The organism is Microbacterium sp. SORGH_AS_0454 (genome assembly GCF_031453395.1).
Classification (GTDB): Bacteria; Actinomycetota; Actinomycetes; order Actinomycetales; family Microbacteriaceae; genus Microbacterium.
Genome location: NZ_JAVIYS010000001.1, coordinates 1,938,589 through 2,836,783 on the forward strand (window position 1 = coordinate 1,938,589; position 898,195 = coordinate 2,836,783).

The following is an 898,195-nucleotide window of genomic DNA, read 5'->3' on the forward strand; positions in this document are numbered from 1 at the left end:
GCGCGTCGCCTGGTCGAGCGTGCCTCTTTCGCCCCCTCGCTCGGACGCCACCGCGTGATCGTCGTCGAAGACGCCGACCGCATGGCGGAGCGCACCTCGAACGTTCTCCTCAAAGCCCTCGAGGAGCCCCCCGAGAAGACGGTGTGGGTGCTCTGCGCGCCCAGTGACGCCGATCTCCTGCCGACCATTCGCTCCCGCGTGCGCGTGCTGCGCCTGCGCGAGCCGTCCGTCGCCGACGTCGCCGCTCTCATCGTGGAGCGCACGGGGGTGAGCCCCGACATCGCCGAGGAGTCCGCGCGGCACGCGCAGCGCCACATCGGCATGGCGCAGCGGCTCGCGACCGACGACGACGCGCGCGGCCGTCGGGCCGAGACCATCGCCGCCGTCCTCGCCGTGCGCGGCATCGGCGACGCGGTCGACGTCGCGGGGCGCATCGTGCGCCTGGCCACCGATGACGCCAAGGCGCTCACGGCCACGCGCGACGAAGAGGAGCGTCGCTCGCTCCTCCGCATGCTCGGTGTGGCCGAGGGTGCCGCGGTGCCGCCGTCCGTGCGCGGCCAGGTCAACGCCCTCGAAGACGACCAGAAGCGCCGTGCGACCCGCAGCCTGCGCGACGGCATCGACCGCGTCCTCACCGACCTGCAGTCGCTTTTCCGCGACGTCGTGATGATCCAATACGGCCGGGAGGGCGATCTCGTCAACAGCGAGCGTCTCGAGGCCCTGCGTGCCGTGGCCTCCGAGTGGTCTCCCTCCCGCACACTCGGAGTCCTCGACCGCATCTCGGTCACCCGCCGCAACCTCGAACAGAACGCCGCCCCGCTGCTGGCGCTGGAGAGCCTCATGATCACCGTCGCCAACGGATCCGCCCCGTGAGCGTTCGTCGCCGTCTGGCCGCCGTCGTCGCGGGCATCGTGGGTCTGTCTCTCGCACTGTCGGGCTGCCTCTACGCGCAGATCCCGCCCATGGCTCCCGCGGTCGGTCCGTCGCCGGCTCCGCAGACCGAAGGCATCGATGCCGCGCTCCTGCCGTATTACGGGCAGACGCTCACCTGGACCGACTGCGGTTCGGCGGGTTTCGACTGCACCACGGTCACGGCCCCGCGCGATTACTCCGATCCATCCCAGGGCGAGCTCTCGCTGGCTGTCATCCGCCACCGAGCCACGTCGGGTCAGCCCCTGGGCTCGCTTCTGACCAATCCCGGCGGACCCGGTGTGAGCGGCGTCTCCACCGTCCGCGACTCCCTCTCGCTCGTGGCGGATGAGACGCTCACGAAGGACTACGACGTCATCGGATTCGACCCCCGCGGCGTCGGGCAGTCTGCTCCGGTCACCTGCTACGACGCGGCGGGCATGGACGCGTTCCTCTACGACATCCCGCCGGGAGCGCGCGGCAGCGACGAGCGCAACGCCGCCCTCGAGAAGCGTCAGGCCGATTTCGCGCAGGCGTGTCAGCAGAACAGCGACGGCATCCTGCCCTACGTCTCCACCGAGAACGCCGCGCGCGACATGGATCTGCTCCGCGCCGTCCTGGGAGACGAGAAGCTCAACTACCTCGGCTTCTCCTACGGCTCGTTCCTCGGTACCACCTACGCGGGGCTCTTTCCTGATCGCGTGGGTCGCATGGTGCTCGACGGCGGCATCGACCCCAGTCTTCCCGGCAGCGCGAGCGGGATCGCTCAGGCGGTCGGATTCGAGAACGCCTTGCGCGCCTTCATGGCGGACTGCCTCGAGAACTCGGACTGCCCGTTCACCGGGTCCGTCGACGATGCGATGAACGACCTCTCGTCGGTGCTCGAGCGGGTCGACGCGCGTCCTCTCGCCGGTCCCGATGGCCGACAGCTCGGCGCGGACACTCTGGTGACATCGATCGTGGCGGCTCTCTACAGCGACCAGAACTGGCCATACCTCCGTATCGCGCTGAGCGGTGTGCAGAACGGTGACGCCTCCGTCGCGTTCCAACTCGCCGACTTCTACAACGGTCGCGTCGACGGGAAGTACCAGGACAACACGATGCAGGCGCTGCGCGCCTACAACTGCGTCGACTATCCCGACGAGGGCGACGAGAACAATCCGCAGCTCGAGCAGGAGCTCCAAGAGAAGGCGCCGGTCGTGGCTCCGTACTGGCTCGGGCCCGACGCCTGCGAGGCGTGGCCGGCACCGCCGACCGGCACGCGTGAAGCGATCACCGCCCCCGGCTCCCCGCCGATCGTCGTCCTCGGTACGACGGGCGATCCCGCGACCCCGTATGCCGAGGCGCAGGCGCTCGCCGGTCAGCTGTCGCAGGGTGTGCTCGTCACCTACGTCGGCGAGGGGCATCTCGCCTACAACAAGGGCAACGACTGCGTGAACTCGGCGGTGGACGATTACCTGGTCGACGGCACCGTGCCCGCCGCGGGGCTGCGCTGCGAGTAGCGCCGCGTTCGGGCCCGACCGTCCGCGTAGGCTGAAGACGTCACATCCCGAGGAGACCCCTATGAACGCGCCCATCGTCGACCTGGCGTCCTACATCGACCACACGCTGCTCAAGCCCGAGGCCACTCGCGCCGATGTCGAGCGCCTCATCGCCGAGGGCTCCGAGCTCGGCACCTACAGCGTGTGCATCTCGCCGTCGTTCCTGCCCGTGCAGCTCCCCGAGGGGCTCAAGCTCGCCGTCGTGTGCGGCTTCCCCAGCGGCAAGCACCACGCCGAGGTCAAGGCGGCCGAGGCCGCCCTGTCGGTCGCCCAGGGCGCCGACGAGATCGACATGGTCATCGACGTGGGTGCAGCGATCGAGGGGCGTTACGACATCGTCGAGTCCGAGATCCGCGCCGTGCGCGCCGCGGCTCCCGCCCCCACCGTGCTGAAGGTCATCATCGAGTCGGCGGCGCTGAGCGACGAGGCGATCGTCGCCGTCTGCGAGGCCGCGGTGAATGCGGGCGCCGATTTCGTCAAGACGTCGACCGGGTTCCATCCCGCCGGCGGAGCGAGCGTCCACGCCGTCGAGCTGATGAAGCGCACCGTCGGCGACCGCGCCGAGGTCAAGGCTTCGGGGGGAGTGCGCACCCGCGCCGCCGCCGAGGAGATGATCGCCGCGGGGGCCACGCGCCTCGGTTTGTCGTCGAGCCGGGACATCCTCGCCGACCGCACCGCGGCGGGCGACTACTGAGCGCGTACCTCGGCACGCGCTGGAGCATGTAAGATCGATGATCGTGCACGCGACAGCGCGCACATGCCGCCTTAGCTCAGACGGCAGAGCGATTCACTCGTAATGAATAGGTCAAGGGTTCGATTCCCTTAGGCGGCTCCGAAGGCCCTCACCCGCTTCCACCGGGTGGGGGCCTTTCTTCGAAGGGCTGGATGCCACGGCCGCGGCGTTTCCTTTCCTCGCCTCCGGCACCGACTGGCTGGCGTTCGCCCACCTGCTGATCGCGGCCGCCCTCCGGGGGCCGTGGGTTGGCAGGTGATCGACATCTCGTTCGGGGTGGTTGCGGCCGTGCCGCTCACCGTCGCGCTGGTCGCGACGCGTCGTCCCGGGGCGCTGTCGCCGGCTCCGGCGGCGAGCTCGGCACCCGCCCGATAGGCTGAACCCGCCTCGTTCCGCGCCCGCGTGACGGCCGTCCTCCGCCCGCTGACCCCGCTGGAGCCTCCGTGTCGAACGCCCTCGATGCCGTCATCGAGATCTTCACGTGGGTGGGTCTGGGCGGTGGCCTGCTGTTGGCATTCGCGGCGGTGTTCCTCCTGCTCGCAGATGGCACCTGGCTGCCCGTCCGCGCGGTCGTGGAGCACGTCGACGACGGTCGCGTGGTCCGTTGGTTCGACGCCGACGGGGGAGTGAACGAAGCGCCGCTCTCGGCGCACGACGAGGTGAAGATCGGCGCCGCCGATATGGCCGATATCTTCTACCGCCGCGGCTCGTCGAATCGCATGCGGCTCACGCGCTCCTCGCCCCTCGTCCGATTCGTCTCCTTCCTCGCCGCGGGAGTGCTGGGCCTGGGGGTGGTCGCTTTCGTCGTCTCGATCGTGGTGCTCTTCGCGCGAGGCTGACGAACTGGCACAGAGGACATATTGCTAGATAAGCTAGCTATATGCCCGACTCGCCTGCGTCCACTCGTCGCTCCACCCGCGCAGCCACGCGCCGCTCGCTACGACCCGCGCGGGTATCGCGGTGGCTGCGCATCGGCATCCCGAGTCTGCTCGTCCTGCTGTGGGTGGCGGGCGGATCGATCGGTGGACCGTTCTTCGGCAAGGTCGATCAGGTTGCGACGAACGACCAGTCGTCCTTCCTGCCGCAGTCGGCCGACGCGACCCGCGTCAGTGAACGGCTGACCGATTTCACCGGCAACGACACTGTTCCCGCGATCGTGGTCGCCTCGACCTCCGACGGCAGCGCGCTCAGTGATGCGCAGGTCGCCGCGCTGCAGGGTCTCGCAACGGACGTGGCCGCCGTCGAGGGGGTGTCGGGCGACGCCTCGCCCCCGGTCGTCTCGGACGACGGCCGCGCGGCGCAGATCTTCGTGCCGATCGACAGCCCCGGCGAGGTGCGAGAGGTGGTCGAGCAGGTGCGCGAGACGGTTGCGGCCGGGGTGCCTGCCGGAGTCGAAGCGTGGGTCACCGGTCCCGCCGGGTTCACCGCCGATCTCGTGAAGGGCTTTCTCGGTATCGACGGTCTGTTGCTGATCGTGGCCCTCGTGGCGGTGTTCGTCATCCTCGTCGTCGTGTACCGCTCACCGCTGCTGCCGATCCTCGTCCTGCTGACCTCGGTCTTCGCACTCTGCGTCGCGCTTCTCACCGTCTGGTGGCTCGCGTACGCCGGGGTCGTCGTGCTCAACGGTCAGGTGCAGGGGATCCTGTTCATCCTCGTCATCGGTGCGGCCACCGACTACGCCCTCCTCTACGTCGCGCGGTTCCGCGAAGCCATCGGCGAGGGCCTGACGAGATGGGATGCCACGACCCGGGCGTGGGGGGCGGGCGTTCGAGCCCATCCTGGCCTCGGGAGGCACCGTGATCGCCGGGCTTCTCTGCCTGTTGCTGTCCGACCTGGCCACCAACCGTGCTCTGGGCCCGATCGCGTCGATCGGGATCGCGTTCGCCGTGCTCTCGGCACTGACGTTCCTGCCCGCCCTGTTGGCGCTGGTCGGGCGGGCGGCGTTCTGGCCGTTCCTGCCCCGGCCGGGCCGATCGGCGATCCCCGCCGACCTCACGCAGTCGGCGAGGGGCCTCTGGCCGCGCCAGGCGCGATTCGTGGCCCGTCGCGCTCGCCCGGTGTGGGTCGTGTGCACACTCGTCCTCCTGGCGGCGTGCGTCGGCGTCACGCAGCTGCGCGCCGACGGGGTGCCCGCGAGCGACCTCGTGCTGGGGGTTTCGGAGGCGCGCGACGGTCAGGCGGCCCTGGCCGAGCACTTCCCGGGCGGCTCCGGGAGCCCGGCATACGTTCTCGTCCCCGAGCAGGAAGCTGCTCGGGCCGTGACGGTGCTGCAGAACGCCTCGGGGATCGACGCGGTCTCGGTACTCAGCGCCGACGCCCCCGGGGGACAGTCGCCCGTGAGCGTGGTCGACGGCGCCCTGCAGACCACGACGTCGGGTGCGCCCGGAACGCCCGCCCCGACCCCGACGGTCGCCGAGGGCGACGTGCTGCTGGCCGCGACCCTCGCCGACACGGCCGATTCCTCGGTGGCAGACGACACGGTCCGTCAGCTCCGCGTCGCTCTGGCCGACGAGCTGGGAGAGGGAGCGGCTCTGGTGGGCGGGGTGACCGCGACCGACATCGACTCGATCGACACCTCGATCCGCGACCGCTCGTTGATCATCCCGATCGTGCTCGTCGTGATCCTGCTCATCCTCATGGCGTTGCTGCGCTCGGTCGTGGCCCCGCTCGTCCTCATCGGTACCGTCATCGTCTCGTTCGGCGCTGCTCTGGGGGTCAGCGCCCTGGTGTTCGACGGCATCCTGGGCTTCCCGGGCGCGGATCCGGCGGTGCCGTTGTACGGCTTCGTCTTCCTCGTCGCCCTGGGGGTGGACTACAACATCTTCCTGATGTCGAGAGTGAGGGAGGAGTCGCTCGTGCACGGCACGCGCGCGGGAATCCTGCGCGGACTCGTCGCCACCGGTGGGGTCATCACCTCGGCGGGTCTCGTGCTGGCGGCGACGTTCGCCGCTCTCGGGGTCATTCCGATCCTGTTCCTCGCGCAGCTCGCCTTCATCGTGGCGTTCGGTGTCCTGCTCGACACGTTCGTGGTGCGATCCCTCCTCGTGCCGGCGCTCGCCTACGACCTGGGCCGTCGCATCTGGTGGCCTTCGAAGCTGGGCAGGGGAGATGTCGGGGCGCGTAGGCTCGACGCATGACGCGCGCCCTGTTCATCGTCGACGTCCAGAACGACTTCACCGAGCGCGGTGCGCTGGGTGTCGAAGGAGGCGACGCGGTCGCCGAGCGCATCTCGCGGTACCTCGCCGAGCACGCCGACGATTACGCGCTGATCGTGGCTTCGCGTGACTGGCACCACGGCGACGACGACAACGGCGGCCACTTCTCCGAGGCCCCCGACTTCGTCGACACGTGGCCGGTGCACTGCGTCGGCGGAACCTTCGGCGCCGATTACGACGAGGTGTTCGACACCGCGCGCGTGACCCACCACCTCAAAAAGGGGCAGGGCAAGCCCGCCTACTCGCTGTTCGAGGGCGTCACCGACGAGGGCGAGACCGCGGCGCAGCTTCTCGAGGGTCACGGCATCCGCGACATCGACGTCGTGGGGATCGCGACCGATTACTGCGTGCGGGCTTCGGCCCTCGACGCCATCGGCGCCGGGCGTCGCGTGCGCGTGCTGATCGACCTGATCGCGGGCGTGCACCCCGATTCGAGCGCCGCAGCCCTCACCGAGATCGAGACGGCCGGAGCGGAACTCGCGACCTCGGGCGATTGAGGCGCCGCGCTCAGTCGCGCTCGTCGTCGGCGCGGGGGAGGGTGATGGTCACGCTCGTCCCCTCGCCGAGAACGCTGGTGATGCGCAGAGTGCCGCCGTGCTCGCTCACGATCCGCTGGACGCTCGCGAGCCCGATGCCCCGACCCCCGTCCCCGGGGTCGGCGAAGCGGCCGCGGTTGCCCTCGTGGGTGATCGAGGCGAGGTCTTCGGGGTGGATCCCGCGTCCATGATCGCGCACGCGGATCGCGGCGCCTTCGTCCGTTTCGAACGCCTCGATCTCGATGAGGTCGTCCGAATACTTGGCGGCGTTCTCGAGGACGTTCGCGATGGCCCGCCGAAGGCCCAGCACGTCGCCGCAGACGGACACGGCATCCATCTGGCCGAAGACGACCCGACCGGGCGCGTCTCCGGGAAGGACCAGTGAGACCGCGCCGCGGGCGATGAGGTCCAGGCTCGCTCGGCTGCGGCCTCGCTGACCCACGGTGTCGACCTCGGCCATGAGGGCCTGGGCCATCGCGATGAGGTGGTCGCTCGCTTCTCCCGCAAGATGCAGGAGTCGGTGGTCGGGGGGCAGCTCTTCGCCGATGAGGTCGAGATAGCCGCGCAGGGCGGTGACCGGCGAGAGCAGATCATGCGCGAAGGTGCGCTGCAGGGCCAGACGCTCGTCGGCGGCCTGCTTCTCGGCGGTCAGGTCGCGCACGATCTTGACGAAGCCCCGAACCTGGCCGTGCTCGTTACGGATGGCGGAGATCGTCACGCGCGCCCAGAACTCGCTGCCGTCGCGACGGACGCGCCAGCCGGTGTCCTCGACGTGGCCGTCTCGCTGGGCTGCGGCCAGCAACTGGTCGGGCTTGCCGCGGCGTCGGTCCTCCTCGCGGTAGAAACACGAGAAGTGCGAACCGAGGATGTCGTCCTCGCGGTACCCCTTGATGCGTTCGGCGCCGAGATTCCATCCGCGCACGAACCCACCGCTGTCGAGCTTGACGATCGCGAACAGGTCGACCTGCTCGTCCCAGTCCTGGGGAATCGAACGTCGGATGCTCATCAAGGGGCGAGTGGGTTCGTGATCGGGTGAAGTGGACGTCATCCGCGGTCCGTCCGTGGCCGTGGTCATACGAGGGCGCCCGTGTGGGCCGGGGTGCTTGCTGAAGGCATACGCCGATCATGCCGCGGGGGCGCGCCCGGGAACAGAGATTGACATTCCCGGGCGGCACCTCACGACGAGACGGTGACGAGCGTCCGCTGCCAGCCGCTCGATCCGTCGGGGGCGATCGGCGCTTGATCCTGGATCTGCAGGTTACCCTGCTTGTCCGTGGCTCGGACGGCGATGTAGTGCGTACCGGCGTCGGCGGTCCAGTCGAGCTTCCACTGCACCCACGACTGGTCGTTGATCGGCGTCGACAACTGGGTCTCCTGCCATTCGCCGTTGTCGATGCTGACTTCCACCTTCTGTACGCCCACGGGCTGAGCCCAGGCCATGCCGGCGATGACGACGGGGCCCGCCGGGACGGGCGAACCGATCTTGGGCGTGTCGACGCGCGACGACATCTTGATGGGGGCCTCTGCGGAGTAGCCGCGGGGCGTCCAGTACGCCTCGTCCTTGTCGAAGCGCGTCACCGTGAGCTTGGTGACCCACTTCGTCGCCGAGACGTAGCCGTACAGCCCCGGCACGACCATGCGCACGGGGAAGCCGTGCTCGAACGGGAGCGGTTCGCCGTTCATCTTCACGGCGAAGATCGCATCGAGGTTGTCGTCGGTGAGGGACGAGAGGGGAGTGGATGCCGTGTACCCGTCGACGCTCTCGGAGAGGACCATGTCGGCATCTCCCTGCACGCCGGCCATGCGCAGCACGTCGCGGATGGGGATGCCGGTCCAGATGGCATTGCCGACGAGTCCGCCGCCGACCTCGTTGGACACGCAGGTGAGGGTGACGCCGTACTCGTCGAGTCCCATGTTGACGAGATCGTCGAAGCTGAGCTCGATCGGGTTGTCGACCATGCCCTCGACCGAGAGACGCCACGTGGTGGGGTCGACGTTGGGGACCGTGAGCGCGGTGTCGACGCGGTAGAAATCGCCGTTCGGGGTGATGATCGGGGTCAGGCCGTCGATCTCCCAGTTCGCACCCTCGGGCACGGTCACCGTGGTGCGAGCCGAGGGGATCCGCAGGGCATCGCGGGCGGCGGCGACCGACGAGGTGGCGGCGTTGAGCACGCGGGCTCCGACGCCCACCACGACGGCGCCCACCGCGGTGAGACCGGTGAACAGCAGGAACTGGCGACGGTCGGTGCCCACGGCATCCGTCTTTCCCGCGGTCGCGGCCGAGACCCAGCGACGCAGGCGCACGATGGCGAGGAGCAGGACCAGGACCCCGGCGACGGTGCCGATGACCGGGGGGAGCCAGGCGAGAGCTCCGGCTCCGGCGCGCGTGACGATGGCCGCGGTCGCGAGGATGCCGCCGATGCCGAGCAGGATCACCCCCACGAAGCGGAAGCGGTACTCGAGCACACCGGCCACGGCGGCGGCCACGGCGGCTCCGAGACCGACGCCGGCGAGCAAGGCGATCTTGTCGCTCTCGCCGAACAGCGTGATCGCGAGCTCCTTCAGGGGGCGCGGGACGATGTCGACGATGAACGAGCCGACGGCCAGGATCGGACTCGCAGATCGGGCGACGAGCGCCGCGAGCGCTTCGGCGACGGCCAGCAGAGCCGCCGCAGACACGATGCCGGCCAGGGCGGCCCAGATCCAGGCGTGCGGGCGGCGGACCGTGGTGGTCTTGTCTTCCCGGGCCGCGGTGTCGGTCGTCATGGCATCCCTCGTCTCCGCTCGGCGCGTGTTCGCGAAGAGCCTTCCTACCTGTTCGGAGCGGAGGGCGGAACGGATGCCGTCAGGAGCCGGCGTCGGGAGCGCTCGCGGACGCGGGGGACAGCGCGAAGACCGCGACGCCCGTCGTGATCAGTGCCAGGGCGAAGCCGAGGCCCGGGCCGAGGGGCTCTCCGAGGAGCGGCACGGCCACGACGGCGGTGAGGACCGGGCTGAGGGCTCCGGCGGCGGCGGGCAGGCTGCTGCCGAGATTCTTGACCGCCACGACGTAGCAGGCGGTCGAGAGCAGACCCGTGCCGACCCCCTGCACGAGGGCGTAGGTGCCCACGGTGCTGAGGTCGGCTGTGCCGGCGAGGAGGGTGGAAGGCAACACGCCCGTTGTCGCCAGGAGCAGGGCGGATGCCACGGACGTCACCGACACGACCACGATCACCGTGATCGGATCGAGCCGGGTGCGGGCGACGCCGAGGGTATAGGCGGCCCACACGAGGCCGGCAGCCAGAAGCACGGCGATACCGGCGGGCCCCGCCGGTCCGCCGGTCAACAGCGCGCTGGCCACCACTCCCGCGACGATCGCGGTGAGGGCGAGCAGGCGGCGCGCCGACACCCTGCGGCGCACGCACAGGAAGAGCAGCACCGCGACGAACAGGGGGACGGTTCCCGGTACGAGCAGTCCGGTGAGCGCCGCAGAGGTGAGGTGGGCGCCCCAGGCGAACAGCAGGAAGTGCGGCAGGCCGGCCAGGAGCACGAGAGCGAGGACAGCGGGGCGCTCGGCGCGGAGAGCGCGGAATGCGCGAGGGATCCACGGACTCAGGACGACCGCGGGAACGGCGAAGCGAACGATCGCGGCATCGACCATCGTGAGTCCGGCGCCCTCGAGCGCGCGCGTCGACAGGGCGAACGACGACCAGAGGGCGACGACGGCGGTAAGAGCCGTCAGACCAACGACGGTGCGGCGGGGCAGCGCTCGGGGCAGGGGCAGGGTGAACGTCGTCACCCTGCGAGCGTAGAAAGATCGCCGACGCAGCGGATTGCGATTCTTGCCCGCAGTCCACGAAAATTGGCAGAATCTGCTACATGACTTCGCTCGATCGCATCGACCGACTGATCCTGCGTGAACTGCAGCAAGACGGTCGGCTCTCCAATCAGGAACTGGCCGATCGAGTCGGTCTCTCGCCCTCGCCGTGCCTGAGGCGCGTGCGTCAGCTCGAGCAGGCGGGCGTCATCGAGGGCTATCGCGCGGTGGTGTCGCCGAGAGCGGTCGACCTCACCATCACGGCGTTCGTACGCTTGCGGCTCGCCTCGCACGAGGGGGCGACGGTGGATGCCGTCGAGGAGCGCTTGCGCGCGATCCCGCACATCGTCGAAGCGCACCTGCTCGCCGGCGACTGGGACTACCTGGTGCGCATCGTCACGCCGAGCTTCGAGGAGTACGAGCGACTCCTGCGCGATCACCTGCGCGCTATCCCATCGCTGTCGTCGATCGACACGACCTTCGCGTTCGGGGTCACCAAGCCCGTTTCGCCCCTGCCACTGGAACCGGCCCCCGGGCACGCGTAAGGCCCGGGTCGACGATCGCGACCCGGGCCCGGGGCCGTTCAGCGCTACGAGCGCTGCTTGAGAACCTTCGCCTGCACCTTGCGGCGGATCTTCTGTACCTTGGGGTCTTTCCAGACCCGGTAGGCCACGGTTCCGGCGGCGACCGCACGGCCGATCGCCGTCCGGGCCAGGACGGCCCCTGCGAGTCCGACTGCGCCGGTTCCGATCCAACGTGCGACACCCATGACGCCTCCTCGATTGCGTGTGGGTTCTCACCTCACACGATCCAGCGCCGGATGCCGCGCCGCTTGCGCCGACGCCGTGGTTGTGCGTCGCTCAGCGCAGCGACCCGCCGGAGGGGGCGGCGAAGGGCTCGAGGGCGGCGATCACGTCGTCGCCTAGTGTGGCCTTGCTCGCCTCGACGGCGTCGTCGATCTGGCTCGGGCGCGAGGCGCCGATGATCGCGGTGGTGACCACCGGGTCACGCAGCACCCACGCCACGGCCAGCTGCGGGATCGACAGCCCCGCGTCGCGGGCGACCCCGTCGATCCCGCGGATGCGTTCGAGGTAATCGTCGGTGAGGGCGGACTCGTCGAGGAAGCGGCTGTCGGCCGCTCGCGAGTCGGCGGGGACGGTGCCGTCGAGGTACTTCGCGGTCAGCAGGCCCTGGGCGAGCGGCGAGAAGACGGCGCTGCCGACCGAGAGCTCGCGCAGCGTGGGGAAGAGCTCTGACTCGGGCGTGCGGTCGAACAGCGAATAGCGCGGCTGGTGGATGAACAGGCGCACGCCCTCGGCCGCGAGCAGCTCGTGCGCGCGACGGGTGAGTTCGGCCGGGTAGTTCGAGATGCCGACGTACAGCGCCTTGCCGCTGCGGACGATGTCGGCGAGAGCGGTGACCGTCTCTTCGATCGGCGTCTCGGGGTCGACGCGGTGGGAGTAGAACACGTCGACGTAGTCGGTGCGCATGCGCGTGAGGCTCTGCTCGAGCGAGCGCACGAGGTACTTGCGCGATCCGCCGTCGCCGTAGGGCCCGGGCCACATGTCGTACCCGGCCTTCGTCGAGACGAACAGTTCGTCGCGGTAGGGGCGCAGATCGCTGTCGAGCACCGTGCCGAAGGTCGTCTCGGCCGCGCCGTAGGGCGGGCCGTAGTTGTTGGCGAGATCGATGTGCACAATGCCGCGGTCGACGGCGTGGCGCAGGATCTCGCGCTGCGAGTCGAGCGTGCGTCCGCTGCCGAAGTTCTGCCAGAGACCCAGCGAGATACGGGGGAGGGGGATCCCGCTCGCCCCGGCGCGCAGGAACGGCACGTCGTCGTAGCGGGTGGAGGACGCGGTGAACGCGGACGTCAGGCGGGGGTCATCGGCGGCGATGGGCATGCTTCTCCTCGACGGTGAAGGGGGGTCACCGTCGACTCTGCCACGGATCGCGCGGCCATCAGGCGGGAACGTGCGCGAGTTCTTCGCGAAGGATGCCGGCGCCCGCCGAGAGCGCGCTGAGCTTGTCGAACGCCACCTGGCGCGGAAGGGGCGCCATGCCGCAGTTCGAGCTCGCGATGAGCTTGTCGGCATCCACGAACTGCAGGGCACGCCGCAGGGTGTCGGCCACCTCTTCGGGGGTCTCCACCTCGTGGCTGGCGACGTCGATCGCGCCGAGCATGACGTTCTTGCCGCGGATGAGCTCGATGAGGTCGATCGGCACGTGCGAGTTGTGGCTCTCGAGCGACACGGTGTCGATGTTCGAGCGCTGCAGCAGGGGGAACGACTCCTCGTACTGGCGCCATTCCGCCCCCAGGGTCGCCTTCCAGTCGGTGTTCGCCTTGATGCCGTAGCCGTAGCAGATGTGCACCACCGTCTCGGCGCGCAGTCCCTCGGCGGCGCGCTCGAGGGTGGCGACGCCCCAGTCCTTCATCTCGTCGAAGAAGACGTTGAAGGCGGGCTCGTCGAACTGGATGATGTCGACGCCGGCGGCTTCGAGTTCGAGCGCCTCCTGATTGAGGATGGTGGCGAACTCCCACGCGAGCTTCTCGCGGCTGCCGTAGTAGCGGTCGGCGAGAGTGTCGATCATCGTCATGGGGCCGGGAAGGGCCCATTTGATCGGGCAATCCGTCTGCTGACGCAGGAACGCGGCATCCTGGACGAAGACGGGCTGGCGACGGCTCACCGCGCCGACCACGGTCGGTACGCTCGCGTCGTAACGGTCGCGGATGCGCACGGTCTCGCGGTTCTCGAAGTCGACGCCCTCGAGGTGCTCGATGAAGGTCGTCACGAAGTGCTGGCGGGTCTGTTCGCCGTCGCTGACGATGTCGAGGCCCCGGCGCTCCTGCTCCTTCGCGGCGCTGCGCAGGGCGTCGTGCTTGCCCTCGACGAGCGTGTCGCCGTCGAGTTCCCACGGCGACCACAGCACCTCGGGCTTGGCGAGCCAGGCGGGCTTCGGGAGGCTTCCGACGATGGAGGTGGGCAGGAGAGTGTTCACGGCGGTCGCCTTCGGGGAGGTCATCGGGTGGGGAGGGCGTCGGCGACGAGCCAGGCGTCGAGCACGGCACGGTGAGGCTTCACGAAGTGCTCCTCGGTGTATCGGCCCTGCGTGATGCCTAGGCGACTGCGCTCGTCGCGGTCGTAGGCGATGTCGGTGCGGGTGAAGTCCTCGTGCGCCAGCGTCGGGCGGTAGACCTCGCCCGCGGGCTCGTGCGCGTTGTAGATCTCGGGACGATAGATCTTCTGGAACGTCTCCATCGTCGCCACCGTGCCGGCGAGCTGCAGGTCGGAGTAGTCGGCCAGCAAGTCGCCGCGGAAGTAGAACGCCAGCGGGGCCACGCTGCCGCGCGGCATGAAGTACCGCACCTGCAGGCCCATCTTCCCGAAGTACTCGTCGGTCAGCGAGAACGAGTCCTGCTCGTACTCGTGCCCCAGGACGGGGTGCACGACACCGGTGCGGTGGTACTCGCGGCTCGTGGACACGCTGATGCACACGACGGGCGACTGCGTGTAGCGCTCGCGGTAGGCCTCGGAGTCGAGGAAGTGCTGGAAGAGCTTGCCGTGCAGGATGCCGAAGCCCTCGGGGAGCGTGAAGGCCTTGCCCTCGCCGTTGGCCGCCGGCAGCAGCACGCTGAAGTCGTAGTCGCGCAGGTAGGACGAGAAGTTGTTGCCCACGATGCCCTGGTGGCGCTCGCCGGTGGCCGAGTCGAGGAGGTGGAGGTCGAGGACCTCGAGCAGGGGGAATTCGCGATCGTCACCGTCGTCGTCGAACTGCAGCTCGGCCGAGACGATGTCGAGCTCGACCCGGTAGCGGTCGCCGTCGGGGTTGTCGGCGTCGGCGATTTCGTTGAAGCGGCGGTCGATCATGGCCAGCGCATTGCGCAGGTTCTGCCGGCGGTGCTCGCCCCGGGCGAGGTTGGCGAAGTTCGTGGTGATCCGCGAGCTGGTCGAGGGGGCGTAGTCCTCGTCGAAGCGCGTGGTGGAGATGCGGAACGTGATGTCGTTCGCCATGTCGAGCCAATCGGATAGGGCCGGGGTGGGCCGTGCGGTGATCGTGTCCTCATCGTGCGCCCTCTGCGGGGTCATCGAGTAATTCCGCTCCGCTATACGCGGGTATAGCTTTGGGCTATGGCAAAGCGCGCGAGTGGCATCACGCTGCAGCAGATGCAGTACTTCATCGAGGTGGCGGCGGAAGGATCCATCAGCGCCGCGGCCGACCTGCTCTACGTCGCGCAGCCCACCATGTCGGCCGCGATGCGCGATCTCGAGACGCGGGTGGGCCGGGACCTGTTGACCCGCTCTGCGCGCGGCGTCACCCTGACCGTCGACGGGGTCGAGTTCCTCGGCTACGCCCGGCAGGTGGTGGAGCAGGCCGAGCTGCTCGAGCAGCGCTACCTCGGTCGACCGCCCTCACGACGCCTGCTGGGCGTCTCGGCCCAGCACTACTCGTTCGTCGTCGACGCGTTCGTGCGGATGGTGAAGGCGACGGATGCCGCGGAGTACGAGTTCTCGCTTCGCGAGACCCGCACCTTCGACATCATCGAAGACGTCCGGACGCTGCGCAGCGAGCTCGGCATCCTGTTCCGCAACGACTTCAACCGGAACGTCCTCGACAAGCTGCTGCGGGACTCGGGGCTCGCCTTCCACCCGCTCTTCCGCGCCGAGCCGCACATCTTCGTCTCTCGACGCAATCCGCTCGCCGGTCGTGAGCGCGCGACTCTGGACGACCTGGCGGACCTCCCGCGTCTCACCTTCGACCAGGGCGCGAACAATTCGTTCTACTTCGCCGAAGAGATCCTCTCGACCCTCTCCAGCAGGCAGGAGATCCGGGTCTCCGACCGCGCGACGATCTTCAACCTCATGATCGGTCTCGACGGATACACGATCTCCACCGGCATCATCAGCGACGACCTCGACCCCGAGATCGTCGCGGTCCCCCTCGACGTCGACGAGCGGATCGAGATCGGCTGGATCGGGCGGACCGCCATCCCCCTCACCGAACAGGCGCAGCGGTACCTGGGCGAGGTGCGCGATGTCGTGGCGGGGTTCGGGGTGGAACTGCTGGACTGAACGCCCGCGGACGCCGAGAGGCGACGACTCCGGAAGGAGCCGCCGCCTCTCGGGATCGCTCAGCTCGCGCGGGTGCGCGGGCGACGCATCGCCCAGCCGGCCGCTCCGGCGACCAGCAACATCGCTCCGAGCAGGGCGACACCGAACGGAGCCTGAGCCCCGGTCGCGGCGAGGGTGCCCTTCGCGGAGACCGTGACGGGCAGCCGCGCGATCTCCGACCCGTCGGCGGCCCACACCACGATGTGGTGCTGGCCCGTCGGGAGCGTCGCCGGGATGCGCACGTCGAAGCTCACGCGTCCGTTCGCGTCCGCGACGGGGATCCCCGTGATGCGGATCGGATCGCTGCGCAGCTCGGCCGTGACCTGCTCGCCGGGGGCGAGACCGCTCACGTTCACGCGCACGACGCCACCACGCTCGACCGCGTTGACCGACGACGTGGCCGTGCGCGGCGTCGCGGTGCCCGCCGTCGGCGAGCCGGTACCGCTCGCGGTGGGCGAGGCGGTGCCCGACGGGCCGGGACCCGCCGTTGCGGTCGGCTGCGGGCCGGCGGTCTCGGTGGGTTCCGGGCTCGCGGTTCCCGTGGGCTCCGGGCTCGGCGCATCGGTGCGGACGACGGCGACCGTGTAGGTCGTCTTCGTCCGGTGATCCTGCGCGTAAGCCTCGAGGGTGAGCGTCGGGGTGCCCTCGCCGAGGGTCACCGTGCGTACCTTCGCGTCGTCGATGAGGATGCCGTCCGCGAAGACCAGACCGCTCGGAACGGCCGGGTCGGCGTCGAACGTCACCTCCGTGCGACCCTTCGGCACACTCAGCGTGTATGTGGTCGTGGTCCCGTCGAAGGCGGGCGAGAGCGTTCCGCCGTCGAACGACAGATCCGTCAGCGCCGACGCCGTTGCGAAGGCGGTCTGCGTCGCCGTGAACACGCCGTACACGCCACCGACGAAGCTCGACCCGTTGCTCTGGAACCGCACCGTGACGACGGGGATCTTCTTTCCCTCGGCATCCAGCACGTAGCCCCCGTTGGCATCCTTCTTGTATCGGTCCTTCGCCTCGGTGTCGGCCAGGAACGACGCGGGGATCTCGTCGTACTGCACGTACCACTGGTCCGACCCTGCGGCGTTCGTGATCCGCTCGCTCTTGAGCTTCTGATCGTTCACGTAGACGTCGAAGGTGCGTCCGTCGTCGCCGCCGTAGTAGCGCACGCCGAGGTGGTTCTTCGGCGCCGAGGGGTCGATCTGCAGGTCGTACTGGAAGAACGCCGCGGGGTTCGCCTGCGCGTCGCGATAGCCCATGCCCCGCCAGACGCCGACCTGCGAGAGGTTCGTCTTGTAGCTCTTTCCCGCCTCGCTGTTGTTGTTGTCGAACGAGACCAGCGAGTCGACCGTGGTCTCGTCGATGCGCAGCTGCTCCTTCTCTTTGCGGATCATCGCCTGAGCGGCGGCGGAGTCGGGCTCGATGAGGTTCATGTACAGGCCGTAACGGACGTTGTACATGCTGTAATACGGCTCGAATGTCAGGGCGGCTGCGGCGCTGTCGACGTTCTTCAGGCCGAACCGCATCACCGACCGATCGTTGTTGTCGAGACCGTTCTCCAGACGCACCAGGTTGGCGGCGATGTTCTTTTTGAAGTCATCGACGTTCGACACCAGCACGTTGTTGCTCACCGACTTGTCGGCCACGCTCATCTGCACCAGGATGCCGGCCTCGTACGAGGCGTCGACGTTCGTCGAGCTGAGCGCCGTCGAGAGCACGATCGGGCCGTACCGGAAGGCCACCCAGTTCGGGTTGCCGGCGTCGGAGTCGACCGTGACGGAGGCGGGGAGGGTGTACACGAGCTTGTCGCCGGCGGATACCGGAACCACGAGGTATCCGTTCTCTCGGGCGACGTCGACGGTGTTGCCGTTCACCGTCAGCGTGGGGTTCGGCGACCAGTCCGGCACGCGCAGACGCAGGGTGGTCCCGCTGGCCAACGCGCTGCCGTCGAGCGACGCGACGGAGAACTCCACCACGTCGGTGTTGGGGACGTCCGCCGTCTGCGTCAGCTTCAGGTTCTGCTCGGGGGAGTCGAGCTCCGACGAGCGGAACATGTTGACCCACACCGAAGTGCCCTTGTGGAAGTAGATCGAGTCGCCGAGCTTCGTGAAGCTCTCGGTGGCGGTGCCGTGATCGCACCAGAACTCGTCCTCCTTCTTGCCGAAGACCTTGGCATAGCCCGCGGTCTGGGGCTGGAAGTACGTCATCATTCCCGTCTCGGGGTTCTGCGACGCGAGGATCGTGTTGATGTACGTGTTCTCGTAGTAGTCGGCGTACTTCACGTCGGGGGCGACGCGGAACAGCGCTCGCGTGAGCTTGAGCATGTTGTACTCGTTGCACCCCTCGACCGTGGAGTTCTCGCCGTAGCCGCTGGTGTTGCCGTTCGTGGCGAAGTCGTACAGGGTACCGGGCTGTTGGAAGTGCTCGGAGTAGCTGTTGCCGCCGCCCACGTAGGAATGGTCCTCGACCACCATCGCCCAGAAGTTGTCCGCCGCCTGTCGGTACATCCCGAGGTCGGCCTTCTCGGCGTCGCTGAGTCGGGCGTACAGCGTCGGGTCGTCGGTGAGGACCGTGTACCGCTTCAGCGCGCCGATCAGCTTCGGGATCGTCGTGTTCGCGTGCTTGCCGGCGAGGACGTCCTGACCCGCCGCGAGCTGGCGGAACAGCGTCGTCTCGTCGAAGTACTGGGCGGCCTTCTTGTGGTTCTCATCCATCGAGATGCTGTAGAGGTCGTACAGGGCTTCGTTCATTCCGCCGTACTCGGTGTTGAGCAGTTCACCGGGGTTGGCCTGACGAGATCCCCAGGTGTTCAGCCAGGTTCCGAACTTCTCGGCCACGGTGAGCGCCTCGTCTCCGACCGCCTCGGGCGCGTATTGGTGCGCCTTGAGGAGTCCGGCCAGCACCTTGTGCAGGTTGTAGAACGGCACGATCAAGCCGTCGCGACCGCCGGGCAGGTACGACACCGGGAACGGTGAGACGTAGCCGGCGTTGTCGGGGTCATTCTGCGCGTAGGCGTCCTGTGCCGCTTTGAGCCCGTCGACCGCCGTCGTGAGCTTCTCGAGCAGCTGCGCCTTGCGTGCGGCATCCGTCTCCGTGGCGTACGCCTGCGACAGCGCGGAGAGGAAGTGGCCGAAGAAGTGCCCCTGGAAGCGCGCGCCGGTGGTGCGCTCCCACCCGCCGTAGGGCTGGGCCGTGGTCGGAATGCCCGAGAGCTGGTCGAAGGAGTAGAGGAAGCGCTTCGGATCGAGGGTCAGCAGCCAATCGACCATCTTCGTGTGGCTGTTCTGCAGGTAGGGGTCTGCGACGAAGACCTCGTTGAGATCGGTGTCGTCGACGTACAGCGAGGCGGTCGATCCCTCCGCCGGCACCGTGACCGTGAACGTCTTCGTCCGGGCGGTGCTGCCGCCGTAGGTGGCGCTGGCCGTCAGGGTGACGGAGGAATCCGCCCCCTGCGGGCGGACGACCGCGGCCTGTCCGGCCTGGACGGCGATGACGTCGGCGTTCGACGAGGTCCACGACAGCTCGGATCCGTTCGCCGTCGAGGTCGGCACACCGAAGTCTGCGGTCGCGGTCGTGGGGACCGACACGGAGTCGAGGCCCTTCTGCGCGATGGTCGAGGGGTCGAAGGTGGGGTCGTTCTGCCGTTGGAGGGCGACGACGTCCGACGTGGTGGCGACGGCGTCGTAGAGCGTGTAGTCGTCGAGGGCGCCCTGGCTGTACGCGCCGTTGTGGACGACTCCGTTGAAGCCGATCGTCTTCTCGACGTCCGTGGCGCCGAGCACGCCCGAGGCGTTCGGGCCCACCGGGACGACGACCGTCGAGGTCTGCTTCTCGCCGTTGCGGTAGAACGACACCGCCTTGGTGGTCTTGTCGTAGGTGACGACGACGTGCGTCCAGGCGTCGCTCGGGAAGAACGCATCCCGCGTGCCGGTCACCGCGACCTTGTAGGGCTGGTTGTTCCCGGGCCCCACGGAGAGCGCGAGCGGGGTATTGGGTCCTTCAGAGGTCAGGTACCACCCGTCGGTGAACCACTCGCGCTTGTTCCAGGTGAACACCTGTTCGGCATCGCCCATGCTCCCGTCGGGTTTGAACCAGAAGGAGGCGGTGAGGTTCTCGGGCTGCAGGGAGGGGGACGTTCCCAGGCCCAGCGCGTCATCTCCCGAGAGCTTCAGCGCCCGACCATCGATTCCCGCGGTGTACTCGGCCGCCCCTCGGATCATGGAGGTGGGGTTCCCGCGGGGGCCGCTGTCGGCGATCGAGTCGTCGAAGGGGAGGTCGAGGACCTTCGAGCCGTCGAGCCCGGTGTCCGCCGAAGCGACGAGCGGCGTCGTGAGCGCCACCGCCCCGCTCGCGACCATGAGGGCCACGGCACCGAGCGCGACCGATTTTCGGATACGGGACATGCTGTTCCTTCCTGCGGCATCGCAGAACGAGGAAGTCGGGCGTGCGGCGGAAGGCGTCGAGGCCTTTCACGAAAGGGGGCCGGACCTCCTGGCGGAGCGTCATTGCGCGGCGACGTCTTCGTCGCCTGAGGTGATGTTAGCGCTCACAGAGCGGGGCCGAAAGAGCTATCTCGGGCACAGTTACCTGATCGTGACGGCAATTCGTCCATTCACCGCGTCGTCAGATGAGAAACCGATGAGAAGGATCTCTGCGCCCTTCCTGCCGGCTCGGGAATGCGTTTACTGTCTCAGGACGCGACACCGACGTCGCGGACCATTCGAAGGAGAGTGACCATGCAGCACGCATCCCCCCGTCCCCGTGCCCTCGTTCAGCGCATCGTCGTCGCGGCCGCAGCGCTCGCCGCCGTCATCGCCCCCTTGGCGGCGACCTCGACACCTGCCGAGGCGGCCGGGCGCATGACCTACACGCTCTATACCGAGGCGAACCCCACGGCCGACCAGGCCGATGCGTACGACCGCATCCGAGCGGCGATGGATGCCGCGGTCTCGCGCTACAACGAGTTCAGCGACTTCGACCGGCACCTGAACGTCTACTACGTCCCCGGGGTCCCCACTGCCGAGGCGAGCATCGACGGGACGATCCGGTTCGGCGAGAATCGCGGCTTCATGCAGGAGCGCACGGCGCTCCACGAGATCTCGCACACCGTCGGCAACGGCACCGCCAACGCCTGGTACGCGATGTGCCAGAACGGGCAGTGGACCGGCCCCAACGGCAACGCGAAGCTGGCCGAGTTCGATGGAGCCGGGGCCGTGCTCAACTGCGGAGGGTCGCACATCTGGCCCTACGGCCTGAACTACGACAACGAGATGTCCGATCTCAACGCCGACCGGCACGTCCAGCTGATCTGGGCGATGATCGCCGACGGCATGTGAGTCCCGGGTCGAGCGTCGCCTGGCGGCCCCTCCCGCCGGGCGACGCTCGACCTCAGGCGCACCAATCGGGCCGCGTGCCCGAGAGCTGCGTCTCGATCTCGCCCGACTCGGCGTCGACGATGCGCGTCGAGCGGCCCACGCGGTCGGCGCGTGCGGGATACCCGTCGATCGGCGCTGCCTCGGGTGCGCTTCCGACAGCGAGGTGTCGGCCGCTCGGTGAGGCACACACCTCCTGGAGACGTTCGCCGCTCCCCGCGACGGCGAGCGGGACCCCTGACCCGTCTGCCGTCGACCGTGTGATCTCCTGGCCGGTCCACGTGAGGACGGACGTGGGGGAGAGCACGAGACTGCCGAGCGTCGAGGTGGCCGCGGGGGCCCCGGTGACATCCGTCACCGACCCGTTCGTCAGATCGAGGACCGAGGTCGCGGCATCCGACGACACCACGACCGACGTCGTCCCCGGGAGGATGCCGCGCAGATCGCCGAGCTGGCCGAGTGCCCGCGGCGGAGCGACCCCCGTCCCATCCACGAGGACGAGACTCCGGTCGGCGGCCTGCGCCACCAGGTAGGCGCTGCCGGGCACGAAGAACCACGCGTCGGTGCGCAGCGGCATCCCGTCTATGCCGTGCACGGCGCGCGGCGCGGAGTCTTCCGCCGCCGGGTCGGTCAGAAAGAGCGTGTTCGTGTACTCCGTCGTCCCATCGGCGGAGGGACCGGTGAAGACGTACCCGACTCGACCGGCGTCGGCGGATGCACGAAGGAGTCGGATGTCGCCTCGGCCCGGCGCGGGAAGGGTGGCTTCGACACCCGCATCGTCGACCGTCTGCAGGCGTGCGCCTCCCTCCGGGGCGAGCACGAGCGCCACGACCCCGTCCGGAGTGTCGGCGTATTCCTGGATGCGCGGTGCCGACAGCAGAGTGGTCTCCGTCCCGCGTGACAGGTCGTGACGGACGACGCGGTCCGGGGTGTCGTCGACTCGGTCGAATACCCCGCCCCGCTCGAGGACGGTGACCGTGTTCGAGGGCGTCGTGAAGGTGTACTCCACCGCGCTCGTGGCGCCCGTGGCCCGTGATCGCAGACCCGGGGCGACGATGCGGTACGCCGTGTCGAAGTCGAGCAGATCGGTGAAACGTACCCGGACCGAGGCGCCGTCGAGGTCGATGTCGGCGGGCGCCGCGGGTTCGATACGCAGCCCCTCCATCGGGGAGGAGTCGAGCGGTTGGTCGGTGCGCAGGGTGAGCGTCAGATCGCGTTGAGAGACGGTGAGCGAGACATCGCCGGTGACGGCGCGCAGGCGGGGCCCGCGATCCAGGGCCACAGCCGCCATCGCGACGCTCGCGCCGACGAGGACGAGGACGACGATCGCCGCGACGACGAGGAAGCGGCGCCGCGTACGGCGGGGTTCACGAGAGGTAGGGATCATCGGGTTCGGGCACCTCCTCGATCGTGTCGGGACGGAGCACGGTCGCGCCGTCGTCGTCGGTGAAGGTTCCCGCGACACGGACCCAGGCGCCGGTCTCGACGCCCGCGGGCAGGGCGGAGCGCTCGATGCGGACCGCGAAGAGCTGGGCGTCGACCGTGCAGCAGGTGACCGCGTAGCGGCCGATCCGCGCGGTGTCGGTTGCGGCGTCGAGAAGGACGAAGCCGGTCACGTCGGCCTGCTGCCCCACGAGATCGGATGCCGTGGATCCGGCGCCGAGTATGGTGGCCCAGTCGCGCAGCGAGAACCTCGTGGGATCGCTTCCCACCAGTGAGGGCGCCGCGACATCGCCTCCGCCGCTGGTGGCGGCGGTGCTCGTGAGTGCGCGCTCGGCACTCAGCACGGCCGGCGGCGCGACGAGCAGGGCGAGGGCAGCGACGACGACGAGGGTCCCGCTCACGGCGGTGGCGAGAAGACCGCGGCGAGGCGCGTGATCATGGCCGTGATCGTCGTGCTCCGGCGCTCGCCGCGCGAGCGAGAACCACACGGCCAGAGCGAACAGGGCCGCTCCCACCAGCGTGAGGACGACGGTGAAGACCACGTACCGCGGGTGGATGTACAGCGTCAGGTTGCCCCGGGCGGCGAGGGCGAGGGTGCAGAGCACGCCGATGCCGCACAGAATGAGCCCGGTCCACCGGGAGAGGAACTCAGACAACGAGGTTCACCGCCAGGCCGATCGTCACGGCACCGAGGGCGACGAGAAGGGTGAGCCCCGCCAGTGCGCGCACGCGGAAGGTCGTGGACAGCATCGCGAGCATCTTCACGTCGATCATCGGCCCGAACACGAGGAAGGCGACGAGCGCTCCCGGCGAGAAGGACGACGCCAGCGAGAGGGCGAAGAACGCGTCGACGTTGGAGCAGATCGCGATCACGAAGGCGAGCACCATCAGCGCCAGGATGCCGACCACGGGGTGCCCGCCGATCCCGGTGAGCGTCTCGCGAGACATCGCGACCTGGATGATCCCCGCGATCGCCGCGCCGAAGAAGAGCGCCGGCAGCATGGCCGAGACCTCGTCGCGGAACATCCCGGCTGCTCGCGCGAGAGAGGCCGGTCGGCGGGCGGAGGGCGCGGCGGCGCAGGTCGCCGCCCACGCGGGGGCGAGAAGGCGCTCCGGTTCCGGGTGCAGGCTCACCACCCACCCGACGAGGTTCGCGATGACGAACCCGCCCAGCAGCCGCGACACCAGGATGCCGTCGTCCCATCCGAACGCCTGATAGGTCGTGATGAGGGTCACCGGGTTCACGATCGGAGCGGCCAGCAGGAACGTCACCGAGTCGGCGACCGAGAACCCCCGCAGCATCAGCCCGCGCGCCAGGGGCACGTTGCCGCACTCGCAGACGGGGAGCACCACTCCCAGCAGCGACAGCACGGCGCGGCGGGCTACACCCCGGCGGGGGATCACGGCATCCATGATTCTCGTCGGCACCCACAGCTGCACCGCGATCGAGATCACCACGCCCAGGAAGACGAACGGCAGGGACTCGATCACCACGCTCGCGGCGAGGGTGATTCCATCCGACAGCGCGCTGGGCAGGGGAGTGTCGGCGCCGATGGTGACGAGTCGCACGGCCGCGGCGGCGACCACCACCGCCGCGATGACGAGCAGGGGGCGTCCGAAGGGCCCCCGCCCCGGCTCGGCCGGGGCGGAGACAGCCGGGGACGTGCGGTTGCTCAGCTGCCCCGAGGGGGCTCTGCTCATGACAGCCGTCGGCGGCGCAGCGCCCGCACCGCGACCCCGGCCAGAAGTGCTCCCGCGCCCAGCAGACCCGCCGCGAGCGCCACGTCGGCGCCGGTCTTCGCAAGCGACCCGGCGGCGACGACCTCGACGCCCAGGCGACTGAAGACGCCTCCGTCGGCGCGTGCGATCTCGAGGGTGTGTGCGCCCGGGGCGAAGTCGGCGGGGACGACGACGCGGAAGGCCACACGACCGGAGGCATCGGCCACCGGAATGCCGGCGATCGGCAGCGGAGTGCTGCGCAGGACGGCGGAGATCTGCTCGCCGGGGTTCAGCCCCGTCACGGTCACGTCGAACGACTGGCCCTGCGCGACGCGCGTCGCGCTCGCGGTGGCGACCGGGCCGGAAGCGCCGGGGGAGGGCTGTGCGGTGGGCTCCGGGGAGGGCGAGGGGCCGCCCGCGGGCAGGACCGTGACGGTCATCGTCACCGTGCGCAGGGCCGGCAGCACCTGCTCGTCCTTGCTCATGTCGAGCACGGGTCGATCACCGGCGGCCCAGTGGACGCGTCCGATGCGGGTGTCGCGGCCGTTGCCGGCCACGCCGTCACCCCAGGTGTGGAAGACGTAGAGCTCGTTCCCGTCGTCGTCGGTGGTGACCGCTCCGTGGCCGGGGCCCTGGGGATAGGTGAGGTAGTCCCACACCCCCTCGGGCATCGGCACGCTCTTCATCAACGGGGTGTTGTACTTGTGCCAGCTGTCGATGTTCATGAGATCGCTGTCGAGATCGGCCCAGACGCCGCCGACGACGTAGCGAGGGCTCACGCCGTCGCTGGAGTAGATCAGGTAGATCCTGCCGTCGCGTTCCATCGCGAACGACCCCTCGGCCAGGCGCAGCTCCCACGAGAGCGACGGCGAGATCACGGGCTTCGCCTCGCCGACGATCCGGGTGGGGTCGGCGGGGTCGACCTTCGCGATCCACGTGAGCGGGTCGCCGAAGCCGGGGGAGGTGAAACGCTGCGACCACGTGTAGTACGCCTGCCCGTTCGCCTCGAAGTACGTCATGTCGAGGCTGATGTTGCTGTAACCCTCGCGGCCCAGGGGCGTTCCGTCGGCTTCCAGGACCGCGGCGGGCTTCGACCAGTCCGCGGGGTCGGCGGGGTCGCCGCCGTCGCGGAGCTGCATGATGTGCGATTGCACGGTGCGCCAGTCGGCGCCGTCGTTGGCCTGCGCGTCGCCCGAGTTGAAGCACGGCGAGAACAGGATCGACAGCTTCCCGCCGATCTCGTGGATCTCGGGTGCCCAGTAGCACCCGGCGATCGTTCGACCGTCGGTGGTGGTGTCGCGCCGTGTCCAACGGTTCAACAGGTCGACCTCGCGCTGGGCTCCGCCGGCGGCATCGGAGAGTCCGTCGAAGGTGTCGGAGACGCGGATGGGCAGGTGGGCCGAGGCGATGTTGTTGTTGTTCGTGTCGTCGGTCGCGATGAACAGATACTGCGTCTTGCCCGCGCGCTCGTAACGGTAGATGGTCGGGTCGGCGCGGTTGGCCGCGAAGGGAACGCTGTAGTCCTTCTGTCGGACGGTGCCCGTGACGGTGACGGTGCCCGAGGTGGCCGCCCGGGCCGCCGCGAGCTCGTCCGTGTTCCAGTCGACGGGGAGGGTCGCGGTCGACCCGTCGCTGTACGAGAGGTCGGCGCGCGTGCGGTCGAGGTCTTCGCCGGCGCCCGCCGCGATCGTGGCGGGGGCGACCGTCACCGCCGTGTTGACGACGCGGTCGTAGCGTGCGGCGAGGGCCGTCGCGATCGTCCCGCTGACGGGCAGGATGCCGCCGGGCTCCGCGTTGGCGACGCGTTCGGCGAACGAGCCCCAGCCGGGGTCCGCGACGCCGATGGGGGAGCCGACGACGACGTCGCCGCGGTTTCCGGCGGAGACGACGCGGCTGCGTGTGCCGTCGTCCTCGGGGTTGAAGGGGTCGGCAACCTGCTCGGTGCGGGCGAGGTCGGTCACGGTCGTGTATCGGGCGGTGCCCGAGGCGTCGGTCCACGACACGAGGTAGCGCTGCTGGGCCGAGTCCCACACGGCGCGCGGAGAGACGACCCCGTCGGTCGTCCCGAGGTCGATGGTGCCGAGCTCGGCGAACTGCGAACCCCGATCATCCTCGGCGCGGAACACGAGCGCTCCGCCCTGGGCCGTGGCATCCCGTGCTCCCGACATCTCGACGCGGGTGGCGAGGAAGCCGAGTCGGCCGTCGGAGAAGAAGAACGGCGAGGGGGAGCCGATGCCGCGTTGCTCGACGTTGTCGAGACCGACGTGCTCGCCGCGGGCGAAGACCACACCGTAGTTGTTCTGCAGGGGCTGCGCGGTGTCGGCCGACGTGCCGACCGCGAGGTGGATGCTCCGCGCGACGGTGTCCTGATTCGCGTCGTGGTCGTTGGTGGGTGTGCGGGTGTACGCGACGAGGCTCTGCGCCGTGGCGGGATCGAGCACGGTCACCGTGAAGGTCTTCGAGAAGGTGGTCGTGCCCCAGGCCGCGGCCGCGGTGACTTCCGCGGTTCGGTCGCCGGAGCCCGGGTTCACGAGCGCCCCGTTCGAGACGGCCGCGCCGCTCCAGCGCAGGTCCACGCCCGCGACGCTCGGAAGGGAGGTCCCGGATGCCACGACCGGCGGCACGACGAGCGAGGCGCTCAACCGCGCCGAGAGGTCGGCCGCGGAATCGGCTCGCACGGTCACCTGCACGGGTGCGCCGATCGCTGTCGCCCCGGCGAAGGCGGCGGTCGGCGTCAGCGTGACGGTAGCGTCCGACAAGCCCGGCGCGGGCCGCGTCACCCGGCCGTCGGGTGAGACGACGTCGGGGGCGCTCGACGCCCAGGACAGGGTCGAACCACCGCTGCCGACGCGGGGAAGCGCGAGATCCGAGACGACGTCGGAGGTGTCGCCGAGCTCGACGGCGGCGGCGTCGGCTCGCGCGATCGCTTCTGCCGCGGGGGCCGCGATCTCGCGGATCTGTTCGGTGCCGAGCGCTCGGCGATCCACGCGGACGTCGTCGATCGCCCCCGCGAAGAACGGGTCTCCGGGGTAGAGCGACTTGCCGATCAGCCCCGAGAACAATGACGATCCCACGGTCGCGGCACCGGTCGCCGTCGTCGCGGTGGAGGCCACGGCTTCGCCGTCGACGTAGGTGGTGACGCGCTGTCCCGACTGCAGGGAGACCGCGATGTGGCTCCACCGGTTCGATGCGGCGGGGCCGTTACCGGTCGCCCGCTGCTCGGTGCCGGACTTGACGGCTCCGATCAGGTTTCCTCCGCAGCGCGGGGTGGCGAACAGGTATCGCTCGTTCGAGCTGCCGAGGCTGTAGGCCCACGAGCACTCCTGCCCGCCCGACCACCGCATCCACGCCGAGATCGTGATGTCGCCCGTCGTCGTATCCGTCAGGCCTGGTGCGATCTCCACGAAAGCCGCCCCGGACGTCGACGAACCGCCCGGTAGCGCCAGCGCACGGTCGGAGCCGCCACGCGGGCCGGTGACGATGTTCGCGCCGGTACCGCGCACCGTTCCGGCGTGGGCCCCCGCGGCATCCGGGATCTGCGCTCCCGCGGCGATGGGCCCGGTGGGAAGGGCGTCGAAGTCGTAGACGAGTGCGGCGGCGGGAGCCTCCGCCTGGGCCGGAGCGATGCCGGTGACCAGTCCGGTCCCGACCAGGGCGACGGCGAGGGCGAAGGCGGCAGGACGACGTGAACGCATGCGGGGGAGCCTTTCGGGCGTACGGCGAAGCGTCTCGTCCGGGTCGCCGGCGAGGCGACCGGACCGCACGTCGTCGTGGCGGTCCGGGCCGGTAATGCGGTTTCCGGCCTGGGTCGCGACCGACATTAAACAATGAGCGCAGGTAAGCGCAAGGCACATGTGAACCTTCACGTCGTGACCGCATCGATGCTTGACCGCCGCACGAGCGCCTTGTACGGTGCTTCTGAGTGTGAGCGCTAACACAGCGCCGACTCGAAAAGTCAGCAGAGCTGCTGTCCTTTCGTATTCGGTGAACGGCGCCGCATCGCCCGCCCGTCCCCGCATCCGAACGGAGCGTCCTGCCCATGCGCGTCCCCCGTCTCCTCGCCGCCACCGCCGTCGCCGCCGCGGTCGCCGCGTCGACGTTCGTCACGGTCCCCGCGGCTTCGGCCGCGGCCGTGCCCGAGCCCGGCCTGCACTACACCTTCGACACCCTGAGCGGCACCCTCGGTGCCGGGGCGGCGATCCCCGACACCGGCACGCGGTCGCCACGCGCCGACGGCGTGGTTCAGAACGGCGGCATCACGATCGTTCCGGGCGTCACGGGCGCTGCGAACGACAAGGCCATCCGCCTCTCGGGCGGTCGCAACGACGCCGATGCGGTCGCCTCGTACGTGACGCTGCCGAACGACGTCGTCGCCTCCACCGATACGGCCCTGACCGTGAGCCTCTGGACGAAGTGGGAGGGCGCGGGCAACGGCTCGTGCCAGCTCGCTTTCGGTCTCGGCCGCTCGACAACGAAGAACGTCTTGGCCTCGACGAGCTGCAACGGCACTTATGGGGCGGTGTCGGACGGTTCCGGCGAGCGTCGCGTCGGCAACGGCGGATCGGCCCTGCCGGTGGGGCAGTGGGCGAACGTCACCCTCGTCTTCCAGCCCGGGCAGCGGCTCACCTACTACGTCAACGGGCAGCTCGACGGCGCGGATGCCGACCTCACCGGCATCACGCAGACGATCGACGCCGCACTCGGTCAGAACGGCGTGGGCGGCTATCTCGGGCGCTCGTTCTGGGACGACCCCTACTACGTCGGGGCGATCGACGACGTCCGCATCTGGAACAGCGCGCTGTCGGCCGACGACATCCGCTCCGTCGGAGCAGACGGATACCGCGCCGTGCTGGCATCCGACTCCGTGTCCCTCGGAGACACCTCGAGCGTCGATCGGGATCTGCAGCTGCCGGCCAGCACCGAGGCTGGCTCTTCGGTCTCGTGGGCGACGAGCGACGCGGCCGTGGTGGCCGCCGACGGCACCGTCACGCGCCCTTCCGCGAGCGTCGGCGACACGACCGTGCAGCTCACCCCCACCCTCACCCTCGGCGGTCAGACGCGCGTCGCCTCCCCCATCGCGGTGACGGTGCGCGCGCTGTCGGCCACGGAGCAGGACGAGGCCGTCCGCCAGGTCGCCGACGCCCTGCCCTCGCAGGCGGGGCTCTCCGGTGACGTGCGCGGATCGATCACCCTCCCCGACACGGGCGCAGATCTGAAGCGCACGTTCTCGTCGGGGCAGGCCGGCGACGTCGAGATCTCGTGGTCGTCCTCGAACACCGCGGTCGTCACCGACACCGACTCAGGCGTCTCGCCTGACGTCGTGGAGAAGGGCCGCGTCACGCGTGGTGACAGCGACACGGCGGTGACACTCACCGCGACTCTGCGCCTGGGTGAGGCGACCAGGACCGTGCAGCTCCCGATCACCGTTCTCGCCGCGTCCGAGCACACACGCGAAGACGACGAGGCGTACATGTTCGTGTACTTCCGCGACAACACGATCGACGGTGAGAAGATCCGCTTCGCCGTCTCCGAGGGAAACGACGCGCTCAACTGGCGCACGCTGAACAACGCCAACCCCGTCCTCGAATCCACCCAGGGCGACATGGGCCTGCGCGATCCGTTCGTGCTGCGCTCCAAAGAGGGCGACCGGTTCTTCCTCCTCGCCACCGACCTGTCGGCCGCGCGCAAGGGCTTCCCGACCGACAACGGCAGCCGCTACCTCGAGATCTGGGAGTCGACCGACCTCGTCAATTGGGGCGAACAGCGTCACATCGAGGTCTCACCTCCCAGCGCGGGCATGACGTGGGCGCCCGAAGCGCACTACGACCCCACCATCGACGCCTACGTCGTGTACTGGTCGTCGCGCCTGTTCCTCGATGACGCGCACACGCAGGAGGACGGCAACGGTCCGCAGATCCTCATGTCCACCACGCGCGACTTCGTGACCTTCACGCCCGCCGTTCCGTACATCAAGTCGGGCGACATCGAGGGGCTGCGTAAGACCAACGCCGGCCTCATCGACACGACCATCATGGAGCGCGACGGCACGTACTACCGCTTCACGAAGGGCACCGAGCAGACCGCCTGCCGCCCCGACATCGTGGCCGAGAAGGGCACCGACCTGCGGGCCCCGTCGACCTCGGGGGAGTGGAAGAAGTTCGACACCTGCCTTTCGGCGAACGCCGGCCTGCCCGAGACCGAGGGTCCCTCGGCCTTCCGCTCGAACCCCGGCGACATCAACGGTGACCGCAACTACGTGCTCGTCGACTGGTACGGCGGAGTCGGGTACATCCCCCTGTACACCGAGTCGCTGGAAGACGGGAAGGTCGACTGGAAGGTTCCCGCGAAGTACTCGCTGCCGCCCTCCCCGCGCCACGGCGTGGCCTTCGGCATCACCCGCGAGGAGCGCGACCGCCTCATCGCGAGGTACAACCCCGAGCAACTCGTGACCTCCGTCGAGCCGTTGTCGTTCGACGTGGCTCCGGGCACCACCTCGGTGGCTCTGCCGGCGACGGTGAAGGCCGCCCGGTCCGCGGGCACGATCGACATCGGCGTCACGTGGGAACAGCAGGACCTCTCGGCCCTGAAGGCTCCGGGCGACAGTGTGCAGATCCGCGGAGCGCTCGACGACGGCTCCGTGACCCCGGCGATCGCCACCGTGACCGCGGTGGGTGGCTCGGTGGCATCCACCTCTCTCTCGATCGGCTACGACTCGCGCGCGCTCGCCGTCGGGGCGACCACGTCGCTCACTGCTGCGGTGGCGCCCGCGAACGCCGACCAGAGGGTGACGTGGACCTCGAGCGCCCCCGCGGTGGCCTCGGTCGACGGATCGGGGAAGGTGACCGCCGTGTCGGCCGGCACCTCGACCATCACGGCCGAGACGACCGACGGTCGCACGGCGACGCTGACGCTGACGGTGGTGAAGGCCGAGGCCGATCTGCTGCTGCGCTACAGCTTCGACGGAACGGATGCCACGACCGACGGCTCCCGCGTGACCGACGTCTCCGGACGCGGGCACGACGCCACGATCCGCGGCACGGGTGCCACGATCGCGGCGGGCGCACGCGATGCGGCCGGGGACTCCGCCCTGTCGTTCCCGGGCGGTCGATCGGGCTCGAGCGCGGCCTACGCGACGATCGCGGGAGAGGTGGTGCCCGACGGCACGCGTGATCTCACGGTGTCGACGTGGATGAAGTGGGATGGCGCCGCCCCCTGCGAGTGGCCGTTGTCGCTCGGCTCGAGCACGACCAACTACCTCTTCACCAGCGCTGACTGCGGGGGCGTGGCCGCCGCGATCAAGTCGGGCTTCACCGAGAACAAGTCGGGCGCAGCGGCGCTGCCCACCGGTACGTGGGCGCAGGTCACCCTCGTGCTCACGGGTAAGAAGACCCTGGCCACGTATGTCAACGGTGCGAAGGTCGCCGAGATCGCCACGATCTTCGACGCCTCCGATCTCGAGGCATCCGGCGGGATCGGCGGCCTACTGGCCAAGTCGCAGTACGGGGCGGACAACTTCTACGGCGGCGACCTCGACGAGGTCCGGGTCTACGGACGGGCACTGGATGCCACCGAGGTCGGCACCCTGTTCACGAAGGGAACCCTGGTGACCGAGGTGACTCCCTCGCCGGAGCCGTCTCCCGACCCGTCGACCTCGCCGGACCCGTCGGTCTCTCCCTCGCCGAGCGCCTCCGCGCCCGGCCAGCCCTCGGCGTCCCAGAGCCCGTCCGCGGGCCCGACGGCAACGGCGAGCTCGACGCGCGTCGAGCAGGGTGGGTCGTTCACGGTCTCGGTGACGGGGCTCGCGGCGGGCGAGCAGATCAGCGCGGTGCTCAACAGCCAGCCGCTGACGATCACCGGCATCCCGGCCGCGGACGCTCGCGGCGCGGTCACCTTCCGCGTGACGGTTCCCGCCGACTTCGCGACCGGCGCGCACACGTTGGTGATCACGCGGGCCGACGGCTCCACCCTCTCGCGCCTCGGCGTGCAGGTGGTCGCTGCCGGAACCCTGGCCCGTACCGGCGCCGAGCTGCCCTGGGGCCTCGGCCTGGGCGCGTTCGCGCTGATCGCGGCGGGCGCGGGGGCTGGTGGTGCTGCGGCGTCGCTCGCGGGTGAGCTGATGGCTCGGTCGTGGGCCCCGTCATTCGGGCGGGGCCCACGATTGCGCGTGCGGGTGGGTTACGCCCCACACGGGAGTGGGGGATGGGGGGACTCATGGTCAATGCGTCGGGAAACGGCGGGCGCGTCACCGACGTTGCTCGTGTGCGCCTGTCCACGGTGCCGCCCGAGTTCCGGTTTCGCGCGGTCTCGTCGATCGGGATCATGCTGTGCGGGCTGACCCTCGGCATGCTGATGACCTTCCTCCCGTTGTTCCGGCAGGAGCCGTCGACTCCGCAATGGCTTTGGCTCATCGGCAGCGTGACGTTCGTCGCGTACGTGCTCTGCATCCAGGGAATCTCGCTCCGCCCCGTCCGCGCCGCCTCTCGTGAACGGCTTCCTTCCTCGAGCGAGGCCGCTGTGCTCCTCACGGGCGTGACCGTCTCGCACTGCTCGGAGTCGGCGGGTGCGGCCAACCGACCTCCCGACAAGCCGTCTCGAGGCTGGCTATGGCTGGGCGAGGGAACGCTGACGGTCGCGAGCATCGACAGGACACTGCGTATCGTTCAGCCGTCCGACGTGGTGCGTGTGGCGCGCCTTGACGTGCTCGGCGGATTCTTCTTCGAACCGCAGCTCATGATGTGGCTGCGGGATGGCACCATCATTGAAGCCCAGCCCACCCGATACGGCGTGACGAGCATGTTCCCCTACGGCCGCGCCCGGACGAACGCACTCGTGCACCGCCTCGAGGACTTCGCCGGCATCGGCGGTCCACACGGTCCTTCCGCTAGGTGAATTCGACTGGCGGTCCTGGGTAGTCGGGCGGGGCCCACGGCGTTAGCGTGGAGTGGATGCCGCTCGCCCCCCCCGACCGGGAGATGGATATGACGACGGACCTCACCGCGCGATACGTCGGTAAGCCCGTCCTCCGGCTTCTCGACGCGTACGTTCTCGACGCCCTGGGTGCGTTGGACGAGCGCACGGCCCGCGCGAACGAAGAGATGGCTCCGAAGCTCATCGCCGCATTGAACGTTTCCGCATAGAACTGGCAGCAGGCCGTCGAAGTCTCGGTGGAGATGCCGCCGAGCTCGGCAGAGGAACTCCGGGTGAAGTGGGAGCAGTACGTGCACGAGGCGCTTGCCGCTGGCGTCACGCCCGACGTGCTCGCGTGGACGCACAAGATGGTCGACGTGCGGTTCGATCAGGACTGACTCCTCGCCCGAAGAGAATCGACGCGAAGCAGCCGCGACCGCAACTTCCCTGAAAGGCCCTCTGTCTGAGCTAGCGCGGCGTCCATTGCCACCATCGCGCGTGATGCTCGCCTTCGTCGACGCGGAATTCTCTTCCGCAGATGGTGCACTCGCACTCGTAGGTCACTGGCCACCCGGAACGATCCTGACTGAGCATTCTCACGTGACCGCGGTCCTCTTCCCTCGTCGGGTCGAAGGCGAGGAGACGCCGGTAGTCGTCGCACCAGCACTTCCATGCGCGGTAGTTCTGCACTTTGTCGAGGGCGTGGACCAGGGCGTCTCTGTTCGAGAAGATCATCCCGCCGAGTTCGATGTTCGCTGTAGCCCGTTCGATCGCGGGAAGCGCGAGACGGAGATGCTCCAGCACGTTCTTGTCGCGCGTACCGATGATGTCCCACGAGGCCTGCCAGATGCGCTGTGGGTCGCCGGAGAGAAAGTTGGCGAGGGGGTCGGCCATCGCGTCAGACTATGGCGGCGAGCACCCGGTGGGGAATCCCCCCTCGCGCCCGTCGGCGTTCTGAGATCTCGACGAGCACCGCTCCAAGGAACGGGGGCGGGGATGCGACTCCTGAGGCAGGAGCACTCGTACATCGCTCTAGGTGAGTTTCGAGTGTCGCTGACGTGGTGGGGCTCGTTCAGTGGTATTGAATAAATCAGGCAGGGGCTCCCACCTCCTTGAGCTGGCCGCAGCGGGACCTGGCCGGCGTCCGGGTGCACAGCGAAGTCTGCCTCGGAAGGCTCGGCAGCTGACTGACGACGAGAAGATGGCCGTCGTTGAGGGGTACGAACGGGGCGAGCCGATCGCGGACCTGGCCGCGAAGCTGGGTGTCCATCGGACGACGCTCGACAATCTGATCAAGCGTCTCGAGCTCACCCGCGAGGATCCGGAAGCCGTCCTTCCGATGGTCAGGGACGAGATCGTTGAGTCGTATCGAGCGGGAGAGACGCTTGCAGCTATTGGCAGTCGACATGGCTTCAGCCTGAACAAGGTGCAGCGGTTGCTGGTCGCGATGGGGGAGGCGATCAGGGCTCGTGGCCCTCAAGGTACCGCACCAAAGTGGTCAACCGGACGGCCACGGGAGCTGTGTCGACCTCGGACTACTCGTACCCGACGGCTGGAGCCGCGCGACCGCACGCAGTCACCTCAGTCAGCGGCTCTTCTGCAGATGGCGCTGGCTCTTACGGGTACGACCAGGCGGGCAACATGACGTCGCGCCCGGGGCAGACGGTCACGTTCAACGAGTTCGGTAAAGTCTCGACCGTGACGGTGGCCGCTTCCAGCGTGACGCAGTCAAACGTCTACGACGCGTCCGGCAACCTCCTCCTCAGAAACAGCTCCGCCGAGGGCGTGGCGCTCTTCCTCGGAGACACCGTTCTGACCCAGGCGCCCAATGGGGGAGCAATCCGCGGTGTTCGCACCTACGCCGCCGCCAACGGGATCCCGGTAGCCGAACGCTCCGCAACAGCAGGCGTGGCCGGAACTGTCGTCACCTGGCTATTCGCTGACATCAATGGCACCGTCGACACTCAGACCGTGGCAAAGACCGGAGTCACGACGAAGCAGTATCGCGATCCGTTCGGTATGCCCACTGGAGGCACATCGGGCGTCTGGGCCGACGGGAACGGCTATCTCAACAAGCCCCTGACCGCGTCGACCGGGCTCACCAGTATTGGAGCCCGTAATTACGACCCGAGGCTTGGGAAATTCATATCGGTCGATCCGGTCGTGAATCCAAAGAAGCCGCAACAGAATTCCGGTTACGCATATTCAGGCGGTAATCCTGTGACGTGGAGTGATCCCTCAGGACTCGCCTTCGACGACTGCTCGGTTGTCCGGGGCTGCTTAGGGGCGCCTCGCTCGAGGCCAGCGCTTAAAAGCACTGTCACATCGCCTAGCAGTGCCGGCACAGCCGGGGGATACCAGTCCCGAGCGTGGGACAACTTATCCAATTCGCGCCGCGGCCCAGGTATTAGTTTCCCGGCACCGGGTTCTAAGCCGTCACCGCTGAACAGCCTCGGGTACCCCCAGGGTGGCCGGCCGGCGGCTGCAGCAGGCGCGACTGGGCCGAACGAGACCGGGCGCATGTTCAACTGGACCGACAGCCTTTCCAAACTTGCGAACAAGTGGGGAGTTCCACTAAAAGACGTGAAAGATGCTGTCCACGGAGTCAAAAACGATGGAATGCTAGGTGGGCGCCGAAGTAACCCCGACGTTGAGGTGGATACCGAAACGGGGGACGTTAGGATCAAGGGTGGCGATGGCGACGTGATCGGGAATGTCGGCGAATACTTGAACCCGTCTATGTCTGCGCCGCCGCGTGTAGTGCAGATAGACTGGGGGACAACGATCGGTGCGGTCATCATCGGTACAGTCGTGGTCGTGGGGGGCATAGTTTCCTCCCCGGCGCAGGCGGCGTTGGGCTAGGAGTGAGATTGAAATTCGTCACGGGCACTGTCTTCGCCAAGCTCACAGATGCAGTCACCGATATCCCAGAAGGATGGCACCGCAAAGGAAAATCTTCGCTCTTTGCCTTCTCGCTCGATAAAGAATTTGGGGACGAGCGTACTCTGAACCTTGACGAGTCATTGTCTCAAGCGGTCTCGTCGCTGCCGTCAACCGTGCGCGCTGACGTCGCACTTTGGCTGCGGCCCGAGATGGGGCTGGGGGCAACTGAAGTGTCGTTCGATTCCAGCATGCCGTCGGAGAGCGGTCTTGAGTCAATTTGGGTTGAGATCGAGCGTCGAGGGCCAGGCTCGGGCCCGGACGAGATCCTTCTGTACAAGAAAGCAAGCGATGGTGGTAGAGGGCTGATAGGAAAAGTTTCCACTTCCAAGGCGCATGTTCGTCAGGAATGGTTCAATTCATTTGTCGCTAATCTTGATCCCTGCAATCATGTTGAGGTAGAGCTGCGATCCCGCAGCGGAGGAGCTGGAATTGTTTTTGACCGCGAAGTTCTGCGGCTACTTGATAAACGCACGGTTCACGTGACGGTCTCGGCAATCACAGAAGCGCAGCGCTAATTCATGCCAGGGGTTAAACCTTTAGGTGCGGTGAGGTAGGTTGACGTAATTTACCGCCCTAAACTCTTCGCGGCCCTCGCCAACTTGCCGTTGGGGCTGCGATCAAACGGCGCATCCTTGAAGCCTTCTTCTCGCGTCTGTGGCTGGAGGGCGAATCGCACCAAGTGAGCGCGCACGGTGAACTTTACGAGCCAGTAGCGCTCATCCAGACAGCGGCCGCTGAGTGGGTGGCAGCCAAAGCAAAGAGCGCCAGCGATACCGCTGACGCTCTCGACTCCACCCCAAGTAATTACTATCTCTGGGCAATTTGTTCGAGTAAGACAAGTCTGGTGGGCCCCGTGGGGCTCGAACCCACGACCCGCGGATTAAAAGTCCGATGCTCTACCGACTGAGCTAGAGGCCCTCGCCGACAAGCCTACCGGCCTCGAGGGGGCGTTCGTGCTCACCGGCGTCGACGCGACACGATCCAGAACAGATACGCGCCGCCGACGACGGCCGTGAGGAGCCCGACGGGAATCTGCAGCGGGGCCAGAGCGCGCTGGGCGATCACATCGGCGACCAGCAGCACCGCCGCGCCCGTGACGGCGGAGCCGACCAGAGGTATCCCACTCGAGCCCATGGCCCGTCGGGCGAGCTGCGGTGCGGCCAGGGCGATGAAGCCGATGGGCCCGGCGACGGCCGTCGCCGTCCCCGTCAGAAGGGCGGCGACCACGATCAGCGTCAGGCGCGCGCGGCGGGTGCGCACACCGAGTGCGATCGCGGTGTCGTCGCCGAGTTCGAGAGCGCGGAAATCGCGGTATACGGCGAGCAGCACGAGCGACAGGATGCCGATCGAGGCGAACAACAGCGCGACGTCGTCGAACGAGGTCGCGGCCAGGCTCCCGTGCAGCCACTGCGTCGCATTGCGCGCGATCTCGAGGGGAGCGCGGGTGAGCAGATAGTCGTTGACCGCCGAGAGCAGGGTCGACAGGGCGATTCCCGCGAGGATCGTCCTCTCTCGTGAGACGCCGACGCTGCGGGCGATGGCCATGACGATCACGATCGTGAGCAGCCCGCCCATCCACGCTCCGGCCGCGGGAGACGCCGACGGAGCGATGAGTGTGAGACCGACGAGCGCACCCGTGGCGGATCCGGCGCTGAACCCGATGATGTCGGGGCTCGCGAGCGGATTGCGGGCGAGGGTCTGGAACACCGCGCCGGCGAGCCCGAGGGCGGCGCCGATCGCGAGGGCGGCGAGCACTCGCGGCACCCGCAGCCCCACCACCACGACCGTGGTGCGCCCATCGCCCTCTCCGGTGAGAGCGGATGCCACTTGCTCCAGCGACGCGTGGAAGGAGCCCGTCGTGAGGCCCACGGCGGCGGCGATCGAAGCCACGACCAGGGTCGTCACGAGGACCAGGGCGTACCGGCGACGCCTCCGGGATCGAGCGGACGTGCGCAGGGGCGTTCCCAGGCTCACGGTGTCTTCGTCTTTCGCAGGATGAGCCACAACAACAGCGGGGCGCCGAGGAAGGCGGCAACGATCCCGGCCTCGACCTCACCCGGAAGAGCGATCACGCGTCCCAGCACGTCACTTGCCAGGGTCAGGGCGGCGCCCGTGACGGCCGCGAGGGGGAGTGAGACGCGCACGGATCCGCCGACCGCCCCGCGCACGGCGTGCGCCACGAGCAGCCCGATGAAGGCGAGGGGGCCGGCAGCCGAGGTCGCGGCGGCGCAGAGCAGGGTGATCGCGGCGCCGGCGCCGAGCATGATGAGCGCCGGAGAGACACCGAGTGAGCGGGCCAGGTCGCTTCCGAGCTGCAGCTGATCGAGGCCGCGTGAGACGAGAAGGGCCAGAACGACGCCCGCCACCGCGAACGGGAGGAGTTGCGCGGCCACGTCGGGATCGCGCCGCTCGAACGAGCCGACCGCCCAGAAGCGGAACGACTCGAAGGTGTCATCGTCGACCAAGGTGATGATCCGGACGACGGCGCCGAGACAGGCGCTGAGCGCGACGCCCGCGAGAACGAGGCCGATCGCGTCGTCGCGGCGGTCCCCTCGAGCCGCCAGGTGGACGAGCAAGGACGCTCCCGCCGCACCGGCGAACGCGAACCAGACGTACCCGCTCGCCGTCGCGACGCCGAAGAACCCGATGGCGACGACCACTCCCAGAGCGGCCCCCGCGTTCACACCGAGCAGGCCCGGGTCGGCGAGGGGGTTTCGTGTGGCGGCCCGCATGAGCACTCCCGCGACGCCGAGGCAGGCCCCGGTGAAGATCGCGGTGAGCGTGCGGGGCAGGCGCAGCTCGTAGACGATGACGCCCACGGCATCCCGTCGATCCGTGAGAAGGGCGGACCACACCTCGGAGGGCGCGAGAGCACGCGACCCCACCGCGAGGCTCGCGAGGATCAGAAGACACAGGATGCCACCGACGGCGAGGGTGATCGAGAGAGCTCGAGCACGCGAGGAGCGTCGTCGGCGTCCCGGGAGAACCACGCCCGGGGCGACGGACGGGTGGACGTCGAGCATGCGGGTAAGGATAACCTAACCCCGTGACTCTCTTTCGTTTCTCGTCCCACCGTGCCCGTTTCCGTCTCCGGCATGTGCTCGCCACCGGGGTCGTCGCGACCGCCCTGGCCCTGGCCGGGTGCGCCGGCCCTGCGACGGGGCCCTCGACCGTGGATGCCGAGGCGGGCTCCACCGGGCAGTGGATCGTCTCGCGAGACCTCGAACCCGGGATGGGCTCGCCCGAGGCCGATGGCGTCTTCCCCCGCGAGGTGACCCACTTCGCGGGAACGACGAAGATCGCCGCCGAACCCCAGCGCATCGCGGTCGTATCCACGGGGCAGCTCGACGCGCTGCTCTCGCTCGGGCAGGTGCCCGTCGCCGCAACCCGCGCCGAGAACAGCGGCCTCGTGCCGCAGTACCTCCGTGAGGCGCTTCCCGACAAGGCGGCGGCGCTCGATGCCATGGCCGATATCGGCGAACGCACCGAGCCCGACCTCGAGGCGATCGCACAGGCCGCCCCCGACCTCATCCTGATCAACTCGACCCGGGGCGCGCAGCTCTACGACGCCCTCTCCGCCATCGCACCGACCGTCGTGACCAAGGGCAACGGCGTCAATTGGAAGAGCGACTTCCTCCTCATCGCCGACGCCCTCGGGGACGAGGAGGCCGCGCGCGGAGTGCTGGACGACCTGCAGGGCGAAAGCGCTGCCTTCGCCCAGACGCACCCCCGCCGGCGAGCCCACGGTGTCGTTCCTGCAATCGACCGGCGACCGCACCCGCATCATGGGACTGCCGTCGTTCGCGGGAGGTATCGCCCAGGACCTCGGCCTGGGGCGCCCGGCGTCGCAGCAGTTCGACGAGACGTCGCAGGAGATCAGTGCCGAGCAGATCGACCTGGCCGATGCGGACCGCGTCTACTACGGCGGAACCGGGCAGGGGCGGAGCTTCATCGAGAGTGCCCCGCTCTGGCCGACCCTCGGCGCGGTGGCGGACAAGCGAACGGTCACTGTCGACTTCGACCCGTGGTTCATGAACGCCGGGCCGATCGCCGCGCGTCTCGTCCAGGAGGAGATCATCCGGACCGTCGGGGACTGACGAACCCCGCAGACACGAAAGCGAGCGCCGGACCCCCTCGCCTGGGGTCCGGCGCTCGCCGTCAGGATCGGTCGATCATCGACCGCTCGGAAGCGCGGATCAACGCGCGTCCGGGAATTACATGGTGGGGGGCATCAGCACCGAGTCGATGAGGTACACGGTGGCGTTGGCCGTCTGGACGCCACCGCAGATGACGTTGGTCGAGCCGTTGACGGTGATGGCGTCACCCGAGCCGGCGACGGTGACGTCCTGGCCCTCGACCGTGGCGTGCGTGCCATCGATCTCGCTGGGGGTGAGCTGGCCGGGGATCACGTGGTACGTGAGGATCTTGGTCAGCGTGGCGGAGTCGGTCTTGAGTCCGTCGATGGTCGCGGCCGGGATCTTGGCGAACGCGTCGTCGACCGGGGCGAAGACGGTGAACTCCGAGCCGTTCAGCGTGTCGACGAGGTTCACGTCGGGGTTCAGCTGGCCGCTGACGGCCGCGGTGAGCGTCTTCAGCAGCGGGTTGTTCGAGGCGGCGGTGGCCACCGGGTCAGCGGCCATACCGGCAACCGAGCCCGAGCCCGAGGGAACGGCGGCGGCGTAGTCGGCGCAACCGGGGCCGACCAGGTTCGCGGCGGGGTCCATGGCGCTGGACGACATCGACGGCGATGCCGACATCGAGGGCATCGAGCTCTCTTCGGTGGTCGAGCCACCCGAGGTGGTGCCGCCCGAACATGCGGTGAGGGCGAAGGCCGAACCCAGAACGAGGGCGAGACCAGCGACAACGGGCTTCTTGTTGGTGAGCATGACATTCCTCCGAAATCATCCGGATCGCGTCTGCGACCCGTCAGGGACACCCCGGTGCGAGGGGCGGTTCGCCGTGGAGCGGCTTACACAGGGTCTTCGGGACCCCCTCGCGATCGGATTGCGAAATGTTGCGAATTCGGCCGCGCGCAGGTGTTGTCAAGCATGAAAAAGCCTGATGAGAAGCTCGTAAATATTCTTGAGAATGTTTTTGAACCGCACCGCCGCATGCTGCTTCGCCTCGGGGTGGCCGGGTAACGGTTTGCCCATATCTGTTCCGCCACGCGTGTGCGCTCGCGTGGGCGCGCGCGAGAGGTAGGCAATGATGGATGCCATGGTGATCGACGGTTTCGACCTTCCCGACGACGGGGTGGAGAACGCCGACCACGTCGGGAGTCTCCTGCTGCGCGTGGCCGATGGCGATCGGGCGGCCTTCGCGGAGCTCTACGACTCACTGTCCGCTCGCGCCTTCGGCCTGATCCTGCGCGTGCTCGTCGACCGCTCGCAGAGCGAGGAAGTGCTTCAAGAAGTCTTCTTGGAGATCTGGCAATCCGCCGGGCGCTTCACTCCGAACAAGGGACAGGGAAGATCGTGGGTTCTCACGATCGCTCACCGTCGAGCGGTGGACCGCGTGCGGTCATCGCAGTCGAGTGTCGATCGAGACGTGCGCGCGGGGTTCCGGGATATGGACGTCGCGTACGACGCCGTCTCCGAGAAAGTCGAACTGAAGATGGAAGGGCGGCGCGTCGTCGATGCACTGGCGGCGCTCCCGGACGCTCAGAAGGAAGCACTCACGCTCGCTTATTTCGGCGGGTACAGCCAAAGTGAGATCGCGACCCTGGTCGGGGCGCCGCTCGGTACGGTCAAGACACGAATGCGTGACGGATTGTCGCGGTTGAGAATCGAGATGGGGGTGGACAAGTGAACGAGAGGGATTTCGCCGACCTCGCCGTCGGACACGCGCTCAATGCGCTCTCCGAGGCAGATGAACGCGCGTACCAGGAGGCTTTGGCGGGCAACCCGCATTGGGACCGCCACGTCCGCGATGCAGCCGACGCCGTCGCCGCCATCAGCGCCTCCGTCGAACCCGTCGAGCCCCCGCCCTCCGTGCGGGCCTCGCTGTTCGCGCGTATCTCCGAACTGCCGCAGGCGTCGGCCGGCGTCGCGACCCTTCCTGCCTCATCATCCGCCGACGAAGACTACGCCGCCGCTGGTGTGACGCCGATCGAGCCGGAGCGCGAGACGGCGTCGACCGGTGTGTCTGCGGCATCCGGTTGGGGACCCCGCCGGTGGTTCACCCTCGCGGCTTCGTTCGCGGCCGTCCTCGTTCTGGGCTTCGGGGCCGTCACGGTCAGCCAGCTGGTCTCACCGCCGGCCTCCGTCGTCGCTCTGAGGTCGATCGAGCAGGCCCCCGACGCCCAGTCGGCGTCGACCACCCTCCCCGACGGAACGGTGGCGACCGCGCACTGGTCGCCGTCGACCGGGCAGAGCGTGCTCGTCACCGACGGGATGCCGGCCCTCGCCGCCGACAAGACCTACGAGCTGTGGTTCGTCCGCGGCGACACCCCGATCGCGGCCGGGACTTTCGAGCCCGACGAGGCGGGGAAGGCTACGGCGGTCCTCCAGGGAGAGATGCACGCGGGAGACGTCATCGCGGTGACGATCGAGCCCGCCGGCGGGTCGCCCGACGGGACACCGAGCACCGCCCCCGTCGTGGTCGTCGCCACGGCTTGATTCTTTGTGCCTCCTCGGCCGCTCGCGGGGACAGGCGAGCGGCCCGGGGGAGCAGATCGACGCTCTAGCCTGGATGGATGAGCGATTCCCCCCGCGAGTTCCACAAGCCGGTTCGGCGTCCCGCCGAGCTGTTCGATCGTCTCTTCTCCGCGGAGGATCCGGCCGAGGTATCGCGGGTTGCGCACAGCACGGCGCAGGCGCTGCTGTCGCGAGTGCGGGCCGATCCGAGCGTCGACGTGGTCGAGCGTCTCATCGCCTTCACCGACGACCACGGCATCGACGACATCGCCGAGCTGTGGTCGCGCTCGCCCGCCCGATCGCTGCCCGGGGCGCTCTGGCGGCTCTACCTGCTGCAGCTGATGATCCACGATGACGCGGCGACGGCAGCTCTGCTCTACGAACGCGGACGTGGGGAAATCACGACGGTGGATGCCGTGGTCGCCGGCGCCCCCGCCCCCGCGGGCCCCGAAGAACTCGTGCGGTTGATCGACACCATTCTGCGTGGGCTCTTCGAAGGGGACTTCGCCGTCGCCCTCGACCGCGCAGCGGCGTTCTGCCGTGTGCAGGCCGCGGGTTCGACACACCTGGCCGACGACTACGAGAACACCGAATCGGAGCGGGCCTCGGCATTGACGACGCGGGCTCTGCGCCTCGCCACCTACGCGGAAGACCTCTCGGCATCCGCCGCTCTCTGGCGCCGTGACGCGCTGACCTGAGCGGAAAAGATAAGTGCCGGACCGCAGAACGCCTCTCGGCGCATGGCCGCTCATAGCGGCAGAAGATGGAGCCCGGGGTTACTGCGGCCCGGCTATAGGAGTGTAACAAGACCCGCCTGCGGACATTCCCTTCCGCGGCCCCGTTGACAAGGCTCGGGCGTGTCGGTCGTGCGGCGTAGGCTCGCCCCATGGCTTGGCGCTTCGCTCTCGTGATCGACCCCGTGGCATCCGACGTGGAGCGCAACGACTACGCCGACACCCTGCGGGAGATCGATCCCGACGGCCCCGCTCTCGGTGTGGGCGAGCTGAGCGCACAGCGCGGTGACGGGATCTTCGAGAGCCTCGGCGTCGTCGACGGGCACGTTCAGGAGGTCGAACCCCACCTCGCGCGTCTGGTGCACTCGGCTGCGCTCTGCGACCTCCCCGTGCCGAACCTCGCGCAGTGGCGCGTAGCGATCCAGCGCGCCGCGCGCGCCGCGGGCGAGGGCGAGAACGTCATGAAACTGCTCCTCAGCCGCGGTGTCGAGCACGGGCCCGCCCCGACCGCCTGGGTGACGCTCGCCGACGCCCCCGACAACGATCGCGCACGCTCCGAGGGAGTCCGCGTCGCGACGCTCGACCGCGGCTACGCCCTCGAAGTGCCCGCTCGCGCTCCCTGGCTCCTGCTCGGGGCGAAGACGCTGTCGTACGCGGTCAACATGGCCGCGATCCGTGAGGCGAAGCGACGCGGTGCCGACGACGCCGTGTTCGTCACGAGCGACGGTTATGTGCTCGAGGCGCCCACGGCATCCGTCGTCCTGCGCTTCGGGGATCGTTTCGTCACGCCGGAGCCGCAGGCCGGCATCCTGCATGGGACGACGCAGCTCAGCCTGTTCGCCTTCCTCGAGGGCCGCGGCTTCGCCACGACGTACGAGACGGTGCCGGCCGAAGATCTGACGAGAGCGGATGCCGCGTGGCTCCTCTCGAGCGTCCGGCTCGCGGCCCCGATCCGTTCCGTCGACGGCATCGAGGTGGCGCTCGACCGCGCGTTCACCGACGAGCTGAACGCGTACCTGCTCAGCCCGCGCGACTGAGGGCTCGAGAGAACGACGAAGGCCCCGCCGGAGCGGGGCCTTCGCATGAGAGCTGGTTATCCGAAGCGGCCGGAGACGTAGTCCTCGGTCGCCTGGACACTCGGTGCCGTGAAGATCGACGCGGTGTCGTTGTACTCGATGAGCTTGCCCGGCTTGCCGGTGCCCGCGATGTTGAAGAAGGCCGTCTTGTCGCTGACGCGCGAGGCCTGCTGCATGTTGTGGGTCACGATGACGATCGTGTACTCGCTCTTGAGTTCGCCGATGAGCTCCTCGATCGCGAAGGTCGAGATCGGGTCGAGCGCCGAGCAGGGCTCGTCCATCAGCAGCACGTCGGGTGAGACGGCGATCGCGCGCGCGATGCACAGACGCTGCTGCTGACCGCCCGAGAGGCCGCCGCCGGGCTTGTCGAGGCGGTCCTTGACCTCGTTCCACAGGTTCGCGCCCCGCAGCGACTTCTCGACGAGGGCGTCGGCGTCGCTCTTGGCCATGCGCTTGTCGTTGAGCTTGGCACCGGCCAACACGTTCTCTCGGATCGACATGGTCGGGAACGGGTTCGGGCGCTGGAACACCATGCCCACGTGGCGGCGCACGAGCACGGGGTCGACGCCGGGGCCGTAGAGGTCGTCGCCGTCGATGAGAACGCGTCCCTCGACGCGCCCGCCGGGAATGACCTCGTGCATGCGGTTGAGAGTGCGCAGGAACGTGGACTTGCCACAGCCCGACGGCCCGATGAACGCGGTGACCGAGCGCGGCTCGATGTCGATCGAGACGCCCTCGACCGCGAGGAAGTCGCTGTAGTAGACGTTGAGGTCCTGGACCTCGATGCTCTTGGACACGAGTGTGTGCCTTTCTGGGCTCAGCGCGCCTTGGGCGCGAACACCGCCGCCACGATACGGGCGATCAGGTTGAAGATGACGACGAGGACGACGAGAAGGAAGGCCGCACCCCAGGCGTTCGCCTGCGACGCGTCGATGTCCTGCCCCGGGAAGCTGTACGCGGTGTACGCCATGACGGGCAGGGTCTGCATGGGGCCCTCGAACGGGTTGGCGTTGAAGTTGTCGGTGAAGCTCGCGGCGATGAAGATCGGTGCGGTTTCCCCGACCACGCGGGCGACGGCCAGGACGACACCGGTGATGATCCCCGATGCCGCGGTGCGCAGCACGACCTTGATGATCGTCGCCGAGCGGGGCACGCCGAGAGCGAGCGAGGCTTCGCGCAGGTCGGCGGGGACCAGACGCAGCATCTCCTCCGTGGAGCGGATGACGATCGGGATCATGAGCACGCACAGGGCGATGGATGCCGAGAACCCGCTGAACGCCTTCGGTCCGACGACCAGGCTGAACAGAGAGAACGCGAACAGACCCGCGACGATCGAGGGGATGCCGGTCATCACGTCGACGAGGAAGGTGATCGCGCGGCGCAGCGGGTTGTTCGGCTGCGCGTACTCGACGAGGTAGACCGCCGCGAGGACGCCGATCGGCACCGAGATGAGGGCTGCGATCCCCGTGATGATGAGCGTGCCCGTTATGGCCTGCCAGGCGCCGGCAGTGGCGACGACCTCGAGCGTGTCGGGGTTGAACGCGGTGCCGCCGACCTGCGTGACGAAGTTCCAGTTGACGACCGCCAGGCCCTTGGACACCACGGTCCACAGTGTCGAGACGAGCGGGGCGACCGCGAGCAGGAACGCGACGGTCACGAGGCCGCGCACGACCCGGTCCACGGCCTTGCGGCGGTTCTCGACGATCGAGGAGCCGACTCCGATGGCGATCAGGTAGAGCACCGCGGACAGGACGAGCCACGCCGCGAGGTTGAATCCCCCGAGCAGGAACTGGACTCCGGCCACGACGATCGCGACCCCGAGGAGGAGCGCGGGCTCGATGAAGCGGGGGAGCTGGCCGCTGGTCAGCGCCAGGGGAGAGGAGGACGAGGGGGCCGTGACGGTCATGAGCGCTTGCCCTTCTTGCGACCCTTCGCACCGGGACCGGTGGCCCCGATGATGTAGCGAGCGAGCATGTTCACCGCGAGCGACACGACGAACAGCATGAGACCGGTGCCGATGAGCGCCGAGCGCTGCAGGTCGGTGGCGATCGGGAAGTTCAGCGCGATGTTGGCCGCGATGGTCTGCGAGTTGTAGCCGTCGGTGAGCAGCAGCACCGAGTAGATGAGGCTGGGCGAGACGATGAGCGCGATGGCCATGGTCTCGCCGAGCGCGCGGCCGAGGCCCAGGAGCGTGGCCGAGACCATACCGCTGCGTGCGTAGGGGAACACCGCGAGACGGATCATCTCCCAGCGTGTCGCGCCGAGGGCGAGGGCAGCCTCTTCGTGCAGACGCGGGGTCTGCAGGAAGATTTCGCGGGTGATGGAGGTGACGATCGGGAGGATCATCACGGCGAGCACGACGCCACCGGTGAACATCGTCGAGCCGGTGGTGGACACGGGGCCCTGGAAGAGCGGGATCCAGCCGAGGTACTGGTTGAGGAACTCCCCGACCGGTACGAGCAGGGGGCGCATGACGATGATGCCCCACAGGCCGAAGACGATCGAGGGGACCGCGGCCAGCAGATCGACGATGTAGCCGAGGAAGCCGGCGATGCGACGGGGCGCGTAGTGCGAGATGAACAGCGCGATCCCGATGGCGACCGGGGTGCCGATGACCATGGCGATGAGGGCGGCCCAGATGCTGCCGAAGAGCAGCGGACCGACGTACTCCCAGAAGTTCGTCCAGCTGCCGTTCTGGTACCCGGCGAGATCGCCCTCGGTCCAGTTGCCGGTGATGGCGGGGATTCCGCGGATGATCAGGAAGATCGCGACCCCGGCGAGGATGATCATGATCGACACGGCGGCCGTGGTCGACAGCCCCAGGAAGACGGAGTCTCCGACGCGGCGCTTGCCGACGATCGACGTCCGCGGCGGGGGAGGGGAAGACGGGGCGGTCTCTGTGTCTGCGACGGTGTCAGTCACGGGGGATCTCACGCTCGGCACGGGTCATGGGTTCTCCTCGGTCGGGTGTTCTCTGAGGATGTCGGCTCAGCGGAGCATTCGACGGTGTCGACCGCTCCGATCAGCCCGGCCCGACCCGCACGCGAGGTGCGGGCCGGGCCGAGTCCGAAGAGATGTTTACTTGATCGACGCGAGGGTTTCGGCAGCAGCCGAGAGCACCGAGTCGGGCAGCGGCGCGGAGCCGGCGTTCTTGGCAGCGACCTGCTGGCCGAGCGTGCTGGTGACGAAGCCGAGGTACGACTTGACGAGCTCGGACTGCTTCGCGTCCTTGAACGTGGTGCAGGCGATCGCGTACGACACGAGCGGGATCGGGTAGGTCTCAGCCGTGAGCTTCGAGTAGTCGAACTTCTTCGACAGGTCGCCCGCGACGCCGTTGCTGGCGTCGACCGCGGCAGCGGCGAAGGTCGCCGTGACGGCCTCGGGGCTGTAAGCGATGGCGGTGCCGTCCTGGATGATCGACGCGGCGTTCAGGCTGCCGATGGCGGAGTGGTCGGCGTAGCCGATGGTGCCGGTGCCGGCCTTGACGGCCTCGACGACGCCCGAGCCGCCCTTCTGCTTCGACACGTTGCCCTCGATCGGCCAGTCCTTGCCCGCGGGCTTGGTCCAGACCGACGACTGCGTCGCGGCGAGGTAGTTGGTGAAGTTCTGCGTCGTGCCCGAGCCGTCCGAACGGGCGACGGTGGTGATGGCGCCGGCGGCGAGGGCCGTTCCGTTGTCCTTCGTGATGGCCGGGTCCGACCAGTCGGTGATCTGCAGGGCGAAGATCTTCGCGATCGTCTCACCCGAGAGCTTCAGGCTGGTCACGCCGGGGATGTTGAAGATGATCGCGACACCGTCGAGGTAGACGGGGATGTTGACGCCGCCGTCGGTGCAGAGGGCCTTGGACTGGGCCGTCTGGTCGGCGTTCAGCGGCGAGTCGGAGCCGGCGAAGTCGTACGCGCCGCTCAGGAAGTTGGTGACGCCACCGCCGGAGCCCTGCGACTTGTCGTAGTTGATCGTGACGCCCTTGGCCTGAGCGTTGTAGGCGCTCGTCCATGCGGCCTGCGCGTTCGCCTGGGCGCTCGAGCCACCGGCCGTGATCGTGCCCGAGAGGTTCGGGTCGACGGTGAACGCGACGTCGGACGAGGTCGACGTGGGGGTCGAGCCCGCGGCGTCGCCGGAGCCCGAGGTGCCGGCGCAGCCGGCGAGTGTCAGAGAGGCCACGGCGGCCACGGTGCCCAGCTGGGCGAGTCGGGAGAGCTTCACGGTGTGAATCCTTCGCATGTCGGGAACAGGAACCCGGTGCAGGGTTCGTCGTGAACGGTAAACAGCGACGGAGAACAGACTGCGTTGCACGGGTGAACGGGAGGTGAACCGGGGCGGCCGTCCCGGGGTGTTTTCCTGGGGGTTGTACTGTTCACCTCCGTGACGACCTCCGCTTTCGAAGCTCAGGCCCCGCTGGACCGGACGGGGGCTGCGCCGCCCGCGCGCACTCTCATCGACATCCTGACCGACGTCGCCGCTCGGCATCCCGAAGCCTCCGCGATCGACGACGGGTCGGGTGCCCTCAGCTACCGCGAGCTGCTGGCGCGTGTATGGCGGACGGCAGCGGCTCTGCATGACGCCGGAGTGCGACGGGGTGACCGGGTGGGCGTGCGCATGCCGTCCGGTTCCAAGGAGCTGTACGTGTCGATACTCGCGGTCATGGCGGCGGGCGCCGCCTACGTGCCGGTGGATGCCGACGATCCCGACGAGCGCGCCCGCCTGGTGTTCGGCGAGGCCGGGGTGCGCGGCATCGTCGCGGGGGAGGGCGAGTTCGTGGCGACCGAGGGCGACCTCGTTCGTCTGTACGACGGAGACGCTCCGCATCCGGGCACGAACGCCGTGCCGATCGTCGCCCCGCCCACGGCCGACGACGACGCGTGGATCATCTTCACCTCGGGTTCGACCGGCGTCCCCAAGGGCGTCGCGGTCTCGCACCGCTCGGCGGCTGCCTTCGTCGAAGCGGAGGGGCGCGTCTTCCTGCAGAGCGAACCGCTCGGACCGGGGGACCGTGTGCTGGCCGGGCTCTCTGTGGCCTTCGACGCCTCGTGCGAGGAGATGTGGCTCGCCTGGGGTCACGGTGCGTGTCTCGTGCCGGCTCCCCGTTCTCTCGTGCGGTCGGGCGAAGACCTCGCGCCCTGGCTGCTCCGCCAGGGGATCACGGTCGTGTCGACCGTGCCGACGCTCGCGGCGATGTGGCCGGCGGACTCGATCGAGAACGTGCGCCTGCTGATCTTCGGCGGAGAGGCGTGCCCGCCCGAGCTCGCCGCGCGCCTGGTGGCCGAGGGACGCGAGGTCTGGAACACGTACGGACCGACCGAGGCGACGGTCGTGGCGTGCGCGGCTCCGCTCGATGGCTCGCTGCCCGTGCGCATCGGTCTGCCCCTCGACGGCTGGTCTCTCGCGGTGGTGGATGCCGAGGGACTCCCCGTGGCGGAGGGAGAGGTGGGCGAACTGATCATCGGCGGCGTCGGTCTTGCCCGTTATCTCGACCCGGCGAAGGACGCCGAGAAGTACGCATCCATGCCGACTCTCGGGTGGGAGCGGGCCTATCGCTCGGGCGATCTCGTGCGCTTCGAGCCCGAGGGTCTGGTGTTCCAGGGGCGCGCGGACGACCAGGTCAAGGTCGGCGGCAGGCGCATCGAGCTCGGTGAGGTGGAGTCGGCCCTGCAGGACCTTCGCGGTGTCAGCGCCGCCACGGTCGCCGTCCGCACCACCGAGGCGGGCGTCCCGGTGCTGGTCGGCTACCTCGTGATGGAAGAGGGCGTCGAACTCGACCGCGCCGCCGCTCGCGCCGCTCTCGCAGAGCGCCTCCCCGCCGCGACCATCCCGCTTCTGGGTGTGGTCGACGCTCTTCCCGTGCGCACCTCGGGCAAGGTGGACCGGGCGGCTTTGCCGTGGCCGCTCCCCGGTGTCGAGGCGCCCGCCCCCACCGACTTCTCCCTCGATGAAACCTGGCTGGCCGAGCAGTGGCAGGCCGTCCTGGGCCTGCCGGTCACCGAGCGCAAGGCGGACTTCTTCGATCTGGGCGGCGGGTCGCTCGCGGCGGCCCAGCTCGTCTCGCGCATCCGTGCACGCGTGCCCGAGTTCTCGGTCGCCGACATCTACGACGTGCCCCGACTGGGGGCGATGGCCAAGGCGCTCGGACCCCAGCTCGCCGACGAGACCCCCGCCGAGTTCCACCGCGCCGAACCGACGCCGCGCACGACCCAGTGGGCGCAGACGCTACTCGGTGTGCCGCTCTTCGTCCTCTCGGGGGTGCGGTGGCTGCTCTACCTGCTGACCGCCTCGGCGATCCTGCGGCTCGTCCCCGGCTTCGACGTCCTGCCGACGGTGCCGTGGCCGGCTCTCGTGGTCGGCCTCGTCGTCTTCGCGACGCCGTTCGGACGCATGGCGATCGCCGTGGCATCCGCTCGCCTCCTGCTCGCGGGCCTGCGCCCGGGCGACTATCCGCGCGGAGGGTGGGTGCACATCCGCCTGTGGCTCGCCGAGCAGATCGCCGACCAGGTGGATGCCGTGGGTCTCGCGGGCGCCCCCTGGGTGTCGTACTACGCCCGCGCTCTCGGCGCGCGAATCGGTCGCAACGTCGACCTGCACGCGCTGCCGCCGGTGACGGGAATGCTCGTCGTCGGCGACGGAGCCTCGGTCGAACCCGAGGTGGATCTGACCGGGTACTGGATCGACGGCGACCTCGTGCGCATCGGCGAGGTGCGCATCGGGGCGGAAGCCACCGTGGGCGCCCGTTCGACGCTCGCTCCCGGAACGCGCATCGGTCGTCGCGCCGAGATCGCGCCGGGATCCGCGGTCTTCGGCCGCGTCAAGGCCGACCAGTCGTGGGCCGGGTCTCCGGCCGTGCGCGTGGGCGGCACGGCGAAGGGCTGGCCGACCGAGCGCCCGGCGTCGCCCACCCGCTGGCTCTGGGCATACGCCGCGTCGGCGGTCGTCCTGGCGCTGCTGCCGCTCGCGTCGTTCACCGTCGGTGGGCTCGTCGTCGCGCAGGGGATGCGCGGCGCGAGCGATCTCGCCGAGGCAGCCGCGGGGGCCTTCGCCTGGCTCGTTCCCGGCGTCGCGGTCACGGGCCTGGTGTTCGCGGCATCCGTGGTCCTTCTCGTGCGCGTCATGTCGATCGCGCTCATCGAGGGGACGCACCCCGTGCGCAGTCGCGTCGCCTGGCAGGCGTGGACGATCGAAAGACTCCTGGATGCCGCCCGCACGGTGCTCTTCCCGTTGTACTCGTCACTGTTCACCCCCGTATGGCTGCGCCTGCTCGGTGCGCGCGTGGGCCGCGACGTCGAGGCGTCGACGGTGCTGCTCATCCCGTCGATGACGCGGATCGAGGACGGGGCGTTCCTCGCCGACGACACCATGGTGGCCTCCTACGAGCTGCGAGCCGGCTGGCTGCGGATCGGGCCGGTGCGCATCGGCAGGCGCGCGTTCCTCGGCAACTCCGGCATGGCCGCTCCCGGACACCGCGTTCCGCGCGATGGGCTGGTCGCCGTGCTGTCGGCCGCGCCGCTCAAGGCCAAGGCGGGCTCGTCGTGGCTCGGCTCACCCGCGGTGCGCCTGCGCCGGAGGTCGGCGGAGGGCGATGAGTCGCGCACCTACCGGCCGACGTCGGCGCTGCGTCTCGCGCGAACCCTCTGGGAGCTGTGCCGCTTCGTGCCGGTGGTCGTGACGTGTGCGCTCGGTCTCGGCGTGATCTTCGCACTCGCTGCACTGTGGCAAGGCCTGGGCCCGGTGTGGACGCTGTTGCTCTCGGGCATCGTGCTGCTCGCGGCGGGCGCCGTGGCGGCCGGCGTGTCGACGGCGGCGAAGTGGGCGATCGTCGGCGTCATCCGCGCGGGGGAGCAGCCGCTGTGGTCGAGCTTCGTGTGGCGCACGGAGGTGTCGGACACCTTCACCGAGATGGTCGCCGCCCCGTGGTTCGCGCGCGCGGCGGCGGGCACGCCGGCGCTCGCCGTGTGGCTGCGCACTCTCGGGGCGAAGATCGGGCGCGGGGTGTGGTGTGACAGCTACTGGCTGCCCGAACCCGACCTGGTCACTCTGGGGGATGCGTCAACCGTCAACCGCGGATGCGTCGTTCAGACGCATCTGTTCCATGATCGAATCATGAGTATGGATACCGTCGAGCTGGAGCCGGGGTCGACCCTCGGTCCGCACAGCGTCGTCCTTCCCGCCTCGACGCTCGGCGCGCATGCGACCGTGGGCCCCGCGTCGCTCGTGATGCGCGGGGAGACGGTACCGGTCGGCTCGCGGTGGAGCGGCAATCCCATCGGTCCGTGGCGTGCGGTGAAGGTGCGCGCCTACCAGTCGACGACGTGAGCGTGGTCGACCGGTACGCCCCGCAGAGCGGCGACCTGTCGTACGACGTCGAGTCGTACGACCTCGTGATCGGTTACCGCGTGCGCACCAATCGCCTCGAAGGCGTCGCGACGATCGTCGCTGTCGCCCGCGAGGCGGTCTCGTCGTTCGCCCTCGACATCGTCGGCCTCCGCACCTCGCGCGTGCGCGTCGACGGTGCGAGCGCCCGGTTCTCGGCCGGTCCCCGCGTCCTCCGCGTCACCCTGCCGCGCGCGCTCGCCGCGGGTGATCGTTTCGAGGTCGAGGTGGCCTACGCGGGAGCCCCAGCTCCTCGCCGTTCCCGGTGGGGAACCCTCGGGTGGGAGGAACTGACCGACGGCGCCCTCGTCGCCGGCCAGCCGACCGGCGCGCCGACCTGGTTCCCCTGCAACGACCGCCCGGACAACCGCGCGCGTATGCGGCTCGAGATCACGGTCGACGAGGGATACGTGGCGGCGGCCACGGGGGTCGCCGGTCCGAGCGTGCGGCGAGGTGGTCGGGTGACGACCACCTTCGTCTCCGACGTCCCCACGGCCACGTATCTCGCGGCCGTGCACGTGGGGCGCTATCGCACGCGCCAGCTCGAGGGCACCGGTGACTCGCTCGTGCCCGCGGTCACGGTCACGGCCCCTCCGGGACTCAGTGCGGCCGTCGATCGGGCGTTCGCGACGGTGCCCGGCATGCTGCGGGCCTTCGATCGGTTCTTCGGGCCCTACCCCCAGCAGGCGTGCACGCTCGTGGTGACCGCCGACGAGCTGGAGATCCCGCTCGAGGCCCAGGGGTTGGCGGTCTTCGGCATGAACCACCTGGTTCCCGCGGCGCAGCGCCTCGTGGCGCACGAGCTGGCGCACCAGTGGTTCGGCAACAGCGTCGGCATCGCCCGGTGGAGCGACATCTGGCTCAACGAGGGCTTCGCCTGCTACGCCGAATGGTTGTGGTCGGAGACTTCGGGTGGCGCGTCCGTCGAGTCGTGCGTCGCAGACTTCTACGCCCGTCTCGCCGCCAAACCCCGCGATCTTCTTCTCGTCGATCCGGGCCCCGACGACATGTTCGACGACCGCGTCTACAAGCGCGGCGCCCTGACCCTGCACGCTCTTCGGCGCACGCTCGGCGACGACGCGTTCTTCGAGCTCCTGCGATCGTGGACGGCGGAGCATCGGCACGCTCTCGTGACCACCGACGATTTCCGCGCCGCGGTCGAACACGCCGGGGGAGCGGATGCCGCGGCGGTGCTGTCACGGTGGATCGACGACGTGGCTCTGCCGGCGCGACCCTGACGGTCGAACCGCAGCGCCATCGCGACTCGCGGGACCGGACCGATGGCCTCGGCCGGCGGAGCCACCGGGCAGAGCATCGGGCGGTTTCGGCGCACCCACCCACGGCGCCTCACACCGAGACGTCGTCCGCGCGCGCCTCCACGGCCACCGCGAGCACGACGCCGTCGGGACCGTCGAGGTCCCATCCGCGCCAACGCCGTTCGCGCGCACCCGCCTCGCCGTCGTCCCCTGCCTCAGCGCTGTCGGACGAGGGCGACCGCACCCGGGCCGACCACCGCGCACCGTTCAGGGTCACCTCCACGCACCGCGGATCCACGCCGAGCCCTCGGCCGTCCGCCTTGAGGACGGCCTCCACCCGCGCCCACGCCCGTGCCTGCTCGCCCCCGGTCGCACGGTGCCCCGCCTCCGCCCGCGCGGCGCTCGTCTCGAAGACGGCCGGCCGGTCGGACACCACGGGGGGAAGGACCCGCTCCAAGCCGGCCGCGTTCCCGGGCACCGCATCCACACCGACACTCTCGTGCCCCGACGCCGTGGCCACGACGGCCCAGCCCCCGGCGTACGACACCGAGGCCGCGGCATCCGCCCCCTCCACGCGCACGCGGCCGTGGTCCGCACCGCACGCGGGGCAGCGCGACGTGAACCGCGCCCCCGGCAGCAGCTCGGCGAGCAGTGCACGCGAGACGTCCCGGCGCTTCGAGCCCGCGGGAACCTCGCGCCACGCGACACGGATGCCGGCGGGAAGCGTCACACCTTCGGCTCGTGCGTCTCGATGGCCACGATGCCGGCACCGGGATGCTCGACCGGAATGTGCACGACCGAGAACGCGGCGGGCTCGAGCGCCGAAGCACTGCCCAGGTAGGAACCGCCCATGGTCCCGGTCGCGAGCGCGAGCTCGTGCAGGATGTCGGGGAGCACCGGCCGATGGCTCGACACGACCACCGGTTTGCGGGCGCGCACCCGCTCGCCGATGAGGGTGCGCGAGTCGGCGCGTCCCTCTTCCCACGCGTCCTGACTGACCGCGTCGGTCAGGTGGATGCGCTGGCCCAGGGCCTGGGCGAGGGGTGTCGCCGTCCGAATGCATCGCTCCGCCGGGCTCGAGTACACCCGCCGCACGCCGAACGCGAGCAGGGGCCCGACGATCGCCTCGGCTTGGCGGCGACCGCGCGGGGTCAGCGGCCGCACGCTGTCGGAGCCGTCCCATTCCTCACGCGCGCGTGCTCTCGCGTGGCGCAGCACGACGATCGGGAAGGTCGGCAGGGCCCCTTCGTCGACGATCCGCGTGAACTCGTCGAGGATCTCGATGTCGACGGGATAGGAGAGGTTCTTGCGTGCCTTCTTCAGGCTCACCCACTCGATCGCCGCGACCTCTTTGTTGGGGACGAACGTCGAGCTGCGCACGGCGGCGTCCGTCGCCTCCGCCGCCCAGTAGTGCACGATCTTGGTGCGTGAGCTCGGCATCCGGTATCTCGAGACGCCCACGGGCACCCCGAGCGAGACCCGGATGCCGGTCTCCTCGCGGATCTCGCGCACGGCGGTCTCGGCGAGCGTTTCGCCGGGGTCGACCTTTCCCTTCGGGAGGGTGAGGTCCCGGTACTTCGTACGGTGGATGAGCAGAACGCGGAGCTTGCCCTCCACGAAGCGCCACACGACGCCGCCGGCCGCGTAGACGGCCGTCTCGGGTTCGGCCTTCGTCACCGCGCCGTCCGGGCCCGGCGCTTGCGCTGCACGAGCGCCATGGTGTGCTCCTGCAGATCGATGAGAGGCGCACCGGACTCGTCGACGCTGTGCCGCGTCCACTCTCCCTCCGAGCCGAGGTGCCACGAGCTCGTGCCGTCGTCCATCGCGAGGGTGAACAGCGTCGTGAGCTCTTGCACCTGAGCCGGGTCGACCACGCGCACGAGCGCCTCGACGCGGCGGTCGAGGTTGCGGTGCATCATGTCGGCGCTTCCGATGAAGACCTGCGGGTCGCCGTCGTTCTCGAAGGTGAAGATGCGCGAATGCTCGAGGTAGCGACCGAGGATCGATCGCACCGTGATGTTCTCGCTCATTCCGGGGACGCCCGGCTTGATCGAACAGATTCCGCGCACCCATACCTCGACGGGAACACCGGCCTGGCTCGCGCGGTACAGCGCGTCGATGATCTCCTCGTCGACCATCGAGTTGACCTTGATCCGCACGCCGGAGGGCTTGCCCTCGAGCGCGTTGCGGCGCTCCTTGTCGATGTGACGCAGCAGCCCCTTGCGCAGGTGCAGGGGAGCCACGAGAAGACGCTTGAACTTCTTCTCGATCGCGTAGCCGCTGAGCTCGTTGAACAGGCGCGTGAGGTCGCGGCCCACCTGGTCGTCGACGGTGAACAGCCCGAAGTCTTCGTAGATGCGGCTCGTCTTGGGGTTGTAGTTGCCCGTGCCGACATGGCTGTAGTGGCGCAGGCGACCCTCTTCTTCGCGGATGACGAGCGCGAGCTTGCAGTGGGTCTTGAGCCCCACCAGACCGTAGACGACGTGGACGCCGGCCTTCTCGAGCTTGCGGGCCCAGACGATGTTGTTGGCCTCGTCGAAGCGCGCCTTGACCTCGACGAGCGCGAGGACCTGTTTGCCGGCCTCGGCTGCGTCGATGAGCGCCTGCACGATGGGGCTGTCGCCCGACGTGCGGTACAGCGTCTGCTTGATGGCGAGCACGTGCGGGTCGCGGGCGGCCTGCTCGAGGAAGGCCTGCACGCTCGTCGCGAACGACTCGTACGGGTGGTGCACCAGCACGTCGCCCTTGCGGATCGCACCGAACAGGTCGGCGCGTCCGTTCTGCTCGGGCGGCTGGAAGGCCAGCGCCGTCTTGGGCACGTGCGGCGGGTAACGCAGGTCGGGGCGGTCGATGCGCGACAGGTCGAACAGGCCGCGCAGGTCGAGGGATCCCGGCAGCCGGTAGACCTCCTGCTCGGTGATGTCGAGTTCGCTCAGCAGCAGCGAACGCGTGACGTCATCCATGTCCTCGGTGATCTCGAGGCGGATGGGGGGACCGAAACGACGACGCAGGAGCTCGGCCTCGAGCGCCTGGATGAGGTTCTCGGTCTCGTCCTCTTCGATCGTCATGTCCTCGTTGCGCGTCAGACGGAACGCGTGGTGGTCGAGGACCTCCATCCCCGGGAACAGATCGCCCAGGTGGTTCGAGATGAGTTCCTCGAGCGGCAGGTAGCGCACGCCGGGTCCGTCCCCGCCGATCTCGACGAAGCGCGGGAGCATCGGCGGCACTTTGAGACGCGCGAACTCCTGGCGGCCGGTGCGAGCGTTGCGGATGCGGATCGCGAGGTTGAGCGAGAGCCCCGAGATGTAGGGGAACGGGTGCGCCGGGTCGACGGCGAGCGGCATGAGCACCGGGAAGACGTTCCGCTGGAAGTACTCGGTCAGGCGCGCGGCGGTGTCCTCGTCGAGCGACCCCCACGACACGACCTCGATGCCGGCTTCGGCGAGAGCGGGACGCACCTTCTCGGTCCACGCGGCGGCGTGACGCAGTTGCAGGCGGTGAGCCTCGGCCGAGATGTCGGCGAGCACGTCGAGCGGGGCGCGGCCCACGTTGGTGGGAACGGCGAGCCCCGTGACGATGCGGCGCTTGAGGCCCGCCACCCGCACCATGAAGAACTCGTCGAGGTTGCTGGCGAAGATGGCGAGGAAGTTCGCCCGCTCCAGGACCGGGACCGTGGGGTCCTCGGCGAGCTCGAGCACACGCTGATTGAACGACAGCCAGCTGATCTCACGGTCGAGGTAGCGGTGGTCGGGCAACTGGTCGTCTTGGGCCTCTACGGCCTCGTCGAAGTCGTCGTCGTCGGCGTCGCCGAGGCCGGCATCGAGCGAGTCGTGTTCCATCATTCCCACATCATTGCAGGGGTCGGTGACACGGGGGTGAACACGCGGTGCGTGCGACCTTATGCGGAGGGGGATGCCGCGGCGGGGGCGTCGTCTTCGTAGACGTTGAACCGGTAGCCGACGTTGCGCACGGTGCCGATGAGCTGCTCGAGATCGCCGAGCTTGGCGCGGAGGCGTCGAACGTGCACGTCGACCGTGCGGGTGCCGCCGAAGTAGTCGTAGCCCCAGACCTCGCTGAGCAACTGCTCGCGGGTGAACACGCGCGACGGGTGCGTGGCGAAGAAGTGCAGGAGCTGGAACTCCTTGTAGGTGAGGTCGAGGGGCTTGCCGTGCACCTTGGCCGAGTACGACGACTCGTCGATCGTGATGCCGGAGGTCTGGATACGCGTCGACACCTGGTCTGCGGCCCGTCGCCCCATCGCGAGGCGGATGCGCGCGTCGATCTCGGCGGGACCGGCACCGACGAGGACGACGTCGTCGATGCCCCAGTCCGTCGAGACGGCGGTGAGACCGCCCTCGGTCACGATGAGCACCAGGGGCGCCTCGACGCCGGTGGTCGTGAGGATCTTGCTGAGCGACTTGGCCCCGACCAGGTCGAAGCGGGCGTCGACGAAGATGACGTCGGCACTGGGGGCGTTCACCAGCTGCGCGGCCTCGGCGGGTATTTGCCGCACCCGGTGGCTCAGCAGTTCGAGCGCAGGCAGAGCAGCCCCGCCGCCCGGGGCGGAGCTGAGTACAAGAAGCTGAGCCAAGAGGACCTCCCGTGCGGCGTGCCGCGCACCCGATCATCTTAGGGTGACGCGCGGAGCCGCTCGACACCGGCGCTGCGCGTGCGCGCCAAGGGGGTCGTGAGTGATGATGGGGTCATGTCCACGCCTGACCTCGCGCCGCGTCGCACATTCGGCGGCATCGTCGCCGTGTGGGTGCTGGCCGCGGTGGCCGGAGTGCTCATCGGCCTGTTCGCTCCGGAGCACTGGCGCGCCCAGTGGATCACCGTCGCTCTGGGAGGCTGCATCATCGTGGCGTTCGCCGTGCAGCTCTGGTACGGCCGCTCACAGGCGTTCATCCAGCGCATGGCGTTGAGCAGCCTCGGGGCGATGGTGGTGCTGGGCATCATCACGGCCGGGTTCGGACTCGCGGCGCTGGTGTCGGGCTAGGATTGGGCTATGGACCTTTTCGCGCTCGAAGCGTTCTTCGTGGGACTTCTCGGCCTCGCCTCGCTGGCGATCGCCTTCGTGTCCGGAACGGTCATCTGGAACCTCTACCGCGGCCAGCGCTGAGCGCGTCGTGATCGAGATCCCGACCGATCTTCCGGCCGACCTCGTCCCGCTCTCGTGGCTGGTGGGCGTCTGGGAGGGCACCGGCGTCATCGACTACGAGGTCGATGGCCGGTCCTTCTCGGGCGAGTTCGCCCACCGCGTCAGCTTCAGCCATGACGGCGGGGGATTCCTCAACTACTCCGCCGATGCGTGGCTGATCGAGGGTGACGGGCGGCGCCCCCTCGTCTCCGAGATCGGCTACTGGCGTCTCGCACGACCCGTCGGCGACGCCGACGCCGGCCCCGGGCTCCTCCCCGCGACGGCCGAGCCCGTCACCCGTACGGCCGACGACGTCGAAGCCCTGCGCAACGCCCAGGGCGGCTTCGACATCGAGGTGAGCCTGGCGCACGCCGATGGCATCCTGGAGCTCTATGTCGGGCAGGTGAAGGGGCCGCGCATCGATCTCGCGACCGATGCCGTCGTCCGTACCGCCGGTGCGAAGACCTACACGGCGGCTACCCGCCTCTACGGGCTCGTCGACAACCACCTTCTCTGGGCATGGGACATCGCGGCCCTCGGTCGCGAGCTGGGCTCGCACGCCTCGGCTCGACTGGCCCGGGCAGAGTGACCATGTCATCCCTCTCCGCCGTCCCCGGTGCGGTGATCGACGATCGCGGGCTGCGCCACGTCGGCTCTCCCGTGGCGGAGCAGCGCCGCTTGGCATCCGGATCCGCTCTCGCGCCCCTCGGCGACCGCCGCGTCATCACGGTCTCGGGTGAAGACCGCCTCAGCTGGCTCGACTCGCTGTCGTCGCAGGCCCTCACGCACCTCGCGCCCGGCGTCTCGACCGAGTTCCTCATCCTCGACCCCCAGGGACGCGTCGAGCACGCCGCCTCGGTGGTCGACGACGGCGAGACCGCGTGGCTTCTCGTCGATGCGTCGGATGCCGCGGCCCTCGCCGCGTGGCTGACGCGTATGCGATTCCGCCTGCGCGTGGTGGTCGTCGACCGCTCCGACGAGCTTTTCGTGCTCGGCGGAACGCGCGAGGCAGTGGGGGTCCTCTCGTCCGTCGCTCCGGTGTGGGTCGACCCGTGGCCGGACGTCTCGCCGGGTGGGTGGGCCTACGCCCGCGTCGACCCGCACCCGGGTGCCGACCGCGACTGGGCCGAGGCGATCGTGGATGCCGCGGAGTTCGAGCGCGTGATCGCGTCGGCCGTGAGCGGAGAGACGGCCTTGGCCGGTCTCGACGCGGTCGAAGCCCTGCGTATCGCGGCGTGGCGTCCTCGCGTGGCCGTCGATGCCGATGAGCGACTGCTCCCGCACGAGATGGACTGGCTCCGCACGGCGGTGCACCTGTCGAAGGGCTGCTACCGCGGCCAGGAGACGGTGGCGAAGGTCCACAACCTCGGTCACCCTCCGCGCCGCGTCGTTGCCCTCCAGCTCGACGGCAGCGACAACGTCCTCCCCGTCCGCGGAGACGCCGTACGCGCGGGGGATACCGTGATCGGCGCCATCACCTCGGTGGCCGTCCACCACGAAGAGGGGCCGATCGCCCTCGCCCTCGTCAAGCGCACCGCTCCCGAGGGCGAGCCGCTCATCGTCGACACCGCCGACGGACCGCTGGCCGCGGCGGCCGAGACCGTCGTTCCCGCCGACGCGGGTGCCACAGCCGCCATTCCCCGTCTGCCGCGCCTCGGGCGCCGCCGCGCCGCGGAATGACCCCCGACGACTCCTCGACGACCGTCGGGGTCGTCGTCGCCGGTCCGCGCTGGCGCTCCACCGTCGGGCGCCGGGTCAACCGCGTGCGCGAGTCGCTGCCGGCGATCGCGCAGATCGTCGTCGCCGCGACCGCGGCGTACGCTTTCGCGCACTTCGTGCTGGGGCACTCGGTCCCTCTGCTCGCGGCGACGGTCACGGTGTCGAGCCTCGGGCTGGTGCGCGACGCGCGCCCGTGGCGGGTCGCCGAGACGGTCATGGGCATGCTCGTCGGCATCCTCATCGCCGAGGTCGTCCTGCTCGTCGCCGGGGCCGGATGGTGGCAGATCGCGCTCGCGATGACGGTGACCCTCGTCGTGGCCCGGTTCCTGTCGCCCCAGCCGGGCTTCGCGCTCGCGGCGGTCGTCCAGTCGCTCATCGCCCTGGTGCTGGTGTCGGGTGTGCCGTTCCTGCGCCTCGTGGACGGGGCGATCGGCGGCGTCGCCGCGCTCATCGTGACCGCGCTGATCCCGCGCACCCTCCGCCGCACCGAGCTGCGCGACGCCGACGAGCTGTTCGACGCGCTGGATGCCGCCATGGACACTATCGTGCGGGCGCTGCGCAGGGGCGATCGCGCACGCGCCGAGCGCGGTCTGGAACGCGCGCGCTCGCTGCAGACCTACGTCGACGCGTGGAGCGGGTCGCTCGAGTCGGGCCGCGAGGTCGCGCGCATCTCGCCGTTCCTGCGCCGCCAGCGCACCGAGCTCGATCGCCACGAACGGGTCCGCGGTGCCCTCGACCTCACCACGCGCAACCTTCGCGTGGTCGCCCGGCGCGCCGCCTACCTGTGCGCGGACGGCGAGAGCCGACCCGTCCCCGCCGATCTGCTGGCCGAGCTTGCCCGGGGCGCGGGCCTCGTCCGCGACAGCCTCGACGACATCTCGCTCGAGCCCGTCGCCCGAGAAGCCGTCGGAGCAGTCGCGCGACGACTCGATCCCGCGGTTCTGCTGCCCGAGGGGCGCGTGGGCGAGCTCAATCTCGTCGCGGCCCTGCGTCCGCTGGCGGTCGACCTGCTCGTCGCGGCCGGAATGCCCTCCGCCGAGGCCCGGGCGCTTCTTCCGCGCGTCTGACGCTCAGCTCGGAGCGACTGCCTCCCACGCCACGCCCACTTCGCCGAGCCGCCACCTCTCGCGGCGCAGCAGGGGCCACCCCGCGTCGGCCAGGGCGAGCATCGCCGTGCGCCACCGGTGGACCGGCCCGAACGGGGCGACCGCCGCGGCTCGGGCCCACTCGCGATCGAGCGAGGTCACGAACTCATGCACGCGTTCTCCCTCGACGTTGCGGTGGATCAGGGCCTTCGGCAGGCGCTCGGCGGCGATCGCGGGGGAATCGAGCTCGGCGAGACGCAGCGAGATGGTGAGACTGCGGGCCACGGCATCCGCTCCCACCTCCGCCCAGGTCGCGACGCGGCCGATCTCGTCGCAGGTTCCCTCGACCAGGATGCCGTCGGGCTGCAGTCGCGCGCACATGCGGCCCCAGGCGTCGGCGACGTCGCCCTCGTCGTATTGGCGGAGCACGTTCATGGCTCGGATGATCGCGGGGCGACGAGATGCCGGCAGGGGGACTTCGAAGCCCCCGCGTGCGAAAGATACGCCCTCGACCCCGGCGGACTGTTCGCGGGCCCGAGCGACGCGGTCGGGGTCGATCTCGAGGCCGAGGACCTCGGCGTCCGGTCTCTGGCTGCGAAGCCGGGCGAGGAGTTCGAGGGGTGTCACCGCACTCGCTCCGAAGCCGAGGTCGACCACGAGCGGGTCGTCGGCACGACGGAGGACCGGGTGCCGAGCGATCCAGCGGTCGATACGACGAAGGCGATTGACCCCGGTCGTGCCGCGGGTGGGACGGCCGACGGGGGAGGGGGTCACTCGAACATCTTGTCAGGCCGTCCAGCCCCGGCCCGCGGCCCTCACCTCGATAGCATGGAGTCATGCCTCACACGCTGATCCTCCTCCGCCACGGGCAGAGCGAGTGGAACAAGACCAACCAGTTCACCGGCTGGGTCGACGTGCGACTCACCGACCAGGGCAAGGCCGAGGCGAAGCGCGGCGGCGAGCTGCTCGCCGAGTCCGGTGTCCTTCCCGACGTGCTGCACACCTCGGTGCTCAGCCGCGCGATCCAGACGGCCAACATCGCCCTCGATGCCGCCGATCGCCTCTGGATCCCGGTCAAGCGGTCGTGGCGCCTCAATGAGCGTCATTACGGCGCTCTGCAGGGCAAGGACAAGGCGCAGACCCTCGAGGAGTTCGGTAACGAGCAGTTCATGCTCTGGCGTCGTTCGTTCGACGTTCCGCCGCCGGCCCTGCCCGCCGACGACCAGTACAGCCAGGTCGGCGACCCCCGTTACGACGGGATCGACGGCGAGGTGCCCGACACCGAGTCCCTGAAGATCGTCATCGACCGCATGCTGCCCTACTGGCACAGCGACATCGTCCCCGACCTGCAGGCCGGCAAGACCGTGCTCGTCACGGCGCACGGCAACTCGCTGCGCGGTCTCGTGAAGCATCTCGAGGGCATCAGCGACGCCGACATCGCCGAGCTGAACATCCCGACCGGCATCCCGCTGGTCTACCGCCTCGACGACGACCTCAAGCCCCTCGGCCCGGGCGAGTACCTCGACCCCGAGGCCGCGGCCGCCGGCGCCGCCGCCGTCGCCGCCCAGGGCAACAAGCACTGACGCCGAACAGAAAGAGGGGGTGGATGCCGGTCGGCATCCACCCCCTCTTCTCGCGTTCCGCGGTCAGATGACCGGGCTCGGTTCGTGGGTGGATTCGTCGTCGGCGCCGGCCCAGTCACCGGTCGCGAGGTAGATGACCTTCTTGGCGACGGACACCGCGTGGTCGGCGAAGCGCTCGTGGTAACGGCTGGCCAGAGTCGCGTCGACCGTCGCCGTCGCCTCACCCTTCCAGGAGTCGCCGAGCACCTTCTCGAAGACGCTGACGTGCAGTTCGTCGATGTCGTCGTCGGCGTCGCGGATGGCTTCGGCGAGCCGAAGGTCCTGCGTGCGCAGCAGCTCGGCGAGCTTGCGCGATACCTCGACGTCGAGCTCGCCCATGCGGGTGAAGGTGCTCTTCAAGCCCTTGGGGATCGCGCGCTCGGGGAAGCGCGAGCGCGCGAGCTGTGCGATGTGCTCGGCCATGTCGCCCATGCGCTCGAGTGAAGCGCTCACCCGGAGCGCGGTGACGACGATACGCAGGTCGCGCGCCACGGGCTGCTGGCGGGCGAGGATCTCGATCGCGAGCTCGTCGAGTTCGAAGGCCTTCTCGTCGATGATGGCATCGGCTTCGATGACCTCTTCGGCGAGGGAGACGTCGCTGGTGCCGAACGCGCGGGTGGCGCGGTCGATCGCAACGGTCACGAGGTCGGCGATCTCGACCAGTCGGCTCTGAACGTCCTCGAGGGACTGGTGGAATACTTCGCGCATGGGCGGGTACCTTCCTCGTCGGCGGCACGGCACATAGGTGTCCCGCAACCCTGGGGGATTCTTCCCAGCGAAGGTTAACGAGTGGTGCTGTGACAGTGAATAGTAGCCTCTACGGCGGCTCTCACGGGGGTGAACGGCCGGTGACGCTCAAGGGGCGCCTCTACTGTGGAGGCATGCAACAACCGCAGCTCGTGCTGCTCGCGCTCCTGGCTGGACTCCTCGTCGGAGCGGCGGTCGTCGGCCTCGTGGTCGCGGCACTGCGTGCCCGTGACCGCTCCCTCGCGCAGACCTCCGCCGAGGTGCCCGAGGGCGTGGAGGCCATGCTGGGGGCGATGGACGACCCCGCTTTCGTGTGCGACACCTCGTCGACGGTGCTGGCGCTCTCGCCGGCCGCCGAGGTCTTCGGCGTCCAGGCCGGCGAGGTGATCGCGAGCGAAGAACTCAAGCGTGTGGCTCGCGTGGCGCGCGACACCGGCTCGGGCATCGCCGAGAACCTGCGCTTGCGGCGCGGCGCCGCTCCCGCCGAGCCGCGGCTGGTCGCCGTGCGCGCCACTCCCATCTCGGGTCGTCTGACCCTCGTCGTACTGCGCGACATCACCGAGCACGAGCGCGTGGAGGAGATGCGTCGCGATTTCGTGGCGAACACGAGCCATGAGCTCAAGACACCCGTGGGTGCGGTGAGTCTGCTCGCCGAGGCGATCGAGTCGGCGGCCGACGATCCCGCTCAGGTGCGGCACTTCGCGTCGCGGCTCCAGGCCGAGGTCACGCGATTGGCGGCCCTGGTCAATCGCATCCTGAGCCTTTCGCGTCTGCAGGCCTCAGACGAGTTGCGCGACGTGCGCGATGTATCGATCGACGAGGTCGTCACCGCCGCGGTCGAGGGGTACGCCATCCAGGCGGATGCCGCCCAGGTCACGGTCGTCCGCGGAGGCACCAAGGGACTGTGGGTGCGCGGCGAGCCGCAGATCCTCACCGAGGCCGTGGGTAACCTCGTGGCCAATGCCATCGCGTACTCCCCGCAGGGCTCGAAGGTCGGAATCGGCGTGAAGCTCGACGACACCGTGGTCGAGATCGCGGTGACCGACCGCGGTATCGGCATCCCCGAGAGCGATCAGCACCGCGTCTTCGAGAGGTTCTACCGCGCCGACCAGGCTCGCTCGCGTCGAACCGGCGGAACCGGGCTCGGCCTCTCGATCGTCAAGCATGCCGTCCAGCGCCACGGGGGCGAGGTGCGGCTCTGGTCGCGTCCCGACCGCGGCTCGACATTCACCATCCGACTTCCGATGTCGGAGGCTCCCGATCTGGAGAGCGTCCGCCCCAAACCCCGCCGCAAGGGCCGTAAGGGCTCCGCGACGACCCCCGTACCCGCGAAGGGAGACACCGCATGACCCGCGTTCTGATCGTCGAGGACGAACCCGATCTGGCCGACCCGCTGGCCTACCTGCTGCGACGGGAGGGCTATGAGGTCGAGATCGCCGAGGACGGCGCCCTCGCCCTGGTCGCTTTCCGCGATCGCGGTGCCGACATCGTCCTGCTGGATCTCATGCTTCCCGGGATGCCCGGGACCGAGGTCTGCCGCCAGGTGCGACTGAGCTCGCAGGTTCCTATCATCATGCTCACGGCCAAGGACTCCGAGGTCGATATCGTCGTCGGTCTCGAACTCGGCGCGGACGATTACGTCACCAAGCCGTACTCGACCCGCGAGCTGTTGGCGCGAATGCGGGCTGTGCTGCGCCGCCGCGCACCGGAGGAGGCCGACCTCGACGACCGCATCCTCTCCGGCGGGCGCGTGGTGCTCGACATCGACCGGCATACTGTCGCCGTCGACGGGGGAGAGATCAACATCCCCCTCAAGGAGTTCGAACTCCTCGAGGTGCTGATGCGCAACGCCGGTCGCGTGCTCACCCGCGGACAGCTCATCGATCGCGTCTGGGGAACGGACTACTTCGGCGACACCAAGACGCTCGATGTGCACATCAAGCGCATCCGCTCGCGCATCGAGCAGAACCCGAGCGAGCCGAGCATGCTCGTCACCGTGCGAGGTCTGGGCTACCGGTTCGAAGCCTGACGGTCGCGGGAACGACGAAGGCGCCGACGGAGAACCGTCGGCGCCTTCGTCGTGTGTTCAGGACGCGGGAGTCGCGCTGGGCGTCGGCGACGGCGTGGCCGGGAACGAGGTCGACGCCTCGGGGCTCGGCGCGAGAGGGGCGAGGTACTCGAGCGCCCCGTCGAGGACGGGCACCTGGATGAGAGCACCCTGTCCGTCGCCGGACTGGAAGTACACGGGAACCGTCGAGCCGGGGGCCGCGTCGATGTCGTCGAGGCGGAGCGGCTCGACACCGTTGGCCAGATCGCCGAGGCTGAGGGTTCGGTTGGCCGGCACCGTCACCGAGGCGGGGACGGCGGTCGCGCCCTCGCCGACCTCGAGCTTCAGTGTGAGCACGTCGGTGGTGTCGTTGACGATGGCGGCGACGAAGTTGCCGGTGGTGCCGTCTTCGTCGGCGACGATCATCGCATTGCGGATGTGCAGCGGACCGGAGTCGGCGGGCACGTTCACACCGTCGGACGCGGAGTAATCGATGGTGGTCGCCTGCGGGGCGAGGATGTTGCATCCCGTCGTACCGAGTACGACAGCTGCACCCACGGCGATGGACGCGATCAGGCGCGTTTTCACGGATCCTCCAAGATCGACAGACGGCATCCAGATCATCCTACGGGGTCAGCGGTACCGGGCCGCTCGCACGCGCACGAGGGGAGGGGTCGGCGGGGAGGGCGGAACCTTAGCGCATGCGGGCCTGTGGTATCCTGGATGTTGCCGAAAGGACATAACTCCATGCTTTTTGAGGTTGGCGAGACCGTCGTTTACCCGCACCATGGCGCGGCCACGATCATCGAGGTCAAGGAACGCGTTATCAAGGGCGAGACGAAGAAATACCTGAAGCTCAACGTCACCCAGGGAGACCTCGTCATCGAGGTCCCGGCTGACAACGTCGACCTCGTCGGCGTTCGTGACGTGATCGGCAAAGAGGGTCTCGACCGTGTCTTCGAGGTGCTCCGCGCACCCTTCACCGAGGAGCCGACCAACTGGTCGCGTCGCTACAAGGCGAACCTCGAGAAGCTCGCTTCGGGCGATGTGATCAAGGTCAGCGAGGTCGTTCGCGACCTGTGGCGCCGCGATCAGGACCGCGGCCTGTCCGCCGGCGAGAAGCGCATGCTGGCGAAGGCGCGCCAGATCCTGGTGTCCGAGCTCGCTCTCGCCGAGAAGACCGACGAAGACCGCGCGAGCGTCGTGCTCGACGAGGTCCTCGCGTCCTGATCCCGCTCGGTGCGTCGCCCGTTCGTGGCGGCGCGCTAGCGTGAACGGGTGACTCTCACCCCCGTCCCGCGTCTCGCGGTCATCGTCGTCGCCGCCGGCTCCGGTACCCGTTTGCAGGGTGGTGCGCCGAAGGCGTTCGTCGGCATCGACGAGAGGTCGATTCTGCATCACGCTCTGCGTGGGGTGTTTGCCGCGACGTCTGCGCAGGTCGTCATCGTCGTGCCCCGGGGGTACGAGGGCGAGGCGCTGGCCGATGCGCGGGATGCCGCGGGAGACCGCGCCGACCTCGTCACTGTCGTGGTGGGCGGGGCGACTCGGCAGGAGTCGGTCGCCGCGGGGCTCGGCGCGCTCTGGGGCGACGTAGAGATCGTGCTCGTGCACGACGCAGCCCGTGCGCTGACGCCGCCCGCGGTCTTCGATCGCGTGGTCCAGGCCGTCGAGGCCGGAGCCGCTGCCGTCATCCCGGTCCTCCCCGTCGTCGACACCATCAAGCGCGTCGACGCAGAAGGTCGCGTGATCGGCCCCGTCGATCGCACAGAGCTCGCGGCGGCTCAGACACCGCAGGGATTCGCTCGATCGGTTCTCGAGGCGGCTCTGGCCGAGGTCGACTCCGATCACACCGACGACGCGGCCGCGGTCGCGGCAGCGGGGCACCCCGTGGTCACGGTCGAGGGAGACGCGGTGGCGTTCAAGATCACGACCGGCCCCGACCTCGACCGCGCTCGTGCCCTTCTCGAGACGGGCCCCGCGGCATCCGTCGTCCCCCCGTCGACCCACTCGGCGCCGCGCGTGGGCATCGGCACCGACGTGCACGGCTTCGGGGGAGAGGGCACGCTGTGGCTCGCGGGTCTGGAGTGGCCGGGCGAAAAGGCGCTGTCGGGACACTCCGACGGTGACGCCGTGGCGCACGCGATCGTCGACGCGCTTCTGGCCGCGGCCGGTCTCGGCGACATCGGCACGCACTTCGGCACCGACCGGCCCGAGTTCGCCGGTGCTCACGCGTCGGCGTTCCTCGCCCACACGGCCGGGCTCCTGTCGGCGGCCGGGTGGCGCATCGGGAACGTCTCCGTGCAGGTGCAGGGCGAACCGCCCGCGTTTCGCATCCCGTCGCGTCGAGGCGGAGCGGGCGCTGTCGGCCGCCCTCGGCGGTGCGGCGGTGTCGGTGAGCGCCACGACAACCGACGGACTCGGCTTCACCGGGCGCTCCGAGGGGGTCGCCGCTTTCGCGACGGCCCTCATCGTGCCGGCTTAGAGCTCGCGGGTCATGAAGGTCGACAGCGGGTCGGGCTGGTACGGCGCGAACGCGGGGCACTCCACGAAGCCCTCGCTCGCGTAGAGACGACGAGCGGGAAGGAAGTCGTCGGTACTCCCCGTCTCGAGCCAGAGACTCCGGATGCCGCGCTCGCGCGCATCGTCCATGATGTGCCGCAGGATCGCGCGGCCGATGCCCTGGCCGAGGAAGTCCTCGGCGACCCGCATGGACTTCAGCTCGGCACGATCGAGGTCCAGGTCTTTGCACGCACCGATGCCGGCGAGCTCGTCGTCGACCCAGGCGGACCAGACCGTGACGCCGTCCGCGGTGAGCCGGTCCACGTCGAGGGCGTGCACGCTCTCGACGGGTGTGTTCTCGAGCATGCCGGCGAGGTGTGCGGCGACGAGAGCGCGCGTGGCGTCTCCGGACAGGTCATCGGGGCGAATCACAAGGGGCACCCCCGCACATTAGCGGCGCTATGTTTCGCTCAGGGGTCGTGAGGGGGCGGCCGGTAGGCTGGGCCGGTGACTGTTCGGCTGTACGACACGAAGGCGCAGGGACTGCGCGACTTCGTCCCCCTCGACCCCTCGAACGTCACGGTCTACGTCTGCGGGCCCACCGTGCAGTCGGGCCCGCACATCGGCCACGTGCGCGCAGCCCTGGCCTTCGACCTGCTTCGCCGGTGGCTTGAACGCCGCTACGGCCGAGTCACGTTCGTGCGAAACGTCACCGATATCGACGACAAGGTCCTCGCCAACGCGACCGAAACCGAGCCGTGGTGGGCTCTCGCCTACCGCATGGAGTTGGAGTTCTCGCGGGCGTACGAGGCCGTCGGCATCCTTCCCCCCACCTACGAACCCCGCGCGACAGCATCGGTGACGCAGATGCAAGAGCTCATCGCCGAGCTCATCGAGCGCGGCCACGCCTACGCTGCCGCCGGCGACGTCTACTTCGACGTGCGCTCGTGGCCCGCGTACGGCGAGCTCACCCGTCAGAGCCTGGATGCCATGGAGCCGGCGTCCGACGCCGATCCCCGGGGCAAGCGCGACCCTCGCGATTTCGCCCTGTGGAAGAGCGCGAAGTCCGATGAGCCGGCATCCGCGACCTGGAACTCTCCCTGGGGCGCGGGACGGCCCGGCTGGCACATCGAGTGCTCGGCGATGTCGCGCCGCTATCTCGGGCCCGAGTTCGACATCCACGGCGGCGGTCTCGACCTGCGCTTCCCGCACCACGAGAACGAGATCGCGCAGTCGACGGCAGCCGGGGACTCCTTCGCGCGCTACTGGGTGCACAACGGCCTCGTCACCGTCGACGGGCAGAAGATGTCCAAGTCGCTCGGCAACTTCACCCTGGCCGCCGACGTGCTCGCCGCTCACGACCCGCTCGTGGTGCGCTACGCCCTCGCCGCCGCGCACTACCGCTCGAACCTCGACCTGAGCGAGGCGTCATGGACCGAGGCCGAGACGGCCCTCGGCCGGATCCGGACCTTCCTCGACCGGGCAGAGCGTCTCGTGCAGCCGGGGTGGACCGAGGCGACCGATGCACTCCCGACGGAGTTCGTCGAGGCCATGGACGACGATCTCTCCGTACCCCGGGCGCTCGCCGCGATCCACACGAGCATCCGATCGGGAAATGCGCTGCTCGACGCCGGCAAGTACGATGAGGCGAAGCAGGACGTCATGGATGTCATGCAGATGACGCTCGTCCTGGGGATCAACCCCCACTCTTCTCAGTGGGGTGACACCGGCGGGGGAGCGCAGACCGCCGCTCTGGACGCCCTCGTCCAGACGATGATCACGCAGCGTGCGCAAGCGCGCGCGGACAAGGATTGGGCGGCCGCGGATCGCATTCGAGACGCGATCGCCGCCGCAGGAATCACGCTGGAGGACACTCCGGCCGGAACGCATTGGAGTATCGATGGCTAAGCCTGGACGCCCGGGAGCACGCAACCCCGGCAAGAAGAAGGGGCCCCTCAAGGGCACCGGCGGCCACGTCCGCAAGGCACTCGAAGGGCGCGGACCCACCCCGAAGGCCGAAGACCGCGCCTGGCACCCCGCGGGCAAGCGTAAAGCCGCCCAGGAGCGCTACGCCGCCGCCGGTGGCAAGGCGAAGCCGGGCGTGCGCGCGGTGGGGAGCAACCCGAATCGCAAGAGCCCGAAGGCGGCCGACGACACCGAGACGGTCACCGGTCGCAACTCCGTCCTCGAGGCGCTGCGGGCCAAGATTCCCGCCACGGCGATGTACGTCGCCCAGCGCATCGAGATGGACGACCGCGTCAAAGAGATGCTGTCGATGGCGACGAACCGCGGCATCCCGGTGCTCGAGGTCACGCGTCCCGAACTCGACCGTATGGCCGGCTTCGACGGTGTGCACCAGGGCGTCGCGCTCAAGGTGCCCCCGTACGCCTACGCCCACCCCCAGGACCTGCTCGAGCAGATCATCGACCGCGGTCAGGTTCCACTGCTCGTCGCGCTCGACGGTGTCACCGACCCTCGCAACCTCGGAGCGATCATCCGTTCCACCGGCGCGTTCGGCGGTCAGGGCCTGATCATCCCGCAGCGTCGATCGGCGAGCGTCAACTCCGCCGCCTGGAAGACCAGCGCCGGGGCCGCCGCGCGTATCCCCGTCGCGCTCGCTGCCAACCTCACGGCCACGCTCAAGGAGTTCAAGAAGCAGGGCGTGTTCGTGCTCGGCCTCGACGGCGACGGTGACGTGTCACTCCCCGCCCTCGAGCTCGCCGATCGTCCCGTCGTGATCGTCGTCGGTTCCGAGGGCAAGGGCCTGTCGCGCCTGGTCACCGAGACGTGCGACCAGGTCGTGTCGATCCCCATCTCCGCCGCAACCGAGTCGCTGAACGCCGGCATCGCGGCATCCGTCGCCCTGTACCAGGTGTCGACGCTCCGCGGCACCGTCTGACCCTTCGAGAGGAACGCTCATGCCCCGCATCGCCGTCATCGGAGGCACCGGTTACGCCGGTAGCCACATCGTGACCGAGGCCGTCCGCCGCGGTCACACGGTCGTCTCGATCGCCCGCTCGGTTCCCACCGAGCGCATCGAGGGTGCGACCTACCTCGAGGGCACCGTCCTCGACGTCCCCGGTCTCGTCGCCCAGCTCGAGGGCGTCGACGTCGTGGTGTCGGCCGCCGCTCCCCGCGGTGACATGGAGGGCAAGCTCCGCCCCGCGATCGCCGAGCTCGTCACCGCGCTCCCCGAGAACGTCCGCGTAGGCGTCATCGGCGGCGCCGGCGGTTCGCTCGTCGCCGATAGGGGCCCGCGCCTGATCGACACCGACGGCTTCGCCGAGGAGTACAAGCCCGAGGCGCGCGAAGCGATCGGCATCCTCGAGGATCTCCAGGCCGACGACACCGGGCGCGACTGGTTCTACGTGCACCCGGCCGGCGGCTTCGGCTCGTGGGCGCCGGGCGAGCGCACCGGCTCGTACCGCGACGGCGGCGACGTGCTGGTGGTCGACGGCGAGGGCAACTCGTTCATCGGCGGCGCCGACTTCGCCATCGCCGTCCTCGACGAGATCGAGAACCCGAAGCACACGCGCGGGCGCTTCACCGTGGGGTACTGAGCCCACGACGCACCGAGGCCGTGGCATCCTGGATCGATTCCGGATGCCACGGCCTCGTCGTTTCGTGGGGTGCGGTGCTCGCGCCGCTGCGCTCGTCCGCGCGTCCTCTCCGCCGCGAGGACACGCGATCTGGACGAGATGACACGATGTCGCGTGTGATCTCGGCGAGATCGCGTGATTTCGCGATCGTGCCGCGAACACGGGAACTGGTGCGGACGGAGGGCTCGGCGGCGGCGTCAGACCAGGTCTCGCCAGTCGACCGAGTCGGTGTCGGTCGTGGGCACCTCGCCGGTGGCGGGGGCATCGGCGTCGGAGATCGTCGGCAGCGACATCGTGTCGGTGGGCGGGCCCATGACCGTCGCCTCGTCGCGGCGGTGGCGCAGGACGTCGTCGATGTAGGAGCTCACGACCTCGGCGAGCGGGACGGACCGACCGCGCGCCTGCGACATGTACCAGCGGTGCTCGAGAACCTGGTGGAACACCTCGGCGGGCTCGAGCTTGGCTCGCAGATCCCACGGGATCGCCATGACGATGGGTTCGAACACACGGGTCAGCCACTCGTGCGCGACCATCTCTTCGTCAGCGCCGAGACGTGAGACGCGCGCGCGGAACTCGTCGAGGTCGTTGAGCAGACGGCGGGCCTGGTTCTCTTCGACGTCGAGCCCGGTCAGGCGCAGCAGACGGCGCTGGTGGTGACCCGCATCGACGACCTTGGGCTGGATCGACACCTTCGTGCCGTCGCTCGCCGTGCGGATAGACATCTCACCGATGTCGAAGCCGAGGGCGTTGAGACGATGCACGCGCTCGGTGATGCGCCACGACTCGTCGACGGCGAAGGACTCCCTGTCGGTGAGGGCACCCCACAGCGAGTGGTACGACGACACCAGTCCGTCGGCGATGGCCACGGCATCCACTCCGCCCTCGAGGCGACCGCCGGCCTCGAGGTCCATGATCTCGCCGGCGATGTTGATGCGGGCGATGTCGAGGTCGTGCGCGCGCTGACCGGGCGTCAGGCGGTTGCCGTGCAGTTCGCCCGTCTCGGCGTCGACGAGATACGCCGCGAATTCGCCGGCGTCGCGGCGGAACAGCGTGTTCGACAGCGATACGTCACCCCAGTAGAAGCCGACGTTGTGCAGGCGTACGAGCAGCACCGCGAGAGCGTCCACGAGACGCGTCGCGGTGTGCGGGCGCAGCACCTGCGTGAACAGCGCGCGGTAGGGGAGCGAGAAGCGCAGGTGCGAGGTAACGAGGGCGGCGGGAAGGGGGCGGCCCGAGGCGTCGGTGCGCCCGGCGATCACGGCGACACGGTCGACGCAGGGGGCATCGAGGCGGTCGAGATTGCCGAGCATGTCGTACTCGCGCCGGGCCATCTCTTCGGTGGTCTCTTTGATGGCGACGACGCGACCGGAGAGGTTGGCGAAGCGCACGAGGTGCCGCGAGATGCCCTTGGGGAGTGCCACGATGTGGCTGCTGGGCCAGTCGGCGAGAGCGGTCGACCAGGGCAGCTGCAACAGGCCCGGGTCGACGGTGCTCGCCGTGATGCTGAGGGATTCGGACACGGGAACCTCCGGGAAAACAGTGAGGCGCGCCCCCGACCCGACGGATCGGGATCGGGGACGCGCCGCGTCGATGCGTGGATCAGGCCGAAGCGATGGCCCGGTCGGTGAGGCGGTCGCCGGTCTCCACGTCGAAGACGTGCACGTGGCCGGGAACCGGCGCGAGCACGACCGTCTCGCCCGCGTTGGGGTGACGGCGACCGTCGACGCGAGCGACGAGGTCGGTGCGCTTGCCGTTGATGTCGGTGTGACCGTAGAGGTAGCCGTCGGCGCCGAGCTCCTCGACGAGGTCGACGACGACCGAGAGGCCGCGACCGTCGGCGGGGGCGACCTGGATGTCTTCCGGACGGACGCCGATGGTGACCGCGGAGCCGTTGGCCTTGCCGATGGTGTCGGCTTCGACGGGGACGACGAGGTCGCCGAAGCGCACGCCGCCCTCAGCGAGGTCGGCGGTGAAGAGGTTCATGGCGGGCGAGCCGATGAAGCCGGCGACGAAGACGTTCTTCGGGGTCTCGTACAGGTCGCGCGGGGTGCCGACCTGCTGGAGCAGGCCGTCCTTGAGCACGGCGATGCGGTCACCCATGGTGAGCGCTTCGGTCTGGTCGTGCGTGACGTAGACCGTGGTGACACCGAGGCGGCGCTGGAGCGACGCGATCTGGGTACGGGTCTGGACGCGCAGCTTGGCGTCGAGGTTCGACAGCGGCTCGTCCATGAGGAAGACCTGGGGCTGACGGACGATCGCGCGGCCCATGGCGACGCGCTGACGCTGACCACCCGAGAGGGCCTTGGGCTTGCGGGTCAGGTACTGCTCGAGGTCGAGCAGCTTGGCGGCCTCGAGCACGCGCGAGGCACGCTCTTCTTTGCCGACACCGGCGATCTTGAGCGCGAAGCCCATGTTCTCGGCGACCGTCATGTGCGGGTACAGGGCGTAGTTCTGGAAGACCATCGCGATGTCGCGGTCCTTCGGCGGGACGTCGGTCACGTCGCGGTCGCCGATCAGGATGCGGCCGGAGTTGACCTCTTCGAGGCCGGCGAGCATGCGCAGCGAGGTGGACTTGCCGCAGCCGGAGGGGCCGACGAGAACCAGGAATTCGCCGTCGGCGACGTCGAGGTTCAGCTTGTCGACCGCGGGGCGGGTTCCGCCGGGGTACAGACGGGTTGCGTTGTCAAAGGTGACGGACGCCATTTTCTCTTCTCCTTCACCGGCAGGTACGTGCCGGACGATCCGTAGTGAATGGAATGAACGGGGGCGACCCCGTGCGCCCGACGTTGGACGCATTCGTCAGTATCGCACGTGTCTGGTCATTTCTCAGCCAGCCTGGCTACCATCGATCCTCGTCGCCCCACCCGCGCGACCCCCCTGATTTCATGCGGCATCGTCCGTGCCCGGAAGGTTTCATGTCCAACGACCAGTCACCGAATGTGCCAGCAGAACGCGACCGCCGTGAGGCGGTGCGCGAGAAGGCGCAGCAGGTCAAGGCGAAGCAGACGCGATGGCGTATCGCGCGTCGCTCGCTGCTGGGTATCGGGGCCGTCGCCGTGATCGCCGTCGGCGCCGTGGGCGTCTCGTTCGCGCTGAACTCGCGGGAGTCTCGCTCGCAGGCGCTTCCCGACGCCGCCACCGACGACGGTTTCGTCATCACGAGCGCCTCGCAGGTGGCCGACCCGCTCGCCGATCAGACCGTCGACGGCAGCGCCGCGACGATGTCGGCACAGGCCACTCCTCCGGCCGCCGAGCCCGCACCGGCGACCGAGCCGACCCCCGAGCCCACGGGCACGGCAGCGCCCGTCGACATCCGCGTCTACGTCGACTACATGTCGGCCGAGGCGCGCGAGTTCCAGACCGCGAACGCGAGCCAGCTGTCGAAGTGGGTCGGCGACAAGGCCGCCACCCTCACGTACTACCCGGTGGCGATGCTGACGTCGAAGTCGAACGGCACGAAGTACAGCCTGCGCGCGGCCGGTGCCGCGGCGTGCGTGGCGACGCACTCGTCGGACCGCTTCTTCGCGTACAACCACGAGCTGCTCACGAACCAGCCCGCGGTCGACTCCGACGGGTACAGCGACCAGCAGCTCGCCGACATGGCGCAGGGCGCCGGCGTGAGCGACATCGGTGCGGTCCGCGACTGCATCGAGGGCGAGACCTACACGGCGTGGGCCAAGGCCGCCACCGATCGTGCGATCAAGGGCCTGCCCGGCACGAAGGGACAGGCGCTGACCGCCACCCCGACCGTGCTCGTGAACGGCACCGAATACGTCGGCAACATGGATGACGCGAAGGAGTTCGCCCAGTTCGTGCTCACCGTCGACAGCAACGCGTACTACTCGACCGCCACCCCGACGCCGTCCGTCTCGCCGTCGGCCACTCCCGCGGGCTGACGCGTCGGCGCGAATGCGTCGCTGTATGAGATTCTGGTGACATGAACGAAGAGCTTGAGGACTCGCCCCCGCGGCGGTCCCTCACGCAGCTGAAGGCATGGGTGCAGGAGTTCCGCGACCAGGGTCACCTGTTCGCAGGCCAGCTCAAGGTCGTCGAGCAGGAGGATGCCGACAGCCAGGACACCGGTCTCGTGGTGATGAACCTCACCAACGCGCGTGCGTCCGTCTACATGCAGCCCAAGGGCTACGACGAGCCGCTCTGGGAAGCGACGCTCACCTCGCGCCCCGAAGACCTGACGCTCTCTCCGCACGAGATGGCGAGCCTGGCCGCTGAGCTCGTAGTGGCCGGAAACCTCTGCTCGTTCCTGCAGTGGAAGTCGCTCGAGTGGGACCGCGAGAGCGGCACGCACCGCGACTGAGCTGTCTCGTGAGGGAGCTTCACCGTTCTAGACTCATCCATCGAGACGTCCCGCGTCTCACGCCGGCTTGGCGCAATTGGTAGCGCACCGTACTTGTAATACGGGGGTTGCAGGTTCAAGTCCTGTAGCCGGCACCAGAAACCGCAGGTCAGAAACAGAATCGGCCCCGCATCTTTTCAAAGGTGCGGGGCCGATCCACGTTTTACTCACGGTTTTCGCGTGAGCAGTTTCGACAGAACGGATGCGGCGGCGGGGCCGCGGTGGATCTCATCGGCGTAGCTGCGCTCGGTCGTCTTCGTCTCCTCATGGCCGAGTTGATCGCGCGCAGCTTCGATCCCGAGCTCATCGCGGACGACGGTCGCCACGGTCTTGCGGAAGCTGCGCGGCGTCACGCCCTCCCACGCTGTGCCCTTCAGGGCATCCCGCCACGTCGTGCGGTAGTTGTTCGGATGCCGGAACGTGCCGACGCTCGAGGGGAACACGAACTGCGAGAACGACGAGACCCGCCGCCGCATCAACATGTCGACCGTCTCAGCAGGTAGCTCGAGCTCGCGATAACCGGCGTCGCTTTTGGTCACTTCCTGCACGAACATCTTCCCGTCGCGATCCTGCGCGATCGTGCCACGAACGATGACCCGCTGCGCGACGAGGTCGAGCGCATCCCATCGGAGAGCGAAGACTTCGCCCGTGCGCATGCCCGAGCCGACGAACATGTTCGCCGTGTCGGCGAGGTCGCTCGCGCGTGCCCGGCGCGGCCGACGATCGCTCGCGTCGCGAGGCTCTGCCCCGGCGTCCCATTGCTCGAAGCGGTCGAGGATGCCCTGTACCGCCGAGCGGTCGGGGGCGGCTGCTCGCGCTGTCCGTTTCGCGCGCTCGGGTGCGGGGACGTCGCTCATCGGGTTGGCGCGCACGGCCCCGTGTCGGGCGGCGAGGGTGAACATTCCGCTCAGCACGACGTGCGTCGTCTTCGCGGTGCCCGGCCCGGATGACCGCGCGAGCGCGACGAGGAAGCGGTCGAGCCGTGGCACGCTGCACTCCTGCAGGCGCACGCTGCCGAGGCCCGGGGTGATGTGCTTCGTGATGGCGTTCTGATAGATCCGCACCGAGCCTTCGGCGAGGCGCGTGCGAGACTCGAGCCAACGCGTCGCGAGGTCGGAGACGGTCGTGTCTGCGGTGAGATCGTCACTCGCGGGGGCCAGGCGCTGTTTCAGCGCCCGCACGAGATTTCGCTCGGCCTCGGCGGGCGTCTTCCCCTGCCGGTCCATCGACCGCGTGACGCCGTCGGAATCTCGATAGTAGGCGCGCGCGGTCGGCTTGCCCTTCACCGTCATGCGGCGGATGCGCCCCCACGTCTCGAGTTCGAGCGGCGGCCGAGCCATCAGGCGACGCCCTCGCGTCGCTCCCACATTTCGGCGCCCATGCGCGGTCGCATGTAGACGCTGTCGCCGAGACGCTCGAGCAGCCCCTGAAACGCGATGACCGTGCTGCGCATGACGTCGAGATCGACGGCGATCGCGCCGGGGTGGCCGGCGTGTACGGCTTCGAGGTGCCGGTAATCGTCGAGGTCGATCAGGCGGAGCGCGGCCCATTCCTCGGCGCGGCGCTCTTGCTTCGCGTGCACGGGGCCGAAGCGGGTTGGGGAGTCCCCGAATGCCGCGTGCCCGAGCTCGTGCGCGAGCACCGACCGGTGATGGCGGGCCGACATGCCGCGGCGCAGGCGGATGCGTCGGGAGTCGTGGTCATAGATCCCGTCGCGGTCAGCGGGCATGCGCACGTACTCGATGGTGACGCCGATCGCGTCGGCGAAGTCGAGGAGGCGAAGGTCAACTGGGGTCGTCATATGAGGGCTGTTCGTCCGTGGGTTCAGGGTCGGCGGCGCGGGCGGCGAGGTACAAGTCATCTTCGGCGGGGGTTCCGACATTGCGGGCCGGGAACGGCGTCAGGTTGTTGGTTTCGCTCGCGACCCGCTGTGCACGGCTCATCAGGTCTAGGGGGTCGATGTGGAGCGCGCTCGCGATCGAGTAGAGGTCGCGCACGTTCAGAGTCACGCGCTCGCCCGTGCGGGGGTTTCCTCCGTCGAGACGCATCGACATGTACTGCGAGGTCTCGCCGATCAGACGACCGAGGGCGCGGGAGGAGAGATCCTGTCGGCCCATCTCGGCTTTGATCTCGGAAACGAGAGCGTCGGCGAGGCGCTGAGAGTAGTTGTCCACGGGATCTGAGTATGTCCGCTGCATGATTTTTAGTCAATACGCATGACTAGCTTGACAGCGCATGACAAGTCATTCATTCTCGTCACATGACAAATCACGCAGCAGTCGGATTGGCAGCCGCGCAGCGCCTGGCGGGCGAGGTGCGGGCCGAGATGGCACGGCAAAAGCGCACGGCGGGAGAGATGGCGCGGGTGCTCGGCATCACCGCGCACACCGCCGGACGCCGCCTGAGCGGGGCCGTTGCGTTCAGCGTCACTGAACTGATGGCTGTCGCGATGTGGCTCGGCATGGACGCAAAAGAACTGCTGCGGCGGGCAGAGGAGCCCGCGCACGCGGTGGCATCGTGACCGGCTCGTCTGACCGCGGCGGCCCCGTCCTCACCACACGAGGGGCCGCGACGTATAGCGGTCTCGCCTATCAGACCTTCCGAAACCTCCTCGCCGCGGACCAAGGCCCGCGCAAATTCAAGCAAGGCCGCTTGAACGTCTTCTATCCCGTCGACCTCGACGCGTGGATGCGAGAGCGAATTACCGACCCGACGCAGGCCGCGGCGTCACAGACCACCTCACCTGAAGGGGCAGTACATGCCTGACCGCAACACCGAAGCTATCCCGACCGTCGAGCGTCCGGTCGCTCTCGTCGTCGAGGCGTCGTTCGACAGTGACACGTTCACGATCGACACGACCACGATCGACGGGCAGCGCGTCGTCGTCATGCAGCAGCGTGACGGGGTCCGCTACCTCACCCCGACCGAGACCCTCGCACTCTCCCGTGCGCTGCTCTCCCGCCTCGCGTACGTCGGGTTCCCGACCGAGCAGCCCGCCGATACCTGCGAGAAGCACCGCGGCGAACGCTGGCGCGCGTCGTGTGCCGGATGCTGCGATGCTCTGCGTGCGCATCAGGCCTGGAACAACGCGCACCGCGACGGGGTGTCCGCGTGAGCGTCGTCGTCGAGGAGTCCCGCCCGATGGGGCATCGTCCCGCGCCGGTCGCGCCGACGCACCGCGAGGTGCTCGCCCGATCGCAGCGACTCGCGGATTCCGCCGCGCAGGCGCTGAACGATGAGGCGTTGCGCGTCGAGCGCGACCGTATGGCGCTCGCGACCGTGCACAGCGTGCTGGCCGCCGACGGCTGGGAGCGTGCCTACGCGAACGCGTCGAAGAGCGCCGCCCGCCTGCTGGCCGGTGTGATCGCCGAGCAGGCCGCGAACCGCACGCACGGTTTCACTCGGAAGCTCGAGGCATGAGCGGCACGCGGCGCACGCTCGCCATCCCGGGGATGCCGGTCGTGAAGGCGCTCGAGTCCCGACGGGTCCGCACCGAGCGGGAGGAGCGGATAGCCCGCAACCGTGTGGCGGCGAAGCGCTTCGATCGCGTCGACCGGTACGCCGATCGTCACGACCGCGAGGCGGTGGCCTGATGGGGCAGACGCTGCGCACCCGAGACGCCGACCCGGTCACCTCGGCCGAGGCCGTCGCCGACACGGATCTCGCCCGCTCGCAGATGGAAGTGCTCGCCATCTTCGAGATCGCCCGCGAGGAGGGCGTGACGGCCCTCGCTGAGCACGAGGTCGTCGCCTGGGGCCGCCGCCTCGGATCGACCTACTCGGATCAGCGACTGCGGTCCTGCTGCCCCGAGCTCGAGCGGAAACGGTGGCTGACCCGCACGCCGTCTTTCAAGCCTGGCCCGACCGGCACCCGCCGCGCCGAGGTCTGGGCGCTCGCCCGCTAAACCCCCACCTCTCACCATCTCGGCGACACGGCCGATGTTCCGTGCTGCCTGAAACCGACCGCAGGAGGTCGATGTGAATCCCGACTACTTCCCGCCGCAGCTGGGGCTGCCGATCGCGGGCGCGCTGTTCGCGGGGTTGGCCCTGCAGTGGCACCTGGACCGACGCAAGAAAGGGGGCGCCCGTGGGGACGTCCGAACGCAAGGCGCGAAAGCGCGCCGGGGTCAAGTTCGTGAAAGCGCAGAAGGTGCCGTCGCGACCGTGGCGGCAGGGTCGCCCGAAGGGGCTCGGCCTGGTGACCGGCGCGGAGATCCTCGCATCGCTGGTCGTCGCTGGTCGGTTGTAGCCGCTGGTCTGGCGGTCGCCCTCGCCGGCCTCACCGGCTGCTCGGCGATCAGCGCCGGCACGGTGACCGATAAGCACTCGCGCCCCGGGTACTTCTACACGACGACGTCGTGCCGCACGGTCAACAAGACGACCACGTGCACCCCGTCGACTCTGTGGATGCCGCCGACGTGGCGGCTCGATCTCCGCGACGGCGAGAAGAGCGGATGGGTGAACGTCTCGAACGCGACGTTCGACCGCTACCAGGTGGGGGAGGTGTACCCGTGAGCGCGCTCGAGGGGTTCGTGCCCGATCTCGACGAGGTGACGTACCACGCGCACCCGGCGCTGTCGTCGACCGGCGCCCGGCAGCTGCTGCAGGCGCCCGCCCGGTTCGCGCACTGGATGCAGAACAAGCCGCCGCACAAGAAGGCGTATGACGTCGGCTCAGCGGTGCACGCGAAGGTGCTCGGCACCGGGTGGGACGTCGTCGAGATCCCGGACGAGTTGCTGTCGGGACCGAACCGGGCGATCTCGAGCGTCGCCGCAAAAGACTGGGTCGCCGCGGCCCGCGAGTCGAACGCGATCCCGCTCAAAGCACCCGAGATCGCCGAGGTGAACGCGATGGCGGAATCGGTGCTGGCGCACGCGATGGCCCGCGTCATGTTCGAGCAGCAGGGCGACGCCGAACTGTCGGTGTTCTCCCGCGACGACGAGACGGGTATCGAGCAGCGGTGCCGGTTCGACTACCTCGGCAGCGGGTCGGGCCGCCGGTTCGCCGTCGACCTGAAGACGAAGCACGGGTTGGCAACGCCCGTGAAGTTCTCGAAGACGGTCGCCGAGCTCGGCTATCACGTCCAGGTCGGCCACTACCTCGACACCCTCGCCGCAGCTGGCGGCGGCGTCGACCAATTCGTGTTCGTCGTCGTCGAAAAGGAGCCGCCCTACCTGACGGCGACGTACGTGCTCGGCCGCGAGTACCTCGAGATGGGGTACGCCGGGGCCGCCGAGGCGCGCCGCCGATTCGCCGCCGGCATCGAGTCGGGCGAGTGGCCCGGCTACCCGCAGGAACTGCAGATCGCGATCCCGCCGAACTGGGCGGTCTACGACCACAACGAAGGCCTGGGAGGGCTGACGACATGACGACTCTCGATGACATTCAGATCCCCGTCGACATGCGGGCGTCCCGCCTGCGCGGTGCGGAGCGGCCGACACCGCCGCCCGCGGTCGACGACGTGGCGCAGACACTGGCCGAGTACACGCGCCTGGCGCTGTCGACGGGCTCGCGCCTCGAGATCGACCCGGTGGAGTTCACCGCCGACGGTGAGGTGTGGGTGCCGCTGTGGCTGCACACTGAGCCGCCCGTCGCCGCACGCGCCACGGTGCGCCGCGACGACGTCGAGACCGTCGTCTATCGCCGCTGGGTCGAGGCGATCCCGGGTGAGACGGCGCTCACGGACGACGGCCGCCGCTGGTGTGACATCTGGGAGGCCAACCCCACGGAGCGTCTCGAGTCGTATGTGCTGCGCGCCGCGCTCGCCCGCGCCTTCGCTGACGTGATCGGCGACCGACCCGACCCCGGAAAGCCGCGCACCCGCGCCGTCGCGCCTGTCGCCGCCGAGCCCGCCGAGGGGGGAGCCCGCCCCGCGCATCTCGCATGCTGCGGCGGCCGAGCTCGAGGCGGCAGTCGCCGCGCTCCCGTGGGAGGCGGCCGAGGTGGCCGCTATGCCCGGCCCGGTGCCGCGCCCGCCCGCCGCGCACGTGCCCCGTCTGGCCGCGCCCGAGACCCGCGGGGGTGTCCGGTGATCGCGCTCGTGGGCGCCGTGGCCCTGATGCTCGCGGTCGTGTCGGTGGGAATGCTGGTCATCGCGGGTGTCCGCGGGGACCGGCGCCCGGTCGCAACGTTCTCGACGTCGCTCGTCGTGAGCCTGATCCTGGTTGCCGCGTCAATCGTCGGGGAGTCGTCGTGAGCGCGCTCTACGTGATCGGGATGGCGATCGCTATCGGGAGTGGCTGCGCCTTCGGGCGGGCGGTCGCCCTGGGCGAGAAGACGGTGGCGGCGATCGCCTTGGGCGGGATGCTGGTCGGTATCGCGATGGCGGCCCTGTCGTCCCTCGTGGGTGGCTCATGACCGGCCCGGGGGAGTTCAAGACGGCGACGGTCGAAATCATTTGGCAGCGCGACGCAGGCGTGTGCGCGTTGTGCGGCGTGTGGCTCAACCGGTTGATGCGTGGTTTTGAGTGGTCAGTGCATCACCGCGAAGACCGTGGCATGGGTGGCGTGAAGCGTGCCCGCAAGGGGCGGGATCAGCCGCGCGCGTACCTCGCCCTCGCGTCGAACGGTGTCCTGCTGTGCGGCGACGGTGTCACCGGATGCCACGGCGAGATCACCCGTAACGAGGTGCCCGCGCGCCTCGGTTTCCGCGTCCCCCGGATCGGCATCCGCCGCCCGGTCGACGTTCCCCTGCTGCACGCCCTGCACGGGTGGGTGCTGCTCGACAACGACGGCGGTTATGCGCCTGCCGACGAGCCCGACGAAGAGGAGATGGCGGCATGACGGTGGCACTCGATTTGTTCGCAGGCACCGGCTGGGGTGTGGCCCTGCAGGCTCGCGGCATCCGTGAGGGTGGCGTCGAGATCATGCCCGAGGCTCGCGCGTCGCGCGCCGCGGCGGGCATGGAGACGATCTATCACGACGTGTGGGACGGTCTGCTGTCTGACGACCCGGTCGTCTTCGCGCACTCTCTGCAGATCGCGTCACCCCCGTGTCAGTCGTTCAGCCTGGCGGGGAAGGGTGCGGGCCGCGCGGCGCTCGACGACGTGCTGCGCGCGATCGACGACCGCGCCTACGAGCAGCCCGCCCGCCTGCGCGCGCTCGGTGCAGAGACCGACGACCGTACTGCCCTGGTGCTGACGCCCCTCGCGCACGTGCACCGCGACCGCCCGATGTTCGTTACGTGGGAGCAGGTTCCCCCGGTGCTGCCGGTGTGGGAGGCGTGCGCGGCCGTCATGCGCGACATGGGCTACTCGGTGTGGGTCGGCATCATTCGCGCCGAGCAGTACGGCGTGCCGCAGACCCGCCGCCGCGCCGTACTCATCGCCCGTGCCGACGGCATCGACGCCGCCCCGCCAACGCCTACGCACTCCCGCTATTACGAGCGCGAACCGCAGCGACTCGATGAGGGCGTGCTGCCGTGGGTCAGCATGGGCGAGGCGCTCGGGATCGACGGGTTCTCGGCCGAGAAAGTTATGGGCCGCGGGATGGTGGAGCGCCACGGCTCGCGCCCGGGACGTGACGCGACGGAGCCCGCGTTCACGATCCGCGCTTCGGCTGGTGGCATGGAGCCGGGCGGGTTCGTGCTCGTGGGTAATCAGGTGCCGAGAGGTCGCGAGCGCGGTGACTACCACTCGCGCCCCTCGGATGCGCCCGCGCAGACGATCACCTCGCAGTCGCGCACATGGACCCTGCGGTCGAACTACGGAACCGGTGGTGACCCGGCGAACCGTGGCGAGCGGCGCGCAGATCAGCCCGCCCCGACCATCACGAGCAAGGCGGACCGCAACAAGTGGGAGGGCAAGCGTCGGATGGTGGCTGCTGAGGCCGCCGCGCTGCAGTCCTACCCTGACGGGTTCCCGTTCGCCGGACCAGCTACGAAGCAGTTCCTGCAGATCGGTAACGCGGTCCCGCCTCTCATGGGTGGGGCGATCATCGACGAACTGCTCGCCCCGGCCGCCCTGCGCGCCGTCCCCGAGGTGGTGGAGCGTGCAGCGTGAGCGTGATCTCGGAGGCGTTCGCCGTGTGGCGCGAGTGTCGGGAGGCGTTCGACGAGGTGCTGCATTCGGCTTACACCCGGGCGGAGGTCGCGACGAACGGCGCCCTGCTGAACGAGCGCGGACGCCGGGCGCAGGTCGACGCGGTCTCGCTGTTCATGGGGCCGGCGGTGCGGGCGTACGCGTACGCGTCGCCCGAGCTCGTGGAGCACTGGGAGGAGCACCCGCGGGTGACATATGCGGAGTTCGAGCGGCAGTGGGTCGCCGGGCAGGAGGAAGAGCGGTGGGCGTCGTGACGAAGGGGTGCAAGCTGGGATGCTGCTCGCCCGAGGTTGCGGGCCTGCCGAACGGTGGATGGTCCGAGGATGGGCTGCACCTCGACGGCCGCCGCCGGGAGCACCTGCGCCGCGAGTGGGCGGCGACGTCGGCACGCATCGACCGGATGCAGGCCGACTACCCGAAGTGCAAGCTGTGCGGGCAGTCGGCGATGCGTCTCGACGCGGCCGGGCTGTGCTCGAAGGTGACGGAGGCGCACAAGGCCTACCGGGTGCGCCTCGGGCTGCCCGCCGTGCCCGCTCCCGCGCCCGCGGCGCGCGGCCGAGGGGGTCGACGGTGATCGCCTATCTCGCTGTCTACGGCGTGGCAGCCCTGGTGTACCTGCTGTTCTGCCTCGGGGGGCTGCTCGCCCCTCGCCCGCAGGAGCAACGGACGGCCGCACGCTGGGCCTTCGCTGCACCGGTCTGGCCGGCGGCGATCGTCTGGCTGCTCGTGCTCGGCGTCCGCGGACTCTGGCGAACGGCGGCATTCGAAGGCTGGGCGCGGGAGCCCCGCCGAGGGGGTCGTCGATGATGCCTCGGTTCGCGATGACCTACGTCATCTACTGGCCCGAGCGTGCCGTGCTGAAGGTCGGCCGCACATCGCAGTGGGATCGCATCGACGCGATGACGTCGACCGGTGGTCACGTGCTCGTGCTCGCTCGCGGGACGGATGCCACGTGGGAGCGGGAGGCGTTGCGTGAGCTTCGCCGCTGGTTCCCCGACGCGTTCGACTCCGAGCTCGACGCGTGGTCGCTGATGCCGTACGGCCGCGGCTGGACCGAATGTTTCAGCGTGCCCGAGCACTACGTGCAGTTGGCCGTCGATCTGTGTTTCAAGGGTTTTGCGAGAGGTAGCGATACGGGTGTCAACGAGGAGCGTTCAGCGCCGGATCAGCGGGGCGGATCTCGAGTTCGTGGGGTACCTGCGGGCGCCGCACGAGGCGAAGCCAACCGCGCTGGGTCTGTGGACGAAGGCGACGGACGTCGATGGGCGGTGCCTGCTGGTGCCGGAACTGATCGCCGCGGCGATCTACCCGGGGGAGGCGGCGACGGAGCAGGTGATTCTGCACGTGCTGATGCTCGAGGAGTCGGGGTTCCTGGTGCGGTACGAGCACGAGGGGACCGAGGTGTTGGCGTTGCGGCGACCGCTGAAGGCGGATACCCGCGGGGCGACGTCGGAGATCCCGCCGCCCCCGCCGCTCGGGGTTCCGAGGAATTCCGCGGCTATGGGGGGAGAGGGCGCGAGGGAGCGGGCGCAGGCGCGGGTGCGTGCCGAGCAGGCCGAGCGGGACGGCGAGTGGGCCGCGTGGCGGGAGCGGGCCGAGAGGGCCGCGCCGCCGCGGCGACCGCTGTTGCTGGATGCCCCGCCGATCGGGTGCGTCGACCATCCCAACGGCCGCCGGGAGAACTGCGGACCCTGCGGAACCGCCCGCCGTCAGCACGACAGATGGCTCGCTCAGCAGCGGTACACCGATCAACTCGTGGAGTGGGAGACGCAGGCGGATGGGCCGGGGGATGAGCCGTGGTGAGTGATCTCGCCTTCGCCGTCTTCATAGATCGGGCGGCGGCAGCGTTCGCCGAGTCGGTCGCGTACCGGCGGCGACTGCTGGCTGAGGCGCCCGGGTATGTGCCGAGATCCCCGCGGGTCATATGCCCGCCGTGGCACAGACACGGGAAGACGAGCCACTGCTACAACGCGCACCGTTGCGGGTGTAGCGGATGCCGGGAGGCGTCGTCTGGGCGCACCCGGGCCGCAGCGAGCGCAAGACCGAAGAACGATATGAGGAGCACGAACACATGACCGGAGAGACCACGCTGACGATCGTCGGCAACCTGACCGCGGACCCGGAACTGCGGCACACGCAGAACGGTCTCGCGGTGGTGAACTTCACCGTCGCGAGCACGCCCCGCGCGTTCGATCGGCAGGCGAACGAGTGGAAGGACGGGACGCCCCTGTTCCTCCGCTGCTCGGCCTGGCGGGAGTTCGCCGAGCACATCGCGGGGTCGCTGACGAAGGGTGCCCGAGTCGTCGTGACGGGTCGTCTCGTGCAGCGCAGCTACCAGGATCGCGAGGGCAACACCAGGTCGTCGCTCGAGCTCGAGGTCGACGAGATCGGCCCGTCCCTGCGGTACGCGACGGCGCAGGTGACGCGCGCGGCATCCCGTGGGTCGTCGGGCTCGCGGCCGTCGTCGGCACCGTATGACGCCCCGGTCGACGACTCGGGCGCGTGGGCGCCGTCGGATGGGGAGATGCCGTTCTGATGGGCCGTACACGTGAGGAGCGCCGGGCCGCGCGGGCGCTGCGTCGCCGCCTCCGCGCTGAGCGCAAATGGGCAGACCTCGCCGAGTCGCTGGGGGTGCAGCTGCTGCCGTGGCAGATCGATTTCCTGGTGGCGTACACCGCGAAGACGAAAGGGGGGAAGCGATGACGGGGTGTGTTCTGGGGTGCGCTCAGCAGGGTGTGCACTTCGCTGACTGCATGGTCTATGACGGCCGGGAGTACGCGTTCCCGTGCGACGGGTGTGCGGCTGAGCCGACGGTCGGTGGCACGCTCGTGTGCTCGAAGTGTCGGGGCCGGTTCCGGTACGTGTTGGGGCAGGCGGCTGACCTGATCGGCCGGATGCGGTCGCTCATCGACCCGACGTCGGCGATCGTGTACGAGGATCGAGCGCGTCGCACGGGGTCGGCGTCGCCCGAGGCGCCCGCGCCCGCTTCGGCGGATCTGATCGACGCGTCGGAGGCTCTGCAGAAGGGTCTGTGGCGGTGGTCGCCGTCGGGCGGGTGGCCGCGGTCGGATGCCGCCGAGGCGTTCGATGATGCCGAGGCCGCGGCGGCTGGCATCCTCGCTCATCTCGACGAGTGGCTATCCGACGAAGACGACGTGACCTCGCTGTACGCGCTGCTACTCAAGCGGCATCCGGCCGACGAGGACGGCGTGCGGGTCGCGTGGTCGATGCAGGATGCGCTGGACAAGTGGGGCGCGGAGCGTCGGGAGCAGCCGGCCGAGGAGGCGGTGACGGCATCCCGTGCGCTGCGGCCCGAGCGGGTGTTCGACGAGTCGACGGCGTCGCCGATCGCGGAGCACGGTGACCGGCTGCTCGGCGGTGCTCAGGCTGCGGCCGTCGCCGGGTCGCTGCGCACGCTGCAGCGGTGGGCGAAGGCTGGCGAGATCAAAGCCGAGGCGTCACCGTATGTCGCCGGGCGCAAGACCCCGCTGTACCGGGAGTCCGCGCTGCTCGCCACGAAAGAGCGCATGGCCGCGGCGAAGAACGTCCGCGACGAAGGCGGCCGATATACCGAGGCAGAAGGGGAGGTGGCGGCGTGAGCGTCAAGGAACAGATGGGCTATGCCATCGTGTGCGACTTCCCGGGGTGCGGGATCGAGACGGGGGATCTCGGCGACTACGCATTCTGGGGCGACGTCGGCGCGGCGGTCGACGAGTGGAGCAACGCTGACGGTTACTCGGGGGATCTGGGCGACTACTGCGAGGAGCACACTGTCTGGGTGTCGTGCGAGGGTGACGACGGGATCGAAGAGCGGGCGCCGATGCTGCCGACTCTCGCGAACCTGTTCGCTCTGGCAGATCGCCGCGTGGCCCGGAGGATCGAGCTCGCGGAGCGACGGGCGCTGATGCGCCTCGGTGATCTCGGCCGGAAGTTCGCGGGGGATGCCGCGGCGCGTGATCGGGCGGCCCGCCGTCACCTCGCGGCCCTCGGTGTCCAGGTGCCCGCGTGAGCGTCACTGAGCACGAGTGCGGGTGCGGCAAGACCTTCGCCGCACCCGGCATGGGTTCACTTCCGGCTGACGATCGGGCTCGGCGAATCTCGTCGCACATCGGCGGCGGCGACCTCGTAGCGGCTTTGACTTTCACGGGTTTGGATTGATGCGCGGCGGCGCCCGTGGTCGTGCCAGGTCAGCGTTAGTTCCTCACCGCGCTCGAAGTTCCCGAGTTGGGTTCGGCAGTCTTTCGTCCAGTCTGAGAAGGCGGCGGAAAGTGGCGGTTTCGGGTTGTCGCCGTACAACCTCGCGGAGACGGTCGGTGAGATCGTTTGCCCGATTTGAACGTCCCACGCAGCGCGTCGGCCCCGGTAGGTCAGCGTCCAGTTCTCGCCGCGGACGTGTTCGAGTATCCAAACTGCCCGTTTGCGTCGCGCGAGGTACCAGGTGACTGCCGAGCTAAATGCGGCTATGACCAGGGCGCTGGCGACATTCAACGTAAGGCTGCCCCACCATTCGTCCACCCTCGGAGCTTACTGGGGCGACTTTGTCGTGAGGGGCTGAAACGCCCTCCGTGTGGCGCGGCGGCCTGTTAAGCTGAGCTTGCGCAAGAGTTGACACGAAGGCCCGGACCGGTTGGCGGTTCGGGCCTTTGGTGTTCCTGCGCCCAATGACTCTCGCCCGCACGGGCTGAGAGCGCCCCCGACCGTCCGTCGAATCTCCACCTTTCGCCGCTCACCGTGTCGTCGAGTGCCGCGCAGCATGCGGGCGCCGCGCGGGATGCATGGCTTCGGGATTGCGGGTTCGTGTCGGGGGCGGTGATTCCCGCTCGTCCAATGGCAGGACGCCCGACTCTGGCTCGGGTAATCGAGGTTCGAGTCCTTGGCGGGAAGCGTGACCGCGGCGAGTGTCGCGGTGCTGGTCTCCCTGTGAGGTGGGAGTGGTGAGAGGGGGCGGTCGCCTGCGTGTGGGGAAACCCCGCGGGCGGCCGTTCCCGCACGACCGAAGGGGGTACGGCTGTGGCTACGGACGTCAAGAAACACACGACCATCGCGGCGGGCGAAGCGCCCAAGCAGGGCGCGCTTGCGAAGGCTCTGCTGTCGATTAGCGACGTGGTGCCGACGGCGAACGCGACGGAGCAGGCGCAGATCGTGAACGCCCTCTCTGGGACCGACGTCGCCGTGTCTACCGATCGTCCGCTGACGACGACTCGGGGTGACGCTCGGGCGCTGCATCAGATCGAGGTGTCTCGCGGGGGCGCGTTCGTACCAATCTCGGGCGTCCTGTGGTTCTCGACGCTCGCCGCGGCTACGTCGTGGGCTCAGGCCAACCCGTCTCTGCTGTCGGTCGGCGATCGGTGCGTGGCGGCGAATCTCGACTACCGGTGGAACGGAAACGCCTGGAGGGGTGTCCTGCCCTACGGCGAGGTCTGGGCTGGGGCGACGGCGGCGAGCGGCATCGTCACGGTGAATCATCCGCTGGGTGCCGAGCCGGCCGCGGTGGTCGTCACCGATCGAAACTCGGGCGGGGCTCCCAATACGCGCAAGATCGTGGTGTCGGGCGTGTCGACGACGCAGATTCAGTTCTACGTCACGAACGGTGGCAACGCGCTGGCGAGCAACCCGGTTGAGTTCTATTGGCTGGCGTACCCCGCATGACCCGGTATCGCAACGGCGAAGCGCCCTTGTCGGATCTCGTGTACCTCGGCCCCGAGTTCTACTTGCCGGCGGGTACCGCGGCGCGCTGGCGGGAACTGCAGCGGCTCGCCTGGGAGAAGTACAGCGTGTGGCTCGTGCCAACGTCGGGATGGAACGGGTACCGCCCGCTCAGTGTCCAGTACGAGTACCGCGAGGAGCTCGGAATCTGGGCGGCCGTCCCCGGGTATTCGTCGCACGGGCTCACTTTCAATGGCCGCGACTGCGCGGCGATTGACGTCAACAACTGGGCCTCGCTCGCGCCACGCGACGAGGCGCTCGCGTGGGCGCGGTTCGTCGCGCTCTGCCGCATCGTCGGCTTCACGGTCGATTTCGTGACGCCTCGTGAGAAGTGGCACATCGGCGACTTCGACCCGTTCACGGTCCCCGCGTTCGCGGACATCACGATCAACCCCCGACCCGTACCGAAGGAGTGGGAAGACATGGCAAGCAAAGACGAGATCAAGGAAGCGTTCGTGGAGGCGCTCCGCACGACCGACCGCGAGAACGCCGACAAGAGCATCACCGTCAGCGTCCCGGCCGACGACGGCAGCGGGAATCAGGTCTACTGGGCCGTCAACCTGGACGCCAACACCAAAGCGCGCCTGTGGAACGACGACCAGCTGACGTTCCGCCGGAACCTCGGGCTGCGTGAGGCGCTGAACCAGGCGCCGCAGGTTCTCGACGGCATGATCGAGATCACCGTCGTTCCGGCGGTTGGCTGATCGTGGCCGCGGCGACGTCGCCCCCGTGGCTCGCTGACGCTATCGCGCTGGTGGGCCTGGGGGATGTCGCCGCGGCCGTGGCGACTGTCGTCGGTGTCGTCGTCGGCGTCTGGCTGTTCGTGAAACGCGTGTGGCCGATCGTGAAGACGATCCCGGGGGGCATCCTCGCCTTCGCGCGCGGCGTGGTCACTGCCGCGCAGGTGCTCGACAGCGTCAAGGGGCTGCCGGCGTTCATCGAGCGCACGGATGCCGCGATGGCGGCGGTGCACCACGAACTGCACCCCAACTCGGGCACGAGCCTGAACGACTCGGTTCGCCGCACAGAGGCGCGCGTCGCCGAGCTCGGCCAGACGGCCGATCGTCTCGAAGAGGGCGTGGCCGGTCTGTACGTGAAGTACGAGGAGCTCGCGGCGGTCGACGACCGCCTGTGGCAGACGCTCGAGCCCGACGAAGACGAAGAGGGCGGCGACGATGCGTGAGTGGTGGCACCCGGTCGTCGGATACGAGGGTGCTTACGAAGTCAGCAGTCGCGGGAGGGTCCGGGGACTGCCGCGTCTCGACGCGCGCGGGCGGAGCATCCGCGGTCGCGTGCTTCGACCGACCGGGCGGCCCTACCTGTCTGTGTCGCTGTGCCAGGGCGGCCGACCGCGAACGGTGCAGGTGCATCGCCTCGTGCTCGAGGCGTTCGTCGGTCTCTGCCCGCCCGGCATGGAAGCGCTGCACATCGACGACGTTCCGACCAACAACGCGGCGTCGAACCTGCGCTGGGGGACGCATGCCGAGAACGTTCACGACACGGTGCGCAGCGGCAGGCATTCCGAAGTGCGGAAGACGCGCTGCCCGCAGGGACACCTTCTCGGCGGCGCGAACGCCCGCTCGAGCAGCGACCGATCGTGCAAGGCCTGCCGAAACGGCCGCTCATGGGCGCGGGATCACCGCGTGCCATTCACTCGCGAGATTGGCGACCGGTATTACGCCGCGCTCGTCGGACAGGAGTAAGAGATGAAGGATTTCCTGACCCGCATCGCGGGCTGGTTCACGGATCAAAGGCGGCAGGCGCTGCAGGCGATGGTCGCGTCGGCGACGTCGCTGCTCGTCATCCTCGGGGCGGTGACCGACGTGCAATCGTCGGCGCTGCTCGACCTGTCGGCGTCGGGCCTGCTCGCGCTGCAGGGCGCGCTGGGCCTGTTCCTGCTGCGCCCGGGGGACCGGTTCACGTGGCTGAACACGACCGGCCGCGGCGTCATCTACTCGCTTGGCGGCGCGATCGGTGTCGTCGGGTTCACGTTCTCGCTGTGGTCCGAGGCGACGTCGTCTCTCATGCTGCAGGTGGCGACGGTGCTTGCGTCGATCCTGGTCGGTGCGCTGCAGATGGTGAACGCTGGCACGCTCTCGCCCGCGCCCGCGCCCGTGGCGGATCTCGTGGTGCCGATCGAGAGGTTGCGCACGGGAAAGCCGCTGCTGCGGTCCGGCGGTCTTCGGGTGGCGATCTTCGCCCCGTATGGCGACGTCCCTTCGCTCGACGACGTGCGAGCGCGCTTCGCGCCGACGCCGGTCACCATCGAAGTCTTCCGTCTGGCTACCGCGATGCGCCCGCTCACGTTCGACGTCGTGCTCGTCACGGTCCCGCTTACTCGCGGTCTGATCGAGACGTTCGAGCCGAACGTCGCGACGTCGATCTACGAGGGGCCGCGGGTGCAGTCGGCGGCGTCGACCAATGGCTGAGCTCGACCCGGTGCGCTCGTTCGCTCTCTCGAAGGCGCTCGAGGTCCGCAACCTCGGAGACTCGCCGGATTCGATTGTGACGACGGCGAGCACGTTCGAGACCTACCTGACCTCGGGTGCCACGTCGTGACCGGGTCGTTCGACGACGTCGTGTCGTTCGCGATCGTCCCTGACCCGCCTCGCATGATGCCGCCCGTCGAGGCGCTCGTCGTGCAGCAGGCGGACCCGCCCGAGGTGGCGGTGTCGTCGGTGGAGCGTGCTCAGCGCGCGTCCACCGTTTTGCGCGGTCCCGCGCACTACTGAGAGGGGGCGCCGTGTCCGCACAACTGGTCGAGTCGTCGCCCGTTCATCCCGACGGGGCAGTGCGCGGTGTGCGTGGGTCTTGCCGTGGATGAGCGGGTGCCCGAGGATCGCGGCCCAGAAAATCCGTAGGGGTCGGGCGTATCCGCTACTCTCGCGGGGTGAGCATCGAGGCGTGGGCGATCGTGGCAACGGCAACAGGTAGCGGAGCTCGGGCCACCGACGACCCGCTCTTCCCCTGGGCGAGCGGCGAAGTGCTCGCGTTGCTGCCGCCCGACGCCTCGCCGCATGAGCGCGCCGCTGCAGTTGCCGTGGCCGCGCAGCTTACGCACTATGCGGACGGTGATCGGTCAACGATCACAGACTTCTCCGAGCGTGAAGGCTATCTGTACCTTCAGGCGCGAGATGAGTCCTTCACCGCTCGGCACCCGTACATCGATGCGATGCCTGTCCGGGGGCTGCGGTCGATCGAGCAGGCACCGGGCGAAGCGCGCAGCAGGTTTGAGTTCGAGATCGTCCCGTACAACGAGCGCTGACGTCAAATAGCCCCAGCCCGCCGGTAGTCGACGACGCGGGCCTCGAAGGCTAGCCGGCGCTCACGCTGGTAGGGCGTCCACATCTCGGGGGTGTCGGTGATATCGACGCCGTCGCGGTGTGGGCGTTCCCAGGGTGGGTCAGTGCCTGCCCGCAGGTAGGCGAGTTCGTGGTGAGTGTTGACGGTGCCGAGGCTCGCGCCTGGTCGTGGGTCCATTCGTCGAACGGTACGCCGGGGGTGAGACAGTGGGGCCGCGGCGAAGCGCACCGCGCGCGGCCCCGCTGCTCCTTTCACGTCACGCTGATGGCTTCTTCTTCTTGGCGCGAGGCTTGCCTGGGTTGCGGTAGCGAAGATCCTTGCGGGACGTGATCTCATCGCTCGCGTCCTGGAACGCAGAGACGACCTGAGCTCGACCGTCTACACGACCTTGTTCGTAGACAGCCTCCATGACCTCCGCAAGACGCACTCCGTGGTAAAAGTCCATCTCTTCGGTCACCTCGTCGAGGGCTTTCCCAACCTTGGCTCCGGCATAGATCGGGACACTACCCAGTGTGGGCATGTCAACGTCGTGCCTTCGCGGTCCCCTGTCTGATGTTGCCACTTCGGCCCCCTTCTTTGTGTGGTGGTCAGACTATTGGGTCTCCCGCGGGTTTCGTTTGACTGCGGTGAGTTGCAAAAACTGCGGGTGGGGGTAGATGCCCTGCAATGCGTAGGGAGGGGTGCTATGCCTCACTACGCCGAGAAGCTGAGCGCTTCGGAGTACGCGCGCCTGCTGGCGATCGTGGTGCCCGAGGTGGACACGCCGCAGTGCTGGCTGTGCCGTGGGGCACGGGGGCCGATCCGGTATGGGTCTGCGTCCCTGGCATCCGCTCGGTCCGTCGCTTGATCACGTGAAGGCGGCGAAGGATGGCGGCACGTGGGATCTGTGGAACCTGCGGCCTGCTCACTATGGGTGTAACGCGGGGAGGCGTGATCGTGCTCCGCGTACGGCTCGTGGCATCCGCTCGTCGCGCTGGGCGAATGCTGGTCGTCGTGACCGAGTCGCTGATGACGTGAATTGATCGAAGCCTGACGAGTGTCGGCGGCCCGAGCGTCGTCCATTGCGCCCGCAGGTCGCCGGCACCCGCCGGGTTTCGATCGCTTTTTTCCACCCCCGGCATCGCTCCCGACCCTCGCCCCGCTCCCAAATCCCTCTCCCCGGTTCATTCGGCGTGAGGGTGTAGGGCGTGTAGGGCACGGAGGGGGCCGTGCGCGGCCGAATGGGCCTCGGGTCGCGCTGCGATGCGTGCCCTCGGCTCGACGCGTCAGAGGGGCGCAGAGCGGAGGTGGTCGCCGTGGCGGCGAAGACCCCCGAGCACGGCACCCGGCCGCGATATCGCGCGGGTTGTCGGTGCGATGCGTGCCGCGCGTGGAAGACGAAAGACCAGGCCGAGTATCGCGAGCGCAAGCGCGCCGCGGCGGGTGGCGAGCCGGCCGCCGAAGCGGCGCCCGCACCCGATGTGAGGGCGCGCCCTACACGCGAAAAGCGCCCTACACGTCCGGTCGTCGTGGCCGTCGGGGCGCCTGACTTCGGCGACCAGGTGCGGTCCGCTCTGTCGGTGCGTCGGCCGGCGCTCGGTGACGAGCTCGCGCAGCTGATTGACGATGCGCTGTGGGATGCGAGCGGCGATTCCGCGACGGCGTCGATCGTCGCCGCCGCGGCGATCCGGGATGCCGGGTGGATTCACCGCGGGTCTCTCGACGCGCTCGAACTTCTCGACTTGCTCGAGGCTGACGCGCCGATCGAGCGGGCCGCGCGCGACGCGCTGCCCGAGGCGCCTGACAAGGCGACGCGTCTGCGTCACGAACTGATCTTTCGCGGTGCTCGCGCGCTCGATGACCCGAAGAACGCTCGCTACTACGCGTCGACCGTCGAGGCGTTGCGCAAGGTGCTCGCCGATCTCACGGATGACGAGGGGGGTTCGAGTGCCGACATCGTGGAAGCGATCAGGAATGCCGGCCGGGATGACGGAGACGGTGCCGAGATGGGCGACGCCCCGTAACCCTGCTCGGCGAACGATCGCATCCGAGGTGATCGGGTGCATGCGGTTGCTCGGCTGGGAGCCGATGCCGTGGCAGCGTGAGATCCTCGAGACCGCTTTCGAGATCGACCCGGCGACGGGCCTGCTGTGGTACTCGGAAATCGTCATCATCGTGCCCCGGCAATCGGGTAAGTCGTCCCTGGTCATCCCGTGGGGCGTTCACCGGATGCTGATGTGGCCCGATCGGCAGTACCTGCTGTACATCGCGCAGACCCGCGACAAGGCGCTCGAGAAGCTCGAGGAGGAACACCACCACCGCATTGCGGCGTCGGTGTTCAAGTCGCAGCTGCGGCCGAACCGGCGGGGCAACACTCTGCACCTGTCGAACGGGTCGGAGTCGATGCGGTTCCGCAACGGTTCGAAGTGGGCGATTGACGCGCCGACGGAAGACGCCGGCCACGGTGGCACGCTCGGGCTGACGATCGGCGATGAGATCTTTGCGCAGAAGGATGACCGTCTCGAGGCGGCGTTGATGCCGGCGACGACGGCGGTCGACGACGCACAGTCGATGTGGATTTCGACCGTCGGATACAGCAAGACGAAGTCGCCGTTCCTGTGGAAGAAAGCCGAGGCGGGGCGTTCCCGTGTCGAGCTACTCCGCGCCGATCCGTCGCTGCTCAACGCGCAGCGAATGCGGTCGCTGTACATCGAATACTCGGCCGACCCGAAAGCCGATCCTGACGACCCGCTCACCTGGTGGTCGTGCATGCCCGCTCTCGGGTACACGACGAATCAGACGAAGATCGCGGCGTTCCGAGAGTCGATGCAGGGGCGGGTTCCTGCGGCCGTTTCTGAACTGGTGGCAGGACGATCTCGAGGTTGCATGGAAGATCCCACAGGAACGGTGGGAGCACGAGGCTGTCGTCGACCCGGGGTCGGAGGTGGCGCGCGACGAAGTCGTGTACGTCATCGACGTGGCGCCCGAATCGGCGTGGGCGTCGATCGCTGTCGCCGGCATCCGCAAAGACACGAAGGTGCACCTGGAAGTGCTGGCCGACGCGCCCGGCACTGACTGGATTCTCGACGGCGACGACGGGCTCGAGGTGCCCGGCATCCTCGACCTGGTGCGCGAGGCGCCCGGGCCGGTCTATCTCGAGCACCGCGCGGCCGGGTTCCTGCTGCCGAAGCTGCTCGAGGCGGGTATCGACGCCCGCGTGATGACGGCCGCGAACATCGCCATCGCCGGCCCCGGCCTGCTCGACGCCGTGCTGAATCACGACGTCGTGCACCTCGGGCAAGACGAGCTCACCGAGGCGCTGAAATCCGCGAGCACGAAGGCCACGGATGCCGGGTGGAAGTGGATCAGGGGCAAGTCGATGCGTCCCGTTTCGGCGCTCGTCGCCATCACCTACGCACGGCAGATGCTCGCCGAGCTTCTGCCGGATCTCGCATACGACCCGATCGCAGCGTTCCGCGCCGCGAACGGCACGACAAAGGAGGCCGGATGACCGACCGAATGAAGCCGCGCGCGGCGCTCTCTGCCGCATGGGCGGTGCTGCGATCGTTCCTCGCGACGTTCCGCGACGATCTGCTCGAGGCGCTCGGCGTGCTGCTGATCGTCGTCGGGGTGGCGATGTGGTCGCTGCCCGTCGCGCTGATCATCGCGGGTATCGCGGTGCTGCTGATCGTGCACCCGCTGCCGGTCCGGCGGCGATCGTGAGCTTGTTCACGCGGCCCGCCGAGACCCGAGATCTGAGCGCATCCGACGTGTTCGGGGTGTCCTGGAAGGGGCTCGGCCGCGGCGGGGCGATGCGGCAGGCGGCCGTGTACGCGTCCATTCGGTACATCACTGATCAGTGGGCGCAGGCGAACGTGACCGTCACCGAGACGCGGAACGGGCAGCGAGAGATCGTCGACACGCCGCTGATCCTCTCGGACCCGTCGCCGTCGCTGTTCGTCTGGGACTCCCGGGTGCAGATGGTGCACGAGCTCAAAAGCCGAGGCAACGCGTACGGGCTGGTCGACGACGCCCGCCGTTACTGCCAGTGGATACCCGACGATTACGTGACGATCGACGAGACCAACCCGCTGCGGCCGAGCTATCGCGTGAACGGGCGCCCGGTCGACCTGGTGCAGCAGGGCGGGAACCTGCTGCACATTCGGGAGCAACTCGGGGCAGGCACGGTCAAGGGACTCTCGCCGATCGCGGAGTTCGCGTCGTCGTTCGAGTGGTCGGACCTGGCGCGGCAGTACGGCCGCCGCTGGTTCAAGCAATCGTCGATGCCGCCCGCGATCCTGCAGGCGAAGGGGACGCGGGTCAGCGGCGAAGTGCTCACGGAGGCGCGAGACGATTTCGTGCGAGCCGCCGCGGAGGGAAAGCCGGTCGCCCTGCCGGGGGAGTGGGACTACAAGAAAGTCACCGTCACCCCCGAAGAGGCGCAGTTCCTGCAGACCATCGAAGCATCCGCGACGGAAATCGCGATCATCTTCGGCGTGCCGCCCGAAGAGGTCGGCGGCAAGGCTGGCTCATCGCGCACCTACTCGAACCGCGAGATGGATCAGACGCTGTTCCGCATCAAGACGCTGGGCGGCGTGTCCGGCCGCGCGGAGGCCGCATTCGGCAAGCTCCTGCCCTTCGGGCAGCAGGTGTCCTACGACCTGTCCCGCCTCGAGCGACCCGGGCTCCTCGAGTACATGCGAGCGATCACCGAGCAGCTGAAGAACGGCACGCTCACACTCGCCGAGGCGCGCCGAGATCTCGGACGCCGCGGCGTGACCGACGTCGAGATCGAGCAGTGGCAGGCCTGGTACGCCACCACGAAATCCGAATCCGAATCTGACTCGACGTCCCGCGTCGAGATGCCCGAAGGGGGGACGCAATGACCGAGCTCGAGCGCCGCGTCGTCGACAAACCGACCGAGTTCCGAGCCGCTGCCGAGGGGTCGGGGGGTGTGGGCGTGCTGACCGGTTACGCGGTCGTGTTCGACTCGCCCTCCCGTGATCTCGGCGGGTGGTTCGAGGAGATCGCGCCGGAGGCGTTCGGCGCACCGGATGCCGAGGGCCGTGTCGACATGGCTCTGCACACACGAGTGATCGCGCGCGCGGAGCACGACAGTCGACTGCTGCTCGGCACGACCGACGCCGGCACGCTGCGGCTGTACATCGACGACGTCGGTGTGCGGTACGAGGTGGATCTGCCCGACACGGGAGCGGGCCGCGACGTGGCCGCGCTCGCGAAGCGCGGGGACTACCGGCATTCGTCGTTCGCGTTCCACGCGCTCGAGGTCGAGTGGCGCGAGAACGTCGCCGGCAGTCTCGTGCGCCGCGTCATTCGCTCCGTGCTGAGCGACGTCGCACCGGTCGCCGATCCCGCCTACTGGGCGGCCACCACGCAGATGCGCAGCGCCGTCGATATCGACGCCGTGCGCGCATCCCTGCACCCTTCCCCCGCCGGCCCCGGCGAGTGGGAGGCCGAGGCGTCCAAGCGCGCCGCGGCCATGACCCGCGAGACGCATCCCGCGCTCGCCAACCGAGCCCGCAAGCGCGGGATCTGAGAAAGGACACACCCGAATGACCACCATTCAGGAACGAATCAAGTCCCTCGCCGAAGAGCAGAAGCGGGCGTGGGAGACCGAGGGTAAGCCCCTCGCCGATATCGCCGCCGAGCGCGCGCTGACCGCCGAGGAGCGCGGCAAGTTCGAGAAGCTGACGCAGGCGTTCGACTCGTACGATGACCGGATCACCCTGCTCGTGCAGCAGCGTGATCTCGAGCAGCGCGCGATCGACTTCGCCGCCGATCTGCTCGACAACCGCTCGGCGTTCGGCAACGCCGCGGACGTCAAGAAGTTCTCCGACGAGATCCGCGCCGCGCTGACCGACTCGCGCACCCCGCTCGACTACGTCACGAACGTGAACGAGGCGCGCGCCATCGCCACCCGCGAGAGCTCGCAGGTGCTCATGCGCGCCCTGTCGGTCGGCACCGCGACGGCCGGCGGCAACATCGTGGGGCAGACGTTCCTCGCGCAGCTGGTCGAGCCGCTTCGTCAGTTCTCGGGCATCTACGCCGCGGGCGCCTACGTGTTCACGACCACCAGCGGCGAGCAGGTGACGCTGCCCCGGCTCGCGTCGTTCGGTGCGGCCGGTGCCGCGACCGAGGCCGTGCAGCTGCCCGGCACCGATCCCAGCTTCAACCAGGTGTCGTTCGGCAGCAAGAAGTACGGCGACTACCGCGGCGTCTCGAACGAGCTCGTTCAGGATTCCCTGTTCGATATCGAGGGTCTGGTGATCCGTCTCATGGGCGAGAACATCGGTATCTCGCTCGGCCAGGATCTCGCGAAGGGTTCGGGCACGGGCGCCCCGCAGGGCATCGCCACCGCCGCAACCGTCGGCGTGACCGGCGCGACCGGCGTCGGCGGCGCCCCGTCGTGGGACAACCTCATCGACCTGCAGGAATCGGTGCTCGCGCCGTACCAGCCGAAGTCGTCGTGGGTCGCGTCCAACTCGGCCGTGGCATCCGTCCGCAAGCTCAAAGAGCCGGGCACGGGCCGCTACCTCTGGGAGCCCAACGGCCAGGCCGGCCAGGCGTCGACCCTGCTCGGCGCCCCGCTGTACCGTGACCCGTTCATCGACGCGATCGGCCTCGGCAACCGCTCGATGTTCTACGGTGACTTCTCCCGCTACTGGGTGCGTCTCGTCGGCTCGACCCGCGTCGAGTCCAGCGACCAGGCGCTGTTCGGTTCGGATCAGAAGGCGTTCCGCGCGGTGCTTCGCGCTGACGGTCGACTGCTCGACGCGTCGGCCGTGAAGGCGTTCGCCGGGGCGACGTCCTGATGGCGGGCGAGCGCAAGACGGCAGCGGCCGGGGGCAACCCCGCCGCTGCCGAGGCGCAGGCCGCTGCCGAGGCGCAGGCCGCTGCCGAGGCGCAGGCCGCTGCCGAGGCGCAGGCCGCTGCCGAGGCGCAGGCCGCTGCCGAGGCGGCCGACACGCTCGACGAGCTCGACGGGGTGGAGCTCGTGATGCTGATCACGATCACCGGCCTGCGGGACGGCGAGCCGTGGCCGGAAGCGGGCGAGTCGATCACCCTGCCGGCGGAAGAGGCGGCGCTGTACGTCGCGAACGGTTACGCGAAGCTCGCCGAGTAACCATCGCTGAGAGAGGGCCGCGCCGGAATGGTGCGGCCCTCTCTCGTGAGAGGAGGCCCGATCGTGGCAGGAAATTGGCCCATCGCGGCCGACGTGCTCGGCAAGGCGATTGGGCTCACGACAGAGCAGATCGCAGCCGAGCAGGAGGATCTAGCGTTCTTCGCGGCGACCGTCTGCAGTCTGATCGACCGGGACACCGGGCGGGCGGTCGACCCGCACCGCCATGAGATCCCGGGTGTCGGGCTGCCGCCCGAGTTCGTGATGAGCGCGCGCGAGTGGGGGAAGCTCATGTGGAATCAGACCAAGGGTGGCACGAACGCCCGCGGTCAGTCTGCAGAGCCGACCGCGCCCGCGGGAGTCGGGATGCCCGCGAAAGTCGCCGTCTGGCTCGCACCCTTCCCGCCCCGCATCTTCTACGGGGGTGGCGCGTGAGCGGGATCAGCCAAGCAACCGGCATACTCGCCGCGCGCGACGGCGTGTGGGAGGCCGTCGAGACTGCGACCGCACACCGCGGCGTGGAGATCGACCGCTACTACGCGCCGCCCGCCGAGATCCTCGCTACTCGCTGGGTCGCGATGGAGGACGTCTCAGTCGACCCCGATCTCGTGAACATCGGCCCGCGTCGACAGTTCGACGAATCGATACGCATCGGCCTCTCTGTCGGGGCGTGGGTCGCGGCATCCGGCAACCGTGAGGCTGACGGGCGCGCGGCGTTCGATGCCGCGTACAGCATCCTCGCCGAGATCCAAACCCACATCACACAGACCGACATCACGCTCGGGGACAAGGTGCAGTGGTGCCTGCCCGGGTCGATGTCGACGGCCGGCGTGCAAGACCCCGAAGGCGGCGGATACGTCGTCGAGATCCAAACCGAGTTCGTGTGCGCGCACCGCGTGCGCCCCACCTGATCGACCAAACAACGGAAGGGGGAGCTATGGCCGGAAAGGCTGTGCCCCGATTCAAGAACGTGTCTCCGCTCGGTGCGCTCGACGTGCCCGCGCTGGGTCGCGTGATCGCCGCGGGCGAGGAGTTTGACGTGCGCGAGGATCTCGTGCCGCTCTTCGCCGGTCAGGTGGAGAACTACGAACCGGTCAACGCTTCGGCGAAGACCGCGACGGTGGAGGCGCTCGCCCCCGCCGAGGAGCCCGAGCCCGAGGAGGTGGCCGACGGTGACGACGCAGCTTGACTTCACGGTCGGCATCGGCCGCGAGACGACCTACGGGACGGCCGTCGCGCCGACCCGCTTCGCCGAGTCCGACGCGAAGATGAAGTACGACGTGAAGACGATCCAGTCGAAGGGACTGCGCCCCGGGAAGAACGTCAACCGTCTGAACCGGAACGCGATCGGCCGGTTCGAGGGCTCGGGAGATGTGGCCTTCGACGTGCCGACTCGCGGGTTCGGTATCTGGCTGAACGCCGTGCTCGGCGCTGTCTCGAGCACGGTCGTCCCGTCGACCACGCCGGCTGTGTACCAGCAGGTGCACACGATCAGCACGACCGATCCGGTGCAGACGTTCACGCTGCAGGAGGTGCTGCCGACCCTCGGTGGTGTCAACTCGTACCCGCACACCTTCACCGGCTGCGCGTTCGACTCGATCGAGCTCAGCGCGAAGGAAGGCGGGTTCGTCGAGGCGAAGCTGTCGGTGACGGCGCGCGAACTGCTGACCGCGTTCGGCGCTGCAGCGGCGAGCTACCCGGCCGATGATTCGCTGTTCACGTTCGTGCACGGCGGGATCGTGGTCGGCGGCGCGCTGACGGCCCCGACGACCACGGCGCCCGCGTCGATGACCGGCACGCCCGCGGCCAACATCGCCGATTTCAGCTTCGCTGTGAAGCGCTCGCTGGACTCGGACGGGTGGAACCTCGGCGGCAAGGGTCTGCGCTCGCGCGCCCCGCTGCTCGGGCTCCCCGAGCTCTCGGGCAAGATGACCGCGGAGTACACCGACAACACGCTGCGCGATGCATACCTCGCGCAGACGCCGCTGTCGCTGTTGCTCACGTTCGAGCACAACGTCGCTATCTCGGGGGCCAACAAGGCCATGCTGCAGATCGCCCTGCCGGCTATCCGGCTGAAGGGTGAAGTGCCGGCATCCGACGGTGGCAGCGCGATCAAGCTCTCGATCGATTTCGAGGCCTTCGATGACGGTGTCTCGCCGCAGCCGGTGTACATCGTGTATCGGACGCTCGACGCGACGGTGTGACCGAGCAGGCGACGGGCGCCGTCCCTGACCCGGAGTCGCTGCGTCGCCTGATCTCGAAGCTGCGGGAGTTCCCGCCGGCCGTGCGTACGCCGGTCCGGCGGGAACTTCGCGGCCTCGGCGCGCCCGTCATCAGCGCGCAGAAGGCGATCCTGGACGGCCCGCTACCGCGCGGCCTGGTGAAGACCGGATTCCGGCACAAGCTCGTGCACTCGAAGCGCAAGGGCAAGTTCTACGCCGTGAAGGTCAACATCTACTCGGATCGCGACGTCAATCGGCGCGGCAAATCGAAGGGTATGCGCGCCGGCATCAAGGCCGGCCTGAAGTTCCGCATCGTCGCCGGCAAGACCCGGCAGGGGATCGAGTTCAAGACCACCGGTCCGAAGGGGCCGGACGGATTCAACAAGGCGAAGTTCTGGCAGAAGGTCAGGTTTCGTCACCCCGCGTTCGGCAACCGCAAGCACTACGTGGATCAGGCCGGACAACCGTTCTTCCGCGCACCCGTCATCGAGGGGCGCGAACACCTGCTGCGCGCGACTGAAGAGATCATCACGCGCGCAGCCCAAGACACCTAGGAGAAAAGCGCATGGCAAAAATCAAGCTCGCCGACGGTTCGACGATCCCGATCGTTAAGCCGAATCTTTGGGACGGTGCGGCTGTCGAGAAGGAAACCGGCTGGAACCGCAAGGAGTACGCCGAGCGGATGAAGTCGGGGAGCATGCAGACCGCGTTCGCGATCTTCGCGAGCCTGCGCCGCGCCGGCCACGATGTGACCTTCGACTCGTGCGCCAATCTCGACGGCATCGACAACCTGCTCGCCGAGCCCGGTGACCACCGCGAGGCCGGGACGGAGGGTGAGGAGACCCCGGACCCTCAGTAATTCGTAACGGGCGGGGGCGACGTCGGCAGCCTGAGAAGGCGTCGCCCGAGCTCGAGGCGCTGAACGAGCGCGAACCGTGGCTCGAAGAGCAGGTGATGCGCCGTGCGCTGCTGATCTGCCGTCACGACTACTGGCCGGCGCTCACCCCCGACCGTCTGTGGGAGTTGCCCTACGACCTGTGGGCGCAGCTGGCCCTGTCGTGCGACGCGATCGCCAAGCAAAAAGAGGAAGACGCGGCCGAGTTGGAGCGTCTGAGAAAACGGAGGTGACCGAGTGGCCGGTAAGTCCGCAACGGATCTGATCATCCGACTGCTCGTCGAAGATGAATCTCTCGACAAGGTCGACCGGTCGAAAGCGAAGTTCGACGCGTGGAACGATGCGCTTGAGCAGGGGTCGAAGGTGGCCGCCGGGACGCTGCTCGCCGTCACGGGTGCGGCAGTCGGGTCGACGGTCGCATTCGCCAATGCCGAGGAGGGCGTCGACCGGCTGGCGGGGTCGCTGGCGCTGACGGAGCCGCAGGCGGCAGCGGCGGGTGAGGCCGCCGCGAGTGCCTACGCGAACGCGTTTGGTGGATCGCTCGAGGAGGTGCAGGCGGCGACGGCCGGCGTCGTTGGGTCGATCCGCGGAATGCGTGACGCTTCGGCCGAGGAAATCCAGGGGATCACCGAAAAGGTGCTCACCATATCGGGCGGGATGGAGCTCGAGGCGGATCGCATCTCTCAGGTGGTCGGTCAGATGCTTTCGACGGGGCTCGCGTCCTCGGCTGAGCAGGGTCTCGATCTGCTGACGGCGACGCTGCAGAAGGTGCCGCCGGCTGTGCGTGAGGACATTCTTGACGCGGTCGACGAGTACGGGCCTTTCTTCCAGCAGATCGGCATGTCCGGTGAGGACGCGATGGGCGCGCTGCTCGCGTCGGCGTCCAAGGGCATGTACGGGATCGACAAGACCGGCGACGCGGTCAAGGAATTTGGCATCCGCGCGACGGACATGTCTGCGGCCTCTGTCGCGGCGTACGAGGCCGCGGGGCTATCGGCGTCCGATATGGCGGCGAAGATCCTCGCGGGCGGCGAGCAGGGCAAGGAGGGGTTCCAGCAGGTAGTGCAGGGGCTGCTCGGCATCGAAGATCCGGTGAAGCGAGCGAACGCTGCGATCGGCCTGTTCGGTACCCCGCTCGAGGATCTCGGCGTGAACGAGATCCCGCAGTTCCTCGAGACTCTGACGGGCGTCGATACGGCACTCGGCGACGTGTCGGGGTCGGCCGCGAAGATGGCCGAGACTACGTCGGGGAACATGAAGAGCTCGTGGGAGTCCATTCGCCGTGACCTGCAGATGACCGCCGCTGAGATTGGCGAATCCTTCGCGCCGACGGTGACCGATGGTCTGGGCGTGCTCCGCGGATTTGCCGACTGGGCGAGCGAGAATCAGGGGGTCGTGACGGCGATCGCGTCGGTGGTCGGCGTTCTCGCGGGGGCGGTGATCCTTGCGAGCGGCGCTATGAAGGTCTTCGCGGCTGCGCAGGCAATACAAACGGCGGCGCAGTGGGCGAGCAATGCGGCGTGGCTCGCGTCCCCTATCACGTGGATCATCCTCGGGATCATCGCGGCCGTTGTGCTGCTGGTTGCCGGGATCATTTGGCTCGCGTCGAACTGGGACAGCGTCATTTCGTGGCTCGGGTCGGCCTGGTCGTGGCTCTGGGACAACGTCTTGTCGCCCGTCTTCTCGGCGATCGGTGCCGCGTTCGAGTGGCTCGGGACGAACGTCTTCGCCCCCATCGGTAGCTTCATCGCCACCGTTGTGCAGGGGATCGGCGACGTCTTCAACTGGCTGTATCAGAACGTCATCCTGCCGGTCGTGACCGGGATCATGCTCTATATCGGCCTGTGGGCCGCGGTGATCGTGTGGCTGTGGGAGAACGTCGCGATGCCGGTGTTCGATCTCATCGGGCAGGGGCTGCAGTGGCTCTATCAGAACGTGTTCGTTCCGGTCGGGCAGGGCATCGATGCTGTCATTCGCGGGATCGGCGACGTGCTGAATTGGATCGGGCAGAACGTGTTCGCCCCGTTCGGTCAGTTCGTCGCTGACGTGATCCGCAACGTCGGCAGCGTCTTCTCGTGGCTGCACGCGAACGTCGTCGTGCCGGTCGGGGCTGCCATCGGGGCAGCGGTGAACGCTGTCGGCTCGGTGTTCTCGTGGCTGTGGAACAGTGCCATCATGCCGGCGGTGAACGGGATCGGGCAGGCCGTGCAGTGGGTGTACAACTCGATCATCTCGCCCGTGTTCAACGCGATTTCGGGGGCGGTTGACATGGTGGGAAACGCTTTCCGAACGGTGTTCGGGGCGATCGGGGGGTTTATCTCGAACGCGTTCAGCGGGGCGGTGAATGCCGTCCGCGGTCCGATAAACGCGATCATCGGCCTCGTGAATGGGGCCATCCGGGCTATCAACGGGATCTCGGTAACGATCCCGGCGTGGGTGCCGATGGTCGGCGGTCAGTCCTTCGGGGTTTCGCTGCCGCAGGTGCCGTACCTGGCGACGGGTGGTGTGACGATGGGGCCGATGCTCGCCGTCGTCGGCGACAATCCCGGTGGGCGTGAGTACATCGAGCCGGTCGACAAGGTCGCTAATCGCATGGAGCGGGTGGCGCTCGAGGCCGCTAGGTCTGGCCGGGCTTCGGCACCCGGCGGGCCGACCCGGCTCGCACGTGAGGATCTCGAACTTGTCGCTCAGCTGATCGGTCAGACGGTGTATCCGCTGATCGTGAAGGGCGCGCAGTCGCAGATTAAGACAGCACTGGGGGTGTGAGCGGATGCCGGTAACTCTCACTGCAGCGCTGTTGTCGTCGGCCGATCCGCGCCCCGCTCAGGTGACGCTGAGCGGGGTCGCGGCGGGCGCGATCTTCGAGGTGGTCGGCACGACTGCGGACGGCTCGCGCTGGTCGATTCCCGGCGGCGCGGGTGTTTCGTTGGGCGGGCAGCTGGTGCTCATCGACAGTCGTACAGCGCTGAACGCGCTCATCACCTATCAGGCGGTGGTCGACGGTGTGACCTACGTCGCGGTGCCCCTGACGGTCGCATACGCCGGCCCCGGCGTCGGGGTCGTGCAGACGATCGACGGTCTGCAGAAGGCCGGCGTGGAGATCGCGTCTCTGACCGAGGCGCGGAAGTCAAACACTCGATCGTCGACATTCGAGATCGCCGGCCGACGAGACCCCGCGGCGCGTCTCGACGTGCCGGGATCGTTTTCGTACTCGTGGCAATTCGATACTCAGGGCGCCGACTCTGCCGCAATGGAACAGATCCTGCGCACCGGTCGGCCGATCGTGCGTCGGCTGCCACCCGGTATCCGTGACTTGAAACCCGTCGTGCTCGGGATCGTCACCGACTGGGGCGATGAGCTCATTTCCGATGGGTTCGACACGTGGCGACGATTCGCTCTCACGGTCCGGGAGATCAGCGATCCGCAGCCCTCGTCTGCTCTGATCGCATTCACGTGGCGTGACTTCGATGACGCGATGGCGGATCGGGTGTGGTCGTACCATTCGCTGTTCCCCTCCCTCACGGGCTGGTCGGCGGCGAACGGTTCGCTCTCGCTCGTCACCGCGGGCGGATACCTCACGCCCAACTTTGCGCGCGCCACGGCATCCGCTGCAGGGACTGCAGTCGACGTCATCGAGTCGGTCTACACGGCCGCCGCGAAGACGCTCGGCGAGGCGGTCACGCCGCAGGCGACGTACACGGTGACCGCGCGCGTGAAGGGCACGCCGGGGCGCTCGGCGTCCGCACTGCTGAAGTGGTCGTCGGGTGCGGTCGTCACCGGTGCGCCGGTCACCCTGACCGGGCAGTGGCAGCAGGTATCGGTGACAGCCGTCGCGCCTGCCGGCGTGAGCGGTCTCGCCTCGGGTGCTCGCATGGCGGCATCCGGTGTCGCGGCGAACGATCAGCTTGACGTGTCCGCACCGACCATCTCGGCCGGTTCGGTCGTCCCGGTCGGGTCGTTCGATGAGCTCTTCGCCACGTGGGATCAGTTCGACGCGGCCGATTGGTCGTTGCTCTGAGAGGGGGTCGGGATGCGTAACGGACCGCCCGACGAGGTGCTCGCAGGAGCACCTCTGTACAGTGCTCGGATCACGTCGTGGCTCGGCGGGCGGATGCTCGCCGCGACGGTGCCGATCATCGCCGGACGTGTCACCGGCAAAGCGACGCAAGAGGTGATCGAAGAGCTATCCCTGACGGTGCCCCGGTTCGCAGCCGGGGCACCCGGGGGAGACGTGAAGGACTGGCGCCCCGGGAAGGATGCGCAGCACTCGCTCGCCAGGTACGGGCAGACGCTCGACGTGACGACCATCATCGAATCCGTCGTGACGGGCGAGATCTGGGAGACCCGGATCGGCCGGTATCAGATCAAAGACTGGGATGATGACGACGCTGGCACAGTCACGGTGAAAGCGGAGTCGCTGCTGGCGCGACCCCGCGACGACAAGCTGCTGTCGCTCACCTCGCCGACCGGAACGCTAAAGAGCGAGGCGCGCCGTCTCGCCCCGGCGGGCATGGGCGTGTCTTTCGACCCGAAGCTCATCGACCGGCCGTGTTCGCCCGCAATGTCATGGTCTCGCAGTCGGATCGAGAATCTGCAGGAGATCGCCGACGCGTGGCCGGCGCTGCTGCGGGTGGACGCGTGGGGGCAGATCGCGTTCCGTGCCCCGCTCCCGGACGTACCGAAACCGGTCGTCACCCTGCGCGACGGCAAGGGTGGAACGCTGATCGCCGCCCCTCGGTCGGACTCACGCGGCGGTGTCCCGAACGTTGTCGTCGCGACGACGGGGAGCTCGGCTACCGCTGACGTGCAGGGGGTCGCGGCGATCACCTCGGGGCCGATGAGCATCAACGGCGATTACGGCGTGGTCGTGAAGGAATGGTCGTCGAGCCTGCTCGAGAACGCGTCACAGGCACAGGCTGCAGCGCGAACCATGCTCGACAATGCAGCGCGCCCCGCTCAGGCGGTGCCGGTGCGCATCGCACCCGACCCGCGCCTCGAGATCGATGACCCGGTGGCCGTGACCCGCGAGGGCGACACGCCCCTGTGGGGCTGGGTCACCGCGTGGGATCTCCCGCTGACGGCCGACGGGGGAGACATGCGCATCGACGTGGGGGTGTCCGGGTGATCGACGTCAGTCCGCTGAACCTGCTCGGCTCGCTCGAGCGGATGGTGCCGCAGGGGCCAGGCCGCGACGACGACACGGCGCTCGTCTCAACGGGCTCAGTGATCGATCGCGACGTGGACGGGCGACGGGTGCGCGTTGCGCTGCGCGGCGGTGACGTGTGGCTGCCGGCGGTCGCCGGGCGCTACGTGCGGGCGGCGCCCGTACGTGTCCTGTTCGACGCGACGTCGGCGCGTCCGGTGCTGGTGCTCGGCTCAATTGAGCCCGGCGCGCCCGCAGTTCTCGGAACCGTTGCGGCCGTTAACGGCACCGTCGTGACGGTCACAGTCGACGGGAAGTCATCGACCATCCCCTCGGTCGCCGGCACCTACACGGTGGGTCAGACGGCATGGATCTTGCTCGACGACTGGGGTGTCCCGGTGATCGCGCTCGGACCCGCCACCGTGCCCGCCCCACCGCCGGTCGAAGCGCCCCCGAGCGCGGGTGGCTCGACCGTGACGGCCACGGCCTCCATCGGCCCGCAGTCGTCGGGCACCTATCGAGCGTCGGCCGGTCGCTGGGATCAGTGGAACACCGACCGGTACGGCGGCGCGAGCGATATCTACCAGGGGTCGGCTTACGGCTCGGGGCAGCTGCGCGGGTTCGCGGGGTACGGCGATCAGATCGCCAACCTCGGGGCCGTGTCGATCGACGAGGCGATACTGACCGCACGGAAGACCGCCGACGGAAACAGTGCGGTGCTGACCGTGCAGGGGACCGCGGCAGGCAGCCGTCCCCAGGGCGAGCCGTCGGCTGGCCCTTTCGAGGCCGCGGCTTCGGGGTCGATCGGATCGGGTGGCACCGGGCAGATCGCGCTCCCAGCCGGTCTACGTGAGGCGCTCCGCACGGGCGCCGCGCGCGGGCTCGTCGCCGTCGGCTCGCAGTACGGGGGCTTCGGCGGTACTGCCACCCCCGGATCGTTCGTGCTGAACCTTCGATACACGCGCCCCGCATGACAAACGCCCCGGCGTCCGACCCTCTCGAGAGGGCGGGCGCCGGGGCGATTCGTCGTTGTTGGCCGCGAGCGACGCGTCACATGCGCTCGAGGATCTCGGCTTTCTTCGCGTCGAACTCCTCGGGCGTGATCACGCCGGCATCCCGCAGGGCGGCGAGTTTGGTCAGCTGCTCGGCGTGGTCGACGGCCGGCGCAGGGGTAGACCCACCTGCAAGTGCGGCGAGCACGGCGTCGCGCAAGGCCTCGAAATCCGCCGTCGATTTCTTCGCAAAGATCACGGCGTTCTCGTCCTGGGCGGCATCCTGCGACCGCCCGAAGCCGATCGACTGTTTCGAGGACTCACCCGAAACGGAGAACTGGATGAAGCCGTTCACGAGAGCGGATGCCGGCTTGATCTGCACGGCCCCGATCGATCGAACATTGAGAGTCTTCTCGCCGCGGCCGTGGCCGACGCGTCCGAAGAATCCAGCGCGAGTGATTCGCACCACGTTGCCATCGAACGAGATCTGGCCGTTGACGCCGTTCGCGGTGATCGGTTCCATGTGTTCCCCCTAGGTCGATTGTCAGGGTAGCGCCCATGTCGGAGGTGCGGGGGAGACTGTGCGCATGGCAGCTATCGAGATGATGAACCTGCTCGACTTCGAGGAGGAGTGGCCGCGCTGGTCGGGGCGGAAGGATGAGGCGATTCGGTCGCGCTTCGGAGTGACGCCGGCTCGGTACTTTCAGGTGCTGCACCGCGTGATCGACACCCCGGAGGCGGTGGCGGCGCGGCCCATGCTGGTGCGCCGGCTGCGTCGGATGCAGGCGGCGCGGATGGCCGAGCAGCGGCGTCGTACTGCGTGAGCGTGGCAGGCCTCATTCACGATTTACTCACGGTTTTGCACATGTCCATACGTGTACTTAGTTGTACCGGTCCCGCGTAATTACGCGGGCGGTACAAGTAAGTACACCTATATACAGCGCACCGCACAAACGGGGGTTGCAGGTTCAAGTCCTGTAGCCGGCACGTAATTCCGCGGCAGTCGAGGGCGTGGACCCGCTCCCGGCTCACGAAAGTACCGGAAACGTACCGCTTTCAATCCGCCCCTGACGGCACCCGCGGGCGGCGGTATGCTCAGCGGACACAGCAGGGGGGCACCATGACCGACAGCACCATCACCACCGAAGCACCGCAGCAGCCGACGCCGAAAAAGCGCAGCCTCACCCCGTGGATCTTCGCCGGGATCGGCGTCATCGTCGTCGCCGCGGCGATCGCGATTCCCGTCTCGCTCAACGCCGCGCACGAGGCCGCCGCGAAGGAGGAGGCAGCGCGCGTAGCTGCCGAAGCGCAGGCCGCCGAGGTGCGGCGTCTCGCGACGTTCCGAGAAGAGCTGGCGAGCTGCGGTGTCGCGTCCGCTGGGTCGTCGACCGTCGAGATCCTCGATGGGGGAGAGGCGGTGCAGTTGCAGCGCGTGACGAAGCTCGACGGCCCCACGTACGCGCAGATGACGTGCTTCCTCAAGGGCCTCGACGCGCCTTCAGCGATCGAAGCGGAGATCGGGCAGACCCGTGCTCTCGACGGTCGGCAGAACGACGAGTGGGACGGTTACACGATCTCGTGGGCTTACCACCCCGACAACGGGGCCAGCATCCTCGTCAAGCACGCTGACTAGGCCGCGGTCGCGGTCTCGTCGCGCACGCGGCGGCAGGTCATCGGGTCGTGCGCAATGCCGTCAAGGCTCCGTGCGGCGCGCGTGAGTAGCTGGTAGTACCTCGCCGGGCGCATGTCGAGGTCGTCCATGATCGCGAGTTCTTTCGCGCCGGTGTGGTGGCCCCATCTCGCTTCGAAGTCGAGCAGAGCGGGTGCTTTCAGCTCAGCCATGTGTGCAGTCTGCCCGGGGCCTCCGACATCGCCCCGTGGCCTGATGTCGTGCCCCTGACGTAGCCTGTCTCCTGGCCGGGGAAGGGGACCGGTCTATGGGTTCAGCGAAGGTCAGCGACGAGATGCTGTCGCGCACGCTCGCGGCGGTGCATCCGATCACCCTGCCGATGCAGGCGTACGGGCCCGCCCCTGTGGAGTGGTTCGACCCGAAGCGTCCCGTGTGGGCGTGGGTGCAGTGGCCCAACCGTGCCGCCGAACGCGTCGAAGCGTGGGCGGTCGGAGCGAACGACCGGGTCGTCGTGCTCGAGGTGCCGTGCGATGGCGGCCACTGGCAGCCGGTCGTGTGGCGCAACGCCGTGACCGTACGCCGCTTAGGCTGACGTTGTGCTGATCGGAACCATCCGCCCCCGCGAAACCACCACCGCCGAGGTGGAGGCCCGCTCCCTCGAAGAAGCGCACGCCCTGCTCGAGCAGCAAGCGCCGGCCGGGTTCGTCCTCACCGACGCCCCGGTGCGGATGGGGAAAGGCACGGACACGCTCACCGCGTCCGGGACGTACTCACGGCGTGACGGGGCACGTGACATCGAGGCCGCCGACATGGCCGCGCTGCGGGCGCAGGTGCCCGACGGGTGGATCCTGCTGCATGTTAGGAGCGCCTGATGCCACATGTCCTGAGAGACCACGAGTACGCGGCGCTTGGCCGAGTCGCGGCGCAAGCATCGCTGCTCGACGCCGTGGTTGAGCAGTTCCTCTCGGACGCCATCACTCACGACGTGGAGGTGGGACTACGTGCGATACGCGGGATGCAGTTCGAGGCCAAGGCAATCATGCTGGCCGATCTCGTGACGCTCAGACTCGAGGGCACGGAACACCCGGAAGCAATCCTCCCCCACCTCGAAGAGGCTCGGCGCCTCATGCACGACCGAAACGAGTTCCTCCACGGGCTGTGGGAGTTCGATGCCGACGCCAACCTGGGCGTCCGCAAGCGCGTGCGGAAGACTGGCTTGGTCCGAACGCGCGCGGTGAGTGCAGACGACATGAACCGCACGGCGCAGCGCCTCGGCGAGCTGGCCGAAGACCTGAACTGGATGCACCACGGGGCGGCTTTCGACCTCGGCATCCTCGAGATGGAGAGTCCGGGCACATGGGTGCGCGTCACGCCCAAGCGGGGTCTCGACAACCGCTGATGGAACGACGAAACGCCCCGGTGCCACCTCCGAAGAGGGACACCGGGGCCGTCTCGATATGTTCGTCGCAGTTGTTCCAAACGCGAGGCAAGAGAGCTATCTTCGCGCCATGAACAAAGCGGACGCAATCAAGGCAATCGAGGCAGTCAGAACGTCGCTCGTTGCCAATCCACAACAGACGTTGACAATCGAGAACCTGATCGGAGCGCAGTTCGGTGGCGGGAGTGGCACCACACTGATTGCCCCCATGGTCGCTCCTAGCGGCGGTGGAAATTACGACACTGTCATCGGGATGGACGTCAGCACTCAAGTGACGGTCAGCCCAAGCATGGCGAACTCTGCCGACGCGGCCATCGGTGCGGCGACGGCGCAGTTGGATGCGATCATCGCCGAGCTCAGAAAGCCCGCGCCGGACAGGGGCCTTTTGTCTCGCCTTGTGGGGAGCCTGGCGGAGAAGGGCGTACCTGCCGCAGCAGCAGCTGCCATCGGGCCTATTGTTACCGCCGCGCTCGGCGGCTGACAGATTGCTCGTTGCAACGTAGAAACGCCCCCGGTGTCACCTCAGCAGAGGGACATCGGGGGCGTCATCGTCTTCGCGGGTTCGTTGCGTATACCGGATGCGAACTGCGCGTTTGGGGTGCTTACCTGCCGCCACTCTGCGTAGGACATAGGCAGTGGATAGCATCGCCGACATGCCATCAGGGGGGCCACGCTTCGGCTACATGCCGCAGCTCAACGGACTGCGCGCCGTAGCAATCGCCGTCGTCGTCGGATACCACCTCGGTGTTCCGCTCACGTGGGGAGGCTTCCTTGGCGTCGACTTGTTCCTCGCGCTCTCCGGCTTCCTCATCACGTCCATCCTGCTGAAGGAGCAGGCCGCCACCGGAGCCATCCGACTCGGCCGTTTCTGGATCCGCCGCATCCTCCGACTCCTCCCCGCGGTGATCGTCATGGTTGCCGTGGTCGGCATCGCATGGCCCCTGGTCCAGCGCGACGGCGACTCACCGTTCTGGCTCGCCGCGCTCGGCGCGCTGACCTACACCGCGAACCTGCTCGTCAGCTTCGGCGGGCTGCACCTCGGCGCGCTCGACCCCACGTGGAGCCTCGCGCTCGAGGAGCAGTTCTACCTCATCTGGCCCCTCGCGTTGATCGCGGTGTTCGCACTGAAGCTGCGACCCCGTACGACAGTCATCATCCTCGCCGTCCTGGCGGTGGCATCCTTCGCCATTGGTGCGCTGCTGTTCGAGTCGCGACCTGACGGCGGCACGCCCCTGTCGTACTACCGTCCCGATGCTCGTGCGGGCGCGATCCTGCTCGGATGCGCCGCCGCGTTCATCTTCTCGACAGACCGTGGACGACGGACGATCGAACGCTTCTCATGGGTCGGATGGGTCGGTCTTGCTGGCGTGCTCGCGCTGGTGGCGTTCATGCCCCACGACTGGCCACACCAGCACGCAGTGTTCGCCGTTCTCCTGCCCCTCGCCGCCATCTTCTCGACGCTGTTCGTCGCCGGTCTCGCCGGACGCACGCCGATCCTCACGCCCGTTCTGTCCTGGGCGCCGCTCGTGTGGGTCGGGAAGATCAGCTACTCGCTCTACCTCTGGCACTTCCCCGTCTTCCGGGTCATCACAGACCAGATCGACGGGGCGGCTGGGAAGGTCGTAGCGCTGGCGGCAGCGGTTGCTATCGCCGCCGCCAGCTACTACTTCGTGGAGCGTCCGTTCCTCAAGCTAAAGGACCGGTTCGAGCCGCGAGCCCGCCGCCCTCTCGCGTCAGATGTTGATGGGGAAGCGCAGACCGTCCAGCGAAATCGGTGACGTCACGCCCGAGAGAACACGGACGGTCCCGTCGGAGCCGACCTCGATTCCGCGGCCACCGCCGTTACCCACACTGTAGGCACTCAGCCGCTTACCCTTGGCCGGCCGGTATCCCGCCGGAAGCGTGAACGCGACTCCCGGCGAGGTTCCACCGGTCAACGCCCCCACGAGCAGCACCTCGGTGCCGTCCGCGGACAGCCGGTAGGCCACCGGCGAGTAGGGCTCTCCGACGCTCGACCAGCTGTTCTGGAAGTCGCCCGCGGCGACGGATACCCACGGGATGCCGGGACGCGGCGTCGACCCGACAAGCGCCCATACGTTCAGGACGTCGAGGCGCACGAACTGCGCGACGGCCTTCTCCGGGATCGTGAGCGTGTTCTCGCCGCCGAGCATGAGACCCGAGCCGGTGGAGAACGTAAGCGATCCGCCGAACGCCTCGATAAAGATCGACTCGCCGGGCGTGGCCGAAGACTCGATCGACTTGATCGCGGTGGTGCTCGTGGAGCAGAAGGCCGTCCGGTTGCCCTTCAGGATGACTTTGCCATTCGCGTCGACGCTGACCTGCTTAGTCAGCCCGTCCGTCTCCCCGCCGACGGCGTTCTTCGGGCCCTGACGGACGTCGTTCACCGATCCGATGTTGCCGTCGGAGGTGTGGGTCTTGTCCTTGATGTTCCCGGTGATGTTCGTCGACGAGACGACGCCGCCGTTGGTCGCTCGTGTCCACCAGCCGGTCCCGTCGCCATTTCCGACGTTCGAGAAAGAGCCGCCGCGGATCGTGAGGACGGCGTTCGAGTCGGCCTGCATGCCGTACTTAAACCCCTCGAGGTGCGGGTTGAGGAACTCGATACCCGACGCGAGACGGGCGACGAGCACCGCCTTCCATCCGCCCTGCAAGGTCGGGGTGTGGAAGGTGAGGGAGTACGGAGTCTCGGCCGACGCGGACGTCCCGTCATCGTTGAGCTCGTCGGTGATGAGGACGTTGGGCACGGTCATGACGCTGCCGTACGGGGCCTTCTCGTCCGAGTCGAACTGGCACTGGATGAAGTCGATCTGACCGACCTGGCCGCTGATGACCAGGGCTTCCTTGTTCGCGGCCTTCGTCATGAAGACGCGCACCATCTCCCACTTCAGGAACTGGTGCGGCAGCAGGTAGCTCGGTCCACCGCCTCGGAGCCAGATGCCGCGGCCGGTGAAGCCGCTGACGGCGACGTCGCGCATGGTGCTGTACCACCAGCCGCCGACCTGCTGCCCGTTCCCGGCACGTGCGTAGGCGTAGATGCCCATCTGTCCGGCGTTGCCGTTGCCGAGGATCTTGATGCCCTCGATGAGGATCCCGTTGACAGGTCCGCCCTCGAAGGTCACCGCTGCGGGCGCGGTTGACCCTGACGCCGGCTGGATGGTCGTGGAGTTGCTCCCCATGCCAACCACGCTGATGCCGTCACGCATCATGAGGTCGCCGATGAAGACGCCCGCTCCGACGATCACCTTCCCCTTGCGGAAGGTGGTGTGCAGGAAGTCGATTGCGGCCTGGATGGTCTTCTTCGCGGACCCGGGGGCGCGCCCATCGTTCGCATCGCTACCGGCGCGCGAGACCATGATGACGTTGTCCTGTGCCGAGTACCGCGGCAGCTCGGATGCGCCGATCTGCGCCGCTATCTCGGGCGACTGCGCCACCGCGGCAGGGCCGAATGCGCTGGTCGCCTCCGGCGATCCGACCAGCAGCGCACGCCCCTCAGCGGTGTCGTGAACGAACGCGGCATCGGCGGCGGCCTTCGTGTAAAGAATTGGTCCTGCCATGGTCATCCTCCGAGGGAGATCGTGCCGTCACCGTTGTCGGTGAACGTGCCGGGGTTGAGGGTGACGGTGCCGTCGCCGTTGTCGGTGTATCCGCCGTATGCGCCGGCCGCGGCAATCGCGCGGGTGACGGCGGCGCCGACGGGAGTGTCGGGCTGGTCGGCGTCCACGGCGACGGTGTCGTACTGCTCGCCGAGCCGCTGGAGCTTCTCGGCGGTGACCGGCTTCGACGGATCCCCGTCGGCCCAGTCGGGCTTGTCGAACGGCATGGCGTCTCCTCAGCGGTCGGCGTGCGCCCGAGAGAGCGCCGGGTAGGTGACCGCGGCGACAGCCCACACGAGCAGGACGGTCGCCGCGGCACGGAGGATCACGGCTGGTTGTGCGCGCCGGGGTCCCGGAACGCGGCCGGGTTGTGCGGGTCGAGCGCAGCCTGGTACTCGGCGCGCGTGGAGTCGCTGGGGCGGGGCAGGGTGAGGTCCGTTCGACGCTCGATCGCCTTTGCGGTGCCGCCGGTGATGAGTGCGTACGACGCCGAGACGATGACGACGGCGAGCAGCATGAAGACCCAGATGTTGCCGATGGGCTCACCGGTGATCATCACGTAGAAGACCACGACGACCACGGCGAGGGCGAGGGCGAAGAGGATCGAGACCACCTTGCGCTGCCACGCTTTCCGTACGAACGGGAGGATGCCGTTGAGCGCACCGATCGCATAGGGCGCGAAGAACGCGAGGAGAGTGAGGATGCCGACCGGGATGGCCGGGATGGCGATGTCCATGTGGGGTGTCCTTTCGAGACGGAGACCCCGACACAGCGCCGGGGTCAGGTGGTGGGGTGAGTGTCCTCGTCGGGCGCGGTACGGCGGCGGTCATCGAGGTAGGCGCTGAGCGCCGCCTCGGCCTTCTCAGCGCGCTCCTTCATGTCGAGGTACGCCCGATAGTCGATGTCGTCGTCACGCGGCTCAGCGACCGCAGGGATACCGACCTCCGGGGCCGGTGCCCGATCGGGTCGACGCCACGCACCAATCAGGTCCGCGACGGCTTTAAAGAGACCGGCGATGGCGGTGAGTACGACCGCGCCCACTCCGGCGACCGCCACCCACGCGTCCACCGTCATCAGGTCTCCTTCGACTGGGCGATCGCCTCCACGTGTGTGGTGCGTCCAGCTCGAAGAGCTCGCCGATACCGCCCGAGGCCGCGGACAATCTGAACGACCCGCACCCCGGCGGTGATGCCGAGCCCCGCGACCATGAGCTGCGTGAGCGGATTCGTGCCGAACCCGTACTCGTGGACAAGCGCACCCCACAGCAGCAGGTAGCAGAGCGACACGACGGCCGTGGCGACCGCCTCCACACGCTGCACAGCCCGCATGCGGTTTCCGTGACCTTCCGCCCGCTTCATCAGCGGGAGGGTCGAGAACGCGACGACAGCGGCGACCAGCAACACCCACTGCCACACGTCGGCGAGGAGGTGGCTCCACGCCTCGAGCGCGACCGGCTGGTACACCTCGGCGACGGACAGGATGGGAATGCCGGTGGAGATGAGCATCGCGCCGGCCGCCCACGCGTTGTCCGGCGAGGTGAGGCGGACGGGCTTAGGTTCGTCCATCTGCTTCCCCCCGTTCGACCAGGCACGACATTCCCGCGACGAGGGTGAGCAGCGCGAGCGCCGTGTACACGATCGGTGCGGACGGGGCGAAGTTCGCGGAGAATGCGATCGGCAGCACCCACAGCACCCACACGATCCCGAGCAGGAACGCGGGCACCGCGGCCGCCGCACGCGAATGCACGAGCAACGCCACCATCAGCACCCCGAGGATCACCATCGTCAGGCCCCACCACGGCGGTGCGACGAACGCGAACGCCTGAGCGAACGACGGGATCCGTGCGTAGTCCTTCGGCGCCGCGACAATCGACGCCCCGAACACCGCACCCACGGTCCCGAGGATGACGGTGATGACCTCGGTGAGGTAGATCGCCGCGAGCTTGTACCGCCACGCGGTGGGGATGACGGTCACGATGCCGTCACGACGAACGTGAGATCCGCGAGCGCCTTGCGCGCCCCGTCCTCGCCACCGTCACGCGCTGCCGCGCCGACGGTGTCCAGCAGCTTCTGCAGCTGCTCGGAGGTGACGGCGACCTGCGCCTTGGAGATCGCATCCTTGATCGCGGCGAGGTCGGCCGCGCCGAGCTGCGCCGCGGAGGGCATGTCGATCTTGCCGAGAGCAGCCGACAGAAAACCGGTCGCGAAGGCGAGCTGATCGCCGTTGACCGGGATCGGTTCGCCTGCGGTGAGCTGCATCTTGTTCAGCAGATCGCCGTATCCCTGCGAAGGCAGGACCCAGAGACCGCCGCTGTCGGGGTCGTGGACCACGATGCCGGTTCCGTACTGGTACTGGCGAAGCGGTGCCGCTGCCTGGTGGATCTTGCCGAGCGCGGTGATGATCGCTTCGTGCCGCTCGGCGGCGTCCTTCTTGGCCTGTTCGTCGTACATGTCATCCTCCTCAAGAGGTTTCGCGTCGGTCGCCGCGGGCGCGCCCCCGAACTCGGGTTCGTCATCCCACGGATTCCAATCGATGATGTGGTGGTACTCGCCCTCTTGCTGATACCCGTCGGGCAGACGGGTGAAGCCGGCGGCGCGCACGTCTTCCTGCCAGGCGTTGTAGCCACCGCAGTTCGCGTACACCCACGCCCAGTTGCCGACGTCGATCGCCGCGGTCTGCTGACCCTCGAAGACCATGCCGTGCGACGAGGTGCGCGGGGTGGCCGCGTAGATCCCCATGTCCGCCTTGAGGATGATCTGGATGTCGACGGGGCGGTCGGTCGACCACCCTGGGGAGATCGCGAGCTCGCGCCCGCCCGAACGTTCTCGCCCACGCCGTTGCAGGTCGCGCCACCGGCGGAGCGTGGCGCGAGGGAGGCGGTGCACCCATGGTCCGTACTTGTCCCGCCCTGTGCCGTTAGGGAGGACGATGAGACGGTTCAACGGGCATGACCCGTTGGCGTAGTTGGGGATGCGTTTCTGCATCGATCACTCCTCCCGTTGGTATTCGCGGGTGCTCACTGGGCGGTCCATGTGAGACGGAACTGCTGGGGCGAGCTGGGGTACGCGTTCGGCGTGCTGGTGTTGATGAGGCGTACTTTGAACGCCGTTTCGTCCGGGTCGTTCCACACGACTGCTCGGAATGCGAGTGTGTTCGTGTCAGTGCTCGGGTGGTTGCGCTCCGACACGGACACCGCGTCAGGGGTGACGCCGAGACCATGCGGGATCGTGATGAACCCGTTGGCGTCACTGTCGAGGAGCGCCGTCGCGCGCGTGACAGATGCGGCGAGCTTCCACGCCCCACCCCGTCGCGCCATCAGCAGCCCCGTGTCCAGGCGGTATGCGGTGGCACCGTCTGCCGGTGTCCAGGCGTTCATCTCCGCCTGGTTGCGGAGCAGCACCGTGCCACCAGCGGTCGCGGTGTAGCGGGCCGTCTGAGTGGTCACGCACGTCTGCGTCGCCAGGTCGCTCGACGTGACTACCGCGGTCGCGAGCTCGAGCGCGCCGGCCGGGATGGTCGGCTTCTGCGGGTTCGCGTTCGCGACGCCCTTGGTCACACCGAAGAGGACGGAGGGTGTGGTGTCGCCGTCGAGGATGAACGTGGCCCGCACCCAGATGACGTCGATGCGAGAGTTCGCCTGCGGTGCGGGGTCCGTACCGATGGTCTCGGAGGCGTCGTTGGCGACGCGCTCCACACCGGCACCACGAGCCGTGACCGCGACGAACGGGCCGATGCGGTACGTCATCGCGAGGTCACTGGTACCGGTGACCAGATCGTCGAGCGTCCACGGGAGGATGCCCGTGCGAGGTGTCCCGTTCGCGGCTCGCGCGACGAGGCCCGCGTCGAGGCGCCGCCACGCACCGACAGGGACGCCGGAAGCCGCTTCGCTCGGGAGTGAGGGGGTGAGCATGGTGCCTCCTACGTGTGGCCGATGCGACCGTCGCCAGCCGTCCATGTGACGACACGGCCGGAAGCGCTGGTGAGATCCGTCGTAATGATGGACGGGAGACGAACAACACCGCCCGACTGACCGATCGTGATGTCCGCCGACGCGAGCGCCGCGGTCACCTGAGCGGCGACGATGTCGTCGATGTTCTCGTTGATGAAGTCAGTGATCCGTTCGTCGAGGTCGCTGACGAGGATCGTGATCTGCTCCTGCTGAGCGACGATCTGCGCCTGCTGCGCCTGCAGGTCGGCGACGGCCGCTTCAAGCTGCGCGACGGCGTTCGCCTGCTGCGTACCGGACGGCGCCTTGAGTTCGCCGACCGCTCGCCACAGGGCGTTGATCTCGTCCGCGATCTGCGCGAGACCCTCACGGGACGGGGACGGGTCAGCCATCAGACCTCCTCGTAGATCTCGCCGCAGGTGACCTTGATGAAGTCCGACCGGTCCGAGCCCGACAGTCCGACGATGCGACGCCGGTAGGACCCCGCGGCGAGGTAGTCGTAGATCGGATCGGTCGTGGTGCCGCCCGTAAGGACGCCCGGTCCGGTGAGTGTCCCAGGCCCCGTGAGGAGACCTAGGTTCACCCGCTGCTGTTCGGAGAGGAAGATCTCCGCGATGTCGCCGCACCCGTACTCGTAGGGGAACGGTGCCACGTCGGTCGGGGCGTCGAACTCCCAGAACTCCCACGGATGCCGAGCCGTACGCAGCGTCTCCACGTTCCCGGAGTCGAGAGTGTTCGGGTCCTTCGTGCTCGTTGACACGTCGGCTTCGAGGTGCAGCAGGGGGAATCCGCGGTCGACGAGGTACGGGTCGTACAGCATCCGCAGCAGCGTCGTGTCGGACGAACGCCCCGCCGACGCCCACGAGACGGAGCCCATGCGGGTCGGGTCCATACGGGTGCCGACGCCGGTGACGTCAGACGGTTCCCACGTGAGCGGAGCCTCGCCTTGCAAGCGGGGCTGCGCCTCGGTGCCGGACTCGTACACCCACCCGAAACTGTCCTCGCTGGTCCGCTCAAGGCGAAGGCGGATATCGGGGCCGGCGTCCTGGTTCGACAGGTCGGTGAGAGCGGAGCCGACCATCTTCCGTTCGACGGCGACATACGACTCGCTGCGGGTGCCGGGCCGGTCGGCGTGGAAGCGGATGGGGATGTCGTTCCACCCGGGCCACAGGCACACCTGCTGCAATACTCGCTTACCTATGGTGCCGTGGTCGACTCCGGTGATGACGGTGTCGTAACCGGATGCGGGCTTGCCTTCCGGGGCGAGCCAGTCCGGCGGTGTGGTCGTGAGCAGTCCGGGCGGCGGCGGCAGCACGGGGAATCTGTCCAGCATGTGTCGGAGTCCGCGTGCCGTGACGGAGAGCGTGCCGTTGTCGCGGTCGAAGTCCTGCGGGAGAATCGGCCCGCCGAGGAAATGACCTCCGACGTCGACGGCGATGGAGTGCTTCCACGGGGTAAAGAGGTTCCGCCACTCGTTGACGTGGTCAACGAAGCGGAGGTCCACCGTCTCGGCTATGTTCGACTGTTCCTGCCAATTGAACGACGACGGTTCGAGTTCAATGAGCTGCTGCCCGCCGCGGGTCTCGAACAGGAAGAATCGAGTCACCACCACGCGTGATCCACCCTTCCAATGAGGGTGGGCTGTCCCACCGGATCCGACGCCTCGAGCTGGAACGTGCGAGACAGCAAACCCGGAACCTCGGTCCACTCGCGGAAGCGAAGCCACCGGGATATGTCTTGCCCGTTGATGGACGCTCGCCCGTTCTCGATGACGACCGTCTGGCCGGAGGGGATGGGGCGGGCGAGGCCGACTCGTGCGCCGGTCTCGACGCAGGTGATCAACGCGGAAGAGAACCCGCCGGCCAGGGTGAGCGAAACGGGCGATGGGGCGCGACCCTCATTGCGGAGGGTGACGCGCCCCGTCGATCCCCCGCCCGGCCACACGGCGGGGAACTTCACGGGAAACACGAGACCCTGACCCGGTGAGGGCGGGCCCGTGATGACCGGCGTGCCGGTGCGGTACCGGCGGGGGTCACGAGCGACGCAGTGGATAGTCGCCTCGCCGATGTGGAGACCGAAGTGGTCCTCCACGTTGACGGTGGCGGTGACCTTGCGCCACGTCGACCCGCCCGGGTAGTTCGCGGTGAGCAGCACCGGGCCCTCCGCCGCGACCGCGGAAAGCCGGTCAAACGCTTCCTCGACGTCTGCACCGGTCTCACCGCGGAAGCTCGCACGGAAAGAGATCGCCTTCGACGCCCGCAGCGACACGGCGGCGGGGAACGCCCCGTGCTGCTGCGGACGCTCGACGACGTCCTTCTTGTCCGGAGTGGAACCGAACCAGTCGATCAGGCCGCTGTACGCCCATCCGGGCGCGTCGAAGTCGACGAAGGTGATAGGCCCGAACTGCAACGATCGTTCACCGGTCATGTTGTGCTCGCCACCGCCCGTCTGAACTCGTCACCCCATTGGCGCGCCTGAATGCGCGGGTCGGTCTGCTCGGCCGTGATGTTCTGGACGATGCTGATCTGCCGCTGTCCCGCATCGCTCGGCGCCGAAACGGCGACCGCGGCACCCTTCGGCACCATGTCGAAGCCCCACTCAGAGAGCATCTGCTTCGCGATCACGAGCGAACGGTCCCGCTTCGCCGGTGAGTTCGGCAGGTACCACTCACCGCCGGTCTCGTCCTCCGCCCACACCCGGTAGGTGCCGGCGCGCGCGAACTGAGCGACGTGGTTCTCGCCACGGCGGCCGCCGTCGGCGTAGAACTCGACCTTGCCGCCGTCAGCCTGCGTGATGCCGCCGGACCCGCCGAGGCCCTGCGCGACAGGAACGCCCGCGATCTTGAGGATGATCTCGCGGCCCGTGTTCTTGCTGATGTACGAATCCACCTGCTGCTGCGCGAACTGGGTGTTGGCGATGATCTTCCACTCCGTCTCCGACGGGATGCGGTAGATCTGGTTCGCCAGAGCCTCCGCCTCGTCGGCGTTGTAGCCGAGGTCGCGGGCCCGGTCGATGAGCGCCTGCCGCCCAGCTTCGAGAGAGGAGCGGTAGTTCTGCGTGTTCCCGTCGAGCGAGTACTGCTTCTCGGCGGCGTCCTGCGCTTTCTGCGCGAGCTCGTTCAGCATGCCGAGGTTGTTGCGGCCTGCCTCCGTGTTCGTGTCGAGCGTCAGGGCGTACCCGTCGGCGCCGTCGCGGGCCTTCTGGATGGTCTCGTCGACCTGCGCGACCGCGTCTTTGTACGCGATGTTCGCGCTGACCGCGTCCTGCCCCACTCCATTTGCTTCGTTGACCGCGTCGATCAGGTCGTGCAGTTCACCTTCGAGAGCGTCGGCACCCTGGGCGGCCTCGACGTACGCCGCCGCTGCCGTCTTCGTGGTGTCGGTGCCCGCGGCGGTCGCCGCGTTGGTGCCCTCGGTGGCGGCCTTGAGGTCCTCGTGCCGCTGCTTCGCATCCTGGAGTTGGACGTTCGTGTCCTTCACCGCGTTGATCGTGTTGCCGATCGTCGCGTTCCACCCGCCGGACGCGTCGTGCGCTGCGCGGAGCTTCTCCATGACGTCCTCGTACGCCTTGCCGCCACGGAACAGCGCCTCGGTGAGTTCGTCCTGCGAGATCCCAGCCTGGCGGGCGCCCTCGAAAGATCCTGAGTCGGCGAGGCTCTTGGCGATGCTCTTCCGGGTGTACTCGGTCATCGCGCCCGTGGCTTCGTCCAGCGTGTCGGCGTACGCCTCGGTGGACGCGTTCATGTCCGCCTGCTTGGCGGCCAGGATCCCGATCACGGTGACGATGCCCGACAGGGCGAGCGCGGCCCCAGCGCCGACGAGCGCGGTGGTGCGCATGCTGGCGTTGGTCTTGGCGAACTCGGCCTGCAACTCGATCAGGCGGGCCCGCACCTGCACCGCGCCGCCCGCGAAGAGGAGGATCGCCGTGGCGGCAACGCCGAGAGCGAGGGCAGTCGCCTGCACAGGTGCGGGGAGCTCGCCATACAAGTCGACGAGGCCCGTTCCGAGCTGCACCATCTCGCGGAGGATGTCGTTCGCTCCCGCGCCGGTGCGGATGAACGCAGTGTCGAACGCACCACCGAGCTTCTCGATGTCGCCCGCGAGGTTGTCCTGGCGGATGGCGGCCTGCTCGGCGGCGTAGCCGGAGTCATCGACGGCGGCAGTCCACTTCTCGACCGCCGCGGAACCGCCTTCGTAGAGGAGGGTGGCGGCGTTGAGGGACTCGTTGCCGAAGATCCGTCCGAGCGCTGCGAGACGTTCCTCCTCGGTGAGGCCGCTGAGGTTCTTCTGGAGCTGGTCGGCGATGCCGGCGAGGGACAGCATGTTCCCGTTCGCGTCGAACGCGGTGATGTTGTACTTTTCCATCTCCTTCGTGGCGGCCATCGACGGTGCCTGGAGGCTGGCGAGCACGCCTCGCAGCGAGGTGCCCGCTTTCTCGCCGATGATGCCCTGCGTCGCGAAGTACGCGATCGTGCCGGCGGTCTCGTCGAGGGAGAGACCGACGGAACCAGCGAGGGGACCCACGTAGCTCAGCGCGAGGGCGAGGTCGTCGACGGAGCCCTGGGCCTTGCCAGCACCCGCGGCGAGTACGTCAGAGACGTGCGCAGCTTCACGGGCCGGGAGTCGGAACTGGGTGAGGGTGGTCGCCATGATCTCGGCGGACCGCGCGACCTGCAACTGTCCGGCGGCGGCGAGAGCGAGCGCCCCGTTCAGGGAGCCGCCGACGATGTCGGACACGGTCTGGCCCGCCTTGGCGAGCTCCTCCTCGGCGGCTGCGGCTTCCGACGCCGAGTAGGCGGTGTCCGCACCAGCCTCGAGAGCGGCCTCGCCGAGCTCCTTCTGCTCAGCGGCGGTCGCCATCGTCGCGGCGCGGGTCTGCGACATGGCCTTGTCGAACTCGGTGAACTTCGCGACAGACAGCGCCACGACGGCGCCGACGGCAGCGCCACTGACGAGCAGGACCTTCGACAGCTCCTTGGACGCCGCGATCTGCTCTTCGGTGGACGTCGCCTGCTTGCTCTGCTTCTTCGACGCCGTCTCGGACTCGTCGCCAACGCCCTTCGTCGACTTCGCCTGCTCGTCGAGCGGAGCCTTCGCTTCCTTCGCCTTCTTGCCGGTCTTGTCGACGGCGTCGCCAGTCTTCTCGACCTTCGGGGTGGCCTCAGCGGAAGTCCGGCCGAGCTTCTCGACCGACTGCTCCGCCGACGCCATGTTCGACTGGAAGGTCTGCTCGCCCGCCGTCTGAATCTTGAAGATCAGTGCGCCCGCGTCGAACATGCCGTACCGCCTTCCCGACCCAGGTCGTTTCGATGTCGGGAAGGCGTTCGATCGCGCCGCGGACGGTGTGCCAGGGGCGTGTGTCGAGCGCGCGGTCCAGGTCGGGGATCAGGCCGGTGGTGGCGAGGTCGAGTTCCACCTCGCCGAAGAGCTCCGGCCAGACCAGCCCCCAGAATTGGGAGGCGGTCAGGCCGGGGGCGTCTTCGCGGCGTTCGTGGCGCTCGGCGGAGCGCGCACGCTGCGCCTGCCACTCGGGGGTGTAGATCAGCTCGGGATAGTTCCCGGCGGCGTCGGGGCGTCCGACGCCGATGATCAGTCCGTCTCGGATGCCCTGGGCGATGTCGGCCGGGCCAAGAGACCCAAACGCCGGGACAGCGCCCCCGTCGCTTTTAGGGTGCCGGCGAGACCCTCACCGCCCTTAAGGTAGACCTTCACGCCGTCGAGGCCGAGGATGGTCTGCCAGAAGAACGCGGGCATGAGGATCGACTCGGCTTCGTCCTGCGACAGCTCGAGGCCGATGCGGTTGAAGTTCGTCTGCTCGTCGTCGGGGCGCGGTTCCCAGCGGCCGGTGATGGCGTTCTGGCGGGCGCCGTCGACGGCGATCTGCAGCGCCTCGGTCATCTCTTTCGCGCGGTCGCCCCCGGCGGACACGGCGAGGTAGGTGTCGGTGATCTGCACCCCGGCGCGGCCGGGAAGCGGGTGGATGATGAACGGCTTTTCGATGCCGTCGAACGTGAGATGAAGGTCGCGGCCGACCTTCTCAGCGTGCACAGTCATGGAGTCCCTGCCCTCCCTGACTTACGCCGCGGTGTACGGCAGCGTGTTGGACACGCCGACGTCGTTGGTGACGGTGATCGGCGCGGAGCCGGACACGGTGGCCGGGATCAGCAGGGCGACGGTGTACTCGTCGACCGGGCGGATCTTGGTGACCGTCTGACCGTCGATGGTGGCGGAGACGATCGTGCCCAGCTTGTACCCGCGGACCTTGAGCAGGTCGCCCGTGGTGAGGCCGGACGGGGTGGCGGACTCGAGGATCGGCGCGCCGGTCCCGGCGAGGGGGGAGGTGATGCGGGGGACGATGCCGTCGGACTGGAGGGTGATGCGGACGACGCCCTTGTCGGCGAAGCCGGTGTTGCCCTCGGCGTACGCCACGGAGAACTTTCCCTGCACGACCGGCATGTCCTCGTCGAGGGCGTCGGTGAAGAGCTGGAACTCGCGCTTGTTCGCCTCGCCCTCGGAGAACGCGGCGGACACGAGGTCCTTGAACCACGCCTGCGCGGCGACGATCTGCTTCGTGACGGGGTCGCGGACGACCTCGACGTCGAAGGTGGGGGCGTAGTTGTACCCGATGATGTCCTCGCGGGTGCGGCCCTTCTGTCCGTACACCTCGCGGGGGACGCTGATCTTCGTCGGGTTGAGGGCGAGGTTGTTGATGTCGCCCGTGATGTTCTGGAACACGCCGTTCTGCCGCATGCGGATCAGGCGCTGGTGCGCGAGCGCGACGGACCCCGCGGAGGGCGCCATCGTGTCGTAGAGGGTGGTGTCGGCCATGGCCGCCTCCTTCGTGGGTTGGTGTGCCGGCGCTTCCGGCTGGGGTTCCTACGACCGGCGGCCGCGGAAGTAGTAGGTCGCGGCGACGGCGGAGCGTCCTTGCGAGTCGGGGTCGAAGTCTGTGGCGGAGAACTCCCACGCCCAGCCGATGCCGAGCACGTTGGGGAAGTATTCCTTCTGGTCGAGCACGTCGCGCAGGTCGGCGCCCCATGCGCGGGCGGCCGCGGGCCCGCCGAGGCGGCACGTGTAGACCTGTGTGCGCCAGACCATGTCGGCCCGGCCTTCCGGGACGGGGCGGAGCGGGGTGAGGAGCGTGAACTCGCTCACGGTGGTCGGCATGACCCCGTCGAAGCGGATGCCGCGCTCGACGATCGCACCGGTGGGCTTGTAGACGGCGAGGTCGGCGTCGTGGATGAGCTGCGCGAGCGCTCGGTTGAGGGCCATCTCCGGGGCGTCAGCCACCCTGCACCTCGTTTCGGATGATGTCGCCGAGTTCCTTCTTGTTTTGGACGACCGCGTTCTCGAGGTACTTGCCCTGGGCGTTCGGGTTCGAGTCCTTCGAGAAGTTGTACTCGGGGTGCTCGTGCAGGCGCGCGGCGTATGGGGTGTCGTAGACGACGGAGGCGCCCTGCTCGGCGTCGACGGCGGGCTCGACCGTCCCTGACCCGGAGAGGTGGCCGGTGTCGAACGGGACCATCTGCCGGGACAGGGTGAGCGCGCGTTCGGCGGCCTTGTTCTCACCAGCGATGAGGCGTGCCCGGATCTGGCCCGTGAGCTCGCCGAAGCGGTTCGTCATCGTCACCTGCACGCTGACGGCCATGGTCGCCTCCTACTCGAGGTACAGCTCCACGTGGGACGGGGTGCCGCGGTAGTCGAAGAACGCGGAGTCGATGACCTCGGCAGTGCGCTCGCGCGGAGTACCCGCCCAGACCGTGACGCGGGAGCGGGGTGCGGTGTCGTCGTCGGGCAGCATCACGACAAACGCGGTCGACGTGATCTCCCGACCCGACGTGGGGGAGGTGGAGCGGCGGTCGACGCGCAGGCGGGTCTTCTGCTCCACGTAGGCGGGCCGGTCGCCGCGCTCCTGGCCCCAGATGTCGCCTTCCGCGCCGTCGCCCTCGAACGGTTGGACGGTGACGCGGTGGGGGAGGTGCTTCGCTCGCAGACGAGCCATCAGGGCCTCCTACCAGTGCGCGACAGCGGAGCCGATCATGCCCGCGTTGGTGAGGATGTCGACGGCCTTGTCGCCGATGCGACGCGCGAGCTTCTCGCTGGCGGACAGGTTGTCCGACCCGGACGACGTCGTACCGAGCGACACGGACCCGATCTTCACCGCGCCCTGCACCGCGTCGGTACCGCGGGGGTCGTCGGTGTCGGCCCAGTGCTCGACGATCGCGCACGTCGCCTCGGCGAGAGCGTCAGCGGTGTCAGCGTCGGTGGGGTAGCCGTCGTCGTCGACGTCGTACACGGCGCCGCGGATCAGCTTCTCCACCTCGACGGACGCGGAACGCAGTCGCTTCGTGAGCAGCGCGTCGTCGCCGTAATCCTCCTCGGCGTACTTCGTGTAGTCGGCGACGGTGGCGAAGACGCGCTGCATCTCAGTCCTCCGTGGCGGGCAGGGTGACGATGCTGGTGCCGTCGCCGAGGACGGTCCCGTCGAGCAGCTCGACAGTGCCGAACTCGCCGACGCCGGGCGAGACGAACGACCCGTCACCGTTCTCGACGGTACCCGGGATGGGCTTCGCCGGGACCCGCGACAGGATCTCGACGATCTCCGCGTGCTTCGCCTTCGACGGCAGCTCGACGCCGTCCATCTCGGCGATCTCGCGGAGCTGCGCGATCGTCATGGTGGTCAGGTCGACGATGGGCTCGCCGAGGCCACCGTGGTACGGGGCGACGACCTCGGGATCCTCCTCGAAGCGGAACCCGTGCTGGCGGAGCGCGAGCTCCCGCTCGGGGTGCAGCGCCTCGACCGTCGCGACGCCGTCGACGAACTCGACGTCGAACGCGGTCTGGCGGCCAGCGACCGGCTGGGGGTGGATGATGCGCATGATGCCTCCTTCGATGGGTCGACACGGCAGGACTCGAACCTGCGCACCGTGGCTCTATCCGCTGAGCTACGTGTCGTGGTGCTCCCCGCACGACGGAGCGTGTGCGCGTCGTGCGGGGAGCGGTGACGGTTACTTGACCGGGAGGTCCTCCTGGTCCTTGATCTCGTCGTCCTTCGGGTCGGTGCTGTCATTGACGAGCGCCTTCCCCTCGGGGGTGGTGACGCCCTTGTAGGGGGTGCCGCCGGGCTTGATCGCGCCCCAGATCTCGTCCTTCTTCTTGGCGTCACCGATGTCGATCTGGTGAGCCGTCGCGTAGGCGAGGAGCTGCGGCACGGTCCACTTGTCGGACGGGTCACCGAGCGGGAAGTCCTGCTCGGCGTCCTCGTCGACGTGGCCGCTGACCTTGTACCCCTGACGCTCGAAGTAGGCGATCGCCGCTTCGTCGTCCGTGGAGCCCTTGCCGTCGACGAAGTGCACGCCGGCGACGAGACCGGTGAACTTCTCGACGGGCGTCTCGATGGTCTTCTCCGCCATCTGGATCACCGCACCTTCACGTTGCGCAGCACGGCGGCTGCCTTGGTGGCCTTGAGGGCGACGGCGATCGGGCCGAGCTCGACCTCGCCCTTCTTGACGGCGCCGGCCGACGAGAAGTCGGGAAGCCAGGTCTGCACGAGCTGACCGCCGACGATGGACACGCCGTGGAAGCCGTCGAGGCCGACACGGTACGCGTACAGGTCGGTGAGGCCGGTGACGGACGATCCGCCGACGGTGCGCGTGGCGACGGGGATGATCGGGTTGTTGGTGCCGGGCTTGTTGCCCGGGTCCGCGAACACGATCCCGCCGTACGTCTCACGCTCGATCGGGCGGCCGTTGGCACCGATGAGCCCCTCGACGGGGTCCTTCGTGTACTGGCCGGCGCGGCGGGCTGCGGCGCGCACCCGGGCGAGCGCGGACGCGTTGCCGAGGATGACCGTCGGGGCGCCGTCGAGGAGCGACAGGAACTCGTCGATCTTGTCGAGCGCCTTGTGCTCCGCGCGGGCGTTGGTGTCGAAGTCGGACCAGTCGGTCACGATGCCGACGCCGGTCTCCGTCGACGTGCCGACGAGGGCCTTGTCGAGGCCGTCGAAGCCGTTCGCGTCGGTCGCGGTGTCGCCGTTGATGACGGCGTCCTGGAACTTCGTTCGGGTGGCCTTGACGGTCTGCTGCAGGTTGAGCGACACGGCGCCGGACGCGGCCGGGCCGATCTTCGCGATGACGCGATCGACCTCGAACGAGCCACCGAGAGGAGCGAGGTTCACGACGACGGGGGTCGTGGTGACGTGCTCGGGGGTGTACTCGGTGTTCAGGGCACGGAACGCGGCGCTTCGCTGGGTGGCGAGGCGACGGTAGCCGTAGGTCAGGGTCGCGCCGCCGCCGGCGGGGTTGACGACGTCATCGAAGATGAGCGAGTCGATGATGGCCGATTCCTTGCGGAACTCGTCGATCACCGCCACGTCGACGTCGTCGGTCGCGTTCTTCTTCGCTTCGACGAGGGATACGGGCATGGTTCATCTCCCTTCCGGGGAGTTAGCCCCCGAGGCGCGCTTTCACGGCGCCGTCGAGGGTCGGGGTGGTGGTGGGGGTGGCCTGGCCGCCCTGGTGCCCGGGGCCGCTTGCTCCGGGGAGGGTGGGTCCTGCCTTGAACGCCGAGTTCCTCTCGAGCGCGTCTTCGATCGCCTTTTTCACGTCGTCCTCCTTCGAAAGGTCGACGTCGGCGAAGGTCTTCATGAAGCTGCTCGAGTCGAGCAGCATGTCCGCGTTGGCGCCGTGCTTGCCGGCGACGCGGAGGAGGTGGTTCTCGCGGGCGAGCTGGTCGCGCTCGGCTGCGGCGGCGGCGGCGGCCTGCTCACGCTCGGCGGCGAGCGTCTCGGCGGCTTCCTTCGCCTCGCGGTAGGTCTTCGCCTCACCGCGGAGCTCGCGGACGTACTCGTCCGGGTCGCCCTGGTACTTGATCGGAGCGGGCTGCGGTGTCGGCGCCGGGGTTGGGGTCGGCGCGGGGGCGGGTGCCGGCGTCGGTTCGGGAGTGGGCTCCGGAGTGGGAGTCGGGGCGGGATCGGTCATGGTGAGCCTCCTGCTCATGGGTTCGCTGCACCCCTGCGGTGAGCGACGTGAAGGGGACCGCGGCCGTCGACGTGCAGGGCCGACGACGGCCGCGGAGTGTGTGGAACGCCGATTTGCATACGCGGGCTCGGCGGTCGAAGCCTCGATAGCCGCAGCGCCGTTGGGCGCCCGGTCAGTGTGGGGAGGGGCGCAGGAACGCCTAGCCGGAAAGCCTCGGCGTCATGAGCGTCCTTCGCGGCGTAAGGAACCGCGTGAACGGCCCTCCCTGGTCTGTGGTCAGCCGTCGGCGAAGTGCAGTTGCTCGCGGTACGACGAGCGCTTACGGCCGGTCTCCTTGAGGAACGCGCGCATCTCGGCCTGCGCCTTCGCGACGTCCTTCGCCGCGCGGCGCTGGTCCGTGTCGGTCATCGCGGCAGCCAGGTCGCGTTTCGCTGACCGGATCTCCCGCTCAAGGCGACGCTGCTCGGCGCGTTCGTATTCGGCCTGCTTGTCGTACTGGAAGTCCCGCTGAGGGATCGCGAGGCCGGGGGAGTAGGCGTTGACCTTGCACCGGTCGTTCGGGTGCCCCCACCCGGCGGCGCGCGCCTGTGCGAGTGTCCCGTCGATGTGGACGGTCACGGTTTCGTCGCTGGTCGCGTGAGGGAGGGTGACGTCACCGGTCGCGCCGTCGAACGACACGATCTTCCCGATCCACGGTGCGCACTTCCGGCACGCGTCCGCGCCGCCGCTGATCGTGCCGAGCTGGATGCCGTTCTGCTGCATCCGCCAGACGCCGGCGTCGTTGTAAGCGCGAGCGACGGAGGTGCGGCCCGCCATCTCCGCGTAGGCGCCGATCGTCCACCGACGGCCGCTGCGATCGACGAAGCCGGTGATGCCCTCGGCGAGGAACCGTTGCACGATCCGCGCCTGCTGCACCTGCGACGTCGTGACACCGAGGAGCGTGGACGGCGTGTACATGGCGACGATCCGCTGGTACGCGTCACGCGGGTACCGGGTGATCCGCTCCCGCAGGTTCGTCAGCCGGTTCTCCAGCGACACGGCCACCATCGACGCGGCCTGAGCCGCGGTCGACGTGAACGGGACCGGCCGGAGGTTGCCGACGCCGATGCCGAGGGTGACTGCGGCGGCGGCTTCCCCCTCGAGCGCGGCGGCGGCGATGATCCGCGCGGCCAGGTCACCGGGCGCGAGCCCGTCAGCGAGGCGCTTACCGATGCGGGCGAGCTCGTTCAGGGCCCGTGCACGGTGTGTGGCGAGGTCGGCGAGGATGCGGTTCTGTTCCCGCCGTTCCGCGACGGTGAGACCCGCGTCGGCGGCCGCTTCGGGCAGTCGGGCGGAGAGAGGTCCATGTCGCGGCGTGCGCGGGCGGCGACCTCGGCGATCGCTTCGTCCTCAGCGTCGCGGAAGCGGTCGGCGATCTCCCGGCCGAGGTCCTCAACGATGTCCTCGATGCTGCGGTCGGGGTCCGGCTTGAACAGCGCCACCGGTCACCTCTCTGGGTGTCGATCGTCCCAGCGCCATTTCGCCATGCGCCAGCGGTCATGGATCGTGTCGAGCAGCACTCGCAGCAGGCCAGCGATGATCGTGAGCAGGACAAGGGCCACGGGTACGCCGGGGATGGCCCACAGCGCGCCCCAGCCCCATTCGCGTACGGCAGCGAAGGCGAGGGTGACGAAGCAGAAGGAGACGAGGATCACGACGACCGAGTAACCCGCGATGCGGCCGACCTTCTCGGCCAGAGCGAAGGGGTTGCGGGTCATGCCTGCTCCTCCGGGTCTTCGGGGTCCTCGTCGGCGCCGTCGAACGTCGCCGGGTCAGGCACGGTGCCGCGGTCCTTCTGGATGCGGCCGACCTCGATCTTGATCTCGTCCTCACCCCAGTCGGGGTTCGCGCGAGCGACCTTCTCCCACAGGCTGATCGCGCCAGCAGCATCCAGGAGCGACAGGGTCCGCGCGAGCTTCTCCGGGTCCTCCTGCGACACGTCGGGGAAGATGACCGTCGGCTGCTCGAACCGGCCGCCACCCTTCCCGGGGAACAGCTTCCCGTCGAGCTCGAGCGCGACCGACGCCTGACGGCTAATCGCGGCACGGTCGTACAGGATCTTCTTGTCGCGGGTGCGCTCCGACGCCTTGTTGCGGTCGTCGACCTCCGTCGCGGTCTGCGTGCCACCCTGCCCACCACCGGAGTAGTCACCCCACGCCGACTGGGAATAGCCAGCGGCGCGGAGGATCTCGCGGTACAGGGCGAACGCCGTGCGCTCATGCTGCTCGACACGGATCTCGAACTGGACCTTGTCGATCATCAGCTCGCCCGGCTTGCCCGGGGAGTTGAGACCGGCGAACACCTCGCGGCCCATGTCGAAGCTGGCGCCCATGCCGGGGCCCATGTAGTCGAGGACCGCGTCGGGGACGAGGATGCGGCCCGCACCTTGGCGGAGGTCACGCATCCACGACGAGAACGTCTCGTCGAGAGCGTCGAACAGGGGGTGGAGGCCGGCGTAGTCGGAGCGCCCCGTGTTCGCGAGGACGCCCTTCTTCCGCCATGCCCGGGTGGGCATGTTCGGGTTGTAGGAGCAGGTGAGCCGGTCGATGCCGGTGAGGATGCGGGAGTCCGCGTTCACCAGGCCAGCGAGGCCGGCGGTCTCGGGGCGGTCCTGCAGCGGGACCCGCTTGCCGAGGTTCGTCTCCGTCCCGCGGAACAGGGCGTGCTCGATCGCACCGACCTCGTGGTGCTCGAGGTGACGGTAGACGACCTGCGTCCGGTCCTCGCGGTACTCGGTCCACATGGTGCACTCGACCATCACGCCGCGGCGGAAGACGGGGATGACGACGTCGGCGGCGGCGACCTCGAGCCACACGTGATCGGCGACCTCGGTGTCCCACGCGGAGGTGATGACCGTCGCGCCGAGAGCGGCCTTGAGCTCGCCCATGGTGTTCCAGGTGGCGTGCGCGGCTTCGCTGTTCGCGATGAGGTCGAGGCGTGCCTTGCCCTTCTCGGTGCTGTCGGTGCCGAGGGATACCTCCGGCGGTTCCGCGAACACCAGATCCGAAGACAGCGTCGCGAGGTCGGCGGGAGCGGGGACGTGGATGCGGGTGCGGTTCTCGTTCGCCGGGACCGGGCGACCCCAGAACATCTTCGACGCGGCACCGACGAGTCCGCCGCGCATGGCCTGCCCGCGGTGCGTGTGCGTCGCGGCGGCCTGCCGGTCGGACGAGTACAGACGCTCAAGCTGAGCGGTGTCGCCGAGCTGCCACGCCTCGTTCAGCGCGTACGCCTTGTACGCCTCATCCCACGGGGCGGGAGGCCAACTCGAGTTCTCAACGGGAATGGGCATTGTGGACCCTCCCGGCGGCGCTGTCGCTGTACAGCGCGACACGTCCGGCATCGACGCCCTCCAGTCCGAGGGTGCGAATAGACGTTGTCGGCGGTTAGCGCGTGCCCCTGGGGACACTGGCTCTTACGCGCGTTGGTCGCGGCGGGAGAGTCGCCCCGCAGGGTGTTGATGCGCGGTGTAACGGGCTCAAGGTGAGCCGGGTTCACGCACGCTCGAGAAGTGCAGCCGCGCGCGCGGACGTGGTCAATGGTCAAGCCGTCCGGGATGGGCCCGTTCGTGATCTCCCATGCGACGCGGTGTGCCTTGTGCGGGTAGCGGTTGATCGCGACCTGCCCGTATCCGTTCGGGGTGCGGTATGCGGTCCAGAGCCAGCACTCGTTCTCGCCAGCGATCGCAACGTGTGTCCAGAACCGTTCGGCGGCCTCGGCGGGGATCGGCATGCGCACCCCTTTCCGAGGTCAGGCGGCCGCGAGCTGCGGCTTCCAGTAGTTGAGGGTGGAGTGCGCGATGTACCGGCCCGCGTCGAGGCTGTGGTCGTTCTCCTTGACCACTTCGTCTTCGCCGTTATCCGTGGCCTTCGATGACCAGCGGTATTCGGTGACCTCTTCGGTGAACCCGGTGCACCGGTCCGTGACGACGAGCTGCCCCGCGTCGAGGGCGTTCGCGATCGTCTGGATACCGGGGAGCACGTCGTTCACCGCCGGCCACGGGGATAGGCCGGTGCCGCGGAGGTCCTGCTGCATCTGCATCTGCATCGACGCAGCGGCCGGGTCGAGCATCAGGAACCGCGGTTGCACGGTCAACGGGTACGGGGTGTGATCCTGCGGGAGCCACGCCCGGAAACGCTGCGAGAGCGCCGCGTCGGTGAGGCGGAGGTCGTTGTGGTCCTTCGGGTTGTACCGCCACTCGTCCATCAGGATCAGGCGGGGCTTCGGTTCGTCGGTGACGCCGAGCATGAGCGCGGCGGTGGTGTTCGTCGTGCCGTAGTCCATGCCGATGCCCATGACCTCGGCGAGGCGGGGCATGTCGGCGAACGGGATCACGTGACGCTTTGGGTCCCACATCGGGTAGACGGCGCCCTCAGCGTTCGTCCACTCGCCCTTGATCATCCGGTCGTAGAACACCCCGGAGAAGGACCGTTCCATGTCGGCGATGTAGTCCGCCGGCAGGTTCGGGTTATCGCGCATCGTGAAGTGGAAGCTGATGAGGTTCTTCGCCGCGCCGGGGACGATCCAGTTCTTCCGGATCCAGTGGTTCCGGGACGCCGGGTTCATCGTCGCGAGGAGCCGGGCACCTTCGACGCGGAGTCGGGAGACGAGCATGTTCCAGAACACCTCGGGCAGCAGCGCCGCCTCGTCCACGTACGCGAGCGCCACCGTGGAGCCCTGGATGCGGCCCACGGACTCCTTGTTCGACGCGCCGATGACCATGACCTCGCGGCCCAGGATGCGCGCCGACGAAGCGCCGGGCGTGTAGTGAATCTGGGAGGCGATGACGGTCCCGAAGATCGACGTGTTCTGGAACAGGACGAACACGTTCTGATACACCGTCTGCAACGTCCGACCGACGATCACGATGATCCCAGTCTTCGGGGCCACATGCACCGCCAGCAGGAACGCCCACAGGCTGATCACGGTCTTCCCGGACGACACCGCCCCGAACCACAACGCCAGCTTGAACTCCATCGCATCGACGAGAGAAAGGATCTGGGCGCGAGACGCAGACCGTTCGATCTCGTCAAGCCTCATTCGGAGTCTCAGCTCGGTATATGTCCGCCGCCGCGCGGAACCCCTCGGCGAGCGTGTCCAGGACACCGACGGCTTGCTCTAGACCCGTGTCCGACTTCTCGACGATGCGGGTCAGCTTGTCGAACGTGATCGCCGCGGTCGTGATCACGTTGCGCCGCACCTCCACCGGCGCCGAATCCAGCACCCGCGACTCGAACGTGTTGTCCTTCCCGCCGAAGTTGTACACCTCGTACGGGCCGTCGATCACATCGAGCATGTCCTCCGACGCTGCGAGCATCTTCTCCGCCAGCCGGATACGACCAGCAGCGAGATCGACCGCGCGGGCCTCAGAGGCGTGTTTCGTGGCTGACCGGTCAAAGGACAGTCCGGCGTCTCGGCAGATGTTGGTGACGGAGCCGGCGCTGACTCCGGTTGCTCGGGCGATTTCGTTGCGGGTCTTGCCTTGGCTGTGGAGTTCGATGACGTGCTGGCGCTGGTCGTCGCTGATTGCCATGCGGTCACCTCTTCGCGGGCCTCTTGCCCTGTGCGGTGTCGGGGGTTGCCCGTACGTTGGGTGTGGTGTCGGGCATGGGGTCCGGCAGATTGGGGAATGTCATGGGGAAGGCCGAGGCGCAGGAGGAATTGTTCACCGCGATTGAGGCGCACGCGAAGTACGTCGCTAGCGCATCGCTGAACTCGGGTGTGAAGTCGCGGGCTCTCGCTGATCTCGCGTTGGCGTATCGCTACACGGCGGGCGGGGCCCAGCCGGGGAACGTGAACGTCGAGAAGTAGCCGCTGGCGTGGCGAAGCCCCGGTGTCCTCGTGGGTGAGGGCCGGGGCTTCGTCGTCTGGGCGGAGTGCTCCACCATCTACGTTCTATAGTGCGGCCTTTGCGGATTTTGCGGATTTTCTTTCGGGGCTGGCGTGTCGTCAGTGGCGGGGGCGGCCTCGCTTCACGGTCGGTTCGATGCGGACGACGGCCTTGGACAGGACCTCGATGACGCCCTCGCCGTTGCGCCGGAACGCGAGGCGGTCGTTCTCGATCCACTCGTAGATCGTGCGTGGGGCTTTCCCGACGAGCGCAGCGGCGACCTTGACGGTCACCCAGTCGGGGAGCTTGGCGTCAGTCACGGGTGGTCCTTTCGGTCGTGGGGGCGGTGCGCGGGGGCCCGAACATCCCGCCGGCGATCATGCGGGGGTGGGCGTTCATCACCTCGGGGCGGATGAGGTTGCAGGCGGGGCAGTTCGTGACCGGCGACCGCGTCTGGCAGATGTGGGAGTGCTGGGGCCTCATGACGGTTCACTCGATCTGTGAGCCGCACATCTGCTCTCGTCGATGACAGCGCCGTCGAGGTCAGTGACGCACGTACAGGCTGGACCAGTAGATCCGGTGGCCTCGTTTCGCCGGGCATCGCGCGCAGCTCGGGCCGCGATGCTCACAAGCGCACGTTCGACCTCGGGCGGGTGGTTGCCCGCCAGGGCCTTCGCTACGGCGGCGTATGTCCTGGCCTCTTCGGTGCGCGCCATTACAGGCCCCCATCCACGTGGTCGCTGCCGCAGGTGACGGCGTCGGGGTTGAGGGTCATCTGGTCGTCGTCAGGCAGCTCAGTCGGGGCCGCGTCGCAGCAGGGCGTGGCCACCTCCCCGTGGGGAGGGGTCGCGTGGACGGTCACGAGCGAGCCTCTGATTCGACCCTGCGTGCCATATCCGCCCACGTTTTGGCAACGGCTCGGAGGCGACGAGCGTTCTCGCGGTACACCTTGGCGAGAGGCGTCACCTCGTGCGGGGTGAGCACCTTGTGCACCATTCCGCCGTGGTCCGTGGGCTTGGCCTTCGACCCCCACATCTCCCGGTAGAACGGCTGTGCCGCGTCGAGCGTCATCTGGAAGGTGCCGTTGCCGTTGTGCGCGGTAACGGTTCCGATCTCGCCATACTCGGCGTAGTCCTTGCGCCCGTAGACACGCATCACACGTGCGCCGATGTTCGGTCGTCGCGCGCTCACGGGTGGACCTCCCGTGCGGCTTCGAGCGCGGCATCGGCAACTTCAAGAAGGTTGGCGATGGTAGACCCGCCCAGAAAGTCATTCCGAGGCGTGATGACTGCCGTGTTGTCGATGGCATCTGCAACGGCATGTCGCTCGGCGTCGGTGACCGTCCCGTGCGGGCGGACCTCGGAGCGAATGGTCAGCGCTTCGAGGGCGTCCAGAGTGCCAGCGAACATCGGAATCTCTGGGGCCTGGTCAGGTGTCATCGCGGCGTCAAGAGCGGCGATCAGGTCACGCCGGTGCCCGGTCGCCGGCGCTGCGCGAACGAGCGAATACACCTCGGCCAGCAGGTCGGGATGGAGCGTCACGGTCAGCGGCGCGTCACCGGTCAGCGCTTCGCGTACGTCGTCGGCGGGCGGGGTGGACAGGGCGTCCGCCGCCGCGGCCACGCGATCCCGCCACTCCCGATCGAGGCGGGTGGAGTACTCGTGCCACTGCGAGTACATCGACTCCGCGGTGGTGAACATCATGGTCGGGTTCATGTCGAAGCCGACGCCGCGCTGCGCGAGTTCGCGCAGGGTGTCCGGTGTGGTGGTCATGCTGTCTTCCTGTCGTCGTAGGCGGGGACCCGTCGGATGGTGTGGGGGTCGTCGATGATCCAGTCGCCGCGGGGTGCCCCGTGGCCGTGGGTGGCGCCTGCGGTGTCGCCGTCCCAGAGGGCCGCGACACCGAGCGCCGGGTGGGACTTGCGTCCGTAGTCGTGACACCAGCACCCGCACGCGAGCTCGGTGCACGCGACGTGCTCGGTCGGGTCGCCGTACTCGCAGATGTCCGACCCGGTCCAGGAGGCGGGGCCGGTGCGGATCTTGTCGAGACGGTGGCCGCAGTGCTGGCATTCGACGACGGTGAACGCGCCGACGACCCGCTGCCGGTTGCCGGTGAGGGTGAGTAGTCCGCACTCCGGGCATCGCGCGGGCGGGGGAGTGACCTTCTCGCGTTCCTCGACCTCGAGCGTCCGGTACGCGTTCAGCGCGGCGTGGGCGAACTGGATCGCGTGGGCGGCGCCGGCGGGCGTGTTCACCCACATGAGGAGGGTGAGGTCCTCACGGGTGGCGAGGTGCCGCTCGCACTCGTCGACGGCAAGGAACGCGAGCGGCAGGTTCGAGTACCCCGACGCCGCGGACCCACCGCCCCCCGCCGTGGGGGAGACGGCGCGCCCGCCGGTCGCGTCGAGCAGCTCCCGGAACCGCGCCCACTGCGGGTAGGCGGTCTCGACGAGGTCCCAGCAGTGGCGGCAGAGGAACCCCACCTCAGACGCGAGAGGGAGACACCCTCGGCAGGTGCCGGGGCGGGTCTTCTCGTCCCAGCCGGGGTGGTCGGGGCAGGTGACGCGGTGCTCGCCGAGGGTCGTGCACGCGCGGATGCCGGGGAGGTTGTCGTTCGTGGCGCAGACGATCGTCATGCGGGCTCTCCGATCTGCGTGAGGATGCGCGCGGTCGTGTCGTCGTCGAGGCGGCGGAGGCCGAGCGCGCCGCGGTAGGGGATCGGCTCGGCGAGGGGGCGCGGGTTGGTGAGCACGAGGTGATAGCCCTCGTGGGCCGGGAACTCGATGTAGTTCTGCGCCCACGGCGAGCAGATGCGGCCGACCGGGGTGTGGTCGTCGAAGCAGATGTTGCTCATGCCGTTGGACTGCTTCACGAGGTGCACGCCCGCGAGGTCGACGACGCCGAGGATCGCGCCGTAGGTGAGACCGAAGGGGACAGGCGGCCCGATCCTGCTGACGGTGAACGTGTTGGCCATGAACTCTTCAGCCGAGCCGACACCCTTGGCTGCGTGGATGGCGACGGGCCCGCGGTAGTCCCCGGCGATGTTGCGGACGCGATTCTCGACGTCCTTCCCGCCGTGGATGATCGCCCACGCCCACGGCTGACGCACGGTGAGGATCCGCATCTCAGAACGGGGTGTCGTCGCCATAGCTCCCACCTCCCGCCACGCCCTGCGCGCCCGACTGAGCCGCTCCCGGCGTCGCCCAGGGCTCGTCACCCGCCGCGGCACCCGATCGGCCGCCAGTCGCGCCCGTACCGCCCGCGGCGCGCGTCACCTGCGCCGTCGCGTACCGCAGCGACGGGCCGATCTCGTCGACCTCGAGCACGATCGACGTGCGGCTGTTGCCCTCCTTGTCCTGGTAGCTCTGCTGCTTGAGCCGCCCCGTCGCGATGACACGGGAACCCTTCGTCAGCGACGCGGCAACGTGCTCCGCTAGCTCGCGCCACACGGAAGCACGGAGGAACAGCGCCTCGCCGTCCTTCCACTCGTTCGCCTGCCGGTCGAACGTGCGGGGAGTCGACGCGATGGTGAAGTTCGCGACCGGGAGCCCGTTCTGCGTGTACCGCAGCTCCGGGTCAGCCGTGAGGTTTCCGACGATGGTGATGGTGGTTTCGCCGCTCATGCTGCGGTCCTTTCGGTGGTGCTGCTGGTTCGGTTTCGTGTGCGCTCTCCGTTGCGGCAGAGGATGCGAGACACCTGCGTGGTCGATAGCCCGGTCATCTGCGCGACGACGGACACCTTTCGGCCCTCGCGGCGGAGACGGATCACGCGGGCAGTGAGCGCGCCGCGGGCCGCGGCGCGCTGGCGGACAGCTGCGTCCCCAACCGTCAGCGTCAGCACGGCACCGAGGAGCAGATCCTCGACGTTCGTGCCACACCGATTGGCGGCCGCAGTGAGTTCCTTCCACGCATCGTCGGAGAGCTTGATCCCGTGGCTCATGCGCCGGCCTCGATCGCGCCCGTTGTGTGCCCGGATCGCTTCGGCCTTGTCGCGATCGCGTGCCGCCTGCAACCGGTACGCTGCCTCCGGTTCGAGCGGCTGGCGGCGCGGCCAGTCCGCCGGGATGATGCCGCGCGCCTTCGCGGAGCGCACGTCGGCCTCCACGTCAGCCGTGCTGGTGCGGTCCCCAGCTTCGACGCGATCGAGGACGTGCCCCACGGTCAGATACGTCGTGCGCGTCGCCGGGTCGCGGTGGTGGGCAATGATCGCGCGCTCGCACTCGGCGTACGAGTGGCCGTCGAGGGCGGCGGCCCATGCGGTCGCGGTGACGTCCGTGACCTGACGCCGGTCGAAACCAGCCGCCACGGTCAGGAGCTTCGCTGCGTCGGAAGTGTTCATGCGGTGAGTCCTCTCTGCTCGGCGGCCTCCTGGGCTGCCAGACGGGCTACGACGGCGAGGTTCTCGTCGTCGCGGGTGGGGCGCGGCTGATGACCAGCGCGCGGGGCGGTGCGCTCGGCTTCGCGACGCATCCAGAAGCGCCAGGCCGCGACCCAGTCCTTCTTGGTCGCAGTCCGCCCGGACGCCGCACGCCAGTAGTCGACGAACTGTTTCGTCGCGTAATCGACGTCGAGACCGGGGCAGTCGTCGCGCATCTCGGCTCGCATGCCGGTGGTCAGGATGAACGGCTCAGGGATGCGAGTGGCGCGCTTGCGCGGCTTACTCTCTACCTCGTCAGAGGTAGAGATAGGGGTCGGGTCGGGTCGGGCCGGGTCGGGGGGAGCGTTACCCTCATCAGGTGGTGATGCGTTAGTAACGCCGTTACTCTGCTTCTCCCGCCACGTCTTTACGCGGTTCTTGGTGGCCTCACGCTTGGAGTCAACCTGTTCCTTGGAGGGCTGGTAATCGGCCCACGCATGGAACACGAACGTCTCACCATCGGCTGTCCAGAGGCCCGCGGCGACCAGTTCGTCGGCTGAGCGGCGGCGCGCGCGGAAGAAACGCAGCATCGACACCGGCACGCGACCGTCCGTCAAGTGCCCCGCCGACCACGACCCGGCACGCAGCCAGAGCGCCGTTGCAGCGTCGCTGAGAGCCGCGGTCTTCGGGTGTGACCAGAAGTGGTCGTCGACCTTGAACCAGGCCATCATCGCCCCCTGAGCGCGAGGATCGCGGCCTGCGGCGACTGATCCGCCCGCGCCTTCCACACGAAGAACTCGTCGTCGTAGACCGTGTGCATCATGTCCAGCGCCTCGACGGTGGTCACTTCGCGGCGGTCGTCGCCGGTCAGGACGAACCACGCGTGCTCGTGGGCGAAGAACACGGGCACGCGTGTCACGTCCGCCCACAGGGGCACCTTGATGCCGTACGCCTTCGAGATCTCCGCCATGCCGGCGTCGGCTTCGATCAGCCCGTTGAGCTGGCTATCCAGCCACAGGAGGTTCTCGGTGCGGTGCTTGTCGGGTCGCCCGCCCATGCCGCCCTGGCGGTGCTGCGGGACGAGACGATCGCCGGTGGTGGCCGTCCACACGCACACGAACCCATCACGACGCGACAGGGCCTCGAGCTGACGTTTGGGGACGCGTCGATCAGACACGGTGTCTCCTTGATGACAGGGGCAGGTGGGACGGCGGCAGACTTCGTCTCCGCCCCACTGGCGGCCGGGGTGGCAGTGGCGGCACGCGCCGCAGGTGCGACGGACGCGGGGGAGGGTGTCGGGCGCGTAGTTCATGCGTGCCACCGACAGAGGTCTGTGTGCCCGCCCTGGCGCAGCGACGGCGAGCACCGCCACCCGTGCACTCGGAACGCCCGGATGCGCAGCTCTATCTCCGTCTCCCGCGGCTCGGCCGCCAGCGACTCCCGACAGCCGTCGTGGTCGCAGCGGAGCGTGACCGTCGTCGCCGTGCTCATGCCGCATCCCATTCGGAGTCGAGCAGGTCGAACAGAGTCGGGATGCCCTGCTCGTCGTCGTGCCGGCGCAGGTAGACGAGGGAGTCAGAGACGGACACCGGGTTCAGCTCCGACCCGTAGCCGCGACGGCCCTGGCGCACTGCTTCGAGCACGGTGGAGCCGAGCCCGCTGAACGGGTCGTAGACCAGGTCGCCGGGGTTGGAGTACGCCGTGATGAGGCGGCGAGGGATCTCGAGCGGGAACGGGCAGATGTGGTTCTCGACGGCGCGGCGCTTCTGCTCGCTGTTCAGCGTCTCGATGCGCAGGACGTCGTGCCACACGTTCGCCGCCCACGAGCCGGGCACGAGCGACGCGAACGTGCCCGGCAGGGCGTTCGCTGCGGCCAGACGATCAGCGAGGGCGACGTGCTGCTCGTAGTCATACACCGATCGGAGCGACTGCTGCGTGAACAGCTTCGAGCGCGTCCCCGGATCGAGCACTGCGAGCTCGTCGAGCGCGAGCAGCCTGTCGCCCGACGAACGCCAGTCCGCGGCCGCGTCGATCTGCCAGCGGCCGACCGAGTACGCCTCGCGTTCCTTCACGACACGCTCGTCCGCCCAGCCTTTCGACCGGTCGCTCTGCGGCTTGTGAAACAGCAGCACATACTCCGGCGAGCCGACACCCATCGGGGTGTGATCGCGGAGCATCTTCGAGTACGACAGGCGGTACGTCTGATTGTTCTCGCGCACGACATCGGTCGTGACGGTGATCGCGCCGTAATAGTCGAAGCCGTGCTGGCGGTAGTGCGCGATCGACTCGGCGTGCAGCTCACTGACCGTGTAGACGCCGGCGCCGGTGACGGACCCGAACATCTGGCGGTCCTTGACGTGCACGGCGAGGATCCGGCCGGGCATGAGCGCGCGGTAGAGCGACGGCGTCAGGTAGTCCATCTGCCACCAGAAGTGCGCGTTGTCGTCGGTGTGGCCGAAGTCGGCGTAGTTCGGGGAGTACTCGTAGTGGTTGCCGAATGGGATGCTCGTCACCATCAGCCCGACGGACTCCGTCTCGAGGTGGTCGCGGGCTTCGACGACCGAGTCGTTCAGCGCGATCGTCCACGCCTCACCGGTGTGCACCTCGCGCTCGACGCCCATCGCGCGGGTCAACTCGGCAGAGATCGCCGCGGCTGAGAGGCCGAACTCCCGGAGCACGTCCGACATGGTGTCGGTGAGGCGGTCGTCCTCCGCCCACTTGGTCTCGAGGGTCGCGCGCACCTCCGACTCCGTCTCGGCGTAGATCAGGTGCACGTCGCACTCCTGCGTCTGGCCGAATCGGTGGATGCGGTGGACGGCCTGGACGACCTGCTCGTACTTGTGCGTGATGCCGACGAACACGGCCGTGCTGCACTGCTGCAGGTTGAGTCCGCGGCCGAGCTGGACGGGTTTGCCGATGAGCGCGTAGGTCTCGCCGGCGAGCCAGGTACCGAGCTGCTGCTCGATCTGCTCGTCGGTGAGGCCGCCGTGCACGGACGAGTACATGAGGCCTTCGTCAGCCAGCGCGCGCTCGAGCGCGGTCTGTTCGTCGTTCAGGTCGCACCAGAGCAGGATCTGGCCAGGCAGAGGGCGTCCGAAGTGCTCTCGCACGATCGACATGGCTCGCGCGACGCGCGCTTCGAGAGTGTGTCGCTTCTCGCGGGCGGCGTCGACGAGCGACATCGCGCCGCCGCGGACGAGCACGCCCTGCCCGTCGCGGTCGATCTGGTCGGAGAGGATCCCGACCTGCACTTCATCCCAGTGCACGCGCAGCTCAGGTAGCGCATAGCCGGCGTCGGAGTAGCCGAGGTCGGACGGCCGTTGGAGGAAGCATGCCCAGGTGTTGAGCCACAGCCAGAACTCGCGGCGCTTGTGCGGGTAGAGGGTGAGGTTCCCCGCCTTGGACGAATCGCGCTGAAAGAACCGGGTGAGGGCGGCTCCGGTGTCCATGATGCCGAGGAACCCGGCGTAGTGGATCAGCTCCTTGTGTCGGTTCGGTGAAGGGGTGGCCGTGGCGACGAAACGGAACGGGACGTTGGTGAACAGCGGCAGGAACCGCTGGTAGGTCTCGGAGCCGAACGAGCGGAGCACGGCGGCCTCGTCGAGCGAGACGGCCGTGAACAGGTCGACGTCGAGCTTCCCGTCGCGCACGGACTCGTAGTTGGTGACGTACAGGCCCTGCCAGTCGGGGTCGACCTCGGCGGTGGTGCGGACGAACCGGACCTGAACGTCGAGCAGCTCACGACCGTCGCGCACGATGTCGAAGCGCACACCGAGCGGCGCGACGATCAGGCCGCGGCCGCCGAGTCGCGCCACGATGACGCGGAGCACCTCGAGCTGCATGACCGACTTGCCCATGCCGTAGCGGGCGAAGATCGCGCGGCGGCCGCCGGCGACGGCCCACTTCACGACGTCGGCCTGGTGCGGCTGGTACATGTCGTGGCCGGGCCGGAAGATCGGCGACAGGTCGGCGTCGTCGACGTCGAACCCGAACGACCGGTCGAAAGCGACCTTTTCGCGCAGGAAGGCGTCGTATTCGAGGCTGCCGTCATTGCCTGTGTTGAGGGTCAGGAGAGCGCTCATGCGCGGGCACCGCCTTCGAGGAAAACCGCGAGCGTCTCGAGGCTCATGGTCACGTACTGCTCCGCCGGGGTCGTCGTGCCGCGCTTCTTGTGCACGACCACCCCGGCCACGGCGTCGTCGTTGCCGCGCTCGGTCTCGGCCTGACGCAACCAGCCGGGCAAGTCGGGTCGCGCGGTGTCCTTGCATTCGATGACCACGCGACCCCCGAGGGGCGTGCGGACGCCGCCGATGTCGCCGCGGTCCTTCGACCCGGTCTTGGCTCGCCGATCGATACGGTCGTCGTCGAGGCGGATCTTGAGGAAGTCGGCGACGGAGCGCTCAAAGCGGGTGCCGGCGTCCTTCGCCGACGCGCGGGACCGGCGCGGCTTTGTGGTGTCGGTCACTGGTCTGCTCCGTTCGATGTGGCGATGACGCGCACCTCGGAGTCGAGGGCGCGGTCGTGGTTCACGCGGCCGCCGAGGTCCGTCTCGACGACGAAGCGGGCGAGGCGGCCGATGTGCTCGACGTTGACGATGTGGTGGTTCAGGACCATGCCCTCGAGCTGGTTGATGCGGACGCGGTCGCCGTCGCGCAGCCAGGCGGCGTTGATGATGCCGGGGACGAGGCCGCCGAGCACACGCCAGTCGATCGCGGAGCGCACCGCCTCGTCATGCGAGGTGAGCCACTCGTCGAAGATCGCGCCGGCGATACGCCGCTGCTCCTTCTCACCGTTGATGGGGTCGTAGAAGGCGGCCTGACCGCCGTCGTCGAGGAACGCCTCGCGGATGCGCTCGTCCGTCCAGACGTTCTGCGCGTTCATTCGGGCACCTCGGCGGTGTTCCAGTCGGCTGCCGTGGTTTCGTTCACGACGACCGTCTCCGGCTCGTCGTCTATGTGGGTGACCTCGACCTCGTCGAGACCGCGGAGTGTCTGCACCTTCGCCTCGTCGGCCTCGAGCGCGCGGCCCAGGTCGGTCGACTTCGGCAGGTACTTCGCCAGGGCCCGGACGGCGGTCTTCTTGACCATCTCGTCCTCGTTCGTCTTCCACGGCGTCGACGCCCAGTACGACGGGCGGCGGTCCATGACCTGCGTGCGGGTGAGGTACACCCACGTCGTGCCGCCGGAGCGCATGCGCGCGGTGGCGACGACGCCGATCCAGTCGCGGGTCTCCTCGAAGTCCTGCGGCACCCAGTCGTAGAACATGCCGCGCTCGGCGTTCGCGCCGTAGCTGAACTGGTCGCCGCGGCGGACGAGGAACGCCTGCACGTTCATCACGAACTCGGACCGGAGGGCGAGCTTGATAAGGCCCTGGTACCCGATGATCGGTAGGCAGATCTGCTGCCCTCGGTCCTTCCGCGGGGTGAGGTAGAACTCGCCCAGCCCGGACCCGATCTCGAGACGCAGCTGCGCGGCGAGCATCACCCCGCCGAGGAGGGTCTTCGGGTCGGCTTGCATCAGCTGCGGCGACTTCGTGATCTCGGACAGGACAGCGCGGACGAAGGCCTCGCTGTTCATAGTCCCGCCGAGCTGACGCTCGATCGCGGGCAGCTGCGCCTCGACGAGGTCCTTCATGGTCGGGTTCTGCTTCGCCGCGGCGGCGGCGGTAGACAGGTCGGTCACTTCTTCTCCTTGAGGTTCGTGCGCATGACTCGATAGGGCTGCCCCTGGACGGTGAACTCCTGCACTATGTCGGGGTGCACCTGGCGGAGCGCGGACGTGTCGAGTCCCATGCGCCCCTTCTGGTAGCGGTAGGTGAGCACGTTGCGTCCGTTGCGGGTGATGGTGTCGGCGCCGCCGAGCCACTGCCCGATCGCGACCTGCAGGGCGTCGGCTTCGGCCTTCTGCGCCTGTATGTCGGCGAGGAGCACGGCGCGACGCTCGATCGCTTCCATGACCGTGTCGTCGGCCTCGAGCGAGGTGCCCGCGTCGACGGGCACCTCGTTGAGCTCGGCGATCGTCGACGGCATCGGCGAGACACCGACGAGGACGTTGTCCTCCCAGAAGCCGCGGACGGAGGGGATGAGGTGTTCGTTGATGAACCGGTCGTCGCGGGGCTCCCAGAACAGGCGGAACTCCCGGCCGCCGATCCACACGACCACCGCGGCGCGGGAGGTGCCGGCGACGGCCATCTCCGCCTGCACCTGCACACGGATGTCGGTGGGGATGCCTTCGTCCCAGTGGTGCCCGGAGTAGTGGTGGGCTGTCTTGAACTGCCAGGTGGTGAACGGGTCGTGTGAGACGCGGTCGAACGAGGCGTGCAGGAACGGGTGGTTGACGGAGCGGGCCATGAAGCCGGGGGACAGGGTCACGTCGAGCCCGGCGAACTGGTGCACCCAGGCTTCGATGATCGGCTCGGACTGGTGCCCGATCCACGCGAGCAGCGGGTCGAAGTCGCGGTCGACGCCCTGCTTGTGCTTGTACACGTCGAGCGCCGTGTTCCCGTACGACGACAAGCCCATGACTGCGGCTACCTCGGACGCGCCGACAGAGCCGCGGCGCTCGAGCTCCCACGCCGGGGTGTCGGGCGTCACGTCGATGCGGTCGAACGAGGTCATCGCTCCTCCTCGAACTCGTAGGCGCACTCCGAGCAGAGGCCGTCCTTGTCGACGACGACACTCTTCGCGCACCGCGGGCACTCGGTGGGGAATTTCGGGTCTGCGCAAAGCAGCGGCCAGAAGATAGACCGGTCCTCCTTGCGCAGCTCGGCGAGCAGCTGCCCGTCGGTGAGGTCGTCGAGGGTCTGCTGCGTGTTCAGCACCCACGGGACGGTCAGCTTGAACGCCTTCCGGATTGCCTGGCGCGCGGACTTCGTGCCGTAGCGGTCGCCGATCGCTTCGACGATGCGGTCCTCGATGTCCTGCATTGCGCGCCAGTGGTCGTCGAGGATCTGGTGGTCGTGGGGGAGGGGGCTGGGGACGGTGGGGTAGTGCACGGCTGTGGCGGTGCTCATGGGCGGTGTCGCTTCCGGTTGGTCCACGCGGTGTACGTCGTGAACAGGGCGAGGATGAGGGTGATGACGGCGAGGAGAGCGACGCCGTCGAAGCGGCCGCGGAGAGCGGCGAGGACGATGAAGAGAGCGCCGGCTGCGGCGAGGACGCCGACGATGCGGCCGTAGACGTTCACCACGGGATCACCCCGACGGCGGCGAGCATCCCGAGGGCGACGAGGCCGGCAACCTCGGCGGCGCGCCTCCACCCGGTGGGCGCGGGGCGGAGCGCGGTGAGAGCGGCGGCGTGCGCACGGCGCGCGTCCTGCCCGTTCACGCTTCGACCTCCGGGTAGATGCGGCGAGCCGAGATGATCCCCGTGTCCGTCTTCGCGATATTCGTGAGCGTCTTCGCCGACTGGAAATAGCCACCGTTGACGATCCACGCGTGCGCCGAGTTCGAGAACATGAGGATCCACACCTCGCCCTCGACGGAGTCGTGCCACGGCTTCGGCTCCGGGTGAGCATCGAAGTAGGCGCGCGCAGCGTGCACGAACTCGTACGACCGCCCGTCGCCCTGATCAACCCACTCGAGGTCGCCCGTACCGCTCTCGCGCAGCACGCGCACGCGCGTCTTCACAGAGCAGGGATAGACGACGTAGTCGGGGTTTTCGGGCCAGCGCCAACGGCCGAGGCGTTCGTCAGACTCCGCCTGGAAGAACTCACGCAACGCGATGACGTCCGGGTCTTGAAAGACGACCTCGCGGACCTGACAGATCTCGTCGGCTAGTCCCGGAATCTCCCCTGCGAACTGAAAGAGGGACTGATCCCACTTACCGCCGAGGTTCACCACGCGGACGCCGTTGGATGCGGTGAAGTCGTTCATGCTGCTGCCTCGCTCACGGTGGGGAGGTCGGCGCGTCGGACGCGCGTGTAGACGGTGACGTCCAGACCGTCGAGGTTCCCGGTCGCGATGATGTGCGACGAGTCGCCCGCGGCGATGTCCATCGGGGTCTTGCCGAACCGGGCGGCGAACGCTTCCACGGCTGCGACGCCGGTCAAGTGGATGGTGGCGCGCGGGCCAGGGACGACGTTCATCGCGGCGGCGAGTTGCGCGTCGGCCTCGACGATGTCAGCGAGCGCCCGGAGACCGGACGCGATGTCCGCCCCACTGCGTTCGGTGGGCGGTGCTACGGTGGCGGTGGTGGGCATCTGTGGTGCCCTCCTTTCTTTGATTCGCCTCCGGTTGCCGCCGGGGGCGTTTCTCTTGTGGGTGTCAGGCGGTCCGCTTGAGCGGAGTCACCTTGTCGATGCCGGCCTGCTCGCGCACCCAGGCATCGAGGTCGCTGCGGTAGCAGCGCACACGCCCGCGGAGCAGCCACATGTCCGGGCCCTCACCTTTCGAGCGCATATTGCGAAGCGTCTTGACTGCGAGACCGGTGACCTCGGCAACCTGCTGGATCGTGAGGATCTCGGGTGCCGGCGCGGCGCTCATCGCGAGCTCGCCAGAATCCGCTCGTCGACGGGGGTGATGACGTCGATGATGGACAGGTTGAAGTGGGCCGCGATCAGGCCGAGCTCGTCGATCGTGAAGGGAGACGCGAGGAGAAGACGACGCTTGAGGGTGCTGAGGGAGATCCCCGTTGCCTCCGCGAGCTTCTCGACGGACTCCCGCCGATCGGCGAGAATGGACCGAATCGCTCGGGATGCCTTCCCGCTGGGAGTGGTGTAGTTCATAGGAACTAATCTAGTTCACCTGAACTTAAACTGCACCGAGTTTGCGCAATTCGGTTCACATCTGACACGATCAGGCTGTGTCGAACTATTCCCCCACCACAGTCGCCCGCGAGATCATCGACCGCGTCAGAGGCCTCATCGCCCGCTACGACGTCAGCCAGGCAGAACTTGCAGTCCTCTGCGACGTCAGCCAGTCACAGTTCTCCAAGATCATCCGCGGCACCCGACCCATGAGCCTCGACCAGCTCGTCATCATCTGCGACGCACTCGCAATCGACCTCGGCCAGCTCGTCAGCGAAGTCGAAGACTTCGTGGCAGATCGAGACCTGCCCGCCTCCTCGCCGATCTACTACGTCGAGGAAGGCCGCCGTCTCCCCGAGGCTGCAGAGCGACTGCCCGAGCACTTCGACGCCTGGGCGCAGGCGGCGTGGGATCGACTCCATCCGAACAACCTCATCGAGGGCCGATTCGGATCCAATGTCGGAACCCCCGCGCAAGATGAGGAGCTCTACGAAGCCGCCCGCCCCGCCGACCCGGAGCCCACCGACGAACAGCCCTCCTATGACGACCCCAGTTGATCGAATGCTTCTCGACTACGCCGACACCATCGGCGTGACGATCGAATACACCCGCCTCCCCGCCGACCGCGACGGCGTCTACGACCACGAAGCCCGCCGCATCCGACTGCGCCGCGGCATGTCCGCCCGACACCACCGCTCCGTCCTCGCGCACGAGCTCGGGCATGCAGCGTTCGGCGACACGCCCACCCACTTCGGGCCCGTGCACGCGAAGCAGGAACGCCGCGCCGAGGAATGGGCCGCACTCCGCCTCATCGACATCGACGAGTACCGGCACCTCGAGGCCGTGCACGCCGGCCACCCGGGCGCTATCGCGGTCGACCTCGATGTGATGCGCAGCACTGTCATCGCGTTCCAGAACCTCATCGAGCGCCTCGGCAACACCGTCTACGTGCAGCCCCGCATGGGCGCCGGCCAGTGGGCACACCGCGAGCGGACCGCCTGACATGGCCCGCCCACCTCTGCCCGTAGGCACCTGGGGCGCCATCTCCCGAACGCAAATCGAACCCGGGCAGTGGAAAGCCGTCGCACGGTTCCGGGACTACGACGGCGTCACCCGCAAGGTCGGCCGCGTCGGCAGCACCGGGCAGAAAGCGGAGAACCTCCTCAAGGAAGCGCTCCGCGACCGCGCCCGCCTCCCCTCCGAAGACCTCACCCCGGAGACCCGGCTCTCCCGCGTCGCCGAGCAGTGGACCCGCGAGCTCGAACGCCGCGACGTCAGCGACGGAACGAAGTACCTCTACACCCGCAACCTCGTCCACATCGTCCGCGGCATGGGCGGCCTGCAAATGCGTGAGGTCTCCGTCCCCGCCGTCGACCGGTTCCTCGAAGCGCTCATGGTCAGCAGCGGGCCCGAGACTGCCCGCCTGTGCCGAGTCGTCCTCCGGGGCGTGTGCGGTCTCGCCGTGCGCAAAGGCGCGCTCCCCTCGAACCCGGTGCGCGACGCAGTCTCCATCCCCCGCAAGGCAGCCGAGCCTCGCACCCTGGAGCTCGCCGAGGTCATCAAGGCGCGAGCCCAGCTCGCGAAGTGGGACGCTCGCCGCAGCAACGGGGGAGTCCTTCGCCGCACCGACATCGCCGACCCCGTCGACATGATCCTCGGCACTGGCATCCGCACCGGAGAGGTCTTCGCGCTCCGCTGGGACGAGGACGTGCACCTCGTCGACATCCCCTACATCGAGGTCACCGGCACCGTAAAGGAGATCCCCGGGCGGGGCCTCTACCGCCAGCCTTACGCGAAGACGGAGATGTCGCACCGCCGGCTGATCCTGCCGCCGTTCCTCGTTGACGCTCTCGCCGCCCGCGCGCGGGACAGCGAGTACGTCTTCCCGTCCGTCACCGGCACGCTCCGCAGCCCCAACAACTTCCGCACCCAGTGGCGGAAGTTCCGCGCCGCGCACGGCTACGACGACTGGGTGACACCGAAGACGTTCCGCAAAGCCGTCGCGACGCTCGTCGCCACCGAGGCCGACGACGAGACCGCCGCCGGCCAGCTCGGACACGAGTCCCCGAAGATCACGAAGAGGCACTACATTCGACGACTGCACCAGGGGCCTGACGTGCGCACGATCCTGGAGCTGTTCGCCTCCTAAGAGCGCCGCTTACGTACCGTTTTGGGCGGGATATCCACGGACTATCGCGGGACATTGCGGGTCGCCAGTTACCTTCTAATGCCAGGTCAAAGGGTTATTCTGGGTCATCACGGGATACGTTCTCGTGAATACGGGGGTTGCAGGTTCAAGTCCTGTAGCCGGCACCCTCTCTGGAAATACCCCCGCCCGCACGTGCGGCGTCCGCGTCTCACGGCACGCATCGGGCGAGGCCGTAGGCTCGCTGCGTGACTGACGAAGCCCTGGAGAACTCGCCGCCTCGACGATCCCGTGAGCAACTCGAAGCCTGGGTCGCGGAGTTCGAAGAAGAGGAACACTGCATCGCCGGCACCATCACGGTCGCCCCGCAGGAAGACGATGGTGGGGACGACACGGGTCTGGTGATCCTGAATCCGCGGAACGCCACCGAGTCGATCTTCATGCGACCCCGCAGCTACGACGATCCCGTCTGGGAGATCACGATGTCGGGGCGTCCGAACGAGCTCGTGATGTCGGTCCACGACATCGCCAGCTTCGCCGCCGAGCTCGTCATCGCCAGCAATCTCTGCACGTTCCTGCAGTGGAAGTCGCTCGAATGGGATCGCGAGAGCGGCCGGCGAGCCGACCGGCAGAGAGCGTGACGGGCGCGCACGCTTCGGCGACGTAGAGCGCCCCGCGAGGCGCTGCCCGTGCGCCGCAGCCCGCTGGCGCCTGCGGGAGAGGGATCACGGCAGCGCCTTCGCGAGCGCGACGAGGAACACCGCCGCCGCCACGATCAGCGCGAGCCCCGCGAGCAGTGCACCCGCGACGGCGACCCAGCGCAGCGGCCCGCGCCGGCGACTCCCATCCAGAGCGAAGAGCAACGCGCACACCGCGACGACGAGCACGAGCAGGTCGCCGATCAGTCCCGGCGGCGCCCACACCGATGTCGCGATCGCGACGATTCCCGCCGCTAACGCGCCCACGTGCCACGCGGGGCTGCATGCTCCAACGGGATCGTCGGACACGGCTCAGCGCATCCGCACGCGCAGCCACCGCGCGCCGTGGGGCGCGAGGGTGAGACCGGCGCCCAGCCAGACGGGCTGCGACGACACGAGGTCGAGGGCCTCCGGCGCCATTCCCGACAGGGTCAGCGCATCGATCTCTGCGGACGAGTCACCCACGTTCGCGAGCACGAGGACAGAGAATCCGTCGCCCGGGCGCAGGAACGACACGACGGACGCCGTGTTCGCTCCGAAGGCGATCAGCTCGTTGCCCGCGAACTCCGGCGTGGATCGGCGCACCTCTGTGAGACGCGACAGCCGCGAGTAGACGCGGCCGGCCGGGGTGCCGGCATCCGTTCGATCCTCGTAATTCTGCTCGGGACGGAAGGGGCGGTTCACCCAGCGGCTGTCGCCCGCTTCCTCCGGCCGCTCGGCGAACGAGTAGTCGTTGAGCTGGGCGACCTCGTCGCCGAGATAAAGCAGCGGGATGCCGCCGCTCGAGAGCGCCAGGGCGTGAGCGAGAACGACCCGGTCCTCCCCTCCGGCGTCACCCGCCTCGATACCCGCGAGCGACGCGGTGGTGCCCGTGACGCGGGCATCGCCCGTGCGCGGGTTCTCCTGGAACGGCACGCCGCGCGCGAACGATCCCTCGGCACGGCCGACGTAGAAGTCGTTGAGGAAGCGGCGGTGCGGGTAGCCGTCGATGCCGAGCTCGGCGGCATCCTCGTCGGCGAACGTCCAGCCGATGTCGTCGTGGCTGCGCACGTAGTTCACCCACGCGGTGCCGGCGGGCAGGGCGTGGCGGCGCTCGAGCGCCTGCTGCAGCAGTCGGCCGTCGCGAGTGGCGAGCGCCTCCCAGGTGAGGGCCATCTGCAGGGGGTTGTAGGAGATCTGGCATTGCTCCGGCGAGATGTACGAGATCACCTCGTCGGGGTGCACGATGGCCTCCGACTTGAAGAGCAGACCCGGAGCCGCCATACGCAGCACCGCGTTGAAGGCCTGCAGCAGCAGATGGGCTTCGGGCAGCGACTCGCAGGTCGTGCCGAGCTTCTTCCAGATGAAGGCCACGGCATCCATGCGGAGGATCTCGACGCCCTGGTTCGCGAGGAAGAGCATCTCCCCGGCCATCGCCTCGAAGACCGCGGGGTTGGCGTAGTTGAGATCCCACTGGAAGTGATAGAACGTCGCCCAGATCCAGCGTCCGTCGTCGAGCTGGACGAACGATCCCGGGTGGTCGTCGGGGAAGATCTCGCGCGTCGTCTGCTCGTAGGCGTCGGGCAGCTCGCGGTCGGGGTAGATCAGGTAGAAGTCCTCGTACCCCGCTTCACCCGCGACGGCCTTGCGCGCCCACTCGTGCTCGTTGCTCGTGTGGTTGAAGATGAAGTCGACCACGAGCGAGATTCCCGCCCGACGCAGATCGGTCGCGAGGGCCGCGAGCTCTTCCATCGTGCCGAGCGCCGGATTCACCCGGCGGTAGCTCGACACCGCGTAGCCGCCGTCGCTGTTGCCCTCGGGGCTCTCGAACAGCGGCATGAGGTGCAGGTACGTCAGGCCCAATTCGCGGAAGTACGGAATGGAATCCCGGATGCCGTTGAGCCCGCCCGCGTACCGATCGACGTAGCAGACACCACCCAGCATGCGCTCGCTCTCGAACCAGTCCGGCGCGCTCTCGCGCTCCCGGTCGAGGGCCTTCAGCGTGCGCGGGCGCGCCGTCCACGAGGTGCACGCGAGATCGAGGACGGATGCCAAGCGCTCGAGGCCGTCGGGTCGATCGCCGTAGAGCTGGGTGAAGAGGTCGTGCAGGCGGGGCAGATGCTGTTCGGCGTGCGCGAGGAACTCGCGGTCGGCGTCGGCCGCGCGGAGGTCGTCGATCAGGCGCGAGACGTCGTCGGGGCCGGGGTGGAGCTGGGTCACGGGTCACAGCCTGACGCATCCGGACCACCGCGGTCGACATCGACGTGCCGCGGGGAGCGAGGGGGTGAGTCGAGGGACGCGGGTCACCGCCCTTGCCTGCACGCGCCGATGGGGTCTGACGGCCCCGCGTCGTACGATCGACGGTGGCTCCCGCGCGGGGGCGCGAGGGGAGAGCCGTGGCGGAGCGGGGTTCAGTCGGACTGGCCGTCGGAGGAGCGGTGCTCATCGGCGCCCTCACCGCGCTCCAGGCGCGCATCAACGGCAGTCTCGGTGCGGAGCTGGGGGACGGTTTCGTCGCCGCCGCGATCTCGTTCAGTTCGGGCCTGCTCATCCTCATCGCGTTGTCGGCGCTGATCCCCGGCGGCCGACGCGGGTTCGGGCGTCTGGTCGGCGGCATCCGGTCTCGATCGATCCCGCCGTGGATGCTGCTGGGCGGTCTGCTCGGGGCGTTCACCGTCGCGAGCCAGGGCCTGACTGTGGCGACCATCGGCGTCGCGCTGTTCACCGTCGGGTTCGTCGCCGGGCAGACCACCGGTGGGCTCGTGCTCGACCGCATCGGGTACGGACCGGCCGGCGTCGTTCCGGTGACCGTTCGCCGTCTGATCGGTGCGCTACTGGCGATCGCCGGCGTCGTCGTCTGCTTGTCGGGGGACGCGCTCGGCGCGGTTCCCCCCTGGATGCTCGTCGTCCCCGTGATCGCGGGTGCGGGCGTGGCGTGGCAGCAGGGCACGAACGGACGTCTGCGCGTTCGCGTGGAAAGCCCGTTGACCGCGACGCTGGTCAATTTCATCGGCGGAACGGTGGTCCTGCTGATCGCCGCGGGCGTGCACGTCGCGGTCGTGGGGGCACCGCGCACCGTGCCGACCGAGCCGTGGCTCTACATCGGCGGGGCGGTGGGCGTGATCTACATCTTCTTGTCGTCGGTCGTGGTGCGCCGCACGGGTGTGCTGCTGCTCGGTCTCGGCTCGGTCGTGGGTCTTCTCGTGACCTCGGTGCTGCTCGACGCGCTGTGGCCTGCGCCGGCGGCCCCCTCGACCCTGGTGGCTCTGCTCGCCGCGACCGTGGCGATCGGCGGAGTGACCGTCGCCGCGGTCCCGTTCCGCCGCCGTCGCTGACGGCGGAAACGACGACGCCGCCGAGGACCGGAGTCCCGCGGCGGCGTCGAACGAGCAGGGGTCAGAGACGCGTCTCGTCGACCGAGCGCTTCTTCTTGCCTCCGGGCATGCGTGAGATGTGCTTGGCGGCATCCACGGTCTTGCGTCGCGTGGCGCGGGTGCGAGGGGGCTTGCCGCCGATGTAGAGCCACCCGAGCAGGACCTCGCCCTTGTCGAGCCCGTGCGCCTTGGCGAGCACCTTGCTGCGGGTCTTGTCGTCGGTGCGCCAGAACACGCCGAAGCCCGCTTCGTCGAGCACGAGGCTCAACATGTGGGCGACTCCGGATGCCACGGCCTCCTGCTCCCACGCGGGGATCTTCTTCGAGCGGAGGTTCGCCACCACCGCGATGATCAGCGGTGCGCGCCGGGGCTTCGACGACATCCCCTTCTTGCCATCCGCCTTGTTCAGCGCACGGGCCAGGATGTCGCGGTCGGCGCCGCGGATCTCGATGAGCCGCCAGGGCTTCAGACTCTTGTGGTCGGCGACGCGACCGGCCGCGGCGACGAACGCCTCGAGCTCGGGACCGGTGGGGGCGAGGTCGGTGACCTTCGACCACGACCGGCGGTCGCGCATCGCCTCGAGTGCGCTCATGCCTTGTCTTCGGGGGTGAAGTTGAGCGACAGCGAGTTCATGCAGTACCGGTCGCCGGTGGGCGTGCCGAAACCGTCGGGGAAGACGTGTCCCAGGTGAGAGCCGCAGTTGGCGCAGCGGACCTCGGTGCGCTGCATGCCGTGGCTGTTGTCTTCGATGAGTTCGACCGCCTCGGGGCGGACCGACTCGTAGAAGCTCGGCCACCCGCAGTGCGAGTCGAACTTGGTACCGCTCTGGAAAAGCTCGGCGTTGCAGGCGGCGCAGGTGTAGAGACCGGCACGGCTCTCGTCGAGCAGCTCACCGGTCCAGGCGCGCTCGGTACCCGCCTGGCGAAGCACCGCGTACTGCTCGGGGCTGAGTTCGGCGCGCCACTGGTCGTCGGACTTGTCGACGGCGTAGGTCATGTTCACTCTCCTTCTTCGGCTCTATTCTCTCGTGCCCGGCAGCGGTCAGGTCGTGACGGCATAATCTCCGGGTGACCCAGGATGCCGTGACCGCCGTCGTCGATCGTTATCGGCGTTTCTCCGAGGACGAGGCTCCCGGTCGTTCGGCGGTGTACGCGAACTGGGCGGAGCGTGTCGCGGACGACACCGCGGTGGCTGCCGCCCTCGCGAGGATCCCCGAGACGCGACGACAGCCGCCGCTGGTGTTCGCCGTGATGCGTCTGCTCGGCGCGCCCCTCGACGACGTCGATGCGTGGGCTTCATGGGTCACGGCCCACGCTGACGCCATCGTCGAGGAATGCGGTCGCCGGAGCGTGCAGACCAACGAGCCCCTCCGCTGCGCGGCCCTGCTCCCCGCCCTCGCTCTGATCGAGGGGCCGATCGCCCTGCTCGAGGTGGGGGTGAGCGCGGGGCTCTGCCTCTATCCCGATCGGTACTCGTACCGCTATCACCGCGAAGAGATCGTCGCGGTCGACCCCGTCGACGGCCCGAGTCGCGTGGTTCTCGACAGTGACCTCCAGGGGCACCCCGACCTGCACATGCCGCAGATCGTCTGGCGTGCGGGCATCGACCTCAGCCCCCTCGACGCCCGCCGCGCGCAGGACCGCGACTGGCTCACCGGCCTCGTCTGGCCGGGGGAGAGGAGGGGCGTCTCGAACGCATCGAGGGGGCGCTCGACATCGCGGCGGCCGACCCGCCTCTGCTCGTCGCGGGCGACGGCGCCGAGGCCCTCCCCACGCTCGCCGCCCAGGCTCCGGCCGGGGCGACCCTGGTCGTGACCACTCCGGGCGTGCTCGCTCACGTGCCCCGGGGGCACCGCGCCGCCGTGATCGATGCCGCTCGGGCGGCAGGCAGGTGGATCACCCTCGACGCGCCCGGCCTGCACGACGGCTGGACGCGGCGCCCCGAGCCCGTGCGGGGCGGATTCGCGCTCGCTCTCGATGGAGAGGTGCTCGCGGAGGTCGACCCTCTCGGGGCGTGGGTGGCGTGGCATCCGGGATCGTGAGCGATGGCGCAGTAGCGTAACGGCGTGCCTCTGTCGGACCGTGACCTCGCCTTCCTCGCTTTCGAGGGCCAGTGGCGCCGTCACGCGGGCGCGAAAGAAGAGGCCATCCGCGCGGAGTTCTCGATGACGCCTGCCCGGTATTACCAGCTGCTCGGGCGCTTGATCGACACCCCCGAGGCGCTCGCACACGATCCGATGCTCGTGCGCCGGTTGCGGCGGCGGCGCGATGACGCGGCGGATCAGCACCGCGCTCGTCTCGGCCGGACGGCGGCCCGCTGACGGGCTCGCCTCGACGCGACCGATAGCATCGTCCAATGGCCAGATCGACCTTCCCTCGGGATCGCTTCGACGACCTGCCGACTGAATCCGGCCGCGTCGGCGCTCACCGGGCCGAGAACCCCCGTCTGCGCGGATGGATCGTGTTCCTGTGGGCGGCCATCGCCACCCTCTTGCTGATCATCGCCGGCATCTTCGCGACGCTCCTGGTCTCGGGGCGTATCTCGCTCGGTTCCGACGCTGCGCCGAGCCCGACCGTCTCGGTCGAGCCGACCATCCCGGCCGTCGTCGACACGTCGTACTCGGTGGTCGTGCTCAACGGCACTCCCGACAACGGCCTCGCGGCCTCCGTTCGCGATCAGATCGTGGCCGCGGGCTGGAGCGGCGACAACGTCGAGACCGGCAACTCCGACAGCACCGATTTCGCCGACACCACGATCTACTACCGCCTCGAGAGCGACGCGGCCGCGGCCGAGGGCCTGGCCCAGACGATCGGCGGTGCGCAGATCGCGCAGAGCGACTTCCTGCAGCCGACGGACGACCCGAACACCCCGGCCGACGAGAGCGACGTCAAGCGTCTGATCGTCGTGATCGGCCTCGACCGCGCGAGCGGTCAGCCCTCCGCTTCTCCCTCCTCCTGAGTCCGCGAGCGCCGCGTGTTTCCGCGGCGTAACAACTTGGATGCACGCGCGTCAACAATGCTCCGGAACCCCGATTCCGCGGCATCCTCCGTGCTTACGATGACCTCGTCGTTCAGCAACAGGAGATTCGCATGACGCAGGGCACTGTCAAATGGTTCAACGCCGAGAAGGGCTTCGGCTTCATCACCGTCGATGACGGGCAGGACGTCTTCGTCCACTACTCGAGCATCGAGATGTCGGGTTTCCGTGTCCTCGAAGAGGGACAGGCCGTCGAGTTCACCGTCGGCACCGGTCAGAAGGGCCCTCAGGCGGAGTCCGTTCGCCTGGCCTGAGCTCTGGCGAGAACGCCGCGGCATCCGACTTCCGGATGCCGCGGCGTTCGGCGTTTGCGGGGCGGCTCGTGGCTTGCACTCCCTAGGGGCGAGTGCCAGAATGAATTAGCACTCGCTTTCGTCGAGTGCCAAAATCTGCAAGTCACCCGTCCGGGAGGGACGACACACTTATGGCAAAGATCATCGCTTTCGACGAAGAGGCCCGGCGCGGTCTCGAGCGCGGCCTCAACACTCTCGCCGACGCCGTCAAGGTGACCCTGGGCCCCCGCGGTCGCAACGTCGTGCTCGAGAAGAAGTGGGGCGCCCCCACGATCACGAACGACGGTGTCTCGATCGCCAAGGAGATCGAGCTCGACGACCCGTACGAGAAGATCGGCGCCGAGCTGGTCAAGGAGGTCGCCAAGAAGACCGACGACGTCGCGGGTGACGGCACCACCACCGCCACCGTTCTCGCCCAGGCGCTCGTGCGCGAGGGCCTGCGCAACGTCGCCGCCGGCGCCGACCCCATCTCGCTCAAGAAGGGCATCGAGAAGGCCGTCAAGGCCGTCACCGACGAGCTCCTCGCCTCCGCCAAGGAGGTCGAGTCGAAGGAGCAGATCGGCGCGACCGCGTCGATCTCCGCCGCCGACCCCGCGATCGGCGAGCTCATCGCCGAGGCCATCGACAAGGTGGGCAAGGAAGGCGTCGTCACCGTCGAGGAGTCGAACACCTTCGGCACCGAGCTCGAGCTCACCGAGGGCATGCGCTTCGACAAGGGGTACATCAACCCCTACTTCGTCACCGACCCCGAGCGTCAGGAAGCGGTCTTCGAAGACCCCTACATCCTGATCGCCAACCAGAAGATCTCCAACATCAAGGACCTTCTTCCGATCGTCGACAAGGTGATCCAGGAGGGCAAGGAGCTCCTCATCATCGCCGAGGACGTCGAGGGCGAAGCGCTCGCGACCCTGGTGCTGAACAAGATCCGCGGCATCTTCAAGTCGGTCGCCGTCAAGGCTCCCGGCTTCGGCGACCGTCGCAAGGCACAGCTGCAGGACATCGCGATCCTCACCGGCGGCCAGGTCATCACCGAAGAGGTGGGCCTCAAGCTCGAGAACGCGACCGTCGACCTGCTCGGCCGTGCGCGCAAGGTCATCATCACCAAGGACGAGACCACGATCGTCGAGGGTGCCGGCGAGTCGGAGCTGATCGAGGGTCGCGTGACCCAGATCCGCCGCGAGATCGAGAACACCGACAGCGACTACGACCGCGAGAAGCTCCAGGAGCGCCTCGCGAAGCTCGCCGGTGGCGTCGCCGTCATCAAGGCCGGAGCCGCGACCGAGGTCGAGCTCAAGGAGCGCAAGCACCGCATCGAAGACGCCGTGCGCAACGCCAAGGCCGCCGTGGAAGAGGGTGTCGTCGCCGGTGGTGGCGTCGCGCTCATCCAGGCCGGCAAGAACGCTCTCGCGAACCTCGAGCTCACGGGTGACGAGGCCACGGGCGCGAACATCGTGCGCGTCGCCATCGAGGCCCCGCTCAAGCAGATCGCGCTCAACGCCGGTCTCGAGCCCGGCGTCGTCGCGAACAAGGTCGCCGAGCTGCCCGTGGGCCACGGCCTCAACGCCGCGACCGGCGAGTACGGTGACCTGTTCGCACAGGGCATCATCGACCCCGCCAAGGTGACCCGTTCGGCTCTGCAGAACGCCGCCTCGATCGCCGGCCTCTTCCTCACCACCGAGGTCGTCGTCGCCGACAAGCCCGAGAAGGTCGCCGCTCCCGCGGGCGACCCGACCGGTGGCATGGACTTCTGATCCCCGCCTAGGCAACACACGGAACGCCCCCTCCTCCGGGAGGGGGCGTTCTGCGTGCTGCGGACGTGGCCGCTGTCAGTTCAGCGGGCGGCAGACGTCGGTGACCAGAGCGTCACCCGGTACGCGGTCGGGGGTGGTCAGGTAGACGTTGAAGACGCGCGAGGCGAGAGTGTCGTCGCCGCGCGGGCTCAAGCCGTCTTCCACGAGGCGGGCGTTGATCATGTCGTGCGCCTGTGCGATCTGCTCGTACGGGCCCGTCACACGTGCGACGAGGCAGTCGCGGGGAGGCAGCTCGATCACGGTGAGAGGGGCGTCCACCGTCGTCCCGGGGGCGACGGGCACGAAGATCGACAGATCGACATCGTGCTCGACGTACTGGTCGTCGTGCTCGATGACGCCGCAGGCTCCGATCGGTGCGATCGACCGCTCGGCGAGGAGAGGCATGAGGCGGCCCCAGAGCTCCCCCTCGGCCATGAAGCCATCGTGTCCTCTCACATCGTGTGAGGGTCAAGCGTCGGGGCGCCCGTCACGTCTGCGCGTCGGGCCGGTACCCCTCGGGCAGGCGTTCGAGCGGCTGCGTCTCGATGAGCGCGTGCTCCTGGGCGTCGCGGCGATCGGCGAGGGGGAGGGAGACGCGGAAGGTCGCTCCGCCCCCGGGGGTATCGCGCACATCGACCGTGCCGTGCAGCAGATCGACGATGGATGCCACGATCGACAGGCCGAGACCCGAGCCGCCGGTCTCGCGGGTGCGCGAGGTGTCGGCGCGCCAGAAGCGCTGGAAGATCTGCTCGCGGATCTGCTCCGGCACCCCCTCGCCGTGGTCGATGATCTCGATCCATCCCATGTCGGACTCGCCGTCGACGCCGACGCGCAGCCCGATGGGGGAGTCCTCGGCGGTGAAACGCCGCGCGTTGCCGAGCAGGTTCGCCACGACCTGACGCACCTTGTTCTCGTCGCCCATGACGACGGGGGCGAGGCGCGGCACGGGACGGACCACGCCGATCGGTGTGGCCGGGGTTCCATCCGCAGGAGTGGATGCCGCCAACTCGGTGCCGTCCTTCGATCGGCGCCGAAGCCGCGAGAGGGTGGCGCCCGCTATCGCCATCGCCGAGGTGGTGGGAGCGGTGCGACGGCGACCGTTCCCGTTCGCGGGCTTGCCTCCGGCGTCCAGGAGCGGGTCGAGGGTGATGGTGGGAAGGATCAGCTCGTCGCGCGAGGTGGCGTCGTCGACCGTGACCTCACGCTGGGGCGAGGTCACCCGCAGGTCGAGGGCGGCGTCGCGCGCGATCGGGCGCAGGTCGAGGGCGGTGATGGTGACGTCACGGCGCTCGTCGAGGCGGGCGAGCGCGAGGAGGTCCTCGACCAGGGCCCCCATGCGGATCGCCTCTTTCTCGATACGCTCCATCGACTGCGCGACATCCTCGTCGGAGCGGATCGCCCCCATGCGGTACAACTCCGCATAGCCGCGCATCGTGACGAGGGGTGTGCGAAGTTCGTGGCTGGCGTCGCCGATGAAGCGACGCATCTGCCGCACGGTGGCATCCCGTTGTCCGAGGGCGCCGTCGATGCGGGCGAGCATCGCGTTGATGGCGGTCTTGAGCCGGCCCACCTCGGTGTCGGGGACGATGTCCGTCAGACGCTGGCTGAAGTCACCGGCCGCGATGTCCATGGCCGTCGTCTCCACCTGGCGGAGATTGCGGAACGCGAGGGTGACGAGCCACCGGGTCAGCAAGGCCGTGGCGATGAGGATCAGCAGCGCGACGAAGGCGTAGATGCCGATGTAGGCGGCCACGATCCGGTCGGTCGGGGCGAGCGGCTGGATCACCATCTGCGTGTAGACCCCGGGGTTTCCGGGCACCTGCAGCACCCCCACCCGGGCGACGAAGTGCTGACCGGACTCGGGCGACTCGAGTTCGATGCGGCGATCGATCTGGCTGTAGGTCTGCTCGACCGTGAAGGTGGGAGGGATGTCGGGCAGAGCGGTCGTCGACGTGCCGTTGTAGAACGCCTCGCGCTGTCCGTCGGGACCGTACACGACGACCATCGACCCGATCTGCGGGGCGTTCTCCACCTGCGAGAAGACGACCCGCCCGTCGACGGGAGCCGTGGTGAAGATGCTGTTCGCGATACTGCCGGCGGCCTGCTGCGCGAGCTGCTCGTCGAGGTTGTTCACCAGGGTGGTGCGCAAGAACACCATGGTCCCGATGCCCGCGGTGAACAGCCCGATCGCGAGCAACGCGACGGTGACGCCGGTGACTTTGGTGCGCAGGCTCAGCCCGCGCCACCAGCGCGTGAGCGAATCGTCGGAGTGCGACAGGAGCGAGCCTTTCGCTCAGGCGGTCTTGCCCGACTTCAGCATGTAGCCGAAGCCGCGCTTGGTCTGGATGAGCGGCTCCGAGGAGTGCGGATCGATCTTGCGGCGCAGGTACGAGATGTAGCTCTCGACGATCCCCGCGTCGCCGTTGAAGTCGTACTCCCACACGTGGTCGAGGATCTGCGCCTTCGAGAGCACCCGGTTGGGGTTGAGCATGAGGTAGCGCAGGAGCTTGAACTCGGTCGGGCTCAGGTCGATCGAGACGTCTCCGACGCTGACGTCGTGGGTGTCTTGATCCATCGTCAGTTCGCCGGTGCGGATGATCGACTCTTCGTCGGCCTGCATCGTGCGGCGCAGGATCGCCTGGATGCGGGCGACGATCTCGTCCAAGCTGAACGGCTTGGTGACGTAGTCGTCGCCACCCGCGTTGAGCCCCATGATCTTGTCTTCGGTCTCGTCCTTCGCGGTGAGGAACAGGATCGGTGCGGTGTAGCCGGCGCCGCGCAGCCGCTTGGTGACGCTGAACCCGTTCATGTCGGGGAGCATCACGTCGAGCACGATGAGGTCGGGTTCCTCCTCGAGCACGGCTGAGATCGTCTGCGCGCCGTTGGCCACGGCTCGCACCTGGAAACCGGCGAAGCGCAGGCTCGTGATGAGCAGGTCGCGGATGTTCGGTTCGTCGTCCACGACGAGGATGCGAGGAGCTGTCATGCCCTCATTATCGTGATCTGACCCAGCAATGTGCTGGATATGGAACGGAAGGCCGCGTGCTGGTATGCGTCAGGCGGCCTGGGCGTCGATTCCGTCGGCATCCAGGATCGTGTAGGCGTACCCCTGCTCAGCCAGGAAGCGCTGGCGATTCTGCGCGAAATCCTGGTCGACGGTGTCGCGCGCGATGAGCGTGTAGAAGCTCGCGGTGTGGTTCGACTGCTTCGGTCGGAGAAGTCGACCGAGGCGCTGAGCCTCTTCTTGGCGCGATCCGAACGACCCCGACACCTGGATGGCGACCGAGGCCTCGGGCAGGTCGACCGAGAAATTCGCGACCTTGGAGACGACCAGTAGCGGAATGCTCCCGTCGCGGAAGCCCTGGAAGAGCTCCTCGCGCTCGGGGATCGGCGTGGCGCCCGTGATCTGCGGGGCGTTCAACGCCTCGGCGAGCTCGTCGATCTGATCGAGATACTGACCGATGATCAGAACCCTCTCACCCGGATGCCGTTCGACCAGACGTCGGGCGACCTCGATCTTCGCGGGGGCGGTGGCGGCGAGACGGTAGCGATCCTCGTCGGCGGCTGCGGCGTACTCGAGCCGCTCGTCGGCGGGAAGGTCGATACGCACCTCGTAGCAGGCCGCGGGTGAGATGAAGCCCTGTGCCTCGATCTCCTTCCACGGCGCGTCGAAGCGCTTCGGGCCGATCAGGCTGAAGACGTCTCCTTCGCGGCCGTCCTCGCGCACGAGAGTTGCGGTGAGGCCCAGGCGGCGGCGCGCCTGCAGGTCGGCGGTGAGCTTGAACACCGGAGCGGGAAGCAGGTGGACCTCGTCGTAGAGCACGAGGCCCCAGTCGAGGGCGTCGAGCAGGGCGAGGTGGGCGTACTGGCCTTTCCGCTTCGCGGTGAGGATCTGGTAGGTGGCGATGGTGACCGGCTTGATCTCTTTGACCTGCCCGGAGTACTCGCCGATCTCTTCGGGGGTGAGGCTCGTGCGGCGCAGCAGCTCGTCGCGCCACTGTCGTGCGCTGACGGTGTTCGTGACGAGGATGAGCGTGGTCGTGCGGGTGTCGGCCATGGCGCCCGCACCCACGAGCGTCTTACCCGCTCCACACGGGAGGACGACGACCCCGGAACCGCCCTCGGAGAAGGATTCGACCGCCTGACGCTGGTAAGGGCGGAGGCTCCAGCCGTCCTCGGCCAGGTCGATCGGGTGCGGGGTCCCGGGCGTGTAGCCGGCGAGGTCTTCGGCAGGCCAGCCGATCTTCAGCAGTTCCTGTTTGATGTGCCCGCGCGCCCACGCGTCGATGAGGAAGCTGTCGGGGCTCGGGCGGCCGATCAGGAGCGGGGAGATGCGCTTGTTGCGTGACACCTCGCTGAGCACCGCGGCATCGGTCGAGCGCAGCACGAGCTCGCCCTCGTCGTTGCGCTCGATGACGAGGCGCCCGTACCGGTTGACGGACTCGCGGATGTCGGTGCTGACCGAGGCCGGCACCGGGAAGCGGGACCACCGATCGAGGGTGTCGAGCATGGCCTCGGCGTCGTGGCCGGCTGCACGCGCGTTCCACAGGCCCAGGCGGGTGATGCGGTAGGTGTGGATGTGCTCGGGTGCACGCTCGAGCTCGGCGAAGACGGCGAGCTCATGCCGCGCCGTCTCTGCCTGCGGGTGCGCGACTTCGAGGAGCACGGTGCGGTCGCTCTGCACGATAAGGGGGCCGTCAGCCATAGCGTTCGAGTCTACCGGTGTCGAAGAGGGCAGGGCGTTCGCGGCCGTCACTCGACGGGCGTGACGCCGTCGATGTGCGACAGGGGGAGGGTGCGCTCGACATCGGCTCCGCGGTCGCGACCGCGCAGGCGTCCGCCGCCGAGTCCGGTGGCCTCCAAGCGGAAGACGCGGGCAGAGCCGTCGGGCAGGCGCACCGTCACGTCGATGATCGATCGCGCGCGAACCGCCTGATCGAGTTCGCGCTCGAGCCACGCGGCGTCCGAGTCTCCCGCGCCCGTGCGCAGACGCTCGATGAGGTCGGCGTAGGTGTCGGCGGGCGCCGTTGACGTCGCCCCGGGGGAAGCCAGTTTGGCGCGCTCGAGAGCGCGCGGGCGCCCCTCGGCGTCAACCGCCACCGCGGGGTAGTGCGCGTCGGTGAGGGCCCAGAAGACGACGTCGGCCGAGACGTGCGAGACCAGTTCGTCGTCGGTTCGGGTGAGAGCGATCGAGCGCAGCGACTGGTCGACTTCCATCGAGCGCAGAAGCGTCTCGTCGTCTGTCATGACTCGAGTGAGGTGCGACTGCGCGTCGGCGGTGACGCGCACGCGGCCGTGTTCGGCGGCGGTGCGCTCGATGACGTACGCGAGCGGCTGGGGGAGGCCCGTGAGCGAGATACCGGTCAGGAAGGCGCGAAGGCTGTCCGCCGTCTCGCCCGCGGTGATCGCGGCGCCGATGCTCGCCGCGCTGAAGCGATAGCTCGAGGCTTGAGCCCGCGACTCGCGCGCGGCCATCGAGCGCAGCCGCACGTCGAGGTGCGGAGCGAGAGGACCGGGGGCGATCGCCGTCAGGTCGTTCTGCAGGTACACGCGATCGACCTCGGGCGGCAGCAGCTCGCGCAGGGCCGAGGTGTCGACGTCGCCGCCTTCGGCCAGCGGGAGCGCCCAGGGGGTCGCGTGGCCGTCGGCGTCGAGGAGCCCCCAGCGGACCAGGCGCTTGATCCAGAGGTCTGCGCGGTCGGGGCCTTCGGGGTCGAAAGGTGTCGCGGAGCGCCAGTGCTCGCTGGGGATCCACCCGCCGTCGGTGGAGCGGTACGCCGACGGAAGGGCGTCACGCAGGGCTTCTGCGGTGCGCTGCCATCGTTCGAGAGTCGGCAGGCGCAGCCACTCGCGCCCGGCGGGAGAAACGAGCCAGGCACGCTCGTTCGTTCCGAGAAGGCCCACCTCGGCCGCGAGCCCGACGAGCAGGTCCGCTTCGGCTGCGGTGGTCACGGCCCCGGCGTCGACGAGGCGTCGTCTCTCGGTCGCGCCCAGTGACCCCGATCCGATGCGTCCGAGCGGGGCGTCGAGGGTCTGCATGAGGATGTCGGCGAGGGATGCCGCGTTGGTGAACACCGCTTCGGAGGCGGCCCCGGTGCTCTCGGGCGTCGCATGGGTGCGGCGCGGGGGCGCGGCATCCGGGATCCCCGAGGGCAGGATCTCGCGCGCGGCGTCGATCACCGTGGGGAAGGGAAGCCCGTCGTCTCCGATGAGGGCACGGGATCTCAGACGCTCGCCGATCTCACCGGTCGTCGGTCGTCCCTCGGCGGCGTCGAGCAGGGCGACGGCTTCGTCACGACTCAGCGCGGGAAGCCCGCGCGCGACCGAGACCGGGTCGAGCAGCGCTTCAGCCGCGTCGAACATGTCGCGCCACGTGCTCGACGGCGAGATGTGGCGTTCGGCGAAGAGTCGGGCGAGGTCGGTGTCGCTGCGCGCGCTCAACGAGACCGCAAGTGCGCGTTGTGCGGAGGTCTCGGGCACGTCGTCAGGCCTTGTTGGCCTTGGCCCTTCGGATGAAGCTCATGATGAGCACGGCGAGGAGGCACGCGAATGCCACCGGGGGAGCGACGTAGACGAGGAGGCCGATGACGGGCCAGACGCCGGAACCCATGTCGGCTCCGGAACTGGAGCCGATGATGATGGCGAAGAAGCACACGATCGACAGCGCGAGAAGGCCCAGCGACATGAACGCGAGAATGCGGTCGATGCGGCGGACGGGAACGTCGTCGCCCGGTGTGCTGCCACCGGAGGTGCGGGTGCTCATCGGGCTCAGCCTACCGCCTGGCGGCGGTGCCGTAGGCTGGAAGGCCGGGATCCGTTCGGGTCCCGCGTTCCGCCGCGCTTTCCGCGCACTCATCCAGCGAGGTGTCCATGCCCACCGGCAAGGTCAGGTTCTACGACGACGAGAAGGGCTTCGGCTTCATCGTCACCGATGACGGCCAGGACGTGTTCCTGCACGCAACCGCCCTGCCCGCCGGAGCCCCCGGGCCGAAGGCCGGGACGCGCCTCGAATTCGGGGTCGCCGATGGAAAGCGCGGTCTGCAGGCGCTGTCGGTGCGCGTTCTCGATGCTCCCGTGAGCCTGTCGAAGCGCTCGCGCAAGCCCGCCGACGACATGGCGATCATCGTCGAAGACCTCGTCAAGCTGCTCGACGGTATCGGAGGGGACCTGCGACGCGGTCGCTACCCCAACGCTCCGCACGCGCAGAAGATCGCCGCGGTCCTGCGCAAGGTCGCCGATGACTTCGAAGCCTGAGCAGCCCGTCGATGAGCGCCTGACCGGCGCCCACGACCTCGCGCTCGCCGCCCTGCACGAGATCACCCCGGCCGACACCGTCGGCCCCGCAGCCGGATACACCGCGGAGGAAGGGGGAGCGGTCTCGCTGCGCTTCCACACCCGGCTCGCGGGCTACCCGGGCTGGTTCTGGACGGTCACCGTGGCCGTCGTGGACGGCTCCGAGCCGACCGTGCTCGAGGTGGAACTGCTGCCCGGCGACGGTGCTCTGCTGGCCCCCGACTGGGTGCCGTGGGCGACTCGTCTGGCGGAGTACCAGGCGGCCCAGGTCGCTGCGGTCGTCGAGGACGACGACACCGACGAAGACGAGCCCGACGATGACGAGCCGGACGACGACGATGAGGACGACGAAGACGACGACGAGCCGAAGGCGCGCTTCCACGCGGGAGACCTCGACGGCGTCGACATCGACGAGTTCGACGGCGCGGACGACGATGTCGACTCGGACGAAGATGTCGACCCGGACGACGAAGACTCCGATGACGACGACTACGACGAGGGCGATCGCAGCTACTGACCGCCGCTCATGACGAAGGCCGTCCCGCTGGTGCGGGACGGCCTTCGTTCTTGTCAGCTCAAGCCTGCGGCAGGCGCTCGATCGTGTAGTCGATCGCGCCGATGAGGCGGCGCACATCCTCGGGCTCGATCGAGACGAAGGTCGCGATGCGCAGCTGGTTGCGACCGAGCTTCCGGTACGGCTCGGTGTCGACGATGCCGTTCGCGCGCAGGCTCTTGGCGATCGCCGCGGCGTCGATGCTGTCGTCGAAGTCGATCGTGACGACCACGGGGGAGCGGTCGGCGGGATCCGTCACGAAGGGAGTCGCCACCGCGCTCGCATCGGCCCACTCGTAGAGAGCGCCGGACGATTCGGCGGTTCGGGCGCCGGCCCACGAGAGGCCGCCGTTGTCGAGGATCCATCCGAGCTGGTCGTCGAGGAGCAGGAGCGTCGCGAGAGCAGGGGTGTTGAGCGTCTGCTCGAGACGCGAGTTGTCGAGCGCGTTCTTCAGGCTGAGGAACTCGGGGATGTAGCGGCCGGATGCCGCGATCCGCTCGATCCGCTCGATAGCGGCGGGCGAGACAGCGGCGTACCAGAGCCCTCCGTCGGAGCCGAGGTTCTTCTGGGGCGCGAAGTAGTAGACGTCCGCCTGTGCCACATCGAAGTCGATGCCTCCCGCGGCGCTGGTCGCGTCGATGACGGTGAGGGCTCCGGCATCCGCCTCCACGCGCCGGATCGGGGCGGCCACCCCGGTCGAGGTCTCGTTGTGCGGCCAGGCGTAGACGTCGACGCCGGCGACGGCCTCGGCCGCCGAGCGCGTACCGGGCTCGACCTTGCGCACGTCGGGTGCCTGCAGCCACGGGGCGGCGGCCGCCGAGGCGAACTTGCCGCCGAACTCGCCGAAGACGAGGTTCTGGCTGCGGTTCTCGATGAGCCCGAACGCGGCGGCATCCCAGAAGGCCGTCGACCCGCCGTTGCCGAGGATGATCTCGTACCCCTCGGGCAGACGGAACAGCTGCGACAGGCGCTCGCGCGTGCTGGCGACGAGGTTCTTCACCGGTGCCTGGCGGTGCGAGGTTCCGAGGATCGACGCACCGCGGGTGACGAGGGCCTCGAGCTGCGCACCGCGCACCTTCGAGGGGCCGCACCCGAAGCGACCGTCGGCGGGCAGGAGATCGGCGGGCAGTTCCACGTGCGACATGGCACCGATTCTAGGGTCACCCTCGGACGCCGCCCGCGCTCATGTCGGAGGGGGTCGGTAGGCTGGGAGGACTTGCCGCGCGAGATCGAGGACACCCGAATGACCGACCTGATCGACACCACCGAGATGTATCTGCGTACGATCCTCGAACTCGAAGAGGAAAAGATCGTGCCGCTGCGCGCGCGCATCTCCGAGCGCCTGGGGCACTCGGGACCCACCGTCTCTCAGACGGTCGGTCGCATGGAGCGCGACGGTCTCGTGGTCGTGTCGGAAGACCGCCGCCTCGAGCTGACGGACTCCGGCCGTCAGAAGGCCGTCGACGTCATGCGCAAGCACCGACTTGCCGAGCGTCTGCTCAGCGACGTCATCGGTCTCGACTGGGCGTACGTGCACGATGAGGCCTGCCGTTGGGAGCACGTGATGAGCGAGCAGGTGGAGCGTCGGCTCGTCGAGCTCCTCGGCCACCCCACCGAGTCGCCGTACGGCAACCCGATCCCGGGTCTCGACCAGCTGGGCGACGCAGCGAGCGCCACCTTCGACGACGGAGTGATCGGTCTGGTCCGCAAGCTGACGGATGCGGGCGCCCCCATCACGGGCACGGTTCGCCGACTCGCCGAGCCCGCTCAGGTCGATCCCGAACTGCTACAGCAGCTCAAGGCCGCCGGTGTCCTGCCGGGCGCCCGCGGTGACTACCGCTTCAACGAGGGATACGTCCTCATCCAGATGGACGGCGTCGACGAGGGGCTCGAACTGCCCGTCGAGGTGGCTTCGCACATCTTCCTGGTCGCCGAGGACTGAGCTCGGCCGCTTTCCGCAAGGTCGGGCCGAGCATCGCCTGGGAGCGGTTACCGGAGCGTGACTTGTTCGTTATCTTCGGGTAGCCTCAGAAAGTCCACAGGTGAGAAGCCCGCCGTCGGACCCCTCGCGGTTTGCCTCATCGGCTCGTCGTCCGCGCAGGGCCCAGCCCGCACATCGTGCCCCGTATTCGAGTGCTGACGAGCCAGCGTCCCCGAAGACGCAGAGGCGCCGGAGGAACTTTGGCTGAACACAACGAGCCCGCAGCGGACCTACCCGAAGGCACCGCGACGGAACCCACCCGCAAGAGCACTCGTGCCGCGGTGACCCGACCGACGAGCCGCGCTCTGCAGACCGCGCCCCTCACGACTGCTCCGGTTGTTCGCCCCACCCCCGCTCGAGGCGCATCGTCGCCTCGCCGTGTCGGCAAACCGCTGCGCAGCGCGGTGATCCTCTCGATGGTCGCCGGCCTCGTCGCGACCGTCGCGATCCCCGCCTACGCCGCGACCATGCCGGCCGCCGAGACCATGACGTTGCAAGAGATGTCGGCCGCCGACAACCAGTCGCTGGTCGTGGCGTCCGACGCCGCCGCTGAGACCCTCGACCGCAGCAGCTACTCGGCCACCACGGCTGACGAGATCCAGAAGAAGAAGGATCAAGAGGCAGCTGCCGCCGCCGCCGCCGAGCGCGCCCGTCAGCTCGCCGCCAACGCTTCGAAGGCGTCGACCTCGGTGAGCTCCATCGACCTCAACATGACCGCACCCGGATCGGGCGAGGTGCGCTGGCCCCTCACGAGCTACACCCTCGGTCGTGGTCTGTGGGATTCCGGCTATCACCAGGGTGTCGACCTGCTCGCTCCCGGCGGTCAGCCCATCTTCGCCGCCGCCGGTGGAGTCGTCAGCGTCTCGCAGGAGAGCTACGGCGGATACGGTGTCGCGATCGTGATCGAGCACGTGATCAACGGCCAGAAGGTATCGACCACGTACGGCCACATGACCTACGGCAGCCGTCAGGTGCAGGCCGGCCAGACCGTCGCCCCCGGTCAGCTCATCGGTCTGGTCGGATCGACGGGCAGCTCGACCGCCAATCACCTCCACTTCGAGGTGCACATCAACGGCTCGGTCGTCGATCCTTACGCCTGGCTGCAGCAGAACGCCGGCTGATTCTTCTGACGGGGCGGCGTGGCGGAGGACATCGTTCTCCGACACGCCGCTTTCCGTTTGCCCCCTCGGCCGACCCCGGGCGTGTCGTGGTGGGTTAGCCTGTCACCGACGTCGGAAGAACCGAAGGGACCAGCCGATGAACACCAGCCCGCGCATCCGCACCATGGATGCGCTCGGGCTGCTCGTTCTTCGGCATCGTGTGATCGGATGCCGCGGCCCCGCCGCGACTTCTCAGGCGCTGTCTGTCTAGGCAGCGCCTTTTTCATACCCTTTCGCGCCTGCCGTCGTCGCGAGTCGAACATCCGAGAAGCCGTCTCGGCCATTCGAGAGGACGAGAAATGCGCACACTGGTGCTGAACGCGGGCTACGAGCCCCTCGCTGTCGTGTCTTTCAAGCGAGCCCTCGTGCTCGTCATGAACGACAAGGCCACCGTCATCGAGAGCGTGGACGAGGACCCGGTCTGGGCCGCCCACGGAACCTACGACCGTCCGGCGGTGATCATCCTGACGCGCTACGTGCGCGTGCCGGGCGCCCGCCAGGTACCGGTCACCCGCCGCGGTGTTCTGCGCCGTGACGCGCACCGCTGCGGATACTGCGGCAAAGCGGCGTCGACGATCGATCACGTGCTTCCCCGCTCGCGCGGCGGTAAGGACACGTGGGAGAACCTCGTAGCGTGCTGCCTGCTGTGCAACAACGTGAAGGGCGATCGCACACCTCAGGAGATGCGCTGGGAGCTCCGGCTGGTGCCGGCGCCCCCTCGAGGCTCGTCGTGGACCGTGCGCGGCGTGGACAAGAGCGACCCGCGTTGGGAACCATATCTGGCGCTGGCGGCCTGAAAACGACAAACTCGGGACCTCCTCCCGCGGGCGTCGATAGGCTGAAACGGTCGGCGCGATCGGTTCCGCGGTGGCGTGGGGACGGCCTCGACTCGAGCCGTTCACACGGTGCCCATGCGCCGATCCGTCGCGGTCTCGTCGTCCCCGACGGGATCCACGCGACGCGAAGGGCAGTCCTCGATGGCCACCGATTCTCACCGCACCGTCTCCGCTGTCGAGCGCATCGGCTTGATGGATTCGCCCCCCGAAGAGCGCTTCGATCGCATCACCCGGCTCGCGCGAGAAATGTTCGACGTGGACTACGCGCTCGTCAACATCGTCGGCGAAGACGAGGTGTACACGAAGTCGCAGCCGCCCGAGACCCACTTCGGTCGCACTCCCCGCGAGGCGGTGTTCTGCGGTGAGACGGTCAAGCAGGACGGCATCCTCGAAGTCGACGACGCGACCCTCGACGAGCGTTTCCGTGACATCGCCTCGGTGACCGAGTACGGGATGCGGTTCTACGCGGGCTTCCCGTTGCGCACCGACGACGGTGAGCCGGTCGGTACCCTCTGCCTCATCGACCCCGATCCGCATGCCCTCGACGAGGATCAGCGTCGGTCGTTGGAGCATCTCGGTCGATGGGCGCAAGCCGAGATCCGACAGAGCGATCCGGGTCCGGTCGAGGGTGCCGTGGCGACCGGCCGAACGCCGCGAGCGGACGACTTCACCGCGGACGGTGTGCGATTGGCATCCCTCGCCATTCCGCACGGGGTCGTCAGCGGCGATCGGAGCGGGTGGCAGGAAGTGGGCGGACGCGTGGTCGTGACGCTCGCCGACGTCATGGGCAAAGGCGAGGCGGCGGGTGCGGTGGCGGAAGCGCTGTTGCACGCACTGCAGGCGCGTCGAGACATGTCTCCCGTGGCGGCGATGCTCTCGGTCGAGGACGAGGCCCGCTCGAGCGGCCTCTACCTCGACACCTTCGCGACGGTGTTCCACGCGGTCATCGACGCCGCCGCCGGCACGGTCGACTACATCGACGCCGGTCATGGTCTGACCCTGGTGCTCCGCGCCGACGGGTCGTCGGAGCGTCTGACGTCGCGGAACCTCCCCCTGGGGCTGCGCCCCGCTGACGTCGAGTGGGAGGCCGGGCGCGCGAGCGTCAGCCGAGGAGACCTGCTCGTGAGCGTGTCGGACGGCGCCCTGGACGCGTACGACTCGACCCTCGAGAGCCTGCGTCTCATCGGCGACGACCTGCGCGCGGCCGCCGACCCGCACGGATTCTTCGACGGCTTGACTCTGCGGGTGTCGACGCACCAGGTCGACGACGACGTCACCGCGGTCGTGCTGTCGGTGAGCTGACGGCCTCCGCGCAATCCGTCACCCCGGCGAACCGATCACGGTCGTCGGGGTGACGGCATCCTGGGTCTGCTCCAACGTCAGCGGGATGACGGAGAAGAGGAATCGCTTTCGGACCATGAAGAGGATGAGTCCGATCACGACGCTGTGGATGAGCGTTCCCTGCCATATGCTGCCGCGGTCGAGGCCGGGGATGTTCGCGACGGCGAGCACGAAGAACACGTGCACGATGAACACGTAGAGGCTCGCCTGGCCGAGGGGGATCCACAGCCAGCCCATGCTCTTGTACAGCGGCTTCCACGCCACCGTGAGCACCGCGTACGAGCACACGATCACGAGGGGCAGATCGAGCAGGCGTCCCCATTCGAGGAAGATGCGCTGGTACCCCGAATCGTAGAGCGAACCGTAGAGGTCGGCGGGGAACGGGACGGGCGTGAAGCCGTAGGTCTGACCGGCCCAGAGGTACACGAGGAAACCCGCGTAGCCGACGACGAACACACCGACGCCGATCTTGCCCGGGATCGAGGTGAGGGCGCGGATGATCTGTCGCCGGTAGTAACCGATCACCAGACCGTGCGTGAACAGCACCTGCCAGAGGGCCAGGGGGAAGACCGCATCGAACTGCGAGGGGAGGCTCAGCGCACCGGGCGCCACATAGTGCACCGCGTAGACGCCCCAGCTCAGGGCGAGGACGAGCCACCACATCTTGCGTCGGATCAACCACATGAGGGCGGGATAGGCCAGGCTCAGCACCACGAACAGGCCCATGATGTTGAACGGCCACGGGCCCATCTCGAGCAGGAGGAACTGCCGAACCGCGTACCAGGGCGGTGGGTAGTCGAGCAGGCGTTCCGCGTTGGGGTAGAGGTCGTAGACGCGGCCGCTGTCTCCGGTGCCCCCTTCGCCCGTACCCCGGTCGGTGAAGGTGGTGATTGCGGTGGTGTCGACGAAGGGGACGAAACCGACGGCGAAGATCAGCAGGATCACGGCCAGGGCGACGAGATACTGCTTGCGTGCGCGAGCCCATGCGGCGAGGGCGGCGGCCCACTCACCCCCGCGCGCGATGGCGGCCGGGAAGACCATCCCCAGGACGATGCCGCTGAGCAGGACGAAGAGCTCGGCGCCGGTGATCGCGCCGATCGCCTTGAGCGATGCATAGGCGAAGGGGCTGGTGACCTCGATGTGCGTGACCACCACGACCACGATGATGAAGCCGCGCACCATGTCGATGCGCAGATCCCGGCTCGCGGAGGAGTCGTCGTACCGCCACTTCGGCACGGCACGCCCGACGATGCCGGATGCCAGGAAGGCCACGGCCAGCACCGCGGCGCTGCCGGCGATCCAGTTCATCTCGTCGGTGGGCTCGGCGCCGCCCTGGCGGACCTGGACCGTCGCGGCGGAGGCCTGTTCGGGGGTGACGACGGTCGTCACCGGACCCCAGCGGATGAGCCCTGCGGCATCGAGGTCCGCCCGAAGCGATCCGGCGAGCTCACCGTTCGCCGTCGCCCGCCAATCGACGACCTGACCACCCGCCTCCGCCTCCTCGCGGACGACCTCGAGCCAGGTGACCCCCGTGAGGAGAGGGTGGTCGGGGAGTTCGGCCAGGATCTGCCGCCACCACCCCTGCTTGACCGCGAGCTCGGTGTCACCCTCGCGGCCGAAGTCGTAGAGCGCACCGGTGTCGAGGAGCATGGGCTTGTCCTCGGCGACGGGGAAGCGGTCGTAGAACGATGTGCGCTGGCCGGTGGCGTAGCCCCAGCTCTCGTCGAAGCGCGCGGCGACCTCGCCCTCGTCGGGGGCGCTGTTCGTTTCGAGCGGGACGTCACGTCCGGCGGCGGCCGCCGACTCGCCCTTGCCGAAGTAATACATCGTCAGTCCTACGCGATCGACCGCGTCGGGGTCGGGGAAGTACGGGCCGTACGGGTCGTCGGCTTCGGAGAAGAGCCCGTCTCCGTCGGTGTCGAGGGTGAGGCGGTCGCTCTTCGTCAGGGTGTCGAGTCGCCCGTCCGCGCGTTCGAAGGGGTAGCCGGCGGCGTACGAGGGGCTCCACACGGTCTCGGCCCGCGACGATCCCGCGTGCACCACCTCGGCCACTCGTTCGAAGGCGCGGACGTAGGCGGTCGGCTGCTGTCCCCATGACACCCACGACCCGTTCATCTCGGGGGCGAAGCGCACGAACTGCACCGCATCGTACTGCGAACGGTAGTTCTCCAGACGGGAGTTGAGGTCGGCCGCGTCGGCGTCGGTGAGCCGGTCGAGGGGTACCGAGGGCTCAAGGGTCAGGACGAGGGCGGCACCCTGACCGGCGACCTGTGTCGCCGCGCGCTCCCACTCAGAGATCGCCCGACCGTCGAGGGGATACGACAGGCGAACGGTATACATCGCGGGCTGTTCGCCGAGGCGACCGCGGTACCCGTCCGGGCCGTCGTCACCCCAGTTGAGCTCGGCCCCGAACCATACGCCGTCGTCGGTGGGGACTGCGGCGGCGGCCGGAGCCGCCACGGTCAGAAGGAGCGCGGCGGTGAGCCCCAGAGCCGCCGCGACCCGCTGTCCGATCCGTCTCACGTTCTTCTCGACTCCAGGGTCCACACGTTCCGGTCGCCATCACGGTCGAGAGCCACGTCGTCGACGCTCGCACGGGCGAGAGCGAGGCCCCGGCCGCTGACCTCCTCCTCGCCGGCCATACGCACGGCGTCCAGATCGAGGAGGGGAGGATCGCCGTCGTCGCGGAACGTGGCCCGGATCACCCTGGAATCCGCGAACAGTTCCAGGGTGAACCGGCGCTCATCGGCATCCCCCCGCGAATGTTCGACGACGTTGCCGGCGATCTCGATGACGGCGGTCTCGAAACCGAGACGAGTCGCGGCGGGGACCTCGCCTACCTCGGACCACCACGCGGCGAGCAGCTCGAACACCGCCTCTAGGCTCGCCGGCGCGACCGCGGCGTCGAGCGAGCGGTGGGCGGTCGAATCAGCCACGGAGGGCCTCGTCGACGCTGGGGCGCGGACGCAGCACGCGATCGAGATTGGTCAGACCCAGAACCATCGTGACCTGCTCGGACGGCGCGGCCAGACGCAGGTCGCCGCCCGACTGTCGCGCGACCTTCAGGCACGATACGAGGGCGCCGAGCCCCGACGAATCGACGAACTCGGTCTGCGAGAGGTCGACCACGACGATCCCACCCGCCCCGCGGTCGATCTCGGCGGTCACGGTCTCACGGAACGTCTTCGCCGAGACCATGGTGAGTCGGCCTCGGGGGATGACGACGGTACCCCCGTCTCGGGTGTCGATGTCGACCTGGAGCATGTCAATAACCCTTCGGTTGGTGATCGGAGGCGGAGTACAGCACCGCGCGCACGATGATGCTGAAGACAGCGAGGTCGTAGAGGACCCACGCGATGTTGATCAGGGGAGCGATGCCCTCGGCCTGACCGGCGGCATAGCGGATCGCCACGACACCGAGGGAGGCGATCATGGCGCCCATCACCCACAGCTGCGGCTTCACCAGATCCCACCGCGGGCGGTTCTCGAGCGAGCGCGTCTTCGGGGTCACCGAGAAGCCGAGCGAGCGACCGCGGTAGACGTTGTCGAACGCGCTGGTCACCGCACGGATCCAGACCGGGAAGAGCGCCAATGAGTACTGCGCGCCGCGCCAGGTGGGGCGTCCGTTCGCGACGACGAGGAAGAGCACCTGGTTGATGACGAAGAACGGGATGAAGCGGGCGAAGAAGTCCACGCTCCACGCCTGGACGGGCATGACCCCGAACGACAGGTACAGCACGGGGGCGGCGACGTAGACGATCGCCGCGAACCCGGACAGGTAGCTCCACATGGTGCCGAAGTACATCAAGCGCTGACCCCAGCTGAGGCCCTTCTGCACCAGCGGATTCTCGCGGAACATGACCTGCATGGTGCCCTGGGCCCAACGCAGGCGCTGGGTGAGCATGGTGGGCAGGTCCTCGGGGGCGAGTCCCTTCGCGAGGACCTCGTCGTGGTAGACCGACGTCCACCCGAGGCCGTGCAGGCGCATCGAGGTGGCCATGTCCTCGGTGACCGAGATGGTGGCCAGGGGCATGATCGCCTGGGCCTCCTCTTCGCGTCCGACGTCGAAGGACTCCACGAGCATGCTCACCGACTCCACCGCGGCCAGCGGCGACAGGCTGCGCTCGCCGAGGGCGTCGAGGGCGAGGTCGTCGACGGCGGCCAGAGCGGCGGGGTCGCCGGTGACCTCGGCCAGCTCGGCGAGTTCGGCGCGCACGCTCGCGATGTCCTGGTCGGCGAGCTCTCGGCGCACCTCGACGATGCGGCGCTGGAACGCGAACGTCAGATCCGCCAGAGCGTCCCCGCGGGCGATCCCCGACTTCAGATCGTCGAGGGCTCGCCCGACCGCGTCGAGGGATGCCGTGATGCGGGGATCGGAGACGTGCTCGCGGCGAGCACGGGCGAGAACCCGACGGGAGGAGCGGATGCCACGGTTCACCGCGAGGGTGACCTCGCCGACGTAGCGCGAGACGCCCAGTTGCATCATGGCCTCGCGGCGGAGGATCGCGTTCGACCCGCAGAAGAAGGCGGCGTTCCAGCCGTCCTTGGATTGCTGGATGGGGCCGTAGAACAACGGGGCCTGGCTCCCCAGCGGGTCGCTCACGGGCACGTTCACGAACCACTGGGGCGTCTGGACCAGCGCGACGGTGTCGTCTTCGAACCACCCGAGGGTGCGGTCGAGGATATCGGGGGACGGCACCTGATCGGCATCCAGGATCAGAAGGAACTCGCCCTCGGTCACCATGAGGGCGTTGTTGAGGTTGCCGGCCTTCGCGTGGCGCGGGCGGTCCCGCCACGCCTCTGAGCGGGTGACCACCCCGATGCCCTCGGCCTCGGCGAGAGCGCGCAGCTCGGGGCGATCGCCGTCGTCGAGGATCCACGTCTCGTGCGGGTAGCGGATCGCTTTCGCCGCGCGGGCGGTGTGCATCACGAGGTCGAGGGGCTCGTTGTAGGTGGTCACGAGCACGTCGACCGTGACGTCGTGCCGGAGCGGGGGAGCGTCGTGGCGCTCGCGGAGTCGCCACGCCCCCAGGCCGAACAGCAGGGAGTCGATGAGGCTGTAGGTCTCGGCGAGGACGAGGGGGACGGCGATCCACCAGGACTCCCAGTTCACCGAGGCGAGCCAGCGCCACGTGATGTAGTTGAGTCCCGTGGCGGCCGACAGGATCACGATGATTCGCACGAGAGCGAGACGTCGCGCCTTCGACAGCTCTCGACGCCGAACCTCTCGTCGCAGGTCGTCGCGATGAATGGTGGTTTCGACGATCACGTTTGTGAACCTTTCCGTCTACTTTTCATCCTGTTTGAGAAGAAGTTCACCCGCACAGTCCTTGACGCGCGAGCGACCGAAACGACAAGGTTCGTCTCCTCGGTCCGAGAAGCACCGCTCGGGTGGTGAGATGGATGCATGGCCCGCGCTCTCCTCGTCATCGACATGCAGCAGGGGTTCGACGACCTCGCCTTCTGGGGGCCGACCGCGAACCCCGACTGCGAACGCAACGTCGCCTCGCTGATCGACGCCTGGCGCCGGGCGGAGGAACCGATCGTCGTCGTGCGGCACGATTCGGCCTCTCCCGGTTCCCCCCTTCACCCCGATGCCGAGGGCAACGCCCTCGTGGAGGTGGTCGCCGACGCCCCGGCGGACCTCGTCGTGTCGAAGAGCGTCAACTCGGCGTTCTACGGAGACCCCGACCTGCACGCTTGGCTGGGCGAGCGCGGCATCCGGGAACTGGTGATCTGCGGCATCCAGACGAACATGTGCGTCGAGACGACCGCGCGCATGGCGGGAAACCTCGGCTACGACGTGACCGTGGTGCTGGATGCCACGCGCACCTTCGACCTGAGCGGAGAGATCGCGGGGCTCGGAACGGTGACCCGTACGGCTGTCGAGCTCATGGCGAACACCGCCGTCGTGCTGCAGCAGGGAGGGTTCGCGCGGATCGCCGCGACGGCCGATCTGGTCTGAGGCGACGCCCGTGCGGGGTCGTCATCGGTGGGATGCCGGGGGTCGGCGTGCCCGTTCGGCCGCCAGGCCGGGGCTTTCTGTGCAATGTCGGAGGTCGATCGTATCTTCGACCCACAGGGATTGAGGTCATCGAACAGATGTTCTAACCTGTGGGAATGAGGGCGATCGTGAGAGACCAGGTACAGGCCGTACCCGATATCCATGCGCTGCGCGATCGCCTCGAGCGCATGCAGGGGCGTCGCATGGACGCCCCCGTTCTGCCGACGCACCCTGCGTTCTCGCCGTTGCTGCCCGGTGGGGGTCTGCGATCGGGGTCGGCGTACGCGCTGGCCCGATCGGCCTCTCTTCTGCTGGCGCTCATGGCCCGTCCCTCCCAAGAGGGGGCCTGGTGCGGGGTGATCGGCATGCCCGAGCTCGGCGCCGAGGCCGCTGAGAAGTACGGTCTCGATCTCGACCGTCTCGTCTTCATCCCCGATCCAGGCCCCCGGTGGTTGGCCGTGACGGCGACGATTACCGAGGTGCTCCCCGTGGTGGCCGTGCGCCCTCCCTCGGGGTCGACGGCCGCGCGCGGGGGCGCAGAGACCACGCGATTGGCCGCGCGTCTGCGCGATCGTGGGTCGGTGCTGCTCGTGCAGGGAGCCTGGCCCCAGGCCGAAGCCGTGATCGACGTCGCCGACCCCCGGTGGTCGGGGCTCGGCACGGGGCACGGGTACCTCGCCGGTCGAGAGCTGACCGTATCGGTGACCAGCCGGCGCTCGCCGAACGCCCGGCGCGCCCGCATGCTGCTGCCCGCGGCCGACGGGTCGATCGAGCTGCTGGGTGCTCCGGCGGAACGTCTGATCCCGCGCGAGCGCGATGCGTTTCCTGTGCGGGCGGTGGGGTGATGCAGGCCCCGACGCGCAGCCTCGTGCTGTGGTTCCCCGACTGGCCCATCACGGCGTTCGTGAGCGAGGCCGTCAGTCCTCCTCGACCGGATGCCGCGGTGGCGGTGTTCGCCCACAACATCGTCGTCGCGTGTTCGTGGGCGGCGCGGGCGCAGGGTGTACGCCGCGGGCAGAAACGGCGTGACGCGCAGGCGCTGTGCCCCGGGCTGCAGGTGGTGCCGGCCGACCCGGTGCGGGATGCGCGGGCGTTCGCCCCGGTGGTCGCCCGGATCGAGGAGCGCGCTCCCGGGGTTCAGATCGTGCGGCCGGGGCTCTGCGCTCTTCGAGCGCGGGGACCTGCGCGGTACTACGGCGGTGAGCTCCAGGCCGCTCGCATGCTGATCCGTCAGCTCGACGACGACGGGCTCGCCGGAGTGCGCGCGAGTGTCGCCGACGGGGTGTTCACCGCCGAGCAAGCGGCCCGGACGGCGGCTGTCGAAGATCCCGTCCGTATCGTGGAGCCCGGTGGGGCCGGAGCCTTCCTCGCGCCCCTCTCGATCGCGACCCTCGAAGACGACGAGTTCGGCAGCCTGCTGTCGCGGTTGGGCGTGCATACCCTCGGTGAGCTGGCGGGGCTGCAGGTCGAGCGGGTGCGGGAGCGGTTCGGCGAGAGGGGCGTGCGCCTGCATGCGCTCGCCGGAGGGCTCGACTCGCAACCGGTCGAGCCGCGGACGCCCCCACCCGAGCTGCACCGCGACGTCGCGTTCGAACCTCCGCTCGAGCTCGCCGACCAGATCGCATTCGGCATGCGCGTGGCCGCCGAGGAGTTCATCGCCCAGCTCGGTGCGCACGACCTCGTCTGCACGGAGCTGCGGGTCGTGCTCTCGGGGGAGCGGGGCGAGCGCAGTGAGCGCGTATGGCTGCACCCCGGCTCGTTCGACGCCGCCGGGGTGGTCGACCGCGTGCGTTGGCAGCTCGCCGAAGATGCCCAGGGCATCTTCGGCAGCGGTGTCGCGGGCGTGCACATCGAGCCCGAGGCCGTCGACGCCGCAGCGCACCACGCCAAGGGGCTGTTCGGGGCCGGACCCGACGCGCGTGTGCACCACGCGCTCTCGCGCGTGCAGGCCATGCTCGGACACCGCGCAGTCGTGACCCCGACGATCGGCGGCGGGCGCTGGCTCGCCGAGCGCCAGGTGCTCGTGCCGTGGGGTGATCGTGCGGTCACCGACAAGGTGCGGACGCGGCCGTGGCCCGGTAGCCTCCCCGACCCCCTGCCCGCCACCGTCTATCCCGAACCGCGTCTGGTGGGAGTCACCGACATCGCGGGGGCTCCGGTCACGGTGGGCGAGCGCGACGTCTTGAGCGCTCCGCCCGCCGTTCTCGAGACCGCGGGGCAGCGACGCCGCATCCGCGAGTGGGCGGGCCCCTGGCCAATCAGCGAGCGGGGGTGGGACGCCTTGCGCGCGCGCAAGGCGCACCGGTTCCAGGTGGTGGACGCCGATGGGGGTGCATGGCTCCTGGTGGTCGAAGAGGGCGAGTGGCGAGCGGAGGGGCGGTATGACTGAGAACCGACCCGACTCCGTCCTCGGGGTGAGGGCGCGCTGATGGGGTGGACCAATCCTCCCGTGAAGTGGTCGGAGCTCGAGCGCTTGCTCAGCGACGCCCGCCGTCCTACCAGCGCCCCGCCGAACGGTGACGGCGGCGACAGCCCGGCGTGGTCGCACAAGCGCGGCGCCTACGTACCGCCCTCGATCGAGCGACCGGCCGACACCGTGCCCTATGCCGAACTGCACGCGCACTCGTCGTACTCGTTCCTCGACGGTGCGTCCTCTCCCGAAGAGCTCGTCGAAGAGGCCGAGCGACTGGGCCTGCACGCTCTTGCTCTGACGGACCACGACGGCTTCTACGGGATCGTGCGATTCGCCGAGGCGGCCGAGCAGCGGGCGGTGCACACCGTCTTCGGTGCGGAGCTCTCGCTCGGGCTCACCGGTCCCCAGAACGGTGAAGCCGACCCGATGGGTTCGCACCTCCTCGTCCTCGCCCGTCAGGAAGGGGGGTACCACCGTCTCGCCGCGGCCATCACCCACGCCCAGCTCACCGGCGCCGAGAAAGGGCGACCGGTCTACGACCTCAAGGACCTCGCCGAGCGCGCCGGAGGACCGAGCGACCCGCAGTGGGCGGTGCTGACCGGATGCCGAAAGGGGGCGGTGCGTCAGGCTCTCGCCTTCGAGGGTCCGACCGGAGCCGCGCGTGAGCTCGACACCCTCGTCGCCCTGTTCGGCGCGGAGGCCGTCTACGTCGAACTGACGGATCACGGCGACCCGCTCGACTCCCGCCGCAACGATGTACTCGCCGGCCTCGCCGCCGACCGGGGTCTGCCGATCCTCGCCACCAACAACGTGCACTACGCCGCTCCGCAGAAAGAGCTGCTCGCGGCCGCCGTCGCCGCGGTGCGGGCCAATCGCGGGCTCGACGAGTTGGACGGCTGGCTCCCGGCTCATGCCGGGGCGCACCTGCGCTCGGGGGTCGAGATGGCCGCGCGGTTCCGGCGGTATCCCGGAGCGGTGGCCCGCACGGTCGAGCTCGCCGACGAGATCGCCTTTCCGCTACGTCGGGCCAAGCCCGCGCTGCCGCAGCAGAAGGTCCCCGAGGGGCACACGCCGATGTCGTGGTTGCGCCACCTGGTATGGGAGGCCGCCCCGCGGAAGTACCCGAACCTGTCCGACGACGACCGGCGCCGCATCGAGCGCGAACTGGGTGTCATCGAGATGAAGGACTTCCCGGGCTACTTCCTCATCGTCTACGGCATCGTCGCCGAGGCGCGTCGGCGCGGCATCCTCTGCCAGGGGCGCGGTTCGGCGGCCAATAGCGCCGTCTGCTATCTGCTCGACATCACTGCGGTCGACTCGATCTTCTACAAGCTCCCGTTCGAGCGGTTCCTGTCGAGCCTGCGCGACGAAGAGCCCGACATCGACGTCGACTTCGACTCCGACCGCCGCGAAGAGATCATCCAGTGGGTCTACGAGGAGTACGGGCGCGAGCGGGCTGCGCAGGTGGCGAACGTCATCCAGTACCGGCCGAAGAACGCCGTGCGCGACATGGCGCGGGCGCTCGGCCACTCTCCGGGGCAGCAGGACGCCTGGTCGAAGCAGGTCGAGCGGTGGGGCGCAACGCTCGAGACCGGGGCCGATCACGACATCCCCGACCAGGTCATCGAGTTCGCGTCGGAACTGCTGAAGGCGCCGCGACACCTCGGCATCCACTCGGGCGGCATGGTGCTCACCGACCGCCCGGTGGGAGAGGTCGTTCCCATCGAACACGCGCGTATGGAGAACCGCACGGTGATCCAGTGGGACAAAGACGACGCCGCGTGGATGGGGCTGGTCAAATTCGACCTGCTGGGCCTCGGCATGCTCGCGGCTCTGCAGTACTGCTTCGACCTCATCCGCGGGGCGACGGGCGAGGACTGGGAGTTGTCGACGCTGCCCAAGGAAGAGAAGGCGGTCTACGACATGTTGTGCCGCGCCGACTCGATCGGGGTGTTCCAGGTGGAGTCGCGCGCGCAGATGGGCTTGCTGCCCAGACTCCAGCCGCGCAAGTTCTACGACCTGGTGGTGCAGATCGCCCTCATCCGCCCCGGTCCCATCCAGGGTGGGGCCGTGCACCCGTTCGTGCGGCGCAAACTCGGGCAGGAAGAGATCACCTACGTCCACCCCAAGCTCGAACCGGTGCTCGCGCGCACGATGGGGGTGCCGGTGTTCCAAGAGCAGCTGATGCAGATGGCCGTCGCCATCGGCAACTGCTCCGCCGAAGACGCCGACCTGCTCCGCCGGGCCATGGGCTCCAAGCGCGGGCTCGAGCGCATCGATTCCCTGCGCGAGACGCTGTACGCGGGTATGGCCGAGAACGGCCTGGTGGGGCAGGTCGCCGACGAGTTGTACGCCAAGATCCAGGCGTTCGCCAATTTCGGTTTCGCGGAGTCGCACTCGCTGTCGTTCGCGCTGTTGGTCTACGCCAGTTCCTGGATCAAGCTGCACTACCCGGCGGCGTTCCTCGCGGGTCTCCTGCGCGCGCAGCCCATGGGGTTCTACTCACCCGCCACGCTCACCGCCGACGCCCGACGGCACGGGGTGCAGGTGCGTCGACCAGACCTGCTGCGCTCGGGGGTCGAAGCGACCCTCGAGGGAATCGACGACACGCCGGATCATGCCGTCACCGGGCAGGCGGATGCCGCGGGCTCAGGAGCAGACAAGAAATCGGCACCCTGCCCGGGGAGGCGCGCGCCGACAGGGCTCGATGCGTGCGCGCACGCGGTTCAGTCGCCGACGGGGGAGTTCGACCCCTCCGAAGCCGACGAGAGTCCCGCTCATCGCCGTGACGCGGGGTTCGCCGTACGTCTCGGTCTGGCGGGGGTCACCGGCATCGGGGTCAAGGTCGCCGAGCGCATCGTCACCGAGCGAGACACCAACGGGGACTACCGAGACCTGCGCGACCTCGTGCGCCGTACGGGGCTGGTGACGGCTCAGCTCGAGGCCCTCGCCACGGCCGGGGCATTCGAGTGCCTCGGGCACACACGGCGCGAGGCGATCTGGCTGTCGGGTTCGGCCGCTCTGGATCGCCCGGAGTTCCTTCCCGACTCGCTGGTGGCCGTACAGCCGCCGTTGTTCACCGATCCGTCGAGCTACGAGATCCTCGCGTCCGACCTGTGGGCGACGGGGCTGTCGGCCGACGACCATCCGCTCACCCACTTCCGTGCCGCGCTCGACGCCCGCGGCGTGCTGACCTCGAGCGAACTGCGCACCTTCGAGACCGATCGGCGGATCGAGGTGGCGGGGCTCGTCACTCACCGGCAGCGGCCGGCCACGGCCTCCGGGATCACGTTCCTCAACCTCGAAGACGAGCACGGTTTGATGAACATCATCTGCTCGGTCGGCGTCTGGAACAGGTACCGCCGGGTCGCCCGCGAATCCCCCGCCCTGATCGTGCGGGGGGTGCTCGAGCGCTCGGTCGAGGGAGTGACGAACGTGGTCGCCGACGGGTTCACCGATCTTCGGGTGGGCGTGGCCCACTCGTCGCGAGACTTCCGATGACGTCGGACGTCATCACTAGACTCGGGCCATCTCGCCCGGTTCCGCACCTGACAGGGGAAACGACATGACTGACACTCCCACTCCGCCCGACGGCTGGTATCCCGACCCCGCGGGAGGCGGCGGTCTGCGCCGCTGGAACGGCACGAGCTGGACCGATGAGGTGCGCTCCGCCGCCGGTGACCAGGCAGCGCCGAACGAGTCGGTGCACGACGCCTCTTCGTCGAATGCCCCGGTCGACGCCTCCGGCCAGGACACGCCCGGCCGTGAGGATTCACACGACGCCTCTTCGTCGAACGCTTCTGTCGACGCCTCCGGCCAGGACGCGTCCGGCGGTGACGGCTCACACGACGACGCCGCCGCCTCGCTCACCGCGTCCGAGCCCGTCGCCCACCCGCCGCATGAGGGCGCCACGCTCGACCGCGCCCCGCATGCGCCGAACGACTCCGCAACCTCGACCCCCGCGGGTGCGGGATACACCGCGGCCAGCGCGGGTGTCCCGCCGGTGACACCGCCCGTTGCCCCGTCCGCGGCGCCGGCGTACACGTCGGCTCCCGCCTTCCCCAGTGCCCCGTCGTACCCCGCCGCTCCGGCGTACGGTGCCGCCACCGCCGCAGGCGCAGACTACGGTGCGGCCCCGGGCTACCCGAGCGCACCCCCGGTCGCCTACGACACCGCCGCGCCCCGCCGCGACATCAAGACCAACACCGTGTGGATATGGCTGATGGTCTTCCTGCCGGTGCTCAGTCTGCTCGGCGTGGTCATCTTCGACTGGTCGTCGTACTTCCGCGACGCCTTCTACGCCGGTGTGTACTCGTACGATTCCGGCCCCGCGTCGATGGCCGGCACCAACGCGGCGACCACGCTGATCGCCGTGGTGTCGTCCGTGGTGAGCCTGGTGGTCTCCGCGCTCACGGTGCTGTTCGCCTTCCTCGACTGGCGTCAGCTGCGCGCCCGTGGCGTCGATCGCCCGTTTCACTGGGCTTTCAGCTTCTTCGTGCTGGCGATCGGCTCGGGCCTGGTCTACATCATCGGGCGCGGTGTCATCCTGCGGCGCCGCACCGGTTCCGGCCTCGCCCCGATCTGGGCGTCCATCGCCGTCAACGTCGCCGTGATCATCGCGTTCATCGTCTGGATCATCGTGCTGATCTCACAGCTGACGACCATGATCAGCGAGTTCTCCAGCAGTTACGGCTACTGACACGAGGGGTGCCGTCGGTCGATTCGGCGGCGCCCTCTTCCCTCTGTTCGATGATGACGCTGCGTGACGTTGTGTTGCCCTTCGCGTCAGCATCGCCCGAGGCATCCCGTGGCCGACATACGGTCCTCTCACCGACGCCCGATGTCGGTTCCACCGGAGAGGCCACGCATGTCCACACCATCCATCGCCCAGCAGGTCGACGACTTCAACGTCGGCTTCGAATCACAGATCGGCGATCGCCTCGCCGCTGTCTTCTCCGACGAGCAGAGCGCGCTCCGGGCAGCCGGCGTGCCGACCGGTGCCCTCGGCGAGGGCGACGTGGCTCCCGACGCCGACCTGGTGACCGCCGACGGCGCGACGATCACGTTTTCGTCCGTCCTCGGCGGTACGGCGACCGTCGTCGTCTTCTACCGCGGCGCGTGGTGTCCGTACTGCAACATCACGCTGCGCACCTACCAGCAGAGCCTTCTGCCGACGCTTGAGGAGCGCGGCGCGCAGCTCGTCGCGATCTCGCCCCAGACCGCCGACGGCACCGCGCAGAGCCAGAGCAACGGCTCCCTCGACTTCGCGGTTCTCTCCGACCCCGGTAACGTCCTGGCCGATCGGTTCGGCATCGTCACAGAACCGAGCGCGCACGCCCAGGAGGCGCACACGGAGCTCGGATTCGCCGTCTCGGACAGCAACGCCGACGCGACGGCGCGCGTGCCCTTCCCCTCGGTCTACGTGATCGATCGGGCCGGACGCATCCGCTTCGCAGATGTCCACGTCGACTACACCTCGCGAACGGAGGTCGCCGACATCGTCGGGGCCGTCGACCGTCTCGAAGAGAGCTGATCGGTGCCGACCGCCGGGGCATCCCGCCTCGGTGGTCGGCTCGAGGCTCTTCGGATCAGCGGCCTCGCGCCACCAGAATCGCGTCGAGCACCGCGTGAGCGGTGTCGTCCTTCGAACCCGACACCGTCGAGATGACCTCGCCGGCGGCGTCGACGATCATGAGCTCGTTGTCGGACGTCTCGAACCCGCGAGTCCATCCCACGGCGTTCGCGGCCAGAAGATCGACGCCCTTCCGCGCGGCCTTGGTTCGGGCGCGCTCGAGCAGCTCGGCGTCGTCGGCGACCGTCTCAGCGGCGAACGCCACGATCGTCTGCCCCGCTGGGCGAGCGGCTACGAGCCCCGCGACGATGTCCCGGTTCTCCCTCAGCTCGAGGGAGAGTCCGCTGGGGGAGTCCTGTTTGCGGAGCTTGTGCTCCGACACCGCGGCGACGGAGTAGTCGGCGACCGCCGCGGCCATGACGATGACGTCGGCGTCGGGTGCCACGGCATCCATCGCCTGTCCGAGTTCGTCGGCGGTGCCGGCGGCGATCACCTCGACGCGAGGATCGGGACGGGTATCGGCGTCGAGGTGCGCGGCGACCAGGGTCACACGGGCGCCTCGGTCGGCGGCGGCCCGCGCGATCGCCACGCCCTGTCGTCCGCTCGAGCGGTTGCCGAGGAAGCGAACAGGGTCGATGGGCTCGCGGGTGCCCCCGGCACTCACGACGATCGAGATTCCCTCGAAGTCGCGCGGTCGTTGCACCAGGGCGAGGGCTGCGGCCGCGATCTCTTCGGGCTCCGACATGCGTCCGGGGCCCGAGTCGCCGCCGGTGAGCACGCCGTCGGTCGGGCCGACCACGTGCACGCCGCGGGAGCGCAGGACGTCCATGTTGTGGACGGTGGCCGGATGCCGCCACATCTCGGTGTGCATCGCGGGGGCGACGACCACCGGTGCGGTCGTGGCGAGAAGGGTCGTGCCGAGCAGGTCGGAGGCCAATCCCGCCGTCATCGCGGCCAGGGTGTTCGCGGTGGCGGGAGCCACGATCACCAGATCGGCGGATTGGCCCAGGGCGACGTGACGGACGCGCGCGACGTCGTCGTGCACCGAGGTCGTGACCGGGTTGCGGCTGAGCGACTCCCACGTCGGCAGGCCGACGAAGCGCAGCGCGTCCTCGGTGGGGATGACGTGCACGTGATGCCCCGCCTTCACGAGCAGGCGCACGAGGCTCACGGTCTTGTAGGCGGCGATGCCCCCGGTCACTCCCACGACGACGAACATCGTCCCAGTCTTCCAGGTCGGCATCCGCGGCGGGGCGGAGTGCCGAGAACAGGGGAGCCGACAGCAACGGGGGCTTTCCGTACCGAACGGCCTGTTCTCGTGCCGCTACCTGTTCTCGTGACGGTGTCGGGTCGCCTCCACGGCCCACCCGACGTTCGTTCGGCACGGGTAGCGTTGTCGGAATGTGCACCGTCGTGATCGACGTCCCCACCGCTCCCGGCGAACCCGTGCGGGTGCTCGCCGTCCGCGACGAGGACCGCGATCGCCCCTGGCGCGGCATCGGACCCTGGTGGCCCGAGCGCGACGGCGTCGTGGGCGTGCGAGACGACCGCGCCGGCGGTGCCTGGCTCGCAGTCGATCCGATCGCTCAGCGGCTGGCGGTGCTGCTCAATCGCGAGGATCTCTCCGACCGCCGCGACGATGAGGTCGTCAGCCGAGGCAGCATTCCCCTCGACGCGGTGGGGTCCGGCATCCCGAACCGTCCCGCCACCCGCGGCTTCAATCTCGTGGAGGTGGATGCCACGGGCGCGCACCTGGTGGAGTGGGACGGCCTCGTCTCGCGTCGCACGCCGCTGACCCCCGGCACGCACATGGTCGCCCATCACGCCGTCGACGACCCGGGCACCCCGCGGATCGCGCGCTGGCTGGGCGCCTTTCGCGAGGCCGGCCTGGCGAACGGATCGGACTGGTGGATGCCCTGGCTCGGCGTGATCGAGACGTCGACGCGCGAGCCCGAGGGGTCGGTCCTGCGCCGAGACGCCCACGACGGGCTCGTGCTCGAGTCGCTTCTGGTCTGTGTCGCGAGCATCGGCCCCGAGGGAGTGGACCTGCGCGAAGGGACGCTCGCGGAGCCGGGGCGGTGGGACGAGGGTCTCGTCGACGCTCTGCGCGATCGCATCCCCCTCGCGAGTTCGCCCCGAACCGCTCGCGGGGAAGCGCCGCAGTAAGCTGGGGAGATCCCGCCTCCGTAGCTCAGGGGATAGAGCGCCGCACTCCTAACGCGGGCGTCGCAGGTTCGAATCCTGTCGGGGGCACTTCGGGCGGACGCTCTCGGCAGGCTCCTGTTCATCGCCGTGCTCGCCCTGAGGCGGCGCTTCGCCGCCGGGTCACGACGCCCAGCGTGCGAGATGATCGTGCTGGTCCCGCCCGAGACGCGGTCGTGTGTACGCGGCGCCGTGGACGCGGACGAGGTGGTGTTCGACGAAGGCGCGAAGCATTTTGACCGTGACACCCAGCTCTTCGGCGACCTCGCTGGGACTCAGCCCGATCGATTCGAGCCGAGCGTAGTGCGCGGGATCGACGAGCAGGGCGGCAGCGTACGCGTCGGCCGCGGCTTCTGCGGCGGGATCGTCGCGCCCTTGGTGCGCGTGGAACGCATGACCGAGTTCGTGCGCGAGGACGCACGCGCGTTCGATGGGAGTGAGGCCGAAATCGTAGACGACTCGGCGCCGCTCGTGATCGTAGAACCCTCGATACGGTTCGGGGAGGTGGGCGACGTGGACGGTGACGCCGAGGTGCGCCGCGTGGGCGAGGAGCTGCCGCATGATCTCCCTGTCAGTCGGTGGTCGTCCGCTCGTCGGTGTTGGCGGCGTCGCGGAGACCGGGCGCAGTGCGACCGATGTAGGTCACGTTGTCTTCGTCGTCGACGATAGGGGAGGCCTCCGACATCGACTCGAGCAGCATCTGCAACCCGTCCTGCGCGCCGCGGCCGCCGCTGTAGTCGACCAGGGCCATGCTCACGATCTCGGTCGTCGGCACCTGCAGGACCGCGGCGATTCGCTCGAGTTCGGAGACGGACGTCTCGTTCACGCCGTCTTCGCGCCGCTTGAGATTCGACAGGGCGATCCCGGTGCGCCGGGCGAGCACTTCTCGCGTCATGCCTCGCCGCGCGCGTGTGGCCCGGATGGCGGTGCCGAGATATGCATCGAACGCGTGGGGCGTCTTCTTCTGCCGGACCATGCCGTTCAGCCTAGGGGAGTAGGTGTGCGCAAATGGGCTCCCGGCGAGTTGAGATGTTCGCATTCAGTCTGTTAGTGTCCAAATATGGATACCAGCGCTTCGCGATCTGCGGATCGGGCCTCTCCGGCCCAGGATCCTCGGGGTGCGGACCTGCCGAACCCCGGCGTCGACGAGGTGTCGGTGCGGGAGTATCTCGTCGCCGGCGGCCGCCAGGGCCTCACCGTCGAGGAGATGTTCCCCACCTGATCTCGTCTTCACCGAATACCGCGCTGGCTCCTTTTCCTGGCGTGGAACCGTATCTTCGCACCTGACCACCGTTCGTATCCCCCGCTCTCGAACCGACCACTTCTTCTGCCCGAGGCTCGACGATCCAGTGAGATCCGACGTCGACGTGCATAACGGCTCAATCGAGGGGGGCCATGGTTCGTTGGAGCACGCTGGTCGAGTCGGCATCGTTCGATCAGCTCGGCACACTCGATGCGAGCGACATCTCCGATCACGCCAACCTGCTGGCGGAACGTCGCCTTCGCCCGCGCGATCTGTACCGGCGCTGGGAGGAACAGCAGTGGTCGGCGGACGCCGTTCGTCTCGATCGTGATCGCGACACGTTTCAGACCCGCCTGCCGCGCACGCTGAGGCGTCAGCTCGAAGCCACGATCTCGACGTTCATCGTCGGCGAGTACACGGGGCTCGACCTGCTCGCGCCCGTCCAGCTCGGTGCGCCCCGATGAAGAGGATCTGATCTTCCTCGGCACTCAGGTCGCCGACGAAGCCCGTCACGCACGCCTCATGTTCCGCGTCGGTCACGAAGTGCTGGGGTATGACCCCGACCCGACGATCATGCTGCGGCAGGCCTGGGAACTGGCGGAGCAAGAGCACCGGGATCTCGCGCTGCTCGAAGGCGAGATCATGCGGGCGAGTGTCGCGAATCCCCGTGACTACGAGAAGTGGCTGCGGTGCGTCACCCTCTTCCACCTCGTGACCGAAGGCGTCCTCGCGGTGAGCGGTCAGCGCTCGATCGTGCGTGCCCTGGGGAAGACCGACCTGCTCCCCGGCATCCGCTCCGCCTTCGCGGCGATGTGTCGAGACGAGTCACGCCACATCAGCTTCGGTCTGCACGCGCTGCGGACGGGCATCCGAGAGGGCCACGCCGACGCGATCTACGACGTGCTCGAGAGGGCCATGCCGCTCGCGCTCGTCCTCACCGACCGACTGCAGCCCACCTCGGCCTTCCTCGCGGCGGACTCCCACGAGGCGCGCGCCGCGACGCAGACCGGCGTCGACTCGTTCCTGCGCGGCATGCGGTGGATCGGAGCCGACCCCGCTTTCACCCGCCACGTGGTCGACCGGGCACGGGTGGTCGCGCCCGAATGCCTCGAGGGCCGGCATGTACGAGAGCACACCGGGCGCGTCGCCGCCCCGATCGAGAGGAACCCCTCATGACCCCCGACGACGTCATCGCAGGGCTTCGCGCCTTTCTCGCCGACATGCTCGACCTCGCGCCGGAGTCGATCCGGCCGGAGAGCACCCTCTTCGACGATCTGGATGTCGATTCGCTGTCGGTCCTGGAGCTCGCCGTCTTCTCGGAAGAGACCTACGACGTCGATCTCGAGCCCCTCCTGCGCGAAGCGCACACGGCGGGTGACCGCGCCGAGGTGACTCTGGCGTGGCTCGCGGATCGGATCGTCGCCGCCCGTAGCCCCGCGCCCTCGCAACCCGAGGCGGCGTCATGAACCATCGAGTCGCCCGCGCGACCCCGCGTCGCCCGCGACCCGCACTGCGACCACAGAAAGGAGGTGACGACATGCAGGCGATCCTCAACCTCCAGAAGCTCGAGGCGGCCACCGACGTCTCGGCCATGGCCGCGAGCACGGTCAGCAATCACTGCGTCCGCTGAGCACGACAGCGCGCTCGAAGGCGATCCACGGAAAGGAGGGGAACATGTCGATCCTCGATCTGCAGAAGCTGGAGACGGCTCGAGAGACCGCCGACGGCTTCGCCGCGGTGAGCAGCATCAGCACCCACTGCTTCTGATCGCACCGTGATGGGGCGGGTGCGCGCACCCGCCCCGGTCGTCGGAACCGCCGTTTGGTGGGGGAGTGACCTCTCCCACCAAACGTGCGATCTCGCTCATTTGTGGAAGACACGGAGAACGAAATGACTCACAACGAGGATGACGTGAAGACCTGGGTCGCCGAGTGGCGCCTGTGGGGCGGAGTCTCCATCGTCGTGCTGCTCGTCTGGGGTGCGTGGTGCCTCATGCGCGGGAGCTTCGACACCTTCTGGCCCCTCGGTGCGATCGTCGTGTGGGCCGGGGTCCTCCTCTCGGCCCCGTTCTGGCCCTCTCGGCGTAAGCCCGACACCTCGGACGGCACCTCCCGACCGAATCCGGAGGGCCGTCGCGATGTCTGAGCGGATCGTGGTTACGGGGATGGGGGTCGTGACGCCGATCGGATCCACCGTCGGGACGTTCTGGTCGGCGCTTCTCTCGGGACACTGCGGCGTTCGTGACATCGACGGATTCGATGTGAGCGATCTCGGAACGCGCTTCGCGGGTCAGGTCGACGATGTCGATTACCACCCCCTCGTGCCGGCCAGGGTCAGACGACGTGTGGACCGGTTCGTGGCGATGGCCCTCGCCGCAGCCGTTCAGGCGGCCGGGCAGAGCGGACTCGATGAGAAGGTCGATCCCGCGCGCCTCGGAGTCTGCGTCGGCACGTCTGCCGGTCCCCTTGCGACGAATGCGGAGGCGAGCGCGGCACTTGCCGTCGGCGGTGCGCACGAGCTGCGGCGTCGGTTGCCCTACCTGGCCGCCAGCGGATCGATGGGCGGCGCGGCCGCCGAGATCGCGAGAGCCCTCGACGCGCGGGGACCGTCTCTGACCGTCTCCACCGAGTGCTCCAGCGGAGCCAACGCCATAGGGCTGGCGACGGCCCTGCTGCGGGCGCGGGTCGCCGACGTGATGGTCTGCGGCGCCTCCGACGCCACGGTCACCCGGCTCTCGATGGCGAGCATGTCGATCGTCGGCGCGCTCTCGGAGCGAAACGACGCCCCGTCCCGGGCCTGCCGTCCCTTCGACGCCGACCGCGATGGATTCGTGCTGGGCGAGGGGAGCGCGATGCTCGTTCTCGAGACGGAGACCCACGCTCGTCGGCGAGGGGTGCAGCCGCTCGCCGAGGTCCTCGGATTCGGCGCCGCCACCGACATCGCTCACGCGACCGCCCCCGATGCCGATGGACGGGGCGCCGTCGCAGCGATGCGCGCGGCCCTGGTCGACGCGGATCTCGAGAGTGCCTCGATCGATCTCTTCAGCGCGCACGCGACCGGTACCCGCCTGAACGATCCGGTCGAGCTCGACGCGTTCCGCGCCGTCTTCGCCGACGACGCCCCCTCCATCCCCATCTACGGAATCAAGCCGCTCACCGGTCACACGGTCGCCGCGGCCGGCGCGATCGAGGCCGTCGCGCTCATCCTTTCGCTGCGCGAGGGCGTCGTTCCCGCCACCGCCAACTGCGACGATCCCATCGATCAAGAGCTGGACATCGTCCGCGGCGAGAACCGCCGGATCACCGCTCGACGCGGAATGTCGACATCGTTCGGATTCGGTGGGCAGTGCGCAGCTCTGGTGCTGGCGGCATCCTCCGGCCTCGACGATACGGGCGCGACGTCATCGAGGGGCGGGGGCGTCGCATGAGGGATCTCCGGGTCTCGTTGCGTGCGGCCGGTGCGGGAGATGCCGGGACGATCGCGAAGCTGGCCGATCGCAACACCGCGGGCTCGCGGGCCGGCATCCGCGACGCGTCCGCGGTCGACGCCCAGGCCATCGCGGCGACCATCGTCGACGGCGCGGTGCACTACGTCATCGTCTCCACCCGGAGCGGAGACGACATCGGCTTCGCGGAGTGGCGGTGGGTCGGTCAGCGTGCGGCGCGCAACATCTCGCTCGGGGTGATCATCAGCGATGCGTCCCTGTGGTTCCAGGGCTACGGCGCCGAGGCCATCGACGCCGTGATCGAGGAGTCCTTCTACACCCACGACGCCAACCGGGTCGAGTTCATCACCGCGATGTCGAACGTGCCGATGGTCAATATGCTCGCGCGTCGCGGCGGACCGGTGCTGGATGGCATCCTGCGCGAGTACTACTACATCGACGGCCGCCGTGAAGACGCCCTGGTATGGAGCATTCTGCGCGCCGAGTTCGACGAGTTCGGCGTCGACCTGCCGGATCGCGTGAAGCGCCGGAGCGACCGCGATGAGTCGGTCGAACGCTCCCGCGCGCGGATGGCCGCATATGTCGCATCGCCGGAGGCGACGGCGGTGGGGATCATGTCCGCCTCGGCTGAGGCGTCGCAATGAGCGCGCTCCGTCAGGCGCGGCGCGCCAATCTCGACCTCTTCCTGCTGGCGGATCACCTGCACTTCGAGGATCCCTTCCGGATGGATGCCTGCGGCGATGAGAGGATGCGCCCCTACGAGGTCGTCCTCCCCGACGGATGGTCCCACGGCACGGCGCGGGAGTGGAACACCGCGTTCCCCGTCTGCTGGCAGGGGCCGGCGCAGGGCTGGAAGATCCACGTCGCGGCGATTCCCCGCACGGCGCGAGCCGTTCTCGATGCCGTGGTCGAGCACTGCGTCCCACGCGGTGTCGCTTTCAAGTACCTGCGCTCGGAGCTGGTGCTGCTGGTCTGCGGGGCGAAGTACGCCTCGCGTAGCGCGAGCGGCAAGTTCGTCACCATCTACCCCCGCGACGAGGGCGAGCTCTTCGCTGCTCTGGACGCCCTCCAGGAGCGGATCGGCGGCCTGGCGGGACCGACCATTCTGAGCGACCTCCGCTGGCAGGAGGGGCCTCTGCACGTGCGATACGGCGGCTTCGTCGAACGCTGGTGCGACGACGAGGAGGGGCACCGCGTGCATGCCATCGAGGCGCCCGACGGCTCGCTCGTGCCCGACCAGCGGCGACCGTACGTGGTCATCCCGGAGTGGGTCGACGTGCCCGGTCGTCTCCGCCTCGCGGAGGAGGGCAGGGCGGAGCTCGCGGAGTGCGAGTACACCTTCGATGAGGCCCTGCACTTCTCGAACGCGGGCGGGGTGTACCGGGGCCACCGGCGCTCGGATGGTCTGCCGGTCGTGCTGAAAGAGGCACGACCGCACGCCGGCCTCGACGGATTCGGAACGGATGCCGTGGAGCGACTGGAACGGGAGTATCAGGCGCACACTGCGCTGGACGGGCTCCACGGCGTGCCCGCGCTGATCGACCGGTTCCAGCTGGGTGGGCACGTCTTCCTTGTGTCGGCATACTCCGACGCCGATACGTTGCAGCACTGGGTGGCCGTTCATCACCCCGGCGTGCGCGCGGGATTTCCGGCGGACGGTGCGGCCGTGGCCGTCTACCGGGAGCGGGCGCTCGGGATCCTGCGCTCGCTGACGGCCTGCGTCGGCGCTCTTCATGCGAGCGGCTGGGCCCACGGCGACCTGCACCCCGGGAACGTGCTGGTCGACGCGCACGGACGGCTGAGCATCGTCGACTTCGAGCTGGCGGCCGCCGCCGGGTCGAGCGTGCCGGTCGGACTGGGCTGTCCGGGGTTCGCTCGGCCGAGGCGGGGGCGAGACGAGCCGACGGGCGTCGACGACGACTATTACGCCCTGGGCGCCCTCGCGCTCTGGCTGTTCCTCCCCATTGCGATCGTGCTCGCTTTCGATCCTGCGCGGGCCGGTCAGCACATCGCATGGGCGCAGGACACCTTCGATCTGCCTTCGCACTGGCGCGACCTCGTCGAGCGCAGCTACGGTCTTTCGGCGCCGTCCGTTCCGCTCGAACCCCTCGGCCCCGCGTCGCTCGTGCGGGCGGTCCGGGCGTCTGCGACCCCGGACAGAGCGGATCGGCTCTTCCCCGGCGACGTGCTGCTGTACCTCGAGAACGGCCGGCAATTCGCTGCCGGGGCCGCCGGCGTCCTGTGGAGCCTGCATCAGCTCGGCGAAGACGTGCCCGAGGCGTGGGTCGACTGGCTCGCGCGCGGTGCGCGCGGGATCGCCGATCCGGGCCTGCTGAGCGGACAGGCCGGAATGGCGCTCGCCCTCGGCGCTCGCGGCCGCGTCGAGGAGGCGCGGGCTCTCCTGGCCGAAGCAGCGGAGCGGATCTCGACCTCCGACGACGCGACGCTCTACAGCGGCCGAGCGGGGGTCGGTCTCGCGTTGATCGATGCGGGGGCGGAGGGGATCGACACCGCCGCCCGACTCGCAGACGGGATCCTCGACCGGCGCGTCGCCGCCGCAGGAACGGTTACCGGCGCCGCGGCGGGCTTGGTCGACGGTTGGTCGGGTGTCGCCGTGTTCCTCACCGCACTCGCCGAGGCGACGGGCGACCACCGCTACCTCGATCAGGCGCAGCGGTGCCTCGCACGAGACCTGCTCGTGTGTTCTGCCGGGCCCGACGGCGCACTGCTCGTCGAGGAACGTGGCGTCCTCTACCCCTATCTCGCACATGGTTCTGCCGGTATCGCGGTAGCCGGCGCCCGCCTGGCACGCGCCGGCCGTGACGCGCTCACCGCTTCGCAGGTAGAGGGTCTGGTCCGCGCGCTCAGCCCCACGATCGTCATCGAGCCCGGGGTCTTCGACGGTCGGGCGGGCCTGATGATCGCGCTCGATCAGCTGCAGCGCGCGGGCGTGGCCGACACCCGAGCGCCCATCGACATGCACGCGCGCGCACTCGACTGGCACGGCGTCGCCTACCGCGACGGAGTCGGAGTGCTCGGTCGCGGACTGTCTCGCGTCTCGATGGACTACGCGACCGGCGCCGCCGGGGTGGCGGCCGTGCTCTCGTCGGTGGCGACCGGGCGCCCCGCGTTCCCCGGTCTCGATCTTCCGCGAGCGGGAGGCTGAGCTTGGCATCCTTCTTCCACACGTTCATCCGACCGCACCGGGGCCGTCTCGTCGTCATCGTCGCAACGGCGTTCGTGGCCGTCGGATGTGCTCTGGCGCAGCCGCTCGCCGCCCAGGCGGTGATCGAGGCGGTGCGCACGAACCATGCGATCGTCCTCAGCCTTGTCGTGCTGGTGGCGGTCATCGCCGTCGAGGCGGTCGCCGCGGGCCTTCACACCGTCCTGCTCGAACGCGCGGGCGCGCGGGCGGTGTTCGACGTGCGGCGCGGGCTCGCCGACCGGCTCCTCCGCTGGCCGGTGCGGCGCTACTCCGAGGAGCGGCACGGCGAACTGGTCAGCCTGCTGACGACCGACACGGCCCAGGTGCACACCATGGTGGTCGGCGGGGTGTTCGAGATCGTCACCGCGGCCGCCCTCACTCTCGGGGCATGCACGCTCATGTTCATCCTGAGCCCTCTGCTCTTCCTCGTGACGGTCGTGGCGATCATCGTCTCGGGTGCGGTGGTCACCCTCGCCTCGGGGCCGGTGCGGACGCTGAGCCGCCGCAGTCAGGACGCGACCGCGCAGATGGGATCAGAGCTGGCCAGCTCGCTGCGCGCCATGCGGACGATCCGCACGGCCGGGGCGACCGAAAGGTACGTGGCGCGTCTGATCGAACCCGCCGTCCGCGCCAGAGACGCTGCCGTCGCCCTCGGCAACCGCACGGCCATCGTCTCGCCGATCGGCCAGATGGCGACGCAGTGCGCTTTCCTCGCCGTTCTGGCGGTGGGCGCGATCCAGGTCGGGCAGGGGACGATGGCGTTCTCCGAGCTGCTGGCCTTCCTGATGTACGTCGTCCTGGTGCTCTCGCCCGTCGAGAACGCCTTGCGCGCCGTGCCCGTGCTGCAGAGAGCGCGCGCCTCGTGGGACAGGATCAGCGCCGCCCTCCGGGTTCCGGTCGAGGACCCCCAGAGTGACGAACGCATCGCGCGGTCCGCCGGGGAGAGCGAGGTGTCCGCCCCTGGACCCATCCGCCTCGAGGGGGTCGGATTCGCCCACCCGCACGGCGCGGGCGGTGTCAGCGACGTCAGCCTCACCGTTCGCGCCGGCAGCATCTGCGCCCTGGTCGGGCCGTCGGGAAGCGGGAAGTCGACGATCCTCGACCTCCTCGCCCGCCTGCACGATCCCGACAGCGGACGCATTCTGCTCGGCGGAGCCGACCTGGCGCAGATGGATCGTCGAGAGGTGAGCCGCCGCGTGGCCTACATGGAACAGAACGCACCCCTCATCGACGGTTCGCTCGCGGACAACCTGCGTCTGGGAGCGCCGCACGCCGACGACGAGCAGCTCATGCGGGCGCTGAACGCCACGGGCCTCGACGACCTCGTCGACGAAGATCCCCGTGGCATCCATGTCCCTCTCGGCGAGACCGGGCGCGCGCTGTCAGGGGGTGAGGCGCAACGCCTCGCACTCGCTCGAACGCTGCTGTCGCCGGGCTCGATCGTCCTCATCGACGAGCCGACCTCGCGGCTCGATCCCGAGTCCGAGGCGCGCATCAACGCGGTGATCGGCGGACTCGCGGGCACGCGGACGGTGCTCGTCGTCACGCACCGCCTGCACACGGCGGCGGGGGCCGACCAGGTGGTCTACCTGCGCCGCGACGGCACGATCTCCACCGGCACCCACTCCCATCTCGTTCGTACCTCCCGCTCCTACTCCCGTCTGGCTCGCCTCTCGCTCGCGAGATAGCCGCCTCTCTTCTCGAAGGACACCATGCAGAAGACCCACGCCTCGCCCGCGGCGCGCTTCGCCATGCCCGAACAGCTCTCCGCGCTCGCCGACGTCATCGAGGCGCGCCGGGCGGAGGTCCTGGCCATCCTGACGGTCATCTGTACGAGGAAGGCTGCGGACTACGAGGTGGATGCCGCCGTCGCGGCGCTGCGAGGAGCCGGTGCCGAGGTCGCCGAGCATCGCCCGCCCCGGGTATCGGCCATCGCGGTCTTCCTGCCGTCGAACGTGGTGCTGTACTCGTACGTCCTCTACGCGCTCGTGCCCTCGCTCTACGCCTCGCGCGTCCTCGTCCGCCCGGCATCCCACGTCCGAGACACCGTGGCGCGTCTGCACGCGCTGCTCGCGCCCGAGCACGGTTTCGCGATCGAGATCCGCGACGAGACGCAGCGCCAGTTCGTCGAACGCACGGTGCCCACCGCGCCCGTCGTCGTCTTCGCCGGCGCCTACCAGAACGCCGAGCGCATCCGGGCGCGCCTGCGTCGCGATCAGATGATGTTCTTCCTCGGCTCGGGGATCAACCCCATCGTCGTCACGGCGACCGCCGACCTGGAACGCGCGGCGCGCGGCATCGTCGACATCCGCCTGTTGAACTCCGGGCAGGACTGCCTTGGACCCGACGCGATCTGGGTGGAGCGCGACGCGGCCGACGGTCTGCTCGCGGCGCTGGATCGACGCCTGGACGAGGTGCGCTACGGCGCCTACGACGACCCGCGGAGCGACTACGGCGACATCTGCTATCCGGGCATCGTGCGCGACATCGCGGACTACCTCGACCGCCACCAGGGCCGTATCCATCGCGGGGGCCGCATCCACTTCGGCTCGCGTCACATCGAGCCCACGGTGCTCGTCTGGGACGACGCGCGACGAATGGAGATCCTCGAGTTCTTCTCCCCGATCTTCAACGTCGGCCTGTACGACGACGAATCCGTGGTCGTGGAGACGCTCGACTCCGGCAAGTACCACGAGCGTGCGATGGGCGCGACGGTGTTCGGGCCCACGAATCGGCTGGTATCGGCGCTCTCGCGCCGTCACACGCTGACCGTCGACGAGACGCTGCTCGCCGTCGACGACGGGAACGCCCCCTTGGGCGGCCGCGGCGCGATGGCGAACTACATCGCCGTGGACGGCATCGTCCACCCCGAACCGATCCTGTTGTCGAAAGGCCTCTCCGCCTACCTTCCGCGCCTCCAGGCCGAGGACGTGAGCGCATGACGCGCGACAGCGTGTGGGATCGGGTCGCCGAGGGGCTCACGGCGCACGGCGTCGACACGGTCTTCGGGCTGCCCGGCGACGACATGACGATCCTCGGAGCGCTCGAGCGCAGCGGCATCCGGGTCGTGCTTGTTCGCGACCAGCGACATGCCACCTATCAGGCCATCGGGTACGGGCGGATCTCGGGCCGGCCGTCAGTCTGTTTCGTGGGCAAGGGGCCGGCCCTCACCCACGCGGCCACCGGACTGCTCGAAGCGCGCTCTCAGCGGCACCCGCTCATGCTCATCAGCTCGGGCGTGCCCCTGGACCGGCTCGGAACGGGCGCCTTCCAGGAGCTGGATCCGATCGAGGCGCTGGGAGCGCTGACCGTCGGCACGATCCGCGTCGACGAGGACACGGTCGCCGGCGGGCTGGCCGATGCGTTCCGGCTGAGCCGGGGTCGGGGCCGCGGACCGGTGATCCTCGAGGTTCCGGAGGGTCTTCCATCCTCATCGGCGGCGCGCGTGCGCCCACCGCAGCGCAGGCGGACGAGCTCCGACGTGCCCCTGCCGGACGTCGTCCGTGACGCGAGACGGCCCATCGTCGTGGTCGGGGGCGGCTGCTCCGACACCGGGCTCGGCGACGACATCGTCGCGCTGGTCGATCGGCTCGGCGCGGCGGTCACCGTCACGGCATCCGGTCGGGGAGTGATCGATGAGACGCACCCGGCATTCCTCGGGGTCAGCGGTCTCTACGCACCGGGCGGGGCCGCTGCGATCCTGCGGAGCGTCGACGTGATCGTGGCGCTCGGCTCCCGGTTGGAAGAGACAGCGACTTTCGGCTGGGACACCGGGTTGGCCCCCGGGTGCCGGATCGTGCAGGTGCTCGACGACGAGAGCGAGTTCACCTCTGCCTGGGCGACGGAACGGATCGTGGCCGATGTCGCCGACGTGGTGCGCGCCTGGCGCACCGCCCTGCCGACCGTCTCTGCTGATTCGAGCTGGTCGGCCGCCGTCGCCGCCGCGCACGTGGCGCTCCGGGCGGGGGATGACCCGGCGCCGGTGACGGCACACGGAGCGATTCCGCGAGTGAAGGACGTGCTGCGCGAAGTGGACGCCGCCGTGCCGACGGCACGGGTCAGCATCCATGAGAACGGCCTGCAGGACATCTGGTCGTACATCTTCCCGCACTGGATCGTGCGTCGAGACGCCGCGTGTCTCGTTCCGAGCGAGCAGACCCCGCTCGGGTTCGGCATGGCTGCGGTCCGCGGCGTGGCCCTGGGCGACCCGCGTCCGGTGGTCGTCATCGGCGGTGACGGCGCCTTCAGCTCGATCGGGCCCGACCTCGCGGCCCTCGCCGAGATCGACAGCGCGGTTCTCGTCGTGGTCCTCACCAACGGGGGTTTCGGGTGGCTCGAAGCGAACCGGCGCCGCGCCGGCGCACCGTTCTCGTTCGTGGGGAGCCGCACGGTCGTGCGCGGCCTGTGCGCCGCGTACGCGCTCGACTACGAGGGGTGCGACGATGCCGCGGAGCTCGCCGAGGCCGTGCGTCGGGCCTGGGGGCGGGCCGCGACGGGCCGTGCGGTCGTGCTCGACGTCGCCGTCTCGCTCGACGATGTCGCGCCGGGCTTCGAGGAACTGGCCGGTGACTTTCCGCTGCCGCGACCGCCCGCGACAGCGGGGGAGGGCCGATGATGCACGCTCTTCTCTTCCCCGGTCTCACGCCGGCGCGTCACCGTCACGTGCGTCGCTTCCTCGACCGGTTCTCGGTCGCCCGGCGCCTGTTCGACGAGTGCAGCGAGGCGTTGGGGTACGACCTCGAGGAGGCCTACGCGAACGCCGACATCTACGACTGGGAGCCGTACCAGACCGCCTTCCTCGCGATCAACCTCGCTCTCGCCGAGTGGGCTCGCGACGAGAGAGGCCTGCGCCCGCAAGCGATCTGCGGTCAGAGCTTCGGCGCGTTCGCCGGAGCCGTTGCCGCGGGCTGCCTGCCACTCGGTGAGATGGTCGGCTTGTTGTCGCGGAGCACCGCGGCGGAGAGGGCGTTCTTCGCCGGTCTCGACGTGCCGCTCGCGTGCATCTTCTTCTCACGGGTGGCGGATGCCGACATCGAGGCGCTCGTGCGCGCGGCGGGAGAGCCCGACGGGTGGGCGGAGGTCTCGGTGCGGGGCGATCGGGGCGTGTACGCGGTCTCGGGAACGGCCGCGGCGATCGCACGCCTCGACAACGCGGTGCGCGCGCGCCGCGGAATCGTCTACTACACGATCGATCGGGCCGAGCACTGCCCCCGGATGATGCCCGTGCGCGAGCGGGTGGAGCTCGAGGCCTACGCGGGCGTGGTCTTCGACGACCCCGTCGTGCCGATCGTCTCCGACGTCACCGGTGCGGTGCTGAACACGGCCGAGGAGGTGCGCACCGACCTGCTCGACGGGTGGACGCACCCGACGGTGGGCACGACGCTGTACGACGGCCTGGAGGCCGTCGGCGTGACGAGTCTCATCGTGCCCGGCCCGTCGTCGGCCTTCCGCAGGCACGGCGGCGACCGCTTCGAGACCGTTCCGATCTCGCCCGCGGCCGTGTCGGAGGCCCTCGCGTGACGGGGCGCACGGTCGTGGTCGCGGGCGGCTCGCGCGGGATCGGCGCAGAAGTCGCCCGCCGACTCGCCGTCGCGGGGGAGCGGGTCGTCGTCGGTTGCCGGCAGAAGCTCGCGCGTGCCCGTCGTCTCTCCGACAGGGCCGTCGCCGAGGGCGCGCACGAGATCGACGTGCGCGTCGGAGACCTGCGCGATCCGCGAGCGCGGCGACACCTGATCTCGGGCCTCGAGCGCATCGACGTCCTCGTGCTCGCGGCATCCGGGGGATTGGAGGAGGGGAGCACCGCGCACGACGCCTTCGCGCTGAACCGGGATGCTCTGGCCCAACTGGTCGGCGACGCCCTGCCCGTGATGAGCGACGGCGGTGTGATCGTGTACCTCACCAGCCATCAAGCGCACTTCAGCCGCGAGGTCGCGCCGGAGCCGGAGTACGAGACGGTCGCAGCATCCAAGCGCGCGGGACAGGATGCGCTGCTCGCGCTCACCGAGCGCATCGCCGCCGTCGGGGCACGACTGGTGGTCGTCTCGGCCGATGTCGTGGTCGATTCCGCGACGACGTTGCTGATGGAAAGGCTGCGGCCGGGCTCCACCGCGGAACGGCGGAGGCAGATCGGCAGGCTCGCGACGACCTCCGACGTCGCACAGACGGTGATCGAAGCCATCGCCCGGCCCCACCGCAACGGCGAGATCGTCTTCCACGGCGGAGCGGAGTGGTTCCTCGAGCGTGCGGCGACGAGGAGATGCCCTCGCGTCCGGCGAGTGGAGGGCCGCTCGTTCTGCGCCTCGGACATGGTCGGGCGTATCCGCGAGCATCTCGAAGATCGGGGTCTGCGGAAGTTCCCCCGCGTGCTCGTGTGCGACGAGTCGACACCCGAGACAGCACTCGTCCTTCTCGCCCTGATGGATGCCGGGGTCTCGATCGTGCTGCTCGACCCCGGCCTTCCCGCCGCCGACGTGGAGCAGATCGCGGCGCGCACCGGGTGTGCGGCCACGATCACGGCCCGGGGCCTGCCGCCCGTGCGGGATCGCGTCGACCTCGGTGGTGCCGGCCCCGTCGTCGCCGCGGTCGGCGCGCACCTCGACTGCGGGTGCGATCGCCGTACCGCGGCGGGCTTCCCCGCGTGGGAGGACCGCGATGACGGCATCGTCCTGTGGACCTCCGGCTCGTCGGGGCGACCGCGCGGTGTGGTGCGCTCCGGTTCCTCCGTGCTCGAGAACGTCCGGGCGACCGTCGACGCCATGCGGTACCGCGCCGACGACGTCCTGCTGCCGTTGCTGCCACTGAGCCACCACGTACGGTCTCTCGCTCGTGCTCGCGTGGTGGCTCGTGGGGTGCACCCTGGTGATGGGCAACCATCGCCGTCCGGTCCAGACGCTGCGGGCCGCGCTTCCCAGCGGCGTGACGGTGGTGGATGCCACTCCGCCCGTCATCGCCGACATCCTCGATCTGCTGGAGGAACGCGGCTGCGTCGAGATGGCACCGCGCGTGCGCATGTGGTGCGTCGGTGGGTCTCCGCTGAGGCCGTCGCTCGCCGAGCGGTTCCTGCGGATCACCGGGCGGTCGCTGCTCGACGGCTACGGCTCGACCGAGCTGGGCAACGTCTCTCTCGCGACGCTCGAACGGCCCGAGGGGTTGGGGCGGGTTCTGCCGGGCGTCGAACTGTCGGTCCGCCGACCCCATGGGGCGCCGGTGGAGCCCGGTGAGACGGGCGAGCTGTGGATCCGTTCGAAAGCTCTGTTCACCGCGACGATCGGCGACGATCGGCCCGCTGAGGTCGAGGACGGCTGGTACCGCACCGGAGACATCGGCTCCGTCGATGCCCACGGCGCCCTGCGCGTGATCGGCCGGGCGGGGGCCGTGCATCGCGGGGGCCACACCATCTATCCCGCCCACCTCGAAGATCGAGCCGATCGCGCGGGCGTTCCGTTGACGCTGATCGCGCTGGCCGATGAGCGTCGGGGCGCTCACCTCACCGCGTTCATCGAGGACGCCGGCACGCACACGCGGGCCGAGTGGGCAGAGCGGGTGAGAGCCGCGCTCCCCGAACACGAGTGGCCCAACCGGGTCGTTCTCGTCGCCGAGGTGCCCCGGCTCGGCACCGGCAAGATCGACCGCGCACGACTCGCCGCCGAAGCGGAAGCCGGACGGGCCGCCGCGAGAAAGGACACCGTCGCCGATGTCAGCTCGTGATCCGCGGGAATCGAGGTGGTCGCTCCTGCGCTGTGCCGCGGCGTTGACGCGGGGCCCCGCTGACCTGCTGGACTTCGTCGTTCCCCTCTGGGCGGGCCTGGCCCTCGGTCTGGATGCCACGGCCATCGGTCTTCTCGTGGCCCTCGAGCTGGTGGTGTCGTGCGCGGCCCGCCCGCTGGGGGGCTGGGCGGCGGATCGCGCCGACCGGCGCGTTGTCGCCGCCTCCGGTGCCGTGATCTACGGTCTGGGGGTCGCGGGGTACGCCCTCGCGACGGACGGCGTCGTCGCGGTCGCGTTCGCCGCGGCCGTCGTGAGCGGGGTGGGCGGTTCCCTGCTGTGGGTGGCGCTGCGCGCGATGGTGAGCGAGCAGTACGTGTCGGACGAGACGGCGTTCGCGAGCCTGGTGTCGGCGGAAGAAACCGGTGCGTGGATCGCCTTCGTCGCGGGGCTGTCGGCGCTGGGCGCCGTCGGGTACACCGGCCTGTTCCTGCTGTCGGCCCTCGCCTGTCTGGCCGGTGCGGTGCTCGTGGCGCTCCTGCCCGCCGAGCGGTCCCGTCAGGAACGCTCTCCCGGCCCGGCCCGCGGGCTCGTCCGGCGGCTCGCGCACCCCTGCTCGGCGCGGTCGTGGGCTCGACGGCTGCCGAGGCGGGCATCGGCATCGTGCTCCTGATCCATCTGCAGAAGCACTTCGGGCTCGGCGTGATCGAGGCCGCGTGGGTCTTTCTCCCGGGGGCCATCGCGCTCGCGGTCCTGCCGAAGCCGCTGCACGTGGTCGTCGTCCGTATCGGCCGCCGCAGGGCTCTGCTGATCGCCGCCGGTCTGAGCTGCGCCTTCGCGGTGGGCCTGGCGTTCGCTCCCACCCCGACGGTCATCGGGATCCTGTGGGTGCTGAGCGCCGTGGCCTGGGCCATCGTGATGCCCGTCGAGCAGGCCGTCGTCGCCGAGTCGACCGGTCGCTCGCGGTTCGGGGCCGCGATGGGCGCCTACGAGGCCGCCGCCCTCGCGGGAGGCGCGGTCGGCACGGCTCTCGCGGGGATCGCCTACGAGGTCGGTTCGTGGCAGGTCGCGTGCGTCGTCCTCGCGGCGATCGCCCTGCTGGGAGGTCTGGCGGCGCCGTGGGCACTGCGGGCGATGGATGCCGCTGACCGGCCCGCACCGATGGTCGCCGAGGCGGGGGAGGCGTCATGACCGCCGGCTGTTCCTGGGTAGGCGTGAGCCCGCGGCCGGGCCTGGCCCACCGGTTCGCCTCGGCCGATCACCCGTTCTCGGGTTCCCCGCTCGCGATCGAGACGCTCCCCGAGGGCACCCGGCGCGTGACCGAGACCGCGATGCGGCGGTCCTTCGACCTTCTCGCGCCCGTCGTGGGCGAGTCCTTCGACGCCGTCGACCTCCTGCTCGTCTTCGCCGGCGCGTTCGCCACGGCCTTCGCGCGGCGTCTGGTCGTCACGGTCGACGACGAGACGGCCCGCGTGCGTCCCACCGACTCGACGGGTATGGAGACCTCCGAGTCCGTCCGTGCGGCGCTTGCCGCCCGGGGACGCGGGCGGCCGCGATCCTCCCTCGTGCTGGCGTCCGCGTTCGACGCGGGGCTCGTGGCATCCCTGCTCGAGGGATGCCGGTCGGCGCTCGTCGTGCGATACGAGCTGCACGGGCCGCACCCCGAGGACTGCGACCTCCTGGCTGCGCACGTCGACTGCCCCTCGTTCGAGGGGAGCGGAGCATGAGCGATGTCGTCGTCACGGGTGTCGGGCTGGTGTCGGCCTATGGCCGCGGAGTACCGGCACTGCTCGACGGCCTCTTCGCCGGCCGCGCTCCCACCGTCGGCGCGAGCGATGACGCGGCGACGCGGCCCATCGATCGCGCCGTACTCGACGGCGCCGACTCGTCCTCATGGCTCGCGTCGGCGATCGGTGAGGCCCTCGCCGAGGCGCGGTGGCCGGAGAACTCGCCGCCGCCCCTCCTGCTGCTCGCGGCCCAGGCCGAGGCGCCGCCCGGCGAGCAGAACGCTCTCTACGCGCCGATCACCGTCGTGGCGGACGCGCGGCGCTGGGAACGGCCGCTCGTCGTCTCGCACGCGTGCGCGAGCGCGCTGTTCGCGATCCACCTCGCCGCGAGACTGATCCGCGCCGGCATCCACGACGCCGTCCTCGTCGCGGGGGCGTCGGTGTGCAATCCCTATGCGAGCGAGAGCCTGCGGGTGGTCAAGGCGATCGGGACCGCGCCCTCGCGTCCCTTCGATCGCGAGCGCGACGGCATCCTGGTCGGCGAGGGTGCCGGTGCGGTTCTTCTGGAGCGCGCGGCGGCCCCGGCCGCTCGTGGCGCCACGCCCCTCGCCGCGCTCGCAGCATCGGTCGCCGAGATCGGCGGGCGTTCCTCGGTCGCCTCCGACCCGGATGTCGTCTACGCCTGCATGGCACGAGCGCTCGACGAGGCCGGCGCGAGCGGAGTCGACTACGTGCACGCGCATGCGACCGGCACGGTGCAGGGTGATGCGGCCGAGCTCGAGGCCGTGTCGCGACTCGTCGCGGAGCGCGGGTGGCCGGCGGTCGCCGTCTCGTCGCACAAGGGCGCTCTCGGCCACCTGCTGCACGCCTCCGCCTTCCCCGGCATCGCCGTGGCCGTCGCCGCCGTGCGGGAAGGGGGCATACCGACGACCGTGGGGCTGCGCGATCCCGTCGAGGTCGAGGGCGTTCACCTCCCCGTCGAGGGACCTGCGCTCCGCCGCGACCGGCCGGTCGAGCACGCCCTGGTCAACGCCTTCGGATTCGGCGGCAACAACGCCAGCGTGCTCCTCCGACGGATCAGTCCCGCCACCCCGCACCACACGACCGAGTCCCCGGAACTCGGCTGAGAGGAACTTCCACCGTGTCTTCGCTGACGAGGCTGAGCCTCGCCAACCGTCTCCTCGTCGTCCTCGTCTCGATCTTCATCGTCGCCGCGGGGCTGATCGCCGCGTCCGGGCTCCGGCAGGAACTCCTCCCCTCGCTTCAGCCGCCCACCGCGTCGGTCGTCGCGACCTACGCGGGAGCCTCGTCGGCGTCGGTCGAGAAAGAGGTGACGGTTCCCCTCGAAGACGCGGTGAAGGCCGTGCCGGGCGTCGACCGGGTCACCTCGACCACGGGTGGCGGCGTCTCGAGAGTGAGCGTCGAGTGGCCGTACGGATTGGATGCCGAGAAGGTGGTGCAAGACCTGCGGTCGGCGGTCGGTGCGGCCCAGGCCGCTCTCCCGAGGGACGTGGTCACCGAGGTGTACGCCGGGTCGACCGACGACCTTCCCGCCGTGCAGGTGGCCGTGACGTCGGCCGGCGACGCCGCGTTGCTGGGCGATGAGGTGCAGCGAGTGCTGGTGCCCGCCCTCAGGGCCGTCGACGGCGTGCGCGAGGTGACGGTGACCGGCGTCGAAGAGGAGCGTCTCGTGGTGACGATGCGTCCGTCCGACGCCACCGCCAAGGACGTCACGGCCTCGCAGGTGCAGGACGTGCTGGCCGCGTCGCTCTCGGTGACAGCGGCCGGAACCAGCCGTGAGGGCGACACCGCCCTCGCGGTGGAGGTCGGTAGCGTTCCGACCTCCACCGATCAGGTGGCGGCACTGGTGATCCCGGGTGAGAACGGCCCCGTATCGGTCGGCGAGGTGGCCGACGTCGCGCTCGAGAGCGCACCCGAGACCTCGCTCGCGCGCGTCGACGGCGTGCCCGCGGTGACGATCTCGGTGACGAAGACGCCGCAGGCCGGGGTGGTGGAGGTCTCGCACGAAGTCGCCCGCGTTCTCGACGACCGGCGCGACGCGCTCGGCTCCGACGTCGCGTTCACCACGATCTTCGATCAGGCACCGTACATCGAGCAGTCCATCCACGACCTGTCGACCGAGGGAGCGCTGGGCCTGGCTTTCGCCATCGGCGTGATCCTGCTGTTCCTGCTGTCGGTGCGGGCCACGATCATCACCGCGATCTCGATCCCGCTCTCGCTGCTCATCGCCATGATCGGTCTCGCCGTCGGCGGCTTCTCGTTGAGCATCCTGACCCTCGCCGCGCTCACCATCGCCGTCGGCCGCGTGGTCGACGACTCGATCGTGGTGATCGAGAACATCGCTCGGCATCGCGAAACCGGGGTATCGACGGACCCTGGCATCGTGCAGGCGGTGCGTGAGGTGGCCGGCGCCATCACGGCTTCCACGCTCACCACGGTGGCGGTCTTCGCGCCGATCGCCTTCGTGCCGGGCATCACGGGTGAGCTGTTCCGACCGTTCGCGGTCACCGTCACGATCGCTCTGCTCGCGTCTCTGCTCGTATCGCTCACCGTCGTGCCGGTGCTGGCGTCGTGGGTCATGCGGAGGCCGCCCCGTCCGCTCTCTCCGGAGAGGTTCGCCGCTCTCCAACGACGTCGCCGCGAGCGGGAGGACCGTGAGGCGGAGCGCCGTCGACAGGTGGTCGAACGAGAGAACGAGCGCCGCCGTCGTCGTGGCGTGCCCGGCATCGTCGCCGGGCAGGGGACCGAGCCCCTCGACCGTCTCCAGGCCGCGTACGTTCCTCTCCTGCATCTCGCCCTTCGCCGGCCGGCGGGCACCCTGGCCGTCGCCGTCGTCGTCTTCGTGCTCACCGTCGTCGCGTCGGGTGCGCTGCGTGAGAGCTTCCTCGACGACGACGGTCAGCGCACGGTCTCGGTGACGCAGGCCATGCCTCCTGGCCTGTTTCTGCCCGCAGCGAGCGAGCGAGCCGCGCAGATCGAGGAGATCCTCGATGCCGACGACGACGTCGCGACCGCCCTCACCACCGTGACCGAGGAATCTGCCACCCACACCGTGATCCTGAACGACGATGCCGACCCCCAGATCGCCGTCGCGAGGCTCCGGGCGGAGCTGTCGTCGGTCCAGGGCGTCGGTCAGATCGCCGTGCACGGCACCTCTTCGACGGGAAACTCCGACCTCACCGTCACGGTGTCGGGTGCTTCTGAGAAGTCCCTCGCGGCCGGAGCCGAGCAGGTGCGGGCGGCGCTCGCCGAGCTGCGCGATCTCGACGGCCTTCGCAGCGATGCCGTCGCCGACGAGCCGATCCTCGCGGTGAGCGTGGACCAGCTTCGCGCCGCCCAGTACGGCTTCACGCAGGCGGAGGTGGGCCGGGCGATCCACGACGGTCTGCGGGGAGCGCGCGTCGGCACCGTCGAGCTCGACGGACATCGCCACGAGGTGGTCCTGCGCGGTCAGGCCAACGACGCCACCCCGGCGCAGATCGCCGGCTTCGAGCTCCCGGTCTCGGCCCTCCAGCAGGCGACCGCGCAGAAGCGGGCCTCCGATGCGCTCGTCGTCGCGCAGAACGCTGAGCAGGCCGCCGCCGAAGCGCGACAGGACGAGAGCCTGAGCGATCAACTCGCCGAGACGCGGTCGGCGCGCTCCTCCGCGCAGACGCAGCTCGCCGATCTGGTCGTTCAGCTGAACACGCTCCTCACCGCGAGCCCGCCGCCGGCGTCGACGACACCCCCGGCCGATCCGGCCCCAGATCCCGCCGCCGCCGCTCAGCAGGCGGCCGCGGCGCAGGCGAGCGTCGACGCCCTCGCCGACAGCCTCGGCGAGGCGCAGCGTCACGAGCAGATCGCTCAGCTGCAGCAGAGCATCGCTCAGGTGCGGGCATCGATCGCGCAGCTGGGCACGCAGATCGACGGCCTCATCGAGACACGCGACGAGACCGTGGCGCAGCGGGCCCGCGCGGCCGCCCTCGCCGATCAGCAGAAGGCCCTCGCCGACGTGAGGGCGACCCCCATCGAGGTCGGAGACATCGCCACCGTCGCGACCTCCACCGGTCCTTCCTCGATCACCCGTACCGACGGGATGCGCGCGATCACCCTCACCGCGACACCGACGGGCGGCGACCCCGGGGGCGTGCTTCTCAACGTGGAGGCTGCTCTCGGCCTCGTGGAGCTGCCCGACGGCGTCACCGTGAGTCTGGGCGGTGGCGCCACCGAGCAGGATGCCTCGCTGACCCACCTCGCCCTCGCGATGCTCGCTGCCATCGGCATCGTGTTCCTGATCATGGCCGCAACCTTCCGGAGCCTCGCGCAGTCGCTGATCCTGCTCGTGTCGATCCCGTTCGCGGCCACCGGCGCCATCGCCCTCATGTTGGCGACCGACACGCCGCTGGGGATCCCCGCCATGATCGGCATGCTCATGCTCATCGGCATCGTCGTCACCAACGCCATCGTGCTCGTCGACCTCGTCAACGGCCGTCGTGCTGCGGGCCACGACCTGCTGTCGGCGGTGATCGATGGGGCCCGGCTCCGTCTGCGCCCGATCCTCATGACGGCGGCCGCGACGGTGCTCGCGCTCGTTCCGATGGCGCTGGGGTTCACGGGTGGCGGCGTCTTCGTCTCGCGCGCGCTGGCAATCGTGGTCATCGGCGGGCTGATCTCGTCGACGCTGCTGACGCTCGTTCTCGTGCCGGTGCTGTACCTGCTCGTGGAGCGCCGCAAAGAGCGCCGCGCTCAACAGCGTCGCGCGCGAGAAGGGTCGACCGCCCCCGCCGCCGACGGGGCGTGAGCGCTCGCCCATCGCGGCGGTGTGAGAACGTGCGTCGTTGCCTCCGACGACACCTTCTGTCATGATTACTGAACGATCGGTCGGAAAACCTCGCAGTCGAGGTGGACGGGCCCCGCCAGAGTCGGCGGGGGAGAGGATGACGATGGCGCACGCGTTTCTCATCGGCGGTGCGCGCACCCCGGTCGGGCGGTACGGCGGGGCTCTGGCATCCGTTCGTCCCGACGACCTGGCGGCGCTGATGGCCTCAGAAGCGGTGGCTCGCGCGGGCGTTCCCGCCGAGGCGATCGACGAGGTCATCCTGGGCGCCGCGAATCAGGCCGGTGAGGACAACCGCAACGTCGCCCGCATGGCCGTTCTGCTCGCGGGGCTGCCCGATTCCATCCCCGGACTCACCGTCAACCGCCTCTGCGCCTCGGGCATGAGCGCGATCGCGCTCGCCGCGCAGGCGATCCGCGCGGGCGATGCCGACGCGATCGTCGCGGGCGGCGTCGAATCCATGACTCGCGCTCCCTGGGTGCAGGCGAAGCCCGAGAGGGCGTGGGCGAAGCCCGGGGCGGCCTTCGACACGTCGATCGGCTGGCGCTTCACCAATGCGCGCCTCGCCGCGCGCGACAAAGCCACCTTCACCATGCCCGAGACGGCCGAAGAGGTCGCCCGGATCGACGGCGTCTCGCGCTCCGATGCCGACGCCTTCGCGCTCCGCAGCCACGAGCGGGCGGTCCGGGCTCAGGATGCCGGGCATTTCCGCGACGAGATCGTCGCCGTCGAGACCGCTCGGGGCGTGGTCGATACCGACGAGGGCCCCCGCCGTGACACCTCGCTGGATGCGCTCGCGGGGCTCCGGCCGGTCGTGACGGGCGGCGAGGTCGTGACGGCGGGCAATTCCAGCTCCCTCAACGACGGGGCATCCGCGATCGTGGTGGCCAGCGCCGAGGCGGTCGAACGCCACGGCCTGCGCCCTCGCGCCCGGATCGTCGCGCACGCCTCCGCCGCGCTGGCGCCCGAGATCATGGGGCTCGGCCCGGTGCCCGCGACCGAGAAGGCGCTCGCGAAGGCCGGGCTGTCGGCATCCGACCTGGGGGCCGTCGAACTCAACGAGGCATTCGCCTCGCAGTCGCTGGCGTGCATGCGTCGACTCGGACTCGACCCCCGGATCGTCAACGCCGACGGCGGGGCGATCGCGCTGGGGCATCCCCTCGGGTCGAGCGGGTCGCGCCTCATCGTGACGCTGCTGGGGCGGCTCGAGCGCGAGGATGCGCGGTACGGCCTGGCGACGATGTGCGTCGGCGTGGGGCAGGGGACGGCGATGATCGTGGAGCGGGTCGATGGCTGAGTCCCTCCGCATCGAGGCCCGGGGCGATCGCGTCGTCGCCACGCTCGATCGCCCCGACCGCCGCAACGCGATCGATCAGGCGATGGTCGACGAGCTGCATGCGCTCTGCGGTGAGCTCGAGGAGCACCCGCGCACCCTCATCCTCACCGGAGCCGGCGGCGTGTTCGCCGCGGGGGCCGACATCGCCCAGCTCCGCGACCGCACCGGCGATGACGCCCGCCGAGGGATCAACGCCACGGCGTTCGACCGCATCCGCCGTCTTCCGATGCCCGTCATCGCCGCCGTCGACGGGTACGCGCTGGGCGGGGGAGCGGAGCTCGCCTACGCCGCCGACATCCGTCTCGGAACGCCTCGCGTGCGTTTCGGTAACCCCGAGCCCGGCCTCGGCATCATCGCCGCAGCGGGGGCCTCGTGGCGTCTGCCCGAGATCGTCGGCCACGCCCGAGCGAGTGAGCTGCTGCTCACCGCCCGCGTGATCGACGCCGACGAAGCGCTCGCGTGGGGGCTGCTCTCGAGCATCCACGAGCCCCAGGACCTGCTCGACTCCGCTCACGCGGTCGCCGACCGGATCGCCGCGAACTCCGCACGCGCGACGATCCTCACCAAGCGCGCCCTGCTCGCCCCGCGCAACGCGCACCCCGCCATCGACGGCGACCTGCAGGCGGAGCTCTTCGACAGCGCAGACAAGCACGCCCGCATGACCGCGTTCCTCGAGAGGAAGAAGAGATGACCTCCCCCGTTACCACCACGGTCCAAGACACGGCATCCGTCCCCGCCGTCGTCGGTGTGCTCGGCGGAGGCCGCATGGGGGCCGGCATCGCCCACGCGTTCTTGATCGCGGGAGCCCGCGTCCACGTGGTCGAGCGCGACACCGCCGCAGCTGCCGCCGCTCGCGAACGCGTCGAGGCGGCACTGACGCGTTCCGCCCAGAGGGGCATGCGGATCCCGGATGCCGACACCCTCACGACCGGCACCGACACCGACGCGTTCGCCGAGGCGGGACTCGTGATCGAGGCCGTCCCCGAGGACCGCGCTCTCAAGCTCGACGCCCTCGCGCGCATCGAGAAGGCCGTGCGCGGCGAGGCGGTCGTGGCATCCAACACCTCCTCCATCTCGATCGACGCGCTCGCCGCGTCGCTCCGACGCCCCCAGCGCTTCCTCGGCCTGCACTTCTTCAACCCCGTGCCGGCATCGGCGCTGGTCGAGGTCGTGACGGGCGCCGACACCACGCCCGAGGTCGTGACGCGCGCGACCCGATGGGTGGAGGCCATCGGCAAGACCGCCGTCGTCGTGCGCGATGCGCCGGGCTTCGCGTCGAGCCGCCTCGGGGTCGCCCTGGGCCTCGAGGCCATCCGCATGCTCGAAGAGGGCGTCGCCTCGGCGCGAGACATCGATACCGCGATGGAGCTGGGCTACCGGCATCCGATGGGCCCCCTCCGCACCACCGACGTCGTCGGGCTCGATGTGCGCCTGGGCATCGCCGAGGAGCTCGAGCGCGCGTACGGCGCGCGCTTCACCCCGCCCGCCTTGCTGCGCGATCTCGTCGCCCAGGGGCACCTGGGCCGAAAGACCGGCCGCGGATTCTACGAATGGAGCGAATGATGACGTTTCTCCCCAGCTACGTGAACGGCCACTGGTGGGCCCCCGAAGCCGACCCGGATGCCGCGATCGTCCGCGACGCGTCGACGGGCGTCGAGATCGTGCGCATCAGCACGACGGGTCTCGACCTCGCCGCCGCCGTCGCGTACGCCCGCGAGACAGGTCAGAAGAGCCTCGGCGCCCTCACCTTCCACGAGCGCGCGATGGTGCTGAAGAACCTCGCCATCGCGTTGAACGAGCGTCGCGAGGAGCTCTACGTCCTGTCGGAGCGGTCCGGCTCGACGCGTCGCGACTCCCTCAGCGACGTCGACGGCGGCATCGGGGTGCTCTTCACCTTCTCGTCGAAGGCGCGGCGGGAGCTCCCCGCCGGCAGGGTCGTGCTCGACGGTCCGATCGAGCCCCTGTCGAAGGACGGCACGTTCCTCGGGAGGCACGTCTATACGCGTCTGCCGGGAGTGGCTGTGCAGATCAACGCCTTCAATTTCCCGATGTGGGGCGCGCTCGAGAAGTTCGCGCCCGCCTTCCTCGCCGGCCTTCCCACGATCGTCAAGCCCGCGACCCCCACGGCCTACATCGCCGAGGCATGGGTGCGCATCGTCGTCGAGACCGGCCTGCTTCCCGAGGGCTCGCTGCAGCTGGTGAGCGGCAGCGTCCCGGGTCTGTTCGATCTGCTCGACCTCGGCGACACGGTCGGCTTCACCGGCAGCGCCTCGACCGCCGAGCGGCTGCGCGCCCAGGCCAAGCACGGTGTGCGCTTCACGAGCGAGACCGACTCGATCAATGCTTCGATCCTCGGTCCCGACGCCGTGCCCGGCACCCCCGAGTTCGACGCGTACGTCAAGCAACTGCTCGTCGAACTGACCACCAAGGCGGGCCAGAAGTGCACCGCGATCCGCCGCGCGATCGTGCCGGTGGGGACCACGGATGCCGTTTCGCAGGCGCTGCGCGACAGGATCGCCGAGCGCGTGGTCATCGGCGATCCGCGCGCCGAGGGCGTGACGATGGGCCCGGTCGTCTCGATCGAGCAGCGCGACGAGGTGCTGCGCCAGGTTCGCGCTCTCGCAGACGCCGGCGGTCGCTTCGTCGTCGGTTCGGCGGAGGCGCCTCCGGGGGTGCCCGCCGACGGCGCCTTCCTGCAGCCCATGCTCCTCGCCTTCGCGGATGCCACGACACCGGCCGTCAACGACATCGAGGCCTTCGGTCCCGTCGCCAGCATCGTCGAGTACGCCGACGTCGCCGAGGCGGCCGAGATCGTCGGTCGCGGCGGCGGCTCGCTCGTCACGAGCGTCGCCACCCACGACCCCGGCGTCGCCACCGAACTGCTCACGCGCATGGGGGCGATGAACGGCCGCGTGCTGTTCCTCGACCGCGACGACGCCCGCACCTCCACCGGGCATGGGGCACCCGTCCCGCACCTCGTCCACGGCGGGCCCGGCCGCGCCGGCGGCGGCGAGGAGCTCGGCGGCATCCGCTCGGTGCTCCACTACATGCAGCGCACGGCGATCCAGGGCTCGCCCCGCATGCTCACCGCGTTGACCGGGGTGTGGCATCCGGGAGCCGACACCGACACCGCGGGGGCGCACCCCTTCCGCAAACCCCTCGCCGACCTTCGGATCGGGGATGCCGTGGAGTCGGTCGAGCGCGAAGTCACCCTCGACGACATCGAGGTCTTCGCGAACTTCACCGGCGACACGTTCTACGCGCACATGGACGAGGAGTCGGCCGCGGCCAACCCCTTCTTCCCGGGGCGGGTCGCGCACGGCTACCTGCTCGTGTCGTGGGCGGCGGGACTGTTCGTCGATCCGGCGCCGGGTCCGGTGCTCGCCAACTCCGGGCTCGAGAACCTGCGCTTCGTCACCCCCGTCTCACCCGGAGACCGCATCCGCGTCGCCCTGACGGCGAAGCAGATCACCCCGCGCGAGACCGACGAGTACGGCGAGGTGCGCTGGGACGCCGTGATCCGCAACCAGCACGACGAGATCGTCGCGCAGTACGACGTGCTGACGCTCGTGGCGAAGACGTGGCAGCCTGCTCCCGCGGCGGTGCTCGCATGAGCCTGCGGCCGATGATGCAACGCGATCAGGCATCGGCCATGCTCGGCATGGTCGTCGAGCACGACGCGCCGGGGGAGTCGCGGGTGTCGATGACCGTGCGCGACGACATGCTCAACGGCTTCGCCATCACCCATGGCGGGCTCGTCTTCACCCTCGCCGACACGGCGTTCGCGATCGCGTGCAATGAGGACGAGCGCGTCACCGTCGCCGGTGGGGCGGACATCACGTTCCTGAAGTCGACGACGTCCGGGCAGACGCTCACGGCGACCGCCGCGCGACGCGCCCGGAGCGGCCGGACCGGCCTGTACGACATCCGCGTCACCGACGAGAGCGGCGACCTGGTCGCGGAGGTACGCGGCCGGAGCATCACGACGGATCGGCGCCCGCCGGCGCCCGCCGCCGCAACCTCAGCGATTCACACAAGCTCAGCGCCACACGCCGCGACCGCGACTGAGGATGTGCAGATCGCTGAGGGTGTGCGCGCGACCGACCCCCACCCCGTGCGCGCGACCGACCCCCGCCCCTCGCGCGCGACCGACCCCGACCCCGCGCGCGCGACCGACCCCCGCACACCCCCCGACCCCGCCCCCGAGCGCAACGCCGCGCTCTCCACCACGGAGGTGTCCCGATGACCATGACCGTTTCCTCGCGCCCCGGTCTTCTGGCATCCGTCGACCCGGCCGGCATCACGCTCGAGAACCTGCGCGCGCTGCAGCTCGAGCGCCTGCAGTGGACGGTCCGCCACGCCTACGAGAACGTCGCCCTGTACCGGCACAAGTTCGACGAGGCGGGTGTGCACCCCGACGACATCCGCAGCCTCGACGACATCCGCCTGCTGCCCTTCACGACCAAGGCCGACCTGCGCGAGACGTACCCCTTCGGCATGTTCGCGGTGCCGATGGCGGATGTTCGCCGCATCCACGCCTCGTCGGGCACGACCGGGCGCCCCACGGTCGTCGGCTACACCGGCGGCGACCTCGACCGCTGGGCCGACCTCGTCGCACGCTCGCTGTCTGCCGCCGGCATCCGCCCCGGCGATCGCGTCCACAACGCCTACGGGTACGGGTTGTTCACCGGCGGCCTCGGCGCGCACGCGGGCATCGAACGCCTCGGCGCGACGGTCATTCCGATGTCGGGTGGGCAGACGGCACGCCAGGCGCAGCTCATCCAGGACTTCGCACCCGATGCCATCCTCTGCACGCCCAGTTACCTCTTGACCATCGCGGACGCGCTCGAGTCCGCGGGCATCGACCCGCGCTCGACGTCGCTTCGGGTCGCCGTCCTCGGGGCCGAACCATGGACCAACGAGATGCGCCGCGAGATCGAGCGTCGTCTCGACCTCACCGCCGTCGACATCTACGGCCTGAGCGAGGTGATGGGCCCGGGCGTGGCATCCGAGAGTGCGCTCACCAAGGACGGCCCGCACATCTGGGAGGACCACTTCCTCCCCGAGACGATCGACGGCGATACGGGGGAGCCCGTGGCCGATGGCAATCTCGGCGAACTGGTCTTCACCTCCCTCACCAAGGAGGCGTTCCCGGTCATCCGCTACCGTACGCGCGATCTCACCCGCCTGCAGCCCGGCACCGCGTTCCCGGCCATGCGCCGCATCGAGAAGATCACCGGACGCAACGACGACATGATCATCCTGCGCGGGGTGAATCTCTTCCCGACGCAGATCGAGGAGATCGTGCTCGGCATCGAGAAGCTCACCCCGCACTTCGTGCTCGAGCTGCGCCGCGAGGGGCGGATGGATGCCATGACCGTCCGCATCGAGAGGCACCCGGCCCTGGAGCGCGAGGTGTGCGAGGCGGCGGGCGTCGCGCTGCGGCAGCGCATCAAGGTGCTCATCGGCACGAGCGTCGACGTCTGTGTCGAGGAGCCCGGTGCCCTCCCGCGCAGCGAGGGCAAGTACAAGCGGGTGTACGACCTGCGCTGAGGCCGACCACCGCCGAAGACGCGGCGCATCGTCGGGACCGCACCCGGTCGATCTCGTGCGGGCCCGACGAACACGCGCGCCCGGTCGTAGGCTCGCGCGCGCATGGCGCCGCCGAGATCGGGGTTCGGGGTCACGCCCGTTGCGGTCCTCGACCCCCTCGGCTACAGTTTTACTGAACGATCGGTCTGTAAAAGGAGTCGACGATGACGATGACCGCACCCCCCACGGATGCTCTGGACGGCGAGGCGATGTTCGACGCCCTCATCGAGGCCGACGGCCGGATCGAACCGAGGGACTGGATGCCGGACGGCTACCGTCGCACGCTCATCCGGCAGATCTCGCAGCACGCGCACTCCGAGATCATCGGGATGCAGCCGGAGGGGGCGTGGATCACCCGCGCCCCGAGCCTCAAGCGCAAGTCGATCCTGCTCGCGAAAGTGCAGGACGAGGCGGGGCACGGCCTCTACCTCTACTCCGCCGCGCAGACCCTCGGCATCACGCGCGACGAGATGACGCAGCAGCTCGTCGACGGCAAGGCGCGCTACTCCTCCATCTTCAACTACCCGACCCCGACCTGGGCGGACATGGGAGCGATCGGCTGGCTCGTCGACGGCGCCGCGATCTGCAACCAGGTGCCCCTGTGCCGCGCCTCGTACGGTCCGTACGGCCGCGCCATGGTGCGCATCTGCAAGGAGGAGTCGTTCCACCAGCGCCAGGGGTTCGAGATCCTGCTCACCCTCATGCAGGGCACCGACGAGCAGCGTCGGATGGCGCAGGATGCCGTCGACCGCTGGTACTGGCCGAGCCTGATGATGTTCGGGCCCCCGGACGACGATTCGCCCAACTCGGCGCAGTCGATGGCGTGGAACATCAAGCGGTTCAGCAACGACGTCCTGCGCCAGCGGTTCGTGTCGATGCTGGTGCCGCAGGCGGCGGTGCTGGGTGTGACCCTGCCCGACCCCGAGCTGCGGTTCAACGACGAGACGGGCGAGTACGACATGGGCGAGATCGACTGGACCGAATTCCACGAGGTGCTCGCGGGCCGCGGCCCCCTCAACACGATGCGTCGCCAGCACCGACGCGATGCCCACGAAGAGGGCGCGTGGGTGCGCGAGGCGGCCGCGGTGTACGCGGCGAAGAAGAACGCGAAGGCGGCCGCCTGATGGCCACCCCCGGCGGGAACCCCGCCGAGACCTGGCCGCTCTGGGAGGTCTTCGTGCGCGCGAACCGCGGCCTCAGCCACGTGCACGTCGGCTCGCTCCACGCACCCGATGCAGAACTCGCCGTCCGCAACGCCCGCGACCTGTACACCCGTCGCGGTGAGGGGGTGTCGGTCTGGGTCGTGCCCTCGGATGCCGTGACCACCAGCGACCCCGGAGCCAAGGGCGCGTTCTTCGAGTCGCCGGCCGGGAAGAACTACCGGCACGCGGTGTACTACACCGCGTCCGAGGGGGTGCCGCACCTGTGAGCACTTCGACCGATGCCGACCCGCACGGCGACGTCGCCCTCGACGCCCGCGAGCTCTCCGCCGAGTTCGCCGGGGGAGAGGCCCGCGCCACCGAACCCGACGTGGCGGCGTACGCCCTGAGCCTCGGCGACGATGCGCTGATCCTCGCGCAGAATCTCTGCGGGTGGGTCGCCCGGGCCCCCGAGCTCGAAGAAGACGTGGCCCTCGGCAACATCGCCCTCGACCTGCTCGGTCACGCGCGTTCGCTCCTGCGCTACGCGGGATCGTACGACGGTCGCAGCGAAGACGATCTCGCCTATTGGCGCGACGAGTCGGAGTTCCGTAGCGCCTGGCTGTTCGAGCTCCCCAACGGCGACTTCGCGCACACGATCGCCCGCCAGCTGTTGGCATCCACCTATCTTCTCGAGCTGTACCGAGAGCTCGCGGCATCCGCGGATCCTGTTCTCGCCGCCGTCGCGGCGAAGGCCGAGAAAGAGGTCGACTACCACCGCGACCACGCCGTGCAGTGGACGCTGCGCCTGGCCGGGGGCACCGAGGAGTCTCGGCGCCGGTTCCTCGTCGGCCTCGACGACGCGTGGCCGTACCTCGACGAGCTGTTCCGCGACCAGCCCGTGCACGACCGCCTCGACGGCGTCGCCGTGCGCCCCTCGACCCTGCGCGCTCGTGTCGACGACGTCCTCGCCGCCGTGCTGGCGGAAGAGGACGTTCCCGTGCCGAGTGTCCCCGGTTCCTCCGCCGGCGGTCGCCGCGGCCTCCACCATCCCGCGTTCGGTCCGCTCCTCGCCGAGATGCAGGTGCTCGCTCGCCGCCACCCGGGAGCGACGTGGTGACCGCGACCCTCGAGCACGCCCGCGAGGTGGTCGCCGCCGTCGTCGATCCCGAGGTGCCGGTGCTGACGATCGACGACCTCGGCGTGCTCCGCGACGTGCGTCTCGACGGCGGCACCGTCACCGTCACGATCACGCCGACCTACTCGGGCTGCCCCGCGGTCGACGCGATCCGCGACGACATCGTGCTTGCCCTCACCTCGGCCGGCTTCGACCGCGCTGTCGTGCAGACGACTCTGAGCCCCGCATGGACGACCGACTGGATGAGCGACGCGGGAAAGCGCAAGCTCACCGAGTACGGCATCGCCCCGCCCACCGGGCGCGCGCCGGCCGGACCCATCCGGCTCACGCTCAGCGTCGCCTGTCCCCGTTGCGGCTCGCTCGACACGCGGGAAGTCTCGCGCTTCGGCTCCACCTCGTGCAAAGCGCTGTGGGAATGCCGAGCCTGCCTCGAACCCTTCGACCACTTCAAGGCCCTCTGATGACGATGACGGATGCCGAGACCCCGGCCGCCGCGCGCACCCGCGCACGCTTTCACACCTTGCGTGTCGCGGACGTGCGGCCCCTCACCCCCACGGCGATCGAGGTGACCTTCGCCGTCCCCGCTGAGCTCGCCGCGGCGTTCGACTACGCCCCCGGGCAGTACGTGGCGCTGCGCGCCGTCGTCGACGGAGAGGAACTGCGCCGTTCGTACTCGATCTGCCGGCCGCCGGCGCACGGGAGCGTCAGCGTCGGTATCAAGCGCGACCCCGACGGGCGCTTCTCGACCTGGGCGCACGAGCGCCTGCGCCCCGGCGACGAGATCGAGGTCATGAGCCCGTCGGGCACCTTCGTCTCGAAGGCGTCGACCTCGACGGGGCACGTGGTCGCGATCGCCGCCGGCTCCGGAATCACCCCGATCATGGCGCTCGCGGCCAGCGTGCTCGAGCGTTCCGCCGACGTGCGCATGACGATCGTGTACGCCAACCGGTCCTCGACCGACGTCATGTTCATCGACGAGCTCGCCGACCTCAAAGACCGCTACCCCTCGCGTCTCACGCTGCATCACGTGCTCTCGCGCGAGCAGCGCGCGGCGCCCGTGTTCTCGGGGCGGATCGACCAGGAGCGGCTGCGCCTGATCCTGTCGCGACTGATCGACCCGGCATCCGTCGACGAGTGGTTCCTGTGCGGACCCTTCGCACTCGTCGAACTCTGCCGCGACACGCTCGCCGAGGTCGGTGTCGCGCGCGAGCGCGTGCGATTCGAGCTGTTCACCACGGGAGACGCAGACGCCCCCGCCCAGACCGGCGGAGCTCGCCCCGTGCGGGTCCGCGACGACGAGCCGGTGCGCTCGATCGACTTCACCCTCGACGGCCAGTCGGCCCGTGTCGACAGCCCCGTCGCGGCGAACGAGACGATCCTGGCCGCGGCCCTGCGAGTGCGCCCCGACGTGCCCTTCGCCTGCGCCGGCGGGGTGTGCGGCACCTGCCGCGCGCGGGTGATCGAGGGTGCGGTCACGATGACCGAGAACTACGCGCTCGAGCCCGACGAGATCGAGCGCGGCTACGTCCTCACCTGCCAATCGCACCCGACCTCCGACGTCGTCCGCGTCGACTACGACGGCTGAGCGCGATGATCGACTACCGCTTCGACGCCGGTGTGGCCGAGATCGTCCTGAACGCCCCGGCCCGTCGCAACGCTCTGGGCCTCGACGACCTGCGCGCGCTCGGCGAGGCCTACAACCGAGCCGAGGTCGACGGCGCCCGCGCCCTGCTGCTGCGCGGCGAGGGTCCGTCGTTCTGCGCCGGGCGCGACATCTCGGGGGTCGACCCCCGCACCGACGACGTCGCGGGCTACCTCGATGACACGCTGGCGCCCCTGCTGCGGCGCATGGCGGCCTTTCCCGCGCCGACGTTCGCCGCCGCCCACGGGGCGTGCCTGGGTGTGGGCCTGGGGCTTCTCATCGCCACCGACGTGGTCTACGTCGCCGAGGACGCCAAGATCGGCTCGCCCTTCGCCGCCCTCGGCGCGACCCTCGACTCCGGCGGTCACGCGCTGTTCGTGGAGCGCCTCGGCGCCCACGTCACCCTCGATCTCATCTACACGGGCCGGCTGATGACGGGGGCCGAGGCCGTTCGTGCCGGACTCTTCTCTCGCGCCTTCCCGGTGGGGGAGATCCAGGATGCCGCGACCTCCGCGGCCCGAGGGGCCGCTGCCGGTCCCACGCAGGCGTTCCGCGCGAGCAAGCGCATCGTCGGCGCGATTCGTGACGAGCGCCTGGGCCTGTGGGAGGCGATGGCGCTCGAGAACCGTGCCCAGGCCGCGCTCGCGACCACCGAGGATTACCGCGAGGGCTTCGCCGCGTTCCAGGCGAAGCGTCCGCCGGAGTTCACGGGTCGATGACGGGTTCGACGATGGGCTGAGCGCCGTCGAGCGCCGGCGTGAAGCGCACGCGGGGGAGCGACGCGATCCCGATGGCCGCGGCAACATGGCCGAGACTCCGGCCGATCCTGACTCAGACCCTGATTGAATCGACGCATGCCGAGCAGCAGCGACGACGACGACGAGCTCGAGGCCCTGCGTCGTCGGGCCTACGCTCCCGGAGCAGACATCTCCTCGGACCCCGCCGCTCTGCGGCGCCTCATCGAACTCGAGAGCCGCGACAGCTCCGACGACGTCGCTCCCGTGCTGTCGGACGTCGAGGAGGAGCCGGTGGAATCGCTCGGGGGCGAGGAGCCGCATGCGGCCCACCCGTCGCGTCGGAGGTTTCGGATGCCGCGCCTACGGCGTTCCACGACGATCCTGCTGACCGCGGCGGCCCTGGTCGTCGCGTGCGCCGGGACCGCGCTCGTGCTGGTGCAGCGCGTGCAGGCCGACCCCCTGCAGGTGGGGGCGACGCAGATCGCCCGACTCGTGCCCGATGCGGACTTCCGACCGCCGAGTTCTTTCACGCAGGGAGTCTCGAGCGCTGTGACGTCGTATGCGGAGTTCCAGGGGTTCCGCGTCGCCGTCTATGCCTCGTTCGACACCGGCGAGGGCGCGTCGCAGTGCATGACGGTCTGGCAACCCGCGTTGCTGCAGGAGCTGGGGAACGGCACGTCGTACAACGGTCGGTACATGCTTCCCTCGTGCGGGGCGGGCGTGTTCCCGCCGACCGCGACGATGCTGCTCAGCGACGGCACCCCCGAGCTCCGCAACACCGATCTGCCCGCCGGCACCGCGCTGCAGTTCGTGTATGACGCGGCGAACGACGAGGTCGTGGTCTTCGAGGGCTGAGGCCGCGGCATCCGCTCCGCTCCCCTCGCGAGAGGGCATCTCGCTGGCGAGTCGGTGGCACACTGACGCCGGAATGCCCGCGAGATGCCGTCTCGAGCGCCGGTGCCGCACGAAGCCCGCGCACACGACGATGCCCCGGCATGAGGCCGGGGCATCGATCGCTCGCGTACGCGCGTCAGGCGGCGCTGGTGACGGCGAACTGCACCGACCCCTGCGGGTCGATCTGCGCGTCGAGCACGCGGTCGTCGAGCACGGCCGCAGCATCGCTGTCGAGGAAGACGCGCGCTCCGGCGTTCTCGACGACGGCGTCGTCCGGCTGGGGGCCGTCGACGACCGACAGCGCGAACTGCGACTCGGGGGAGCCCGCACCTTCGATGCGGACGCCGCCCTGGGCGGCATCCGGGAACTGGGCGGTGATGGTCTTCACGGCGGTCGTGGCCTCTTCGGTGAGCGTCAGCATGGTGACTCTCCTTCTCTGATCGACGACAGGAATCAGCCACGATGCCGAGAATCCCGCTCGTCCTCAAGCTCACGCGACCATTGCCAGGGTTTTCCCACCGGCCTCTTCGGGCGGCTCAGGGGAGGAGCCCGGCGCGCCGCGCGCGGGTCACTGCAGCATGCCGAGTCGAGGCATCGAGCTTCGCCATCGCCGAGGCCAGGTACGACTTGACGGTGGTCTCCCGCAAGTGCAGCGACGCGGCGATCTCCCCGTTCGTCGACCCCACCGCGGCACAGGCGAGCACGTCGATCTCTCGCCTGGACAGGTGGATGTCGGGGTCGGATGCCGTCTCACCGGCGTCCCCGGTCAGGGCGGCGAGACGCGCCTCGACGTCCTCGAGTCGGCGCCGTACCTCGTCGTCGTTGACCGTCGCCGCGATGCTGCGCAGCTGGGCATAGCTCTCGCGGATCTCTTCGCGGGCGCCGGCTCCGAGACCGCCCTCGGGCCCGGGTGTCGAGGCGAGGCGCCGGTCGACCTCGGCGCGCACCCGCAGCTCGGTGCCGAGCTCGCCGGCCACATCGAACGCGGGGCGCGCCTCGACGTCGCCGACCGGCGATTGCGCCCACGACCCGCAGTAGAGGACGCCGCGCGCAGCCCCGCTGACGAGCACGGGAACCGCGAACAGGGTCGCGATCCCTTCGCCCAGGATGGCGCGGTCGTAATCGTGGGTGATGGAGCGTGAGGTGCGGTAGTCGAGGGTCATGCGCGGGCGCCGCTCGACGAGCGCGCGACCGCCGAGTCCGCGCGATGCGTGCACGACGAGCCCTTCGATGCTGCGCGTGCGCGCGCCGACGATGGTGGTGACGTGGACGGCGCCGTCGTGCTCCAGGCCGCCGAAAGCGACGGGAAAATGCGTGCGACGGGCGAGCTCGGTGACGGCGTGCGACACGAGCGTCGCATCGTCTCGAAGTGTGGAGGGTGCAGTCACGCACTACCTACTTCCGGGGGTGACGGCTTCGTCGCCGCGTTTCGTAGCGTCGACCCTATCACCGGGGAAGCAGCGGCCGACCCGGACTTTTCCGCCGTTCGGCGCAGCGTTGCGCCGTACTCATGAGGCAAGGAGGCCACATGACGGACCGTCGCATCGACGAAGCCCACCAGGCGCGGCGTCGACTACATCGCGGTCGAGGAATCCGCCCCGTTCCGGGAGTTGAAGAAGCGCCAGCGCAGCTTCGTCTTCCCGCTCGCGGTGGCGTTCCTCGTCTGGTACTTCGTCTACGTTCTGCTGTCGTCGTTCGCGCCGGAGTTCATGGCGCAGCCGGTGTCGGGCGCCATCACCGTGGGGCTCGTGCTGGGCCTCGCGCAGTTCGTCACCACGTTCGCCATCACCATGGGCTACGTGGCCTACGCCAACCGGCGCCTCGACCCGGGCGCCGAGGCGCTGCGCGTCGAGCTCGAGCGCGCGGACGGGGGCCGTTCATGAACGACATCCTCGCGAGCGTCGAGGCGGCCGTGCAGACCGTCGAGAACAATCCCGTGCTGAACATCTCGATCTTCGGCGCCTTCGTGGCCGTGACGCTGTTCATCGTCATCCGGGCCAGTCGCAACAGCAAGACGGCGGCCGACTATTACGCGGCGGGCCGCTCGTTCACCGGTCCGCAGAACGGCTTCGCGATCGCCGGCGATTACCTTTCGGCGGCTTCGTTCCTCGGGATCGTCGGGGCCATCGCGATCAACGGCTACGACGGCTTCCTGTACTCGATCGGGTTCCTCGTCGCGTGGCTGGTCGCGCTTCTGCTGGTCGCCGAGCTCATGCGCAACACCGGCAAGTTCACGATGGCCGACGTGCTGTCGTTCCGCCTCAAGGAGCGGCCGGTCCGGATGGCAGCGGCCATCACCACGCTCGCGGTCTGCTTCTTCTACCTCCTCGCGCAGATGGCCGGAGCCGGTGGCCTCGTGTCGCTGTTGCTGGGCATCACGGAGCGCGTCGGTCAGTCGATCGTCGTCGCCGTGGTCGGCATCCTGATGATCGTCTACGTCCTGATCGGCGGCATGAAGGGAACCACCTGGGTGCAGATCGTCAAGGCGTTCCTGCTCATCGGCGGCGCGATCGTGATGACGGTCTGGGTGCTCGCGATCAACGGCTTCAACCTGAACACGCTGCTCGAGAGCGCCGTCGCGGCCTCTCCCAAGGGCGATGCGATCCTGGCGCCGGGCCTGCAATACGGCAAGAACCCGTGGGACTTCATCTCGCTCGCCCTCGCCCTCGTGCTGGGTACCGCGGGTCTTCCCCACGTGCTGATGCGCTTCTACACGGTGCCGACGGCCAAAGAGGCGCGTCGCTCGGTCGTGTGGGCCATCTGGTTGATCGGGCTGTTCTACATCCTCACCCTGGTACTCGGCTACGGCGCCGGCGCGATGGTCGGAGCCGAGACGATCCTCGGCGCCCCCGGCGGGGTGAACGCCGCAGCTCCGCTGCTCGCCCTGGTTCTCGGCGGACCGCTGCTTCTCGGCTTCATCTCGGCGGTGGCGTTCGCGACGATCCTCGCTGTGGTGGCGGGTCTCACGATCACCGCTGCCGCCTCGTTCGCTCACGACATCTACGCGAACGTCGTGAAGAAGGGGAACGTGCCCCCGGACGGCGAGGTCAAGGTCGCGCGGCGCACGGTCATCGTGATCGGTGTGCTCGCGATCCTCGGCGGCATCGGCGTGCAGGGGCAGAACGTCGCGTTCCTCGTCGCCCTGGCCTTCGCCGTGGCGGCGTCGGCCAACCTGCCGACGATCCTCTTCTCGCTGTTCTGGCGCCGCTTCACCACTCGCGGGGCGGTCTGGAGCATGTACGGCGGTCTCGGTTCGGCTCTCGTGCTGATCTTCCTCTCGCCGGTGTTCTGGGGAACCCCCACGAGCGTGTTCGCCGATACGGGTATGGCGATCTGGCCGCTGAACAACCCCGGAATCGTGTCGATCCCGCTCGGGTTCTTCCTCGGCTGGCTCGGTTCGGTCACCTCCCGGACGCCGGAAGACCCGCGTAAAGCCGCGGAGATGGACGTCCGCTCCCTCACGGGCTACGGCGCCGAGAAGGCGTCGAGCCACTGACCGACCGATGCCCGGTCTCGCTGCGGCGGGGCCGGGCATCGTCGTGCCCGGGCGTCGACGTCCACTCGGGCTCAGGTCGAGGTGAGCAGCGTCTCGGCGAGCATCGCGTCGCTCTCGAGCGAGAGCAGGTACTCCTTGACCTCGGGGTGTCCGCCGTACTCGCCGATCGAGCCATCCGCCCGCACGACGCGGTGCACCGGCACGACGATCGAGAAGGGCGTCGAGGCGCAGGCCGTTCCCACCGCCCGTGCCGCCCGCGGGGCTCCGGCCATCATCGACACCTCCCCGTACGACGCCACCTCCCCGTAGGGGATCTGCCGGGTCGCTTCGAGCGCCGCACGGGTGAAGCCGCGCACGAAGCGCCAGTCGAGGGTGACGTCGAACGCCCGCCGCGCGCCGTCGAAGTACTCGTCGAGCTGCGCGACCAGCCCCCGGCCGACCGAGGCATCGGGCTCGGGCACGATCCCCAGGCGCTGCGCGATCTCTGCGCGCGCGATGTCGAGACCGTCGTGGGCGACGTGAAGCCGCACGAGGGCGTCATCGACGAAGGTCAGCAGGATCGGCCCGACGGGGCTGTCGTATGCGGTGCTGGTGACTCTGTTCATGCGCCCATCCTCGTGACCGTGCCGCGGCCGTGCTGACGGATCGAACGCGAAGGGGGAGGATGCCGCGAAGTCTCGCCCTGGGGAGGAAGAGCCGATGACGCGGCGTGTCGCTGATTCCCGCGAAACTCGGGCCCGCTGCGCACGATCCCGCACTGCCCGGCTTAGTCTGACAGGTGTGTGGCGAGCTGAGGACGGTGCCGTGATGGGCACTGACGGAGACGAGACGGCGTCGTCCGTCGATCCCGGCGAGCTGCGATTGTCGGAACCCGGCATCGTGGTTCGCCACGTGGCCGACCCCGAACGCGATCGCATCCGCGCCGAGGCGGCGGCCCTGGGCGGGCGCTCGACCCTGTTGCGTTTCGACGATGCGCGCGACGCGGGCATCGACATCACCAAGGCCCACCCGGGTTCGCTCCCGCAGTTCATCACGGGCCGAGCGACCATGCTCTCCAATCTCTTCCGCGACGAGGTGGCTCTGCGCACCGCGCGCATGGCCGCCGAGCGCATCACGGCCAAGAACGTCGAGCTCCGCACCGCCCGCGGCCTCGAGCCCGTGCACCTCGCCGTGGGTCTTTCGGCGTGGAAGATCGGGGGAGTGGAATGGTCCGCCCCCGTGCTCCTCCGCCCGCTGGCGATCCGCCGCCACCACGGTGACTTCGAGCTGAAGCTGCACGGCGCGTTCGTGATGAACCCCGAGCTCGCCCGCGCGTTCCGCACCCACCTCGGCATCCAGATCGACTCCGCCGCCCTCGCGGGCCTCGCCTACGACCAGGGCGTGTTCAAACCGCAGCCGGTCATCGATCACATCCGTCGCCTCACCTCGCACGTGCCGACGTTCGTCGTGCACCCGCGCCTGGTGATCTCGTCGTTCGCCGACGTCGGCTCTGGCATGGCCCGCGACACCCACGACCTCGATCACACGCTGCTGAACGCGCTCGCCGGCCACCCCGACGATCGCGCGCGCATCACGGTCCGCCGCGACGACCCGCAGGTGGTCAGCCCCGACGAGCGCACCCCCGCCGCCGACACCCTCCTCCTCGATGCGGATGCCGAGCAGGAGCGGGTCCTCGCGCGCATCGCCGCCGGTCACTCGCTCGCCGTGCACACGCTCCCGGGAACCGGTGGCACGCAGACGGTCATCAACGCGATCGGTCAGCTCGTCCACGACAACAAGCGCGTGCTGGTCGTGAGTGCTCGTCGGTCGACGCTCGACGGCATCCGTCACCGTCTCGCCGGGGTCGGGCTCACCGGGCTGGCCGTCTCGCCGAACCACGTTCGCCGCGACCTCATTCGCGCGATCGGCCGCAACGAGAAGGCCGAGCAGCCCAAGGTCGCCGAGATCGACGACGCGCTCGTGCGCCTGCGTACGGTCCTGCGCGACTATCGCTCCGCCGTGACCGAGCCGCATCTGGCCCTGGGCGTCTCGGCGCTCGACATCCTCCGCGCGCTCACGTCGTTGGCATCCACCTCTCCGGCTCCCTCGACCGAGGCCCGTTTCGATCTGGCGACCCTCGAGCGTCTGGCCGGGCGACGGGATGCCGCGGCCCGGGCCCTCGCGATGGCGGCACGCCTCGGCGAGTTCCGCTTCGGCCCCGACGACTCGCCCTGGTACGGCGTCAGCTTCTCGCGCACCGAAGACGCCCGCGCGGCGCACGACCTCGCCGGCAAGCTCCACACCAGCGATGTGCCGCGCCTGCTCGAGCGCGGCTACGAGCTCATCGCGCAGACGCGCATGCGACCGTTCCAGACGGTGTCGGAGCTCGGGTCGTATCTGAAGCTTCTGCAGGGCATCCGCGAGTCCCTCGACCGTTTCAGCCCGAGTGTCTTCGAGCGCCCCCTCGGCGAGCTGATCGACGCGCACTCGCCGCGCCGCGACGCGTCCGCGATGAGCGGTCCGAACCGTCGCCGGCTCAAGCGTCTGTCGAAGGAGTACGTGCGCCCGGGCGTCCACGTGCCCGACATGTACGAGGCGCTCGTGCGCATCCAGCAGCAGCGCACCGAGTGGCAGCGCGTGGTCGACGCCGGCGTGACCCCCGAGGTGCCTCTCGGACTCGCCGATGTGAACGTCGCGTGGCAGCGCACCGATGCCCTGCTCGGAGAACTCGACCGGATCCTCGGCCGCCAGGGCTCGGAACGCCTGGCCACCCTCCCCGTGCAGCGTCTGGTGCGCACGCTCGCGGGCCTCGCGGCAGAATCCACCTTCTTCGACAACCTCGTCGAGCGCGCCCAACTGCGCTCCGAGCTCGCCCGTCTGGGCCTCGAGCAGCTGCTCGTCGAGCTCTCGGTGCGCCACGTCCCCGAAGAGCGCGTCGGCGCCGAGCTCGAGTTCGCCTGGTGGCAGTCGGCCCTCGAGCACCTGCTTCGCACCGACCGTGCCCTGCTCGGGGCCAACACGAGCGTCGTCGACCGTCTCGAGCGCGACTTCCGGCTCGTCGACGAGGCGCACGCCGCCGCGGCGGGGCCCCTCCTGGCCGCGCAGCTCGCGACGCAGTGGCGTATCGGCATCGTCGACCACGCCGACGAAGCGGCCGCCCTCAAACGCGTTCTGAAAGACGGCCTGCACACGGCGCAGGAGATGTCGGATGCCGCGCCCACCCTGCTGCGCACGCTCGCGCCGGTGTGGCTCGCGTCGCCGTACGAGGTCCCCGACGTTCCGACCGACCTGGCGTTCGACGTCGTGATCATCGCGGATGCCGCGGCCCTGTGCCTCGCGGAGGCGGCCCCGGCGCTGCGCCGCGCTCGCCAGGTCGTGCTGTTCGGCGACCCCGTGGTGCAGAAGCCCACCCCCTTCCGGGTCAGTGCCTCGATCATCGGCGCGCCCGACGAGGCCGACGAAGTGCCCTTCGACGGCACCTCGGTCTTCGAGCGCATCGCGGAGCTCCTGCCCGTCGAGACCCTCACGCGCAGCTACCGCGCCGGCGGCGAGGACCTCTCGCAGCTGGTCAACGATGCCTTCTACGGCGGCGAGATCGTCTCCCTCCCGTGGGCAGGGTCGTACCTCGGTCGCGGCAGCCTCAGCGTCGACTACGTCGAGGGCGGCGTCGGCGCCCCCGACCCCGTCAGCGGCGCCGTCGAGAGCCCCGATGCCGAGGTCGCCCGCGTGGTCACCCTCGTGGTCGAGCACGCCGTCAACCGCGCCTCCGAGTCGCTCATGGTCGTCACCGCAAGCCGCAAGCATGCCGAGCGCGTGCGCGCCTCGGTCGTGGCGGCACTGGCCGGCCGGTCCGACGTCGCGGAGTTCATCTCCCGGGATGCCGCGGAGCCCTTCGCCGTCCTGACCCTCGAAGAGTCGGTGGCCGAGAGCCGGGACCGCGTGGTGTTCTCGCTCGGCTTCGGTCTCACGCGCCACGGTCGCGTCCTGAGTGACTTCGGCGACCTGTCGACGCCCGACGGCGAGCGGCTGCTCACCGTCGGTATGACGCGCGCACGGCGCTCGATGGTGATCGTGTCGTCCATTCGTCCCTCGGCGTTCGACGACGGCCGTCTCGAGCACGGTGCCGCCACCCTGATGGGAATCCTCGGCAACGTGGCGTCGCGGAGCCGCGAGATGCGGCTCGAAGACCTCGCCGACCCGCTGACCCGCGCCCTGGCGCGCGAGCTTCGACGCCTCGGCGTCGAGGTCGACGTCGACTACCGCGGTCTGCTCCCCATCGTCGCCCGATACCAGGGCAAGGCCGTCGTCGCCGAGAGCGACCCCGAGACCATCGGCGAATCGCTCCGCGAGACGCTTCGCCTCCGCCCGCAGATCCTCCGTCGTCTCGGGTGGCACTACGTGCGGGTGCACGCTTTCGATCTCTACAGCGACCCTGCGGGCGTGGCCTCGCGGATCGGGGAGCTGCTCGGCATCGCGCCCGACGACGCGGCCGCTCCCGACGCGACCACCGAGTCGCTCGATCTCCCTGACTGAGAAGCCGATGAGCGAGACGCCCGAGAGCACCGGGTCAGACGCCGCGGGCGCTCCCGATCCGCGTACGGAGCGGCAGCCGGTCGTTCGCGTGCGCGGCGCTCGTCGCGCGCGTCTGCTCGCCGCCCCGGGTACGACCGCGGAGCCCGCACCCGCGGACGACCCGGCGCGTGGCACGGGCGCTCGGCCGACGGCATCCGGGCCCAACGACGAGCGCATGATGCGCGACGTCCCCCCGCACTACTGACCCGCAGGGCGTACACGAAACGGCGCCCGGTCCGGGACGTGGTCCCGGCGCGGGCGCCGTTTCGCGTGATCCGTCGGTCGGCTCAGAGCTTGTTCTGTCGCTCCAGCAGGTCGCGGATCTGCACGAGCAGTTCCTGCTCGGTCGGCAGCTTGGGCTCGTCCGAGGCGGGCTCGTTCACTCCCGCGCGGGCGGCGGCGATGGCCTTCCACCGGTTCATGGGGTAGACGAACACGAGGTACACCACGAGCGCGACGGCGAAGAAGCTGATGATCGCCGACAACAGGGTGGGCAGGGGGAAGACCACTTCCTGGCCGTAGATGCCGGTGATCGTGGGCCCGATCTCGCCGTTCTCGGCGGGCTTGTAGAACACCGAGATCAGCGGCGTGATCACCGCGGCGACGATGGCATTCACGACCGCGGTGAACGCGGCTCCGATGACCACCGCGACGGCGAGGTCGATGACATTCCCGCGGAGAATGAACTCCTTGAATCCCTTGATCATGCGCTGGTTCCTCTCAGGCCGCGCCGACTCGGGCTCAAGAGGCCGAGGGCGAGGCGGACGACGTCGATTCCGACTTCGATGATGTCGAAGAAGTGGAGGAGCCGCCACCGCTTGCGCCCGAGGACGAGCTGCGCGAGTCGGTGCGGTAGAAGCCCGACCCGTTGAAGGTCACACCGATCGACCCGTACTGCTTGCGCACCTCGCCGCCGCATTCGGGGCACTCGGTGAGAGCGGCATCCGAAAACGACTGCTGGGCGTCGAAACGATGGCCGCACTGCTTGCAGGCATAGGAATAGGTGGGCATGAGCGTCCTTCGGGTGTTCAGGAGGTGTGGGCGGCGAGCGGCAGGGTGCGCGTGGGGGTGACCACGCCCGTGACGGGCTGGTCGTGCACGTCGCGCGGCACGTCGTCGATGAGCTCGTTGTCGAAGATGACCGCGTAGACGGGCGGGCACTTCTCCATCGAGCCGAGGGTCTTGTCGAAGTAGCCGCGGCCCCATCCGAGGCGCATGCCGTGATGATCGACGGCGGCCGCGGGGATGATCAGCAGGTCGACGTCGTTGACCGCGATGGGCCCCAGCACGTCGCCGACCGGCTCGGGAACACCGAACAGCCCCTCGGTGATCTCGGTGTCGGCCGTGGCGACGCTCCAGTCGAGCAGGCCGTCCTCGCGGGTGATCGGAAGAAGCACCCGGATGCCGCGATCCACGGCCGCGCGCACGAAGGCGTGGGTGCCGGGTTCGGTGGGTGTCGACAGGAAACACGAGATGCTGCGGGCTCCGAGACGCGCGACGAGGGCGTCGAGTTGCTCTGTGACGCCGGCCTCGGCCACCTCGCGGGCATGCGCGGAGATGGTCTGGCGGCGTTCGCGCAGATCGGCGCGGAGTGCGCGCTTGGCCTGCTCGATACGATCCGGCATGCGATAAGTCTAGGGGCGGGCGCGTTGCCGCCGGTGGCGCGGGACCCCGCTAGGGTATGCCCATGCCTCACAAGCCCTTCAAGGCCGTCATCCCGGCCGCCGGACTCGGTACGCGCTTCCTGCCCGCCACGAAGGCGATGCCCAAAGAGATGCTGCCCGTCGTCGACAAGCCGGCCATCCAGTACGTCGTCGAAGAGGCGACCGGTGCCGGTATCCAAGACGTGCTGATCATCATCGGCCGCAACAAGAACAACATCGCGAACCACTTCGACTCCATGCCCGAGCTCGAAGCGAAGCTGCGCGAGAAGGGCGACGACGACAAGCTCGCCAAGGTCGAGCACTCGTCCGACCTCGCCGACATCCACATGGTCCGTCAGGGTGAGCCCAAGGGCCTCGGTCACGCGGTGCTGCGCGCCCGTAGCCACGTGGGCGATCACCCCTTCGCCGTCCTTCTCGGCGATGACCTCATCGACGAGCGCGACCCGCTGCTCACCAAGATGATGGAGGAGTACGACAAGCGCGGCGGTGCCACCGTCATCGCGCTCATGGAGGTCGACCCCGCGCACATCCACCTCTACGGTGTGGCCGCTGTCGAGGCGACCGACGAAGAAGACGTCGTCAAGGTCACCCAGCTCGTCGAGAAGCCCAAGGCCGAAGACGCCCCCTCGAACCTCGCGATCATCGGTCGCTACGTGCTCGGTCCCGACGTGTTCGACATCCTCGAGCGCACCGAGCCCGGCAAGGGCGGCGAGATCCAGCTGACCGATGCCCTCGAAGAGCTCGCGACCGGTGGTGGCGACGGTGGCGGCGTCTACGGCGTCGTGTTCCGCGGCCGCCGTTACGACACCGGTGACCGCGTCGATTACATCAAGGCGATCGTGCAGCTCGCGGGCCGACCGCGACGACCTCGGCCCCGCCCTCCGCCCCTGGTTCAAGGAGTTCGCGCAGGGTCTCTGACCCGGCAGGATGCCATGGATCTGTCCGTCCCTCGGCGGCACGGCGACGTGTCGATCCGTCTCATCCGCAACCGCGACGCGCGAGTCCTTCAGCAGCAGCTGATCGACAACCGCTCGTGGCTGAAGCGGTGGGAGGCCACCAGTCCCGACGGCCCCGTGTCGTTCGACATGCGCCTCGGCATCCGCCGTCTTCTGCAGCAGTACCGTGACGGCGTCGGCGTCCCCTTCGTGATGGCGTGGGACGACGACGTCGCCGGGCAGCTGAACGTGTGGGGTGTCTCGCGCGGGTCACTCGCCTCGGCGACGATCGGGTACTGGGTGGCAGAGGAGTTCGCCGGTCGCAACATCACCACGATCGGCGTGGCGATGGCGACCGACGTGTGTTTCACCGAGCTGAACCTGCATCGCGTCGAGATCTGCATCCGGCCCGAGAACCACGCCAGTCTGCGCGTCGTCGAGAAGCTCGGCTTCCGGTACGAGGGCCTGCGGCGCAAGTACATCCACATCGACGGCGATTGGCGTGATCACTACGCCTTCGCCCTGGTGCGCGAAGAGGTTCCGTACGGGGTGCTCGACCGGTTCGTGCGAGGACAGGTGCCGCCCGACGCGGCCCGCGTTCCGCCGGCCGACCGGATCTGAGCGACCCGGCTACGGTCTTTCTCGCTCCATCGGTGAAAGTCTCGCCACGACACGCCGGGGGATGCCGAGGTGTGATCTCTCGGTGACCTACCTTTATGGCATGGGTGGGCAGGTTCTCAGCGGCGGCGTGATCTTCTTCGTCGCGGTCGCGCTCTGGCTCGTGTACCTGCTTCCGTCGTGGCAGAGCCGTCATCGCTTCACCTCCGCCGAACGCAACGCCGTGCGCCTCAACCAGGCCCTCCGCGTGCTCGCCGAGACGGCCGAGACGCCGCGCGAGGTACGGCTCGAGCTGACGGCACGTACCGCTCACCAGCAGCAGAAGCTCGCCCGCCAGATCCAGGCCCAGAAGGCGCAGATCGAATTGGCCGCGGCGAAAGCACGGCTCGAGGTCGCTCGCGTCGAGAGCGCCCGCGATCGCGACGTCGTGAAGGAACAGCGCGCCGCCGCGGTCGATCTTGCTCGTGCGGAGCGCGCCGCCGCCGTCGAGGTCGCTCGGGCCGAACGCGCCGCCGCGCTGGAGAAGACCCGCGCCGAGCGTGCCGCCGCCGTCGAGCGCGCACACGCGGAGCGTGCCGCAGCCGTGGCCCGACCCGAGGCACGTCGCGCGCGTGCCCGTCGTCGTTTCCGTCTCGGCGTCACCACGGTGGGCCTGGTCGGTCTCGCTGCTGCCCTGGTCGGTCTCGGGCCGGTCATCGCCGGGGGAGCACCCGCGCTTCTCCTCGCCGGGGTTGCTGTGGTTCTGGCATCCCTCATCGTTCTCCGCCGTATCTCGGTGGTCGCGGCGCGCACGGCTTCCGCCGGCTGTGGTTGCGACCGCGGTGAAGCGCACCGTCGCCGTCGAGGTGCAGGATGTGGCTCTCGTGCCCGAGCCGCGTCCGACCTGGACTCCGCGCGAGCTGCCGCGCCCCCTGGTGGCATCGGCCGGCTCTCGCGCAGCAGCCGTCGTCGACGAGCAGCTCGCTCGCGAGGCGTTGCGTGCCGCCGCTCGCGAAGAGGCCGCTCGCGAGCTCGCCGCCGAGCAGGCGCCCACCCCCATCGAGACGGCTCGTCCGGCCGCTGTCGCCCCCGCTCCGTCGCCGTATGCCGCGATGGGGTACGTGGACGACTCCGAGATCCAGGATCACGTGCAGCGGCTTCTGGCGCGTCGCGCGTCGGGGGAGTAACCGCCTCGCTGCGATCCCTGTGGGCCCCGTGCCTGGGGCTCGCCCTCTCCGGCTCTGGCGCCAATCCGTCGGCATACGTCTCGCGGTATACGACGGATGCCAGGTGCCCACCCCGCGTCAGGGTGGCCGCGTGCGACGTGATAGTGTTGTCGAGGTTTCCGGGCCTGTGGCGCAGTTGGTAGCGCGCCTCGTTCGCATCGAGGAGGTCAGGGGTTCGAATCCCCTCAGGTCCACCAGAACACCACGAGAAGGCCTCCGCCCAGCGGGGGCCTTCTTCGTTTTTCGAACGGGATCGTTCAGGAACCGAGCGCCCACGGGCGCGCCCGGAGAGCATCGAAGTCGCACCCCGCCGCCCATGTCCTGCACCGGTGACACCTCGAGGCCCTTCGCGGCGAGGTCGGCGCGAACGGCGTCCAGGTCGTCGACGGCCAGTTGCAGGTTCGACACCGGCGTCCCAGCCCCCATTCCGACGCCGAAGGAGATCGAACAGGCGGAGCCGGGCGGGGTGAGCTGGACGACACGCATGCCGTTTCCGGGGGAGACGTCGTGGTCGAGGACGAAGCCTACGACGTCGCGGTAGAACAAGATGGCTCTGTCAACGTCGGACACGGGCAGGGGGACTAGCTCGAGGCGCATGCTCACGAGCTCACGCTCCCGCTCTCGGCCCAGCCGCCGGGGGCAGCGATGTTGAACATCCAAGCCACACCCCACGGATCGGTCACCTCGCCGTAGAGGTCGCCCCACAGCTGCTTCTCGAGCGGCTGCACGACCTCGGAGCCCCGCTCGACGAAGCGGTCGTAGAAGCCGCGCACGCGATCGAGTTGGTCGCTCATGAACGCGGCGTGCACGCGGTTCGCGCCCCAGCCGCCGGCGGGCTCGCCGAAGGCGTCGGCTCCCATCACGGTGAAGCCGTCGGCACGCAATTCGGAGTGCATCACACCGTCGGCGGGGGCGTTGGCCATTCCGAAGTCGCCGAACGTGCTGATCTTGAGCTCGCCGCCGAAGACCGATTCGTAGAAGGTCATCGCCTCTCGGGCGGCTCCGGCGAACGAGATGTAGACGACGAGCGAGGTGGCCATGAGGCATCCTTCCGGCGGCGAGCGGTGGCCCTCACCTTAGACCCGTGCGTGGGGACCGCGATGGCACGCCCGCTGTGAGCACCGAACGAACCACGCCCCGACACGATGGCGCCCGACGCCGCCGCCTGCCATGCTCGAGACCATGAAGCCGTCCGCCAAGGTCATCGCCGGCCTCGTGTGCGGCGCGGTGGTCGTGGGATTGGCGGCGTTGACGGTGCCGGCCTTTGCGCCGCTGGGGACGGTCGCCACGGTGGCCGCGGGCCTCACGTCGTCGCTGGAAGTTACTCCGAGCGACGCGACGACGCCCACCACATCCGCCCCCGTCGATCTCTACGGACCCCCGGAGGGGTACGTCGACGTCGGCAACGGTACGTACATCCCCGGTGGAGGGTTCGGCGACTGCGCGGAATCCGCTTACATCCACATGGGCAGTCAGGACGGACAGGCCCCCACCGCGAGTCTGTCGGGAAAGCTCGTCGACACGGGCGTCCGTGAGTTCGCGGCGGGAACCCCCACGTTAACGGAAGATGGACGCATCGCTACGTACACCGTGGCCCCCGGTGACACCCCCCCGCGATCGGCGACCGGTTCTGCATCTGGAACGGTATGTCCCTCACCACTCTCAACGGCATCCCGGGCAGCACCGCCATCCAACCCGGCCAGGTGTTGGTGCTCGATCCTGCGGCGGTCCCGGGGTTCGTCTTCGACTACCCTTACGACGGCTGAGCCGACGCCGGGACCGGCACGCGGCATCCGGTTTCAGGCGCCCTTGAACGTCCGCAACTGCGCGAGCAGCCTCGGCGCGCTCGCGTCGAAGCGCGCGCCGCCCATGACCACGCCGCCCGCGAAGACGATCGCGCCCCAGACCAGTCCGACCGCGAGGGAGATCCATCCGGCGCCCGTCACTCCGAAGAAAACGGCCATCACGGCAGGGATGACAGCGGGCAGTGCCAGCACGGCGACGAGGGCCCAGCAGAGGAAGAACGCCAGGAACATCGTGAACGTCGAACCGGGCACCCGCTTGAAGGGCGAGTCACCCGGGGCGGGTGTGGGTACGACGAGCAGGGCCGAACTGACGGCGCTCACGCCGAGCCCCACGAGCGTGAGTCCCATCGAGCCGCCGATGACGGCGGGAAGGAGCTGCCATTTGTCGGCGATCGCCAGTGGCACCACGTCGGCGAGCAGCACGAGCGGCACGCTCACGGTCGCCGAGCCCAGCATGCGGCCGAGGCGATCGGCGCGCCCGCGGATGCCGGTCTGCAGCACCGTGGCGAAGGCGGTGCCGTCGTACGACACGTCGGTGTACGCCAGGATGCCGGCGAAGAATCCGACCAGCAGGCCCGAGGCCGCGAAGAACGGTCCGTCGAGGTCGCCGCGCGAATAGATGAGCACGAGGACGGGGGCGAAGGGGATCAGGAGCAGCTGCCGCAGGTAGCGGAAGTCGCGCGTCCACGAGGTGAGCGATCGCGCCCAGGTCGCCCCGACGGGGTTCGAGGGCATGACGCCGAACCACCCCAGCGATCCGGACCGGCGACGCGTGGTCGCGCGGGCGGGAGGACCGACGACGGATGCCGACAGGCTCCGCCGCCAGAGCCACCACAGCACCGCGAGGGTGACGACGGCGATCACGAGCTTCAGCACCCCCGTGATCCAGGCGCCCGCGGCGAGGTCTCCGGGCACGGCCCACGCGGCGGCGATCGGCGTCCACGACAGACCCGTGACGAGGGCCTGCAGCTGAACCCCCTGCTCGCTCGCCGAGACCAGAGCGCCGGTGATGCCGATGAAGATCGGGCTCGCGAAGATGACCAGGACGAAGCCGACGAGGCCGATGATCTCGCGGGTGCGGCGGCCGCCGCCGATGCCGGCGGCGAGGGCGGCCACCGCGCGCGAGGCGACGACGCAGATCACGACGCCGAGCGGAACGCACACGAGCGCGGCGACGGCCGCGACCGGGTACCGCGCCCACACGAGGAACACGGCGAGCGAACCGACCGCGGTCGTAATGCCCGGCACGCCCGTGAGCCCTCCGGCGGTGATCGCGACCATCATCTGCCGGGTCGTCATCGGGAAGGGTGCAAGCTTGGCGGGGTCGAGCGTCGTGTCGAGCCCCGCGGCGAAGATCGGGCCCACGACCCACCCGAGGGTCAGCAGCGCCCCCGCGACCGTGATCACGGACCGCGCGATGTCGAGGTCGAGCGTGCCGACGAAGAAGAGGCCGACGCCCGCGAGCAGCAGCATCCACAGCGCGCCGATCACTCCGAAGATGAAGCCGACCATCTGCATCGGGCTCCGCATCAGGGTGTTGCCCAGGACGCGGAACCGGATCCTCAGGACTGTCGCAACCACTGCGGCCCCTCCGCGTGGTGACGCCCGCCCACCAGTTCGACGAAGCGGTCCTGCAACGTCTGTGCGCCGCGGACCTCGTCGACGGTGCCGGATGCCAGCAATCGGCCCTGTGCGATGACCGCGACGTGGTCGCACATGCGCTGCACGAGGTCCATCGAGTGGCTCGAGACGATGACCGTGCCGCCCGAGGCGGTGTAGCCGCGGAGGATGTCCTCGATGTTTGCGGCTGAGACGGGGTCGACCGATTCGAACGGCTCGTCGAGGACGAGCAGTCGCGGGGCGTGCACGAGGGCGCAGGCGAGGGCGACCTTCTTGGTCATGCCCGCGGAGTAGTCGACGACGGGGGTGCCGGCCGCTTCCGTCAGATCCATGATGCGCAGCAGGTCGGCGGTGCGGGTGCCCACCTCGTCGCGTGAAAGCCCGAACATCATGCCCGTGTAGGTGACGAGCTGTTCGCCGGTGAGCCGGTCGAAGAGGCGCACGCCGTCGGCGAGGTTGCCGATGAGTCTCTTCGCCTCGACCGGGTGGGTCCAGACGTCCACTCCGTGGATGCCGGCGGTGCCGGCATCCGGTCTCAGAAGTCCGGTCGCCATCGACAGCGTCGTGGTCTTGCCCGCGCCGTTGGGACCGACCAGGCCGTAGAACGACCCGGTGGGGACGGTGAGGTCGAGACCGGCCACCGCGACCTTCTGCCCGAAGCGCTTCGCCAGACCGGCCAGCTGCATCGCCGGGAGAGAGTCGCTCGAGGCGGGCGGTGCGACCGCCTCGGGCAGAGCGGACGGCGGCGGGGTGTCACGAGGAATGTCGGTCACGTCCCGAACCTATCGGCGGGCGACCGGGCATTCCCAGCCCCGCCGCGGAACTCTTCGTTCTCAGTACCGGATGGCGTCGACGACCTCCGCTCGCACGGCGACGGCCGTCGTGCCGCCCATGGGAATCGCGGAGGCCGCCCGACCACCCGGGTGGGTATCGCCCGGGGCGGTTCAGTGCGGGTCGGCGGCGTTGAGCTGGCGCACCGTCTCGGCGTAGCGCCCCTCGGCTTCGGCCCGGCGCAGGAACCCGAGACGCTCGACCTGCACCTCGGTCACGTCGGGCTGCTCGCGGATCGTCATCGCTTCATCCGCGAAGTCTTCCAGGTTCATGACGACGGAACGAGGAGTCGGGCCCGGGCCCGAGGGTTGTTCGAACGCGATTGAGGCGTTCCTGCTCTCGGCTACCTTGGGACCGCGAACGCCCGGAACGTACCCGTGATCACCGGATCCTCATCGACAGTCGCCAGGACCCGAGGGCGGTGAACATCACGACCACGCACAGCAAAGCGGCGATGGCGATACCTGCTGTGACGTCGAGGTCGCCGACTCGCGCTGTCACGCCGTAAAAGGCGGAGACGGCGTCGACGGCGAGAGGTTGGCCGTTGGTCACGGCGTCGAGAGCCGGAGCGGTCATTGGCTGCCGAATAAGCATGGCGGCTTGCGCGAAAGGCAGAGCGTTCAGGACCTGCACGACACCGGCGGGGAGGGTGCCCGCGGGAATGTATGCGCCGGCCAGGAATCCGATGATTGTGCCGACCACTGTGGAGAGGGCGGCGAAGGCCCCTGACGTGCGGATGAAGGTCACCACGAAGCTCGACATTGCCGCGTACGTGAGGCACGACAGAGCAACGCGGCCGAAGGCGGTGGCGATCTGTTCCGGGTTGAGTGCCGCGTGGCCTTGCGCGAGCAAGTAGAGCTGGCCGGCGAGGAAGACGATCGCCGTCATAGTCACGGAGATGAGGAAGCTGGATGCCAGATAGCCGAGGATCAGCTCGACGCGACGTACGGGCGAGACGACGAAGTCGCTGAAGCGTCCGCTCGCACGGTCGTCGACGAAGACGGACAACGCCGCCAGCGGCGTCGTCACGGTGACGATCATTGTGATTCCCGCAAAAACCCAGGAGGTCACGAACCACCGGATGTCGCCGACGCTCGCGGTCGGCAGACTCTCGGTCAGGTTGTCGACCTGGAGGTTGCCGAGGAAGAGCGCGTAGAGCCCGATGAGGATGAGGGCCGAGAGGAGCGAGAAGAACACGCCCGCGCGGTCACGAAAGAAGAGTCGGAGGTTGCGGCTGGTGAGTGCGGCGACGGAGGTCATGCGATGCGTCCTCCGGTGACCTCGAGGAACACGTCGTCCATCGTCCCGTGGCGGAACTCGAAGTCGTCGATGGCCGTGTTGTCGAGGAGCGCGCGAGCCTGGTCGGCGGAGTCCACGTGTACGCGGACGTCGTTCTCGGTGACGTCGGTTCGCAGCCCCCGCTGCTCGAAGGTCTGGGCGAGACCGGCGAGGTCGCGGCCCCGAACGGTGAGGATACTTCGGCTGTGGCGTGCGCGAAGCTCGGCAGGAGTGCCTTCCGCGGCGATCTCACCGCGCGCCAGGATGCACACACGGTCCGCGCGCTCGGTCTCTTCCATGTAGTGCGTCGTGAGGAAGACCGTGGTGCCGTGTTCGGCGCGGAGGCGACCGATCGTCGACCAGATCCGTTCGCGGGATTGGGGGTCGAGCCCGGAGGTGGGCTCGTCGAGGAAGACGACGGAGGGGCGGTGCAGGATCGCTCGCGCAATATCGGCGCGACGTTTCTGTCCCCCCGAGAGGCGCCCGTAGCGTTGGTCGAGGAACGAGTCGAGTCCGACAAGCGGCGTGAGCTCGGCGATGCGCGTCACCGTGTCGCGTCGCGTCATCCCATACAGACGAGCGCGTACCGAGAGGTTCTCGCGCACGCTCAGGAGGGGATCCAGCAGCGATTGCTGGAAGACGGCGCCGATCGAGCGTCGGACCGCGGCTGCCTCGGTGATGGTGTCATGACCGCACACGCGGATGGTTCCCGCGGTGGGTCTGAGCGTGGTCGTGATGCAGCCGATAGTGGTGCTCTTTCCCGCGCCGTTCGCGCCGAGAAAGGCGAAGAACGCACCGGCGGAGACCTCGAGCGAGAGATCGCGGACGGCGATGACGGGGCCGTAGGTCTTGCGCAGGTGCGCGATACTGACCGTCACGCTGGGGCTTCGCGACGATAGCCTGCGGGCGTCGGTCGGACGTTCTCCGTCGTGCGAAACGGATGGCATGGATCCATGCGGTTACCGTACGGCTCCACTCCCAACTGCCACGAGCAAAAGCGCCGAACCTCACCCGCGGATACGCCCCACGCGCGGAGGGGCCGATCTATCGCATAGTGAAGTACAGCCGTTAATTCACCCGCAGCGTGAATTTCCACTCTCCGAGCGCACCGCGCAGCGGTCAGGTGCTCAGGTGCGTCCGGTAGATGCGGCGCTCAAAACGACGGATGCCACGCTCCCCAGCGTTCTGAGAACGACGGGGCGTGGCATCCGGTGACTACTGCGGTTACTCCTTCGGCGGCGAGACCACTCGAGGCGCGGTCGGGCCGAGCGGGGCGCCCGTTCCGACGCGCGCGTGGCTCCGCGAGTAGGCGAAGTAGATCGCGAAGCCCAGGGCCAGCCAGATGAGGAAGCGCAGCCACGTCTCGACCGACAGGTTGAGCATGAGGTAGGTGCAGATGAGTGCCGAGAGGATCGGCAGCACCGGACTCCACGGCACGCGGAAACCGCGCTTGAGGTCGGGGCGCTTCCGGCGGAGCACGATCACGCCGATCGAAACCAGGACGAACGCGGAGAGCGTTCCGATGTTGACCATCTCTTCCAGCACGCCGATGGGCGTGACACCGGCCACGATCGCGACGATGACGGTGACGAGGATCGAGATGACCCACGGGGTGCGGAGGCGCGGGTGCACCTTGGCGAGGGCACCGGGGAGCAGGCGGTCACGCGACATCGCGAAGATGATGCGGGTCGCACCGATCATCAGCGTCAGCACCACGGTGGTGAGACCGGCGACGGCGCCCGCGGCGATGACGGTGGCCATCCACGTCTGACCGTGGAACGCGAAAGCGTTGGCGAGGGCCGCAGAGGGGTTCAGCTCGGAGTAGGGCACCATGCCGGTGACGACGATCGCGACGGCGCAATAGAGGATCGTGCAGATGATGAGCGAGGCGATGATGCCGATCGGCAGGTCGCGCTGGGGGCGCTTGGTCTCTTCGGCCGTCGTCGCCACCACATCGAAACCGATGTAGGCGAAGAACACCAGAGCGGCACCGGCCAGGATGCCACCCACGCCGAAGGTGGCGGGCTGCAGTCCCGAGAGGAATTGCAGGAGCGGCTGGGTGAGCCCGGACGCCGACTCGGTCGGCACGGAGTCCGGCACGAAGGGGCTGTAGTTGGCCGGGTTGATGAACATGATGCCCGCGATGATCACGAAGAGCACGATGAAGAGCTTGACGGCCACGAGAACGAGGTTCACCCGCAGGGATTCCTTGATGCCGAGGGTCATCAGCCCACCGAGCACCAGGACGAGCAGGATCGCCGGAAGGTCGACGACACCGCCGTACGAGATCTCCGGGGGAAGGATGATGCCCAGCTGCTGGAGGAAGGTGCCGAGGTAAGCACTCCACCCCTGGGCGACGACGCTCGCGCCGAGGAACATCTCGAGAATGAGGTCCCACCCGATGATCCAGGCGAACAGCTCACCGAGAGAGGCATACGAAAAGGTGTACGCCGATCCCGAAACGGGGACGGTCGAGGCGAACTCGGCGTAACACATGGCCGCCAGACCACAGGCGATCGCCGCGATGATGAAGCTGATCACCACGGCGGGACCGGCGACGTCATGGGCGGCTCGACCGGTCAGAGTGAAGATGCCCGCACCGATAACGACGCCGACGCCGAAGACGGTCAGATCGACGGCGCTGAGGGATTTCTTGAGGCGGAACTCGGGCTCATCGGTGTCGGCGATGGATTGCTCCACCGACTTGGTACGGAAAAGACTCACGCGACGCATCCTCTGTCTCGAGTGGGTCCTGGGAGCGAACACCACCCGTGGAGGATAGTCCCCCGACGGCGGTCGTGCCTATCTCGCGGCGCGCTGGACACCCGGTGCTTTTACCGGAGAGGACTTATGCGGGAAATTCATTGAATGCGGGTGTAAGGTTTTTCGTATTATGGCTATGAAGCACATCACGCACCTCGTCGACGACCTCGACGGCTCCGTTCTCGAAGACGGGCAGGGAAAGCAGATCACCTTCTCCGTCGAAGGTCGCGCTTACGAGATCGACCTCTCCGACCGCAATGCCGACAAGTTCTACTCGGCGATCGCTCCGTTCGTGGATGCCGCTCGCTCGGTGTCCCGTGGCAATTCGGCCGCGCGTCGGCCCCGGGCCGCTCGCCGTTCGAATGACGTCGATCTCGGAGCCGTCCGGGAATGGGCGCGCGCGAACGGCCACACGGTCAGCGACCGCGGCCGCGTTCCCGCCACCATTCTCGACGCGTACGCCGAGGCGAATTCCTGATCTTCGGTCCCGATCCTCTCGGCCGGATGTGAGAGCACCGGCCGAGAGGATTCCCGCGTTCGCCAGACCGTCTCGACCAAAGCCGCCGAACCCGCAGAGAATCGCGGAACGGTCGGTCGGCGGTCGGGGCCGGTGAAAGCAGGCGAGCTGGCGGGTGAAATTTGAAAGCGTGGCCCGGAATGCGCCTCGTCGGCGGCATATGGTCGCGGCATGGCGAAAAAGCACATCACGCAGACGATCGATGATCTCGACGGATCGGTCATCGAAGACGGAACCACTCTGACCTTCTCTCTGGAAGGGCGTTCCTACGAGATCGATCTGTCTCCCCAGAATGCCGAGATACTGCGCGACGCGTTTCGGCCGTTCATTTCCGCCGCACGACCGATCGGGTCGTCTCCGGCCACCCCTCGACGCACTCCCCGGGGACGCGCCATTCCCACCCGCGATTTGATCGACGTGCGATCGTGGGCGCAGAAGAATGGTTTCCCCATCAATGATCGGGGACGCATCTCCGCTACCGTTCTCGCGGCCTACGACGCCGCTCACTGACGTTCTCGAACAAAAGAACCGGATGCCGCGCGAGCGGCATCCGGTTCTTCTTCTTTCCCGCCGCGATCTAGACGAGCGCGGTGCGACCTGCGCCCGCGGCGAGTCGCTCGGCGGCGAGCCCCTCCGCAGCGGCGAGCGGGGTCACGCCCCGGCTCGCGGCTTCGTCGAACACGCGGCGGACGGTGTCGCCGATCCCGGCGACGCGACCCATGATCTCGTCGAGAGTGCCGCGCTGCTTGGCCACCAGGTCGAGATAGATGACCCCTCCGGCGTTGACCACGAAGTCGGGGGCGTAGAGGATGCCGCGGGCCGCGAGCCGGTCGGCACCGGAGCGGTCGGCCAGCGGGTTGTTCGCGGGCCCGCACACGGCACGGGCGTCGAGGGCGTCGATCACCTCGTCGGTGAGGACGCCGCCGATGCCCGCGGGGACGAAGACATCGGCGGGGATGAGGTGCGCCTCGCTCGGCTCGACCCACGACGCGCCCAGTTCGGCGGCGAGGGCGCGCTTGGCGGGGTTCACGTCGGTGACGGTGAGGACGGCGTTCTCGGCGGTGAGGCGCTCGGCGAGGCGTCCGCCGACCTGCCCGAGGCCGGCGATCGTGATCCGGCGATCGGCGACGTCACCCGTGCCGACGGCGCGTTCGAGGGTCGCGATGAGAGAGGCGTAGACGCCGAGGCTCGTCGGGCCCGCGGGCTCGCCCGAGCCGCCCACGGTGTCGGGCAGGCCGACGACGTGCGGGGTGCGCTCGCTCACGACGAGCATGTCCTCGGTCGTCGAGCCCACGTCTTCGGCGGTGCGGTACAGGCCACCGAGACTGTCGACGGCGTCACCGAGGTCGAGGAAGGCGGCACGACGCCGGTCGGCGTCGAGGACGGTGCCCTCGGACAGGCCGATGACGGACTTGCCGCCTCCGGCGTCGAGACCGGCAGCGGCGTTCTTGAGCGTCATCGCCGCCGAGAGGCGGAGAGCGTCACCGAGCGCGTCGGTCCACGAGGGGTACGTCCACAGTCGTGCACCGCCGAGAGCGGGGCCGAGGACCGAGGAGTGGAGCGCCACGGCGACGAGCAGACCGCTGCGTCGCCCCGTGATCACCTCCACGCGTTCGTGCGTGAAATCGGGCAGGGGCAGAGCGTTGGTCATCGCGTTCCTTGTCGTCGGCCGCCTTGTGGGCAGCGCTTGTCGGGGGCCGCGGCGTTGCGGCATCCGGCATCCATTCTGACGGCTCGCCCCGCGCCGCGCGAGCGAGGTCTCGGCGCGCTCGGCGAAGGCACGCGAACCCGCACGCTTGTCTAGGCTGACGGGATGACCGATGCCCTCCCTGCCCGCAGCCGTCTCGTCGCCGCGTCGTTGACAGCGGCGGGGATCGCGGGTCGAATCGTCGTGCTCCCGGATGCCGCGTCCACCGCGGCCCTCGCGGCCGCGGCCCTGGGGGTCGAGGTCGGGGCGATCGCGAACAGCCTCGTGTTCTGGAGCGACGACGAACCCCTGCTCGTGATGACCAGCGGCGCGCACCGCGTCGACACGGGGGCTCTGGCCGGGCGGCTCGGACGGGAGAGCATCCGACGGGCCACTCCCGAGCAGGTGCTGGCCGCCACCGGGCAGCCCATCGGGGGAGTGGCCCCGACCGGGCACCCGCACCCGCTGACCACGGTCGTCGACGAGGATCTCGCCGCGTTTCCCGAGATCTGGGCGGCGGGCGGCACGCCACACACGGTCTTCCCACTGACGTTCGACGAGCTGGTGCGGCTGACGGGCGGCGCGGTGACGCGGGTCGCCTGAGATCTCGTCGCTGTCCGCGGCGCGGGGCCGTGCGGCCCACCGGCGACGTCTCAGGCCGGTCGGCCGATGCGGCGCGCGAGCTCGGCGGCGATTCCGGATGCCGCGGACGCCAGCGACTGCGCATCGTGCTCGGGCCCATCGGCGGGCCAGGTGATCGCCACGGCCGCGGCGGGCCACCCCGCGTGGTCGAGGACGGCGGCGGCCACCGACCGGAAACCCGGTGTGACCTCGCCGTTCTCGCTGGCGTGGCCGGCGGCGCGCACCTCGCGCAGCACGTCGCGCAGTTCGCGCGGGGTCGCGGGGCCCAGACCGTGGCGCTGTGTGAGGGCCGTGGCATCCGGGAACAGAGCCCGGACCTGCTCGCGGGGGAGAGCCGCGAGCATGGCGCGACCCGTCGCGGTGAGGTGCGCGGGAAGGCGGACGCCGACGTCGGTCACGAGCGCGGGACGGCGCGGGGCGCGCTCCTCGACGATGTAGAGCACGTCGCGCCCCGGCCAGCACGGCGAGGTGCGCCGATTCGCCGACGCGGTCGGACATGCCCGCGAGCAGGGGGCGTCCGAGGCGAGCGAGAGGCTGTTGTCGGGCGTATCCGCCGCCGAGCTCGAACGCGGCCGTTCCCAAGCCCCAGCGCCGATCGCCGGGCAGGTGCACCACGTAGCCGTGCTGCTCGAGGGTCGCGAGCAGGTGGTAGGTGCTGGACCGGGGGATTCCGAGCGCGCTCGCGATGGATTGCGCGGCCATCGGACCCGGCTGCCGCGCGAGCAGCGAGAGGATCCGCAGCGTCTGATCGGCGGCGGGAACCTGGGGGCGCGGATTGTCTGGCATGACAGACACAGGATGCCAGAACCCCCGCCCCCCGCGGCACGAGACGCGGTGGAATCGCCGTATGAACACGAGCGTGACCGTCGGAGCAGCCCCCCTCACCCCGCGCGACGTCGTCGCCGTCGCCCGCCTCGGCGCCCGGGTCGACGTGGACGCCGACGCCCTGCAGCGGGTGGCCGACACGCGCGCGCTCATCGAGGGCCTCGCCGACGACCCGCAGCCGCACTACGGCATCTCGACCGGTTTCGGCGCCCTCGCGACCACCTTCATCACCGAAGACCGCCGCGCCCAGCTGCAGTCGAGCCTCATCCGCTCGCACGCCGCCGGGACCGGCGCCGAGGTCGAGCGCGAGGTCGTCCGCGCGCTCATGCTGCTGCGCCTGCATACCCTGGCCACCGGGCGTACCGGTGTGCGTCCCGTCGTCGTCGAGACCTACGCCGCCCTGCTGAACACGGGGATCACGCCCGTGGTGCGCGAGTACGGCTCGCTCGGATGCTCCGGCGATCTCGCCCCCCTGTCGCACGTCGCCCTGGCGGTCATGGGTGAGGGCGAGGTGCGCGACGGTTCCGGGAACCTCCGGCCGGCCGCCGAAGCCCTCGCCACCGCGGGGATCGAACCCGTCGCCCTGCGCGAGAAAGAGGGCCTCGCCCTCATCAACGGTACCGACGGCATGCTCGGCATGCTGCTGCTGGCGCTGCACGACCTCGAGATGCTGCTGACCACGGCCGATGTCTCGGCGGCGATCTCGATCGAATCGCAGCTCGGAACGGATGCCGTGTTCGCCGCCGACCTCATGGCGCTGCGTCCGCAGTTCGGTCAGGCCGACTCGGCGGCGAACCTCCGCGCGTTCCTCGCCGACTCGCCGATCGTCGCGAGCCACCGCGGCCCCGAGTGCACGCGCGTTCAGGACGCGTACTCGCTGCGCTGCACTCCCCAGGTGCACGGCGCCGCCCGCGACACGATGACGCACGCCGCCCTGGTCGCCGATCGCGAGTTGGCATCGGCCGTCGACAATCCCGTCGTCACGCTCGACGGGCGCGTCGAGTCCAACGGCAACTTCCACGGCGCGCCCGTCGCCTACGTGCTCGACTTCCTCGCCATCGCGGTGGCCGACGTGGCGTCGATGTCGGAGCGCCGCACCGATCGCGCCCTCGATGTCTCGCGCAGCAACGGGCTTCCCCCTTTCCTCGCCGATGAGGTCGGGGTCGACTCGGGCTTGATGATCGCGCAGTACGCCGCCGCGGGCATCGTGTCGGAGCTCAAACGTCTCGCCGCCCCCGCGTCGGTCGACTCGATCCCCTCGAGCGCCATGCAGGAAGACCACGTCTCGATGGGCTGGGCCGGCGCCCGCAAGCTCCGCCGGGCGATCGACGGACTCGCTCGGGTGCTCGCGATCGAAGTGCTCACCGGATGCCGTGCCCTCGACCTGCGCGCCCCGCTCCAGCCCGCGCCGGTCACCGGAGCCGTTCGCGACCTCGTCCGCGAGCGCGTGCAGGGCCCCGGTCCCGACCGGTTCGTCTCGCCCGAGATCGAGGCCGTGACCGAGCTCGTCGCTTCGGGAGCGGTGGCTCGCACCGCTCGCGCCGTCGCCCCTCGCGCGTAGAGCGCGGCTGTTCCCGCCCCGATCGAAGGAGATCCCGCCATGACCGACACGACAGCATCGCCCTCGACGGCCTCCGGCGCCCACGCCTCGGAGCGAGACGCGTCGGCCGTCGTCTCGACCCCCGACGCCGCGACCGCGCCGCGGGCCGGGGCCACGGCATCCGGCTCCCGCCCTCCGATCCGCGCGCCGCGCGGAGCCCAGCGCACCGCGAAGAGCTGGGGCGCCGAGGCGGCCAAGCGCATGCTCATGAACAACCTCGATCCCGAGGTCGCCGAGCGGCCCGACGACCTCGTCGTCTACGGCGGCACCGGAAAGGCTGCGCGGTCGTGGGCGGCATACGACGCGATCGTGCGCACCCTCGACGAGATCGAGCCCGACGAGACCCTGCTCGTGCAATCGGGCAAGCCCGTAGGCGTCTTCCGCACGCACGAGTGGGCACCGCGCGTGCTCATCGCCAACTCGAACCTCGTGGGTGACTGGGCGACGTGGCCCGAGTTCCGCCGCCTCGAGGAACTCGGGCTGACGATGTACGGACAGATGACCGCCGGCTCGTGGATCTACATCGGCACCCAGGGGATTCTGCAGGGCACGTACGAGACCTTCGCGGCGGTGGCTCGCTCCCTCGGTCGCGAGTCGCTCGCGGGGACCGTGACCCTCACCGCCGGATGCGGCGGGATGGGCGGGGCACAGCCTCTGGCGGTGACGATGAACGGCGGGGCGGTGCTCATCGTCGACGTCGACCGCGCGCGGCTCGACCGACGCGTCGCCCACGGCTACCTCGACGAGGTCGCTCTCGATCTCGACTCCGCGATCGAGCGGGTGACCGCGGCGCGTGAGGCGGGTGAAGCGCTGTCGGTCGGCGTCGAAGGGAACGCGGCCGAGGTCTTCCCGGAGGTGCGGGCCCGCGGCATCCGGATCGACATCGTCACCGACCAGACGAGCGCGCACGACCCCCTGTCGTACCTGCCCGTCGGGACGCCGGTCGACCGGTGGCAGGCCGAGGCCGGGCGCGACCCCGAGGATTTCACCCGCCGCTCGCGCGAGAGCATGGCGGCGCACGTGAAGGCGATGGTGGAGTTCCAGGATGCGGGAGCCGCGGTCTTCGACTACGGCAACTCGATCCGACGCGAGGCCGAGCTCGGCGGGTACGATCGGGCCTTCGCCTTTCCGGGGTTCGTGCCGGCGTACATCCGTCCGCTCTTCGCCGAGGGCAAGGGGCCCTTCCGGTGGGTCGCGCTGTCCGGGGATCCCGAGGACATCGCCAAGACCGACCGCGCGGTGGCCGAGCTCTTCCCCGAAGATGCCGCCCTGCACCGCTGGCTCGAGAAGGCCGGCGAGCAGGTGCACTTCGAGGGGCTGCCGGCGCGGATCTGCTGGCTCGGCTACCAGGAGCGCCACCTCGCGGGGCTGAAGTTCAACGAGATGGTGGCCTCCGGCGAGCTCTCGGGGCCCATCGTGATCGGTCGCGATCACCTCGACGCGGGCTCCGTCGCCTCGCCCTATCGCGAGACCGAGGCAATGGCCGACGGCTCGGATGCGATCGCCGACTGGCCGCTGCTGAACGCCCTGCTCAACACGGCGAGCGGTGCCTCATGGGTGTCACTGCATCACGGAGGGGGCGTCGGGATCGGCCGGAGCATCCACGCGGGGCAGGTGTGCGTCGCGGACGGCACGGAGCTGGCGGCCGATAAGCTCGCGCGCGTGCTCGTGAACGACCCCGGAACGGGCGTCATGCGACACGTGGATGCCGGATACGACCGCGCCCGCGAGGTGGCGGCCGAGCGCGGGCTCACGGTGCCGATGCCATGAGCGCTCCGGCACCGGGCGGTATCGGCCCCGCGGGCGACCTCTTGCTGACGAACATCGGGGAGCTGACGACGAACGTCGCCGTCGACGGTGACCCGTGCGGGACGGTGCGGGATGCGGCCGTGCTCGTCCGCGGCGGGCACGTGGTGTGGGCGGGTCCTTCGGACCGGGTTCCGGACGCCGGCGGAGGGGTCGACGTCGTCGACGCCGGGGGGCGCGCGGTGATCCCGGGCTTCGTCGACAGTCACACGCACCTCGTCTTCGGCGGCGACCGCGCGGCGGAGTTCGCCGCACGCATGGCGGGGGAGCCGTACGCGGCGGGCGGCATCCGCACGACGGTGGCGGCAACCCGAGCGGCATCCGAAGACGAACTTCGCCAGTGGCTCCGGGAGTTCGTCGGAGAGTGTCGGTCCCAGGGGACGACGACGCTCGAGATCAAGACCGGGTACGGCCTCGACGTTGCGACCGAGACGCGTCTTGCGCGGCTGGCCGCGGAGGTGACGGACGAGGTCACCTTCCTCGGCGCACACGTCGTCGCACCGGAGTTCGCGGGGCGGGCTGACGACTACGTCGATCTCGTCGTGGGACCGATGCTCGACGCCGTCGCGCCGCACGCGCGGTGGGTCGACGTCTTCTGCGAGGCCGGGGCCTTCACGCCCGCACAGAGCCGGCGTGTGCTCGAGGCGGGGAGGGCGAAGGGGCTCGGGATCCGGGTGCACGGGAACCAGCTCGGCTACGGCGCGGGGGCGGCACTGGCCGTCGCGATGGGTGCGGCCGCGGTCGATCACTGCACCTTCCTGACGGACGACGACGTCATCGCGCTCGCCGGCTCTGAAACCGTCGCGACCCTGTTGCCGGGCGTGGAGTTCTCGACCCGGCAGCCCTACCCCGATGCGCGGCGTCTGCTCGCAGCCGGCGTGACGCTCGCCCTCGCGAGCGACTGCAACCCGGGGTCGAGCTTCACCAGCTCGATGCCCCTCATGATCGCCCTCGCCGTCCGCGAGATGGGGATGACACCGGCCGAGGCCGTGTGGGCAGCCACGGCCGGCGGGGCGCGCGCGTTGCGTCGCACCGACGTCGGCGTGATCGAGCCCGGCGCCAAGGCGGATCTCGTGCTGCTCGACGCGCCGTCGCGGGTGCACCTGGCCTACCGGCCGGGAGTACCGCTCGTGCGACGGGTGTGGAAGGACGGGCGGATCGCCGGGCCTACGGGGTGACGAGCTCGAACTCGTCGGGAGGGGTGGCGTCGACGTCGTCCCAGGTGCCCTCGTGCCAGGTGAAGATCGCCACGGCGCACGTGACCATGCGCTCGTCGCGATCGGCCAGGCGTGAGACGAGCGCGCTCATCCCGGGGTCGTGCGCCACGACCATGACCTCGTCGACTCCGGCGGCGCGCGCCGCGGCCAGCACCTGTGCGGGATCGGCGAGGTAGAGCTCCGCCTGCTCGGTGATCTCGGCGTCGAAGACGCGGGCGAACGCCTCGGCCGTCTGCCGAGCACGCAGCGCGGTGCTGGAGAGGATCGCCTCGGGTCGGACGCCCTTGCGCGCGATCGTGCGGGCCATCGCCGGGGCGTCGCGCAGGCCGCGGTGGTTCAGGGGGCGGTCGTGGTCGGCGAGGCCTTCATCGGCCCAGTCCGATTTCGCGTGTCGCGCGAGGACGAGTTGGATCATCGTCTTTCCGCCAATCCTGCCAAGAGCTCGAGTACGCACAGTGCGGCGAGTCGCACGGTGCGGGCGTCGGGGGCGTCCGCCGTGGCATCCACTTCGACGACGTCGGCGCTGATGACGCCGGGGTCTCGAGCGAGCGCGCGGACGAGGGCCCGCAGCTCCCAGGCGGCGAGACCGCCGGGAACGCTCGCGGGGCAGCCGGGGGCGACCGAGCGGTCGCACACATCGACGTCGATGTCGAGGTGGATGCCGGGGGACGAGGCTCCGACCCCCGGGAACGCGAACCGGCCGGCGGCCGGTCCGTCGGGGGGAGAGGCGGCCGACTCGCTGCCGACGACGGTGAGGGGTCCGTCGCCCGGCCGATCGACCGGCCGGCCCGCCGCGACTCTCAGCGCCTCGGCGACGACCTCGGCGATGCCGCGTCGGCGCACCTCGTCGAGCGTGATGACGGTGATGCCGGCGTCGAGAGCGCGCCGGGCGTAGGCAGCCGAGTTGGCGAAGTCGGCGATGCCGATCTGCACGATGCGCCGGGGGTCGAGGCCGTCGGCGATCAGCCGTCGCACGGGGGAGCCGTTGGATTCCCCGTCGCGGAGGTCGAAGTGCGCGTCGAGGGTGATCAGGCCACCCGCTCCGCGCCCCTGGGCCACCGCGTAGGTGGCGGAGTTGTCGCCACCGAGAGCGACGACGAGCCGGGCCGCGGACAGGTCCGCCACGGCGGCGCGCACGCGCGCTTCTCCCTCGCGGCCGTCGGGGTCGTGCACGTCACCGGCGTCGGCGATGCGGAGCGCGGCGTTCAGGTCGACGGGCGGCGGTCCGAGCAGAGTCGGCGAGAAGCGGCGGAGCGCCTCGCGGACGGCGGCGGGGGTCGCCGCTGCTCCGGTGGGAGAGAGCGACGTGCGCCAGGCGGGAACGCCGAGCAGGACGGCATCCGGGATCGTCGTGCCGTGGGGTGCGGGCCAGTCCCCGGCACGGGGCCACAAAGGATCGACGGACAGGGCGCTCATGCGGCCAGGTACACCCAGGCGCGGACACCGCTGACGAGAACGACCGAGGCGCGGCGGTAGAGCGACACCTCGTACTCGTCGGCGGCGTCGAGTTCTTCCGGCGTCAGGAGCAGCACGCGACCGAAGACGCGATCTCGCGCGTCGTCGGTGCGACGGAGGATCGGATGACGGTCGAGACCCGAGAGCTGGGCGACGTGGTCGTCGGCGATGTCGGTCCACTCGAGCCGGTACCCGGCCAGGGCGTCCTCGGCACCCTCGACACGGTGGCCGAAGGTGTCGAGCTGCACGTCGGGCAGCTGGAGCGTCCCATACGTGAAGAGGGACTCCATGTCCGAAGCGTCGCTCACGCGCACCAGGCTACTCACGCACCGAGGGCGCCGGGCGGCGCGAGCGTGATGATTCGGCCAGCGATTGCGCGAATCGTCATGATCCCCACACCAGATGCGCGACGGTGAAGATCACCAGCCCTGCGAGAGCGCCGACGATCGTGCCGTTCAAGCGGATGTACTGCAGGTCGCGGCCGACCATGAGCTCGATCTTCTCGGTGGTCTCTTCGGCATCCCACCGCTCCACGGTGTCGGTGATGATCGAGGCGATGTCGTGCCGATAACGACCGACGACGAAGACCGCCGCGTCGGTGACCCAGCCGTCGACGCGCTTCTGCAGCGCAGCGTCGCGTTGCAGGCGGCCGCCGACCTCGGCCAGGGCGGCGGCGGCGCGGCGACGCAGAGCGCTCTCGGGGTCGGCGAGCGACCGCAACAGGCCGGCCTTGGCGGTGTTCCAGGCGTCGGCGGCGAGCTGCCGTACGCGCGGGCTGTCGAACACCGCGGCCTTGGCCTCTTCGAGGCGCACCATCGTCGCGGGATCGTGCTGCAAGCTGTCGGCGAGGCGGCCGAGGTAGCCGTCTATCGCCCCGCGTGCCTGGTGGCTCGGGTCGGCCCGCACGGCGTCGACGAATTGCACGGCCTCCCGATAGACGGTGTCGTCGACGAGGCGCGCCGCCATACTCGGGACCCACGACGGAAGCCGCCGCGAGACGAGCCCCTGGAACGTGTCGCGGTTGTTGCCGAGCCATACCGCGATGTTGTCGAGGGCGAGGTCGACGGCGCCGTGGTGGGCGCCCGAGCCGACGACGCGTTCGAGCCAGCCGCCGAGGGAGGGACCCCAGTCGGGCGAGAGCAGGTGCTCGCGGGCGAGGTCTTCGATCAAGCCCTGCACGTCGTCGTCGCTGAGCGCGGTGAGGACGCTCGAGGCGAGCGTCGCCCCCTCGGCCGCGACACGATCGGCGTGGGCGGGGACGGCCAGCCAGGCTCCGGCGCGAGCCGACAGGGGCGTCGATTCGAGCTTGGTCCGTACGACGTCGCCCTCGAGGAAGTTCGTCTCGACGAACTCGCCCAGCTGCCGCCCGATCTCGTCTTTGCGTCGGGGGATGATCGCCGTGTGGGGGATCGGCAGCCCGAGCGGGTGGCGGAAGAGTGCGGTGACCGCGAACCAGTCGGCGAGGGCACCGACCATTCCGCCCTCGGCCGCGGCCCGCACGTACTGCAACCACTCGACCTCGCGCTGCAGCGAGAACGAGACGGCGAAGACGATGGCCATCGCGAGGAGCGCGCCCAGTGCCACGCCCTTCATCACGCGGAGGGCGCGGCGGCGCTCCTGATCGGCCGGGCTCAGCGCGCGGGTGGGCGTGCGCGCCATCACGCGGTCACCGGCCCGAGCCAGGCGGCCGCGGCGGTCGAGTGCGCGGACTCGGAGTCGGAGGGGTGGAACATGCCGGCGAGCACGTCGCGGTACAGGCGGCTCAGTTCGTTGTGCGAGAAGTACGCCGAGCCGCCGCCGACGAGGATCGCGTCGTCGACGACCTCTTTCGCCATGGCGACCGCGCGGTACTTCACGCCGGAGAGCAGGGTGAACCACCGACCACCGTGGTCGACCAGGGTGTCCACGTCGGAGGCCAGCGAGGCGAGCTGCGGCGGAAGCGCGTCGTAAGCGAGCGCCATGTCGGCCACGCGCCACCGGATGTCGGGGTCGTTGGCGTAGGTCGTGCCCGTCTTCTTCGACCGCCGCGAGGTCGCGGCTGCGACGGCCAGGTCGAGCGCGCGTCGCGCGATGCCGGTGTACACCGAGGCCAAGAGGATCTCGAAGACGGCGAAGATGCCGAACACGAGCGGATCGGGCTGAGGGCCCGGGTCGATCCGACGCACGATGCGGTCGGCGGGAGCGTGGGCCCCGCGCAGTTCGGTCGTGCGGCTCTGCGTGCCGCGCATGCCCAGGGTGTCCCAGTCGTCGTGGGCGACGACGTCGTCGCTGCGGTCCAGGAACGCGAACACCATCTTCGGTCCGTCGGCCGAGGTCTCGTCGAGCCCGTGCACGCCCAAGTGGTCCCACACGGGGGAGAGCGAGGTGAAGATCTTGGTCCCCGTGAACGTGTAGCCGCCGTCGCCATCGGGGCGGGCTTCGGTGTCGCTGCCGAAGAGCACGAGATCGTTGCCGGCCTCGCTGATGCCGAAGGCGAAGACCTCTCCTGCCGCAGCGCCCCGCTGGACGTGCTCGAGATCGTTCATGCCGCGGTCGCTCAGGACCTTCGCGACCCCCGTCCACACCAGATGCATGTTGACGGCCAGGGCGGTCGCCGGGGCCGCGCCCGCGAGACGCTGCTGCAGGAGCGACGCCTCGGCGAGGCTCAGCCCCGCGCCACCGAGGTCGGATGGCACCAGGATGCCGAGGTACCCGGCCGCTCGGAGCTCGTCGAGGTCGTCGTGCGGGAAGGTGTTCTCGCGGTCGTGCACGACGGCGCGCTCACGAATGCGCGCGAGCAGGTCGTCGGGCAGGTACCGAGCCGGGTCGAACGAGGTCATGGCATCCATTCTGCTCGGCACCGCCGACATTGCGTGCGGGGGTGGCATCGCGCCGCACATCGCGTATGCGCGGCGTCAGCGGAGGGCGTGCAGGACCGCCGCGGCGGCGGCCTCGGGGCGATCGCGATGCGGGGAGTGCCCGGCGCCCTCGATGACGCTCATCGTCATGACCGGGTTCCGGAGCACCTCGGCCGCGAGCTCGCCCGTGAAGATCGAGTGCACGGCCGGGTCGGCGCCCACCACGTGCGTCGGCACCGTGAGAGAGGCCGCGGCGGAGCGCACGTCCCACACGGCGTTCTGCAGACTCGTCTGCTCGACCGCCCAGCGGCTCGCGCGCTGCGTCGCCCGCGCCTTCAACTCGACGTCGATCGGATGCCATTCGGGATGCGCCGCGCGCACGGCCTCGATGCTCGGGTCGGCGAACGACTGCTCCTGACTCACGCGTACGACCTCGCGGTCGTCCTCCGACAGGGCGATGGCCGGGTCGATGAGCACGAGCCGGCGGGTCCAAGCGGGACGCTGAGCCGCGGCGAGCGTCGACGACGCACCGCCGAGCGAGTGACCGACGACCGCGTCCCACGCTCCGCCGCTCGCGGGCGTCGTGCCGATCAGATCCGCCGCGTACGACGACAGGCGGTAGTCGAGGGTGCGCGGGGCGTCACCGTGGCCGCGGAGGTCCACCGCGACCGCGTGCCACCCGGCGTCGGCCAGCGCCACGCCGTAGCGCCACATGAGCGCGCCGTCGGAACCGAGTCCGTGGGCGAGCAGCGCTTGCGGTCCGTGCGGGTCGCCCCACGACAGTCGGGGGAGGGTCACGGGTGTCGACATGGCATCCATCTTGCTCCGTCCACGCGCACGACAGGCGACCGGCCGTCACAGAACGCCCCCAGAATGGATGCCATGATCTCGACCGAGTTGGCCCAGGCCCTGCGCGAGGCGGGATTGGTGTGGCATCCGCTCTCCGGTGACCGCTTTCAGCTCGACGAGCCGGAGTTCGAAGCCGACATCTTCACCGTGAGCGACATGACGGTGGAGCCGCGCGATTACCCCACCGGTCGGATCCTCGCTTTCAACGGCACGACGGAGTGGGCGCTCGACTCCGTCGCCACCGAAGACGCGTTGTGGCTGCCCTCCGAGTCGCAACTGCGCGAGATGCTGCGTTCGACCTTCCGCTCTCTGCGACGTCTCTCCGACACCTACGAGGTCGAGATCTCGGTCGGCGGCTCGACCCTGGTGTTCGACCACCCGGCACCGGCGGACGCGTACGCGCTCGCGGTGCTCGAGCTCTTGCGGCGCACGCACTGATCCGCGGCTCGGGCGGTTCGGGCGCGGGATGCCGATCGCCCCGGCATCCGCTCAGGTGATGGTGTGCACCGGCTCGGTGTCGGGGATGGGGCTCGCGTCGCGGTGCCGCAGATCCGGGAAGCCGCGCACGAACACCGCGGCGACCACGAAGCCGACCAGGGCGAAGCCTGCGGCGGCGATGTACGCACCGGTGGGGCCGACGCCGTCGACGAGGAAGCCGGCCACCGCGGAGCCCGCGGCGGCACCGATGAGCTGGCCGGTACCGATCCAGCCGTAGGCCTCGGCGGTCTCGCTGAAGCGGACGCTGGCAGAGGTCATCGCGAACATCACCGCGAGGGCCGGCGCGATACCGGCGCCGGCGACGAGGAGGGTGGCGCCGATCCACCACGCGTTGAGCGAGAAGATCGTGAGCGAGAGACCGAGGGCCACGATCGCGAAGCGGCGCGCCATGGCCCAGGGGCCGATGGGGATGTGACCGAACGACAGTCCGCCGGCGAGACTGCCGACGGCGAAGACGGCGAGGATGAGGCCGGCCTCGAGGCCGCCGTGGTCGAAGGTGGCCACGACGCCCGCCTCGACGGCCGAGCAGGCGCCGATGAGGAGGAAACCGGTCGCGGTGGCGAGGATGACCGGCGGCTTGGCGAGCACGCGGCCGAGGCCGCGGCGGCTGCGCGGGATGCGCACGCGGCCGACCTCGGGACTGAGGATGAACCACGCCCCGCCCCCGAGAAGGATGATCACGACGAGGAGCAGACCCGGGACGGTGCCGACCTGCGTCGCGACCAGGGTGATGAGCACGGGCGCGAAGACCCAGATGATCTCTTGCAGCGACGCGTCGAGCGAGTACAGCGGGGTGAGCCGCTGGGAGTTGACCATCTTGGGATAGATGGTGCGAACGGCCGACTGCACCGGAGGGGTCGACAAGCCGGCGATGAGGCCGAGCACCATGTAGAGGGGCAGCGGCATCTCGATGAGGGCGAGGGTTGCGATCGCGGCCGCGCACACGAGAAGCGTCACGGTGAGGACGCGCCGCATACCCCAGATGCCCATCCAGCGACTGGTGACCGGGCCCGCGACGGCCTGGCCGATGCTCGTGGCGGCCAGCACCAGCCCCGCCGCTCCATAGGAACCCGTGACGTGTTCGATGTGGAGGAGCACCGCGAGGCTGGTCATGCCGTTGGGGAAACGCGCCGTCAACTGTGCGGCGATGATGCGCCCCACGCCAGGGGTTTTGAGGAGTTCGCGGTAGCCGGCCACCGGATAACGCTACAGCCGACCTCCGACATGCGCCGAGGCGTCCTCGTACCGTCTCGCTGCGACACGCCGCGACACGCCCTCGAGCGAATTCGCCCGCCTGTGCAATGTCGGACCCCCCGTCTACCGTCCGACCTGTGGACAGACATCGACCGATCCCGCCAAATCCGCGGAATCGCGCCCGTCGACAACGTTCCGCAAGGGGTGCGATCTGTGGATGAAATCGTGGACAACCTGTGTTGTACATGGGGAGAGACGGTGGAAAATCACATCGCTGTAACTACTACCCCTTGTGGTGCCTTCCGATGTCCGTCCCCATATGTAGTATTGAGGTCCCGGCTGGCCCTGCCCGGCCGGACACAGATTTTCCAGGGGAGAGAGAGAACGACATGGCGATCACGGTCTACACCAAGCCGTCCTGCGTCCAGTGCACCGCGACCTACCGTGCGCTCGACTCGAAGGGCATCGAGTACAACGTGCTCGACCTGTCCGAAGACCCGTCGGCGCTCGAGCAGGTCAAGTCGCTCGGGTACCTTCAGGCACCCGTCGTCGTCACCGACGAGGACCACTGGTCGGGCTTCCGTCCCGACAAGATCGACGAGCTCGCTTCGCGCCTCGCCTGATCCGGCGACAGGCTCTCAGACCTCCGTCATGAGCACTGTCTTGTCGGCGACCGAAGCTCCGCTGCTGGTCTACTTCTCGAGCGTGTCGGGCAACACCGCACGTTTCATCGAGAAGCTCGGCAAGCGGGCCGTGCGCATTCCGCTCCGGCCGACCGATCCGCCCCTTCACATCGACGAACCCTTCGTGCTGGTCACCCCCACTTACGGTGGGGGTGCCGGTCGGGGCGTCGAGAAGGGCGCGGTCCCCAAGCAGGTCATCCGATTCCTCAACGAGGAGCGGAACCGACGCAACATCCGCGGTGTCATCGCCGCGGGAAACACGAACTTCGGCGACGCGTTCTGCCTCGCCGGCGACATCATCGCGCGCAAATGCGGGGTGCCGCACCTGTACCGGCTAGAAGTTTTCGGCACCCCCGACGATGTCGAGCGGGTCAACGAGGGATTGGAACGATGGTGGAAGTTGAGCTGACCGACGTGGACTTCAAGACCGAAGCGCGGTTCGAGGGGCTGGATTACCACGCCCTCAACGCGATGCTGAATCTGTACGACGCGGACGGCAAGATCCAGTTCGACGCCGACAAGCGTGCCGCACGCGAGTACTTCCTGCAGCACGTGAACCAGAACACGGTGTTCTTCCACTCGCTCAAGGAGCGTCTCGACTACCTCGTCGAGAAGGAGTACTACGAGCCGACCGTGCTCGAGAAGTACTCGATGGACTTCATCCAGGAGCTCAACGACCGTGCCTACGGCGCGAAGTTCCGCTTCGAGACCTTCCTCGGCGCGTTCAAGTACTACACGAGCTACACGCTCAAGACCTTCGACGGAAAGCGCTACCTCGAGCGCTTCGAGGACCGCGTCGTCATGACCGCCCTCGCCCTCGCCGACGGCGACCCCCGTCTCGCCGTCCAGCTGGTCGACGAGATCATCTCGGGCCGCTTCCAGCCGGCCACCCCCACCTTCCTCAACGCGGGCAAGGCGCAGCGCGGCGAGCTCGTGTCGTGCTTCCTGCTCCGCATCGAAGACAACATGGAGTCGATCGCTCGCGGCATCAACTCCGCTCTGCAGCTGTCGAAGCGCGGCGGCGGCGTGGCCCTGCTGCTGTCGAACATCCGCGAGGCGGGTGCTCCGATCAAGCAGATCGAGAACCAGTCTTCCGGCATCATCCCCGTCATGAAGCTGCTCGAAGACAGCTTCAGCTACGCCAACCAGCTCGGCGCGCGTCAGGGTGCCGGCGCGGTGTACCTCAACGCCCACCACCCCGACATCCTGCGCTTCCTCGACACCAAGCGCGAGAACGCCGACGAGAAGATCCGCATCAAGACGCTGTCGCTGGGTGTCGTCATCCCCGACATCACGTTCGAGCTCGCCAAGAACGGCGAGGACATGTACCTCTTCTCGCCGTACGACGTCGAGAAGGTCTACGGCAAGCCGTTCGGCGACATCTCGGTCACCGAGAAGTACCGCGAGATGGTCGATGACCCGCGCATCAAGAAGACGAAGATCAACGCGCGCGAGTTCTTCCAGACCCTCGCCGAGATCCAGTTCGAGTCGGGCTACCCGTACATCATGTTCGAGGACACGGTGAACAAGGCCAACCCGATCGCCGGTCGCATCAACATGTCGAACTTGTGCTCGGAGATCCTGCAGGTCAACACGCCGACCACGTACAACGAGGACCTCTCGTACGACACCATCGGCAAGGACATCTCCTGCAACCTCGGCTCGATGAACATCGCTCTCGCGATGGACGGCGGCGACCTCGGCCTCACGGTCGAGACCGCGATCCGCGCCCTCACCGCCGTCAGCGTGCAGAGCCACATCGCCTCGGTCCGCTCGATCGAAGACGGCAACGACCGCTCGCACGCCATCGGCCTCGGCCAGATGAACCTGCACGGCTACCTCGCTCGTGAGCACGTCTACTACGGCTCCGAAGAGGGCATCGACTTCACGAACATCTACTTCTACACGGTGCTGTTCCACGCGCTGCGTGCGTCGAACCGCCTTGCGATCGAGCGCGGCACCGCGTTCGACGGCTTCGAGAACTCCACCTACGCGTCGGGCGAGTTCTTCGACAAGTACACCGACCAGGTGTGGGCGCCCGAGACGGCCAAGGCCAAGGAGCTGTTCGCGAACGTCCAGATCCCCACGCAGGACGACTGGCGCGAACTCAAGGCGTCCGTGCAGGCGCACGGTATCTACAACCAGAACCTGCAGGCGGTGCCCCCGACCGGCTCGATCTCGTACATCAACAACTCCACGAGCTCGATCCACCCGATCGCCTCGAAGATCGAGATCCGCAAGGAAGGCAAGCTCGGTCGCGTCTACTACCCGGCTCCGTTCATGACGAACGAGAACCTGGAGTACTACCAGGACGCCTACGAGATCGGCTACGAGAAGGTCATCGACACGTACGCCGCCGCGACGCAGCACGTCGACCAGGGCCTGTCGCTGACGCTGTTCTTCAAGGACACCGTCACCACCCGCGACATCAACAAGGCCCAGATCTACGCGTGGCGCAAGGGCATCAAGACCATCTACTACATCCGTCTGCGTCAGCTGGCGCTCGAGGGCACCGACATGACCGAGTGCGTCTCGTGCATGCTCTGAGCCACTGACACCTCATCGATCAAGGACACAGGAACGACATGGCTGAGAAGCTGCAGTTGCTGAACCACGTGCAGGCCATCAACTGGAACCGCATCCAGGACGACAAGGACCTCGAGGTCTGGAACCGTCTCGTGAACAACTTCTGGCTGCCCGAGAAGGTGCCGCTGTCGAACGACATCCAGTCGTGGAACACGCTCACCCCCGAGGAGCAGACGCTGACGATGCGCGTGTTCACGGGGCTCACGCTCCTCGACACGATCCAGGGCACGGTCGGCGCCGTCTCGCTCATCCCCGACGCGATCACCCCGCACGAGGAAGCCGTCTACACGAACATCGCGTTCATGGAGTCGGTGCACGCGAAGAGCTACTCGTCGATCTTCTCGACGCTGTGCTCGACGAAGGAGATCGACGAGGCCTTCCGCTGGTCGACCGAGAACGAGTTCCTTCAGAAGAAGGCGCGCATCGTCATGGACTACTACCGTGGCGATGACCCGCTCAAGCGCAAGGTCGCCTCGACCCTGCTCGAGTCGTTCCTGTTCTACTCGGGCTTCTACCTGCCGATGCACTGGTCGAGCCGCGCGAAGCTCACCAACACGGCCGACCTGATCCGCCTCATCATCCGCGACGAGGCCGTTCACGGGTACTACATCGGCTACAAGTTCCAGCGCGGTCTCGAGACGGTCGACCAGGCCCGTCGCGACGACATCAAGGACTACACGTTTTCGCTGATGTACGAGCTCTACGACAACGAGGTGGGCTACACGCAGAGCCTGTACGACTCGGTCGGACTGAGCGAAGACGTGAAGAAGTTCCTTCACTACAACGCGAACAAGGCGCTCATGAACCTCGGCTACGAGGCGATGTTCCCCGCGTCGGTCACGAACGTGAACCCCGCGATCCTCTCGGCCCTCTCGCCGAACGCCGACGAGAACCACGACTTCTTCAGTGGCTCGGGCTCGTCGTACGTCATCGGCAAGGCCGAGGCGACCGAGGACGACGACTGGGACTTCTGAGCCCGCAGGTGGGCCGAAGCTAGCAGGAGGAGCGTCTCGTGGCTAAAAAGGCAGAGCGACGAAATCGCGGGGCCGTCAATCGCTCACAGCGCAGTTCACCGTACAAACCTCGGCCTCCCCGAGCCGACGTCGAATCGGTATGGGCCCGGATCGAGACTCTTGTTGGGCAAGAAAAGTCCGACAGTGAGCCGCAGACCAAAGAGGAGAAAAAGCGGCAGCGAAGCCAAGACCGCCGGCGACGTCGGCGGGCACGATTTGTTTCCATTCTCGACGTTGTCGGTACCGTTTTCTGGATGACGGTTCTGGTCAAGCTCTTCGTCGCGGACGTCGATCGAATGCTCATGTCGTGGATTGCCCCGCAACTGATCTGGTTGCTCGACCTCCGCTGGCTGCTCGTCCTTGTCGGTGCGGCTCTCGTGCTTATCCTGTTGCGTGCCAAGACCCTGGGCATCAGTCTCGCATACGTTATGACTTTTCCGCTGATAGTCGTTGCGTGGAAGCTGCCAAAGTTCTTCGTGAAGCGACGGGACACAATTCTGATCACGAGTCTCGTGGGGGTGGCGGCGAGTCTCCTAGGACGGGCGAAGTCGCTCTTCATTGCGATCACCGTCGCTTGTATTGCTGCGGTCCTAATTACGACGGAGGGTGCTCCATCAGCAATTATCATTGCGGGGATGGCGCTAATGATTTCGACTCTTTCTTGGAGTCTTTGGTCTACCGCAAGGGACTTGCTTGACGCAACCGCGTTCATTCGTGCCCAAAAGAAGGCGGTCGACTGGATGATCAGCTCTGATGTAATCGAGCGCGTTGTGTCGCCAGAACAACCGGATAGGGTCGAACTCAAGACTTGGTCCCTGGACGACGCAAAAAAGTTCCGAGACGCTGGGGGGAATGCGCTCCTCGCGCGCCGTGTCATGCTTTTCTGGGCGGGCGCCCTCGATCAGTACCGTCGTGGCCCGGCAGTAGTCGTTCTGAACTGCCTCCTTATTTGCGCCATGTTGGCGCAAACGATTGTGGCGTTTGCTTTTGTGAATTTCGGCGCTTTTATTCTGATGCCAACAGACTTTAATTTTCAGCGACAGCCAGACGCCTGGACATTCTTGTACTACTCCTCCGTTGGGGTTTACTTCGGAGAAATCTCAGCCCTTTCGCCTTCGGGGGGGATCGCCCTCATTGCAAAATTGGCAAACGGCCTAGTTGGTTCTGTTGGTGTCCTGTCCATCATCGTCACTACCCTCATTGGCCATTTCGTTTCGCGAACGAACGATGCGACCAATGGAGCTGCAGCTTCCTTGCGTGAGAAGGCTGACCGGATTGAGCACCTGACGGAAGAGCAGTTTCAGATGTCACTGGAGGACTTACAGGGTCGATTGGTGCTAGCTCAGTGGGGCCTCTTCGGTGTTCTAGATTGGATCGCAGCTAAGACCTGGGTTGCTGACGACGAGTCGCCGGCGGTACAGCCGCGGGCATGAGTTCAGCCAGATCGGTCGGGCGATCAAGCCGCAGAATACCGTCCCACCCATCAACCCGGCCACTCCCACCCATCAACCCGGCCACTCCCGCGCTTCGAGCCGCTCCAGCAGCACTTCTGCCGCCGAGCCCTCCATCGCGCGGACCCAGCGCTGCGTTTCGGACCCGCTCGACGACACCGTGCGACCGCGCTCTCCGCGTTCGAGCCGCACCTCGACCCGGCCCGAGGCGACGCTCACTCCGCGCAGCGCCCCCGCGGCCACCATCGCGGCGAGCGGATCGTGCAGCGCGCAGCGCCGGTCGGGGAAGACCCCGGCGTAGAAGTCAAGGTAGTGCGGCAGCATGCGCGCCAACGCCTGCGGCACGGCTCCCGGGATCGCTTCGAGGCGCACGAGGTCGGTGGCATCCAGGGTCTGCGTCATGGTGACGTCGAGGGGGACGAGGGTGGTGTCCCAGTCCTGCGCGAAGACGACGGCGGCAGCTTCGGGGTCGTTGTGGATGTTGGCCTCGGCCCACGCGGTGACGTTGCCCGAGTGGGCGAACGCGCCGCCCATCACGACGAGGTGGTCGAACCGCGCCACCCCGGGCGCCTCGGCGTAGGCCGCGAGATTGGTCAGGGGGCCGAGGGCGAGGACGGTGAGGTCCGGATGCCGTGACGCCACGTGGTCGATCAGCTCGACGGCGGCGCGGGCGTCGTGCGCGCGGGCCGCGGCGGCCAGGGCGATACCGCCGAGCCCGTCGTCACCGTGCACGTGCGGAGCTCCGCCTGCGTAGGCGCGAGCGCGGAAATCGTGCGCGCCGATCGCGACGGGGATGTCGTCTTCGCCGGCGAGCTCGAACAGCGACAGGGTGTTGGCGGCCGCGCGGACGGCATCCGTGTTCCCGGAGACGGTCGTGACGCCCACGACCTCGACGGAGGGCTCGGCCAGCAGGTAGGCGAGGGCCAGGGCGTCGTCGATGCCGGTGTCGCAGTCGACGAGGATCGGGCGGCGCTTCATGCGGGGACTCCGTACGTGTCGAGGGCGTCGAGCGCCGGTTGCGAGGCGTCGTCGGCGACGGCGGCGGATCCCACGGCGCACGCGCGGGAGAGGGCGTCGGTCTCGGCGTCTCCGCGGAGCAGCCCGACGACGAGAGCCGCGCAGAACGCGTCGCCCGCGCCGACGGTGTTGCGAACGGTCGTGGGCACTCCCGCGGCCGAGGCCACGAGGTCGCCGCGCCGGTAGAGTCGCGCACCCTCGGCACCGAGCGTCACGCAGAGCAGAGGGGCGTCGTGCACCTCGGGCAGCTGCGCGTACTCGGTCTCGTTGACGATCACGAGGTCGCACCGCTCGAGCACCTCGGCGGGCAGCGGCCGGGCGGGGGCGGCGTTGACCGCCAGGAAGCCCGCAGCGCGCGCGGCGGCCGAGACGACGGCATCCGACACCTCCAACTGCAGCAGGACCGCGGCTCCCGGTTCGATGCCGAGCGCATCCGCGTCGATGGCGGCGTTCGCCCCCGCGCACACGACGATCGAGTTCTCGCCCGTCGCATCGACGACGATGAGGGCGGTTCCGGTCGCGGCGTCCGTGGTCTGCACCCCCGAGGCGTCGACCCCGATCGCGGCGAAGCGGTCCCGGATGCCGCGACCGTCGGCGTCGTCGCCGACGGCGCCGATGAGCCGGACGTCGGCGCCGAGGCGGGCAGCGGCAACCGCTTGATTGGCGCCCTTGCCTCCGGGGCCGCGGTCGAGGACGCCGTCGGCGACGGTCTCGCCGGGGCCGGGGGAGCGGCGGACGCGGGCGGTGAGGTCGACGTTGATGGCGCCGACGACCGTGAGTGGGGCAGAGATGGCGGGGCCTTCCGATCAGTGCAGCAGGAGGTTCGCGGCGATGAGCGGCGGCGATACGAGGGCCGCGCCCACGGCGGTGCTCACGAACGGGAACGGGGTGTAGCCGGTGGGCATGGGGCGCTCAGCCTCTCGCGGAGCGGCGGCGCAGGCCCGCCGACACGATGGCGACGAGGGTTCCGACGGCGACGCCGATGATCGTCTCGATCACGCGGTCGCGCAGCAGCATGTCGGGGGCGACGGGGGAGGCGAGCGACACCATGAGCAGAGCCAGCGGGGTGATGAAGAGCATCGCGATGCCGTAGTTGCGGCCGACGAACAGCTCGGCCCCCGCCTGCAGGGCGACCGCGATGAGCAGCACGACCCACGGGGGCAGGTCGAGAGCGAGCAGCCCCGCGGCGACCAGCACACCCAGGAGCGTTCCGACCAGCCGCTGCACGCCACGGATGAGTCGCGCGGTGACGTGTGCTCCGCCGACGGCGGCGACGGCACCGACCATCGCCCAGTACCAGTGCGTACCGATGAGCAGGGCCCCGGCGATGCCGGCGACGAGAGCGGCGACGCCGACGGTCGCCGTCATCTCCCACGCGACCGAGCCGATGGGCGGTCGCGTGCGAGCCGGACGCCGCCACGAGCCGCGCCGCGCGAGGACGAACGCGCAGGTCACGAGCAGGCTCCACAGCACGCTTGCGCCGCCGACGACGAGCACGGTGAGGAACGTCGCGCCGGTGGCGGGAAAGCTTGCGGTGGCTCCCGCGGCGAAGACGGCGAAGAGCGCGCCGGGCGGATGCCACTGGGCGCGGTAGGCGAAGAGGGTGACGGCCGCGGCGAGGACCGCGACGACGGCGACGCTCGCCATGGCGGGGGTGGAGAGGGCCGAGAGGGCGGTCCCGACGAGCATGCACGAGACCAGGACCGTACCCGCCACGGCCTGCATGCGCACGCGCGTGCGAGGGAGGTCGGTGCGCCCGTAGAGCGCGGCGAAAGCCCCGAAGCTCGCGTAGACGCTCAGGTCGAGGCGGCCGAGCGCCAGGAGCACGAGAAGCGGGACACCGACGCTCACCACGGCACGGAAAGCCACTCGGTGATCCCCGCGGTGCGGTCCCACGCGGATGACCCCGGTCCACACGCGCCCCCGGGATTCCGCCATCCCTCCAGCCTACGCTCCAGGATCGCGGGCGCCGGGCGTCCCGCGGGGGAGCCGGACCCTCGGCGGGAGAGGCGAGGGTGCCCGGAGGGATGCCGAGACGTCAAGGGCGTGGCATCCCTCGCTCGATCTGATGGGGTGGAGCGATGGATGCCGAACGCCAGAAGCCCCCGATCGAGCCCGGCCCCGAGCCCGACACGTCGACGGCCGCGGAGGGGACGAGGTCGGATCCCTCGCTGGACGAGGACGATCAGCCGATCGAGTGACGTCTCGACGTCGAACGGTGAGCCGGTCAGCGGCGAGACGTTCTGCGTAGGGTGGAAAGCCCCGACTCGAACGAGGAGAGACGTGTTCCGCACGCCCCTGACCCTGTTTCGCACCCTCGCGATCGCCGAGGCGGTCTCGTGGACGCTCCTGATCGGAGGGTTGATCCTGCGCGCCGTCGCGGACCTGCCGATCGCGGTATCGATCGGCGGGGGGATCCACGGCTTCGTGTTCCTCGCCTACGGCGCGACCGCCGTGCTCGTGGCGCTGAACCAGCGCTGGGGCCTCGGTCCCACCGCCCTCGCGGTGGTCAGCGCCGTGATCCCGTACGCCACGATCCCCACCGAGATCTGGCTCCACCGCACCGGACGTCTGCGCGGCGCGTGGCGCCTCGACGACAGCGGTGACCCGCGCGATCGGCGCCCGCTCGACCGGTTGCTGCGATTCTTCCTCCGTCGACCATGGGCCCTCTCGATGGCGCTCGTGGCGGTCGTCGTGGTCGTGTTCGTCGTGCTGCTCACCGTCGGCCCTCCCGGCGGCAAGGGCTGACGTCGGGCTCCCCGTCAGCGCACGAGGATGTGTACGCTCGCGGGGACGATCCGACAGGTCGCGGTGAACGTCTCGACCGACCCGGACAGGGTGGCCGTCGCCCTCCCCGCCCCGAGGAACACGACCGTGCCGTCGTGCGCGTGGACACTGGGCGAGCGGTCCGAGAAGTGGCGCATCTCGCCGCCCGAGCCGCTCGCGAAGGCGAGGTCGAGCTCGACGGCGACGATCGGACCCGTCTCGGAGCTCACGCGCCAGTCGATCGCGGCGAGACCTCCGCCCCGGCTCGTCATCGTCAGCGTCGCCGACCCGCACTCCTCACCGCCCACGACCTCCGTGCGCAGAGGCTCGGCCGGGGGCGTGGTGGCGGCACCGCAGAGGTCGATCCCGTGCAGGCGGGCGTAGCCCCGGCCGTTGTCGGTGATGCTCGAGCAGTCCGCCAGGAGCGGGGCCGTGAGGGCGTCGGAGAGCGGATCGGCGCGCACGCTGCCGGTTGCGGGTGCTCCGGAGGCGGGAGGGGCGGGCGGCAACGCCATCGGCAGGGCCGCGACGACCAGGAGCGCGGGAACGGCGGTTCGGATCCGCACGGCGCACCTCCTCGTCGACGTCGATCGAAATCTACGCGCGGAACGCGGCGGACGCCACGACTCGACGCGGATCGAGTCAGCGCTTCGTCGAGACGGTGACGGTGAACTTGCGATCGCGCGCCACCTGGCGGGTCGGACCGACCAGCCGCTCCAGCGCCGCGCGGTACCGCAGCGAGGAATTCCACACCGTCCACAGCTCGCCGCCCGGCTCGAGCACCCGAGCCGCGTCGGCGAACATGCGGGGAGCGAGACCCTCGTTGATGGCGGCGCCCGCGTGGAACGGGGGGTTGAGCGCGATGAACGAGGCCGAGGCATCCGGTTGCGACCGGAGGACGTCGTCGCGAACCACGCTCACGCGATCGGCCACGCCGTTGGCCTCTGCCGTGGCCCGCGCCGAGGCGACGGCGACCGCGGACTGGTCGCACGCGACCACACGGACGGAGGGATGCCGCACGGCCAGGGCCGCGGCCACCACGCCCGTCCCGCAGGCGAGGTCGATCGCCCGGTCGCCGCGCGGGGCGGGCAGCTGGGCGAGCATCAGGCGCGTGCCGATGTCGATCGACGCGCCCGCGAAGGCGCCGCCGAACGCACGGACCCGGATGCCGTCGATCTCGGCCCCCTCCGGCTCGGGGACCGCGCCGTCGCGTGGGCCGCGGGCGGTGAGGACGCGGGACTTCTGCCGCGCGTGCGAGACGTCCACGCGGTCGAAGAAGCGCCGCAGCACGTCGTTCATCGACACCGTCATGTGCTTCAGCCGGCCACCCGCGACCACGACGACGTCGGGGTGCGCGTGCAGCGCGATGAGTCCGGCGATGTCGGACAGCGCGTGAAGCGAGCGGGGGAGGCGCAGAAGGACGACGCGGGCGCCGGTGAGCAGGTGCGCGTCGAGCGCATGAGAGACGAAGGAGTCCTCGAGCTCGGCATCGCGGGCGTTGCGCGCGAGGGCTTCCTCGCCCAGCAGCTCGTCTTGATGGACCCGGATGCCGCGGGCTCCGGCATCCGCCGCCGCCAGGGTCAGTGCCCCGTAGGAGTCGCCGACCACGACGAGCTCTCCCTCACCGAGAGCGGCACGCGCGTCGGCGGATTCGTCCAGGATCAGACGATCGGCGGCATCGACGGCCACGAGGTCGGGACCCTCGAGATCGGGGCGGCGACGCAGGGCATCGAACGAGAAAGGCACCGGACCACGCTACCCGGGGGTGACGTGACGCGGTGCCTGACCGAGATGCGTGCTCAGCGGGTGCCGAAGTGGAACGGCAGCGCCAGCGAGGCCGAGACGAGGATGATGCCGAGCGCGAAGAACAGCGCCGGAGCGGCGAGGGAGAACGAGATGCCGGTCAACAGCATGCCGCCGACGAACAAGATGAGAGAGACGATGAACATGAGGATCCCTTCGGTCGCTCCAGGCTATCGTGCCGAGTCCGCGCGCGAGTGCGCGGCCGGGATGGCGTGGGGGTCGAGCGTGTCCGGAGCGCGGCCGTCGACAGGACGGATACCGAGAGCCGCGTGCGCCCAGAGGGTACTGCCGGCCACGGCTGCGGGCATGACTGCCACCGCCCCGAGCGGGACGAGGAAGCAGAGCTGGGTCGCGACCCCGAAACCGAGGGCACGTGCTCGGTTCGTGCGGAGGAGCTCTCTGCGCGCGCGCCGATCGAGCCCCCGGGCGGAGAGCGCGCGCGAGGTGAGTTCGTCGGCCAGGAGCCACCCGGTCAGCAGCACGCCGGTGACGAAGCCCAAGACTCCGCCGACGAAGGGGATGAGGCCGATGAGCCATGCCAGAGCAGCGGCCACGATACCCCGGAGGATGAGACGCACGCTGTCTGCGACGGCCCGCCAGAAGCCGTACTCTGCGGCGGGGACCGCGCCCGTGGCGCTGCGCTCGGTCGCGCGCCAGATGCGGTCGTAGAACGGCTCGCCCACGGCGAGAGTGACGGCGGTGAACGACACGATGACCACGAGGACCGCCGCGCCGAACGACGCGAGGCCGATCGCCGCACGGAGAGCGCCGGCCCACACCGGTGCCCACGCGTCGGCGAACGGCGTCCAGTCGTCGACGAGATCGGGTAGGACGAGACCCCACGTCACGAGCGCGGCACCGAGCACCAGGCCGACGATCGTTCCCGGGATGAGCCCGAGCGCCATCGCCCCGGGGGTTCGGCGCCATTGGCCGAGACCGCGGGCCAGCAATGCCGCTCCGGCGAGGAATTCGCGCATGCCGGAATTGTGACAGACGCCACCGACGTCGAGAGGAAGGTTGCGCTCGCCGCCGATGTCGGCGGGCAGTGCCAGGATGCCGCTATGCGCATCCGCACCACTTCGACGCAGCGCACGTACCGGTACGTGCGGCTGGCGCTGATCGGTGCGACGGTGTTCCTCGCCATCGCTGTCGGCCTCGAGCTCGCGCGCGGCGACGGGCTGCCGTCGGTCAGCGCGACGTATTACACCCCCGCGGGCCCGGTGTTCGTGGGGGCGCTGAGCGCGACGGCCCTCGCCCTGCTCGCCTTGTCGGGCCGCAGCCTGGAGCAGGGCCTGCTCGACATCGCGGCGGTGCTCGCTCTCGTGATCGCCTACGTACCGACGACCATCTCGTCGAACGCCTGTGCCGACGGTCTGCGCTGCGTGCCGCCGGAGGTGAGACCGACCGTGGCGAACAACGCCGTGGCGGTGGCATCCGTGGTTCTTCTCGGGGCGGTTGCGGCGGGGATCCTGGCACGCGTTCAGGGCACCGCGAGTCGCGGGGTAGCGCTCACGGTCGGGGTCATCGTCGTGCTGGTCGCCGGGGGAGCGGGGTGGGCTCTGGCCGCGCCCGGGGTCTTCCTCGCGTGGGCGCACGAGATCGCCGCGGTCGCGTTCTTCGTTCTGATCGCGGCGGTCGCCTCGATCGCGGCGTGGAGGCCGCGGCGCAGCGGGCGGCTGCGGCGGGGAGTCCGTCTCGCCTACGCGGCCGTGGCCGTGGCGATCGTGCTGACCCTGGTCCTGCTCGTCATCGGGGTCGTCTCGGGCGTGGAACGCACGGGCTTTCCGGTCGTGCTCGTGGGCGAGTCGGCGGCCCTGGCGCTCTTCGCGATCTTCTGGCTCGTGCAGACGGTGGAGCTCTGGGACGACGCCGACCCGACCCTCCGGGAATAGACACCGCGCACTCTCGTTGAACTTGATACGACGGCGCTCAAGTAGCAAACTTGAGTGAACCGCACTCACGTATCTCAGGAGACGGAATTGCCCGAAGAATTCACCCCCGGCGACGGCGCTCAGTCGTTCGACGAGTTCCTGGCCCGCTACCTCGCGGGCGAGCAGGCGCGAGCCGAGCGCTCGATCGACCTCAGCCGGTTCCTCAGTGCACGCACGCAGGACGCCCTCCAAGCGGCCGGACGTTTCGCGCTCGGCCGCGGTCAGCGTGAGCTCGACGCTCTGCACGTGCTCCACGTCCTCGTCGGACGCTCGCCCGCCAAAGAAGCCGTCGCGCGGCTCGGCGCCGACCCCGCCGCGATCGCCCGTGCGGCGGAGAGCCGCCTTCCCGCCGCCGCGACCCCCGCGAACGTCGACGGTGCCGTCGTCGCCGGCTCCGTGCAGCGCGCGCTGTTCCACGCGTTCCAGGTGGCGCGGGCCGCAGGGTCCACGTACGTCGACCCCGACCACCTCTTCTTCGCGCTCGTCCTCGCCCAGGACGCGCCCGCGGGGCAGATCCTCGCGCAGGCCGGAGTGACCGCCGAGGCCCTCACCCAGGGGGTGCGCGAGACCGTCATGGGCGGCGACGAGAACGAGGCGGCCGACGAGTCGGCATCCGCGACTCCGAACCTCGACCGCTTCGGCACCGACCTGACGGCGCGGGCCGTCGCCGGTGAGCTCGACCCGGTCATCGGTCGCTCCGATGAGATCGAGCAGACCATCGAGATCCTCAGCCGCCGCACGAAGAACAACCCCGTGCTGATCGGCGAGGCCGGCGTCGGCAAGACGGCCGTCGTCGAGGGGCTCGCCCGCGCGATCGTCGCCGGAGAGGTGCCCGAGCAGTTGCGCGGTACGCGCGTCGTCTCGCTCGACCTCGCGGCGATGCTCGCCGGAGCGCGCTATCGCGGCGACTTCGAAGAGCGCCTCACCCAGACGATGGAGGAGGTCGCGGCATCCGACAAGCTCGTCGTCTTCATCGACGAGGTGCACACCCTCGTCGGCGCGGGCGGGAGCGGAGACGGCTCGATGGACGCCGGGAACATCCTCAAGCCCCGCCTCGCCCGCGGCGACGTGCACCTGATCGGCGCCACGACCGTTCGCGAGTACCGCACGATCGAGAAGGACCCCGCCCTGGAACGGCGCCTTCAGCCCGTGCGCGTGGGCGAGCCCTCGATCCCGGATGCCGTGGAGATCCTGCGCGGGCTCCGCTCGGCGTACGAGGAGCACCACGCCGTGACGTACACCGACGACGCGTTGCGCGCGGCGGTCGAGCTGAGTCACCGTTATCTGCCGGACCGCGTGCTGCCCGACAAGGCGATCGACCTCATCGACCAGGCGGGCGCGCGTCTGCGGCTGCGCCTGGGCTCGACCGTCGACACGACGGCGCTGCTCGAACGCCTCGCAACCCTGGAGGCCGAGAAGAACGCCGCGGTGTCCGCCGAGCGCTACGAGGAGGCCTCCCGCCTGCGTGATGAGATGGCTGCCGTGCAGACGCGGCTCGACGAGGCGACGGCCGGCCCCCGTGCCGCCGCGGTCGTCGACGAGCCCGAGATCGCCGCGGTGATCAGCCGTGCCACCGGCATCCCCGTCGCTCGCCTCACCGCCACCGAGCGTGGTCGTCTCGCCGAGCTCGAGACCGAGCTGCACGCCCGGGTGATCGGGCAGGACGACGCGGTCGCCGCCGTGGCGAAGGCGGTGCGCCGCAACCGCACGGGCATGGGCGACGAGAACCGCCCGGTCGGATCGTTCCTGTTCCTCGGCCCCACCGGCGTCGGCAAGACCGAACTCGCGAAGGCTCTCGCGGGCTCGTTGTTCGACGACGACGCAGCGGTGATCCGCTTCGATATGAGCGAGTTCGGCGAGCGGCACACCGTGTCGCGCCTGATCGGTGCCCCTCCCGGATACGTCGGCTATGACGAGGCCGGTCAGCTCACCGAGCGTGTGCGCCGCAACCCCTACGCCGTCGTGCTGTTCGACGAGATCGAGAAAGCCCACCCCGACGTCTTCACGCTGCTGCTGCAGGTGCTCGACGACGGCCGGCTCACGGACGGACAGGGCCGCACGGTCGACTTCCGCAACACGGTCATCGTGATGACCTCGAACCTGGGCGCCGAGTTCCTGGCATCCCGCTCGGGCGCCATCGGCTTCACCACGACGGGTCACGAGTTCGCCGATGCCGACCTCCGCGACCGAGTGATGGGAAAGCTCCGCGAGGCCATGCGTCCGGAGTTCCTCAACCGCATCGACGACATCGTGTTGTTCCGCAAGCTCGAGAAGACGCAGCTGCGCGAGATCGTGGGGTTGCTGCTGGAGGCGACCTCGCGGCGACTGGCGTCGCGCAACGTTTCCCTCGAGGCCACCGATGCGGCGGTGGACCGTCTCGCCGAGATCGGGTACGAGCCGGAGTACGGAGCGCGGCCCCTGCGCCGGGTCATCCAGCGCGAGGTCGACGACCGTATCGCCGACCTGTTCGTGTCGGGTGAGCTGAGCGACGGCGCAGCGGTGACGGTGGATGCCACGGACGCGGGCATGACGGTCACCCCCGTCACCGCCGCTCTCGCCGCCTGACGAGCCCCTTCTCGACGCCCCCGGTGCTTCGGTGCCGGGGGCGTCCTGGCGTGGGGGCGTTTCGCCCGGGCAGCGGCGACCCGCGCGCCAGCCCCTCCCGATGTCGGAGGTTCGCGGCAGAGTAGAGACATGAGTCGTATCGGCACGATCTTCAGCCCGTACCCGCATCCGCCCGAGAAGCTTCGCGACGCAGCGCGAGCGGCCGAAGACGCGGGGGTCGACGAGCTGTGGCTGTGGGAGGACTGCTTCCGCTCGTCCGCGTGGGCCGCCGCCGCCGCCGCTCTCGCCGTCACCGACCATCTGCGCATCGGAGTCGGCATCGCGCCGCTCCCGCTACGCAACGTCGCGGCGTCGGCGATGGAGATCGCGACGATTGAGCGCATGTTCCCCGCACGCCTCCTGCCGGGCTTCGGCCACGGGGTGCAGGACTGGATGCGTCAGGTCGGCGCCAAGGCCGCCTCACCGCTCACGCTCATGCGCGAGCAGCTGCCGGCCCTCCGCTCGCTGCTCGCCGGTGAGACGGTGAGTACCGAGGGGCGCTACGTGAAGCTCCGCGACGTCACTCTCGACTGGCCGCCTCCTACGGCGCCGCTCGTCTATGCCGCCGCCGAAGGGCCCAAGACCCTCGCCCTCGCCGGGGCCGTCGCCGACGGGGTGGTGCTCGACAGCAGGCACACCGTCGCCGAGATCGCGGCGGCCGTGCAGACCGTGCAGATGGGTCGTGCCGAGGCGGGCCGTGAGGGCCGCACCGATGTCGTCGCCTACGTGCTGACGGCGTTCGGCCCCGACGCTCTCGAGCGCGCCACCGCGGTGCTCGCCGATCGCGAAGACGCGGCGGACCGCGTGCTCGCCGGCTCGGTGACAGAGGTGGCCGAGGGGGTCGCGCGCTTCCACGCCGCGGGCGTCGACGACGTCGTTCTTCTCCCCACCGACGACGTCGACCTCGCCGCCTTCTTCTCGGCGGTGGGTCAGGTCGCGCTGGCCCTGCCGAACGCGGGAGGTGCGTCATGACACGAGGAACCGTTTCGCTCGGGCTCGCAGGCTCCCTCGGTCCCGACGCCGTCGCGCGGATCGCTCCGGCCGTCGAGAGAGCGGGCTTCGACACCCTTTGGATCAACGACACCCCCGATGGCGATGCTCTGGCCGCGCTCGCCGCCGCCGCGCGTGTCACGGATCGTCTTCGACTCGCGACCGGCGTCGTCCCGGTCGATCGCCGGCCCGCCGACGCGATCGCCGCCGAGGTGGCATCCCTCGGTCTTCCGCTGGACCGCTTGACGATCGGTATCGGCTCGGGCATGGCCAAGCAGGGCGCCCTGGCCCGGGTGACCGAGGCCGTCTCCGTGCTGCACGAGGCCGGCGTGCCCCGCGTCCTCGTGGGGGCGCTGGGCCCCAAGATGCGCCGCACGGGGGCGGAGCTCGCCGAGGGCGTGCTGTTGAACTGGGTACCGCCCACCGAGGCTCGAGACCAGGCCGAGGCCCTGCACGCCCTCGCACCGGCCGCGCACGTCGCGGTCTACGTGCGTACCGCCGTGGTCTCGGCCGCCCGCGAGCGCCTCGACGCCGAGACCGCCATGTACGCGTCGTTCCCGAACTACGCCGCGAACTTCGAGCGGATGGGGGTGGATGCCGCGGCCACGGCGATCCGCGACGCCGCCGGACTCGCAGACGCGCTCGAGGCATACACGGCGGCCGCCGACGAGGTCGTACTGCGCGCGATCGTGCCCGAGGACACGGTCGAGGCGTACGTCGAGTTCGTGCGGACGACGGCGCCGGCCCGGCACAGCGGCCACGCGGCATCAACGGACCCGGACGCCGTATCGCCACGCCCGCCGGGGTCGTGATGACCCCCTGCTGAGGCCGGTGGGGCCGCGCGCGAGCGGCCCCGCCGGCCTGCACGGATGACAGACTGACCCCATGCCGCGTCGCACTGGTCTCACCGTCCGTTCCGTCGCCCGCGGGGTGCTGGCCCTCCTGCTCGTCGGGGCCGGGGTCGGCCACGTCACGTGGGGTCGGCGGGGCTATCGGATCGTCGTCCCGGGATGGGCCACGCGACTGCTTCGGACGGACAAGGACGCCATCGTCGTGGCATCCGGGGCCGTCGAGGTCGTCTTGGGGGTCGCTCTCGTCGCTCTGCCGCGGGAACGTGGACGCATCGGGGCGGCCATCGCGGCCTTCTTTATCGCCGTGTTCCCGGGAAACGTGCACCAGTGGCGGACCGGGCGTTCGGCCCCGGGGCTGAACACCGATCGCTCCCGCTTCATCCGTCTCTTCCTGCAGGTGCCGCTCGTCGCGTGGGCGTGGTGGTCGACGCGCGCCCGGTGACGCCCCTGCCGCGGTTCGGAACGGAACTCGCGGTGCCGTGCCGATGAATCACACCTCGAGCCGCTGACTGCCCCTCAGGCAGCCTCGCCGAGCTCCAGGATGCCCTTCTCGAACGCCGCGCGAGCGAGCACCTTGTACCCGTGGTCGGCGAAGAACACCGTGAGCCGGTCGTCCTCGATCGCCATCACGGTGCCGGTGCCGAACTCGCCGTGCTCGACGGTCGAGTCGATCCGGATGCCGTCGTCGTCGGAGGTCTCGTCGCGCTCGTCGACCGTGGCCGCGGTGCCGGCGTCGCACCGATCGCACGACCCGCACTGGGCGGCAGTCTCGACGCCGAAGTACTCGAGCAACGCCCGCCGGCGGCAGTGCGTGGTCTCGGCGTACCCGCGCATGATCTCGATGCGCGAGGCTCGAATGCGCTCCTCGGCCTCGTCGCGCTCGCGCACGGCGCTGACCGCGTCGCCCGCCGATACCTTCGCTTGCGCCGAGACCCCCTCGGGGCCCGAGACGGCGAGCCCGCACGTCACGAGCTGATTGAGCACCCGGCCGATCGCCCTGACCGAGCGTCCGCTCTCGTCGGCGATGTCCCTCGCCCGCACCGGCTTCTTCGTCCGCTGGAGCACGTCCCACACCCCCGCGATGTCGGCGCGCTTTATGTGACCGCCCGCGAAGAAGGAGCGCAGCGAGAAGTCCTCGGCGCGGTAGTGCAGGATCGCCCGTGCGGGTTGCCCGTCGCGTGCCGCTCGGCCGATCTCCTGCGCGTAGGAGTCGAGGGACTCGGTCACGTCGGCGTGCACGACCAGACGAACGTCGCTCTTGTCGACGCCCATGCCGAACGCGGAGGTCGCCACGACCACGTCGAGGTCGCCGGCGCTCCAGGCGGAGTGCACCTCGTCGCGCTTCTTCTGCGCCATCGCACCGTGGTAAGCCGCAGCCCGCAGGCCGAGCTCACGCAGTTCCTCGGCATACGAGTCGGTGCCCTTGCGCGTCGCCACGTACAGCAACGCCGGGCCGCCGGCATCCTGGACGTCCGCGACGACGGCGCGGCGCTTGTCGGCGTCGTGCTCGTGCCGCCGGACCGCCATGTGGATCTCGGGGCGATCCATGCCGCGCACCTCGAGGTGAGGCTCGCGCATGCCGAGGCTTTCGACGATGTCGTCTCGGACGGGAGCGGATGCCGTGGCCGTCAACGCCAGCACCGGGGGGTGACCGAGCGCCTCGATGGCGTCGCCGATGCGCGCGTAGTCGGGACGGAAATCGTGGCCCCACGCCGACACGCAGTGCGCTTCGTCGATGACGACGAGGCGCACGTCGGCTTTCGAGAGTCGATCGAAGACCTCGTCGTTGGCGAGCTGCTCGGGCGCGAGGAACGCGTACACCGAGTCCTGGCCCTCGATCGCCGCCCACGCCTTCTTCTTGGCGGCGGCACCGGTGCGGGAGTTGAGGGCGACGGCCGCGGGGGCGTCGGGGGCGGCGTCGATCGAGTCGATCTGGTCGCGCTGCAGGGCGAGCAGCGGAGAGATGACCACCGTCGTCCCCCCGAGCTCGCAGCCGGCGATCTGATAGACCGCCGACTTTCCCGCGCCGGTGGGGAAGACGACGAGGGTATCGCGACCGCTCACGACCGCGTCGATCGCCTCGGCCTGACCCGGCAGCAGGTCGTCCCATCCGAACACCTCACGGGCGGTGCGGGCGGACTGTTCGAGTGTAGCGGGAGCGTTCACGAATCCTCATTCCTCGGGGAGGAACCCAGCACACTCCAGACCTCCGACATCGATCCGGGGGTTGCGAGGCCGGGCCGGATCTGTTCTCACCGGAACGGCCGCACAGGCGATCCTCCTCCGGAGGTGTCGGGTTCTCCGGCGCTGCATGGCACCGCCGCCGGTTCCGCACAAGCGTCGCCGCGATGTCGGAGGGGGATGCCAGGATGCCGACATGCTCTTCGGCGATATCGAGACCGCGCTTGCGGCGGTGACGAACACGCGTTCTCGACTCGCGAAGGTCGCCGCCCTCGCCGCGCTGGTGCGCGGGCTGGACCCGGACGAGATCGAACCGGCGGTGGGGCTGCTCACCGCGTCACCGCGGCAGGGCCGCCTCGGGGTGGGCTGGCGCACGCTCTCGGCGCACGACGGCGGCCACGCAGACGAACCGAGCCTGACGATCGGCGACGTCGACGCGGCTTTCACGCGGCTGACCGCGGTCGGCGGCGCGGGGTCGGGGGCGGTGCGCACGCGCCTGCTCGACGAGCTCGCCGAGCGCGCGACGGCGCGGGAGTGGCATCTGCTGATCCGGATCATGACGGGCGAGCTGCGCACCGGCGCCCTCGAGGGGGTGTTGCTGGATGCCGTGGCCCGAGCCTCGGATCGCGACGTCGCCCTGGTTCGTCGCGCAGCCATGCTGTCGGGCGACCTGGGCGCGACGACGCGCATCGCGCTGACCGCCCCCGCCGCCGATCTCGCGGCGGTCGGACTCGTGGTGGGCCGCGGCGTGCAGCCGATGCTCGCCTCGACGGCGACGAGTGTCGCGGAGGCGATGGCGGTGACGGGGCGTGCGTCCGTGGAGTACAAGCTCGACGGGGCCAGAGTCCAGGTGCATCGGCACGGTGGCGAAGTGCACGTCTTCACCCGCACGCTGGCCGACATCACCCATCGCGTTCCGGAGATCGTGGAGGTCGCCCTCTCGCTCTCCGTCCACGACGTGATCCTCGACGGAGAGACCCTCTCGCTCGACGAGGACGGCGGCCCCCGGCCGTTCCAAGACACCATGGCGCGCTTCGGCGCCGAGTCGGCGCGCGAGATCGCTCTCCGGCCCTGGTTCTTCGACATCATGCACGTCGACGGTCGTGACCTCGTCGACGAACCGCTCGCCGCTCGCCTCACCGAGCTCGAGAGGGTCGCGGGAGAGCACCGCATCCCCGCCGTTCTGACCGACGACGCGGGGGTCGCCGACGCCTTCGCGCGCGATGCTCTCGCCGCCGGTCACGAGGGCGTGATGGTCAAGGGTCTCGACGACGCCTACACCGCGGGGCGCCGCGGCAAGAGCTGGCTCAAGGTGAAGCCGGTGCACACGTTCGACCTCGTCGTCCTCGGCGTCGAGTACGGTTCGGGGCGACGTTCGGGATGGCTGTCCAACCTGCATCTCGGCGCGCGCGATCCCGAGGGGCGTTTCGGCGAACCCGGCGGCTTCGTGATGGTCGGCAAGACCTTCAAGGGTCTGACCGACGAGCTGCTGCAGTGGCAGACGGCTCACTTCGCCGAGCGGCAGACCGGAGAGGTGGCGGGGGGTCTTCGCGTGGCACCCGACACCGTCGTCGAGATCGCCATCGACGGGGTGCAGCGGTCGGTGCGGTACCCGGGCGGCGTGGCGCTGCGCTTCGCCCGGGTGAAGACCTACCGTTCGGACAAGACCGCGGCCGAGGCGGACACGATCGACACCCTGCGCGCGCTGCTGCCCGGCGGCGAAGCAGCGACGAAAGGATGACGCGATGAGTCTGGCCCCCTGGCTCGACGGTGAACTCGGTTACCGCAGCTTCGGCACCCCCGGCGCTCCGCGTGCCGTGTTCGTCCTGCGCACCGGCGACGTCGCCACCACCGACCCCGACGCCCGGGTGACTTCGGGTTTCGACGTGCGGATCGTCGCCGTCGGTCTCGACGCCCCCGAACTCGAAGATCCGCCGGTGTTCGGGGGACAGACCCCCGCCGGGCTCACCGTCGAGGCGTTGAGGGCGCTGCTCGAGCGCGAGGCCCCCGGCGCGACGGTCGGACTGGTCGGCGAGCGGTCTGCGGGACCGATCGCGCTCTATCTGGCCGCGGCCATGGGCGAGGTCGTCGACCGTGTCGCAATCGTCGGCGTTCGGAGCCCGACCGACGCGCTGAGCCGTGACCTGCGCACGCCGCTGCTCGACGATCTCGCGGCCGACGTCCTGGTGGTCGTGGGCCACGATGGCCCCGCGGGGCAGGGCGACGCTGCGTGGTACGTCGACCGGTTGCGCTCGGGCGCCGCGGAGGTCATCCACCCCGACGAGATCGGCTCGGTCAACGGTGAGGTGACGCTGACCTCGGTCTGGTCGCGCGTGCTGACCCACGTCGCCCCCGGGGCCGAGCGCCGCTGACGCCGCGGGTCGTCACCGGCGCGGGGCGCCGAACGGCCCGCCCAACCTCTTCGACCCGTTGAGTGTCCAAAACACCCGGACGCCCGTCGAAATCGTCCGGGTGTTTTGGACACTCGACGCGGGCGCCCACGTCTGGTCAACCGCGCAGGGCCACTCATGCGCACGCGAGGCCACGTCCGCCAGCGCGTCGGGTCCGCGCGCCCGCACCGCCTCAGCCCCGCGAGACCGCCTTCACCTGCACGACGTTCGACTCCTCGTCGACCTCGACGTGGTCGGTCTGCGCCTTGAGGAAGTCCGAGAAGCTGCGGAACCCGAGCGCCTTCTCGCTGAACGACGGATCCAGACGCTTCATCAGGTCCTTCACCGCCGACGCGTGAAGCCACTCGCCGTCGGCGCGCTCCGCCTCGAGTTGCATCGCGCGGTCGAGCAGGTCGACCGCGGGATCTTTCGAGCGCTTGCGCGCGCGGGGCCGCGACGGGGCGGGATCCTTCTTCGTCTCGGCGAGATTCGGGATGCCGGGGAGGGAGTCGTAGGCGTCGAAACGGTCGCACGCGGCGGCGAGCGACTTCGCCGTGGACCCGGCCACGCCGACCCCGACGACATACCGGCCGAGCCGTTTGCACCGCTGAGCGAGCGGCACGTAGTCGCTGTCTCCGGCGACGACGACCACGTGCGACAGATCGGGGAGGCGGAACATGTCTTCGACGGCGTCCACCGCGAGACGAATGTCGGCGCCGTTCTTGGCGTAGGCCGCGGCCGGGAAGAGCTGCACGAGGTCGACCGCGCGAGCCACGAGCTGCGAACGGTACTCGGCGTTGACCGGTGACGACCAGTCGGCGTACGCGCGGGTCAGCACCAGCGTGCCGAACGATGCGGCGTAGTCGATCACCGCGCCGACGTCGATGGTCGCCTTGGTCAGGCGCTCGGCGATCTCGGGGTCGATCGGATTCTCGGCGATCTTCTGCCGATCCCGCGAGTAGGCGTTCCGGCCGTGCACGCGGTCGTACCAGGACATCACGATGTTGTCGAAGTCGAGGTAGACGGCGACGCGGGCGGTCTGGGTGTCGGGCATGCCTCCAGTCTGACCCGTCGCGGCGGAGCGCGGGTAGCCCTCGCCGCTCATCGCTCGCCGGGGTACACCACGCCGATCTGGCGTCGCACCTCGTCGAGCACGCCCATGATCGCGACCGTCTCGTCGATCGACAGGATGTCGTTCGACCCGGTGCCGGCCGCGACGAAGCGCTCTGCCGCCTGCGCCTGGAACTGCATGCCGCGGCCCTCGACCTCGGTGGTGAACTCCTCGATCACGTCGCCGTCGGGGGAGACGACGCGGAACGACGTGGGGGTGTACCAGACGCGGTCGATCTCGATGCGGGCCTCGGTGCCGACGATCTGCGCCGTGTTCAGGCCGGCCCCGCGTGACGACGACACGGTGCTCGACAGCGCCCCGCCGGAGTGCACGAACGCGGTCGCCACCTCTGCATCGCTACCCGCGTCCGAAAGCCGTGCGAGAGCGATGATGCGCTCGGGGAGGCCCAGGACGTCTATCGCGAACGAGATCGGGTAGACACCGAGGTCCAGCAGGGCTCCGCCGCCGAGTGCGAGGTCGTTGAGGCGGTGAGCCGGGTCGGTCGAGATCTTCTGGGTGTGGTCGGCCGAGACCACACGGATCTCACCGAGGGTGCCGGCGGCGAGGATCTCACGGATGCGCACCATGTGCGGCAGGTAACGCGTCCACATTGCCTCCATCGCGAGAAGACCCTTCGCGGCCGCCGCGTCGCGGATCTGCGCCGCCTCGGAGGCGTTCAGGGTGAAGGGCTTCTCGACCAGCACGTGCTTGCCGTGCTCGAGGGCCAGGAGGGCGTTGTCGAGGTGGCCGGGGTGCGGCGTCGCGATGTAGACGATGTCGACATCGGGGTCGGCGACGAGCTCTTCGTACGAGCCGTGCGCGTGCGCGATGTCGTATTGCTCGGCGAAGGCGCGAGCGCTGTCGATGCGGCGCGAGCCGACGGCGGTGACGTCGAGGCCCGCGGTGCGCAGGTCGGAGGTGAAGGCGTGCGCGATGCCGCCCGTTGCGAGGATGCCCCAGTGCAGTCCGGTCATGCGATCCACCGTAGCCGCGTCTGCCGACATCGGCGTCGCGCCCGCCCGTCGTACGCCGCGGACATCGGATGCCGGCATCCCCGGGGCTCCGCGATGTCCCACGACCTAGGCTCGTCGCATGACGCCCGTCGAGCGCTTCCGCGAGCTGCTGTCCATCCCGACGGTGTCGCGGGTCGACTCGGGCGAGGTCGACGACTCGGCCTTCGAGACATTCCACGCTGCCCTCGAACGGCTGTACCCGCTGGTCCACGAGCAATTGGAGCGACAGGTCGTGGCCGGCCGCTCGCTGCTGTACCGCTGGACGGGAACGGCGAGCGACGCGCCGCTGGTCCTCCTCGCCCATCAGGATGTCGTCCCCGTCGACGGGCAGGAGTGGCGGCATCCGCCTTTCGCCGCCGACCTCGTGGGGGAGGGACCCGACGCGACGATCCACGCGCGCGGGGCGATCGACGACAAGGGCGCTCTCGTCGCCATTCTCGAGGCCGTCGAAGCGGCGCTCGCCGAAGGGGTCACCCCGCGCACCGACGTGTGGCTCGCTTTCGGTCACGACGAAGAGACTCGCGGCACCGGGGCACAGGCCATGGCCGCGCTCCTGGAAGAGCGCGGCATCCGTCCGGCCCTCGTCCTCGACGAGGGGGGAGCGGTCGTCGAGGGCGCCGTTCCCGGCGTCGCCGTGCCCACCGCGATGATCGGCGTCGCCGAGCGCGGCGCCGCGACCTTCGAGCTCGTGACGCGCGAGGCCGGGGGTCACGCCTCGACCCCGCCGCGCATGCCCGCGACGGCCCGACTCGCTCGGGCCATCGATCGCCTCCGGCGTCGTCCGTTCCCGCGTCGGCTCGTCGCTCCCGTCCGGGCGATGCTCGCCACCGCCGCCGCCCACACGAGCGAGCCCGTCTCGACGCTGTTCCGCCGCACCTCGCTGTCGGCTCCCGCCGTGACCGCGGCCCTGTCGCTGCTCGGACCCGAGACCAACGCCCTCGTGCGCACCACCGCCGTCGTCACCCGTCTCGAAGGTTCGGCGGGCGAGAACGTGCTCGCCACCTCGGCGCGGGCGAGCGTGAACGTGCGGCTGCTGACCGGTGACACCCTCGCCGACGTCGCGATCCACCTGCGCCGAGCCGTGGCCGACCCGCTCGTCGACATCGAGCTGCGCCACGGCGGCGATCCCTCGCCGGTCTCGCCCTGGCAGGGGGAGGCATGGCGGCGGCTGTCGCGGGCGGTCACCGACACCCTCGGCGCCGACACCGTGCCCCTGCCCTACCTGCAGCTCGGGGCCAGCGACAGCCGGTTCTACACGGGGATCACCGACGCGGTGTATATAAATACCGCTTCGCGCCGTTCCACCTCACGCGCGCCGAGCGCGATGCGCTGCACGCCCCCGACGAGCGCATCCGCGTGGACGTCTGGCTCCGCGGCATCCGGTTCTATCGGGCACTGCTCGAGTCCTGAACGGGTTCGCACGCAGCTGGTCGACTGCCCCGCGGCTGCATCCCGATCCGCTCCCGAGCCGGCGAGCCGATGCTGATGCGCCGGCGCCGACGCGCCCACGACGACCCGCCGCGCCCGCGCACCCCGGCGGATCGAGCCGACGTGAGCACGTTCGGGCGGACCGAGCCGCGTCGGCTATCCTCGTGTGACCGGTCACGCAACAGCGCGCGACCCGCAATGAGGCGGACCATGAGCGACACCGATACTCCGGAGGCGACGGGGCGCGCCCCGAGCATCCGCGATGTCGCGCGGCTCGCGGGGGTGTCGTATCAGACCGTCTCTCGTGTGATCAACAACAGCACGCAGCTGCGTCCCGAGACCGCCGCCAAGGTGCGATCCGCGATCGCCGAGCTGAAGTTCGTGCCCAACCAGGCCGCTCGTGCCCTCGCCACCAGCCGCTCGCGCCTGATCGGCGTCCTGGGGCCGCGCGCCACCACCCACGGCACCGCGTCGATGGTGCAGGCCATCGAATCCGCCGCTCGCGCCGCCGGTTACCGTCTCACCGTCACCAACCTCGCCACGAGCGCCCCCGACGATGTCCGCTCGTCGATCGACCACCTCATGCAGCAGTCGATCGAGGGGCTCATCGCTGTGGCCCCGCAGACCCGGGTCGTCCCGATCCTCGACGAGCTGAAGCTTCCGGTGCCGGTGCAGATCGTCACCTCGACGGACACCTCCACCACGCACAACGACCAGAGCGCGGGGGCGCGCGCCGCCGTCCGCCACCTCATCGAGCTCGGGCACTCGCGCATCCTCCACCTCGCCGGTCCGCGCGACTGGGTCGAGGCCGATCACCGCATGCGGGGGTATCTCGCAGAGATGGATGCCAACGACCTGTCGCCGCGACCGCCCGTCCTCGGCGACTGGACGGCGCAGTTCGGCTTCGAGGCGGGGCTGGAGCTTCTGCGCACCGAGGACGCCACCGCGGTGTTCGCGGGCAACGACCATATGGCGCTCGGGTTCATGCATGCCGTGCGAGCCATAGGTCGTTCGGTCCCCGAGGACATCTCCGTCGTCGGTTTCGACGACGTCCCCGAATCCGCGCATCTCTGGCCCCCGCTCACCACGGTGCGCCAGGACTTCGTGGGCATCGGCACGCGCGCGGTCGCCGACCTCCTGGCATCCCTCGGCGAGGTGAACGACGACAAGCCGGTGGTCGAACCCGACCATCTGCGTCTCATCGTGCGGGCGTCGACGGCCGCACCCCGGGCGTGAGCCGCGCGCCGTGCACGTCACGTTTCGGCAACGGCTGGACTTCGGGCGCATCGAGACTTGACAGTCCCGCCTGGCGGGGAGGTAGCATCGCTCACACGATGTGAACGGTCACATGACCGGGTCACACGGCCGACGGGACTCGCTGCGGAGCGGATCCGTCGAGACGAAGACGTTTCGAACGACGCGGGTCGCACCGCCTCGCCGAGGGCCCTTCGTTTCGCCCCCGAAGCCGTGCGCCCCGACGCGACCCGTCTGCATCGCCGCGGTGGGCTCCAGGGGGAGGCGCCGCGACAAACACCCAACGGAGGGAACCAGAGTGAAGAAGCACAGCATGCTCAAGGCGATCGCGGGAGCGGGCGTCCTCGCGCTCGGCATCGGCCTTGCCGGTTGCGCGGGAGACCGCACCGGCGCCGGCAGCGGAGACTCGCAGGAAGCCGGTGGCACCATCGGCGTCGCCATGCCGACGCAGCAGTCGGAGCGGTGGATCGCCGACGGCAACAACGTCAAGTCGCAGCTCGAGGAGCTCGGCTACCAGGTCGACCTGCAGTACGCCAACGACGACATCCCCACCCAGGTCTCGCAGATCGAGAACATGATCACCACGGGCGCCAAGGCCCTGATCGTCGCCTCGATCGACGGCACCACGCTCACCGACGTGCTGCAGCAGGCCAAGGACGCGAACATCCCCGTCATCGCGTACGACCGCCTCATCAACGGCACCGAGAACGTCGACTACTACACGACCTTCGACAACTACAAGGTCGGCGTCCAGCAGGCCACCTCGCTCCTGACCGGCCTGGGCGTCCTCGACGCGTCGGGCAAGGACACCGGCGCCGCCGGCCCCTTCAACGTCGAGCTGTTCGCGGGTAGCCCCGACGACAACAACGCCACGTTCTTCTGGAACGGCGCCATGGACACCCTCAAGCCCTACATGGACAAGGGCGTGCTGAAGGTTCCCTCCGGCCAGACCGAGTTCGGCCAGGCGGCCATCCTCCGCTGGCTGCCCGAGACGGCGCAGAAGCGTATGGAGAACATCCTCACCGTCATCGGCGGCACCAAGCTCGACGGTGTCCTCTCGCCCTACGACGGTCTGTCGATCGGCATCATCTCGGCCCTGACCTCGGGCGGCTACGCCGCCAACGCCCTCCCCGTCATCACGGGTCAGGACGCCGAGGCCGGCTCGATCAAGTCGATCATCGCCGGTGAGCAGTACTCGACGATCTTCAAGGACACGCGCGAGCTGGCGAAGCAGGCCGTGACCATGGTCGACGACATCCGCAAGGGCGAGAAGCCCGAGGTCAACGACGAGAAGACCTACGACAACGGCAAGAAGGTCGTTCCCTCGTACCTCCTGCAGTCGACGATCGTCACGAAGGACAACTACAAGGAAGTCCTCGTCGACAGCGGTTACTACACCGAGGCCGACCTGGGTTGATCCCCGGAGGGGCTCTGAGCCCCTCCACCCCGCCTCCGCCGCGGCCCACCGGGTCGCGGCGGAGGCTCCTGCGGGTCCGCGGCATCCCGCACCCGCCCCACATTCCGACCGGCCACGAGCCGGTTCTGCAAGGAGGACCTCGTGAGCACCATCCTCGAGATGCGCTCGATCACCAAGGAGTTCCCCGGCGTCATCGCGCTCGCCGACGTGTCACTGACCGTCGAGCGCGGGACGGTTCACGCCATCTGCGGCGAGAACGGCGCCGGCAAGTCCACCCTCATGAAGGTGCTCAGCGGCGTGTACCCCGCGGGCGACTACCGCGGGGAGATCGTCTTCGACGGCAACACCGTCGAGTTCAAAGACATCCGCGACAGCGAAGCGGCCGGCATCGTCATCATCCACCAGGAGCTGGCCCTCAGCCCCTACCTCTCGATCGCCGAGAACATCTTCCTCGGCAACGAGATCACGCACCGCGGTCTCATCGACTGGGATGCCACGAACCGAGAGGCCGCCAAGCTCCTCGCTCGCGTGGGTCTGGGCGACAGCCCCGACGTCCCCGTCAACGAGATCGGCGTCGGCAAGCAGCAGCTCGTCGAGATCGCCAAGGCGCTGTCGAAGGACGTCAAGCTGCTGATCCTCGACGAGCCGACCGCGGCGCTCAACGACGACGACTCCGAGCACCTGCTCGATCTGATCCGTCACCTGCGCGGCCAGAACATCACCTGCATCATCATCAGCCACAAGCTCAACGAGATCCGCGCGATCGCCGATGAGGTCACCATCATCCGTGACGGTCGTACGATCGAGACCCTCGACGTGGCCACCGGCGGTACGAGCGAAGACCGCATCATCCGCGGGATGGTGGGCAGAGAGCTCGAGAACCGCTACCCCGACCGCGACGTCGAGATCGGCGACGAGGTCCTGCGCATCGAGGACTGGAACGTCAGCCACCCGACCGATGCGAGCCGCGTCGTCATCCACCAGGCGAACCTCAACGTGCGTGCCGGCGAGGTCGTCGGCATCGCCGGTCTCATGGGTGCGGGGCGTACCGAGCTCGCGATGAGCGTCTTCGGCAAGAGCTTCGGCTCGCGCATCTCGGGCAACGTCTACATCCGCGGTGAGAAGGCCGACACCTCGACGGTTCCCGCGGCCATCCGCAGCGGGCTCGCGTACGTCACCGAGGACCGCAAGGGCGCCGGGCTCAACCTCATCGACACGATCAAGCGAAACATCTCGATCGCCGGCATGCGCAAGCTCGTCAAGGGCGGGTTCGTCGACGGAGACGAGGAGTACCTCGTCGCCAACCGCTACCGCAAGTCGATGAACATCAAGGCGCCGAGCGTCGACGTGGTCGTCGGCAAGCTCTCGGGCGGCAACCAGCAGAAGGTCGTCCTGTCGCAGTGGCTGTACTCCGACCCCGAGGTTCTCATCCTCGACGAGCCGACGCGCGGTATCGACGTGGGCGCGAAGTACGAGATCTACACGATCATCAACTCCCTCGCGGCGCAGGGGAAGGGGGTGCTGGTCATCTCCTCGGAGCTGCCGGAGCTCCTCGGCATCTGCGACCGCATCTACACCCTCAGCGAAGGCCACATCACCGGCCAGCTGCCCATCGAAGAGGCCACTCCCGAGGCACTCATGGTGCTCATGACGAAGGAAAAGGAAGCCGACCATGTCAGCGCTTGACAACACCGTGACCCCCCAGGGCCCCGCCACGCCGAAGGGCCCCGTCGGCGGCGGTGCCGGCAACGGTGCCGGCGGCATCGTGCAGTTCTTCACGTCGCGCCTGCGCGAGATCGGCATCTTCATCGCGCTGATCGTGATCGTGCTGCTCTTCCAGGCGTTGACCGGCGGTCGTCTGCTCACCGCGGGCAACGTGTCGAACATCATCGTCCAGAACAGCTACATCCTGATCCTCGCGATCGGCATGGTGATGATCATCATCGCCGGCCACATCGACCTCTCGGTCGGCTCGGTCGCCGCCTTCGTCGGTGCGGTCTCGGGCGTGCTCATCGTCCAGTGGGGCCTGCCCTGGTGGCTGGGCATCGTCCTCTCGCTGCTCCTCGGCGCCGTGGTCGGCATGTGGCAGGGATTCTGGGTCGCGTATATCGGCATCCCCGCGTTCATCGTGACCCTGGCGGGCATGCTGCTCTTCCGCGGTCTGACGCAGATGACCCTGGGCAACACCCAGATCACGCCGTTCCCCACCGAGTACCGCGCCCTCGGCGGCGGCTACCTGTTCCCCGACCTCTTCCCGGCGGCGTCGTCGCCGGCCGAGTGGATCACGGTCGCCCTCGGCGTGCTGACCCTCGTGCTCTTCGTCGTCTCGCAGGTGCGTCAGCGCGCCAAGCGTGCCGCCCTCGAGCTGCAGAACGAGCCGCAGGTCGCCTTCCTGGTCAAGCTCATCGGTGGCGGCGCGCTCATCGCGTACCTCACCTACCTGCTGGGCGTCGCGCCCGGCTCGCGCGGCACGCCCATCGTGCTCGTCGTGCTGGCGCTGCTCATCATCGGCTACTCGACGGTCATGAGCCGCAGCGTCTTCGGTCGCCACATCTACGCACTCGGAGGCAACCGCACCGCCGCGAAGCTGTCGGGCATCAACACCCGTCGCGTCGACTTCATGCTGTTCGTCAACATGGGCGTCCTCGCGGCCCTCGCCGGCATCGTCTTCACGGGCCGCCTGAACTCCGCCGGTCCCGGCGCGGGAAACCTCTTCGAGCTGGATGCCATCGCCGCATCCTTCATCGGTGGAGCAGCCGTCCAGGGTGGTGTCGGCCGCGTGGTCGGCGCGATCGCCGGTGGTCTGGTCATGGGTGTGCTCAACAACGGCATGTCGCTCATGGGTATCTCGACCGACGTCCAGCAGTTCATCAAGGGTCTCGTGCTGCTGCTGGCCGTGGCCTTCGACGTGTGGAACAAGAACCGCACCCGCGGTTGATCCACGCTCTTTCTTCGAACGCCCCGTCGCCTCGTGCGGCGGGGCGTTCGCGCGTCCGGCGCGTGAGGGGCCGGTTCTTGTCGCCGACGCTCGCGCTCGGCGACAAGAACTGACCGCTCACGCGCGTTCGGGATAACCCGAAAACGCGCGGGGGCTGACCGGGCGGTGCCCGCGCGGGCTCCCCTCTAGCGTGGAACCCATGACCACGGCATCCGTCCTCCCGCCTCCTCCGCCGACGCCCGCGAGCGCAGAGCCCGCCCCCGCGGCCGGGGCGGATCAGCCCCTCGCCGCGCGCGTGCGGATCGCCTCGCCGGGTCGCATCGCCGGGGCGGTGGCCCACCTCGCCGCGCTCGGCGTCATCGGGCCGGGCGTCTTGGGCGCCGTGTTCGGCTTGTTCGGCGCCGGGGTCGGTCTCCTCGCAGCCCTGTTGATCGGTGTGATCGCCCTCGTCGCTCTCGTCTACGTGCTCTTCGCGATCGCGTGGTTCGAGCGGGTCCGCCTCGACGGCCTGTACGGTCTCGGGCTTCCCGTTCTGCGCCCGCGTCGGAGCGCACGCCCGGGCTTCGTCGGCGTCCTGCACACCATCTGGCTGCAGGCGATCGATCCGGGCCAGTGGCGTGCCGTCGCTTCGTTCACCATCGCGACGATCCTCGGAGTCAGCACGCTCGGGGTCGTGGGCTTCACGGCCTGGGGTCTCGCGGTGACGGTGAGTCCCCTCTTCGGCTGGTCGGACATCAACCTGCTCGGACTGCTCCCGCTTTACGGGATCGCTGCGCCCCTCGTGGGCCTGCTCGTCTTCGTCGCCTCGCTCGCCGCGATGGTCGGTCTCGCCGTGCTGCACGGTCTCATCTCCCGAGCGATCCTCGTGCCCTCTCGTGAGGTGCAGCTCGAGGAGCAGGCGCGTGCCTCCGATACCCGGCGCGCCGGGGCCGTCCGCGCCGCCGAGGTCGAGCGCACGCGCATCGAACGCGATCTGCACGACGGCGTCCAGCCGCGGCTCGTCTCGATCGGCATGACCCTGGGCCTCGCGCAGACCAAGATCGACGACGACCCCGAGGCCGCGAAAGCCCTCATCGCTGAAGCCCATGCCTCGACCAAGTCGGCCATCACCGAGCTGCGCCAGCTCGCCCGCGGCATCCACGCCTCCGTCCTGGACGATCGCGGTCTCGACGCCGCTCTCTCGGCCCTCGCTTCGCGGTCCCACATCCCGGTCACTCTCGATGTGCGTCTGCCGCACCGGTGCTCCCGCCCGGCCGAGGCCGCGGTGTATTTCGTGATCGCCGAGGCGCTGACGAATGCGGCGAAGCACTCCCGTGCGACCGGATGCCGTGTCCACGTGCGCCTGCGCGACGACGCGACGCTCTGGGCACGGGTCGAAGACGACGGCCTGGGCGGCGCCCGGATCGCGCCCGGCGGCGGCCTGGACGGGATCGTCAACCGCGTCACCGCGGCCGGCGGCACCGCGCGCATCGACAGCCCCCAGGGCGGTCCGACCACGGTGGAGGCGAGCATCCCGTGCGCATCCTGATCTGCGAGGACTCGGTCCTGCTGCGCGAGGGGCTCGTCCGCCTCCTCGCCGACGACGGTCACGAGGTCGTCTCGTCGCTCCCGGATGCCGACGGTCTCGAGGCCGCGGTCGCGGAGACCACCCCCGACCTCTGCATCCTCGACGTGCGGCTCCCGCCGACCTGGACCGACGAGGGCATCCGCGCGGCGATCGCGCTGAGGTCCCGGCATCCGGGGCTGTCCGTCCTGGTCCTGTCGCAGTACGTCGAGGAGCAGTACGCCAGCGATCTCATCGCCGACGGGCAGGGCTCGCTCGGGTACCTGCTGAAGGACCGGGTCGCCGACGTGCGCGACTTCCTCGACACGGTCGCCCGCATCGCCGGGGGAGCGACCGTGCTCGACCCCGAGGTGGTCGGGCAACTGCTGGCCCGGCGCCGTCGCGACGAGCGACTGCAGCTACTCACCGAGCGCGAGCGATCGGTGCTCGCCCTCATCGCCGAAGGCCGCTCGAACCAAGCCATCGCGCAGGCCCTCTTCGTGTCCGAGGCGAGCGTCGAGAAGTACATCACCGCCATCTTCACCAAGCTCGGCCTCGAGCAGGACGAGACCGGCAACCGCCGCGTCATCGCCGCCCTCGTGCACCTGGGCCACGATCACACCGGAGCGACCTCATGACCTCGCACTCACCCTCGACCGCGTCGAACCCGGGCCCGCGGCACGGAACGCCCTTCTTCGTCTCGCTCGCCACGATCGTCGTCGGAACGTGCGTCCTCGCGGGGGCGGTCGTCTCGGCGGGAGTGAGCGCGGCGGCCACCCTGCGCGACAACGGGCCCGCGTACGCCGCGAGCGAGACCTCGACGACCGGACTCACCGCGCTCGATGTCGACGTGGCCGGCGGCTCGCTCACGATCGCCTACGGCGACGTGTCGGAGGCGCAGCTCGACGTCGACGGGGGTGGGACGGGCGACTGGACGTTCGAACGCGACGGCACCACGCTGCGGGTGAGCTCTCCGCGGACGAACGTCGTCGGGTGGTCGAACCCCGCCGGTTCCGCGACCCTGCTCCTGCCGCGGTTGTCGACCACGACGAACCTCGACGCGCGCATCGAGGTCGCCGGTGGCGCCCTCAGGCTCGACGCCGACTTCACCTCCCTCTCCGTGCAGCTCGCCGGGGGCGACGTGGATCTCGCCGGAGACGTGCGCACGCTCTCCGTCTCCGTCTCGGGCGGCGCGGCCTCGGGCACGCTCACCGGCGTCGGGGACGCCACGCTCGAGGTCGCGGGAGGCAGCCTCGCCACGACGTTGAAGGGCGATGCCCCCGCTCGCACGAAGGTCACGGTCACAGCCGGATCCGCCGACATCACCCTGCCGGACGACGAGTACAACGTCACGACTGACAGCGGCCTCGGCCGGGTCGACAACGGCCTGCGCACCTCGAACTCGGCGACCGCGGTCGTCGACGTCGAAGCGACGCTGGGTCAGGTGTCGATGCGGTCGTAGCGCCGTTGCGCAGGGTCGGACCTCTCGCCCTGGGGCGGCAGGTTCCGGCCCCGCGTCCGGCTCGACACGGCGATCGAGACGAGCACGAGCACGATGCCGAGCACCTGCGGCGGCGCGAGCGACTCGCCGCCGACGGCCACACCGAGCAGCACCCCGGTCACCGGGTTCAGCAGACCGATGAGTCCCACGGTGCCCGCGGGCAGATGTCGGAGTCCCGTGAACCAGCACACGAATGCCAGCGCCGTCGCGATCACCGCGATCCCGACGTACGCGGCGAGGCCCGTGGCATCCACCGTCGGAGGAGCACCTTCGACCGTCAGGGCGACGGCGACCAGGGCGAGACCACCCGCGGTCAGCTGCCACGACGTGGTCGCCAGAAGGGGCGTGTCGTCTTTCCAGCGGGTCGTGAGGATCGCACCCAGCGACGACGCCAGAAGGGCGACGGCGGATGCCACGACCCCCGCGAGCGGAACGGCTCCGGTGCCGAGGCCGACCACGAGAGCGACCCCCGCGAGGCCGAGGGCTGCGCCGACGGCCCAGCGCGCCGTGGGGCGCTGGGCGAGCAGGGGCCACGCGAGTCCGGCGAGGGCCAGCGGGGCGAGGGCCATGATCGAGGCGGCGATCGACGACGGCAACAGCTGCGCCGCGACGTAGACGAGCACGAAGAAGGCGCCGAAGTTCAGCATCCCGAGCGCGGGCGCTTTCCACCACCACGCCCCGCGGGGCCGACGTCTCGCGAGCGCCCCACAGCAACAGGCCCGCCGGCAGGGCGCGCAGGGCAGCCCCCCACAGCGGTGCATCGGCCGGCAGGAGGTGCCGCGTGACGACGTACGTCGCACCCCAGGCGACCGGTGCGACGGCAGTGACGGCGACGATGCGCCATTTTGCTTCCATGGAAGATATTGTACTTTCCGCGGAAGATAGAATGGATGCCATGACCCCGACGACCGATCGCGTCGACGCCCTCACGGCGCAGTGGCAGGCCGAACGCCCCGACATCGACGTCTCGCCGATGCAGGTGATCGGACGCCTGCACCGTCTCGCCGATCATCTGCGCGACGAGCTACTCGCCGTCTACCGCCGCTACGGTCTCGGCGAGGGGGAGTTCGACATCCTCGCCGCTCTCCGCCGCGCGGGGGAGCCCTTCGCCGCGGCCCCCGGCGAACTCGCGCGCCACACGATGGTGACCAGCGGGGCGGTGACCAAGCGCGTCGATCGACTCCTGGCATCCGGTCTCGTGGTGCGCGATGGCGACGCCGACGACGGGCGCGCGCGGGTCATCCGGCTGACACCGGCCGGACGCCGCGTGATCGACGAGGCCTTCACCGCCCACATGGCGAACGAGCAGCGTCTGCTGGCGGGCCTCGACGCCGAGCAGCGTCGCGCGCTCGAGGCGCTGCTGCGTGACTGGGGTGCGTCGCTCGGCGTGTGAGTCGCCGACGCGCTTTCGATCCGGTGGGTTGCGGCCGGACCCGGGTCATTTCCAAGGATTCGCTGCGCCTCAGGTTCGGGGGAGCAGGGGCCGTTGGATCCGTCGCTCGTATCGCACGATGCAACGCGTGCGCTGGGCGAGGTCGTAGGCCGCGACGCTGTCCGGGTCGACGAGTGATGCTTCCCGATATCGTTCGTACTCCGCCAAAGACGGGAACGAGAACAGCGCGAAGGCCTCGTCGCTATCGCCTTCCGCGGGCAGGAAGTACCCGTGGTGGACGCCGCCGAACCGAGGAACGATCTCCATCCATCTCTCGGCGTACTCGATGAACGCGTCGATCGCTGCCGCGTCGATCTGGTAGCGAAGGTGGATCGTGATCATCGTTTTCTTCTTTCGCCGGGGTGTGCGATGTAGGGCGCGGGTTTCAGAGGGGACGAGAATGACGTCGCGGTGGAGCACGGAGAGGACTCTCCTGGCGTTTCCGCGGCGCACCCCATCGTCGTTCCGTGAGGCGCGCTGCTGATCTGACGATAACCCCGCCACGCCTCGCGAGAAGGCCCGGTCGGCGGCCAGATCTCACCGGAAAACTGCCAGGGACGGAGGCCGGTCATCTCCGCGCCGTAGCGAGCGGGTACCGCCTGACGACGGGGCTCGATCCTTGAGCGCGTGAGGCGCTGCTTCGCGCCTGAGGCGCGTCACTCGGCGTGTGCGCGAGGCACCAGTCTCCACGTCACGAAGGGCGCGCCGGCGGGACCGGGGCGGGTCTGATCGCTGGGCAGCCAACCGCGCCGGCGATAGAAGGCTTTGGCGCGTTCGTTGCGGTCCCAGACCTCGAGATGGGCGGCACGCCCCCGGGACTCCGCGACGAAAGACGCGTACAGGGTGTCGGCGACACCGGTCCCGAACCGCGCAGGCTCCACGTACAGGCTCTGCAGCTCCACTTCTTTCGCCTCGGCAGGCTGACGCAGGCAGCAGGAGGCGATGACGACCTCGTCTTCGACCGCGCACAGAACGACAACACCCTGCTCCGTGACGAGGCGCCGCCACATCGGGCGCCGGTCGTGCCCCGAATCCTCCGCCGAGAGCGTGTCGCCGTAGTAAGCCGCCCGAGACCGCACGTGCAGCGCGGCGATCGCATCGGCATCGTCCGCTCGGGCGCGCCGAACCACCACGGCCTCGCTCATCGCGGCGAGACGTCGGCGATCACGCGATCGATCCAGACGCGGCGTTCCAGAGCCGTGATCGCCTCGCGCTCGAACCACCGGATTTCGAGAAGCTCCTCGCCGTCGGCGACGGCGTCGCCGAGCAGTTCGCAATCGTACGCGGTCGTGACGTACCCGACGCGGTCGCCGTTCGGATAGGTGACCATCATCGGTTCTCCGCCGTAGACGCCGACAATGCCGCGGATCCGGACCGACGCGCCCGTCTCTTCGTGCACTTCGCGCAGGAGCGCCTAAGAGGGCTCCTCCCCGGGTTCCACCCCGCCGCCGATCAGGCTCCAGGAGCCGCCGTGGCGATCTCGCGCGAGCAGGAACCGGTCGCCGTCGCGGATCACTGCCGTGACCCCGGGCAGCAGGAGCAGGTCTGATCCGATCCGCGCCCGGATTGAGCGCACGTAGTCCGACATCGGCATCCGTCGAGTCTAGGTCTGTGCGTCCGTCGCCAGCCGTGGGTCTCGTCAGGGGCGAGCCCCGGCGACTCACGCGCCCTTCAGCGCCTTCGCGATGCGCTGCGGCGACACGGGCTCGGCCGTGCCGAGGCGCTGAGCGAACAGGCTCACGCGCAGTTCCTCGAGCAACCACCGTGTCTGCACGAGGTGCGCGGGGGCGTCCGCGGGGAGGGGCATCGTCCCTCCGGCATCCACGAAGCCCGCGGCGGCGCGCTCGTATTCGGTCATGCGTTGGCGGTCGCGGCCGGGGTTGTCCGACAGGGTCTTCACCCGTTCGAGCGCTCCCGCGAGGTAGCGCGGCAGGTGCTGCAGTCGCGCGAGGCCGGTGCGGGAGAGGAAACCGGGGAAGATCAGCCCCGTCACCTGGCCGCGCACGTCGTTCAGCGCACCGAGCAGGGTGATCGACGAGGCGTCCTTCATCGCGCGGTCCACCTCGCGCTGCGCGAGCAGGACCTTGGCCGCGAGAGACACGGTCTGGAAGGTGCGCTCGACGGAGACGGACGAGTACGCATCGCGCACCCGCTCGAACTCCGCCTTCGTCCGGACGACGCCGCTCGTGCTCTCTCGCAGCAGCACGTCGTCGGCCAGGGCCACGCGCGCATCCTCGATGAGTGCCTTGGCGTTCTGATACGGGGATGCCGCGAGCGCGAGCTTCTCGTTCGCGGTGAGGTGGTCGAGAACGTACGTGGCGGGGGAGGGGACGGCGAGCAGCATCAGGCGGCGGATTCCGGCACGGGTGTGTCGCGCGGCGTCTTCGGGTGTCGCCTCGACGCGCAGGGCGACGCTGTCGCCCTCGTCGACGAGCGCCGGGTACCCGCGGACCACGCCACCGGCGACCGGGGTGTCGACGACCTCGGTGAGTTCGTCGAAGTCCCAGCCGGTGAGCTTCGAGCGCGACGCGAACGCCGGCGAGGCCTCGGCGACTTTCGCAGCCGATCGGGCAGCCGGGCGCTCGCGCGTCACGGCCGACTCGACGCTCGATCGCGCGCGGTCGGCGAGGCGGCGTTGCAGGGTCGCGAGGTCGCGGTCGCTGCCGATCGCGCGCCCGCGTGCGTCGACGGCCCGGAACGAGGGCATGAGGTGACCGGGAACCCGCTCGAGCTCGAAGTCGGCGGCGCTGACCCGCTGGTTCGCGACGCGCTGCACGAGGGCGGCGAGCGCATCGACGAGCGTCGTCTTCGGGAGGCCGTTCGCGTGCTCGGGGCCCTTCTCGGCGAGTTCGGCCGAGAACTTCTCCGCCCAGTCGGCGGCGGGGACGACGTTGCGGCGGATGGTCTTGGGAAGCGCGCGCAGCAGCGCGGTGACGAGCTCGTCGCGCATGCCCGGCACCTGCCAGTCGAAGCCGTCGGGTCGCAGCTGCGCGAGCAGCGGCAGCGGGACGACGACCGTCACACCGTCGTCGGGCGCGCCGGGCTCGAAGCGGTAGGCGAGGTTGAGCGTCTGGTCTCCTTGACGCCACCGCGCCGGGAAAGCACGGTCGTCGCCCTGGGCGCGGTCGCCGGTGAGATCGGACTCGCGAAGGTCGAGCAGGTGAGGTGTACGGTCGGCGGCATCCTTCCACCAGGCCTCGAACGAGCGCACGTCGGTGACATCGGCGGGGATCCGCGCGTTGTAGAACGCGAACACCGCTTCGTCGCCGATCAGGATGTCGCGGCGCCTTTCGCGCTCCTCGATCTTCTCGAGCAGGCGGCGCTGCTCCTGATTGCGGCGCAGGAACGCCGTGAGGCGCTTGTCGAGCACCGAGGGGTCCCACTCGCCCTCCACCAGCGCGTGTCGCACGAACATCTCGCGCGCGAGCGGGCGGTCGAAGCGGGCGAGCTGCACGCGGCGGCGGCCGACGAGTTCCACCCCGAAAAGAGTGACCTTCTCGTAGGCGGCGGCGGAGCCGGCATCCTTCGACCAGTGCGGCTCGCTCAGCGACCGCTTCACGAGGTCGGGGGCGAGGTCTTCCGCCCAGGCCGGGTCGACGGCGGCGACCGTGCGGGCGAACAGGCGCGAGGTCTCGACGAGCTCGGCGGCCATGACCGCGGAGGGACGCTTCTTCTTCAGGCCCGAGCCCGGGAAGATCGCGAATCGCGCGCCGCGTGCGCCGATGTATTCGCCCTTCGTGGGCCGGGCGTCGCCGGGAGCCTTGCGGTCTTTGGCGGGCGCGATGGTGCGGGGATCGAGGATGCCGATGTGCGACAGCAACCCCGACAAGATGGCGCGGTGGATGGCATCGCCGGCTGCGTGTCCCTCGGGGCCGTCGCCCTGGTCGGCGCGTGCCGAACCGCGTTCCGATATGAGTGAGCCGCGTCCCGATCTGTGCGGCCTGGAGGGTGCTGAACCAGCCCCAAGTGGGACATGGTTCCCCGAACCGCGCCCACGCCCACCGTCGCCGCGCCCGCCCTCGCCGCGCGCCTCGCCCGACCCGCGCTCGCCGCTCAGTGATCGCAGCTGCCGGTGCACGTCGACCCACTCGCGCACGCGCACGTAGTTGAGGTGCTCGCTGCGGCACAGCCGGCGGAAGGCGCTCGAGCCGAGTTCGGCCTGTTTCTCCTGCAGGTACTCCCACAGGTTGAGCAGGGAGAGGAAGTCGCTGGTGGGGTCGGTGAAGCGCGCGTGGAAGCGGTCGGCCTCCTCGCGGCGGTCCTCCGGACGCTCGCGTACGTCCTGGATCGACATGCCCGACACGATCGCCAGCACCTCGGACTGCACGTCGTTTCGCCGCGCCTCGATGAGCATGCGAGCGAACCGCGGGTCGATCGGCAGGCGCGCGATCTCGCGGCCGATCTCGGTGAGGCGGGGGCCGTCGTCTTCGCGGCGTCCGCGGCCCTGCCGGGACGGGTCTCCGTCGCTGCGCACATCGCGGTCGCGCGAGGTGTCGGCCCCGCGCGACCCCGGCGCCGGCAGCTTCACCGCACCGAGCTCCACGAGCAGGTCGAACGCCGCCTTCACGCCCCGCGAGTCCGGCGGCGTCAGGAACGGGAACGCCTGGATGTCGCCGAATCCGAGCGAGAGCATCTGCAGGATGACGGATGCCAGCGAGGTGCGCAGGATCTCGGGCTCGGTGTACTCGGGACGACGTGCGAAATCGTCTTCGGAGTACAGCCGGATCGCGATGCCCGGTGAGGTGCGGCCCGCGCGACCCGAGCGCTGCTGCGCCGAGGCCTGCGAGACGGCCTCGATCGGCAGGCGCTGGATCTTCGAGCGGTTGCTGTAGCGCGAGATGCGCGCGGTCCCGGTGTCGACGACGTACCGGATGCCGGGGACGGTGAGGCTGGTCTCGGCGACGTTCGTGGCGAGGATGACGCGTCGCCGCACGCCCGCGACCGTGGACCGCTCGAACACGCGGTGCTGTTCGGCGGCGGACAGCCGCCCGTAGAGGGGGAGCACCTCGGTGGGCGCGGCGTCCTTCTGGTACGCCCCGCGGATGGCGTCCGCCGCGTCGCGGATCTCGGCCTCGCCGGGGAAGAAGACGAGCACGTCGCCCGCGGGCTCGCGGTCGAGCTCGCGCAGGGCGGCGACGACGGCTCCGACCTCGTCGGCGTCGTCGGCATCGCGCCGGGTCTTGGCCGCGGGTCGTGCCGAACTCCTGACTTTCGAGGGCCCTGCGACCGCGCGACCTCGGGATGAGGGGGGTTCGGCGCCGTCCACATCCGAATCCTCAGGAGTTTCGCCCGCGTCGTCCGCGCCATCGACCGGCCGATACCGGATCTCGACCGGGTACGTCCGCCCCGACACCTCGATCACCGGTGCCGGAACCGGCTCGCCGCCGGGCTCGGCGGGGGCCGCGGCGAAGTGGCGCGCGAAGCTCTCGGGGTCGATGGTCGCCGAGGTGACGATGACCTTGAGGTCGGGGCGCTTGGGCAGGATGCGGCGGAGGTAGCCGAGCAGGAAGTCGATGTTGAGCGAGCGCTCGTGCGCCTCGTCGACGATGATCGTGTCGTAGCGGCGCAGCAGCCGGTCGCGGTGGATCTCGTTGAGCAGGATGCCGTCGGTCACCAGCGCCACGCGCGTATCGGCCGACACCTTGTCGGTGAAGCGCACCTTGTACCCGACGGTCGAGCCCAGCGGCACCTGCATCTCGTCGGCGATGCGCTCGGCGATCGTCCGCGCGGCGATGCGGCGCGGCTGCGTATGCGCGATGGAGGTACGGCCCAGCTCGAGGCAGATCTTGGGCAGCTGCGTCGTCTTTCCCGAGCCGGTGGCCCCGGCGACGATCACGACCTGGTGGTCGCGGATGGCGCGCGCGATCTCATCCCGCGCGGCGCTGACGGGCAGCTCGGGCGGGTAGACGATGACGGGTTCGACAGACACAGCCTTTCAGCTTATCGCGGCCCTACGGCATCGACGCCTTCTGCTCCACGATCCGTCGAGCCGCGGCATCCACTTTCACGGCGAACGCGGGGTCGCTCTCGGCGCGCGCCAGCACGGCCTGGTGCATCTCGGGGTAGACCGACGGGTCGGCCGACACGAGCAGCAGGTCGACACCGGCGTCGACGGCGAGCGTCGCGCGGTCGGCCGGAGACCAGGGCTGCACCTGCCGGGCGGCCGAGAGGTCGTCGACCGTGATCACCCCGTCGAAACCGACGCGGTCGCGCAGCACGTTCACCACCGCGGCTGAGAACGCGGCGGGTGCGTTCGGGTCGATCTGGGCGTAGATGGCGGTCGACATCATGACGATGGCGTCGCCCTGCGGCAGCACACTCTCGTACACGCCCACATCGGCGCCGTCCGCGGTGACCGTGTCGTCGGTCACGCCCGTGCGCGTGTCGGTGTTCTCGTCGACGTGACCGAGGCCCGGGAAGTGCTTGAGGGTAGGCATCACGCCGCCGTCGCGCATGCCCGCGGCGAACGCTCCGACCTTCGCGGCGACCGTGGCACGGTCGTAGCCGTACTCGCGCGCGAGCGCGCCGATCGGAGGATTGGATGCCGCGAACTCCGGGCTCGTGACGATGTCGGCGACGGGCGCGAGGTTCATGTTCACCCCGGCCTGTGCGAGCTGCGCGCCCCAGGTCGCGGCCGACGAGCGCAGCGCCGCGTCGGTCTGGGTGGCCTGCTCGACCGCCGAGGGGATGCGGTCGAAACCGGGGCCCTTCAGCACCTGGACGGTGCCGCCCTCTTGGTCGGTGGCGACCCACAGCTCCGGGGTGCCCGCGCTGACGGTGGAGGTGAATTGCCCGATCAGTCCCGCGGTGGCCTGGGTGCCGGCATCCGACCGTCCGTGCAGGAAGATCCCGCCGACGTGGTCGTCGCGCACGGCCGCGAGGGTCGTGGGGTTGGCGCCCTCGACCGAGGTGCCGACCATGAACATCTGACCGACCTTGTCGGCGAGGCTCATTCCCGCGAGGGGGTCGGGAGTGGCGGCCGGCGTGGGCGTGGGAGTCGCGGTGGGGGAGGGGGATGTCGACGGCGCGGGGGCCGCGGCCGGGGCACATGAGGTGAGGGCCAGGGCCGCGAGCAGCAAGAGGGCGGTCGAGCGCGTGGCGGTTTTCACCCCGCAATGCTCCCCGACGACTCTGGACGGTTCCCGGGTCTTGACCGCGACCCGATGGCCTCGATCAGCCGTTGCCGGCCGAGCACGTCGCCTGGTTCGCCTTGGTGCCGCTGACGTTGCTCGGCAGTTCCACCACGCCCGGCGCGGCGCTGGCGTCCGTGGCATCCGGGGCGGGGGTGCTCGCCTCGGGGGCGGGCTCGCTCGGCGCGGCGGTGGGAGCGGAGGGGTCGGCGATGACGCCGCCGTTCGCGCCTTCCTGGCCGGTCAGCTGCAGGGGAGCGTTGGTGTCCAGCGCCTCCCACAGCGTCGCCGCCGATGCCTGGTCGGGGATGACGTGGTTGTTGTCGGCGGGGTCGTCGACCACGGGGAACTGCACGAAGGTGATGTCCGAGAACGGGACGTCCTTCAGCGTGTACGCGAGTTGCGCGATGCGGATCGGGTCGGCGAGGCTCTCGCTCGGCTCGATGTTGTTCACCGCGGTGTTGGCCAGGCCGATGAGCGTGCCCGGGTTGGAGAGCACCTCGTCACTGCGGAGCTTGTTGATGAGGCGAGACAGGTACTGCTGCTGGTTGCCGATGCGGGCGAGGTCGCTGCCGTCGCCGATGCCCTTGCGCGTGCGCAGGAAGGCCAGGGCGTCGTAACCCTTGACCACCCGCGGGCCGGGCTCCCAGTCGATGCCCGCGTCGGGATCGTCGATGCCGTCGCCACCGATGCAGACCTCCACGCCGCCGATGGCGTCCGTGATGTTCACGACGTTGCCGAAGCTCACCTTCGCCGCGAACGGGATACTCTGCCCGCTCAGCTCGGACACGGTGTCGGCCACGCACGTGAGCCCGCCCGCCTCGTACGCGGAGTTGATCGGCGCCTTGTACGAGGCGTCCGAGACCGTCCCGTCGGGGTTCGTGCACTCCGGGATGCCGATCTGCAGGTCGCGCGGGAACGACACGACCGTGACGCGACGGGGATTGGCCGACACGTGCACGAGCATGTTGACGTCGTTGCGCGTGCCCTCGTTGCCGGGGTCCGAGCAGCGGGCGCCGAACGCGGCCTTGACTTGGTCGTCGCACTCGTCCGTGCCGACGACCAGCACCGAGAACGGCTCGTTGTACGCGCTCAGCGCGGGCGGCTCGGCCGGTGCGTCCTTCAGGGGTACGGCGGCTTCTTGCAGCCGCTGCGACAGCGAGAAGGCGTAGAAGCCGCCCACAGCGACCGCCGCGACGAGCACGACGGTGACGGCGATCGCGACGAGCTTCGCTCCGCGGCGCCAGGTCGAGGAGGGATCACGTCGAGCGTGCCGGGTGGGGGGCTGCGGCGTCATCACGGTAGTCAACCACGCGGACTCGCGGTGAGGGCAGTCGAGGGGTGGAGCGGCCGGAGAATCGACCGCCCCACCCGGTGGACGATTACTTGCCGCCCTCGGTGAGCGTCACCTCGATCGGGGTGTAGCTGCCGCCGACGGCGACCCCCTCGTCCTTCAGCTCGCTCAGCGCCGCCTCGATGTACTCGTTCGAGTGTGCGGAGTCGGCCGGCTCGGTGGTGATGAGGTTCAGCCCGTCCTGGTTGACGGCCTTGAGCGCGCCCTGCACCGTCTTGTCCCACGCCGCGGAGTCGATCATGCCGAACTCCCCACCGGTCCAGATGAGCTTGTTGACCTCGTTCATCTGCCAGAGCTGATGGGTCGGCCCCACCGGGAAGGCGTTGACGCCCGGAGCGGTCGCGGCCTTGTACGTGATGTCTGCGGCCTCGGCGGGGTTGTCGCGCGCGAACACCCACCCCTTCACGACCGCCTTGAGGAAGCGCTTGGCCGCGTCCGCGTACGCGGGGTCGTCGGCCAGGCGCTTCGTGTCGGCCCAGATCGCGTCCTGCAGCATGGCTCCCGCGGTGTCCTCGTACGAGATCACGTTGATGTCGTCCATCGTGTAGAGCTTGCCGGTGGCGGGGTTGACCGTCTCGAGCAGCTGCGCGAGCTCGTTGTAGGTCATCGCCTGCGCGGCATCCACGTCCTTATCGAGCAGGGCGTTCATCGAGAAGTCCTGCGTGGTGATCTTCACCGTCGAGGCGTCGAGGCCCTTGTCGGCCATCGCGGCGAAGATCTCCCACTCGTTGCCGAAGCCCCACGAGCCGATGCGCTTGCCCTCGAAGTCGTCGACGCTGGTGATGTTGGAGTCCTTCCACGACACCTGGGTCGTGCCCGACTTCTGGAACACCTGCGCGATGTCGGTGAGCTCGACGCCCTGGTTCTCGAGCGTTCCGAGCACCTTCGGCACCCACGCGACGGCGAAGTCGACGTCGCCGGCGACGAGGGCGTCCTGCGGCACGATGTCGCCGCCCGAGGGAAGCACCTCGACGTCGTCGAAGCCCTCCTCCTGGAAGTAGCCCTTGTCGAGGGCGACGTAGTAGCCGGCGAACTGCGCCTGCGGGAGCCACTGCAGCTGCAATTTCACCGACGTGAGCGGCGTGAAGTCGGCGTCGGACGACGATGGCGTCGATCCTCCGCCCGAGCAGGCGGAGAGAGCGAGGGCCGCGACGGCGACTCCCGCGATCGCGCCGAGAGCGCGACGGGTGCTGTGTCTCATGGGTGGTCCTTCCGGTTCTGGTGGAGCAGTTCGGGTGGAGCAGGCGGTGAGTGTCTACGGGCGCAGCGCGCCGAGGCGCCGGGCGACGATCCGTTCGAGCAGGGCGGTGAGCAGGAAGAAGAGCAGCCCGATCGCGATGCCGCCGCCCACGAACGCCCAGGCGAGGGCCGCGCGTCCCGACTTGGCGTACGTGGCGATCGCGGTGCCGATACCGTCGGCGGGCCCGCCGAAGTACTCCGCGACCAGGGCGGAGATGACGGCGAGGGATGCCGCGACCCGCACGCCCGTGAGCAGGTACGGCAGCGCGGTGGGCAGCGTGAGCCGCAGGAACGTCTGTCCGCCGGTGGCGGCGGTGGCCCGGAACAGGTCGCGCTGCACCGGGCGGGTCTGCCGGAGACCCCGGAGGGTGTTGACGAACACCGGCACGAAGGCGGCGATGCCGGCCACCGCCTGGCGGCCGAACTGGCTCGACGCACCGAACATCGTGTTGAGGATGGGGGTGAGGGCGACGATCGGCACCACCGCCAGCGCGGCGACGAGCGGGGCGGTCATGCCGTCGACAGGACGCCAGGTCGCGGCGAGCGCGGCGAGCAGCATCGCGATGACGGTTCCGGCGAGCAGACCCACGAGCGCGTTCGTGCCGGTGATGCCGGCGGCCTCCCACACGAGTGGGGTGCGCTCGACGAACTCCGCCGCGACGGCGAACGGGTCGGGCAGCATGCGCGGCGCGTTGCCGGAGGCGACGAACGCGTACCAGGCGAGGAGGCCGGCGATCCCCACGACGACGGGGGCCGCGAACCGCGCCCAGACCGGGAGCCGGACGGCGTTCATCGCTCGTTCGCCCGCTGGACGGGGGCGCCGTGCAGCGCCTCGCGGACGGCCGTGACGCGGGCGAAGAACTCGGGTGACTCACGGAGGGCCTCATCGCGCGGGCGACCGGGGCGCGTGTCGATCACGTCGGTGATGCGGCCCGGGCGAGGGCTCATCACCACGACCCGGTCCGAGAGGAACACCGCCTCGGGGATGGAGTGCGTGACGAAGACGACGGCGGCGCCCGTGTCGGCCGCGATGCGGGCGAGCTCGGACTGCAGGCGTTCACGGGTCATCTCGTCGAGCGCACCGAATGGTTCGTCCATCAGCAGCAGGCGGGGCTGCGCGGCGAGAGAGCGGGCGATCGCGACGCGCTGCTGCATGCCGCCGGAGAGCTGGTCGGGGTAGCGGTCGACGAAGTCGGTGAGACCGACGAGCTCCGCGAGTTCGGCCACCCGTGCGTCGCGGCGTGTCTTCGCCCACTTGTGCAGGTCGAGCGGCAGGGCGATGTTCGCCGCGACCGTCAGCCACGGCAGCAGAGCCGCCTGCTGAAAGGCGATGCCGTAATCCTGGTCGAGCCGCGCCTGGTGCGCGGTCTTGCCGTAGAGCGTGAGCTCGCCGACGCTGGGGGAGTCGAGGTCGGCGATGAGCCGCAGGAGCGTCGATTTGCCGCAGCCCGAGGGGCCGATGAGTGAAACGAACTCACCGGCGGCGACGTCGAGCTCCACGCCGGTCAGCGCGATGACCTCCCCACGGGCCGTCGCGAAGGTCTTGCCGATGCCCGAGGCCTGGACGGCGAGGTCGATAGAGGTGGCGGTGGTCATGCGGTGTCCTCCCCGCGACGGAAACGATGAAGGGCGACACCGATCAGGGTCACGCCGAAGGCTGCGACGAGTCCCATCACGACGGTGCCGAAGGTGGGCGCCCAGGGGGCGGCCGGGTCGGACGAAGCCTGACCCGCGAGCTGGATGAGCATGCGGCCGATGCCGCCGCGCAGGCCGATCGAGACCTCCGCGACGACCGCGCCGACCACCGCCGAGGCGGCAGCGAGCCGCAGGGCGGGCAGCAGATGCGGCACGGCGGAGGGCAGGCGCAGGCGTACGAGCGTCTGCCACCACCCGGCGGAGTTCGCGCGCATGAGGTCGAGGTGTATCGCATCGGGAGCGGACAGGCCCCGCAGCATGCCGATCGCGACGGGGAAGAACGCCAGATACGACGCGATGAGCGCGACCGAGAACCACGGCGGCCACGGGAAGCCGGATCGGTCGACTTGTGTCCCGATGGCGTTGACCACCGGTGCGAAAGCGATGAGCGGCACGATCTGACTGACGACGATCCAGGGGAGGAGCCCCGCCTCGACGAGGCGCCAGCGTTGCATCGCCACCCCCAGCAGCGACCCCACGACCACACCGATGAGCCAGCCGAGCGCCGCGAGACCCAGCGTCATGCCCGCGGCCGCGGCGACCGAGACGATCAGGGGCGGAGTATCGCCACCGCTGGTGGGCGCGAACATCCGCGTCACCATCTCCCACACGTGCGGCATCGCGCGGTCGTGCGTGCGGGGGAGCAGAATGACGCCCGACCCGGCCGATCCGTCGCCGCCCACGGTGACGCCATCGGCGGGCCCCAGCAGTTTGTACAGCTCCCACACGGCGATGATCGCGGCGACACCGGCCACGCCCCAGCTCACGCGGATCGCGGTGGCGCGCCCCCGGGAGGAGGGGATGCCGCGCGGCATCCGCTCCTCAGAGGCGACCGCCGCCGCGGTCCCGGGTGCCACCACCTGATCGGTCACCGCTTCGCCGTCACCGGGGGAGTGAGAGCGGGGATGACGGTCTCGCCGTAGACCCGCATCGTCTCCTCCTTGTTGTCGTGCTGCAGGTACCCCGCGAACTGGGTGACTCCCAGGGCCCGCAGCTTCTCGAGCTTGGCGATGTGCTCCTCGGCGGTGCCGAGCACGCAGAAACGCTCGACGATCTCGTCGGGCACGAAGTCGACGTGGTCGTTGTGGCTCTTGCCGTGCGAGTTGTAGTCGTACCCGGTGCGTCCGGCGATGTAGTCGGTGAGGGCGGCCGGCACGTCGGAGTCGCCGCCGTACTTCGACACGATGTCGGCCACGTGATTGCCGACCATCCCGCCGAACCACCGGCATTGCTCGATCATGTGCGCGCGAGCCTCGGGGGTGTCGTCGCCGATGTACATCGGAGCGGCGACGCAGAACGCGATGTCGTCGGGGTTGCGCCCGGCTTCCTCGGCAGCGCGGCGGACGGTGGCGATCATCCACTCGGCGATGTCGAGATCGGCCAGCTGCAGGATGAACCCGTCGGCCACCTCGCCGGTGAGCTTGAGGGCGAGCGGCCCGTAGGCCGCGACCCACACGTCGAGTTTCGACCCGCGACTCCAGGGGAACTGCAGCGTCGCGCCGTTGTACTCCACCGCGCGGGAGTTGCCGAGCTCGCGGATGACGTGCACCGACTCGCGCAGCGCCTTCAAAGTCGTGGGCCGCCCGTTCGTCACGCGCACGGCCGAGTCTCCGCGACCGATCCCGCAGATGGTCCGGTTGCCGTACATCTCGTTGAGGGTGGCGAAGGTGGATGCCGTGACCGTCCAGTCGCGGGTGGCGGGGTTCGTCACGAACGGACCGACTGTGATGCGGCGGGTGGCGGCGAGGATCGCCGAGTGAACGACGTAGGGCTCTTCCCACAGCAGGTGCGAGTCGAAGGTCCAGACGTGGCTGAAGCCGTGCGCCTCCGCCAGCTGCGAGAGCTGGACGACGCGGGCGGCGGGCGGGTTCGTCTGCAGGACGACGCCGAAATCCATGGGTTCTCCTCTCAGACCAGGTACTGGCTCAGGCCGCGTTTGACGAAGCGCCCGTCGCCCTTCGCCCCGATGTAGGCGCCGTCGTCGACGACGACCTTCCCGCGAGAGATGACGGTGTCGACGTGCCCGTCGATCTCGTAGCCCTCCCACGCGGAGTGGTCCATGTTCATGTGGTGCGTCTTGCCGACGCCGATCGAGGTGTGCCCGGCCGGGTCGTACACGACGATGTCGGCGTCGGCACCGGGGGCGATGACACCCTTCTGGCCGTACATGCCGAACATGCGCGCCGGCGTCGTGCTGGTCAGCTCCACCCAGCGCTCGAGCGTGATCTGCCCGGTCACGACGCCCTGGTACATGAGGTCCATGCGGTGCTCGACCGACCCGATGCCGTTGGGGATCGCGCGGAAGTCGCCTTGCCCGAGCGTCTTCTGGTCCTTCATGCAGAACGGGCAGTGGTCGGTCGAGACCATCTGGATGTCGTTCGTGCGCAGCGCCTGCCACATGTGGTGCTGGTGGCCCTCGTGCTTCGAGCGCAGCGGCGTCGAGCACACCCACTTCGCGCCCTCGAAGTCGCCCCACTCCTCGCTCGACGCGCCGAGCTGGTCTTCCAACGACAGGTAGAGGTACTGCGGGCACGTCTCGCCGAACACGTTTTGCCCGTTGTCGCGCGCCCACGCGAGCTGCTCGACGGCCTGCTTCGCGCTCACATGCACGACGTACAGGGGTGCGCCGGTGAGGTTCGACAGCATGATCGCGCGGTGGGTGGCCTCTTCCTCCATCTGCCAGGCGCGGGCGACGCCGTGGAAGTACGGCGAGGTCTTGCCCTTCTCGATGAGCTGCTCGGCGAGGACGTCGATCACGGGGCCGTTCTCGGCGTGCATCATCGTCAGGAGCCCCGTGTCGGCGGCCACCTGCATCGCGCGCAGGATCTGCGCGTCGTCGGCGTAGAAGACGCCCGGGTACGCCATGAACATCTTGAAGCTCGAGATGCCCTCGTCGATCAGTCCGGGCAGGGCCGCCAGGGAGTCGGCATCCACCCCTCCGACGATCTGGTGGAAGCCGTAGTCGATCGCGCAGTTGCCCGCGGCGAGCTCGTGCCAGTGCGCGAGGCCGTCCTGCACGCGCTCGCCGGCCCGCTGCACCGCGAAGTCGACGATCGTCGTCGTGCCGCCCCAGGCCGCGGCGCGTGTGCCGGTCTCGAACGTGTCCGACGCGCTCGTGCCGCCGAAGGGGAGCTGCATGTGCGTGTGCGCGTCGATCCCGCCCGGGATGACGTACTTGCCGGTCGCGTCGATGACGGTGTCGACGGATGCCGCGAGGTCGTGGCCCAGCAGGGTCGAGCCCGGCGCGAGCACGGCGGCGATCGTCTCACCGTCGAGCAGCACGTCCGCGGCGCTGCGCCCCGTCGCCGAGACGACGGTGCCGCCCGTGATCAGGGTGGTCGCCATGTCAGGCCTCCACGATCTCGCCGTAGGTGTCGGGACGACGGTCGCGGTAGAACTGCCAGTCGTCGCGCATCTGCTGCACGAGGTCCATGTCGAGGTCGCGGATGAGCACTTCCTCGTGCTCCGACGATCCGACGGCGCCGACGTGGTTGCCGCGCGGGTCGATGACCTGGCTCGTGCCGTAGAAGGTGACGGCATCCTCTCCGTACTCGTTGTCCTCGCGGCCGACGCGGTTGGGCTGCAGCACGAAGTAGCCGTTGGCGACAGCGGCACACGGGCCCTCGACCTCCCACAGGCGGTTCGACAGGCCCGGCTTGGTGGCGTTGGGGTTGAACACCATGTGCGCGCCGTTCAGGCCCAGCTCGCGCCATCCTTCGGGGAAGTGCCGGTCGTAGCAGATGTACATGCCGACCTTGCCGACGGCGGTCTCGAAAACGGGATAACCGAGGTTGCCCGGACGGAAGTAGAACTTCTCCCAGAACTTCTCGAGGTGCGGGATGTGGTTCTTGCGGTAGCTGCCGAGCACCGTCCCATCCGCGTCGACGAGCACCGAGGTGTTGTAGTAGACGCCGGTCTGGGCCTCTTCGTAGATGGGCAGCACGCTGACGAGTCCGAGCTCTTTCGCGAGTGCCGCGAATCGCTGCACGATGGGACCGTCGATCGGCTCGGCGTAGCGGTAGTACTTCTGGTCCTGCGTGATGCCGAAGTAGGGGCCGTAGAAGAGCTCTTGGAAGCACACGACCTCGGCACCCGCCGCCGCCGCATCGCGAGCGAACTGCTCGTGCTTGTCGAGCATCGATTCCTTGTCGCCGGTCCACGTGGTCTGCGTGATGGCTGCGCGCACGGTCGTCATGCGATTCTCCCGATCTCACGGCCGGTGCCGTGTTCTGTTACTGTCGCGGCTGAACATTTCCCGACGATTTCCGTGCGTGACAACACGGTGAAGAGAAGAGGCTTCGCGCGATCTGCCGGCGCCGCGGGGAACGACGAGGGCGAGGGGCGACATGCTGGAAGCCGAGGCACTGACCGAACGCTCCTCCGCGGGTCTCGCGTCGGAGATCGCGCGCCTCGTCACCGATGGGACGCTGGTGCCCGGCGAGCGCCTGCCGACGGTGCGCGCCGTCGCCGCCGAGCTGAGAGTGTCGACCGGAACCGTGGCCGCGGCGTGGCGCGCGCTCGCCGACGCGGGGGTCATCGTTTCGCGGGGACGCGCCGGTTCTTTCGTGCGCTCCGAGCGGCGGGAGTGGCTGAGCCCGCGCGTACGGGGCCTGGCCCTCGACGCCCCCGGTGTTCCCGCGCCACCCCGAGGGCTCGGAGGTCGCGTCGCCGCCTCCGCGCGCCTCGACCTCTCGCGCGGAACGCCCGACCCGGCGCTCCTGCCGTCGATCGAGAGGGCGCTGTCGCTCGCGCGACCGCGAGCCGACACGGGCCGGTACCACGACCTTCCCGTGCTGCCCGAGTTGTACGACGTCCTGATGGAGCAGTGGCCGGTGAGCGGCGTCGAGGCCCTCACGGTGGTCGACGGCGCTTTCGACGGCATCTCGCGCACGGTGGATCAGGTGGTCCGTTTCGGCGATCGCGTCGCCGTGGAGTCCCCGGGGTTCCCGTACATCTTCGATCTCGTCGACGCGGCGGGCGGCATCCCTCTCCCGCTGGAGAGCGATGCCGACGGCATCCTCCCCTCCTCTCTGGCGAGGGCTCTGGCGCGACAGCCCTCGACGCTCGTGCTGCAGCCGAGGGCACAGAATCCCACGGGGGTGTCGATGTCGTCCGAGCGAGCCCGCCGGCTCGCCAACGTGCTGCTGACCGTACCCGGGGGTCGTCGGGTCACCGTGATCGAAGACGACCACTCGGCGCTCATCGCCACGGCGCCCGCCGTCACGCTCGCGCGCTGGATCCCCGCTCAGGTGGTCCACGTGCGCGGCTTCTCGAAATCCCACGGTCCCGACCTGCGGATCGCGGCCCTCGGCGGTCCCGCCGACATCGTCGAACGCATCGTCCGCCGCCGCATGCTCGGGCCGGGGTGGACCTCGCGTCTGCTCCAGAGCGTGCTGCGGGAACTCCTCACCGATTCGAGCTCGATCGCCGCCGTCAGCACCGCTCGTCTCATCTATCGCGACCGGCTCGATCGCCTCGCCGACGCCCTGCGGCGATGCGGAGTCGACGTGGGCGCACCCGACGGCATCAACCTGTGGGTTCCCGTGCTCGACGAGCGCGCGGCGGTCGTGCATCTCGCGGCCGAGGGGATCGCGGTGTCGGCGGGAGCGCCCTTCGTCGTCGAGGCGTCGCCCGAGCCGGGGGCGGGCGGCGGGCGCGTGCGCGTCACCGGGGGATCGGTGTCGGAGAACGTCCGTCTCGTCGCCGAGGCCCTCGCCCGCGCGGCGATCGCCCCGCCGCTGTCGTGATGCGCGCGACGCGCGTGCTTCGTCCCCGCCCCGCGCACCCCGTCAACCCCGAAGCCGCTTCGAATCGATTCTCCTAGGCTCGATGCATGACCGTTCCTTCAGTTCAGCTCAACGACGGAAACTCCATCCCCCAGCTCGGCTACGGCGTGTTCCTCGTGCCCGCCGACGACGCCGAGCGTGCCGTGTCCGAGGCCCTCGAGGTCGGCTACCGACACATCGACACCGCCGCCATCTACAAGAACGAAGAGGGCGTCGGTCGAGCGATCGCCGCCAGCGGCATCCCGCGCGACGAGCTCTTCGTCACCACCAAGCTCTGGAACGACCGCCACGACGGCGACGACGCGCACGCCGCGATCGACGAGAGCCTCCAGAAGCTTCAGCTCGACGCCGTCGACCTGTACCTCATCCACTGGCCCACCCCGAAGAACGACAACTACGTCAACGCGTGGCAGAAGCTCATCGAGATCCGCGAGGCCGGCAAGACCCGCTCGATCGGCGTCTCGAACTTCCTCGTGCCGCACCTCGAGCGCATCGTCGCCGAGACCGGCGTCACCCCCGTGGTGAACCAGATCGAGCTGCACCCCGCCCTCAGCCAGCGCGAGATCGCCGCGTGGGGCCACGAGCACGACATGCACATCGAGTCATGGGGTCCGCTGGGTCAGGGCAAGTACGACCTGTTCGAGATCCCCGCGGTGAAGGACGCGGCCGAGGCCCACGGCAAGAGCCCGGCCCAGGCGGTGCTGCGCTGGCACATCCAGCACGGCTTCATCGTGTTCCCCAAGTCGGTGCGCCGCGAGCGCCTCGAAGAGAACTTCGCGCTGTTCGACTTCGAGCTCTCCGCCGACGAGATGGCCGCGATCGACGCGGTCGACCCGGGTGACGGTTCGGGCCGCGTCGGCACGCACCCCGACGACCTCAACTGACCCGAGCTCGACCGAGCGCATGAACCGCCTCGCGAACGCCTCGAGCCCCTACCTGCGGGCCCACGCCGACAATCCCGTCGAGTGGTTCCCCTGGGGGGCCGAGGCGTTCGCGCTCGCGGCCGAGAGAGACGTCCCCGTGATGATCTCGATCGGCTACAGCACCTGCCACTGGTGCCACGTCATGGCGCGAGAATCGTTCCAGGATGCCGAGACCGCCGGCATCCTGAACGAGGGCTTCGTCTCGATCAAGGTCGATCGCGAAGAGCATCCCGATGTCGATGCCGCCTACCTCGACGCCGCGTCCGCCTTCACGCCGCACCTGGGCTGGCCGCTGACGGTGTTCGCGAGCCCCGAGGGGCGCGTCTTCTACGCCGGCACGTACTTTCCGCCCTCGCCCCGCCCGCCTCAGCCCTCGTTCCGCCAGGTGCTCGCCGCGGTCCGCGAGGCGTGGACCGAGCGACGGAGCGAGGTGGATGCCACGGGCTCCTCGCTCCGCGACGCCCTGGCCGCCGCAGCCACCGCCCCGGCCGACGCCCCGCCATCCCTCGACCAGCTCGCGGCCGCCGCCCGCACGATCGCCGCGCGCCAGGACCGCGAGTACTTCGGCTTCGCCGCGGGCCCCGCCTTCGAGACCCCGAAGTTCCCGAACACCCCGGTGCTCCGCTTCCTGCAGCACCCCGCCCTCGCCTCGGACGCTCCGGATGCCGCGGACGTGGCATCCCGAGCCCTGTCCGCCATGGCCGGCTCCGACCTGCACGACACGGTCGAGGGCGGATTCTTCCGCTACGCCACGCGCCGCGACTGGAGCGTGCCGCACTACGAGCGCATGCTCACCGACAACGCCGGGCTCGTCGAGGTCGCGCTCGCCGCGGGCGACGACGCCACGGCGACCGATGCCGCCCGCTTCCTCGTCGACGTGCTGCAGCTGCCCTCGGGCGGGATCGCCGCGGCTCAAGACTCCGAGTCGATCATCGACGGGGTCCGCAACGAGGGCGGGTACTACCGTGTCGCGGACCGTTCGGCACTGCAGCCCCCCGCTCTCGACGCCAAGGTCGTCACCGGCTGGCACGGGCACGCGATCGCCGCCCTCGCCGCCGCGGGAACCCGCACCGACCCCCGCTTCCTCGAGGCGGCGCGCTGGGCCGCCGACGCGGTGCTCGAAAGCAACGTCGCCGACGACGGGACGCTTCGCCGCGCCTCGCTCGACGAGATCCGCTCCGCTGCCCCCGCGACGCTCGAGGACTACGGCGGACTCGCGCGGGGCCTCCTCGCCCTCGCCCGTGCGACCGGGGAGGTCGCCTATGCCGCGCGGGCTCGGGCGCTCGTGGACCTGTGCGTCGGCGACGACGGCATCCGTCCTCCGGATGGTGGTGACTCCGTGCTCGTGGGGCAGGGCATGCAGTCGCACGCCGTGCCCACCGACGGCGCCTCGCCCTCGGGCCCGTCGGTGTTCGCCGCTGCCGCCCTCGACCTGTGGCGCCTCGGGGCGGGGGAGAGCTACCGGACCGCCGCGGAGACCCTCGTCCGGGCCGCGGCCGACACCGCGTTGTCGTCGCCCCTCGCGCACGGCGCGATCCTCGAGGTCGCCCTCGGCCTGGCCTCGGCCCCGCGCCAGGTGGTCGTGGTGGGCGAGACGGATGCCGAGATCGCCGACGCCGCCCGCCGGATCGCCGCCGACGTGGTGGCGGTGGTGTCGCCCGCACAGGCTGTCGCTTTCGCCGAGGCGGGGTTCGAGCTCTTCGAGGGCAAGGCCGCCCTGGGCGGCGAGGCGACGGCGTACGACTGCCGTGCCTTCACGTGCGCGCTGCCGACGACGGATCCGGCCGCGCTGAGCTGAGGCGTGGGCGACCGCGCCAGCGGGCCGCGGCGCGCGGTGCGATGGCGTGAGCGTGAGATCGGGAACGTCCGACAGAACATGATGTCGCTCGGGGTTTCACCGCGACCTGGTGCGAGTACACGAATCGCAGTGAAGCGTTCGGGTGCCAAAATCCGCTATCGAGGAGCCCTGCGGCTGAGCTAGGAAGTGACGTTTGGCGCATCGAAAGACCCCTAAGCGAAAAACTGGAAACTTTCTGTGTGTAGCATCAGCGCTGCCTGCATTCAGGCGAAGTTGACCGCCACGTAGGCGGCCTGCCGGGGGGCCGTCGTTGTTTCATTCTGTTCGTCTGCCGTTCGTTTCTCTCGCGGTTACGGCCGCTCTTCTCATCGGCGCGGGGGCGTTGGCGGATGCCGCGTACGCGGTGACGCCACCGGGAAGCGCGGATGAGCCGACCGCCGACTCGGCGCCGGCACTTCCGTCGACCGATGAGGTGACCGAAGAACCGCGCGTACCGGAAGGGACGTTCGATATCCCGTCGTCGGTCGACGCGACCGTGGAGGAGCCTCAGCCGGTCGCACCCATCGCGCGGCCGGCTGAGGGGGCCGCCGTTGAGCAGTGGGAGAAGCGCGAGATCTCGACGTCGAACCTTCAGCTGATCGACGAGGCCGAGAACGCGGCCGAGTATCGCGGGCCAGCGGGTGGGTCGATCACGCATCTGACGTCAGAGCCGACGCGGGTGCAGGACGACGCCGGCAACTGGGTCGACGTGAACAACTCGGTCTCGCGCCAAGGTGACGAATGGAAGGTGGAAGACCACCCGCTCGCCCCGGTGTTCAGCGGCGGCTCGAACGAGGCCCCCGCCGCTATTACTCGAACACCGAAAAGCTGTCCGGCAGGCCCGAGGCGTACAGTCTGGGTCTCGAAGGAGCGAGTGGGGGCGCGGTCGATCGCGATTGGGGACAGAATGCGCCCGTCACGGGAGTGTCGGCCGACCACTGGTCCCTTCGTCTCACCGGCATCATCACGTTCCCCGAAGCTGGCACCTACCGCCTTCGCACGACGAGCGACGATGGCGCGCGCACGTGGTTGGATGACGTTCGCACGACTGATCGTTGGCGTTCACAGGGGGCGACTGACGAGACGAGCGCGCCCGTCACAGTCGCGGCGGGGGAGATTCGACGCATTCGTATCGAGTATTTCGACGACACATCGTCTGCGCTCTTGCAGTTGAAATGGTCTACGCCATCGAATGGTGCGTTTGTAATCGTGCCCGGCTCCCAGTTGCGTCCTGATTACGGTCTCGTCACGTCGACAGCGACCGACGATTCGACGTCCATAGCTGGAGCAGCCGCCCCCTCGATGATCACCGCGACCGCCTACGCCAACCCCGTCGTCGGACAGGCAACCGAGAACACCGTCGACCCGGGTGGTCTTGCGCTTAGGAGCACGGACACCTACGAATCGCTCAACGGCAACGGGTGGTTGCGGCAGAAGGCAAGGGCTTTGCCCGCCGTCGCGGCATCTGGATCAATCACGGATGCCAAGAGCACGACGCGCGCGTACTACGGCGACCTCGAGCAGCTTGGGTCTGACACGTGCGGCGTACCCGCGGGTAAGCGCCAGTTCGGGATGCTGAAGTCCTCCACGGGGCCGACGCCCGCCAGCGGTACGGCGATCGTCACGTCGTACGTGTATGACGTGATGGGGCGCACCGTGGGCTCACGCGTGACGGGCGACGAGGCGTGGTCGTGCACGACGTTCGACGCGCGTGGTCGTGCGGTGAAGCAGGTGTCAGCAGGCCCGGCGGGCGTGTCGACGCAGACCGTAACGACGACGTACACCTCGACGGCTTCGGGCTTGACAGTCGTGTCGACGGGACCGACCGTCGCCGGCTCTTCGACGTCGACCGTGACGACGAAGACCGACCTACTCGGGCGCAGCGTGTCGTACACCGATGTGTGGGGCGTGGTGACGACTCCTTCGTACGCTCCACTCACGAGCCGGGTAAACAGCGTGACGACGGCGGGTCCGAATGTGTCGTCCTCGACTACCGCTTTCGCGTACGACCTCGACGGGAAGACGACGAGTGTCACTTACAACGGGCGCACCTACGCGACGCCGTCGTACGATGCGAAGCAGCGTCTATCGGGAGTCGACTACGGCCAGTCGGGGCTGACCGCCACCTGGGATGACAAGCGAGGAACGGTCGCGTCGAACACGTGGCGGTTCAGAGCGGCCGACCAGATTACGGATGAGGTCTTCCGCTCCGTCGCGGGTCGAATCGTTCGAGAGAAGACGGCCCAAGGTACGAAGGTGTTCGACTCGACGTACCGCTACGACGCGGCTGGCCGACTTGTGGCGGCTCAGATTCCCGGGCACCGGCTGTCGTACGAGTTCGCGGCGTCAGGCGGGTGCGGGCCGAACACGGCGGCGGGTGCGTCGGGCAATCGCAGCGGGTACACCGATGTCTATGGGACAGAGGATAGCCGTGGATACTTCGCCGTCATCTCGACGACAAAGACGCAGAACTGTTACGACTGGGCGGATCGGCTCCTTTCGAGCACGGTGACCGGCGCAGTGTCTGGCGCCTCCCAGGTCTCCGATGGGTTGAGCGCAAGCGAGATCGCCTACGACGTGAGCGGCAACACCACGCGTCTTGCCGACATGACGTTCTCGTACGACGCTGCCAATCAACACGTCGGCACGGTCTACGCGAGCGGGTCAACGGTGTCGCTCGTGCGGGATGCGACGGGACGCGTCGTGAGTCGAACGGTCCATCCGGCGGGTGATGCGCCGGCCGTCACCACTCGGTTCGTATATGCGGGCGATGGCGACGTGCCGTGGGTGGTGCTTTCTGATGGATCTTCGCCGGTGGTGTCCCTTCCTCTCCCCGGTGGAGTCACCGTCGATATCCCGGCCTCGGGAACGGAAACGTGGTCCTACCCCTCTCTTCAGGGGCACACTCTCACGACGGGGAGCGGCTACGACTCCTCCAATGTGCGCCTGTATGACCCGTTCGGCCAACCCCTCGATCCGCAGACTCTGGCGATCGGCACGGGTGCGGCCGACGACACGGGAGCCGTGAACGGGACGACCGGATGGCATCAGGGCGCACAGAAGCTGACCGAGTCGGTGGAGTCGACCCTGGTCATCGAGATGGGTGCGCGTCTCTACGTCCCCGCGTTGGGGCGGTTCTTGCAGGTCGACCCCGTCGAGGGCGGTGTCGACAACGACTATGTCTGGCCGACCGACCCGATCGGTAGCAGCGATGTGACGGGGCTTAGGCAAGAGACCTCTGAGGAGTACGAGTATCTTCAAAATCTCCTGCGGCGCTTCAAAGTTGTCGAAAATTGACGAGCAGAACTGTTCGCGGACAAGTGGAAGTTGCCGCTATTCACGCAAGAGAGCGGCAAGCCAGGTACGGTTGAGGGGCACGTAAGAACGCTTGTCGACATGGAAAGTGCGCTGAGTAAAAAAATCACGACTTACGAACGGCGGTTCGGGCCAGCCGTTGTCACCAGAATCATGCGGACGACACTTGCGTCGCCTATTCGACTTCCCGCTTCGGCGCGCGGTTATCGAATCATTGGGCGTTCTCTGGCGATCTACACGTCTGCCATGTCGACGTCGGGCGCGCGAGGATCCTCCGGCAAGGGCGGGGGCGGGGGCGGGCGCAGCATCCCGCTGCGGGGAGGTGGTGGGATGATGAGAAATCTCCGCTAAGTCCCCGAAGAGAAGGAGGAGGTAAATGAACGAAGACGCGGGCAACGCTATTGGGTGGCGCCTCCTGAACTCATGGCGACATGGTTCAACATCTCACCTTGACGAACTGGACGAATGGGAATCAGAGGCGTGGCCGTTTCACGCTGATGCGATGGAGCTCGCTGCAAACGACGCGGAGGCTGCCTCCTATGCATGGCAACGTCTGTACTACTACTTTCTCATTGCGCACGATGCTTGGGATGACCATGGTGTGGCAATAGTGAGCGATGTGGTGGATGTCGCTAAGCGAAGTTCACGTTTCGGGTCCTTTTTATGCGAGTGGATCATCGTCGAATTCGCCCAGAATTACCCAGCCGAGGCGACTCTGGCCGTCGAGGCCCTCTGCCGCGCTTTCGGCTGGTCATTCGGTTCGCGCTTGCTCAGGTCGCGGGTTGACGTTGTGGCGGAGGAAGCGCGTGGTGGCGTTTCAAACAACTCCCTCATATCGGGTGCCTTGGATCCTCGCGATATCTTCTGGATATATGACCCATCAGTAGTTCCGAGGCGTCTGTCGAGCAAGTCGATGTATTCATGGCGTGCCGCGATAGCAAACCGCATGTCGCCGGGTCAGAGTATTCCTGCCGCGACGAGTGAAGTCGGTGTTTGTGATCGGGACGATGTCATACAAGAGGGAGTGCACGGCTCCCACCTGGCCATCGTCGCTGCTCTCGATAGCGGCAGAGCTGGGCTAGCTGCTTTCGATGGGGTCACGTCGCTTCTGTCCACCCTCGTAATAAATGATGGCCCGGATCAACCAATCGTCCTCCCGAAGGTGGTCGCAAAGCTCCTGAACGACTTGCAAGCCGATCGCCACGTATGCGAATCACGCGCCCGATCGCCCTGGGAGTCGACTTTTCCGTGGCGGGAGGGCTGGTAGCCAGGTGACACCGGGCCCAGAATCCCACCTGTCGCCCCGGGCCACTTTCAGGAACTGCGACACCGCCGGATAGTCGCCGCCCAGGCGGAGGGGCCCACCGGTGCGTTAGTTGACTAGCTTCCCCCGCTGCGCAGACCTTGGGACGTGCCGCCAGCCGTCTGTGCTCGCGATGGTCCCCCCGGGGGGCCTCTTCAGATTCCGATGCCTGCAACGGGTTCGGGTGCCGATCCGCGGGCGTCCGATCCCGTTATCACTTCGCGATTCTGTTGCGCACCCGTCCGCGCGCGACGGCGCACCCGCGCGCGCCCCGATCAGATCCAGGTGGGCAGCCAGTTATGCAGGCGCCAGAACTCGTACGGCACCGGAAGCCCCGCCCACACGGGATACCAGAACGCCGAGATCACGAGGCAGAGCCCGAGGAAGGCCAGCACGACTGCCTGCCCGCTTGCTCTCGACGCGCCCTTCACCCCGCGGGCGACGTCGCGCAGGGCGAAGGTGAGCGCGAGCACGAGGAACGGCAGCATCGCCACCGTGTAGAACTGGAAGATCGTCCGCTCGGGGTAGAGCAGCCACGGCACATAGGTGGCGGCGAGTCCGGTCAGCACGAGAGCGAAGCGCCAGTCGCGGACCATGACGAAGCGCACGAGCAGATAGAGGGACGCCGCGACCCCGGCCCACCAGATGATCGGGTTCGCGATGCTCGAGATCGCCTCGGTGCAGCCCGTCGGCAGCGTGCAGCCGTTGACGCCCGCCTGGTCCTGGTGCCAGTACATCGAGGTGGGGCGGATGAGCAGCGGCCACTGCCAGGCGGGACTCGCGTAGCTGTGCGGGGTGACGAGGCCCACGTGGAACGCGTACATCTCCTGGTGGTAGGCCCAGAGCTGTCGAAGCGGCTCCGGGACCCACCCCCAGATGCCGGTCGCGGCGACCGGGGTGCCGCGCATCCAGCCGCCGTTCGAGAACAGCCACCCCGACCAGCTCGCGAGATAAACGACCACCGCGACCGGCACGAGCAGGACGAACGATGCGAGGCCCTGGCGCACGGCATCCATCGGCCATTGATCGATTCCGGCGCGGCGACGGGCGAGGGCGTCGGTGATCACCGCGTACAAGCCGACGGCGGCGAGCACGTACAGTCCCGACCACTTCACGGCGGTGGCCGCCCCGGCGGCGGCTCCCGCGGCGAAGAGCCAGGGGCGGGCCCACAGGACGGGCCCCCACGTGTGCCGTTCTCCCGGCAGGGCCGCGATGGCGGTGCGCAAGCGGTCGGTGCTGCCCCGGTGGTCAAGGGCGACGAACCAGAAGACGAGCACGATGAAGAACGTCAAGAAGACGTCGAGCAGCGCGATGCGGCTCAGCACGATCCCGAGGCCGTCGATCGCGACGAGACCGGATGCCACGGTCGCGAAGGGGATCGACCGGGTGATCGTGCGCGCCAGCAGGTACACCAGCAGCACCGTCGCGGTACCGAAGACGGCGGCGGAGATGCGCCAACCCGTCGCCGAGTCGGGACCGAGCAGCGCCATGCCCGCGCCGATGAGGATGCGTCCGAGGGGAGGGTGCACGACGTAGCTGCCGATGCCCGTGAAGACGTCGGTGTCCCCCGCCGCGAAGCTGGCGTCGGCGCCGTCGGGCCAGGTCGAGGGGTAGCCGAGCACCCACTGGCTCCACGAATCCTTCACGTAGTACGTCTCGTCGAAGACGAGCTGGTGCGGATTGCCGATGTCGACCAGACGCAGCACTGCCGCGAGGACGGTGACCAGCGCGGGTGCGAGCCAGCGCCACAAGCGGAACCCGCGGGGGCCGTCGAGGAGGGCGTCGCGCCACCGATCGACGCGCGTCTGCTCGATCGACGGGAGCAGCGGAGGGACGGCGGTGGTCACGGCCCCCAGCCTAAGGTGGAACGGTGATCATCCTGGCGGCGACCCCCATCGGCAACCTGGGCGACGCCTCGAAGCGTCTGATCGAGGCGCTCGAGAACGCCACCGTCGTCGCGGCAGAAGACACCCGCACCACGCAGCGCCTGCTCGCGGGACTCGGGGTCGAGAACCGGCCGCGCCTGATCGCCCTGCACGACCACAACGAGAAGGAGCGGGCCGCCGAACTGGTCGAGCTCGCCCGCGAAGACGATTTGCTGGTGCTGAGCGACGCCGGCATGCCCACGGTGAGCGACCCCGGCTTCGGCCTCGTCGCGGCGGCCGCCGCCGCGGGGGTCACGGTCACCGCGATCCCCGGGCCGAGCGCGGTCGTCACGGCCCTGGCCGTCGCGGGCCTTCCCACCGACCGCTTCGCCTTCGAGGGGTTCCCGCGCCGCAAGCCGGGGGAGCGCCGCAAGGCCTTCGCGCAGCTGGCGTCGGAGGAGCGGACCCTCGTCTTCTTCGAGTCGCCGTCGCGACTGGCATCCACTCTCGAAGACCTCGCGACCGAGTTCGGCGCCGACCGTCCCGCCGCCGTCTGCCGCGAGCTCACCAAGCTCTACGAAGAGGTCAAGCGCGGAACCCTCGCCGAGCTCGCCGCGTGGGCGGCCGATGGTGTCCGCGGTGAGATCGCCATCGTCGTCGGCGGTGCCACCGCTCGAGAGGTGGCGTTCTCGGATGCCGTGACCCAGGTGCTCGAGATCGTGCGCGGCGGCGCGCGGCTCAAAGAGGCCGCCGCCGAGGTGGCCTCGCAGACCGGCCACTCCTCGCGCGAGCTATATCAGGCGGCGCTGGCCGTCAAACGCTGACACCCGTCACACGGTCGGCCGTGTCGGTGCCTCCCCGTAGAATCTCCAGGTGACTTCCGGCCGATCTTTCTACATCACGACGCCGATCTACTACCCCAGCGATCTGCCCCACATCGGGCACGGGTACACGACGGTGGCCGTCGATACGCTCGCGCGCTGGCACCGCCAGGCGGGTGACGACACGTGGATGCTCACCGGCACCGACGAGCACGGCCAGAAGATGCTGCGGGCGGCCGCCGCGAACGGCGTGACGCCGCAGGAGTGGGTCGACAAGCTCGTCACCGAGTCGTGGTTCCCGCTGCTCGAGACCCTCGACGTCGCCAACGACGACTTCATCCGCACCACGCAGCCGCGCCATGAGGAGCGCGTGCAGCAGTTCGTGAAGGCGTTGTTCGACCGGGGCTACATCTACGCGGGCGAGTACGAGGCGCTGTACTGCGTCGGTTGCGAGGAGTTCAAGCCCGAGGCCGAGATCGTCGACGGCACGGGGCCCTTCGAGGGACTCAAGGTCTGCGCGATCCACTCGAAGCCCCTCGAGCTGCTGCAAGAGAAGAACTACTTCTTCAAGCTCAGCGAGTTCCAGGACCGCCTGCTCGAGCTCTACAAGACCGAGCCGGACTTCGTGCGCCCCGAGTCGGCGCGCAACGAGGTCGTCTCGTTCGTGCGCAGCGGTCTGAAAGACCTCTCGATCTCGCGTTCCGCCTTCGACTGGGGCATCACCGTTCCGTGGGACCCCTCGCACGTCATCTACGTGTGGGTCGACGCTCTGCTCAACTACGCCACCGCCGTGGGGTACGGCACCGACCCCGAGACCGGCGAGGTCACCGCGGAGTTCGCGCGCCGCTGGCCCGCGTACCACGTGGTCGGCAAAGACATCCTGCGTTTCCACGCCGTCATCTGGCCCGCCATGCTCATGGCTGCGGGCCTCGACGTTCCGCGTGGCGTCTTCGCGCACGGGTGGCTGCTGGTCGGCGGCGAGAAGATGTCGAAGTCCAAGCTCACCGGCATCGCGCCGACCGAGATCACCGACGTCTTCGGCTCCGACGCGTACCGGTTCTACTTCCTCTCGGCGATCGCCTTCGGTCAGGACGGCTCCTTCTCGTGGGAAGACCTCTCGGCCCGTTATCAGGCCGAATTGGCCAACGGCTTCGGCAACCTGGCGTCCCGCACCATCGCGATGATCTCCAAGTACTTCGACGGCGTCGTGCCCGAGCCCGGCGCGTATACCGACAGCGACCTGACAATCCAGAAGATCGTGGCGGATGCCGCGGCCAACGCCGACGCCGCCGTGGAGCGTTTCCGCATCGACGAGGCGATCGCCGCCATCTGGACGATCGTCGACGCGCTGAACGGCTACATCACCGAGAACGAGCCGTGGGCTCTGGCGAAGGACGAGGCCACGCGCGAGCGCCTGGGTACCGTGCTGTACACCGCGGCCGAGGGCCTGCGCGCGCTCGCCGTGCTGTTGTCGCCGGTCATGCCGGCGTCGACCGAGAAGCTGTGGTTCGCGTTGGGCGCGTCCGAGAGCCTCGGCGACCTGAACGATCAGCGTCTGCGCGAAGCGGGGGCATGGGGCGTGCTGCGCCCCGGCTCCTCGGTGAACGCGCTCTCGCCGCTGTTCCCCCGCGTCGAGCAGGCGTGACGGCAATGTCGGATGCAGCGGCGGTCCCTGAGCCCGGCGAGGCGACCGTCGCCGCACCGGCCCCCGGCTCCGCGCCCGTTGAACGTCCACGCGGCACCATCGACGGCGGTGATCCGAGTCAGTACGTGCGCGAGCGCTCGGTCGACGGCCGTCGCGACGTGAGCTATCCGCCGGCGCCCGAGCCGCTCGGCATCCCGGTCTACGACAATCACACGCACCTCGAGATCGAGGACGGCGACACCGGTTTGTCGCTCGACGAGCAGCTCGAGCGCGCGCTCGCCGTCGGCGTCCACGGCGTCGTGCAGGCCGGCGGTGACGTGGACTCCTCGCGCTGGTCGGCGTGGGCGGCGCGTTCGCACCCCCGGGTGCTGGCCGCCGTCGCCATCCACCCCAACGAGGCTCCGGTCTACGAGCGGGCAGGCGAATTGGATGCCGCGATCGCCGTCATCGACGAACTCGCCGCCGAACCCCGCGTCCGGGCGATCGGCGAGACGGGCCTGGACTTCTTCCGGACCGAAGCCGACGGCATCCCAGCCCAGATGCGCTCCTTCGAGGCGCACATCGCGCTGGCGAAGAAGCACGACATCGCGATGCAGATCCACGACCGCGACGCGCACGAGGCCGTGCTCGAGACCCTCGAGAGGGTCGGCGCCCCCGACAAGACGGTGTTCCACTGCTTCTCGGGCGACGCCGACATGGCGCGCATCGCGGCAGACCGCGGGTACTACCTGTCGTTCGCGGGCAACGTGACATTCAAGAACGCGCAGAACCTGCGCGACGCTCTCGCGGTCACGCCGCTCGACCGGATCCTCATCGAGACCGACGCGCCGTTCCTCACCCCGGTTCCCTACCGCGGCCGCCCGAACGCGCCATATCTGATCCCGGTGACGCTGCGCTTCCTCGCGGCGGAGCTGGCGATGGACACTGACGAGCTCGGTGCCCGTGTCGCGGCGAACACGCTGCGCGTCTACGGCGCGTTCGAGGACTGACCGGCGCGCACGAGCCCGGCGTCGCGCAGCCTGAGTTATTCGCGCTTCCTCAGTCCTTTGGCCCCGGATCGCGCTGACTCTGTGCGGATCGCTGAGGTGATGTCGCGTGGGTGGGCCCGGCGCCGCGCAGTCTCCGTGATTCGCGCAGCCTCAGCCGCTCGGCCCCGGATGCCGCTGACTCTGTGCGGATCGCTGAGGTGATGTGGCGCGGGTGCGCCGGGCGTCGCGCAGCCTCAGCGGTTCGCGCTTCCTCAGGCCCTTCGCCCCGGATGCCGCTGACTCTGTGCGGATCGCTGGGGTGATGTCGCGAGGGTGCGCCGGGCGTCGCGCAGCTTCAGTGATTCGCGCAACCTCAGCCGCTTGGCCCCGGATGCCGCTGACTCTGTGCGGATTGCTGAGGTGATGTCGCGTGGGTGGGTCCGGCGCCGCGCAGCCTCAGCGATTCGCGCAACCTCAGCTGCTTGGCCCCGGATGCCGCTGACTCTGTGCGGATCGCTGAGAGTACGCGGGCGACACGCCGACGCGCGGAAGGCCGGCACCCCTCGGGGCACCGGCCTTCTGGCATCCGGACGCGGGCTTCGTGTCAGGCCTTGGCCTTCGCCTTCGGCTTGCGGACGAACAGGGTCTCGGTCTGCTCGAGCTCCATGCCCTTGGTCTCGGGGATGCGCAGGGCGACGTAGACGAACGACAGTGCCGCGAACAGGGCGTACATGCCGTAGGTGAGGGGCAGCGACCAGCCCGACATGGCCGGGAACGACACCGTGATGGCGAAGTTCGCGATCCACTGGGCTCCGGCGGCGACGCCGAGGGCCTTGCCTCGGATGCGGCTCGGGAAGATCTCGCCGAGCAGCACCCAGACCAGCGGGCCCCACGACGCCCCGAAGCCGACGACGAAGACGTTCGCGGCGACCAAAGCGACTCCACCCCACGGGGCGGGCAACGACACGTCCGTACCCGAACCGGTGGCGAAGGCGAACGAGAGCGCCATCGCACCGAGCGAAACGGTCATGAGGATCGAGCCGGTCAAGAGAATCGGCTTCCGGCCCACCCGGTCGACGAGGAAGATCGCGACGAAGGTCACGACGACGTTCGTGACCGAGGTGATCACCGAGATCAGCAGAGAATTGCTCTCGTCGAAGCCGACAGCCTTCCAGAGGGTCGTGGAGTAGTAGAAGATCACGTTGATGCCGACGAACTGCTGGAACATCGACAGCAGAATGCCGGTCCACACGATCCCCTGCAGTCCCAGCACCGGCCCGCGCAGCGAGACGTTCTTGTTCTTGCGGTCGGCCTCGATGGCGTTCGAGAGCTCGTTCATCGTCTTGTCGAGGTCGGCCGGCGGCACCAGCCGCGCGAAGATCGCCTTCGCCTCGTCGCGCTTGCCCTTCGAGAGCAGGTAGCGGGGCGATTCGGGAACCGTGAAGGACAGGACTCCGTATACCGCTGCCGGGACCACACCGACGAGGAACATCCAGCGCCAGGCCTCCATGCCCAGCCACAGCTGATTGGCCGCGCCGCCGGCGGTGTTGGCCAGCAGGGCATCCGAGAGCAGGGCGCCGAAGATACCGAGTGTGATCGCCAGCTGCTGCAGGGAGGCCAGGGAACCACGGATCTGACGTGGGGCGACCTCCGCGATGTAGGCGGGGGCGACCACCGAGGCGATGCCGATTCCCAGTCCGCTCATCACGCGCCACAGGATGAGGTCGGGCACGCTGAAGGTGAGGGCGGCGCCGATCGACGAGACGAAGAACAGCACGGCGCCGAGGAGCATGACCTTGAGGCGCCCCCAGCGGTCCGACAGGGCGCCGGCGACGATCGCGCCGACGGCGCAACCGAGCAGGGCGACGGCGACGACGAAACCGGTGAGCACCTGCGAGAGCTCGAAGTTGCCCTGGACGGCGTCGACAGCGCCGTTGATGACCGAGGAGTCGAAACCGAAGAGGAAACCGCCCACCGCTGCCGCGAGCGAGAGCCCGATGGCTCGTCGCCCGTAGGGGCTCCTGAGGGTGAAAGCGTTCGAGGGGATGGACTGCGTTTGACTCACCTGATCACGCTACTCCTGCCCATCGGGAGCGTCGGGCACTGGCGGGATCGCTGACTACAGTGGAACAATGCCCGTTTCCCTCCTCGGTGCCTCCGAGATCCGTCGGCTCGCCGCCGAGCTCGATGTGACCCCCACCAAGAAGCTCGGGCAGAACTTCGTCGTCGACGCCAACACGGTGCGCAAGATCGTGCAGGCGGCTCGGGTCACGGCATCCGATCATGTCGTCGAGATCGGTCCCGGTCTCGGATCCCTCACCCTGGCGATACTCGAGACGGGTGCCTCGGTCGTTGCCGTCGAGATCGATCACCGGCTCGCGGAGCGGCTTCCCTCCACCGCGGCAGCCCACGATGTGCCCGCCGGCCGCCTGACGGTCATCGACGCCGACGCTCTGCGCGTCGATGAGCTGCCGGGAGAACCCGGCGTCCTGGTCGCGAACCTGCCGTACAACGTCTCGGTGCCCGTGCTGCTGCACTTCCTCGAGACCTTCCCCTACCTGCAGCGCGGCGTCGTCATGGTGCAGGCCGAGGTGGGGGAGCGCCTCGCCGCCCCTCCCGGGTCGAAGATCTACGGCGCCCCGAGCGTCAAGGCGGCCTGGTACGGCTCGTGGCGACTGGCCGGCACGGTGTCGCGTCAGGTGTTCTGGCCCGTGCCGAACGTCGACAGCGTGCTCGTCGGCTTCGACCGGGATGCCGAAGCCCGCGGCACCGAGGAGCACCGACTCCGCACTTTCCAGATCGTGGATGCCGCTTTCCAGCAGCGCCGCAAGATGCTCCGCCAGGCGCTGTCGGGCGTGCTGGGCGGCACGGCCGCGGAGGCGTCGGCTCATCTCGAGGCGGCGGGCGTGGACCCCACGCTGCGCGGCGAGCAGCTGACGGTTGAGGACTACGCGCGCATCGCCGCGGTCTGATCGCCGCGGTCTGACCCGAGGTCGGGGCGCCTCGACGTGACCCGCGTTCGAGGTGACCCCTGTCCGCCGAGAAGACCCGCGTTTCGCGCTCGTCTCGGGTCATCTCGCGCATCGCGGGTCATGTCGCTCGACCGGGCGGGATGCGGCGCGGCGTCCACCCCACACGACGTCCCGTGCCACCGCGCAGTGCGGCCAAGTTGTGAACTGTCGGGTGAATTCTCGCCGTGTTCATCACGCGTTCCAGAAACATGTCTGTAACATTTCGAGCCAACCGGGAGCATCACGCCGGTGACGAGGTCGTACCCGACGGCCCGAGAGGATCGAGATGCGCTACGCCGAGTACCCCCGAGCCGAACGTGTGCTGCTCCACCTGAGCGACACCCACCTTCGCGCCGGCGGTGCACCGCTCTACGACGACGTCGACTCCGAGGCGTACCTCGCCCGTGCGGTCGAGGCCATCGATGCGTCGGGCATCCGCCCCGACGCCCTCGTCTTCACCGGCGACCTCGCCGACTACGGCGAGGCTGACGCCTACGACCGTGTCCGCGCGTTGGTCGAGCCGCTCGCCGAGCGCTTGCAGACGCGCGTGGTGTGGGTCATGGGCAACCACGACGACCGGGCGGCCTTCCGCTCGCGGCTGCTGCCCGGTGACGAGGGCGACCGCGACGCTCCGGTCGACCGCGTCGACGAGTTCGACGGCTTGCGCATCGTGACGCTCGACACCTCGGTGCCCGGTGCCCATCACGGCGAGGTCACGGCGGCTCAGCGCGAGTGGCTCGCCGAGGTGCTGGCCACCCCCGCGCCCCTCGGCACGATCCTCGCGATGCACCACCCGCCCGTCCCGAGCGTGCTCGACCTCGCGGCCTCCGTTGAACTGCGCGATCAGCGCAGCCTCGCCGCGGTCCTGCGGGGGTCGGACGTGCGTGCGATTCTGGCGGGACACCTGCACTACTCGACGTTCGCCACGTTCGCCGGCATCCCGGTCTCCGTCGCCTCGGCCACCTGCTACACGCAGGACCTCATGGTGCCCGTGGGCGGCACGCGCCCTCAGGACGCCGCGCAGGGCTTCAACATCGTGCACGTCTACGACGAGACGGTCGTGCACTCGGTCGTCCCGCTCGCCGCGAGCACGGCTCTGCAGTACGTCGACGCGGACGAGTCCCGGCGACGCCTGCACGACGCCGGCATCGTGGTCCCGACCTCGCGCGAGCTCAGCGGGCGGGTGTCGCCGCCGACGACGCCGCTGCCGATCCTTCGCTGACCGAGGTCTTCTCCCACGGCGCGGCGACCGGGAAGTAGCGCTCGAGGCAGGCGCGCAGCGCCGGGACGCGCACCTCCTCGGGGATCTCGGGCACGCTGCCGTCGTTGAGGCAGAACATGTCGGTGTCGCGACGCGACACGAGGCGCTCCATGGTGCGGAGGGAGTCCAACTGCGTGGTCTGCACGTAGCGGGTGCGCGGCTCGGTCGTGATGACCGCGCGACCGGTCGCCAGGGCGTAGTAGTGGTACAAGCTGTTGGTCACCGAGATGTCGGTCGCCGAACGGAACCGGCTCGCGGCCGTGCGCGCGTAGTCCTCGGCGAACTCCCGCTCGAGTTCGGAGGCCACCGAACGGCGCAGGGGCGTCGCGCAGTGCTCGAGGTCGAGCGTGATGACGCGGCCGAAGCGCTCTTTGAGCAGCGCCCGGTTCACGCGCAGGCCGTTGTCGTGGCCGGAGCGGTCGACGTGCGCCGGACCGCTGCCGATGCGCACACCGCTCTCGACGAAACGGCTCACTCCGCCACCGCTGAAGAACAGCTCGGGGGTGACGGGGCGCCCGAAGAACATGTCGTCGTTGCTGTAGAGGAAGTGCTCGGCCAGGCCCGGGATGCGGTGCAACTGCGCCTCGACCGCGTGCGAGTTGTGCGTGGGCAGCACCGAGGGATCGGCGAAGAACTCCTCGCTGCGCACGATCGTCACTTTCGGGTGATCGGCGAGCCATTCCGGGGTGGGGGAGTCGGTCGCGATGAAGATGCGGCGCACCCACGGCGCGTACATGTGCACACTGCGCAGCGCGTAACGCAGTTCGTCGACCTGTCGGTACCGGGCGGCGTTGTCGTCGCCGTCGCCGACGACGTAGCCCTTCATCCGGGCGGCGCGCTGACGTTGGAACTCGCTCGAGGACCCGTCGACCCACGAGAAGACCATGTCGACGTCGGCGGTGAACTCGTTCGGGTGGGGGTCGAACATGCCCGAGACCGTCATCCAGCGGCGGCCGTAGCGCTCGACCTCGACCAGATCGAGGTCGGCGGCGGCGAACTTGCGGCGGGTGAGGGCGCTCGGGCGAGGTGCCTCGATGGTCTTCTCGCCGAAACGCCAGAGCTCCATCCGCGGAGCCAGTGCGGAGCCGTAGCGGTACGACCCCTCGGTCGAGGTGCGCGGGCGGAAGACCGCGTAGGCCTGCACCGACCCGGGAGCGGGCTCGACGCTGTGTGCGGGTACGGGGTCTTCGCCACGGGCCTTGAGGTACATCGGGCCGAGGTCGGGATCGCGCAGCGCGGCGAGGGCCTTCGCGGCATCGGCCGTGTCGACGACGAGCTTGGGACGACGGTTGGCGTCGCGCACCAGCAGCACCCTCACCCCCGCAGCTTCGATCGCGGACGCTGCGGTGAGCAGGTCGTCGCGCTCGGCCATCGCGGGCGTCGAGGAGTCGTCGACGAGGTGCAGGATGCCGTCGTGCATGCGGATGTCGGACCGGGACAGCAGGGCGCGCCAGGGGTCGGTGTCGATCGACAGGGGGACCATCGGGCGCATTCTGCCTCCTCGGGGGTAGGTGCAAGGGATCCGGTCACCGTATGGTTCCGGGGTTACGAAGACGTTTCGGCCTCGGCGCCGAACGACGGGGGAGCGGAGCACTACTGTCGAAGAGTGACTCAGATCGCTCGCTCCGGCCCGGACCTTCCCGTACCGCCTTGCGAGCGTTGGCGGGAAGCGGGCCGACGTTCCAGTTTCGCACACCCCGACAGCCCCCGGCGCGCGGGACGGCGGCAGGGACGATGAGCGTTCACGCCCCGGCATCCGTCCGCGTTCGCGCGCCCGGGAAGATCAACGTCTTCCTCGAGGTGGGCGACGTCCAGGACGACGGTTACCACGAGCTCGCGACGGCCTTCCAAGCGGTGTCCCTGTATGAAGAGATGGTCGCGACGGCCGCTGACGACATCACGATCGAGGTGTCCGCGCGCGGTCCGGTCGATATCGATGGTGTTCCCACCGACGACCGCAACCTCGCCGTTCGCGCGGCGCGCCTTCTCGCGCAGACCGCGGGAATAGACCGAGGCGCCCATCTCTCGGTCCGCAAGGCCGTTCCCGTCGCCGGCGGCATGGGTGGGGGATCGGCCGATGCGGCTGCCGCCCTCGTCGCCTGCGATGCGCTCTGGGGGCTCGGGATGCCGACGGGCGAGCTCGCCCGCCTGGCTGCCCGCCTCGGCGCGGACGTCCCTTTCGCTCTGCTCGGCGGGACCGCCATCGGCACCGGTCGCGGCGACCAGCTGAGTCCGGCTCTCGCGCGTGGGCGCTTCGACTGGGTGCTCGTTCCGAACGAGACCGGCATGTCGACCCCCGTCGTCTACGGCGAGCTCGATGCGCACCGCAGACGCCACGCCGTCGACATCGGTCCGGCTCCGCGCGTGCCTGTGGTCGACCGCGACGTGCTCCACGCCCTTCGTCAGGGGGATGCCGGCATGCTCGCCGCGAGCCTGCGCAACGACCTCCAGGCGCCGGCCCTCCACCTTCGCCCCGATCTCGCCCGCGTGCTCGAGCGCGGCGAGAGCTCGGGTGCCCTGGCGGGGATCGTTTCGGGCTCCGGGCCGACGCTCGCGTTCCTCGCCGCCGACGAATCATCCGCCATCGACCTGCAGGTCACCCTCAGCGCCGCCGGTCTGGTCGCTCTGCACGTGCACGGGCCCGTTCCCGGCGCGCGTGTGGTCTGAGGGCGCCGCACCCTAGCCCAGGTCGTCACACGGGGCAATCTGCGCTTCGCGTGCCGACCGTCTGGTTAGCCTCATCCGAGGTGGTCCGTCACCGATGGGCGCTGTGCCCGCGGGACGCCACGGAGGGGGTAAACCATGAAGGCAGTGCTCGACGGCGTCGTGATCGCCGAAGCCGACCGCAACGACCTGGCCTCGATCGAGGGCAACTGGTACTTCCCGCCGCAGTCCGTCCGCGCGGGCGCTCTGCACGAGAGCCCCACCCCGTACACCTGCCCGTGGAAGGGCGCTGCACAGTACTGGAACGTCGCGCTCGACGGTGTCGAACTGGCCGACGGCGCCTGGTCGTACCCCGACCTGTACCCGGGCGCTGTGGAGCGCGTGGGCAAGGACTTCGCCGGCTACGTCGCCTTCGACCGGAAGGTCGTGGTCTCCGACTGAGGTCGGGTGAGCACATGATCGAGTTCTCGGCCGTCTCCAAGGTCTTCCCCGACGGCACGCGCGCCGTCGACGACTTCCATCTCGTCATCCCCTCGCGAAAGACGACCGTCTTCGTGGGGTCGTCCGGCTGTGGCAAGACGACATTGCTGCGCATGATCAACCGCATGGTCGAGCCCTCCTCGGGCACGATCGAGATCGACGGAGCAGACATCGGCGGCAGCCCCGCCGTGCAGTTGCGCCGCAGCATCGGCTACGTGATGCAGAACTCCGGCCTCTTGCCGCACTTCACCGTGGCCGACAACATCGCCACCGTGCCGGTGCTGCAGGGGCAGAACCGCAAAGCGGCTCGCGCCCGGGCGCTCGAGCTCATGAAGACGGTGGGCCTCGACGCGGCGATGGCCGATCGTTACCCCAGCCAGCTCTCCGGCGGGCAGCAGCAGCGTGTCGGCGTCGCTCGCGGCCTCGCCGCCGACCCCAACATCCTGCTGATGGACGAACCCTTCGGCGCCGTCGATCCGATCGTCCGCGATGAACTGCAGCAGGAACTCCTTCGTCTGCAGAGCGAGATCGGCAAGACGATCGTCTTCGTCACCCACGACATCGACGAGGCCTTCCTGCTCGGCGACCAGGTCGTGATCCTCGAGAAGGGCGCGAAGATCGCGCAGGTGGGAACCCCCAGCGAGATCGTCGAGAACCCCGCGAGCGACTTCGTCGCGAGCTTCATTGGCGCGGTCAAGGGCAAGCGCGCGCTCCATCTGAAGCAGACGCCGAGCGGCACGGTCGTCGTGGATGCCGAGGGACGCACGCAGGGTGCGCTCGTGGAGGATTCCCGCCCGTGAACTGGGTCGGCAACAACCTCGAGCTGATCGGGGAGCTCACGCTGGTGCACCTGCGCCAGAGCATCATCGCGTTGATCGCCGGCTTCGTGCTGAGCGTCCCGCTGGGCTGGGTCGCGTGGCGGTATCGCCTCGTGCGCAGCGGTGTCATCACCATCACCGGCTTGCTCTACACGATCCCCTCTCTCGCCCTGCTGATCCTCGTGCCCGTCGTCACCGGCTGGTACAGCATCGTCAGCGAGACGAACCTCATCGTCGCGCTCGCCATCTACGCGGTCGCGATCCTCGTGCGCGCGGTCGCGGACGGTCTCGATTCGGTGGATGCCGGAGTCCGCCAGGCCTCGACGGCCATCGGCTACGGCTCCTTCCGTCGCTTCTGGGCGGTGGAGTTCCCGCTCGCCGGCCCCGTCGTGCTCGCGGGCCTGCGCGTCGCCTCGGCCAGCACGATCGCGCTGGCCACGGTCGGCATCCTCGTCGGCATCCAGAACATCGGCTACCTGTTCACGAACGGGCTGCAAAGGCGCATCATCCCCGAGGTCTTCGCGGGCGTGATCGCCGTCGTGGTGCTCGCTCTGGTCATCGACCTGCTGCTCGTGGTCGCGGGGCGCCTGCTCATGCCGTGGACGCGTGGGACGAAGACCGTCTCGCGTCAGGCCAACCGAACGCTGGTGAAGGCATGAACCTCCTCGGCGACGCGATCGCCTGGATCTTCTCCGGGGATTCCGGCCAGTTCGACTCGATCCCCGCCGCCATCGGCGTCCAGTTGCTGTACACGCTGATCGCCGTGGTCATCGCGGGAGCGATCGCCATCCCGCTGGGCTGGTACATCGGCCACACCGGCAAGGGGCGCGAGAGTGCCGTGGCGATCTCGGGTGCGGCACGGGCGATCCCCTCCTTCGGCTTGCTGATCCTCCTGACGCTGCTCCTCGGCGTCCTGCACAAGCCCGAGGCCGCGGTCATCTCGTTCATCGTGCTGGCGATCCCGTCGCTGCTCGCCGGGGCGTACACGGGCTTCGAGGCCATCGACCGCCGCGTGATCGACGCGGGACGCTCGATGGGCATGACCGAGTCGCAGATCCTCTGGCGCATCGAGGTTCCCCTCGGTCTTCCGCTGCTGGTCGGCGGCATCCGTGCGGCGACCCTGCAGGTGTTGGCGACCGTCACGATCGCCGCGTACATCGGCCTCGGCGGGCTCGGGCAGTACATCATCGCCGCGATCCCGCTCCGCCGGTTCGACATCCTCATCGGCGGGGCGATCCTCGTGGCCGTCCTCGCGCTCGTCATCGACGGGCTCTTCGCCCTGCTCCAGCACCTGGTCGTACCCCGTGGCATCCGTGCCGCCGGTTCCGCTCAGCCGCAGCGGCGCTCCGTTCGTCAGCGTCGCGCCGAAGCCCTCGCCGTGGGGGCACCGACCGCACCTCCGGCGACCCCCTGACCCACACTCGATTCCCGAATCACCAGAAAAGAGAGCACCCATGTTCACAGCACGAACCAAGAAGGGCCTCGGCCTGTTCGCCGGCCTCGCGGTCGCCTCGCTCGCCCTCGCCGGTTGCGGCGGCGGCTCCAGCGATCCCCTCAGCAACGGCGGCGGCGACGCCAGCGCCTCGAGCGACACCATCGTGGTCGGCTCGCAGGCCTACTACTCGAACGAGATCATCGCCGAGATCTACGCGCAGGCGCTCGAGGGTGCCGGCAAGACCGTGACGCGCCAGTTCCAGATCGGTCAGCGCGACGCGTACATCCCGCTGCTCGAGGACGGCACCGTCTCGGTCTTCCCCGAGTACACCGGCAACCTGCTCCAGTTCTTCGAGAAGGACACCACCGCGCGCACCTCCGACGACGTGTACGCGGCTCTGCCGGCCGCCCTCCCTGAGGGTCTCGAGGTCCTCGACCAGTCGCAGGCCACCGACCAGGACTCGTACACCGTCACCAAGGCCTTCGCCGACGCGAACGGTCTCACCTCGATCGCCGACCTGTCGAAGGTGACCTCGGGCCTGACCCTCGGCGGCAACGCCGAGCTCGCCGAGCGTCCCTACGGGCCCACCGGTCTGCAGTCGACCTACGGCGTCACCGTCCAGTTCTCGCCCACCGGTGAGACCACGGTCGACGACCTCGTCGCCGGCACCGTCCAGGTCGCGAACGTCTACACGGCCGACCCCCGCATCAAGACCGACAACCTCGTCACGCTGACCGACCCCAAGGGCCTGTTCCTGGCGTCGAACGTGGTGCCGGTGGTCAACTCGAACGTCGCCTCCGAGGTGTCGGACGTGCTCAACAAGGTCAGCGCGGCCCTGACGGCCGATGCCCTCGTCGAGATGAACGTCGAGTCCACGGTTGACCAGAAGTCGTCCGCCGACATCGCCAAGGAGTGGCTCTCGGCCAACGGCTTCTGAGCCGTCGAGTCACGCGGGGTCGTCCGGTTCGCCGGGCGGCCCCGTCGTCGTTCCGACCGCGGCCCCGGGTGCCGGCATCCGGGGTGCGCCTGCGATCGTCTCGTCCGTGGCGCGCCAGATGGGCGACGGGAAGCCGGAGATCCCGGATGCCGGCACCCCCGCGCGCTCGCATACCCCGGGCACCGCGTAGCCTGGGACGGATATGGCACACCTGCTCGGGGGCGAAGCCCTGCACCTGGAATACCCGACCAAGGTCGTCTTCGACTCCGTCTCGCTCGGCGTGAACGAAGGCGATCGCATCGGCATCGTCGGTCGCAACGGCGACGGCAAGTCGAGTCTGCTCGGCATGCTCGCCGGCACCCGCGAACCCGACGGCGGGCGCGTGACGGTGCGCGGCGGCGTCACCGTGGGCGTGCTCGACCAGCAGGACACCCTCGACGACGACGACACGATCGGGCACGCGGTGGTCGGCGACCGCGCCGAACACGAGTGGGCCGGTGACGCGCGCACGCGCGACGTGATCGCGGGTCTGCTGGGTGATCTGCCCTGGGACGCGCGCCTCGGCGACCTCTCGGGCGGTCAGCGCCGCCGCGTCGCGCTGGCGGCGCTGCTCTCGGGCGATTGGGATGTGCTGTTCCTCGACGAGCCCACCAACCACCTCGACGTCGAAGCCATCACCTGGCTCGCGGGGCACCTGAAGAAGCGGTGGGCGCCGTCGGCGGGCGGTCTGCTCGTCGTCACGCACGATCGGTGGTTCCTCGACGAGATCTGCACGGTCACCTGGGAGGTGCACGACCGTCTCGTCGAGCCCTTCGAGGGCGGGTACGCGGCGTACATCCTGCAGCGCGTGGAGCGCGACCGTCAGGCGGCATCCATCGAACAGCGCCGACAGAACCTGGCCCGCAAAGAGCTGGCGTGGCTGCGTCGCGGGGCGCCGGCGCGCACGTCGAAGCCGAAGTTCCGCATCGATGCGGCCAACGAGCTCATCGCCGACGTGCCCGAGATCCGCGACAAGGTCGCGTTGCAGTCCCTCGCCGTGGCACGGCTCGGCAAAGACGTGGTCGACCTGCTCGACGCCGGTGTGACCTACGGCGATCACACGGTCCTGAAAGACGTCGAGTGGCGCATCGCCCCGGGCGAGCGCACCGGCATCCTGGGGGTGAACGGCGCGGGCAAGTCGACCCTGCTGAGCCTGGTCACCGGCTCGCTCGAGCCGACGAGCGGCCGGGTCAAGCGCGGTAAGACGGTGAAGGTCGCCACCCTCACCCAGCGCCTCGACGAGCTCGACCAGCACCTGAACGACCCCGTGCGCGTGGTGATCTCGGGGCTGCGGACCACCTATTCGTTCGGCGCGGGGTCGAAGGCGAAGGAGCTCACCCCCGGCGAGCTGCTCGAGCGTCTCGGATTCTCGAGCGCCCAGCTCTCGACCCCCGTGAAAGACCTCTCCGGCGGCCAGAAGCGGCGCCTGCAGCTGCTGCTCGTCCTGCTCGATCAGCCGAACGTGCTCATCCTCGACGAGCCCACCAACGACCTCGACACCGACATGCTCGCGGCCATGGAAGACCTGCTCGACTCGTGGTCGGGCACCCTCATCGTCGTCTCGCACGACCGGTACTTCCTCGAGCGCGTCACCGACCAGCAGTACGCGATCCTCGATGCGAAGCTGCGGCACCTGCCCGGCGGCGTCGACGAGTACCTGCGTCTTCGAGCGATTCAGGATGCCGAGCCCTCGCGGTCCGCGACGACGGGCGGCGCCACCGCGACCTCGGGTCTGCAGGGCGCGGAACTGCGCGCCGCGCAGAAGGAGGCCTCGGCCACCGAGCGGCGCATCGAGAAGCTGCAGCAGCAGATCGACAGGGCCAAAGCCGCGCTCGTCGACCACGACCCGGCGGATTATGAGGGGCTCGGCAAAGAGATGCAGCGCATCTCGGCCCTCGAGGGCGAACGCGACGAGCTCGAGATGAAGTGGTTCGAGCTCACCGAGACGATCGGCTGAGCTCGTCCCGAGCGAGTGCCGCCCAGCGGAGGACGTTTCGCACCTCGATCGTCCTCGGCCGTCGAGATCTCCTCCCCGCACGGCGAACGGCCCGCCCCCTCGGGTGACGGGCCGTTCGCGTCGTCGGGTCAGTGCACCGAGACGAAGATCGGGTTCGTGTAGAGCCACGTGTCGAGCCAGGGGTTTCCCTGCCCCGCCGCGTGCGGCTGAGGAGCCCGCGGGTCGACCTCGGCGCCGCGGGGGCCGGTGCCGTGGACCTTGCCGTCGGAGCCGCGCACGCGCACGTAGCCGTCGACGTCGGCCGTGCCCACCGGGATCACGATCTGGAAGGGCGAGCCGCTGCGGTCGCTCACATCGCGCAGCTCGACGACGCGGGTGCGGGGAGCGATCATGGTGTCGCGGTCGGTCACCGCGCCGGTGATCTCGCCGCGGATCACATCGAGGTGGGCCAGACGGGGCAGGATGCCGGCGGAGTTGCGCTGCGTGGTCGGCTCGACGTCGATCACGATCTCGATGTTCGTCCCCGTCGGCACGCGCAGGGTTCCGCCGAGGGTGGCGGTGTTCGAGGTGTCGTCGACCGCGCGGAGGGTGACCCCGAGCCCGGCGACGAGGTGGCCGTGGTCGACCCACATGCGCCCCGCTCGCACCGCGTCGAGGACGGCCGTGTGCGTCTTCGCGGTGACGCCCACGTGGGTGCGGCTGAACTCGCCCGGCCAGAGGTCGCTGCCGCCCTGCGGTGCCGCCGTCGACACGGGATCGGGGCGGCGACCGGCGCGGTTGAAGTTCGCCAGCGTCGCGCCGTTGTCCCAGCCCGAACCGGTGGGGAAATCGCCCACGCGGGTGTTGTCGAAGTTCTTCAGGTGCAGGTCGCTGTTCGTGGTGATCCACCAGCGGCGTCCCTCGCTCAGCAGTGCGTCCCACATTCCGCCGACGACGGCCGTCATCCAGTCGAAGCCGCCGTGCGCCCGGTAGGCCTCGCTGGGGAACCCTGGGTACGAGTAGTCGCTGCGCGAGTTCTCGTACTCCCCGCGCTGCGAACGGTCGGTGGTGTTGGCCGCGAGGCCCGAGGCCTGCGCTCCCGGTGCACCCTCGAATCCGACGAAGATGTCGGGGTCGGCATCCTGCCACGCGCGCAGCTCGCCGGGGGAGTCGATCCCCAGACGGCTGGGATGGTTGGCGAGCACCAGCACGTCGGCGATCGCCCCCGCGGTGCGCTGCTGACCGAGCCACGAGATGCCGTCGACCGCGTGCTGCAGCCAGTCCGCGGCGTCGCTCGTGTTCGGCCGCGGCTTCTCCCATTTGTTCAGCTTGCCGTCGTAGTCGAGCTCGAAGCGTCGCAGCACCTCGGTGACCCGGGGGCCGGGGGCGACGAGAACAGTGCCGTGCTCGGCGGCCGGGATGTACCACTCGAGCCCCTGGAACACGAGCAGGTCCGGCCGCGCCGTGCGTGCCGCCTCGATCTCCCGGGCGGCGTTGAAGACGCCTCCGACGTTGGCGTGACCGACGTTGCTGTGCTCTGTGAAGGCGATGGCATCCACCCCGAAACGCTGCGCCTGGTCGAGGATCGTCGTCATCGCGTACTTCGCGTCGTGCGAGTACACCGAGTGCACGTGGTGGTCGAAGACCAGCCAGCGCAGGGTCTTCGGGTCGGTGACGGCGGCGGGCGCGGCGGTCGCCGCCGCAGCGGTCGCGGCGGCGGCGGGACCGAAGGACGACGCGGCGGACGCGGTCGTGACGGCCGCCGCCGCGGCGGCGAGGAAGGCGCGGCGGGAGAAGCCGGAAGGGGTGTGAGTGGGCATCGGTCACTTTCGTGAGAGGGGTCGCCGGGAACGTAGGGGCCGCGGGTGAATAGCGGGTGGCCTGCGGGTGATGTTGGCGTCGTCATCCGTTCACCGGGCGGACCGAACCGTGGGGCACAGTCCGTTCGTCCTCACCACCCGATCGAGAGCAGCCATGTCGTCCACGCCCGTGCCCACCCGCCTTCTCCCCGTCGCCGCCGCCGTGGTCCTCGTCGCGGGTATCGTTCCGCTCGGCTCCCTGGCCGCCTCCGCGGCGAGCCCCCTCGTGCTGCGGGATGCCGACGGTGCGGCCGTCTTCTCGGGTGACGCCGCCGCATACCCGTCGTTCGCCACCGCGGACTTCGCCGACGGCTGCCCGGCCGGCACACGCGACGGGGCGCGCCTGACCGTTTCGGCGGGCGGCAGCACCGTGGTGGTGTCGGCGACCGTGCCCGTGAACGGGGGAGCGGCCGTGAGCGTCCCCATGGGGTCGTCGTTCCGTGCCGTGGTCCCGGTGGGAACGGCGGCGGCGACCCTCAGCCTCGAGTGCCTCGCGCTGTCGTCGGGCGTGCCCTCATCGATCACCTCGGCGGCCAGTCTGCCCGTGACCCTCACCGCCTCGGGCTGGTCGGTCCCGGGCCAGCCGAGCCCCACCCCGACCGCGGTCCCGACGACACCGGCGCCCTCGCCGAGCGCGACGGTGTCGGCTTCCCCCGACCCTGCGGCCTCCGCCTCGGCCGCTCCGGGCTCGTCGACGTCGGCGACCCCCGCGCCCGTCGCCGCGGGCGGGTCGGACCTCGCCGTCACCGGGGCGCAGGTCGCGGGCGTCGCCGGCCTCGGGGCTGCCCTCGCGGTCGCGGCGGGCCTCGTCCTGCGCGGTCGCGTCCGGCGCCGGGCGGCTGCTCAGGACTGAGCTCGCCCGGGACCGGTCGTGGCGGGAGCGGCGACCCGGTCGGTCCCGGCGAGGGGGCGGATGCCGTCAGTGGATGCCGTACTCGAGACCGACGATGAAGATGCCGAGGCAGGCGGTGGCGAACGCGCCGAACAGGCGCACGACGATCCGGGCCTTCCGCCGGGCGTAGGCGCCGTACCCCAGCAGAGCGAGCACCGCGAAGGTCGCCCACATGCAGGCCTCGAAGGAGTCGTCGACCGACACGCCGGTGAGGCCCGCCCACACCAGCACAAGGATCGACGGCACCGAGGCGTAGAGCATGCCGGCACCGTGGCGCATGCCCTCGCGCGTGGCGTGACGCAGGCCGTGGTCGGCGTGCTCGGTCAGGGTGTGGGCGAAGACGTGCGCGATGAAGAACACCACGAGCGACACCGACGCGCTCGCGAGGACCTCCCACACGTCCTCGGCGTGATCGTCGGCGATCGAGACGAAGGCCGCGAACACGATGAGGCCGTAGATGGCGGCGGGGGAGCGGAAACGAACGTCGAACCACCCCCTCACACGGGCCCAACGCGAGGGGGACCCGATCGGAACGCTCACGCGTCGAACCCCAGGCTCAACTTGCGAAGCAGGGTCGCGAGGCGGTCGCGGTCGCCGCGGGAGAGGCCCTCGAGCAGCAGGGCCTCGGCATCGACGAGGCGGGTGATCGCGGCATCCACTCGTATTCGTCCGTCATCGGTCAGAGTCACCAGGATGCTCCGTCCGTCCCCGGGGTCGGCCTCCCGGCGCACGAAACGGCGAGCGACCAGCCGGTCGATGCGGTTCGTCATCGTTCCGCTCGACACCAGCGTCTGCTGAAGAAGCTGCTTGGGGCTCAGCTGGTAGGGCTCGCCCGCGCGGCGCAGAGCCGAGAGCACGTCCCACTCCCACGACTCGATGTCGCTGCGGCGGAACGCCTCCTTGCGGGCGATGTCGAGGTGCCGTGAGAGGCGGGCGACACGCGAGAGCACCTCGAGCGGCGAGAAGTCGAGATCGGGGCGCTGCCGCATCCACGCATCGACGATGCGGTCGACTTCGTCGCTGTCCCGGGTCACGGTCTCATTATGTCGAGTGCGCGGTCCACCGTCGGCTCGCGCCGCAGGTCGGAACGCACGGCGCTCGGGTCTGGCAGACTTGACCGGTGCCCGCGGGCACGGTCCGCCGTGGTGTAACGGCAGCACGACAGCCTTTGGAGCTGTTAGGTCTAGGTTCGAATCCTGGCGGCGGAGCATGACATCACCGACCGAGCTGGCCGTCGTCGTCCTCGCCGCGGGTCAGGGGACGCGCATGCGCTCCCGCACCCCCAAGGTGCTGCACCCCCTCGGCGGTCGCCCGCTGGTCGGTCACGTGCTCGACACCGCGGCCTCCCTCGACCCGGCGCGCATCGTCGTGGTCGTGCGTCACGAGCGAGAGCTCGTCGCCGAGACCGTGTCGGAGCTCGCGCCCGGCGTCGTGATCGTCGACCAGGACGAGGTGCCCGGTACCGGTCGTGCGGTGGAGGTCGCCCTCGACGCGCTCGACGGATTCGAGGGCGATGTCCTCGTGCTCAGCGCCGACGTGCCGCTGCTCGAGACCGGAACGCTGACCGAGCTGCTCGCGACGCACCGCACGGGCGGCACCGCCGTCACCCTGCTCAGCGCTCGCGTCGACCAGCCGTTCGGCTACGGCCGGATCCTGCGCGACGAGGCCGACGGCGTGCGTCGGATCGTCGAGCAGAAAGACGCCTCGGCCGAGGAGGCCGCGGTCACCGAGATCAACGTCGGGGTGTACGTCTTCCAGGCGGCGCCGCTTCGCGCCCAGCTCGCGCAGGTGGGGACCGCCAACGCGCAGGGCGAGAAGTACCTCACCGACGTGGTCGGTCTGCTGCGCGACGCACAGTTGGGCGTCGCGGCATCCGTCACCTCCGACGCCTCGGCCGCCCTCGGAGTCAACGATCGCGTGCAGCTGTCCGAGGCCGGGCGCACGCTCAACGCCCGCACGGTGCGTCGCTGGCAGCTCGAGGGCGTCACCGTCGTCGATCCCGCTACGACCTGGATCGACGTGACCGCCACCCTGGCTCCCGACGTCACGATCCTCCCCAACACCCATGTGCGCGGGGCGACCGTCATCGCCTCGGGCGCCACGATCGGCCCCGACACGAGCCTGGTCGACTGCGAGGTGGGAGAGAACGCCACGATCACCCGCACCGACGGCACCCTCGCCGTCGTCGAGGCCGGGGCCACCGTCGGCCCGTTCGCCTACCTCCGCGCGAACGCCCGGGTGGGCGTGAACGGCAAGGTCGGCACCTTCGTCGAGGTGAAGAACTCCTCGATCGGCGAGGGCAGCAAGGTGCCGCACCTCTCGTACATCGGCGACACGGAGATCGGCCGCGGGGTCAACCTCGGCGCCGGCGCCATCACCGCCAACTACGACGACGTCGCCAAGCACCGCACGGTGATCGGCGACGAGGTGCACAGCGGGTCGCACAACGTCTTCGTCGCGCCGGTTACGATTGGAGCGGGTGCCAAAACGGGCGCCGGAGCGGTGATCCGCAAGGATGTCCCGGCCGGTGCGTTGGCGCTCAGCGTGGCACCCCAGCGCAACGTCGAGGGGTGGGTCGAGAAGAACCGACCGGGCACCAGAGCGGCCGACGTGGCCGCGCGGGCTCGGGCTGAACAGGAAGCGGCCGATGGCTCGTAAGAAGAATCGTGTAGACCTCGACCGCGACAACGGCATCGCCCCCGGGCTCGTCGCCAAGACCAAGAAGCGGCTCGTCGTCGCCTCGGGTCGTTCGCACCCCGATCTCGCGGCACAGGTCACGCAGCACCTGGGTACCGAGCTCGCCCCCACCGAGCACCGCACCTTCGCGTCGGGCGAGATCTACACCCGGTTCGAGGTGTCGATCCGCGGCTGCGACGTCTTCGTCATCCAGTCCTTCGGCCCTCCGGTCAACGAGTGGCTGATGGAGCTGCTCATCATGCTCGACGCCCTCAAGCGCGCCTCGGCCAAGCGCGTCACGGTCGTCGCCCCGTACTTCCCCTACTCGCGGCAGGACAAGAAGGGCCGCGGCCGCGAGCCGATCAGCGCCCGCCTCGTCGCCGACCTGCTCAAGACCGCCGGCGCCGACCGCATCATGAGCGTCGACCTGCACGCAGCACAGATCCAGGGCTTCTTCGACGGCCCGGTCGATCATCTCTTCGCCAAGCCCGTGCTGCTCGAGCACTTCGAGCAGGGCCTGTCGGCCGAAGACCGAGAGACCCTCACGGTCGTCTCGCCCGACATGGGTCGCGTCCGCGTCGCCGACACCTGGTCCGACAGCCTGGGGGCCCCGCTCGCGATCATCCACAAGCGTCGTGATCCTAAGGTCGCCAACCAGGTCTCGGTGCACGAGATCGTCGGCGACGTGAACGGGCGCACCTGCCTGCTCGTCGACGACATGATCGACACCGGCGGCACGATCCAGAAGGCCGCGCAGGCTCTCAAGGCCGCGGGCGCCCGCAAGGTCATCGTCGCCGCGACGCACGCGATCTTCAGCGACCCGGCGATCGAGCGCTTGCAGGACGCGGCGATCGACCAGGTCGTGGTCACCGACACCATCCCGATCGAGGCCGAACGCCGGTTCGAGCGCCTCACCGTGCTGCCGATCGCGCCGTTGCTGGCTCGCGCGATCCACGAGGTCTTCGAGGACGGCTCGGTCACGAGCATGTTCGGCGGCGACGCGTAGGCGTTCGCTGCTTCGATACTCAGCCACCTCCCCTCGGGGAGGTGGCTGAGTCGTTCTCGTGCCGGGCCGTCCTGCGGAGTCGTGTTGCACACGCCGCTCCGGGATGCCGCGGCACGGCGTGTCGCCGAAGACCTCCGACGGAGGGTACGGGCGGCTGCCGGCCCGCTCGCACGGCCGCGGCCGGGCCGTCGTGCGGAGTCGGGGTTCGACACGCCGGTTCTGGTGCCGCGAGCACGGCGTGTCAACCGCGAACTCCGCTCGGCGGCCCGGGTGCCCCCCACTGCCACCTCGCCCCAACCACCCACCACACATAGCTCGCACAAAAGAATGAACCGGTGAGCGGGCAAGGTCGTGTCCCTACCGTGAGCACGTACGCGCCGCGAGGCACGACCGAAGGAGGACCCTCATGATCCGCACCACAGCCGTACCCCGTCCCGTCCGCATCGGCACCGCTCTGCTGGGTGTCGCCGGCATCGCCACCCTCGCCGGGTGCGCGGGCGGCACCACGACCGGCGACGCCGCCCCCGCCGAAACCGCGGCCCCCGCCGCGAGCTCGGCTCCCACCACCTCGGGTGCCGCAGCCGGATCCACCGGCTCGGGCTCCTACAAGGACGGCGAGTACGAGGCCACGGGCCAGTACGCCACCCCCGAAAGCGTCGAGACCATCGACGTCACGCTCACGATCGCCGGCGACACGGTCACCGCGGTCACGGTCACGGGCGATCCGCAGGCCGCGGAGTCCAAGCGCTACCAGGGCGAGTTCATCGGCGGCATCCAGAGCGAGGTCGTGGGCAAGAAGCTCGACGAGATCTCGGTCAGCAAGGTCGCGGGCTCCTCGCTCACGAGCGGCGGTTTCAACAAGGCCGTCGACACGATCAAGTCCGAGGCCCAGGCCTGACAGCCATGAGCACTCCGATTGCGACGGGTTCGACCTGGACCTTCGACGCGATCGGCACGTCGTGGGCGATCGAGACGGCGGATCCGCTCTCCTCGATCGCCCGCGACGCGGTGTCGTCGGTCATCGAGCGCTTCGATCGGGAGTGGTCGCGATTTCGCGACGATTCGCTCGTATCCTCGCTCGCCGAGGGGCGCACGGCATCCGTTCCCGCCCCGGAGGACGCGGATGCCATGTTCTCGCTCTACCGAGAGCTCGACGCGGCGACCTCCGGCGCGGTCAACCCCCTCGTCGGCGATGCGCTCGCGCGCCTGGGCTACGACGCACGGCTGACCCTGGCTGCGTGGGGAGACCCGCAGCCGGCGCCGTCATGGCGCGACGTCCTCACCTGGGACGCCGACCGCGTGAGCGTCGCGACTCCCGCGACCATCGACGTCGGGGCCCTCGGCAAAGGGCGACTGGTCGACCTCGTGCTCGACACGCTGAGCGCCTTCGTCGAGGGCGACCGCGTCGTCGACGCCTCGGGAGATCTCGCCGTTCGCGGAACTCCCGTGCGCGTCGGGCTTGAGCACCCGTTCGACGCCACGCGCGCGATCGGCGTCGTCACCGTGACCGACGGGGCCCTCTGCGCCTCGGCGATCAACCGCCGCGCGTGGGGAGACGGGCTCCATCATGTGCTCGACGCCCGCACCGGCGCCCCCGTCCGCGCGTTCGCCGCGACGTGGGCTCTGGCCGGCACGGCCATGCGCGCCGACGCCCTGGCCACGGCGCTGTTCTTCGACGGCGGCCCGGAGCTTGCGGCATCCTGGAACGCGAACTGGGTGCGCATGCGCACCGACGGCCGTGTCGAATGGTCGCCCGGCTTCTCGGGCGAGATCTTCTCCTGACTCCCATCTTTCGAAGGGTTCCCTCTCATGAGCACCACGCTCGCCGCCGGTTCGACCCGGGTCCTCGCACTCATCGGACGCGTCTCGATGTACCGGCTCGTCATGGCGTCGCTCGGCCTTCTCGCCGTGATCGCGCTCGTCCTGTCGTTCGCCGGCCTGGTCGTGCCGCAGCCGCTGGCGATCGTCGCGAGCGCCGTGGTACTCGCCGCCGCGTGCGCCCTCACCGATGTCGTGGCGCAGAGTGCGCTCCGGATGCCACGTCGTGTGGAATCCTCGCTGATCACGGCCGGAATCCTGCTGTTCGTCCTGCGCCCCACGATCGAGCCGTTGGGCTTGGCCGGTCTCGCTCTCGCCGGGGTGGTGGCATCCGCGTCGAAGTACCTGCTCGCCTGGCGGGGCAGGCACATCTTCAACCCCGCGGCCACGGGGGCGGCGGTGTTGACGATCGTGAGCATCTGGGCGCCCGATCTCGGCTCCTCGGCCTGGTGGATCGGCTCGCCGTGGCTCGCGGGTCCGGTGCTGGTGCTGGGTGTTCTGCTGCTGTTGCGCACCGACAAGCTGCCGATCGTCGTGGTCTTCTGGGTGGTCGCGATGGCCGTCGCCTTCTTCCGCACGAGCGTGCAGTTCCAGGCCGCGGGCTTCCCCGTCGACGTGCCGAGCGTGCTGCTGCAGGTGGCGTTCTCGTCGCCCTTCCTCTTCCTCGGGGCGTTCATGCTGTCCGAGCCGCTGACCCTTCCTCCGCGTCGCGTCCAGCAGTACCTGGTCGCGATCCTGGTCGGCGTCCTCGCGGGTTGGCCGCTGCCGTTGGGCGAGATCACGCTCGGCCAGGAGCGCGCTCTTCTCATCGGCAACCTGCTCGCGTTCCTGTTCTGCCTGCGCGCGGCCGTCCGTCTGCGGGTCGACCGTCGCCGCGATGTGACGCCCACGGTGCGCGAGCTGTCGTTCCATGCCGCCCGCCCCTTCTCGTTCCACCCCGGGCAGTACCTCGAGCTCGACGTGCCGCACCGCCGCCCCGATGCCCGCGGCACGCGGCGGGAGTTCTCGATCGTCTCGGCGCCGGAGGACCTGCCCGAGGTGCGCATCGCGTTCAAGGACGGCTCGCAGTCGTCGTACAAGCGAGCGCTGGCGACGGTCGAGCCGGGCTCGACCCTCGCCGTCACCGGCGTCTGGGGCGACTTCGTGCTGCCCTCGCGCCCGACCTCCCCGGTGCTCCTGGTCGCCGCCGGCATCGGCGTGACCCCGTTCGTCTCGCAGCTGCGTCACCTCGTGGCGACGAATCAGGACCGCGACGTCGTTCTCGTGTACGTGGTGTCGGAGGCATCCGAACTCGCCTTCCGCGACGAGATCTCCGCCAGCGGCATCCCGGTGGTGGTGTTCTCGCGCGATGAGCCGCTCGACCTCCCCGCGGGTTGGGTGTGGGCGGGACCCGATCGCGTGGATGCCGAGGCGCTGCTGCGCTCTGTTCCCGATATCGCGCAGCGAGCGGCGTACGTCTCGGGCCCGCCGCGGCTCATCTCGGCCCTCGCCCCCGCGCTCGCGAAGGCGAAGTCGCTGACCACGGACGCGTTCGCCGGGTACTGAATCCTCGCCGTGACCCTCGTCCTCAGCGGCTGCTCGGCCGACAGCGGGAGAGACGACGTCGCAGGCTACGTCGAGGCAGCGATCGCCGAGATGCGCGACGGCATCCACGCCGACACGGACGCGTTCCGGGATGCCGTGGCTCGAGTCGAACCCGAGCTGAAGGCGAAATCGACGATAACGGAGACTCACCGGGGGCTGGGCGAGTTGGTGGTCGTGGCGGGCGGGGTGCACTCGTGGCTGCAGACGCCCGCGGATGTCGCCTCCATTGCGGCGCAGAACGCCCCGGCGGCATCCTTCCCCGTGCCGACGGTCTCGACGCGCGACGGCATCAGCATCCTGTTGCTGCCCGGGTTCCAGGGGGAGGAGCCCGAAGCGATCGAACAGTATGAGTCAGCGGGCCTGCAGGCGATGCGGGCCGCCGCCGCTGCGACGACCTGCGGCTGGATCGTCGACCTGCGCACGAACGGCGGGGGCAATGCGTGGCCCATGCTCGCGGTGGTCGCGCCGCTGCTCGACGACGGAGACGTCGTCGGACTCGAGCGAGACGGGCAGGTGCAGTGGGCACGTGTGGCCGACGGCGGTGTCGTCTCGACGCCCGGGGGAGACGACACCTCGTCTCCCGGGGGATTCACCGTCGACACCCCAGTGGCGCTGCTCACGTCGGGGATGACGAACAGCGCCGCCGAGATCGTGGCCATCGCCTTCGCCGGTCAGGCCGATGCCCTGCGGGTCGGCAAACCGACGGCGGGAATGACGACCGGTAACCAGGTCCGAGATCTCAGCGACGGCGCCCGCCTCATCCTCACCACCAGCTACGACGTCGACCGCACCGGTCGGGTCTACGACGGTCCGCTCGCGCCCGACATCGAGGCGGCTCCCGGCCCCGACCTCGAGGCCGCGCGGGCGGCGGTCAGGTCCCGCTGCGCCTGACCGCCGGCATCCGGGATCTCAGACCGGATCCGCGGGCTTCGCGGGGAGACGCACCTCGAACGTCGTGTCACCGGGGCTGCTCTTCACGTTGATGGTGCCGCGGTGGGCGTCGACGATCGCGCGGGCGATCGAGAGGCCGAGGCCCGTGCCGCCGGTCTTGCGGTCGCGGGAACGGTCGGCGCGAGCGAATCGCTCGAACAACTGGGAGGCGACCGACGGGTCGATGCCGGGTCCGTTGTCGTGCACGCGCAACACGGCCTCGGCTCCCTCGTGGGCGACGGAGACGTTCACGATGCTTCCGGCCGGCGTGTGCGTGCGCGCGTTGGCGAGCAGGTTCGCCACCACCTGGTGCAGGCGCGCGGCGTCTCCGGCGAGTTCGACGGGGGTGTCGGGAACGTCGATCGTCCACGAATGGTCGGGACCGGCGGGGCGCGCATCGCCGACGGCCTCGACGGCCAGACGCGTGAGGTCGACCGAGCCGTAGACGAGCTCTTGGCCCTCGTCGAGGCGCGCGAGAAGAAGCAGGTCCTCGACGAGCGTGGTCATGCGCAGCGACTGCGCCTGAATGCGCTCGAGCGACTGCTCGGTGGTCTCGACGGCCAGGGCGATGCGTTGGCGACTTTCGTCGTCCTGCGCCTGACGCATGGCGCGCAGCGACAGCTCAGAGAAACCGCGAATGGATGCCAGGGGCGTCCGCAGTTCGTGGCTGGCGTCGGCCACGAACCGGCGCATGAGTTCCTCGTTGCGCTGGCGCGCGCTGAGCGAGGCGTCGACGCGGTCGAGCAGGGTGTTGAGGGCGGTTCCCACTTGCCCGATCTCGGTGTGCTCGTCGACCTGATCCGCCGGGACGCGCTCGGTGATCGACACGTCTCCCTGATCCATGCGGATCGACGCGACGCGCGTGGCGGTCTCGGCGACCGCGCGCAAGGGGCGCAGCCCCAGACGGATGACGATCGCGATGATCACGGCGAGCAGCAGCAGGCCTCCGGTGGTGACGAGCGCGACGGTGGTGAGGATGGCACCGATCGTGCTGGTCACGCTCGACAGGGGGAGACCCACGAGGAAGACGCTGTCGCTTCCGGGCGTCGGGAACGCTCGGACGAGGTACTCGCCGAGATTCGGCAGGTCGACCGTCTGAGCGGTGGGGTCGGATGCGGCGGCCTGGAGGCTGTCGGCGATGCGACCGAGGTCGTCGGTCGTGAGCGCGCGCACGCCGTTGTCGCCGACGACAGCTCCGGTGATCCCGGCACCGCGCGAGTTCATCACGAGAAGCGTGCCGGAGTCGAAGAACCCCGACTCCAGGACCTGCTCCGCCGAACTCTGGAACGCCGCCCGCGGCTGTATGGAGGCAGCCGCTTCGTCCACCTGGGCGCCGAGGTTCACGTAGAGAACCTGGCTGAGGATCGCACTGGTCGAGATGCCGATCATCACGAGGATGAACGCGACCATGCCGATGACGGCCGTCATCAGACGCGCCTGCAGCGTCCACGGGCGACGGAGCCTCGTCGACAGGGGCTCCCGCTTCGGCCTCGGCGCCGGTGTGCCGGTGTCGGCGTCTGCGGGGCGGTCGGTCTCCCAGACCTCGGACGGGGGAGCGGGGGGCGCTGGTCTCGGCGGAATACTCACTGAGGCGCTTTGATCATGTACCCGACACCGCGCACGGTGTGGATGAGCGGGTCGTTTCCGGCGTCGATCTTCTTGCGCAGGTACGAGATGTAGAGCTCGACGACGCTGGAGCGACCGCCGAAGTCGTAGTTCCAGACGCGGTCGAGGATCTGCGCCTTCGACACCACGCGACGCTGGTTGCGCATGAGGAAGCGCAGGAGCTCGAACTCGGTCGCGGTCAGCTCGATCTCCTTGCCGCCGCGGATGACCTCGTGGCTGTCCTCGTTCAGCGAGAGGTCGCCGACGCGCAGGATCGGCTCGGAGTCGCGCGTGAGGGCGGTGCCGGCGCGACGCATGAGGCCTCGCAGGCGCGCCACGACCTCTTCGAGGCTGAAGGGCTTGGTGACGTAGTCGTCGCCACCGGCCGTGAGCCCCGCGACGCGGTCGGCCACGGCGTCCTTCGCCGTCAGGAACAGCACGGGCACGTCGTTGCCCGAGTGCCGCAGGCGCTGCAGCACTGCCATGCCGTCGAGGTCGGGCATCATGATGTCGAGCACCATGGCATCCGGCTCGAAGTCGCGCGCGGACTGCAGGGCGTCGAAGCCCGATCCGGCGGTCTTCACGTCCCAGCCCTCCATGCGCAGGGCCATCGACAGCAGGTCGGTGAGCATCTGCTCGTCGTCGACGACGAGGACGCGCAGGGCGCTCCCGTCGGGGCGGGTGAAGGTGGGGGCGGCGGCGGTCGCGGTCATAGAACTCATTGTGCTCTCGTATCTATGAGCTTTCTATGGCGAGCCTTATGGGAATCCTGGGAACGGGAGACCCGACGGCTGAGAACGAGCCCGTGCCGACCCCGACCGCGGCACCCGGGGTGTTCGCGACGACGTCGCGGACGTCCGCGACGCGCCTGGGCGGCCTTAGACGCACGAGGCGGCGACGAGCCATGCTCGCCGCCGCCTCGTCAAGACAGCTCTCAGTGGGTGTCTTCGGCTTCGATCTCGGTGCGGTCGCCCGACCACAGGGTGTGGAAGGTGCCCTCCTTGTCGATGCGACGGTAGGTGTGCGCACCGAAGAAGTCGCGCTGGCCCTGGATCAGGGCGGCGGGCAGGCGCTCGGCACGCAGACCGTCGTAGTACGCCAGCGACGAGCTGAACGCGGGCGCGGGGATGCCGCTCGCCGCCGACAGCGACACGATGTGGCGCCATGCGTCCTGCGCCCGGCCGAGGGCCTCGACGAAGTACGGGGCGGTCAGCAGCACGGGCAGCTCGGCCTCGGCGTCGTAGGCCTCGGCGATGCGGTTGAGGAACTGCGCACGGATGATGCATCCGCCGCGCCAGATCTTCGACACCGCGCCCAGGTCGATGTTCCAGTCGTACTGGGCGGCACCGGCGCGGATCTCGTCGAAGCCCTGCGAGTAGGCGACGATCTTCGAGGCGTAGAGCGCGAGGCGCACCTGCTCGATGAAGGCGTCGGCATCTTCGCCCGAGAGCACGTCGGTGCCCGAGGGGCCGGGGAGCTCGCGCGAGACCTCGCGCTGCTCGGGGTGGCTCGACAGCGACCGGGCGAACGTGGCCTCGGCGATGCCCGAGACGGGGACGCCCAGGTCGAGGGCCGTCTGCACGGTCCACGCGCCGGTGCCCTTGGCGCCGGCCTGGTCGAGGATGACATCAACGAGGGGCTTGCCCGTGTCGGCGTCGGTCTGGCGCAGCACCTCGGCGGTGATCTCGATGAGGTACGACTCCAGCTCGCCGCGGTTCCACTCGGCGAACACGTCCGCGATCTCGGCCGGGCTCTTGCCCGTGGCGCGGCGGATGAGGTCGTAGGCCTCGGCGATCAGCTGCATGTCGGCGTACTCGATGCCGTTGTGCACCATCTTCACGAAGTGACCGGCGCCATCGTGGCCGACGTGCGTCACGCAGGGCTCGCCCTCGGCGACCGCGGCGATCGACTTCAGGATCGGGCCCAGCGTGGCCCATGCCTCGTCGGAACCACCGGGCATGATCGAGGGGCCGCGCAGGGCACCCTCTTCGCCGCCCGAGACGCCCATTCCGACGAAGTTGATGCCGGTGTCGCGCACGGCCTTCTCACGGCGAATGGTGTCGGTGAACAGCGCGTTGCCGCCGTCGACGATGATGTCGCCCGGTTCGAAGACCTTCACCAGCTCGTCGATGACGAAGTCGGTGGGGCGGCCGGCCTTGACCATGATGATCGCGGTGCGCGGCTTCGCCAGCGACGCGGCGAAGTCCTCGTACGAGAACGAGGCGACGAAGTTGGCCTCGGGGTGCTGCTCGAGAACGTGCTCGGTCTTGTCCTTGCTGCGGTTGAAGATGGCGACCGTGTTGCCCTCGCGGCTGGCGAGGTTGCGGGCGAGGTTCGAGCCCATCACGGCCAAGCCGACGACGCCGATGTTGGCGCGGCCGTCGCCCTCGCCCTGGGGGCGTGAGTCGGCGTCGGCGGTGGGACGGTCCACCTCTTCGATGCCGGGCGCACCCTCGTGCACCTGTGCGGCCTGATGCGGGGACTGGTCCTGGTCGGTCGAGGGGCCGGTCGGGGAGGCGTGGGACGTCATGGGTGCTCCGTCTTCAGGTGCGAGGGGTGTGGGCAGGCTCACGTGGGCCGCCTCCGCCACTTTATCGGCTCGGCCCGCGCGTGTTTCAGGACGGGGTGTGCGTGAGCTGGAGACGCTCGACGACCTCTCGCACCTGCTCCTGGGGAGTGAGGTCGAGGTCGATGCGGATCGCGCGCTCATCGGCATCCGGGATCTCCAGGGTCTCGAACTGCGAGGTCAGCAGCGACGGCGGCATGTAGTGGCCCTGTCGACGCAGCAGGCGTTCGAGCACGAGCTTCGGGTCGCCCATCAGCAGGACGAAGGTCACATCGTCGCGGCGCAGTACGTCGCGGTAGGTGCGCTTGAGGGCCGAGCACGTGATGACGCCGGGGCGTCCGGCGGCGATCTGGCCGTCGATCCAGCCGGCGACGCGATCGAGCCACGGCCATCGGTCATCGTCGTCGAGGGCGTGACCGGATGCCATCTTGGCGACGTTCTCCGCGGGGTGCAGGTCGTCGCCCTCCTGGAAGTCCCAGCCGAGGCGACCGGCGAGCATGCCGGCGACGGTGGACTTGCCGGTGCCGGCGGGACCCATGAAGACGAGGACGGGGTGGGACGTCATGATTCTCTCTTCCTCTCCCATCAGACGAACACGCTGATCGCGAGAACGCCGGCCAGGCCCATGACCGAGATCACGCACTCCAGCACGCTCCATGTTTTCAGTGTCTGCGGGATGTTCAAGCCGAAGTACTCCTTGATGAGCCAGAAGCCGGCATCGTTCACGTGGCTCAGGAACACCGAGCCCGCGCCGATCGCGAGCACCAGCAACGCCGTCATGGGGGCGTCGAGCGTCTCGGTGAGCGGCTGCAGGATGCCGGCGGCGGTGATCGTGGCGACGGTGGCCGATCCGGTCGCGACGCGGATGACCACGGCGACCAGCCAGGCCAGCAGCAGCACGGAGACACTGGAGCCCGCGACGAGATCGGCGATCACTTTGCCGATGCCGGTGTCGACGAGCACCTGCTTGAACCCGCCGCCCGCGCCGACGATGAGGAGGATGCCGGCGATGGGCCCGAGAGAGGAGCCGACGACGCTCGTCAGCTTGGCGCGGTCGAAGCCGGCGCCCCGGCCGAGCACGACGAAGCCGACGAGCACGGCCAGCAGCAGCGCGATGATCGGCAGGCCGAGGAAGTCGATGACCACCTTCCACGGGGCGGTCGAGCCGGGCGCGACGATGTCGGCGACGGCCTTCAGCAGCATGAGGAACACGGGCAGGAGGATGCTCGCGAGCGTCGCCGCGAACGACGGGCGCCGAGCGGGCTCTTCGCCCTTCTCCTCGGCCGAGACGAACAGCTCGGGCACGGGAACGGGGGCCCAGCGGGCGGCGATCGGGGCGAACAACGGGCCGGCGACGATGACCGCGGGGATCGCGACGATCACGCCGAACGCGAGGGTCAGGCCGAGGTTGGCGTCCAGTGCGTCGATGGCGGCGAGCGGCCCCGGGTGCGGGGGCACGAGGCCGTGCATCGCGGAGAGGCCCGCGAGGGTCGGGATGGCGATCTTCATCAGCGAGACGCCCGAGCGTCGGGCCACGAGGATGATGACGGGGACCAGCAGTACGAGACCGACCTCGAAGAACATCGGCAGGCCGATGATCGCTCCGATCAACCCCATGACCCAGGGGAGTGAGCGCGGGGTCGCGCGGGCGACGAGGGTGTCGACGATGCGGTCGGCACCGCCCGAGTCGGCGAGCAGCTTGCCGAAGATCGCACCGAGGGCGATGAGGATGCCGACGCCGCCCATGGTCGAGCCGAAGCCGCCGGTGAAGCTGGTCACCGAGGTGGCGATGGGCATGCCGGCGATGACGCCCGTCGTGAACCCGCCGATGGTCAGGGCGAGGAAGGGGTGCAGCTTGCCCCACGTGATGAGCACCACGATGAGGGCGATGCCGATGAGGGCGGCGGTGATCAACTGCCCGGCGGGGGCGGTGGTCGTGGACTCCGCGGCGGTGAGCACCAGCGTGGAGGGGTGGGGGGAGAGGGCCATGAGCGTCCTTGATCCGGCGAGCGGCAGCGATGCCGTGGGTGTTGGTGCAGTGGGTATTTGTCGTACATAAAACCACAGGATGCGGAGTTGTGCACGACGAATGCGTCCGTCGGAACGCATCGCGTCTGTCATCATCGAGAAATGACGTTGGACCGTCCCGCCGTGTCGACGCTGCACGACGCCCTCGTCGACCGCCTGGGATCGGCGATCGTCGACGGGGAGCTGGGCGCCGGCTCGCGCCTGATCACGGCGGAGCTCTCGCCCGGATCGTCGCGCGGAGCGGGCCGTGAGGCCGTGCGCGTTCTGCAGTCGCTCGGGCTCGTGCGGGTGCGTCGAAAGACGGGTGTCGAGGTGCTTCCGTCGACGCAGTGGAACGTCTACGCGCCCGAGATCATCGCCTGGCGCCTCGCCGGTCCGGGCCGGCGCGCCCAGTTACGCGAGCTCAGCGAGCTCCGCGGTGCGATCGAACCGCTCGCTGCGCGTGCCGCGGCGACCCACGCCACCGACGAGCAGCGCCAGGTGCTGGTGGCCTCGGTGATGGAGATGGCGCGCACCGAGCACGACGCGGACGGTGCCGAGTACCTCGCGGCCGACATCCGCTTCCATCGCACGGTGCTCGCGGCATCCGGAAACACGATGTTCGCCGCCCTCGGTGCGGTCGTCGAATCGGTGCTGGTGGGGCGGACGCGACACGAGCTCATGCCGCACGACGCCAACCCGCACGCCGTGCGGTGGCACCAAGACGTGGCCTTCGCCGTCGCGGCCGGTCGCGCCGACGACGCCGTGCAGGCGATGCACCTCATCGTGCGCGAGGCGGGGGATGCGATGGCCTCCGCGGTGAGCGCGGAGTAAGGCCTCGGCGGATCCGTTGCGCGCCGGGGACGAGTGTGTCGTGGTGAGCTCGTCGCTCGCGGTCGCTCCGGCGCTCGCCGATGTCAGTCCGTGTGGGTGGGGGCAGAGCTGCGCTCCGCCGTGAAGCGGCGGGTGACGGCGATGTCGCGGCCGCCCAGGCCCCGCTCGACGATCTCGTCGAAGGCGGCTCGCAGGGCCGGCAGCAGCGCGGGCCGCGTGTCGGTGGACGCGGCGATGTCGGCCGCGAAGCGCAGGTCCTTCACCATGTACTCCGCGATGCCACTGGGGGAGTCGTCGCCCGTGACGAGGCGCTCGCGACGGCTCTCGAGCAGGCGTGATCCGGCGTACCCGCCACCCAGAAGCTCCCACAAGGTCGCGGGGTCGACGCCGGAACGCGCGGCGAGCTCGGTCGCCTCCCCGAGCGCGAGGATCGTCGAGGCGACGACGAGTTGGTTGCAGGCTTTCGCCACCTGCCCGGCGCCGAGGGGGCCGAGGCGCACGGGCGTTCCGCACGGAGCCAGAAGTGCGGCGGCCCGGTCGGTGTCGACGGGGGAGCCGCCGAGCATGATGGACAGTCGCCCGGCTTTCGCGCCGTCCTCGCCGCCAGAGACGGGGCAGTCGACCACCCGGATGCCGTCGGGGAGGCGGTCCGACAGCTCCCGCACGCCCACGGGCGACGAGGTCGAGCCGATCATGACGAGAAAATCGCGGTCGCCGATGCCTGCCAGCAGCCCGTCGGGCCCGTCGAGGTGCTCCTCGAGCTGCGGAAGGTCGGGCAGCATCACGAGCACGGCGTCGGTGTGGACAGCGAGCTCACGGGCCGTCTCGGCCCACTGCGCGCCGGCCTCGATGAGCGCCGGGCGTCGCCGACGCGCGTGGACGGTCAGGGAGCCGCGGGCGGCGAGCAGGTGGTGCGCCATCGGTGCCCCCATTGCCCCGAGGCCCCATACCCCGAGTCGGACGGTGGCGGGGGTGGTCTCGTCGTCGAGAGGTGTCATGCACGGCATCCTATCGACTGGACAACAGGTTGAACAGGGTTCACTATGGTGAACGTATACCGAGGGGTCGAGCGGCTCGCGGTGCCCGCGATCGCGGCGAAGGGATGGACGAAGATGTCGACGCACAAGAGCCTACGCGCGGTGGTCGCCGTTCCGCTGGCGGAGGAGCACTGCCGGCTCATCGAGCGGCTGGAGCCGCGTCTCGAGCTGGTGCGCGATGCCGCTCTCACGCGCCCCATGCGCGGCCCCGCCGACTGGTCGGGTGACCCGGCCCACGTGCGCACCGACGCCGAGCAGCGCGCCTTCGAGGCGATGATCGACTCGGCCGAGGCGCTCTTCGGCATTCCCGACGTCGAGCCGGCCGCGCTCTCGCGCACGGTCGCGGCCAACCCGGGGCTGCGGTGGGTCATGACGACGGCCGCCGGTGGCGGCGGGCAGGTGAAGGCGGCAGCCCTCGACGACACGGCCCTCGAGCGCGTCGTGTTCACCACGAGTGCGGGCGTGCACGGCGGACCGCTCGCGGAGTTCGCGGTGTTCGGAGTGCTCGCGGGGGCCAAGGGCCTGCCGCGCCTGCGGGCAGACCAGGATGCGCGCGTCTGGTCCGATCGCTGGGAGATGCGCCAGATCGACGAGATGACCGTGCTCGTCGTGGGGCTCGGCGGCATCGGCGCCGAATGCGCTCGCCGCTTCCACGCTCTGGGCGCCGAGGTGTGGGGCACGACCCGCTCGGGCGCGCCCGTCGAGGGGGTCGACCGCCTCGTACCGCTCGACGATCTCGCCGAGGCCGTCGGGCAGGTGGATGCCATCGTCGTGACGCTCCCCGGGACCGATCAGACGCACCACCTCATCGGCGCGGACATGTTCGCCGCCGTCCGTCCGGGGGTCGTCCTCGCCAGCGTCGGGCGCGGCAGCGTGATCGACGAGAGCGCTCTGCTCGCGGCCCTCGACGATGGCCGGGTCGGTTTCGCGGCGCTCGACGTGTTCGAGGTCGAGCCGCTGCCCGTCGACTCGCCGCTGTGGGGGCACCCTCGCGTTCTCGTGAGCCCGCACACGGCCGCGCTGAGCAGCAGGGAAGAGGAGAGGATCGCCCGTCGCTTCGCCGAGAACGCCACGCGCCTGATCGATGGACAGCCGTTGCGCGCGGTTGTCGATACGGTCGAGTTCTACTGATCGAGACCATCGAGGGGAGCCGGCATGACCGACGACGACGACGGCCGGCTCGCACGGGATCCCGCCCCGGCGGTGGGACGCAGTATTCGCCTGCTCGGGCTTCTGGCCGAGGCCGAGCGTGCGCTCACCCTGACCGAGCTGGCATCGGGGCTGGGGCTGGCGAAGTCGTCGACCGCCAACCTGTGCCTCTCGCTCGAGGCGGAGCGCATGATCGAACGCGTCCCGCTCGGCTATCGCCTCGGCATCCGCACCGCCGAGCTTGGCGGAGCTTTCGCGGCGCAGTTCAACCAGGTGCGCGAGTTCTACGCCGTCTGCGAGTCGTCGCCCGTGCTGGTGCGCGAGCTCGTGCAGGTGGCGGTGCTCGATGACGCCGACTCGCTCTACCTCGCCCGGTACGAGGGCTCGCGCTCGGTGCGTCTGGGCACGCCCCTAGGATCTCGACTTCCCGCCGCCCTGTCGGCGACGGGGCGCGCGCTGCTCATGACGCGCGACGACGCTACCGTGCGGAATCTGCTCGCGCGTCGAGGTCCGCTGCCCGCGCTGACGGCGCACAGCACGGTCGATGTCGAGGGCATTCTCGTGAAGCTGGCGGTCGCTCGCGAGCGCGGATGGGCCATCGACGAGGAGGAGTCGTTCCGCGGAATCGTCGGGGTGGCCGTGCCCCTCGAGGGGTGGGCGCCGGGCGATCCGCAGTTGGCCCTGGGTGTCGGCATCCCCGTTCTGGATGCCACGCCCGAGCGCATCACGCGCGTCGGAGAGGCGCTGCGCGGGGCCGCGTCGGCGCTGACGAATCCGTTCAGCGCGGCACCGCGCCCCTGAGTGCGCTGATCTCGCCCCTCCGCGGAGGGGTATTCGTCGCGCCTCCTGATCGATGGAGTGGAAACGGGCTCAACGAATTGTGTTCAACATATTGAACTCAGTTCAGAGGGTTGATACAGTCCCGGTGTCGGGAGACCCCAGCCGATCAAAGGAGATGGCCGTGACCACTGCACCCACCGCACCGCCCGTGCCGCAGGACGACCCCGAGTACGCCGCCAATCTGCGGAGGGCGACGCTCGCCTCCAGCATCGGCAGCGCGCTCGAGTACTTCGACTTCGCGCTCTACGGGCTGTCGACGGCGCTGATCTTCAACGTCCTGTTCTTCTCGCAAGACAACCCGGCCCTGGCCACGGTCGCCGCTTTCGCGACCTACGGCGTCGGCTTCCTGGCACGTCCCTTCGGCGGGCTCTTCTTCGGCGTGCTCGGCGACAAGCTCGGCCGTAAGTGGGTCCTCGTCATCACGATCGTGCTGATGGGCGGGGCATCCACCGCCATCGGCCTCCTGCCCACGTACGAGGCCGTCGGCATCCTCGCTCCGATCCTGCTCGTGGTCATGCGACTGCTGCAGGGCTTCGGCGCCGGCGCCGAGCAGGCGGGGGCCACGGTCCTCATGGCCGAATACGCCCCCGTCAAGCGCCGCGGATTCTTCTCGGCCCTGCCCTTCATCGGCATCCAGGCCGGAACGCTGCTCGCGGCCGTCGTGTTCAGCCTCATCTCGCTGCTGCCCGAAGACCAGCTGCTCAGCTGGGGCTGGCGCGTGCCATTCCTCGCCTCGTTCGTGCTGATCCTCCTCGCGCTGTTCATCCGCATGCGCCTGCGCGAGACGCCGACCTTCATCGAGCTCGAGAAGAGCGAGCAGATTGCCGAGCGGCCCGTGCGCGACATCTTCACGCGGGGTCTGCCCGGAGTCATCGTCGGTATCGGGCTCCGCATGGCCGAGAACGGCGGCTCCTACATGTTCAACACCCTCGCGCTGACCTTCTTCGTCGCGTCGGTGGGGGGACAGGCCGACCGCAGCCTCCTCACCTGGGGGGTCACCCTCGGTTCGCTGATCGGCATCTTCTCGGTGCCGCTGACGGGCGCCCTGTCCGACCGGATGGGTCGTCGCACGGTGTACCGCGCGGGCGCGGTGTTCATGCTGCTGTTCACCTTCCCCGCTTGGTGGCTGATCTCGCTCGGGAGCTACCCGATCACGATCGCCGTCGTCGCGATCGGTATCGGCGTCGCCGTCAACTCCATGCTCGGACCCCAGTGCGCGATGCTTCCCGAGCTGTTCGGCAACCGCCACCGTTACCTCGGCGTCGCGATGGCGCGAGAGATCTCGGCGGTGCTCGCCGGCGGCCTCGCGGGTGTGCTGGGCGCCTACATCATCGCCGTCAGCGGCGCGAACTGGCTGCTGCTGGCGATCTACATGGCCACTCTCGCCCTGATCACCACGGCGTCCACCTTCCTCGTCCCCGAGACGCTGCGCCGCGACCTCACGCGCACCGACGACGCGATCAAGGTGTCTCGCGAAGAGGCCGGCGAGGGCGTGGACGCCACGACCGTCACCGTGCGGACGATCCGATGACGGCCGCGTTCGACCTGACCGGGCGGCTGGCCCTGGTCACCGGTTCCAGCCGCGGCATCGGCCGGGCCCTCGCGCAGGGCCTCGCCGAGGCGGGGGCCACGACGCTCGTGCACGGACGGGATGCCGAGACCGCCGGACGCGCGGCGGAGGAGATCTCCGCGTCGACCGGGGTGGCCGCTCACGCGGTGACCTTCGATGTGGGGGAGTCCGCCGCTGTCGACGAGGGCGTCTCTCTCATCGAGCATCGCTACGGCGTGCCCGACATCGTCGTGAACAACGCCGGCATCCAGCGGCGCGCGCCGATCGCGGAGTTCGCCGACACCGACTGGGACGACCTGGTGCGCACGAACCTCTCGAGCGCGTTCTACGTCTCACGACGTGTGGCCGGCGGCATGATCTCGCGCGGATCGGGCAAGCTCGTGCAGATCGGCAGCGTCCAGTCGCAGCTGGCCCGCCCTTCCATCGCGGCGTACGGCGCGACGAAGGGAGCGATCGCGATGCTCACGAAAGGCCTGTGCGCCGATCTCGCGCCGCACGGCATCCAGGCCAACGCCATCGCACCCGGGTACTTCGCCACGGAGCTGACCCGGGCACTCGTCGACGACGAGAAGTTCTCCGCGTGGGTGCGCTCGCGCACGCCCGCGGGGCGGTGGGGGAACACCGGCGACCTGGTGGGGGCGCTGGTGTTCCTCTCGAGCTCGGCGAGCGACTTCGTCAACGGCCAGACGATCTTCGTCGACGGCGGCATGACGGCGGTGGTCTGATGCGCATCGCTCGCGTCGAGACCCCCGCCGGGGTGCGCACGGTCCGTCTCGCCGACGACGGGTCGTGGATCCCGATCACTGATCCGTACGCGGCGTTCGCGGACGGCCGCCGCCCCGCCGACGAGGGCGACCCGGTCGCGGGACGTCTGTTGGCTCCGTGCGAGCCGATCGTGGTCGTCGGCATCGCGCAGAATGGCCCCGATCATGCCGCTCCCGTGCAGGCATGGCTGAAGAGTCCCCGCACCGTCACCGGGTCGGACGCGTCGGTGGCGCTCCGGCGCGACGCGGGCACCACGGTCGCCGAAGCCGAGATCGCCGTCGTCATCGGTCGCGACACCACCGGGCTGACGGCGGCGAACGCCCACGAGTACGTGCTCGGCATGACCGCCGTCAACGACCTGTCGAGCCCCGACCGGTCGGTCCTCGATCCGCGCAACTTCGAGTCCAAGGCGGGCGCGGGCTACACACCGCTCGGGCCGTGGATCGACACCGGGTTCTCGCTCGATGCCGATCTGGCTCTGGAGCTCATCGTCGACGACGAGCCGGTCCGGCAGACCTCCGCCGCGCGTCTGCCGGTCTCGCTGAGGGACTGTCTGGCCTACGTCGCCGGGTGGAACGTCCTCGGCCCGGGCGACGTCATCATGATGGGGGCACCGTTCTCCGCCGCACCGATCCACCCGGGTGCGCGGGTCGACGTCGTCGTCGCCGATGTGCGCCTTCGCACCGCAACCTTCTGAGGAGAACCGTGACCAATCTCGCCGTGGTGGCCCACGCCGCCGACGACCTCCGCATCGACGACATCGGTGAGCCGACCCCGGATGCCGATGAGGCCGTCGTCGCCGTCTCATTCGGGGGCGTCTGCGGCTCCGACCTGCACTACTGGCGACACGGGGCTGCGGGAGCATCGATCCTGCGGGAGCCGCTCGTCCTGGGCCATGAGCTGTCGGGGGTGGTGGTGCGCGCCGCCGCCGACGGAAGCGGGCCCGCCGAGGGCACGCCGGTGGCCGTGCACCCGCTGACTCCCCGCGACGACGGTGCGACGCCGTGGCCGCGGGAGCGCCCGAACCTCGCGCCGGCCTCGACCTACCTGGGCTCGGCCATGCACCTCCCGCACACGCAGGGCGGGTTCGCCGAGCGTGTCGCGCTCCCCACGCGCATGCTCTTCCCTCTGCCGGCGGGGCTCGATCTCGCCACGGCCGTGCTTGCGGAGCCCGCGGCGGTCGCGTGGCACGCCGTCGAACGCGCCGGAACGGTCGCGGGCCGACGCGTCGCGGTCATCGGGTCGGGTCCCATCGGCCTGCTCGCCGTGGCCGCGGCTCGCCACCACGGTGCCGGCGAGGTCGTCGCCACTGATCTGCACGAGCTTCCGCGCCGTCTGGCAGCGGCACGTGGGGCACGTACCCTCGACGCGCGCGACGCGGCGGCGATCGAGGCCCTGCACGCCGACGTCGTGATCGAGTCGAGCGGCACCGTCCCCGGACTCGCTGCGGCGGTCGCGGCGGCGCGGCGCGGCGGGACGGTCGTTCTGCTCGGGCTTCAGGCGGCGGGCGCGGTAGCGGCGCCGCTCGCGACGGCGATCACACGGGAGCTGACGCTGACCGGGTCGTTCCGTTTCGCCGGCGAGTTCGGCGAGGTGCTGGCGGCGCTTGCCGACGGGTCACTCGCCGTGGAAGGCATCGTGACGCACGTGGCGCCCGTCGCTCACGCCCTCGACGCCTTCGCGACGGCGGCGGACGCTTCGCGATCGTCGAAGGTCGTGCTCTCGTTCGGCGGAAACAACTGAACGACCCGTCACGCTCCCCGGAGGCGGGGGTGACGGCGATCGAGCTCGTCCTCACGAACCGGTCCGCATAAGGGTCGGCACGGCCCGGCGACCGCGGAGCGGCTCCGCCGGGGGCAAGCTGCGGTTCCGGGCGTCAGTGCTTCTTGTAGTTCGTGGTGCGGCCCATCGAGAACAGGGCGCCGACGGTGCCGAGCAGGCCGAATGCGGCGATGCCGCCGATGACCCAGAGCACGACGTGAGAGAAGAAGCCGCTGTCCATGATGATCCTCCGGGTGGGTTGTGGCCGTTCGATCCTACCGTCGCTCCGCGGGCGGTCCTGCGCGCGCCCCGGCGGCGGGGTCGTGGTGCGGCCCCGCGCGCTGGTAGACTTCCGGGGAACTTCGGCGAGGGATGCCACCTCGTACGCCGTACGGCGCGCTGGGCATCCGTGATCGACGCAGTGATGCAGGCTCCCGGCTTTCCTCACGCGCTCGCGTTCGAGTCGAATCCAGACCACACAGGTGCGGACCTTGTCCGCTCACAAGCTGCGGGACACGAGCCCGCGAGGAGAACATCATGTCGGAAGACAACAAGGTCGTCGTAGAACTGCGCGAGAACTTCGGCAAGGGCTTCGCCCGTCGCCTCCGCGCCGCGGGCAAGATCCCCGCCGTCATCTACGGTCACGGCACCGAGCCCCAGCACGTCGCGCTGCCCGGTCACCAGACCGCGCTGCTGATCCGTCGCGCCAACGCGCTGCTCGACCTCGACATCGCGGGCAAGAGCCAGCTCGTCCTCGTCAAGGATGTCCAGAAGGACCCCGTGCGCCAGATCATCGAGCACATCGACCTCATCGTGGTGAACAAGGGCGAGAAGGTCCAGGTCGACGTTCCCGTCGTCATCACCGGCGAGCCCTTCTCTGGCACCATCGCCATGCTCGACGCCACGTCGGTCTCGCTCGAGGTCGAGGCCACTCACATCCCGCAGAACGTCGAGGTCGATGTCGAGGGCGCCGAGGACGGCACCCAGATCACCGCCGCCGACCTGAAGCTGCCCCAGGGCGCGACCCTCGTCACCGAGCCCGAGACCCTCATCGTGGGTGTCTCGATCCCGCTCGACACGATCGCCGCCGACGAAGAGATCGCCGAGGCCGATGCCGAGGTCGCCGGGGAGCAGTCCGAAGAGGCCGAGACGGCCGAACAGGGCGACGACAAGTAATTCCCGAGGGCCGTTCACCGGTCCGACGACGACGAGGGGGCGCGGATTCGCGTCCCCTCGTTCGTTTCCCCGCGCGGCGCACCGCGTCGTCGCGTATGGTCCCCACCCGGACCCGGAAGGATGGATGCCATGGCAGACACCTGGCTCATCGTGGGTCTCGGCAACCCCGGCCCGCGCTACGAGGCGACGAGGCACAACATCGGTCAGATGGTCATCGATGAACTCGCCGCCCGTCGCCGCGAAGCGTTCCGCGCGCACAAGGCCAACGCGCGAGTGGTCGAGACCTGGCTGCGGCCGGGAGCGGCGAAGCTCGTGCTGGCCAAGCCCAACAGTTTCATGAACGTCTCCGGCGGCCCGGCCGCCGGCCTCGCCCGGTTCTACGACATCGGTCCCGAGCGGATCGTCGTCGTGCACGACGAACTCGATATCCCCTACGACACCATCAAGCTCAAGACCGGCGGCGGTCACGGTGGTCACAACGGCGTCCGTGACATCGCGAAAGCGCTCGGCACGCCCGACTTCCCCCGGGTGCGGGTCGGAATCGGTCGACCGGTCGGCCGGCAAGATCCCGCGGACTGGGTGCTCGACCCCTTCAGTGCCGCCGAGCGTCAGACCCTGCCCATCCTGGTCTCGGATGCCGCGGATGCCGTGGAACTGTTGACCGACGAGGGCCTCGTCGCCGCGCAGCAGCGCTTCCACGCTCCGCGCGCCTGAGCGAAGGGCTCATACCGAGCCGGTGACCGGTGTGGTCGGGGTCGCGAGCGTGGTGGCCGTCCCCTCCGGGTGAAGAATGTGACGATACGGTCCTGTCGCCGCGAGTCCTAGCGGGAGGAGCGCGGCGTCGAGAGCGGCCCAGGTGTCCCCGAGGTCGACGGGCCGTTGTGCGAGTCGAACGCTCGCCGCGCGGGGCGCTCCCGGGATCGTGACCACGTCTGTTCGGGCCGCCTCGCAGACGGCGGTCACGGCGATCACCCGGGGGTCCGTCGTCCCGTCGTAGACGAGGGCGACCTCCGCCCCTGCCGGTGCGGCCATCCGATCGAGCACCGCGCGCACCGCCGCGGGAATCTCCGACTCGTGCGCCACGGACGTCCGCAGGCCCGGGCCCGTGAGCGGGGGGAGCGCTTGCAGCGTCAGCGTCGTCGCGATGTCGTGGTGCCCGCGGTCGAGCGAGGCGATCCTGCTGTCCAGACGGCGCAGGGCGGCGTTGTCGCGGGCGATGCTGGCGGAAAGCGTCGATCGCCTCGCATCGAGGACTGCGCGCAGCTTCGCGTGGTCCGTCCGTGAGTCGAGCAGGACGCGGATCTCGTCGAGTCCGAAGCCGTTGGCACGGAGGGCGACGATGGTCAGCACGCGTCCTTCCTGCGCGGGGTCGTAGGAGCGGCGTCCGGTTGCCGGATCGACGTCTGCGGGAGGCAGAAGGCCGGTGGCTTCCCAGTGGCGCAGCATGCGTGGCGTCGTACCCGTTTGCCGAGCGAGTTCACCGATCGAGACCATGACGACAGTCCACACCCTGCCACGGTGTCAGGGGCAACACCGAGACGGCGAGCGGCCCCGGTCGGGAGCAACCGGGGCCGTTCACACCGAGGGTCAGCTCATGTCGAGACGCCGATCGCCGCGCCTGCGGCCAGGGCGATTCCGACCACGATGCCGCCGAGCACAGACAGTACGACTGCGCCGATGCCCCACCCACGACCGCGACTCTTGATCGCCGCGACGATGCCCTGGACGAAGCCCCATAGGCCGAGAACGGCGTACACGGCGAAGGCGACGACGGTCAGGATGCCGAAGAGCGCGGCAGCCTGCTGGACCTCCGGTGGGAGGGCGTTCGGGTCGACCCGCTGACCGGCGTCGGCGTAGGGCGCGAGGGCCGCGCTCTGCATGCCGGCGATGAGAGCGATGATCGAGCCGCCGACCACGCCGACCAGCGAGGCGACGAAAGCGCCGAGCCCGAGCTTGTTTCCGCCCTTGGGGTTCGCAGATGCCGGGGGGACGTAGGCAGGAGACGCGGGGGCGGGCACTCCTGCGGGGGTGGCGCGGTAGGCGTCGTTGCGCGCGACGGGCTGCTGGTAGGGCTCGGGGGGCGGCGGTGTCGTGCTCACGGAGTGCTCCTCTGGTCTTCGATGGGCGAACAGGCCCTGTCCCGAAGTCTAGGAACCGACTGGCGGGGGATCGCGGGGGTGGACGGTCGCCGATTCGGCGCGATGTCGCCCACTGGGGCGAGGAGCAGTCCGCCCGGGGATCAGACCGACGAACCGCCGGAGGGGACGCTCGCCAGCCCTGCCACGATGGCGATGAGCGTGAGCCCGCCGAAGATCGCGGGTCCCAGAACCGCGATGACGAGCCCGGCGATTCCGGCGCCCCGCCCGGACCGCCGCACGATGGCGACGATACCGAGCACGAGCGCCGTGAGACCGATCACGGTTCCCGACCAGAAAGCGACCTCGCCCACCAGCACCAGATCGCGGACGGGGGAGAGGACGCGCCAGTCGAAGCCGTTCGACGACATGGTGCCCAGCGCGGGGGCTGCCCCGCGCGCCGATCGGAACGCCGCGAATCCTCCGACGGCGGATGCCAACACCGCCGCGACGACCGAGAGCGCGAGCGCCCAGGTTCCCAGGGGTCGACCGCGGCGCGTCGGCTCCGGGGGAGTGAGCAGCGTCCCGACCGGCGGCGCCGCGTGGGGGGCGGCGAAGACCGGACCGTTCGGAGCGCTCGGCGACGTCATGCGGCCAGCCTACGAGACACGGATTGCCCGCCGTGTTGTTCCACCCCGTCCCGATGTCGGAGCCCCCGCGTAAACTCTTCCGAGTGACAGTTCCCGGGATCGTTCGCGCCCTCGAGCAGGCTGAGTCGTATCGTGAAGCCGCTTCGGCTGCTTCCTCCGACCTGTCTCTCTCCCTCGTCGATGGCCTCGACGCCCCGGTCATCGCCGGCCTCGTCGAACGGCGCCGCTCGGCGGGTGGCCCCGGTGCCGTGTTGGTGATCGCCCCGACCGGTCGACGAGCCGAGTCTCTCGGTCCGGCTCTGGATGCCGTCTTCCCCGGCGCACAGGTTCTGCACTTCCCGGCGTGGGAGACGCTGCCGCACGAGCGGCTCAGCCCGAGCCCCGAGACGGTCGGCCGACGCCTCGACGTCCTGCGCCGGATCGCCGCGTGGGACGGTACCGCCCCCCTTGTCGTGACCGCATCGGTACGCAGTGCTCTCCAGCCGCTGGCTCCCGGGCTCGGCGATGTCGAGCCGATCGAGCTCGTCGTCGGCGGGCGTGGACTCGAACTCGAGGGCGTCATCACACGGCTCGTCGAGCTCGCGTACCACCGCGTCGATATGGTGTCGCGCCGCGGCGAGTTCGCGGTACGCGGCGGCATCCTCGACGTGTTCCCGCCCGTGGCCGATCATCCCTACCGCGTCGAGTTCTTCGGCGACGAGGTCGACCAGATCCGCGCCTTCTCCGTCGCCGACCAGCGTTCGCTCCCCGGCGAGGTCACCTCTGTGATCCTTGTTCCCAGCCGCGAGCTGCTGCTCACGACCGAGGTGCGTGCCCGGGCCGCCGAGCTCCGCGACGGCTACCCGGGCCTGCGTCAACTGCTCGAGAAGATGGCCGAGGGCATTCCCGCTGAGGGGATGGAGTCGCTCATCCCGGTGCTGGTCGACGACCTCATCACCCTTGTCGACTACCTCCCCGGCGGCAGTGCGGTGGCGCTCGTCGACCCCGAGCGTTCGCTCGCCCGCGCGACGACGCTCGGTGACACCAACCGCGAATTCCTCGAGGCTGCCTGGTCGGCGGCTACGGCTGGCGCGGACACCCCGGTCGACCTCGGCTCCGGCGATTTCGTCACCCTCGATGACCTGCACGAGAAAGCGAGCGGGCGCGGCGGTGTCTGGTGGCAGCTCAGCGCCTTCGACTCGGGAGCGGCCGATGCCGAGGACGAGGGGCTCATCGTCCGAGACGACTCGACCCACCGCATCAAGGCCGATCCCGTTCCCTCCTTCCATGGCAATGTCGAGGGCGCGACCGCTCACGTCGGCACGCTGATCAGCGACGGATGGTCGGTCGTCGTCACCGCATCCGGTCCGGGAATGGTCGATCGCGCCCGCGACGTGCTCTCGGAGCGCGGAATCGCGGCGCGTCGTGTCGACGACGTGCGTCTGGCGCCTGAGACGGGTGTCGCTCACGTGGTGTGCGCTCCTCTCGAACGCGGATTCCAGCTCCCCGAGGCGAAATTCGCGGTCATCACGGAAACCGAGTTCTACGGTCGCTCGGTCAGCGGCGACAACCGCGGCGTGAAGAAGCTCGCTTCCCGCCGTCGCAACGTCGTCGACCCTCTGCAGCTCAAGCCCGGCGACGTCGTCGTGCACGCCACCCACGGCATCGGCAAGTTCCTCGAGCTGACGCAGCGCGAGGTGTCCAGCGGCGGGCGCAACGCCGTCAAGACGACGAAGGAGTACCTCGTCCTCGAGTACGCGCCGGCCAAGCGCGGCTACCCGGGCGACAAGCTGTTCGTCCCCACCGATCAGCTCGATCTGCTGTCGAAGTACGTCGGCGGCGAGGCGCCCACTCTGTCGAAGATGGGCGGCAGCGATTGGGCCGCCGCCAAGGGGCGCGCCCGCAAGGCCGTTCGCGACATCGCGGTCGAGCTGGTGAAGCTGTACTCGGCGCGCATGGCGTCGAAGGGCTACGCCTTCGGTCCGGACACCCCCTGGCAGCGCGAGCTCGAAGAAGCATTCCCCTTCGCCGAGACTCTCGACCAGCTTCAGACGATCGACGAGATCAAAGCCGACATGGAGAAACCCATCCCCATGGATCGTCTGCTCTCGGGCGATGTCGGTTTCGGGAAGACCGAGGTCGCGGTCCGCGCGGCCTTCAAGGCCATTCAGGACGGCAAGCAGGTCGCCATGCTCGTACCGACAACGCTGTTGGTCAAGCAGCATCTCGAGACCTTCGCCGAGCGTTTCGCCGGGTTCCCCGTCACCGTGCGGCCGCTGTCGCGTTTCCAGACCGACAAAGACGTGAAGGCCACCCTCGCCGGCCTCACCGACGGCACCGTCGACATGGTCATCGGGACCCACCGCATCCTCACCGAGAAGGTGATCTTCAAGGACCTCGGTCTCATGATCATCGATGAAGAGCAGCGCTTCGGCGTCGAACACAAGGACCAGCTGAAGAAGCTCAAGACCAACGTCGACATCCTCGCGATGAGCGCCACACCCATCCCGCGCACGCTCGAGATGGCGGTCACCGGTATTCGTGAGATGTCGACGCTCGCGACTCCGCCGGAGGACCGGCACCCGATTCTGTCGTACGTCGGACCCCGCAACGACAAGCAGATCGCGGCGGCCATCCGGCGCGAACTGCTGCGAGAGGGCCAGATCTTCTACGTGCACAACCGGGTGTCCTCGATTCAGCGGGTCGCTGCGCACCTCGCCGAACTGGTCCCCGAGGCGCGCATCGTCGTCGCCCACGGGCAGATGGGGGAGCACGCGCTCGAACAGGTCGTCGATGACTTCTGGGAACGTCGTGCCGACGTGCTCGTATCGACCACGATCATCGAGACCGGCCTCGACATCTCGAATGCCAACACGATCATCATCGACCGCGCCGACAAGTACGGGCTCTCTCAACTGCATCAGCTCCGCGGTCGAGTGGGCCGCGGTCGTGACCGCGCCTACGCCTACTTCCTCTACGACGAGATGAAGCCCCTCTCCGAGACCGCGGCCGACCGCCTCGAGACCATCGCCGTCAACAACGACCTGGGTTCCGGCATGCAAGTGGCTCTGAAAGACCTCGAGCTCCGCGGTGCCGGCAATCTCCTCGGTGCCGAGCAGGCCGGGCATATCGCCGGCGTCGGCTTCGACCTGTATCTGCGGATGATCGGCGAAGCGGTGTCGACGTTCCGAGGTGAGGACGTCGACGGACCCACCGAGCTGCGGCTCGAGCTCCCCGTGGACGCACGCCTGCCCGAGTTCTACATCGACAGCGAGCGGCTGCGTCTCGAGGCGTACCAGAAGCTGTCGGCTGCGGCGTCAGGTACCGCGAAGGCCGACGCGATCGACCTCGTGGTCGACGAACTCCGCGACCGGTATGGGGAGCCTCCTGCGGAGGTCGAAGGACTCATCGCGGTCGCGCGCCTGCGTCGTCGTGCGGCGCAGGCGGGCTTGGCCGATGTCGTCGCCATGGGGTCCAATCTGCGCGTCGCCCCGGCCGACCTGCCCGATTCCATGCGCGTGCGGCTGCAGCGGCTGTACCCCAAAGCGAAACTTGTCGCCAATGGAAATGCGATGGTGGTGCCGCTTCCGCAGGATGCCGACGACGCGAACCTCATCGCGTGGGTGCGCCAGTTGCTCGATGCGCTGTGGCCGCTGCCGGTAGACGAGAACGCGGAGACCGCGAACGCCTGAGCGTCGCCCGCCTCGCGGATGATCGAGGCAGGAGCCCGGCCGACTGTTCGTCGGCCGGGCTCCGTCGTAGGAGCGTGTCATCCTCGGGTCCAGGGGCGGCGACACGCCCGGGTGGAGGCCTCGATTCGACCGATCCGAACTCCCGACGTAGTGTTTTACCTGTTCGCCCCACAGGGGAGAGCGGAGAGGCCGGAAGGCCCCGCTTCGTCTCAAGTGGCGGACTGTCCAGAACCTCATCGTTTCGGTGTATGGTTTTGGTTCTGGTCTTCGACCGGGTCTCACGACGTTGATCTTTGATGGGTCCCACGGTGAGAACCTTAAGGTTTGAATGATCGAATAGGTAGTGAATTGCCTCACGGGTAGGTCGGGAGATCGTTTCTGTGGGTGCGTCCGTTCCTTGAGAACTCAACAGCGTGCACTTGTCAAATGCCAATTTATTCCTCGTCGGTCTGACTTTTGTTGGATTGCGAGAAATTCCTTTGGATCAAAGACCAGCCCTTCCGGGGGTTGGCATATGAATTCGTCAGTTTTGATGTTTTCTCTTTGGTCAGTTTCAAACTCGCTATGACTGTCGTTTTCCCGGTGGTTGTATGCATTTCTTTTTTACGGAGAGTTTGATCCTGGCTCAGGATGAACGCTGGCGGCGTGCTTAACACATGCAAGTCGAACGGTGAAGCCAAGCTTGCTTGGTGGATCAGTGGCGAACGGGTGAGTAACACGTGAGCAACCTGCCCTGGACTCTGGGATAAGCGCTGGAAACGGCGTCTAATACTGGATATGAGACGTGATCGCATGGTCGTGTTTGGAAAGATTTTTCGGTCTGGGATGGGCTCGCGGCCTATCAGCTTGTTGGTGAGGTAATGGCTCACCAAGGCGTCGACGGGTAGCCGGCCTGAGAGGGTGACCGGCCACACTGGGACTGAGACACGGCCCAGACTCCTACGGGAGGCAGCAGTGGGGAATATTGCACAATGGGCGGAAGCCTGATGCAGCAACGCCGCGTGAGGGATGACGGCCTTCGGGTTGTAAACCTCTTTTAGCAGGGAAGAAGCGAAAGTGACGGTACCTGCAGAAAAAGCGCCGGCTAACTACGTGCCAGCAGCCGCGGTAATACGTAGGGCGCAAGCGTTATCCGGAATTATTGGGCGTAAAGAGCTCGTAGGCGGTTTGTCGCGTCTGCTGTGAAATCCCGAGGCTCAACCTCGGGCCTGCAGTGGGTACGGGCAGACTAGAGTGCGGTAGGGGAGATTGGAATTCCTGGTGTAGCGGTGGAATGCGCAGATATCAGGAGGAACACCGATGGCGAAGGCAGATCTCTGGGCCGTAACTGACGCTGAGGAGCGAAAGGGTGGGGAGCAAACAGGCTTAGATACCCTGGTAGTCCACCCCGTAAACGTTGGGAACTAGTTGTGGGGACCATTCCACGGTTTCCGTGACGCAGCTAACGCATTAAGTTCCCCGCCTGGGGAGTACGGCCGCAAGGCTAAAACTCAAAGGAATTGACGGGGACCCGCACAAGCGGCGGAGCATGCGGATTAATTCGATGCAACGCGAAGAACCTTACCAAGGCTTGACATATACGAGAACGGGCCAGAAATGGTCAACTCTTTGGACACTCGTAAACAGGTGGTGCATGGTTGTCGTCAGCTCGTGTCGTGAGATGTTGGGTTAAGTCCCGCAACGAGCGCAACCCTCGTTCTATGTTGCCAGCACGTAATGGTGGGAACTCATGGGATACTGCCGGGGTCAACTCGGAGGAAGGTGGGGATGACGTCAAATCATCATGCCCCTTATGTCTTGGGCTTCACGCATGCTACAATGGCCGGTACAAAGGGCTGCAATACCGTGAGGTGGAGCGAATCCCAAAAAGCCGGTCCCAGTTCGGATTGAGGTCTGCAACTCGACCTCATGAAGTCGGAGTCGCTAGTAATCGCAGATCAGCAACGCTGCGGTGAATACGTTCCCGGGTCTTGTACACACCGCCCGTCAAGTCATGAAAGTCGGTAACACCTGAAGCCGGTGGCCTAACCCTTGTGGAGGGAGCCGTCGAAGGTGGGATCGGTAATTAGGACTAAGTCGTAACAAGGTAGCCGTACCGGAAGGTGCGGCTGGATCACCTCCTTTCTAAGGAGCATCTGGCACTCGGGTTTCGGTTCGAGTGTCCAGGCGCCAGTTCAACACCGAATGTGTGTTGCTGGTAGCTCATGGGTGGAACATTTGATGGGGTGCTCATGCCGATGGTTCGGGTCTAGTACGCAGCTTGCTGTGGGAACGGTTCGGGTTGGTGGGGTGGGTACATGCACGCTGTTGGGTCCTGAGGGGCCGGGCGCTGGTTGCGCTAGTCGGAAGGCTGGTGTGGTTGGTGGCTGTTCCTCGTGGGCCTTCCCTGCTGTCACGGTTGTGGCGTGTGGGGTGGGTACCGCCCGTACTTTGAGAACTACACAGTGGACGCGAGCATCTTCGACATGACTTTTTGGTTGTGTCGTGAAGATGATCTTAAAGATCATTAGTCAATTTTTTGACGATTCAACTCATGTGATTTCAAGTCTTTAAGAGCAAACGGTGGATGCCTTGGCATCTGGAGCCGAAGAAGGACGTAGCAATCTGCGATAAGCCTCGGGGAACTGATAAGCGAGTTTTGATCCGAGGATGTCCGAATGGGGAAACCCCGCCAGGGCGCGTGCGTACCTGGTGACTCCCGCCTGAATATATAGGGCGGGTAGAGGGAACGTGGGGAAGTGAAACATCTCAGTACCCACAGGAAGAGAAAGCAAAAGCGATTCCGTAAGTAGTGGCGAGCGAAACCGGAAGAGGCTAAACCTAGCGTGTGTGATAGCCGGCAGGCGTTGCATGTTGGGGGTTGCGGGACTTTTCTGATTGTTCTGCCGAATGATCGACGTGACAAGAGGGTATAGACGAACGGTTTTGAATGGCCGGTCATAGAGGGTGCGAACCCCGTAGTCGAAATGCCTGTTCTTGGCGTGAGAAGTATCCCAAGTAGCACGGGGCCCGAGAAATCCCGTGTGAATCTGTCAGGACCACCTGATAAGCCTAAATACTCCCAGATGACCGATAGCGGACAAGTACCGTGAGGGAAAGGTGAAAAGTACCCCGGGAGGGGAGTGAAATAGTACCTGAAACCGTTTGCTTACAAACCGTTGGAGCCTCCTTAGTAGGGGTGACAGCGTGCCTTTTGAAGAATGAGCCTGCGAGTTAGCGATACGTGGCGAGGTTAACCCGAGTGGGGTAGCCGTAGCGAAAGCGAGTCTGAATAGGGCGATTCAGTCGCGTGTCCTAGACCCGAAGCGAAGTGATCTATCCATGGCCAGGTTGAAGCGACGGTAAGACGTCGTGGAGGACCGAACCCACTTAGGTTGAAAACTGAGGGGATGAGCTGTGGATAGGGGTGAAAGGCCAATCAAACTTCGTGATAGCTGGTTCTCTCCGAAATGCATTTAGGTGCAGCGTTGCGTGTTTCTTGCCGGAGGTAGAGCTACTGGATGGCCGATGGGCCCTACAAGGTTACTGACGTCAGCCAAACTCCGAATGCCGGTAAGTGAGAGCGCAGCAGTGAGACTGTGGGGGATAAGCTTCATAGTCGAGAGGGAAACAACCCAGACCACCAACTAAGGTCCCTAAGCGCGTGCTAAGTGGGAAAGGATGTGGAGTTGCTTTGACAACCAGGAGGTTGGCTTAGAAGCAGCCACCCTTGAAAGAGTGCGTAATAGCTCACTGGTCAAGTGATTCCGCGCCGACAATGTAACGGGGCTCAAGCACGCCACCGAAGTTGTGGCATTGACATTTTTGGTAGGCCTTCGTGGTCCAGCCGTGTTGATGGGTAGGAGAGCGTCGTGTGGCGAGTGAAGCGGCGGGGTGACCCAGCCGTGGACGCTACACGAGTGAGAATGCAGGCATGAGTAGCGAAAGACGTGTGAGAAACACGTCCTCCGAAAGACCAAGGGTTCCAGGGTCAAGCTAATCTTCCCTGGGTAAGTCGGGACCTAAGGCGAGGCCGACAGGCGTAGTCGATGGACAACGGGTTGATATTCCCGTACCGGCGAAGAACCGCCCCAGTCAATCCAGTGGTGCTAAGAGTCCTAGCTCACGCTTTAGCGGATCCCTTCGGGGTGAGGCGGGTGTGTGTGAACGCTCGACCCCATGCTGGTGCGGCTAGCGTATTAACAGGTGTGACGCAGGAAGGTAGCCCAAGCCAGGCGATGGTAGTCCTGGTGCAAGTGCGTAGGCCGACTCTTAGGCAAATCCGGGAGTCATGAGGCTGAGACACGATGCGGATAAAAAGTGGGTGATCCTATGCTGCCAAGAAAAGCATCGACGCGAGGTTCTAGCCGCCCGTACCCCAAACCGACTCAGGTGGTCAGGTAGAGAATACCAAGGAGATCGAGAGAATCGTGGTTAAGGAACTCGGCAAAATGCCCCCGTAACTTCGGGAGAAGGGGGGCCATCCACTTATTAGGACTTGCTCCGAAAGGGTGTGGTGGCCGCAGAGACTAGTGGGTAGCGACTGTTTACTAAAAACACAGGTCCGTGCCAAGTCGCAAGACGATGTATACGGACTGACGCCTGCCCGGTGCTGGAAGGTTAAGAGGACCGGTTAGCCGTAAGGCGAAGCTGAGAATTTAAGCCCCAGTAAACGGCGGTGGTAACTATAACCATCCTAAGGTAGCGAAATTCCTTGTCGGGTAAGTTCCGACCTGCACGAATGGCGTAACGACTTCCCAACTGTCTCAACCGCGAACTCGGCGAAATTGCATTACGAGTAAAGATGCTCGTTACGCGCAGCAGGACGGAAAGACCCCGTGACCTTTACTACAGCTTGGTATTGGTGTTCGGTGTGGCTTGTGTAGGATAGGTGGGAGACGGTGAAGCATTCACGCCAGTGAGTGTGGAGTCATTGTTGAAATACCACTCTGGTCACTCTGGATATCTAACTTAGGACCGTGATCCGGTTCAGGGACAGTGCCTGGTGGGTAGTTTAACTGGGGCGGTTGCCTCCCAAAATGTAACGGAGGCGCCCAAAGGTTCCCTCAACCTGGTTGGCAATCAGGTGGCGAGTGTAAGTGCACAAGGGAGCTTGACTGTGAGACTGACAGGTCGAGCAGGGACGAAAGTCGGGACTAGTGATCCGGCAGTGGCTTGTGGAAGCGCTGTCGCTCAACGGATAAAAGGTACCTCGGGGATAACAGGCTGATCTTGCCCAAGAGTCCATATCGACGGCATGGTTTGGCACCTCGATGTCGGCTCGTCGCATCCTGGGGCTGGAGTAGGTCCCAAGGGTTGGGCTGTTCGCCCATTAAAGCGGTACGCGAGCTGGGTTTAGAACGTCGTGAGACAGTTCGGTCCCTATCCGCTGCGCGCGTAGGAAGTTTGAGAGGATCTGACCCTAGTACGAGAGGACCGGGTTGGACGAACCTCTGGTGTGTCAGTTGTTCCGCCAGGAGCACCGCTGATTAGCTACGTTCGGGATGGATAACCGCTGAAAGCATCTAAGCGGGAAGCCGGCCTCAAGATGAGACTTCCATACCTTTATGGTGAGAGGCTCCCAGCCAGACTACTGGGTTGATAGGCCGGATGTGGAAGCGTAGTAATACGTGAAGCTGACCGGTACTAATAAGCCGATGACTTGATAACACACCTGTTTTTGGTGCTTGCGTCCACTGAGTGGTTCTCGATGTACGGTCGGGAACTCAACAATGATCATGTCGTTGTTGGTTTGTGAAACATCAATAGTGTTTCGGCGGCCATAGCGAGAGGGAAACGCCCGGTTACATTCCGAACCCGGAAGCTAAGCCTCTCAGCGCCGATGGTACTGCAGGGGGGACCCTGTGGGAGAGTAGGACACCGCCGGACTTCTTTTCAGTCGAAATGGCCACCCAACGTTGGGTGGTCATTTCGCATTTACGGGCACTTTCGGGTGCGGCACCGCGTCGGCGCGTCCTTCCGTACGGAAGCACCCACCAACGCACCCCCCACACCCACCGTGTGGGGCCTGCCGTATGCTCGCTACCTGTGGTTGCGTGCCATCCACGGTGACGGGGCTGGCCGATGCCTCGGCCCTCCTCTCGTAGGCAGTCTTTACTGATGCTCCGCGCCGCAGGTGCGTTCGATCGAGCCACATGCACGGTCGTTCGCGCCATGGTTCGCCGACGCGTTCGGAGCGGTGGAGCACCTCGAGGTATTGCCTCGTCAACGCAGAACGCGCCGGCTCCCGCGAGGGGAGCCGGCGCGTTCTGCGAGGGATCGTGTCTCAGCCGGTGTTCTGCAGACCGGCCGCGACTCCGCTCACCGAGAGGAGCAGGAGGCGCTGATGTTCCGCATCCGGAGTCGGGTTCTCGGCGTCCGCGTCGCGGAGGGCGCGCAGAGCTCGCAGCTGAAGCAGCGAGAGAGCGTCGACGTAGGGGCTGCGCATCTTCACCGCGCGCTGGAGGATCGGCTTATTGCTCAGCAGATCGCCGCCGGTGATGCGCTCGACCCACGACCGCGTCAGAAGCATCTCGTCCATGACGAGCTGAGCGAGATCGTCTCGATCGCCGAGAGCGAGGTAACGGCGCGCGATGCGCTCGTCGGCCTTCGCGAGGCTCATCGCCACGTTGTCGATCATCGTGCGGAACAACGGCCACTGCTCGTACGCGTCACGGAGACGTTCTTCGTCGCCGACGGCCTGGAGCGCGGTGCCGAGACCGAACCAGCCGGCGAGGTTGATGCGCGCCTGCGTCCACGAGAACACCCACGGGATGGCGCGGAGGTCCTCGAGGGACTCAACCGACAGACCGCGGCGGGCGGGGCGGGATCCGAGGGCGAGATGTCCGAGCTCTTCCATCGGCGTGACGGTGGCGAACCACGGCGCGAAGCCGGGCGCCTTCACCAGGGCGAAGAAACGCTCGCGTGAGGCGACGTCCATCGTGCTCGCCACATCTGCGAACGCTTCTGCGGCGCCGCGATTGCGTCGTTCGATGGAGGGGGAGGATGCCGTCAGCACGGCAGCCGCCACCTGGTCGATGTGACGCATCGCGATATCGGCGTCGCCGTAACGGGCGAAGATGACCTCGCCCTGCTCGGTGAGCTTGAACCGGCCGTCGACGGAGTGCGGGGGTTGCGCGAGGATGGCGGAGTTCGCCGGTCCGCCGCCACGGCCGAGAGCACCACCGCGACCGTGGAAGAGCGTCAATTCGATGCCCTCCGCCTCAGCCCATGTGGAGATCTCGGCCTGCGCCTCGTACAGAGCGAGGTTGGCTGCGACGGGGCCGACGTCCTTCGAGGAGTCGGAGTACCCCAGCATGACCTCGAGGCGTCTGCCGGTGGCATCCAGTCGGCTGACGAACGAGGGGTGCGAAACGATCTCGGCAAGGATGCCGGGGGCCGCCTGCAGGTCGGCGAACGTCTCGAACAGCGGGATCACGTCGAGAACGGGGAGGGCTTCGCCGGGGCCCACCGCGTAGGTGGCCAGCTCGTGCACATTCGCCAGGTCTTCGGCCGACTGGGTGAACGAGACGATGTAGCGACCGGCGGCACGGGGGCCGAATCGTTCCTGGACGTATGCGATCGAGCGGAAGACCTCGAGCACCTCGTCGGTCTGCTCGCTCCGCGCGCCGCCGGATCGGAGTTCCTGGAGCACCTTACGGTGCACGGCGGAGTGCTGGCGCACCTCGAGTTCGGTGAGGTGGAAGCCGTACGTCTCGACCTGCCAGACGAGACGCTGGAGGGACCCGTACGCCTGACGGGCGGCGCCAGCGGCGACCAACGAGTCCTGCACCAGGCGCAGGTCCGTGAGCAGGTGCTCGGGGTCGCGGTAGGCCAGGTCGGCGTTGCGCGTGCGCGTCGCGGCGATCTTGCGTGCGAGCAGCAGCAGGATCCGGCGGTGCGGCTCGTCGGGCGAGCGCTCGGCGATCTCGGCCGCGGCGTCCTCGTCGGCGGCGCGTAGACGGTGCCAGAGAGCGATCAGAGCATCGCTGGGCGGGGTGCTCTCGGCATCCAGCGTCAGACCTCGGCCCACGCGCTGAGTGGTGCGTTCGAGGCCGAGCAGGACGTGCTCGCTCGCGATCGCCGCGGCTTTGCGGGTGACGGATGCCGTGACGAAGGGGTTGCCGTCGCGGTCGCCGCCGACCCATGAGCCGACGCGCACGAACGGCTTCACGATCGGGGCGCGGGATCCGGCGTTCTCGCCCTGCAGGATGTCGTCGATGCGGCGGTACACACGGGGCACGGCGGTGTACAGCGTCTCGTCGAAGACCGACATGACCGAGCGGACCTCGTCGACGGGCGAGGGCTTCTCGCGCCGCAGAGGAGCGGTGCGCCACAGCGTGTCGATCTCTTCGAGCATCCGGCGTTCCGTGCGACGGCTCTCGGTTCCTCCCTCGGAGGCGTCGTCGTGCTCCGAGAGCAGCTCCGAGAGGCGCCGGATGCTGGTCGAGATGGCGCGACGGCGGGCCTCGGTGGGGTGGGCGGTGAAGACCGGGTGGAAGCGGAGAGCCTGGAGACGCGCGAGCGCGGTCTCTTCGCCGACCTCGGTCGCGAGACGCTCGAAGGCGCTCGCGATGGTGTCGGGAACGCCGCTGCGCGACGGTTGATCGCCGCGCTCTCTCAGCACGCGTACGCGCTGGTGCTCTTCGACGAGGTTGACGAGGTGGAAGTAGGCGGTGAACGCCCGCGCCACTTCGTCGGCTCGCTCGATCGAGAAGCCGTCGGCGATCGCGGCGGCGCGTTCGAACGCCTCGGGCGTCTCGTCGGTGTAGGCCTGGATCGTCGCCGAGCGCAGGCGCTCGACGTCGTCGTATAGTCCGGGGGAGCCGCTCTCCTGAAGGACGCGGCCGAGGAGCGATCCGAGCAGGCGCACGTCGGCGCGCATCTGCTCGGGGAGCTCCTGGCCCGCTTCGAAGCGGCCCACGAGGTCGATGGCCTCGGTCGGGGTCAGTTCACGCACACGCCCCAGATTATCGGCGTCGAGCGTGCACCGATTCACGTGTAACGGCATGCGTCGGTTTCGCGCGCCGAACTCCGGAGTTTCTCCGGTCGCGAGGCGTCAAGACCGCAGCAATCGAGGCGACGGGGGCGTGGCATCCGGAAATCTCCGGCTTCGGCGACGCACCGAGGGGCGGTACGGGGAGGAAGCGCGTCCGGGCGACGGGTCGCGCCTCGACGGCCGGGGGCGTTCGCTCGGCGAGAAGCGGGCGGAACAGATGACCGCATGGCAGATGCCGGGGGTCGGCCCCGTGTGTGTCCCCGGGGGATACTCGTGGCGAGCGGTGCCGTCCGGCCCGCGGAGGGAGGAACCGTGAGCGACGACGCCCTGCGGGAGGCAGCCGAGACCATGCGCGCGGTGCGCGAACGCTGCGCCTGGACCCAGACGATCGACCACCGCGACCTCGTGCCGTACCTGGTCGAGGAGAGCGCGGAGGTCATCGACGCGGTGGAGTCCGGCACGCGCGCCGACCTGCGCGAGGAACTCGGCGACCTGTTGTGGCAGGTGCTGTTCCACGCGGAGATCGCCGCGGGACACGCGAGCGACCCCTTCGACATCGACGACGTGGCTCGGGGACTCACCGAGAAGATGGTGCGGCGGCATCCGCACGTGTTCGCGGATGCCGTGGCATCCACACCCGAGGAAGTCCTGGTGCACTGGAACGCGGCCAAGGCGGCCGAGAAGAGCACACGCACCAGTGTGCTCGACGGGGTCAGCGACCACATGCCCGCCCTGGCCCTGGCGCAGAAGCTGGTGGGGAAGGCGGCGCAGGTGGGGGCGCAGGCGCCGCCGCATCGTCTGGCGGACCCCGTGAGCGAGGCCGAATTGGGCGACGCTCTGTTGACTCTCGTGCAGCTTGCTCGCGCCCGGGGCTGGGACGCCGAACGCGCGCTGCGGGAGCGTCTGCGGACACTGCGCTCCGAGGTGCGCGCGGCCGAGGGACGCGGCGAGGCCGCGTCGGGGTAAGTGATTCGCGGGCGGTGAGTGGCTGTCGCCTGCGTCTCGGCCACCCCCGGCCGCGCCGTCGCGGAACAGGGCCGCGCGGAGCATCGCCCCGACCCTGGAACAATGGACTCGTGGCATCCGTGAACCCGCCGCGCGGCATGCGCGACTTCCTCCCCGCCGACAAGGCCCGCCGCGAGCGCGTGCTCGCCGTCATCCGCGAGCGTTACCGCGCGCACGGTTTCGACGAGATCGAGACCCCGGTCATGGAGGATTACGATCGCCTTCACGCCGGCCTCGGCGGCGACAACGAGAAGCTCTCGTTCAGCATCCTCAAGCGGGGGATGGATGCCGACGGCATCCGCGCCGCCGCCGATGACCAAGCGGCGCTCGCCGATCTCGGCTTGCGCTACGACCTCACGGTCCCGCTCGCCCGTTTCTACGCAACCCACCGCGCGCAGCTGCCGACGGTGTTCCGGTCGGTGCAGATCGCACCGGTGTGGCGCGCCGAGCGGCCCCAGAAGGGGCGCTACCGCCAGTTCATGCAGTGCGACATCGACATCATCGGCGACGCGTCGGCGCGGGCCGAAGCCGAGCTCATGATCGCGAGCCTCGACGTGCTCGACGCGCTCGGGCTCGTGGGCGGATCGATCCGCGTCAACGATCGTCGCGCTCTCGACGCGATGCTGGACGTGTTCGGCTTCGCGCCGGACCAGCGACCGGGTGTTCTCATCACGATCGACAAGCTCGACAAGGTGGGTCCCTCGGGAGTCGTCGCCGAGCTCCGCGGACGCGGCGTGAACGCGTCCGCCGTGGACGCCTTCGCGGCGTACCTCGACCGTCCCGCGTCGGCCCCGTCGTTCGATGAGGCAGGCATCCGCGCCACGTTGCCCGACGGCATCCCCGACGAGATCGTCGCTCACCTCGTCGACCTCGGCGACACCGTCGCCGCAGCACGCGGTGGAGAGGTGCCGCTCGTCTTCGACCCGTTCCTGGTGCGGGGCATGGGCTACTACACCGGCACGATCTTCGAGCTCGCCCACCCGAGCGTCGACTACTCGCTGGGCGGCGGTGGACGCTACGACGGCATGATCGGCCGCTTCCTCGGCCAGCAGGTGCCGGCTGTCGGCTTCTCGATCGGCTTCGAGCGCATCGTCGACCTGCTGCCCGAGACCGGCAGCGAAGGCGAGCGCTCCGTGGTCCTCGTGCACGACCGCGATGTACCGATCGCCCGACTGCTGTCGCTCAAGACGGCCCTGATCGGCGGGGGAGCGCGCGTACGCGTCGAGCAGCGGCCGAAGAACATGAAGGCCCTGCTCGAGCGCTCCACCGCCGACGGCTACGCGTCGTTCGCGACCGTGAACGTCGATACGACGTCCGAGACGCTGGAGATCAAGCCGCTCTCGTGAGAGCGGGAGGTCGAAGGATGCCGGGACCCCGACGCCGCTGAGCGCTCCGGGTCTCGCGGGCCGGCGTCAGGCCACCGCGCTGATCAACGCCTCCGTCGGGCTCTCGGCGGCAAGGCGTTCCAGGCGCGCCGCGGTCTCGGCGTCCCGCGGGGAGAACCACACGACGCGAGAGCCGAGTCCGTCGTCGATCCACAGGCTCGACATCTCCAGGTGCAGTTCGCCGACGCGGGCATGCAGGAGGTGCTTGTTGGCATTGCGCTCGCCCCCGACGTCGCCCAGACGCCAGAGCTCGGCGAAGCGCGGGGACTCCTCTTCGAGCTCGGCGATGAAGCGCTGCCACGAGGGCTCTTCGTGGTGGCGGCCGTAGGCGGCGCGGAGCCGCGCCGCGATCCGCCGCTGAGCGTGGTCGAGGTCGACGTGCGAGCGCTGCCACTCGGAGTCGGTGAAGAGCAGCACGGCGCAATTGCGTCGCTCGGCCGGCATGTCGTCGAGGTCGTCGAAGAGGTACCGATAGGCGCGGTTGTATGCGCGGATGTCGAAACGCGCGGTTTGCACGGCCGCGGGGTAGGGCAGGAGCTTCTCGAGCAGGTCGAGGTGGGTCGCACCGACGCAGTGCCGCGCCTCGCGGTCTGGCACGGGGAGGTCGGCGAGGGCGAACAGGTGGTCGCGCTCGTCGTCGCTCAGGCGGAGCGCGCGGGCGATGGCTGCGACGACCTGGGCGGACGCCGCGATCGGGCGACCCTGTTCGAGCCAGGTGTACCAGGTGAGGCCGACTCCGGCGAGTTGGGCGACCTCTTCGCGGCGAAGGCCCGCGACGCGGCGCCGTGTTCCCTCGGGCAGCCCGACGTCGGCGGGACGCAGGCGCGCTCGCCGACTGCGCAGGAACCCCGCGAATTCGGCGCGGACATCGTCGGATCGAGTCACGGCATCCCTCCCTCTCCGGCGATCATAGGACGGGCGTGCGACCTCCCGCCCGCCGCAGGGGAGTGGTGGCAGTACCAGGATGAGCGCACTCCTGGTACCAGGATGGATCGGTCTCCATGCTGGCACCATGACGACTTCCGCACACCCCGCCTCGGGGACCGCGCCCGTGCCGATCCGCCCGGGAACGGTCGTCGAGGTGCCCACCTGGCGTTATCTCGGCTTCCTGCTCGGCCCCGGCGTGGGGACATTCGCCTTCAATGCGGTGACGGTGATCCTGCCGACCCTGCGCGAGCGGTTCGGGGCCGGGGATGTCGCCCTCGAGCTCGTGATCGCGGGATACGGCATCCCCTTCGCCGTCCTGCTCATCCTGGGCGGGAGGCTCGGTGACCGCTTCGGTCGGCACCGGCTGTTCGTGGTGGGGATGGCTCTGTTCCTCGTCTCCGCGGTCGCATGCGCTCTCGCGCCCTCCATCGAGACGCTGATCGCCGCCCGGGTGGTGCAGGGTGTCGGCGCAGCGCTGTGCACGCCGCAGGTGCTCGCGACGATCCAGGCGACCTCGCAGGGCGCCGCCCGCACGCGCGCGATCGCCGCGTTCGGGGCGAGCGGAGGGATCGGCGCAGCCGTCGGTCAGGTCGCGGGCGGTGCCCTGGCGGCGCTCTCGTTCGGTCTGGTCGAGGGGTGGCGTGCCGTGTTCGTGGTCGTCGCCCTTATCGCCGTCGCCGCGATCGCCCTTGCCCCCCTGGCGCCGCGCTCTCGCGCGCACGAGGTCGTCGCGATCGACCTGGTCGGCACGGCGGCGCTGGGACTCGGCATCCTCGCCGCCTCCGTCGCCCTGACCTTCGGGCCGGTCTGGAACTGGTCGTGGCCGGTGGCGGTGGCCCTGGTGATCGCGGCCGTGTCCCTGGTGGCGATGTGGAAGCACCAGAACGCGATCGAGCGATCCGGACGGGTGCCGCTGCTGCCGCCGAGCGTGCTGAGGCTGCGTCCCCTGCAGCTGGGCCTCCTCGCCGCGGGTCTCTTCTTCGCGGGGTATTCGGCGCTGCTGTACGTCTTCCCGCGAGCCGTCGAAGCGGGGGGACTGAGCTCGCTCGAGGCCGGGATGGCGTTGCTGCCCTTCGCCGTGGTGTTCGCGGGCGTCTCACTCGCCGTCGCGCGCATCCAGGCTCGGCTCGGTGACTCGACGCTCGTCCTCGGCGTCTCGGTGCAGATCGTCGCGCTCGCGGGGATGGCCGCGACCCTCGTCTTCGCGTGGGGGAACGACATCGGTCTGTGGCTGCAGCCCGCTCTGGTGCTGCTCGGAGCGGGTCAGGCGCTCATCTTCTCGCCGTTGACCCAGCTCGTGGTCCGCGAGGTTCCGGTCGAGGCCGCCGGCCTGTCGGGCGGCATGTTCAGCACCGCCCAGCAGCTCGCCCTGTCGTTCGGCGTCATCGTCATCGGCGGTGTCGTCACCCTCACCGGTGTCGGGGGCCGAACGGAGCTGCTCGCGGGACTCGCCCTCGACATCGTCCTCGCCGTGGCGGTGCTCGTTCTCGCCATGGCGCTGCGCGCGCGGGGGCGCCGCGCGTCGCTCTAGCTCGACGGCATCGTTCCGGTCGGGAGGCCGCCGTCGTCCGAGCGTCATGGCCCGGCCACCCGGCGTTCACCGCGGGCGGGTGTCATCGGAGGATGCGCGCGCGTCGACCGGTGACCCTGACCGCGGCGTCCGTGGTGGCACTCGCCGGAGCGGGGGCGGTGGGGTTGCGCACCCTCATCACCCGACAGGCAGCGATCGCCCGTCGCCGGATCGGCAAGCCCCTCGGCGAACAGGCGCTCGATGCCGACCGGGTGTGGCGACGGAAGAAGCACCCGGGTGAGCCGGTCGAGCTGCTCGTGCTCGGTGACTCGATCGCCGCGGGGCTCGGCGCTGGCCACCGGCGCGACACGCTCGGGGCGCGGCTCGCCAAGGGCATCGCTCGAGAGGCAGGGCGACCGGTGCGTCTTCGCACCGTCGCGGTGGTCGGATCGGAGACCTCGGCCCTCGCGGCACAGGTGGCCTCGCTCCCGCCGGAGTATCGGCCGGATGCCGCCGTCATCGTCGTGGGCGGCAACGACGTGACGCATCGGATCCCGGCATCCCGTTCGGCGGGACAGCTCGAACACGTCGTACGCGACCTGCGCGCCCGCGGCGTGCCCGTCGTGGTCGGCACGTGCCCCGACCTCGGCACCCTGCGCGCGATCCCGCAGCCGCTGCGCGCGCTCGCCGCCCGGTCGTCTCGGCAGCTGGCCGCGGCCCAGGCGACCGCCGTTCACCGTGCGGGCGGCCGGGTGGTCGGGCTCGCGCGCGCCGTGGGGCCGGTGTTCGCGGAGCGCCCCGACGAGATGTTCAGCGTCGACCGCTTCCACCCCAGCGCCCTCGGGTACCGCCGAACCGCGGAGGCGCTGCTACCCGCCGTGCTGGCAGCACTCGAGCAGGCCCGGGCGCCGGAGGACGCCGGCCGCGGCTGACCTGCCCGGGGGCGTGCCGAACTCCTGAGTCGCGCATCGGACGCGCGGCCCCCGCGTGCGCGCCCGGCCGTCGAGGCGCCGCGCGCGTCGGAGTCTCCGGAGTTCGGCCCGCCCCGATCCCCGGCAGACGCATAGCTCGCGGATCTACCGTTCTTCCACGCCTCCCATCGAAGTCTTCCTCAGCACCTGGCGCGCCGATCCGATCACGCTCGGCGTGCTCTTCGTCGCATCCTCGGCCTATCTCCTCGGGGTTCGGCGCGTTCGCCGTCGCGGGCAGCCGTGGCCGGTGCTGCGCACGGTCGGTTTCTTCGCTCTCGGATTGCTGCCCTACGCGGTGATCGAGCTCGGGTTCCTCGGCGTCTACTCGTCGGAACTGCGCTGGGCGTTCTCGACGCGCGTCGCCCTGCTCATCTTCGCGATCCCCGCCGGCATCGCCGCCGGGCGCCCGCTCGATCTCGTCCCGTCGCGCCTCCGGGAGCGCTTCCTCGCCTCGCGCCTGACGCGGGTCTTCGGCAACGCCATGGTCGCCACGGTCGTGATCGCCGCGGTTTTCTGCCTGTTCTTGACGCCGGTCGCCGGCATCCTGCGCGTGAACCCCGTCGTGGAGGCGGCGCTCGGGATCGTCGTGCCCCTCGTCGGGCTCGCGATGGTGCTGCCGATGATGGCTCTCGGCGCCGTCCACACGGGCACGTTCATCGCGATCGAGTTCCTCCTCGCGTTCGTCGAGCTGCTCATCGACTCCGTCCCCGGGCTTCTCCTCCGGCTCAATGACAACGTGCTGGATCTGATTCCGGATGCCGCGCAATCGGTGTCGTGGTGGCCGTCACTGCTGCACGACCAGCACCTCGCGGGCGACATGATCTGGTTCATCGCCGAGTTCGCCGACGTGCCGATCCTCGTCATCCTCATGATCCGGTGGATGCGCAGCGACCGTGTGGAAGCGAAGGGCTTCGACGACCTCTCGGACGAGGAATACGACGAGATGACCCGCGCGCATCTGCGCGGAGAGCGTTGACCGAGTCGTCTCACGCCGTCAGGCTGGGGGAGTGCCCACCCCCGAAGACGTCGACGCCTTCCTGACCGAGACCCTGGTCGGGGCGGACCCCGCGGGAGCGGCCGTTCTGGCGGCCCAGCACGACGCGGGATTGCCGGCGATCGAGGTCGCCCCCGTGAACGCGAAGTTCCTGCATCTGCTCACACGCATCGCCGGTGCACGCCGCGTGCTCGAGATCGGCACGCTGGGCGGATACTCCACGCTCTGGTTCGCGCGGGCGGTGGGGGCGCAGGGGCGGGTCGTGACGATCGAGGCCGAGCCGGCGAACGCCGAGATCGCGCAGCGCAACCTCGAACGAACCGGCGTCGCGGACCGGGTCGAGGTCCGCGTGGGTCGCGGTGCCGACGTGCTGCCGACGCTGCAGGGCCGGGAGCCCTTCGACCTCGTCTTCATCGACGCCGACAAGGAGTCGAACGAGCTGTACCTCGACTGGGCCGCACGTCTCGGGCGGTCGGGAACGGTCGTCGTGCTCGACAACGTCGTGCGCGGGGGTGACGTCGCCGACGCCGACACGGTCGATGCCAAGGTTCGGGGCGCTCGCCGCGGCATCCTCATGCTCGGTTCCGATCCCCGCTTCGACGCCACGGCGCTGCAGACCCTCGATCGCAAAGGGTGGGACGGGATCGCCCTCGCCATCGTGGTGGATCCGGCGGACACCGACTCGGATTGACACAGCGGCTCACGAGTGTCGGAGCCGGTCACTAGACTCGACCACGGACCGATGTCGCTCCGCCCCCTCCCACTCAAGAACCAACGAGGAGTCCTTCGTGGCACTTATCGAGGCTGTCAACGCGCGCGAGATTCTGGATTCGCGCGGTAACCCGACCGTCGAGGTGGAGGTGCTCCTCGACGACGGAATCGTCCAGCGGGCCGCTGTCCCCTCCGGCGCGTCCACCGGAGCGTTCGAGGCCTACGAGCTGCGCGACGGCGACAAGAGCCGTTACAGCGGCAAGGGCGTCCTCAAGGCCGTCGCCGCGGTCGTCGACGAGCTCGGCCCCGCCATCGAGGGCGTCGAGGCCAGCGAGCAGCGCATCATCGACGAGATCCTCATCGAGACCGACGGCACCGAGAACAAGTCGCGCACCGGCGCCAACGCCATCCTGGGCGTCTCGCTGGCCGTCGCCAAGGCCGCCGCCGACAGCGCCGACCTTCCCCTGTTCCGCTACCTGGGCGGTCCCAACGCGCACCTGCTGCCCGTTCCGCTGTTCAACGTCATCAACGGTGGCGAGCACGCCGACAACGGCATCGACTTCCAGGAGTTCTTCCTGGCCCCCATCGGAGCCGAGACGTATGGCGAGTCCCTCCGCTGGGGTACCGAGGTCTACCACGTCCTCAAGGGCGAACTGAAGTCCGCGGGGTACAACACCGGGCTCGGCGACGAGGGCGGCTTCGCCCCCGACCTGCCCAGCAACCGCGAGGGCCTCGACTTCCTGATCCGCGCGATCGAGAAGGCCGGCTTCACCCCGGGCAAGGACATCGCCGTCGGCCTCGACGTCGCCGCGACCGAGTTCTACAAGGACGGCGTCTACACGGTCGAGGGCAAGGAGTGGAGCGTCGACACTCTCGTCGACTACTTCGCCGATCTCGTCGCGAACTTCCCGATCGTCACCATCGAAGACGCCCTCGCCGAGGACGACTGGGACGGCTGGAAGAAGCTGACGGATGCCATCGGCTCCAAGGTGCAGCTCGTCGGCGACGACCTGTTCGTCACCAACCCGAAGCGCCTGCAGCAGGGCATCGACCTCGGCGTCGCCAACTCGCTGCTGGTCAAGGTGAACCAGATCGGCACGCTGTCCGAGACGCTCGATGCCATCTCGCTGGCGACCCGCTCGGGCTACACCTCGATGCTGTCGCACCGCTCGGGCGAGACCGAAGACACCACGATCGCCGACCTCGCCGTCGCCGTCAACGCCGGCCAGATCAAGACCGGCGCCCCCGCGCGCAGCGAGCGCGTCGCCAAGTACAACCAGCTGCTCCGCATCGAGGAAGACCTCGGCGACGCCGCGGTCTTCGCGGGCCGCTCGGCGTTCCCCCGTTTCAAGGGCTGATCGTCTGACACACGAAGAGGGGGAGCCGGCCGGCTCCCCCTCTTCGTCGTTCCGCGCCCTTTTGACTGAGCGGACGCCGAGCCCCCGGCGCGTCCCCGGGAGCCCTTATCGCCGCGACGTAGAATCGCCTGCGGTTCGAGATCCGATCCGGGTGACGAGGGAAGGGATGCCGTGCAGCGACCGACACTGCCTCCTCGACGCCCCGTGGCATCCGAGGCCCCGAAGACGGCGAAGAAGACCTCGAAGAGCGCGCCGAAGACGTCGACCCGACCGATGCGCTCCTCGGCCCGGCCGACCGTCGAGGAACGCCGCGTCGACGTGCGCGAGTGGCTCGGACGCGTCCGCATCTCGGGTTTCGTCGTGATCATGCTCGGGCTCGTGGTGCTGGGCACCTTCGTGCTCGTGCCGACCGTGGGCACCTACATGGACCAGCGTCAGCAGATCCAGGCGCTCCGCAGTGCCGTGCAGTTGAGCCAGTCCGAGGTCGCCGATCTGCAGACCCAGCGCGATCGGTGGTCCGACCCTGCGTACATCCGTACGCAGGCGCGCGAGCGCCTCGGCTACACCTTTCCCGGCGAGGTCGTCTACCTGATCGACAACGACCTACCGGCCTCAGCAACCCCTCAGGAGCAGGACGACGTCAGCGGCGACGTGGGCCAGACCCGCACCGACTGGATGGCGCAGCTCGTGCGCTCGCTCACATCGTCGGCGGCGACACCCGTTGCGGTTCCCGATGTCACGGTTGGCGTTCCCGACCCGACGCCCGCGCCGGACGCACCGGCGGGCTGACGCGGGCTCGGCGGGCTGTCGGAGACGCCGGGTACCCTGGAGGCGATGACTACCGCAACGCTCCCTCCCGCCTCCGACGCCGACGTGGCCGTGCTTCGATCCCAGCTCGGCCGTGTCCCGCGCGGAGTCGTGGGAATCGCTGCGCGCTGCGTGTGCGGCAATCCGACGGTGGTGGCGACCTCGCCGCGGCTCGACGACGGCAGTCCGTTCCCCACCTTCTACTACCTCACCCACCCCGCCGCCACTGCCGCGATGTCGGTGCTCGAGGCGGGCCACGTCATGAAGGAGTTCTCGGACGAGCTCGCCGAGGACGAAGAGCTGCAGCAGCAGTACCTCGCGGCGCACGAGGCGTACCTCCGCGACCGCGCCGCCTACGGCGAGCCCGAGGAGATCGCCGGCATCTCGGCCGGGGGCATGCCCACGCGCGTGAAGTGCCTGCACGCTCTCGCGGGTCACGCGCTGGCCGCGGGCCCCGGCGTCAACCCGATCGGCGACCGCGCCCTCGCGCGCGGCACCTGGTCGCCCGAGCGGTGCCAGTGCGAAAGCCCCGGGACCGGCGGATGAAGCGCGCCGCCGCCGCCGTGGCATCCGTCATCGTGATGACGCTGTTGTCCGGCGCGACGGCGATGCCCGCGATGGCCACGACGGTTCCCGCATCGGCCTCGCCCCAGGCGCCGACGAACCCCGTGCCGGAGGATCCCACGGACTCGGTCCGTGCCGGCGAGTACTGGATCGACCAGTACGGCGTGCGCGAGGCATGGAAGACCACCCGCGGCGCCGGCCAGAAGATCGCGGTCATCGACACCGGTATCGGACGCGGTCCCGCCGAGTTCAACGGGGCGGTCGTCGGCGGAACCGACGTGTCGGGCGTGGGGGCCTCCGATGGACGCACCCCGGTGGGGGCGGTCGACGCCAACCACGGCAGCTGGGTGGGCTCGCTTGCCGCAGCCCGCGGGACCGGCAACGGCCGCGGCATGATCGGCGTCGCGCCCGAGGCCGAACTGTTGTCGATCTCGGTCGGCTTCGGAGCCTCGAGCGCGAAACCCTTCACGGACCAGATCGCGGATGCCATCCGCTGGGCGGTCGACAACGGTGCGACCGTCATCAACATGTCGTTGACGACGAACACTCTCGACTGGGACACCAGCTGGGACACGGCTTTCGAGTACGCCTTCGACCATGACGTGGTGATCGTGGTGGCCGCCGGCAACCGGGGGAGCGGCACCGACCGCGTGGGGGCCCCGGCTACCATCCCCGGCGTGCTGGCCGTCGGCGGCGTCGACCCGACCGGCGCGGCGAGCAATGACGCGTCGACCCAGGGCATCACGATCGGTCTCTCCGCCCCGAGCGAGCGGCTCATCGGCGTCTCGGCGGACGGTTCGCTGGTGCAGTGGAACGGTACGAGCGGCGCGGCTCCCATCGTCGCCGGTATCGCGGCCCTCGTTCGCGCCGCGCATCCCGGAATGGATGCCAACAACGTCCTGAACCGCCTGATCCAGACGGCGAAGCCGGCTGCCGGCGCGTCGGCTCGTCCCGACAAGCTGTACGGCTACGGCCTGGTGGATGCCGCGGCCGCGGTGTCGGCGCGGGTCGAGACCGTATCGGAGAACCCGCTCGGGAGCTTGAAGGAATGGATCCGTCTCTATCGACGTGCGGATTCGCAGCCCTCGCCCGAGCCGACCTCGACGCCGGTGGTCATCCCGCCGCTCCCGCCCGTCGAGGCGGCGCCCGCTGCGGGCTCGCCCCTGCTGCCGTCTCGCGATAGCGTGCTCTACGGGTCGCTGCCGCTCGGTGCTGCCACACTGGCCGCTATAATGATTGCGCTCGGTGTCACTGCTGCTGCCCGGCGAATCCGACAGGCGCGCACCTCCCGCGAGCCGAGCCGCACCACAAACGAGGAGTCCCTCACATCGTGACCACAAACGTGCCCAGAATCCTCATCGTCGGTGGGGGCTATGCAGGTTTCTACACCGCCTGGAAGCTCGAGAAGCTGCTCGGCCGAGGCGAGGCCGAAGTCACGCTCGTCGACCCGCTGCCGTACATGACGTACCAGCCCTTCCTCCCCGAGGTCGCTGCGGGCGAGATCGAGCCCCGCCACGTCGTGGTCGGCCTCCGCCGCCACCTCAAGCGCACCACGGTCATCGCGGGCAAGGTCACGGGCATCTCGCACGCGACCAAGACCGCGACGATCACGCCGATCGCCGGTGACGACACCTTCGAGCAGAGCTACGACCACATCGTCGTCACCGCCGGTGCCGTCTCGCGCACCTTCCCGATCCCCGGCATCGCCGACAACGCGATCGGGCTCAAGACCATCGAAGAGGCCGTTGCGATCCGTGACCGCCTCACGTCGAACTTCGACAAGGCGTCGGTCCTTCCCGCCGGTCCCGAGCGCGACCGTCTGCTGACCGTCGTCGTCGTCGGTGGCGGCTTCGCCGGTATCGAGGTCTTCGCCGAGCTTCGCGCCTACGCGTCTTCGCTGCTCAAGCAGTACCCGACGCTGGCATTCGATGACACGCACTTCCACCTCATCGAAGCCATGGGCCGCATCATGCCCGAGGTCTCGCAGAAGACGAGCGAGTGGGTTCTCGCTGACCTCGCGAAGAAGGGTGCCTTCGTGCACCTCGACACGCAGGTCAAGGGTGCCGTCGATGGCGTCGTCGAGCTGTCGACGGGGGAGAACCTGCCGACCGACCTGATCATCTGGACCGCCGGCGTCATGGCCAACCCCACGGTCGTCCGCGGCAGCGACCTGCCCGTCGAGGAGCGCGGTCGCATCCGCACCCGCCCCGACCTGCGTGTCGGTACCGATGAAGAGATCGTCGAGGGAGCCTGGGCCGCCGGTGACGTATCGGCCGTGCCCGATCTGTCGGGTGGCGGCGTGGGCGGCTTCTGCGTTCCGAACGCCCAGCACGCGGTCCGCCAGGGCAAGCTCATGGCGAAGAACCTCGTGGCCGTGCTCCGCGGCGAGGAGCCCAAGGAGTACAACCACAAGAACCTCGGCGCCGTCGCCGGCCTGGGTCTGTACAACGGCGCGTTCCAGTCTGGCAACATCGCCCTGACCGGTCTGATCGCCTGGTTCGCACACCGCGGCTACCACGGTCTCGCCATGCCCACGTGGGAGCGCAAGTTCCGCGTGATCGGCGACTGGATGCAGAACTTCGTCCACGGCCGCGAGGTCGTGTCGCTCGAGGCCGTGCAGAAGCCCCGCGCCGCGTTCGAGGAGTTCGCCGCTCGCCCGCGTCCGGCAGCCCCCGCCGCCGAGACGCCCGCAGCTCCGGCCGAGAAGAAGGCCGAGCCCGTCGCGGCCAAGTAAGACTGTTCGTTCCGAGACCCTCGCGCCCTTCCGGGTGCGGGGGTCTCGGCGTTCGCGGGGCGTCATGTGCCGTCGTGCGGAGTCCGGGACCACGAGGCCGGGTGTCGGCATCCGCAGTCGACGTGTCGTCGCTGATCTCCGCGGGACGGTCGACGGTCAGCGGGCGACACCCGCGATACGGTGGAGGGCACGGGCCCCCGTAGCCCAATGGCAGAGGCAGGCGACTTAAAATCGCTTCAGTGTGGGTTCGAGTCCCACCGGGGGTACCCCTCTCCTCCTGCGTGCGCATCGCCTGGGAGTACCTGTCTCCACCCGTAACGCGGCGCGACCCGCCGTTACACTGGAGGGCAATCTTCCGAACGGAGTGTGGGGACTTATGTGGGAGTGGCTCGTACCGGTCATCGTGATCGTCGGCATTCTGGTCATCGCTGGCATCTACCTGTGGGCCACCTACAACAGCCTCGTCGCGCTCAATGTGCGCGTCGACGAGGCGTGGAGCGACATCACGGTCCAGCTCAAACGCCGCGCCGACCTGCTGCCGAACTTGATCGAGACGGTGAAGGGCTACGCCGCGCACGAGAAGGCCGTGTTCGAGAACGTCACGCGCGCTCGGGCCGAGACGCTGTCGGCGCAGAGCCCCGCCGAAGCCGGTGTCGCTGAAGGACACATGCAGCAGGCGCTGAAGTCGCTGTTCGCGGTCGCCGAGGCGTACCCGCAGCTCCAGGCGAGCCAGAACTTCCTGCAGCTCCAGCACTCGATCGTCGACACCGAGGACAAGATCCAGGCATCGCGCCGGTTCTACAACGGCGGCGTACGCGAGCTGAACACCAAGATCAAGGTGTTCCCGAACAACCTCTTCGCGCGTCAGCTCGGCTTCCACGAGCGGGAGTTCTTCGAGGTCATCGACGGCGCAGCGATCGCCGAACCGCCACGCGTGCAGTTCTGAGTCAACGCGCCCCCTCCGCTTCGGCAGAGGGGGCGCGTTTCAGTTGACGCGACCGTCGGGGTGTTCGTGCCGCTCGGCGCGCAGGGCCCCGGCCAGATCTTCCGCCGCGTCGCCCCACCGCGAGACCGTGACGCGGTCGAGGCCCTGCCAGCGCGCCGCCGTGAGCAGCTCTGCGGCGACGCGCTCGGCGGCGTTCGACGGCGCCCCGCGCTCCCACCACGCGGACTGAACGCGCAGAGCGCGCGACACGCGGTCGGCCTTGAGATCGATGCGTCCCACGACGTCGTCTCCCACGAGGACGGGCAGCGAGTAGTAGCCGAAGCGGCGTTGCGGCGCGGGGGTGTAGATCTCGATGCGGTAGTCGAAGTCGAACAGCCGCTCGGCGCGGTCGCGGAACCACACCACGGGATCGAACGGGGTGAGGATGGCTGCGGCATCGACCTTGCGCGGCCGGGCGGCGTCGCGGTGCAGCCATGCCTTGGCCGGTCGACCGGCGACCTGCCAGCCCTCGACGGAGACGGGGATGAGTTCGCCGGCGTCGACCAGATCGTGGATGCCGGCCATCACCGCCGGTCGATCGCGGATGCGCCAGTAGTCGGCGAGGTCGGCCGCCGTGGCGACGCCGTACGCGATGGCGGCGCGACGCACGAGCTCTCTGATCGCCTCGGCGCGGGGAACGGAGGTCTCGAGCGCGGCCGGTGGAAGGACATCGGAGACGAGGGCGTAGCGCCGCTCGAAGCCGCGTCGGCCGGCGATGGCGACATCGCCGAACAACCAAAGGCGCTCCAGGCCGTTCTTGACGTCGTCCCACCCCCACCAGGAGCCGCGAGAACCGCTGCGGGCGTCGTGTTCGATCTCGGCGGGACGGAGTGGACCGCGGTCGGCCAGCTCGTCGCGCAACCACCGCAGAAGAGGCTGGTTCGCTTCGGCCCACGCGTCGCGCTCTCGTACTTGGCCCGGAGCTCGTCGCGACGGAACTGCAGCAGAGGCCAGTCGTCGACCGAGACGAGGGATGCCACGTGCGCCCAGGATTCGACCCATTTCGGCCTGCGCGAGAAGGCGAGCTTGTCGAGCAGTGCGGGGTCGTAGGGGCCCAGTCGCGCGAACAGGGGCATGTAGTGCGAGCGGGAGAAGACGTTGACGGAGTCGATCTGCAGGATGCGCATGCGCTGCAGCGCACCGGTGATCTGACGCGTTCCCACCGTGGCGGGGCGCGGCCGGGCGAAGCCCTGAGCTGCCAGGGCGATGCGGCGAGCGTCGGCGCGGCGGAGCGTCGTGGTCATGCGTTTCACCGTACCCACACCCTCCGACATCGCCGCCAGAGCGCAGTCGGCGCGGCGGTAGGCTGGCGGGATGAGCGGAACCGGCCCCGACGAGCGAGGGTCCTTCCTCGACGCCCTCAAACGGCGCACCGTGTCGAGTGACCTGCAGCCGCCCGTCCCACCGGGTCTGCGGCAGGCGACGGCGTACGCGTGGCGGTTGCTGGTGATCGCCGCGGCGCTCGCGGTGGTGATCTTCGTCGTCATCCAGCTGAAGCTCCTGGTGATCCCGCTGCTGGTCGCCGTGCTGATCTCGGCACTGGTGTGGCCCGGGTTCTCTTTCCTGCTGCGGCACCGCTGGCCGAAGTGGCTCGCCATCATCGTCACGGTGCTGGGCACGCTCGCGATCATCGCGGGTCTGGTGTGGGTCGCCGTGTGGCAGATCTCGCGGCAGTTCGGGTCGGTGCGCAAGCAGACCGAGGCATCCGTCCAGCAATTCCGCGAGTACTTGATCAGCGGCCCCCTGCACCTGAGCGCTCAGCAGATCGACGACGGGCTCACGCGGGCGGGGACCTTCCTGCAGCAGCAGGGCGAGGTCATCTGGACCGGGGCCCTCACGATCGGCTCCACCATCGGGCACGTCGCGACCGGCGTGCTGTTGACGCTCTTCATCCTGCTGTGCCTGCTCGCCGACGGGGGCGGCATCTGGCGGTGGACGACGCGCCTCTTCCCGCGCGCCGCTCGACCAGCGGTCGACGGTGCAGGTCGCGCCGGCTGGCGGACCATCAAGAGCTACGCCCGCACCCAACTGCTCGTCGCGACGATCGACGCGATCGGCATCGGTCTCGGCGCCTTCCTGCTCGGCGTGCCCCTGTCGATCCCGATCGGTGTGCTCGTCTTCCTCGGCGCGTTCATCCCGTTCGTCGGCGCGGTCGCGACCGGGGCGCTCGCGGTCTTCATCGCCCTCGTCTACAACGGCCCGCTCATCGCCCTGTTCATGCTCATCGTCGTCCTCGGGGTACAGCAGTTCGAGAGCCATGTGCTCCACCCGATCCTGATGGGCTCGGCCGTCAAGGTGCACCCTCTCGCGGTGGTGCTCGTCGTCGCAGGAGGCGCGATGATCGGCGGCATCGCCGGCGCCCTGTTCGCGGTGCCCCTCGCCGCATTCGTCAACGTCGTCGCCGTCTACCTCAGCACGAAAGCGTGGAAGCGCGACGGTGAGACCCTGGCATCCCCGGATCTGATCTGGCGGACCGTCCCGCGCGAGCGCGGAAGGAGATCATGAACGACACTCCCACCCTGGCCGAGTTCGAGGATGCCGCGCAGAACCTGCGCGGCATCATCACGCGAACGCCCCTCGACGAGTCGCTGCACCTGACCGAGCTCCTCGGTGTGCCGGTCAACCTCAAGCTCGAGAACCTGCAGCGCACCGGATCGTTCAAGATCCGCGGAGCGACCTACCGCCTGTCTCGCCTCACCGAGGAGGAGCGGGCGCGCGGGGTCGTCGCAGCGTCCGCGGGTAATCACGCGCAGGGCGTGGCGCTGGCCGCGCAGCAGCTCGGTATCGCAGCCACGATCTTCATGCCCCTGGGTGTTCCGGTCCCCAAGCTCCTCGCCACGCGCGGATACGGTGCCGAGGTGATCCTCGAGGGCGCGACCGTCGAGACGCCGCTGCGCCTCGCCGCCGAGTTCGCCGAGCGCACGGGTGCCGTGCTCATCCACCCCTTCGACCACCGCGACATCGTCGTGGGGCAGGGAACCCTGGGCCTCGAGCTCGTCGAGGACATGCCCGATCTCGAGACGGTCATCGTCGGTATCGGCGGGGGAGGGCTCGCCGCGGGAGTCGCCGCCGCCGTGAAGGCGCGCGCCGCAGCCGAGGGGCGAGCGGTGCGCATCATCGGCGTGCAGGCGCACAACTCCGCCGCCTACCCCTCGTCGCTCGCCGCCGGGTATCCGATGCAGGTCGAGACCACCCCGACGATCGCCGACGGCATCGCGGTCGCCCGCCCCGGCGACCTGCCGTTCGAACTCATCCGCCAGTACGTCGACGAGGTCGTGACCGTCACCGAGGACGACATCGCCCGCGCGCTGCTCGTGCTCCTCGAGCGCGCCAAACAGGTCGTCGAGCCCGCCGGAGCCGTGGGCGTGGCGGCGATCCTCGCCGGCAAGGTGAAGGCCAGCGGCCCCACGGTGACGATCCTCTCGGGCGGCAACATCGACCCCCTCCTGCTGCAGCGGGTCGTGGCGCACGGGCTCTCGGCATCCGGTCGCTACATGTCGCTGCGGATCCCGCTGCCCGACCGCCCGGGCCAGCTCGCCCGGGTAGCGGAGCTGCTCGCAGGCGTCGGCGCGAACGTCATCGAGGTGCTGCACACCCGCCACGGACAGGGTCTGCAGATCAGCGAGGTCATTCTCCAGCTCAGCGTCGAGACACGCGGTGAGGAGCATCGGGCGCTGGTGATCGCGACGCTCGAGAACGCCGGGTTCATCGCCACCGTCGTTCCGAACTGACGCGTCAGGGCCTCGACCGGGAGGCGGTCGAGGCGCGTACAGCGTGGTCGCACGCCCCGCACGGCCCCGGCCGCGGCGGTCCGGAAACACCGCGAGCCGCCCACCCCGGCAGCGGGGGAGCGGCTCGTGAACGAAGGCGGGTTACTGACCCGAGTAGGTCTCGACCTTGACGACCTCGACCTGGATCTCTTTCCCGTTGGGCGCGGTGTACGAGCCCTTGTCGCCCTCTTTGAGGCCCATGACGGCCGTGCCGAGAGGCGAGGCCTCGCTGTAGACGTCGAGCTCGGAGTTGGCCGCGATCTCGCGGTTGCCGAGCAGGAACTTCTCTTCGCCGCCGGCGACGATCGCCGTGACGACGGTGCCCGACTCGACCACGCCGTGGCTCTCGGGGGCCTCGCCGACCTTGGCGTCTTTCAAGAGAGCCTGGAGGGTGCGGATGCGCGCCTCTTGCTTGCCCTGCTCGTCTTTCGCGGCGTGGTAACCGCCGTTCTCCTTGAGGTCGCCCTCTTCGCGCGCGGCCTCGATGCGCTTCGCGATCTCTTCGCGACCCGTGGTCGAGAGGTGCTCCAGCTCGCTGTGGAGGCGGTCGTAGGCGTCTTGCGTGAGGAACGTCACCTGAGCGTCGTTGGACACGGGTACTCCTTCGTCGGGGCGCTGACGGCGGTGTCTGCAGCCGTCGGCGGGGGATATGTCGAACGCCCCGGCATCGAGCCGGGGCGCGTCGTGATCCCGCGAGTTTACGGCACCCAACAGGCGTTGACAAAACCTGTGGTCGCCAACGACAGGGTCGGAATCGTTTCCGTGAAGGCGCGAGATGCGTCATCGGATGCCGGGTACTGCACCACCCTCCAGCCCACGGTGCCGTGGTCCTCGTCGCGGGCCTCGAGGGCGCACGCGACCGGTTCCCCCACGGGGGCGGTGATCTGGAAGCTGCTCGAGACGGTCTTGTCGTCGATGACGGTGAAGCCGGTGTCGGTGGCCGTCACCGAGGCGGCGCTGTTCGTGAACGTCGTATAGCCGAGATACCCGATGGCGCCGAGGGCGAGCACCGCGACGATCGCCCAGCCGACGATGCGTCGCCGGGGCGAACGTGTACGCCCGTACCGGTCGTCGAGCAGGGCTTGCGTCGTCATGGTCTCCCCGGGCTTTAGGCTGGAGTACCAGGCTACGCGCTTCCGTCCGGACCGAAGGACTCCATGCACTCCGTGATCGTCGCTCTCGCGACCACACCCTCCCCGGTCGTCACGCCCGACGAATCGATCGTCACCCCCGGGCCGCTCGGCTTCGCCGCGATCGCTTTCATCGGCATCGCCGTGTTCCTCCTGGTATGGGACATGCTGCGTCGCATCCGCCGCGGCCGTTACCGCGAAGAGGTCAACGCCGAACTGGATGCCGAAGAACAGGCGCGCGCGGCTCAGGACGCCACCACGACCGACGACCAGGACATCGACCCGGCCGCTCCCCGCAACTGACTACCGGCCGTGGGGGGGGCGGCATCCGGTATCGATCGCCCGACGCCGACGTGTCGTGCCGAGGGCCTGAGCAGCCGCGTCGAGTCGTTCAGCCTCCGTGGTACGCCGGAGCGAGAGCGATGAGCAGGCACGCCGTCCAGTGGCACAGAAACGCCAGCACGGTGCACACGTGGAAGATCTCGTGGAAGCCGAAGTGCCCGGGCCAGGGGTTGGGCTTCTTGAGCGCGTAGACGATCGCACCCCCGGTGTAGAGCAGGCCGCCCACGACGACCAGCACCATCATCGCGACGTTCGCCGCGAGCAGGTCGCCCAGATACATCACGGCCGCCCATCCGAGCGCGAGATAGAGCGCGACGTAGAGCCAGCGCGGCGCGTTGATCCAGAAGACGCGGAACAGGATGCCGAGGATCGCCCCGCCCCACACGATCGACAGCAGCAGCACGGTCTTCTGGGTCGGGAGAGCCAGCACGGCGAGGGGCGTGTAGGTCCCCGCGATCAGCAGCAGGATGTTCGCGTGGTCGATGCGCTTGAGCACCGCGAGGGTCCGGGGCTTCCAATGGAAGCGGTGGTACAGCGCCGAGTTGCCGAACAGCAGCATCGACGTGGCCATGAACACGGCTGCGGCCCACTTGCCCGCGGTCCCATGCGCCAGGGCGATCAGCACGATGCCGGCGGCGATCGCGACGGGGAAGGTCGCGGCGTGGATCCAGCCGCGCCAGGTGGGCTTGAGATCGGCCTGCGCGCCCACGGCGCCCGCTTCCAGAAGGGGGAGCTGGGGCATGTCGGGGCCATCTGCGGGGGGCGAGCTCGTCACGACTCCGACCCTACGTCTGCGAGCATGCTTCGCGCGGAACATGGGGAATCCGCTCACCGTTCCCCCAGGGAGGATGACCCGTTTCCGAGGTCGAGGCAGCCTCGACGCGGTAGCGTAGGCGCGTGGCGCGCATGCGGAAGAACGAGGGGCGGGGACCGCTCTACCGTCTCTACATCTCGCGCCTTCGCCGTCGCATGCCGGCCACCGTGCCGCACCACGTCGCCATGATGATCGACGGCAACCGCCGGTGGGCGCGTCAGCTGGGCTTCGACAGCGCGGCGCACGGTCATCGGGCCGGCGCCGCGAAGATGCACGAATTCCTCCGCTGGTGCGACGACCTCGGTATCGAGGTCGTGTCGCTGTACCTGCTGTCGAACGACAATCTGGTCAAGCGCGACAGCCAGGAGCTGCAGGATCTGCTCGAGATCATCGCCGAACTCGCCGCCGAACTGTCGCACGAGCCGAATTGGCGGGTCAAGCACGTGGGCCGGGCCGAGGGGCTGCCCAAAGAGCTCGCCGAGGTGCTGCACGAGGCCACGGAGCGCACGCGCGGCCACGACGGACTGCATGTGAATCTCGCCGTCGGCTATGGCGGGCGCAGCGAGATCGTGGATGCCGTGCGCTCGATCATCGCGAAGCACGACCAGTCGGGCGGGTCTCTCGAGGAACTCGCCGCGAGCCTGACGCCCGAGCAGATCGGGGAGCACCTGTACACGGGGGGACAGGCCGATCCCGACCTCGTGATCCGCACCTCCGGTGAGCAGCGCCTCAGCGACTTCCTGCTCTGGCAGTCGGCGCACTCGGAGTTCTACTTCGTCGAGGCGCTCGGCCCCGACCTGCGCGAGGTGGACTTCCTCCGCGCGATCCGCGACTTCGCGGCGCGCGATCGCCCGCTTCGGACAGTAAACGATCTCGACGACGGGATCGGCGTGAACATGCTGTTTACGAACTCGTCACTTTCGCGGTGTGTTAACGACCCCGGGTGGTGTCGACGGGCCGTACGGTGATCTCATCGGACACGGAGTCCGGTCGAGTCGACCTTCGGATCGCGACTCGTGACCCACAGGTCGACTCGTGAAAACCGGGTGAACACCCGGGTCGGGAGTGGGTTGTGACTGCACGAGCACCGTACGACCAGCATCACGTCGTCGAGAGCACCGAGTCCGAAGCGGGAGTCGATCAGGCCCTGCGCACGTACGTCCTGGACACCTCCGTCCTGCTGAGCGATCCGCGGGCGTTCTTCCGCTTCGCGGAGAACTCGGTGGTGATCCCCGTCGTGGTGATCACCGAGCTCGAGGGAAAACGTCACGACCCCGAGATCGGGTATTTCGCCCGCCAGGCGCTCCGTCACCTCGACGAACTCCGAATCGAGCACGGCCGCCTGGACTTCCCCGTGCCTGTCGGCACCGGTGGCACCCTCCGCGTCGAGCTGAACAACACCGACCAGCAGGTACTGCCCTCGGGCATGCGCACGGGTGGCAACGACAGCCGCATCCTGGCCGTCGCGATGAACCTCGCCCAGGACGGCGCCGAGGTCACCGTGGTGTCGAAGGACCTCCCGATGCGGGTGAAGGCGGCATCCCTCGGCCTGAGTACCGAGGAGTATCTCGCCGAGCAGGCCATGGATTCCGGTTGGACCGGAATCGCGTCGATCGATCTATCGGGCGACGAGATCTCCGATCTCTACGAGACCGAGGTCGGCGTCAGCGAGGTGGTGAAGGGCCTGCCGATCAACACCGGACTCGTCATCCACTCCGAGCGCGGCTCGGCGCTCGGCCGTGTCACCGGCAAGGGGGAGTACCGCCTGGTGCGCGGCGATCGCGACGCCTTCGGACTGCACGGCCGGTCCGCCGAGCAGCGCATCGCCCTCGACCTGCTTCTCGACCCCGAGGTGGGCATCGTCTCGCTCGGGGGTCGTGCCGGTACGGGCAAGTCGGCGTTGGCGCTGTGCGCCGCCCTCGAGGCCGTGCTGGAGCGTCAGCAGCAGAAGAAGATCATCGTCTTCCGACCGCTGTTCGCCGTGGGCGGGCAGGAGCTGGGTTACCTTCCCGGCGATCAGGCCGAGAAGATGGGTCCCTGGGGCCAGGCGGTCTTCGACACCCTCGGCTCGGTCGTGTCGGGCAACGTCCTCGAAGAGGTGCTCGCGCGGGGTCTGCTCGAGGTTCTCCCGCTTACGCATATCCGCGGTCGTTCGTTGCACGATGCTTTCGTCATCGTCGACGAGGCGCAGTCTCTCGAGCGGAACGTCCTGCTCACCGTGCTCAGCCGCATCGGCCAGAACTCGCGCGTGGTGCTCACGCATGACGTCGGGCAGCGCGACAATCTGCGCGTCGGTCGGCACGACGGTGTCGCCTCGGTGATCGAGACGCTGAAGGGTCACGGCCTCTTCGGCCACGTGACGCTCACGCGGTCCGAGCGTTCGGCCATCGCCGCCCTCGTGACGGAGCTGCTGGAGGCGGGCGAGCTGTCGTAACGGTGACGGAAGAGGGGCCGGGATGCCGTGGCATCCCGGCCCCTCTTCCGTGATGTCGGAGTGACGCGGGCGCGCCCGGGCCGAGGCGGTTTGCGTTCGCGCTCAGAACGGCGGGGTACGCATCGTTCGACCAAGCGCATCCGGGTGCGGCGGCGCCGGCGCCTTGATGAGAGGGTTCTCATTTTGGGCTCTCCGCCTTCTCACGATGGCCCGTCAGAGTAGAGCCATCGACGAGGGAGACCTCGTCACCCGCCTCGGCGGTTCCCCCAGGAAAAACACGAGAACGTCACCTGCAGGTCACCGCTCTTCGGGTGAGTCGGAAGACCACAGTGAGCGTCTCCCCAAAACCCCCGGTTCCCCCGCCGGGGGTTTTCGGGTTGTACGCGTCATTCCCAGCGATAACCCGCGCCGCGCACGGTGACGATATGGGATTGGCCGATCTTGGCCCTCAGATATCGCACGTACACGTCGACGACGTTCGACGAGGGGTCGAAGTCCATTCCCCACACGCGGCTCAAGAGCTGCTCACGGCTGAGCACCTGACCGGCATGGCGGATGAACTCCTCGGCCAAGGAGAACTCCCTCGCGCTGAGATCGATCTCCCGGCTGCCGACGGTGGCCCGCCGGGCGAGCACATCGAGCGAGACGTCACCGTGTGCCACGGTCATCGGGCCGACGGTGACGGGTTCTCGCATGCGCGAACGCACCCGGGCGAGGAGCTCGTCGAACTTGAACGGCTTGGCGACGTAGTCGTTTGCGCCGGCGTCGAGCCCGTCGACCGTGTCGCGCGTGCTCGTGCGGGCGGTGAGCATGATGACCGGGATCTGCGAGCCCTGCCCGCGCAGGCTCCGCAGCACCTCGAAGCCGTCCATCGTCGGTAGGCCGACGTCGAGTAGGACGAGGTCGATGTCGCCTGACAGGGCGGTGTCGAGAGCCTCGGCGCCGTCGGAGATGATGAGGGTCTGATACCCGGCGGCCTCCAGCCCCTTCGAGACGAACGCCGAGATGCGTTCCTCGTCTTCTGCGATGAGGATGCGTGTCATCCGGTGGCCTCTCTCTGCATGACGACGTCACCGGCGCGCACGGGCGTCGGAAGCTCAGCGGGGGACTGCGCCCCGGTCACGGGGATGTGCAGGGCGACCGTCGCGCCGCCGCCGGGGGTGTCACCGACGGTGCAGTGCCCGTCGTGCGCCTTGGCGATGGCATCCACGATCGACAGCCCGAGCCCCGACCCGTCTACCCCGCGCCCCGTCGACAGGCGGTCGAAGCGGCGGAACACGCGGTGGCGGGCGGCGGGGGGAATGCCGGGGCCGTGATCGCGCACCCACAGGTGCGCGGTGACGTCGTCGGCGGTGCTGCCGATCTCGATCGGAGTGCCCTCGGGGGTGTACTTCGCCGCGTTGTCGGCGAGCTGCAGCCAGGCCTGCACGAGGCGATCTGCGTCGCCGTGGATGCGCACACGTGCGCGCTGCTCGACGGTCCACGTGTGCCCCGGGATCGCGCCCGCGAGTTCCGCGACGCGGTCGGTGAGGGCTCCCACATCGATGACCGCGGCCTCGAGCGCTCCGCTCTCGACATCGGCCAGGGTGTCGATGTCGTCGACGAGCCGGGCGAGGCGGTCGAGCTCGGCGATACCGAGGTCACGCGTCTCGGTCACGTCGTGGGGGTCGGCCGGGTCCATCATCTCGAGGTGGCCCCGGACGATCGTGATGGGGGTCTTCAGCTCGTGCCGCACGTCGTCGAGCAATTGCCGCTGCGCGTCCACGGACATCGCCAGTCGATCGAGCATCGAGTTGACCGAGGTCGTCAGGTCGGAGATCTCATCGTTGCCGTGTGCGCGCAAGCGCATGCCGAGGTCGTCGATGGTGATGGCGTCGGTGGTGTCGCGCAGGCGCCGGAGGGGAGAGAACAGGCGCCCCGTGACGAACCAGCCGGCGACGGCGACCAGCAGCAGCACCACGAGCCCCGAGACCCCGTAGGTGAGCGTCGAGAGCGTCACCAGTTCCATGCGCTGGTCGATGGAGATGACCTGGACGGCGACTCCGTCTCGCGTCTGCACCGCGGCATACAGCACGGGTCCGTGGGTGCTGTCGACGCGGCCCCGGTCGTTGCCGAGACTGATCTCATCGGCGAGGGATGCCACGAGCTCGGCGTCGTCGCCGATCGACAGCCCCGGTGGGGACGGGGTAGTCGCGAGTACTCGACCCCCGTCGAGCGCCACGGTGCCGTCGGTCCGGCCGGGAACGGCCGCGGCGACGAGCGTGGCGGCATCCTGGCTGCTCGTCGACAGGGTCGAGACGAACCCGTCGAGCTGGCGCTCGGCGTTGGCCACGACGCGCTCGCTCTGCACGAGGAACGTCACGCCGCCGGCGATGATCATGCCGAGCAGCACGACGCCGAGGATCGCGCCGAGGAAGCGCACGCGCGTCGAGACGGGTCTCGTCGTGCGGCTCATCCTCTGATTATGGCGCGCCTCGGCGTCGTGGTTGTGCGGGTGGGGGTGATCAGCCCGGGTGGGTCATCGACAGCAGGTCGAGTTTGGCGTCGAGAACCTCTTCGGTGATCTCGCCGCGCTCGACGTAGCCGAGGTCGACGACCGCCTCGCGTACCGTGATGCCCTTGGCGACCGCGTGCTTCGCGATCTTCGCCGCGGCCTCGTAACCGATGACCTTGTTCAGCGGGGTGACGATCGAGGGGGACATGCCCGCGAACGCCTCGGCGCGCGCGACGTTGGCCTCGAGACCGTCGATGGTCTTGTCGGCGAGGACCCGCATGGCGTTCGAGAGCAGACGGATGGACTCCAGGAGCGCGGTGCCCATCACCGGGATGGCGACGTTGAGCTCGAACGAGCCCGAGGCGCCCGCCCACGCGACGGTCGCGTCGTTGCCGATGACCCGCGCGCACACCATGAGCGTCGCCTCGGGGACGACCGGGTTGACCTTGCCGGGCATGATCGAGGAGCCCGGCTGCAGGTCGGGGATGTGCAGCTCGCCCAGACCGGTGTTGGGGCCGGAGCCCATCCAGCGGATGTCGTTGTTGATCTTGGTCAGCGAGACCGCGATCGTGCGGAGGGCGCCGGATGCCTCGACGAGACCGTCGCGGTTCGCCTGGGCCTCGAAGTGGTCCTCGGCCTCGGTGATGGGCAGCTGGGTCTCGGCCGCGAGCAGCTCGATGACCTTCTGCGGGAAGCCGAGGGGCGTGTTGATGCCGGTGCCGACCGCCGTGCCGCCGAGAGGGACCTCGCCGACGCGGGGGAGCACGGCCTCGACGCGCTCGATGCCGAGGCGCATCTGGCGGGCGTAGCCGCCGAACTCCTGGCCGAGGGTGACGGGGGTGGCGTCCATGAGGTGGGTGCGGCCCGACTTCACGATGCCCTTCCACGCCTCGGCCTTGGTCTCGAGCGCCGCCGAGAGGTGCTGGAGCGCCGGGATGAGGTCGGTGATGAGCGCCTGGGTGACGGCGATGTGCACCGAGGTGGGGAAGACGTCATTCGACGACTGCGAGGCGTTGACGTGGTCGTTGGGGTGGACCGTGTCGCCGAGGATGCGGGTGGCCAGCGTCGCGAGCACCTCGTTCATGTTCATGTTCGAGGAGGTTCCGCTGCCGGTTTGGTAGGTGTCGACCGGGAAATGTGCGTCGTGCGCGCCGGTGATGACCTCGTCGGCGGCCTGGGCGATGGCGTCCGCGATGTCTCCGTCGAGGGTGCCGAGCTCTTTGTTGGCGAGGGCGGCGGCCTTCTTGATGCGCGCGAGGGCGGCGATCTGCGTCGACTCGAGGCCCGAGCCCGAGATGGGGAAGTTCTCGACCGCGCGCTGCGTCTGCGCGGCGTAGAGGGCGTCCTTGGGTACCCGCACCTCACCCATGGTGTCGTGTTCGATGCGGTACTCGATGTCGGTCACGTCGTCGTTCCTCCGGGTCGTTCGTTCGGTTGTCAGATGCGGGCGTCTTCGACCCGAGGGTCGTCGACGCGGGGGTCGTCGACATCGCCCACGATGACGACGGGGAAGGCTTCGCCCTCATCGAGGCGGTAGTTGGCGCCGACGACGGCGGTACGACCCTCGGCCACGGCCTCGCTGATCAGCTCGGACGCGCGCAGCAACTCGCCCACCGTGTGACGGAGGTGCTCGCGGCCCACGAGTTCTGGGTCGACGACGTCGGGGAGGTGGCCGTCCACGGCGGAGGCGCGCTGGACGCGGCGCACGGCCGGGACGATGGGCGCGATCTGCCGCCAGATGTAAGCGGGCAGGGTCGGGGCGTCGACGCCCGTGCTCTCGATCGCCGCGCCCACCGCCCCGCAGGCGTCGTGCGCGAGCACCACGATGAGGGGAACCTCCAGCACGCCCACGGCGTACTCGAGGCTGCCGATCACCGAGTCGGAGATGACCTGGCCCGCGTTTCGCACGACGAAGAGGTCACCGAGACCCTCGTCGAAGATGATCTCGGCCGCGAGGCGCGAGTCGGAGCACCCGAAGAGTGCGGCCGTCGGGTGCTGCGAGCTCGCGAGCTCGGTGCGACGTTCGACGTCTTGGCGCGGGTGCGCGGGGGCGCCGGAGACGAAGCGCTCGTTGCCCTCCACCATCTGCTGCCAGACCTGACGGGGAGTCATGCGCTCGCTCACGGGATCTCTCTCAACTGCTCGATCTGAGACGTGACGGACGAGGCCGCCAACGCTGCGGTCTCGGGGGCGGCGTCGCCGTAGACGAGCACGTAGTCGGGCCCGGCCGGGGTGGCGAGGGCATAGTCGATGTTCCCGGTGCCGGAGGGATTCGACGGGCGGTACACGTTCCACGTGATGCCGTCGATCTCTGTGGTCTCGGTGCTACGGGTGCCGTCGAGTACCTGAGCGACCCACGTCTCGTCGGCCTCGAAACCCTGCGCGACGCGGAGGAAACCGCTCTCGCCCGAGCGAACGTAGACCATGGTCCACGCCTCGGTGCCACCGACGCCCTCGGTGCTCGCCTGGTTGACGCGCCACCCTTCGCCGAGGGAGGGGGAGAGCACCGGTCGACCCAGGTCGCTCTGCATCTCGGATGCGAGGGCCGGGACGTCGATCTCGGGGCGGGGGGCCGGCTCGCCGCGAGGGACGGCCGCGACCACGATCAGCACCACGCCGACGGTGACGATGAGCGCCGCGATCAGATTGCGGAAGGTCTTGCTGGATCGGTACCGACGCGAGGACTCGGCCTTGCGGTCGGCCGCCTCTTGCGGGGTCTCGGGTCGGCCGAGGTGGGCGACGACGCGAGCCATCAGTCGTCACCCTCGCCGCGGGCGGCGTCGAGGCGACGCTTCGCGCCGAGCAGCCATTCCTCGCAGCGGGCGTAGAGCTTCTCGCCGCGTTCCCACAGTGCGAGCGACTCTTCGAGGGTCGGGGCGCCCTGCTCGAGCTCGGCGACCACGCGCACGAGTTCGTCGCGGGCCTGCTCGAACGACAGGTTCGCGACGTCGACGGCGGGGCCGGGGGTCGTCGCGGTCATGGCATCCATTCTAGGCGCGCCCCGCCGACACCCCGTCGCCGGGTGCCTCGTCGTCGAGCGGACGATCGACGGATGCCGATGATTCGGCCGGCTCCGCGCTCTCACGGCTGCGGGTCGCGGCTCCGTGGGCGACGGCGTCGGGGACTCCGCCCTCCGAGCGGGCGGTCAGCGTTCCTTCTTCGATCGTGAGTCGCAGGGCGGTGCCGGCGGGTGCCTGGGCCGCGTCGCGCAGGACCGAGCCGTCGGGCAGCTGGGCGATCGCGTAGCCGCGGGCGAGCGTCGCCAGCGGCGAGAGCGCGCGCAACCCCGCGCCCAGTTCGCTCGTGCGCCGCCGCTCGGCCTCGATGCGGCGGTCGACGATGTCGCGCCCGCGGTTCGAGAGCATCCACAGCTCTTGGGCGCGGGAGGTGAGCAGGGAATGGGGATGGCGCAGGGCCGGTCGCGAACGAATCTGCTCGAGCTGCGCGATGTCGTGCAGCACGCGTTGGGTGAGACGCCCCGTGAGCCGGGCGCGCAGCTGCGAGACGAGCGCCCGCTGCTCGCTCACGTCGGGCACCACGCGCTTGGCGGCGTCGGTGGGCGTCGAGGCGCGCACGTCTGCGACCTCGTCGAGGAGTGGCCGGTCGTTCTCGTGCCCGATGGCGCTGACGACGGGAGTGGATGCCGCGGCCACCGCGCGCAGCAAGCGCTCGTCGCTGAAACCGAGCAGCGTTTGCGGGTCTCCGCCGCCGCGAGCGATCACGATCACGTCGACCTCGGGGTCGGCATCCAGGATCTTCAGGGCCGCGAGGGTCTCGGGGACGCACCGGTCGCCCTGGACGGCGGCGTGCTGGGTGCGAAAGCGCACGCGAGGCCAGCGGAGCTCGGCGTTTCGGTGGACGTCCTTCTCGGCGTCGGAGTTCTCGCCCGTGATGAGACCGATGCAGTGGGGGAGGAACGGCAGCTTCTTCTTGCGCACCGGGTCGAACAGGCCCTCGGAGCGCAGCTGGACACGGAGGCGCTCCAAGCGCTCGAGCTGTTCTCCGAGCCCCACGTGCCGCATCGCCGAGATCGCGAACGAGAAGTCGCCGGTGCGGGGGAAGTAGTCGGCCTTCACGCACGCGACCACGTGGTCGCCCACCTTCAGGTCTTTCGGCAAGCGGTTGAGGGTGCTCGACCAGATGCGGAAAGCGACCGTCGACTCGGTGCCGAGGTCTTTGAGGCGCCCGAAGACGTTGCCGCCGCGGCGGTTGAACGAGGTGATCTCGCCCTCGACCCAGACCGAGCCCCAGCGCTCGATGAAGCCGCGGATCGTGTCGTTCAGTCGCGACACCGACGTGGGGGCGTCGGTGCTCGAGTCGCGGGGGTGGACGCTGTCGGCGGGCGGGGCCTGGCCCGCGATGGTCTCGGGCTGAAACGAAGTCATGGTCTCCGGAGGGTCGAGGTGGGCGGTTCGGCCGGTGTTCAGGGGCGTCCCGGTAGAATCGAGGGGTGAGCTCACCTGCCGTCCACCTGCCCGTTCCCCGTATCCCGGGTCGACGCGGGCGGCTCCAGGATATCCCCGTGAAGGGCCAGAAGAAGGTGCTGCTGGCGGCGCCCCGAGGCTACTGCGCCGGTGTCGACCGCGCGGTCATCGCCGTCGAGAAGGCCCTCGAGCGTTACGGCGCCCCGGTCTACGTGCGCAAGCAGATCGTGCACAACATCCACGTCGTGACCGAACTCGAGAAGAAGGGTGCGATCTTCGTCGAAGAGGTCGACGAGGTTCCCTCGGGCGCCCACGTCGTGTTCAGTGCCCACGGTGTGTCGCCGGCCGTCGTGTCCGCGGCATCCGACCGGGGCCTGCAGGCGATCGATGCGACGTGCCCGCTCGTGACCAAGGTGCACCGCGAGGCCGTGCGCTTCGCCCGTGACGACTTCGAGATCCTGCTGATCGGTCACGAGGGCCACGAAGAGGTCGAGGGCACGGCCGGCGAGGCCCCCGAGCACGTGACGGTGGTGAACTCTCCCGACCACGCCGACACCATCGAGGTGCGCGACCCCTCGAAGGTGGTGTGGCTCTCGCAGACCACGCTGTCCGTCGACGAGACGATGGAGACCGTGCGGCGCCTGCGCGAGCGCTTCCCGCAGCTGCAGGATCCGCCCTCCGACGACATCTGCTACGCCACCCAGAACCGGCAGGTCGCGATCAAGAAGGTCGCCGTCGGTGCGGACCTCGTCATCGTGGTGGGTTCGGCGAACAGCTCCAACAGCGTCCGGCTGGTCGAGGTCGCCCTCGAGCACGGCGCCAAGGCCGCCTACCGTGTCGACTACGTCGACGAGGTCAAGCAGGAGTGGCTCGAGGGAGTCGAGACGGTCGGCGTCACCAGCGGCGCCTCGGTCCCCGAGGTCCTGGTGACCGAGGTGCTCGACGAGCTCGCGGGAGCGGGCTACCGCGACATCGAAGAGGTGCGCACCGCCGAGGAAGACCTCATCTTCTCGCTCCCCAAGGAGCTGCGACAGGATTCCAGCGGCAAGCGCGACGAGCGCGCGCTGGGCGGCCGGGGGCGCGCGTGAGCGACGCCGAGCCGCGCACTCCGGCCGACGAGGCCCGCCCTCGTCCGCAGTACGGCGAATACGCCACCCCCGAAGAGCAGCGCGCGCGCATCCGGCGTCCCGAGGTGACCGAGGCCCTCGAGGCCGGCGTAGCCCCGCAGCCGGAACCGGTCGTCGAACAGCGTGCCGCGGCGAAGTCCTCGCCGATGCCCGCCCCCACTACCCGCGGGGGCCAGATCGACCGGATCGTGACGTTCGGGCTGCTCATCTACGGCCTGTTCTCGGTCGTCACCAGCATCATCCAGCTGCTCAACTTCCCCGAGTACGCGAACAACTTCGCCCGGGTCTTCCGGGTCGATGCGACGTTCACGAACCTCACGGCCGGATATCTCTGGGGCGCCGCGGCCGCGGCCGTCACCGGCATCGGATGGCTGCTCACTGCGATGTTCACCTGGCGGTCCATGAAGCGCGGGCGTATCTCGTTCTGGATCCCCATCGTCGGGGCGCTGGTCAGCACGGTCATCGCCGCCGTCCTGTCTCTGGTCGGCATGGCGAGTGATCCGCAGTTCTTGTCGGCCGTCATGGGCAGCGTCTCGAACTGAACCGTTCTGCGCGGCATCCCGTGTTCCTAGAAGAAGAGGGAGAGGGGATGCCGCGGTGCGAGACGAACACGCGCAGCTGACCGCGCTGTACGACGCGCACGCGACCCCCGTCTGGCGCTACGTCGTGAGCCTCACCGGTGATCACGCGGGAGCCGACGATGTCGTACAAGAGACGCTGCTGCGCGCCTGGCGGACGCCTCGGGTGATGAGCGACGATCCCGCGAAGCTGCGGTCGTGGATGTACACCGTCGCCCGCAACCTCGTCATCGACGAAGCGCGCAGCGCGCGGCGTCGGCACGAGCATCCGGTCGACGAACTGCCCGAGGTCGTCCGCGACGACGACACCGACGCGATGTTCGACGCCCTCCTCGTGGAAGAGGCGCTCGCCACCCTGACTCCCGACCACCGCGCCGTCATCGTCAGCGCTTACTACGGTGGGCGCAGCGTCGCTCAGGCCGCCGAGGAGCTCGGCATCCCGGCCGGAACCGTCAAATCGCGACTGCATTACGCGGTGCGGGCATTGCGGCTCGCGCTGCAGGAGAGGGGGGTGACCCGATGAACGACGAACACGATCGCCTGTCGATGTCAGACGGCGCCTACGTGCTGGGGGCTCTGTGTGCCTCGGACCGCGCCGAATTCGAGGCTCACCTGGCGGTGTGCGCCGAATGCCGCGCGTCTGTGGCCGAGCTCGCTCCCACCGCGGGCCTTCTTTCCCGGCTTTCCCCCGAACGGGCTCGAGCGCTCAGCGCGACGACCGGACCTGTTCCGCTGGCCTCACCCGACCCGGCTCTGCGGGGACGCGTCGTCGAGGCCGCCCGACGTCGTCGCACGCGCCACGTGGCAGTGTGGACGCTCGCGGCATCCATCGCCCTGGTCGCCGTTGCGGTGCCGAGCGTCTTCGCCGTGAACAGTGCGGTGCAGCAGTCCTCGGGGACGGTCTATGCCCTCGACGACGTGGCAGGCGCGCCACTCGAAGCCTCGGTCAAGCTCACGTCGGCGCCGTGGGGCACTCGCATCGACCTCGTCTGCCAGTACACGGGCCAGGTGCTCGACGCCCCTCCGGGCGGCTGGCCCTACGCTCTCGCGATCACCGACGACTCGGGCACGACGAGCGTGCTCTCGACCTGGCGCGCCGACCCGGGCTCGACCACCGAGCTGAGCGCCGGTACCGACCTCTCCGCCTCCAACATCGGTGCGGTCGAGATCCGGTCGCTCGACGGCGACACCGTCGTGATGCGGCGGGAGTTCGAGTGACCCGCTCGTCTGCCCGTCGTCCTCCGACGATCTAGCATCGATCCATGCCTCACCTCGTTGCCGTCTGCGCGGTCCACAGCCTGCACCCGGATTCCGGATCCGTCGGGGTGACGGCGATCGACAAGCGAGCCATCGAGGGGAGCGTGCGCGTCGGCAAACTCGGCATCCGCTCCGACGTGCAGGCGAGTCGAAAGCACCACGGCGGGCCGGACAAGGCCGTCTACGCCTACGCCGAGGAAGACGCGACGTTCTGGGAGCGTGAGCTGGATCGCGAGCTGCATCCCGGCTGGTTCGGCGAGAACCTGCGCATCGCGGGACTCGACGTCAATGGTGCGCGTGTCGGCGAGATCTGGCGCATCGGCGACACCGTCGAGGTCGAGGTCACGATGCCCCGCACACCGTGCGCGACCTTCGCGCGATGGGTCGGCGGCTCGGCGGCGCGCGGCTGGGTGAAGCGCTTCTCCGACGAGGGGCGGCTCGGCGCGTACCTGCGGGTCCGTCGCGCGGGCGACGTGCGAGCGGGGGATGCCATCGAGGTGCTGTCCTCGCCCGAGGGGGCGCCCACCGTGCTCGAGGTGTACCGGAGCTGAGCCGCGTCGTCTCACGCGTGGTCGGCGCGCGGAGACGGCATTTCGCTGACATCTCGGTTGCAGCCTGACGCCGGATCGTCAGCGAGATGCTTTTTCGCCGGACCGAAACGCCCGGCCCGGGGCTCGGCATCCGGAAACGACGAACGCCCCGGCTCGAGCCGGGGCGTTCGCGCACACGTGTTGGGTCAGTGCTGGGACTGGCCGTACGAGCCGAGCTGCTTCGTGGCCTCGACCACGCGGACGGCCATCGCCGACTCGGCGACCTTGCCCCAGGCGCGGGGGTCGTAGAGCTTCTTGTTGCCGACCTCTCCGTCGAGCTTGAGCACGCCCTCGTAGTTCGAGAACATGTAGCCCGCGATCGAGCGCGTGAAGGCGTACTGGGTGTCGGTGTCGATGTTCATCTTCACGACGCCGTTGGCGACCGCGAGGGCGATCTCTTCGTCGGTCGAGCCGCTGCCGCCGTGGAACACGAGGTCGAGGGGCTTGGCGCCGGTGCCGAACTTGGCGGCGATGCCCTCCTGAATCTCACCGAGCAGCTCGGGGCGGAGCTTGACGCCACCGGGCTTGTACACACCGTGCACGTTGCCGAAGGTGAGGGCCGAGATGTAACGACCGTTCTCGCCGAGACCGAGGCGCTCGACGGCCTTGGACACGTCAGCGACGGTCGTGTAGAGAGCCTCGTTCGAGCCCTCGTGCTGCACGCCGTCTTCTTCGCCGCCGACGACGCCGACCTCGATCTCGAGGATGGCGTTGATGTTCTTCATGCGGGGGAGGAGCTCCGCCGCGATGTCGATGTTCTCGTCGAGAGGAACGGCCGAGCCGTCCCACATGTGCGACTGGAAGATCGGGTTGCGGCCGGCCTTGACCTCTTCCTCAGAGGCTTCGAGCAGCGGCAGGACGAAGCCGGGCAGGGCGTCCTTGGGGCAGTGGTCGGTGTGGAGGGCGACCGTGATGGGGTAGTTCTTCGCGACCTCGGTCACGTACTTGGCGAATGCGAGAGCTCCGGTGGCGCGGGCCTTGACGGTGTGGCCTGCGAAGTAGTCGGCACCGCCCGTCGTGACCTGCAGGATGCCGTCGGAGCCGGCCTCGGTCAGGCCCTGGAGCACGGAGTTGATGGTCTGCGAGCTCGAGACGTTGATCGCGGGATACGCGAAGCCGCCGGCCTTCGCGCGGTCCAGCATGTCGGCGTACTGCTCAGGGGAAGCGACGGGCATGGAGGTGCTCCTTGGTGTTGTCGGGACACCGTCACTCTAGCGAAGCCACCGGATCGTGACGCGGCGGGCACGGCAGGAAGAGGACACTTCTGCCGAACCGTTAAGAATCGTGATTCCTTCGTTGCACATCCGGTCAAATCCGGCGATTGTCCACGCTTTGCTGGATACAGTGGCCGCATGGTGAGCCTGACTGCCGACATGAGTCCTTTGCACCCCGACCGCAACCTGGCGCTCGAGCTGGTGAGAGCGACCGAGGCGGCGTCCATCCGTGCGGTCCCGTTCATCGGCCGGGGCGACAAGGAAGCCGCTGACGGAGCGGCCGTCGACGCGATGCGCGCGTTCTTCAGCACGGTCAACTTCGACGGAACGATCGTGATCGGTGAGGGCGAGAAGGACAACGCGCCCATGCTCTACAACGGTGAGCGCGTCGGCAGCGGCCGCGGACCCCAGTGCGATGTGGCCGTCGACCCGATCGACGGCACGTCGCTGACCGCCGCGGGGCGCCAGAACGCCCTCTCGGTCATCGCCGTCTCGGATCAAGGCACGATGCTCGACGCATCGAGCGTCTTCTACATGGACAAGCTCGTCACGGGCCCGGCCGGAGTCGGCGTCGTCGACATCCGACTCCCCATCGCCGAGAACATCCGCCTCCTGGCGAAGGCGCTCGGCAAGCCCGTCGACGAGATCGTGGTGTCGGTGCTGAATCGCCCCCGACACGAGAAGCTCATCGCCGAGATCCGCGAAGCCGGGGCCGGCACCCGGCTCATGAGCGACGGCGACGTCGCCGGCGGCATCAACGCCGCCCGCCACAACGCCCGCACCGACATGTGCGTCGGCATCGGCGGCAGCCCCGAGGGCATCGTGACCGCGTGTGCGATCAAGGCTCTGGGCGGCCACATCCAGGGCGTCCTGGCCCCACGCAACGACGACGAGAAGGAGAAGGGCCGGGATGCCGGCCTCCAGGTCGACGGCGAGGTCTACGAGGCCGATGGTCTGGTGAAGGGCAAGAACACGATCTTCGTCGCGACGGGCGTCACCGACGGCCAGCTCGTGCAGGGTGTGCGTCGCGAGGGGGACTTCCTGTACACCGAGAGCGTCGTGCTGCGTGGCGCGTCGGGAACGCTTCGCCGCATCTCGTCGGAGCACCTAACGTCGAAGTGGCTGTGACGTTCGGGCTGACGTTTCGGCGCTGAGTCACTGGGCGGACGCCACGGCGTTGACGCCACGGTGCTGATGCGCGAGTGCTGGCGACACGGTGCTGATGTACGAGTGCTGACGCCACGGCGCTGGGGTCTCGCTAGGACTCTGGAGTCGGTGTCGCGATGTCGTCGTGAGCTTGCGTTGGGGGCTTTCCGTTCGAGACACCTCTGATCGTGAGACTGCATCTCGCTGACAGATCGGTTGCAAGTCGCAACTGTTTTGTCAGCGGAATGCCGTCCCGGCGGTGGGGCGGGGGCCCGGCGTCCGAGCACCCTCCGGCGCCCGGGGGAACCGGCGACGTGCCGAGAGTCCCGCGATGTGCAGATACAGCCGGGCGTGTCGTGACGCAAGCGTGACCGGCCCCGGAGGCCGTGTCTGGCAGAATCGAACGCAGTGTCAACGGCGACGCTGTGTTCTTCCGAGACCCGAAGGGGGATCGTCCATGGCAGCTCCGACGAATCACACCGCACCTCAGACAGGTGCACAGGCGGTCATCGCCAGCGCGGTCGATCCCGCGCGTCGACCGGACGTGCTGTTGCGCGTGCGTCGCGACGAGGGTCACGAGGTCAGCGCGTGGTGGATGGTCGGTGCGTTCGTCGCCGTTTCGACCGCCGTGGTCAGCCTGCTGAGCTGGGTTCCCGGCGGCGCCTGAGCCGCACCGCCGTCGTTCCGCTCGCTCCTGTGAACGCGGCGATGGGCGCGTGACCCTCTACGACTCGTCGTCGAAGAGACCCGCCCGCTCGCGAATGGCTCCCACATCGGCGTGCGTCGTCGCCTGGTCGCCCGCGGTGTCTTCCCGTGGAGCGTCGCCGTCCTCCATCTCGATCATCTCGGGCGCCGTCCACCGACGCGGTGCCGCTTCGAGAGCGGCGGGCGCGGAAACCGCGTCGAGCTTCGTCTCGTCGATACCGGGAAACTTGCGCGCCGTCACGAGCACCCGCGACTCCAACGACCCGGCGAACCGGTTGTAGCTGTCGACGGTCTTCTCGATCGCCCGTCGCAGGTCGTTCGCGTGCTCGGCGAGCTTTCCGACGCGTTCGTACAGCTCCGTGCCCAGCGCGAAGAGCGTCCGGGCTTCGTCGGACACGTCCTGCTGGGTCCAGGTGAAGGCGACGGTCTTGAGCACCGCCCACAGGTTGACGGGGGAGGCAAGAGCCACACGTCGCGTGAAGGCGTAGTCGAGCAGGGTCGGGTCTTCGTCGAGGGCCGACGCGAGCAGCGACTCGCTCGGGAGGAAACACACGACGAACTCCGGGCTCGTGGTGAGGCCCGCCCAGTACGCCTTCTTCGCCAGAGCATCGACGTGCGCGCGCACCGCTCTCGCGTGCTTGGCGAGAAGCGCCGCACGACGGGCCCCCTCGTCGCCGTGCGCCGTCACCGGAATCGCGCTCGCCTGCAGATACGCGTCGAGGGGGGCCTTGGCATCCACCGCCAGGGACTTGCCTCCGGGGAGGCGCACCACCATGTCGGGGCGACCAGCACCGGCGTCGCTCGAGATCGCCGTCTGCAGGTCGAAGTCGACGTAGCGCGTGAGCCCGGCGGCTTCGACGACCCGGCGCAGCTGGGTCTCGCCCCAGACGCCTCGGGTGGTCCCGGAGCGCATGGCAGAGGCGAGCGACTCGGTGGTCGCGCGAAGGGCCTCGTCGGCTTCGCGGGACAGCCGTAGCTGCTCGCCGAGGGCGGAGTACTGCTCGACCCGGTCGCGCTCGAGGCCGTCGACCTTGCGCTGCATGGCGTCGAGCGTCTCGCGTACCGGGTCGAGCGCGCGGAGCACGGTCTGCTCCCGACGCTCGCGCTCTTCGCGCGCCGCTTGGTCGGCGCGCGATTGACCCACGAGCTCGCGGTACAGCGAGATCTGGTGGTCGAGCTGCGCCTGCACGCCGTCGCGCGCGGTCTCGGCCGCGGCCACCCGTGCCGCCAGGGCCTGCTCGCCGACGGCGTGGCGGGCGGCGGTGCGCGAGGAACCCACGAACCACCCGCCGACGACGCCGACGGCGAGGGCGAGGATCGCGAAGACGAGAGCGATGGCATCCATGGGGTCAGCTTGCACCAGACCTCCGACATCGCCGGAGAGACGGTCCGACGGAGGTCAGGCGACCGCCCGCTCGGCGGGCTCGGCGACGATCTGCGAGACCCGCACGCCCAGATGCGCGGCCAGGGCGTGCACGTCATCGACGCCCGCTCGGCGGGCGCAGTCGATCGTGATCTCGGCACAGGCGACGGCGTCGGCGAGAGCATCGTGGTGCGCGAAGGGAGAGCAACCCGCCTCGGCGGCGACGAGCGGAAGGCGGTACGAATCGAGCGTGTACGTCTTGCGGGACATCTGCACACTGCACATGTAGCGGTACGGCGGGCACTCGTCGCCGGTCGCGGCGCATGCGCGACGCAGCACCGACATGTCGAAGCCCGCGTTGTGCGCGACCAGGACGTCGGCTCCGGCGAACGCGGTGAGACGCTCGAGCTGGGCCGACCAGTCAGGGGCGTTCACCACGTCGGAGGGCTGAATGCCGTGGATCCCGACGTTGATCGGGGCGAAGTGGTCGTGACCGGCGGGAGGCTTGATCAGCCAGGCCGCGGTCGCGACGACACGGCCGTCGCGGACACGGGCAAGACCCACCGCGCACGCCGACGCACCACTGGAGTTCGCCGTCTCGAAGTCGATCGCGGTGAAGTCCAAAGCCACGAGACCACACTGCGCCGGGACCGCCGTGTCGCAGAGGAGGCGCGCCGGGGCGGGTTCGCACAGCCGTTGATGTCTGCCCGCCCCCGGAGGCGGCCCGCCCGTGCCGTCGCGCGGAGATCATCGACGACACGCCGGCCTCTGGCATCCGCCCACGTCGTGTCGCCCCCCAACTCCGCGGGACGGATCGCGGGCGTCGGGTCGTTCGCGCCCCGCCACCCCTTTCGGCCGCGAACGGGGCATGTCGGAGGGGCGGCGTAGGGTCGGGGGCATGACCGATCGCGAGAAGTCGACCTCGTTCGGGCAGGCGGCCTCCGCCTACGAATCCGGGCGTCCGGGGTATCCCGCCGACGCCGTGGCGTGGTTGCTCGCGCCCGTGCGGGAGCCGGGCCGCGCGCTCCGCGTGGCCGACGTCGGCGCGGGGACGGGCAAGCTCACACGCGCCGTCGTCGAGCTCGGCGCCGACGTGGTGGCGGTGGATCCGGATGCCGACATGCTCGCGACCCTTCGAGAGAACGCGCGGGGTGTGCCCACGTTCGTCGGGACGGCCGAGAACCTGCCCCTCCCCGATTCCGGCCTGGACGCCGTCGTCATGGGCCAGGCCTGGCACTGGGTCGACGTCGAGCCGGCCTCGCTCGAGACCGCGCGCGTGCTTCGCAGCGGGGGAGTGCTCGGGCTCATCTGGAACATCCGCGACGACCGGGTCGACTGGGTGCGGCGGCTCACCGCGGCCATGGGCGGGTCGAACGCCGAGGTCCTCCTCGCCACGACCGGTCCGTGCGTCGCCGAGCCCTACGGCGAGCTCGAGCACCGTGAATGGTCGTGGGAGAGGCGTATCACTCTGCCGCAACTGCGCGACCTCGTCGTCTCGCGAAGCGACATCATCACGGCCAGCCCCGAGAAGCGCGCGGGCATCGAGGCCGCGGTCGACGGGGTCGTGGCATCCGTTCCCGAACTCGCCGACGGAGGGTCGGTCGCGTTGCCGTACGTGACCCACGCGTTCCGCGCGCGGCGGCCGTGACGCGGGTGACCGGGCTCCAGGCCGGGTAACCTGGACTCCCGTGGCTCTTACCATCGGAATCGTCGGCCTTCCCAACGTCGGAAAGTCGACCCTCTTCAACGCTCTGACCAAGAACTCGGTGCTCGCGGCGAACTACCCGTTCGCCACCATCGAGCCCAACGTCGGGGTCGTGAACCTTCCCGATGTGCGCCTGCAGAAGCTCGCCGACGTGTTCGGCAGCGAGCGGCTCGTGCCCGCTGCGGTGTCGTTCGTCGACATCGCCGGCATCGTCCGCGGCGCGAGCGAGGGCGAGGGCCTCGGCAACCAGTTCCTCGCGAACATCCGTGAAGCGGATGCCATCGCTCAGGTCGTCCGCGGATTCGCCGACGACGACGTGGTCCACGTCGACGGTTCGGTCAACCCGGCCAATGACATGGAGACCATCAACGCCGAGCTGCAGCTCGCCGACCTCCAGACGCTCGAGAAGGCCATCACCCGGTACGAGAAAGAGGTCAAGGGCAAGAAGCTCGACCCCTCGGTGCTCGACGCCGCCAAGGCCGCGCAGGATGCTCTTCAGCGCGGCGTGCTGCTGTCGGCATCCGGAATCGACCTTTCACCGATCCGCGAACTGGGTCTGCTCACCGCCAAGCCGTTCATCTTCGTCTTCAACGTCGACGAGGCCGTGCTCACCGACCAGGCCCGCAAGGACGAGCTCGCCGCCCTGGTCGCGCCCGCGAAGGCCGTGTTCCTCGACGCGAAGATCGAGTCGGAGCTGATCGACCTCGACCCCGAGGACGCGGCCGAGCTGCTGGCATCGACCGGCCAGGACGAGTCCGGTCTCGACCAGCTCGCCCGCATCGGGTTCGACACGCTCGGCCTTCAGACCTACCTCACCGCCGGTCCCAAAGAAGCCCGTGCCTGGACGATCCCGCAGGGCGCGAAGGCGCCGCAGGCCGCCGGTGTCATCCACACCGACTTCGAGAAGGGCTTCATCAAGGCGGAGGTCATCTCGTTCGACGACCTCGTCGAGCTGGGCTCGGTCGCCGAGGCTCGCGCGAAGGGCAAGGCGCGTCTCGAGGGCAAGGACTACGTCATGCAGGACGGCGACGTGGTGGAGTTCCGCTTCAACAACTGAGCGGGACTGTTCCCGGACTTCTGCCTATGCGGCAGGTAGCCTCATCGTCGTGACGGAACCGAGGGATTATGAACCGCTCGACCCTTCCTTGAGTTCCTACCACCACGCGGTCTGGACGCTTTCGGTTGACGGCGAGCTCCGGGGTCATGTCGCGTGTGTGGTGTCGGAAATGATGTTCCCTCGGAGAGCCCCGTGGCTGTGGTTCCTGGTCGTCTGGATCGATGGGCGGAGGGAGTTCCCCTTCGAGGATTACGGGTCGGACTGGTACACCCTCCGCGAGATCGATGCGGGTTTTCTCGATCACCACCTGCCGAGCGTGACGGCGGAGCGGCGATTCTTGTGGCGCCGCATCCAGGTGGATCAGCATGGCGCGCCTCAAAAGTTCGAACTCGAGAAGCTCTCCGCAGAAGTCGCCCGACGTCGCTGGGAGGAGCTCGGGCTCAGTGACGACCAATTCTGACGGACCCCGCTAGGGTCGGGCACGTGACCACCCCCGAGCCCGCCCGCGTCAACGACCTCGCCTCCTTCGCCGCAGCGAATGGCTGGACCTACCAGCCGACCGCCGAACCCCCTGCGCTTTCTGGTGACATGTGGGAGTACGCCACGGCGGGCAACGTCCAGGACCGCATCGCCGGACCGGGGTGGGAGGCCGGCCGGATCGTCGGCGGGGCGAGGAAGGCCGAGAACGTCCGCCAGAGCGGGATCGTCACGATTCGGACGAGCGTGTCGGTCAACGTGCCGGTGAAGAGCATCAACCTCGGCTACCTGGCGATCCGGTTGCCCCGGCAACTGCCGCACTTCGTTGTCGACGCGCGGAGCAACGACGGCATCCTGTCGTCCCTCCAGCACCGACCACAGCGCAAGCAGCGACTCTCGCTCGAGGGCGACTTCGACACGCACTTCCATCTCTTCGCACCGAAGGGGTACGAGCGCGACGCCCTGTACGTCTTCACGCCCGACCTCATGGCTCTGCTGATCGATGAGACGGGCGACCTCGACGTCGAGGTGCGCGATGACATGCTCATCGTCTATCGCCCGGGTGGCTTCGACCTGCACGACCCCGCGGTCTGGGATCGTTTCGCGCGCATCCGGGCCACCGTGGGGGCGAAGGCGTGGACCCAGACCGACGGGTACAGCGACGATCGCGCGGCACCGGGGCTGTCGGCATCCGTGGGTCCGGAGGGGCGCCGGCTCAAGCGCAGCCTGCCACGCTGGGTCTGGATAGGAATCGGAATTGCGGCGGCTGCCGTGCTCGTTCCGGTGGGGATCCTGATCGCGGTGTTCAGCGTGGCGACGTCGTTCTAGGCAGACGCCAGGTCCCCACGGCCGCCCGGGCTCGGCGCGAGAGCTCGGTGCCGTCGATGCCCGGCCACCCGTGCAGGCCTTCGGCATGGGATGAGGGCAACGTCTCGGCGCCCCACACCGCGCCCGCGAGAGAACCGGCGATGGCCGCGACCGTGTCGGTGTCGTTGCCGCCACGGACCGCACGCTCGATCGCGTCGACGGGCGAGGTTGCACCGGCCACCGCGGACAGTGCGCCCTGGAACGCCCGGACGATCCAGCCGTTCGCCTGCTGGAAGTCCCGCGGATGGCGGCCCTCGGTCGCCTCGATCAGGTCGGCCCAGCGATCCCGGCGCTCGGCGGGCACGAGGTCGAGCTGTGCGCGCATGTCGAGTTCACCGGTCAGGATGCCGTGGCGGATCGCCCCGCACCACAGGGCGCACGCGTCGAGATTGTCGTCTTCCCAGTGGGTCAGACGGGCGACGGCACCGGCCGCCGCGGCCATCTCGTCGCGGGGTCGCTCGAGGTAGCCGAGAGCCAGGGGCCCGGTGCGCATGAGGGAGCCGTTGCCGCCGCTGCGCCCCGACGCGTCGTGCACCGCACGGGATGCCGCGGTGATGGCATCCATTCGTCCGTCGGCGGGGATGCGGGACAACACCTAACGCGTCTGAGCTCCGACGTCGAGGGCATCGCGAGCCCACTCCTGCCAGCGGCGGACGATGGTCTCAAGCGACCCGGCGTCTTCGAGCCGGTGGCCGGCGGCGAGTTCGTCGAGGATCGGGACGGCCATGCTCGTGTCGTCGGTCCACTCGCGCTCGCCGTGGCCGAAGTGGCCGCGGCCGAAAGCGGGGATGACGTCGTCGGCGAGCGCGGGGCCGAACTCGTACGCAGAGCCGAGGGCGTCGCCCGCGGCGGAGACGAGCACGGCACCGACAGCGCGATCGACCTGGGCGGGGGAGAGGCTGGTCATGAGGTCAGCCTAGGAGGGTGCTCGCTCAGAGGTCGCTGTAGTCGTTTCCCGGCAGGATGATCTGCGTGACGGCATCGCCGTCGAGGACGAGCATCACGTAATCGCGACCCACTTCACCCGGGCGCTGGAGCGACTGGGTGCCCGGAGCTTCGCGGGTGTCGAGGCGAAGCTCCGTGGCGTCGAACCCCTCGGTGGCGCCCGCCGCGACAGCCTCGGCTCTCGTGGAGCCCACGCCGATGCCGCCGCTGGTGACGACGGGGTGGCCTGCCACCGTGGGCGTCGACACGCGGACGGAGGCGCCGCGCGTCGACCCGTCGTTCGGGACGGTCATCGTCAAGCCGGGCCATTCGAGGACGGTGCGTTCCAGGGTGCCGCCGTAGGGCCCCTCCGCCGGCGACTGCGTCGGTACCGCGCCGAGGGCTTTCGTCCACGCGTCGATCGCGTCAATCGAGTACTCGAGCGTCGAGCCCGCGGCGATGGAGGCGCCGTCGAGTTGCACGATCAGCACGGCGTCGCTCGCGGGGGCTGCCGCGTCCGCGGTCGGCGACGCCGTCGGAGTCGGCTTCACGGTGGGCGTGAACGTCGGTGTGGCCGCATCCGCGGCCGTCGGCTCGGGAGCCGGTGACGGGACGCAGGCGCTGAGGCCGAAAGCGGCGAGCACCACGAGTGCGAGAAGAGAAGTCGTCCGACGCATACCCAAAGAGTATCCACCGAACGGCCGCTCTCGTGTGGCGTTTAGGACGCGTTCTCGCAACAAGAACGAGAGGACGCGGCATCCTCTCGGATCGGTTTCGACGACGCGTGCGCCCTGCTCGCTCAGCCCAGCTCGCTCGGATGGGTGAGGCGCCACCACAGGGTCGGCTCGTCGATCGCTCCCGAGATCTTGACGCTGGCGGAAGTCGTCTTCGGGCCGGCGGTCCAGACGACCGAACCGACCACCTCGCCGTCGACGTAGTTCTGGGGGGTCGTCGTATCGAGGGTCACCGTCACCGGGGTGTCCGACCAGGTCCGGACCTTGGTGGTCTGCGCGAGCACGAGCGAGGCCTTCGATCCCCACGGCGTGGTGATCGTGCCGACGTCGTCGCCGACGGTTCCCAGCGGGATGTCGTGGAACCCGTCGCTGAGGCTCTGCAGAAGGCTCCGGACGTCGGCGTCGGTGCTCTCATGGGTCTCGCCGCTGAGCCGCACGCCCGTGATCTTCAGGGGAGAACCGATTCCCACGTCGAGCGACGAAGTGAACAGCAGATTGAACGTGCCGTCGCCGAGGTTGCCGGTCTTCAGACCCGTGATACCGAGCGTGCCCAACAGATCGTTGGTGTTGTAGACGGTGCCGACGCCGGTGATCTGCGCCGAGCGGGTGCCGGTGATCTGGGCGATGACGGGGTTCGCTTGCGCGAGTCCCGCGAGCGTGAGCAGATCCGTCGGGGTGCTGGCATTGCGGGGGTCGATGCCCGTGGCATCCACGATCCGGGTGTCGTTCAGACCGTTCTTGCTCAGCCACGAACGGGCCGCCGACACGTACGCCCCCTCGGAACCGAAACCCCACCGGGCGACGGCGACGGCGTAGTTGGCGGCCGAGGGCAGAAGCATGGTCGTGAGCGAGTCGTGCAGCGACAGCTTGAGCCCATCGGGCATCGGTGCGATGACCGCACCCTGCACGTAGAACTGGTCGTAGAGGTCGGTGTCGGCCTCGGTGTACGAGATGGTCGGACCGGGGTCCGTGGGGCCGGTCAGCGGGTGGGCGTCGAGGACGACGAGGGCCGTGATGAGCTTCGAAATGCTCGCGAGCGAGCGTGCCTCGTTCCCGCCCGAGGCGACGAAAGACTGGGCCGCATCGGGACCCAGGTACTCGGAGCCGCCGTCCACGCGCACCAGCGTCTCTCCGCCGGAGGGCACAGCGAGGGATGCCGGAGCCCCGGCGTTCGCGGTGGGAGCGTGCGAGGTGACGGTCGGGGCAGGCAGAGCTGCCGCAGACGCCCACCACACGTATCCGCCGCTTCCGCCGAGCACGACGAGTGTGACGACGAGGAACGTGATGAGGACGACACGACCGGCCCGGCCGCTGCGCGGAGGCTCGTCGGGTGCCTTCTCGAGGAGATCGCCCAAGTCGGCCAGAGTGCTCACGAAAGTCCCCCACGGATGCCCACGTTCCGAATCTATTCACATCCGTGCCTCACCACGACCGGAATTTCAAGCCCCCCTTCGCCCGCGGGGTGGCCGACCTAGCGTGGACGCACATCGGGAGATACCCGAAGACCACAACGGGAGGAGCCGACCATGGGACTCGACGACAAGATCAAGAACGCCGCGGAGAACATTGCTGGCAAGGCGAAGGAAGCCACCGGCAAGGCGACGGACAACGAGCGCCTCGAAGCCGAGGGCCAGGCCGACCAGACCAAGGCTCACGTCAAGAAGGCCGGCGAAGACGTCAAGGACGCCTTCAAGTAAGTCGCCCTCCCCGAAATGCCTCGACCCCTCCGCGGGTCGGGGCATTTCGTCTGTTCGGATGAAATCGACGCACGGGATGCCGGGGTGCACCTGCCGCGGCCGGGATAATGGCGACATGACCGCTGCCGTTCCCACCGAGACCCCCACCGTGGTCTCGGGTACCCCCGTCGTTCTGCGCGCCCACGGCTACGAAGCCGCGATCGCGAGCGTCGGCGCCTCCCTCCGTTCTCTCACGCACGAGGGCCGCGACCTCGTCGTCCCCTTCGACGCCGACGAGCTGCGCCCCGCCTACCGCGGCACGACCCTCGCGCCCTGGCCGAACCGGGTGGTCGACGGCATCCACCACTTCGACGGTCTCGAGCATCAGCTGCCGTTGACCGAGCCGAACCGCGGCCACGCGCTGCACGGACTGCTGTCGTGGGTGGACTGGAACGTGCTCGAGGCGTCCGACGATGCGGTGACGCTCACCGCGACCGTCACCGCACAGGCCGGTTACCCCTGGTGGCTGGTGGTCTCGACCACGTACCGATTGGATGCCGGCGGCCTCACCCAGACCGTTCGCGCCACGAACCTGTCGGATACGCCGGCGCCGTGGGGCACCGGACCCCACCCGTATCTCGTCGCGGGTCCGGCGACGCTCGACGAGTGGACGCTCGGCCTGCCGGCCGACACCGTGCTCGAGGTCACACCGGACCGGCTCGCGCCGGTGGCGCTGGCATCCGTCACCTCCGACGCGGAGCGATTCGACTTCCGCGAGGAGCGGGTGCTGGGCGCCGTCGAGATCGACCACGCCTACACGGGGCTGATCCGGGATGCCGACGGCCGCGCGACCGTCACGCTCACCGATCCTTCGGGCAGCGGTGTGGCCATGAGCTGGGCGGGGGAGTGCGCGTGGGTGCAGATCCACACGGCCGACCTGCCGGACGGCCCGGGGACGCCGGGCCACCGCGCCGGCCTCGCCGTCGAGCCGATGACCTGCGCGCCCGACGCGTTCAACGACGACGCGTACGACTTCGACACGGGTGTCGTCTCGCTCGACCCCGGCGCCTCGCACGAAGCCGGGTGGACGATCTCGGCGCGCTGAGACCCCCGCAACGACAGAACCGCCCCGGAGCGATCCGGGGCGGTTCTGTTCGTACGGGCGGTCGGTCAGACGACCTGCGCGCCGCACATTCCGCAGTCGCCACCGGCCGAGACCTCGACGAAGCAGTCGGGGCACATCGCGCGCGTGGGGCGATCGGTGATCGGGGTGGGCTTCAGGCTGGGGGCGCGACGCTCCTTGGGCGCCGACGCGGCGCGGGCGCGGCGAGCCTCGATCGTCGGGGCGGGCGGCGGCGGGGGAGCGGCGGGCTTGTGCTCTTCGCAGTAGAAACGGACGAACCCGCCGTGGTGCTTGGGGTGGCGGTGCTTGACCGCCCACAGCTCGGTCCGGTCGTACAGCGGACCATCGGTGCCGCAGGCGACGCAGCGGGTGGCTTCGCCGGGAACGACCTCGGCGACGAGCACGGGAGCATCGAAGCGGATGGCATCTCGCCAGTCCTGCGACGAAACGATCTTCATGGGGGACCCTTCTGGGGCGGTTCGGGCCGCCCACCTCCAACGGTACGCTCCTCCCCACCCCGCCGGGGACGAGAATCGTGCGCGGAAGGGGTGGACAGCGCCCGAAGGCGCCCGGATAGGTTGGAGGGAATTCCCCCGCGCCGCGGTTCGCGGCGCCTGTCGAAGGAGAACCATGGAATTTGCTGCTCTGGGGGCGATCGGCATCGTCGTGGTCATCGCACTCGTCGTTGTCGTCGTCGTCCTTTTGATCGTCGCGGGCTTGATACGCGGGTGGTACCGCGTCGCCAAGGCCGACGAAGCGCTGGTCATCGTCGGAAAGCGGCAGAGGGGGGCCGACGGGGAGTCCTCGCGCATCACCGTCATCACCGGTGGCGGCGCCATCGTGAATCCGCTGACGCAGCGCGGCGAAATGATCTCGTTGCGCGCACGTCAGATCAAGATGGAGCCCACGGCTCAGTCGTCGAACGGCGTCACGGTCAACGTCAGCGGCGTGGCCCTGGTGAAGATCGGTTCCGACCCCGAACAGGTGCGTCGCGCGGCCGAGCGTTTCGCCTCCCAGGACAAAGCGATCGAGCAGTTCACGACCGAGCAGCTCGAAGGCGCCTTGCGCGGGGTTGTCGCGACGCTGACCGTCGAAGAACTGATGCGTGATCGTCAGCGACTTTCGGACCAGATCGCCGAGGGCATCAAGGGCGACCTGTCGTCGCAGGGGCTGATTCTGGACTCCTTCCAGATTCAAGGCGTCACCGACAGCAACGGCTACATTTCGGCCCTGGGTGCGACCGAGGTCGAGCGCGTCAAGCGCGAGGCCGAGGTCGCCCGTATCAATGCCGTCCGCGAGATCCGCGCCCGTCAGATCGCCACCGACGAGGCGAACCTGATCGAGCAGACCAAGCTCGACAAGAACAGCGCGGCGGCGAAGGCCGAGGTCGGTCGGGCCAACGCCGAGGCCGAGCAGGCCGAGGCCCTCACACGCGCCGAGCGTCGTCAGGCCGTTCTGCAGCAAGAGGCGCAGAACACCCAGGCCCGCTTGGAGTCCGAGGTCTCGCGCGTCGCCGACGCCGACCTGTACCAGCGTCAGAAGGATGCCGACGCCGAGGCCTATGCGCAGATCAAGGCCGCCCAGGCCCGTGCCGAGATCGCCGAGCAAGAGGCGGCCGCCGTTCGCGTGCGCGCGGAGGCCGACGCCCAGGCCGTCCGTCTCGCCGGTGAAGCCCGAGCCGAGGCGATCCGCGCCGAAGCCGAAGCCCTGTCTCACAATCAGGAGGCCCTGCTCGCGCAGCGCGCCCTCGAGGCTCTCGTGCCGATGATGGCCGAGTTCGCCAAGGGGTACGACCGGGTCGGTAACATCACCGTCCTCGGAGGGGAGGGCGCGAGCGGTCATCTCGCGGCGGAGTCGGCCACCGGCCTGCGTTCGTCGTTCGAGGCCGTGCGCGCGGCGACCGGGATCGACCTGACGCAGATCATCCAGGGCCGCGTCATGGCGGATTCGTTCGCGCACTCTCGACAGGCGGACGAGCCCACCTCGACGCACTCGAACCCGGCCCCGACCACGCCCCCGGCGTCGGCGGAGTCGTGATCGCGGTGACCCGTGCCTGAGGCTCCCGAGGTCGAAGCGCTCGCGCTGTTCCTGCGCGAGAGACTGATCGGTCGTCAGGTGACGGGCATCGAACTCGTCGAGGGGCGTGCGCTGAAAACGCGTGCGCGTCCCCTCGACGAGATCGTCGGCCGGCCGGTGACCGCCGTCACCCGCCACGGCAAGCACATCGACCTCGATCTCGGCGGCGTGCACGTGGGGGTGGGCTTCGGCCGCGCCGGGTGGGCGACGTGGGACGAGTCCGCGCAGAACGATGACCCCGCGTCCGTTGCGGCCGTGATCGCTCGGGTGACCTTCGAGCACGGGATCCTGGGTATCACCGACGCCGGCGAGTGGCTCTCGGTGCAGCTGCACGTCGTCGACGGGGTCGACGAGGTGCCCTCGGTCGCGAAGCTCGGACCGGATGCCGCCAGCCCGGCCTATTCGCGCGAGATGCTCTCCGAGGCCCTCGGCCGTCGGCGCAAGCAGCTCAAGGCGTTGCTGCAGGAGCAGGAGACTCTCGCGGGGATCGGTAACGCGTACTCCGATGAGATCCTCTTCGCCGCGCGGTTGCGTCCGACGGCCCACGCGGCCGCACTGAGCGAGGACGACGTCACGCAGCTCCACCATGCTCTGCACGACACCCTCACTGCGGCGGTGCTCGCGCGGCGCGGCGTGCCGATCGCAGAGCAGAAGGCGGCGAAAGTCGCGTCGATGCGCGTGCACGGGCGCACAGGCGAGCCGTGCCCGGACTGCGGTGGAGTGATCCAGGACATCCCGGGTACCAAAGGCGGCGGGCAGTGGTGCCCCGTGTGTCAGGTGCTGCCGGACGACGATTGAGCGGCAGAGCCGCGCTCGTGGATGCTGGCGAGTGCGCGAGAGGGGGGCGGAGGTGATCGCTCGGCGAGTCCTCTCGGCCGCCGTATGGCAGGCCGGAACGAGCGAAGGCCCCGGAACGATGTCCCGGGGCCCTCGCCGACAAAGGGGTCAGGCGGTCTGGCGCGAGTGCATGCCCTCTGCGACCTCTTCGACGAGCTTCGCGGTGAACGCGGGCAGGTCGTCGGGGTTGCGGCTCGAGACGAGGCCCTGGTCGACGTGTACTTCTTCGTCGACCCAGGTGGCGCCGGCGTTGCGCAGGTCGGTCTGCAGCGTCGGGTAGCTCGTGAGCGTGCGGCCCTTCAGAACGTCGGCCTCGGTGAGGATCCACCCGCCGTGGCAGATGACGGCGACCGGCTTGTGCTGGTCGAAGAAGTCGCGGGTGAACGACACGGCATCCTTCACGATGCGGATGTCGTCGGCGTTCTGCACGCCGCCGGGCAGGACGAGAGCATCGAAATCACCCGCGGACGCACCCGCGACCGAGAGGTCGACCTTCTGCTGGTGGCCGTTCTCGCCCGTGATGCTGCCTTCGCTCGGCGAGACCAGAACGGCCTCGGCGCCGGCGGAGGTCACGGCATCCCACGGGCTGGTGAGCTCGCTGTCCTCGAAGCCGTCGGTGAGCAGGAATGCGATGCGCTTACCGCTGAGATCAGTCATGGAAAGCCTCTCTTTCTCGATCGGGGTTCCCACGCTAGAAAGCGTCTCGACCGGAGGGACGGGGGTTGCGGATGCCGGAGCGCGGCGTTAGCGCCGACGCCGGCCCCGGTGACCGCGCGCAGGCGTAGCATGGGGCGCATGTCCGCTGACACCACCTCCGACGCGACCACCGCGTCCAAGCCGCTGATCGCGCTGCTGAACGCTCCCGCCGTCGAGGGTGAGAGCGACGACAAGCCCGCCGCGTCGCAGTGCTGCGGCGGCGGTTCCTGCTCTCTCTGAGTCGGCGCCGCACGCGTCATATCGCGCCCGCGTCGTACATCCCGACGCGTCGGTCGCCTTGACGCGGCTTCGCGCATGCCCCGAGACGGTGGCTGTCCTCGGTTCGTCGGGCCGGGAGGGCGAAACCCATCAGTCGACCCCGACTTCGTGTGGACTCAGTGCGCGCTGACGGGCGCGTCGGTCTCTTCCGCCTCCGCCGGCTTGCGCACGAAGCACGCGAGGACGACGGCGGCCGAGGCGATCACGGCTCCGACGAGGAACGACGCGTGCACACCTGACGCGACGGCGCCGGCCTGGTCGACACCACCGGCGAGGGCGGTGCTCGAAAAGACGGTCATGATCGCGACGAAACCGGCCGTGCCCGCGGCTCCGGCGACCTGCTGAGCGGTGCCGACGACGGCGCTGCCGTGCGAGTACAGCCGGCGGGGAAGAGAGCCCAGCGCGGAGGTCATCAACGGGGTGAAGACCAGGCCGAGTCCGAGGTTGAGGCCGAGGTAGACCGTGACGATCCACCAGATGGGGGTGCCCAGGTCGAAGGTCAGAGCCATCGTCCACAGCACGGCGGCGGCGATCAGCATTCCAGGGATGACGAGGGGAGTCGGCCCGAAGCGATCGAAGAGGCGGCCGACGATCGGCGCCATGACGCCCATGAGCACGCCGCCCGGGAGCAGCATGAGGCCGACCGTGAGACTGCTGAGGCCGAGCGCCTGCTGCAGGAAGATGGGCAGCAGGATGAGCGAGCCGAACAGAGCGGCCATCACGATCGCGACCAGGGGTACCGCGAGCCGGAACGACGGGCTCTGGAACACGCGCAGGTCGAGCAGCGCGGAGTCGGACCGCTGCAGTCGGAGCTGACGGATGACGAACACGGTGACGAAGACCGCGCCGACGGCGAGGGGGATCCACACCGGCACGGACGTGTGCCCGGAGGCCGATTCTCCGATGGCGCTGAGGCCGTAGACCAGGCCGCCGAAGCCGATCGCCGACAGGACGACGGAGAGCACGTCGAAGCGCGCGTCCGGGCGGGTCTGGGTGACGTTGCGGACCCAGCGGGCGCCGAGGGCGATGGAGAGCAGAGCGATAGGGAGGATCAGCCAGAAGATCGCGTGCCAGGTCAGCACCGACAGGATGAGCCCCGACACCGTCGGGCCCACGGCGGGTGCGACGGCGATGACGATCGTCACCACGCCCATGATGCGACCGCGTCGGTTCGCCGGGACGAGGTTCAGCACTGTGGTGAACAGCAGCGGCATCATCACGCCGGTGCCCATCGCCTGAATGATGCGACCCGCCAGCAGGACCCCGAAAATCGGAGCGAGCGCGGCGACCAGGGTGCCCAACGCGAAGACGCTCATCGCACTGAAGAACACCACGCGAATGGGGAAGCGCTCGAGGAGGAAGCCGGTCAGGGGGATGATGACGGCCATCGTCAACAAGAACGCCGAGGTGAGCCACTGACCGGTGGCGGCGCTGATGCCGAAGTCGGCCATGATCGCCGGAAGCGCGACCGACATCGTGGTCTCGTTGAGGATGACGACGAACGCGGCGACGACGAGCAGGGCGATGACGGGACCGGAGCGGTGCGACGGCGACGACGCGGTGCTCGCTCGGGAGACGGGAATGGTGCCGGTGGCGGCCATGACGAGGTCCTTTACGTGCGGGGGGCTTCGTGGCGCCACGGAGGGCGACTGCGACGGAGACAACGGGTGCGCGGCCCGAGGTATTCCGACATCGAGATAACGGATTCGAGGTCATCCGCAAGCGACCCTATCGGGGGCGTCCGACATCGCCGCCCCGGCGCTCACCGTCGGCGGTCGGACGTAGGCTGACGAACATGAGCATGGGGATGGGCGGCAGCATGTTCCGCGGCGTGGACGCGGACATGCAGCGCCGCCGCAACGCTCAGGCTCCGCGGGTGCAGAACCTCGGGCGCCGCGTCGTCGACCTGTTCCGGCCCTATCGCGGGCGCATCGCGTTCACCGCGCTGCTCGTCGTCGTCGGCGCGGCCGTGGCCGTCATCCCGCCGCTGCTCGTGCAGCGCATCTTCGACCACGCGCTGTTCCCCGTCGATGGATCGAGCCCCGACCTACGGCTCCTCGCGGTCCTCGTGAGCGTCATGATCGGTCTGTTCCTCGTCTCGGCCGCACTCAACGTCGGTCAGACCTGGCTGACCGCGACCGTGGGAAACCGGGTCACGGGCGACCTGCGCACGCGTCTGTTCGACCACCTCCAGAACATGGAGCTCGGCTTCTTCACGCGCACGAAGACGGGCGTGATCCAGTCACGACTCCAGAACGACGTGGGCGGCGTCTCGGGGGTGCTGACGAACACCGTCACCAGCATCCTCGGCAACGCCGTCACGGTCATCGCCTCGCTCGTGGCGATGATCCTCATCGACTGGCGTCTCACCCTCATCGCCGTCGCGCTCATGCCGTTCCTGCTCTTCGTCCAGCGCCGCGTCGGCCAGGTGCGGGCGCGCATCGCGGGAGAGACGCAGGAGTCGCTGTCCGAGCTATCGGCGATCACGCAAGAGACGCTGAGCGTGTCCGGCATCCTGCTGTCGAAGTCCTTCAACCGTCAGCGCACCGAGTCCGCGCGCTTCGACGCCGAGAACGACAACCAGGTGCGCCTGCAGGTGCGCCGGGCCATGAGCGGTCAGGGCTTCTTCGCCGTCGTCCAGGTGATCATGTCGAGTGTGCCGGCGGTCATCTACCTCGTTGCCGGGTACCTCATCGGCGGGGGAGCGGGAGCGATCACAGCCGGAACGATCGTCGCCTTCACCACGGTGCAGGCGCGGTTGCTCATGCCCCTGATGGGGCTCATGCGCGTCGCCCTCGACGTGCAGACCTCTTCGGCGCTGTTCGCCCGCATCTTCGAGTACCTCGACCTGCGTCCGGCGATCGTCGACGTCCCCGATGCCCTGCCCGTCTCGGCGGCCCCCGGCCCCGTGGGGCGCATCGAGTTCCGCGACGTCGAGTTCCGCTACCCCGATGCATCCGTGCAGGCGCGGCCCACGCTCGACGGCGTCTCGTTCACCGTCGAGCCGGGGCAGCACGTCGCCTTCGTCGGCCCCTCGGGAGCGGGAAAGACGACGATCCTCTATCTCACCCCTCGTATGTACGAGGCGACCGGCGGAGCGGTGATGTTCTCCGGAGCAGACGTGCGCACCCTCGAGCGGGCATCGATCATCGACGAGATCGGCATCGTCTCGCAAGAGACGTACCTCTTCCACGCGAGCGTGCGCGAGAATCTGCGTTACGCCCGGCCCGACGCCACCGATGACGAGATCGAGGCCGCCTGCCGCGCGGCCAACATCCACCACGTGATCGCCTCGTTCGAGGCGGGGTACGACACCATCGTCGGCGAGCGCGGGTACCGGCTCTCGGGCGGCGAGAAGCAGCGCATCGCCATCGCGCGCGTGCTGCTGAAAGACCCGCCGGTGTTGTTGCTCGACGAAGCGACGAGCGCCCTCGACACCGTGTCGGAGCGCATCGTGCAAGAAGCGCTCGAGACCGCCTCGCGCGGGCGCACGACGCTGTCGATCGCACACCGACTCTCGACGGTCATCAGCGCCGACCGGATCCACGTCGTAGATGCCGGTCGCATCGTCGAATCGGGGACGCATTCCGAGCTGCTGGCTGCGGGGGGCCTGTACTCGAGCCTCGCGGCCGAGCAGCTCGCCGCCGCGTTCGTCCTCGCCGAAGAGCAGCACGACGCCGCGGGTCTCGCGCACGCCGCGCTCCCCGTCCGTCGCGCCGACGAGGCGCCTGCCTGAGCTGCGACGGTTCTGTCCGGTTCCGGTCCCGGTATGGGGTTCGTGAGACGGCATACCGCTGACACTCCGGTGTCAGCCTGCAGCGAGATGTCGGCGTCTTGCAGCCTCGCGAACTCGGGCCGGCCCGAACCCGGCCGGCGCGAGTCCAGGCGGCGCTGTGGCCGAGGGAGTGTCAGCCGGGCAGCGTCTCGAGGAACGCCTCGAGCGCGATGCCGTAGGCCGGGTCGGGGTGCGTCTCGGCGATGCGGTGCAGCGGCGGAAGGTCGAGCGTGCGGATGAGGGCTCCGCGCTCCTTCACCGCAGCCTCGGCCCCGGCCTCGCGCAGTACCGCGATCCCCTCACCGAGCGCGTCGAGATAGTCGCGCAGCACGTCGAGCTCACCGAGCCGCTGGGTGATCGACCCGCCCTCTCGGCGCTGACGCCAGTCGACGACGACGTCGGGGATGACATCGAACGCGGTTGCCGCCGTGTACATGCGCTGGGTGAGCACCTGGTCCTCGTAGTAGCGCCCCTCGGGGAAACGCAGGCCGTTCGCCTCCCAGAACGCCGCGCGGCTCATCTTCGACCACGCCACGATGTTGCCCGAGGCCGCGGGATGCTCCGCGATCGTCGTGCGCGCGCGGGCAGGAGAAGTGGATGCCGTGACCCACGGCTGCACCTCGCCCGCGGTGTAGCCGGGGGTGTCGGCATCCGGCCGCAGACGGACGTATGCGCCGACGGCGAAGTCGCTGCCGGTGCGATCGAGCGTGTCGGCCAGGCGCGTGAGCGCGTCGGGGCGGAAGCGGTCGTCGGCGTCGAGGAACGCGATGTAGGGGGTGTCGACGTGCGAGAGACCGGAGTTGCGCGCGGCACCCAGCCCACGTTGTTCGGTGTGCCGTTCGAGCCGGAAGCGGGGGTCGGCGGAGGCGGCATCGGCGAAGATGCGGGCCGTGTCGTCTGTCGAGGCGTCGTCGACGAGGACGGCGGTCCAGTGCCGGTGCGTCTGTGCGCGCAACGACCCGAGGGCTTCCTCCGCGAAGGGGGCGACGTCGAATCCGGGGACGATGACGGTGACGGGGGTGGAACTCACCCGCGCGAGCCTACGGCGGTTACGGCGACGGCGACGGCATCTGCGACGGCGTCGAGAGAACCGGTCCATCTGTGCGGCAGCGTGAAGCGCACGGCGGTGCGGGCGTCGTCGTGATCGAGACCCACGGCGAGGAGCACGTGCGAGGCCTCGTCGCTGCCCGCAGCACACGCCGAGCCGCTCGACGAGACGACTCCGCGACGCTCCAGCTCGAGCAACACGGTCTCGCCGTTCGTGCCCGGGAAGACGAAGCTGGCGGTCCCGGGGAGTCTGCGCTCGGGGTGGCCGGTGAGACGCGCGCCGGGCACCGTGGCGAGCACGCGCGCGGTGAAGGCCTCGCGCAGGGCTCCCACCCGCAGGGCATCGGCGGTGCGTTCCGCCTCGGCGAGCGTCAGCGCCGTGGCGATGGCCACCGCCCCCGCGACGTCGGGGGTGCCCGAGCGTCGACCGCGTTCCTGTCCGCCCCCGTGCAGCAGAGGTTCGAACGGGAGGCGCCCGCGAACGGCGAGGATCCCGGTGCCCTTCGGCGCACCGATCTTGTGGCCGGCGACGGTCATGGCATCCGCTCCGAGTCCCGCCAGGGGGAGCCACCCGGCGGCCTGGACGGCGTCGAGATGGAGGGGAACCCCACGTTCGTGAGCGACGGCGGCGAGGGCGGCGGCGTCCTGAACCGTTCCGATCTCGTTGTTGGCGTAGCCCACGCTGACAAGCGCCGTGTCGTCGCGCAGTACGCCGGCGAGCGCCTCGGGCGTCAGCGTGCCGGTGTCGTCGACCGGAGCGTGGGTCACGCGCACCCCGTGCAGGCGTGACAGGTAGTCGGCCGAGGCCAGCACGGACTCGTGCTCGATCGCCGTCGTGACGAGGTGCGAACGCCCCGACCCCAGTACGAGCCCCTTGATCGCGGCGTTGTTCGACTCGGTGCCGCCGGAGGTGAAGATCACGTCTCCCGCGCGGAAGCCGAGGACGGCCGCGACCTGCGCGCGAGCCTCGTCGAGAGCGGATGCCGCAGCTTCACCGACCTCGTGGTGGCTCGACGGGTTGCCGAAGAACCGCGTGAGGAAGGGGGCCATGGCCTCGAGCACCTCGGGGCGCACGGGGGTGGTGGCGGCGTTGTCCAGGTACAGGCTCACGCCGTCTCGATGCGGATGTCCAGGCCCAGATCGAGGGCGGATGCCGAGTGCGTCAGCGCGCCGACCGAGATCACATCGACGCCGGTCTCGGCGATGGCGCGCACGGTCTGAAGCGTCACGCCCCCCGAGGCCTCGACCTGGGCGGCTCCGGCGACACGGGCGACACCGGTGCGCAGATCGTCGAGTAAGAAGTTGTCGAGCATGATCGTGCCGACGCCGGCGGCGAGCACCGCGTCGATCTGCTCGAGCCGGTCGACCTCGACCTCGACGTGCGTGGTGTGGGGGAGTCGCGCGATGGCGCTCTCGAGTGCCTGCGTCACCGACAGTCCGCTCGCGGTCAGCACCGCGAGGTGGTTGTCCTTGGCCATGACGGCATCCGACAGAGAGAAGCGATGGTTGTGGCCGCCGCCGTCGCGGACGGCCTGACGTTCGATCGCGCGCAGGCCCGGCGTGGTCTTGCGCGTGTCGACGATGCGGGCGCCGGTGTGGGCGACCTCGGCGACGTAGCGCGCGGTGAGGGTTGCGATCCCCGACATGCGCTGCACGAAGTTGAGACCGATGCGCTCGGCCGTGAGCACGCCTCGCGCGGGTCCGGTGACCACGGCGAGGGTGTCGCCGGGAGCGAACCGCTCGCCGTCGGTGATCTGCATCTCGACGGTGATCGAGGAGTCGGTGAGCGTGAAGGCGGCGACGAACACCGCAGAGCCGCTGAACACGCCCTCGACGCGGGAGACGAGCTCGGCGCGCGCGGTCGCGTGTTCCGGGATGAGCGTCTCGCTGGTGAGGTCGCCCCAGGGGGCGTCCTCGTCGAGGGCTGCCGAGACGATCCGGTCGATCGTGGCGCGGGTCAGCATGCGAGGACCTCCTGGGGTTCGATGAGGGATGCCGAGGACTCGGTATCGGAGCGGAAGTGCGCGCCCACCGAGGTCTCGCGCGCACGGGCGGCGGCCACGACGTGCGTGGCGAGAAGGAGGAGGTTCGCGTCTTCGACGCTGCGCGGTGCGGCGTCGGCATCCCACGCGGCGAGCACCGCGGCGGCGCGCCCTAGACCTGCGGCCTCGCGCACGAGACCCGCCTCGGCCCACATGAGCTCCTGCAGGGTGCGGCGAGAGAAGGGGGGAGCGTCCACCGCGGGGGCGACGTCGAGAGGCGGGACCTCGCGCACGGGGAAGCCCGGCCACTCGCCGCCGCGAGCCACGGCATCCCCCGCCCGCGCTCCGAAGACCGCCCCCTCGAGGAGCGAGTTCGAGGCCAGGCGGTTCGCCCCGTGCACGCCGGTGCGGGCCGCCTCTCCGACCGCGTAGAGCCCTGGCACGGTGGTCCGTCCGTCGAGATCGGTGACGATCCCGCCCATGAGATAGTGCGCCGCGGGGGTCACGGGGATCGGATCGCGGCTCCAGTCGAGCCCGCGATCGCGCACCGCGGCGTCGATCGTGGGAAAGCGCCGTGCGAGTCGCTCGGAGCCCAGGGCAGTGGCATCCAGCCGGACGGGCCGACCGTCCTGTGTGGTCATCGCCCGGGCGTTGGCGCGGGCGACGATGTCGCGCGGGGCGAGTTCGCCGTCGGGGTGGGAGTCGAAGGTGAACCGGCGGCCGGTGTCGTCGATGAGCACGGCGCCTTCTCCGCGCACCGCCTCCGAGACGAGGAACGGGATGCCGACGGCCAGGGCCGTGGGATGGAACTGCACGAATTCGAGGTCGTCGACAGCGGCTCCCGCGCGCAACGCCGCGGCGATCCCGTCCCCGGTGGCGCCGAGGGGGTTGGTGGTGTGGGAGTAGAGCTGGCCCGCGCCTCCGGTGGCGAGGATGACCGCGTCGGCATCGAGGCGCTCGCCGCCGTCGAGCTCGACGCCCGTCACCCGGCCCCCCGCGACGACCAGGTCGCGCAGGAGGGCGTGCTCGCGAACCTCGATAGCTGCGGCACGCACGGCTGCACCGAGAGCGGCCTGGATGGCGGCTCCGGTCGCGTCGCCGCCGGCGTGCAGGACACGGGGGACCGCATGAGCGGCCTCGAGCCCGCGTGAGAAGTCGCCGTCCTCGGCGCGGTCGAAACCGACCCCGCGCGCGACGAGCTCCGCGATCCGCTGCGGCCCTTCGCCGACCAGCACGTCGACGGCGGCGGGGTCGTTCAGTCCTGCGCCCGCGGTGATCGTGTCGGCCGCGTGCGAGCCCACCGAGTCGGTGGGTGAGGTCACCGCGGCGATCCCGCCCTGCGCCCACCGCGTGTTCGTGTCGGGCAGGGCGCCCTTCGTCACGACCGTGACACGGCATCCGTTCTCGAATGCGTGCAGCGCCGCCGTGAGACCGGCGATGCCGCTGCCCACCACGACGACGGTGATCACTTCACCGCACCGTTCGGTTTCGCAGCGAGCATGCGCTCGAGCGCGACGGTGGCGGGCTCGGCGACGTCGGTGGGGACGGTGATGCGGTTGACGACGGTGCCTTCGACGAGCGATTCGAGCACCCACGCGAGATAGCCCGGGTGGATGCGGTACATCGTCGAACAGGGGCAGACGACCGGGTCGAGGCAGAAGATCTCGTGCTGCGGGTACTGGGCGGCCAAGCGCTGCACGAGGTTGATCTCGGTGCCGATCGCGAAGGTGGTGGGTTCGGTCGCCGCGGCGATGGCCTTGCGGATGATGTCCGTCGAACCCGCCTCATCGGCGGCATCGACCACGTCCATCGGGCATTCCGGGTGCACGATCACGCGGACGCCGGGGTGCTCGGCGCGCGCCTTGTCGATCTGGTCGACGGTGAAGCGGCGGTGCACCGAGCAGAAGCCATGCCACAGGATGACGCGGCTGTCGATGATCTGAGCGTCGGAGGAGCCGCCGAGGGGCTTGCGCGGGTTCCACATCGGCATCTGCTCGAGGGGCACACCCATCGCCTTGGCGGTGTTCCGGCCCAGGTGCTGATCCGGGAAGAACAGCACCCGTCGTCCCCGTGCGAACGCCCACTCGAGCACCGTGCGGGCGTTGGAGGAGGTGCAGACGATCCCGCCGTGACGCCCCACGAAGCCCTTGATGGCCGCGCTCGAGTTCATGTACGTCACCGGGATCACGGGGACCAAGCCCTCGGCATCCGGGGTCTCGAGATCACCCAGCACGTCTTCGAGCTGTTCCCAGCACTCCTCGACCTGGTCGATGTCGGCCATGTCGGCCATGGAGCAGCCGGCGGCGAGGTTCGGGAGAATCACCGCCTGCTCGGGGCGAGAGAGCAGGTCGGCGGTCTCGGCCATGAAGTGCACCCCGCAGAACACGATGGCCTCGGCCTCGGGGCGGTCCTTCGCGGCGTTGGCGAGCTGGAACGAGTCGCCCACGTAGTCGGCGTGTCGCACGACCTCTTCGCGCTGATAGAAGTGCCCGAGCACGACGACTCGGTCGCCGAGCGTCTCTTTCGCCGCGCGGATGCGGGCTTCGAGCTCGTCGTCGGACGCGTCGCGGTACCGCTGCGGCAGCTCGCCCTGCCGGGGCGCTCCGGTGGGGATGACGTCGCCCATCGACGAGCCGGGGCCGTAGCCGGGGCGCGTGTCGAAGTCCCAGGGCCTGACCGCGAGATCGGTGGTGCAGGTCGCGTCGGTGGAGGCGCCGGCGACGATCGCCTGGATCGCGTGGTCGACGCTCGGGTCGATCGCGGGACGGGGCTGCAGGGTGAGGGGGGTGGCGGACATGGGCGTTCCGATCAGTGACGGGAGCGGAGCGGGCCGCGGTCGGCCAGCTCCACATCGCGGTTGTAGCGGTACAGGCGGGCGGGACGATGGCTTCCGGTGCGGAAGCGATCGGTCGGGATGAGCGTGTCGGAGATGTCGACCTGCCGACGGAAGTTGGCGGGATCGAGTCGTCTGCCGAGAATCGACTCGGTCACCTCGCGCAGGTCGGCGAGCGTGAACTCGTCGGGCAGCAACCCGTGCGCGATGCGGCTGTAACCGGCCTTGTTGCGCAAGCGCCAGAGCGTGTACTCGACGATGTCGTTGTGGTCGAAAGCCAGGGCCGGCAGGTCGGTCGCGTCGAACCATTCCACGTTCTCGGGCGCATCGCCCTCCCGCGCGTGCGCGGCGACCTGCGCATCGACCTCGTCGGAGCGCAACAGTGCCCAGTACACGATCGAGACCACGCGCGTGGGGGAGCGGTCGACGGCTCCGAACGCGTAGAGCTGCTCGAGATAGCTGGGGGTGAGGCCGGTCGTCTCGGCGAGGGTGCGGGATGCCGCTGTGTCGAGCTCTTCGGTTGCGTCGAGCCAGCCGCCGGGCAGCGCCCACCTCCCATCGAACGGGTCGCGGGTGCGGCGGACGAGGGGGAGGGACAGGACCGGTTCGTCGTGGTCGTTCCGGCGGACGCTGAAGATGACGGTCGACACCGCGACGCGCACGTCGGCGTCGCGGGACTCGGGGCGAGGGGTTCGTGTCATGGTGACCATATCTCCGGGATCGATCTTAGTGTCATATCGACTCGAAGGCCGAATCCCCGATGCCGGCGCGCGCGGCCCGCGCGTCGAAAGGGTTCTCCCAGACGGGCGATCTAGCCTCGATGCGAATACAGGAGGTCGGATGCCGATCGTCGACATCGCCCTGATCGCCCTTCTGGCGGTCGCACTCGTCGCGGGGCTCTCTCGGGGCTTTCTCGCCACCATCGGCTTCTTCGCGGGCCTCGCCCTCGGCGCCGTCGCCGCCTATTGGGCGCTTCCATTCGTGGGGCAGTGGGTCACCGACCTCGCCTGGCGCGGACCCGCCATGATCGGCGCGGGCATCGCGCTGCTCGTGATCGGCTCGGGCCTCGGCAGTGCCGTGGGCGGTTTCTTCCGTCGAGGAGCCGACCGCATCAAGCTGCGCATCCCCGAGCGACTCCTCGGCGGGGTGGTCAACGTCGCGGCCGCCGCGCTCGCGATCTCGTTCGTCGCCGGCTCCCTCACCCCGGTCGGGGTCCCCGTCGTCTCCGCAGCTCTCGGCTCCTCCGCGGTGGTGCGCACGATCGACAACCTGACGCCCGCTCCCGTGCGCGGCGCGCTCGCCGAGTTGCGCGGAACGATCTTCGCCGACGGTATCCCTCGCCTGGGCGAACTCATCCAGATCGGCCCCGTGCCGACCACCCCGAGCATCGCCCTCGACGATCCTGCGCTGACGCAGGCGGCGCAATCGGTGGCGCGGATCTCGGGTACCGCGTACGCCTGCGGCATCACCTCGAGCGGCTCGGGCTTCGTGGTCGCCGACGATCGCGTGGTCACCAACGCGCACGTCGTCGCGGGGGTCGACACCCCGCTCGTGGAGCTCCCTGGCCGCCCGGCGCGCGAGGGGCGGGTCGTGTACTTCGACCCGATCGACGACATCGCCGTGATCTCGGTCGATGGACTGGATGCCGCGGCTCTGCCGATCGCCGAGACGCTCGCGGTGGGGGCTCCCGCCGTGGTGCAGGGCTACCCGGGCGGCGGTCCGTTCACCTCCGGCAGCGCGCAGATCCTGTCGGAGGGCACAGTCCCCGTCCCCGACATCTACGACGACTCCCGAGCTCCGCGCGACATCTACGCGTTGGCCGGTATCGTGCGCCCGGGCAATTCGGGCGGACCGCTGCTGACCACCTCGGGTCAGGTCGCGGGCATCGTCTTCGCCCGCTCCGACACCGATGACGACGTCGGCTACGCCATGACCCCGGCCGAGCTGGAACCCGTGATGGCCCAGATGGGGTCGTTGTCGGCACCCGTGGCCTCCGGGAGCTGCACGCGCGGCTGAACCGCCTCCGCGCCTGGGGCGGTGGGGAGCGCCAACACGCTGCCCGCTTCGGGGTGCGCTTTCCGCTCCGCCGGCGACGAGGGCCGTTGGCCGTGGGGCGGGTGAAATTTCCCTCTAGCGCCCTGTCCCACTGCGTTATCTGTCTATGCTCCTGCGCATGGGGGACATCTCGATATCCGTCGATGAGGTGCGGCGGGTGGCGGCGAAGATGGTCGGCGTCGTGCCCGATGAGCCCGACCTCTGGGGCTTCTCCGTCGCCGATCAGCCCGATCTGAGTCTCGCCCTGACGGAGTTCATCGGGTGCATGAATGACTGCACCGCCGAGCGTCGCCGTGGTGTCGAGGCACTCGTGACGGGGTTGCGCGAGGTCGCGGACATGTTCGAGAACCTGGATGCCACCAGCCAGGCCGACGTGCGCGCGTTGGGCGCCGTCGAGGGGTGGACCATCGAATGACCGCCGAGCTCGGTGAGACCCGAGACCCGTCCGCCCTCATCCCCGGCGATGTCGCCTCTCTGTACCGGGCGGCCTCCGCGTGGCGGGTGCGCGAGCAGAACGCCGACGAGGTCGGGACGGCGCTCCGTGCGACGCAGTCGATCTCGGGCTGGACCGGCGAAGCGGCCGACGCCTATGGGACGCGTGTGAGGGCGGTGGCGTCCGGTTGGTCGGCCATGGCGACCGCCTTCCGGCACGGTGAATCGGCACTCGAAGACGTCGCCGCCGCGATCGAGGCTGCACGGGCAAGGGCGGGAGACGCCGTCGATCTGTGGGACAGAGCCGACGCGCTCGACGCTGCGGCTTTCCAAGATCCACCCGCCACGCCCACCGGTTGGCTCGGGCCGGACCGACGAGCGTTCCTCGGCTCCGGACCGCGAGCAGAGGCCAAAGCGATCCTCGCGGATGCGCGTGCGGCACTCCGCGATGCCGCGCAGAAGGCGGCTGCCAAGCTTCGCGCCGCCATCGCCGTGCCCGGCCTCGGCGCCGACGAGTGGGCGGCTCTCTTGACGGGTTGTGCGAACCCCGGCCAGGTGCTCGATGCTCTCGCCGGCGCGGACGCCGGGAGTCTGGCCGCTCTTCTGCGGGCCCGGCCGAGCCTCGCCGGTATTCTCGCCCAGGCAGAGCCGGCGGCAGTCGCGCCCTGGTGGGCGCAGCTTGACGCGGCGCAGAAAGACGCGCTCATCCACGCCGTGCCGGCGATTATCGGCAACCTCGGGGGAGTCGCCTACGCCGCTCGCGACGAGGCGAACCGCATCTGGCTCGAGGACCAGCTCGCAGACGCACGCGCGGCGCTGGCCGAGGCGGAGAAGCCGCCGACATACGACGAGATCGTCGGGGGACAGGCCGCCGCCGAGGCGTATGCCGAGCGGCTCGATCGTGCGCGTTCTCGGGTGAGAGGTCTGGAAGATATCGAGTCCTCGCTGACGTCGCCGGATGGGAAGGCAGCGAGGTTTCTTGTGTCGCTGACGGCGGACTCACCGCCGCTGGCGGCGGTCTCCATCGGAGACCTCGATACCGCGGACGACATCACCTACGCGGTGCCCGGGATGGGAACGACCACGGAGGGGATGGGGGACTGGGCGCGAGCCGCGCAAAACCTCCTCACCCAACAAGATCGCTCCGACAGCGGCAGCGCGCACGCCGTCGTCGCGTGGATTGGGTATCGCACCCCTCCTGTTCCCCTCATCGGAGGCGGGTTCGACGTCATGGGCAACGAGCTCGCGCAGTCTGGGGCGTACAACCTCGCGCGCGATCTTCGCGCGGTGGACGCGGTGCGGTCGGATGTCGAGGTCAACGTCGTGGCCCATTCGTACGGCACGACCACATCCTCCCTAGCTTTGACCGAGGAGGACGTGCATGTCGATACCTACGTCACCCTCGGTTCAGCCGGCTTACCCCGCGAAATAGACCAGGCGACGGATTTGGGAGCCGACGAAGTGTTCGCGGGCCAAGCTCAGGACGTGTGGAAGATCGACCCGGCCGGGGGCGACGCGTGGGCGTGGACCGGTCGGCTTTCTCCGGACCATCCGACCAACCCGGTGGCCCCCGGCTTCGGGGCGCGCGCCTTCAGCGTCGCCGGCGATTCAGGACTCAATCCGGTCCTGGACCACGGGGTCACCACCCCGGCTGGAACGGGCTACCTAGACTTCGACACAGAGTCGCTTCGCAATGTGGCGCTCGCGACGACCGGGCAGGGTTCCGAGATCTCGCCTTATGTACCTCCGGGGCCCACGCCGTTGCAGCGGGCGCTGATCGAAGGGATGACTCGTGGTTTCTCGAACTGAAGGGAAATTTCTGAGGGTAGGTGCCGTATCGGCCCTCCTCATGGCGGTGCTGGGGACTATGACAGCGTGTGCGGGATCGAAGGAGGAGGAAGTGAGTCCGGAGCAGGCGAGAGATGCACTCGTGTCGACCGTCGAAGACAGCGCCGCCCTACTGAACGTCTCTGGATGGACGTGGGACGGCGCGCCCGAGGTCGGAAACTGCGGGCAAAGCAGCGGCGAGCGCGTCAATTACACCTACGGCTATGGAGCTCCGCCGCCTGACGGTGACCGTGCTTCGGACGCAAAGAAGGTGGCTGACTATTGGCGCTCGTTGGGTATGGAAGTGCGCGTGGTGGACGAGCCGCTCATTGTCGTCTACGCGAAAGGGGGCCCCGTCGGCGGCCTGTCCTTCTCGACAGCGCCTGGCGACTATCACATCGCCGGCACATCACTCTGTGTTCCCGGAGACGCCAAAGCCATCCGCAAGCAGGACAACGGCTGAACATCTCACGACACTCTCCCAAGCTCCGCTAGGCTGACCCCACAAGTCCACACCGGCCCCATGATCGATGCGGGAGAGCTCCGGCGAATTCAGCCGGGCACCGAAGGAGCAAGCCTCCCCGCCAATCTCTCAGGTACGCGTACCGCGTCGATCGGGCCACTCTGGAAAGAGACCCGGATGCACCGTCCCGGGTCCGCCGACGGTGAAAGCCCGCGCTCGTCCTCGACCGCGCGGGTGAAACTCTCAGGTCCATGACAGAGGGGGAGTTCTCCAGACGCCGTCCGGCGTCTGTCCGTCATCGCGAACGGCAGAACTCATGACCGAAACCCCCGCTCCACCGCGCACGTCGCCGCTGAACGATCGGCACGAGGCCCTCGGCGCCTCGTTCACCGACTTCGGCGGTTGGAACATGCCCGTGCGCTACACCTCCGACCTCGCCGAGCACCGCGCCGTGCGTGAAGCCGCAGGCCTGTTCGACATCTCGCACATGGCCGAGTTCCGCGTCGACGGGGAGGCGGCCGCCGCGTTCCTCGACTACGTGCTCGCCGGGCGTCTCTCGACCATGAAGATCGGCAAGGCGAAGTACTCCCTGGTCCTCGCCGAGAGCGGCGGCATCGTCGACGACGTCATCGTCTACCGCACGGGGGAGCGGAGCTTCCTCATCATCTCGAACGCGGGAAACCGGGATGCCGTGGCCTCGGCCTTCGACCTCGCCCAGCGCACGTGGATCTCGGCGGCCGACGGCCTCTTCGTCGAAGACGTCACCGACGACTACGCCCTCATCGCCCTCCAGGGTCCCGAGGCGCGCGGCATCCTGAGCTCCACCCCGGGAGTGGAGATCACCGGAACCGCCCTCGACGAGCTCGGCTACTACGCCTGGACCGAGGGGACCTTCGACGGCGTGCCGCTCTTCGTGGCCCGCACCGGCTACACGGGCGAAGACGGTTACGAACTCATGATCCCCACCGCGAACGCGGCCGCCCTGTGGGACGCCGCGCTCGCCGCGGGCTCCGACCGGGGCCTCGTTCCGTGCGGTCTCGCCGCGCGGGACACGCTCCGCCTCGAGGCGGGCATGCCGCTGTACGGCCACGAGCTTTCGCGCGACATCGTGCCCGCGCAGGCGGGTCTCGGGCGCGTCGTCGCCGTCGACAAGGAGGCGTTCGTCGGCAAGGACGGACTGTCGTCCGGCCCCGCCGAAGCCCCGGTGCTCGTGGGTCTCGTGTCGGAAGGCCGTCGCGCAGGCCGCGCCGGCTACACCGTGCTGCTCGGCGACGACATCGTCGGAGAAATCACCAGCGGAGCCCTCAGCCCCACCCTCGGCCACCCCGTCGCGATGGCGTTCGTCGCCCCCGCGGCATCCGGACTCGGAACCGAACTGACCATCGACGTGCGCGGAACCCGCATCCCCGCGACCGTCACCGCCCTTCCCTTCTATCGGAGAAACGCATGACCGACCTCACCGCCCTCAGCTACACGTCCGAGCACGAGTGGATCGCCCTCGAGGGCGACATCGCCACCGTCGGGATCACCGACTTCGCCGCCGACAAGCTCGGCGACGTCGTCTTCGTCGAGCTGCCCGGCGCCGATTCGACCGTCTCGGCCGGCGACGTCTGCGGCGAGATCGAGTCGACCAAGTCGGTCGGTGAGCTCTACGCGCCCCTCAACGGCACGGTCGTCGAGGTCAACGACGCCGTGGTCGACGACCCCTCGCTCGTCAACGCCGAGCCGTTCGCGGGCGGCTGGCTCATCAAGATCCGCGTCGAGGGCGACCTTCCGGCAGACCTGCTCGACCGCGCCGCCTACGAGGACCTCACCGCATGAGCACCCTTCTTCCTCCTCGCACGGACGCGGGCACTCCGGCCGCGTTCACCGACCGCCACATCGGTATCGGCGCCGACGCGCAGGCGCACATGCTCGAGGTCGTCGGCTACGACAGCGTCGAGGCGCTCGTCGAGACCGCCGTCCCGGCCTCCATCCACGTGCAGGCCCGTGCCACCAGCGCGATCCCCACCGCGGCCACCGAGGCCGAGGCCCTGGCAGAGCTGCGGGAGCTGGCATCCGCCAACCGCTCCGCCCGCCCGATGATCGGTCTCGGCTACTACGACACCTTCACGCCGTCGGTGATCGCGCGGAACGTCCTGGAGAATCCGTCCTGGTACACCGCGTACACGCCGTACCAGCCGGAGATCTCGCAGGGCCGGCTCGAAGCGCTCATCAACTTCCAGACGATGGTGACCGACCTGACGGGTCTCGCCACGGCGAACGCCTCGATGCTGGATGAGTCCACCGCCGTCGTCGAGGGCATGCTCGTCGCCCGCCGCGCCTCGAAGGCGAAGACAGACGTGTTCCTCGTCGATGTCGATGCTCTGCCGCAGACCAGGGCGCTGCTGCATCATCGCGCCGCAGCCGTCGGTGTTCGCATCGTCGAGACCTCGTTCGAGGGCGACCTGCCGGAGGCGTTCGGCGCGTTCGTGCAGTACCCCGGCGCGACCGGTCGCATCTGGGACTTCTCCACCGTCGCCGAGGCCGTGCACGCCACCGGCGGTCTCGTCGTGGCCGCCGCCGACCTGCTCGCCCTGACCCTGCTGCGTTCGCCCGGCTCGCTCGGCGCCGACGTCGCGGTGGGCACGACCCAGCGCTTCGGCGTCCCGCTCGGATTCGGCGGACCGCACGCGGGCTACATGGCCGTGCGCGCGGGTCTCGAGCGTCAGCTGCCGGGTCGCCTGGTCGGAGTGTCGCAGGATGCCGTCGGCGCCCCCGCCTACCGCCTGTCGCTGCAGACGCGCGAGCAGCACATCCGCCGCGAGAAGGCGACGTCGAACATCTGCACCGCTCAGGTGCTGCTGGCCGTGATGGCGGCGATGTACGCGGTGTACCACGGTCCCGACGGGCTCCGCGCGATCGCGACGCAGGTCGCGCGCAAGGCCGACGCCCTGGCATCCGCACTCCGCTCTCATGACCTGACGCTCGTGAGCGACGCGTTCTTCGACACGGTGCGCGTGCACGTTCCCGGGCGCGCGCAGGACGTCGTCGACCGCGCCCGCGAGCGCGGTTATCAGCTGCTGTGGGTCGACGACGCGACCGTGGGCGTCTCGGTGGACGAGACGACGACGGATGCCGATATCTCGGTCGTTCTGGACGCTTTCGGTCTCGCCGGCGGCGAGCTGCCCGATGGGGTGGCGCTGCGGGGGATCGACGACGCCCTGCACCGCGACGACGAGTTCCTCACGCACCCCGTCTTCCACGCTCACCGCAGCGAGACGGCGATGATGCGGTACCTCAAGACCCTCGCCGATCGCGACTACGCGCTCGATCGCGGCATGATCCCGTTGGGCTCGTGCACGATGAAGCTGAACGCGGCCACCGAGATGGCGGCGGTGTCGTGGCCGGAGTTCTCGCGCGTGCACCCCTTCGCGCCCGAGGCCGACGTGCACGGCTACCTCGAGATGATCGACCAGCTCGAGCGCTGGCTGGCCGAGGTGACCGGCTACGACGCGGTGTCGCTGCAGCCGAACGCCGGGTCGCAGGGCGAGCTCGCCGGGCTCCTCGCGATCCGCGGGTACCACCTCGCGAACGGCGACACCGAGCGCACGGTGTGCCTCATCCCGTCGTCGGCGCACGGCACCAACGCCGCTTCCGCGATCCTCGCGGGCATGAAGGTCGTCGTCGTCGCGTGCGACGAGGCCGGCAACGTCGACCTCGGCGACCTGCGGGCCAAGATCGCGCAGCACGCGGCCGAGCTGTCAGCCCTGATGATCACGTACCCCTCGACCCACGGGGTGTACGAGCACGATGTGCTCGAGATCACGCAGGCCGTGCACGATGCCGGCGGACAGGTGTACGTCGACGGCGCCAACCTCAACGCGCTGCTCGGTTTCGCCCGCTTCGGCGACCTGGGCGGCGACGTCTCGCACCTGAACCTGCACAAGACGTTCGCCATCCCTCACGGCGGGGGCGGCCCTGGCGTGGGACCGGTGGCGGCGAAGGCTCACCTCGCGCCCTATCTGCCCTCTCACCCGTTCTCGCAGCGCGCCGACCACGCCGGCGGCACGTTCGACGGCGGTCCGGTTTCGGCTGCCCCGCACGGCTCGGCGGGCATTCTGCCCATCTCGTGGGCGTACGTCCGCATGATGGGCGCAGAAGGACTCCGCCAGGCCACAGCCGCGGCGGTGCTCTCGGCGAACTACATCGCCGCGCGCCTGCGCGAGCACTACCCGGTGCTCTACGCGGGTGAGGGCGGCCTCGTCGCGCACGAGTGCATCCTCGACCTGCGTCCCCTCAAGGAGCAGACCGGTGTCACCGTCGACGACGTCGCCAAGCGCCTCATCGACTACGGCTTCCACGCACCCACGATGTCGTTCCCGGTCGCCGGCACCCTGATGGTCGAGCCGACCGAGAGCGAAGACCTCGCCGAGCTGGACCGATTCGTGGATGCCATGATCGCGATCAAGCACGAGGCCCTTGCGGTGGCCGCGGGGGAGTGGCCCGCCGACGACAACCCCCTCGTGAACGCCCCGCACACCGCGGAGACCGTGGTCGTGGGGGAGTGGGCGCACCCGTACTCGCGCGAGACCGCGGTGTACCCGGTGCGTTCGCTCATCCGCGGCAAGTACTGGCCTCCCGTGCGCCGCATCGACCAGGCCTACGGCGACCGCAACCTCGTCTGCTCGTGCCCGCCGCCGGAGGCGTTCGCCTGACCCCTGCCCGTCCCTCGACGAGACGGCATCCCCCCAACGCTCCTTCCGCACCTCGCGGTGGGGGCTGAACGGGATGCCGTTTCGTCGTTCTAGGGGGACGCGCAGCAGACCGGGGAGATCCTCAGGAGGCGTTTAGTAAAGTGCCCCTGTGCACCACGGGCTGAACGACGTTCCTCGACCGAATCAACGCCGTGGCGGCCCGGGACGGGTGATCGCCCTCCTCGTCGCCGCAGGCCTCGCGCTGGCCGGTTGCTCGGCCGCCGACCCGGCGCCTGAGCCGGCGAAGGAACAGCGCACGAGCCTGACGGTCGGCGTCGTCGGCTCCCTCACCAGCTTCAACGCCGCCAGCGCCACCGGCGACACCGCTGCCAATCGGGCGGTGTCGGCCCTTCTCGACGAGAAGCTGGGATCCCTCGACGGCAACCTGCAGGTCGTGCCGAACAACGGGCTCGGACGCATCACCCGCGTCGACGGTGACCCGCTCACCGTCAGCTACGAGCTGTTCTCCGACCGGGTCTGGTCGGACGGCACCCCGGTGACCCTCGACGACCTGCTGTTCGGGTGGGCCGTCACCTCGCACTTCTTCGACGACGCCACCTACGACGCCAACGGGCAGCTGGTCTCGGGCACGCGCTACTTCGACACCGCTCTGCCGGCCGACCCGAACGCTCGGACGACGCGGCCCCGCCTCGATCGGGCGAACGACACGCTCATACTCACGTACGACCAGCCTTTCGCCGACTGGAACAGGCAGTGGCTGCTCGACCGGCCCGTGCACGTCGTCGCGCAGCGAGCGGGTGTGAGCGTGAAGGATCTGCTCACCGCCATCCTCACCGTGCCCGAGGGCGACCCGAAGGCGCCGGTTGCGCCGAACCCCGTGCTGGCCGCCGCCGCGCAGGCGTGGAACACCGGTTTCGACGTCGCACCGGGGACCACCCCCGATCCCGCCGGTGTCGTGTCCTCGGGCCCGTGGACCGTCTCCGAGATCACGGCCGACACCCTGCAGCTCGCTCGACGCGACAGCTACCAGGGCGCGCATTTCCCGGGCCTCGAAGGCCTCACCGTCCGGTTCTTCCCGGATCGGGCAGCGCAGTTGTCGGCGCTCGAAGCGGGCACGGTGGATGTGGCCAACGTCGGCGATCTCGACGTCGCCGAACGCAAGACCCTGACCGACGCGGGACTCAACGTGCAGGTGGGGCCCACGTCCGAGACGCTGCAACTGCGGTTCGCCACGACGACGGCTTCCGACCTCCGGCAGGCGACGACTCTGTCGCTCGACCGTTCGTCCCTCGTCCAGGACGTCCTCGGTGATGTCCGCCCCGACGCGCAGCCCCTGCAGTCCTTCCTCTCCTCGCCGGCGACCGGCCAGCTCTACAACGACCTCGTGTCGGGGAACGGGGCACCCGGGACCGGGGCCGACGTGAACGCCGCCCGCTCCGCCCTCGGCGACCGAGCGGCCGTGCTCCGCGTCGCCTACGACACCACCGACGCGACGGCGGCGCTGGTCTTCCCCCGCCTCGTGTCGATGGCCGCCAAGGCTGGGATCGCCGTCCGCGCGGCGACGGCGACGGAGGTCCCGGATGCCACCCTCACCTGGGTCGGCGAGGATGAGAGCCTCTACCGCTCGGCACGCGACCGCATCGCCGAGGGCATCGACGGAGGCGACACCGAGGAGCTCTTCGACGACCTCACCACGCACACCGATCCCGTCGACGTGCTGGCGGAGGCGAAGCTCATCGACCGCTCGCTGTTCGCCGCCTACGCGGGAGTGCCGCTGCTCGAGCGGACGGGCGCCGTGGTCAACGCCGCGGGTGTCGGGGGAGTGACCTACACCTCCGAGCCCAACGGGCTGCCACCGGCGTTCTGGACGTGGTCGCCGCCTCAGTCCTGATTCTCAGGAGCTCGGAGACGGCGCGGGGGTGGGCGCGAAGATCCCGGGCCACCACGCTGCCGCGAGGGGGTATCCCACGAAGGCGACGATGTCGATGATCGTGTGCGCGATGACGAGAGGCATCACGCGCCCCCACCGCTTGTAGCACCAGCCGAAGACCAGTCCCATGACCACGTTGCCGAGCGCCGAGGGCCATCCTTGGTACAGGTGGTAACTGCCGCGCAGCAGGGCCGTCGACGCGATGATCCACGTCCACGACCAGCCGAGACGTCGCAGGCGGTCGAAGAGGAACCCCAGGAAGATGACCTCTTCGGTGAGACCGGCGCGCAACGCCGCAAGGATGAGCAGCGCGATGACCCACCACGACGAGTCCAGGGGAGCGGGGATCACCGCGATGCTCTGGCCGAGTGCGCGGCCGATGGCGTACACGCCGATTCCCGGGGCGCCGATCAAGATCACAAGCAGGATCCCTCGGGCGGTGTCACCGCCGAAACGGCGGAAATCGAGGCCGATCCGGCGCAGCGCGTTGTTCGCCGGCTCCCACAGCAGGTAGACGGCCAGGGCCACCAGAGCCAGTGAGAAGAAGATGTCGAGGAACTGATAGATCGCGTCCCACAGCGGCTCGGCACTGCGCGAGGGATTCAGCTGCGTCTGCTGCTGCGAGATCGGAGCGCGCGTCGCCGCACGCACGAAGGAGACGACCGAGTAGATCGCGGACTGACCGACGCTGACGAGCAGCACGATGGCGATCTCCCACCCGAGCCGGCGTCGTCGGTAGGAGTCCGTGCGCTCGATGGCCGGAGGATACGTCCAGTCCGCGGCACCGCGTGACCGGCCCGGCTTGTCAGATTGCTCCATGGAGAGCCTCTCGAGTAAATGCTGTGTAACGTTTTTCAGAGGAGTTTGGGGCACCTGGGTAAACGTGCCTAGTGTGTTCTCATCCTGCCCGACGGATCTTTCACGCGCCTTGTGCTGCGCGAAAGCCCTGCATGGGCGACGATCATCCCTTCCCTGGAGGAACTGTGAAGCGCAACAAGATTGCCCTCTCCGGCCTCGCCCTGCTGGGAGCTGTCGGGCTTATGCTCGCCGGCTGCTCGGGCGGCGGAGACAACGGCGGCGGCTCGTCATCGGGCGGCGACGCCACGGCGATCATTCGGACGAACGGCTCCGAGCCGCAGAACCCGCTGATCCCCACCAACACCAACGAGGTCGGTGGAGGAAAGATCCTCGACTCGATCTTCGCGGGTCTGGTCTACTACGACGGAACCGGCGCCCCGGTCAACGACATGGCGGAGTCCATCGTCACCAACGACCCCCAGAACCTCACGGTGACCCTGAAGAAGGGCCAGAAGTTCACGGACGGCACCGAGGTCAAGGCCGACAACTTCATCAAGGCGTGGAACTACGGCGCTCAGCTGTCGAACAACCAGGTCAGCAGCTCGTTCTTCGAGGACATCGTGGGCTTCAGCTACGACGCTGACTCCGAGCTCACGGGTCTGCAGAAGGTCGACGACTACACCTTCACGATCGCACTGTCGAAGCCGGCCGCCGACTTCGCGCTGCGCCTGGGCTACTCGGCGTTCTTCCCGCTGCCCGACGTCGCGTTCAACGACATGGCCGCTTTCGGTGAGAACCCGATCGGCAACGGCCCCTACAAGCTCAAGGGCGAGGGTGCCTGGCAGCACAACGTGCAGATCGACCTCGTCAAGAACGACGACTACCAGGGCGGTCGCACGGTCGAGAACGGTGGTCTGTCGATCATCTTCTACGCCACCCAGGATGCCGCGTACGCCGACCTGCTCGGTGGCAACGTCGACGTGATCGACGGCGTTCCCTCGTCGTCGCTGGCCACGTTCCAGTCCGACCTGGGCGACCGCGCGGTCAACCAGCCGGCGGCGATCTTCCAGTCATTCACGATCCCCGAGCGTCTCGCGCACTTCAGCGGCGAAGAGGGCAAGCTCCGTCGCCAGGCCATCTCGATGGCCATCAACCGCGACGAGATCACCAAGACGATCTTCCAGGGCTCGCGCACCCCGGCCAGCGACTTCACCTCGCCGGTCATCGCGGGCTGGTCGGACTCGCTGTCGGGCGCCGACGTGCTGAAGTTCGACGCGGACAAGGCGAAGCAGCTGTGGGCCCAGGCCGACGCCATCTCGCCCTGGACCGGCTCGCTCCAGATCGCCTACAACGCCGACGGCGGACACCAGTCCTGGGTCGACGCGGTGACGAACTCGCTGAAGAACACCCTCGGCATCGACTCCTCGGGTGCGCCCTACCCGACGTTCAAGGAACTGCGCTCGGCGGTCACCAACCGCAGCATCGAGACCACCTTCCGTTCGGGCTGGCAGGCCGACTACCCCGGTGCGTACAACTTCCTCGCACCGCTGTACGCCACGGGCGCCTCGTCGAACGACGGTGACTACTCGAACCCCGAGTTCGACGCGCAGATCACGGCCGGCATCGCCGAGACCGACCTCGAGGCACAGAACGCCGACTTCGCGAAGGCCCAGGAGATCCTGCTGAAGGACCTCCCGGCCATCCCGCTCTGGTACTCCAACGTCACCGGCGGCTACGCCGAGGGCGTCAACAACGTCCAGTTCGGGTGGAACTCGGTTCCGCTGTACTACGAGATCACGAAGTAACCCTTCCGATCTCACCCGCGAGGCGGTGACGGATTCGTCACCGCCTCGCGGTCTGCCAGCCAGGCCTCATCACGACGTGTGATAAAACGGCACGGGCCCTTTCGTGGCCCACGCCCCCTAAAAACGTCGGATGAGGCGTTTCCCACGTTCGAAAAGAGAGCGGATGCTCGGCTACATCCTCAGACGTCTGCTGCAGGTCCTCCCCGTGTTCTTCGGGGCCACCCTGCTGATCTACTTCATGGTCTTCGCCATGCCGGGGGACCCGATCCTCGGCCTCTTCGGCGACAAGACCCCCGCGCCCCAGGTCGTCGAAGCCCTGCGCGCGCAGTACCACCTCGACCAGCCCTTCATCGTCCAGTACTTCCTGTACATCGGCGGGATCTTCCGCGGCGATCTCGGCACCACCTTCTCGGGACAGTCCGTCAACGAGGTGCTTGCGCGCACGCTCCCCGTGACCGGTCGCCTCGCGGTGATGGCCCTGGCCATCGAGCTCGTCCTGGCCGTCGTGGTCGGCACCATCTCGGCGATCCGCAAGGGCAAGCTGTTCGACAACGTGGCGCTCATCGTCGCCCTGTTGTTCGTCGCCCTGCCGATCTTCGTGGCGTGCTTCCTCGCCCAGTACTTCCTGGCGATCCAGCTCGGCTGGTTCAAACCCACGGTGGGTGCCCAGAACAACTGGGGCGATCTGTGGTTGCCGGCCATCGTGTTGGGCTTCAGCCTCTTCGCCACGAGCATGCGCCTGATGCGCGGCTCGGTCATCGACACCCTGAACCAGGACTGGGTGCGCACCGCGTACAGCAAGGGCCTGTCGCGTCGCCGCGTCATCCCCGTGCACGTGCTGCGCAACTCGCTCATCCCGGTCATCACGAACTCCGCGACGAACTTCGGTGTGCTCCTCGTCGGCGCCACCGTCACCGAGGGCATCTTCAACATCCCCGGTGTCGGTAACACGCTGTATCAGGCCACCATCCGCGGCGAGGGACCCACGGTCGTCTCGTTCGTGACCGTCTTCGTCATCATCTACGTGCTGGTCAACCTCGTCGTCGACCTCCTGTACGGCCTCCTGGACCCGAGGATCCGCTATGTCAAGTAGTCAGTTCCCGGCGCCGCACTACGTCGCGCCGATCAAGACCGAGACCATCTCGGTCGACGCCGTTCGCGTCGCCGCCCGCAAGAGCAACCTGTGGCTCGACGCGTGGCGCGACCTCCGTCGTCGCCCCACGTTCTGGATCGCTCTGGCCGTCATGGCCGTCGTCATCCTCATGGCCGTGTGGCCGACCCTCTTCACCCAGGTGCCGCCCAACAACGACTGCCAGCTGTCGAACAGCAACGCCGGTCCCACATCGGGTCACATCCTGGGCTTCACCTTCCAGGGCTGCGACACCTTCTCGCGCATCGTCTGGGGTGCCCGCACGTCGCTGTCGGTCGGTCTGCTCGCAACCGCGATCGGCACGATCATCGGCCTCATCATGGGCGCGCTGTCCGGCTTCTACGGAGGATGGCTCGACGCGGTCATCTCGCGCGTCGGCGACATCTTCTTCTCGATCCCCTACATCCTCGCGGCCATCGTCGTGATGAGCGTGTTCTCGCAGTACCGCAACGTGTTCACCCTGGCGTTCGCGATCGGCGGGTTCGCGTGGGCGTCGACGGCGCGCGTCGTGCGTGCCGAGGTGCTGCGCGTGCGTCAGGCCGACTACGTCGCCGCGTCGCAGGCGCTGGGGCAGACGCGTTTCAAGACGCTCCTGACCCACGTCATCCCGAACGCCATCGCCCCGTTGCTCGTGGTCACCACGATCAGCCTCGCCGCGGCCATCGTCGCGGAGGCCACGCTGTCGTTCCTCGGCGTCGGCCTGGGCGGCGACACCATGTCGTGGGGTAACGACATCAGCCAGGCGCAGCAGTCGCTGCGTATCGCGCCACAGGCGCTGATCTGGCCGTCCGTCGCCCTGACCGTCACGGTGCTGGCCTTCATCCTGCTGGGCGAGCTCATCCGAGACGCCATCGACCCGAGAGCGAGGGCCCGCCGATGAGCGACGCCACCATGACGCCGCTGCTGTCCGTGCGCGACCTGAAGGTCGCGTTCGAGGGAGAAGGCGGCACGCGCGAGGTCCTTCACGGAGTGAGCCTCGACGTCTACCCCGGTCAGACCGTCGCGATCGTGGGCGAGTCGGGCTCGGGCAAGTCGACCACGGCCTCGGCGGTCATCGGACTGCTTCCCGGCACCGGTCACGTCACCGGCGGCAGTATCACCCTCGACGGACGCGAGCTGACCGACCTCAGCCAGACGCAGTTCGAGTCCGTGCGCGGCAAGGACATCGGATACGTCCCGCAGGACCCGATGTCGAACCTCAACCCGGTGTGGAGCATCGGCTTCCAGGTCAAGGAAGCGATCCGTGCGAACGGCATCGCCACCGGGCGCAAAGAGGTCGAGCAGCGCGCGATCGAGGTGCTGAAGCAGGCCGGTCTGGCAGACGCCGAGCGCCGACTGCACCAGTACCCGCACCAGTTCTCGGGCGGTATGCGCCAGCGCGCGCTCATCGGCATCGGCCTCGCGGCCGACCCGAAGCTGCTCATCGCCGACGAGCCGACCTCGGCTCTCGACGTCACCGTGCAGCGCGTGATCCTCGATCACATGGCATCCCTGACCCGTGAGCGGGGCACCTCGGTGCTGCTCATCACGCACGACCTGGGGCTCGCCGCCGAGCGCGCCGACACGATTGTCGTGATGAACCAGGGCGAGATCGTCGAGTCGGGTCCGAGCCGCGAGATCCTCGAGAACCCGCAGCACCCGTACACGCAGCGACTGGTGGCGGCCGCCCCCAGCATCGCGTCGCAGCGCATCCAGGCGACGGTCGAGGATCGCGGCATCCTGCGCGAGTCCGACATCGACGCTCCCGCGACGGTCAAGGTCACCGACCTCGTCAAGGAGTACAAGATCCGCCAGGGCGGGTTCCGCAGCGAGCAGTTCCGCGCCGTCGACGGGGTCTCGTTCGAGATCCCGCGCGGCAAGACGCTCGCCCTGGTCGGCGAGTCGGGTTCGGGTAAGTCGACGATCGCGAAGATGGTGCTCAAGCTCGAGGAGCCCACCTCGGGCTCGATCGAGGTCGACGGCGTCAACACCGGCAAGCTGAGCGCGAAGGACACCTTCAACCTCCGCCGCCGCATGCAGCCGGTCTTCCAGGACCCCTACGGCTCCCTCGACCCGCTGCGCAGCATCGGCAACCTCATCGCCGAGCCGCTCAACATCCACAAGGTGGGTGACGGTGCCTCGCGCCGCGCCCGCGTGGAGGAGCTGCTCGAGCAGGTCGCTCTGCCGCAGGAGCTGGCATCCCGTTATCCGAACGAGCTGTCCGGCGGACAGCGCCAGCGCGTCGCCATCGCGCGAGCGCTCGCTCTCAAGCCCGACATCCTCGTGCTCGACGAGGCGGTCTCGGCGCTCGACGTGCTGGTGCAGGCGCAGATCCTCCAGTTGCTGGCGGAGCTGCAGTCCGAGCTGGGGCTGACGTACCTGTTCATCACGCACGACCTCGCCGTCGTCCGCGTCGCCGCCGACCTGGTGTGCGTCATGGAGCGCGGCAAGCTCGTGGAGCAGGGCACGGTCGACGAGATCTTCGCCCAGCCGTCGCAGGAGTACACGCAGCGCCTGCTCGACGCCATCCCCGGCGCCTCCCTCTCGCTGGGCGGCGCGTGACGCGCGATGAGCGCTTCCGGGGCGCGGAGCACCCACGGGTGTTCCGCGCCCCGTCGTCGATCGTCGGCCTGATCGTCGGCGCGGTGCTCACGGTCGTCCTCCTGGGGGATGCCGCGCTCCGCGCCGGCGTCGGCGAGATGCTCCTGCTGACGCCGTGGGTGCTGTTGGCGCTGTGGGCCGTCTACGCCCTGCTGTACGCCCCTCACGTGCGTATCGATGCCGAGGGCATCCGCATCCACAATCCGCTGCGCGTCGTCGACATCGCGTGGGCGCGCGTGGCCGACATCGACATGCGCTGGCAGCTCGAAGTGCGCACGGACGAACCACGCGTCGTGAAGGCCTTCGGAGGCCCCGTCGCCGGTCGACCCGGTCGTCCGGCGCTTCGACGCGACGACTCCCGGGGGAGACGCGAACCTCCCGCGATCCGGGACCTGCAGCTCATTCAGGAGGCCTGGGAGAGCGCGCGCCGCACGGCGTCGGAGAGCGGCATCGTGCGCCGCTCGTGGGACATTCCCTCGGTCATTTCCCTGCTGGTTCTGGTCTGCTGGGTTATCATCGCTTTGTTCATCTCAGGCGGTCTCGGCTGAGCGCGATGCTGCGCTCGACGGACACCGCAGTGGCAAAGCGCCATGTAAGAGCTTTGTTACGGTCGTGAAAAGTGTGTTCCCCCGGCACTCGTTTCATGGGAAGCCGACGTAGGGTCGCTGAAGATCCTTAGCCAGGCAAACGAATAGGCGGGGATCTCGAAGGCGAGAGGACCACCCATGATGCTGACCCCCGATGTGCTCCGGACGGGCTCGCGCACCTCATGACGCTGTACGTTCTGCGACGGTTCGTGAACTACGCCGTCCTGAGCCTGCTGGCGACGTGCCTCGCGTACGTGCTCGGCAGCGCCCTGCTGCGGCCCCAGGATCGCTTCTACGGCATGAACCCGCGGCCGCCGGAGGAGTCCATCATCGCGAGCCTCAACGCTCTCGGCGCCAATCCCGACGTTCCGATCCTTGTGCGCCTGTGGAACTGGCTCGTGAACCTGTTCACGAGGTTCTCGCTCGGCAACACCATCGGCGGTCAGGACGTCATGACCGAGATCGCGACGCGCGCCGGCACGAGCCTGCGCCTGCTGTTGATCGGGTCGCTGATCGGCGCGGTGGTCGGTGTGCTCATCGGCGTGTGGGGGGCGGTGCGCCAGTACCGCGCCACCGACCAGGTGACGACCTACGCCTCCTACCTGGTCTTCGCGACGCCGACCTTCGTCATCGGCGTGCTGCTGATGATCGGGGCGACCAACCTGAACAACGCCGCGGGCACGCAGCTCATCCGCTTCACGGGGGAGTACACCGCGGGCGTCGAGGGGTTCTGGCCGATGATCGCCGACCGCGCGGTGCACCTGCTGCTGCCCACCCTCGCTCTGGTGCTCATCAGCGCGGCGTCGTACTCGCGCTACCAGCGCAGCATGATGCTCGACGTCCTCGGCGCCGATTACATCCGCACGGCCCGCGCGAAGGGACTGCCGCGTACGCAGGCGCTCTTCCGTCACGGCGTGCGCATCGCGCTCATCCCGATGTCGACGTTCTTCGCCTACAGCTTCGGCACCCTCATCGCCGGTTCGACCATGCTCGAGATCGTCTTCTCGTGGCGAGGCATGGGGCAGTTCCAGCTCAACGCCGTCACCCAGCAGGACATCAACGCCGTGGCGGGGTCGACCCTGTTCGTCGCCGTGCTGGTCCTGCTGTCATCGACCCTGTCCGAGGTGCTCTACGCCGCACTCGACCCGAGAGTGAGGAGCTGACATGACCATGCAGGAAGAAGCCCTCGACGGCACGCTCGTCGCCACGAGCCCCGTCACCCGCGATCGCAAGCCGCTGTCGCGCGGCGCCCTGGTGCGCGCGCGTCTGCGCAAGATGCCCCGCTTCTGGGTCGGTGCGAGCATTCTCGTCTTCATCGTGCTCTGGGCCTTCATCGGCCCGCTGCTCTACCCCTACGACGCGACCCAGCGCGACTTCCTCAACGTCGGCCTCGGGCCCACGCAGCTGCACTGGTTCGGCACCAACGGCATCGGGCAGGACATCTACGCCCAGACGCTGGTCGGCCTGCAGAAGTCGCTCATCATCGGCGCCCTCGCCGGCATCGGTGCGACCCTGATCGCGGCGGCCGTGGGTTCGCTCGCCGGCTACCTCGGCGGCAAGATCGATGCCGTCATCGGGTGGTTGATCCACCTGCTGCTCGTCATCCCGTCGTTCTTCATCCTCGTGCTGCTGAGCCCGCTGACGCGCGGCCTGTCGTGGCTCGCGCTGACGTTCTTCCTCGCGGTGTTCAGCTGGATGATCCTCGCCCAGGTCGTGCGCAACCAGACCCGGTCGTTGCGCAACCGCGACTTCGTGCGTGCCGCGCGGTACATGGGCATGCCCACCCGGCAGATCCTCGGGCGCCACATCATCCCCAACATCGCGTCGCTGCTCATCATCGACGCGACCCTCGGCATCGTCTCGGCCATCATGGCCGAGACCTCGCTCAGCTACTTCGGCTTCGGTGTCCAGGCGCCCGACGTCTCGCTCGGCACGCTGCTGGCGTCGGGCACGTCGGCCGCGGTGACCCGCCCGTGGCTGTTCGTGTACCCCGCCGGCGTGCTGATCGTGCTGCTCCTGGCCATCAGCCTCATCGGCGACGCCCTGCGCGACGCCATCGACCCCACCTCGGGAGCGAACCGTGACTGACACCCGATCCGCCACCATGCTGTCCTCGACCGGCCGCTCGCCGCTGCTGTCGGTCCGCGACCTCAGCGTCACCTTCCCTCAGCGCGAAGGCGATCCCGTCCGAGCGGTCCGCGGCATCTCGTACGACGTGCACGAGGGCGAGTTCCTCGGCATCGTGGGGGAGTCGGGCTCCGGCAAGAGCGTGTCATCGCTCGCGGTGATGGGGCTGCTGCCCTCGAACGCGAAGGTCGAGGGCGACATCCTCTACGACGGGCGCTCGCTCCTCGGCATGAACGACGGCCAGCTCTCCAAGATCCGCGGCGCCGAGCTCGCGATGGTGTTCCAGGATCCGCTGTCGGCGCTGACCCCCGTCTACACGGTGGGCGACCAGATCTCCGAGGGGCTGCGACTGCATGACCGCGCCCTGAGCGCTCCGGCGGCGCACGCCCGCAGCGTCGAGCTGCTCAAGCTCGTCGGCATCCCGGATGCCGAGCGTCGGGCCCGCGCGTACCCGCACGAGTTCTCGGGCGGTATGCGCCAGCGCGCCATGATCGCCATGGCGATCGCGAACGACCCGCGCGTGATCATCGCGGATGAGCCGACCACCGCTTTGGACGTGACCATCCAGGCGCAGATCCTCGAGGTGCTGCAGAAGGCCCGTGAGGTGACGGGCGCCGCCGTCGTGCTGATCACGCACGACCTCGGCGTGGTCGCAGGGCACGCGGACCGCGTCGCCGTGATGTACGCCGGCAAGCTCGTCGAGCGCGGCACGGTCGACGAGATCTTCCACGACCCGCACATGCCGTACACGGTGGGGCTTCTGCGCTCGGTGCCGAACATGCAGACCGCGGGTTCTCAGCGGCTCGTGCCGCTCGAGGGACGCCCGCCGTCCCTTGCGGCATTGCCGAAGGGCTGCCCGTTCGCGGCACGCTGCCCGATCGCGATCGACGCGTGTCACGACGTCGAGCCCGCGCTCGAGGTGCACGGAACGGTTCCCGACCACGTCGCCGCCTGCATCCGTTCCGGCGAGATCGCCTCGGGCGCCCTGTCGCGGCCCGACATCTTCCCCCGGCCCGAGGCGCTCGGTGAGATCCCGCCGCTGCGCCCCGACGTGACCCCCGCCGTCGAGGTCACCGACCTCGTGAAGCACTTCCCGCTCATGAAGGGTTCGGTCTTCCCGCGCCGCGTCGGCACGGTGCGCGCCGTGGACGGGATCTCGTTCTCGATCCAGCCGGGCCGCACGATGGGCTTGGTGGGGGAGTCGGGCTGCGGCAAGACCACGACGATCCTCGAGATCATGGAGATGGTCGCGCCGCAAAGCGGCAGCATCCGCATCAACGGCACCGATGTCGCCACGGTCGGTCGCAAGGACAAAGCCGTGCTGCGCAAGGGCATCCAGATCGTCTTCCAGGACCCGATGGGCGCCATCGATCCGCGCCTGCCGGTCGGCGAGGTCATCACAGAGCCGTTGCTGGTGCAGGGCGTACCCCGGTCCGAGCGCGACCGCAAGATGCGCGAGCTGCTCGATCTGGTCGGTCTCGATCCGAACATGTCCGACCGCTACCCGCACGAATTCTCGGGTGGACAGCGCCAGCGCATCGGCATCGCCCGGGCTCTGGCGACCGACCCCGCGGTCGTCGTCCTCGACGAACCGGTCTCGGCGCTCGACGTGTCGATCCAGGCCGGTGTCATCAACCTGCTCGAAGACCTGAAGGAGCGACTCGGGCTCTCGTTCCTGTTCGTCGCGCACGACCTCGCCGTCGTCCGTCAGATCGCGGACGACGTCTCGGTCATGTACCTCGGACGCATCGTCGAGCAGGGACCCGTCGACGAGGTGTTCGACGACCCACGGCATCCGTACACGAAGGCCCTCATCTCGGCGGCTCCCATTCCCGATCCGCGCATCGAGCGGGCCCGCACGCGCATCCTGCTCGACGGCGATCTGCCGAGCCCCACGCAGGAGATCTCCGGATGCCGTTTCCGCACGCGGTGCCCGCTCTACCGCCTGCTGCCCGACGCCGACCGGCGCCGGTGCGACAACGACGACCCGGGCTTGCGTCCTCAGGCGCACTCCCAGGTGGCGTGTCACTACGCCGAACGGTCCGACCTCGTCCTCGAGACGGTGTCGGTCGGTTCTCCCCGAACGTCCCCGACCGACGGCACCATGTCGCCGGGGGCCCTCCCCGATCACCAACGAGAGGATTGATCACATGAGAATGCGTAAAGCGAAGGCTCTCAGCGCTCTCGCGCTGCTGAGTGCCGCCGCCCTGGCGATCGCCGGGTGTGCGCCGGGTAACACCGCAGCGCCGTCGGCCAACCCCGAAGACCAGAACTCGCTGCCGTCGACCGCGTGGGTGCGCGCCGACGCCTCCGACGTCAAGGACGGCGGCACGCTGACTCTCGCGGTCGACTCCATGCCCGTGAACTGGAACAACTTCCAGATCGACGGCAACGAGGTCAACACGAACAACATCGTCGCGGCGATGCAGGGCGGACCCATTCGCATCGGCGAGGACGGCAAGCCCGTCGTCGACCAGAACTACGCCTCGTCCGTCGAGCTGACCAGCACCGACCCCCAGAAGGTCGAGATCAAGCTCAACCCGGATGCCAAGTGGGAAGACGGCACGCCGATCACCGTGGCCGACTACCAGGCCACCTGGAAGGCGAACAACGGAAGCAACCCTGAGTACGTCGTCATCTCGACCACCGGGTGGGACCAGATCTCCTCGGTCGAGCAGGGCACCGACCAGTTCGACGTCGTCATCACCTTCTCGTCGGTCTTCGCCGACTGGCAGAGCCTGTTCGGTCAGGTCCTCCCCGCGAGCGTCGCCAACGACCCGAACACCTTCAACACCGGCTACCTCACCAAGGCGCTTCCGTCCTCGGGCCCCTTCAAGCTCGCGAGCTTCGACTCGACGGCCGGTGTCGCCACCCTCGAGCCGAACCCCAACTGGTGGGGCGACAAGCCCAAGCTCGACTCGGTCGTCTTCCGCGCCGTGAGCCAGAGCCAGCAGGGCACCTCGTTCAGCAACGGTGAGATCGATGCGTTGAACATCAGCTCGAACGCCGACCTCTACCAGACGGCCCAGAACGTCCCGGGTGCCGAGATCCAGGCCTCGAACGGTCTGACCTGGACGCACATCACGATGCGCGCTTCGAGCGGACCGCTCGCCGACGTCAACGTCCGCAAGGCCGTGGCATCCATCGTCAACCGCGGACAGATCGCGAACAACGCGAACTCGCCGGTCGGCGTCCCCGCCATCACGCAGGGCAGCTACATCTTCATGCCCGGCCAGGACGGCTACACCGACGAGTCCCTGCCCTACGACGTCGACGCGGGCACGAAGTACCTCGAGGACGCCGGCTACACGAAGGACGGCGACTCCTGGACGAAGGACGGCACGGCGCTCTCGTTCACGGTGACGGTCCCCGCCGACACCACGACGAACATCCAGCGTGCCGAGCAGATCCAGGCGGACCTCGCCGAGGTCGGCATCCCCGTCGAGCTCGTCTCGGTTCCCGTCGGCAGCTACTTCTCGGACTACGTCATCAAGGGTGACTTCGAGATGGTGACGTTCTCGTGGCAGGGCACCGCCTACCCGATCTCGTCGAGCCGCTCGCTGTTCACGCCCGTCGACTCGGCGCAGAACTACACCGGTATCGCCGACCCGCGTCTGGACGCGCTGTGGGCCAAGGCCAACTCGGAGCTCGACCCCGACGCGCGCCTGCAGACCGCGCAGGAGATCGACAAGGTGCTCTGGGAGTCCGTGCCGATCATCCCGATCGCGCCGCTGCCGAACGTCTACGCCGTCAAGCAGGGCCTCGTGAACTGGGGCGCGACCCAGTTCGAGACCATCGACTGGACCATCGTGGGCTTCGCCAACTCGTGATCCGTTGACCGAGAGGGGCGGGATCCCGCGGGATCCCGCCCCTTTTTCACGCCGCCGCGCTTCCTGAACGTCTCCTGCCCGGGAGTGTCGTGGGCGCCCGGTAGACTAGGCAGGCCCGATTCCGGGCATCACCCCGAATTTTCCTGGAGACCCTCCATGGCGCACGCCCTTCGTCCTGACCTCCGTAACGTCGCGATCGTCGCGCACGTCGACCACGGCAAGACGACCCTCGTCGACGCCATGCTCCGCCAGACCGGCTCGTTCGGCGACCACGCGCACGTCGAAGAGCGCGCGATGGACTCGAACGATCTCGAGCGCGAAAAGGGCATCACGATCCTCGCCAAGAACACGGCGATCACGTACAACGGCATCCACTCGGACGTGCCGGTGACGATCAACGTCATCGACACCCCCGGTCACGCCGACTTCGGCGGCGAGGTCGAGCGCGGTCTGTCCATGGTCGACGGCGTCGTGCTGCTCGTCGATGCGTCCGAGGGCCCGCTGCCCCAGACGCGCTTCGTGCTGCGCAAGGCTCTCGAGGCGAAGCTCCCCGTGATCCTGCTGGTCAACAAGACCGATCGCCCCGACGCGCGCATCGCCGAGGTCGAAGAAGAGGCGCACGACCTCCTGCTCGGCCTCGCGTCCGATCTCGTCGACGACGTGCCCGACCTCGATGTCGACGCCCTGCTCGACGTGCCGGTCGTGTACGCCTCCGGCCGCGCGGGCGCCGCTTCGCTCAACCGCCCCGACAACGGGTCGCTGCCCGACAACGACGACCTCGAGCCCCTGTTCGCCGCGATCCTCGAGCACGTCCCGGCTCCGGCCTTCGACGACGAGGCGCCCCTGCAGGCCTGGGTCACCAACCTCGACTCCTCGCCATTCCTCGGCCGCCTCGCGCTGCTGCGCGTCTTCAACGGCACGCTGAAGAAGGGGCAGACCGTGGCCTGGGTGCGCGCCGACGGCACCACCAGCAATGCTCGTGTCACCGAGCTGCTCAAGACCCGCGCCCTCGAGCGCTACCCCGCCGAAGACGCCGGCCCCGGCGACATCGTCGCCATCGCCGGATTCCCCGACATCACCATCGGCGAGACCATCGCCGACCCCGAAGACGTCCGCCCGCTCAAGGCGATCACCGTCGACGACCCGGCCATCTCGATGACCATCGGCACCAACACCTCGCCCCTCATGGGCAAGGTCAAGGGCCACAAGCTCACCGCGCGCATGGTCAAGGACCGCCTCGACCGCGAGCTCATCGGTAACGTCTCGCTCAAGGTCGTCGACATCGGACGCCCCGACGCGTGGGAGGTTCAGGGCCGCGGCGAGCTCGCGCTGGCCATCCTCGTCGAGAACATGCGCCGCGAGGGCTTCGAGCTCACGGTCGGCAAGCCGCAGGTGGTCACCAAGCGCGGTGAAGACGGCAAGCTCAAGGAGCCCTTCGAGCACCTGACCATCGATGCCCCCGAAGAGCACCTCGGCGCGATCACGCAGCTCATGGCTGCCCGTAAGGGCCGCATGGACAACATGACCAACCACGGCACCGGCTGGGTGCGCATGGAGTTCGTCGTCCCCTCGCGCGGTCTCATCGGCTTCCGCAGCGAGTTCCTCACGATCACCCGCGGTACCGGTATCGCCAACGCCATCTCGCACGGCTACGACGACTGGGCGGGTTCGATCACCACCCGTCAGAACGGCTCGATCGTGGCCGACCGCATGGGTGTCGTGACCCCCTTCGCGATGATCGCTCTGCAGGAGCGCATGAGCTTCTTCGTGCAGCCCACCGAAGAGGTCTACGAGGGCATGGTCATCGGCGAGAACTCCCGCGCCGACGACATGGACGTCAACATCACCAAGGAGAAGAAGCTGACGAACATGCGTTCGTCGACCTCCGACTCCTTCGAGTCGATGACGCCCCCGCGCCTGCTGACGCTGGAGGAGTCGCTCGAGTTCGCGCGCGACGACGAATGCGTCGAGGTCACGCCCGAGAAGGTGCGCATCCGCAAGGTCGTGCTCGACGCGACCGAGCGCGGCCGCACCGCCTCGCGCCTGAAGCGTCAGGATGCCAACGCCTGAGCGATCCCGCTCGCGAACGGCCCCGCCCAGCCACGTGCTGAGCGGGGCCGTTCGGCTTTTTCCGGCCCCTTGAGTGTCCGGGAAGCTCCGACGGGTCTGGGATCCGTCGGGCTGTTTCGGGCAGTCAACCGGCTGCCGCTGTACGCATAAACGCGATCCGCGCGCAGAAACGCGCTCTGCTCCTGTTTCTGCGCGCCGGAAGCGTTTATGCGTAAACCGGTTGACGGCGCTGCCGCCGGTTCGCGACCGGAAGGCGGACGCGCCGGGCGTCCCCGGACGCTCGAGTGCGCCGCGGGTGCCGGGCGACCTCGAGTGTCAAGAACACGCCGCGCCGGGGTGCCACCCGGCGTGTCCTGGTCACTCGACCCGGGATGCCGTGACCCGGGCCCCGGGCGATGGTCCTCAGCGCGACTCGACGACGCACACGGCGCTCATGCCCGGCGACAACGCTTCGAAGACGTGCGGGGAGTCGCCGGCATACGAGAGGTAGTCGCCGGGGGAGAGCTCGTAGGGGGCATCGGCGGGGCCGACGAGGCCGCGACCCGACACCATGACGAGGTGCTCGACCGTCCCCCGGGGGTGAGGGTCGGAACGGCGGGGCTGTCCGGGCTCGGCGGAGAGCAGGTAGATGTCGCGACGCGCGTGCGGCGGACTCGCCGACAGCAGCACGGCGACGTACTCCGATGCCGAGGACGCCACGGCGGTTCCCGCTTCTCCGGCGCGGATCAGGGTGGGGGAGTGCGCGCCCTCATCGACGAGGTCGGCGAAGGTGATCCCGAGAGCGGAGGCCAGGGCCCAGAGCGTTTCGACACTCGGGTTCCCGCCGCCGTTCACGAGCTGTGACACGGTCGCTTTGGCGACTCCGGCGCGCCGCGCCAGCTCGGACACGCTGAGATCGCGTCTCTCCCGCTCGCGTCGCAGGCTCGCGGCGATGCGGTTGCTCAGATCGCTCATGTGTTCATTATCGCCGCCGATCGTTCGATTTGACGAACACGTCACTATCGTTCACGATGATGCTCATGCGTTCGTTCTACCGAACACCCGAGGGGATGGCGACCCGGCAAGGGCTCGCGGTCGCCCTCGCCACGAGTGCCTACGGCATCTCGTTCGGGGCCCTGTCCGTGGCATCCGGTCTCGACATCTGGCAGACCTGCGTGTTGAGCCTGCTGATGTTCACGGGGGGATCGCAGTTCGCCTTCGTCGGCGTCGTCGCCGCCGGGGGACCTGCCGCCGCCCCCGCGGCCATCGCCTCCTCGGCTCTGCTGGGCGTTCGCAACGCGGCGTACGCGATGCGCATGGCTCCGGTCGTCGCGGGTGGGTTCTGGCGCAAGCTGTCGGCGACCCACTTCACGATCGACGAGTCGGTGGCCGTCGGCCTCGCCCAGGATGTACCCCGCGCACGCCAGGCCGGCTTCTGGGTGACGGGGATCGCGATCTGGGTCGGGTGGAACCTCTCGACCCTGCTGGGAGCGCTTCTCGGCGACGTGCTCGGCGACCCGCGCTCCTACGGTCTCGACGCCGCCGCGGCGGCCGCGTTCCTCGCCCTGCTCTGGCCGCGCCTGCGCGGACGACAGCCCCTGGCCGTCGCGGCGGGAGCGGCGGTCGTCGCGGCGCTGCTCACCCCCTGGCTCATGCCGGGCATCCCGGTGATCGCTGCGGCCGGAGTCGCCGTCGCGGTGGGCCTGTTCGACCCGCGGGCCGCGAAGGCTTCGACAGAAGAGGAACGGATGCCATGACCCTGTGGACCGCGGTGCTCCTGGCATCCGTCATCTGCGTCGCGCTCAAGGCGATCGGGTACCTGCTTCCGGCGCACTGGCTCGACTCTCCCCGTCCGGCCCGCGTCGCGGACCTCCTCACCGTCGCCCTGCTCGCGGCGCTCGTGATGGTGCAGACGCTGGGGGCGGGGGCGGCCGTCGTCGTCGACGCGCGGCTCCCGGCCGTCGGTGTCGCCGCCCTGCTGCTGTGGGCGCGTGCGCCGTTCCTCGTCGTGGTGGCCGCCGCCGCCGTCACCGCCGCGCTGCTGCGGCTCTGGGGGTGGGCGGCGTGAGGGGCTCGCGCTGCGCGCACAGCCGTCCCGCCTAGACTCGGGCGGTGACTTCCACGATTCTTCGCGTCGTCGGCTGGGTGGTTGCCCTGCTCGTCGGAGCCTTCTACGGAGCCGCCGGTACCGTCGGCCAGGCCTTCCTCGTCGGCCCGGTGCCGGTCGGTCTGATCCTCGCGACGATCGGCAGCGCCGCGCTGCTCATCGCCTTGCGTACCCTCACCGGCGACCGCGTCAACGCCCTCGCCGGCGGGCTCGGCATCACCGCCGCGACCTATCTCTTCTCGCAGGTGGGCCCGGGCGGCTCCGCGATCGTGGCGGCGCCCACGGCGGGCACGGAATGGATTCCGCTGGTGTGGACGGTCGTCGGCCCCTCCCTGATGGTGCTCGTGGCGTTGTGGCCCGACTTCTCCAAGCTCCAGACCCCCGCGCGTCCGGTCGAATCTTAGGCCCGAGGGCCCGTCGGCGGAGGCGATCGCCTCGGCGCGATTAGACTGGGCGGGTGACTTACGTGATCGCCCTCCCGTGTGTCGATGTCAAAGACCGCGCCTGCATCGATGAGTGTCCCGTCGACTGCATCTACGAGGGTGAACGATCGCTCTACATCCACCCCGACGAGTGCGTCGACTGCGGTGCGTGCGAGCCGGTCTGCCCCGTCGAAGCCATCTACTACGAGGACGACCTCCCCGAAGAGTGGTCCGACTACTACAAGGCCAACGTCGAGTTCTTCGATGACATCGGATCGCCCGGTGGAGCGGCCAAGGTCGGCGTGATCGCCAAGGACCACCCCGTCATCACCGCGCTGCCCCCGCAGAGCCACTGAGCCGTGGGCGTCGCCGACCTCGCCGACTACCCGTGGGACGCCGTCGCCCCCTATGCGGAGCGCGCGCGGCGACACCCCGACGGCATCGTGGATCTGTCGATCGGCTCGCCCGTCGATCCGACCCCCGTCGTGATCGCCGAGGCCCTGGCCGACGCGACCGATGCGCACGCCTACCCGGCCACGGCGGGCACTCCGGCGCTGCGTGAGGCGATCGCCGACTGGTACGAGCGCCGTCGCGGCGTTCCGGGGCTGAGCGCGGCGAACGTCCTGCCGACCGTGGGCTCGAAAGAGCTCGTGGCCCTGCTGCCGCTGCTTCTGGGCCTCGGTCCGGGCGATGCCGTCGTGCACCCCCGAGCGGCCTACCCCACCTACGAGGTCGGCGCGCGTCTCGTCGGCGCCGAGCCCGTGGCATCCGACGATCCCTCCGAGTGGCCCGCCCACACGCGTCTGGTCTGGATCAACTCGCCGGGCAACCCCGACGGCCGCGTCCTGTCGACGGACGAGCTTCGGGATGCCGTGACCCGGGCGCGCGAGATCGGTGCCGTCCTGGCCTCCGACGAGTGCTACGCCGAGCTCGGCTGGGATGCCCCGTGGGACGCGCAGCCCGTCCCGAGCGTTCTCGATCCGGCCGTCGTCGACGGCGATCTCACGGATGTGCTCTCGGTCTACTCGCTGAGCAAACAGTCGAATCTCGCCGGGTATCGTGCGGCGTTCCTGGCCGGTGACGCCGCTCTCGTGGCGCGTCTGCTGAACGGGCGGAAGCACCTCGGTCTCATGCCGCCCGCGCCCGTGCAGCGCGCGATGACCGTCGCTCTCGGCGACGATGCGCACGTGTCCGAGCAGCGCGAACGCTACGCTCGCCGTCGGGCCGTCCTCAAGCCCGCCGTCGAGGCCGCCGGCTTCACCATCGACCGCAGCGAGGGCGGCCTGTACCTGTGGGCGACCGAGGGGCGCGACGCCTGGGAGAGCGTGGACCGACTCGCCGACCTCGGCATCCTGGTCGGTCCCGGGCACTTCTACGGCGCGCACTTCCCGAACCACGTGCGCTTCTCGCTGACGGCGACAGACGAGCGCATCGCCGCCGCGGCCGAGCGCTTGACGCCCTGATTCAGCTCGAGCGGTTCCACGCCTCCCAGAGGCGCGCGTAGGGGCCGCCGGCCGCGCGCAGCTGGTCGTGCGTGCCCTCTTCGCGGATGCGGCCGGCCTCGAGCAGCACGACGCGGTCGGCGCGGGCGGCCTGGCTGAGCCGGTGCGCGACGACCAGGGCGGTGCGTCCCTCCACGACCGCGAGCGCGGCATCCTCGAGTCGGCCCGCCTCGGCCGATCCGGCCTCGGCCGTCGCCTCGTCGAGCACGACGACGGCGGGGTCGCTCAACGACACGCGCGCGAGGGCGATCAACTGCGCCTCGGCGGGCGAGAGGGGGGTGCCCGAGGCGCCGACGGGTTCGTCCAGCCCCCGGGCGAGGCGCGCGACGAGGCTGCCCGCGCCCACGCGCCGCAGCGCCTCGACGAGATCGTCGTCGCCCGCGTCGGGGGCGGCCAGGGTGAGGTTCTCGCGCAGGTCGGTGTCGAAGACGTGCACGTCCTGCGTGACGAGGGCCACCCTGCCGGGGCGACGCACCCGGCCCGCGACCGGATCGTGGACGCCCGCGGCGATGGCCGCGAGCGTGGACTTGCCGGTCCCTGAGGCGCCGACCACGGCCACGGTGGTGCCCGAGGCGACGCGCATCGACACGTCGTGCAGCACCGGGTGATCCCTTTCGTAGGCGTGCGTGATGTCCTGCAGCACGAGGTCGTCGTCTGCTTCGGTGCCGCGGTCCGGCCGCTCGTCGTCCTGGCGCGCGACGGGCCCGTTCTGTGCCCCGGCGCGGATCACGCCGACGATGCGCGAAAGCGAGGCGAGGGCCGACTGCAGGTCATCGACGACGAACAGGAGCTGGTTGATCGGCCCGAACAGGCGCAGGAAAAGCAGCATGGCCGCGGTCGTGCCGCCGATCGTTCCCGCCCCGTTCGCCACCAGGACGAAGCCGACGACGAGCAGCCCGGCCATGCCGAGGAACTCGGCCGCGTTCAGACGAGCGAAGAACAGGTTCTGGATGCCGCGCGCGCATGCTCCACCGCACGACCGCCCAGGACGCCGTCGAGATGCGCGACAGGTGGGCGGATTCCGTGCGGTAGGCGCGTACGGTCTCGAGTCCCCGGAGCGCGTCGAGCAGGTGCTGAGCGCGATCGGACATGGCGGCGCGTTCGGCCGCGTACACCGCGGGCGCAGCGCGCAGGTACCGGCGCACGGCGAAGACGTGCAGGGGCGTCACCACGACGAGCGCGACGGCGTACCACGGGTCGATGACGGCCATGCCGACGAGCGTCACCACGATCGTGAAGGCGGACCCGACCAGCGCCGGCACGACCTGCGGAATCGCGCCCGAGACCTCCGCGACGTCGTCTCCGGCCCGGGCGACGAGATCTCCGGTGCCCGCGCGTTCGATGCGCGCCGGCGGCAGGTGCAGGGCGGTGTCGACCATGCGCTCGCGCAGGGAGGCGAGGGCGTGCTCGAACAGCCGCGAGGCCGATACCGTCCCGACGGCCGTGAGCACCGACGCCAGCACGACGGCACCGGCCATCACCGCCGCGAGCGTCCAGGCCAGTCCCGGATCGTCGCCGCCCGCGCCGATCGCATCGACGACCGCGCCGAGCGCGAGCGGACCGACGACGCCGGCGGCCGCGGCGGCGAGCACGACGACGAAGAGTGCGGGCAGTCGCCACCAGCCCCGGGGGAACGCGCGCCACATCTCTCGCGCGACCGCCCCGGCGGGGGCGAGGGGCAGCGGAACGCTCACGCGTCGCCTCTTTCGGCGACGTGCACGACGCGATCGGCGACGGCGGCGAATGCCGGCGCGCGAGTGACGACGAGGGTGCGACGGTGGCGACGAGACGCGTGCACCCGCTCGGCGATGCGCGCCTCGGTGACGGCGTCGACCGCGGTCGTCGGGTCGTGCAGCACGAGCAGATCGGGGTCGTGTGCGAGCGCTCGGGCCAGGGCGACGCGTTGACGCTGGCCTCCCGAGAGTGCCGTGCCGTTCTCGCCGACGCGACTGTCGAGCCCCTGGGGGAGGATTCCAGCCAGATCGTCGCACGCGGCCGCGCGCAGAGCGGCCGCCAGGGTCTCGGCATCCGCTCCCGGCGGGGCGACGTTCTCGGTCACGGTTCCGGCGAACAGGTGCGCCACGTGCGGGGCGTGGAGGGCATCCGGATGCCGTGCGCGCAGGGCAGCGGCGACCGCCACGGACCGTTCGCCGGCGCACGCGACGACGACGAACTCGCCCGGGCGAACGGCGAGGTCGTCAGCGAGGTCGTCGGCGAGGTCGTCGGTGGGCGAACCGGCCGCGAGCAGGCTCTGTTCGGCCGGGCGCGCGGGCGCGCGGGACGCCTCGGCACCCTCGACGTCGGGCTCGGTGTCGCGGAGCACGTCGAGCAGGCGTGCGGCGGACGCCGTCGCCGAGGCCCACCACGTCCCGGTGTACAGCGCCAGCACCCGGAGCGGGTCGATGAGGAACTGCGCGAGGCCCACGACGGCGACGAAGGCGCCGACGCTCAGCGATCCCGACAGTGCGAGGACGGCCGCGCAGACGGCGATCGCGGTGAGGAACAGGCCCGTCACGATGCTCATCGCACCGCCGAACACGCCCTCGGCCCGGCGGGCGCGCACGGTGTCGGCCAGAGCGGTCCGGCTGGCCTGTCGGTAGCGGCGCGCGGCCTCGGCCTCGGCGCCGATACCGCGGATGACACGGTAGCCGCTGAGCAGGTCGGCCGCCCGGCCGGCGGCGGCGGCCGCGGCCCGTTGCTCGGCGCCGCTGCGGTCGCGCAGGGTCCGGCCCGCACGCTCGGTGAGCCACAGCAGCAACGGAGCGCCCACGAGCACGGCCAGCCCGAGGGGCCACGACAGGGTGAGCAGCACCGCGCCGCCGAAGAGCACCGCGGCCAGCTGACCGACCGGGTACACGCCGATGGACACGGCCTCCGAAAGACGGTTCGCATCCGAGGTGGCGAGCGAGAGGGCGACGCCCGGCTGCTCCGAGGGGCGGCCCGCGCGTGGCGCCCGCCGCATCAGATGGGCGGCGACCGTCGTGCGCAGGCGATGCTGTACCGCGAGCGTGCCGAGCTCGGCCAGTCGCGAACCGAAGCGCCACGAGAACGACAGCATCAGGAAGTCGGCCGCCAGCAGGCCGAGCCATAGCACCAGCTGCAGCGGATCGCCGGTGGCGACCGCCCGCTCGATGGCGAGACCCATGATGACGGGGACGAGGGCCTCGCCCACCTGATGCGTGATCGACAGCGCGGCGGCGGGAACCGAGTAGCGGGGAGCAGCCCGCATCACCCGCCACGTCAGCGCGCGTGGCGTGGTCCGATCGGTCACGGGCAGTGCACGCGTGGGAATCGGCTCCGTCGGCGCCTGGAGCAGCATCCTCATCGCGGCGCCGTTCGATCCCGTCCGAGGGCGGACACGGCGGGCGACCCCGAGACGGGATCGGGGGTGACCACGCAGCGCAGCCCGAAGACCTCCTCGACCATCTCTGCCGTCACGACCTCGGCCGGGGCGCCCTCGGCGACGACGCATCCGTCTTTCACGGCGATGAGATGGGTGCCGTAGCGGGCCGCCTGGTTGAGGTCGTGGAGCACCGCGACGAGGGTGCGCCCCTGGGCGTTGAGATCGGTGAGCAGCTCCATCAGCTCGATCTGGTGCGCGATGTCGAGGAACGTCGTGGGTTCGTCGAGCAGCAGGATGGGCGTCTGCTGGGCCAGGGCCATGGCGATCCAGACGCGCTGGCGCTGGCCGCCGGAGAGCTCCGACACGAGCCGCCCCGACAGATCGGCCGTGCCGGTGGCATCCATCGCCTCGGTCACCGCCGCTTCGTCGTCGATCGACCACTGCCGCAAGAACCCCTGGTGGGGATGCCGTCCGCGGGCGACGAGGTCGATCACCGTGATGCCGTCGGGGGCGAGCGAGGTCTGCGGCAGCAGACCCACCGCGCGCGCCAGCTCCTTCGGCTGGTACTCGCCCAGCGGCCGGTCGTCGAGGCGCACCACGCCTGCGGTCGGCGCGAGCAGGCGGGCGAGCGCGCGCAGCAGGGTCGATTTGCCGCTGGCGTTCGCCCCCACGATCACGGTGAACGATCCGTCGGGGATGGCGATCGACAGGTTCTCGGAGATCACCCGCCGGTCGTAGCCGATCGTGAGGCCCTGGGCGGTGAGGCGGGCGGGAGCGGTCATGCGCGTCTCCGGGTTTCGTGGATGAGGAGCCAGACGAGGTAGAGCCCGCCGACGACGACCGTGACCAGGCCCACGGGCAGGGGAATGGGCAGCACGTGCTGGGCGACGATGTCGGACGCGAGCAGCACGACCGCCCCGACGAGCGCCGAGGGGGCGAGAGCGATGCCCGCGGTGCGGGTCAGCCGGAGGGCGATCTGCGGGGCGGCCAACGCCACGAAGGCGATCGGACCGGCGGCCGCGGTGACCGCGGCGGTGAGTGCGACGGCGCAGACGACCAGCCCCAGCCTCGATTTCTCGACCCGGATGCCGAGTGCCCGGGCGGCATCGTCGCCGAGCTCGAGGCGCGACAGAGCACGGGAGAACAGCCCCAGGGCAGCGCACGCGGCGACGATGACCCCGGCGGCGGGCAGCACCTGAGACCAGCCGACCGGCGAGAGCGAACCCGCGCCCCACACCGCGGCGATCATCGCGACCTCGACCTTCGCGCGCAGCAGCAGGTAGGTGCTGAGCGCCTGCAGCATGGCGGAGACACCGATGCCCACCACGATCAGACGGAAGCCCTGGATGCCGCGGCGGTACGCGAGCGCGTAGACGAGAGCAGCCGCGACGAGACCGCCGCCGATCGCGCCTCCCGACACCGCGACAGTGCCGGCACCGGCCCCGACCAGGAGGATGACGCTGAGTCCGCCGGCGTACGAGCCCGCGGACAGACCGATGACGTCGGGGCTGGCCAGCGGGTTGCGGGTGAGCGACTGGAACACCGCGCCCGAGACGCCCAGGGCGGCACCCAAGATCAGGGCCGCGAGCACGCGCGGCAGACGCCACTCGCGCACGACGGTGGCGGTGAAGCCGCCGTCGATCCCGAGCAGGGCGCCGACCACCTGGCCGGGGGTGAGCGCCAGGTCGCCCAGGCACAGGGCGAGGATCGCCAGCGCGAAGGCGACCGCGGCGATGGCACCGCCGACCGCGAGGGTGCGCACGCGCAGGCGCAGCGACAGCAGCCCGCGGCGTACGACGACGGTGCGGGGGCCGCCCACGGGGTCCCGACCTGCTTCCGGCCGATTGGAGCCGGGGGAGAGGGCGGTCACAGGGTGCTCGCCTTCGCGCGCCGGACGAGCGCGATGAGCACGGGCGCGCCCACGAACGCGGTGACGATGCCCACGGGAACCTCGCTCGGCCACAGCACCACCCGCCCGATCACGTCGGAGAGCAGCAGCACGGTGGGGGCGATGACCATCGTGTACGGCAGGATCCAGCGCTGGTCGGGGCCGACGATCCAGCGCGCGACGTGCGGGGCCATGAGCCCGACGAAGGCGATGGGGCCGGCGATCGCTGTGGCCGACCCGGCGAGCACGGTGATCGCGACGACCGACAGCACGCGCGTGCGCACGAGGCGCGTGCCGAGGGAGGCGGCCAGGTCGTCGCCGAGGCCCAGGGCGTTCAGCGACCGCGCGCACGCGAGGGCAACGACGACGCCGGTTCCGACGAAGGGCAGCACGGGAACGATGACGTCCCAGCCGCGCTCCACGAACGACCCGGCGCTCCAGCCGCGCAGTCGCGCGAAGGTCACCGGATCCAGCAGCATCATCGCGCTGGTGATCCCCATCAGGACGGCTCCGACGGCCACACCGGCCAGGGTCAGGCGCACCGGGTCGGGCCCGCCGCGTCCGACACCGCCGATCGCGTACACCGTCACCGTGACCAGCAGCGCGCCTCCGAAAGCCCACGGCAGGAACTGCAGTGCCGTCACGGCCCCCAGCACGACGCCGACGGCGACGAACAGGGCTGCTCCGGCATCCACCCCCAGGATGCCGGGATCGCCCAGCGGATTGCGGGTGAAGGCCTGGATCAGGGCGCCGGCGAGGCCCAGGGCCACTCCGGCGACGATCGCCGCGAGCGTGCGCGGCAGGCGCAGGTCGAGCACGATCTGATCGCCGACACCGCCGTCGGGGCTGGTCAGCGCGTGCCATATCTCGGCGGGGCCGAGCGCGTTCGAGCCGACCGCGATGCTCAGGCCCGCCGCGAGGGCGAGCGCCAGCACGGCGATGACGAGGCCGGCGGCCCGCCGACGCCGTTGGAGCGAGGGGAGGCGGTCGCGCCGCGCGCTGGGGCGCGACGCGACCGACGGCGAGGGCATCACCGGAGGATCAGCCCTCGACGCTCTGCGGCGAGGTCCCCGCGACGGCCTTCTCGAGGCGCGGCACGAGCTCGTCGAGAACGTACTTCTGGCTCAGCGGGGTGAGGAAGTAGATGGCTCCGGCCAGCTCCGCGTCGGTGTACACGGCTCGGCCGCCGGCGACCGCGCTCAACGAGCGGGTCGTGCCGAAGTCGAGCAGCGCGGGCAGCGACTCGGCGCTCTCGGTGGCGAAGACGATGACGTCGGCGTCGATGAGCGACATGTTCTCACCGGAGATGAGCGCCTGCGCGCCCTTCTGCTGCACGTACTTGTCGAGTCCCGGCGTGATTACGAAGCCCAGATCGGTGAGGAAATCGGTGTTCAAGCCATCGGGGTAGACGTAGATGCTGCCCTGCCACGGGCCGCCCTGCGAGAACGACGCGGTCTTGCCCGCGAACTCGGGGTGCGCCGCGGCGGCTGCCGCGTACTTCTCTTCGATTCCGGTGATCAGGCTCTCGCCCTCGGCGCTGCGCCCCATCGCCTGCGCGATCTGACGGGTCTGTCCCTTCCAGTCCGAGAAGTAGCCCTCGGTGCCGGCGACGCTCGCGATCGTGGGGGCGATGGCGCTGAGCTTGGTGTAGTCGTCGGCGGTCAGCTTGGCGTTCGTGCCGACGATGAGATCGGGCTCGAGCGAGGCGATCTTCTCGAACTCGAGGCCGTCGGTCGCGGAGAGCACGGTGGGCTCGGCGCCGTTGAGCAGATCCGTGGCCCAGGGCCAGACGGCGTAGGGCTGTTCGCCGTACCACTCTGTCGTGGCGACCGGGGGCGTGCCGAGCTCGAGCAGGACGTCCTGCTCGGTCAGGCCGACCACGACGACACGTTGCGGCTCGGCTGTGACGGTCGTCTCGCCGAACTGGTGGGTGACCGTCACGGGGAAGGTATCGCTCGGCTGTGTCGAGTAGGTGGCGTTGCGGGCGCCGGCCTCGGCAGTGCTGCCACAGCCGGCGAGCAGGGCCGCGGCGACGGCGAGGACGGAGCCCAGTGCGGCGAGGCGTACGGGGCGGGAGCGATGGCGGGGAGCAGGCATGCGGACTCTCGGGTCGATGGGACGGGCGCCGCTAGGTTAGCCTTGCCTTACCTTGCCCGCCATCGTCGTGAGGAGACATTCCGTGCTGGAGCACGACACCGTGATGTCGCGTAGCAAACATCCCGGTTCGATGGATGCCGTATCCGAGGCCACTCATAGTCGCCACTGGACATCGGCGGAATTCGCGGTGATCTCGACGTCGGTCAGTGCCGGCGCCGGTTTCGACCCGCACCGCCACGAGGAGGATCAGCTCGCCTGGATGGCGTCCGGCTCCATGGAGGTCTCGGTCGGGGCCGACCGCTGGCACCTGCGCCGTGACCACCAGGTCTGGATCCCCGCCGGCGTCCTCCACGAGATGCGCTTCACCGAGCCGGGGGAACTCGTCAGCGCCTACGTCGACCAGCGTCACCGGCCCGCGCGCACGGGGTGGGAGCGCGCCCGGGTGCTCGCCCTCGACCCGCTCGGCGGCGCCCTGCTGAGCCACCTCGCCGCGGGCGATCGTGCAGAGGGGCGCGGCCAGTCGTGCTTCGCGATCCTGAGCGACCTCGTCGCCGAGGCTCCCGTCGCGCGCGAGGTCGTCGCGCTGCCGCAGGATCCGCGGGCACGGGCCGTTGCCGTCGCCCTGCTGGACCGGCCCGACGACGAGCGCGACCTGGACGCCTGGGCGGCCGAGGTGGGTGTGAGTGCCAGAACCGTCGCGCGGGCCTTCGTCGCCGACACCGGGCGCACCTTCCGTGAGTGGCGCGTGCGCGCGCGCCTGCACGCCGCCGTGGGGCTTCTGCTGCAGGGAGAACCGGTGCACGTCGTCGCCCCCGCGGTCGGATACGACTCGGTCAGCAGTTTCATCTCGGCGTTCCGCCGTCGTTTCGGGGTGACTCCGGCCGTCTACGCCGGGCGATCGCGCGAGATGCCCGACTGAGACGGGACCGAGAGCGGCGACGTCACGCCGGGAATCGCTCGAGATGTTCACCCCGTCGGATGCCGGGCAGTCGCGGCTCCCGCGAGACGACGTCGATCACGGGTCGTCGTCCTCCAGCATCGTCGTGGCGACGGTCTCGGCCGAGAAGGGCAACCTCCTGAGGCGGTGTCATCCGTACGTCGGTGGGCCTACTAGGCTGTAAAAGCCTTGTGCTCGGGTGACCCTCCGGGCGAAGGCCGACCAGGATGACACCCCCGTGGCATCCATCGGTCGAGAAGATCGCGGGGTGCCGCAAGCCCCCGCGTTCGACCACACGGGCGACCAGAAATCGCAAGGAGGCGCGGTGAGCGACGCGGGCACGCAGCAGGACAAGGCCACTCTCACGGTAGGGGGCACCACCGCCGAATTCCCGGTCCTGCGAGGCACCGACGGCGTTCCGAGCATCGACATCGCGTCGCTGACGAAGCAGACCGGTCACACCACGCTCGACTACGGTTTCGTCAACACGGCGTCGACCAAGTCCGACATCACCTACATCGACGGTGACCAGGGCATCCTCCGCTACCGCGGCTACCCGATCGAGCAGCTGGCGAAGAACAGCACCTACCTCGAGGTGGCGTGGCTGCTCATCTACGGTGAGCTGCCGTCGGCATCCGAGCTGGCGTCCTTCGACGAGCGCATCCGCCGTCACACGCTGCTGCACGAAGACCTGAAGAGCCTCTTCTCGGCTCTGCCGCCCACCGCCCACCCGATGTCGGTGCTCTCGGCCGCGACGGCTGCGCTGTCGACCTACTACGAGTCCGAGTCCGACCCGCACAACCCCGAGCACGTCGAACTCAATACCGTGCGCATGCTCGCCAAGCTCCCCGTGATCGCGGCCTACGCGCACAAGAAGAGCATCGGGCAGGCCTTCCTGTACCCCGACAACTCGCTCGGCTTCGTCGACAACTTCCTCAAGCTGAACTTCGGCGTGCACAGCGAGCCCTTCGAGGCCAACCCCGTCATGACGAAGGCCCTCGACCTGCTGCTCATGCTCCACGAGGACCACGAGCAGAACGCGTCGACCTCGACCGTGCGCCTCGTCGGCTCGACAGGAGCTAATCAGTTCGCTTCGATCTCGGCCGGTATCCAGGCGCTCTCGGGTCCCCTGCACGGCGGCGCGAACGAAGCCGTGCTGCAGATGCTCGCGCGCATCCGCGACTCGGGCGAGAGCGTCGAGCGCTTCGTCGAGCGGGTGAAGAACAAGGAGCAGGGCGTCAAGCTCATGGGCTTCGGTCACCGCGTCTACAAGAACTACGACCCGCGCGCCAAGCTCGTCAAGGAGTCGGCCGACGAGGTGCTCGAGGCCCTCGGCGTCAGCGACCCGCTGCTCGACCTCGCCAAAGAGCTCGAGCAGATCGCTCTCGAGGACGACTACTTCAAGGAGCGTCGCCTCTACCCGAACGTCGACTTCTACACCGGCGTGATCTACAAGGCGATGGGCTTCCCCACGCGCATGTTCACCGTGCTGTTCGCGATCGGACGCCTGCCCGGCTGGCTCGCGCAGTGGCGCGAGGCCATCACCGACCCGCAGACCAAGATCGGTCGCCCGCAGCAGCTGTATACGGGTGCCGCCGAGCGGAACTATCCCGGCGTCTGACCGGATCCGAAGCGCCCCGTCCCTCTCGAGAGGGGCGGGGCGTTTCGCCGTGCGCGGCGGGTTTCACGGGTGCGGCGCTGCGCGCGGCCGGCCCTGGTGGCTACGGTGCTGCGCGCGGTGGGCTCGTGTGGGTAGGGCGCTGCGCGCGGCGGACTCGTCGGTGGGTGCGGCTGCACGCATAAACGCTCTTGGCGCGCGTAAACGCGAGGAGAGCGTGTTTGTGCGCGCGGGGAGCGTTTATGCGTGAGGGGCGGATGCCGCGAGCTGGGCGCGTCGCGCCCCGGGGGCAGCGTTGCGCGCGGCGCTGCGCGCGGCCGGCCCTGGTGGCTACGGTGCTGCGGGCGGTGGGCTCGTCGGTGGGTGCGGCTGCATGCATAAACGCTCTTGGCGCGCGTAAACGCGAGGAGAGCGTGTTTGTGCGCGCGGGGAGCGTTTATGCGTGACGGGCGGATGCTGTGAGCCGGGCGCGTCGCGACCCGGGTGCGGCGCTGCGCGCGGTGGGCCCCCGGTGGGTTCGGCCGCGGCATAAACACTCTCACCGCGCGTAAACGCGCTGTGCTCGCGTTTCTGAGCGCGGATCGCGTTTATGCGTGGGGTGGGGAGGCAGCGGGACGACGACTCAGCGCGACACCCCGCGGCGACGCAATACCCGCGCCGCCCCGGCCCGAGCGATCGCGCCTCAGGCGTGCAGCGCCTCGTTCAGGGTGACGCCGACACCGGCGCGGGCCGAGGCCTCCACCGCGCCGGTGAGCGAGTTGCGGCGGAACAGGATGCCGTCGCGACCGGAAAGCTCCCCGGCCTTGACCGTCTCGTCGCCGACCTTCACCTTCGTTCCGGCGGTGACGTAAAGACCCGCCTCGACGACGCAGTCGTCGCCGAGCGAGATACCGATACCCGCGTTCGCGCCGAGGAGGGTACGCGCGCCGATCGAGACGCGGTGGGTGCCGCCGCCCGACAGCGTGCCCATGATCGAGGCGCCGCCGCCGATGTCGGTGCCGTCGCCGATGACGACGCCCTGCGACACGCGGCCCTCGATCATCGAGGAGCCGAGCGTGCCGGCGTTGAAGTTGACGAAGCCCTCGTGCATCACGGTCGTGCCGGGGGAGAGGTGCGCGCCCAGGCGCACACGCGAAGCGTCGGCGATGCGCACGCCCGCGGGGAGCACGTAGTCGGTGAGGCGGGGGAACTTGTCGAGACCCTGCAGCTCGATACCGTGACGCTTCAGCTGCGGCAGCAGCCGGGCCGCGTCGTCGGGGTGCACGGGGCCGGCGTTGGTCCAGGCGACGTTGGGAAGGTGGCCGAAGATCCCGTCGAGGTTGATCTCGTTGGGGCGCACGAGCAGGTGCGACAGCGCGTGCAGACGCAGGTAGGCATCGATCGTCGAGGCGGGGGCCTCGTCGGCGTCGATCGTGAGGGACACCGTCTCGACGACGACTCCGCGTCGCTCATCGGGGCCCGCGGAGGATGCGAGCGCCGCCTTCTCGGCATCCAGGTCGTTCGAGTCGCCCAGGACCGGCTTCGGGAACCAGGCGTCGAGCACCGTCCCCCCGGTGGTTCGTGTCGAGAGGCCGGCAGCGCTGATGCGTCGTTCGTTGCTCACCGTCCCAGGGTAGTGGGGCACCGCCTGTGCGAAGATCGGGGCATGCTCGCGCTCGACCTCACCCAGTCCTCGGCCGCCCTCACCCGAGCGGTCTGCGACATCCACAGCGTCTCGGGAGATGAGACTCCTCTCGCGGATGCCATCGAGGCCGCCGTCTCCGCGTACGTCCATCTCGAGGTCATCCGCGATGGCGACACCATCGTCGCCCGCACCAATCTGGGGCGCGAGCGCCGGGTCGTGATCGCCGGGCACATCGACACCGTGCCGATCAACCGGAACCTCCCCGTCGAGGACCGCACGGTCGACGGGGTCGACGTCATCTGGGGGCGCGGGACGGTCGACATGAAGGCCGGCGTCGCAGTGCAGCTCAAGCTCGCCGCCGAGCTCACCGAGCCCCCGGTCGACATCACGTGGATGTGGTACGACCACGAAGAGGTCGACTCCGCCCTGAACGGCCTCGGCCGGCTGTCGCGCAACCGCCCGGATTTGTTCGAGGGCGACTTCGCGATTCTCGGCGAGCCCAGCAACGGCGAGGTCGAGGGCGGCTGCAACGGAACGCTTCGCGCGATCGTGCGCACAGAGGGCGTCCGCGCGCACAGCGCCCGCTCGTGGATCGGCGAGAACGCGATCCACAAGGCGGCGCCGATCCTCGCGCGCCTGGCCGAGTACCGAGCCCGCGAGATCGAGGTCGAGGGTCTCGTCTACCGCGAGGGCCTGAACGCGGTCAGCATCTCGGGCGGGGTCGCGGGCAACGTCATCCCCGACGCGTGCGCCGTCGAGGTCAACTACCGCTTCGCTCCGAGCCGCGACGCCGCGGCCGCGATCCGCGTCGTCACCGACGTGTTCACCGGCTTCGACGTCGAGATCGTCGACGTGGCCGAGGGCGCTCGCCCGGGCCTCGACGCGGCTCTCGCGAGAGATTTCGTGGATGCCGTGGGTGCCACGCCGAAACCCAAGTACGGCTGGACCGATGTGGCGCGGTTCTCGGCCCTCGGCATCCCGGCCGTCAACTACGGCCCCGGCGACCCGCATCTCGCGCACCACGACGAGGAACGAGTCCCTCTCGCGCAGATCGACGCCGTCGAGCAAGGCCTGCGTGCCTGGTTGAGCGGGTCGTGACCACCGCGGCCACGACGCGCACGCGGGTCGCCTGGGGGGAGAGTCTGCCCCTGGCGGCGCGCATCGCGATCGTCTACATCGCTGCGCGCGTGGTCACGACGGGCTTTTTCCTTCTCGCGTCAGCGCTGTCGGGCCCGGGTTCGCGCTACGGCATCGCGCCCTCGCTCGAGAAGCTCGCCCTGGGCTGGGACGCGCAGTGGTACTGGCTCGCCGCGGTGTCGGGGTACCCGGTGGATCTGCCGATCGCCGCGGGCGGTCACGTCGCCGAGAACGCCTGGGCGTTCATGCCCCTGTATTCGTACCTCTCGGCCGGGCTGGGCTTCCTGCTCGGGTCGTGGGGCGCGGGGGCCATAACGATCTCGCTGGCCGCGGGCTACGGAGCCTGTCTCGTGCTGCACTCCCTGCTGCGCGAGCGGATCGGCGCGTCGGCCGCGATGTGGGCCGTGGTCTTCTTCGCGTGCGGCCCGCTGGCAGCCCTGTTCCAGGTGGGGTACGCCGAGGCGTTGTTCCTCTTCTTCCTCTTCCTCGCTATCCGGTGTGTCCAGCGGCGGCAATGGACCTGGCTCTACCTGCTCGTTCCCGCGATGGGGTTCACACGCCCCGGCATCCTGGCTTTCGCCCTGTTCCTGGGGCTCTACGGCATCCACCGCTTCCTCCGTCGTCGGACGGATCCGCTGCCGACGCGCGATATCGCGCACCTCGTCGCCCTGGGCGGACTCTCGGTCGTCGTGGGCTTCGCTTGGCAGGCGATCGCGGGCTTCGTCACCGGCGACCCCGGCGCGTATCTCGCCACCGAGCTCGCGTGGCGACGCAACTGGCTCGGCGATTCGAGCGGCGGGTTCCTCCCCGTCGACGGGTTCGTGCAGGCCGCGGGATTCTGGTTCACCCGCTGGGGGCTGGGCGCGGCGACGGGATACGTCTTCCTGGCAGTGCTCGTGCTGGCCGTTGCCGCCCTCTTGCTGTTCTCGCCGCAGGTGAAGCGGCTCGGTATCGAGGTGCGACTGTGGTCGGCGAGCTACCTGGTGTATCTGCTGCTGGTGTTCTTCCCGCAGTCGAGCATCTTCCGGTTGCTGGTGCCGATCTCGCCGTTGTGGGGGGCTCTCGCGGTGCCGCGATCGCGCCGATGGCGGATCGGCGTCCTCGCTCTCGCCCTGCTCGGACAGTGGTGGTGGATCTACAACATGTACGCCCTCGCGAACGCGTACTGGCAGATTCCCTGATCCCCGTTTACGTCCGGCGACCACGCGGTACGACCCGCCGCGCAGGATACCGGTAAACTTCTCAGGCAGACCAACGACGAAAAGGGGGCCGCGATGGCAGCCATGAAGCCGCGTACCGGCGACGGACCGATGGAGGCCGTGAAGGAGGGCCGGTTGATCATCGTGCGCGTGCCGCTCGAGGGTGGCGGGCGACTCGTCGTCTCGGTGAACGACGCCGAGGCGAAGGAACTCTACGACGTGCTCGGTGGTGTCGTCACCGCCTGACGACCATTGACGCAGAAAAGGCCGGTCCCCTCGGGGGCCGGCCTTCTTCGTGCGTTCGGAAGGCTCAGACCTCGGTCGGCCGCGTCGTGAGCTGCAGCAGCCCTTCGCCGGTGGTCGACAGCGCGCCGATGACGGCGGGGGAGGACTGCACCTCCTGGATGAGCGAACGGTAGGCCGTGGTCACCGGGTCGCGGCGCACAGGGTCGGCCGCACCGTGCGCGAGGACACGGGGGATGAGCACCGTTCCGCCGGCGCGCACGAGGCGCAGACCGTGCTCGACGTACTCGATGACGCCCTCGGGGTCGGCGTCGATGAAGACGATGTCGTACGACGCCTCGTTCATTCGCGGCAGGACGTCGGAGGCCCGACCGGTGATGAACCGGGCGCGCGCGGCGGGTACGCGGGCGTCGATGAACGCGGAGCGGGCGGCCCCGAGGTGCTCCGGCTCGCTGTCGATCGTCGTGATCGTCGCACGGGGCCGAGCCGTGCAGCAGCCACAGGCCCGAGACTCCGCCTCCGGTGCCGACCTCGACGATGTTGAGAGCACGGGATGCCGCCGAGATCACGGCCGCCTGGGCTCCGACCGCGGGGCTGATCGGCGCCGCTCCGAGCTCGAGCGCGTGCGCCCGGGCGCGAGCGATGTGCTCGGGCTCGACCGTCGACTCCTGCACGAACCGTTCGTTCGCCTCATGACCGCTCACGTGGACCTCCTCAGATCAGGCTAGACGGCCGATGGTCGCTCGCCCCCTAGGCGAGGCCGGTAATCTGGTCCCATGTTCTTCGGCCTCACGATCGAGAAGCTGATGCTGATCGGCGTGATCGCAGCGGTCCTCGTCGGCCCCGAGCGCCTCCCGCGCTACGCGGAGGCGTTGGCCAAGTTCACCAAGCGTGCGAAAGAGACGCTTCAGGGTGCGCGCACGCGCATGCGCGACGAGATGGGCCCGGAGTTCGACGACGTCGACTGGAAGAAGCTCGACCCGCGTCAGTACGACCCGCGCCGCATCATCCGCGAGGCGCTGCTCGACGACACCCCGACGGCGACCATGCGTGCCGCGGGCGCCGCCGCTCTCGCAGCGCGCGAGAAACCGGCATCCACCCCCTTCGTGGCGGGCGAGCTCCCGCCGTTCGACGACGAGGCGACCTGACGCGGATTCCGGCTGCTGCCCCGGGCGGAGGCCCCTGAGGCTGTCGAAGGGGCCGGAACCGGGCGGGACGGCGTCAGACCGCGTGTCACCAGAACAGGGGATGTCACCGGAACAGGCCGATCCGCCACGAATCGCCCTGTTCTCGTGGCGGCGCCCTGTTCTCGTGACGGGAGCGGCTCGCCGGGGGCGGCGCGGCGGAGAGTGCGATCCGGATGCCGTGGCCCGGGGTCGCACCGTGACGGGTGGCGGCGAGGGTCAGACGTTCAGGCGGAGTGCCTTGCCCGCGAGACCCCGCGGTCGCACGGCCAATGCCGAGGCGGCGGCGTCGATCGCGCGAGCGGCCGGGTCATCGGGCTGCGACAGGACCACGGGTCGTCCGTCGTCACCGCCGGCGCGGAGCGCGGGGCTGAGCGGCACGGATGCCAGCAGCGGCACGCGCACGTCGTCGCTCGACAGGGCGCGGGCCACCTCCTCGCCGCCGCCCGCGCCGAACAGGTCGAGCACGGTGCCGTCGGGGAGGGTCATGGCCGCCATGTTCTCGATCACCCCGATCGGATGCTGGCCGGTCTGACGTGCGACGAGCCCCGAGCGGACGGCCACCTCGGCGGCCGCCGCCTGCGGGGTCGTGACGACCAGCACGTCGGCATGGGGGAGAAGCTGCCCCACCGAGATCGCGACGTCGCCCGTGCCCGGAGGCATGTCGAGCAGCAGCACGTCCAGGTCGCCGAAGAACACGTCGGTGAGGAATTGCTGAACGGTGCGGTGCAGCATCGGTCCGCGCCAAGCGACCGCTCCCGCGGCGTCCTCTCCGGGTCGCCGCAGGAACATGCCGATCGAGATGACCTTCACCCCGTACGCCACGGGTGGCAGGATCAGGTCGTCGAGCTTGGTGGGGGCCGGCGGCAGGCCGTCGTCGTCGACGAGGCCGAGAAGGCCCGGGATCGAGAATCCGTGCACGTCCGCGTCGATCAGCCCGACGCGAAGCCCCTTCGCCGCGAGCGCCACGGCGAGGTTCGCGGTGATGGTCGACTTGCCCACTCCGCCCTTACCGCTCGTGACGGCGATCACGCGCGTGAGCGAGTCCGGGCCGAAGGGCATCTCGCGCTTCGCGCGCCCACCGCGCAGCTTCTCGGTGAGGGCCTTGCGCTCGTCGGGCGACATCACCCCGACCCGCACGTCGACCGCGTCGATGCCGGCGACCGAGGCCGCGGCATCCCGGACGTCTCTCTCGATGCGATCCGCGGCGGGGCAGCCGACGATCGTCAGGGCGATGCCCACCTCGGCGGACGCACCCGAGACCGTGATCTCGCGCACCATGTCGAGCTCGCCGAGCGGCCGTCGCAGTTCCGGATCGGTGACGGCGGCGACCGCTCGGCGAACGCTCTCGGCGAGGGCGTCGGTCACGAGGCGGGCCGAGGAGCGTCGTCGTGGTCGTCGAGGCGCTCGAGTGCCGCCTTCAGTTCGGCGCGCAGCGTGTCCTTCGTGATGACCTCGTCGGTCAGGTCGCGCACGGCCATGCGCAGCGCCACGATCTCGCGGGCGAGGTACTCGGTGTCGGCGAGGTTTCGCTCGGCACGCTGACGGTCCTGCTCGATCTGCACGCGGTCGCGGTCGTCCTGTCGGTTCTGCGCGAGCAGGATCAGGGGAGCGGCGTACGAGGCCTGGAGCGAGAGCACGAGCGTCAGCGCGGTGAAGCCGATCGCTGCGGAGTCGAAACGTAACTCGTCGGGCGCGATCGAGTTCCAGCCCATCCACACCACGCAGAACAACGTCAGCGACAGCAGGAAGGTGGGCGTCCCCATCGCGCGGGCAACCCACTCGGTGAACCGTCCGAAGCGGTCACGCGAGGGCTGCGGAGCGCGCGGGGCCAGGACGCCGGTGCGGCCGCGCGGGGCGTCGAGAGCGGGCTTGCGGTTGTTGCGTGCCATCAGCGCCTCCTCGGGGTCTGCGGGGTGATCTGGGGGATGCTCGCGGTCGCGGTGGACCTCGTGGTCGTCCGGGGTCTCGGATCGTCGCTGTCGTGCGTGCGCCAGTCGTCGGGCAGCAGGTAGTCGAGCACGTCGTCGACGCTCACGCAGCCGACGAGGCGGTGCGCCTGATCGACCACGGGCAGCGACACGAGGTTGTAGCTCGCGAGCAGACGGGCGACCTCGGCCGCGGTGGCGTCTGCGGTGACCGGCTCCAGCGTGTCGTCGATGATCGCGCCCAGGCGCTCGTGCGGCGGGTAACGCAGCATGCGCTGGAAGTGGACCGTGCCGAGCAGGCGCCCGGTGGGCGTCTCGTACGGGGGCAGGGTGATGAAGACGGATGCCGCGAGGGCGGGGTGCAGCTCGTGCCGCCGGATGAGAGCCAGGGCCTCGGCCACCGTCGCGTCGGCCGAGAGCACGATCGGCTCCGGCGTCATGAGACCACCCGCGGTGTCGGGGCCGTATTGCAGGAGGGCGCGGACGTCGTCGGCCTCTTCCGGCTCCATGAGGTCGAGCAGCTGCTCGGAGCGCGACTCGGGGAGCTGACCGAGAAGGTCGGCCGCGTCGTCGGGCTCCATGGCATCGAGGATGTCGGCGGCGCGTTCGTCCCCGAGCTGCTCGAGGATGTGCACCTGCTCGTCCTCGGGCATTTCTTCGAGGGCGTCGGCCAGGCGGTCGTCGCTCAGCTCTTCGGCGACCTCGATGAGGCGCTCCTCGGGAAGATCGAGCAGCGTGTTGGCGAGGTCGGCCGGCTTGAGCTCGGAATAGGTCGCAACCAGCTGCTCGGCGGACTGCGCCTCGCCGGGCGTCTGGTTCTCGCGCACCTCGCCCCACGCGGCGAAGGTCGTCGCGCCCTTGGCGAAGGGCGACGCGCTCGTGCGCGGGCGGCGGAGGAACAGCTGCCCCACGTCCCACTCGCCCAGGCGGTTGCGTTCGATCGCGACGTCTTCGATCACGGCGGTGCCGGAACCGTCGACGAGGCGCACGCGACGGCCGAGCATCTCCGCCATGACACGCACCTCGCCCCCGCGCTGTTGGAAGCGGCGCACGTTGATCAGGCCGGTCGTGATGACCTGACCGGCCTGTATGGAGGTGACGCGCCCGATGGACACGAACACATGTCGTCGTCCGGGAATCTCGACGACGAGCCCCACGACGCGCGGCGCGGCGGACGCGCGGTAGATCACCACGACGTCGCGCACCTTACCCAGACGGTCTCCCGCCGGGTCGAACACCGTGCAGCCCGCCAAGCGGGCGACGAATACCCTTTGCGTGCTCACTGGACCAGCGTAGTCCGCACCTCCTATGCAACACCGGTGGAACGGTCAGGCGCGCGTGACAGGATGGTGAAATGAGTATGTTCGCACAGCGTCCGGGTGCCGGCCGCGACGAGGTCGGCGAGAAGATCGCCTCGTTCCCGACCTACGAGCAGGCGCAGAAGGCCGTGTCCTCTCTCATCGCCGGAGAAGTACCCGCTCGCGACATCGCGATCGTCGGCTCGGGTCTGCGTTCCATCGAGCGCATCACCGGCAAGCTCGGCTACGCCACGGCGGCCCGCTCGGGAGCGCTGAACGGCCTCATGCTCGGCCTGCTGTTCGCTTTCATCTTCGTGCTCGGGATGCCGACCGTGCAGATCTCCGCCTTCGTCGGCGTTCTGCTGGTCGGGATGGCGCTCGGCATGATCCTCAGCATCGGCACGTATTCGATCGTGCGCCGACGTCGGGACTTCGCCTCGGTCATGCAGGTCACCGCCGACCACTACGACGTGTGCGTCGCGGCCCCGAGCGTCCACAAGGCCCGCGGGATCGTCGGCCCCTCGGGTGCCGGCACCGGTCGCACCGTTGCCTCGCGCCCGGCGGCGCCCGACACCTCCCCGCCGCAGTACGGCGAGCGCGTCGCCCCGGGCACGGTCGCGCCGGCCGCCCCTCCGCGTCCGCCCGCGCCGACTCAGGCCCCCGCCCCGCGCGACGACGAGCCGCCGCAGTACGGCGAGCGGATCGCGCCGCCGGCCGAGCGTCCCACGGACGACCAGCGAGACGCCGAGCGTCCCGCCGACGCTCGCGACGGCTCCGACGAGCACCCCGCCCCCACCGAGCGGTGAGCGCCGAGCCCGTCCGCATCGCCGTCGCGCTGCCGACGGGCGACACCGAGGTGTCGGGGCTGTGGTCCGCTGCCCCCGACTCCTCGGCGACCGTCGCTCTGGCGCACGGGGCGGGCGCCGGCATGGAACACCCGTTCTTGACGGGTCTCTCCGATGCGCTGGTGACCGAGGGGGTCTCGGTCCTGCGATTCGTGTTCCCCTACGTCGAGGCGGGCCGGCGTATGCCCGGACCCGCCGCGCACGCCCTCGCCACCTGGGTCGGGGTGCAGGCCTGGCTCGCTTCGGCCGCGCCCGGACCCTTCACCGCCGCGGGTAAGTCGTACGGCGGGCGCATGGCATCCGTCGCCGCCGCCGAGGGAGTGATCTCCCCCGCGGGCCTGGCGTACCTGGGCTATCCGCTGCATCCGCCGGGACGACCCGAGAAGCCGCGCCGCGAGCACCTCCCGCGCATCACGGTGCCCCAGCTCTTCGTCGAGGGCGAGAACGACCCTTTCATCGATCCGCGGGAGCAGTTCGACGAGGTGGTCGCGTCGTGCCAGGACGCCCGCGTGCACTGGGTCGCCGGCGGCAATCACTCCTTCGAAGTCAAAGGCGCGCGCCGCCCGGCCGACGAGATCGGCGCCGGGCTGGCGAGCGTCGTCGCCGGGTTCGCACGGGGGCTCTAGCCGCGTCAGCGACCGGCCGCGTACCCCTGCGCACCGCGCGGGTTCGCGGCTGCCCACAGCAGTCCGTCGGCGTCGCGACCGACCGCGCTGACCCGCCCGAGAGCCCAGTCCCCGGCCCGGCGCACGCGGTGTCCGCGCCGCTCGAGGCCGGCGATCAGGTCTTCGCCCAGGCGATCTTCTACCACCGCTCCCGCCGGCGACCACGTCCGCGGCCAGAACGAGTCGACGAGCGCCGTGGTGTGCAGGGTCGGGGCGTCGATCGCCTGTTGCGGGGAGTAGCCGCCGACGAGCAGGCGCAGCAGCACGGGAAGCTGCCACTGGTCTTGCTGGTCGCCGCCGGGGGAGCCGAGCGCGACGACCTCGTCGCCGCGCGTCAGCAACGTCGGGGTGAGGGTGGTCCGCGGGCGGCGACCGGGAACGAGGGATGCCGGGTGCCCGGGCTCCAGCACCACCATCTGCAGTCGCGTGCCCAGGCAGAACCCGAGTTCGGGGACGGTGGGGGAGGACTGCAGCCAGCCGCCGGACGGGGTGGCCGAGATCGCGTTGCCCCAGCGATCGATCACGTCGAGGTGGCAGGTGTCCCCTCGGGTCTGGCCCGAGCGATCGACCGTCGGTTCCCCCGTGGACCCGGACGCGACCCGCTGCGTCGTGCGCAGCGGAGGCAGGACCGGCTCGCGACCATCGGGGGAGCCGGGGCGAAGTTCGGCGGAGGCATCCGGCCCGAGGAGGGCGCGCCGTGTCGCGACGTACTCGTCGCTCAGCAGGGCGGCGGCCTCTGCGGCTTCTTCGGTGTCGCCGAACCACGCATCGCGATCGGCATAGGCGAGCTTCTGCGCCTCGAGCAGCAGGTGCGCCCCCTCCACCGAGCCGGGATCCACGTCGTCCGCGTCCTCGATCAGGCGGAGCGTGTGCAGCAGAGCCGGTCCCTGCGACCAGGCGCCCGCCTTGAACACGTCCCATCCGCGGAACGACACCGACACGGCGGTTTCGAACGATGCGCGCCACGACGCGAGGTCTGCTGTCGTCAGCATGCCGGGATGATCGCCGCCATCGGCGTGCCGGTGCGGCTCGTGCAGGAACGTCGCCGCCCGGGGGAGCACCTCGCTCATCCAGCGCTCGCGCGCGGCGTCGATACGCGACTCCCGGTCGGCGGCGTCATAGCCCGCGGCCACGAGCGAGTCGAGCACATCGGCCCACGCCGTATTGCGGACCAGCGTGTCGGGTGCGGGCGGCTCGCCGGTCGGCATCCACTGGTCTTTCGACGAAGACCAATGGTCGCGGAACAGGTCGGCGACGCGGCCGATCGTGGCGGCGGCTCCCGCGACCAGCGGGTGCCCGTCGCGCGCGTAGCCCGTGGCGAAGGAGAGGACGTCGGCGAGCTCCCACGTGCCGTGATCGCGCAGCAGCAGCAACCACGCGTCGACGCCGCCGGGCACCGTCGCCGCGAGGCCGCCCGAGCCCGGGACCAGGTCGAGCCCGCGTCCGAGGAAGTGCTCGATGGTGGCGGCGGCCGGTGCCGGGCCCTGACCCATGAGAACGACGGGCGCAGCCGCTCCGGCCGGTCGCACGAGGGCGACCAGGTCACCCCCGGGGCCGTTCAGGTGCGGCTCGACGACGTGCAGCACGAAGCCGGCCGCGACGGCGGCGTCGAACGCGTTTCCTCCGCGCTCGAGCACCGCCTGCGCGGTGGCCGTCGCCGTCCAATGCGTCGACGCCGACATCCCGAAGGTGCCTCGCAGCGTCGGCCGGGTGGTGAACGATGCCGGCGGCGTGAACGTCATCGCGACAGCCGGGCGATCCACTCCTCGACCTCGTCGGCCGTGCGGGGGATGCCCGCCGACAGGTTCACCGGACCGTCTGCCGTCATGACGATGTCGTCCTCGATGCGCGCGCCGATGCCGCGGTACTCCTCGGGGACGGTGAGGTCGTCGATCTGGAAGTACAGGCCGGGCTCGATCGTGAACGCCATGCCGGGCTCGAGCAGACCGTCGTAGTACATGTCGCGACGGGCCTGGGCGCAGTCGTGGACGTCGATGCCGAGGTGGTGGCTCGTGCCGTGCACCATGTAGCGACGGTGCTGGCCGCCCTTGTCGGCGTCGAGGGGCCTCCTCGGCCGTGACGGGGAGCAGGCCCCACTCGGCGACGCGCGCGGCGATGACCTCCATCGCGGCCTCGTGCAGGCGCCGGAACGGTACGCCGATCTTCGCGGCGGCGAAGGAGGCGTCTGCGGCCTCGCGGACGGTCTCGTAGATGCGGCGCTGGATGTCGGTGAAGGTGCCCGAGACCGGCAGCGTGCGGGTGATGTCGGCGGTGTAGAGGCTGTCGACCTCGACGCCGGCGTCGACGAGGATCAGATCTCCGGGCTTGACAGCGCCGTCGTTGCGCGTCCAGTGCAGGTAGCAGGCGTGCGGGCCCGAGGCGGCGATCGTGTCGTAGCCGACGCTGTTGCCGTCGGAGCGGGCGCGCTTGTGGAACACGCCCTCGACCAGACGCTCGCCGCGCGGGTGGGCGATGATGCGGGGGAGCTCGGCGACGATGTCGTCGAACCCGCGGCCGGTGACCTCGACGGCCAGGGCCAGCTCGGCGAGCTCGTACTCGTCCTTCACCAGGCGCAGCTCCGAGACGAACCGGGTGACCTCGTCGTCGTCGCCGACCGTGCGGTCGTTCTCGCCGACCTGGAAGTCCTCGAGGTGCGCGGTGGCCAGGTCCAGATCGGCGGCGACGCCGTCGAGGGCGGGGCGGGGGCCGATCCAGAACTCTCCGACCGTGGCATCCGAGTAGAACTCCGCCGTGGTGCGGTCGGCACGCTCGCGGAAGTACAGCACGGCCTCGTGACCGTCGTCACGCGGTTCGAAGACGAGGACGGCGTCGGGCTCGGCGTCGCTGCCCCAGCCGGTGAGGTGTGCGAAGGCGGAGTGCGCGCGGAAGGGGTAGTCGGTGTCGTTGCTGCGCTGCTTCAGCCCGCCGGCGGGTACGACGACGCGCTGGCCGGGGAAGGCCTCCGACACGCGGGCACGGCGACGTGCGGCCCAGGCGGCCTGCTCGCGCGGCTCGGGGAGCGCGGCGGGGTGCTCGGCCCACCCGGTCGAGATCGTGTCGAGGAATCCGCGCGGGAACGGGGCCTTGCGGTTGCTGGGGGCGTCGAGCTCGACGTCCGCGGACTGCGGTTCGGCAGTCTGCGATTCGGGGATCTGAGGCTCGGCGGTCGTCGCGGTCGTGTCGCTGGTGGAGGGGGCGTCCATCGTTCCAGTCTCGCACCGTCGGGCGTCGCGTGCACGACGCCGATCGGCGCGCGCGGGCGGGTGCGCCGTGGCGGGGGTCTCGTCCTGCGCGGAACCGGGGCGTCCCGCCCGCGTCGGCGCCGTGGAGTCGGCATCCGGTCGAGGAGGGGACGTGCGTCGCGGGCGCGGTCAGCCGCCCGTGCGCTCGAGCTGCACGACGATCGGGCGGTGGTCGCTGCCCGAGCCGTCGAGCGTGCGCATGACGACCGACGCCGAGACCTTCCAGTCGGGGGTGGCCATGACGTGATCGATCGGCGCGCCCAGCAGGGCGGGAGCACTCGTCGGCCACGTGCCCACCCCGCCGTTGCCGCTCTCGGACGCCGGCGTCGTGGCAGCGGCCCAGGGTGCCGCCGTCGACGCCCATCCCGGTCATGTGATCGAGGGTCGCGTTGAAGTCGCCCGCGAGGATCACGTTGTCGGTCGCGCACTGGTCGGCCAGCCACTGCAGGTCGCTGCGCCACTGCGTCATGTACTCCTGTCGCGGCGCGACGGCGTGGGCGGCCACGATGATCGGGCCATCTCCCGAGACGGGCATGGCCACGGCGCTCGGGACGGTCGAGGTGTTGCTCGATCCGTCGAGCGAGGACTGGATGACGGAGTACTCGCCCAGCTCGGGCTTGATGAGGACGGTGGTGGAGGTGGCATCCCATCCGGTGATGCCGTACTCGCCGTACTCGGCGTGATGCGCCCACATCGGCTGGCCCATGTCGCGCATGAGCTCGGCGACCTCGGCCCCCGTCTCGATCGTGGTCTCGGGGAGGGTCACGACGTCGGCCTGCATACCCACCGCGAACTGCGCGATCGACTCGGCCGAGGTGGCCGAACCGGCGGTGTTCCACGTCATGATGCGCAGGCTCGACGCCGTCTTGGCCGGCATCTCCTCCGATCCCAGGCCGCGCTGCGAGAGCAGTGAGACGTTGACACCGCCCGCGAGAGCGAAGACGACCGCGAGGACGAAGGCGAGGGCCCGGATCGGGCGGATCAGCGCGAACAGCAGCATGAGCAGCGTCGCGGCGATGAAGGCGGCCGCCAGCGGCGCACGGAACGAGATGACCTGCGCCAGGGGGAAGGTGCGCTCGGCCCCGAACGCCGAGGGCCACGTGAGCACCGCGGCGCCCGCCGCGAAAGCGAGCGCGACCAGGAGACCGACCAGACGACGCACGCACCCGACCATAGGGGAGCCGTCTGAGAGATCCACGGATGCCGGTTGAGCGCGACCTCCGCGAATACGGGGCGCTACGCTCGACGGGTGCAGCGTGAACGGCGATTCGAAGGTCCGAGCGACCTGCACCTGCATTCCTCGCACTCCGACGGAACCGAGCCGCCCGCGCAGGTCATGGCCGCCGCCCACCGTCACGGCCTGCACACCGCCGCCCTCACCGACCACGACACGACGTCGGGGTGGGCAGAGGCCGCCGAGGCGGCGACCTCGCTCGGGATGACGTTCGTGCCCGGCATGGAGCTGTCGGCCCGGCATCGGTGGCGCAGCGTCCATCTGCTGGCCTACCTCGTCGACCCCGACGACACGGCGCTTCGCGCCATGACCGACCGCATCCGCTCCTCGCGGCTGGATCGGGCCCAGATCATGGCCGAGCGCATCTCCCACGACTACGACATCGCGTGGGACGACATCCTCGCCCAGACCACCGACGGCGCGACCGTCGGGCGTCCGCACATTGCCGACGCTCTCGTCGCCCGCGGCATCGTCGCCGACCGGACCGAGGCGTTCGCCGGCATCCTGCATCCCTCCGGCGACTACTACGTCGCGCTGTACGCCCCCGACCCGGTGACCGCGGTCGAGCTCGTCGTCGGCGCGGGCGGCGTGCCGATCATCGCTCACCCGGCGGGGCGGTCGCTGCTGCCCGACAGCGTGCTGCACGCGATGCTCGACGCGGGCCTGGCGGGCTTCGAGCTCGCGCACCGCGAGAACCTGCCCGAGCCCACGGCCCTGCTCGCCGATCTCGCCGCCGAGCGCGACCTCATCGTCACCGGCTCGAGCGACTACCACGGGCTCGGCAAGCCCAACGTCCCGGGCGAGAACACGACGGCCGACGACATGGTGGCGCGGATCTTCGCCCTGGGCCGCGGGACGGCGCCGGTCTTCCCGTAGGGGCTGCCCCGCGGGGTGGGGCAGCGGCCGGGCGTCGCGTGCGGATGGGCGGGCGGCGGGCGGCGCGGGTGTCTGTCGCTCGGCGCGCGTCGTGATGTGCAGCGGTGGCGGCAGGTCACGCATAAACGCTGTTAGCGCGCGGAAACGCGGGGAGCGCGTGTTTCTGCGTGCGGAGGGCGTTTATGCGTGTCGGGCGCGGGGAGGGGGCGTGCCGGAGCGTTCGGTGTGAGTTGCGGCCGGTGCAGGAGCGGGCCGCGGTTGGAGCGGGCCGGGGTGGTCGGGCGAGGGCGGGCGGTGGCGGCGTGCAGCGGTGGCGGTGGGTCACGCATAAACGCTGTTTGCGCGGGGAAACGCGGGGAGCGCGTGTTTCTGCGTGCGGAGGGCGTTTATGCGTGGGTCGGTGACCGCGTGGCGGCGCCGCGCGCCTGGTCGCGTCGGTCCACGCCGAGCAACCGACGCCCGAGGTCGACAATTCCGGATGCCGGTTCATACGCGAACGGCGCCGACCCCGCGGTTGGGGGTCGGCGCCGTTCCGTGTAAGACGCGTCAGGCGACGGGGGCCGTCGGCGTTCCCGAGCTGCCGCCTCCGCGGCGACGGCGGCGACGGCGCGGGGCTGCGTTGCCGTCGTGGTGCTCCTTGCCGGCACCGTCGTGCGTGCCGGCGCCACCCTCTTCGCGCGGGGCGCTGTCGCCGGCGGGGCTGTCGGACGACGAACCACCGCGACGGCGACGGCGCGGGGCGCGGGTGCCCTCGGCATCCGGGCTCTCGTTCTTCTTCTCGACCTGCTTGGGCGCGACGGCCTTCGGCGCCGTCACGAGGCGGCCCTTGGTGCCCTCGGGGATGTTGAGGTCGGTGTACAGGTGCGGGCTCGACGAGTAGGTCTCGGTCGGCTCGGGCTGGCCGAACTCCAGGGCGCGGTTGATGAGAGCCCACTTGTGCAGGTCGTCCCAGTCGACGAAGGTCACGGCGATACCGGTGTTGCCGGCGCGACCGGTACGACCGGCGCGGTGCAGGTAGGTCTTCTCGTCGTCGGGGATCGTGTGGTTGATCACGTGGGTGACGTCGTTGACGTCGATACCGCGGGCGGCGACGTCGGTGGCGATCAGGACGTCCTTCTTGCCGGCCTTGAACGCGGCCATCGAGCGCTCGCGGGCCTCCTGGCTCATGTCGCCGTGGACGGCGGCGGCGTTGAAGCCGCGGTCGCCGAGCTCGTCGACGAGCTTCTGGGCGGCGCGCTTGGTGCGGGTGAAGATGACGGCCTTCTCGCGACCCTCCGACTGCAGGATGCGGGCGATGACCTCGTCTTTGTCGAGCGAGTGCGCGCGGTAGACCAGGTGCTTGATGTTCGCCTGCGTCAGGCCCTCGTCGGGGTCGTTGGCGCGCATGTGGATGGGGTTCGACATGAAGCGACGCGCGAGGGCGACGATGGGGCCGGGCATGGTCGCCGAGAACAGCTGCGTGTGGCGCACGGGCGGGACCTTCGAGAAGATCTTCTCGATGTCGGCGAGGAAGCCGAGGTCGAGCATCTTGTCGGCCTCGTCGAGCACGACCTCGGTCGCGTTCGACAGGTCGAGCAGGCGCTGGTTCGCGAGGTCGATGAGGCGACCGGGCGTTCCGACGACGATCTGCGCGCCGGCCTTGAGCTGGTCGATCTGCCCCTCGTACGCCTTGCCGCCGTAGATGGCGACGACGCTGGTCGAGCGGTTGCTGGTCAGCATGTCCATGTCTTCGTAGACCTGGACGGCGAGCTCGCGCGTGGGGACGACGATGAGTGCCTTGACGCCGGGCTCGGGGTTGAGCCCCAGACGCTGGACCACGGGGATGCCGAAGCCGAAGGTCTTCCCGGTGCCGGTCTTGGCCTGACCGATGATGTCCTGGCCGGGGAGGCCGAGGGGAATCGTCTGCTCCTGGATGGGGAAGGCATCGACGATGCCCTTGGAGGCCAGGGCATCGACGATGTCCTGGTCGATGCCGAGATCGGCGAAAGTCGTCATAGTGCGTGCCTGTTCCGGCGGCGAGAGACCGCCTGGGGGAGTCGTATCCACGCCTCACTCGTCCACAGGCGCGGGGCCCCGATCCGACGCCGGGGCTTCTCCACTCTACCCGGCGTGTCTCGACAGCCCCCGACGCCTAGGCTGTCGTACGTGTTCGAGTGGTTCCGTCGTCGCCAGCGCCCGGTGGGCCGCACGCTCCAGCTGCGCTCGCGCGGAGACCTGGGCGAGGCCATGCGCGTCGACTTCGCCGAGCTCGCCCCCGAGATCGAGACATTCCTCGGTCAAGCCGCCTATCTGCAGCTCGGCTTCTTCGAGACGCTCAGCGAGCTGATCGCCCTGACCCCCGAACTCGCCGAGAAGGAGTCGCTCTCCCGCGCGGCGGGGGCGGCGCTCATCAAGCACCAGGAGCTCGTCTCGCTGATCCGCGAACGCGGGGCCGATCCGACGCAGCTCATGCTGCCGTTCCGCGAGTCGCTCGACGCCTTCCGCCGCAACACGCACGGCGTTCGCCCCCAAGAGACCATGCTCACGGTGCACATCACGGCGGGACTCCTCGACGACTTTTACCTCGCGCTGTCGTCGAGCTACGGCGACACCGGCCGCCGGGTCGCGCGCATCCTGCAGGCCGATGACGACCGTCAGGCGATCGTCGACATCCTCGGAGCGACGATCGAGAGCGACGAGGAGTGGCGCTGGCTACTGGCGCTCTGGGGGCGTCGTCTCGTCGGCGACACCCTGCTCGTCGCCCGCACGGCCCTCCGCCACGGACACCTCGACCGCGCCGAGGAGGCCAAGGTCGAGCCCGTGTTCAGCGAGCTGATGGGTGCTCACGCGAGGCGGATGGATGCCATGGGGCTCGCCGCGTAACGAGCGTCACCACGGTCCGCGCGACGGGGCGAGGCACCACGCCTGTCGATGCACCACAGAGTGTCTGGACGACGCCGGGTGCCGGCATCCGCTGGTCTCTCGAGAGACTCAGACGCCCAGTCGCACGCGATCGGCCTCGTCGCGGGCGACGCGCGAACGAGTGAGCAGCGGCACAAGGGCAAGAGTCGTGGCGGCCGGCGCCAGGACGGCGACGATCCACAGGATCGGCGAGTCGACCCCCAGACCCATCCACGTCAGGGCGGTCCACACGACCGCCGCCGCAGCCGCCCCCGCCAGAGGGGCGAGAACGACGCCGCGGAGGTGGCGGTGCGGCAGCGCGAAGTGCACGGCGAGGCCGATGACCGCGCCGATGATCAGACCGAGCAGGATCTGCACGGTTCGAGTGTCAGGCGACGAAGCCGACGCGACGCGACTCTTCGGTGCCGAGTTCGACGAACGCGAGGTTGGCGGTCGGAACGAGGTAGGAGTTGCCCTTCACATCGGTGAAGGACACGTGGCTGGCGGAGTTGTCGAGAGCGGCGGCGACGGCCGACTTCACGGCGTCCGAGCTCTCGTTCGTCTCGAAGTTCAGCTCGCGGCCGGTGTTGGTGATTCCGATGCGGATCTCCACGATGCGTCCTTTCCCCGCGGGCCGCGGTCGGCCCGGCGCGTGATTCGACTCTAGGGCAGGCATCCGACACCCGAGCTCGCGGGAGGGGTCGCTTCGCGGACGGCGAACGCGCCTCGCGCCGACGGCGACCGGAGCGGACGCGGCGTCGCACCCGGCGATGTCGGAGGTCGCGATTAGCGTGGAGACATGCAGATCCCGGATGCCGTCGCCCTCGACGCATCTCCCGCTCGGGGAGGTGCGCTCGACGCCGAGCAGCGCGTCGTCGTCGACTGGCCCGCGGCCGCGAGCGGTGTGGTCGTCGGGGCTCCCGGCTCGGGCAAGACGACCACGCTGCTCGCTCGTGTGCGTGAGCTCGTGGCATCCGGAGTCGACCCCGACGAGGTGCTGGTGCTCACGCCCACGCGACCCGCGGCGACGGCCTTGCGCGATCCCCTCGCCCTCGCCGTCGCGCGGGCGACCTCTGGCGCTCTCGCCCGGTCGGTGGCGTCGTTCGCGTTCCAGCTCGTCCGCGGCGCCGAGGTCCGGCGGGGGGTCGAACCCCCGCAGCTTCTCACCGGCGGAGACGAAGACCAGATCATCCGCGATCTGCTCGAGGGCGATGCCCTCGACGAGCTCGAGGGCGCGTCGCGTTGGCCCGCGTGGCTCGGGCCCGTCATCCGAGCGACCCGCGGTTTCCGGGGCGACCTGCGGGCGTTCCTCGCGGAGTGCACCGACCTGGGCATCGGCTCCGACGACCTGATCCAGCTCGCGCAGCGGTGCGAGCTGCCGGTCTGGGCCTCTCTCGCGTCGTTCGCCGACGAGTACCGGGCCGTGCGCTCGGCGATGCGCGGCACGCACCGCGACGCGGCCGACCTCGCTCGCGAGGCCGTCGCCGTACTCGATGAGGCCCGCGCGGATCGCGCGCTCCTGGGGCGGTTCGCCACGCTGCGCTGCATCCTCGTCGACGACGCGCAAGAGCTCACCGCCGGCGGCATCGATCTGCTGCGCGCGTGTCGGGCCCTCGGCATCGGGGTGGTCGCGTTCGGCGACCCCGACGTCGGGTCGGGAGCCTTCCGCGGAGCGACGCCCGAGAACTTCGCTCGCCTCGCCCGTGAGCTCGGTGCCATCGCCGCTCTCGGGGAGCCCCACCGCGGGACACCGGAGCAGATCGACCTCGTCCGTCGCGTGGTCACGCGCATCGGTGCGGCCGGGATCGTCGCGCACCGACGTGCTCCCTCGGGCGCCGCGCCGCAGGGCTCGGTCCGCACCTACCTGCTGCGGTCGCCGGCGGAGGAAGCCGACGCCATCGCCCGCCTGCTGCGCGAACGGCACGTTCTCGAGGGCGTCCCGTGGGGCTCGTGCGCCGTGATCGCGCATGACTCGCGGCAGGTCGCGACCCTCGAGGCCGAGCTCGCCGCGCGAGAGGTGCCCGCGCGCGCGAGCGGTCCCGGGCTGGCCCTGGGCGTGCAGCGGCCGGTCCGCGATCTCGTCCGACTGGTCGAGCTCGGCATGAAAGATCCCGACGAATGGGTCGCCGACGAGGTGGTCGACGCCCTGATCGGCACCTTCGGCGGCCTCGATCCGATCGAGCTGCGGCGTCTGCGCACGGCGCTCCGACACGACGAGGTCGGTGCCGGGGGCGCGCGCACCGCGACCGAACTGCTCGTCTCCGGCGTGCGTTTCCCGCTCGAGCTCGAGGCCGTCGACACGCGCGAAGCACGCCGCGCCGCACGGCTGGGCGAGACCCTCGCCGCACTCCGCGCGCAGACGCTGTCGCACGCGACCCCGCACGAACTGCTGTGGACCGCGTGGGAGCGCAGCGGCCTGTCGCGGACCTGGCGCGAGGCGGTGCGCGGGCACGGGCCGATCGCCGAGCAGGCGGAGCGCGACCTCGACGCGATCGTCGCGCTGTTCCAGGCCGCGAAGCGGTTCACCGAGCGTGAGCCCGACGGGGAGGCCTCCGTCTTCCTGCGCGCGGTGCTCGACAGCGACGTCGCCGAAGACCGCATCGAACAGCCCGCCGTGGTCGACACGGTCCGCGTGCTGACCCCCGCGGCCGCCGCCGGTACGGCGTTCGACACCGTCATCGTCGCCGGGGTGCAGGATGGCGTCTGGCCCAACACCCGTCTGCGCGGCGGCCTGCTCGAAACGTGGCGACTCGTCGACGCGGTGCAGAACCCCGACCTCCCCGCCGCGGGCACGCTCGATCGCCGCCGTGCGGCGATGCACGATGAGCTACGGCTCTTCGTCCGGGCCCTCAGCAGGGCGGGGTCACTGCTGGTGGTCACCGCGGTCGACGACGACGACACCGGTCCCAGCGTGCTGTTCGAGATGCTCCCGGCGCCCGAGCCGGCGGCATCCATTCCCGAGCATCCCCTGTCGCTTCGCGGTCTCGTGGCGCGGCATCGCCGCTCGCTCACCGCGCCGCGCGTCGCCGTTGCCGATCGCACCCACGCGGCCGGACAGTTGGCGCTACTCGCCGCGGCGGGCGTCGCCGGCGCCGCGCCCGAGGAGTGGTACGGCGTGGCCGCTCCCACATCGTCGGCGCCGTTGCGCGATCTGACGCGCGAAGACGTCCGCGTCTCGCCGTCGCGCCTGCACGCCCTCGAGGAGTGCGAGCTCGACTGGGTCATCGCCGACCTCGGCGGCGACCGGGGCGGGACGACGGCGGGCATCGGCACCATCATCCATGCGGCGCTCGAGACGGCGGCATCGTCGTCCGAAGACGACCTCTGGGCGGTGGTCGACGAGCGCTGGGGTGAGCTGGCGTTCGACGCGGTCTGGCGCGAGCGCGCCGAACGAACGCGAGCGCGCGACCTCGTGCGGCGTCTGGCGGCCTATCTGCGCCGGTTCGATGATGCGGGCGGACGCCTGATCGGCGCCGAGCGGCACTTCGAGGTGCCGATCCCCATTGCCGATGCCGGCGAGCACGGCGCCGTGCTGAGCGGCGACATCGACCGCGTCGAGGTGACGCCCTCGGGTGAAGTCGTGATCGTCGACCTCAAGACGGGTAAGAGCGAACCCCAGACGGATGCCAAGGTCGCCGACAACCCGCAGCTCGCCGCGTACCAGTTGGCGTTCTCGTCCGGGGCGATCGAGCAGGTCGCCGGGTTGCCGTCGGGCGGTGCGAAACTGCTCGTCCTGCGCCCCACCGCGGCGAAGAAGGACTACGCGGAGCCGACGCAGAAGCCGTTCGACGATGAACAGCGCGGCCAGTTCGTCGAACGTGTGCAGCGGGCGGTCGAGGTGATGCGCGGCACCAGTTTCGCCGCGCCGTACGAGGTGCACTGCCGGGACGAGTTCTCTTACGGGTTGTGCCGCATCCACACGGTGTCGGCGGTGAGCGCATCGTGACCGTCGTGCTTTCCGCGGCGACCATCGCCGCCGCCCTCGGACAGTTCCCGCCCACGATCGAGCAGACCGCAGTGATCGAAGCGCCTCTCGCGCCCGCCCTCGTCGTCGCCGGTGCGGGTAGCGGCAAGACCGAGACCATGGCCGGTCGCGTGGTCTGGCTCGTCGCGAACGGACTGGTCCGTCGCGACGAGGTGCTCGGGCTGACCTTCACCCGAAAGGCCGCGGGCGAGCTCGCCGAGCGCATCCAGCGGCGGTTGCAGCGTCTGTCGGAGTTCGAGACGCGCGGACTGCTGGGTGCTCTTCCAGCGCTGCACGAGGCGGGTCGCCTCGCGGTGTTCGCCGAACTCACACGTGCCGAAGGGGCGCGCGCAGATGCCGCCCGTCTCGAGGTTCTCGACGCCCTCGCCGCCGAGGTCGGCGCGGACGACCCCGGCCTCGACGACGGCGACCAGCTGTTGCACCGGCCCACCGTGTCGACCTACAACAGCTTCGCCGACTCGATCGTGCGTGAGCACGGCCTGCGCATCGGCCGCGACTCCGAGGCTGCGGTGCTCTCGGAGTCCGCGGCCTGGCTGCTCATGCGCCGGGTCGTGTTCACCTCCGACGACCCGCGGTTGGAGGAGCGGCAGGAGTCGCCTCGTACGCTCATCGACGCGGCTCTGCGCATCGCTCGCGACGGCGTCGACAACCTCGTCGACCTCGACGAGCTCGCCGCGTTCCCCGACGAGTTCGCTCGTATCGTCGAGCGTCCGTCGACCTCGGCACGCGTCACCGTCTACAAAGAGGTGGCCGACGCCGCATCGCGTGTGTCGGCTCTGTCACTGCTCGCGCGCCTCGCCGCCGACTACGACCGTGAGAAGGCGCGCCTGGGCGTCATGGACTTCGCCGACCAGGTGGCGGGGGCCCTGCGCATCGCGCAGGAGCATCCCGCGGTCGTCGAGGAGCTGAGAGCGCGCTACCGTGTGGTCCTGCTCGATGAGTACCAGGACACGTCGGTCGTCCAGACCGACCTGTTGGCCACCCTCTTCGGGGGTACCGGTGTCATGGCAGTCGGCGACCCACACCAGGCGATCTACGCGTGGCGCGGAGCGAGCGCGGGAAACCTCGGCGGCTTCCCCGATGCCTTCGCTCCGGAGGGCGGATGCCAGCGCTTCGCGCTGCTCACCAGTTGGCGCAACAGTGCCCGTGTGCTCGACGCCGCCAATGCCGTGCTCGCGCCCCTCGCTCACCGGGCGGCCGTGGCCGTCGAAGAGCTGCGGTCACGTCCCGGCGCGCCCGAGGGTGTGGTCGAGATCGCCTTCGAGAACGATCTCGACGCCGAGGCCGATCGCGTCGCGTCGTGGTTCGTTGGCATCCGTGCGGCACGCGCCGCCGAGGGGCGCGGGACGACCGGCGCCGTGCTCTTCCGCAGCAAGAAGCACATGGTGCGCTTCGGCGATGCGCTCGGGCGGCGTGGCATCCCTCACCGCATCCTCGGGCTCGGCGGCCTGCTGACGACCCCTGAGGTCGTCGACGTGGTGTCGGTGCTGCGGGTCATCAGCGACCCCGAGGCGGGGTCGGCTCTGATCCGTCTGCTCTCCGGACCGCGATGGGCGGTGGGGTTGGCCGATCTGCGCGCCCTCGCTCAAGTCGCGAGGCGGCTAGCGACACACGACGTCGCCCTGCAACCGCTCGCCCCCGAGGTCGTGGACCGCCTGCGCTCGACGCCGGGGGCCGATCGCGCGTCGCTGGTCGACGCTCTCGATTTCGTCACCCGCCAGACCGACGGCCACGGGTGGCTGACAGACATCACTCCCGAAGGCCGTGCGCGCCTCCGGGAAGCCGGTGCGGTGTTCGCAGCCCTCCGCAGGAGCGTCGGTGCCCCGATCCCCGAGCTCATCCGCCTCATCGAGGCCGAGCTGCGTCTCGACATCGAACTCGCCGCGAACGAGGCACGCGGCCCTGCTCGTATCGCCTCGGCGCAGTTGCGCGCTTTCGTCGACGAGATCCGCGGGTTCCTGGCGGCGGACGAGTCCGGCTCCGTCTCGAGCCTGTTGGCGTGGCTCGATCACGCCGAGCAGGCCGACGAGTTCGCGCCGCGTACCGAGCCGCCCGAGGACGACGTCGTCCAGCTCCTCACGATCCACGGTTCGAAGGGCCTGGAGTGGGATGCCGTGGCCGTCGTGCGCCTCGTGACCGACGAATTGCCCTCGCTTCCGCGTGACACGAAGGGGTGGCTGGGTTTCGGCATCCTCCCCTCGCAGTTCCGAGGCGATTCTGCGTGGCTTCCGGTGTTCGGATGGCGCGAGGCCCAGACGCAGCAAGATCTGAAGGCGGCGATCGACGCGTTCGTCGCCGACAACCGAGCCCGCCAGCTCGATGAGGACCGACGGCTCGCCTACGTGGCGTTCACTCGCGCCCGCGACCACCTCATGCTCTCGGGCTCGAGTTGGTCGGGCACGAAGCGCCCTCGCCGACCCAGCGTTTTCCTCGACGAGGCCGCCGAGGCGCTCGGGGCGGAGCTGTTCGTCGACGAGGCGGGAGACGACCCCTACGACGGTGAGCGACGCCTGCTGCACTGGCCGCTCGACGCGCTCGGGGCCCGACGCACGGCGATCTCGGCCGCGGTCGGGGCCGTCACCGCTGCGCGCGCGGCGACGCCGGCCGATGCCGATGGCGACCTCGAGCTGCTGCTCGCGGAGCGTGCCGAGCGGCTCCGGCCCGTGCACACGCCGGCTCCGACGCGTATCCCAGCCTCTCGTTTCAAGGATTTCGTCGACGACTACGGACGCGCGGTCGAGGATCTTCGCCGGCCCATGCCGGAGCGCCCCTATCGGCAGACGCGCCTCGGAACGCTCTTCCACGCCTGGGTCGAGCAGCGCTCCGGGCTGGTCGGAGCGGGTGTCGGGCTCGACGACGACGGTCTGTGGGGCGACGACGAAGCGGGAGCGTCCGCAGCTGATGCCATCGAACTGCAGCGGTTGCGGGAGTGCTTCGAACGCTCGGAGTGGGCCGCACTGCGGCCTCTCGAGGTCGAGACCGAGATCGACTTCGTCACGACGCGCCTCGACGGGCGCGAGCATGTCGTCATCTGCAAGCTGGATGCCGTGTACCGCCGCGGCGAGCGGTACGAGATCGTCGACTGGAAGACGGGGCGCCCGCCCGCCAGCGAGCCCGAGCGCCGCTTGCGCATGCTGCAGCTCGAGCTCTATCGCGAGGCCTATCACGCCAAGCACGGTATCGACCTTGACCTGATCGACGTCGCCCTCTTCTACGTCGGCGATGAGCTGGTGCTGCGGGGGTGAGGGCGCGGGCCGTCCAGGCCGGGTACCCGTGAGAGGTTTCGGGGAGCGACGCGCAAAAGCGCCGCTCGGATCTGCCGGCTCCGTCACAGCCCGGTCACGTGACCCGGTCGCACCCCGCGCGGCTCGAGGCACGATGTGCCGGTTGAGGCGCGGGAAAGATCGGTCCCCTGCGACCGTCGCGAACCAGGTCGACGGCGACGAGCGGCGACAGCAGAGCGACGGTGCCCGTCAGGCCCCGTCGCCGGAGACGCCCCAGCGGCGCAGCGCGGCGCGGCTCGCGCGAGCGGCGTCTTCTTCGTCGTCGATGTGCGCGGCACCGGAATCGCGCGAGGCGTCGGACGCCGTTGCGTCCGTACCCGGTGCGCCCTCCTCGCGGACGGCGGGCTCGGCGGGGTCTGTCGACACGGCAGAGCGTGACCACAGCGAGGTCGCGTCGGTGTCGCCGCTTAGCGCGGGAGCCTGGCCACGGTCGTTCCGGGTCTCGGGGGTCTTGTCCTCCCACCCGTCGAGGTCGAGGGGTTCGGTCTCGCCGGGCTCGACGCTGTCGGGGACGGGCAGCCGGTCGACGTGGATCGCGCCGCTGTCGGCATCCGACTCTTTCGCGTTCGCGAGGGCTTCGGCGAGCGCTTCGGCGGCGGTGGCGCGGTCGCGCTCCGCCGACAGGTACAGCGACAACGCTTCGGGGTCGTAGGCGTCGGTCTGCATCGAGGTGTCGACGGCGGCCGGGGCAGAGACCGGGGGAACGCTCTCGACGAGGGCCAACGCGTCGTCGATGTCGCTTCGCGAGTCGGGCACGATGTGGTCGCCGCGCACGCCGTCGGCCAGGGCGTCGAGCAACGCGTCGGCGTCGGCGACGACGTCGGTCTCGCCGGCGTCGTGTCCGTGCACGAGCCAGCGCGCGAATTCGAGCTCCGCGTAGAACCGCGCGCGTTCGCGCAGCAGGGGGTCGGGGGAGCGATCGCCGGCCGCGGCGTATCCGGCATGGACGTCGTCGGCGGCGAGGGGAGCGGATGCCAACCAGCGCAGGTCGACGGCCGGATCGCCGACGCTGAGGCCGGCCCAGTCCAGGATGCCGACCACGTGGGGGATCTCGTCCTCATCGTCGGCGAGGAGGATGGATGAGCTCGTCGCGCCGCCCAGGACGACCGCCGACTCGAAGCGCCACAGCTCGTCGACGTCGAGGGCGCGGCGCCACCGCAGCATGAGGTCGTCGTTGACGCGACCGGTGGCGTCAGCGCGGTCGAGGAGTCGTTTGACGTCGTCCCGCACCTGCTCGGGGGAGCGCACGGGCAATCCGTCGGTGCGGACGATCGACACGGGGAGCGCGTGGACTGCGGCGAGCGCCCCGCCGATCGCCGGCGCGTACCCCGGGCCCTTGGGGAGGTGCGCCGGGTCGATGCGGTAGCCGTCGATGCGATCGACGATGAGGACACGTTGCGTTCCGGAACCGCTCTCGCCGATCACCTCGGGCACGGCGAAGGGGAGGAGGGCGCGGACGCCCGCCGTCAGAGCGTGCAGCGCTCGTGACTCCGCGGCGAGGTCGGGAGCGCCTTCTTCACCGGCGGGCATGCGGATGACGACCTCGCGCCCGTCGGCGGTGCGGGCCAGCGCGGCATCGAAACGGCCGGCGGCGTTCTCGGTCAGAGCGCTGACGTTCGAGAAGGCTGCGCCGGGCAGGGCCGTCGTCGCCGACGCGGCTAAAATGAGGGGCGAGCGTGCCATGCCCCCAGGGTAGGTCGGGCCTTCCTTCACCGGCCCGCGCCACGCCCTTCACCGAGCAGGTCGGTCTGCCGACCGCCCACCCGTGCCCGCCGTCAGAGAGGTGTTCGATGCCGCGTCCCGTGTCTTCGCCGTCCGAGGTCCCGCTGACCGTCGACCGCGCGGGCGGTGAGCGCGACGACGAGACCCTGCTCGAGCGCGTCCTGTCTGAACCGAGCACCCTGGTCCTCGCCATCCGGCGCGATGCGGCGCCGCTGCGCGACGGACATCTGGTCTTGGGCTCCCTCGCACGGGTAGGGAGAGAGCACGTCCAGGAGTGGGCGTTTCTCGGCCGCACTCCCGATCACACCGCGGTCGTGCTTGCGGCCCTGACCGCCGGTGCCCCCGACGACCTCGTCCCGGATGCCGAGTGGCTACCCCTCCGCGCGGCCGGAGGCGACCTGCCCGACGGTGAAGCCGAACTGCTCACCACCGCCGTCGCTCTGGCGGGGTGGCTGCGCGATGCCGCGTTCTGCCCGGCGTGCGGCTCGGCGACAGAGCTGCGCCACGCCGGCTGGTCGCGGCACTGTCCTGTCTGCGGGCGTGAGCACTTCCCGCGCACCGATCCGGCGGTGATCGTGCTGGTGACCTCGGCGACCGGTGACGATCGGATCCTTCTCGGCGCGAACGCCGCCTGGGGAGGTGACCGGTACTCCTGCTTCGCCGGGTTCGCCGAGGCGGGGGAGTCGCTCGAGGACGCGGTCACCCGCGAGGTCGGCGAGGAAGCCGGGGTTCGTCTCCGCGACATCGCGTACCGCGGTTCGCAGGCGTGGCCGTATCCCCGTTCGCTCATGCTGGGCTTTCGAGCGGTCGTCGTCGACGACGCCGAAGCGGAGGCCGACGGTGAGGAGATCGTCGAGGTCCGCTGGTTCGACCGCGAAGAGATCGGCGCCGCTCTTCGCGGCGAGGGCTCGGCGATGCTCCCGGGCCCGGCATCCATCGCTCGTCGCTTGATCGACGGCTGGTACCGGGGCGTCGCGTGACCGCGCCGCTCGAAGGACTCGACGAGCACCAGCTCGAGGCGGCGCGTGCGCTCCGCGGTCCGGTCTGCGTTCTCGCGGGTGCGGGCACCGGCAAGACGCGCGTGATCACCCGCCGCATCGCTCACGGCGTCGACACGGGCGCCTACTCGCCGCAGCGCGTGATGGCCGTGACGTTCACCGCCAAGGCCGCGGGGGAGATGCGCGGGCGTCTGCGTGCGCTCGGGGTCGCGGGGGTCTCGGCCCGCACGTTCCACGCCGCCGCTCTCGCGCAGGTCAACTTCTTCTGGCCGACGCTCGCCGGTGATCAAGCGCCTTCGATCATCGACAACAAGGTGCGCATGCTCGCGCACGCGGCCGACGGCGTGGGACTGGCCCCCGACACCGCGACTCTGCGCGACGTCGCGTCGGCGATCGAGTGGCGCAAGGTGACTCTGCGCTCCATCGAGCAGTACGCGGCGGACCGCCCCGACGGCGTCGGTCGTCTCGGCGTCGACCAGGTCGTGGCCCTGCAGAGCGCGTACGAGAAGCTCAAGGACGAGCGCCGCCAGATGGACTTCGAAGACGTCCTGCTGACCTGCGCCGGCATGATCGAGGCCGAACCGCGGGTCGCCGCGGCCGTACGCGAGCAGTATCGGCACTTCACCGTGGATGAGTACCAGGACGTCTCGCCGCTGCAGAACCGCCTGCTCGAGCTCTGGCTGGGCGATCGTCGCGACCTGTGCGTCGTCGGCGACGCGAGCCAGACGGTGTACTCGTTCACCGGCGCCGACGCGCGGTACCTGCTCGAGTTCGAGCGCACGCATGAAGATGCGCGTGTCGTGCGTCTCGAGCGCAACTACCGCTCGACGGCTCCGGTGCTCGCCGTCGCCAACGACCTCATGAGGGGTCGCGCCGGCGCCCTCGAGCTCGTCGCGGCCAGCGAAGACGACACGCCCACGCCGACCGTGCGCGCCTTCGACGACGATGAAGACGAGGCCTCTGCGGTCGCGGCCTCGATCCGCGACTCGCTCGCGCGCGGCGTCGATCCCCACGACATCGCGGTTCTGTACCGCTCGCACGCGCAGTCCGCGGGGTTGATCTCGGCCCTCGCGAAGGTGGGTGTCGCGGCGTCCGTCCTGGGCGGCCGCAAGTTCTTCGACCTTCCCGAGGTTCGGCAGGCTCTCATGGCGCTTCGCGCCGCGTCGGTGGCACCGCTCGAGACCGGGTTCCTTCCGACCGTCCGCGACGTGCTCCGCAGCGTCGGGCTCACCGACGACCCGCCCGAGGCGGGCGGTGCGCTCCGCGAGGCGTGGGAGGCGCGCGCCGCCATCCTGCGCCTGGCGGAGGAAGCGCCGCACGGCACCGACCTGCGCGCGTTCACCGACGATCTGCAGGCGCGTGCGCGCGATCAGCACGAGCCGACGACGCGGACGGTGACGCTCGCGACGCTGCATGCGGCGAAGGGGCTGGAGTGGGATCACGTGTACCTCGTGGGATTCAGCGAAGGGCTGCTGCCGATCTCGTACGCCAAGACCTTCGAAGCGGTCGACGAAGAACGGCGCCTCGCGTACGTGGGCGTCACGCGGGCCGCACGAACGCTGTCCGTGAGCTGGGCACGGGGTCGAGGGCGGATGGAACGGTCCCCGTCGCGCTTTCTTCGAGAGATCGGCAGTGGCAGTCTGCGCTCGGCCGATGCAGCGCCCAGGCCCGCCGGAACGAATCGGCGCGCAGGCGCAGCGAGCGCGTCGTCTGCCCGATCGGAGCGGTGAGAAGGAACCGCGCCGCCCGTCCGGCCTCGGCGGCCAGCGCCACGTCGATCTCGGGCCGCGGTCGTCCCACCAGCTGAGCGGCGACGGTCGCCCACTCCGGGTCGTCGCGGCGCTGGTCCGCGTCGAGACACGCGAGGCACGCCGTCTGTCCCGGCACGACGACGGGCCCGATCCGGGCGCTCGACCCGTCGAGCACGAGAGGCAGGTGCGTCACGTCGTCGCGGACGAGCGGCCCCGCTCTGCGGGGGTCGACCCGGTGCGCGGCCAGCAGCACCACCCGTGTTCCGGGAGCGACGCTCTCGGTCGCCGTCCCCGCCCACGCCACGACGCGGGTGCGCGGGGGCAGTGCCGCCAAGACGGCTCGGGCGGCTCGCGGCGGCAGGTCATCGTCGACCTGAAGGGCGAGGGGCGGATGCCGTGACCTTCGCGCCAACGCCGGAGCCACCGCCGCGAGCAGAGCGTCGGCGGCTCCGTCCTCGGCCCCGTGCACGCGGGCGAGACCCCGGACCGCGGCCGCACTCGTCCCGTCCGCCAGTGCCGCGACGACGACGTCGACCCACGAGCCGGTGAAGGGTGAGACGGCTACCGCGGGGGCGCCGAACTGCACACTCCCATCGGAACGCCACAGCGGGGGAGCAGCGGAATCGAGTCTGATCATCGCCCGATCATCGCGTCTCCGGAGATCCCGGATGCCGTTGTCCCCAGGGCGAAAAATGCGTGACGCCCGTGTGGAGGAATGTCATCCTCCCCACGGGCGTCACGACACGACGGGCTTCAGCCCGCCGGAGTGTTCACACCGGCCGCTGATCTCCCGGCGCTGCTCCGTCGTCGTCGCCGCCGAGGGGACCGTCGCCATGCTCCCGCGTCCCACCCGCATCCGTGCCGTCGTCAGGGGTCCCGGCATCCGGGCTCCCGCTTCCCGAACCACCGTCGCGCCGCTCGCCGTCGGCCTCTTCGGCCAACAGCTGCGCGAGGGCGTCGTCCATCGCGTCCGACGGAGCCGCTTCTCCGCGGGAGGCCGCGGTCAGTCGCGCGATCAACGCCGCGGGGTCGTCGATGTCTTCCGACGAGGGCATGAGGTCGGGGTAGTCCCACAGCCCGTCGCGATTGTCGACGCCCACGGCGTCGGTGACGGCGCGCCACATGGCCGCGGCTTCGCGCATGCGGCGGGGGCGCAGTTCGAGGCCGACGAGCGAGCCGAGCGCCTGTTCGGCGGGCCCGCCCACCGCGCGACGACGACGAACCGCCTCGGCGATGCGAGCGGCGGACGGCAGGCGCGAGGTCGCGTCCTCGGTGACCACGTCCACCCAGCCTTCGATCGTCGCGAGCAGGTTCTCGAGGCGCGTGAGAGCCGCGGTCTGCTCTTCGGAGCGCTCGGGCAGCAGCGCACCGCTCTCGAGGGCGCCGCGCAGCTCTTCGGGCTGCGAGGGGTCGAAGCGCGAGGCGAGGTCCTCGAGGGCGTCGGTGTCGACGCGGATCCCGTGCGCGAAGTCGCGCACCTGCGAGATCACGTGCAGACGCAGCCAGCGCGCGTGACGGAACAGGCGCGCGTGCGCCAGCTCGCGCGTGGCCAAGTACAGCGCCAGCTGATCCTCGGGGATCTCGAGGTCGCGGCCGAAGTCGGCGAAGTTCTGCGGGAGGATCGCCGCGGCGCCGTCGGGCATGACCGGGATGCCGACATCTCCACCACCCACGACCTCGGTGGACAGCCGGCCGACGACCTGGCCGAGCTGCGTGGCGAAGAGCGAACCGCCGACGGTGCGCATGAGGCGACCGGCACCGGCGATCATGTCCTGCATGTCGTCGGGTGCCTGCTGGCCGAGGGCGGCGGTGAGCGCGTCGGCGATGCTCGTGGCGACGGGTTCGGCGAGCTCCTGCCAGATCGGGAGGGTCGCACTCACCCACGCGCCGCGCGTGACGGCGCGCGGGGGACGTGGCAGGTCGCTGATCGAGGTCGCCTCGCCCAGCCACAGGGCCGCGAGGGTGAACGCCTGGTCCAAGTCGGTGCGCTGACCGGTGGTCACGCCGAGGCCGTCCTGGTTGGCGATGTGCAGGGCCTGGCGCTCGGCCAGGCTCCAGTCGACGCCCTCCTGGGTGCCGGCGAAGGCGCCCTGCAACTGGTTCATGACGGCCTGCAGCATGGCGGGGTCGATCTGCATGCCCGACAGACGGGAGAGCTGCTCGGGGTCGATGCCGCTGACGTCTCCGGACATGAGACGGCGCATGAGTTCCTGGAACTCGTCCTCGGGGCTCCGGTCGCCGCCGGGGTTGTCGTCTGCCACGTGAGCCGCCTTTCAGCCAGGTCTGGGGGAACGGGTTCTACGCTAGTCGCACGCTTCCCCGCATCAGTCGGCTCGGCCCCCGGGCCGCTTACGCCGCGCGCGAACGACCCGGCAAAGGATTGAGACCGTGACCCTGTTCGATGAGAACGTCTCCGTCGTGCCCGCCCCGCGTCAGCGGTGGCGGCGCGGCACCGTCGTGGGCGTGTGGTCTCTCACCATCGCGGTCATCGTGCTGTTCGTGATGACGTTCCTGCCCTCGGCATACGTCATCCAGCAGCCGGGCCCGGTCTACAACACCCTCGGCACCACGGCCTCCGCCGACGGCCAGCAGGTTCCGCTCATCTCGGTGCCCGAGGGCGACGAGAAGGACTCCACCAGCAGCGGTCAGCTCGACCTGCTCACCGTGCAGGTCAGCGGCAACCGCGAGCACACCCCGTCGTGGATCGAGCTGGCCTCGGCCTGGTTCGACAGCTCGCGCGCCGTCGTGCCGATCGATCGCATCTTCCCCGCGGGGCAGAGCACCGAGCAGCGCAACAGCGAGAACGCCGCCCTCATGACCGACTCTCAGCTCGAGGCGAGCGCGGCCGCTCTCCGCGAGCTCGGCTACGACGTCCCGCAGCAGATCGCGGTCGGCACGATCGACGACTCCGGCGCCGCGAAAGACAAGCTGCAGCAGAACGACGTCATCACTTCGGTCGACGGCACTGCCGTCTCGAACATCGACGACATCCGCGCCGCGGTGCAGAAGGCCGCGGGTCAGGCCGTGAGCGTCGGTTACGAGCGTGACGGCACGGCATCCACGATCTCGATCACTCCCCGTCAGACCGAGGTGAACGGCCAGACGCAGTACCTGCTGGGCGTGGGGCTGATGATGACGTTCGACCTCCCCGTCGACGTGAAGATCCAGCTCAACGACGTCGGCGGCCCCAGCGCCGGCATGATGTTCGCCCTCGGGATCATCGACAAGATGTCGCCCGGCGACCTCACCGGCGGCCAGCACATCGCCGGCACCGGCACGATCGACGCCGACGGGAACGTGGGCCCGATCGGCGGCATCCGTCAGAAGCTCTACGGAGCACGGGATGCCGGGGCCACCTGGTTCCTCGCCCCCGAGGAGAACTGCAACGAGGTCGTGGGCCACGTTCCCGACGGCATCCGAGTGTTCTCCACCTCGACCTTGAAGCAGTCGCTCACCGTGCTCGAGACCATCCGCGACGGAGGCGATCTCGACGCCCTGCCGACGTGTACTTCGTGATCGATCTTTCACGGCGAACCCCAGGCAGGGCGCGCCTAGGATGGACGGGTGACCACGACCTCGGCGCCGAATCAGGCCACGCCCCCTAACCGCTCCCGACGGATTATCTCGATCACCCTGGCGGTGATCGCGGTTCTCGTCGTGGCGTTCTTCGTCTTCGCGAACCTGTACTCCGACTGGCTGTGGTTCTCGCAGCTGGGCTTCACCACCGTGCTGACCACCCAGTGGCTCGGCCGCAGCGTGATGTTCGTGGTCGGTTTCCTCGCGATGGCGTTGCCCGTGTGGGGTGTCATCCAGCTCGCCTACCGGCTCCGCCCGGTGTATGCGCGTCTGAGCTCGCAGCTCGACCGCTACCAGGAGGTCGTCGAGCCGCTGCGCCGCCTCGCCATGTGGGGCATCCCGATCTTCTTCGGCTTCTTCGCCGGCTTCGCCGCCTCCGCCCAGTGGGAGACCACGTGGCTGTGGCTGAACGGGGTCTCCACGTCCACCACCGACCCCCAGTTCGGTCTCGACACCGGTTTCTATCTGTTCGGGATGCCGTTCTACGCCGCTGCCCTCGGGTTCGCGTCGGCCGTGGTGCTGGTGTGCCTCCTGCTCACGGGTGTGGTGTCGTACCTCTACGGCTCGGTGCGGGTCGGCCAGCGAGAGCTCCGCATCTCGAAGGCCGCGCGCATCCAGCTCGCGATCCTCGCCGGTGTGTACCTGCTGCTGCAGGGTGCGAGCCTCTGGCTCGACCGTTTCCGCACGCTCGTCGAGCCGTCGGAGCGCATCACGGGCCCCGGTTACGTCGGCACCAATGCCGTCATCCCCGGCCAGACGATCCTCGCGATCGCGGCCGTCATCGTGGCCCTGGCGTTCTTCGTCACGGCCTTCCTCGGTCGCTGGCGCTACCCGCTGATCGGTACCGCGCTGCTGGTCGTCTCGGCGATCGTCGTGGGAGCTGCCATCCCGTGGGCGGTCACCACGTTCCAGGTGCGCCCGAACGAGCTCGCCCTCGAGAGCCAGTACTACCAGCGCAACCTCGACGGGACGAAGGCCGCCTACGGCCTCGACAGCATCGAGAAAGAGAACTTCCAGGCGACGACGACTGCGCAGGCGGGTCAGCTGCGCAACGATGCCGAGTCCACCGCGCAGCTGCGCATCATGGACCCGGCGATCATCGGGCCGACGGTCCGGCAGCTCGAGCAGTACCGCGCGTACTACCAGTTCAACACCCCGCTCGACGTCGACCGCTACACGATCAACGGCCAGACGCAGGACGCGGTGGTCTCGCTCCGCGAGCTCAACATCGGCCAGCTCGGCGACGCGGCCTCGTGGCAGAACACGACCCTCGTCTACACCCACGGATACGGCATGGTCGCAGCCGCCGGTAACGAGCGCACCGCCGACGGCGACCCGGTCTTCCTCGAGCAGGCCATTCCCGGCACCGGCTTCCTGACCGACCTCAACTACGAGCCCCGGGTGTACTTCGGTGAGCAGTCGCCGCCGTACTCCATCGTCGGTGGACCCGAGGGTGGCGAGCCGATCGAGCTCGACTACCCGCTCGGTGCCGACGGCGGTACCGAGACGCGTACGACCTTCGCCGGCAACGGCGGACCGAGCGTCGGAAACGTCTTCAACCGCCTCATCTACGCGCTGAAGTTCCAGTCGGAGCAGATCCTCTTCTCGGACTACGTCAACTCCGACTCGCAGATCCTCTACGACCGTGATCCCAAGCAGCGCGTGCAGAAGCTCGCGCCGTACCTGACGCTCGACAGCGACCCGTACCCCACGGTCGTCGACGGACGCATCAAGTGGGTCATCGACGGCTACACCACGAGTGCGAACTACCCGTACTCCTCGGGCGTCTCGCTGTCGCGGGCCATCGCCGACTCGAACAACCCCGCTCCGACCTACGCGCTGGACGACATCAACTACATCCGCAACTCGGTCAAGGCGACGGTCGACGCTTACGACGGCTCGGTGAGCCTGTACGCGTGGGACGACCAGGACCCGCTGCTCAAGGCGTGGCAGAACGTCTACCCCACGACCCTCAAGCCGTGGACCGACATGTCTGCCGACCTCATGAGCCACGTGCGCTACCCGACCGACCTCATGAAGGTCCAGCGCTCGATGCTCGGTGTCTACCACGTCGATGACGCCCGTTCGTTCTTCCAGCAGGACAACCGTTGGACGACCCCGAACGACCCGCAGGACCCGGCGACCTTCCAGCCGCCGTACTACTTGACGATGAAGATGCCGAACCAGGACGACCCGTCGTACTCGATGTTCACGAGCTTCATCCCGGCATCCCAGGGCGGACAGGCGAGAAACGTGCTCACGGGCTACCTCGCCGTCGACTCCAACGCCGGTAATCAGCAGGGCACCAAGCGCCCGGACTACGGCAAACTCCGGATGCTCGTCATCGATGCGTCGACGACGGTCCCCGGACCCGGCCAGGTGCAGAACACCTTCGACTCCGATACGAACGTCTCGTCTCAGATCAACATCTTGAAACAGGGGCAGTCGCAGGTGCTCAACGGAAACCTGCTGACGCTCCCGGTCGGCGGTGGCCTGCTGTACGTGCAGCCCGTGTTCGTCCAGTCGTCCGGTGATACGAAGCTGCCGCAGCTCAGACGCGTGCTCGTCGCGTTCGGTAACAAGATCGCGTTCGAGAACACGCTGAGCGAGGCACTCGACACGCTGTTCGGCGGTGATTCCGGAGCCAACACCGGCGACGAGACCGTCACTCCGAGCGACCAGAACAGCGGCACGGGCGGATCATCGGGTACTCCGGCTCCGACGGGCGACTACGCGGCCGCTCTGCAAGAGGCGCGAGATGCTCTGACCGCGCGTCAGGCAGCGCTGACCAGCGGCGACCTCGCGGGCTTCGCGACGCAGGATGCCCGTCTCACCGCGGCGGTCCAGCGCCTGCTGGACCTCGAGTCCCAGGGCCAGGGCGGCACGGCGACCACCTCGCCGACCCCCGCCCCCTCGGCTACGCCCGCCGGCTGACCGACCCCTCGACGCCCGCGTCCCGCATCTTCGCGGGGCGCGGGCGTCGTCGTTTCGCGCGGGCCGTTCCCGTCGCGCCGGACCACGTCATCCTGGATGTGCCGCGGTCGTCACCCGTTCGAGTGCCCAGAACACGCCGCACGCCGCGCCCCTGGCGTGTCATGGACACTCGACGCCGGGGTGTCGGCATCCGGTCCCGCGCCGTGCCCGTGCCCGCGACCGCGACACGCTGAGCGCTCCGCGGCTGTCGCTTCGTTGAGTGTCCAGAACACGCCGCATGCGTCGCCCTGCACTCGGCGTGTCTTGGACGTTCAAGGCCGGGGTTCCGGCATCCGGACCCTCGTCCCGCTCCGCGCCCGGCGTGCCGGCGCCCGGCCCGCGCCGGTCCCGCGTCCTGCGCTGTACCCGCGGTGCACCCCGCGTGAACGATGTTGAGTGTCCATAACACCCGGACGGTTTCAGATTTCGTCCGGGTGTTTTGGACACTCAACGGGGGACACCGGATGCCGGCGCCCGCCCGCCGCGCGGAACCCACCGCCCCTCGCACGCCCCCGCGCGCGCCGCCCGCACTCACGCGGTGAGGAACCACCACCAGATCAGCAGCATCGTCGTGCCGAAACCGGCGATCTGGTTCAGCCACAAGAAGCGGTTCCAGCCCGCGGTGGCGCGGTCGCTGTCGGCATCCGTGACGTTGCGGTACGGCCAGCACACCACCAGGTAGGGCACCACCAGCACGGCGGCCAGCGGGCCGGGCCAGGCGGTGAACAGCATCGCCACACCGGCCAGGGCGTATGCGACGAGGGCGAAGCGCACGGTCCATCGGGCTCCGCGGGCGGTCGCGATCGACGAGATGTCGGCGGCTCGGTCGGCCTCGACGTCCTGCACGGCGCCGAAGGCGTGAGAGGCGATACCCCACAACGCGAAAGCGACCAGCACGAACACGAGCTGCGGCGTCCACACGGCTCCGGCGAGCACGAGCCCGTACACGGCGGGCGAGAAGAAGTGGATGCTGCTCGTCATCGAGTCGGCGAACGGCCGCTCCTTGAGCCGCAGGGGCGGCGCGGAGTAGAACACGACGAAGAACAGGCTCAGCGCCAGCACGAGCCACGACAGCGGCGACCCGATCACCACCAGGTACGCCACGAACGGCAGGCAGGTCAGCGCCGAGGCCCACAGCGTGATCGTGTGCATCCGTTTGTCGAGCACGGCGCCGTGCGTGCCGCCCTTGCGGGGGTTGCGCAGGTCGGACTCGTAGTCGAACACGTCGTTCACGCCGTACATCGCGAGGTTGTAGGGAACGAGGAAGAACAGGATGCCGATGATCAGCGGCGCATCGATCGTCCGGGTGGTCAGCAGGTAGGCGGCGGCGAAGGGAAACGCGGTGTTGATCCAGCTGACCGGTCGCGACGACACGAACAGCTCCCGCAGCACGCGGCCGGGGGTGAGGGCGGCGGGGGCGGTCATGCGGTTTCCTTCGAGGGCAGGGGAGCGAAGAGGGTGTGCAGCGCCGGTAGCAGGAATGCCGCACACAGGGGATAGGCGAAGTCCTCGATGGGCGCGAGCCCGAGCTTCAGGCCGCTCAGGTGCTCCTGAGGATACGAGAACAGGTCGACGGCGATCATGAGGTTGTCGAACACGAGCGTGAGTGCCACCAGGACGAGTGCGGTGAGACCGGAAGATGTCATGCGCTCCCGGAACCGCGGCCGCTTCACCGTTGCGAGAGTGACGATGACGGTCACCACGACGAACGGCAGCACGATGAGCGGATACGTCACTCGGGTCGCCTCTCGACCGCGGCGGCGTCGGAGCGTCGAGACGCCGCCCGCCGCTCGAAGACTGCGAACATCACCACCGCCAGGTAGCTCAGGAACAGCAGGAAGAACACTTCCTCGAGCGGCAGGTGCGGCGCGAGCACGATCCCGACGAACAGCGGGCTCTCGCCCTTCACGAACACGCCCGTCACGATCCCGACGAGGTCCCACGCGAGGAAGAACACCGTTCCCCCGAGCACGGCCAGAACCGTCCGCCGCGGGGCGACCCGCAGCGCGAGCGAGTACTTCCAATCGATCAGCATCATGCCGACCAACGAGAAGAGGATCGCGCCCAGGTAGATCCCGGGCATGTCAGACCGCCGCGCGCGCGGGTTCCGCCAGGGGACCGGCTGTGGTGTCGCCCGTCAGGCGCTTGACCACGAGTTCGGCCGAGATGAGGCACATCGGCAGCCCGATACCCGGCAGCACCGAGGTTCCCGCGTAGTAGAGGTTGTCGACCTTGCGCGAGCGGTTCTTGGGGCGGAAGATCGCGCTCTGATTCAGAGTGTGCGCCAGTCCCAGCGAGTTGCCGTGCCACGCGTGCAGGTCTTCCTTGAAGTCCTCGGGCGCGATCGTCTTGCGCACGACGATCCGTTCGGCCAGATCCGGGATGCCGGTCCACTCGCCGATCTGGGCGATGACACGGTCCGCGGCTTTCTCGATGCGCTCGTCGCCGGCGCCCGAGACGCCGCCACGCCCGCTGTCGGGGTCGGCGGGTACGGGGACGAGGACGAACAGGTTCTCGTGGCCCTCGGGGGCGACGGAGTCGTCCGAGGCGCTGGGGCGGCAGATGTAGATCGACGCGGGGTCGGGGATGCGCTTGTTCTCGCCGAAGATGGCGTCGAAGTTCGTGTGCCAGTCGTCGGTGAACAGCAGCGTGTGGTGGGTGAGCTGCGGCAGCTCGCCCTTCACTCCGAGCAGCAGCAGCAGGGCGCCGGGGCTCGGCACCTTGTCCTTCCACCACTTCTCGGGGTACTGGCGGTCCTTCGCCTCGAGCAGATCGTTCTCGGTGTGGTGCAGATCGGCGCCCGAGACCACGGCATCCGCTGCGATCACTCGACCGTCGGCGAGCCGCACGCCGTGAGCGGTGCCCGACTCGGTGATGATCGCCTCGACGGGGGCCGAGGTCTCGATCGTGACGCCGCGCTCGCGCGCCAGCTTCTCGATGGCCGTGATGATCTCGGTCATGCCGCCCTTGGGGTAGAGCACGCCGTCTCCCAGGTCGAGGTGGCTCATGAGGTGGTAGAGGCTCGGCACCTCGAAGGGTGATCCGCCGAGGAACACCGCGGGGTACGCGAGGATCTGCTGCAACCGGGTGTTCTTGAAGTCCGTGGTGACGCGCTTCCACAGCGTGCGCGTCAGCAGCGGGATCAGGGTGGGAAGGCGTTTCACGAGCGCGGGGTCGCGCAGACCCTTGGTCGACGAGTAGGGGTCGTAGAGGAACTTCGACGTCGACAGCTCGTAGGCGTCCTTCGCCGAGTCGAGGTAGGCCTCGAGGTTCGCACCCGAGCCGGGCTCGTGCTCTTCGAACAGCGCGCGCACGGCCTCGCGGCCCGAGACGATGTCGATCGGCTCTCCCTTTCCAGGAGGGCCGTAGACGCGGTACGCCGGGTCGAGGCGCACCAGGTCGAGTTGTTCGTCGGCGCTCGTTCCGAGCAGGCGGAAGAAGTGGTCGAACACCTCGGGCATGAGGTACCAGCTGGGTCCGGTGTCGAAGCGGAAGCCGTCTTTCTCCCACGAGCCCGCGCGGCCACCGAGGGCGTCTCGCGCCTCGAAGAGGTGGACGTCGTGTCCTCGGTCAGCGAGGAGAGCTGCGGTACCGAGACCGGCGATCCCGCCTCCGACGACGACGATGCGCTGGGCGCTCATGAGCGTGAACCTTTCGGGGGGCGGCCCAGGAGGGCACGGGCGGCGAGGGTGGCTTTGACACCGTCGGGGACGCGGACGCGCGGGGCGCCGGCGGGGGAGGAGCGAAGGCGTCGAGACAGCTCGGCGAACAGGTCGTGCGCCGTCGTGACGGCGGCGCGGCAGTCGGGCGGCAGATGGGGGATGACGGATGCCGCGGCGGCGAGGTCGGCGTCGATCCGGTCGAGCACGGCCACACGTCGTTCGTCGTCGGCGGCGCCGTCGAGGTAGTCACGGCCGAGGCGGGTGGCGTCGTCGGCCAGGTCGCGGAGGAAGTTCACGTCCTGGAAGGCCGCACCCAGGCGCCGCGCGCCGTCGACCAGGTCGGCGGCGGGCTTCGCGGGGGCCGACATGCCCGCGTTCAGGAACACCTGTAAGCACATCAGCCCCACGACCTCGGCCGAGCCGTAGACGTAGGCGTCGTGCGACAGATCGTCGTGTGCCGCGGTGTCGAGGTCGGTGCGCATCGACGCGAAGAACGGGGCGATCAGCTCGTCGGTGATCCCGCACTCGCGCGCTGTCCGGGCGAAGGCGTGGACGACGAGGTTGGCGCTGAAGCCGGTGGCGATGGCATCCCGAACCTCGCTCTCGAGGCCGTCGAGCACCGCGCGCTCCCGTTCGGGGCTGAGGCCGGCGTCGTGGGCGGGTCCGTCGACGATCTCGTCGGCGACGCGGACGAGTGCGTAGATGTTGCGCACGTGCGGGCGAGGACGAGCACCGAGCAGGCGCGCGGCGATGCCGAACGAGGTGGAGTAGCGGTTGATGACCGCGGCGGCGGCGTCGTCCGCCGTCTGGGAGTACAGCTCGAGGCCCGTGGGCGCGTGACTCACGGAATGCGCTCCTGCACGGCGCGCACCAGGCCGCGGAGCATGTCTCGGCAGGCCTCGGGCAGGGTCGACGCCTCGATGATGCCGAGCGTGTCCTCGAGGGTGTCGAAGATGAGGCACTCGAGATCGGCGCGGGCGCCGGACAGCGCCAAGGCGTCCTGCGCCGCGCGTACGGCGATGGGGCCGGTGTGAGCCTGGGCGAGAGCCTCGCTGACCTCGGGCCAGTACGGCGACTGGCGCGCGAGCGAGATGAGGTGGGTCTTCTTGGCTTCGCGCAGGTCGCAGCCCTCTTCTTTGCCCGAGAGGGAGGACGAGCCGAACGCGCCGATCAGATCGTCGACGAGCTGGTACGCCAGCCCCAGCTTTTGGCCGAATCGCTCGAGCGCGTAGATCGAGGGGGTCGGTGCTCCGGCGATGAGGGCTCCGGCCTGCAGCGGCGCCGAGAACGAGTACGCGGCGGTCTTGTCGCGCGTGGTTCGCAGAATGGCGTCGGCATCGACTTCGCCCGGCGAGACGGAGTGCTCGACGTCCGAGAGCTCGCCCATGGCCGAGATCAGCACGGCGTCGTCGAGCATCTCGAGCAGCGGCAGGCGCATGTGATCCGGAAGCTGCGCCAGAGCGATCATGCGACCGGCCTCGTGCAGCAGCAGGTCGCCGGCGAGGATAGCGGCGGCGTCTCCGAGCAGGGCCGAGCCCTCGGCATCCGCGCCCTTCTTCGCCCCGCGGTCGCGGAACTCGCCGGCCACATTGGGCAGGCCGCGGCGCTCGGTGTCGTGATCGATCACGTCGTCGTGGATGACGAAGGCGGTGTGCAGCAGTTCGAAGGCCGCGGCCACCTGGTACACACCGATGCGGTGCTCGTCGTCGCCGCCGAGAGTGCTGAAGGCCGAGACCACGAGAAGGGGGCGGAAGCGCTTGCCGCCCTCGGTCGCGCGACGGATGGCGGATGCCAGGTATCGAGCGCCGTCGCCGAGGTTGGTGGAGCGGCGCTGGAGGCGGGAGAGCGCACCATCGATCTCGCGGTCGATGCCCTGGCGGGCGACGGGGGAGGAGTCGAGGCTGATCATGAGGCGCGCCTCACCTGTCGGGGGGTCTGGAAGAGATGCAGCTGCTGCGCCTGCAGCACGAGCCACGGGCTGAAGGCCCAGGGCGTGGACTCGAGGGAGGACGCCAGTTCGAGCGGGTCGACCCAGCGGAACTCGGCGACCTCGTCGGGGTTGGGCTCGGGGTCGACGTCGGCGCGGGCGATGTAGACGGGGCAGATCTCGTGCTCGACGATGCCGCTGGCATCGACCGCCCGGTACCGGAAGGTCGGCAGCGCCAGTTCGAGATCGCGGATCGCGAGACCCACCTCGAATTCGGCTCGGCGGTGGACCGCCGACAGCGCGGGCTCGGAGGGGCCGGGGTGCCCGCAGAACGAGTTGGTCCAGACGCCGGGCCAGGTCTTCTTGTGCAGCGCGCGACGCGTGACGAGGACCTCGCCCGCGGTATTGACGACATGACACGAGAACGCCAGGTGCAATGGGGTATCGGTGTCGTGCACGGTAGCCTTGGGCGCCGTGCCGATCTCGTTTCCGAAGTCGTCCAGGAGGACGACATACTCGGTCTCGCTCATCGTGCCTCCCGTTTGCTAGTTTAGCTAGCGATGTAGCCTTGACTATACCGACGCCGAAAGGGGGTGTCCACCGTGACGAAAGCCGTGTCGACCTCTGGTACGAGGCCCGCCGTGACCCACACATTACGCGCCGTTCAGACACTCAGCGATGCCCTCGACCGCATGCATTCGGGCATGAAAGGCGAGATGGATATGAATGCCAGCGACCTCGCGACGCTGCGCATGCTCACCATCCGCGAGCACCGCGGTCAGATGGTCAGCCCTCACGACGTGGCGACCCACCTGCGCATCTCGACGGCGTCGACGACGAAGCTCATCGATCGTCTGGTCGCCTCGGGGCACCTGGAGCGTCTTCCGCACCCCTCCGACGGGCGCGCCCGCGTGGTGGTGCTGACCGAGAAGTCGCGGCGCGAGTTCTTCCAGCATTTCGGCGTGCACCTGGGCGCCATGCGCGACGTGGCCGACCGCTTCGACGACGATGAGCTCGAGACCATCAACGCCTTCCTCGACTCGCTCACCGAGTCGATCACGACAGAGGACTGACGCGGTTCGTCCCTCGCGCCACGCGCACGCCCACGTCGTCGAACGCCTCCCGCTGCAGCCCACCCCGCCGTGCCGCCGCGCGCACCTGTGCCGGCGCATCCGACCACCCGCCGCCGCGGAACACGCGCGCGTCGCTCTCGCCCTCCGGGTCGTACGGGTCGGCGCACCATTCCCATACGTTGCCCAGGGTGTCGAAGAGTCCGTGGAGGTTCGGCATCCGTCCTCCCACCTCGGCGGGAAAGCGCAGGCCGTCAGCGGCTGTCCACGCCACTTCGCGGACGGGTCCGTAGGCCGACGACGTCGAGCCCGCACGGCAGGCGTACTCCCACTCGTCTTCGGTGGGTAGGCGGAACCCGTCGGAGTCGGGGTCGCCCGTGACGACCTCGCCGTCGAACGAATAGACCGGGTCGAGTCCCTCCCACTCGCTCAGCGCGTTGCACAGTCGAATCGCCCGCAGCCAGCTCAGGTGCGTCGCCGGTCGCCGCGGATAGCGAGCGGGGATGCCGAGCAGCTCGGCCATCTGCTCCTCGGTGATGGGGTAGACGCCGATCTCGAAGGCGTCGACGACGATCTCGCGCCGCTGCGCCCCACGGAGATCGCCACGCAGCACGCGGCCCGCGGGGATCCGCGCCATCTCGACGTCGGTCACGACAGCTCCACCATCCACAGGTCGCTGTCGCCCGTGACGAACAGTCGTTTCTCGTCGGCGTCGAATGCGCAGTTGCTCACGACGTGCGGGGTGGGGATCACGCCCAGGCGTGCGCCCGTCTCGTCGACGATGACCACGCCCGCCTCGCTCGAGATCCAGAGCCAGTCGCGACTGTCGACGACGAATCCGTCCGGGATGCCGGCATCCACCGTGGCGAAGGTGCGCGGCGCGCCGACCGCCTGGCCGTCCCAGTCGCACGCGACGACGCGCGGGAGGGCGTGGGCGTTCGACTCCGCGACGTAGAGCGTCTTCTCGTCGCGGCTGAAAGCCAGACCGTTGGGCTGGTCGAGGTCGATCATGCGCTCGAGCCCGTCGCCGTCGCGCCAGCGGTACACGCTCTGGTGGCGAAGCGCGGGATCGGCCGGATACCCCTCGCGCGGGTCCGAGATGCCGTAGGTGGGGTCGGTGAACCAGATCCAGCCGTCGGATGCCACGACCAGGTCGTTCGGTGAGTTCAGCGGTTCGCCCTCGAAGGCGTCGACCAGCAGCTCGGTGCCGGTCTCGTCGGTGCGACTGATGCCGCGGCGACCGTGCTCGGCCTGCAGGAGGCGGCCCTCGGCATCCATCGCGTTCCCGTTGGCGAAGTTCGACCGGTCGCGCACGGTGACGATGCTGCCGTCCTCGCGCCAGGCGAGGGTTCGGCGACCGATCACGTCACTGAACACCAGGCAACGCTCTTCGGGCCACCAGACCGGACCCTCGGCCCACGTGGCGTCGGCGTACAGCGACAGCAGGCGCGAACTGCTCGGCAGGACCGCGGCGAGCCGCTCGTCCCACACCCGCGGGCGTGCGACCTCGACCGGCTCGGGGGAACGAGGGCTTTGCAGGATCTGACCGTCGAGGAAGATACGGGGCATGACACAAGTCAAACGTGTGCGCGGGGTGGGGCGAGCCGGGTTGACGGGCTCAACCGAAGGGGTGGGGAGTCGGCGCGGCCGGCGACGACGCGAACTGGACGAGCACCTGCAGGCACGGCTCGTCTCCGACGGTGCCCGAGAGGTGCCCGGCCGTGCCGTCGACCTCATCGGTGTCGGTGTCCTGCCCGAAATGGATGTCGCCGGGGCCCATCTCGACACGCGAGCCGTCCTGCGTCTCGAGGAACCAGCGCCCCCGCAGCGGAATCACCCACTGCGGATGAGGCGACGGATGCCACTGCCCCACCCACCCCACCGGCAGCGCTGCGAACAGCACCGCCGACACCTCGCCGGGGAAGGGCCGTATCCACTGGGGGTCGGCACCGCCGCCCACGCTCTGCAGTCCGAAGCCGCGCAGTACCGACTCATCGAGACGACTCTTGCCGTCGAGCCCCGTCCACATGTGGACGAAGGGCAGCGTGGGCGGGGTGTCGGCGTCGCGTCCGTCGTTGTCGAGGGCCGTGGTGGTGGTCGTGTCCATGCGTCGAGTCAATCGCGCGCGACGCGGGGGAGCAGAGGGTTGACGACAGGGGCGGATGCCGGGTGCCGGCGCCAACGATGAAGGGGCGCCGCCGACCGAAGTCGACGGCGCCCCTTCAGGAACGCGGTGTGCGTCAGGCCTTGCCCTCGGCGCGGTTGCGACGAACCGTGGTGGCCACGGCGATCGTGCCACCGGCGAGAGCGAGAGCGCCGCCGCCGACCCAGAGGCCCAGCATCGAGCTCGCGTCGAAGCCGGTCGCGGGGAGGCCGGTGCTGCCGCCCGCGTTGTTGCCAGCGGTGCCACCCGTGGGGGTAGCGGACAGGGTGTAGGTGCCGCGACGGTCGGCGGGGAGCGTCACGCTGACGGTTGCGGAGCCGGAGGCGTCGGCGACCTTCGTGATCGACTTCGAGCTGACGGGCAGGTTCGCCGTGGCGAGACCGGCCTGGTTGGCGTTGTAGCCGACGAGGATGAAGTTGACGGTGGCGCCCGGAGCGACGTTGAACGTGACCGGACCATTGTTGGTGATCGTCACGGTCTGCGTGCCGGGAGCGGTGGGGACGTATGCCTGGGCCACGGCGGGAGCTGCGAACAGCAGCGCGCCGGCGAGGGCGGCGGAGACGCCAGCCTTCTTGAGGGAGAGCTTCATGAGTGCCTGCTTTCGAATCCGGGCTACCGGGAGGTGGTGGTCCGCGTCCGTGCTATCCCGATGGAGCTGCAAGGGGAAGGACAACAATGAAGCGGTGGGCTGCGATGAGACCCTTTCTGAGTATTGCCCATGCGTTCCCTGCATTGCAAACTAGCTAGGTTTCCAGTGCGTAAATTTCCGCTGACGCGCAATCTGAGGCGCTTTTACGCAGTGGCATTGTTCACTGAAGGGTCGCCGCCCCCGACGTTTCGCAGGCTGCTTTCACCGTCGGATCCACTTCGGCGTCGGCGGTGGGCGTGACGAGAGCTTCTGCTTTCGACGCCGTCGTCGTCGCGCGGACGGTTACGGTGAAGTCGGCGGACGCCTGCGGAAGAAGCTGGAACCCGAACGTCAACACCTGTCGTCCTTCGAACGACCCGGTAGGAGACACCGTTCCCGCCGCAGTACTGCCGGACACGAGTTCGTACCCTTCGGGGAGGTAGACGTTGCTCACGACCGTGGCGGTTCCGGGCGCGGTGCCGAACGCACCGTTCGCGGTGACGTACTTCGGCAGGGATGTGGCCGCGTCGGCCGGAGCGGTGTTCGTGAAGTTGACCCGCAGGGTCAGCTGACGCTGGCCGTTTCGTCCGTCGGGTTCGCACTGGTCCCAGACGAGCGAAACATCGGGCTTGACGTAGTAGCTCATCTTCGAGCCGCCACCGTCGTTGAGGTATACGCCGAACCGGGCCGTGTCGCCATCTGTCGCAGGCAGCTCGCCTGCAACGGACGATCCTTCGAGAAGGGCTTGCTCTTCGGGATCGGCGCTCCACATCAACACGCGGCGTTGATCTGCCGCGGTTGCGAGGCTGGTCAGGAGGCTCACCGTCGAACCTCGGCCCTCGAGGAAGGCGTGGAAGACGGCCCCGGTTGCGCCGGCGAAGAATGCGTCCTGTGCGGCGGGCTCCGTGTACCGCTCGTACACAGAGCTGAGCAGCGTCGTCACGGCGTTGTCTGCGGACAGCGTCTCGCCGTCGGGCAGCGCGACAGGTCCCGTTGCGCGCAGAAGATAGGACAGAACAACCGGGTCGAGAGCGATTACGCCGTCGACCTCGACGCCGGTTCGTTGTTTGTACATCTCACGGGCCAACGGGCCCGTCAAAGGTGAAGTCCGGTATCTGCGTGAGGTTCTGGAAGAAGCGCGCGGGGCGGGTCTCGTAGATATTCTGCACGTCGGCAGGAAGGTCTACGACCGGATTCTTGATGCCATTCGACAGTGAGGTGCCGGATTCGGTGTTGGCGAGGCTGATCGCGCCCCGGTCGGTCTTGAGCAGAATCGCCGTCCCGGCGATACCGCCCAACGATCGCCACTCTGCATTGTTCTGGACCAGAACCAGGTAATCGCGTTCACCGTTCTGGCCCAGAACATCGGGAAGAAGACGTGTCGCGCGCGACAGCGCATCGAGACTGTTCGCCGCCTGCTCGAAGACGCCGGTCGACTTCTCCACCGCGCGCCCCAACACACCCACGAGAGGCGTACGGTTCACGCCCTCAAGCTCCTCGGCGGCAGCCGCGGCCGCTGCGGCGGCAGACTGGGCTGGTTGTGCGAGGACGGCGAGGCCGGTCGTATCGATACGACCGTCGACCGGCTTGAGCGCATCGAAAGAGGTGTCCTGCGCCGCCGTCACCAGGGGTAAGAGCGCGTCGCTCAGGAGGGCGTCGCCTGCCGATGCGACCGCCGCGAAAGCCTGCAGTTGCGGGCCGACCCATGGCGACCCTTCGGCGAGATGCCAGATCGGATCCGACGTGAGGTCATGCGCGGCTGAGGCGTCACTTGCCAACCGGGCGAGGGTGGCTCCCGCGGCGCCCGGGTCGGACGCCAGCGCCGAGGAGGCCTCGCTGATTCCGGCTTCGATACGTGAGAGATGTTGATACGCCATCCACCCGCGTATGCCCACCCAGGTAGCGAAGACAACGAGGAGGACGATGAACGCACCGACGATCCAGGCAACGATGCGACCGGCCACCAGCATCGCCGGGGGCAGGGGGGAGGAACTCACGCTGACGCCCTTCATCTCGACTTGGTCGCAGGTTCAGTTTCTCGCCGGGACCCGAGGTACGAACCCGGTTCAGGTTTCGCGCTGCGCTTCGCGTGACGTGCGACGCGGAGAGAAGCCCAGTTCGTCCAACGAGAGGTCGTCGGAGCCGGCCGTGTCGGCGACGCTCTTGTCTCTCTTGCGAGAGAACCGGCTGGTCTTGGCCGGCATCTCGCGATAGCCGTAGCCATAGCCGTATCCGTAGGCCGAGTAGTAGGAGTCCGGCCCGCGCGTCGGGACCATCGACATGATGAAACCGGCGAGCTTCGCCCCGACGGTGTTGAGCGCCTCGGTGGCTCCTGTCAGCTGGTGCTTGGTGGTCTTTCCCGCGGAAACGACCATCAGCGCACCACTCGTGGCTCGGGCAAGGATCGCGGCGTCGGTGACAGGCAGCAACGGGGGAGCGTCGCAGAGGACGACGTCGAAGTCCCGTTCGAGCATCTCGAGCAGCATGGTCATCTGATGGGACCCCAGCAGCTCACTCGGGTTGGGTGGGATCTTCCCGGCGGGCAGCACATAGAGGCTACGGCCACCCCAGGGGAGCATGACCTCGTTCACTTTGGCGCGGCCGATGAGAACGTCGGTCAACCCGGCTCCGCCCTCGATGCTGAGGTACTCAGCGACCTTGGGCTTGCGGAGGTCGGTGTCAAGCAGCGCGACTCGCTTGCCGGCGTCGGCCAGTGCGATTGCCAGGTTGATCGTGGTCGTCGACTTGCCCTCGCTCGGAATCGAGCTGGTCACCACGAAGCTCGAGCGCCCACCCATGTCGAGGAACTGAAGGTTCGTCCGAAGGGCGCGGAACGACTCGGCACGCGGACTCAGCGGATCCGCGTGAACGATGAGAGGGCGTTCCTTCGCTTTGGCGTCGTACGCGATCGCGCCGATGGCGGGGGCGTGCGTCACCTGCTCCGCGTCTCGCGGCGTCCGCACACGATTGTCGAGCGTCGTCCTGAGCACCGCCGTTCCCAAGCCCAGCACTAGTCCGACGAGCGTCCCGAGGAGCAGATTGAGCGCAACGTTGGGCGATGTCGGCTCGAGCGCGGGCTGCGCGTCGCTCACGCGAGTGAGCCGAACGGGGCTCGCGCCCCCGTCGACAGCAGGCTCAAGCTGCGGGACGACGGTCGACAGGCTCGTGGCGACGGAATTGGCAATCAATGATGCTCGTGTCGGATCAGAATCCAACACGGTGATCGAGATCAGCGTCGAGTTCAAAGCCGCGGCGGCCTTGACCTCCTTCGAGAGTGCTTCAGCCGTCGTAGACAGCCCCAACTCTCCGATGACGGGGTCTAGCACACTCGGTGTGGCGACCAGCCCCACGTATGTATTGATACGGGCTTGCGTGAATGTCGATCCCTGCTGCAGCTCCGCTGTCGTGCTGCCCCCCTGGGTGGAGACGAAGATCGTGCTGGAAGATTCGTAAGCGGGCGTACGCGTCAAAGTGAACGCCGTCGCCCCCGCCAATCCGAGCATCGTGAGCACCAGGATGAGAAGCCAATTCTTGCGGAGGATGCGGATGTAGTCGCTGAGCTCCATGGTGCCTTTCGAGGACGCGCTGTCCAAACAGGACTGCGCTCGGGGGTCAAGCACATTGTGACACAAGGAATGAATTGAGCTGGGTGAGCACCTGATCGGTTCGCGCCTGCGTCTCCCGGGAATCGGTAAGGGAGACAAAAGAACGGCGGATCTTCAGATTGTCCGCTCGGGTGCCTCCTCGCGGAGCGCGAGGCGTGCGAGTCGCTCAACGGCTGGCAGCGCCGAAAGAATCTGGGACGCCGACCTTTCGTATGTATTTCTGGATCGACGGTACGGGTCCACCACGTCGTCGTCATCGGGTGATGCAGGTGGTTCGACCAAACCGCGGCGGGTAGCGGCGAAGGTGAGCATCTGCGCGGCCCGTGATCCCGCGCTCGAGTCGCTCGAGCGCTCTGCGACATCGAGCAACGTATCGTCGCCCACTCCGTCGACGAGACGGGCTAGCTCGCGCAGCGTGAAGGCACGGCTCATCAATCCTGGTTGCAACTCGACGATCTGGCGCCGGTGACTTCGGTCCATCGCGATCGTCCAATCCGCCCAGAGAAGCTGTCTCGCATCGAGCAGGGTCGCTTCGTGACCCGCGAGGCCCTCGGGCTCGCATCCGTTCTGCAGGGCCAGGCGCACGGCCTCGGACGTCATCGGCTCACCGCTTCGCGCTCGCGTGCCCGCGCTGGCCACTCGAACGCGACTGTTCATGAGGCGGCTCGCCAAGAGTTTTTCGGCGAGCGGTGAACGGCAGATGTTGCCGGTGCAGATGACGAGGATGTTGAGCATTGCTGTCCTCACTCTGTGCGAATGGAATTGGGTTCAGACTCTGCCCGGTATGTTGACGACGTGCACATTGAGCTTAACGACGGTGATGAGCTGTCGTCGCGCACGAGCCATTCCACCGTTGGAGCATTGGACGCTCGATCACCGCGGCCGCCTCGTCGTGAGCCGCGACGAGGCCGAACGGACTGGCGACTCGGCGGTCGAGCCGTGAGCAGATGGAACAAACGCGTCCTCGTGGTCTCACTGGGTGGTGCGGTGTTCGCAATCGGTGCAGGACTGCTTGCGCGTACTTTATGGCCCGCGAACAGCGGGTCTCTGTCGCTCTTGCTCACATGGCTCGGATTGGCGTCTGCGATCGTCTACGCGTTCGCGCGGGGGAGGCCCGCAGGGCTCACGCGACTGCGGCCTGTCGATCTCGTCCTCGCGGTCGGTCTGGGGGTTGGGCTGAGGCTTCTACAGGGAGTGGTCAGCGGAACGAGCTCGACAGCCTTTCCTGAACCCTTCTCACCCACCGACCTGGACTTCTCGTCTTGGCTGTGGGGCGAGTTGCTCCCTGCAGGGTTGGGTGGACCCGTCGTCGAAGAGCTCTTCTTCAGAGCGGTACTGCTGGTGTCCGTATTTCAGGCCCTTCGACGAACCCTCGGATCCTTGTCTGCGGGGGTCACAGCGCTCCTGATCTCGGCGGGCAGTTTCGTATTGCTTCACTCCGCCTTCGCGCCGGTGGCCCTCCCCGAGGGGATCATGCTTTTCGCGCTCGGAGCCACGTGTGCCGGCCTCGTCCTTCTGACGGGACGGATATGGGGGGCAGTTTGTCTTCACATTGTGTACAACGTCACGTTCCTGCTCATATCCTTGGCCGGTGGCTTGCTGGCCTGACAATCGCTGAGTCGACGTCGGCTGCGCCGAATTCCGACGACCTCGCGGGCACGTTGGAAAATGGCGCATGACGAACAAAACCGACCGGCAGTGGTCGGTGAGCTGAGCGGGGCCTTGCATCCTCACCAGGGTGTCGGCGGGGGGTCTGTGACTGCACGGCTCGCCACCGCTCCGAGCGCCCGGAGGATGGCGGGTTCTAGGATCGTGCGGTCACTCGCCTCCGCCATGTCGAGAGAGCGGAACCCCAGCCTTGCTGCCTGCTGGGCGACCTTGGGGTCGTATGCGATTCCCACAACGGGACGTCCCATGCTGGCGCCGAGGAGGCAGCCATGCAGGCGCATCGAGATCACCGCTCGACTTCGAGAGATGATCTCCTCGACCTCTCGTGCCCGTTCAGGTCCCACGATGATGTGCGCACAGTCGAACAGCGGTCGTAGCGCCTCGCGGTCGTCGTCGTCCCTCATCCCACTCATCGCGAACAGAGCGACGCGGAGTTTGCGGGATTTCACGACAGACGCGATTGACCGCGCGATCTCAGCCACCGCGTCGGGGCTTGACGAATACTCCCACTGACGGAGGTTTATGGACAGGTCGAACTCGATGTCCTGCGAATCCTCCGCTTCGTCGAGCCTTTTCCACGTCACAACGTCACCCGACACCTCGATCGACGATTCGGGTACGCCTATGTCTACGAGTCGTTTCTTCGACTCGTCATCGCGCACGTGAGTGAAGGACGCGCGCGCCAGCGCCGATCGGTAGTCGCGCGCCGTCCTGGAAGATCTGATGGGGCCCACGCCAAGGCCGATGAATCCATATGGCCTCTGCAACGAACATGCGACGTGCGCGATGCGCGTGAAAGGACGGTAGAAGTGCGGGCGCCTGTCGTCGAGCAGGCCGCCCCCTCCGATCAGAACCCAGTCCGAGTGAGCAACCTCGCGGATGACTCCTGCCCTGCTCCGGATGGAGCCGCTCAACACCACACCTGGACCAACGGCCTCCAGATCGGGGCCGCCGACCAGCCGCGACGACGCCCCTCCCGCTGCTGCCCACTCACGCAGGCGCAGCGCGATCACGTCGTCGCCGACGTTCGACCATCCCGCTGCTCCGACGAACAACACTCGTTTCATGGCAAACCTCGAAGCTCGAAGGGGCGGAACTCAAAGGCTGCCGCGCGAGAACAGCATCCGCTGTGCAACCAGTGCCACCAGAAAAATGCACTCGCTGACGCTGATAGCCAATACAAACACGGATGTTGAGAGCGGGGAGAAAAGTAACGCGAACGTGATCTGAGAAAGCAGGGCCAGGGCATATGCGAGCCCCGTGCTCACGAATCTGCGCTCGGCCAGCGCTGCGGATGTGAGGACGGTGCACGCGAAAGAGAACGGAACCTGGGCGCCGACAGCTTGTACGGCGCCGACATACGGTTCCGCCTCAGGTCCGAACAGCAGCGGAACGTACATGGGGGCGAGCAACGCGTTCGCCGTTGCGAGGACGGCCCCGCCCAAGAATGCGACGCTTGTGAGGATGAATAGCCGCTTACGGGAGGGTGGGACTGCGGCGAATCTGGGGAGCAGCATCGACCCGACGATGATGGAAGGAATCACCATCAGAATAAGCATCCGCGACGCCAGGCCGGTACCTTCGAAGTGCCGGCCAGAAGCGAGGTTCTGACTCAGGATGAGCAGGCACGCTGAGTAGGCATGAACGACAAGGGTATAGAACAACAGTGCTGCGTATGATCGACCGTCGCTCACGAAGTGTGAAATGCGGGGAAGCCCCACGATGTCACGAATTCTGACCTTGGCTTGCGCGTTCACGATGAACATCGTGAGAAGGAGCCCTGCCGGGTAGACGAGAGCGACCACTCCGAGTGGGAGGCCGAGGATCGCCAGGAGGATACCGACCGAGGCGACCAGCAAATTTCCCGCAATCTGACCCACGGCGATCTTGCGCGCCTCGAGTCGCGCTTGCAGGACGTACGTCGTCGTGGCCGCGATGACCACCGGCGTGAGGCAAAGGCTGAAGGCGAGCATCATGTCGGTTTGCGTCGCGATGATCGGGACCATAACGATTGACGCGACGACAGAGATCCAAAGCTGGGCTCTTGCCGTATCGTGCACGACCTGACGGGAATCTTCGCCTCGCGCTATTCGCTGTACGGCTGATGTTCCCAGACCAGCGTCGCCGGCCACGGTAGCGAAGCCTATGAGTGACTGCGCGAGACCGAGCATAGCTAATTGCTCCAGTCCAAGCGTCCTAGCGACGATGAACGTCAGCGAGAAAGCGAGAAGGCGTGCGGCGAGCTGAGCCACCAGCAAATAGGCGCCGTCTGACAAGAACTTCACGAAGATCTTTTCTCTGTGAACCTTCCGGCGTAGTCGGAAGACGTTATAGAGCGCTCAATCGGCTGTTTCTCCACCGGTCTCGGCCGTTCCCTGCAAATGCCCCACGCGAGTCCAACGAACAACCACGTCTCCAAGAACCACAGCGCGCTCGTGGCGACAGAGAAGAGGAGATAAGGCACCGCAAAAGTAAGAACCAGGCCGAGACGTCTCCTTGAGACGAGGCGGTACACTGTCAGGGCAGCCGAGACGGCGACGAGAGCAAGAGCGAGAAGGCCCCCATCGTAGACAATCTGGAGCGGGAGATTGCCGATGTAACCAGGGAGGGCGAGTTCTGGTCGGGTGAGGTCGTAGTTGCGTTGTCCGAAACTGTTGAAACCTAAACCGGGGAACAGTTGCCCAGAAGCAAGCCATTCGTTGAAGGCTCCAGCGTTCACCCTCTCGCGAAGGCCCCCTGTACCGGTCGTGGTGTCGAAGAGATCCAAGAATTTGCTGAAACCGACGTCGCCGCTGGTGAGGAGCACCGGGACGGCAGGGATCGCCAGGAGTGCAGACGCAACAATGAGGCGGCGTGACTGAGGGCGAAACACGGCGGCGAGTATGAGGCCGACGCAATAGGCCACGAGCGCAGCGCGGGTGTGGGTGGTGAACAGCGCGATCGGGGTGAGGATGATCGAGAGGTAGCGCAGCGGTGCGGAGATCAGGCGCCGCGGGTTCCACACGGCGACGAGCCCCCAGAGGCATAGCAGCCCCGCGAGGATATTGGCCTCGAGAGCGGCTACGTAAGACGCGTAACCTCCGTACGCGGGATCGATCTGTACCCCGATGTCCGCCACCCCAGCAAACGTCGCCAGCGACCACAGAGCGATGGCAAGGCCGCCGCAGAGAAGGTTGACGGCCACGCCCACTTTGACAATGGTCTGCCAAGTCTCGGAATGCTGTGCGACCCATACGGCGCTCAATACGTTCACAGCGCACCAGATCAAGACGGAAAACGAGGACGCGGGCTCGGGGGAGTTGAAGGCGGATGCCAGCCCGACACCGACGAGCCATGCCGCGACAAGGCTCAACGACACCCAACTTGCCAGGGGCATCGAGCGAGCAGCCCCTTGCTCTCGTCTCCTGAGGAGATCTCCGACGAGCGCCACGGCGCAGATGAGACCGATGACGACTTCGAGTCTGATATTGGCGCCAGCCACATCCAGAGCGGGCCGTGTGACGAACATGCTTGCTACGAGGAGACCGCCCAGCAATCTCGGACGCTGGGGGAGAGTCATCGCTCCCAGCAGAACCAACGCAATGAGGACAACAACGCCCATCAGCCGTCCTCGCCCATGAACATGTGGGAAAGTACTCGCTCTGCGCGATGCGCGGATGAGATCTCGTAGAGATCCCCGCGAGCCGGTGGATGATCAGGGAGAAGCTCATTCAACGTGGTGCTCCACTCGACGGCGTTTTCCGCCAACACAACGTGCTCCGGGAACTTCTTCGCCAGAGCCAACATCGAGGGAAGAGGGGTGGCGAGTATCGTGAGGCCAGCTGCCAAGTAATCGTATGCTTTCAAGAAATTGCTCGCGCGGTTGTAGGGGGAATCTACGAAAGGCACGACACCTACCTGGTGCGATGCCATCTGCCGGATGGCATCCGCGTAGTCGATGGGGCCGAGTGACCGCACATTGGCGGAATTTCGGAGGTTCTCGGTCGGTTCGCCGCCGGCAAGAGTGAAGGTCCAATCCGGCCGCAACTGCACGACCCGTTCGAAGAGGTCGACGTCTATGCGCGAGTTCCATCCGCCGACGTAGATGGCCGTCTTGCTCGCTCGGGGAATGTTCACGTCCGCCAGGTAGCCGTCGACACGGTCCAGAGAGACCCCATTCCCGACAACCGCGATCGGAGCGTTCTTCGGATCGTCGTGAGCCGCCGAGTCCAATTCGATTGCGATGCTCTCGGACACGCTCGTGGTTGTGGCGCAGCGCGCGCGCGTTGCGACGGATAGCTCCAGGTTGCGTCTAGCTTGGCGAGTGCCCGATAGATACTCGTATCCCCAGTGGCGATCCACGACATCGAAGTGCGAGTGAGACCAGACGGGCCAGCTGCATATCTCTGGAAACATCCACCAATATGCGATGAGGCTCGGTCGCGTCAGGCCGATCTCATCGATGGCCCGACGAATGGCCGCACCGACGAGTCGAAGAGCCAGGAGGCGCGAAACCTCCGGGCGCACCGTCGGAAGCATGGACGTGATGCCCGGAGTGACGAGCACGTGCGCAGTCTTCGAGAGCGAGAGCAGCCCGGGCCGCAGGCCCGTGGCCTTGCGGCCTCCCTTTCTCAAGCCGAGTAGCGCAGTCAGCCCCGAAGATTGGTGCTGTCTGCAGACGTAGAGTGTGGTTGCCGTCTTGCTGAGCTCTGCGAACATCTGAAGCGACGTTTGATTCGCGCCAGTTTCGTATGGTGGACCCCCGAGAATGACGTACTCAGGTCGCGGTGACACGGGCATTCCACACATTCATTTTCGAGAGCACTTGAGCCCGCTTCTCCAGAGTGAGTTCGGATCTCACTCGTTCGAGCGATGGGCGGGGGCGCGCATCGGGTTCTGTTTCGAACCATTTTGCGAGAGCCTCCGTGATTGCCATATCTTCGTCGACACCTCGATCCACCGATACGCCGCCGACGAGTGCCAGAGCTTCGGACGCGCCCCCGTCGGCGAAGCCAATTGATGGAATCCCTCTCAGAGCGGCCTCGACGGGGACCAGTCCGAATGGCTCAGGTCGACTCGGGAAGCACGCTACGAGTCCGACATCAGAGGGCAGAGCGGAAAGACTCTTTATCTCGCCCGCGTAGTGAACGCGGGCGTCCGTAGCGACCACGTCCAAGAGCGAACTCAGGTGCTGCTCCTGGCCCGGGTATGGTGAACCCGCGAGGATCAGGGTGGCCTCGGGCGGAGCGACACGAATGAACGCCCGTGCCACCGCCAGATGCCCTTTATGCCCGTTCACCCGGGCGACCACCGCTACTTTCGATGAGATCGACGGTTCGCGAGGCTCGGCGGTGACCTCTTCCAGATCGACGACCGGGTACGTGACTCGAATCCGTTCCGCTTCGACCCCGCTCGAGACAAGCCAAGACTTCACCGCTTCACTGCAGCTCGTCAGGTCGTATGAAGCGCTCCGCAGCAGGCTCTTCACCAGTACCGCGCCCAGGCGTCCAGGCAGCAGTTCGTGAACGGCAAGATAAAATCGACGCCGGAAAAGTCTCAAGGGTACGGAGTAGTGCGCGACAGCGAGCGTCCAAAGTACGACGACGTCGGCTTTTCGCGCCGCCCTCGGGAGCCGAAGGGATCGCAGGGAATCCCGCAACGCGCTTTTGCGGAGGACGGACATCGATGGCTCGATGTGGACCACCACCCGCAAGCGCCCCAGTAGGGCGGTGAGCGGGCCATCGGCCGGCAGTATCACCGTGACCGAGTGACCTAACCTACGCAGGGCGCGAACTTCGTCCAGGAGGACTCGGCTGGCGCCGTAGACGTCATTGCTTCCGTGGATTATCGCCACCGAAGACATCAGGAAAACTCCCCGATCAGAGCGCTCCACGAGCTGCGGAACTGAGAAGCCGGCCGTGACGCGGCAAGTGCCAGCCCGTCGCGGGCGGAGGACTGCCACGTCTGAGGATCGACCACGAGATCCTCGAGTTGCGTCATGAGCAATGAAGCGTCCTGAGACAGAGTCTGCGACGGTGTGATGGTGACGGCGGTGACTTCATTGAGCGATCCGCGCCCCGTGTGTGCGACGGGCAAGCCGGCAGCGGCTGCCTCGACCGCAGGAAGGCAATAGCCCTCGTCTACTGATGCCACTATCAGCGCAAACGAAGTGTCGTAAAGGTGATCGAGCGCTGCAGTCGAAACGTCCTCATGTAGTTTTACCCAATCGTTTCCGGAATCCCACTCGCGAAGCGCCTTGTTGATAGCTTCGGTGTCGTTTCCGGGTCGTAGAACGAGATTGAGAGTGAAGTCCTGCTCGAGTTTGCGTCGCAGCCTGGCCACCACCTCGATCGCCATCGGTATTCGCTTGTGGCGATCACCGGACGCCACCATAAGGAATCCCGCGCGATGCGCCCCGGGGCTCGGGTCTTCCCGAATGGGTGGGGCTGGCCAGGGTATGACCCGGATATCAGCTCTTGGCCACCTCTTCGCGATCTGACTGGCACTGTGCGCCGATGGCGTGACAATGACGTCTGCGAGTCGCGCTGAGACACCGAACGTGGTGCGCGCGTAGGCGACGAAAACCTTCGCGAATAGACGTTCATGGTCCAAGACCATCGTGTCGTGCATGACGACGATCGACCGCTGAGAGCGAAGCTTCCCACCAGTGTTCGTAGCGTGCACTATCACCTTCTCGCCGCATCTCGCCGCGGATACGGGAACTCGCAAGAAGTCCCACGCGAGCATGTTCGCGACTCGAGCGATTTTGGAGGTCGGCTCTGCCCGCGGGCTAACAGTACGCACATTGACACCGGCGAGGGCCTCTTCGATCAGCCTCGCACCGCGACTGGATCCACTCCGTCCTCGCACGCCGATGAAATCGTTGAGCAGGGTCACAGAGAACCGAACTTCATGTAGGCGGACTGGAGCTGAGCGCGGAACTCCGTGCCGTCGAACCTCAGACTTGCGGACGCGGCTCTCTCGCGCGCAGATCTCATCTCGTTATCGTCCGTGGCCCACAGTGTGACCTGGGCGACTATCTGCTGGAGGGAGTCGGAGGGGAGTGCTGAATCCAGGTTCCCCTGCCTCCACGGCGAAGGGTCTTCCATGAGAAACGTGGGTTCCGAGACCATCTCAGAGATAGCGCTGTTCTGAAAAGCGACGACGGGCGCCCCTGCCGCCATCGCCTCCAGGGGTGGCATGCCCTGTCCTTCATAGGCTGAGGGATAGAAGAAGGCAACCGCGTTCTTGTAGACGGCCGCTAGTTCGGTGTCGGAGAGGTTGTCGAATCTGAAAACGTGATCGGTGAGGGGGAAGGCGGAGGTGCCCCTTCCTACGACCACCGTATAAATGTCTTCGTTCGCGAGAGCTCTGGCCACGGCCGGGATCCAGTGGAACCGCTTCCTGGGATCCGGGGTGCGGAGGTCCACCATCGCGACGATGTATTTCAGGCCGTCGATTGCGCGGGTCGTACCGGGGAGATCTTTCGGCGCGTCGAAGTAAGCCCTTGATACCGGTAGCGAGCAGATGTCTATCCTGTCGCGCGACATCTTGAGTTTTTCCTGAACTCGCGTCGCGGTGAATTCAGAATTAGCAAGAATCCTGTCGGACCTGCGAGCGTTGAAGAAGAGGGCGCGGCTCTTCAATCCGAGCTTCGAGTATTGCTTCAGGTCCAGGGGGATCGTGTCTTGAACAGTGCAGAGCCACTTGCTGGATTTCAGAAGCGGGAGGTGATGCACGGCCGTCGCGTGATACACGTCCGGCGGGGGTTCCATTCGACCCAGCTGCCGCTGGACGGCGAAAAGGTCCGTGCCGTCGTCGCGCGCTGAGCCTGACACGTTCACAACGCTGATACCGGATGTGGAGTGAGCCGCCGCTGCAATCGTGGTCGCGTATCTTCCGAGTCCTCTGTCCGCACCGGGGCCGCTCAGCGAAAATTGGTCGAGCGCGATCCGCATCAGGATTTGTCCTCTTTCCGGCTTCCGACCAGTGCGAGCAGTGCCGAGTGGTATGCGGCGCACACCTGGCTCCATGAGTAGTGTTCGGCAGCCCTCGCGCGGTTGGCATCCGCGACTTCCTCCAGGTCCTCGCGTTCCATCATTTCTGAAAGAGCGTCGTTGACCGCGGTGGGATCGGCGTCGACGAAAACGGCGTTGCTGCCCAGGACTTCTCGGTTGTAGACGGTGTCCCGAGCGACAACCGGCGCGCCCGCAGCCATGGCTTGAACCAGGGCTGGGTTCGTTCCGCCAACGGAATGGCCGTGGAAGTACGCGCCAGCATTTTTCCAGAGCGACAGGAGTCGAGCGTCGTCGCGCACATGGCCCAGCCAATGAACTCGAGGGTGGCTGGTGTCCAGTCGCTGCGCCCATTCATCGAACTCGCCGCCATAACCGCTGGAGCCGACGATAACGACGTCCCACCGGCTCGCGAGCGTCGGGGTTGCGGTGAAGAATTCCTTGATGGTGTTCTCGGGCACGAATCGCGCGACGACGAGGACGTATCCTCGCGCTGTGAGTCCGGGTTCTACCGGCAGCTCGGGGGGAGTCGCCTCCCCGCCGTAGGGAATGAAGGTGCCATCGCGTTGGAAGTCCGATTTCCAACGCGTTCCGATCGCCTCCGCGTCGAAGACGAGCTCGTTCGCCCAGCGAGCGGTGCAGCGGGCTCCCAGCCTGAAGACTGCTTTCGCAAGACGGCCCCATTTTGCGCGGTCCCACTCGATACCGTCGACGTTGACGAGGGTGGGTATGCCGCGGAGCCTGAGGAGCGGGAGCCAGAAGCCGTTGGCCACGTTCATGACCAGAGCGACGTCCGGTTTGCGCATTGCCGTTCTCAACATGGAGGTGAAACCGTAGCTCAACGTGCTCAGCTGCTTGGTGTCGAAGCCAGCAGTCGTTATCGACTTGATGCGCGGGTCTCCGACAGGCCCCGCAGATGGCTCGCGGCGAGAGCGCCCATAGACGGAAACGTCCCACTCCTGATCCGCCAGATACGGGGCAAGCTTTCGGACAGCCGTTTCGAAGCCTCCGTAGTAGCTCGGGTAGCCGCGGGTTCCGACGATGTCTACTCTCAGCTGCGTCACGTCAATCCGTCCTTCTGGCCGCCGTGAGGACGTCCATCGTTGGTTGCGACCTCGTCGTAGCTGGGGGTGGATCCTGTGGCCCGGGCCGAAGGCGGAGGGTAAGCACCAATGAATGTGTATTGCTTGCGGTCGGCCCGAGGTCACTCTGTTCAGCAGCGCTCGCGTTTCACCATGTCGCTGTCCGAGAATGCTTACAACTTCTGTTGCTGCATCCTGCCTCCGTGGCCGGGGGTTGCTCTAGGTATTCTGCCTCTGGATCGAACGATAACAGGCTTGTACGGAGCCTGATGTCAGTTTCAAATGAACGCCGCATTTCTCGTCATCTCGCGACGCTCACGCGGAAGGGGGCGTCGACGCACTGTGAGTCCGAGAGCCGGGCGCCGCCTTGCGTTGCTTCTGCTCCGGCGGCGGGTTTGCGGAGTGGTCGGCGAGCTTGCTGATGTGGCCGCATGCGGAGCACGGAGGGCCGGGTCGGAGCTCACGTCGAGCCGTCGCTGACCTGTTCGAGCTACCCCAGGGGATGGGGTTTTGCGACGATTGCCGCGACTGCGCGGACGAGGGCCTCGTAACGCAACCTGCTGGGCAAGCGGGAGGCCCCGGATCGGCCAACAAGTGGTGCTTGCGCTACGTCACACGGGCCATGCGGCGAGGGTCACTTGGACGCGCGTCTGGAAAGGCGCGTTACGAGGTAGATGACACGGCCGACGATCGCGACAACGGCGATGTCAACCAGGCGAAGCCCGCAGCGACCGGATCGAAACTTTGCGGTTGCGTTTCGTTTCTCGTACCTCGAGTGACGTTTCACGGCTGGATGATAACAGCTTCCGTAATGTAAGCCTTGGGTCCTCGGTATGCGATTGTTTGTCATCGCTGACCCCGAGGTCGTGCCACTGCCGCCGCGCCGCTGAGAAGGTCGCGCACCTGGGGCGTGGGAGTCAGTCCGCGGCGCCGCGCCGCCGCACCTTCGGGTACGCGCGGAGAGCGTGAAGTCGAAAACCGAGGCTCGCAGAAAGCACCGCAGATGACAGAAGGCCCCGGATCTTCCGATCCGGGGCCTTCTTCTTGTTGCGGGGGCAGGATTTGAACCTACGACCTCTGGGTTATGAGCCCAGCGAGCTACCGAGCTGCTCCACCCCGCGGCACAAGAGAAAACATTACCTGCGGATGAACAAACCCGCAAATCCGGACGTACGCCCCGGGAGTGTCGCGAAAGAATAGCGCTGGTGAGCGAAGATATCGCCAGTTGCGCCGACGGGCGCGCGCGCAGTTTTGCTCAGCAGGCCGATCACGGGGAAGCGGGACTGGGCGACGGCGGGTTCATGGGGGCTTTCGTCCGACCTCGGGGCGCCGAGCGTCGCTCGCCGCACCGAGCCCGCTACGAGGAGCGTCCGACCGAGCGGCTGCTACCCGTCAGTGCGGTGGCTTTCGTCCTCGTCTTCGCTGGCTTCAGTGAGATCGTGCGGTCGGGGTCGTGCGTGGCGCGGTCATCCTCGTACTGTGGTTTCGGTGCCGACGATCGTCGGGCGCCGGGGGAGGGAGATCACTCCATGAGTCACGACACCGTTGCAGTCGCCGTCGCGCAGTTCGCGCCCTCGGCCTCGCGGGAGGGCAACCTCGCCGATATCGCCGGCCTCGCCCGCACGGCCGCCGCCCGTGGAGCCGGCGTCGTGGTCTTCCCGGAGTACTCCAGCTACTTCGTCGACCCGTTCGACGCCTCGCTCGCTGAGAACGCCGAAGACCTCGACGGCCCGTTCGTGCGCGCGCTGATTACCCTGGCGACCGAGCTCGACGTCGTCCTGGTCGCGGGCCTTGTAGAGAAGGCTGACGACGGTCGTCGCGTGCGGAACGCGGTCGTGGCAGTGGGCGCCGATGGCATCCGTTCCGTTTATCGGAAGCTGCACCTCTATGACGCCTTCGGGCAGCGCGAATCCGACTGGGTCGAACCGGGCGAGATCACCCCGCCGCAGACGTTCGAGGTGCGGGGCCTGCGATTCGGGCTGATGACCTGTTACGACCTGCGCTTTCCCGAGGTGTCTCGCACCCTGGCTGACGCGGGAGCTGATGTGGCGCTGGTTCCGGCGGAGTGGGTTCGAGGGCCGCTCAAGGAGCACCACTGGACGACGTTGCTCACCGCCAGGGCGATCGAGAACACGTTTTTCGTGGCCGCGGCCGACCACCCGCCGCCGCTCGGTGTGGGGCACTCGATGATCATCGACCCGCAGGGAGTCATCTTGGCTCAGGTGGGTACGATGACCGACGTCGCGGTGGCGCATATCGATGTGGCCGCTATCGCGCGAGTGCGGCGTGTGAATCCTGCGTTGGAGCTGCGGCGATACCGGGTCACGCCGCGCTGATGAGTTCGCGCTCGGGGCGTCTAGCCGTTGGCGGTCGTCACCAGCCCGAGCCGTTGAGCTCGATCCCGTCCGCGCGGTCGACCACGCGAAGCTGATGCGCGGGTCCAGAACACGGGCAGAACGTTCGCGTCATCGAAGCCGTCTCGGAGTATTCGAAGCTCGCACACGTTGTCCATGAGCACCGCCCGGGCGTGACACGTTCCACGAACACCGCGAGTTTGCTGCGTCGCAGCCCGACGGCTGCGTGGCCGCAGGCTCGACACGATCCGGTCGACGCGGAGGTCAACCCGTCAGAGCTGGCCACGGGCTTGCGCTCTCACTGCGGCGACGACGGACTCGTGGGACGGATGGACGAACAGCACCCCGACGCCCTGGTGGAAGCTACCAGGCCGGATTGCGAAGGTGTAGCGAACCTCGACGGTCGGATCGTCGCGAAGTACCCGACGTATCACTTCTCTCACGCCCTCGGTCACACGGCCTCCAACCAACGCGGGTTCGTCATGGCGCACCGCTACGTTTTCACGTGTGAGACCTGCGATGCGGGTTTGTTGACCATTCGACAATATTTCGTATTTTGTCCGCAACAAACGTCACGCTTTCGAGGGGAGTGCCGCTCGACGAGTGTGTGCCGTTTCAGCTCGAGCCGCGTGTCGCATTGCGTCGACGGCGCTCGTGCGCGGTTCGAGGGTTCCGAGAGGTTCTCGCCGGTCTCGTGACAGCCCATTTAAAGGTCGTAGAGAATGCGTTCGCGGCGCCCCCGCGGAAGTGGGGGCTTCTGTGTGGTCGACGTTTCTCCCGGACGGCGGGGTGCTTCGACAGGGGAGCGTGTACTCGTCGACGCTCAGCGATTGTCTGCGCGCCTCGGCCGCCTCAGTTGAACGTCAGCCCCGCCAACCGCTCCGCCGCATCCTGCAGCACCCCCACCCGCTTGCACGCGGCGAACCGCACGAGCGTCGCGTAGTCGCCGCGGTGCTCGGGCGTCACGAACGCGGTGAGCGGAATACCGACCACCCCGGCGCGGGCGGGCAGCTCGCGGCAGAATGCGTCGGCGTCGGTGGCGCCGAGCGGGGCGGCATCCACCACCGTGAAGTACGACCCCGCGGGAGTCGAGACGTCGAACCCGGCGGCGCGCAGCCCCGTGCCCAGCAGGGCGGCCTTGGCGGCCATCTCGGACGCGACCGAGGCGAAGAACGCGTCGGGGAGGCGCAGGCCCACCGCGATCGCCGGTTGAAAGGGCGAACCGCCCACATAGGTGAGGTACTGCTTGACGGCGAGCACGGCGGTGACGAGATCGGCGGGGCCGGTGACCCACCCGGTCTTCCACCCGGTCAGCGAGAACGTCTTGCCGCCCGACGAGATCGAGAGCGTCCGCTCCGCGGCTCCGGGGAGGGTGGCGATTGGCACGTGCGGTCCGTCGAACACCAGGTGCTCGTAGACCTCGTCGGTGACGATGATCGCGTCGTGCCGGTGGGCCAGGCGCACGACCTCGTCGAGCGCCTCGCGCGAGAAGACCGTGCCGGTCGGGTTGTGCGGGTCGTTCACGAGGATCACGCGGGTGCGATCGGTGACGGCCGCTGCGAGCTGCGCGAGGTCGGGCTGGAAGTCGGGCCACCGCAGGGGCACCGGCACGAGTTTCGCGCCCGACAGGGCCACGCAGGCCGCGTACGAGTCGTAGTAGGGCTCGAACACCACGACCTCGTCGTCGGGGGAGTCCACGAGTGCCAGCAGGGTCGCGGCGAGCGCCTCGGTCGCCCCGACCGTCACCAGCACCTCGCGCTGCGGGTCGAGCTCGATCCCGTAGAAGCGCCTCTGGTGCTCGGCGACGGCGGCCAACAGGTCGGGAAAGCCGCGTCCCGGGGCGTATTGATTGACGCCCGACGAGATGGCCGAGCGGGCGGCATCCAGAACCGCTTCCGGTCCGTCCTCGTCGGGAAAGCCCTGGCCGAGATTGAGAGCGCCGGTCGCGGTGGCGAGGGCGCTCATCTCGGCGAAGATCGTCGGAACCGATGAGCCGTCGGGCGCGAGCAGTCCCGCGCCTCGAGCGGTGCGCTGCCAGGCGCCGGGAATGTGTCGCATGGATCCAGGATGCCGCACCCTCGCGCAGCGCAAGCGGGAATGCCGCGCGGGTCTCTCCTGCTAGACCCATAGAGACGGCCCACGCCCGTCATAGGTGGTCCACAGGAACGGTGGTCATCGTAGAAGCACCTGGAACAAGGAGCATCCCATGAGCGACACCACGGACAACCGTCCCGAGGGCAACGACAACAGCCACCAGAACAACTCGGCCGCGAACGGCGCCGTTCCCGCGTCGCCGCAGCCCGAGTCCACCACCCCCGCCGCCCCGCGCTACGACGCGCCGCCGGTCCCCACCCGCTCGCCGGCCTCGGCCGCGGCGGCCTGGCCGCCGCCCGCCGCGGGTGCTGCCGCGCCCCAGCAGCCCGGTTACGCCTCGGCCCCCTCGGGCGCCACCTCGCCGACCGGTCAGGCCTTCGGCCCCGCTGCGACCGACGCGCACCCCACGCTGGCGATGCCGTCCTCGGCATCCACCGCTCCCCGTAAGAAGAGCGCGGCACCGCGGATCGCCGCTCTGCTGGTCGCGGCCGCCCTCGTCGGCGGTGGCGCAGGTCTCGGCGGCACCTACGCCGGCCTCAGCCTCTGGGGCGGATCGAACTCCTCGGTCGCCTCGGGGCCGCAGGCGATCACCGTCAACAACCCCGACAGCGTCAACAACACCTCCGCGGTCGCCGCGAAGGTCGTCCCGAGCGTCGTGACCATCAGCGCCACGGCCGGGCAGTCGGGCGGCACCGGTTCGGGCGTCATCCTCAGCCAGGACGGCTACGTGCTCACCAACACCCACGTGGTCACCCTCGACGGCCAGAGCGGCAGCGCGAGCATCTCGGTCACCACGTCGGACGGAAAGGTCTACGCGGCCAAGGTGGTCGGAACCGACCCCACCTACGACCTCGCGGTCATCAAGCTCGAGAACGCTTCGGGGCTGACCCCGATCGAGTGGGCCGATTCGTCGAAGCTCAATGTCGGCGACAACACCATCGCCGTCGGCGCTCCCCTCGACCTGCCCAACACGGTCACCACGGGTATCGTCAGCGCGCTGAACCGCTCGATCCAGGTCGCTTCGTCGGCCGCTCCGAGCGACGGCTCCGACCAGCAGCAGCAGGAGCCCGGCCAGGAGAGCCCGTTCCGCTTCGACTTCGGTCAGGGTCAGCAGCAGCAGTCGACCAGTCAGACGATCAAGATCGCCGTCATCCAGACCGACGCCGCCATCAACCCCGGCAACTCGGGCGGGGCGCTCGTCGACAACCAGGGCAAGCTCATCGGCATCAACGTCGCCATCGCGAGCGCCGGCGGGTCGTCCTCGGGCGGGCAGTCGGGCAACATCGGCGTCGGCTTCTCGATCCCCTCCGACATCGCCAAGCGCGTCTCCCAGGAGATCATCGACAACGGCTCCGCCACGCACGGCCTGCTGGGTGCCTCGGTTCAGGATGCCGCGTCCATCCAGGGCGCCACCACGACCGGTGCCTACATCGCCGACGTGTCCAGCGGCGGCGCGGCCCAGGCCGCCGGGCTGCAGAAGGGTGACGTGATCACCAAGTTCAACGGCATCCCGATCACGAACTCCATCGACCTGACCGCCCAGGTGCGCGCTCTCGCCGCCGGCAGCAAGGCCGAGGTCACGTACAACCGCGGCAACGCCGAGAAGACCGCCGAGGTGACCCTGGGGTCCATGCCCACGAGCTGACCCCGCCGTTCCCGCTGAAGAACGCCACCCCGCTGAATCCCAGCGGGGTGGCGTTCTTCGCGGGTTTCCGGGCCCCGTCAGTGCAGGGGTGCCAACCGCCCGATCGCCGCGAGGGGGATGCCCACCCAGTCCGGGCGGTTGCGCGTCTCGTAGATCGCCTCGTACACGGCTTTGTCGAGCTCGAAGGCCTTCAACAGAGCGTCGTCGTCGGTGCGGGGGCGGCCGGTCGTGGCGGCGTACCCGTCGAGGAACGCCTGCTGCGCAGCGATGACCCACGCGCGCACGGCCCCGCCGTCGTCGTCGGCGACCGCGCCCGAGACGTAATCGAACGAGCGGAGCATTCCCGCGACATCGCGCACGGCGACGTCGGGCTGCAGACGCTCGTTGATCGGGCGAAGCGGCTCGCCCTCGAAGTCCAGGAGCACCCAGCCGTTCGAGGCGGTGTCGAGCACCTGCCCGAGGTGCAGATCGCCGTGAATGCGCTGAAGAGCCGGCCACCTCACGTCGAGGGCCCTGTCGTAGACCTCGTGGATCTGCTCCTCGTAGGGCTTGAGGGCGGGCACCTCCATCAGTGCGATGGTCAGGCGGCGCTCCCAGGCGCTGTTCACCGATGACTTGTCGGCCGCACTCGGGGGGAATGTCGAGAACCGCTCGGCCAGGGCCACGTGCATGCCGGCGACACTCGCTCCGAGGGCGTACGCACGCTCCGAGAAGTCGTCGCCTGCGGCGGCGGCATCGAGCGCGACGCGCCACGCATCTTCGACGCCCTCGAAGAACTCCTGCGCGAAGGCGAGCGAACCGCTGACGGGAACGCCCTCCGGGGTCATCCAGATTCCGCGTACCTCACCGATCGCTCCGGGCACGAATAAGGCCCCGCCGGCGGCCAGCGCGGACTGGAGCTCGACGTCGGGATTAATCCCCGGATTCACCTGACGGAACAGCTTGCAGATGACGGGTACACCCGTTTCTTCACCCTCGAGACGGTAGATGATCGAGGTGTTCGACTGCTCGCCGCTGAGCACGCGGGCCGTCGTACGCGAGGCCAACGGGCGCCCGTTGGTCGCCCCGAGCGGGATGCCCCGGAAGCCGTCCTCCGGCGCCCCCACCTCACCGCCCGCGGTGACCAGCGCGTACAGCGCGTCGGTGAAGGCGGAGTCGGTGGTGGCATCCGTCCATACCTGTCCCTCCGCTGCGGCGCCGATCAGGCTCCCCGGCGGAACCGAGCCTTCCGCTCGGCGTGCGACGGGCACCTGGTACACGATCGCCGGTTGCACGGCCTCGTCGCGCACCAGCAGCACTCGCGCGTCGGAGGCGTCGAGCGGCCAGTCGGCCACGAGAGTCAGCCGCGGGTCGCGGCCCTTTGTTCCGTACCAGCGCTGACGCGGCATCCAGACAGCGAGGAGTTCGAGGAGGTCGCCCATGCGGGCAGGCTAACGCGCCGTCGAGTCCTTCGTGCAGGTCTTGCGCGCGGCCCCTCGTCGGTGAGAGAGGGCGAGATTCAGGATGCCGGCCTCTCGTCGTCGCCGCCCGGCTCGAGCTCGGGGGACTCTGCGGGGCGCTCGTGGCGCGAGAGGGCCCTGCGGGCGATCGCGCCGGTTCGGCGTCCCGCCCCCGCGAGGGCGTCACCGGCACGACGAATCCCGCCGAACGCGGCCCGCTCGAGGGGCTCGGTACCGGGCCGCGGCTCGAGGTCTGCGGGAAGCGTCGACGGGGGAGCGCCGAACGCGCGACGGGCATTGACCAGGACGCGACGACCCAGGATGTTGTTTCCCGCCCCGCCCACGACGGCGCCGACGCCGAAGGGGAGGGCCTTGCCGATCCACGAGGCACCGCCGCGGGCGGCGAACTGGCGCACGAACGTCGTCTTGAGCCGGTCGACGAGGGGGCCGACCATCGCGCGCGGCAGCGTCTTGGTCACCATCTCGCCCCAGTAACTGGAACGTGAGCCCCCACGGCCGGCGGCCTGAGAGGCCAGTTGCGAGACGAGGTCGATGCCCTCCTTGCCGAGCATCAGCGCCAGCACCAGCGCGCGGCCGCGATCGGGGTCTTCGACCACGACCCCGTGCACCTCGGCGACCGACTGCGCGTACAGAGCGGTCGCCTCGAGAAAGCCCACCGTCTCGACGCCGCTGAGCGCCAGGGTGACGCCGGTCCCGATACCGGGGACGACGGCGGTCGCTCCCACGGCGGCCCCGCCGGTGGTGACGGCCGCGAGATAGCGCCGCTCGAGGATCTTCAGGATGTCGTCGACGCCGGCATCCGGATGCCGCAGACGAATGCTGCGCAGGTGCGCGAGCACCACGGGGCGCTGGACCGACAGCACGCGGTCGAGCATGCGGATGGTGCGCGGGTGCTCCTCCGACCCCACCGGGGGTAGGCCGCCCTTCCAGGGGGCGTCGTCGGGCAGGGTGTGAATGCGGTGCACCTTCTCAGCCATGCCTCCATCCTCGCCCGGAGGACGGGTCGGGCGGGGGTGCTTGACGGCCGCGGGGCGCGGTGCGGCGTGCGCAGCCACGAGGTGCGGTTGCGAGTCGACCCCGAGAGCGCCTGCGCACGTACGCGCCCGGGATGTCGAAGAGGACGTCATCCGTTCAGATGAAATGTTTTGCGGGGATCCACCGGCCTTTCGTTATCTGTGAGTGTGTGGGGCGCGCGACTGAGCGTCGGTCGGTGTCGGAGGGGGTTGGTAGTTTGGTGCGATGACAGCGTCGCTGCCGGAGCCCCCCGAAAAGTCCTCTTCAGATACCGAGGGCGCGGCGGCGAGCGCCGAAGCCGCGGTGTCACCCCCGGCCAAGCCCCGCGCGCCGCGTGCGACCACGCCGCGAGCTCCGCGACGCCCGACGGCGAAGGCTGCGGAAGCCGATTCGGCAGAGACGCCCCAGGCGACCGCCCCGCCGCGCACCCCGCGGACGACTGCCGCGCGCGCCGCCTCGGCCGCGGAGACGACCGGCCGGACGCCCGCGGCGAAGAAACCGACCGCGCCGAAGAAGCCCGCCGCGCCGAGGAAGCCTGCTGCTCCCCGCACGACGGCGGCGAAGGCTGCGGGGACGAAGGCGGCGGCGGCGAAGCCCGCCGCTCCCAAGAAGCCCGCGGCTCCGCGTCAGACGGCTGCGGCGAAGGCCGCGGCTGCCAAGGCGGCAGCGGAGGCGCGCTGCTCTCGAGCAGTCGCGGGCCGAGGCGACCGTGAGCGCGCCGGACGTCGCTATGCCGCCGCTTCTGCCGGATGACATCGTGGTGCCGCCGCGCCCGCCGCTGCCATCGGTCGGCGCGACGACCGAGAGCGACGACGCCGACGCAGAGCCCGACCAGGCGGTCGACGAGCCGGACGCGGCGGTCACACCGGATGCGGCGGGCTCCGCTCCGGCTGAGGTTTCCACCGAGAACTCGTCCGCTGCCGGTGACGCCGAGTCGGAGACCGTTGCCGACCCGAGCCCCGCCGATGTCGCTGTCGAGGAGCCGGTCGTCGATCCGGCTCCCGCCGATGTCGCGGTCGCCGATCCGATCGTCGCCGACGTCGTTGTCGAAGAACCGGTTGCCGGTACGACTCCCGCCGATGTCGCCGTCGAGGAGCCGGCCGCGCAAACCGTGGCCGACCCGACGCCGGGCGACGTCGCCGTCGAGGAGCCCGCGACTGTCGCAGCAGATACGCCTCAGCAGACCGACCCGTCGTCCCCACTGGTCACGTCGTCGTCCACCGAGGTCGTCGCCGAGACGCCGCTCGAGCACGACCTCCCTTCTGAGTCGGCTGCTCCGGCCGCCACCCCGCCGAGCGAGGGGTCACCCGCGAGCGCCGACGGCGTGAGCGAGCAGGAAGACCCCACCCCCGCCGACGTGCGCGTCTACGAGGCCGAGCCCGCGGACCCCGAGACCGCCCCGTTCGTCGCTCCGGCGTCGACCGAGGTGCCCGAGACCACCGGCGTCGATGCGGCGGGCGCCGAAGACGACGGGCAGACCGCCGTCCTCGACGCATCCCCGGCCGAGACGCTCGAGCGTGCCGTCGACCCCGAGCCCCGCTCCGAGGTGGACGAGTCCGTCACCCAGGTCGACGACGCACTCGTCCCCGCCGCGGTGGTTGCGGGGTTGGTCGATGCACCCACGGCATCCGACGACGAAACCGCCGTCCCGGCTCTCGCCCTGCGCACGATCACGAAGAGCTTCGGCGAACTGCGCGCCGTGGACGCGATCGATCTGACCGTGCCCGCGGGGGCGTTCTACGGCCTGGTCGGACCGAACGGCGCCGGAAAGACCACGACCCTGTCGATCATTGCGGGCCTCCTGCGTCCTGACCGCGGCACCGTCACGATCAACGGTGTCGACGCGGCCAAGCGCTCGCGCGAGGCCAAGAAGCTCATCGGCGTGCTGCCCGACCGGCTGCGCACCTTCGACCGGCTCACCGGCCGTCAACTGCTGTCGTATTACGGCGCGCTGCGCGGGCTGCCCGCCGCGCTGGTCGAGAGCCGCACCGCCGACCTCGCTCGTGCCTTCGACCTCGTCGAAGCGCTCTCGCGCCCGGTGTCGGACTACTCCGCCGGTATGACCAAGAAGGTCATGCTCGCGGGGGCCATGATCCACTCGCCGCGTCTGCTCGTGCTCGACGAGCCCTTCGAGGCCGTCGACCCGGTGTCGAGCGGCGTCATCCTCGACATCCTCGGCACCTACGTCGAACACGGCGGCACGGTCATCCTTTCGAGCCACGGTATGGAGCTCGTCGAGCGCGTGTGCTCACGCGTCGCCGTCATCGTGTCGGGTCAGGTGCTCGCCGAGGGCACCGTCGACGAGGTGCGCGGCGAGGGAACGCTCGAACAGCGCTTCCGCGAACTCTCCGGTGGTCTCGGCGACGTGGAGGGACTCGAGTGGTTGCACACGTTCTCCGCCTGAGACTCGCCATGATGCTGGGCGCCCTCCGGGGCGACCGGCGCGAGGTCGTCCGGCGCGCCATCGGCGTCGTCATCCTCATCGCCGCCACCGTCGTTGCGGCGACGAGCGCCGCCGGTCTGGCGGATGCCAGCCCCCTCACCACCGCCGTCGTCACGGTGCTCGCGGGGTCGGCGGTGACGCTCGGCTTCGCGGTCGGTCCGCCCGTGACCGCCTCGATCGACCCCCTCGACCCGCGCCGCTTCGCCGTCGTCGGGCCCGAGCCTCGGCCCCTGGCCGGCGCGCTGCTGCTGGCCGGGTTCCTCTCCGTGCCGGTGCTGGTCGTGCTCGTCCTCGGGGTCAGCCTCGCCGTCGCGTGGGGCGCGCACGGCGCCTCGGCCTGGGCGAGTGCGGCATCGGTCGTTCTGGGGCTGACGACCTGTGTGCTGTTCGCTCGCGTGAGCATGGCGCTCGGCGCCCTCGTGCAGCGACCGCGTCAGTCGCGCGAACTCGTCGGCGTGTATCTCATCGCCGTTCTCGTCGTCGTCGTGCCGGTGGGTGTCTTCCTCGGATCGCTCGAGTGGCGGGGGGTCGTGCCGTCGCAGCTCGCCTCGGCGGCAGAGGTGCTCGCGTGGACCCCGATCGGGGCCGCGTGGGGTATCGCCCTCGCACCGTCGGCGGGAGCGGCCGTCGGCAGCCTCGTCGTGGCCCTCGCAACCGTCGCCGCGCTGGGACTCGCCTGGTTCGCCCTCGTCAACGTCCTGCTCACCACCACCCGTCGTCCGGTCGCGGTGCGCGAGCGCGGAGGCCTCGGCTGGTTCGCGATCCTGCCGGGCACGCCGGGGGGAGCGGTCGCCGCCCGCAGTCTCTCGTACTGGTTGCGTGACCGCCGGTACATCGTCAACGTCGTCATCGTGCCGATCGCCGCCGTCGTCTCGACGGTGCCGTTGCTCGTCGCCGGCGTCCCGTTCGAACTCGCCGTCCTGCTGCCGGTGCCGATCATGGCGCTGTTCTTCGGGTGGCTGCCGCACAACGACCTCGCGTACGACTCCACCGCGCTCTGGATGCACATCGCCAGCGGCATGCGCGGGGCTCCCGACCGCATCGGGCGTCTGGTGCCCGTGCTGCTCATCGGCATCCCGATCCTCGCCGTCACCCTGCCGCTCGCCATCGTCGCGCACGGGCGCTGGGCGATCTTCCCGGCGATGGTCGGGGTGTGCGCGGCTCTGTTCCTGGCGGGGCTGGGGCTGTCGAGCATCTCCTCGGTGGTGGCGCCCTACGCGGTCTCTCGACCGGGGGGACAGCCCCTTCCAGCAACCGCAGCGCACGGGCTCGGGCGGCGTCGTCGCCCAGGGGCTCGTGATGGCCGGCGCGATCGTCGCGGCTTCGCCTGCGGCATGGCTCACATGGCGGGCGATCAACGGCGAGACCGTCGACACGGCGCTGGCGCTCTGGGTCGGCATCGGTGCCGGAGCCATCGTGCTCGTCGTCGGCGTCGCGATCGGTGCGGCTCTGTTCGAGCGCCTTGGAACGCGTCTCATGGAGTTCGCCGAAGCGACCTGACCTGGCTCGCGACCGACCCGTCAGGGCTGACCGCGGCTACACTGGCTCTCCATGAGCACGCCTCTCGACAGTCCTGACAGCGGGGGTCTCGCGACCCTGGATCGTGAGCTCGAAGAGCTCATCCGCGAAGAGAACATCGAGCCCGGTGATCACGAGCGCTTCTCCCATTACGTGAAGAAGGACAAGATCCTCGAGTCCGCCCTCAGCGGCAAGCCGGTGCGCGCCCTCTGCGGCAAGAAGTGGACGCCGGGGCGCGACCCCGAGAAGTTCCCCGTCTGCCCGCAGTGCAAAGAGATCTACGAATCCCTCATCAACTGAGGTCTTCTCGCTCCGCCTGAGGGGCCGGAAAGCGTCGCCCCGGCTAGCGCTCGGCGGCGCTCTCCGGCCCCTCACGCGCGTCCGCCGCGTGAAGGGCCCGTGAGCCCCGGACCCGCCGCTCAGCGCGCGCGCCGGGGCTCACCGCGTTTCGCGGTACTCCGTCGGCAGCGCCGGGTCGGCCTTGCTCAGCGCCAGGGCGCGCACGGGCAGTTCCTCACGCACGCGGGCGTGATGGGCCCGCGCGGCCTGGACTCCGGCCGAGCCGAGAGCACCGGCATCCGCCTCGCCGTGCTCCATGAGCGTCGCCTGCAGCGCACGCGCATCGGGGTGTTCGGCCGCGGTCGAGAGTTCTTCGAAGCCGTCGCTGACGACGATGAGCTCCGAGGTCGCGGTGCCGGATTCCAGGGTCCGGAACGCGGCCTTCCGCCCCCCGTGCGAGGCCTTCTGCGCGGATGCCTTGGCCACGGCCACCCACGAGCCGTCGGCGGCCTCTCGGGCCACGAGCTTGAAGACCAGCCCCGCGGTCGGGACGCCCGAGCCTGTCGCGACCGAGGTGCCCACGCCGTACGAGTCGACGGGTGAGGCCGCCAGGGCGGCGAGAGCGTACTCGTCGAGGTCGCTGGTCACCGTGATGCGGGTGCTCGTGGCGCCCAGTTCATCGAGCAGCGCGCGCACCTCGCCCGCGACGATCGGCAGGTCGCCGGAGTCGATGCGCACCCCGCCCAGGTCGGTGCCGGCGACGCGGACGGCGGTCTTGACTCCCTCGGTGATGTCGTACGTGTCGATCAGCAGGGTCGTCCCGGCGCCGAGAGCGTCGATCTGCGACCGGAAGGCGTCTTCTTCGCTGTCGTGCAGCAGCGTCCAGGCGTGAGCGGCGGTGCCCATGGTCGGCACACCCCAGCGGCGACCGGCCTCGAGGTTGCTGGTGGCCGAGAACCCGGCGATGTACGCCGCGCGGGCCGCGGCGACCGCGGCCTCTTCGCTCGCACGGCGCGACCCCATCTCGGCGAGTGGTCGGTCGCCCGCGGCCACGCTCATGCGGGCGGCGGCGGTGGCGACGGCGGAGTCGTAGTTCAGGATGCTGAGTGCGAGCGTCTCGAGCAGTACGGCCTCGGCGAACGTTCCCTCGATCGTGAGCAGGGGAGACCCGGGGAAATAGACCTCGCCCTCGCGGTAGCCCGTCACCGAGCCCGTGAACCGGTAATCGGCCAGGAAGTCGAGGGTCGTGGCATCCACCACCCGGTTGTCGCGAAGGTAACGCAGCTCGTCGTCGCCGAAGCGGAAATCGCGGATCGCCTCGAGCAACCGGCCGGTCCCGGCGACCACGCCGAACCGGCGCCCACCCGAGAGGCGGCGCCCGAACACTTCGAAGACGCACCGGCGCGAGGCCGTGCCGTCGCGGAGGGCGGCGTCGAGCATCGTGAGTTCGTAACGGTCGGTGTGCAGGGCGGTGCTGCGGCTCATGGCGCCAGCCTATTCCGGCCCCGTGGCCGTGCCCGCGCGGACTCCCGCGCTTGACAGTCGCCGCCCGGCGTACCGAACTCCTGAACTTTCGGGGGGATGCGAGCCATGGATGCCGTGGCACCGCGAACCGTCGGATTTCCTCGGGAGTTTCGCACGCCCCGCGTCCCCGGCCACCCCCGTCCCCGGCCACCCCCGCGCCGGCCACCCCCGCCCCCGGCCACCCCCGCGCCGCGCCCGCGCCGGCAACCAGCCCGAGCGCCCGCACCCGCGCCGCGTCGTGCGAAACTCCTGACTTTCCGACCGTGAGACGGCCGAACGGCAGCACATGGCGCCTCTTCGCCTCGTTTTTCAGGAGTTCGACACCACCCGATGCGGGAGACCAGCCCGGTCCACCCCCTCCCGATAGGCTGGAGCCCTATGAACGACGCGCCGATCGGGATCTTCGACTCAGGAGTCGGCGGACTCACCGTCGCCCGGGCCGTCTCTCAGCAGCTGCCGCGCGAGTCCATCCTCTACATCGGCGACACCGCCCGCTCGCCCTACGGCCCGAAGCCGATCGCCGACGTTCGCAAGTACTCGCTCGAGGTGCTCGACACCCTCGTCGATCAGGGCGTCAAGATGCTCGTGATCGCGTGCAACACCGCCTCGGCCGCGATGCTCCGCGACGCGCGCGAGCGCTATGACGTGCCGGTGGTCGAGGTCATCGGCCCCGCCGTGCGCACCGCGATGTCGACCACCCGCAACGGCCGCATCGGCGTGATCGGCACCGTCGGCACCATCGGCTCCCGCGCGTATCAGGACATGCTCGAGGTCAACGAGCGCCTGACGGTCTTCGCCGAGGCCTGCCCGCGCTTCGTCGAGTTCGTCGAGGTCGGGGTCACCGACTCGCCCGAAGTCCTCGCCACCGCCGAGCAGTACCTCGCGCCGCTCCGCCACGCCGGCGTGGACACCCTCGTGCTCGGCTGCACCCACTACCCGTTCCTCGAGGGCGCCATCAGCTACGTCATGGGCCCCGAGGTCAGCCTCGTCTCGAGCGACAGCGAAACCGCGAAAGACGTCTATCGCCAGCTCGTGTCGCGCGACCTTCTCGCGACACCGGATGCCGTGCCCACCGCCCGTTACGAAGCCACGGGCTCATCGGCCGACGACTTCGTGCGCCTCGCTCACCGCCTCATGGGCCGCGAGGTGCGCGAGGTGCAGCTCGTGCAGACCGGCGCCATCGACCTGCCGCGCTGAGTCGCGGCATCCATTCCCGTTCCCCTGGAGGACCCATGACCCGCAAAGACGGTCGCACCAACGACCAGCTCCGTCCCGTCACCATCGAGCGCGGCTGGTCGGCTCACGCCGAGGGCTCGGCCCTCGTCACGTTCGGCGGCACCAAGGTGCTGTGCACCGCGTCGTTCACGAACGGCGTTCCGCGCTGGCTGACCGGCAAGGGCAAGGGCTGGGTCACGGCGGAGTACGCGATGCTCCCGCGCGCGACGAACAGCCGCAACGACCGAGAGTCGATCAAGGGCAAGGTCGGCGGGCGCACGCACGAGATCTCGCGCCTGATCGGCCGTGCCCTGCGTGCGGTGGTCGACACGAAGGCGCTGGGCGAGAACACCATCGTCATCGACTGCGATGTGCTGCAGGCCGACGGCGGCACGCGCACCGCGGCCATCACCGGTGCCTACGTCGCCCTGGCGGATGCCATCGCCTGGGGACGCGAGAAGAAGTTCATCGGTCAGCGCGCCGAGGTGCTGCGCGATTCGGTCGCCGCGGTGTCGGTGGGCATCATCGACGGCGAGCCGATGCTCGACCTGGCGTACGTCGAGGACGTGCGCGCCGAGACCGACATGAACGTCGTCGTCACCGGTCGCGGGCTGTTCGTCGAGGTGCAGGGGACGGCCGAGGGCGCGCCGTTCGACAAGCGCGAGCTCGACCAGCTGCTCGAGCTGGGCGTGAACGGCTGCGCCGAGCTGCGCGGCATCCAGGTCTCGACGCTCGAGGGCTGAGATGGCTCGCATCGTCCTGGCCACACACAATCCGCACAAGGTCGAGGAGTTCCAGGCGATCGTCGCCGAGGTACGCCCCGACCTCGAGGTCATGGGGTACGACGGCCCGGAGCCGGTCGAAGACGGCGTGACGTTCGCGGCGAACGCGCTGATCAAGGCGCGCGCGGCGGCGGCGCACACGGGTCTGCCGGCTCTGGCCGACGACTCCGGTGTGGCCGTCGACGTACTCGGCGGTTCGCCGGGGGTGTTCTCGGCCTACTGGGCGGGGCACAAGAAAGACGCCACTGCGAACCTCGAGCTGCTGCTCGACCAGCTCTCGGACGTTGCCGACCCGCATCGCACGGCGCAATTCGTCTCGGTCATCGCGCTCGTGCATCCCGATGGCACCGAGCAGACGGTCGAGGGCCGCTGGCCCGGCCGCCTCGCCACGGCCCCGGCCGGTCCCGGCGGTTTCGGCTACGACCCGGTCTTCATCCCCGACGGCCAGCCTTCGGGACAAGAGCGGACCGTCGGCGAGTGGACCGCGGCCGAGAAGAATGCCGAGTCGCACCGGGCCCGCGCTTTCCGCGAGCTGACACCGCTTCTTCGGGGGCTCTGAGAACGAGACCGACACCGGTTCTCATTCCCGACTTGGCCGAACCACCGCGGCGGAGCCTGTGCCCGTTCTAGCCTGGAGCCATGCACGATCACGCGCCCTCCGGCGGCATCCGAGATGCCAGCAATCGGCGCCTGCTCGCGACCGCCCTGGCCCTGACGGCCACGGTGATGCTCGTGCAGATCGTCGGGGCTGTCCTGACCGGCTCGCTCGCCCTGCTCGCCGACGCCGCGCACATGTTCACCGACGCGGCCGCTCTGGTGGTCGCGCTCATCGCCACCGCGATCGCCGCGCGCCCGGCCGATGATCGTCGCACCTTCGGTTACCAGCGTGCCGAGGTGCTGGGGGCCCTCGCCAACGGCGTGATCCTCATCGTGCTGTGCGCGTGGGTCGGCGTCGAGGCGGTGCAACGTCTGCTCGCCCCGGCCGAGACCGAGGTGCAGGGCGGACTGATGCTGGTGGTGGCCACCGTCGGCATGATCGCCAACGCCGTGTCGATGTTCCTGCTCTCTCGCGCGCAGAAGCGCAGCATCAACGTGCGCGGCGCCTATCTCGAGGTGCTGGGCGATCTCGTCGGATCGATCGCGGTGATCATCGCGGCCCTCGTCATCGTGACGACGGGATTCATGCAGGCGGATGCCATCGCCTCGCTGCTCATCGCGGTGCTCATCGTCCCGCGGGCGATCGGTCTGCTGCGCGAGGTCGTCGTGGTCTTGACGGAGTCGGCCCCGGTGGGGGTGCACGTGGCCGAGATCCGCGAGCACCTGCGCGAGGCCGACGGGGTGGTCGATGTGCACGACGTGCACGTGTGGCAGCTCACACGCGGAGCGCCGGTGTTCAGCGCTCACGTGATCGTGGAAGATGCCGCGCTCGCCGATGGGCGCGCCGCCGCGATCCTCGCTTCGCTGCAGACGTGTCTCGCCGACCATTTCGACGTCGAGCATTCCACTTTCCAGCTGGAGCCCGCGGGGCACGTGGAGCACGATTCGCGTCACGCGTGAATGTCGGTGCCGTCCGGTAGCCTTCGGACAGGCACCCGCACCCCCGGAAGGTTCCTCATGTTCTCGTCACTCGTCACCGACCATTGGCTGCCGTCTCCCGCGAGCGCGTTCTCTGATGACGACGCGGTCGTCGTCGTCGATCCGGAGGCGCCCGAGAACCGGTCCGTCTCGATCCTGCGCATCGGCGACGGGGCGACGGTCGTCTCGCTGAGCCCCGAGCGAGCGGATCAGCTCGGTGTGTCCGACGGAGAACGTCTCGCCGCCGATGAGGTTCTGGAGCGCATCGACGCGGCGGGCATCGCGCTGAACGACCCCGACCACCTCTTCTACCTTCCGGTCGAAGAGCATGCCAACGTCACCGCACCCGAGCCGCAGGCGAAAACGCGCCGGCTGACGGCCGAAGACGCCGACGCCTTCGCCGCCCTCGTCGCGGCGGCGCCCGAAGACGAGCTCGACGAGGCGTTCGTCGAGCTCGATCACTGGCTCGTGTTCGGCACGTTCGTCGACGGCACGCTGGCCGCTGCGGCGAGCATGTATCCCTGGAAGGGCACGCGCCTCGCCGACCTCGGCGTGATCACTCTTCCGGAGTTCCGCGGCCGCGGCCTGGCGAGGGCGACTGTGCTGGCGATGGCCGCCGATGCGCTGGAGCGCGGCTACGAGCCGCAGTACCGGTGTCAGCTCGACAACGCCCCGTCGGTGGCTCTCGCACTGGCATCCGGATTCCGCCGTTTCGGCGAGTGGATCGTCGTCGACGACTGAACGGCATCACGGCGTTCAGCTTTCGCGCACGACCTCCGCGGGCGACTTGTCGGGGCGGAGGCCGCGCCACCGCGCCTGGCGGAGGATCCCGCCGGGGGTGAACTCCGCGAACTCGACCTCTGCCACCAGGCTGGGGTGCACCCACAGGGCGTCCCGCGCGTCGGCGGCCGGCACACCGACGAAGGGGTTCGCATCGGCGCGTAGCGGCTCGAGCGCCTTCGTCAGTCGAGCGAGGGTCTGCTCGCCGAAGCCGGAGCCCACCCGCCCCGCGTACTGCAGGCCGTCCGCCGTGGGCACCCCCACCAGCAGCGAACCGATCGTGCCGGAACGGTTTCCTCTACCGGGTCGGATCCCGCCGATCACGACCTCCTGCGTGCGCGAGTGCTTGACCTTCAGCCACCGCTCGGATCGCACCCCGCGGCGGTAGGACGAGCCCGGGTCCTTCACGACGACGCCCTCGAGCCCGAACCGGCCGCTCGTGGAGACCGCTGCATCCACGTCGTCGAACACGGGAGGCACGACGACCGGACCCCCGGCCTCGGCGGCCAGCTCCTCGAGCACGTCGCGCCGCTTCGACAGGGGGAGGGATGCCACATCCCGCCCACCCGCCGACAGCACATCGAAGAGGTAGAGGTGAACGGGGGTGCGCTCGGCCTCGCGGGCGATCTCGCGCGCCTTCGCGAGGTTCATGCGCCTCTGCAGAAGCGGGAAGCTCGGCCGTCCCTGCTCGTCGAGCGCGACGATCTCTCCGTCGAAGACGGCCGGGTCGGGACCGAGACCCAGGTCGACGCTCGTGAGCTCGGGATAGGCGTCCGTCAGGTCGTTGCCGTTGCGCGATCGCAGGCGCAGCCGTTCGCCGTCCCAGATTCCCAGACCCCGGATGCCGTCCCACTTCATCTCGACCCAGGGCGTGCCGCCCCAGCGTTCGGCGGCGGCGCGGGCGATCCCCGGCGTCGCGGAGGTGGCGAGCATGGGCTCGATGTCGCCGTCCCTGTCGACGCTCGGTGGCGCCTCGGTCGATGCAGGGGGATCAGCGGAGCCGTGGTCCAAGGCCACCACGGGGGCTCCGCCGCCCTGCGGTCGGCCCGCGGCATCCGTCTTCATGCGGTGCAGCAGCCACTGCGATCTCTCACCCTGCCCCTCGGTGCGGATGAGGGCGAGTCGCACGCGGCCGAGCGGTCCGTCGGCTCTGCCCTCGAGGGTGGCGATGACCTCGTCGTCGCGCCACTTCTCGAGCTCGTACGTACCGGTGTCCCAGACCGTCATGGTGCCCGCGCCGTACTCGCCGCGCGGGATCTCGCCGGCGAAGTCGAGGTATTGCAGCGGGTGGTCCTCGGTCATGACGGCGAGGCTGTTCTTCGCTGTGGTGGGCGGCACACCCCGGGGGACGGCCCAGCTGACGAGCACGCCGTCGCGTTCGAGGCGGAGGTCCCAGTGCAGACGTGAGGCGTGGTGCTCTTGGATGACGAACCGGGGGAGCCCTTCGGCGGCGGGCGCGCCGTGGGGAGCCTCGGGCACCGGCTCGGGGGTCTTTCCGGCTGTGCGCTTCGCGATGTAGGCGCGCAGGGGCCCGTGCGCCGCGTCGACAGAGGCGAGCGGGTCGTCGGTTCTCCCGAGGACCTCGGTGAACAACAGATGCCGCAGGTCGGGGTCGTCCAGCTCGTCCCAGGTGCGCGGGGCGGCGACGTAGGGGCGCGGGCGGCCGCGCAGCGAGTACGGCGCGATCGTCGTCTTCGAGCCGTTGTTCTGACTCCAATCGATGAACACCTTGCCGGGGCGTGCAGCCTTCGACATCTGGCTGACGACGAGGTCGGGGTGATCGGCCTCGATCGCGCGCGCGAGCTCTTTCGCGACGACGCTGACCGCGTCGCTGGACTGGCGCCCGTCGAGGCGGGCGTACAGATGGATGCCCTTGCTCCCACTCGTCACGGGCAACGGGTCGAGCCCCATGCCTTGCAGGATCGCGCGCGCCCACCGCGCGACCTCCGCACACTCGGCCAAGCCCACGCCCGGACCGGGGTCGAGATCGAGCACGAGGCGGTCGGGGTTCTGCCTCTCGCCGTCGCTCGAGAAACGCCACTGCGGCACGTGCAACTCGAGGCTGGCGACCTGCGCGAGGTAGACGAGGGCGGGGAGGTCGTCGACGAGCGGGTAGTCCTTGGCGCCCGAGGAGTGGTCGATCGGAAAGCGCCGCACCCATGCCGGAGCACCGGGCTCGAGGGCCTTGGCGAAGAACGGTTCGCCGGGGTCGGCATCCGTGCCCACTCCGTCGGGCCAGCGCTTGCGCGTGAGCGGGCGGTCGGCGACGTGCGGGAGGAGCAGGGGAGCGATCCGCGAGTAGTAGTCGATCACCTCGCCCTTGGTGGTGCCGGTCTCGGGGTAGAGCACCTTGTCGAGGTTCGACAGGCGCAGGCGACGACCGCCGATGCGCACCGTCTGCTCCGTCATCGCCCCAGCGTAGAGCGGAGGGGGAGAGGGATGCCGAGGGGGTTGCGGCGAACTCGGGGTTCCGGTGGCTTCGAGACGCTCAGCCACCCGGGGGCCAGGTCCGAGGTCTGCTCGAAGGGGCCGGACACGTTCGCGCGCAAGGGTCTCGGCATCCACCGCTCTCCCGGTGTTCACTGGGCACATGCGATCGATCTGGAAGGGCGCCCTGACGTTCGGGCTCGTCAACGTGCCCGTGAAGGTGTACTCGGCCACCGAGGACCACGACGTCTCGTTGCATCAGGTGCACAACAAGGACGGCGGCCGCATCCGGTATCAGCGCGTCTGCGAGGTGGACGGCGAGGTCGTGCCGTACCAGGACATCGACAAGGCCTACGACGACGGCGAGCAGACGGTCGTGCTGACGAAGGACGATCTGGCGTCGCTGCCGAGCGAGCGCAGCCGGGAGATCGAGGTCGTGGAGTTCGTGCCGAGCGACCAGGTCGACCTGCTGACGCTCGACAAGGCGTACTACCTCGAGCCCGATTCGTCGTCGCCCAAGGCGTACGTGCTGCTGCGCAAGACCCTCGAGCAGACCGACCGCACGGCGATCGTGCGGTTCTCGCTCCGACAGAAGACCCGGCTGGCGGCTCTGCGCGTCCGCGGGGACGTGCTGGTGCTGCAGACGCTGCTCTGGGCCGACGAGGTGCGCGAGGCGGCTTTCCCGGCTCTCGATGAGAGTGTGCGCATCTCGGCGAAGGAGCTCGAGATGTCGGCGTCTCTCGTCGAGAGCTTCTCGAAGGACTTCGAGCCTGAGGAGTTCACCGACGCGTACCAGGCGGAGCTGCGCACCCTCATCGACGCGAAGCTCGAGCAGGGCGATGCGATCGACACCGACGCCACCTTCGGAAAGCAGGAAGAGGAGGACGGCGGCGAGGTCATCGATCTGATGGAGGCCCTGCGGGCGAGCGTGGAGCGCAGCCGGGCGGCGCGATCGGGCGCTGCGGCCACCGACGGCACCACCGAAAAGAAGAAGGCCGCCGGCACGAAGCCGGCGGCCAAGAAGAGGAGCTCGAAGGCGTCTTAGCGAGCGGGCTGATCGCCGTCTTCGAGGGTCTTCGGGTCGAGGGTGAGCGACTCGGCCTCGGCCGCGGTGACGGCGCCCTCGCGCTTGGCGGCGGCGCGCTCACGGAAGTAGTGGATCGCGATGAAGATCACGGTGCCGGCGACGGCGGCGAGCAGGATGACGTCGATGTACTCGGTCACGATGTCGCGGACGAACGGGATGTAGCCCACCAGGTAACCCAGCATCGTCAAGCCGATGCCCCAGATGATCGCGCCGATCAGGTTGTAGAGCGAGTACTTGCGCCACGGCATGTGACCGACACCCGCGGCAATCGGCGCGAAGGTGCGCACCACGGGCACGAAGCGCGCCAGGATCACCGTCAGTCCGCCGAAGCGCTCGAAGAACGCGTTCGTGCGTTCGACGTTCTTCTTGCTGAACAACCCGGACTCTTTGCGCTCGAAGATCGAAGGCCCGGCCTTATGGCCGATGAGGTAGCCCACCTCACCGCCGATGAATGCCGCGACACCGATCGCGAGAGCCACCCACCAGGCGTTGATCCCGAAGACGCCGTGCGGAGCCGCATCGGTGGAGTGCGACAGCAGACCCGCCATGATCAGCAGGGTGTCGCCCGGCAGCAGGAAGCCGATCAGCAGACCGGTCTCGGCGAAGATGATGAAGCAGACGACCAGCAGCGCCCAGGGCTGGGAGTTGGTGATGATCGTCGCGGGGTCGAGCCACGGGAGCAGCGCGCTGGTGGTGTGGATCACATCGGTCCCGTCGGGTCGGAATGTCGGTGCAGGGGATGACTACTGCCGTGCGGAAGGGGGGACTTGAACCCCCACGCCCGAAGGCACAGGAACCTAAATCCTGCGTGTCTACCGATTTCACCACTCCCGCGAGTCTGATCATTGTAGGCGGGTGGAGCGCGCGCACGTTGTGAAGCCGCCGTCAACCCCGGGAGTCGTCCACCCTCGCCGACGCGCCGCGGGGAATGCTGAACGACATGGCATCCGTTCTCTCCTTCATGAAAGCGATCACGTACTCCCAGCCCGGTGACTCCTCCGTCCTCTCGCTCGAGGACCGCCCGCTGCCCGAACCCGCCGCGGGAGAGGTGCGGGTGCGCCTGACCGTGTCGGGGGTGAACCCCACCGACTGGAAGGCCCGCGCCACCACCGGCCGCCCGCTTCCCTTCGACGAGGTCACGCCCAACCAGGACGGAGCGGGAGTGGTGGATGCCGTCGGCGAGGGCGTCGACGGACTGTCGGTCGGTCAGCGCGTGTGGGTGTATCTCGCGGCCCACCAGCGCCCGTTCGGCACGGCGGCGGAGTACACGGTCCTGCCCGCGTCGCGGGCCGTGCCGCTGCCCGACAGCGCATCGTTCGAGCTCGGCGCGAGCCTCGGCGTTCCGGCGATGACCGCCCACCGCGCCCTCACCGTGCACGAGGACGGCCCCTCGCGCCTCGCTCCCGGGGCGCTCGCCGGACGCACCGTCCTGGTGCAGGGCGGTGCCGGAGCCGTGGGGCACGCCGCCATCCAGCTCGCCGCTTGGGCCGGAGCCACGGTCATCGCCACCGTCAGCAGCGACGAGAAAGAGGCACTGGCCCGTTCTGCCGGCGCCCACCACGTGCTGCAGTACCCGAGCGCGTCACTGGCCGCCGACATCCGGGAACTCGCGCCGAACGGTGTCGAGCACATCGTCGAGGTCGCCATCGCCGACAACGCCGGTCTCGATGTCGAGGTCGTCGCCAACCACGGGACGATCGGCTACTACGCCGACAACGGCGGGGCGGAGTTCACGGCCCGCGTGCGCGAGAGCTTCGCCAAGAACGTGCGCTGGCAGGGACTGCTGCTGTACACCGTGGGGGAGCGGGCGCTGCTCGCCGCCGCCGAGGACGTGGCCGCGGCCGTCGCCGACGGGGCGCTTCCGGTCGGGCACGACGCCGGGCTGCCGCTCACGTGGTTCGCCCTCGATGAGACCGCCGCCGCGCACGACGCCGTCGAGCAGGGTGCGCTCGGGAAGGTGCTGATCCGCGTCGCGGAGTGAGCCCGAGGGCGGCGTCCTCGAGGGGGCGCCGCCCTAATGGGTACGAGGCACGTACCGCGGGACCCAGCGGATGAAGCCGGCCGCACCCAGGACGGCGATGAGGCCCATCGCGCCGACACCGACCGACAACGATGCGACGGCGGTCAGGGCGGAGACGATCAACGGGGCCACCGCTCCGCCGGCATCCGTCAACGTCCTCCACGAACCCAGGAACGCTGCGGGGTCGCTGGGCGGAGCCACATCGGCACCGAGGGTGAGCAGGATGCCGCTCGACAGGCCGTTGCCGACACCCAGGACCGCGGCGAACATCGCGTACCACATGGCCGCCGACGACAGTTCATGCGTGAACGACAGGGCGAAGAACCCCGCACCCATGAGGACCATGGCGGGAAGGGCCGCCCAGAGGCGCCCGAAGCGGTCCATCACCTGGCCGCTGGCGTAGAAGAGGGCGAAATCGATCGCTCCCGAGACCCCGACGACCACCGCGATCGTGCCGGCATCCAATCCGAGCGAGACGCCCCACAGGGGCAGCACCACCTGACGAGCCGAGCGCACGGCCGACAGCGACGAAGCGGCGAGTCCCAGACGCGCGAGCACCCCGCGGTACCGCCACATCGTGCGGAACACGCCGACCCTCTCGACGGTCGGGATGGAGCCGGTGACGGGCTCGCCGGTGTCCTCTGCGTCGCGTGAGTCGCCCGCGTCTCGCCGGGTGGCGGACCCCGCCCCCACCGGGACGGCCTTCTCGGGGTCGGGACCGAAGAACACCAGCATGATCGTGGCGATCTGGCAGACGGCGAAGAAGACGATGGATGCCGTCTCGGTGCCGAACACCGCCAAGAGGGCCGCCGAGATGAACGGACCGACGAACATGCCCAGACGAAACGTTCCGCCCAGCAGCGACAGTGCCCGGGCGCGGAAGGTGAGGGGGACGCGCGTGGTCATGAACGAGTGGCGGGCCAGGGCGAAGGACGCGGCGCAGAAGCCGATGAGGAACACCGCCCCGGTGAAGAACGCCAACGACTGGGCGAGGACGATTCCCACCAGACCGGCCAGGACGACAATGCCGGCGACGCCCATCGTCACGCGCTCGCCGAAGCGGGCCACGGCCCACCCGGCGGGGATGTTGCCGCAGAGCTGCCCGACGACCAGCGCGGCGGCGACGAGAGCGGCCACCGCGACGTCGGCGCCGAGGCGGTCGGCGATGACGGGGATGAGGGGGATCACGGCGCCTTCGCCCACGGCGAAGAGCAGCGTGGGCCCGTAGATCATCGGTGCGAAGCGCACCAGCACGTTCCGGGGAGAGTCGGCTGTCACTGTCTCCACGATAGGCTTGTTGTCAAATGCTCGAACTCGATTTGACCGCCGACATCCAGGCGCTGCGCTCGACCTTCGCCGATATCCAGGCCGTGGTCGACGTCGACGCACTCAAAGCCGACATCGATCGCCTGAGCGAAGAGGCCGGTGCTCCCGACCTCTGGGACGACGTCGAGAACGCTCAGAAGGTCACCAGCCGTCTCAGCCACCGCCAGGCGGAGCTCAAGCGCGTCTCGGAGATCGAGCAGCGGCTCGACGACCTCGAGGTGCTGGTGGGTCTTGCCATCGAGATGGACGACGAGGAGTCCGCCGACGAGGCTCGTCGCGAACTCGCCTCGCTGAAAGACGTGATCGGCCAGCTCGAGGTGCAGACGCTTCTCGACGGCGAGTACGACCCGCGTTCGGCGGTCGTCACGATCCGCTCGGGTGCCGGCGGCGACGACGCCACCGACTTCGCCGAGATGCTGCTGCGCATGTACCTGCGTTGGGCCGAGCGTCACAAGTACCCCGTCAAGGTCATGGACACCTCTTACGCCGAAGGCGCCGGCATCAAGTCGGCCACCTTCGAGGTCGACGTGCCCTACGCCTACGGCACGCTGTCGGTCGAGGCCGGCACGCACCGTCTCGCGCGCATCAGCCCCTTCGGTGGTGCCGACAAGCGCCAGACGAGCTTCGCCGCGGTCGAGGTCATCCCCGTGATGGAAGAAGCCGTCGAGGTCGAAGTCCCCGAGGGTGACATCCGCGTCGACGTGTTCCGCTCCTCGGGCCCGGGTGGTCAGTCGGTCAACACCACCGACTCCGCCGTGCGCATCACGCACCTTCCCACGGGCCTCGTCGTCTCGATGCAGAACGAGAAGTCGCAGATCCAGAACCGCGCGGCCGCCATGCGCGTGCTGCAGACCCGCCTGCTGCTGCTCAAGCGCGAAGAAGAGGCCGCGAAGAAGAAGGAGCTCGCCGGCACGATCACCGCGAGCTGGGGCGATCAGATGCGCTCCTACTTCCTCTACGGTCAGCAGCTCGTGAAAGACCTGCGCACCGGCTACGAGGTCGGAAACCCCGCGGTCGTCTTCGACGGCGACCTCGACGGTCTGATCGCGGCCGGCATCCGCTGGCGCAAGCGCAAGGACGACGACTGAGCTTTCCCCGCGGGGAAGAGAGCCCTATGGATGCCGCTGACCCGGCATCCATAGGGCTCTCTCGGTTTCGCGACACGGCGCGTCCTCTCGGCCTGATTGGGACCCGCGCTTAGGCTCATCGAGCCATGATCCGGTTCGAGAACGTCACCAAGCGGTATCGCGGCACCGCGAAGCCCGCCCTGAACGCCGTCGACTTCGAAGTGCAGCGCGGGGAGTTCGTCTTCCTCGTCGGCGCTTCGGGCTCCGGCAAGTCGTCGTGCCTGCAGCTCATCCTGCGCGCCGAGACCCCCAGCGACGGCCGCGTCGTCGTGCTCGGTCGCGACCTGCGCACGCTGTCGAACCGCAAGGTTCCCTACTTCCGCCGTCACATCGGTTCGGTGTTCCAGGACTTCCGCCTGCTGCCGAACAAGACGGTGCACCAGAACGTCGCCTTCACGCTGCAGGTGACCGGCGCCTCGCGCGGGTTCATCCAGCAGGCCGTGCCCGAGGTGCTGGCGCTCGTCGGCCTCGACGGCAAAGAGAAGCGTCTTCCGCACGAGCTGTCGGGTGGTGAACAGCAGCGCGTGGCGATCGCGCGCGCACTCGTCAACCGCCCGCAGGTGCTGCTCGCCGACGAGCCCACCGGAAACCTCGACCCCGGCACGTCGATCGACATCATGCGCCTGCTCGCGCGCATCAACGCCGGTGGCACGACCGTCGTCATGGCCACCCACGAGGCAGGCTTCGTCGACCAGATGCAGCGTCGCGTGATCGAGCTGCGCGGCGGTGAGATGGTGCGTGACGAACGTCACGGCGGCTACGGCGACACATCGAGCCTTCCGCGACTCGCGCCCGAGGTCGAGCGCGGTGCGGCGGCTGTGGCCGCTCTCACCGCCGTTCTCGAGGTGCAGCGCGAGGTCACCGGGCTCACCGGCCCGGTCGAGCCGTTGACGAAGCCGGCTGTCGCGGAGCCTGCTCCCGCGGCATCCGAGGTTTCCGCCCAGAACTCCGAGCCCGAGGCGCCCGTCGCCGCCGAGCCCCGTGAGCCCGGCACCAACACACGCTCCATCCCGGTCACCCGCCCCGACGTCGACGCTCTCGGTCTTGCCGACCGGCTCGGACTGGGCGAGAAGAAAGACCGCAACGACGAAGTGGGACCCACGTCATGAGGTTCGGGCTCATCCTCTCGGAGGCCTTCACCGGTCTTCGTCGCAACGCGTCGATGGTGATCTCGGTCATCCTCGTCACCTTCGTGTCGCTGACCTTCGTCGGGGCCGCGATGCTCATGCAGATGCAGATCGGCAAAATGCAGTCGTACTGGGCCGACCGCGCCCAGGTGGCGGTGTTCATGTGCGCGGCTTCATCGAACGCTCCGACCTGCGTGGCCGGTGAGCCGGCGACCCAGGACCAGATCGACGCCGTCAAGGCGACGCTCGACGGTCAGGCGCTCGCGCCGCTGATCCGCGACTACACGTTCCAGACCAGCGACCAGGTCTTCGAGAACGCGAAGCAGCAGTTGCCCGAAGACATCGCCGGCGTCGTGACGGCGGATCAGTTCAACGCGACCTTCAGCATCAACCTGGTCGACCAGAGCCAGTCCGACGTCATCGCCGAGGCTTTCAGCGGGCAGAACGGTGTCGAAGCGGTCACCGATCAGCTGCAGTACCTCGAACCCCTTTTCCAAGCCCTCACCGTCGCGACCTACGTCGCGGTGGGGATCGCCGGGCTCATGCTGATCGCGGCCGTATTGCTGATCGCCACGACCATCCGGCTCTCGGCGTTCGCGAGACGCAAGGAGCTCGGGATCATGCGTCTGGTGGGCGCGTCCAACCGTTTCATCCAGACGCCGTTCATCGTCGAGGGCGTGTTGGCCGCGCTCATCGGTTCGGCGCTCGCGAGCGTGGCGGTGTGGGCGATCGTCGGCGTCGGGGTGAATCAGTACCTCAGAGACCGGATCGGCTTCATCACCTCGTGGGTGGACTTCGGCGACGTGGCCATCGTGATCCCGCTTCTGGTCGTGATCGGCATCGTGCTCGCGGCTCTGAGTGCCAGCTTCGCCATCCGCCGCTGGCTGCGCGCCTAGCAGCTCGCGGTATCGCGCTCGGCCGGCATCCGGTGTGGGTAAACTGTAAGGCTCTGTGTGCCCATGATCATGAGGAGGTGGCACCATGCCTCGTGAGCAGGGTGAGAAGCTCATCGCGTCGAACAAGAAGGCGCGTCACGACTACGCCATCGAGAAGACGTACGAAGCCGGATTGGTGCTAACAGGCACCGAGGTGAAGTCGCTACGGCAAGGACGCGCGAACCTCACCGACGGCTACGCCTACATCGACGGCGGCCAGGCCTTCCTCGATGCCGTCCACATCCCCGAGTACTCGCAGGGCCACTGGACGAACCACTCGGCCAAGCGCACGCGCAAGCTGCTGCTGCACAAGGAAGAGATCATCAAGCTCTCGCACGCGGTGTCGGCGGGCGGATACACGCTCGTACCGCTGCGGCTGTACTTCCTCGACGGGCGCGCGAAAGTCGAGATCGCGGTCGCCAAGGGGAAGCGCGAGTTCGAGAAGCGTCAGACGATCCGCGAGCGCGAGGACAAGCGCGAGGCCGAGCGCGCGATGCGCACGAAGAACCGCCTGGGCGACTGACCTCTTCGCCTGCGGGGCGCGTCACTCGGCGCGGAAGCGCCCTTCGACCACCGAGGTGACGACGATCTCGGGTGGCTGCAGACTGAACGACGGTCCGGTGGCGGACGCGGCCATCAGACGCGCGCCCATCGGAGCCGGAGTCTCGGGGTGGGCGGCGAGCAAGCCGGCATCCGCGATCTCGACGGCGGAGACGGATGCCAGCCCCAGAGCGTCCGCATACGCCGTCGCGCGCTCCACGGCGACGTGTACGGCGTCGGCGGCGACCTCTCGCTCGACTCGGGCGCGGGTGGTGGGGGATAGGCGCCACTCCACGGCGGTGACCTGCACGTCATCGGATTCGGCGACATCGCCCAGCCACCAAGACAGGGCTCCCGCGTCGGTGAAGGTAGCGGAGAGCTCTACCGCGGCGTGATGGACGAGGGGGAGCTGCGCGCCCTCGTTGTTCCAGGGGCGGTCGGACCAGACGGACACACGGGCGCTCGACCACTCGGACACCTCGCCGGAGCGGAGGTGGGCGACCAGCCCGTCTTGCACGCTCGCGGCGCGCTCTTGAGCCCGCTCGACGACCGGACCGCGCGCGGGGCCATCGGTCGAGACGGTCACCCGGACGGCGGCCTCTTCGGCGCGGACGCGGGCGTTGCTCTCGCCCCGGACGGTGATGACGACCTCACTCATGCGGTGAGCCTACGGCACGGGGGTGGGGGGGATGTCGGTCAGGCGGGCGGCTGAAGGAGGTCGAGTTCGGAGCGCACGACGGCCCAGCGCACCTCGGAGCCGGTGAAGGAGTAGGTCTGCCCCCAGCCGTCGTCGTCTTTCCAGCCGCCATCGCCGGGCCGCATTCCCCATTGAACGGCATCGGCGGTGTCGACACGCTGGAAACCCTCGGCCTCGAGAGCACGTTGCGCCGCGGCGGCGGTCGTGGCGTCGATCGGCGCCCACGCGAGGTCGATGACGTTGTCGGTCGCGACCTCGGGTCCGGCTCCGAAGCGGCAGCTGAGCTGACCGGTGGGCGCGCCATCGGGGAATCTGTCGAAGGGGCTGTGACCGATCTCCTGGCCCACCATGTTCCAGCCCACCCAGCCGTTGTCCGAGACCGTCTGGCGGAACGCGGGGGTGATGACGTCTTCGCACGAGGTGTAGACGACGGTCGAGACGTCGGAGCTCGCCGTTGGCGAGGCTTCGGGGCTCGGAGAGACTGTCACAGCCGTTGTCGGTGTCGGTGACGGCGACGCTATCTCGGCGGCCGGCGTGGATGAAGCGGCGCACGCGGAGAGGGCGAGAACGCCGGTGAGCACGAAGACGAACGGAAGCAGCGGAGGGCGAGTAGCCATGTCCCTGAATGTATCGAAACCGCATCGCCGAGGAAGACGCTCTGCGGCGATGTTGCCAGATCGTTGCGCGTCGAGCGGGAATCGTCTCGGCCGCTGATCCGTTATAGACTGTGATGCTCGGGTGCTTCGGTTCCCGAGGTGGCAATTCAACAGAGTGACAACGGCCGCTCCACCACGGAGTTCCCGGGGCTGATCGGTTTCGACAGCGCCTGCGAACCCGCGAGAAGCGGGCCGAGGATGTGGGGTTATCTCGTAAACGCTCCCTGCAAAACAATAAGTGCCAATGCTAAGCGCACTGACTTCGCCCTCGCTGCGTAAGCGAGCCCGATAGTCCGTCAGACCGTGTGTGACCCCGCCACGGAATCTGGCGTCATTTAGGGGTCTTGCTGTGTGACGGCGTCTGGACGTCACGCGGGACTTTTCCCAGGCTGGGCTTGTCGACTTAGGTGTCTGTGACAAAGGTCGGAGCCGAGCAGAACGTCTGCACAGACTGCGCCCGGAGAAAACGCGGAGACCCAGCGTTGGACGGGGGTTCGATTCCCCCCAGCTCCACGAGCCGTTGTCACGAAGAGGTTGTCACGAAGAGAAAGCCCCAGCTCCCGCCCGTTTCGGTGGGAGCTGGGGCTTTGTCGCGTTCGCTCAGCCTGCGGTGCGGGTGTGGATGTCGCTCTCGCCCGAGACACCGTTGAGCTCGAGGTAGATGCGCCCCTCGGTGCGGGTGAGGGTGGCGGTGTTGCGGCGTTCGATGGCGTCGGCGAGCTTCTCGACGAAGCCGGGCTCGAAGCTGTGCAGCAGTACCTCCTCGGCGCGGTGGATGCGCTTGCCGACCCAGGGCGCTGCGACCTTGTCGGGGTCGCGGTGCGTGTAGACGGCGACCCTCTCGGCCTTCATGCTGCCGGTGTGCAGGCGGGCGGCATCCGGAGCCCCGACCTCGACCCAGGCGACGAGCGCACCGGTGAGATCGCGGACCATCACGGCGGGCTCGTCGGTGGCGGCGACACCCTCGCTGAAGCCGATGCCCTCCTCGTACTCGAGGCAGTACGCCAGCACACGCGTCAGCATGTACGGGGCGGTCTCGGACGGATGCCGGGCGACGCGCAACGGCAGTTCCTCGTACACGCCGCGGTCGACGTCAGAAAGCTGCACCGTGAAGGTGTGAATGGTCGACCCGATAGCCACGAGGATCGAGCCTACGTTGTCCCGCCCTTCTTGTCGGGCTGGATGGAACCCGTGGTCGTCGTGAACCGGCTAGCGTCGGGGGATGCCCGACCCGCGCAGCTCCCGCATCGACATCGGTTCGTTCCGCCTCGAGCCCGTGCCGGATTCGGCCCGGTGGCGGGCCGTGGCACGTGAAGATGGCGGTCCGATAGAAGGCGGGTGGAGCGATTGGGTCGCTCTGGCCCACCGGGTGCTGCGAGCCGACGAGCTATGGCGGGAGCGCGAAGCGCGCGGAGACGCGTGGGACGAGGGATTCGCAGCAGGACAGGATGCCGCGGCGGTGAACCCGTACCGATGATTCGGCACGGGCGCACCCCTTACTGCGGCGTCTCGACGAGGAGCAGGCTCTGGCGGGTGTCGGCGAACTTCACCCAGCCGTCACCGAACAGGTAGGTCAAGCCGTAGCCGTCCGCACCGCGACCGCCGAGCCAGTCGGGATTCTCGGTGACGTAGTCTCCGGTGGCGTCGCGCTCGAGCTTCCAGCCCGAGGCGACGAGGTCTTTCTCGGCCTGCTGCGCGGTCGCGTCGTCGATGGGGGCCCAGCCGAAGATCTGCACGCGGTCCGAGGCGACCTTCGCATCGCCCCACTTGCACTGGATGCCCTCGTCGAGCGCGGTGGCCCCGATGCGGAACGGCTCCTCTTGATACGTCCAGCCCAGACTCTTGAAGTCGTCTGCGGTGGACTTCGGGATGATGTTCTCGCACGTCGGATCGATCGGAGCCGTCGTCGGAGTCGCGCTGGCGGTGGAATCGGGAGCGGGTACGTCGGTCGCCGTGGCGCTGGCGGCGACGCTCGGCGCGGCGTCGGGCGTCGAGGTGCAGCCCGAGAGTACGAGCGCCGCGAGTAGGCCGGCGGTGATCAGCAGGGGCTTGTGTGAGCGCATCAGCGGGGGCCGTCCTCGTGGAGCAGGGCGAAGAACTCGTCGTGCAGAACGCCGTTCGTCGCGAGCGAGGACCCCGCGTCGAGGCGGTCGGTGCCGTCGAAAGCGGTGAAGCGACCTCCGGCCTCGCGGACGATCGGGGCGATCGCGGCGATGTCGTACTCTTTCACACCGAACTCGGCGACGAGCTCGAGGCGGCCCTCGGCGAGCCACATGTAGGGAAGGGCGTCGCCGTACGCGCGGTCGCGCCACACGGCCCTCGCGAGCTTCTCGAGGGTGGGGACGAGGTCGACGTCGTCCCACTGCTCGATGCTCTGGAAGCTGATGCTGGATGCCGAGACCTCATCGATCGCGGACACGGAGATGCGGCGGGTGTCGCCGTCGGCGGTGGCGGTCCAGGCGCCGTGTCCGACGGCGGCCCACCAGCGTCGGCCGATAGCGGGCTGGCTGACGACCCCCACCTGCGGGACGCCGTCGATGGTGAGGGCGATGAGCGTGGCCCAGACGGGGATCCCCCGCATGTAGTTGTGCGTGCCGTCGATGGGGTCGATGACCCAGCGTCGGGAGGTGTCACCCGAGGTGCCGTACTCCTCACCGAGGACGGAGTCGCCGGGGCGCTCGGCATCCAGGATCTGACGGATGGCCCGCTCGGTGGCGAGGTCGGCCTCGGTGACGTGCGTGCGGTCGGGCTTCGTATCGATCCGCAGGTCGGCCGAGTCGAAGCGTTCCATCGTCACCGCATCGGCGGCATCGGCCAGACGAAGGGCGAGCGCGAGATCGTCGGTCAGGTCCGCGAGGGGCGCGGCGGGCTCTTCGATGGAGGACACGGCTCAAGGATAACGGGCGCTCCCGGCTCGATTTGGTGTGCTCGAGTCACGCCTGGTAATGTCATTCCTCGGCGCGGAGAGCGAAACTTCGGCCGAAAAGAACGCACCTCTAGCTCAATCGGCAGAGCAACTGACTCTTAATCAGTGGGTTCTGGGTTCAAGTCCCAGGGGGTGCACCGATAAACCGCCTCACACCAGGGATTTCTTGGTGTGAGGCGGTTTCTTGTTAGTTGGGCATGCCCGATCCGCAGGTCGTCTTCCAGTCACTCGCGGGCGAGTACGAGGAAGCCCGCGCCTCCAGTGCGTACTTGACCCTCTACGGGGCGCAGGCTGCGCCCCTCAACGCTGTCTTCGCTCTGGTACACGAGCGTCTGAACAATCTGCTTCAGTTCATGAACACGAAGATCGACAGGGGCCGTCACTACAACGCTGACCAGAGTCGAGACCTGATCGAACTCATCGATGAGATACGGCGCATGCGCGGAACGCTCGCCCGGATCGGTGTTCACGTACGAGTTCGCGACGACTACGACCGCGTTATCGAAGAGTGCTCATCGTTCTTGGTGCCCTCGGGCGGGAGCACAATCCCGGACTCCTTCGAGAAGATCGAGGTAGACCGGTTCGAACCGATGTTTCTGACCGAGGACTGGACGCCATCGACCGCGACGGCTGAACCGCCTACCAAGTCGATGGTCGGAGAGGGGTCCTTCGCCATCGTGTACAAGTACACCGAGCCGACCTATGGATTCCCCATCGCGACGAAGGTCGCGAAGAGAGGCCTGAGCGAACGCGAACTGGCTCGCTTCAGGGCGGAGTTCGACGTTCTGAAGAAGGTGCGCTTTCCCTACGTGGTGGAAGCGTTCCACTACGATGCCGCGGGTCCCGCATTCACCATGGAGTATTGCGACTCCAATCTTGGCGACTATATTTCTCGCAACAACGCCACGCTGACCTTCACGGCGCGCCGGCGGATCGCGCTTCAGTTCTTGTACGGCGTCAACTATCTGCATCAGAAAGGCATTCTGCACCGGGACATCAGCCGGGGGAACGTGCTAATCAAGACATACGACCTCAATGCGGTGGTGGTCAAGCTCTCCGACTTCGGTCTCCACAAGCCGGAAGGCTCGGAGTTCACGCAGTCGGAGACCGAGATGAAAGGCACCATCAGAGACCCCACCTTGGCAAACTTCAAGGACTTTGCGGTAGTCAATGACATATACGCAGTCGGCCACATCATCGCTTACATCTTCACCGGGAAGAAGAGCATCACCGAATGCCCCGAAGGAGTGCAGGTCATCGTGGACAAGTGCACCGAGAACAATCCGAGTCGCCGATACCCCAGCGTTGCTCACATCATCGCCGCTCTAGAAGTTGTGACGGGGAGCAACCTCCCCCTGCCAGCGGGCGCGCCAGTTTAGCCGATCTGGCAGAGGGCCGGGCCGGATGGTAGGTGCGCCCGTAGTCTCGACACGCGAAGCCTTCATGCCGAGACGGGTCTCGTGACGGGAGATCGGGAGAACACGGCCGTGATTGGATGGTCTTAGGTCGTTGGTGGATCAGGCTCGGGGCATCCAATAAGTCGCCGCGTACAGCCTGAACACAGACTGTCCGAGGAGGAGCACTTGGTAGACGGTAAGACCAACTGAAATTGACTGCACCACCGTGCTGGTCACCGCCAACTCGACGGTGCCAAACCAGAATTCGATCCTGTCTGGGATGACCAGTTGAACAACCGCGAGACCTGTCGCGGCGATACCAACCAGGACGGTCCAGAAAAGTTGGGTGGTCAAACGGTATACGTGCCATCGCTCGTCTCTCGCTGCGAACTCGGAGTCGGACTTGATGTTGATCGCTCTTGGCCAAAAAAACATTGCCATCGTGATGCTCAACGCCGTGAAAACCGCGTTGGCAGCGAGGATCGATGCTCCGGGGTCTCCGCTGACATCTGCCAGTGCGTAAGCCACGGCCACGATGAGTCCGAGTGCGAGCCAAAAGACCTGTATTCGCGCAACTCCAGGGCGCGCGATGCTGGGTGGGGCCTCGGAGTAGAACTGCTCGCGAACGATCTGGAGAAGCGACACGCCGTTCATGCCTTGCCCCCTATCTGCGTCAGAGTTCGTACGTCTTCAGTATCGATTGGGCCACCGACATCAAACCTGGCAAGTCTCCGCCAACGTCGTCCAGGAACTCGTGGCAAGCGACGGCGAACTCCTTGTGCGGCGGACGACGGGTCTGTGAAACCCCCGCTCCCTGAGGTCCGACGGGGTAGACGAGTGTTGGCGCCTTGTCCTCAGCCGCGATACCGAACGACCGCTGTCGCCCGCTCCGTGTCTTGAAGGCTACCTGTGCCCGCCATCCCTGCTTCATCACCGAGTTCGCCGTCGAATTTTTCCGGACCATGGGCAGGTCGGTAAGAAACCCGAAGACCGCTTGCTTGTCTGGACCCCCGTTCTTAAGTAGGCGGTTGAGGGTCAGCGACCCGCGCGGCTTGACTATGAATCGCACGTCGGCGCTGACACCATTGACGTCGATTGCCTGGGTCGAACCGCCTGGACGAGGAGCGTCGAACCGGATTTCTCGAACCATGACCTGGCTTGCCCACCCCTGGAGGGCAGTCCACTCCGCAACCGGGTCTAGCTTGACTGTTAGCTTCGCCTTTTCTGTCGCCTGGCGTAAGGCGGACACCAGGAGGTTTTCGAGATAGCCGAACGCGGATGTCGTACTGGATCGCTCGCTCAGCCAGTAGACCTCATGTTCACCGGCCGGGTACACGAACATGGCGCGGACGAGGGTTCCGCTGTGGTCCTTCTCCTTGATGGGGATCTTGGTGCCTGACTCCTGATGCAGGTTGCCCACAAGCCCGGCGCGCCCAACCTCGAACTCCACAAACGTGAAATTGGCGTACTTGGTGAATGATGTCACCCGCAGCGACCGCGAGTCGTCCTCGGGCTGCACCCTGAGCGTTTCGCTCTTCAGCTTCGCAAGCTCGCCGTCAATCACACCACGAGCCGACAGACCGCTTCCGTCGAGGTCATCGATGGGCTTCTTCTCACCACCGCGAGCATACGCAGGCGTGAACGAAAACGCGTAGGGGTTCATGGAGTAGTTCGCCAACACTGGCCCAATCTCTGTGTGTGGCGACATTCTATGAGGAGCAAACTTTTATTCTGTGGATGCGCGGTGGGCTGCGTTTTCCGCGTCGCCCGGCTCAGGCTGCGAAATCAACCCCTTGTGACTTCGGCAGCGGGGCGGCCTCTCTGGCCCGAGACATGAGACTGGTCACCTGATCCAGGCGATCCGGCCACAGCTTGGCGTATGTGTTCAACGTCTCGGTAGCGTCCGCGTGCCCCAGCATCTGCTGGACCACGAGCACATCCGCCCCGGCTGCGATCGCGAGGCATGCCGCCGTGTGCCTGAGTTCCTTCGGAGTGAGGTCGGCGGGCATCTTTGCCTGTTCTTTTGCTTTCCTCCAGACGCGATCCCTCCAGTTGTGAAGGTTGATCATCTGTCCCCGCACGGTTGGGAAAGGAGGAGCATCATGCACGCTGCGCACTTGAGACATCGTTGAGCGCGTCGAGTCGACGGGTTCGCAGCGCGTGGTCAAGAGCTCCGGGGTCTATATCGCTAGGTTGCATGAAGGGGGTGTGAGCGATGCTGAACGAGCGTGAGATCGCCACTGTGGTCTTGTTCGGGACGTTGGTCGTCCTCGGTCTAATCAACCCCAAATCCAGGGTCGAGCTAGCCGGCGGGTTTGCGCAGTTCGCCCGAGCCTTGTGGCACCGCAAGGTTATCGGCGTCCTGCTCGCTTACGCGGCCTGGGTGGCTCTGTGCGTCTGGCTGGCGCACCTCGTCGGCTTCTGGCGACCCTCCCTGCTGAAGGACACCCTATTGACCTCGGTCGTGGTGGGCCTTCCACTCTTGATGCGGTCGCTGAAGAACAAGAACGGCACCCTTCTGCTGGGAGACATTGCCAAGGAGGCGGTCGGACTGTCCGCGTTCATTGGTTTCTACGTCAACCTCACGCCCCTGCCGTTGTGGCTAGAAATTACCCTCCAGTTCGTGCTCATTACGCTCCTCATGTCGCAGGTGGTCGTTCGACGGGTTGACGGCAAACCGGGGCAACGTCTGATGTCCGGGTGCATCAACGTCCTACTCGCATCCATCGGAATCGGCGTATTCATCTGGAGCACTGTCCAGTTCGTCGCCCAGTGGCCTGAGCTAGATCAGACGGAGTTGTTCTTGCAGTTTGCGCAGTCCGTGTGGCTCCCCTTGGCGTTGTTCCCGTTCCTTTACGGGTTCGCGTATGTGGCCGCCGTGGAGGGAATCTTCGTTCGCCTGCCGTACATGAACGGTGAGGTGTCGGTCAGACAGAAGCTCGGCATTTTGATCGGACTGGGGTTCTCGCTCCGTAGCGCAAAGGCGTTCACGGGCAGACACATGAAGCTCAATGGCCCTCGAACGTTCGCTGGCGCTGTGGAGCACGCCCGGAACATTGGTCACGACCTCGACCAGCGGGAAGCCAGGCGGCGCGACCAACTAGACAGCCTTGCGGCCAATGCAGGCTTGGTCGGTGCCGATGCGGGAGGTGCGCAGCTCGACAGGCGCGAGTTTCACGTGACGAAAGAAGCACTGCGCTGGCTACACACCTGCCAGTCGGGGTGGTTCGAACGGCAAGGAAATAGGTTTTGGGGACCAGAGCGTTTGGATGGCATGTTGAATGCCTCTCACAGAAAGGAACTCCCGAACGCCCACGGGATAACTCTCGAAACGAACCAAGACCGCACTAAGTGGCGTGCGTGGCGAGAACTTCCTAACGGCTGGGTTCTTGGCATCGGGTCTACGAAGCGAAGCGATCAGTACCTCTACGCGGGGCCGAACGCGCCTCGTAATTTCCCCGGCGAGAGCGACGAATGGGTGGACGCGATCAGCGAGGCATGGCCTGCCGACTGGGACTACCGCGATACGCCAATCAGCTAGCCGGTCACGCCAGGCGATACGGTTAGAACGTGGGGCGAGGACTCGGAGCGGCGCAACGCGCAATCCTCGAAGCGGTGCAGAGCGAGAGTTTCACGACGGCACGGCTCGCTGCTTTACTCGATCGCTCACACATCCAGATTCGGAACACCACTGACTCACTGCACGCCCGTGGACTCGTAAGAATCAAGCGCGGCCACATCGGCACACGGCCAGATGGCATGCCACTGTATGGGCGCGTTGTCTCCCGCGCAGACGCGCCCGGGCGGTTGATCAAGGTCTCGGCTGAGGAGACCACCGAGGTCGTAAAGCGCTGGCACTACTCAGGTGCGGCCAGTCACGGCGTAGCTCGACACGGATGGGAAGTCGATGGCCGACTCGTAGGGATCAGCATCTATGACACTGGCACGCGCCCGATGAGACAGGGTGTCTTCGGCCCCAAGCACTATCGGCGGGTTCTTAATCACCACCGATTAGCTCTCACCGATGACGCGCCGCGCTTCACCGCCTCGCAGTTCATCGGTGCCTCTCTGAAGCAGCTACGGCGCGAACGCCCCGAATTGTGGGCCGTCGTCACGTACGCCGACCTGTGCCAGGGACATGACGGTGTGATCTACCGAGCCACAAATGCTGTAGAAACCGGCGTCGTCGGACGTGGGAACCTCCACCTCCAGGACGCTCAGGGCCGGATACAGGTAACGCAATCACTCTCAGGAACGTGGCCTGAGCGGCGGCAGGAAGCCCGTAGACGAGGCTGGACGGAATCAAGGTGTCTGGGGAAAGCCCGCTACGTCTGGCTCCCCGGATCGGCTCGCTTCAAGCGCCGCCCGGTCGCTGACCTCCGCTGGGTTTGACGGGTCCATTTCGGGAGTTGGGTTGGTCAGGATTTTGTCAGGACGGCGATGGAAAGATGCGTGATCGCTCGTGACGCCCGTCGATCTATTAAGTAACCCTGATCTGGTCTAAATCACGAAATACGACTCCGGGTGATCACGGCTGATTTCGTTCATGCACTGGCCTAAGGCAACAGTGGGTTCTGGGTTCAAGTCCCAGGGGGTGCACAAGTTACCGCCCCGCACCATGCATCACTGGTGCGGGGCGGTTCGTCGTTCTGCGGATGCAAGATCACTTCAGAAGCGAGCGGTCGAATCGAGTCGGCCAAGCAAGCGCTGCACCCCTGATAATGACTACCCAGCCCAGGAAGAACGCGGCCAACCCCCCGACGACCGTGAGCGCGGGCCAGAAGAAGTCATAGGCCGGGTATCGGCTTCGGAGTGGCTTCGGTGAAGATGGGCACGTAGCTGAACCATGCCCCGAACACCTGGACACCCATGCCGATGATCTGAGACCCCTTGATCGCGGTGAGCATCGTGCCCCCCACGAGAAGGGCTGCGCCGCCGATCAGGAGGCCGGTGATAGCCAAGCCGCGCTGCCCAGCCTTCATGTGCCCCCCAATGGAATCGCGTGCGGCGATTCTGGCACGCGCCGCATGCGTGATCGCGTACGCGACGTGCGAAGAACCGTGAAGACGGTGTGGCGCCCTCGCGCCTCAGTTCTCGGCGGGGGTCTCATTCCACTTGGCACGCCCATGCGTCAGGCGGCGCGTTGCTCCGTCAGTTCCGCGATGAGCGCGATCTCGTGCGGCTGCCATCCGTACTCGTAGGGCAGATATGTCGTGAGCACCTGCATCGGTGACGAGAGGGTCGTAGAGATGCCGTGGCGCGCGTTCCGGGCGTCGGGGTCTCGATCGCGGACGGCGGCCTGAAGTTCGGACACAAGTTCTCGGGCGCGCAGGATCCCGTAGGCGTCGACCACGAGACGCCAGTCCGCGATGGTCAAGGTCATCCATGCTCGTGAGGCGGCGGTGGTCTCTCGGGCGACGGGCAGGAAAAGCAGGTGAATCGCGGCGGCGACGCATGCGTTGGCGAGGAGTGCCGCAGCCAAGGTGCTCACACGGCGCCGCGCCGAAGGCGGCGTCAGGTCCGCTCGTCAGATACGCCAGTGCCCGCGTCGCGCAGTGGAGTGCGTAGAAGGCTGTCGCGACGGCGATGACGATCCGAGGCGGCCGGGGTAAGACCGTGTTGCTCAGCGCCAGTGTCGCGCAGGCCCCGCCGGTGAGAGTCAGCGTGCACAGCAGCACGATGCGGGCTACGTCCGGTGGAAGCAACACCGAACTCGTGGCGACCGTCAGCCCCGCGACGAGTGTTGCGCCCGCTGCGGAGCGTGCGAGACGCTGCCGCGCCATGGTCATTGCGACGCACATGAGGCCGATGGACAGAACGAACGCGGTGTCGGCGGGGAAGTTGGCGGAGACGACGTTCACATCGCGGTCTCCGATGAGACGCATGACGGCCGACCCGACGGACAGCGTCGCGGCCGCGGCGGCGATTCTCAACGCCGCGGCGCGGGGATCCAGGGGGCGGGGTCGGGCGAAGGCGTACGCAGCGACGACGATGGCGACAGCGACAGAGACGACGACGACGCCCACCGACAGCAGCAGCATGATTTCCCGTGACCCCCCGGCTCGGAACGCTACTGCGGGATTCTGTGCCGTTCAAATCAAGCACTGCTCGCCCGCGCAATCCTCCTGTACGGGGTTCCGGGGCCCGGCAGGATGGAGCGATGCGCTGCACGCGGCGCACGACGAACCCGGGAGGTTTCGATGGCCGACGACGAGATGTGGGATGTCACCGACATCCAGGGCACCCCGACGGGGACGTTGCACCGACGCGGCGATGGTCCCGTGCCGGCGGGGTCGTTCCACATCGTGGCATCCGTGTGCCTGGTGTCGTCGAGTGGGCGGGTCTTGATGAGTCTGCGGGCTGCGGGTAAGGACTACCCGTTGGCGTGGGAGTTCCCCGCCGGCAGCGCCCTACGCGGAGAGACCAGCCGTGAGGGCGCGGTGCGCGAGCTCGCCGAGGAGACCGGGATGGTGCTGACTCCCGACGATCTCGTGCTCGTCGGACGCGTCGTGGAAGAGAGCGCCCTGTTCGACCTGTGGGTGGCTCGCATCGAGGGCGAGCCGGTGCCCGTGCCCGACCCGGAAGAGGTTCAGGATGCCGAGTGGGTCACCCTCGACGTCGTGCACCAGCGGTGGCAGGGCGGTGTCTTCGCCACACCCTGGAACGCCCGGTTCGATCAGCTGTGGGAGACGCTGGGTCGACGGGTCGCAGAGATGCACGTCACCGCCGACGGCGTCTAGAACGGCATCGGACGAACCTCTTCCCAGGACGCCCACGAAGCATCCCCTCCGCGGCGATTCGCCGGACGGAGGGGATGTTCGTGTGCGCGACGAGTGGTCTCCGCACTGGCGGGGCGTGGCGCCTACGGCACCTGTACCAGGAGGTTCGGCGAGGTGAGGGCGTTGCTGATCCGGCCCGAGACGGCGTCGCCCAGGATCGTGGAGGTCACCTCTGCGGGAGACGCCCCCGGCGACTGCTGAAGCACGAGCGCGGCGACGCCAGCGACGTGCGGTGACGCCATGGAGGTGCCGGAGATGGTGTTCGTCGTGCCGTTCAGCCAGGTCGAGGTGATGTCGACACCCGGAGCGAACAGATCGACGCAGCTGCCGAAGTTCGAGAACGACGCCCGGGCGTCGGTGCGTGAGCTGGCGGCGACCGTCAGCGCCGACGCGGCGGACGCCGGAGATGAGGTGCACGCGGGCAGGGAGTCGTTGCCGGCGGCGACGGCGACCGTGATGCCCTTGTCGGTCATGCGCTGGATGGCCTCGTTGGTCGCCGAGCTGTATACGCCCCCGAGGCTCATGTTCGCCACCGCTGGTCCTGCGGCGTTGCTCGCGACCCAGTCCATGCCGGCGATGACGCCCGACGTCGACCCCGATCCGTCGCACCCGAGGACGCGGACTGCGACGAGGTCGACGTCGGTCGCGACGCCCCAGGTCTCACTGCCGACGGTACCGGCGACGTGCGTGCCGTGGCCGTTGCAGTCGTCGGTGCCGCGCCCGTCGGAGATCGCGGTGTAGCCCGGAGTCACTCGACCCGTGAACTCCGGATCGGTCGGCACGATGCCGGTGTCGATGATGTAGGCGGTCACCCCTGCGCCGGTGCCGTTCGGGGTGTAGGAGTTGTCGAGAGGCAGATCGGGCTGGTCGATCCGATCGAGGCCCCACGTGACCAGTGTCGTCATCTCGGAGTCGCGCTCCACGCTCTCCACGAGCGGGCTCTGCGAGAGCAGCTCGGCTTGGGTCGTGCTCAGCGTGGCGACGAACCCGCCGAGGGTGTCGAACGTCCGCGTCACTGCTCCGGCGGGAAGGAGCTCGCCCAGTCGCTGCGAGATGCGGTCGACGCCGGTGCCGCCCTCGAGCATGACGATGTACTCGTCTTCTGATTCGGGTGCGGCCACCGCTGCCGGGGCGAGGCACAGAGCGGTCAGCGCTCCGGCGACGGTGACGACGGCGGAGGCGATGGTCCGACGCGTTCGGGTAGGGGTCGTCGATGACATGGGGATCCTCTCTCGCCCGACGAGGCGGGCAGGCTCGGCGTCGACCGGGGGAGCGACGCTGACTCCGGGGGAAGTCATGCACCGAAGGTACGGCCGCGAGTGACCGATCGGAGAGGATCTGCGGGAGATTTAACGTTTCCGAAACGGGACAACGTCTTCGTTAAACGTCGCCCCGAGGAGACGGGCGAGCAGCCGACGGTCGCGCACGGTCGGGGTCCGGCGACCGGGATGCACGGAGGGGCCGTACCTTGCGGCCGGCCCCTCCGTGTCGGGTTTTGCTGCTCGACGTCAGGCGGCGTCCCCGATGAGAACGGCGGCGCCCTCGTCAGCGGCATCCGGGTGCGATCCATCGACGTGTGCGAGAAGACGCCGTCCGAAGAAGATGCACGCGGCCGAGATCACGACCGACACCGCGGCCATGACGTAGGGCACTCCGGCGCCGTAGGCGTGCCACAGCAGCGCAGCGAGCGGCGGGGCGACCGCGCCACCCAGGAAGCGCACCGCGGAGTACGCCGACGACGCCACCGAGCGCGGCAGGTCGGTCGCTTCCATCACGGCTTCGGTCAGCGCGGTGTTGACGACACCGAGGACGAGACCGCCCACGATGATGCAGACGACCAGCGCCACGGCCGACGACACGATGAACGCCGCGACCAGCAGGTCGAGGGCCAGCAGGGGCAGCGCGATCAGCAGCACCGTCGTCAGGCGCAAGCGACGCAGCAGCAGGGGAGCGACCCACACACTCGTGATCGCAAGTCCCAGGCCCCAGCCGAAGAAGGTCAGGCCGATGCCCATCGCCCCGAAGCCGAGCGGGAAGGGCGAGAACGCCAGCAGCGTGAAGAATCCGATGTTGTAGAACAGCGCGGTCGCGGCGAGGATCGCCAGCGCCGGACGGCCCAGGGCTCGGAAGGGCGCGCTGAAGGGGAGGGGCTTTCGCTCGGGGGCGGGGCCCCGAAGCAGTGCGAGCACCGCGAGGAACGCGATCGCCATCAGCACCACGACCCCGAAGAACGGCCCGCGCCAGCTGACCTCGCCCAGGATGCCGCCGAGCAGCGGCCCCACGGCGATACCGAGACCCAGAGCGGCTTCGTAGAGGATGATCGCGGCCGAGCTCCCACCGGAGGCGGCGCCCACGATGGTTGCCAGCGCCGTCGAGATGAACAGGGCATTGCCCAGGCCCCAGCCGGCGCGGAAGCCGATGACGGCGTCGACGCTGCCGCTGATGGCGCAGAAGAAGGCGAAGACGACGATCAGGCCGAGACCGACCAGCAGCGTCGCCTTTGCTCCGATGCGGCTCGAGATCCAGCTCGTGACGAGCATGGCAAGGCCCGTGACCACGAGGTAGCTGGTGAACAGCAGCTCGGTCTCGACGGGGGACGCCTTCAGCGACTCGGCGATCGCGGGAAGGATCGGGTCCACCAGTCCGATGCCCATGAAGGCCACGACGCACGCGAAGGCGACGGCCCACACCTGCGCGGGCTGTTTCCAGACGCTGGGCGCTTTGCTGACTACTGCGGTACCGGCAGTCACCGGACCACCTCCTGTTCTTCTGCGTCACCCGCGGGGGCTCCGCGATCATCGGTCGTATCGGCGTCGTCTTCGTCGTCGGGGGTTTCGTGGTGTCCGGTCCCGGTCGGCGTCATCCCCACGCGCAGAGAGAGGGCAGAGGCGGCGAGACTCACGGCATCCCACTCGCTCTGCGTGAGGTCGGCGACGTGGGGTGCGAGGGCGGTGCGGAACTGCTCGTACCAGCCGGCCAGCGCTGCGATCCCCTTCGCGGTCGCGGCGATGACGCTCACGCGGGAGTCATCGGGGTGGCGGCGTCGCTCCACGAGTCCGGCCGCGTCCATCTGGTGGACGAGCCGGGTCATGCCGGGTTGCGTCACACGGCTCAACGTGGCGAGGTCACCCAGGCGCTGAGGGCCGTGATCGCGCAACAGGGTGAGGGTGCGCCACTGGGCGGCGGGAGCTTCGTTCTTCGTGTCCAGAGCGGCGATCCGGGTGAGCGCATGCACGGCGAGCAGGAGGGTCTGCAGGTCATCGTCACGGGTCACACGAAGAAGTATACCCCCGATATATACCGGAGGTATCTATCTAGGGGGTCAGCGAGACGAGATCCGCGACGACAGCTCGTGGGCGTGCGCGAGCAGGATCCTCCCCAGCTCCGCGAGGCGCTCGCCGCCGAATCGGAACTCCACGCCCGTCAGGCTCAGTGCCCATTGCGGATCTCCCGCCCGCGTGAAGACGGCCGCCCCGACACCCCAGCTGCCCTCGACGATCAGTCCCGGGTTCACCGCGTATCCGCGAGCCTGCGTATCGCCGATCCGGGCGCGCAGCCGCGCGGGGGAGTGCGATGCTCCCCATCGTCGTGCGAGCTCCGGATGCCGCTCGAGATACGCGTCGACCTCGTGCGCAGGCAGGAACGCCAGGATCGCCAACCCCGCCGAGGCCACCCCGAGGGGGAACCGCACCCCCTCCGACAGGACGAACGAGCGGATCGGGAAACTTCCGTCCTCGCGCACCAGGCACACGGTCTCGTCTCCGCGCCGCACCGAGAGGAACGCGCTCTCCTCGGTGCGCACGGCGAGGGATCGCACGATGTCGCGAGCGGTCGCGGTGATGTCGAAACGGGATGCCGCGACACTGCCCATCAGATAGAGCTCCGGCCCCGGCAGCCACCGACCCGTCGTCTCGTCGCGGTCGACGAGCCCCTCCACCCGGAGCGCGCTCAACAGTCGGTGCGTGGTCGGTCGGGTCAGGTCGGCGTCACGCGCGAGATCGCCCACCCACGCGCCGCCGTCGCCGGAAGCCGTCACGAGTCGGAGGAGCCGGGCAGCCCGAGAGATCGCCTGGGCGCCGGGTACGGAACCGGGTGCGGTGTCCACGATGTGGACGCTACGCCCCGCGGTATCCACATGACAAGCGCGGGGTCGCGGACGCCGCGGGCGGGGCGGCACGGTGGAGATGCACCACGACAGAGGAGTTCGCGTGATCGACAAGACCTTCGCCACCGCCGCCGAAGCGGTCGCCGACATCCCCGACGGCGCGTCGCTCGCCGTCGGCGGCTTCGGCCTTTCCGGCAACCCCATCGCCCTCATCGAGGCGGTGCTCGCCCGGGGGACCCGCGATCTCTCGGTGGTGTCGAACAATTGCGGCGTCGACGACTGGGGGCTCGGAATCCTGCTGCGTGCCGGACGCATCCGCAAGATGACCTCGTCGTACGTCGGCGAGAACAAGGAGTTCGAGCGCCGGTTCCTCTCCGGCGAGCTCGAGCTCGAGCTCACCCCGCAGGGCACCCTCGCCGAGAAGCTCCGCGCGGGCGGTGCGGGTATCGCGGCGTTCTTCACGCAGACCGGTGTCGGCACGCAGGTCGCCGAAGGCGGGCTCCCGCGACGGTACGACGGGTCCGGCGGTGTCGCCGTGGCCTCGCCGGCGAAGGACGTCCGCACGTTCGTGGTGGACGGCGAGTCGCGCGAGTTCGTGCTGGAAGAGGCGATCACCACCGACTTCTCGCTCGTGCACGCCTGGAAGGGCGACCGCCATGGCAACCTCGTGTTCCGCCGGGCCGCGCGCAGCTTCAACCCGCTCGCCGCGATGGCGGGACGCACCTGCATCGTGCAGGTCGAGCACCTCGTCGAGCCCGGAGAGATCGATCCGGATGCCGTGCACCTGCCCGGCGTGTACGTGCATCGCATCGTCGAGGTCGGCGAGATCGAGAAGCGCATCGAGAAGCGCACCGTGCGAGAGGAAACCCGCTGATGCCCCTGTCCCGCACCCAGATGGCCGCTCGCGCCGCCCTCGAACTCGTCGACGGCTCGTACGTCAACCTCGGCATCGGCCTGCCCACCCTCGTCCCCAACCACGTGCCGGAGGGGGTCACCGTCGTCCTGCAATCCGAGAACGGCATCCTCGGCGTCGGCCCGTATCCCACCGAGGAGAACGTGGATGCCGACCTCATCAACGCCGGCAAAGAGACGGTCACCACCCTCGCCGGCGCCGCCTTCTTCGACTCGGCGCTGAGCTTCGCCATGATCCGCAGCGGCAAGATCGACGCCGCCATCCTCGGGGCGATGCAGGTGTCGGCATCCGGAGATCTGGCGAACTGGATGATCCCCGGCAAGATGGTCAAGGGCCCGGGAGGGGCGATGGACCTGGTCCACGGCGCCGCGCGCGTGATCGTGCTGATGGAGCACGTGGCCCGGGACGGCTCTCCCAAGATCGTCGACTCGTGCTCCCTGCCGCTCACCGGGCGCGGCGTCGTCGATCGCCTCATCACCGACCTTGCCGTCATCGACGTGACCGAGGATGGACTCGTGCTCGTCGAGCTCGCTCCCGGGGTGAGCGTCGACGAGGTGCGGGCCGCCACCGAGCCTGCCTTGATCGTCCGACTCACCGAGGAGCAGAACGCATGACCGCTCAGAACGATGTCGTCATCGTCGCCGCAGCCCGCACCCCCCAGGGACGCCTGAAGGGCCAACTCGCGCCGCTCACCGCCGTGCAGCTGGGCGCCGCGGCCATCCGGGGAGCGCTCGAGCGCGGCGGCATCCCGGCCGGCACGGTCGACGCCGTGCTCGTCGGGCAGGTGCTGCAGGCCGGGGCCGGCCAGAATGCCGCGCGTCAGGCCGCGGTCGCCGCGGGCATCGGGTGGGACGTGCACAGCGCCACGATCAACAAGGTCTGCCTCTCGGGACTCACGGCGGTCATCGACGCCGCCCGCATGCTGCGCCTCGGCGACGCCACGGTCGTGGTCGCCGCGGGCATGGAGTCCATGACCCGCGCCCCGCACCTGCTGATGAACTCGCGAGAGGGCTACGCGTACGGCTCGGTCGAGGTGCTCGACCACCTCGCGTACGACGGCCTGACCGACGCGTACGACCGCGAGAGCATGGGCGCCTCGACCGAGCGCGCGAACGCCCGGTACGAGGTCACCCGACAGCAACAGGATGCCGTGGCCGCCCGCTCCCACCAGCGCGCCGCCGCAGCGCAAGCGGCCGGCGTGTTCGACGCCGAGATTGTGCCGGTCGAGATCCCGCAGCGAAAGGGCGACCCGGTCGTCGTCACCGCCGACGAGGGGATTCGCGCCGACACGACGGTCGAGACGCTCTCGCGGCTGCGCCCCGCCTTCGCCGAGGGCGGGTCGATCACCGCGGGCAACGCCTCGCAGATCTCCGACGGGGCCTCCGCCGTGGTCATGACCACGCGCGAGGTAGCCGGAGAACACGGCTGGGATGTCCTGGCCGTCGTCGGGGCGGCCGGTCAGGTCGCCGGCCCCGACAACTCCCTGCACGACCAGCCGGCCCCGCGCGATCGCCCGGGCGCTTGAGAAGCAGGGGGTTGCGGCATCCGACCTCGATCTCGTCGAGATCAACGAAGCCTTCGGTGCGGTCGTCGCCCGTTCGCAGGCCGAGCTCGGGCTCCCCGACGACGTCGTCAACCCGCACGGGGGCGGCATCGCGATCGGGCACCCGATCGGCGCCTCCGGCAACCGTCTCGTGGTGCACGCCGTGCACGAGCTCGTTCGGCGGGGAAGCGGCACGGCCGCGGTCGCGCTGTGCGGCGGCGGCGGCCAGGGCGACGCGCTGATCCTGACGCGCTGACCCCAGCCCGAAGAGACGCCGAACGGATGCCGCGACCCCGAGGTCACGGCATCCGTTCGGCCTTTGCTCCGGGTCAGCGCGCGAGGCGCTTCTTGAACAGCTTCTCTTGCTTCTTGGAGACGGGGGAGTCGCCCGCGATCACGCGGCCGCGGCGCGCGCGACGCGTGTCGACGACCGCGCCGATGGCGAGAGCCAGCGTGATGCCCCAGCTGAGCCAGGCCAGCGCCGTGCGCCAGGTGAACGGTTCGTCGTTCTTGAGACCCCGCAAGAGGGTGACGCCGCCGGTGATGGCGCTGAGGAGACCGGTTCCGAAGATGTACTGCCGCATGCGCCCAACCTACCGAGCGGGGCGCCTCGGCGGCGGACCTTGACAGCAGCGGGCCGATTCCCGGAGTGCCCTCGCGCACTCCGTCCACCCCCTCGACGCGATCGCGCCCGCTGTTAGCCTGAGGAAGATCCCCGAGGAGGACCTGTGACCCAGGCCGATTTCGTCGTCGTCGCCAACCGACTGCCCGTCGATCGCACCCCCGATGGAGAGGGGTGGAGACGCTCGCCCGGCGGGCTGGTCACCGCTCTCGAACCCGTCATGCGTCGCGCCGAGGGCGCGTGGGTGGGGTGGGCCGGACAAGCCGACGCCACCGTGGAGCCCTTCGAGTTCGAGGGCACGCACCTCGTTCCGGTGACCCTCTCGGCCGCCGACGTGCAGCTGTACTACGAGGGCTTCTCGAACGACACCATCTGGCCGCTCTACCACGACGTCATCGCCGCGCCGACGTACAAGCGCGCCTGGTGGGACGCCTACGTCAAGGTCAATGAGCGCTTCGCCAAAGCCGCGGCCGACGTCACCGCCGAGGGCGGGATCGTCTGGGTGCAGGACTATCAGCTACAGCTCGTCCCCAAGCTGCTGCGCGAGCTCCGCCCCGACCTCACCATCGGCTACTTCCACCACATCCCCTTCCCCGCCTACGGCCTGTACTCGCAGCTGCCGTGGCGCAAGCAGGTGCTCGAGGGACTGCTCGGCGCCGACGTCATCGGCTTCCAACGGGTGGCCGACGCGGGCAACTTCGCCCGGGCGGTGCGGCGCCAGTTGCGGTACGAGACCAAGGCCAGCGGCATCCTGGTCCCGGACGCCTCGGGCGGTACGCGCGTCGCTCTCGCGAAGGCCTTCCCCATCTCCATCGACGCCGACTCGTACATCGAGCTGGCGCAGAAGCCCGAGATTCAGCAGCGGGCGAGAGAGATCCGCGAGGGACTCGGCAACCCGCGCAAGATCCTGCTCGGCGTCGACCGCCTCGACTACACCAAGGGCATCCGCCACCGCCTGAAGGCCTGGGGGGAGCTGCTCGAGGACGGCCGTGCCACGGTCGAAGACGCCACTCTCGTACAGGTCGCGAGCCCCAGCCGCGAACGCGTCGACGCGTACATGCAGCTGCGCGACGAGATCGAGATGACGGTCGGTCGCATCAACGGCGACTACGACACCACGACCCACACCGCGATCCGCTACCTGCACCAGTCGTACCCGCGTGAAGAGATGGTGGCGCTGTTCCTCGCCGCCGACGTCATGCTGGTCACCGCGCTGCGCGACGGCATGAACCTCGTCGCCAAGGAGTACGTGGCCAGCCGCACCGACAACCGCGGAGTGCTGGTGCTGAGCGAGTTCGCGGGTGCCGCCGACGAGATGGGCAGCGCGCTGCTCATCAATCCGCACGACATCGACGGTCTGAAGGATCAGATCCTGCGAGCCATCGACATGCCGGCCGCCGAGCAGGGCCGCCGCATGCGCGCCCTGCGCAAGCGGGTGCGCGACCACGACGTCGAGGACTGGTCGCGCGAGTTCCTCGATGCGCTGTCCGTCTTCCACGAGAAGTCCTCCAGCGCCGCGGCGGCCGCCGAGGTCGGCGAGGACGACGACGGCTCGGTTCCCGAACGCGAGCCCATCGACGAGACGGATGCCGAGTGACCGCCGCCGACGCGGCGATCGAGGCCGTCGCCACGACCGACACCCTGCTGATCGCGCTCGACTTCGACGGCACCCTGTCACCCCTGGTCGATGAGCCGATGTCGGCGCGGATGACTCCGGGTGCCCGCGCCGCGGTCGACGCCCTCGCCGCGCTCCCGGGCACGGTCGTCGCGCTCGTCTCAGGCCGCTCGCTGGGGCACCTGCGCGAGATCTCCGAGCACGACGACGCCTCGCCGATCTGGCTCGCCGGTTCGCACGGCGCACAGTTCTGGGTCCCCGGCGCGGGCATCGAGGCCGCAGGCGACGACGAGGCCGACCTCGCGCTTCGCGACCGCCTCCAGAGCGAGGTCGCCGACCGTACCGCCCACATGCACGGTGTCTGGATCGAACCGAAGGAGTACGGCCTCGGCGTGCACACGCGCACCGCGGATGCCGACACCGCCGACGCCGCGCGATCGCTCGTGGACCAGCTGCTCGCGGCGGAGGCGCCGTCGTGGCGTCGTCGCACCGGTCACGACATCCTCGAGTTCTCGTTCCGCCACGAGGGCAAGGACTCGGCCGTCGCGCACCTGCGCGCCCGGGTCGGTGCCACGGCCGTGCTCTTCGCCGGCGACGACGTCACCGATGAAGATGCGCTGAATTCGCTGGAAGCCGGTGACCTGGGGGTGCGCGTCGGCGGGGGAGAGACCGCCGCGACGCTTCGCGTGCCGGACATCGACGCTTTCGTGGCGGTGCTGGAGGCCGTCGCCCGGCTGCGCCGATCGCACATCCGCTGAACAGTTGCCGGTTCGACCGGCTCCGTTCGCGTCACGCCCTCGGCGCGCGCAATAGACTTCGACAATGCCCGCACCGCAGAATCCGAACACCGGCGAGTTCGACATCAAGCCCCGCAGTCGCGTCGTCACCGACGGCATCGAAGCCACCACCTCTCGCGGAATGCTCCGCGCGGTCGGCATGGGCGACGAGGACTGGGACAAGCCCCAGATCGGCATCGCGTCGAGCTGGAACGAGATCACCCCCTGCAACCTCAGCCTCGATCGCCTCGCGCAGGGCGCGAAAGAGGGGGTGCACGCCGGCGGCGGGTACCCGCTGCAGTTCGGCACCATCTCCGTCTCCGACGGCATCTCGATGGGCCACGAGGGCATGCACTTCTCGCTCGTCTCGCGCGAGGTCATCGCCGACAGCGTCGAGACCGTCATGATGGCCGAGCGCCTCGACGGGTCCGTGCTGCTCGCGGGCTGCGACAAGTCGATCCCGGGCATGCTCATGGCATCCGCTCGACTCGATCTGTCGAGCGTCTTCCTCTACGCGGGGTCGATCGCGCCGGGCTGGGTCAAGCTCAGCGACGGCACCGAGAAGGACGTGACGATCATCGACTCGTTCGAGGCCGTGGGCGCCTGCCTCGCGGGCAAGATGAGCGAGGCCGACCTCAAGCGCATCGAGTGCGCGATCGCCCCCGGTGAGGGCGCGTGCGGCGGCATGTACACGGCCAACACGATGGCCTCGGTCGCCGAGGCCCTGGGCCTCAGCCTCCCCGGTTCGGCTGCGCCGCCGTCGGCGGACCGCCGCCGCGACTACTTCGCGCACCGCTCGGGCGAGGCCGTGGTCAACCTGCTGCGCCAGGGCATCACCACGCGCGACATCCTCACCAAAGAGGCGTTCGAGAACGCCATCGCGCTCGCCATGGCGCTCGGCGGCTCGACCAACGTCGTGCTTCACCTGCTCGCCATCGCCAACGAGGCCGAGGTCGAGCTGAACCTGCACGACTTCAACCGCATCGGCGACCGCACGCCGCACGTTGCCGACATGAAGCCCTTCGGCCAGTACGTCATGAACGACGTCGACCGTCACGGCGGCATCCCCGTCATCATGAAGGCGATGCTCGACGAGGGCCTGCTCCACGGCGACGCGCTCACCGTCACGGGCAAGACGCTCGCCGAGAACCTCGCCGACCTCGCCCCCGACCCGGTCGACGGCAAGGTCATCCACTCGTTCGACAACCCGATCCACGCCACCGGCGGTATCACGATCCTCCACGGCTCGATGGCGCCCGAGGGCGCCGTGGTGAAGTCGGCCGGCTTCGACGGCAACGTCTTCGAGGGTCCCGCCCGCGTGTTCGAGCGCGAGCGCGGCGCGATGGACGCCCTCGAGGCGGGCGAGATCGTCGCCGGCGACGTCGTCGTCATCCGCTACGAGGGCCCCAAGGGCGGCCCCGGCATGCGCGAGATGCTCGCCATCACGGCCGCCATCAAGGGCGCGGGGCTCGGAAAAGATGTACTACTGTTGACGGACGGACGATTCTCAGGCGGCACAACCGGCCTGTGCATCGGCCACATAGCTCCCGAAGCGGTGGACGCAGGTCCCATCGCCTTCGTGCGCGATGGTGATCTGATACGGGTCGATATCGCCGCTCGCACTCTCGACTTGATCGTCGATGAGGCCGAGCTGAGTTCCCGCCGCGAAGGCTGGGAACCGCTCCCCCCGCGCTATACCCGTGGCGTTCTGGCCAAGTACTCCAAGCTCGTGCACTCCGCCGCGGAGGGCGCTGTCACGGGCTGACGGCCGTCCCCCTTTTCACCCTCTCCCGGTTCTCGAGGTACTCCCATGTCCATCGATTCCCCTACGGCGGCCATTCCCCGGCCGCCCGCCCGCACCGCTCCGGCGCCCGTGATGACGGGAGCACAGGCGGTCGTCCGATCGCTCGACCTGCTCGGCGTCACCGACGTGTTCGGCCTCCCGGGCGGTGCGATCATGCCCGTCTACGACCCGCTCATGGACGACGAGCACGTGCGCCACATCCTCGTGCGTCACGAGCAGGGCGCCGGCCACGCCGCCGAGGGCTACGCCGCCGCTTCGGGCAAGGTCGGCGTCGCCATCGCGACGTCCGGGCCCGGCGCGACCAACCTCGTCACCGCGATCGCCGACGCCTACATGGACTCGGTGCCGCTCGTCTGCATCACCGGCCAGGTGTTCTCGACCCTCATGGGAACGGACGCCTTCCAGGAGGCCGACATCGTCGGCATCACCATGCCGATCACCAAGCACTCCTTCCTGGTGAAGTCGGCCGACGAGATCCCCGGCGCGATCGCCGCGGCGTTCGAGATCGCCTCGACCGGTCGGCCCGGGCCCGTCCTGGTCGACATCACCAAGGACGCGCAGCAGGCCGAGGCGCCGTTCGTCTGGCCGCCGAAAATCGAGCTGCCCGGGTACCGCCCGGTGACCAAGGCGCACGGCAAGCAGATCCAGGCCGCGGCCCAGCTGCTCGCCACCGCGCAGAAGCCCGTGCTCTACGTGGGCGGCGGCGCGATCCGCTCCAACGCCTCCGCCGAGCTCAAGGTGCTCGCCGAGGCGACCGGGGCTCCCGTCGTCACGACGCTCATGGCGCGCGGGGCCTTCCCCGACTCCCACGAGCAGCACCTCGGCATGCCGGGCATGCACGGCACCGTGCCCGCGGTGCTGGCCCTGCAGGAGAGCGACCTGATCGTCTCGCTCGGTGCCCGGTTCGACGACCGAGTGACCGGTAAGGCGGCGCTGTTCGCCCCCCACGCGCAGGTGGTGCACGTCGACATCGACCCCGCCGAGATCTCCAAGATCCGCACGGCCGACGTCCCGATCGTGGGTGACCTGCGCGAGGTCCTGATCGACCTCGATGCCGCGTTCCGCGCCGCCGACGCCGAGCACCCGCACGACTACACCGAGTGGTGGACCTACCTGAACGGGCTCCGTGAGGAGTTCCCGCTCGGCTACACGCCCACCACCGACGGTCTGCTCTCGCCCCAGCACGTCATCCAGCGCATCGGGGAGATGACCGGACCCGAGGGCGTCTACGCCTCGGGCGTCGGTCAGCACCAGATGTGGGCGGCGCAGTTCATCAAGTACGAGCGCCCCAACGCGTGGCTGAACTCCGGCGGCGCCGGCACGATGGGCTATGCGGTTCCCGCGGCCATGGGTGCGAAGGTGGCCCAGCCCGAGCGCGCCGTGTGGGCGATCGACGGGGACGGCTGCTTCCAGATGACCAACCAGGAGCTTGCGACCTGCGTCATCAACGACATCCCGATCAAGGTTGCGATCATCAACAACTCCTCGCTCGGCATGGTGCGCCAGTGGCAGACGCTGTTCTTCGACGGCCGCCACTCCAACACCGACCTGAACACGGGGCACGGCACACGCCGCGTCCCCGACTTCGTCAAGCTCGCCGAGGCCTACGGGTGCCTGGCGATCCGCGTCGAGAAAGAAGACGAGATCGACGCGGCCATCCAGCTCGCGCTCGACACGAACGACCGCCCGGTCGTGATCGACTTCGTCGTGAGCGCCGATGCGATGGTCTGGCCGATGGTCCCGCAGGGCGTCAGCAACAGCTACGTCCAGTACGCGCGCGACCACTCGCCCACGTTCAACGAGCAGGAGGACTGAGATGTCTCGTCACGTTCTGAGCCTCCTCGTCGAGGACAAGCCGGGTCTGCTCACGCGCGTCGCGGGTCTTTTCGCCCGTCGCGGCTTCAACATCGAGTCGCTCGCCGTGGGCGTCACCGAGGTGCCGGGTCTCTCGCGCATCACGGTCGTCGTCGACGTCGAGGGGCTCCCGCTCGAGCAGGTGACCAAGCAGCTGAACAAGCTGATCAACGTCATCAAGATCGTCGAGCTCGACGCCGCCAGCTCCGTGCAGCGCGAGCACGTGCTCGTCAAGGTGCGCGCCGACAACGCCAGCCGCTCCAACGTGCTCGAGGTCGTCAACCTCTTCCGCGCCTCGGTCGTCGACTACGCCCACGACGCCGTCGTGATCGAGATCACGGGCGACAAGGGCAAGGTCGATGCCTTCCTCAAGGCGATCGAGCCCTTTGGGGTGAAGGAGCTCGCGCAGTCGGGCCTTCTCGCCGTCGGCCGCGGTGGCAAGAGCATCACCGAGCGCGTTCTGCGCGGCTGAGAAATTCCCCAACTTCCACTCACCAGCGGCCCCTGAGCGGGGGCCACGATTCAAGGAGAAACATCCTCATGGCAGAGATCTTCTACGACGACGACGCCGACCTCTCGATCATCCAGGGCAAGAAGGTCGCGATCGTCGGCTACGGCTCGCAGGGGCACGCGCACGCGCAGAACCTCCGCGACTCCGGCGTCGAGGTCGTCATCGCGCTCAAGGACGGCTCGAAGTCGGCCGCCAAGGCGCAGGAAGACGGCTTCGAGGTCAAAAACGTCGCCGACGCCGCCGAGTGGGCCGATCTCATCATGATCCTGGCGCCCGACCAGCACCAGCGTTCGATCTTCGCCGACTCGATCAAGGACAAGCTCACCGAGGGCAAGACGCTCGCCTTCGCGCACGGCTTCAACATCCGCTTCGGCTACATCGACGCTCCCGAGGGTGTCGACGTCATCCTCGTCGCTCCCAAGGCCCCCGGTCACACCGTGCGGCGCGAGTACGTCGCGGGACGCGGCATCCCCGACATCATCGCCGTCGAGCGCGACGCCTCGGGCTCGGCCTGGGACACCGCCCTCTCGTACGCGAAGGCGATCGGCGGCACCCGCGCGGGCGTCATCAAGACGACCTTCACCGAAGAGACCGAGACCGACCTGTTCGGCGAGCAGGCCGTGCTCTGCGGTGGCATGAGCCACCTCGTCCAGGCGGGCTTCGAGACCCTGGTCGAGGCCGGATACCAGCCCCAGATCGCGTACTTCGAGGTGCTGCACGAGCTCAAGCTCATCGTCGACCTGATGTGGGAGGGCGGCATCGCCAAGCAGCGCTGGTCGATCTCGGACACCGCCGAGTACGGCGACTACGTCTCGGGCCCCCGCGTCATCTCGTCCGACGTGAAGGCCAGCATGAAGGCCGTCCTCTCCGACATCCAGTCGGGAGCCTTCGCCGAGCGCTTCATCGCCGATCAGGACAAGGGCGCTCCCGAGTTCCTCGAGCTCCGCGAGAAGGAGCAGGGTCACCCGATCGAGGCGACCGGTAAGGAGCTGCGCGGTCTGTTCGCGTGGAAGCAGCAGGACACCGACTACGTCGAAGGCTCGGCCGCGCGCTGAGTTCCTCGTCCACGAACGCCCCGGGATCTCACGATCCCGGGGCGTTCCCCTTTTCCGCGGCGCCGTTCGGATCCGGATGCCGCGGACCCCGGCGACCGGCGGGGCGCGACCCGGTCGCGGGGGAGCGCCGCTAGCGTGGTCGCGTGAGCACTCCGCGCGATGACGACGCCCTGTCCTGGGGTGGTGACGACGACCCCACCCTCGACGTCGGTGAGAAACATGCGCCGACGCGTCCCGCCGGCGGTGAGCCGCGGGTCGAAGCCGAGGCCCTCGAGCCTCTGCAGCCCGAAGCGCCTGCCGCGGCGCCGGTCACCCGGCATCCCGAGCCTGCCCCTTCCGAGCCGACCGCCGTCGAGGTGACCGAGGGCGAGGACCCGGATGCCGCCCACGCGGCACCCCTCGGAAACGTGGGCCTCGTCGGGATCGGCATGGTGGCGGCGACCTTCCTGCTGTTCGCGATCGGGTGGCTGCTCGCGGGACTGCGCTTGAACGGACTGGGGCTTCCCATCGCGTCGGTGACGGTGATCGCGCTCACCATCGGCGCAGCTCTCGCGCCCGTCGTCTGGTTCGTCGCCGTGCTCGCGCTGACGCGCAGCTGGCGCACGTGGCAGCGCTTCCTGCTGCTGATCGTCGGTATCGTGCTGCTCGTTCCCTGGCCGTTCCTGTCGTTGGGAGCCTTCGCATGAGCACTCCCGTCCGTACCCGCCACCTGCCGACCTGGCTGCTCGTGGCGATCTCCGGTCTCTTCGGTCTCTTCTACGCCTACGTCGTGTGGAGTTCGGTCGCCCTGCTCGTCCAGCAGGTCAACGGCCCGCTCGGGCTCAACGGCCTGGGCTGGTTCGTGTACATCCTGCCGATCGTGTTCCCGCTCCTCGCCTTCGGTATCGCCTTCGCGATCGGCCAGCGCCGTAAGGCGGGGGAGCTCGCCATCGCTCTGCTCGCGGGGCTGACGCTGTCGGCGGCGTTCTGGCTCGCCGTCGTGGGCTACGGCACGACCTCGTACGGGCTGTACGGCGGCTGATCCGCCGGGGTCGCGGCATCCGGGATCCGGTGCCCAACGGGCGCGCGTCGCCTCTGGTCGCTATTTCTCTTCTGGTCGCGAGACTGCATCTCGCTGACATCTGCGTGTCAGGCTGACGCGGGTCTGTCAGTGAGTTGCCCTTTCGCGCTCTCGGTTGCCGCGGGTGTCGGGCGCGCCGTCGTCCGCCGTCACACGGTCGGGGGCGCCCTCGCCCCCGCGCTAGGCTGACAGACGGCCCGCACGGGTCGCGCGCCCGGTTCGCGCCGGTGATGTGCGACGGTGCGCGGCAGCCCCCAGCACCGTTTCGAAGGACGCATCCGTGACGAAGCCCGTCGTGCTCATCGCCGAAGAACTCTCTCCCGCCACGATCGACGCGCTCGGCCCCGACTTCGACGTGCGCAGCGTCGACGGGACCGATCGCCCCGCATTGCTCTCGGCCCTGGCCGAGGCGCACGCGGTTCTCGTGCGCTCGGCCACCCAGATCGATGCCGAGGCCCTCGCGGTCGCGCCGTCTCTCAAGGTCGTCGCTCGCGCCGGTGTCGGCCTCGACAACGTCGACATCAAGTCGGCCACCGCGGCCGGCGTCATGGTCGTCAACGCGCCGACCTCGAACATCATCTCGGCGGCCGAGCTCACCGTCGGGCACGTGCTGAGCCTCGCTCGCCGCATCCCCGCGGCGCACGCCTCGCTCGCCCAGGGCCTCTGGAAGCGCAGCTCGTTCACCGGCACCGAGCTGTTCGAGAAGACCATCGGCATCATCGGCCTCGGCCGCATCGGTGCACTCATCGCGGCGCGCCTGCAGGGCTTCGACATGCGTGTCATCGCGTACGACCCCTACGTCACCGCCGCTCGGGCGCAGCAGCTCGGCGTGCAGCTCGTGTCACTCGACGAACTGCTCGAGCAGAGCGACTTCGTCACGATCCACATGCCGAAGACGCCCGAGACGACCGGCATGATCGGTGCCGAGCAGCTGCGCCGCATGAAGAAGACCGCGTACGTCATCAACGTCGCCCGCGGAGGTCTCATCGACGAGGAGGCGCTCTTCGAGGCGCTCACCGGCGGCGAGATCGCCGGAGCGGGTCTCGACGTTTTCTCGACCGAGCCCCCGGCCGAGGGCAGCCCCGCGCGCAAGCTCCTCGACCTCCCCAACGTCGTGGTCACTCCGCACCTCGGCGCGAGCACCGAGGAGGCGCAAGAGAAGGCCGGCGTCTCGGTCGCGCGCTCGGTCAAGCTGGCGCTCGAGGGAGACCTCGTCCCGGATGCCGTGAACGTCGCCGGTGGCGCAATCGACCCGTTCGTTCGCCCCGGTATCGCGCTCGTCGAGATGCTCGGACAGTTCTTCAGCGGTCTCGCGGACAGCGCGCTCACGAGCCTGGACATCGAGGTGCGCGGAGAACTCGCGCAGTACGACGTGAGCGTCTACCGCCTGGCCGCGCTCAAGGGCTACTTCAGCCGAATCGTCAGCGAGAGCGTGTCGTACGTCAACGCCCCGCTGTTCGCCGAGCAGCGCGGTGTCGAGGCGCGCCTGGTCGTCGAGGCCGAGAGCCCGCTGTACCGCAACATCACGATCCTCCGCGGCACGCTGGCCGACGGGTCGACCCTCGAGGTCGCGGGCACGCTCGCCGGCACGCGGATGGTGCCGAAGGTCGTCTCGATCAACGGTTACGAGATCGAGGTGCCCATCGAGCAGCACCACGTCGTCATGCGCTACGCCGATCGCCCCGGCATCGTCGCGATCTACGGCCAGAAGCTGGGCGAGGCGGGCATCAACATCGCGGGCCTCCAGGTGGCGGCACCGGATGCCACGGGCCGGGCGCTCTCGGTGCTCACCGTCGATTCGCCGGTCCCCGACGAAATCCTCGGTGCGATGCGCGAGGCCGTCGGCGCGGACCTGTTCCGCCAGATCGACATCGTCGAGGGCTGAGGGTCCGATCGTTCGGGGAGGGGGTCGCTTCGGCGGCCCCCTCCTTCGGCGTTCTGGGCGGGCGCGTCGGAGATTCAGGGCCCGCGCAAAACCGAGGGGTTCACACTGCGCGAGTGGCCCTCGTCCTTCGCGTCGTCTCCGCCGGTTTCGGCATCCTGTTCCTCGTCGCGGGGGTGGCCGATGTCGTGCGTCGCACTCCGTGGGGGTTTCTCGGCGTCATCGGGGGAGTGCTGATCCTGCTCGGGGTCGTCATCGACCTGCGGCGTGAGCGCCGGGAGCGTCGCAGCGCGCGCGAGAGGGCGCGGGGGGACCTCTAGGTCGCCGAGGCGACGACTCGGGCGATCAGTGCGTCGAGGTCCGCTCCTTCGAGTGCCGGACCGGCGACGGCGTTCAGATCGAGGACGGCGTTGAAGTACAGGCCGTCGCTCACCAGCAGCACCATCTGCAGCGCCGTCTCGTCGCGGGTGTGTGCGCGGAGGCTCTCTTCCCAGAGCTCTCGAACTCGTCGGAGGGATGCCGAGGCGGCATCGCTGCCGTTCTGCGCGAGGCGTGACACCGCGAGGATCGTCAGGTCGAGGGGGGAGCCGGTGTTCTGCGACGAGCGCAGGTGCGCCGCGACGACGCCCTCGTTCGACCTCTCGATTTCGGCGACGTCTTCCTCGGCGAGCCGCTCGAGCCGCTCCACGAGTGCCGCCTCGAGAGCGCTCTTCGAACTGAAGTGATAGAGCAGACCACCCTTCGACACCCCGGCTGCGCGGGCGGTGGCATCCATCGTCGCGGCGCGCTCGCCCTCGTCGACGAGGATGCGGCTGAAGGCGTCGAGGACGGCTTCGCGGGCGAGAGGGGGGCGGCTCATGACTCCTCGATCGTAGTGGCGGGTGCCGGGTTCACTCTGTTACTATACCGGCTGGACGGTTAAGAAAGGGATTCGCGCATGCTCACCTCGTCGTTGCCCACCTCGGAGATCACCGTGGCTCGCGCCGGGTGGCGTGGATGGTTCGCACTGACGGTGCTCATGCTTCCCGTGTTGCTCGTCTCGGTCGACAACACGGTCCTGAGCTTCGCGTTGCCCGAGATCGCGCTGTCTCTGCGCCCCTCGAGCATCGAACAGCTGTGGATCATCGACGTCTACCCGCTCGTACTCGCCGGGCTTCTCGTGACCATGGGCACCCTGGGCGACCGCTTCGGACGTCGCCGCATGCTGTTGATCGGGGCGACCGGCTTCGCGGCCGTGTCCGCGCTGTCGGCGTTCGCGCCCACCGCGGCCCTGCTGATCACGGGCCGCGCGCTCATGGGTGTCTTCGGCGCCATGCTCATGCCGTCGACCCTCTCGTTGCTGCGGAGCATCTTCCGCGACCGTGACCAGCGTCGGATCGCGATCGCCGTCTGGGCCTCCGGTTTCTCGGCGGGAGCGGCCCTGGGCCCCATCGTCGGCGGCTTCCTGCTCGAGCACTTCACGTGGGGTTCCGTCTTCCTCATGGCTGTTCCCGTACTCGTACCGCTCCTCGTCCTCGCCCCGTTCTTCGTGCCCGAGAGTCGCGACCCGAAACCGGGCCGGTTCGACCCCCTCAGCGTCGTCCTCTCGCTCGCGACCATGGTGCCGATCGTCTACGGCATCAAGAAGCTCGCCGTCGACGGTCCGATGTCGCTGGCCCCGGTGCTCTTCGTCCTCGGAGTGGTCTTCGGGTGGCTGTTCGTCCGCCGCCAGCGCCGCTTGGCGACGCCCATGCTCGATATGACACTGTTCCGTCAGGGCACGTTCTCGGGTGCGATCCTGGTCAACCTGCTCAGCGTCGTGGGCCTGGTCGGCTTCCTCTACTTCGTCGCCCAGCACCTGCAGTTGGTGGTCGGCCTCTCACCGATGGTCGCGGGCTTCGCCCTGTTGCCCGGCCTCGTGCTCATGATCATCGCGGGGCTCGTGGTGGTCCCCGTGGCCAAGCGCTTCCCGCCGCGTATCGTCGTGCCCGTCGCTCTGTCGTTCTCGGTCGTCGCGTACATCATGGTCGCCCTCTCGACGTCCGACCTGACGCTGTTGATCGTCGCCTTCGCGCTGCTGGGTGTCGGTATCGGCGCCGCCGAGACCGTCTCGAACGAGCTGATCCTCTCCAGTGCCCCCTCGGCGAAGGCGGGTGCGGCCAGCGCGGTCTCCGAGACCGCCTACGAGGTCGGCGCCGTCCTCGGCACCGCCGTGCTCGGCGGCATCCTCGCCGCGTTCTATCGGGCGCAGCTCGTTCTGCCCGCCGGGCTTCCGGATGCCGCGGCTCACGCTGCCCGCGAGACCCTCGCCGGAGCGGTCTCCGTCGCCGACACCCTCGACGACGTCGCGCTGGCCGAGTCCCTGCGCGCCGCAGCCGCCCACGCCTTCGACTCGGGCGTGGTCGTCACCGCTCTCATCGGTGCGGCGCTGATCGTCGTGGCCGCGGTCGTCGCTGCCACTACCCTGGGAGGATCCCGCAGCGCGTCGAAGAAGTGACGTGCCCGAGCTCTGAGGAGAGCGATGTCGCGTGTCGTGAAGCTGGCCGTCATCCCCGGTGACGGCATCGGTCCCGAGGTCGTCGCCGAGGCCGTGAAGGTGCTCGACGCCGTCACCGCCGGATCCGACGTGTCGTTCGACAAGACGCCGTTCTCGCTGGGGGCCGGTCGCTTCCTCGAGACCGGAGACACTCTCACCGACGACGACCTCGCCGCGATCGCCGCACACGACGCGATCCTGCTCGGCGCCGTCGGGGGAGTGCCCGGCGACCCCCGCCTGAAAGACGCGAACATCGAGCGCGGCCTGCTGCTGAAACTCCGCTTCGAGCTCGACCACTACGTCAACCTGCGCCCGTCGAAGCTCTACCCGGGAGCCACCGGCCCGCTCGCGGAGCCGGGCGAGATCGACTTCGTCGTGGTGCGCGAGGGAACGGAGGGGCCGTACGTCGGCAACGGCGGATCTATCCGCCGCGGCACGCCCCACGAGGTCGCGAACGAGACCTCGGTCAACACCGCCTACGGCGTCGAACGCGTGGTCCGCTACGCCTTCGCTCTCGCCGAGCGCCGCCGACACAAGCTCACGCTCGTGCACAAGACGAATGTGCTCGTGCACGCGGGTGGCATGTGGAAGCGGATCGTGGATGCCGTGGCATCCGAGTTCCCCGGGGTCGACGTAGACTACCTGCACGTCGACGCGGCAACCATCTTCCTGGTCACGAACCCGAGCCGCTTCGACGTGATCGTCACCGACAACCTCTTCGGCGACATCCTGACCGACCTGGCCGGCGCCGTCACCGGTGGCATCGGCCTCGCCGCTTCGGGCAACATCAACCCCGACGGCGCGTTCCCCTCGATGTTCGAGCCCGTGCACGGTTCGGCGCCCGACATCGCGGGAAGCCAGAAGGCCGACCCCACGGCCGCGATCCTCTCCGTCGCCCTCCTACTCGACCACCTCGGGCTCACCGACGAGGCCGCCCGCGTGAACCGCGCGGTCGAGGACGACATCGCCAGCCGCGACGGGGTCCGCACCACCGCCCAGATCGGCGACGCCATCGTCGAGCGCGTCCAGGCGTAACCTGGACCGATCGGCGAGCATCGCCTCCGGCACTCGAGAAGCTTTGGACAACGAATGACCACCATCGACACCGATCCCGACACCGGACTCGAGCCCCTCGAGTTCTCCGTCACGCGCAACCTCGCCGCCAAGAACGCAGCCGACCGCGACGCGATCCTCGCCAACCCCGGCTTCGGGCAGAGCTTCACCGACCACATGGTCGACATCTGCTGGTCGGTCCGCGGCGGCTGGCACCGCCCGCGCGTCTCGCCCTACGGCCCGATCTCGCTCGACCCCGCCGCGGCGGTGCTGCACTACGGCCAGGAGATCTTCGAGGGCATCAAGGCCTACCGCCACGCCGACGGCTCGGTTCACACCTTCCGCCCCGACCAGAACGGCCGCCGTCTGCAGCGTTCGGCCCGCCGACTCGCGCTCCCCGAGCTGCCGGTTCCGTACTTCCTGCAGTCGCTCAAGGAGCTCATCGCCCTCGACGGCGCGTGGGTCCCCTCGGGCGACGACCAGAGCCTGTATCTGCGCCCGTTCATGTTCGCGAAGGAGGCGTTCCTCGGCGTCCGTCCCGCGCACAAGGTCGCCTACTACCTGATCGCCAGTCCCGCCGGCGCCTACTTCAAGGGCGGGGTGAAGCCCGTCTCGATCTGGCTCAGCGAGGACTACTCGCGTGCCGGTAAGGGCGGCACGGGGGCGGCCAAGACCGGTGGCAACTACGCCGCGAGTCTGCTTCCCCAGTCCGAGGCGTACGAGAACGAGTGCGACCAGGTCGTCTTCCTCGACCAGGACCGCAACGTCGAAGAGCTCGGCGGCATGAACGTCGTCTTCGTCTACAAGGACGGCACGATCGTCACACCGCAGTCCGACTCGATCCTCGAGGGCATCACGCGCGACTCGCTCCTGCAGCTCGCACGCGACCGCGGTCACCACGTCGTAGGACGCAACGTCTCGCTCGACGAGTGGCGCGAGGGAGTGGCATCCGGAGACATCGTCGAGGTGTTCGCGTGCGGCACCGCCGCGGTCGTCACCCCGATCGGCGTACTCAAGGGTCGCGACTTCATCGACGAGCAGCCCACCGGCACGCTCGCGCTCGAACTGCGCGAGGAACTCACGAACATCCAGTACGGCCGCGCCGAAGACAAGCACGGCTGGCTGTACCGGCTCGACGCGTAAGCGTCGCGCGCACGGAGGGGCTCCCGGATGCCGGGGGTCCCTCCGTCGTCTCCGCTCGCCGTCTGCGACGGCGTGCGGTGGGGTCCTGTACCGGCACGCGCGTTCATGCCCGGGGTGGCGGGGGATCGGCCTCGGGTTCCACGCATAAACGCGATCTGCGACGGGAAACGCGTGGTGCGCGTGTTTCTGCGCGCGGATCGCGTTTATGCGTGGGTTAGCGGGGCCCGGGGTTGTGCTTGGGGTGGCGGGCGCGGTGTTTTGCGTGGGGTGGCGGGGCGCGGGGTTGTGCTTGCGGTGGCGGGGCCCGGCGCGGTTGTCGTGCGCCGAGCGTGGCGGCGGCGGGAGAGCGGCCCCGGGGGATCGGCCTCGGGTTCCACGCATAAACGCGATCTGCGACGGGAAACGCGTGGTGCGCGTGTTTCTGCGCGCGGATCGCGTTTATGCGTGGGTGAGCGGCGCCACGCCGGGCGCGCGTGCGGCGGCCGAGCGCGAGTGAGGCCTCGGCGGACCCGGTGCGATGTCGGGGGCCGCGGATAGGCTGGCTCCGTGAAGATCGCTCGATTCAGCTATCAGGATGCCATTCGCTACGGAATCGTCGACGAGGGCGAGCTCGTGGTCCTCGCCGGAGACCCGATGTTCGCCGGGTTCGACACGACGGGCGAGCGCGTGCCTCTGACCGACGTGGTCCTGCTCGCGCCGGTGATCCCGCGTTCGAAGGTCGTCTGCATCGGCAAGAACTACCACGATCACGCCGCGGAGATGGGTGGCGAGGCGCCGGCCGAACCGCTGATGTTCCTCAAGCCGAACACGTCGGTCGTCGGCCCGGACGACGTCATCGTGCGCCCCACGAGCCTGAGCTCGCACACCGACTACGAGGGCGAGCTCGCCGTCGTGATCGGCCGCATCGCGAAGAACGTCCCCGCCGAACGCGCGAGCGACTACATCTTCGGCTACACGGTCGCCAACGACATCACGGCACGCGACCTGCAGCGCACCGACGGCCAGTGGTCGCGCGCAAAGGGGTTCGACACCTTCTGCCCCGTGGGCCCGGTGATCGAGACCGACCTCGACCTCGACGCGGCCCGGGTCACGACGCGCGTCAACGGCGAGGTGCGTCAGCAGGGCCCGGTCTCCGACATGATCCACGGCATCGGCGCGCTCGTCGCCTACGCCTCTGCGGTGTTCACGCTCCTCCCCGGTGACCTCATCCTCACGGGCACGCCGGCCGGCGTCGGTCCGTTCGAAGCGGGTGACACCGTCGAGGTCGAGGTGAGTGGCATCGGCATCCTGCGCAACACGGCGCGCGATGCCTGACTCCCGCGTGGCGGCGGGGTCGGTGCTCCCCACCGAGCGCGACCTCGCCGCCACGCAGCGCCGCACGGTCCGCGTGCTGGCAGCGGGGCAGGTGCTCACGGGCGTCGCCTTCGGGGCGACCCTCTCGCTCGGAGCGCTCCTCGCCGCCGACCTGTCGGGGCAGGAGGCCCTGTCGGGCCTGGCCACGGCCTCGGTCACGCTGGGTGCGGCCCTCACGGCGATCCCGCTCGCCCGGCTGGCCGGTCGTCGCGGCCCGCCGGGTGGCGCTCACCGCGGGCAACGTCGCGGCCCTGATCGGCATCGCCGTGGTCATCGCGGCCGCCGCACTCCGGCTCTTCCCCCTGCTGCTGGTGGGGATCGCGTTCATCGGCGCGGGGAACGCCGCGACCCTGCAGTCGCGTTTCGCCGCCACCGACCTCGCACGCACCGCCCGCCGCGGGCGTGATCTGGCCACGGTGGTCTGGGCCACCACGATCGGCGGAGTGGTCGGTCCCCTGCTGCTCGCGCCCGGCGAGCTCATCGGAGCCAGCGTCGGGATGCCGCGCCTGACCGGCGCCTACCTCTTCTCGTTCGCCGCCCAGGTCTGCGCCTTCGCGCTGTACGTGCTCGTCCTGCGGCCCGACCCGCTGTTGCTGGCCCAACGTCTGGAACGGGACGCCTCGGCATCCGTCACCGCTCCCGCACCGCAGGCGGATCGACCGGGTCTCGCGCGTTTCGCCATGCTGGCCGTCGCGGCGTCGCACGTGACCATGGCCTCGGTCATGGCGATGACTCCGGTGCACCTCTCGCACATCGTCGCTCCGGATGCCGTGACCTTCGCCGTCGGCATCACGATCGCCGCACACGTGTTCGGGATGTACGGCCTCTCACCCGTGTTCGGTGCTCTGGCCGATCGTCTCGGACGCATCGGCGTGATCGTCCTCGGTCAGGTGCTGCTCGCGGCGTCGCTGGCGGTTGCGGCGACCCTGCCCGACTCGCAGGCCGGTGTGCTCGTCGCCCTCGTGCTGCTCGGCCTCGGGTGGAGTGCGGCGACCGTCTCGGGATCGGCGCTGCTCACCGAGGCGACGCCTCTCGCGCTTCGCCCGCGCCGTCAGGGCCGCAGCGACACGCTCATGACGGCCTGTGCGGCCGCGGGCTCGGTGCTGGCCGGCCTGGTCCTCGGGGCGGTCGGCTACGACGGTCTGGCGCTCTGGGCGCTGGTGCCGGTCGCCGCCGTCTGCGTGGGCGCGATCGTGGTCGGTAGAAGCCGCGCCTCGGCATGAGCCTCGCGAAGAAGTCGGCGGTTCCGCGCAAGGCTGCTGCCGGCGCCCCTCACCGACGGCGGCCCGGGACGGGTCAGATCGCGTAGATCAGGCCGTCGAACGCCGACAGGTCCTCGCCGCCACGCACACCGAGTGCGTGCAGCGCCCGGTCGACGTCGAGTTCGTCGTTGAAGACGTGGAACGCCACGCGGGCGCGACCCGCGCGGCCCGACGCCGTGATCCCGTGGGCGGTGAGCTGAGCGAGCGCTTCGCCCGTGGCATCCGGCCACGTGACGATCGCCGAGGGACGCTCGGGGTGTTCGAGTCCGAGGCCGTCGCGGAAGCGCGCCGCCAGGCCCGTCACGTGCGCGTAGGTCGCGGTGATGTCGGCGTCGGCGAAGAGAGCCAGGGCGGGGGCCGCCCCGACGAACGCCTGCCAGGCGGGCGAGACATCGAACCGGCGGGCATCGGCGGCGAGCGTGCCCCCGGTGCCGTAGCACGACGACCATGGGTTGTCGCCGGAGTACCAGCCGGCCTGAACGGGACGGATCTCGCCCGCGAACGCGGGCGAGAGAGTGAGGAACGACACCCCGCGCGGGCAGCAGAGCCACTTGTACGCGTGGCAGACGGTCGCATCGAACATCGTCGCGTCGACGGGAAGCCACCCGGCCGCCTGGGTGAGGTCGCAGAGCGTGCGGGCGCCGGCACGGGCGGCCGCGGCGGCGATGCCCGCGGCATCCGCGACCTCTCCGGTCGCCGACTGCACGAGCGAGAACGCGACGAGCCACGTGTCGGGGGAGATCGCGGCGGCCAGCTCCTGCAAGGGCGCGGTGCGCAGGCGCACGCCTCGACCCGCGTGAGCGAAGGGGGCGACGAGAGACGAGAAGTCCCCCTCGGCGCAGAGCACCTCGGCGCCGTCCGGCACCGATGCGGCGAGGAGCGAGACCTGCACCGACGTCTGCGAGCCGATCGCGACGTCACCGACCGGGCAGCTCACGAGGTGCGCGTACGAGGCCCGGGCCTGTTCGACGGCCTGCGACGCGGCGACGACATCGGGGCGACCGGATGCCGCGGACTCGAGGTCGGCGCGGACCGCGGCCACCGTGGCGCGCGAGGGCAGTCCGAGAGTGCAGGCCGCGAGGTAGTCGCGGCCACCGGCGAAGTGCGAGGCGAGGCTGCTCATGCCACCAGGATCGCGCCCTCAATGACATTGCACTAGAGCAGGTGTTGCATGAGAAGCATCACATCTGCTTATGTGTGGGCATGGCCGCCACCGATGACTCCCTCGACGCGAACGCCCTGCGCGTGGTCAAGGCGATCGCCGACACCGGGTCGATCACCGCGGCCGCCCGGATCCTCGGCTACAGCCAGCCGGCGGTGAGTCAGCAGCTGCGCCGGCTCGAGCGGCGTGCGGGAATGCCGATCGTCGAGCGCGTCGGACGAGGCGTGCGTCTCACCGAGGCGGGGTCGATCCTCGCCCGCCACGCCGCCGCCGTCACCACGGCGCTCGACGCGGCCGCCGGAGACCTCGCCGAGCTGCGGGGTCTGCGGGCCGGTCGCGTACGGATCGCCGCGTTCCCGTCGGCGTCGTCGACGGTCGTTCCGCGCGTCATCGCCGCCGTGACCGCTCGCCGACCGGGTGTGTCAATCAGTTTCGTCGAGGCCGAGCCGCCCGAGGCCATCGCCGCCGTTCGCGAGAACCGCGCCGACATCGCCCTCACCTACAGCTACCCCGGCGACCGCCGCGAACACCTGGAGTCCGCGGCATCCGGACTCGCGGCCCGGCTCATCGGCGCCGACGATACCGTGGTGGTCGTTCCCGCCGACCACCCCGCGGCAGCCCATGACCCCATCGATCTCTCGCGACTCGCGGGGGAGCGGTGGATCGCGGGCTGCCCGCAGTGCCGCGGCCATCTGCTCGAGGCGTGCGGACGCACGGGGTTCACCCCCGACATCGCTTTCGAGACCGACAACTTCATCGCCGTCGAGAACCTCGTCGCCCAGGGGGTGGGCATGGCGATCCTGCCGCGGATGGCCGTGGCATCTCTCCCGATGCTCTCGGGCATCGCGGCGCCGCGGCTGCCCGCCGCCGAAGCGCGGACCCTGCACGTGATCACCGCTCGGGGAGCCGAGCACGTGCCCGCGGTCGGAGCCGCACTCGAGGTCATGGGCGAGGTCCTGGCCGATCATCTGCGGCACTCGGGAAGCGCCACCGCCCGCCGATAGGATCAAAGGGATGTCTGCCACGCCCGATCCCCGCACCACGACCGCCACCGGCGCCGACGTTCGCGTCCGCTTCTGCCCCTCACCCACGGGGTTGCCGCACGTCGGTCTCATCCGCACCGTCCTGTTCAACTGGGCCTACGCCCGGCACAACGGCGGCAAGCTCGTCTTCCGTATCGAAGACACCGACGCCGCGCGCGACAGCGAAGAGAGCTACCAGCAGCTCCTCGAGGCACTGCGGTGGATGAACATCGACTGGGACGAAGGCGTCGAGGTCGGCGGCCCGCACGCGCCGTACCGGCAGTCGCAGCGCCACGAGATCTACCGGGAGGTGCTCGACAAGCTCATCGCCGCGGGAGCGGTGTACGAGAGCTACTCCACCGCCGAAGAGATCGACGCGCGCAACGAGGCCAACGGCCGCGCCAAGCAGCTCGGCTACGACAACTACGACCGCGACCTCACGGACGAGCAGAAGGCCGCCTTCCGCGCCGAGGGGCGCGAGCCCGCGTGGCGCGTGCGCGTTCCCGACGAAGACCTCACCTTCGTCGACCTGATCCGCGGCGAGGTGACCTTCCCCGCCGGATCGTTCCCCGACTTCGTCATCGTGCGCGCCGGGGGTGTCCCGCTGTACACCTTCGTGAACCCGGTCGACGACGCGCTCATGGGCATCACCCACGTGATCCGCGGCGAAGACCTCATGCCTTCCACCGCCCGCCAGCTGGCGCTCTACCGCGCGCTGCTCGATGCCGGCGTCACCGATTACGTGCCGCGATTCGGCCACATGCCGCTCGTGCTCGGCGAGACCGGCAACAAGAAGCTGTCGAAGCGCGACCCCCAGGCCGATCTCTTCCTGCAGCGCGAGAAGGGCTTCATCCACGAGGGGCTGCTGAACTACCTCTCGCTTCTCGGCTGGTCGCTCTCGGCCGACCGCGACGTGTTCTCGCTCGACGAGATGATCGCCGCCTTCGACATCGCCGACGTGAACCCCAACCCCGCGCGCTTCGACCAGAAGAAGGCCGAGGCCATCAACGGCGACCACATCCGCATGCTGGATGCCGCAGACTTCGCGGCCCGCATCGTCCCCTACCTCGCGGGTGCGGGTTACATCGCCGAGCAGCCGAGCGACGAGCACCGCGCGATCATCGCGCAGGCGGCGCCGCTCGTCCAGGAGCGCGTGCAGCTGCTGGGGGAGGTGCCGGGCATGCTCGGCTTCCTCTTCGTCTCGGACGTCGACTACGCCGAGGACGCGCTCAAGGGCCTTCCCTCGAACGCGGCCGAGGTGCTCGCGGCATCCGTCCGCGCTCTCGAGGGCGTCGACGACTTCACCGCCGCCGCGGTGCAGGAGGCCCTGTCGGGCGCCCTGGTCGACGACCTGGGGCTCAAGCCGCGTGTCGCCTACGGCCCGCCCCGCGTCGCCCTCACCGGCCGCCGCATCTCGCCGCCGTTGTTCGAGTCGATGGAGCTGCTCGGCAAGGCCGAGTCGATCCGTCGCCTCGAGGCGCTGGTGGCGCACCTGGGCTGAGACGCCCGACCCCGATCCCCGTGGCCTCGTCGGCCGCGGGGATCGCTGCTGCGGGGGCCGTGCGCGGGGGAGGGCCGACAAGCAGCACGGAACGCGCAGAGCACAATGCATCTCCGGCGGTCCCGCGCGAAATTCGCGAGGTTCGTTCGCGTGCGCGAGTCCGTCTCGTGGCCCGAAGCTCGAGCCCCGGGACGCGCCCGGGACGCGTGGCGCGGGGCTCTGGTTTGGCGCTGGGCCCGGTCTCGCGTAAGCTTGATCCTCGGCACGAGTTACGGCTCGAAGCCATTGGGGTATGGTGTAATTGGCAACACGGCGGTTTCTGGTTCCGTTGTTCTTGGTTCGAGTCCAGGTACCCCAGCTTCGCGAAAAGGCCCGATGATCTTGGAGATCTCGGGCCTTTCGCCTATCCCCGTCACGGCACGGCAGACGGCCGGGAGCGCCCGTTCCGAGGCGAACCGTAGGATGACCCGATGCGCCTCCGCCCGCTTGTCGTCCTCGCCGCGATCCTCGGCGGGCTCGCCCTCTCGGGATGCAGCGAGAGCCCCGCGGAGCCGGTGCCGGCGTCGGGCTGCGGCACGATCCCGTCGCTCGAGTCGGGCACGAGCACACCGCTCGCAGTGACCGTCGACGGAGCCCCCCGTACGTTCAGCATGTACGTCCCGGCGGCCACGACGAACACCTCACCCACACCCCTCATCCTCGCCTTCGCCGGATACCGTATGCCGACCGGCGAAGTGGAGCGACTCAGCGGTCTCGACGACGGCGGCGCGGTTGTCGTCTACCCGCAGCCGGCAGACACCGCGGCAGGAACCGGCTGGCAGGGCGCGCCCTACTCCTCGGGTGCCGACGACGTCGCCTTCGTCTCTGCGCTGCTCGACGACGTGGAGTCCCGTCTCTGCATCGACCGCGAGCGCGTCTTCGCCGCCGGCATCTCGAACGGCGGCGGGTTCGTCTCTCTGCTGTCGTGCGCTCTCCCCGAGCGCATCGCCGCCTTCGCCGTGGTGTCGGGGGCGATCTACCCCGCGACCAATCCGCCCTGCCCGAGCGCACCCCCTGTCCCCGTGATCGCGTTCCACGGCACCGCCGACGAGGTCATCCCGTACGACGGCGGTACGCGCCACGACGCGAGCGTCGCGCCGGTGTCGCTGTGGCTGTCGCAGCTGGCGATCCGCAACGGCTGCGCGTCCGACCCGCGCCCGGAGACCGTCGCCGCGGGAGTCGAGAGGCAGACCTGGACCGGATGCCGACACCCCGGCGCTCTCGTGCACTACCGGATCGACGGGGGCGGGCACGTCTGGCCCGGTGCGGCCGGTTCGGGCTCGACGGCGGTCTCGGCCACCACCCTGATCGAAACGTTCTTCACAGCCCACCCTCTGCTGTGAACCGCGGAGCGGGGAGAGGATAGACCCATGGGACTCTTCGTACAGCGACCCGAAGAACCGAGCGAGTGGGCGGGGCTTCCCGGCGAGCCCGCGCGGCCGAAGACCCGGGCGGAACTGCTGCCGGATGACGAGCAACCCGCGGCGGTGCCGGGGCTGCTCGACCTCGACAGCTCGGCGGTCACCTCGATCGAGATTCCGATCGGCGACTGAGTCGGCGCGCGTTCGGCGTCGTCAAAGACTTCGAGGGCTAGCATCCGATCGAGAGTCGCGATCCGCGTCTCCGTTCGCGAAAGAAGGTCTTCGTGAAGCGCTCCCTCGCTTTCCGGCTCGCCGCGGTCGTCGCCGCGGGCGTGGTGCTCGCGGGCTGCACGCCCGCGGCCTCCGACGCCCCGGCCGTGCCCGCGGCCGAGGCCCCGAGTCCCGCCGCCTCGGTGGACGATCAGGCCTTTGCGCCGACGGTCGCCTCGCCCGAAGACCTCGACGGCAAAGAGGCGACGGTGAAGATCGGCACCTCGCTCGTGGTCGCGGTGCCCGACGGCACCGAGGCGGAGTGGACCGGGTCGACGGGCGATGTCGCGATCGCCGACTTCTCGCCGGGAGGGCCGTCCGAGGGCTCGGTCTTCCGGCCCGGGTTCCTGCCCCACGCCGTCGGCAAGACTCCCGCCACCCTCACCGGCCCCGACGGTAAGACGATCCGCTTCACCCTCTCCGTCGTGGCGCCCTGAGCACCAGGAGAGGGATCAGGATGCCAGCGGCCCGTCGAACAGGATCGTGGAGCGTCCGGTCTCGGCATCCGGGATCACTCGCGCCTTGACCTCGTAGACGTCGGCGATGAGCGCCGGGGTGAGCACCTCGGCGGGAGCCCCCGCCGCCACGACGCGGCCGGCGCGGAGCACGAGCACGCTGTCGCAGTAGGTCGCGGCGAGATTGAGGTCGTGCAGCGCGATGATGCTCGTCACGCGGAGGGCGGCCACGAGGGCCAGGACGTCGAGTTGATGACGGATGTCGAGGTGGTTCGTGGGCTCGTCGAGCAGCAGCTCGCGGGGCTCCTGGGCGAGAGCGCGGGCGATCTGGGCGCGCTGGCGTTCGCCTCCCGAGAGGGTGTGCCAGAGACGATCGGCCTTGTCGGCGAGGCCCACGCGCTCGAGCGCCGCATCGATCGCGGCCTCGTCGCCGGTGGTGGAGCCGCCCCATACCGGACGGTGCGGTGTGCGGCCGAGGCGCACGACGTCGCGCACGACGATGTCGGCGTCGGTCTCGGCGTGCTGCGTGACCACGGCGACGGATCGCGCCACCTCGCGGCGACGCCACTCGCCCAGCGGTCGATCATCGAGCAGCACCTCGCCCGAGTCGGGGCGCGCGGCACCCTGCAGCAGACGCAGCAACGACGATTTGCCCGAGCCGTTCGGACCGAGAAGGCCCACGGTCGAGCCGGGTTCGGGGCGAAGCGACACGTCGTCGACGACCAGGGCACCGCCCCGCGTCCAGCGGACCTCGCGGGTCTCGAGCGTCATGCGCGGCCCCTCCGTCGAACGAGCAGGGCCACGAACACCGGGACGCCGACCAGCGCCGTGCCGACCCCCACCGGCAGGGGCGTGGGGGCGAAGAGGGTGCGGGTCGCGGCGTCCACCCACACCATGAAGACGGCGCCGACGACCGCCGCGAGCGGAACGACGCGCACGTGACGCTGACCCACCATCAGCCGGACCGCGTGCGGTACGACGAGCCCCACGAAACCGACCGCGCCGACCACGCTGACGAGCGCGGCCGTCATCAGGGCCGTCACGATGAGCAGGCCGATGCGCGTACGAGCGACCGGGATGCCGAGCGAGGCTGCCACATCGTCGCCGAACGTGAAGGCATCGAGGGCGCGCGCGGCGAACAGGCACACGGCGCCGCCGACGACGACCACGACGGCGCAGAGCGCGACCTTGTCCCATCGCATGCCCTCGAGCGAGCCGAGGAGCCAGAACATCACCCCGCGCGTCTCGTCGCTGTCGGCCACGGCGAACACCACGAGCGAGGTCAGCGCCGAGAAGAATTGCGTGCTGGCGACACCGGCGAGGATCACGCCGGAGGTGCCGCCCGAGGTGAAGCGCGAGAGCAGCAGCACGAGGCCGAAGGCCACGAGCGCGCCGACGAAGGCCCCGCCCGAGAGGCCGAGCACTCCGCCGCCGATTCCGAGCACGCCGATCACGACGGCACCGGTCGATGCTCCCGACGAGACCCCGAGCACGAACGGCTCGGCGAGGGGGTTGCGCAGCAGCGACTGCATGACGACACCGCACAGGGCGAGTCCTGCGCCTGCGCACGCCGCGACGAGGGCGCGGGGGAGGCGCTCCTCCCACACGATCGCATTCTTGGCGGCCTTGACCGGGATGTCGGTCAGACCCAGGTGGTTCAGCAGCACGTCGCGCACGTTGACCAGTGACACGTCGGCCGGTCCCAGCGTGACGGCGACGCCGACGGAGATCACCAGCACCACGAGCCCGACGAGGGCGAGCACGATGCCCAGTCCCGCGGAGCCCCGACCGAGCCGGGCTCGCGAGACGACGCTCTCGCTCAGAGCGTGCTCCCGTTCTCGTCCCACCACGCGCGGATCTTGTCGAGTGCGTCGACGAAGCGGATCGAGGGGTTGAGCTCGGCGCCGTGCAGTGCGATGTAGCGCTTGTTCTTCACAGCGGTCATGGTGCTCGTCAGGGGGTCGCTCTCGAGGAAGGCGATCTTGTCGGCGAGCCGGTCGCCCGGGAAGCGGTCGCGCTGCAGGTCGCCGAGGACGAGAACGTCGGGGTCGGCCGAGACCATGCTCTCCCAGCCGACTGCGGGCCAGTCGTCCGTCTGCGAGGCGAACACGTTGGTCATCTTCGTGGTGGATGCCAGCAGAGCGGCGTTCGAAAAGCCGCCGGCGACGTACGGGGTCTTGGTGTCGGCGAACCAGAAGGCCACGGTGTGGCCCTCGAAGTCGATGCCCTCGGTCGCCGCCGCGGCCCGCTGCTGCAGTGACTGGACCAGCGCTTCGCCACGGTCGGACACGTCGAAGATGCGCGCGAGGTCGCGGATCTCGCCGTAGAGCGTGTCGACCGTGAGGGGCGTGGTGCGCTTTCCTCCGGCGTTGAAGCTCACGTCGCCGTCGCAGTCGGTGGGGGAGAGGTACGAGGCGATCCCGGTCTCGGCGAAGCGATCGCGCGTGGCGACCCCGCCCTGGGCGAAGTGGCGGCCGAACGAGGCGGTGACGAAGTCGGGGTCGGTGCCGAGGACGACCTCGTATGAGGGGGCGTTGTCGGACAGACGGGGGACCGCCGCGTTCGCCTCGGCGAGTGAGTCGAGCACCGGATCGGTCCAGGATGCCGTGCCGACCATCCGATCCTGCAGGCCCAGCGACAGCAGGATCTCGGTGGAGTCCTGGTCCAGGGACACGACACGGCTGGGCGCCTTGTCGACCGTGATCTCGCGCCCGCAGTTCTGAAGCGTCAGCGGGTAGGCGGTGGCGCCCTCTCCGGTCGAGGAGGCCGAGGCTTCGGGGACGACCTCCGAGGCACCGCACCCGGTGAGCAGGGCTGCAGCGGTCACGAGGACGAACGGGAAGGCGAGGGCGCGGGCGCGTGGCATCCGGGAACTCCGTAGGGATCGTGGAACGAGCGGCCCGACGGTGGACCACGGGTAAGGATAGCCTCACTTGCTGCGCGCGCCGGACCGGTCTCTTCGTTCGTGTGGGAGTCCCGTCGCCCGCGGCGTCGTGTGCGGTGTCGCGAATCTGTTGCCGTGTGTGGTTTCGTGTTGTATCGTGTGGGAATCTTCGAAGGGGATCCCCGTGTACGCAATGGAGCGCCAGCAGCTCATCGAGCGCGAACTGCGCGAAATCGGACGTGTCAGCGTCGTCGATCTCGCTCGCCGCTTCGACGTGACCACGGAGACCGTCCGCCGCGACCTCGACCGGCTCGAAGGGCTCGGGTCTCTCCGTCGCGTCCACGGCGGCGCGGTCGACATCGGTCGTGCCAGTACGGCGGAGTCCCCGCTCACCGAGCGTCGGGAGCGTCACCGAGACGCGAAGCGTGCCATCGCCGCCGAGGCCGTGGCCCTGCTCGGCTCCGACTTCCGCGGCTCGATCTTCCTCGACGCCGGTACCACGTCCGCAGCTGTCGCCTCGCTCCTGCCGTCCGCTCTCGGTGCGGGTATCAGCGCCGTCGAGGTCGTGACGCACTCGCTCGAGGCCGCGCACCTGCTCGCCGGCGAAGAACGCCTGTCGCTCACCACGATCGGCGGACGCGTCCGAGGCGTCACCGCGGCCGCGGTCGGCGCCCACACGGTGCGCACCATCGGCCAGCTCCGCCCCGACATCGCGTTCGTGGGGACGAACGGTCTGAGCGTGGAGTTCGGCCTGAGCACCCCCGACCCCGACGAGGCCGCCGTTAAGGCGGCGATCATCCAGTCCGCCCGTCGCGTCGTTCTCGTCGCCGACGCGGCCAAGTTCGGCGAAGAACTGCTCGTGCGCTTCGCCCGACTCGACGAGCTCGACGTGCTCGTCACCGACGCCGCCCCTCCCGCGGCGCTTTCCGAGGCCCTCGAGGCCGCTGACATCGAGGTGCGCGTCGCATGATCGTCACTCTGACCGCCAACCCCTCCGCCGACCGCGCCGTCGTGCTGTCCGAGGCCCTCCAGCCCGGTGAGATGCAGCGCGCTGTGTCCTCGCGCGAAGACGCCGGAGGCAAAGGCGTGAACGTCGCCCGCGTGGTCTCGGCCGCCGGCGCACCCGCACGCGCGGTGGTGCCGGTCAATGCCCACGACCCGTATCGCATGCTCCTCGAAGACACCGGTATCGCGCTCGACGTGATCGAGGTGGCAGGCCGCGCCCGTGCCAACCTCACCATCACCGATCCCGCGGGTGAGACCACGAAGCTCAACCTCCCCGGCGCCGAACTCTCTGCCGCCGAGGCCGAGGCCGTCGTCGCGGGAGTCGTCGCCGCCTCCGAAGGGGCCACCTGGCTGGTTCTGGCGGGGTCGCTGCCTCCCGGCGTCCCGACCTCCTTCTACGTGGATCTCATCACCGCCGTGCGTGCGCGGTGGGGGAGCGCCGCTCCGCTCATCGCGGTCGATGCCTCGGGTCCCGCCCTTGCCGCGGTCGTCGAGACCGCGCACCCCGACCTCATCAAGCCCAACCACGAAGAACTCGCCGAACTCGTCGGAGAAGACCCGGCATCCGACGGCGATGTCCTGGCCGCGGCGTCGCGCCGGGCTCAGTCGCTGGTTCCGGACCGTGTGGCATCCGCCCTCGTGACCCTCGGCGCCGACGGCGCCCTGCTGTTCACGGCCGAGGGCACCTGGCGCGGACGCGCCCCCAAGATCCAGGTCGCCAGCACCGTCGGCGCGGGCGACAGCTCGCTCGCCGGCTACCTGCTGGCCGACCTCGAAGGGGCTTCGGCCCCCGACCGTCTCGCGCGCAGCATCGCCTACGGAGCGGCCGCCGCCACTCTTCCGGGCACGCAGGCGCCGACCCCCGACGATCTGCCCGCGGGTGCGATCGCCGTCACCGAATTCCCCACCCCCATCGCAACATCCTGACCACGGAGGTCACTGACAATGTCCGACATCATCACTCCGGAGCTCGTCACCCTCGACGTGCCCCTGGGCACCGACAAGCAGTCGGTGATCCGCGCTCTGGCCGAGCGCGTCGTCGCGCAGGGCCGCGCGCGCAGTGCGCAAGAGCTGTTCGACGACGCCTGGGCCCGCGAGCAGAAGGACGAGACCGGCCTGCCCGGGGGCATCGGCATCCCGCACGCACGCAGCGCCTCGGTCACCGAGCCCACTCTCGCCTTCGCGCGGCTGACCCCGGGCGTCGACTTCGGCGCCCCCGACGGCCCCGCCGACATCGTGTTCCTCATCGCGGCCCCCGAAGGTGCCGACGAGGCCCACCTCTCGGTGCTGTCGCAGCTCGCGCGCAGCCTCATGAACAACGACTTCATGTCGGGCCTGCGTTCGGCGCAGACGCCCACCGAGGCCGTCCGGATCATCACGGATGCCATCGCCCCGGCCGAGTCGCCGGTCGCGGCCGAAGCCCCCGCCGCCGCGGCGCCGGCCGCGACGCGCGCCGAGGCCCGTACGGCCGTGAAGACGAAGAAGATCGTCGCCGTCACCGCCTGCGCGACCGGCATCGCCCACACCTTCATGGCGGCCGACGCGCTCACCGCCGCCGGTGCCGAGACCGAGGGGGTCGAGCTCGTCGTCGAGCCCCAGGGCTCCAGCGGCTACAAGGCGCTCCCGCAGAGCGTCATCGACGACGCCGACGCCGTGATCTTCGCGGTCGACGTCGACGTGCGCGAGCCCCAGCGCTTCGCCGGCAAGCCCGTCGTCCGCGCGGGCGTCAAGCGCGGCATCGAGCAGCCGAAGCAGCTCATCGCCGAGGCCCTCGCCGCGAGCGAGAACCCGAACGCCGCACGCGTGCAGGGCGGTGCCGCCGCGGCATCCGCGTCCGATGCTCCCGTGGCGCAGCAGTCGGTGGGCCGTCGCATCCAGCGGTGGCTGCTCACCGGTGTCAGCTACATGATCCCGTTCGTCGCCGGCGGTGGTCTGCTCATCGCCCTCGGCTTCCTGCTCGGCGGCTACGAGGTCACCAAGAACGCCTCGAACGTCATCATCCAGAACTCGCTCTGGGACCTCCCGACCGAGGGCATCACCTCGTCGTTCGGCCCGGTGGGGCAGTACCTCGGTTCGGTCGCCTTCATGATCGGTGCGACCTCGATGGGCTTCATCGTGGCCGTTCTCGCGGGCTTCATCGCGTACGCCATCGCCGACCGCCCCGGTATCGCCCCCGGCTTCGTCGCGGGTGCCGTGGCCGTCCTCATGAACGCCGGCTTCATCGGCGGCATCATCGGCGGTCTGCTCGCGGGCTTCATCGCCTGGTGGCTGGGTCGCTTCGACGCCCCGCGGTGGCTGCGCGGCCTCATGCCCGTCGTGATCGTGCCGTTCTTGGGATCGATCTTCGCCTCGGGTCTGATGATCCTCTTCCTCGGCCGACCGATCGCCGCCCTCATGGCCGCCCTCACCGACGGTCTGACCTCGCTCGCCGCCAGCGGCGCAGGTGCCATCGTGCTCGGCGTCATCCTCGGTCTGATGATGTGCTTCGACCTCGGCGGCCCCGTCAACAAGGTCGCATACGTCTTCGCCACGACCGGCCTGGCCGCCGCGACCCAGACGAACACCACGCCGTACCTCATCATGGCCGCGGTCATGGCCGCCGGTATGGTCCCGCCGCTCGCGATGGCCCTCGCCTCGACGCTGCTCGCCCGCAAGAAGTTCACCCCGGTCGAGCGCGAGAACGGCGCGGCCGCGTGGCTGCTCGGCGCCTCGTTCATCTCCGAGGGCGCGATCCCGTTCGCCGCTGCCGACCCGCTGCGCGTCATCCCCGCCTCAATGGTGGGCGGTGCGATCACGGGTGGTCTGAGCATGCTGCTCTCGGTGCAGTCGTTCGCCCCCCACGGCGGGATCTTCGTCTTCTTCGCGATCAACCCCTTCTGGGGTTTCGCCCTCGCAATCGTGGCAGGTACCGTCGTGACTGCGCTGATCGTCGTCGCCCTCAAGGGCATCGGCCGCAGCACGCAGGACGCCGCCGTCGCCGAGGCTGCTCCCGCAGCCACGGTCGCCGCGTAACACCCCGTCGAATCGGAAGGATTCACCATGGCAGAACGTCAGGCCACCATCGCGAGCGCCTCGGGCCTCCACGCACGCCCCGCGAAGCTCTTCGTGCAGGCCGTGCAGGAGAAGAAGATCCCCGTCACGATCGCCGCCGAGGGCGGTGCCGACCTCAACGCCGGCAGCATTCTCTCGCTCATGGGCCTCGGTGCCGGTCACGGCACCGTCGTGACGCTGAAGGCCGAGGGCGACGGCGCCGAGCAGGCGCTCGACGAGCTCGTCGCCCTTCTCGAGACCGATCTCGACGCGCAGTAAGCGCTTCTTCGCAGAACGCCGGATGCCACGGGCCCAGGGCTCGTGGCATCCGGCGTTTCTGCGGGATGGAGTCGTACGAAACTCCGGAGAAGTCGACGACGAACGCTGATCTTCGAAGGTTCGGGACGTACACCCGCGAACTTCTCAGGAGTTCGGCACGCCGTGGCCGTCAGACCTCGACGGAGTCGCCCGGCTTCAGGTCGACGAACGAGCCGCCGTTCTGCTCGACGGCCCAGGTGAGGCGTGCGTCGCCCATCTGCTTGCCGGCGACCGAGAGGGTCATGTCGTGGGTGGCGAAGACGCGCTCCGGCTTGACCGCGAGGACGTAGTCGATGGCGTCGCCGACCTTGAGCCACGGGGCGCCGACGGGGGCGGCGAGCAGCTGAACCTTCTTGTGCTTGGGGACCGCGAACGAGTCGCCCGGGTAGTACACCGCGTCGTTGACGAGGACGCCGACGTTGTCGACCACGGGGATCGAGGAGTGGATGACCTCGTGCTTCCCGCCGAAGAACTCCAGGTGGAAGGGCCCGAGGTCGAGGGTGTCGCCCGGGTGGACCACGGTGACGTCGAAACCGGCCGCGGCCTCGCGCACCCCTTCGGGGCCGTAGATCGGCACGCCGGGGTGGGCCTTTTGCAGGCGCGTGAGGTGATCCGGCGTCCAGTGATCGGCGTGCTCGTGGGTGATGACGATGCCGTCGAGGTTCGTCAGCTCTTCGAGGGGCGAGGTGAAGCTGCCCGGGTCGATCACGAGCGAGTGACCGGATTCGGCGAGGACGAGGGCGGCGTGTTCGTGCTTCGTGAGGCGCATGAGACGAGTCAACTCCTGCACGCCGGAGCGGGGCAAGCGCTGGCGCGGGGGGTGAACAGCGTCTAACGGCTCTTCCGTGAGAGGCCATCTCGCGGTACCGTGGCCGGACACGCCCGAGAAGTCGGTGGCTCGGCCTCGATTTTGCGTGGGCGTCAACTGTCATGCATACTTGAATGGTTGACGACGCGGCCCCATCGTATAGCGGCCTAGTACGCCGCCCTCTCACGGCGGTAACGCGGGTTCGAATCCCGCTGGGGTCACCAACACGAAAATGCCTCGACTGAATGGTCGGGGCATTTTTCGTTGCCTGGGACCAGTCGGTCGTCGCAGGGGAATCTGAAACGTCGAGCGGAATCGGATGCCGGGACTACCGGCACCCGATTCCGCTGCTTCGCCCCGAAGTCGGTGCGGGCCGAGGGCGACTCAGTCCTCGCGAGAACGGCGACGGAGCCGACGCGCTCGACGCACACTCCACGCCACCGCGAGGATCACCGCCGCGACCGCGATCCACGGGAGGAGGAACCCGAGGCCGATCACGATCCCGTTGACGGTGGTGACCAGGCCGTGCCATCCGGCGCCGAGCCCATCGCCGAAGCCCGCCGGGTCGGCGACGGCGGCGGGGGAGCGCTCGACGAGCCGCACGCTGAGCGACGACATCGCGACCTGAGACGCGACCGACTGCAGCACCTGGCGGTCCGCGTCGAGCTGCGCCTGACGCTCGGCCAGGGCGGACTCCGCGGTGATGAGGTCGGACACCGATCCCGCCTGCGCCAACAGTTCCGTCAGACGCGCCACCGAGGCCTCACCGGCAGCGACGCGAGCGCGCAGATCGACGGTCTGCTCGGTGACGTCGGAGCGGCTGACGGTCGTCGCCGTGACCTCCCCGACCTGACGCAGCCCGTCCATGGTGCTCGAGAGGGCTGCGGCGGGCACGCGGACGGTGATCGAGCCCGACGACGCCGCCGGCGTCGACGCCGATCCCTCGTAGGGAACCGCACCGACCGTGCCGCCGAGCTGCGATGACTCGACGTACCCGCCGGCCCCGGTCGCCGCGGCGCCGACCTCGTCTATCGCCCTCGCGATGTCGTCGACCTCGACCGTGCTCGAGCCGGTGGCGACGATGTCGCGGGTGGCGGCGTCACGCGCCGCCGCACCACCCGAGGCCGCATCTGGCGACGACGACCCCGCGGCGTCCTGGGCGGGAACGAGGGGAGCGATCGGCGCGCTCTCGGAACCGCCGGAGTACTGGTTCGTCAGGCCCTCGCCGCTGGCGCCCACGATCGCCGAGTCGCTCGCGCCCGAGGTCGAGGCCAGCGACTGTCCGATGACCGCGGCGACCACGACGACGGCCGCGGCCGCTCCGACACCTGTCCACACTCCCCGGCGTCGCCGACGCGTGCGCTCGCGTTCGTCGGCGATCCGGCCGAAGACGGCGGTCTCTATGGCATCCATCCGCTCGTCGGGGAGCGGGGGAAGCGTGGGCGTGGTCATGGGGACTCCGTCTCCATCGCGGTGGCGCGCACCCGGGAGCGGATGCGGGAGAGGCGGTTGCGAACGGTGCCGTGCGAGACGCCCAGCGAGGCGGCTGCGGCCTCGTACCCGTAGCCCTCTGCGGCGCACAACCGGAAGATCTCGCGATCGAGGTCGCTCAGCCGGTCGACGGCGGCGAGGATCGCTGCCACGGTCTGGGCCTGCACCACCTGAGCCTCGACGTCGACGAGGGAGGGGATCTCGTCGTCGAGCGCTGCGTGCGATCCGTGGCGACGGCGCGCCCTCAGACGGTTCTGCGCCTGCAAGCGGCAGACGGTCGCGAGCCAGGGCAGCAGGGACTCGCCCTCGAGCCGCAGCGACGGGATCTTGCGCCAGGCGACCACGAAGGTCTCCTGCACGACGTCCTCCGCGTCCGCGGCTTCGCCGACGAGCCCAAGGGCGATCCAGTAGACCGGCCGCGCGTATGCCCGGTACAGCTCGCGATACGCGACCTCCGACCCGCCGGCGGCGCGCGCCACGAGGGCCCTGTCGTCGATGACTCCGTGGGTCATGGCATCCGTTCCGCCCTCCGGGTGAGCCCCGGATAAGCACTCTCTCACTCAGGGGTGTCCGGGCGCGCCGGATCGTCTCACGGATGTACGCACGCAATGAGCTCTACGTGCACAAGCCCCTGTGCGAACGGGGCCGACGGATAAACTCGAGCGTTTCCCCCGATGAAAGGCCCCGCGATGGAGCTGCAGCTCGACCCCCTCTTCCAGACGATCACGCTCGTCGTGCTCGTGCTGATCCTGGTCGCTGACCTGCTGATCATCCTCAAGCGCCCGCATATCCCGGCGGCGAAGGAGTCGACGCTCTGGGTCGTGTTCTACGTGACGCTCGCGTTGATCTTCGCGGGTGTTCTGTGGATCGTGGCCGGGGGCGAGGTCGCGGGGCAGTTCGTGGCGGGCTGGCTGACCGAGTACAGCCTGTCGATCGACAACCTCTTCGTGTTCGTGCTGATCATGGGGCAGTTCGCGGTGCCGCGCCGGTACCAGCAGGAAGTGTTGATGGTGGGCATCATCATCGCGCTCATCCTGCGCGGCGCCTTCATCCTGGTCGGCGCGACCATCATCGAGAACTTCAGCCCGATCTTCTACCTCTTCGGCGCGTTCCTCGTCTACACGGCGATCCGGCAGGCGTTCCCGGGCGACGACCACGATGACGACTCGCAGAAAGAGAACCTCATCGTGCGGACGCTGCGTCGCGTGCTGCCGATGAGCGACGCGTACGACGGCAAGAAGGTCATCACTCGGGTCAGCGGCAAGAAGCTCTTCACCCCGATGATCATCGTGTTCGTCGCGATCGGCGTGACCGACCTGCTGTTCGCGATCGACTCGATCCCCGCGATCTTCGGCATCACGCAGAGCCCGTTCATCGTCTTCACCGCGAACCTCTTCGCGCTGATGGGTCTGCGCCAGCTCTACTTCCTGCTCGGTGACCTGCTCGACCGCCTGAAGTTCCTGCACTACGGGATCGCGTTCATCCTCGCGTTCATCGGTGTGAAGCTCATCTTGCACGCGATGCACGTCAACGAGCTGTCGTTCGTCAACGGAGGCGAGCCGATCGAGTGGGCTCCCGAGATCTCGACGTGGGTGTCGCTCGCCGTGATCGTGCTGTCGATGGCGGTCGCGACGATCGCGAGCCTCATCGCCGCGCGCCGAGAGCCCGCGTCCGTCGAGGGGCCTCAGGATGCCGCGGCCGATGTCGCCGACGAGAAGGGGACGCCGCCGACGGTGGAGCAGCCCGAGCGCGACTGACGCGCCCGGGGACCTAGAACGCGCGCAGGTTCGCCTGCAGGCCACCGTCGACGAACTCCTCGCGGAGGATGCCGCGCCGGCGGAGGATCGGCACGAGGTCGTCGAGCACGCGGTGCACGGTGACCGGGTGCAGGTCGCCCCACAGCAGCACGCCGTCGTTGCCCCATTCCCCGAGTTCCTCGATGCGGTCGGCGAACTCGTCGGCAGTCCCCACGAAGCCGGAGCCGTCGTTCAGGCGTCCGAGCCGCGCGTGCGCGCCCAGCAGCGTCCGCAGCGGAGCGTTCTCGTCGTGCTTTCCGACGAGCCGCTTGATGCTGCCCTCCGACACGTGCTCGCCGAAGATCGACCGGTCGAGAGGCTTGTCGAGGTCAAGGCTGGTGAGATCGGTCTCGAGATCGCTCGACTGCTTGCGCGCGATGGCGACCAGCGCGTCCTCGGAGGGGTCGGCGGATGCCGCGACCAGGCGATCGGCTTCTTCCGGGGAAGACACGAGCACGGGCTGGATCGCGAAGAGGATCTTGATCTCGGACGCGGCGCGCCCCGCCGCCTCGGCTGCCGCATGGATGCGTCCGCGATAGGCCCGGATGCTCTGCTCGTCGAGAGGCGCGAGGGCCAACTGCACGTCGGAGTTGTGTCCCGCGAACGACAGGCCACGACCGGATCCGCCGGGGGAGACGATCGCGGGCGCGCCGTCGGTGAAGGGCACCGCGTTCAGCGGCCCGTCGAAGCCGAAGTGCTCACCCCGGTGCTGCACCGCCTCGAGCTTCGTACCGTCGGCGTAGATCCCCGTCTCTTCGTCGGCGACGAGGGCGCCCTCGCCCCAGCTGTCCCAGAGCTTCCGGATGCCGTCGAGCCACTCCTCGGCCCGGTCGTAGGCCGCGTCGTGCCCGAGCTGCGGCGCGATCGAGAAGTGGCGCGCGCTGCCGGTGTCGGTCACGACGTTCAGGCCGAGACGGTGGCCGCTCAGGTGCTGCAGCGTCGCGAACTGCCGAGCGGCGGTGTACGGCAGGGAGGCGGCCGGGTTGACCGTCGGCACCACGCCCAGGTGCTGCGTCGCCGCGAACAGGTACGGCGCGAGCAGCAGCGGGTCGTGCTTGGGTCCGCCGAAGGCGTGACGCACCCGCAGGTCGATCGTGTCGGCGCTGCCGAGCGAGGGCGCGTCCTCGATGATCAGCAGGTCGAAGCCGGCCTGCTCGAGCGTCCGCGCCGAGTCCTGATAGAGCCCCGGCTCACTCCAGCGGTGGTTCCAGCGCAGGTAGGGGTGCCCCCATCCGTGCGGACCGAAGCCGCGCGCGAGGAACCAGCCGAAGTGCTGCAGACGGCTCACAGCACGACCGTCTCGCGCTCGACGACGGGGACGCCCACGAGGGCCTGCTCGAGGTCGGCGAGCAGGTCATCGATGTCTTCGATGCCGATCGACAGCCGGATCGTGCCGGGGGACACTCCCGCGCGCCGGCGTTCCTCGACCGTCCGGGCCGAATGCGAGGTGCTCTGCGGGTGCAGCACGAGCGAGCGGACGTCGCCGAGGTGGGTCATGTGCGTGATGAGCTCGACCGACTGCACGACGTGGCGCGCCGCCTCGAGGCCGCCGCGCAGGGTCACGGTGAACACCGACCCGGTGCCGCGCGTGAGGTAGCGCCGACCGAGGTCGAAGTCCGGGTGCGACTCGAGACCCACGTGGTCGACGCGCTCGACCTCGGGGCGCTGTTCGAGCCATCGGGCGACGGCCAGGGCGTTCTGCGACTGACGTTCCACGCGCAGACTCAGCGTCTCGATGCCCTGACCGATGAGGAAGGCGTTCAACGGCGACGGCGAGGGACCGAACCGCGGCGCGGCACTCTCGCGGATGTAGGCCCCGCGGGCGCGGGCGCCGTGCCGCTCTGCGAAGCTCGCCCCGCCGAGGCGGTCGGTCTGCACGAGATGGGGGAAGAGATGACCGGATGCCGCGGCGTCGAAGCGACCGTCGTCGACGATCACCCCGCCGAGCACCGCACCCTGCCCCGCGAGGAACTTGCTCGCCGAGTGCACGACGACGGCGGCGCCGTGCTCGAGGGGACGCAGGAGATAGGGCGTGGTGAACGTGCTGTCGACGACGAGGGGGATGCCGCGCTCCCGCCCGATCGCCGAGACGGCGGCGATGTCGAGAACGTCGTTGCGGGCGTTCGAGAGCGTCTCGGCGAACAGAGCGCGCGTGCGGGGGGTGATGGCATCCCGCCATGCGGCGAGATCGCCCGTGGGCACGAACGTGGTCTCGATGCCGAGCCGCGCGAGGTTGTCGAGGAGCAGGCCGCGCGTGCCCTCGTAGATGTGCTCCGAGACGACGACGTGGTCGCCGGCCCCGGCCAGGGCCAGCAGGGCGACGGTGACGGCCGCTTGCCCGCTCGAGACGAGGACGGCCTGGTCGCCGCCCTCGAGACATGCGAGGCGCTCCTCGACGGCCTGGATCGTGGGGTTGCCGGTGCGCGTGTAACCGAAGCCGGTGCCGGTGCCGAAGTGTTCGGCCGAGCCGTCGAGACTGTCGAAGGTGAATCCCGCCGTGAGGTAGATCGGCGTGGCCCGCGGCGAGGCGTGGGCGGTGGCCGAGCCCGCGTGCACCTGACGCGTCGAGAATCCGATGTCGGCGTTCGCGGCCATGGGTCACGCTCCGTTTCGCGGGGGCGGGGCGGGCTCGCGGGTCGGGCCCGTTCCCGAGGGGTGTTCGGGATCGGCCCAGGCTCGCACGGGGGAGTCGTCGGCGACGAAATGTGCGGCGCTCTGTTACGGGCGGCGCCCGCGTCGCGGACGCCGTGGCGCGGCCGGCACGGGTGAGCCCGGTGGTATCGTGACCGGGTGCGGATCGCTCGCCTCCTCCTTAGCGGCCGCGACGAGACCTTGTCCTAGGCCTTTCTCGTCGCGGAGTTCGTCGCGGGCCTCACACCCCTTCCGAGGAGAAACGCAAACATGAGCAGCACCCCGATCGATGGCATCCGGATCCCGGACCGCCCCCGCACCCTGGCCGAGAAGGTCTGGGACGACCACCTCGTGGTCAAGGGCGAGAACGGCCAGCCCGATCTGATCTACATCGACCTCCACCTCGTGCACGAGGTCACCAGCCCCCAGGCCTTCGACGGTCTGCGCGCCGAGGGGCGCCCCGTGCGGCGGCTCGATCTGACGATCGCCACCGAGGACCACAACACCCCGACGCTCGACATCGACAAGCCGATCGCCGACCTGACCAGCCGCACGCAGATCGACACCCTGCGCCGAAACGCCGAGGAGTTCGGCGTGCGCATCCACTCGCTCGGCGACAAAGAGCAGGGCATCGTCCACGTCGTGGGCCCGCAGCTCGGGCTCACCATGCCGGGCATCACCGTCGTGTGCGGCGACTCGCACACCTCTACCCACGGTGCGTTCGGCGCGATGGCGTTCGGCATCGGCACGAGCGAGGTCGAGCACGTGCTCGCCACGCAGACGCTGCCGCTGAAACCGTTCAAGACGATGGCGATCACCGTCGAGGGCGACCTCAAGCCCGGCGTCACCGCGAAAGACATCATCCTCGCGATCATCGCCAAGATCGGCGCCAACGGCGGGCAGGGCTACGTGCTCGAGTTCCGCGGCAGCGCCATCCGCTCCCTCTCGATGGAGGGGCGCATGACGATGTGCAACATGTCGATCGAGGCCGGCGCACGAGCCGGCATGATCGCCCCCGATGAGACGACCTTCGCCTACGTCAAGGACAAGCCCCACGCCCCGCAGGGCCGGGACTGGGACGACGCGGTCGCCTACTGGCGCACCCTGCCCAGCGACGAGGGCGCCGTCTACGACGCCGAGGTCTTCCTCGACGCGAACGAACTCGAGCCCTTCGTCACGTGGGGCACGAACCCGGGCCAGGGTGTCTCGCTGTCGGACGTCGTTCCGACGCCGTCCGAGATCGCCGACCCCAACGAGCGTGCCGCCGCCGAGCGCGCCCTGGAGTACATGGACCTCCAGGCCGGCACGCCGATGAAGGACATCCCCGTGGATGCCGTGTTCATGGGCTCGTGCACGAACAGCCGCATCGAAGACCTCCGGGCCTTCGCCTCCGTCATCCAGGGCCGCACCAAGGCCGAGAACGTCCGCGTCATGGTCGTTCCCGGATCGGCGCGCGTGCGCCTCGAGGCCGAGGCCGAAGGCCTCGACAAGGTCTTCGTCGACTTCGGTGCCGAGTGGCGCTTCGCCGGGTGCTCGATGTGCCTGGGCATGAACCCCGATCAGCTGGCTCCGGGAGAGCGCTGCGCGTCGACCTCCAACCGCAACTTCGAGGGCCGCCAGGGCAAGGGCGGGCGCACCCACCTCGTCTCGCCTCTGGTCGCGGCCGCGACCGCCGTGCGCGGAACCCTGTCCAGCCCCGCGGACCTCGATCCCGTCCGCACCGAGACCGTTTCGACCGGGGTGGAGGCCTGACATGGAGAAGTTCACCACGCACACCGGTGTCGCCGCGCCGCTGAAGCGTTCGGCGGTCGACACCGACCAGATCATCCCGGCCGTCTTCCTCAAGCGCGTCACCAAGACCGGCTTCGACGACGCCCTGTTCGCCAACTGGCGCCAGGACCCGGACTTCGTCCTGAACCAGGACGCCTACCGCTCGGCATCCGTCCTCGTCGCCGGCCCCGACTTCGGGACGGGTTCGAGTCGTGAGCACGCCGTGTGGGCGCTGCGGGATTACGGCTTCCAGGTGGTGCTCAGCCCCAAGTTCGCTGACATCTTCCGCGGGAACTCGGGCAAGCAGGGCCTGGTCACGGGCGTGATCACCGAAGACGAGGTCGAGCAGATCTGGGCGGTGATCGAGGCGAATCCGGGCATCGAGATGACCGTGGACCTTACCGCGAAGACCGCCACGGTGGGCGACCTCCAGGTCTCGTTCGAGATCGACGATTACACTAGGTGGCGGCTTCTCGAAGGGCTCGACGACATCGGGCTCACGCTGCGTGACGAAGACAAGATCACGCAGTTCGAGGCGCGCCGCGAGGCATGGCGGCCGCGGACCCTCCCGGTCCGCTGAGCCCGATCGACCCGATCGGGTCGATCTGCCGCCCCTCGTCCACGAAGTGAGGTCCACCCCCCATGAGCACACTCGTCACCGATTCCGGAGATCAAAATCCCGGACAGCCCGACTGGGAGGCGGCAGAGACCCTCTCGATCCGCGGCGGCCGACCGCTGCGGGGGACCGTCGAGGTCAAGGGCGCCAAGAACCTGGTGACCAAGGCCATGGTGGCCGCCCTGCTGGGCGAGACCACGAGCACGCTGCGCGACGTGCCGATGATCAGCGACGTGAAGGTCGTGCGTTCGCTCCTCGAGGTTCACGGCGTCACGGTGACCGAGGGTGACGAGGAGGGCACGCTGCACCTCGATCCCTCGGGCGCCGTCGCCGCGCACTTCGAAGAGATCGACGCGCACGCGGGTGCGTCGCGCATCCCGATCCTGTTCTGCGGGCCGCTGCTGCACCTGCTCGGCGAGGCTCTCATCCCCGATCTGGGCGGATGCCGCATCGGCGACCGTCCGATCAACTTCCACATGGACGCGCTGCGCGCCTTCGGCGCCGTCGTCGACAAGAGCTACGAGGGCATCCGCATCACGGCCCCCAACGGGTTGCACGGTGCCAACATCACGCTGCCGTACCCGAGCGTCGGGGCGACCGAGCAGGTGCTGCTCACCGCTGTGCGCGCGAAGGGTGTCACCGAGCTGCGCAACGCCGCGATCGAGCCCGAGATCATGGATCTCATCGCGGTGCTGCAGAAGATGGGCGCGATCATCTCGTACGAGCCCAACCGCGTCATCTTCATCGAGGGCGTCGACAAGCTCGTCGGCTACGACCACCGCGCGATCTTCGACCGCAACGAGGCCGCCTCCTGGGCGTGCGCGGCCCTGGCCACCGACGGCGAGATCTTCGCCAAGGGCGCCCGCCAGCAGGACATGCTGACCTTCCTCAACGTCTTCCGGAAGGCCGGCGGATGGTTCGACGTCCGAGAGGACGGCATCCTGTTCCGTCGCGGTGAGGCCCTCAAGCCCGTGATGGTCGAGACGGACGTGCACCCGGGCTTCATGACCGACTGGCAGCAGCCGCTCATCGTCGCCCTCACGCAGGCTCCGGGCACCTCCACCGTGCACGAGACCGTGTACGAGAACCGCCTGGGCTTCACCGAGGCGCTGAACAAGATGGGTGCCGACATCGTCGTGCACCCCAAGGGCATCTCGAGCCCCGACCGCCGCGTTCCCCGTCGCGACCTCGAGCAGGCCGCCGTCATCAACGGCCCGACGCCGCTTCACGGCGCCGACGTCGAGGTGCCCGACCTCCGCGGCGGCTACAGCTACGTGATCGCGGCTCTCGCGGCCGAGGGCGAATCGACGGTGCGCAACATCGGAATCATCCGTCGCGGGTACGAGAAGTTCCTCGAGAAGCTCACGGCTCTCGACGCCGACTTCGACGTCGTGGGCTGACGCCGGTGGCTTCGAACCCCGAGAAGAGCCGGCCGAGCGCCTTCTGGCCGCTCGCGGCGATCATCGTCCCCCTCACGGGACTCTTCGCCCGGATCGAGATCCGCGGTGCGGAGAACCTCCCGCGCGAGGGTGCCTACGTCCTCGCTCCGAACCACAACTCGGAGTTCGATCCCGTGATCGTGGCGGTCGCCGTCTGGCGGCTCGGTCGCGCCCCGCGGTTCATGGCGAAAGAGAGCCTCTTCAAGGTCCCCGTGCTCGGCGCCGCGCTCCGCGCGACGGGAATGGTCCCGGTGCCCCGGGCTTCGACGAGCGCGAACCAGTCGATGAAGGCCGCCGAGCAGATCGCCCGCGACGGCCGCGGCGTCATCGTCTACGCCGAGGGCACCCTCACGCGCGACCCCGACCTGTGGCCGATGCGCGGCAAGACGGGCGCGGTGCGCCTCGCCCTCGCCGGCGACCTGCCACTCATCCCCATGGCGCAGTGGGGCGTGCAGCAGATCCTCCCTCGGTACGGGAAGCTGAAGTTCCCCCGCCGCTCGCACGTGATCGTCGAGTTCGGGCCCGCCATGGACATGAGCGCCTACACGGCGACGCCCACGCAGCCGGCCACGCTGACGAAGGCGACCGACGCGATGATGAACGAGGTCACGGCGATGCTCTCCGGCATCCGGGGCCTGCCCGCCCCCGCGGAGCGCTGGAACCCGTCGCAGCACGGGCAGAACGAGACGGGCCGCCTTGAGCCGTAAGAGCGCCCTGCCCGTCGCGGGCCCGAAGGTCGCCGTCGTCGGCGCCGGAAGCTGGGGAACGACGTTCGGCAAGATCCTCGCCGACGGCGGCGCCTCCGTCGTCATGTGGGCGCGTCGTCCCGAGCTGGCGGCCGAGATCACCGAGTCCAAGCGCAACAGCAGGTACCTTCCGGGTATCAACCTGCCGCGCACGATGACCGCGACGACGGACCTGGCCCAGGCGCTGAACGGTGCAGAGCAGATCTACCTCTCGGTGCCGAGCCAGTCGCTGCGCGAGAACCTCGCCGCAATCAAGCCGCTCGTCGAGCACACCGACGTGCCGATCGTCTCGCTCATGAAAGGCGTCGAGAAGTCGACCGGCCTGCGCATGAGCCAGGTCATCGAGCAGGTTCTGCAGTGCGACCCTGCCCGCATCGCGGTGGCATCCGGTCCGAACCTCGCCCTCGAGATCGCGCGCGAGCAGCCGACCGCAGCCGTCATCAGCTCGCTCAGCCCCGAGACCGCCGAGGCCGTCGCCCGTCGCGCGCGCAATCGGTACTTCCGCTCGTTCGTGAACACCGACGTGATCGGCACCGAGTTCGGCGGGGTGCTGAAGAACCTCATCGCGGTGGCGATCGGCATCGTCGACGGCGTCGGGTACGGCGAGAACACGAAGGCGTCGATCATCACGCGCGGGCTCGTCGAGATGACCGACTTCGCGGTCGCCCAGGGCGCGCAGCCCGAGACGCTCCAGGGCCTGGCGGGCCTCGGCGACCTCATCGCGACGTGCCAGTCGCCGCTGAGTCGCAACAACACCGCGGGGCGCCTGCTCGGCCAGGGCTACGGCTACAAAGAGGTCGTCGCCCAGATGCAGCAGACCGCCGAGGGGCTGGCATCCGTGGCTCCCGTGCTCCAGCTCGCGAAGCAGGTCGGCGTCGACATGCCCATCGTGCAGCAGGTGAAGATGGTGCTCGACGGGACGATGGATCCGCGGGACATCGCACCGCACCTGACGACAGACGACGACCAGCCGCAGGGCGAGAGGACGCAGAATGACCAAACCGGTGGTGGTGGTGCTCTTCGGCGGGCGCTCCAGCGAGCATTCGATCAGTTCCGCCACGGCGGGCGGGGTGCTGCGGGCGATCGACCGTGACCGCTTCCGGGTGATCCCGGTCGGCATCACCCGTGACGGCGCCTTCGTCCTCGAAGACGACGACCCCGACAAGTTCGCGCTCATCCCCGACGCGCTGCCCGAGGTGCGCGACAATGGCACGCGCGTGCGTCTGCCCGACTCGACGCTGTCGCGGGAGTGGACCGTGACCGATGGCGGGGGCACACGCTCCCTCGGAGACGTCGACGTCGTGCTGCCGATCCTGCACGGGCGCTTCGGCGAGGACGGCACGGTGCAGGGTCTGCTCGAGCTGCTCGGCATCCCGTACGCGGGCGGTGGTGTGCTCATGTCGGCGATCGGCATGAACAAGCACGTGACCAAGCAGGTGCTCCGCGCGGCGAACGTGCCGGTCGTGCCGTGGGTCGCCGTCACCCGCGCCGACCTCGCTCGCGACCGCGAGCTGTGGCAGCGTCGTATCCGCGCCCTCGACCTGCCCGTGTTCGTCAAGCCGAACGAGGCCGGATCCAGCGTGGGCGTGACGAAGGTCTCGCGCTGGGAGGACCTCGATGCCGCCTTCGACACCGCCTTCGCGGAAGACGGCCTCGTGCTCGTCGAGCAGGCGATCGTCGGTCGCGAGGTCGAGTGCGGCGTGTTGCCCGGGCGCGACGGCGGGCCGGTACGCGTGAGCGTGGCCGGCGAGATCGTCGTGACGGGCCGGGAGTTCTACGATTTCGAGGCGAAGTATCTGGGAGCGGCGGGCGTTGACCTGGTGTGCCCTGCCGACCTGAGCGACGGCGAGCTGGCCGCGATGCAGCGGATCGCCGCACAGGCGTTCGAGGCGATCGGCGGGCAGGGCCTGGCACGCGTCGACTTCTTCTACACCGGCACCGAGTTCTACGTGAACGAGGTGAACACCATGCCCGGGTTCACCCCGATCTCGATGTTCCCCACGTGCTGGATCGCGTCGGGACTGTCGTACCCCGATCTCATCAGCGACCTGCTCGACGCGGCGCTCGAGAGGGCCTGAGCCGCCACCCGGCGTGCCCGGCAGGTCGGCCGGTAAAAACGCCGTCGCCGGGGTCGATCGCGTCGGCGTGGCGGGATGGTCCCGCCCTCGTGGTTCGTCGCCGCGCCCGTCAGGGCGTGGGCGTCGGAGTCGGCGATGCCGTCGCGTCGGATGCCGAGGTGCACACGGCCCCGGTCGCGGGCAGATACGAGCGGATGAGGGGCCCGAGAGCCTGCGCGACGTCGGCGCTGCTCGCGGCCGAGTAGTCGAGGTAGATTTGGACGGCGGGGCTGCGGCCGAAGGTCGTGAGCGTGTAGCGGTTCTCGGAGGCCTGCGACTCGTCGACGAGCCAGTCCACGCCGTCGAACGCTCGGCAGGGCAGGGTCGAGGGGCCCGGCGTCTCGAGCCCGCAGGTCATGAGGATCGCCGAGGGATCACCCCACGCTCCGGTCGACTGCGCGTCGGTCCACCGCCGCTCCTGGCCGGAGATCGTCTTCGGCAGGCGCGAGGTGATCTCGGCGCAGGCGGGGTTGTTCGCGTCCTTCGCCGGCTTCATCGCGACCGTGGTGCTGCACGCCGCGAGTCCCGGGAGGAGAGCGGCGGCGGCGAGGAGCGCGAGGAGGCGGGAGGAGCGGGGCACCCCTCCAGGCTAATAGCGTGGGGGAGTGACCGACGCCGAGACCACCCGTGCAACCACTGTGGGCGACCTGAGCGAGGGGCAGATCCTGCGCGGCATCCTGGATCGCCTTCCGCCCTCGACCGCGCCGGTCGGCCCCGGCGACGATGCCGCGGTGCTGGCCGTCCCCGACGGGCGGGTCGTGGCGACGACCGACACCCTCGTGCACGGCCCGGACTTCCGCCTGGCATGGTCGTCGCCGTTCGACCTCGGCTTCAAGTCGGCGGCGGTCAACCTCGCCGACGTGGCCGCGATGGGCGCGCGACCCATCGCCCTGCTCGTCGCTCTCGCGATGCCCGACGACACGCCGATCTCCTTCGTCCGCGGGTTCGCCGACGGTCTCGCCGCCGCGTGCGCGGAGCTCGCCCCCGACTGCGCGCGGTCGAGGGCGGAGACCTCACCGTGTCGGACACGCTCACGATCGCCGTGACCGCCCTCGGCAGTCTCGACGGCCGCGAACCCGTGCGTCGATCGGGGGCGCGTGTCGACGACGGCGTGTACGTGATCGGCGAGCTCGGCGAGGCCGCACGGGGGCTGGAGGTGCTGTTCGACAGGTTCACGGATGCCGCGGGCACCCCCGTCGCTGTCACGACCGAGGCCCGCGAGGCTCTCGACGCCGACGACGCGCGCGGACTGGCACGTCAACTGACGCCCCGCCCCCCGATCGCCGAAGCCCTTCGGGCGGCGGACGCGGGGGCCACCGCGATGATGGACATCTCGGACGGCCTGGTGCTCGACGCCACGCGCTTGGCGGACGCGTCGGGCGTGACGATCGCCCTGGACTCCGCGACCCTCGGTGCGGACCCCGGACGCGCTCTTGGCGGGGGAGAAGACCACGGGTTCCTCGTCACCTTCCCGATGGATGCCGACCCGCTCGGTCGCCGCGTGGGAACGGTCGTGACGCGCGGGGACCACGCGCTGACCGTCGACGGCCGGCCGTGGACAGGTCGCTCCGGGTGGGACCCCTACCGCGACTGGGATGCCGGACGCGGCTGAGGCTCAAGCGCCTCGCGGCCGACCCCACCACATGGTCGTGTCGCCGTAGGCACGGTCGCGCTCGGCTTCCAGGCCCGCGGCGGCCCAGTCGGGGGCGGCCGAGCGCTTCGCGCGTTCGACGATGACCGTCGCATCGGCACTGAGCCGAGGGGCGAGAGCGACCAGGGCTCTGGTGAGCTCGTCGTCGGAGAGGTCGTAGGGCGGATCGAGGAAGACGAGATCCCACTCGAGGCCGGATGCCGTGAGAAACGTCGTGACGCTCGCGCGGTGCACCCGAGCGGGGGCGGCGACGCCGGCGGTTCGAACCCGATCGGCGTTGCGACGGATCAGGGTGGCGGCGGGGGCCGAGAACTCGACGAGGTCGGCGGAGGCGGCGCCGCGGCTCAGGCTCTCCAGCCCCAGCGCCCCGGACCCCGCGTACAGGTCGGCCACGCGCGCGTCGTCGAGGAGCCCGGCGGACTCGAGAGAACCGAACAGCGACTCGCGGACGCGGTCGCTCGTGGGACGAGTGCCCTTGGGTGGGACGTCGAGGACGGTGCCTCCGGCGCGGCCCGAGATGATGCGCGTCACCTGTTCAGCCTAGAGTCCCCGGCGCCGCGGCCCGGTGCGCGCACGCGCGGCGATGTCCGAGGGCCTGCCTAGACTCGGATCATGCCCGGATTCTCGCTCGCCTCGCGTCTGGACGGCGCCATCGGGGGCAAGACGGCGACGGCATTCGACAAGGCTTTCGGCGTGAAGACGGTGGGCGAGCTCCTCGAGCACTATCCCCGTCGGTATGCGCGGCGAGGCGAACTCACCCCCATCGACTCGCTGCCGCTCGGTGAGCCGGTCACGATCGTCGCCGAGGTCGTCAGCGCGAACGAGCGTCGTATGCAGAACCGCCGCGGCTCGCTCCTCGAGGTCGTCATCAGCGACGGCGACGGACGCATGTCGCTGACCTTCTTCAATCAGCCGTGGCGCTTGAAAGACCTCACGCCGGGCCGCCGCGGCATCTTCTCGGGCAAGGTGGGCGAGTACCGCCGGCAGACGCAGCTGACGAACCCCGACTACGAGCTGTTCGACGACATCGCCGAAGCCCGTGCCGAGGCTGAGGTCACGGCGAAGCGGCCCATTCCGATCTATCCCGCGACGAGTTCGATCCCGAGCACTCTCGTGCAGAAGACGATCTCCCTCGTGCTCGACGGACTCGGAGAGATCGAGGATCCTCTGCCCGACGACGTGCGGTCGCGCAGAGGACTCCTTCCCGCCCGGGCGGCGTTCGAGCAGATCCACCGTCCCGAGAACGACGACGACATTCTTCCCGCGATCGCGACGCTGCGCATGCACGAGGCCTTCGTCCTGCAGACCGCGCTGCTCCAGCAGCGGCAGTTCGTGCGGGCCCTGGTCGGCGACGAAACGCCGCGCTGCGCCCGGCGGGCTCCTCGAACGCTTCGACGCGATCCTGCCGTTCGAGTTGACCCCGGACCAGCGGAGCGTCGGTGCGCAGCTCGCAGCCGACCTCGTCGCGGACTGGCCGATGAACCGTCTCGTGCAGGGTGAGGTCGGCTCGGGCAAGACGCTCGTGGCGCTGCGCGCCATGCTGCAGGTCGCCGAGTCCGGCGGTCAGTCCGCCCTCATCGCCCCCACCGAGGTGCTGGCCGGCCAGCACCTGCGCTCGATCGCCCGCATGTTGGGGCCCGAGCTCGCCCCCGAGATCATGCCGACGCTCCTTACCGGGCAGATGCCCGCTGCCGAACGGCGCAAGGCCGCGCTGCGCGTCGCGTCGGGTCAGGCGCGCATCGTCGTGGGGACCCACGCGCTGCTGAGCGCGACCACCACCTTCGCCGACCTGGGCTTCGTCGTCGTCGACGAGCAGCACCGCTTCGGCGTCGACCAGCGAGAGGCGCTCCGCTCCAAGGGCAGCTCCCCGCACACGCTCGTCCTCACCGCCACTCCGATTCCTCGTACGGTAGCGATGACGGTGTTCGGCGATCTCGACGTCTCGACCATCCGCACCATGCCGGCCGGGCGTGCCGGCATCCAGTCCTTCGTCGCGCCGCTGGCCGAGAAACCCGCGTGGTTCGCCCGCGTGTGGGATCGCGTCGCCGAGGAGGTCGCGCTGGGCCGCCAGGCCTTCGTCGTGTGCGCCGCCATCGACTCCGACCAGCTCACCGCCGACGAGAAGACCGACGAACCGGCCGACGCGCCCGCCGCCGCGGCCGAGGGCGCGCGCACGCGCTGGGGGGTCGTCCAGGTCGAGGCTCTCCTCTCGCGATTGCCGACGTTCACCGGCATCCGGGTGCAGATTCTGCACGGCAAGATGCCCTCCGACGAGAAGGACGCCGTCATGCAGGCCTTCGCGCGCGGCGACATCGACGTGTTGGTCGCCACCACCGTGATCGAGGTCGGTGTCGACGTGCCGAACGCCTCGACCATGGTGATCCTCGAAGCGGACCGCTTCGGCGTCTCGCAGCTGCATCAGCTCCGCGGTCGCGTCGGCCGGGGCGGCCTCCCGGGCCTGTGCCTGCTGGTGACCGAGGCCTCGCCCGGGACGTCGGCGCGCGCGCGCGTCGAGGCCGTCGCCGCAACGCTCGACGGCTTCGCCCTCGCCGAGGTCGACCTCGAGCTGCGCGGGGAGGGAGACGTGCTCGGCGGCGCGCAGTCGGGGGCGCGTTCGTCGCTGCGTCTGTTGCGCGTCGTCACCGACGCCGATCTCATCACCGAGGCCCGCGCCGAGGGCGAGCGGATTCTCGCCGACGACCCGGCCCTGCTGCGGCATCCCGGTCTCGCCGCCGCTCTCGAACGCCGCGTGGGTGTCGAGGAGCGCGCCGCTCTGGCGAAGTCCTGACCGGCGAGCCGCTCTGAGGGCCGCGTCGGTAGGCTGACGGCATGGACCCCCGGATCGCCGTCGTTCCCGGCTCATTCGACCCGCCCACCCTCGGCCACCTCGACGTCATCCGTCGAGCGGCCGGCCTGTTCGATCAGCTGCATGTGCTCGTCGTCCACAACCCGGGCAAAGAAGCGATGCTCCCCATCGCCCAGCGGCAGAGCCTGCTCGAGCGGTCGATCGCCGAGGCGGGCGTCGAGGGCGATGTGATCGTCGCCGCGTGGAGCATGGGTCTGCTCGTCGACTACTGCACCGAGGTGGGGGCGAAGGTGCTGGTGAAGGGCATTCGCTCTCAGGTCGACGTGGCCTACGAGACGCCGATGGCGATCGTCAATCGCGATCTCGCGCACGTCGAGACGGTGTTCCTGCTGCCCGACCCCTCCCACGCGCTCGTCTCGAGCTCGCTCGTACGTCAGGTGGCCGGCCTCGGCGGCGACGTGTCGCCCTACGTCCCGCCCGCCGTCGCGCGCTTCCTCGACACCGGCGCCCGCGGCATCTGACCCGCGCCGTCCCCTCCACGCATAAACGCGATCCGCGCTCAGAAACGCGCGCTCCTCGCGTTTGTGAGCGCTGAGAGCGTTTATGCGTGGTGTGAGTTCTCGGAGTGCGGCACCGGCGCGTCCGCCCGGCCCTTGCTCAGGGGCGCACGGGTAGCATTGACGACCGTGAGAACTCGCCGACCCGGACCCTTCCAGCTCCCCGTACGCGACATCGAGCGCCACCCGGGCGAGATGCGCGAACACACCCTCGACATCCCGACCCCCGAGAAATGGGGCGAGGGCCTGCTCTCCGTCCCCGAGGCCGAGATGCTCGAACTCGATGTGCGTCTCGAATCCGTCCACGAGGGGATCCTCGTGTCGGGCACGGTGGACACCAGCGCCACGGGGGTGTGCGGACGCTGCCTCATCGACATCGTCGAGCCTGTCGAAGTCGAGTTCCAGGAACTTTTCGCGTATCCTGGGGACGAAGCGAGTGACTTCGACGTTCAAGACGACCACGTGGATCTTGAAAATCTGGTCCGGGATGCCATTGTCCTGTCGCTTCCGTTCCAGCCGGTGTGTCAGCCGGACTGCCCCGGGCTCGACCCGAACACGGGCGAGAGGCTGACGGAAAGCCCCGGCACCACGGAGCAGGAGCCTGTCGATCCTCGATGGGCTGCGCTCCAGCAGTACACCCCAGACGACGGCGATGCGCTCCGCGCCGCCCCCAAGACAGAGAAGAGCTAGTCATGGCAGGTAACCCCCCGAAGCGGAAGGTCTCCCGCTCGAACACCCGCTCGCGTCGTGCGCAGTGGAAGGCTGAAGCCCCCGCGCTGGTCAAGACCATCGAGAACGGCAAGGTCGTCTACAGCCGTCCTCACCAGGCGAAGGTCGTCACCGACTCGCAGGGCACCGAGCTCTTCCTCGAGTACAAGGGCCGCAAGGTCGCCGACGTCTGATCGGCGATTCGTGACGCGTAAGAACGTCGAGCGCACAGCGCTCACCGAGAAGCTCGGGGTCGAGATCGACCCCGAGCTTCTTTCTCTTGCTTTGACGCACCGCTCGTTCGCCTACGAGAACGGCGGCATCCCGCACAACGAGCGTCTCGAGTTCCTCGGCGACTCGGTGCTCGGCCAGGCCGTCACGGTCCGGCTGTTCACGCGGCATCCCGACCTGGATGAAGGAAGTCTCGCGAAACGTCGCGCGAGCGTCGTGTCGACGGTGGCGTTGGCCGAGGTCGCCCGCACGATCGGTCTTGGCGACCACGTGCGACTGGGTCGGGGCGAGATCCTCACCGGTGGGCGCGACAAGGATTCGATCCTCGCCGACACCATGGAGGCCCTCATCGGGGCGACGTTCTTGTCAGCCGGCCCCGACGCGGCGACCGGCATGGTGCTTCGCCTGGTCGAACCGCTCCTCGCTGACCCGGAGCGCTACGGCGCGGCGATGGACCCGAAGACGAGCCTGCAAGAGATCGCTGCCCGCCTGGGACTGGCGGCACCCGTGTACGTGGTCGAGGCCACCGGCCCCGACCACGACCGGCGGTTCACCGCCACCGTCACAACGGGCGACGTCGTCACCTCGGGCATCGGCTCGAGCAAGAAGCACGCCGAGATGGCAGCGGCGCTGACCGCGTGGCGCGAGCTCGACGCGCGTGCCTGAGCTTCCCGAGGTCGAGGTTGTCCGCGCCGGCCTCGAGCCCGCCGTGTCCGGTGCACTCGTCGCCTCTGTCGACGTGCGCGACGAGCGGGCGCTGACCCGGCACACCGGGGGAGCGGCGCACTTCGAGGCGGAGCTGACCGGCCGGCGCATCGCGTCCGCCGTGCGGCGAGGCAAATTCCTCTGGATGCCGATGGCCGACGATGAGGCCATCGTCACCCATCTCGGGATGAGCGGCCAGATGCTCCTGCGTACCCCCGGGGCGCCGGAGGAGCGGCATGAACGCATCCGCATCGAGTTGGAGCATCCGGTGCACGGGTCGCTTTCGGTCGTCTTCGCCGACCAGCGCACCTTCGGCTCTCTCGCCGTCGATCGGCTCGTCGATACTCCCGATGGAGCCGCGGGCGGACGCGGCTCGGAGCTCGCCCGCGTGCCGACGCAGGTCGCGCACATCGGTCGGGATCCCCTCGACCCTGCGTTCGACGTCGCGCGATTCCGCGCGCGATTGGCGCGGACCTCCTCGGGGATCAAGCGCGTGCTGCTGGATCAGACGGTGGCGAGCGGTATCGGCAACATCTACGCCGACGAGTCGCTGTGGGCCGCGCGTATCCACCCCGAGACCGCGGCATCCGATCTTCCGACGCGTGCTGTCAATCGGCTACTCGGCGAGGTGCAGGCGGTCCTCGAGAAGGCCCTTGCCGAGGGTGGGACCAGCTTCGACGCGCAATACGTGAACGTGAACGGTCAGGCCGGCTACTTCGCCCACTCGCTGAACGCCTATGGGCGTACAGGCCAGCCGTGTCCGCGGTGCGGGCGCCCCATCGTGCGGGTGTCGTTCATGAACCGGTCGAGCCACTTCTGCCCGCGCTGCCAGAAGCGGCGCTGAAAGGACCACGGGCCGCGCGCTCCAGAGCAGCTGAGTCGTCGGGTGATTTATGCCATCGTTCTCGTCGGTAGCGTTGCGTAATCGGTACAGTGTTGGCGATGAACGGCTGGTCAGTGGATCCGGAAGGGCTGCGTTTCGCGGCTTCGGTCGTCCGGTACGCCGTACAGATCACTGAGCCGGAGACGGCAACGGCGGCGACCGCACGTGTCGGCGATGCTGAGCTCGCCGCGGCGTTGTCGGCGTTCATGCAGGCTCTGACAGGCGGGTGGATGCAGCGGGTGTCCGCGACCGAGGGTGTGTGTCAGACGTTGGCGGCCTCGGCGACGTTGTATGAAACAGCCGATGAAGAAGGTGTTCGTGACGTGCGCCAGGCGGACCATTTCTGATGGCAGAACTGGGGCAGACCTCCGACCCGATTTCCTTGGTGCCGGGCTCGGTCGGAGACGTCCAGGCGATTGTCGAGCTGTGCGCCCGGCGCTCGCGTGTCGCACGGCAGGCCGCCGAGACGGTGGGCAGGAAGAAGAACATCGACGACTGGGTGGGACAGTCCGCCGACGCCTACACCGCCCGCGTGACCCAGGTGGCGACCGCGTGGTCCGACGCGGACGAGGCGCTGGCCCGTGTCGGCGCCGCGATGCGCGCATACGCTTCGGCGTTGGCGGGGGCACAGGCGAGAGCTGCGACCGCGATCGAGGGTTGGGATTATGCGCGGTCCCTTCAACGCACGGAGCAGACGGCCGGTGCGGAGTCGCCGGGCTTCGTCCAGCCCTTCTCCGGCGCGTGGCCCCTCGTGTTCGCCGGGGGCGCCGACACGAGTCCGCCGCGCACGAGTGCGGAGGCGTTCGCAACGGCTGACAGCTGGCTCGCCGAGGGGAGGAGATGGGTGGCCGATGCGGCACGCACCGCAACCGCGGCTGTGGCTGCTGCGACCGCGGTGCTCCGTGCCGACAGCGGATCCGTGTGGGCGTCGGCGAGCGCAGCCCTCGGAAGCGGGCCGGTGACGCCGGCGACGGCGCTGTCGGTTCTGAAGTCGTTGCGCGGCGATGACCTCACGTCGCTGCTATCGGCGCGTCCCGACCTTGCCGCTCTTCTCTCGCAGGCCTCGCCCGCCGATGTCGCGAGCTGGTGGTCGGGTCTCGACGGTGACCAGCAGGAAGCGCTGGTCCACGCTGCCCCCGCCGTCATCGGCAACCTCGGCGGAGTGGCCTACCGCGCGCGTGACGAGGCCAATCGCATCGTGCTCGACCAAGCGATCGAGGATGCCAAGCGCAGCCCCCTCGACAAGTCGGAGCAGATCGCGGCGCTAGAGGCGTTGAAGAAGTCGGCCCAGAGTCACACGTTGGTGTCGGTTGTGCTTGACGAACCTCCGCTCGCGCAGGTCGCCGTCGGCGACCTGGATGCCGCGAGGAATGTGTCGTTCATCGTGCCGGGGATGAACTCGAACGTGGCGGGTGACATGGCGACTTACGTCGATGCTGCGAAGCAACTCCAGTACGCGCAGCGCCGTGCAGGCGGCGGAGAGCTCGGCGACTACGCTGTTATCGCGTGGCTGGGCTACCACCCCCCGACGAACGATATGCCGGTGGACGTGGCATTCAACGGGAAAGCCGAGGCGGGCGCACCCGCCTTATCGAAAGACCTCACGTCGATGGCTGCTGTTCACGAAGCATCGGGCATCCCTGCCTCGGTTTCGGTCATTGCCCACTCTTATGGCACCAATGTCGCGGCACTCGCACTCACCGACGCTCACGCGGACCACGTCGTCCTGCTCGGCTCGGCCGGTGTAGACAATCAAGTAGACAACGTCCCGGACCTGAATGTGCCTCCCGGACAGGTGTTCGCATCTCAAGCCCGTCACGACGGCTGGGCGCCTATCGGGCAGATCACCTCGTACGTCGTCCTAGACGGACGCGTCGACCCGACAGCGACATCGTTCGGGGCGCGCGAGTTCTCCTCGGAAGCTGGCATCGCCCCCGGCGGCGAGATGCTGCGCGCGGTTGACAAACACGGACCGTTCGGCGATGGCTCGGAGACATTCAGCTACTTCGATGCGAACACGACCGCGCAGTTCAACACGGCGTTGGCAACGACGGGCCGCGGGGACGAGGTCATCGTCGACCAACCGCTGACAGAATCAGACCTCATCGGGCCGCATCACTCGAGCGGATCGAATGAGTACCCGGTCGGGTGGAACGGCATTCGTTGACTATGAACAGACGCACTTACATCGCAGTCAGCGCGCTGCTCGTCGTCCTGCTCACCGCTTGCTCACCCGGTGGCGACCAGAACTCGAAGGGACCCGACGTGACCCCAGAAGATATCAAGGCGCAGATCCTCGATCTCTACGAGGCGAGCGCAGCCGCGGTCGCGGCTGAGGGCTGGAAAGTAGATGACGCCTCGTGGCTAGCTTGCGCCGACGACTCCGCGGGACCGCGTGTGAAGTTGTCGTTTGCCGCGTCCCGCTCCGAGCCATTGCCGAGCGCTGCCGCTGATCTCATAGCAAACGCGCAGAAAGTGTGGCAGGAGCGAGGACACGACGTGACGGTCGAGCGCGACACGAACCTGACTCCGCCACGGTGGATTCTTTCTGATCCGCCTTACCTCACGGGCACCGAACCGGATGGCAGCTACTATCTGCTGGACGTCAGCGATCGCGCTGTCTACTTCCAGGCCACCAGCGCCTGCGTACCCGGCGACATCTTCGAACTCACGAGCCCCACGCCGACCCCATGACCCTCAGGTTCGATCCCCAGCGGCACGCGGAGACGATCGCCGCTTTGCGACGGGTGATCGCTGGCATCCAGGATCAGCTGGACGGCCTCGATCGGGAGGTCACCGCACTGCGTGGGCAGTGGTCGGGTGCCGCGCAGGCGGCGTACGAGCGTACTCACCGAGAGTGGGCGGACTCCATCGGTCGCTTGCATTCCGCGCTGGGTGATGCGACGGGAGCGGCGCAAACCGCCGGTGACCGTCTCACCCAGACCGAGACAGATGTGACCGCACTGTGGTCATGACACGAGAGGGGGACGGGACTCCAGACCCGTCCCCCTCTCGGGTCACAGCACCTTCTTCCACACTCCCTCGTACGAGATCGGCGCGAAGCCGATGGCTTCGTTGATCGAGAGCATGGGGCGGTTCTCTTCGGCGTTGTAGGTCAGCACGCGGGGTGACTCCGGTGCGACGTCGTGCCACGCGAGGAGTCCCGCGCACTTCACGAGCATGCCGAGCCGGTGGCCGCGGTGGGCCGCGACGACGAGGGTGTCCTCCTGGCTGGTGGCAGAGGTGCGGTCCTTGCCGATGACGAGTTCGTTGAAGGCCGCAAGCTCACCGGTGTCGACGTGCTGGGCGGCGGTGACGAGCATGTGCCGTCCGGTGTCGGTGTAGCCGGCTTCGTAGCGGCGCACCCGACCGGCATCCCACACCTCCTCGTCGAACTCGAGGTCCGCCGAGGGGGCGTCGGTCACCATGCGCGACTTCATCCACGCGAACGCGTCCACGAACTCGTCGGGCGTGGGCAGAGTCCACTGCACGATCCGGTAGCCCGAGGCCGCCTGTTCGGCCTCAGCGAGCAGTTGCCCAAGACGCGGTCGTGCTCCGGCGAGATCCAGCGAGCTCACACGCACGATCTGTTCGAGCGAGAATCCGGATGCCAGAAGAAACCGCGCCGCGTGATCCCGCGGGATCGAGCCGAATCCCGTCGGTGCGTCGAGGCGCGGTCCGTCCGCGGCGGGATGTTCGGCCCACGACTGCAGGACGCTACGTCCGTTCTCGCGTGCAACGTTCTCGATGAGGGCGTAGGCGGCGCGGCCGATGCCGTGCCCCCAAGCGGAGCGGCGCAGTTCGATGAGCCAGAACCCGGTGCGGGCGCCCTCCTCCTGCGGGAAGTCGAGACCCACGCGCCCGACGACCTCGCCGTGGTGGACGGCGATCCATGCGAATCGCTTCATCTCAGGTCGGGGTTGGTAGAGCGGGAGGAGCTCGTCGGCGGGCATGAACGAATCGTCGTGCCCCGAGATCTCGGCGTAGACGAGGTTGCGGAGGCGGACCATCTCGCGGAAGTCCGCGGCATCCGGATCGTCGATGCGGGCGGGGATGTGAAGCGGGCGCAGCTCGAGGCCGGCGGGGAAGGAAGTCATTCGAAGGTCTTTCGTCGGATGAGACGGGGGAGGGGTGGGGCCGGCCGCGAGGCCGACCCCACCGGAATCAGAACGGCGGGCGGCTGAAGGCTGCGGTGCTCTGCCAGGCCCGCTCGCGGCGGTCCCGCTCGGCGGCCGCGTCGCGAGCTCGCAGGGCTTCGACCGCGCGGTGGTCGAGGGCGCGGGCCCGGTTGGCGTGCCGGTTGAGCAACCAGAGCCCCAGACGCAGCGACAGGCGGTCGAGCAGACCCAGCGGCCGGTAGGCCGTCGTGTCGAACGTGATCGTGGAGGGAGTGGGAGGGGTGGAAGGCGCGGCCGAGGAGTGCTGCGGCGCGCGCGTGAACAGGGCGTTCATGCGGAAGCTCCGTGAAGAAGATCTGGCGAGGAGGAAGCGCGTCGAGCAGACAGCTCACGCGGGGGCGGACGCAGAGGGTCCGGGTGGCCGACGTCGAGGAGACGGGCTCACGGGAAGCGGAGACGACGAGGCGTCTCGACGCGACGAACTAGCCCTGACGAGGGGGCATGCCGACGGCGGTGGTCACTCCCGTGGCGTATGCGGAGAGCACGGGGACGGCGATGAAGCCGGTGGCGGTGAAGCCGGTCGTGGTGCGAATCATGGAAGTAACCTCCTTTCGACGTCGGTTGCGACCTCAGACGCTAGCGAAGGCTGTCAGCGAATGTCAAGCTCCCGCTCAGATTGGGGCGCGTGCCGGGCGCGTCGAACCGCGCCCATCGGCCCGCCGCCGCGGAATCCTGCGGTTCCTCGGATACCGTGAACACGCGGGTCGATCGAGCGGAGGGCGGGTGACATGCACCTGAAGAGCGTGACGCTCAAGGGCTTCAAGTCCTTCGCGCAGTCGACCACCTTCGCCCTCGAGCCGGGCGTGACATGCATCGTCGGACCGAACGGGTCGGGCAAGTCCAACGTCGTCGACGCCCTGGCCTGGGTGATGGGGGAGCAGGGGGCGAAGACCCTTCGCGGCGGAAAGATGGAGGACGTCATCTTCGCCGGCACCTCGACGCGGGGACCCCTGGGGCGCGCCGAGGTCCAGCTGACGATCGACAACGCCGACGGTGCGCTCCCGATCGACTACAGCGAGGTGACGATCAGTCGCACGCTCTTCCGCACCGGCGCGAGCGAGTACGCCATCAACGGGCAGACGTGCCGCCTGCTCGACGTGCAGGAGCTCCTGAGCGATTCGGGCCTCGGGCGCGAGATGCACGTGATCATCGGGCAGGGCCGCCTCGACACCGTGCTGCAGGCATCGGCGGAGGACCGTCGCGGGTTCATCGAGGAAGCCGCAGGAATCCTCAAGCATCGCCGACGCAAAGAGAAGACCGTCCGCAAGCTCGAGGCGATGGAGACGAACCTCACGCGCTTGAGCGATCTCGCCGGCGAACTGCGCCGGCAGCTCAAGCCGCTGGGCAAGCAGGCCGAGATCGCTCGAGAGGCGGCGACGATCGCCGCGGTGGTCCGGGACGCGAAAGCGCGCCTCTACGCCGACGAGCTCGTGCGTCTGCGCGCGGAACTCGCCGACGCCGCTCGAGCCGAGAGTGAGCGCCACACCGAGCGGCTGGGCCTGCAGGAGCAGTCGGAGGGGCTGCGCGGTCGGGTGGAGCGCCTCGAGAACGACCAGCGCTCCGACGCCGTCGACCGCGCGCGCGGTGTCGCCTTCGCGCTCGAGCAGGTGCAGGAGCGACTCCGGGGGCTCTACACACTGGCCGGCCAGCGCCTGACGCTCCTCGGCGACGACGAGACGGACGGGTCGGGCTTCGCCCCCACGGTGACACAGTCGATGATCGACGACGTCCGCGCCGAGATCGACGACATCGCCGCGGGTCTCGGAGAGGCTCAGGATGCCGCGGCAGAGGCGTCCCGAGCGGTGACGCGTGCCCGCGCCGACCTCGACGCGCTCGACGTCGACATCGCTGCACAGAGTGCCCTGGTGTCGGAACACGACATGAAGATCACGAGCCTGCGGGGAGCGGCGGATGCGGCGAGCTCGGCCCTTGCCGCCGTGCGTGCCGGTGTCGACCGGCAGCAGCGGGCGCTCGACGCCGCGCTGATCCGACGGGCGGAAGCCGAGCAAGCCGTTGCCGAGCTGGATCCCGATGTGGTCCCCGAGGCCTCGACGGCCGAGCACGCGGCCGCCTACGAGCGCGCTCAGCGCGACGCCAACGACGTCGAGGCGCGCGTGTCCGGCCTGCGCGAACGCCTGCACGCCGCCGAGCGTGAGCGCGACGCGCTCACCGCGCAGACCACCGCTCTCGGCCGCGCCCTGGATGTCCGCAACGCGGCCGCCGATCTGATCTCGGCCGGGGGTTCCGGCATCCGGGGTCTCGTCGGCGACGACCTCAAGGTCAGGGCCGGATACGAAGCGGCGGTGGCCGCGGTGCTCGGAACCCTCGCGGAAGGGTTGCTCGTCGACGACGCGGAAGCGGCGTTCACCGCGGCCCGCACGGCCGCCGAGGCCGACCTGGGTCTGGTCGAGATCGCTCTGGCCGACGCCCCCGGGCCGGGGGAGTCCCTGCCGGCGCTCGAGGGTGCGGTGCTCGCAGCGGATGTCGTCACGGCCTCGCCCGGGGTGCTCGGCATCCTGGCTCGCGTCCTCATCGTCGAAGACCTCGACGCCGCGCGATCGGCGCAGTCGAGTCTGGCGGACGGGCTCACGGTCGTCACCCGCTCGGGCGAGGTCGTGACCGCGCGGACCGTTCGCGCCGGCTCGGGCTCGGGCCGGTCGCGCCTCGAACTCGCCGCCGAGCGCGACGCCGCCGTGGAACGGCTCGACGAGGTCGTCGTGATCGTGGATTCGCTGAGAGAAGCCCTCGCCGACGAACAGCGTCTGCAGGTCGATGCGCGCCTGCGCACGAAAGACGCTCTTTCGACCCTTCGTGCGCATGACGCAGCCCTGGCCGCTCACGCGGAGAAGGTCAACCGCGTGACCGTGCGCCACGAAGCCGCGGTCGCCGAGTGCGACCGTCTGGTCGCGGGGCTCGCGCAGACCGAGAGCGCGGTCGCCGAGGCGGAGGACGCGGCACGTCGGGCCGACGATGCGCTGGCCCGGGCCCTCGACGCGCCACGCCCGCTCCTCGACGCCTCGGCGCGCGAAGGAATGGCGGCAGAGGTCGACGCCGCGCGCGAGACCGAGATGCGCGCCCGCCTCGACATCGAGACGCTGAAAGAGCGCGTCCGCGCCGGTGAGGCTCGCATCGTGCAGCTCGAGCAGCAGCGGGAGCGCGAGCGAACCGCGGCCGCCGAGGCGGCACGCCGTGCGGTGCTTCGCCGGGCGCAGCGTGAGATCGCGGCGGAGGTCGCCGGCCACCTCCCGGCCCTGCTCGACTCGGTCGATCGCTCGGTCAGTCAGGCGCGGGTGGAGCTGGCGGCCGCGGAGTCCGCCCGCACGGCGATCACGGAGGAGCTCTCTCGTGCTCGAGCCGACGAGTCCGTCGTACGAGAGCGTCTGGCACGGCTCACCGAAAGCGTGCACGGGCTCGAGCTGCAGATGCACGAGAAGAAGCTCCACGTGACCGGTCTTCTCGAGCGTGCTCAGTCCGAGCTCGCGTTGGACGAGCACATTCTCGTTTCGGAATACGGCCCCGACCAGCCCATCCCCACCGAGAACGCGGAGGAGGGCATGCCCTTCGATCGCGCCGCTCAGAAGCGCCGGCTCCAGGATGCCGAGCGCAAGCTGTCGCAGCTCGGCCGGGTGAACCCGCTGGCCCTGGAGGAATTCGCCGCGCTCGAGCAGCGCCACGCCTTCCTCACCGAGCAGCTCGCCGACCTGCAGCAGACGCGCGCCGATCTGCAGACGATCATCGCCGACCTCGACGAGCGCATGCAGACGATCTTCGTCGCGGCCTTCGAAGACACGCGTGCGGCCTTCACGGAGATCTTCCCGATTCTCTTCCCGGGAGGGGCCGGCAGCATCTCTCTCACCGATCCCGAGCACCCGCTGACCACCGGCATCGAGGTCGCGGTGCGTCCGGTCGGCAAGAAGATCGAGCGGCTCTCGCTGTTGTCGGGCGGAGAACGCTCGCTCGCGGCGGTGGCGTTCCTCACCTCGATCTTCACGGCGCGCCCGAGCCCGTTCTACATCCTCGACGAGGTGGAGGCGGCGCTCGACGACGCCAACCTGGGTCGTCTGCTCGGGGTCTTCGAGAAGCTCCGCGCGAGTAGCCAGCTCATCGTCATCACCCACCAGAAGCGCACCATGGAGATCGCCGACGCGCTCTACGGGGTGTCCATGCGTCAGGACGGGGTCTCGGCGGTCGTGGGCCAGAGGGTCGGCGATCGCGCCACCGCGCGAGCGACGCAGGATCCCGTCGCGAAGACCTCCGACGAAGCCGCCCCCGTAAGCTGAAGCAATGGCTGAGAACTCCTGGTCGCTGGGCCGCGCGCTGCGCGGGCTGTTCGTCAAGCACACGATCGACGAGACCACGTGGGACGACCTCGAAACAGCGCTGCTGACGGCCGATTTCGGACCCGATGTGACCGAGCGTCTGGTCGATGAGCTCCGCGAGAAGGTCGAGCGCTTCCGCACGACCGACCCGCGTGATCTGCAGCGCATGCTCAAAGAGACCCTCGAGGAGCACTTCGCCAAGTTCGACACGACCCTTCGCCTCACCGAGCGTCCGGCGGTCGTGCTCGTCGTCGGTGTGAACGGTGTGGGCAAGACCACGACCATCGGAAAGTTCGCGAAGTTCCTGCAGCGCTACGGTCGCACCGTCACGGTGGGGGCCGCCGACACCTTCCGGGCCGCGGCGGTCGACCAGCTCGCGACCTGGGCCGAGCGTGGGGGAGCGACGATCGTGCGCCCACAGCACGAGGGTCAGGATCCGGCATCCGTGGCCTTCCAGACCGTCGCCCACGCGAAAGAGACCGGTACCGAGATCGTGCTCGTGGACACGGCGGGTCGACTTCATACCAAGGGCGGGCTCATGGACGAGCTCGGCAAGATCAAGCGCGTCATCGAGAAGCAGGCGCCGATCGCCGAGGTCCTCCTCGTCCTGGATGCCACCACGGGTCAGAACGGGCTGATGCAGGCGCAGGCATTCCTCGACAGCGCGGGGGTCACCGGCCTCGTGCTGACGAAGCTCGACGGTTCCGCAAAGGGCGGCTTCGTTCTCGCGGTGCAGGAGCGCACCGGCATCCCGGTCAAACTCCTCGGCCAGGGCGAGGGCATCAACGACCTCACGGGTTTCACCCCGCACGTGTTCGCGGCTTCTCTCGTCGACTGACCCATACCGCACACACCCACCCGGGCGGGTCGTCTTCCCCAACACCGGGCGGAATGCTTACATGGAGTCATGGCCATCGAGCACGACTTCTTCGGACTCCTCGAGTCGGGCCCGGACGGGTCGATCTTCTGGAGCGAGAATGTCGAGTTCGGCGATCAGAGCGTCACGGTCGATCTGACGGCCCCCGATCAGGACGACGTGTCGGCCGAGGCGCTCGACGTCGCGGCATCCATGGTCTCGTCGCTCGAGGCCATCGACCTCGCCGCCCGGAACGCCATGGTCAACGAACTCGATTCGCGCACCAGCGAGGTGACCGAGTACATCCTCCAGCAGCAGGCCACCCTGGGTGAAGAGCTCGAGGACCTGCTCACGGACGTCTCGGGTGACACGCACATCGACGTCATCAAGGCGCTGCAGCTGATGAGCATGACGATCCTCGCCGACGAGCACGGGGGAGCAGACCCCTTCGCGGTGCTGGAGTACGCTCTCGACCCCGACGCGACCGACGACGTCCTTCTGGTCAACCTGGCCTCCGACGGCAGCGTCCAGTCGGTCACGAGCGCCGACTGAGCGCGTGCAGACCTTTCTGCCGTATCCCTCGTTCGTCGACTCCGCCCGTGTGCTCGATCCGAAGCGCCTCGGCAAACAGCGGGTCGAGACCTTCCAACTGCTGCGCGCGCTGACGGTTCCTGACCACGGCTGGCGCCACCATCCCGCGGCCAAGATGTGGGACGGTCACCTTCCCGCCCTTGTCTCGTACGGTCTGGTGATGACCGACGAGTGGATCTCGCAGGGGCGCGCGGACACCGTCCGCGAGAAGATCCGCGACTTCGCGCCCGAGGTGGACGGCCTCGAACAGGGCGATCTCGACCTGCCGCCGTGGATCGGGGACGAGGCGTTCCACCTCGCCCACCGCTCCAACCTCATCCGCAAGGACGCCGAGTTCTACGTACCGCGCTTCGGCGACATACGCGACGACCTCCCGTATGTCTGGCCGGCCTGAGGCGACCGCGTCGTTCGCTGTTCTCCGGGGGCGATCGACGCGCGAGATGTCGGGCGGGTCGAAGGCCGTCTGAGCTCCGCAGCCCCGCGGGAGCCGCCGTCAGGGGTGCCGACGTGCGAACCACGCCCCACTCCACTAAGGTGAGGCTGTCCTAACCTCAAGCTGTCGAGGTTTTCCCGACCCTCGAAGGAGTCCCATGTCCGTGCGCTCGCGCCGTCGCACCCGTCTCATCGGAGCCGCCACCCTCATCATCACCGGCATGATCGCCCTGGCCGGCTGCGCGGGCACGACGTCGTCGTCGCCGGAGTCCGCCGCCCCGGCCGCCGCGGGGTTCCCGGTGACCATCGACTCCTCCCTCGGGCAGACCGTCATCGACGCCAAGCCCGAACGGGTCGCCACGTGGGGCTGGTCGTCTCAGGATGCCGCGCTCGCGCTCGGCGTGGTGCCCGTGGCCATGCCCGCGTTCGCCTACGGCGGTGTGGACGGCATCCTCCCCTGGGACAAGGACGCCATCGACGAGCTCGGCGGTCAGACCCCGCAGCTGCTCTCGGGCGGCGACAACGGCACGCCGAACGTGGAGGAGTTCGTCCAGGCCAAGCCGGACGTGATCCTCGCCCCCTACTCCGGACTGACCCAGGAGCAGTTCGACGAGCTCAGCAAGATCGCACCCGTGGTGGCGTACCCCGACAAGCCGTGGGCCACGTCCTGGCAGGACCAGACGAAGATCATCGGTCAGGCCCTGGGGTTGTCCGACGAGGCCGACGCGCTCATCGCTCGGACGAACGACGAGATCACGACGCTGGCCGCGAAGTACCCCGCTCTGCAGGGCAAGACCTTCGTCTACGGCGCGAACAACCAGCCCGAGACGTTCAACGTCTTCCGCGCCGACGACCCGCGCGTGCAGCTGCTCACGCAGCTCGGCATGGCCGTCGCACCCAGCGTCGAGGCCAACGTGCCCGCTTCCGATGCGTCGAGCTACTTCTACAAGGTCAGCTTCGAGAACCTCGGATCGTTGAGCTCCGACGTGCTCGTCGCCTACTTCGGAACACAGGATGCCGCCGACGCCTTCGTCGCAGACCCCCTCGTCGCCGCCATGCCGCAGGTGAAGGAGGGGCGGTTCGCCCCCATCGTCGGAGAATCGTTCGTGATGGCCTCGAGCGCTCCCACGGCGTTGTCGATCCCGTGGATGCTCGACCAGTACGTTCCGCAGCTGGCCGCCGTCGCCGAGCGTGTCGGCTGAGGTCGCCCTCGCAGACGGCGCCGCGCGAGTCCTCCTCGCGCGTCGCCGTCTCGCCGCCACGGGGATCGTCATCGGCGCGCTCGTGCTCGTCACCGGTCTCGGTATCGCCGTCGGCTCGGCCGACATCCGGCCGGAGACGGTCTGGGCGGCGTTGACCCACTACGACCCCGCCAACGCCGAGCACATCGCCATCGTCGACAAGCGCGTTCCGCGCACGGTGGTCGGCCTGCTGGTCGGGGCGGCCCTCGGCGTCGCCGGCGCGATCGCCCAGGGGGTGACGCGCAACCCGTTGGCCGATCCCGGCATCCTGGGCATCAACCAGGGTGCCGCCCTCGCGGTGGTGGTCGCCATCACCGTGTTCGGCGCCGTCGGCTCGGCCCAGTACATGTGGTTCGCGTGGATCGGCGGCGCGCTGGCCGCGGCGGTCGTGTGGGCGGTGTCCTCCGGCGGTCGCGACGGGGCGACACCCGCCAAACTGGCACTCGCGGGTGCCGCACTCAGCGCCGCCCTGGCCGGCCTGGTCTCGGCGGTCCTCCTGGTTCGACAGGATGCGCTCGATGCGCTGCGCTTCTGGCAGGTCGGTGCACTCGCGGGGCGCGGCCTCGATGTATTGATCCCGGTGCTGCCGGTCCTGGTCGTCGCGCTGCTGGCGGGGCTCGCGTCCGGCCGGGTGTTGAACCTGTTCGCCCTCGGAGACGACACCGCCGCGGGTCTGGGCGTGCGCGTCCGTCGCGCGCGGCTGGTGGCCGGGCTCATCGTCGTGGCCCTCGCGGGCGGGGCGACCGCTGTCGCCGGTCCCATCGCTTTCGTGGGGCTGGTCGTGCCGCATGTCGTCCGGCTGCTGGTGGGGGTCGACTATCGCTGGATCCTCGCGTACTCCGCACCGGTGGGAGCGGCGTTCCTCGTGGCGGCCGACGTCGTGGCGCGGGTCGTTGCTCGACCGGGTGAAGTGCAGGTCGGGGTCATCGTCGCGGTGGTCGGTGCTCCCGTGTTCATCGCACTCGTGCGTCGCATGAAGGCGGTGGGTCTGTGACCGCGGTGACGGCGCGCCTGCGACGCGCCGAGCGGCGCCGCGTCCTGGCGGTGGTCGCGGGCGCGGTGGGCGTGGTGGTCGCGCTGTCGGCGGTCGCGTTGTCTCTGGGCGCCGCGGCCCTCACCCCGGCCGAGGTGTGGAGTGCGCTCACCGGCACGGGCAGCCGCATCGCGACCTATGTGGTCTGGGAATTGCGCATGCCCCGCGCCGCGGCGGCGGTGATCGTGGGCGCCGCGCTCGGCCTTGCCGGTGCGGTCTTCCAGGTCGTGTTGCGCAATCCGCTGGCGAGTCCCGACGTGCTGGGGGTGACCGCGTCGGCCGGTGCGGTGGGGGTGTTCGCCGTGCTGATGCTCTCCGTGAGCGGTGTGACCCTGACCGTGCTCGTCGTGATCGGCGGCATCGCGGCGGCAGTCCTGATCGGCGCTCTGGCCTGGCGACGCGGCATCCACGCTCTGCGACTGGTGCTCGTGGGCGTGGGTGTGGCCGCGCTGGCATCGGCCGTGACGGGGTACCTGCTCACGCTGTCCGATCTCCGCGACGTCAGCGTGGCCTACACGTGGCTGGTCGGCAATCTCAGCGGAGCGGCGTGGCCGGTGGTCGGCTCGACCGGGGTCATCGCTCTCATCGGGACGCTGGTGCTCACGCTGCAGCGGCGCGGGTTGCGGGCGCTCGAGCTCGACGACGCGAGCGCGACCGCCCTGGGCTTCCGCGTCGAACGCACCCGAGTCGGCGTCCTCGCCACCGCAGTGGTCCTCGCCGCCGTCGCCGTTTCGGCCGCCGGCCCGATCGGATTCGTCGCCCTCGTGGCACCCCAGTTGGCGCGCCGGATCGGAGGCACCGGCCCGCTCTCGCTCTGGGCCGCCGCGGCCGTGGGAGCGGCGCTGGTGAGCACGTCCGACCTGCTGGGGCAGTACGCGATACCGGGGGTGGACCTGCCCGTGGGGGTCGTGACCGGCATCGTCGGCGCCCCGTATCTCGTGTGGCTTCTGGCACGAGGAACCCGAACCCGTCCGGGAGGACTCACATGAACGACGACCCCGTCGACCTGCGTGCCGAGGGCGTCTTTCTCGCCTACGACGCGCGACCCGTGGTCGAAGACCTCACTCTCGCGATCCCCCCGGGACGCATCTCCGTCATCGTGGGCGCGAACGCCTGCGGCAAGTCCACCCTGCTGCGGGCGATGGCGCGCCTGATCACGCCCTCCGCGGGGACGGTTCTCCTCGACGGCGCCGACATCAGATCCCGGCCCACTGCCGAGGTCGCGCGACGGCTCGGTCTGCTGCCGCAGTCGCCGATAGCGCCCGAGGGCGTCACGGTGGCTGACCTGGTCGGTCGGGGGCGGTATCCCCACCAGAGCTGGTTGCGACGGCGCGCGAGCGGGGACGATGAGATCGTCGACGCGGCGATGGCGACGACCGGAGTGCTGGATCTCGCCCCCCGATCGGTCGACTCGTTGTCGGGCGGGCAGCGGCAGCGCGTGTGGATAGCGATGGCGCTGGCGCAGCAGACCGACGTTCTGCTGCTCGACGAGCCGACCACGTACCTCGACGTGAGCCACCAGATCGAGGTGCTCGACCTGCTCGCCGAGCTCAATCGCGAGCGGGGCGTCACCATCGTCATGGTGCTGCACGAGCTCTCGCTCGCGTGTCGCTACGCCGATCACCTCATCGCGATGAGAGACGGCCGAATCGTGCGCGAGGGAGCACCGGAACGGATCGTCGACGTCGACCTCGTGCGCGAGGTCTTCGGGATCGAGTCCGTCGTCGTGGCCGATCCCGCATCGGGCATGCCGCTGGTGTCGCCGATCAGCCGATACCGTCGGCAGCCTGCTCGGGGCGACTGATCCCGAGCTTCTTCGTCCGAGGTCGGCACGGAGCGGGACGATCGCCGGCGGCCCCCGCCGGCAACGCAGCCGCGTGAGACCTCAGACCGCCTGAGCGAACCCGGCGTCGGCTGCCGCGATGTCTTTCGCCAGGTGCCCGAGGTGGGGCGGGATCTCCCGCCCCTTCGACACCATCGACTGCGCCCACAGGCGCCCGGCGCGGTACGACGAGCGCACGAGGGGACCGGCGAGAACACCGAGGAACCCGATGCGCTCGGCCTCTTCCTTGAACTCGACGAACTCGGCCGGTTTGACCCAGCGCTGCACCGGCAGGTGTCGCGGGGTCGGGCGCAGGTACTGGGTGATCGTGATGATGTCGGTGCCCGCGGCACGCAGGTCTTCGAGGGCCTGGACGACCTCCTCCGGCTCCTCGCCCATGCCGAGGATGAGATTCGACTTCGTGATGAGCCCCGCGTCTCGGGCAGCGGTGAGCACCCCGAGCGAGCGCTCGTAGCGGAAGGCGGGGCGAATCCGCTTGAAGATGCGGGGGACCGTCTCGACGTTGTGGGCGAACACCTCGGGACGCGACGAGAAGACCTCGTCGAGGTGGGAGGGGTTTCCCGAGAAGTCGGTCGCGAGGATCTCGACCCCGGTGCCCGGGTTCTCGGCGTGGATGCGGCGCACCGTCTCGGCGTGCAACCACGCGCCCTCGTCGGGCAGGTCGTCTCGGGCGACGCCGGTGACGGTCGCGTACCGCAGCTGCATGCGCGTGACGCTCTCCGCCACCCGACGCGGTTCGTCGCGGTCGTAGTCGGCGGGTTTACCGGTGTCGATCTGGCAGAAGTCGCACCGGCGGGTGCACTGCGAGCCACCGATGAGGAAGGTCGCCTCGCGGTCCTCCCAGCATTCGAAGATGTTGGGGCAGCCGGCCTCCTGGCACACCGTGTGCAGCTCCTCGGTCTTCACAAGGCTCTGCAGTGCGGTGTACTCCGGGCCCATCCTGGCCTTGGTCTTGATCCACTCCGGCTTGCGTTCGATCGGCGTCTCCGCGTTGCGCACCTCGAGGCGCAGGAGCTTCCGCCCGTTCGGAGCGGTGGATGCCGGGGCGTCGGCGTTCCCGGTCCCGCAGGCGCTCATGCGGCCACCGCCGCGTACTCGGCGCGGAACACGCGCTCGATCGTCGGAACGAGATCGGCGGGGGAGACATCGGCACCCAGCACCTCGCTGACGGTGGTCACTCCGGCATCCGTGATCCCGCATGGCACGATGCGCCGGAAACCGGCGAGGGTGTTGTCGCAGTTGACGGCGAAGCCGTGCATCGTCACTCCTTTTTCGACGCGGACACCGATCGCCGCGACCTTGTCGATGCCGAGGGGGCGGCGAACCCAGACGCCGCTGCGGCCCTCGACGCGGAAGCCGTCGACGCCGAGAGGGGCGAGGGCGGTGATGAGCAGAGCCTCGAGTCGGCGCACGTGCGCGACGACGTCGAGGGGCTCGGGCAGACGCACGATCGGGTAGCCCACGAGTTGCCCGGGGCCGTGCCAGGTGATCTTGCCCCCGCGATCGACGTCGACGACCGGCGTGCCGTCGTCGGGACGCTCGTGCGCCTCGGTGCGCTTGCCCGCCGTGTAGACGGCCTCGTGCTCGAGCAGCAGCAGGGTGTCGGCACGCGCTCCCGCCACGACGTCGGCGTGGATGCGACGCTGGTGCGCCCAGCCGTCGAGGTAGGGGACGTAGTGCGGGGCCAGGCCCATGTGGTGGATGTCGATCATCGATGGCTCCGATGTTGGATTGGGTCCAACAATACACAGGGGGTGCGCCCGTAGGCTGGGGTCGTGACCGCCGAGCCTCGAAGTGGACGACCGCGCGCATCGTCGCGCGAAGTGCTCTCGGAGGCGGCCTGCGAGCTGTTCCTCGAGCAGGGGTACGACGCCACGAGCGTCTCGGAGATCACTCGGCGCGCGGGGGTCAGCCGCTCGAGCTTCTTCAACTACTTCTCGGCGAAGAGCGACGTCCTGTGGTCGGGGTTCGACGAGCAATCCGCCCGCGCGACCGCTCTGCTCCACGACGGCGTGGACGTGACCGCGGCACTCACGGCGATCGGCGACGAGCTCGCCCCCGATGCCCTGGCGCTGGCGATCACCAATGCTGAGGCGATGGGCATCGCGGGCGAACTCGATCGCGAACGCGCTATCCGCCAGTTCCGGTTGCAGAGCGAGATCTCGGCGCGACTCGTGCGCGATGGCATCCCTCCTCTGCTCTCACAGGTGCGCGCGGGGGCGCTGTCGGCGGCGGTGCTGGCAGCGGTGTGGGCGTGGGCGGACCGTACGGCCGCGGGCCGCTCGCTCGCCGAGACGCTCGCAGAAGCGCTCTCCGCGGCGTGAGAGCGCACGGAGGGCGGCGAACGCGGCCTGCCCCGCGTAAACTCGACTCATCATGGCGACTTTCGGCACCCTCTCCGACCGGCTCACAGAGACCTTCCGCAATCTCCGGAAGAAGGGCCAGCTCACGCCCGCCGACGTCGACGGGACGGTGCGCGAGATCCGCCGAGCCCTTCTCGACGCGGACGTCGCGCTGCCCGTGGTCAAGGAGTTCACCGCCGCCGTCCGCGAGCGCGCCCTCGGCGACGAGGTCAATCGCGCGCTGAACCCGGCACAGCAGGTCGTGCAGATCGTCAACGACGAACTCATCGGCATCCTGGGCGGCCAGCAGCGTCGTCTGCAGTTCGCGAAGAACCCGCCGACCGTCATCATGCTCGCCGGCCTCCAGGGCTCGGGTAAGACCACTTTCGCGGGCAAGCTCGCCAAGATGCTCGAGAAGGACGGCCACACCCCGCTCCTGGTTGCGTGCGACCTCCAGCGCCCCAACGCCGTCAATCAGCTCCAGGTCGTCGCCGAGCGCGCCGGAGCCGCCGTGTACGCACCCGAGCCGGGCAACGGCGTCGGCGACCCGGTGAAGGTCGCCCGCGACGGCGTCGCCTACGCGACGCGTCAGCAGCACGACATCGTCATCATCGATACCGGCCGGCCGCCTCGGCGTCGACGCCGAGCTGATGAAGCAGGCTTCCGACATCCGCACCGCGACGCAGCCCGACGAGGTGCTGTTCGTCATCGACGCCATGATCGGTCAGGATGCCGTGAACACGGCCAAGGCGTTCCAGGACGGCGTGGACTTCACCGGCGTGGTGCTGTCGAAGCTCGACGGTGACGCCCGAGGCGGTGCCGCGCTCTCGGTGGCCTCGGTGACCGGCCGCCCCATCATCTTCGCGTCCACGGGTGAGGGTCTCGACGACGTCGAGCCCTTCCACCCCGACCGCATGGCGTCGCGCATCCTCGACCTCGGTGACATCCTCACCTTGATCGAGCAGGCGCAGTCCGCCTTCGACGAGGCCGAGGCGATGAAGGTCGCCGAGAAGCTCGCGACGGAGACCTTCACCCTCGAGGACTTCCTCGAGCAGATGCAGCAGATGAAGAAGATGGGCTCCATGAAGAAGATGCTCGGGATGCTCCCGGGCATGGGAAACATGAAGCAACAGCTCGAGAACTTCGACGAGCGCGAGATCGACCGTACCGAGGCGATCATCCGCTCGATGACGGTCGCGGAGCGCCGGAACCCCAAGATGCTGAATGGCTCTCGGCGTCTGCGCATCGCGCGCGGTTCGGGTATGACGGTCACGGACGTCAACCAGCTCGTGCAGCGGTTCGAGCAGGCGGCGAAGATGATGAAGACGGTCGCGCGCGGAGGTGTGCCCAACATCCCCGGCATGGGTCCCGTCGGCGGAAAGCCCGGCGCCTCGTCGAAGCGCGGCAAGCAGCAGAAGGCCAAGGGCTCGCGGTCGGGCAACCCGGCCAAGCGCGCGGCCGAGAACGCCGGCATCGCGGCCTCCGCCCCGGCCACCGGCTCGGGCTTCGGACTGGGCGGTCAGGCGGCTCCGAGCGAGGCCGACCTCGCCGAGCTCCACAAGATGCTCGGTCGCGGCTGACCCGTGTCGCCGGGGCCGGCCCGGCATCTGCGTCAGGGCAGGACGTCCGCGTCCTGCAAGGCCGACATGACGGTCTGCTCGATCGCACGCTGACCCCGCGGGGTGGGGTGGACGTCGTCCTCCTGCATCCACTCGGGGTGACCGGCGAGAGGCTGGCCGACATCGATGAAGGTTCCCCCCACCTTGTCGACGGCGTCCTTGAGGGCGTCGGAGGTGACTTTCGTGTCGCCGGGGACCTCGGGGTCATCGTTCCAGATGGTGCTGAGGCCGACGATGCGCGCATCGGGAGCGGCGGCGCGCAACTGGTCCACGGTGTCGGCGGTGTCCGTGCGGATCTCGTCTTCGTCTTCCCAGAAGTCGTTGCTCGAGGACTCGACGATGAGCAGCTGGGGCTGAAGGGCGACGACCGCGGGCATGAGGCCGGCATAGGTCGTGCCGCAATCGCCCTGGACGACGAAGCCCATGCCCGGGCAGGCCAGGTTCGTGAGCCAGACATGAGCTCGCCCGGCGAGAAGCGTCGGCCAGGCCTGCTGCGGCTCCAAAGCCGAAGCCCGACATGAGGGAGTCTCCGAGGGTCACCACGCGCAGCGGCGTCGAGGAGGTCGACGAGGGCGAGGGACTGGCCTCGAGGATGGGCGCGGCGAACGTGGGGGCGGCTGCGGGCTGAGGAAGACCGGACGCGCAGCCGAGGAGCGTCGCGAGGACGCCCGCGGAGAGGGCTGTCAGCGCGGCCACCCTGATCCGGCGTCCGAAGGTCATGACGCGATCCTAGGAGTGTCCACCTATGAACGAGCGCCGAGATTCGCTCCTTAGACGCGCAGGGCCGCGAGATGCTCGCGCAGGGTAGGGCCCCCACGGAACTCGCGAATGAGGTGTCGGACGACCTCGCGCAGATCGCCGTCGGCGGCCTGTGCCACCGCGATCTGGCGCGCTGAGCTGCCGCCCGTGGCCAGGATCGTCTCGAGACTCGCGAACTCCTTCGCGCACTTCAGCTCGAGAGCGACGTCGGCGAGCTCCTCCATGGTCTCGCGAAGGTGATCGACGACGGGGCGCTGCGTGCCCTCACGATCGACGATCACTCGCGCATCGAGGCCGTACCGGGCTGCGCGCCACTTGTTCTCGCGGGCGTACCAGGGCGGGATGCCGGGCAGCTCTCGCCCCTCGTCGAGCAACCGCGAGAAGTGCTCGACGAGCGTCTGCGCGAGAGAGGCGACCGCGGCCAGCTCCGGGAGGGTCGACATCCCATCGCAGGCGCGGATCTCGACGGTGCCCCACTTGGGCGCCGGTCGGATGTCCCAGCGCACTTCGCTGGCATCCGCCATCACCCCGGTGCGGACCATGTCGTCGAGGTAGCTCTCGAAGTCCCCCCAGGACTCCAGCTGCCAGGGGAGACCTGCGGTCGGCAGCTGCTGGAAGACGAGGGCGCGATTCGAGGCGTAGCCGGTGCGCTCGCCCGCCCAGAACGGACTGGACGCCGACAGCGCCTGGAGGTGGGGGAGGTACACGGTCAACGCGTTGACGATCGGTACGACCTTCTCGACGTCGTCGATGCCGATGTGTACGTGGATGCCCCAGATCATCATGTTGCGCCCCCACCACTGGGTGCGTTCGATGAGGGAGTGGTAGCGCGTCTTGTCGGTGACCTCTTGGTCGAACCACTGCGCGAAAGGGTGGCTGCCGGCGCACAGGAGCTCGACGCCGCGCGGCTCGGTCTCTTCGCGCACCGCGCAGATGGCGTCGGCGATGTCGTCGACGGCCTCGGCGACGGTGTGGCCGACGCCGCTGGTCACCTCGACGGTGTTGGTCAACAGTTCGCCCGTGACGGTGAAGCGCTCGAGGGCGGTCTTCTCCTCGAGCTGGTCGAGGATCTCCGGTGCGCGGGGGACCAGGTCGCCCGTCTCGCGGTCAGCGAGCATGAGCTCCCACTCCAGACCCACGGACGAGCGTGTCGATGCAGCGAACGGCAGCCTCATGCGGCTCAGTCTGACACGGGGGTCGGATGCCGGGATCCTCCGCTACGCTCCGTGTCGCGGCGCGTCGCGTGTCACCGCGGGGTCCGGGGATCTGGCAGAATAGAGGGCTGGACCCGCCACTCGACCCTCTATCCAGTGTCGGTCCACCCTTTTGAGCTTCCGCCGGGTGTGCACCCCACTCTCCAGGCGTTCGGTTCGTTCCTTTTTCATCATTTGGAGTCATCGTGGCTGTCAAGATCCGTCTCAAGCGCCTCGGAAAGATCCGTGCGCCCTACTACCGCATCGTCGTCGCCGACTCGCGCACCAAGCGCGATGGTCGTGTCATCGAGGAGATCGGCAAGTACCACCCGACCGAGGAGCCCTCGTTCATCGAGGTCGACTCGGAGCGCGCGCAGTACTGGCTCTCCGTGGGCGCCCAGCCCACCGAGCAGGTCGCTGCCATCCTCAAGCTCACGGGTGACTGGGGCAAGTTCAAGGGCGACAAGAACGCCGTCTCGACCGTCAAGGTCCGCGAGCCCAAGGCCGCGTTCGAGGCGGATGCCTCGAAGAAGTCGGTCGTCAAGCCCAAGGCCGAGAAGAAGGCCGAAGCTCCCGCCGAGGCGCCCGCTGAGGACGCCGCCGAGACCTCGGCCGAGTAATTCCCGTGCTGTCTGCCGCGCTCGAACACGTCGTCAAGGGGATCGTCGATCACCCGGATGCCGTGACCATCCGTTCCAGCTCCTCGCCTCGCGGTGACGTGCTGGAGGTTCGCGTGCACCCCGATGACCGGGGTCGCGTGATCGGGCGCGGCGGACGCACCGCCAAAGCACTGCGCACGCTCGTGTCGGCTCTCGCCGACGGCCGCCGTGTGCGCGTCGACGTCGCCGACGACTGATGGCGAACGGCGACATCGCGGGCGCTCAGCCCGCCAAGACCCAGCTCCGCGTCGGCCGCCTCGTCAAGGCCCACGGCCTGAAGGGCGCGTTCAAGCTCGAGCTGTACACCGATGATCCCGACGGGCGTTTCACGCCGGGGAGCACGTTCACCCTGCAGGTTCCGGAATCCTCGCCGTGGCACGGCCGCGAGCTGACGGTCCGGGAGTTCCGGTGGATGAACTCGCACCCGGTCGCGTTCTTCGAGGGTGTCGACGACCGCAACGCGGCCGAAGAGCTCGTGAAGGCGATCCTCTGGATCGACCAGGACTCCGAGGTGGCGCCCGCCGAAGACGACGCCTGGTACGACCATCAGCTGGTGGGCCTCGACGTCGTTCGCGACGGAGCCGTCATCGGCCGGGTCGCCCGCGTGGACCACTTCCCGGCGCAGGACCTTCTGATCGTCCGCATGGCCGGCGAGGACCGCGAGGTGCTCGTCCCCTTCGTCAGCGCCATCGTGCCCGAGGTCGACATCGCCGGCGGTCGCGTGGTGGTCACGCCCCCGGCGGGACTGTTCGAGGAGCTCCCGGCCGAAGCCGGCGACGAGCCCGAGCCTGCCTCCTCGTCGGACGGTTCCGACGACGAGAACACCGACACGACCGAGGACTGACGTGCGCATCGACGTCGTCTCGATCTTTCCGACGATCTTCGACGCTCTCGAGGTCTCGCTGCTCGGCAAGGCCCGGCAGAGCGGCCTGCTCGACGTGCGCATCCGGGATCTGCGCGCGTACACGCACGACCGACACCGCACGGTCGACGACACCCCCTACGGTGGCGGTGCCGGCATGGTGATGAAACCCGAGCCCTGGGGCGAGGCCCTCGATGACGTGACGCGCGACGCCGAGTCTCGCCCTGTCATCATCTTCCCCTCGCCCGCGGGCGAACGGTTCACGCAGGCGACAGCCCGCGAGCTTTCCACCGCACCGCACCTCGTGTTCGGTTGCGGGCGATACGAAGGCATCGACGAGCGCGTCTTCGAGTACGCGGCCGAGCTCGGTGACGTGCGCCTGATATCGCTCGGCGACTACGTGCTGAACGGCGGTGAGGTCGCCGTCATGGCGATGGTCGAAGCGATCGGGCGCCTCATTCCCGGTGTCGTCGGCAACCCCGAGAGCCTGGTCGAGGAGTCGCACGAGGACGGCCTGCTCGAATACCCCTCGTTCACCAAGCCCGCCGCGTGGCGCGGGCGCGAGGTGCCTCCCGTGCTTCTCAGCGGCAACCACGGCGCTGTGGCTACCTGGCGGCGTGAGCAGCAGGTGCAGCGCACCCGCGAGCGTCGGCCCGACCTGCTCGCCGACTGACGCTCGTCGGCGCGACGCTCCGCGGCATGCGGGATCTGCGGCACTGTCTCACGTTCGCCGAGCCCCCGGGTCGGCGCGCTCTCGCATTCTCCGCGGTGCAGCCGGAGAAGAGCGAGCGGTTCTTCGGAGGTCCGCCGCCGCAGGACGGGCCGGACATGACGGATGCCGCGACCTCGAGGCCGCGGCATCCGGAGACGTTCTTCAGTCAACGCCGAGGAACGAGCGGTCGGTGAGCACGATCGGGCCCTCGGCCGTGATCGCCACCGTGTGCTCGGAATGCGCGCCACGCGAGCCGTCGGCGCTGCGAAGCGTCCACCCGTCCGGGTCGGTGACGAGTTCATCGGTGGTCTGCAGGAACCAGGGCTCGAGGGCGAGGACGAGACCTGCGCGCAGGGGGTAGCCGCGTCCGGCCTTGCCGTCGTTGGCGACGTGGGGGTCGCCGTGCATGGTGCGGCCGACACCGTGACCGCCGAAGTCGAGGTTGATGCTGAGGTCGTCCGCGTGGGCGACGGAGGCGATCGCGGCGGAGATGTCGCCGATCTTGTGCCCGACGGTCGCCGCCTCGATCGCCGCAGCGAGTGCGCGCTGGGTCGTGTCGATGAGTGCGAGGTCCTCGTCGCGCGCGGTACCCACGACGAATGAGACGGCCGAGTCGGCGACCCAGCCGTCGACAGACGCGGCGAAGTCGAGCGACACGAGGTCGCCGTCTCGCAGCGTGTAGTCGTGGGGGAGTCCGTGCAGCACGGCGTCGTTGATCGAGGTGCAGAGCACCTTGCCGAAGGGGCTCGCGCCGAACGAGGGGTGGTAATCGATGTAGCACGACTCGGCCCCCGCCGAGCGGATCATCTCGTGCGCGCGACGGTCCAGCTGCAGGAGGTTCGTTCCCACCTTCGTCTCGGCACGCAGCGTGGCCAGCACCTCCGCGACGAAGCGTCCGGCGGGGCGCATCGCGTCGATCTCGGCCGGGGTGCGCAGTTCGATCATGGGTGGTTCCTCTCGCGTCGAACCTCCATTCTCCCCGATGCGCGAGGCGGCTGCCCGACCGGACGTCGCCATAGGTTTCTCAGAGGCGAAGCACATGGTGGAGCCCTAGCATCGGGTCATGGCGCTGCGAAGACTGTTCCTCCATTGGCTGTTCCCGGCCGCTTTCGTTCTGCCGCTGTGGTTGTTCGTCGGGTGGATCGTGTTCTCCGGGGGCAGTGCTTGGGGGCTGTTGTGGCTCTTCGTCGCGGTGCCGGCTGTGTTCATCTCGCAGCTCGTGCTGTCGTTGCTGATCCGTGCGCGCGGCAGCGTGCGTGAGAATCGCGCGGTGTCGTGGCGGGATCTGGCCGGTCTCGGAGTCTGGCACGTCGTGATCGTCGCCCTCGGTCTGTTCGACTCCCGCGTCTTCTTCCCTCTGCTCGTGCTGTCGATCGTGGGCGCGCTCGTGTTGTTCTGGTCGACGCTCGCGCAGTTGTGGAGCGAGGCGCGCGGCGCGATGACCGTGCTGCACACGCCCGACGGTACGGCCTACATCCCGCCCGCGCGCGAGCGTGTGACCCGGCCGACGGATGCCGAGGTCATCGTCGTGACCGAGTCCCGTCGCGCCGAGTGACGCGCGACTCCCGGATCCCGTCGGGCGAACCGTTTTGGCTGGTCGGCCCCGGCGTGGCAGAATGGTCGATTGTGCCCTGACCGGCTCTGCCTCAGGGGAGTCAGCCGCTCTCGCGGCTTCGGGCACGCCTCACCTTTTCCCTCTTATCGTGCGATCGACCTGTGGCGGTCGCAGGAAGTGATGATCATGCAGATCCTCGACTCCGTCGACGCGGCTTCGCTCCGCTCAGACATCCCCACCTTCGGCCCCGGCGACACCGTCAAGGTCCACGTCAACATCACCGAAGGCAACCGCTCGCGTATCCAGGTGTTCCAGGGCGTCGTCATCGGCCGCTCGGGCGACGGCGTTCGCGAGACCTTCTGCGTCCGCAAGGTCAGCTTCCAGGTCGGCGTCGAGCGCACCTTCCCGGTTCACAGCCCCGTGATCGACCACATCGAGGTCGTCACCCGCGGTGACGTGCGTCGCGCCAAGCTGTACTACCTGCGCAGCCTGCGTGGCAAGAAGGCGAAGATCAAGGAGAAGCGCGACCGCTGAGTCCGCTCTCTCGAACGCCCCGTGGGTCTCACCCCCGGGGCGTTCGGCGTTCTCACGGCGAGGGCGGTCACGGGGCGGCTCCGCGATGTGCGACCCTGGTTCCTGCGGTTCGGTCGGTGTGCGTCGGACCCGGTGAAGGAACACATGAGCGATCAGACCGCCTCGACCTCGGATGCCGTGGCATCCCGCCCCGCCGGACGACGTCGACGCGGATGGGGAGCGTTCTTGCGCGACCTCCTCGTGATCGTGCTGATCGCGCTCGTGGTGTCGTTCCTCGTCAAGACGTTCGTCGTGCGCTCGTTCTACATCCCGTCGGCGTCGATGGAGAACACGCTGATGATCAAGGACCGCATCCTCGTGGACGAGTTGACTCCGCGTTTCGGTCAGTACTCGCGGGGTGACGTCGTCGTGTTCCGCGATCCGGGCGGGTGGCTGCCCCCGAGCCCCTCCGAGCAGCGGTCGCCGGTCGTCGAGGGCGCGGACTGGGTGCTCTCGCTCTTCGGCCTGTCCGCTCCCGACAGCGACGACCACCTCATCAAGCGCGTCATCGGCACGGCGGGCGATCACGTCGTCTGCTGCAACGCTCTCGGGCAGACGACGGTCAACGGCGTTCCCCTCGACGAGAGCTACGTCCGTCTCGCCCCCGGCGCCACCGCGCCCGAGCCCGTCCCGTACGACATCACCGTGCCCGATGGTTCGCTGTGGGTGCTCGGCGACAACCGCAACAGCTCGCGCGATTCGCGCTTCAACCAGGACCAGCCGGGACAGGGCTTCGTTCCCGTCGACAACGTCGTGGGTCGTGCCTTCCTCATCACCTGGCCGTTCACGCGCTTCGGTCTGATCGACTTCCACCACGAGGTGTTCGCGGGGGTTCCCGCGCCGGCGGCGAAGTGATCGAACCCACTCTCACCCTCGAGCGTCGCCTGCTCAAGGAGCACGCGATCGTCATCGCGTGCGACGAGGTCGGGCGCGGAGCCCTGGCGGGTCCCGTCGCGGTGGGGGCCGCGGTGATCGATCCGACGCGCTCGCGCAAGAGGGTGCCGCAGGGGCTGCGGGATTCCAAGCTCGTGCCCGAGGCGCGTCGCCCCGACGTCGCCGCGCGCGCGGCAGCCTTCGTGCAGCACAGCTCCGTCGGATGGGCGAGCTCGGTCGAGGTCGACGAGATCGGCATCATCCGGGCACTGGGTCTGGCCGCGGTCCGCGCCATCGCCGATCTGCGCGCGCACGGCGTCGTGCCCGAAGACGCCGTGGTGATCCTCGACGGCAACCACGACTACATCACGCCCGCGGGGGAGTCCGGTCTGACGGTGCGCCCGATCATCAAGGCCGACCGTGACTGTGCGAGCGCCGCCGCGGCATCCGTCATCGCCAAGGTTGCCCGCGACACGCTGATGACGGGCTTGCACGACGACCATCCGGCGTACGGGTGGGCTCGGAACAAGGGGTACGCGAGCCTCGACCATCGCGACGCGATCACCGCGTACGGCATGAGCGTGCACCACCGGCACTCCTGGGCGATCGCCGCCGCCCCGACGCTCTTCTGACTCTCGTGAGCGCCGTCCGCGGGACTCGCCCGAGCGAGACCACCGTGCGGCCGGGATGACGGCGCCCGCCTAGGATGGAACAACCATGGATGACGACGTCTTCGAGGACTACGACCGCGAACTCGAGCTGGCCCTGTACCGCGAGTACCGCGATGTCGTGCGCCAATTCACCTATGTGATCGAGACCGAGCGCCGGTTCTATCTCGCGAACGACGTCAATGTCGTCCGCCGCGACACCGAGCACGACTTCTACTTCGAGATCTCGATGACGGACGTCTGGGTGTGGGACATCTACCGCGCCGACCGGTTCGTGAAGTCGGTGCGGGTGCTCACCTTCAAAGACGTCAACGTCGAGGAGCTCTCGCGCCACGACTTCCAGCTTCCGGACGAGCTCTCTCTCGACAACTGAGACTCCTCCACAGAGGGGCGGTTCACGCCGCTGTCCCCGGATAGCCGTTCGCGTGCCGCGGGCCGGGTGAGACGGATGCGACGCTCTCGGGCATGGCAACGAAAGACGAGCTCGGCAGGGCCGGCGAAGACCGCGCCGCCGCGTACCTGACGGACGACGGCTACCGCATCCTCTCGCGCAACTGGCGGTGCGCTCGCGGCGAGATCGATATCGTCGCGGTGCGCGGCGAGACGCTGGTGGTGGTCGAGGTCAAGACCCGGCGGACCGAGGACTACGGTCATCCCTTCGAGGCGATCGACGCCCGCAAGGCGCAGCGTCTGTGGCGCCTGGCGATGGCGTGGCTCGCGGCCCACCCGGACGAGGCGCGAGGCCGGCGGCTCCGGGTCGATGCGATCGGTCTGGTCGGGGCCGATCCCGCGCACGCTCGCCTCGAGCACCTCGAGGACGCGTTGTGACCCTCGCGCGCACCTGGGCCGTCGCTCTGTCGGGGCTGCACGGAGACCTCGTCGAGGTCGAGGCCGACGTGTCGTCGCAGACCCCGGAGTTCTCGATCATCGGGCTCGCCGACAAGGCCCTGGGCGAGGCCGGACGGCGCGTGCGCGGCGCCTGCACGAACCGCGGTCTCGACCTGCCGAAGCGGCGGATCACCGTCAACCTCTCTCCAGCGAGCCTGCCCAAGCGCGGGTCGGGATTCGACGTGGCCATCGCCGTCGCCGCTCTCGCCACGTCGGTGCGGATGGATGCCGCACGCGTCGCAGAGACCGTGCACATCGGCGAGCTCGGGCTCGACGGCCGTCTCCGACCCGTTCCCGGAGTGCTGCCCGCGGTGGTCGCGGCACAGCGGGCGGGGCACCGACGGGTAGTGGTTCCGTCGGCGAACGCCGCGGAGGCCGGACTCATCGACGGCGTCGAGGTGTTCGCGGCCGGCTGCCTCGCCGAAGTGGTGCGGTGGCACGGCGGGAACAGCGATGCCGTCGACCTCGAGCCGGTCGCGGCACCGGCGACGGGCGTGGCGGAAGACGAGTGTCTCGAACTCGCCGACGTCGTGGGGCAGAGGGATGCGGTCGACGCGCTGGTGGTCGCCGCTGCGGGCGGGCACCACCTATTGATGAGCGGACCCCCGGGTGCGGGGAAGACCATGCTGGCGCGACGGCTCCCCGGCATCCTGCCGCCCTTGGGCGACGAGGCAGCGCTGTCGGTCGCTTCGATCCGCTCGTTGTCGGGCGAGGCTGTAACGCGCCTGTCGCGGACGCCTCCGTTCGAGAGCCCTCATCACGGGGCGACCGCCGCGGCGTTGATCGGCGGCGGATCGGGCGTCGTGCGACCGGGGGCCATCGCCCGCGCGAGTGAGGGGGTGCTGTTTCTCGACGAGGGCGGCGAGTTTCCGGCATCCGTTCTCGACGCCCTCCGACAGCCGCTCGAGAGCGGTGTGATCCAGGTGCACCGGTCCGGGGTCTCCGCGACGTATCCGGCGCGGTTCCAGCTCGTCGTGGCGACGAACCCCTGTCCCTGCGGTCAGTACGGGGTAGCGGGCGGTTCGTGCGAGTGCGCTCCGCAGGCGATCCGGCGATACACGCGGCGTCTCTCCGGCCCGCTTCTCGACCGCATCGACATCGACCTACGGCTGCAACGTGTGTCGACCGCCCGTCACGAGGGCAGCGCGCGATCGATGTCATCCGAAGAGGCACGCGCCATCGTGGCGAAGGCGCGTGCGCGCGCCGCGCAAAGATGGGCGCAGACGCCCTGGCGTCGAAACGCCGACGTCCCCGGGACGTGGCTGCGCGGACACGCGGCTCCTTCGCCCGATGTGCTGCGGCCTCTCGACACGGCGCTGCGTCGCGGTGCCCTGACCTTGCGCGGGTACGACCGGCTGCTGCGCGTTGCCTGGACGGTCGCCGATATCGCCGGTCACGACGCGCTGCGATCCGAAGACGTCGGTCGCGCTCTGTTTCTGCGCCGGGGAGCGGTCGCGTGACGGCGTTCGTCGTCGATCCCGGGCAGGCTCGCCGGGCGCTCGCGGGGCTCAGGGGGAGCGACGCGGGGGTCGAGGAGGCCTACGCCCGGGCCGTCTGGAGCGTCCTCGCCGAACCGGGCGACGGATCGGCGGGTGCGCTCATCGCGACGCACGGGGCGGTGGAGGCCCTACGCGTCGCCACCGAGACGCAGGACGCGCAGTTCCGGGCCGCGAGAGCGCGCTGGCTTCCGCGCCTGCAGCCGGAGGCCATCACCGCGGTGCTCGACGCCGCTCGTCGCGCGGGCGCCTCGCTCGTCGTGCCGGGGGATGACCGTTGGCCCACGCGGCTCGACGACCTCGGCGATCACGCGCCGGCGGCTCTCTGGCGTCGTGGGGGAGACGTGGCGAGCGATCGTCCCGCCGTCGCGCTGGTGGGTGCTCGGGCGTCCACGGCCTACGGCGAGGGCGTGGCGGCCGACCTCGCCGCGGAACTGTCGGCCGCTGGCGTCGTCGTGGTCTCGGGTGCGGCCTACGGGATCGACGGGGCGGCCCATCGCGCCGCGTTGTCGACGGGGGGTAAGACGCTCGCCTTCCTCGCCGGGGGTGTGGACCGCGCTTATCCCCGCGGGCACGAGGGCCTGCTGTCGAGGATCGCAAGCGAGGGCGCGGTGTGGAGTGAGACGCCCTGCGGTGCGGCACCCACCAAGTGGAGGTTCCTCGCGAGGAACCGTCTGATCGCGGCGATAGCCGACGCGGTCGTGGTCGTCGAGGCCGGCTGGCGGAGCGGCTCGCTCAACACAGCCGCTCACGCGGCGAGCCTCGGCCGCGCGCTCGGTGCGGTACCCGGGCCCGTCACGAGCGCCGCCTCCGCGGGATGCCACCGGATCCTCCGCGAGTTCGGCGGGGTGTGCGTGACGTCGTCGGCGGACGTTCTCGAGATGATCGGGACGCACGTGCAGGAGCCGCAGAACCCGACGGATCGGACGGACGAGACGACGAGGGTGTTCGACGCGCTCTCCCCGCGCACGGCTCGTTCGACGGTCGAGATCGCACGCCGGAGCGGGTTGTCGGTCGATGAAGCGGGCGTGCTCCTCGGCTTCGCCGAGCTCGAGGGCAGAGTCCGCCGCGATGACGACGGTCTCTGGACGGCGGCGCGCTCGCGGGGGGAGCGATGAACGAGATCTCGCGCGTCGTCGAACCCTCGAGGGCGATCGGCGGGCAGTCTGGATGAATGCACCTGACGGAAGCCGTGGAGGGCTACCTGGCCCATCTGTCCGACGTGCGTCGGCTTTCCGTCGCGACGGTGCGGTCGTATCGGTCCGACCTCGCCCACCTCGTCTCGGCCCTGGGCGATCGAGTCCTGGCGGACGTCGATGTCGAGGACCTGCGTGAGTGGCAGTGGCAGGCCGCGAAATCCGGGCAGTCGAAGGCGACCGCGGCGCGTCGAGCGTCGACGGTCAGAGGGTTCTTCGCCTGGGCGGTCGAGGCGGAGATCGTCGCCTCCGATCCCTCGCAGCGGCTCGTGTCACCCAAACGCGGACGAACACTTCCCGTGGTGGCCACGGCGGACGCGATGGAGCGGGTGCTCGCCGCCAGCGCCGAGCACGCGGCCGGCGGAGATCCGGTCGCCCTGCGCGATCACGCCCTGCTCGAACTGCTGTACGGCTCCGGCGCTCGTGTGTCCGAGGTGTGCGGACTGGACCTCGACGACGTCGATCACGAGCGACGGACCCTCCTTCTGCGGGGTAAGGGCGACAAGGACCGAGTGGTCCCGTTCGGGCTCCCCGCGGCTCGTGCGTTGGAGGCCTATCTCGTGCGAGCACGTCCGGCGTTGCGGGCTCGTGCGTTGGAAGCCTCCACCACTCCCGACGCGGGGGGCGACGGCGCCGCGACGCGGGGCTCGAACGGTCGCGGGAAGGCGCGCGCGGTTGCCCCTGGCGACGGTCGCGCCGTCTTTCTCGGCGCGAAAGGGGCTCGGCTCGGGCCGCGGGCCGTTCACACGCTCGTCACGAGGACGGTCGCGCCGAGCGTCGGCACGGAGGCGCTCGGGCCTCACGCCCTCCGCCACTCCGCGGCGACCCACCTGCTCGACGGAGGGGCGGATCTTCGTGCCGTTCAAGAGATCCTCGGGCACGCGAGCTTGGGCACGACCCAGATCTACACGCACGTCTCGGCCGAGCGTCTGCGCGAGGCCTACCGTCTCGCCCACCCCCGAGCCTGACGTAAGAGGTCTCGCGCGGCGTCCTCCGCGCACTCGGCCCTCACAGCTCGGCAGCGGCAGCGCGCTCGCGTCGACAGCGCCTCGCGTGCGCACGTGCGCCCCACCCCTTAGCGTGGAGTCGTGGACCTTCACCGCCTGGCGCCCGCCGCGATCGGCGTGGTCGGCCTCGCCATCGCGCTCAGCGCCTGCAGCCTGACACCCGAGCCGGTCGAGACCCGTCTGCCTCCCGGATTCGCCGTCTCGAGCCCGCCGCCCGCTGCGGCGGTTCCGTCTCCGTCCGTCGTGACGGCGTCTCCCGTGCCGGCCCAGACCGGTGTCTCGACCAGTCCTCCCGGGGACGCTCCGGCTGACGCGCTTTCGTGCGGCGACGGCGGCAGCCAGTCGGTGTCAGGGGCCGAGCAGACCGTCCGCATCGTCGGCACCTGCTCCGAACTCACCGTGTCGGGCTCCGCCCTCTCGATCGACGCTTCGGCGGCATCCATCCGCACCCTCCGCATCTCAGGAGACCGCGCTCGAGTGGATGCCGCGGCGATCGACGTGCTCGTCCTCCAGGGCAACGACGGTTCTGTCCGCGCCGCCGGAGCCATCGGCAGCATCGATCTGAGCGGAGACCGCTCGACGGTCGACGCGGGAGGCGCGGTCTCGTCCGTCACCGTCCGCGGTCAGGACAACGTCATCCGCGCCACGGGGGGAGTGGGAGCGCAGACGGTCGAGGGCCGGGGCAACCAGATCGGCTGAGCGCGGTTCAGCAGCATGGCAGGAGCACGGCCCGCGGTACCCCACCCAGCAGCCTCAGAGGGTTGACGTAGTCGCTGTGGAACCGGACGCCGAAGTGGACGGTGCCGGGCGTCGCGTGACCGCCCGCGGAGACCCTGCCCGCGAGCGCTGCCCGCGCGACCGTGTCGCCCACGGCGAGCTCGGTGACGACCGGCTCGAAAGTCGTCACGAGCCCGCCCCCGTGGTCGATCGTGAGGATGTCGCGACCGGCGACCATCCCGACGAAGGCGATCCGTCCATCTGCGGGGGATCGAACCGCGTCGGCGCGCAGATCGATGCCGCGGTGTCCCGGACCGTACGCGTGCGCGGGGGCGACGAACGCTCGAGTCACCTGCGCGGGTGTCGCCGGCCACACCCATCCGAGATGGGCGAGCGGATCGGTTTCCGCGGCCTCTGCTCGTGGCGGTACGAGCGCGACCGCGATCAGGACGACCAGGCCCAGAGAGCGAAGCAGTGCCGAGAACATCCCGGAAGTCTTCCGCGCTCCGCGTTCCGACCGCGGGCGGGGAGGTGCCACCGGGGAGAGTCCGCGCCCCGCACGCGGCTGGGGAGGAGCAGTCCTGTATGCTGGACCCTGCATCTCGCTCGTCGAGATGACTCCGCGTGCCCACAGCGCAACGCGACGCCCCTCGGGGTGGCGCACCGCGCGGCATCCACACCCCATGGTCCTCCGCTTCGGCGGTCGGCGGGTGTGCGCCGGGCACCAGGCTCGTCAGGCGGACCGTCTGACGCGAACAACCACAACCATGGCGCGAAAGCGCCCAGAAACAGGAGTACGACCATGGCCGTCGTCACCATCCGCCAGCTGCTCGACAGCGGCGTTCACTTCGGACACCAGACCCGCCGGTGGAACCCGAAGGTGAAGCGCTTCATCCTCACCGAGCGCAGCGGCATCCACATCATCGACCTGCAGCAGTCGCTCGGCTACATCGACAAGGCGTACGAGTTCGTCAAGGAGACCGTCGCGCACGGCGGCACCATCCTCTTCGTCGGCACCAAGAAGCAGGCGCAGGAAGTCCTCGCCGAGCAGGCGACCCGCGTCGGCCAGCCCTACGTGAACCAGCGCTGGCTCGGTGGCCTCCTCACCAACTTCCAGACGGTGTCGAAGCGCCTCGCCCGCATGAAGGAGCTCGAGGAGCTCGACTACGAGAACCCCGCCGAGAGCGGCTTCACCAAGAAGGAGCTGCTGCTCAAGAAGCGCGAGCTCGACAAGCTGCACAAGTCGCTCGGTGGTATCCGCAACCTGCAGAAGACCCCGTCGGCCATCTGGGTCGTCGACGCCAAGCGCGAGCACCTCGCGGTCGACGAGGCCAAGAAGCTCGGCATCCCCGTGATCGGCATCCTCGACACGAACGCCGACCCCGACGAGTTCCAGTACCCGATCCCCGGTAACGACGACGCGATCCGCTCCGTGAGCCTGCTCACGCGCATCATCGCCGACGCCGCCGCCGAGGGCCTGATCCAGCGTCACCAGCCCGCTGGCGAGGAAGAGGCCGCCGAGCCCCTCGCCGAGTGGGAGCGCGAGCTTCTCGAGGCGCCCGCCGAGTCGACCGAGGCTCCCGCCGCCGAGTCGACCGAGGCGCCCGTCGCCGAGTCGGCCGAGGCTCCGGCCGCCGAGTCGACCGAGGCCGCCGACGCCGAGGCCACCGACAGCAAGTAAGCCGCGAGGCAATCCGTTCGCCCACGTGTGAACGGTGCGTCACCCGCACAGGCTACGATCCGGCGGGGTCGTGACAGCTCCCTCTTCGCAGGGCAGCGGCACGGCCCCGCCGGGCTCACATCGAGAACGAAAACGACAAGGAGACGCCACACCATGGCAAACTTCACGATCGCCGACATCAAGGCGCTGCGCGAGCAGCTCGGCACGGGCATGGTCGACACGAAGAAGGCGCTCGAAGAGGCTGACGGCGACGTCGAGAAGGCCGTCGAGATCCTGCGCCTCAAGGGCGCCAAGGGCAACGCCAAGCGCGCCGACCGTTCGACCAGCGAGGGCCTCGTCGCCGCTCGCGAGAACGACGGTTCCGTGACGCTGCTCGAGCTCGCCTGCGAGACCGACTTCGTCGCCAAGAACGAGCGCTTCATCGCGCTGGCCGACAAGGTCGTCGACGCGGCCGCCGCCGCCGGTGCCGACTCGGTCGAGGCCGCCCTGGCCGCCGACGCCGACGGCAAGACCGTCGAGCAGCTCATCTCGGACGAGGCCGCGATCATCGGCGAGAAGGTCGAGCTCCGTCGCGTGCGCACCATCTCGGGCGACAAGTTCGAGGTCTACCTGCACAAGACCAGCAAGGACCTGCCCCCGCAGGTCGGCGTGGTCCTCGCCTACTCGGGCGACGACGCCGAGACCGCTCGCTCGATCGCGCAGCACATCTCGTTCGCGAACCCCTCGTACCTCACGCGCGACGCCGTGCCCGAGGCCGACGTCGAGAAGGAGCGCGAGATCGTCACCGAGATCTCCCGCAACGAGGGCAAGCCCGAGGCCGCGCTGCCGAAGATCGTCGAGGGACGCGTCAACGCGTTCTTCAAGCAGGTCTCGCTGCTCGACCAGGACTACGCGAAGGACAACAAGCTGTCCGTCGCCAAGGTCGCGTCCGACGCCGGTCTCACGCTGACCGACTTCGCCCGCTTCAAGGTCGGCGCGTAACCCTTAGACAGGCTCAGGGCCCGTCATGAGGCCCGGGATGCCACGGCATCCCGGGCCTTTTCCCTGCCCGCTACCCATATCGGTTCCGTCGTATCGGTCGCAGGTGCGGGGGGATAGTTTGTTCAAGACGAGAGGACATCACACGTGATCGATGAATCCACCAAGCGCCGCCGAGTTCTGCTGAAGCTGTCGGGGGAGGCGTTCGGCGGCGGCCAACTGGGCGTGAATCCCGACGTCGTGGGACAGATCGCCCGCGAGATCGCCGAGGCGGTGGACCGCGTCGACATCGCCATCGTCGTCGGCGGTGGGAACTTCTTCCGGGGTGCCGAGCTCAGCCAGCGCGGGATGGACCGCGGGCGCGCCGACTACATGGGCATGCTCGGCACGGTGATGAACTCCCTCGCACTGCAGGACTTCCTCGAGCAGGCCGGTGCCGCCACCCGCGTGCAGTCCGCCATCTCGATGACGCAGGTGGCGGAGCCCTACATCCCGCGCCGCGCGGTGCGTCACCTCGAGAAGGGCCGCGTCGTGATCTTCGGTGCGGGTGCGGGCCTTCCCTACTTCTCGACCGACACGGTCGCCGCCCAGCGCGCGTTGGAGATCGGCGCGACCGAGGTCCTCGTCGCCAAGAACGGCGTCGACGGCGTCTACACCGCCGACCCGAACGTGGATCCGGATGCGACCAAGCTCGACCACGTCACCTACGGTGATGCGCTGCAGAAGGGACTCAAGGTCGTGGACTCCACCGCGTTCAGCCTCTGCATGGACAACGGTATGGACATGCGCGTGTTCGGCATGGAGCCCGCGGGGAACGTCACGCGGGCCCTGCTCGGCGAGACGATCGGCACGCTCGTCACCGCATGACGCGCCGCGCGAGCCCGGGGAGCCGGGCTCGCGCGCGACTAGACTGATCAGTCAGTCCCAACGAATGGAGTCACCGTGATTTCCGATGTCCTCGCCGATGCCGGAGCGCGTATGGATCGCGCCGTGGAGGCCGCCAAGGAAGACTTCGCGACGGTCCGTACCGGGCGCGCGAACCCCCAGATGTTCCAGAAGGTGATGGTCGATTACTACGGGTCGCCCACCCCTCTCGCCCAGCTGGCTTCGCTGAACAACCCCGAGGCACGCACTCTCGTCATCAACCCGTACGACAAGTCGGCGTTGAAGGCCATCGAGCAGGCCATTCGCGACATGCCGAACCTCGGGGTCAACCCGACCAACGACGGCACGATCGTGCGCGTCACGATGCCCGAGCTCACCCAGGACCGCCGCAAGGAGTACGTGAGGATCGTGCGCGGCAAGGGCGAGGACGCCAAGGTGCAGGTGCGCAACCTCCGCCGCAAGGCCAAGGACGACCTCGACGCGCTGAAGAGCGACGTCGGAGAAGACGAACTCGTTCGCGCCGAGAAAGAGCTCGACGCGGTCACGCGCACGCACGTCGACCTCATCGACGAGGCGCTCAAGCGCAAAGAGGCAGAGCTCCTCGAGGTCTGACACCCATGCCCGACGCCCCCGAAATCGGCGAAGGCGAGCCGGTCCACCCGACCGCCTCGCCTCGCCGGCTCGATCCGGCGCGCCGTTCGCCGAACACGGGCGAGGGCGTGAACGCGATCGAGTCGCAGTTGCGCGCCATGCGATCGGATGCCGAGCAGCACATCGCCAATGCCCGTGCGGAGTTCGATCAGGCGAACGAGCGGCTCAAGCAGCGCACCGGCCGCGACCTCATTGTCGCGACCCTGATCGGTGTGGGCATCGGTGCGATCGTCGTCGCCTCGCTGATCTTCATCAAGTGGTTGTTCGTGCTGTTCGCCGCCGCCGCCATGGTGCTCGGCGTCCTGGAGTTCTCGCGGGCCCTGCAGGTGTCGGGTCGACGCGTCGATGTCGTTCCCCAGCTCGTCATGGGCTTCCTGCTGCTGCTCAGCGGATTCTTCCTCGGGCCATGGGTGCACTGGGTCGCGACCCTGGCGGCCGTCGTCGTGGTCATCGTGTGGCGGCTCACGGCGCAGATGTTCGCCTCCGACGGGCGCGCGCACATCGAGGTCATCGGCGACGTGCTGGTCGCGAGCTTCGTTCAGCTGTACGTGCCGTTCCTCACGAGCGTCGCGATGATCCTTCTCGCACAGCCTCGCGGCGAGTGGTGGGTGCTCGCGTTCCTGATCCTCGCGGTGGCTGCCGATACCGGGGCCTACGTCTCGGGCCTGACGTTCGGCCGGGGCGGGCGGCATCCGATGGCCCCTCGCATCAGTCCGAAGAAGACCTGGGAGGGCTTCGCGGGCGCGTGCGTCGCCGCGCTCCTCGCCGGTGCCCTACTCGCTGCCTTCATGCTGCAGGTGCCGTGGTGGGCCGGGCTCATCTTCGGTGCCGCCGTACTCGCGACGGCGACAGTCGGCGATCTCGGCGAGTCGATGCTCAAGCGCGATCTGGGTATCAAGGACATGAGCTCGTGGCTCCCCGGTCACGGGGGAGTGCTCGACCGGCTCGATTCGATTCTTCCGTCGGCGACCGCCGCCCTCGTGATGTTCTATCTGCTCGCCCCGTTGGGAGTGTCATGACCGAGACGCCGATCCACGACACTGCGGCCGCGACACCGTTCCCGACGACCTCGGGTCGCACCAAGGGGTACGAGAAGCGTGCCGTGGACGTGTTCCTGGCCCGTGCCCGTGAAGCCTTCGAGGCCGATGATCTGGGTGCGTTGCGTTCGTCCGAGGTGCGTGCCGCCGCGTTCCCGCTCGTCAAGGGCGGGTACCGGGTAGAAGTGGTCGACGCCGCCCTCGGCCGGGTCGAAGATGCCTTCGCCGCGCGCGAGCGCGAGTACGCCCTGTCTCGTCTCGGTGCCCGCGCCTGGGTCGCCGAAACCCGCGACACGGCTCAGGTGGTCCTCGACCGACTCCGTCGACCGCGTGGTTCGCGATTCGACCGAGTGGGTGTTCTCCGTTACGGCTACCGCGTGGACGAGGCCGACGTCGTCGCGGAGCGTGTCGCGCGCTATCTCGCCGCGGGTGATCCGGTGACGCCCGAGCAGGTCCGCTCCGTCGCCTTCCGGATGCAGCGGGGTGGGTATCGCGAGACGCAGGTCGATGCGGTGCTTGACGCGGTCGTCGAAGTGATGCTCGCCGTCGGATGACCCTCGCGCGTGGCATCCTCGCTCGGGCGTCGGTAGAATCGGGCGCACTGTGACTTCTGGTTCGGAACTTTCGCGTGCATCCGCCTCCCGTGTCGCCCGCCGGGGCGCGTGGGCTGACGTGGTCCCGCCGACGCTCCCTCGTCGCTCCGGTCCGCGGTGGTCGCGCCGTCGTGGGGTGGTCGGCGTCTTCGGAGCCGCCGCCGCCGTTCTGTTCGTGGGAGCCTACGTGGGCCCCATGGGGGCCTCACTGCTGCCCGCGCAGGCCGAAGAGCCGCACACCGTCACGCTGTACGCCGAGGGCCTCGGCGATACGCAAGCGGTCTCGACCTCGGGAGAGAAGCAGGCTCCGCAGCTCGATCGCGCAAGCTACAACGTCTACGTGAAGCCCAAGCCGACCCCGACGCCCACCCCGGCTCCGGCGCGCTCGAAAGACGCGGGCTCGGGTTCGTCGTCGGGCAACTCCGGTCCCGTGCTGTATTCCGGCGGCGGGGCTCCCGCCGAGTGGATGGCCGCAGCCGGCATCTCCGAAGCCGACATGGGCTACGTCGACTACATCGTCAGTCGCGAGAGCGGCTGGAACCCGAACGCGACGAACCGGTCGTCGGGAGCGTGCGGCCTGGTCCAGGCCCTGCCGTGCAGCAAGGTCCCCGGCAACGGCTACGACCCGGTCGACAACCTGCGCTGGGGAACCGGTTACGCCACCGGTCGCTACGGCGGCTGGGCCGGCGCGTACGCGTTCTGGACCGCCAACCACTGGTGGTGAGCGGCATCCATGCCCCGCTCCCGTAAGAGACGCCCCGATTCGTCGCGCAGCGACGACTCTCTCGACCGTTTGATCGCGGGGTGGAAGCGCACCGAGGTCAAACGCGGCGGCGAGTGGACAGTGCAGCCGATCTCCGCTGCCCAGGCGGTCAAGGACTACCTGTGTCCGGGCTGCGGCCGCACCGTCGAGGCCGGAACCGCTCATCTGGTCGTCTGGCGCGCCGATGGCGTTCTCGGAGACGCTGCCGACCTCGCCGCCCGGCGTCATTGGCACACGCACTGTTGGAGGATCGCCTGATGGAGATTCGCGGACCCGTTCTGCTGCCCGCCCGCCGTGAGGAGGTCGAGCTGCGCACGGTCGACGAGCTGACCCTCGTGGGCGAACTCGCTCTTCCCGCCGATGACGAGCCGGTCGCGACCCTCGTCACTCTGCATCCGCTGCCCACCGCGGGCGGATTCATGGACTCGCACATCCTGCGCAAGGCCGCTGGCCGGCTTCCGGCGCTTGCGAACCTCGCCGTGCTGCGGTTCAACACCCGCGGCACCACGTCTGCGCGGGGAACGAGCGAGGGCGCCTTCGACGGGGGAGCGAAGGAGTGCTTCGACGTGGCGGCGGCCGTCGACTTCGTGCGGGAGCGCGGTCTTCCGCGCCCCTGGCTCGTGGGGTGGTCGTTCGGCACCGAGCTCGCCCTGAAGTACGGACGCGATCACGACATCGAGGGCGTCATCCTGCTCTCACCCCCGCTGCACCGCGCGACGGCCGAAGAGGTCGGCGCCTGGGCGGGCGATGCACGCCGGATGGTCGTGCTGGTGCCCGAGTTCGACGACTACCTGCGTCCCGCCGAAGCCCGTGAGCGTTTCTCATCCGTTCCGGATGCCACCCTCATCGCAGTCGACGGCGGCAAGCATCTGTGGGTCGGCGAGACGCAGACGCGCCGCGTGCTGACCGAGATCGTCGCTGCGGTGAACCCCGACGCCCTGCCGTTGCCCACCGAGTGGGACGGCGAGCTCGGGGGCTGAGGATCAGCGCTCGTTCTGTCGCGGGATGATGACCTCGCGGTAGATGATGAGGATGCTCGCCGCCACCGGGATCGCGATGAGCGCGCCCAGCAGGTTCAGCAGCGCGCCGCCGGCCAGTGCCGAGATGACCACGACCGACCCCGGCACCGACACGGCGCGGTTCATGATGCGCGGGGAGATCACGTACGCCTCGATCTGCATGTAGACGAGGTAGTAGATCGCCGCGGCCACGATCGCCCAGGTGGGTGTGCCGAGGCCGGGGATGAGGCAGGTCAGGGACGATGATCGTCGAACCCGTGAGCGTGCCGACGAGGGGGATCAGCGAGAAGAAGAACGCGATCACCGCGAGGACGGCGGGGAAGGGGGCGTTGATGATGGACAGGAAGATCGCGCTCAGCACGCCGTTGATGACGCCGAGGCTGACCTGTCCCATGACGTAGTAGCCGACGGAGTCGGTGATCTTCTCGGCCAACTCGATGAAACGCGCACGTTTCGACGCCGGAACCAGCTGATAGACGGCCGACTTCAGCGAGGGGGTGGATGCCGTGAAGTAGATCGTGAGGATCAGCACGATGAAGGCGCCGCCGAGGCCGGCCGCGACCGCGCCGCCGATGGTCAGCAGACTGTTGCCGATCATGGTGGAGATGCTTCCGACATCCAGCGTCGAGAACCAGTGCTGGATACCCGCCCAGACCTCGTCGATCTTGAGCCAGGGGAGCGTCTGCGACACCCAGGTCTGCACGTCGGTGACGATCTCGTTCCATCGGCCGGGCTGCAGCAACTGCTCGATCTGCGTGACGAGCTGGGCGATCTGGCTGACGATGATGGGCACGACCATGAAGATGATGCCGGCGAAGACGCCGAGCACCGCCAGGATCGTGACCAGCACGGCCGCCCAGCGGGGGAGCCCGCGACGCTCGAGGAACGAGACCACGGGGTCCAAGCCCAGGGAGAGGAACAGCGCCGTTCCGACGTACAGCAGGATCGTCGAGAGGTTCTGCACGCTGCCGATGAGCAGCAGGCCGACTCCCACGCCGAGGGTGGCGAGCAGAGCGACCCGGAAGGGGTTGTGGATCTTCATGCCGAACGACTCCCGCATCAGCCGGGCAGGTGCGCCCGTGTCGTCAGGATACTGAGCCGACAGCCGTCCGAGCGCGCGACGGGCCTTGCCGAGAACTTTCAGGCACCCTCGGATAGTCTGAAATGTCGATTCGGTGGCGCCCGAGCCACCGGTGGGGATGGTGTGAAGCGTGAGATTCGTCTGGGCCGTGGTGGCATTCGTCATCGCTGCGGCCATGATCGGTGCCGGTATCGCTCAAAGGACCGTGTTCCACGGACCCTCGGAGACCTCGGCGAACGTGCAGACCGAGGGATCGACGGCGTTCACGTTGATCGACGGAGCGGTGCTGAACAGCGTCCCGGGTGCGCAGACGCTACGCGTCCAGGGCGACGGCGCCGTGTTCGCTTCGTACGGGCGCACCGCCGATGTGAAGGCGTGGCTCGCCGACGTCGCCTACACCTCCGTCACGCTCGACGGCGAGGGAACGGTGCAGACCTCCGAGGTCGAGCCGACGGTGACACCCGCCTCCGGCGCCGCGACGACCGGACGCTCTCCCGTGGACTCCGATCTTTGGCTCGATGAGTTCGAGCAGACCGGGTCGCTGTCGACCACCCTTCAGCTCCCGAGCGACATGAGCGTCCTCGTCGCGTCCGACGGGACCGCCCCGGCGCCCGCGAACATCAGCCTCACCTGGCCGATCGACGACTCCACGCCGTGGGCCGGTCCCCTCATCGTCGGCGGTGGGATCGTCCTGTTGATCGGCCTGATTCTCTACCTGCTGGGCATCCGCCATGTGCGTCGCCAGCGTCGTCCGCGCCGCAAGGGCCTGCCGCTGCCCGTGACCGAGCCGATCTCGACGATCGGCGCGGATGGCGAGAGCAAGGGCGTCGTGACACAGAGCCCCGGTCGCCGGGCAGGCGCGCGCGTACGCGGCGCCCTCGGTGGTCGTCGTGCGCTGGTGGCCGTGCCGGCTCTGGGCGTGTCGGTGGCCCTTCTCGCGGGCTGCTCCGCCGATGCCTGGCCGCAGCTCGCCGCGACGGATTCGCCGAGCCCGACGCCCACGGTGATCGTCCCGGAGGGACAGTTCCCGCCCGCGGTGACCGAGGCTCAGGCCCAGCGCATCGTCTCGAAGGTCTCGTCGACCGTTGCCCAGGCGGACGCCTCGCTCGATGCGAACGTGGTCGCCGAGCGCCTCTCGGGTCCCGCCCTGGCCGAGCGCCAGACCAACTACAAGCTGCGCGCCGCGATCGCCGATCGTCCGGCTCTGCCCGCGATTCCCGCGGAGCCCGTGCAGATCGTCCTCCCGCAGACCACGGGAACGTGGCCCCGCACCCTGATGACGGTGGTGGAGTCGGCGGATGCCGCGACCCCGACGACCACGATCATGATGATGACGCAGCAGACGCCGTGGGAGGAGTACAAGGCCTCCTACGTCGGCAATCTCGAAGCCTCCACCAACCTCCCCGAGCTGGCGGCTCCGTACGTGGGCGCGACCCAGGTCCCGCCGGACTCCTCGTTCCTGGTGATGGCGCCCGAGAAGGTCGCCGCGGCTTACGCCGACGTCATCAACAACGGTCAGAACAGCGCTTCGTTCGCGAAGTTCGACACGGCTAACGATCTCCTGCTGTCCGCGATCCAGGACAACAAGACCAAACGCACCGACGAGCTGAACCAGACCGGTGCGGGAACGGCGGAGATCAGCTTCTCGGCCTCGGCGGGAGCGGCTACTCCGATCGCCCTGGCCACGCTCGACACGGGTGCCATCGTCGCCGTCAACGTGTACGAGAGCGACACGGCGAAGCCCACGAACAAAGACGCCGTGATCAAGCTTGACAACAACCCCGCGGTCAAGGCACTCACCGGTGTCGACCAGTCCGCGACAGGCTTCACCACGACATACTCCGACCAGGTCTTCTTCTACGTGCCCAGCCAGGGCTCCGATGACCAGATCCGCCTGCTCGGCTACCGATCCAGCCTCCTCGAAGCGAAGGTGTCCCCGTGAGCACTCCCGCCCCCGGTTCCGTGATGCGCGGTGCCGTCGACCTCTCGTCGCTGCGTAACCGTCCGCAGCCACCCTCCGCTCCCGCAGCCGGCGCCACCGCCGCGCCGGCGAACGCGGTCGACGCCCTGCCGCTCGTGTTCGACGTGACCGACGAGACGTTCGGCGAGGTGCTCGAGCTCTCGCGCACCGTGCCGGTGGTCATCGACCTGTGGGCCGAGTGGTGCGGACCGTGCAAGCAGCTCAGCCCCGTCCTCGAGAAAGTCGTCACCGAGCTCGCCGGTCGACTCGTGCTGGCCAAGGTCGACGTCGATGCGAACCCGCAGCTCGCGCAGGGCTTCCGGGCGCAGTCGATTCCGATGGTGCTCGCCCTCGTCGCCGGTCAACCTGTTCCCCTGTTCACCGGGGCCGTGCCCGAGCAGCAGGTGCGCGACGTGTTCGCCCAGCTCCTGCAGCTCGCCGCCCAGCACGGTGTGACCGGTACCGTGCCGGTCGAGGGGAGCTCCGCCCCCGACGCCCCCGTTGCCGAGCCGGAGCTGCCCCCGCTGCATGCCGAGGCCTTCGCCGCCATCGAAGAGGGCGACTACGCGCGCGCGATCCGCGCCTACGAGCAGGCCCTCGCCGAGAACCCCCGCGATGCCGATGCCCGCGCAGGTCTCGGACAGGTCCGCCTTCTCGATCGCGTCCAGGGTGCCGACCTCCAGGCGGCACGCGCTGCCGCGGCCGCTGATCCGAAGGGTCTCGAGGCGCAGTTCCTCGTCGCAGACCTCGATGTCGTGGGCGGTCACGTCGACGACGCCTTCGGCCGCCTGCTCGACCTTTTCGCCGCTCTGCCGACCGACGAACGCGCTCCGGTTCGCGAGCGCCTGCTCGACCTCTTCGGGCTCGTCGGCGACGACGACGCCCGCGTCATCCGCGCGCGCTCGCTTCTGGCGTCACTGCTCTTCTGACGCCGGACGATCCGCGGCCCCGCCCTCCCTCAGGAGGACGGGGCCGTTCGTCGTTCGCGAAGGTGCACGCGTGACAGACCCCGGGCACCGGGACGCGGCATGCGGTCCAGTACCCGGGGCCTGTCGTGCCGGTGTCAGCTTCCCGCGCGGTGGTGGAGCCAGAGAACGCCGAGGGGCGGGAGGGTCAGGGTGGCGCTTCCGCGACCGTCCGTGTCGACGGCGCCGAAGTTTCCTTGACCCGAACCGCCGAACACTTCGGCATCGCTGTTGAGGATCTCGCTCCAGGTCCCCGATTCGGGCAGATCGAGCGGGAAATCGGTCAGCGGGACGCCCGAGAAGTTGCAGACGACCACGATGGTGTTGCCGTGATGATCGCGGCGCGCGAATGCGAGCACGTTCGCGTTCCACGCGGGAGCGCCGAGACGCGAGAATGCCGCACCGTCGTGATCGCGCGACCAGAGGGCCGCCTGATCCTTGTAGACGCGGTTCAGCTCGGCGACGAAGGAGTGCAGCTGCTTGTGAGAGGGCTGGTCGAGCATCCACCAATCGATGCTGCGGGACTCCGACCATTCCGACATCTGGCCGAACTCCTGGCCCATGAACAGCAGTTGCTTTCCGGGATGGCCCCACATGTAGGCCAGGAACGCGCGCATGTTGGCGAGCTTCTGCCAGTGGTCTCCCGGCATCCGGCCGAAGAGGCTGCCCTTGCCGTGCACGACCTCGTCGTGACTGATCGGCAGGACGAAGTTCTCGCTGAACGAGTACACGAAGGAGAACGACAGCTCGCCCTCGTGATGGGAGCGGTACATCGGGTCGCGCCCGATGTACTGCAGCGAGTCGTTCATCCAGCCCATGTTCCACTTGAACCCGAAGCCGAGGCCCGCGTGAGAGGTGGGGGCGGTGACCCCCGGGAAGCTGGTCGACTCCTCGGCTATCAGGGCGATGCCCGGGTAGCGCTTGTAAGAAGTCGCGTTGACTTCCTGCAGGAAGCGGATGGCTTCGAGGTTCTCACGTCCACCGAACTGGTTGGGTGCCCATTCACCGTCGTTGCGGGAGTAGTCGAGGTAGAGCATGGAGGCCACGGCATCCACCCGCAGGCCGTCGACGTGGAACTCCTCGAACCAGTACAACGCGTTGGCGACGAGGAAGTTGCGCACCTCGTTGCGGCCGTAGTCGAAGATGAGCGTTCCCCAGTCCTTGTGCTCTCCGCGACGGGGATCGGGGTGCTCGTACAGCGCCTCGCCGTCGAAGCGCGCGAGGGCGAAGTCGTCCTTGGGGAAGTGCCCGGGGACCCAGTCCATGATCACGCCGATACCGGCTCGGTGCAGGCGGTCGATCAGGTAGCGCAAGTCGTCGGGGGAGCCGAAACGGCTGGTGGGGGCGTAGTAGCCCGACACCTGGTAGCCCCACGATCCGCCGAAGGGGTGTTCGGCGAGGGGCAGGAACTCGACGTGGGTGAAACCCTGAGCACCCACGTAGTCGATGATCTCGTCGGCGGCCTCGCGGTACGACAGGCCCTGCTTCCACGAGCCGAGGTGGAGCTCGTAGATCGACATCGGCCGGTCGAGCGGTGCGGTGCGCGAACGCTCTTCGATCCACTCGTCGTCGGTCCAGTCGTACTCGGATGCCGTCACGACGGATGCCGTGGCGGGAGGCACCTCGGCGAGACGGGCCATGGGGTCGGCCTTCTCGATCCACTGGCCGGCGCGGGTGAGGATCTCGAACTTGTAACGGGTGCCGACGCCGATACCGGGGACGAAGACCTCCCAGACACCGCTGCCGCCCATCGAGCGCATGGCGTGTCCGGCCCCGTCCCAGCCGTTGAAGTCGCCGATCACACGCAGGGCGCGCGCATCGGGGGCCCAGACGGTGAAAGCGGTGCCGGCCGAACCGTCGAGCTCTCGCACGTGCGCACCCAGGACGCGCCAGAGCTCTTCGTGACGGCCCTCGGTGATGAGGTGCAGGTCGAGCTCGCCGAGGGAGGGCGCGTGGCGGTACCCGTCGTCGGACACGTGCTCGGAACCGTCGTAGGACGCACGCACCGTGTACGCGCCGGGATAGGTCTCGACGGGTGCCTCCCAGATGCCTCCGCGCACGTGCTCCAACGCAACCGCCGTACCGTCGGCGAGCTCGGCGACCACCTCGCGGGCGAGGGGGCGCCGTGAGCGGATGACCCACCCGGCGCCCGTCTCGTGCACGCCCAGCACGCTATGCGGGTCGTGGTGGGCGCCGTGAGCGACGGCATCCAGGATCTCGGGGGGAAGGGAGGTCATCGGTTCTCCTTGACGTGGAGGATGTGCACCGGCTCGACGAAGGCGTCGAGGCGCACGAAGTTGTGGTCGGCCCAGGTCCAGACCTGGCCCGTCACGAGGTCTTCGACCTCGTATGAGACGCCGGGTTCGATGCCGAACACGCTCGTATCGAGATGCACCGTGGTCTCGCGAGCGGAGTGCGGATCGACGTTGGCGACGACGATGATCGTGTCGCTCTCACCGGTGGGGGAGAGCTCGGCGGCCAGGTGCTTGGAGTAGACGAGGATCGAGTCGTCGTCGCTCCAGTGGATGTCGAGGTTGCGCAGTTGACGCAGCGCCGGGTGCGAACGGCGCGCCGCGTTCAGCATGCGGAGGTACGGGGCGAGCGAGTCGCCCGCGGCCTCGGCGCCGGCCCAGTCGCGGAACTTGTACTCGAATTTCTCGTTGTCGATGTTCTCTTCCGCGCCCGGTCGTGCGACGTTCTCGAAGAGCTCGTAGCCGGCGTACACCCCGTAGGTGGGCGCTGCGGTGGCGGCGATCGCGGCGCGGATCTTGTACGCCGGGCGGCCGCCGAACTGCAGGTACTCGGTGAGGATGTCGGGAGTGTTGACGAAGAGGTTGGGCCGCAGGAAGTCGGAGGTCTCGTGAGCGAGGCCGCCGAGGAACTCCTCGAGCTCCTCCTTAGTGTTGCGCCACGTGAAGTACGTGTAGCTCTGCTGGAACCCGGCCATCGCGAGTCCCTGCAGGGGGGCCGGGCGCGTGAACGCCTCGGCGAGGAACACCGCTCCGGGTTCCTCGGCGCTGACGGTGGCGATGAGCCACTCCCAGAACTGCAGGGGCTTGGTGTGGGGGTTGTCGACGCGGAAGATCGTGACGCCCTGCGCGATCCAATGGCGCACGATTCGCAGGACCTCTGCGCGGATCCCCTCAGGATCGTTGTCGAAGTTGATCGGGTAGATGTCCTGGTACTTCTTCGGCGGGTTCTCGGCGAACGCGATCGAGCCGTCGGGCAGCGTCGTGAACCACTCGGGGTGCTCCGTGACCCAGGGATGGTCGGGCGAGGCCTGGAGCGCCAGGTCGAGAGCGACCTCGATGTCGTTCTCACGGGCGGCCTGCACGAAGGCGCGGAAGTCGTCGAGCGTTCCGAGGTCGGGATGCACGGTGTCGTGCCCGCCCGCGGCGGCGCCGATCGCCCAGGGCGAGCCCGGGTCGCCCGGCTCGGTGACGAGGGTGTTGTTCGGGCCCTTGCGGTTGGTCTGTCCGATCGGGTGGATCGGCGGGAGGTAGAGGACGTCGAAGCCCATGTCGGCGACGGCCGGGAGACGCTCGGCGGCGGTACGGAAGGTGCCGCTGATCACACTGCCGTCCTCGGCGCGACGCGCACCCTCGGACCGGGGGAAGAATTCGTACCAGGCGCCGACGCCGGCGCGTTCGCGTTCCACGAGCAGCTCGGCATCCCGTCCGACCGATACCAGGCCCATCATCGGGCGCGCTTCGAAAAGCGACGCGATCTCGGGATCGCGGACGATCTGCAGGGCGGTGTCGTCGTGCACGTTCGGGTCGCGCAGCGCGCGGGCGGCGTCGTAGAGACGGTCTTTGTCGCTGCCCGGGCGCTTCTTCTCGCCGCGAGCGCGGTCGAACAGCTGCGCGCCCATCTCGCGCATGAGCGCGACGTCGACGCCTGCCGCGATCTTGAGCTCGGCGGCGTGCTCCCAGGTGGCGAAGTCGTCGGCGAAGGACTCGAACCTGAACCGCCAGATTCCCTGCTCGAGGGGTGCCACGAGTGTCGACCAGCGGTCGAAGCCGTCGTTCAGCGGGCTCAGACGGTGCAGCGATTCGTCGCCCGACGGCGAGAACAGGCGAACCTGGACGCCGATGCGGTCGTGGCCCTCGCGGAACGCCGTGACGGTGAACGGCACGGCCTCGCCCACGTACGCGGAAGGGCGGAAGCGGCCACCCGGAACGCTCGGATGCGGCAGCGCCATGGGGATGCGCGGGGTGACCACGCTGCGCGAGGTGGGCGTCGGCTTGACCGGACGCACGGGAATCGAGGCGGCGCTGCGCCAGGGCAGCTCGGGCGAGGGAGTCGTCGTGGTGGCCACGGTCCGAACCTATCGCGGGCCACCGACCTTGCCGTACGGTTTCGCTCGGCCTTGACAGCGGGCCCGGATCAGTCGACGCGGAACAGGCGCATGCTGGCCCCGGCGACGGGGACCACGTCTCCGGGAGCGAAGCGCTCGGCCTGGTCGGACGGCCTCTCGTCTGCGCTCGACCACAGCGAGACGTACCGGGCTCCCTCGAGCTCCGGGAGGACGATCTCGGTGGCTGCCTCGGTGCCGTGGACGACGAGCAGCACGCGGTTTGGCTCCTCGTCCTCGGGCGTCGAGGTCGCCAGATACTGCAGCGTCCGGTGCGCGGGGTCGTTCCAGCCGTCGATCGACATCGTCTCGCCGCGTTCGTCGAACCACTCCATGACGGATGCCGAGGGGATGACCTCGCCGAGCCGGGCGAATCGTCGCGGGCGCAGTGCGGGGTTCTCGCGTCGGAGCTGCGTGAGCCGCTGCGTGTGCGCGAAGAGATCGCGCTGCCACGGCGCCAGGTCCCACGAGAGCCAGGTGAGCGCGGAGTCGTGGCAGTAGGCGTTGTTGTTCCCGCGCTGCGTGCGCCCCATCTCGTCGCCGGCCGTGATCATGGGCACTCCGGCCGAGAGCAGCAGGGTGCCCATGAGGTTGCGCATGGCTTTGCGTCGGGTGGCGAGCACGCGCTCGTCGTCGGTGCGCCCTTCGGCGCCGTGGTTGAAGGACCGGTTCGTGTCGGCCCCGTCGCGATTCTGCTCGCCGTTGCCGAGGTTGTGCTTGACGTCGTACGACACGAGGTCACGCAGTGTGAAACCGTCGTGAGCGGTGACGAAATTGACGCTCGCGAGCGGGCCGCGCTCCTCGCTGAAGGTGTTGGACGACCCCGCGAGCCGCGTGGCGAAGCCTCCGATCCCGACGGGGGCGGTGGCGGCCCGACGTGCGTAGTCGATGTCGCTCAGCCAGAAGTTGCGGACGCGGTCGCGGTACCGATCGTTCCACTCGAGCCAGCCCTCGCCGAAGTTGCCGGTCTGCCAGCCGCCCATCCCGACGTCCCACGGTTCGGCGATCAGCTTGGTGCTCGCCAATCGCTCGTCGTCGCGGATCGCCTGGAGCAGGGGATGCTCGGGCGTGAACGAATGGTGCTCGTCGCGACCGAGGGTGACCGCCAGATCGAAGCGGAAGCCGTCGACCTGGACCTCTTCGCTCCAGTACCTCAACGAATCCAGGATCAGACGTGCGGCGGCGTCCGTCGAGGTGTTCACCGCGTTTCCGCAGCCGGTCTCGTCGATGTACGCGCCCTCGGCTGTCTGCCGGTAGTAGGCCTTGTTGTCGAGGCCGCGCAGGCTCGTGCGGGGGCCGCCGATGCCCTCTTCCGCCGTGTGGTTGTAGACGACGTCGAGAAGAACCTCCAGGCCCGCCTCGTGGAGGAGTTTCACCATGCCCTTGAACTCGCGCAGCACCGCTTCGGGCCCCTCGGCACGGCTCGCCGCTGTGGCGTAGGGAGCGTGGGGGGTGAAGAAGTTCAGCGAGTTGTAGCCCCAGTAGTTCGACAGTCCGAGCTGCAGCAGTCGCGGCTCGGTGGCGAAGGCGTGCACCGGCAGCAGCTCGACGCTGGTCACGCCGAGGGAGAGCAGGTGGTCGATCATCGCGGGGTGCGCGAGACCCGCATACGTTCCGTGGAGGGCGGGCGGAATGAACGGATGCCGCTTGGTGAGGCCCTTCACGTGACCCTCGTAGATGACCGTGCGGTCGAGGGGCACGCGCGGCTTGGCCGAGCTGCCCCAGTCGAAGGATCCGTCCACGACCACCGAGCGCCAATCGCCGTAGCCACCCGACACGAGCCCGCGGGAGTACGGCTCGATGAGAAGCGACTGCGGGTTGAAGGTGTGTCCGGGCCCGTGCGGTCCGCCGACGCGGATCGCGTACCGGGCGCCGGGGCGGAGCAGGGCGGTGGTCGCCTCGAAGACGCCCTCGCCGACGGGGTCCATGGTGATCGTCTCGGTCGCCCAGTCGAGGTCGAGGTCGTCGAAGACGAGCAGCTGCATCGCGTCGGCCGACCCGGACCAGACGCGCAGCGTGCCGCCGTCGGGACCGAGGCGCACCCCCAGATCGTCGAGGGACGAGCTGAGCAGGGCGGGGCGGGCGGGCAGGACAGTCTCGGGTCGGGACATGCGTCTTAGGCTAGTGAAAGGCGCGGAAGATGCGGGGAGGGTGAGGATGCGGGTTTACCTCGATCACGCGGCGACCACCCCTCTGCGCCCCGAAGCGCGCGAAGCGTGGCTCGCTGCCCACGACGTGCTCGGCAACCCCTCGTCGATCCACGGCGCGGGGCAGGACGCCCGGCGTCTCCTCGAAGACGCGCGCGAGAGCGTCGCCGCGGTCCTGGGGTGCCAGCCCATCGAGGTGGTCTTCACCTCGGGTGGCACCGAGTCCGCCAACCTCGCCCTGAAGGGCCTGTGGTGGTCGCGTCAGCCGGCGACGGACGCGATCGTGCTGCCCGACGGGGAGCACCACGCGACGCTGGACGCCGTGGCGTGGCTCGCTGCGACGCAGGATGCGCAGGTGCGCGCCGCGCCCCTCGATCCGCTCGGACGCATCGACGTCGAAGCGTTCTCGACCGTTCTGCCCGGTGCTGCCCTCGCCACCGCGCTCGTGGCGAGCAACGAGGTGGGAACGATCCAGGATGCCGCCGATCTGGCCTTGCGCGCGCACGAGGCCGGAGTGCCGCTGCACCTGGACGCCGTCTCGGCGCTCGGCCACATCACGGTGGACTTCGCCGCGTGGCGCGGGGCGGGCACCGATCCTTCCGGGCTGGTTGCGATGTCGGTGTCGGCTCACAAGGTCGGCGGTCCGGTCGGCGTCGGTGCAGCGGTCGTCTCGCGACACGCCCGCCTCACGCCCCTCGTCCACGGCGGCGGGCAGCAGCGCAGCCTCCGTGCCGGCACCCAGGACGTCGCGGGAGCCGCCGCCTTCGCCGCCGCGATCACGGCGGCCGAGCACGAGCGCCGCGACGAGGCCGTGCGTCTCGAGGCCCTGCGGGATCGCCTGGTGGCCGGCATCCGCTCGTCCATCCCTTCGGCCCGTCTGCTCGGGCATCCCACCGAGCGTCTCCCCGGTAACGCGCACGTGCTCTTCCCGGATGCCGCGGGCGAGACGCTGCTCTTCCTGCTCGACATGGAGCAGATCGCGGTGTCGACGGGGTCCGCGTGCCAGGCCGGGGTCGCGGAGCCCTCGCACGTGGTTCTGGCTCTCGGGCTGGACGATCGTGCGGCGCGCTCGGTTCTGCGATTCACGCTCGGCCGCACCTCGACGGACGCCGACGTCGACGCCGTGCTCTCCCGTCTGCCCGATGCGTACGCCCGGGCCGTCGCATCCGGCGCCCGTTCAGACCGACGTTCGTAGACTGGGACGATGCGAGTTCTGGCGGCGATGAGCGGTGGGGTCGACTCCGCGGTGGCTGCGGCCCGCGCGGTGGAGGCGGGTCACGACGTGGTCGGCGTACACCTGGCGCTGTCGCGCGCCGGGGGGACTCTCCGCGCCGGTAGCCGCGGCTGCTGCACGATCGAAGACGCCATGGACGCACGGCGTGCCGCCGACAAGCTCGGCATGCCCTTCTACGTCTGGGATTTCTCGGAGCGGTTCCGCGACGACGTGATCGATGACTTCGTGTCGGAGTACCGCGCAGGCCGCACGCCGAACCCCTGCATGCGCTGCAACGAGAAGATCAAGTTCGCCGCGCTTCTGGAGCGCGCGCTGGAGCTCGGCTTCGACGCCGTGTGCACGGGTCACTACGCCACGCTCGTCGATACGCCCGACGGGCGCGAGCTGCATCGGGCTTCCGACAACGCGAAGGACCAGTCCTACGTGCTGGGCGTGCTCACGGCCGAGCAGCTCGCTCACACCTACTTCCCGCTCGGTTCGACGCCCTCGAAGGCGCTCGTGCGCGCCGAGGCGGAGGAGCGCGGGCTGTCGGTGGCGCAGAAGCCCGACAGCCACGACATCTGCTTCATCCCCGACGGCGACACGCGCGGCTGGCTCGCCGACAAGGTCGGTGCCGAGCGCGGAGAGATCCTCGATCGCACAGGTGCGGTGGTCGGCACGCACGAGGGGGCGCACGCCTTCACGGTCGGTCAGCGTCGCGGCCTGCAACTGGGGGTTCCCGCGGCCGACGGCAAACCGCGATTCGTGCTCGAGGTCCGCCCGATCAACAACACGGTCGTGGTCGGCCCCAAGGAGGCGCTCGCGTGCTCCGAGATCGCGGGGGAGCGCTTCACCTGGGCGGGGCGGGCGCCCTCGTCGACGTCTTTCGCGTGTCACGCGCAGATCCGCGCGCACGCCGATCCCGTGCCGGCGACGGCCGAGCTCGTCGACGGTGTGCTGACGGTGCGTCCCGAGACGCCGTTCGACGGTGTGGCGCCCGGGCAGACCGCGGTGCTCTACGACGGCACGCGCGTGCTCGGGCAGTTCACGATCGATCGGACGGTCTCGGCGGTTCCGGTCGAGGCGTGACCGGCGAAGGACTGGGCGGTGCAAGGCCCTCCGAGGATGTCGGAACCCCTCCCTAAGCTGGATGAGTGACCGAGCACGATCAGCTTCCCGACCTCACCCTCGATGAGGCACGCGCCGAGGCGGGCGAACTCACGCAGCGCATCGTCGGCGCGCGCGACGCCTACTACGGGCGCGATGCCGAGGTCGTCGACGACGCGACCTACGACGGGTGGATGCACCGGCTCGAGGCGCTCGAACGCCTTCACCCCGAGCTGCAGGGGCAGGACAGCCCCACGCTGTCGGTGGGCGCGGCCGAGGCCACCGATCTCGCGACGATCGAGCACGCCGAGCGCATGCTCAGCCTCGACAACGTCTTCTCTCCCGACGAGCTTCGCGACTGGGCCGTCAAGACCGAGGCCGCCGCGGGCCGAAAGGTGCACTGGCTGAGCGAGTTGAAGATCGACGGGCTCGCGATCAGCCTGCGTTACGAGAACGGGGTGCTCACATCGGCCGCGACGCGCGGCGACGGGCGGGTGGGCGAGATCGTGACCGAGAACGCGCTGCGTCTGGCCGACATCCCGCGTGAGCTCTCGGGTGAGGGCCACCCCGCGATCGTCGAGGTGCGAGGCGAGGTCTTCATCCCCGTCGCGTCCTTCGAGGACCTCAATCGCCGGCAGGGCGAGCTCCGGGAGCGCGCGCTGGCCGAGGCGCGCGAGCGTGCGGCCGGTCGTCGCGGCGGACGCGCGTTCGACGAAGAGAAGGCCGAGATCGCCGCGGCGCGACGGTTCCCCGCCTTCGCGAACCCTCGCAATGCGGCCAGCGGCGGTCTGCGTCAACAGATCGACAAGAAGAGCGGCCTCGAGCTCGAGGCGGGGCTTGCGCGGATCGCCTCGCTCAAGCTCTACGTGCACGGCATCGGAGCCTGGCAGAACCCGCCCGTCGCAGCGCAGAGCGAGATCTACGACCTGCTGGCTTCCTGGGGCCTGCCCACCTCGCCGTACAGTCGCGTCGAGTCGTCGATCGATGGGGTACTCGCCTTCGTGGCGCACCACGGCGAGCACCGACACGACGTCGAGCACGAGATCGACGGAGTGGTCGTCAAGGTCGACGAGCTCGCGCTCCACGACGAGCTCGGGGCCACCAGCCGCGCACCGCGCTGGGCGATCGCCTACAAGTACCCGCCCGAGCAGGTGAACACGAAGCTCCTCGACATCGTCGTCTCGGTCGGACGCACCGGTCGTGCGACGCCCTTCGCGGTCATGGAACCCGCCAAGGTCGCCGGCAGCGTCGTCCGCCAGGCCACCCTGCACAACCAGGACGTGGTGAAGGTCAAGGGCGTGCTCATCGGCGACACGGTCGTGCTGCGCAAGGCCGGCGACGTCATCCCCGAGGTTCTGGGGCCCGTGGTCGAGCTGCGTGACGGCAGCGAACGCGCATTCGTCATGCCCGCGGACTGCCCCGAGTGCGGCACCCCCTTGCGACCGGCGAAAGAGGGCGACATCGACCTGCGGTGCCCGAACGCTCGTTCCTGCCCCGCCCAGGTGCGTGGACGTGTCGAGCACATCGGCTCGCGAGGAGCGCTCGACGTGGAAGCTCTCGGCGAGGTCACCGCGGCAGCGCTGACCCAACCCGAGGTCCCCGACCAGCCACCGCTCGACACCGAGGCGGGGCTGTTCGATCTGACCGTCGACGAGCTCGTGCCCATCGAGGTGATCGTGCGCGACTCCGAGACGGGCGAGCGCAAGGTCGACCCCGACACCGGCGAGCTCGTGCGTCGCCTGCCGTTCCAGAAGCTCTCGCCCGCGACGTACCCCCCGGGCACCGAAGACCTCGATCCTGCGGAGCGCCGTCGGCGCGGCATCCGCAAGGACTATCGCGAGGTCCGCCCCTCCGAGCAGGCGACGAAGCTGATCGCCGAGCTCGACAAGGCCAAGACCAAGGACCTCTGGCGACTGCTCGTCTCGCTGAACATCCGTCACGTCGGTCCCGTCGCGGCCCGCGCTCTGGCCCAGTGGTTCGGTTCCCTCGATGCCATCCGCGCGGCGTCTCGCGAAGAACTCGCCGCCGTCGAGGGCGTGGGGGGGATCATCGCGGACGCCGTGATCGATTGGTTCGAGGTCGACTGGCACCGCGAGATCGTCGAACGGTGGGCCGCGGCCGGGGTGCGCTTCTCGATCCCGGGTCACCCCGGGCCGGGGGCCGCGGAGGCCGCGGGCGGAGTGCTCTCGGGCGTGACGGTCGTGGCAACGGGCTCGCTCGAGGGATACACCCGCGAGGGCGCGCAGGAGGCGATCCTGTCGGCGGGCGGAAAGGCCGCATCGAGCGTGTCGAAGAAGACCGACTTCGTCGCCGCGGGTCCGGGCGCCGGGTCGAAGCTCGCGAAGGCCGAAGAGCTGGGCGTGCGGATCCTCGATGCCGCGCAGTTCCGCATCCTCGTCGAGCAGGGACCCGCGGCCCTGGACGGCGCGACAGACGGGGTCGAGGCGGGCAGCTCCGAGCCCGACGAGCCAGACGAGCGCGCCGCGTCCGCAGGCTGAGAGAACGAGGGAGGGCGGGAGCCGAAGCCCCCGCCCTCCCTGCTCGGTCCTGCTCGGCGTCAGCCGGCGCAGGCCGTTGCAGCCTCGGTGAAGCTCGACTGCAGAGTGCTGATCTGGTCGCTCAGCCCGCTGGCCTTCGACGGGTCCGCGACGACGGTCTCGAGGTACGCGGCGTAGTTGCTGAGCGCACCGCTGGCCTTCTGCGCCGCGGGCGCGATCTCTTCGTTGGTGATCGACGAGAACTGGGTGCCGACGTCGGATGCGAGCTGCTTGAACGCCGTGAGCGTCGCCTGCGGGTCGGAACTGTCGACCGTACTGCCCGCACCGCTGACCGCCTGGAACTGCTCGCGGACGATGTCGCAGGCCTCCGCCTTCGATTGGTCGCCCGCGGGAGCGGCGGGCGTTGCGGGCGCCGTGGTCTCTTGCGTGGTGGTGCCGCCGTCGTTCGTGCTGTTGTCGCTCGACTCGGCGGTGTTCGACGCGCCGCCCGAGCAGCCGGCGAGTAGGAGCAGTGCCGAGGCTGCGACGAGAGCGAACGGAGTGCGCTTGATGATCATGTGATTCCCCCCAAGGTCACATCCGGGCACGACACGGCCCGGATTCGCCCACCGTATCGACCCCGTGGCAGGCCATGCCAATTCGAGCCCGGCCCTTGCGCGACGAGCTCGGGTGTAGCAGGGACCGGGTCCTCAGCCCTCGAGGAGCCTGTCGCGCACCTGGCGTCGGAGCACCTTGCCGATGAGGGAGCGGGGGAGTTCGTCGACCACGACGATCCGTTTCGGCACCTTGTACGGCGTCAGGATGCCGCGGGCGAACGCCCGCACCGCCTCGCCGTCGAACTCGCCCGGCGACGACGGCACCACCGCGGCGACGACCTCTTCGCCCGAGTGCTCGCTCGGCACGCCGACGACCGCGACATCCACGACCGAGGGGTGCTGACGCAGCACGTTCTCGACCTCGGTGGGGGCGACGTTGAAGCCGCCCGTGATGATGAGCTCCTTGATGCGGTCGACGATCCGGACGAACCCGCCGTCGTCGATCGTGACGATGTCTCCGGTGCGGAACCACCCGTCGACGAAGACCGCCTCGGTCTCTTCAGGCTTGCCGTAGTAGCCGGAGAAGACCTGCGGACCGCGCACGAGCAGTTCTCCGCGCTCGACGTCCGTGCGGGGATCGTCGGGGTCGACCACGCGGCACTCGGTGCCGGGAAGGGGCAGGCCGACGGTGCCCGCGACCCGGTTGTCGGCGACGGGGTTGGCCATGAGCACAGGGGAGCACTCGCTCAACCCGTAACCCTCGACGAGGAACCCGCCGGTGGCCCGCTCGAAGGGAACGACCAGGGAGTGCGGGAGCGCCATGGCCCCCGAGATCGCGACATCCGTGCCGGTGAGGGACACCCCCTTCTCGTTCGCGGCCGCGAGCAGGCGCTCGGCGATCGGCGGCACCAGCGGAAGGAACGTCGCGGGGTGCTTCTTCGTGACCTCGAGCACGAGGTCGGGGTCGAACTTCGGGAACAGCACGAGACGCGCGCCCATCGACATCGCGAAAGTCAGGCACAACGTCAGGCCGTAGGCGTGGAACATCGGCAGCACCGCGTAGACGACGCAGCCCTCGCCGCGCACGATCTGCGGTACCCAGGCCCGCGCTTGCGCGGCATTGGCGAGGAGGTTCGCGTGGGTGAGCATCGCCCCCTTGGGGGTCCCGGTCGTGCCGCTCGTGTACTGGATGATCGCCAGATCCGTCGAGCCCGGGCGAGGGTGCGCCTCGGGAAGGGGCTGGTGACGTGTCAGGTCGGCCCAGCGGTCGGCATCCTGGGTCTTCGTCGTCAGGGCGGCACGGGCCTCGCGCGCCCGGGCGATCGGCAGACGCAGGGCGAGTCGGGTGCGCAGCGGCATGGCGGTGGTCACGTCGACCGAGACGAGCGTGTCGACCTTCAGATCTGCGGGAAACTCCTGCACGGTCGCGACGACCTTGCTCCACACGATGGCGTGCTTCGCGCCGTGGTCCTCGAACTGCTTGCGGAGCTCCCGAGGGGTGTAGAGCGGATTGTGCTCGACCACGACCGCACCCAGTCGCAGCACGGCGTAGAAGGCCACGATGTGCTGCGGGCAGTTCGGCAATACGAGGGCGACCGGATCCCCCGCCTTGACGCCGCGCTCTGCGAGAGCACCGGCGACGCGGGCGATCTGGTCGGACATCTCGGCGTAGGAGGTCTCACGGCCGAAGAACTGCAGGGCCGGGGCGTCGGGGTAATCCCGCACCGACGCGTCGACGATGTCGACGAGCGACCCGCTCTGGGGATCCAGATCGTCGGGCACCCCCGCGGCATAGCTCGAGGTCCAGGGGCGCGGCGGATCGAAGCTCGTCACCCCGCCAGCCTATGGGCGCGTGCGCGGCGGGGTCGAGGCGGGGGCGGCACCGCGCGCGAACTAGACTTGCCGGGTGTCTGAAATCACTCCTGATCTCGTGCGCCATCTCGGTGTGCTCGCCCGGATCCAGTTGAGCGACGAGGAGGTCCAGAGCCTCACCGGCCAGCTGGATGCCATCGTCGACAACATCGCGAAGGTGTCCGAGGTGGCGACCCCCGAGGTCGTCGCGACGAGCCACCCGATCCCGCTCGAGAACGTCTTCCGCCCCGACGTCGTGCAGCAGCAGCTCACGCGCGATCAGGTGCTGCAGAACGCCCCCGACCAGGCCGATGGCCGATTCCGCGTGACCGCGATCCTGGGAGAAGAGCAGTGACCGACCTCACCCGTCTGACAGCGGCCGATCTGGCCGCCAAGATCTCGTCGTCCGAGGTGTCAAGCGTTGAAGCGACGCAGGCTCACCTCGATCGCATCGCCGCCGTCGACGGCGACGTCCACGCCTTCCTGCACGTCAGCGACCACGCTCTCGAGGTCGCGGCCGACATCGACCGCCGTCGCGCGGCCGGCGAGCAGCTCCACGAGCTCGCGGGCGTTCCGCTGGCGATCAAAGACGTTCTCGTCACGACGGACATGCCCTCCACCAGCGGCTCGAAGATCCTCGAGGGCTACATGTCGCCCTACGACGCCACCGTCGTGGCGCGCTCTCGTGCCGCCGGTCTCGTGCCGCTCGGCAAGACCAACATGGACGAGTTCGCCATGGGCTCGTCGACGGAGTTCTCCGCCTACGGCGCCACGCACAACCCGTGGGATCTCGACCGCATCCCCGGTGGCTCGGGAGGAGGCTCCGCCGCCGCCGTCGCCGCGTTCGAGGCGCCCCTCGCCCTCGGCTCCGACACCGGTGGCTCGATCCGCCAGCCCGCGCACGTCACGGGCACGGTCGGCGTGAAGCCCACCTACGGCGGCGTCAGCCGCTACGGAGCGATCGCCCTGGCATCCAGCCTCGACCAGGTCGGCCCGGTCACGCGTACCGTGCTCGACGCGGGGCTCCTGCACGACGTCATCGGCGGGTACGACGCGAACGACTCCACCTCGCTCTCGGACGAGTGGCCGTCGTTCGCCGCTGCCGCTCGCGAGGGTGCAACCGGTCAGGTGCTCAAGGGCCTCAAGGTCGGCGTCGTCCGCGAGCTCGACGACCGCGGCTTCCAGAAGGGCGTGTCCGACTCGTTCCGCGCGTCGCTGGCGGCCATGGAGGCGCAGGGCGCGGAGATCATCGACATCAGCGCCCCGCACTTCGAGTACGGCGTCGCCGCGTATTACCTCATCCTCCCCGCCGAAGCCTCGAGCAACCTCGCGAAGTTCGACTCGGTGCGCTTCGGGATGCGGGTGAACCCGCAGGGGGCAGCCACCGTCGAGAACGTCATGGCGCTCACGCGAGACGCGGGCTTCGGCCCCGAGGTCAAGCGTCGCATCATCCTGGGCACCTACGCCCTGTCCGCGGGCTATTACGACGCCTACTACGGCAGCGCGCAGAAGGTCCGCACGCTCATCCAGCAGGACTTCGACGCCGCTTTCGCGCAGGTCGATGTGATCGCGACGCCGTCGGCACCGACCACGGCCTTCCGACTGGGCGAGAAGATCGACGACCCGCTGCAGATGTACCTGAACGACGTGACGACGATCCCGGCGAACCTCGCGGGAGTCCCCGGCATCTCGGTGCCGAGCGGTCTCGCCGTCGAAGACGGCCTGCCCGTCGGCATCCAGTTCCTCGCCCCCGCTCGCGAGGACGCGCGTCTGTACCGCGTCGGAGCGGCGCTCGAGGCCCTGCTCGTCGACCAGTGGGGCGGACCGCTGCTCGACAAAGCCCCTTCCCTCACGAACGGAGCGTCGCTCTGATGGCGAAAGACGCACTCATGGACTTCGACGAGGCGCTCGAGATGTTCGAGCCCGTCCTCGGCTTCGAGGTGCACGTCGAGCTGAACACGGCCACCAAGATGTTCTCGGCCGCACCCAACCCCGCGAACGAGGCCAACCACGGTGCCGAGCCGAACACGCTCGTCGCGCCGGTCGACATGGGTCTTCCCGGAGCCCTTCCCGTGGTGAACGCCGAGGCGATCCGCTCGTCGATCAGCCTGGGCCTGGCGCTGGGGTGCTCGATCGCTGCGTCGAGCCGGTTCGCGCGGAAGAACTACTTCTATCCCGATCTCGGTAAGAACTATCAGATCTCCCAGTACGACGAGCCGATCGCCTTCGAGGGCTCGGTCGAGGTCGAACTCGAAGACGGCACGATCGTGACCGTGCCCATCGAGCGTGCGCACATGGAAGAAGACGCGGGCAAGCTGACCCACATGGGCGGCGCGACCGGTCGCATCCAGGGCGCCGAGTACTCGCTGGTCGACTACAACCGCGCGGGCGTCCCCCTCGTCGAGATCGTCACCAAGCCGATCTTCGGCGCCGAGCACGCCGCTCCCGCTCTGGCGAAGGCGTACGTCGCGACCATCCGCGACATCGTGCGCGGTCTGGGCATCTCCGAGGCCAAGCTCGAGCGCGGGAACCTCCGCTGCGACGCCAACGTCTCGTTGCGCCCCCGCGGCCAGGAGAAGCTGGGCACGCGCACCGAGACGAAGAACGTCAACTCGATGCGTTCGGTGGAGCGTGCGGTGCGCTACGAGATCCAGCGTCAGGCGGCGATCCTCGCCAAGGGCGGCACCATCACGCAAGAGACGCGTCACTGGCACGAGGACACGGGTCGCACCTCGCCGGGTCGTCCGAAGTCGGATGCCGACGACTACCGTTACTTCCCCGAGCCCGACCTGCTGCCGGTCGTGCCCGCTCCCGAGCTGATCGAGGAGCTGCGCGCCGCACTGCCGGAGCCGCCGGCGGCACGTCGTCGTCGGCTCAAGGCCGAGTGGGGCTTCACCGACCTCGAGTTCCAGGACGTCGCCAACGGCGGACTGCTCGACGCGGTGGCCGACACGATCGCCGCGGGTGCTGCGCCGGCTTCTGCCCGCAAGTGGTGGACGGGGGAGATCACCCGCGTCGCCAATGCGCAGGAGCGCGACGCCGCCGATCTCGTGTCGCCCGAGAACGTCGCCGCCCTGCAGAAGCTGATCGACGCCGGGACCCTCACCGACAAGCTGGCGCGCCAGGTGCTCGAGGGTGTCATCGCCGGCGAGGGCACCCCGCAGGAGGTCGTCGACGCCCGCGGTCTCGCCGTCGTCTCGGATGACGGAGCGCTCATCGCGGCGATCGACGAGGCCCTGGCGGCTCAGCCCGACGTGCTCGCGAAGATCCGTGACGGCAAGGTTCAGGCCGCCGGCGCCGTCATCGGCGCGGTCATGAAGGCGATGAAGGGCCAGGCCGACGCCGCGCGCGTGCGCGAGCTCGTCCTGGAGCGCGCCGCCGCGCAGTAGGACTCCGGATGCCACGACCTCGGCCGTCTCGTACGGCTCGGGGTCGTGGCATCCGTCGTTCGCGGTGTTCCCTCTGCGGGGCCGGATCCGATGTCGGAGGTCCGGGAGAGAATGGATGCCATGGGACGAGGTGATGGGACGGGACGCATCGTCTCGCGCCCCGACGCCGACGACACGGGTGCGGGTATTCTGCACGTCGACATGGACGCGTTCTTCGCTTCCGTCGCGGTTCTCGACGATCCGTCGCTCGCGGGGAAGCCGCTGATCATCGGCGGCTCCGAGGGGCGCGGTGTCGTCTCGAGCGCCTCGTACGAAGCGCGCCGATACGGCGTCAAGTCGGCGATGCCGGTGGCCATCGCGCTGCGACTGTGCCCGACGGCGATCGTCGTGAATCCGCCGTATCACCGGTACACAGAGATGTCGCGACAGGTCATGGGGATCTTCCACGACGTCACGCCGCTGGTCGAGCCGCTCTCGATCGACGAGGCCTTTCTCGACGTCCGCGGCGCGAGACGACTCTGGGGGAGTCCCGGCACGATCGCCCGCGACCTTCGCGCGCGGGTGAAGGCCGAGACGGGGCTCACCTGCAGTATCGGTGTCGCCGCGACCAAACACGTCGCCAAGATGGCCTCGACGATCTCGAAGCCCGACGGACTGTTGGTCGTCGCGGCCGCCGACACCGAGGCGTTCCTTCGCCCTCGGTCGGTGCGGGCGCTGTGGGGCGTCGGGCCGAAGGCCGCCGAAGCACTCGAATCGCGCGGCATCCGTCTTGTCTCCGACGTCGTCGACACCCCGCGGCACGCGCTCGACCAGGTCCTCGGTGCGGCGATGGGGGAGCGGATCTGGCACCTCTCGCGCGGGATCGACGCTCGCGAGGTGCACACGGGCCGCACCGAGAAGAGCATCGGGCACGAAGAGACGTTCCACACCGACATCTCCGACACGCGCCTGTTGCACGTCGAGCTGCGACGGCTGGCCGATCGGGTCGGGGCGCGTCTTCGCGGGCAGCAGTATGAGGCGTCGACGATCTCGATCAAGGTGCGCTTCTCGGACTTCACGACCCTCAGCCGTTCGCGCACGCTGAAGGAGCCGACATCGGTCGGCCAGCGCATCGGCGACGCGGCGATCGAGCTCTTCGACGGGCTCGAGCGCCGGCAGGCCGTGCGCCTCGTCGGAGTCCGTGGAGAGAAGCTGAAGCCCGCGGTGATGGCTGCGACCCTGTGGGATGACGACGCCGAGTGGCGCCGCGTCGAAGGCGCCCTCGACGGTGCCACGGCGCGCTTCGGGCGAGGGGCGGTGACACGGGGATCGCTTCTGGGGCCGTCGCGCGGAGGGGGAGCGCTGCCGACGAATCCCCGCCCGTCGTACGATCACTGACCCGCCACCTGTCGTGGAGCGCTCCGTCGGCTTCTGGTGCACGGCCGGACGCCGTATGCAACACCCTGGGCCGGTCGCCGGCGGGCCGCTACGGTGGGCTCATGCCCAACATCGCATTGGAACTCGGCAAGCAGGCCACGAGCTTCGGCGTCACCTCCGCCTATGGCGAGCAGCAGGACGTCGACGGTGTGCGCATCGTCCCCGTCGCCCTCGTCTGGGCCGGGTACGGCGGCGGCTCCGACGAGCAGGGGAACGGCGGCGGTGGCGGGGGCGGTTACACCCTTCCGCTCGGCGCCTACATCCGTCGTGGAGACGATCTGCGGTTCGACCCGAACCTCGTCTCGCTCTTGGCCGTCGGCATCCCGTTCGTGTGGGTAGCAGGCCGTGCCCTCAGCCGTGTCATCCGCGCTCTCAAGAAGTAACGCAGACCCGGTCGACGACGCCCTCACCGCGGCCGTGGCCGCGGTGTCGGCGCGCGTCGTCGCGGTAGGCGCCGCGAACCCGGTCGTCGTCCTCGACGGCCGCAGCGGCGCAGGGAAGAGCTCCCTCGCCCGGCGCCTCGTCGCGACGTGGCCCGGGCGCGGTCGCGTGCAGCTCGTCGCGCTCGACGATGTCTACCCGGGGTGGGACGGTCTGGCCGACGGCGTCGACTACGCCCTGCGGACGATTCTCTCGCCGCACGCGCGCGGTCTCGTCGGCGTCTGGGAGAGATGGGATTGGGAGACCGGCTCGCGCGCAGAGGCGTACGCCGTCGATCCCTCGCTGCCGCTGCTCGTGGAAGGGTCTGGACTCCTGACGCCCGAGGTCGCCCGGGTCGCGGACGTGTCGGTCTGGGTGGACTCGCCGCTGTCGTCGCGGAAGCCGCGTGCCCTCGGCCGCGACGGCGATACCTATCGCCCCCACTGGGACCGGTGGGCCGCGCAAGAGGAGCACCACCTCGCGGCCCACGATCCGGCGCACCTCGCCGATCTCGTCGTATCGGTCCCGTGACGATCGGGAACACGTCATGGCGCAGTTGAGCAGAACGAAGCGCGTGTGGCTCACGTCGATGGGCGTCGTCGTCGTGGTGGCGTCGATCTCGTCTCGTGCGGTCGTAGAACCGCCTGCCCCGCTCGAGCGCGAGGGCGACCGGGCCGCGTCGGCCTACGCGGACGGGGAGGTTCTCGAGCAGCTGCGCCGGCTGGCCGCCATCCCCGGTGGATCCTCTCGCGACATCGCCGCCTTCCTCGCCCATCCCGCATCGCCCGGGGAGACGCTCTTCCCCTTCGACCTGCTCCTGCTGTCGCAGAAGGACGACGAATTCGTGACGGCCGCTTATCGATTCGAACGGGATGCCAGCCTCATCTGGCGGACGGGCGACTACTGGGGGCGTGTCTGCCGGCAATACGTGGTCCAGCCACCTCGTGTCACGAGTGAGACCGTCGAGTGTCCGCCGAATACACCGGAATGGCCGGCCGGTCGGGGCGACTGACGAGAACGGGCGTCAGGACCCGTCGAGTGCGGCCACGAGACCGTCGAGGCGGTAGCCGATCCAGTCGTACACGCCGAACCGGGGATCATCCGAGTCGTGGTCGTCGTCGTTCTGGATGCCGAGACGAGTCGCCATGACCAGCCGCAGCGCCGAGAGGGTCCGCATCCAGGCGAGCGCCTCCGTCTCGCCGAGGGCCACGGCGATCGCCGCGTCCGGGTCGCTCTCGGGGTCGAGGTCGGCACCGTCCAGACCGAGCGTGTGCAGCACCGTCGCGACGTCCTGGGATCGGCGCTCGAGGAGGTCCTCGCCCGTGAGGCGGCGGAACTCACGGCTCGCGGTGGCGTCGTCGGGGTAGGCGTCGGGAAGCAGACGCTCGATGGCGGGGTCGGCTTCGGAGCGGGAGTCCGCCAGCAGGTCGCGGAACTGTCCGACGATGCCGGCCAGGTGCAGGGCTTCGAGTCCGCTGATCTCCAGCACGACGATTCGCTCGTTCACGCGGGGTCCTTCCTGAGCGTGGCCCACAGGCCGAAGTCGTGCATCGCCTGCACGTGCGCTTCCATCACCTCGCGGGGGCCGCGAGCCACGACCGCGTGACCGTCGTGGTGAACCGCGAGCATGAGTCTGTTCGCGGTGGGGGCGTCGAACCCGAAGTACGTGCGGAAGATGTGCGTGACGTAGCTCATGAGGTTGACGGGGTCGTTCCACACGACCGTCTGCCACGACGCCGGCGGTGCGGCAGAGAGGTTCGTGTCGAGATCGACGTCGAGATCGGGAGTGGCCAGGCCCGCCATCACGCCCACCCCAGCTCGTGCAGACGCTCGTCGTCGATGCCGTAGAAGTGTGCGATCTCGTGGACCAGAGTGGTGTGGATCTCGTCGCGCAGCTGGGTCTCGTCGTCGCACGCGGCGAGGTGAGGCTCGCGGTAGACGATGATGCGGTCGGGGAGTTCGCCGACCCCGTACCTCTCGCGCTCGGTGAGCGCCCAGCCGTCGTACAGGCCGAGCAGATCGAGCGACCCGTCCTCCGGGCGGTCTTCGACGACGAAGATCACGTTGTCCAGACCGTCGACCATGTCGTCGGGCAGCTGGTCCAGCTCATCGATCACGAGCTTCTCGAACGACGCTGCGTCCATCTCGAGCGTCGGGCGCGCGTCGACATCATCGTTCACGGCGGGCCTCCCGGGGGTCTCGAGCCGTCTGGGGGATGCCGGCGTCTCACCGTGGCATCCTTCGTCGATTCTACGGCGCGGGGGAGTGCGGGGTTCGGGTGACGAAGGCCCGGCGAGCGATGCTCTGCCGGGCCTTCGGGAATGGGGTGGCTAACGGGACTTGAATGTGTTTGCCGACGCCCGCTCGGGAGGTCGTTCTGCCGCGGAATCACGCGGATATAGACAGATTCAGGTCGGTAGTCGTCTGGGCTCGTATCGGGTGGTTTTGGGTGCTGAATGTGGGCTTGCCCACAGTCGATGCACACACGTTAGCTCCAATGTCTGGGTTCCGTCCTACGATGATCGAGGCGGGCGGGGGGCTAGAAAGTTTCGAAGCATCGTGCGCCGAGTACCCGAAACCTTCGAACATACGTACGGAACAGAACATGCATCATCTTGTGTCGGAAATCGCCGCGTTCGCCTTCACTCTGGGGGCATCACCCACCGGGGTTCTCGAGAGCCTTCTCGGCGCGCTCGAAGATCACCAGGGGGGACACGGCCATTGCCCGGCAGATCAGGGCGAAAGCCGAGGTAGGGATACCGCGCTTACCGTTCAGGTAGTGCAGCACCGCTGACTTAGACAGACCGGTCGTCTCCGCGATGGAGGCGACCGTTTTCTGTTTCCGGGCCCTTTCGGCCCTCAGTTCCGACGCGACGGCCTGGCTGAACGCCTCTCCGTACTTTTCGGCTTCTTCGTTGCTCACGTCCCACAAGTTAGCGCATCTTGACTATCGCTGGTAGTCAATTCGGGACGATGTTCGCCAAATGGCTACCTCAGTCCCAAATCCTGTCGTACGGTAGTCATATGGCACCGCCCAACACCTCCGCAGCTCTGATCGAAGCGGCGATCCAGAAGTCCCGGCGTTCCCACCGGTCCGTCGCCCTCGATTCTGGCATTGCGCTCTCCACCTTCAACCGCAAGATCAACGGCCACGCTGACTTCTACCTCGGCGAAATCGCACAGATCGCCCGGACGCTCGACGTCCGTCCGAAGACGCTGCTTCCGCCCGAGTTCCTGGACGGAGGGGCTTCGCCGGAGCGCCGCATCCTGACCGGGATCGCCGCGTGATTCCGCCGGTCGACGAGTCCGAACAGGCCGCGACGGTCGCGGAGATCGCGCTACTACTCAAGACCTCGACCGACAAGGTCTACAGCATGGCGAACGCGGGGGAGATCCCGGCCTTCCGCGTCGGCCGCTCCTGGCGCTTCTTCCCGTCCAAGGTCAAGGCGCACCTCGAAGCCCCCAAGGACCGCTGGGCGCAGTCTGCCCGATCGCGCGGTCGGAGGCGGACACCCGCATGATCCGTTCCTTCGTCCTTTTCTTCGGCATCGCCCTGGTCATCACCGGTGCCCTCTCCTGCGTAATCCGTCTCACAACCGACGGTTGGGCCGCGCTGGCTCTCCTCGGTCTTCTGCTCGCGATCCTCGCGAACCGGTGGGACAACCCTTCCGCGCTCACCTGACCTACGGCGCACGGCCCTAGTCACTCTCACCGGCGATCAGGGCGCTACTCGGCATGCCCGAGAACCGATGCCATCCCCTCGAAGATCCCCGGCCACCGACCGGCGTAGAGGGCACCGGCAGCAGAAACTCCACAGCGATAAGCGTCACGACGCTGCACATGCGCCCCGAACGGGGGAGCGCGCAGCCCGTGGTGTGAAGACCGCACACCAGCGGCGGGCCGTCTCGAGAGGGCGGCCGGCAGTGATCGAAGGAATCACCAGATACTTCCGCGCTGACGGACTGGCTACACGAACCCCTCGGGGTCGGGCCGGTGAAAGCGCGGGGCGCGCGTGGCGGCTCCACGACCTCACGGTTTCCGGGATCGACACCCGGGCGCGCACCAGGGCATCCGCCCCGCACCGGCCCGGCGCACCCCCATGCGCCGGGTTCCCCCCGCCCGATCGCTTCCCCCGCATCGGGCATCTCCTGGCCCGGCCGCGTTCCCCCGCGCGGCCGGGCCTCTCACCTTTCCCGCAGCAGTCGAAGGAGATCCGCGATGACCACGACCGACTTCCCCACGACCCCTGTGTCAGCGACGAGCGTCGCGGACACCACGTCGCAGCCGATCCCGCTCCCGCGGCCGACCGTCTCATACCGCCTAGTCGCACTCGCGGCCGTTCCCGGCGTCGTGACCGTCGCGCTCCTTGCCTACGCCGTGGCGCTGCTCTCGTGAGCGTTCGGAAAGACCCCGCGAAGGCCGTCGACAAGGCGTTCCGCGAGCACGGCGCCACTCGCGACACCCACCGTCACGGCGTCAACTACACCTTCCCCGACGGCGCTACGAAGTTGGTCCCGGCGAACCTCCGGTGGGGGCACGCGCACGAACTCATGGCCGAGGCGACCCGCCGATACGGCCAGACGCCGCGCGACGTCGCTGGCACGCAGGTCCGAGGGCGCGACGTACCGCAGCTCGACCTCCGCCGACTCGACGCGACGCCGCACGCGCAGGAGCGGATGCGCCTCATGCGCGGGCAGGCGGGCATCCGCGTCGAGGAAGTGATGACGGCGCTCGTCTGCCCCATGCGGGTGATGTGGTCCGACGCGAACGGCTCGTGGGTGTGGGTCGGCGAACGCGTCGGTGTCGCCGTCCGCGTCCGCGACGACGGGCACGCCGAGATCCGCACCCTGCTCTGGTCGACCGCCGAGCTATGGGAACTCCATCCCAGACCCGAGCACCAGGAGGCTCACCGATGACCGAACTCGAAGCCGCCCGCGAGGTGGCCCTGCAGAAACTCGAGAGCGCGCTCCACTCGATGCCGCCTCGATCCCATGCTCACACGGAGATCGACGTGCAGGTGCCGATCGGCGCGCTCCGCACGCTAATCGCCGCGACCCTCTTACCCACCGTTTCCGTGCGGGACAGGCGGTGCGCGCGCTGTGGTGGGCGACTCAAGCCCTGGGGTGCCGACTGGATGCACACAGATCACGCCGACTGGAAGACCCGCCCTCATCATCCGGTGGCCGATCCGCCCGCCGATGACGCACGCGAAGCCGTACGGAACCTGATCGAGCCCGCCGTGTGGGCGTGGTTCAACGAGCACGATTCGCCGTGGTCGCCGAGCGATCAGACGATGCTCACGCTCTCCGCGCCGCTCGCTGACACGATCGTCTCCGCCGTCGAGCGAGGAGCCCGATCGTGACCACCACCGCGCCACCTCTGATGCTGTGGGAGGACTCACCACGCGCTCGCGCCGACGACCCGCTCACCTCGCACGCCGCGGCCGACACGAACGACACCGCCGGATCGCGTAGGGCCGTGCTGCTCATCCTGGCCGCCTACGGCCGCGCCCTCGCCGACCACGAGATCGAGGCCGTGCACACGGACGCTGGCGGCAGGTACACCGGGCAGCGCCTCCGCACCGCCCGCGCCGAGCTCGTCGACCTCGGCCGCGTCCGGCAGCACGCCGAAGCCCTCACCCCGAAGGGCGCGGCGTGCTGGACGTGGCGCCTGACCACCCCCGATGACCCGCCACCCACCGAGAAACGACCCCGCGCACGCCGCGCTCACGCCACAACGAAGGGAACCCCTTGACCCACCGGAAGAACATGACCGATCGCGTTCTGATCGCCGCCGCCTGGCTGCTCGTCGCCGTCATCATCGCGATCGTGCTCGCCGTGCGCGTGTGGATCGCGGGCGGCGATATCGGATGCGCGTTCAGCGCCGACCCCGCGCTCTGCGCCGCAGTGAAGGGGCCCAGCCGATGACGACCCTGACGATCGCGCGCGCCGATCTCAAGGGCGTCGTCGCGGATCTCGACGAGCGCGAGTACCACGCTCACCACGCCCTCTCGTCGACCGGAGCGCGCGAGCTGCTCCGCGCGCCGCTTCGGTTCCTGCACAATCAGCAGGCGGAGCGCGCCCCCAAGAAGGCGTTCGACGTCGGCACGTTCGCCCACTCGAAGGTGCTCGGCACCGGCGCGCAGGCAATCGTCTACCCCGACGGCACCGGCGGCGACGTGTTCACGGTCTGGGACGACGAGGCCCAGGAGTACGTCGAGCACGACAACGTGCTCGCGAAGAACGGCGCGGTGAGCACGGCGCTCGCGAAGGCGTTCGATGCCGACGCCCGCGCGCGTGGGCTCGTGCCCTTGAAGCGCGCCGAATACGACGCCGTGAACGCTATGGCCGAGTCCGTACTGTCTCACGCTGGCGCGCGCTGGCTGCTCGAGCACCAGGGGATGCCGGAGGCGAGCGTGTTCGCGACCGACCCCGCGACGGGGGTCGAGGAGCGTGCCCGCTTCGACTGGCTCGTGCTGGACGGCGACTTCCGGTTCGGCGTCGACCTCAAGACGGTCCACGGCGACGCCACCCCGCACGCGTTCCAGCGCAGCGTGACCGATCGCGGCTACCACGTGCAGGAGGCGTGGTACGAGGACGCCGCCGAAGCCGCCGGCGAACCGATCAACGACTTCGCGTTCATCGTCGTCGAGAAGGAGCCGCCGTACCTGACGGCCGTGTTCTCGCTCGACGACAAGTTCCGCGAGATCGGACGGGAGCGCGCGAAGCGAGCCCGCGAGGTCTACGCCAAGGCGACGGAAACCGGCTACTGGCCGGGCCACCCGGCCGCGATCCAACTCGTGCAGGCACCCATGTACGAGATCTACCGCCACATCGACGAAAGCGAGGCAGCCGCGTGAGCGACGCCACCCCCACCCCCGAGCCCATCGCGTTCCCCGATCGGTCCGCGCCGACCAAAGCCAAGCGCGCCGACGAAACGCCTCTCGACGACTACGAGACGGTCGCTACTCGCGTCTCCCGGTTCTGGCGATCGCACAGCAAGGGCCGCATTCTCACCGAGATCCATGAGACCACGCACCGTACCGCGGCCAACTCGGGGCTCATGCGGTGGGTCGTCAAGGCGAGCGTGTGGAAGGACAAGACCGCTACCGACGTCGTCAATGTGCACCTGCCCGACGCCACCGGGTTCGCCACTGAGACGGATGGCAGCGGCGACGCGATCACCGCGGCATCCGCGCTTGAGACGGCGGAGACATCGGCGGTGGGCCGCGCGCTCGCCAACCTCGGGAAGAACGGGCACTCGCCCCGCCCGACGCGAGAGGGCGTCGAGCGCACTCGGGCGAAGGTCGCTGACGCCGCCGCGTGACCGACGGGAAGTTCACTCCCGCCACGGTGGCCCTCATCCTCGACCGGGATGGGGGCCGCTGTTGGTGGTGCCGCCGTCACGTGCTGCACGGCGTCCGCGGGTTCGACTGGTCGATCCACCACCGGTGCCCGCGAGGCATGGGCGGCACGACCGAAGCGTTCGTCGGCGCGGCATCCAACGGCATCATCCTCTGCGGGAACGGCACACAGGGATGCCACGGCGAGTTCGAGTCCGACCGGGGCCGCGCGATCGACCTCGGCGTGCTCGTCCCTCGGATCGCGGCGTTCCGTGTCGAGACGAACCGCCCACCTCACATACCGATCCACGACCGCGACGGCCTGGCCTGGCTGCTCACGGACGACGGAGCCAAGGTGCCGGCCGAGCCCGGCCCCGGAAAGGAGAACGCCCCATGCCCTTCATCAGTGTCGACGTCATGGGGTCGGCGACCGACCTGACGTTCCGCACACCCGACGGCGGCGCGGTCATCATCCACGCGGCCGACCTCATCACCGTCAGCGAGGAGCGGGACGAAGTGATCTCGTTCGGCGGGTTCACCTTCCGCGACGCCAACAAGATCACCGCGACCCTGCGGCTGCACCCCCGCCCCAACGGGCAGGTGCTCGAGCTGCTCGAGCCCGCACGGCCCGAGCCCACCCCGATCTACGACCGCCTCGCGGGCGGTCCCCATCATCACGGAGCGAACGCATGACCATCGTCCACGACCCCGGCAGCATCCGCCAGATCCACTACTTCCGCCCGAAGGTCGACGGCCGCCACCCGGTCACGTACTGGGGGAGCATCGAGGATCAGATCGCGGAGGCCACGGCCGCGAACGCCCGCGCGACGTCGCGCCACGACCACCGCTCAATCCAGCTCTACCGGCTCGCCGAGGACTGCGACCACGAGAACCCCGAGCAGGTCGACCGCTTCAACGGGGTCGACGGACTGCTCGACGAGTGGATGCAGCGGAACACGCCGGGCCTCACCTGGCGCGACGGCGACCTCTACGAGAAGAACCGACGCCGCGCCGAAGTCAGCGTCCCGCTCTACCTCGAGTGGCAGGCCGCCGACACCGCGTACTTCGCCGACCACGGGTTCGTCTGCCTTCTCACGCCCCTCGGCACCGCGTGCGTCGGATGCCAGGGCGAGCAAGAGGAGCACTACGAAGACACCGGGTGCGCTCTCGCCGATGCGATCCGCGAGGAGCACGACGAGTTCTGGTGGCGCGTCTCTCCCGAGGGCCGCGAGGAGCGCGCACGACAGGACGCCGAAGCATGAGCGACGAGTTCGAGGGCATCTTGCAGTACGCCGACGACGCGCCGGTGGAGCGACCGCCCATGTCGGTTCCCCCGAGGGTCGTCGCGTCGTCGGTGTTCATCCGTGAGGTGCGCGTTGCGCTCGCGATTGACGACGACGACCAGGCGCGCGTCGTCGCGGACTGGATCGTCGACAAGATGGAGCGTTTCGGCGCCCGGTCGGCCGAGCCCGTCTTTGACATGAAGGGCCACGGCCCGAAGTGCTCGTGGTGCGGGATGATCTGGCCGCTGTGCGGACACCACCATCAGTCCGCAGTCGACTTCGGCGACGACGACGAGAGCAGCGACTCGTGACCATCACCCTCGAGCGGCAGTACACGATCGCCGAGCGCAACGGTGCGACCGTGCTCACCTCCGCGCCGATGTTCGGGCGCACCAAGCGAATGAGCCGCTGGCACGTACCGCGCACCGGCACCGCGCACGCCAACGGCCGCATCACCTATGGGGTGTGGTGCTCGGCCACGTATCTCGCCGTCGGCGAGGCGCTACTCACCGACGAACCGGACGACGAGATCCCGGTGTGTGGCACGTGCGTCGGCCGGGCTCAGGGTGCCGGCCATGTTCTCCCCGTCGTCGAGGTCACCCACGCGGCCGGCGTCGTGTTCCAGCCCCGGCACGTGCGCCGACCGCGCACCTGCCCCGGCGCGAAGCGCACCACCTGGCATCCGGTCAACGTCCGCGTCGGCCGCTGCATCGCCTGCCTCGACTACATGCCCATCCGAGGGAAGGGCGGTGCCTACAACGGCTACGCCGGGCTCGTCGCCCACCCGCCCGGCCCCGATCTGCTCGAACCGTGCCCCCTGCACGCATGGGACCGCATCGACCTCGAGGGTCGCTGCTCGTGCGGACACCCATCTGTTCCCCTCACCCCCTGAACGGAAGCACATGCCGATCCTGAACTACACCACGACGATCGCCGTCGAAAAGACGATGGGCGAACTCATCGCCCATCTGACCCGCCCCGGGGTGACGCGCGTCTCCGCTCTGTACGGCGAAAACGGCTCGCCTACCGGCGTCGGCTTCACCATGCGAACCGCCTACGGACTGCGCGAGTTCGAGATCCCCGTCCGCACCGACGGTGTGTTCGCCGCGCTGCAGCAAGACCCCGCCGTCAGGCCGGGGCAAAAGACGCACGCACAGGCCGAGCGCGTTGCCTGCGCGCATCGCGCAGGACTGGCTCGAGGCGCAGTCCGCGCTCGTCGACGCGCAGCTCGCCACGCTCGACGAGGTGATGCTCCCGTACATGGTCGGCCCGAGCGGAGAGACGATGTACGCCGTCTTCCGCGCTCAGCAGAAGGAGATCACCCAGTGAGCACAACACCCCGGACGCCGCTGTTCTGGCCCCGCATGAAAGTGCGCAGCATCCGGCACCGCGAGAAGCTCGCCGCTCGACACGAGACGCGGACGATCGTCCCCATGATGCGCCTGTCCCAGCCGAGCCCGAGCGTACTGAGGCTGGTCGCGGTGACGACGTGGGAGCCCGGCACCTACAGCGTCGAAACGCGAACCGTGCGCGACGGTTACGGGCGTCAGATCGGGCGCGCGATGACTACCGCGCGCCCCGTCTCGAACCCGACCCCGCCGAAGCCGATCGACCTTATGGACGCCCTGCTCATGTCGTTCCGCGGTGTCAGCCGCCTCCGCAGCGCCGAGGGGGCTCCACCGGATGCCCCGTGACAAGCGCCTCTACATGACGTTCCCGATCGACTTCCACAGGCATCCAAAGATGACGCGCCTCGCCCCCGAGGTCCGGTGGACGTTCGTCGAAATGAACGGGGAGGCGCGCATCGCCGACAACGACGGGGCGTTCACCCACGAAGACGCCGAGTTCGCCTGGCCGATCGACCACCTCGCCGCGCTCGCGTCCAGTCATCCGACACGTCCGCTCGTCATCAGGACCGACACGCACTACGTCATCCGGGAGTTCGGCGAGCACCAGGAGACGCGGGCGTCCCGCGAGGAGCGGCAGGCCCGGAACCAGGCGAACGGCGCGAAGGGCGGCCGACCGCGGAAGAAAACCCAGTCGGTTCCGAGTGGGTTGCCACCCGGAACCGACTCGCAAGCGAACGAAACCCAACAGAAAGCAGAGTCAGAGTCAGAGTCAGAGTCAGAGGACTACTACTCACCTTCCAAGAGTCAGTCACTAGATAACCGTGCGCGCGTTTCGACGGACGCATTCGAGGTGTCTGAGGTGACGCAGGCTATGGCCGCCCGCGCTGGCATCCGGGATCTTCACGCGATCGCCAAGGCCGTCGCCGAGCGCACCGGCATCCGCGTCGACCCGTTCGGCACGATGACTCTCGCCACTCACCTGCTCGACAAGGCGAAGACGTACCCCCAGTCGCCCGACCGGTATGTCCTCGGCTCGATCGCGAAGTCGCCGGCGGAGATCCAGCGCTTCCTCTACGACGCCAACCTCGCCGCCTGACCCCACCACCCACATAGACCCCGGCCGCCGGTCGGGGTCTTTTCGTGCTGCCACCGCGCAGCTCCAAAGAGAGAAACACCATGACGCTGTTCCTGCTTATCTTCCTTTCGATCGTCGTCGGCTTCGTGACCCTCGTCCTGCTGGCATCCGCCATGCAGAACCCCACCGGCTCGATGGTGAGCAACGACTGGGCGCGCGCCCTCGGCTGGATCGTGGTCGCCGCGATCATCGCGCTCGCCGCCGTCGCCCTCGTCGACCGGCTCCCGCTGTGACGCTCGCCGACGCCGCCATGCTCGCGTTCCTCGAGCGAGCGTCTCGGCACTATCGCGCAGCGTCTCACTACCGGCTCAAGATCGAACGCGAGAGGCCGCGCCGCCGTGGGTGAGGCGCGGTCGAAGCGCACGCACCGGTGCCCCGCCGACCACAAGCACGGCGAGTCCTCGACGTGCTACTCGTCGCACGGTTGCGGGTGCGTCCCGTGCCTCGACGGGAAGGCCGCGGAGAAACGCGAGCGGCACAAGCTCATCGCCTACGGGCGGTTCGAGTCCAGCCTGGTCGACTCGGCGCCCACGATCCTCAAGATCGAGACGCTCCGCACCGACGGCTGGACCCACCGCGAGATCGCCACTGCCGCAGGCATGAAGTACGCCGAGCAGGTTCAGATGCTCCTCGCACGCCGCGTGCGCCAGGTGCATCGCGACACCGAGGCCGCCGTCCTCGGCATCCGTGCCAGGCCACCGAAGCCCGCGAACGGGCTCGTCGACCCAACCGGCACGCGCCGACGGCTTCGCGCGCTCGCCCGCATGGGCTGGTCGTGGCTCGCGCTCGCCGAAGCGCACGGCCACGGCTGGACGAACCAGTTCGTCAGCAAGGCCGCGATCGGCGAGAAAGCCGTCATGGCGAAGACCGCCGATGCCGTGCGCGAACTCTACGACCGCCTCGCCGACACCCCGCCGGCCGGCGGAATCGGCGTGGCTCGAGCCCGAAACCGTGCGATCGCCGCCGGCTGGCACGCGCCGATCGAATGGCTCGATCTCGACATGGACGACCCTGACGCCGCGCCTGCCCCGCTCGCGGACGCCGAGCCCGGGTGGGCGGTTGAGGAAGCCGCCCACCTGTTCGCGCTCGGCGAGTCGCCGACCGTGGCGGCCGCGCAGATCGGCAGTGAACCCGAGACGCTTGCGCGCCTCGCCCGACGGCACGGGCGGAAAGACCTCGCCGTCTGGCTCGACGAGACGAAGCGAGCCGCATGACCCACCCAGGAGGAACCCCATGACGACCTACTTCGGAATCGACTTCTCGCTCGGCTCCACAGGCCTCGCCATGTTCGACGGCGAGACGTGGGACACGACGACGGTCAAGACGAAGCCACTCGGCACCGCGCACGGCGACTTCATCGACCGCATGGACGAGATCGCCGGGAAGGTGATCTCGTGGTGCGACCCACACGAAGGCGACGTGCTCGCCCTCGAGGGACTGGCTTTGGCCGCGAAGTCTCGCGCCCTCGACCGCATGTTCGGCGGCTGGTGGTCGCTGTACCGCGCGCTCCGCGAACACGGAGCGGAGCCGTTCGTCGTCACCACCGGCACGCTCAAGAAGCTCGCCACAGGATCGGGGACCGCGGACAAGGATCAGATGCTCCTCGCGGCGGCCCGCCGGCTGCAGGCCGCCCCCGTTCAGAACAACGACGAGGCGGATGCCGCTTGGCTTGCCGTGGCCGCCGCGCGCATCGGCGGCGTCGAGGCAGTGAAGCTACCAAAGCTGCACACCGACGGCCTCGACGACCTTATCCGCGGAAAGCGGGGGGTCGCGCCGTGACCGTGGCGCAGCGCGTCGAGGGGCTCGTGCTCGTGACGACCTCGACGTGGGTGCACCTCGAAGACCCCCGGCCGTGGGTTCGGCAGTCCGGCTCGACGCGCGTGCTCATCGCCGCGTACGTCGACTGGCGGCTCGACGACGAGAAGTGGGAGATCCGCCGGGTCACGGTCACCTCGGCCGTGCCCCTCAGCGACGGAGTCACACCGTCGACCCGCACACGGGATCAGGAGCTCTCGCGGCTCGAGATCCCGTCGTTCCTCAGCGCGTTCCCCGAGGCCGCCGTTCCGCCGGCCGCGCGCGTCACCATCACCGAAGGAGAGGCCCAGTAGTGGCGAAAGTAGAAGTTCAGGGCGTCGTCGAGCGCATCCACACCCGAGGCGGAGGGTTCAACCTCCGCGAGTCGTGGCCGCGGCGCGACGGCTCGGGAGAGTCGAGCCGGTTCTGGTCCGTCTTCCTGCCCGACCGCACTCCCGCTCAGGTCGTCGTCGGCGACCGGGTCCGCGTCGTCGGCGCACTCCGCGTCGAGGTGTCCAAGCGCGATCCGCGCTACGTCGACCACACCGTGAGCAGCGCGGGCGTCGAGATCATCCAGGAGAACGGCCCGCGATCGTGGGGGCCGCCCGCTGACGAGCCGCCCGCACCGACGGATGCCGACGCGCCGCCCGCCGACGGCTGGAACGTGGCGCCCATCCCCGGCGACGACCAGCAGTGGTGAGGCGGCTGCAGAACGGGTCGGCGCGAGAGGCGTCGACCGGACGCGACGCCCCGTTCTGCGGCCGATGCCCCCGGTGCCACCCCGGGCGGCAGTTCGGCGGCGACACGAGGTGCCGGAAGGCGGTGTCGGGATGCCCGCGCCACCGACGCTGACGTCCGGCGGCCTGTTCGCCGGTGTCGACGGGCTAGGCCTCGGGGCCGACCTCGTCTTCAACGCCCGTCCACTGTGGTTCTCCGAGATCGACCCTGGCCCTGCACGCGTTCTCGCGCACCGGTATCCCGACGTCCCGAACCTCGGAGATATCACGAAGATCAATTGGGCCGACGTGCCACGGGTCGACGTTCTCCACGGCGGGTTCCCCTGCCAGGACGTCTCCGCCGGCGGCCAACGACGCGGGCTCAGATCCGGCACCCGGTCTGGACTGTGGGTCGAGTTCGCCCGCGCGATCGACGCGCTCCGCCCGAAGTGGGTCGTGATCGAGAACGTCCGGGGACTGCTCACCGCCGACGGCGAGGAGCCCCACGACGCGCTGCTCGCCGCCGAGGCGGAGGTGACGCGCCTCCACCGCTTGACGGACACCGCAGAGGCGTTCCTGTATGACAACCCCGCACGACGTCGGGAGGGAAGGACACCCCATGTTGCACGCTGGCGCGGAGTCACCCTTCGCCTACATCGAGCCCTCAAGCGGGCGGTTCGTCTCCGCGACCGAGAGCGTCGACTTGTTCGACGTGCGATCGACACAGTTCTCCGGGACTTGGCCGACCTCGGGTTCGATGCGGAGTGGTTCGGTCTTCGAGCGGCCGACGTCGGCGCGCCCCACGGGCGGTTTCGCGTCTTCATCGTCGCGTGGCCTGCTGCCTACACCCGTGACGGAGCCGACGTCGGGGAACGGGCACGCTCGAGATCTGCGATCGGAGACGGTGTCTTTGATACCGACGCCGACGGCGATGGACTCGGAAGCATCCGGCTCCTCCTCAAGTCCCTCAGCGGTCACATTGACGGACGCGATGGTCCGGGGGAAGCGCCTGCGGAAGAAGACGCCCCCGCCTCCGACGGGGGACACCCTGTTCTGACGCTGCTCCCCACCCCTGCTGTCGTGATGAACGACGGTGAGGGCGCAGACACGTGGCTCGCGCGCCGCGAACGCGTCAAGGCGAAGGGCATCAACGGCAACGGCATGGGGATGCCACTCCCGATCGCCGTCCAGTTGCTCCCGACGCCGAGCACATCGAACGCACACGGCAACGAGATGAACGGGCGCGGTGAGCCCCTGCTTCCCGGCATCGTCAACCTCCTCCCGACCCCGAGCGCAGCGCTCGGCGACGGCGGTCAGAAGTCGCGGTCGGGCGCGCGCAAGGGCGAGCCGCTGCTCGGCGGCATCGCGGAGTTGGCATCCGCCCGGCTCCTGCCGACCCCGGAAGCGAAGAACGCTCACGCCGGGCCGGACCGCGCTCGAGCAGGGCGGTTGGCATCCGGCGGCGACGATCTCGTGACCAGCATCCATCGCCACGGCGACGAGCCCGACTGGGGTGAGTACGCAGCGGCGATCGCGCGATGGGAGCGAGTCATCGGTCGCCCCGCGCCGCGCCCTACGCGCCCCGACGGGCGCGACGGCGCACCGCGCCTCAACCCCGAGTTCGTCGAGTGGATGATGGGCTGGCCCGCCGGCCACGTCACCGATCCGCTCATCGGCTTGGCCCGCGCCGCGCAGCTCAAGGCGTGCGGCAACGGTGTCGTGCCCCTGCAGGCCGTCATCGCGATCCTCACCATGCTCGCGCGCCCCGGCGTGCCTGCACTCATCACGAAGGAGGCGGCGTGACTGACGCCATGCCCTGCATCACCCACGAAATGAACCTCCTGCCGCGCGGCGACCGCCCCCGCCCGTGCATGAGGAGGGACGAGCACTACGCCGCGTGCGAGGAGGACAGCGGATGCCGCGGGTGCGTGCCCCGCACCGCCCGCCACGGCCTCCTCTGCGACGTGTGCTGGGAGGTCGCGAAAGACGCGATCGCCCGCGTCGGTGAACTCATCGCGCACCTCCGCTCGATCAACAACGGAGGCAGTGCAGTGGGGGAGCGCGTCGACACGTCGAAGTCGATCAAGATCCCGCTCTACGAGTCGTGGCTCGCGGCCGACGAAATGCTCGACGCCCTCGGCGCGCGGCCGATGCCGTCGACCGTCGAGATCTGGCAGTTGCCGTGGATCGTCGCCGACGCTCTCGTCGACTGGCGCGACCTCGAGGCGAAGGTGGCGACGATCAGCGGGGCATCCGGCGTCGTCATCCTCGCCCGCCGGATGCGGACCGCCCTCAAGCGCTGGCCCGGCGCGGAGGCACACTTCCGGCCCATCCCCGAGCTGCTCTGCCCGCTCTGCAGACAGCGCACCCTCTGGCGCCGTGGCCCGCTCGAGTTCGGCGACGACCTCCGCGCCGAATGCCGCGGATCGAACCTCATGTACGAGCAGGGGATCGGCTACGACCACTGCGAGTTCTCACAGGACTGGTTCGAGTTCTCCGCGATCTACGCGCCGATCTTCGAGTGGGTGCTCAAGAAGCGCGAGCAGGACGAGCGCGCCGAGCGAAAGCGCGCCCGGAAGGCGCAGCTCGCCGAGGCGTTCGGCGATGACCAGAACGAGCAGAAGGAGATCGCGTGAGCGAGATTCAGGACTCCGACGTCGTCGAGGCGACAGTCGGCACCGAGCGTCGTGAAGACGAACACCTCGGCCGCGCAGTGACCGCCGAGGAGCGCATGTACGTCCTGCACTCCCGGCAATGCATCGAGTCCGGGATCGACGTCCGCGCGTGCGCGTTCTCCGCAGCCCTCGACCGCGGGATCGACGAGCGCGTCTGGCGTGACCACATGGACACCCCCGTCGTGCTGGCAATCGGGGGAGCCCTCGGCGACCTCGAGCCTCGCGCCACGGCGTGAGCGACACGAAGCAGCACTCCAACGGGCGCGAGTCCGGCCGGGCCTACTGCGGCCGGAAGGCCGCGCCCTGGGCGATCGCACGCTCACGGGACGCCGTGACGTGCGCCGACTGTCTGGCAGCAGAGCGAGCCGACGGGCTCAGAAGGAGCACCCGATGACCATGCCCACGATGGATACCGACCACCTCGAAGCCCTGCTCGGATCGCAGGACACCTCGAAGATGACCCAAATCGTCGACTGCCCCGACGAGAAAGAGAACGCTCAGGCGTGGGTCGACGAGGCGAAAGCCGGCGGGCTCGAACTCACCGCACTGTGCGGGCACGTCTGGGTGCCTGAGTCCGAGCCCGTCCGGCATCCGGTGTGCCAGACGTGCCTCGAGATCGCGCAGGTTCGGCTCGCATGAGGCTGGCGATCGCCGATCCGCCGTACCCGCCGCTGTTCTCCGAACGCCGCGACAGGCCGGGCGGTCCGCTCCGCGTGACGTCGCGCTCGAGGTCGCTCCGCTGGTACGGCGACGGACCGCGCGCGGCCACGGACTCGCCGCCCGCCGACTTCCACCCGGAGGCCGCGGTGTGGGACGACCTCGGCGAGCACCGACGCCTGATCGAGCGACTGGCCGACGAGTTCGACGGGTTCGCGATCGCAACGACGCCCGACGGCCTCGGCGCGTACCACCCCCTGCCGATCTCCGCCCGGATCATGGTCTGGCACCGCCCGACCGCGATCCCGGGAGGCGGCCGGATTATCTCGCGATGGGAGCCGGTGATCGTGCTCCCGCCCGAGGGCCGCCGCGGCCGTGACGGTGAGCGCGTCGGCGACGTACTCACCGCGAACCCACCCCGTGTCGGCTTCGTCGGCGCGAAGCCCCCCGAGTGGACCCGGTGGGTGCTCGCCGCGCTCGGCTACGACCCCGCGATCGACGAGATCACCGACGTCTTCCCCGGATCGGGCAGCGTCGCGAGCGCGTTCGACGGGATGCTCCCGCTCGGGCACCTCGAGTGAGCGTCCAGGAGTACCCCTGCCCGTGCGGCGCGACGTTCGCCGCCACCGGCACCATCCACGGGCAGCCCGCCGGACTGTTGGCCCTGCTCGAACACCAGGCCACCGGCCACTGATCGGAAAGGACGCCCGCCGTGGCGCTCACACACGAAGAACTCCACGCCGAACTGCTCGGCCTCGCCGACTCGCTCGACACGCACGTCACCCGCGTTGACGCCTACGAAGCAATCAGTGCGCTCGCATACCGCGTCGCCGCCGAGGGGCTCGAGACGCCCGGCGAGACGGACCCGGTGCCCTTCGACGCCGACGACCGCACGGATCTCCGCGCCGTGCTGGACGCCGCCGACGTCGAGTACAGCGCCCTCGAGCACGAAGCCGACGTCGGCCGAAAGCCTCAGCCCGGCGACTGGCTGACATTCATCGCAGGGCGCGTAGCGGCCGCCGGCTACCGGCATGGGGGAGCGGACGCATGACGCACCACACGCACGTCGCGCAGGGCCGCGTCGAGGGATGCCCGCCGTGCGACAGCATCCGCCCCGAGTCGCAGCAGCATCCGCAGCTCGTGCCCCCGCTCCCACGACCGACTCGGGGGACCACGGATGCCGACTGAACCGACCCCGCGCCCCAAGCCCGGTGAGCACGTCGGGCCCATGTGCCCGGCGTGCGGCGCGTGGAGCACCCACCTCTGCACCACCATCACCCGCCGGGACCACCCCGAACGCAAGCGCGCCGAGGACGAGTTCAACGCCGCCCTCGCGCGCGAATCCGAATCCCTGCACGCCAAGACGAAGGAAGATCAGATGACCACCACCCCCGCGAAGCCCGCGCCCACCGAGCCTCCCGTTCGCATCGCCACGCAAGGAGCGCTCCCCGAGTACGCGCGCGCCGGCGACGCCGGTGCCGACCTCCGCGCAGCCGAGGACGTGTGGATCACGTCGAGCGCGTTCCGCACGATCGCGACGACGACGCGCGTCGAGATCCCCGAGGGCCACTTCGGGCTCGTCGCCGGCCGATCCGGGCTCGGCCTCAAGCACGGCATAGCCCTCGTCAACGGCATCGGCGTCATCGACGCCGGATACCGGGGCGAGATCGCCGTCGGCCTCATCAACCACGGCGCGCAGCCGTTCCATGTGCGAAAGGGCGACCGGATTGCGCAGCTCATCATCACGCCGTTTGTCACCGCACACTTCGAGTCGGCCGTCGTGCTCGCCGACAGTGAGCGCGGCGAGAACGGCATCGGATCGACGGGAGTCAGCGATGCAGCGTGAGCGTCGGCGCCAGGGGCGCGCAATCCGCAAGGCCCGCCGCGAGCGACGCGAAGCCCTCGCCGCGCTCGACCTCACTGGCGCGATGCGCGAGATCAGCGAGGCGTTCGAGCGGGTGTCCAACGCGTTCGCGGAGTTCGCGCGACAGCTTGCTCTCGACCTCGAGCGCGCGAGCGCACCGCTCGTCGCCTACTACCGGCAGGCCGTGTTCGCGTCCGAGCAACAGGAGTACCGCGACCGCCTCGCGTTCCGCGCCCTCGAGGTCGGCCCGTCGGCGCGGGCGGAGGTGAAGGCCTGATGCGCGCCGTGCTCCCCGAACTGACCGAGAAACAGAAGCTCGCGTGGATCGAGGCCGTCGCCGAGGCGCAGCGTCACACCCCACTCGAGGAGCTCCCGACGCAGATCGACCACTTCGGGTGGGCCGTGCGCGTGCAGCACGAGCAGCGCCCAGGCCGCGGACACGATCTTGACGCGACGCTGATGAGCGCCGACTACGCCGTGAGCATCCACCTCGGCGTCTACGGCGAGACGGCCGTCGCCGTCGCCGAGGTGACGATGGTGCACAACAGCGCCGATGAGGACTGCGACTGCTCCACGTGCGAAGCGGAGCGCGCCGAGTGACCTGGAAGGACGACGCGTTGAGATCGAGCCTCGACGCCATGCGGAGCAAGGAGCCGCCGACCGTCCAGGACTCGGATGTTGTGGGCATGGCGATCAATCGCCTGCAGCGCGCCGTGGTGAAGATGCAGGCGAAGCAGTACGATGACGAGCTCAACGAGCACCTCGTCCGCGCCGGCGAAATGCTCGGGTGGGTCGCCGAGAACATGTGGAACCGGCAGGACAGCGAACCGGAGCGGGAAGCCGCACCCCCCGCGCCCGGCATCATGCACGTCGCCGGCGGGAGCACGACCGCGTGCGGCATCCCGAAGGCGCAAGCGACCCACATCACGAACGGCATCCGGTTCGCCGACTGCGTCGAGTGCCTACGAACCGTGGCGAAGTCGTGACCGCGAAGCAGTGGATTGACTGCCCGTGCGGCGAGTCGATCTGCGCGCCCGACAGCGACTTCGGTCGCGCTGTCGTCGCGGCTTGGAAAGCGCAGCACATGGACCACGTGAATGGGAGCCTGTGATGGAGGACAGCATGTGTGAGGAGACGCGAGTTCTAACGCCCGGTGTAGTTGGGATCGTCGAGCTTAGCGAGCTTCACGTGGGCCTCGTCGAGGGATTGCATGGCCAGATTCACGCGAGCGAGCATCTCGGCGGCCAGCCCATGCTCGGGGGTCCCGGGCGTGAGAGAAGCGACGAGGCGAACGCCAGTGTCGCTCGCGTCACGAAGGGGCTGCTCAAGACTGCGAAGCGCAGCAGATCGGGTCATGTCGTGAGCCTAGGCCCTCCCGCCTCTCGCGAGACGACCCGTTCGAGTGAACGGGAGCCCGGTCCGTGTCAGGAGCGCCACCCCGATCCGGCGGATGACGTGCAGTGCTGGCTCGACGCCGGTCACGACGGCGAACACGTCGTGGACGGTGGCACCTACCGGTGGAGCACTCCCGCATCGACCACGCCGGACGCATACGCGGAGTGCGTCGAGTGCGGCAGTTGGCCGACGCACGCGCCCGCCTGCCCCCGGCGTCAGGGCGAGCGGGGGAACGGGTGACCGTGGAGGAGCGGGACGAGCAGCGCCGCGACGCGCTCGTCCCGCTCGACGTCCTCGAGGCGCGCTTCGGGATCAGCCGCCGGACCCTGTTCTACTGGCTCAAGGCGGACAGCATCACGACGCACGGCAACGGAACGAAAGAGAGAGCCGTCAGGTGGGGCGACGTCGAGGACGCGTCCATGCGTTCGACGCGCTGGCCCGAGGCGACAGGGTTGCACTCGAAACTCTGATACGTTCTCTACTGTTGGGCAACGCCCGCAACCACCCCGCCTCTGAGCGGGGTTTCGTGCTTGATAGAGGCTCCTCGTCCCGGGTCGGGAACACCCGCGACGAGTTGAGGCAAGCGCGGATCGGTCGCGGCGAGCGGCGCCCGGCCACAGAATGCCGGCACGGGAGCGCAAGGCCCGCCGGCTACACAAGTCCCCGGCTCCGAGGGACGCATATCGGGCACCCCAAACCACCCCGCCGCGCTGCATCCGCACGCGGTAGCCAGAGCGCGCCGAACACCACCAGGGCTCGCGGCGGGGAACACCTACAGGAAGGCGCAACCGTGGCCGCAATGAAGCCCCTCGAGTACCGCATCCTGATCGAGCACGGCGACGACGTCACCGAAGTCGGCCGCGTCGAGCTGCCATTCCGCGTCCACCGCGACGGCACGATCTCCCTCGGCATCCGCGCCTACCGCCGCGCCGTGCGTCGCACGCTCCGCAAGATCGCCCGAGCGTTCTGACATGCCCGAGAACACGCAACCCACCGAGTTCGTCTGCGAAGACTGCGGACGCTCGTGGACCGCTGAGATCTCCCTCGTCTTCTGCTGCAACCCGGCCGCCCTCGGCCGCTTCGGCGCAACTGCCGACTGACTCTGCGAGAATCGGCGCCATGACGATTCAGCGCGACCCCCAGCAGCAGCAACAGGCCCGCCCGATCTCAGGGCTCGCCGTCGCCGCGCTCGTCGCGGGCGTCGTCGCGATCATCCTGCTCGCCAACGTCGCCGCGCGGGACGCCGCGTGGGCATTCGCAATCGGTGCAACAGCCGTCATCCTCGCGATCGTCGAGAGCGTCAACGCCGTTCGCTCGGGCCGCTCCCTGAGTTGGCTCGCGATCGGCGGGGGAGTGCTCGGGCTCGTCGTCACCGTGCTCGGAGGCATCGCCTCCCTGTTCTAAGGAGCGCACATGGCCGGATGGAAAGGCTCAACGCGCAAGGCATCCCTGCCGCGCAATTGGGCATCCGAGATCCGGCCACGCATCCTCCGCCGCGATCGAGAGCGATGCCAGTGGATCCGCAACGACACCGACGAGAGGTGCGGCGCGCGCGCCAATCAGGTCGACCACGTCAACCAGGAGCGCAACTGGGACCACAGCGACGGCAATCTGCAGTCGCTGTGCGAGTACCACCACAACATCAAGTCAAGCGGCGAGGGCGGCCGAGCCGCGGCCGAGCGACGCAAGGCCGCAACTCGCCTACACCCCGGCGTCCGTCGCTGACCTTCACGCCTTCGCGGCGTTCTCCTTCGATTCACGAGCACCCCACCGGCCGCGTCCGGGGCGCTGCGCGTTCCACGCGTCGATCGTCGCCAGCGACCATCCGCGCGCGGCGTTGATCCCCGACCCGACGCGAACGTCCGGCTCGGGCAGTTTGTACTTCGCCACCGTGTCGCGGGACACGTTGAGGTGACGCGCAACGTCCAGCAGGGACAGGTACTCGACGGTCATCACCCCAGTATCGCGTGACTTGACAGGCTCGTGTGTAATGTTGTCCATGTTCGGTTCCCTTCGATCCGAGCAATTCCGATGCAGCGACTTGGCCGTGGCTGCACGGGTCCGGCCCGGGTGAGTAATGCGCTCCCCGGGCCGCGTCAGTTTCAGCCGCCGAGCATCCGGCGGCACATGGCGAGGAACTCGCCCGCCTCGACCCAGAGGCCGTTCTCGTTCCCCTCGCAATCTTCGACCGACACCCAGTACGCGAGGTGCTCGTGCTCGTACCGGACGCCGAGGCGCGCCGGGAACGACGTAGGCTCGCCCGTTGCAACGGCTCGCGCAATCTGCTCGCCCGGGGTGACGTCGCTCACACCGTCGGCGTCGAGCGCGAACCCCTCGCCGTTGCAATCGCAGGTGTCGGCATCCTCGCCGCAATCCACGCACTCGTGCATGAGCCCGTCCGGGTCGATATCGGCGTCGACCGGCACCCACCGGTCCTCAGTCTCCTCGGCCGCGTATGAGACGTCCCCGAACCACCAGACGTTCGTCCAGGTGAAGCTATCGAGGTCGATCGCGAGACGCGGGTGAGTCTGCACGCCGTCGCGGATGCCGTCGTCGAGTACGCGCGCGTTCGCCGGGTCGACCGTCGCAATCTCGGTGAGATCCAGCACGGTCACGCTCGAGCCCTCGACGAGCGTCGCCCGAGTGTGTCCCCGGTGCAACACGAGCCCGCTCAGGACGCCGTGATCCTCCCACCGGTAAATCGCACGGCCGAGCATCCGCTCGGCGACGGCCTCGCGCCGGGCAATCTCAGGGTCGACGTCGTCGTCGACCTCGGATGCTGCAACCCCCGCGCCGGACGCTGCAACCGCGGCGTGCTCGGCCGCGTGGGCGTCGCGATCCTGCAATGCCTCGCCGAGCGAGTCGGCCGTGAACGTCTCGCCGCACGCCGTGCAACGGAACCCCATCGTCTGCAACCTGTGCAGGTACTCCGCCGGGCCGACAGGCGTCGCCGAGCCCGGGACTGCAACCCAGTAGCGCAACTCCCCGCCGCGGCCGGTGTCGGCGTACGGATCCGCAACAGACTCGCGCGTGAAGCCGGTGCCGATTACGGCCTGCTTAGGCGTGGCGCGGGACTCGCGCCCCATGCGGACCGCCTCACCGGCGGCGAATGCCGCGTCGAATGCGCGCTTACCGGCGGGCTCGAAGCTGTAGAACATGGTCGTCTCTCTCAGAAGTGTCGGGGGGAGCGGGCGTCCCGGATCGGGAACGCCCACAGGATGAATCGGTCGGTCAGAATGCGCGCCCATTCGCGCGCCGTGGGGTTGCCGTCCGGCACGAACCGGACGCTCACCGCGCAATTCCTCGCGCGGCCCATGACTGCAACTCGCCCTCGCCGGGCGCCACCTCGAGCAGCGCAACCTCGCCGCGCGCCTCGGCTGCGACCCCGGCCCAGTCGATACCGGCAATCGGCTCCCGCCGGCTAGCCGCCGCCGGCATCGGAGCTGCGGATGCAACCCCGGCCGGGGGCTCGAGCAGGAAGTCGCCCACGTCAGCGACCCGAGGGGGCGTAGAACACGGCTCCGCCGATATCCACGAACGATCGGCCGGTTCCGTTGCCCCGCGAGGCATCCCAGTAGCAATCCGTGCTGTCTTCGGTCGGGCACGCCTGCAGCGTCGCGGCCGTCGGCGCGGTCCCGTAGCCGAACGCGTACGTCGCGGGGAGCGCGAGCACCACGACGGCCGCCACAACGGCCCACAGCCCCGCACGCCGCACGCGAGCCGCAACCCCGGCCAGATCCCCGCGCAACGTGCGCGAGCCCCTCAGATCGGCGCGGAGCGTCGCCGGTGCAACCGTCGTCGTCATCATGTTTCCCATGTCCTGCAACCCTTCGATTGTGTCCCCCCGCTTGGCTCGGGGAGATCGTGGCGCGTGGGGGACTTGCAACCCCTGCCCGGCGTCAAACCGGCGCGCCCTCGGCGTCAAGCGTCCGCGCCGGGCTCCCAGCCCGATCGGATCGCGTCGTGCACGCAACTCCCGCACATTCCGTATCCCGCGCCCATGTCGTCGGTCGCGATCTGCGCACGGCATTCGCGGCAACGTCGCACCGGCGCGGATGCCGCGCGCTCCGCCGAGATCCGCGCGTCAATCGCGGCGTGCTCGGCTTGAATCTCGACGTAGCGATCGTGGTGCTCGTCATGCTCGTCATCGTCGCCGTGTGCGTGAGCCTCGACGATCGTCGCGGCCGACTCATCGTGACCGGCCGCGCGGAGCACGTCGGCAATCGCCTCGACCTCGACGCACTGCAACCCCCCGAGCGACTCGGCGTCATACATGCCGAGCGCAATCGACGCGAGCACGTGCACGGCCCCGAGCACCGGCGCGGATGCCGCGCGCTCGGCCGCGACCACGTCGCGCAACCGTGCCCATTCCTCGCGTTCGGCGTCGGTCGTGGGCTCCTTCCCGAGCGCAGCCGTAGCAACCTCGGCAGGCGTGGCAATCGTCGACATGTCATGTCCTTTCATCGTTCGTGCAATCGGTTTCCCCGGCGGGGGAGAGCGGCGCGGGGGATGCTTGCAACCCCTGCCCGGCTTGACCGGACGCGCCCGCGGGTCAGAACACCTCGACCCATTCACCGGATGCCATTTGCCGCCATTCGGCCCCGTCCCCGGCGTCCGCCCGGATCGGGATGATCGGGGCGAGTTCGGCCGCGCTGACGATTGTGTGCACCTGCTGACGCGAGAGGCCGACGGCCGAGGCGATCGCCGTCTTTGCCGCGCCCCGTTTCGACGCTTCAACGATGAGGGCGTCGCGCTCACCCATGAGGCGACGCAACTCGGCAAGCTGCCCGAGCGAGTAGTCCGCCGAGTCGAGATAGGCAACCTCGGCGCGCTCCGCAACGGCCGCCGCGCGCCATTCCGTCGGCGTCATCCGCGCGGTCGCGTCCTCCTCCTCGACCCACTGCCGAAACTCAGCCGACAGGTGCTTACGGATGACGTGCCACGGCCCACGGAACGCGGCGAGATCCGAGTCTCCGCCGAGGCGCGACACGAGACGCTCCGCGGCCGGTGTCGTCGCCCACAGGTAGGTCACGCCCCCGCTGAACGCGTGGAACCGTGCAACCTCTCCCGCGACGTAGTCCCGCCATGCCTGCTCATCGTTGCGATTCACCGCAACCCCCTTCGATCCTCGACCGCTTGGCTCGGCCGGTAAGTGTGTGTGAGGTAATCCCCGACCCGCGCCCCGGCATCCGGGACGCGAGCCGCGAACGGCCTACGTGTGTGCGAGATCCGCGGCGCGTCCGACGCTTACCGGGCCCGCCCCGTTCGCTTCAACGTCGAGGTGTCGGACGATGGTTCCGCGTGACGTGAACACCAGCCCCGCGATGACGTCGAGACGATCCATGCTCGTGACGCCGTCCCGGGCGGCCTCCGCCTCCACAACCGTGGCGAACGGTCCCGCCACCTGCTCGGACGAGACGCCGCGCCGGTAGACGTAGTAACCGATGACGTACCCGCGGCGGTTCCGGCCGGGGAATGCGCGAGCGATCCCGCCCGCCTCATCCGCCGCCCACGCGTTCGCACGCTCCGCCCACGCCCGATAGGTCGCGCCCTCATCCGCGAACCGCGAGGGTCGCGGGTCAACCTCGGCGAACGCAACGGCGTACGCCGCCCGGACCTCTCCGACGCCGGTCACTCCGACACCTCCCACGCGCCGACGCGGTTCCCGTTCGTGTCGCGGATCTGGTGAGGCGAGTACGTCGCCACGGCAGGTTCGTAACCCTCACCGATGTTGTCGGCGATGTTGCGGAGCGCGTCGGCGATATCCGCGGGGGTCAGCATGGCGGCGTTGCCGAGGCTGATAGCGAGTCGAAACTCCATGTCGTGTTCCCTTCGATCCGGGGCGCTTGGCTCGCCCCCTTGGCTTGTGAACACCACATTACCCCCAATCGTGGGGGTTGTCTAATCGGTTGACGCACACACAACCCCGCAACGCGCCCGCAACCGCGTATTCCCACGGCTAAACGGGCCTCGACACATAGCCGGCACGGACGCGCCCGCCCGGCGTGTCGCGGCCTCTCAGCCCCGCAGCTCGACCGGGGAGAGGCGACAGGCACGGGGGACACGGGACCGCCCGCACGGGGACACCGCACGCGACCCGCTCGCACGCCCGCACGCACGCCGACGGATGCCGCGACCATCCCGCCCGCCCGAAGCGCCCACGCCCCGCACGCGCCCGCCCACGCGCTCACGCTCACGCACGCCCGCCTCACCTGCTCACCCTCACCCGATAGGGGAGAGGCACACAGGGGGAGAGAGACACGCACGCCACGCACGCACGCCACGCGCCCCGCCTCTCCCACCTCTCGGGTAGTGCCGACACACGGGGACTGACGTACGCCCGCACACCGGCCGCCCGTCGCCCCGCCTCACACCTCGACGTGTCGTGTCGCTTGACACTGCCGCGCCTGTCTCGCCGCCCGACACGCTCACCCCGTCGACCGACGCGACGCCGCGCGCTCACCCCGGGCCCCCACCCCCCACCCCCCTGCCGCCCCCGCCCGCAAGCGTTCTGCCTCTCGCGGTGCGCGCGACTCTGGGGGGTGAGTGAAACCAGCAGCGTGGGTGGTTAGCTCTCACCCTTGGAGAGCGCGAGCAAGATGACGCCCGCGGCAGCACCCGCGAGCACCCACCATTGCCGGCGTTGATCTAGCTTGCTCGGAATGGGTCCAGCCATCTGAGTCACGACCCGATTTGCGGCGTACGCAACCGGGTCGCTGTAGCCGGCGTTAGCGAGCAGCATGTGCCGGAAGCGTTTGATCTCCGCGCGGTCGCGCGAGTGATCAACCGGGACCGACTGTCCGATGCGGGCGAAAACCTCTCTCAAGCCTTCCGCGTATGTCTCGGCGTGCTGATCAACGGCTCTCTCGATTCGCATGCGCACCGCGTACTCCTCACCCCGTCTGACTCGCTCAGCGGCGTACGAAATGCCCGCATAGATCGAGGTGAGGGCCGGGATAAGGGCCGCTAGATCCGAAAGCACAGGTTGAGGGTAGCGAAGCCTGGTCGCACTGAGTCGACCGGCATGGTTCAGCGCGAATTATTGCGATGCGGACTTCTCGTCATTCTCTGCGACCTTCGCCGATACGAGGGCCATGAAGCGCGCCAGCGATGCTAGCCGTGCTGCGGCACGATAAAACTGTCGAGCCGCGGCGAGTGTCAACGGATCGGTTCCGTCGTTGATGCGCTTTCTAATCTCGGCAAGCGTGGAGATCGCATCGTAGAACTCAACGTCCAGCACGCCAGCGCGAACCAATCGCTTGGCGGTCGACGTCGCGCTGATTGCGTAATGCTTCGTGGGTGGTTCAGCGGCTCGACTTCGAAGAATTTCGAAGAGAGTTGCTGTGAGCAACCGCCAGCCGCCCGTAACGAGGGCCTCGGCATCGTCTGCGATCTTTTCAGGCGGGTCGAATACGGAAGCATCATCTGTGAGGTGGTACTTCCAATCCGCCATGTCAGCAGGAAATACAAGGCCGGTCGCGAGAGGCGCAGTGTGGGGCCTCCTACCCCGGCCAGAAGCCGCGGGCGTTTGCATCTCGTGCTGGGCAGAACCGCCTTGCGGGGGTGCTGACGGTTCGCTCGATGTGAGGGACGGGTCGACGGGTTGCCTTGAGCTCTCATCCTCGGCGGCGCCTGGTTCCGCCTGAGAGGCCGTAGCTGAGGGGGTGACAGACGGCTCCTCAGGCTGTGCCCCTACGGCTTCACCCTTCGCCGAAGCGACATGTGCACGCACCTCGGTAGCCGTCTCCGAAATCTCCGCATTTAGTTCCGCCAACGTTGCGAGTAGAACGTCTCCTGCTGGCGTCTTGAGAAGGCGGATTCGGTCAATCAGGTTCTTTAGGGGCACGCGGAAGATCACGACGGCCGTGACAATGGCGACTGGCCAAGAGAGAACGTGGCCCAGCACCGTTGACGCGAACGTCGTCAAGGTGTTCAGGTACTCGTTCAGAAACTCGAGTCGGCTCATCCAAGGCACCGGCGCTGGGTTTCAATGACCGCCACGCAGACGGCCGATGGGGTCGGCGGTCTAGAAGATTCTCGCGTCTTCTGGGCATCGAGTGGATCGGTCATGTCCTCATCGTCCCACGCGCCTTGGGCACCCCCAACCCCTCATCCCCGCCCCTTCTGGCGCGGGCTTCCGGTTCGGATGGAGATACGACATGGCAGGCAGAGGCTTCGCCGCGAGCGGAACGCGCTCGCGTAAGCGCGACGAGCAGGTGCGCGACACCGTGCGCTCGGACGGCAAGCTCGGCGGCTATGACCTCCGTGATCTCCCTAAGGAGTACCTGCCGCTCAAGCCGAAGAAGGAGTGGGCCGACGAGGACGTCCCAGAGCACGAGGACTGGCACATCGCGACCCTGACGTGGTGGGACAACTGGCGCAGCTCGCCGCAAGCCACGCGGATGCTCACCGACCCGGACTGGGACTACCTGCTCGACACGGCCCTCATGCACCACCGCACATGGATGAGCGGCGGATCGAACACCGAGCGTCTCGCCGAGATCCGCATTCGCGTCGCGAACTTCGGCGCCACTGTCGCCGACCGTGCACGCCTCCGCTTCGAGATCGAAGCTCCCGCCGAACAGCACGGCCCCGGGCGGGGCTCTGCCGGCGGCGAAGTGATCGACATGAGCGACCGACGACGAGCCCTGGGAGGCTGACATGCCTCGCCGCCTCATCACCCACCCGCAGCACAACCGGAAGCGGTCGCTCGGGTTCCTGGCGACGTGGTGGATCGAATCGTTCGTCGTGCACGGCCGAGGCGGCATCCGCGGTACGCCAATCCGCTACGGCCTCGAGTACACCGGGTTCATCGTGGACTGCTACGCGCTCGACGCCCGCGGGAAGCGGCTCTACAACTCGGCGTTCTTCTCCCGCCCGAAGGGCACCGACAAGTCCGGCCTCGCCGGTGCGCTGGTGCTGTTCGAGGCGTTCGGCCCGGCGCGGTTCGCCGGCTGGGCCAAGGGCGGCGAGACTTACGAGTTCCTCGGGAAGACGTACACCTACGTCAAGGGCGAGCCGATGGGCAAGCCGGTCAACAACCCCGTCGTCAAGATCATGGCGACCGAGGAGGGCCAGACCGGCAACGTCTTCGACAACGTCTACTACAACCTCAGCGAAGAAACCTCACCGCTGTACGCGCTTAAGGCCGGGTACGGCCTCGATGTCGGCAAGACGCGCATCATCCTCGCCACCGGCGGGACGATCGAGCCGTCGACCGCTGGCGCGGCGTCGAAGGACGGCGGGCTCGAGACGTTTGCCGTCTTCGACGAGACGCACCTCTACACCACGCCCACGCTGCACGACATGTACGACACCGTGACGCGAAACCTCGACAAGCGCCGCTCCGAGGGCACGTGGTACATCGAGACGACCACGATGTACGAGCCCGGCGCGGACAGCGTCGCCGAGCTGACGTTCTACCAGGCGCAGCTCATCGACGAGGGAAAGGCCCGCTCGAAGTCGCTCCTGTACGACCACCGCTGGGCCGATATCTACTCGCTGGACAAGATCAAGCTCGAAGACCCGACGCGGCCCGGTGGCAAGCGCACCGAGACGGAGAAAGAGTACCTCGACCGTCTCCGCGCCGGGTTCCACGAGGCGTTCGGCGACGTCATGGCGTGGAAGAACGTCGAGGACATGCTCGAGAGCGCGTTCGACACGCGTCGCGCCGAGCAGGACACGATCCGGTATTTCTTCAACGCCGTCGTCGAGGGCAAGCACCAGTGGATGCGGCACACCGTGTGGTCGGCGCTGTCGATCGCGAACATTCGCGCGGCGGCCAAAGCCCGCGGCGAGAAGGTCACGGTGCGCCCGCCCCGTCGCGGCGACAAGATCGCGCTCGGCTTCGACGGTGGCCTCACCGACGACGCGACCGTGCTGATCGCCTGCCGCATCGACGACGGGTACGTCTTCCCGATCGGCATATGGGAAGCGCCCGACACGGCCGAGGCGAAGGACTGGCAGGTCGATCACCTCGAGGTCGACGCCGCCGTGCGCAAGGCGTTCAAGGACTACAAGGTGGTCGCGTTCCTCGGCGACCCGCCCCACTGGCGCGACTACGTCGACAAGTGGGAGGTCGACCTCGGGCCCGATCTCGTGGTCAAGGCGACCGAGTCGAAGCCGATCGCGTTCGAGACGTCCCGGCACAACGAAATGGCGAAGGTCATCGAGCGCACCGAGACAGCTTTGCGGACCGGCGAGCTTCGCCACGGCGCGCACAAGGCGCTGACCCGGCACGTGATGAACGCGCGCCGGTGGAAGCGCACAGGCGGCGACGTCATCGGTAAGGACCGCAAGGGCTCGCCGAAAAAGATGGACGCCGCCGTCGGCATGTGCCTCGCCGTGGAAGGGCGAGCGCGCTACCTGAAAGCACCAACGGCCCCTCCGACGGGGGTGCCGATCCGAGTTCGATGAAAGGGGTACGCCCGTGCTGATCGAGACGAGTATCCCGGGATCTGACGACTGGTGGCTCATGCGCCTGGCCGACAAGCTCGGCGCGGGGATGCCCCGCATGGAACGCATTCGGCGCTACCGGGACGGCGATGCGCTCCTCCCCGAGAACGAGTGGGACGCCGGAACGCGTGAGTCGTACAAGCGGTGGCTCAAGCGTTCCAGGCTCCACATCGTCGAGGCGTTGCGTGACGCGAAGACGGACCGCCAGCGGATCGTCGGGTTCCGCACCGGGGCGACTGGGGACGAGTCCGGCGACGTCGCGGCATGGGGACACTGGCAGCGGAACCGCATGAAGGTGCAGTCGCGCCGGTTCTTCAACGACACCGGCGACTTCGGCCGTTCCTACCTGCTCGTGATGCCGGCCGACGACGGTCCGCTGTGGAACGTGCGGAACGAGTGGACGACGATCACCGAGCCGAACGGGCTCCGCCCGTGGCTCACCGAGGCGGGGATCACGGTCGGCTACGACCAGATCCTCCAAGCCGAGGTCGTCATCCTGTACCGCCCGGGCTACTACCGCGTGGCCTACCGATCCACCCGCGTTCCGACGCTCCCGCAGAACGGAACGATCTGGCACGCGGGGAACGGCTGGGAGTGGGCGGGGGACCGGATCGTCACGCCGTGGACCAAGGACGCCCTGCTGCAGCAGAACAGCACGCTCGACGGCTACGGGATCTACGAGAAGCACCTCGACACGATCGACCGGATCAACGAGATCACGCTCAACACGATCACCCTCATCGTCACGCAGGCGTTCCGCCAGCGCGGCGTCAAGGGCGGGCTCCCCGAGTTCTACCCCGAGGGGCACCCGAACGCCGGCGAGCGGATCGACTACGACGAGCTGTTCAAGGCGGGCCCGGCGGCCCTGTGGCTCCTGCCCGCCAACTCGGAGGTCTGGGAGTCCAACGCGGTCGATATCACGCCGATCTTCCAGTACCGCCGTGAGGAAATGAAGCTCCTCTCGTCGCTGACCCGCACCCCCCAGGACATGTTCGACGGGGACTCGCAGAATCAGTCGGCGACCGGCGCGCAGGTGTCCCGCGAGCCGCTCATCCACGCCGTCACCGGCATGAACGACCAGGCCGAGGTCACCCTCGCGCACGGCATGGCGCAGTCGTTTCAGATCACCGGCGACACCGCCCGCGCTGACATCACCGAGATCGAGGCGATGTGGGCGAAGGTGTCGCCCGAAACGCTCTCCGCGAAGGCCGAGGCCGTCGCCAAGATGGGCGGCAAGCCCTCACAGCGCTACATCAACAGCGAGGTGCTCGAGATGACGCCGGCGCAGATGCGTCAGGACGAGCAGGATCGCGCGTCCGACATGTTCGCCGCCGTGCTCGCCGGGTCAACGGCCACGGCGAGCGGCGGCCCGGCCAACACGACGGGCGCCGCAGCGTGACCGGCGACGAACGGCGCGCGACGGTCCTGATCGACACCGTCGCCGCGCAGCGTACCTCGCTCGTCGACATGCTCCTCCGCGTGCTCCTCGGGTTCTGGGTGCCGTTCCGCTGGGCTAACGACCCCGACATGGTGAACGCGTGGGCCGCGCGTTCCGCGGTGGACGTCGACACGGCGCTCGCGCAGGCACGCCGCCTCGCGCGGGCGTTCCAGGTGGAACAGCTTCGGATGCTCGACGCGCTCCCGCCGACCCTCCCGCCGGTGCAGGACGTCTACCCCCGTGCCAACACCGCGATCGTCGAGGTCTACAAGCGCCCGGCGCGCCAGTACGAGCACGCGATCCGCGAGGGCGCGACGCCCGAGCAGGCCGAGCGGATCTTCGTCGACCGCCTCGAGCGGATCGTCGAAGCCGACGTCTCGGCCGCCATGCGCGACGAGAAGGATCGCGTTCGCAAGGCCGCCCCGAAGGTCATCGGCTACCGCCGAGTGCTCCGCCCCGAGAAGTCGAAGTACGGCCCGTGCGGTCTGTGCGTCGTCGCCGCCGACCGGATCTACAAGAGCGGGGATCTCCTCGAGCTGCACGACCGGTGCGTGTGCGAGACGCAGGAGATCACCGAGGGGAGCGACCTCGGGCGCTCGCTCAACCGCGCCGAGCTCGACGAACTGTACCTGCAGGCCGGGTCGATGTTTGCGGAGGAGCTCAAGCGCATCCGCGTGACGATCCGCGAGAACGGCGAACTCGGCCCGGTGCTCGTGCGCTCGGGCCGCGAGTTCAAGGACGCCGAACGCGTCGCCAAGGAGTCGACTCGCGGCGGTCGCGATCGCAAGCCGAAGCCGTACAAGACCCCGACCGTCGCCGACGACTCGGCGAAGTGGGCCGCCATGCGCCGCACCTCGGAACGTTCCATCGAGATCCTCGAGGACGCGAAACGGCGCGGAACGAACATGGTCAGCCTCACCGAGGGCGGCACGCCCCACCCGGTCAAGGATCTCGACGTCGCGATCGACTACCACCGCTCGCTCATCGCCAAAGCCAAGTCGCACGGCGCGTGAGCCCATCCCACGTCCCGCGTTCCGCGGAACATCGCGCCCTCGATCTGAGGGCACCCCAACAGGAGGCATCCAATGCGGCTTACCCGACCCTCTTTCTTCCGTCCCTGGATCTCGTTCTTCGCAGACGAGGTGACCGGCGGCGGCCCCGAACTCACGGACGATCAGTTCCGCGAGGCGAACGGCTTCCCCCGGAACACGAAGGTCGACGACATGCAGGACGCCGAGAAGGCGGCCTATTGGCGTGCGCAGTCCAAGAAGCACCAGGCCGACGCGAAGTCGAAGGAAACGGAACTCGGCAAGTGGCAGGGGCTCGGTGCGTTCGACGCCGTCAGCACCACCGTCACCAACGCCGAGACGGAGCGGCAGAAGAACCTCACCGAACAGCAGCGCGCGCAGGAGGAGGCCACCCAGCGGGAGGCCGCCGCGCGCGCCGCCGGCGCGTCGGAGGGTGCGAACAAGCACCTCACGGCCGCCGTCGAAGGACACGTCCTCGCGCTCACGCGAAGCGCGAGGGAGGAGCACGCCGACGCACTCGCGCGGGTACGTGGTGCGCTCAAGTTCGTCGACAACACGAAGTTCCTCGACGCAGCGGGGAACCTCGACGTCTCGGAAGTCGAGGCGTTCGCAGCATCCGTCGCTCCGGCGGCTCCCGCGAACCCCGGCGCAGGCGACCCCCTCGTCGGATATGCTCTCGCGTCAGGCGCTCCCGCAGCCCGGGGCGGCCGGTTCGGTCGCCGCGTACCGCGACAAGGCGTACACGCGAGCCGGCGGCAAGAAGTCCACCCAGCAGTAACCCTCAGAGAGAGGCAGTCGCATGACTGATTTCAGCATCACCAAGCAGGTGACCGGCGAGAAGATCGACACCCGCTGGCGCGCACAGCGCCACGGCCAGGAGGTCACCGTCCCCGGGACGCTCGACCCCTCGAAGTTCGAGGCGCTCGGCTTCAAGGCCGGCGACGTTCTGCCCTCGGGCACGGCGCTCGCGAAGCTCTCGAGCGGCCTCCGCGGCCCGTTCGTCGCCGGTGAGGGGGCCGTGCTCGACGGCTACCTCAACGACGACGCGGGCGTCGTGCTCACCAAGCAGCCGACGTGCGCGGTGCTCAAGCACGGCGTCATCGAGATCGCCTACCTGCCCATCGCCGCCCAGCGCGCGACCGTCAAGGCCGCGAAGACCGACGGCTCGTACATCTACATCGAGGACTGATCCATGCCCTACAACCAGGGATTCCGCACCCCCGCGCAGCTCACCGGTGTCGCCCGTGGAGCATTCGACGCCGCGTACGAGGGCTTCGGCATCGCCGATCTCCTCCCCGTGGTCGAGAACTTCACGCTCGACTACTCCTTCACCGTGGGCCAGTCGCCGCTCCCCGCGGCGGCCAAGTTCCGCTCGTTCAACACCCCGTCGATGGTCAACACCGTCGGCCAGGGCGCGACCGCGAGCGGCAAGCTGCCCCCGACCTCCATCCGCCTGCACGTCGATGAGTACGGCCAGCTCAAGATGTACGGCCAGGACGACGCGATCGGCGCCAAGTTCGAGGAGTACGCCGAGCGCAACGCGCAGTCGATCGCGTACCGCCTCGTGCTCGCCGCGGCCGAGGCCGTCGAGACGGGCAAGATCAGCGTCTCCGAGCGCGGTCTGCAGTTCAGCGTCGACTTCGGTCGCAAGGCGGAACTGACCTCGGACGCGTCGATCTCGTGGGGCTCGGTCGACACCGCGACGCCCCTCGAGGACGTCGAGGCGCTCAAGCGCGTCTTCAAGAAGCGCGTCGCCGAGGTCCGCCTGTCGGACCTGTCGATGAGCCACCTGCAGCGGAACGCGGGCGTCATCAAGCGCGCCATGCGTCGCGGCACGGACCTCCCCGACATGGTGTCGCAGGAAGACGTGCGGACCGTGTTCCGCGACTTCAACCTCGGCAACATCATCGTCGTCGAGGACACCGTCATGGACACCGACGGCGAGGAGGTGCCCGTGTTCTCCGAGGACGCGGTCATCCTGTCGTCCGGCGGCCAGCTCGGCTCCGCTCAGGTCGGCGTCACCGCCGAGTCGCTCGACTCGGCGAACGGCATCGCCGCGAGCGAGGCTCCCGGTCTGTTCGCCGGCGCGCTGCCGACGGACGACCCGCAGGGCTTTGACGTCCGCGTCACCGGCATTCTCCTGCCGGTGCTGTCGTCCGCGAACAACACCGCCGTCCTCAAGGTCTGACCGACCCGAGCGGCATCCGCGGGGGTGGGGCTTCGGCTCCACCCCCGCACCCTTTCACCACCACGACCTCGGAGGTCCGCATGTCCGAAAAGCTCCGCAAGATCACGGCCGGCATCGTCCACCTGCTTCACAACGGGCGTCCCGTCACGCTCCGCGCGGGTGACCTCGTGCCCGACTGGGCCACGATCACCAACCCCCGTCTCATCGGCGACGTCGCCGACGGAACGCCCGCCACGTCCCCCGAGGGCGGTGGCGAGGGCACGCCTCCCACCGGCGGCCAGCAGCAGACGCCGCCCGTCGCCCCGGCCCCTGCCAAGTCGAACGACACCGTCGAGGTGTCGGAGAAGCTCAAGTCCGACGCGCTCCGCAAGATCGCTGGCGACCTCGGCATCGACACGTCGGGCACCAAGCCGCAGCTCGTCGAGCGCATCCTCGCGAAGCGCGCCGCCGACGCTGAGGCCGCGGCCGATGCCGCCGAGGCCGCATCCGCAGCGGACGCCGGCGGCGGATCGCCGGACGAGGGCCGCGAAGCCCTCGAGGAGCGCGCCCGCGCCCTGTCCATCGCCGACTTCGACGAGAACACCACCGATGAGGAACTCGCCGCCCTCATCGAAGACGCCGAGGAGTAAGCCATGACGACGACCCTCCCCGACGTCAGCGTCGACGAGATCCCGAAGCACTACGCCGGCGAGCTCGACGATCTGCCCCCAGCGTTTCTCGAGGCTCGGCTCGGGGAGGTCGTCGACATGATCGCCGATCGTCACGGCTCGATGGTCAGCGCCCGCCTCACCTCGGGCCGACTCACCATCCGTCGCTACGAAGCGATCGTCGTCCGCGTCGCCGCCCGCGTCTTCGGGAACCCCGATGGGTTCACCGAGGAGACGGGCGGCCAGGTCAACTACCGGTTCAACCCGCTCGCGGCGTCCGGCACGATCTGGCTCTCCGACGACGACGTGTACGACCTCACCGGCGTCCACCCCAACCCCGACCGATCCAACGTTCTCGGCACGGCATCCGTCGGCCGGCACTACCGAGGCCGGGGGCACAAGAGGTGAGCCGCCGCATCCTCGGCCGCACCCACGTTCTCGTCGAGGAGCGCATCACGACTCGCGACGACGGCGGCGGCCGCATCACCGAACGGATCATCGGCCCCCGACGTCGCGTGAAGTGCTCCACCGTCCCCGTGCGCGAGTGGTCGGCGGCCGAGGAGCAGGAAATGCTGGGCCTGCAGATCGTCGACATGCTCGTCCTGCTCGCGACGGACTGGCCCGGAGACGTGAAGTCGCTCGTCATCAAGGACGGCCAGACGTACGAGACGGTCGGCGCGCCGCAGCATTTCGAACTCGGCCGCCGGACCTCGCACTGGCGCGTCACGCTCCGCTGGCTCGGGGAGGACCGTTGGTAGGTTCACGCGTCTGGCTCCGATCCCGGAACCGCGTCACCGCCGCCCAAATGGCCGGCGACAGCAACGCCTTCGACGCGATCGCCTCAAAGGTGCTCCGCCTCGCGCAGACGGAAGCGCTCAAGTCCGTCGATACGGGCGCCTACCTGTCGCACCTGCACATGAAGACGGTCCCCGGCGAACGCGGCACCGGCCGCGGCGTGAACGACCGCCTCATCGTCGCCGACGACCCCGGCGCGGGACCGATCGAGTGGGGCCACATCTACCGCCACCCGGGCTCCCGGCGCGTCACATACGTCCCGGGCAAGCACATCATGACGAACGCGCTCGCTCGGGCGCGGTGGGGAGTCTAGTGACCAAGCTGCTCAACGCGTCAAAGCTGTTTCAGACGCTCCTCACGCGCGACGGACCGCCCGCAGCCAAGGTTGCCAGCGACCTCGACGTCGGCTCGTTCGACGACGTCCCCTTCATCACGCACTCGTCGCAGATCTCGCAGGACCGCGGCCCCGGACTGTGGACCGTGATCCTCACGATCAACCTGTTCCTCGAGCCGCGCGATGCATTTGACGTCGCCGACTACGTCTACTCGGCGGTCACCGAGTGGGGCGACGACCCCGATCTCGGCGTCGTGCCCGGCGTGGGCGGCGTCGAAGACCTCGAGGACATGAACGCATTCGTTCCCGTGTCCGGCGAGGTGTCGATGGTCAACAAGATCGTCGTCCACTACCAGGGCTCGTTCACGCTCACCGTGCGCGCCTTCTAAGTCCACCCGTCCTTCTGCCCCCGCCGCCGGCGGGGAGGGTCTGCAAACCACCAGGAGGAACCTCGTGTCCGCTTCCAGCACCAGCCTCGTCATTCCCGCCAACGGCACCGTCTTCTACGCGCCGGTCAACACCCTGCCGCCCAAGGGCCCTCTCACCAAGGACGGCTTCAAGCTCTCCTCCGACGGCCCCGCGCCGTGGAAGAACCTCGGCCACACGTCGAAGCAGAACACCATCGCGTTCACCAAGGAGGGCGGCGACCGCGAGTCGCTCGACACCTTCCTCGCCGACAGCGTCCGCGTCTCCCAGAGCTCGGTGTCGTGGGGCTTCACCGCCTCCGCGCTGCAGTTCGACGCGGACAACCTCGACCTCGCGTTCAACGGTGACTTCAACGAGTCCACCGGCGGCTACAAGGTGACCACGCCCGCCCCCGTCCAGGTCGCGATCTTCCTGTACTTCAAGGACACCACCGGCGCGCTCGGCTTCTGGCTGCCGAACGTCGAGATCGCCCTCGGCGACGCGCCTTCTGTCGACACCGCGAACTTCTTCGAGCTGCCCCTGGCGGGTTCGATCCTCGCGGCCGACGAGGAGATCAGCGCCTCGGTCGACGGCCGCCCCGTCCTGTTCGAGATCTTCAAGACCGGACTCGTCGCTCCCACGAGCTGAGTCCCCCCAGCCGGGGCCGCGGGTGCAGACCGCAGACCCGCCCGCGGCCCCTTCCCCCTCTAGGTCTGCCACCACTTCCTCCACCAACCCACGAAAGGTCTGCGACCAATGGCTACCACCCCCACCCCCGCCAAGGCCCCCCGCGCCACCACGGCCCGCTCCGCCGCCTCGAAGGCCCCCAAGGCATCCGCGGTTCGCGACGAAGATCTCGAGGCCGCAGACGAGCCCGAGGCGACGACGCCGTCGGAGTCGGAGTCGATCGACGCCCGCCTCGAGGCCGAGGAACTCCGCGCCGAGCTGCTCGCCGACATGCCGGCACTCCGCCCGGCTCACAAGTTCCGCATCCGCCACCGCAACGCGTTTCAGAACGTCTCGCTCGAGGCGATCAAGTCCGGCGCCTTCGACCGCGACAACCTCTCGTACGACCTGAACGACCCCAAGGACATTGAGGCGTTCCAGGCGCTGCAGGAGTTCATCGCCACGATCGACGAGTGGGCCGAGAGCATCGCGGAAGACCCCGACGCGTACGCCGCGTGGTCCGAGGGTAAGGACGAGGAGACCTTCATGGCGATCTACGTCGAGTACCGGAGGGCACTGGGGGAATCGCGCGGCTCCGCGAGCTGATCGACGAACTCGACGCTCACGGAGCCCTCACCGCAGACCTGCAGCAGTTCTACGGCCTCGATCTCGAGGACGTGTGGCGGGGCACGCTCGACGCGCACCGCGTGTGCGTGCTCACCGAGCACCTCGCGCTCATCCCGGATTCCCGATGCTTCGGGCTCCTCGGCGGCGCGAAAGAACTGCAGGGCTGGGATGCCGCGACCATCGTGCTCGCGCGCTCGCACAACCTCATCGCCGCGATCGTCGGCGGCTTCTCGAAGGACGTCAACATCGACGACCTTCTCATCGAGTTCCCGGGCTCGAAGGCGGCTGCACCCGCGGCCCCACAGACCCTCGCGGAACTGATGAACGGATCGCTCACGGACTTCTTCGGGAGCGCATAACTGAATAGGGGGACGACGCGTATGGCGTTCAATCCGGGCCGGAACATCGGCCGAGTATCTATCCGCGTCGTCCCCGACACCAAGGACTTCAACAAGGACGTGCGGCGCGACCTCGAGCGCTCCGCGAGAGACGTCCGGGCGCGCGTCAAGGTCGAGGGGGCCGACTTCGATCGCGAGGCCGTCAAGCGCGATCTCGAAAAGCAGCTCAACGACGTGCGCGGGCTCCGCGTGGACGCCTACGTCAAGGCAACGGTCGACAGCGCCAAGGTCAACAAGGTGCTCGTGCGCAAGTCGCTGCAGAAAGAGTTCGACGAGATGGGCCTCCGGGTGCAGATCGAGGCCCACATCGCGAACCACGAGGAGTTCAAGCACGAGGTGCACAAGCTCGTGCACGACGCCTCGAAGGAGCCCGTCGATGTGCACGTCAAGCCGCACACTGCCGAAGCGACGAGCCGCCTCAAGTGGCTCGCGCGCACCCGCGTCGTGAACTACTTGGTGAAGGTCAACGACGCGTCGGTCGTCAAGGCCGCTGCCACCCTCGCCGCGCTCTCGGGCGCGCGCATCGCCGGGAACTGGCTCGACGACATTCAGGACATGGCGCGGAACCTCGACAAGAACCTGCCGAAGATCCTCGGCTGGACGACGGGTGTCACCTCGGCGATCGCGGCGCTCACGTCCCTGGGAGGCGGGATCGTCAGCATCGGCGAAGGGCTGTTCTCGATCTCGCCAATGCTCCTCGCGGTGCCCGGCCTCGCAATCAACGCCGTCGGCTCGCTCATCGCTCTCATCGTCGCGTGGAAGGACGCCGGCAACCAGCTTTCCCCCCTCGCCGACGGCATGAACGAACTCGGCGAGATCATCAACACGACTTACTGGGACCGGGCTCGACAGCCGATCCTCGACCTCGTCAACGGCCTCATGCCGCAGCTTCGGAACGCGTTCCGCGAACTGTCCGACGGCGTCGGCGAGTTCACCGGCGCTCTCGCTGACGCATTCGGCGAGGAGCTTTCCGGCGGCCGACTCGAGTCCATTTTCGGCGGCATCGCCGAAGGGTGGCGCGTGCTCGGCACCGGCGCCAGCGGCTTCGCCGGCGCGATCGTCTCGCTCTCGCAGATCGCCGCGACCTACACGCCGCGTCTCGCCGCGTGGTTCGTGCGTCAGGCGAACACCTTCGATGCCTGGCTCGAGGCGATCGCCAAGGACGGTCGCCTCGGCGACTGGATGGAAGACGCGATCAAGAACATGTACGCGCTTTGGGACGCCACGGCGGGACTCGCGGGCGTGTTCGCTGGCATCTTCCGAGCGGCCGAAGCCGCGGGCTCCACGGGCCTCATCGGGTTCGCGGACCTCATGCGCCGCTGGCAGGACGTCGTCAACACGAGTTCGTTCCAGCGCGGGCTCACCGCAGTCTTCCGCGGCTCGTACGCGGCGATGGACGCATTCGGTGACGCGATCAAGGCGATCGGTCGGATGATCGCGGATCTGTCCGGGCCCGTCGAGCGGTTCATCGGCGGAGCGGGTGGATTCCTCGGCGGGCTCGTCGAGGGAATCGCGAACGCGCTCAACTCGCCCACCTTCGGGCGCGGCCTCGACGAATTCACGAAGGGGCTCGCGCAGGCGCTCGACGGGATCAAGCCCTCACTGCAGCCGATCGCGGACACCTTCGGCGGATTCGTCGGCCTGCTCGGCGACATGGCGGGATCTCTCCTGCCGGCCGCCGCGCAGGTGATCGCCGACCTGACGCCCGCGTTCAACGGCATCATCGACGCCGTCAAGCCGGTGCTCCCGGATCTCGCGAACGCCCTGTCGGAGATCTCGACGGGCCTCGGACCGGCTATCGCCGATCTCGTGAGCGCCGTCGGACCGGTCTTCCAGGACGTCGTCACGCAGCTCTCGCAAGCGCTCGTCGATGTGGCTCCCGCGGTCGGGGAACTCGCCAAGGTGCTCTCGGACGTCGTGCGCAGCCTCACGTCCTGGTCGGAGAGCAACAAGGGGTTCTTCGACAAGCTCGCGCTCGACCTCACGCCCGACGCCGAGAAGTGGAAGGTCAAGGTCGAGCAGAGCGCCGACACCGGCCCTCTGCGCGGCTCGACCGGTTTCGTCCTCCCTCGGTTCGACGCGAACGACCGCGCCTCGGTCGACGCCTATGCGAAGTCGATCGTCCAGGTCTACAAGGACCAGCTCAGGAAGGGCGGGCCCGCCGCGGGCACCGCGTTCCTCGAGGGGCTCAAGTCGGTCGACATGCCGGGGCCGATCATGGATCAGCTTCGGTCGCGATTCGGGCCCGATCTCGACCAGGAACTCAACTCCCGAGGCCGCGAGGGCGGCGGGAAGTTCTCGCGCGGACTCGCCGCCGGCATGGACGAGAGCCCCGAAGCGAGTGCGTCGGTCGGACGACTGCGCGCCAACCTCGGGAACTTCACGCTAGACGCCGACACGTGGATGAAGCCCGCGGGTACGGCCGCGATGCAGGGATTCCGGCGCGGCTCTGAGGAGGAGCAGCCGAACGTCCTGCCGTTCTTCGGCGCGCTGGGCGGCCCGATCGGCGACGTCATGGCGGGCGCCGCATCCTGGCTCCTCGGACGAGGAGGCGAGACGATGGGCGGCTTCGGCACCGGCGCATCGGGCGCGGTCGAAGGTGCCAAGAGCGTCTTCGCGGGCCTCAACGGGCACGTCACCGGCGTTACCAACGGCGCGGGTGGCTGGCTCAACGGCCGAGGCGGCGAGGCGATGGGCGGCTTCGCGAGCGGCGCGGAGGGGCGGAAGGGTGACGTTCGCGGCACGTTCGGCGGCCTCGCGGGGCTCGTCAGTGGCGCGATCCCGAACCCGTTCGGCCTCCTGGTCGGCGCTGGCTCGGCCATTATGAACGGCCTTCTCAGCGGGCTCCGCAGCGCCTACGGGAACGTCCAGTCGTTCGTCCGCGGGATCGCAGGTTGGATCCAAGCGAACAAGGGACCGGAGGCGTACGACCGGCAGTTGCTCGTCCCGGCCGGTGGCTGGATCATGGGCGGCTTCCTCAACGGGCTCGAGCGCGGCTTCGGCCGTGTGCAGAGCCGCGTCGCGTCTATGGCCTCGGATCTCCGCGAGGAGTTCGAGGGCGGGCTCAACGGCACCCTCGGCGACGGCGTCAACGTCACCGCGGCCGCAGCTCGCTCGGCATCCCTCGCGTCGGCTCAGCCCGACGGCTCCAACACGTCGACCGGAGTCCCGGTCGCGACCCGGTCGACGCACATCACGTTCGTCAACCCGGTATCCCGTGACCCGCTCTCCGACGCACAGGAAGCGGCCGACCTTGTGAATGCGGTGGGCTGATGTATTCGATCGACGGAATCCCGCTCGACAACCGGGCCCTCGGGTGGCGCTTCATGCGCTCCTCGAACCCCTACGCCGAAATGTCGCAGGAGATCGAGGAAGTCCGCTCGCCGACACAGGACGGCGACGCGGGAGGATCGGCCGGCCGCATGGTCGCGCCGATCCTCCCGTTCACGATGGTCACGCCCAAGGTGAACCTGTCGGCGCTCGACTCGCTGTTCGCGTCGGCGTCGGTGCTTGCCGACGGCTCAGGCCGAACGGCAGGCGTGAAGTTCGTCAGCCGATCCGTGGAGCACTGGGGCGAGGCGGAGCCGAAGGTGCGCGTCACCTACACGCTCCGCATCCCCGCGGCGTTCTGGCGCGGCCCCGAGGTCACGCCGGCGGCGACGGCGATCTCGAACGCGACGACCGTAGTCCGGTGCCTCGGAGACAGTGCACTCCCGGGCAGCGGCGGCTTGAACGCCCCCGTCGGCGACGCGATCATCCGCGTCAAGGGGCAGGCCACCGCTCTCCGCGTCGCTGACACGGGCGGCTCGTGGTTCACCTATGACGGTCCGATCGCCGCGACCGAGTGGCTCCGGTTCCACGCCGCGAGCGGGCGCGCGTTCCTGACGACCGCGGACACGTGGGAGGGCGGCACGGAAGTCTCCGGTCGCATCGACTACGGCGGCCCTCGAGGACGCTTCGAGATCACGCCCATGTTCCCCTCCCCGCTCGACCGAAAGGTGCGTGAGGCCCGACTGACCGTCGGGACCACGATTCGCGTCGGGGCCGCCCTGCAGGTGCGCGCCCGGCCCGCCTTCATGGTCTGACCCACCACCACCCAAGGGGGAACGGCTTCGGCCGTTCCCCCTGCTCGTCGCGGCTCGTGCCGCATGGAGGTACTCGATGTTCGATGTGCGACTGCGCCTGGCGGCCCCCGACGGGACCAAGGGGCGAGTTCTCGCGACTGAGCGGCTGACGTTCGTGTGGCTCGACTCGGCCGCCGCGACGGTCAAGTTCGACGTCAAGAATGCTGTCGCCGAGCAGCTCGAGACGCCCCAGACCGTCCTCGTCGAATACTCCGTGAACGGCGGCCCCTACCGGGCACCCCGCAACGACATGTTCATCGTGACCGAGGACGAAGACGACAACGTCGCCACCAGCGAAGCGACCTCCTTCACCGGCATCAACTACTACGCCTGGCTCATGCAGCGGATGCCGTTGTGGTGGAAGGACGGCGACACCAGCCTCACCCGCCGGTACGAGAACCAGACTCCCGGCGAGATCATGCGCAACGCCCTCGAGTGGTCGCGCGAGCGCACCCCGTGGGCGCCGTACCTCAAGTACGGCTTCAACCGTGCTGTCGACGCCCTCGGGAACCCGTGGGACCAGCGACTCACTCTCGACTTCCCCCTGTTCACGACCTCCATGTCTCGCATCCTGCAGTCGCTCGTCGAGCAGGGCTACTTGCAGTGGTGGACCGACGGCCACACCCTGCAGCTCCTCCGCCCCGACGTCCAGGGCGGCGAGCCGCAGATCGTGCTCGGAGGCCCGGGATTCACCCGCGGGCCGAGCCGGTCCCTGTTCGAGCCCATCACCACGCTCGTCGTCCAGTACGACGCCGGCTGGACGCACTTCGACAACCCCGGCGCGGACAACCGCTTCGGCGCGGTCTTTCAGACCATGTCGCAGTCGGGCGTCCCTACCCGCGAAGCCGCCGAGGCGAACGCGCAGCCCACCATGACCACCGGACGCGCTCTGCAGCGCGAGCAGTCCTACGACTGGGTCGTGCCGAACTGGAAAACCGGCGAGCCGGAAGACTCCACCCCCATGCCGTTCGCCGAACTCAACGTCGGCGACTACGTGCAGGCTCGGACCAAGCGGGGCAAGCGCGTCGGCCGCGTCGTCGGACTCACGATCGAGAAGGCCGACGGGAAGATCACCGCCCGGGCGACCGTCGGCGACAAGATCCTCTCGACCGCCGCCAAGCTCGCTCGGCGCACGGCCGCGGCGACCGTCGGAACCGTCCTCGGCGGGTCGGGCGCGGCCGTGCCCTCCGCGCCGTCTCCCGCAGGCATTGCCCCGAGCGAGCCCCAGGGCGTGCGCGTCGTTCGCAACGTCGGAGAGTGGGCCGCTGACGGCACCTCCACCGCCGAGGTGGCGATCGCGTGGAACGAGGTCACGCAGGCCGTCGACCTCTCGCGCATCGACGTCGAGATCTACGAGGTGTGGTCGCGTGAGGCGAACCAGGCAGCGGCCCTAACGACGAGCACCGACGCTCTCTCCGCCGTCATTCGCGGCTGGACGCCGGGCGTCGACCGATTCATCAAGGTCCGCGCGCGCAGCCGCGCAGGGCGGTGGTCGGAGTTCTCCGAGGAGATTTCGGTCACCCCGGAGATCCCGGCGAGCATCGTCCCGAAGGTGCCCACCGGCCTCAAGGTCAAGTCGAACGACGCCAGCTTCGGCGTCGGGGGCACCGCGTCGGCGCGCGTCACCGTTCAGTGGGACGCCGTCACCCTGTCGGTGGCGGATGCCGCGCTCGACGACGTCGCCTACGTCGTGGAGCTCGACGACGCTCTGTCGTGGACCGCTCTCGTGTCCCGCGCGAACACCGAGGCATCCTTCGAGATCCCGGCAGGCAGCACGCGCCACGTGCGCGTCCGCGCCGTCGCCGGCCCCGGCGTCCAGGGCGACCCCACCGCGCCGCTCACGGTCGTTGGCGCAGTCCCGGCACTCGCGCTCGAGGCTCCAAGCAAGCCGATTCTGTCCACGGGCATCGGCATCGTCACGATCGGGTGGGACGGAAAACTCGGGACGGGCGCTCCCGGCGTCAGTTTCCAGCGTCTCCGGGCCCAGTACCGGATCGGCACCGGAGAGTGGACCGAAGCCGCGGCCTACACCCGGTCGGCCGGGCAGGTCGCTACCGCGCGAGGAACCGTCGGCGCCAACGTCGAGGTGCGGCTGATCGCGGAGGACACGCTCGGGCGGCCGACCTCGGCATCCGCATCAGCCTCAATCACAGTCGCTGGCATCGGGCGTGAGGATCTCACGGCAGCGGTCACCGACGCGATCGACAAGGCCGGGCAGGACGCTGAGAAAGCGCAGAAGACCGCGGCGACAGCCGATGGGCGGCTGACGGTGTCGGCGTCCGCGCCGGTTGCGTCGGACGCCACCGGGAAGCCCGCCGGGGCGGTGTGGTTCCGCCGCGACGCGGCCAACCGCTTCATCGGCGCATGGGAGCTTGTCGACGGGGCGTGGGCGGCGCGCTCGATCGAGAACGCGATGATCGCCACGGTCGACGCGGGGAAGGTCAACACCGGGTTCCTCAACGCCGATCGGATCGCCGCGAACTCGATGACACTCGCGAAGCTGCTCATCGGCAGCTTTACCAACCTCGCGGAAGACCCGGGGTTTGAGGCGAACAACGGGCAGGGCTGGACGTTCCCGTCGGGATCGGGCAGCGCGCAGGTCGTCGCGGAGAATCCTCGCTCGGGCGCTCGGGCGCTCAAGATCAACCCGTTCGCGTCGCCGCGCGACGTCGCCTACCAGGCGGGGTTCGCCGTTGAACCGGGTGAGGAGTATCTGATCGGCGCGTGGGTGCGCGCCGCGTCGGCATCCGTTCCGGGAGCCGTCGAGATCGGCGTGATGCACGGGGCGACCGCAGCCGCGGCCACTGCCTCGAGCGCGACCGCCGTCGCAGCGAGCCCGTCCGGCATGGGCTCGACCTACGTTCGCGTATGGGGCACCTGGAAGGTTCCCGCCGGCGCGAAGTGGGCGCGTCCCCGCATCGTCGCCCGCGTCGCGAACACGACGAACGTCTACTACGTCGATGACTTCGAGGTGCGACTTCGAGTGTCGGGTGAGCTCATCGTGGACGGAGGGGTCAAGGCCCGTCACATCAACGTCGAGGATCTCTGGGCAAACCAGGCGTTCATCGACCAGGCGACAATCCGGGTGCTCCGCGCAGGCGTCATCGAGACGTCGATGCTGGCCCCGGGGTTCGGCGACAACCTCGATCTCGCGGCGAACGGGGCGGTGACCATCCTCACCGGACAGTTGGCCGGGCAGGCGCAGCGCATCGCGTCCTCCGAAGACAAGATCGACGGCGTCGACACCCGAGTCTCGGCGGTGAGCGTTCGAGCGGGCGAGGCGCTCGGCTCTGCGAATGCTGCAGCGTCAGCCGCGGCTCTCGCGCAGGCAGCGGCCGAGGCCGCGCAGAAAACGGCCGACCGTCTCGGTACGTACGTCCGCATCGACGCCGAGGGGCTCACCGTCGGCTCGCCGGGCACCGACACCACCGTCAAGATCAGCGACTCGTCGATCTCTCTCAACGTCAACGGCGTCGCCGGGGCGTGGATCGACGCCGGCCAGATGATCGCTCCCCGATTCGTCGGCACGGAGGTCGATTTGGCGAACACGAAGATCACGAAGCAGGGCAACCGCACTGTAGTCAGGAGGCTTTAATGCCGTCAGGTACGTTCTCAGGTCGGTCCAATTTCCGGCTCGATCTGAACGTCTGGCAGGGGCCGCAGGATATCGGCGCCAACACGACGACCGTCTACTGGGAGCTGTGGCTCGTCAACACCGGTGGCGCGTGGTCGGGGTCGCAGTTCACCTCGCGGTGGAGCGCGTCGATCGACGGCCGGGACACCGGCGGCACGTTCACCTTCGGGCTGAGCGGCGGGCAGTCGATGAAGCTCGGCGGGGGACAGGTCGGCTCCACCCATAACGCCGACGGCTCGAAGCGCATCGGCTTCTCCGCGAGCGTGAGCGCCGACGTCATCGGCAACGCGGGCGCGGGCGGCGAGATGGATCTCTCCATGATCGCCCGCGCATCGCAGGCGACGTTCTCGCCCTCTGAGCACACGCTGGTCGCCGGCGAGCCCGTGTACATCAACACGAACCGTCGGTCGACGACCTTCCACCACGTCATCGCGTGGCACTGGGGCAACCGTGCGCAGAACATCGGCGAGGTGAACGATCAGATCCAGTGGGTCGTACCGTTCGACTTCATCCAGGAAATGCCGAACACGCTCACCGCCACCGGCCACATCGAAGTCTCGACCTGGCAGGGCGATCGGTGGATTGGGACCACGACGTCGCCGTTCCGCGTCCACGTGCCAATCGACAAGGCGCAGCCGAAGATCAAGACGGTCACGGCCACGGACCAGAACCCCACCGTCGTCAGCGCGATCGGCGCTTTCGTGCAGGGGGAGTCGCTGCTCAAGATCGACGTCACCTCCGAGGCAATCATGGGCGCGTCGATCGTGTCGCAGTGGTTCAGCGTGGACGGCCAGACCGCCCAGTCGGGACAGACGGCGTCCCTCCCGAATGCGGGGACGCGCAGCGTGGGTGTGTCCGTGCAGGAGTCGCGCGGCATCACCGCGTCAGAGACGCGGAGTGTCGAGGTCATGCCGTACGCGCCGCCCGCTCTCGCCGCGGTGGTGCAGCGGGCGAAGTCGGACGGCACGGTCAATCAGGACGAAGGCACCTACCTCCGTCTCGACCTCAACGCCGTTGCGCAGTCGCTCGTCGTCGGCGGGGTCGAGAAGAACGCGCTCAAGATCGCCGTCGAGACGCGCGAGCGGAATCAGGCGCAGTGGACCGCGCGCAACGTCATCGCCCCCGCGGGGCTGACGTTCAAGCAGGGCGTGCTCGTCAGCGGCGGTGGCGTGTTCGATATCACCAAGTCGTACGACGTGCGAGTGACCGTGTCCGACAAGCTCCGCACGGGAGCGCGCGCGACGACGTTCGAGGCGTCCCTCTCGACGGCCGAGATCTTTATGGACTGGTCGAACGGGCTCGGCGTACTCAAGTACCACGAGAAGGGCGCGATCGACGCGGGCGGCGAGATCTACCACCGGTTCGGGTCGCTGGTTGAGCCCGTCGGGATCATGGTTCAGTTCGGCGGCCTCACGGCTCCCGCCGGCTGGCTGATCTGCGACGGGCGCACGCTCGACCGATCGTCGTATCCCGCGCTGTTCGCCACCATCGGCATCCAGTACGGCGCGGGCAACGGCTCGACGACGTTCGGACTGCCCGACCTCCGCGATCGCGTCCCGGTCGGGTATCGCGCCGGCGACGCCGACTTCGGGGCGCTCGGGCGCACGGGCGGAGCCCGCACGCACACCCTGTCGTCACTCGAGATCCCACCGCACGTCCACGCCCTCGGCGGCCACACCTACGCATGGGGCGACCAGGGCTCGGTGAACATCCAAAACGCGGTCGCCGTCGGCGGTGCCGCGAGCGGGAACCGGCTCTACACCTGGCAGAACTCGTGGGACAAGACGTCCAACGACGGAGGCGGTGGCCGACCGCACAACAACATGCAGCCGTTCATCACCGTGAACTACATCATCAAGGCCTTCTGAGGAGAGACATGGACACCAAGCTGATCGAAGCGATCCTCGAGGAGCAGATCGCGGGCCTCCGCCAGACGGCGTCGCTCTACGTGCAGCAGCGCGCCGAGGCGCTGGCCGCCGCGCAGCAGTCGCAGGTCGCCGAGGCCGGGGTGCTCGCCCGCGTGGCCTCGGTTCAGGCGGCGCTCGACGCGCTTCGCGCCGAGCATCCGAACACCGACGTCCCCGAGTCGGAGAGCACGAGTGACTGAGCCGCGGCCGACGACTCGAGCCGAGTCGCGGGAAGCGATCAGACAGGCGCTCATCGCCTGGAAGAAGGACGGGGTCACAAACCCCGTCCTTCCCGTTTACACGGACCTCGACGGCGACGGCGTCCCCGATTTCTTCGGCCTCGACGAGAACGAGCAGGTGGTCACCGTCAGCGGTGTCACGGTGCTTGACACCGTCGCCCTGTCGCTCGGCACGGGTATCGAGCAGGGAGGGGGCTCCTGATGTTGCGCTACAGCAGCGGTGCCGTCCTCGAGGGCTCGAACGTGCGCGAGGCGCTCGAGACGGCATCCGCGATCCTCGTCGCCGAGGGCTACCCCGCGATCGTCGTGGTCGACGGCGATCGCTCCTACGACAAGCAGGTGCAGGTGTTCCTCGAGCGCTATGTGCTCGTCGGGAACGTCGGTGGCCGTCGCGTCTACGACTTCCGTTGGTGGGAGGGGCGGCAGTACGCCCGCGTCTCCCCGGAAGGGACGGTCGCGGCACCCTCGCGCACCGCGCCGCACGTGGCACGGCTGGCCGCCGACCTCGGGTGGCCCTACAACAACCGGTCGACGGGCGCGCACCGCCGACTGCAGCAGATCGGCCCGGGCCTCGGGCTGACCTGGACCGGCGTGAACTTCGGCGAGGACTGGCACTGGGAGTCTTCCCGGGGCGTCGGTCGCGTCGGGATGCCGGCATCCATCGAGATTCCGAAGGAGTGGGACGAGTTGGTAAGCGAACAGCAGATGGAAAACCTCATCCGGCGCGTCAACAATGAGAGCCGGATCAACGACTACTTCATCGTGTCGTACGCCTCGGAGTCGGGCCGCAACGGCATCGTCCTCGCGGGCCTCGGATACTGGCACCCGATGACCGGTGAGCAGTGGGAGCACTTCACCTGGCTCAAGTCCCAGCAGGGGATGACCCTGTTCAACGGGATGCAGGTGTTCACCCCGATCAACGACCGGTCGTGGGACATTCTGCGCGAGATGTGCCTGCAGGACGGCGTCGCCGAGGGCGAGGGCTTCGACTACGCGCGCATCGAGAGCATGGTGACGAAGGGGAACCTCGTCGTCGCGCCGAGCATCGACTACGCGCGGCTGGCCCAGGCGCTCAAGGACGCGGGCGTCACGTCTTCGAACTCGGTCGACGTCGCCAAGGCCGTGCGCGCCGAGCTCGCCGCGAACCCGCTCCGGTGACCCGCGCGATCCGACCCCCCGGGAAGGCAGGCCACCGTGGCTGACGGCGATATCCCCCCGTGGGTCGAGTTCGTGTTGCGGCGCCAGGGCGAGGAGTTCGCCGGCGTGAATGCGCGCCTCGACAACCTCGTGACCCGTGACGCGTTCCTGCAGGAGCAGAGCCGCGTCAATGAGAAGTTCGACGGCGTCATCCGCGACCAGGCGAAGCACGAGGCCGCGCTCGCGAGCGAGACGAGCGCGCGACTGCTCGCCGAGCGCACACTCTCCGACGCCCGGGCGCAGGAGCAAGCCGAACGCGAACGGGAGGCAGGGAACAAGCGCTGGCAGATATTCCTCACCTTCGCGTCCCCCATCGCCGGGCTCATCGTCATGTGGGTCGTCGGCGCTCTGCAGAACAACGGAGGAGCATCGTGACAGAACCCAGCATCGACACCGACACCGCGAGCACCGTCATCCCGCAGCCGCCCACCTTCCGCCGGCGGAAGCCGCAGTGGGGGCTCATCGCCGCGGTCGTCGTGCTCGTGCTCGCGACGCTCTCGGGCGTCGGCGTCGCGCTCGCCACGCAGCAGGGGCGAGTCGACGCCCAGGCCGCTCGTCTCGACACAGCGCAGGCGGAGCGGCAGGAGCTGCACGATCAGGTGAGCGAACTGGCATCCGCGCTCGGCAAGAGCCAGGAGAACGCCCTGCAGCTATACGACCAGTTGCTCGAGGCGGGGCAGGAGCCGGCCGGGGTCGACCCGCGTGTGATCCCGGGGCCGATCGGTCCCGCCGGGGAGAGTGGCGCGATCGGCCCGCGGGGCGCGACCGGTGAGCCTGGCATCGCCGGGGCGGTTGGCGCGCCAGGCGAACCCGGGAGAGACGGGGCCGATGGCGCGAACGGCGTCAACGGCTCCGACGGCGCGACGGGCGCGGCCGGCCAGAACGGTGCGGACGGCGCGCCGGGACCGGCCGGGCCGCCCGGGAGCCCCGGGCCCGCCTGCCCCAACGGGTTCGCACCGACGCTCGCGACCGTGCTCACCCTCGACAACAACGGCGACCAGACACCCCGGCAGGCGATCGTCTGCCTCCCCACCGACCCCGCACCCGCGGGAGAAGGAGCGTCACAGTGACTCTTGAAACGATCCGGCGCGGCGCGAAGTCCCTCGCGCCGAAGCTCATCGCATTCCTCGCGACCGGCCTCACGGCATCCGGCCTCATCGCCGCCCTGCAGTGGGCGGGCCTCGTGCTCGGCTGGACGTGGACGATCTCGCCCACCCTCGCGACCATGATCGTCGGCGGCCTGGCATCCGTCGCCGCCTTCATCCAGCGCGATCACCTGCTCGACCTCGCGCCCGCGCAGCTCGCCGGGAAGGTCGCCGTGTTCGTCGTGACCTCGATCTCCGCGGTGTCCGTCGTCGCCTTCGCCGCAGAAATCGGCATCGACCTGTCCGGGTGGTCGCCCCTGATCGGTGCAGCCCTCACCCTGCTCGCGACGGCCGCCGGCTACGTCAAAGCCGACAAGGTCGTCATCGACGCCGGCACCGCCGACGGAGGCCGCGTCCCCGTGGTGACCTCCCTGTCGGAACGCACGCGCCCGCTGACGCCCGGCGACCTCGACGAACCCGCGCACCCCGCGGCAATCGCCCTGCTCGACGCACCCCCGCGCGCATCCAACGTGTGACGAACGAAGCCCCCCCCTCCGCCACGGCGGGGAGGGGGGCTTTTCGTCGTGCCCGGGCGGCTACTCGAGCAGGCCGCGCTCGCGGTACGCGCGCACGCGCTCCTCGAAGGCGGCGCGGCGCTCGCGCTGATAGGGCGTCTGCAGGGCCGGGGCGTCGGTCACGTCGACACCGTCGCGGTGTGGGCGCTCCCACGGTGGGTCGCTCCCGGCGCGCAGGTAGACCAGTTCGGTGTGCTCATCGACGCGGCCGGGGACCGCGCCCTCTCGAGGGTTCATGCCCGGAGCGTACGTGCGCACTCCGACATTCCCATATTGTCTAGTCCGACTTGACTAGAAATGTCTAGTCCGCCTAGACTATTCTCATGGTCAGTGAGCAACCCACCCCAAAAGGTCGTGAAGATGATGCGGAAGGCCGGATGGACGCCACTTCGCACGGTCGGATCACACACGGTCTGGGAGTCGCCCGAGGGGGCGAAGTTCACTCTGCCAGACGGACACCGGACCATCAGCCCCGGTGTCTACCGGAACCTGCTGAAAGCGATGGGAGAGAGCGCATGAACAAGCTGTACGCGACCGCCACCCGCGAGGGAAAGTGGTGGATGATCCGCATTCCCGAGATCGAAGGGCTCACCCAGGCTCGCCGTCTCAGCGATGCGGATGAAGCCGCACGCGAGTACGTCGCCGTCACCCTCGACGTTCCTCTTGAGGATGTGCAGGTGGACGTGAAGGTCGCATGGATCGGTGACCTCGACGTCGACCGCGCAATGCACGAGATCACGGAGGCTCGCACGAGTGCGTTAAAGCTCGAGCGCGAGGCCAGCGAGTGCGCCGTCGCGCTCGCGAAACACCTCGCCGCGAAGGACGTTCCGCTCCGGGATATCGGAGCGATCATGGGCGTCTCGCACCAGCGCGCCGGTCAGTTGGTGAGCGCTTGACCGACCACCTCGACGCCGAGGACCGCGCGACCGTTGCGCTCGCCGATCTCTCCGACGTCGCCGAACGAACCTCGCGGCATGACCCCGACTTCGATCCCGAGCGTCTCGCCGCGGCCGTAGACCGCGCACAGCGTGCGCTCGACGAATGGGCACGCGCGCTTCGCGATCTTCACCGCCCGAACGACGACGACTGATACGACAGAACGCCCCCGCCACCGGAAGTCGGTGAGCGGGGGCGTTCTGTCGTTGCAGGGCTAAGCCGCGATCTCGGATGCCGAGGCCGCGGCGCGCTCGAGTACGCGGGACACCGTCGTCTTGGACACCCCGACCGTGTCGGCGATCGCCGCGTAGGACAGGTTGTGCTCGGCGCGGAGGGCGATGATCCGGGCGTCGCGGTCCTCGGGCTCAGCATCCGGCACCTCGACGAGCACGGGCGGGATCTCGACGACGTCGGCGCGCGGCGGCTCGGGCTCGAGCACGGCATCCGCGGCCTCGGCATCCGGCGGCGCGATGATGAGCCGGCCGATGGTGTGGGTCGTCAGCACGACGGCAACCGGCGCCAGACCGGCGATCACCATGCCGAGGGCCGTGCGCAGAGCGTCGGGGGAGTCGCCCCACGCGTGCACGGCGTTGGCGACGACGGAGAGCACAGCGAACAGGGTGAGCGCAGCCCACGCGAGCCGAGCGCTCTCCCCTCGAGCGCGGAACACCCACGCCGCGATCGTGTAGACGAGGATCGAGCCGTCGATCGTCACGGGCACGGCCCACGACAGCTCGCCTGGCACGCGAGCCCACCCCGCGGCCTCCGCGAGCCCGGCGTACGACAGCAGGAACGAGACGGCGAACAGCGTCACCGTGCCGACGAGCGCGACGACGAGCATGGGCATGGCGTCCGGGTTCGCCCGGGCCGGTCGACGGGCGCTCACGGCTGCACCGCCGCGGGCTCGAAGATGGGCAGCCCGATCGCGTCGCGCCGACGGCGACGCTCGTACGTGACGCCGAGCCAGACGAAGCGCACCGCCGTCTTCGGCCGGTGCTGGATGAGGCTCTTGCCGATGCCGTAGGCGCGCACACGCACCTGCTCTTTCTGCGCGCTCATCGTGCCGACACCTCCCAGTCGCCGTCGTCGTCCCCGTCGGCGTCGAACACTTCGAGTTCGGCCGCCTCGAGCACGTCGGCGTCGAGATCCTGTGCGGATGCCGCGGCGTCGAGCGCGCGCTGCTCGTCCATCGCGTTCAGGGCGGGGGAGGCGTGCCCGACGTCGAGGGTGGCGGCGATCGCCACGGCCATTTGCTCGTGCGCGTCGGGCACGAGGTGGCCGTAGGTGTTGACCGTCGTCGTGATGCTCTCGTGGCCGAGGCGCGCCTGAATGTACGGGAGCGGGACGCCGGCGGCGATCATCCACGACGCGTGCGTGTGGCGAAGGTCGTGGGGAACGGGGCGACGGGTGAGCGGCGTCAAGCCGAGCGACTCGCAGAGCGGTCGGTCCATCGCCTTCGCCACGGCGTTGTTCCACGTCGTCGAGTTGAACCGCGGATACCAGATCCGCGTGCCCGACTGGGGGCCGACGAAGATCAGGTCGTCACCGGCGGCGTCGCCGCGCGGGGGAAGCCCGGCCACGAGCCCGGCGTGCATCGACACCGTGCGGTTCGCGCGGGACGACTTCGGGATGCCGAGGAGCGGAGAGCCCTTCGCCGACTTCTTCCACGCCTTGTCGACGCGCGCGGTCGACGGGTTCGTCCACAAGGTGAGATCGGACCACGTCAGCGCGGTCGCCTCGCCCCATCGCATCCCGGTCGACGCGAGGAAAAACACCAGCGGCTTGTAGTGCGGCGCGACGAAGTGCATGAGCGTGTGGAACTGCTCGGGGGAGAGGAACACGTTCGGGCGCTTCTGCCCCTTCGACAGCCGCATCTTGTAGGCGGGGTTGTCGTCGCGCAGCTTCGCGTCCATCGCGGCCTTGAGCACGCTCGAGAGCAGGGCGTGGTAGTTCTTCACGGTCTTGGCCGCGACGAACTCGCCCTTGCGTCGCTTCGAGGGCTGCTTCTCCTGCCACGCGACCCACCGGCCGACGTCGGTGCGCTCGATCGTGTCGACGGGCAGCTCGCCGAGGACGCGGAGGAACGAGATCTCGGCCTGGGCGACGTAGCCCGCCCGCGTGCCGTCTTCGATACCTGTCAGCATCCCGGACTCATGGTCGAGGTAGCGGGCGGTGAACTGCCGCAGCGTCGGCGCGGCGTTCGCGCCCTGCCGGCGGCGCTCGAGCACGCTCAGCGCGGCGCGGCCGCCGATCTGTTCGACGAGATCCTTGAACTCGTACGCGCCGACAGGATCTTCGAAACTCTCTTGCTTCTGCTTGCCGTCCACGCGGAACCGCACTCGGAAGGTTTCGGCTCCATTGGACGCCGAGACGCGGGTGTCAACACTTGCCATTGGTCACTCACTTCTGCGCGATTCCGCGCGACGTGCGTGTTCCGTTCGGCTAGTACGACCTCTCGATGTGGGCAAGATGTGGGCAAACCGTTTCCGGTGCCCCGTTTTCCCTTGTGTTTATTGGGGTGGCTAACGGGACTTGAACCCGCGACCCCCGCGACCACAACGCGGTGCTCTACCGACTGAGCTATAGCCACCATGTGCCTGCCGAAGCAGACAACTGAACGATTATGTCATACGTCCAGCGCGAACGACGACACGGCCGTGGCCGAGACGGCCTTGGCCTCTTCGCTCGTCGGGCCCGGCTGCGGCACGAAGACCGCCGCACGGTAGTAGGCGAGTTCGCGGATCGATTCGCGAATGTCGGCGAGCGCGCGGTGCCCGCCGTTCTTCGCCGGGGCCTGGAAGTAGGCGCGCGGGTACCAGCGGCGCGACAACTCCTTGATGCTGGACACATCGACGTTGCGGTAGTGCAGCCAGCGATCGACCCGCGGCATGTACTTCGCCAAGAACATGCGGTCCGTGCCGATCGTGTTGCCCGCGAGGGGTGCTTTGCCCTCGACCGGTGCGAAGCGCTGGATGTACTCGAGGGTCTGGAACTCGGCATCCGCCAGGCTCACACCGTTCGGGATCTCGTCGAGAAGCCCGGAGGAGCGGTGCATCTCGGTGACGAACTCGCCCATGTTGGCGAGAGCGGAGTCGTCGGGCTTGATGACGATCTGGAAGCCCGGGTCGAGCACGTTCAGCTCGAAATCGGTGATGACGACCGCGATCTCGACCAGCTCGTCGACGCCGAGGTCGAGGCCTGTCATCTCGCAGTCGATCCAGACGAGCCGGTCGTTCTCGGAGGCGTTTACCATTCCCACATCCTAGTGAGGGGTTCCGGCACCGGTTCTGGTCCCCCAGACACGATTCGAACGTGTGACCGGCGGATTAGAAGGCCGCTGCTCTATCCACTGAGCTACTGGGGGTCGAATCCAGGATATCGCCCGGTCCCGCCACGCCGCGCCAGCCCCTGGCGCGTCCGCCGGGGCGGCGGTATATTCCGGGCATCGAGAGCAAAGGAGCGCTCATGTCCGAGACGGCGACACGACGAATCTGGGTGGCCTACGGGCCCAACGGAGTCGTGGGCAAGATCCAGAAGGATGCAGACGGCTATCGCGTCCACATGGCGGGTAAAGACGCCCCGTTGGGGGTGTACCCCTCGATGGAGATCGCGAAGAACGCGGTGCACTCCCACCTGAAGCACGGAAGCGAGCGGCCGGAGTTCCGCGAGCACTGAGGGCGGCAGGCCCGGTCGCGCAGGGCTTTCTCCGCGCTGACTCAGGCGTTCGCCACGGCGCGCGGACGACTCACGGGCTTCGGCGTGGCGAACAGGGGCAGAGCGAGGTGGACCAGCGGTCCGATGCCCAGGGCGAACACGACGGTACCGATTCCCACGGTGCCGCCGAGGAGCCACCCCAGAGTCAGCACGGATCCCTCGACGCCGAGCCGGCAGGCCCAGATGGGCCGGCCGAAGCGCAGGTTCATGCCCGTCATGAGCCCGTCTCTGGGGCCGGGTCCGAAGTGGGCTCCGATGTAGAGCCCGGATGCCACGGCCACCAGCACGACGCCGGCGACCAGCATGAGCGCCTGGAGCCAGAAGGCGTCGGGGTGGGGGAGGAATCCCAGGGTCAGTTGAAGGCTCGTGCCCACCAGCAGGATGTTCGCCACGGTTCCGACACCCGGCTTCTGACGCAGCGGGATCCACAGGAGCAGGACGCCCACTCCGACGATGTTCGTGATCCAGCCGATCCCGATCCCCGTGACGCGGGAGAGGCCCTGCGCGAACACGGTCCAGGGGTCGACGCCGAGGCCGGCGGCGACGGTGACGGCACAGCCGAGGCCGTACAACACGAGTCCGACGAGGAGGCGGGCGATCCGAGAAGGCATGGACAGATCCAATCACGCGATTGGCTTTTGGTAAGGATGCCAATTCGACTACGGTGGCCGCATGGACTCGCGCGTATCGGCTCGCACGCTCGCCTCGTCTCTCGGCGGATGGCGAGGCAAGGGCCCGGCCTACGAGGCCCTCGCCGATGGGGTTCGCCTGCTCTGTCTGGACAACCGGCTCGCTCCCGCCACCGCGCTCCCCGCCGAGCGCGAGCTCGCCGCAGCGCTCGGGGTGAGCCGGACGACGGTGGCGGCCGCCTATCAGAGCCTTCGCGATACCGGGCACATCGAAAGCCTTCGCGGCAGCGGCAGCGTGACCCTGCCCCTGCGCCGCACCGACCCCGGCCGTCACGAGCTCGATGCCGAAACGATCGACCTGCAGCAGGCGAGCCCGGCGGCGTGGCCCGGTCTGCCGGGCGTCATGGCCGAGGTCGTTCAAGACGCCCCCGCGCTCGTCGCTCGGATCGGCTACGACGTCGTCGGCGATCTCGGGCTGCGCCAGGCGATCGCCGAGCACTATCGCGATCGGGGGTTCCCGACCTCGCCCGATCAGATCCTGGTGACCACGGGCGCTCAGAGCGCCATCCATCTGATTGCCTCGGTCCTGCTCCACCGGGCGGATCGGGTCATGATCGAGACTCCCACCTACCCGCACGCCGCCGAAGCCTTCCGCCGTGTCGGCGCCCGCCTCGTGGGGGTGCCCGTCTCGCCCGCTCAGGGGTGGGATCTGGAGCGAGCGGAGCAGACGTTCGCGCGAGCCCTGCCTTCGCTGGCCTATCTCATGCCGGATTTCCACAACCCGACCGGCAGGACGATGACCGCCGCGGAGACCGAGGCGTTTCTCATCGGCGCGCGTTCGGTCGGCACGCTGCTGGTGATCGACGAGACCACCGCCCAGCTGGACATCGACCGCGCAGTCGGCCCGGCGCCCTTCACGGACGATGAGCGCGTCATCCGTGTCGGATCCCTCGGCAAGACGGTGTGGGGCGGATTGCGTATCGGATGGGTACGCGCGGCGCCCGACATCGTGCGTCGACTGGCGAGTGGTCGCCCCGTGCACGATCTGGGCACCCCCGAGCTCGAACAGGCTGTCGCCGCCCGGCTGATTCCTCGTCTCGGTGAGATCGCGGCGCAGCGTGGGACGCTCCTGCGAGCCGGTCGCGACTGCCTCGTTCCAGAACTGCGGCGGGTGTTCCCCGAGTGGGACGTCCCCGACGTGCACGGCGGCGTGTCGCTGTGGGTGGGGATCGGCGAGCCGCTCAGCACTCCATTGGTCATGTCCGCGCGTGCGCGCGGACTGGCCTTGTCGGCGGGGTCGCGGTTCGCGGTCGAAGGGGGGCATGACCGACGATTGCGCGTCCCGTTCACTGCGGCCCCGTCGACCCTGCAGCGGGCTGTCGCTCTTCTGCGCGAGGCATGGGACGACGTCCGCGGGGGAGGCGCGATTCCCTCGCGCACAGACTTCGCGACCGTGGTGTGAGCCCCGATACGACTTCGCGCGAGGAACTGCGTCCTGAACCCGGCCCCGGGCCTCAGCGCAGGTAACGGAGGCACTCGACGGCGTCTGCGGAGGACCAGAACTCCCCGAGGCGCCGGAAGCTTCCGGAGGCGGTGTGAAACCGCTCCGCGGCGTATCGCCAGCCCCCGTCGGCGGCGATCGCGCGGATGTGGCCGACCACGATGCCGCGCGGATCGGCGATGCGCCACAGGCCCGCGGCGACATGCGTCGCCGCTCCCCACCCGGCCGGACGCGGGGCCGGAGCGAGATCGTTCCACAGTGCCGTGCTCATGCGACGACGGTAGAACCAACCTCCGACATTGACCGGGGCGAGCGAGTGAGTGCCTCCTCCCCAGGTGAGAAACCGCGCGATCCCTCCACAAAGTTGCGGAAGCGCCTCGAAGGACCGGCTCGGTCCGGTCATTCTGGGCCTGGCTCCGGCATCCGTCGGGCACACGGATGCCGGAGCGCACACCACGTCGAGAGGAACCAAGAACATGAGCGATCACATCACCCTGGTGGGCAACATCGTCGGAGAACTGGAGCAGCGCTCCACGCGCGGGGGAGGTCCCATCGCGGCGTTCCGCCTCGCGGTCGGAGAGCGAAAGCTCGACCGCGAGCGGGGGGAGTGGGTGGACGGTCACACGAACTACTACAACGTCTCCGCGTTCGGTGACCTGGGGGCACACGCACTGCACTCGCTCAGAAAGGGCCAGCGGGTCGTTCTGACCGGTCGCTTGCGGCTGCGCGAGTGGGAGAACGAGGTCAAACGCGGCATCAGCGCAGACGTGGTGGCCGACGCCATCGGCCATGATCTGCGCTGGGGCACTACGCGCTTCGAGAAGGCGGCCAAAGCGCCGGGATCCTCCGCCGCGACAGGGCATGAGGCGGCGGATCCGTCGGCGGAGGAGGCCTGGGCGATTCCCGGTGGAGCAGACGAGGGTGCACCCGGCGTCGAGTTGGTCGGTGCGGGTGCGGCCCCGGCTGACGGCGGTTCGTCGTCGGAGGCGGGGTCGAGCGGTCCGTTCTGACGCGGGTCTTCGAGGCGGCGCGGGGCCGGGGCCACGCACGTCCGCGTGCGGCAGCCAGGAGCAGCGCGGGAGGGTACGTAGACTCGGTCGCGTGTCTCGCCTTCTCGGTCGTCCCCTCGCCGCCCTGACCCTCGTCGCGGTGCTGGGCCTCGCGGGCTGCACCGGCCAGTCGCCCACCCCCGGTCCCATCGAGACGACGGAACCGTCCGCCTCCGTCGTCGACACGCCCTCTTCGGCCCCCACGGCCGCCGCGACGCCGACGCTGGTCGCGGGGGGAACGGCGGCAGAGAACCTGCCGTTCTTCACGCAGGTCGTCCGCGGCGTCTGGTCGGGGCCCAACCAGGTCGCCGGACGCGCCTACATCGACGCCCTGGCGGCGGCGGGCTTCGACAAGGCAGCGATGCAGGTCACTGCCGACCAGACGACCGTCGACAACCCCGCGGAGAGCATCGAGTTCTCGGTCCGGCTCGGCGACCAGTGTCTCGTCGGCCAAGTCGGTCCCTCGATCGGCAACCCCGTCACCGCGGTGCTGCCGGGCCTGTCGTCCGGCGGGTGCCTGATCGGCCAGACGAGGGCGATCGACTGGTGACGCAGGGCTGACGGCACGTCAGCGGAATGTCCCATCGCCCCTAGACTGAGAGGGTTATGGCGGAATACATCTACTCCATGGTCCGCGCTCGCAAGTCTGTGGGCGACAAGCTGATTCTCGACGACGTCACGATGTCGTTCCTGCCCGGTGCCAAGATCGGCATGGTCGGACCGAACGGTGCGGGTAAGTCGACGATCCTGAAGATCATGGCCGGGCTCGACGTCCCGTCCAACGGCGAAGCGCGGCTCAGCCCGGGCTTCACCGTCGGGATCCTCATGCAGGAACCCGAGCTCGACGACACCAAGACCGTGCTGGAGAACATCCAGGACGGCGTGGCGATCAAGCCCAAACTCGATCGCTTCAACGAGATCTCGGCCCTCATGGCCGATCCGGACGCCGACTTCGACGCGCTCCTCGCCGAGATGGGCACGTTGCAGGAAGAGATCGACGCCGCCGACGGCTGGGATCTCGACTCGCAGCTCGCCCAGGCGATGGACGCCCTGCGCACCCCGCCGGCCGACGCCTCCGTCGTTCCGCTCTCCGGTGGAGAGCGCCGTCGTGTCGCCCTGGCGAAGCTCCTGCTGCAGAAGCCCGACCTGCTGCTTCTCGACGAGCCCACCAACCACCTCGACGCCGAGAGCGTGCTGTGGCTCGAGCAGCACTTGAAGGCCTACAAGGGCGCGGTCATCGCGATCACCCACGACCGGTACTTCCTCGACAACGTCGCGGAGTGGATCGCCGAGGTCGACCGTGGTCACCTGTACCCCTACGAAGGCAACTACTCGACGTACCTCGAGAAGAAGGGGCAGCGCCTCGAGGTCCAGGGCAAGAAGGACGCCAAACTCGCCAAGCGCCTGAAAGAGGAGCTGGAGTGGGTGCGCTCCAACGCCAAGGGCCGCCAGGTCAAGTCGAAGGCGCGCCTCGCTCGTTACGAAGAGATGGCGGCCGAGGCCGAGCGCACGCGCAAGTTGGACTTCGACGAGATCCAGATCCCCGCGGGTCCGCGTCTCGGTGGCATCGTCATCGACGCCAAGAAACTCGAGAAGAGCTTCGGCGACCGCTCGCTCATCAGCAACCTCAGCTTCAACCTGCCCCCGAACGGCATCGTCGGTGTCATCGGCCCGAACGGTGTGGGAAAGACCACGCTCTTCAAGACGATCGTGGGTCTCGAGCCGCTCGACGGTGGTTCGCTCAAGATCGGCGAGACCGTCAAGATCAGCTACGTCGACCAGTCCCGCGCCGCGATCGACCCCGAGAAGACTCTGTGGGAGGTCGTCTCCGACGGACTCGACATCATCACCGTCGGCAAGACGGAGATCCCGTCGCGCGCCTACGTGTCGAAGTTCGGATTCAAGGGACCCGACCAGCAGAAGAAGGCCGGGGTGCTCTCCGGTGGTGAGCGCAACCGCCTGAACCTCGCCATGACGCTCAAGGAGGGCGGTAACCTGCTGCTCCTCGACGAGCCCACCAACGACCTCGATGTCGAAACCCTGAGCTCGCTCGAGAACGCCCTTCTCGAGTTCCCCGGTTGCGCCGTGGTCATCACGCACGACCGGTGGTTCCTCGACCGCATCGCCACGCACATCCTCGCCTACGAGGGCAACGAGGATCACCCCGACCAGTGGCACTGGTTCGAGGGCAACTTCGAGGCGTACGAGGCCAACAAGATCGAACGCCTCGGCGCCGACGCGGCCAATCCGTCGCGGTCCTCCTACCGCAAGCTCACGCGTGACTGACGATTCCGCCGTGAGCACTCCCGACGAGGGTCCGGCCGCTGCCGGGCCCTCGCGGGTGCACGTGCCGATCCACCTCCGGTGGGGCGATCTCGATGCGCTCGGGCATGTCAACAACACCTCGATGCTGAAGCTGCTCGAAGAGGCACGCCTGCGCGCCTTCTGGTTCAGCGACGGCGAAGGCGAGCCCCTGCCGACGGCGGTGTTCGACATGGACGTGCTCGAGAGCGGCGGCGACCGGGCCACGCTGATCGCGCGTCAAGAGATCGAGTACCTGCGTCCCGTGCCCTACAGCCAGCGTCCCCTCGACGTGCGGATGTGGATCGGTGCGATGGGCGGCTCCAGCGCCGACATCTGCTACGAGGTCTATAGCCCCGTCGGAGACGCCGAACGCGTTCTCTATGCCCGGGCCACCGCTGTCACGGTGCTCGTCGACACGGCGACCGGTCGGCCGACCCGCTGGACCGAGGCGGAGCGTGCGGCCTGGGCGCCGTACACCGGAGACCCGATCGAGTACCGCCGCCGTTCCTCACGCGGCTGACGCCGACATCACCCCAGAGCTTCGAGGTCGCCCGCCGTTCTCCATCGGCGAGCTCCCAGTTCTCGGCGGGTGCGACGCGCCGCCGGCCTCGAGCCTCGCCCCGCGAACGGAGTCGCCGGGGTGCCGGCATCCGGGATCAGTCTCGCGGGACGCGCACCATGACCTCTTGCGCGACACTGGCCAATAGGGCGCCGTCACGCGTGTAGATCCTGCCCGTCGCGAGACCGCGGCCACCGCGGGCGTTGGGGGACTCCTGCACGTACAGCAACCAGTCGTCGACACGGCCGGGGCGGTGCCACCACATCGCGTGGTCCAGGCTCGCGACCTTGAGCCCGGGGGCGTTCCACGCCACGCCGTGCGCGCGCATGATCGACTCCTGGATCGTGAGGTCGCTCAGGTATGCGAGAGCGGCGCGGTGAACGGCCGGGTCGTCGGTGATCGCGCGACGCAGCCTCATCCAGACCGCCTGTCGCGGAACCTGCGGCCCGTCCGCAGACGCATATAGCGGCGAGGTCACGTGTCGGACATCGACGGGGCTCTCCGAGAAGATCCGTCGGCTGACCGGGTGCAGGGCGTCGACGTCGAGGACGGGGGCGTCCTCGGGCTGCGGGATGCCGCCGGGCATCGGCTCGAAGTGCTCGAGACCCGGGTCCTCGTCCTGGAAGGACGCGATCATCGAGAAGATGGGCACACCCGACTGGAACGCCTGGGTCCGCCGGGTCGAGAAGGAACGACCGTCGTGGATGCGATCGACCGAGAAGGTGATCCCGTCCGTCGGATCCCCGGGGCGAAGGAAGTAGCCGTGCATCGAGTGCACGGATCGCTCGGGCGGGAGGGTTCGCGAGGCGGCCACGACGGTCTGTGCGAGAACTTGTCCGCCATAGACGCGCCCGGTCGGCATGGGCTGCGACACCCCCGTGAAGATGTCTTCGGTCGTGCGCGCTCCCGCGTCGCGCAGGTCGAGCACGGCGAGCAGCGACGCCACGGGATCGATGGCCTCGGACACACTGACTCCCGTTCCGGCGCGATGAACCCGCACCGCTTGATAGTTTAGGGCGGGTGTCCGCGCGCCTGTTGTTCCCCGACCCGCAGGCGGCAGCCGACCTGCTCACTTTCGCCGCCCGAACGATCCGCCTCGGTGACGGCACCGTGCGACTGCGCGCCGACGGCGGAGTACTCGTCGCGACGGCCGCACCGCTCGCCCCGCGGGGGCTGCTCGATGCGACCCCGACGGTCCTGGGCCTTCGCGTGTCGGCCATCGACCCCGAGCTCGAATGCGACGTGGTCGTCGACGCCTCGGCCCTGCTTCCCGCTCCCGACGACGCCTCCGCCGTCGTGCTGCCCGAGACCGCGACGTCTCCCGCCTGGGCCGGCATCTCGCCCCCTCGCGGAGGGTGGGAACAGACGGATGCCGTCGACGCGGCCGTTCTGGCATCCCGAGCCCAGTACGGCGTCGCCGCCGTCGCCGACGCGCTCCCCGCCGACGCGGGTGAAGACGTCGTGCGGCTCGTGCGGGCTCAGGTGTGGGGTCAGCCCGACGACGCTCTCGGCGGACTGCCGCTGGGTACGGCCTTCGCGGCTTTCGCCCTGGGTTTCATCGCCGGGTCCGAAGAGGCCCCCGTGCGTCGCAGCGGCGCCTGGACGCGCGTGAGCCTCGCGCGTGGCCACGTGCTGGTGCGCGGGCCGGTGCGTTCCGGACTCACTGCCGTCCGCGCGACGGGCAGCTGATCCAGCAAGCGCACAGCTGGCGTCATTACGCTGAGGAACAGCAAGGGGAGTACTCCCGTCGCGGCGTATCCGTCATCACGAGTCCACGGTTGGATTCCGGGTACGTCGGTCCGTAAGGGCGGAGGAGACCTTGACGTCGCGGCCGCGTGCCGCCCGTCGAGAGGTTCCTCCATGGTCTCGTTCTCCCGTCTGTTCGATCTCGCTTCCAAGGCTGCGGGGAAGGCCTCGTCCTCGCAGCGCACGCCGGGCGCCGCCGGCGGCAAGGACTGGCGCGACATGGTGCGCTCGGCGGCTGACGCGGTCACGGGCGATCGCCGCCCGAATCCCCCGCACGCGGCGGCGCCGAACGGCTATGCCCCGCCCGCGTCGCAGGGCCGTTACGCCCCGCCGGCCTCTTCTCGTACGTCATCGACGCTGTCGACCGAGGACCGCGCGGCGATCGCCCGTTACGACTACCTCGTGCGCACGGCCGACCCCGATCGGGTGGAGCAGATGCACCGTGAGGCCTTCGCCCGCCTCACCCCGGCGCAACGCGCGCTGGTGAAGGAGCGGATGGATGCCGATCTGGCTCCGCACGAGCGTCCCCGCACCGACGCCGCCGATGATCTCGCGCGCACCGCTGCGCGGGCGGAGGCCGCGCGGCCCGGACGCATGTCGGGGCTGTTGGCCAAGGCCGGGCGCGGAGGCCTCCTCGGTGCCGGCATCGTGGGGGCCGGGGGACTGCTGGCCGCGGTGGCCGGAGGCGCGGTCGTCAGCGCCGTCGCCGGCCCGCTGCTGGCTCAGGCCGGACAGCTGGGCGTCGACTTCACGGGGCTCGCGGAGGGCGTCGACCTGGAGGCCATGGCATCCGGAGTCGATCTCACCTCGCTCGCGGAGGGCGCGGGGATCGGCGAGTGGGCGGGAGGCGCACAGGACGCCGTGTCGGGAGCGGGTGAGCACATCAGCGGATTCGGTGACGGGCTGTCCAACCTCGACATCCCCGGATTCGGAGACTTCCTCGGGCGGTGATCAGTCGCTCGCGCGGACCGGGAGCCCGGTATCGGGACGTCCGCCCTGCTGCGGGCCGATACCGCGTGACTCGAACGTGTTGACCATCGCGTAGGCCGCCCGTTCGAGGTAATCCCACAGGGGTGCTTCGAACGCGGGCGGCAGGGCGATCTCGTCGACGGCCGTGCGCATGTGCCGCAGCCACCGGTCGCGGGCGTCGGGGTCGACGTGGAAGGGCATATGGCGCATCCGCAGGCGCGGGTGCCCGCGCGTCTCACCGTAGGTGGTCGGGCCGCCCCAGTACTGGGCGAGGAACAGGGTCAGCCGCTCGGCTGCAGGGCCGAGGTCCTCCTCGGGGTACATCGGCTTCAGTACCTCGTCCGAGGCGACCCCGCGGTAGAACGCGTCGACCAACCGGCGGAAGGTGTCCATGCCCCCGACCTGGTCGTAGAAGGTCACAGGCTCGGTCATGTCTGGTCCTTGTCGTCGGCGCGCACGGCCGGGGGAGTGGGCTTGGGCGTGTCGGCTCCGGGGGCGGGAGGCAGGTCCACCACGGCGGTAGGCGTGTCGTCGCGGACGGTCTTCTTCTTCACCTTGGGTGTCGACGTGTCCGCTGCGTGATCCTCCACGATCTCGGACACGTCCAGCTTGCTGCGGCGGGGCCGCCAGATGGGCCGGCTCGCGGCGACGGTGACCTGGGTCTCCTTGGTCTTGGGCGGGTGTGCGCCACGCACGCTCTGTGCGCCCTCGGCGCCTGTCAGAACGATCGAGTTCAGCTGCGGGAGGGCGATGCCCATCGCGTCGATCGCCTTCTTCAGGCGCGCGCGCAGTTCTCGGGCCACGTCGTCCTTCGCGCTCGAGCGTGTCTTCATCACGAGCCGGATGACGAGGGCATCGCCGCTGATCGATTCGAGGCCCCAGATCTCGGGCTGCTCGATGATGCGCGAGCGCCACTTCGTCTCTTTCGCCATCGTCTTCGCCGCGGTGAGCATGGCCTTCTCGACGTCGTCGATATCGGCGTCCACGGGCACGGCGAGGTCGATGATGACGCGGGACCAGCCCTGCGACATGTTGCCGATGCGGGTGATCTCGCCGTTGCGGACGTACCAGAGCGTGCCGTTGACGTCGCGGACGTGGGTGATGCGGACGCTGACGAACTCGACGATGCCCGTCGCGAGCCCGAGATCGACGACGTCGCCGATGCCGATCTGGTCCTCGGCGACGATGAAGATCCCGTTGAGGACGTCTTTGACGATGTTCTGCGCGCCGAAGCCGAGACCGGCGCCGATCGCCGCGGTGAGCAGGGTCAGCGAGGCGAGGGCGTTCGGAGCGACGATGCTGGCGATCCAGACGAGGGCGACGATCACGAGGATGACGTTGACGATGTTCTGCAGGATCGTGCCGAGTGTGCGCGTGCGCTGCACGAGGCGCACCGCGTTGAGCGGAGAGCGATCGAGCGCCTGCGTGTCGTCCACACGCGCCTTGCTCTTGGCCCCGTTGACGATGCGATCGACCACGCGCCGAATGATCAGGCGAAGCAGCCAGGCACCCACGGCCACACCCACGATGATCCCGAGGATCTGCAGCAGCGTGCCGCCGAAGCTCAGCAGTTGGCCGCCGATCCAGCCCCACGTGTCCGGGTTGGCGAGATCGCTCGGCGACGTGATCGAGGGCGACGGGGTCGGTTCGGGGTTTTCGGCGAGAACGAACATCGGCTTCAGCCTAACGACGGATGCCTCGGCGCCGGCTGAGCGTCGAGGCATCCGTGTGGACGACGCTCAGGCGTCGCGCAAGCGCAGGGCGACCCACCCGAGCAGCAGCGGGCCCACGACCCACCCGGCCATCGTGAGGGCGGGCTCGAGGAGGTCTTGGGCACCGGGCTGCGTGAGGGAGCCCGCCGCGCTGACCGGGAGGTACTTGCCGGCCTCGACGACCCACATCCAGTCCGGACCGGCGATCGAGAACAGGCTGAGCATGATCGGCAGGACGAAGAGCACCCCCACGGTCACGGCGATCGCGCCGGCGCCGCTACGCAGCAGGAAACCGAATCCGACGCCCATGAGGGTGAAGCAGGCCATCGACAGCACGCCGAGGGCCAGTGGGACGAGGGAATCGGCCGGGCGCGCCCAATCGATGCTGGTACCCGACAGGGGAGCGGTGGCCGCGATCGCGACGGCGTAGATGACCATCGTGGTCACCATCATGGTGAGAGCCACGACGATCGCCTTCGCCAGCAGCACGGCGCCCCGGCGCGGCTGGGCGGTGAGCGTCGACCGGATCATCCCGGTGGAGTACTCCCCGGTCACCACGATCGCGCCCAGGATGCCGGCGACGAGCATCGTGAACTGGGTGGGCGCCAGGATGACGTTCGTCGGCGCCATGCTCCCACCCATGCCGCTGGTGGCCAGGGCGATCAGGAGCGAGATGCCGACGGACAAGGCGGCTGTGACCCCGAGCGACCACCACGTCGAGCGCAGGGTGAGGATCTTGATCGCCTCGCTCCGGAGGAGGTGGGCGAAGCTCAGACGGTGTCCGGTGGTGTGGGTGGCCCGGCGGGGAGCGGCGGCGAGAGCGGTCATGCGATCTCCTTGGTCTTGTACTCGACGGAGTCGTCGGTGAGGGCGAGGTAGGCGTCTTCGAGAGATCCGACGCGCGGGCTGAGCTCGTAGAGGGGGATGCCGTGGGCTGCGGCGATGTCGCCGACGGTCTCGGGGGTGATCCCGGTGATCTGCGCCGCGCCCGGTTCGATGGCCGAGATGGTGGCATCCGGGATCTCGAGGGCGGTGACGAGCTCGCCCAGGCGAGGAGAGCGCACGAGCAGTGTGGTCGTGGTCCAGGTGCGCACGAGTTCGGGCAGGGGCGCGTCGGCGAGCACGCGGCCGCGGCCGAGGACGATCACGTGATCCGCGGTCTGCGACATCTCGCTCATCAGGTGGCTCGACAGCAGCACCGTACGACCCTCGGCGGCGAGGTGCCGCACGAACTGGCGTACCCAGCGCACTCCCTCGGGGTCGAGGCCGTTGACCGGCTCGTCGAGGATGAGCGTGTGCGGGTCGCCGAGCAGGGCCGCTGCGATCCCGAGCCGCTGGCCCATGCCGAGCGAGAAGCCGCCTGCGCGCTTTCCGGCGACGGTGCCGATACCGGTGAGCTCGATGACCTCGTCGACGCGCTGCGCACCGATGCCGTGCGTGGCGGCCATCGCGCGAAGGTGGTTGCGCGCCGATCGGCCGGTGTGGACGGCCTTCGCATCCAGCAGCACGCCGACCTCGGTGAGGGGGGAGCGCAGCTGACGGTAGTCCTGGCCGCCCACGGTGACGCGTCCCGCGGTGGGGCGGTCGAGCCCCACGATCATGCGCATCGTCGTCGACTTACCCGCACCGTTCGGTCCGAGGAAGCCGGTCACCCGGCCCGGGGCCACCGTGAACGAGATGCCGTCGACGGCGGTCTTGTCGCCGTATCGCTTGGTGAGGTTCTCTGCAACGATCATGCCTCCACGCTATGAAGCACGCCTCAGCCGCCGCGTCCCTCGAAAGGATGACTCGCGCCGTCGCGAGGATGATCCCGAGAACGACGAATGCCCCCTCCCCGGAGGGAGAGGGCATTCGATCGGGGCGGATGCTCAGGCTGCGTCGCGCTCCTGCACGGCTAGCGCGCGCTCGACACCGGCGAGGTTCTCACCGACGAGGCGACGGAGCGCGGGCGCGGCGTCGGCGTTCTGCGACAGCCATGCGCGCGTCGCGTCACGAAGAGCCGTGTTCGCCAGCGCGGCCGGGTACAGCCCGACGATCAGGTAGTTAGCGATCTGGTAGCTGCGCGACTCCCAGATGGGCAGCAGCATCGCGAAGTACGGCTCGACGAAATCGGCGAGCACATCGACCGTCGCCGGGTTCGTGAAGCCGGCGGCCGTCGAGCGAACGATCGTGTTGGGGGCATCGGTGCGCTCGATGAGCGAGTCCCAGGCCTCCTGCTTCGCCGCGTGCGAGGGCAGCGACGCCTTGGCCATGGCCGCGAACTCGCCGCCCTTGGCGGTGTTGTCGGCGGCGCGGGCTTCGTCGATGTCAGCGGCGGTTGCGGCACCCGCGGAGGCGAGCGACACCAACAGCTGCCACGACAGGTCGGTGTCGATCTCGAGGCCCTCGAGCGTCGTGTCGCCGTCGCGCAGGGCCCGCACCGTCTCGGCGTGCGCCGGGGTGGTGGCGGCCGAGGCGAAGGCGGTGACGAACTGCAGCTGGCTGTCGCTGCCGGCCTCCGCCGCCTGCGCCAGCGCCCAGAGCCCGTCGGCGACGCGCTCGCGCGCGGCCTCGCGGGTCGTCGGGGCGACGTAGGAGTTGGCGGCGAGCTGCAGCTGACCGAGGGTCGTGCGCACGGTGGTCGACTCGGTCTCGGAGCCGATGTTCTGCAGGACGAGGTCGAGGTAGTCGGTCGCGGAGGACTCGGCATCCCGGGTCTGATCCCACGCCGCGCCCCAGACGAGCGAGCGTGCGAGGGGGTCGGAGATGTCCTTCAGGTGCGCGATGGCCGTGGCCAGCGAACGCTCGTCGAGGCGGATCTTCGCGTAGGCGAGGTCGTCATCGTTGAGCAGCACGAGATCGGGGCGACGGATGCCGCGCAGCTCCGCGACCTCGGTACGGTCCCCGTCTACGTCGATCTCGACGCGGTGCACGCGCTCGAGCGCCCCCGCGTCGTTCAGCGAGTAGAAACCGACCCCGAGGCGATGCGGACGAATCGTCGGGTAGTCCGCCGGGGCGGTCTGCACGATGGCGAAACGCGTGATCGTGCCGTCGGGGCCCTCTTCGATGAGCGGGGCGAGGGTGTTGACACCCGCCGTCTCGAGCCACTTCTTTGACCAGTCGCCCAGGTCGCGACCGCTGGTGGCCTCGAGCTCGACGAGCAGGTCGCCGACCTCGGTGTTGGACCACTGGTGCTTCTGGAAGTACGCGGCGACTCCGGCGAAGAACTGCTCGATGCCCACCCACGCGGCGAGCTGCTTGAGCACCGAACCGCCCTTGGCGTACGTGATGCCGTCGAAGTTCACCTGCACGTCTTCGAGGTCGTTGATCTCGGCGACGACCGGGTGGGTCGAGGGCAGCTGGTCCTGACGGTAGGCCCAGGTCTTCTCCATCGCGTTGAAGGTCGTCCATGCGGCCTCCCACTCGGTGGCCTCGGCGGTGGCGATGGTCGACGCCCACTCGGCGAACGACTCGTTCAGCCAGAGGTCGTTCCACCACTTCATGGTGACCAGGTCGCCGAACCACATGTGCGCGAGCTCATGCAGGATCGTGACGACGCGGCGCTCCTTGACGGCGTCGGTCACCTTGCTGCGGAAGACGTAGGTCTCGGTGAAGGTCACCGCGCCCGCGTTCTCCATCGCGCCGGCGTTGAACTCGGGCACGAAGAGCTGGTCGTACTTGGCGAAGGGGTAGGGGAAGCCGAACTTGTCCTCGAAGTAGGCGAATCCCTGACGGGTCTTCTCGAAGACGTAGTCGGCATCCAGGTACTGCCACAGGCTCTTGCGGGCGAACACGCCGAGCGGGATGACGCGGCCGTCGGCGCTGGTGAGCTCGCTGTATGTGGCCTCGTAGGGGCCGGCGACGAGGGCGGTGATGTACGACGAGATCCGCGGGGTCGCGGAGAAGTCCCAGCGGGCGGTGTCATCGGACACGGGGACCGGGTCGGGGGTCGGCGAGTTCGAGACGACCTTCCAGCGCGCGGGGGCGGTCACCGAGAAGGTGAACTCGGCCTTGAGGTCGGGCTGCTCGAACACCGTGTACATACGGCGTGAATCGGGCACCTCGAACTGCGAGTACAGATACACCTCGCCGTCGACGGGGTCGACGAAGCGGTGCAGGCCCTCACCGGTGTTGGTGTACTCGCAGTCGGCCTCGACGACGAGTTCGTTCTGCGCGGCGAGGTCGTCGAGCGCGATGCGCGAATCGGCGAACACCGTGGCGGGGTCGAGCGAACGGCCGTTGAGCGTCACCGAGTGCACCGTGCGCGCGACGAGGTCGATGAAGGTCGACGACCCCTCGGTAGCGGCGAAGGACACGACGGTGCGGGAGGAGAACACCTCTTCACCGCGGGTGAGGTCGAGCTGCACATCGTAGGAATGCGTGTCGACGATCGCGCGGCGCTCCTGCGCTTCGATGCGGGTGAGGTTCTCTCCTGGCACTGGCGTACTCCCGGGGATCTGGGTGGAATTGTCGCGGGTGACGCGGTTGACGTCGCTGACAACCGTATAAGCCTAGTAGCGAGATATCTCGCCTCGCGCTCGTCAGCCAGGTGGGAAGATGTGATCGTGAGCACGACCGACACGGACACCAGCCCTGACACCGTCCTTTACGCGTCGTCCGCCGCAGCGTCCGGACCCAAGTGGGTCGAGACGCCGGTGGCATACGACGGCATCCTCCTCGCCGGCTTCGGCGGGCCCGAGGGCCAAGACGACGTCATCCCGTTCCTGCGCAACGTCACGCGCGGGCGCGGCATCCCCGACGAACGCCTCGAAGAGGTGGCACACCACTACCGGCACTTCGGCGGGGTGAGCCCCATCAACCAGCACAACCGCGAGTTGAAGGCCGCGCTCGAGGCCGAGATCGCAGAACGCGGCCTGGGTCTTCCGGTCTACTGGGGCAACCGCAACTGGGAGCCGTATCTCGAAGAGGCCGTGACAGAGGCAGCCGAGGCCGGAGACACGACTCTGCTGGCCATCGCGACGAGCGCCTACAGCTCGTTCTCGAGCTGCCGCCAGTACCGCGAGGACTACGCGCGCGTTCTCGAGGCGACCGGCCTCGGCGAGACCGTGACCATCGACAAGGTCCGCCAGTTCTTCGACCACCCCGGCTTCGTCACCACGTTCGTGCGTGGAGTGACGGATGCCGTTTCGGCGTACGTCGCCGACGGAATCGCGCCCGAGAAGATCCGTGTGCTGTTCTCGACGCACTCCATCCCCACCGCCGACGCGCAGCGTTCGGGCCCCCGCGACGTCGACCTCGGCGAGGGCGGGGCCTATGAGGCGCAGCACAAGGCCGTCGCCGCCTTCGTCATGGCCGAGGTGGCCGCCGCCGTCGCCGACGTCGAGTGGGAGCTCGTCTACCAGTCGCGCTCGGGCCCGCCCACGCAGCCCTGGCTCGAGCCCGACGTCAACGACGTCATCGCGGAGTTGCCTGGACGCGGCGCCGAGGCCGTGGTGATCGTGCCGCTCGGCTTCGTCAGCGACCACATGGAGGTGCTCTGGGACCTCGACACCGAGGCCATGGAGGCGGCCGAAGAAGCCGGTATCCGCGCGGTGCGCACGCCGACTCCGGGCATCGACCCGGCGTACGTCTCGGGCTTGGTCGACCTCGTGGAAGAGCGGCTGAAGGGCACGCCGAAGTCGGAGCGACCCCACCTCACCGACCTCGGTCCCTGGTACGACGTCTGCCGCCCCGGATGCTGCGAGAACATCCGTGCCGGCTTCAAGCCCGTCGCCGCGGGGCTGCGCCCCTGATCATCCTCGACGCCGCCCGTTCCTTTCGAGGAGCGGGCGGCGTCGTCATGTCCGCCCGCGATGTCGGACCCTCTCAATAGACTTGCGGCATGCGTATCCACATCGGCACCGATCACGCCGGTCTCGAGTTCTCCACCCAGATCCAGCACCACCTCGCCGAGCAGGGCCACGAGGTCATCGACCACGGTCCGATCGAGTACGACGCTCTCGACGACTACCCCTCGTTCTGCATCCGCGCAGCTCAGGCGGTCGTCCGCGACCAGGCCGCGGGCGTCGACGTCCTCGGGGTCGTGTTCGGCGGTTCGGGCAACGGCGAGCAGATCGCCGCGAACAAGGTGCTCGGAGTGCGCGCCGCGCTCGTGTGGAACATCTCCACGGCAGAGCTCGCCCGCGAGCACAACGACGCCAACGTCATCTCGATCGGTGCGCGTCAGCACACCTTCGACGAGGCCGCGTCGTTCATCGACCGTTTCATCGCCACCCCCTTCTCGGGCGAAGAGCGCCACGCGCGCCGTATCGGCCAGCTCGCCGCCTACGAGCAGGACGGAGTGCTGTTGCCCGACCCTCGCGCCGGCGAGAAGCCGAACACGATGACCGACGCCAGCGACTCGTTCGACCCCGAGGCAGGCTGATGCCCGAAGGGCATTCCGTCCACCGCATCGCGCGTCAGTTCGAGCGCAACATCGTGGGCCGGACCGTCGCGGCATCCAGTCCTCAGGGGCGTTTCGTCGAGGGTGCTGCGGTGATCGACGGCCGCGAGGCGCTCGAGGTCCGCGCCGTGGCGAAGCAGATGTTCCTCCGGTTCGACGGCGACGTGTGGTTGCGCGTCCATCTCGGCATGTACGGCGCATGGGACTTCTCGGGTGAGGTGGTCGTCGACGCCACGATCGCCTCGGCCAACGGCCGGATGGGCCAGACGAATCAGCGCGGCACCGTGCTCGACGACGAGCCCATCTTGGATGCGGCGGGCGAGAACTCGCTGAGCTCGATCGGGGCCCCGCGGCGTACTCGCGTGCGGATGTCGGAGCAGACGACCGGGCTCGAAGAGCAGACGGAGTGGCCGCCGCCCGTCGTCGGCGCGGTGCGGCTGCGTCTGCTGACCGAGACGACCTGCGCCGACCTGCGCGGACCGACCGCGTGCGCGCTGCAGACGCCCGACGAGGTGGCGGCGACGATCGCCAAGCTCGGGCCCGATCCGCTCGTCGACGACCTCGCCGAGGGCGAGGAGCAGTTCACGGCGACCGTGCGCAAGAAGCCCACGGCCATCGGCCTGCTGCTCATGGACCAGTCCGTCGTCAGCGGGATCGGCAACGTCTACCGCGCCGAGTTGCTCTTCCGCGCACGGCAGAACCCGCACACCCCCGGTCGCGACGTGCCGGAAGAGGTCGTGCGAGGGCTGTGGCGCGATTGGGCCCGGCTTCTGCCGATCGGCGTCGAGACCGGTCAGATGATGACGATGGACGACCTCGACCCCGAGGCCTACCGTCGCGCGATGGCCCACCGCGACGACCGGCACTGGGTGTACCACCGGGCGGGGCTGCCCTGCCGGGTGTGCGGGACGACGGTGCTGATGGAAGAGGCCGCGGGGCGCAAGCTCTACTGGTGCCCGAACTGCCAGGCGTAGCCGCGTGGGCGTCCGAGTCGTTGAGCCTGTCGTAGCGCCGGCTCCCCGCGTTCTAGGCTGATCCGGTGCGTCAGAACCCGAGCTTCGCGATGACCGACGTCGGTGAGATCCGCCGTCTCATCGATCTCAACCCGTGGGTCACTCTCGTCAGCCAGGGCGAGGAGGGCCTCGTCGCCTCGCACTACGCCGTCATGCTCGACGAAGACCGCGACGACCTCACGATCGTGGGGCACGTCGGCAAGCCCGACGACGCGATCCTCGGTCTCGGCGCTCGTGAACTGCTCGTCGTTGTTCAAGGCCCGCACGGCTACATCACACCGCGCTGGTACGGCGAGGTGGCGGCCGTGCCCACGTGGAACTTCGTCTCGGCCCATCTCCGTGGCATCCCGGAACTTCTTTCTCCCGAAGAGAACTTGCGCGTCCTCGACAGACTGGTCGACCGATTCGAAGGTCACGGAGACGACGCCCGCGGCCTCTACACGCTGCCGAACGACGTCACGTTCGTCGAGCGCCTCGAGCGGGGCACGGTGGGGTTCCGCCTCACTCCGACGCACGTGACGGCCAAGCGCAAGCTCAGCCAGAACCGCACGGTCGAGGTCGTCGAGACGATCATCGACGGTCTGACCGCCGAGGGGCGCCACGAGCTCGCCGACGAGATGCGGCGCGCCGCCGACGCCCGGGTCCGTCCGTGATCGGCGAGGAGGCGGAGTTCGTCCGTGCGGTGCGGGTGGCCGGCCCGGGGCGGGAGTTCCTCCCCACCACCGAGCCGGTCGACATCGTCGTCGCCGATGGGCTCATCGCCGACATCGCTCCCACGGGAAACCTGCGGCCCACCGGCTTCGTCGTCGACGGTGAGGGCGGGTGGCTCCTCCCGGGGCTGTGGGACCACCACGTGCACGTGTTGCAATGGGCTCTCGCCGCCGACCGCGTCGCCCTCGGCGAGGTGGCGAACGCGCGCGACGCCGCCGCGATCATGGCCCTGGCCCCCGAGACCGACGGGCGCCGTATCGGCACGGGCTTCCGCGACGGCCTCTGGCCCGATTCGCCGAGCCTCGACGTGCTGGATGCCACGACCGGCGGCGTCCCTACCTATCTGATCAACGCCGACGTGCACAGCGTGTGGATGAACACGGCGGCCTTCCGTCGCGAGGGCTTCGAGCCCGTGGCATCCGGGGTCGTCGTCGAAGAGGACGCGTTCGAGATCTCGCGGCGGCTCAACGCCGTTGCCCCCGAAGTGGCGGACGCGGCCGTCGAGCGGATGGCGCACGCGGCGGCGGCGCGTGGCGTCGTCGGCCTCGTCGACCTCGACATGACCTGGAACGACGAGCCGTGGCAGCGACGCTCCGCACGTGGGTTCGACGCGCTGAGGGTGTCGTACGGAACGTATCCGCAGGACCTCGACCGCGCCATCGCCGAAGGACTGCGCACCGGCGACCCCGTCCGCGGGTCGAGGAACGGCCTCGTTCGCGTCGGACCGCTCAAGGCGATCACCGACGGCTCGCTGGGGACCCGAACCGCCGCTTGCGCTCACCACTATCCGGGCGAGGTCGGCAATCACGGCCTGCTCACGGTGCCGCCGGACGAGCTCGTCGAGATGATGACGCGCGCGACGGCCGCGGGGCTGGAGTGCGCGATCCACGCGATCGGTGATCTCGCGAACGCCCACGCCCTCGACGCCTACGCCCGCACCGGCGCGGTCGGCACGATCGAGCACGCCCAGCTCGTCGCGCACGCCGACATTCCGCGCTTCGCCCGTCTGGGAGTCGCCGCGAGCGTGCAGCCCGAACACGCGCTGGATGATCGGGACATGACGGATGCCATCTGGGCCGAGCAATCCGCCCAGCCCTACCCGCTCCGCGCCCTCGCCGACAGCGGCGCCAACCTGCGCTTCGGCTCCGACGCGCCGGTCGCGCCCCTCGATCCCTGGGCAGCCATGGCGTCGGCGATCTTCCGCACGCGCGATGGTCGGGACGCGTGGCAGCCGCACCAGCGGGTGGACATCGACACCGCCATCGCGGCATCCACCGCCGGGGGTTCGACGGCCGCGGCGGAGATTTCACCCGGCGCGGTCGCAGACCTGGTCATCGTCGGCGCGGATCCGCTCACGGCCGACGAGCGGGGCCTTCGGTCGATGCCGGTGCGCACGACGCTCCTGGCCGGACGCGTAACGCACGGCGTCTGAACTCTTCCGCGCGGGGCTACCCGTCGCCTTCGCGCGTTCGCCGACAGGAGCCGACTCTCGGCGGCTCCCGCGTGCGGAAACGACGAAGGGGGCGATGCCGAAGCACCGCCCCCTTCGCAGAGACGTCTTACGCGGCGAGGTGCGCGAAGAGGAACCAGCGGTCCTTGTCGAGACCGCGCTTGATCTCGATCGCGACGTCCTGGCTCGACATGTCGATCTCGTCGAGGCCCTCGATGGCGGTCTCGATGTCGACGAGCACGGCGTCGATGTCAGCGATCACCGCGCGGATGACGACGTCGGACTGCGCGAACCCGGCGGGAACCTCGGTGGCCTTGGCCTTGGCGGCGACCGTCGACAGGCGCGAGTCGATGGGAAGCCCCAGGGCGACGATGCGCTCGGCGGCCAGGTCGGCCCAGTCCTGCGCGTGGGCGACCACCGAGTCGAGCAGCTCGTGCACGCCGATGAAGTTGGAGCCGCGGACGTGCCAGTGCGCCTGCTTGCCGTTGACGACGAGGGCCTCGAGGCCGATCACGACGGGGGAGAGGAACTGGGCGGTACCGGCGGCCATGGTGGGGTCGACGGTGGTGGCGGCGGGGGTCTGAACGGTGCTCATTTTTTTGCTCCTTAGGCGACGTTCGAAGTCTCGATGGATGCAACGCTACTCACGTGAGAGCATTCCGCAAGCAAGATGAGGCTCGGCTAAATACCTGGTGAATAGGCAAACCTCACCTACTTTCAGCACTTCCCGCGACGGGTGCCGCACCCGGTATCGATTCGCCCAAGCCGCGTCCGCACCGGCGTCGGCGGGCGCGCAGCACGTCCGAGCAACGACCGTCGGGATTCGCTCGCGCAGGGATTGCTTGCTCTCGCACGTCGCGCCCAGCGGGTTCGTGTCGAGCCCGACCCCTCGGCGGGCCGCCGCATCGTTCGTCAACGCCGAGCCCCGGACGCGTTAGCCTCGGCCCATGCCGATCGCCCCCGATGCCGCTGTCCTAACCCTTCCCGACGCTGCTCCGAGCCTCCACGACACGGCTTTCGTGGCATCCGGTGCGCGCATCATCGGGGCGGTGACTCTGCAGGAGGGAGCAAGCGTCTGGTACAACGCCGTCGTGCGCGGCGATAGCGCGTCGATCACGGTCGGGCCCCGCAGCAACCTGCAGGACAACGTGTCTGTTCATGTCGACCGCGGACGGCCGGTCACCATCGGGGCCGATGTCTCGGTGGGGCACAACGCCGTCGTGCACGGCTGCACCATCGGCGACGGCACGTTGATCGGGATGGGCAGCGTCGTGCTGTCGGGGGCCGAGATCGGACCCGGATGCCTTGTCGCCGGGGGAGCGGTGGTGCTGGAGGGCGCCGTCATCCCCGCGGGCTCACTGGTCGCGGGCGTCCCCGGCAAGGTGCGTCGCGCCCTGACCGACGAGGAGCGCGACGGCATCCTGCGGAATGCGCAGACCTACCTCGCCCACACCGCTCGCCACGCCTCGGCGACACCGACCCCGGATGCCGACACCCCGGCGATATCGGTCGGCTGAGCTGTCTCGCGGCGTGCGGTCGGCGTAATCTCGCCGAATGCAGATCACGTCTCTGGAACCGAACGAGATCTTCGTCTTCGGCTCGAACGCCGCGGGCGCTCACGGGGGCGGGGCAGCGCGTTTCGCCCTGGACCGCTTCGGCGCGGTGTGGGGGCAGAGTGAGGGTCTCCAAGGCCGGTCGTACGGCATCGACACGATGTCGGGGCTCGGCGTTCTGGAAGAGCAGGCCCGGCGCTTCTTGGCGTTCGCGCGGACGCATTCCGAACTGCGGTTCCTCGTGACCGAGGTCGGATGCGGGATTGCCGGCTATCGTCCGCAACAGGTGGCGGCCTTCTTCGCGGGTGCGGGCGCGAACGTCGTGCTGCCGGAATCGTTTCAGGCTGCACTGAGGTCGTGAGGAGAAAATCGCAACGACGAATCTCTCGCTCGCGGAATGTGGAGGGGCTGACGAGAATCGAACTCGCATCATCTGTTTGGAAGACAGAGGCTTTACCACTAAGCTACAGCCCCAGATTTCCGCGGTTTTTGACGAACCGGGAAGTCGGACGACCTCCACTCTACGACACCTGGAGGCGCCTCGCGAACGCGGGGGAGTTGGCATCCGATCGTCCTCGTCCGCAAGGGGGCCGGTGAAATCGGCGTAGCCGAGGGGATCGACTAGACTTTCAGCGGTCGTTTCGTCGGCGCGTGCCGCGCGCCGCCCCGGGGCGTAGCTCAGCTTGGTAGAGCGCCCGCTTTGGGAGCGGGAGGCCGCAGGTTCAAATCCTGTCGCCCCGACGTCACGGCCCCACAGACCACAGGCCTAGCCGGCCCCCGCGTGCGCGCGGGCCACACGAGGAGAACGAACCGCATGGTCAACAGCACCGTCGAGAAGCTCAGCCCCACCCGGGTCAAGCTGCACATCACGGTTTCGCCCGACGAGCTCAAGCCGAGCATCGCCCACGCCTACGAGCACATCGCCCGTGACGTGCAGATCCCCGGTTTCCGTAAGGGCAAGGTCCCCGCGCCGATCATCGACCAGCGCATGGGCCGCGGTGCCGTCATCGAGCACGCCGTCAACGAGGGTCTCGACGGGTTCTACCGCGAGGCCGTCGAGGCCAACGAGCTGCGAGTGATCGGTCGTCCCAACGCCGAGATCGTGGAGCTCCCCGAGCTCAAGGACTTCTCCGGCGACCTGATCGTCGACGTCGAGGTCGACGTGCGTCCCGAGTTCGACCTTCCCGCGTACGACTCGATCACGGTGACCGTCGACGCCGCCGAGGTCGACGAGGCCGGCATCGACGCCGAACTCGACCGCCTGCGCGCGCGCTTCGGCACGCTCATCACGGTCGACCGCCCCGCCAAGACGGGTGACTTCGTCGAGCTCGACCTCGTCGCCACGATCGATGGCAACGAGATCGACCGCGCCGAAGGCGTGTCGTACGAGATCGGCTCCGGCGAGCTGCTCGAGGGCATCGACGAGGCCATCGAGTCGCTCACGGCAGACGAGCAGACCACGTTCCGCTCGAAGCTGGTCGGTGGCGAGCACGCCGGTGAAGAGGCCGAGGTCTCGGTCACCATCACCGCCGTCAAGGAGCGCGAGCTTCCCGAGGCCGACGACGACTTCGCGCAGATGGCATCGGAGTTCGACACCATCGCCGAGCTCCGCGAGTCGCTGAGCGAGCGCGTCTCGCAGCAGTCCGTGTTCACGCAGGGCTCCGCCGCGCGCGACAAGTTCATCGAGGCGCTCCTCGAGGCCGTCGAGATCCCCGTGCCCCCGCAGCTCATCGAGGACGAGGTGCACCAGCACCTCGAGGGCGAGAACCGTCTCGAAGACGACGAGCACCGCGCCGAGGTCACCGAGGCGAGCGAGAAGCAGTTCCGCACGCAGATGGTCCTCGACAAGATCGCCGAAGACGCCAACGTCCAGGTATCGCAGGACGAACTGACGCAGTACCTCATCCAGTCGGCCGCGCAGTACAACATGGCGCCGCAGGACTTCGTCAACGCGCTGCAGCAGGGCAATCAGCTGCCCGCGCTCGTCGGTGAGGTCGCCCGCAACAAGGCCCTCGCGATCGCGCTCGGCAAGGTTTCGGTCGTCGACACCAACGGCAAGCCCGTCGACCTGACCGGCTTCGTCGCCGTCGAGGGTGAAGAGCCCGCCGAAGGCGACGACGACGCCGACGAGGCTCCCGCCGCCGAGGAAGCTCCCGCGAAGGCTCCCGCCAAGAAGCGCGCCCCCGCCAAGAAGAAGGCCGCCGAGCCCGCCGCCGACGAGGCTCCCGCCGCCGAGGAAGCGCCCGCGAAGGCTCCCGCCAAGAAGCGCGCGCCGGCGAAGAAGAAGGTCGCCGACGAGGCCGCAGACAGCGAGTAAGTCGAGACGAGGGGGCGGATGCCATGGCATCCGCCCCCTTTTTTCGTTCCCGGAAGCCGCGCACGCCGCTGCGGCGTGTCGAGTGTCCAGAACACCCGGACCATCGTCGAATCGGTCCGGGTGTTCTGGACAGTCGACGGCGTGTCGGATCGGTGGCGGAGCCTGGTGCACGTGAGTGTCCAGAACACCCGGACACGTTTCAGAAATATCCGGGTGTTGTGGACACTCAACAGGAGAGAGAGCACGTGCGATGAACGACTGGCAGAGCCGAGTGGATGCCGTCTGGGCCGATGAGGCGCTCAGCCCTGAGGCCGTGATCGAACGCATCGACGCGCTGGCTGCCGAGCGGCCCGCGGATGACGCGGTCGCGCTGTTCGAGCGAGCCGGAGCGCGTGACTCCGCCGGCGTCGAGGACGAGGCCGAGCAGCTCTATCGTCGCGCCCTCGAGCTCGGACTCGACGACGAGCGCCGCACGCGCGCGACGATCCAGCTCGCGAGCACGATCCGCAATCTCGGCAAGACCGCGGAGGCACTCGCGATGCTCGAGGCCGAGTACGAGCGCGAGCCTCGCGGACCGCTGCACGATGCGGCCGCCGCCTTTTACGCGCTCGCTCTCGTGTCGAATGCAGAGCCCGAGCGGGCGGCATCCGTGGCTCTGCAGGCCCTCGCCCCGCACCTGCCGCGCTATACCCGCTCCGTGACCGGATACGCGCGAGAAATCGCCGAACAACCGCGCTGATCCGCCCGCGGCGAACACGGCATCCCGCCCTGGAACGCGCCGGTAGATTCGTTTCAGATCACGGAAGAGGAGCACACATGCCCGAACCCCTTATGGCAACGAGCGTCTTCGACAGACTGCTCAAGGACCGCATCATCTGGCTCGGTTCCGAGGTGCGCGACGACAACGCCAACGAGATCTGCGCCAAGATCCTGCTGCTTGCCGCAGAAGACCCGCAGAAGGACATCTACCTCTACATCAACTCGCCCGGTGGCTCGATCACGGCCGGTATGGCGATCTACGACACCATGCAGTTCGTGCCGAACGACATCGTCACCGTCGGTATCGGCATGGCGGCCTCGATGGGTCAGCTTCTGCTCACCAGCGGCACCAAGGGCAAGCGCTACATCACGCCCAACGCCCGCGTGCTGCTGCACCAGCCGCACGGCGGGTTCGGCGGCACGTCCAGCGACATCCAGACGCAGGCGCAGCTCATCCTCGACATGAAGCGTCGCCTCGCCGAGATCACCGCGGCGCAGACCGGCAAGAGCGTCGAGCAGATCAACGCCGACGGCGACCGCGACCGCTGGTTCACCGCCCAGGAAGCTCTCGAGTACGGCTTCGTCGACCACATGCGCGAGCACGCCACCGACGTCACCGGCGGCGGCGGAACCGCAGCGGTCTGAGCCGAGAGGAAAAGGACACCGACATGAACATCCCCACTTTCGGCGGCACCGCAGCGCACATGCCCTCGAGCCGCTACGTCCTCCCTCAGTTCGAGGAGCGCACGGCTTACGGCTACAAGCGTCAGGACCCGTACAACAAGCTGTTCGAAGACCGCGTGATCTTCCTCGGCGTGCAGGTCGACGACGCGTCGGCCGACGACGTCATGGCGCAGCTTCTCGTACTCGAGTCGCAGGACCCCGACCGCGACATCATCATGTACATCAACTCGCCCGGTGGTTCGTTCACGGCCATGACGGCGATCTACGACACGATGCAGTACGTCTCGCCGCAGATCCAGACCGTCGTGCTCGGACAGGCAGCCTCCGCGGCATCCGTGCTGCTGGCCGCCGGTGCCCCCGGCAAGCGTCTCGCTCTGCCGAACGCCCGCATCCTGATTCATCAGCCCGCGATGGGCGAGGCCGGTCACGGACAGGCGTCCGACATCGAGATCCAGGCGCAGGAGATCCTCCGCATGCGCACCTGGCTCGAAGAGACCATGGCGCGCCACACCGGCCAGGACGTCGCGAAGGTCAACAAGGACATCGATCGCGACAAGATCCTCTCCGCCGCCGAGGCGATGGAGTACGGCATCGTCGATCAGGTGCTCACGACCCGCAAGCGCACCCCGGCGGCCCTCACCGCCTGACGTGCTCGCGCCACGATCAGCCCCGCAGACCCGTTTCGGTCTGCGGGGCTTCGTCGTGGGCGCGGGCGCCTCGTCGTGTGCGGCGGGCCCCACGGATCGCGAGACGGCACCTCGCCGACCACCCGACGACAAGCGGCGGCGGAGATGTCGGCATGATGCGGTTTCTGGGCCGTCGGGCACCGCGTCGAGGTGGCGATCGCAGAGGTGCGGGGAGCGCGAAGATCCGGTGGGTGACCGGATGCCGTGTGTCCGCCGTCGGCGATCATGACGCCGCCGCGCGCGCGAATGCCCGTGGATCACCCGGGCTCGGGTTAGGCTCGGGTAACACACCGGCGGGGGCCGGGTGACGGGAGGAACCGGCCATGGCACGTATCGGTGAGAGCGCCGACCTGTTCAAGTGCTCCTTCTGCGGCAAGAGCCAGAAGCAGGTACAGCAACTGATCGCCGGTCCGGGCGTCTACATCTGCGACGAGTGCGTCGAGCTGTGCAACGAGATCATCGAAGAGCGCATGGCCGAGTCGTCGGCCGGCGAGGTCGCCGAGTTCGACCTGCCGAAGCCGCGCGAGATCTTCTCGTTCCTCGAGGAGTACGTCGTCGGTCAGGAGTCCGCCAAGCGCGCTCTCGCCGTCGCCGTCTACAACCACTACAAGCGCGTCCGCTCGCACGGCACCCTGCAGCCCGCCGAGGCCCGTGCCGAAGAGATCGACATCGCCAAGAGCAACATCCTGCTGCTCGGACCCACCGGCTGCGGTAAGACCTACCTCGCCCAGACGCTCGCGAAGCGTCTGAACGTGCCGTTCGCGGTGGCGGATGCCACGGCCCTCACCGAGGCCGGCTACGTCGGTGAAGACGTCGAGAACATCCTCCTCAAACTGCTGCAGGCCGCCGACTTCGACGTCAAGCGTGCCGAGACCGGCATCATCTACATCGACGAGGTCGACAAGATCGCCCGCAAGGCCGAGAATCCCTCGATCACGCGCGACGTCTCGGGAGAGGGCGTGCAGCAGGCGCTGCTGAAGATCCTCGAGGGAACCGTCGCATCGGTCCCGCCGCAGGGCGGCCGCAAGCACCCGCACCAGGAGTTCATCCAGATCGACACGACGAACGTCCTGTTCATCGTCGCCGGGGCCTTCGCGGGCCTCGAGGAGATCATCTCCGCCCGCGTGGGCAAGCACGGCGTGGGCTTCGGCGCCCCGCTGCAGCGCAAGGAAGACGCGCCCGACCTGTTCAGCGAGGCGCTTCCCGAAGATCTGCACAAGTTCGGTCTGATCCCCGAGTTCATCGGTCGCCTGCCCGTCGTGGCATCCGTCTCGCCGCTTGACCAGGACGCGCTGATGGAGATCCTCACCGCGCCGCGCAACGCGCTGGTCAAGCAGTACCAGCGCATGTTCGAGCTCGACGGGGTGCAGCTCGAGTTCGAAGAGGACGCGCTGCGCGCGATCGCCGACCTCGCCGTCCTGCGTAAGACCGGCGCGCGCGGTCTGCGCGCGATCCTCGAAGACGTCCTGGGCCCGATCATGTTCGACGTGCCCTCGGCCGACGACATCGCTAAGGTCGTCATCACGCGTGCGGCCGTCGAAGACCGCGCGCAGCCGACCATCGTGCTGGCACAGAAGCGACGGAGCGCGTAACCCGCTTCGCTCACAGCTTCACCTACGGACCGGGGGGACCGAATGGATGTCGATACCGACCAGCTGTCGCTTGCGCAGCAGGTGCTGGAGAGGCAAGCCGGACACGGGCAGGCAATCGGGGAACACCTCGAAACGTACGCCCGCCTGAATGCGGGAGAGCTGGGCCTCATTCTGCAACTGTTCCAGCCGATCAGCGACGGCATCGTCGACGTTGGAAAGCGCGTCGCCGACATGTCGTCGCAGGCCTTCGGTATCGGCACCGAGCGGATGGGCGAGACGGTCGCCGCGTATCGCGCTGCCGAGCAGACGGCGCACGAAGCGATCGCTCAGGTCGCCGCGTCGCTCGGCGTCGACACGCCGCCCTATTCGCCGGGCACCGCGCCGATTCTTGGCGCTGCGCAGGGCGGGGCGTCGAGTCGCTACGGCGAGCCCGACGGGAACCTGTTCAACCAAGCCTTCTGGGACGGCTACTCGGCCGTCGAGTGGGCCGACGGGACGGCATCGGGAATCTCCGACCGCGTGGGAGACGGACTGTCCGCGTCTCGAACGGTCACCGAGAAGCAGGACGTGCGCTCCTTCCTCCCTCGACCCCAGGGAGAGGATCCCGAGATCGAGAGCATCCGCTGGAAGGCGGGTCCGATCTTCGGCGGAGTGGACTGGCTCTTCGAAGAGCTCGTCGGCTACTCGCTCCTCGAAGAGGTGACGAAGCCCTTCTCGGGCGACTGGGAGCGCATGCGCGAGGCGCAGTTCGCTTGGACGCACGCGGGCGATGCCATGAGCGCGATCGGTCAGAACGCGATGGGGCTTCTCCCGCCCCTCGCGTCGTGGACCGGCAAGGGCTCCGAGGCGTTCGTCGCAGCGGCCGGCGTGATGTCGCAGGCCCACACCGTCGTGGCAGGACCCGCGGGCACCGTGGCGACGGCGATCAAGGTGCTGATCCTGTTGTGCAAGGAGGCTGTGGGCAAGATCCTCAAGATCCTCGACCGTCTCGCGCAGAAGCTCCTGCGGATCGCGGCCGAAGCTGCGGTTCCCGTGGCGGGCTGGCTCGTGGCGGCCGTCGAAGCGGGAATCGCGGTGTACGACCTGATTCAAGATGCGCGGTGGGCGTACAAGTGGATCAACATGATCTACGACCTCGTTTCGGGGATGGTCGGAAACATCGGCACGATGACCGACAGTGCGATGCGCATGGCCGATCTGTACGAGGGCCTGGCGCGCGGAGCGGCGGCGCGAGTCTGATGGCACGCATCGACGACCCGATGATGGATCACCTTCCCGGCCCCGACGACGATCGGCTGGTCGGCGACTTCCGCACGATGGCGGAGACCTTCGCACGGCTTCTCCGCGAAGACGACGAGCGAGAGAACGCGCGCGCCGCGATCGAGGCCGAGGAGCGCCGAAAGGCCGACGAGCATCGTGCCGCCCGTGCTCGCGCCGGCGAGATGGGCGCGGAGTGGCGCACCGTGCAGTCGCGCATCGACCTCGGTGAGACCAGCCTCGAAGCGGTCTTCCGCGGCGAGGACCAGACTTCTGCCGCCCAGGCTCTGCGGAAGATGTCATCCGAGAATCTCCGCGCACTGCGTGAGTCGTGGGACGAAGTCGACGACGACGTCACGGAGGGGGACGATCGTCCCTCACCCGACGCTGAGTTCGACGCCGCCGTCCGCCAATCGCACGAGCGCTACACCGAAGCTCTGGCCAAGATCCGTGACGCGCTCGAACTCGCGCGTCGCGACATGTGAAGGGAGAGTCCGCGCGCATGACGTCCTTTTCGATCAAACCCGATCGGCTCGTGGAGACGGCCTCGTCCATCGAAGCCGCCGTTCAGCGCACCGCCGCCGAAACCGCCACGCTTGCCTCTGCACGAAACACCCTTCTCGGGGGGTGGCAGGGCGACGCGGCTGACGCGTACGCCGCCAAGCAGGGGGACTGGCTCTCCGAGATGAACCGCTTGGCCGATGTCGGCCGCGCCGCCGCCGACGCGGCTCGGACGGCGGCCCAGGCCTACCGCGAAGCCGATGACGCCGTGGGGAGGGCGTGGTCGCTGTGATCATGCGCGGATCCGGAGAAGACGCCCACGTCGGTCCCGTCAGATGGAACGGACTGACGCGGGGCGGGGCGCGGATGCTCGTTCGTGACGAGCCCGCCTCGGCTGTCCGCCGCGCCACAGATGCGCTCATCGCGGCGGGATTCTCCGACGGAGGCGACGCCTTCGCCACCGCGATCCGGGAGAGCGGCTCGGAGTGGACCGCCCATGACGTCCGCCTCGGCGACGTGGCGAAGTCGTGGAAGCGCGGAGTCGTCGAGTTCTTCGCGGAGGGGACGGGCTTGGAGTTCTTCCCCAAGTTCTGGCGAGGAGCGACTCCGACCGTGGTCGTCGCCTGTGCGCGACGGACGGCCGACGGGACCGAGCTGCTCGTCTACCCCCACTATTCGGTGCGCGGCGGTGCCGATCGCAATGACGCGGCGCCTCTCGTCCGTCAGGCGGTTCAGGGCCTTTCGGACGCGTACGGAGCGTCGGGGGCCCTCGTCTCCAGCGAGAAGCTGCTCTCCATCAAGAACGACGGTTCACCGGCGTCGCAGGCCGTCGTGCGCGAGGTGCTCGGCTGGCGCTGACGCACGCGGCAGGATGGAGATCATGCTCTCCGACCTCGATCTCCCCGCGACGCTGACCACCCGCATCGGCGAGGTGACCGTCCGCCAGGCGAGGCCGGCCGATCTGCCCGCGTTGATGACGCTTCTCGCCGACGACCCCATCAGCGCCGCGCGCGGGGACCGCGCCGACGCCGCAGACGAGGCGACCTACGACGCGGCCCTGCGGAGCGTTCTGGACGCCCCGCTGAACGACCTGCTCGTCGTCGACGACGCCGGGGGAGTGCTGGTCGGCACTCTTCAACTGACCCTCATTCCCGGCATGGCACGTCAGGGGTCCACCCGCCTGCTCGTCGAGGCGGTTCGGGTGTCGTCGAGCCAGCGGTCGGGCGGCATCGGCAGCGCCGTGATGCGCTGGGTCATGGACGTGGCCGCTCCGGCGACCGGCGCCACTCTCGTGCAGCTGACCTCCGACGCCGCGCGCGTAGATGCCCACCGGTTCTACACGCGGCTCGGCTTCGTCGACTCCCACATCGGGTTCAAGTACGCGCTGTGACGAGATCGGGCCCGAGCGCACGACGCGCCCGGGCCCGAGGTTCGACCGGCCTCAGCCCGTGAGACCGCGACGTTCCAGCAGCGGCTGGATCTCGGCATCCCGACCCCGGAAATCCCGGTAGGCGGCGAGCGGATCGCCCGAACCGCCGACCCCCAGCAGACGCAGGCGGAAGCGGTCGCCGTTGTCACGCGTGAGTCCGCCGTTCTCGCGGAACCACTCCACGGTGTCGGCGTCGAGCACTTCGCTCCAGATGTACGAGTAGTACCCGGCGCTGTAGCCGCCGGAGAACACGTGCGCGAAGTACGTCGAGGCGTAGCGGGTGGGCACGGCGGGGTTGTCGAGCCCGATGTCGCTGAGGGCCGCTGCCTCGAACGCCGCGACGTCGATGTCGGCCGAGGCCTCGTCGACGGAGAGAGCGTGCCACGCCTGGTCGATCCAGGATGCCGCGAGGTACTCGCTCGTGGCGAAGCCCTGGTTGAACGCCTCCGACGCGTGCAGCCGCTCGACGACGTCGGCCGGGAGGGGCTCTCCGGTGTCGATGTGGCGGGCATAGTGCGCGAGGATCTCGGGCCAGAGGATCCACATCTCGTTGACCTGGCTCGGGAACTCGACGAAGTCGCGGTAAACGGCCGTACCCGCGAAGTGCGGGTAGGTGACGGTGGCGAACAGGCCGTGCAGGGCGTGGCCGAACTCGTGGAAGAGGGTGGTGACCTCATCCAGGGTCAGCAGTGTCGGGGTGCCCGGGGCGGGCTTGTTCACGTTCAGGTTGTTGACCACGACGGGGGCCGTGCCGCGGAGGGCCGACTGCGTGACGATCGAGTTCATCCAGGCGCCGCCGCGCTTGGTGTCGCGGGTGTACAGGTCGAGCAGGAACAGCCCGAGCTCACCGCCGTCGGCGTTGTGCACCTCGAACACGCGGACGTCGGGGTGGTAGCCGTGCAGGTCGTGACGCTCGGTGATGCGGATGCCATAGAGCTGCTCGGCCGCGTAGAACACGCCGTCGCGCAGTACGCGCTCCACCTCGAACCAGGGGCGCAGGGCTGCGCGGTCGAGGTCGTAGCGCTTCGCGCGCACCTTCTCGGTATAGAACGCCCAATCGTGCGCCTCGATCCGGATGCCGTCGGCATCGGCGATCGCCTGGAGCGCCTCCTGCTCGGAGCGGGCATTGGCGGCAGCGGGGGCGGCGAGTCGACGGAGCAGGTCGCGCACGGCATCCGGGGATCCCGCCGTCTGGTCGGCGAGGACCGCGGCAGCGTGCGAGGGATAGCCGAGCAGCGCCGCGCGCTCGGCTCGCAGGCGCACGATCTCGCGAAGCACCGGGCGGTTGTCGTGGTCGTTGCCGCGGATGGCCCGCGAGCGCGAGGCCTCGAGAAGGCGGCGGCGGCTCTCGCGATTCTTCAGCGAGGCGAGGAGTGGGTGGCCCGTGTAGAGCGTGAGGGTGACGACGTAGCGGCCGTCGAGCCCGCGGTCGGTGGCGGCCTGGGCGGCGGCCGAGAGCTCGCCGTCGCTGAGGCCGTCGAGTTCCGCTGCGGTGTCGAAGACGACGGCGAGGTCGTTGGTGTCGGCGAGGAGGTTCTTCTCGAATGCGTTCGTCAGCACGGACAGGCGCTGGTTGAGGTCGGTCAGGCGCTGCTTCTGTTCGTCGTCGAGTCCGGCGCCGGCGAGCGACATCTCGCGATGGTGGCGCTCGACGAGGTAACGGCTTTCGTCGTCGAGGTCGAGAGCGTCGAGCTGCGCGTGCACGGCGGCGACGCGGGCGAAGAGCGCTGCGTCGAGCTGGATCGCATCGCTGTGAGCCGCCATCAGCGGGGCGAGCTCTTCTTCGACGGCCTGGATCTCTGCAGTGCCGTCGGCGGACGCGACGGTGTAGAACGCACGGGCGACTCGATCGAGCAGCTCGCCGCTTCGTTCTAGGGCGATCAGGGTGTTCTCGAAGGTGGGCGCGTCGGTCTGGGCGGTGATGGCGTCGACCTCGGTCCGCTGCGCCGCGAAGGCGACGCGGAAAGCGGGGAGGTAATGCTCGACGGCGATGCTGCCGTAGGGCGGCAGGCCGTAGGGGAGCGAGGGCGGCGCGAGGAGGGGATTGTTCACGGCATCCGTCATCGCTCCAGCCTATGCGCCTCCACCGCTCCTGTGCAGAGAAAGGGTTGCAAACAATACCTTGCAAAGATATCTTTGCAGTATGACCGATCAGTCGTCTCCGCGCGCAGAACGGGTCCTGGACGCCGGGGCGCTCCGAGCTCTCGCCCACCCTCTCCGCGTGCGGCTGTACGACATCCTCAGCCAGTACGGCCCTCAGACGGCGAGCAGCCTCGCCGAACTCACGGGCGAGTCGACCGGATCGACGAGCTATCACCTCCGGGCTCTGGCTCGACACGACCTCATCCGCGAGGTGGCCGGGCGGGGGACCGCGCGCGAGCGATGGTGGGAACGCCCGGCCGGAATGGTGACGCTCACCAACCCCGACATGCAGAACACCCCCGCGGGTCGAATCGTGATGGAGGCGGTGCAGTCCGAAACCCTCACCCTTCGTCATCAGCAGTTGATGCATTTCGCCCATCACGGCTGGGATGAAGCGGAGGAGTGGCGGGATGCCGCGATCATCTCGACCGCGACCGCCCGGTTGACCGCGGAGCAGTCGCAGGACCTCGTCCGGCGGATCCACGCGCTCGTCGACGAAACCGTGGCCCGCTACCGCGACCAGACCGGCGACGGCGTGCGCCCCGTCACGATCCGCAACGACATCTTTCCGCTTCCGACCGAGAGGGGCTCCGCATGAGCGCCATCACGCAGACCATCGCCGTCTCCGCCCGGCCGACGCTCCTCGAAAACGCCCTCCTCGTGAGCGCCCAGGCCATGTCGACCGTCGCCGAGCGTCGCATTCGCCGACGCATCGCCCGCGTCGAGGCCGAGCCGGCCCGTCGTGCCGGGATCGCGGCATCCCGGGCGATGTCGGGCGACGTCGCGCGGTACCTGCTGCCCCGGTAGGTCGATTCGGCGCGCGGAACCTGAGGGTCGAGCGCGCTCGGGGAGAAGGGTCTGCCGGTGGGGGATCACCCGAGCGGACTCGTCCTCCGCAGCCCGGCTCTGCTCCGCCCCGGACCACTCGCCATCCGGACATGCCGTCCTCGGCACGAAAGCACAGAGCCCGTCGGCGCACCAACGCGTCGACGGGCTCTGTGTTCCGAGGCGGTCCTCGTCAGGCGAACTCGGCGTCGTCGTCGTAGCGCACGACGACCTCGCCCGCGGCATCCTGGGTGACGATGACGCCGGTGTCGAGCTCGGCGACGGGGCGCCCTTCGAGGAACGTCAGCGTCCACCGCGGGGCGGGGGCGCTGAGGCCGTCGGGGTTGAGCGCGGCCTCGACGGCGGCGATCTGCGCGTGCAGCGCCTCGGGCACAGCCTTCGGCGGCTGCTCGCGGGCGGTCCAGCGGGTTCCGAGTTGCATCAGGCCTCCTGGGGTGCGAACACGATGTCGGTCACGGTGGTGGTGTCGGCTTCGGCGAACGAGATCGTCTCGATCCGGCCCACGGCGCGCAGGTCGCCCTCGGCGAGGCGCAGTGCCTCGACGTGCGGACCAGACACGGTGAGCGAGGCGACCTTCGTCTTCTGCGAGGCCTTCGCCTCGGTCTTGGCGCGACGGATGCCGATCAGTGCGGCGCTCACGGCGGTGAGCACCGCGGGATCACCCTCGATGCCGAGCGGCTCGGGCCACGCGGCGGTGTGCACCGAGCCCTCCTCGAACCAGGACCAGACCTCTTCGGACGCGAACGACAGCACGGGCGCGAACAGGCGCACCAGCGTCGACAGGGCCGTGCGCAGCGCGAGCGCCGCCGAGGCCTGGCCCACGTCGGTCTGGTCGTACGCGCGCTCCTTGACGAGCTCGAGGTAGTCGTCGCAGAACGTCCAGAAGAACGACTCCGTGATCTCGAGGGCCCGCGCGTGGTCGTAGGCCTCGAACGCGGTGGTCGCGTCGCGCACCACGGCATCCAGGGTCGCGAGCATCGACGCGTCGAGCGCGTGCGTCACCTCGGCACCCTCGGGCACGGGGAACGACAGCACGAACTTCGCCGCGTTCAGCAGCTTGATCGCGAGGCGCCGACCGATCTTCACCTGGGTGGGGTTCTGCGGGTCGAACGCCGCGTCGGTGCCGAGGCGGCTCGACGCCGACCAATAGCGCACGGCGTCGGAGCCGTGCTGCTTGAGAATGTCGGCGGGCGTGACGACGTTGCCCTTCGACTTCGACATCTTCTTGCGGTCGGGGTCGACGATGAACCCCGAGATGGCGGCATCCGACCACGGGCTCCGGTCGTCTTCGAGGGCGCTTCGCAGCATCGTCGAGAAGAGCCAGGTGCGGATGATGTCCTGGCCCTGCGGGCGCAGGTCGAACGGCGAGACGAGGTTCCACAGCTCCTCGTCGCGCTGCCAACCGCCCGCCAGCTGCGGGGTGAGCGACGACGTCGCCCACGTGTCGAGGATGTCGCGCTCGGGCTCGAAGCCGCCGGGGACGCCCCGCTGGTCCTCGGTGTAGCCCGGGGGCACGTCGGTGGTCGGGTCGACGGGCAGCGACGCCAGGCCGGGCGTGAGCACGCGGTCGTAGTCCCGCTCGCCGTTCTCGTCGAGTGCGTACCAGACCGGGATCGGCACGCCGAAGAAGCGCTGGCGCGACACGAGCCAGTCACCGGTGAGGCCGCTCGTCCAATTCTCGAAGCGCACGCGCATGAAGTCCGGATGCCACGACATCCCGCGACCGAGCGAGATCAGGCGCTCGCGCAGCTCGGCGTCGCGCGCGCCGTTGCGGATGTACCACTGGCGCGTCGACACGATCTCGAGCGGCCGGTCGCCCTTCTCGAAGAACTTCACCGGGTGCGTGAAGGGCTTGGGAGCGCCCTCCATGGCCCCGGACTCCTGCAGCAGCTCGACGATGCGCTTCTTGGCGCTGAACACGGTCTTGCCCGCGAGCTCGTCGTACGCCGCCTTCGCGGCATCCGTCACGATCACGTCGGGAGCCTCGGCGACGATCCGCCCGTCCTTGCCGATGATCGTGCGGTTCGGCAGGTCGAGCTCGCGCCACCAGATGATGTCGGTCACGTCGCCGAAGGTGCAGATCATGGCGATGCCCGATCCCTTGTCCTTCTGCGCGAGGGGGTGCGCGAGGACCGGCACCTCGACGTCGAACAGCGGGGTGCGCACGGTCGTGCCGAAAAGCGGCTGGTAGCGCTCGTCGTCGGGGTTCGCCACCAGAGCCACGCACGCGGGCAGCAGCTCGGGGCGGGTGGTCTCGATGAACACGTCGCCCGAGCCGTCGGTCTTGGCGAAGCCCACGCGGTGGTATGCCGCGGGCTGGTCGCGGTCCTCGAGCTCGGCCTGCGCGATCGCGGAGCGGAAGTCGACGTCCCACAGCGTCGGCGCCATCGACTGGTACGCCTCGCCGCGCTCGATGTTGCGCAGGAACGCCAACTGGCTCGTGCGGATCGAGTCGTCGGAGATCGTGCGGTAGGTCTGCGTCCAGTCGACGCTCAGGCCCAGTTCGCGGAAGAGCTCCTCGAACTGCTTCTCGTCTTCGATCGTGAGCTGCTCGCACAGCTCGATGAAGTTGCGGCGGCTGATGGGCACCTGATCGGCGGCCTTGCTGCTCTTGTTGTCGCCGCCTGCGAACGGTGGGGTGAAGTCGGCGTCGTAGGGGAGCGAGGGGTCGCAGCGCACGCCGTAGTAGTTCTGCACGCGGCGCTCGGTGGGCAGGCCGTTGTCGTCCCAGCCCATCGGGTAGAACACGGTCTTGCCGCGCATGCGCTCGAAGCGCACCTTCACGTCGGTGTGCGTGAACGAGAACACGTGACCGATGTGGAGGCTTCCCGATGCCGTCGGCGGCGGGGTGTCCACGGAGTAGACCCCCTGACGACCGGCCTCGGCGGCGCGGATCCGGTCGAACACATAGGTGCCGCGCTCGTTCCACGCGGCGTCCCACTTCTGCTCGAGGCCTTCCAGGGCGGGCTTGTCGGGAATGGTGGCCATAGGGGTACTCCTCGAGCGATATGGGCGGCACTGTGTGAGCGTGCCTGATGGGTGCGGCATCCAGGATACCGGGGCGATGCGAGCCGCGGGGCCTTCCGCGGGCCCGTGTTCGGCGCTCGTTCGGTGCGTGACGCAGATTCAGTCCATCGGGGCGGACGCCGACGGAAGTTGTGCGGATCGCTGAGGGTGCGTGGGGATGGTGTGCGGGCGGTTGCACAAGCTCGGCGATTCGCGCATGTTCAGTGGCGGCAGGTGGACGCGGGCGGAGGTTGCGCGGATCGCTGAGGGTGCGTGGGGGTGGTGTGCGGGCGGTTGCACAAGCTCGGCGATTCGCGCATGTTCAGTGGCGGCAGGTCTAGGCCTGTGAGGCTGTGCGGATCGCTGAGGGTGCGTGGGGATGGTGTGCGGGCGGTTGTACAAGCTCGGCGATTCGCGCATGTTCGGTGGCGGCAGGTGGGCGCGGGCGGAGGTTGTGCGGATCGCTGAGGGTGCGTGGGATGGTGTGCGGGTGGTTGCACGAGCTCGGTGATTCGCGCATGTTCAGTGGCGGCAGGCGGGCGCGGGCGGAGGTTGCGCGGATCGCTGAGGGTGCGTGGGGGTGGTTGTACAAGCTCGGTGATTCGCGCATGTTCAGTGGCGGCAGGCCGAGGCCCGTGAGGCTGTGCAGATCACTGACGTTGCGCGATGCGCCGAGATCGTGCGCCCTTTCGCCGCGCCTGTCGCGTGACCTCAGCGATTCGCGCAGGCTCAGCCCGCACTGGCGCATCTCGACGGATTTTGCGCGAGTCATGGAGGCTGCGCGGACGCGCGCGATCCACGTCGCCATTCCTCCCCAGGGTGTTTTTCATCCACAGGTTCGTCCGCGAAGCGTTTTCACCTCGCCGCGCGGGCGACCATGTCGCCTATGCACAACGACCCCGCTCACGCCGTCGCGACACGAACCGCTGAACTCGGGGGAGTCGTTCGCCCATCCCGTCTCGTCCGCGAGGGGCACAGCCGGCACCGCATCTCCCAAGCGCTCGAGCGAGGACTCGTTCTGCGGGTCCGGCGAGACTGGATCGCCCTCCCTTCCGCCGATGCGCACCTGGTGTCCGCGGCGCGAACGGGCGTCGTACTGTCGTGCGTCACGGCCGCCGAGAGGCGTGGTCTGTGGATCGCCGCACGTCCGGACAAGCCTCACGTCGCATATCCCGGTCGGGGGCGAGTCGTCGGTCCTGCCGCCGTCGTGCACTGGCAGCGGGCCATCGTTCCACGTCACCCGGATCTGCTCGAAGACGACATCGAGAACATCCTGCTCACTGTCGCCTCATGTCAACCGTACGAGTCCGCACGCGCGATCTGGGACTCCGCGCTGAACAAGAAGGCGGTGGATATCTCCCACCTGCGCCGTCTGCCCTGGACCGGCTCCGCCAAGCACCTGGTTCGGGAGGCGTCCCCGTGGGCCGACTCCGGTCTCGAGACCTTCGTCATCGTCCGGTTACGGTGGCTGGGCCTGCCGATCCGCCCCCAGACCTGGATCTCCGGCCATCGCGTCGACTTCCTCATCGGAGATCGACTCGTCCTCCAAGTCGACGGCGGGCACCACGTCGGGGCGCAGCGCGCCGAGGACATCCGACACGACACCGAGCTGATGCTGCTCGGCTATCACGTCATCCGGGTGGGATACGACCAGGTGATGAACCGATGGCCCGAGGTGCAGGAGAAGATCATGCACGCCGTGGCGCAGGGGCTGCACAAGGCGTGAGCGGGTGGTCCGACCTCGCGCTGGCTCAGCGAGGCGCGCACCCTCAGGCGGCAGATCCTCGAGGCGCTGCAGAAGGCCCGTGAGATGACGGGCGCGGCGGCCGTGCCGATCACGCACGGCCGCAGGCGATGGCCGACGGAGGCCGTGCGCGTCGCTGAGGTTGTGCGGGGACGGGAGCGAGATGCCCGACGCGCGAAGTCAGCGAACCGCGCAGTTTCAGACAGCAGAGACGGATGCCGACGGAGGTCGTGCGGATCGCTGAGGTTGTGCGGGGACAGGCGCGAGATGCCTGACGCCGAAAGCCGCCGAATTACGCATGTTGTGCGGGGACGGGAGCGGGATGCCTGACGGGCGAGGTCGCCGAATCGCGCAATGTCAGACAGCAGCGACGGATGCTGACGGAGGTCGTGCGGATCGCTGAGGTTGTGCGGGGACGCGAGTGAGATGCCTGACACCGAAAGTCGCTGAATCGCGCAATGTCAGGCAGCAGAGAGGGACGCCGACGGAGGTCGTGCGGATCGCTGAGGTTGTGCGGGGGCGGGAGCGAGATGCCCGGCGCGCGAAGTCGCCGAATCGTGCAACCTCAGACGGCAGAGGGGGATGCCGACGGAGGTCGTGGAGATCACTGAGGTCGTGCGGATCACGGAGGTCGTGCGGATCGCTGAGGTTGTGCGGGGCGGGAGCGAGATGCCTGACGCCGAAAGTCGCTGAATCGCGCAATGTCAGACAGCAGCGACGGATGCCGACGGAGGGCGTGCGGATCGCTGAGGTTGTGCGGGGACGGGAGTGAGATGCCGACGTGCGAAGTCAGCGAACCGCGCAACCTCAGACCGCAGAGACGGGTTCCGACGGAAATCGTGCGGATCGCTGAGGTTGTGCAGCGCCGGAATCCCATCGGTCCGCATGGGGCCGCTGCCGACGCACGCCCCGGCGACTTTCCGCACTCGGTCCAGGAACGCGGGTAAGCTGAAGCTTCCCCACCAAAGACTTCGAGGTTTCGTCATGCCTTCACAGCTTTCCCGTCGCGTGCTCTCGGCGGTCGCCATCGCCGCGGTCGCCGCTCTCTCACTCTCGGCGTGCGCGGGGTCCGACCCCGCCGCCGAGGGCGATGGCGAGATCGTCTGGGCGATCGAGGGTGCGAACCTCTCGGCCGGCCACATGGACCCGCAGACCAGCCAGCTCGACGTATCTGCCATGGTGCAGCGCGCCGTGCTCGACTCGCTGGTGTTCCAGGAGGCCGACGGCACGTTCTCGCCGTGGCTCGCCGAGTCGTGGGACGTCGAGGACGGGGGCGCGAGCTACCTGTTCCGCCTGCGTACCGACGTGACGTTCCACGACGGCACCGCGTTCGACGCGGCCGCGGTCAAGGCGAACTTCGATCGCATCGCCGACCCCGACACCGCCTCGGCTCAGGCCGCGAGCATGCTGGGCGGAGAGCTGTACGCCGGCACCGACGTGGTCGACGAGCACACCGTGCGCGTGCGCTTCACCCAGCCCTACGCGCCGTTCCTCCAGGCGGCGAGCACCGCGCTGCTCGGTTTCTATTCGCCGAAGGTGCTCGAAGACAAGGCCGATCAGCTCAAGGCCGGCGGACCCGGCGTGAACGTCGGCACCGGGCCCTTCGAGCTCACCGAGTACACGCCCGACCAGGACATCGTGTACACGCGCAACGACGACTACACGTGGGGCCCCGACGGCGGCGGCAAGCCGGCGTTCAAGACCCTCCGCGTCGACATCCTCCCCGAGGCTTCGGTGCGCCTCGGCGCGCTTTCGAGCGGCCAGGCCGACGTCGTGACCAACCTCCCCCCGAACCTCGTCGGGCAGGTGCCCTCCGACGACACGGTCGAGTCGATCGCCTACCCCGGTCTGCCGTACTCGCTGTTCCTCAACGAGAAGTACGGCGTCTTCGCCGACCAGAAGGTGCGTCAGGCGTTCTCGAAGGCGATCGACGTCGATTCCGCGGTGCAGGAGATCTTCTACGGCCAGTACCCGCGCGCGTGGAGCATCCTCGGGGCCACGACGCCCGGCTACGACGCGAGCCTCGAGAAGACGTGGCCGTTCGACCAGGCGGCCGCCGACGCCCTTCTCGACGAGGCGGGCTGGACGGGACGGGATGCCGACGGCATCCGCACGAAGAACGGTCAGCGCCTCACCGCGCGCTGGATCGCGTGGACCCCGGTGCCCGACGACCGCGCTGCGCTGGCGAACGCCGTGCAGAGCGACCTGAAGGCCGTCGGCTTCGACCTGCAGCGCGAGGTGCTCGAACCCGGTGCCTACAACGAGCAGTACGGTCCCAAGACCTACGACGTCACCGACTGGGGCTTCTCGGGCGTCGACGCCGACCTGCTGCGCAGCCACCTCGCCACCGAAGGATTCCAGAACGCCTCCCAGGTGAGCGATCCGGCGATGGACGCCCTTCTCGAGCAGGGCGCCTCGACGACCGATCCGGCTGCGCGCAACGCGATCTACGCGCAGGTGCAGCAGTGGAACGCGCAGCAGGCCGCGATCGTGCCGCTGTACAGCCCCGCATTGATCAGCGCCGTCACCCCGAAGGTCTCGGGTCTGGCCTTCGACCTCTACGGTCGTCCGCTGTTCGCGACGGCGTCCGTCGGCTGAGACGCCGAGATTCGGACACACTAGGCGGATGCCACGTTCTCGCTCCCGCGTCCTTCTGAGGCGCCTCGGCGGGATCGTGGCATCCGTCGTTCTCGTGCTGTGGGGCGCGGCGACGTTGGCGTTCGTGGCGTTCCGGATCATCCCGGGAGACCCCGTCGACGTCATGCTGGGCCCGCAGGCGCAGGTGAGCGAGACCGTGAAGGCGGGGATCCGAAGCGATCTCGGTCTGGATCGCCCCGTGTTCGAGCAATACGCCGCATTCCTCGGGCGACTCTCTCGCGGTGACCTGGGGGAGTCGTATCAACTGCGCCTTCCCGTGTCCGAGGTGATCGGCCGCCAGCTCGGGCCCACTCTGCAGCTATCGGCGCTCGCGCTCGTGATCGCCGCGCTGCTGGCACTGGCGACGGCGCTGCTCGTACGCGGACGGCGCGGGCGGGCCGTTGCCTCGGGCGTCGAGCTCGTCGTCCTGTCGTCGCCGGTGTTCTGGACGGGGCTCGTACTGCTGAGCGTCTTCTCGTTCCAGCTCGGGTGGTTCCCGGTGGCGGGAGGGCGGGATGCCGCATCCCTCGTGCTGCCGGCGGTGACCCTGGCCCTGCCGGTCGCGGCGCTGCTGTCGCAGGTCCTGCGCGACGGGATCGAAGCGGCCGAGCGCGAGCCGTTCCTGCTCACCGTGCGCGCCCGCGGTGCCGCTCCGCGGCGAGAGACCCTGCACCACACGCTGCGTCACGCGGCGGTCGGGGCGGTCACGCTCGCCGCCTATCTCGTCGGATCCCTCCTCGGTGGCGCCGTGCTTGTCGAGACGGTGTTCGCGCGGCCCGGCATCGGCCGCGTGACGCTCGCGGCGATCACCGACCGCGATCTCCCGGTGATCACCGGCGTCATCCTGCTGAGCGCCCTCGTCTTCGTCGTGGTCAACACGGTCGTCGACCTGGTCGCGCCCCTCCTCGACCCGCGTCTGCGGGTCGCCGGTGCGGCGCTGCGCGTGCGGAGCGGAGTGCCCGCGTGAGCGCCGCCCTCACCGAGACGCGTCGGACACGGCCGGGCAGAGTCGTCACCCTGACGATCGCGGGCGCGGTGCTCTCGCTCATCGCCGCTGCCGCCGTGGCGCCGGGTCTTCTCGCGACGCACGACCCGCTGCTGACCGACGTCCGTGCCACCCTCCAGTCGCCGAGCGCAGCCCACTGGTTCGGCACAGATCAGAGCGGTCGCGACGTGTACTCGCGCGTCGTCTACGGAGCCGGCCCCTCGGTGGGGATCGGTCTGCTCGCGACGGGACTCGCCCTGGTGGTCGGCCTGATCGCGGGCTCGCTCTCAGCCGTCGCCCCGCGCTGGATCGACGCCGCCGCGATGCGGGTCGTGGACGTGCTGCTGGCCTTCCCCGAGTTCCTCGTCGCCCTCCTGGTGGTGGCGGTGCTGGGGCCGGGATCCGCGAACATCGCCGTGGCCGTGACGATCGCGGCCGTTCCCGTGTACATCCGGCTGGCGCGGGCGCAGACCCGGTCGCTCGCAGCGGCCGAGCACGTCGAGGCCGCGCGCATCATCGGCGTCCCCGCGGTCGTCGTACACGTGCGGCACGTCCTCCCCGGCGTTCTGGGTGCGGTGAGCGTGCTCGCCACGATCGGCATCGGCACGAGCATCCTCGCAGCGGCGGGCCTGAGCTTCCTCGGCCTCGGCCCCACCGAGCCCGCACCCGAATGGGGGCTCATGCTCTCGGCGGGCCGCAATCTGCTCCTGCAGGCTCCGTGGGTCGCGGTGTTCCCGGGCCTGGCCATCACCGCGACCGTCGTGAGCGTGAGCGTCATCGGCCGCATCCTGCGCGCGCGATCAGAGGAGCGGGGCGCATGAGCGGCGTCCGCGTGCGCGGCTTGCGCATCGGCGGCCCCGAGGGGGCGATCGTCCGCCACCTCGACTTTGACGTCTCTCCGGGGGAGTGCGTCGCGATCGTGGGCGAGTCGGGCGCGGGCAAGTCGCTGAGCGCGCGCGCCCTGCTGGGTCTCGTTCCCGACGGCCTGTCATGGTCTGCAGACGAGCTCGAGATCGACGGTACCGCCGCTCGGTCGCTGACGGAGCGGCAGTGGCGGACTTTTCGGGGGCGGCGCATCGCCCTCGTGTCGCAGGACGCGCTCGTCTCGCTAGACCCCCTCCGCCGGATCGGCGCCGAGGTCGCCGAGCCGGTGCGCATCCACGAGCCCTCGGTGCGCGGTGAGGCGGTGGCGGCGCGCGTGCGCGACAGCCTCGAGCGTGTGTCGATGCCCGAGCCCGACGAGCGCGCGCGCCAGTACCCGCACGAGCTTTCGGGCGGACTGCGCCAACGCGCCCTGATCGCCTCGGCCCTGTCGGCGAGGCCCACGGTCCTGGTGGCCGACGAGCCCACCACGGCCCTGGATGCCACCGTGCAGGCCCGCGTGCTCGAGCTGATTCGCCGTATCGCCGATGACGGCGTCGCCGTGGTGTTCATCAGTCACGACCTCGGAGCCGTGGCGCGGGTGGCCGACCGGGTCGTCGTGATGCAGGAGGGACGCGTCGTCGAGACCGGCGTCACCGCCGAGGTGCTGGCATCCCCCTCGCGATCCCGTCACGCGCGAGCTCGTCGCGGCGGTGTCTCACGAGCCGCTCGGGCGCACCCCGCGCACCGACGCTCCGCTGTTCACCGCCCACGGCGTGACCAAGCGCTTCGGCGAACGGGTCGCCGTCGACGACGTCTCGTTCGAGATCCGCCGCGGTCGTACTCTCGCGGTGGTGGGGGAGTCGGGATCGGGCAAGACGACGCTCGCTCGTCTCGCGGTCGGCGTGACCATCGCGGATGAGGGAACGCTCGCGTTCGACGATCGCCCCTGGACGCCCGAGGTGGCCCGCGGGGCGGATCGACGCCGGGTACAGCTCGTGCAACAGAACCCGTGGGGTGCCCTCGACCCCCGCTGGAGCGTCGGTCGCACCCTGACCGAGGCCGTCGCTGCGGGTGGGGTGCCGCGTCCCGAGCGACGGCGCGCCGTCGCCGACCTTCTCGAGGAGGTCGGACTGTCGCCGGCGTTCGTCCGTCGCCGGCCCGCGCAGCTGTCGGGCGGCCAACGCCAGCGGGTCGCCATCGCCCGAGCCCTCGCCGTGTCACCGGATCTGCTCGTGCTCGACGAGCCGGTGTCCGCCCTCGACGCCTCGGTGCGCGCGAAGATCCTCGAGCGTCTCCTCGCCCTGCAGCGCGAGCGCGACCTGGCCATGATCTTCGTCACCCACGACCTCGACGTCGTGGCCGCGATCGCCGACGACGTGATCGTGATGAAGGACGGACGCGTCGTGGACTCGGGCACGGTGTCGTGCGTCTTCGCTGCGCCGCGGCATCCGTTCACCCGGGAACTGCTGGCGGCCGCGGGTGTCCGCCCGCCGGGCGCCTGAGTCCGCGTTCGCCGGGTTGCGGCCCGAACGGAGGATCGAGTGTCCAGAACACCCGGACGATATCGGCCCTACGTCCGGGTTTCTTGGACACTCGAGGGCAGTTCAGGTCGCGCAGGACGAAGAGGACGTTCGGAACGCTCGGCGCGGCGGGATCCGTGCGGGGGGCGAGTGTCCAGAACACCCGGACGACACCGGCCCCGCGTCCGGGTTTCGCGGACACTCGATCGTCAGGCATCGACCGCACCGCGCTCCGCGGGGCTGGCGTAGACTGGGTGCACACGCATCGATCCGGCCATCACCGGGGAGCTCGCGGAAGAAACGGGTCCAGGCCCCGAGTAGAACCGCGCGGGGCAGGCCCGTCACAGCCGCAGTGAGAGCGGCGCCCTCGTGAGACGGCGCAATGCAGGGTGGTACCGCGGTCCGAAGGGATCGTCCCGGCGAGCGAACCTCGACCCGCGGAGAGACATGACCTACCCTCGCCCCTCATCCTTCGGCCCGGCCGCCGACTCGTCGAACGCGGCCACGGATGCCACGGCTCCGGCGTCCGGCCAGAGCGCCGCGTCCACGGCATCCGTCGTCCCGAGCCCGCGCTTTCCGGCGATCGAGAACGACACGCTCGCGTTCTGGAAGAGCGATGACACCTTCCGCGCGTCGATCGCCAACCGCGAGGGCGCCGAGGAATGGGTGTTCTACGACGGACCGCCGTTCGCCAACGGCCTGCCGCACTACGGCCACCTGCTCACCGGTTACGCCAAGGACGTCTTCCCGCGCTTCCAGACCATGCGCGGAAAGAAGGTCGACCGCGTGTTCGGCTGGGACACCCACGGCCTGCCCGCCGAGCTCGAGGCAATGAAGCAGCTCGGGATCACCGAGAAAGACGAGATCGAGCGCATGGGGGTTTCGACCTTCAACGCCAAGGCCCGCGAGTCGGTGCTCGAGTACACGCGCGAGTGGCAGGACTACGTCACGCGCCAGGCCCGCTGGGTCGACTTCGAGCGCGGGTACAAGACGCTCGACACGACCTACATGGAGAGCGTGCTCTGGGCCTTCAAGACCTTGCACGACAAGGGACTCGCGTACGAGGGCTACCGCGTGCTCCCGTACTGCTGGCGCGACGAGACGCCCCTTTCCACCCACGAGCTGCGCATGGACGACGACGTCTACAAGATGCGGCAGGACCCGTCGGTCACCGTGACCTTCCCGCTCGTCGGCGCCAAGGCCGAGGCGATGGGCCTGACCGGTGTCCGCGCGCTCGCATGGACGACGACCCCGTGGACCCTGCCGACCAACCTCGCGCTGGCGGTGGGCCCCGGCATCCGTTATGCCGTCATCGAGGGCGGACCGAACGGCGCCGCCGACGTGCACCGTGCCCCCGACGGCACGCCCGACGAGGCGTTCGAGGCCGTCGCGCACCGCTACCTGCTGGCCGAAGACCTGCTGCCGAACTACGCCAAGGATCTCGGGTACGAGAGCCCGGATGCCGCCCGCGCGGCCGTGCAGACCACGATCCTGGGCGCCGAGCTCGAGGGCGTGTCGTACGACCGCCTCTTCGATTACTACGCCGACGCGTCGGTGTGGGGGACGCAGGATGCCTGGAAGATCCTCGTCGACGACTACGTCACCGTCAGCGACGGCACGGGGATCGTGCACCAGGCACCGGCCTACGGTGAGGACGACAAGCGCCTCGCGGATGCCGCGGGCTTGCCGACGATCATCTCGCTCGACGACGGCGGTCGGTTCCTGTCGGCCGTGACCGACGTCGCGGGGGAGCTGTGGCTGGACGCCAACCGCCCACTCATCCGCCTGCTGAAGCAGGAGGGCCGGTTGCTCCGCGAGGCGTCGTACGAGCACTCGTACCCCCACTGCTGGCGCTGCCGGAACCCCCTCATCTACAAGGCCGTGTCGAGCTGGTTCGTGCGCGTGACCGACATCAAAGACGACCTGTTGGCCAACAACCAGCAGATCACCTGGGTGCCCGAGAACGTCAAGGAGGGCCAGTTCGGCAAGTGGCTCGAGGGCGCGCGCGACTGGTCGATCAGCCGCAACCGCTACTGGGGCTCGCCGATCCCGGTGTGGAAGAGCGACGACCCGAACTACCCGCGCGTCGATGTCTACGGCTCGCTCGCCGACATGGAGGCCGACTTCGGTCGCCTGCCGCTGAACGCCGACGGAGAGGTGGACCTGCACCGCCCCTACATCGACGACCTCACGCGCCCGAACCCCGACGACCCGACGGGGCAGTCGACGATGCGCCGTATCGAAGACGTGCTGGACGTCTGGTTCGACTCGGGCTCGATGCCGTTCGCGCAGGTGCACTACCCGTTCGAGAACCACGAGTGGTTCGACGAGCACGCCCCGGCCGACTTCATCGTCGAGTACATCGGGCAGACCCGCGGCTGGTTCTACGTCATGCACGTGCTCTCGACCGCGCTGTTCGACCGCCCGGCGTACACCGGCGTCTCGTGCCACGGCATCGTGCTCGGCAACGACGGACAGAAGATGTCGAAGTCGCTGCGCAACTACCCCGACGTGCGCGAGGTCTTCGACCGCGACGGCTCGGACGCCATGCGGTGGTTCCTGATGTCGAGTTCGGTGCTGCGCGGTGGGAACCTCGTCGTGACCGAGGAGGGCATCCGCTCGGGCGTGCGCGAGTTCCTGTTGCCGCTGTGGAACGCGTGGTACTTCTTCGCCACGTACGCCAACGCGTCGGGCCCCGAAGGCTACACCGCCGAGCGGCGCACCGACTCCGCCGACGTGCTCGATCGGTACATCCTCGCGCTGACCGGCGATCTGGTGCGCGAGGTCGCCGCCGACCTGGAGGGCCTCGATTCCACGACCGCCGCCGAGCGTCTGCGCGACTTCGCCGAGGTGCTGACCAACTGGTACATCCGCCGTTCGCGGGACCGCTTCTGGGTGGGCGCGACGGACGATCCGTCGAGCCGCGAGGCCTTCGACACGCTCTACACGGTGCTCGAGACGCTCACCCGCGTCGCAGCGCCCCTGCTGCCGCTCGTCACCGAGCGCGTGTGGCAGGGCCTCACCGGCGGGCGGAGCGTCCACCTGACCGACTGGCCCGACGCGTCTGCGTTCCCCGCGGCCGAAGACATCCGCACCGCGATGGACACGGTGCGCGAGGTCTCGAGCGTCGCCAACGCACTGCGCAAGCGCGAGGGCAAGCGCGTGCGTCTGCCGCTCCCGCGTCTGACGGTGGTGACCCCGGATGCCTCGGGTCTGGCGCAGTTCGACGACATCCTCCGAGAAGAGCTCAACGTCAAGAGCGTCGAGCAGGTCGCGCTGCGAGAGGGCACGGCGGCGGAGTACGGCATCACGCACCGTCTGTCGGTGAACGCCCGCGCCGCGGGGCCTCGCCTCGGCAAACAGGTGCAGCAGGTGATCAAGGCCGCTCGTGAGAGCGATTGGAGCGAGACCGACGGTCGGGTCGTCGCCGGAGGCATCGCGCTCGAGCCCGCCGAGTACGACCTCGTCGTCGAGACCGCGGGACGCCCCGAAGGCGAAGCGCTGGCGGTGCTGGCCGGCGGTGGTTTCGTGCTGCTCGACACCGTCACCACCCCGGAGCTCGAGGCCGAGGGCCTGGCCCGCGACATGATCCGCGGTATCCAGGACACCCGCAAGGCCGCGGGCTTCGACGTGAGCGATCGGATCTTCCTGTCGCTGACCTTCGTCGACGACGCTGACGCGCGAGCCGTCGCTCAGGCGTTCGACGTGGCCGGGGTGGCATCCGAGACTCTCGCCGAGAGTGTCGTTCTCGCCGGAGCAGAGGGGCGGCTCATCGAGCGCGGCAGCGCGCTGCCGGCCGAGTTCGAGACGCAGATCGCTGCCAAGACCTACGCGAACGTCGGCGCCGTCACGGTGGCCGTCGCGCGGATCGGAGCCCCCGCATGAGCGACCGCACCAGGGCCGACGCCGTCTACAGCGCGCTGCTCGAGCGGCAGGGCGAGCAGTGGGTGCAGCCCCGCGTCGAGCGCACGCGTCGCGTGCTCGAGCTGCTCGCCGACCCGCAGCGGACCTACCGGGTGGTCCACGTCACCGGTACGAACGGCAAGACCTCGACCAGCCGCATGATCGAGAGCCTGCTGCGAGCGATGGGTCTGCGCACGGGGCTGTTCACGAGCCCCCATCTGGAACGCTTCACCGAGCGCATCCTCATCGACGGCGAGCCCGTTTCGGATGCCGCGATCGCCGATGCGTGGGACGAGATCCAGCCGTTCGTCGAGATGGTGGACGCCGAACTGACCGCGGCCGAGGACGCGCCGCTGACGTTCTTCGAGCTGCTGACCGTGCTCGCGTTCGTCGCGTGCGCCGACGCGCCGATCGATGTGCTCGTGCTCGAGGTCGGTATGGGAGGGGAGTGGGACTCCACGAACACCGCCGACGGCGATGTCGCGGTCTTCGCGCCGATCGACATCGACCACACCGACCGTCTCGGCACCACCATCGCCGAGATCGCCACGGTGAAGGCGGGGATCATCAAGCCGGGAGCCGCGGTGGTGTCGGCTGCGCAGACCGAGGACGCACTCCGCGTCATCCGCGCGCGCGCCGCGAAAGAGGGGGCGACCGTGGCCGTGGCCGGCCACGAGTTCGACCTGGTGGGGCAGACCCTCGCCGTGGGCGGGCAGCAGCTCGACATCCGCGGGGTCGCCGGGACGTATCCCGAGGTCTATCTGCCGCTGTACGGAGCACACCAGGGCGCCAACGCGGCGCTCGCGGTCGCCGCCGTCGAGTCGCTGATCGGCGGTGGCGCCCAGCCCCTCGCGGCCGACGTGATCGCCGACGGTCTCGGCAACGCCACCTCGCCCGGCCGCCTTCAGCTCATCGGTACCGCTCCGACCGTCTTCGTCGACGCCGCGCACAACCCGCACGGGGCGCGCGCTCTGGTCGCCGCCCTCGATGAGTCGTTCGACATCGACGAGTGGGGCGCCGTGGTCGGCATCCTCGACGGCAAGGATGCCGCCGGCATCATGTCGGCCCTCGTCCCGGGGGTCTCCCGTGTGTTCGCCACGGCCCCCGCCAGTGACCGTGCGACCGATCCCGACGTGATCGCCGACGTCGCGGAGGCGGCGGACCTCCCGGTCACCGTGCACCCGACGCTGGAGGACGCCGCCGACGCCGCCCGCTCGTGGGCCGCCGAGTCCGACCGCCGCGCCGTCGTCATCGCCGGTTCCGTCGTGCTCGCCGGCGAGGCGCTGCGTCTCGCCGACCTCGAGGACTGGAAGGCCGGGTGGCAGGGATGAGCCCCCGCGAACCTCGTGCCCCGCGCCCCCGTCGTCAACGCGGCGCCCAGGAGTCTCTCGGCGCCGTCGTGCTCGGCTTCGAATCGATCATCGTCTTCCTCGGCGGCCTCGTGGTCTACGGCCTCAAGGTGCTGCCCTTCGGCATCGAGCCCTGGTGGGGGATCGTCGGCGGCGTCGTCATGGCTGTGGCGATGGTCGCCGTCTCGGGCTCGCTCCGCCACCGGTGGGCGCTGTTCGCGGGGTGGGGACTCCAGATCGTGCTGCTGCTCGGCGGCTTCCTCGTGCCGGCCCTGGCCGTCGTGGCTCTCATTTTCGGCGGCATGTGGGCGTATGCGACCATCAAGGGAGCAGCGCTCGATCGACAGAACGCCCGACGCGCCGCTTCCCCCGACCTCTCGAACGGAGAATGACCCATGGCTACCGAAGAGACCCTCGTCCTCGTCAAGCCCGACGGCGTCGCTCGCGGCCTCACCGGCGCGATCCTCGCCCGCATCGAGGCGAAGGGCTACGCCCTCGTCGACATCCGCCTCGTCGAGCCCGACCGTGAAACCCTGGCCCACCACTACGCCGAGCACGAGGGAAAGCCGTTCTACGAGCCGCTGCTCGAGTTCATGATGTCCGGCCCCTCGGTCGCCATCCGCCTCGCCGGAAACCGCGTCATCGAAGGCTTCCGCTCGCTCGCCGGAACGACCGACCCGACCACCGCCGCCCCCGGAACCATCCGCGGCGACTTCGGTCGCGACTGGGGCCTCAAGGTGCAGCAGAACCTCGTCCACGGGTCCGACAGCGTCGAGTCCGCCGAGCGCGAGCTCGCGATCTGGTTCGCCTGATCCCGGATGCCGTGAAGGCCGCCGCCCCGAGAGGGTGGCGGCCTTCGTCGTTCGGGGGCGAGGCGGCTGAGCTCCGCGAGGTGGCTAAACCCGTCAAACCGACAGACGTCCGCGGGCACTTCCGTCAGGAGCGCGAGACGCCTGCCCGGCGTCCCGCCGCCAACCACGACTCCGGGCCGAGTACGGGGACCACCACGATCACGAGCGCCCATATGAGCACAACCGTCGACGGTAGGTGTCTCGGGTGGCGGGAGAGGCTCACGATGGCCCACACGGCAAGACCGAACGCCACGATCGCGAGCGCCGACCAGACGGGGTCGTGCGCAGCGGGCATCAGTGGGTTCATGGCATTCAGCCCTCGAAGCTAGGACACGAGGGGGCGCGCCCACCAGGTCAGAGCTGCGCGAGAACGTTCAGCCGCAGCTGCGCGATGACCGCGACCACCGCGAACGCCACGATCGTCATGAGCGGCACCCACGCCATGAGCCGGTCGGCGATCTCGCTAACCCGCTCTCGAGGGATCACGCCCTCGCGCAGCACGTGCAGTGTCACGACGAAGAACGACGGGATCACGACCGACCACGTCACCATGCACCAGGGGCACAGCGTCGCCAGGACGAAGAGGCTCTGCGCGATGAGCCAGATCACGAAGGTCAGGGCGAAGGCGAAACCGACCCAGAACAGCGCCCAGAACCACCGCGCGAACCGCGCGCCGGCCAGCAGCGCCATTCCGACGACGATGGGCGCGATCCACGCGGCGAGCCCGATGATCGGGTTCGGGAAGCCGAACACGCTGCCCTGGGACGACTGCAGATTCGTCGAGCACTGGACCAGCACGCTGAAGTCACAGGATGCCGCACTGCCCGGGTTCTCGAGCTGGTGGAAGCGCTCCATGGTGAGAGAAAACGCCGCCCACCAGCCAACGACCCCCGCGAAGATCAGCCAGATCGCGACGACGACGGGGCGACGCGGGGTGACGGTTTCGGTCATGATCGGGATTCTCCCACCGACGCCCTATGCGACCGCTCTGAGCGCAGTACGCACGTCTTCTCGGTGGCGGGATAGCCGCGAGCGGCCCACGGGAAGAACCCGACCGAAGATGTATCTGCCACGTTCACTCATGCGTCGTGAAGACGCTGTGGTCGACGACCTCGCCGGTGAACATATCGAGACCCGGTGGAGGAGTTCCGTGCGTTTCGGCATACTGCTTCTCCCACGCGGCGACCGAGTCAGCGTAGTTCTGGTTGTCATGCGCTGCGATGGGGCTGAGAGGTCCGGACATCAGGACACGATGGACATTCGGCGCCGTTTCGTCGTAGGCATTCCCATCGAGCGTCGGCACGATGTCCGTCACATGTTGGAAGGCGTACACAGGAATGTTCCGTGGGATGTCGAACGAATCGATGGGCGAACCGTTGGTGACCACTCCTACCGTGTTGTACGGGAACGTGCGATCCGCGGCGAGGTTCGCCGCCATGATCCCACCCTGGCTGAACCCGGTCAGGACGACATCGCTCCCCGGGGGTATGCCGGCGTCGCTCATCGCTTCGAGAACCGCCCGCTCGTAGGCGGTCCGAAGAAGAGGATTGTCGGCCATGAGAGCGACGTTCGAGTCGCGATCGTTGAGCGCGCCATCATCGGGACCCAACTGCCAGTCCTGGGTAGATGGCAACGAAACGACCCATCTCTCTACACCGTCAGCCCCACGGATCTTCTTCACGTCGATCACTGTCGAATCGGCGGCACCCATGGCATCAGTGGTTCCGTTGACCGAGACAAGATCGGAGAGCGACGACAGGTGAGTGACCTTCTGAGACTTATCCCAGGCCTTTCGTGCATCTTCGTTCAATGTTTCTGGGTCGAGTTCTTCGACATCGGACGAGTTCTGCAGGAAGTTCTGCGCGGCCCCACCGAGTACGAGGCCCACGCCTACGCCGAGCGCCCCGAAGGGAATCCCGGCGAGCGCATTGGCCATCGGTAGCATCTGGGCAATGATCTGTCGCAGTTCGCTCAGCCCCTCGGCGACGATCGGAAGAAGTTTTTGTAGCAGCGCCCCCAGCGCAAAGAGGGCTTCGAGCACGTCGATGACGAGGCGCCCCGTCGCTTCGATCAGGTCATACGCGGCGCGCGCGAAGTCCTCCACCCGGTCGGCGATCTCGAACGGATTGAGGCTGAAGGAGAAGAGCTGATCAGAGAACTGCGACAACTGCACGAGAGCGTCGCATACATAAGACCGGGTTGCCTCGACAATCCGCGAGGCGAGGCGGAGGGCCGCTGCGGTGGCGGCCGTCCACTCGGCGGCGTCGAGCGCGATGCGGTGGAGGTCCTCGTGTCGCTCGCGAAGGGCCCGGACCGAGCGTCCGTCGAGCTCGGCGAGAGACGATCGTGCCTGCTGGACAGTATCCGGGATACCCACCAGGGATCGCGAGGCATCTTCCCAGGCCGCCGCAACGGATGCCGACGCGGCGGGGTTGCCGACGAGCTCATCGAACCACTCGCGCAGCGGCTGAACGAATTGGAGGACGACGCCAGCAATCCCGGGTATCTGTGCGCAGTAGTCGCCACCGGGACCGTTAGTGGGGAGCCCCCCAGCCCAGCTTCCTCCGGAGAGCTCTGCGCTGATGCCGGATGCCACGTTCAAGAGTCGCTCCGGGAAAAAGCGTCAACGGCGTCCCGCTCAACGGTGGAAAAGCCGTTCGTGGCCTGATCGACCCCATCCGCCGCCCTCTCGGCGAGATCGCGTGCCGATGACAGCAGCTCACGTGCCCGCCCCGCGAGAGCGTTCGCCAGGGGCACGACCAGACCCTGACTCAAAAGCCCAAAGGCGTCACCCGGGAGATCTGCGCGGATACCGTCTCCGGCGGTGCCGAAAGCTGACGACGCCTCTCGAACAAGACTCGCCTGCTTGTGGAGGACGCCGCCGTCGATCTCGATGTGCTGGTTCGCTGCGGTCATCGTCCGGATTCCTCCGCGATCTTCTTCGCTTCGTCCATCGTGATGCTGCCGTCCCCCCTTGGATGCGCGCCCAATGACTCCATAGCGGAATCGACCTCGAGGAGGTCGTTGTCAGCATTTCTGAGCGCGAGCTCGACGTATGACATCGACAGTGATTGGTCGTGCAGCGCAACGCCGAGGATCTGCGCCACGGTCTGGGGAGATACCTCATCCCCTGGTTGTTCGAGAGAGCTCAACGTCCCCCCAATCGAGAGCGTCTCCGTGAAGCCGCTGAGGCTCACCCCGGCCCACGCATCGGTGATGCCCAAATCCGCTCCCTCCAGCGCAGCCGGGATCGCGGTCTTGTACGAGTCGTCGTGGAACGGCAGCTGACTGCAGCCCGACGCGACGCTCGCCGCGAGAGCGATGCCGACGAGCGCGGCGACGCGTAAACGCCGGATCATGCCGTCGCCCCCAATCCTCGTGCTCCCGCGAGGTCGGCTTCGCTGTAGGCGGTGGCGAGGTCGTCCAGGGCGCCGCTCAACCGGGCGAGAAGAGCGGTGCGGCTCACCAGGCGTTCGCCGAATTGTGCCTGCGCTCGGGCGTAGGCCTGCTGAGCGTCCCCGCTCCACTGCGTGCTCAGCGTTGCGGCTTCGCGCGTGAGCGTCTCGAGAAGCGCGTCGATCTGCGCGCCGGCCGCCTTGATGTTCTGAGCCGTCGTCGATAACCGGAGCGGTGTGACTTCGAGGTGCTCGATCATCAGATCACCGTTCCCGTCGTGGGACCGACGTACTCGTCATCGAGACGACGGCGGGTGGATGCGACGAGGGGCGACGACTCGCCGAGGCTTTCGGCCATGCGTCGGAGCGCCGCATCCGCGGCATCCCGCTGCGCCTCACGCACGGTCTCGGTCACGATGCGCGAGAGGGTCGCGGCGTCGAGATGCAGGGCGTTGTTCGAGATGTCGATGCGGTCGATGCGACCGCTCGCGGCTGCCGACACGCGTACCTCACGACCGACCGACGTTCTGGACGCTGTCGCGGTGCGAACGTCGTCGGCCATTCGTGCAGCGTCGTGCGACAACGCCCGAGCCTCCGCGGTCTGGGCCTGCACGCGTGCGCGCGCCTGATCCAGAGCGGTGAGTGAGTCGTCAGACAAGGTCATGGGGCTCCCTTCGCCGGAAACTTGACCTTATCGAGGGTCGCGCGGCCCACGGAAGCTCCTGTGGATAACATCGCGCCGACGTGCTTCGTGGGCGTTCCCGGTACTTCGTGCGATAATGAAGGCTGATGTGACCGCGGCCGCGCCGCAGGAACATCACCCAGAAGACTTCGGGCGATGACCGCCCTTCGCAGCACGAGCCGCAGGCCGGCTGCAGACCGAGTGAGTTCGCGGCCCCGCCGGGTGCGGCGCCGCATGAGATTTCGTCGGACGACGCGCGGTGTCGTCCGCCAGGGAGTACCCCGACATGGCCGATGTGACAGACGAACAGAATCCCGCCGACGAGACGGCGATCTCTCCCGAAACCGAGGCTCCTTCCTCCGACGCGACGCCCGCGGTCGACGAAGAAGAGGCAGCGGTCCAGGATGCCGAGGACGCGGCCGCCGACGACACCGAGGCGCCCGCGGTGCTGGACGTGGAGGACATCCCCGCGGCCGACGGTGACGAGGAGACCGCACAGGTCGCCGCCCCCGAGCAGCAGGCTGCCGAGCCCGTCCCCGCCGCGGAGATCGACGCACCGCCCGCGGACGCCGAGAGCTCGGCATCCGGTGCCGTCTCGGACGACTCCGCTCAGGCCGAGAAGGCCACGGCGAAACCCGCAGCCGCTTCGGAGCAGCCCGAGGCCCCTGCCGCGCCCGAGAAGCCCGGCCGCCCGACCGCCGTGTCTCTGGGCCTGCTCCCCGAGAACTTCGTGTCGGCCGTCTCGACGGCCCTGCACTTCTATGCTCCCGCCCTCCCTCCCGTCGTCATCCGCGACGACTTCGACGACCGCGACGACGAGGGCCCCTCCGAGCGCGTCTCGGCCAACGCTCGCCGTCGCAACCGCCGCCGCGGGGGACCCAACGACAACCGCGAGGAGTCCCTCGAGTCCCCGGCCGCACCTCCCGTGCGCCAGCGCGCTGTCGAGGTCATCACCGAGCCGCAGCGCATCAAGGGTTCGACGCGTCTCGAGGCCAAGAAGCAGCGTCGTCGCGACGGTCGCGAAGCCGGTCGCCGACGCCCCGTCGTCACCGAGGCCGAGTTCCTCGCCCGTCGCGAGGCCGTCGACCGCGTGATGGCCGTGCGCTCGAAGGCCGGCCGTATCCAGATCGCCGTCCTCGAAGACAACGTGCTCGTGGAGCACTACGTCGCGCGCAATCAGGACGCCTCTCTCATCGGGAACGTGTACCTCGGTCGCGTTCAGAACGTGCTGCCCAGCATGGAGGCCGCCTTCGTCGACATCGGACGCGGCCGCAATGCCGTGCTCTACTCCGGCGAGGTCGATTGGGACGGCGTCGAGACCAACAACCAGCCCCGACGCATCGAGCTCGCGCTCAAGTCGGGCGACCGCGTCCTCGTGCAGGTCACGAAGGACCCGGTGGGTCACAAGGGTGCACGACTGACGAGCCAGATCTCGCTGCCCGGCCGTTACCTCGTCTACGTGCCCAACGGCACGATGAACGGCATCTCCCGCAAGCTCCCCGACACCGAGCGCGCGCGCCTGAAGAAGATCCTCAAAGAGGTGCTGCCCGAGTCCTCCGGCGTCATCGTGCGCACCGCGGCCGAGGGCGCCACCGAGGAGCAGCTGACCCTCGACGTGCAGCGCCTCACGTCGCAGTGGGAGCACGTGTCGAGCCAGGTCAAGACCATCCAGGCCCCCGCCCTGCTGCACTCCGAGCCCGATCTTCTGGTCAAGATCGTCCGCGATGTCTTCAACGAGGACTTCACGCGCATGCTCATCCAGGGCGACGAGGCATTGCAGACCATCTCCTCGTACCTGCAGGGCGTCGCCCCCGACCTGCTCGAGCGGGTCGAGAAGTACGAGGGCGAGCAGGATCCGTTCGACGCGTTCCGGGTCACCGAGCAGATCGAGAAGGCCCTCGACCGCAAGGTCTGGCTGCCCTCCGGCGGTTCGCTCGTGATCGACCGCACCGAGGCCATGACCGTCGTCGACGTCAACACCGGCAAGTTCGTCGGCTCCGGCGGCAATCTCGAAGAGACCGTCACCAAGAACAACCTCGAAGCGGCCGAAGAGATCGTGCGCCAGCTGCGCCTGCGCGACATCGGCGGCATCATCGTGGTCGACTTCATCGACATGGTGCTCGAGTCCAACCGCGATCTCGTTCTGCGTCGTCTGATCGAATGCCTCAGCCGCGACCGCACGAAGCACCAGGTCGCCGAAGTCACCTCTCTCGGTCTCGTACAGATGACGCGGAAGAAGCTCGGCCTCGGCCTGCTCGAGACCTTCAGCGAGGCGTGCGAGGTGTGCGCCGGTCGCGGAGTCATCGTGCACCACGACCCCGTCGCGAAGCACCGCCCCGCAGGCTCCTCCAACGGCGGCGGCAACGGCAACGGCTCCTCGAACCGTCGCGGTCGAGGCTCCAACAACGGCTCCAACGGCTCCAACGGCTCCAACGGCAATGCGGCGGCCGGCGGCGGCAATGCGGCGCAGAACGGCGGCAACGGAAACGGCGGGGGAGCGGCGGCCCAGACCGGCGGCACCCACGTGATCACCGAGGGCGTCAAGTCGGCTCTCGCTCAGATCGCGGCATCGACCGTGAAGCCCACCATCGACGACCCCTCGATCGTCGAGGCGGCGGTCGTGGCATCCGTCGAGGCTGTCCTCGACGCCAAGACCGAGGCCGCTGCCGAGGCTCCCGCGCCGGTTCGCGAGAAGCGGCCGCGCAAGAAGCGCGAGCCCAAGGCTCCGCGCACCGAGAAGGACGCCCTGCTCGAGTCGGTCTTGGAGGCCCTGCCCGAACCTAAGGCTCCGGGACAGGGGCGCTCGCGCCGCCGGGTGACCACCGCCGCCCTGACCGGCACGCCGGTGAATGCTCAGCCGTCGTCCGAGTCCTGAGTTCGCTTCCGATCGTTCGAGGGGTCATCTTCTGTCGCGGAGCTCTGCTCGCAGCGGCCGAAGATGGCCCCTCACGGCTGAGGGCGCCGTTCCCGAGCCGTGATCCGCAGCCCCGAGGCTCGCAGGCGTCGCACGAGTTCCTTGCCGCCCACATGCTCGGCCCCCGCGCGTACGAGGTCGGCGTGCCGCTCGTCGGGCACGTCGTAATGATCGAGGTCGAACGCTCGGGAGGGGATTCCGGCTGCCGCGGCGAAGGCGTGGAGCTCCTCGAGATCGCTGTCGCTGACCAGGTGAGCCCACAGTCGTCCGTGCGCGGGCCACTGCGGGTCGTCGATCAGGATTGCCATCCCGCGATCCTACGGTCGACACGCGGGTCGAATGCTTTTGCCGGATGCCGCCGGGTGAGCTAAACTTGACCCTTGGTGCGTCGCGTCCACTCCTGATAAGAGCGTGACCCCGCGGGTTCTGCCCGCCGGATCGCACCGAGACTTGGGTCCTCAGACCCTCCCGACGTCATCAGACAACCGGAGCTCCGCGCTCCCGAACGAAAACAGGTGTGAAGTGGTTTACGCAGTTGTGCGCGCCGGCGGCCGCCAGGAGAAGGTCCAGGTCGGCACGGTCGTCGTGCTCGACCGCCAGAAGGCGAAGATCGGCGAGAGCATTCAGCTGCCCGCCGTCCTGTTCGTCGACGGCGACGCGGTCACGACCGACGCCGACAAGCTCGCGAAGGTCTCGGTCACGGCCGAGGTGCTCGGCGAGGAGCGCGGTCCGAAGATCGTGATCCAGAAGTTCAAGAACAAGACCGGCTACAAGAAGCGCCAGGGACACCGTCAGGACCTCACGCGCGTCAAGATCACCGGTATCAAGTAAGAGCCAGGAGACGCAGAGATGGCACACAAAAAGGGCGCAAGCTCCACCCGTAACGGTCGTGATTCCAACGCACAGCGCCTCGGCGTGAAGCGCTTCGGCGGCCAGGTCGTCCTCGCCGGCGAGATCATCGTCCGCCAGCGCGGCACGCACTTCCACCCCGGCGCCAACGTCGGCCGTGGCGGCGACGACACGCTGTTCGCCCTGGCACCCGGCGCCGTCCAGTTCGGCGCGAAGGGCGGCCGCAAGGTCGTCAACATCGTCACCGCAGCAGCGGAGTAATTCCCGCGCTTCGGCGCACGAGGGGGTGGGCGCTGCCCACCCCCTCTTCTTTTTTCAAGTCGGCTCGGCCGGCCACACCCGGAAGGACCCGCCATGGTCACCTTCGTCGACCGCGTGACCCTGCACCTGCGTGCAGGAAAGGGCGGCAACGGCTGCGTCTCGGTGCGCCGTGAGAAGTTCAAGCCGCTGGCCGGTCCCGACGGCGGCAACGGGGGCAGCGGCGGCGACGTCGTGCTCGTCGCCGACCCGCAGACGACCACCCTGCTCTCGTACCACCACTCGCCGCACCGCTCCGCGGGCAACGGCGGGTTCGGCATGGGCGACCACCGCTCCGGCGCCCTGGGCGAGGACCAGGAGCTCCCGGTGCCGCTCGGCACGGTCGTGAAGGATCTCGACGGCAACGTCCTCGTCGACATGCTCACCCCCGGCATGCGCTTCGTCGCCGCGCCGGGTGGACTCGGCGGCCTCGGCAACGCGGCACTCGCCTCTCCGAAACGCAAGGCCCCCGGCTTCGCTCTTCTCGGCACTCCCGGTTACGAGGGCGATGTCGTCCTCGAGCTCAAGACCGTCGCCGATGTGGCATTGGTCGGATTCCCTTCGGCGGGCAAGTCGAGCCTGATCGCCGCGGTGTCGGCCGCGCGCCCCAAGATCGCCGACTACCCGTTCACGACGCTGCACCCGAACCTGGGCGTCGTGCAGGCGGGCGACGCGCGCTTCACGATCGCCGACGTCCCCGGCCTCATCGAGGGCGCGAGCGAAGGCAAGGGTCTGGGTCTGGAGTTCCTGCGTCACGTCGAGCGCTGCACGGCCCTCGTCCACGTGCTCGACTGCGCCACGCTCGACCCGGGCCGCGACCCGCTGAGCGACCTCGACATCATCCTGGCCGAGCTCGCCGCGTACCCGGTTCCCGACGGGCAGATCCCGCTGCTCGAGCGGCCACAGATCATCGCGCTGAACAAGGTCGACGTCCCCGAGGCGCACGAGCTCGCCGACTTCGTGCGGCCCGACCTCGAGGCCCGCGGCTTCCGCGTGTTCGAGATCTCGACCGTCAGTCGCGCCGGGCTCCGCGAGCTCACCTTCGCTCTCGGCGAGATCGTCGAGCAGCACCGTCTCGCCACGATCGATCAGGCTCCCGCCGAGCGCGTCGTCATCCGGCCACGCGGCGCGGAGAAGGACTTCACGATCAAGGTCGAGGGCGGCACCTACGGTCCGGTGTACCGCATCCTCGGCGACAAGCCGGTCAAGTGGGTCCAGCAGACCGATTTCCAGAACGAGGAGGCTGTGGGCTACCTCGCCGACCGCCTCGCGCGCCTGGGCGTCGAGGACGGCTTGTTCCGTGCCGGCGCGGTCGCCGGTGCGACCGTCGTCATCGGTCCGGGCGACGGCATCGTCTTCGACTGGGAGCCCACCCTGACCTCGGCCGCCGAGCTTATGACGGCCCCGCGCGGCACCGACCCCCGTCTCGTGCAGAACTCGCGTCGGACCTCCTCCGAGCGTCGCGCCGAGTATCACGAGCGGATGGATGCCAAGGCCGACGCCCGAGCCGAGCTCGAGGCCGAACGCCGCGCGGCGCGTGCCGTGGGCATCTCTCCCGACGGTGATTCGTCCCCGCTCTCGCCCGAGGACGAGGACCGGTGACCGCGACGACGCGCGCCGACATCCCCGGCGCCGCTCGCGTCGTGGTGAAGGTCGGTTCGTCGTCGATCAGCGGTGACGGCGCGCACCGCATCGACACGATCGTCGAGGCACTCTCGCGCGCTCACGGCGCGGGTACCGAGGTCGTCCTCGTGTCGTCGGGGGCGATCGCGACCGCTCTTCCCCTCCTCGACCTTCAGGGGCGCCCGAACGACCTCGCCACCCAGCAGGCCGCCGCGGCGGTCGGACAGAACGTCCTCATGTGGCGGTATCAGACCTCGCTCGACCGCTTCGGTCTGCTCGCGGGGCAGGTGCTGCTCACCGCGGGCGATCTCGAGAACGCCACCCACCGCTCGAACGCGCGCCGCGCCATGGAGCGGTTGCTGGGGCTCGGAATCCTGCCCATCGTCAACGAGAACGACACCGTGGCGACCCACGAGATCCGTTTCGGCGACAACGATCGGCTGGCGGCTCTCGTGGCGCAGCTGATCGGGGCGGACGTGCTCGTCCTGCTCAGCGACATCGAGACGCTCTTCACCCTCCCGCCCAGCGAGCCGGGTGCACGCCCCATCACCGACGTCGCCTGGGGCGACGACCTGTCGGACTTCGAGTTCGGCGCGGGCGTCGTCAACGGCGTGGGCACCGGGGGAGCGGCCACCAAGGCCTCCGCGGCCAAGATCGCCTCGACCGCGGGCGTGGGCGTCCTCGTCACGAGCGCCGACCTTGTGGCATCCGCTCTCTCGGGGGAGTCGGTGGGCACCTGGTTCGCCCCCAACCCCGACCCCGTGACCCTGTCCACCGGTCCCGTGGGCGCCCTGACGCGCGCCGGTACACTGAGCGCATGACCGTGATCGCCGCCTCCGTGGACGAGCGCCTGCGTCTGGCCAAAGACGCGGCGCGCGAGATCGGACTCCTCGACTCCGCTCGCAAAAGCGCGCTCCTGCACGCGGTGGCCGACCTTCTCGAGGCGTCGTCCGCCGAGATCGTCGCCGCCAACGCCGAAGACCTCGAAAGAGGGCGGGAGGATTCCATCGGCGAGGCGCTCCTGGATCGCCTCCGTCTCGACGACACGCGCGTGTCGGCCCTCGCCGCCGCGGTTCGCGACGTAGCTGAGCTCCCCGACCCGGTCGGTCGCGTGCTCGACAGCCGGACTCTCCCCAACGGCCTCTCGCTCGAGAAGGTCGCCGTTCCCTTCGGCGTCGTCGGGTCCATCTACGAGGCCCGACCCAACGTCACCGTCGACATCGCCTCGCTGGCGCTGCGCTCCGGCAATGCCGTCGTGCTGCGCGGAGGGTCGGCCGCGCTGAGCAGCAACGCGACGCTCGTGCGCATCATGCGCGACGCGCTGGCGAGCCAGGGCGTGAGCCCCGAGGCCATCCAGAGCGTCGACGATTTCGGTCGCGACGGCGCGAAGGCCCTCATGAACGCCCGAGGCCTGGTCGACGTGCTCGTTCCGCGCGGCAGCGCCGGACTCATCGAGACCGTCGTCACCGAATCCACGGTCCCCGTCATCGAGACCGGCGCAGGCGTCGTGCACGTCTACCTGGACGCCACCGCCCGAGACGACTGGGCCCGCGACATCGTGCTCAACGCGAAGACGCAGCGCCCCAGCGTCTGCAATGCCGTCGAGACGGTGCTCGTGCACCGTGCGGCGGCCGTTCGGCTGCTGCCGGAGCTGCTGGCGTCCCTGGCCGCTGCCGGCGTGACCGTGCACGGCGACGACGACACGCGTGCGCACGATGCGCGCGTCGTCGCGGCGACCGACGACGACTGGTCGCGCGAATACGGCACCCTCGACCTCGCCGTCCGTGTCGTCGACGACCTCGACGAGGCGTTGGCGCACATCCGCCGATACTCGACGCACCACACCGAGTCGATCATCACCGCCGACCCCGCGGCGGCCGACCGCTTTCTCGCCGAGGTCGACTCTGCGGTGGTGCTGGTGAACGCCTCGACGCGTTTCACCGACGGAGGCGAGTTCGGCTTCGGCGCCGAGGTCGGCATCTCCACGCAGAAACTCCACGCCCGCGGACCCATGGGCCTCGCCGAGCTGACGAGCACCAAGTGGCTCGGGCGCGGCGACGGCCAGGTACGCGCCTGACCGCCTAAAATGGGACGCGCGCCTCGCGCAGACCTCTGATCGGAGCACTGATGACTTTCGTCGCACTTCTGGCCCACGCCGCAGAAGAAGGCGCCCACCACGGCGGCAACGTCCAGGCCCAGACCTTCTGGTACGGCGCCGTGGCGTTCCTGGTTTTCGTCGCCCTGAGCCTCGTGACGCTGTCGTACCGCAATGTGTCGAACCGTCACGCGCACAAGGCGGCGGCGTACACCCAGAAGCACGGGACGCCCACCCCCGAGGCGCACGGCCACTGAGGCCCACCGTATGTCGGTGACGCGCGCCCCTCGCATCGGGGTCATGGGTGGGACGTTCGATCCCATCCATCACGGTCACCTGGTCGCTGCCAGCGAGGTCGCTCAATCGTTCGACCTCGACGAGGTCGTCTTCGTTCCGACGGGTCGCCCGTGGCAGAAGGACGACGTCACCGAGAGCGAGCACCGCTACCTCATGACGGTGATCGCCACGGCATCCAATCCGCAGTTCACCGTGAGTCGCGTCGACATCGATCGCGCGGGACCCACGTACACGATCGACACCCTGCGCGACCTGCAGGAGCAGCGCCCCGGTGCGGAGTTGTTCTTCATCACCGGCGCCGACGCGGTCGCCCAGATCCTCAGCTGGCGCAATCACCAGGAGCTGTGGGATCTCGCGCACTTCGTCGCCGTCTCCCGACCCGGCCACGTCCTCACCACCGAGGGCCTTCCCGCCGAGAACGTGAGCCAGCTGGAGATCCCCGCCCTGTCGATCTCGTCCACAGACTGCCGCGCCCGTGTGCGCCGAGGCCACCCCGTGTGGTATCTCGTGCCCGACGGCGTCGTGCAGTACATCGCGAAGCACCACCTCTACCGGAGCACAGCATGAGCACTCCCGAGAACCCCGAGACTCCCGCGCTGACCCGTCGTCAGCTGCGCGAGCTCCGCCAGACCGGCGCGACGCCCATCATCGTCCCGCAGCGCGAGGGCGAGACTCCGGATGCCGAAACCCCGGCCGCCGCGGCCGGAGCCCCCGAGTCGGTGGTCGTCGATCGCGTTCCCGAGCCCGCTGCGGCGCAGGAGCCCCCGGTCGAGCCATCCGCGGTCGAGGAGTCCTCCACCGAGACGGAGCAGGAGCACCAGCCCGCCGTCTCGGAAGAGCCGACGCCCGCCGCCGCGCGCGATGAGCCCTTCGCCCCTGCCCTGCGCCCGGGCTCCTTCGACGGAGCTTTCGGTGACGGCGACTTCGGTGTCACCGGCCTGACCCGTCGTCAGGTGCGCGCGCAGGAGAAGATCCGGACCGCCGCGGTACCCGTGATCAGCTCCGACCTCCAGTCATCGATGTCCCACCAGAGCGCCGCGCCGGAGCCGCAGGTCGAGGACGAGTCCGCCCAGCCCGCCATCTTCCGTCCGGCAGCGCCAGACGCCGCCGACGCTCCGACCGCCGCGGACGCCGGTCCCGGAGCCTCGGTGGTGAACCCTGCCCTCGGTTCCGAGCTGCTCGACGGGGCGACGCCCGAGGTCACGCTGCCCGACTCGTTCGACCAGCTCCTTTCGCGCAACACCGCCGCCAGCGGTGCGGTGTCGACCCCCAACGCGCTCATTCTGTCGCAGACCCCCGCCGGCGTTCCGCTGGTCGGCCCCGTCACCGCGACCGGCGAGGTCATGATCACCGGCACCTTCGAGCTGCCCGAGGGCCTGGGCTCGGTCGGACACGCACCCGGCACCACCGACGGCCGTGACGCCGACGCGGTGCTTCTCGACGGCGAGCTTCCGCCCGCCTCGTCACCCACCCCGATCGCTGCAAGTGCCGCGATCAGCACGGTCAAGCAGCCCGGCGAGATCATTCGTCCGCCGGCGCCCGAGAAGGGCAGCAAGCTCCTCATCGGGCTCATCATCACGACCGGTGCTCTCTTCCTGGCGGTGGCCGTCACTCTCGGCCTCGCCTTCACGACAGGAGTCTTCCGATGACAGCCACCGACAACGGTCGCGAGATGGCGCAGATCGCCGCCCTCGCCGCCGACGCGAAGGGCGGCGACGATATCGTCGCCCTCGACGTCTCCGAGCCGCTTCCGCTCGTCGACATCTTCCTCCTCGTCACCGGTCGCAACGAGCGCAACGTCGCCGCGATCGCCGACGAGATCGAAGAGAAGCTCCTCGAGCACGGGCACAAGCGCGTTCGTCGCGAGGGCCGACAGGAATCCCGCTGGGTACTGCTCGACTTCGGAGATCTCGTCGTCCACGTCTTCCACGAGGAAGAGCGCGTCTACTACGGCCTGGAGCGCCTCTGGAAGGACTGCCCGGTCGTTCCGATCGAGCTTCCCACGCCGGCCCACGCCGCCGACTGACACCGATCGCGTCGACGCCCTCTGCCCGATGGCAGGGGGCGTTCTCGTTCGTACGCCGGATTCATAGACGCCAGAGCGCATGCTGGGTCGGTGTCACCGACCTCGCACCGCGTCCGCCGCAACCGTCGCCGGCTCCTGCTCATCGTCGCCGCCATCGTCACCACGGCCGTCGTCGGCACCGTGGCCTTCGTTGCCGTCAACCTCGTCGGGGCGGCCGATGGCATCCATCATTCCGATGCGGTCCTGCCGACCGCCGCACCGGGCATCGCCCAGGACGAGGGAGAGCAGAACATCCTCATCATGGGGCTCGACAGCCGCGTGGACGAGGACGGGAAGCCGTACCCGCAGGAGATCTACGACGCGATCCACGCGGAGGACGCCTCGGTCGGCGGGTACAACACGAACGTGCTGATGTACGTGCACATCCCCGCGGGTGGCGGACAAGCGGTCGCCGTGTCCATCCCGCGCGACGACTACGTCGATTACGCGGGAGCTCCCGGGGGAACGAAGAAGGGCAAGATCAAGGAGGCCTACGGGCGGGCTTTCGCCGCCAAGAACGACGAGCTCCGCGCGGCGGGGGTGTCGGACGACGAGGCTTACCAGCAGGCCCGCGACGCCGCCCGTACCGAGGAGATGCAGACGGTGTCGCAGTTCTTGGGCGGTGTGCCGATCGACCATTTCGTCGAAGTGACGATGGCGGCGTTCTACCGGGTCGCCCAGGCCGTGCAGCCGATCTCGGTGTGCCTCAACCACGCGACCGCCGATACGTACTCCGGTGCGAACTTCGCGGCGGGGGCGCAGCAGATCAACGCCTCACAGGCGATGGCCTTCGTGCGTCAGCGTCGCGACACGGAATACCGCAACGTTTTCCTCACCGACCTCGACCGCACGCGCCGCCAGCAGGCGTTCATGGTGTCGCTCGCGCTCAAACTCCGCGATGCTCAGACGTTCACCGACTTCGGACGCCTGCAGGATCTTCTCGACACCGCGAAGCAGTTCGTCGCCGTCGACAAGGGCTTCGATCTGCTCAGCCTCGCCTCGACCGCCCAGCGCCTCGCCGGGGGAGACGTCACGTTCCAGACTCTGCCGGTCGAGCGCTTCGGCACGATCGACGGCGAGAGCGTGAACATCGTCGACCAGAAAGCCATCGCGGCCCAGGTCAGCACCTTGCTGCACCCCGCCCCGGCTGCGACCTCGGACGCCGGGACGGATGCCGAAACCCCACCGAGCGACGCTCCCTCGGCGTCCGCGCCGGCGGCATCGCCCAGCCCCACGTCGTCTGTGTACACCGACTCGCAGCAGCCGATGCGCGCGGGATCGGTGCCCTGCGTGAACTGAGGCGGTTCCGTCGTGCCGCTCGCCAGGTCGACGCCCGGGCGCGGCGGAGGCCGATCGGCGCGGTGTCGGCGAGGTTCGCGGAGGCCGGGTACGAGATGCGAGCGCCATCGGGCGCTGGCAGCGCTACACGCGAGCGGACCCGGGCGAACGACGGAACCCGAATGCTCACCCGTGATACCCGAGAGGGGTGCTGCGCGGTGAACGCGAGGCGGGTGAGCCCGACGGAAACGAAGAAGGCCTCCGCCGAAGCGGAGGCCTTCTTTCGAGGTGGACCTGAGGGGACTCGAACCCCTGACCCCCTGCATGCCATGCAGGTGCGCTACCAGCTGCGCCACAGGCCCGTTTTTTGTTTTCCGCCCCGTTCGAGGCAACTCCATGAGCTTACAACACAGATTGCGACGGCAAGAAATCGGCGCAGCCGGGCGTGTCGTCGGGGCCCGTCACGGCCGTGATGACGGCGCGTCGGAGTGCCTGACCGCGCTCGCTCAACCCACGCTGCCGGGCGACGTACTCCGCCTTGCCCTCGGGCGTCTCGATGGCCACCGGAACATAGCCCCAGCCGGTGAGGTCGTAGGGGGAGGCCTGCATGTCGAGCGTGCGGATATCGCGTGCGAGCTCGAAGGCATCGAGCAACAGGGCACCGGGGACCAGCGGCCCGAGCTTCACCGCCCACTTGTAGACGTCCATGCCCGCGTGCAGACACCCCGGCTGCTCGCGCGCGACCTGGTCGTCGCGACGGAGCGGCGTGCGGTTGAGCGGTACGGCCTCGGGAGTGAAGAAACGGAAGGCGTCGAAGTGCGTGCACTTGAGGTCGTGGGCCTCGACCACCGCGTCGGTGCCGTCACGTCCGAGACGCAGCGGTACGGCGTGCCGCACCTCGTCAGCGCGATACGCCATCGCCCACTCGTGCAGCCCGAAGCACCCGAACTGCGCCGGTCGGTCGCGGGTCGCCCGCAGCAGGTTGACGACACCGCGGTACATCGACCCTCTCTCGGCGCGGAAGCGCGCTGCGTCCACCTCGACGCCGTCGCCCTCCGCCCGGTACCAGCGCCAGCCGGCCCGTTCGTCGGCCTGTTCGAGCAGGACGCCCGGACCCGGGTGCCACCGCCGCAGGATGGCAGGTTTGTAGGAGTAGTACGTGAAGAGGAAGTCCTCGACCGGATGCTTCTGTGCCCGGCTCGCACGAGCGCGGTGATCGGCGGTGAGCGCGTCGGCGCGGAGCGCGTGTGCCTCGGCTTCCGTCATCCACTGTTCGCGCGTCAGGACCTCCCGGGTCGCGAGCAGGGTCACGCGACCGGCTCGATGAGTTCGGGGGAGTCGTTGCGCACGTTTCCCACCGCGGACGACACCACGTGATCGTCGAGCGTCTCGACCATGTCGGGTGCTGCGTCGATAGCGGCATCGAGGACGTCTCCGACGTTCTCGGTCGTCGGGTCGAGCCAGGCATCGGCGAAGTCGGGATCCATGAACAGCGGCATGCGGTCGTGGATGGACCCCAGTCGCCCGATCGCGTCGCGCGTGAGGATCGTGCAGCTCAGTACCCATCGCGCCGGGTCGTCGGCGGCGAGGGCGGGATTCTTCCACCACTCGTAGAGGCCCGCGAAGAACAGCGGCGACCCGTCGGCGGGATGGATGTAGTGGGGGGTCTTGCCCTCTTCGGTGGTCTTCCATTCGTAGTACCCGGATGCCGGGATCACGGCGCGCCGTTTGATGAGCGCATCGCGGAACATCGGCTTGTCTTCGACGTCTTCGCTACGGGCGTTGAATGCCCGCGCGCCGACCTTGACGTCTTTGGCCCAGCCGGGAACGAGGCCCCACCGCGCGACCTCGAGGCGACGAACCGGGGGCTCGCTCTTGATCGAGTCGAGCACGATGCCGATCTGGGAGGTGGGCGCGATGTTGTACGAGGGCTGCGGCAACTCGTCGGCCTGGACGTCGACGCGCAGCACCCACACGAGCTCGGAGGCCACGTTGGCTACGACGAATCGACCGCACATGTTCCCACCGTACGCGTCCCCTCCGACATCGGATCACGCCGGGAGCGGCCGCGTACGACGTCGACGGTGCACCACGCCCGCCGCACGACACCGGAGGCCGTCGACGACGCGCACGCCAGCGGGGTACGCACGGCGCCGGGCGCCGCGGCATCCGGAATCAGGCGTCGTTCGAGATGACGCCCGTGCTGCGGAGGCGGTCGAGAAGACCCGCACCGTCGGACTCGGTCACCCACGGCACCTCGGCAGCCGAATGGTCGTCGACCACCGTGCGGCCACCGGCGAGAACGGCTTCGGCGGGGAGGAGTTTGCGGATCGCGACCGCGGCGACGTTCTGCGGATGCTCGATGGCGAATCCGGTGTAGATGGCGTCGTCGTGCTGGCCGTCGTCGCCCACCAGCAGCCACTTCACCCGCGGGAACTCCGCGGCGAGGCGGCGGAGGTTCTGTTCCTTGTGCTCTCGGCCGCTGCGGAACCACCGATCGTGGGTGGGGCCCCAGTCGGTGAGGAGGAAGGACCCCGAGGGGAAGAGGTGGCGTCGCATGAAACGCGTCAGCGTCGGCGCGACGTTCCAGGCGCCGGTCGAGAGGTAGATCACCGGAGTGCCCGGGTGCTCGCGGGTGAGCCGTTCGAGCATGACGGCCATGCCGGGCACGGGCTGGCGTGCGTGCTCATCGACGACGAAGGAGTTCCACGCGGCGAGCAGCGGTCGCGGCAGCAGCGTGACCATGACGGTGTCGTCGATGTCGCTGACCACGCCGAACCGCACGTCCGACCCCACGATGAACACGCGCGTCTCGGCGGGCTCGCTTCCCTCCACCGACATCGTGATGCTCTGCCAGCCGGGGGAGAGGGTCGCGGGCAGCTTCGCATCGATCACCCCGCCGCGGTCCGCGACGACGCGGTGCGTGACGCCGTCGATGACGATGTCGACCTGGCCGAAGCCGACGGGTACGGCCGCGAAGCTCCGCCACCCGCGCAGGCTGGCGAATTCCCCCGTCGACGTGCGCTTGATCGGCGGGGCGATGAGCACCCGGCCGAGGACGCGGACCCACTCCTCGGTGCCGTACCCCGGAAAGCCGGTGACGGCGGGGCGCAGACCGCGCGCGCGCGCTCGACGTTCGCGCCAGCGGTGGAAACGGCGCTCGAGTCGGGCGAACCAGAGCACTTTGGCGCGAGGGGAACGAGGCATCGCCCTCAGTCTTTCACGTCACCGTCCACCGGTTCGAGGGGGGTGGCCTCGTCGGCCAGGTGTCGGCGCTCCACGCGCTCGATGACCTTCTTGCCGATGAAGACCAGCACGAGGAAGACGACCAGGATGCCGACGAAGACGTAGCCCGCGTAATGGATGCGGTCGGAGAGCTCACGGTAGGTGCCCGCGGCCGATGCCGCGACCGTGACGTACAGACCGGCCCACACGATGCACGCGGGCGTCGTCCATGCGAGGAAACGACGATAGCTGTAGCCGCTCATGCCCACCGTCAGCGGCACCAGCGAGTGCAGCACGGGGAGGAATCGCGAAAGGAAGATGGCGGGTCCGCCGCGACGGCGCAGGTACCGGTCCGCGCGCTCCCAGTTGCGTTCGCCGAGCTTCTGCCCGACACGCGAGGCACGGATGCGTGGCCCGAAGTACCGGCCGAGCCAGAACCCGAGGCTCTCGCCGATCAGGGCCCCGACCACGATCGCCGCGGCGAGCACGACCCCTTCTATCGGGGAGGCGACCGCGGTTCCCGCAACGATCACCATGGTGTCACCCGGAACGATGAGCCCCACGAGCACGCTGGTCTCGAGGACCATGGCCACGCCCGCTACCACCGTGCGCAGCACCGGATCGACGTCGCGGACCAGGTCGAGCAGCGACGTGAGAATCTCGTTCACCTCCGTCAGCCTAGGCCCGCCGCCTCGCTCTAGCCTGGGAGCGTGCCTCGATCCGTTCCGCCGCTCACCCTGACGCGGTGGATCGACCCCGAGTCGGTGTTCCTGCACGTCTTCGCCGCCGCGGGCGACGCGTTCTGGCTCGACGCGGGCGCAGCGGCCTCGACGGGCTGGAGTTGGATGGGCACGGGACGTCTCGACGAAGCTCCCGGGGGTCTGCACCGCCACGCCGCGGGGCCCGGCGACGCGGTCGACCACGCCGGTGCGTTCCGCGGCGGCTGGGTCGGTTGGCGCTCGTACGAGGGCCGGGACTCCTGGCTGCGCGTGGACACCTTCCTCGCTTTCGACCACGCCCGGCGACGCGTGCACGTCTTCGGCGATGCCGACCTCGCCGCCCGGGTCGCCGCCACGCCGGCGGCTGCGGCGGTGGATGCCGCGGCGGACCGGGGCACGGCATCCGCCCGCGTGAGTCCCGAGCGGTACGCCGAGCTCATCGAGGCGTGCCGCGATCGGATCCGCGAGGGCGACGCCTACCAGCTGTGTCTCACCACGCGTTTCACCGTTCCCGGAGACGTCGACGCGGTCGACGTGTTCCGGCGGCTGCGGCAGGTCTCTGCCTCGCACCATGCGGGTTTGATCCGCATCGGCGACGTGACGCTGGTGAGCGCTTCTCCCGAACGCTTCCTCGAGGTGCGCGGCGGCCGCGTGCACACCCACCCCATCAAGGGCACGCGTCCCCGATCCACGGACCCCGCTCGCGATCGCGCCCTCGCCGACGAGCTGCGGGCCGATGCCAAGGAGCAGGCCGAGAACGTCATGATCGTCGACCTGATGCGCAACGATCTCTCGCGCGTCTGCGAACCGTCGACGCTCGGGGTCGACCGACTGCTCGAGGTCGAGACGTACCCGACCGTGCACCAATTGGTGAGCGAGGTGTCGGGTCGGCTCCTGCCCGGTACGACCATCGAAGAGGTGCTGGCCGCTGCGTTCCCCGCCGGCAGCATGACCGGTGCACCCAAGCGGTCCGCGATGCAGATCCTGCGCCGCCTCGAGGGTGCCGAGCGCGGTGTGTACTCGGGCGCCTTCGGGTGGATCGGCGACGACGGGGCGGCGGACCTCGCGATGGTCATCCGCAGCGTCGTCGTGGAGCGGGATGCCGCCTGGGTCGGCGCCGGCGGCGGGATCACGTGGCGCTCGGTCGCGGCATCCGAGGTCGCCGAGGTGGGGATCAAGGCGCGAGCGCCCCTCGCCGCTCTCGGTGCCCGGGTGCCGCCCGGGTGGTGACGGCGGGTCCGATAGCCTGGGAGTTGGTCCCCGCGGCCTCCCGACCTTCACGATTGGCTTCACCCGTGTCTCAGAACTCCGCACCAGACCCCCGCGAGGGGGGCTTCGACACCCACGCCATCCAGGCGAAGTGGCAGCAGGCTTGGGCCGAGAAAGACCCGTTCCGCGCCGGGGGCGACGACGACACGCGCCCCCGCAAGTACGTGCTCGCGATGTTCCCGTACCCCTCGGGCGACCTGCACATGGGCCACGCCGAGAACTACCTCTACTCCGACATCGTGGCGCGCTTCTGGCGTCACCGCGGCTACAACGTGCTCAACCCCATCGGGTGGGACTCGTTCGGTCTGCCCGCCGAGAACGCGGCGATCAAGCGAGGCGCCGACCCCGTCGAGTGGACCTACGCCAACATCGCCCAGCAGAAGGCGAGCCTGAAGGACTACGGCGTCTCGTTCGACTGGAGCCGGGTGCTCCACACGAGCGACCCCGAGTACTACCGCTGGAACCAGTGGCTGTTCCAGAAGCTCTACGACAAGGGACTGGCGTACCGCAAGGACGCGCTGGTCAATTGGGACCCGGTGGATCAGACCGTGCTCGCCAACGAACAGGTCCTTCCCGACGGCACGAGCGAGCGCAGCGGCGCCGTGGTGGTCAAGAAGAAGCTGACGCAGTGGTTCCTGCGCATCACCGACTACGCCGACCGCCTGCTCGACGACCTGAACCAGCTCGAGGGCTTCTGGCCGAGCAAGGTCATCCAGATGCAGCGCAACTGGATCGGCCGTTCGGTCGGCGCCGACATCGAGTTCGAGATCGAGGGGCGCGACGACAAGATCACGGTGTTCTCGACCCGCCCCGACACCCTGCACGGCGCGACGTTCTTCGTCGTGGCGCCCGAGTCCGACCTGGCGGCCGAGCTCGCGGCATCCGCTGATCAGGGCGTGCGCGAGACGTTCGAGGCGTACCTGGCGCAGGTGCAGCGCGCTACCGACATCGAGCGTCAGGCGACCGACCGCCCCAAGACCGGTGTGTTCCTCGGGCACTACGCGATCAACCCCATCAACGGCGAGAAGCTGCCGATCTGGGCCGCCGACTACGTGCTGGCCGACTACGGTCACGGCGCGGTCATGGCCGTGCCCGCGCACGACCAGCGCGACCTCGATTTCGCCCGCGCCTTCGACCTGCCCGTCAAGGTCGTCGTCGACACCACGGCGCCCATCACCGGTGCCATTCCCGTCATCGAGCTCGACGACGAGGGTGTGCCGATCGACCCGCTCGGCGACGTCGACGACCTGGATCCGGTGAAGACCGGCATCGCGCTGACCGGTGACGGCCGCATGATGAACTCGGGGTCGCTGAACGGTCTGTCCAAGCGCCACGCGATCGCGCGCATGATCGAGGAGCTCGAGGCGAAGGGGGTCGGTCGCGCCGCCAAGACGTACCGTCTGCGCGACTGGCTGATCTCGCGTCAGCGCTACTGGGGCACGCCCATCCCGATGTTGCACGGCGAAGACGGGTCGATCACGCCCGTGCCCGCCGACCAGCTGCCGGTGACGCTGCCCTCGGTCGAGGGCCTCGACCTCAAGCCCAAGGGAACCTCGCCGCTCGGCGCGGCCACCGACTGGGTCGAGGTCACCGACCCCGAGACGGGCCAGACGCTGCTGCGCGACCCCGACACGATGGACACCTTCGTCGACAGCTCGTGGTACTACCTGCGCTTCCTGTCGCCGAACAGCGAGACCGAGGCGTTCTCCGCCCGCGAGGCGAACAAGTGGGGCCCCGTCGACTTCTACATCGGCGGCGTCGAGCACGCGATCCTGCACCTGCTGTACGCGCGCTTCATCACCAAGGCGCTGTTCGACATGGGGCTGGTCGAGTTCACCGAACCGTTCTCGAGCCTCATCAACCAGGGCATGGTCATCCTCGACGGTACGAAGATGTCGAAGAGCAAGGGCAACCTGGTGCTGTTCCAGGAGGAGCTCGACGCCCACGGCGCCGATGCCCTGCGCGTCGCGCTCGCCTTCGCAGGCCCCGTGGAAGACGACAAGGACTGGAACGACGTCTCGACGACGGGTGCGGCGAAGTTCCTCGCCCGTGCCCTGCGCATCGCCCACGACGTCGACAGCGAGACCGACGTGGTCTGGGCCGAGGGCGATGCCTCGCTCCGCCGTGTCACGCATCGTCTGCTGGCGGATGCCGCGAACCTCGTCGAGCAGACGAAGTTCAACGTCGTCGTTGCCCGCCTGATGGAGCTGGTCAACGCCACCCGCAAGGCCATCGACGGGAAGGCCGGCGCGAGCGACCCCGCCGTCCGCGAGGCGGCCGAGGTCATCGCGATGACCCTCGATCTCTTCGCCCCGCACACCGCCGAAGAGATGTGGGCGACGCTCGGCTACGACGGCTTCGTGGGGCTCGCGACCTGGCGTCAGGCCGACCCGACGCTGCTCGTGGAAGACACGGTCACCGCGGTCGTGCAGATCGACGGCAAGGTGCGCGGCACGCTCGAGGTCTCGGCCAAGATCGGCGCCGACGAGCTCGAGGCCCTCGCCCGCGGCGACGAGCGCATCGTCCGCGCCCTGGGCGAGCGCGAGATCGTGCGCGCGGTGGTGCGTCCGCCGAAGGTGGTCAGCTTCTCGACGAAGTAGGTTCCTGTTCCGGATGCCACGTCCTCGGCGCTCTGCGGAGTGCGGGGGCGTGGCATCCGGCGTTTTCGGGGGCGGTGTCGCGGGATTCAGCGAGGGCGGGAGTAGATCGTTCCGTCGCGGGCGCGATCGAGAAGCCCGGCGTCGACGAGGTAGCGACGCATGGCCGCGACGTCGTCGACGACCTCCGCGAGCCGGTCGTTGAGGGCTCCCTCGCTCAGCGTCTCGCCCGGCTGCATCATCCGCTCGGCGATTCGCGCGAGAACCTCGTCGCGATCGGCGGCCCGGGATGGGTACGTCACGAGCCGACCGTCGACGAAGAAGCGGTTCGCACCTGTCGGGCGGGGCGGCGAGGGTGCGGCGGCGAGAGCCACACGGAAGACGTCGGGCTCGATGCGCCACCCCGCCCCATCGGGCGAGATGAGGCCCGCCTCACGCAGGGAGTCGAGGACGCGCCTCCGCTTTCCGGGCGACAGCGCGTCCAGCGCCGGCTCGACGGATGTGTCGAGCACGATCCGCGCGTAGACCTCGCGCGCGCTGTCGTCGGCGAGTGCGGAGACCAGGGCGCGCCAGGCGTTCGGAGACATCGCTCCAGGGTAGGCGCGGGTTCTGCACATCCGGCGATAGCAACCGCTTGTCCACGGAACGGTAGTTTCCGCCCGCGCGGCGGGGCCCGTCTGCCTAGCGTCGTCGCGTGACCGATACGCCCCTTCCCGAAACCGCGATGGCCTCGCGTGCCGTGGGCGAGGCGTCCCCGCAGGCTGCAGCGGCACCGGGGGAGCGCGGGGCCGAACCTCCGTCGAACGGTGCCCTGCAGCCGCGCACCCGCCTGGGGATCGGCGCGGTCATCGTACTGGTGCTCCTCGCGTTCGCCGTGACGATCTGCATCGGGATGCTGCGGGGTGCGACCGGCGCGGAGGTCATCGAGCCCACGGCATCGCCCTCTTCCTCCTCCCGGGCGATACCGGCGGCGTCGGGGCTGTACGCCCACGTCGCGGGAGCGGTCCGTGAGCCGGGACTGTATCGCTTGGACGCCGGTGACCGGGTCGCCGATGCGATCGCCCGAGCCGGGGGCTTCGCCGACGACGCGCAGCGCGACGGGCTGAACCTCGCCCGTCCCGTGGCCGACGGGGAGCAGATCGTCGTCCCCGTCGTCGGGGCCGAGACGGCCGCTCCCGCCTCGGGCGCGGGCGGCGGCTCGAGCGGGCCGCTCGACCTCAACACCGCGACCCGCGACCAGCTCGACGAGCTTCCCCGCGTCGGACCGGCGATGGCCGACCGCATCCTCGCGTGGCGCGAGGCGAACGGTCGATTCACCAGCGTCGACGATCTGCTCTCCGTGCCGGGAATCGGCGAGAAGATGCTCGCCGGGCTGCGAGACCTGGTGCGCGTGTGAGGGGTCGCCCCGGGGCGCGCCGGCGCTCTCTCCGCGCGGTCTCCGTCGCCGCGGCGACCTGGATCACGGCCGGTGTGGCCACCCTGATCCCGGATGCCGCCCCGCTCACGGTGGCCCTCGCTCTGGCGGCCTGCGTGGCCACCGCGCTCCTCGCGTGGCGTGGCGTGGCGCTGCTGGCCGTCGTTGCCGTGGCTCTCGCGTGCTCGTCCGCGACCGCGGGGGCCGTTGCGTCCGTGGGTCCGACCCGTTCCCAGATCGCCGCGCTCGAAGCCGGCGGGGGGAGGCAACTCACCCTCGCGGTGATCGTCACCGGACGCATCGACGGGTCGCCCGACGGCGGCGCGTGGTTCGACGCGGTCGCGTCGAGCGTCCGCGCGGGAAAGCTGAGCGTGACGGGTACGATCCCCACGCGCGTCCTCGTCGATGCGGAGGGGCGGGCCGCGCTGACCGCCGCGAGCATGGGCAGCGAGGTCCGGCTGACAGGGAGGGCCGTCCCTTCCGACCCGGGGGAGCGAGCCGCGCTCGTCGTGCGGGTGACCTCGATCGAGTCCGCCTCGACTCCGACAGGGATGTGGGCGTTCTTCGAGGGGCTCCGCGACGGACTCGTCGCCTCGACGCGCGGCCTTCCGCAGCCGGGCGCGGGTCTTGTGCCGGGTCTCGCGGTGGGTGATACCTCGAGCCTCGACCCCGCCACCGAAGCCGCGATGAATGCGTCCTCGCTCTCGCACCTCACCGCGGTGTCGGGGGCGAACTGCGCGATCGTCGTCGGTGCGGCGTTCGCTCTCCTGGCGCTCTGCGGTGCCTCCCGCGTCGTGCGGGTGGTCGGCGCGATGCTCGTGCTCACGGCCTTCGTCACCCTCGTCACACCCGAGCCGAGTGTCGTCCGCGCCGCCGCGATGGCAGCGGTGGCCATGCTCGCGCTGGCGCTCGGGCGCCCCGCGATCGGTGTCGCGGTGCTCTCGCTCGCGGTGACGGTGCTGCTGGTGGTCGACCCGTGGCTCTCCCGGTCCCTCGGCTTCGCCCTCTCGGCCGCCGCCACCGGTGCCCTGCTCGTGCTCGCCCGACCGCTGGCCGGCGGCCTGGAGCGCTGGATGCCACGCGCCCTCGCACTCGCCCTCGCCGTGCCCACCTCGGCCCAGCTCGTGTGCGGACCGCTGATCGTGCTCATCGACCCGCACGTCCCCCTGCTCGGCGTCGCGGCGAATCTCATCGCCGACCCTGCCGCCGCTCCGGCGACGATCGCGGGGGCCCTGGCCTGCATCGCCCCGTTTCCTTGGCTTCGGGACGGACTGACGGCCCTCGCCTGGGTTCCGGCGGCGTGGATCGCCGCGGTCGCGCACACCACCGCGGCGGTGACGGCGCAGAACCTGCCGTGGCCCGACGGGCTCACGGGGGCCGCGCTGCTGGCCGTGGTGGGTGCGGCCATCAGCGTCTGCGTCGTGCGGCCCCGGCGGCTTCCCCGGATCACCGCGCTGTCCTCTGCCGCCGTCGCCGTCGTCCTCGGCCTCGTGCTGGGCCAGACGGCCGTGCGCACGGTCGCGGGCCCCCTGACCGTACCCAGCGCGTGGCAGGTCGCGATGTGCGATGTCGGTCAGGGCGACGCGACGCTGTGGCGATCAGGCGACGCCGTCGCTCTCGTGGACACCGGACCCGAGCCCGAAGCCCTGACGCGGTGCCTGCAGACGTTCGGGGTGGACCGGCTGGACCTTGTCGTCCTCACACACTTCGACCTCGACCACGTCGGCGGATCGTCGGCAGTCGTGGGCCGAGCCGATCTCGTCGTCCACGGCCCACCCGATGGCGCGGCCGACGAACGTTTGCTCGACCGGTTCGCCGCCGCGGGGGCGCGGATCCGACCCGCCGGGATCGGTCTGACGGGATCCGTCGGCACGACGCGGTGGCAGGTTCTCGGGCCGCCGCCGAACGCCAACCCCGGCAACGACGCGTCCGTCGCCCTCGATGTGGTCGGAAGGGGCTTTCCCCGCACCGTCCTGCTCGGCGATCTCGGTGAGCAGGCGCAGTCTGCTCTTCGACGCCGCATCGATGTTCCGCGCGTGCAGGTGGTGAAGGTCTCGCACCACGGCAGCGCCGACCAGGATGCGCTGCTCTACCGAGGCCTCCTCCCGAGGATCGGGCTCATCGGTGTGGGCGCCGACAACGACTACGGTCATCCGACCGCGAAGCTCCTCGGCATCCTGACGTCTCTCGGCACCACCGCCGCGCGCACCGATCGCGACGGAGCCCTGGCCGTCTGGCTCGACGGTGAGGGGCGGGTGGCACTGTGGCGAGAGCGGGCGGCTGCGGATGTCGGGAGTCCCTCGTCGACCGGCGATGTCGGAACCGATCGGTAGGCTGGGGGAGTGACCCCGGCTCCCCGACGCACCGCGCCTGCCAAGGCGAAGTCGGCCATTCCGCAGGTGTCGTGGCGGTCTCCCCAGCCCGCGCCCCTCGTCCTGGTCTCCGGCCCCGAAGAGGTCTGCGCCGAGCGCGCGATCGCGGGCATCCGATCGATGTTGAAGAGCGAAGACCCGAGCCTCGAGGTCACCGACATCCGCGCCGACGACTACGCCGCCGGAACCCTGCTCAGCGTCACGTCGCCCTCGCTGTTCGGCGAACCCCGCCTCGTGCGAATCAGCGGCGTCGAGAAATGCAGCGACACCTTCCTCACCGAGGCGGTGTCGTACCTCGCCCACCCGCAAGAGGGCGCCACGGTCGTCCTTCGTCACACGGGTGCGAGCGTGCGCGGCAAGAAGCTGCTCGACGGCATCCGCGCGGGTCAGGGGAACGGCATCGAGATCGCCTGCCCCGCCGTCAAGCGAGACTCGGATCGCTTCGACTTCGCGGTCGGCGAGTTCAAGGCCGCGCAGAAGCGCATCGCCCCGGTCGCCCTCCGCTCGCTCGTCTCCGCGTTCGCCGACGATCTCACCGAGCTCGCCGCCGCCTGCCAGCAGCTCATCTCCGACGTCCCCGGCGACATCGACGAGCGCACGGTCGAGCGCTACTACGGGGGGCGCGTCGAGACCTCGGCCTTCACCGTGGCCGACACCGCCATCGCCGGCCAGTACGGCCCCGCTCTTCTCGCGCTGCGGCACGCGCTGGCATCCGGAGCCGATCCCGTGCCCCTCGTCGCCGCCGTCGCCATGAAGCTGCGCACCATGGCTCGTGTCGCGGGAACCCGGGAGTCGTCGTCGATGCTCGCGCAGCGCCTCGGCATGAAGGACTGGCAGGTCGACCGTGCCCGCCGCGACCTCGTCGGGTGGACCGGCAACACGCTGGGCATGGCGATCCACGCCACCGCACGCGCCGACGCCGAGGTCAAGGGCGCATCGCGAGACCCCGTCTTCGCTCTCGAGCGCATGATCACGATCATCGCGACACGGGCACCCTACGGCGGCTGATCGGCCGTCTGCGCGTGCGGATCGCTCCGACCCGCCGCAGCGCGCCTGTGCGACGCTACGGCGGGGTCGGAGTCAGGCCGCAGACGCTATCCGCGCATCGAGGATCTCGAGCAGACGCCGACGCCACGGTGTGGCCGACCACCCGTGATCCGCGCCGTCCACGACGGTGAGCGACGCGCCCGGCAGCAGATCCGCGTATCGCGTGCCGTACTCCACCGGCACGATCATGTCCTGCGTTCCGTGTACGACATCCGCGGGACCGGTGTACTTCGCGACCGGGCCGTACACGTCGAGCCCCGCGGTCACCTCGTCGATGAACGCCATACCCAGCGGCATCCCCCCGAAATCGAACCAGCCCTGCTCGCGAGCCGGCGCGAGCGGCTGGCCCTGGATGGCGTCGTGCACCGTGATGTCGTCGACGACGACGCCCGCCGGAGACCACAGCGTCAACGTGCGAACCAGCTCGGGCACGTGTGCCGCGGCGAGAGCGGACTCCACCGCGCCGAGGCTGTGCGCCACGACATCGACGGGCCCCTCGACGGCGAACGCACGGATCATGCCCACCACCTGATGGATCTCGTCGCCGATCGTGATGTCGGCGAAGTCCCCGTCGCTCACGCCCTGGCCGAGCCGGCTGTAGCTGCGAACCACGGCGCCACGATCGACGAGGTGACGCGCCGTCTGCACGAACAGCTGGTGCCCGCCCGTCGCGTCGGCACTGAAGCCGTGAACCAGGAGCACTCGCGGCGCGTCGGCGGAGGCGCCGGCGACGGGCTCCCACTGCCATCCGCGCAGAGTGCGACCGCCGTGGGAGAGGCTGAGGGGCGTGAGTCGCGGGTCGGCGGCCATCAGTTCGTCCGCTCCGACCAGCCGGCGGGCAGGTCGCCGGGGGCGGTGTCGATCACGGTCTCGTCGTTCTCGCCGACGTGCTCGAAGAGCGTGATGTGGGCGAACTCCGGAACGACGTAGATCGGGTAGGTGGGACCCTCGTCGCGGTAGCGCTGCATGTCGTCGAGGTGGTCGTTCTGGAAGAGCACGGTCTTGTGCCCGTCGAGCTCGATCCAGCGCGGGAAGAAGATGGTGCCGTGCAGCACTCGAGACGCGGGGAGCACGTTCACGACGACGCTCGTACCCGTCGGCTCGTTCCACGAGACCTTATAGACACCCGGCGCGAGAGCGACGAGGTCCACCGTCTGATCCTTCACCCAGCGACCGCCGACATGGCCGCTGTGGATGCGGTAGTCGATCGTCGTGGCGTTCTTGACGTACATCTCGTACTGCCAGCCGTTGGCGTAGGTGTAGATGAAGCGGTGGCCGACGATGCCGGAAAGATCCTGGGTCGGCTCGGGGTGGGCGACGGTGGTGGTGATATCCATGCGATGATTTTGTGACCAAATTAGTTTTCTGTCAAACACTTCGGACTCGTACACTTGCCCCATGGCTGAGGGCACCTCGATCACCGCGCGACTGCTGAGCGACCGGCTCGGCCCCCTCCGCCGCGCCGTCTCGCGGGCTTCCCGGTCGTCCGCCGGTCTGCCCGACATCCCCGATGCGCAGATCGAGGTCATGCGCTGCCTTTCGACGACCGGTACCCGCACCCCGTCGGAGCTCGCCGACGCGCTCGGTCTCGCGCGGTCGACCGTCAGCAACCTGCTGTCGCAGATGGAGCGGAGCGAACTCGTCGAACGACGTCTCGTCTCGGGAGACGGGCGCCGCACCCAGGTCGGGCTGACCCCCCTTGCCGCCGCGCGACTGCGCGCCTTCGACGACGCCGCGACCGCGGTGCTCGTCGCCGCGCTCCAGGATCTCCCCGACGGCGATGCCGCGGCCATCGCCGCGGCCCTCCCCGCACTCGAACGCCTGCACGACCGCGTCGTCGACCGGTGAGCCGACGCGGCCGATGCGGGCCGCCGGAGGTCGAGCCAGATCAGGTCGACGCATAGCAAAAGGCCCGCCCCGCGCAATGCGGAGCGGGCCTCGAGAATCGGCGACTCAGAGAGCGGCGACCGACTTCGCGATGGCCGACTTGCGGTTCGCGGCCTGGTTCTGGTGGATGACACCCTTGCTCACGGCCTTGTCGAGCTTCTTGGTCGCGGTGGCGAGCGCCTTGAGGGCGGCTTCCTTGTCACCGGCGACGACGGCCTCGTTGGTGCGACGCACGTGCGTGCGGAGTTCGCTCTTGACGGCCTTGTTGCGCTCGCGCGCCTTTTCGTTGGTCTTGTTGCGCTTGATCTGCGACTTGATGTTCGCCACGTCGAGGGTCTTTCGTTTGAGTGAGTATGGGATTGTGCCGGGCGAGCGGTAGAGGGGCGCTGCACCGGCGATCGTGGAGGTCGGGAAAAACCCCACACGCAAGCCAAGGACCGAGTCTATCAGGTCGCTGCCTCGATCGTGGTGAGCGCCACCTCCAACAGCGTGTTGAACACGCGCGGTCGCATCGCCGTGACGAGGTGCGTCGTGCGCGGGACCACGACGAGCTCCGCGTGGCGCGCGACGGCGAGGAACAACCTCTCGTTCATCCGCAGTTGGTCCCATTGCCCGTTCACGAACCACAGGGGCACGTCGATCCGGCGGAGGGATGCCAGCAGGTCGAGCGTCGAAAGCGAAGCGAGGGCCGTGTCCTGCGCGTCGAAGGCGTACCCGCCGGCTCCGAAGTCAGGCCGCGTCTCCGGAGGGAGCGTGCGATCGAGCACGCGGTTCGTCAGGCCCAGGCCGCGATCGGGGAGGCTGTCGAAGCGTCGCGTGAAGAACCGGTAGGCAGACAGCCCGATTCCGCGGGGGATCGAGGTGCAAGACGCCGCCACGAGCCCCGCCACCGGAGGCCGATCCTCGCCGCCGACGTAATCGATGCCCAGCAGCCCACCCATCGAGTGCCCCACCAGCAGCACGGGGCCGAGCGTCGCGGCATCCCGAACCGCGCCATCGATCGTCGCGAACGCCGCATCGAGCGAGAACACCTCACCCCGGCGCGTCCCGTGCCCGGGGAGGTCGACGGCGGTGACGGGCGTACCTCGGTCTCGCAGATAAGCAACCTGTGCGCGCCACATCGTCGAAGACGTGCGGATGCCGTGCACGAGCACGACCCGGACCGCCACGGCATCCATCGTAGAAGCGCGAGAGCCGCCGGGCGCCCAGGCCCCGCTGCGTCGAGATCACGTAGCCTCGCCCAGGTCACACGACGTACCGTGTGGCTCTGCCCAGATCACGTGATCTCGCGTCAGAAGCAGGGCGCCAGAAGCACCGGATGCCGGAACCCGGAGCACCCGCGGACGGGGATGTCGGCGCGCCACCGTAGAATCGACGGAACATGTCACCGCGCGCCCTGAAGCCCCTCGAGCCGTCTGCCACTCCGCCGGAGCAGATCCGCAACTTCTGCATCATCGCTCACATCGACCACGGCAAGTCGACGTTGGCCGACCGCATGCTGCAGATCACCGGCGTGGTCAGCGACCGCGATATGCGGGCGCAGTACCTCGACCGCATGGACATCGAGCGTGAGCGCGGCATCACGATCAAGTCGCAGGCCGTGCGCATGCCGTGGTCGACCACCCACGGCACCTTCGCCCTCAACATGATCGACACGCCCGGGCACGTCGACTTCACCTACGAGGTCAGTCGGTCTCTCGCCGCCTGCGAGGGCGCGATCCTGCTGGTCGACGCCGCTCAGGGCATCGAGGCTCAGACGCTGGCCAACCTGTACCTGGCGCTCGAGAACGACCTGACGATCATCCCGGTGCTGAACAAGATCGATCTGCCCGCGGCCGACCCCGACAAGTACGCCGCTGAGCTCGCCGGCCTCATCGGCGGCGACCCTGCCGACGTGCTGCGCGTCAGCGGGAAGACCGGCATGGGCGTTGAGGAGCTGCTCGACCTGATCGTCGAGAAGATCCCGGCCCCGGTCGGCAAGGCCGACGCCCCGGCACGCGCGATGATCTTCGACTCGGTCTACGACGCCTACCGCGGCGTCGTCACCTACGTGCGCATGATCGACGGTTCGCTGCAGCCGCGCGAACGACTGCAGATGATGTCGACCGGCGCGACGCACGAGGCCCTCGAGATCGGCGTGTCCAGCCCCGAGCCGGTGCCCACCAAGGGTCTCGGCGTCGGCGAGGTCGGTTACCTCATCACGGGCGTGAAGGACGTACGTCAGTCCAAGGTGGGCGACACGATCACGACGCACCGCAAGCCCGCCACCGATGCGCTCCCCGGCTACACCGATCCGAAGCCCATGGTCTTCTCGGGCATCTACCCGATCGACGGCAGCGACTACGCCGAGCTGCGCGAGGCGCTCGACAAGCTCAAGCTCTCCGACGCCTCGCTGCAGTACGAGCCCGAGACCTCGGTCGCCCTGGGCTTCGGCTTCCGCTGCGGATTCCTGGGCCTCCTGCACCTCGAGATCATCACCGAGCGTCTCTCGCGCGAGTTCGGGCTCGACCTGATCACCACCGCGCCGTCGGTGACGTACGAGGTCACCACCGACACCGGTGAGACCGTGTCGGTCACCAACCCCAGCGAGTACCCCGACGGGCGCGTCGCCTCGGTCTCGGAGCCGATCGTCAAGGTCGGCATCCTGCTTCCGAAGGATTACGTCGGCACCGTCATGGAGCTCTGCCAGACGCGCCGCGGCACCCTGCTCGGCATGGAGTACCTCAGCGAGGACCGCGTCGAGCTGCGCTACCACATGCCCCTCGGCGAGATCGTGTTCGACTTCTTCGACCACCTCAAGTCGCGCACCCAGGGTTACGCGAGCCTCGACTACGAACCGGCCGGTCAGCAGACCGCCGACCTGGTCAAGGTCGACATCCTGCTGCAGGGCGACAAGGTCGACGCGTTCAGCTCGATCGTGCACCGCGAGAAGGCCTATGCGTACGGCACGCTCATGGCCGAGCGCCTGCGCAAACTCATCCCGCGCCAGCAGTTCGAGGTGCCCATCCAGGCCGCGATCGGTGCGCGCATCATCGCGCGAGAAACCATCCGCGCCATCCGCAAAGACGTCCTGGCCAAGTGCTACGGCGGTGACATCACCCGAAAGCGCAAGCTCCTCGAAAAGCAGAAAGAGGGCAAGAAGCGCATGAAGATGGTGGGCCGCGTCGAGGTTCCGCAGGAGGCGTTCATCGCCGCCCTGTCCGGCGACGTTGAGACCAAGAAGTAACGCACCACACCGAGAGGGGTGAACCATGCGCAGGCAGAACTTCACCGATGACACGGTCGACTACGCGGCTGTCGGCGCCACCCAGGCGCACGATCTGATGCAGTACCCGCCCGAGAACTCCGTTCCCGCAGAGGACGCGTGGCGCATCGGCAGCGGTGAGGAGCGCTTCGCCTCGGCGAGCGAGCTGCTGCTGTCGTGGGCTCCGCTGCGCACCGGCGAGCTGAGCATCAGCGATGTGCGCCCGGCATCGGGCGAGGGGTACTCGGGCGTCGGCTTCGACGCCGACGGCGCACCCGTCGCGCCCAGCAGCCTCGAGGCCGAGCAGCGTTTCGCCGCCGACGGCACGCCCTTCGTCAGCCCTGGGACGGGTGTCCGCCTGCATGGCAAGGTCGACGGTCACCGTGCCGACGCCGAGCTGCGCGTCATCTCGGTCTTCGAAGAACCCCGCCGCGTCGGGTTCATCCTCGGCACGGTCGGTCACTCGATCGTCAGCGGCGAAGAGCTGTTCGCGGTCGAGTGGCGCGACAACGACGAGGTCTGGCTCGTGGTCCGCGCGTTCGATCGCCCCACCGCTCCCACCTACCGCCTCTTCACCAGCCGCGTGCGCCGCCGCCGCAAGGCGCTGTTCGACCGGTACCTGCGCGCCATCTCGCCGCTGTACGCGTCCTGATGGGCGGTCCCCTCCCGCTCGGAGACCCCGCCCCCGTCGACGGACACCTACCGGCCGACCTCGACATCGACCCCACGGCCGATTTCGGTGTTTACCTGCACGTTCCCTTCTGCCGGGTGCGCTGCGGCTACTGCGATTTCAACACGTACACCGCGAGTGAGCTGCGCGGCGCCCGGCAAGACGACTTCGCCGACACGCTCGCCGCCGAAGTACGCCTGGCGGGGGGAGTGATGGATGCCGCGGGCGGCCGCCGCCCGGCATCCACCGTGTTCTTCGGAGGGGGCACGCCCACGCTTCTGCCGCCGGGGGATCTGGCACGCATGCTCGCAGCGGTGCGCGACGAGTTCGGGATCGACGCCGCTGCCGAGGTCACCGTCGAGGCGAACCCCGACACGGTCGACGACGCCGTCGCGCGCACGCTCGCCGACGCCGGAGTCACCCGCCTGTCGATCGGCATGCAGTCGGCGCGGCCGCACGTGCTCGCGGTCCTCGACCGCACGCACGACCCCCTGAACGTCGCCACCGCCGTGTCCGCAGCTCGCCGGGCCGGCCTCGACGTGTCGGTCGACCTCATCTACGGCGCGCCGGGGGAGTCGCTCGACGACTGGCGTGCGTCGCTCGACGCAGCCATCGCGCTCGAACCCGACCACATCTCGGCGTACGCGCTGATCGTCGAAGACGGCACGAAGCTCGCACGCCAGATCCGCTCGGGCGTCGTGTCCATGCCCGACGACGATCTGCAGGCCGACATGTACGAGCTGGCCGACGAGCTGCTCGGTGCCGCCGGGTTCGACTGGTACGAGGTGTCGAACTGGTCGCGAGGCGTCTCGCACCGCTCGCGGCACAACCTCGCCTACTGGCGCGGGAGCGATTGGTGGGGGTTCGGCCCCGGTGCGCACAGTCACGTCGGCGGCCTGCGCTGGTGGAACGTGAAGCACCCCGCGGCGTACGCGCAGCGCCTGGCCGCGCTCGAGTCTCCGGCCGCGGCGCGGGAACGCCCCGACGAGACGGCGCGCCGACTCGAGTCGGTGCTGCTGCGCAGCCGTATCCGCGAGGGGCTGGCGGTCTCGGAGATCCTCGGCGAAGGGCGTGAGGCGGTGGCATCCCTCATCGCCGACGGCCTGATCGAGGGCCGGGATGCCGTGAGGGGACGCATAGTGCTGACCCTGCGCGGGCGCCTGCTGGCGGATGCCGTGGTGCGAGCGCTCACGGTCTGATCCGCGAGCCCCCGGCACCGTGTCGGACCGATCCCGTAGAATTGGCACTCCGCAGATGCGAGTGCCAGACGGGAGGAGCAGCTCATGGTGTCGGAACGAGGCCTCCAGGTGCTCCGCGCGATCGTCCAGGATTACGTCGATACGCGCGAACCCGTCGGCAGCAAGGCGATCGTCGACCGCCACGCGTTCGGGGTGTCGGCGGCGACCATCCGCAACGACATGGCATTGCTCGAAGACGAAGAGCTCATCGTCGCCCCGCACACCTCGTCGGGGCGCGTCCCCACCGACAAGGGCTACCGCGTCTTCGTCGATCACCTCTCAGAACTCCGCCCGCTCTCGGGCGCCCAGCGCAGCGCGATCACCTCGTTCCTCGACGAAGCGGGCGATCTCGACGACCTGCTCGCCCGCACCGTCCGCGCGCTCACCCAGCTGACCGGACAAGTCGCGATCGTGCAGTATCCCTCGTTCGCCCGTGCCAACGTGACCCACGTCGAGCTCGTCGCCCTCGGCGGACCGCGCGTGCTGGTGATCCTCGTCACCGACACCGGCCGGGTGTCGCAACGGATCGCTCTCGTACCCGCCGAGCCGAGCGAGGCAGACGTCGTGCAGCTGCGCGCCCGCGTGGGGGCGGTGCTTGTCGGACGCAGCGTCGCCGACAGCTCGCACCAGGTGCAGGCGGTGCTCGCCGACGGACCACGGCCCGGTGTCGCCCTCGACGCGATCTCCGACGCGGTGCTGCGCATCGTGGGCGAAGAGCTCGAGGAGTTCCGCCAGGACCGCCTCGTCATGGCCGGGGCCGCGACGCTCGCCCGGCGCGAGTCCGACTTCCGCGGCAGCATCTACCCGCTGCTCGAGGCCATCGAGGAGCAGGTGACGCTCTTGCGTCTGATGAGCGAGATGGTCGCCGACGAGAAGGGCCTGTCGGCCAGCATCGGCCGCGAGAACGAGCCTTTCGGTCTCGTCGAGGCCTCGGTGCTGGCCAGTCGCTACGACGGCTCGACGGGCGGAGCGCGTGTCGGTCTGCTGGGCCCTACCCGCATGGACTACTCCTCCAATCTCGCGGCGGTCCGCGCCGTCGCGCACTATCTGACCCGGATGCTCGAAGACGACGACACGTCTCGCTGACGACGAACTCTCCGAGCACCCCACCCGAGAACGACCCCGCGCAAGCGGACAGGAAGGCGATTGTGGCTGACCACTACGAGGTCCTCGGCGTCGAACGCGACGCCAGCCCCGAAGACATCAAGAAGGCGTATCGCCGTCTGGCGCGCCAGCTGCACCCCGATGTGAACCCCGGAGACGACGCCTCAGAGCGCTTCAAGCTCGTCACCCATGCCTACGACGTGCTGAGCGACCCGGAGCAGCGTCGCCGTTACGACATGGGGGGCGACCAGAGCCCCTTCGGCGGCGGGGGAGCGGCCGGCTTCGGAGGCTTCAGCGACATCTTCGAGACGTTCTTCGGTGGCGGCGGTCAGGGCGGCGGCGGCCGCGGACCCCGTCCGCGTTCGCGTCGTGAGCGCGGCCAGGATGCCCTCGTGCGCGTCACCCTCGACCTGGGCGACGTCGTCTTCGGCACGCACCGCGACCTCGAGGTCGACACCGCCGTGCTGTGCGAGACCTGCCAGGGAGCCTGCACGCAGCCCGGCACCAGCGAGGTCACCTGCGACATCTGCCACGGCTCCGGCCACGTGCAGCGCACGGTGCGCAGCCTGCTCGGCAACGTCGTCACCAGCGCTCCCTGCAGTGTTTGCCAGGGTCACGGCACGACCATTCCGTACCCGTGCGGCACCTGCCAGGGGCAGGGGCGCGTGCGCGCGCGGCGCACGGTGTCGGTCGACATCCCCGCCGGTGTGGAGTCGGGCCTGCGCCTGCAGCTGCCCGGCTCCGGCGAGGTCGGGCCCGCGGGCGGTCCCAACGGCGACCTCTATCTCGAGATCACCGTCGAGGCGCACGATTCCTTCAGCCGAGAGGGCGATGATCTGGTCGCGACCCTCGAGGTGTCGATGCCGGATGCCATCCTCGGCACGAACACCACGATCCAGTCCCTCGACGGCAGCGTCGACCTCGAGGTGCGACCGGGCGTGCAATCCGGCGACGTCCTGACCATCAAGGGCCGCGGGATCACGCCGCTGCGGGGGAGCCAGCGCGGAGACCTCCGCGTCGGCGTGCACGTCGTCACCCCCACCCGCCTCGACCACAAGGAGCGCGCCCTCATCGAGGAGTTCGCGAAGCGCACCAAGGCCCCGAAGCCCCGCCTGGCCGAGCACCAGCAGGGCATGTTCAGCAAGTTCCGCGACCGCTTCCGGCACTGATCGTGGCACTGCACTTCGTCACCGACGATGCCGGTTCCGCCCGACCGGGCGACACCGTCGAGCTCACCGGCGCCGAGGCGCACCACGCCTCGGCCGTCCGGCGCGTGCGCGTCGACGAGGCGGTGACGCTCGGCGACGGTCGCGGTGTGTGGCTGTCGGGCATCGTGACCGCGGCGACCCCGAAGCAGGTCGACGTCCGCGTCACCGGGCGCGACGAGCTGCCCGCACCCGCTCCGCGCTTCGTGCTCGTCCAGGCCCTCGCCAAGGGTGACCGCGACGAACTCGCCGTTCAGGCAGCCACCGAGCTCGGTATCGATGCGATCGTGCCGTGGCAGGCAGCGCGAAGCGTCTCGCGGTGGGATTCGAAGGCCGAGAAGGGTCTCGCACGCTGGCGCGCCATCGTCCGTGAAGCGGCGAAGCAGGCTCACCGTGCCTGGATACCCGAGGTCCGGGCGGTTGCGCACACCGCCGACCTCGTCGAGGCTGCGGGCACCGCTGTGATCCTGGTGCTCGAGCCGTCGGCATCCGCTCGCCTCACCGAGGTGGCCGCGGAGGCGCCGGACGGCCGCGAGGTGCTGCTCGTCGTCGGCCCGGAGGGCGGGATCGCGCCCGAGGAGCTCTCAGCGCTCGTGGCGGCCGGCGCGCGGCTCGTGCGCCTCGGAGACACGGTGCTGCGGACCTCGACCGCGGGGGCTGCGGCGATCTCGGTGCTGTCGGCGGCATACGGGCGCTGGTGACGGCGTTTCACCTTTCCGCCCCGGCGCTTGCGGAGATCGAGGCCCGACGTCTCCGCCCCGACCTCCAGCCCGTGCCGGCGCCTCGGAGAGCGACGGATGCCGGAACCCCCGACCTGGGTGTCGGAGGCCGTCACTAGACTGGATGCTATGAGCGAACCGTCGATCTTCACGCGCATCCTGCGGGGCGAGATCCCCGCCGAGATCGTGGCCGAGACCGAGAACGCCTTCGCGATCCGCGACATCGCGCCGCAGGCGCCGGTGCACCTGCTCGTCATCCCCAAGACGCACCAGTACCGCAACGTCGTCGAGCTGGCCGCGGGCGATCCCGACCTGCTCGCCGAGATTATCGGGCTCGCCCACTCGGTTGCCGCCGCGCATGCCGACGGCGACTTCCGCCTCATCTTTAACACCGGCGAGGGCGCCGGCCAGACCGTCTTCCATGTGCACGCCCACGTCCTCGCGGGTGGCCTGAACGAAAAGAGCTTGGGTGGCTGATTCCGCCGAAGAGACCGTCTCTGACCACATCCAGGTCGACGGCGTGGCCATGGTGCAGCTTCTCGGCCCGCAGGATCGCCTCCTCCGCGTGGTCGAGAAGGAACACCCCGACGTCGACGTGCACGTGCGCGGCAACGAGATCACCCTGTCGGGCGCACCCGGTGCGGTGCGCGCGGCCCGCGGCCTCGTCGACGAACTGCTCAGCATGACCCGCTCGGGGCAGGGCCTCGACCCGTCCGACGTGTCGAGCTCGAACCGCATGCTCTCCGACGGCGGTCCCCGCCCCTCCGAGGTGATGGGCGAGGCGATCCTCTCGTCGCGCGGCAAGACCATCCGTCCCAAGACCGCGGGCCAGAAAGAGTACGTCGACGCGATCGACGAGAACACCATCGTCTTCGGCATCGGCCCCGCCGGTACCGGCAAGACCTATCTGGCCATGGCCAAGGCGGTGCAGGCGCTGCAGCGCAAAGAAGTCAACCGCATCATCCTGACGCGGCCGGCCGTCGAGGCGGGGGAGCGGCTCGGGTTCCTCCCGGGCACGCTCACCGACAAGATCGACCCCTATCTGCGCCCGCTCTACGACGCGCTCAACGAGATGATGGATCCCGACATCGTCCCCAAGCTCATGGCGACCGGCACGATCGAGGTCGCGCCTCTGGCGTACATGCGCGGTCGCACGTTGAACGACTCCTTCGTCGTGCTCGACGAGGCGCAGAACACCACGCCCGAGCAGATGAAGATGTTCCTCACGCGCCTCGGCTTCGGCACGCGCATGGTCGTGACCGGCGACATCACGCAGGTCGATCTCCCGCAGGGCGCCTCGGGACTGCGGCTCGTCACGCGCGTACTCGACGACATCGACGACATCCATTTCTCCCGCCTCACCAGCGACGACGTCGTGCGCCACAACCTCGTGGGCCGCATCGTCGACGCCTACAGCGAGTACGACGAGAAGCGCCTGGCCGCACGTCGCGAACGCGACGAGGCATCCGAATTCGCCACCCGTGCGGAGCGACGCGGCCCGAGCGCCGCCGGTCCCCGCGATCACCTCCCGAGACGAAACCGCTCATGACGATCGAGATCAACAACGAGTCCGACCACCAGATCGACGAGCAGGTCCTGCTGCGTCTGATGGAGTACAACCTCGCGGAGCTGCACGTCAGCGCCGACGCTGACGTGGCCATCGTGCTCGTCGACGAGGGCGCCATGGAATCCCTGCACGTGCAGTGGATGGACGAGCCCGGCCCCACCGATGTGCTCAGCTTTCCGATGGACGAGCTGCGTCCCGGCTCCGAAGACGCCCCCACGCCCGCGGGCTTGCTCGGCGACATCGTGCTCTGCCCGGCTGTGGCCGAAACCCAGGCCGTCGCGGCGAAGCACTCCACGCAGGACGAGCTGATCCTGCTCACGACCCACGGGCTCCTGCACCTCCTCGGCTTCGACCACGCCGAGCCCGACGAGGAGCGCGAGATGTTCGGCCTGCAGCGCGAGCTCATCACCGGCTTCCAGGCCGTCGAGCGCCAGCGCCGCGCATGACCGAGGCCCTGCTCCTCGTCGCCGCCTTCCTCCTCGTCGCCTTCGGCGGCCTGATGGCGGCATTCGAGGCGGCGCTGGGCGTGACTTCGCGCGTCGACCTGATCGAGCTCGGGTCGGGCGGCCGCAACGCGCGGTCTCTGCGTCGCATCGGCGACGACACGAACGCCCACGTCACCGCCGTCTCCTTCATCCGCGTCCTCGCCGAGACGACCGCGGCTGTGCTGGTCGCCGCGGCCTTCATGCTCATCTTCGACAACATCCTGCTCGCGGTCCTCGCGGCGGCCGTGCTGATGACGGGTATCTCCTTCGTCGCCGTCGGCGCGAGTCCGCGCTCCGTCGGACGGCAGCACGCTCGCGGGCTGCTCCGCGGGGGAGCGCCGGTCATCCGCGGCATGCGCATCCTGCTCGGACCCCTCGCCCACGGCCTCGTCGCGGTGGGCAACCGCGTGACGCCCGGTGTCGCCCACTCGACCTCGTTCGCGTCCGAGGAGCAGCTGCTCAGCATCATCGACGAGGCCGCCGAGAACGAATTGATCGAGCAGGACGATCGCGAGCTCATCCACTCGGTCTTCGACTTCACCGACCGCTACGTGCGTGAAGTGATGGTCCCCCGCACCGACATGGTGAGCGTGGATGCCGCGGCCACCTCCCGCGAGGCACTCGCGCTGTTCCTCGAGAAGGGCGTCTCCCGCATCCCCCTCGCCGACGACGAGGCGGACGACGTCGTCGGCGTCCTGTACCTCAAGGACCTCGTCCAGTTCGGCTTCCGTGACGAGGCCGGTTGGCGCGATGCCCCGATTCGGCGCATCGCGCGTCCGGCCGTCTTCGTCCCCGAGTCGATGAAGGCAGAGACCCTTCTCCAGCAGATGAAGAAGGACGCCGTGCACGTCTGCCTCGTCGTCGACGAGTACGGCGGAGTCGCGGGCCTGGTGACCCTCGAAGACCTGATCGAAGAGCTCGTGGGCGAGATCGCCGACGAGTACGACGCCCCGTCCACCGAGATCGTCGAGCTGGGCGACGGCCGCTACCGCGTGAACGCGCGTCTCGGCCTCGACGAGGTCGGCGACCTGTTCGGTCTCGAACTCGACGACGAAGACGTGGATTCCATCGGCGGCCTTCTGGGCAAGGCCCTGGGCCGCATCCCACAGCCGGGCGCGACGGCCGAGCACTCCGGTCTCGTCATGACCGGGGGCACCTCGCGCGGTCGCAACCGCGGTATCGCCACGGTGATCGTGGAGCGGGCTGAGACGATGGACGATGAAGACGCCGAGGCAGAGCCCTCGCCGCGTGAGAGGAACGACAGATGACCGACACCCGATCCGGCTTCGTGACCTTCGTGGGCCGGCCGAACGTCGGCAAGTCCACGCTGACCAACGCCCTGGTGGGCGAGAAGGTCGCCATCACGAGCGACAAGCCGCAGACCACCCGCCGCGCCATCCGCGGCATCGTCAACCGTCCCGGCGGTCAGCTCGTGGTCGTCGACACTCCCGGCATCCATCGTCCTCGCACCCTTCTCGGTCAGCGTCTGAACGATCTCGTCGAACAGGTGCTCGGCGACGTCGACGTGATCGCGTTCTGCGCCCCCGCGACCGAGAAGGTCGGTCCCGGCGATCGCCGCATCGCCGAATCGCTCTCGGGTTACCCGCGCGCGAAGAAGGTGGCCCTCGTCACGAAGACGGATGCCGCGACGCGCGATCAGATCACCGAGCGACTCATCGAGGTCGACGCGCTTCGCGAGGACTGGGCTGCGGTCATCCCGCTCTCAGCCGTCACGAACGACCAGCTCGACGTGCTGAGCGACGAGCTCCTCGCCCTCATGCCGGTCGGCCCCGCGCTGTACGCAGACGACGTCGTCACCGACGAGGCCCTCGAGGACCGCATCGCCGAGATCATCCGCGAGGCAGCCCTTCACGGCGTTCGCGACGAACTCCCGCACTCGATCGCGGTGACCGTGGACGACGTCGCTCCGCGCGAGGACAGCGACCTCACCGACGTCTGGGCGAACATCGTCGTCGAGCGCGACAGCCAGAAGGCGATCATCATCGGCAAGAAGGGTTCGCGCCTGGCCGACGTGGGAGCGCGCGCCCGCGCCGGCATCGAGCCGCTCGTCGGCGGTCGCGTCTATCTGTCCCTGCACGTCCGCGTCGCCAAGGAATGGCAGCGCGACCCGAAGCAGCTCGGTCGCCTCGGCTTCTGACCGCCCCTCTCCGAACCTGTCGTGCCCGGTCGCGGCTCGGCGGCGAACACCCGCAACGAAAGGCGTGACCATGGCGATGAGGTGGACGGCCCCGGCTCCGGGCCCGATCGACACGTGGAGCTTCGACGAGGTCGAGCTCGCGCCTCCCGGCCCGGGTGAAGTGAGCGTCCGGGTGCACGCGGCGGGTGTCAATCCCGCGGACGCCAAGCACGTCGCCACCGCGCGCCCCGGCGCCGAGTTCCCCGTGCCGATCGGCTACGAGCTGTCCGGCGAGGTGATCGCCGTCGGCCCCGATGCCCTCGGCGGCTCGGGCCCGCTTCGCGTAGGCGATGAGGTCGTCGCTTTCCGCGTGCACGGCGCCTACGCCACCGAACTCACGGTCCCCGCGCGCGACGTCTTCGCCAAGCCGGCGAACCTCTCGCACCCCGAGGCCGCGAACCTCCTGCTCGCCGGCACCACCGCCGCCGAGATGATCCAGGTCACCCGTGTCGTCGAGGGTGACACCGTCCTGCTCCATGCCGCCTCCGGTGCGGTGGGCGTCAGCCTGCTCCAGCAGGCGCGCGAGCTCGGCGTCCGAGTCATCGGGACGGTGGGGCCGGATGCCGAGGACTCGGCCGACCGCGTCCGTCGCTACGGCGGCATTCCGGTGGCCTACGGCGTCGGTCTGCGCGAGCGCGTCGAGGCGGCGGCAGAAGGCGCCCCCATCGCCGCGGCGTGGGACGCCGTCGGCACCGACGAGGCGTTCGAGGTCTCCCTCGCCCTCGTCGCCGAGCGCGACCGCATCGTCACGATCGTCGACCCCGAGCGCGCGAAGAAGGACGGCGTGCTGTGGATCGCGGGTTCGCGCCCCGAGAGCGCCCGCTTCCGCGACATCGCCCGTGCCCGGGTGCTCGAGCTGGCGGCATCCGGTGATCTCGAAGTCCCCCTCGCTCGGACGTACCCCCTCACCGAGGCGGTCGAGGCCGTCGGTTTCGTCATGGACGGCCACCCCGGCGGGAAGGTCGCGCTGCTGCCGTGAGTGGGTCACCGTTCTCTCTGCCCCCGGCGCCGGAGTCGCTCCAGGCCGTTCGCGAGCGCGTGCGTCTGCGTCCGTTCGAAGAGAGCGACCTCGAGGCTATGGCGACCTATCGCGGCGACGCCGACGTCTGTCGCTTCTTGCCGTTCGAGCCGCAGTCGCCCGACGACATCCGCTGCCGCAACGGCCACCTCATGGGAGGGACCTCGCTCGAGGGCGAGCGCGGCGGTGTCATGCTCGTCATCGAGAACGACGGCACGGTGATCGGTGACCTCGTGCTCTTCCACCTCGACATCGAGGCGGGATCCGCCGAGATCGGGTGGGTCGTGAGCCCGGCGGCATCGGGTCGCGGTCTCGCCACCGAGGCGGTGCGCGCGCTCATCGACATGGCGTTCGAGGTCTACGGCCTCCGGCGTCTCGTCGCCCAGATCGACGCTGACAATGCGCGTTCCGTGGCGCTGGCCGAGCGCCTCGGCCTGCGTCGCGAGGCGCACTTCGTCGAGAACGAGTGGTTCAAGGGGCGATGGAGCGACCTGCTCGTCTACGCCGTCCTCGATCGCGAGTGGACGGTCGGGGACGCGAGCGGCGCGTGAGGGACTGCTACGATCGCTGCATGCGCTTCGGTGGCCAGCTTCTTCTTAGTTGCCGCGACGAGTCCTCGATCTAAGGGCCTTCCTCGTCGCGGAGATCGTCGTCGGCCCCACCGAACGAATCTAAAGAAGCGACACATCATGAAGAACACCCAGAAGCCCACGTCCGCTCCGGTGCACAAGTACCGTCCGTTCCACGAGCAGATCGCGGTCGATCTGCCCGATCGCACCTGGCCGTCGAAGCGGATCGAGGTCGCCCCCCGCTGGTGCGCCGTCGACCTGCGTGACGGCAACCAGGCGCTCATCGACCCGATGAGCCCGGAGCGCAAGCGCGTCATGTTCGACCTCCTCGTGAAGATGGGGTACAAGGAGATCGAGGTCGGGTTCCCGAGCGCGAGCCAGACCGACTTCGACTTCGTGCGTCAGCTGATCGAAGAGGATCTGATCCCCGAGGACGTCACCATCCAGGTGCTGACCCAGGCGCGAGAGCACCTGATCGCCCGCACGTACGAGGCAATCGCCGGTGCCAGGCAGGCGATCGTGCACCTGTACAACTCCACGAGCGTCTTGCAGCGCGAGGTGGTGTTCCGTACCGACCAGCAGGGCATCGTCGACATCGCCCTCGAGGGTGCGCGGCTGTGCAAGCAGTACGAGAAGACCATCCCGCAGACCGAGGTCTACTACGAGTACTCGCCCGAGAGCTACACCGGGACGGAGCTCGAGTTCGCGCTGCGCATCTGCAACGAGGTGCTCGAGGTCTTCGAGCCCACTCCCGAGCGCAAGGTCATCCTGAACCTGCCCGCCACGGTCGAGATGGCGACTCCCAACGTCTACGCCGACTCGATCGAGTGGATGTCGCGCCACCTGAACCACCGCGAGAACGTCATCCTGTCGCTGCACCCGCACAACGACCGAGGCACGGCCGTGGCCGCCGCGGAGCTGGGGTACCTGGCCGGCGCCGATCGCATCGAGGGCTGCCTGTTCGGCAACGGTGAGCGCACCGGCAACGTCGACCTCGTCGCCCTGGGCATCAACCTGTTGACGCAGGGCATCGACCCGCAGATCGACTTCAGCGACATCGACCAGGTCAAGCGCACCGTCGAGTACTGCAACCAGCTGCCCGTCCCCGAGCGCAGCCCCTGGGCCGGCGACCTGGTGTTCACCGCGTTCAGCGGTTCGCATCAGGATGCCATCAAGAAGGGCTTCGAGGCGATGCAGGCCCGCGCGGACGCAGAGGGCAAGAGCATCGACGACATCGAGTGGGCGGTTCCGTACCTGCCGATCGACCCGAAGGATCTGGGGCGCTCGTACGAGGCCGTCATCCGCGTCAACTCGCAGTCCGGCAAGGGCGGGGTCGCCTACCTGCTGAAGGCCGATCACGCGATCGATCTGCCCCGCAAGCTCCAGATCGAGTTCTCCGGCGTCGTGCAGGCCCGCACCGATGCCGAGGGCGGCGAGGTCTCCAGCAGCCAGATCTGGGACATCTTTACCGACGAGTACCTGCCGTCGACGGACGACGACCAGCGTTGGGGCCGCTTCGAACTGCTCTCGACCCGCTCGGCGAGCGACATGTCGGGGGATGTGCACCTCGACATCACGCTGCGCGACGGCGACTCGAGCCGCCCCGCGTCGGCTGTGGGAAACGGTCCGGTCGCTGCCTTCCTCGAGATCGTGCGATCGCAGGGTTTCGAGGTGACGCTGTACGACTACGTCGAGCATGCTCTCAGCTCGGGCGGTGACGCGCAGGCCGCCGCCTACGTCGAACTGCAGGTCGACGACCAGCGGTTGTGGGGCGTCGGCATCGACGGAGACATCTCTACCGCCTCGCTCAAGGCGATCGTCTCGGGTGTCAATCGCGCGATCCGCACGCGGCAGTCGTCCGACGCCCTCGCCGGCGTCTGACTCCGGTCCGGAGCGAACGGCCGTGGCCTACGCCCACGGACACCACGAAAGCGTGCTGCGCTCTCACGCCGCACGCACCGTCGCCGACTCGGCGGCGTACCTGGTGTCCTCGCTGTCCGCCGGCGCCCGCATCCTCGATGTGGGGGCCGGCCCCGGCACCATCACCGTCGACCTCGCCGACCGGGTCTTCCCGGGTCGGGTCGTCGGAGTGGATGCCGCCGCCGACGTGATCGAGATCGCCCGCGCCACCGCGGGGGACCGCCAGAACGTCGAGTTCCGCACCGGCGACGCGTATGCCCTCGACGTGCCCGACGGGTCGTTCGACATCGCGCACGCCCACCAGGTTCTGCAGCACCTCGCCCGCCCGGTCGAGGCGCTGCGCGAGTTCGGCAGGGTCGCCGGCCCCGACGGCCTGGTCGCGGTGCGCGACGTCGATTATGGCGGCGTGATCTGGCATCCGCGGATCCCCGCCCTCGACGACTGGCTCGAGGTCTATCACGGAGTGCACCGCGGGGTGTCGGGCGAGCCCGACGCCGGCCGGGTCCTGAAGGCCTGGGCCCGTGAGGCCGGTTTCACGCGCATCGAGACGAGTGCGAGCGTGTGGGTCTTCGACACCCCCGACAAACGCGCCTGGTGGGGAGGGATGTGGGCCGACCGAGTGCTCGCCTCCGCCTTCGCGGGCCACGCGAAGAGGCTCGGACTCGCCGACGACGAGACGTTGCAGCGGATCTCCGACGCGTGGCGCGAATGGGCGGCGGACGCCGACGGGTGGATCCTGCTGCCGCACGGCGAGGTGCTCGCCCGCTCGTGAATTCACCCGCGTGCAGCCGTGTCACCACGGCACGGTCGCACCGTGGCGGTCCAGGTAGTGCAGTCCCGGCGTCCCGTGCTGAGCCTCTATCGTGTCGACGAGCGGGGGAATGGCCTCGGCGATGTCGAGACCTGCACTCTCGCCGCCCATGTCGGTGCGGATCCAGCCGGGTGCCAGCAAGAGCAGCGTCTTCGGTTCGGCGGCGTGCCGCGCGGCGTAGCTCCGCATCAGCTGGTTCAGCGCCGCCTTCGACGCGCGGTAGACCTCGAAACCGCCGGAGGTGTTGTTCGCGACGCTGCCCTGGCCGGATGACATCACCGCGACGGTGCCCGTCTGAGGGACGAGGGCCGCGAGACGCTCCACGACACGCATGGTGCCCAGCGCGTTTGTCAACATGGTCCGCGTGAATGCGTCATCGGCGATGTCGGACGCCGGTTCGTCGACGGGTGCGAGAGAAATGCCCGCGACGACGAACAGCAGGTCGAACTGATCCCTCGCCAGCCGGTGCGCCAAAGCCGAGATCTGCAGGGCATCGGTGACGTCGACATGCTCGACGGCGACCGGGAACCGCTCGGTCAGGGCGCGAAGCGCCTCGCTCTCGGCATCACGGACCGTCGCGACGACCTCGACGCCCCGACGGGCGTACTCCTCGACGAGGGCGAGGCCGAGTCCCCGCGAGGCTCCGACGATCAACGCCCGGCGAGTGTGTGCTTCTGTCATGGCATCCTCCGCTCAACAAGTGATGAGCGAAACAGTACGCCTTCGCTCAACGTTTGTAGAGTGGAGACATGGAACGCACAGGGACGCGAGCCGAGAAGCGCGCCGCAACAGCCGACCGCATCCTCGAGGCCGCGCGCGAGGAGTTCGCCGAACGGGGGCCGGCCGGCGCGACGATCCGCCGGATCGCCGGTCGTGCGGGAGTCGACCCGTCGCTCGTGATGCAGCACTACGGCTCGAAGAGCGCTCTGTTCGCTCTGGCGGTACGACCCGTCGCCGAGCTCGACGAGGCGGACGGCAAGGTGGGCGTCCATCTGGAGCAGGTGCTGCTCGCTCGGTTCCATGAGCTCGACGCCCCCACCCGCGCGCTGATGCGCTCGATGCTGAGCTCACCGGAGGCCGCGGATGCGATGAGCGCCTATCTCGACGAGCGAGCCTCGGCCCTCGCCGCGGGCGGCGATCGAGACCGGCACCAGCGAGCGGCGATCCTCGTCGCATCGATCATGGGCGTGACCATGGCGCGGCACTTCCTCGACGTCCCCGCTCTTCGCGACATCGACGCGGAAACGGCGGCGCAGATCCTCGGAGAGATGCTTCCGGGCGGTGACTGAGCTCCGCTCGGACGCGTTCCGCGACGTCGGATGCCAGGATGAACAGGTGATCCGCGTCGACGCCCTCTACCGCTATCCCGTCAAAGGCTTCACACCCGAGAGACGCGACACTCTCGTCATCCAAGACGACGGCCGCGTGCAGGGGGACCGCTCGCTCGTGTTCCGCTTCGCCGACGCCCTCGAGCCGGCGGACGCGACGTTCCCGAAGAGCCGCGGTCTCGCGCTGATGACGTTCCCCACGCTCGCACGGGTCGATCTGACCTTCGACGACGAGTCGCAGACGCTCCGGCTGCGGGTGGACGACATCGACGTCGAGGCCGATCTCAGTGAGAGCGGGCGCGCGCGCCTGTCCGAGGCGGTGACGGCGTACCTGCGCACGACGAGTGACGCGAAGTTGCTGGAGGCCGACGGCATCCTGCCCCTCGGTCTTCTGGGCGACGGCCGCACGGCGCGCTTCCAGGACCGCCCGCGCGGTTTCGTCTCGCTCCACGGCGCGGCCTCGGTCGCCGCCCTGGATGCCACGGTCCCCGCGCCGGTGGACGATCGCCGCTTCCGCTCGAACATCGTCGTCGGGGGCACCGCCGCCTGGGCGGAGCTCGACTGGAGCGCTCGCGTGCGCATCGGTGAGGTGGTGTTCGAAGTGCAGAAGCCGATCGAGCGGTGCGCCGCGATCACCGCGAATCCCGACACGGGCGTGCGCGATGCGCGCCTGCTCCGCGTACTCACGTCCGAGTTCGGCCAGGACGAGCCGACCCTCGGCATCCTGCTGCTCCCCGTCGACGGCGGCGGCACGATCCGCACGGGCGACGAGGTTGTCGTCGACGCGTGACGCACGGCGCCGGTGCGGCGCTCAGGGCGCGTCGTCGGGTCGGATGATCGGGATGCCGGTGGTCTCGACCGCGACCTTGCGGCGGTAGAGCTTGCGCTGCTCGGGCAGGGAGAGGTCGAAGATCACCGCGAGCACGCGGATGACGGTCGTCACGATGAGGCCGATCACCGCCGCCAGCGGAAGCGGGACGCCGAACGCCGCGGTCGTGGCGAGCACGACGCAGCCGCCCCCGGCGGCCACCGCGTAGAGCGAGCCGACGTGCATGATCGCGACCGGCAGACCCATGAGCACATCTCGCAGCACGCTTCCGCCCGCCGCGGAGAGAACCCCCACGAACACGGCGGGCACCGCCGGCATCCCCAAGGCCAGGGCTTTGGACGTGCCGAAGGCGCCGAACAGACCGATCACGACGGCATCGAGCATGATGATCGCGCGGTTCAGCCGTTGGAAGATCCCCGACAGGAGCATTCCTACGATCGACGCGAGGGTCGCGGTGATGAGGTACCAGTTGCTCTGGAGCGTCGCGGGGGTGAGCCCGAGCAGCAGATCGCGGATGAGACCGCCGCCCATCCCGAGCAGGATGCCGATGATCGCCACACCCAGCAGATCGAGGCGTCGCTGGCCCTGGAACCCCGAGGCGAACAGCGCCCCCTGAACACCGCCGAGGGCGACGGCGGTGAGATCCGCCCACAGGGGGATGACGAAGACCGAGGGGTTCACGGCATCCATTCTCCGGGAGTGACGCGAGCGGAGCGGACAGGCGCGTCAGAGTCTGCCGAGTTCGGCACGCTGCGGTCGCCGCGCTGGCTCCTCGACCGCGCTCAGCCGAGCGGGCGACGCGACCGGGACCACTGATGATGCTGCGGTAGCACCGCACGCGGGTGCGCGTCCAGTGGCCGCGCGCGGGCGGTCGGTGAGGTTTCATCGTGACAGGGGGCCGTTTCGTGCTGCCGAGAACGTCGAGGCGGTCACGAACCGCAGAAGAGGTGTGCAGATGCACTGGGGGGCGAATTCGAGCGTGGCCGTGGCCGCTCTCATCGCGGGAGTGATCACGACCGTCGTCACGGCGATCATCCGACGATCGCCGTCGCGCGCGACGGCCCGGGCCACACGAGAGGGCGTGCTCTTCGTGGTCTCGACGCGGATGTGGCAGCGCATGTTGATCCGCACGGTCGGCATCGCGGTGCTTTCGCTCGGAGTGATCCTACTGCTCGCGGCCGTCTTCGTGCGCGACCCCGAGATCGGCATGGTGATCGCGGGGGCGGCGATGCTGGCGGGAGGAATTCTGTTCCTCCTCCTCGCCCGGGGCATGAAACGTATGCGTCTGGAGGTCACTGGCGACTCGGTGTGGTCGTTCGGGCTCGTGCGCGGCCCCCAGCAGGTGCCGATCGCGGAGGTCACCGCTCTGGCCCCGAACCCGGGCGATCGTTTCGGGGGGATCCTCGCGCTGACGGGGAGCAAGACCCGCTTCGGGGCGACGCGCCTCATGCTGGGGTATCCGCAGCTGATCGACTTCCTGCAGCAGAGCCGCCCCGACCTGCCCGTCCCCGACGGTTCCTGGCCCCTTCAGGGACGGCAGAGTCCCGCTCGCTGACCGCGGGCGGCGCGTCACGGCCCCGCGCGGCCTCTTCTCGGGGGCCCGGGCGGATAATGGACTGTGCCCACCTACCGCGACGAGGTCGTGGTCCTGCGTACCCACAAGCTCGGGGAGGCGGACCGCATCCTCACCCTGCTGAGCCGTCGCAACGGCAAGATCCGCGCGGTCGCGAAGGGCGTGCGACGCACCTCCTCGAAGTTCGGGTCTCGGCTCGAGCCGTTCATGGTCGCCGATGTGCAGCTGTCGACGGGACGCAACCTCGACATCGTGCAGCAGGCCGAGTCGCTCGGGTCGTACGGGGCCGACATCGTCACCGACTACGACCGGTACACCACCGCCAGCGCGATGGTCGAGACCGCCGACCGATTGAATGAAGCCGAGGCGACCCCGCAGCAGTATCTCCTGCTGGTCGGCGGGCTGCGCTCACTCGCCCGTGGGGAGCACGCCGAACGCAGCGTGCTCGATGCGTACCTGCTGCGCGCCATGGCTCTCTCCGGCTGGGCGCCGGGGTTGACCGAGTGCGCGCGCTGCGGCACGGTCGGCGATCACGACTACTTCCTGCCCCAGCTCGGGGGTGTCATCTGCTCCACCTGCGCCCCGGCGGGCTCGCCCCGTGTGGCGCGCGACACGGTCGACGTGCTCCGCGCGCTCATGGCGGGGGAGTGGGAGGTCGTCGACGCCGCCCCGGGCCGAACGACCGCGGCGGCCTCCGGTCTCGTGGCGGCCTACGCGCAGTTCCATCTCGAACGTGGCATCCGTTCCCTCTCGCACCTGGAGTCGCATCCATGACCCCCAAACCCTTCACGCACCGCGACGCCGTGCCGTACCGCCCCCTCGACTGGACCGGCGAGTATCCGCCGAGCTACCCCAAGGGGTCCGTCCCCGAGCACGTCGCGATCGTGATGGACGGCAACGGCCGCTGGGCCAATCGGCAGGGCCTCACGCGCGTCGAGGGGCACCGGGCGGGCGAGGCCGCTCTGCTCGACGTCGTCGCCGGCGCCATCCAGGCGGGGGTGAAGCACCTGTCGGTCTACGCCTTCTCTACCGAGAACTGGTCGCGTTCCCCCGACGAGGTGCGCTTCCTCATGGGCTTCAACCGCGAGGTGCTGCACCGTCGCCGCGACCAGCTGAACGAGTGGGGGGTGCGCATCCGCTGGTCGGGCCGGAAGCCCCGCCTGTGGGGTTCGGTGATCAAGGAGCTCCAGCACGCGGAGCGGCTCACCGAGGGCAACTCGACCCTCACGCTCACCATGTGCGTCAACTACGGCGGACGCGTCGAGATCGTCGATGCCATGCGCCGTATCGGCGACGACATCGCGGCCGGAAAGCTCAAGCCGTCCGCGGTGACCGAGAAGCTCATCCGCAAGAACCTGTATCAGCCCGACATGCCCGACGTCGATCTGTTCGTGCGCTCGAGCGGCGAGCAACGCACCTCGAACTTCCTCCTGTGGGAGTCGGCGTACGCCGAGATGGTGTTCCTGGACACCCTCTGGCCCGACTTCCGTCGCACGCACCTGTGGGACGCGATCGGTCTGTACCTCTCGCGCGATCGCCGCTTCGGCGGGGCGGTGGACACCCCCACCGCGTGACGGATGCCGCGAACGGAATAGATCGACTCATCGAACGGTTGCACGCGATATGACGGATGCCATCAAGATTGACGTGTGGAGCGACATCGCCTGCCCCTGGTGCTACATCGGCAAGCGGAACCTCGAGAACGGCCTGGCCGCGACCGCGTCGGATGACGACGCCCCGGTCGTCGAGATCGAGTACCACTCGTTCGAGCTCTCGCCCGACACTCCCGAGGACTTCGACGGGGGAGAGGTCGACTACCTCTCGCAGCACAAAGGCATCTCTCCCGAATCGGCGCGCGAGATGCTCGACCGCGTGACCGGCGTCGCCGCCGACGCCGGCCTCGAGTACCGCTTCGACATCCTCAAGCACACGAACACCGTCAAGGCGCACGAGCTGTTGCACTTCGCCAAAGAGAACGGCCGCCAGCTGGAGCTGGCCGAGCTGCTCATGTCGGCGTACTTCCTCGAGGGTCGCCACGTCGGCCGCGACGACGATCTCGTCGCTCTCGCCGTCGAGGCCGGGCTCGACGAGGATGCCGCCCGCGAGGCCCTCGCATCGCAGCGCTACCGGCCCGCGGTGCGCGCCGACCAGGCTCAGGCGCAGCAGTACGGCATCACCGGCGTTCCCTTCTTCGTCATCGACGGCAAGTACGGCGTGAGCGGCGCTCAACCCGTCGAGGCGTTCACGCAGATCGCCCGCCAGGTGTGGGGCGAGCGCCGCGAGGCAGCCGAGACCGCCGACGCGTGAGGCTCCTCCCCAGCGGTGCCCGTTCCCGGTTCATCGGGATCGGGCACCGCTGTCGTTATCCGTCTGGGAGAATGGTGCAGTGAACACGGCAATGGCTCCGACGCGGTCGCTCCGCATCGGCAACATCGAACTCGACGCTCCCGTCGTGCTCGCCCCGATGGCCGGCATCACGAACACGGCGTTTCGTCGCCTGTGTCGCGAATACGGTGCCGGGCTCTACGTGAGCGAGATGATCACGACACGCGCACTGGTGGAGCGCAACGACACCACCATGCGTCTGATCCGCCACCACGAGTCCGAGACCCCGCGGTCGATCCAGCTCTACGGCGTCGACCCCGCGACGGTCGAGACGGCCGTGAAGATGATCGTCGACGAAGACCACGCCGACCATGTCGACCTCAACTTCGGCTGCCCGGTGCCCAAGGTCACGCGCCGAGGCGGGGGAGCCGCTCTCCCCTGGAAGACGTCGCTCTTCCGCGAGATCGTGGAGCGCGCCGTGACCGCCGCGGGCGACATCCCGCTCACGATCAAGATGCGAAAGGGCATCGACGCCGACCACCTCACCTACCTCGAGGCCGGACGCATCGCCGAGGGCGCGGGAGTGGCGTCCATCGCGTTGCACGCCCGGACGGCATCCGAGTTCTACTCGGGTCACGCCGACTGGGCGGCGATCACCAAGCTCAAAGAGACGGTCACGAGCGTTCCCGTCCTCGGCAACGGCGACATCTGGTCGGCGGACGACGCCGTGCGCATGATGGACGAGACCGGCTGCGACGGCGTGGTCGTCGGTCGCGGCTGCCTCGGTCGGCCTTGGCTGTTCGGCGACCTCGCCCGCGCGCTCGGCGGCCCCGACGCGGCGCACGGCGACCCCGTCGACGCCACCCTGGGCTTCGTGGCCCGCGCTTTCCGCCGTCACGCCGAATTGCTCGTCGAGTTCTTCGACGACGAGGGGCGCGGATGCCGTGACATCCGCAAGCACGTCGCCTGGTACTTCAAGGGGTACCCGGTCGGCGGAGAACTGCGCGCAGCCCTCGCGACCGCCTCGACCCTCGACGAGATCGACGAACTCCTCGCCACGATGGAGCTCGACGCGCCCTACCCCGGGGCCGCGGCCGAGGGACAGCGGGGTCGCGCCGGTACGCCCAAGCGCCCCGCCCTCCCCGACGGGTGGCTCGAGTCCCGCGAGATCGGTCACGAGGCCGGCCGCGAACTGGCCGCAGCGGAATTGCACCACAGTGGCGGGTGAGCTCTCGCCGGCGGTCGCTCGACCGGTCGGCTACGACGACGCCGATGCGGCACGCTTCCACGTCGAGAACCACCGATCCCAGCGCGATGACTTCGCGCGCGACCGCGCGCGCGTGCTGCACTCGGCGGCTCTTCGGCGTCTGGCCGCGAAGACGCAGGTGCTGAGCCCCGCAAGCCCCGCCGATTTCGCCCGCAACCGCCTCACGCACTCGCTCGAGGTCGCCCAGGTGGGTCGCGAATTGGCCACCGCCCTACAACTGTCACCCGACGTCGTCGACACCGCCTGCCTGAGCCACGACCTGGGTCACCCGCCCTTCGGCCACAACGGAGAGCGCGCACTGAACGACTGGGCGGCCGACATCGGCGGCTTCGAGGGCAACGCGCAGACGCTGCGCATCCTCACCCGCCTCGAGCCGAAGACCTTCGGCGCCGACGGCGAGCCCTTCGGCCTCAACCTCACCCGCTCGAGCCTCGACGCCACCTGCAAGTACCCGTGGACCATCGACGAGCCCGTCCCCGACCCGGGTGGGCGCCTCAAGTTCGGCGTCTACCCCGACGACGAGCCCGTGTTCCACTGGATGCGCGGGGGAGCCCCCGCCCGTCGGCGCTGCGTCGAGGCCGAGGTCATGGATCTCTCGGACGACATCGCCTACTCGGTGCACGACTTCGAAGACGCCGTGGTCAACCGCTACGTCGATCCCGCTCGTCTGGCATCCCGCGTCGGCCGAGAAGGATTGCTCGACGCGATCCAGAGCTGGGTGGGCTACGACTTCGTGCGCGACGATCTCGCGGCGGGCCTCGAACGGCTCATGGCCATGCCCGAGTGGATCCACTCCTTCGACGGCACGCGTCCCGCGCTCGCGCGGCTCAAGAACCTCACCTCCGACCTCATCGGTCGCTTCGCCCGCGCCGCGACCGCGGCGACCCGCGAGGCGTATCCCGCCGATCAGCTGACCCGGTATCGCGCGCACGTCATCGTGCCCGCCGAGGTCGAGGTCGAGATGGCGGTGCTCAAGGGCATCATCGGAGCGACGGTCGTCTCGATCGACGGCCGCAAGGTGCTGTATCGCGAGCAGCGCCACGTGCTCAAGCGCTTGGCATCCGCTCTCTGGGAGAACCCGGGGGCGCTCGACGCCCTGCACGCGCCCGACTTCGCCGCGGCGGTGGACGACCAGGCCCGGCGTCGGGTCGTCGTCGACCAGGTCGCGAGCCTCACCGACCAGCTCGCGATCGCGTGGCACGGACGACTCGTCGGAGAAGTGGATGCCGCGGAGCTCGGCGTCTGGGCGCCCGGCGCGCGTAGCGCGCGAGGAGCGGATGCCTGATGCCCCGCATCCGCCAGTCCGACGTCGAAGAGGTCAAAGCGCGGGTCAACATCGCCGACGTCGTCGGTGAGCGCGTCGCGCTGAAGTCCGCCGGCGTCGGCTCGATGAAGGGCCTGTGCCCGTTCCACGACGAGCGCAGTCCCAGCTTCCACGTGCGCCCGCAGGTCGGCTACTACCACTGCTTCGGCTGCGGCGAGTCGGGAGACGTGTACTCGTTCCTTCGGGCGATGGACCACGTGTCGTTCACCGAGGCCGTCGAGCGCATGGCGGCGCGCGTCGGCTACACCCTCCACTACGAAGACGGCGGCCCCGCCCCCGAGACCACGGGGCGCTCGCGGCTGTACGCGGCCAACGCCGCCGCGGCGGAGTACTTCCGCGCCCAGCTCATGACGCCCGAAGCAGACACGGGGCGGCGCTTCCTCGGCGATCGCGGCTTCGACGCCGGAGCCGCCGCGCACTTCGGAGTCGGCTACGCCCCCAAGGGCTGGTCGCACCTCATGGATCACCTGCTCGCGCAGAAGTTCACCCGCGACGAGCTGCTGCAGGCGGGGCTCGTGTCCCAGGGACAGCGCGGTGTCTACGACCGGTTCCGCGGTCGTCTCGTGTGGCCGATCCGCGACGTCACCGGACAGGTCATCGGCTTCGGCGCGCGCAAGCTCTTCGACGACGACCAGGGGCCGAAGTACCTCAACACCCCCGAGACGCCGATCTACAAGAAGGCGCAGGTCCTCTACGGCCTCGACCTCGCCAAGCGCGACATCTCGCGCTCGCACCGGGTGGTGGTCGTCGAGGGGTACACCGATGTCATGGCGTGCCACCTCGCCGGCATCACCACGGCGATCGCGTCGTGCGGCACGGCCTTCGGCACGGACCACATCACGGTGCTGCGTCGGGTCATGGGCGACGACAGCTCTTCGGGCGAAGTGGTCTTCACCTTCGATCCCGATGCCGCGGGGCAGAAGGCGGCACTGCGCGCTTTCGCAGACGAGAAGCGCTTCGCCGCCCAGACGTACGTCGCCGTCGCCCCCGAGGGCCTGGATCCGTGCGACCTCCGCCTCCAACGCGGCGACGGTGCGGTGCGGGCGCTCATGGAGAACAAGGCGCCGATGTTCGAGTTCGTCATCGACCAGCGCCTGAAGGATTTCGATCTCTCCAGCGTCGAGGGCCGTGCCGGTGCTCTTCGCGCGGCCGCCCCGATCGTCGCCGACATCCGCGATCCCGCCCTGCGTCCGGGGTACGTGCGCGTACTCGCGCGCCGTCTCGGCCTCGACATGCCGGAGGTGCAGACGGCCGTCGAGCGTGCGGCTCGCGGTGCGGACCGCGCCGAGAAGCGTGAGACCCGCAAGGACTCCGAGCCGGCGCCGATCGCGATCTCGGTCACCATGGCGTCGCTGCCGAACAACCGCGACGTCGCCCTCGAGCGCGGTGCGATGATGGCGTTCCTGCAGTACGGGCATCGCATCGAGCCCGATGTCTTCCTGCGAGCGCTCCAGACGCCGTTCACGCATCCCGCTCTCGAGGCGGTGCGCAGCTCTCTGGCATCCACCGATCTGTCGCAGCCCGGCTGGGCCGTCGCCGCCGTCGAAGCCGTGCGCGAGCCGTTCCGCTCGCTGGCTGCCGAGCTGCTGACCGCCGAATTCCCGGCGCGCACCGAAGAGGGAGCCGTCGCCTCGGCGAACGACCTCGCCCGGGGTCTGCTGGTGCGCGAACTCGAGCGTGAGAAGAACGAGCTGCTCCGCGGAATCCAGCGGGTGCCCGCCGATTCCGACGAGGGCAAGCGCCTGCGGTTCCGGCTGCGCGAGCTCGACGCCGACCGTCAGCGACTCATCGTCTCCTGAACGGGCACTGCCGCGCGCCGCTGGCATCCCTCGTACTCGTCAGGGAGGATGAGTCAATGCCCCGGACACTCGACACCGACGTCGCCCTTCGAGCCGATGACCTGTCCCTGGCGCGTAGCGGCGTGCGCGTGATCGACGGGATCACCTTCACCCTTCCCGCGGCGCGCACGATGGTCGTCCAGGGCGCGACGGGTTCGGGCAAGAGCTCGCTCGTCTCGCTGCTGGCCGGTCACCCCGACGACGGGCTCACGGTGGTCGGGGGAGACGCCCGCGTGCACGGCATCTCGGCTCGGCGTCCGGGGCGCGCCCGTCGCGAGTGGGTCTTTCACACCGGTTACCTGCCACAGGGGGCGGGTGCAGCGCTGCCCTCACGCTTGACCGTGCAGGACGTGATCGCCGAGCCGATCACCAGTCGCGACCGCAAGGTCAACACGCGGGCGCTCGCGGTGCGCGTAGCCACGCTCCTCGACGAGATGGAACTCCCGCTCGGCACGGCACCGAAGTACCCCTACGAGCTGAGCGCGGGCATGCGTCAGCGCGTCGCTCTGGCGCGAGCGCTCGTCCTGGAGCCGCGGCTGTTCGTCGCCGACGACCTGTACGCCAACCTCGATCTTGAGGTGCGCGCGGCTGCGCGCGCGTCGATCACGCGCCGGCGCGACGAACGCGGAATGGCCTCGCTCATCGTGACGAACGACGCCGATGCCCCGAAAGACCTGGATGCCGATGTGCTCGTCCTGCACGCGGGCCACGCCGTGGGACTCGGTCATGGCGACCAGGCTGTGCAGTGGACGCCCGACGGCACGCCCGAGCGGCGGATTTCGGCGGGCTGATTTTTCCGCCGCCCCCGCGTGCTGTTAGTATCGTGGGGTTGCCCGCCGCAAGGTGAGCATGATCCTCGGTAGCTCAATTGGCAGAGCAATCGGCTGTTAACCGATAGGTTCTTGGTTCGAGTCCAAGCCGGGGAGCCAACCGAAGGCCCGACGCGTCAGCGTCGGGCCTTCGTCGTTCGCAGGCGGCGCATAGCGGCAGATCCTTCTCGCTCACGATCGGTCGCGAGCTGGGCCGCCGAGCCGCGCCGAGCCCGTGCCTGCACTCGGGGCATGCCTCGCACGCTCGTCCCGGTCGCTCCCCGCATGCACCGTCCGAGGTCCCGGACGGTCGGCTAACCCGACGGAGCTTCCCCGCTTTTGCCGCTGCCCTGGCCCTTCCCCCCGCCCGGACCTTTGCCGTTGGCAGAGCCGTTGCCCTTGCCGGGGCCCGCGACACCGGGAGCGGCCCCACCATCCGTCGACTCAGGGGAGGGCGAGGCGCTAGGCATCGGCATGCCGGATCCGCCGCCTCCGGGCACCGTTGCTCCGGGCTCCGGCTCGACGATCGCGAAACCGCCACCGCCGGGGGCGTCCCGATCCGGCTGTGACGCCCCGCCCTCCGGTACTTCCGCAACGGGCGGGGCCGGGGCGGGCTGCACGGGCTGGGGTGCGACCGGAACGGGAGAGGGCGGTGGGGTCTCGGCATCCGTGCTCGAGACAGGCTCGACCGATGAGGGCGCGTTCTCCGCGACGAGAGGGGCCGACGTCGAGGACGGCGCGGGTGTGTCGATGCGGTCCGTGGCCGGGTCGGGCACCGCGCCCAGCGAGAACGCCATCACGTGCCCGCCCACGAGGAGGGCGGCGCCGGCTGCGGCACCGAGCCAGAGCCGCCGGAACGACCGGCGTCGACGCATCGATGGCGCGAACGAGCTCCCGGATCCGGCTCCGACGGACGCCGCGGCGGCGACCGGGGCGGTCTCGTCGGTTTCCGTCGCGCGCGCAACTCGGGGCGCCGGAGCCGGCCCGCCGTGAGCCGCCGCCGCTGACACGGCCACGGTCATCGCCGCGGTCGGCAGCACCCAAGACGCACGCGCCGCCGGTCCACCCGCCACTGTCCCGGGCGTCTCGTCTACGAGCGCCTGCATCCGCTTCATGACGCTCGCCGCGGTCGGCCGGTCGTCCGGGTCGAAGGCGGTCATCGACGTCAGCAGCGACTGCCACCGGCTGCCGTACGTCTCCGGGACCTCCGGCTGACGGGCCAGACGAGCAAGCAGCGTCTCCTGGAGCGTTCCGCCGCCGAAGGGATGGAGTCGGGTGAGAGCTTCGATGGCGAGCAACCCCAGCGCGTACACGTCCGACGCCGCGCGGGGAAGCTCGCCGCGCAATTGTTCTGGTGCGAGGTAGGCGGCCGTCCCGATGACCGTGCCGGGAGTCGTCAGGCGCGTCGCGCCGATCAGCCGGGCGACACCGAAATCGGCGAGCACGGCTTCGACCGCGCGAGCCTCGCCCCGCACCGGGCGGAGCAGGACGTTCGACGGCTTGACGTCGCGATGCACGATCCCGGCGTCGTGGACGACGGCGAGGGCGCCGGCGAGATCGGCGACGATCCCCGCCACCTCGACCGTCGAGAGCGGACCCTCTTCGATGCGTCGCTGCAGCGAGGGGCCGTTCACCAGTTCCATCACCAGATAGACGTGGTCATCGCCGGTGAGCCGAGCGTCGTACAGGGTCACCAGCGAGGGATGATCGACGGTCGCGAGAGCGCGCGCCTCCGACATGCGGCGCAGAGGGTCGGGCTCATCGCTCGCGTCCGCGTAGAAGATCTTCAACGCGACGTCTCGCGCGAGGACCTCGTCGCGCGCGCGGAAGACACGCCCCATCCCGCCGGCACCGATCCTCTCGCGCAGGATGTAGCGCCCGCCCAGGATGTCGCCCGCATGGGGCATCGAGTGGCCGAGCGCGTGACTCATCGCATCCTTCGAGCAGGACCGCCTGACGGCGAGAAGAGCGGATGCCGGGGCGCCTCCGCTGCGTCGCACACTATGCCCGCGCGGCCCCGCACGATCAGGGGTAGCGGCACCGCGGGGGGACCCGCATAATGCCCGCTCGGTTCGTGGTGCGCGCCTTCGTTCCCCGTCCCGCTCCGCTGCGCCGCGGGGCCGCCCGCCGCACCCGTGGGAGCGGTTCCACTATGCTCTCTCCGGCCGCCGACGCCGGCCCGAGAGGATCCGACGTGCCCGCACCCGCCTCTCGCGTGCGCCGCGATCTCCAGGGCCTCCGGGCGATCGCCGTCTTGGCGGTCGTTGCCACGCACCTCACGGGCTGGCCCCGGGGCGGCTTCGTCGGCGTCGACGTGTTCTTCGTCCTGTCGGGTTTCCTCGTCACCGGCATCCTGTTGTCCGACCTAGAGCACGAGGGGACGCTGCGGCTCGGGGGCTTCTTCGCACGCCGCGTGAAGCGTCTCCTGCCCGCCGCACTCGCCGTCCTCGCGGCCGTGGTCGGGGCGGCATTCGTGATCTTCTCGCCCGTGCGAGCGGAAACGATCCTCTTCGACGCCCTCTCCGCGGTGGGTCTCGTATCGAACTGGCACTTCGGCCTCGCCGGTCGCGACTACTTCGCCGTCTCGGACGTCTCGCCGCTCCAGCACTTCTGGTCGCTCGCCGTCGAGGAGCAGTTCTCGGTGGCGTGGCCCTTCCTCGTGCTGCTCACGGTCGCCACGCTGCCGGTCACGGCGCGACGCGCGCGGTCGGGCCGCGTTGCCGTGGGCCTGCTCGCGGGAGCCGTCGTCGTGGCATCCGGAGTCGCTGCCCTCCTCCAGACGCCCGCCGATCCGAGCCTGGCCTACTTCTCGACCGTGACACGAGCCGGTGAGCTCGCCACGGGTGCGGTGATCGCCGCCGCCGCCCCCGCGCTCGCGCGCATCCCGGCAGCCGCTCGCGGATCCCTCGCCTGGATCGGGGTGGCCGTGATCACGGCGGCGTTCTTCGTCATCGATCCCGCGGCGCCTTTCCCCGCGCCCCGCCGCCGCGCTCCCCGTACTCGGCGCGGCGCTCGTGATCGGCGCAGGCATCGGCGGCGATCCGCGTCACCGCCAGCTCTTCGTCCTCACCAACCCGCTGGCCGTGACGATCGGCGACCTCTCGTACTCGCTGTACCTCTGGCACCTGCCCGTGATCGTCTTCGCCGGAGTCCTGCTGGCTCCCGGACCCGCCGCGACAGCGATCACGGTCCTCGCCATGCTCGTCCTGACGGTCGCGACCTACCTCGGCATCGAGCAGCCGCTCCATCGCGCTCCCTGGGCGACCCGCGGCCCCGAGGAACAGCCGAAACCCGCCGCTCCCACCCCGTCGGAACCCGTACCCGCCGAGCGTCGGCCGAGCGCACTCGCCTCACGACCCGCCGGGTACGTCCCCGGCAAGAGGTACTACCCCGGATCTCGCTCCACGAGCGCCGTTCTGCCCGAGCCAGCGGTGGCGACCGCTTCGGCACCCCGCCCGCCGGATGTCGACGAACGGATGCCGGTACCCCCGGCATCCATCGACGCCGGGACCGCACCCCCGTGGGCCGCTTGGCGCGCCCGCTTCGCCCCACGCGTGGCGATGGCCGGGGCCACGCTCGCCATCGGCGCCGGAGCGACGGCGCTCGCGGTGATGCTGGCGTACGGCGCTCCGACCCTCCCGGGACTGCCGGCCGCGGTGCCTGCGCCGATCGATGTCGCCGCCGAAGCCGGAGACGCGCTCAGTGTGTTGCAGGGCGAGCTCGCCGCCGCCAGCACCGCCACCTCCTGGCCCGAGCTGCATCCCTCCCTCGACGAGGCGCAGCGCGCTTCGTCGTCGGCGAACCGCGCTCACGACTGCTTCACCCCGGGCGTACCCCTCGACGCCGGGCGGTGCACCTGGGGGTCCGCCGACGCCCCGCGGCACCTGTACCTCGTGGGCGACTCGAGCGCCATGGCGTACGCACCCGCCTTCGCAAAGCTCGCCGACGACAGCGGGGGAGCGTGGCGCGTGACCACGGTCGGGATGTACGGATGCCGCTTCACCGACGTCCTGGTCGAGAGCCGCGACCCGTCGGTCATGGCCGCGTGCGGGCAGCGCAAGGCCGACGTGGCGGCGATGGTCGGTGCCTCACCCGCCGACCTGCTCGTGGTGTCGAACGCGTTCACCCTGGGCCGCTCGGTCGACGGGCGGGATCTGGATGCCGGCGAGTTGGTCTCGGCCATCGCGTCCGAGGTCACGGGCTGGGCTCCCGCGGGCCACACGGTGTACTTGGCGCCCCCGCCGCACGGAGTCGATCTCGGGCGGTGCGTGTCGCGGCTCACGGGCCCCTCGTCGTGTCTCGCGGGCATCGACGACGTGTGGATGCAGATGCAGACGGCGACCGAGGCCCGAGCGGCGCTCACCGGCGACCTCGCGATCAGCGCTCTGCCCTTCAGCTGCTGGCAGGGAGTGTGTCCCGCCTTCGTGGGAGACACGCCGGTGCGCTATGACGACACCCACATCACGCCGGCGTTCGCGGAACGGCTGGCCCCGATCCTGCGCGGCGCCCTCGCGGAACGGGGTCTGTACTGACGGGTACGGGCCCGAACCCCCGGCGAGCCTGCGAGGCTGGGGGAGTGACCTCGCCTCCCGCTGCCGCTTCGTACGACCTCGACGCCCTGCGGTCCCGCCTGCTGCCCGAACGCAGGGGGCGAGTCGACGACAGCATCCCGCAGCTCGCCGACGCCCATCCCGACCTCTGCGCCCTCGCCCTCGCCCTCCCCGACGGTTCGGTGCACGCGAGCCGACAGGCCGATGTCTCGTTCAGCGTGCAGTCCGCGGTCAAGCCGTTCCTGTTCGCTCTGGCACTCGTCGACACCGAGGGTGCGGCCCTCGATCGCGTCGGCATCGAACCCACCGGCGAATCGTTCGACGCCATCAAGCTCGAGAGCGGCACGGGCCGACCGCCGAACCCCATGGTCAACGCCGGCGCACTGCTGACCGCGTCGCTCGTCGCCGGGTCGAACGCCGAGGCGCGCAGCGCCCGCATCGTGCGGGGGCTCGCGGCGTTCGCGGGACGCGAGCTCGAGGTCGACGAAGACGTGGCCCACAACGAACACCTCCTCGGCGACCGTAATCACGCCCTGGCCCACCTGATGCGCGCGGAGGGCACCCTCGAGCCCTCGGCCGACGACGCGGTCGCCGTCTACGCCCGAGCCTGCGCGATGTTGGTCGATGCCGAGACCCTGGCCGTCATGGGCGCGACGCTCGCGCTCGGGGGGATCAACCCCCGGACGGGGGAACGGGTCCTGCCCGAGCGGGTCGCGCGAGACGTCATCTCGGTGATGGCGACCTGCGGGATGTACGACGGCTCGGGCCGGTGGATGCGCGCGGTCGGCATTCCGGCCAAGTCGAGTGTCTCCGGCGCGATCGTGCTGTCCTCACCCGGCCGCCTCGGCGCGGCCGTGGTGAGTCCACCGCTCGACGAACAGGGCACGAGCGTCCGCGGCTGCCTCGCGAGCGAAGCCCTGAGCGAAGACCTCGCGCTGCACTCTTTCTCGTCGCGCTGACGACACCCGATGCGCCCTGTACGGTGCCTCCGCCCGATCGGCCTAGGCTGACGCCATGGGGGCACGGGGGATCTATGTCGCGACCACCATCCGCGCGACGCTCGACGAGGTCTGGACGGCGACGCAGGAGCCGTCGCAGCACGTGAGATGGGACGTCCGCTTCTCGCGGATCACACCCACGACGAGCACGGGGGAGGACGCCGCGCGGTTCGTCTACGAACGACGGACGCCCGTGCACACCGTCCGCGGTGACGGCATCAGCATCGGGGAGACGTCGCGACTCGATGGCACCCGCACCTCCGCGCTGCGCTTCACCACCCAGGACAGGCTGTCACCGCTTCGCGACGGTCGCGGCTATTGGCGCTACGAGCCGGTCGACGACGGCATCCGCTTCTCGACCGGATACGACTACGAGGCCGGGTGGGGCCCCCTCGACGTGATCGTGCGTCCCCTGGTCGGCTGGGCGACCGCGTGGAGCTTCGACCGCCTGCGCATCTGGCTCGAAACCGGCGTCGAGCCGGAACGCTGGTCGATCCGGCACGCCATCGCCTTCTGGCGGACGGACCGCCCCCGCGCCTCGCGCTGCGCGCGAATCCCCCCGCATCGACGGCGCGCCCTCGACGATGCCCCCGCCACGCTTGCGGCGCTGCCCGCACCGGGAGCGCACCGATGACGTCGATCTTCGCGCAGGCGATGGGCTCTGATTTCGACCGCCTGCACCCGATGATGCAGCGACGCTTCGGCGTCGGCCTCGACGAGGGCCAGGCGTGCGTCGGTCGCGGAGTCATGAGCGAGATCCGGCGCGGGCCCTGGTGGACCGTCCCGTTCCTCCAGATCGGCAAACTGCGGAACATCCTCGTGCCGACGGTGGGCGAGAACGTCCCCTTCACCATCTGGAACAGCCCGTACCTCGACCCTTTCGGCCGAGAGACGGTCACCTTCGTGCGGGAGTACGAGGTGAGAGGTCGGCCCGCCCGGTTCGACGCGACGATGATCCTCTACGACGGCCGCGTGATCGACTACCTCGGCACGCACCAGCATCTCGCGGTCGACCTCGACCTGAGCGTCGACGACGAGGGCGGCCTGCTCCTGCGGTCGGGGGAGCAGCGCTTCTACGAGGGACCGGTCGGGTTCCGCTTCCCCCAGCTCTTCAGCGGCCGGGCCACCCTCCGCGAACGCTTCGACGACGGCGACGGTCGTTTCCACGTCGACCTGCGCGTCGACAACGACCGTTTCGGCTTCCTCTTCGGCTACCGCGGAAGCTTCACCTGCGAGTGGATGCCGGCCTCCGGCGCCCCGTCGCACGTCTTCCCCCGCCGACATGAATCCCGCGTCTGAAACCACCCGAACGAGGGTGTGAGAACATCGGCGCAGTGTCGCCGGATCGGCATTTCCGAAGGAGCCCCCCATGCAGCCAGTCGTGCGCCGTCGCGCGTCGCGCACCGTCACCGTCGGCGTTGTCGCCGCCCTCGCCGCCACCCTCACCGGGTGCGGACAGGGGACGAACGTCTCGGACGACTACGCCCAGATCTGCCGAGACAACTCCACCGAGAAGCGCTTGCCCGACGACGACTGCAACAACCACGGCGGAAGCGCCCACTGGTACTACCTGCCGCTCGGCTCGAGCAGCCGAACGGTACCCGCCGTGGGGCAGCCGGCGACCGGCGGCTCCGACAGCATCCCGTCGGGGAAGACCGCTGCCCGCGGCATCTCGAGCGATGGCGACAGCGTCTCGCGCGGTGGTTTCGGCGGATCGGGCTCCGACGGAAGCCACGGCAGCTGATGCGGCGCATTGAGCTCGACCCGCGCCCCGACTGGCAGCGCACCATCAAGCAGTCCGGCCTCATCTACTCGCACTCCGTCCGCGACGACGGGACGGCGGTGGAGTACTGGAACGACGGCGCTGCGTACGTCTTCACGCTCCCGGAGGTCGAAGAACTCGAGAAGCAAACCGAAGAACTGCATCGCATGAGTCTCGAGGCGGCCAAGTACATGGCATCCGGTGCACTCGGTCACCTGGGGCTCAGCCCGAAAGCGTTCGAGCTCGCCCAGTGGTCGCTCGAGCAGAACGAACCCGACGTCTACGCCCGCTTCGACCTCGCCTACGCCGGCGACGGTTCACCCGCGAAGATGCTCGAGTACAACGGCGACACACCCACCGGTCTGATCGAGGCGTCGGTCACCCAGTGGTTCTGGTTGCAGGATCGGATCAACAGCGGAGTCCTCCCTGCCGACACCGACCAGTGGAACGGCCTGCACGAGGCCCTGGTGGAGCGCTGGCGGACCCTGTTGCACCGCTCGTTGAACGAGGGGCAGGGCGGACGCCTCTTCGTCGCCCACTCGGATGCCGACACCTACGGCGAAGACTGGGACACCGTCGCCTACATGCGCGACGTCGCCGGAGAAGCCGGATGGGAGCACACCGGCATCGAGATGAAGGAGATCGGCTGGCACCACGGCGCGCGGCAGTTCGTCGGCGTTCCCGAGCCGTGGGGCTCCTCGCGCAGCATCGCCGCGCTTCCCGGTGACACCCCGGGCACGCAGTACCCCGTCATCCGCAACCTCTTCAAGCTCTACCCCTGGGAAGACCTCGTGTCGGGAGAGGATCGCGTCGTCGGCGACCAGGAGTTCGGCGCGCTGCTCATTGCGGGTCGAGGACTCTTCGGCCGCTGGTACGAACCGGCGTGGAAGATGTTCCTCTCGAACAAGCTGCTGCTCGTCGCCCTCTGGCGATTGTTCCCCGGCCACCCCAACCTGCTGCCGGCCTACGCCGACGGCCCGAACAGCATGACCGACTTCGTCGTCAAACCCGTCTTCGGTCGAGAAGGCGACGGAATCCAGGTGCATCGCCGTGACGGCAGCATCACATCGAACGGCAAAAAGTACCGCCGCGAGGGCACAGGCCGGGAACGCGTGTGGCAGGAGTACCACGAGCTCCCCGATTTCCCCGGGAAGAACGGCAGCAACCACCCCGTGCTCGGCTCATGGGTGATCGACCAGGAAGCGTTCGGTGTCGGCATCCGCGAGTCGGACGGGCCGATCACCGACTACTTCTGCCGCTTCGCTCCGAACATCATCGAGAGCTGACGGCGCCGCCCCGCGGCTGGCCGTTCACGCGTCGATGTCGTCGACACCCGGCATCCACGAGATACCAGGCTTGCCCCACTTGCGCTTCTTCGCGATCTTCGCCGCCACCCGACCGTCTTCCTCGTCGAGACGATCCACATACAGGATGCCGTCGAGGTGATCGAACTCGTGCTGCAGGATGCGCGCGCGCCAACCCGTGACCTCGATACGGACCGCGTGGCCGTCGAGATCGGTGCCGGTGAGCAGTGCCGCATCGGACCGGCGCAACGGAAAGCGCTCGCCGGGGAACGAGAGGCACCCCTCGCTCTCTTCGTCGGGGTCGGGGTAGCCGGGTTCCATCGGGCGAATCCACAGCTCGGGGTTGATCACGACGCCGCGCCAGGGCTGCCCCTCGTCGTCTTCGTACGTGTACGTGAAGATGCGCAGTCCCACCCCGACCTGCGGAGCCGCAAGGCCCACACCGGGAGCGGCGTCCATCGTCTCGAACATGTCGGCAACGAGGGTGCGCACCTCATCGGTGATCTCGTCGACGCGGGCAGCGGGAGCGTGCAGCACGGGATCACCCATGATGCGAATCGGGAGTACGGCCACGTCACCAGCCTATCCAGGGGGCGGCGGGCTATCGTCGGAGGGTGATCCCGCTCGATGCCACCCTCAGCGACGGAATCGACCAGCTCGTCGGTGTGTTCCGCGATCCCCGTATCCTCCTCGGCATCCCGCTGGCCCTGCTCGGTGCGGTGTTCATGTCGTTCGGAGCGCAGTATCAGCACCGCGGAGTGCAGAAGGTCGAGCGCCTCTCGGGCAAGACCACCGGTGGCCTCTCACGCAAGCAGCTCACGTCCCTGTTGACGCGTCCCTCGTGGGTTGCGGGCACGGTCATGCTGGGCCTGGCGATCGTGTGCCAGCTCTCGGCGCTGTCGGTGGCCCCGCTGATCCTCGTGCAGCCGCTCGGGGCCATCGCCTTGGTCATCACGACGGTGCTCAACGCCCGCGTCTCGGGACAGAAGCCGACGCGGCAGTCGCTCATCGCGATCGCACTGTGCGTGGGCGGCATCTTCATCTTCGTGACGATCGCGGCGTTCTTCGCCACCGAGCACGTGGTCACCGAGCGCGAGCTGTGGATCATCCTCGGCATCCTGGCCGTCGTCGTCATCGTCTTCGGCGTGTTCTGGGTGCTCGTACGCCGGCGCGCTCAGGCGTTGTTCTACATCATGGCCGCGGGCGTGATCTACGGTTTCGTCGCGACGCTCGCCAAGGTCGTCATCAGCCGCGCGCAGGCCGGCAACTTCGAGTGGCTGACGATGCTGTGCCTGGTGGCGTTGCTCGCCGCCGTCGCTGTGGGCGCCTATTTCGTGCAGACGGCGTACTCGGTCGGCCCGCCCGACCTCGTCATCGCGGGCCTCACCGTGATCGACCCGATCGTGGCCGTGTTGATCGGTCTGCTGGTTCTCGGGGAGGCGTCGACGGCGCCCGCGTGGGCGCTCATCGGGTTCGTCATCGCCGGAGCGATCGCGACATGGGGCGTGATCCAGCTGACCAAGCACCACCCTCAGGTGACGGCGGACGGGAAGCTGGCGAAGCCTCGGGTGAAGTGAGGCCGTTCGCTGGATGATTCTGGGGCAGTCCGTCAATGATGGAACCACGCCGAGGAGGTAGTGGGAGCGTCATCGGACCTTTGCTCGTTCGAAAAGGGTGCGCAGGAATGAATTAAAGCCGAGGTTGAGCTGGACGCGACGGTCGACGCCCCTACGCTACGTTCAGAGATAGTCACGCGAGGGGGAAACATGACAGAAGCGGATGCGCTGGCCGCATTGGATTTCGGCTCGGTGAACTCCGAGTCCGAGGAGGATCTCGACCGGCTTTTCGTGCGAACGGGGGACTTCGACAAGTTCCTCCGGAGCAACGTTTGGTTGGCGCTCGGAGCCAAAGGCACCGGCAAGAGCGCGCTCTTTGAGCTGTTCACGAAGTTCGAGGACGCTGCGAGGCGACTCAGCGGAGCTGCACTGAACGACGTCATCATCGCGGCTGGAACGGGTTTTGGTGACCTATCGGAGGTAGCCACTGGGGATCTCCAGGCTCTTCGTGACGCCAACGAGGGCTTCGACCATGATCGTTTGTGGCGACTGTACATCGCCATCAAGGCGGGCCTTGCTATTCCGCGAGACATGAGTGTGCCTCGTGGCCCACTCCGAGATCTTCTCACCGGAGTGGGCGATCGACGAGATTTCCGAGTCGGTCCCGTCCTAGCGCAGCTTTGGACGGTGGCTATCGGCAGCGCGCCCCAGGAGATGACCATCACGGCCGGAGGGGCGAGCATCGCCCTGCGGGGCGGTAAACGAAGCCTCGACGTGGTGACGCTCTTGGAGGACGTCAATACGACCTTGACCCAAGCCGGGAAGACTCTCTGGCTGCTTTTCGACAAGGTGGACGAGATTTGGCCCGCGGACCGTATAGAGCGCAGGCGCGCACTGGAGGGCTTGATGACGGCGTCCATGCAAATCCGCCGACAATTTCCAGCCATTCAGCCCAAGGTGATGCTGCGAACCGACCTGTGGTCGGAGCTTGACTTCACCAACAAGGACCATCTGACAGACAAGCGAATTGAGCTGGGCTGGGGCGCTACGCACCTGACCAATCTCCTCGTGAAGCGCGGGCTCCGTCATACCTCCGTTCGCGATTATGTCGAAGCCCGGATACCCTCGCTGCGGAATCGCGAGATCGATGACTGGACGTCGGACGAGCGGCTTGAAGCGCTAACGACGATCCTCCCGACCACGGCCTATCCCGGCGAGCGCGAGGCCGAGATCATGGACTGGCTCGTTGAGCGGGTGAAAGATGGCCGTCAGACCGTCCTGCCACGCGACTCGATTGTCCTCACAAACACTGCGGCGGAATTTCAGCGGGACAGGGGCGAACCCGGGTCTCCCTGGTTGCTGTCCAGGGAGGTCGTCCGCGAGGCCTTCACTCGTACATCAGAGATTCGGAACGAGTCGTTCCTGGCGGAGTTCCCGGATCTACGAGATCACTTCCGCCGCTTCAGCGGCCAGACGCGCGCCGACTTCACACGGGCTGAACTCCTCGCCATGTTCGAGGGACTCGAACCAAGCGGGGAAGCGCTGCTCGAGCGCCTGTTTGAGATTGGCATCATCCGGCCGAACACTGGGCGTGTGCAGACATCGACGTCCTACGAGATCCCCCGCCTATATCGCACCGGCCTGGGCTTGATCATCCGCGGTCGACCCTGACCCGTCGGAAACTGCGAAGCCCCCCGCGGCACCCCCGCGGGGCTGCCGCGGGGCTTGGGTCGACGGTTGGGTGCGAAGCGACACCGCCCGGTGCCCATCAGTTGGGGCCGGGCGGTGATGCATCGGGCGCTTATGCGCGGAGCTCGACCCTCACGAAGTCGAACGGCTTTTTAACCCGGAAGCCGTAGCGCCCCTCGAACATCAGCCGGAACGTGTTGTTCTCCGTTCGATTCTTCCCGTTGAAGACCAACTCGTCGTCCCCGACGGGAAGCAACTCAGCCTGGTTCCAGTCTCCGACGAGAGCGCGTCCGACGGGGAGCCCAAGCGACGTCACGATCGGCGCGCCAAGGAACCCTTCGATCTCAGTGCGCGACTTGAACAGGAACGCGCCACTCTCGCCGTTCTCGCGCAGCATCTCGAGCGCCTGCAGGTCGAGAGGGTTGAGAGCCCACCCGCTGATGGCCCGCTCCTGGCCGAGCAGCTTGTATTTGGCGGTGGAGAGGGTACTGAGGAGATCCCCCATGAACTCCTGGACCTAGAGGCCGGAGGTCTCGAGGATGCCGGTGAAGCGATCGTCCTCGCCGTCACCAGAGAGCACGTCCCGCTCGATTGCAGTAAGGGTGTCGTCCCGCAGCTGAACCTTGAGAATCTCGATCAGGTCCGAGAAGAAGCCGTTCGGCGGAGATTGAGGCTCCGCGATCAATGGCGTCTTTGTCGAGGACGACTGTCATATCGAGACTCCCGTGAAAGAAAACGGCGCCAGGGCGGCTGCGCGCGAGACACCCAGACTGCTCTGCTCGAGTTCGTCCGCCAACGCGGCTGCCCGGGTGTCAAGCGATGGCCCCAGCGGGAAGCACCCCGTCAGCGCCAACCCAAGGGCCGTGATCATCGCCACATACGCCGGTCCACGTGCTCGTCATCGCATCATCTTCCTGGCTCGCGGTCACTTCCCGGCGTAGGAGGTCCATTCCTCCGCTACAAGCGTCAGCGAATCGCCGTTGAGTGACTTCTGAAGCCCCAGCTCGGTCGCGGCATCTCGGAACGAAAGGTCTTTCCCGGATTCGTCATCCGCGTAGAGATACAGACTGGTCACTTTCATGTCTGCAGCGATGTCTGCCGTGACCGCGAGGATCCGTGTCAGGGTCGCGGCGGCGACCTCGCGGCCGCCCGGCTCCAGAGCATCGGAGGACAGCTTCACTGTGACTGTCAGGCCACCCGCGGCAGAGGGAGTCGTAACCACTTTCGCGCCCACGACACCGCTACCCGCGGATTCGAGCGCCGCTGTTAGCCGCGCCTCCTTGTCGCCGGCACTGGGCCCGCCGAAGCAGGCGGTCAGTCCGAACAAAAGCGTTACCGCCAGAACGGTCAATCCCGCACGAACAGCGTTGACGCCCATCATTCCCCCAAAGCGCGTGCGCCAGCGAGGTCGCACGATTCGTAAACGTCCGCGAGAGTGCGGATCGTCGCCGCGTTCCGACTGAGGCGAGCTGCACGAGCGCGGGTCTCTATCATCGCCCGCGTACTCGACGAAACTGCGGCATCCGTGGCTTCACCGCTGGTCTGCGCGTTCAACGCCGCGATGGCCGTTTGAAGCTGGGTCGCCACCGATTCCAGTTGGGCCGCCTGCGCATCAAGGTTCTGCGCGTGGTCGGCGAGCGAACCGAGTTGAACGTCGAGTCGGCCGCTCATTGAGCCGCTCCCCGTTCATCTGAGCCCTTTCGAAGCTCAGAAACGAGCGGAAAAGACTCGCCGAACATTGTTGACGCGCGATCCGCAGCCTCGGACCGTGCCGCTGCCTGCGCGCGGGAGATGGTTTCTGTGAGGACCGTCGAAAGCCGGGCATCAGTACGAAAGCCACTGGCGAGGGTGACATCTAGGATCTTTCCGTCTGCAGCGGAGGTGACGGTGCATTCTCCGCCCCCGCTTCGAATGGTCTTCGACACGGACCGCAGCTCTTCCATGGCGTCATCGGCACGTTCTCTGACAATGGCAGCTGCAGCGAACTGGGTTTCTAGACGGGCACGCGCTGCTTCAACCCGTTCGTCAATACTAAAGTCCATATTTTTACTCTCCAGACTTTCCGACGTAAACCTCTTCTACCGTGCCGTTGAGGAAGGTCCAGTCGTTTTTCAGATTCCCGCCGTTCGAGAGATAGTCCCTGAAGTCAGAGGTGTACGTGTCGGCGTTGTGCGTCTTGTTGGGGTCGATGGAACCTCCCGGATCAGACAAGACGACCCAGTCGATGTTCTTGGGCACGGTTCCGGTGACCGCCACGCTCGGCCCTAGCGGACCGTTGACGACACCTGCATTCCAGTCGACAGGTGCTCGGCCATCGAGCTTCGGGACAGGGTCCGAGACGTGTTCAACCTGCAGTACTGGAATATGACTCGGAATGTCGTATTGCTCCGTGGGGGAGCCATTCGTGACTACCCCGATCGTGTTGTACGGCGAAGACGAGTCGGCGCCAAGATTTCCGGCCATGATCCCCCCTTGGCTGAACCCGGACCACACCACGTCCGACCCCGGGGGTACCCCTGCATCTTCCATCATCTTCTGAACCGCGCGCTCATACTGCGTCCGGATAATGGGGTTATCCATCAAGACAAGGGCGATGTTGCTGTCCAGGTCGTTGAGTGGGGCATAGTCCTTCAACGAGTCCCCCAAGGGATCATCGCCGAGGATGCCCTTCAAAATGCCCCAGTCGAGGGTCGAGGGCAGATTGACCAACGTGTAAGTAGACCCGTCAGGCCTCCGGATCGTCGAGATACTCACCGCTGTCTGGTCTTTACCGCTGATGCGATCGATCAATCCATTGCCCTCAATGAGATCACCGGGCGACGAGATCGAACCCCGCTTCATGAGTTCTTCGTACGCCTGATCGTCACTAGCAGCGCTCGGATCAAGCTCGCCCACCGACGGGTCCGCTTTAAGCATGTCGCCAAGCCCTGTTCCGAGGAGATACCCAACCGGGCCCCCGACGAACGCGGCAATGCCCGGCAGCATGCGACCCAGGAGATCCTGGAGGACGACCAAGCCGTCACCGACGATCGGCCCAAGCTCCCCGAGCAGACGGCCCAGCTGCCCGAGCGCCGTGAGGAGTTGCTCGATCAGGTCCCGCGCCAAGACGATGATGTCCCACGCCGCGTCCGCGAACTCCCGGATGGCGTCGAGCTTGTCGAACGGGTTCAGGGTGAAGCTGGTCAACGAATCCGCCAAACGCGCCAGGGCGTTCAGCAGGCCGCAGATCGCGTCGCGGCAGGCGGTGACGAGTGTCGACGCGAGGGCCAGCGCAGACGACGCGGCACCCGCCCAGTCCTGCACGTCCGTCAACACCCGCGAGACGTCTTCGTACCGCTGGCGAAGGGCCCGCACGGTCCGGCCATCGAGGTCGTCGAGAGCCCGCGCGGCGGACGCGAGGTCGAGCGTCAACTCCGACACCGACGACTCGACCGTGCGCCACTCCGACGAACGCATGGCGATAGCGCCCGGATCGCCCTGCAACTCGTCCATCCACTGGGGGAGCGGCTGCACGTAGGTGATCAGCCAGCCGGCGAAGCCGGGGATGCCATCGCACCCTCCACCCGAAGAACGCGACGCGCCCGCAGCCCATGACTCGCTGCGCAGCTGCGCAGCGACGGCGGCAGCGCCGCTCACGACTCGAACTCCTGCATCACCGCGACGGCCTGTTCCTCGACATCGTCGAACGACTCGCGTGCGACCTGCACACCCTTCTGCATCGTCGCAACGAGCTCTCGCGCACTCGACAGCAACTGCGCGGTGTTGCTCGCCAGACCGTTCGCGGCCCCGACGACGATTCCCGACGCCAGAACGCCGAATGCGGAGCCGGGGAGCGGTGCTCCGGCGGCGGACGCCGCGGCATCCAGCGAATCGCCCACGCGTCCCAGTGTCGACGCCTGTTCTGCCAGGACGTCGGTGTCCATGATGATGTGTGTTCTTCCCGCCACGGGGCCCCCGCTCGTGTCAGCTTTGCCAACACCTTAGCGAAACCCTTCGCCGCTTCGCAGGGGAGCTCACCAACTGTGAATAGCCGGATGCCGGTAGGCTCTAAGCCGCTGGGGGCGGTGGCCAAGCTGGTCAAGGCAGCGGGCTCATAACCCGACGATCGTGGGTTCAAGTCCCACCCGCCCTACGCGAGACCCCCGACAGGCATGGCCTGGTCGGGGGTCTTTTCTCTGTTCAAGTGGCCGACTCAGCCCACCATGTAGGGCCTGATCAGCAAGAACTGCGAGAAGAACAGGATCACCGTGGCCAGGATCACCCCGAGCGCGACATAGCCGCAGATGAGCCCCACGACCGCCATGGCGCGCCCCACCGCATAGCGCCGGGCTGTACCGAGACCGAGGTGGGCGAGGACGACCGTCGCCACTGCAAGAGGGAAAGCCGTGAAGATCGCGACGATGCCGACGTAGGGCAACGGCACGAAGGCGGCGTTCAGGACCGCGATGGGTCCGAGCACCACGGAGGCGATGGCGGTTCCGTTCGTCACCGCCGGGAGCGGGCGCGGCGGCGGAAGAAAAGGCGGCTGCTGCGGGGGCACGGCGGGCATCGTCATGCCCCGACCCTAGCGGGACGCGCCGCGACCACGAGCGGATGAACGCCGATGTCGGAGGCGCCCATTACCGTCACAGCCGTGGCAGAGAGAGTGCAGGTGTGGTGGGCCCGGCGACAGTGGTCGAAGGGCCGCGAGGTTTCTTACGCGGTCGGCGCATATCGAGAATCCTGCCGCGTTGCCGGCGCTCATCCGGTTACACCTTCCGGATCGCAACGCCGGCATTGCACTCAGCCAGGTGCCGCCAGCGGCCAGAGGGCGAATGCCGTGCGGGTCGCGAGGCCGTTCTTCCAGCGCCTCGGGGTCTGGCCCGACGTCGTCCTTCCCGAATTGCGCACCGAGCCTCGCGCGCCACGCTCGGCGGTCCGGCGGCAACGGGGCACGGCCCGTGCACCGGGGCGCTCGACAGACACCCCACCGCACAAGCCTCACCCCGGAGGAGCGAGCGTCCGGCTTACGAGCCGTGCGCCTCCTCCGACACCGGCTGCCACTCGCGCCACGTCTGCAGACGCGACTCGTAGTCGCGCTCGGCGATGCCCAGGGGCGCCTTGCCGAAGAAGATACGCAGCGGCGGGTTCTCGGCATCCACCACCTTCAAGATCGCCGCGCGCGTCGCCTCGGGCTTACCGGGGTCGGCAGCAGAGGGGCGCTTGGCCGCCTGCTCCCGCACCTCGGCGTAGGCGTCGATCTCGTCGCTGCGCTGAGCAGAGGGGCCCGACCAGTCGGTCGAGTAGCCGCCGGGCTCGATGAGGGTTACGTGGATGCCGAAGCCCGCGACCTCCTGAGAGAGTGACTGCGAGAGACCCTCGAGCGCCCACTTCGACGCGTGGTAGGCACCGACGGTGGGGAAGGCGCTGATGCCGCCGATGCTCGACACCTGGATGATGTGGCCCGAACCCTGCTTCCGCATGATCGGCAGCGCGGCCTGGGTGACCCAGAGCGCGCCGAAGAAATTGGTCTCGAGCTGCGCCCGGACCTCGTCTTCGGTCAGCTCTTCCACCATGCCGAAGTGCCCGTAGCCGGCGTTGTTGATGACGATGTCGAGCTGGCCGAACTTCTCGTGGGCCTTGGCCACGGCGTCGATATCGGCGGAACGGTCGGTCACATCGAGCTGGAGGGGAAGGAAGGAGTCGGGGTAGCTGTCGACCAGCGCCTTCACGTCGTCGAGGTTTCGAGCGGTGCCGGCGACGTTGTCACCGCGCTCTAGAGCCGCTTCGGCCCACTCGCGGCCGAAGCCCTTCGATGCGCCGGTGATGAACCACGTCTTGCTCATGAGTGTCCTCCGAGAGAGGTAGGGGGTGAACGCGGGCGACGGTACGCCGCGGATTTCAGAATCTCCTCGGGTTGACACCCGACCACCGCACGGCAAGGTGAGCGCCCCGCCCGCGGTGAACGGACGGGGCTCTCGTGGCACCGGGTCAGCGGGCGGCAGGCGCCAGCTCTCCCGGCCCGGGCAGGATCTCCCGCAGCAGATCGTCGAGCGTCACGACACCGATCAGACGCTCGCCCTCCACGACCGTCGCCAGCTGGACACGACCGCGCCGCATGCGTGCCAGAGCGTCGTATGCGGATGCCGCGGGCTCGAGTACCAGAGGATCACGGGCGATCTCGAGCGCCGGCGTCCCGGGGTCGACGGCGAGCGTGTCCCGCACGTGCGCGACGCGCGAGGACGCTCCCGCCCCGACGAGGATTCGCAGGTGCGTCGACGAGGCGGCGACGGCCTGGATGTCGGCGACCGTGGCATCCGTCGGCACGCTCGTGGGGGAGCGGTCGGTGCGCACGATGTCGCCCACCGTCAGTGTGCCCAGAGCGATCGCCTGAGCGATCGGCTCGGAGTACTGCTTCTCGAGGGTGCCCGCCTGGCGGGAGTGCGCCACGAGCTCGCGAATGGTGTCGGCGTCCTGTCCGCCCGCGGCGGCCTTGTCTACCGGCTCGACACCCGACGCCTTCACGAGACGGTTCGCGATGTGGTTGATCCACAGCAGGAACGGACGCAACGGCCAGGTGAGGGCGCGGGCCAGGATGCCGGTGGCCTTCGCCGCGGTTTCGGGATGCGCGATCGCCCACGACTTCGGCGCCATCTCTCCGATAACGAGGTGAAGGAAGGTCACGACGATCAGCGCGAGCATGAACGCGATGATGTCGGCGAGCACGTACGGCAGACCCCACGTCTCGAACACGGGGGCCAGCGCGTAGTCGATCGCGGGCTTGGTGATGGCACCGAGCAAGAAGGTGCACGCCGTGATACCGAGCTGCGCGAACGCCAGCATCACGGTGAGCTCGTTCACACCGCGCAGAGCCGCGCGCGCCGAGGCGCTCGTGGCGGCCTGCTCTTCGAGGCGGTGCCGACGAGCGGCGAGCAGGGCGAACTCGACGATGACGAAGAAGGCGCTGGCGACGATGAGCGCGGTTGTGATGAGCGCGACGGTCCAGCCGTTCATCGGGCCACCTCCTCGTCGATCGCGGATGCTTCCACGGCGGGCTCGGCATCTCGATCCACCTCGTGCAGGCGGATCTTCAGCTGGGAGGGCACGTGCCGGTCGACCTCGACGACCTCGACCGCGAGCCAGCGCTCGAGATCGAGCCCCTGCACGGTTTCGGACGCGCGCTCGGGCAGATCGATACGGATGACGCTGCCGACCGCCGGCAGATCCCCGTGGGTCTCGATGACGAGGCCGGCCACGGTCTCGACGTCGCTCTCGGCGAGGTCGTGACCCAGCAGACGCTCGAGCTCGTCGAGGTGCAGGTCGCCGGGAACCGTCCAGGCATCGTCTCCGTCGGCCGACACCTCGGCGACCTCGACGTCGTGCTCGTCGGACAGCTCTCCAATGACTTCCTCCGTCAGGTCTTCGATCGTCAGGATGCCGTCGAAGTTGCCGTACTCGTCGACCACGCACGCGAGTTCGTTGCGGGAGCGACGCATGCGGTCGAGGGCGACGGGGAGCAGCATCGAGGTCGGGATGACGACGGCGGCGCGCATGACGGATGCCACGGGGGCATCGTCGGCGGGCTGCTCGCGCAGCACGTCGATGAGTTCGATGACGCCGACGGGGGAGCCCTCGTCGCCGATCACGGGGTAGCGGGTGTGACCGGTGGCCATGAGCGCGCGCACCTCGCCGACCGTGGTGTCGGGGGTGACCGAGTCGATCTGGGAACGCGGGATCATGGCGTGCTCGACGTCGCGCTGCGGGAAGTCGAGGATGCGGTCGATGATCATCGATAGGTCGTCGGGAAGGTCGCCACTGACGCGGGACTCTTCGATGATCGCCTCGAGGTCACGCGCGGTGGCGCTCTCGTCGACGTCTTCGAGGGGCTCGATGCGCAGCAGCCTCAGCAGGGCGTTGGCGGCGACGTCGAACACGGTGATGAGCCAGCCGAACAGCAGCAGGTAGATGCGGGTGGGCACCGCGAGCGCGCGGGCCAGAGGTTCCGGGCTGGCGATGGCGAGGTTCTTCGGGTACAGCTCGCCGAAGATCATCGTGACGACGGTGGCCAGCAGCAACGCGCCGATGGTGCCGATGAGGACCGAGACGGCCGGATCGATACCCACCCCTCCCAGGAGGGTGCCGAGCGACTCACCGATCAACGGCTCGGCGACGTAGCCGATCAGCAGTCCCGTGACGGTGATGCCCAGCTGGGCACCCGACAGCATGAACGAGGTGCGCTTGGTGATGGCGAGCACGCGCTTCGCCTGCGCGTCGCCCTTCTCGGCTTTCGCCGCCAGCCGTGAACGGTCGACGGACATGTACGCGAACTCCTGCGCGACGAAGAAGCCGCAGGCGGCGATGATCGCCAGAGTCACAATGATCCCCAACAGAAGCGTCAGGGCCGCGGCCAGCATCAGATCTCACCCCCTCTCGGAAAGAGGGGGCTCGAAGATCGGCCCTCCTGGTCGGTGGAGGTGCGGTGATGGCTCACGGGTTTTCTCTCTCGTGGGTCGGTGATCACTGATCACGTCGACTGTATCGAGCAGCGTCCCGCTCAGGCTGGGGATTCGCCCGACCCTGAGCTCACCCCGGTTCGGTGATCTTCTGGTCGGTGTTCGTGTAGACGATCGAATCGGCTGTGGTGCCGACGAGCCCCAGGGTGAGGCGCGCCAGCCCGGGTGCGATGCCGTCGGCCGGTGGAGGAGTATCGGCCCCGAGGGTGAGGGTCTTGCCGTCCGCGGTGGTGGCCGACAGCGAGTTCAGGTACACCGAGACGTGCCCTGACAACGTCATGCGGTCGGCGGTCGTGACGAGCGCTGGACCCGTCTCGCGGCGAACCGTGAGGGCGAAGCCCTCGATCGTGATCTCGTCCGCCGTCATCTTCAGCGCGGTGATACGAGTGCCGTCGGCCAGCGGCACCGTGACCACACTGATGAGGGGGATGCCGCGGAAGGACAGCGACTGGGCGCCCAGCTGTGCCGACGGCTGAGTGAACACCGGCGCGCGCTCGTCGGCGACGGCTGCCTGTGCGGGCGGCGTGGTCGAAGCAGCGGAGGGGGCAGACGGCGCGGGGGTCGGGGAGTCATCGGGCGTCGACGGCGTAGCGGGCGTCGAGGTGCCGGCACCGGGAAGCTCTGGCAGGCCCGGCACGGTGAGCCCGGGTGTCGGCGTCGGCGTCGGTGTCGACGTCGAGGAGGGCGCGGGTTCGCCGCACGGGAAGAGGATCGGAATGCACAACCGGGCAGGGCGAGGACCGTCGTCGGCCGAGGCCGCGGCTGCGCCGGTCGACCCGCCGAGCACCAGGATCGCAGCGGTGAGCGCAGCCGTAGCCCGGGCCCGCCTCATCGCTCGACCCCGGTGGCAGCGCTCTCCGCCTCCTCGACGGTCGGTGCCGGGGCTCGCGGCGCGGAGGCGGTCGGCGGCGCCCACGACACGGCCACGATCCCACCCACCGTGCTCACCAGCATCCCGAGCAGGAAGCCACCCAGATTGACGCCGACCAGGGAGTAGACCGCGACGGCGAGGGCGATGACACCGTAGAAGATGCGGTGTGCCGGCATCAGGACGAGCAGGATGCCGAGCAGCACCAGAACCACCGGGATCACCGTGGCCTGAAGACCCTCGATCCCGAGCTGGATGTGCAGTTGCCCGATGTCGAGCTGCCCGGAGAAGAACATCTCGACGCCGCCGAGTGCGACCAGGACGCCGCCCACGAGGGGACGGCTCCGCCGCCAGGTTCGAAAGCGCGCCGACGAGGAGAGGTCGGGGGAGGTCATGACGACTCCGATCAGAAGCAGGTCTTCGAGCCGTCGGTCAGCTCGAGCTTCATGCCGGTGAGGGTGAAGACCGAGGCCTGCGTGCTCCACGCGGTCTGCTTGAGGTGTGCGATCGAGATGGTGTCGGCATCCTGAGCGAAATCCCCCGGGGTGCCTTTGGCCGAGGTGTTGACCGTCGAGGCGTCCACGCCGATGCGGATGTTGCCGAACGAGGAGTCGCCCTGGAGGCCCGTCATGCCGATCTGCAGGTCGGAGGCGGATGCCGGGGCGCCGCCACCACCCGCGGTGATCAGGACGCCCACCTTGCCCAGGGGAGTGTCGCTGACGACCGACTGACAGAGGTCGGCGAGAGTGGCCGACCTGATGTTGGCGATCGCGACGTTGTGCTGGCCTCCGGCGGTGTCGCTGGTGACGCCGGCGTATTGCGAGAAGCCGGTGCCCTCCAGCTGGGAGGCGCTGATCTGGAACTGGCTGCCCGACACGGCGAAGGACACGGGCACCGCGCCCTGGGCGACACCGGTGAGAAGAAGGCTCGCGACGGCGGCGACGGGCACGGTCGCCAGGGCCACCCGGCCGGTGCGGGAGCGGGTCAGGTTACGGAACTTCATCGATCCTCCTGCGGAAAGCGAGCCCGGCGACGGCGCCGAGCGAAGCCAGGCTACGCCGCATTGACAGAGTGTCAATAGTTCGAGACAGCATCGCTTCGTTAGAGTTCCCTCATGTCGAGCGACCGTCGCACGCGCCTCACGCCGGATCAGCGGCGCGCCCAGCTCGTCGCCTCGGGTGTCGCGTTTCTCGCCGAGAAGCCGCTCGACGACCTCACGATGGAAGTGCTCTCCGAGCGCGTCGGCGTCTCGCGCGGCCTTGTCTTCCACTACTTCGGCTCGCGCCAGGGCCTGCACCGAGAGGTCGTGATCACGGCCGCGGCGGCGCTGCTGGAGGCGTCCGTCCCGCGGGACGATCTCGACCCGCGGGAGCGGCTCGACGACACGCTCTCCCGCATCGTCGCCTTCGTCCGCGAGCACCGGGGTACCTTCTTCTCTCTCGTGCGCGGCGTCGCCTCCGGCGACCCGGAGGTGCGGAGCGAGGTGGATCGTGCCCGAGACGTGACCGCGGGCTGGGTGACCGACGGCTTCCTCGAGCTCGGTTCCGGCGATTCCCCGCTGCTTCGAGTGGCCCTGCGTTCGTGGGTGAACTTCGCCGAAGAGGTGCTCGTCGAACTCGCTCTCGGCACCGAGATGCCGGCGGCGGAGATCGTCGCCTTCCTGTCGCGCTCGGCCTTCGGCGTGCTGGCGTCGGTGGTGGGAGAGCCCGCGGGGCCGACGCCACGGGCCTGATCGCCGCGGCGAATCCTCCGGCAATCCGCTCCCGCCCTCGCGACGAATGGCACAATAGAGGGGCCCCCATTGCTGCGCCCCAGCGCGGTCCCTTTGAACACGGTTCGATTTGTCGAGCCAGAAAAGGATCTGTGATGGGACGTCTTATCTACCGTGATCGCGCGTCGTTCGACATTGACGACCGCATCCTCGCTCATCTGCGCATCGTCGTGATGAACAAGCTCCGCCGTAACGAGGGCTTCATGCTGCAACTGCCCGTCAACGAAGGCGTGCGACAGGCCAGCCTCTGGATCCACGCCTCGAACGCGCTCGTCATGCAGTTCTACGGCGGACGAGAGCCGGCGATCGATCGCGCGCTCGTCGATCAGATGATGCACGACGCCAGCGGCGCCGACGGACTCACCCTGACCGCCGCGGGAATCGCCCCCGCGACCACGGCCCCGCACCGGCAGCCCATCGGCGGTCGATGACGGGGCTCAGGCCCTCACCCCTCGAGCGGCAGCGTCACCTCGAATCGCGCGCCGACGCCACCGTCGACGCATCTGACATCGCCGCCGTGCGCTCGCGCGATCCCTCGCGCGATCGGCAATCCGAGACCGACCCCGCCGGATGCCGCCCGCGCGGCGTCCAGACGGACGAGACGCTCGAAGATGCGCTCGCGGTCGGCCGCCGGAACGCCCGGGCCGTCATCGGTGACGGACACCACCGCGATCACGCCGCGCACGGCGACAGCCACGGTCACGGTGCCGGTTCCCCCGGTTGCCCGCGCCGCGTTCTCGATGAGGTTCGACAGCACCTGGGCGAGACGGTCGGGGTCGGCGTGCACCGGCACCGCGGCATCCGGAGTCTGCGCGCGAAGGACGAGGGAGGGGTGGACGAGCGGGGCGCGGCCCACCTCGGCCTCGACGAGCGCCCGCAGGTCGAGATCCGTGCGCGAGAGCTCGAGACCGCGATCGACGCGGGCCATCGTCAGCAGGTCGTCGACGAGGCGTGAAGCCCGCGCCGCCTCGCGTGCCACGTGCGCGGCGAGCACCTCGCGCTCGGGTCCGTCGAGGTCGGCGCGCACGAGCGTGTCGGCGGCCGCCCGGATGCCGGCGACCGGCGTGCGCAACTCGTGCGCCGCGTCCGAGAGGAACGTCCGCAGGCGCTGCTCGGCGTCCAGAGCAGCCCGCTCGGCGCCCACCACGTCGTCGAGCATGTCGTCGAGGGCGGTGGCGACGCGTCCGATCTCGGTATCGGAGCGGGTGGGGTGCAGACGCCGTTGGCGCTCCCCGGAGCCGATCGCGCGAGCGACGCTCGACACCTGATCGAGGGGCCTCAGGCTCCGTCGTACGACGAGGGTGACCGCGCCCGCCGCGAGCACGAGGACGCCGATCGACGACAGCGCCATGATCCACCGCACCTGAGCGAGCGTGTCGTCGACCCCCGCCGCCGACGCCGTCAGGGTCAGACTCGAGCCGTCGCTGAGCGTCGAACGCAGCGTCACGAGCTCATCGTCGCCCGTGACCTCGGATGCGATGACGCTCACGTCGCTCGAGACCGTGGGCTGAGGTGTGGAACGGGCACCGGGACCGGCGCCGGGGCCGCCGGGTCCACCCGGTGGAGCTTCGCGCAACTGCTCGGGGCTGGGTCCGGCGACCACCGAGTCGCCCCCCGCGCTGTCGATGCGGACGGCGAGCCCCTGGTCGGACAATCGCTCGGCCAGGTCGGCGTCATCGACCGTTCCCACGAGGGAGGCGGCGGCCGCCGCGCGATCGCGCAGGCGCTCCTCGATCTGCCCGCGCAGGCGCGCCCCCAAGGCCACGTCGACGACGACGGCGAGCACGACCAGCAGCAGCGCCACCAGGGCCACCACCGCCACGATCGTCCGCCGGCGCAGCGATCCCGACTTCAGCGGGGGCGAGGGTCTCACCGTTCCTCGCTCAAGCGGTAGCCGAGGCCGCGCACGGTGTGGATCAGCCGCGGTCCACGCTGCTCCATCTTGCGGCGGAGCGCGCTCAAATGCACCTCGACGAGATTGGGGTCGTAATCCTCGTAACCCCAGACCTGGGTGAGGATCTGCGCCTTCGAGAGGGTTCGACCGCGACTCTCGGCGAGCAGGTGCAGCAGCCGGAACTCCGTGGCCGTCAACTCGAGAGACACTCCACCGCGATGTGCCGTCGCGGCATCCGGATCGACCACCAGATCTCCCACCGACACGGTCTGCGGCAGCCTCCCGCGCCGCCGAAGAACCGCGCCGCTGCGCGCGACGAGCTCGGCCATCGTGAACGGCTTCACCACGTAGTCGTCGGCACCCTCCGCGAACCCCCGCAGGCGATCATCGACCTCGTCTCGCGCGGTCAGCATGATGACCGCCGTGTCGCCCGTGGCCCGCACGACCGGGAGCAACCGGATGCCGCTGGGCCCCGGCATCATCCAGTCGATGATCACGAGGTCGGGGCGGAACGACGCCAACCGGTCGGCGAGGTCCGTGCCATCGGGCGCCGCCTCGGCGACAAAACCATCGGCGCGCAGAGCCGTGGTGACGGCGACGCGGATCGTCTCGTCGTCGTCGAGGACGAGCACGCGGGCAGCGAGGGACATCCGGGCGACGATACGGTCACCGGCTGAACGGGACTTATGGCTTGCGTATGCGAACCGGGCGGGTGAGCCGGCTTCAGGTTCGCTTCAGTCCCGGCTCGAAGTCTGGTTCCAGAGCCGGTGACCGACACCGGACGGAAAGAGAACCATGAACGACGACAATCCCACCCTGCCGCTGCCGCGTCAGGAGGAGACCCCCGAACCCCGCCGCCGCTCCTGGCGCGGGCCGGCGCTCATCGCCGGCGCCGTGATCGTGGCCGCGGGCCTCACCGGCGGAACCGCAGCGCTCGCGGCGCAGAGCAACGGGACGGGCCCGCTGGCGGCCTCCTCGACCTCGGCCCCCAGCGCCGACGGCGGCTCGACGGGCCCCGGCACCAGCACTCCCGGGACGGCCCCCACCCCGGATGCCACGCCTTCGGCCCCCGCCGACGGAAGCACCCCGACGCCTCCCCGCCGATGGCACCGCTCCGGCCGCCCCCGGCGGAAACAAGGGACCGGGCGAATGCGGCCCCGGTGCGCCCAAGGGCGATGCCGCCAAGCCCGCGCCGCCCGCCGACGGCACGGCTCCCACTCCGCCCGCCGAGGGGGACAAGCCCACGCCGCCCGCACCCCCGGCCGACGGCACGGCTCCTACCCCGCCCGCCGAGGGCACCACGCCGACGCCGCCCGCCACGCCGGGAAGTTGAGCGCCACCCCGCGCTGACCGCGCGCCACGCCCTTCGCGTGCAGCGCGCGGTCAGCGCGGTGAGGCACGATCGACGGGTGGCGAGAACACGCAGGCGGCGGCGCCGCACGCCCCGGCAACGGCTGGTCCGCCGACGGCGTCTGGCCTTCGGCGCCGTTGCCGCGTTGCTCGTCGGCCTGGTCGCCCTCGCGGTCGTCCCGCTCGTCTCGCTCACCACTGCGTGGAACACCGAGGCGCGTCGCGCGGCCATCGACCTCACGTCCTTCGACCCGGGCCACCTGATCGACGACGAGCAGTTCTACGACGGCGACGCACTCACCGCTGATCAGATCCAGACCTTCCTCGACGATCAGGTGGGGGAGTGTCGCAACAACGCCTGTCTGTCCGTCCTGCGCTCCGAACTGCCGGCACGAGGACCGGTCGTCTCGGATGCCACGGGCCGCACCGTCTGCGAGGGCTACGACGGGGGAGAGCTCACGGCCGCCCAGATCATCGACCGCCTGCAGCGCGCGTGCGGCATCTCGGCGAAGGTGCTCCTGGTCACCCTGCAGAAGGAGCAGAGCCTCGTCTCGGGTCGCACCGCCCGGGCCCCCTCACCCAAACAACTCGGGGCGGCGATGGGCGCCCGATGCCCCGACACCGCCCCCTGCGACGCCGGGGCCGCCGGCTTCGGTGCACAGGTCGCGCAGGCCGCGACCGACCTGAAGTCCTACAGCGCGTCCGACTTCATGCGGCAACCGGGCACGCATTACCTCGCCTACTCACCCGACCCCTCCTGCGGGGGTTCGGAGGTCACCATCGCGAACGCTGCCACCGCGGCCTTGTACAACTACACGCCTTATCAGCCGAACGCCGCGGCCCTGGCCGCGCGCTGGGGAGTCGGAGACTCCTGCTCGGCATACGGCAACCGCAACTTCGCGCTCTATTGGGCTCTCTGGTTCGGCTGAATCGACCCGTCGAGCATCACGGGTCGACGCGCGGGGCCCGTGGCAAAATCACAGTGTTGTGATTTCGTTATGCACGGGCGATAATGGCCGGACAACCGAACAATCGCCAACACTCCATCACAGGTCGTAGGGGAAGACGTACCTGACGAAGGAGAAACCATGGCGATCACGTCTTCGCGCGGAGTGATCCTGATCCACTCCGCGCCCCGCGCGTTGTGCCCCCACCTCGAGTGGGCGGTGGGACGCGCCCTCGGCCGCGCGGTCAACTTCGACTGGACCGAGCAGCCCGTTCTCACGGGCAGTCGTCGCGCGGAGTTCTACTGGGAAGGCCCCGTCGGCTCCGGTGCCGCCCTCGCGAGTGCGATCCGCGGTTGGGAGCACCTCCGTTTCGAGGTGAGCGAGGATCCCACGCCCCGCAGTGACGGCGGCCGCTGGATGCACACGCCGGGACTCGGCATCCACTTCGCTCAGACCGATTCCGCTGGCAACGTCGTCATTGCCGAGGACCGCGTGCGCTACGCGATGGAGGTCGCCGCGGGCGACGCTCTCGAATTGC

Annotated in this window: 908 protein-coding genes, 21 tRNA genes, 3 rRNA genes, 1 other RNA gene, 23 pseudogenes and 1 riboswitch (2 of these 957 running past the window's edge); of the genes and pseudogenes, 585 read left to right on the top strand and 371 right to left on the bottom strand. The window is 69.2% G+C overall.

The window, feature by feature from the left end; all coding sequences use genetic code 11:
• The 7 genes and pseudogenes from QE454_RS08975 to QE454_RS09005 form a co-directional block, all read left to right on the top strand.
• On the top strand, positions 1-873 hold the 3' portion of the coding sequence (locus QE454_RS08975) for a DNA polymerase III subunit delta' (RefSeq protein ID WP_307456030.1). Its footprint begins 306 nt before the window's first position; only the last 873 of its 1,179 coding nucleotides appear in the window; its start codon lies beyond the left edge, outside the window; it ends in the stop codon at positions 871-873.
• Positions 870-2,411 (top strand): alpha/beta hydrolase, encoded by a 1,542-nt coding sequence (locus tag QE454_RS08980; RefSeq protein ID WP_307456028.1) that lies wholly within the window; start codon positions 870-872, stop codon positions 2,409-2,411. The genes QE454_RS08975 and QE454_RS08980 overlap by 4 nt, the downstream gene beginning before the upstream one ends.
• Before the next feature lie 61 nt (positions 2,412-2,472).
• Positions 2,473-3,144 (top strand): deoxyribose-phosphate aldolase, encoded by a 672-nt coding sequence (gene deoC / locus QE454_RS08985; protein WP_307456026.1) that lies wholly within the window; start codon positions 2,473-2,475, stop codon positions 3,142-3,144.
• A gap of 65 nt (positions 3,145-3,209) precedes the next feature.
• Positions 3,210-3,282 (top strand) — tRNA-Thr (locus tag QE454_RS08990).
• A 344-nt stretch (positions 3,283-3,626) separates the two neighbouring features.
• Entirely contained in the window at positions 3,627-4,022 is a 396-nt protein-coding gene (locus QE454_RS08995) for a hypothetical protein (protein WP_210073674.1), read from the top strand.
• A gap of 41 nt (positions 4,023-4,063) precedes the next feature.
• Positions 4,064-6,320 (top strand): annotated as a pseudogene (locus QE454_RS09000) (MMPL family transporter).
• Positions 6,317-6,895 carry an isochorismatase family protein gene (locus QE454_RS09005; protein WP_307456020.1) on the top strand — a complete coding sequence of 193 codons (579 nt, stop codon included), beginning with the start codon at positions 6,317-6,319 and terminating at the stop codon, positions 6,893-6,895. Before QE454_RS09000 ends, QE454_RS09005 begins: the two are co-directional and overlap by 4 nt.
• A 10-nt stretch (positions 6,896-6,905) precedes the next feature.
• Here the strand turns inward: QE454_RS09005 and QE454_RS09010 are convergent, their stop codons facing one another.
• From QE454_RS09010 to QE454_RS09020, 3 genes are all read right to left on the bottom strand, one after another.
• Entirely contained in the window at positions 6,906-7,940 is a 1,035-nt protein-coding gene (locus QE454_RS09010) for a PAS domain-containing sensor histidine kinase (protein ID WP_307456018.1), read from the bottom strand.
• Positions 7,941-8,110: 170 nt separating this feature from the next.
• Positions 8,111-9,700 carry a molybdopterin-dependent oxidoreductase gene (locus QE454_RS09015; RefSeq protein ID WP_307456016.1) on the bottom strand — a complete coding sequence of 530 codons (1,590 nt, stop codon included), beginning with the start codon at positions 9,698-9,700 and terminating at the stop codon, positions 8,111-8,113.
• A gap of 79 nt (positions 9,701-9,779) precedes the next feature.
• Complete coding sequence (locus QE454_RS09020; protein ID WP_307456013.1) at positions 9,780-10,712, bottom strand: DMT family transporter; 933 nt, start codon at positions 10,710-10,712, stop codon at positions 9,780-9,782.
• 80 nt (positions 10,713-10,792) lie between these two features.
• Here QE454_RS09020 and QE454_RS09025 point away from each other — a divergent pair, with 80 nt between their 5' ends.
• Positions 10,793-11,275 carry an Lrp/AsnC family transcriptional regulator gene (locus tag QE454_RS09025; RefSeq protein ID WP_267787672.1) on the top strand — a complete coding sequence of 161 codons (483 nt, stop codon included), beginning with the start codon at positions 10,793-10,795 and terminating at the stop codon, positions 11,273-11,275.
• Positions 11,276-11,319: 44 nt separating this feature from the next.
• On the opposite strand, the gene QE454_RS09030 is transcribed toward QE454_RS09025, so the two are convergent.
• The 4 genes from QE454_RS09030 to QE454_RS09045 all read right to left on the bottom strand — a co-directional run bounded on the left by QE454_RS09030 (position 11,320) and on the right by QE454_RS09045 (position 14,740).
• The gene (locus QE454_RS09030; RefSeq protein ID WP_307456011.1) at positions 11,320-11,499 is read right to left on the bottom strand and encodes a hypothetical protein; all 180 of its coding nucleotides are present in this window, start codon (positions 11,497-11,499) and stop codon (positions 11,320-11,322) included.
• 91 nt (positions 11,500-11,590) lie between these two features.
• On the bottom strand, positions 11,591-12,631 hold the full coding sequence (locus tag QE454_RS09035; protein WP_307456010.1) for an aldo/keto reductase: 1,041 nt from the start codon (positions 12,629-12,631) through the stop codon (positions 11,591-11,593).
• Between the two features lie 58 nt (positions 12,632-12,689).
• On the bottom strand, positions 12,690-13,727 hold the full coding sequence (locus QE454_RS09040; protein ID WP_307456009.1) for a methionine synthase: 1,038 nt from the start codon (positions 13,725-13,727) through the stop codon (positions 12,690-12,692).
• A gap of 20 nt (positions 13,728-13,747) precedes the next feature.
• The gene (locus QE454_RS09045; RefSeq protein ID WP_307456007.1) at positions 13,748-14,740 is read right to left on the bottom strand and encodes a putative oxygenase MesX; all 993 of its coding nucleotides are present in this window, start codon (positions 14,738-14,740) and stop codon (positions 13,748-13,750) included.
• 117 nt (positions 14,741-14,857) lie between these two features.
• Here QE454_RS09045 and QE454_RS09050 point away from each other — a divergent pair, with 117 nt between their 5' ends.
• Positions 14,858-15,799 carry a LysR family transcriptional regulator gene (locus QE454_RS09050; RefSeq protein ID WP_267787669.1) on the top strand — a complete coding sequence of 314 codons (942 nt, stop codon included), beginning with the start codon at positions 14,858-14,860 and terminating at the stop codon, positions 15,797-15,799.
• A 59-nt stretch (positions 15,800-15,858) separates the two neighbouring features.
• Here the strand turns inward: QE454_RS09050 and QE454_RS09055 are convergent, their stop codons facing one another.
• Positions 15,859-20,232 carry a beta-L-arabinofuranosidase domain-containing protein gene (locus QE454_RS09055; RefSeq protein WP_307456005.1) on the bottom strand — a complete coding sequence of 1,458 codons (4,374 nt, stop codon included), beginning with the start codon at positions 20,230-20,232 and terminating at the stop codon, positions 15,859-15,861.
• 333 nt (positions 20,233-20,565) lie between these two features.
• Here QE454_RS09055 and QE454_RS09060 point away from each other — a divergent pair, with 333 nt between their 5' ends.
• A complete protein-coding gene (locus QE454_RS09060) occupies positions 20,566-21,165 on the top strand; it encodes a hypothetical protein (RefSeq protein WP_210073697.1) in 600 nt (199 codons plus the stop codon).
• Between the two features lie 52 nt (positions 21,166-21,217).
• Here QE454_RS09060 and QE454_RS09065 read toward each other — a convergent pair whose 3' ends face one another.
• The 4 genes from QE454_RS09065 to QE454_RS09080 are packed head-to-tail and all read right to left on the bottom strand — an operon-like array spanning position 21,218 to position 28,058.
• Positions 21,218-22,588 (bottom strand): hypothetical protein, encoded by a 1,371-nt coding sequence (locus QE454_RS09065; protein ID WP_307456003.1) that lies wholly within the window; start codon positions 22,586-22,588, stop codon positions 21,218-21,220.
• Positions 22,569-23,300: a TIGR03943 family putative permease subunit gene (locus QE454_RS09070; RefSeq protein ID WP_307456000.1), complete on the bottom strand. Its 732-nt coding sequence runs from the start codon at positions 23,298-23,300 to the stop codon at positions 22,569-22,571. Before QE454_RS09070 ends, QE454_RS09065 begins: the two co-directional genes overlap by 20 nt.
• Entirely contained in the window at positions 23,293-24,345 is a 1,053-nt protein-coding gene (locus QE454_RS09075) for a permease (RefSeq protein ID WP_307455998.1), read from the bottom strand. Before QE454_RS09075 ends, QE454_RS09070 begins: the two co-directional genes overlap by 8 nt.
• Complete coding sequence (locus QE454_RS09080; RefSeq protein WP_307455996.1) at positions 24,342-28,058, bottom strand: LamG-like jellyroll fold domain-containing protein; 3,717 nt, start codon at positions 28,056-28,058, stop codon at positions 24,342-24,344. Before QE454_RS09080 ends, QE454_RS09075 begins: the two co-directional genes overlap by 4 nt.
• Before the next feature lie 344 nt (positions 28,059-28,402).
• On the opposite strand from QE454_RS09080, the gene QE454_RS09085 reads away from it, so the two are divergent.
• The 3 genes from QE454_RS09085 to QE454_RS09095 are packed head-to-tail and all read left to right on the top strand — an operon-like array spanning position 28,403 to position 33,500.
• Entirely contained in the window at positions 28,403-32,698 is a 4,296-nt protein-coding gene (locus tag QE454_RS09085; RefSeq protein WP_309668594.1) for a LamG-like jellyroll fold domain-containing protein, read from the top strand.
• 8 nt (positions 32,699-32,706) lie between these two features.
• Positions 32,707-33,252, top strand: coding sequence for a hypothetical protein (locus QE454_RS09090; protein WP_309668595.1), 546 nt, complete (start codon positions 32,707-32,709; stop codon positions 33,250-33,252).
• Between the two features lie 56 nt (positions 33,253-33,308).
• On the top strand, positions 33,309-33,500 hold the full coding sequence (locus QE454_RS09095) for a hypothetical protein (RefSeq protein ID WP_307455990.1): 192 nt from the start codon (positions 33,309-33,311) through the stop codon (positions 33,498-33,500).
• A gap of 238 nt (positions 33,501-33,738) precedes the next feature.
• On the opposite strand, the gene QE454_RS09100 is transcribed toward QE454_RS09095, so the two are convergent.
• The gene (locus QE454_RS09100) at positions 33,739-34,164 is read right to left on the bottom strand and encodes a hypothetical protein (protein ID WP_307455987.1); all 426 of its coding nucleotides are present in this window, start codon (positions 34,162-34,164) and stop codon (positions 33,739-33,741) included.
• A gap of 307 nt (positions 34,165-34,471) precedes the next feature.
• Here QE454_RS09100 and QE454_RS17275 point away from each other — a divergent pair, with 307 nt between their 5' ends.
• Genes QE454_RS17275 through QE454_RS09115 form a run of 3 tightly spaced genes read left to right on the top strand, consistent with a single transcriptional unit; the run spans position 34,472 to position 36,728 of the window.
• Positions 34,472-34,915: a hypothetical protein gene (locus QE454_RS17275; protein WP_210073715.1), complete on the top strand. Its 444-nt coding sequence runs from the start codon at positions 34,472-34,474 to the stop codon at positions 34,913-34,915.
• Positions 34,912-36,132 (top strand): RHS repeat-associated core domain-containing protein, encoded by a 1,221-nt coding sequence (locus QE454_RS09110; RefSeq protein ID WP_210073716.1) that lies wholly within the window; start codon positions 34,912-34,914, stop codon positions 36,130-36,132. The genes QE454_RS17275 and QE454_RS09110 overlap by 4 nt, the downstream gene beginning before the upstream one ends.
• An 8-nt stretch (positions 36,133-36,140) precedes the next feature.
• Complete coding sequence (locus QE454_RS09115) at positions 36,141-36,728, top strand: hypothetical protein (protein ID WP_210073718.1); 588 nt, start codon at positions 36,141-36,143, stop codon at positions 36,726-36,728.
• Positions 36,729-37,055: 327 nt separating this feature from the next.
• On the opposite strand, the gene QE454_RS09120 is transcribed toward QE454_RS09115, so the two are convergent.
• The 3 genes from QE454_RS09120 to QE454_RS09130 all read right to left on the bottom strand — a co-directional run bounded on the left by QE454_RS09120 (position 37,056) and on the right by QE454_RS09130 (position 39,236).
• Positions 37,056-37,131 (bottom strand) — tRNA-Lys (locus QE454_RS09120).
• A 39-nt stretch (positions 37,132-37,170) separates the two neighbouring features.
• On the bottom strand, positions 37,171-38,187 hold the full coding sequence (locus QE454_RS09125; RefSeq protein WP_307455980.1) for an iron chelate uptake ABC transporter family permease subunit: 1,017 nt from the start codon (positions 38,185-38,187) through the stop codon (positions 37,171-37,173).
• On the bottom strand, positions 38,184-39,236 hold the full coding sequence (locus tag QE454_RS09130) for an iron ABC transporter permease (RefSeq protein WP_309668598.1): 1,053 nt from the start codon (positions 39,234-39,236) through the stop codon (positions 38,184-38,186). Before QE454_RS09130 ends, QE454_RS09125 begins: the two co-directional genes overlap by 4 nt.
• Positions 39,237-39,445: 209 nt before the next feature.
• Here QE454_RS09130 and QE454_RS17280 point away from each other — a divergent pair.
• Both QE454_RS17280 and QE454_RS09135 read left to right on the top strand, forming a co-directional pair.
• Positions 39,446-39,886, top strand: a pseudogene (locus tag QE454_RS17280) (ABC transporter substrate-binding protein); the annotation flags it as partial.
• A gap of 73 nt (positions 39,887-39,959) precedes the next feature.
• Positions 39,960-40,310, top strand: coding sequence for a hypothetical protein (locus QE454_RS09135; RefSeq protein WP_309668599.1), 351 nt, complete (start codon positions 39,960-39,962; stop codon positions 40,308-40,310).
• 117 nt (positions 40,311-40,427) lie between these two features.
• On the opposite strand, the gene QE454_RS09140 is transcribed toward QE454_RS09135, so the two are convergent.
• A complete protein-coding gene (locus QE454_RS09140) occupies positions 40,428-41,099 on the bottom strand; it encodes a fasciclin domain-containing protein (protein ID WP_210073724.1) in 672 nt (223 codons plus the stop codon).
• A gap of 156 nt (positions 41,100-41,255) precedes the next feature.
• Positions 41,256-41,432: a hypothetical protein gene (locus QE454_RS09145; RefSeq protein ID WP_307455973.1), complete on the bottom strand. Its 177-nt coding sequence runs from the start codon at positions 41,430-41,432 to the stop codon at positions 41,256-41,258.
• Here QE454_RS09145 and sigK point away from each other — a divergent pair.
• From sigK to QE454_RS09165, 4 genes are all read left to right on the top strand, one after another.
• Entirely contained in the window at positions 41,419-42,021 is a 603-nt protein-coding gene (gene sigK, locus QE454_RS09150; RefSeq protein ID WP_210073725.1) for an ECF RNA polymerase sigma factor SigK, read from the top strand. The two genes, QE454_RS09145 and sigK, sit on opposite strands and share 14 nt — an antisense overlap.
• Positions 42,018-42,830 carry an anti-sigma factor gene (locus QE454_RS09155; RefSeq protein ID WP_307455971.1) on the top strand — a complete coding sequence of 271 codons (813 nt, stop codon included), beginning with the start codon at positions 42,018-42,020 and terminating at the stop codon, positions 42,828-42,830. The genes sigK and QE454_RS09155 overlap by 4 nt, the downstream gene beginning before the upstream one ends.
• Before the next feature lie 77 nt (positions 42,831-42,907).
• Positions 42,908-43,546 (top strand): DNA-directed RNA polymerase subunit beta, encoded by a 639-nt coding sequence (locus QE454_RS09160; RefSeq protein ID WP_210073727.1) that lies wholly within the window; start codon positions 42,908-42,910, stop codon positions 43,544-43,546.
• 188 nt (positions 43,547-43,734) lie between these two features.
• The gene (locus QE454_RS09165; RefSeq protein ID WP_210073728.1) at positions 43,735-44,619 is read left to right on the top strand and encodes an aminodeoxychorismate lyase; all 885 of its coding nucleotides are present in this window, start codon (positions 43,735-43,737) and stop codon (positions 44,617-44,619) included.
• A gap of 56 nt (positions 44,620-44,675) precedes the next feature.
• Here the strand turns inward: QE454_RS09165 and pstB are convergent, their stop codons facing one another.
• From pstB to QE454_RS09185, 4 genes are all read right to left on the bottom strand, one after another.
• Positions 44,676-45,455 carry a phosphate ABC transporter ATP-binding protein PstB gene (gene pstB / locus QE454_RS09170; RefSeq protein WP_103206156.1) on the bottom strand — a complete coding sequence of 260 codons (780 nt, stop codon included), beginning with the start codon at positions 45,453-45,455 and terminating at the stop codon, positions 44,676-44,678.
• A gap of 20 nt (positions 45,456-45,475) precedes the next feature.
• Positions 45,476-46,564: a phosphate ABC transporter permease PstA gene (pstA, locus tag QE454_RS09175; protein WP_210073729.1), complete on the bottom strand. Its 1,089-nt coding sequence runs from the start codon at positions 46,562-46,564 to the stop codon at positions 45,476-45,478.
• Positions 46,561-47,580 carry a phosphate ABC transporter permease subunit PstC gene (pstC, locus tag QE454_RS09180; RefSeq protein ID WP_074696616.1) on the bottom strand — a complete coding sequence of 340 codons (1,020 nt, stop codon included), beginning with the start codon at positions 47,578-47,580 and terminating at the stop codon, positions 46,561-46,563. The genes pstA and pstC overlap by 4 nt, the downstream gene beginning before the upstream one ends.
• Before the next feature lie 156 nt (positions 47,581-47,736).
• Complete coding sequence (locus QE454_RS09185; protein WP_210073730.1) at positions 47,737-48,864, bottom strand: phosphate ABC transporter substrate-binding protein PstS; 1,128 nt, start codon at positions 48,862-48,864, stop codon at positions 47,737-47,739.
• Between the two features lie 159 nt (positions 48,865-49,023).
• On the opposite strand from QE454_RS09185, the gene QE454_RS09190 reads away from it, so the two are divergent.
• Together QE454_RS09190 and QE454_RS09195 are read left to right on the top strand one after the other, a co-directional pair.
• Positions 49,024-52,962 carry a Pls/PosA family non-ribosomal peptide synthetase gene (locus tag QE454_RS09190; RefSeq protein ID WP_307455969.1) on the top strand — a complete coding sequence of 1,313 codons (3,939 nt, stop codon included), beginning with the start codon at positions 49,024-49,026 and terminating at the stop codon, positions 52,960-52,962.
• Complete coding sequence (locus tag QE454_RS09195; RefSeq protein ID WP_307455967.1) at positions 52,959-54,257, top strand: M1 family metallopeptidase; 1,299 nt, start codon at positions 52,959-52,961, stop codon at positions 54,255-54,257. The genes QE454_RS09190 and QE454_RS09195 overlap by 4 nt, the downstream gene beginning before the upstream one ends.
• Positions 54,258-54,366: 109 nt before the next feature.
• On the opposite strand, the gene QE454_RS09200 is transcribed toward QE454_RS09195, so the two are convergent.
• Genes QE454_RS09200 through QE454_RS09215 form a run of 4 tightly spaced genes read right to left on the bottom strand, consistent with a single transcriptional unit; the run spans position 54,367 to position 58,866 of the window.
• Positions 54,367-55,005 (bottom strand): 4'-phosphopantetheinyl transferase superfamily protein, encoded by a 639-nt coding sequence (locus QE454_RS09200; protein ID WP_210073732.1) that lies wholly within the window; start codon positions 55,003-55,005, stop codon positions 54,367-54,369.
• Positions 55,002-55,952 carry an NUDIX domain-containing protein gene (locus tag QE454_RS09205; RefSeq protein WP_267787633.1) on the bottom strand — a complete coding sequence of 317 codons (951 nt, stop codon included), beginning with the start codon at positions 55,950-55,952 and terminating at the stop codon, positions 55,002-55,004. The genes QE454_RS09200 and QE454_RS09205 overlap by 4 nt, the downstream gene beginning before the upstream one ends.
• Entirely contained in the window at positions 55,949-58,117 is a 2,169-nt protein-coding gene (locus tag QE454_RS09210; RefSeq protein WP_307455962.1) for an RNA degradosome polyphosphate kinase, read from the bottom strand. The genes QE454_RS09205 and QE454_RS09210 overlap by 4 nt, the downstream gene beginning before the upstream one ends.
• A 56-nt stretch (positions 58,118-58,173) precedes the next feature.
• Positions 58,174-58,866 (bottom strand): winged helix-turn-helix domain-containing protein, encoded by a 693-nt coding sequence (locus QE454_RS09215; protein ID WP_056229289.1) that lies wholly within the window; start codon positions 58,864-58,866, stop codon positions 58,174-58,176.
• 114 nt (positions 58,867-58,980) lie between these two features.
• Here QE454_RS09215 and QE454_RS09220 point away from each other — a divergent pair, with 114 nt between their 5' ends.
• The 4 genes from QE454_RS09220 to QE454_RS09235 all read left to right on the top strand — a co-directional run bounded on the left by QE454_RS09220 (position 58,981) and on the right by QE454_RS09235 (position 62,198).
• On the top strand, positions 58,981-59,271 hold the full coding sequence (locus tag QE454_RS09220; RefSeq protein WP_267787632.1) for a hypothetical protein: 291 nt from the start codon (positions 58,981-58,983) through the stop codon (positions 59,269-59,271).
• 130 nt (positions 59,272-59,401) lie between these two features.
• Positions 59,402-60,001 carry an FABP family protein gene (locus QE454_RS09225; protein WP_210073736.1) on the top strand — a complete coding sequence of 200 codons (600 nt, stop codon included), beginning with the start codon at positions 59,402-59,404 and terminating at the stop codon, positions 59,999-60,001.
• Between the two features lie 2 nt (positions 60,002-60,003).
• Positions 60,004-61,092 carry a folate-binding protein YgfZ gene (locus tag QE454_RS09230; RefSeq protein WP_307455961.1) on the top strand — a complete coding sequence of 363 codons (1,089 nt, stop codon included), beginning with the start codon at positions 60,004-60,006 and terminating at the stop codon, positions 61,090-61,092.
• Complete coding sequence (locus tag QE454_RS09235; protein ID WP_307455960.1) at positions 61,089-62,198, top strand: aromatic acid exporter family protein; 1,110 nt, start codon at positions 61,089-61,091, stop codon at positions 62,196-62,198. Before QE454_RS09230 ends, QE454_RS09235 begins: the two co-directional genes overlap by 4 nt.
• 3 nt (positions 62,199-62,201) lie before the next feature.
• On the opposite strand, the gene QE454_RS09240 is transcribed toward QE454_RS09235, so the two are convergent.
• On the bottom strand, positions 62,202-62,990 hold the full coding sequence (locus tag QE454_RS09240; RefSeq protein WP_307455958.1) for a class I SAM-dependent methyltransferase: 789 nt from the start codon (positions 62,988-62,990) through the stop codon (positions 62,202-62,204).
• 62 nt (positions 62,991-63,052) lie between these two features.
• Between QE454_RS09240 and QE454_RS09245 the strand changes: the two genes are divergently transcribed.
• On the top strand, positions 63,053-63,799 hold the full coding sequence (locus tag QE454_RS09245) for a phosphoglyceromutase (protein WP_210073741.1): 747 nt from the start codon (positions 63,053-63,055) through the stop codon (positions 63,797-63,799).
• A 63-nt stretch (positions 63,800-63,862) separates the two neighbouring features.
• Here the strand turns inward: QE454_RS09245 and phoU are convergent, their stop codons facing one another.
• The gene (gene phoU, locus QE454_RS09250; RefSeq protein WP_210073743.1) at positions 63,863-64,546 is read right to left on the bottom strand and encodes a phosphate signaling complex protein PhoU; all 684 of its coding nucleotides are present in this window, start codon (positions 64,544-64,546) and stop codon (positions 63,863-63,865) included.
• A gap of 173 nt (positions 64,547-64,719) precedes the next feature.
• On the opposite strand from phoU, the gene QE454_RS09255 reads away from it, so the two are divergent.
• Together QE454_RS09255 and QE454_RS09260 are read left to right on the top strand one after the other, a co-directional pair.
• Positions 64,720-65,934, top strand: coding sequence for a cell wall metabolism sensor histidine kinase WalK (locus QE454_RS09255; protein ID WP_210073745.1), 1,215 nt, complete (start codon positions 64,720-64,722; stop codon positions 65,932-65,934).
• Entirely contained in the window at positions 65,931-66,614 is a 684-nt protein-coding gene (locus QE454_RS09260) for a response regulator transcription factor (protein ID WP_210073747.1), read from the top strand. The genes QE454_RS09255 and QE454_RS09260 overlap by 4 nt, the downstream gene beginning before the upstream one ends.
• A 57-nt stretch (positions 66,615-66,671) precedes the next feature.
• Here QE454_RS09260 and QE454_RS09265 read toward each other — a convergent pair whose 3' ends face one another.
• Complete coding sequence (locus tag QE454_RS09265; RefSeq protein ID WP_210073749.1) at positions 66,672-67,220, bottom strand: DNA modification methylase; 549 nt, start codon at positions 67,218-67,220, stop codon at positions 66,672-66,674.
• A 159-nt stretch (positions 67,221-67,379) separates the two neighbouring features.
• Here QE454_RS09265 and QE454_RS09270 point away from each other — a divergent pair, with 159 nt between their 5' ends.
• Both QE454_RS09270 and ispD read left to right on the top strand, forming a co-directional pair.
• On the top strand, positions 67,380-67,862 hold the full coding sequence (locus tag QE454_RS09270; RefSeq protein WP_056229249.1) for a CarD family transcriptional regulator: 483 nt from the start codon (positions 67,380-67,382) through the stop codon (positions 67,860-67,862).
• A gap of 48 nt (positions 67,863-67,910) precedes the next feature.
• Positions 67,911-69,114 (top strand): annotated as a pseudogene (ispD, locus tag QE454_RS09275) (2-C-methyl-D-erythritol 4-phosphate cytidylyltransferase).
• Here ispD and QE454_RS09280 read toward each other — a convergent pair.
• Positions 69,111-69,497 (bottom strand): GNAT family N-acetyltransferase, encoded by a 387-nt coding sequence (locus tag QE454_RS09280; RefSeq protein WP_309668788.1) that lies wholly within the window; start codon positions 69,495-69,497, stop codon positions 69,111-69,113. The pseudogene ispD and the gene QE454_RS09280 overlap by 4 nt on opposite strands.
• A 141-nt stretch (positions 69,498-69,638) precedes the next feature.
• Here QE454_RS09280 and cysS point away from each other — a divergent pair, with 141 nt between their 5' ends.
• The 3 genes from cysS to QE454_RS09295 are packed head-to-tail and all read left to right on the top strand — an operon-like array spanning position 69,639 to position 72,691.
• Complete coding sequence (gene cysS, locus QE454_RS09285; protein ID WP_307455953.1) at positions 69,639-71,039, top strand: cysteine--tRNA ligase; 1,401 nt, start codon at positions 69,639-69,641, stop codon at positions 71,037-71,039.
• Complete coding sequence (gene rlmB, locus QE454_RS09290; protein WP_103206179.1) at positions 71,032-72,030, top strand: 23S rRNA (guanosine(2251)-2'-O)-methyltransferase RlmB; 999 nt, start codon at positions 71,032-71,034, stop codon at positions 72,028-72,030. The genes cysS and rlmB overlap by 8 nt, the downstream gene beginning before the upstream one ends.
• Before the next feature lie 19 nt (positions 72,031-72,049).
• On the top strand, positions 72,050-72,691 hold the full coding sequence (locus QE454_RS09295; RefSeq protein WP_307455949.1) for an NAD(P)-dependent oxidoreductase: 642 nt from the start codon (positions 72,050-72,052) through the stop codon (positions 72,689-72,691).
• A gap of 236 nt (positions 72,692-72,927) precedes the next feature.
• On the opposite strand, the gene QE454_RS09300 is transcribed toward QE454_RS09295, so the two are convergent.
• Both QE454_RS09300 and QE454_RS09305 read right to left on the bottom strand, forming a co-directional pair.
• Positions 72,928-74,250, bottom strand: a complete 1,323-nt coding sequence (locus QE454_RS09300; protein ID WP_210073757.1) for a DUF4032 domain-containing protein — start codon at positions 74,248-74,250, stop codon at positions 72,928-72,930.
• Positions 74,251-74,329: 79 nt separating this feature from the next.
• Positions 74,330-75,433, bottom strand: coding sequence for an ABC transporter ATP-binding protein (locus QE454_RS09305; protein WP_103206182.1), 1,104 nt, complete (start codon positions 75,431-75,433; stop codon positions 74,330-74,332).
• A 212-nt stretch (positions 75,434-75,645) separates the two neighbouring features.
• Here QE454_RS09305 and QE454_RS09310 point away from each other — a divergent pair, with 212 nt between their 5' ends.
• The 3 genes from QE454_RS09310 to QE454_RS09320 all read left to right on the top strand — a co-directional run bounded on the left by QE454_RS09310 (position 75,646) and on the right by QE454_RS09320 (position 77,182).
• Entirely contained in the window at positions 75,646-76,626 is a 981-nt protein-coding gene (locus tag QE454_RS09310) for a thioredoxin domain-containing protein (RefSeq protein ID WP_210073759.1), read from the top strand.
• A gap of 41 nt (positions 76,627-76,667) precedes the next feature.
• On the top strand, positions 76,668-77,045 hold the full coding sequence (locus tag QE454_RS09315) for a hypothetical protein (protein WP_210073761.1): 378 nt from the start codon (positions 76,668-76,670) through the stop codon (positions 77,043-77,045).
• A 61-nt stretch (positions 77,046-77,106) separates the two neighbouring features.
• Positions 77,107-77,182 (top strand) — tRNA-Thr (locus QE454_RS09320).
• Between the two features lie 69 nt (positions 77,183-77,251).
• Here the strand turns inward: QE454_RS09320 and xerC (QE454_RS09325) are convergent.
• The 3 genes from xerC (QE454_RS09325) to QE454_RS09335 are packed head-to-tail and all read right to left on the bottom strand — an operon-like array spanning position 77,252 to position 79,258.
• Complete coding sequence (xerC, locus tag QE454_RS09325; RefSeq protein ID WP_307455945.1) at positions 77,252-78,424, bottom strand: tyrosine recombinase XerC; 1,173 nt, start codon at positions 78,422-78,424, stop codon at positions 77,252-77,254.
• Positions 78,424-78,885, bottom strand: a complete 462-nt coding sequence (locus QE454_RS09330; RefSeq protein WP_307455942.1) for an ImmA/IrrE family metallo-endopeptidase — start codon at positions 78,883-78,885, stop codon at positions 78,424-78,426. Before QE454_RS09330 ends, xerC (QE454_RS09325) begins: the two co-directional genes overlap by 1 nt.
• The gene (locus QE454_RS09335) at positions 78,869-79,258 is read right to left on the bottom strand and encodes a hypothetical protein (protein WP_307455941.1); all 390 of its coding nucleotides are present in this window, start codon (positions 79,256-79,258) and stop codon (positions 78,869-78,871) included. The genes QE454_RS09330 and QE454_RS09335 overlap by 17 nt, the downstream gene beginning before the upstream one ends.
• A 110-nt stretch (positions 79,259-79,368) precedes the next feature.
• Between QE454_RS09335 and QE454_RS09340 the strand changes: the two genes are divergently transcribed.
• The 19 genes from QE454_RS09340 (at position 79,369) to QE454_RS09430 (ending at position 89,130) form a co-directional block, all read left to right on the top strand.
• Entirely contained in the window at positions 79,369-79,605 is a 237-nt protein-coding gene (locus QE454_RS09340; protein ID WP_307455939.1) for a helix-turn-helix domain-containing protein, read from the top strand.
• Between the two features lie 237 nt (positions 79,606-79,842).
• Positions 79,843-80,199 carry a hypothetical protein gene (locus tag QE454_RS09345; protein WP_307455937.1) on the top strand — a complete coding sequence of 119 codons (357 nt, stop codon included), beginning with the start codon at positions 79,843-79,845 and terminating at the stop codon, positions 80,197-80,199.
• Positions 80,196-80,504 (top strand): hypothetical protein, encoded by a 309-nt coding sequence (locus QE454_RS09350; RefSeq protein WP_307455935.1) that lies wholly within the window; start codon positions 80,196-80,198, stop codon positions 80,502-80,504. The genes QE454_RS09345 and QE454_RS09350 overlap by 4 nt, the downstream gene beginning before the upstream one ends.
• Positions 80,501-80,677, top strand: coding sequence for a hypothetical protein (locus tag QE454_RS09355; protein WP_181904603.1), 177 nt, complete (start codon positions 80,501-80,503; stop codon positions 80,675-80,677). The genes QE454_RS09350 and QE454_RS09355 overlap by 4 nt, the downstream gene beginning before the upstream one ends.
• The gene (locus tag QE454_RS09360) at positions 80,677-80,988 is read left to right on the top strand and encodes a hypothetical protein (RefSeq protein WP_307455932.1); all 312 of its coding nucleotides are present in this window, start codon (positions 80,677-80,679) and stop codon (positions 80,986-80,988) included. The genes QE454_RS09355 and QE454_RS09360 overlap by 1 nt, the downstream gene beginning before the upstream one ends.
• A gap of 406 nt (positions 80,989-81,394) precedes the next feature.
• Positions 81,395-81,598 (top strand): hypothetical protein, encoded by a 204-nt coding sequence (locus QE454_RS09365; protein WP_307455929.1) that lies wholly within the window; start codon positions 81,395-81,397, stop codon positions 81,596-81,598.
• The gene (locus QE454_RS09370) at positions 81,595-82,452 is read left to right on the top strand and encodes a PD-(D/E)XK nuclease-like domain-containing protein (RefSeq protein ID WP_307455927.1); all 858 of its coding nucleotides are present in this window, start codon (positions 81,595-81,597) and stop codon (positions 82,450-82,452) included. Before QE454_RS09365 ends, QE454_RS09370 begins: the two co-directional genes overlap by 4 nt.
• On the top strand, positions 82,449-83,279 hold the full coding sequence (locus tag QE454_RS09375) for a hypothetical protein (RefSeq protein ID WP_309668600.1): 831 nt from the start codon (positions 82,449-82,451) through the stop codon (positions 83,277-83,279). Before QE454_RS09370 ends, QE454_RS09375 begins: the two co-directional genes overlap by 4 nt.
• Complete coding sequence (locus QE454_RS09380) at positions 83,276-83,440, top strand: hypothetical protein (protein ID WP_307455921.1); 165 nt, start codon at positions 83,276-83,278, stop codon at positions 83,438-83,440. The genes QE454_RS09375 and QE454_RS09380 overlap by 4 nt, the downstream gene beginning before the upstream one ends.
• A 140-nt stretch (positions 83,441-83,580) precedes the next feature.
• Positions 83,581-83,865 carry a hypothetical protein gene (locus QE454_RS09385; RefSeq protein ID WP_307455919.1) on the top strand — a complete coding sequence of 95 codons (285 nt, stop codon included), beginning with the start codon at positions 83,581-83,583 and terminating at the stop codon, positions 83,863-83,865.
• Positions 83,862-85,082: a DNA cytosine methyltransferase gene (locus tag QE454_RS09390; RefSeq protein ID WP_307455917.1), complete on the top strand. Its 1,221-nt coding sequence runs from the start codon at positions 83,862-83,864 to the stop codon at positions 85,080-85,082. The genes QE454_RS09385 and QE454_RS09390 overlap by 4 nt, the downstream gene beginning before the upstream one ends.
• Entirely contained in the window at positions 85,079-85,375 is a 297-nt protein-coding gene (locus QE454_RS09395; RefSeq protein WP_307455915.1) for a hypothetical protein, read from the top strand. The genes QE454_RS09390 and QE454_RS09395 overlap by 4 nt, the downstream gene beginning before the upstream one ends.
• Complete coding sequence (locus tag QE454_RS09400) at positions 85,363-85,695, top strand: hypothetical protein (protein WP_307455913.1); 333 nt, start codon at positions 85,363-85,365, stop codon at positions 85,693-85,695. Before QE454_RS09395 ends, QE454_RS09400 begins: the two co-directional genes overlap by 13 nt.
• Positions 85,692-85,928 (top strand): hypothetical protein, encoded by a 237-nt coding sequence (locus tag QE454_RS09405; protein WP_307455911.1) that lies wholly within the window; start codon positions 85,692-85,694, stop codon positions 85,926-85,928. Before QE454_RS09400 ends, QE454_RS09405 begins: the two co-directional genes overlap by 4 nt.
• Before the next feature lie 330 nt (positions 85,929-86,258).
• A complete protein-coding gene (locus tag QE454_RS09410; protein WP_307455909.1) occupies positions 86,259-86,924 on the top strand; it encodes a hypothetical protein in 666 nt (221 codons plus the stop codon).
• 268 nt (positions 86,925-87,192) lie between these two features.
• A complete protein-coding gene (locus tag QE454_RS09415; RefSeq protein ID WP_307455907.1) occupies positions 87,193-87,657 on the top strand; it encodes a single-stranded DNA-binding protein in 465 nt (154 codons plus the stop codon).
• Entirely contained in the window at positions 87,657-87,824 is a 168-nt protein-coding gene (locus QE454_RS09420; protein WP_307455905.1) for a hypothetical protein, read from the top strand. The genes QE454_RS09415 and QE454_RS09420 overlap by 1 nt, the downstream gene beginning before the upstream one ends.
• Before the next feature lie 50 nt (positions 87,825-87,874).
• Positions 87,875-88,720, top strand: coding sequence for a hypothetical protein (locus QE454_RS09425; protein WP_307455902.1), 846 nt, complete (start codon positions 87,875-87,877; stop codon positions 88,718-88,720).
• Positions 88,717-89,130, top strand: a complete 414-nt coding sequence (locus QE454_RS09430; RefSeq protein WP_307455899.1) for a hypothetical protein — start codon at positions 88,717-88,719, stop codon at positions 89,128-89,130. Before QE454_RS09425 ends, QE454_RS09430 begins: the two co-directional genes overlap by 4 nt.
• Positions 89,131-89,186: 56 nt before the next feature.
• On the opposite strand, the gene QE454_RS09435 is transcribed toward QE454_RS09430, so the two are convergent.
• A complete protein-coding gene (locus QE454_RS09435) occupies positions 89,187-89,636 on the bottom strand; it encodes a hypothetical protein (protein WP_307455897.1) in 450 nt (149 codons plus the stop codon).
• Positions 89,637-90,131: 495 nt separating this feature from the next.
• On the opposite strand from QE454_RS09435, the gene QE454_RS09440 reads away from it, so the two are divergent.
• The 8 genes from QE454_RS09440 (at position 90,132) to QE454_RS09475 (ending at position 94,092) form a co-directional block, all read left to right on the top strand.
• Positions 90,132-90,770 carry a hypothetical protein gene (locus tag QE454_RS09440; RefSeq protein ID WP_307455895.1) on the top strand — a complete coding sequence of 213 codons (639 nt, stop codon included), beginning with the start codon at positions 90,132-90,134 and terminating at the stop codon, positions 90,768-90,770.
• Entirely contained in the window at positions 90,767-91,531 is a 765-nt protein-coding gene (locus QE454_RS09445; protein ID WP_307455892.1) for a hypothetical protein, read from the top strand. The genes QE454_RS09440 and QE454_RS09445 overlap by 4 nt, the downstream gene beginning before the upstream one ends.
• A 2-nt stretch (positions 91,532-91,533) precedes the next feature.
• A complete protein-coding gene (locus tag QE454_RS09450) occupies positions 91,534-92,010 on the top strand; it encodes a hypothetical protein (protein WP_307455890.1) in 477 nt (158 codons plus the stop codon).
• Positions 92,003-92,530 carry an NUMOD4 motif-containing HNH endonuclease gene (locus QE454_RS09455; protein ID WP_307455888.1) on the top strand — a complete coding sequence of 176 codons (528 nt, stop codon included), beginning with the start codon at positions 92,003-92,005 and terminating at the stop codon, positions 92,528-92,530. Before QE454_RS09450 ends, QE454_RS09455 begins: the two co-directional genes overlap by 8 nt.
• Positions 92,531-92,533: 3 nt before the next feature.
• Entirely contained in the window at positions 92,534-93,256 is a 723-nt protein-coding gene (locus QE454_RS09460) for a hypothetical protein (protein ID WP_307455885.1), read from the top strand.
• On the top strand, positions 93,249-93,386 hold the full coding sequence (locus QE454_RS09465) for a hypothetical protein (protein WP_307455883.1): 138 nt from the start codon (positions 93,249-93,251) through the stop codon (positions 93,384-93,386). Before QE454_RS09460 ends, QE454_RS09465 begins: the two co-directional genes overlap by 8 nt.
• Positions 93,383-93,559, top strand: coding sequence for a hypothetical protein (locus tag QE454_RS09470; RefSeq protein WP_307455880.1), 177 nt, complete (start codon positions 93,383-93,385; stop codon positions 93,557-93,559). Before QE454_RS09465 ends, QE454_RS09470 begins: the two co-directional genes overlap by 4 nt.
• Before the next feature lie 158 nt (positions 93,560-93,717).
• Positions 93,718-94,092, top strand: a complete 375-nt coding sequence (locus tag QE454_RS09475) for a hypothetical protein (protein WP_307455878.1) — start codon at positions 93,718-93,720, stop codon at positions 94,090-94,092.
• A 294-nt stretch (positions 94,093-94,386) separates the two neighbouring features.
• On the opposite strand, the gene QE454_RS09480 is transcribed toward QE454_RS09475, so the two are convergent.
• The gene (locus tag QE454_RS09480; protein ID WP_267787301.1) at positions 94,387-94,650 is read right to left on the bottom strand and encodes a hypothetical protein; all 264 of its coding nucleotides are present in this window, start codon (positions 94,648-94,650) and stop codon (positions 94,387-94,389) included.
• Positions 94,651-94,815: 165 nt separating this feature from the next.
• Between QE454_RS09480 and QE454_RS09485 the strand changes: the two genes are divergently transcribed.
• The 20 genes from QE454_RS09485 to QE454_RS09580 all read left to right on the top strand — a co-directional run bounded on the left by QE454_RS09485 (position 94,816) and on the right by QE454_RS09580 (position 110,484).
• Positions 94,816-94,977 carry a hypothetical protein gene (locus QE454_RS09485; RefSeq protein ID WP_309668606.1) on the top strand — a complete coding sequence of 54 codons (162 nt, stop codon included), beginning with the start codon at positions 94,816-94,818 and terminating at the stop codon, positions 94,975-94,977.
• A gap of 661 nt (positions 94,978-95,638) precedes the next feature.
• Complete coding sequence (locus QE454_RS09490; protein ID WP_307455876.1) at positions 95,639-96,133, top strand: hypothetical protein; 495 nt, start codon at positions 95,639-95,641, stop codon at positions 96,131-96,133.
• A gap of 40 nt (positions 96,134-96,173) precedes the next feature.
• Positions 96,174-97,184, top strand: a complete 1,011-nt coding sequence (locus QE454_RS09495) for a hypothetical protein (RefSeq protein WP_309668607.1) — start codon at positions 96,174-96,176, stop codon at positions 97,182-97,184.
• A complete protein-coding gene (locus tag QE454_RS09500) occupies positions 97,147-97,620 on the top strand; it encodes a hypothetical protein (RefSeq protein WP_309668608.1) in 474 nt (157 codons plus the stop codon). The genes QE454_RS09495 and QE454_RS09500 overlap by 38 nt, the downstream gene beginning before the upstream one ends.
• A complete protein-coding gene (locus tag QE454_RS09505) occupies positions 97,617-97,832 on the top strand; it encodes a hypothetical protein (protein ID WP_307455872.1) in 216 nt (71 codons plus the stop codon). The genes QE454_RS09500 and QE454_RS09505 overlap by 4 nt, the downstream gene beginning before the upstream one ends.
• Complete coding sequence (locus tag QE454_RS09510; RefSeq protein WP_307455870.1) at positions 97,829-98,995, top strand: phage portal protein; 1,167 nt, start codon at positions 97,829-97,831, stop codon at positions 98,993-98,995. Before QE454_RS09505 ends, QE454_RS09510 begins: the two co-directional genes overlap by 4 nt.
• Positions 98,992-99,666, top strand: coding sequence for an HK97 family phage prohead protease (locus tag QE454_RS09515; RefSeq protein ID WP_307455868.1), 675 nt, complete (start codon positions 98,992-98,994; stop codon positions 99,664-99,666). The genes QE454_RS09510 and QE454_RS09515 overlap by 4 nt, the downstream gene beginning before the upstream one ends.
• Positions 99,667-99,682: 16 nt before the next feature.
• A complete protein-coding gene (locus QE454_RS09520) occupies positions 99,683-100,942 on the top strand; it encodes a phage major capsid protein (protein WP_307455866.1) in 1,260 nt (419 codons plus the stop codon).
• Entirely contained in the window at positions 100,942-101,253 is a 312-nt protein-coding gene (locus QE454_RS09525) for a hypothetical protein (protein ID WP_307455864.1), read from the top strand. The genes QE454_RS09520 and QE454_RS09525 overlap by 1 nt, the downstream gene beginning before the upstream one ends.
• A 63-nt stretch (positions 101,254-101,316) precedes the next feature.
• Entirely contained in the window at positions 101,317-101,685 is a 369-nt protein-coding gene (locus QE454_RS09530; protein ID WP_307455863.1) for a hypothetical protein, read from the top strand.
• On the top strand, positions 101,682-102,161 hold the full coding sequence (locus tag QE454_RS09535) for a hypothetical protein (protein WP_307455861.1): 480 nt from the start codon (positions 101,682-101,684) through the stop codon (positions 102,159-102,161). The genes QE454_RS09530 and QE454_RS09535 overlap by 4 nt, the downstream gene beginning before the upstream one ends.
• A 26-nt stretch (positions 102,162-102,187) precedes the next feature.
• The gene (locus QE454_RS09540; protein WP_307455859.1) at positions 102,188-102,439 is read left to right on the top strand and encodes a hypothetical protein; all 252 of its coding nucleotides are present in this window, start codon (positions 102,188-102,190) and stop codon (positions 102,437-102,439) included.
• Complete coding sequence (locus QE454_RS09545) at positions 102,423-103,454, top strand: phage tail tube protein (protein WP_307455857.1); 1,032 nt, start codon at positions 102,423-102,425, stop codon at positions 103,452-103,454. The genes QE454_RS09540 and QE454_RS09545 overlap by 17 nt, the downstream gene beginning before the upstream one ends.
• On the top strand, positions 103,451-104,026 hold the full coding sequence (locus tag QE454_RS09550; protein WP_307455855.1) for a hypothetical protein: 576 nt from the start codon (positions 103,451-103,453) through the stop codon (positions 104,024-104,026). The genes QE454_RS09545 and QE454_RS09550 overlap by 4 nt, the downstream gene beginning before the upstream one ends.
• A gap of 11 nt (positions 104,027-104,037) precedes the next feature.
• The gene (locus QE454_RS09555) at positions 104,038-104,331 is read left to right on the top strand and encodes a hypothetical protein (protein ID WP_307455853.1); all 294 of its coding nucleotides are present in this window, start codon (positions 104,038-104,040) and stop codon (positions 104,329-104,331) included.
• 92 nt (positions 104,332-104,423) lie between these two features.
• Entirely contained in the window at positions 104,424-104,600 is a 177-nt protein-coding gene (locus tag QE454_RS09560; RefSeq protein WP_309668610.1) for a hypothetical protein, read from the top strand.
• A 4-nt stretch (positions 104,601-104,604) separates the two neighbouring features.
• Positions 104,605-107,133 (top strand): phage tail tape measure protein, encoded by a 2,529-nt coding sequence (locus QE454_RS09565; protein ID WP_307455851.1) that lies wholly within the window; start codon positions 104,605-104,607, stop codon positions 107,131-107,133.
• Positions 107,134-107,137: 4 nt separating this feature from the next.
• The gene (locus QE454_RS09570; RefSeq protein ID WP_307455849.1) at positions 107,138-108,385 is read left to right on the top strand and encodes a hypothetical protein; all 1,248 of its coding nucleotides are present in this window, start codon (positions 107,138-107,140) and stop codon (positions 108,383-108,385) included.
• A 12-nt stretch (positions 108,386-108,397) separates the two neighbouring features.
• On the top strand, positions 108,398-109,492 hold the full coding sequence (locus QE454_RS09575) for a hypothetical protein (RefSeq protein WP_307455847.1): 1,095 nt from the start codon (positions 108,398-108,400) through the stop codon (positions 109,490-109,492).
• Complete coding sequence (locus QE454_RS09580; protein ID WP_307455845.1) at positions 109,489-110,484, top strand: hypothetical protein; 996 nt, start codon at positions 109,489-109,491, stop codon at positions 110,482-110,484. Before QE454_RS09575 ends, QE454_RS09580 begins: the two co-directional genes overlap by 4 nt.
• A 76-nt stretch (positions 110,485-110,560) precedes the next feature.
• Here the strand turns inward: QE454_RS09580 and QE454_RS09585 are convergent, their stop codons facing one another.
• Complete coding sequence (locus tag QE454_RS09585) at positions 110,561-111,025, bottom strand: DUF4429 domain-containing protein (RefSeq protein ID WP_116239048.1); 465 nt, start codon at positions 111,023-111,025, stop codon at positions 110,561-110,563.
• Positions 111,026-111,089: 64 nt separating this feature from the next.
• On the opposite strand from QE454_RS09585, the gene QE454_RS09590 reads away from it, so the two are divergent.
• The 3 genes from QE454_RS09590 to QE454_RS09600 all read left to right on the top strand — a co-directional run bounded on the left by QE454_RS09590 (position 111,090) and on the right by QE454_RS09600 (position 112,135).
• Positions 111,090-111,326, top strand: a complete 237-nt coding sequence (locus QE454_RS09590; protein ID WP_116239047.1) for a DUF3263 domain-containing protein — start codon at positions 111,090-111,092, stop codon at positions 111,324-111,326.
• A gap of 84 nt (positions 111,327-111,410) precedes the next feature.
• Positions 111,411-111,489, top strand: a tRNA-OTHER gene (locus QE454_RS09595).
• 133 nt (positions 111,490-111,622) lie between these two features.
• Positions 111,623-112,135 (top strand): hypothetical protein, encoded by a 513-nt coding sequence (locus tag QE454_RS09600; RefSeq protein ID WP_307455842.1) that lies wholly within the window; start codon positions 111,623-111,625, stop codon positions 112,133-112,135.
• Here the strand turns inward: QE454_RS09600 and QE454_RS09605 are convergent.
• On the bottom strand, positions 112,132-112,344 hold the full coding sequence (locus QE454_RS09605) for a DUF3263 domain-containing protein (protein ID WP_307455839.1): 213 nt from the start codon (positions 112,342-112,344) through the stop codon (positions 112,132-112,134). The genes QE454_RS09600 and QE454_RS09605 overlap by 4 nt on opposite strands.
• Positions 112,345-112,439: 95 nt before the next feature.
• Between QE454_RS09605 and QE454_RS09610 the strand changes: the two genes are divergently transcribed.
• The 5 genes from QE454_RS09610 (at position 112,440) to QE454_RS09630 (ending at position 115,348) form a co-directional block, all read left to right on the top strand.
• Positions 112,440-112,724 (top strand): hypothetical protein, encoded by a 285-nt coding sequence (locus QE454_RS09610; RefSeq protein ID WP_307455837.1) that lies wholly within the window; start codon positions 112,440-112,442, stop codon positions 112,722-112,724.
• A 4-nt stretch (positions 112,725-112,728) separates the two neighbouring features.
• A complete protein-coding gene (locus QE454_RS09615; RefSeq protein WP_307455835.1) occupies positions 112,729-113,004 on the top strand; it encodes a hypothetical protein in 276 nt (91 codons plus the stop codon).
• The gene (locus QE454_RS09620; protein WP_307455833.1) at positions 113,004-113,531 is read left to right on the top strand and encodes a hypothetical protein; all 528 of its coding nucleotides are present in this window, start codon (positions 113,004-113,006) and stop codon (positions 113,529-113,531) included. The genes QE454_RS09615 and QE454_RS09620 overlap by 1 nt, the downstream gene beginning before the upstream one ends.
• A 109-nt stretch (positions 113,532-113,640) precedes the next feature.
• Positions 113,641-114,051: a hypothetical protein gene (locus QE454_RS09625; protein ID WP_307455832.1), complete on the top strand. Its 411-nt coding sequence runs from the start codon at positions 113,641-113,643 to the stop codon at positions 114,049-114,051.
• A 172-nt stretch (positions 114,052-114,223) separates the two neighbouring features.
• A complete protein-coding gene (locus QE454_RS09630) occupies positions 114,224-115,348 on the top strand; it encodes an acyltransferase (RefSeq protein WP_307455830.1) in 1,125 nt (374 codons plus the stop codon).
• Here the strand turns inward: QE454_RS09630 and QE454_RS09635 are convergent.
• The 30 genes from QE454_RS09635 to QE454_RS09775 form a co-directional block, all read right to left on the bottom strand.
• On the bottom strand, positions 115,304-117,145 hold the full coding sequence (locus QE454_RS09635; protein ID WP_307455827.1) for a hypothetical protein: 1,842 nt from the start codon (positions 117,143-117,145) through the stop codon (positions 115,304-115,306). The genes QE454_RS09630 and QE454_RS09635 overlap by 45 nt on opposite strands.
• 2 nt (positions 117,146-117,147) lie before the next feature.
• Positions 117,148-117,411, bottom strand: a complete 264-nt coding sequence (locus QE454_RS09640; protein WP_307455826.1) for a hypothetical protein — start codon at positions 117,409-117,411, stop codon at positions 117,148-117,150.
• A gap of 98 nt (positions 117,412-117,509) precedes the next feature.
• Positions 117,510-117,920: a hypothetical protein gene (locus QE454_RS09645; protein WP_307455823.1), complete on the bottom strand. Its 411-nt coding sequence runs from the start codon at positions 117,918-117,920 to the stop codon at positions 117,510-117,512.
• Between the two features lie 44 nt (positions 117,921-117,964).
• Positions 117,965-118,258 carry a hypothetical protein gene (locus QE454_RS09650; protein ID WP_307455821.1) on the bottom strand — a complete coding sequence of 98 codons (294 nt, stop codon included), beginning with the start codon at positions 118,256-118,258 and terminating at the stop codon, positions 117,965-117,967.
• Positions 118,258-118,749 carry a hypothetical protein gene (locus QE454_RS09655; protein ID WP_279367324.1) on the bottom strand — a complete coding sequence of 164 codons (492 nt, stop codon included), beginning with the start codon at positions 118,747-118,749 and terminating at the stop codon, positions 118,258-118,260. Before QE454_RS09655 ends, QE454_RS09650 begins: the two co-directional genes overlap by 1 nt.
• A complete protein-coding gene (locus QE454_RS09660) occupies positions 118,736-119,158 on the bottom strand; it encodes a hypothetical protein (RefSeq protein ID WP_307455818.1) in 423 nt (140 codons plus the stop codon). Before QE454_RS09660 ends, QE454_RS09655 begins: the two co-directional genes overlap by 14 nt.
• On the bottom strand, positions 119,155-120,168 hold the full coding sequence (locus QE454_RS09665) for a hypothetical protein (protein WP_307455816.1): 1,014 nt from the start codon (positions 120,166-120,168) through the stop codon (positions 119,155-119,157). Before QE454_RS09665 ends, QE454_RS09660 begins: the two co-directional genes overlap by 4 nt.
• A 32-nt stretch (positions 120,169-120,200) precedes the next feature.
• Positions 120,201-121,094 (bottom strand): hypothetical protein, encoded by an 894-nt coding sequence (locus tag QE454_RS09670; protein WP_307455814.1) that lies wholly within the window; start codon positions 121,092-121,094, stop codon positions 120,201-120,203.
• Positions 121,095-121,102: 8 nt separating this feature from the next.
• A complete protein-coding gene (locus tag QE454_RS09675) occupies positions 121,103-121,522 on the bottom strand; it encodes a hypothetical protein (protein WP_307455812.1) in 420 nt (139 codons plus the stop codon).
• Positions 121,522-122,742, bottom strand: coding sequence for a hypothetical protein (locus tag QE454_RS09680; RefSeq protein ID WP_307455810.1), 1,221 nt, complete (start codon positions 122,740-122,742; stop codon positions 121,522-121,524). The genes QE454_RS09675 and QE454_RS09680 overlap by 1 nt, the downstream gene beginning before the upstream one ends.
• Positions 122,733-123,557 (bottom strand): hypothetical protein, encoded by an 825-nt coding sequence (locus QE454_RS09685; RefSeq protein WP_307455808.1) that lies wholly within the window; start codon positions 123,555-123,557, stop codon positions 122,733-122,735. The genes QE454_RS09680 and QE454_RS09685 overlap by 10 nt, the downstream gene beginning before the upstream one ends.
• On the bottom strand, positions 123,554-126,406 hold the full coding sequence (locus tag QE454_RS09690) for a phage tail tape measure protein (RefSeq protein ID WP_307455806.1): 2,853 nt from the start codon (positions 126,404-126,406) through the stop codon (positions 123,554-123,556). The genes QE454_RS09685 and QE454_RS09690 overlap by 4 nt, the downstream gene beginning before the upstream one ends.
• A 312-nt stretch (positions 126,407-126,718) precedes the next feature.
• Positions 126,719-127,183: a hypothetical protein gene (locus tag QE454_RS09695; RefSeq protein WP_307455804.1), complete on the bottom strand. Its 465-nt coding sequence runs from the start codon at positions 127,181-127,183 to the stop codon at positions 126,719-126,721.
• A gap of 21 nt (positions 127,184-127,204) precedes the next feature.
• Positions 127,205-127,957, bottom strand: a complete 753-nt coding sequence (locus QE454_RS09700) for a hypothetical protein (RefSeq protein WP_307455802.1) — start codon at positions 127,955-127,957, stop codon at positions 127,205-127,207.
• A 48-nt stretch (positions 127,958-128,005) separates the two neighbouring features.
• On the bottom strand, positions 128,006-128,419 hold the full coding sequence (locus tag QE454_RS09705; protein WP_307455800.1) for a hypothetical protein: 414 nt from the start codon (positions 128,417-128,419) through the stop codon (positions 128,006-128,008).
• Positions 128,412-128,777, bottom strand: a complete 366-nt coding sequence (locus QE454_RS09710; protein WP_307455798.1) for a hypothetical protein — start codon at positions 128,775-128,777, stop codon at positions 128,412-128,414. The genes QE454_RS09705 and QE454_RS09710 overlap by 8 nt, the downstream gene beginning before the upstream one ends.
• 9 nt (positions 128,778-128,786) lie before the next feature.
• Positions 128,787-129,131: a hypothetical protein gene (locus QE454_RS09715; RefSeq protein ID WP_307455796.1), complete on the bottom strand. Its 345-nt coding sequence runs from the start codon at positions 129,129-129,131 to the stop codon at positions 128,787-128,789.
• Positions 129,132-129,140: 9 nt separating this feature from the next.
• A complete protein-coding gene (locus tag QE454_RS09720; protein ID WP_307455795.1) occupies positions 129,141-129,554 on the bottom strand; it encodes a hypothetical protein in 414 nt (137 codons plus the stop codon).
• Between the two features lies 1 nt (position 129,555).
• On the bottom strand, positions 129,556-130,008 hold the full coding sequence (locus QE454_RS09725) for a hypothetical protein (RefSeq protein ID WP_307455794.1): 453 nt from the start codon (positions 130,006-130,008) through the stop codon (positions 129,556-129,558).
• An 18-nt stretch (positions 130,009-130,026) separates the two neighbouring features.
• A tRNA-OTHER gene (locus QE454_RS09730) sits at positions 130,027-130,084 on the bottom strand.
• 53 nt (positions 130,085-130,137) lie between these two features.
• Positions 130,138-130,542, bottom strand: coding sequence for a hypothetical protein (locus QE454_RS09735; RefSeq protein WP_307455791.1), 405 nt, complete (start codon positions 130,540-130,542; stop codon positions 130,138-130,140).
• A 5-nt stretch (positions 130,543-130,547) separates the two neighbouring features.
• Positions 130,548-131,552 (bottom strand): major capsid protein, encoded by a 1,005-nt coding sequence (locus QE454_RS09740; protein WP_307455789.1) that lies wholly within the window; start codon positions 131,550-131,552, stop codon positions 130,548-130,550.
• 22 nt (positions 131,553-131,574) lie between these two features.
• Positions 131,575-132,108 (bottom strand): hypothetical protein, encoded by a 534-nt coding sequence (locus tag QE454_RS09745; RefSeq protein WP_307455787.1) that lies wholly within the window; start codon positions 132,106-132,108, stop codon positions 131,575-131,577.
• 276 nt (positions 132,109-132,384) lie between these two features.
• Positions 132,385-133,434 (bottom strand): phage minor capsid protein, encoded by a 1,050-nt coding sequence (locus QE454_RS09750; RefSeq protein WP_309668789.1) that lies wholly within the window; start codon positions 133,432-133,434, stop codon positions 132,385-132,387.
• Positions 133,335-133,589, bottom strand: a complete 255-nt coding sequence (locus tag QE454_RS09755; protein ID WP_309668613.1) for a hypothetical protein — start codon at positions 133,587-133,589, stop codon at positions 133,335-133,337. Before QE454_RS09755 ends, QE454_RS09750 begins: the two co-directional genes overlap by 100 nt.
• 3 nt (positions 133,590-133,592) lie before the next feature.
• The gene (locus QE454_RS09760) at positions 133,593-133,865 is read right to left on the bottom strand and encodes a hypothetical protein (protein ID WP_307455783.1); all 273 of its coding nucleotides are present in this window, start codon (positions 133,863-133,865) and stop codon (positions 133,593-133,595) included.
• Positions 133,862-135,439: a phage portal protein gene (locus QE454_RS09765; protein WP_307455781.1), complete on the bottom strand. Its 1,578-nt coding sequence runs from the start codon at positions 135,437-135,439 to the stop codon at positions 133,862-133,864. The genes QE454_RS09760 and QE454_RS09765 overlap by 4 nt, the downstream gene beginning before the upstream one ends.
• Positions 135,367-135,879 (bottom strand): HNH endonuclease signature motif containing protein, encoded by a 513-nt coding sequence (locus tag QE454_RS17285; protein ID WP_396652956.1) that lies wholly within the window; start codon positions 135,877-135,879, stop codon positions 135,367-135,369. The genes QE454_RS09765 and QE454_RS17285 overlap by 73 nt, the downstream gene beginning before the upstream one ends.
• Before the next feature lie 18 nt (positions 135,880-135,897).
• Positions 135,898-137,187, bottom strand: coding sequence for a PBSX family phage terminase large subunit (locus QE454_RS09770; protein WP_307455778.1), 1,290 nt, complete (start codon positions 137,185-137,187; stop codon positions 135,898-135,900).
• On the bottom strand, positions 137,177-137,680 hold the full coding sequence (locus QE454_RS09775; protein ID WP_307455776.1) for a hypothetical protein: 504 nt from the start codon (positions 137,678-137,680) through the stop codon (positions 137,177-137,179). The genes QE454_RS09770 and QE454_RS09775 overlap by 11 nt, the downstream gene beginning before the upstream one ends.
• 101 nt (positions 137,681-137,781) lie before the next feature.
• Here QE454_RS09775 and QE454_RS09780 point away from each other — a divergent pair, with 101 nt between their 5' ends.
• Positions 137,782-137,958 carry a hypothetical protein gene (locus QE454_RS09780; RefSeq protein WP_307455774.1) on the top strand — a complete coding sequence of 59 codons (177 nt, stop codon included), beginning with the start codon at positions 137,782-137,784 and terminating at the stop codon, positions 137,956-137,958.
• A gap of 138 nt (positions 137,959-138,096) precedes the next feature.
• Here QE454_RS09780 and QE454_RS09785 read toward each other — a convergent pair whose 3' ends face one another.
• From QE454_RS09785 to QE454_RS09895, 23 genes are all read right to left on the bottom strand, one after another.
• On the bottom strand, positions 138,097-138,297 hold the full coding sequence (locus QE454_RS09785; protein ID WP_307455773.1) for a hypothetical protein: 201 nt from the start codon (positions 138,295-138,297) through the stop codon (positions 138,097-138,099).
• Positions 138,290-138,460: a hypothetical protein gene (locus tag QE454_RS09790; protein ID WP_307455771.1), complete on the bottom strand. Its 171-nt coding sequence runs from the start codon at positions 138,458-138,460 to the stop codon at positions 138,290-138,292. The genes QE454_RS09785 and QE454_RS09790 overlap by 8 nt, the downstream gene beginning before the upstream one ends.
• 232 nt (positions 138,461-138,692) lie before the next feature.
• A complete protein-coding gene (locus tag QE454_RS09795; protein WP_307455769.1) occupies positions 138,693-138,839 on the bottom strand; it encodes a hypothetical protein in 147 nt (48 codons plus the stop codon).
• A complete protein-coding gene (locus tag QE454_RS09800) occupies positions 138,836-139,168 on the bottom strand; it encodes a hypothetical protein (protein WP_307455765.1) in 333 nt (110 codons plus the stop codon). Before QE454_RS09800 ends, QE454_RS09795 begins: the two co-directional genes overlap by 4 nt.
• Entirely contained in the window at positions 139,165-139,749 is a 585-nt protein-coding gene (locus QE454_RS09805; protein ID WP_307455763.1) for a hypothetical protein, read from the bottom strand. Before QE454_RS09805 ends, QE454_RS09800 begins: the two co-directional genes overlap by 4 nt.
• On the bottom strand, positions 139,746-140,612 hold the full coding sequence (locus QE454_RS09810; RefSeq protein ID WP_307455761.1) for a hypothetical protein: 867 nt from the start codon (positions 140,610-140,612) through the stop codon (positions 139,746-139,748). Before QE454_RS09810 ends, QE454_RS09805 begins: the two co-directional genes overlap by 4 nt.
• Complete coding sequence (locus QE454_RS09815) at positions 140,609-141,124, bottom strand: ASCH domain-containing protein (protein ID WP_307455759.1); 516 nt, start codon at positions 141,122-141,124, stop codon at positions 140,609-140,611. Before QE454_RS09815 ends, QE454_RS09810 begins: the two co-directional genes overlap by 4 nt.
• Positions 141,102-141,599, bottom strand: a complete 498-nt coding sequence (locus QE454_RS09820; protein WP_307455757.1) for a single-stranded DNA-binding protein — start codon at positions 141,597-141,599, stop codon at positions 141,102-141,104. Before QE454_RS09820 ends, QE454_RS09815 begins: the two co-directional genes overlap by 23 nt.
• A complete protein-coding gene (locus tag QE454_RS09825) occupies positions 141,596-142,315 on the bottom strand; it encodes a hypothetical protein (protein WP_309668614.1) in 720 nt (239 codons plus the stop codon). The genes QE454_RS09820 and QE454_RS09825 overlap by 4 nt, the downstream gene beginning before the upstream one ends.
• Positions 142,312-143,061, bottom strand: coding sequence for a hypothetical protein (locus QE454_RS09830; protein WP_307455751.1), 750 nt, complete (start codon positions 143,059-143,061; stop codon positions 142,312-142,314). Before QE454_RS09830 ends, QE454_RS09825 begins: the two co-directional genes overlap by 4 nt.
• Complete coding sequence (locus QE454_RS09835; protein WP_307455748.1) at positions 143,061-143,510, bottom strand: hypothetical protein; 450 nt, start codon at positions 143,508-143,510, stop codon at positions 143,061-143,063. Before QE454_RS09835 ends, QE454_RS09830 begins: the two co-directional genes overlap by 1 nt.
• A gap of 310 nt (positions 143,511-143,820) precedes the next feature.
• Positions 143,821-146,415: a DNA methyltransferase gene (locus tag QE454_RS09840; RefSeq protein ID WP_309668615.1), complete on the bottom strand. Its 2,595-nt coding sequence runs from the start codon at positions 146,413-146,415 to the stop codon at positions 143,821-143,823.
• Positions 146,412-146,798 carry a hypothetical protein gene (locus QE454_RS09845; protein WP_307455743.1) on the bottom strand — a complete coding sequence of 129 codons (387 nt, stop codon included), beginning with the start codon at positions 146,796-146,798 and terminating at the stop codon, positions 146,412-146,414. Before QE454_RS09845 ends, QE454_RS09840 begins: the two co-directional genes overlap by 4 nt.
• Positions 146,795-147,214, bottom strand: a complete 420-nt coding sequence (locus QE454_RS09850; RefSeq protein ID WP_307455741.1) for a hypothetical protein — start codon at positions 147,212-147,214, stop codon at positions 146,795-146,797. Before QE454_RS09850 ends, QE454_RS09845 begins: the two co-directional genes overlap by 4 nt.
• Positions 147,211-148,014 (bottom strand): recombinase RecT, encoded by an 804-nt coding sequence (locus tag QE454_RS09855; protein ID WP_307455739.1) that lies wholly within the window; start codon positions 148,012-148,014, stop codon positions 147,211-147,213. Before QE454_RS09855 ends, QE454_RS09850 begins: the two co-directional genes overlap by 4 nt.
• Complete coding sequence (locus QE454_RS09860) at positions 148,011-148,949, bottom strand: YqaJ viral recombinase family protein (protein WP_307455737.1); 939 nt, start codon at positions 148,947-148,949, stop codon at positions 148,011-148,013. The genes QE454_RS09855 and QE454_RS09860 overlap by 4 nt, the downstream gene beginning before the upstream one ends.
• Positions 148,946-149,344: a hypothetical protein gene (locus QE454_RS09865; protein WP_309668616.1), complete on the bottom strand. Its 399-nt coding sequence runs from the start codon at positions 149,342-149,344 to the stop codon at positions 148,946-148,948. Before QE454_RS09865 ends, QE454_RS09860 begins: the two co-directional genes overlap by 4 nt.
• Entirely contained in the window at positions 149,341-149,520 is a 180-nt protein-coding gene (locus QE454_RS09870; protein ID WP_307455730.1) for a hypothetical protein, read from the bottom strand. Before QE454_RS09870 ends, QE454_RS09865 begins: the two co-directional genes overlap by 4 nt.
• Complete coding sequence (locus QE454_RS09875) at positions 149,514-149,657, bottom strand: hypothetical protein (protein WP_307455729.1); 144 nt, start codon at positions 149,655-149,657, stop codon at positions 149,514-149,516. The genes QE454_RS09870 and QE454_RS09875 overlap by 7 nt, the downstream gene beginning before the upstream one ends.
• Entirely contained in the window at positions 149,654-150,205 is a 552-nt protein-coding gene (locus tag QE454_RS09880) for a hypothetical protein (RefSeq protein WP_307455728.1), read from the bottom strand. Before QE454_RS09880 ends, QE454_RS09875 begins: the two co-directional genes overlap by 4 nt.
• Positions 150,202-150,531 carry a hypothetical protein gene (locus QE454_RS09885; protein ID WP_307455726.1) on the bottom strand — a complete coding sequence of 110 codons (330 nt, stop codon included), beginning with the start codon at positions 150,529-150,531 and terminating at the stop codon, positions 150,202-150,204. The genes QE454_RS09880 and QE454_RS09885 overlap by 4 nt, the downstream gene beginning before the upstream one ends.
• A 64-nt stretch (positions 150,532-150,595) precedes the next feature.
• Positions 150,596-150,814: an AlpA family transcriptional regulator gene (locus QE454_RS09890; protein ID WP_307455724.1), complete on the bottom strand. Its 219-nt coding sequence runs from the start codon at positions 150,812-150,814 to the stop codon at positions 150,596-150,598.
• Complete coding sequence (locus tag QE454_RS09895) at positions 150,811-151,056, bottom strand: helix-turn-helix transcriptional regulator (RefSeq protein ID WP_307455722.1); 246 nt, start codon at positions 151,054-151,056, stop codon at positions 150,811-150,813. Before QE454_RS09895 ends, QE454_RS09890 begins: the two co-directional genes overlap by 4 nt.
• Before the next feature lie 77 nt (positions 151,057-151,133).
• Here QE454_RS09895 and QE454_RS09900 point away from each other — a divergent pair, with 77 nt between their 5' ends.
• The 4 genes from QE454_RS09900 to QE454_RS09915 all read left to right on the top strand — a co-directional run bounded on the left by QE454_RS09900 (position 151,134) and on the right by QE454_RS09915 (position 153,864).
• On the top strand, positions 151,134-151,634 hold the full coding sequence (locus QE454_RS09900) for a helix-turn-helix domain-containing protein (protein WP_307455720.1): 501 nt from the start codon (positions 151,134-151,136) through the stop codon (positions 151,632-151,634).
• A 4-nt stretch (positions 151,635-151,638) separates the two neighbouring features.
• A complete protein-coding gene (locus tag QE454_RS09905) occupies positions 151,639-152,079 on the top strand; it encodes an ImmA/IrrE family metallo-endopeptidase (RefSeq protein ID WP_307455718.1) in 441 nt (146 codons plus the stop codon).
• 1 nt (position 152,080) lies between these two features.
• Entirely contained in the window at positions 152,081-153,226 is a 1,146-nt protein-coding gene (gene xerC / locus QE454_RS09910) for a tyrosine recombinase XerC (protein ID WP_307455716.1), read from the top strand.
• 245 nt (positions 153,227-153,471) lie between these two features.
• Positions 153,472-153,864, top strand: a complete 393-nt coding sequence (locus QE454_RS09915) for a hypothetical protein (RefSeq protein ID WP_210073763.1) — start codon at positions 153,472-153,474, stop codon at positions 153,862-153,864.
• An 84-nt stretch (positions 153,865-153,948) separates the two neighbouring features.
• Here QE454_RS09915 and QE454_RS09920 read toward each other — a convergent pair whose 3' ends face one another.
• Positions 153,949-154,230, bottom strand: coding sequence for a hypothetical protein (locus QE454_RS09920; RefSeq protein WP_210073765.1), 282 nt, complete (start codon positions 154,228-154,230; stop codon positions 153,949-153,951).
• 3 nt (positions 154,231-154,233) lie between these two features.
• Complete coding sequence (locus QE454_RS09925) at positions 154,234-156,120, bottom strand: amylosucrase (protein WP_373459388.1); 1,887 nt, start codon at positions 156,118-156,120, stop codon at positions 154,234-154,236.
• Between the two features lie 176 nt (positions 156,121-156,296).
• Between QE454_RS09925 and QE454_RS09930 the strand changes: the two genes are divergently transcribed.
• The gene (locus QE454_RS09930; RefSeq protein ID WP_307455714.1) at positions 156,297-157,235 is read left to right on the top strand and encodes a DMT family transporter; all 939 of its coding nucleotides are present in this window, start codon (positions 156,297-156,299) and stop codon (positions 157,233-157,235) included.
• Between the two features lie 61 nt (positions 157,236-157,296).
• On the opposite strand, the gene QE454_RS09935 is transcribed toward QE454_RS09930, so the two are convergent.
• Together QE454_RS09935 and msrB are read right to left on the bottom strand one after the other, a co-directional pair.
• Entirely contained in the window at positions 157,297-157,866 is a 570-nt protein-coding gene (locus QE454_RS09935) for a nitroreductase family protein (RefSeq protein WP_267787618.1), read from the bottom strand.
• The gene (msrB, locus tag QE454_RS09940; RefSeq protein WP_103206243.1) at positions 157,863-158,270 is read right to left on the bottom strand and encodes a peptide-methionine (R)-S-oxide reductase MsrB; all 408 of its coding nucleotides are present in this window, start codon (positions 158,268-158,270) and stop codon (positions 157,863-157,865) included. The genes QE454_RS09935 and msrB overlap by 4 nt, the downstream gene beginning before the upstream one ends.
• A gap of 71 nt (positions 158,271-158,341) precedes the next feature.
• Here msrB and QE454_RS09945 point away from each other — a divergent pair, with 71 nt between their 5' ends.
• The 6 genes from QE454_RS09945 (at position 158,342) to groL (ending at position 162,354) form a co-directional block, all read left to right on the top strand.
• Entirely contained in the window at positions 158,342-159,088 is a 747-nt protein-coding gene (locus QE454_RS09945) for a DUF2332 family protein (RefSeq protein ID WP_309668617.1), read from the top strand.
• Complete coding sequence (locus tag QE454_RS09950; protein WP_309668790.1) at positions 159,010-159,315, top strand: DUF2332 family protein; 306 nt, start codon at positions 159,010-159,012, stop codon at positions 159,313-159,315. Before QE454_RS09945 ends, QE454_RS09950 begins: the two co-directional genes overlap by 79 nt.
• A 24-nt stretch (positions 159,316-159,339) precedes the next feature.
• Entirely contained in the window at positions 159,340-159,594 is a 255-nt protein-coding gene (locus QE454_RS09955; protein WP_210073773.1) for a DUF3263 domain-containing protein, read from the top strand.
• A gap of 35 nt (positions 159,595-159,629) precedes the next feature.
• Positions 159,630-160,232: a LytR C-terminal domain-containing protein gene (locus QE454_RS09960; protein WP_307455708.1), complete on the top strand. Its 603-nt coding sequence runs from the start codon at positions 159,630-159,632 to the stop codon at positions 160,230-160,232.
• Positions 160,233-160,363: 131 nt separating this feature from the next.
• Positions 160,364-160,564: a cold-shock protein gene (locus QE454_RS09965; protein ID WP_056229192.1), complete on the top strand. Its 201-nt coding sequence runs from the start codon at positions 160,364-160,366 to the stop codon at positions 160,562-160,564.
• 170 nt (positions 160,565-160,734) lie between these two features.
• A complete protein-coding gene (groL, locus tag QE454_RS09970; RefSeq protein ID WP_307455706.1) occupies positions 160,735-162,354 on the top strand; it encodes a chaperonin GroEL in 1,620 nt (539 codons plus the stop codon).
• A 75-nt stretch (positions 162,355-162,429) separates the two neighbouring features.
• On the opposite strand, the gene QE454_RS09975 is transcribed toward groL, so the two are convergent.
• The 6 genes from QE454_RS09975 to QE454_RS10000 all read right to left on the bottom strand — a co-directional run bounded on the left by QE454_RS09975 (position 162,430) and on the right by QE454_RS10000 (position 169,156).
• Entirely contained in the window at positions 162,430-162,828 is a 399-nt protein-coding gene (locus QE454_RS09975) for a GyrI-like domain-containing protein (protein ID WP_307455704.1), read from the bottom strand.
• Positions 162,829-162,880: 52 nt separating this feature from the next.
• Positions 162,881-164,551, bottom strand: coding sequence for a cell wall metabolism sensor histidine kinase WalK (locus tag QE454_RS09980; RefSeq protein ID WP_210074183.1), 1,671 nt, complete (start codon positions 164,549-164,551; stop codon positions 162,881-162,883).
• 135 nt (positions 164,552-164,686) lie between these two features.
• Positions 164,687-165,379: a response regulator transcription factor gene (locus tag QE454_RS09985; RefSeq protein ID WP_055838218.1), complete on the bottom strand. Its 693-nt coding sequence runs from the start codon at positions 165,377-165,379 to the stop codon at positions 164,687-164,689.
• Positions 165,380-165,448: 69 nt separating this feature from the next.
• On the bottom strand, positions 165,449-167,098 hold the full coding sequence (locus QE454_RS09990; protein WP_210073781.1) for a DNA repair helicase XPB: 1,650 nt from the start codon (positions 167,096-167,098) through the stop codon (positions 165,449-165,451).
• Positions 167,099-167,145: 47 nt separating this feature from the next.
• Complete coding sequence (locus QE454_RS09995) at positions 167,146-168,873, bottom strand: helicase-associated domain-containing protein (protein WP_307455701.1); 1,728 nt, start codon at positions 168,871-168,873, stop codon at positions 167,146-167,148.
• Between the two features lie 4 nt (positions 168,874-168,877).
• Positions 168,878-169,156 (bottom strand): multidrug ABC transporter ATPase, encoded by a 279-nt coding sequence (locus tag QE454_RS10000; protein WP_210073785.1) that lies wholly within the window; start codon positions 169,154-169,156, stop codon positions 168,878-168,880.
• Between the two features lie 107 nt (positions 169,157-169,263).
• On the opposite strand from QE454_RS10000, the gene QE454_RS10005 reads away from it, so the two are divergent.
• Positions 169,264-169,647: a cold-shock protein gene (locus QE454_RS10005; protein ID WP_210073787.1), complete on the top strand. Its 384-nt coding sequence runs from the start codon at positions 169,264-169,266 to the stop codon at positions 169,645-169,647.
• The gene (locus QE454_RS10010; RefSeq protein ID WP_307455699.1) at positions 169,631-170,203 is read left to right on the top strand and encodes a DUF3027 domain-containing protein; all 573 of its coding nucleotides are present in this window, start codon (positions 169,631-169,633) and stop codon (positions 170,201-170,203) included. The genes QE454_RS10005 and QE454_RS10010 overlap by 17 nt, the downstream gene beginning before the upstream one ends.
• A gap of 58 nt (positions 170,204-170,261) precedes the next feature.
• Here the strand turns inward: QE454_RS10010 and serC are convergent, their stop codons facing one another.
• Positions 170,262-171,383: a phosphoserine transaminase gene (gene serC, locus QE454_RS10015; protein WP_210073791.1), complete on the bottom strand. Its 1,122-nt coding sequence runs from the start codon at positions 171,381-171,383 to the stop codon at positions 170,262-170,264.
• A 99-nt stretch (positions 171,384-171,482) separates the two neighbouring features.
• On the opposite strand from serC, the gene QE454_RS10020 reads away from it, so the two are divergent.
• The 4 genes from QE454_RS10020 to QE454_RS10035 all read left to right on the top strand — a co-directional run bounded on the left by QE454_RS10020 (position 171,483) and on the right by QE454_RS10035 (position 175,518).
• Positions 171,483-172,181 (top strand): metal-dependent transcriptional regulator, encoded by a 699-nt coding sequence (locus tag QE454_RS10020; RefSeq protein WP_210073793.1) that lies wholly within the window; start codon positions 171,483-171,485, stop codon positions 172,179-172,181.
• Between the two features lie 320 nt (positions 172,182-172,501).
• Positions 172,502-173,341, top strand: a complete 840-nt coding sequence (locus QE454_RS10025) for a M23 family metallopeptidase (protein ID WP_307312723.1) — start codon at positions 172,502-172,504, stop codon at positions 173,339-173,341.
• A gap of 338 nt (positions 173,342-173,679) precedes the next feature.
• Positions 173,680-174,177, top strand: coding sequence for an HNH endonuclease (locus tag QE454_RS10030; RefSeq protein ID WP_115919011.1), 498 nt, complete (start codon positions 173,680-173,682; stop codon positions 174,175-174,177).
• A gap of 180 nt (positions 174,178-174,357) precedes the next feature.
• Positions 174,358-175,518: a SpoIIE family protein phosphatase gene (locus tag QE454_RS10035; protein WP_210073795.1), complete on the top strand. Its 1,161-nt coding sequence runs from the start codon at positions 174,358-174,360 to the stop codon at positions 175,516-175,518.
• A gap of 18 nt (positions 175,519-175,536) precedes the next feature.
• Here the strand turns inward: QE454_RS10035 and opgC are convergent, their stop codons facing one another.
• The 4 genes from opgC to QE454_RS10055 are packed head-to-tail and all read right to left on the bottom strand — an operon-like array spanning position 175,537 to position 180,739.
• Positions 175,537-178,080, bottom strand: a complete 2,544-nt coding sequence (gene opgC, locus QE454_RS10040; RefSeq protein WP_307455697.1) for an OpgC domain-containing protein — start codon at positions 178,078-178,080, stop codon at positions 175,537-175,539.
• Positions 178,077-178,493, bottom strand: coding sequence for an ATP-binding protein (locus tag QE454_RS10045; RefSeq protein WP_210111979.1), 417 nt, complete (start codon positions 178,491-178,493; stop codon positions 178,077-178,079). The genes opgC and QE454_RS10045 overlap by 4 nt, the downstream gene beginning before the upstream one ends.
• A complete protein-coding gene (locus QE454_RS10050; RefSeq protein WP_210073799.1) occupies positions 178,486-178,821 on the bottom strand; it encodes an STAS domain-containing protein in 336 nt (111 codons plus the stop codon). The genes QE454_RS10045 and QE454_RS10050 overlap by 8 nt, the downstream gene beginning before the upstream one ends.
• A 1-nt stretch (position 178,822) precedes the next feature.
• Complete coding sequence (locus tag QE454_RS10055) at positions 178,823-180,739, bottom strand: glycosyltransferase family 2 protein (protein ID WP_307317812.1); 1,917 nt, start codon at positions 180,737-180,739, stop codon at positions 178,823-178,825.
• Positions 180,740-180,964: 225 nt separating this feature from the next.
• On the opposite strand from QE454_RS10055, the gene QE454_RS10060 reads away from it, so the two are divergent.
• The 6 genes from QE454_RS10060 (at position 180,965) to QE454_RS10085 (ending at position 189,507) form a co-directional block, all read left to right on the top strand.
• Complete coding sequence (locus QE454_RS10060) at positions 180,965-181,522, top strand: cysteine hydrolase family protein (RefSeq protein ID WP_307455694.1); 558 nt, start codon at positions 180,965-180,967, stop codon at positions 181,520-181,522.
• A 155-nt stretch (positions 181,523-181,677) separates the two neighbouring features.
• Positions 181,678-182,406 carry a hypothetical protein gene (locus tag QE454_RS10065; protein WP_307455692.1) on the top strand — a complete coding sequence of 243 codons (729 nt, stop codon included), beginning with the start codon at positions 181,678-181,680 and terminating at the stop codon, positions 182,404-182,406.
• Positions 182,406-183,950, top strand: coding sequence for a DNA polymerase Y family protein (locus QE454_RS10070; protein ID WP_307455689.1), 1,545 nt, complete (start codon positions 182,406-182,408; stop codon positions 183,948-183,950). The genes QE454_RS10065 and QE454_RS10070 overlap by 1 nt, the downstream gene beginning before the upstream one ends.
• 39 nt (positions 183,951-183,989) lie before the next feature.
• Positions 183,990-187,475 (top strand): error-prone DNA polymerase, encoded by a 3,486-nt coding sequence (locus QE454_RS10075; protein ID WP_307455687.1) that lies wholly within the window; start codon positions 183,990-183,992, stop codon positions 187,473-187,475.
• Between the two features lie 64 nt (positions 187,476-187,539).
• Positions 187,540-188,673, top strand: coding sequence for a DUF2510 domain-containing protein (locus QE454_RS10080; RefSeq protein WP_307455685.1), 1,134 nt, complete (start codon positions 187,540-187,542; stop codon positions 188,671-188,673).
• Positions 188,674-188,841: 168 nt separating this feature from the next.
• Complete coding sequence (locus QE454_RS10085) at positions 188,842-189,507, top strand: peroxiredoxin-like family protein (RefSeq protein WP_307455683.1); 666 nt, start codon at positions 188,842-188,844, stop codon at positions 189,505-189,507.
• Positions 189,508-189,562: 55 nt separating this feature from the next.
• On the opposite strand, the gene coaBC is transcribed toward QE454_RS10085, so the two are convergent.
• Positions 189,563-190,765 carry a bifunctional phosphopantothenoylcysteine decarboxylase/phosphopantothenate--cysteine ligase CoaBC gene (gene coaBC / locus QE454_RS10090; protein WP_307455681.1) on the bottom strand — a complete coding sequence of 401 codons (1,203 nt, stop codon included), beginning with the start codon at positions 190,763-190,765 and terminating at the stop codon, positions 189,563-189,565.
• Between the two features lie 182 nt (positions 190,766-190,947).
• On the opposite strand from coaBC, the gene QE454_RS10095 reads away from it, so the two are divergent.
• Together QE454_RS10095 and QE454_RS10100 are read left to right on the top strand one after the other, a co-directional pair.
• Positions 190,948-191,712, top strand: a complete 765-nt coding sequence (locus tag QE454_RS10095) for an NRDE family protein (RefSeq protein ID WP_307455678.1) — start codon at positions 190,948-190,950, stop codon at positions 191,710-191,712.
• 14 nt (positions 191,713-191,726) lie between these two features.
• Positions 191,727-191,799 (top strand) — tRNA-Arg (locus QE454_RS10100).
• Positions 191,800-191,871: 72 nt separating this feature from the next.
• Here QE454_RS10100 and QE454_RS10105 read toward each other — a convergent pair.
• Both QE454_RS10105 and QE454_RS10110 read right to left on the bottom strand, forming a co-directional pair.
• Positions 191,872-192,309 (bottom strand): ImmA/IrrE family metallo-endopeptidase, encoded by a 438-nt coding sequence (locus QE454_RS10105; RefSeq protein WP_210073814.1) that lies wholly within the window; start codon positions 192,307-192,309, stop codon positions 191,872-191,874.
• 10 nt (positions 192,310-192,319) lie between these two features.
• Positions 192,320-192,724 (bottom strand): helix-turn-helix domain-containing protein, encoded by a 405-nt coding sequence (locus QE454_RS10110; RefSeq protein WP_307312706.1) that lies wholly within the window; start codon positions 192,722-192,724, stop codon positions 192,320-192,322.
• Between the two features lie 84 nt (positions 192,725-192,808).
• Here QE454_RS10110 and QE454_RS10115 point away from each other — a divergent pair, with 84 nt between their 5' ends.
• From QE454_RS10115 to QE454_RS10280, 35 genes and pseudogenes are all read left to right on the top strand, one after another.
• Positions 192,809-192,970 carry a hypothetical protein gene (locus QE454_RS10115; protein ID WP_210073818.1) on the top strand — a complete coding sequence of 54 codons (162 nt, stop codon included), beginning with the start codon at positions 192,809-192,811 and terminating at the stop codon, positions 192,968-192,970.
• A 173-nt stretch (positions 192,971-193,143) separates the two neighbouring features.
• Positions 193,144-193,455 carry a hypothetical protein gene (locus QE454_RS10120; RefSeq protein ID WP_309668618.1) on the top strand — a complete coding sequence of 104 codons (312 nt, stop codon included), beginning with the start codon at positions 193,144-193,146 and terminating at the stop codon, positions 193,453-193,455.
• Positions 193,442-194,167 carry a hypothetical protein gene (locus tag QE454_RS10125; protein ID WP_309668619.1) on the top strand — a complete coding sequence of 242 codons (726 nt, stop codon included), beginning with the start codon at positions 193,442-193,444 and terminating at the stop codon, positions 194,165-194,167. Before QE454_RS10120 ends, QE454_RS10125 begins: the two co-directional genes overlap by 14 nt.
• Complete coding sequence (locus tag QE454_RS10130) at positions 194,164-194,457, top strand: acyl carrier protein (protein WP_210073822.1); 294 nt, start codon at positions 194,164-194,166, stop codon at positions 194,455-194,457. Before QE454_RS10125 ends, QE454_RS10130 begins: the two co-directional genes overlap by 4 nt.
• 71 nt (positions 194,458-194,528) lie before the next feature.
• Positions 194,529-194,621, top strand: coding sequence for a class III lanthipeptide (locus tag QE454_RS10135; RefSeq protein WP_210073824.1), 93 nt, complete (start codon positions 194,529-194,531; stop codon positions 194,619-194,621).
• A 44-nt stretch (positions 194,622-194,665) separates the two neighbouring features.
• Entirely contained in the window at positions 194,666-194,758 is a 93-nt protein-coding gene (locus tag QE454_RS10140) for a class III lanthipeptide (protein WP_210073826.1), read from the top strand.
• Between the two features lie 123 nt (positions 194,759-194,881).
• Positions 194,882-195,136, top strand: a complete 255-nt coding sequence (locus tag QE454_RS10145) for a hypothetical protein (RefSeq protein WP_307455675.1) — start codon at positions 194,882-194,884, stop codon at positions 195,134-195,136.
• Entirely contained in the window at positions 195,129-196,418 is a 1,290-nt protein-coding gene (locus tag QE454_RS10150; protein ID WP_309668620.1) for a beta-ketoacyl-[acyl-carrier-protein] synthase family protein, read from the top strand. Before QE454_RS10145 ends, QE454_RS10150 begins: the two co-directional genes overlap by 8 nt.
• Positions 196,415-197,080 (top strand): GNAT family N-acetyltransferase, encoded by a 666-nt coding sequence (locus QE454_RS10155; RefSeq protein ID WP_210073832.1) that lies wholly within the window; start codon positions 196,415-196,417, stop codon positions 197,078-197,080. The genes QE454_RS10150 and QE454_RS10155 overlap by 4 nt, the downstream gene beginning before the upstream one ends.
• Complete coding sequence (gene lanKC, locus QE454_RS10160) at positions 197,077-199,602, top strand: class III lanthionine synthetase LanKC (protein WP_307455670.1); 2,526 nt, start codon at positions 197,077-197,079, stop codon at positions 199,600-199,602. Before QE454_RS10155 ends, lanKC begins: the two co-directional genes overlap by 4 nt.
• A 2-nt stretch (positions 199,603-199,604) precedes the next feature.
• A complete protein-coding gene (locus QE454_RS10165; protein ID WP_307455668.1) occupies positions 199,605-201,329 on the top strand; it encodes an ABC transporter ATP-binding protein in 1,725 nt (574 codons plus the stop codon).
• 24 nt (positions 201,330-201,353) lie between these two features.
• On the top strand, positions 201,354-202,583 hold the full coding sequence (locus QE454_RS10170; protein WP_307455666.1) for an aldehyde dehydrogenase family protein: 1,230 nt from the start codon (positions 201,354-201,356) through the stop codon (positions 202,581-202,583).
• Positions 202,580-204,256, top strand: a complete 1,677-nt coding sequence (locus QE454_RS10175; protein WP_307455664.1) for a thiamine pyrophosphate-binding protein — start codon at positions 202,580-202,582, stop codon at positions 204,254-204,256. The genes QE454_RS10170 and QE454_RS10175 overlap by 4 nt, the downstream gene beginning before the upstream one ends.
• Positions 204,253-205,161, top strand: coding sequence for a hypothetical protein (locus QE454_RS10180; RefSeq protein ID WP_307317799.1), 909 nt, complete (start codon positions 204,253-204,255; stop codon positions 205,159-205,161). Before QE454_RS10175 ends, QE454_RS10180 begins: the two co-directional genes overlap by 4 nt.
• A gap of 14 nt (positions 205,162-205,175) precedes the next feature.
• Positions 205,176-206,438, top strand: a pseudogene (locus QE454_RS10185) (SDR family oxidoreductase); the annotation flags it as partial.
• Positions 206,439-206,502: 64 nt separating this feature from the next.
• Positions 206,503-206,838, top strand: a pseudogene (locus QE454_RS17290) (AMP-binding protein); the annotation flags it as partial.
• 9 nt (positions 206,839-206,847) lie between these two features.
• On the top strand, positions 206,848-207,348 hold the full coding sequence (locus QE454_RS17295; RefSeq protein WP_396652989.1) for a hypothetical protein: 501 nt from the start codon (positions 206,848-206,850) through the stop codon (positions 207,346-207,348).
• Positions 207,335-208,018 (top strand): MFS transporter, encoded by a 684-nt coding sequence (locus QE454_RS10195; RefSeq protein ID WP_309668622.1) that lies wholly within the window; start codon positions 207,335-207,337, stop codon positions 208,016-208,018. The genes QE454_RS17295 and QE454_RS10195 overlap by 14 nt, the downstream gene beginning before the upstream one ends.
• Positions 207,973-208,536: an MFS transporter gene (locus tag QE454_RS10200; protein WP_309668623.1), complete on the top strand. Its 564-nt coding sequence runs from the start codon at positions 207,973-207,975 to the stop codon at positions 208,534-208,536. Before QE454_RS10195 ends, QE454_RS10200 begins: the two co-directional genes overlap by 46 nt.
• Positions 208,533-209,072, top strand: a complete 540-nt coding sequence (locus tag QE454_RS10205; protein ID WP_307455658.1) for a hypothetical protein — start codon at positions 208,533-208,535, stop codon at positions 209,070-209,072. The genes QE454_RS10200 and QE454_RS10205 overlap by 4 nt, the downstream gene beginning before the upstream one ends.
• Entirely contained in the window at positions 209,069-210,199 is a 1,131-nt protein-coding gene (locus QE454_RS10210) for a beta-ketoacyl synthase N-terminal-like domain-containing protein (RefSeq protein WP_307455654.1), read from the top strand. The genes QE454_RS10205 and QE454_RS10210 overlap by 4 nt, the downstream gene beginning before the upstream one ends.
• A gap of 14 nt (positions 210,200-210,213) precedes the next feature.
• Complete coding sequence (locus tag QE454_RS10215; protein ID WP_307455652.1) at positions 210,214-213,873, top strand: efflux RND transporter permease subunit; 3,660 nt, start codon at positions 210,214-210,216, stop codon at positions 213,871-213,873.
• Between the two features lie 142 nt (positions 213,874-214,015).
• Complete coding sequence (locus QE454_RS10220; RefSeq protein ID WP_309668625.1) at positions 214,016-215,206, top strand: acetyl-CoA C-acyltransferase; 1,191 nt, start codon at positions 214,016-214,018, stop codon at positions 215,204-215,206.
• Complete coding sequence (locus QE454_RS10225) at positions 215,199-215,936, top strand: enoyl-CoA hydratase/isomerase family protein (protein ID WP_307455650.1); 738 nt, start codon at positions 215,199-215,201, stop codon at positions 215,934-215,936. The genes QE454_RS10220 and QE454_RS10225 overlap by 8 nt, the downstream gene beginning before the upstream one ends.
• Complete coding sequence (locus QE454_RS10230; RefSeq protein WP_307455647.1) at positions 215,933-216,808, top strand: 3-hydroxyacyl-CoA dehydrogenase family protein; 876 nt, start codon at positions 215,933-215,935, stop codon at positions 216,806-216,808. The genes QE454_RS10225 and QE454_RS10230 overlap by 4 nt, the downstream gene beginning before the upstream one ends.
• On the top strand, positions 216,805-218,859 hold the full coding sequence (paaZ, locus tag QE454_RS10235; RefSeq protein ID WP_307455645.1) for a phenylacetic acid degradation bifunctional protein PaaZ: 2,055 nt from the start codon (positions 216,805-216,807) through the stop codon (positions 218,857-218,859). Before QE454_RS10230 ends, paaZ begins: the two co-directional genes overlap by 4 nt.
• Before the next feature lie 11 nt (positions 218,860-218,870).
• Positions 218,871-219,491 carry a hydroxyphenylacetyl-CoA thioesterase PaaI gene (paaI, locus tag QE454_RS10240; RefSeq protein WP_307455642.1) on the top strand — a complete coding sequence of 207 codons (621 nt, stop codon included), beginning with the start codon at positions 218,871-218,873 and terminating at the stop codon, positions 219,489-219,491.
• Positions 219,488-220,798: a phenylacetate--CoA ligase PaaK gene (gene paaK, locus QE454_RS10245; RefSeq protein WP_373459387.1), complete on the top strand. Its 1,311-nt coding sequence runs from the start codon at positions 219,488-219,490 to the stop codon at positions 220,796-220,798. Before paaI ends, paaK begins: the two co-directional genes overlap by 4 nt.
• A 203-nt stretch (positions 220,799-221,001) precedes the next feature.
• Positions 221,002-221,961 (top strand): 1,2-phenylacetyl-CoA epoxidase subunit PaaA, encoded by a 960-nt coding sequence (gene paaA / locus QE454_RS10250; RefSeq protein ID WP_307317778.1) that lies wholly within the window; start codon positions 221,002-221,004, stop codon positions 221,959-221,961.
• Positions 221,961-222,266, top strand: coding sequence for a 1,2-phenylacetyl-CoA epoxidase subunit PaaB (gene paaB / locus QE454_RS10255; protein WP_210073867.1), 306 nt, complete (start codon positions 221,961-221,963; stop codon positions 222,264-222,266). The genes paaA and paaB overlap by 1 nt, the downstream gene beginning before the upstream one ends.
• Entirely contained in the window at positions 222,263-223,096 is an 834-nt protein-coding gene (paaC, locus tag QE454_RS10260) for a 1,2-phenylacetyl-CoA epoxidase subunit PaaC (RefSeq protein WP_210073869.1), read from the top strand. The genes paaB and paaC overlap by 4 nt, the downstream gene beginning before the upstream one ends.
• Entirely contained in the window at positions 223,093-223,575 is a 483-nt protein-coding gene (gene paaD, locus QE454_RS10265) for a 1,2-phenylacetyl-CoA epoxidase subunit PaaD (RefSeq protein ID WP_267787577.1), read from the top strand. The genes paaC and paaD overlap by 4 nt, the downstream gene beginning before the upstream one ends.
• Complete coding sequence (gene paaE, locus QE454_RS10270) at positions 223,575-224,699, top strand: 1,2-phenylacetyl-CoA epoxidase subunit PaaE (RefSeq protein ID WP_307455640.1); 1,125 nt, start codon at positions 223,575-223,577, stop codon at positions 224,697-224,699. Before paaD ends, paaE begins: the two co-directional genes overlap by 1 nt.
• A gap of 5 nt (positions 224,700-224,704) precedes the next feature.
• Positions 224,705-225,475, top strand: coding sequence for an enoyl-CoA hydratase/isomerase family protein (locus QE454_RS10275; protein ID WP_307455638.1), 771 nt, complete (start codon positions 224,705-224,707; stop codon positions 225,473-225,475).
• Positions 225,476-225,610: 135 nt separating this feature from the next.
• Positions 225,611-226,348, top strand: a complete 738-nt coding sequence (locus QE454_RS10280) for a hypothetical protein (RefSeq protein WP_307455636.1) — start codon at positions 225,611-225,613, stop codon at positions 226,346-226,348.
• A gap of 175 nt (positions 226,349-226,523) precedes the next feature.
• Here QE454_RS10280 and QE454_RS10285 read toward each other — a convergent pair whose 3' ends face one another.
• Together QE454_RS10285 and QE454_RS10290 are read right to left on the bottom strand one after the other, a co-directional pair.
• Complete coding sequence (locus tag QE454_RS10285; RefSeq protein ID WP_103206273.1) at positions 226,524-226,808, bottom strand: Fe-S cluster assembly protein HesB; 285 nt, start codon at positions 226,806-226,808, stop codon at positions 226,524-226,526.
• A gap of 115 nt (positions 226,809-226,923) precedes the next feature.
• Positions 226,924-227,775 (bottom strand): LuxR C-terminal-related transcriptional regulator, encoded by an 852-nt coding sequence (locus QE454_RS10290; protein ID WP_307317767.1) that lies wholly within the window; start codon positions 227,773-227,775, stop codon positions 226,924-226,926.
• Positions 227,776-227,964: 189 nt separating this feature from the next.
• Here QE454_RS10290 and QE454_RS10295 point away from each other — a divergent pair, with 189 nt between their 5' ends.
• On the top strand, positions 227,965-228,270 hold the full coding sequence (locus QE454_RS10295) for a DUF485 domain-containing protein (protein WP_309668791.1): 306 nt from the start codon (positions 227,965-227,967) through the stop codon (positions 228,268-228,270).
• Positions 228,267-229,883, top strand: a complete 1,617-nt coding sequence (locus QE454_RS10300; RefSeq protein ID WP_307455633.1) for a cation acetate symporter — start codon at positions 228,267-228,269, stop codon at positions 229,881-229,883. The genes QE454_RS10295 and QE454_RS10300 overlap by 4 nt, the downstream gene beginning before the upstream one ends.
• A gap of 71 nt (positions 229,884-229,954) precedes the next feature.
• Here the strand turns inward: QE454_RS10300 and QE454_RS10305 are convergent, their stop codons facing one another.
• Positions 229,955-230,488 (bottom strand): methylated-DNA--[protein]-cysteine S-methyltransferase, encoded by a 534-nt coding sequence (locus QE454_RS10305; RefSeq protein WP_307455629.1) that lies wholly within the window; start codon positions 230,486-230,488, stop codon positions 229,955-229,957.
• 202 nt (positions 230,489-230,690) lie between these two features.
• On the opposite strand from QE454_RS10305, the gene QE454_RS10310 reads away from it, so the two are divergent.
• Both QE454_RS10310 and QE454_RS10315 read left to right on the top strand, forming a co-directional pair.
• Positions 230,691-234,395, top strand: coding sequence for an AAA family ATPase (locus tag QE454_RS10310; RefSeq protein ID WP_307455628.1), 3,705 nt, complete (start codon positions 230,691-230,693; stop codon positions 234,393-234,395).
• A gap of 7 nt (positions 234,396-234,402) precedes the next feature.
• Positions 234,403-234,639, top strand: coding sequence for a hypothetical protein (locus QE454_RS10315; RefSeq protein ID WP_210073889.1), 237 nt, complete (start codon positions 234,403-234,405; stop codon positions 234,637-234,639).
• Between the two features lie 82 nt (positions 234,640-234,721).
• On the opposite strand, the gene mscL is transcribed toward QE454_RS10315, so the two are convergent.
• From mscL to QE454_RS10330, 3 genes are read right to left on the bottom strand one after another with little or no spacing between them, the layout of a single operon-like run.
• Entirely contained in the window at positions 234,722-235,141 is a 420-nt protein-coding gene (gene mscL / locus QE454_RS10320) for a large conductance mechanosensitive channel protein MscL (RefSeq protein ID WP_210073891.1), read from the bottom strand.
• A gap of 34 nt (positions 235,142-235,175) precedes the next feature.
• Positions 235,176-235,445 (bottom strand): FmdB family zinc ribbon protein, encoded by a 270-nt coding sequence (locus tag QE454_RS10325; RefSeq protein ID WP_210073893.1) that lies wholly within the window; start codon positions 235,443-235,445, stop codon positions 235,176-235,178.
• A gap of 17 nt (positions 235,446-235,462) precedes the next feature.
• Complete coding sequence (locus QE454_RS10330) at positions 235,463-236,059, bottom strand: 5-formyltetrahydrofolate cyclo-ligase (protein ID WP_307455627.1); 597 nt, start codon at positions 236,057-236,059, stop codon at positions 235,463-235,465.
• Between the two features lie 62 nt (positions 236,060-236,121).
• Between QE454_RS10330 and galU the strand changes: the two are divergent.
• From galU to QE454_RS10350, 4 genes and pseudogenes are all read left to right on the top strand, one after another.
• Positions 236,122-237,016: pseudogene (galU, locus tag QE454_RS10335) on the top strand (UTP--glucose-1-phosphate uridylyltransferase GalU).
• Positions 237,017-237,030: 14 nt separating this feature from the next.
• Positions 237,031-237,654, top strand: a complete 624-nt coding sequence (locus QE454_RS10340; protein ID WP_210073898.1) for a GNAT family N-acetyltransferase — start codon at positions 237,031-237,033, stop codon at positions 237,652-237,654.
• Between the two features lie 608 nt (positions 237,655-238,262).
• The gene (locus QE454_RS10345; RefSeq protein WP_309668628.1) at positions 238,263-238,817 is read left to right on the top strand and encodes a hypothetical protein; all 555 of its coding nucleotides are present in this window, start codon (positions 238,263-238,265) and stop codon (positions 238,815-238,817) included.
• Between the two features lie 160 nt (positions 238,818-238,977).
• Positions 238,978-239,053 (top strand) — tRNA-Ala (locus QE454_RS10350).
• Positions 239,054-239,192: 139 nt separating this feature from the next.
• On the opposite strand, the pseudogene QE454_RS17300 reads toward QE454_RS10350, so the two are convergent.
• From QE454_RS17300 to QE454_RS10385, 8 genes and pseudogenes are all read right to left on the bottom strand, one after another.
• A pseudogene (locus QE454_RS17300) lies at positions 239,193-239,453 on the bottom strand (VOC family protein); the annotation flags it as partial.
• 2 nt (positions 239,454-239,455) lie between these two features.
• Positions 239,456-239,896 (bottom strand): VOC family protein, encoded by a 441-nt coding sequence (locus tag QE454_RS10355; protein WP_210073902.1) that lies wholly within the window; start codon positions 239,894-239,896, stop codon positions 239,456-239,458.
• 759 nt (positions 239,897-240,655) lie between these two features.
• A complete protein-coding gene (locus QE454_RS10360; protein WP_307455625.1) occupies positions 240,656-242,242 on the bottom strand; it encodes a hypothetical protein in 1,587 nt (528 codons plus the stop codon).
• Entirely contained in the window at positions 242,224-242,967 is a 744-nt protein-coding gene (locus QE454_RS10365) for an ABC transporter ATP-binding protein (protein WP_307461105.1), read from the bottom strand. Before QE454_RS10365 ends, QE454_RS10360 begins: the two co-directional genes overlap by 19 nt.
• 258 nt (positions 242,968-243,225) lie before the next feature.
• Complete coding sequence (locus tag QE454_RS10370) at positions 243,226-243,354, bottom strand: hypothetical protein (protein WP_307455623.1); 129 nt, start codon at positions 243,352-243,354, stop codon at positions 243,226-243,228.
• Between the two features lie 139 nt (positions 243,355-243,493).
• Complete coding sequence (locus QE454_RS10375) at positions 243,494-244,372, bottom strand: ABC transporter permease (protein ID WP_307455620.1); 879 nt, start codon at positions 244,370-244,372, stop codon at positions 243,494-243,496.
• Complete coding sequence (locus tag QE454_RS10380) at positions 244,369-245,268, bottom strand: ABC transporter ATP-binding protein (RefSeq protein WP_307455618.1); 900 nt, start codon at positions 245,266-245,268, stop codon at positions 244,369-244,371. Before QE454_RS10380 ends, QE454_RS10375 begins: the two co-directional genes overlap by 4 nt.
• A 346-nt stretch (positions 245,269-245,614) precedes the next feature.
• On the bottom strand, positions 245,615-247,114 hold the full coding sequence (locus tag QE454_RS10385) for an amino acid permease (RefSeq protein ID WP_307455616.1): 1,500 nt from the start codon (positions 247,112-247,114) through the stop codon (positions 245,615-245,617).
• Between the two features lie 169 nt (positions 247,115-247,283).
• On the opposite strand from QE454_RS10385, the gene QE454_RS10390 reads away from it, so the two are divergent.
• Entirely contained in the window at positions 247,284-247,631 is a 348-nt protein-coding gene (locus QE454_RS10390) for an Lsr2 family protein (protein WP_144785634.1), read from the top strand.
• Positions 247,632-247,841: 210 nt separating this feature from the next.
• Positions 247,842-248,180 carry an Lsr2 family protein gene (locus QE454_RS10395; protein ID WP_210073916.1) on the top strand — a complete coding sequence of 113 codons (339 nt, stop codon included), beginning with the start codon at positions 247,842-247,844 and terminating at the stop codon, positions 248,178-248,180.
• 67 nt (positions 248,181-248,247) lie between these two features.
• Here the strand turns inward: QE454_RS10395 and QE454_RS10400 are convergent, their stop codons facing one another.
• Positions 248,248-249,321 (bottom strand): Glu/Leu/Phe/Val dehydrogenase family protein, encoded by a 1,074-nt coding sequence (locus QE454_RS10400; protein ID WP_307455611.1) that lies wholly within the window; start codon positions 249,319-249,321, stop codon positions 248,248-248,250.
• A gap of 162 nt (positions 249,322-249,483) precedes the next feature.
• Between QE454_RS10400 and QE454_RS10405 the strand changes: the two genes are divergently transcribed.
• Positions 249,484-249,960 carry a YbaK/EbsC family protein gene (locus QE454_RS10405; RefSeq protein WP_307455610.1) on the top strand — a complete coding sequence of 159 codons (477 nt, stop codon included), beginning with the start codon at positions 249,484-249,486 and terminating at the stop codon, positions 249,958-249,960.
• 50 nt (positions 249,961-250,010) lie between these two features.
• Here QE454_RS10405 and QE454_RS10410 read toward each other — a convergent pair.
• Positions 250,011-250,785 (bottom strand): annotated as a pseudogene (locus tag QE454_RS10410) (IclR family transcriptional regulator).
• Positions 250,786-250,846: 61 nt separating this feature from the next.
• On the opposite strand from QE454_RS10410, the gene hutH reads away from it, so the two are divergent.
• From hutH to hutI, 3 genes are read left to right on the top strand one after another with little or no spacing between them, the layout of a single operon-like run.
• Positions 250,847-252,385 carry a histidine ammonia-lyase gene (hutH, locus tag QE454_RS10415; protein WP_309668629.1) on the top strand — a complete coding sequence of 513 codons (1,539 nt, stop codon included), beginning with the start codon at positions 250,847-250,849 and terminating at the stop codon, positions 252,383-252,385.
• 39 nt (positions 252,386-252,424) lie between these two features.
• Positions 252,425-254,194 carry a urocanate hydratase gene (gene hutU, locus QE454_RS10420; protein WP_307455608.1) on the top strand — a complete coding sequence of 590 codons (1,770 nt, stop codon included), beginning with the start codon at positions 252,425-252,427 and terminating at the stop codon, positions 254,192-254,194.
• The gene (gene hutI, locus QE454_RS10425) at positions 254,191-255,408 is read left to right on the top strand and encodes an imidazolonepropionase (RefSeq protein WP_307455605.1); all 1,218 of its coding nucleotides are present in this window, start codon (positions 254,191-254,193) and stop codon (positions 255,406-255,408) included. The genes hutU and hutI overlap by 4 nt, the downstream gene beginning before the upstream one ends.
• Here the strand turns inward: hutI and QE454_RS10430 are convergent.
• From QE454_RS10430 to QE454_RS10455, 6 genes are all read right to left on the bottom strand, one after another.
• Positions 255,398-255,862 (bottom strand): histidine phosphatase family protein, encoded by a 465-nt coding sequence (locus QE454_RS10430; protein ID WP_307455603.1) that lies wholly within the window; start codon positions 255,860-255,862, stop codon positions 255,398-255,400. The two genes, hutI and QE454_RS10430, sit on opposite strands and share 11 nt — an antisense overlap.
• A complete protein-coding gene (locus QE454_RS10435) occupies positions 255,859-256,863 on the bottom strand; it encodes an arginase family protein (RefSeq protein ID WP_307455601.1) in 1,005 nt (334 codons plus the stop codon). Before QE454_RS10435 ends, QE454_RS10430 begins: the two co-directional genes overlap by 4 nt.
• Positions 256,860-257,210 (bottom strand): gamma-glutamylcyclotransferase family protein, encoded by a 351-nt coding sequence (locus tag QE454_RS10440; RefSeq protein WP_307455599.1) that lies wholly within the window; start codon positions 257,208-257,210, stop codon positions 256,860-256,862. Before QE454_RS10440 ends, QE454_RS10435 begins: the two co-directional genes overlap by 4 nt.
• Before the next feature lie 76 nt (positions 257,211-257,286).
• Positions 257,287-258,561 (bottom strand): DUF445 domain-containing protein, encoded by a 1,275-nt coding sequence (locus QE454_RS10445; RefSeq protein WP_210073934.1) that lies wholly within the window; start codon positions 258,559-258,561, stop codon positions 257,287-257,289.
• Positions 258,561-259,721 (bottom strand): acyl-CoA dehydrogenase family protein, encoded by a 1,161-nt coding sequence (locus tag QE454_RS10450; protein WP_307455594.1) that lies wholly within the window; start codon positions 259,719-259,721, stop codon positions 258,561-258,563. Before QE454_RS10450 ends, QE454_RS10445 begins: the two co-directional genes overlap by 1 nt.
• Positions 259,722-259,796: 75 nt before the next feature.
• Positions 259,797-260,549, bottom strand: a complete 753-nt coding sequence (locus QE454_RS10455; protein WP_307455593.1) for an alpha/beta fold hydrolase — start codon at positions 260,547-260,549, stop codon at positions 259,797-259,799.
• A gap of 72 nt (positions 260,550-260,621) precedes the next feature.
• Here QE454_RS10455 and QE454_RS10460 point away from each other — a divergent pair, with 72 nt between their 5' ends.
• On the top strand, positions 260,622-261,026 hold the full coding sequence (locus QE454_RS10460; RefSeq protein ID WP_307455591.1) for a pilus assembly protein CpaE: 405 nt from the start codon (positions 260,622-260,624) through the stop codon (positions 261,024-261,026).
• A 51-nt stretch (positions 261,027-261,077) separates the two neighbouring features.
• Here the strand turns inward: QE454_RS10460 and QE454_RS10465 are convergent, their stop codons facing one another.
• Complete coding sequence (locus QE454_RS10465; RefSeq protein WP_307455588.1) at positions 261,078-262,283, bottom strand: MFS transporter; 1,206 nt, start codon at positions 262,281-262,283, stop codon at positions 261,078-261,080.
• Positions 262,284-262,669: 386 nt separating this feature from the next.
• On the opposite strand from QE454_RS10465, the gene nrdH reads away from it, so the two are divergent.
• Genes nrdH through QE454_RS10490 form a run of 5 tightly spaced genes read left to right on the top strand, consistent with a single transcriptional unit; the run spans position 262,670 to position 267,995 of the window.
• Positions 262,670-262,903, top strand: coding sequence for a glutaredoxin-like protein NrdH (gene nrdH / locus QE454_RS10470; protein WP_058625194.1), 234 nt, complete (start codon positions 262,670-262,672; stop codon positions 262,901-262,903).
• A 28-nt stretch (positions 262,904-262,931) separates the two neighbouring features.
• Complete coding sequence (gene nrdI / locus QE454_RS10475) at positions 262,932-263,372, top strand: class Ib ribonucleoside-diphosphate reductase assembly flavoprotein NrdI (RefSeq protein WP_115920929.1); 441 nt, start codon at positions 262,932-262,934, stop codon at positions 263,370-263,372.
• Complete coding sequence (gene nrdE, locus QE454_RS10480; protein ID WP_210073944.1) at positions 263,354-265,510, top strand: class 1b ribonucleoside-diphosphate reductase subunit alpha; 2,157 nt, start codon at positions 263,354-263,356, stop codon at positions 265,508-265,510. The genes nrdI and nrdE overlap by 19 nt, the downstream gene beginning before the upstream one ends.
• A 38-nt stretch (positions 265,511-265,548) precedes the next feature.
• Positions 265,549-266,523, top strand: coding sequence for a class 1b ribonucleoside-diphosphate reductase subunit beta (gene nrdF, locus QE454_RS10485; RefSeq protein ID WP_074696716.1), 975 nt, complete (start codon positions 265,549-265,551; stop codon positions 266,521-266,523).
• Positions 266,524-266,561: 38 nt separating this feature from the next.
• Complete coding sequence (locus QE454_RS10490) at positions 266,562-267,995, top strand: hypothetical protein (protein WP_307455584.1); 1,434 nt, start codon at positions 266,562-266,564, stop codon at positions 267,993-267,995.
• A gap of 72 nt (positions 267,996-268,067) precedes the next feature.
• On the opposite strand, the gene QE454_RS10495 is transcribed toward QE454_RS10490, so the two are convergent.
• The 3 genes from QE454_RS10495 to QE454_RS10505 form a co-directional block, all read right to left on the bottom strand.
• The gene (locus QE454_RS10495) at positions 268,068-268,991 is read right to left on the bottom strand and encodes a nucleoside hydrolase (RefSeq protein WP_307455582.1); all 924 of its coding nucleotides are present in this window, start codon (positions 268,989-268,991) and stop codon (positions 268,068-268,070) included.
• Complete coding sequence (locus QE454_RS10500; protein WP_307461100.1) at positions 268,988-269,821, bottom strand: ribokinase; 834 nt, start codon at positions 269,819-269,821, stop codon at positions 268,988-268,990. Before QE454_RS10500 ends, QE454_RS10495 begins: the two co-directional genes overlap by 4 nt.
• Positions 269,822-269,942: 121 nt before the next feature.
• Positions 269,943-270,899 carry an FUSC family protein gene (locus QE454_RS10505; protein ID WP_307455580.1) on the bottom strand — a complete coding sequence of 319 codons (957 nt, stop codon included), beginning with the start codon at positions 270,897-270,899 and terminating at the stop codon, positions 269,943-269,945.
• Between the two features lie 414 nt (positions 270,900-271,313).
• Between QE454_RS10505 and QE454_RS10510 the strand changes: the two genes are divergently transcribed.
• Positions 271,314-271,778, top strand: a complete 465-nt coding sequence (locus tag QE454_RS10510) for a DUF3817 domain-containing protein (protein WP_210073958.1) — start codon at positions 271,314-271,316, stop codon at positions 271,776-271,778.
• Between the two features lie 14 nt (positions 271,779-271,792).
• Here QE454_RS10510 and QE454_RS10515 read toward each other — a convergent pair whose 3' ends face one another.
• The 4 genes from QE454_RS10515 to QE454_RS10530 all read right to left on the bottom strand — a co-directional run bounded on the left by QE454_RS10515 (position 271,793) and on the right by QE454_RS10530 (position 274,576).
• On the bottom strand, positions 271,793-272,362 hold the full coding sequence (locus QE454_RS10515) for a hypothetical protein (RefSeq protein ID WP_210073961.1): 570 nt from the start codon (positions 272,360-272,362) through the stop codon (positions 271,793-271,795).
• A 76-nt stretch (positions 272,363-272,438) separates the two neighbouring features.
• On the bottom strand, positions 272,439-273,542 hold the full coding sequence (locus QE454_RS10520; RefSeq protein WP_210073963.1) for a methyltransferase: 1,104 nt from the start codon (positions 273,540-273,542) through the stop codon (positions 272,439-272,441).
• A 53-nt stretch (positions 273,543-273,595) separates the two neighbouring features.
• A complete protein-coding gene (locus QE454_RS10525) occupies positions 273,596-273,745 on the bottom strand; it encodes a hypothetical protein (protein WP_164481596.1) in 150 nt (49 codons plus the stop codon).
• A gap of 24 nt (positions 273,746-273,769) precedes the next feature.
• Complete coding sequence (locus tag QE454_RS10530) at positions 273,770-274,576, bottom strand: EI24 domain-containing protein (protein WP_210073964.1); 807 nt, start codon at positions 274,574-274,576, stop codon at positions 273,770-273,772.
• Positions 274,577-274,585: 9 nt separating this feature from the next.
• Here QE454_RS10530 and QE454_RS10535 point away from each other — a divergent pair, with 9 nt between their 5' ends.
• The 5 genes from QE454_RS10535 (at position 274,586) to QE454_RS10555 (ending at position 280,417) form a co-directional block, all read left to right on the top strand.
• Complete coding sequence (locus QE454_RS10535; RefSeq protein ID WP_210073966.1) at positions 274,586-275,491, top strand: hypothetical protein; 906 nt, start codon at positions 274,586-274,588, stop codon at positions 275,489-275,491.
• Positions 275,492-275,578: 87 nt separating this feature from the next.
• Entirely contained in the window at positions 275,579-278,095 is a 2,517-nt protein-coding gene (locus tag QE454_RS10540; protein ID WP_307455573.1) for an ATP-dependent Clp protease ATP-binding subunit, read from the top strand.
• A 129-nt stretch (positions 278,096-278,224) separates the two neighbouring features.
• Positions 278,225-279,106, top strand: coding sequence for an LLM class flavin-dependent oxidoreductase (locus QE454_RS10545; RefSeq protein WP_307455571.1), 882 nt, complete (start codon positions 278,225-278,227; stop codon positions 279,104-279,106).
• Complete coding sequence (locus tag QE454_RS10550; RefSeq protein ID WP_307455568.1) at positions 279,103-279,936, top strand: LLM class flavin-dependent oxidoreductase; 834 nt, start codon at positions 279,103-279,105, stop codon at positions 279,934-279,936. Before QE454_RS10545 ends, QE454_RS10550 begins: the two co-directional genes overlap by 4 nt.
• A 73-nt stretch (positions 279,937-280,009) precedes the next feature.
• Positions 280,010-280,417, top strand: a complete 408-nt coding sequence (locus QE454_RS10555; protein ID WP_307317681.1) for a hypothetical protein — start codon at positions 280,010-280,012, stop codon at positions 280,415-280,417.
• Between the two features lie 74 nt (positions 280,418-280,491).
• On the opposite strand, the gene QE454_RS10560 is transcribed toward QE454_RS10555, so the two are convergent.
• Complete coding sequence (locus QE454_RS10560) at positions 280,492-282,141, bottom strand: ATP-dependent DNA helicase RecQ (RefSeq protein ID WP_307455567.1); 1,650 nt, start codon at positions 282,139-282,141, stop codon at positions 280,492-280,494.
• Positions 282,142-282,352: 211 nt separating this feature from the next.
• Between QE454_RS10560 and QE454_RS10565 the strand changes: the two genes are divergently transcribed.
• Together QE454_RS10565 and QE454_RS10570 are read left to right on the top strand one after the other, a co-directional pair.
• A complete protein-coding gene (locus QE454_RS10565) occupies positions 282,353-283,897 on the top strand; it encodes an ATP-dependent DNA ligase (RefSeq protein WP_307455565.1) in 1,545 nt (514 codons plus the stop codon).
• A gap of 4 nt (positions 283,898-283,901) precedes the next feature.
• A complete protein-coding gene (locus QE454_RS10570; RefSeq protein ID WP_210073985.1) occupies positions 283,902-284,528 on the top strand; it encodes a hypothetical protein in 627 nt (208 codons plus the stop codon).
• Positions 284,529-284,739: 211 nt separating this feature from the next.
• Here the strand turns inward: QE454_RS10570 and QE454_RS10575 are convergent, their stop codons facing one another.
• Together QE454_RS10575 and QE454_RS10580 are read right to left on the bottom strand one after the other, a co-directional pair.
• Complete coding sequence (locus tag QE454_RS10575; RefSeq protein WP_210073987.1) at positions 284,740-285,600, bottom strand: NYN domain-containing protein; 861 nt, start codon at positions 285,598-285,600, stop codon at positions 284,740-284,742.
• A gap of 47 nt (positions 285,601-285,647) precedes the next feature.
• Positions 285,648-286,631, bottom strand: a complete 984-nt coding sequence (locus tag QE454_RS10580) for a Gfo/Idh/MocA family protein (RefSeq protein WP_210073989.1) — start codon at positions 286,629-286,631, stop codon at positions 285,648-285,650.
• Positions 286,632-286,749: 118 nt separating this feature from the next.
• Here QE454_RS10580 and QE454_RS10585 point away from each other — a divergent pair, with 118 nt between their 5' ends.
• From QE454_RS10585 to QE454_RS10620, 8 genes are all read left to right on the top strand, one after another.
• A complete protein-coding gene (locus tag QE454_RS10585) occupies positions 286,750-288,156 on the top strand; it encodes a M20/M25/M40 family metallo-hydrolase (protein WP_309668630.1) in 1,407 nt (468 codons plus the stop codon).
• Positions 288,157-288,308: 152 nt separating this feature from the next.
• Positions 288,309-289,334: a LacI family DNA-binding transcriptional regulator gene (locus tag QE454_RS10590; RefSeq protein WP_210073993.1), complete on the top strand. Its 1,026-nt coding sequence runs from the start codon at positions 288,309-288,311 to the stop codon at positions 289,332-289,334.
• 331 nt (positions 289,335-289,665) lie between these two features.
• On the top strand, positions 289,666-290,769 hold the full coding sequence (gene chvE, locus QE454_RS10595) for a multiple monosaccharide ABC transporter substrate-binding protein (RefSeq protein ID WP_210074199.1): 1,104 nt from the start codon (positions 289,666-289,668) through the stop codon (positions 290,767-290,769).
• Positions 290,770-290,928: 159 nt separating this feature from the next.
• A complete protein-coding gene (mmsA, locus tag QE454_RS10600) occupies positions 290,929-292,455 on the top strand; it encodes a multiple monosaccharide ABC transporter ATP-binding protein (protein ID WP_210074201.1) in 1,527 nt (508 codons plus the stop codon).
• Positions 292,442-293,707 carry a multiple monosaccharide ABC transporter permease gene (gene mmsB / locus QE454_RS10605; protein ID WP_267787524.1) on the top strand — a complete coding sequence of 422 codons (1,266 nt, stop codon included), beginning with the start codon at positions 292,442-292,444 and terminating at the stop codon, positions 293,705-293,707. Before mmsA ends, mmsB begins: the two co-directional genes overlap by 14 nt.
• Positions 293,708-293,906: 199 nt before the next feature.
• A complete protein-coding gene (locus tag QE454_RS10610; RefSeq protein WP_307455556.1) occupies positions 293,907-295,235 on the top strand; it encodes a histidine kinase in 1,329 nt (442 codons plus the stop codon).
• Complete coding sequence (locus QE454_RS10615; protein ID WP_307317660.1) at positions 295,223-295,888, top strand: response regulator transcription factor; 666 nt, start codon at positions 295,223-295,225, stop codon at positions 295,886-295,888. Before QE454_RS10610 ends, QE454_RS10615 begins: the two co-directional genes overlap by 13 nt.
• Positions 295,885-296,712, top strand: a complete 828-nt coding sequence (locus QE454_RS10620; protein WP_307455554.1) for a hypothetical protein — start codon at positions 295,885-295,887, stop codon at positions 296,710-296,712. Before QE454_RS10615 ends, QE454_RS10620 begins: the two co-directional genes overlap by 4 nt.
• Here QE454_RS10620 and QE454_RS10625 read toward each other — a convergent pair.
• Positions 296,691-297,398 (bottom strand): DMT family transporter, encoded by a 708-nt coding sequence (locus QE454_RS10625; RefSeq protein WP_309668632.1) that lies wholly within the window; start codon positions 297,396-297,398, stop codon positions 296,691-296,693. The genes QE454_RS10620 and QE454_RS10625 overlap by 22 nt on opposite strands.
• Positions 297,399-297,646: 248 nt before the next feature.
• On the opposite strand from QE454_RS10625, the gene QE454_RS10630 reads away from it, so the two are divergent.
• Positions 297,647-298,144, top strand: coding sequence for a MarR family winged helix-turn-helix transcriptional regulator (locus QE454_RS10630; protein WP_210074003.1), 498 nt, complete (start codon positions 297,647-297,649; stop codon positions 298,142-298,144).
• 69 nt (positions 298,145-298,213) lie between these two features.
• On the opposite strand, the gene QE454_RS10635 is transcribed toward QE454_RS10630, so the two are convergent.
• The 13 genes and pseudogenes from QE454_RS10635 to QE454_RS10695 form a co-directional block, all read right to left on the bottom strand.
• Positions 298,214-298,525, bottom strand: coding sequence for an NIPSNAP family protein (locus tag QE454_RS10635; RefSeq protein WP_210074005.1), 312 nt, complete (start codon positions 298,523-298,525; stop codon positions 298,214-298,216).
• A gap of 314 nt (positions 298,526-298,839) precedes the next feature.
• Entirely contained in the window at positions 298,840-299,328 is a 489-nt protein-coding gene (locus QE454_RS10640) for an N-acetyltransferase (RefSeq protein ID WP_307455547.1), read from the bottom strand.
• Positions 299,325-299,777 (bottom strand): annotated as a pseudogene (locus QE454_RS10645) (NUDIX domain-containing protein). Before QE454_RS10645 ends, QE454_RS10640 begins: the two are co-directional and overlap by 4 nt.
• Before the next feature lie 66 nt (positions 299,778-299,843).
• Positions 299,844-304,112 carry a DUF3418 domain-containing protein gene (locus QE454_RS10650; RefSeq protein ID WP_307455545.1) on the bottom strand — a complete coding sequence of 1,423 codons (4,269 nt, stop codon included), beginning with the start codon at positions 304,110-304,112 and terminating at the stop codon, positions 299,844-299,846.
• Positions 304,113-304,134: 22 nt separating this feature from the next.
• Positions 304,135-305,292, bottom strand: a complete 1,158-nt coding sequence (locus QE454_RS10655; RefSeq protein ID WP_307455542.1) for a glycoside hydrolase family 3 N-terminal domain-containing protein — start codon at positions 305,290-305,292, stop codon at positions 304,135-304,137.
• A 64-nt stretch (positions 305,293-305,356) separates the two neighbouring features.
• Entirely contained in the window at positions 305,357-306,610 is a 1,254-nt protein-coding gene (locus QE454_RS10660; protein ID WP_307455540.1) for an LCP family protein, read from the bottom strand.
• Positions 306,611-306,695: 85 nt separating this feature from the next.
• Positions 306,696-307,868, bottom strand: coding sequence for an ABC transporter substrate-binding protein (locus QE454_RS10665; RefSeq protein ID WP_307455537.1), 1,173 nt, complete (start codon positions 307,866-307,868; stop codon positions 306,696-306,698).
• Between the two features lie 54 nt (positions 307,869-307,922).
• On the bottom strand, positions 307,923-308,699 hold the full coding sequence (locus tag QE454_RS10670; RefSeq protein WP_307455535.1) for an ABC transporter permease: 777 nt from the start codon (positions 308,697-308,699) through the stop codon (positions 307,923-307,925).
• Complete coding sequence (locus tag QE454_RS10675) at positions 308,696-309,502, bottom strand: ABC transporter ATP-binding protein (RefSeq protein ID WP_307455532.1); 807 nt, start codon at positions 309,500-309,502, stop codon at positions 308,696-308,698. Before QE454_RS10675 ends, QE454_RS10670 begins: the two co-directional genes overlap by 4 nt.
• Positions 309,499-310,473, bottom strand: coding sequence for an ABC transporter permease (locus QE454_RS10680; protein WP_307455530.1), 975 nt, complete (start codon positions 310,471-310,473; stop codon positions 309,499-309,501). Before QE454_RS10680 ends, QE454_RS10675 begins: the two co-directional genes overlap by 4 nt.
• A complete protein-coding gene (locus tag QE454_RS10685) occupies positions 310,470-311,498 on the bottom strand; it encodes a TIGR03842 family LLM class F420-dependent oxidoreductase (RefSeq protein ID WP_210074024.1) in 1,029 nt (342 codons plus the stop codon). Before QE454_RS10685 ends, QE454_RS10680 begins: the two co-directional genes overlap by 4 nt.
• An 11-nt stretch (positions 311,499-311,509) precedes the next feature.
• Positions 311,510-312,946, bottom strand: coding sequence for a dihydropyrimidinase (gene hydA, locus QE454_RS10690; protein ID WP_309668633.1), 1,437 nt, complete (start codon positions 312,944-312,946; stop codon positions 311,510-311,512).
• Position 312,947: 1 nt separating this feature from the next.
• Positions 312,948-313,796 carry a nitrilase-related carbon-nitrogen hydrolase gene (locus QE454_RS10695; RefSeq protein ID WP_307455528.1) on the bottom strand — a complete coding sequence of 283 codons (849 nt, stop codon included), beginning with the start codon at positions 313,794-313,796 and terminating at the stop codon, positions 312,948-312,950.
• 151 nt (positions 313,797-313,947) lie between these two features.
• On the opposite strand from QE454_RS10695, the gene QE454_RS10700 reads away from it, so the two are divergent.
• The 6 genes and pseudogenes from QE454_RS10700 to QE454_RS10720 all read left to right on the top strand — a co-directional run bounded on the left by QE454_RS10700 (position 313,948) and on the right by QE454_RS10720 (position 322,729).
• Positions 313,948-315,348, top strand: coding sequence for an aminotransferase class I/II-fold pyridoxal phosphate-dependent enzyme (locus tag QE454_RS10700; RefSeq protein WP_210074029.1), 1,401 nt, complete (start codon positions 313,948-313,950; stop codon positions 315,346-315,348).
• Between the two features lie 86 nt (positions 315,349-315,434).
• On the top strand, positions 315,435-316,271 hold the full coding sequence (locus tag QE454_RS10705) for an aldo/keto reductase (RefSeq protein WP_210074031.1): 837 nt from the start codon (positions 315,435-315,437) through the stop codon (positions 316,269-316,271).
• Between the two features lie 19 nt (positions 316,272-316,290).
• Positions 316,291-318,108, top strand: coding sequence for a thioredoxin domain-containing protein (locus QE454_RS10710; RefSeq protein WP_307455525.1), 1,818 nt, complete (start codon positions 316,291-316,293; stop codon positions 318,106-318,108).
• Between the two features lie 780 nt (positions 318,109-318,888).
• Positions 318,889-319,347, top strand: a pseudogene (locus QE454_RS17305) (PA14 domain-containing protein); the annotation flags it as partial.
• A gap of 102 nt (positions 319,348-319,449) precedes the next feature.
• On the top strand, positions 319,450-321,444 hold the full coding sequence (locus QE454_RS10715) for a hypothetical protein (protein WP_307455523.1): 1,995 nt from the start codon (positions 319,450-319,452) through the stop codon (positions 321,442-321,444).
• 394 nt (positions 321,445-321,838) lie between these two features.
• Positions 321,839-322,729 (top strand): hypothetical protein, encoded by an 891-nt coding sequence (locus QE454_RS10720; protein WP_307455521.1) that lies wholly within the window; start codon positions 321,839-321,841, stop codon positions 322,727-322,729.
• Positions 322,730-323,040: 311 nt separating this feature from the next.
• Here the strand turns inward: QE454_RS10720 and QE454_RS10725 are convergent, their stop codons facing one another.
• Entirely contained in the window at positions 323,041-324,612 is a 1,572-nt protein-coding gene (locus tag QE454_RS10725; protein ID WP_307455520.1) for a dolichyl-phosphate-mannose--protein mannosyltransferase, read from the bottom strand.
• Positions 324,613-324,635: 23 nt separating this feature from the next.
• Between QE454_RS10725 and rsmI the strand changes: the two genes are divergently transcribed.
• The 3 genes from rsmI to QE454_RS10740 are packed head-to-tail and all read left to right on the top strand — an operon-like array spanning position 324,636 to position 328,085.
• The gene (gene rsmI / locus QE454_RS10730) at positions 324,636-325,454 is read left to right on the top strand and encodes a 16S rRNA (cytidine(1402)-2'-O)-methyltransferase (protein ID WP_307455517.1); all 819 of its coding nucleotides are present in this window, start codon (positions 324,636-324,638) and stop codon (positions 325,452-325,454) included.
• A gap of 49 nt (positions 325,455-325,503) precedes the next feature.
• Positions 325,504-327,096 carry a methionine--tRNA ligase gene (gene metG / locus QE454_RS10735; protein WP_210074046.1) on the top strand — a complete coding sequence of 531 codons (1,593 nt, stop codon included), beginning with the start codon at positions 325,504-325,506 and terminating at the stop codon, positions 327,094-327,096.
• 5 nt (positions 327,097-327,101) lie between these two features.
• Complete coding sequence (locus tag QE454_RS10740; RefSeq protein WP_309668635.1) at positions 327,102-328,085, top strand: TatD family hydrolase; 984 nt, start codon at positions 327,102-327,104, stop codon at positions 328,083-328,085.
• Between the two features lie 583 nt (positions 328,086-328,668).
• On the opposite strand, the gene QE454_RS10745 is transcribed toward QE454_RS10740, so the two are convergent.
• Positions 328,669-330,129, bottom strand: a complete 1,461-nt coding sequence (locus QE454_RS10745; protein WP_210074048.1) for a sugar porter family MFS transporter — start codon at positions 330,127-330,129, stop codon at positions 328,669-328,671.
• Positions 330,130-330,196: 67 nt separating this feature from the next.
• On the opposite strand from QE454_RS10745, the gene rsmA reads away from it, so the two are divergent.
• Positions 330,197-331,036 (top strand): 16S rRNA (adenine(1518)-N(6)/adenine(1519)-N(6))-dimethyltransferase RsmA, encoded by an 840-nt coding sequence (rsmA, locus tag QE454_RS10750; protein ID WP_307455511.1) that lies wholly within the window; start codon positions 330,197-330,199, stop codon positions 331,034-331,036.
• Positions 331,037-331,361: 325 nt separating this feature from the next.
• Positions 331,362-332,297: a phosphodiesterase gene (locus tag QE454_RS10755; protein ID WP_307455509.1), complete on the top strand. Its 936-nt coding sequence runs from the start codon at positions 331,362-331,364 to the stop codon at positions 332,295-332,297.
• On the opposite strand, the gene QE454_RS10760 is transcribed toward QE454_RS10755, so the two are convergent.
• Entirely contained in the window at positions 332,248-333,828 is a 1,581-nt protein-coding gene (locus tag QE454_RS10760) for a stealth family protein (protein WP_307455507.1), read from the bottom strand. The two genes, QE454_RS10755 and QE454_RS10760, sit on opposite strands and share 50 nt — an antisense overlap.
• A gap of 242 nt (positions 333,829-334,070) precedes the next feature.
• Here QE454_RS10760 and QE454_RS10765 point away from each other — a divergent pair, with 242 nt between their 5' ends.
• The 7 genes from QE454_RS10765 to QE454_RS10795 all read left to right on the top strand — a co-directional run bounded on the left by QE454_RS10765 (position 334,071) and on the right by QE454_RS10795 (position 340,666).
• Positions 334,071-335,003, top strand: a complete 933-nt coding sequence (locus QE454_RS10765; protein WP_307455504.1) for a 4-(cytidine 5'-diphospho)-2-C-methyl-D-erythritol kinase — start codon at positions 334,071-334,073, stop codon at positions 335,001-335,003.
• A 135-nt stretch (positions 335,004-335,138) separates the two neighbouring features.
• Positions 335,139-335,441, top strand: coding sequence for a DUF427 domain-containing protein (locus QE454_RS10770; RefSeq protein ID WP_210074059.1), 303 nt, complete (start codon positions 335,139-335,141; stop codon positions 335,439-335,441).
• A 14-nt stretch (positions 335,442-335,455) separates the two neighbouring features.
• Positions 335,456-336,280, top strand: a complete 825-nt coding sequence (locus tag QE454_RS10775) for an ABC transporter ATP-binding protein (protein ID WP_210074061.1) — start codon at positions 335,456-335,458, stop codon at positions 336,278-336,280.
• The gene (locus tag QE454_RS10780; protein WP_307455501.1) at positions 336,277-336,957 is read left to right on the top strand and encodes an ABC transporter permease; all 681 of its coding nucleotides are present in this window, start codon (positions 336,277-336,279) and stop codon (positions 336,955-336,957) included. The genes QE454_RS10775 and QE454_RS10780 overlap by 4 nt, the downstream gene beginning before the upstream one ends.
• Positions 336,954-337,712, top strand: a complete 759-nt coding sequence (locus QE454_RS10785) for an ABC transporter permease (protein ID WP_210074065.1) — start codon at positions 336,954-336,956, stop codon at positions 337,710-337,712. The genes QE454_RS10780 and QE454_RS10785 overlap by 4 nt, the downstream gene beginning before the upstream one ends.
• Positions 337,713-337,752: 40 nt before the next feature.
• On the top strand, positions 337,753-338,670 hold the full coding sequence (locus QE454_RS10790) for an ABC transporter substrate-binding protein (protein ID WP_307455499.1): 918 nt from the start codon (positions 337,753-337,755) through the stop codon (positions 338,668-338,670).
• Positions 338,671-338,872: 202 nt separating this feature from the next.
• On the top strand, positions 338,873-340,666 hold the full coding sequence (locus QE454_RS10795; RefSeq protein WP_309668636.1) for an ABC-F family ATP-binding cassette domain-containing protein: 1,794 nt from the start codon (positions 338,873-338,875) through the stop codon (positions 340,664-340,666).
• Positions 340,667-340,794: 128 nt separating this feature from the next.
• Here the strand turns inward: QE454_RS10795 and QE454_RS10800 are convergent, their stop codons facing one another.
• On the bottom strand, positions 340,795-342,465 hold the full coding sequence (locus tag QE454_RS10800; protein ID WP_307455497.1) for a PHP domain-containing protein: 1,671 nt from the start codon (positions 342,463-342,465) through the stop codon (positions 340,795-340,797).
• Between the two features lie 154 nt (positions 342,466-342,619).
• Between QE454_RS10800 and QE454_RS10805 the strand changes: the two genes are divergently transcribed.
• Entirely contained in the window at positions 342,620-343,357 is a 738-nt protein-coding gene (locus QE454_RS10805; protein ID WP_307455494.1) for a hypothetical protein, read from the top strand.
• A gap of 66 nt (positions 343,358-343,423) precedes the next feature.
• On the opposite strand, the gene QE454_RS10810 is transcribed toward QE454_RS10805, so the two are convergent.
• Both QE454_RS10810 and QE454_RS10815 read right to left on the bottom strand, forming a co-directional pair.
• Positions 343,424-343,936, bottom strand: a complete 513-nt coding sequence (locus QE454_RS10810; protein ID WP_307455492.1) for a hypothetical protein — start codon at positions 343,934-343,936, stop codon at positions 343,424-343,426.
• A complete protein-coding gene (locus QE454_RS10815; RefSeq protein WP_210074209.1) occupies positions 343,933-344,385 on the bottom strand; it encodes a MarR family transcriptional regulator in 453 nt (150 codons plus the stop codon). The genes QE454_RS10810 and QE454_RS10815 overlap by 4 nt, the downstream gene beginning before the upstream one ends.
• Positions 344,386-344,532: 147 nt before the next feature.
• On the opposite strand from QE454_RS10815, the gene QE454_RS10820 reads away from it, so the two are divergent.
• The 7 genes from QE454_RS10820 (at position 344,533) to QE454_RS10850 (ending at position 351,371) form a co-directional block, all read left to right on the top strand.
• A tRNA-Gln gene (locus tag QE454_RS10820) sits at positions 344,533-344,604 on the top strand.
• Position 344,605: 1 nt separating this feature from the next.
• A complete protein-coding gene (glmU, locus tag QE454_RS10825; protein ID WP_307455489.1) occupies positions 344,606-346,054 on the top strand; it encodes a bifunctional UDP-N-acetylglucosamine diphosphorylase/glucosamine-1-phosphate N-acetyltransferase GlmU in 1,449 nt (482 codons plus the stop codon).
• The gene (locus QE454_RS10830) at positions 346,044-347,078 is read left to right on the top strand and encodes a ribose-phosphate diphosphokinase (protein WP_210074077.1); all 1,035 of its coding nucleotides are present in this window, start codon (positions 346,044-346,046) and stop codon (positions 347,076-347,078) included. The genes glmU and QE454_RS10830 overlap by 11 nt, the downstream gene beginning before the upstream one ends.
• Before the next feature lie 406 nt (positions 347,079-347,484).
• Entirely contained in the window at positions 347,485-347,976 is a 492-nt protein-coding gene (locus QE454_RS10835; RefSeq protein WP_210074079.1) for a hypothetical protein, read from the top strand.
• Between the two features lie 5 nt (positions 347,977-347,981).
• Positions 347,982-348,860, top strand: coding sequence for an FAD:protein FMN transferase (locus QE454_RS10840; protein WP_307455486.1), 879 nt, complete (start codon positions 347,982-347,984; stop codon positions 348,858-348,860).
• A 27-nt stretch (positions 348,861-348,887) separates the two neighbouring features.
• Positions 348,888-350,441, top strand: a complete 1,554-nt coding sequence (locus QE454_RS10845) for an FAD-dependent oxidoreductase (RefSeq protein WP_307455485.1) — start codon at positions 348,888-348,890, stop codon at positions 350,439-350,441.
• A 9-nt stretch (positions 350,442-350,450) separates the two neighbouring features.
• Positions 350,451-351,371: a S41 family peptidase gene (locus QE454_RS10850; protein WP_307455483.1), complete on the top strand. Its 921-nt coding sequence runs from the start codon at positions 350,451-350,453 to the stop codon at positions 351,369-351,371.
• Positions 351,372-351,389: 18 nt separating this feature from the next.
• Here QE454_RS10850 and QE454_RS10855 read toward each other — a convergent pair whose 3' ends face one another.
• The 5 genes from QE454_RS10855 to QE454_RS10875 all read right to left on the bottom strand — a co-directional run bounded on the left by QE454_RS10855 (position 351,390) and on the right by QE454_RS10875 (position 357,570).
• Positions 351,390-352,838 carry a cell wall metabolism sensor histidine kinase WalK gene (locus QE454_RS10855; protein ID WP_307455481.1) on the bottom strand — a complete coding sequence of 483 codons (1,449 nt, stop codon included), beginning with the start codon at positions 352,836-352,838 and terminating at the stop codon, positions 351,390-351,392.
• Between the two features lie 155 nt (positions 352,839-352,993).
• Complete coding sequence (locus tag QE454_RS10860; protein WP_056228637.1) at positions 352,994-353,728, bottom strand: response regulator transcription factor; 735 nt, start codon at positions 353,726-353,728, stop codon at positions 352,994-352,996.
• Positions 353,729-353,949: 221 nt separating this feature from the next.
• A complete protein-coding gene (gene gndA / locus QE454_RS10865) occupies positions 353,950-355,545 on the bottom strand; it encodes an NADP-dependent phosphogluconate dehydrogenase (RefSeq protein ID WP_210074086.1) in 1,596 nt (531 codons plus the stop codon).
• Positions 355,546-355,630: 85 nt separating this feature from the next.
• Entirely contained in the window at positions 355,631-356,146 is a 516-nt protein-coding gene (locus QE454_RS10870; RefSeq protein ID WP_307455478.1) for a gluconokinase, read from the bottom strand.
• A 20-nt stretch (positions 356,147-356,166) separates the two neighbouring features.
• Entirely contained in the window at positions 356,167-357,570 is a 1,404-nt protein-coding gene (locus tag QE454_RS10875; RefSeq protein ID WP_307455477.1) for a GntP family permease, read from the bottom strand.
• Between the two features lie 141 nt (positions 357,571-357,711).
• On the opposite strand from QE454_RS10875, the gene QE454_RS10880 reads away from it, so the two are divergent.
• Positions 357,712-358,422, top strand: a complete 711-nt coding sequence (locus QE454_RS10880) for a FadR/GntR family transcriptional regulator (RefSeq protein ID WP_210074092.1) — start codon at positions 357,712-357,714, stop codon at positions 358,420-358,422.
• 83 nt (positions 358,423-358,505) lie between these two features.
• Here QE454_RS10880 and QE454_RS10885 read toward each other — a convergent pair whose 3' ends face one another.
• Positions 358,506-359,420 carry an NAD(P)-dependent oxidoreductase gene (locus QE454_RS10885; protein ID WP_210074094.1) on the bottom strand — a complete coding sequence of 305 codons (915 nt, stop codon included), beginning with the start codon at positions 359,418-359,420 and terminating at the stop codon, positions 358,506-358,508.
• Positions 359,421-359,534: 114 nt separating this feature from the next.
• Between QE454_RS10885 and QE454_RS10890 the strand changes: the two genes are divergently transcribed.
• The 6 genes from QE454_RS10890 (at position 359,535) to QE454_RS10915 (ending at position 365,526) form a co-directional block, all read left to right on the top strand.
• The gene (locus QE454_RS10890; RefSeq protein WP_267789326.1) at positions 359,535-360,590 is read left to right on the top strand and encodes a D-2-hydroxyacid dehydrogenase; all 1,056 of its coding nucleotides are present in this window, start codon (positions 359,535-359,537) and stop codon (positions 360,588-360,590) included.
• Between the two features lie 24 nt (positions 360,591-360,614).
• Entirely contained in the window at positions 360,615-361,409 is a 795-nt protein-coding gene (locus tag QE454_RS10895; RefSeq protein ID WP_307455473.1) for an IclR family transcriptional regulator, read from the top strand.
• Positions 361,410-361,563: 154 nt separating this feature from the next.
• Complete coding sequence (locus QE454_RS10900; RefSeq protein WP_307317572.1) at positions 361,564-362,979, top strand: MFS transporter; 1,416 nt, start codon at positions 361,564-361,566, stop codon at positions 362,977-362,979.
• Positions 362,976-363,743, top strand: a complete 768-nt coding sequence (locus QE454_RS10905) for an SDR family oxidoreductase (RefSeq protein WP_307455471.1) — start codon at positions 362,976-362,978, stop codon at positions 363,741-363,743. The genes QE454_RS10900 and QE454_RS10905 overlap by 4 nt, the downstream gene beginning before the upstream one ends.
• A complete protein-coding gene (locus tag QE454_RS10910; protein ID WP_307455469.1) occupies positions 363,743-364,480 on the top strand; it encodes a fumarylacetoacetate hydrolase family protein in 738 nt (245 codons plus the stop codon). Before QE454_RS10905 ends, QE454_RS10910 begins: the two co-directional genes overlap by 1 nt.
• 8 nt (positions 364,481-364,488) lie before the next feature.
• Positions 364,489-365,526, top strand: coding sequence for a zinc-binding dehydrogenase (locus QE454_RS10915; RefSeq protein WP_307455467.1), 1,038 nt, complete (start codon positions 364,489-364,491; stop codon positions 365,524-365,526).
• A 133-nt stretch (positions 365,527-365,659) separates the two neighbouring features.
• Here QE454_RS10915 and QE454_RS10920 read toward each other — a convergent pair whose 3' ends face one another.
• Positions 365,660-365,785: a hypothetical protein gene (locus tag QE454_RS10920; RefSeq protein ID WP_307317569.1), complete on the bottom strand. Its 126-nt coding sequence runs from the start codon at positions 365,783-365,785 to the stop codon at positions 365,660-365,662.
• A gap of 296 nt (positions 365,786-366,081) precedes the next feature.
• Here QE454_RS10920 and QE454_RS10925 point away from each other — a divergent pair, with 296 nt between their 5' ends.
• Positions 366,082-366,720 carry a 50S ribosomal protein L25/general stress protein Ctc gene (locus tag QE454_RS10925; protein ID WP_210074105.1) on the top strand — a complete coding sequence of 213 codons (639 nt, stop codon included), beginning with the start codon at positions 366,082-366,084 and terminating at the stop codon, positions 366,718-366,720.
• Positions 366,721-366,849: 129 nt separating this feature from the next.
• Entirely contained in the window at positions 366,850-367,434 is a 585-nt protein-coding gene (gene pth / locus QE454_RS10930; protein ID WP_307455465.1) for an aminoacyl-tRNA hydrolase, read from the top strand.
• Between the two features lie 9 nt (positions 367,435-367,443).
• Here pth and QE454_RS10935 read toward each other — a convergent pair whose 3' ends face one another.
• The 3 genes from QE454_RS10935 to QE454_RS10945 all read right to left on the bottom strand — a co-directional run bounded on the left by QE454_RS10935 (position 367,444) and on the right by QE454_RS10945 (position 369,445).
• On the bottom strand, positions 367,444-368,214 hold the full coding sequence (locus QE454_RS10935; RefSeq protein ID WP_307461095.1) for a MerR family transcriptional regulator: 771 nt from the start codon (positions 368,212-368,214) through the stop codon (positions 367,444-367,446).
• A 98-nt stretch (positions 368,215-368,312) separates the two neighbouring features.
• Complete coding sequence (locus QE454_RS10940) at positions 368,313-368,819, bottom strand: hypothetical protein (RefSeq protein ID WP_307455463.1); 507 nt, start codon at positions 368,817-368,819, stop codon at positions 368,313-368,315.
• A gap of 140 nt (positions 368,820-368,959) precedes the next feature.
• On the bottom strand, positions 368,960-369,445 hold the full coding sequence (locus QE454_RS10945) for a hypothetical protein (RefSeq protein ID WP_307455460.1): 486 nt from the start codon (positions 369,443-369,445) through the stop codon (positions 368,960-368,962).
• 83 nt (positions 369,446-369,528) lie between these two features.
• Between QE454_RS10945 and mfd the strand changes: the two genes are divergently transcribed.
• The 4 genes from mfd to rrf all read left to right on the top strand — a co-directional run bounded on the left by mfd (position 369,529) and on the right by rrf (position 378,984).
• Entirely contained in the window at positions 369,529-373,116 is a 3,588-nt protein-coding gene (gene mfd, locus QE454_RS10950) for a transcription-repair coupling factor (protein WP_307455458.1), read from the top strand.
• A 602-nt stretch (positions 373,117-373,718) separates the two neighbouring features.
• Positions 373,719-375,240: ribosomal RNA gene (locus QE454_RS10955) — 16S ribosomal RNA — on the top strand.
• Positions 375,241-375,655: 415 nt separating this feature from the next.
• Positions 375,656-378,765, top strand: a 23S ribosomal RNA gene (locus tag QE454_RS10960).
• Between the two features lie 102 nt (positions 378,766-378,867).
• Positions 378,868-378,984, top strand: a 5S ribosomal RNA gene (gene rrf / locus QE454_RS10965).
• The 16S, 23S and 5S rRNA genes sit together here, the layout of an rRNA operon.
• 397 nt (positions 378,985-379,381) lie before the next feature.
• On the opposite strand, the gene QE454_RS10970 is transcribed toward rrf, so the two are convergent.
• Positions 379,382-382,054 carry a phosphoenolpyruvate carboxylase gene (locus tag QE454_RS10970; protein WP_307455456.1) on the bottom strand — a complete coding sequence of 891 codons (2,673 nt, stop codon included), beginning with the start codon at positions 382,052-382,054 and terminating at the stop codon, positions 379,382-379,384.
• Positions 382,055-382,441: 387 nt separating this feature from the next.
• On the opposite strand from QE454_RS10970, the gene QE454_RS10975 reads away from it, so the two are divergent.
• Together QE454_RS10975 and hisS are read left to right on the top strand one after the other, a co-directional pair.
• Positions 382,442-383,059: a MazG family protein gene (locus QE454_RS10975; RefSeq protein ID WP_307461092.1), complete on the top strand. Its 618-nt coding sequence runs from the start codon at positions 382,442-382,444 to the stop codon at positions 383,057-383,059.
• Between the two features lie 137 nt (positions 383,060-383,196).
• Positions 383,197-384,444 carry a histidine--tRNA ligase gene (gene hisS, locus QE454_RS10980; protein ID WP_307461089.1) on the top strand — a complete coding sequence of 416 codons (1,248 nt, stop codon included), beginning with the start codon at positions 383,197-383,199 and terminating at the stop codon, positions 384,442-384,444.
• Between the two features lie 66 nt (positions 384,445-384,510).
• On the opposite strand, the gene QE454_RS10985 is transcribed toward hisS, so the two are convergent.
• Entirely contained in the window at positions 384,511-385,368 is an 858-nt protein-coding gene (locus QE454_RS10985) for a helix-turn-helix transcriptional regulator (RefSeq protein ID WP_210074220.1), read from the bottom strand.
• A 127-nt stretch (positions 385,369-385,495) separates the two neighbouring features.
• Between QE454_RS10985 and QE454_RS10990 the strand changes: the two genes are divergently transcribed.
• The 11 genes from QE454_RS10990 to QE454_RS11040 all read left to right on the top strand — a co-directional run bounded on the left by QE454_RS10990 (position 385,496) and on the right by QE454_RS11040 (position 396,005).
• A complete protein-coding gene (locus tag QE454_RS10990; protein WP_309668637.1) occupies positions 385,496-386,941 on the top strand; it encodes an MFS transporter in 1,446 nt (481 codons plus the stop codon).
• Between the two features lie 110 nt (positions 386,942-387,051).
• Positions 387,052-387,852 carry an SGNH/GDSL hydrolase family protein gene (locus tag QE454_RS10995; RefSeq protein ID WP_373459386.1) on the top strand — a complete coding sequence of 267 codons (801 nt, stop codon included), beginning with the start codon at positions 387,052-387,054 and terminating at the stop codon, positions 387,850-387,852.
• A 214-nt stretch (positions 387,853-388,066) separates the two neighbouring features.
• Positions 388,067-388,867 carry a cytochrome c oxidase assembly protein gene (locus QE454_RS11000; RefSeq protein ID WP_307455449.1) on the top strand — a complete coding sequence of 267 codons (801 nt, stop codon included), beginning with the start codon at positions 388,067-388,069 and terminating at the stop codon, positions 388,865-388,867.
• A gap of 31 nt (positions 388,868-388,898) precedes the next feature.
• Entirely contained in the window at positions 388,899-389,576 is a 678-nt protein-coding gene (locus QE454_RS11005; protein WP_210074227.1) for an O-methyltransferase, read from the top strand.
• Between the two features lie 97 nt (positions 389,577-389,673).
• A complete protein-coding gene (gene eno, locus QE454_RS11010) occupies positions 389,674-390,954 on the top strand; it encodes a phosphopyruvate hydratase (RefSeq protein ID WP_210074229.1) in 1,281 nt (426 codons plus the stop codon).
• A gap of 171 nt (positions 390,955-391,125) precedes the next feature.
• Entirely contained in the window at positions 391,126-391,743 is a 618-nt protein-coding gene (locus QE454_RS11015) for a septum formation initiator family protein (protein ID WP_307455446.1), read from the top strand.
• Positions 391,744-391,788: 45 nt separating this feature from the next.
• Positions 391,789-392,307: a DUF501 domain-containing protein gene (locus QE454_RS11020; protein WP_210074231.1), complete on the top strand. Its 519-nt coding sequence runs from the start codon at positions 391,789-391,791 to the stop codon at positions 392,305-392,307.
• The gene (locus QE454_RS11025) at positions 392,304-393,659 is read left to right on the top strand and encodes a S8 family serine peptidase (protein ID WP_210074232.1); all 1,356 of its coding nucleotides are present in this window, start codon (positions 392,304-392,306) and stop codon (positions 393,657-393,659) included. The genes QE454_RS11020 and QE454_RS11025 overlap by 4 nt, the downstream gene beginning before the upstream one ends.
• Positions 393,660-393,667: 8 nt before the next feature.
• Positions 393,668-395,059 (top strand): NAD(P)/FAD-dependent oxidoreductase, encoded by a 1,392-nt coding sequence (locus QE454_RS11030; protein WP_210074234.1) that lies wholly within the window; start codon positions 393,668-393,670, stop codon positions 395,057-395,059.
• Positions 395,060-395,252: 193 nt separating this feature from the next.
• Positions 395,253-395,325: transfer RNA gene (locus tag QE454_RS11035), tRNA-Leu, on the top strand.
• A gap of 110 nt (positions 395,326-395,435) precedes the next feature.
• Positions 395,436-396,005 (top strand): LemA family protein, encoded by a 570-nt coding sequence (locus QE454_RS11040; protein ID WP_115917600.1) that lies wholly within the window; start codon positions 395,436-395,438, stop codon positions 396,003-396,005.
• Between the two features lie 39 nt (positions 396,006-396,044).
• Here the strand turns inward: QE454_RS11040 and QE454_RS11045 are convergent.
• A pseudogene (locus QE454_RS11045) lies at positions 396,045-397,318 on the bottom strand (winged helix-turn-helix domain-containing protein).
• A 40-nt stretch (positions 397,319-397,358) separates the two neighbouring features.
• Here QE454_RS11045 and QE454_RS11055 point away from each other — a divergent pair.
• Together QE454_RS11055 and ilvA are read left to right on the top strand one after the other, a co-directional pair.
• Positions 397,359-398,549 (top strand): AI-2E family transporter, encoded by a 1,191-nt coding sequence (locus QE454_RS11055; RefSeq protein WP_210074237.1) that lies wholly within the window; start codon positions 397,359-397,361, stop codon positions 398,547-398,549.
• Positions 398,546-399,775, top strand: a complete 1,230-nt coding sequence (ilvA, locus tag QE454_RS11060; protein ID WP_307455441.1) for a threonine ammonia-lyase — start codon at positions 398,546-398,548, stop codon at positions 399,773-399,775. The genes QE454_RS11055 and ilvA overlap by 4 nt, the downstream gene beginning before the upstream one ends.
• A 141-nt stretch (positions 399,776-399,916) precedes the next feature.
• On the opposite strand, the gene greA is transcribed toward ilvA, so the two are convergent.
• On the bottom strand, positions 399,917-400,408 hold the full coding sequence (greA, locus tag QE454_RS11065; protein WP_103210960.1) for a transcription elongation factor GreA: 492 nt from the start codon (positions 400,406-400,408) through the stop codon (positions 399,917-399,919).
• A gap of 104 nt (positions 400,409-400,512) precedes the next feature.
• Entirely contained in the window at positions 400,513-400,908 is a 396-nt protein-coding gene (locus QE454_RS11070; RefSeq protein ID WP_267786838.1) for a DUF4307 domain-containing protein, read from the bottom strand.
• Between the two features lie 63 nt (positions 400,909-400,971).
• On the opposite strand from QE454_RS11070, the gene QE454_RS11075 reads away from it, so the two are divergent.
• A complete protein-coding gene (locus QE454_RS11075) occupies positions 400,972-401,247 on the top strand; it encodes a hypothetical protein (protein WP_210074243.1) in 276 nt (91 codons plus the stop codon).
• Positions 401,248-401,335: 88 nt separating this feature from the next.
• Here QE454_RS11075 and QE454_RS11080 read toward each other — a convergent pair whose 3' ends face one another.
• Complete coding sequence (locus tag QE454_RS11080; RefSeq protein WP_307461080.1) at positions 401,336-402,028, bottom strand: hemolysin III family protein; 693 nt, start codon at positions 402,026-402,028, stop codon at positions 401,336-401,338.
• Between the two features lie 164 nt (positions 402,029-402,192).
• Here QE454_RS11080 and QE454_RS11085 point away from each other — a divergent pair, with 164 nt between their 5' ends.
• Both QE454_RS11085 and QE454_RS11090 read left to right on the top strand, forming a co-directional pair.
• Positions 402,193-403,068 carry an isoprenyl transferase gene (locus QE454_RS11085; protein ID WP_309668792.1) on the top strand — a complete coding sequence of 292 codons (876 nt, stop codon included), beginning with the start codon at positions 402,193-402,195 and terminating at the stop codon, positions 403,066-403,068.
• Positions 403,069-403,172: 104 nt separating this feature from the next.
• On the top strand, positions 403,173-404,534 hold the full coding sequence (locus QE454_RS11090) for a PhoH family protein (protein ID WP_373458864.1): 1,362 nt from the start codon (positions 403,173-403,175) through the stop codon (positions 404,532-404,534).
• A 386-nt stretch (positions 404,535-404,920) separates the two neighbouring features.
• Here QE454_RS11090 and QE454_RS11095 read toward each other — a convergent pair whose 3' ends face one another.
• From QE454_RS11095 to xseA, 7 genes are read right to left on the bottom strand one after another with little or no spacing between them, the layout of a single operon-like run.
• Positions 404,921-405,577: a response regulator transcription factor gene (locus QE454_RS11095; RefSeq protein ID WP_210074244.1), complete on the bottom strand. Its 657-nt coding sequence runs from the start codon at positions 405,575-405,577 to the stop codon at positions 404,921-404,923.
• Positions 405,574-406,989, bottom strand: a complete 1,416-nt coding sequence (locus tag QE454_RS11100; RefSeq protein WP_307317533.1) for a cell wall metabolism sensor histidine kinase WalK — start codon at positions 406,987-406,989, stop codon at positions 405,574-405,576. The genes QE454_RS11095 and QE454_RS11100 overlap by 4 nt, the downstream gene beginning before the upstream one ends.
• Before the next feature lie 49 nt (positions 406,990-407,038).
• On the bottom strand, positions 407,039-408,433 hold the full coding sequence (locus QE454_RS11105; protein ID WP_307455438.1) for a class II fumarate hydratase: 1,395 nt from the start codon (positions 408,431-408,433) through the stop codon (positions 407,039-407,041).
• A gap of 32 nt (positions 408,434-408,465) precedes the next feature.
• Positions 408,466-409,152, bottom strand: coding sequence for a carbonic anhydrase (locus tag QE454_RS11110; protein ID WP_373458863.1), 687 nt, complete (start codon positions 409,150-409,152; stop codon positions 408,466-408,468).
• Positions 409,149-409,781, bottom strand: coding sequence for a DUF4245 family protein (locus tag QE454_RS11115; protein WP_210074250.1), 633 nt, complete (start codon positions 409,779-409,781; stop codon positions 409,149-409,151). The genes QE454_RS11110 and QE454_RS11115 overlap by 4 nt, the downstream gene beginning before the upstream one ends.
• On the bottom strand, positions 409,781-410,008 hold the full coding sequence (locus tag QE454_RS11120; protein WP_210074251.1) for an exodeoxyribonuclease VII small subunit: 228 nt from the start codon (positions 410,006-410,008) through the stop codon (positions 409,781-409,783). Before QE454_RS11120 ends, QE454_RS11115 begins: the two co-directional genes overlap by 1 nt.
• A gap of 10 nt (positions 410,009-410,018) precedes the next feature.
• Positions 410,019-411,413: an exodeoxyribonuclease VII large subunit gene (gene xseA / locus QE454_RS11125; protein WP_307455434.1), complete on the bottom strand. Its 1,395-nt coding sequence runs from the start codon at positions 411,411-411,413 to the stop codon at positions 410,019-410,021.
• A gap of 65 nt (positions 411,414-411,478) precedes the next feature.
• On the opposite strand from xseA, the gene QE454_RS11130 reads away from it, so the two are divergent.
• The 5 genes from QE454_RS11130 to QE454_RS11150 are packed head-to-tail and all read left to right on the top strand — an operon-like array spanning position 411,479 to position 414,965.
• Complete coding sequence (locus tag QE454_RS11130) at positions 411,479-412,540, top strand: 4-hydroxy-3-methylbut-2-enyl diphosphate reductase (RefSeq protein ID WP_210074255.1); 1,062 nt, start codon at positions 411,479-411,481, stop codon at positions 412,538-412,540.
• On the top strand, positions 412,537-413,121 hold the full coding sequence (locus QE454_RS11135; RefSeq protein ID WP_307455432.1) for a DUF6264 family protein: 585 nt from the start codon (positions 412,537-412,539) through the stop codon (positions 413,119-413,121). Before QE454_RS11130 ends, QE454_RS11135 begins: the two co-directional genes overlap by 4 nt.
• A gap of 55 nt (positions 413,122-413,176) precedes the next feature.
• A complete protein-coding gene (locus tag QE454_RS11140; protein ID WP_267786848.1) occupies positions 413,177-413,680 on the top strand; it encodes a sigma-70 family RNA polymerase sigma factor in 504 nt (167 codons plus the stop codon).
• Positions 413,677-414,375: a zf-HC2 domain-containing protein gene (locus QE454_RS11145; protein ID WP_307455429.1), complete on the top strand. Its 699-nt coding sequence runs from the start codon at positions 413,677-413,679 to the stop codon at positions 414,373-414,375. Before QE454_RS11140 ends, QE454_RS11145 begins: the two co-directional genes overlap by 4 nt.
• Before the next feature lie 44 nt (positions 414,376-414,419).
• Positions 414,420-414,965: an MOSC domain-containing protein gene (locus QE454_RS11150; RefSeq protein WP_210074262.1), complete on the top strand. Its 546-nt coding sequence runs from the start codon at positions 414,420-414,422 to the stop codon at positions 414,963-414,965.
• Between the two features lie 185 nt (positions 414,966-415,150).
• Here QE454_RS11150 and fbaA read toward each other — a convergent pair whose 3' ends face one another.
• Positions 415,151-416,179: a class II fructose-bisphosphate aldolase gene (fbaA, locus tag QE454_RS11155; protein ID WP_210074264.1), complete on the bottom strand. Its 1,029-nt coding sequence runs from the start codon at positions 416,177-416,179 to the stop codon at positions 415,151-415,153.
• A gap of 177 nt (positions 416,180-416,356) precedes the next feature.
• Between fbaA and glpX the strand changes: the two genes are divergently transcribed.
• Together glpX and QE454_RS11165 are read left to right on the top strand one after the other, a co-directional pair.
• Complete coding sequence (glpX, locus tag QE454_RS11160; RefSeq protein WP_210074266.1) at positions 416,357-417,346, top strand: class II fructose-bisphosphatase; 990 nt, start codon at positions 416,357-416,359, stop codon at positions 417,344-417,346.
• A 475-nt stretch (positions 417,347-417,821) separates the two neighbouring features.
• Positions 417,822-418,031, top strand: coding sequence for a UDP-N-acetylmuramyl pentapeptide phosphotransferase (locus QE454_RS11165; protein WP_210074268.1), 210 nt, complete (start codon positions 417,822-417,824; stop codon positions 418,029-418,031).
• 57 nt (positions 418,032-418,088) lie between these two features.
• On the opposite strand, the gene QE454_RS11170 is transcribed toward QE454_RS11165, so the two are convergent.
• Together QE454_RS11170 and QE454_RS11175 are read right to left on the bottom strand one after the other, a co-directional pair.
• Positions 418,089-419,414 (bottom strand): DNA recombination protein RmuC, encoded by a 1,326-nt coding sequence (locus QE454_RS11170; RefSeq protein WP_307461076.1) that lies wholly within the window; start codon positions 419,412-419,414, stop codon positions 418,089-418,091.
• Positions 419,415-419,468: 54 nt separating this feature from the next.
• Positions 419,469-420,062, bottom strand: coding sequence for a 3'-5' exonuclease (locus QE454_RS11175; RefSeq protein WP_267786852.1), 594 nt, complete (start codon positions 420,060-420,062; stop codon positions 419,469-419,471).
• Between the two features lie 268 nt (positions 420,063-420,330).
• Between QE454_RS11175 and QE454_RS11180 the strand changes: the two genes are divergently transcribed.
• The 4 genes from QE454_RS11180 to QE454_RS11195 are packed head-to-tail and all read left to right on the top strand — an operon-like array spanning position 420,331 to position 423,499.
• Positions 420,331-421,080 (top strand): class I SAM-dependent methyltransferase, encoded by a 750-nt coding sequence (locus tag QE454_RS11180; RefSeq protein ID WP_307455424.1) that lies wholly within the window; start codon positions 420,331-420,333, stop codon positions 421,078-421,080.
• A 40-nt stretch (positions 421,081-421,120) separates the two neighbouring features.
• On the top strand, positions 421,121-422,194 hold the full coding sequence (gene ychF, locus QE454_RS11185) for a redox-regulated ATPase YchF (protein WP_307455421.1): 1,074 nt from the start codon (positions 421,121-421,123) through the stop codon (positions 422,192-422,194).
• A 49-nt stretch (positions 422,195-422,243) separates the two neighbouring features.
• On the top strand, positions 422,244-422,654 hold the full coding sequence (locus tag QE454_RS11190) for a hypothetical protein (protein ID WP_307455419.1): 411 nt from the start codon (positions 422,244-422,246) through the stop codon (positions 422,652-422,654).
• A 23-nt stretch (positions 422,655-422,677) separates the two neighbouring features.
• A complete protein-coding gene (locus QE454_RS11195; protein WP_307455415.1) occupies positions 422,678-423,499 on the top strand; it encodes a hypothetical protein in 822 nt (273 codons plus the stop codon).
• Here QE454_RS11195 and QE454_RS11200 read toward each other — a convergent pair.
• The 3 genes and pseudogenes from QE454_RS11200 to QE454_RS11210 form a co-directional block, all read right to left on the bottom strand.
• Positions 423,477-424,445: pseudogene (locus QE454_RS11200) on the bottom strand (ADP-ribosylglycohydrolase family protein). The gene QE454_RS11195 and the pseudogene QE454_RS11200 overlap by 23 nt on opposite strands.
• A 25-nt stretch (positions 424,446-424,470) precedes the next feature.
• Entirely contained in the window at positions 424,471-425,139 is a 669-nt protein-coding gene (locus QE454_RS11205; RefSeq protein ID WP_307455413.1) for a hypothetical protein, read from the bottom strand.
• A gap of 122 nt (positions 425,140-425,261) precedes the next feature.
• Positions 425,262-426,569 (bottom strand): D-alanyl-D-alanine carboxypeptidase, encoded by a 1,308-nt coding sequence (locus tag QE454_RS11210; RefSeq protein ID WP_309668639.1) that lies wholly within the window; start codon positions 426,567-426,569, stop codon positions 425,262-425,264.
• A 153-nt stretch (positions 426,570-426,722) separates the two neighbouring features.
• Between QE454_RS11210 and QE454_RS11215 the strand changes: the two genes are divergently transcribed.
• On the top strand, positions 426,723-426,893 hold the full coding sequence (locus QE454_RS11215) for a CsbD family protein (RefSeq protein WP_103210933.1): 171 nt from the start codon (positions 426,723-426,725) through the stop codon (positions 426,891-426,893).
• A 115-nt stretch (positions 426,894-427,008) separates the two neighbouring features.
• The gene (locus tag QE454_RS11220; RefSeq protein ID WP_307455406.1) at positions 427,009-427,977 is read left to right on the top strand and encodes an aldose 1-epimerase family protein; all 969 of its coding nucleotides are present in this window, start codon (positions 427,009-427,011) and stop codon (positions 427,975-427,977) included.
• Positions 427,978-428,042: 65 nt separating this feature from the next.
• Here the strand turns inward: QE454_RS11220 and QE454_RS11225 are convergent, their stop codons facing one another.
• Entirely contained in the window at positions 428,043-428,453 is a 411-nt protein-coding gene (locus tag QE454_RS11225; RefSeq protein ID WP_210074305.1) for a glucose-6-phosphate dehydrogenase, read from the bottom strand.
• Positions 428,454-428,625: 172 nt separating this feature from the next.
• Here QE454_RS11225 and QE454_RS11230 point away from each other — a divergent pair, with 172 nt between their 5' ends.
• Both QE454_RS11230 and QE454_RS11235 read left to right on the top strand, forming a co-directional pair.
• Complete coding sequence (locus tag QE454_RS11230; RefSeq protein ID WP_307455403.1) at positions 428,626-430,032, top strand: flotillin family protein; 1,407 nt, start codon at positions 428,626-428,628, stop codon at positions 430,030-430,032.
• A gap of 12 nt (positions 430,033-430,044) precedes the next feature.
• Positions 430,045-430,869, top strand: coding sequence for a DNA-formamidopyrimidine glycosylase family protein (locus QE454_RS11235; RefSeq protein ID WP_307455399.1), 825 nt, complete (start codon positions 430,045-430,047; stop codon positions 430,867-430,869).
• Between the two features lie 147 nt (positions 430,870-431,016).
• On the opposite strand, the gene QE454_RS11240 is transcribed toward QE454_RS11235, so the two are convergent.
• Positions 431,017-431,565: a type 1 glutamine amidotransferase domain-containing protein gene (locus QE454_RS11240; RefSeq protein WP_210074311.1), complete on the bottom strand. Its 549-nt coding sequence runs from the start codon at positions 431,563-431,565 to the stop codon at positions 431,017-431,019.
• Positions 431,566-431,703: 138 nt separating this feature from the next.
• Here QE454_RS11240 and QE454_RS11245 point away from each other — a divergent pair, with 138 nt between their 5' ends.
• On the top strand, positions 431,704-431,844 hold the full coding sequence (locus tag QE454_RS11245; RefSeq protein ID WP_210074312.1) for a hypothetical protein: 141 nt from the start codon (positions 431,704-431,706) through the stop codon (positions 431,842-431,844).
• A gap of 155 nt (positions 431,845-431,999) precedes the next feature.
• Here QE454_RS11245 and QE454_RS11250 read toward each other — a convergent pair whose 3' ends face one another.
• Positions 432,000-433,484 carry an MDR family MFS transporter gene (locus tag QE454_RS11250; protein WP_210074314.1) on the bottom strand — a complete coding sequence of 495 codons (1,485 nt, stop codon included), beginning with the start codon at positions 433,482-433,484 and terminating at the stop codon, positions 432,000-432,002.
• Between the two features lie 194 nt (positions 433,485-433,678).
• On the opposite strand from QE454_RS11250, the gene QE454_RS11255 reads away from it, so the two are divergent.
• Entirely contained in the window at positions 433,679-435,619 is a 1,941-nt protein-coding gene (locus QE454_RS11255; protein WP_307455393.1) for an ABC transporter ATP-binding protein, read from the top strand.
• 172 nt (positions 435,620-435,791) lie between these two features.
• Here the strand turns inward: QE454_RS11255 and QE454_RS11260 are convergent, their stop codons facing one another.
• Genes QE454_RS11260 through QE454_RS11285 form a run of 6 tightly spaced genes read right to left on the bottom strand, consistent with a single transcriptional unit; the run spans position 435,792 to position 442,221 of the window.
• Positions 435,792-436,688 carry a glycosyltransferase family 2 protein gene (locus tag QE454_RS11260; protein ID WP_307455391.1) on the bottom strand — a complete coding sequence of 299 codons (897 nt, stop codon included), beginning with the start codon at positions 436,686-436,688 and terminating at the stop codon, positions 435,792-435,794.
• The gene (locus QE454_RS11265) at positions 436,685-437,815 is read right to left on the bottom strand and encodes a cysteine desulfurase family protein (RefSeq protein ID WP_210074317.1); all 1,131 of its coding nucleotides are present in this window, start codon (positions 437,813-437,815) and stop codon (positions 436,685-436,687) included. Before QE454_RS11265 ends, QE454_RS11260 begins: the two co-directional genes overlap by 4 nt.
• A complete protein-coding gene (gene nadC, locus QE454_RS11270; RefSeq protein ID WP_307455387.1) occupies positions 437,812-438,669 on the bottom strand; it encodes a carboxylating nicotinate-nucleotide diphosphorylase in 858 nt (285 codons plus the stop codon). The genes QE454_RS11265 and nadC overlap by 4 nt, the downstream gene beginning before the upstream one ends.
• Positions 438,663-440,156, bottom strand: coding sequence for an L-aspartate oxidase (nadB, locus tag QE454_RS11275; RefSeq protein ID WP_307455384.1), 1,494 nt, complete (start codon positions 440,154-440,156; stop codon positions 438,663-438,665). Before nadB ends, nadC begins: the two co-directional genes overlap by 7 nt.
• On the bottom strand, positions 440,153-441,484 hold the full coding sequence (nadA, locus tag QE454_RS11280) for a quinolinate synthase NadA (RefSeq protein ID WP_307455381.1): 1,332 nt from the start codon (positions 441,482-441,484) through the stop codon (positions 440,153-440,155). The genes nadB and nadA overlap by 4 nt, the downstream gene beginning before the upstream one ends.
• 11 nt (positions 441,485-441,495) lie before the next feature.
• Positions 441,496-442,221, bottom strand: coding sequence for an NrtR DNA-binding winged helix domain-containing protein (locus QE454_RS11285; protein WP_373459385.1), 726 nt, complete (start codon positions 442,219-442,221; stop codon positions 441,496-441,498).
• 139 nt (positions 442,222-442,360) lie between these two features.
• Between QE454_RS11285 and QE454_RS11290 the strand changes: the two genes are divergently transcribed.
• From QE454_RS11290 to QE454_RS11325, 8 genes are all read left to right on the top strand, one after another.
• Positions 442,361-443,536 carry a MarP family serine protease gene (locus QE454_RS11290; RefSeq protein WP_267786878.1) on the top strand — a complete coding sequence of 392 codons (1,176 nt, stop codon included), beginning with the start codon at positions 442,361-442,363 and terminating at the stop codon, positions 443,534-443,536.
• A 157-nt stretch (positions 443,537-443,693) separates the two neighbouring features.
• Positions 443,694-443,990, top strand: a complete 297-nt coding sequence (locus QE454_RS11295) for a hypothetical protein (protein ID WP_307455376.1) — start codon at positions 443,694-443,696, stop codon at positions 443,988-443,990.
• Entirely contained in the window at positions 443,987-445,816 is a 1,830-nt protein-coding gene (locus tag QE454_RS11300; protein ID WP_307455373.1) for an alpha/beta hydrolase, read from the top strand. The genes QE454_RS11295 and QE454_RS11300 overlap by 4 nt, the downstream gene beginning before the upstream one ends.
• A gap of 91 nt (positions 445,817-445,907) precedes the next feature.
• Complete coding sequence (locus tag QE454_RS11305; RefSeq protein WP_307455369.1) at positions 445,908-446,297, top strand: hypothetical protein; 390 nt, start codon at positions 445,908-445,910, stop codon at positions 446,295-446,297.
• Positions 446,298-446,357: 60 nt separating this feature from the next.
• A riboswitch (glycine riboswitch) is annotated at positions 446,358-446,452 on the top strand.
• A gap of 161 nt (positions 446,453-446,613) precedes the next feature.
• On the top strand, positions 446,614-447,747 hold the full coding sequence (gene gcvT, locus QE454_RS11310) for a glycine cleavage system aminomethyltransferase GcvT (protein ID WP_307455366.1): 1,134 nt from the start codon (positions 446,614-446,616) through the stop codon (positions 447,745-447,747).
• Positions 447,744-448,118, top strand: a complete 375-nt coding sequence (gene gcvH / locus QE454_RS11315; protein ID WP_210074337.1) for a glycine cleavage system protein GcvH — start codon at positions 447,744-447,746, stop codon at positions 448,116-448,118. Before gcvT ends, gcvH begins: the two co-directional genes overlap by 4 nt.
• Positions 448,115-450,994, top strand: a complete 2,880-nt coding sequence (gcvP, locus tag QE454_RS11320; protein ID WP_309668640.1) for an aminomethyl-transferring glycine dehydrogenase — start codon at positions 448,115-448,117, stop codon at positions 450,992-450,994. Before gcvH ends, gcvP begins: the two co-directional genes overlap by 4 nt.
• A 148-nt stretch (positions 450,995-451,142) precedes the next feature.
• The gene (locus tag QE454_RS11325) at positions 451,143-452,885 is read left to right on the top strand and encodes an ABC transporter substrate-binding protein (protein WP_309668641.1); all 1,743 of its coding nucleotides are present in this window, start codon (positions 451,143-451,145) and stop codon (positions 452,883-452,885) included.
• 3 nt (positions 452,886-452,888) lie between these two features.
• Here QE454_RS11325 and QE454_RS11330 read toward each other — a convergent pair whose 3' ends face one another.
• The gene (locus QE454_RS11330) at positions 452,889-453,743 is read right to left on the bottom strand and encodes a CPBP family intramembrane glutamic endopeptidase (RefSeq protein ID WP_267786893.1); all 855 of its coding nucleotides are present in this window, start codon (positions 453,741-453,743) and stop codon (positions 452,889-452,891) included.
• 164 nt (positions 453,744-453,907) lie between these two features.
• Between QE454_RS11330 and QE454_RS11335 the strand changes: the two genes are divergently transcribed.
• The 10 genes from QE454_RS11335 (at position 453,908) to typA (ending at position 467,871) form a co-directional block, all read left to right on the top strand.
• Positions 453,908-455,527, top strand: coding sequence for an ABC transporter substrate-binding protein (locus tag QE454_RS11335; protein ID WP_210074343.1), 1,620 nt, complete (start codon positions 453,908-453,910; stop codon positions 455,525-455,527).
• A gap of 163 nt (positions 455,528-455,690) precedes the next feature.
• Positions 455,691-456,620 (top strand): ABC transporter permease, encoded by a 930-nt coding sequence (locus QE454_RS11340; protein ID WP_103210912.1) that lies wholly within the window; start codon positions 455,691-455,693, stop codon positions 456,618-456,620.
• The gene (locus QE454_RS11345; RefSeq protein WP_210074345.1) at positions 456,610-457,557 is read left to right on the top strand and encodes an ABC transporter permease; all 948 of its coding nucleotides are present in this window, start codon (positions 456,610-456,612) and stop codon (positions 457,555-457,557) included. The genes QE454_RS11340 and QE454_RS11345 overlap by 11 nt, the downstream gene beginning before the upstream one ends.
• Positions 457,554-459,218, top strand: a complete 1,665-nt coding sequence (locus QE454_RS11350; protein WP_307317450.1) for an ABC transporter ATP-binding protein — start codon at positions 457,554-457,556, stop codon at positions 459,216-459,218. The genes QE454_RS11345 and QE454_RS11350 overlap by 4 nt, the downstream gene beginning before the upstream one ends.
• 38 nt (positions 459,219-459,256) lie before the next feature.
• On the top strand, positions 459,257-459,805 hold the full coding sequence (locus tag QE454_RS11355) for a PH domain-containing protein (protein ID WP_309668644.1): 549 nt from the start codon (positions 459,257-459,259) through the stop codon (positions 459,803-459,805).
• A gap of 221 nt (positions 459,806-460,026) precedes the next feature.
• Positions 460,027-461,007, top strand: a complete 981-nt coding sequence (locus tag QE454_RS11360) for an ABC transporter permease (protein ID WP_307455358.1) — start codon at positions 460,027-460,029, stop codon at positions 461,005-461,007.
• 1 nt (position 461,008) lies between these two features.
• The gene (locus QE454_RS11365) at positions 461,009-461,932 is read left to right on the top strand and encodes an ABC transporter permease (protein ID WP_307317445.1); all 924 of its coding nucleotides are present in this window, start codon (positions 461,009-461,011) and stop codon (positions 461,930-461,932) included.
• 16 nt (positions 461,933-461,948) lie between these two features.
• Positions 461,949-464,117 carry an ABC transporter ATP-binding protein gene (locus tag QE454_RS11370; protein WP_309668793.1) on the top strand — a complete coding sequence of 723 codons (2,169 nt, stop codon included), beginning with the start codon at positions 461,949-461,951 and terminating at the stop codon, positions 464,115-464,117.
• A gap of 4 nt (positions 464,118-464,121) precedes the next feature.
• Positions 464,122-465,801, top strand: coding sequence for an ABC transporter family substrate-binding protein (locus tag QE454_RS11375; RefSeq protein WP_307455355.1), 1,680 nt, complete (start codon positions 464,122-464,124; stop codon positions 465,799-465,801).
• Between the two features lie 156 nt (positions 465,802-465,957).
• A complete protein-coding gene (gene typA, locus QE454_RS11380) occupies positions 465,958-467,871 on the top strand; it encodes a translational GTPase TypA (RefSeq protein WP_210074354.1) in 1,914 nt (637 codons plus the stop codon).
• Between the two features lie 402 nt (positions 467,872-468,273).
• Here typA and QE454_RS11385 read toward each other — a convergent pair whose 3' ends face one another.
• Complete coding sequence (locus QE454_RS11385) at positions 468,274-468,825, bottom strand: helix-turn-helix domain-containing protein (RefSeq protein ID WP_307455351.1); 552 nt, start codon at positions 468,823-468,825, stop codon at positions 468,274-468,276.
• A gap of 65 nt (positions 468,826-468,890) precedes the next feature.
• On the opposite strand from QE454_RS11385, the gene QE454_RS11390 reads away from it, so the two are divergent.
• Genes QE454_RS11390 through dapC form a run of 5 tightly spaced genes read left to right on the top strand, consistent with a single transcriptional unit; the run spans position 468,891 to position 471,842 of the window.
• A complete protein-coding gene (locus QE454_RS11390) occupies positions 468,891-469,607 on the top strand; it encodes an AzlC family ABC transporter permease (RefSeq protein ID WP_210075323.1) in 717 nt (238 codons plus the stop codon).
• Entirely contained in the window at positions 469,604-469,918 is a 315-nt protein-coding gene (locus QE454_RS11395; RefSeq protein ID WP_210074358.1) for an AzlD domain-containing protein, read from the top strand. The genes QE454_RS11390 and QE454_RS11395 overlap by 4 nt, the downstream gene beginning before the upstream one ends.
• 44 nt (positions 469,919-469,962) lie before the next feature.
• Positions 469,963-470,361: a histidinol dehydrogenase gene (locus QE454_RS11400; protein ID WP_307455347.1), complete on the top strand. Its 399-nt coding sequence runs from the start codon at positions 469,963-469,965 to the stop codon at positions 470,359-470,361.
• Positions 470,362-470,414: 53 nt separating this feature from the next.
• Positions 470,415-470,735, top strand: coding sequence for a ferredoxin (gene fdxA / locus QE454_RS11405; RefSeq protein ID WP_013586172.1), 321 nt, complete (start codon positions 470,415-470,417; stop codon positions 470,733-470,735).
• A 3-nt stretch (positions 470,736-470,738) separates the two neighbouring features.
• Entirely contained in the window at positions 470,739-471,842 is a 1,104-nt protein-coding gene (gene dapC / locus QE454_RS11410; RefSeq protein WP_307455344.1) for a succinyldiaminopimelate transaminase, read from the top strand.
• 1 nt (position 471,843) lies between these two features.
• Here dapC and QE454_RS11415 read toward each other — a convergent pair whose 3' ends face one another.
• Genes QE454_RS11415 through QE454_RS11445 form a run of 7 tightly spaced genes read right to left on the bottom strand, consistent with a single transcriptional unit; the run spans position 471,844 to position 479,209 of the window.
• A complete protein-coding gene (locus tag QE454_RS11415; protein ID WP_309668646.1) occupies positions 471,844-472,710 on the bottom strand; it encodes an ABC transporter ATP-binding protein in 867 nt (288 codons plus the stop codon).
• Entirely contained in the window at positions 472,652-473,575 is a 924-nt protein-coding gene (locus QE454_RS11420; protein ID WP_309668647.1) for an ABC transporter ATP-binding protein, read from the bottom strand. Before QE454_RS11420 ends, QE454_RS11415 begins: the two co-directional genes overlap by 59 nt.
• On the bottom strand, positions 473,572-475,152 hold the full coding sequence (locus QE454_RS11425) for an ABC transporter ATP-binding protein (protein WP_307455334.1): 1,581 nt from the start codon (positions 475,150-475,152) through the stop codon (positions 473,572-473,574). Before QE454_RS11425 ends, QE454_RS11420 begins: the two co-directional genes overlap by 4 nt.
• Before the next feature lie 50 nt (positions 475,153-475,202).
• On the bottom strand, positions 475,203-476,006 hold the full coding sequence (locus tag QE454_RS11430) for an ABC transporter ATP-binding protein (RefSeq protein WP_210074368.1): 804 nt from the start codon (positions 476,004-476,006) through the stop codon (positions 475,203-475,205).
• Entirely contained in the window at positions 476,003-477,094 is a 1,092-nt protein-coding gene (locus QE454_RS11435; protein WP_307455332.1) for an iron chelate uptake ABC transporter family permease subunit, read from the bottom strand. The genes QE454_RS11430 and QE454_RS11435 overlap by 4 nt, the downstream gene beginning before the upstream one ends.
• The gene (locus QE454_RS11440) at positions 477,091-478,143 is read right to left on the bottom strand and encodes an iron ABC transporter permease (protein ID WP_307455329.1); all 1,053 of its coding nucleotides are present in this window, start codon (positions 478,141-478,143) and stop codon (positions 477,091-477,093) included. Before QE454_RS11440 ends, QE454_RS11435 begins: the two co-directional genes overlap by 4 nt.
• A gap of 10 nt (positions 478,144-478,153) precedes the next feature.
• The gene (locus tag QE454_RS11445) at positions 478,154-479,209 is read right to left on the bottom strand and encodes an ABC transporter substrate-binding protein (RefSeq protein WP_307317418.1); all 1,056 of its coding nucleotides are present in this window, start codon (positions 479,207-479,209) and stop codon (positions 478,154-478,156) included.
• An 82-nt stretch (positions 479,210-479,291) separates the two neighbouring features.
• On the opposite strand from QE454_RS11445, the gene QE454_RS11450 reads away from it, so the two are divergent.
• Both QE454_RS11450 and QE454_RS11455 read left to right on the top strand, forming a co-directional pair.
• Positions 479,292-480,128, top strand: coding sequence for an AraC family transcriptional regulator (locus tag QE454_RS11450; RefSeq protein ID WP_309668648.1), 837 nt, complete (start codon positions 479,292-479,294; stop codon positions 480,126-480,128).
• 343 nt (positions 480,129-480,471) lie between these two features.
• Positions 480,472-481,767: a citrate synthase gene (locus QE454_RS11455; protein ID WP_210075325.1), complete on the top strand. Its 1,296-nt coding sequence runs from the start codon at positions 480,472-480,474 to the stop codon at positions 481,765-481,767.
• Between the two features lie 679 nt (positions 481,768-482,446).
• Here the strand turns inward: QE454_RS11455 and dapD are convergent.
• Positions 482,447-483,367 carry a 2,3,4,5-tetrahydropyridine-2,6-dicarboxylate N-succinyltransferase gene (gene dapD, locus QE454_RS11460; protein ID WP_307455323.1) on the bottom strand — a complete coding sequence of 307 codons (921 nt, stop codon included), beginning with the start codon at positions 483,365-483,367 and terminating at the stop codon, positions 482,447-482,449.
• Between the two features lie 42 nt (positions 483,368-483,409).
• On the opposite strand from dapD, the gene dapE reads away from it, so the two are divergent.
• The 3 genes from dapE to QE454_RS11475 all read left to right on the top strand — a co-directional run bounded on the left by dapE (position 483,410) and on the right by QE454_RS11475 (position 485,970).
• The gene (gene dapE / locus QE454_RS11465) at positions 483,410-484,486 is read left to right on the top strand and encodes a succinyl-diaminopimelate desuccinylase (RefSeq protein WP_309668649.1); all 1,077 of its coding nucleotides are present in this window, start codon (positions 483,410-483,412) and stop codon (positions 484,484-484,486) included.
• Positions 484,483-485,706, top strand: a complete 1,224-nt coding sequence (locus tag QE454_RS11470) for a hypothetical protein (protein WP_307455320.1) — start codon at positions 484,483-484,485, stop codon at positions 485,704-485,706. The genes dapE and QE454_RS11470 overlap by 4 nt, the downstream gene beginning before the upstream one ends.
• Positions 485,707-485,799: 93 nt before the next feature.
• Positions 485,800-485,970, top strand: coding sequence for a DUF3117 domain-containing protein (locus QE454_RS11475; protein ID WP_074615842.1), 171 nt, complete (start codon positions 485,800-485,802; stop codon positions 485,968-485,970).
• A 64-nt stretch (positions 485,971-486,034) separates the two neighbouring features.
• On the opposite strand, the pseudogene QE454_RS11480 reads toward QE454_RS11475, so the two are convergent.
• Positions 486,035-486,671 (bottom strand): annotated as a pseudogene (locus QE454_RS11480) (O-methyltransferase).
• Positions 486,672-486,743: 72 nt separating this feature from the next.
• Here QE454_RS11480 and QE454_RS11485 point away from each other — a divergent pair.
• Positions 486,744-487,115 carry a Sec-independent protein translocase TatB gene (locus QE454_RS11485; protein WP_210074387.1) on the top strand — a complete coding sequence of 124 codons (372 nt, stop codon included), beginning with the start codon at positions 486,744-486,746 and terminating at the stop codon, positions 487,113-487,115.
• Positions 487,116-487,370: 255 nt separating this feature from the next.
• Here QE454_RS11485 and QE454_RS11490 read toward each other — a convergent pair whose 3' ends face one another.
• From QE454_RS11490 to QE454_RS11500, 3 genes are read right to left on the bottom strand one after another with little or no spacing between them, the layout of a single operon-like run.
• The gene (locus QE454_RS11490; RefSeq protein WP_267786927.1) at positions 487,371-488,519 is read right to left on the bottom strand and encodes an Mrp/NBP35 family ATP-binding protein; all 1,149 of its coding nucleotides are present in this window, start codon (positions 488,517-488,519) and stop codon (positions 487,371-487,373) included.
• On the bottom strand, positions 488,516-489,043 hold the full coding sequence (locus QE454_RS11495) for a DUF1003 domain-containing protein (RefSeq protein ID WP_210074399.1): 528 nt from the start codon (positions 489,041-489,043) through the stop codon (positions 488,516-488,518). The genes QE454_RS11490 and QE454_RS11495 overlap by 4 nt, the downstream gene beginning before the upstream one ends.
• The gene (locus tag QE454_RS11500) at positions 489,043-490,362 is read right to left on the bottom strand and encodes a magnesium transporter MgtE N-terminal domain-containing protein (RefSeq protein ID WP_210074401.1); all 1,320 of its coding nucleotides are present in this window, start codon (positions 490,360-490,362) and stop codon (positions 489,043-489,045) included. Before QE454_RS11500 ends, QE454_RS11495 begins: the two co-directional genes overlap by 1 nt.
• A gap of 71 nt (positions 490,363-490,433) precedes the next feature.
• Between QE454_RS11500 and QE454_RS11505 the strand changes: the two genes are divergently transcribed.
• Positions 490,434-491,183 carry a general stress protein gene (locus tag QE454_RS11505; RefSeq protein ID WP_307455317.1) on the top strand — a complete coding sequence of 250 codons (750 nt, stop codon included), beginning with the start codon at positions 490,434-490,436 and terminating at the stop codon, positions 491,181-491,183.
• Positions 491,180-491,848: an alpha/beta family hydrolase gene (locus QE454_RS11510; protein WP_307455314.1), complete on the top strand. Its 669-nt coding sequence runs from the start codon at positions 491,180-491,182 to the stop codon at positions 491,846-491,848. Before QE454_RS11505 ends, QE454_RS11510 begins: the two co-directional genes overlap by 4 nt.
• A 5-nt stretch (positions 491,849-491,853) precedes the next feature.
• On the opposite strand, the gene QE454_RS11515 is transcribed toward QE454_RS11510, so the two are convergent.
• The 4 genes and pseudogenes from QE454_RS11515 to QE454_RS17315 all read right to left on the bottom strand — a co-directional run.
• Positions 491,854-493,629, bottom strand: a complete 1,776-nt coding sequence (locus QE454_RS11515; RefSeq protein ID WP_309668650.1) for a gamma-glutamyltransferase — start codon at positions 493,627-493,629, stop codon at positions 491,854-491,856.
• Positions 493,626-495,090: pseudogene (locus tag QE454_RS11520) on the bottom strand (aminopeptidase P family protein). Before QE454_RS11520 ends, QE454_RS11515 begins: the two are co-directional and overlap by 4 nt.
• A 168-nt stretch (positions 495,091-495,258) precedes the next feature.
• Positions 495,259-495,426 (bottom strand): endonuclease/exonuclease/phosphatase family protein, encoded by a 168-nt coding sequence (locus QE454_RS17310; protein WP_396652960.1) that lies wholly within the window; start codon positions 495,424-495,426, stop codon positions 495,259-495,261.
• Between the two features lie 133 nt (positions 495,427-495,559).
• Positions 495,560-496,426 (bottom strand): annotated as a pseudogene (locus QE454_RS17315) (hypothetical protein); the annotation flags it as partial.
• Here QE454_RS17315 and QE454_RS11535 point away from each other — a divergent pair.
• Positions 496,379-497,239, top strand: a complete 861-nt coding sequence (locus QE454_RS11535; protein WP_210074410.1) for a PHP domain-containing protein — start codon at positions 496,379-496,381, stop codon at positions 497,237-497,239. The pseudogene QE454_RS17315 and the gene QE454_RS11535 overlap by 48 nt on opposite strands.
• A gap of 546 nt (positions 497,240-497,785) precedes the next feature.
• On the opposite strand, the gene QE454_RS11540 is transcribed toward QE454_RS11535, so the two are convergent.
• Complete coding sequence (locus QE454_RS11540) at positions 497,786-499,234, bottom strand: DEAD/DEAH box helicase (protein WP_307455307.1); 1,449 nt, start codon at positions 499,232-499,234, stop codon at positions 497,786-497,788.
• Between the two features lie 150 nt (positions 499,235-499,384).
• Here QE454_RS11540 and QE454_RS11545 point away from each other — a divergent pair, with 150 nt between their 5' ends.
• Positions 499,385-500,101, top strand: coding sequence for a ferritin-like fold-containing protein (locus QE454_RS11545; RefSeq protein ID WP_307455305.1), 717 nt, complete (start codon positions 499,385-499,387; stop codon positions 500,099-500,101).
• A gap of 108 nt (positions 500,102-500,209) precedes the next feature.
• On the opposite strand, the gene QE454_RS11550 is transcribed toward QE454_RS11545, so the two are convergent.
• Positions 500,210-500,497 carry a hypothetical protein gene (locus tag QE454_RS11550; protein WP_210074416.1) on the bottom strand — a complete coding sequence of 96 codons (288 nt, stop codon included), beginning with the start codon at positions 500,495-500,497 and terminating at the stop codon, positions 500,210-500,212.
• 10 nt (positions 500,498-500,507) lie between these two features.
• Complete coding sequence (locus QE454_RS11555) at positions 500,508-500,732, bottom strand: DUF3107 domain-containing protein (RefSeq protein ID WP_144835131.1); 225 nt, start codon at positions 500,730-500,732, stop codon at positions 500,508-500,510.
• A 186-nt stretch (positions 500,733-500,918) separates the two neighbouring features.
• Here QE454_RS11555 and QE454_RS11560 point away from each other — a divergent pair, with 186 nt between their 5' ends.
• Together QE454_RS11560 and QE454_RS11565 are read left to right on the top strand one after the other, a co-directional pair.
• Entirely contained in the window at positions 500,919-504,065 is a 3,147-nt protein-coding gene (locus tag QE454_RS11560) for an ATP-dependent DNA helicase (RefSeq protein WP_307455303.1), read from the top strand.
• Positions 504,062-507,349, top strand: coding sequence for an ATP-dependent DNA helicase (locus QE454_RS11565; protein ID WP_309668653.1), 3,288 nt, complete (start codon positions 504,062-504,064; stop codon positions 507,347-507,349). The genes QE454_RS11560 and QE454_RS11565 overlap by 4 nt, the downstream gene beginning before the upstream one ends.
• A gap of 228 nt (positions 507,350-507,577) precedes the next feature.
• Here the strand turns inward: QE454_RS11565 and QE454_RS11570 are convergent, their stop codons facing one another.
• A complete protein-coding gene (locus QE454_RS11570; protein ID WP_307455298.1) occupies positions 507,578-509,071 on the bottom strand; it encodes a phosphotransferase in 1,494 nt (497 codons plus the stop codon).
• Positions 509,072-509,178: 107 nt separating this feature from the next.
• Between QE454_RS11570 and nudC the strand changes: the two genes are divergently transcribed.
• Complete coding sequence (gene nudC, locus QE454_RS11575) at positions 509,179-510,090, top strand: NAD(+) diphosphatase (protein WP_307455296.1); 912 nt, start codon at positions 509,179-509,181, stop codon at positions 510,088-510,090.
• Positions 510,087-511,838: an ATP-dependent helicase gene (locus QE454_RS11580; protein WP_210074428.1), complete on the top strand. Its 1,752-nt coding sequence runs from the start codon at positions 510,087-510,089 to the stop codon at positions 511,836-511,838. The genes nudC and QE454_RS11580 overlap by 4 nt, the downstream gene beginning before the upstream one ends.
• A 791-nt stretch (positions 511,839-512,629) precedes the next feature.
• Here QE454_RS11580 and QE454_RS11585 read toward each other — a convergent pair.
• Positions 512,630-514,120 carry a zinc-dependent metalloprotease gene (locus QE454_RS11585; RefSeq protein WP_307455294.1) on the bottom strand — a complete coding sequence of 497 codons (1,491 nt, stop codon included), beginning with the start codon at positions 514,118-514,120 and terminating at the stop codon, positions 512,630-512,632.
• Positions 514,121-514,247: 127 nt separating this feature from the next.
• Between QE454_RS11585 and QE454_RS11590 the strand changes: the two genes are divergently transcribed.
• The gene (locus QE454_RS11590; RefSeq protein ID WP_210074430.1) at positions 514,248-515,375 is read left to right on the top strand and encodes a PDZ domain-containing protein; all 1,128 of its coding nucleotides are present in this window, start codon (positions 514,248-514,250) and stop codon (positions 515,373-515,375) included.
• A gap of 48 nt (positions 515,376-515,423) precedes the next feature.
• Positions 515,424-518,369: a UPF0182 family protein gene (locus tag QE454_RS11595; RefSeq protein WP_210074431.1), complete on the top strand. Its 2,946-nt coding sequence runs from the start codon at positions 515,424-515,426 to the stop codon at positions 518,367-518,369.
• A gap of 570 nt (positions 518,370-518,939) precedes the next feature.
• On the opposite strand, the gene QE454_RS11600 is transcribed toward QE454_RS11595, so the two are convergent.
• From QE454_RS11600 to idi, 7 genes are read right to left on the bottom strand one after another with little or no spacing between them, the layout of a single operon-like run.
• Positions 518,940-519,833, bottom strand: a complete 894-nt coding sequence (locus tag QE454_RS11600; protein WP_307317367.1) for a prenyltransferase — start codon at positions 519,831-519,833, stop codon at positions 518,940-518,942.
• On the bottom strand, positions 519,830-520,144 hold the full coding sequence (locus tag QE454_RS11605; protein WP_307455288.1) for a lycopene cyclase domain-containing protein: 315 nt from the start codon (positions 520,142-520,144) through the stop codon (positions 519,830-519,832). The genes QE454_RS11600 and QE454_RS11605 overlap by 4 nt, the downstream gene beginning before the upstream one ends.
• Entirely contained in the window at positions 520,141-520,491 is a 351-nt protein-coding gene (locus tag QE454_RS11610; RefSeq protein ID WP_307455286.1) for a lycopene cyclase domain-containing protein, read from the bottom strand. The genes QE454_RS11605 and QE454_RS11610 overlap by 4 nt, the downstream gene beginning before the upstream one ends.
• Before the next feature lies 1 nt (position 520,492).
• Positions 520,493-522,049, bottom strand: coding sequence for a phytoene desaturase family protein (crtI, locus tag QE454_RS11615; RefSeq protein ID WP_309668654.1), 1,557 nt, complete (start codon positions 522,047-522,049; stop codon positions 520,493-520,495).
• A complete protein-coding gene (locus tag QE454_RS11620; protein ID WP_210074439.1) occupies positions 522,046-522,915 on the bottom strand; it encodes a squalene/phytoene synthase family protein in 870 nt (289 codons plus the stop codon). The genes crtI and QE454_RS11620 overlap by 4 nt, the downstream gene beginning before the upstream one ends.
• Positions 522,912-523,979 (bottom strand): polyprenyl synthetase family protein, encoded by a 1,068-nt coding sequence (locus QE454_RS11625; RefSeq protein ID WP_307455284.1) that lies wholly within the window; start codon positions 523,977-523,979, stop codon positions 522,912-522,914. Before QE454_RS11625 ends, QE454_RS11620 begins: the two co-directional genes overlap by 4 nt.
• A complete protein-coding gene (idi, locus tag QE454_RS11630) occupies positions 523,976-524,527 on the bottom strand; it encodes an isopentenyl-diphosphate Delta-isomerase (RefSeq protein ID WP_307455282.1) in 552 nt (183 codons plus the stop codon). Before idi ends, QE454_RS11625 begins: the two co-directional genes overlap by 4 nt.
• Before the next feature lie 111 nt (positions 524,528-524,638).
• Here idi and QE454_RS11635 point away from each other — a divergent pair, with 111 nt between their 5' ends.
• Complete coding sequence (locus QE454_RS11635; protein ID WP_307455280.1) at positions 524,639-525,070, top strand: MarR family winged helix-turn-helix transcriptional regulator; 432 nt, start codon at positions 524,639-524,641, stop codon at positions 525,068-525,070.
• On the opposite strand, the gene QE454_RS11640 is transcribed toward QE454_RS11635, so the two are convergent.
• The 8 genes from QE454_RS11640 to QE454_RS11675 all read right to left on the bottom strand — a co-directional run bounded on the left by QE454_RS11640 (position 525,054) and on the right by QE454_RS11675 (position 532,199).
• A complete protein-coding gene (locus QE454_RS11640; RefSeq protein WP_307455278.1) occupies positions 525,054-525,719 on the bottom strand; it encodes an SUMF1/EgtB/PvdO family nonheme iron enzyme in 666 nt (221 codons plus the stop codon). The genes QE454_RS11635 and QE454_RS11640 overlap by 17 nt on opposite strands.
• Positions 525,716-526,636: an SMP-30/gluconolactonase/LRE family protein gene (locus QE454_RS11645; protein ID WP_307455276.1), complete on the bottom strand. Its 921-nt coding sequence runs from the start codon at positions 526,634-526,636 to the stop codon at positions 525,716-525,718. The genes QE454_RS11640 and QE454_RS11645 overlap by 4 nt, the downstream gene beginning before the upstream one ends.
• Before the next feature lie 49 nt (positions 526,637-526,685).
• Positions 526,686-527,174 (bottom strand): hypothetical protein, encoded by a 489-nt coding sequence (locus QE454_RS11650; protein WP_307455274.1) that lies wholly within the window; start codon positions 527,172-527,174, stop codon positions 526,686-526,688.
• Between the two features lie 133 nt (positions 527,175-527,307).
• The gene (locus QE454_RS11655) at positions 527,308-527,820 is read right to left on the bottom strand and encodes an LPXTG cell wall anchor domain-containing protein (RefSeq protein WP_307317340.1); all 513 of its coding nucleotides are present in this window, start codon (positions 527,818-527,820) and stop codon (positions 527,308-527,310) included.
• A gap of 220 nt (positions 527,821-528,040) precedes the next feature.
• Complete coding sequence (locus QE454_RS11660; protein ID WP_309668656.1) at positions 528,041-528,934, bottom strand: DUF4012 domain-containing protein; 894 nt, start codon at positions 528,932-528,934, stop codon at positions 528,041-528,043.
• 1 nt (position 528,935) lies between these two features.
• Entirely contained in the window at positions 528,936-529,871 is a 936-nt protein-coding gene (locus tag QE454_RS11665; RefSeq protein ID WP_309668657.1) for a DUF4012 domain-containing protein, read from the bottom strand.
• 54 nt (positions 529,872-529,925) lie between these two features.
• The gene (locus tag QE454_RS11670) at positions 529,926-531,425 is read right to left on the bottom strand and encodes a polysaccharide biosynthesis tyrosine autokinase (RefSeq protein ID WP_307455270.1); all 1,500 of its coding nucleotides are present in this window, start codon (positions 531,423-531,425) and stop codon (positions 529,926-529,928) included.
• Positions 531,426-531,578: 153 nt separating this feature from the next.
• The gene (locus QE454_RS11675) at positions 531,579-532,199 is read right to left on the bottom strand and encodes a low molecular weight phosphatase family protein (protein WP_307455268.1); all 621 of its coding nucleotides are present in this window, start codon (positions 532,197-532,199) and stop codon (positions 531,579-531,581) included.
• A gap of 204 nt (positions 532,200-532,403) precedes the next feature.
• Between QE454_RS11675 and QE454_RS11680 the strand changes: the two genes are divergently transcribed.
• Complete coding sequence (locus QE454_RS11680) at positions 532,404-533,072, top strand: CPBP family intramembrane glutamic endopeptidase (RefSeq protein ID WP_307455266.1); 669 nt, start codon at positions 532,404-532,406, stop codon at positions 533,070-533,072.
• Positions 533,073-533,194: 122 nt separating this feature from the next.
• Here QE454_RS11680 and QE454_RS11685 read toward each other — a convergent pair whose 3' ends face one another.
• The 9 genes from QE454_RS11685 to QE454_RS11725 all read right to left on the bottom strand — a co-directional run bounded on the left by QE454_RS11685 (position 533,195) and on the right by QE454_RS11725 (position 543,329).
• The gene (locus QE454_RS11685) at positions 533,195-534,199 is read right to left on the bottom strand and encodes a polysaccharide pyruvyl transferase family protein (RefSeq protein ID WP_307455264.1); all 1,005 of its coding nucleotides are present in this window, start codon (positions 534,197-534,199) and stop codon (positions 533,195-533,197) included.
• Positions 534,200-534,229: 30 nt separating this feature from the next.
• The gene (locus tag QE454_RS11690) at positions 534,230-535,417 is read right to left on the bottom strand and encodes an oligosaccharide flippase family protein (RefSeq protein ID WP_307455262.1); all 1,188 of its coding nucleotides are present in this window, start codon (positions 535,415-535,417) and stop codon (positions 534,230-534,232) included.
• Positions 535,414-536,733 (bottom strand): O-antigen ligase family protein, encoded by a 1,320-nt coding sequence (locus QE454_RS11695; protein ID WP_307455260.1) that lies wholly within the window; start codon positions 536,731-536,733, stop codon positions 535,414-535,416. Before QE454_RS11695 ends, QE454_RS11690 begins: the two co-directional genes overlap by 4 nt.
• Entirely contained in the window at positions 536,733-537,677 is a 945-nt protein-coding gene (locus QE454_RS11700; protein WP_307455258.1) for a glycosyltransferase, read from the bottom strand. The genes QE454_RS11695 and QE454_RS11700 overlap by 1 nt, the downstream gene beginning before the upstream one ends.
• 211 nt (positions 537,678-537,888) lie before the next feature.
• On the bottom strand, positions 537,889-538,974 hold the full coding sequence (locus QE454_RS11705; RefSeq protein ID WP_307455256.1) for a glycosyltransferase family 4 protein: 1,086 nt from the start codon (positions 538,972-538,974) through the stop codon (positions 537,889-537,891).
• Positions 538,974-539,858, bottom strand: coding sequence for a glycosyltransferase (locus tag QE454_RS11710; RefSeq protein WP_309668794.1), 885 nt, complete (start codon positions 539,856-539,858; stop codon positions 538,974-538,976). Before QE454_RS11710 ends, QE454_RS11705 begins: the two co-directional genes overlap by 1 nt.
• A 146-nt stretch (positions 539,859-540,004) precedes the next feature.
• Complete coding sequence (locus QE454_RS11715) at positions 540,005-541,069, bottom strand: glycosyltransferase (protein WP_307455252.1); 1,065 nt, start codon at positions 541,067-541,069, stop codon at positions 540,005-540,007.
• Positions 541,069-542,190: a glycosyltransferase gene (locus QE454_RS11720; RefSeq protein WP_307455250.1), complete on the bottom strand. Its 1,122-nt coding sequence runs from the start codon at positions 542,188-542,190 to the stop codon at positions 541,069-541,071. Before QE454_RS11720 ends, QE454_RS11715 begins: the two co-directional genes overlap by 1 nt.
• A 1,065-nt stretch (positions 542,191-543,255) precedes the next feature.
• Positions 543,256-543,329: transfer RNA gene (locus QE454_RS11725), tRNA-Met, on the bottom strand.
• Between the two features lie 408 nt (positions 543,330-543,737).
• Between QE454_RS11725 and QE454_RS11730 the strand changes: the two genes are divergently transcribed.
• A complete protein-coding gene (locus QE454_RS11730) occupies positions 543,738-544,544 on the top strand; it encodes a carbon-nitrogen hydrolase family protein (protein WP_307455248.1) in 807 nt (268 codons plus the stop codon).
• A gap of 870 nt (positions 544,545-545,414) precedes the next feature.
• Here QE454_RS11730 and QE454_RS11735 read toward each other — a convergent pair.
• Positions 545,415-546,620: an aminotransferase class I/II-fold pyridoxal phosphate-dependent enzyme gene (locus tag QE454_RS11735; protein WP_307455246.1), complete on the bottom strand. Its 1,206-nt coding sequence runs from the start codon at positions 546,618-546,620 to the stop codon at positions 545,415-545,417.
• A 148-nt stretch (positions 546,621-546,768) separates the two neighbouring features.
• Between QE454_RS11735 and QE454_RS11740 the strand changes: the two genes are divergently transcribed.
• Positions 546,769-548,301, top strand: a complete 1,533-nt coding sequence (locus QE454_RS11740) for a S1C family serine protease (RefSeq protein WP_307455244.1) — start codon at positions 546,769-546,771, stop codon at positions 548,299-548,301.
• Positions 548,302-548,378: 77 nt separating this feature from the next.
• On the opposite strand, the gene QE454_RS11745 is transcribed toward QE454_RS11740, so the two are convergent.
• Both QE454_RS11745 and QE454_RS11750 read right to left on the bottom strand, forming a co-directional pair.
• On the bottom strand, positions 548,379-549,722 hold the full coding sequence (locus QE454_RS11745; RefSeq protein ID WP_307455240.1) for a maltokinase N-terminal cap-like domain-containing protein: 1,344 nt from the start codon (positions 549,720-549,722) through the stop codon (positions 548,379-548,381).
• Positions 549,723-549,799: 77 nt separating this feature from the next.
• Positions 549,800-550,738, bottom strand: a complete 939-nt coding sequence (locus QE454_RS11750) for a hypothetical protein (RefSeq protein ID WP_307455238.1) — start codon at positions 550,736-550,738, stop codon at positions 549,800-549,802.
• Positions 550,739-551,484: 746 nt separating this feature from the next.
• Here QE454_RS11750 and QE454_RS11755 point away from each other — a divergent pair.
• From QE454_RS11755 to QE454_RS11765, 3 genes are read left to right on the top strand one after another with little or no spacing between them, the layout of a single operon-like run.
• Complete coding sequence (locus QE454_RS11755) at positions 551,485-553,179, top strand: ATP-binding cassette domain-containing protein (protein WP_309668661.1); 1,695 nt, start codon at positions 551,485-551,487, stop codon at positions 553,177-553,179.
• Between the two features lie 11 nt (positions 553,180-553,190).
• On the top strand, positions 553,191-554,795 hold the full coding sequence (locus QE454_RS11760) for a hypothetical protein (RefSeq protein ID WP_309668662.1): 1,605 nt from the start codon (positions 553,191-553,193) through the stop codon (positions 554,793-554,795).
• Complete coding sequence (locus tag QE454_RS11765; RefSeq protein WP_056230575.1) at positions 554,770-555,036, top strand: DUF3039 domain-containing protein; 267 nt, start codon at positions 554,770-554,772, stop codon at positions 555,034-555,036. Before QE454_RS11760 ends, QE454_RS11765 begins: the two co-directional genes overlap by 26 nt.
• Positions 555,037-555,174: 138 nt before the next feature.
• On the opposite strand, the gene QE454_RS11770 is transcribed toward QE454_RS11765, so the two are convergent.
• Positions 555,175-556,500, bottom strand: a complete 1,326-nt coding sequence (locus tag QE454_RS11770; protein WP_307455232.1) for a nicotinate phosphoribosyltransferase — start codon at positions 556,498-556,500, stop codon at positions 555,175-555,177.
• Between the two features lie 417 nt (positions 556,501-556,917).
• Between QE454_RS11770 and murI the strand changes: the two genes are divergently transcribed.
• From murI to QE454_RS11795, 5 genes are all read left to right on the top strand, one after another.
• Positions 556,918-557,736 carry a glutamate racemase gene (gene murI, locus QE454_RS11775; protein WP_210074492.1) on the top strand — a complete coding sequence of 273 codons (819 nt, stop codon included), beginning with the start codon at positions 556,918-556,920 and terminating at the stop codon, positions 557,734-557,736.
• A 35-nt stretch (positions 557,737-557,771) separates the two neighbouring features.
• A complete protein-coding gene (gene rph, locus QE454_RS11780; RefSeq protein ID WP_210074494.1) occupies positions 557,772-558,497 on the top strand; it encodes a ribonuclease PH in 726 nt (241 codons plus the stop codon).
• Position 558,498: 1 nt separating this feature from the next.
• The gene (gene rdgB / locus QE454_RS11785) at positions 558,499-559,095 is read left to right on the top strand and encodes an RdgB/HAM1 family non-canonical purine NTP pyrophosphatase (RefSeq protein WP_307455228.1); all 597 of its coding nucleotides are present in this window, start codon (positions 558,499-558,501) and stop codon (positions 559,093-559,095) included.
• A gap of 80 nt (positions 559,096-559,175) precedes the next feature.
• The gene (locus QE454_RS11790; protein WP_210074498.1) at positions 559,176-560,093 is read left to right on the top strand and encodes a cation diffusion facilitator family transporter; all 918 of its coding nucleotides are present in this window, start codon (positions 559,176-559,178) and stop codon (positions 560,091-560,093) included.
• 57 nt (positions 560,094-560,150) lie between these two features.
• On the top strand, positions 560,151-560,852 hold the full coding sequence (locus QE454_RS11795) for a GNAT family N-acetyltransferase (protein WP_307455226.1): 702 nt from the start codon (positions 560,151-560,153) through the stop codon (positions 560,850-560,852).
• Between the two features lie 15 nt (positions 560,853-560,867).
• Here the strand turns inward: QE454_RS11795 and QE454_RS11800 are convergent, their stop codons facing one another.
• The gene (locus tag QE454_RS11800) at positions 560,868-563,300 is read right to left on the bottom strand and encodes an ATP-dependent DNA ligase (RefSeq protein ID WP_307455224.1); all 2,433 of its coding nucleotides are present in this window, start codon (positions 563,298-563,300) and stop codon (positions 560,868-560,870) included.
• A 181-nt stretch (positions 563,301-563,481) separates the two neighbouring features.
• Here QE454_RS11800 and QE454_RS11805 point away from each other — a divergent pair, with 181 nt between their 5' ends.
• Positions 563,482-564,363, top strand: coding sequence for a Ku protein (locus QE454_RS11805; protein WP_307455221.1), 882 nt, complete (start codon positions 563,482-563,484; stop codon positions 564,361-564,363).
• On the opposite strand, the gene QE454_RS11810 is transcribed toward QE454_RS11805, so the two are convergent.
• Entirely contained in the window at positions 564,360-565,109 is a 750-nt protein-coding gene (locus QE454_RS11810) for a DedA family protein (protein WP_210074507.1), read from the bottom strand. The two genes, QE454_RS11805 and QE454_RS11810, sit on opposite strands and share 4 nt — an antisense overlap.
• A 48-nt stretch (positions 565,110-565,157) precedes the next feature.
• A tRNA-Leu gene (locus tag QE454_RS11815) sits at positions 565,158-565,239 on the bottom strand.
• A gap of 127 nt (positions 565,240-565,366) precedes the next feature.
• Between QE454_RS11815 and QE454_RS11820 the strand changes: the two genes are divergently transcribed.
• The gene (locus QE454_RS11820; RefSeq protein WP_307461069.1) at positions 565,367-566,386 is read left to right on the top strand and encodes an NADPH:quinone reductase; all 1,020 of its coding nucleotides are present in this window, start codon (positions 565,367-565,369) and stop codon (positions 566,384-566,386) included.
• 33 nt (positions 566,387-566,419) lie between these two features.
• Here QE454_RS11820 and QE454_RS11825 read toward each other — a convergent pair whose 3' ends face one another.
• The gene (locus QE454_RS11825) at positions 566,420-567,658 is read right to left on the bottom strand and encodes an MFS transporter (RefSeq protein WP_307461066.1); all 1,239 of its coding nucleotides are present in this window, start codon (positions 567,656-567,658) and stop codon (positions 566,420-566,422) included.
• A gap of 71 nt (positions 567,659-567,729) precedes the next feature.
• Here QE454_RS11825 and prfB point away from each other — a divergent pair, with 71 nt between their 5' ends.
• From prfB to smpB, 4 genes are all read left to right on the top strand, one after another.
• A complete protein-coding gene (gene prfB, locus QE454_RS11830; protein WP_210074509.1) occupies positions 567,730-568,839 on the top strand; it encodes a peptide chain release factor 2 in 1,110 nt (369 codons plus the stop codon).
• Positions 568,840-568,964: 125 nt separating this feature from the next.
• Positions 568,965-569,987, top strand: a complete 1,023-nt coding sequence (gene ftsE / locus QE454_RS11835) for a cell division ATP-binding protein FtsE (RefSeq protein WP_307455219.1) — start codon at positions 568,965-568,967, stop codon at positions 569,985-569,987.
• The gene (gene ftsX, locus QE454_RS11840; RefSeq protein WP_210074513.1) at positions 569,984-570,901 is read left to right on the top strand and encodes a permease-like cell division protein FtsX; all 918 of its coding nucleotides are present in this window, start codon (positions 569,984-569,986) and stop codon (positions 570,899-570,901) included. Before ftsE ends, ftsX begins: the two co-directional genes overlap by 4 nt.
• Before the next feature lie 85 nt (positions 570,902-570,986).
• Entirely contained in the window at positions 570,987-571,463 is a 477-nt protein-coding gene (gene smpB, locus QE454_RS11845) for an SsrA-binding protein SmpB (RefSeq protein WP_094734236.1), read from the top strand.
• A gap of 21 nt (positions 571,464-571,484) precedes the next feature.
• Here smpB and QE454_RS11850 read toward each other — a convergent pair whose 3' ends face one another.
• Together QE454_RS11850 and QE454_RS11855 are read right to left on the bottom strand one after the other, a co-directional pair.
• On the bottom strand, positions 571,485-572,138 hold the full coding sequence (locus QE454_RS11850) for an SIMPL domain-containing protein (protein ID WP_210074515.1): 654 nt from the start codon (positions 572,136-572,138) through the stop codon (positions 571,485-571,487).
• A gap of 38 nt (positions 572,139-572,176) precedes the next feature.
• Complete coding sequence (locus tag QE454_RS11855) at positions 572,177-572,794, bottom strand: hypothetical protein (protein WP_307455216.1); 618 nt, start codon at positions 572,792-572,794, stop codon at positions 572,177-572,179.
• Positions 572,795-572,979: 185 nt separating this feature from the next.
• Here QE454_RS11855 and ssrA point away from each other — a divergent pair.
• Positions 572,980-573,349, top strand: a transfer-messenger RNA (tmRNA) gene (gene ssrA, locus QE454_RS11860).
• Positions 573,350-573,433: 84 nt separating this feature from the next.
• Here ssrA and QE454_RS11865 read toward each other — a convergent pair.
• Positions 573,434-573,973: a YaeQ family protein gene (locus QE454_RS11865; protein WP_307455214.1), complete on the bottom strand. Its 540-nt coding sequence runs from the start codon at positions 573,971-573,973 to the stop codon at positions 573,434-573,436.
• 82 nt (positions 573,974-574,055) lie between these two features.
• On the opposite strand from QE454_RS11865, the gene QE454_RS11870 reads away from it, so the two are divergent.
• Positions 574,056-574,310 carry a hypothetical protein gene (locus tag QE454_RS11870; RefSeq protein WP_210074521.1) on the top strand — a complete coding sequence of 85 codons (255 nt, stop codon included), beginning with the start codon at positions 574,056-574,058 and terminating at the stop codon, positions 574,308-574,310.
• Positions 574,311-574,329: 19 nt separating this feature from the next.
• Here the strand turns inward: QE454_RS11870 and QE454_RS11875 are convergent, their stop codons facing one another.
• On the bottom strand, positions 574,330-574,896 hold the full coding sequence (locus tag QE454_RS11875) for a hypothetical protein (protein WP_210074523.1): 567 nt from the start codon (positions 574,894-574,896) through the stop codon (positions 574,330-574,332).
• The gene (locus QE454_RS11880; RefSeq protein WP_309668664.1) at positions 574,896-575,720 is read right to left on the bottom strand and encodes an inositol monophosphatase family protein; all 825 of its coding nucleotides are present in this window, start codon (positions 575,718-575,720) and stop codon (positions 574,896-574,898) included. The genes QE454_RS11875 and QE454_RS11880 overlap by 1 nt, the downstream gene beginning before the upstream one ends.
• Before the next feature lie 103 nt (positions 575,721-575,823).
• Between QE454_RS11880 and QE454_RS11885 the strand changes: the two genes are divergently transcribed.
• Both QE454_RS11885 and QE454_RS11890 read left to right on the top strand, forming a co-directional pair.
• Positions 575,824-575,896: transfer RNA gene (locus QE454_RS11885), tRNA-Lys, on the top strand.
• Between the two features lie 60 nt (positions 575,897-575,956).
• Positions 575,957-577,138, top strand: coding sequence for a protein kinase domain-containing protein (locus QE454_RS11890; protein ID WP_307455208.1), 1,182 nt, complete (start codon positions 575,957-575,959; stop codon positions 577,136-577,138).
• Between the two features lie 138 nt (positions 577,139-577,276).
• Here QE454_RS11890 and QE454_RS11895 read toward each other — a convergent pair whose 3' ends face one another.
• From QE454_RS11895 to QE454_RS11905, 3 genes are all read right to left on the bottom strand, one after another.
• A complete protein-coding gene (locus QE454_RS11895) occupies positions 577,277-577,810 on the bottom strand; it encodes a hypothetical protein (protein ID WP_307455206.1) in 534 nt (177 codons plus the stop codon).
• A gap of 19 nt (positions 577,811-577,829) precedes the next feature.
• Entirely contained in the window at positions 577,830-578,837 is a 1,008-nt protein-coding gene (locus QE454_RS11900) for a hypothetical protein (RefSeq protein ID WP_307455205.1), read from the bottom strand.
• Positions 578,838-578,928: 91 nt separating this feature from the next.
• Positions 578,929-579,225 carry a tyrosine-type recombinase/integrase gene (locus QE454_RS11905; protein ID WP_307455204.1) on the bottom strand — a complete coding sequence of 99 codons (297 nt, stop codon included), beginning with the start codon at positions 579,223-579,225 and terminating at the stop codon, positions 578,929-578,931.
• Between the two features lie 146 nt (positions 579,226-579,371).
• Between QE454_RS11905 and QE454_RS11910 the strand changes: the two genes are divergently transcribed.
• On the top strand, positions 579,372-580,697 hold the full coding sequence (locus QE454_RS11910; protein ID WP_307455202.1) for a hypothetical protein: 1,326 nt from the start codon (positions 579,372-579,374) through the stop codon (positions 580,695-580,697).
• 1,246 nt (positions 580,698-581,943) lie between these two features.
• Here QE454_RS11910 and QE454_RS11915 read toward each other — a convergent pair.
• Together QE454_RS11915 and QE454_RS11920 are read right to left on the bottom strand one after the other, a co-directional pair.
• The gene (locus QE454_RS11915) at positions 581,944-582,117 is read right to left on the bottom strand and encodes a hypothetical protein (RefSeq protein ID WP_309668665.1); all 174 of its coding nucleotides are present in this window, start codon (positions 582,115-582,117) and stop codon (positions 581,944-581,946) included.
• A gap of 170 nt (positions 582,118-582,287) precedes the next feature.
• The gene (locus QE454_RS11920) at positions 582,288-582,539 is read right to left on the bottom strand and encodes a hypothetical protein (protein ID WP_307455196.1); all 252 of its coding nucleotides are present in this window, start codon (positions 582,537-582,539) and stop codon (positions 582,288-582,290) included.
• Between the two features lie 817 nt (positions 582,540-583,356).
• Between QE454_RS11920 and QE454_RS11925 the strand changes: the two genes are divergently transcribed.
• Positions 583,357-583,896: an NUDIX hydrolase gene (locus QE454_RS11925; protein WP_309668666.1), complete on the top strand. Its 540-nt coding sequence runs from the start codon at positions 583,357-583,359 to the stop codon at positions 583,894-583,896.
• Positions 583,897-584,018: 122 nt separating this feature from the next.
• On the opposite strand, the gene QE454_RS11930 is transcribed toward QE454_RS11925, so the two are convergent.
• The 4 genes from QE454_RS11930 to QE454_RS11945 all read right to left on the bottom strand — a co-directional run bounded on the left by QE454_RS11930 (position 584,019) and on the right by QE454_RS11945 (position 588,040).
• Positions 584,019-585,233 (bottom strand): S8 family peptidase, encoded by a 1,215-nt coding sequence (locus tag QE454_RS11930; RefSeq protein WP_307455191.1) that lies wholly within the window; start codon positions 585,231-585,233, stop codon positions 584,019-584,021.
• Between the two features lie 210 nt (positions 585,234-585,443).
• Positions 585,444-586,685 carry an MFS transporter gene (locus QE454_RS11935; protein ID WP_210074533.1) on the bottom strand — a complete coding sequence of 414 codons (1,242 nt, stop codon included), beginning with the start codon at positions 586,683-586,685 and terminating at the stop codon, positions 585,444-585,446.
• Positions 586,682-587,209 carry a MarR family transcriptional regulator gene (locus tag QE454_RS11940; protein WP_210074535.1) on the bottom strand — a complete coding sequence of 176 codons (528 nt, stop codon included), beginning with the start codon at positions 587,207-587,209 and terminating at the stop codon, positions 586,682-586,684. Before QE454_RS11940 ends, QE454_RS11935 begins: the two co-directional genes overlap by 4 nt.
• 48 nt (positions 587,210-587,257) lie before the next feature.
• A complete protein-coding gene (locus QE454_RS11945; RefSeq protein ID WP_210074537.1) occupies positions 587,258-588,040 on the bottom strand; it encodes an IclR family transcriptional regulator in 783 nt (260 codons plus the stop codon).
• Positions 588,041-588,143: 103 nt separating this feature from the next.
• Between QE454_RS11945 and QE454_RS11950 the strand changes: the two genes are divergently transcribed.
• The 3 genes and pseudogenes from QE454_RS11950 to QE454_RS11960 all read left to right on the top strand — a co-directional run bounded on the left by QE454_RS11950 (position 588,144) and on the right by QE454_RS11960 (position 590,752).
• Entirely contained in the window at positions 588,144-588,914 is a 771-nt protein-coding gene (locus QE454_RS11950) for a CoA transferase subunit A (protein ID WP_210074539.1), read from the top strand.
• On the top strand, positions 588,914-589,567 hold the full coding sequence (locus QE454_RS11955) for a CoA transferase subunit B (RefSeq protein WP_210074541.1): 654 nt from the start codon (positions 588,914-588,916) through the stop codon (positions 589,565-589,567). Before QE454_RS11950 ends, QE454_RS11955 begins: the two co-directional genes overlap by 1 nt.
• Positions 589,564-590,752: pseudogene (locus tag QE454_RS11960) on the top strand (acetyl-CoA C-acetyltransferase). Before QE454_RS11955 ends, QE454_RS11960 begins: the two are co-directional and overlap by 4 nt.
• 73 nt (positions 590,753-590,825) lie before the next feature.
• Here QE454_RS11960 and QE454_RS11965 read toward each other — a convergent pair.
• Entirely contained in the window at positions 590,826-591,080 is a 255-nt protein-coding gene (locus QE454_RS11965) for a hypothetical protein (RefSeq protein WP_210074544.1), read from the bottom strand.
• Between the two features lie 144 nt (positions 591,081-591,224).
• Here QE454_RS11965 and otsA point away from each other — a divergent pair, with 144 nt between their 5' ends.
• The 10 genes from otsA to QE454_RS12015 all read left to right on the top strand — a co-directional run bounded on the left by otsA (position 591,225) and on the right by QE454_RS12015 (position 601,995).
• Positions 591,225-592,715: an alpha,alpha-trehalose-phosphate synthase (UDP-forming) gene (otsA, locus tag QE454_RS11970; protein ID WP_307455189.1), complete on the top strand. Its 1,491-nt coding sequence runs from the start codon at positions 591,225-591,227 to the stop codon at positions 592,713-592,715.
• On the top strand, positions 592,712-593,491 hold the full coding sequence (gene otsB, locus QE454_RS11975) for a trehalose-phosphatase (protein WP_210074546.1): 780 nt from the start codon (positions 592,712-592,714) through the stop codon (positions 593,489-593,491). The genes otsA and otsB overlap by 4 nt, the downstream gene beginning before the upstream one ends.
• Positions 593,492-593,555: 64 nt before the next feature.
• Entirely contained in the window at positions 593,556-595,274 is a 1,719-nt protein-coding gene (gene ilvD, locus QE454_RS11980; protein WP_210074548.1) for a dihydroxy-acid dehydratase, read from the top strand.
• 45 nt (positions 595,275-595,319) lie between these two features.
• On the top strand, positions 595,320-597,128 hold the full coding sequence (locus QE454_RS11985; RefSeq protein WP_210074551.1) for an acetolactate synthase large subunit: 1,809 nt from the start codon (positions 595,320-595,322) through the stop codon (positions 597,126-597,128).
• A gap of 1 nt (position 597,129) precedes the next feature.
• Entirely contained in the window at positions 597,130-597,639 is a 510-nt protein-coding gene (ilvN, locus tag QE454_RS11990) for an acetolactate synthase small subunit (RefSeq protein WP_150957382.1), read from the top strand.
• Between the two features lie 68 nt (positions 597,640-597,707).
• Positions 597,708-598,733: a ketol-acid reductoisomerase gene (gene ilvC, locus QE454_RS11995; RefSeq protein ID WP_056230637.1), complete on the top strand. Its 1,026-nt coding sequence runs from the start codon at positions 597,708-597,710 to the stop codon at positions 598,731-598,733.
• A 143-nt stretch (positions 598,734-598,876) separates the two neighbouring features.
• Positions 598,877-599,419: a DNA polymerase III subunit gamma/tau gene (locus QE454_RS12000; RefSeq protein WP_307455187.1), complete on the top strand. Its 543-nt coding sequence runs from the start codon at positions 598,877-598,879 to the stop codon at positions 599,417-599,419.
• Positions 599,416-599,754, top strand: coding sequence for a bacitracin resistance protein (locus QE454_RS12005; RefSeq protein WP_210074555.1), 339 nt, complete (start codon positions 599,416-599,418; stop codon positions 599,752-599,754). Before QE454_RS12000 ends, QE454_RS12005 begins: the two co-directional genes overlap by 4 nt.
• 319 nt (positions 599,755-600,073) lie before the next feature.
• The gene (gene serA, locus QE454_RS12010; RefSeq protein ID WP_307455184.1) at positions 600,074-601,678 is read left to right on the top strand and encodes a phosphoglycerate dehydrogenase; all 1,605 of its coding nucleotides are present in this window, start codon (positions 600,074-600,076) and stop codon (positions 601,676-601,678) included.
• A gap of 113 nt (positions 601,679-601,791) precedes the next feature.
• On the top strand, positions 601,792-601,995 hold the full coding sequence (locus QE454_RS12015) for a hypothetical protein (protein ID WP_210074559.1): 204 nt from the start codon (positions 601,792-601,794) through the stop codon (positions 601,993-601,995).
• Here QE454_RS12015 and QE454_RS12020 read toward each other — a convergent pair.
• On the bottom strand, positions 601,992-602,534 hold the full coding sequence (locus tag QE454_RS12020; protein ID WP_307455182.1) for a TetR/AcrR family transcriptional regulator: 543 nt from the start codon (positions 602,532-602,534) through the stop codon (positions 601,992-601,994). The two genes, QE454_RS12015 and QE454_RS12020, sit on opposite strands and share 4 nt — an antisense overlap.
• Before the next feature lie 78 nt (positions 602,535-602,612).
• Here QE454_RS12020 and QE454_RS12025 point away from each other — a divergent pair, with 78 nt between their 5' ends.
• The 5 genes and pseudogenes from QE454_RS12025 to QE454_RS12045 all read left to right on the top strand — a co-directional run bounded on the left by QE454_RS12025 (position 602,613) and on the right by QE454_RS12045 (position 608,962).
• Positions 602,613-604,151: an MFS transporter gene (locus tag QE454_RS12025; protein ID WP_307455181.1), complete on the top strand. Its 1,539-nt coding sequence runs from the start codon at positions 602,613-602,615 to the stop codon at positions 604,149-604,151.
• Positions 604,152-604,175: 24 nt separating this feature from the next.
• Positions 604,176-605,225 carry a 3-isopropylmalate dehydrogenase gene (locus tag QE454_RS12030; RefSeq protein ID WP_307455179.1) on the top strand — a complete coding sequence of 350 codons (1,050 nt, stop codon included), beginning with the start codon at positions 604,176-604,178 and terminating at the stop codon, positions 605,223-605,225.
• A gap of 54 nt (positions 605,226-605,279) precedes the next feature.
• Complete coding sequence (locus QE454_RS12035; RefSeq protein ID WP_210074566.1) at positions 605,280-606,386, top strand: branched-chain amino acid aminotransferase; 1,107 nt, start codon at positions 605,280-605,282, stop codon at positions 606,384-606,386.
• Positions 606,387-606,932: 546 nt separating this feature from the next.
• Positions 606,933-607,700 (top strand): fumarylacetoacetate hydrolase family protein, encoded by a 768-nt coding sequence (locus tag QE454_RS12040; RefSeq protein ID WP_210074569.1) that lies wholly within the window; start codon positions 606,933-606,935, stop codon positions 607,698-607,700.
• Positions 607,693-608,962, top strand: a pseudogene (locus QE454_RS12045) (MFS transporter). Before QE454_RS12040 ends, QE454_RS12045 begins: the two are co-directional and overlap by 8 nt.
• A 73-nt stretch (positions 608,963-609,035) precedes the next feature.
• Here the strand turns inward: QE454_RS12045 and QE454_RS12050 are convergent.
• Positions 609,036-610,124 (bottom strand): aminotransferase class V-fold PLP-dependent enzyme, encoded by a 1,089-nt coding sequence (locus QE454_RS12050; protein ID WP_210074573.1) that lies wholly within the window; start codon positions 610,122-610,124, stop codon positions 609,036-609,038.
• Positions 610,125-610,204: 80 nt separating this feature from the next.
• On the opposite strand from QE454_RS12050, the gene QE454_RS12055 reads away from it, so the two are divergent.
• The 6 genes from QE454_RS12055 to QE454_RS12080 all read left to right on the top strand — a co-directional run bounded on the left by QE454_RS12055 (position 610,205) and on the right by QE454_RS12080 (position 614,793).
• Positions 610,205-611,167 (top strand): LysR family transcriptional regulator, encoded by a 963-nt coding sequence (locus QE454_RS12055; RefSeq protein WP_307455175.1) that lies wholly within the window; start codon positions 610,205-610,207, stop codon positions 611,165-611,167.
• Positions 611,168-611,177: 10 nt separating this feature from the next.
• Complete coding sequence (gene gltX / locus QE454_RS12060; protein ID WP_307455173.1) at positions 611,178-612,686, top strand: glutamate--tRNA ligase; 1,509 nt, start codon at positions 611,178-611,180, stop codon at positions 612,684-612,686.
• 286 nt (positions 612,687-612,972) lie between these two features.
• A tRNA-Gln gene (locus tag QE454_RS12065) sits at positions 612,973-613,044 on the top strand.
• A gap of 112 nt (positions 613,045-613,156) precedes the next feature.
• Complete coding sequence (locus tag QE454_RS12070; protein WP_307455171.1) at positions 613,157-614,068, top strand: PHB depolymerase family esterase; 912 nt, start codon at positions 613,157-613,159, stop codon at positions 614,066-614,068.
• A gap of 27 nt (positions 614,069-614,095) precedes the next feature.
• A complete protein-coding gene (locus QE454_RS12075; RefSeq protein ID WP_267787071.1) occupies positions 614,096-614,278 on the top strand; it encodes a hypothetical protein in 183 nt (60 codons plus the stop codon).
• 92 nt (positions 614,279-614,370) lie between these two features.
• Complete coding sequence (locus tag QE454_RS12080) at positions 614,371-614,793, top strand: hypothetical protein (protein WP_210074582.1); 423 nt, start codon at positions 614,371-614,373, stop codon at positions 614,791-614,793.
• A gap of 15 nt (positions 614,794-614,808) precedes the next feature.
• Here the strand turns inward: QE454_RS12080 and QE454_RS12085 are convergent, their stop codons facing one another.
• Genes QE454_RS12085 through QE454_RS12095 form a run of 3 tightly spaced genes read right to left on the bottom strand, consistent with a single transcriptional unit; the run spans position 614,809 to position 617,677 of the window.
• Complete coding sequence (locus QE454_RS12085) at positions 614,809-615,582, bottom strand: ABC transporter ATP-binding protein (protein ID WP_307455168.1); 774 nt, start codon at positions 615,580-615,582, stop codon at positions 614,809-614,811.
• On the bottom strand, positions 615,579-616,661 hold the full coding sequence (locus QE454_RS12090; RefSeq protein ID WP_396652961.1) for a FecCD family ABC transporter permease: 1,083 nt from the start codon (positions 616,659-616,661) through the stop codon (positions 615,579-615,581). The genes QE454_RS12085 and QE454_RS12090 overlap by 4 nt, the downstream gene beginning before the upstream one ends.
• Positions 616,631-617,677: an ABC transporter substrate-binding protein gene (locus QE454_RS12095; RefSeq protein ID WP_267787073.1), complete on the bottom strand. Its 1,047-nt coding sequence runs from the start codon at positions 617,675-617,677 to the stop codon at positions 616,631-616,633. The genes QE454_RS12090 and QE454_RS12095 overlap by 31 nt, the downstream gene beginning before the upstream one ends.
• A gap of 202 nt (positions 617,678-617,879) precedes the next feature.
• Here QE454_RS12095 and QE454_RS12100 point away from each other — a divergent pair, with 202 nt between their 5' ends.
• The 4 genes from QE454_RS12100 to QE454_RS12115 are packed head-to-tail and all read left to right on the top strand — an operon-like array spanning position 617,880 to position 622,009.
• Positions 617,880-618,665, top strand: a complete 786-nt coding sequence (locus QE454_RS12100; protein ID WP_210074589.1) for a DeoR/GlpR family DNA-binding transcription regulator — start codon at positions 617,880-617,882, stop codon at positions 618,663-618,665.
• Positions 618,662-619,627, top strand: a complete 966-nt coding sequence (locus QE454_RS12105; RefSeq protein WP_307455166.1) for a 1-phosphofructokinase family hexose kinase — start codon at positions 618,662-618,664, stop codon at positions 619,625-619,627. The genes QE454_RS12100 and QE454_RS12105 overlap by 4 nt, the downstream gene beginning before the upstream one ends.
• 18 nt (positions 619,628-619,645) lie before the next feature.
• The gene (locus QE454_RS12110; protein ID WP_307317192.1) at positions 619,646-621,712 is read left to right on the top strand and encodes a fructose-specific PTS transporter subunit EIIC; all 2,067 of its coding nucleotides are present in this window, start codon (positions 619,646-619,648) and stop codon (positions 621,710-621,712) included.
• A gap of 27 nt (positions 621,713-621,739) precedes the next feature.
• A complete protein-coding gene (locus QE454_RS12115; protein ID WP_055836516.1) occupies positions 621,740-622,009 on the top strand; it encodes an HPr family phosphocarrier protein in 270 nt (89 codons plus the stop codon).
• Between the two features lie 169 nt (positions 622,010-622,178).
• Here the strand turns inward: QE454_RS12115 and QE454_RS12120 are convergent, their stop codons facing one another.
• Complete coding sequence (locus QE454_RS12120; protein WP_307455164.1) at positions 622,179-622,817, bottom strand: MBL fold metallo-hydrolase; 639 nt, start codon at positions 622,815-622,817, stop codon at positions 622,179-622,181.
• Between the two features lie 187 nt (positions 622,818-623,004).
• Between QE454_RS12120 and QE454_RS12125 the strand changes: the two genes are divergently transcribed.
• Positions 623,005-623,080, top strand: a tRNA-Glu gene (locus tag QE454_RS12125).
• Positions 623,081-623,240: 160 nt separating this feature from the next.
• Here the strand turns inward: QE454_RS12125 and QE454_RS12130 are convergent.
• The gene (locus QE454_RS12130) at positions 623,241-624,308 is read right to left on the bottom strand and encodes a DUF4349 domain-containing protein (protein ID WP_307455162.1); all 1,068 of its coding nucleotides are present in this window, start codon (positions 624,306-624,308) and stop codon (positions 623,241-623,243) included.
• The gene (locus QE454_RS12135) at positions 624,305-624,859 is read right to left on the bottom strand and encodes an RNA polymerase sigma factor (RefSeq protein ID WP_210074600.1); all 555 of its coding nucleotides are present in this window, start codon (positions 624,857-624,859) and stop codon (positions 624,305-624,307) included. The genes QE454_RS12130 and QE454_RS12135 overlap by 4 nt, the downstream gene beginning before the upstream one ends.
• 177 nt (positions 624,860-625,036) lie before the next feature.
• Between QE454_RS12135 and QE454_RS12140 the strand changes: the two genes are divergently transcribed.
• A complete protein-coding gene (locus QE454_RS12140; protein WP_307461062.1) occupies positions 625,037-626,104 on the top strand; it encodes a TerC family protein in 1,068 nt (355 codons plus the stop codon).
• 13 nt (positions 626,105-626,117) lie between these two features.
• Here the strand turns inward: QE454_RS12140 and QE454_RS12145 are convergent, their stop codons facing one another.
• Both QE454_RS12145 and QE454_RS12150 read right to left on the bottom strand, forming a co-directional pair.
• On the bottom strand, positions 626,118-627,431 hold the full coding sequence (locus QE454_RS12145) for an LLM class flavin-dependent oxidoreductase (protein ID WP_307455159.1): 1,314 nt from the start codon (positions 627,429-627,431) through the stop codon (positions 626,118-626,120).
• Positions 627,428-628,738: an O-acetylhomoserine aminocarboxypropyltransferase/cysteine synthase family protein gene (locus QE454_RS12150; RefSeq protein WP_307455157.1), complete on the bottom strand. Its 1,311-nt coding sequence runs from the start codon at positions 628,736-628,738 to the stop codon at positions 627,428-627,430. Before QE454_RS12150 ends, QE454_RS12145 begins: the two co-directional genes overlap by 4 nt.
• A gap of 306 nt (positions 628,739-629,044) precedes the next feature.
• Between QE454_RS12150 and leuC the strand changes: the two genes are divergently transcribed.
• The 6 genes from leuC (at position 629,045) to QE454_RS12180 (ending at position 635,423) form a co-directional block, all read left to right on the top strand.
• Positions 629,045-630,526, top strand: coding sequence for a 3-isopropylmalate dehydratase large subunit (gene leuC, locus QE454_RS12155; protein ID WP_210074606.1), 1,482 nt, complete (start codon positions 629,045-629,047; stop codon positions 630,524-630,526).
• Between the two features lies 1 nt (position 630,527).
• Positions 630,528-631,124, top strand: coding sequence for a 3-isopropylmalate dehydratase small subunit (gene leuD, locus QE454_RS12160; protein WP_210074607.1), 597 nt, complete (start codon positions 630,528-630,530; stop codon positions 631,122-631,124).
• A 62-nt stretch (positions 631,125-631,186) separates the two neighbouring features.
• A complete protein-coding gene (gene murA, locus QE454_RS12165; RefSeq protein WP_144785342.1) occupies positions 631,187-632,560 on the top strand; it encodes a UDP-N-acetylglucosamine 1-carboxyvinyltransferase in 1,374 nt (457 codons plus the stop codon).
• A gap of 5 nt (positions 632,561-632,565) precedes the next feature.
• The gene (locus tag QE454_RS12170; RefSeq protein WP_210074609.1) at positions 632,566-633,306 is read left to right on the top strand and encodes a 1-acyl-sn-glycerol-3-phosphate acyltransferase; all 741 of its coding nucleotides are present in this window, start codon (positions 632,566-632,568) and stop codon (positions 633,304-633,306) included.
• The gene (locus tag QE454_RS12175; protein ID WP_210074611.1) at positions 633,296-634,438 is read left to right on the top strand and encodes an NAD(P)H-dependent glycerol-3-phosphate dehydrogenase; all 1,143 of its coding nucleotides are present in this window, start codon (positions 633,296-633,298) and stop codon (positions 634,436-634,438) included. Before QE454_RS12170 ends, QE454_RS12175 begins: the two co-directional genes overlap by 11 nt.
• Entirely contained in the window at positions 634,338-635,423 is a 1,086-nt protein-coding gene (locus QE454_RS12180) for a D-alanine--D-alanine ligase family protein (RefSeq protein ID WP_210074613.1), read from the top strand. Before QE454_RS12175 ends, QE454_RS12180 begins: the two co-directional genes overlap by 101 nt.
• Before the next feature lie 109 nt (positions 635,424-635,532).
• On the opposite strand, the gene QE454_RS12185 is transcribed toward QE454_RS12180, so the two are convergent.
• Positions 635,533-636,042 (bottom strand): DUF3515 family protein, encoded by a 510-nt coding sequence (locus QE454_RS12185; RefSeq protein WP_210074615.1) that lies wholly within the window; start codon positions 636,040-636,042, stop codon positions 635,533-635,535.
• 25 nt (positions 636,043-636,067) lie between these two features.
• On the opposite strand from QE454_RS12185, the pseudogene thiL reads away from it, so the two are divergent.
• Positions 636,068-637,074, top strand: a pseudogene (gene thiL, locus QE454_RS12190) (thiamine-phosphate kinase).
• Positions 637,075-637,077: 3 nt separating this feature from the next.
• On the opposite strand, the gene QE454_RS12195 reads toward thiL, so the two are convergent.
• The gene (locus QE454_RS12195) at positions 637,078-637,644 is read right to left on the bottom strand and encodes an RsmD family RNA methyltransferase (RefSeq protein ID WP_210074620.1); all 567 of its coding nucleotides are present in this window, start codon (positions 637,642-637,644) and stop codon (positions 637,078-637,080) included.
• Positions 637,645-637,725: 81 nt separating this feature from the next.
• Here QE454_RS12195 and QE454_RS12200 point away from each other — a divergent pair.
• The 10 genes and pseudogenes from QE454_RS12200 (at position 637,726) to QE454_RS12245 (ending at position 645,978) form a co-directional block, all read left to right on the top strand.
• Positions 637,726-639,901, top strand: a pseudogene (locus QE454_RS12200) (ATP-dependent DNA helicase RecG).
• A 41-nt stretch (positions 639,902-639,942) separates the two neighbouring features.
• Complete coding sequence (gene coaD / locus QE454_RS12205; RefSeq protein WP_103208883.1) at positions 639,943-640,440, top strand: pantetheine-phosphate adenylyltransferase; 498 nt, start codon at positions 639,943-639,945, stop codon at positions 640,438-640,440.
• A gap of 231 nt (positions 640,441-640,671) precedes the next feature.
• Positions 640,672-641,166: a DUF177 domain-containing protein gene (locus QE454_RS12210; RefSeq protein ID WP_103208886.1), complete on the top strand. Its 495-nt coding sequence runs from the start codon at positions 640,672-640,674 to the stop codon at positions 641,164-641,166.
• A 2-nt stretch (positions 641,167-641,168) separates the two neighbouring features.
• Positions 641,169-641,378, top strand: a complete 210-nt coding sequence (gene rpmF / locus QE454_RS12215) for a 50S ribosomal protein L32 (RefSeq protein WP_013586329.1) — start codon at positions 641,169-641,171, stop codon at positions 641,376-641,378.
• Between the two features lie 10 nt (positions 641,379-641,388).
• The gene (gene rnc / locus QE454_RS12220; RefSeq protein WP_210074624.1) at positions 641,389-642,081 is read left to right on the top strand and encodes a ribonuclease III; all 693 of its coding nucleotides are present in this window, start codon (positions 641,389-641,391) and stop codon (positions 642,079-642,081) included.
• Complete coding sequence (gene mutM, locus QE454_RS12225) at positions 642,074-642,964, top strand: bifunctional DNA-formamidopyrimidine glycosylase/DNA-(apurinic or apyrimidinic site) lyase (protein WP_307455146.1); 891 nt, start codon at positions 642,074-642,076, stop codon at positions 642,962-642,964. The genes rnc and mutM overlap by 8 nt, the downstream gene beginning before the upstream one ends.
• A gap of 98 nt (positions 642,965-643,062) precedes the next feature.
• Entirely contained in the window at positions 643,063-643,350 is a 288-nt protein-coding gene (locus tag QE454_RS12230; protein ID WP_267787090.1) for a hypothetical protein, read from the top strand.
• The gene (locus tag QE454_RS12235; protein WP_309668670.1) at positions 643,350-645,170 is read left to right on the top strand and encodes an alpha/beta hydrolase; all 1,821 of its coding nucleotides are present in this window, start codon (positions 643,350-643,352) and stop codon (positions 645,168-645,170) included. Before QE454_RS12230 ends, QE454_RS12235 begins: the two co-directional genes overlap by 1 nt.
• A gap of 98 nt (positions 645,171-645,268) precedes the next feature.
• Entirely contained in the window at positions 645,269-645,697 is a 429-nt protein-coding gene (locus QE454_RS12240; RefSeq protein WP_210074639.1) for a hypothetical protein, read from the top strand.
• The gene (locus tag QE454_RS12245; protein WP_307455141.1) at positions 645,694-645,978 is read left to right on the top strand and encodes a WXG100 family type VII secretion target; all 285 of its coding nucleotides are present in this window, start codon (positions 645,694-645,696) and stop codon (positions 645,976-645,978) included. The genes QE454_RS12240 and QE454_RS12245 overlap by 4 nt, the downstream gene beginning before the upstream one ends.
• A gap of 42 nt (positions 645,979-646,020) precedes the next feature.
• Here the strand turns inward: QE454_RS12245 and QE454_RS12250 are convergent, their stop codons facing one another.
• Together QE454_RS12250 and QE454_RS12255 are read right to left on the bottom strand one after the other, a co-directional pair.
• Positions 646,021-647,100: a GNAT family N-acetyltransferase gene (locus QE454_RS12250; RefSeq protein WP_307455139.1), complete on the bottom strand. Its 1,080-nt coding sequence runs from the start codon at positions 647,098-647,100 to the stop codon at positions 646,021-646,023.
• A 67-nt stretch (positions 647,101-647,167) separates the two neighbouring features.
• Entirely contained in the window at positions 647,168-647,455 is a 288-nt protein-coding gene (locus QE454_RS12255; RefSeq protein WP_210074644.1) for a hypothetical protein, read from the bottom strand.
• Positions 647,456-647,909: 454 nt separating this feature from the next.
• Here QE454_RS12255 and smc point away from each other — a divergent pair, with 454 nt between their 5' ends.
• The 8 genes from smc to QE454_RS12295 all read left to right on the top strand — a co-directional run bounded on the left by smc (position 647,910) and on the right by QE454_RS12295 (position 657,457).
• Entirely contained in the window at positions 647,910-651,461 is a 3,552-nt protein-coding gene (gene smc, locus QE454_RS12260; protein WP_307455134.1) for a chromosome segregation protein SMC, read from the top strand.
• 4 nt (positions 651,462-651,465) lie between these two features.
• Complete coding sequence (gene ftsY / locus QE454_RS12265) at positions 651,466-652,338, top strand: signal recognition particle-docking protein FtsY (protein ID WP_307455132.1); 873 nt, start codon at positions 651,466-651,468, stop codon at positions 652,336-652,338.
• A gap of 69 nt (positions 652,339-652,407) precedes the next feature.
• The gene (locus tag QE454_RS12270; RefSeq protein WP_103208919.1) at positions 652,408-652,908 is read left to right on the top strand and encodes a DUF2004 domain-containing protein; all 501 of its coding nucleotides are present in this window, start codon (positions 652,408-652,410) and stop codon (positions 652,906-652,908) included.
• A 4-nt stretch (positions 652,909-652,912) separates the two neighbouring features.
• Positions 652,913-653,341: an MSMEG_6728 family protein gene (locus tag QE454_RS12275; RefSeq protein ID WP_307455129.1), complete on the top strand. Its 429-nt coding sequence runs from the start codon at positions 652,913-652,915 to the stop codon at positions 653,339-653,341.
• 196 nt (positions 653,342-653,537) lie between these two features.
• Positions 653,538-654,581, top strand: coding sequence for an iron-siderophore ABC transporter substrate-binding protein (locus QE454_RS12280; RefSeq protein ID WP_307317152.1), 1,044 nt, complete (start codon positions 653,538-653,540; stop codon positions 654,579-654,581).
• Positions 654,571-655,614, top strand: coding sequence for an iron ABC transporter permease (locus QE454_RS12285; RefSeq protein WP_307455126.1), 1,044 nt, complete (start codon positions 654,571-654,573; stop codon positions 655,612-655,614). The genes QE454_RS12280 and QE454_RS12285 overlap by 11 nt, the downstream gene beginning before the upstream one ends.
• Positions 655,611-656,642 carry an iron chelate uptake ABC transporter family permease subunit gene (locus tag QE454_RS12290; RefSeq protein ID WP_210074658.1) on the top strand — a complete coding sequence of 344 codons (1,032 nt, stop codon included), beginning with the start codon at positions 655,611-655,613 and terminating at the stop codon, positions 656,640-656,642. Before QE454_RS12285 ends, QE454_RS12290 begins: the two co-directional genes overlap by 4 nt.
• Positions 656,639-657,457, top strand: coding sequence for an ABC transporter ATP-binding protein (locus QE454_RS12295; RefSeq protein ID WP_307455123.1), 819 nt, complete (start codon positions 656,639-656,641; stop codon positions 657,455-657,457). The genes QE454_RS12290 and QE454_RS12295 overlap by 4 nt, the downstream gene beginning before the upstream one ends.
• Before the next feature lie 81 nt (positions 657,458-657,538).
• On the opposite strand, the gene lipA is transcribed toward QE454_RS12295, so the two are convergent.
• Positions 657,539-658,573 (bottom strand): lipoyl synthase, encoded by a 1,035-nt coding sequence (lipA, locus tag QE454_RS12300; protein WP_210074662.1) that lies wholly within the window; start codon positions 658,571-658,573, stop codon positions 657,539-657,541.
• Positions 658,570-659,208: a lipoyl(octanoyl) transferase LipB gene (gene lipB, locus QE454_RS12305; RefSeq protein ID WP_210074664.1), complete on the bottom strand. Its 639-nt coding sequence runs from the start codon at positions 659,206-659,208 to the stop codon at positions 658,570-658,572. The genes lipA and lipB overlap by 4 nt, the downstream gene beginning before the upstream one ends.
• A 63-nt stretch (positions 659,209-659,271) precedes the next feature.
• On the opposite strand from lipB, the gene QE454_RS12310 reads away from it, so the two are divergent.
• Positions 659,272-659,820, top strand: coding sequence for a TetR/AcrR family transcriptional regulator (locus QE454_RS12310; protein WP_210074666.1), 549 nt, complete (start codon positions 659,272-659,274; stop codon positions 659,818-659,820).
• Between the two features lie 52 nt (positions 659,821-659,872).
• Positions 659,873-661,418: pseudogene (gene ffh / locus QE454_RS12315) on the top strand (signal recognition particle protein).
• Between the two features lie 32 nt (positions 661,419-661,450).
• Here ffh and QE454_RS12320 read toward each other — a convergent pair.
• Together QE454_RS12320 and QE454_RS12325 are read right to left on the bottom strand one after the other, a co-directional pair.
• Positions 661,451-661,960, bottom strand: a complete 510-nt coding sequence (locus QE454_RS12320) for an SGNH/GDSL hydrolase family protein (RefSeq protein WP_309668673.1) — start codon at positions 661,958-661,960, stop codon at positions 661,451-661,453.
• A 267-nt stretch (positions 661,961-662,227) separates the two neighbouring features.
• Positions 662,228-663,391 carry a glutamate--cysteine ligase gene (locus QE454_RS12325; RefSeq protein ID WP_210074672.1) on the bottom strand — a complete coding sequence of 388 codons (1,164 nt, stop codon included), beginning with the start codon at positions 663,389-663,391 and terminating at the stop codon, positions 662,228-662,230.
• A 224-nt stretch (positions 663,392-663,615) separates the two neighbouring features.
• On the opposite strand from QE454_RS12325, the gene rpsP reads away from it, so the two are divergent.
• From rpsP to trmD, 4 genes are read left to right on the top strand one after another with little or no spacing between them, the layout of a single operon-like run.
• Positions 663,616-664,029 (top strand): 30S ribosomal protein S16, encoded by a 414-nt coding sequence (rpsP, locus tag QE454_RS12330; protein WP_056230889.1) that lies wholly within the window; start codon positions 663,616-663,618, stop codon positions 664,027-664,029.
• Between the two features lie 5 nt (positions 664,030-664,034).
• Positions 664,035-664,265, top strand: a complete 231-nt coding sequence (locus QE454_RS12335) for an RNA-binding protein (protein ID WP_094736438.1) — start codon at positions 664,035-664,037, stop codon at positions 664,263-664,265.
• Positions 664,265-664,912 carry a ribosome maturation factor RimM gene (gene rimM / locus QE454_RS12340; RefSeq protein ID WP_307455114.1) on the top strand — a complete coding sequence of 216 codons (648 nt, stop codon included), beginning with the start codon at positions 664,265-664,267 and terminating at the stop codon, positions 664,910-664,912. The genes QE454_RS12335 and rimM overlap by 1 nt, the downstream gene beginning before the upstream one ends.
• 1 nt (position 664,913) lies before the next feature.
• Positions 664,914-665,603 carry a tRNA (guanosine(37)-N1)-methyltransferase TrmD gene (gene trmD, locus QE454_RS12345; RefSeq protein WP_307455110.1) on the top strand — a complete coding sequence of 230 codons (690 nt, stop codon included), beginning with the start codon at positions 664,914-664,916 and terminating at the stop codon, positions 665,601-665,603.
• Positions 665,604-665,804: 201 nt separating this feature from the next.
• On the opposite strand, the gene map is transcribed toward trmD, so the two are convergent.
• The gene (map, locus tag QE454_RS12350) at positions 665,805-666,587 is read right to left on the bottom strand and encodes a type I methionyl aminopeptidase (protein ID WP_210074681.1); all 783 of its coding nucleotides are present in this window, start codon (positions 666,585-666,587) and stop codon (positions 665,805-665,807) included.
• Between the two features lie 118 nt (positions 666,588-666,705).
• On the opposite strand from map, the gene QE454_RS12355 reads away from it, so the two are divergent.
• The 10 genes from QE454_RS12355 to QE454_RS12400 all read left to right on the top strand — a co-directional run bounded on the left by QE454_RS12355 (position 666,706) and on the right by QE454_RS12400 (position 674,597).
• Positions 666,706-667,197, top strand: coding sequence for an MFS transporter permease (locus QE454_RS12355; protein WP_307455108.1), 492 nt, complete (start codon positions 666,706-666,708; stop codon positions 667,195-667,197).
• Between the two features lie 186 nt (positions 667,198-667,383).
• Complete coding sequence (gene rplS, locus QE454_RS12360) at positions 667,384-667,731, top strand: 50S ribosomal protein L19 (protein WP_267787110.1); 348 nt, start codon at positions 667,384-667,386, stop codon at positions 667,729-667,731.
• A 144-nt stretch (positions 667,732-667,875) separates the two neighbouring features.
• Positions 667,876-668,625: a signal peptidase I gene (lepB, locus tag QE454_RS12365; protein WP_210074688.1), complete on the top strand. Its 750-nt coding sequence runs from the start codon at positions 667,876-667,878 to the stop codon at positions 668,623-668,625.
• On the top strand, positions 668,622-669,275 hold the full coding sequence (locus QE454_RS12370) for a ribonuclease HII (protein WP_307455104.1): 654 nt from the start codon (positions 668,622-668,624) through the stop codon (positions 669,273-669,275). The genes lepB and QE454_RS12370 overlap by 4 nt, the downstream gene beginning before the upstream one ends.
• A gap of 85 nt (positions 669,276-669,360) precedes the next feature.
• Entirely contained in the window at positions 669,361-669,684 is a 324-nt protein-coding gene (locus QE454_RS12375) for a DUF2469 family protein (protein WP_055836674.1), read from the top strand.
• 92 nt (positions 669,685-669,776) lie between these two features.
• A complete protein-coding gene (locus tag QE454_RS12380; protein ID WP_307455102.1) occupies positions 669,777-670,139 on the top strand; it encodes a YraN family protein in 363 nt (120 codons plus the stop codon).
• Positions 670,136-671,659 (top strand): YifB family Mg chelatase-like AAA ATPase, encoded by a 1,524-nt coding sequence (locus QE454_RS12385; protein ID WP_307455100.1) that lies wholly within the window; start codon positions 670,136-670,138, stop codon positions 671,657-671,659. The genes QE454_RS12380 and QE454_RS12385 overlap by 4 nt, the downstream gene beginning before the upstream one ends.
• A complete protein-coding gene (gene dprA, locus QE454_RS12390) occupies positions 671,656-672,813 on the top strand; it encodes a DNA-processing protein DprA (RefSeq protein WP_307455098.1) in 1,158 nt (385 codons plus the stop codon). The genes QE454_RS12385 and dprA overlap by 4 nt, the downstream gene beginning before the upstream one ends.
• Before the next feature lie 56 nt (positions 672,814-672,869).
• Entirely contained in the window at positions 672,870-673,859 is a 990-nt protein-coding gene (locus QE454_RS12395) for a tyrosine recombinase XerC (protein ID WP_307455095.1), read from the top strand.
• A gap of 120 nt (positions 673,860-673,979) precedes the next feature.
• Complete coding sequence (locus tag QE454_RS12400) at positions 673,980-674,597, top strand: DUF3060 domain-containing protein (RefSeq protein WP_307455093.1); 618 nt, start codon at positions 673,980-673,982, stop codon at positions 674,595-674,597.
• A gap of 7 nt (positions 674,598-674,604) precedes the next feature.
• Here the strand turns inward: QE454_RS12400 and QE454_RS12405 are convergent, their stop codons facing one another.
• Positions 674,605-675,102 carry a murein hydrolase activator EnvC gene (locus QE454_RS12405; protein WP_307455090.1) on the bottom strand — a complete coding sequence of 166 codons (498 nt, stop codon included), beginning with the start codon at positions 675,100-675,102 and terminating at the stop codon, positions 674,605-674,607.
• Between the two features lie 315 nt (positions 675,103-675,417).
• Between QE454_RS12405 and rpsB the strand changes: the two genes are divergently transcribed.
• The 9 genes from rpsB (at position 675,418) to QE454_RS12450 (ending at position 682,183) form a co-directional block, all read left to right on the top strand.
• The gene (rpsB, locus tag QE454_RS12410) at positions 675,418-676,296 is read left to right on the top strand and encodes a 30S ribosomal protein S2 (RefSeq protein ID WP_210074704.1); all 879 of its coding nucleotides are present in this window, start codon (positions 675,418-675,420) and stop codon (positions 676,294-676,296) included.
• A 153-nt stretch (positions 676,297-676,449) separates the two neighbouring features.
• Positions 676,450-677,277: a translation elongation factor Ts gene (gene tsf / locus QE454_RS12415; protein ID WP_103208967.1), complete on the top strand. Its 828-nt coding sequence runs from the start codon at positions 676,450-676,452 to the stop codon at positions 677,275-677,277.
• Between the two features lie 144 nt (positions 677,278-677,421).
• Positions 677,422-678,141, top strand: coding sequence for a UMP kinase (pyrH, locus tag QE454_RS12420; RefSeq protein WP_210074706.1), 720 nt, complete (start codon positions 677,422-677,424; stop codon positions 678,139-678,141).
• A 75-nt stretch (positions 678,142-678,216) separates the two neighbouring features.
• Entirely contained in the window at positions 678,217-678,771 is a 555-nt protein-coding gene (frr, locus tag QE454_RS12425; protein ID WP_307455088.1) for a ribosome recycling factor, read from the top strand.
• Positions 678,772-678,776: 5 nt separating this feature from the next.
• Positions 678,777-679,829: a phosphatidate cytidylyltransferase gene (locus tag QE454_RS12430; protein ID WP_307455086.1), complete on the top strand. Its 1,053-nt coding sequence runs from the start codon at positions 678,777-678,779 to the stop codon at positions 679,827-679,829.
• Positions 679,826-680,401, top strand: a complete 576-nt coding sequence (locus QE454_RS12435; protein WP_307455082.1) for a DivIVA domain-containing protein — start codon at positions 679,826-679,828, stop codon at positions 680,399-680,401. The genes QE454_RS12430 and QE454_RS12435 overlap by 4 nt, the downstream gene beginning before the upstream one ends.
• A 235-nt stretch (positions 680,402-680,636) precedes the next feature.
• Positions 680,637-681,164 carry a transglycosylase SLT domain-containing protein gene (locus tag QE454_RS12440; RefSeq protein WP_210074714.1) on the top strand — a complete coding sequence of 176 codons (528 nt, stop codon included), beginning with the start codon at positions 680,637-680,639 and terminating at the stop codon, positions 681,162-681,164.
• Positions 681,165-681,173: 9 nt separating this feature from the next.
• Entirely contained in the window at positions 681,174-681,461 is a 288-nt protein-coding gene (locus tag QE454_RS12445; RefSeq protein WP_210074716.1) for a hypothetical protein, read from the top strand.
• The gene (locus tag QE454_RS12450; protein ID WP_307455077.1) at positions 681,461-682,183 is read left to right on the top strand and encodes an alpha/beta hydrolase; all 723 of its coding nucleotides are present in this window, start codon (positions 681,461-681,463) and stop codon (positions 682,181-682,183) included. The genes QE454_RS12445 and QE454_RS12450 overlap by 1 nt, the downstream gene beginning before the upstream one ends.
• 3 nt (positions 682,184-682,186) lie before the next feature.
• On the opposite strand, the pseudogene QE454_RS12455 reads toward QE454_RS12450, so the two are convergent.
• Positions 682,187-683,264, bottom strand: a pseudogene (locus QE454_RS12455) (AI-2E family transporter).
• Positions 683,265-683,433: 169 nt separating this feature from the next.
• Between QE454_RS12455 and QE454_RS12460 the strand changes: the two are divergent.
• Both QE454_RS12460 and QE454_RS12465 read left to right on the top strand, forming a co-directional pair.
• Positions 683,434-685,245, top strand: a complete 1,812-nt coding sequence (locus tag QE454_RS12460; protein ID WP_307317099.1) for a glycosyl transferase — start codon at positions 683,434-683,436, stop codon at positions 685,243-685,245.
• Positions 685,242-686,192 (top strand): tetratricopeptide repeat protein, encoded by a 951-nt coding sequence (locus QE454_RS12465; protein WP_309668677.1) that lies wholly within the window; start codon positions 685,242-685,244, stop codon positions 686,190-686,192. Before QE454_RS12460 ends, QE454_RS12465 begins: the two co-directional genes overlap by 4 nt.
• A 134-nt stretch (positions 686,193-686,326) precedes the next feature.
• Here QE454_RS12465 and glgB read toward each other — a convergent pair whose 3' ends face one another.
• The 3 genes from glgB to glgX all read right to left on the bottom strand — a co-directional run bounded on the left by glgB (position 686,327) and on the right by glgX (position 692,693).
• Positions 686,327-688,465 (bottom strand): 1,4-alpha-glucan branching protein GlgB, encoded by a 2,139-nt coding sequence (gene glgB / locus QE454_RS12470; RefSeq protein ID WP_210074725.1) that lies wholly within the window; start codon positions 688,463-688,465, stop codon positions 686,327-686,329.
• A complete protein-coding gene (locus tag QE454_RS12475; RefSeq protein ID WP_307461057.1) occupies positions 688,462-690,429 on the bottom strand; it encodes a maltotransferase domain-containing protein in 1,968 nt (655 codons plus the stop codon). The genes glgB and QE454_RS12475 overlap by 4 nt, the downstream gene beginning before the upstream one ends.
• 185 nt (positions 690,430-690,614) lie before the next feature.
• Complete coding sequence (gene glgX / locus QE454_RS12480) at positions 690,615-692,693, bottom strand: glycogen debranching protein GlgX (protein WP_307455074.1); 2,079 nt, start codon at positions 692,691-692,693, stop codon at positions 690,615-690,617.
• 46 nt (positions 692,694-692,739) lie between these two features.
• Between glgX and QE454_RS12485 the strand changes: the two genes are divergently transcribed.
• The 3 genes from QE454_RS12485 (at position 692,740) to ligA (ending at position 697,547) form a co-directional block, all read left to right on the top strand.
• Positions 692,740-693,924, top strand: a complete 1,185-nt coding sequence (locus QE454_RS12485) for a cysteine desulfurase family protein (protein ID WP_307455071.1) — start codon at positions 692,740-692,742, stop codon at positions 693,922-693,924.
• A gap of 9 nt (positions 693,925-693,933) precedes the next feature.
• Positions 693,934-695,031 carry a tRNA 2-thiouridine(34) synthase MnmA gene (gene mnmA, locus QE454_RS12490; protein WP_307455068.1) on the top strand — a complete coding sequence of 366 codons (1,098 nt, stop codon included), beginning with the start codon at positions 693,934-693,936 and terminating at the stop codon, positions 695,029-695,031.
• Between the two features lie 65 nt (positions 695,032-695,096).
• A complete protein-coding gene (gene ligA / locus QE454_RS12495) occupies positions 695,097-697,547 on the top strand; it encodes an NAD-dependent DNA ligase LigA (protein WP_309668678.1) in 2,451 nt (816 codons plus the stop codon).
• A 59-nt stretch (positions 697,548-697,606) separates the two neighbouring features.
• On the opposite strand, the gene QE454_RS12500 is transcribed toward ligA, so the two are convergent.
• Positions 697,607-698,104 (bottom strand): hypothetical protein, encoded by a 498-nt coding sequence (locus tag QE454_RS12500; RefSeq protein ID WP_307455066.1) that lies wholly within the window; start codon positions 698,102-698,104, stop codon positions 697,607-697,609.
• A gap of 132 nt (positions 698,105-698,236) precedes the next feature.
• Positions 698,237-699,916 carry a long-chain-fatty-acid--CoA ligase gene (locus tag QE454_RS12505; protein ID WP_307455063.1) on the bottom strand — a complete coding sequence of 560 codons (1,680 nt, stop codon included), beginning with the start codon at positions 699,914-699,916 and terminating at the stop codon, positions 698,237-698,239.
• Between the two features lie 73 nt (positions 699,917-699,989).
• On the opposite strand from QE454_RS12505, the gene gatC reads away from it, so the two are divergent.
• The 7 genes from gatC to QE454_RS12540 all read left to right on the top strand — a co-directional run bounded on the left by gatC (position 699,990) and on the right by QE454_RS12540 (position 706,171).
• Positions 699,990-700,289, top strand: a complete 300-nt coding sequence (gene gatC / locus QE454_RS12510; protein ID WP_210074739.1) for an Asp-tRNA(Asn)/Glu-tRNA(Gln) amidotransferase subunit GatC — start codon at positions 699,990-699,992, stop codon at positions 700,287-700,289.
• Complete coding sequence (gene gatA / locus QE454_RS12515; RefSeq protein ID WP_307455061.1) at positions 700,286-701,806, top strand: Asp-tRNA(Asn)/Glu-tRNA(Gln) amidotransferase subunit GatA; 1,521 nt, start codon at positions 700,286-700,288, stop codon at positions 701,804-701,806. The genes gatC and gatA overlap by 4 nt, the downstream gene beginning before the upstream one ends.
• A complete protein-coding gene (gatB, locus tag QE454_RS12520; protein ID WP_307455059.1) occupies positions 701,806-703,323 on the top strand; it encodes an Asp-tRNA(Asn)/Glu-tRNA(Gln) amidotransferase subunit GatB in 1,518 nt (505 codons plus the stop codon). Before gatA ends, gatB begins: the two co-directional genes overlap by 1 nt.
• A gap of 120 nt (positions 703,324-703,443) precedes the next feature.
• Positions 703,444-704,700, top strand: coding sequence for a DNA polymerase IV (dinB, locus tag QE454_RS12525; RefSeq protein ID WP_307455057.1), 1,257 nt, complete (start codon positions 703,444-703,446; stop codon positions 704,698-704,700).
• Between the two features lie 101 nt (positions 704,701-704,801).
• Positions 704,802-705,122, top strand: a complete 321-nt coding sequence (locus tag QE454_RS12530; RefSeq protein ID WP_246078284.1) for a hypothetical protein — start codon at positions 704,802-704,804, stop codon at positions 705,120-705,122.
• Complete coding sequence (locus tag QE454_RS12535) at positions 705,097-705,690, top strand: hypothetical protein (protein ID WP_309668679.1); 594 nt, start codon at positions 705,097-705,099, stop codon at positions 705,688-705,690. The genes QE454_RS12530 and QE454_RS12535 overlap by 26 nt, the downstream gene beginning before the upstream one ends.
• Before the next feature lie 25 nt (positions 705,691-705,715).
• The gene (locus QE454_RS12540; protein ID WP_309668680.1) at positions 705,716-706,171 is read left to right on the top strand and encodes a hypothetical protein; all 456 of its coding nucleotides are present in this window, start codon (positions 705,716-705,718) and stop codon (positions 706,169-706,171) included.
• A 12-nt stretch (positions 706,172-706,183) separates the two neighbouring features.
• Here the strand turns inward: QE454_RS12540 and QE454_RS12545 are convergent, their stop codons facing one another.
• The 4 genes from QE454_RS12545 to QE454_RS12560 form a co-directional block, all read right to left on the bottom strand.
• A complete protein-coding gene (locus tag QE454_RS12545; protein ID WP_307455051.1) occupies positions 706,184-706,666 on the bottom strand; it encodes a DUF2017 family protein in 483 nt (160 codons plus the stop codon).
• Positions 706,663-706,962 (bottom strand): ATP-dependent Clp protease adapter ClpS, encoded by a 300-nt coding sequence (gene clpS / locus QE454_RS12550; RefSeq protein WP_307455049.1) that lies wholly within the window; start codon positions 706,960-706,962, stop codon positions 706,663-706,665. The genes QE454_RS12545 and clpS overlap by 4 nt, the downstream gene beginning before the upstream one ends.
• Complete coding sequence (locus tag QE454_RS12555; RefSeq protein WP_267789405.1) at positions 706,962-707,303, bottom strand: metallopeptidase family protein; 342 nt, start codon at positions 707,301-707,303, stop codon at positions 706,962-706,964. Before QE454_RS12555 ends, clpS begins: the two co-directional genes overlap by 1 nt.
• A 512-nt stretch (positions 707,304-707,815) precedes the next feature.
• A complete protein-coding gene (locus tag QE454_RS12560; protein WP_307455046.1) occupies positions 707,816-708,082 on the bottom strand; it encodes a helix-turn-helix domain-containing protein in 267 nt (88 codons plus the stop codon).
• Positions 708,083-708,183: 101 nt separating this feature from the next.
• On the opposite strand from QE454_RS12560, the gene QE454_RS12565 reads away from it, so the two are divergent.
• The 24 genes and pseudogenes from QE454_RS12565 to QE454_RS12680 form a co-directional block, all read left to right on the top strand.
• Positions 708,184-708,447: a helix-turn-helix domain-containing protein gene (locus QE454_RS12565; protein WP_307455044.1), complete on the top strand. Its 264-nt coding sequence runs from the start codon at positions 708,184-708,186 to the stop codon at positions 708,445-708,447.
• Complete coding sequence (locus tag QE454_RS12570) at positions 708,444-708,680, top strand: helix-turn-helix domain-containing protein (protein WP_307455042.1); 237 nt, start codon at positions 708,444-708,446, stop codon at positions 708,678-708,680. Before QE454_RS12565 ends, QE454_RS12570 begins: the two co-directional genes overlap by 4 nt.
• Entirely contained in the window at positions 708,677-708,841 is a 165-nt protein-coding gene (locus QE454_RS12575) for a hypothetical protein (RefSeq protein ID WP_307455039.1), read from the top strand. Before QE454_RS12570 ends, QE454_RS12575 begins: the two co-directional genes overlap by 4 nt.
• 536 nt (positions 708,842-709,377) lie before the next feature.
• Positions 709,378-709,554, top strand: coding sequence for a hypothetical protein (locus QE454_RS12580; RefSeq protein ID WP_307455038.1), 177 nt, complete (start codon positions 709,378-709,380; stop codon positions 709,552-709,554).
• The gene (locus QE454_RS12585; protein ID WP_309668682.1) at positions 709,551-710,075 is read left to right on the top strand and encodes a hypothetical protein; all 525 of its coding nucleotides are present in this window, start codon (positions 709,551-709,553) and stop codon (positions 710,073-710,075) included. The genes QE454_RS12580 and QE454_RS12585 overlap by 4 nt, the downstream gene beginning before the upstream one ends.
• The gene (locus QE454_RS12590) at positions 710,072-710,521 is read left to right on the top strand and encodes a hypothetical protein (protein ID WP_307461049.1); all 450 of its coding nucleotides are present in this window, start codon (positions 710,072-710,074) and stop codon (positions 710,519-710,521) included. The genes QE454_RS12585 and QE454_RS12590 overlap by 4 nt, the downstream gene beginning before the upstream one ends.
• Positions 710,518-710,913: a hypothetical protein gene (locus QE454_RS12595; RefSeq protein ID WP_307461046.1), complete on the top strand. Its 396-nt coding sequence runs from the start codon at positions 710,518-710,520 to the stop codon at positions 710,911-710,913. The genes QE454_RS12590 and QE454_RS12595 overlap by 4 nt, the downstream gene beginning before the upstream one ends.
• A 14-nt stretch (positions 710,914-710,927) precedes the next feature.
• Entirely contained in the window at positions 710,928-711,086 is a 159-nt protein-coding gene (locus tag QE454_RS12600) for a hypothetical protein (protein WP_307461043.1), read from the top strand.
• On the top strand, positions 711,083-712,018 hold the full coding sequence (locus tag QE454_RS12605) for a PD-(D/E)XK nuclease-like domain-containing protein (protein WP_307461040.1): 936 nt from the start codon (positions 711,083-711,085) through the stop codon (positions 712,016-712,018). The genes QE454_RS12600 and QE454_RS12605 overlap by 4 nt, the downstream gene beginning before the upstream one ends.
• Positions 712,015-712,485 carry a hypothetical protein gene (locus QE454_RS12610; protein WP_309668683.1) on the top strand — a complete coding sequence of 157 codons (471 nt, stop codon included), beginning with the start codon at positions 712,015-712,017 and terminating at the stop codon, positions 712,483-712,485. Before QE454_RS12605 ends, QE454_RS12610 begins: the two co-directional genes overlap by 4 nt.
• Positions 712,482-712,940, top strand: coding sequence for an HNH endonuclease (locus QE454_RS12615; RefSeq protein WP_307461035.1), 459 nt, complete (start codon positions 712,482-712,484; stop codon positions 712,938-712,940). Before QE454_RS12610 ends, QE454_RS12615 begins: the two co-directional genes overlap by 4 nt.
• Complete coding sequence (locus QE454_RS12620; protein ID WP_309668684.1) at positions 712,895-713,194, top strand: hypothetical protein; 300 nt, start codon at positions 712,895-712,897, stop codon at positions 713,192-713,194. The genes QE454_RS12615 and QE454_RS12620 overlap by 46 nt, the downstream gene beginning before the upstream one ends.
• Complete coding sequence (locus tag QE454_RS12625) at positions 713,191-713,763, top strand: hypothetical protein (protein ID WP_307461032.1); 573 nt, start codon at positions 713,191-713,193, stop codon at positions 713,761-713,763. The genes QE454_RS12620 and QE454_RS12625 overlap by 4 nt, the downstream gene beginning before the upstream one ends.
• Positions 713,760-714,095, top strand: a complete 336-nt coding sequence (locus QE454_RS12630; protein WP_307461029.1) for a hypothetical protein — start codon at positions 713,760-713,762, stop codon at positions 714,093-714,095. The genes QE454_RS12625 and QE454_RS12630 overlap by 4 nt, the downstream gene beginning before the upstream one ends.
• Positions 714,092-714,676: a hypothetical protein gene (locus tag QE454_RS12635; RefSeq protein ID WP_307461027.1), complete on the top strand. Its 585-nt coding sequence runs from the start codon at positions 714,092-714,094 to the stop codon at positions 714,674-714,676. The genes QE454_RS12630 and QE454_RS12635 overlap by 4 nt, the downstream gene beginning before the upstream one ends.
• Before the next feature lie 275 nt (positions 714,677-714,951).
• Positions 714,952-715,113 carry a hypothetical protein gene (locus QE454_RS12640; protein ID WP_309668686.1) on the top strand — a complete coding sequence of 54 codons (162 nt, stop codon included), beginning with the start codon at positions 714,952-714,954 and terminating at the stop codon, positions 715,111-715,113.
• Positions 715,110-715,478: a hypothetical protein gene (locus tag QE454_RS12645; RefSeq protein WP_307461021.1), complete on the top strand. Its 369-nt coding sequence runs from the start codon at positions 715,110-715,112 to the stop codon at positions 715,476-715,478. Before QE454_RS12640 ends, QE454_RS12645 begins: the two co-directional genes overlap by 4 nt.
• Positions 715,479-715,491: 13 nt before the next feature.
• The gene (locus tag QE454_RS12650) at positions 715,492-716,229 is read left to right on the top strand and encodes a hypothetical protein (protein ID WP_309668689.1); all 738 of its coding nucleotides are present in this window, start codon (positions 715,492-715,494) and stop codon (positions 716,227-716,229) included.
• An 80-nt stretch (positions 716,230-716,309) separates the two neighbouring features.
• Positions 716,310-716,501, top strand: a complete 192-nt coding sequence (locus QE454_RS12655; protein ID WP_307461015.1) for a hypothetical protein — start codon at positions 716,310-716,312, stop codon at positions 716,499-716,501.
• Positions 716,502-716,606: 105 nt separating this feature from the next.
• The gene (locus tag QE454_RS12660; protein ID WP_307461012.1) at positions 716,607-717,482 is read left to right on the top strand and encodes a hypothetical protein; all 876 of its coding nucleotides are present in this window, start codon (positions 716,607-716,609) and stop codon (positions 717,480-717,482) included.
• Positions 717,483-717,501: 19 nt separating this feature from the next.
• On the top strand, positions 717,502-718,047 hold the full coding sequence (locus QE454_RS12665; protein ID WP_307461009.1) for a crossover junction endodeoxyribonuclease RuvC: 546 nt from the start codon (positions 717,502-717,504) through the stop codon (positions 718,045-718,047).
• Complete coding sequence (locus QE454_RS12670; RefSeq protein WP_307461007.1) at positions 718,044-718,376, top strand: hypothetical protein; 333 nt, start codon at positions 718,044-718,046, stop codon at positions 718,374-718,376. The genes QE454_RS12665 and QE454_RS12670 overlap by 4 nt, the downstream gene beginning before the upstream one ends.
• Positions 718,376-718,762 (top strand): hypothetical protein, encoded by a 387-nt coding sequence (locus QE454_RS12675; RefSeq protein WP_307461003.1) that lies wholly within the window; start codon positions 718,376-718,378, stop codon positions 718,760-718,762. The genes QE454_RS12670 and QE454_RS12675 overlap by 1 nt, the downstream gene beginning before the upstream one ends.
• Before the next feature lie 130 nt (positions 718,763-718,892).
• Positions 718,893-719,318, top strand: a pseudogene (locus tag QE454_RS12680) (DNA cytosine methyltransferase); the annotation flags it as partial.
• Positions 719,319-719,429: 111 nt separating this feature from the next.
• Here the strand turns inward: QE454_RS12680 and QE454_RS12685 are convergent.
• Positions 719,430-719,756, bottom strand: a complete 327-nt coding sequence (locus QE454_RS12685) for a hypothetical protein (RefSeq protein WP_307461261.1) — start codon at positions 719,754-719,756, stop codon at positions 719,430-719,432.
• Positions 719,757-719,861: 105 nt separating this feature from the next.
• Between QE454_RS12685 and QE454_RS12690 the strand changes: the two genes are divergently transcribed.
• The 11 genes from QE454_RS12690 (at position 719,862) to QE454_RS12740 (ending at position 724,960) form a co-directional block, all read left to right on the top strand.
• Positions 719,862-720,581 (top strand): hypothetical protein, encoded by a 720-nt coding sequence (locus QE454_RS12690; RefSeq protein WP_307461257.1) that lies wholly within the window; start codon positions 719,862-719,864, stop codon positions 720,579-720,581.
• A complete protein-coding gene (locus QE454_RS12695) occupies positions 720,578-721,414 on the top strand; it encodes a hypothetical protein (protein WP_307461000.1) in 837 nt (278 codons plus the stop codon). Before QE454_RS12690 ends, QE454_RS12695 begins: the two co-directional genes overlap by 4 nt.
• A complete protein-coding gene (locus QE454_RS12700) occupies positions 721,411-721,689 on the top strand; it encodes a hypothetical protein (RefSeq protein ID WP_307460997.1) in 279 nt (92 codons plus the stop codon). Before QE454_RS12695 ends, QE454_RS12700 begins: the two co-directional genes overlap by 4 nt.
• A gap of 154 nt (positions 721,690-721,843) precedes the next feature.
• Positions 721,844-722,092, top strand: a complete 249-nt coding sequence (locus QE454_RS12705) for a DUF3039 domain-containing protein (RefSeq protein ID WP_307460994.1) — start codon at positions 721,844-721,846, stop codon at positions 722,090-722,092.
• The gene (locus QE454_RS12710; protein ID WP_307460991.1) at positions 722,089-722,691 is read left to right on the top strand and encodes a hypothetical protein; all 603 of its coding nucleotides are present in this window, start codon (positions 722,089-722,091) and stop codon (positions 722,689-722,691) included. The genes QE454_RS12705 and QE454_RS12710 overlap by 4 nt, the downstream gene beginning before the upstream one ends.
• Positions 722,692-722,822: 131 nt before the next feature.
• Positions 722,823-723,161, top strand: a complete 339-nt coding sequence (locus tag QE454_RS12715) for a hypothetical protein (RefSeq protein WP_307460988.1) — start codon at positions 722,823-722,825, stop codon at positions 723,159-723,161.
• Positions 723,158-723,298 carry a hypothetical protein gene (locus tag QE454_RS12720; RefSeq protein WP_307460986.1) on the top strand — a complete coding sequence of 47 codons (141 nt, stop codon included), beginning with the start codon at positions 723,158-723,160 and terminating at the stop codon, positions 723,296-723,298. Before QE454_RS12715 ends, QE454_RS12720 begins: the two co-directional genes overlap by 4 nt.
• Positions 723,288-723,956, top strand: a complete 669-nt coding sequence (gene dut / locus QE454_RS12725; RefSeq protein WP_307460982.1) for a dUTP diphosphatase — start codon at positions 723,288-723,290, stop codon at positions 723,954-723,956. Before QE454_RS12720 ends, dut begins: the two co-directional genes overlap by 11 nt.
• The gene (locus QE454_RS12730; RefSeq protein ID WP_307460980.1) at positions 723,946-724,251 is read left to right on the top strand and encodes a hypothetical protein; all 306 of its coding nucleotides are present in this window, start codon (positions 723,946-723,948) and stop codon (positions 724,249-724,251) included. The genes dut and QE454_RS12730 overlap by 11 nt, the downstream gene beginning before the upstream one ends.
• Positions 724,251-724,574, top strand: a complete 324-nt coding sequence (locus tag QE454_RS12735; protein WP_307460977.1) for a hypothetical protein — start codon at positions 724,251-724,253, stop codon at positions 724,572-724,574. The genes QE454_RS12730 and QE454_RS12735 overlap by 1 nt, the downstream gene beginning before the upstream one ends.
• A complete protein-coding gene (locus tag QE454_RS12740; protein ID WP_307460974.1) occupies positions 724,571-724,960 on the top strand; it encodes a hypothetical protein in 390 nt (129 codons plus the stop codon). The genes QE454_RS12735 and QE454_RS12740 overlap by 4 nt, the downstream gene beginning before the upstream one ends.
• 157 nt (positions 724,961-725,117) lie before the next feature.
• Here the strand turns inward: QE454_RS12740 and QE454_RS12745 are convergent, their stop codons facing one another.
• Positions 725,118-725,330, bottom strand: a complete 213-nt coding sequence (locus QE454_RS12745) for a hypothetical protein (RefSeq protein ID WP_307460971.1) — start codon at positions 725,328-725,330, stop codon at positions 725,118-725,120.
• Positions 725,331-725,551: 221 nt separating this feature from the next.
• Here QE454_RS12745 and QE454_RS12750 point away from each other — a divergent pair, with 221 nt between their 5' ends.
• The 5 genes from QE454_RS12750 (at position 725,552) to QE454_RS12770 (ending at position 727,094) form a co-directional block, all read left to right on the top strand.
• Entirely contained in the window at positions 725,552-725,839 is a 288-nt protein-coding gene (locus QE454_RS12750) for a hypothetical protein (RefSeq protein WP_307460969.1), read from the top strand.
• A 320-nt stretch (positions 725,840-726,159) separates the two neighbouring features.
• On the top strand, positions 726,160-726,339 hold the full coding sequence (locus QE454_RS12755) for a hypothetical protein (protein WP_307460965.1): 180 nt from the start codon (positions 726,160-726,162) through the stop codon (positions 726,337-726,339).
• A gap of 1 nt (position 726,340) precedes the next feature.
• Complete coding sequence (locus QE454_RS12760; RefSeq protein ID WP_307460962.1) at positions 726,341-726,469, top strand: hypothetical protein; 129 nt, start codon at positions 726,341-726,343, stop codon at positions 726,467-726,469.
• A gap of 19 nt (positions 726,470-726,488) precedes the next feature.
• Positions 726,489-726,773: a hypothetical protein gene (locus QE454_RS12765; protein ID WP_307460959.1), complete on the top strand. Its 285-nt coding sequence runs from the start codon at positions 726,489-726,491 to the stop codon at positions 726,771-726,773.
• A gap of 9 nt (positions 726,774-726,782) precedes the next feature.
• On the top strand, positions 726,783-727,094 hold the full coding sequence (locus tag QE454_RS12770; protein WP_307460957.1) for an HNH endonuclease: 312 nt from the start codon (positions 726,783-726,785) through the stop codon (positions 727,092-727,094).
• 3 nt (positions 727,095-727,097) lie between these two features.
• Here the strand turns inward: QE454_RS12770 and QE454_RS12775 are convergent, their stop codons facing one another.
• From QE454_RS12775 to QE454_RS12820, 10 genes are all read right to left on the bottom strand, one after another.
• The gene (locus tag QE454_RS12775) at positions 727,098-727,322 is read right to left on the bottom strand and encodes an AlpA family transcriptional regulator (protein ID WP_307460955.1); all 225 of its coding nucleotides are present in this window, start codon (positions 727,320-727,322) and stop codon (positions 727,098-727,100) included.
• A gap of 149 nt (positions 727,323-727,471) precedes the next feature.
• Positions 727,472-728,527, bottom strand: a complete 1,056-nt coding sequence (locus QE454_RS12780; protein WP_307460951.1) for a hypothetical protein — start codon at positions 728,525-728,527, stop codon at positions 727,472-727,474.
• A gap of 11 nt (positions 728,528-728,538) precedes the next feature.
• Positions 728,539-728,661: a hypothetical protein gene (locus tag QE454_RS12785; protein WP_307460949.1), complete on the bottom strand. Its 123-nt coding sequence runs from the start codon at positions 728,659-728,661 to the stop codon at positions 728,539-728,541.
• A gap of 198 nt (positions 728,662-728,859) precedes the next feature.
• Positions 728,860-729,186 carry a hypothetical protein gene (locus QE454_RS12790; RefSeq protein ID WP_307460943.1) on the bottom strand — a complete coding sequence of 109 codons (327 nt, stop codon included), beginning with the start codon at positions 729,184-729,186 and terminating at the stop codon, positions 728,860-728,862.
• 104 nt (positions 729,187-729,290) lie between these two features.
• Positions 729,291-729,818: a hypothetical protein gene (locus QE454_RS12795; protein WP_307460938.1), complete on the bottom strand. Its 528-nt coding sequence runs from the start codon at positions 729,816-729,818 to the stop codon at positions 729,291-729,293.
• 103 nt (positions 729,819-729,921) lie between these two features.
• Positions 729,922-730,359: a hypothetical protein gene (locus tag QE454_RS12800; RefSeq protein ID WP_307460935.1), complete on the bottom strand. Its 438-nt coding sequence runs from the start codon at positions 730,357-730,359 to the stop codon at positions 729,922-729,924.
• 222 nt (positions 730,360-730,581) lie between these two features.
• Complete coding sequence (locus QE454_RS12805) at positions 730,582-731,004, bottom strand: hypothetical protein (protein ID WP_307460932.1); 423 nt, start codon at positions 731,002-731,004, stop codon at positions 730,582-730,584.
• The gene (locus tag QE454_RS12810; protein ID WP_307460929.1) at positions 731,001-731,189 is read right to left on the bottom strand and encodes a hypothetical protein; all 189 of its coding nucleotides are present in this window, start codon (positions 731,187-731,189) and stop codon (positions 731,001-731,003) included. Before QE454_RS12810 ends, QE454_RS12805 begins: the two co-directional genes overlap by 4 nt.
• Positions 731,190-731,937: 748 nt before the next feature.
• Positions 731,938-732,351 (bottom strand): hypothetical protein, encoded by a 414-nt coding sequence (locus QE454_RS12815; protein ID WP_307460926.1) that lies wholly within the window; start codon positions 732,349-732,351, stop codon positions 731,938-731,940.
• Positions 732,352-732,408: 57 nt separating this feature from the next.
• Positions 732,409-732,822, bottom strand: coding sequence for a hypothetical protein (locus QE454_RS12820; RefSeq protein ID WP_307460923.1), 414 nt, complete (start codon positions 732,820-732,822; stop codon positions 732,409-732,411).
• Positions 732,823-733,528: 706 nt separating this feature from the next.
• Here QE454_RS12820 and QE454_RS12825 point away from each other — a divergent pair.
• The 25 genes from QE454_RS12825 to QE454_RS12945 all read left to right on the top strand — a co-directional run bounded on the left by QE454_RS12825 (position 733,529) and on the right by QE454_RS12945 (position 757,072).
• Positions 733,529-734,029, top strand: coding sequence for a hypothetical protein (locus QE454_RS12825; RefSeq protein WP_307460921.1), 501 nt, complete (start codon positions 733,529-733,531; stop codon positions 734,027-734,029).
• Position 734,030: 1 nt separating this feature from the next.
• Complete coding sequence (locus tag QE454_RS12830; protein ID WP_307460918.1) at positions 734,031-735,785, top strand: terminase large subunit domain-containing protein; 1,755 nt, start codon at positions 734,031-734,033, stop codon at positions 735,783-735,785.
• A gap of 13 nt (positions 735,786-735,798) precedes the next feature.
• Positions 735,799-737,223 (top strand): hypothetical protein, encoded by a 1,425-nt coding sequence (locus QE454_RS12835; RefSeq protein ID WP_307460914.1) that lies wholly within the window; start codon positions 735,799-735,801, stop codon positions 737,221-737,223.
• Positions 737,220-738,275, top strand: coding sequence for a hypothetical protein (locus tag QE454_RS12840; protein WP_307460911.1), 1,056 nt, complete (start codon positions 737,220-737,222; stop codon positions 738,273-738,275). Before QE454_RS12835 ends, QE454_RS12840 begins: the two co-directional genes overlap by 4 nt.
• Before the next feature lie 72 nt (positions 738,276-738,347).
• Positions 738,348-739,097, top strand: coding sequence for a hypothetical protein (locus tag QE454_RS12845; protein ID WP_309668693.1), 750 nt, complete (start codon positions 738,348-738,350; stop codon positions 739,095-739,097).
• Positions 739,090-739,479: a hypothetical protein gene (locus QE454_RS12850; protein ID WP_307460906.1), complete on the top strand. Its 390-nt coding sequence runs from the start codon at positions 739,090-739,092 to the stop codon at positions 739,477-739,479. The genes QE454_RS12845 and QE454_RS12850 overlap by 8 nt, the downstream gene beginning before the upstream one ends.
• Before the next feature lie 3 nt (positions 739,480-739,482).
• The gene (locus QE454_RS12855; RefSeq protein ID WP_307460903.1) at positions 739,483-740,478 is read left to right on the top strand and encodes a major capsid protein; all 996 of its coding nucleotides are present in this window, start codon (positions 739,483-739,485) and stop codon (positions 740,476-740,478) included.
• An 80-nt stretch (positions 740,479-740,558) separates the two neighbouring features.
• Positions 740,559-741,107 (top strand): SAP domain-containing protein, encoded by a 549-nt coding sequence (locus QE454_RS12860; protein WP_307460900.1) that lies wholly within the window; start codon positions 740,559-740,561, stop codon positions 741,105-741,107.
• A 3-nt stretch (positions 741,108-741,110) separates the two neighbouring features.
• On the top strand, positions 741,111-741,533 hold the full coding sequence (locus QE454_RS12865; protein WP_307460897.1) for a hypothetical protein: 423 nt from the start codon (positions 741,111-741,113) through the stop codon (positions 741,531-741,533).
• Positions 741,530-741,883: a hypothetical protein gene (locus QE454_RS12870; protein ID WP_307460895.1), complete on the top strand. Its 354-nt coding sequence runs from the start codon at positions 741,530-741,532 to the stop codon at positions 741,881-741,883. Before QE454_RS12865 ends, QE454_RS12870 begins: the two co-directional genes overlap by 4 nt.
• Before the next feature lie 47 nt (positions 741,884-741,930).
• Positions 741,931-742,233: a DUF5403 family protein gene (locus QE454_RS12875; RefSeq protein ID WP_307460893.1), complete on the top strand. Its 303-nt coding sequence runs from the start codon at positions 741,931-741,933 to the stop codon at positions 742,231-742,233.
• Positions 742,233-742,643 carry a hypothetical protein gene (locus QE454_RS12880; protein ID WP_307460891.1) on the top strand — a complete coding sequence of 137 codons (411 nt, stop codon included), beginning with the start codon at positions 742,233-742,235 and terminating at the stop codon, positions 742,641-742,643. Before QE454_RS12875 ends, QE454_RS12880 begins: the two co-directional genes overlap by 1 nt.
• Positions 742,644-742,707: 64 nt before the next feature.
• Entirely contained in the window at positions 742,708-743,307 is a 600-nt protein-coding gene (locus tag QE454_RS12885; protein WP_307460888.1) for a hypothetical protein, read from the top strand.
• A 108-nt stretch (positions 743,308-743,415) separates the two neighbouring features.
• Complete coding sequence (locus QE454_RS12890) at positions 743,416-743,931, top strand: hypothetical protein (protein ID WP_307460884.1); 516 nt, start codon at positions 743,416-743,418, stop codon at positions 743,929-743,931.
• Positions 743,932-744,002: 71 nt separating this feature from the next.
• Positions 744,003-744,311: a hypothetical protein gene (locus QE454_RS12895; protein ID WP_309668694.1), complete on the top strand. Its 309-nt coding sequence runs from the start codon at positions 744,003-744,005 to the stop codon at positions 744,309-744,311.
• A 21-nt stretch (positions 744,312-744,332) separates the two neighbouring features.
• Complete coding sequence (locus QE454_RS12900) at positions 744,333-747,623, top strand: hypothetical protein (protein ID WP_307460877.1); 3,291 nt, start codon at positions 744,333-744,335, stop codon at positions 747,621-747,623.
• A complete protein-coding gene (locus QE454_RS12905) occupies positions 747,623-748,435 on the top strand; it encodes a hypothetical protein (protein WP_307460873.1) in 813 nt (270 codons plus the stop codon). Before QE454_RS12900 ends, QE454_RS12905 begins: the two co-directional genes overlap by 1 nt.
• A 76-nt stretch (positions 748,436-748,511) precedes the next feature.
• On the top strand, positions 748,512-752,069 hold the full coding sequence (locus QE454_RS12910; RefSeq protein ID WP_307460868.1) for a carbohydrate binding domain-containing protein: 3,558 nt from the start codon (positions 748,512-748,514) through the stop codon (positions 752,067-752,069).
• A complete protein-coding gene (locus QE454_RS12915) occupies positions 752,069-753,976 on the top strand; it encodes a DUF859 family phage minor structural protein (RefSeq protein ID WP_307460865.1) in 1,908 nt (635 codons plus the stop codon). Before QE454_RS12910 ends, QE454_RS12915 begins: the two co-directional genes overlap by 1 nt.
• Positions 753,977-753,984: 8 nt before the next feature.
• Complete coding sequence (locus QE454_RS12920) at positions 753,985-754,215, top strand: hypothetical protein (protein WP_307460861.1); 231 nt, start codon at positions 753,985-753,987, stop codon at positions 754,213-754,215.
• Complete coding sequence (locus tag QE454_RS12925; protein WP_307460858.1) at positions 754,208-754,456, top strand: hypothetical protein; 249 nt, start codon at positions 754,208-754,210, stop codon at positions 754,454-754,456. The genes QE454_RS12920 and QE454_RS12925 overlap by 8 nt, the downstream gene beginning before the upstream one ends.
• Positions 754,456-755,412, top strand: a complete 957-nt coding sequence (locus QE454_RS12930) for a hypothetical protein (RefSeq protein ID WP_307460855.1) — start codon at positions 754,456-754,458, stop codon at positions 755,410-755,412. The genes QE454_RS12925 and QE454_RS12930 overlap by 1 nt, the downstream gene beginning before the upstream one ends.
• A 36-nt stretch (positions 755,413-755,448) precedes the next feature.
• The gene (locus QE454_RS12935; protein ID WP_307460852.1) at positions 755,449-755,826 is read left to right on the top strand and encodes a hypothetical protein; all 378 of its coding nucleotides are present in this window, start codon (positions 755,449-755,451) and stop codon (positions 755,824-755,826) included.
• Positions 755,823-756,521 (top strand): hypothetical protein, encoded by a 699-nt coding sequence (locus QE454_RS12940; RefSeq protein ID WP_307460850.1) that lies wholly within the window; start codon positions 755,823-755,825, stop codon positions 756,519-756,521. Before QE454_RS12935 ends, QE454_RS12940 begins: the two co-directional genes overlap by 4 nt.
• Positions 756,518-757,072: a hypothetical protein gene (locus QE454_RS12945; RefSeq protein WP_307460847.1), complete on the top strand. Its 555-nt coding sequence runs from the start codon at positions 756,518-756,520 to the stop codon at positions 757,070-757,072. The genes QE454_RS12940 and QE454_RS12945 overlap by 4 nt, the downstream gene beginning before the upstream one ends.
• Positions 757,073-757,132: 60 nt before the next feature.
• Here QE454_RS12945 and QE454_RS12950 read toward each other — a convergent pair whose 3' ends face one another.
• Positions 757,133-757,348, bottom strand: coding sequence for a hypothetical protein (locus QE454_RS12950; protein ID WP_307460844.1), 216 nt, complete (start codon positions 757,346-757,348; stop codon positions 757,133-757,135).
• A gap of 60 nt (positions 757,349-757,408) precedes the next feature.
• On the opposite strand from QE454_RS12950, the gene QE454_RS17320 reads away from it, so the two are divergent.
• The 3 genes from QE454_RS17320 to QE454_RS12960 are packed head-to-tail and all read left to right on the top strand — an operon-like array spanning position 757,409 to position 758,201.
• Positions 757,409-757,630 (top strand): type II toxin-antitoxin system HicA family toxin, encoded by a 222-nt coding sequence (locus QE454_RS17320; protein ID WP_396652965.1) that lies wholly within the window; start codon positions 757,409-757,411, stop codon positions 757,628-757,630.
• Positions 757,627-758,007 (top strand): hypothetical protein, encoded by a 381-nt coding sequence (locus QE454_RS12955; protein WP_307460840.1) that lies wholly within the window; start codon positions 757,627-757,629, stop codon positions 758,005-758,007. The genes QE454_RS17320 and QE454_RS12955 overlap by 4 nt, the downstream gene beginning before the upstream one ends.
• Entirely contained in the window at positions 758,004-758,201 is a 198-nt protein-coding gene (locus QE454_RS12960; protein WP_307460837.1) for a hypothetical protein, read from the top strand. The genes QE454_RS12955 and QE454_RS12960 overlap by 4 nt, the downstream gene beginning before the upstream one ends.
• A 60-nt stretch (positions 758,202-758,261) precedes the next feature.
• Here QE454_RS12960 and QE454_RS12965 read toward each other — a convergent pair whose 3' ends face one another.
• From QE454_RS12965 to QE454_RS12990, 6 genes are all read right to left on the bottom strand, one after another.
• Positions 758,262-758,894 (bottom strand): DUF2637 domain-containing protein, encoded by a 633-nt coding sequence (locus QE454_RS12965; RefSeq protein WP_307460834.1) that lies wholly within the window; start codon positions 758,892-758,894, stop codon positions 758,262-758,264.
• Positions 758,895-758,929: 35 nt separating this feature from the next.
• Complete coding sequence (locus tag QE454_RS12970; RefSeq protein WP_307460831.1) at positions 758,930-759,106, bottom strand: hypothetical protein; 177 nt, start codon at positions 759,104-759,106, stop codon at positions 758,930-758,932.
• Positions 759,103-760,440 (bottom strand): site-specific integrase, encoded by a 1,338-nt coding sequence (locus QE454_RS12975; protein ID WP_307460828.1) that lies wholly within the window; start codon positions 760,438-760,440, stop codon positions 759,103-759,105. Before QE454_RS12975 ends, QE454_RS12970 begins: the two co-directional genes overlap by 4 nt.
• A 121-nt stretch (positions 760,441-760,561) precedes the next feature.
• Positions 760,562-760,637 (bottom strand) — tRNA-His (locus QE454_RS12980).
• Positions 760,638-760,673: 36 nt separating this feature from the next.
• On the bottom strand, positions 760,674-761,300 hold the full coding sequence (gene orn, locus QE454_RS12985) for an oligoribonuclease (RefSeq protein ID WP_267787135.1): 627 nt from the start codon (positions 761,298-761,300) through the stop codon (positions 760,674-760,676).
• Positions 761,301-761,335: 35 nt separating this feature from the next.
• A tRNA-Arg gene (locus tag QE454_RS12990) sits at positions 761,336-761,411 on the bottom strand.
• Positions 761,412-761,512: 101 nt separating this feature from the next.
• On the opposite strand from QE454_RS12990, the gene QE454_RS12995 reads away from it, so the two are divergent.
• Complete coding sequence (locus tag QE454_RS12995) at positions 761,513-761,722, top strand: methyltransferase (RefSeq protein WP_307460824.1); 210 nt, start codon at positions 761,513-761,515, stop codon at positions 761,720-761,722.
• A 41-nt stretch (positions 761,723-761,763) separates the two neighbouring features.
• Here the strand turns inward: QE454_RS12995 and QE454_RS13000 are convergent, their stop codons facing one another.
• Entirely contained in the window at positions 761,764-762,372 is a 609-nt protein-coding gene (locus QE454_RS13000) for a YitT family protein (protein ID WP_307460820.1), read from the bottom strand.
• Positions 762,373-762,433: 61 nt separating this feature from the next.
• Between QE454_RS13000 and QE454_RS13005 the strand changes: the two genes are divergently transcribed.
• The gene (locus QE454_RS13005; protein ID WP_210074746.1) at positions 762,434-763,852 is read left to right on the top strand and encodes a PLP-dependent aminotransferase family protein; all 1,419 of its coding nucleotides are present in this window, start codon (positions 762,434-762,436) and stop codon (positions 763,850-763,852) included.
• Positions 763,853-763,904: 52 nt separating this feature from the next.
• Here QE454_RS13005 and QE454_RS13010 read toward each other — a convergent pair whose 3' ends face one another.
• Positions 763,905-764,162 (bottom strand): hypothetical protein, encoded by a 258-nt coding sequence (locus tag QE454_RS13010; RefSeq protein WP_210074748.1) that lies wholly within the window; start codon positions 764,160-764,162, stop codon positions 763,905-763,907.
• Between the two features lie 205 nt (positions 764,163-764,367).
• Here QE454_RS13010 and QE454_RS13015 point away from each other — a divergent pair, with 205 nt between their 5' ends.
• The 4 genes from QE454_RS13015 (at position 764,368) to QE454_RS13030 (ending at position 767,764) form a co-directional block, all read left to right on the top strand.
• Positions 764,368-764,901, top strand: coding sequence for a single-stranded DNA-binding protein (locus QE454_RS13015; protein WP_307460817.1), 534 nt, complete (start codon positions 764,368-764,370; stop codon positions 764,899-764,901).
• Positions 764,902-764,992: 91 nt separating this feature from the next.
• A complete protein-coding gene (locus QE454_RS13020; RefSeq protein WP_307460814.1) occupies positions 764,993-765,490 on the top strand; it encodes a DUF6993 domain-containing protein in 498 nt (165 codons plus the stop codon).
• A 56-nt stretch (positions 765,491-765,546) separates the two neighbouring features.
• On the top strand, positions 765,547-767,226 hold the full coding sequence (gene ettA, locus QE454_RS13025; protein WP_307460811.1) for an energy-dependent translational throttle protein EttA: 1,680 nt from the start codon (positions 765,547-765,549) through the stop codon (positions 767,224-767,226).
• 10 nt (positions 767,227-767,236) lie between these two features.
• Positions 767,237-767,764: a thioesterase family protein gene (locus QE454_RS13030; protein WP_267787140.1), complete on the top strand. Its 528-nt coding sequence runs from the start codon at positions 767,237-767,239 to the stop codon at positions 767,762-767,764.
• A 136-nt stretch (positions 767,765-767,900) separates the two neighbouring features.
• On the opposite strand, the gene QE454_RS13035 is transcribed toward QE454_RS13030, so the two are convergent.
• Positions 767,901-768,770 (bottom strand): acyl-CoA thioesterase II, encoded by an 870-nt coding sequence (locus QE454_RS13035; RefSeq protein ID WP_307460807.1) that lies wholly within the window; start codon positions 768,768-768,770, stop codon positions 767,901-767,903.
• Between the two features lie 53 nt (positions 768,771-768,823).
• Here QE454_RS13035 and QE454_RS13040 point away from each other — a divergent pair, with 53 nt between their 5' ends.
• Positions 768,824-769,492: a hypothetical protein gene (locus QE454_RS13040; protein WP_210074759.1), complete on the top strand. Its 669-nt coding sequence runs from the start codon at positions 768,824-768,826 to the stop codon at positions 769,490-769,492.
• A gap of 171 nt (positions 769,493-769,663) precedes the next feature.
• Positions 769,664-770,500 (top strand): cation-transporting ATPase, encoded by an 837-nt coding sequence (locus QE454_RS13045; RefSeq protein ID WP_307460799.1) that lies wholly within the window; start codon positions 769,664-769,666, stop codon positions 770,498-770,500.
• Here the strand turns inward: QE454_RS13045 and QE454_RS13050 are convergent, their stop codons facing one another.
• From QE454_RS13050 to pepN, 5 genes are all read right to left on the bottom strand, one after another.
• Positions 770,501-770,950: a globin gene (locus QE454_RS13050; protein WP_210074762.1), complete on the bottom strand. Its 450-nt coding sequence runs from the start codon at positions 770,948-770,950 to the stop codon at positions 770,501-770,503.
• Positions 770,947-772,191, bottom strand: a complete 1,245-nt coding sequence (locus tag QE454_RS13055) for a mechanosensitive ion channel family protein (RefSeq protein WP_210074764.1) — start codon at positions 772,189-772,191, stop codon at positions 770,947-770,949. Before QE454_RS13055 ends, QE454_RS13050 begins: the two co-directional genes overlap by 4 nt.
• Before the next feature lie 66 nt (positions 772,192-772,257).
• Complete coding sequence (locus QE454_RS13060; protein ID WP_309668696.1) at positions 772,258-773,058, bottom strand: ABC transporter permease subunit; 801 nt, start codon at positions 773,056-773,058, stop codon at positions 772,258-772,260.
• Positions 773,055-773,966, bottom strand: coding sequence for an ABC transporter ATP-binding protein (locus tag QE454_RS13065; protein ID WP_307460791.1), 912 nt, complete (start codon positions 773,964-773,966; stop codon positions 773,055-773,057). The genes QE454_RS13060 and QE454_RS13065 overlap by 4 nt, the downstream gene beginning before the upstream one ends.
• A 132-nt stretch (positions 773,967-774,098) precedes the next feature.
• Entirely contained in the window at positions 774,099-776,648 is a 2,550-nt protein-coding gene (gene pepN, locus QE454_RS13070) for an aminopeptidase N (protein WP_307460789.1), read from the bottom strand.
• 126 nt (positions 776,649-776,774) lie between these two features.
• Here pepN and QE454_RS13075 point away from each other — a divergent pair, with 126 nt between their 5' ends.
• From QE454_RS13075 to QE454_RS13095, 5 genes are all read left to right on the top strand, one after another.
• Positions 776,775-777,962: a ferrochelatase gene (locus QE454_RS13075; protein ID WP_307460787.1), complete on the top strand. Its 1,188-nt coding sequence runs from the start codon at positions 776,775-776,777 to the stop codon at positions 777,960-777,962.
• 89 nt (positions 777,963-778,051) lie between these two features.
• A complete protein-coding gene (locus tag QE454_RS13080; protein ID WP_307460784.1) occupies positions 778,052-778,594 on the top strand; it encodes a ribose-5-phosphate isomerase in 543 nt (180 codons plus the stop codon).
• Positions 778,594-779,586 carry an Fpg/Nei family DNA glycosylase gene (locus QE454_RS13085; RefSeq protein WP_307460781.1) on the top strand — a complete coding sequence of 331 codons (993 nt, stop codon included), beginning with the start codon at positions 778,594-778,596 and terminating at the stop codon, positions 779,584-779,586. The genes QE454_RS13080 and QE454_RS13085 overlap by 1 nt, the downstream gene beginning before the upstream one ends.
• 65 nt (positions 779,587-779,651) lie before the next feature.
• Positions 779,652-780,278, top strand: a complete 627-nt coding sequence (locus QE454_RS13090) for an FMN-binding negative transcriptional regulator (RefSeq protein ID WP_307317036.1) — start codon at positions 779,652-779,654, stop codon at positions 780,276-780,278.
• Complete coding sequence (locus QE454_RS13095) at positions 780,275-781,768, top strand: amidohydrolase (protein WP_373459413.1); 1,494 nt, start codon at positions 780,275-780,277, stop codon at positions 781,766-781,768. Before QE454_RS13090 ends, QE454_RS13095 begins: the two co-directional genes overlap by 4 nt.
• A 127-nt stretch (positions 781,769-781,895) precedes the next feature.
• On the opposite strand, the gene QE454_RS13100 is transcribed toward QE454_RS13095, so the two are convergent.
• Entirely contained in the window at positions 781,896-782,381 is a 486-nt protein-coding gene (locus QE454_RS13100; protein WP_210074780.1) for a Dps family protein, read from the bottom strand.
• Between the two features lie 352 nt (positions 782,382-782,733).
• On the opposite strand from QE454_RS13100, the gene QE454_RS13105 reads away from it, so the two are divergent.
• Together QE454_RS13105 and QE454_RS13110 are read left to right on the top strand one after the other, a co-directional pair.
• Positions 782,734-783,303, top strand: coding sequence for a gamma carbonic anhydrase family protein (locus QE454_RS13105; protein WP_307460778.1), 570 nt, complete (start codon positions 782,734-782,736; stop codon positions 783,301-783,303).
• 37 nt (positions 783,304-783,340) lie between these two features.
• Positions 783,341-783,700, top strand: coding sequence for a hypothetical protein (locus tag QE454_RS13110; RefSeq protein ID WP_307460774.1), 360 nt, complete (start codon positions 783,341-783,343; stop codon positions 783,698-783,700).
• Between the two features lie 39 nt (positions 783,701-783,739).
• On the opposite strand, the gene QE454_RS13115 is transcribed toward QE454_RS13110, so the two are convergent.
• A tRNA-Gly gene (locus QE454_RS13115) sits at positions 783,740-783,813 on the bottom strand.
• Between the two features lie 193 nt (positions 783,814-784,006).
• On the opposite strand from QE454_RS13115, the gene QE454_RS13120 reads away from it, so the two are divergent.
• From QE454_RS13120 to QE454_RS13170, 11 genes are all read left to right on the top strand, one after another.
• A tRNA-Pro gene (locus QE454_RS13120) sits at positions 784,007-784,080 on the top strand.
• Positions 784,081-784,153: 73 nt separating this feature from the next.
• On the top strand, positions 784,154-785,656 hold the full coding sequence (tig, locus tag QE454_RS13125; protein WP_210074785.1) for a trigger factor: 1,503 nt from the start codon (positions 784,154-784,156) through the stop codon (positions 785,654-785,656).
• A gap of 250 nt (positions 785,657-785,906) precedes the next feature.
• The gene (locus tag QE454_RS13130; protein ID WP_307460771.1) at positions 785,907-786,395 is read left to right on the top strand and encodes a tetratricopeptide repeat protein; all 489 of its coding nucleotides are present in this window, start codon (positions 785,907-785,909) and stop codon (positions 786,393-786,395) included.
• A 77-nt stretch (positions 786,396-786,472) separates the two neighbouring features.
• Positions 786,473-787,060: an ATP-dependent Clp protease proteolytic subunit gene (locus QE454_RS13135; protein ID WP_174799692.1), complete on the top strand. Its 588-nt coding sequence runs from the start codon at positions 786,473-786,475 to the stop codon at positions 787,058-787,060.
• Between the two features lie 23 nt (positions 787,061-787,083).
• Positions 787,084-787,746 carry an ATP-dependent Clp protease proteolytic subunit gene (locus QE454_RS13140; RefSeq protein WP_267787155.1) on the top strand — a complete coding sequence of 221 codons (663 nt, stop codon included), beginning with the start codon at positions 787,084-787,086 and terminating at the stop codon, positions 787,744-787,746.
• Positions 787,747-788,108: 362 nt separating this feature from the next.
• Positions 788,109-789,377 carry an ATP-dependent Clp protease ATP-binding subunit ClpX gene (clpX, locus tag QE454_RS13145; protein ID WP_210074790.1) on the top strand — a complete coding sequence of 423 codons (1,269 nt, stop codon included), beginning with the start codon at positions 788,109-788,111 and terminating at the stop codon, positions 789,375-789,377.
• 42 nt (positions 789,378-789,419) lie between these two features.
• The gene (locus QE454_RS13150; RefSeq protein WP_307460767.1) at positions 789,420-790,616 is read left to right on the top strand and encodes a hypothetical protein; all 1,197 of its coding nucleotides are present in this window, start codon (positions 789,420-789,422) and stop codon (positions 790,614-790,616) included.
• On the top strand, positions 790,616-791,119 hold the full coding sequence (locus QE454_RS13155; protein WP_307460766.1) for a hypothetical protein: 504 nt from the start codon (positions 790,616-790,618) through the stop codon (positions 791,117-791,119). Before QE454_RS13150 ends, QE454_RS13155 begins: the two co-directional genes overlap by 1 nt.
• A 17-nt stretch (positions 791,120-791,136) precedes the next feature.
• A complete protein-coding gene (locus tag QE454_RS13160; RefSeq protein ID WP_210074795.1) occupies positions 791,137-791,427 on the top strand; it encodes a WXG100 family type VII secretion target in 291 nt (96 codons plus the stop codon).
• Between the two features lie 74 nt (positions 791,428-791,501).
• Positions 791,502-791,993, top strand: coding sequence for a hypothetical protein (locus tag QE454_RS13165; protein WP_141377785.1), 492 nt, complete (start codon positions 791,502-791,504; stop codon positions 791,991-791,993).
• Positions 791,994-792,015: 22 nt separating this feature from the next.
• Complete coding sequence (locus QE454_RS13170; protein ID WP_307460761.1) at positions 792,016-792,525, top strand: GNAT family N-acetyltransferase; 510 nt, start codon at positions 792,016-792,018, stop codon at positions 792,523-792,525.
• Between the two features lie 51 nt (positions 792,526-792,576).
• On the opposite strand, the gene QE454_RS13175 is transcribed toward QE454_RS13170, so the two are convergent.
• Positions 792,577-794,628, bottom strand: coding sequence for a M3 family metallopeptidase (locus QE454_RS13175; RefSeq protein WP_307460759.1), 2,052 nt, complete (start codon positions 794,626-794,628; stop codon positions 792,577-792,579).
• Between the two features lie 79 nt (positions 794,629-794,707).
• On the opposite strand from QE454_RS13175, the gene QE454_RS13180 reads away from it, so the two are divergent.
• Positions 794,708-795,304, top strand: a complete 597-nt coding sequence (locus QE454_RS13180; RefSeq protein WP_307460756.1) for a helix-turn-helix domain-containing protein — start codon at positions 794,708-794,710, stop codon at positions 795,302-795,304.
• Positions 795,301-795,513: a hypothetical protein gene (locus QE454_RS13185; protein ID WP_210074805.1), complete on the top strand. Its 213-nt coding sequence runs from the start codon at positions 795,301-795,303 to the stop codon at positions 795,511-795,513. Before QE454_RS13180 ends, QE454_RS13185 begins: the two co-directional genes overlap by 4 nt.
• Positions 795,514-795,724: 211 nt before the next feature.
• Here the strand turns inward: QE454_RS13185 and QE454_RS13190 are convergent, their stop codons facing one another.
• Complete coding sequence (locus QE454_RS13190) at positions 795,725-795,973, bottom strand: hypothetical protein (RefSeq protein ID WP_115918078.1); 249 nt, start codon at positions 795,971-795,973, stop codon at positions 795,725-795,727.
• Entirely contained in the window at positions 795,973-798,540 is a 2,568-nt protein-coding gene (gene valS / locus QE454_RS13195) for a valine--tRNA ligase (protein WP_307460752.1), read from the bottom strand. The genes QE454_RS13190 and valS overlap by 1 nt, the downstream gene beginning before the upstream one ends.
• Positions 798,541-799,627: 1,087 nt before the next feature.
• On the opposite strand from valS, the gene QE454_RS13200 reads away from it, so the two are divergent.
• The 10 genes from QE454_RS13200 (at position 799,628) to ndk (ending at position 812,372) form a co-directional block, all read left to right on the top strand.
• Entirely contained in the window at positions 799,628-800,284 is a 657-nt protein-coding gene (locus QE454_RS13200) for an endonuclease domain-containing protein (RefSeq protein WP_307460749.1), read from the top strand.
• Positions 800,285-801,286: 1,002 nt separating this feature from the next.
• Complete coding sequence (locus QE454_RS13205) at positions 801,287-802,900, top strand: ABC transporter substrate-binding protein (RefSeq protein WP_307460747.1); 1,614 nt, start codon at positions 801,287-801,289, stop codon at positions 802,898-802,900.
• 28 nt (positions 802,901-802,928) lie between these two features.
• Positions 802,929-803,906: an ABC transporter permease gene (locus QE454_RS13210; RefSeq protein ID WP_307460744.1), complete on the top strand. Its 978-nt coding sequence runs from the start codon at positions 802,929-802,931 to the stop codon at positions 803,904-803,906.
• On the top strand, positions 803,903-804,745 hold the full coding sequence (locus tag QE454_RS13215) for an ABC transporter permease (RefSeq protein WP_307460741.1): 843 nt from the start codon (positions 803,903-803,905) through the stop codon (positions 804,743-804,745). The genes QE454_RS13210 and QE454_RS13215 overlap by 4 nt, the downstream gene beginning before the upstream one ends.
• Positions 804,742-805,707, top strand: a complete 966-nt coding sequence (locus tag QE454_RS13220) for an ABC transporter ATP-binding protein (RefSeq protein ID WP_309668698.1) — start codon at positions 804,742-804,744, stop codon at positions 805,705-805,707. Before QE454_RS13215 ends, QE454_RS13220 begins: the two co-directional genes overlap by 4 nt.
• Complete coding sequence (locus QE454_RS13225) at positions 805,640-806,290, top strand: ATP-binding cassette domain-containing protein (protein WP_309668699.1); 651 nt, start codon at positions 805,640-805,642, stop codon at positions 806,288-806,290. The genes QE454_RS13220 and QE454_RS13225 overlap by 68 nt, the downstream gene beginning before the upstream one ends.
• A gap of 465 nt (positions 806,291-806,755) precedes the next feature.
• A complete protein-coding gene (gene ileS, locus QE454_RS13230) occupies positions 806,756-810,193 on the top strand; it encodes an isoleucine--tRNA ligase (RefSeq protein ID WP_307460734.1) in 3,438 nt (1,145 codons plus the stop codon).
• The gene (locus QE454_RS13235; RefSeq protein WP_307460727.1) at positions 810,190-811,542 is read left to right on the top strand and encodes a folylpolyglutamate synthase/dihydrofolate synthase family protein; all 1,353 of its coding nucleotides are present in this window, start codon (positions 810,190-810,192) and stop codon (positions 811,540-811,542) included. The genes ileS and QE454_RS13235 overlap by 4 nt, the downstream gene beginning before the upstream one ends.
• The gene (locus QE454_RS13240) at positions 811,539-811,952 is read left to right on the top strand and encodes a DUF4233 domain-containing protein (RefSeq protein ID WP_307460724.1); all 414 of its coding nucleotides are present in this window, start codon (positions 811,539-811,541) and stop codon (positions 811,950-811,952) included. Before QE454_RS13235 ends, QE454_RS13240 begins: the two co-directional genes overlap by 4 nt.
• 3 nt (positions 811,953-811,955) lie before the next feature.
• A complete protein-coding gene (gene ndk, locus QE454_RS13245) occupies positions 811,956-812,372 on the top strand; it encodes a nucleoside-diphosphate kinase (protein WP_210074824.1) in 417 nt (138 codons plus the stop codon).
• 124 nt (positions 812,373-812,496) lie between these two features.
• Here the strand turns inward: ndk and QE454_RS13250 are convergent, their stop codons facing one another.
• The 7 genes from QE454_RS13250 to QE454_RS13280 form a co-directional block, all read right to left on the bottom strand.
• Positions 812,497-812,718: a PLD nuclease N-terminal domain-containing protein gene (locus QE454_RS13250; protein ID WP_307460722.1), complete on the bottom strand. Its 222-nt coding sequence runs from the start codon at positions 812,716-812,718 to the stop codon at positions 812,497-812,499.
• A 47-nt stretch (positions 812,719-812,765) separates the two neighbouring features.
• Positions 812,766-813,362: a vitamin K epoxide reductase family protein gene (locus tag QE454_RS13255; RefSeq protein WP_210074826.1), complete on the bottom strand. Its 597-nt coding sequence runs from the start codon at positions 813,360-813,362 to the stop codon at positions 812,766-812,768.
• 124 nt (positions 813,363-813,486) lie between these two features.
• Entirely contained in the window at positions 813,487-815,007 is a 1,521-nt protein-coding gene (locus QE454_RS13260; RefSeq protein ID WP_307460715.1) for a hypothetical protein, read from the bottom strand.
• A gap of 2 nt (positions 815,008-815,009) precedes the next feature.
• Positions 815,010-815,327, bottom strand: a complete 318-nt coding sequence (locus tag QE454_RS13265) for a hypothetical protein (protein ID WP_210074830.1) — start codon at positions 815,325-815,327, stop codon at positions 815,010-815,012.
• Positions 815,324-815,770, bottom strand: a complete 447-nt coding sequence (locus QE454_RS13270; protein ID WP_307460711.1) for a hypothetical protein — start codon at positions 815,768-815,770, stop codon at positions 815,324-815,326. The genes QE454_RS13265 and QE454_RS13270 overlap by 4 nt, the downstream gene beginning before the upstream one ends.
• Positions 815,767-816,066 (bottom strand): WXG100 family type VII secretion target, encoded by a 300-nt coding sequence (locus QE454_RS13275; protein WP_210074834.1) that lies wholly within the window; start codon positions 816,064-816,066, stop codon positions 815,767-815,769. The genes QE454_RS13270 and QE454_RS13275 overlap by 4 nt, the downstream gene beginning before the upstream one ends.
• On the bottom strand, positions 816,066-816,470 hold the full coding sequence (locus QE454_RS13280; protein WP_307460706.1) for a YbaB/EbfC family nucleoid-associated protein: 405 nt from the start codon (positions 816,468-816,470) through the stop codon (positions 816,066-816,068). The genes QE454_RS13275 and QE454_RS13280 overlap by 1 nt, the downstream gene beginning before the upstream one ends.
• A gap of 304 nt (positions 816,471-816,774) precedes the next feature.
• Here QE454_RS13280 and QE454_RS13285 point away from each other — a divergent pair, with 304 nt between their 5' ends.
• Positions 816,775-819,363 (top strand): Rne/Rng family ribonuclease, encoded by a 2,589-nt coding sequence (locus QE454_RS13285; protein WP_307460702.1) that lies wholly within the window; start codon positions 816,775-816,777, stop codon positions 819,361-819,363.
• Between the two features lie 71 nt (positions 819,364-819,434).
• On the opposite strand, the gene QE454_RS13290 is transcribed toward QE454_RS13285, so the two are convergent.
• On the bottom strand, positions 819,435-819,710 hold the full coding sequence (locus tag QE454_RS13290) for a DUF4031 domain-containing protein (protein ID WP_267787173.1): 276 nt from the start codon (positions 819,708-819,710) through the stop codon (positions 819,435-819,437).
• Between the two features lie 214 nt (positions 819,711-819,924).
• Between QE454_RS13290 and rplU the strand changes: the two genes are divergently transcribed.
• The 10 genes from rplU (at position 819,925) to QE454_RS13340 (ending at position 827,927) form a co-directional block, all read left to right on the top strand.
• Positions 819,925-820,233, top strand: a complete 309-nt coding sequence (gene rplU / locus QE454_RS13295) for a 50S ribosomal protein L21 (RefSeq protein ID WP_055836929.1) — start codon at positions 819,925-819,927, stop codon at positions 820,231-820,233.
• 18 nt (positions 820,234-820,251) lie between these two features.
• Positions 820,252-820,512: a 50S ribosomal protein L27 gene (rpmA, locus tag QE454_RS13300; protein WP_055836932.1), complete on the top strand. Its 261-nt coding sequence runs from the start codon at positions 820,252-820,254 to the stop codon at positions 820,510-820,512.
• A gap of 93 nt (positions 820,513-820,605) precedes the next feature.
• Positions 820,606-822,150: a GTPase ObgE gene (gene obgE / locus QE454_RS13305; RefSeq protein ID WP_307316987.1), complete on the top strand. Its 1,545-nt coding sequence runs from the start codon at positions 820,606-820,608 to the stop codon at positions 822,148-822,150.
• On the top strand, positions 822,147-822,992 hold the full coding sequence (proB, locus tag QE454_RS13310; protein WP_210074842.1) for a glutamate 5-kinase: 846 nt from the start codon (positions 822,147-822,149) through the stop codon (positions 822,990-822,992). The genes obgE and proB overlap by 4 nt, the downstream gene beginning before the upstream one ends.
• Positions 822,989-824,248, top strand: a complete 1,260-nt coding sequence (locus QE454_RS13315; RefSeq protein ID WP_309668700.1) for a glutamate-5-semialdehyde dehydrogenase — start codon at positions 822,989-822,991, stop codon at positions 824,246-824,248. The genes proB and QE454_RS13315 overlap by 4 nt, the downstream gene beginning before the upstream one ends.
• Before the next feature lie 50 nt (positions 824,249-824,298).
• Positions 824,299-824,523 carry a hypothetical protein gene (locus QE454_RS13320; RefSeq protein WP_210074846.1) on the top strand — a complete coding sequence of 75 codons (225 nt, stop codon included), beginning with the start codon at positions 824,299-824,301 and terminating at the stop codon, positions 824,521-824,523.
• Between the two features lie 10 nt (positions 824,524-824,533).
• Entirely contained in the window at positions 824,534-825,130 is a 597-nt protein-coding gene (gene nadD / locus QE454_RS13325) for a nicotinate-nucleotide adenylyltransferase (RefSeq protein WP_210074848.1), read from the top strand.
• On the top strand, positions 825,127-826,212 hold the full coding sequence (locus QE454_RS13330) for a hypothetical protein (RefSeq protein WP_307460697.1): 1,086 nt from the start codon (positions 825,127-825,129) through the stop codon (positions 826,210-826,212). Before nadD ends, QE454_RS13330 begins: the two co-directional genes overlap by 4 nt.
• Positions 826,209-826,589, top strand: coding sequence for a ribosome silencing factor (rsfS, locus tag QE454_RS13335; protein WP_210074852.1), 381 nt, complete (start codon positions 826,209-826,211; stop codon positions 826,587-826,589). Before QE454_RS13330 ends, rsfS begins: the two co-directional genes overlap by 4 nt.
• A gap of 90 nt (positions 826,590-826,679) precedes the next feature.
• Complete coding sequence (locus tag QE454_RS13340) at positions 826,680-827,927, top strand: LCP family protein (RefSeq protein WP_307460694.1); 1,248 nt, start codon at positions 826,680-826,682, stop codon at positions 827,925-827,927.
• 268 nt (positions 827,928-828,195) lie between these two features.
• Here the strand turns inward: QE454_RS13340 and QE454_RS13345 are convergent.
• The 5 genes from QE454_RS13345 to QE454_RS13365 form a co-directional block, all read right to left on the bottom strand.
• Positions 828,196-828,268, bottom strand: a tRNA-Ala gene (locus QE454_RS13345).
• Between the two features lie 40 nt (positions 828,269-828,308).
• The gene (locus QE454_RS13350) at positions 828,309-829,172 is read right to left on the bottom strand and encodes a 3-methyladenine DNA glycosylase (protein ID WP_307461247.1); all 864 of its coding nucleotides are present in this window, start codon (positions 829,170-829,172) and stop codon (positions 828,309-828,311) included.
• A 41-nt stretch (positions 829,173-829,213) separates the two neighbouring features.
• A complete protein-coding gene (locus tag QE454_RS13355) occupies positions 829,214-829,924 on the bottom strand; it encodes an SOS response-associated peptidase (protein ID WP_307460692.1) in 711 nt (236 codons plus the stop codon).
• 157 nt (positions 829,925-830,081) lie between these two features.
• Positions 830,082-831,113 carry an App1 family protein gene (locus QE454_RS13360; RefSeq protein ID WP_210074856.1) on the bottom strand — a complete coding sequence of 344 codons (1,032 nt, stop codon included), beginning with the start codon at positions 831,111-831,113 and terminating at the stop codon, positions 830,082-830,084.
• Positions 831,114-831,118: 5 nt separating this feature from the next.
• The gene (locus QE454_RS13365; RefSeq protein WP_210074858.1) at positions 831,119-831,799 is read right to left on the bottom strand and encodes a DedA family protein; all 681 of its coding nucleotides are present in this window, start codon (positions 831,797-831,799) and stop codon (positions 831,119-831,121) included.
• A 42-nt stretch (positions 831,800-831,841) separates the two neighbouring features.
• Here QE454_RS13365 and QE454_RS13370 point away from each other — a divergent pair, with 42 nt between their 5' ends.
• Together QE454_RS13370 and leuS are read left to right on the top strand one after the other, a co-directional pair.
• Positions 831,842-833,080: an anthranilate synthase component I family protein gene (locus QE454_RS13370; protein WP_307460689.1), complete on the top strand. Its 1,239-nt coding sequence runs from the start codon at positions 831,842-831,844 to the stop codon at positions 833,078-833,080.
• Positions 833,081-833,145: 65 nt separating this feature from the next.
• On the top strand, positions 833,146-835,719 hold the full coding sequence (gene leuS, locus QE454_RS13375) for a leucine--tRNA ligase (protein WP_307460686.1): 2,574 nt from the start codon (positions 833,146-833,148) through the stop codon (positions 835,717-835,719).
• 86 nt (positions 835,720-835,805) lie between these two features.
• On the opposite strand, the gene QE454_RS13380 is transcribed toward leuS, so the two are convergent.
• Entirely contained in the window at positions 835,806-836,303 is a 498-nt protein-coding gene (locus QE454_RS13380) for a DUF2087 domain-containing protein (RefSeq protein ID WP_307460683.1), read from the bottom strand.
• 107 nt (positions 836,304-836,410) lie between these two features.
• Between QE454_RS13380 and QE454_RS13385 the strand changes: the two genes are divergently transcribed.
• The 3 genes from QE454_RS13385 (at position 836,411) to holA (ending at position 840,510) form a co-directional block, all read left to right on the top strand.
• Positions 836,411-837,112: a helix-hairpin-helix domain-containing protein gene (locus QE454_RS13385; RefSeq protein ID WP_307460679.1), complete on the top strand. Its 702-nt coding sequence runs from the start codon at positions 836,411-836,413 to the stop codon at positions 837,110-837,112.
• Between the two features lie 74 nt (positions 837,113-837,186).
• Positions 837,187-839,463, top strand: a complete 2,277-nt coding sequence (locus QE454_RS13390) for a ComEC/Rec2 family competence protein (protein ID WP_307460676.1) — start codon at positions 837,187-837,189, stop codon at positions 839,461-839,463.
• Between the two features lie 9 nt (positions 839,464-839,472).
• On the top strand, positions 839,473-840,510 hold the full coding sequence (holA, locus tag QE454_RS13395) for a DNA polymerase III subunit delta (RefSeq protein WP_307460673.1): 1,038 nt from the start codon (positions 839,473-839,475) through the stop codon (positions 840,508-840,510).
• Positions 840,511-840,582: 72 nt separating this feature from the next.
• Here the strand turns inward: holA and QE454_RS13400 are convergent, their stop codons facing one another.
• Positions 840,583-841,359 (bottom strand): alpha/beta fold hydrolase, encoded by a 777-nt coding sequence (locus QE454_RS13400; RefSeq protein WP_307460672.1) that lies wholly within the window; start codon positions 841,357-841,359, stop codon positions 840,583-840,585.
• Positions 841,359-841,886 (bottom strand): phenolic acid decarboxylase, encoded by a 528-nt coding sequence (locus tag QE454_RS13405; RefSeq protein WP_307460667.1) that lies wholly within the window; start codon positions 841,884-841,886, stop codon positions 841,359-841,361. Before QE454_RS13405 ends, QE454_RS13400 begins: the two co-directional genes overlap by 1 nt.
• Before the next feature lie 61 nt (positions 841,887-841,947).
• On the opposite strand from QE454_RS13405, the gene QE454_RS13410 reads away from it, so the two are divergent.
• Complete coding sequence (locus tag QE454_RS13410) at positions 841,948-842,397, top strand: MarR family winged helix-turn-helix transcriptional regulator (protein ID WP_307460664.1); 450 nt, start codon at positions 841,948-841,950, stop codon at positions 842,395-842,397.
• 105 nt (positions 842,398-842,502) lie between these two features.
• Here the strand turns inward: QE454_RS13410 and rpsT are convergent, their stop codons facing one another.
• Together rpsT and QE454_RS13420 are read right to left on the bottom strand one after the other, a co-directional pair.
• Positions 842,503-842,763 carry a 30S ribosomal protein S20 gene (gene rpsT / locus QE454_RS13415; protein WP_210074874.1) on the bottom strand — a complete coding sequence of 87 codons (261 nt, stop codon included), beginning with the start codon at positions 842,761-842,763 and terminating at the stop codon, positions 842,503-842,505.
• A gap of 119 nt (positions 842,764-842,882) precedes the next feature.
• Positions 842,883-843,605 carry an alpha/beta fold hydrolase gene (locus QE454_RS13420; protein ID WP_307460661.1) on the bottom strand — a complete coding sequence of 241 codons (723 nt, stop codon included), beginning with the start codon at positions 843,603-843,605 and terminating at the stop codon, positions 842,883-842,885.
• A gap of 212 nt (positions 843,606-843,817) precedes the next feature.
• Here QE454_RS13420 and lepA point away from each other — a divergent pair, with 212 nt between their 5' ends.
• From lepA to QE454_RS13495, 15 genes are all read left to right on the top strand, one after another.
• A complete protein-coding gene (gene lepA / locus QE454_RS13425) occupies positions 843,818-845,662 on the top strand; it encodes a translation elongation factor 4 (protein ID WP_307460658.1) in 1,845 nt (614 codons plus the stop codon).
• A 25-nt stretch (positions 845,663-845,687) separates the two neighbouring features.
• Complete coding sequence (locus QE454_RS13430) at positions 845,688-846,332, top strand: DUF1990 family protein (RefSeq protein ID WP_210074880.1); 645 nt, start codon at positions 845,688-845,690, stop codon at positions 846,330-846,332.
• Positions 846,332-847,549, top strand: coding sequence for a radical SAM family heme chaperone HemW (gene hemW, locus QE454_RS13435; protein WP_210074882.1), 1,218 nt, complete (start codon positions 846,332-846,334; stop codon positions 847,547-847,549). The genes QE454_RS13430 and hemW overlap by 1 nt, the downstream gene beginning before the upstream one ends.
• A gap of 84 nt (positions 847,550-847,633) precedes the next feature.
• Positions 847,634-848,674: a heat-inducible transcriptional repressor HrcA gene (gene hrcA, locus QE454_RS13440; protein WP_307460653.1), complete on the top strand. Its 1,041-nt coding sequence runs from the start codon at positions 847,634-847,636 to the stop codon at positions 848,672-848,674.
• A 62-nt stretch (positions 848,675-848,736) separates the two neighbouring features.
• The gene (gene dnaJ, locus QE454_RS13445; protein WP_210074886.1) at positions 848,737-849,861 is read left to right on the top strand and encodes a molecular chaperone DnaJ; all 1,125 of its coding nucleotides are present in this window, start codon (positions 848,737-848,739) and stop codon (positions 849,859-849,861) included.
• 2 nt (positions 849,862-849,863) lie between these two features.
• The gene (locus QE454_RS13450) at positions 849,864-850,598 is read left to right on the top strand and encodes a 16S rRNA (uracil(1498)-N(3))-methyltransferase (protein WP_307460650.1); all 735 of its coding nucleotides are present in this window, start codon (positions 849,864-849,866) and stop codon (positions 850,596-850,598) included.
• Between the two features lie 147 nt (positions 850,599-850,745).
• The gene (locus tag QE454_RS13455; RefSeq protein ID WP_307460649.1) at positions 850,746-851,093 is read left to right on the top strand and encodes an HIT domain-containing protein; all 348 of its coding nucleotides are present in this window, start codon (positions 850,746-850,748) and stop codon (positions 851,091-851,093) included.
• A 49-nt stretch (positions 851,094-851,142) separates the two neighbouring features.
• Positions 851,143-852,165, top strand: a complete 1,023-nt coding sequence (locus tag QE454_RS13460) for a PhoH family protein (RefSeq protein WP_267789409.1) — start codon at positions 851,143-851,145, stop codon at positions 852,163-852,165.
• Entirely contained in the window at positions 852,162-852,629 is a 468-nt protein-coding gene (gene ybeY, locus QE454_RS13465; protein ID WP_210074894.1) for an rRNA maturation RNase YbeY, read from the top strand. The genes QE454_RS13460 and ybeY overlap by 4 nt, the downstream gene beginning before the upstream one ends.
• Positions 852,626-853,936, top strand: coding sequence for a hemolysin family protein (locus tag QE454_RS13470; RefSeq protein WP_307460647.1), 1,311 nt, complete (start codon positions 852,626-852,628; stop codon positions 853,934-853,936). The genes ybeY and QE454_RS13470 overlap by 4 nt, the downstream gene beginning before the upstream one ends.
• The gene (era, locus tag QE454_RS13475; RefSeq protein ID WP_267787197.1) at positions 853,933-854,826 is read left to right on the top strand and encodes a GTPase Era; all 894 of its coding nucleotides are present in this window, start codon (positions 853,933-853,935) and stop codon (positions 854,824-854,826) included. Before QE454_RS13470 ends, era begins: the two co-directional genes overlap by 4 nt.
• 70 nt (positions 854,827-854,896) lie before the next feature.
• Entirely contained in the window at positions 854,897-855,844 is a 948-nt protein-coding gene (locus tag QE454_RS13480; protein WP_307460643.1) for an NADP-dependent oxidoreductase, read from the top strand.
• On the top strand, positions 855,841-856,434 hold the full coding sequence (locus QE454_RS13485; protein WP_307460640.1) for a GNAT family N-acetyltransferase: 594 nt from the start codon (positions 855,841-855,843) through the stop codon (positions 856,432-856,434). The genes QE454_RS13480 and QE454_RS13485 overlap by 4 nt, the downstream gene beginning before the upstream one ends.
• 138 nt (positions 856,435-856,572) lie before the next feature.
• Complete coding sequence (leuA, locus tag QE454_RS13490) at positions 856,573-858,333, top strand: 2-isopropylmalate synthase (protein WP_307460637.1); 1,761 nt, start codon at positions 856,573-856,575, stop codon at positions 858,331-858,333.
• Between the two features lie 22 nt (positions 858,334-858,355).
• The gene (locus tag QE454_RS13495; protein WP_307460633.1) at positions 858,356-859,144 is read left to right on the top strand and encodes a methyltransferase domain-containing protein; all 789 of its coding nucleotides are present in this window, start codon (positions 858,356-858,358) and stop codon (positions 859,142-859,144) included.
• Positions 859,145-859,165: 21 nt separating this feature from the next.
• On the opposite strand, the gene QE454_RS13500 is transcribed toward QE454_RS13495, so the two are convergent.
• Positions 859,166-859,864, bottom strand: coding sequence for an SDR family oxidoreductase (locus QE454_RS13500; RefSeq protein ID WP_307460630.1), 699 nt, complete (start codon positions 859,862-859,864; stop codon positions 859,166-859,168).
• Positions 859,865-859,932: 68 nt separating this feature from the next.
• On the opposite strand from QE454_RS13500, the gene QE454_RS13505 reads away from it, so the two are divergent.
• Positions 859,933-860,472, top strand: a complete 540-nt coding sequence (locus tag QE454_RS13505) for a TetR/AcrR family transcriptional regulator (RefSeq protein ID WP_307460625.1) — start codon at positions 859,933-859,935, stop codon at positions 860,470-860,472.
• Positions 860,465-861,301, top strand: coding sequence for an MOSC domain-containing protein (locus QE454_RS13510; protein ID WP_307460622.1), 837 nt, complete (start codon positions 860,465-860,467; stop codon positions 861,299-861,301). Before QE454_RS13505 ends, QE454_RS13510 begins: the two co-directional genes overlap by 8 nt.
• Positions 861,302-861,322: 21 nt before the next feature.
• On the opposite strand, the gene QE454_RS13515 is transcribed toward QE454_RS13510, so the two are convergent.
• On the bottom strand, positions 861,323-862,021 hold the full coding sequence (locus tag QE454_RS13515; protein ID WP_210074911.1) for a trimeric intracellular cation channel family protein: 699 nt from the start codon (positions 862,019-862,021) through the stop codon (positions 861,323-861,325).
• Between the two features lie 298 nt (positions 862,022-862,319).
• On the opposite strand from QE454_RS13515, the gene QE454_RS13520 reads away from it, so the two are divergent.
• From QE454_RS13520 to QE454_RS13560, 9 genes are all read left to right on the top strand, one after another.
• Positions 862,320-862,895 carry a hypothetical protein gene (locus tag QE454_RS13520; RefSeq protein ID WP_307460617.1) on the top strand — a complete coding sequence of 192 codons (576 nt, stop codon included), beginning with the start codon at positions 862,320-862,322 and terminating at the stop codon, positions 862,893-862,895.
• Positions 862,896-862,958: 63 nt separating this feature from the next.
• Positions 862,959-863,687, top strand: coding sequence for a DNA repair protein RecO (gene recO / locus QE454_RS13525; protein WP_210074914.1), 729 nt, complete (start codon positions 862,959-862,961; stop codon positions 863,685-863,687).
• Positions 863,684-864,487 (top strand): isoprenyl transferase, encoded by an 804-nt coding sequence (locus QE454_RS13530; RefSeq protein WP_210074916.1) that lies wholly within the window; start codon positions 863,684-863,686, stop codon positions 864,485-864,487. Before recO ends, QE454_RS13530 begins: the two co-directional genes overlap by 4 nt.
• A gap of 49 nt (positions 864,488-864,536) precedes the next feature.
• Positions 864,537-865,220, top strand: coding sequence for a DsbA family protein (locus tag QE454_RS13535; RefSeq protein ID WP_210074917.1), 684 nt, complete (start codon positions 864,537-864,539; stop codon positions 865,218-865,220).
• A gap of 91 nt (positions 865,221-865,311) precedes the next feature.
• Positions 865,312-866,466, top strand: coding sequence for a tRNA dihydrouridine synthase DusB (dusB, locus tag QE454_RS13540; protein ID WP_267789410.1), 1,155 nt, complete (start codon positions 865,312-865,314; stop codon positions 866,464-866,466).
• On the top strand, positions 866,456-867,790 hold the full coding sequence (locus QE454_RS13545; RefSeq protein ID WP_307460614.1) for a deoxyguanosinetriphosphate triphosphohydrolase: 1,335 nt from the start codon (positions 866,456-866,458) through the stop codon (positions 867,788-867,790). The genes dusB and QE454_RS13545 overlap by 11 nt, the downstream gene beginning before the upstream one ends.
• Positions 867,790-869,628 carry a DNA primase gene (gene dnaG / locus QE454_RS13550; RefSeq protein ID WP_210074924.1) on the top strand — a complete coding sequence of 613 codons (1,839 nt, stop codon included), beginning with the start codon at positions 867,790-867,792 and terminating at the stop codon, positions 869,626-869,628. The genes QE454_RS13545 and dnaG overlap by 1 nt, the downstream gene beginning before the upstream one ends.
• Positions 869,629-869,684: 56 nt before the next feature.
• Complete coding sequence (locus QE454_RS13555; protein ID WP_210074925.1) at positions 869,685-870,458, top strand: ATP-binding cassette domain-containing protein; 774 nt, start codon at positions 869,685-869,687, stop codon at positions 870,456-870,458.
• A gap of 62 nt (positions 870,459-870,520) precedes the next feature.
• A tRNA-Asn gene (locus QE454_RS13560) sits at positions 870,521-870,596 on the top strand.
• Positions 870,597-870,790: 194 nt separating this feature from the next.
• On the opposite strand, the gene QE454_RS13565 is transcribed toward QE454_RS13560, so the two are convergent.
• On the bottom strand, positions 870,791-872,407 hold the full coding sequence (locus tag QE454_RS13565) for a serine/threonine-protein kinase (protein ID WP_307460611.1): 1,617 nt from the start codon (positions 872,405-872,407) through the stop codon (positions 870,791-870,793).
• Positions 872,408-872,628: 221 nt separating this feature from the next.
• On the opposite strand from QE454_RS13565, the pseudogene QE454_RS13570 reads away from it, so the two are divergent.
• The 7 genes and pseudogenes from QE454_RS13570 to QE454_RS13600 all read left to right on the top strand — a co-directional run.
• Positions 872,629-873,369, top strand: a pseudogene (locus tag QE454_RS13570) (acyltransferase family protein); the annotation flags it as partial.
• A gap of 121 nt (positions 873,370-873,490) precedes the next feature.
• Entirely contained in the window at positions 873,491-875,008 is a 1,518-nt protein-coding gene (locus tag QE454_RS13575; RefSeq protein WP_309668707.1) for an SGNH hydrolase domain-containing protein, read from the top strand.
• A gap of 44 nt (positions 875,009-875,052) precedes the next feature.
• Positions 875,053-875,985, top strand: a complete 933-nt coding sequence (gene glsA / locus QE454_RS13580; protein WP_307460607.1) for a glutaminase A — start codon at positions 875,053-875,055, stop codon at positions 875,983-875,985.
• A 55-nt stretch (positions 875,986-876,040) separates the two neighbouring features.
• A complete protein-coding gene (locus QE454_RS13585) occupies positions 876,041-876,658 on the top strand; it encodes an SRPBCC family protein (RefSeq protein WP_307460604.1) in 618 nt (205 codons plus the stop codon).
• Positions 876,655-877,323, top strand: a complete 669-nt coding sequence (locus QE454_RS13590; protein ID WP_267787215.1) for a DUF4166 domain-containing protein — start codon at positions 876,655-876,657, stop codon at positions 877,321-877,323. Before QE454_RS13585 ends, QE454_RS13590 begins: the two co-directional genes overlap by 4 nt.
• 70 nt (positions 877,324-877,393) lie before the next feature.
• The gene (locus QE454_RS13595; RefSeq protein ID WP_210074937.1) at positions 877,394-877,768 is read left to right on the top strand and encodes a tRNA-dihydrouridine synthase; all 375 of its coding nucleotides are present in this window, start codon (positions 877,394-877,396) and stop codon (positions 877,766-877,768) included.
• Positions 877,768-879,072, top strand: a complete 1,305-nt coding sequence (locus tag QE454_RS13600; RefSeq protein ID WP_307460599.1) for a glutathionylspermidine synthase family protein — start codon at positions 877,768-877,770, stop codon at positions 879,070-879,072. The genes QE454_RS13595 and QE454_RS13600 overlap by 1 nt, the downstream gene beginning before the upstream one ends.
• Before the next feature lie 24 nt (positions 879,073-879,096).
• Here QE454_RS13600 and def read toward each other — a convergent pair whose 3' ends face one another.
• On the bottom strand, positions 879,097-879,663 hold the full coding sequence (gene def, locus QE454_RS13605; RefSeq protein WP_210074941.1) for a peptide deformylase: 567 nt from the start codon (positions 879,661-879,663) through the stop codon (positions 879,097-879,099).
• 41 nt (positions 879,664-879,704) lie between these two features.
• Between def and QE454_RS13610 the strand changes: the two genes are divergently transcribed.
• Together QE454_RS13610 and QE454_RS13615 are read left to right on the top strand one after the other, a co-directional pair.
• Complete coding sequence (locus tag QE454_RS13610) at positions 879,705-880,667, top strand: DMT family transporter (protein ID WP_181906459.1); 963 nt, start codon at positions 879,705-879,707, stop codon at positions 880,665-880,667.
• Positions 880,668-880,856: 189 nt separating this feature from the next.
• A complete protein-coding gene (locus QE454_RS13615) occupies positions 880,857-882,317 on the top strand; it encodes a P-loop ATPase, Sll1717 family (RefSeq protein ID WP_307460590.1) in 1,461 nt (486 codons plus the stop codon).
• A 130-nt stretch (positions 882,318-882,447) separates the two neighbouring features.
• Here the strand turns inward: QE454_RS13615 and QE454_RS13620 are convergent, their stop codons facing one another.
• The 7 genes from QE454_RS13620 to QE454_RS13650 form a co-directional block, all read right to left on the bottom strand.
• Complete coding sequence (locus QE454_RS13620) at positions 882,448-882,840, bottom strand: hypothetical protein (protein ID WP_307460586.1); 393 nt, start codon at positions 882,838-882,840, stop codon at positions 882,448-882,450.
• 12 nt (positions 882,841-882,852) lie between these two features.
• Entirely contained in the window at positions 882,853-883,020 is a 168-nt protein-coding gene (locus QE454_RS13625) for a hypothetical protein (protein ID WP_307460583.1), read from the bottom strand.
• Positions 883,021-883,260: 240 nt separating this feature from the next.
• Complete coding sequence (locus tag QE454_RS13630; RefSeq protein WP_307460580.1) at positions 883,261-883,713, bottom strand: hypothetical protein; 453 nt, start codon at positions 883,711-883,713, stop codon at positions 883,261-883,263.
• Positions 883,713-884,006 (bottom strand): hypothetical protein, encoded by a 294-nt coding sequence (locus QE454_RS13635; RefSeq protein WP_307460578.1) that lies wholly within the window; start codon positions 884,004-884,006, stop codon positions 883,713-883,715. The genes QE454_RS13630 and QE454_RS13635 overlap by 1 nt, the downstream gene beginning before the upstream one ends.
• Positions 884,003-884,377 (bottom strand): YbaB/EbfC family nucleoid-associated protein, encoded by a 375-nt coding sequence (locus QE454_RS13640; RefSeq protein WP_307460575.1) that lies wholly within the window; start codon positions 884,375-884,377, stop codon positions 884,003-884,005. The genes QE454_RS13635 and QE454_RS13640 overlap by 4 nt, the downstream gene beginning before the upstream one ends.
• A 4-nt stretch (positions 884,378-884,381) precedes the next feature.
• A complete protein-coding gene (locus QE454_RS13645) occupies positions 884,382-885,971 on the bottom strand; it encodes a hypothetical protein (protein WP_307460572.1) in 1,590 nt (529 codons plus the stop codon).
• A complete protein-coding gene (locus QE454_RS13650; protein ID WP_307460569.1) occupies positions 885,968-886,258 on the bottom strand; it encodes a hypothetical protein in 291 nt (96 codons plus the stop codon). The genes QE454_RS13645 and QE454_RS13650 overlap by 4 nt, the downstream gene beginning before the upstream one ends.
• Before the next feature lie 135 nt (positions 886,259-886,393).
• On the opposite strand from QE454_RS13650, the gene QE454_RS13655 reads away from it, so the two are divergent.
• Positions 886,394-886,467, top strand: a tRNA-Ile gene (locus QE454_RS13655).
• A gap of 60 nt (positions 886,468-886,527) precedes the next feature.
• Here QE454_RS13655 and QE454_RS13660 read toward each other — a convergent pair.
• From QE454_RS13660 to QE454_RS13690, 7 genes are all read right to left on the bottom strand, one after another.
• Complete coding sequence (locus tag QE454_RS13660) at positions 886,528-886,890, bottom strand: hypothetical protein (RefSeq protein ID WP_307460567.1); 363 nt, start codon at positions 886,888-886,890, stop codon at positions 886,528-886,530.
• A gap of 451 nt (positions 886,891-887,341) precedes the next feature.
• Positions 887,342-888,160 (bottom strand): SDR family oxidoreductase, encoded by an 819-nt coding sequence (locus QE454_RS13665; RefSeq protein WP_210074962.1) that lies wholly within the window; start codon positions 888,158-888,160, stop codon positions 887,342-887,344.
• Between the two features lie 145 nt (positions 888,161-888,305).
• Complete coding sequence (locus tag QE454_RS13670) at positions 888,306-889,328, bottom strand: CNNM domain-containing protein (protein WP_210074964.1); 1,023 nt, start codon at positions 889,326-889,328, stop codon at positions 888,306-888,308.
• Positions 889,325-890,728, bottom strand: a complete 1,404-nt coding sequence (locus QE454_RS13675; RefSeq protein WP_307460560.1) for a hemolysin family protein — start codon at positions 890,726-890,728, stop codon at positions 889,325-889,327. The genes QE454_RS13670 and QE454_RS13675 overlap by 4 nt, the downstream gene beginning before the upstream one ends.
• Before the next feature lie 169 nt (positions 890,729-890,897).
• Positions 890,898-891,659 carry a hypothetical protein gene (locus QE454_RS13680; protein ID WP_307460556.1) on the bottom strand — a complete coding sequence of 254 codons (762 nt, stop codon included), beginning with the start codon at positions 891,657-891,659 and terminating at the stop codon, positions 890,898-890,900.
• Positions 891,656-892,090: a DUF6114 domain-containing protein gene (locus QE454_RS13685; RefSeq protein WP_307460553.1), complete on the bottom strand. Its 435-nt coding sequence runs from the start codon at positions 892,088-892,090 to the stop codon at positions 891,656-891,658. Before QE454_RS13685 ends, QE454_RS13680 begins: the two co-directional genes overlap by 4 nt.
• Positions 892,091-892,101: 11 nt before the next feature.
• Positions 892,102-892,698 (bottom strand): DUF6230 family protein, encoded by a 597-nt coding sequence (locus tag QE454_RS13690; RefSeq protein WP_210074971.1) that lies wholly within the window; start codon positions 892,696-892,698, stop codon positions 892,102-892,104.
• A gap of 111 nt (positions 892,699-892,809) precedes the next feature.
• Here QE454_RS13690 and QE454_RS13695 point away from each other — a divergent pair, with 111 nt between their 5' ends.
• Both QE454_RS13695 and QE454_RS13700 read left to right on the top strand, forming a co-directional pair.
• On the top strand, positions 892,810-893,427 hold the full coding sequence (locus QE454_RS13695) for a TetR/AcrR family transcriptional regulator (RefSeq protein ID WP_307460550.1): 618 nt from the start codon (positions 892,810-892,812) through the stop codon (positions 893,425-893,427).
• 134 nt (positions 893,428-893,561) lie between these two features.
• A complete protein-coding gene (locus tag QE454_RS13700; RefSeq protein ID WP_210074975.1) occupies positions 893,562-893,897 on the top strand; it encodes an ATP-dependent DNA ligase in 336 nt (111 codons plus the stop codon).
• A gap of 14 nt (positions 893,898-893,911) precedes the next feature.
• Here the strand turns inward: QE454_RS13700 and QE454_RS13705 are convergent, their stop codons facing one another.
• Both QE454_RS13705 and QE454_RS13710 read right to left on the bottom strand, forming a co-directional pair.
• A complete protein-coding gene (locus QE454_RS13705; protein WP_307460547.1) occupies positions 893,912-895,339 on the bottom strand; it encodes a HAMP domain-containing sensor histidine kinase in 1,428 nt (475 codons plus the stop codon).
• Positions 895,336-896,010 (bottom strand): response regulator transcription factor, encoded by a 675-nt coding sequence (locus QE454_RS13710; RefSeq protein ID WP_307460544.1) that lies wholly within the window; start codon positions 896,008-896,010, stop codon positions 895,336-895,338. The genes QE454_RS13705 and QE454_RS13710 overlap by 4 nt, the downstream gene beginning before the upstream one ends.
• 145 nt (positions 896,011-896,155) lie before the next feature.
• On the opposite strand from QE454_RS13710, the gene QE454_RS13715 reads away from it, so the two are divergent.
• The 3 genes from QE454_RS13715 to QE454_RS13725 all read left to right on the top strand — a co-directional run.
• On the top strand, positions 896,156-896,710 hold the full coding sequence (locus QE454_RS13715) for a hypothetical protein (protein WP_309668710.1): 555 nt from the start codon (positions 896,156-896,158) through the stop codon (positions 896,708-896,710).
• A 59-nt stretch (positions 896,711-896,769) separates the two neighbouring features.
• Complete coding sequence (locus QE454_RS13720) at positions 896,770-897,639, top strand: hypothetical protein (protein WP_307460537.1); 870 nt, start codon at positions 896,770-896,772, stop codon at positions 897,637-897,639.
• Positions 897,640-897,798: 159 nt separating this feature from the next.
• On the top strand, positions 897,799-898,195 hold the 5' portion of the coding sequence (locus QE454_RS13725; RefSeq protein ID WP_210074985.1) for a DUF3145 domain-containing protein. The gene runs 107 nt beyond the window's last position; only the first 397 of its 504 coding nucleotides appear in the window; it begins with the start codon at positions 897,799-897,801; the stop codon falls past the right edge of the window.

Bases quoted from the DNA above. Each gene is read 5' to 3' on its own strand.
- deoC (WP_307456026.1), top strand. From the start codon at position 2,473: ATGAACGCGCCCATCGTCGACCTGGCGTCCTACATCGACCACACGCTG.
- QE454_RS09005 (WP_307456020.1), top strand. From the start codon at position 6,317: ATGACGCGCGCCCTGTTCATCGTCGACGTCCAGAACGACTTCACCGAG.
- QE454_RS09010 (WP_307456018.1), bottom strand. From the start codon at position 7,940: ATGAGCATCCGACGTTCGATTCCCCAGGACTGGGACGAGCAGGTCGAC.
- QE454_RS09015 (WP_307456016.1), bottom strand. From the start codon at position 9,700: ATGACGACCGACACCGCGGCCCGGGAAGACAAGACCACCACGGTCCGC.
- QE454_RS09025 (WP_267787672.1), top strand. From the start codon at position 10,793: ATGACTTCGCTCGATCGCATCGACCGACTGATCCTGCGTGAACTGCAG.
- QE454_RS09030 (WP_307456011.1), bottom strand. From the start codon at position 11,499: ATGGGTGTCGCACGTTGGATCGGAACCGGCGCAGTCGGACTCGCAGGG.
- QE454_RS09035 (WP_307456010.1), bottom strand. From the start codon at position 12,631: ATGCCCATCGCCGCCGATGACCCCCGCCTGACGTCCGCGTTCACCGCG.
- QE454_RS09045 (WP_307456007.1), bottom strand. From the start codon at position 14,740: ATGGCGAACGACATCACGTTCCGCATCTCCACCACGCGCTTCGACGAG.
- QE454_RS09050 (WP_267787669.1), top strand. From the start codon at position 14,858: ATGGCAAAGCGCGCGAGTGGCATCACGCTGCAGCAGATGCAGTACTTC.
- QE454_RS09055 (WP_307456005.1), bottom strand. From the start codon at position 20,232: ATGTCCCGTATCCGAAAATCGGTCGCGCTCGGTGCCGTGGCCCTCATG.
- QE454_RS09060 (WP_210073697.1), top strand. From the start codon at position 20,566: ATGCAGCACGCATCCCCCCGTCCCCGTGCCCTCGTTCAGCGCATCGTC.
- QE454_RS09065 (WP_307456003.1), bottom strand. From the start codon at position 22,588: ATGATCCCTACCTCTCGTGAACCCCGCCGTACGCGGCGCCGCTTCCTC.
- QE454_RS09075 (WP_307455998.1), bottom strand. From the start codon at position 24,345: ATGAGCAGAGCCCCCTCGGGGCAGCTGAGCAACCGCACGTCCCCGGCT.
- QE454_RS09080 (WP_307455996.1), bottom strand. From the start codon at position 28,058: ATGCGTTCACGTCGTCCTGCCGCCTTCGCCCTCGCCGTCGCCCTGGTC.
- QE454_RS09085 (WP_309668594.1), top strand. From the start codon at position 28,403: ATGCGCGTCCCCCGTCTCCTCGCCGCCACCGCCGTCGCCGCCGCGGTC.
- QE454_RS09090 (WP_309668595.1), top strand. From the start codon at position 32,707: ATGCTGATGACCTTCCTCCCGTTGTTCCGGCAGGAGCCGTCGACTCCG.
- QE454_RS09095 (WP_307455990.1), top strand. From the start codon at position 33,309: ATGCCGCTCGCCCCCCCCGACCGGGAGATGGATATGACGACGGACCTC.
- QE454_RS09100 (WP_307455987.1), bottom strand. From the start codon at position 34,164: ATGGCCGACCCCCTCGCCAACTTTCTCTCCGGCGACCCACAGCGCATC.
- QE454_RS17275 (WP_210073715.1), top strand. From the start codon at position 34,472: ATGGCCGTCGTTGAGGGGTACGAACGGGGCGAGCCGATCGCGGACCTG.
- QE454_RS09110 (WP_210073716.1), top strand. From the start codon at position 34,912: ATGACGTCGCGCCCGGGGCAGACGGTCACGTTCAACGAGTTCGGTAAA.
- QE454_RS09130 (WP_309668598.1), bottom strand. From the start codon at position 39,236: ATGCTCGACGTCCACCCGTCCGTCGCCCCGGGCGTGGTTCTCCCGGGA.
- QE454_RS09140 (WP_210073724.1), bottom strand. From the start codon at position 41,099: ATGCTCACCAACAAGAAGCCCGTTGTCGCTGGTCTCGCCCTCGTTCTG.
- sigK (WP_210073725.1), top strand. From the start codon at position 41,419: ATGATGGATGCCATGGTGATCGACGGTTTCGACCTTCCCGACGACGGG.
- QE454_RS09145 (WP_307455973.1), bottom strand. From the start codon at position 41,432: ATGGCATCCATCATTGCCTACCTCTCGCGCGCGCCCACGCGAGCGCAC.
- QE454_RS09160 (WP_210073727.1), top strand. From the start codon at position 42,908: ATGAGCGATTCCCCCCGCGAGTTCCACAAGCCGGTTCGGCGTCCCGCC.
- QE454_RS09165 (WP_210073728.1), top strand. From the start codon at position 43,735: ATGGCTTGGCGCTTCGCTCTCGTGATCGACCCCGTGGCATCCGACGTG.
- pstA (WP_210073729.1), bottom strand. From the start codon at position 46,564: ATGACCGTCACGGCCCCCTCGTCCTCCTCTCCCCTGGCGCTGACCAGC.
- QE454_RS09210 (WP_307455962.1), bottom strand. From the start codon at position 58,117: ATGATGGAACACGACTCGCTCGATGCCGGCCTCGGCGACGCCGACGAC.
- QE454_RS09220 (WP_267787632.1), top strand. From the start codon at position 58,981: ATGTCCACGCCTGACCTCGCGCCGCGTCGCACATTCGGCGGCATCGTC.
- QE454_RS09230 (WP_307455961.1), top strand. From the start codon at position 60,004: ATGTCATCCCTCTCCGCCGTCCCCGGTGCGGTGATCGACGATCGCGGG.
- QE454_RS09235 (WP_307455960.1), top strand. From the start codon at position 61,089: ATGACCCCCGACGACTCCTCGACGACCGTCGGGGTCGTCGTCGCCGGT.
- QE454_RS09245 (WP_210073741.1), top strand. From the start codon at position 63,053: ATGCCTCACACGCTGATCCTCCTCCGCCACGGGCAGAGCGAGTGGAAC.
- phoU (WP_210073743.1), bottom strand. From the start codon at position 64,546: ATGCGCGAAGTATTCCACCAGTCCCTCGAGGACGTTCAGAGCCGACTG.
- QE454_RS09255 (WP_210073745.1), top strand. From the start codon at position 64,720: ATGCAACAACCGCAGCTCGTGCTGCTCGCGCTCCTGGCTGGACTCCTC.
- QE454_RS09260 (WP_210073747.1), top strand. From the start codon at position 65,931: ATGACCCGCGTTCTGATCGTCGAGGACGAACCCGATCTGGCCGACCCG.
- QE454_RS09270 (WP_056229249.1), top strand. From the start codon at position 67,380: ATGCTTTTTGAGGTTGGCGAGACCGTCGTTTACCCGCACCATGGCGCG.
- QE454_RS09280 (WP_309668788.1), bottom strand. From the start codon at position 69,497: ATGCTCGAGAACACACCCGTCGAGAGCGTGCACGCCCTCGACGTGGAC.
- rlmB (WP_103206179.1), top strand. From the start codon at position 71,032: ATGGCTAAGCCTGGACGCCCGGGAGCACGCAACCCCGGCAAGAAGAAG.
- QE454_RS09295 (WP_307455949.1), top strand. From the start codon at position 72,050: ATGCCCCGCATCGCCGTCATCGGAGGCACCGGTTACGCCGGTAGCCAC.
- QE454_RS09305 (WP_103206182.1), bottom strand. From the start codon at position 75,433: ATGGCGTCCGTCACCTTTGACAACGCAACCCGTCTGTACCCCGGCGGA.
- QE454_RS09310 (WP_210073759.1), top strand. From the start codon at position 75,646: ATGTCCAACGACCAGTCACCGAATGTGCCAGCAGAACGCGACCGCCGT.
- QE454_RS09315 (WP_210073761.1), top strand. From the start codon at position 76,668: ATGAACGAAGAGCTTGAGGACTCGCCCCCGCGGCGGTCCCTCACGCAG.
- xerC (WP_307455945.1), bottom strand. From the start codon at position 78,424: ATGGCTCGGCCGCCGCTCGAACTCGAGACGTGGGGGCGCATCCGCCGC.
- QE454_RS09330 (WP_307455942.1), bottom strand. From the start codon at position 78,885: ATGACGACCCCAGTTGACCTTCGCCTCCTCGACTTCGCCGACGCGATC.
- QE454_RS09345 (WP_307455937.1), top strand. From the start codon at position 79,843: ATGCCTGACCGCAACACCGAAGCTATCCCGACCGTCGAGCGTCCGGTC.
- QE454_RS09355 (WP_181904603.1), top strand. From the start codon at position 80,501: ATGAGCGGCACGCGGCGCACGCTCGCCATCCCGGGGATGCCGGTCGTG.
- QE454_RS09360 (WP_307455932.1), top strand. From the start codon at position 80,677: ATGGGGCAGACGCTGCGCACCCGAGACGCCGACCCGGTCACCTCGGCC.
- QE454_RS09375 (WP_309668600.1), top strand. From the start codon at position 82,449: ATGACGACTCTCGATGACATTCAGATCCCCGTCGACATGCGGGCGTCC.
- QE454_RS09385 (WP_307455919.1), top strand. From the start codon at position 83,581: ATGGGTGGCGTGAAGCGTGCCCGCAAGGGGCGGGATCAGCCGCGCGCG.
- QE454_RS09390 (WP_307455917.1), top strand. From the start codon at position 83,862: ATGACGGTGGCACTCGATTTGTTCGCAGGCACCGGCTGGGGTGTGGCC.
- QE454_RS09415 (WP_307455907.1), top strand. From the start codon at position 87,193: ATGACCGGAGAGACCACGCTGACGATCGTCGGCAACCTGACCGCGGAC.
- QE454_RS09420 (WP_307455905.1), top strand. From the start codon at position 87,657: ATGGGCCGTACACGTGAGGAGCGCCGGGCCGCGCGGGCGCTGCGTCGC.
- QE454_RS09425 (WP_307455902.1), top strand. From the start codon at position 87,875: ATGGTCTATGACGGCCGGGAGTACGCGTTCCCGTGCGACGGGTGTGCG.
- QE454_RS09445 (WP_307455892.1), top strand. From the start codon at position 90,767: ATGACCCGGTATCGCAACGGCGAAGCGCCCTTGTCGGATCTCGTGTAC.
- QE454_RS09455 (WP_307455888.1), top strand. From the start codon at position 92,003: ATGCGTGAGTGGTGGCACCCGGTCGTCGGATACGAGGGTGCTTACGAA.
- QE454_RS09460 (WP_307455885.1), top strand. From the start codon at position 92,534: ATGAAGGATTTCCTGACCCGCATCGCGGGCTGGTTCACGGATCAAAGG.
- QE454_RS09465 (WP_307455883.1), top strand. From the start codon at position 93,249: ATGGCTGAGCTCGACCCGGTGCGCTCGTTCGCTCTCTCGAAGGCGCTC.
- QE454_RS09480 (WP_267787301.1), bottom strand. From the start codon at position 94,650: ATGCCCACACTGGGTAGTGTCCCGATCTATGCCGGAGCCAAGGTTGGG.
- QE454_RS09485 (WP_309668606.1), top strand. From the start codon at position 94,816: ATGCCTCACTACGCCGAGAAGCTGAGCGCTTCGGAGTACGCGCGCCTG.
- QE454_RS09495 (WP_309668607.1), top strand. From the start codon at position 96,174: ATGCGGTTGCTCGGCTGGGAGCCGATGCCGTGGCAGCGTGAGATCCTC.
- QE454_RS09505 (WP_307455872.1), top strand. From the start codon at position 97,617: ATGACCGACCGAATGAAGCCGCGCGCGGCGCTCTCTGCCGCATGGGCG.
- QE454_RS09515 (WP_307455868.1), top strand. From the start codon at position 98,992: ATGACCGAGCTCGAGCGCCGCGTCGTCGACAAACCGACCGAGTTCCGA.
- QE454_RS09520 (WP_307455866.1), top strand. From the start codon at position 99,683: ATGACCACCATTCAGGAACGAATCAAGTCCCTCGCCGAAGAGCAGAAG.
- QE454_RS09525 (WP_307455864.1), top strand. From the start codon at position 100,942: ATGGCGGGCGAGCGCAAGACGGCAGCGGCCGGGGGCAACCCCGCCGCT.
- QE454_RS09540 (WP_307455859.1), top strand. From the start codon at position 102,188: ATGGCCGGAAAGGCTGTGCCCCGATTCAAGAACGTGTCTCCGCTCGGT.
- QE454_RS09555 (WP_307455853.1), top strand. From the start codon at position 104,038: ATGGCAAAAATCAAGCTCGCCGACGGTTCGACGATCCCGATCGTTAAG.
- QE454_RS09570 (WP_307455849.1), top strand. From the start codon at position 107,138: ATGCCGGTAACTCTCACTGCAGCGCTGTTGTCGTCGGCCGATCCGCGC.
- QE454_RS09575 (WP_307455847.1), top strand. From the start codon at position 108,398: ATGCGTAACGGACCGCCCGACGAGGTGCTCGCAGGAGCACCTCTGTAC.
- QE454_RS09585 (WP_116239048.1), bottom strand. From the start codon at position 111,025: ATGGAACCGATCACCGCGAACGGCGTCAACGGCCAGATCTCGTTCGAT.
- QE454_RS09590 (WP_116239047.1), top strand. From the start codon at position 111,090: ATGGCAGCTATCGAGATGATGAACCTGCTCGACTTCGAGGAGGAGTGG.
- QE454_RS09600 (WP_307455842.1), top strand. From the start codon at position 111,623: ATGACCGACAGCACCATCACCACCGAAGCACCGCAGCAGCCGACGCCG.
- QE454_RS09605 (WP_307455839.1), bottom strand. From the start codon at position 112,344: ATGGCTGAGCTGAAAGCACCCGCTCTGCTCGACTTCGAAGCGAGATGG.
- QE454_RS09610 (WP_307455837.1), top strand. From the start codon at position 112,440: ATGGGTTCAGCGAAGGTCAGCGACGAGATGCTGTCGCGCACGCTCGCG.
- QE454_RS09620 (WP_307455833.1), top strand. From the start codon at position 113,004: ATGCCACATGTCCTGAGAGACCACGAGTACGCGGCGCTTGGCCGAGTC.
- QE454_RS09625 (WP_307455832.1), top strand. From the start codon at position 113,641: ATGAACAAAGCGGACGCAATCAAGGCAATCGAGGCAGTCAGAACGTCG.
- QE454_RS09630 (WP_307455830.1), top strand. From the start codon at position 114,224: ATGCCATCAGGGGGGCCACGCTTCGGCTACATGCCGCAGCTCAACGGA.
- QE454_RS09635 (WP_307455827.1), bottom strand. From the start codon at position 117,145: ATGGCAGGACCAATTCTTTACACGAAGGCCGCCGCCGATGCCGCGTTC.
- QE454_RS09640 (WP_307455826.1), bottom strand. From the start codon at position 117,411: ATGCCGTTCGACAAGCCCGACTGGGCCGACGGGGATCCGTCGAAGCCG.
- QE454_RS09645 (WP_307455823.1), bottom strand. From the start codon at position 117,920: ATGGACATCGCCATCCCGGCCATCCCGGTCGGCATCCTCACTCTCCTC.
- QE454_RS09650 (WP_307455821.1), bottom strand. From the start codon at position 118,258: ATGACGGTGGACGCGTGGGTGGCGGTCGCCGGAGTGGGCGCGGTCGTA.
- QE454_RS09655 (WP_279367324.1), bottom strand. From the start codon at position 118,749: ATGGACGAACCTAAGCCCGTCCGCCTCACCTCGCCGGACAACGCGTGG.
- QE454_RS09665 (WP_307455816.1), bottom strand. From the start codon at position 120,168: ATGCAGAAACGCATCCCCAACTACGCCAACGGGTCATGCCCGTTGAAC.
- QE454_RS09670 (WP_307455814.1), bottom strand. From the start codon at position 121,094: ATGCTCACCCCCTCACTCCCGAGCGAAGCGGCTTCCGGCGTCCCTGTC.
- QE454_RS09675 (WP_307455812.1), bottom strand. From the start codon at position 121,522: ATGGCTGACCCGTCCCCGTCCCGTGAGGGTCTCGCGCAGATCGCGGAC.
- QE454_RS09685 (WP_307455808.1), bottom strand. From the start codon at position 123,557: ATGACCGGTGAACGATCGTTGCAGTTCGGGCCTATCACCTTCGTCGAC.
- QE454_RS09690 (WP_307455806.1), bottom strand. From the start codon at position 126,406: ATGTTCGACGCGGGCGCACTGATCTTCAAGATTCAGACGGCGGGCGAG.
- QE454_RS09695 (WP_307455804.1), bottom strand. From the start codon at position 127,183: ATGACTGTGCACGCTGAGAAGGTCGGCCGCGACCTTCATCTCACGTTC.
- QE454_RS09700 (WP_307455802.1), bottom strand. From the start codon at position 127,957: ATGGCCGACACCACCCTCTACGACACGATGGCGCCCTCCGCGGGGTCC.
- QE454_RS09710 (WP_307455798.1), bottom strand. From the start codon at position 128,777: ATGGCCGTCAGCGTGCAGGTGACGATGACGAACCGCTTCGGCGAGCTC.
- QE454_RS09715 (WP_307455796.1), bottom strand. From the start codon at position 129,131: ATGGCTCGTCTGCGAGCGAAGCACCTCCCCCACCGCGTCACCGTCCAA.
- QE454_RS09720 (WP_307455795.1), bottom strand. From the start codon at position 129,554: ATGCAGCGCGTCTTCGCCACCGTCGCCGACTACACGAAGTACGCCGAG.
- QE454_RS09725 (WP_307455794.1), bottom strand. From the start codon at position 130,008: ATGCGCATCATCCACCCCCAGCCGGTCGCTGGCCGCCAGACCGCGTTC.
- QE454_RS09735 (WP_307455791.1), bottom strand. From the start codon at position 130,542: ATGGCGGAGAAGACCATCGAGACGCCCGTCGAGAAGTTCACCGGTCTC.
- QE454_RS09740 (WP_307455789.1), bottom strand. From the start codon at position 131,552: ATGCCCGTATCCCTCGTCGAAGCGAAGAAGAACGCGACCGACGACGTC.
- QE454_RS09745 (WP_307455787.1), bottom strand. From the start codon at position 132,108: ATGACCGATCCCGCCCCGACTCCCACTCCGGAGCCCACTCCCGAACCG.
- QE454_RS09760 (WP_307455783.1), bottom strand. From the start codon at position 133,865: ATGACCCGCAACCCCTTCGCTCTGGCCGAGAAGGTCGGCCGCATCGCG.
- QE454_RS09765 (WP_307455781.1), bottom strand. From the start codon at position 135,439: ATGCCCATTCCCGTTGAGAACTCGAGTTGGCCTCCCGCCCCGTGGGAT.
- QE454_RS17285 (WP_396652956.1), bottom strand. From the start codon at position 135,879: ATGCCGATCCCCGCCGAGGCCGCCGAACGGTTCTGGACACACGTTGCG.
- QE454_RS09770 (WP_307455778.1), bottom strand. From the start codon at position 137,187: ATGAGGCTTGACGAGATCGAACGGTCTGCGTCTCGCGCCCAGATCCTT.
- QE454_RS09775 (WP_307455776.1), bottom strand. From the start codon at position 137,680: ATGGCAATCAGCGACGACCAGCGCCAGCACGTCATCGAACTCCACAGC.
- QE454_RS09780 (WP_307455774.1), top strand. From the start codon at position 137,782: ATGGGGAAGGCCGAGGCGCAGGAGGAATTGTTCACCGCGATTGAGGCG.
- QE454_RS09790 (WP_307455771.1), bottom strand. From the start codon at position 138,460: ATGAGGCCCCAGCACTCCCACATCTGCCAGACGCGGTCGCCGGTCACG.
- QE454_RS09805 (WP_307455763.1), bottom strand. From the start codon at position 139,749: ATGACCACCACACCGGACACCCTGCGCGAACTCGCGCAGCGCGGCGTC.
- QE454_RS09810 (WP_307455761.1), bottom strand. From the start codon at position 140,612: ATGACGATCGTCTGCGCCACGAACGACAACCTCCCCGGCATCCGCGCG.
- QE454_RS09815 (WP_307455759.1), bottom strand. From the start codon at position 141,124: ATGGCGACGACACCCCGTTCTGAGATGCGGATCCTCACCGTGCGTCAG.
- QE454_RS09820 (WP_307455757.1), bottom strand. From the start codon at position 141,599: ATGAGCGGCGAAACCACCATCACCATCGTCGGAAACCTCACGGCTGAC.
- QE454_RS09825 (WP_309668614.1), bottom strand. From the start codon at position 142,315: ATGAACACTTCCGACGCAGCGAAGCTCCTGACCGTGGCGGCTGGTTTC.
- QE454_RS09830 (WP_307455751.1), bottom strand. From the start codon at position 143,061: ATGGCCTGGTTCAAGGTCGACGACCACTTCTGGTCACACCCGAAGACC.
- QE454_RS09840 (WP_309668615.1), bottom strand. From the start codon at position 146,415: ATGAGCGCTCTCCTGACCCTCAACACAGGCAATGACGGCAGCCTCGAA.
- QE454_RS09850 (WP_307455741.1), bottom strand. From the start codon at position 147,214: ATGAACGCGCAGAACGTCTGGACGGACGAGCGCATCCGCGAGGCGTTC.
- QE454_RS09860 (WP_307455737.1), bottom strand. From the start codon at position 148,949: ATGACCTCGTTCGACCGCATCGACGTGACGCCCGACACCCCGGCGTGG.
- QE454_RS09865 (WP_309668616.1), bottom strand. From the start codon at position 149,344: ATGAGCACCGCCACAGCCGTGCACTACCCCACCGTCCCCAGCCCCCTC.
- QE454_RS09880 (WP_307455728.1), bottom strand. From the start codon at position 150,205: ATGAACGACTTCACCGCATCCAACGGCGTCCGCGTGGTGAACCTCGGC.
- QE454_RS09885 (WP_307455726.1), bottom strand. From the start codon at position 150,531: ATGCCCACCACCGCCACCGTAGCACCGCCCACCGAACGCAGTGGGGCG.
- QE454_RS09890 (WP_307455724.1), bottom strand. From the start codon at position 150,814: ATGAGCGCCGCGCCGGCACCCGAGATCCTCACGATCCAGCAGGTTGCC.
- QE454_RS09895 (WP_307455722.1), bottom strand. From the start codon at position 151,056: ATGAACTACACCACTCCCAGCGGGAAGGCATCCCGAGCGATTCGGTCC.
- QE454_RS09905 (WP_307455718.1), top strand. From the start codon at position 151,639: ATGCTTCTCGACTACGCCGACACCATCGGCGTGACGATCGAATACACC.
- xerC (WP_307455716.1), top strand. From the start codon at position 152,081: ATGGCCCGCCCACCTCTGCCCGTAGGCACCTGGGGCGCCATCTCCCGA.
- QE454_RS09935 (WP_267787618.1), bottom strand. From the start codon at position 157,866: ATGAGCGCACTCGAGGCGATGCGCGACCGCCGGTCGTGGTCGAAGGTC.
- msrB (WP_103206243.1), bottom strand. From the start codon at position 158,270: ATGACCTACGCCGTCGACAAGTCCGACGACCAGTGGCGCGCCGAACTC.
- QE454_RS09960 (WP_307455708.1), top strand. From the start codon at position 159,630: ATGGCCAGATCGACCTTCCCTCGGGATCGCTTCGACGACCTGCCGACT.
- QE454_RS09965 (WP_056229192.1), top strand. From the start codon at position 160,364: ATGACGCAGGGCACTGTCAAATGGTTCAACGCCGAGAAGGGCTTCGGC.
- groL (WP_307455706.1), top strand. From the start codon at position 160,735: ATGGCAAAGATCATCGCTTTCGACGAAGAGGCCCGGCGCGGTCTCGAG.
- QE454_RS09975 (WP_307455704.1), bottom strand. From the start codon at position 162,828: ATGGCCGAGGGGGAGCTCTGGGGCCGCCTCATGCCTCTCCTCGCCGAG.
- QE454_RS09980 (WP_210074183.1), bottom strand. From the start codon at position 164,551: ATGGTGTTCTTGCGCACCACCCTGGTGAACAACCTCGACGAGCAGCTC.
- QE454_RS09985 (WP_055838218.1), bottom strand. From the start codon at position 165,379: ATGACAGCTCCTCGCATCCTCGTCGTGGACGACGAACCGAACATCCGC.
- QE454_RS09990 (WP_210073781.1), bottom strand. From the start codon at position 167,098: ATGGCTGACGGCCCCCTTATCGTGCAGAGCGACCGCACCGTGCTCCTC.
- QE454_RS10000 (WP_210073785.1), bottom strand. From the start codon at position 169,156: ATGAGCACCCGCACCTCCGGTGGCAGCACACCGGGCGACGACGTTCCC.
- QE454_RS10005 (WP_210073787.1), top strand. From the start codon at position 169,264: ATGCCCACCGGCAAGGTCAGGTTCTACGACGACGAGAAGGGCTTCGGC.
- QE454_RS10010 (WP_307455699.1), top strand. From the start codon at position 169,631: ATGACTTCGAAGCCTGAGCAGCCCGTCGATGAGCGCCTGACCGGCGCC.
- serC (WP_210073791.1), bottom strand. From the start codon at position 171,383: ATGTCGCACGTGGAACTGCCCGCCGATCTCCTGCCCGCCGACGGTCGC.
- QE454_RS10020 (WP_210073793.1), top strand. From the start codon at position 171,483: ATGACCGACCTGATCGACACCACCGAGATGTATCTGCGTACGATCCTC.
- QE454_RS10030 (WP_115919011.1), top strand. From the start codon at position 173,680: ATGCGCACACTGGTGCTGAACGCGGGCTACGAGCCCCTCGCTGTCGTG.
- QE454_RS10035 (WP_210073795.1), top strand. From the start codon at position 174,358: ATGGCCACCGATTCTCACCGCACCGTCTCCGCTGTCGAGCGCATCGGC.
- QE454_RS10050 (WP_210073799.1), bottom strand. From the start codon at position 178,821: ATGCTCCAGGTCGACATCGACACCCGAGACGGGGGTACCGTCGTCATC.
- QE454_RS10060 (WP_307455694.1), top strand. From the start codon at position 180,965: ATGGCCCGCGCTCTCCTCGTCATCGACATGCAGCAGGGGTTCGACGAC.
- QE454_RS10065 (WP_307455692.1), top strand. From the start codon at position 181,678: ATGAGGGCGATCGTGAGAGACCAGGTACAGGCCGTACCCGATATCCAT.
- QE454_RS10070 (WP_307455689.1), top strand. From the start codon at position 182,406: ATGCAGGCCCCGACGCGCAGCCTCGTGCTGTGGTTCCCCGACTGGCCC.
- QE454_RS10075 (WP_307455687.1), top strand. From the start codon at position 183,990: ATGGGGTGGACCAATCCTCCCGTGAAGTGGTCGGAGCTCGAGCGCTTG.
- QE454_RS10080 (WP_307455685.1), top strand. From the start codon at position 187,540: ATGACTGACACTCCCACTCCGCCCGACGGCTGGTATCCCGACCCCGCG.
- QE454_RS10085 (WP_307455683.1), top strand. From the start codon at position 188,842: ATGTCCACACCATCCATCGCCCAGCAGGTCGACGACTTCAACGTCGGC.
- coaBC (WP_307455681.1), bottom strand. From the start codon at position 190,765: ATGTTCGTCGTCGTGGGAGTGACCGGGGGCATCGCCGCCTACAAGACC.
- QE454_RS10095 (WP_307455678.1), top strand. From the start codon at position 190,948: ATGTGCACCGTCGTGATCGACGTCCCCACCGCTCCCGGCGAACCCGTG.
- QE454_RS10105 (WP_210073814.1), bottom strand. From the start codon at position 192,309: ATGCGGCAGCTCCTCGCCCACGCGGCGCACCTCGGCGTCACCGTCCAC.
- QE454_RS10110 (WP_307312706.1), bottom strand. From the start codon at position 192,724: ATGGTCCGGCAGAAGAAGACGCCCCACGCGTTCGATGCATATCTCGGC.
- QE454_RS10115 (WP_210073818.1), top strand. From the start codon at position 192,809: ATGGATACCAGCGCTTCGCGATCTGCGGATCGGGCCTCTCCGGCCCAG.
- QE454_RS10120 (WP_309668618.1), top strand. From the start codon at position 193,144: ATGGTTCGTTGGAGCACGCTGGTCGAGTCGGCATCGTTCGATCAGCTC.
- QE454_RS10130 (WP_210073822.1), top strand. From the start codon at position 194,164: ATGACCCCCGACGACGTCATCGCAGGGCTTCGCGCCTTTCTCGCCGAC.
- QE454_RS10135 (WP_210073824.1), top strand. From the start codon at position 194,529: ATGCAGGCGATCCTCAACCTCCAGAAGCTCGAGGCGGCCACCGACGTC.
- QE454_RS10140 (WP_210073826.1), top strand. From the start codon at position 194,666: ATGTCGATCCTCGATCTGCAGAAGCTGGAGACGGCTCGAGAGACCGCC.
- QE454_RS10145 (WP_307455675.1), top strand. From the start codon at position 194,882: ATGACTCACAACGAGGATGACGTGAAGACCTGGGTCGCCGAGTGGCGC.
- QE454_RS10150 (WP_309668620.1), top strand. From the start codon at position 195,129: ATGTCTGAGCGGATCGTGGTTACGGGGATGGGGGTCGTGACGCCGATC.
- QE454_RS10155 (WP_210073832.1), top strand. From the start codon at position 196,415: ATGAGGGATCTCCGGGTCTCGTTGCGTGCGGCCGGTGCGGGAGATGCC.
- lanKC (WP_307455670.1), top strand. From the start codon at position 197,077: ATGAGCGCGCTCCGTCAGGCGCGGCGCGCCAATCTCGACCTCTTCCTG.
- QE454_RS10170 (WP_307455666.1), top strand. From the start codon at position 201,354: ATGCAGAAGACCCACGCCTCGCCCGCGGCGCGCTTCGCCATGCCCGAA.
- QE454_RS10175 (WP_307455664.1), top strand. From the start codon at position 202,580: ATGACGCGCGACAGCGTGTGGGATCGGGTCGCCGAGGGGCTCACGGCG.
- QE454_RS10180 (WP_307317799.1), top strand. From the start codon at position 204,253: ATGATGCACGCTCTTCTCTTCCCCGGTCTCACGCCGGCGCGTCACCGT.
- QE454_RS10195 (WP_309668622.1), top strand. From the start codon at position 207,335: ATGTCAGCTCGTGATCCGCGGGAATCGAGGTGGTCGCTCCTGCGCTGT.
- QE454_RS10205 (WP_307455658.1), top strand. From the start codon at position 208,533: ATGACCGCCGGCTGTTCCTGGGTAGGCGTGAGCCCGCGGCCGGGCCTG.
- QE454_RS10210 (WP_307455654.1), top strand. From the start codon at position 209,069: ATGAGCGATGTCGTCGTCACGGGTGTCGGGCTGGTGTCGGCCTATGGC.
- QE454_RS10220 (WP_309668625.1), top strand. From the start codon at position 214,016: ATGGCGCACGCGTTTCTCATCGGCGGTGCGCGCACCCCGGTCGGGCGG.
- QE454_RS10225 (WP_307455650.1), top strand. From the start codon at position 215,199: ATGGCTGAGTCCCTCCGCATCGAGGCCCGGGGCGATCGCGTCGTCGCC.
- QE454_RS10230 (WP_307455647.1), top strand. From the start codon at position 215,933: ATGACCTCCCCCGTTACCACCACGGTCCAAGACACGGCATCCGTCCCC.
- paaZ (WP_307455645.1), top strand. From the start codon at position 216,805: ATGATGACGTTTCTCCCCAGCTACGTGAACGGCCACTGGTGGGCCCCC.
- paaI (WP_307455642.1), top strand. From the start codon at position 218,871: ATGATGCAACGCGATCAGGCATCGGCCATGCTCGGCATGGTCGTCGAG.
- paaK (WP_373459387.1), top strand. From the start codon at position 219,488: ATGACCATGACCGTTTCCTCGCGCCCCGGTCTTCTGGCATCCGTCGAC.
- paaA (WP_307317778.1), top strand. From the start codon at position 221,002: ATGACGATGACCGCACCCCCCACGGATGCTCTGGACGGCGAGGCGATG.
- paaB (WP_210073867.1), top strand. From the start codon at position 221,961: ATGGCCACCCCCGGCGGGAACCCCGCCGAGACCTGGCCGCTCTGGGAG.
- paaE (WP_307455640.1), top strand. From the start codon at position 223,575: ATGACGATGACGGATGCCGAGACCCCGGCCGCCGCGCGCACCCGCGCA.
- QE454_RS10275 (WP_307455638.1), top strand. From the start codon at position 224,705: ATGATCGACTACCGCTTCGACGCCGGTGTGGCCGAGATCGTCCTGAAC.
- QE454_RS10280 (WP_307455636.1), top strand. From the start codon at position 225,611: ATGCCGAGCAGCAGCGACGACGACGACGAGCTCGAGGCCCTGCGTCGT.
- QE454_RS10285 (WP_103206273.1), bottom strand. From the start codon at position 226,808: ATGCTGACGCTCACCGAAGAGGCCACGACCGCCGTGAAGACCATCACC.
- QE454_RS10300 (WP_307455633.1), top strand. From the start codon at position 228,267: ATGAACGACATCCTCGCGAGCGTCGAGGCGGCCGTGCAGACCGTCGAG.
- QE454_RS10305 (WP_307455629.1), bottom strand. From the start codon at position 230,488: ATGAACAGAGTCACCAGCACCGCATACGACAGCCCCGTCGGGCCGATC.
- QE454_RS10310 (WP_307455628.1), top strand. From the start codon at position 230,691: ATGGGCACTGACGGAGACGAGACGGCGTCGTCCGTCGATCCCGGCGAG.
- QE454_RS10315 (WP_210073889.1), top strand. From the start codon at position 234,403: ATGAGCGAGACGCCCGAGAGCACCGGGTCAGACGCCGCGGGCGCTCCC.
- mscL (WP_210073891.1), bottom strand. From the start codon at position 235,141: ATGATCAAGGGATTCAAGGAGTTCATTCTCCGCGGGAATGTCATCGAC.
- QE454_RS10325 (WP_210073893.1), bottom strand. From the start codon at position 235,445: ATGCCCACCTATTCCTATGCCTGCAAGCAGTGCGGCCATCGTTTCGAC.
- QE454_RS10330 (WP_307455627.1), bottom strand. From the start codon at position 236,059: ATGCCGGATCGTATCGAGCAGGCCAAGCGCGCACTCCGCGCCGATCTG.
- QE454_RS10340 (WP_210073898.1), top strand. From the start codon at position 237,031: ATGGATCTGTCCGTCCCTCGGCGGCACGGCGACGTGTCGATCCGTCTC.
- QE454_RS10355 (WP_210073902.1), bottom strand. From the start codon at position 239,896: ATGGCCACCTCGCTCGTCGTCTACATCTCGTTCGCCGGAGCCGCCCGA.
- QE454_RS10365 (WP_307461105.1), bottom strand. From the start codon at position 242,967: ATGCAGCTGGCCGGTCTGGCGAAGCGCTTCGGGCAGAAGGTCGCGGTG.
- QE454_RS10370 (WP_307455623.1), bottom strand. From the start codon at position 243,354: ATGACGATCCGCGAGCAGCCCGACGTGACCGAGGTGCAGGTCGAGCGT.
- QE454_RS10375 (WP_307455620.1), bottom strand. From the start codon at position 244,372: ATGACCTCCGTCGCCGCACTCACCAGCCGCAACCTCCGACTCTTCTTT.
- QE454_RS10390 (WP_144785634.1), top strand. From the start codon at position 247,284: ATGGCTATGAAGCACATCACGCACCTCGTCGACGACCTCGACGGCTCC.
- QE454_RS10395 (WP_210073916.1), top strand. From the start codon at position 247,842: ATGGCGAAAAAGCACATCACGCAGACGATCGATGATCTCGACGGATCG.
- QE454_RS10400 (WP_307455611.1), bottom strand. From the start codon at position 249,321: ATGACCAACGCTCTGCCCCTGCCCGATTTCACGCACGAACGCGTGGAG.
- QE454_RS10405 (WP_307455610.1), top strand. From the start codon at position 249,484: ATGACCGATGCCCTCCCTGCCCGCAGCCGTCTCGTCGCCGCGTCGTTG.
- hutH (WP_309668629.1), top strand. From the start codon at position 250,847: ATGAACACGAGCGTGACCGTCGGAGCAGCCCCCCTCACCCCGCGCGAC.
- hutU (WP_307455608.1), top strand. From the start codon at position 252,425: ATGACCGACACGACAGCATCGCCCTCGACGGCCTCCGGCGCCCACGCC.
- hutI (WP_307455605.1), top strand. From the start codon at position 254,191: ATGAGCGCTCCGGCACCGGGCGGTATCGGCCCCGCGGGCGACCTCTTG.
- QE454_RS10430 (WP_307455603.1), bottom strand. From the start codon at position 255,862: ATGATCCAACTCGTCCTCGCGCGACACGCGAAATCGGACTGGGCCGAT.
- QE454_RS10435 (WP_307455601.1), bottom strand. From the start codon at position 256,863: ATGAGCGCCCTGTCCGTCGATCCTTTGTGGCCCCGTGCCGGGGACTGG.
- QE454_RS10445 (WP_210073934.1), bottom strand. From the start codon at position 258,561: ATGGCGCGCACGCCCACCCGCGCGCTGAGCCCGGCCGATCAGGAGCGC.
- QE454_RS10450 (WP_307455594.1), bottom strand. From the start codon at position 259,721: ATGACCTCGTTCGACCCGGCTCGGTACCTGCCCGACGACCTGCTCGCG.
- QE454_RS10455 (WP_307455593.1), bottom strand. From the start codon at position 260,549: ATGTCGACACCCGTGACCCTCCCCCGACTGTCGTGGGGCGACCCGCAC.
- QE454_RS10460 (WP_307455591.1), top strand. From the start codon at position 260,622: ATGATCTCGACCGAGTTGGCCCAGGCCCTGCGCGAGGCGGGATTGGTG.
- nrdH (WP_058625194.1), top strand. From the start codon at position 262,670: ATGGCGATCACGGTCTACACCAAGCCGTCCTGCGTCCAGTGCACCGCG.
- nrdI (WP_115920929.1), top strand. From the start codon at position 262,932: ATGAGCACTGTCTTGTCGGCGACCGAAGCTCCGCTGCTGGTCTACTTC.
- nrdE (WP_210073944.1), top strand. From the start codon at position 263,354: ATGGTGGAAGTTGAGCTGACCGACGTGGACTTCAAGACCGAAGCGCGG.
- nrdF (WP_074696716.1), top strand. From the start codon at position 265,549: ATGGCTGAGAAGCTGCAGTTGCTGAACCACGTGCAGGCCATCAACTGG.
- QE454_RS10495 (WP_307455582.1), bottom strand. From the start codon at position 268,991: ATGAAGCGCCGCCCGATCCTCGTCGACTGCGACACCGGCATCGACGAC.
- QE454_RS10525 (WP_164481596.1), bottom strand. From the start codon at position 273,745: ATGTTCATCGTCTCTCTCATCTTGTTCGTCGGCGGCATGCTGTTGACC.
- QE454_RS10530 (WP_210073964.1), bottom strand. From the start codon at position 274,576: ATGCGCGAATTCCTCGCCGGAGCGGCATTGCTGGCCCGCGGTCTCGGC.
- QE454_RS10545 (WP_307455571.1), top strand. From the start codon at position 278,225: ATGAGTCGTATCGGCACGATCTTCAGCCCGTACCCGCATCCGCCCGAG.
- QE454_RS10550 (WP_307455568.1), top strand. From the start codon at position 279,103: ATGACACGAGGAACCGTTTCGCTCGGGCTCGCAGGCTCCCTCGGTCCC.
- QE454_RS10555 (WP_307317681.1), top strand. From the start codon at position 280,010: ATGCCGCGTCGCACTGGTCTCACCGTCCGTTCCGTCGCCCGCGGGGTG.
- QE454_RS10565 (WP_307455565.1), top strand. From the start codon at position 282,353: ATGCTCTTCGGCGATATCGAGACCGCGCTTGCGGCGGTGACGAACACG.
- QE454_RS10570 (WP_210073985.1), top strand. From the start codon at position 283,902: ATGAGTCTGGCCCCCTGGCTCGACGGTGAACTCGGTTACCGCAGCTTC.
- QE454_RS10575 (WP_210073987.1), bottom strand. From the start codon at position 285,600: ATGCCCGACACCCAGACCGCCCGCGTCGCCGTCTACCTCGACTTCGAC.
- QE454_RS10580 (WP_210073989.1), bottom strand. From the start codon at position 286,631: ATGACCGGACTGCACTGGGGCATCCTCGCAACGGGCGGCATCGCGCAC.
- QE454_RS10585 (WP_309668630.1), top strand. From the start codon at position 286,750: ATGACGCCCGTCGAGCGCTTCCGCGAGCTGCTGTCCATCCCGACGGTG.
- QE454_RS10590 (WP_210073993.1), top strand. From the start codon at position 288,309: ATGAGCGACACCGATACTCCGGAGGCGACGGGGCGCGCCCCGAGCATC.
- chvE (WP_210074199.1), top strand. From the start codon at position 289,666: ATGCTCAAGGCGATCGCGGGAGCGGGCGTCCTCGCGCTCGGCATCGGC.
- mmsA (WP_210074201.1), top strand. From the start codon at position 290,929: ATGCGCTCGATCACCAAGGAGTTCCCCGGCGTCATCGCGCTCGCCGAC.
- mmsB (WP_267787524.1), top strand. From the start codon at position 292,442: ATGTCAGCGCTTGACAACACCGTGACCCCCCAGGGCCCCGCCACGCCG.
- QE454_RS10610 (WP_307455556.1), top strand. From the start codon at position 293,907: ATGACCACGGCATCCGTCCTCCCGCCTCCTCCGCCGACGCCCGCGAGC.
- QE454_RS10620 (WP_307455554.1), top strand. From the start codon at position 295,885: ATGACCTCGCACTCACCCTCGACCGCGTCGAACCCGGGCCCGCGGCAC.
- QE454_RS10625 (WP_309668632.1), bottom strand. From the start codon at position 297,398: ATGCTGAACTTCGGCGCCTTCTTCGTGCTCGTCTACGTCGCGGCGCAG.
- QE454_RS10630 (WP_210074003.1), top strand. From the start codon at position 297,647: ATGACCCCGACGACCGATCGCGTCGACGCCCTCACGGCGCAGTGGCAG.
- QE454_RS10635 (WP_210074005.1), bottom strand. From the start codon at position 298,525: ATGATCACGATCCACCTTCGCTACCAGATCGACGCGGCAGCGATCGAC.
- QE454_RS10640 (WP_307455547.1), bottom strand. From the start codon at position 299,328: ATGAGCGAGGCCGTGGTGGTTCGGCGCGCCCGAGCGGACGATGCCGAT.
- QE454_RS10660 (WP_307455540.1), bottom strand. From the start codon at position 306,610: ATGACGCCGCAGCCCCCCACCCGGCACGCTCGACGTGATCCCTCCTCG.
- QE454_RS10665 (WP_307455537.1), bottom strand. From the start codon at position 307,868: ATGAGACACAGCACCCGTCGCGCTCTCGGCGCGATCGCGGGAGTCGCC.
- QE454_RS10670 (WP_307455535.1), bottom strand. From the start codon at position 308,699: ATGAACGCCGTCCGGCTCCCGGTCTGGGCGCGGTTCGCGGCCCCCGTC.
- QE454_RS10675 (WP_307455532.1), bottom strand. From the start codon at position 309,502: ATGACCACCGCCACCTCTATCGACCTCGCCGTCCAGGCCTCGGGCATC.
- QE454_RS10685 (WP_210074024.1), bottom strand. From the start codon at position 311,498: ATGGATTTCGGCGTCGTCCTGCAGACGAACCCGCCCGCCGCCCGCGTC.
- hydA (WP_309668633.1), bottom strand. From the start codon at position 312,946: ATGGCGACCACCCTGATCACGGGCGGCACCGTCGTCTCGGCGACGGGG.
- QE454_RS10695 (WP_307455528.1), bottom strand. From the start codon at position 313,796: ATGACGACCGTGCGCGCAGCCATCACGCAGACCACGTGGACCGGCGAC.
- QE454_RS10700 (WP_210074029.1), top strand. From the start codon at position 313,948: ATGCTGGAAGCCGAGGCACTGACCGAACGCTCCTCCGCGGGTCTCGCG.
- QE454_RS10705 (WP_210074031.1), top strand. From the start codon at position 315,435: ATGACCGTTCCTTCAGTTCAGCTCAACGACGGAAACTCCATCCCCCAG.
- QE454_RS10710 (WP_307455525.1), top strand. From the start codon at position 316,291: ATGAACCGCCTCGCGAACGCCTCGAGCCCCTACCTGCGGGCCCACGCC.
- QE454_RS10715 (WP_307455523.1), top strand. From the start codon at position 319,450: ATGATCACCGCGACCGCCTACGCCAACCCCGTCGTCGGACAGGCAACC.
- QE454_RS10720 (WP_307455521.1), top strand. From the start codon at position 321,839: ATGAACGAAGACGCGGGCAACGCTATTGGGTGGCGCCTCCTGAACTCA.
- QE454_RS10740 (WP_309668635.1), top strand. From the start codon at position 327,102: ATGTCGGATGCAGCGGCGGTCCCTGAGCCCGGCGAGGCGACCGTCGCC.
- rsmA (WP_307455511.1), top strand. From the start codon at position 330,197: ATGCCCGTTTCCCTCCTCGGTGCCTCCGAGATCCGTCGGCTCGCCGCC.
- QE454_RS10755 (WP_307455509.1), top strand. From the start codon at position 331,362: ATGCGCTACGCCGAGTACCCCCGAGCCGAACGTGTGCTGCTCCACCTG.
- QE454_RS10760 (WP_307455507.1), bottom strand. From the start codon at position 333,828: ATGCGCCCGATGGTCCCCCTGTCGATCGACACCGACCCCTGGCGCGCC.
- QE454_RS10765 (WP_307455504.1), top strand. From the start codon at position 334,071: ATGAGCGTTCACGCCCCGGCATCCGTCCGCGTTCGCGCGCCCGGGAAG.
- QE454_RS10770 (WP_210074059.1), top strand. From the start codon at position 335,139: ATGAAGGCAGTGCTCGACGGCGTCGTGATCGCCGAAGCCGACCGCAAC.
- QE454_RS10775 (WP_210074061.1), top strand. From the start codon at position 335,456: ATGATCGAGTTCTCGGCCGTCTCCAAGGTCTTCCCCGACGGCACGCGC.
- QE454_RS10785 (WP_210074065.1), top strand. From the start codon at position 336,954: ATGAACCTCCTCGGCGACGCGATCGCCTGGATCTTCTCCGGGGATTCC.
- QE454_RS10790 (WP_307455499.1), top strand. From the start codon at position 337,753: ATGTTCACAGCACGAACCAAGAAGGGCCTCGGCCTGTTCGCCGGCCTC.
- QE454_RS10795 (WP_309668636.1), top strand. From the start codon at position 338,873: ATGGCACACCTGCTCGGGGGCGAAGCCCTGCACCTGGAATACCCGACC.
- QE454_RS10800 (WP_307455497.1), bottom strand. From the start codon at position 342,465: ATGCCCACTCACACCCCTTCCGGCTTCTCCCGCCGCGCCTTCCTCGCC.
- QE454_RS10805 (WP_307455494.1), top strand. From the start codon at position 342,620: ATGTCGTCCACGCCCGTGCCCACCCGCCTTCTCCCCGTCGCCGCCGCC.
- QE454_RS10815 (WP_210074209.1), bottom strand. From the start codon at position 344,385: ATGCGGCAGCGCCCCGATCTCGACTTCTCGCCGCTCGAGGTGCTCTCG.
- glmU (WP_307455489.1), top strand. From the start codon at position 344,606: ATGACATCACCGACCGAGCTGGCCGTCGTCGTCCTCGCCGCGGGTCAG.
- QE454_RS10830 (WP_210074077.1), top strand. From the start codon at position 346,044: ATGGCTCGTAAGAAGAATCGTGTAGACCTCGACCGCGACAACGGCATC.
- QE454_RS10835 (WP_210074079.1), top strand. From the start codon at position 347,485: ATGATCCGCACCACAGCCGTACCCCGTCCCGTCCGCATCGGCACCGCT.
- QE454_RS10840 (WP_307455486.1), top strand. From the start codon at position 347,982: ATGAGCACTCCGATTGCGACGGGTTCGACCTGGACCTTCGACGCGATC.
- QE454_RS10845 (WP_307455485.1), top strand. From the start codon at position 348,888: ATGAGCACCACGCTCGCCGCCGGTTCGACCCGGGTCCTCGCACTCATC.
- QE454_RS10855 (WP_307455481.1), bottom strand. From the start codon at position 352,838: ATGACGGCCGTCATCGGCATGGTCGCGTTCATCCTCGTGATGATCGGC.
- QE454_RS10860 (WP_056228637.1), bottom strand. From the start codon at position 353,728: ATGACCGCGACCGCCGCCGCCCCCACCTTCACCCGCCCCGACGGGAGC.
- gndA (WP_210074086.1), bottom strand. From the start codon at position 355,545: ATGACGTCCCACGCCTCCCCGACCGGCCCCTCGACCGACCAGGACCAG.
- QE454_RS10870 (WP_307455478.1), bottom strand. From the start codon at position 356,146: ATGACGTCCCACCCCGTCCTCGTCTTCATGGGTCCCGCCGGCACCGGC.
- QE454_RS10875 (WP_307455477.1), bottom strand. From the start codon at position 357,570: ATGGCCCTCTCCCCCCACCCCTCCACGCTGGTGCTCACCGCCGCGGAG.
- QE454_RS10880 (WP_210074092.1), top strand. From the start codon at position 357,712: ATGACGTTGGACCGTCCCGCCGTGTCGACGCTGCACGACGCCCTCGTC.
- QE454_RS10885 (WP_210074094.1), bottom strand. From the start codon at position 359,420: ATGACACCTCTCGACGACGAGACCACCCCCGCCACCGTCCGACTCGGG.
- QE454_RS10890 (WP_267789326.1), top strand. From the start codon at position 359,535: ATGTCGACGCACAAGAGCCTACGCGCGGTGGTCGCCGTTCCGCTGGCG.
- QE454_RS10895 (WP_307455473.1), top strand. From the start codon at position 360,615: ATGACCGACGACGACGACGGCCGGCTCGCACGGGATCCCGCCCCGGCG.
- QE454_RS10900 (WP_307317572.1), top strand. From the start codon at position 361,564: ATGGCCGTGACCACTGCACCCACCGCACCGCCCGTGCCGCAGGACGAC.
- QE454_RS10905 (WP_307455471.1), top strand. From the start codon at position 362,976: ATGACGGCCGCGTTCGACCTGACCGGGCGGCTGGCCCTGGTCACCGGT.
- QE454_RS10910 (WP_307455469.1), top strand. From the start codon at position 363,743: ATGCGCATCGCTCGCGTCGAGACCCCCGCCGGGGTGCGCACGGTCCGT.
- QE454_RS10920 (WP_307317569.1), bottom strand. From the start codon at position 365,785: ATGGACAGCGGCTTCTTCTCTCACGTCGTGCTCTGGGTCATCGGCGGC.
- QE454_RS10925 (WP_210074105.1), top strand. From the start codon at position 366,082: ATGTCGGAAGACAACAAGGTCGTCGTAGAACTGCGCGAGAACTTCGGC.
- pth (WP_307455465.1), top strand. From the start codon at position 366,850: ATGGCAGACACCTGGCTCATCGTGGGTCTCGGCAACCCCGGCCCGCGC.
- QE454_RS10935 (WP_307461095.1), bottom strand. From the start codon at position 368,214: ATGGTCTCGATCGGTGAACTCGCTCGGCAAACGGGTACGACGCCACGC.
- QE454_RS10945 (WP_307455460.1), bottom strand. From the start codon at position 369,445: ATGACGTCGCCGAGCGCTCCGAACGGTCCGGTCTTCGCCGCCCCCCAC.
- QE454_RS10975 (WP_307461092.1), top strand. From the start codon at position 382,442: ATGCGCGCGGTGCGCGAACGCTGCGCCTGGACCCAGACGATCGACCAC.
- hisS (WP_307461089.1), top strand. From the start codon at position 383,197: ATGCGCGACTTCCTCCCCGCCGACAAGGCCCGCCGCGAGCGCGTGCTC.
- QE454_RS10990 (WP_309668637.1), top strand. From the start codon at position 385,496: ATGACGACTTCCGCACACCCCGCCTCGGGGACCGCGCCCGTGCCGATC.
- QE454_RS11020 (WP_210074231.1), top strand. From the start codon at position 391,789: ATGACTACCGCAACGCTCCCTCCCGCCTCCGACGCCGACGTGGCCGTG.
- QE454_RS11025 (WP_210074232.1), top strand. From the start codon at position 392,304: ATGAAGCGCGCCGCCGCCGCCGTGGCATCCGTCATCGTGATGACGCTG.
- QE454_RS11040 (WP_115917600.1), top strand. From the start codon at position 395,436: ATGTGGGAGTGGCTCGTACCGGTCATCGTGATCGTCGGCATTCTGGTC.
- QE454_RS11055 (WP_210074237.1), top strand. From the start codon at position 397,359: ATGAGCGGAACCGGCCCCGACGAGCGAGGGTCCTTCCTCGACGCCCTC.
- ilvA (WP_307455441.1), top strand. From the start codon at position 398,546: ATGAACGACACTCCCACCCTGGCCGAGTTCGAGGATGCCGCGCAGAAC.
- QE454_RS11070 (WP_267786838.1), bottom strand. From the start codon at position 400,908: ATGACGACGCAAGCCCTGCTCGACGACCGGTACGGGCGTACACGTTCG.
- QE454_RS11075 (WP_210074243.1), top strand. From the start codon at position 400,972: ATGCACTCCGTGATCGTCGCTCTCGCGACCACACCCTCCCCGGTCGTC.
- QE454_RS11080 (WP_307461080.1), bottom strand. From the start codon at position 402,028: ATGCCCCAGCTCCCCCTTCTGGAAGCGGGCGCCGTGGGCGCGCAGGCC.
- QE454_RS11085 (WP_309668792.1), top strand. From the start codon at position 402,193: ATGCGGAAGAACGAGGGGCGGGGACCGCTCTACCGTCTCTACATCTCG.
- QE454_RS11095 (WP_210074244.1), bottom strand. From the start codon at position 405,577: ATGACACGCATCCTCATCGCAGAAGACGAGGAACGCATCTCGGCGTTC.
- QE454_RS11100 (WP_307317533.1), bottom strand. From the start codon at position 406,989: ATGAGCCGCACGACGAGACCCGTCTCGACGCGCGTGCGCTTCCTCGGC.
- QE454_RS11115 (WP_210074250.1), bottom strand. From the start codon at position 409,781: ATGGCTCGCGTCGTCGCCCACCTCGGCCGACCCGAGACCCCGCAAGAG.
- QE454_RS11120 (WP_210074251.1), bottom strand. From the start codon at position 410,008: ATGACCGCGACGACCCCCGGCCCCGCCGTCGACGTCGCGAACCTGTCG.
- xseA (WP_307455434.1), bottom strand. From the start codon at position 411,413: ATGACTTCGTTTCAGCCCGAGACCATCGCGGGCCAGGCCCCGCCCGCC.
- QE454_RS11145 (WP_307455429.1), top strand. From the start codon at position 413,677: ATGAACGACGAACACGATCGCCTGTCGATGTCAGACGGCGCCTACGTG.
- QE454_RS11150 (WP_210074262.1), top strand. From the start codon at position 414,420: ATGCCTCACCTCGTTGCCGTCTGCGCGGTCCACAGCCTGCACCCGGAT.
- fbaA (WP_210074264.1), bottom strand. From the start codon at position 416,179: ATGCCCGTCGCTTCCCCTGAGCAGTACGCCGACATGCTGGACCGCGCG.
- glpX (WP_210074266.1), top strand. From the start codon at position 416,357: ATGGTGAGCCTGACTGCCGACATGAGTCCTTTGCACCCCGACCGCAAC.
- QE454_RS11165 (WP_210074268.1), top strand. From the start codon at position 417,822: ATGGCAGCTCCGACGAATCACACCGCACCTCAGACAGGTGCACAGGCG.
- QE454_RS11170 (WP_307461076.1), bottom strand. From the start codon at position 419,414: ATGGATGCCATCGCTCTCGTCTTCGCGATCCTCGCCCTCGCCGTCGGC.
- QE454_RS11180 (WP_307455424.1), top strand. From the start codon at position 420,331: ATGACCGATCGCGAGAAGTCGACCTCGTTCGGGCAGGCGGCCTCCGCC.
- QE454_RS11205 (WP_307455413.1), bottom strand. From the start codon at position 425,139: ATGCGTCGGACGACTTCTCTTCTCGCACTCGTGGTGCTCGCCGCTTTC.
- QE454_RS11215 (WP_103210933.1), top strand. From the start codon at position 426,723: ATGGGACTCGACGACAAGATCAAGAACGCCGCGGAGAACATTGCTGGC.
- QE454_RS11220 (WP_307455406.1), top strand. From the start codon at position 427,009: ATGACCGCTGCCGTTCCCACCGAGACCCCCACCGTGGTCTCGGGTACC.
- QE454_RS11225 (WP_210074305.1), bottom strand. From the start codon at position 428,453: ATGAAGATCGTTTCGTCGCAGGACTGGCGAGATGCCATCCGCTTCGAT.
- QE454_RS11230 (WP_307455403.1), top strand. From the start codon at position 428,626: ATGGAATTTGCTGCTCTGGGGGCGATCGGCATCGTCGTGGTCATCGCA.
- QE454_RS11240 (WP_210074311.1), bottom strand. From the start codon at position 431,565: ATGACTGATCTCAGCGGTAAGCGCATCGCATTCCTGCTCACCGACGGC.
- QE454_RS11245 (WP_210074312.1), top strand. From the start codon at position 431,704: ATGTCCGCTGACACCACCTCCGACGCGACCACCGCGTCCAAGCCGCTG.
- QE454_RS11250 (WP_210074314.1), bottom strand. From the start codon at position 433,484: ATGGCCGCCACCGGCACCATTCCCGTCTCCCGAGCGAGCACCGCGTCG.
- QE454_RS11255 (WP_307455393.1), top strand. From the start codon at position 433,679: ATGAGCATGGGGATGGGCGGCAGCATGTTCCGCGGCGTGGACGCGGAC.
- nadC (WP_307455387.1), bottom strand. From the start codon at position 438,669: ATGCTGACCCGCGCCACGATCGACCGGATCGTCTCGGCAGCCCTCGAC.
- nadA (WP_307455381.1), bottom strand. From the start codon at position 441,484: ATGTCCGCCACCCCCCTCACCCTGCAGCCCCGTCCCGCGATCGACCCG.
- QE454_RS11285 (WP_373459385.1), bottom strand. From the start codon at position 442,221: ATGACACGAACCCCTCGCCCCGAGTCCCGCGACGCCGACGTGCGCGTC.
- QE454_RS11290 (WP_267786878.1), top strand. From the start codon at position 442,361: ATGCCGATCGTCGACATCGCCCTGATCGCCCTTCTGGCGGTCGCACTC.
- QE454_RS11295 (WP_307455376.1), top strand. From the start codon at position 443,694: ATGGGGGACATCTCGATATCCGTCGATGAGGTGCGGCGGGTGGCGGCG.
- QE454_RS11300 (WP_307455373.1), top strand. From the start codon at position 443,987: ATGACCGCCGAGCTCGGTGAGACCCGAGACCCGTCCGCCCTCATCCCC.
- gcvT (WP_307455366.1), top strand. From the start codon at position 446,614: ATGACCGAAACCCCCGCTCCACCGCGCACGTCGCCGCTGAACGATCGG.
- gcvH (WP_210074337.1), top strand. From the start codon at position 447,744: ATGACCGACCTCACCGCCCTCAGCTACACGTCCGAGCACGAGTGGATC.
- gcvP (WP_309668640.1), top strand. From the start codon at position 448,115: ATGAGCACCCTTCTTCCTCCTCGCACGGACGCGGGCACTCCGGCCGCG.
- QE454_RS11330 (WP_267786893.1), bottom strand. From the start codon at position 453,743: ATGGAGCAATCTGACAAGCCGGGCCGGTCACGCGGTGCCGCGGACTGG.
- QE454_RS11340 (WP_103210912.1), top strand. From the start codon at position 455,691: ATGCTCGGCTACATCCTCAGACGTCTGCTGCAGGTCCTCCCCGTGTTC.
- QE454_RS11345 (WP_210074345.1), top strand. From the start codon at position 456,610: ATGTCAAGTAGTCAGTTCCCGGCGCCGCACTACGTCGCGCCGATCAAG.
- QE454_RS11350 (WP_307317450.1), top strand. From the start codon at position 457,554: ATGAGCGACGCCACCATGACGCCGCTGCTGTCCGTGCGCGACCTGAAG.
- QE454_RS11360 (WP_307455358.1), top strand. From the start codon at position 460,027: ATGACGCTGTACGTTCTGCGACGGTTCGTGAACTACGCCGTCCTGAGC.
- QE454_RS11365 (WP_307317445.1), top strand. From the start codon at position 461,009: ATGACCATGCAGGAAGAAGCCCTCGACGGCACGCTCGTCGCCACGAGC.
- QE454_RS11370 (WP_309668793.1), top strand. From the start codon at position 461,949: ATGCTGTCCTCGACCGGCCGCTCGCCGCTGCTGTCGGTCCGCGACCTC.
- QE454_RS11375 (WP_307455355.1), top strand. From the start codon at position 464,122: ATGAGAATGCGTAAAGCGAAGGCTCTCAGCGCTCTCGCGCTGCTGAGT.
- typA (WP_210074354.1), top strand. From the start codon at position 465,958: ATGGCGCACGCCCTTCGTCCTGACCTCCGTAACGTCGCGATCGTCGCG.
- QE454_RS11385 (WP_307455351.1), bottom strand. From the start codon at position 468,825: ATGAGCGATCTGAGCAACCGCATCGCCGCGAGCCTGCGACGCGAGCGG.
- QE454_RS11390 (WP_210075323.1), top strand. From the start codon at position 468,891: ATGCGTTCGTTCTACCGAACACCCGAGGGGATGGCGACCCGGCAAGGG.
- QE454_RS11395 (WP_210074358.1), top strand. From the start codon at position 469,604: ATGACCCTGTGGACCGCGGTGCTCCTGGCATCCGTCATCTGCGTCGCG.
- QE454_RS11415 (WP_309668646.1), bottom strand. From the start codon at position 472,710: ATGCTGCTTTTCCTGCGCCTGTTCGGGCCGATCAACCAGCTCCTGTTC.
- QE454_RS11430 (WP_210074368.1), bottom strand. From the start codon at position 476,006: ATGACCGCTCCCGCCCGCCTCACCGCCCAGGGCCTCACGATCGGCTAC.
- QE454_RS11440 (WP_307455329.1), bottom strand. From the start codon at position 478,143: ATGCCCTCGCCGTCGGTCGCGTCGCGCCCCAGCGCGCGGCGCGACCGC.
- QE454_RS11445 (WP_307317418.1), bottom strand. From the start codon at position 479,209: ATGCCTGCTCCCCGCCATCGCTCCCGCCCCGTACGCCTCGCCGCACTG.
- dapE (WP_309668649.1), top strand. From the start codon at position 483,410: ATGCTCGCGCTCGACCTCACCCAGTCCTCGGCCGCCCTCACCCGAGCG.
- QE454_RS11475 (WP_074615842.1), top strand. From the start codon at position 485,800: ATGGCAGCCATGAAGCCGCGTACCGGCGACGGACCGATGGAGGCCGTG.
- QE454_RS11485 (WP_210074387.1), top strand. From the start codon at position 486,744: ATGTTCTTCGGCCTCACGATCGAGAAGCTGATGCTGATCGGCGTGATC.
- QE454_RS11495 (WP_210074399.1), bottom strand. From the start codon at position 489,043: ATGGCACGCAACAACCGCAAGCCCGCTCTCGACGCCCCGCGCGGCCGC.
- QE454_RS11505 (WP_307455317.1), top strand. From the start codon at position 490,434: ATGAGTATGTTCGCACAGCGTCCGGGTGCCGGCCGCGACGAGGTCGGC.
- QE454_RS11515 (WP_309668650.1), bottom strand. From the start codon at position 493,629: ATGACGTTCACGCCGCCGGCATCGTTCACCACCCGGCCGACGCTGCGA.
- QE454_RS11540 (WP_307455307.1), bottom strand. From the start codon at position 499,234: ATGACGACTTTCGCCGATCTCGGCATCGACCAGGACATCGTCGATGCC.
- QE454_RS11560 (WP_307455303.1), top strand. From the start codon at position 500,919: ATGCAGATCCCGGATGCCGTCGCCCTCGACGCATCTCCCGCTCGGGGA.
- QE454_RS11570 (WP_307455298.1), bottom strand. From the start codon at position 509,071: ATGGCACGCTCGCCCCTCATTTTAGCCGCGTCGGCGACGACGGCCCTG.
- nudC (WP_307455296.1), top strand. From the start codon at position 509,179: ATGCCGCGTCCCGTGTCTTCGCCGTCCGAGGTCCCGCTGACCGTCGAC.
- QE454_RS11600 (WP_307317367.1), bottom strand. From the start codon at position 519,833: ATGACCGCCCCCGCCGCCCTCACCCCCGGCCGCGTGCTGCGGGAGCTG.
- QE454_RS11610 (WP_307455286.1), bottom strand. From the start codon at position 520,491: ATGCCCGGGATCTACCTGGGCGCGATCCTCTTCTCGTTGGTCGGCATG.
- crtI (WP_309668654.1), bottom strand. From the start codon at position 522,049: ATGAGCGCCCAGCGCATCGTCGTCGTCGGAGGCGGGATCGCCGGTCTC.
- QE454_RS11625 (WP_307455284.1), bottom strand. From the start codon at position 523,979: ATGATCAGCCTCGACTCCTCCCCCGTCGCCCGCCAGGGCATCGACCGC.
- idi (WP_307455282.1), bottom strand. From the start codon at position 524,527: ATGAGCGAGACCGAGTATGTCGTCCTCCTGGACGACTTCGGAAACGAG.
- QE454_RS11645 (WP_307455276.1), bottom strand. From the start codon at position 526,636: ATGCCCCGTATCTTCCTCGACGGTCAGATCCTGCAAAGCCCTCGTTCC.
- QE454_RS11650 (WP_307455274.1), bottom strand. From the start codon at position 527,174: ATGGACACGACCACCACCACGGCCCTCGACAACGACGGACGCGACGCC.
- QE454_RS11655 (WP_307317340.1), bottom strand. From the start codon at position 527,820: ATGAAGCTCTCCCTCAAGAAGGCTGGCGTCTCCGCCGCCCTCGCCGGC.
- QE454_RS11660 (WP_309668656.1), bottom strand. From the start codon at position 528,934: ATGTACAAACAACGAACCGGCGTCGAGGTCGACGGCGTAATCGCTCTC.
- QE454_RS11665 (WP_309668657.1), bottom strand. From the start codon at position 529,871: ATGAAGGGCGTCAGCGTGAGTTCCTCCCCCCTGCCCCCGGCGATGCTG.
- QE454_RS11670 (WP_307455270.1), bottom strand. From the start codon at position 531,425: ATGGAGCTCAGCGACTACATCCGCATCCTCCGCAAGAATTGGCTTCTC.
- QE454_RS11675 (WP_307455268.1), bottom strand. From the start codon at position 532,199: ATGCTCAACATCCTCGTCATCTGCACCGGCAACATCTGCCGTTCACCG.
- QE454_RS11685 (WP_307455264.1), bottom strand. From the start codon at position 534,199: ATGAAACGAGTGTTGTTCGTCGGAGCAGCGGGATGGTCGAACGTCGGC.
- QE454_RS11695 (WP_307455260.1), bottom strand. From the start codon at position 536,733: ATGGGCGTTGTTGTCCTCATTGCGTTGGTTCTGCTGGGAGCGATGACT.
- QE454_RS11705 (WP_307455256.1), bottom strand. From the start codon at position 538,974: ATGTCTTCGGTGGCGATAATCCACGGAAGCAATGACGTCTACGGCGCC.
- QE454_RS11710 (WP_309668794.1), bottom strand. From the start codon at position 539,858: ATGCTCGCGTGGGACTTCTTGCGAGTTCCCGTATCCGCGGCGAGATGC.
- QE454_RS11715 (WP_307455252.1), bottom strand. From the start codon at position 541,069: ATGCGGATCGCGCTCGACCAATTTTCGCTGAGCGGCCCCGGTGCGGAC.
- QE454_RS11730 (WP_307455248.1), top strand. From the start codon at position 543,738: ATGAGTCACGACACCGTTGCAGTCGCCGTCGCGCAGTTCGCGCCCTCG.
- QE454_RS11735 (WP_307455246.1), bottom strand. From the start codon at position 546,620: ATGCGACACATTCCCGGCGCCTGGCAGCGCACCGCTCGAGGCGCGGGA.
- QE454_RS11740 (WP_307455244.1), top strand. From the start codon at position 546,769: ATGAGCGACACCACGGACAACCGTCCCGAGGGCAACGACAACAGCCAC.
- QE454_RS11745 (WP_307455240.1), bottom strand. From the start codon at position 549,722: ATGGGCGACCTCCTCGAACTCCTCGCTGTCTGGATGCCGCGTCAGCGC.
- QE454_RS11750 (WP_307455238.1), bottom strand. From the start codon at position 550,738: ATGGCTGAGAAGGTGCACCGCATTCACACCCTGCCCGACGACGCCCCC.
- QE454_RS11760 (WP_309668662.1), top strand. From the start codon at position 553,191: ATGCTGGGCGCCCTCCGGGGCGACCGGCGCGAGGTCGTCCGGCGCGCC.
- QE454_RS11765 (WP_056230575.1), top strand. From the start codon at position 554,770: ATGAGCACGCCTCTCGACAGTCCTGACAGCGGGGGTCTCGCGACCCTG.
- QE454_RS11770 (WP_307455232.1), bottom strand. From the start codon at position 556,500: ATGAGCCGCAGCACCGCCCTGCACACCGACCGTTACGAACTCACGATG.
- murI (WP_210074492.1), top strand. From the start codon at position 556,918: ATGAACGACGCGCCGATCGGGATCTTCGACTCAGGAGTCGGCGGACTC.
- rph (WP_210074494.1), top strand. From the start codon at position 557,772: ATGACCCGCAAAGACGGTCGCACCAACGACCAGCTCCGTCCCGTCACC.
- rdgB (WP_307455228.1), top strand. From the start codon at position 558,499: ATGGCTCGCATCGTCCTGGCCACACACAATCCGCACAAGGTCGAGGAG.
- QE454_RS11790 (WP_210074498.1), top strand. From the start codon at position 559,176: ATGCACGATCACGCGCCCTCCGGCGGCATCCGAGATGCCAGCAATCGG.
- QE454_RS11795 (WP_307455226.1), top strand. From the start codon at position 560,151: ATGTTCTCGTCACTCGTCACCGACCATTGGCTGCCGTCTCCCGCGAGC.
- QE454_RS11800 (WP_307455224.1), bottom strand. From the start codon at position 563,300: ATGACGGAGCAGACGGTGCGCATCGGCGGTCGTCGCCTGCGCCTGTCG.
- QE454_RS11805 (WP_307455221.1), top strand. From the start codon at position 563,482: ATGCGATCGATCTGGAAGGGCGCCCTGACGTTCGGGCTCGTCAACGTG.
- QE454_RS11820 (WP_307461069.1), top strand. From the start codon at position 565,367: ATGAAAGCGATCACGTACTCCCAGCCCGGTGACTCCTCCGTCCTCTCG.
- QE454_RS11825 (WP_307461066.1), bottom strand. From the start codon at position 567,658: ATGATCTACGGGCCCACGCTGCTCTTCGCCGTGGGCGAAGGCGCCGTG.
- prfB (WP_210074509.1), top strand. From the start codon at position 567,730: ATGCTCGAACTCGATTTGACCGCCGACATCCAGGCGCTGCGCTCGACC.
- ftsE (WP_307455219.1), top strand. From the start codon at position 568,965: ATGATCCGGTTCGAGAACGTCACCAAGCGGTATCGCGGCACCGCGAAG.
- ftsX (WP_210074513.1), top strand. From the start codon at position 569,984: ATGAGGTTCGGGCTCATCCTCTCGGAGGCCTTCACCGGTCTTCGTCGC.
- smpB (WP_094734236.1), top strand. From the start codon at position 570,987: ATGCCTCGTGAGCAGGGTGAGAAGCTCATCGCGTCGAACAAGAAGGCG.
- QE454_RS11850 (WP_210074515.1), bottom strand. From the start codon at position 572,138: ATGAGTGAGGTCGTCATCACCGTCCGGGGCGAGAGCAACGCCCGCGTC.
- QE454_RS11855 (WP_307455216.1), bottom strand. From the start codon at position 572,794: ATGGCTACTCGCCCTCCGCTGCTTCCGTTCGTCTTCGTGCTCACCGGC.
- QE454_RS11870 (WP_210074521.1), top strand. From the start codon at position 574,056: ATGCCCGACCCGCGCAGCTCCCGCATCGACATCGGTTCGTTCCGCCTC.
- QE454_RS11875 (WP_210074523.1), bottom strand. From the start codon at position 574,896: ATGCGCTCACACAAGCCCCTGCTGATCACCGCCGGCCTACTCGCGGCG.
- QE454_RS11890 (WP_307455208.1), top strand. From the start codon at position 575,957: ATGCCCGATCCGCAGGTCGTCTTCCAGTCACTCGCGGGCGAGTACGAG.
- QE454_RS11895 (WP_307455206.1), bottom strand. From the start codon at position 577,810: ATGAACGGCGTGTCGCTTCTCCAGATCGTTCGCGAGCAGTTCTACTCC.
- QE454_RS11905 (WP_307455204.1), bottom strand. From the start codon at position 579,225: ATGATCAACCTTCACAACTGGAGGGATCGCGTCTGGAGGAAAGCAAAA.
- QE454_RS11910 (WP_307455202.1), top strand. From the start codon at position 579,372: ATGCTGAACGAGCGTGAGATCGCCACTGTGGTCTTGTTCGGGACGTTG.
- QE454_RS11920 (WP_307455196.1), bottom strand. From the start codon at position 582,539: ATGACCTTGACCATCGCGGACTGGCGTCTCGTGGTCGACGCCTACGGG.
- QE454_RS11925 (WP_309668666.1), top strand. From the start codon at position 583,357: ATGGCCGACGACGAGATGTGGGATGTCACCGACATCCAGGGCACCCCG.
- QE454_RS11930 (WP_307455191.1), bottom strand. From the start codon at position 585,233: ATGACTTCCCCCGGAGTCAGCGTCGCTCCCCCGGTCGACGCCGAGCCT.
- QE454_RS11955 (WP_210074541.1), top strand. From the start codon at position 588,914: ATGCCCCTGTCCCGCACCCAGATGGCCGCTCGCGCCGCCCTCGAACTC.
- QE454_RS11965 (WP_210074544.1), bottom strand. From the start codon at position 591,080: ATGCGGCAGTACATCTTCGGAACCGGTCTCCTCAGCGCCATCACCGGC.
- ilvD (WP_210074548.1), top strand. From the start codon at position 593,556: ATGCCCGCACCGCAGAATCCGAACACCGGCGAGTTCGACATCAAGCCC.
- QE454_RS11985 (WP_210074551.1), top strand. From the start codon at position 595,320: ATGTCCATCGATTCCCCTACGGCGGCCATTCCCCGGCCGCCCGCCCGC.
- ilvN (WP_150957382.1), top strand. From the start codon at position 597,130: ATGTCTCGTCACGTTCTGAGCCTCCTCGTCGAGGACAAGCCGGGTCTG.
- ilvC (WP_056230637.1), top strand. From the start codon at position 597,708: ATGGCAGAGATCTTCTACGACGACGACGCCGACCTCTCGATCATCCAG.
- QE454_RS12005 (WP_210074555.1), top strand. From the start codon at position 599,416: ATGAGCACTCCCGTCCGTACCCGCCACCTGCCGACCTGGCTGCTCGTG.
- QE454_RS12020 (WP_307455182.1), bottom strand. From the start codon at position 602,534: ATGAGCCGCCCCCCTCTCGCCCGCGAAGCCGTCCTCGACGCCTTCAGC.
- QE454_RS12025 (WP_307455181.1), top strand. From the start codon at position 602,613: ATGCTCACCTCGTCGTTGCCCACCTCGGAGATCACCGTGGCTCGCGCC.
- QE454_RS12030 (WP_307455179.1), top strand. From the start codon at position 604,176: ATGTCGCGTGTCGTGAAGCTGGCCGTCATCCCCGGTGACGGCATCGGT.
- QE454_RS12035 (WP_210074566.1), top strand. From the start codon at position 605,280: ATGACCACCATCGACACCGATCCCGACACCGGACTCGAGCCCCTCGAG.
- QE454_RS12050 (WP_210074573.1), bottom strand. From the start codon at position 610,124: ATGAGCAGCCTCGCCTCGCACTTCGCCGGTGGCCGCGACTACCTCGCG.
- QE454_RS12055 (WP_307455175.1), top strand. From the start codon at position 610,205: ATGGCCGCCACCGATGACTCCCTCGACGCGAACGCCCTGCGCGTGGTC.
- gltX (WP_307455173.1), top strand. From the start codon at position 611,178: ATGTCTGCCACGCCCGATCCCCGCACCACGACCGCCACCGGCGCCGAC.
- QE454_RS12070 (WP_307455171.1), top strand. From the start codon at position 613,157: ATGCGCCTCCGCCCGCTTGTCGTCCTCGCCGCGATCCTCGGCGGGCTC.
- QE454_RS12075 (WP_267787071.1), top strand. From the start codon at position 614,096: ATGGGACTCTTCGTACAGCGACCCGAAGAACCGAGCGAGTGGGCGGGG.
- QE454_RS12085 (WP_307455168.1), bottom strand. From the start codon at position 615,582: ATGACGCTCGAGACCCGCGAGGTCCGCTGGACGCGGGGCGGTGCCCTG.
- QE454_RS12095 (WP_267787073.1), bottom strand. From the start codon at position 617,677: ATGCCACGCGCCCGCGCCCTCGCCTTCCCGTTCGTCCTCGTGACCGCT.
- QE454_RS12105 (WP_307455166.1), top strand. From the start codon at position 618,662: ATGATCGTCACTCTGACCGCCAACCCCTCCGCCGACCGCGCCGTCGTG.
- QE454_RS12110 (WP_307317192.1), top strand. From the start codon at position 619,646: ATGTCCGACATCATCACTCCGGAGCTCGTCACCCTCGACGTGCCCCTG.
- QE454_RS12115 (WP_055836516.1), top strand. From the start codon at position 621,740: ATGGCAGAACGTCAGGCCACCATCGCGAGCGCCTCGGGCCTCCACGCA.
- QE454_RS12120 (WP_307455164.1), bottom strand. From the start codon at position 622,817: ATGCGCCTCACGAAGCACGAACACGCCGCCCTCGTCCTCGCCGAATCC.
- QE454_RS12130 (WP_307455162.1), bottom strand. From the start codon at position 624,308: ATGACCACGCCCACGCTTCCCCCGCTCCCCGACGAGCGGATGGATGCC.
- QE454_RS12135 (WP_210074600.1), bottom strand. From the start codon at position 624,859: ATGACCCACGGAGTCATCGACGACAGGGCCCTCGTGGCGCGCGCCGCC.
- QE454_RS12140 (WP_307461062.1), top strand. From the start codon at position 625,037: ATGGAGCTGCAGCTCGACCCCCTCTTCCAGACGATCACGCTCGTCGTG.
- QE454_RS12150 (WP_307455157.1), bottom strand. From the start codon at position 628,738: ATGGCCGCGAACGCCGACATCGGATTCTCGACGCGTCAGGTGCACGCG.
- leuC (WP_210074606.1), top strand. From the start codon at position 629,045: ATGAGCAGCACCCCGATCGATGGCATCCGGATCCCGGACCGCCCCCGC.
- leuD (WP_210074607.1), top strand. From the start codon at position 630,528: ATGGAGAAGTTCACCACGCACACCGGTGTCGCCGCGCCGCTGAAGCGT.
- murA (WP_144785342.1), top strand. From the start codon at position 631,187: ATGAGCACACTCGTCACCGATTCCGGAGATCAAAATCCCGGACAGCCC.
- QE454_RS12180 (WP_210074613.1), top strand. From the start codon at position 634,338: ATGACCAAACCGGTGGTGGTGGTGCTCTTCGGCGGGCGCTCCAGCGAG.
- coaD (WP_103208883.1), top strand. From the start codon at position 639,943: ATGGACCCCCGGATCGCCGTCGTTCCCGGCTCATTCGACCCGCCCACC.
- QE454_RS12210 (WP_103208886.1), top strand. From the start codon at position 640,672: ATGCGCGAACACACCCTCGACATCCCGACCCCCGAGAAATGGGGCGAG.
- rpmF (WP_013586329.1), top strand. From the start codon at position 641,169: ATGGCAGGTAACCCCCCGAAGCGGAAGGTCTCCCGCTCGAACACCCGC.
- QE454_RS12230 (WP_267787090.1), top strand. From the start codon at position 643,063: ATGAACGGCTGGTCAGTGGATCCGGAAGGGCTGCGTTTCGCGGCTTCG.
- QE454_RS12235 (WP_309668670.1), top strand. From the start codon at position 643,350: ATGGCAGAACTGGGGCAGACCTCCGACCCGATTTCCTTGGTGCCGGGC.
- QE454_RS12245 (WP_307455141.1), top strand. From the start codon at position 645,694: ATGACCCTCAGGTTCGATCCCCAGCGGCACGCGGAGACGATCGCCGCT.
- QE454_RS12250 (WP_307455139.1), bottom strand. From the start codon at position 647,100: ATGACTTCCTTCCCCGCCGGCCTCGAGCTGCGCCCGCTTCACATCCCC.
- QE454_RS12255 (WP_210074644.1), bottom strand. From the start codon at position 647,455: ATGAACGCCCTGTTCACGCGCGCGCCGCAGCACTCCTCGGCCGCGCCT.
- smc (WP_307455134.1), top strand. From the start codon at position 647,910: ATGCACCTGAAGAGCGTGACGCTCAAGGGCTTCAAGTCCTTCGCGCAG.
- ftsY (WP_307455132.1), top strand. From the start codon at position 651,466: ATGGCTGAGAACTCCTGGTCGCTGGGCCGCGCGCTGCGCGGGCTGTTC.
- QE454_RS12270 (WP_103208919.1), top strand. From the start codon at position 652,408: ATGGCCATCGAGCACGACTTCTTCGGACTCCTCGAGTCGGGCCCGGAC.
- QE454_RS12280 (WP_307317152.1), top strand. From the start codon at position 653,538: ATGTCCGTGCGCTCGCGCCGTCGCACCCGTCTCATCGGAGCCGCCACC.
- QE454_RS12295 (WP_307455123.1), top strand. From the start codon at position 656,639: ATGAACGACGACCCCGTCGACCTGCGTGCCGAGGGCGTCTTTCTCGCC.
- lipA (WP_210074662.1), bottom strand. From the start codon at position 658,573: ATGAGCGCCTGCGGGACCGGGAACGCCGACGCCCCGGCATCCACCGCT.
- lipB (WP_210074664.1), bottom strand. From the start codon at position 659,208: ATGATCGACATCCACCACATGGGCCTGGCCCCGCACTACGTCCCCTAC.
- QE454_RS12325 (WP_210074672.1), bottom strand. From the start codon at position 663,391: ATGAGGCTGCCGTTCGCTGCATCGACACGCTCGTCCGTGGGTCTGGAG.
- rimM (WP_307455114.1), top strand. From the start codon at position 664,265: ATGGCGAACGGCGACATCGCGGGCGCTCAGCCCGCCAAGACCCAGCTC.
- map (WP_210074681.1), bottom strand. From the start codon at position 666,587: ATGATCGAACTGCGCACCCCGGCCGAGATCGACGCGATGCGCCCCGCC.
- QE454_RS12355 (WP_307455108.1), top strand. From the start codon at position 666,706: ATGGCGCTGCGAAGACTGTTCCTCCATTGGCTGTTCCCGGCCGCTTTC.
- rplS (WP_267787110.1), top strand. From the start codon at position 667,384: ATGCAGATCCTCGACTCCGTCGACGCGGCTTCGCTCCGCTCAGACATC.
- lepB (WP_210074688.1), top strand. From the start codon at position 667,876: ATGAGCGATCAGACCGCCTCGACCTCGGATGCCGTGGCATCCCGCCCC.
- QE454_RS12375 (WP_055836674.1), top strand. From the start codon at position 669,361: ATGGATGACGACGTCTTCGAGGACTACGACCGCGAACTCGAGCTGGCC.
- QE454_RS12380 (WP_307455102.1), top strand. From the start codon at position 669,777: ATGGCAACGAAAGACGAGCTCGGCAGGGCCGGCGAAGACCGCGCCGCC.
- QE454_RS12395 (WP_307455095.1), top strand. From the start codon at position 672,870: ATGCACCTGACGGAAGCCGTGGAGGGCTACCTGGCCCATCTGTCCGAC.
- QE454_RS12405 (WP_307455090.1), bottom strand. From the start codon at position 675,102: ATGTTCTCGGCACTGCTTCGCTCTCTGGGCCTGGTCGTCCTGATCGCG.
- rpsB (WP_210074704.1), top strand. From the start codon at position 675,418: ATGGCCGTCGTCACCATCCGCCAGCTGCTCGACAGCGGCGTTCACTTC.
- tsf (WP_103208967.1), top strand. From the start codon at position 676,450: ATGGCAAACTTCACGATCGCCGACATCAAGGCGCTGCGCGAGCAGCTC.
- QE454_RS12430 (WP_307455086.1), top strand. From the start codon at position 678,777: ATGCCCGACGCCCCCGAAATCGGCGAAGGCGAGCCGGTCCACCCGACC.
- QE454_RS12435 (WP_307455082.1), top strand. From the start codon at position 679,826: ATGACCGAGACGCCGATCCACGACACTGCGGCCGCGACACCGTTCCCG.
- QE454_RS12440 (WP_210074714.1), top strand. From the start codon at position 680,637: ATGGGGGCCTCACTGCTGCCCGCGCAGGCCGAAGAGCCGCACACCGTC.
- QE454_RS12445 (WP_210074716.1), top strand. From the start codon at position 681,174: ATGCCCCGCTCCCGTAAGAGACGCCCCGATTCGTCGCGCAGCGACGAC.
- QE454_RS12450 (WP_307455077.1), top strand. From the start codon at position 681,461: ATGGAGATTCGCGGACCCGTTCTGCTGCCCGCCCGCCGTGAGGAGGTC.
- glgB (WP_210074725.1), bottom strand. From the start codon at position 688,465: ATGACCTCCCTTCCCCCCGAGATCCTGGATGCCGTCGCTCACGGCGCC.
- QE454_RS12475 (WP_307461057.1), bottom strand. From the start codon at position 690,429: ATGGCGCTGCCGCATCCGAGCGTTCCGGGTGGCCGCTTCCGCCCTTCC.
- glgX (WP_307455074.1), bottom strand. From the start codon at position 692,693: ATGTCCCGACCCGAGACTGTCCTGCCCGCCCGCCCCGCCCTGCTCAGC.
- QE454_RS12485 (WP_307455071.1), top strand. From the start codon at position 692,740: ATGCGGGTTTACCTCGATCACGCGGCGACCACCCCTCTGCGCCCCGAA.
- mnmA (WP_307455068.1), top strand. From the start codon at position 693,934: ATGCGAGTTCTGGCGGCGATGAGCGGTGGGGTCGACTCCGCGGTGGCT.
- QE454_RS12500 (WP_307455066.1), bottom strand. From the start codon at position 698,104: ATGATCATCAAGCGCACTCCGTTCGCTCTCGTCGCAGCCTCGGCACTG.
- gatB (WP_307455059.1), top strand. From the start codon at position 701,806: ATGGCGAAAGACGCACTCATGGACTTCGACGAGGCGCTCGAGATGTTC.
- dinB (WP_307455057.1), top strand. From the start codon at position 703,444: ATGGGACGAGGTGATGGGACGGGACGCATCGTCTCGCGCCCCGACGCC.
- QE454_RS12530 (WP_246078284.1), top strand. From the start codon at position 704,802: ATGCCCAACATCGCATTGGAACTCGGCAAGCAGGCCACGAGCTTCGGC.
- clpS (WP_307455049.1), bottom strand. From the start codon at position 706,962: ATGGCGGGCCTGGCCACTCCCGATCTCGACGTCGATCTCGACACGAAC.
- QE454_RS12555 (WP_267789405.1), bottom strand. From the start codon at position 707,303: ATGGACGCAGCGTCGTTCGAGAAGCTCGTGATCGATGAGCTGGACCAG.
- QE454_RS12565 (WP_307455044.1), top strand. From the start codon at position 708,184: ATGGCACCGCCCAACACCTCCGCAGCTCTGATCGAAGCGGCGATCCAG.
- QE454_RS12575 (WP_307455039.1), top strand. From the start codon at position 708,677: ATGATCCGTTCCTTCGTCCTTTTCTTCGGCATCGCCCTGGTCATCACC.
- QE454_RS12580 (WP_307455038.1), top strand. From the start codon at position 709,378: ATGACCACGACCGACTTCCCCACGACCCCTGTGTCAGCGACGAGCGTC.
- QE454_RS12590 (WP_307461049.1), top strand. From the start codon at position 710,072: ATGACCGAACTCGAAGCCGCCCGCGAGGTGGCCCTGCAGAAACTCGAG.
- QE454_RS12600 (WP_307461043.1), top strand. From the start codon at position 710,928: ATGACCGATCGCGTTCTGATCGCCGCCGCCTGGCTGCTCGTCGCCGTC.
- QE454_RS12605 (WP_307461040.1), top strand. From the start codon at position 711,083: ATGACGACCCTGACGATCGCGCGCGCCGATCTCAAGGGCGTCGTCGCG.
- QE454_RS12620 (WP_309668684.1), top strand. From the start codon at position 712,895: ATGCCCTTCATCAGTGTCGACGTCATGGGGTCGGCGACCGACCTGACG.
- QE454_RS12625 (WP_307461032.1), top strand. From the start codon at position 713,191: ATGACCATCGTCCACGACCCCGGCAGCATCCGCCAGATCCACTACTTC.
- QE454_RS12630 (WP_307461029.1), top strand. From the start codon at position 713,760: ATGAGCGACGAGTTCGAGGGCATCTTGCAGTACGCCGACGACGCGCCG.
- QE454_RS12650 (WP_309668689.1), top strand. From the start codon at position 715,492: ATGACGTTCCCGATCGACTTCCACAGGCATCCAAAGATGACGCGCCTC.
- QE454_RS12655 (WP_307461015.1), top strand. From the start codon at position 716,310: ATGACGCTGTTCCTGCTTATCTTCCTTTCGATCGTCGTCGGCTTCGTG.
- QE454_RS12665 (WP_307461009.1), top strand. From the start codon at position 717,502: ATGACGACCTACTTCGGAATCGACTTCTCGCTCGGCTCCACAGGCCTC.
- QE454_RS12690 (WP_307461257.1), top strand. From the start codon at position 719,862: ATGAACGACGGTGAGGGCGCAGACACGTGGCTCGCGCGCCGCGAACGC.
- QE454_RS12705 (WP_307460994.1), top strand. From the start codon at position 721,844: ATGACCATGCCCACGATGGATACCGACCACCTCGAAGCCCTGCTCGGA.
- QE454_RS12710 (WP_307460991.1), top strand. From the start codon at position 722,089: ATGAGGCTGGCGATCGCCGATCCGCCGTACCCGCCGCTGTTCTCCGAA.
- QE454_RS12720 (WP_307460986.1), top strand. From the start codon at position 723,158: ATGACGCACCACACGCACGTCGCGCAGGGCCGCGTCGAGGGATGCCCG.
- dut (WP_307460982.1), top strand. From the start codon at position 723,288: ATGCCGACTGAACCGACCCCGCGCCCCAAGCCCGGTGAGCACGTCGGG.
- QE454_RS12730 (WP_307460980.1), top strand. From the start codon at position 723,946: ATGCAGCGTGAGCGTCGGCGCCAGGGGCGCGCAATCCGCAAGGCCCGC.
- QE454_RS12735 (WP_307460977.1), top strand. From the start codon at position 724,251: ATGCGCGCCGTGCTCCCCGAACTGACCGAGAAACAGAAGCTCGCGTGG.
- QE454_RS12745 (WP_307460971.1), bottom strand. From the start codon at position 725,330: ATGACCCGATCTGCTGCGCTTCGCAGTCTTGAGCAGCCCCTTCGTGAC.
- QE454_RS12760 (WP_307460962.1), top strand. From the start codon at position 726,341: ATGCCCGAGAACACGCAACCCACCGAGTTCGTCTGCGAAGACTGCGGA.
- QE454_RS12765 (WP_307460959.1), top strand. From the start codon at position 726,489: ATGACGATTCAGCGCGACCCCCAGCAGCAGCAACAGGCCCGCCCGATC.
- QE454_RS12770 (WP_307460957.1), top strand. From the start codon at position 726,783: ATGGCCGGATGGAAAGGCTCAACGCGCAAGGCATCCCTGCCGCGCAAT.
- QE454_RS12775 (WP_307460955.1), bottom strand. From the start codon at position 727,322: ATGACCGTCGAGTACCTGTCCCTGCTGGACGTTGCGCGTCACCTCAAC.
- QE454_RS12780 (WP_307460951.1), bottom strand. From the start codon at position 728,527: ATGTTCTACAGCTTCGAGCCCGCCGGTAAGCGCGCATTCGACGCGGCA.
- QE454_RS12790 (WP_307460943.1), bottom strand. From the start codon at position 729,186: ATGGGAAACATGATGACGACGACGGTTGCACCGGCGACGCTCCGCGCC.
- QE454_RS12795 (WP_307460938.1), bottom strand. From the start codon at position 729,818: ATGTCGACGATTGCCACGCCTGCCGAGGTTGCTACGGCTGCGCTCGGG.
- QE454_RS12810 (WP_307460929.1), bottom strand. From the start codon at position 731,189: ATGGAGTTTCGACTCGCTATCAGCCTCGGCAACGCCGCCATGCTGACC.
- QE454_RS12820 (WP_307460923.1), bottom strand. From the start codon at position 732,822: ATGGCGGATTGGAAGTACCACCTCACAGATGATGCTTCCGTATTCGAC.
- QE454_RS12825 (WP_307460921.1), top strand. From the start codon at position 733,529: ATGGCAGGCAGAGGCTTCGCCGCGAGCGGAACGCGCTCGCGTAAGCGC.
- QE454_RS12830 (WP_307460918.1), top strand. From the start codon at position 734,031: ATGCCTCGCCGCCTCATCACCCACCCGCAGCACAACCGGAAGCGGTCG.
- QE454_RS12845 (WP_309668693.1), top strand. From the start codon at position 738,348: ATGCGGCTTACCCGACCCTCTTTCTTCCGTCCCTGGATCTCGTTCTTC.
- QE454_RS12850 (WP_307460906.1), top strand. From the start codon at position 739,090: ATGACTGATTTCAGCATCACCAAGCAGGTGACCGGCGAGAAGATCGAC.
- QE454_RS12855 (WP_307460903.1), top strand. From the start codon at position 739,483: ATGCCCTACAACCAGGGATTCCGCACCCCCGCGCAGCTCACCGGTGTC.
- QE454_RS12860 (WP_307460900.1), top strand. From the start codon at position 740,559: ATGTCCGAAAAGCTCCGCAAGATCACGGCCGGCATCGTCCACCTGCTT.
- QE454_RS12865 (WP_307460897.1), top strand. From the start codon at position 741,111: ATGACGACGACCCTCCCCGACGTCAGCGTCGACGAGATCCCGAAGCAC.
- QE454_RS12875 (WP_307460893.1), top strand. From the start codon at position 741,931: ATGGCCGGCGACAGCAACGCCTTCGACGCGATCGCCTCAAAGGTGCTC.
- QE454_RS12890 (WP_307460884.1), top strand. From the start codon at position 743,416: ATGGCTACCACCCCCACCCCCGCCAAGGCCCCCCGCGCCACCACGGCC.
- QE454_RS12900 (WP_307460877.1), top strand. From the start codon at position 744,333: ATGGCGTTCAATCCGGGCCGGAACATCGGCCGAGTATCTATCCGCGTC.
- QE454_RS12905 (WP_307460873.1), top strand. From the start codon at position 747,623: ATGTATTCGATCGACGGAATCCCGCTCGACAACCGGGCCCTCGGGTGG.
- QE454_RS12910 (WP_307460868.1), top strand. From the start codon at position 748,512: ATGTTCGATGTGCGACTGCGCCTGGCGGCCCCCGACGGGACCAAGGGG.
- QE454_RS12915 (WP_307460865.1), top strand. From the start codon at position 752,069: ATGCCGTCAGGTACGTTCTCAGGTCGGTCCAATTTCCGGCTCGATCTG.
- QE454_RS12920 (WP_307460861.1), top strand. From the start codon at position 753,985: ATGGACACCAAGCTGATCGAAGCGATCCTCGAGGAGCAGATCGCGGGC.
- QE454_RS12930 (WP_307460855.1), top strand. From the start codon at position 754,456: ATGTTGCGCTACAGCAGCGGTGCCGTCCTCGAGGGCTCGAACGTGCGC.
- QE454_RS12950 (WP_307460844.1), bottom strand. From the start codon at position 757,348: ATGAACCCTCGAGAGGGCGCGGTCCCCGGCCGCGTCGATGAGCACACC.
- QE454_RS17320 (WP_396652965.1), top strand. From the start codon at position 757,409: ATGTCTAGTCCGCCTAGACTATTCTCATGGTCAGTGAGCAACCCACCC.
- QE454_RS12955 (WP_307460840.1), top strand. From the start codon at position 757,627: ATGAACAAGCTGTACGCGACCGCCACCCGCGAGGGAAAGTGGTGGATG.
- QE454_RS12965 (WP_307460834.1), bottom strand. From the start codon at position 758,894: ATGCCCATGCTCGTCGTCGCGCTCGTCGGCACGGTGACGCTGTTCGCC.
- QE454_RS12970 (WP_307460831.1), bottom strand. From the start codon at position 759,106: ATGAGCGCGCAGAAAGAGCAGGTGCGTGTGCGCGCCTACGGCATCGGC.
- QE454_RS12975 (WP_307460828.1), bottom strand. From the start codon at position 760,440: ATGGCAAGTGTTGACACCCGCGTCTCGGCGTCCAATGGAGCCGAAACC.
- orn (WP_267787135.1), bottom strand. From the start codon at position 761,300: ATGGTAAACGCCTCCGAGAACGACCGGCTCGTCTGGATCGACTGCGAG.
- QE454_RS12995 (WP_307460824.1), top strand. From the start codon at position 761,513: ATGTCCGAGACGGCGACACGACGAATCTGGGTGGCCTACGGGCCCAAC.
- QE454_RS13000 (WP_307460820.1), bottom strand. From the start codon at position 762,372: ATGCCTTCTCGGATCGCCCGCCTCCTCGTCGGACTCGTGTTGTACGGC.
- QE454_RS13005 (WP_210074746.1), top strand. From the start codon at position 762,434: ATGGACTCGCGCGTATCGGCTCGCACGCTCGCCTCGTCTCTCGGCGGA.
- QE454_RS13010 (WP_210074748.1), bottom strand. From the start codon at position 764,162: ATGAGCACGGCACTGTGGAACGATCTCGCTCCGGCCCCGCGTCCGGCC.
- QE454_RS13015 (WP_307460817.1), top strand. From the start codon at position 764,368: ATGAGCGATCACATCACCCTGGTGGGCAACATCGTCGGAGAACTGGAG.
- ettA (WP_307460811.1), top strand. From the start codon at position 765,547: ATGGCGGAATACATCTACTCCATGGTCCGCGCTCGCAAGTCTGTGGGC.
- QE454_RS13045 (WP_307460799.1), top strand. From the start codon at position 769,664: ATGGTCTCGTTCTCCCGTCTGTTCGATCTCGCTTCCAAGGCTGCGGGG.
- QE454_RS13050 (WP_210074762.1), bottom strand. From the start codon at position 770,950: ATGACCGAGCCTGTGACCTTCTACGACCAGGTCGGGGGCATGGACACC.
- QE454_RS13055 (WP_210074764.1), bottom strand. From the start codon at position 772,191: ATGTTCGTTCTCGCCGAAAACCCCGAACCGACCCCGTCGCCCTCGATC.
- QE454_RS13060 (WP_309668696.1), bottom strand. From the start codon at position 773,058: ATGACCGCTCTCGCCGCCGCTCCCCGCCGGGCCACCCACACCACCGGA.
- QE454_RS13065 (WP_307460791.1), bottom strand. From the start codon at position 773,966: ATGATCGTTGCAGAGAACCTCACCAAGCGATACGGCGACAAGACCGCC.
- QE454_RS13080 (WP_307460784.1), top strand. From the start codon at position 778,052: ATGCGTATCCACATCGGCACCGATCACGCCGGTCTCGAGTTCTCCACC.
- QE454_RS13085 (WP_307460781.1), top strand. From the start codon at position 778,594: ATGCCCGAAGGGCATTCCGTCCACCGCATCGCGCGTCAGTTCGAGCGC.
- QE454_RS13100 (WP_210074780.1), bottom strand. From the start codon at position 782,381: ATGAGCACCGTTCAGACCCCCGCCGCCACCACCGTCGACCCCACCATG.
- QE454_RS13105 (WP_307460778.1), top strand. From the start codon at position 782,734: ATGCCGATCGCCCCCGATGCCGCTGTCCTAACCCTTCCCGACGCTGCT.
- QE454_RS13110 (WP_307460774.1), top strand. From the start codon at position 783,341: ATGCAGATCACGTCTCTGGAACCGAACGAGATCTTCGTCTTCGGCTCG.
- tig (WP_210074785.1), top strand. From the start codon at position 784,154: ATGGTCAACAGCACCGTCGAGAAGCTCAGCCCCACCCGGGTCAAGCTG.
- QE454_RS13130 (WP_307460771.1), top strand. From the start codon at position 785,907: ATGAACGACTGGCAGAGCCGAGTGGATGCCGTCTGGGCCGATGAGGCG.
- QE454_RS13135 (WP_174799692.1), top strand. From the start codon at position 786,473: ATGCCCGAACCCCTTATGGCAACGAGCGTCTTCGACAGACTGCTCAAG.
- QE454_RS13140 (WP_267787155.1), top strand. From the start codon at position 787,084: ATGAACATCCCCACTTTCGGCGGCACCGCAGCGCACATGCCCTCGAGC.
- clpX (WP_210074790.1), top strand. From the start codon at position 788,109: ATGGCACGTATCGGTGAGAGCGCCGACCTGTTCAAGTGCTCCTTCTGC.
- QE454_RS13150 (WP_307460767.1), top strand. From the start codon at position 789,420: ATGGATGTCGATACCGACCAGCTGTCGCTTGCGCAGCAGGTGCTGGAG.
- QE454_RS13155 (WP_307460766.1), top strand. From the start codon at position 790,616: ATGGCACGCATCGACGACCCGATGATGGATCACCTTCCCGGCCCCGAC.
- QE454_RS13160 (WP_210074795.1), top strand. From the start codon at position 791,137: ATGACGTCCTTTTCGATCAAACCCGATCGGCTCGTGGAGACGGCCTCG.
- QE454_RS13165 (WP_141377785.1), top strand. From the start codon at position 791,502: ATGCTCGTTCGTGACGAGCCCGCCTCGGCTGTCCGCCGCGCCACAGAT.
- QE454_RS13170 (WP_307460761.1), top strand. From the start codon at position 792,016: ATGCTCTCCGACCTCGATCTCCCCGCGACGCTGACCACCCGCATCGGC.
- QE454_RS13175 (WP_307460759.1), bottom strand. From the start codon at position 794,628: ATGACGGATGCCGTGAACAATCCCCTCCTCGCGCCGCCCTCGCTCCCC.
- QE454_RS13180 (WP_307460756.1), top strand. From the start codon at position 794,708: ATGACCGATCAGTCGTCTCCGCGCGCAGAACGGGTCCTGGACGCCGGG.
- QE454_RS13185 (WP_210074805.1), top strand. From the start codon at position 795,301: ATGAGCGCCATCACGCAGACCATCGCCGTCTCCGCCCGGCCGACGCTC.
- QE454_RS13190 (WP_115918078.1), bottom strand. From the start codon at position 795,973: ATGCAACTCGGAACCCGCTGGACCGCCCGCGAGCAGCCGCCGAAGGCT.
- valS (WP_307460752.1), bottom strand. From the start codon at position 798,540: ATGGCCACCATTCCCGACAAGCCCGCCCTGGAAGGCCTCGAGCAGAAG.
- QE454_RS13205 (WP_307460747.1), top strand. From the start codon at position 801,287: ATGCCTTCACAGCTTTCCCGTCGCGTGCTCTCGGCGGTCGCCATCGCC.
- QE454_RS13210 (WP_307460744.1), top strand. From the start codon at position 802,929: ATGCCACGTTCTCGCTCCCGCGTCCTTCTGAGGCGCCTCGGCGGGATC.
- QE454_RS13220 (WP_309668698.1), top strand. From the start codon at position 804,742: ATGAGCGGCGTCCGCGTGCGCGGCTTGCGCATCGGCGGCCCCGAGGGG.
- ileS (WP_307460734.1), top strand. From the start codon at position 806,756: ATGACCTACCCTCGCCCCTCATCCTTCGGCCCGGCCGCCGACTCGTCG.
- QE454_RS13235 (WP_307460727.1), top strand. From the start codon at position 810,190: ATGAGCGACCGCACCAGGGCCGACGCCGTCTACAGCGCGCTGCTCGAG.
- QE454_RS13240 (WP_307460724.1), top strand. From the start codon at position 811,539: ATGAGCCCCCGCGAACCTCGTGCCCCGCGCCCCCGTCGTCAACGCGGC.
- ndk (WP_210074824.1), top strand. From the start codon at position 811,956: ATGGCTACCGAAGAGACCCTCGTCCTCGTCAAGCCCGACGGCGTCGCT.
- QE454_RS13250 (WP_307460722.1), bottom strand. From the start codon at position 812,718: ATGAACCCACTGATGCCCGCTGCGCACGACCCCGTCTGGTCGGCGCTC.
- QE454_RS13255 (WP_210074826.1), bottom strand. From the start codon at position 813,362: ATGACCGAAACCGTCACCCCGCGTCGCCCCGTCGTCGTCGCGATCTGG.
- QE454_RS13265 (WP_210074830.1), bottom strand. From the start codon at position 815,327: ATGACCGCAGCGAACCAGCACATCGAGATCGACGGCGGCGTCCTCCAC.
- QE454_RS13270 (WP_307460711.1), bottom strand. From the start codon at position 815,770: ATGATCCGGCGTTTACGCGTCGCCGCGCTCGTCGGCATCGCTCTCGCG.
- QE454_RS13275 (WP_210074834.1), bottom strand. From the start codon at position 816,066: ATGATCGAGCACCTCGAAGTCACACCGCTCCGGTTATCGACGACGGCT.
- QE454_RS13280 (WP_307460706.1), bottom strand. From the start codon at position 816,470: ATGACCTTGTCTGACGACTCACTCACCGCTCTGGATCAGGCGCGCGCA.
- QE454_RS13285 (WP_307460702.1), top strand. From the start codon at position 816,775: ATGGCCGATGTGACAGACGAACAGAATCCCGCCGACGAGACGGCGATC.
- QE454_RS13290 (WP_267787173.1), bottom strand. From the start codon at position 819,710: ATGGCAATCCTGATCGACGACCCGCAGTGGCCCGCGCACGGACGACTG.
- rpmA (WP_055836932.1), top strand. From the start codon at position 820,252: ATGGCACACAAAAAGGGCGCAAGCTCCACCCGTAACGGTCGTGATTCC.
- obgE (WP_307316987.1), top strand. From the start codon at position 820,606: ATGGTCACCTTCGTCGACCGCGTGACCCTGCACCTGCGTGCAGGAAAG.
- QE454_RS13315 (WP_309668700.1), top strand. From the start codon at position 822,989: ATGACCGTGATCGCCGCCTCCGTGGACGAGCGCCTGCGTCTGGCCAAA.
- QE454_RS13320 (WP_210074846.1), top strand. From the start codon at position 824,299: ATGACTTTCGTCGCACTTCTGGCCCACGCCGCAGAAGAAGGCGCCCAC.
- nadD (WP_210074848.1), top strand. From the start codon at position 824,534: ATGTCGGTGACGCGCGCCCCTCGCATCGGGGTCATGGGTGGGACGTTC.
- QE454_RS13330 (WP_307460697.1), top strand. From the start codon at position 825,127: ATGAGCACTCCCGAGAACCCCGAGACTCCCGCGCTGACCCGTCGTCAG.
- rsfS (WP_210074852.1), top strand. From the start codon at position 826,209: ATGACAGCCACCGACAACGGTCGCGAGATGGCGCAGATCGCCGCCCTC.
- QE454_RS13350 (WP_307461247.1), bottom strand. From the start codon at position 829,172: ATGACGGAAGCCGAGGCACACGCGCTCCGCGCCGACGCGCTCACCGCC.
- QE454_RS13355 (WP_307460692.1), bottom strand. From the start codon at position 829,924: ATGTGCGGTCGATTCGTCGTAGCCAACGTGGCCTCCGAGCTCGTGTGG.
- QE454_RS13360 (WP_210074856.1), bottom strand. From the start codon at position 831,113: ATGCCTCGTTCCCCTCGCGCCAAAGTGCTCTGGTTCGCCCGACTCGAG.
- QE454_RS13380 (WP_307460683.1), bottom strand. From the start codon at position 836,303: ATGTCTCCGAACGCCTGGCGCGCCCTGGTCTCCGCACTCGCCGACGAC.
- QE454_RS13400 (WP_307460672.1), bottom strand. From the start codon at position 841,359: ATGGCCGCCGACCCGCGACTCACGCCCCTCAGCCTCTCCCACGGCGGT.
- QE454_RS13405 (WP_307460667.1), bottom strand. From the start codon at position 841,886: ATGGATATCACCACCACCGTCGCCCACCCCGAGCCGACCCAGGATCTT.
- QE454_RS13410 (WP_307460664.1), top strand. From the start codon at position 841,948: ATGGCTGAGGGCACCTCGATCACCGCGCGACTGCTGAGCGACCGGCTC.
- lepA (WP_307460658.1), top strand. From the start codon at position 843,818: ATGTCACCGCGCGCCCTGAAGCCCCTCGAGCCGTCTGCCACTCCGCCG.
- QE454_RS13430 (WP_210074880.1), top strand. From the start codon at position 845,688: ATGCGCAGGCAGAACTTCACCGATGACACGGTCGACTACGCGGCTGTC.
- hemW (WP_210074882.1), top strand. From the start codon at position 846,332: ATGGGCGGTCCCCTCCCGCTCGGAGACCCCGCCCCCGTCGACGGACAC.
- hrcA (WP_307460653.1), top strand. From the start codon at position 847,634: ATGGTGTCGGAACGAGGCCTCCAGGTGCTCCGCGCGATCGTCCAGGAT.
- QE454_RS13455 (WP_307460649.1), top strand. From the start codon at position 850,746: ATGAGCGAACCGTCGATCTTCACGCGCATCCTGCGGGGCGAGATCCCC.
- QE454_RS13460 (WP_267789409.1), top strand. From the start codon at position 851,143: ATGGTGCAGCTTCTCGGCCCGCAGGATCGCCTCCTCCGCGTGGTCGAG.
- ybeY (WP_210074894.1), top strand. From the start codon at position 852,162: ATGACGATCGAGATCAACAACGAGTCCGACCACCAGATCGACGAGCAG.
- QE454_RS13470 (WP_307460647.1), top strand. From the start codon at position 852,626: ATGACCGAGGCCCTGCTCCTCGTCGCCGCCTTCCTCCTCGTCGCCTTC.
- era (WP_267787197.1), top strand. From the start codon at position 853,933: ATGACCGACACCCGATCCGGCTTCGTGACCTTCGTGGGCCGGCCGAAC.
- QE454_RS13480 (WP_307460643.1), top strand. From the start codon at position 854,897: ATGGCGATGAGGTGGACGGCCCCGGCTCCGGGCCCGATCGACACGTGG.
- leuA (WP_307460637.1), top strand. From the start codon at position 856,573: ATGAAGAACACCCAGAAGCCCACGTCCGCTCCGGTGCACAAGTACCGT.
- QE454_RS13500 (WP_307460630.1), bottom strand. From the start codon at position 859,864: ATGACAGAAGCACACACTCGCCGGGCGTTGATCGTCGGAGCCTCGCGG.
- QE454_RS13505 (WP_307460625.1), top strand. From the start codon at position 859,933: ATGGAACGCACAGGGACGCGAGCCGAGAAGCGCGCCGCAACAGCCGAC.
- QE454_RS13530 (WP_210074916.1), top strand. From the start codon at position 863,684: ATGACCCCCAAACCCTTCACGCACCGCGACGCCGTGCCGTACCGCCCC.
- QE454_RS13535 (WP_210074917.1), top strand. From the start codon at position 864,537: ATGACGGATGCCATCAAGATTGACGTGTGGAGCGACATCGCCTGCCCC.
- dusB (WP_267789410.1), top strand. From the start codon at position 865,312: ATGGCTCCGACGCGGTCGCTCCGCATCGGCAACATCGAACTCGACGCT.
- dnaG (WP_210074924.1), top strand. From the start codon at position 867,790: ATGCCCCGCATCCGCCAGTCCGACGTCGAAGAGGTCAAAGCGCGGGTC.
- QE454_RS13555 (WP_210074925.1), top strand. From the start codon at position 869,685: ATGCCCCGGACACTCGACACCGACGTCGCCCTTCGAGCCGATGACCTG.
- QE454_RS13565 (WP_307460611.1), bottom strand. From the start codon at position 872,407: ATGAGTCACGCGCTCGGCCACTCGATGCCCCATGCGGGCGACATCCTG.
- QE454_RS13585 (WP_307460604.1), top strand. From the start codon at position 876,041: ATGGGGGCACGGGGGATCTATGTCGCGACCACCATCCGCGCGACGCTC.
- QE454_RS13590 (WP_267787215.1), top strand. From the start codon at position 876,655: ATGACGTCGATCTTCGCGCAGGCGATGGGCTCTGATTTCGACCGCCTG.
- QE454_RS13595 (WP_210074937.1), top strand. From the start codon at position 877,394: ATGCAGCCAGTCGTGCGCCGTCGCGCGTCGCGCACCGTCACCGTCGGC.
- QE454_RS13600 (WP_307460599.1), top strand. From the start codon at position 877,768: ATGCGGCGCATTGAGCTCGACCCGCGCCCCGACTGGCAGCGCACCATC.
- QE454_RS13615 (WP_307460590.1), top strand. From the start codon at position 880,857: ATGACAGAAGCGGATGCGCTGGCCGCATTGGATTTCGGCTCGGTGAAC.
- QE454_RS13620 (WP_307460586.1), bottom strand. From the start codon at position 882,840: ATGGGGGATCTCCTCAGTACCCTCTCCACCGCCAAATACAAGCTGCTC.
- QE454_RS13630 (WP_307460580.1), bottom strand. From the start codon at position 883,713: ATGGGCGTCAACGCTGTTCGTGCGGGATTGACCGTTCTGGCGGTAACG.
- QE454_RS13635 (WP_307460578.1), bottom strand. From the start codon at position 884,006: ATGAGCGGCCGACTCGACGTTCAACTCGGTTCGCTCGCCGACCACGCG.
- QE454_RS13640 (WP_307460575.1), bottom strand. From the start codon at position 884,377: ATGGACTTTAGTATTGACGAACGGGTTGAAGCAGCGCGTGCCCGTCTA.
- QE454_RS13650 (WP_307460569.1), bottom strand. From the start codon at position 886,258: ATGGACACCGACGTCCTGGCAGAACAGGCGTCGACACTGGGACGCGTG.
- QE454_RS13660 (WP_307460567.1), bottom strand. From the start codon at position 886,890: ATGACGATGCCCGCCGTGCCCCCGCAGCAGCCGCCTTTTCTTCCGCCG.
- QE454_RS13665 (WP_210074962.1), bottom strand. From the start codon at position 888,160: ATGAGCAAGACGTGGTTCATCACCGGCGCATCGAAGGGCTTCGGCCGC.
- QE454_RS13670 (WP_210074964.1), bottom strand. From the start codon at position 889,328: ATGAACGGCTGGACCGTCGCGCTCATCACAACCGCGCTCATCGTCGCC.
- QE454_RS13675 (WP_307460560.1), bottom strand. From the start codon at position 890,728: ATGCTGGCCGCGGCCCTGACGCTTCTGTTGGGGATCATTGTGACTCTG.
- QE454_RS13680 (WP_307460556.1), bottom strand. From the start codon at position 891,659: ATGAGGCGGGCCCGGGCTACGGCTGCGCTCACCGCTGCGATCCTGGTG.
- QE454_RS13685 (WP_307460553.1), bottom strand. From the start codon at position 892,090: ATGACCTCCCCCGACCTCTCCTCGTCGGCGCGCTTTCGAACCTGGCGG.
- QE454_RS13690 (WP_210074971.1), bottom strand. From the start codon at position 892,698: ATGAAGTTCCGTAACCTGACCCGCTCCCGCACCGGCCGGGTGGCCCTG.
- QE454_RS13695 (WP_307460550.1), top strand. From the start codon at position 892,810: ATGTCGAGCGACCGTCGCACGCGCCTCACGCCGGATCAGCGGCGCGCC.
- QE454_RS13700 (WP_210074975.1), top strand. From the start codon at position 893,562: ATGGGACGTCTTATCTACCGTGATCGCGCGTCGTTCGACATTGACGAC.
- QE454_RS13710 (WP_307460544.1), bottom strand. From the start codon at position 896,010: ATGTCCCTCGCTGCCCGCGTGCTCGTCCTCGACGACGACGAGACGATC.
- QE454_RS13715 (WP_309668710.1), top strand. From the start codon at position 896,156: ATGAACGACGACAATCCCACCCTGCCGCTGCCGCGTCAGGAGGAGACC.